The 906605-nt window shown below is 70.2% G+C and carries 818 protein-coding genes, 7 tRNA genes, 20 pseudogenes and 4 riboswitches (2 of these 849 only partly in view); of the genes and pseudogenes, 344 read left to right on the plus strand and 501 right to left on the minus strand.

Annotated elements, in window-relative coordinates; translation table 11 throughout:
- On the minus strand, positions 1–557 hold the 5' portion of the coding sequence (nrtL, locus tag OG542_RS12630; protein WP_328410702.1) for an ArgS-related anticodon-binding protein NrtL. The gene continues 487 nt to the left of window position 1, outside the view; the window shows 557 of its 1044 coding nt (coding positions 1–557); the start codon lies at positions 555–557; its stop codon lies beyond the left edge, outside the window.
- Between the two features lie 102 nt (positions 558–659).
- The gene (locus OG542_RS12635; protein WP_328417883.1) at positions 660–1172 is read right to left on the minus strand and encodes a response regulator; all 513 of its coding nucleotides are present in this window, start codon (positions 1170–1172) and stop codon (positions 660–662) included.
- Positions 1173–1288: 116 nt separating this feature from the next.
- Here OG542_RS12635 and OG542_RS12640 point away from each other — a divergent pair.
- Positions 1289–1360 (plus strand) — tRNA-Arg (locus tag OG542_RS12640).
- A 211-nt stretch (positions 1361–1571) separates the two neighbouring features.
- On the opposite strand, the pseudogene OG542_RS12645 reads toward OG542_RS12640, so the two are convergent.
- From OG542_RS12645 to OG542_RS12660, 4 genes and pseudogenes are all read right to left on the minus strand, one after another.
- Positions 1572–2714 (minus strand): annotated as a pseudogene (locus OG542_RS12645) (tyrosine-type recombinase/integrase); the annotation flags it as partial.
- A complete protein-coding gene (locus tag OG542_RS12650) occupies positions 2647–3312 on the minus strand; it encodes an aldo/keto reductase (RefSeq protein ID WP_328410704.1) in 666 nt (221 codons plus the stop codon). The gene OG542_RS12650 and the pseudogene OG542_RS12645, both read right to left, overlap by 68 nt.
- Positions 3246–4436: a JmjC domain-containing protein gene (locus OG542_RS12655; RefSeq protein WP_328410706.1), complete on the minus strand. Its 1191-nt coding sequence runs from the start codon at positions 4434–4436 to the stop codon at positions 3246–3248. The genes OG542_RS12650 and OG542_RS12655 overlap by 67 nt, the downstream gene beginning before the upstream one ends.
- 8 nt (positions 4437–4444) lie before the next feature.
- Positions 4445–4636 carry a hypothetical protein gene (locus OG542_RS12660; protein ID WP_328410708.1) on the minus strand — a complete coding sequence of 64 codons (192 nt, stop codon included), beginning with the start codon at positions 4634–4636 and terminating at the stop codon, positions 4445–4447.
- A 656-nt stretch (positions 4637–5292) separates the two neighbouring features.
- Between OG542_RS12660 and OG542_RS12665 the strand changes: the two genes are divergently transcribed.
- Genes OG542_RS12665 through OG542_RS12695 form a run of 7 tightly spaced genes read left to right on the plus strand, consistent with a single transcriptional unit; the run spans position 5293 to position 13371 of the window.
- Positions 5293–6582, plus strand: a complete 1290-nt coding sequence (locus OG542_RS12665; RefSeq protein ID WP_328410710.1) for a radical SAM protein — start codon at positions 5293–5295, stop codon at positions 6580–6582.
- A complete protein-coding gene (locus tag OG542_RS12670) occupies positions 6579–7664 on the plus strand; it encodes a hypothetical protein (RefSeq protein WP_328410713.1) in 1086 nt (361 codons plus the stop codon). The genes OG542_RS12665 and OG542_RS12670 overlap by 4 nt, the downstream gene beginning before the upstream one ends.
- A 3-nt stretch (positions 7665–7667) precedes the next feature.
- The gene (locus OG542_RS12675; RefSeq protein ID WP_328410714.1) at positions 7668–9362 is read left to right on the plus strand and encodes a carbamoyltransferase family protein; all 1695 of its coding nucleotides are present in this window, start codon (positions 7668–7670) and stop codon (positions 9360–9362) included.
- On the plus strand, positions 9359–10324 hold the full coding sequence (locus OG542_RS12680; RefSeq protein ID WP_328410715.1) for a phosphotransferase: 966 nt from the start codon (positions 9359–9361) through the stop codon (positions 10322–10324). Before OG542_RS12675 ends, OG542_RS12680 begins: the two co-directional genes overlap by 4 nt.
- Positions 10321–11595 carry a DegT/DnrJ/EryC1/StrS family aminotransferase gene (locus OG542_RS12685; RefSeq protein ID WP_328410717.1) on the plus strand — a complete coding sequence of 425 codons (1275 nt, stop codon included), beginning with the start codon at positions 10321–10323 and terminating at the stop codon, positions 11593–11595. Before OG542_RS12680 ends, OG542_RS12685 begins: the two co-directional genes overlap by 4 nt.
- Positions 11596–11619: 24 nt before the next feature.
- Positions 11620–12084: an NUDIX hydrolase gene (locus OG542_RS12690; RefSeq protein WP_328410719.1), complete on the plus strand. Its 465-nt coding sequence runs from the start codon at positions 11620–11622 to the stop codon at positions 12082–12084.
- A gap of 6 nt (positions 12085–12090) precedes the next feature.
- Positions 12091–13371 carry a nucleotide sugar dehydrogenase gene (locus OG542_RS12695; RefSeq protein WP_328410721.1) on the plus strand — a complete coding sequence of 427 codons (1281 nt, stop codon included), beginning with the start codon at positions 12091–12093 and terminating at the stop codon, positions 13369–13371.
- 158 nt (positions 13372–13529) lie between these two features.
- Here OG542_RS12695 and OG542_RS12700 read toward each other — a convergent pair whose 3' ends face one another.
- Positions 13530–14378, minus strand: coding sequence for a helix-turn-helix domain-containing protein (locus OG542_RS12700; protein WP_328410723.1), 849 nt, complete (start codon positions 14376–14378; stop codon positions 13530–13532).
- 129 nt (positions 14379–14507) lie between these two features.
- Between OG542_RS12700 and OG542_RS12705 the strand changes: the two genes are divergently transcribed.
- Entirely contained in the window at positions 14508–14708 is a 201-nt protein-coding gene (locus tag OG542_RS12705) for a hypothetical protein (RefSeq protein ID WP_328410725.1), read from the plus strand.
- 248 nt (positions 14709–14956) lie between these two features.
- Here OG542_RS12705 and OG542_RS12710 read toward each other — a convergent pair whose 3' ends face one another.
- Together OG542_RS12710 and OG542_RS12715 are read right to left on the minus strand one after the other, a co-directional pair.
- Positions 14957–15433 (minus strand): helix-turn-helix domain-containing protein, encoded by a 477-nt coding sequence (locus OG542_RS12710; protein ID WP_328410727.1) that lies wholly within the window; start codon positions 15431–15433, stop codon positions 14957–14959.
- 558 nt (positions 15434–15991) lie between these two features.
- The gene (locus OG542_RS12715) at positions 15992–17194 is read right to left on the minus strand and encodes a helix-turn-helix domain-containing protein (RefSeq protein WP_328410729.1); all 1203 of its coding nucleotides are present in this window, start codon (positions 17192–17194) and stop codon (positions 15992–15994) included.
- Between the two features lie 227 nt (positions 17195–17421).
- Here OG542_RS12715 and OG542_RS12720 point away from each other — a divergent pair, with 227 nt between their 5' ends.
- Positions 17422–18087, plus strand: a complete 666-nt coding sequence (locus OG542_RS12720; protein WP_328410732.1) for a YdcF family protein — start codon at positions 17422–17424, stop codon at positions 18085–18087.
- Positions 18088–18187: 100 nt separating this feature from the next.
- Here OG542_RS12720 and OG542_RS12725 read toward each other — a convergent pair whose 3' ends face one another.
- The 3 genes from OG542_RS12725 to OG542_RS12735 form a co-directional block, all read right to left on the minus strand.
- Positions 18188–18961 (minus strand): phosphotransferase family protein, encoded by a 774-nt coding sequence (locus tag OG542_RS12725; RefSeq protein ID WP_328410734.1) that lies wholly within the window; start codon positions 18959–18961, stop codon positions 18188–18190.
- Between the two features lie 98 nt (positions 18962–19059).
- Complete coding sequence (locus OG542_RS12730; protein ID WP_328410736.1) at positions 19060–20268, minus strand: XRE family transcriptional regulator; 1209 nt, start codon at positions 20266–20268, stop codon at positions 19060–19062.
- A 377-nt stretch (positions 20269–20645) separates the two neighbouring features.
- On the minus strand, positions 20646–21374 hold the full coding sequence (locus tag OG542_RS12735) for an HAD family hydrolase (RefSeq protein ID WP_328410738.1): 729 nt from the start codon (positions 21372–21374) through the stop codon (positions 20646–20648).
- Positions 21375–21475: 101 nt separating this feature from the next.
- On the opposite strand from OG542_RS12735, the gene OG542_RS12740 reads away from it, so the two are divergent.
- Positions 21476–21757, plus strand: coding sequence for a hypothetical protein (locus OG542_RS12740; protein WP_328410740.1), 282 nt, complete (start codon positions 21476–21478; stop codon positions 21755–21757).
- 759 nt (positions 21758–22516) lie between these two features.
- Positions 22517–23005 (plus strand): hypothetical protein, encoded by a 489-nt coding sequence (locus OG542_RS12745; RefSeq protein WP_328410742.1) that lies wholly within the window; start codon positions 22517–22519, stop codon positions 23003–23005.
- A gap of 1 nt (position 23006) precedes the next feature.
- Here the strand turns inward: OG542_RS12745 and OG542_RS12750 are convergent, their stop codons facing one another.
- On the minus strand, positions 23007–25613 hold the full coding sequence (locus tag OG542_RS12750; RefSeq protein WP_328410744.1) for an N-6 DNA methylase: 2607 nt from the start codon (positions 25611–25613) through the stop codon (positions 23007–23009).
- 495 nt (positions 25614–26108) lie between these two features.
- On the opposite strand from OG542_RS12750, the pseudogene OG542_RS40725 reads away from it, so the two are divergent.
- Positions 26109–26225: pseudogene (locus OG542_RS40725) on the plus strand (winged helix-turn-helix domain-containing protein); the annotation flags it as partial.
- 640 nt (positions 26226–26865) lie between these two features.
- Here the strand turns inward: OG542_RS40725 and OG542_RS12755 are convergent.
- Positions 26866–27234, minus strand: a pseudogene (locus OG542_RS12755) (IS701 family transposase); the annotation flags it as partial.
- A 157-nt stretch (positions 27235–27391) separates the two neighbouring features.
- Here OG542_RS12755 and OG542_RS12760 point away from each other — a divergent pair.
- From OG542_RS12760 to OG542_RS40735, 3 genes and pseudogenes are all read left to right on the plus strand, one after another.
- A complete protein-coding gene (locus tag OG542_RS12760; RefSeq protein ID WP_328410748.1) occupies positions 27392–28309 on the plus strand; it encodes a hypothetical protein in 918 nt (305 codons plus the stop codon).
- A gap of 18 nt (positions 28310–28327) precedes the next feature.
- Positions 28328–28558, plus strand: a pseudogene (locus OG542_RS40730) (DUF317 domain-containing protein); the annotation flags it as partial.
- Entirely contained in the window at positions 28459–28983 is a 525-nt protein-coding gene (locus OG542_RS40735) for an SPDY domain-containing protein (protein WP_408057861.1), read from the plus strand. The pseudogene OG542_RS40730 and the gene OG542_RS40735, both read left to right, overlap by 100 nt.
- A 366-nt stretch (positions 28984–29349) precedes the next feature.
- On the opposite strand, the gene OG542_RS12765 is transcribed toward OG542_RS40735, so the two are convergent.
- From OG542_RS12765 to OG542_RS12790, 6 genes are all read right to left on the minus strand, one after another.
- On the minus strand, positions 29350–29739 hold the full coding sequence (locus OG542_RS12765) for a hypothetical protein (protein WP_328410750.1): 390 nt from the start codon (positions 29737–29739) through the stop codon (positions 29350–29352).
- Between the two features lie 113 nt (positions 29740–29852).
- Positions 29853–31496, minus strand: coding sequence for an ATP-binding protein (locus tag OG542_RS12770; RefSeq protein ID WP_328410752.1), 1644 nt, complete (start codon positions 31494–31496; stop codon positions 29853–29855).
- A 323-nt stretch (positions 31497–31819) separates the two neighbouring features.
- A complete protein-coding gene (locus OG542_RS12775; RefSeq protein WP_328410754.1) occupies positions 31820–32653 on the minus strand; it encodes a phosphoadenosine phosphosulfate reductase family protein in 834 nt (277 codons plus the stop codon).
- Complete coding sequence (locus tag OG542_RS12780) at positions 32650–36249, minus strand: ATP-binding protein (protein ID WP_328410756.1); 3600 nt, start codon at positions 36247–36249, stop codon at positions 32650–32652. Before OG542_RS12780 ends, OG542_RS12775 begins: the two co-directional genes overlap by 4 nt.
- The gene (locus OG542_RS12785; RefSeq protein WP_328410758.1) at positions 36246–37367 is read right to left on the minus strand and encodes a DUF4007 family protein; all 1122 of its coding nucleotides are present in this window, start codon (positions 37365–37367) and stop codon (positions 36246–36248) included. Before OG542_RS12785 ends, OG542_RS12780 begins: the two co-directional genes overlap by 4 nt.
- 45 nt (positions 37368–37412) lie before the next feature.
- Positions 37413–38597, minus strand: coding sequence for a cysteine desulfurase family protein (locus OG542_RS12790; RefSeq protein ID WP_328410760.1), 1185 nt, complete (start codon positions 38595–38597; stop codon positions 37413–37415).
- A gap of 513 nt (positions 38598–39110) precedes the next feature.
- Between OG542_RS12790 and OG542_RS12795 the strand changes: the two genes are divergently transcribed.
- The 5 genes from OG542_RS12795 to OG542_RS12815 all read left to right on the plus strand — a co-directional run bounded on the left by OG542_RS12795 (position 39111) and on the right by OG542_RS12815 (position 45218).
- Positions 39111–40685, plus strand: coding sequence for a DEAD/DEAH box helicase (locus OG542_RS12795; RefSeq protein WP_328410762.1), 1575 nt, complete (start codon positions 39111–39113; stop codon positions 40683–40685).
- Positions 40682–42565, plus strand: coding sequence for an ATP-binding protein (locus OG542_RS12800; protein ID WP_328410764.1), 1884 nt, complete (start codon positions 40682–40684; stop codon positions 42563–42565). Before OG542_RS12795 ends, OG542_RS12800 begins: the two co-directional genes overlap by 4 nt.
- Positions 42562–43458, plus strand: coding sequence for a phospholipase D family protein (locus OG542_RS12805; RefSeq protein WP_328410766.1), 897 nt, complete (start codon positions 42562–42564; stop codon positions 43456–43458). Before OG542_RS12800 ends, OG542_RS12805 begins: the two co-directional genes overlap by 4 nt.
- 85 nt (positions 43459–43543) lie before the next feature.
- The gene (locus OG542_RS12810; RefSeq protein WP_328410768.1) at positions 43544–44191 is read left to right on the plus strand and encodes a hypothetical protein; all 648 of its coding nucleotides are present in this window, start codon (positions 43544–43546) and stop codon (positions 44189–44191) included.
- Between the two features lie 226 nt (positions 44192–44417).
- Complete coding sequence (locus OG542_RS12815) at positions 44418–45218, plus strand: adenine nucleotide alpha hydrolase family protein (RefSeq protein WP_408057862.1); 801 nt, start codon at positions 44418–44420, stop codon at positions 45216–45218.
- A gap of 110 nt (positions 45219–45328) precedes the next feature.
- Here the strand turns inward: OG542_RS12815 and OG542_RS12820 are convergent, their stop codons facing one another.
- Both OG542_RS12820 and OG542_RS12825 read right to left on the minus strand, forming a co-directional pair.
- Positions 45329–46180 (minus strand): hypothetical protein, encoded by an 852-nt coding sequence (locus tag OG542_RS12820; RefSeq protein ID WP_328410772.1) that lies wholly within the window; start codon positions 46178–46180, stop codon positions 45329–45331.
- Between the two features lie 61 nt (positions 46181–46241).
- Positions 46242–47684, minus strand: coding sequence for a DNA phosphorothioation-associated putative methyltransferase (locus OG542_RS12825; protein WP_328410774.1), 1443 nt, complete (start codon positions 47682–47684; stop codon positions 46242–46244).
- Between the two features lie 492 nt (positions 47685–48176).
- On the opposite strand from OG542_RS12825, the pseudogene OG542_RS12830 reads away from it, so the two are divergent.
- Both OG542_RS12830 and OG542_RS12835 read left to right on the plus strand, forming a co-directional pair.
- Positions 48177–48359 (plus strand): annotated as a pseudogene (locus OG542_RS12830) (dihydrofolate reductase family protein); the annotation flags it as partial.
- Positions 48360–49232: 873 nt separating this feature from the next.
- A complete protein-coding gene (locus OG542_RS12835) occupies positions 49233–49913 on the plus strand; it encodes a helix-turn-helix domain-containing protein (protein WP_328410776.1) in 681 nt (226 codons plus the stop codon).
- A gap of 340 nt (positions 49914–50253) precedes the next feature.
- On the opposite strand, the gene OG542_RS12840 is transcribed toward OG542_RS12835, so the two are convergent.
- The gene (locus OG542_RS12840; RefSeq protein ID WP_328410778.1) at positions 50254–55668 is read right to left on the minus strand and encodes a sacsin N-terminal ATP-binding-like domain-containing protein; all 5415 of its coding nucleotides are present in this window, start codon (positions 55666–55668) and stop codon (positions 50254–50256) included.
- A 421-nt stretch (positions 55669–56089) separates the two neighbouring features.
- A complete protein-coding gene (locus tag OG542_RS12845; RefSeq protein WP_328410780.1) occupies positions 56090–56929 on the minus strand; it encodes a BRCT domain-containing protein in 840 nt (279 codons plus the stop codon).
- Between the two features lie 486 nt (positions 56930–57415).
- On the opposite strand from OG542_RS12845, the gene OG542_RS12850 reads away from it, so the two are divergent.
- Together OG542_RS12850 and OG542_RS12855 are read left to right on the plus strand one after the other, a co-directional pair.
- Positions 57416–57697, plus strand: coding sequence for a hypothetical protein (locus tag OG542_RS12850; protein ID WP_328410781.1), 282 nt, complete (start codon positions 57416–57418; stop codon positions 57695–57697).
- A 250-nt stretch (positions 57698–57947) separates the two neighbouring features.
- Positions 57948–59657 carry a recombinase family protein gene (locus OG542_RS12855; protein ID WP_328410783.1) on the plus strand — a complete coding sequence of 570 codons (1710 nt, stop codon included), beginning with the start codon at positions 57948–57950 and terminating at the stop codon, positions 59655–59657.
- 327 nt (positions 59658–59984) lie between these two features.
- Here the strand turns inward: OG542_RS12855 and OG542_RS12860 are convergent, their stop codons facing one another.
- On the minus strand, positions 59985–60824 hold the full coding sequence (locus OG542_RS12860; RefSeq protein ID WP_408057863.1) for a DUF5655 domain-containing protein: 840 nt from the start codon (positions 60822–60824) through the stop codon (positions 59985–59987).
- Positions 60825–61735: 911 nt separating this feature from the next.
- On the opposite strand from OG542_RS12860, the gene OG542_RS12865 reads away from it, so the two are divergent.
- The 4 genes from OG542_RS12865 to OG542_RS12880 all read left to right on the plus strand — a co-directional run bounded on the left by OG542_RS12865 (position 61736) and on the right by OG542_RS12880 (position 67430).
- On the plus strand, positions 61736–64303 hold the full coding sequence (locus OG542_RS12865) for an NACHT domain-containing protein (protein ID WP_328410788.1): 2568 nt from the start codon (positions 61736–61738) through the stop codon (positions 64301–64303).
- A gap of 32 nt (positions 64304–64335) precedes the next feature.
- Entirely contained in the window at positions 64336–64776 is a 441-nt protein-coding gene (locus OG542_RS12870) for a TetR family transcriptional regulator C-terminal domain-containing protein (protein WP_328410790.1), read from the plus strand.
- 119 nt (positions 64777–64895) lie between these two features.
- A complete protein-coding gene (locus tag OG542_RS12875; RefSeq protein ID WP_328410792.1) occupies positions 64896–65396 on the plus strand; it encodes an Asp23/Gls24 family envelope stress response protein in 501 nt (166 codons plus the stop codon).
- A gap of 216 nt (positions 65397–65612) precedes the next feature.
- Positions 65613–67430, plus strand: a complete 1818-nt coding sequence (locus tag OG542_RS12880; protein ID WP_328410794.1) for a rhamnogalacturonan lyase family protein — start codon at positions 65613–65615, stop codon at positions 67428–67430.
- A 6-nt stretch (positions 67431–67436) separates the two neighbouring features.
- On the opposite strand, the gene ku is transcribed toward OG542_RS12880, so the two are convergent.
- Positions 67437–68483 (minus strand): non-homologous end joining protein Ku, encoded by a 1047-nt coding sequence (gene ku, locus OG542_RS12885; protein ID WP_456243531.1) that lies wholly within the window; start codon positions 68481–68483, stop codon positions 67437–67439.
- 63 nt (positions 68484–68546) lie between these two features.
- Between ku and ligD the strand changes: the two genes are divergently transcribed.
- Entirely contained in the window at positions 68547–69428 is an 882-nt protein-coding gene (ligD, locus tag OG542_RS12890; RefSeq protein WP_328410796.1) for a non-homologous end-joining DNA ligase, read from the plus strand.
- Between the two features lie 80 nt (positions 69429–69508).
- Here ligD and OG542_RS12895 read toward each other — a convergent pair whose 3' ends face one another.
- The gene (locus OG542_RS12895) at positions 69509–70312 is read right to left on the minus strand and encodes a nuclease-related domain-containing protein (protein ID WP_328410798.1); all 804 of its coding nucleotides are present in this window, start codon (positions 70310–70312) and stop codon (positions 69509–69511) included.
- 111 nt (positions 70313–70423) lie between these two features.
- Here OG542_RS12895 and OG542_RS12900 point away from each other — a divergent pair, with 111 nt between their 5' ends.
- The 7 genes from OG542_RS12900 to OG542_RS12930 all read left to right on the plus strand — a co-directional run bounded on the left by OG542_RS12900 (position 70424) and on the right by OG542_RS12930 (position 77142).
- A complete protein-coding gene (locus OG542_RS12900) occupies positions 70424–70927 on the plus strand; it encodes a protein-tyrosine phosphatase family protein (protein ID WP_328343384.1) in 504 nt (167 codons plus the stop codon).
- Between the two features lie 162 nt (positions 70928–71089).
- A complete protein-coding gene (locus tag OG542_RS12905) occupies positions 71090–71854 on the plus strand; it encodes a hypothetical protein (protein ID WP_328410800.1) in 765 nt (254 codons plus the stop codon).
- A complete protein-coding gene (locus OG542_RS12910; protein WP_328410802.1) occupies positions 71851–73122 on the plus strand; it encodes an ATP-binding protein in 1272 nt (423 codons plus the stop codon). The genes OG542_RS12905 and OG542_RS12910 overlap by 4 nt, the downstream gene beginning before the upstream one ends.
- 190 nt (positions 73123–73312) lie before the next feature.
- Positions 73313–73702, plus strand: a complete 390-nt coding sequence (locus tag OG542_RS12915; protein ID WP_311127731.1) for an SH3 domain-containing protein — start codon at positions 73313–73315, stop codon at positions 73700–73702.
- 52 nt (positions 73703–73754) lie between these two features.
- Positions 73755–75119, plus strand: a complete 1365-nt coding sequence (locus tag OG542_RS12920) for an FtsW/RodA/SpoVE family cell cycle protein (RefSeq protein ID WP_328410805.1) — start codon at positions 73755–73757, stop codon at positions 75117–75119.
- Positions 75116–76594, plus strand: coding sequence for a penicillin-binding transpeptidase domain-containing protein (locus OG542_RS12925; RefSeq protein ID WP_328410806.1), 1479 nt, complete (start codon positions 75116–75118; stop codon positions 76592–76594). Before OG542_RS12920 ends, OG542_RS12925 begins: the two co-directional genes overlap by 4 nt.
- Before the next feature lie 44 nt (positions 76595–76638).
- Positions 76639–77142, plus strand: coding sequence for a DUF3291 domain-containing protein (locus tag OG542_RS12930; protein WP_328417887.1), 504 nt, complete (start codon positions 76639–76641; stop codon positions 77140–77142).
- A 57-nt stretch (positions 77143–77199) separates the two neighbouring features.
- On the opposite strand, the pseudogene OG542_RS12935 reads toward OG542_RS12930, so the two are convergent.
- A pseudogene (locus OG542_RS12935) lies at positions 77200–77964 on the minus strand (ferritin-like domain-containing protein); the annotation flags it as partial.
- Positions 77965–78086: 122 nt separating this feature from the next.
- On the opposite strand from OG542_RS12935, the gene OG542_RS12940 reads away from it, so the two are divergent.
- From OG542_RS12940 to OG542_RS12960, 5 genes are all read left to right on the plus strand, one after another.
- A complete protein-coding gene (locus OG542_RS12940; RefSeq protein WP_328410808.1) occupies positions 78087–79025 on the plus strand; it encodes an AurF N-oxygenase family protein in 939 nt (312 codons plus the stop codon).
- Between the two features lie 87 nt (positions 79026–79112).
- Positions 79113–80099 (plus strand): hypothetical protein, encoded by a 987-nt coding sequence (locus tag OG542_RS12945; RefSeq protein ID WP_328410810.1) that lies wholly within the window; start codon positions 79113–79115, stop codon positions 80097–80099.
- Between the two features lie 245 nt (positions 80100–80344).
- The gene (locus tag OG542_RS12950) at positions 80345–80998 is read left to right on the plus strand and encodes a TetR/AcrR family transcriptional regulator (protein WP_328410812.1); all 654 of its coding nucleotides are present in this window, start codon (positions 80345–80347) and stop codon (positions 80996–80998) included.
- Between the two features lie 10 nt (positions 80999–81008).
- Positions 81009–81308 carry a hypothetical protein gene (locus OG542_RS12955; protein ID WP_328410814.1) on the plus strand — a complete coding sequence of 100 codons (300 nt, stop codon included), beginning with the start codon at positions 81009–81011 and terminating at the stop codon, positions 81306–81308.
- 108 nt (positions 81309–81416) lie between these two features.
- On the plus strand, positions 81417–82574 hold the full coding sequence (locus OG542_RS12960) for a C40 family peptidase (protein WP_328410816.1): 1158 nt from the start codon (positions 81417–81419) through the stop codon (positions 82572–82574).
- On the opposite strand, the gene OG542_RS12965 is transcribed toward OG542_RS12960, so the two are convergent.
- The 5 genes from OG542_RS12965 to OG542_RS12985 are packed head-to-tail and all read right to left on the minus strand — an operon-like array spanning position 82538 to position 88273.
- Positions 82538–83800: a styrene monooxygenase/indole monooxygenase family protein gene (locus OG542_RS12965; protein ID WP_328410818.1), complete on the minus strand. Its 1263-nt coding sequence runs from the start codon at positions 83798–83800 to the stop codon at positions 82538–82540. The genes OG542_RS12960 and OG542_RS12965 overlap by 37 nt on opposite strands.
- Before the next feature lie 13 nt (positions 83801–83813).
- On the minus strand, positions 83814–84461 hold the full coding sequence (locus OG542_RS12970; RefSeq protein WP_261683653.1) for a GTP-binding protein: 648 nt from the start codon (positions 84459–84461) through the stop codon (positions 83814–83816).
- Positions 84442–84864 carry a DUF742 domain-containing protein gene (locus OG542_RS12975; RefSeq protein ID WP_184590510.1) on the minus strand — a complete coding sequence of 141 codons (423 nt, stop codon included), beginning with the start codon at positions 84862–84864 and terminating at the stop codon, positions 84442–84444. The genes OG542_RS12970 and OG542_RS12975 overlap by 20 nt, the downstream gene beginning before the upstream one ends.
- Positions 84861–85385, minus strand: coding sequence for a roadblock/LC7 domain-containing protein (locus OG542_RS12980; protein ID WP_261683652.1), 525 nt, complete (start codon positions 85383–85385; stop codon positions 84861–84863). Before OG542_RS12980 ends, OG542_RS12975 begins: the two co-directional genes overlap by 4 nt.
- On the minus strand, positions 85382–88273 hold the full coding sequence (locus OG542_RS12985; protein WP_408057750.1) for a sensor histidine kinase: 2892 nt from the start codon (positions 88271–88273) through the stop codon (positions 85382–85384). The genes OG542_RS12980 and OG542_RS12985 overlap by 4 nt, the downstream gene beginning before the upstream one ends.
- Positions 88274–88629: 356 nt before the next feature.
- Between OG542_RS12985 and OG542_RS12990 the strand changes: the two genes are divergently transcribed.
- Positions 88630–89415 carry a protein phosphatase 2C domain-containing protein gene (locus OG542_RS12990; protein WP_311127721.1) on the plus strand — a complete coding sequence of 262 codons (786 nt, stop codon included), beginning with the start codon at positions 88630–88632 and terminating at the stop codon, positions 89413–89415.
- Between the two features lie 26 nt (positions 89416–89441).
- Here OG542_RS12990 and OG542_RS12995 read toward each other — a convergent pair whose 3' ends face one another.
- On the minus strand, positions 89442–89936 hold the full coding sequence (locus tag OG542_RS12995) for a MarR family winged helix-turn-helix transcriptional regulator (protein ID WP_311127720.1): 495 nt from the start codon (positions 89934–89936) through the stop codon (positions 89442–89444).
- 173 nt (positions 89937–90109) lie between these two features.
- Positions 90110–92533, minus strand: coding sequence for an endopeptidase La (gene lon, locus OG542_RS13000; RefSeq protein ID WP_311127719.1), 2424 nt, complete (start codon positions 92531–92533; stop codon positions 90110–90112).
- A gap of 178 nt (positions 92534–92711) precedes the next feature.
- Here lon and OG542_RS13005 point away from each other — a divergent pair, with 178 nt between their 5' ends.
- Positions 92712–93377 (plus strand): GNAT family N-acetyltransferase, encoded by a 666-nt coding sequence (locus OG542_RS13005; RefSeq protein WP_328410827.1) that lies wholly within the window; start codon positions 92712–92714, stop codon positions 93375–93377.
- Here OG542_RS13005 and OG542_RS13010 read toward each other — a convergent pair.
- Positions 93363–94163: a rhomboid-like protein gene (locus OG542_RS13010; RefSeq protein WP_311127717.1), complete on the minus strand. Its 801-nt coding sequence runs from the start codon at positions 94161–94163 to the stop codon at positions 93363–93365. The two genes, OG542_RS13005 and OG542_RS13010, sit on opposite strands and share 15 nt — an antisense overlap.
- Positions 94164–94335: 172 nt before the next feature.
- On the opposite strand from OG542_RS13010, the gene OG542_RS13015 reads away from it, so the two are divergent.
- The 5 genes from OG542_RS13015 to OG542_RS13035 all read left to right on the plus strand — a co-directional run bounded on the left by OG542_RS13015 (position 94336) and on the right by OG542_RS13035 (position 101363).
- On the plus strand, positions 94336–95013 hold the full coding sequence (locus tag OG542_RS13015) for a spermidine synthase family protein (RefSeq protein ID WP_328410830.1): 678 nt from the start codon (positions 94336–94338) through the stop codon (positions 95011–95013).
- 134 nt (positions 95014–95147) lie between these two features.
- Positions 95148–95888, plus strand: coding sequence for a response regulator transcription factor (locus OG542_RS13020; protein ID WP_184590528.1), 741 nt, complete (start codon positions 95148–95150; stop codon positions 95886–95888).
- Positions 95885–96997, plus strand: coding sequence for a sensor histidine kinase (locus tag OG542_RS13025; RefSeq protein ID WP_193481006.1), 1113 nt, complete (start codon positions 95885–95887; stop codon positions 96995–96997). Before OG542_RS13020 ends, OG542_RS13025 begins: the two co-directional genes overlap by 4 nt.
- A 281-nt stretch (positions 96998–97278) precedes the next feature.
- Positions 97279–101097, plus strand: a complete 3819-nt coding sequence (locus OG542_RS13030) for a multifunctional oxoglutarate decarboxylase/oxoglutarate dehydrogenase thiamine pyrophosphate-binding subunit/dihydrolipoyllysine-residue succinyltransferase subunit (protein ID WP_311127714.1) — start codon at positions 97279–97281, stop codon at positions 101095–101097.
- 86 nt (positions 101098–101183) lie between these two features.
- Positions 101184–101363: a DUF6104 family protein gene (locus OG542_RS13035; protein WP_003992906.1), complete on the plus strand. Its 180-nt coding sequence runs from the start codon at positions 101184–101186 to the stop codon at positions 101361–101363.
- Between the two features lie 51 nt (positions 101364–101414).
- Here the strand turns inward: OG542_RS13035 and OG542_RS13040 are convergent, their stop codons facing one another.
- Positions 101415–102242 (minus strand): hypothetical protein, encoded by an 828-nt coding sequence (locus OG542_RS13040; protein WP_328410834.1) that lies wholly within the window; start codon positions 102240–102242, stop codon positions 101415–101417.
- A 147-nt stretch (positions 102243–102389) separates the two neighbouring features.
- On the opposite strand from OG542_RS13040, the gene OG542_RS13045 reads away from it, so the two are divergent.
- Positions 102390–103355 (plus strand): DUF4097 family beta strand repeat-containing protein, encoded by a 966-nt coding sequence (locus OG542_RS13045; RefSeq protein ID WP_328410836.1) that lies wholly within the window; start codon positions 102390–102392, stop codon positions 103353–103355.
- Between the two features lies 1 nt (position 103356).
- Complete coding sequence (locus OG542_RS13050; protein WP_328410838.1) at positions 103357–104436, plus strand: PadR family transcriptional regulator; 1080 nt, start codon at positions 103357–103359, stop codon at positions 104434–104436.
- A gap of 21 nt (positions 104437–104457) precedes the next feature.
- On the opposite strand, the gene OG542_RS13055 is transcribed toward OG542_RS13050, so the two are convergent.
- From OG542_RS13055 to OG542_RS13070, 4 genes are all read right to left on the minus strand, one after another.
- Positions 104458–105021, minus strand: a complete 564-nt coding sequence (locus OG542_RS13055) for a Clp protease N-terminal domain-containing protein (protein WP_311127710.1) — start codon at positions 105019–105021, stop codon at positions 104458–104460.
- Positions 105021–105230, minus strand: a complete 210-nt coding sequence (locus OG542_RS13060; RefSeq protein ID WP_004925761.1) for an HTH domain-containing protein — start codon at positions 105228–105230, stop codon at positions 105021–105023. The genes OG542_RS13055 and OG542_RS13060 overlap by 1 nt, the downstream gene beginning before the upstream one ends.
- A 129-nt stretch (positions 105231–105359) precedes the next feature.
- Positions 105360–106325 (minus strand): zinc-binding dehydrogenase, encoded by a 966-nt coding sequence (locus OG542_RS13065; RefSeq protein WP_328410841.1) that lies wholly within the window; start codon positions 106323–106325, stop codon positions 105360–105362.
- Between the two features lie 561 nt (positions 106326–106886).
- Entirely contained in the window at positions 106887–108119 is a 1233-nt protein-coding gene (locus OG542_RS13070; RefSeq protein ID WP_184590546.1) for an NAD(P)-dependent malic enzyme, read from the minus strand.
- A 651-nt stretch (positions 108120–108770) separates the two neighbouring features.
- Here OG542_RS13070 and OG542_RS13075 point away from each other — a divergent pair.
- The 3 genes from OG542_RS13075 to OG542_RS13085 are packed head-to-tail and all read left to right on the plus strand — an operon-like array spanning position 108771 to position 111456.
- Positions 108771–109724, plus strand: a complete 954-nt coding sequence (locus OG542_RS13075; protein WP_328410843.1) for an ABC transporter substrate-binding protein — start codon at positions 108771–108773, stop codon at positions 109722–109724.
- A gap of 32 nt (positions 109725–109756) precedes the next feature.
- Positions 109757–110698 (plus strand): amino acid ABC transporter permease, encoded by a 942-nt coding sequence (locus tag OG542_RS13080; protein ID WP_328410845.1) that lies wholly within the window; start codon positions 109757–109759, stop codon positions 110696–110698.
- Positions 110695–111456, plus strand: coding sequence for an amino acid ABC transporter ATP-binding protein (locus OG542_RS13085; protein WP_328410847.1), 762 nt, complete (start codon positions 110695–110697; stop codon positions 111454–111456). Before OG542_RS13080 ends, OG542_RS13085 begins: the two co-directional genes overlap by 4 nt.
- Before the next feature lie 74 nt (positions 111457–111530).
- Here the strand turns inward: OG542_RS13085 and OG542_RS13090 are convergent, their stop codons facing one another.
- Both OG542_RS13090 and OG542_RS13095 read right to left on the minus strand, forming a co-directional pair.
- Entirely contained in the window at positions 111531–112022 is a 492-nt protein-coding gene (locus OG542_RS13090; RefSeq protein WP_328410849.1) for a hypothetical protein, read from the minus strand.
- 66 nt (positions 112023–112088) lie between these two features.
- Positions 112089–112859 carry a class I SAM-dependent methyltransferase gene (locus OG542_RS13095; protein WP_328410851.1) on the minus strand — a complete coding sequence of 257 codons (771 nt, stop codon included), beginning with the start codon at positions 112857–112859 and terminating at the stop codon, positions 112089–112091.
- Positions 112860–112948: 89 nt separating this feature from the next.
- Between OG542_RS13095 and OG542_RS13100 the strand changes: the two genes are divergently transcribed.
- Entirely contained in the window at positions 112949–113605 is a 657-nt protein-coding gene (locus OG542_RS13100; RefSeq protein ID WP_308429238.1) for a CGNR zinc finger domain-containing protein, read from the plus strand.
- A 65-nt stretch (positions 113606–113670) separates the two neighbouring features.
- Here OG542_RS13100 and sodX read toward each other — a convergent pair.
- Positions 113671–114156, minus strand: a pseudogene (sodX, locus tag OG542_RS13105) (nickel-type superoxide dismutase maturation protease); the annotation flags it as partial.
- On the opposite strand from sodX, the gene sodN reads away from it, so the two are divergent.
- Positions 114068–114463 carry a superoxide dismutase, Ni gene (gene sodN / locus OG542_RS13110; RefSeq protein ID WP_030928916.1) on the plus strand — a complete coding sequence of 132 codons (396 nt, stop codon included), beginning with the start codon at positions 114068–114070 and terminating at the stop codon, positions 114461–114463. The pseudogene sodX and the gene sodN sit on opposite strands and share 89 nt — an antisense overlap.
- 7 nt (positions 114464–114470) lie before the next feature.
- Here sodN and OG542_RS13115 read toward each other — a convergent pair whose 3' ends face one another.
- Entirely contained in the window at positions 114471–114620 is a 150-nt protein-coding gene (locus OG542_RS13115; protein WP_328410856.1) for a hypothetical protein, read from the minus strand.
- A 733-nt stretch (positions 114621–115353) separates the two neighbouring features.
- On the opposite strand from OG542_RS13115, the gene OG542_RS13120 reads away from it, so the two are divergent.
- Positions 115354–115911, plus strand: a complete 558-nt coding sequence (locus OG542_RS13120) for a hypothetical protein (protein WP_193481016.1) — start codon at positions 115354–115356, stop codon at positions 115909–115911.
- A 31-nt stretch (positions 115912–115942) separates the two neighbouring features.
- On the opposite strand, the gene OG542_RS13125 is transcribed toward OG542_RS13120, so the two are convergent.
- Together OG542_RS13125 and OG542_RS13130 are read right to left on the minus strand one after the other, a co-directional pair.
- Positions 115943–116185, minus strand: a complete 243-nt coding sequence (locus OG542_RS13125; protein ID WP_328410858.1) for a hypothetical protein — start codon at positions 116183–116185, stop codon at positions 115943–115945.
- Between the two features lie 27 nt (positions 116186–116212).
- Positions 116213–117367 (minus strand): inorganic phosphate transporter, encoded by a 1155-nt coding sequence (locus OG542_RS13130; protein ID WP_328410860.1) that lies wholly within the window; start codon positions 117365–117367, stop codon positions 116213–116215.
- A gap of 104 nt (positions 117368–117471) precedes the next feature.
- Between OG542_RS13130 and OG542_RS13135 the strand changes: the two genes are divergently transcribed.
- Positions 117472–118206: a VOC family protein gene (locus tag OG542_RS13135; RefSeq protein WP_328410862.1), complete on the plus strand. Its 735-nt coding sequence runs from the start codon at positions 117472–117474 to the stop codon at positions 118204–118206.
- On the opposite strand, the gene OG542_RS13140 is transcribed toward OG542_RS13135, so the two are convergent.
- From OG542_RS13140 to OG542_RS13160, 5 genes are all read right to left on the minus strand, one after another.
- The gene (locus tag OG542_RS13140) at positions 118203–118433 is read right to left on the minus strand and encodes a hypothetical protein (RefSeq protein WP_311127699.1); all 231 of its coding nucleotides are present in this window, start codon (positions 118431–118433) and stop codon (positions 118203–118205) included. The two genes, OG542_RS13135 and OG542_RS13140, sit on opposite strands and share 4 nt — an antisense overlap.
- 10 nt (positions 118434–118443) lie before the next feature.
- Complete coding sequence (locus OG542_RS13145; RefSeq protein ID WP_328410865.1) at positions 118444–119664, minus strand: RNA polymerase sigma factor; 1221 nt, start codon at positions 119662–119664, stop codon at positions 118444–118446.
- Positions 119665–119695: 31 nt separating this feature from the next.
- Positions 119696–120109: a YciI family protein gene (locus OG542_RS13150; RefSeq protein ID WP_261683645.1), complete on the minus strand. Its 414-nt coding sequence runs from the start codon at positions 120107–120109 to the stop codon at positions 119696–119698.
- Positions 120110–120193: 84 nt separating this feature from the next.
- The gene (locus OG542_RS13155) at positions 120194–120487 is read right to left on the minus strand and encodes an LITAF-like zinc ribbon domain-containing protein (RefSeq protein WP_328410867.1); all 294 of its coding nucleotides are present in this window, start codon (positions 120485–120487) and stop codon (positions 120194–120196) included.
- Between the two features lie 26 nt (positions 120488–120513).
- Positions 120514–121098 (minus strand): dihydrofolate reductase family protein, encoded by a 585-nt coding sequence (locus OG542_RS13160; protein ID WP_328410869.1) that lies wholly within the window; start codon positions 121096–121098, stop codon positions 120514–120516.
- 111 nt (positions 121099–121209) lie between these two features.
- On the opposite strand from OG542_RS13160, the gene OG542_RS13165 reads away from it, so the two are divergent.
- Entirely contained in the window at positions 121210–121866 is a 657-nt protein-coding gene (locus OG542_RS13165; protein WP_328410871.1) for a TetR/AcrR family transcriptional regulator, read from the plus strand.
- Here the strand turns inward: OG542_RS13165 and OG542_RS13170 are convergent.
- The 3 genes from OG542_RS13170 to OG542_RS13180 all read right to left on the minus strand — a co-directional run bounded on the left by OG542_RS13170 (position 121863) and on the right by OG542_RS13180 (position 125577).
- Positions 121863–122477, minus strand: coding sequence for a GNAT family N-acetyltransferase (locus OG542_RS13170; RefSeq protein WP_311127694.1), 615 nt, complete (start codon positions 122475–122477; stop codon positions 121863–121865). The genes OG542_RS13165 and OG542_RS13170 overlap by 4 nt on opposite strands.
- A 391-nt stretch (positions 122478–122868) precedes the next feature.
- On the minus strand, positions 122869–124059 hold the full coding sequence (locus OG542_RS13175; protein ID WP_328410873.1) for a family 2 encapsulin nanocompartment cargo protein polyprenyl transferase: 1191 nt from the start codon (positions 124057–124059) through the stop codon (positions 122869–122871).
- 111 nt (positions 124060–124170) lie between these two features.
- A complete protein-coding gene (locus OG542_RS13180; protein ID WP_311127692.1) occupies positions 124171–125577 on the minus strand; it encodes a family 2B encapsulin nanocompartment shell protein in 1407 nt (468 codons plus the stop codon).
- Positions 125578–125998: 421 nt separating this feature from the next.
- Between OG542_RS13180 and OG542_RS13185 the strand changes: the two genes are divergently transcribed.
- A complete protein-coding gene (locus tag OG542_RS13185) occupies positions 125999–126916 on the plus strand; it encodes a 1-aminocyclopropane-1-carboxylate deaminase/D-cysteine desulfhydrase (protein WP_328410876.1) in 918 nt (305 codons plus the stop codon).
- Between the two features lie 65 nt (positions 126917–126981).
- Here the strand turns inward: OG542_RS13185 and OG542_RS13190 are convergent, their stop codons facing one another.
- Positions 126982–128583, minus strand: a complete 1602-nt coding sequence (locus OG542_RS13190; RefSeq protein ID WP_311127690.1) for a Na+/H+ antiporter — start codon at positions 128581–128583, stop codon at positions 126982–126984.
- 62 nt (positions 128584–128645) lie between these two features.
- Here OG542_RS13190 and OG542_RS13195 point away from each other — a divergent pair, with 62 nt between their 5' ends.
- The 3 genes from OG542_RS13195 (at position 128646) to OG542_RS13205 (ending at position 130734) form a co-directional block, all read left to right on the plus strand.
- Positions 128646–128906 carry a UBP-type zinc finger domain-containing protein gene (locus tag OG542_RS13195; RefSeq protein WP_107455506.1) on the plus strand — a complete coding sequence of 87 codons (261 nt, stop codon included), beginning with the start codon at positions 128646–128648 and terminating at the stop codon, positions 128904–128906.
- A gap of 260 nt (positions 128907–129166) precedes the next feature.
- Positions 129167–129580, plus strand: coding sequence for an ATP-binding protein (locus OG542_RS13200; RefSeq protein ID WP_003992877.1), 414 nt, complete (start codon positions 129167–129169; stop codon positions 129578–129580).
- 17 nt (positions 129581–129597) lie between these two features.
- Entirely contained in the window at positions 129598–130734 is a 1137-nt protein-coding gene (locus OG542_RS13205) for an RNA polymerase sigma factor SigF (RefSeq protein ID WP_328410879.1), read from the plus strand.
- Between the two features lie 3 nt (positions 130735–130737).
- Here OG542_RS13205 and OG542_RS13210 read toward each other — a convergent pair whose 3' ends face one another.
- On the minus strand, positions 130738–131187 hold the full coding sequence (locus OG542_RS13210; protein WP_193481028.1) for a hypothetical protein: 450 nt from the start codon (positions 131185–131187) through the stop codon (positions 130738–130740).
- 116 nt (positions 131188–131303) lie between these two features.
- Here OG542_RS13210 and OG542_RS13215 point away from each other — a divergent pair, with 116 nt between their 5' ends.
- Both OG542_RS13215 and OG542_RS13220 read left to right on the plus strand, forming a co-directional pair.
- The gene (locus OG542_RS13215; protein WP_328410881.1) at positions 131304–132272 is read left to right on the plus strand and encodes a diacylglycerol/lipid kinase family protein; all 969 of its coding nucleotides are present in this window, start codon (positions 131304–131306) and stop codon (positions 132270–132272) included.
- A gap of 322 nt (positions 132273–132594) precedes the next feature.
- Positions 132595–132852 carry a WhiB family transcriptional regulator gene (locus tag OG542_RS13220; protein WP_016639615.1) on the plus strand — a complete coding sequence of 86 codons (258 nt, stop codon included), beginning with the start codon at positions 132595–132597 and terminating at the stop codon, positions 132850–132852.
- Positions 132853–133045: 193 nt separating this feature from the next.
- Here the strand turns inward: OG542_RS13220 and OG542_RS13225 are convergent, their stop codons facing one another.
- Together OG542_RS13225 and OG542_RS13230 are read right to left on the minus strand one after the other, a co-directional pair.
- On the minus strand, positions 133046–134512 hold the full coding sequence (locus OG542_RS13225) for a sensor histidine kinase (RefSeq protein WP_328417889.1): 1467 nt from the start codon (positions 134510–134512) through the stop codon (positions 133046–133048).
- A gap of 378 nt (positions 134513–134890) precedes the next feature.
- Complete coding sequence (locus tag OG542_RS13230; protein ID WP_408057752.1) at positions 134891–135619, minus strand: TetR/AcrR family transcriptional regulator; 729 nt, start codon at positions 135617–135619, stop codon at positions 134891–134893.
- 88 nt (positions 135620–135707) lie between these two features.
- On the opposite strand from OG542_RS13230, the gene OG542_RS13235 reads away from it, so the two are divergent.
- Positions 135708–136460 carry an SDR family oxidoreductase gene (locus OG542_RS13235; protein WP_328410885.1) on the plus strand — a complete coding sequence of 251 codons (753 nt, stop codon included), beginning with the start codon at positions 135708–135710 and terminating at the stop codon, positions 136458–136460.
- A gap of 75 nt (positions 136461–136535) precedes the next feature.
- Here OG542_RS13235 and OG542_RS13240 read toward each other — a convergent pair whose 3' ends face one another.
- Positions 136536–137609, minus strand: coding sequence for an SIS domain-containing protein (locus OG542_RS13240; RefSeq protein ID WP_311127685.1), 1074 nt, complete (start codon positions 137607–137609; stop codon positions 136536–136538).
- Positions 137610–137856: 247 nt separating this feature from the next.
- Between OG542_RS13240 and nagB the strand changes: the two genes are divergently transcribed.
- Positions 137857–138642, plus strand: a complete 786-nt coding sequence (nagB, locus tag OG542_RS13245; protein ID WP_328410887.1) for a glucosamine-6-phosphate deaminase — start codon at positions 137857–137859, stop codon at positions 138640–138642.
- A 14-nt stretch (positions 138643–138656) separates the two neighbouring features.
- Here nagB and OG542_RS13250 read toward each other — a convergent pair whose 3' ends face one another.
- The 6 genes from OG542_RS13250 to OG542_RS13275 all read right to left on the minus strand — a co-directional run bounded on the left by OG542_RS13250 (position 138657) and on the right by OG542_RS13275 (position 144264).
- Complete coding sequence (locus OG542_RS13250; protein WP_328410889.1) at positions 138657–139208, minus strand: hypothetical protein; 552 nt, start codon at positions 139206–139208, stop codon at positions 138657–138659.
- Positions 139205–139453 (minus strand): helix-turn-helix transcriptional regulator, encoded by a 249-nt coding sequence (locus tag OG542_RS13255; protein ID WP_184590604.1) that lies wholly within the window; start codon positions 139451–139453, stop codon positions 139205–139207. The genes OG542_RS13250 and OG542_RS13255 overlap by 4 nt, the downstream gene beginning before the upstream one ends.
- 30 nt (positions 139454–139483) lie before the next feature.
- A complete protein-coding gene (locus OG542_RS13260) occupies positions 139484–141076 on the minus strand; it encodes a glycoside hydrolase family 3 protein (RefSeq protein ID WP_328410891.1) in 1593 nt (530 codons plus the stop codon).
- Between the two features lie 9 nt (positions 141077–141085).
- Complete coding sequence (locus OG542_RS13265; RefSeq protein WP_311127681.1) at positions 141086–141928, minus strand: carbohydrate ABC transporter permease; 843 nt, start codon at positions 141926–141928, stop codon at positions 141086–141088.
- Entirely contained in the window at positions 141925–142911 is a 987-nt protein-coding gene (locus OG542_RS13270) for a carbohydrate ABC transporter permease (protein WP_328410893.1), read from the minus strand. The genes OG542_RS13265 and OG542_RS13270 overlap by 4 nt, the downstream gene beginning before the upstream one ends.
- A gap of 72 nt (positions 142912–142983) precedes the next feature.
- Positions 142984–144264: an extracellular solute-binding protein gene (locus OG542_RS13275; RefSeq protein WP_328410895.1), complete on the minus strand. Its 1281-nt coding sequence runs from the start codon at positions 144262–144264 to the stop codon at positions 142984–142986.
- Positions 144265–144578: 314 nt separating this feature from the next.
- Between OG542_RS13275 and OG542_RS13280 the strand changes: the two genes are divergently transcribed.
- From OG542_RS13280 to mctP, 3 genes are all read left to right on the plus strand, one after another.
- The gene (locus OG542_RS13280) at positions 144579–145343 is read left to right on the plus strand and encodes a GntR family transcriptional regulator (protein WP_193481038.1); all 765 of its coding nucleotides are present in this window, start codon (positions 144579–144581) and stop codon (positions 145341–145343) included.
- A gap of 137 nt (positions 145344–145480) precedes the next feature.
- Entirely contained in the window at positions 145481–145735 is a 255-nt protein-coding gene (locus OG542_RS13285; RefSeq protein WP_261681529.1) for a DUF3311 domain-containing protein, read from the plus strand.
- Complete coding sequence (gene mctP / locus OG542_RS13290) at positions 145732–147360, plus strand: monocarboxylate uptake permease MctP (RefSeq protein WP_193481040.1); 1629 nt, start codon at positions 145732–145734, stop codon at positions 147358–147360. Before OG542_RS13285 ends, mctP begins: the two co-directional genes overlap by 4 nt.
- 64 nt (positions 147361–147424) lie before the next feature.
- Here mctP and OG542_RS13295 read toward each other — a convergent pair whose 3' ends face one another.
- On the minus strand, positions 147425–151042 hold the full coding sequence (locus tag OG542_RS13295; protein WP_328410898.1) for an NACHT domain-containing protein: 3618 nt from the start codon (positions 151040–151042) through the stop codon (positions 147425–147427).
- A 231-nt stretch (positions 151043–151273) separates the two neighbouring features.
- Positions 151274–151413: riboswitch (cobalamin riboswitch) on the plus strand.
- A gap of 123 nt (positions 151414–151536) precedes the next feature.
- Between OG542_RS13295 and OG542_RS13300 the strand changes: the two genes are divergently transcribed.
- Complete coding sequence (locus OG542_RS13300; protein WP_328410900.1) at positions 151537–153894, plus strand: ribonucleoside-diphosphate reductase subunit alpha; 2358 nt, start codon at positions 151537–151539, stop codon at positions 153892–153894.
- The gene (locus tag OG542_RS13305; RefSeq protein ID WP_311127674.1) at positions 153894–154919 is read left to right on the plus strand and encodes a ribonucleotide-diphosphate reductase subunit beta; all 1026 of its coding nucleotides are present in this window, start codon (positions 153894–153896) and stop codon (positions 154917–154919) included. The genes OG542_RS13300 and OG542_RS13305 overlap by 1 nt, the downstream gene beginning before the upstream one ends.
- On the opposite strand, the gene OG542_RS13310 is transcribed toward OG542_RS13305, so the two are convergent.
- A complete protein-coding gene (locus OG542_RS13310) occupies positions 154832–155083 on the minus strand; it encodes a hypothetical protein (protein WP_328410903.1) in 252 nt (83 codons plus the stop codon). The two genes, OG542_RS13305 and OG542_RS13310, sit on opposite strands and share 88 nt — an antisense overlap.
- A 93-nt stretch (positions 155084–155176) precedes the next feature.
- On the opposite strand from OG542_RS13310, the gene OG542_RS13315 reads away from it, so the two are divergent.
- Positions 155177–156139 carry a GlxA family transcriptional regulator gene (locus tag OG542_RS13315; RefSeq protein ID WP_328410905.1) on the plus strand — a complete coding sequence of 321 codons (963 nt, stop codon included), beginning with the start codon at positions 155177–155179 and terminating at the stop codon, positions 156137–156139.
- A gap of 13 nt (positions 156140–156152) precedes the next feature.
- Here the strand turns inward: OG542_RS13315 and OG542_RS13320 are convergent, their stop codons facing one another.
- The 10 genes from OG542_RS13320 to OG542_RS13365 all read right to left on the minus strand — a co-directional run bounded on the left by OG542_RS13320 (position 156153) and on the right by OG542_RS13365 (position 166247).
- Complete coding sequence (locus OG542_RS13320; RefSeq protein ID WP_328410907.1) at positions 156153–157520, minus strand: bifunctional albaflavenone monooxygenase/terpene synthase; 1368 nt, start codon at positions 157518–157520, stop codon at positions 156153–156155.
- A complete protein-coding gene (cyc1, locus tag OG542_RS13325) occupies positions 157517–158602 on the minus strand; it encodes an epi-isozizaene synthase (protein WP_328410909.1) in 1086 nt (361 codons plus the stop codon). Before cyc1 ends, OG542_RS13320 begins: the two co-directional genes overlap by 4 nt.
- A gap of 295 nt (positions 158603–158897) precedes the next feature.
- Positions 158898–159548 carry a peptide deformylase gene (def, locus tag OG542_RS13330; protein WP_193481048.1) on the minus strand — a complete coding sequence of 217 codons (651 nt, stop codon included), beginning with the start codon at positions 159546–159548 and terminating at the stop codon, positions 158898–158900.
- Positions 159549–159712: 164 nt separating this feature from the next.
- Positions 159713–160693, minus strand: a complete 981-nt coding sequence (locus OG542_RS13335; RefSeq protein ID WP_184590633.1) for a tetratricopeptide repeat protein — start codon at positions 160691–160693, stop codon at positions 159713–159715.
- 117 nt (positions 160694–160810) lie between these two features.
- Complete coding sequence (locus OG542_RS13340) at positions 160811–162058, minus strand: HD-GYP domain-containing protein (RefSeq protein ID WP_328410911.1); 1248 nt, start codon at positions 162056–162058, stop codon at positions 160811–160813.
- On the minus strand, positions 162055–163386 hold the full coding sequence (locus OG542_RS13345) for an HD-GYP domain-containing protein (RefSeq protein ID WP_311127668.1): 1332 nt from the start codon (positions 163384–163386) through the stop codon (positions 162055–162057). Before OG542_RS13345 ends, OG542_RS13340 begins: the two co-directional genes overlap by 4 nt.
- Positions 163387–163540: 154 nt before the next feature.
- The gene (gene rsrA / locus OG542_RS13350; protein WP_030851585.1) at positions 163541–163852 is read right to left on the minus strand and encodes a mycothiol system anti-sigma-R factor; all 312 of its coding nucleotides are present in this window, start codon (positions 163850–163852) and stop codon (positions 163541–163543) included.
- Positions 163849–164535: an RNA polymerase sigma factor SigR gene (sigR, locus tag OG542_RS13355; protein ID WP_311127667.1), complete on the minus strand. Its 687-nt coding sequence runs from the start codon at positions 164533–164535 to the stop codon at positions 163849–163851. Before sigR ends, rsrA begins: the two co-directional genes overlap by 4 nt.
- A 256-nt stretch (positions 164536–164791) precedes the next feature.
- A complete protein-coding gene (locus OG542_RS13360; RefSeq protein WP_311127666.1) occupies positions 164792–165430 on the minus strand; it encodes an alpha/beta hydrolase family protein in 639 nt (212 codons plus the stop codon).
- A 1-nt stretch (position 165431) separates the two neighbouring features.
- On the minus strand, positions 165432–166247 hold the full coding sequence (locus OG542_RS13365) for an SOS response-associated peptidase (RefSeq protein WP_193481052.1): 816 nt from the start codon (positions 166245–166247) through the stop codon (positions 165432–165434).
- A gap of 50 nt (positions 166248–166297) precedes the next feature.
- Here OG542_RS13365 and OG542_RS13370 point away from each other — a divergent pair, with 50 nt between their 5' ends.
- The 4 genes from OG542_RS13370 to OG542_RS13385 all read left to right on the plus strand — a co-directional run bounded on the left by OG542_RS13370 (position 166298) and on the right by OG542_RS13385 (position 169948).
- The gene (locus tag OG542_RS13370; RefSeq protein ID WP_328410914.1) at positions 166298–167020 is read left to right on the plus strand and encodes a M50 family metallopeptidase; all 723 of its coding nucleotides are present in this window, start codon (positions 166298–166300) and stop codon (positions 167018–167020) included.
- Positions 167021–167114: 94 nt separating this feature from the next.
- Positions 167115–168431, plus strand: coding sequence for a 3-phosphoshikimate 1-carboxyvinyltransferase (gene aroA, locus OG542_RS13375; RefSeq protein ID WP_311127664.1), 1317 nt, complete (start codon positions 167115–167117; stop codon positions 168429–168431).
- 17 nt (positions 168432–168448) lie between these two features.
- Positions 168449–169459: a ribosome small subunit-dependent GTPase A gene (gene rsgA, locus OG542_RS13380; protein ID WP_311127663.1), complete on the plus strand. Its 1011-nt coding sequence runs from the start codon at positions 168449–168451 to the stop codon at positions 169457–169459.
- A gap of 165 nt (positions 169460–169624) precedes the next feature.
- Positions 169625–169948: a DMT family transporter gene (locus OG542_RS13385; protein WP_311127662.1), complete on the plus strand. Its 324-nt coding sequence runs from the start codon at positions 169625–169627 to the stop codon at positions 169946–169948.
- A 7-nt stretch (positions 169949–169955) separates the two neighbouring features.
- On the opposite strand, the gene OG542_RS13390 is transcribed toward OG542_RS13385, so the two are convergent.
- Entirely contained in the window at positions 169956–170564 is a 609-nt protein-coding gene (locus tag OG542_RS13390; RefSeq protein ID WP_328417891.1) for a TetR/AcrR family transcriptional regulator, read from the minus strand.
- A gap of 272 nt (positions 170565–170836) precedes the next feature.
- Here OG542_RS13390 and hisN point away from each other — a divergent pair, with 272 nt between their 5' ends.
- The 6 genes from hisN to OG542_RS13420 all read left to right on the plus strand — a co-directional run bounded on the left by hisN (position 170837) and on the right by OG542_RS13420 (position 175574).
- Positions 170837–171637: a histidinol-phosphatase gene (gene hisN / locus OG542_RS13395; RefSeq protein ID WP_193481058.1), complete on the plus strand. Its 801-nt coding sequence runs from the start codon at positions 170837–170839 to the stop codon at positions 171635–171637.
- Between the two features lie 131 nt (positions 171638–171768).
- The gene (locus OG542_RS13400; RefSeq protein WP_328410918.1) at positions 171769–172161 is read left to right on the plus strand and encodes a CBS domain-containing protein; all 393 of its coding nucleotides are present in this window, start codon (positions 171769–171771) and stop codon (positions 172159–172161) included.
- A 96-nt stretch (positions 172162–172257) separates the two neighbouring features.
- A complete protein-coding gene (locus OG542_RS13405; RefSeq protein ID WP_184590657.1) occupies positions 172258–172674 on the plus strand; it encodes a Fur family transcriptional regulator in 417 nt (138 codons plus the stop codon).
- Positions 172675–172810: 136 nt separating this feature from the next.
- Entirely contained in the window at positions 172811–173578 is a 768-nt protein-coding gene (locus OG542_RS13410; RefSeq protein WP_328410923.1) for an ABC transporter ATP-binding protein, read from the plus strand.
- A complete protein-coding gene (locus tag OG542_RS13415) occupies positions 173575–174438 on the plus strand; it encodes an ABC transporter permease (RefSeq protein WP_311127644.1) in 864 nt (287 codons plus the stop codon). The genes OG542_RS13410 and OG542_RS13415 overlap by 4 nt, the downstream gene beginning before the upstream one ends.
- Positions 174435–175574 (plus strand): ABC transporter substrate-binding protein, encoded by a 1140-nt coding sequence (locus OG542_RS13420; RefSeq protein ID WP_328410925.1) that lies wholly within the window; start codon positions 174435–174437, stop codon positions 175572–175574. The genes OG542_RS13415 and OG542_RS13420 overlap by 4 nt, the downstream gene beginning before the upstream one ends.
- 64 nt (positions 175575–175638) lie before the next feature.
- Here OG542_RS13420 and OG542_RS13425 read toward each other — a convergent pair.
- From OG542_RS13425 to OG542_RS13440, 4 genes are all read right to left on the minus strand, one after another.
- A tRNA-Met gene (locus OG542_RS13425) sits at positions 175639–175712 on the minus strand.
- Positions 175713–175814: 102 nt separating this feature from the next.
- Entirely contained in the window at positions 175815–177635 is a 1821-nt protein-coding gene (locus OG542_RS13430; RefSeq protein ID WP_328410927.1) for a tetratricopeptide repeat protein, read from the minus strand.
- Between the two features lie 234 nt (positions 177636–177869).
- A tRNA-Met gene (locus OG542_RS13435) sits at positions 177870–177943 on the minus strand.
- A gap of 57 nt (positions 177944–178000) precedes the next feature.
- Positions 178001–180940, minus strand: coding sequence for a UPF0182 family membrane protein (locus OG542_RS13440; RefSeq protein ID WP_261682903.1), 2940 nt, complete (start codon positions 180938–180940; stop codon positions 178001–178003).
- A gap of 164 nt (positions 180941–181104) precedes the next feature.
- Here OG542_RS13440 and OG542_RS13445 point away from each other — a divergent pair, with 164 nt between their 5' ends.
- Positions 181105–181647, plus strand: coding sequence for a PPA1309 family protein (locus OG542_RS13445; protein WP_221298710.1), 543 nt, complete (start codon positions 181105–181107; stop codon positions 181645–181647).
- A 133-nt stretch (positions 181648–181780) separates the two neighbouring features.
- Here the strand turns inward: OG542_RS13445 and OG542_RS13450 are convergent, their stop codons facing one another.
- The 4 genes from OG542_RS13450 to OG542_RS13465 form a co-directional block, all read right to left on the minus strand.
- A complete protein-coding gene (locus OG542_RS13450) occupies positions 181781–182872 on the minus strand; it encodes a YlbL family protein (protein ID WP_328410932.1) in 1092 nt (363 codons plus the stop codon).
- A gap of 101 nt (positions 182873–182973) precedes the next feature.
- Complete coding sequence (locus tag OG542_RS13455; protein WP_184590666.1) at positions 182974–183138, minus strand: hypothetical protein; 165 nt, start codon at positions 183136–183138, stop codon at positions 182974–182976.
- Positions 183139–183252: 114 nt separating this feature from the next.
- Entirely contained in the window at positions 183253–183714 is a 462-nt protein-coding gene (locus OG542_RS13460; RefSeq protein ID WP_311127640.1) for a molybdenum cofactor biosynthesis protein MoaE, read from the minus strand.
- A gap of 107 nt (positions 183715–183821) precedes the next feature.
- On the minus strand, positions 183822–184943 hold the full coding sequence (locus tag OG542_RS13465; protein ID WP_261682899.1) for an SDR family oxidoreductase: 1122 nt from the start codon (positions 184941–184943) through the stop codon (positions 183822–183824).
- Between the two features lie 193 nt (positions 184944–185136).
- On the opposite strand from OG542_RS13465, the gene OG542_RS13470 reads away from it, so the two are divergent.
- Both OG542_RS13470 and OG542_RS13475 read left to right on the plus strand, forming a co-directional pair.
- On the plus strand, positions 185137–186606 hold the full coding sequence (locus tag OG542_RS13470) for a zinc-dependent metalloprotease (RefSeq protein ID WP_328410935.1): 1470 nt from the start codon (positions 185137–185139) through the stop codon (positions 186604–186606).
- Positions 186603–187130, plus strand: a complete 528-nt coding sequence (locus OG542_RS13475) for an NUDIX hydrolase (RefSeq protein ID WP_328410937.1) — start codon at positions 186603–186605, stop codon at positions 187128–187130. The genes OG542_RS13470 and OG542_RS13475 overlap by 4 nt, the downstream gene beginning before the upstream one ends.
- Positions 187131–187321: 191 nt before the next feature.
- On the opposite strand, the gene OG542_RS13480 is transcribed toward OG542_RS13475, so the two are convergent.
- The 4 genes from OG542_RS13480 to OG542_RS13495 all read right to left on the minus strand — a co-directional run bounded on the left by OG542_RS13480 (position 187322) and on the right by OG542_RS13495 (position 191252).
- Positions 187322–188077, minus strand: coding sequence for an AIM24 family protein (locus OG542_RS13480; protein WP_311127638.1), 756 nt, complete (start codon positions 188075–188077; stop codon positions 187322–187324).
- Between the two features lie 16 nt (positions 188078–188093).
- Positions 188094–188774: an AIM24 family protein gene (locus OG542_RS13485; RefSeq protein WP_020275068.1), complete on the minus strand. Its 681-nt coding sequence runs from the start codon at positions 188772–188774 to the stop codon at positions 188094–188096.
- Positions 188775–188785: 11 nt separating this feature from the next.
- Complete coding sequence (locus OG542_RS13490; protein ID WP_328410944.1) at positions 188786–190501, minus strand: TerD family protein; 1716 nt, start codon at positions 190499–190501, stop codon at positions 188786–188788.
- 142 nt (positions 190502–190643) lie between these two features.
- Positions 190644–191252: a M48 metallopeptidase family protein gene (locus tag OG542_RS13495; RefSeq protein ID WP_328410946.1), complete on the minus strand. Its 609-nt coding sequence runs from the start codon at positions 191250–191252 to the stop codon at positions 190644–190646.
- A 270-nt stretch (positions 191253–191522) separates the two neighbouring features.
- Between OG542_RS13495 and OG542_RS13500 the strand changes: the two genes are divergently transcribed.
- Complete coding sequence (locus OG542_RS13500) at positions 191523–192737, plus strand: ThiF family adenylyltransferase (RefSeq protein ID WP_328410948.1); 1215 nt, start codon at positions 191523–191525, stop codon at positions 192735–192737.
- Complete coding sequence (locus OG542_RS13505; protein WP_311127634.1) at positions 192730–194100, plus strand: ABC1 kinase family protein; 1371 nt, start codon at positions 192730–192732, stop codon at positions 194098–194100. Before OG542_RS13500 ends, OG542_RS13505 begins: the two co-directional genes overlap by 8 nt.
- Before the next feature lie 38 nt (positions 194101–194138).
- Here the strand turns inward: OG542_RS13505 and OG542_RS13510 are convergent, their stop codons facing one another.
- The 5 genes from OG542_RS13510 to OG542_RS13530 form a co-directional block, all read right to left on the minus strand.
- Positions 194139–194357: a hypothetical protein gene (locus OG542_RS13510; RefSeq protein ID WP_328410950.1), complete on the minus strand. Its 219-nt coding sequence runs from the start codon at positions 194355–194357 to the stop codon at positions 194139–194141.
- A gap of 134 nt (positions 194358–194491) precedes the next feature.
- Complete coding sequence (locus tag OG542_RS13515) at positions 194492–194815, minus strand: hypothetical protein (protein ID WP_261682577.1); 324 nt, start codon at positions 194813–194815, stop codon at positions 194492–194494.
- On the minus strand, positions 194812–195180 hold the full coding sequence (locus tag OG542_RS13520; RefSeq protein ID WP_190049450.1) for a WhiB family transcriptional regulator: 369 nt from the start codon (positions 195178–195180) through the stop codon (positions 194812–194814). Before OG542_RS13520 ends, OG542_RS13515 begins: the two co-directional genes overlap by 4 nt.
- A 171-nt stretch (positions 195181–195351) precedes the next feature.
- Positions 195352–195678, minus strand: a complete 327-nt coding sequence (locus OG542_RS13525) for a hypothetical protein (RefSeq protein WP_328410953.1) — start codon at positions 195676–195678, stop codon at positions 195352–195354.
- A 164-nt stretch (positions 195679–195842) separates the two neighbouring features.
- Positions 195843–198038, minus strand: a complete 2196-nt coding sequence (locus OG542_RS13530; protein ID WP_328410955.1) for an ATP-dependent DNA helicase UvrD2 — start codon at positions 198036–198038, stop codon at positions 195843–195845.
- Positions 198039–198222: 184 nt separating this feature from the next.
- Here OG542_RS13530 and OG542_RS13535 point away from each other — a divergent pair, with 184 nt between their 5' ends.
- On the plus strand, positions 198223–198465 hold the full coding sequence (locus OG542_RS13535; protein ID WP_031132359.1) for a mycoredoxin: 243 nt from the start codon (positions 198223–198225) through the stop codon (positions 198463–198465).
- A gap of 53 nt (positions 198466–198518) precedes the next feature.
- Here the strand turns inward: OG542_RS13535 and OG542_RS13540 are convergent, their stop codons facing one another.
- The 6 genes from OG542_RS13540 to OG542_RS13565 all read right to left on the minus strand — a co-directional run bounded on the left by OG542_RS13540 (position 198519) and on the right by OG542_RS13565 (position 209423).
- Positions 198519–199154 carry a class I SAM-dependent methyltransferase gene (locus OG542_RS13540; protein ID WP_328410961.1) on the minus strand — a complete coding sequence of 212 codons (636 nt, stop codon included), beginning with the start codon at positions 199152–199154 and terminating at the stop codon, positions 198519–198521.
- On the minus strand, positions 199151–200095 hold the full coding sequence (nudC, locus tag OG542_RS13545) for an NAD(+) diphosphatase (RefSeq protein WP_261682575.1): 945 nt from the start codon (positions 200093–200095) through the stop codon (positions 199151–199153). Before nudC ends, OG542_RS13540 begins: the two co-directional genes overlap by 4 nt.
- A gap of 155 nt (positions 200096–200250) precedes the next feature.
- A complete protein-coding gene (locus tag OG542_RS13550; RefSeq protein ID WP_328410963.1) occupies positions 200251–201654 on the minus strand; it encodes a dipeptidase in 1404 nt (467 codons plus the stop codon).
- 10 nt (positions 201655–201664) lie between these two features.
- On the minus strand, positions 201665–205201 hold the full coding sequence (locus tag OG542_RS13555; RefSeq protein ID WP_328410965.1) for an ATP-dependent DNA helicase: 3537 nt from the start codon (positions 205199–205201) through the stop codon (positions 201665–201667).
- Positions 205202–205293: 92 nt separating this feature from the next.
- Positions 205294–208734 carry an ATP-dependent helicase gene (locus OG542_RS13560; protein WP_328410967.1) on the minus strand — a complete coding sequence of 1147 codons (3441 nt, stop codon included), beginning with the start codon at positions 208732–208734 and terminating at the stop codon, positions 205294–205296.
- 266 nt (positions 208735–209000) lie between these two features.
- Positions 209001–209423 carry an MGMT family protein gene (locus OG542_RS13565; RefSeq protein ID WP_328410969.1) on the minus strand — a complete coding sequence of 141 codons (423 nt, stop codon included), beginning with the start codon at positions 209421–209423 and terminating at the stop codon, positions 209001–209003.
- 186 nt (positions 209424–209609) lie between these two features.
- Between OG542_RS13565 and OG542_RS13570 the strand changes: the two genes are divergently transcribed.
- The 3 genes from OG542_RS13570 (at position 209610) to OG542_RS13580 (ending at position 215658) form a co-directional block, all read left to right on the plus strand.
- Positions 209610–212321 (plus strand): lysylphosphatidylglycerol synthase domain-containing protein, encoded by a 2712-nt coding sequence (locus tag OG542_RS13570; protein ID WP_328410971.1) that lies wholly within the window; start codon positions 209610–209612, stop codon positions 212319–212321.
- Between the two features lie 179 nt (positions 212322–212500).
- Positions 212501–214048, plus strand: coding sequence for an alpha/beta hydrolase (locus OG542_RS13575; protein ID WP_328410973.1), 1548 nt, complete (start codon positions 212501–212503; stop codon positions 214046–214048).
- Between the two features lie 137 nt (positions 214049–214185).
- Positions 214186–215658, plus strand: coding sequence for an alpha/beta hydrolase (locus OG542_RS13580; protein ID WP_328410975.1), 1473 nt, complete (start codon positions 214186–214188; stop codon positions 215656–215658).
- 71 nt (positions 215659–215729) lie between these two features.
- Here OG542_RS13580 and moeZ read toward each other — a convergent pair whose 3' ends face one another.
- From moeZ to OG542_RS13640, 12 genes are all read right to left on the minus strand, one after another.
- On the minus strand, positions 215730–216908 hold the full coding sequence (gene moeZ, locus OG542_RS13585; protein WP_184590710.1) for an adenylyltransferase/sulfurtransferase MoeZ: 1179 nt from the start codon (positions 216906–216908) through the stop codon (positions 215730–215732).
- Between the two features lie 63 nt (positions 216909–216971).
- Positions 216972–217721 (minus strand): spherulation-specific family 4 protein, encoded by a 750-nt coding sequence (locus tag OG542_RS13590; RefSeq protein ID WP_328410977.1) that lies wholly within the window; start codon positions 217719–217721, stop codon positions 216972–216974.
- Positions 217709–218668 carry an NAD-dependent epimerase/dehydratase family protein gene (locus OG542_RS13595; RefSeq protein WP_184590714.1) on the minus strand — a complete coding sequence of 320 codons (960 nt, stop codon included), beginning with the start codon at positions 218666–218668 and terminating at the stop codon, positions 217709–217711. The genes OG542_RS13590 and OG542_RS13595 overlap by 13 nt, the downstream gene beginning before the upstream one ends.
- 265 nt (positions 218669–218933) lie before the next feature.
- Positions 218934–220208 carry a hypothetical protein gene (locus OG542_RS13600; protein WP_328410980.1) on the minus strand — a complete coding sequence of 425 codons (1275 nt, stop codon included), beginning with the start codon at positions 220206–220208 and terminating at the stop codon, positions 218934–218936.
- A complete protein-coding gene (locus tag OG542_RS13605; protein WP_328410982.1) occupies positions 220205–221947 on the minus strand; it encodes a DUF3492 domain-containing protein in 1743 nt (580 codons plus the stop codon). The genes OG542_RS13600 and OG542_RS13605 overlap by 4 nt, the downstream gene beginning before the upstream one ends.
- 189 nt (positions 221948–222136) lie before the next feature.
- Positions 222137–223729, minus strand: coding sequence for an ABC transporter ATP-binding protein (locus OG542_RS13610; protein ID WP_328410984.1), 1593 nt, complete (start codon positions 223727–223729; stop codon positions 222137–222139).
- Positions 223726–224724, minus strand: a complete 999-nt coding sequence (locus tag OG542_RS13615; protein ID WP_328410986.1) for an ABC transporter permease — start codon at positions 224722–224724, stop codon at positions 223726–223728. Before OG542_RS13615 ends, OG542_RS13610 begins: the two co-directional genes overlap by 4 nt.
- Positions 224721–225728 (minus strand): ABC transporter permease, encoded by a 1008-nt coding sequence (locus OG542_RS13620; protein WP_328410988.1) that lies wholly within the window; start codon positions 225726–225728, stop codon positions 224721–224723. The genes OG542_RS13615 and OG542_RS13620 overlap by 4 nt, the downstream gene beginning before the upstream one ends.
- 4 nt (positions 225729–225732) lie before the next feature.
- Complete coding sequence (locus tag OG542_RS13625; RefSeq protein WP_328410990.1) at positions 225733–227451, minus strand: ABC transporter substrate-binding protein; 1719 nt, start codon at positions 227449–227451, stop codon at positions 225733–225735.
- A gap of 188 nt (positions 227452–227639) precedes the next feature.
- Positions 227640–227732 carry an Ms4533A family Cys-rich leader peptide gene (locus OG542_RS13630; protein ID WP_311127615.1) on the minus strand — a complete coding sequence of 31 codons (93 nt, stop codon included), beginning with the start codon at positions 227730–227732 and terminating at the stop codon, positions 227640–227642.
- A gap of 68 nt (positions 227733–227800) precedes the next feature.
- On the minus strand, positions 227801–229273 hold the full coding sequence (locus OG542_RS13635) for a DUF3152 domain-containing protein (protein ID WP_328410993.1): 1473 nt from the start codon (positions 229271–229273) through the stop codon (positions 227801–227803).
- Positions 229274–229281: 8 nt separating this feature from the next.
- Positions 229282–230379: an alpha/beta fold hydrolase gene (locus tag OG542_RS13640; RefSeq protein WP_311127613.1), complete on the minus strand. Its 1098-nt coding sequence runs from the start codon at positions 230377–230379 to the stop codon at positions 229282–229284.
- Between the two features lie 217 nt (positions 230380–230596).
- Here OG542_RS13640 and OG542_RS13645 point away from each other — a divergent pair, with 217 nt between their 5' ends.
- The 4 genes from OG542_RS13645 to OG542_RS13660 all read left to right on the plus strand — a co-directional run bounded on the left by OG542_RS13645 (position 230597) and on the right by OG542_RS13660 (position 232526).
- Positions 230597–230821: a hypothetical protein gene (locus OG542_RS13645; protein WP_311127612.1), complete on the plus strand. Its 225-nt coding sequence runs from the start codon at positions 230597–230599 to the stop codon at positions 230819–230821.
- Positions 230822–231027: 206 nt separating this feature from the next.
- Positions 231028–231669 (plus strand): TetR/AcrR family transcriptional regulator, encoded by a 642-nt coding sequence (locus tag OG542_RS13650; RefSeq protein WP_184590732.1) that lies wholly within the window; start codon positions 231028–231030, stop codon positions 231667–231669.
- A 135-nt stretch (positions 231670–231804) separates the two neighbouring features.
- The gene (locus OG542_RS13655) at positions 231805–232032 is read left to right on the plus strand and encodes a DUF3107 domain-containing protein (protein WP_189723087.1); all 228 of its coding nucleotides are present in this window, start codon (positions 231805–231807) and stop codon (positions 232030–232032) included.
- Between the two features lie 227 nt (positions 232033–232259).
- Positions 232260–232526, plus strand: a complete 267-nt coding sequence (locus OG542_RS13660; RefSeq protein ID WP_193481097.1) for a hypothetical protein — start codon at positions 232260–232262, stop codon at positions 232524–232526.
- 128 nt (positions 232527–232654) lie between these two features.
- On the opposite strand, the gene OG542_RS13665 is transcribed toward OG542_RS13660, so the two are convergent.
- Positions 232655–233410, minus strand: coding sequence for a ferritin-like fold-containing protein (locus tag OG542_RS13665; protein WP_311127611.1), 756 nt, complete (start codon positions 233408–233410; stop codon positions 232655–232657).
- Positions 233411–233891: 481 nt separating this feature from the next.
- On the opposite strand from OG542_RS13665, the gene OG542_RS13670 reads away from it, so the two are divergent.
- The gene (locus OG542_RS13670; RefSeq protein ID WP_328410997.1) at positions 233892–236639 is read left to right on the plus strand and encodes a DEAD/DEAH box helicase; all 2748 of its coding nucleotides are present in this window, start codon (positions 233892–233894) and stop codon (positions 236637–236639) included.
- Positions 236640–236745: 106 nt separating this feature from the next.
- Positions 236746–237624, plus strand: coding sequence for an alpha/beta fold hydrolase (locus OG542_RS13675; RefSeq protein ID WP_311127609.1), 879 nt, complete (start codon positions 236746–236748; stop codon positions 237622–237624).
- A gap of 26 nt (positions 237625–237650) precedes the next feature.
- On the opposite strand, the gene OG542_RS13680 is transcribed toward OG542_RS13675, so the two are convergent.
- Positions 237651–238544: an NYN domain-containing protein gene (locus OG542_RS13680; protein ID WP_184590741.1), complete on the minus strand. Its 894-nt coding sequence runs from the start codon at positions 238542–238544 to the stop codon at positions 237651–237653.
- A gap of 205 nt (positions 238545–238749) precedes the next feature.
- Between OG542_RS13680 and OG542_RS13685 the strand changes: the two genes are divergently transcribed.
- Positions 238750–238926, plus strand: a complete 177-nt coding sequence (locus OG542_RS13685; RefSeq protein ID WP_167337993.1) for a hypothetical protein — start codon at positions 238750–238752, stop codon at positions 238924–238926.
- Positions 238927–239059: 133 nt separating this feature from the next.
- A complete protein-coding gene (locus OG542_RS13690) occupies positions 239060–241123 on the plus strand; it encodes a trypsin-like serine peptidase (RefSeq protein WP_328411000.1) in 2064 nt (687 codons plus the stop codon).
- An 8-nt stretch (positions 241124–241131) separates the two neighbouring features.
- On the opposite strand, the gene OG542_RS13695 is transcribed toward OG542_RS13690, so the two are convergent.
- The 3 genes from OG542_RS13695 to OG542_RS13705 all read right to left on the minus strand — a co-directional run bounded on the left by OG542_RS13695 (position 241132) and on the right by OG542_RS13705 (position 243619).
- A complete protein-coding gene (locus tag OG542_RS13695) occupies positions 241132–241737 on the minus strand; it encodes a MarC family protein (protein ID WP_311127607.1) in 606 nt (201 codons plus the stop codon).
- Between the two features lie 189 nt (positions 241738–241926).
- On the minus strand, positions 241927–242784 hold the full coding sequence (locus OG542_RS13700) for a PHP domain-containing protein (protein WP_328411003.1): 858 nt from the start codon (positions 242782–242784) through the stop codon (positions 241927–241929).
- Positions 242785–242977: 193 nt separating this feature from the next.
- On the minus strand, positions 242978–243619 hold the full coding sequence (locus OG542_RS13705; protein WP_261679997.1) for a DUF6758 family protein: 642 nt from the start codon (positions 243617–243619) through the stop codon (positions 242978–242980).
- A gap of 159 nt (positions 243620–243778) precedes the next feature.
- Between OG542_RS13705 and OG542_RS13710 the strand changes: the two genes are divergently transcribed.
- Positions 243779–245002 carry an MFS transporter gene (locus OG542_RS13710; protein WP_328411006.1) on the plus strand — a complete coding sequence of 408 codons (1224 nt, stop codon included), beginning with the start codon at positions 243779–243781 and terminating at the stop codon, positions 245000–245002.
- Between the two features lie 39 nt (positions 245003–245041).
- On the opposite strand, the gene OG542_RS13715 is transcribed toward OG542_RS13710, so the two are convergent.
- Positions 245042–245626, minus strand: coding sequence for a suppressor of fused domain protein (locus tag OG542_RS13715; RefSeq protein WP_184590753.1), 585 nt, complete (start codon positions 245624–245626; stop codon positions 245042–245044).
- 461 nt (positions 245627–246087) lie between these two features.
- On the opposite strand from OG542_RS13715, the gene OG542_RS13720 reads away from it, so the two are divergent.
- Complete coding sequence (locus OG542_RS13720; RefSeq protein ID WP_311127603.1) at positions 246088–247203, plus strand: magnesium and cobalt transport protein CorA; 1116 nt, start codon at positions 246088–246090, stop codon at positions 247201–247203.
- 23 nt (positions 247204–247226) lie between these two features.
- The gene (locus OG542_RS13725) at positions 247227–247739 is read left to right on the plus strand and encodes a hypothetical protein (RefSeq protein WP_328411009.1); all 513 of its coding nucleotides are present in this window, start codon (positions 247227–247229) and stop codon (positions 247737–247739) included.
- A 23-nt stretch (positions 247740–247762) separates the two neighbouring features.
- Here OG542_RS13725 and OG542_RS13730 read toward each other — a convergent pair whose 3' ends face one another.
- Entirely contained in the window at positions 247763–248518 is a 756-nt protein-coding gene (locus tag OG542_RS13730) for a hypothetical protein (protein WP_328411011.1), read from the minus strand.
- A 225-nt stretch (positions 248519–248743) separates the two neighbouring features.
- Between OG542_RS13730 and OG542_RS13735 the strand changes: the two genes are divergently transcribed.
- The 3 genes from OG542_RS13735 to OG542_RS13745 are packed head-to-tail and all read left to right on the plus strand — an operon-like array spanning position 248744 to position 251792.
- Complete coding sequence (locus OG542_RS13735) at positions 248744–250027, plus strand: magnesium transporter MgtE N-terminal domain-containing protein (RefSeq protein WP_193481108.1); 1284 nt, start codon at positions 248744–248746, stop codon at positions 250025–250027.
- Complete coding sequence (locus OG542_RS13740; RefSeq protein ID WP_311127602.1) at positions 250017–250616, plus strand: DUF1003 domain-containing protein; 600 nt, start codon at positions 250017–250019, stop codon at positions 250614–250616. The genes OG542_RS13735 and OG542_RS13740 overlap by 11 nt, the downstream gene beginning before the upstream one ends.
- Positions 250617–250658: 42 nt before the next feature.
- On the plus strand, positions 250659–251792 hold the full coding sequence (locus OG542_RS13745; RefSeq protein ID WP_328411014.1) for an Mrp/NBP35 family ATP-binding protein: 1134 nt from the start codon (positions 250659–250661) through the stop codon (positions 251790–251792).
- A gap of 125 nt (positions 251793–251917) precedes the next feature.
- On the opposite strand, the gene OG542_RS13750 is transcribed toward OG542_RS13745, so the two are convergent.
- The 5 genes from OG542_RS13750 to sigE all read right to left on the minus strand — a co-directional run bounded on the left by OG542_RS13750 (position 251918) and on the right by sigE (position 257139).
- Positions 251918–252589 carry a hypothetical protein gene (locus OG542_RS13750; RefSeq protein WP_311127600.1) on the minus strand — a complete coding sequence of 224 codons (672 nt, stop codon included), beginning with the start codon at positions 252587–252589 and terminating at the stop codon, positions 251918–251920.
- Between the two features lie 239 nt (positions 252590–252828).
- The gene (locus OG542_RS13755; protein ID WP_184590769.1) at positions 252829–253275 is read right to left on the minus strand and encodes a sec-independent translocase; all 447 of its coding nucleotides are present in this window, start codon (positions 253273–253275) and stop codon (positions 252829–252831) included.
- 208 nt (positions 253276–253483) lie between these two features.
- Entirely contained in the window at positions 253484–255244 is a 1761-nt protein-coding gene (locus OG542_RS13760; RefSeq protein WP_328411018.1) for a S1C family serine protease, read from the minus strand.
- Between the two features lie 129 nt (positions 255245–255373).
- Positions 255374–256297 carry an anti-sigma factor family protein gene (locus OG542_RS13765; protein WP_408057754.1) on the minus strand — a complete coding sequence of 308 codons (924 nt, stop codon included), beginning with the start codon at positions 256295–256297 and terminating at the stop codon, positions 255374–255376.
- A 71-nt stretch (positions 256298–256368) separates the two neighbouring features.
- Positions 256369–257139, minus strand: coding sequence for an RNA polymerase sigma factor SigE (gene sigE, locus OG542_RS13770; RefSeq protein ID WP_229872871.1), 771 nt, complete (start codon positions 257137–257139; stop codon positions 256369–256371).
- A gap of 162 nt (positions 257140–257301) precedes the next feature.
- Between sigE and OG542_RS13775 the strand changes: the two genes are divergently transcribed.
- The gene (locus tag OG542_RS13775) at positions 257302–258000 is read left to right on the plus strand and encodes an O-methyltransferase (RefSeq protein ID WP_308429242.1); all 699 of its coding nucleotides are present in this window, start codon (positions 257302–257304) and stop codon (positions 257998–258000) included.
- A gap of 118 nt (positions 258001–258118) precedes the next feature.
- On the opposite strand, the gene OG542_RS13780 is transcribed toward OG542_RS13775, so the two are convergent.
- Positions 258119–258286, minus strand: coding sequence for a DUF3117 domain-containing protein (locus OG542_RS13780; protein WP_003966491.1), 168 nt, complete (start codon positions 258284–258286; stop codon positions 258119–258121).
- Between OG542_RS13780 and OG542_RS13785 the strand changes: the two genes are divergently transcribed.
- On the plus strand, positions 258276–258494 hold the full coding sequence (locus OG542_RS13785) for a hypothetical protein (RefSeq protein WP_261680008.1): 219 nt from the start codon (positions 258276–258278) through the stop codon (positions 258492–258494). The two genes, OG542_RS13780 and OG542_RS13785, sit on opposite strands and share 11 nt — an antisense overlap.
- A gap of 174 nt (positions 258495–258668) precedes the next feature.
- Positions 258669–259472: a 2-cyclohexenylcarbonyl CoA isomerase gene (gene chcB, locus OG542_RS13790; RefSeq protein ID WP_311127596.1), complete on the plus strand. Its 804-nt coding sequence runs from the start codon at positions 258669–258671 to the stop codon at positions 259470–259472.
- A gap of 14 nt (positions 259473–259486) precedes the next feature.
- Here chcB and OG542_RS13795 read toward each other — a convergent pair whose 3' ends face one another.
- Positions 259487–260071 (minus strand): DNA-3-methyladenine glycosylase I, encoded by a 585-nt coding sequence (locus OG542_RS13795; RefSeq protein ID WP_328411025.1) that lies wholly within the window; start codon positions 260069–260071, stop codon positions 259487–259489.
- Positions 260068–260469, minus strand: a complete 402-nt coding sequence (locus OG542_RS13800) for a DivIVA domain-containing protein (RefSeq protein ID WP_408057755.1) — start codon at positions 260467–260469, stop codon at positions 260068–260070. Before OG542_RS13800 ends, OG542_RS13795 begins: the two co-directional genes overlap by 4 nt.
- A gap of 135 nt (positions 260470–260604) precedes the next feature.
- Here OG542_RS13800 and folP point away from each other — a divergent pair, with 135 nt between their 5' ends.
- Positions 260605–261465: a dihydropteroate synthase gene (gene folP, locus OG542_RS13805; protein ID WP_328411027.1), complete on the plus strand. Its 861-nt coding sequence runs from the start codon at positions 260605–260607 to the stop codon at positions 261463–261465.
- A 103-nt stretch (positions 261466–261568) separates the two neighbouring features.
- On the opposite strand, the gene OG542_RS13810 is transcribed toward folP, so the two are convergent.
- Together OG542_RS13810 and dapE are read right to left on the minus strand one after the other, a co-directional pair.
- Complete coding sequence (locus tag OG542_RS13810; RefSeq protein ID WP_261680012.1) at positions 261569–262327, minus strand: LOG family protein; 759 nt, start codon at positions 262325–262327, stop codon at positions 261569–261571.
- A 120-nt stretch (positions 262328–262447) separates the two neighbouring features.
- Entirely contained in the window at positions 262448–263527 is a 1080-nt protein-coding gene (dapE, locus tag OG542_RS13815) for a succinyl-diaminopimelate desuccinylase (RefSeq protein ID WP_328411029.1), read from the minus strand.
- Between the two features lie 85 nt (positions 263528–263612).
- Here dapE and OG542_RS13820 point away from each other — a divergent pair, with 85 nt between their 5' ends.
- Positions 263613–264596: a heavy metal transporter gene (locus OG542_RS13820; protein WP_456243532.1), complete on the plus strand. Its 984-nt coding sequence runs from the start codon at positions 263613–263615 to the stop codon at positions 264594–264596.
- A gap of 344 nt (positions 264597–264940) precedes the next feature.
- On the plus strand, positions 264941–265387 hold the full coding sequence (locus OG542_RS13825; protein WP_261680014.1) for an ATP-binding protein: 447 nt from the start codon (positions 264941–264943) through the stop codon (positions 265385–265387).
- A gap of 93 nt (positions 265388–265480) precedes the next feature.
- On the opposite strand, the gene OG542_RS13830 is transcribed toward OG542_RS13825, so the two are convergent.
- On the minus strand, positions 265481–266572 hold the full coding sequence (locus OG542_RS13830) for a bifunctional succinyldiaminopimelate transaminase/glutamate-prephenate aminotransferase (protein ID WP_328411032.1): 1092 nt from the start codon (positions 266570–266572) through the stop codon (positions 265481–265483).
- A 126-nt stretch (positions 266573–266698) separates the two neighbouring features.
- Positions 266699–267016: a ferredoxin gene (gene fdxA, locus OG542_RS13835; RefSeq protein ID WP_010047804.1), complete on the minus strand. Its 318-nt coding sequence runs from the start codon at positions 267014–267016 to the stop codon at positions 266699–266701.
- 140 nt (positions 267017–267156) lie between these two features.
- Between fdxA and OG542_RS13840 the strand changes: the two genes are divergently transcribed.
- The gene (locus OG542_RS13840; RefSeq protein WP_328411034.1) at positions 267157–268173 is read left to right on the plus strand and encodes a GNAT family N-acetyltransferase; all 1017 of its coding nucleotides are present in this window, start codon (positions 267157–267159) and stop codon (positions 268171–268173) included.
- A gap of 30 nt (positions 268174–268203) precedes the next feature.
- Positions 268204–269055 (plus strand): transglutaminase-like domain-containing protein, encoded by an 852-nt coding sequence (locus OG542_RS13845; RefSeq protein ID WP_328411036.1) that lies wholly within the window; start codon positions 268204–268206, stop codon positions 269053–269055.
- Positions 269056–269146: 91 nt separating this feature from the next.
- On the opposite strand, the gene OG542_RS13850 is transcribed toward OG542_RS13845, so the two are convergent.
- The 8 genes and pseudogenes from OG542_RS13850 to OG542_RS13885 form a co-directional block, all read right to left on the minus strand.
- A complete protein-coding gene (locus OG542_RS13850; RefSeq protein ID WP_184590795.1) occupies positions 269147–269761 on the minus strand; it encodes a response regulator transcription factor in 615 nt (204 codons plus the stop codon).
- Positions 269758–270927, minus strand: coding sequence for a sensor histidine kinase (locus OG542_RS13855; RefSeq protein ID WP_328411039.1), 1170 nt, complete (start codon positions 270925–270927; stop codon positions 269758–269760). The genes OG542_RS13850 and OG542_RS13855 overlap by 4 nt, the downstream gene beginning before the upstream one ends.
- Positions 270924–271664, minus strand: a complete 741-nt coding sequence (locus OG542_RS13860; protein WP_328411041.1) for an ABC transporter permease — start codon at positions 271662–271664, stop codon at positions 270924–270926. The genes OG542_RS13855 and OG542_RS13860 overlap by 4 nt, the downstream gene beginning before the upstream one ends.
- Positions 271661–272509: pseudogene (locus OG542_RS13865) on the minus strand (ABC transporter ATP-binding protein); the annotation flags it as partial. The gene OG542_RS13860 and the pseudogene OG542_RS13865, both read right to left, overlap by 4 nt.
- Positions 272510–272721: 212 nt before the next feature.
- The gene (locus OG542_RS13870; RefSeq protein ID WP_328411044.1) at positions 272722–275256 is read right to left on the minus strand and encodes a hypothetical protein; all 2535 of its coding nucleotides are present in this window, start codon (positions 275254–275256) and stop codon (positions 272722–272724) included.
- A gap of 155 nt (positions 275257–275411) precedes the next feature.
- Positions 275412–275822: a DUF6113 family protein gene (locus OG542_RS13875; protein ID WP_193481127.1), complete on the minus strand. Its 411-nt coding sequence runs from the start codon at positions 275820–275822 to the stop codon at positions 275412–275414.
- On the minus strand, positions 275819–276679 hold the full coding sequence (mshB, locus tag OG542_RS13880; RefSeq protein WP_328411047.1) for an N-acetyl-1-D-myo-inositol-2-amino-2-deoxy-alpha-D-glucopyranoside deacetylase: 861 nt from the start codon (positions 276677–276679) through the stop codon (positions 275819–275821). Before mshB ends, OG542_RS13875 begins: the two co-directional genes overlap by 4 nt.
- A gap of 61 nt (positions 276680–276740) precedes the next feature.
- Complete coding sequence (locus tag OG542_RS13885) at positions 276741–276935, minus strand: hypothetical protein (RefSeq protein WP_010047829.1); 195 nt, start codon at positions 276933–276935, stop codon at positions 276741–276743.
- A gap of 177 nt (positions 276936–277112) precedes the next feature.
- Between OG542_RS13885 and OG542_RS13890 the strand changes: the two genes are divergently transcribed.
- Complete coding sequence (locus OG542_RS13890) at positions 277113–279239, plus strand: prolyl oligopeptidase family serine peptidase (RefSeq protein ID WP_328411050.1); 2127 nt, start codon at positions 277113–277115, stop codon at positions 279237–279239.
- Positions 279240–279652: 413 nt separating this feature from the next.
- On the opposite strand, the gene OG542_RS13895 is transcribed toward OG542_RS13890, so the two are convergent.
- The 7 genes from OG542_RS13895 to OG542_RS13925 form a co-directional block, all read right to left on the minus strand.
- Positions 279653–280801 carry an ABC transporter ATP-binding protein gene (locus OG542_RS13895; RefSeq protein WP_193481131.1) on the minus strand — a complete coding sequence of 383 codons (1149 nt, stop codon included), beginning with the start codon at positions 280799–280801 and terminating at the stop codon, positions 279653–279655.
- Complete coding sequence (locus OG542_RS13900; protein ID WP_328417898.1) at positions 280794–281834, minus strand: ABC transporter ATP-binding protein; 1041 nt, start codon at positions 281832–281834, stop codon at positions 280794–280796. The genes OG542_RS13895 and OG542_RS13900 overlap by 8 nt, the downstream gene beginning before the upstream one ends.
- A 29-nt stretch (positions 281835–281863) precedes the next feature.
- Positions 281864–282826: an ABC transporter permease gene (locus OG542_RS13905; RefSeq protein WP_328411053.1), complete on the minus strand. Its 963-nt coding sequence runs from the start codon at positions 282824–282826 to the stop codon at positions 281864–281866.
- Entirely contained in the window at positions 282819–283748 is a 930-nt protein-coding gene (locus tag OG542_RS13910; RefSeq protein WP_328411055.1) for an ABC transporter permease, read from the minus strand. Before OG542_RS13910 ends, OG542_RS13905 begins: the two co-directional genes overlap by 8 nt.
- Before the next feature lie 135 nt (positions 283749–283883).
- Positions 283884–285497, minus strand: coding sequence for a peptide ABC transporter substrate-binding protein (locus OG542_RS13915; protein ID WP_328411057.1), 1614 nt, complete (start codon positions 285495–285497; stop codon positions 283884–283886).
- 605 nt (positions 285498–286102) lie between these two features.
- Positions 286103–288010, minus strand: a complete 1908-nt coding sequence (gene typA / locus OG542_RS13920; protein WP_311127579.1) for a translational GTPase TypA — start codon at positions 288008–288010, stop codon at positions 286103–286105.
- 235 nt (positions 288011–288245) lie between these two features.
- The gene (locus tag OG542_RS13925; RefSeq protein WP_328411059.1) at positions 288246–290375 is read right to left on the minus strand and encodes an ABC transporter family substrate-binding protein; all 2130 of its coding nucleotides are present in this window, start codon (positions 290373–290375) and stop codon (positions 288246–288248) included.
- A gap of 289 nt (positions 290376–290664) precedes the next feature.
- On the opposite strand from OG542_RS13925, the gene OG542_RS13930 reads away from it, so the two are divergent.
- The 4 genes from OG542_RS13930 to OG542_RS13945 are packed head-to-tail and all read left to right on the plus strand — an operon-like array spanning position 290665 to position 294573.
- The gene (locus tag OG542_RS13930) at positions 290665–290955 is read left to right on the plus strand and encodes a hypothetical protein (RefSeq protein WP_184590823.1); all 291 of its coding nucleotides are present in this window, start codon (positions 290665–290667) and stop codon (positions 290953–290955) included.
- 54 nt (positions 290956–291009) lie between these two features.
- Complete coding sequence (locus tag OG542_RS13935) at positions 291010–291846, plus strand: hypothetical protein (RefSeq protein WP_311127576.1); 837 nt, start codon at positions 291010–291012, stop codon at positions 291844–291846.
- A 16-nt stretch (positions 291847–291862) separates the two neighbouring features.
- Positions 291863–293800: a fumarate reductase/succinate dehydrogenase flavoprotein subunit gene (locus OG542_RS13940; RefSeq protein ID WP_311127575.1), complete on the plus strand. Its 1938-nt coding sequence runs from the start codon at positions 291863–291865 to the stop codon at positions 293798–293800.
- Complete coding sequence (locus OG542_RS13945; RefSeq protein ID WP_311127574.1) at positions 293797–294573, plus strand: succinate dehydrogenase/fumarate reductase iron-sulfur subunit; 777 nt, start codon at positions 293797–293799, stop codon at positions 294571–294573. The genes OG542_RS13940 and OG542_RS13945 overlap by 4 nt, the downstream gene beginning before the upstream one ends.
- A gap of 71 nt (positions 294574–294644) precedes the next feature.
- Here OG542_RS13945 and OG542_RS13950 read toward each other — a convergent pair whose 3' ends face one another.
- The 9 genes from OG542_RS13950 to OG542_RS13990 form a co-directional block, all read right to left on the minus strand.
- A complete protein-coding gene (locus OG542_RS13950; protein WP_328411061.1) occupies positions 294645–295268 on the minus strand; it encodes a GNAT family N-acetyltransferase in 624 nt (207 codons plus the stop codon).
- 31 nt (positions 295269–295299) lie between these two features.
- On the minus strand, positions 295300–297939 hold the full coding sequence (locus OG542_RS13955; RefSeq protein ID WP_328411063.1) for a SpoIIE family protein phosphatase: 2640 nt from the start codon (positions 297937–297939) through the stop codon (positions 295300–295302).
- Between the two features lie 252 nt (positions 297940–298191).
- A complete protein-coding gene (locus OG542_RS13960) occupies positions 298192–298623 on the minus strand; it encodes an ATP-binding protein (protein ID WP_328411065.1) in 432 nt (143 codons plus the stop codon).
- A gap of 136 nt (positions 298624–298759) precedes the next feature.
- A complete protein-coding gene (locus OG542_RS13965; protein ID WP_328411067.1) occupies positions 298760–299212 on the minus strand; it encodes a (deoxy)nucleoside triphosphate pyrophosphohydrolase in 453 nt (150 codons plus the stop codon).
- A 70-nt stretch (positions 299213–299282) separates the two neighbouring features.
- Positions 299283–299468 (minus strand): SPOR domain-containing protein, encoded by a 186-nt coding sequence (locus OG542_RS13970; protein ID WP_184590840.1) that lies wholly within the window; start codon positions 299466–299468, stop codon positions 299283–299285.
- Positions 299469–299809: 341 nt separating this feature from the next.
- The gene (locus tag OG542_RS13975) at positions 299810–300562 is read right to left on the minus strand and encodes a GntR family transcriptional regulator (protein WP_328411069.1); all 753 of its coding nucleotides are present in this window, start codon (positions 300560–300562) and stop codon (positions 299810–299812) included.
- Between the two features lie 147 nt (positions 300563–300709).
- A complete protein-coding gene (locus tag OG542_RS13980; protein WP_328411071.1) occupies positions 300710–301273 on the minus strand; it encodes a hypothetical protein in 564 nt (187 codons plus the stop codon).
- Positions 301274–301586: 313 nt separating this feature from the next.
- Positions 301587–302804 (minus strand): sensor histidine kinase, encoded by a 1218-nt coding sequence (locus OG542_RS13985; RefSeq protein ID WP_328411073.1) that lies wholly within the window; start codon positions 302802–302804, stop codon positions 301587–301589.
- Between the two features lie 8 nt (positions 302805–302812).
- Positions 302813–303487 carry a response regulator transcription factor gene (locus OG542_RS13990; RefSeq protein ID WP_311127567.1) on the minus strand — a complete coding sequence of 225 codons (675 nt, stop codon included), beginning with the start codon at positions 303485–303487 and terminating at the stop codon, positions 302813–302815.
- Positions 303488–303758: 271 nt separating this feature from the next.
- Between OG542_RS13990 and OG542_RS13995 the strand changes: the two genes are divergently transcribed.
- The 5 genes and pseudogenes from OG542_RS13995 (at position 303759) to arsM (ending at position 308181) form a co-directional block, all read left to right on the plus strand.
- Complete coding sequence (locus OG542_RS13995) at positions 303759–304715, plus strand: DUF4258 domain-containing protein (RefSeq protein ID WP_328411076.1); 957 nt, start codon at positions 303759–303761, stop codon at positions 304713–304715.
- 22 nt (positions 304716–304737) lie between these two features.
- Positions 304738–304962 carry a DUF2283 domain-containing protein gene (locus OG542_RS14000; protein ID WP_311127565.1) on the plus strand — a complete coding sequence of 75 codons (225 nt, stop codon included), beginning with the start codon at positions 304738–304740 and terminating at the stop codon, positions 304960–304962.
- A gap of 139 nt (positions 304963–305101) precedes the next feature.
- A pseudogene (locus OG542_RS14005) lies at positions 305102–305480 on the plus strand (short-chain dehydrogenase/reductase); the annotation flags it as partial.
- A gap of 182 nt (positions 305481–305662) precedes the next feature.
- Complete coding sequence (locus OG542_RS14010; protein ID WP_328411078.1) at positions 305663–307243, plus strand: S8 family peptidase; 1581 nt, start codon at positions 305663–305665, stop codon at positions 307241–307243.
- 188 nt (positions 307244–307431) lie between these two features.
- The gene (arsM, locus tag OG542_RS14015) at positions 307432–308181 is read left to right on the plus strand and encodes an arsenite methyltransferase (RefSeq protein ID WP_328411080.1); all 750 of its coding nucleotides are present in this window, start codon (positions 307432–307434) and stop codon (positions 308179–308181) included.
- 30 nt (positions 308182–308211) lie between these two features.
- Here arsM and OG542_RS14020 read toward each other — a convergent pair whose 3' ends face one another.
- Entirely contained in the window at positions 308212–309111 is a 900-nt protein-coding gene (locus OG542_RS14020; RefSeq protein ID WP_328411082.1) for a helix-turn-helix transcriptional regulator, read from the minus strand.
- Between the two features lie 151 nt (positions 309112–309262).
- Here OG542_RS14020 and OG542_RS14025 point away from each other — a divergent pair, with 151 nt between their 5' ends.
- Together OG542_RS14025 and OG542_RS14030 are read left to right on the plus strand one after the other, a co-directional pair.
- Complete coding sequence (locus OG542_RS14025; RefSeq protein ID WP_328411084.1) at positions 309263–309583, plus strand: carboxymuconolactone decarboxylase family protein; 321 nt, start codon at positions 309263–309265, stop codon at positions 309581–309583.
- 41 nt (positions 309584–309624) lie between these two features.
- Positions 309625–310038 carry a (R)-mandelonitrile lyase gene (locus tag OG542_RS14030; RefSeq protein ID WP_328411086.1) on the plus strand — a complete coding sequence of 138 codons (414 nt, stop codon included), beginning with the start codon at positions 309625–309627 and terminating at the stop codon, positions 310036–310038.
- Between the two features lie 288 nt (positions 310039–310326).
- Here the strand turns inward: OG542_RS14030 and OG542_RS14035 are convergent, their stop codons facing one another.
- The 3 genes from OG542_RS14035 to ychF form a co-directional block, all read right to left on the minus strand.
- Positions 310327–310581 (minus strand): Txe/YoeB family addiction module toxin, encoded by a 255-nt coding sequence (locus OG542_RS14035; RefSeq protein WP_073443650.1) that lies wholly within the window; start codon positions 310579–310581, stop codon positions 310327–310329.
- On the minus strand, positions 310578–310859 hold the full coding sequence (locus tag OG542_RS14040) for a type II toxin-antitoxin system Phd/YefM family antitoxin (RefSeq protein WP_193481158.1): 282 nt from the start codon (positions 310857–310859) through the stop codon (positions 310578–310580). Before OG542_RS14040 ends, OG542_RS14035 begins: the two co-directional genes overlap by 4 nt.
- A gap of 161 nt (positions 310860–311020) precedes the next feature.
- Complete coding sequence (ychF, locus tag OG542_RS14045; protein WP_184590891.1) at positions 311021–312109, minus strand: redox-regulated ATPase YchF; 1089 nt, start codon at positions 312107–312109, stop codon at positions 311021–311023.
- Between the two features lie 170 nt (positions 312110–312279).
- Between ychF and OG542_RS14050 the strand changes: the two genes are divergently transcribed.
- Positions 312280–312885, plus strand: a complete 606-nt coding sequence (locus OG542_RS14050) for a DUF6542 domain-containing protein (protein WP_328411089.1) — start codon at positions 312280–312282, stop codon at positions 312883–312885.
- Between the two features lie 28 nt (positions 312886–312913).
- On the opposite strand, the gene ppgK is transcribed toward OG542_RS14050, so the two are convergent.
- Entirely contained in the window at positions 312914–313660 is a 747-nt protein-coding gene (ppgK, locus tag OG542_RS14055; RefSeq protein ID WP_328411091.1) for a polyphosphate--glucose phosphotransferase, read from the minus strand.
- Positions 313661–313751: 91 nt separating this feature from the next.
- Positions 313752–314783, minus strand: a complete 1032-nt coding sequence (locus tag OG542_RS14060) for a 4-hydroxy-3-methylbut-2-enyl diphosphate reductase (RefSeq protein ID WP_328411093.1) — start codon at positions 314781–314783, stop codon at positions 313752–313754.
- A gap of 99 nt (positions 314784–314882) precedes the next feature.
- Here OG542_RS14060 and xseA point away from each other — a divergent pair, with 99 nt between their 5' ends.
- The 3 genes from xseA (at position 314883) to OG542_RS14075 (ending at position 317061) form a co-directional block, all read left to right on the plus strand.
- Positions 314883–316091 (plus strand): exodeoxyribonuclease VII large subunit, encoded by a 1209-nt coding sequence (gene xseA, locus OG542_RS14065; RefSeq protein WP_328411095.1) that lies wholly within the window; start codon positions 314883–314885, stop codon positions 316089–316091.
- 9 nt (positions 316092–316100) lie between these two features.
- The gene (locus OG542_RS14070; protein ID WP_311127552.1) at positions 316101–316346 is read left to right on the plus strand and encodes an exodeoxyribonuclease VII small subunit; all 246 of its coding nucleotides are present in this window, start codon (positions 316101–316103) and stop codon (positions 316344–316346) included.
- Positions 316347–316470: 124 nt separating this feature from the next.
- Positions 316471–317061, plus strand: coding sequence for a malonic semialdehyde reductase (locus OG542_RS14075; protein ID WP_311127551.1), 591 nt, complete (start codon positions 316471–316473; stop codon positions 317059–317061).
- A gap of 71 nt (positions 317062–317132) precedes the next feature.
- On the opposite strand, the gene OG542_RS14080 is transcribed toward OG542_RS14075, so the two are convergent.
- The gene (locus OG542_RS14080; protein WP_311127550.1) at positions 317133–317657 is read right to left on the minus strand and encodes a DUF4245 domain-containing protein; all 525 of its coding nucleotides are present in this window, start codon (positions 317655–317657) and stop codon (positions 317133–317135) included.
- Positions 317658–317784: 127 nt separating this feature from the next.
- Here OG542_RS14080 and glpX point away from each other — a divergent pair, with 127 nt between their 5' ends.
- On the plus strand, positions 317785–318819 hold the full coding sequence (gene glpX, locus OG542_RS14085; protein ID WP_184590906.1) for a class II fructose-bisphosphatase: 1035 nt from the start codon (positions 317785–317787) through the stop codon (positions 318817–318819).
- 122 nt (positions 318820–318941) lie between these two features.
- Here the strand turns inward: glpX and OG542_RS14090 are convergent, their stop codons facing one another.
- Complete coding sequence (locus OG542_RS14090; protein WP_328411099.1) at positions 318942–319319, minus strand: WhiB family transcriptional regulator; 378 nt, start codon at positions 319317–319319, stop codon at positions 318942–318944.
- A gap of 174 nt (positions 319320–319493) precedes the next feature.
- Complete coding sequence (locus OG542_RS14095; protein ID WP_328411101.1) at positions 319494–320168, minus strand: DUF1707 SHOCT-like domain-containing protein; 675 nt, start codon at positions 320166–320168, stop codon at positions 319494–319496.
- A 177-nt stretch (positions 320169–320345) separates the two neighbouring features.
- Between OG542_RS14095 and OG542_RS14100 the strand changes: the two genes are divergently transcribed.
- The 4 genes from OG542_RS14100 to OG542_RS14115 all read left to right on the plus strand — a co-directional run bounded on the left by OG542_RS14100 (position 320346) and on the right by OG542_RS14115 (position 326918).
- Positions 320346–322016 (plus strand): fumarate hydratase, encoded by a 1671-nt coding sequence (locus OG542_RS14100; RefSeq protein ID WP_311127548.1) that lies wholly within the window; start codon positions 320346–320348, stop codon positions 322014–322016.
- A 279-nt stretch (positions 322017–322295) separates the two neighbouring features.
- Positions 322296–323699, plus strand: coding sequence for a class II fumarate hydratase (locus OG542_RS14105; protein WP_328411103.1), 1404 nt, complete (start codon positions 322296–322298; stop codon positions 323697–323699).
- An 83-nt stretch (positions 323700–323782) separates the two neighbouring features.
- Positions 323783–324475: a cytidylyl-2-hydroxypropylphosphonate hydrolase gene (fomD, locus tag OG542_RS14110; protein ID WP_328411105.1), complete on the plus strand. Its 693-nt coding sequence runs from the start codon at positions 323783–323785 to the stop codon at positions 324473–324475.
- 298 nt (positions 324476–324773) lie between these two features.
- Positions 324774–326918: a SpoIIE family protein phosphatase gene (locus tag OG542_RS14115; protein WP_311127545.1), complete on the plus strand. Its 2145-nt coding sequence runs from the start codon at positions 324774–324776 to the stop codon at positions 326916–326918.
- A 58-nt stretch (positions 326919–326976) separates the two neighbouring features.
- Here the strand turns inward: OG542_RS14115 and OG542_RS14120 are convergent, their stop codons facing one another.
- The gene (locus OG542_RS14120; RefSeq protein WP_328411107.1) at positions 326977–329265 is read right to left on the minus strand and encodes a transglycosylase domain-containing protein; all 2289 of its coding nucleotides are present in this window, start codon (positions 329263–329265) and stop codon (positions 326977–326979) included.
- 261 nt (positions 329266–329526) lie between these two features.
- On the opposite strand from OG542_RS14120, the gene OG542_RS14125 reads away from it, so the two are divergent.
- The 5 genes from OG542_RS14125 (at position 329527) to OG542_RS14145 (ending at position 334412) form a co-directional block, all read left to right on the plus strand.
- On the plus strand, positions 329527–330462 hold the full coding sequence (locus tag OG542_RS14125) for an SPFH domain-containing protein (RefSeq protein WP_328411109.1): 936 nt from the start codon (positions 329527–329529) through the stop codon (positions 330460–330462).
- Entirely contained in the window at positions 330459–330719 is a 261-nt protein-coding gene (locus OG542_RS14130) for a type II toxin-antitoxin system antitoxin (protein WP_311127543.1), read from the plus strand. The genes OG542_RS14125 and OG542_RS14130 overlap by 4 nt, the downstream gene beginning before the upstream one ends.
- A gap of 143 nt (positions 330720–330862) precedes the next feature.
- Positions 330863–331387, plus strand: coding sequence for a PadR family transcriptional regulator (locus OG542_RS14135; RefSeq protein WP_193481175.1), 525 nt, complete (start codon positions 330863–330865; stop codon positions 331385–331387).
- Positions 331384–332073, plus strand: a complete 690-nt coding sequence (locus OG542_RS14140) for an ABC transporter ATP-binding protein (protein ID WP_184590926.1) — start codon at positions 331384–331386, stop codon at positions 332071–332073. The genes OG542_RS14135 and OG542_RS14140 overlap by 4 nt, the downstream gene beginning before the upstream one ends.
- Positions 332070–334412, plus strand: coding sequence for an ABC transporter permease (locus OG542_RS14145; RefSeq protein WP_328411112.1), 2343 nt, complete (start codon positions 332070–332072; stop codon positions 334410–334412). The genes OG542_RS14140 and OG542_RS14145 overlap by 4 nt, the downstream gene beginning before the upstream one ends.
- A 32-nt stretch (positions 334413–334444) precedes the next feature.
- On the opposite strand, the gene OG542_RS14150 is transcribed toward OG542_RS14145, so the two are convergent.
- Complete coding sequence (locus OG542_RS14150) at positions 334445–335395, minus strand: LysR substrate-binding domain-containing protein (protein WP_328411114.1); 951 nt, start codon at positions 335393–335395, stop codon at positions 334445–334447.
- A gap of 133 nt (positions 335396–335528) precedes the next feature.
- On the opposite strand from OG542_RS14150, the gene OG542_RS14155 reads away from it, so the two are divergent.
- Together OG542_RS14155 and OG542_RS14160 are read left to right on the plus strand one after the other, a co-directional pair.
- Positions 335529–336083 (plus strand): peroxiredoxin, encoded by a 555-nt coding sequence (locus tag OG542_RS14155; protein ID WP_184590931.1) that lies wholly within the window; start codon positions 335529–335531, stop codon positions 336081–336083.
- 6 nt (positions 336084–336089) lie between these two features.
- On the plus strand, positions 336090–336623 hold the full coding sequence (locus OG542_RS14160) for an alkyl hydroperoxide reductase (protein ID WP_193481179.1): 534 nt from the start codon (positions 336090–336092) through the stop codon (positions 336621–336623).
- Between the two features lie 89 nt (positions 336624–336712).
- On the opposite strand, the gene OG542_RS14165 is transcribed toward OG542_RS14160, so the two are convergent.
- From OG542_RS14165 to OG542_RS14180, 4 genes are all read right to left on the minus strand, one after another.
- Positions 336713–338023, minus strand: coding sequence for an AI-2E family transporter (locus OG542_RS14165; protein WP_328411116.1), 1311 nt, complete (start codon positions 338021–338023; stop codon positions 336713–336715).
- An 86-nt stretch (positions 338024–338109) separates the two neighbouring features.
- A complete protein-coding gene (locus OG542_RS14170) occupies positions 338110–338802 on the minus strand; it encodes an aggregation-promoting factor C-terminal-like domain-containing protein (RefSeq protein WP_446580407.1) in 693 nt (230 codons plus the stop codon).
- A gap of 419 nt (positions 338803–339221) precedes the next feature.
- Entirely contained in the window at positions 339222–340547 is a 1326-nt protein-coding gene (locus OG542_RS14175; RefSeq protein WP_328411120.1) for a PhoH family protein, read from the minus strand.
- A 389-nt stretch (positions 340548–340936) separates the two neighbouring features.
- The gene (locus OG542_RS14180) at positions 340937–341710 is read right to left on the minus strand and encodes an isoprenyl transferase (protein WP_328411122.1); all 774 of its coding nucleotides are present in this window, start codon (positions 341708–341710) and stop codon (positions 340937–340939) included.
- 757 nt (positions 341711–342467) lie between these two features.
- Here OG542_RS14180 and OG542_RS14185 point away from each other — a divergent pair.
- Complete coding sequence (locus OG542_RS14185; RefSeq protein WP_311127537.1) at positions 342468–343619, plus strand: winged helix DNA-binding domain-containing protein; 1152 nt, start codon at positions 342468–342470, stop codon at positions 343617–343619.
- On the opposite strand, the gene OG542_RS14190 is transcribed toward OG542_RS14185, so the two are convergent.
- From OG542_RS14190 to OG542_RS14210, 5 genes are all read right to left on the minus strand, one after another.
- The gene (locus OG542_RS14190) at positions 343620–344510 is read right to left on the minus strand and encodes a methyltransferase domain-containing protein (RefSeq protein ID WP_328411125.1); all 891 of its coding nucleotides are present in this window, start codon (positions 344508–344510) and stop codon (positions 343620–343622) included.
- 26 nt (positions 344511–344536) lie between these two features.
- Positions 344537–344998 (minus strand): GNAT family N-acetyltransferase, encoded by a 462-nt coding sequence (locus OG542_RS14195; RefSeq protein ID WP_328411127.1) that lies wholly within the window; start codon positions 344996–344998, stop codon positions 344537–344539.
- Between the two features lie 55 nt (positions 344999–345053).
- Complete coding sequence (locus OG542_RS14200; protein ID WP_328411129.1) at positions 345054–345932, minus strand: LLM class flavin-dependent oxidoreductase; 879 nt, start codon at positions 345930–345932, stop codon at positions 345054–345056.
- 159 nt (positions 345933–346091) lie between these two features.
- Entirely contained in the window at positions 346092–347120 is a 1029-nt protein-coding gene (locus OG542_RS14205; RefSeq protein WP_328411131.1) for a hypothetical protein, read from the minus strand.
- On the minus strand, positions 347117–347776 hold the full coding sequence (locus OG542_RS14210; RefSeq protein ID WP_328411133.1) for a hypothetical protein: 660 nt from the start codon (positions 347774–347776) through the stop codon (positions 347117–347119). The genes OG542_RS14205 and OG542_RS14210 overlap by 4 nt, the downstream gene beginning before the upstream one ends.
- Before the next feature lie 367 nt (positions 347777–348143).
- On the opposite strand from OG542_RS14210, the gene OG542_RS14215 reads away from it, so the two are divergent.
- Positions 348144–348512, plus strand: a complete 369-nt coding sequence (locus tag OG542_RS14215; protein ID WP_328411135.1) for a DUF192 domain-containing protein — start codon at positions 348144–348146, stop codon at positions 348510–348512.
- A gap of 42 nt (positions 348513–348554) precedes the next feature.
- On the opposite strand, the gene OG542_RS14220 is transcribed toward OG542_RS14215, so the two are convergent.
- On the minus strand, positions 348555–349394 hold the full coding sequence (locus OG542_RS14220) for a hypothetical protein (RefSeq protein WP_328411137.1): 840 nt from the start codon (positions 349392–349394) through the stop codon (positions 348555–348557).
- Positions 349395–349407: 13 nt separating this feature from the next.
- Positions 349408–351393: a Flp family type IVb pilin gene (locus OG542_RS14225; RefSeq protein ID WP_328411139.1), complete on the minus strand. Its 1986-nt coding sequence runs from the start codon at positions 351391–351393 to the stop codon at positions 349408–349410.
- Between the two features lie 199 nt (positions 351394–351592).
- On the opposite strand from OG542_RS14225, the pseudogene OG542_RS14230 reads away from it, so the two are divergent.
- Positions 351593–351743, plus strand: a pseudogene (locus OG542_RS14230) (IS630 family transposase); the annotation flags it as partial.
- A gap of 102 nt (positions 351744–351845) precedes the next feature.
- Here the strand turns inward: OG542_RS14230 and OG542_RS14235 are convergent.
- On the minus strand, positions 351846–352574 hold the full coding sequence (locus tag OG542_RS14235) for an SDR family oxidoreductase (RefSeq protein WP_328411141.1): 729 nt from the start codon (positions 352572–352574) through the stop codon (positions 351846–351848).
- Positions 352575–352650: 76 nt separating this feature from the next.
- On the opposite strand from OG542_RS14235, the gene OG542_RS14240 reads away from it, so the two are divergent.
- Both OG542_RS14240 and OG542_RS14245 read left to right on the plus strand, forming a co-directional pair.
- The gene (locus OG542_RS14240) at positions 352651–353028 is read left to right on the plus strand and encodes a MerR family transcriptional regulator (RefSeq protein WP_328411143.1); all 378 of its coding nucleotides are present in this window, start codon (positions 352651–352653) and stop codon (positions 353026–353028) included.
- Positions 353029–353432: 404 nt separating this feature from the next.
- Positions 353433–353830: pseudogene (locus OG542_RS14245) on the plus strand (IS5/IS1182 family transposase); the annotation flags it as partial.
- A gap of 730 nt (positions 353831–354560) precedes the next feature.
- Here OG542_RS14245 and OG542_RS14250 read toward each other — a convergent pair.
- The 16 genes from OG542_RS14250 to OG542_RS14325 all read right to left on the minus strand — a co-directional run bounded on the left by OG542_RS14250 (position 354561) and on the right by OG542_RS14325 (position 370164).
- Entirely contained in the window at positions 354561–355298 is a 738-nt protein-coding gene (locus OG542_RS14250; RefSeq protein WP_328411145.1) for a hypothetical protein, read from the minus strand.
- A gap of 46 nt (positions 355299–355344) precedes the next feature.
- A complete protein-coding gene (locus OG542_RS14255; RefSeq protein ID WP_328411147.1) occupies positions 355345–357840 on the minus strand; it encodes a hypothetical protein in 2496 nt (831 codons plus the stop codon).
- A gap of 255 nt (positions 357841–358095) precedes the next feature.
- Positions 358096–358722, minus strand: a complete 627-nt coding sequence (locus OG542_RS14260) for an OmpA family protein (RefSeq protein ID WP_328417900.1) — start codon at positions 358720–358722, stop codon at positions 358096–358098.
- A gap of 40 nt (positions 358723–358762) precedes the next feature.
- The gene (locus tag OG542_RS14265) at positions 358763–359341 is read right to left on the minus strand and encodes a hypothetical protein (RefSeq protein WP_328411149.1); all 579 of its coding nucleotides are present in this window, start codon (positions 359339–359341) and stop codon (positions 358763–358765) included.
- A gap of 35 nt (positions 359342–359376) precedes the next feature.
- On the minus strand, positions 359377–359985 hold the full coding sequence (locus OG542_RS14270; RefSeq protein ID WP_328411151.1) for a pilus assembly protein TadG-related protein: 609 nt from the start codon (positions 359983–359985) through the stop codon (positions 359377–359379).
- On the minus strand, positions 359985–360218 hold the full coding sequence (locus OG542_RS14275) for a hypothetical protein (protein ID WP_086602821.1): 234 nt from the start codon (positions 360216–360218) through the stop codon (positions 359985–359987). Before OG542_RS14275 ends, OG542_RS14270 begins: the two co-directional genes overlap by 1 nt.
- A 190-nt stretch (positions 360219–360408) precedes the next feature.
- Positions 360409–361374 (minus strand): response regulator, encoded by a 966-nt coding sequence (locus OG542_RS14280; protein WP_328411153.1) that lies wholly within the window; start codon positions 361372–361374, stop codon positions 360409–360411.
- Positions 361375–361416: 42 nt separating this feature from the next.
- Positions 361417–362628 (minus strand): sensor histidine kinase, encoded by a 1212-nt coding sequence (locus OG542_RS14285; RefSeq protein WP_311130386.1) that lies wholly within the window; start codon positions 362626–362628, stop codon positions 361417–361419.
- Between the two features lie 663 nt (positions 362629–363291).
- Positions 363292–364179 carry a DUF5936 domain-containing protein gene (locus OG542_RS14290; protein WP_311127512.1) on the minus strand — a complete coding sequence of 296 codons (888 nt, stop codon included), beginning with the start codon at positions 364177–364179 and terminating at the stop codon, positions 363292–363294.
- 31 nt (positions 364180–364210) lie between these two features.
- Positions 364211–365155 carry a type II secretion system F family protein gene (locus OG542_RS14295; protein ID WP_311127511.1) on the minus strand — a complete coding sequence of 315 codons (945 nt, stop codon included), beginning with the start codon at positions 365153–365155 and terminating at the stop codon, positions 364211–364213.
- Positions 365156–365173: 18 nt separating this feature from the next.
- Complete coding sequence (locus tag OG542_RS14300) at positions 365174–366511, minus strand: CpaF family protein (RefSeq protein WP_328411157.1); 1338 nt, start codon at positions 366509–366511, stop codon at positions 365174–365176.
- Between the two features lie 28 nt (positions 366512–366539).
- Positions 366540–366893, minus strand: a complete 354-nt coding sequence (locus tag OG542_RS14305; protein WP_328411158.1) for a TadE/TadG family type IV pilus assembly protein — start codon at positions 366891–366893, stop codon at positions 366540–366542.
- Between the two features lies 1 nt (position 366894).
- Positions 366895–367287 carry a pilus assembly protein gene (locus tag OG542_RS14310; protein ID WP_328411160.1) on the minus strand — a complete coding sequence of 131 codons (393 nt, stop codon included), beginning with the start codon at positions 367285–367287 and terminating at the stop codon, positions 366895–366897.
- Positions 367284–368543: an AAA family ATPase gene (locus OG542_RS14315; RefSeq protein WP_328411162.1), complete on the minus strand. Its 1260-nt coding sequence runs from the start codon at positions 368541–368543 to the stop codon at positions 367284–367286. Before OG542_RS14315 ends, OG542_RS14310 begins: the two co-directional genes overlap by 4 nt.
- 9 nt (positions 368544–368552) lie before the next feature.
- A complete protein-coding gene (gene cpaB / locus OG542_RS14320; RefSeq protein ID WP_193481760.1) occupies positions 368553–369260 on the minus strand; it encodes a Flp pilus assembly protein CpaB in 708 nt (235 codons plus the stop codon).
- Positions 369261–369330: 70 nt separating this feature from the next.
- Positions 369331–370164, minus strand: a complete 834-nt coding sequence (locus OG542_RS14325; protein WP_328417904.1) for a hypothetical protein — start codon at positions 370162–370164, stop codon at positions 369331–369333.
- Between the two features lie 382 nt (positions 370165–370546).
- On the opposite strand from OG542_RS14325, the gene OG542_RS14330 reads away from it, so the two are divergent.
- Genes OG542_RS14330 through OG542_RS14350 form a run of 5 tightly spaced genes read left to right on the plus strand, consistent with a single transcriptional unit; the run spans position 370547 to position 375248 of the window.
- Positions 370547–372106, plus strand: a complete 1560-nt coding sequence (locus OG542_RS14330; RefSeq protein WP_328411164.1) for a hypothetical protein — start codon at positions 370547–370549, stop codon at positions 372104–372106.
- Between the two features lie 20 nt (positions 372107–372126).
- On the plus strand, positions 372127–372684 hold the full coding sequence (locus OG542_RS14335) for a hypothetical protein (RefSeq protein WP_328411166.1): 558 nt from the start codon (positions 372127–372129) through the stop codon (positions 372682–372684).
- 2 nt (positions 372685–372686) lie between these two features.
- Positions 372687–373118, plus strand: coding sequence for a DUF3592 domain-containing protein (locus tag OG542_RS14340; RefSeq protein ID WP_328411168.1), 432 nt, complete (start codon positions 372687–372689; stop codon positions 373116–373118).
- Positions 373118–373528 carry a hypothetical protein gene (locus OG542_RS14345; protein WP_328411170.1) on the plus strand — a complete coding sequence of 137 codons (411 nt, stop codon included), beginning with the start codon at positions 373118–373120 and terminating at the stop codon, positions 373526–373528. The genes OG542_RS14340 and OG542_RS14345 overlap by 1 nt, the downstream gene beginning before the upstream one ends.
- A gap of 31 nt (positions 373529–373559) precedes the next feature.
- Positions 373560–375248 (plus strand): chitinase, encoded by a 1689-nt coding sequence (locus OG542_RS14350; RefSeq protein ID WP_328411172.1) that lies wholly within the window; start codon positions 373560–373562, stop codon positions 375246–375248.
- A gap of 6 nt (positions 375249–375254) precedes the next feature.
- Here the strand turns inward: OG542_RS14350 and OG542_RS14355 are convergent, their stop codons facing one another.
- From OG542_RS14355 to OG542_RS14375, 5 genes are all read right to left on the minus strand, one after another.
- Positions 375255–375731 (minus strand): hypothetical protein, encoded by a 477-nt coding sequence (locus tag OG542_RS14355; RefSeq protein WP_328411174.1) that lies wholly within the window; start codon positions 375729–375731, stop codon positions 375255–375257.
- A 17-nt stretch (positions 375732–375748) separates the two neighbouring features.
- Positions 375749–377065 carry an Nramp family divalent metal transporter gene (locus OG542_RS14360; RefSeq protein WP_328411176.1) on the minus strand — a complete coding sequence of 439 codons (1317 nt, stop codon included), beginning with the start codon at positions 377063–377065 and terminating at the stop codon, positions 375749–375751.
- A 159-nt stretch (positions 377066–377224) separates the two neighbouring features.
- Entirely contained in the window at positions 377225–377707 is a 483-nt protein-coding gene (locus OG542_RS14365) for an ATP-binding protein (RefSeq protein WP_229845399.1), read from the minus strand.
- A 97-nt stretch (positions 377708–377804) separates the two neighbouring features.
- Positions 377805–378716: an MEDS domain-containing protein gene (locus tag OG542_RS14370; RefSeq protein ID WP_328411178.1), complete on the minus strand. Its 912-nt coding sequence runs from the start codon at positions 378714–378716 to the stop codon at positions 377805–377807.
- A gap of 43 nt (positions 378717–378759) precedes the next feature.
- Complete coding sequence (locus OG542_RS14375; RefSeq protein WP_328411180.1) at positions 378760–382518, minus strand: LuxR C-terminal-related transcriptional regulator; 3759 nt, start codon at positions 382516–382518, stop codon at positions 378760–378762.
- 286 nt (positions 382519–382804) lie between these two features.
- On the opposite strand from OG542_RS14375, the gene OG542_RS14380 reads away from it, so the two are divergent.
- Positions 382805–384157: a M14 family metallopeptidase gene (locus OG542_RS14380; protein WP_311127499.1), complete on the plus strand. Its 1353-nt coding sequence runs from the start codon at positions 382805–382807 to the stop codon at positions 384155–384157.
- Between the two features lie 22 nt (positions 384158–384179).
- On the opposite strand, the gene OG542_RS14385 is transcribed toward OG542_RS14380, so the two are convergent.
- The 5 genes from OG542_RS14385 to OG542_RS14405 form a co-directional block, all read right to left on the minus strand.
- Positions 384180–384701, minus strand: a complete 522-nt coding sequence (locus OG542_RS14385) for a hypothetical protein (protein WP_311127498.1) — start codon at positions 384699–384701, stop codon at positions 384180–384182.
- Between the two features lie 65 nt (positions 384702–384766).
- Complete coding sequence (locus OG542_RS14390) at positions 384767–386245, minus strand: GntP family permease (RefSeq protein ID WP_328411182.1); 1479 nt, start codon at positions 386243–386245, stop codon at positions 384767–384769.
- 102 nt (positions 386246–386347) lie between these two features.
- Complete coding sequence (locus tag OG542_RS14395) at positions 386348–386758, minus strand: RidA family protein (protein ID WP_328411184.1); 411 nt, start codon at positions 386756–386758, stop codon at positions 386348–386350.
- Positions 386755–387516, minus strand: coding sequence for an IclR family transcriptional regulator (locus OG542_RS14400; protein WP_328411186.1), 762 nt, complete (start codon positions 387514–387516; stop codon positions 386755–386757). The genes OG542_RS14395 and OG542_RS14400 overlap by 4 nt, the downstream gene beginning before the upstream one ends.
- Positions 387513–388547: a sugar kinase gene (locus tag OG542_RS14405; protein ID WP_328411188.1), complete on the minus strand. Its 1035-nt coding sequence runs from the start codon at positions 388545–388547 to the stop codon at positions 387513–387515. The genes OG542_RS14400 and OG542_RS14405 overlap by 4 nt, the downstream gene beginning before the upstream one ends.
- A 133-nt stretch (positions 388548–388680) precedes the next feature.
- Between OG542_RS14405 and OG542_RS14410 the strand changes: the two genes are divergently transcribed.
- Positions 388681–389958, plus strand: a complete 1278-nt coding sequence (locus OG542_RS14410; protein WP_328411190.1) for an amino acid deaminase — start codon at positions 388681–388683, stop codon at positions 389956–389958.
- A gap of 12 nt (positions 389959–389970) precedes the next feature.
- The gene (locus OG542_RS14415; protein ID WP_328411191.1) at positions 389971–391584 is read left to right on the plus strand and encodes an N-acyl-D-amino-acid deacylase family protein; all 1614 of its coding nucleotides are present in this window, start codon (positions 389971–389973) and stop codon (positions 391582–391584) included.
- Positions 391585–391606: 22 nt separating this feature from the next.
- On the opposite strand, the gene OG542_RS14420 is transcribed toward OG542_RS14415, so the two are convergent.
- Entirely contained in the window at positions 391607–392533 is a 927-nt protein-coding gene (locus OG542_RS14420) for a S1 family peptidase (RefSeq protein ID WP_328411193.1), read from the minus strand.
- Positions 392534–392761: 228 nt separating this feature from the next.
- Here OG542_RS14420 and OG542_RS14425 point away from each other — a divergent pair, with 228 nt between their 5' ends.
- The 3 genes from OG542_RS14425 to OG542_RS14435 all read left to right on the plus strand — a co-directional run bounded on the left by OG542_RS14425 (position 392762) and on the right by OG542_RS14435 (position 395172).
- The gene (locus OG542_RS14425; RefSeq protein ID WP_328411195.1) at positions 392762–392953 is read left to right on the plus strand and encodes a hypothetical protein; all 192 of its coding nucleotides are present in this window, start codon (positions 392762–392764) and stop codon (positions 392951–392953) included.
- A gap of 479 nt (positions 392954–393432) precedes the next feature.
- Complete coding sequence (locus OG542_RS14430) at positions 393433–394644, plus strand: pyridoxal phosphate-dependent aminotransferase (RefSeq protein WP_328411197.1); 1212 nt, start codon at positions 393433–393435, stop codon at positions 394642–394644.
- A gap of 111 nt (positions 394645–394755) precedes the next feature.
- Positions 394756–395172, plus strand: coding sequence for an SCO4983 family protein (locus OG542_RS14435; protein ID WP_328411199.1), 417 nt, complete (start codon positions 394756–394758; stop codon positions 395170–395172).
- Positions 395173–395397: 225 nt separating this feature from the next.
- Here the strand turns inward: OG542_RS14435 and OG542_RS14440 are convergent, their stop codons facing one another.
- Positions 395398–397146, minus strand: a complete 1749-nt coding sequence (locus OG542_RS14440) for an Ig-like domain repeat protein (RefSeq protein WP_328411201.1) — start codon at positions 397144–397146, stop codon at positions 395398–395400.
- A gap of 239 nt (positions 397147–397385) precedes the next feature.
- Entirely contained in the window at positions 397386–399215 is a 1830-nt protein-coding gene (locus OG542_RS14445; protein ID WP_311127487.1) for a phosphoenolpyruvate carboxykinase (GTP), read from the minus strand.
- A gap of 328 nt (positions 399216–399543) precedes the next feature.
- Between OG542_RS14445 and trhA the strand changes: the two genes are divergently transcribed.
- The 3 genes from trhA to OG542_RS14460 all read left to right on the plus strand — a co-directional run bounded on the left by trhA (position 399544) and on the right by OG542_RS14460 (position 401791).
- Positions 399544–400257, plus strand: a complete 714-nt coding sequence (trhA, locus tag OG542_RS14450; RefSeq protein ID WP_311127486.1) for a PAQR family membrane homeostasis protein TrhA — start codon at positions 399544–399546, stop codon at positions 400255–400257.
- A 142-nt stretch (positions 400258–400399) separates the two neighbouring features.
- On the plus strand, positions 400400–401026 hold the full coding sequence (locus tag OG542_RS14455; protein WP_328411204.1) for a TetR/AcrR family transcriptional regulator: 627 nt from the start codon (positions 400400–400402) through the stop codon (positions 401024–401026).
- Positions 401027–401059: 33 nt separating this feature from the next.
- Positions 401060–401791 (plus strand): Mut7-C RNAse domain-containing protein, encoded by a 732-nt coding sequence (locus OG542_RS14460; protein WP_328411206.1) that lies wholly within the window; start codon positions 401060–401062, stop codon positions 401789–401791.
- 75 nt (positions 401792–401866) lie between these two features.
- Here OG542_RS14460 and OG542_RS14465 read toward each other — a convergent pair whose 3' ends face one another.
- The 5 genes from OG542_RS14465 to OG542_RS14485 all read right to left on the minus strand — a co-directional run bounded on the left by OG542_RS14465 (position 401867) and on the right by OG542_RS14485 (position 410601).
- A complete protein-coding gene (locus tag OG542_RS14465; RefSeq protein ID WP_328411208.1) occupies positions 401867–404272 on the minus strand; it encodes a galactose oxidase-like domain-containing protein in 2406 nt (801 codons plus the stop codon).
- A complete protein-coding gene (locus OG542_RS14470; protein WP_328411210.1) occupies positions 404269–405462 on the minus strand; it encodes a glycosyltransferase family 2 protein in 1194 nt (397 codons plus the stop codon). The genes OG542_RS14465 and OG542_RS14470 overlap by 4 nt, the downstream gene beginning before the upstream one ends.
- The gene (locus OG542_RS14475) at positions 405459–407111 is read right to left on the minus strand and encodes an ArnT family glycosyltransferase (protein ID WP_328411212.1); all 1653 of its coding nucleotides are present in this window, start codon (positions 407109–407111) and stop codon (positions 405459–405461) included. The genes OG542_RS14470 and OG542_RS14475 overlap by 4 nt, the downstream gene beginning before the upstream one ends.
- Entirely contained in the window at positions 407108–408418 is a 1311-nt protein-coding gene (locus OG542_RS14480) for a glycosyltransferase (protein ID WP_311127480.1), read from the minus strand. Before OG542_RS14480 ends, OG542_RS14475 begins: the two co-directional genes overlap by 4 nt.
- 146 nt (positions 408419–408564) lie before the next feature.
- On the minus strand, positions 408565–410601 hold the full coding sequence (locus OG542_RS14485) for a thioredoxin domain-containing protein (protein ID WP_328411216.1): 2037 nt from the start codon (positions 410599–410601) through the stop codon (positions 408565–408567).
- 238 nt (positions 410602–410839) lie between these two features.
- Here OG542_RS14485 and OG542_RS14490 point away from each other — a divergent pair, with 238 nt between their 5' ends.
- Positions 410840–414037, plus strand: coding sequence for a tetratricopeptide repeat protein (locus tag OG542_RS14490; RefSeq protein WP_328411218.1), 3198 nt, complete (start codon positions 410840–410842; stop codon positions 414035–414037).
- A 96-nt stretch (positions 414038–414133) separates the two neighbouring features.
- Here the strand turns inward: OG542_RS14490 and OG542_RS14495 are convergent, their stop codons facing one another.
- Positions 414134–414400 (minus strand): hypothetical protein, encoded by a 267-nt coding sequence (locus tag OG542_RS14495; RefSeq protein ID WP_193481732.1) that lies wholly within the window; start codon positions 414398–414400, stop codon positions 414134–414136.
- Complete coding sequence (gene mca, locus OG542_RS14500; protein WP_311127477.1) at positions 414393–415274, minus strand: mycothiol conjugate amidase Mca; 882 nt, start codon at positions 415272–415274, stop codon at positions 414393–414395. Before mca ends, OG542_RS14495 begins: the two co-directional genes overlap by 8 nt.
- Positions 415275–415421: 147 nt before the next feature.
- Here mca and OG542_RS14505 point away from each other — a divergent pair, with 147 nt between their 5' ends.
- Together OG542_RS14505 and greA are read left to right on the plus strand one after the other, a co-directional pair.
- The gene (locus tag OG542_RS14505) at positions 415422–415820 is read left to right on the plus strand and encodes a DUF4307 domain-containing protein (RefSeq protein ID WP_193481730.1); all 399 of its coding nucleotides are present in this window, start codon (positions 415422–415424) and stop codon (positions 415818–415820) included.
- Between the two features lie 179 nt (positions 415821–415999).
- Positions 416000–416497, plus strand: coding sequence for a transcription elongation factor GreA (gene greA / locus OG542_RS14510; RefSeq protein WP_184591048.1), 498 nt, complete (start codon positions 416000–416002; stop codon positions 416495–416497).
- Between the two features lie 62 nt (positions 416498–416559).
- Here greA and OG542_RS14515 read toward each other — a convergent pair whose 3' ends face one another.
- The 3 genes from OG542_RS14515 to ilvA form a co-directional block, all read right to left on the minus strand.
- Positions 416560–417417: an ABC transporter permease gene (locus tag OG542_RS14515; RefSeq protein ID WP_184591050.1), complete on the minus strand. Its 858-nt coding sequence runs from the start codon at positions 417415–417417 to the stop codon at positions 416560–416562.
- Positions 417414–418403: an ATP-binding cassette domain-containing protein gene (locus OG542_RS14520; RefSeq protein ID WP_311127476.1), complete on the minus strand. Its 990-nt coding sequence runs from the start codon at positions 418401–418403 to the stop codon at positions 417414–417416. The genes OG542_RS14515 and OG542_RS14520 overlap by 4 nt, the downstream gene beginning before the upstream one ends.
- A 148-nt stretch (positions 418404–418551) precedes the next feature.
- Positions 418552–419781, minus strand: a complete 1230-nt coding sequence (ilvA, locus tag OG542_RS14525; RefSeq protein WP_184591054.1) for a threonine ammonia-lyase — start codon at positions 419779–419781, stop codon at positions 418552–418554.
- A gap of 163 nt (positions 419782–419944) precedes the next feature.
- Between ilvA and OG542_RS14530 the strand changes: the two genes are divergently transcribed.
- From OG542_RS14530 to OG542_RS14540, 3 genes are all read left to right on the plus strand, one after another.
- Positions 419945–420451, plus strand: a complete 507-nt coding sequence (locus tag OG542_RS14530; RefSeq protein ID WP_311130383.1) for a MarR family winged helix-turn-helix transcriptional regulator — start codon at positions 419945–419947, stop codon at positions 420449–420451.
- Positions 420452–420586: 135 nt separating this feature from the next.
- Positions 420587–421090, plus strand: coding sequence for a sigma factor-like helix-turn-helix DNA-binding protein (locus OG542_RS14535; protein WP_328411223.1), 504 nt, complete (start codon positions 420587–420589; stop codon positions 421088–421090).
- A 25-nt stretch (positions 421091–421115) separates the two neighbouring features.
- On the plus strand, positions 421116–421364 hold the full coding sequence (locus tag OG542_RS14540; protein WP_328411225.1) for a hypothetical protein: 249 nt from the start codon (positions 421116–421118) through the stop codon (positions 421362–421364).
- 22 nt (positions 421365–421386) lie between these two features.
- On the opposite strand, the gene OG542_RS14545 is transcribed toward OG542_RS14540, so the two are convergent.
- Entirely contained in the window at positions 421387–422541 is a 1155-nt protein-coding gene (locus tag OG542_RS14545) for a cystathionine gamma-synthase (protein ID WP_311127474.1), read from the minus strand.
- 163 nt (positions 422542–422704) lie between these two features.
- Here OG542_RS14545 and OG542_RS14550 point away from each other — a divergent pair, with 163 nt between their 5' ends.
- The 5 genes from OG542_RS14550 to OG542_RS14570 all read left to right on the plus strand — a co-directional run bounded on the left by OG542_RS14550 (position 422705) and on the right by OG542_RS14570 (position 427649).
- Entirely contained in the window at positions 422705–423826 is a 1122-nt protein-coding gene (locus OG542_RS14550) for a hypothetical protein (RefSeq protein ID WP_311127473.1), read from the plus strand.
- A gap of 87 nt (positions 423827–423913) precedes the next feature.
- A complete protein-coding gene (gene msrA, locus OG542_RS14555; RefSeq protein WP_328411228.1) occupies positions 423914–424582 on the plus strand; it encodes a peptide-methionine (S)-S-oxide reductase MsrA in 669 nt (222 codons plus the stop codon).
- A gap of 123 nt (positions 424583–424705) precedes the next feature.
- Positions 424706–425812 (plus strand): AI-2E family transporter, encoded by a 1107-nt coding sequence (locus tag OG542_RS14560; protein ID WP_408057866.1) that lies wholly within the window; start codon positions 424706–424708, stop codon positions 425810–425812.
- A gap of 158 nt (positions 425813–425970) precedes the next feature.
- A complete protein-coding gene (locus tag OG542_RS14565; protein WP_311127471.1) occupies positions 425971–426642 on the plus strand; it encodes a DUF4389 domain-containing protein in 672 nt (223 codons plus the stop codon).
- A 77-nt stretch (positions 426643–426719) separates the two neighbouring features.
- Positions 426720–427649 carry a DUF5829 family protein gene (locus OG542_RS14570; RefSeq protein WP_328417911.1) on the plus strand — a complete coding sequence of 310 codons (930 nt, stop codon included), beginning with the start codon at positions 426720–426722 and terminating at the stop codon, positions 427647–427649.
- 13 nt (positions 427650–427662) lie between these two features.
- Here OG542_RS14570 and OG542_RS14575 read toward each other — a convergent pair whose 3' ends face one another.
- The 3 genes from OG542_RS14575 to OG542_RS14585 all read right to left on the minus strand — a co-directional run bounded on the left by OG542_RS14575 (position 427663) and on the right by OG542_RS14585 (position 430083).
- Positions 427663–428433, minus strand: a complete 771-nt coding sequence (locus OG542_RS14575) for an SDR family oxidoreductase (RefSeq protein WP_311127469.1) — start codon at positions 428431–428433, stop codon at positions 427663–427665.
- 136 nt (positions 428434–428569) lie between these two features.
- A complete protein-coding gene (locus OG542_RS14580; protein WP_193481718.1) occupies positions 428570–428953 on the minus strand; it encodes a VOC family protein in 384 nt (127 codons plus the stop codon).
- Positions 428954–429042: 89 nt separating this feature from the next.
- Positions 429043–430083 carry an NAD(P)-dependent alcohol dehydrogenase gene (locus tag OG542_RS14585; protein ID WP_328411233.1) on the minus strand — a complete coding sequence of 347 codons (1041 nt, stop codon included), beginning with the start codon at positions 430081–430083 and terminating at the stop codon, positions 429043–429045.
- A 180-nt stretch (positions 430084–430263) separates the two neighbouring features.
- Between OG542_RS14585 and OG542_RS14590 the strand changes: the two genes are divergently transcribed.
- Positions 430264–431190 carry a helix-turn-helix domain-containing protein gene (locus OG542_RS14590; RefSeq protein ID WP_328411234.1) on the plus strand — a complete coding sequence of 309 codons (927 nt, stop codon included), beginning with the start codon at positions 430264–430266 and terminating at the stop codon, positions 431188–431190.
- Positions 431191–431248: 58 nt separating this feature from the next.
- Here OG542_RS14590 and OG542_RS14595 read toward each other — a convergent pair whose 3' ends face one another.
- From OG542_RS14595 to OG542_RS14605, 3 genes are all read right to left on the minus strand, one after another.
- Positions 431249–434563, minus strand: a complete 3315-nt coding sequence (locus OG542_RS14595; protein WP_328417913.1) for a S8 family peptidase — start codon at positions 434561–434563, stop codon at positions 431249–431251.
- 384 nt (positions 434564–434947) lie between these two features.
- Positions 434948–436213, minus strand: coding sequence for a L,D-transpeptidase (locus tag OG542_RS14600; protein ID WP_193481715.1), 1266 nt, complete (start codon positions 436211–436213; stop codon positions 434948–434950).
- 245 nt (positions 436214–436458) lie between these two features.
- A complete protein-coding gene (locus OG542_RS14605; RefSeq protein ID WP_328411239.1) occupies positions 436459–436875 on the minus strand; it encodes a hypothetical protein in 417 nt (138 codons plus the stop codon).
- Positions 436876–436984: 109 nt separating this feature from the next.
- Here OG542_RS14605 and OG542_RS14610 point away from each other — a divergent pair, with 109 nt between their 5' ends.
- Positions 436985–437299: a hypothetical protein gene (locus OG542_RS14610; RefSeq protein WP_328411241.1), complete on the plus strand. Its 315-nt coding sequence runs from the start codon at positions 436985–436987 to the stop codon at positions 437297–437299.
- 67 nt (positions 437300–437366) lie between these two features.
- Here OG542_RS14610 and hutH read toward each other — a convergent pair whose 3' ends face one another.
- The 3 genes from hutH to OG542_RS14625 form a co-directional block, all read right to left on the minus strand.
- Positions 437367–438905 carry a histidine ammonia-lyase gene (hutH, locus tag OG542_RS14615; RefSeq protein ID WP_328417915.1) on the minus strand — a complete coding sequence of 513 codons (1539 nt, stop codon included), beginning with the start codon at positions 438903–438905 and terminating at the stop codon, positions 437367–437369.
- A 96-nt stretch (positions 438906–439001) separates the two neighbouring features.
- Positions 439002–440156: a GGDEF domain-containing protein gene (locus OG542_RS14620; RefSeq protein WP_328411243.1), complete on the minus strand. Its 1155-nt coding sequence runs from the start codon at positions 440154–440156 to the stop codon at positions 439002–439004.
- A gap of 191 nt (positions 440157–440347) precedes the next feature.
- Complete coding sequence (locus tag OG542_RS14625) at positions 440348–441148, minus strand: enoyl-CoA hydratase/isomerase family protein (protein WP_328411245.1); 801 nt, start codon at positions 441146–441148, stop codon at positions 440348–440350.
- A 226-nt stretch (positions 441149–441374) separates the two neighbouring features.
- On the opposite strand from OG542_RS14625, the gene OG542_RS14630 reads away from it, so the two are divergent.
- Entirely contained in the window at positions 441375–442040 is a 666-nt protein-coding gene (locus tag OG542_RS14630; protein WP_328411247.1) for a hypothetical protein, read from the plus strand.
- A gap of 9 nt (positions 442041–442049) precedes the next feature.
- On the opposite strand, the gene OG542_RS14635 is transcribed toward OG542_RS14630, so the two are convergent.
- Positions 442050–443153, minus strand: coding sequence for an adenylate/guanylate cyclase domain-containing protein (locus tag OG542_RS14635; RefSeq protein WP_193481709.1), 1104 nt, complete (start codon positions 443151–443153; stop codon positions 442050–442052).
- Positions 443154–443402: 249 nt separating this feature from the next.
- Entirely contained in the window at positions 443403–444296 is an 894-nt protein-coding gene (locus OG542_RS14640; RefSeq protein WP_328411249.1) for a biotin--[acetyl-CoA-carboxylase] ligase, read from the minus strand.
- A gap of 301 nt (positions 444297–444597) precedes the next feature.
- Between OG542_RS14640 and OG542_RS14645 the strand changes: the two genes are divergently transcribed.
- The 4 genes from OG542_RS14645 to OG542_RS14660 all read left to right on the plus strand — a co-directional run bounded on the left by OG542_RS14645 (position 444598) and on the right by OG542_RS14660 (position 447330).
- A complete protein-coding gene (locus OG542_RS14645; protein ID WP_328411251.1) occupies positions 444598–446202 on the plus strand; it encodes an acyl-CoA carboxylase subunit beta in 1605 nt (534 codons plus the stop codon).
- Positions 446203–446227: 25 nt separating this feature from the next.
- Positions 446228–446437 carry an acyl-CoA carboxylase epsilon subunit gene (locus tag OG542_RS14650; protein ID WP_311127459.1) on the plus strand — a complete coding sequence of 70 codons (210 nt, stop codon included), beginning with the start codon at positions 446228–446230 and terminating at the stop codon, positions 446435–446437.
- A 111-nt stretch (positions 446438–446548) separates the two neighbouring features.
- Complete coding sequence (gene mmpB / locus OG542_RS14655) at positions 446549–446677, plus strand: morphogenic membrane protein MmpB (RefSeq protein ID WP_142160211.1); 129 nt, start codon at positions 446549–446551, stop codon at positions 446675–446677.
- A 32-nt stretch (positions 446678–446709) separates the two neighbouring features.
- Positions 446710–447330, plus strand: coding sequence for a Maf family protein (locus tag OG542_RS14660; protein WP_311127458.1), 621 nt, complete (start codon positions 446710–446712; stop codon positions 447328–447330).
- Here the strand turns inward: OG542_RS14660 and OG542_RS14665 are convergent.
- Positions 447299–447775 carry a hypothetical protein gene (locus tag OG542_RS14665; RefSeq protein WP_311127457.1) on the minus strand — a complete coding sequence of 159 codons (477 nt, stop codon included), beginning with the start codon at positions 447773–447775 and terminating at the stop codon, positions 447299–447301. The genes OG542_RS14660 and OG542_RS14665 overlap by 32 nt on opposite strands.
- A 344-nt stretch (positions 447776–448119) precedes the next feature.
- On the opposite strand from OG542_RS14665, the gene OG542_RS14670 reads away from it, so the two are divergent.
- Entirely contained in the window at positions 448120–449895 is a 1776-nt protein-coding gene (locus OG542_RS14670; protein ID WP_193481703.1) for an acetyl/propionyl/methylcrotonyl-CoA carboxylase subunit alpha, read from the plus strand.
- A 386-nt stretch (positions 449896–450281) separates the two neighbouring features.
- On the opposite strand, the gene OG542_RS14675 is transcribed toward OG542_RS14670, so the two are convergent.
- Both OG542_RS14675 and OG542_RS14680 read right to left on the minus strand, forming a co-directional pair.
- Positions 450282–451256, minus strand: a complete 975-nt coding sequence (locus OG542_RS14675) for a DeoR/GlpR family DNA-binding transcription regulator (protein ID WP_328411256.1) — start codon at positions 451254–451256, stop codon at positions 450282–450284.
- A 165-nt stretch (positions 451257–451421) separates the two neighbouring features.
- Positions 451422–452870 (minus strand): NAD(P)H-quinone dehydrogenase, encoded by a 1449-nt coding sequence (locus OG542_RS14680; RefSeq protein ID WP_184591102.1) that lies wholly within the window; start codon positions 452868–452870, stop codon positions 451422–451424.
- Positions 452871–452967: 97 nt separating this feature from the next.
- Here OG542_RS14680 and OG542_RS14685 point away from each other — a divergent pair, with 97 nt between their 5' ends.
- The 3 genes from OG542_RS14685 to OG542_RS14695 all read left to right on the plus strand — a co-directional run bounded on the left by OG542_RS14685 (position 452968) and on the right by OG542_RS14695 (position 456343).
- Positions 452968–453405 carry a gamma-glutamylcyclotransferase gene (locus tag OG542_RS14685; protein ID WP_189722895.1) on the plus strand — a complete coding sequence of 146 codons (438 nt, stop codon included), beginning with the start codon at positions 452968–452970 and terminating at the stop codon, positions 453403–453405.
- A 93-nt stretch (positions 453406–453498) separates the two neighbouring features.
- The gene (locus OG542_RS14690; protein ID WP_328411260.1) at positions 453499–454335 is read left to right on the plus strand and encodes a purine-nucleoside phosphorylase; all 837 of its coding nucleotides are present in this window, start codon (positions 453499–453501) and stop codon (positions 454333–454335) included.
- 367 nt (positions 454336–454702) lie between these two features.
- Positions 454703–456343, plus strand: a complete 1641-nt coding sequence (locus tag OG542_RS14695) for a phospho-sugar mutase (protein ID WP_328411262.1) — start codon at positions 454703–454705, stop codon at positions 456341–456343.
- A gap of 72 nt (positions 456344–456415) precedes the next feature.
- On the opposite strand, the gene OG542_RS14700 is transcribed toward OG542_RS14695, so the two are convergent.
- Positions 456416–457120 carry a PH domain-containing protein gene (locus OG542_RS14700; protein ID WP_328411264.1) on the minus strand — a complete coding sequence of 235 codons (705 nt, stop codon included), beginning with the start codon at positions 457118–457120 and terminating at the stop codon, positions 456416–456418.
- A 127-nt stretch (positions 457121–457247) separates the two neighbouring features.
- Here OG542_RS14700 and deoC point away from each other — a divergent pair, with 127 nt between their 5' ends.
- The 3 genes from deoC to OG542_RS14715 are packed head-to-tail and all read left to right on the plus strand — an operon-like array spanning position 457248 to position 460545.
- Positions 457248–458210: a deoxyribose-phosphate aldolase gene (gene deoC / locus OG542_RS14705; RefSeq protein WP_328411266.1), complete on the plus strand. Its 963-nt coding sequence runs from the start codon at positions 457248–457250 to the stop codon at positions 458208–458210.
- Between the two features lie 21 nt (positions 458211–458231).
- A complete protein-coding gene (locus OG542_RS14710) occupies positions 458232–459668 on the plus strand; it encodes an aldehyde dehydrogenase family protein (RefSeq protein WP_328411268.1) in 1437 nt (478 codons plus the stop codon).
- A complete protein-coding gene (locus tag OG542_RS14715) occupies positions 459661–460545 on the plus strand; it encodes an aldehyde dehydrogenase family protein (RefSeq protein WP_328411270.1) in 885 nt (294 codons plus the stop codon). The genes OG542_RS14710 and OG542_RS14715 overlap by 8 nt, the downstream gene beginning before the upstream one ends.
- Positions 460546–460629: 84 nt before the next feature.
- Here the strand turns inward: OG542_RS14715 and OG542_RS14720 are convergent, their stop codons facing one another.
- Positions 460630–461376, minus strand: a complete 747-nt coding sequence (locus tag OG542_RS14720; RefSeq protein ID WP_328411272.1) for a TetR/AcrR family transcriptional regulator — start codon at positions 461374–461376, stop codon at positions 460630–460632.
- Positions 461377–461490: 114 nt separating this feature from the next.
- On the opposite strand from OG542_RS14720, the gene OG542_RS14725 reads away from it, so the two are divergent.
- Positions 461491–462087 (plus strand): NADPH-dependent FMN reductase, encoded by a 597-nt coding sequence (locus OG542_RS14725; RefSeq protein WP_311127448.1) that lies wholly within the window; start codon positions 461491–461493, stop codon positions 462085–462087.
- The gene (locus OG542_RS14730; RefSeq protein ID WP_328411274.1) at positions 462084–463622 is read left to right on the plus strand and encodes an MDR family MFS transporter; all 1539 of its coding nucleotides are present in this window, start codon (positions 462084–462086) and stop codon (positions 463620–463622) included. The genes OG542_RS14725 and OG542_RS14730 overlap by 4 nt, the downstream gene beginning before the upstream one ends.
- A gap of 1 nt (position 463623) precedes the next feature.
- On the opposite strand, the gene OG542_RS14735 is transcribed toward OG542_RS14730, so the two are convergent.
- A complete protein-coding gene (locus OG542_RS14735; protein ID WP_311127446.1) occupies positions 463624–464019 on the minus strand; it encodes a hypothetical protein in 396 nt (131 codons plus the stop codon).
- Between the two features lie 56 nt (positions 464020–464075).
- Here OG542_RS14735 and OG542_RS14740 point away from each other — a divergent pair, with 56 nt between their 5' ends.
- Entirely contained in the window at positions 464076–464780 is a 705-nt protein-coding gene (locus tag OG542_RS14740) for a uridine kinase family protein (RefSeq protein ID WP_408057756.1), read from the plus strand.
- A 214-nt stretch (positions 464781–464994) separates the two neighbouring features.
- Here OG542_RS14740 and OG542_RS14745 read toward each other — a convergent pair whose 3' ends face one another.
- On the minus strand, positions 464995–465750 hold the full coding sequence (locus tag OG542_RS14745) for a SigE family RNA polymerase sigma factor (RefSeq protein WP_193481690.1): 756 nt from the start codon (positions 465748–465750) through the stop codon (positions 464995–464997).
- A gap of 237 nt (positions 465751–465987) precedes the next feature.
- Between OG542_RS14745 and afsQ1 the strand changes: the two genes are divergently transcribed.
- The 5 genes from afsQ1 to OG542_RS14770 all read left to right on the plus strand — a co-directional run bounded on the left by afsQ1 (position 465988) and on the right by OG542_RS14770 (position 469901).
- Entirely contained in the window at positions 465988–466665 is a 678-nt protein-coding gene (gene afsQ1, locus OG542_RS14750) for a two-component system response regulator AfsQ1 (protein WP_150482700.1), read from the plus strand.
- On the plus strand, positions 466662–468266 hold the full coding sequence (locus OG542_RS14755; protein WP_328411282.1) for a HAMP domain-containing sensor histidine kinase: 1605 nt from the start codon (positions 466662–466664) through the stop codon (positions 468264–468266). Before afsQ1 ends, OG542_RS14755 begins: the two co-directional genes overlap by 4 nt.
- Positions 468266–468943, plus strand: a complete 678-nt coding sequence (locus tag OG542_RS14760) for a hypothetical protein (RefSeq protein WP_328411284.1) — start codon at positions 468266–468268, stop codon at positions 468941–468943. The genes OG542_RS14755 and OG542_RS14760 overlap by 1 nt, the downstream gene beginning before the upstream one ends.
- Before the next feature lie 98 nt (positions 468944–469041).
- On the plus strand, positions 469042–469626 hold the full coding sequence (locus OG542_RS14765; protein WP_328411286.1) for a VanZ family protein: 585 nt from the start codon (positions 469042–469044) through the stop codon (positions 469624–469626).
- Positions 469627–469688: 62 nt separating this feature from the next.
- Positions 469689–469901 (plus strand): PspC domain-containing protein, encoded by a 213-nt coding sequence (locus OG542_RS14770; protein ID WP_193481686.1) that lies wholly within the window; start codon positions 469689–469691, stop codon positions 469899–469901.
- Positions 469902–469985: 84 nt separating this feature from the next.
- On the opposite strand, the gene OG542_RS14775 is transcribed toward OG542_RS14770, so the two are convergent.
- Together OG542_RS14775 and OG542_RS14780 are read right to left on the minus strand one after the other, a co-directional pair.
- Positions 469986–470312, minus strand: a complete 327-nt coding sequence (locus OG542_RS14775; RefSeq protein ID WP_328411288.1) for an ATP-binding protein — start codon at positions 470310–470312, stop codon at positions 469986–469988.
- Between the two features lie 142 nt (positions 470313–470454).
- Positions 470455–471612 (minus strand): adenosine deaminase, encoded by a 1158-nt coding sequence (locus OG542_RS14780; RefSeq protein WP_328411290.1) that lies wholly within the window; start codon positions 471610–471612, stop codon positions 470455–470457.
- Positions 471613–471735: 123 nt separating this feature from the next.
- Between OG542_RS14780 and OG542_RS14785 the strand changes: the two genes are divergently transcribed.
- Positions 471736–472497 (plus strand): alpha/beta hydrolase, encoded by a 762-nt coding sequence (locus OG542_RS14785; RefSeq protein WP_311127439.1) that lies wholly within the window; start codon positions 471736–471738, stop codon positions 472495–472497.
- A 96-nt stretch (positions 472498–472593) separates the two neighbouring features.
- Here OG542_RS14785 and OG542_RS14790 read toward each other — a convergent pair whose 3' ends face one another.
- Positions 472594–473556, minus strand: coding sequence for a LysR family transcriptional regulator (locus OG542_RS14790; protein ID WP_328411293.1), 963 nt, complete (start codon positions 473554–473556; stop codon positions 472594–472596).
- Positions 473557–473619: 63 nt separating this feature from the next.
- Here OG542_RS14790 and OG542_RS14795 point away from each other — a divergent pair, with 63 nt between their 5' ends.
- From OG542_RS14795 to OG542_RS14805, 3 genes are all read left to right on the plus strand, one after another.
- Positions 473620–474891, plus strand: coding sequence for an MFS transporter (locus OG542_RS14795; protein WP_311127437.1), 1272 nt, complete (start codon positions 473620–473622; stop codon positions 474889–474891).
- 99 nt (positions 474892–474990) lie between these two features.
- Positions 474991–476130: a DNA polymerase III subunit beta gene (dnaN, locus tag OG542_RS14800; RefSeq protein WP_328411295.1), complete on the plus strand. Its 1140-nt coding sequence runs from the start codon at positions 474991–474993 to the stop codon at positions 476128–476130.
- Positions 476131–476249: 119 nt separating this feature from the next.
- On the plus strand, positions 476250–477266 hold the full coding sequence (locus OG542_RS14805) for a sigma-70 family RNA polymerase sigma factor (RefSeq protein ID WP_328411297.1): 1017 nt from the start codon (positions 476250–476252) through the stop codon (positions 477264–477266).
- Here the strand turns inward: OG542_RS14805 and OG542_RS14810 are convergent.
- Complete coding sequence (locus OG542_RS14810; RefSeq protein ID WP_408057757.1) at positions 477150–477494, minus strand: STAS domain-containing protein; 345 nt, start codon at positions 477492–477494, stop codon at positions 477150–477152. The genes OG542_RS14805 and OG542_RS14810 overlap by 117 nt on opposite strands.
- 178 nt (positions 477495–477672) lie before the next feature.
- Between OG542_RS14810 and OG542_RS14815 the strand changes: the two genes are divergently transcribed.
- A complete protein-coding gene (locus OG542_RS14815) occupies positions 477673–478599 on the plus strand; it encodes an AEC family transporter (protein WP_328411301.1) in 927 nt (308 codons plus the stop codon).
- Between the two features lies 1 nt (position 478600).
- Here OG542_RS14815 and OG542_RS14820 read toward each other — a convergent pair whose 3' ends face one another.
- From OG542_RS14820 to OG542_RS14860, 9 genes are all read right to left on the minus strand, one after another.
- Entirely contained in the window at positions 478601–479194 is a 594-nt protein-coding gene (locus tag OG542_RS14820) for a Uma2 family endonuclease (RefSeq protein WP_311127433.1), read from the minus strand.
- Positions 479195–479290: 96 nt separating this feature from the next.
- The gene (locus tag OG542_RS14825) at positions 479291–480568 is read right to left on the minus strand and encodes a thymidine phosphorylase (RefSeq protein ID WP_328417917.1); all 1278 of its coding nucleotides are present in this window, start codon (positions 480566–480568) and stop codon (positions 479291–479293) included.
- Positions 480569–480652: 84 nt separating this feature from the next.
- Positions 480653–481057: a cytidine deaminase gene (locus OG542_RS14830; protein ID WP_311127432.1), complete on the minus strand. Its 405-nt coding sequence runs from the start codon at positions 481055–481057 to the stop codon at positions 480653–480655.
- Positions 481054–482319, minus strand: coding sequence for an ABC transporter permease (locus tag OG542_RS14835; RefSeq protein ID WP_328411304.1), 1266 nt, complete (start codon positions 482317–482319; stop codon positions 481054–481056). The genes OG542_RS14830 and OG542_RS14835 overlap by 4 nt, the downstream gene beginning before the upstream one ends.
- Positions 482316–483437 carry an ABC transporter permease gene (locus tag OG542_RS14840; protein WP_311127430.1) on the minus strand — a complete coding sequence of 374 codons (1122 nt, stop codon included), beginning with the start codon at positions 483435–483437 and terminating at the stop codon, positions 482316–482318. Before OG542_RS14840 ends, OG542_RS14835 begins: the two co-directional genes overlap by 4 nt.
- The gene (locus OG542_RS14845) at positions 483437–485008 is read right to left on the minus strand and encodes an ABC transporter ATP-binding protein (protein ID WP_328411307.1); all 1572 of its coding nucleotides are present in this window, start codon (positions 485006–485008) and stop codon (positions 483437–483439) included. Before OG542_RS14845 ends, OG542_RS14840 begins: the two co-directional genes overlap by 1 nt.
- A 214-nt stretch (positions 485009–485222) precedes the next feature.
- Positions 485223–486272 (minus strand): BMP family lipoprotein, encoded by a 1050-nt coding sequence (locus OG542_RS14850; RefSeq protein ID WP_193481670.1) that lies wholly within the window; start codon positions 486270–486272, stop codon positions 485223–485225.
- Positions 486273–486624: 352 nt separating this feature from the next.
- Positions 486625–487671, minus strand: a complete 1047-nt coding sequence (locus OG542_RS14855) for a BMP family lipoprotein (protein WP_328411309.1) — start codon at positions 487669–487671, stop codon at positions 486625–486627.
- Between the two features lie 226 nt (positions 487672–487897).
- Positions 487898–489130, minus strand: coding sequence for a M20 family metallopeptidase (locus OG542_RS14860; protein ID WP_311130378.1), 1233 nt, complete (start codon positions 489128–489130; stop codon positions 487898–487900).
- A gap of 299 nt (positions 489131–489429) precedes the next feature.
- Between OG542_RS14860 and OG542_RS14865 the strand changes: the two genes are divergently transcribed.
- Entirely contained in the window at positions 489430–490110 is a 681-nt protein-coding gene (locus OG542_RS14865) for a class I SAM-dependent DNA methyltransferase (protein WP_311127427.1), read from the plus strand.
- 1402 nt (positions 490111–491512) lie between these two features.
- Here the strand turns inward: OG542_RS14865 and OG542_RS14870 are convergent.
- The 4 genes and pseudogenes from OG542_RS14870 to OG542_RS14885 all read right to left on the minus strand — a co-directional run.
- A pseudogene (locus OG542_RS14870) lies at positions 491513–492559 on the minus strand (hypothetical protein); the annotation flags it as partial.
- 57 nt (positions 492560–492616) lie between these two features.
- Positions 492617–493555, minus strand: a complete 939-nt coding sequence (locus OG542_RS14875) for an N-acetylneuraminate synthase family protein (RefSeq protein WP_328411311.1) — start codon at positions 493553–493555, stop codon at positions 492617–492619.
- Positions 493556–493568: 13 nt separating this feature from the next.
- A complete protein-coding gene (locus OG542_RS14880; protein WP_328411313.1) occupies positions 493569–494834 on the minus strand; it encodes an N-acylneuraminate cytidylyltransferase in 1266 nt (421 codons plus the stop codon).
- 35 nt (positions 494835–494869) lie between these two features.
- On the minus strand, positions 494870–496216 hold the full coding sequence (locus OG542_RS14885) for a DUF6716 putative glycosyltransferase (RefSeq protein ID WP_328411315.1): 1347 nt from the start codon (positions 496214–496216) through the stop codon (positions 494870–494872).
- Positions 496217–496414: 198 nt separating this feature from the next.
- On the opposite strand from OG542_RS14885, the gene OG542_RS14890 reads away from it, so the two are divergent.
- From OG542_RS14890 to OG542_RS14905, 4 genes are all read left to right on the plus strand, one after another.
- Positions 496415–497401, plus strand: a complete 987-nt coding sequence (locus OG542_RS14890; RefSeq protein WP_311127423.1) for a glycosyltransferase family 2 protein — start codon at positions 496415–496417, stop codon at positions 497399–497401.
- Positions 497401–498732 carry an alpha-2,8-polysialyltransferase family protein gene (locus OG542_RS14895; RefSeq protein WP_328411317.1) on the plus strand — a complete coding sequence of 444 codons (1332 nt, stop codon included), beginning with the start codon at positions 497401–497403 and terminating at the stop codon, positions 498730–498732. Before OG542_RS14890 ends, OG542_RS14895 begins: the two co-directional genes overlap by 1 nt.
- A gap of 229 nt (positions 498733–498961) precedes the next feature.
- A complete protein-coding gene (locus OG542_RS14900; protein ID WP_408057758.1) occupies positions 498962–500116 on the plus strand; it encodes an acyltransferase family protein in 1155 nt (384 codons plus the stop codon).
- Positions 500117–500179: 63 nt separating this feature from the next.
- Complete coding sequence (locus OG542_RS14905; protein ID WP_328411319.1) at positions 500180–501094, plus strand: class I SAM-dependent methyltransferase; 915 nt, start codon at positions 500180–500182, stop codon at positions 501092–501094.
- Between the two features lie 10 nt (positions 501095–501104).
- Here the strand turns inward: OG542_RS14905 and OG542_RS14910 are convergent.
- Positions 501105–501251 (minus strand): annotated as a pseudogene (locus OG542_RS14910) (TetR/AcrR family transcriptional regulator C-terminal domain-containing protein); the annotation flags it as partial.
- A gap of 3 nt (positions 501252–501254) precedes the next feature.
- Here OG542_RS14910 and OG542_RS14915 point away from each other — a divergent pair.
- A pseudogene (locus OG542_RS14915) lies at positions 501255–501725 on the plus strand (aromatic-ring hydroxylase C-terminal domain-containing protein); the annotation flags it as partial.
- Between the two features lie 4 nt (positions 501726–501729).
- Here the strand turns inward: OG542_RS14915 and leuE are convergent.
- Both leuE and OG542_RS14925 read right to left on the minus strand, forming a co-directional pair.
- The gene (gene leuE, locus OG542_RS14920) at positions 501730–502383 is read right to left on the minus strand and encodes a leucine efflux protein LeuE (protein ID WP_328411321.1); all 654 of its coding nucleotides are present in this window, start codon (positions 502381–502383) and stop codon (positions 501730–501732) included.
- A 45-nt stretch (positions 502384–502428) separates the two neighbouring features.
- Positions 502429–504009 (minus strand): acyl-CoA mutase large subunit family protein, encoded by a 1581-nt coding sequence (locus OG542_RS14925; protein WP_328411323.1) that lies wholly within the window; start codon positions 504007–504009, stop codon positions 502429–502431.
- Positions 504010–504158: 149 nt separating this feature from the next.
- On the opposite strand from OG542_RS14925, the gene OG542_RS14930 reads away from it, so the two are divergent.
- On the plus strand, positions 504159–505007 hold the full coding sequence (locus OG542_RS14930; protein WP_328411325.1) for a L,D-transpeptidase family protein: 849 nt from the start codon (positions 504159–504161) through the stop codon (positions 505005–505007).
- A 157-nt stretch (positions 505008–505164) separates the two neighbouring features.
- Here OG542_RS14930 and OG542_RS14935 read toward each other — a convergent pair whose 3' ends face one another.
- From OG542_RS14935 to OG542_RS14950, 4 genes are all read right to left on the minus strand, one after another.
- Positions 505165–506292, minus strand: a complete 1128-nt coding sequence (locus OG542_RS14935; protein ID WP_328411327.1) for a hypothetical protein — start codon at positions 506290–506292, stop codon at positions 505165–505167.
- Positions 506292–506966 carry an RNA polymerase sigma factor gene (locus OG542_RS14940; RefSeq protein ID WP_261684241.1) on the minus strand — a complete coding sequence of 225 codons (675 nt, stop codon included), beginning with the start codon at positions 506964–506966 and terminating at the stop codon, positions 506292–506294. The genes OG542_RS14935 and OG542_RS14940 overlap by 1 nt, the downstream gene beginning before the upstream one ends.
- Before the next feature lie 347 nt (positions 506967–507313).
- Complete coding sequence (locus tag OG542_RS14945; RefSeq protein WP_328411330.1) at positions 507314–508072, minus strand: hypothetical protein; 759 nt, start codon at positions 508070–508072, stop codon at positions 507314–507316.
- A gap of 150 nt (positions 508073–508222) precedes the next feature.
- On the minus strand, positions 508223–508834 hold the full coding sequence (locus OG542_RS14950) for an RNA polymerase sigma factor (protein WP_311127414.1): 612 nt from the start codon (positions 508832–508834) through the stop codon (positions 508223–508225).
- 231 nt (positions 508835–509065) lie between these two features.
- On the opposite strand from OG542_RS14950, the gene OG542_RS14955 reads away from it, so the two are divergent.
- On the plus strand, positions 509066–510334 hold the full coding sequence (locus OG542_RS14955) for an N-acetylmuramoyl-L-alanine amidase (RefSeq protein ID WP_328411333.1): 1269 nt from the start codon (positions 509066–509068) through the stop codon (positions 510332–510334).
- Between the two features lie 2 nt (positions 510335–510336).
- Here the strand turns inward: OG542_RS14955 and OG542_RS14960 are convergent, their stop codons facing one another.
- The 4 genes from OG542_RS14960 to OG542_RS14975 all read right to left on the minus strand — a co-directional run bounded on the left by OG542_RS14960 (position 510337) and on the right by OG542_RS14975 (position 513879).
- A complete protein-coding gene (locus tag OG542_RS14960) occupies positions 510337–510732 on the minus strand; it encodes a hypothetical protein (protein ID WP_193481651.1) in 396 nt (131 codons plus the stop codon).
- 315 nt (positions 510733–511047) lie between these two features.
- Positions 511048–511602 (minus strand): hypothetical protein, encoded by a 555-nt coding sequence (locus OG542_RS14965; protein WP_193481650.1) that lies wholly within the window; start codon positions 511600–511602, stop codon positions 511048–511050.
- Between the two features lie 108 nt (positions 511603–511710).
- Entirely contained in the window at positions 511711–512217 is a 507-nt protein-coding gene (locus tag OG542_RS14970; protein WP_193481649.1) for a hypothetical protein, read from the minus strand.
- Between the two features lie 96 nt (positions 512218–512313).
- A complete protein-coding gene (locus tag OG542_RS14975) occupies positions 512314–513879 on the minus strand; it encodes a beta-N-acetylhexosaminidase (protein WP_408057867.1) in 1566 nt (521 codons plus the stop codon).
- 308 nt (positions 513880–514187) lie between these two features.
- Here OG542_RS14975 and OG542_RS14980 point away from each other — a divergent pair, with 308 nt between their 5' ends.
- The 9 genes and pseudogenes from OG542_RS14980 (at position 514188) to OG542_RS15020 (ending at position 520610) form a co-directional block, all read left to right on the plus strand.
- Positions 514188–514685: a 2-oxo-4-hydroxy-4-carboxy-5-ureidoimidazoline decarboxylase gene (locus tag OG542_RS14980; protein WP_328411337.1), complete on the plus strand. Its 498-nt coding sequence runs from the start codon at positions 514188–514190 to the stop codon at positions 514683–514685.
- Positions 514686–514877: 192 nt separating this feature from the next.
- Positions 514878–515258: a succinate dehydrogenase, cytochrome b556 subunit gene (sdhC, locus tag OG542_RS14985; RefSeq protein ID WP_184591193.1), complete on the plus strand. Its 381-nt coding sequence runs from the start codon at positions 514878–514880 to the stop codon at positions 515256–515258.
- A gap of 5 nt (positions 515259–515263) precedes the next feature.
- Complete coding sequence (locus OG542_RS14990) at positions 515264–515743, plus strand: succinate dehydrogenase hydrophobic membrane anchor subunit (protein ID WP_328411339.1); 480 nt, start codon at positions 515264–515266, stop codon at positions 515741–515743.
- A gap of 19 nt (positions 515744–515762) precedes the next feature.
- Positions 515763–517517, plus strand: a complete 1755-nt coding sequence (gene sdhA, locus OG542_RS14995; RefSeq protein ID WP_193481647.1) for a succinate dehydrogenase flavoprotein subunit — start codon at positions 515763–515765, stop codon at positions 517515–517517.
- The gene (locus tag OG542_RS15000) at positions 517517–518296 is read left to right on the plus strand and encodes a succinate dehydrogenase iron-sulfur subunit (protein ID WP_193481646.1); all 780 of its coding nucleotides are present in this window, start codon (positions 517517–517519) and stop codon (positions 518294–518296) included. Before sdhA ends, OG542_RS15000 begins: the two co-directional genes overlap by 1 nt.
- Before the next feature lie 97 nt (positions 518297–518393).
- Positions 518394–518817: pseudogene (locus OG542_RS15005) on the plus strand (hypothetical protein); the annotation flags it as partial.
- A 102-nt stretch (positions 518818–518919) separates the two neighbouring features.
- On the plus strand, positions 518920–519327 hold the full coding sequence (locus tag OG542_RS15010) for a hypothetical protein (RefSeq protein ID WP_328411343.1): 408 nt from the start codon (positions 518920–518922) through the stop codon (positions 519325–519327).
- Between the two features lie 12 nt (positions 519328–519339).
- On the plus strand, positions 519340–519834 hold the full coding sequence (locus tag OG542_RS15015; protein ID WP_328411345.1) for a thiol-disulfide oxidoreductase DCC family protein: 495 nt from the start codon (positions 519340–519342) through the stop codon (positions 519832–519834).
- Between the two features lie 32 nt (positions 519835–519866).
- Entirely contained in the window at positions 519867–520610 is a 744-nt protein-coding gene (locus OG542_RS15020; protein WP_328411347.1) for a TetR/AcrR family transcriptional regulator, read from the plus strand.
- A gap of 42 nt (positions 520611–520652) precedes the next feature.
- Here the strand turns inward: OG542_RS15020 and OG542_RS15025 are convergent, their stop codons facing one another.
- From OG542_RS15025 to OG542_RS15035, 3 genes are all read right to left on the minus strand, one after another.
- The gene (locus OG542_RS15025) at positions 520653–522209 is read right to left on the minus strand and encodes an ABC transporter substrate-binding protein (RefSeq protein ID WP_328411349.1); all 1557 of its coding nucleotides are present in this window, start codon (positions 522207–522209) and stop codon (positions 520653–520655) included.
- A gap of 211 nt (positions 522210–522420) precedes the next feature.
- Positions 522421–523992 carry a metallophosphoesterase gene (locus tag OG542_RS15030; protein ID WP_328411351.1) on the minus strand — a complete coding sequence of 524 codons (1572 nt, stop codon included), beginning with the start codon at positions 523990–523992 and terminating at the stop codon, positions 522421–522423.
- Positions 523993–524015: 23 nt separating this feature from the next.
- A complete protein-coding gene (locus OG542_RS15035) occupies positions 524016–524255 on the minus strand; it encodes an SCO4848 family membrane protein (RefSeq protein ID WP_184591218.1) in 240 nt (79 codons plus the stop codon).
- A 91-nt stretch (positions 524256–524346) separates the two neighbouring features.
- Here OG542_RS15035 and OG542_RS15040 point away from each other — a divergent pair, with 91 nt between their 5' ends.
- A complete protein-coding gene (locus tag OG542_RS15040; RefSeq protein WP_328411353.1) occupies positions 524347–525657 on the plus strand; it encodes a D-alanyl-D-alanine carboxypeptidase family protein in 1311 nt (436 codons plus the stop codon).
- A gap of 642 nt (positions 525658–526299) precedes the next feature.
- On the opposite strand, the gene OG542_RS15045 is transcribed toward OG542_RS15040, so the two are convergent.
- Genes OG542_RS15045 through OG542_RS15060 form a run of 4 tightly spaced genes read right to left on the minus strand, consistent with a single transcriptional unit; the run spans position 526300 to position 529127 of the window.
- The gene (locus tag OG542_RS15045) at positions 526300–527229 is read right to left on the minus strand and encodes a YihY/virulence factor BrkB family protein (RefSeq protein WP_311127405.1); all 930 of its coding nucleotides are present in this window, start codon (positions 527227–527229) and stop codon (positions 526300–526302) included.
- Positions 527217–527672 carry a GtrA family protein gene (locus OG542_RS15050; RefSeq protein WP_311127404.1) on the minus strand — a complete coding sequence of 152 codons (456 nt, stop codon included), beginning with the start codon at positions 527670–527672 and terminating at the stop codon, positions 527217–527219. The genes OG542_RS15045 and OG542_RS15050 overlap by 13 nt, the downstream gene beginning before the upstream one ends.
- Complete coding sequence (locus OG542_RS15055) at positions 527669–528613, minus strand: decaprenyl-phosphate phosphoribosyltransferase (protein ID WP_311127403.1); 945 nt, start codon at positions 528611–528613, stop codon at positions 527669–527671. Before OG542_RS15055 ends, OG542_RS15050 begins: the two co-directional genes overlap by 4 nt.
- Positions 528606–529127 (minus strand): phosphatase PAP2 family protein, encoded by a 522-nt coding sequence (locus tag OG542_RS15060; protein ID WP_311127402.1) that lies wholly within the window; start codon positions 529125–529127, stop codon positions 528606–528608. The genes OG542_RS15055 and OG542_RS15060 overlap by 8 nt, the downstream gene beginning before the upstream one ends.
- Before the next feature lie 133 nt (positions 529128–529260).
- On the opposite strand from OG542_RS15060, the gene OG542_RS15065 reads away from it, so the two are divergent.
- The gene (locus OG542_RS15065; protein WP_328411356.1) at positions 529261–530643 is read left to right on the plus strand and encodes an FAD-binding oxidoreductase; all 1383 of its coding nucleotides are present in this window, start codon (positions 529261–529263) and stop codon (positions 530641–530643) included.
- A 45-nt stretch (positions 530644–530688) separates the two neighbouring features.
- A complete protein-coding gene (locus OG542_RS15070; RefSeq protein WP_184591227.1) occupies positions 530689–531444 on the plus strand; it encodes a decaprenylphospho-beta-D-erythro-pentofuranosid-2-ulose 2-reductase in 756 nt (251 codons plus the stop codon).
- Positions 531445–531451: 7 nt separating this feature from the next.
- Here the strand turns inward: OG542_RS15070 and OG542_RS15075 are convergent, their stop codons facing one another.
- The 5 genes from OG542_RS15075 to OG542_RS15095 form a co-directional block, all read right to left on the minus strand.
- On the minus strand, positions 531452–532030 hold the full coding sequence (locus OG542_RS15075; protein ID WP_311127399.1) for a 2'-5' RNA ligase family protein: 579 nt from the start codon (positions 532028–532030) through the stop codon (positions 531452–531454).
- Between the two features lie 141 nt (positions 532031–532171).
- The gene (gene trpS / locus OG542_RS15080) at positions 532172–533185 is read right to left on the minus strand and encodes a tryptophan--tRNA ligase (protein ID WP_328411358.1); all 1014 of its coding nucleotides are present in this window, start codon (positions 533183–533185) and stop codon (positions 532172–532174) included.
- Between the two features lie 125 nt (positions 533186–533310).
- On the minus strand, positions 533311–534759 hold the full coding sequence (locus OG542_RS15085) for a glycine hydroxymethyltransferase (protein WP_328411360.1): 1449 nt from the start codon (positions 534757–534759) through the stop codon (positions 533311–533313).
- A 33-nt stretch (positions 534760–534792) separates the two neighbouring features.
- Positions 534793–534878: riboswitch (ZMP/ZTP riboswitch) on the minus strand.
- Between the two features lie 108 nt (positions 534879–534986).
- Positions 534987–536168, minus strand: a complete 1182-nt coding sequence (locus OG542_RS15090) for a glutathionylspermidine synthase family protein (RefSeq protein ID WP_328411362.1) — start codon at positions 536166–536168, stop codon at positions 534987–534989.
- A gap of 14 nt (positions 536169–536182) precedes the next feature.
- On the minus strand, positions 536183–536545 hold the full coding sequence (locus OG542_RS15095) for a hypothetical protein (RefSeq protein ID WP_311127395.1): 363 nt from the start codon (positions 536543–536545) through the stop codon (positions 536183–536185).
- A 388-nt stretch (positions 536546–536933) separates the two neighbouring features.
- On the opposite strand from OG542_RS15095, the gene OG542_RS15100 reads away from it, so the two are divergent.
- Genes OG542_RS15100 through OG542_RS15125 form a run of 6 tightly spaced genes read left to right on the plus strand, consistent with a single transcriptional unit; the run spans position 536934 to position 545250 of the window.
- Positions 536934–537512, plus strand: coding sequence for an antibiotic biosynthesis monooxygenase (locus tag OG542_RS15100; protein WP_328411364.1), 579 nt, complete (start codon positions 536934–536936; stop codon positions 537510–537512).
- Positions 537513–537542: 30 nt separating this feature from the next.
- Positions 537543–540137, plus strand: a complete 2595-nt coding sequence (gene pabB, locus OG542_RS15105; RefSeq protein ID WP_328411366.1) for an aminodeoxychorismate synthase component I — start codon at positions 537543–537545, stop codon at positions 540135–540137.
- Positions 540134–541657, plus strand: a complete 1524-nt coding sequence (locus OG542_RS15110; RefSeq protein ID WP_328411368.1) for an AMP-binding protein — start codon at positions 540134–540136, stop codon at positions 541655–541657. Before pabB ends, OG542_RS15110 begins: the two co-directional genes overlap by 4 nt.
- 23 nt (positions 541658–541680) lie before the next feature.
- A complete protein-coding gene (locus tag OG542_RS15115) occupies positions 541681–543264 on the plus strand; it encodes a class I adenylate-forming enzyme family protein (protein ID WP_328411370.1) in 1584 nt (527 codons plus the stop codon).
- Positions 543261–544439: an FAD-dependent monooxygenase gene (locus OG542_RS15120; protein WP_328411372.1), complete on the plus strand. Its 1179-nt coding sequence runs from the start codon at positions 543261–543263 to the stop codon at positions 544437–544439. The genes OG542_RS15115 and OG542_RS15120 overlap by 4 nt, the downstream gene beginning before the upstream one ends.
- 13 nt (positions 544440–544452) lie before the next feature.
- Positions 544453–545250 carry an aminotransferase class IV gene (locus OG542_RS15125; protein ID WP_328417923.1) on the plus strand — a complete coding sequence of 266 codons (798 nt, stop codon included), beginning with the start codon at positions 544453–544455 and terminating at the stop codon, positions 545248–545250.
- A gap of 68 nt (positions 545251–545318) precedes the next feature.
- Here the strand turns inward: OG542_RS15125 and OG542_RS15130 are convergent, their stop codons facing one another.
- The gene (locus OG542_RS15130) at positions 545319–545786 is read right to left on the minus strand and encodes a carboxymuconolactone decarboxylase family protein (RefSeq protein WP_328411374.1); all 468 of its coding nucleotides are present in this window, start codon (positions 545784–545786) and stop codon (positions 545319–545321) included.
- A gap of 49 nt (positions 545787–545835) precedes the next feature.
- Positions 545836–547224, minus strand: a complete 1389-nt coding sequence (gene pdxR / locus OG542_RS15135) for a MocR-like pyridoxine biosynthesis transcription factor PdxR (protein WP_311127387.1) — start codon at positions 547222–547224, stop codon at positions 545836–545838.
- A gap of 47 nt (positions 547225–547271) precedes the next feature.
- On the opposite strand from pdxR, the gene OG542_RS15140 reads away from it, so the two are divergent.
- From OG542_RS15140 to OG542_RS15150, 3 genes are read left to right on the plus strand one after another with little or no spacing between them, the layout of a single operon-like run.
- On the plus strand, positions 547272–547790 hold the full coding sequence (locus OG542_RS15140; RefSeq protein ID WP_328411377.1) for a carboxymuconolactone decarboxylase family protein: 519 nt from the start codon (positions 547272–547274) through the stop codon (positions 547788–547790).
- A complete protein-coding gene (locus OG542_RS15145; protein ID WP_328411379.1) occupies positions 547787–548233 on the plus strand; it encodes a carboxymuconolactone decarboxylase family protein in 447 nt (148 codons plus the stop codon). The genes OG542_RS15140 and OG542_RS15145 overlap by 4 nt, the downstream gene beginning before the upstream one ends.
- The gene (locus OG542_RS15150) at positions 548230–548952 is read left to right on the plus strand and encodes an isocitrate lyase/PEP mutase family protein (protein ID WP_328411381.1); all 723 of its coding nucleotides are present in this window, start codon (positions 548230–548232) and stop codon (positions 548950–548952) included. Before OG542_RS15145 ends, OG542_RS15150 begins: the two co-directional genes overlap by 4 nt.
- Before the next feature lie 3 nt (positions 548953–548955).
- On the opposite strand, the gene OG542_RS15155 is transcribed toward OG542_RS15150, so the two are convergent.
- The 9 genes from OG542_RS15155 to OG542_RS15195 form a co-directional block, all read right to left on the minus strand.
- A complete protein-coding gene (locus OG542_RS15155; protein ID WP_311127383.1) occupies positions 548956–549912 on the minus strand; it encodes an ABC transporter substrate-binding protein in 957 nt (318 codons plus the stop codon).
- A 1-nt stretch (position 549913) separates the two neighbouring features.
- Positions 549914–551863, minus strand: coding sequence for an ABC transporter permease (locus tag OG542_RS15160; protein ID WP_328411383.1), 1950 nt, complete (start codon positions 551861–551863; stop codon positions 549914–549916).
- Positions 551863–552933, minus strand: a complete 1071-nt coding sequence (locus OG542_RS15165; protein ID WP_328411385.1) for a quaternary amine ABC transporter ATP-binding protein — start codon at positions 552931–552933, stop codon at positions 551863–551865. The genes OG542_RS15160 and OG542_RS15165 overlap by 1 nt, the downstream gene beginning before the upstream one ends.
- Positions 552934–552971: 38 nt before the next feature.
- Positions 552972–554504 carry a GMC family oxidoreductase gene (locus OG542_RS15170; RefSeq protein ID WP_328411387.1) on the minus strand — a complete coding sequence of 511 codons (1533 nt, stop codon included), beginning with the start codon at positions 554502–554504 and terminating at the stop codon, positions 552972–552974.
- A gap of 67 nt (positions 554505–554571) precedes the next feature.
- Entirely contained in the window at positions 554572–556092 is a 1521-nt protein-coding gene (locus OG542_RS15175) for an aldehyde dehydrogenase family protein (protein WP_328411389.1), read from the minus strand.
- A gap of 298 nt (positions 556093–556390) precedes the next feature.
- A complete protein-coding gene (locus tag OG542_RS15180; RefSeq protein WP_261683108.1) occupies positions 556391–557380 on the minus strand; it encodes a malate dehydrogenase in 990 nt (329 codons plus the stop codon).
- A 916-nt stretch (positions 557381–558296) separates the two neighbouring features.
- Positions 558297–559619, minus strand: a complete 1323-nt coding sequence (locus tag OG542_RS15185; RefSeq protein WP_328411391.1) for an XRE family transcriptional regulator — start codon at positions 559617–559619, stop codon at positions 558297–558299.
- Between the two features lie 385 nt (positions 559620–560004).
- Complete coding sequence (locus OG542_RS15190) at positions 560005–560493, minus strand: DUF3017 domain-containing protein (protein ID WP_328417925.1); 489 nt, start codon at positions 560491–560493, stop codon at positions 560005–560007.
- Positions 560494–560548: 55 nt separating this feature from the next.
- Positions 560549–561403, minus strand: coding sequence for a bifunctional methylenetetrahydrofolate dehydrogenase/methenyltetrahydrofolate cyclohydrolase (locus OG542_RS15195; RefSeq protein WP_193481612.1), 855 nt, complete (start codon positions 561401–561403; stop codon positions 560549–560551).
- Positions 561404–561678: 275 nt separating this feature from the next.
- Between OG542_RS15195 and OG542_RS15200 the strand changes: the two genes are divergently transcribed.
- The 5 genes from OG542_RS15200 (at position 561679) to OG542_RS15220 (ending at position 567187) form a co-directional block, all read left to right on the plus strand.
- The gene (locus OG542_RS15200; protein WP_328411393.1) at positions 561679–562254 is read left to right on the plus strand and encodes a hypothetical protein; all 576 of its coding nucleotides are present in this window, start codon (positions 561679–561681) and stop codon (positions 562252–562254) included.
- Positions 562255–562387: 133 nt separating this feature from the next.
- Entirely contained in the window at positions 562388–563134 is a 747-nt protein-coding gene (locus tag OG542_RS15205; RefSeq protein ID WP_328411395.1) for an FHA domain-containing protein, read from the plus strand.
- A complete protein-coding gene (locus OG542_RS15210) occupies positions 563131–564696 on the plus strand; it encodes a protein kinase domain-containing protein (protein ID WP_328411397.1) in 1566 nt (521 codons plus the stop codon). Before OG542_RS15205 ends, OG542_RS15210 begins: the two co-directional genes overlap by 4 nt.
- Before the next feature lie 266 nt (positions 564697–564962).
- A complete protein-coding gene (locus OG542_RS15215) occupies positions 564963–565703 on the plus strand; it encodes an FHA domain-containing protein (RefSeq protein WP_328411399.1) in 741 nt (246 codons plus the stop codon).
- Positions 565700–567187 carry a serine/threonine-protein kinase gene (locus OG542_RS15220; RefSeq protein WP_328411401.1) on the plus strand — a complete coding sequence of 496 codons (1488 nt, stop codon included), beginning with the start codon at positions 565700–565702 and terminating at the stop codon, positions 567185–567187. The genes OG542_RS15215 and OG542_RS15220 overlap by 4 nt, the downstream gene beginning before the upstream one ends.
- 114 nt (positions 567188–567301) lie before the next feature.
- Here the strand turns inward: OG542_RS15220 and OG542_RS15225 are convergent, their stop codons facing one another.
- Both OG542_RS15225 and OG542_RS15230 read right to left on the minus strand, forming a co-directional pair.
- On the minus strand, positions 567302–567652 hold the full coding sequence (locus OG542_RS15225; protein WP_311127373.1) for a hypothetical protein: 351 nt from the start codon (positions 567650–567652) through the stop codon (positions 567302–567304).
- 35 nt (positions 567653–567687) lie between these two features.
- The gene (locus OG542_RS15230; RefSeq protein WP_328411403.1) at positions 567688–568215 is read right to left on the minus strand and encodes a Tat pathway signal protein; all 528 of its coding nucleotides are present in this window, start codon (positions 568213–568215) and stop codon (positions 567688–567690) included.
- A gap of 171 nt (positions 568216–568386) precedes the next feature.
- Here OG542_RS15230 and OG542_RS15235 point away from each other — a divergent pair, with 171 nt between their 5' ends.
- Positions 568387–568722, plus strand: a complete 336-nt coding sequence (locus tag OG542_RS15235) for a hypothetical protein (protein WP_311127371.1) — start codon at positions 568387–568389, stop codon at positions 568720–568722.
- A 171-nt stretch (positions 568723–568893) separates the two neighbouring features.
- On the opposite strand, the gene purH is transcribed toward OG542_RS15235, so the two are convergent.
- Both purH and purN read right to left on the minus strand, forming a co-directional pair.
- A complete protein-coding gene (gene purH, locus OG542_RS15240) occupies positions 568894–570459 on the minus strand; it encodes a bifunctional phosphoribosylaminoimidazolecarboxamide formyltransferase/IMP cyclohydrolase (protein WP_328411405.1) in 1566 nt (521 codons plus the stop codon).
- The gene (purN, locus tag OG542_RS15245; RefSeq protein ID WP_311127369.1) at positions 570456–571094 is read right to left on the minus strand and encodes a phosphoribosylglycinamide formyltransferase; all 639 of its coding nucleotides are present in this window, start codon (positions 571092–571094) and stop codon (positions 570456–570458) included. The genes purH and purN overlap by 4 nt, the downstream gene beginning before the upstream one ends.
- Before the next feature lie 343 nt (positions 571095–571437).
- On the opposite strand from purN, the gene OG542_RS15250 reads away from it, so the two are divergent.
- The gene (locus tag OG542_RS15250) at positions 571438–572214 is read left to right on the plus strand and encodes a hypothetical protein (protein WP_328411407.1); all 777 of its coding nucleotides are present in this window, start codon (positions 571438–571440) and stop codon (positions 572212–572214) included.
- 16 nt (positions 572215–572230) lie between these two features.
- On the opposite strand, the gene OG542_RS15255 is transcribed toward OG542_RS15250, so the two are convergent.
- A complete protein-coding gene (locus OG542_RS15255; protein ID WP_328411409.1) occupies positions 572231–574231 on the minus strand; it encodes a cell division protein PerM in 2001 nt (666 codons plus the stop codon).
- A 96-nt stretch (positions 574232–574327) separates the two neighbouring features.
- On the opposite strand from OG542_RS15255, the gene OG542_RS15260 reads away from it, so the two are divergent.
- Complete coding sequence (locus OG542_RS15260; protein ID WP_328411411.1) at positions 574328–575569, plus strand: helix-turn-helix domain-containing protein; 1242 nt, start codon at positions 574328–574330, stop codon at positions 575567–575569.
- 74 nt (positions 575570–575643) lie between these two features.
- On the opposite strand, the gene sucD is transcribed toward OG542_RS15260, so the two are convergent.
- From sucD to OG542_RS15290, 6 genes are all read right to left on the minus strand, one after another.
- On the minus strand, positions 575644–576528 hold the full coding sequence (gene sucD / locus OG542_RS15265) for a succinate--CoA ligase subunit alpha (RefSeq protein ID WP_193481601.1): 885 nt from the start codon (positions 576526–576528) through the stop codon (positions 575644–575646).
- A 21-nt stretch (positions 576529–576549) separates the two neighbouring features.
- The gene (sucC, locus tag OG542_RS15270) at positions 576550–577728 is read right to left on the minus strand and encodes an ADP-forming succinate--CoA ligase subunit beta (RefSeq protein ID WP_193481600.1); all 1179 of its coding nucleotides are present in this window, start codon (positions 577726–577728) and stop codon (positions 576550–576552) included.
- A 536-nt stretch (positions 577729–578264) separates the two neighbouring features.
- Complete coding sequence (locus tag OG542_RS15275) at positions 578265–579386, minus strand: hypothetical protein (protein ID WP_328411413.1); 1122 nt, start codon at positions 579384–579386, stop codon at positions 578265–578267.
- A 220-nt stretch (positions 579387–579606) separates the two neighbouring features.
- Positions 579607–580770, minus strand: coding sequence for a VWA domain-containing protein (locus tag OG542_RS15280; protein WP_328411415.1), 1164 nt, complete (start codon positions 580768–580770; stop codon positions 579607–579609).
- Positions 580771–580909: 139 nt separating this feature from the next.
- Positions 580910–583312 carry a DUF5682 family protein gene (locus OG542_RS15285; RefSeq protein ID WP_328411417.1) on the minus strand — a complete coding sequence of 801 codons (2403 nt, stop codon included), beginning with the start codon at positions 583310–583312 and terminating at the stop codon, positions 580910–580912.
- Positions 583313–583363: 51 nt separating this feature from the next.
- Positions 583364–584482 carry an ATP-binding protein gene (locus OG542_RS15290; protein WP_311127362.1) on the minus strand — a complete coding sequence of 373 codons (1119 nt, stop codon included), beginning with the start codon at positions 584480–584482 and terminating at the stop codon, positions 583364–583366.
- Between the two features lie 145 nt (positions 584483–584627).
- Between OG542_RS15290 and OG542_RS15295 the strand changes: the two genes are divergently transcribed.
- Together OG542_RS15295 and OG542_RS15300 are read left to right on the plus strand one after the other, a co-directional pair.
- Entirely contained in the window at positions 584628–585983 is a 1356-nt protein-coding gene (locus OG542_RS15295) for an SWIM zinc finger family protein (RefSeq protein WP_328411420.1), read from the plus strand.
- A 142-nt stretch (positions 585984–586125) separates the two neighbouring features.
- The gene (locus OG542_RS15300; RefSeq protein ID WP_328411422.1) at positions 586126–587811 is read left to right on the plus strand and encodes a DUF5691 domain-containing protein; all 1686 of its coding nucleotides are present in this window, start codon (positions 586126–586128) and stop codon (positions 587809–587811) included.
- Positions 587812–587960: 149 nt separating this feature from the next.
- Here OG542_RS15300 and OG542_RS15305 read toward each other — a convergent pair whose 3' ends face one another.
- On the minus strand, positions 587961–588377 hold the full coding sequence (locus OG542_RS15305) for a cobalamin B12-binding domain-containing protein (RefSeq protein WP_184591296.1): 417 nt from the start codon (positions 588375–588377) through the stop codon (positions 587961–587963).
- Positions 588378–588853: 476 nt separating this feature from the next.
- On the opposite strand from OG542_RS15305, the gene OG542_RS15310 reads away from it, so the two are divergent.
- Positions 588854–589720, plus strand: coding sequence for an alpha/beta fold hydrolase (locus OG542_RS15310; protein ID WP_328411424.1), 867 nt, complete (start codon positions 588854–588856; stop codon positions 589718–589720).
- 97 nt (positions 589721–589817) lie between these two features.
- On the plus strand, positions 589818–591485 hold the full coding sequence (locus tag OG542_RS15315) for a M23 family metallopeptidase (protein ID WP_328411426.1): 1668 nt from the start codon (positions 589818–589820) through the stop codon (positions 591483–591485).
- A 66-nt stretch (positions 591486–591551) separates the two neighbouring features.
- On the opposite strand, the gene pcrA is transcribed toward OG542_RS15315, so the two are convergent.
- A complete protein-coding gene (gene pcrA, locus OG542_RS15320) occupies positions 591552–594032 on the minus strand; it encodes a DNA helicase PcrA (protein ID WP_328411428.1) in 2481 nt (826 codons plus the stop codon).
- A 304-nt stretch (positions 594033–594336) separates the two neighbouring features.
- A riboswitch (cyclic di-AMP (ydaO/yuaA leader) is annotated at positions 594337–594494 on the plus strand.
- Between the two features lie 8 nt (positions 594495–594502).
- Here pcrA and OG542_RS15325 point away from each other — a divergent pair.
- Both OG542_RS15325 and OG542_RS15330 read left to right on the plus strand, forming a co-directional pair.
- Positions 594503–595675: a C40 family peptidase gene (locus OG542_RS15325; RefSeq protein WP_328411430.1), complete on the plus strand. Its 1173-nt coding sequence runs from the start codon at positions 594503–594505 to the stop codon at positions 595673–595675.
- Positions 595676–595751: 76 nt separating this feature from the next.
- The gene (locus tag OG542_RS15330) at positions 595752–596768 is read left to right on the plus strand and encodes an SLAC1 family transporter (RefSeq protein WP_328411432.1); all 1017 of its coding nucleotides are present in this window, start codon (positions 595752–595754) and stop codon (positions 596766–596768) included.
- Here the strand turns inward: OG542_RS15330 and OG542_RS15335 are convergent.
- Positions 596746–597099: a hypothetical protein gene (locus OG542_RS15335; protein WP_107455854.1), complete on the minus strand. Its 354-nt coding sequence runs from the start codon at positions 597097–597099 to the stop codon at positions 596746–596748. The two genes, OG542_RS15330 and OG542_RS15335, sit on opposite strands and share 23 nt — an antisense overlap.
- A 422-nt stretch (positions 597100–597521) precedes the next feature.
- On the opposite strand from OG542_RS15335, the gene OG542_RS15340 reads away from it, so the two are divergent.
- Positions 597522–598589 (plus strand): C40 family peptidase, encoded by a 1068-nt coding sequence (locus OG542_RS15340; protein ID WP_328417927.1) that lies wholly within the window; start codon positions 597522–597524, stop codon positions 598587–598589.
- A gap of 22 nt (positions 598590–598611) precedes the next feature.
- On the opposite strand, the gene OG542_RS15345 is transcribed toward OG542_RS15340, so the two are convergent.
- Positions 598612–599355, minus strand: a complete 744-nt coding sequence (locus tag OG542_RS15345) for a response regulator transcription factor (RefSeq protein ID WP_328342594.1) — start codon at positions 599353–599355, stop codon at positions 598612–598614.
- The gene (locus OG542_RS15350; RefSeq protein ID WP_311127353.1) at positions 599352–600638 is read right to left on the minus strand and encodes an ATP-binding protein; all 1287 of its coding nucleotides are present in this window, start codon (positions 600636–600638) and stop codon (positions 599352–599354) included. The genes OG542_RS15345 and OG542_RS15350 overlap by 4 nt, the downstream gene beginning before the upstream one ends.
- Before the next feature lie 178 nt (positions 600639–600816).
- On the opposite strand from OG542_RS15350, the gene OG542_RS15355 reads away from it, so the two are divergent.
- A complete protein-coding gene (locus OG542_RS15355) occupies positions 600817–602271 on the plus strand; it encodes a PspC domain-containing protein (RefSeq protein ID WP_328411434.1) in 1455 nt (484 codons plus the stop codon).
- On the plus strand, positions 602258–602476 hold the full coding sequence (locus tag OG542_RS15360; RefSeq protein ID WP_184591311.1) for a hypothetical protein: 219 nt from the start codon (positions 602258–602260) through the stop codon (positions 602474–602476). Before OG542_RS15355 ends, OG542_RS15360 begins: the two co-directional genes overlap by 14 nt.
- Positions 602477–602498: 22 nt before the next feature.
- Here OG542_RS15360 and OG542_RS15365 read toward each other — a convergent pair whose 3' ends face one another.
- Both OG542_RS15365 and OG542_RS15370 read right to left on the minus strand, forming a co-directional pair.
- On the minus strand, positions 602499–603026 hold the full coding sequence (locus OG542_RS15365) for a DoxX family protein (RefSeq protein WP_328411437.1): 528 nt from the start codon (positions 603024–603026) through the stop codon (positions 602499–602501).
- Positions 603027–603183: 157 nt separating this feature from the next.
- The gene (locus OG542_RS15370; protein WP_328417929.1) at positions 603184–604476 is read right to left on the minus strand and encodes a hypothetical protein; all 1293 of its coding nucleotides are present in this window, start codon (positions 604474–604476) and stop codon (positions 603184–603186) included.
- Between the two features lie 289 nt (positions 604477–604765).
- Here OG542_RS15370 and OG542_RS15375 point away from each other — a divergent pair, with 289 nt between their 5' ends.
- Positions 604766–605653, plus strand: coding sequence for a DUF4429 domain-containing protein (locus OG542_RS15375; RefSeq protein ID WP_311127349.1), 888 nt, complete (start codon positions 604766–604768; stop codon positions 605651–605653).
- Positions 605654–605665: 12 nt separating this feature from the next.
- Here OG542_RS15375 and OG542_RS15380 read toward each other — a convergent pair whose 3' ends face one another.
- A complete protein-coding gene (locus tag OG542_RS15380; protein WP_193481583.1) occupies positions 605666–606460 on the minus strand; it encodes a class II aldolase/adducin family protein in 795 nt (264 codons plus the stop codon).
- Between the two features lie 189 nt (positions 606461–606649).
- Between OG542_RS15380 and OG542_RS15385 the strand changes: the two genes are divergently transcribed.
- Positions 606650–607123 (plus strand): pyridoxamine 5'-phosphate oxidase family protein, encoded by a 474-nt coding sequence (locus OG542_RS15385; protein WP_311127347.1) that lies wholly within the window; start codon positions 606650–606652, stop codon positions 607121–607123.
- Positions 607124–607133: 10 nt separating this feature from the next.
- On the opposite strand, the gene guaA is transcribed toward OG542_RS15385, so the two are convergent.
- Positions 607134–608714, minus strand: a complete 1581-nt coding sequence (guaA, locus tag OG542_RS15390; RefSeq protein ID WP_311127346.1) for a glutamine-hydrolyzing GMP synthase — start codon at positions 608712–608714, stop codon at positions 607134–607136.
- A 354-nt stretch (positions 608715–609068) separates the two neighbouring features.
- Here guaA and OG542_RS15395 point away from each other — a divergent pair, with 354 nt between their 5' ends.
- Positions 609069–609362, plus strand: a complete 294-nt coding sequence (locus OG542_RS15395; protein ID WP_328342573.1) for a chorismate mutase — start codon at positions 609069–609071, stop codon at positions 609360–609362.
- 518 nt (positions 609363–609880) lie between these two features.
- Here OG542_RS15395 and OG542_RS15400 read toward each other — a convergent pair.
- A complete protein-coding gene (locus tag OG542_RS15400; protein WP_328411445.1) occupies positions 609881–611014 on the minus strand; it encodes a hypothetical protein in 1134 nt (377 codons plus the stop codon).
- Positions 611015–611245: 231 nt separating this feature from the next.
- On the opposite strand from OG542_RS15400, the gene OG542_RS15405 reads away from it, so the two are divergent.
- On the plus strand, positions 611246–612214 hold the full coding sequence (locus OG542_RS15405; protein WP_408057759.1) for an LAETG motif-containing sortase-dependent surface protein: 969 nt from the start codon (positions 611246–611248) through the stop codon (positions 612212–612214).
- Between the two features lie 81 nt (positions 612215–612295).
- On the opposite strand, the gene OG542_RS15410 is transcribed toward OG542_RS15405, so the two are convergent.
- The 8 genes from OG542_RS15410 to OG542_RS15445 all read right to left on the minus strand — a co-directional run bounded on the left by OG542_RS15410 (position 612296) and on the right by OG542_RS15445 (position 627361).
- Positions 612296–614083, minus strand: coding sequence for a GMC family oxidoreductase (locus OG542_RS15410; protein ID WP_328411449.1), 1788 nt, complete (start codon positions 614081–614083; stop codon positions 612296–612298).
- 72 nt (positions 614084–614155) lie between these two features.
- Positions 614156–615784, minus strand: coding sequence for a succinic semialdehyde dehydrogenase (locus OG542_RS15415; protein WP_328411451.1), 1629 nt, complete (start codon positions 615782–615784; stop codon positions 614156–614158).
- Between the two features lie 156 nt (positions 615785–615940).
- Entirely contained in the window at positions 615941–617572 is a 1632-nt protein-coding gene (locus tag OG542_RS15420; RefSeq protein ID WP_328411453.1) for a serine/threonine-protein kinase, read from the minus strand.
- Between the two features lie 99 nt (positions 617573–617671).
- Positions 617672–619333, minus strand: coding sequence for a serine/threonine-protein kinase (locus OG542_RS15425; RefSeq protein WP_328411455.1), 1662 nt, complete (start codon positions 619331–619333; stop codon positions 617672–617674).
- Between the two features lie 81 nt (positions 619334–619414).
- Positions 619415–620629: a serine/threonine-protein kinase gene (locus tag OG542_RS15430; protein ID WP_311127338.1), complete on the minus strand. Its 1215-nt coding sequence runs from the start codon at positions 620627–620629 to the stop codon at positions 619415–619417.
- 105 nt (positions 620630–620734) lie between these two features.
- Complete coding sequence (locus OG542_RS15435; RefSeq protein ID WP_328411457.1) at positions 620735–622486, minus strand: serine/threonine-protein kinase; 1752 nt, start codon at positions 622484–622486, stop codon at positions 620735–620737.
- A 167-nt stretch (positions 622487–622653) separates the two neighbouring features.
- On the minus strand, positions 622654–625164 hold the full coding sequence (locus OG542_RS15440; RefSeq protein WP_328411459.1) for a protein kinase: 2511 nt from the start codon (positions 625162–625164) through the stop codon (positions 622654–622656).
- 154 nt (positions 625165–625318) lie between these two features.
- On the minus strand, positions 625319–627361 hold the full coding sequence (locus OG542_RS15445; protein ID WP_328411461.1) for a serine/threonine-protein kinase: 2043 nt from the start codon (positions 627359–627361) through the stop codon (positions 625319–625321).
- Between the two features lie 172 nt (positions 627362–627533).
- On the opposite strand from OG542_RS15445, the gene OG542_RS15450 reads away from it, so the two are divergent.
- On the plus strand, positions 627534–628577 hold the full coding sequence (locus OG542_RS15450; RefSeq protein ID WP_328411463.1) for a serine hydrolase domain-containing protein: 1044 nt from the start codon (positions 627534–627536) through the stop codon (positions 628575–628577).
- 76 nt (positions 628578–628653) lie between these two features.
- Here the strand turns inward: OG542_RS15450 and OG542_RS15455 are convergent, their stop codons facing one another.
- Positions 628654–630360, minus strand: a complete 1707-nt coding sequence (locus OG542_RS15455) for a glycerol-3-phosphate dehydrogenase/oxidase (protein WP_311127333.1) — start codon at positions 630358–630360, stop codon at positions 628654–628656.
- A gap of 271 nt (positions 630361–630631) precedes the next feature.
- On the opposite strand from OG542_RS15455, the gene OG542_RS15460 reads away from it, so the two are divergent.
- Complete coding sequence (locus tag OG542_RS15460; RefSeq protein WP_328411465.1) at positions 630632–631840, plus strand: nucleotide sugar dehydrogenase; 1209 nt, start codon at positions 630632–630634, stop codon at positions 631838–631840.
- A 15-nt stretch (positions 631841–631855) separates the two neighbouring features.
- Here OG542_RS15460 and OG542_RS15465 read toward each other — a convergent pair whose 3' ends face one another.
- The 4 genes from OG542_RS15465 to OG542_RS15480 form a co-directional block, all read right to left on the minus strand.
- A complete protein-coding gene (locus tag OG542_RS15465) occupies positions 631856–632980 on the minus strand; it encodes a GuaB3 family IMP dehydrogenase-related protein (RefSeq protein WP_328411467.1) in 1125 nt (374 codons plus the stop codon).
- Between the two features lie 105 nt (positions 632981–633085).
- Positions 633086–634588 (minus strand): IMP dehydrogenase, encoded by a 1503-nt coding sequence (gene guaB / locus OG542_RS15470; RefSeq protein ID WP_328342545.1) that lies wholly within the window; start codon positions 634586–634588, stop codon positions 633086–633088.
- 150 nt (positions 634589–634738) lie between these two features.
- Entirely contained in the window at positions 634739–635326 is a 588-nt protein-coding gene (locus OG542_RS15475) for a sigma-70 family RNA polymerase sigma factor (protein ID WP_184591349.1), read from the minus strand.
- Between the two features lie 511 nt (positions 635327–635837).
- A complete protein-coding gene (locus OG542_RS15480; protein WP_003948568.1) occupies positions 635838–636449 on the minus strand; it encodes a response regulator transcription factor in 612 nt (203 codons plus the stop codon).
- A 380-nt stretch (positions 636450–636829) separates the two neighbouring features.
- Between OG542_RS15480 and OG542_RS15485 the strand changes: the two genes are divergently transcribed.
- The gene (locus tag OG542_RS15485) at positions 636830–637159 is read left to right on the plus strand and encodes a WhiB family transcriptional regulator (RefSeq protein ID WP_184591351.1); all 330 of its coding nucleotides are present in this window, start codon (positions 636830–636832) and stop codon (positions 637157–637159) included.
- A gap of 60 nt (positions 637160–637219) precedes the next feature.
- On the opposite strand, the gene OG542_RS15490 is transcribed toward OG542_RS15485, so the two are convergent.
- A complete protein-coding gene (locus OG542_RS15490; protein ID WP_189722728.1) occupies positions 637220–638116 on the minus strand; it encodes a LysR family transcriptional regulator in 897 nt (298 codons plus the stop codon).
- An 81-nt stretch (positions 638117–638197) separates the two neighbouring features.
- Between OG542_RS15490 and OG542_RS15495 the strand changes: the two genes are divergently transcribed.
- The 3 genes from OG542_RS15495 to OG542_RS15505 all read left to right on the plus strand — a co-directional run bounded on the left by OG542_RS15495 (position 638198) and on the right by OG542_RS15505 (position 640541).
- Positions 638198–638866, plus strand: a complete 669-nt coding sequence (locus OG542_RS15495) for an MOSC domain-containing protein (RefSeq protein ID WP_328411472.1) — start codon at positions 638198–638200, stop codon at positions 638864–638866.
- A gap of 94 nt (positions 638867–638960) precedes the next feature.
- The gene (locus tag OG542_RS15500; RefSeq protein WP_328411474.1) at positions 638961–639734 is read left to right on the plus strand and encodes an SDR family NAD(P)-dependent oxidoreductase; all 774 of its coding nucleotides are present in this window, start codon (positions 638961–638963) and stop codon (positions 639732–639734) included.
- Between the two features lie 99 nt (positions 639735–639833).
- Complete coding sequence (locus tag OG542_RS15505) at positions 639834–640541, plus strand: ester cyclase (protein ID WP_328411476.1); 708 nt, start codon at positions 639834–639836, stop codon at positions 640539–640541.
- Positions 640542–640615: 74 nt separating this feature from the next.
- Here OG542_RS15505 and groL read toward each other — a convergent pair whose 3' ends face one another.
- From groL to OG542_RS15525, 4 genes are all read right to left on the minus strand, one after another.
- A complete protein-coding gene (gene groL, locus OG542_RS15510; RefSeq protein WP_261679290.1) occupies positions 640616–642241 on the minus strand; it encodes a chaperonin GroEL in 1626 nt (541 codons plus the stop codon).
- A gap of 121 nt (positions 642242–642362) precedes the next feature.
- Positions 642363–642671 (minus strand): co-chaperone GroES, encoded by a 309-nt coding sequence (gene groES, locus OG542_RS15515; protein ID WP_003974211.1) that lies wholly within the window; start codon positions 642669–642671, stop codon positions 642363–642365.
- A gap of 205 nt (positions 642672–642876) precedes the next feature.
- A complete protein-coding gene (locus tag OG542_RS15520; RefSeq protein WP_328417931.1) occupies positions 642877–643557 on the minus strand; it encodes a polysaccharide deacetylase family protein in 681 nt (226 codons plus the stop codon).
- 32 nt (positions 643558–643589) lie between these two features.
- Positions 643590–644468 (minus strand): polysaccharide deacetylase family protein, encoded by an 879-nt coding sequence (locus OG542_RS15525; protein ID WP_328411478.1) that lies wholly within the window; start codon positions 644466–644468, stop codon positions 643590–643592.
- A gap of 175 nt (positions 644469–644643) precedes the next feature.
- On the opposite strand from OG542_RS15525, the gene OG542_RS15530 reads away from it, so the two are divergent.
- On the plus strand, positions 644644–645807 hold the full coding sequence (locus OG542_RS15530) for a THUMP-like domain-containing protein (RefSeq protein ID WP_328411480.1): 1164 nt from the start codon (positions 644644–644646) through the stop codon (positions 645805–645807).
- Positions 645808–645828: 21 nt separating this feature from the next.
- Here the strand turns inward: OG542_RS15530 and OG542_RS15535 are convergent.
- From OG542_RS15535 to OG542_RS15550, 4 genes and pseudogenes are all read right to left on the minus strand, one after another.
- Positions 645829–647128 (minus strand): annotated as a pseudogene (locus OG542_RS15535) (RNA polymerase sigma factor).
- 373 nt (positions 647129–647501) lie between these two features.
- The gene (locus OG542_RS15540) at positions 647502–648545 is read right to left on the minus strand and encodes an LCP family protein (RefSeq protein WP_328411482.1); all 1044 of its coding nucleotides are present in this window, start codon (positions 648543–648545) and stop codon (positions 647502–647504) included.
- A gap of 94 nt (positions 648546–648639) precedes the next feature.
- On the minus strand, positions 648640–650001 hold the full coding sequence (locus tag OG542_RS15545) for an endo-1,4-beta-xylanase (protein WP_328411484.1): 1362 nt from the start codon (positions 649999–650001) through the stop codon (positions 648640–648642).
- A gap of 82 nt (positions 650002–650083) precedes the next feature.
- The gene (locus OG542_RS15550) at positions 650084–651163 is read right to left on the minus strand and encodes a LacI family DNA-binding transcriptional regulator (protein ID WP_328411486.1); all 1080 of its coding nucleotides are present in this window, start codon (positions 651161–651163) and stop codon (positions 650084–650086) included.
- A 163-nt stretch (positions 651164–651326) separates the two neighbouring features.
- On the opposite strand from OG542_RS15550, the gene OG542_RS15555 reads away from it, so the two are divergent.
- Positions 651327–653639, plus strand: coding sequence for a beta-xylosidase/alpha-l-arabinosidase (locus OG542_RS15555; protein ID WP_328411488.1), 2313 nt, complete (start codon positions 651327–651329; stop codon positions 653637–653639).
- A gap of 9 nt (positions 653640–653648) precedes the next feature.
- Here OG542_RS15555 and OG542_RS15560 read toward each other — a convergent pair whose 3' ends face one another.
- The 4 genes from OG542_RS15560 to tsaB are packed head-to-tail and all read right to left on the minus strand — an operon-like array spanning position 653649 to position 656149.
- Complete coding sequence (locus tag OG542_RS15560) at positions 653649–653906, minus strand: hypothetical protein (RefSeq protein ID WP_328411490.1); 258 nt, start codon at positions 653904–653906, stop codon at positions 653649–653651.
- Entirely contained in the window at positions 653903–655000 is a 1098-nt protein-coding gene (tsaD, locus tag OG542_RS15565; RefSeq protein ID WP_328411492.1) for a tRNA (adenosine(37)-N6)-threonylcarbamoyltransferase complex transferase subunit TsaD, read from the minus strand. The genes OG542_RS15560 and tsaD overlap by 4 nt, the downstream gene beginning before the upstream one ends.
- Complete coding sequence (gene rimI / locus OG542_RS15570; protein ID WP_328417933.1) at positions 654993–655484, minus strand: ribosomal protein S18-alanine N-acetyltransferase; 492 nt, start codon at positions 655482–655484, stop codon at positions 654993–654995. Before rimI ends, tsaD begins: the two co-directional genes overlap by 8 nt.
- 11 nt (positions 655485–655495) lie before the next feature.
- The gene (gene tsaB / locus OG542_RS15575) at positions 655496–656149 is read right to left on the minus strand and encodes a tRNA (adenosine(37)-N6)-threonylcarbamoyltransferase complex dimerization subunit type 1 TsaB (RefSeq protein ID WP_184591381.1); all 654 of its coding nucleotides are present in this window, start codon (positions 656147–656149) and stop codon (positions 655496–655498) included.
- Positions 656150–656366: 217 nt separating this feature from the next.
- Here tsaB and OG542_RS15580 point away from each other — a divergent pair, with 217 nt between their 5' ends.
- The 6 genes from OG542_RS15580 to OG542_RS15605 all read left to right on the plus strand — a co-directional run bounded on the left by OG542_RS15580 (position 656367) and on the right by OG542_RS15605 (position 660831).
- The gene (locus OG542_RS15580) at positions 656367–656921 is read left to right on the plus strand and encodes a hypothetical protein (protein ID WP_328411495.1); all 555 of its coding nucleotides are present in this window, start codon (positions 656367–656369) and stop codon (positions 656919–656921) included.
- Positions 656922–657328: 407 nt separating this feature from the next.
- Positions 657329–657532, plus strand: coding sequence for a cold-shock protein (locus OG542_RS15585; protein ID WP_018102064.1), 204 nt, complete (start codon positions 657329–657331; stop codon positions 657530–657532).
- Between the two features lie 242 nt (positions 657533–657774).
- Positions 657775–659280, plus strand: a complete 1506-nt coding sequence (locus OG542_RS15590; protein ID WP_311127317.1) for a DEAD/DEAH box helicase — start codon at positions 657775–657777, stop codon at positions 659278–659280.
- A 105-nt stretch (positions 659281–659385) separates the two neighbouring features.
- Positions 659386–659595, plus strand: coding sequence for a hypothetical protein (locus OG542_RS15595; protein WP_328417935.1), 210 nt, complete (start codon positions 659386–659388; stop codon positions 659593–659595).
- Positions 659596–659643: 48 nt separating this feature from the next.
- A complete protein-coding gene (locus tag OG542_RS15600) occupies positions 659644–659955 on the plus strand; it encodes an SCO5918 family protein (RefSeq protein WP_311127316.1) in 312 nt (103 codons plus the stop codon).
- A 522-nt stretch (positions 659956–660477) separates the two neighbouring features.
- Complete coding sequence (locus tag OG542_RS15605) at positions 660478–660831, plus strand: MerR family transcriptional regulator (RefSeq protein WP_328411503.1); 354 nt, start codon at positions 660478–660480, stop codon at positions 660829–660831.
- A gap of 193 nt (positions 660832–661024) precedes the next feature.
- On the opposite strand, the gene OG542_RS15610 is transcribed toward OG542_RS15605, so the two are convergent.
- The 5 genes from OG542_RS15610 to OG542_RS15630 all read right to left on the minus strand — a co-directional run bounded on the left by OG542_RS15610 (position 661025) and on the right by OG542_RS15630 (position 665952).
- A complete protein-coding gene (locus tag OG542_RS15610) occupies positions 661025–661192 on the minus strand; it encodes a hypothetical protein (RefSeq protein WP_328342509.1) in 168 nt (55 codons plus the stop codon).
- 143 nt (positions 661193–661335) lie between these two features.
- Entirely contained in the window at positions 661336–661854 is a 519-nt protein-coding gene (tsaE, locus tag OG542_RS15615) for a tRNA (adenosine(37)-N6)-threonylcarbamoyltransferase complex ATPase subunit type 1 TsaE (protein WP_193481547.1), read from the minus strand.
- Complete coding sequence (locus OG542_RS15620) at positions 661823–663082, minus strand: alpha/beta fold hydrolase (protein ID WP_311127314.1); 1260 nt, start codon at positions 663080–663082, stop codon at positions 661823–661825. Before OG542_RS15620 ends, tsaE begins: the two co-directional genes overlap by 32 nt.
- Before the next feature lie 122 nt (positions 663083–663204).
- Positions 663205–664374, minus strand: coding sequence for an alanine racemase (gene alr, locus OG542_RS15625; RefSeq protein ID WP_328411505.1), 1170 nt, complete (start codon positions 664372–664374; stop codon positions 663205–663207).
- A 129-nt stretch (positions 664375–664503) separates the two neighbouring features.
- Positions 664504–665952: an NAD(P)H-hydrate dehydratase gene (locus OG542_RS15630; protein WP_311127312.1), complete on the minus strand. Its 1449-nt coding sequence runs from the start codon at positions 665950–665952 to the stop codon at positions 664504–664506.
- Positions 665953–666195: 243 nt separating this feature from the next.
- On the opposite strand from OG542_RS15630, the gene OG542_RS15635 reads away from it, so the two are divergent.
- A complete protein-coding gene (locus tag OG542_RS15635) occupies positions 666196–667350 on the plus strand; it encodes a hypothetical protein (RefSeq protein WP_311127311.1) in 1155 nt (384 codons plus the stop codon).
- A 24-nt stretch (positions 667351–667374) separates the two neighbouring features.
- On the opposite strand, the gene OG542_RS15640 is transcribed toward OG542_RS15635, so the two are convergent.
- Positions 667375–668379 carry a BtrH N-terminal domain-containing protein gene (locus OG542_RS15640; RefSeq protein WP_328411508.1) on the minus strand — a complete coding sequence of 335 codons (1005 nt, stop codon included), beginning with the start codon at positions 668377–668379 and terminating at the stop codon, positions 667375–667377.
- Positions 668380–668462: 83 nt separating this feature from the next.
- Here OG542_RS15640 and OG542_RS15645 point away from each other — a divergent pair, with 83 nt between their 5' ends.
- Positions 668463–668735 (plus strand): hypothetical protein, encoded by a 273-nt coding sequence (locus OG542_RS15645; RefSeq protein WP_328411510.1) that lies wholly within the window; start codon positions 668463–668465, stop codon positions 668733–668735.
- 14 nt (positions 668736–668749) lie between these two features.
- Here the strand turns inward: OG542_RS15645 and OG542_RS15650 are convergent, their stop codons facing one another.
- Positions 668750–669121 (minus strand): holo-ACP synthase, encoded by a 372-nt coding sequence (locus OG542_RS15650; protein ID WP_328411512.1) that lies wholly within the window; start codon positions 669119–669121, stop codon positions 668750–668752.
- A 50-nt stretch (positions 669122–669171) separates the two neighbouring features.
- On the opposite strand from OG542_RS15650, the gene OG542_RS15655 reads away from it, so the two are divergent.
- Positions 669172–669846: an ankyrin repeat domain-containing protein gene (locus tag OG542_RS15655; protein WP_328411514.1), complete on the plus strand. Its 675-nt coding sequence runs from the start codon at positions 669172–669174 to the stop codon at positions 669844–669846.
- A 193-nt stretch (positions 669847–670039) separates the two neighbouring features.
- Positions 670040–670399 carry a hypothetical protein gene (locus tag OG542_RS15660; protein WP_193481537.1) on the plus strand — a complete coding sequence of 120 codons (360 nt, stop codon included), beginning with the start codon at positions 670040–670042 and terminating at the stop codon, positions 670397–670399.
- Positions 670400–670467: 68 nt separating this feature from the next.
- Here OG542_RS15660 and glmS read toward each other — a convergent pair whose 3' ends face one another.
- From glmS to OG542_RS15675, 3 genes are all read right to left on the minus strand, one after another.
- Positions 670468–672315, minus strand: coding sequence for a glutamine--fructose-6-phosphate transaminase (isomerizing) (glmS, locus tag OG542_RS15665; protein WP_328411516.1), 1848 nt, complete (start codon positions 672313–672315; stop codon positions 670468–670470).
- An 87-nt stretch (positions 672316–672402) separates the two neighbouring features.
- Positions 672403–673212: an ABC transporter permease gene (locus OG542_RS15670; protein ID WP_311127306.1), complete on the minus strand. Its 810-nt coding sequence runs from the start codon at positions 673210–673212 to the stop codon at positions 672403–672405.
- Positions 673209–674237, minus strand: a complete 1029-nt coding sequence (locus OG542_RS15675; RefSeq protein WP_328411518.1) for an ATP-binding cassette domain-containing protein — start codon at positions 674235–674237, stop codon at positions 673209–673211. Before OG542_RS15675 ends, OG542_RS15670 begins: the two co-directional genes overlap by 4 nt.
- Before the next feature lie 189 nt (positions 674238–674426).
- On the opposite strand from OG542_RS15675, the gene coaA reads away from it, so the two are divergent.
- Together coaA and OG542_RS15685 are read left to right on the plus strand one after the other, a co-directional pair.
- A complete protein-coding gene (coaA, locus tag OG542_RS15680) occupies positions 674427–675416 on the plus strand; it encodes a type I pantothenate kinase (RefSeq protein ID WP_261682981.1) in 990 nt (329 codons plus the stop codon).
- Positions 675417–675448: 32 nt separating this feature from the next.
- Entirely contained in the window at positions 675449–676387 is a 939-nt protein-coding gene (locus tag OG542_RS15685) for a DUF389 domain-containing protein (protein WP_328411521.1), read from the plus strand.
- A gap of 96 nt (positions 676388–676483) precedes the next feature.
- Here OG542_RS15685 and glmM read toward each other — a convergent pair whose 3' ends face one another.
- From glmM to OG542_RS15705, 4 genes are all read right to left on the minus strand, one after another.
- Positions 676484–677842 carry a phosphoglucosamine mutase gene (glmM, locus tag OG542_RS15690; protein ID WP_328411523.1) on the minus strand — a complete coding sequence of 453 codons (1359 nt, stop codon included), beginning with the start codon at positions 677840–677842 and terminating at the stop codon, positions 676484–676486.
- Positions 677843–678018: 176 nt separating this feature from the next.
- Positions 678019–678531 carry a 30S ribosomal protein S9 gene (gene rpsI / locus OG542_RS15695; RefSeq protein WP_184591418.1) on the minus strand — a complete coding sequence of 171 codons (513 nt, stop codon included), beginning with the start codon at positions 678529–678531 and terminating at the stop codon, positions 678019–678021.
- Between the two features lie 44 nt (positions 678532–678575).
- Positions 678576–679019, minus strand: a complete 444-nt coding sequence (gene rplM / locus OG542_RS15700; protein WP_003992380.1) for a 50S ribosomal protein L13 — start codon at positions 679017–679019, stop codon at positions 678576–678578.
- A gap of 214 nt (positions 679020–679233) precedes the next feature.
- Positions 679234–679569 carry a hypothetical protein gene (locus OG542_RS15705; protein ID WP_328411525.1) on the minus strand — a complete coding sequence of 112 codons (336 nt, stop codon included), beginning with the start codon at positions 679567–679569 and terminating at the stop codon, positions 679234–679236.
- 74 nt (positions 679570–679643) lie between these two features.
- Here OG542_RS15705 and OG542_RS15710 point away from each other — a divergent pair, with 74 nt between their 5' ends.
- Positions 679644–680516: a hypothetical protein gene (locus OG542_RS15710; RefSeq protein ID WP_328411527.1), complete on the plus strand. Its 873-nt coding sequence runs from the start codon at positions 679644–679646 to the stop codon at positions 680514–680516.
- Between the two features lie 22 nt (positions 680517–680538).
- Here OG542_RS15710 and OG542_RS15715 read toward each other — a convergent pair whose 3' ends face one another.
- From OG542_RS15715 to OG542_RS15735, 5 genes are all read right to left on the minus strand, one after another.
- Positions 680539–681624 carry an NlpC/P60 family protein gene (locus tag OG542_RS15715; RefSeq protein ID WP_328411529.1) on the minus strand — a complete coding sequence of 362 codons (1086 nt, stop codon included), beginning with the start codon at positions 681622–681624 and terminating at the stop codon, positions 680539–680541.
- A 40-nt stretch (positions 681625–681664) separates the two neighbouring features.
- The gene (locus OG542_RS15720; protein ID WP_020276280.1) at positions 681665–682147 is read right to left on the minus strand and encodes a poly-gamma-glutamate biosynthesis protein PgsC/CapC; all 483 of its coding nucleotides are present in this window, start codon (positions 682145–682147) and stop codon (positions 681665–681667) included.
- A gap of 86 nt (positions 682148–682233) precedes the next feature.
- Positions 682234–683721 (minus strand): poly-gamma-glutamate synthase PgsB, encoded by a 1488-nt coding sequence (pgsB, locus tag OG542_RS15725; protein ID WP_328411531.1) that lies wholly within the window; start codon positions 683719–683721, stop codon positions 682234–682236.
- Between the two features lie 7 nt (positions 683722–683728).
- Positions 683729–685975, minus strand: a complete 2247-nt coding sequence (locus OG542_RS15730) for a HAMP domain-containing protein (protein ID WP_328417937.1) — start codon at positions 685973–685975, stop codon at positions 683729–683731.
- Between the two features lie 203 nt (positions 685976–686178).
- Entirely contained in the window at positions 686179–687321 is a 1143-nt protein-coding gene (locus tag OG542_RS15735) for a CapA family protein (protein WP_328411533.1), read from the minus strand.
- Positions 687322–687551: 230 nt separating this feature from the next.
- On the opposite strand from OG542_RS15735, the gene OG542_RS15740 reads away from it, so the two are divergent.
- Positions 687552–688367, plus strand: a complete 816-nt coding sequence (locus OG542_RS15740) for a hypothetical protein (RefSeq protein WP_408057868.1) — start codon at positions 687552–687554, stop codon at positions 688365–688367.
- Positions 688368–688385: 18 nt separating this feature from the next.
- Here OG542_RS15740 and truA read toward each other — a convergent pair whose 3' ends face one another.
- The 37 genes from truA to OG542_RS15925 all read right to left on the minus strand — a co-directional run bounded on the left by truA (position 688386) and on the right by OG542_RS15925 (position 714134).
- The gene (gene truA, locus OG542_RS15745) at positions 688386–689240 is read right to left on the minus strand and encodes a tRNA pseudouridine(38-40) synthase TruA (protein ID WP_311127298.1); all 855 of its coding nucleotides are present in this window, start codon (positions 689238–689240) and stop codon (positions 688386–688388) included.
- Between the two features lie 140 nt (positions 689241–689380).
- Positions 689381–689881: a 50S ribosomal protein L17 gene (rplQ, locus tag OG542_RS15750; RefSeq protein ID WP_193481525.1), complete on the minus strand. Its 501-nt coding sequence runs from the start codon at positions 689879–689881 to the stop codon at positions 689381–689383.
- A gap of 185 nt (positions 689882–690066) precedes the next feature.
- Entirely contained in the window at positions 690067–691089 is a 1023-nt protein-coding gene (locus tag OG542_RS15755) for a DNA-directed RNA polymerase subunit alpha (protein ID WP_003966937.1), read from the minus strand.
- A 149-nt stretch (positions 691090–691238) separates the two neighbouring features.
- The gene (rpsK, locus tag OG542_RS15760) at positions 691239–691643 is read right to left on the minus strand and encodes a 30S ribosomal protein S11 (RefSeq protein ID WP_003956432.1); all 405 of its coding nucleotides are present in this window, start codon (positions 691641–691643) and stop codon (positions 691239–691241) included.
- A 65-nt stretch (positions 691644–691708) separates the two neighbouring features.
- Positions 691709–692089: a 30S ribosomal protein S13 gene (gene rpsM / locus OG542_RS15765; RefSeq protein ID WP_189728755.1), complete on the minus strand. Its 381-nt coding sequence runs from the start codon at positions 692087–692089 to the stop codon at positions 691709–691711.
- Positions 692090–692286: 197 nt separating this feature from the next.
- The gene (rpmJ, locus tag OG542_RS15770; protein ID WP_003948619.1) at positions 692287–692400 is read right to left on the minus strand and encodes a 50S ribosomal protein L36; all 114 of its coding nucleotides are present in this window, start codon (positions 692398–692400) and stop codon (positions 692287–692289) included.
- 59 nt (positions 692401–692459) lie between these two features.
- Positions 692460–692681, minus strand: coding sequence for a translation initiation factor IF-1 (gene infA / locus OG542_RS15775; RefSeq protein WP_003948620.1), 222 nt, complete (start codon positions 692679–692681; stop codon positions 692460–692462).
- 234 nt (positions 692682–692915) lie between these two features.
- Complete coding sequence (map, locus tag OG542_RS15780; RefSeq protein WP_328411539.1) at positions 692916–693752, minus strand: type I methionyl aminopeptidase; 837 nt, start codon at positions 693750–693752, stop codon at positions 692916–692918.
- A gap of 132 nt (positions 693753–693884) precedes the next feature.
- A complete protein-coding gene (locus OG542_RS15785; RefSeq protein WP_193482348.1) occupies positions 693885–694547 on the minus strand; it encodes an adenylate kinase in 663 nt (220 codons plus the stop codon).
- Positions 694547–695860 (minus strand): preprotein translocase subunit SecY, encoded by a 1314-nt coding sequence (gene secY / locus OG542_RS15790; RefSeq protein ID WP_193482349.1) that lies wholly within the window; start codon positions 695858–695860, stop codon positions 694547–694549. The genes OG542_RS15785 and secY overlap by 1 nt, the downstream gene beginning before the upstream one ends.
- Positions 695861–696095: 235 nt before the next feature.
- Positions 696096–696551 carry a 50S ribosomal protein L15 gene (rplO, locus tag OG542_RS15795; RefSeq protein ID WP_193482350.1) on the minus strand — a complete coding sequence of 152 codons (456 nt, stop codon included), beginning with the start codon at positions 696549–696551 and terminating at the stop codon, positions 696096–696098.
- Between the two features lie 2 nt (positions 696552–696553).
- On the minus strand, positions 696554–696736 hold the full coding sequence (gene rpmD, locus OG542_RS15800) for a 50S ribosomal protein L30 (protein WP_003974250.1): 183 nt from the start codon (positions 696734–696736) through the stop codon (positions 696554–696556).
- 2 nt (positions 696737–696738) lie between these two features.
- Positions 696739–697344, minus strand: a complete 606-nt coding sequence (gene rpsE, locus OG542_RS15805; RefSeq protein WP_193482351.1) for a 30S ribosomal protein S5 — start codon at positions 697342–697344, stop codon at positions 696739–696741.
- 41 nt (positions 697345–697385) lie between these two features.
- Positions 697386–697769, minus strand: a complete 384-nt coding sequence (gene rplR / locus OG542_RS15810; RefSeq protein WP_007494754.1) for a 50S ribosomal protein L18 — start codon at positions 697767–697769, stop codon at positions 697386–697388.
- 3 nt (positions 697770–697772) lie between these two features.
- The gene (gene rplF / locus OG542_RS15815; protein WP_184591442.1) at positions 697773–698312 is read right to left on the minus strand and encodes a 50S ribosomal protein L6; all 540 of its coding nucleotides are present in this window, start codon (positions 698310–698312) and stop codon (positions 697773–697775) included.
- Positions 698313–698336: 24 nt separating this feature from the next.
- Positions 698337–698735, minus strand: a complete 399-nt coding sequence (gene rpsH / locus OG542_RS15820) for a 30S ribosomal protein S8 (RefSeq protein ID WP_030839654.1) — start codon at positions 698733–698735, stop codon at positions 698337–698339.
- A gap of 214 nt (positions 698736–698949) precedes the next feature.
- On the minus strand, positions 698950–699135 hold the full coding sequence (locus OG542_RS15825) for a type Z 30S ribosomal protein S14 (RefSeq protein WP_003948630.1): 186 nt from the start codon (positions 699133–699135) through the stop codon (positions 698950–698952).
- 5 nt (positions 699136–699140) lie between these two features.
- The gene (gene rplE / locus OG542_RS15830; protein ID WP_003992366.1) at positions 699141–699698 is read right to left on the minus strand and encodes a 50S ribosomal protein L5; all 558 of its coding nucleotides are present in this window, start codon (positions 699696–699698) and stop codon (positions 699141–699143) included.
- Positions 699698–700021 (minus strand): 50S ribosomal protein L24, encoded by a 324-nt coding sequence (gene rplX / locus OG542_RS15835; protein ID WP_053674523.1) that lies wholly within the window; start codon positions 700019–700021, stop codon positions 699698–699700. Before rplX ends, rplE begins: the two co-directional genes overlap by 1 nt.
- 2 nt (positions 700022–700023) lie before the next feature.
- Entirely contained in the window at positions 700024–700392 is a 369-nt protein-coding gene (gene rplN, locus OG542_RS15840; RefSeq protein ID WP_003992364.1) for a 50S ribosomal protein L14, read from the minus strand.
- A gap of 107 nt (positions 700393–700499) precedes the next feature.
- Entirely contained in the window at positions 700500–700787 is a 288-nt protein-coding gene (rpsQ, locus tag OG542_RS15845; RefSeq protein ID WP_003992363.1) for a 30S ribosomal protein S17, read from the minus strand.
- Positions 700787–701011 carry a 50S ribosomal protein L29 gene (gene rpmC / locus OG542_RS15850; protein ID WP_003974259.1) on the minus strand — a complete coding sequence of 75 codons (225 nt, stop codon included), beginning with the start codon at positions 701009–701011 and terminating at the stop codon, positions 700787–700789. Before rpmC ends, rpsQ begins: the two co-directional genes overlap by 1 nt.
- On the minus strand, positions 701011–701430 hold the full coding sequence (rplP, locus tag OG542_RS15855; RefSeq protein WP_003992362.1) for a 50S ribosomal protein L16: 420 nt from the start codon (positions 701428–701430) through the stop codon (positions 701011–701013). Before rplP ends, rpmC begins: the two co-directional genes overlap by 1 nt.
- A gap of 5 nt (positions 701431–701435) precedes the next feature.
- Positions 701436–702260: a 30S ribosomal protein S3 gene (rpsC, locus tag OG542_RS15860; protein WP_184591448.1), complete on the minus strand. Its 825-nt coding sequence runs from the start codon at positions 702258–702260 to the stop codon at positions 701436–701438.
- Positions 702260–702607 (minus strand): 50S ribosomal protein L22, encoded by a 348-nt coding sequence (gene rplV / locus OG542_RS15865; RefSeq protein ID WP_184591450.1) that lies wholly within the window; start codon positions 702605–702607, stop codon positions 702260–702262. The genes rpsC and rplV overlap by 1 nt, the downstream gene beginning before the upstream one ends.
- 42 nt (positions 702608–702649) lie before the next feature.
- Positions 702650–702931, minus strand: coding sequence for a 30S ribosomal protein S19 (rpsS, locus tag OG542_RS15870; RefSeq protein ID WP_057607913.1), 282 nt, complete (start codon positions 702929–702931; stop codon positions 702650–702652).
- Positions 702932–702943: 12 nt separating this feature from the next.
- On the minus strand, positions 702944–703780 hold the full coding sequence (gene rplB / locus OG542_RS15875) for a 50S ribosomal protein L2 (protein ID WP_184591452.1): 837 nt from the start codon (positions 703778–703780) through the stop codon (positions 702944–702946).
- 38 nt (positions 703781–703818) lie between these two features.
- Entirely contained in the window at positions 703819–704238 is a 420-nt protein-coding gene (gene rplW, locus OG542_RS15880; RefSeq protein ID WP_184591454.1) for a 50S ribosomal protein L23, read from the minus strand.
- A complete protein-coding gene (rplD, locus tag OG542_RS15885; protein WP_189728748.1) occupies positions 704238–704894 on the minus strand; it encodes a 50S ribosomal protein L4 in 657 nt (218 codons plus the stop codon). Before rplD ends, rplW begins: the two co-directional genes overlap by 1 nt.
- 7 nt (positions 704895–704901) lie before the next feature.
- Positions 704902–705546 carry a 50S ribosomal protein L3 gene (gene rplC, locus OG542_RS15890; protein ID WP_184591457.1) on the minus strand — a complete coding sequence of 215 codons (645 nt, stop codon included), beginning with the start codon at positions 705544–705546 and terminating at the stop codon, positions 704902–704904.
- Between the two features lie 17 nt (positions 705547–705563).
- The gene (gene rpsJ, locus OG542_RS15895; protein WP_003948644.1) at positions 705564–705872 is read right to left on the minus strand and encodes a 30S ribosomal protein S10; all 309 of its coding nucleotides are present in this window, start codon (positions 705870–705872) and stop codon (positions 705564–705566) included.
- A 446-nt stretch (positions 705873–706318) separates the two neighbouring features.
- On the minus strand, positions 706319–707335 hold the full coding sequence (locus OG542_RS15900; RefSeq protein ID WP_328411542.1) for an SUKH-3 domain-containing protein: 1017 nt from the start codon (positions 707333–707335) through the stop codon (positions 706319–706321).
- Positions 707326–707817 carry a hypothetical protein gene (locus OG542_RS15905; protein ID WP_328411544.1) on the minus strand — a complete coding sequence of 164 codons (492 nt, stop codon included), beginning with the start codon at positions 707815–707817 and terminating at the stop codon, positions 707326–707328. Before OG542_RS15905 ends, OG542_RS15900 begins: the two co-directional genes overlap by 10 nt.
- An 8-nt stretch (positions 707818–707825) precedes the next feature.
- On the minus strand, positions 707826–712484 hold the full coding sequence (locus tag OG542_RS15910; RefSeq protein WP_328411546.1) for an RHS repeat-associated core domain-containing protein: 4659 nt from the start codon (positions 712482–712484) through the stop codon (positions 707826–707828).
- Between the two features lie 96 nt (positions 712485–712580).
- Complete coding sequence (locus OG542_RS15915) at positions 712581–713078, minus strand: hypothetical protein (protein ID WP_311127294.1); 498 nt, start codon at positions 713076–713078, stop codon at positions 712581–712583.
- Positions 713023–713490: a hypothetical protein gene (locus OG542_RS15920; RefSeq protein ID WP_328411548.1), complete on the minus strand. Its 468-nt coding sequence runs from the start codon at positions 713488–713490 to the stop codon at positions 713023–713025. Before OG542_RS15920 ends, OG542_RS15915 begins: the two co-directional genes overlap by 56 nt.
- A complete protein-coding gene (locus tag OG542_RS15925) occupies positions 713487–714134 on the minus strand; it encodes a hypothetical protein (RefSeq protein ID WP_184591911.1) in 648 nt (215 codons plus the stop codon). The genes OG542_RS15920 and OG542_RS15925 overlap by 4 nt, the downstream gene beginning before the upstream one ends.
- 82 nt (positions 714135–714216) lie before the next feature.
- Here OG542_RS15925 and OG542_RS15930 point away from each other — a divergent pair, with 82 nt between their 5' ends.
- Positions 714217–714930 carry a hypothetical protein gene (locus OG542_RS15930; RefSeq protein WP_328411551.1) on the plus strand — a complete coding sequence of 238 codons (714 nt, stop codon included), beginning with the start codon at positions 714217–714219 and terminating at the stop codon, positions 714928–714930.
- On the opposite strand, the gene OG542_RS15935 is transcribed toward OG542_RS15930, so the two are convergent.
- Positions 714884–715489 carry a hypothetical protein gene (locus tag OG542_RS15935; RefSeq protein WP_328411553.1) on the minus strand — a complete coding sequence of 202 codons (606 nt, stop codon included), beginning with the start codon at positions 715487–715489 and terminating at the stop codon, positions 714884–714886. The two genes, OG542_RS15930 and OG542_RS15935, sit on opposite strands and share 47 nt — an antisense overlap.
- Before the next feature lie 76 nt (positions 715490–715565).
- On the opposite strand from OG542_RS15935, the pseudogene OG542_RS15940 reads away from it, so the two are divergent.
- A pseudogene (locus OG542_RS15940) lies at positions 715566–715924 on the plus strand (S41 family peptidase); the annotation flags it as partial.
- Positions 715925–715931: 7 nt separating this feature from the next.
- Here OG542_RS15940 and OG542_RS15945 read toward each other — a convergent pair.
- Both OG542_RS15945 and OG542_RS15950 read right to left on the minus strand, forming a co-directional pair.
- Entirely contained in the window at positions 715932–716135 is a 204-nt protein-coding gene (locus tag OG542_RS15945; protein WP_328411555.1) for a DUF397 domain-containing protein, read from the minus strand.
- A complete protein-coding gene (locus tag OG542_RS15950) occupies positions 716132–717010 on the minus strand; it encodes a helix-turn-helix domain-containing protein (protein WP_328411557.1) in 879 nt (292 codons plus the stop codon). The genes OG542_RS15945 and OG542_RS15950 overlap by 4 nt, the downstream gene beginning before the upstream one ends.
- A 155-nt stretch (positions 717011–717165) precedes the next feature.
- On the opposite strand from OG542_RS15950, the gene OG542_RS15955 reads away from it, so the two are divergent.
- The 4 genes and pseudogenes from OG542_RS15955 (at position 717166) to OG542_RS15970 (ending at position 719376) form a co-directional block, all read left to right on the plus strand.
- Positions 717166–717621, plus strand: a complete 456-nt coding sequence (locus tag OG542_RS15955; RefSeq protein WP_328411559.1) for an ATP-binding protein — start codon at positions 717166–717168, stop codon at positions 717619–717621.
- 202 nt (positions 717622–717823) lie between these two features.
- A pseudogene (locus OG542_RS15960) lies at positions 717824–718688 on the plus strand (helix-turn-helix domain-containing protein).
- Positions 718685–719122, plus strand: coding sequence for a hypothetical protein (locus OG542_RS15965; protein ID WP_328411561.1), 438 nt, complete (start codon positions 718685–718687; stop codon positions 719120–719122). The pseudogene OG542_RS15960 and the gene OG542_RS15965 overlap by 4 nt, the downstream one beginning before the upstream one ends.
- Positions 719119–719376 carry a hypothetical protein gene (locus OG542_RS15970; RefSeq protein ID WP_328411563.1) on the plus strand — a complete coding sequence of 86 codons (258 nt, stop codon included), beginning with the start codon at positions 719119–719121 and terminating at the stop codon, positions 719374–719376. The genes OG542_RS15965 and OG542_RS15970 overlap by 4 nt, the downstream gene beginning before the upstream one ends.
- A 117-nt stretch (positions 719377–719493) precedes the next feature.
- Here OG542_RS15970 and tuf read toward each other — a convergent pair whose 3' ends face one another.
- The 16 genes from tuf to OG542_RS16050 form a co-directional block, all read right to left on the minus strand.
- Positions 719494–720687, minus strand: coding sequence for an elongation factor Tu (gene tuf / locus OG542_RS15975; RefSeq protein WP_193482362.1), 1194 nt, complete (start codon positions 720685–720687; stop codon positions 719494–719496).
- Between the two features lie 156 nt (positions 720688–720843).
- On the minus strand, positions 720844–722970 hold the full coding sequence (gene fusA, locus OG542_RS15980) for an elongation factor G (RefSeq protein WP_189728729.1): 2127 nt from the start codon (positions 722968–722970) through the stop codon (positions 720844–720846).
- A 39-nt stretch (positions 722971–723009) separates the two neighbouring features.
- The gene (rpsG, locus tag OG542_RS15985; protein ID WP_003992340.1) at positions 723010–723480 is read right to left on the minus strand and encodes a 30S ribosomal protein S7; all 471 of its coding nucleotides are present in this window, start codon (positions 723478–723480) and stop codon (positions 723010–723012) included.
- A gap of 2 nt (positions 723481–723482) precedes the next feature.
- Positions 723483–723854, minus strand: coding sequence for a 30S ribosomal protein S12 (gene rpsL, locus OG542_RS15990; RefSeq protein WP_003948652.1), 372 nt, complete (start codon positions 723852–723854; stop codon positions 723483–723485).
- A gap of 278 nt (positions 723855–724132) precedes the next feature.
- On the minus strand, positions 724133–724654 hold the full coding sequence (locus OG542_RS15995; protein ID WP_328411565.1) for a DUF1707 and DUF4190 domain-containing protein: 522 nt from the start codon (positions 724652–724654) through the stop codon (positions 724133–724135).
- Between the two features lie 519 nt (positions 724655–725173).
- Entirely contained in the window at positions 725174–729073 is a 3900-nt protein-coding gene (locus tag OG542_RS16000) for a DNA-directed RNA polymerase subunit beta' (RefSeq protein ID WP_193482363.1), read from the minus strand.
- 94 nt (positions 729074–729167) lie between these two features.
- A complete protein-coding gene (gene rpoB / locus OG542_RS16005; protein WP_193482364.1) occupies positions 729168–732653 on the minus strand; it encodes a DNA-directed RNA polymerase subunit beta in 3486 nt (1161 codons plus the stop codon).
- Positions 732654–733227: 574 nt separating this feature from the next.
- Positions 733228–733617, minus strand: coding sequence for a 50S ribosomal protein L7/L12 (gene rplL / locus OG542_RS16010; protein WP_184591472.1), 390 nt, complete (start codon positions 733615–733617; stop codon positions 733228–733230).
- Positions 733618–733731: 114 nt separating this feature from the next.
- Positions 733732–734262 (minus strand): 50S ribosomal protein L10, encoded by a 531-nt coding sequence (gene rplJ / locus OG542_RS16015; RefSeq protein WP_184591473.1) that lies wholly within the window; start codon positions 734260–734262, stop codon positions 733732–733734.
- Between the two features lie 321 nt (positions 734263–734583).
- Positions 734584–735414, minus strand: a complete 831-nt coding sequence (locus OG542_RS16020; RefSeq protein ID WP_328411567.1) for a LolA-like protein — start codon at positions 735412–735414, stop codon at positions 734584–734586.
- A 93-nt stretch (positions 735415–735507) separates the two neighbouring features.
- Positions 735508–736374, minus strand: a complete 867-nt coding sequence (locus OG542_RS16025; RefSeq protein WP_328411569.1) for a LolA-like protein — start codon at positions 736372–736374, stop codon at positions 735508–735510.
- A 128-nt stretch (positions 736375–736502) separates the two neighbouring features.
- On the minus strand, positions 736503–737228 hold the full coding sequence (gene rplA, locus OG542_RS16030) for a 50S ribosomal protein L1 (RefSeq protein WP_193482367.1): 726 nt from the start codon (positions 737226–737228) through the stop codon (positions 736503–736505).
- Positions 737229–737304: 76 nt separating this feature from the next.
- Positions 737305–737739 (minus strand): 50S ribosomal protein L11, encoded by a 435-nt coding sequence (gene rplK, locus OG542_RS16035; protein ID WP_031141270.1) that lies wholly within the window; start codon positions 737737–737739, stop codon positions 737305–737307.
- A 162-nt stretch (positions 737740–737901) separates the two neighbouring features.
- A complete protein-coding gene (gene nusG / locus OG542_RS16040; protein WP_184591477.1) occupies positions 737902–738741 on the minus strand; it encodes a transcription termination/antitermination protein NusG in 840 nt (279 codons plus the stop codon).
- A gap of 80 nt (positions 738742–738821) precedes the next feature.
- The gene (secE, locus tag OG542_RS16045; protein ID WP_184591478.1) at positions 738822–739106 is read right to left on the minus strand and encodes a preprotein translocase subunit SecE; all 285 of its coding nucleotides are present in this window, start codon (positions 739104–739106) and stop codon (positions 738822–738824) included.
- Positions 739107–739214: 108 nt separating this feature from the next.
- Positions 739215–739287 (minus strand) — tRNA-Trp (locus OG542_RS16050).
- A gap of 306 nt (positions 739288–739593) precedes the next feature.
- Here OG542_RS16050 and OG542_RS16055 point away from each other — a divergent pair.
- Positions 739594–740820 (plus strand): pyridoxal phosphate-dependent aminotransferase, encoded by a 1227-nt coding sequence (locus OG542_RS16055; protein ID WP_193482369.1) that lies wholly within the window; start codon positions 739594–739596, stop codon positions 740818–740820.
- Between the two features lie 134 nt (positions 740821–740954).
- On the plus strand, positions 740955–741986 hold the full coding sequence (locus OG542_RS16060; protein WP_328411572.1) for an adenosine deaminase: 1032 nt from the start codon (positions 740955–740957) through the stop codon (positions 741984–741986).
- A gap of 13 nt (positions 741987–741999) precedes the next feature.
- Here OG542_RS16060 and OG542_RS16065 read toward each other — a convergent pair whose 3' ends face one another.
- The 9 genes from OG542_RS16065 to OG542_RS16105 all read right to left on the minus strand — a co-directional run bounded on the left by OG542_RS16065 (position 742000) and on the right by OG542_RS16105 (position 747217).
- Positions 742000–743058, minus strand: a complete 1059-nt coding sequence (locus OG542_RS16065; RefSeq protein ID WP_328411574.1) for a UDP-N-acetylmuramate dehydrogenase — start codon at positions 743056–743058, stop codon at positions 742000–742002.
- Positions 743059–743150: 92 nt separating this feature from the next.
- Complete coding sequence (locus OG542_RS16070; RefSeq protein WP_328411576.1) at positions 743151–743531, minus strand: DUF3291 domain-containing protein; 381 nt, start codon at positions 743529–743531, stop codon at positions 743151–743153.
- Positions 743532–743566: 35 nt separating this feature from the next.
- On the minus strand, positions 743567–745003 hold the full coding sequence (locus OG542_RS16075; protein ID WP_328411578.1) for an MFS transporter: 1437 nt from the start codon (positions 745001–745003) through the stop codon (positions 743567–743569).
- A gap of 93 nt (positions 745004–745096) precedes the next feature.
- Positions 745097–745666 (minus strand): TetR/AcrR family transcriptional regulator, encoded by a 570-nt coding sequence (locus OG542_RS16080; RefSeq protein WP_328411580.1) that lies wholly within the window; start codon positions 745664–745666, stop codon positions 745097–745099.
- Between the two features lie 114 nt (positions 745667–745780).
- Positions 745781–746209 (minus strand): MaoC family dehydratase, encoded by a 429-nt coding sequence (locus OG542_RS16085; RefSeq protein ID WP_193482592.1) that lies wholly within the window; start codon positions 746207–746209, stop codon positions 745781–745783.
- A gap of 8 nt (positions 746210–746217) precedes the next feature.
- The gene (locus OG542_RS16090; RefSeq protein WP_311127280.1) at positions 746218–746670 is read right to left on the minus strand and encodes a MaoC family dehydratase N-terminal domain-containing protein; all 453 of its coding nucleotides are present in this window, start codon (positions 746668–746670) and stop codon (positions 746218–746220) included.
- Between the two features lie 100 nt (positions 746671–746770).
- Positions 746771–746935, minus strand: coding sequence for a 50S ribosomal protein L33 (gene rpmG / locus OG542_RS16095; protein ID WP_003948671.1), 165 nt, complete (start codon positions 746933–746935; stop codon positions 746771–746773).
- Positions 746936–747025: 90 nt separating this feature from the next.
- A tRNA-Met gene (locus tag OG542_RS16100) sits at positions 747026–747098 on the minus strand.
- Positions 747099–747144: 46 nt separating this feature from the next.
- Positions 747145–747217, minus strand: a tRNA-Thr gene (locus OG542_RS16105).
- Positions 747218–747456: 239 nt separating this feature from the next.
- On the opposite strand from OG542_RS16105, the gene OG542_RS16110 reads away from it, so the two are divergent.
- A complete protein-coding gene (locus tag OG542_RS16110; protein ID WP_328411582.1) occupies positions 747457–748716 on the plus strand; it encodes an amidohydrolase family protein in 1260 nt (419 codons plus the stop codon).
- 286 nt (positions 748717–749002) lie between these two features.
- Positions 749003–749659, plus strand: a complete 657-nt coding sequence (locus OG542_RS16115) for an NAD(P)H-binding protein (RefSeq protein ID WP_193482377.1) — start codon at positions 749003–749005, stop codon at positions 749657–749659.
- Between the two features lie 68 nt (positions 749660–749727).
- Here the strand turns inward: OG542_RS16115 and OG542_RS16120 are convergent, their stop codons facing one another.
- The 3 genes from OG542_RS16120 to OG542_RS16130 all read right to left on the minus strand — a co-directional run bounded on the left by OG542_RS16120 (position 749728) and on the right by OG542_RS16130 (position 752150).
- Positions 749728–749940 carry a hypothetical protein gene (locus tag OG542_RS16120; protein ID WP_193482378.1) on the minus strand — a complete coding sequence of 71 codons (213 nt, stop codon included), beginning with the start codon at positions 749938–749940 and terminating at the stop codon, positions 749728–749730.
- A gap of 306 nt (positions 749941–750246) precedes the next feature.
- A complete protein-coding gene (gene rox, locus OG542_RS16125) occupies positions 750247–751674 on the minus strand; it encodes a rifampin monooxygenase (protein WP_328411586.1) in 1428 nt (475 codons plus the stop codon).
- A 394-nt stretch (positions 751675–752068) separates the two neighbouring features.
- A tRNA-Tyr gene (locus tag OG542_RS16130) sits at positions 752069–752150 on the minus strand.
- Between the two features lie 221 nt (positions 752151–752371).
- Here OG542_RS16130 and OG542_RS16135 point away from each other — a divergent pair.
- Positions 752372–752860 (plus strand): YajQ family cyclic di-GMP-binding protein, encoded by a 489-nt coding sequence (locus OG542_RS16135; protein WP_184591494.1) that lies wholly within the window; start codon positions 752372–752374, stop codon positions 752858–752860.
- Positions 752861–752965: 105 nt separating this feature from the next.
- Here the strand turns inward: OG542_RS16135 and OG542_RS16140 are convergent, their stop codons facing one another.
- On the minus strand, positions 752966–753232 hold the full coding sequence (locus tag OG542_RS16140; RefSeq protein WP_184591496.1) for a GlsB/YeaQ/YmgE family stress response membrane protein: 267 nt from the start codon (positions 753230–753232) through the stop codon (positions 752966–752968).
- A 193-nt stretch (positions 753233–753425) separates the two neighbouring features.
- On the opposite strand from OG542_RS16140, the pseudogene OG542_RS16145 reads away from it, so the two are divergent.
- Positions 753426–754112 (plus strand): annotated as a pseudogene (locus OG542_RS16145) (APC family permease); the annotation flags it as partial.
- A gap of 320 nt (positions 754113–754432) precedes the next feature.
- Here OG542_RS16145 and OG542_RS16150 read toward each other — a convergent pair.
- From OG542_RS16150 to OG542_RS16205, 12 genes are all read right to left on the minus strand, one after another.
- Complete coding sequence (locus tag OG542_RS16150) at positions 754433–754825, minus strand: YccF domain-containing protein (RefSeq protein ID WP_193482381.1); 393 nt, start codon at positions 754823–754825, stop codon at positions 754433–754435.
- On the minus strand, positions 754822–755685 hold the full coding sequence (htpX, locus tag OG542_RS16155) for a zinc metalloprotease HtpX (RefSeq protein WP_311127277.1): 864 nt from the start codon (positions 755683–755685) through the stop codon (positions 754822–754824). The genes OG542_RS16150 and htpX overlap by 4 nt, the downstream gene beginning before the upstream one ends.
- 238 nt (positions 755686–755923) lie before the next feature.
- Positions 755924–757447, minus strand: coding sequence for an NADH-quinone oxidoreductase subunit N (locus tag OG542_RS16160; protein WP_328411588.1), 1524 nt, complete (start codon positions 757445–757447; stop codon positions 755924–755926).
- The gene (locus OG542_RS16165) at positions 757444–759018 is read right to left on the minus strand and encodes a complex I subunit 4 family protein (protein ID WP_328411590.1); all 1575 of its coding nucleotides are present in this window, start codon (positions 759016–759018) and stop codon (positions 757444–757446) included. Before OG542_RS16165 ends, OG542_RS16160 begins: the two co-directional genes overlap by 4 nt.
- Positions 759019–759024: 6 nt before the next feature.
- Positions 759025–761019: an NADH-quinone oxidoreductase subunit 5 family protein gene (locus OG542_RS16170; RefSeq protein ID WP_328411592.1), complete on the minus strand. Its 1995-nt coding sequence runs from the start codon at positions 761017–761019 to the stop codon at positions 759025–759027.
- Positions 761016–761414: an NADH-quinone oxidoreductase subunit NuoK gene (gene nuoK / locus OG542_RS16175; RefSeq protein WP_261680559.1), complete on the minus strand. Its 399-nt coding sequence runs from the start codon at positions 761412–761414 to the stop codon at positions 761016–761018. Before nuoK (OG542_RS16175) ends, OG542_RS16170 begins: the two co-directional genes overlap by 4 nt.
- The gene (locus tag OG542_RS16180) at positions 761414–762112 is read right to left on the minus strand and encodes an NADH-quinone oxidoreductase subunit J family protein (RefSeq protein WP_328411594.1); all 699 of its coding nucleotides are present in this window, start codon (positions 762110–762112) and stop codon (positions 761414–761416) included. Before OG542_RS16180 ends, nuoK (OG542_RS16175) begins: the two co-directional genes overlap by 1 nt.
- Entirely contained in the window at positions 762109–762771 is a 663-nt protein-coding gene (locus OG542_RS16185) for a NuoI/complex I 23 kDa subunit family protein (RefSeq protein WP_193482388.1), read from the minus strand. Before OG542_RS16185 ends, OG542_RS16180 begins: the two co-directional genes overlap by 4 nt.
- A 2-nt stretch (positions 762772–762773) precedes the next feature.
- Positions 762774–763742, minus strand: a complete 969-nt coding sequence (locus OG542_RS16190) for a complex I subunit 1/NuoH family protein (protein ID WP_193482389.1) — start codon at positions 763740–763742, stop codon at positions 762774–762776.
- Positions 763739–765385 carry an NADH-quinone oxidoreductase subunit C gene (locus OG542_RS16195; protein WP_328411597.1) on the minus strand — a complete coding sequence of 549 codons (1647 nt, stop codon included), beginning with the start codon at positions 765383–765385 and terminating at the stop codon, positions 763739–763741. The genes OG542_RS16190 and OG542_RS16195 overlap by 4 nt, the downstream gene beginning before the upstream one ends.
- On the minus strand, positions 765382–765996 hold the full coding sequence (locus tag OG542_RS16200; RefSeq protein ID WP_311127271.1) for an NADH-quinone oxidoreductase subunit B: 615 nt from the start codon (positions 765994–765996) through the stop codon (positions 765382–765384). Before OG542_RS16200 ends, OG542_RS16195 begins: the two co-directional genes overlap by 4 nt.
- Positions 765987–766394, minus strand: coding sequence for an NADH-quinone oxidoreductase subunit A (locus tag OG542_RS16205; protein WP_311127270.1), 408 nt, complete (start codon positions 766392–766394; stop codon positions 765987–765989). Before OG542_RS16205 ends, OG542_RS16200 begins: the two co-directional genes overlap by 10 nt.
- A 223-nt stretch (positions 766395–766617) precedes the next feature.
- On the opposite strand from OG542_RS16205, the gene OG542_RS16210 reads away from it, so the two are divergent.
- From OG542_RS16210 to OG542_RS16230, 5 genes are all read left to right on the plus strand, one after another.
- Positions 766618–767838, plus strand: a complete 1221-nt coding sequence (locus OG542_RS16210; RefSeq protein WP_311127269.1) for a sensor histidine kinase — start codon at positions 766618–766620, stop codon at positions 767836–767838.
- 149 nt (positions 767839–767987) lie between these two features.
- A complete protein-coding gene (locus tag OG542_RS16215; protein ID WP_328411601.1) occupies positions 767988–769352 on the plus strand; it encodes a sensor histidine kinase in 1365 nt (454 codons plus the stop codon).
- A gap of 309 nt (positions 769353–769661) precedes the next feature.
- Complete coding sequence (locus OG542_RS16220; RefSeq protein WP_311130369.1) at positions 769662–770321, plus strand: response regulator transcription factor; 660 nt, start codon at positions 769662–769664, stop codon at positions 770319–770321.
- Between the two features lie 149 nt (positions 770322–770470).
- Positions 770471–772399 (plus strand): 2-oxoacid:acceptor oxidoreductase subunit alpha, encoded by a 1929-nt coding sequence (locus OG542_RS16225; protein ID WP_311127267.1) that lies wholly within the window; start codon positions 770471–770473, stop codon positions 772397–772399.
- On the plus strand, positions 772392–773471 hold the full coding sequence (locus OG542_RS16230) for a 2-oxoacid:ferredoxin oxidoreductase subunit beta (RefSeq protein WP_328411603.1): 1080 nt from the start codon (positions 772392–772394) through the stop codon (positions 773469–773471). Before OG542_RS16225 ends, OG542_RS16230 begins: the two co-directional genes overlap by 8 nt.
- A gap of 34 nt (positions 773472–773505) precedes the next feature.
- Here the strand turns inward: OG542_RS16230 and OG542_RS16235 are convergent, their stop codons facing one another.
- Positions 773506–773886 carry a winged helix-turn-helix transcriptional regulator gene (locus OG542_RS16235; RefSeq protein ID WP_328411605.1) on the minus strand — a complete coding sequence of 127 codons (381 nt, stop codon included), beginning with the start codon at positions 773884–773886 and terminating at the stop codon, positions 773506–773508.
- A 91-nt stretch (positions 773887–773977) separates the two neighbouring features.
- Between OG542_RS16235 and OG542_RS16240 the strand changes: the two genes are divergently transcribed.
- Together OG542_RS16240 and rarD are read left to right on the plus strand one after the other, a co-directional pair.
- Complete coding sequence (locus OG542_RS16240; RefSeq protein ID WP_328411607.1) at positions 773978–774832, plus strand: SDR family oxidoreductase; 855 nt, start codon at positions 773978–773980, stop codon at positions 774830–774832.
- Between the two features lie 194 nt (positions 774833–775026).
- Positions 775027–775689: pseudogene (gene rarD / locus OG542_RS16245) on the plus strand (EamA family transporter RarD); the annotation flags it as partial.
- Positions 775690–775748: 59 nt separating this feature from the next.
- On the opposite strand, the gene OG542_RS16250 reads toward rarD, so the two are convergent.
- On the minus strand, positions 775749–777212 hold the full coding sequence (locus tag OG542_RS16250; RefSeq protein ID WP_328411609.1) for an MFS transporter: 1464 nt from the start codon (positions 777210–777212) through the stop codon (positions 775749–775751).
- A gap of 91 nt (positions 777213–777303) precedes the next feature.
- Here OG542_RS16250 and OG542_RS16255 point away from each other — a divergent pair, with 91 nt between their 5' ends.
- The 3 genes from OG542_RS16255 (at position 777304) to OG542_RS16265 (ending at position 779348) form a co-directional block, all read left to right on the plus strand.
- Positions 777304–777729, plus strand: a complete 426-nt coding sequence (locus OG542_RS16255) for a winged helix-turn-helix transcriptional regulator (protein WP_189728638.1) — start codon at positions 777304–777306, stop codon at positions 777727–777729.
- A 7-nt stretch (positions 777730–777736) separates the two neighbouring features.
- On the plus strand, positions 777737–778210 hold the full coding sequence (locus OG542_RS16260; protein WP_193482399.1) for a VOC family protein: 474 nt from the start codon (positions 777737–777739) through the stop codon (positions 778208–778210).
- A 190-nt stretch (positions 778211–778400) separates the two neighbouring features.
- Positions 778401–779348: a M28 family metallopeptidase gene (locus OG542_RS16265; RefSeq protein ID WP_328411613.1), complete on the plus strand. Its 948-nt coding sequence runs from the start codon at positions 778401–778403 to the stop codon at positions 779346–779348.
- Between the two features lie 27 nt (positions 779349–779375).
- Here the strand turns inward: OG542_RS16265 and OG542_RS16270 are convergent, their stop codons facing one another.
- Positions 779376–780941, minus strand: a complete 1566-nt coding sequence (locus OG542_RS16270; protein ID WP_328411615.1) for a tetratricopeptide repeat protein — start codon at positions 780939–780941, stop codon at positions 779376–779378.
- A 160-nt stretch (positions 780942–781101) separates the two neighbouring features.
- Here OG542_RS16270 and OG542_RS16275 point away from each other — a divergent pair, with 160 nt between their 5' ends.
- The 3 genes from OG542_RS16275 to OG542_RS16290 all read left to right on the plus strand — a co-directional run bounded on the left by OG542_RS16275 (position 781102) and on the right by OG542_RS16290 (position 784045).
- The gene (locus tag OG542_RS16275) at positions 781102–781605 is read left to right on the plus strand and encodes a DUF6668 family protein (RefSeq protein ID WP_328411617.1); all 504 of its coding nucleotides are present in this window, start codon (positions 781102–781104) and stop codon (positions 781603–781605) included.
- A gap of 536 nt (positions 781606–782141) precedes the next feature.
- On the plus strand, positions 782142–783260 hold the full coding sequence (locus tag OG542_RS16285; protein ID WP_328417940.1) for an amidase: 1119 nt from the start codon (positions 782142–782144) through the stop codon (positions 783258–783260).
- A gap of 203 nt (positions 783261–783463) precedes the next feature.
- Entirely contained in the window at positions 783464–784045 is a 582-nt protein-coding gene (locus OG542_RS16290; RefSeq protein WP_328411619.1) for a flavodoxin family protein, read from the plus strand.
- A 28-nt stretch (positions 784046–784073) separates the two neighbouring features.
- On the opposite strand, the gene OG542_RS16295 is transcribed toward OG542_RS16290, so the two are convergent.
- The 4 genes from OG542_RS16295 to OG542_RS16310 all read right to left on the minus strand — a co-directional run bounded on the left by OG542_RS16295 (position 784074) and on the right by OG542_RS16310 (position 788455).
- Positions 784074–784952, minus strand: a complete 879-nt coding sequence (locus tag OG542_RS16295) for an ABC transporter permease (protein WP_328411621.1) — start codon at positions 784950–784952, stop codon at positions 784074–784076.
- Positions 784939–785925 carry an ABC transporter ATP-binding protein gene (locus OG542_RS16300; protein WP_311127256.1) on the minus strand — a complete coding sequence of 329 codons (987 nt, stop codon included), beginning with the start codon at positions 785923–785925 and terminating at the stop codon, positions 784939–784941. Before OG542_RS16300 ends, OG542_RS16295 begins: the two co-directional genes overlap by 14 nt.
- A 37-nt stretch (positions 785926–785962) precedes the next feature.
- Positions 785963–787213 (minus strand): LolA family protein, encoded by a 1251-nt coding sequence (locus OG542_RS16305; protein ID WP_328411623.1) that lies wholly within the window; start codon positions 787211–787213, stop codon positions 785963–785965.
- Positions 787214–787444: 231 nt separating this feature from the next.
- Positions 787445–788455 carry a polyprenyl synthetase family protein gene (locus OG542_RS16310; RefSeq protein ID WP_311127254.1) on the minus strand — a complete coding sequence of 337 codons (1011 nt, stop codon included), beginning with the start codon at positions 788453–788455 and terminating at the stop codon, positions 787445–787447.
- A 504-nt stretch (positions 788456–788959) separates the two neighbouring features.
- Positions 788960–789134: riboswitch (cyclic di-AMP (ydaO/yuaA leader) on the plus strand.
- A 3-nt stretch (positions 789135–789137) separates the two neighbouring features.
- Here OG542_RS16310 and OG542_RS16315 point away from each other — a divergent pair.
- Positions 789138–789914, plus strand: a complete 777-nt coding sequence (locus OG542_RS16315; protein ID WP_328411625.1) for a transglycosylase SLT domain-containing protein — start codon at positions 789138–789140, stop codon at positions 789912–789914.
- Here OG542_RS16315 and OG542_RS16320 read toward each other — a convergent pair.
- Positions 789878–790735, minus strand: a complete 858-nt coding sequence (locus tag OG542_RS16320) for an HAD family hydrolase (RefSeq protein WP_311127252.1) — start codon at positions 790733–790735, stop codon at positions 789878–789880. The genes OG542_RS16315 and OG542_RS16320 overlap by 37 nt on opposite strands.
- Positions 790736–790960: 225 nt before the next feature.
- Here OG542_RS16320 and OG542_RS16325 point away from each other — a divergent pair, with 225 nt between their 5' ends.
- From OG542_RS16325 to OG542_RS16335, 3 genes are read left to right on the plus strand one after another with little or no spacing between them, the layout of a single operon-like run.
- Entirely contained in the window at positions 790961–791992 is a 1032-nt protein-coding gene (locus tag OG542_RS16325; RefSeq protein WP_328411627.1) for a GNAT family N-acetyltransferase, read from the plus strand.
- 23 nt (positions 791993–792015) lie between these two features.
- The gene (locus tag OG542_RS16330; protein WP_328411629.1) at positions 792016–793344 is read left to right on the plus strand and encodes a glycosyltransferase; all 1329 of its coding nucleotides are present in this window, start codon (positions 792016–792018) and stop codon (positions 793342–793344) included.
- Positions 793341–794183 carry a polysaccharide deacetylase family protein gene (locus tag OG542_RS16335; protein WP_328411631.1) on the plus strand — a complete coding sequence of 281 codons (843 nt, stop codon included), beginning with the start codon at positions 793341–793343 and terminating at the stop codon, positions 794181–794183. The genes OG542_RS16330 and OG542_RS16335 overlap by 4 nt, the downstream gene beginning before the upstream one ends.
- Positions 794184–794200: 17 nt before the next feature.
- Here OG542_RS16335 and OG542_RS16340 read toward each other — a convergent pair whose 3' ends face one another.
- The 5 genes from OG542_RS16340 to OG542_RS16360 form a co-directional block, all read right to left on the minus strand.
- Positions 794201–795319 carry a glycosyl hydrolase gene (locus OG542_RS16340; RefSeq protein WP_328411633.1) on the minus strand — a complete coding sequence of 373 codons (1119 nt, stop codon included), beginning with the start codon at positions 795317–795319 and terminating at the stop codon, positions 794201–794203.
- The gene (locus OG542_RS16345) at positions 795316–795756 is read right to left on the minus strand and encodes a hypothetical protein (RefSeq protein ID WP_328411635.1); all 441 of its coding nucleotides are present in this window, start codon (positions 795754–795756) and stop codon (positions 795316–795318) included. Before OG542_RS16345 ends, OG542_RS16340 begins: the two co-directional genes overlap by 4 nt.
- Entirely contained in the window at positions 795753–797567 is a 1815-nt protein-coding gene (locus tag OG542_RS16350; protein ID WP_328411637.1) for a glycosyltransferase, read from the minus strand. The genes OG542_RS16345 and OG542_RS16350 overlap by 4 nt, the downstream gene beginning before the upstream one ends.
- A 207-nt stretch (positions 797568–797774) precedes the next feature.
- Positions 797775–800108 (minus strand): lipopolysaccharide biosynthesis protein, encoded by a 2334-nt coding sequence (locus tag OG542_RS16355; RefSeq protein WP_328411639.1) that lies wholly within the window; start codon positions 800106–800108, stop codon positions 797775–797777.
- A 4-nt stretch (positions 800109–800112) separates the two neighbouring features.
- Complete coding sequence (locus tag OG542_RS16360; RefSeq protein ID WP_328411641.1) at positions 800113–801360, minus strand: DegT/DnrJ/EryC1/StrS family aminotransferase; 1248 nt, start codon at positions 801358–801360, stop codon at positions 800113–800115.
- A 310-nt stretch (positions 801361–801670) separates the two neighbouring features.
- Between OG542_RS16360 and fahA the strand changes: the two genes are divergently transcribed.
- The 8 genes from fahA to OG542_RS16400 all read left to right on the plus strand — a co-directional run bounded on the left by fahA (position 801671) and on the right by OG542_RS16400 (position 811259).
- Positions 801671–802888, plus strand: coding sequence for a fumarylacetoacetase (gene fahA / locus OG542_RS16365; protein WP_328411643.1), 1218 nt, complete (start codon positions 801671–801673; stop codon positions 802886–802888).
- A 254-nt stretch (positions 802889–803142) separates the two neighbouring features.
- The gene (locus tag OG542_RS16370; RefSeq protein WP_328417942.1) at positions 803143–804081 is read left to right on the plus strand and encodes a M56 family metallopeptidase; all 939 of its coding nucleotides are present in this window, start codon (positions 803143–803145) and stop codon (positions 804079–804081) included.
- Positions 804082–804279: 198 nt separating this feature from the next.
- The gene (locus OG542_RS16375; protein WP_385867165.1) at positions 804280–805080 is read left to right on the plus strand and encodes a GntR family transcriptional regulator; all 801 of its coding nucleotides are present in this window, start codon (positions 804280–804282) and stop codon (positions 805078–805080) included.
- A 33-nt stretch (positions 805081–805113) separates the two neighbouring features.
- Positions 805114–805341 (plus strand): 4Fe-4S dicluster domain-containing protein, encoded by a 228-nt coding sequence (locus OG542_RS16380; protein WP_010986276.1) that lies wholly within the window; start codon positions 805114–805116, stop codon positions 805339–805341.
- A 45-nt stretch (positions 805342–805386) separates the two neighbouring features.
- Entirely contained in the window at positions 805387–806733 is a 1347-nt protein-coding gene (locus tag OG542_RS16385) for an ABC transporter substrate-binding protein (RefSeq protein WP_328417944.1), read from the plus strand.
- Positions 806730–807608: an ABC transporter permease gene (locus tag OG542_RS16390; protein WP_328411646.1), complete on the plus strand. Its 879-nt coding sequence runs from the start codon at positions 806730–806732 to the stop codon at positions 807606–807608. Before OG542_RS16385 ends, OG542_RS16390 begins: the two co-directional genes overlap by 4 nt.
- Positions 807592–808431, plus strand: a complete 840-nt coding sequence (locus OG542_RS16395; protein WP_328411648.1) for an ABC transporter ATP-binding protein — start codon at positions 807592–807594, stop codon at positions 808429–808431. Before OG542_RS16390 ends, OG542_RS16395 begins: the two co-directional genes overlap by 17 nt.
- An 11-nt stretch (positions 808432–808442) precedes the next feature.
- Positions 808443–811259 carry a fumarate reductase/succinate dehydrogenase flavoprotein subunit gene (locus OG542_RS16400; RefSeq protein ID WP_328411650.1) on the plus strand — a complete coding sequence of 939 codons (2817 nt, stop codon included), beginning with the start codon at positions 808443–808445 and terminating at the stop codon, positions 811257–811259.
- A gap of 67 nt (positions 811260–811326) precedes the next feature.
- Here OG542_RS16400 and recQ read toward each other — a convergent pair whose 3' ends face one another.
- From recQ to OG542_RS16475, 15 genes are all read right to left on the minus strand, one after another.
- Entirely contained in the window at positions 811327–813345 is a 2019-nt protein-coding gene (recQ, locus tag OG542_RS16405) for a DNA helicase RecQ (RefSeq protein ID WP_328417946.1), read from the minus strand.
- A 176-nt stretch (positions 813346–813521) separates the two neighbouring features.
- The gene (gene nuoN, locus OG542_RS16410; protein WP_311127237.1) at positions 813522–815171 is read right to left on the minus strand and encodes an NADH-quinone oxidoreductase subunit NuoN; all 1650 of its coding nucleotides are present in this window, start codon (positions 815169–815171) and stop codon (positions 813522–813524) included.
- A complete protein-coding gene (locus OG542_RS16415; RefSeq protein ID WP_328342280.1) occupies positions 815168–816739 on the minus strand; it encodes an NADH-quinone oxidoreductase subunit M in 1572 nt (523 codons plus the stop codon). Before OG542_RS16415 ends, nuoN begins: the two co-directional genes overlap by 4 nt.
- Before the next feature lie 5 nt (positions 816740–816744).
- Complete coding sequence (gene nuoL, locus OG542_RS16420; protein ID WP_328411653.1) at positions 816745–818709, minus strand: NADH-quinone oxidoreductase subunit L; 1965 nt, start codon at positions 818707–818709, stop codon at positions 816745–816747.
- A 15-nt stretch (positions 818710–818724) separates the two neighbouring features.
- Entirely contained in the window at positions 818725–819024 is a 300-nt protein-coding gene (gene nuoK / locus OG542_RS16425; protein ID WP_003992252.1) for an NADH-quinone oxidoreductase subunit NuoK, read from the minus strand.
- Positions 819021–819863 carry an NADH-quinone oxidoreductase subunit J gene (locus OG542_RS16430; RefSeq protein ID WP_193482422.1) on the minus strand — a complete coding sequence of 281 codons (843 nt, stop codon included), beginning with the start codon at positions 819861–819863 and terminating at the stop codon, positions 819021–819023. Before OG542_RS16430 ends, nuoK (OG542_RS16425) begins: the two co-directional genes overlap by 4 nt.
- Positions 819860–820501 (minus strand): NADH-quinone oxidoreductase subunit NuoI, encoded by a 642-nt coding sequence (gene nuoI, locus OG542_RS16435; protein ID WP_193482423.1) that lies wholly within the window; start codon positions 820499–820501, stop codon positions 819860–819862. The genes OG542_RS16430 and nuoI overlap by 4 nt, the downstream gene beginning before the upstream one ends.
- Positions 820494–821870 carry an NADH-quinone oxidoreductase subunit NuoH gene (gene nuoH, locus OG542_RS16440; RefSeq protein WP_261682526.1) on the minus strand — a complete coding sequence of 459 codons (1377 nt, stop codon included), beginning with the start codon at positions 821868–821870 and terminating at the stop codon, positions 820494–820496. The genes nuoI and nuoH overlap by 8 nt, the downstream gene beginning before the upstream one ends.
- A complete protein-coding gene (locus OG542_RS16445) occupies positions 821867–824371 on the minus strand; it encodes an NADH-quinone oxidoreductase subunit G (protein ID WP_328411656.1) in 2505 nt (834 codons plus the stop codon). Before OG542_RS16445 ends, nuoH begins: the two co-directional genes overlap by 4 nt.
- Entirely contained in the window at positions 824368–825714 is a 1347-nt protein-coding gene (gene nuoF / locus OG542_RS16450; protein ID WP_391647691.1) for an NADH-quinone oxidoreductase subunit NuoF, read from the minus strand. The genes OG542_RS16445 and nuoF overlap by 4 nt, the downstream gene beginning before the upstream one ends.
- The gene (gene nuoE, locus OG542_RS16455) at positions 825714–826574 is read right to left on the minus strand and encodes an NADH-quinone oxidoreductase subunit NuoE (protein WP_261679072.1); all 861 of its coding nucleotides are present in this window, start codon (positions 826572–826574) and stop codon (positions 825714–825716) included. The genes nuoF and nuoE overlap by 1 nt, the downstream gene beginning before the upstream one ends.
- Positions 826571–827893 carry an NADH-quinone oxidoreductase subunit D gene (locus tag OG542_RS16460; protein WP_261679071.1) on the minus strand — a complete coding sequence of 441 codons (1323 nt, stop codon included), beginning with the start codon at positions 827891–827893 and terminating at the stop codon, positions 826571–826573. Before OG542_RS16460 ends, nuoE begins: the two co-directional genes overlap by 4 nt.
- The gene (locus OG542_RS16465; protein ID WP_328411660.1) at positions 827890–828633 is read right to left on the minus strand and encodes an NADH-quinone oxidoreductase subunit C; all 744 of its coding nucleotides are present in this window, start codon (positions 828631–828633) and stop codon (positions 827890–827892) included. Before OG542_RS16465 ends, OG542_RS16460 begins: the two co-directional genes overlap by 4 nt.
- Positions 828630–829184 (minus strand): NuoB/complex I 20 kDa subunit family protein, encoded by a 555-nt coding sequence (locus OG542_RS16470; protein ID WP_018528252.1) that lies wholly within the window; start codon positions 829182–829184, stop codon positions 828630–828632. The genes OG542_RS16465 and OG542_RS16470 overlap by 4 nt, the downstream gene beginning before the upstream one ends.
- Positions 829185–829197: 13 nt before the next feature.
- Positions 829198–829557: an NADH-quinone oxidoreductase subunit A gene (locus OG542_RS16475; protein ID WP_003974383.1), complete on the minus strand. Its 360-nt coding sequence runs from the start codon at positions 829555–829557 to the stop codon at positions 829198–829200.
- A 725-nt stretch (positions 829558–830282) separates the two neighbouring features.
- On the opposite strand from OG542_RS16475, the gene OG542_RS16480 reads away from it, so the two are divergent.
- Both OG542_RS16480 and def (OG542_RS16485) read left to right on the plus strand, forming a co-directional pair.
- The gene (locus OG542_RS16480) at positions 830283–831122 is read left to right on the plus strand and encodes a C40 family peptidase (protein WP_261679069.1); all 840 of its coding nucleotides are present in this window, start codon (positions 830283–830285) and stop codon (positions 831120–831122) included.
- 337 nt (positions 831123–831459) lie between these two features.
- The gene (gene def / locus OG542_RS16485; RefSeq protein WP_328411663.1) at positions 831460–832086 is read left to right on the plus strand and encodes a peptide deformylase; all 627 of its coding nucleotides are present in this window, start codon (positions 831460–831462) and stop codon (positions 832084–832086) included.
- 34 nt (positions 832087–832120) lie between these two features.
- Here def (OG542_RS16485) and OG542_RS16490 read toward each other — a convergent pair whose 3' ends face one another.
- Complete coding sequence (locus tag OG542_RS16490) at positions 832121–833416, minus strand: geranylgeranyl reductase family protein (RefSeq protein ID WP_184591585.1); 1296 nt, start codon at positions 833414–833416, stop codon at positions 832121–832123.
- 97 nt (positions 833417–833513) lie between these two features.
- Between OG542_RS16490 and OG542_RS16495 the strand changes: the two genes are divergently transcribed.
- Together OG542_RS16495 and OG542_RS16500 are read left to right on the plus strand one after the other, a co-directional pair.
- Positions 833514–834020 carry a GNAT family N-acetyltransferase gene (locus OG542_RS16495; protein WP_328342261.1) on the plus strand — a complete coding sequence of 169 codons (507 nt, stop codon included), beginning with the start codon at positions 833514–833516 and terminating at the stop codon, positions 834018–834020.
- Between the two features lie 151 nt (positions 834021–834171).
- Entirely contained in the window at positions 834172–834483 is a 312-nt protein-coding gene (locus OG542_RS16500) for a PASTA domain-containing protein (RefSeq protein WP_311127228.1), read from the plus strand.
- Positions 834484–834523: 40 nt separating this feature from the next.
- Here the strand turns inward: OG542_RS16500 and OG542_RS16505 are convergent, their stop codons facing one another.
- The gene (locus tag OG542_RS16505; RefSeq protein ID WP_215119586.1) at positions 834524–835219 is read right to left on the minus strand and encodes a demethylmenaquinone methyltransferase; all 696 of its coding nucleotides are present in this window, start codon (positions 835217–835219) and stop codon (positions 834524–834526) included.
- Between the two features lie 373 nt (positions 835220–835592).
- On the opposite strand from OG542_RS16505, the gene OG542_RS16510 reads away from it, so the two are divergent.
- Complete coding sequence (locus OG542_RS16510) at positions 835593–836627, plus strand: chitinase (RefSeq protein WP_328411669.1); 1035 nt, start codon at positions 835593–835595, stop codon at positions 836625–836627.
- Between the two features lie 286 nt (positions 836628–836913).
- On the opposite strand, the gene OG542_RS16515 is transcribed toward OG542_RS16510, so the two are convergent.
- The 4 genes from OG542_RS16515 to OG542_RS16530 form a co-directional block, all read right to left on the minus strand.
- Positions 836914–837360, minus strand: a complete 447-nt coding sequence (locus OG542_RS16515) for a hypothetical protein (protein WP_193482434.1) — start codon at positions 837358–837360, stop codon at positions 836914–836916.
- A 17-nt stretch (positions 837361–837377) separates the two neighbouring features.
- Positions 837378–838577 carry a cyclic dehypoxanthinyl futalosine synthase gene (gene mqnC / locus OG542_RS16520; protein WP_193482435.1) on the minus strand — a complete coding sequence of 400 codons (1200 nt, stop codon included), beginning with the start codon at positions 838575–838577 and terminating at the stop codon, positions 837378–837380.
- A gap of 105 nt (positions 838578–838682) precedes the next feature.
- Positions 838683–839444 carry an A24 family peptidase gene (locus OG542_RS16525; protein WP_328411673.1) on the minus strand — a complete coding sequence of 254 codons (762 nt, stop codon included), beginning with the start codon at positions 839442–839444 and terminating at the stop codon, positions 838683–838685.
- Complete coding sequence (locus tag OG542_RS16530; RefSeq protein ID WP_328411675.1) at positions 839441–842443, minus strand: BTAD domain-containing putative transcriptional regulator; 3003 nt, start codon at positions 842441–842443, stop codon at positions 839441–839443. The genes OG542_RS16525 and OG542_RS16530 overlap by 4 nt, the downstream gene beginning before the upstream one ends.
- Positions 842444–842760: 317 nt before the next feature.
- Between OG542_RS16530 and OG542_RS16535 the strand changes: the two genes are divergently transcribed.
- The 5 genes from OG542_RS16535 to OG542_RS16555 all read left to right on the plus strand — a co-directional run bounded on the left by OG542_RS16535 (position 842761) and on the right by OG542_RS16555 (position 847091).
- Entirely contained in the window at positions 842761–843417 is a 657-nt protein-coding gene (locus tag OG542_RS16535; protein WP_328411677.1) for a hypothetical protein, read from the plus strand.
- Positions 843417–844487, plus strand: a complete 1071-nt coding sequence (locus tag OG542_RS16540; RefSeq protein ID WP_408057869.1) for a hypothetical protein — start codon at positions 843417–843419, stop codon at positions 844485–844487. The genes OG542_RS16535 and OG542_RS16540 overlap by 1 nt, the downstream gene beginning before the upstream one ends.
- A gap of 146 nt (positions 844488–844633) precedes the next feature.
- Positions 844634–845296, plus strand: coding sequence for a hypothetical protein (locus OG542_RS16545; protein ID WP_328411681.1), 663 nt, complete (start codon positions 844634–844636; stop codon positions 845294–845296).
- Positions 845284–846366, plus strand: coding sequence for a hypothetical protein (locus OG542_RS16550; RefSeq protein WP_328411683.1), 1083 nt, complete (start codon positions 845284–845286; stop codon positions 846364–846366). Before OG542_RS16545 ends, OG542_RS16550 begins: the two co-directional genes overlap by 13 nt.
- A 77-nt stretch (positions 846367–846443) precedes the next feature.
- Positions 846444–847091, plus strand: coding sequence for a hypothetical protein (locus OG542_RS16555; RefSeq protein WP_328411685.1), 648 nt, complete (start codon positions 846444–846446; stop codon positions 847089–847091).
- Positions 847092–847126: 35 nt separating this feature from the next.
- Here the strand turns inward: OG542_RS16555 and OG542_RS16560 are convergent, their stop codons facing one another.
- Positions 847127–847714, minus strand: a complete 588-nt coding sequence (locus tag OG542_RS16560) for a hypothetical protein (RefSeq protein ID WP_328411686.1) — start codon at positions 847712–847714, stop codon at positions 847127–847129.
- Between the two features lie 74 nt (positions 847715–847788).
- Here OG542_RS16560 and OG542_RS16565 point away from each other — a divergent pair, with 74 nt between their 5' ends.
- Together OG542_RS16565 and OG542_RS16570 are read left to right on the plus strand one after the other, a co-directional pair.
- Entirely contained in the window at positions 847789–848112 is a 324-nt protein-coding gene (locus OG542_RS16565; protein WP_328411688.1) for a hypothetical protein, read from the plus strand.
- Positions 848113–848139: 27 nt separating this feature from the next.
- Positions 848140–848493, plus strand: a complete 354-nt coding sequence (locus tag OG542_RS16570) for a hypothetical protein (RefSeq protein WP_328411690.1) — start codon at positions 848140–848142, stop codon at positions 848491–848493.
- Positions 848494–848557: 64 nt separating this feature from the next.
- On the opposite strand, the gene OG542_RS16575 is transcribed toward OG542_RS16570, so the two are convergent.
- The 12 genes from OG542_RS16575 to OG542_RS16630 form a co-directional block, all read right to left on the minus strand.
- The gene (locus OG542_RS16575; protein WP_328411692.1) at positions 848558–848785 is read right to left on the minus strand and encodes a hypothetical protein; all 228 of its coding nucleotides are present in this window, start codon (positions 848783–848785) and stop codon (positions 848558–848560) included.
- Positions 848786–849076: 291 nt separating this feature from the next.
- On the minus strand, positions 849077–850108 hold the full coding sequence (locus tag OG542_RS16580) for a hypothetical protein (protein WP_328411694.1): 1032 nt from the start codon (positions 850106–850108) through the stop codon (positions 849077–849079).
- A 5-nt stretch (positions 850109–850113) separates the two neighbouring features.
- Positions 850114–850773, minus strand: a complete 660-nt coding sequence (locus OG542_RS16585; protein ID WP_328411696.1) for a hypothetical protein — start codon at positions 850771–850773, stop codon at positions 850114–850116.
- A 51-nt stretch (positions 850774–850824) separates the two neighbouring features.
- Positions 850825–851304: a pilus assembly protein TadG-related protein gene (locus tag OG542_RS16590; RefSeq protein WP_408057764.1), complete on the minus strand. Its 480-nt coding sequence runs from the start codon at positions 851302–851304 to the stop codon at positions 850825–850827.
- Positions 851301–851738: a TadE/TadG family type IV pilus assembly protein gene (locus OG542_RS16595; protein ID WP_328411698.1), complete on the minus strand. Its 438-nt coding sequence runs from the start codon at positions 851736–851738 to the stop codon at positions 851301–851303. The genes OG542_RS16590 and OG542_RS16595 overlap by 4 nt, the downstream gene beginning before the upstream one ends.
- Positions 851738–852196 (minus strand): TadE family protein, encoded by a 459-nt coding sequence (locus tag OG542_RS16600; RefSeq protein ID WP_328411699.1) that lies wholly within the window; start codon positions 852194–852196, stop codon positions 851738–851740. The genes OG542_RS16595 and OG542_RS16600 overlap by 1 nt, the downstream gene beginning before the upstream one ends.
- A gap of 60 nt (positions 852197–852256) precedes the next feature.
- Complete coding sequence (locus tag OG542_RS16605; RefSeq protein ID WP_031107180.1) at positions 852257–852508, minus strand: hypothetical protein; 252 nt, start codon at positions 852506–852508, stop codon at positions 852257–852259.
- Between the two features lie 78 nt (positions 852509–852586).
- Positions 852587–853510 carry a type II secretion system F family protein gene (locus OG542_RS16610; RefSeq protein WP_193482453.1) on the minus strand — a complete coding sequence of 308 codons (924 nt, stop codon included), beginning with the start codon at positions 853508–853510 and terminating at the stop codon, positions 852587–852589.
- Positions 853507–854454: a type II secretion system F family protein gene (locus OG542_RS16615; RefSeq protein ID WP_328417948.1), complete on the minus strand. Its 948-nt coding sequence runs from the start codon at positions 854452–854454 to the stop codon at positions 853507–853509. The genes OG542_RS16610 and OG542_RS16615 overlap by 4 nt, the downstream gene beginning before the upstream one ends.
- 44 nt (positions 854455–854498) lie before the next feature.
- Complete coding sequence (locus OG542_RS16620; RefSeq protein WP_328411702.1) at positions 854499–855806, minus strand: CpaF family protein; 1308 nt, start codon at positions 855804–855806, stop codon at positions 854499–854501.
- Positions 855803–856687 (minus strand): hypothetical protein, encoded by an 885-nt coding sequence (locus OG542_RS16625; RefSeq protein WP_184591609.1) that lies wholly within the window; start codon positions 856685–856687, stop codon positions 855803–855805. The genes OG542_RS16620 and OG542_RS16625 overlap by 4 nt, the downstream gene beginning before the upstream one ends.
- A gap of 17 nt (positions 856688–856704) precedes the next feature.
- Positions 856705–857427, minus strand: a complete 723-nt coding sequence (locus OG542_RS16630) for a hypothetical protein (protein WP_328411704.1) — start codon at positions 857425–857427, stop codon at positions 856705–856707.
- A 454-nt stretch (positions 857428–857881) separates the two neighbouring features.
- Between OG542_RS16630 and OG542_RS16635 the strand changes: the two genes are divergently transcribed.
- The 4 genes from OG542_RS16635 (at position 857882) to OG542_RS16650 (ending at position 863284) form a co-directional block, all read left to right on the plus strand.
- Positions 857882–858601 carry a hypothetical protein gene (locus OG542_RS16635; protein WP_328411705.1) on the plus strand — a complete coding sequence of 240 codons (720 nt, stop codon included), beginning with the start codon at positions 857882–857884 and terminating at the stop codon, positions 858599–858601.
- A gap of 127 nt (positions 858602–858728) precedes the next feature.
- A complete protein-coding gene (locus OG542_RS16640; RefSeq protein ID WP_328411706.1) occupies positions 858729–860801 on the plus strand; it encodes a hypothetical protein in 2073 nt (690 codons plus the stop codon).
- A complete protein-coding gene (locus OG542_RS16645; protein ID WP_328411707.1) occupies positions 860791–862056 on the plus strand; it encodes a hypothetical protein in 1266 nt (421 codons plus the stop codon). The genes OG542_RS16640 and OG542_RS16645 overlap by 11 nt, the downstream gene beginning before the upstream one ends.
- Positions 862057–862087: 31 nt before the next feature.
- On the plus strand, positions 862088–863284 hold the full coding sequence (locus OG542_RS16650) for an acyl-CoA dehydrogenase family protein (protein WP_328411708.1): 1197 nt from the start codon (positions 862088–862090) through the stop codon (positions 863282–863284).
- Here the strand turns inward: OG542_RS16650 and OG542_RS16655 are convergent.
- The 3 genes from OG542_RS16655 to OG542_RS16665 form a co-directional block, all read right to left on the minus strand.
- Positions 863281–864549, minus strand: coding sequence for an LCP family protein (locus OG542_RS16655; RefSeq protein ID WP_328411709.1), 1269 nt, complete (start codon positions 864547–864549; stop codon positions 863281–863283). The two genes, OG542_RS16650 and OG542_RS16655, sit on opposite strands and share 4 nt — an antisense overlap.
- Positions 864550–864574: 25 nt before the next feature.
- Positions 864575–866500 (minus strand): glycosyltransferase, encoded by a 1926-nt coding sequence (locus OG542_RS16660; protein WP_328411710.1) that lies wholly within the window; start codon positions 866498–866500, stop codon positions 864575–864577.
- Between the two features lie 450 nt (positions 866501–866950).
- Entirely contained in the window at positions 866951–867511 is a 561-nt protein-coding gene (locus tag OG542_RS16665) for a hypothetical protein (protein ID WP_328411711.1), read from the minus strand.
- A gap of 115 nt (positions 867512–867626) precedes the next feature.
- Here OG542_RS16665 and OG542_RS16670 point away from each other — a divergent pair, with 115 nt between their 5' ends.
- Positions 867627–867845: a hypothetical protein gene (locus OG542_RS16670; protein WP_328411712.1), complete on the plus strand. Its 219-nt coding sequence runs from the start codon at positions 867627–867629 to the stop codon at positions 867843–867845.
- 10 nt (positions 867846–867855) lie between these two features.
- On the opposite strand, the gene OG542_RS16675 is transcribed toward OG542_RS16670, so the two are convergent.
- From OG542_RS16675 to OG542_RS16685, 3 genes are all read right to left on the minus strand, one after another.
- Positions 867856–868350, minus strand: a complete 495-nt coding sequence (locus OG542_RS16675; RefSeq protein ID WP_328411713.1) for a hypothetical protein — start codon at positions 868348–868350, stop codon at positions 867856–867858.
- A gap of 412 nt (positions 868351–868762) precedes the next feature.
- On the minus strand, positions 868763–869806 hold the full coding sequence (locus OG542_RS16680) for a hypothetical protein (protein ID WP_328411715.1): 1044 nt from the start codon (positions 869804–869806) through the stop codon (positions 868763–868765).
- Entirely contained in the window at positions 869791–870450 is a 660-nt protein-coding gene (locus OG542_RS16685) for a hypothetical protein (RefSeq protein WP_328411717.1), read from the minus strand. Before OG542_RS16685 ends, OG542_RS16680 begins: the two co-directional genes overlap by 16 nt.
- An 810-nt stretch (positions 870451–871260) precedes the next feature.
- On the opposite strand from OG542_RS16685, the gene OG542_RS16690 reads away from it, so the two are divergent.
- The 12 genes from OG542_RS16690 to OG542_RS16745 all read left to right on the plus strand — a co-directional run bounded on the left by OG542_RS16690 (position 871261) and on the right by OG542_RS16745 (position 882781).
- Positions 871261–872067, plus strand: coding sequence for a hypothetical protein (locus tag OG542_RS16690; protein ID WP_328411719.1), 807 nt, complete (start codon positions 871261–871263; stop codon positions 872065–872067).
- A 1058-nt stretch (positions 872068–873125) separates the two neighbouring features.
- The gene (locus OG542_RS16695; protein WP_328411721.1) at positions 873126–873797 is read left to right on the plus strand and encodes a hypothetical protein; all 672 of its coding nucleotides are present in this window, start codon (positions 873126–873128) and stop codon (positions 873795–873797) included.
- 38 nt (positions 873798–873835) lie between these two features.
- Positions 873836–874873: a hypothetical protein gene (locus OG542_RS16700; protein ID WP_328411723.1), complete on the plus strand. Its 1038-nt coding sequence runs from the start codon at positions 873836–873838 to the stop codon at positions 874871–874873.
- 893 nt (positions 874874–875766) lie between these two features.
- Positions 875767–876066: a hypothetical protein gene (locus tag OG542_RS16705; RefSeq protein ID WP_311127198.1), complete on the plus strand. Its 300-nt coding sequence runs from the start codon at positions 875767–875769 to the stop codon at positions 876064–876066.
- 1 nt (position 876067) lies between these two features.
- Entirely contained in the window at positions 876068–877273 is a 1206-nt protein-coding gene (locus OG542_RS16710) for a WXG100 family type VII secretion target (protein ID WP_328411726.1), read from the plus strand.
- Positions 877274–877325: 52 nt separating this feature from the next.
- Positions 877326–878240 (plus strand): hypothetical protein, encoded by a 915-nt coding sequence (locus OG542_RS16715; RefSeq protein ID WP_328411728.1) that lies wholly within the window; start codon positions 877326–877328, stop codon positions 878238–878240.
- Between the two features lie 61 nt (positions 878241–878301).
- Positions 878302–879027 (plus strand): hypothetical protein, encoded by a 726-nt coding sequence (locus OG542_RS16720; RefSeq protein ID WP_328411729.1) that lies wholly within the window; start codon positions 878302–878304, stop codon positions 879025–879027.
- Positions 879028–879364: 337 nt separating this feature from the next.
- Positions 879365–879679 carry a hypothetical protein gene (locus OG542_RS16725; protein WP_311127194.1) on the plus strand — a complete coding sequence of 105 codons (315 nt, stop codon included), beginning with the start codon at positions 879365–879367 and terminating at the stop codon, positions 879677–879679.
- A 3-nt stretch (positions 879680–879682) separates the two neighbouring features.
- Positions 879683–880984 (plus strand): putative T7SS-secreted protein, encoded by a 1302-nt coding sequence (locus OG542_RS16730; protein ID WP_328411730.1) that lies wholly within the window; start codon positions 879683–879685, stop codon positions 880982–880984.
- Positions 880985–881103: 119 nt separating this feature from the next.
- Positions 881104–881451, plus strand: a complete 348-nt coding sequence (locus OG542_RS16735) for a hypothetical protein (RefSeq protein WP_311127192.1) — start codon at positions 881104–881106, stop codon at positions 881449–881451.
- Positions 881448–882131: a hypothetical protein gene (locus OG542_RS16740; protein ID WP_311127191.1), complete on the plus strand. Its 684-nt coding sequence runs from the start codon at positions 881448–881450 to the stop codon at positions 882129–882131. The genes OG542_RS16735 and OG542_RS16740 overlap by 4 nt, the downstream gene beginning before the upstream one ends.
- Positions 882128–882781: a hypothetical protein gene (locus OG542_RS16745; protein WP_328411732.1), complete on the plus strand. Its 654-nt coding sequence runs from the start codon at positions 882128–882130 to the stop codon at positions 882779–882781. Before OG542_RS16740 ends, OG542_RS16745 begins: the two co-directional genes overlap by 4 nt.
- A 454-nt stretch (positions 882782–883235) precedes the next feature.
- Here OG542_RS16745 and OG542_RS16750 read toward each other — a convergent pair whose 3' ends face one another.
- Positions 883236–883820 carry a hypothetical protein gene (locus tag OG542_RS16750; protein WP_328411734.1) on the minus strand — a complete coding sequence of 195 codons (585 nt, stop codon included), beginning with the start codon at positions 883818–883820 and terminating at the stop codon, positions 883236–883238.
- Positions 883821–883867: 47 nt separating this feature from the next.
- On the opposite strand from OG542_RS16750, the gene OG542_RS16755 reads away from it, so the two are divergent.
- Complete coding sequence (locus tag OG542_RS16755) at positions 883868–884548, plus strand: hypothetical protein (protein WP_328411736.1); 681 nt, start codon at positions 883868–883870, stop codon at positions 884546–884548.
- Between the two features lie 78 nt (positions 884549–884626).
- Here the strand turns inward: OG542_RS16755 and OG542_RS16760 are convergent, their stop codons facing one another.
- Positions 884627–884929 (minus strand): WXG100 family type VII secretion target, encoded by a 303-nt coding sequence (locus tag OG542_RS16760; protein WP_311127187.1) that lies wholly within the window; start codon positions 884927–884929, stop codon positions 884627–884629.
- A gap of 363 nt (positions 884930–885292) precedes the next feature.
- Here OG542_RS16760 and OG542_RS16765 point away from each other — a divergent pair, with 363 nt between their 5' ends.
- The gene (locus tag OG542_RS16765; RefSeq protein WP_328411739.1) at positions 885293–889954 is read left to right on the plus strand and encodes an FtsK/SpoIIIE domain-containing protein; all 4662 of its coding nucleotides are present in this window, start codon (positions 885293–885295) and stop codon (positions 889952–889954) included.
- A 186-nt stretch (positions 889955–890140) separates the two neighbouring features.
- Here the strand turns inward: OG542_RS16765 and OG542_RS16770 are convergent, their stop codons facing one another.
- The 3 genes from OG542_RS16770 to OG542_RS16780 form a co-directional block, all read right to left on the minus strand.
- Positions 890141–890377 carry a hypothetical protein gene (locus OG542_RS16770; RefSeq protein WP_328411741.1) on the minus strand — a complete coding sequence of 79 codons (237 nt, stop codon included), beginning with the start codon at positions 890375–890377 and terminating at the stop codon, positions 890141–890143.
- Positions 890378–890553: 176 nt separating this feature from the next.
- Positions 890554–892302: a serine/threonine-protein kinase gene (locus tag OG542_RS16775; protein ID WP_328411743.1), complete on the minus strand. Its 1749-nt coding sequence runs from the start codon at positions 892300–892302 to the stop codon at positions 890554–890556.
- 91 nt (positions 892303–892393) lie between these two features.
- On the minus strand, positions 892394–893242 hold the full coding sequence (locus OG542_RS16780; protein ID WP_328342158.1) for a menaquinone biosynthetic enzyme MqnA/MqnD family protein: 849 nt from the start codon (positions 893240–893242) through the stop codon (positions 892394–892396).
- Positions 893243–893562: 320 nt separating this feature from the next.
- On the opposite strand from OG542_RS16780, the gene OG542_RS16785 reads away from it, so the two are divergent.
- The 3 genes from OG542_RS16785 to OG542_RS16795 all read left to right on the plus strand — a co-directional run bounded on the left by OG542_RS16785 (position 893563) and on the right by OG542_RS16795 (position 895128).
- Positions 893563–893766 (plus strand): cold-shock protein, encoded by a 204-nt coding sequence (locus OG542_RS16785; RefSeq protein WP_003992177.1) that lies wholly within the window; start codon positions 893563–893565, stop codon positions 893764–893766.
- Positions 893767–893952: 186 nt separating this feature from the next.
- On the plus strand, positions 893953–894225 hold the full coding sequence (locus OG542_RS16790; RefSeq protein ID WP_328411745.1) for a hypothetical protein: 273 nt from the start codon (positions 893953–893955) through the stop codon (positions 894223–894225).
- A gap of 243 nt (positions 894226–894468) precedes the next feature.
- A complete protein-coding gene (locus OG542_RS16795; RefSeq protein ID WP_328411747.1) occupies positions 894469–895128 on the plus strand; it encodes a class I SAM-dependent methyltransferase in 660 nt (219 codons plus the stop codon).
- Positions 895129–895141: 13 nt separating this feature from the next.
- Here OG542_RS16795 and kstD read toward each other — a convergent pair whose 3' ends face one another.
- The 6 genes from kstD to OG542_RS16825 all read right to left on the minus strand — a co-directional run bounded on the left by kstD (position 895142) and on the right by OG542_RS16825 (position 903683).
- Positions 895142–896914 (minus strand): 3-oxosteroid 1-dehydrogenase, encoded by a 1773-nt coding sequence (kstD, locus tag OG542_RS16800; RefSeq protein WP_328411749.1) that lies wholly within the window; start codon positions 896912–896914, stop codon positions 895142–895144.
- 89 nt (positions 896915–897003) lie between these two features.
- The gene (locus tag OG542_RS16805; protein WP_328411751.1) at positions 897004–898215 is read right to left on the minus strand and encodes an MFS transporter; all 1212 of its coding nucleotides are present in this window, start codon (positions 898213–898215) and stop codon (positions 897004–897006) included.
- 119 nt (positions 898216–898334) lie between these two features.
- Complete coding sequence (locus OG542_RS16810; RefSeq protein ID WP_328411753.1) at positions 898335–898934, minus strand: TetR/AcrR family transcriptional regulator; 600 nt, start codon at positions 898932–898934, stop codon at positions 898335–898337.
- 62 nt (positions 898935–898996) lie between these two features.
- A complete protein-coding gene (locus OG542_RS16815) occupies positions 898997–900088 on the minus strand; it encodes a sugar ABC transporter substrate-binding protein (RefSeq protein ID WP_328411755.1) in 1092 nt (363 codons plus the stop codon).
- Between the two features lie 154 nt (positions 900089–900242).
- Positions 900243–902162, minus strand: coding sequence for an AMP-dependent synthetase/ligase (locus tag OG542_RS16820; protein ID WP_328411757.1), 1920 nt, complete (start codon positions 902160–902162; stop codon positions 900243–900245).
- Between the two features lie 231 nt (positions 902163–902393).
- A complete protein-coding gene (locus OG542_RS16825; protein ID WP_328411759.1) occupies positions 902394–903683 on the minus strand; it encodes an acetyl-CoA C-acetyltransferase in 1290 nt (429 codons plus the stop codon).
- A gap of 106 nt (positions 903684–903789) precedes the next feature.
- On the opposite strand from OG542_RS16825, the gene OG542_RS16830 reads away from it, so the two are divergent.
- Positions 903790–905097: a 3-oxoacyl-ACP reductase gene (locus tag OG542_RS16830; RefSeq protein ID WP_328411761.1), complete on the plus strand. Its 1308-nt coding sequence runs from the start codon at positions 903790–903792 to the stop codon at positions 905095–905097.
- Positions 905097–905951 carry a MaoC family dehydratase gene (locus OG542_RS16835; protein ID WP_328411763.1) on the plus strand — a complete coding sequence of 285 codons (855 nt, stop codon included), beginning with the start codon at positions 905097–905099 and terminating at the stop codon, positions 905949–905951. The genes OG542_RS16830 and OG542_RS16835 overlap by 1 nt, the downstream gene beginning before the upstream one ends.
- Here the strand turns inward: OG542_RS16835 and OG542_RS16840 are convergent.
- Positions 905939–906605, minus strand: the 3' portion of a protein-coding gene (locus OG542_RS16840) for a TetR/AcrR family transcriptional regulator (protein ID WP_184591670.1). Its footprint extends 2 nt past the window's final position; only the last 667 of its 669 coding nucleotides appear in the window; only part of the start codon is in view: it crosses the right edge, with 1 base visible at position 906605; it ends in the stop codon at positions 905939–905941. The genes OG542_RS16835 and OG542_RS16840 overlap by 13 nt on opposite strands.

The following is a 906605-nucleotide window of genomic DNA, read 5'->3' on the forward strand; positions in this document are numbered from 1 at the left end:
CGGACGGTGACGGGACTGTCGAGGCGAAGCCGGGCTCCCCTGGTGGTGACGTCCACGCCGAGGACCGACTGCCACTCCGGGTCGGGCGTGCCCTCGCACTCGATACGGACGGAGGCGCCCTGGCTGCGCAGCAGGCAGGCGAGGGTGTCCGTGACGACGACGGCACGGACCTCCGCCCGGCACCGGAGCCGGACGATGTCCCCGCTGAACCCCTCGGCGTGGCCGTACCGCCGCCCGCGCCGCAGGATCTCGTCGACGAGCGCGACGGACGCTGCGCTTTCCAGGCTGAGGTTGAGGAACCCGGCCCCGGTGACGACGACGTCGGTGATGCGGTGGTCGTCGAGGAGACGCACCCGCAGGACCTCGGCCACCCGCCGGGGCGGCTGCTGTGCCGCACGGGCCAGCTGGAGGGCGACGTTGGTGGCGTAGTCACCGCAGCCCCCGGGTCCCGGCGGCGTGACCACGACCCGCTCCGGAACAGCCACGCTGAGCTCACCCTCGTCGACGGCGCGACGCACGGCGTGCAGCACGGTGTGGGAGAGCTCGACGGGGGTCACGGGCACCAGCGTATGGGAGGAGGGGGGTGGGTATGCGAGCCGGTTTAGGGAGGGTCCGGGATGTGGACGCGGCTTGCCTCAGGAGGCCGAGCGGCTGCCCACCTACGGTACGGCCGGCTGATCGACCGGCTGCGCCTGGGCACCATCGCCCCCGACGTCGGGGCCACCACCGCTTCGCCCTTCCCGACGCCGCGCCCGCTCCATCAACTGCCGCACCATCACGACCAGTTCGGCGGGCTCGAAGGGTTTGGCGAGGAAGGCGTCGACGCCGACGTCAAGCCCGGCCTCGACCTCGTGCTGGGTGCAGGCACTGATGATGGCGAGGGGCAGGTCACGGGTCAGCGGATCGGTCCGCAGCCGAGCGGCGGTCCTGAGCCCGTCCAGCCGGGGCATGACGACGTCGAGGGTCACGACATCGGGCCGCACCCGATGAACGACATCGAGACACTCGGCACCATCGGCCGCGGTCACGACCTCCAGCCCCTCCAGCTCGAGGTTGACCCTGATCAACTGCCGGATGACCTTGTTGTCGTCCACAACAAGCACCCGGCCCGACGCCCCTGGCACAACTCGAGAGTAGGTCGGCCCCGGCCGCCGCGTCCGGGTTTTCCCCACTTCCACCCCGCACGGGCGACCCACACACCCGCCCTCGACAGCGGAAACCCGTTGATGACCACCCTGAGGGAGCTGGTAGTGTTCTACCCGTCGCCGCGAGCAATCGCGACGGACACGCCCCCGTAGCTCAGGGGATAGAGCAACGGCCTCCGGAGCCGTGTGCGCAGGTTCGAATCCTGCCGGGGGCACCGCAGATCAGGTGCCTAAAAGGCCCTCTGATCAGGCAATACGCCAGATCGGAGGGCCTGCTGTTATATGCAGCCATCTGCCACCGAAGGCAGCCCTAGGGCGGGCGCTGCGGGACATACGCGGGATCGGACATCGATAGACGAACCGACCGATCTCGCACATAAGAAGCACCCCGAGGCGGGCACCTCGGGGTGTTCGGTGTGATCATCGTCACGCGTATTCGAGCAGCAGATCTTCGATCCGCTTGTTGGCCACAACATGACGACCGTGGAGGCATTTCGCATAGCGCGCCAAGAGCACCTCCACTGTGTTGCCTGCACGCTCAGCAACTTCCGTGGGGTCGACCCCCGCATTGAGCCACGTCGAGAGCGCCGAGTGGCGTAGATCGTACGGGCGGTCGGCCAACGGACTATTGGCAAGCTCCGGCGGCAGCCCGAACTCCCGTGCCTCTCCCCACACGCGCGAGTAGGTCGAGGAACCAACCAGTCCGCCGCGCTCATTGAAGAAGAGTCTGCCGTCGTCCGCCGTGCCAAACGTGTCGATGCCGTCTCGCCAGATGGCCACGAGGATCGGCGGTAGTGGCGTCGGCCGCACTTCCTCGGGATCACGATTCTTCAGCCCGCGATCGTCGTGCACCTCGCCGGTCTTGGTCCACTTCTTGCCCGCTGTCGGCCGGGTTCGGTGGAGATTCGCCAGCCCCCAGCCCTCCTCAGGGAGGTAGCAGTCCTGGATCGCGACTCCGACGGTTTCCGCCGGACGCATCCCGGCGTAGTACATGCCGGCGAACATGCCCACCAGCCGCCTGCCCCTGGCGCGGTGGTAACCGCCCACGTACGAGACGGAGCCGATCAGGTTGCTGGCCTGCTTCGGGTTGGCCACGACGCGAGGGTCGACAGGGACGATCCTGGACGGCTTCTGCACGGACACCGAATTGACGGGGTTCTCCTCCAACTCACCCAGTTCCGTGGCGTAGTTCAGCGCGTTCACGAGAACCTTGCGCTTGCGCTTGAAGGTCTCACTTGATGCCGCTTCGCCGTCAAGTTTCAGTTTGAGCGCTTCCAGCACTTCCCGCATAACCGCAGGCTTGGCCAGATCAGCCAACGGCGGGGAGCTCCTCGCCATCCAGTCGATCACGACTCTCGCCTCTGGGGGGATTTCGCGATCATCCGGGCCAGGAAGAACAAACGCCCAGTCCCGCAGCGCCCGTTGCATTGCCTCATTCGACGGAGTTCCGGGACGCTTGGGCGCGAGCGCCTTAGTGACCCCAGTCAGGGCCTCATTGATCTCATCTCGATAGTTCGGCGCGGCATGGGGCCACTTCATCTTCAGGTACTTCAAAGCGAAGGCGTACCAAGGTGTCCACGGTCTGCCATATCGAGTCATCCGCATTTCCCGCGAAGGGAGCCATTCCCCACAGCTCGGCGATCTCTGCACGGTCGACGAGCTCGTCCACTGCGTTGAGAATCGCGGCGGAGACCGTGAGGCCGGCGCGGACCATCGCCACATCCGGGCGTGGGATCTCCCAATCGGCTTCGAGGAGACGCCGGGGATCCCAAGTGGAGAACCCCCAGCTCTTGCAGAGTCCCGCGTCGCGCATCTCCAGGAGCACGGCGCACGCGCTGACGAAGCCCTCGACCGAGGACTCGGGGTTGTGCAGGAGCACAGTGTCCGGTGCGCGGCCGAGTTCCCTCGCCGACTGCTCGACCGCAGCGCGAAGCCGCGCCGGGTCGAGATCGTGGCCGTCGGGGAAGTAGCCGACCTTCGTGGAGATGGTGAAGGCAGGGAGCAGGTCGCCAGCGATCGCCGCGAGGGTCCGGTGGGAGGCAAAGTGGTGGTAGTTGAACGCCGTGTCGAGGTCCGTGACACCCAGTTCCAGTGCGCTCTCTAGCAGGTGACGGGTGTGACCAGTCCGGTATAGGCCGAGAGCGAGTCGGCGGTCAGCGGTGCGCACAGCCCCTCCTGAATCAGGTGGTCGGCGAGCGTGGTGAGGTCTTGGTCGTCGTCGGTGAGGCACACCGGGTGCCCGGACAGGAGGCTGCGGAGTCCGGGTTCGGCGCCTCCGTGGAAGGTGAGGCGCTTGCCGCCGCCGACCACTTGGACCGTGTCGCCGCAGGGCGTGATGACCGGTTCGAACTCGGTGACGGCGGCGACGTGTTCGAGCGGACCGAACACGGGGATGTGGGGCATGTGCCGAGCAGGCGGGGTGTTCGCCCTCAGTTCGGCGAGGTATCGCTTGGGGTCGTACTCGTGAGCGAGATCGGTCAGCTTTGCCGCGAGCACATCGCCGGCGGCGGTGCCGTCGCTGCGCTCCAAGTCTGTACGGAAGTCCACGTCCGCGCGTGCGGCGTCGGACAGGAAGTTGGCCCAGGTCACGCCAGTGCGTTTGGTGAGGCCGAAGGTCACGTGGAGGGAGTGGCCGTCGTCGCCGAAGCCAATCCTCGTTGCGGTGTGCCAGAAGCCGCGGGGTATGTGCATGACGTCGCCGGCCCGCATGGTGCCCTTCCAGAGCACTTCCTCCGACGGGGTGAGGTTGCGTTCGGCGTCCCGGTACATGGGCGCGGGTCGGGAGGGGCCTCGGACCTCCCAGGACTTCTCGCCGGAGAGCTGGACGGCGATCACGTCGTGGTCGTCCCAGTGCAGGTTGAAGCCGTCCGTGTCGCCGACGGCCAGGTAGGCGTTGGCGGAGGTGAGCTCGCCGGACCACCAGCCCAGGGCGCGGCAGGCGACTTCCAGCGTCGGGTCGAAGAAGTCGACGTGGTCCAGGACCACGGTTCCGCCGCCGTTGAGGATCCGGCCGAGTGCCGCCATGTCGGCCTGGCTGACGGCCTGCCTGCGCCGGTTGAGATTGGTCGACAGGAACAGTGAGGGGTGTACCTCGTCTCCCTCGGCGTAGCAGCGCAGCTGGGGGTTGGCGAGGTGGCGGTGCCGGATCGTCTCCAGCAACCGGTTCGGCGTCATCAGCCGGGTGATCAGGTCTGGGTCGTCGAGGTGCCCGCGAGCGAACGCGATGCCCACGGGCCCCGGCCCGCCCCAGCCAAGCGCCTTCTCGATACCTGTGACGAGCCGGTGCTCCATGGTTCCTCCTACTCCTTGGGCAGATTCAGGTCGCGGTTGTCGCCGTCATCGCCCGCGCTGTTCTGCGAGCTGGTGATGTCGGACCGCTCCGCCTCGCTGCGGTCGTGCGCCACGGCGAGCTGCTCGACGGCGACCAGCAAGCCGACGCTGGTCCCGCCGCCCTCCTTCTTGGCCTTCGTGCTCTTCGCGGTCGTGGTCACCCGGCACTCCTTTCTTCGGGACCTCTCGGCAAGCGAGTGGCCTGGGGGATCCTGCGGCTGCGGGGTGCAGCCTCTGAGCGGTGGTGCAATCTGGCGCGATGGGCGCCAGAAACCGCCCCCGTGTCCAAGCGCATCGAGTGGTACCTAGGGGCGGTGCCACGTCGGCGGCGCAGTGCGCCTCTGCCGTGCGGCGGCAGCCGGCTGGCGTTGGAACTCCGTTGGAACGACAGCCAGTTGCTTGTGAGTTGCTGGCCTCTCGGTGTAACCCTGCTTCCGGTGGGAGAACTTCGCACATCACGGTGGTGATATCTCTCCCGTGATCTGGGACAAGGGCCGTCTGTCCTGCCGACAGCGCCCCAGGACTCCTTGGCGCGTCGGCATCACGACGCGGAGACACAGGGCCTGGACGGGGCGACAGGGAGCACCGCCACGTTCTGGCCCTCAGATGCTTTGGACATCCCCGAGTTCGGGCGACTGGTGAGAGATCCACGCCGTCCTGGATCACCGACGGGTTGGTGCCGTCTCCGCGAGCCATATTTCCCCGGTGATATGCGCGTTCGTCAGCAGACCGTTAGCTTGTCGTGGCTCACCAGCCCGCTCTGACACCACGGCGACCATCCGTCGGCAAGCAGCCCACAACGGTCAGGGGTTTACGCATGGCAAGTGCTCTGGAGACAAATCCGCTCGCCCCGTACGTTCGCAATGATCTGCCCGGCCGCTTCAACGAGCTCGACGTGCTCCGACGGCACTGGGCACGTTTCGCGGCGGTGTCGCAGGGCGCGGTCGTGCCGCCGTACGAAGTCCTGATCCACCCTTCCAGCGGGTGCAACCTGCGATGCGCTTGGTGCATAGGAGACCATGTCCCCCTTGAGTTATGGGACGAACAGCGCGAGCAGCTAGTCATGCTCGACGCGGCCAAGGACGCTGTTGATCGGCTCCCGGACCATCTGACGACGCCGGCGAACATGCTCAAGCTCATAGGCGACATCGTCGACTACCAGGTGGAGGCGCCCTACCGGCAGAGCGGCGAGGACTGCTCGGGCGTCTTCAAGGTGGAGGCCGTGTCGTTCTCCGGGTTGATCGGCGAACCACTCGTCGCCCGCAAGGCCCTGATACCGGCATTCGGTCTCCTGGCCGAGCGCGGCATCCGCTACGGGATCTTCACCAACGCCGTCCTGATGGACGATGCGTGCATCGAGGCTTTGCTTCCAGCCGGGTATGTGCACATCAGTATCGACGCGGGGACACCCGAGACCTACGCCCAGCTGAAGTACGGCGGCCGTTCGGCCGGCAAGGCCATGTTCCAGCGGGCCCTCGCAAACCTGGCGCGGCTTGTCCAGCGGCGAGCCGAAACCGGATCGGACGTGGAGATCAACACCTCCTTCGTCATGTATCCGGAGAACTTCCACGAGGTCCATACGGCTGCTGAGCTCATCCGTGCGGCAGGCGCGGACAGCTTGCGCTTGAAGCAGGACAACTCCGGGCAGCGCCCTCTAAGTCACGACCAGGCACGTCACGCGGCTCAGTTGATCGGGCGGATCCGCGCGGAGTTGGAGACCGACAGCTTCCGGCTGTTCGAGATTCACCGGGTCGGCCAGACAGGCGAGATGGCCCGGTCGTGTTCGACCTGCTCGATCACCGACCTGATGGCCGCCGTGGGCTCAGATGGTTGCCTGTACCCGTGCAACTACCACCCCCGCCCCGGCGGATTCAGCTACGGCAGCGCGCTGGACCAGTCGTTCGCCGCGGTTTGGGAGAGCGAGCTGCGTCGGCAGCTGCGGAGCCGGCTTCCCGTGATCTGCCCGAAGGTATGTGACCCGTTCAAGAACCGGTCCAACCGACTCCTGGCAGAGGCCAAAAGCGTCGTGGCCGCCAGCGGAATCGATCGGCTGGAGGAACACGTGGCCGACCTTGTTGAGGGCGGCGCCTACGCGGTCGAGGGGTGACCTCCGTGCAGGGCGGTTTGTCGAGCGACGAACTCGACTCCTGGGCGGACTATGGCGCCACCGGGTCGCGACGGGAACACCTCGGTGTCCCGGAAGCCGTGGTTCAGATCAACGCGCCATCGCCGATCGTCGACTACGTCGGGTGGTACACGGAGAGCTACTTCGGAAGTCTTCAGTCACCGGCCCAGGCGCGGCTCTTCGTCCACGATCTGCCTCCGAACCTGTGGTGCTCGATCCACCACGCGCGGATCGCTGCGCCGCTGCGGCGGGTCGTTCTCCCTTCGGCTTCGGAAACGATCTGCCTGGTGGATGACCGACGGCGAGCAGTCCATCTTGTCCCGCCGGTCGGCTCGGATCCGTCCGTGCTGGTGGTACGGATCCTGCGCGCGCTCGTCCTGCGGGAACTGCTGGCCGCACGTTACTCGTTCTTCCACGCGGCTTGCTTCGCGCTGCGGGGAACAGGCGTGGCGTTGATCGGAGTCCGTACGGCCGGGAAGACGACAACTCTTTTACATGCCCTGGACCACCCAGAGGCGGCGCTGGTCGGCAACGACAAGGTCGCCCTGGTTCCTGGCACGGACGACGACCCCGTCGTGGCACTTGGCTTCCCCATACGGGCCGGCATCCGCGCGGGCAGCGTGCTCGCCCTGGCAGAAGGCCCGCTCCGGGCGTACCTGAAGAGCAGATGGTCGCAACGGTTCGGAGACATCGAAGCCAAGAGCGACCAGGAAACCCGTCTCCAAGTCCGGCCGCAAGAACTGGCCGCAGCCGCTGGCAGCATGGCGATGCCCCGCTGCCAACTGGGCCTGGCCATCGAACCACGCCTTGATCCGCGAGTGGCCACACCGCGCCTGCAGAGGCTCAACGATGCGGAGTGCCGCGCGCTTTGGGCACAACACCTGCTGCCCGACCCTGCCGCGGTCTTCCCCGAACAGGCCGTCGTTGCCGACCCGGCGATCCGGGCCACCACGCTGCGGATTCCGCGAGTTCCCGCCTACCGCCTGGTCCAACCGCCCGCCTCGGGCCCACTGACCGTCCGACTGATCGAAGACCTCATGCGACGCACATCGGCAGGAGAGTGAGAGATGCGCATCCTCGGTATCGCCAGTGACATGCACATTTCCTCCGCCGCGCTGATCGAGAACGGCCAGCTCGTGGCCGCAGCGGCCGAAGAGCGTTTCAGCCGGAGCAAGCACACTCGGGCGTTCCCCGCCCGCGCGATCGACTACTGCCTGTCCACTGTTCCCGGTGGTCTGGGCGGTGTCGACCGGGTCGCGGTCAGCGCGAACCCGGCGATCGATCTGAGTGTGCACGACGGCCGCTACGCCGGACGTGCCCGTTGGTACCCAGAGGGCCTCTACTCGATCCCGAACAACCTCGCCACCCGGGTGGATGGGCCATACCAGGGGCATACAGCCCAGGTGCTCCAGACAGCTGGCAAGCCCCTACAGATCGACTACGTCTACCACCACGACGCTCACGCCGCGAACGCCTTCTTCCTCTCCCCCTTCGACTCGGCCGCGATCCTGACAGTCGACGGGCGGGGTGAGGACTGCACAGCCCTGAGCGCGATCGGGGACGGGATCGCCTTCACCACGGTCGACAGCATTCCTTACCCCCACTCGGTTGGGCTGCTGTACGGCGCTGTCACCCAGTACCTGGGTTTCCGGATCGACCGCGACGAGTGGAAGGTCATGGGACTGGCCGCCTACGGGGATCCCGACTCAGCCACCTACAAGGCGCTCCGCGATCTCGTCGACTTCAAGGACGGCACTGTCCGCATCGACCTCAATTACTTCGGCTATTACCTTCGCCCCTCGCCTGGCGCGGTCAGTGACGCGTTCATCGACCGCTTCGGTCCGGCACGGCAGCCCGGTGAAGCGATCACGAGTCGGCATCATGACGTGGCGGCGGCTGTGCAGCATGTGCTCGAGGACGCACTGCGGTACCTGCTCATGAACCTGCACCGGCAGACCGGGATGAGGAGAGCCGTCCTGGGCGGAGGGAGCTTCATGAACTCCGTCTTCAACGGGAAGATCACGTCGTCGACTCCCTTCGACCAGGTCTTCATCTCAAGCTGCCCGGACGACAGCGGTACGTCGATCGGAGCCGCGCTCTACACGCACTGTGTCCTGCTGGGTGCGGAACGTGGTCCAGCGATGACGCACAACTATTTCGGTCCCTCCTTCGACCAGCCATCGATCGACGAGGTTCTGTCGCGCGCCAAGCTGCGGGCGCCGGCCGTGGAAGATCCGGCCGCCGCTGCTGCCCACGCGCTGGCCGAGGGGAAGATCGTCGGCTGGTTCCAAGGCCGTATGGAGTTCGGCCAACGTGCGCTGGGTAACCGATCGATCCTCGCTGATCCTCGGAGCGCGCACATGCGGGACCAGGTGAACGACGCGGTGAAGTTTCGCGAACCGTGGCGGCCTTTCGCGCCGGCCGTGCTCGCTGAGGACTTCGCCGCCTACTTCGGATCGGAACCCCCGGTGCCGTTCATGGAGCGAACGCTGCCTGTACGACAAGAAGCACAGAACCTCATTCCGGCCGCCATCCACGTCGACGGCACCGCACGGCCGCAGACCGTGAGCTCGGACACCAACCCGCTCTTCCATCAGCTGATCAGTGGATTCCGCGATCTCACGGGCGTCGGTGCGGTCCTCAATACCTCGTTCAACCTCGCTGAGGAACCGATCGTGTGCGCGCCTCAAGACGCCATCCGCACCTTCTACTCTTCGGGCCTTGACCTGCTGGTCCTGGGGAACCGAGTGCTCACCAAGTGACCGTGATCATGGATGCGGAGGAGCTGACCGCGTGCTTGCGCCAATACGGGCTGCAGGCACTCCAAGCGGCACAGCCCCTTCCAGGCGGGCACGTTGGAAGCAGCGTCGTGGTTCCGACCAGCCAAGGGCCACTTGCTGTCAAACGGTTCGGCGGACGATTCGATGCCACGCGCACTCGCCTCGCGGCGGAAGCCCATCAGTTCGCGGCGATCGCCGGACTGGCCCCGCCAGTACGGCTGACTCTGAGCGGCCAGCTGACCACAGAGATCAACGATGCCACCTACATGATCACCGAGTACATCGATCCAGCGTGTCCGCCCGAACCCACCGACTTCCCTGTTGTGCTCGCCGCACTCCACGCCCGGCTCGAAGACTTCCGCCCTGGCAGTCTCTGCACGGACTTCCTTGAGCTGTCCGATCCTCCTGCCCTGGGCCTGGAGCGGGTTCTGCGGCAGACGCAGGACCAAGCTTGCCGCGAGGTCATTGAGTGGCGCCTGCGGATCCTTGCGGATAACGAGCTCGGATCACAGGCGGTGGCGGCCACCCAGCGCAGCTGGATCCACGGCGACGCACGTCCGGACAATCTGCTCACCACCGCGCGTACCGCAGGTCGGCATCTGTTCATCGACTTCGACCAGGTCTCACGTTTCCCGCGACCGTACGAAGTCGTTCGGGGCTATGTAGCCTCCGCCGGTCCTGAGCTGCCCGCCCATCTGTTGGAGTCGACATTCCGCTCCTACCTGAGCGCCTATCACGCCGTCATGCCGATCTCCGCGGCGGAACGCGCACTCATGGTCGACCTCTACATCACCGTGCAGGCGGCCGAGACCCGGACCTTCACCACGCCTGAGGGCGAGATCCGTGGCATGCACGCCTTCGCCAGAGCCCGCCACGAGCAGTTGACCTGGATCGTCAAGCATCGCGACCTTCTGCGCGGGGTCGCGGAGGAGGTACGACCATGACCGCTCTCGCGCTCCTCGGCGGACCGCCCCTGCGCACACGCCCCTTCCAGACGTGGCCGCAGTTCGACCAGGCGGAGTTCGACGCGCTGGCCGATGTCCTCAACAGCCGCCGCTGGGGCGGCATCCATAGCGGATCACAAGGAGAATCCTTCGAAACCGAGCTCGCCGCATACCTCCAGGTGCCCCATGCCGCCGTGGTCTCAAGCGGTACCGCCGGTTTGATGATCGCCCTGAGGGCACTGGGTATCCGACCGGGTGACGAGGTCGTCGTCCCCGCCATGACATACGTGGCGACGGCCACAGCGGTCTCCCTGCTCGGCGGCGTACCGGTCTTCGCCGACATCGATCCCGCCACCCACACGATCAGCGGCTCGGCGGTGAAGGCCGCGATCAGCGAGAAGACGAAGGCCGTCATCGCCGTTCACCTGGGCGGACACCCGGCCGACATGGACAGTCTGGGCTCTGTCGCTGGCACGTATGGCCTTCCGATCATCGAGGACTGCGCTCAGTCTCTCGGCTCGGCTTGGAAGGGCTGCCAGACCGGATCCCTGGGCACGATCGGGGTGTTCAGCTTCGCCAGCACCAAGAACATCACCGCCGGTGAAGGCGGGGCAGTCGTCACCCACGACGATGAACTCGCCGGACGCATCGCCTCCCTACGCGATCACGGCCGACCTCCCGGGGACGCCGGCGACCACCCCCAACTCGGCTGGAACTTGCGCCTCAGTGAATTCCAATCCGCCATCCTGCGTGTCCAACTGGCACGTCTGAAGGATCAACTGGCGGCGAAGGCCAAAGGTGCGGCGTACCTCGCTTCGGAACTGTCCAGCGTGCCCGGCTTGAGACCCGTACCCATACCCACTGATCTCGACCCACGGGTGACCGCGCACGGCCGGTTCTCCCTTGCCTTCACCTTCGGCAGCGAGGCATTCAGCGGCGAGGCTACCGGCGGCGTCTCGGTCAGCGTCTTCCGCGCCGCGCTGCGGGCAGAGGGTATACCTGTCTCACTCCGCGACCTCGTCGCCTGCCCTGATGAGCCGATCTACGCCGACGCCACCAGCCGTGACTACTCCAGCTCACGAACAGTCTCCGCAGCGCAGGCTCGGGCGGCCTGCGCCAGGCTGGTACTGCTCGGGCAGGCGGCCGGATCAGGGTTGCTGTTCGAGGAATCGGAGGCACTCGCCGATGTCGTACGCGCAGTGCAAAAGATCCACAAGAATCGTCACCATCTGCGCCGCGAGCAGAGTCAGCTCGGCCAGATCCGCGTCTGAACCCATCAAAGTCAAGGAGCCACGATGCCCCGATCCCCTTTTCAAGTCCTTGTCGTTCCTTTCCGCCGAGTCGGCAACCAGGTCGAATTCGCTGTTCTACGACGCGAGGACATGAACGTCTGGCAGGCCGTGGCCGGCGGAGGCGAGGCCGGCGAGACTCCGCAGCAGGCCGCCGAACGCGAGGCCCGTGAAGAACTCGGGCTCGACCGGCCGGTCCCCCTGTACCCACTGCAGACCAGGGCCAGCATCCCGGCGCGGTTCTTCGCTGATCGCGAGAGCTGGCCTGCTGGCACCTACGTCGTACCGGAACACTCGTTCGCCACCGACCTAACGGAAGTGGAGATCAAGATCTCCCACGAGCACACCGATGTCCAATGGCTGGACTACAAGGCGGCTCTCGAGGCACTGCGGTTCGACAGCAATCGCACCGCTCTCGGCGAACTTCACGAGCGTCTGCTGGCCGACGACCTGCCTCTGCCGGTCGAGTGATCGCCCGTGGTTGACGCAAGCCCCCGACGTCGCCGCACGGTCATACTCGGCCAGGGTTATGTGGGTCTTCCGCTGGCCATCCGGGCAGCACAGGTCGGCCACCGCGTCATCGGGTTCGATACCGACGCCGAGCGCGTGAAACGGCTGAAGGCAGCGGAGCCATTAGGTCCTGATGTGACGGCGGACCAGATCACGGCCGCCCTGACGAACGCTGACTACACGCCGACCACGTGTTCGGGCGACCTGGTTGGGTTCGACGTCGCGGTCATCGCGGTGCCGACCCCGCTGCGTGATGGCGCACCAGATCTCTCCGCAGTCTTGGCCGCCGGCAGGACGCTCGCCCCACACATGCGTCCCGGCTGCGTCATCATCCTCGAATCCACTACCTATCCCGGGACCACCGAGGACATCCTGCAGCCCCTATTGGAATCCGCGTCCGGGCTTGCAGGGGGCATGGACTTCCATCTGGGCTACAGCCCCGAGCGCATCGATCCCGGGAACCGGACATGGACTCTCCAGAACACCCCCAAGATCGTCTCCGGGATAGACGCATCCTCCCTAGCAGCCATAAGTGACTTCTACCGTGGCCTGGTCGACACCGTCGTCGAAGTCGCCGCCGTCCGCGACGCCGAACTGGCGAAGGTCCTGGAAAACACGTTCCGCCAGGTCAACATCGCCCTAGTAAACGAACTTGCCACCCACACCAGGGAACTCGGCACGGACATCTGGGCGGCACTGGACGCCGCCGCCACCAAACCCTTCGGCTTCATGCGCTTCACGCCGGGCCCCGGTGTGGGCGGACACTGCCTGCCGATCGACCCCACGTACCTGTCCTGGCAGGTTCGGCGACAGACGGGCGGCCCCTTGCGCCTCGTCGAAGTGGCCAATGAGATCAACACCTCGATGCCGACTCACGTCGTACAACGCCTTACCGAGGCTCTCAATCGCCGCGGCCTGCCGGTCATGGGCTCCCGCGTCCTGCTCCTCGGCCTCGCCTACAAGGCCAACACCGGCGACACCCGGCACTCGCCAGCCCTCACTATCGCGCGGCTCCTGATCGCCCAGGGAGCGCAGATCCAGGTCGTCGACCCCCACGTCGAGGAACCCTTCGATCTCGATACCCACGCTCACCACGCACATCTCACAGAGACCAACGTGGCCGCAGCGGACGCCGTGGTCCTGCTGACCGATCACGACGCCTTCGACCTCGGGCTCGTCGAGCGGCACGCGGTCTACGCCCTGGACTGTCGGGCCCGCCTGAGCGGTGGGAATATCGAGCGCCTTTGACCCAGAGCGATGACGGCGATGACGACGTCCCTCAGCTGGTGGCGCAGCCCGAATAGGAAGAGGTGGCGAGTGATCCCGATGCCGCCGCACCGTACGAATATCCCCGCAGCGTAACCATCCGCTGTCCACCATCACAGGGGAACTTCACCCGTGAGAGGTCATGTCCGGTGCCGCGTTCGCTGCCCCTTGCGGACAGGTATCTGCTGCGTCGGCGTCGAAGAGACCTCCTCGGAGAAGAGGCTTGCTCCCTCTCGCAGTCCATGGATGAATCCGGCGACCGCTGCTCGCTCGCGGGCAGGCATCGCCTCGACCGAAGAGAGGATCCATGCGACGTCGGGCGAGATGGCCTCCGTGTTGGTCCTCGCCGCCGGCGCGGGCGGAACAGGTCGAGCCACAGGCTCCGGGCATGCGAACGTGACCATCAACTCGGGGGACTTGTTCGACTCGTCCCCGTCCGAAACCTTTGCCCGCAGTTCGATGATGACCGCTGCGAGGCGCCCGTCGATAGGGTCGCGGAGGCCGATCTCGTGTTTGTAGCCAACCTTCCAAGAGTCGCCCAGCAGGCGCATCAGGATCATGCAGATCGCCTCGGCGAGGGCGAATAGCTCCAGTGAGGGCTCGTAGAAGTCCTCGTTCGGGGTCCAGGCGCTACTGGCCTTGCTACGGGCTTGGTGATGGTTGATCTCTGCCTGAGGGCTCGCCTCCAACTCACGCCACCATTGAGGGGCCGGTAGGTCTTCGGCCCAGATATCGATCCCGACCATCCCCTGCATCGCCCACCAGAGCTGAAGCAGAGCATCCTCGTCGAGCTCCAGGGCGGCGGCGTAGCCACGGACCATCGCCTCAGTTTTGGGCGGACGGTTGCCGCTTTCAGCCATCGAGACAGCGGCCACGGAGAGCTTGGGGTCGAAGAAGCTGGCGACATCGGCTTGAGTCTTCGACCAGCGCTTGCGCGCTGCCTGCAACACGCGACCGAAGGCCACCGCCGAACTGGATCCTGCCTTCACTTCACCCACTCCTCGTGGACCGTGTAGTCTGCGTTTCACAACACTAGGAACTCGTGAAACCTATCACGATGCGTCTTGTCGATCCGCGAGTCGGACGCAGTCCCGCCCGCAGGAGAAAGGAAGTTACACATGTACCGCCAGGCCCGAGTCATCGCCGACAATGCCGAGCAGATTTCCCAAGAGCTCCGTCGAACGGTGGCCGCGGTCGAGGGGATCGTCGATGACCTCAAGGGCTTCTACGAGGTCGCGTCTCCACTCGTCAACTGGCTCAGGTCGACGCTGGCCGGCCCTCCTGCCAAAGCCCAGGTGCTGGTCTCGACGGAGGAGTGAAGTTCCCGCGCGCCACGTACTACTCCTGGCTGGCCGGTCGGCCAGCCGTCGCAGAGCGGCGGCGCGCCGAGGACGAACTCGCCGAGGAGATGCGGGAGATTCACGGGAAGTCGCGTGGCGCTACGGCGTCCCGCGCGGGCACCCCACGGTGCGGCGCAAGGGCCATGCAATCAGCCGGAAGCCGGTACCTGACACTTCAGGACGGCATTGTCGTAGAGCTTTCGGTGGGTGGTCTAGCGGGCCGAGCGTCACGCCGGCCATCCCTCATTTCTCCCTGTGAGTGACGGGCCGCACGGTTGGCCTTCCGCTGTCGGTGGTTGCAGCATCGGGCCGGTGAGTTCCGCAGGAGCATTGAGTCCCGCAAGAAGTTCGACAATCTTGTCGATGTTGGTGAGTCTTCGTACTCCCGACTCCAGCATGGACAGGAAGGCTTGACTCAGACCCGTGAGCTCCGCCATATCACTCTGGCGGAGCGAGCTTCCGATTCGCACCAAGTGGCACACTCGGCCGAAGTCACGGGCCCAGAGTGCTTCCCGGACGTCTAATCGCTTCCAAACCTCTGGCTCCACCTGGGGCAGTGGCGAAGGGGCAGCTGGCACGTGTCGCGAACAAGCGCTGCAGTACGGTTCATTGTTGTATCGGCTCAGGGGGCGTCGACACCATCGACATTGGCGTTCATGCCGCTCAGTGGCAAGCGGAAGGCGGTGGCGGGCGTCAGTCGCCATCGGGGGCACCGGTCCCTGGCGGGAAGTCGAGCTCTGCCCACGCCGATGCACCAAGCCCGAAAGAGTCGTTCGTCTTCCACCGGTCGGCCAGTGCCCCTATGAGCCTCAGCCGGGGATCTCTGTCCGGCGCCGGGCTACTTGCCATCGACAGGCGAGATTCGTGGACTGTTTCGAACACCTCGATGCGCAGACCGCTTCGGACTCGCAGATATCGAGTCTCGATCTCCGCGCCCGGCCGCACATCACCGTGACGTACCGCGTCGGTCAAGAGTTCCGAGAGTACGAGGACAGCTGAGTCTTCAATACCTGAGAGACCCCAACCGCTCAACGCCTTACGGAGTTCACGACGCGCAAGGCCGACGCAGCGAGGATGGCGACTCCAGCGGAGCACCACCGGACTGCTGGCCTTGGGACCGACACCATCATCCGGCTGGTAGGTCACAGGCACTCGACGCCTCCCCGTACAAGTGGCTTGGTCGCAACGACCGTAGAAGCCGATGGGGAAGCCGACCCGGAGGAAATTTCCGGGTCCGCGAACGGACCTCTCTACGGGAGGCCCTACCTGATGCCACCGAGCCGCATGGCCAGGTCCTGGGCATCCTGACGACGGGATCGCTTGTGGAGCCGACGGGCCAGGTCCCGAGCGAACTCATGTGCCTTGATTTGCTCGGGAGCGGTTCGGTAGGCGCGCTTGAGATGGTCTATCGCCTCGTCTGTCCGCCCTGCCTCAGCATAGGCACGGGCCACATCCAGTCGGGCTCGTCCCCGTCGCTCGACCGGCAGACCTGCCGCACTGGCTCTCGGGGCAATATCCACGGCCTGTTGAACGTCCTCGAACTCCAGGGCGAGCGCCAGTCGGTGGATCTCCACGTTGCCGGGACCGAAGGAGGTCCACATCTCGTTGGAGTCGCCTCCGAGCAGGTGCGACGCTTCCTGGGCCTTACCCACCATGTGATCTGCCAGCGCCCGGTTCCGCATCCGGGCTGCTGCGACGGCTCCGTTGAGGAACAGGGTTCCGTACAGGGAGAGGGAAGCCGGCGTAGAGCGCCACCAACCGGGTTCGAGGTCGTCTGCCGCGTCAAGGGTGACGTTCACTGCCTCAGCCGGCATGCCAGCGCCGAGTTGTACATGCGCAATGCCTCGGCGCAGAGCGAGCATTGTGGCGGGGTCTCCGGACTCCGCGGCCGCCATGTCGCCTTGGTCCACAGCGGTCCAGGCCAGGTTGGTCTCCCCCAGCTTTCGCAGAAGTACCGCTGCCACGTGGCAGGTCAGTGCGAATAGCCGGAGCGCTTCGGCGTGTTCGGCGCCGGCTGTGCGCTCTTGTGTTGCCAGTCGGGAGTCCGCGAGTAGCCCGGGCAGGCACTCTCCAAGGCGCGCGAACTGACAATTCTGATAGAGCCGCCAAGCTTCGTCGACTGCGAAGGAGAGACGTTCCAGGCGCACGGTTTCACGGCCGTCGTAGAGCGAGCCGGCCAGCCGTCGTGACTGCATGAGCGCGGTACGAATCGCCGGGATGCTGGCCGTGTGACGACCGCGGTCGTCCAAGAGCGTCGGCGTGCCCTGAAGGTCCTCAACATGCACTCGCAGAGCATTCGCCAAATCTGCGAGCATCTTCACGTTATTCACCGGTATGCGTTCGGACTCGACCCGGTACACCCAGTCCTCGGAGCGTCCCAGAAGTTCGCCGAGCTGCCGTTGGCTCAGGCCCCGGCGTTTCCGGTAGAACCGGACTCGCTTGCCGAACGGAAGATGGTCGGTCATGCCCCGCATTGGTGCGCTCCCCTCACCCTGCTCGATCGAGTGTCACACAGCGTGAACGCGCAGGACAGAAGAACTAGCGCCTGAAGACGTCCGTGATCCGGAACGTAGGCTGATGCCTATCGGAGGGGTGCTTGTCGTCGGCTGATCTCCGTGTGATCCCGGGAGACGTGGCTGTACGTTTTCAATGGCGGGGCGCAGTCCTTGGCGAACATGGAGGGCAAGAGCAAGTGATCTCAACGCAGGCATGGGCGGATGCTCGGCGGCTGTGGGACTTCCAGCAGATGGGCCACGAGCTGCGCCCTTGCTCCGTGGCGATCGGACTCGGCAGCCACGACCTGGGGGTGGCCGACACCACCGCAGACCTGTACCACCGTGGCATGGCGCCGCTTATTGTCTTCACCGGAGCGACCAGCCGTACGACGCGCGAGCGGATGCCCCGCGGAGAAGCCGAACACTACCGGGACCGCGCGGTGGAGCTGGGGGTTCCTGCGAGCGCCATCATCGTCGAGCCGAAGGCCAGGAACACAGGCGAGAACATCCGATTCTCCCGCGCTCTGCTCGGAGGGCGGCCAGTTCCCGTCTCGTCGGTCCTGCTGGTCAGCAAGCCGTACGAGGAGCGACGGGCCTACGCAACGGCGAGAAAGCTCTGGCCGGATGTCGAGTGCGTGAGCGCCTCCACACCTATGACGCTCCCCGAGTACGTCGATTCGATCCAGGACGCGCGTCTCGTCATCGACATGCTGGTGGGGGCCCAACAGCGGCTCATGGTGTACCCACGGCAAGGGTTCATGATCGAGCAGGAGATTCCTGACGAGGTAGCGGCGGCTTTCGAACGGTTGCGTAGAGAGGGCTTTACGAGTCGGCTTGTACCGGAAGAGGCGGAACGGGGCTGAGTGCCGGTCTACCCCGCCTGAGACCGCGTCCTGCAGCGACGGGCTTCGTGCATAACGTCGGTGGTACCGCTCAGATACCTCGCAAAATCGGCTATCGTGATCAAGTTGCGCTCCACCGGGCCTGGCCGTCCTCGTTCCGGAGCGTTTCAATGCGGTATCCCAACTGCTTGCCGGCACCTTCATCACCGCGGTCCGCACGCCGAATAAAGGACCCGAGTGTGTGCAGGTCACGGATTCCGCATAGGACGCGAAGGCCGGGCCAATTTCTGATGTCATAGCCGTACCGCAGACTGAATTCGTCCAGTTCTTCAAGGCTGCGACCAAATCGGATGCCCTGGAATGTGTTGGCCAGGTCGATTTCGCGTGGGCCGAATGACACTTCGTCCCAATCGCCGAGCCTGACGTCCGGACCATCCCAGAGCGTGTTACCCGGATACGCGTCCCCGTGGAGGTGGCCGTAGCCGAGCGGGAAATCCAAATCTCGGTAGGACTCCAGTAGTTCTGCGCGCCGCGTGATGAGCCACTCACGTTGAGATGACGTCAGGTAGGTGCTGGAATCCACCGCCACCTCGAGAGACGAGAGTGGCTGATACTCCAGCAGATCGATGGGCGGGGGTGGCAGCTCGTGGAAGGCTCGGAGCAGGCTTCCCAGGTGTCCAGCCGCCGGGTGGCCTGATCCTGGTTGCGGGTAGTGCCGCCAAAACGTGATGACGTACGAGTCCTTGGCTACGGGCTGGGAGGCATCCGCTGGTTCCGTCGCTGGGAAGTCGTTCGTGATGAGCCAGCGCGTGAGTGACACTGCCGCTTCAAGGCGCCGGCGCTGCGAGGCTGGGCTCACTCGCACCACGATGCCTTCACCCGGTAGCAGGAACACCGAGGTAGCGTGGTTGTGAAGCGGGGTGAGGGACCGGCTGTCCAATCCTGAAATCTGGCAGGCAGCGCGGGCGGCGGACTCGGGAGAGACCGTCGGTGTCATGAGGTGAGGGCCTTCGCTCGGGTGTCGATCGCCTGATAGCCACGGGTCGCGTCTGCAAGCTCGCGGGCAATCCGGCTGCGGGTGAGCCGCGGGTCTTCCAGAAGCCTAGCCACTCCCTGCATGGCGTCGCCGATCTGCCGGATCCGCCTGTCCGCGGGGAGTTCCAAGATGGGCTGGAGTTGCTCGCCAGCTCCCTCGATCTCCCCTGCGGCGATGCGCGCAGTGACGATGTCGAGGCGCGCCAGTGCCTCGTCACCGTATGACCGTTGTTCACTCGGGCCGCCCTCGTACAGTTCGATCGCTGCGGCAGCGTGCTGCTCGGCCTCGTGGTGATCACCAAGCAGTGCGTAGGTTCCGCCGATGTAGTACTCCTGCTTGGCCTCCGGGAAGGTCAGCAGCCCACCGAATCGGGTGAGGCCGTCTGAAGCTCTTCGTTGTTCGCGAGCACGCTGGAGTTCTTCGAGCGCGGCCAGTGCTGTGGTGCGGTCACCGATACGCGCGGCAGCCCTGGCTTCGATCGCGGCCGTCCTGATCCGCGTCTCGCCACTGGGCACCAGCCCGGTCGCTTGCTTTGTGTAGTCGAGGGCAGTGCGCTGGTGAGTCGACCATTCGGCGATCAGCGCGGCTGTTCCCTTGACCCAAGCGCGCAGATCGTTGTTGCCAGCGTGCTCTGCGAGTGTCCACGCCGTCTGGAGTTGGGCCACTGCAGAAACCTGGTCACCAAGGTTCTGTGACGCGTGCGCGAGGAGAAGGCAACTGGTGCCGGCGAGGAGGAACAATTCGCGGGTCTGGCGCGGCGGCTGGTGGCCACTCAACAGCGAGAAGATCTGATCTCTCGTGGACAGGAGATCCCTGAAGAGCGGATGTAGCGGAGCATGGACGTAGTCGGTCGCGATTTTCGCGATCCTCGACTCCAGTTCCTCAAGTTCCACATCACTTACGTTGCTCTTGGTAATCTCCTCGGTGAACTGTAGCGATTGTGCGGCAGCCTGCACAGCCAGGTCGTGTACGCCGACCGTACGCGCTGTGCTCACAGGGTCAATCTTGTGAGCCACATGTCCTAGCGGTGAAGGCGGCGTCGATGTGGAATGCGCCTCGTGTTCGCGGAACGGTGGGGGAAGCAGGGCGTGAGGTGTGTCGATGCCATTCAGGAACTTCGCGACCTTGTCCAGGTTCGTTAAGCGCCGGGTCCCCGCTTCCAGCATCGACAGAAATCCTTGGCTCAGCCCAGTCATGTGAGCCATGTCGTCTTGACGTAGGCTCGTCCGCGCACGGATCAGGCGACTTGCCCGGCCGAAGTCCCATACATTAATGGCGGCTTGGACTTCGGCGTCGTCCCAGACAGCGTCTGGCACTCGAGGCCCAATGTGGGCATCGAATCGCCTGTCGCGTGCGCACGCTGCACATCGGTCGTCTTGGTTGTATTGGCTCAGCCGGCATCCGCAGTCCGCGCATACGCGAGCGTGCTTTAGCATCGCACCCCCGTTTCTCGTCTGCGCGCGACAGCGTACGCGGAGGCATTCAAATGCTCCTATCACTCGTGTGATATGGGCAGCTGAGACGTACTACCGACGGTCTGCGGTCACTCGCGGTTGACGGTGACTGCGGTGATCACGCTCAGGAGCTGAGAAACGTCTTCGAGGCTGTCGAGCACCACCTCGGCTCCCGCCGACGCTAGTTGGCTAGAGGTGGTCTTGCCGGACGCGATTCCGATTACCGGCGCGCCGCCTTCAAGGCCAGTGCGGACGTCTTCGAGGGAGTCCCCGACGATGACGGTGTTGGAGCGGGTAAAGGCCGTCCCGTGTTTCGCCTGAGCACGTTTCTGGGCGACGGCGACGAGGGCCGGGCGGTGCGCGTCATCAGACGAATATCCGCCGATCTCTGTGTCAAGGAACCCATTTAGGTGGAACGCTTCGAGCTTCAACAGTGCGTTGGGCCTGAGGTTCCCTGTGACAACAGTCGGTACGAAGTTCGTCTGTGCGTGCACCGCTTTCAGAGCGGGCACGGCACCGGGCATGAGGACTCCTCGCTCACGTAGGTCCTGCGCATGTGCTGCGAGACGCTGTGGCAGGAGCTCCACCATGTGGGGGAGCAACGCGGGGACTTCCGGTTCCGGGACACCGTTGTCCAAAAGTAGGGCCCGGATCGCGAGTGGCATGGTTACGCCGGTGCCCCGGGCCGGCAGGCGGTCCGCGGGGCGCCCGACGACCTCGGCGAAGGTCTCGCGGTAGACCTGGCGGTCGATGTCGCCGACGTACAGCAGAGTGCGGTCGATGTCCCACAGTACGAGGACCTGCTGGGTCTCGCTCAAGTTCGGCCCCCTGCTCCCGTCATGGTGGCGGCTCGTTCCAGTACCTCCTGAGCGTACGGGGTTTGGATCACCGGTTGGAGTCGGCGGAGCATGGTCTGCACATGATCGTTCAGACGAGCAGACTCGAGCTGTTCGGCGAGATCGAGAGCTTCGTGCGCTGCGGCGCATCCAGCTTCGAGGTCGCCCTGGTCGATGTGGGCGGTAGCAGCTCGGGAGAGGAACAGGGCCTTGGTGCGGTGGTCGGTCGGGTTGAGAGCTTGACGCGCCTTCGTGAAGCTGGAGACAGCGTGGCCTGGGTCGCCCAAATCGAGGTAACAGCTGCCGGCCTGTCCCTGAATCTCGCCCTCGTTGATCCAGTACAGCCACTGGGGGTCGCGTTCTGAGGGCCCTTTAGCGCAGAGTTCGGCCGCGCGTCCAAGTGCGGCCAGGGCTGCTTGCCGCTCTCCGAGTTTCGCGTGCCCGCGTGCCTGCCGGGTCAGCAGCATGGCATGCAGCTCGGCCCACCCGTCTGGCGCGAGGCCCTTGCCCGGGTCACGCACGCCGACCGTGAGGCCATCGAGCAACTCCTGAACGGACACTACGACCTGTGACCCACCCCCTGAGCGCCCCGCTCCAGCTGTCCGCGGAGACGCCGATCATCCAGCCCGACCGCATCGTCGCTGAGTACACCGGACCCATCGCCTCGTACGACGCGCCCGTCTGGCCGCTGGACCCGTTGATCGCTAACCCCAGCGCCGCCCGTCGCCGCATCCACTGGGCCTCCTTTCCCCTGATCATGCAGCCCGAGCTACGGTTCCTCACTTATCAAATGATCAATACGGAGCTGCCGGAGACGCTCCTGATCGACCGGCACCCGGCCTGGCGCACCCGTCAGAGCCCAGGAGCCATCTATTCGACCTGCCGCAACTGGGCCGTGTTCTCCCGCTGGCTGACCGCCCGGTCCGCCCCGACGCTGGCGGCCTGCACCCAACAGTGTCCAGTACCACCTCATCGCCCTGATCCGGCTGTGGGCCTTCGACACGTGCAGTCCCGACCCCATAGGCGTCTGCGAGCCGCCCTGGAGCCACGAGGGCATCGACGGCTACCTTCCGGCCGCGACCGGCGGCGGAGAGAACGTCACCGAACCGATCACTCCCGACACTATGGGGCCCCTGCTGATCTGGGCCCTTCGCGCGGTCGAGGACTTCGCCCCCGACATCCTCGCCGCCTGGGCGGAGAACCGCCGCCTGCACACCCAGGTCCATCACACGCGTGCCTCGGCCAGGAGCCGGGCAGCGCTGGACGCCTTTCTGAACGATCTCGCTGCCCGCGGGGCGCCGCTGCCCACGATCCGCCAGCCCGGTCGGCTGGTCGCCGCCGGCACCTACATCGCTGGCCTCACCGGCGCCACTGCGGCCCAGGTCACCAACCGGATCCAGCTGCCAACGTGGTCCCACTACCGGGACCGGAACCCCGGCCCGGTCCCTCTCCCCACGCCGATATGGGGCCGCATCGGCGGCCGGCCCTGGACCGAGACGATCGACTTCACCGAAGCCGCCGGCCTCATGCGCCATCTCGGCACTGCCTGCTCCATCGTCCTGTCCTACCTCACCGGGCAGCGATCCGGGGAGAACAGGGCGGACTCGACATGAATCAGTTTCCGTATTCTCGTAGCACGTTGATCATATGTCGTATCTGTTGGGTGGAGTTGTCAGGCAACGGTTCGGGGTTGAAATGCATGAGACCGTTCCTGATTTCCCGTATCTCATCGAGTCGCTCAATGAAGACCTTTCGATCCAACGACCAGCCGACCCTCTCCCACTCCTTCACATTCTCCAAGACGCGCTGGTAGTCCCCAATCGACAGGTCATCGAATCCTGTGATACTTCGATTACCCTCCGGATCGCACAACTCCTGGACTCTGGAAAATTCAATAGAAGAGGCGAGTACCTGGCGCAACCGCTGATCGAATTCACCGATAAGAAAGAATGGAGTGGCCATGGCCCCATAGGCTGCCGCCACATCGCTCGCAGTTACGATGCCCGCAATTTCATTGCTCCGGTTTCGAATAAGAACGAATTCGGATTCCGCGAGCATTGGGAGGATGTCGATGAGGTCTTGGTTGTATGAGACTTCGCGGGCTTGGACTATGGCTCGGGCAAACGGCGGCGCGTGATTGGCGTGGCGTGCCCGTGCGATTGACTTCCACGTCACGGCCCCGCGGAGTTGGCGTCCCGACAGGACAGGGAGCTGGGAGTAGTCGTTGATCATCATTCGGGTGATGGCTTCATCGAACGTCGCGGACGGGGACACACTGACGACACCGCCAAGAGCAGAGGGCAAGTCGCCTACGGTCAGACCGACCACGGGTGCATCCTTGTCTTCGCCTTGGGCCGGGGACTCGTTGACCGATTGAGTCTGGAGGGGATCTCCTGCGGTTTCAGCGTGCCGTATTACACTATTGCTTTGCGCCGCGACGGACGCGGGAGCCACATCATAGTTAGGCGATGCGCCCAGTCTTTCGTTGGCCAATTCGGCGACACCTGGGTTGGGGGTACCCACGACTGGCGTACCCAGGAATCGATGGCGCAGTTGGTCAAGCGTTGTGCCGTCTTCCAGAGCCCAGGTTTGCCAGCCATCAACGGCACCTTCGCCGACCGCTGCGGCCGCAGCCCGGTTGGGGGATGGAAACTGTTGACCACCAACCAGTTCGAGCCGACCCGCAGCCGTCACTCTCGCGGAGTAGCTTGCCCCTGCACGCTCGAAAGTCAGCTGCGTGCCCTCTGTGATTAGACCAGCATCGAGAAGGTCAGCCATGGTTACGCGCCTTCCTGCCGTGAGGTACCGAGGCCGTTTGGCATATCGGTTCAGGCTCAGGTCGTATCCCTGGGCGACGATGTCCGACTTCGGGATGCAGAAGCTCTGTTCCGTACGCGCGCGGTTGTGCTCAGAGCCACTGCGGTCGAACCAGCGAGAGAGGACGTCCGGGAGGTTGTTCTTGGTGTGCTCCTCCTCCGACAAGGAGCCGACCGCAGGCCGGACGCCCAGGCGGTCCTCCGGGAGGAGCGGGTTGCGCCTGTCGTCGAGGCTGAAGCCGTCCGCCTGCACGTCGTAGAACCAAACGTTGTCCGTGCCTCCGCTATCCGTGCGGGTGAACAACAGGATCGCAGTCGAGACTCCCGCGTACGGCTTGAAGACCCCGCTCGGGAGTTTCACCACGCCGTCCAGTTTGTGGTCCTCAACCAGCGTCCGGCGCAGCTCTTTGTGCGCCTTCGTCGAACCGAAAAGGACGCCGTCCGGAACGATGACCGCTGCGCGGCCACCGAGCTTGAGGAGCCTCAAGAACAAGGCCAGAAAGAGGAGTTCCGTCTTTTTGGTCTTCACCACGGGCATCAGGTCCGCCGCCGTGGACTCGTAGTCCAGACTGCCGGCGAACGGCGGGTTCGCCAAGATCAGGGAGTAGCGTTCCGCCTCGCCCGCCGCCGACTCCGCAAGCGAGTCGCGGTAGCGGATGTCCGGGTTCTCGATGCCGTGCAGCAGCATGTTCATCGAACCGATGCGCAGCATCGTGGAGTCGAAGTCGAAGCCGTGGAACATGCTCGCGTTGAAGTGCGCTTGCTGCTCCACGTCCAGGAGGGCCTTCGCATGCTCGCGCTTCACGTACGACGCCGACTGGACCAGGAAGCCAGCCGTGCCGCATGCCGGGTCGCAGACCTCGTCGTCCGGCTTCGGCTGGGTCATCTCGACCATCAACTGGATGAGGTGGCGCGGTGTGCGGAACTGGCCATTCTGGCCAGACGTGGCGATCTTCGCCAGCAGGTACTCGTAGATGTCGCCCGCGGTGTCACTCGACTTCATCGAGATGGTGTCCAGCAGGTCGACGACCTTGGCCAGCAGGTTGGGGCCCGGGATGGTGAAACGGGCGTCGCGCATGTGGTGGGAGTACGTGGAGCCGTCGCCGCCCATCGCGCGGAGATAGGGGAAGACCCCCTGCTCGACGATGCGGTACATGACCTCGGCATCGCGGGCCTTGAAATTCTGCCAGCGCAGTTCCTGCTGGTCCTCAGCGAAGAGTGGGTCCGGATCCGGCTTGCCCATACGGTTCGCCCGGTTGTCCTTGCGGGTCTGGATCTCGTCCAGCCGCTTGATGAAGAGCAGGTACGTGATCTGCTCTGTCACCTCCAGCGGGTTCGAGATCCCGCCGGACCAAAACGCATCCCAGACGCGTCCCACCTTGCTCTTGAGCTCGCCTGTGATCACGGCGATACGCTATCGGATGGCGCGGGCAGCCGTGGCTGGTCGGCTACATCGGCGGCTGTCCTACACGTCGAGGCCCTGACTGACGTTGCGTTCCGCATAATCCTGGTTGGGGACGCTGGCGGCACCGACGTTATGCGACTCCGAACGTGATCCCTACGCGGCCTACTGACCTTTCCGTTGAGTTGTCGAGGGTGACATCGCTTGATCCCTGCGGTAGTTCGTGGGCATGAGGTATGCGCAGGGTGGTGGTCTTACACCGCGAGGTCAGGCCGCGCGGGAGCAGGTGCGCATGCTCGCTGCCGACGGGTTTGCGCGGGGCGATCGGAGCATGGTCATCGCGAAGGAACTGCGGGTGACGTGCGGTCGGTGGAACGCTGACGCAGGTCTTGGCGTGAGGCCGGGCGAGACGCACTGCGCACCACGGGCCCGGTAAAGCGGCCGAAGGTCGACGACAGTGACTTCGCCGTGCTCGAGCCGCTCCTGCTGGAAGGCGCGATGGCTCAGGGGTGGGCAGATGAGCGATGGACGCTCTCGCGAGTGCGGCTGCTGATCACTGATCAGCTGGGGGTGTCGTTGTCGGTCCGTGGTGTGTGGGAACTGTTACGGCGGCACGGCTGGTCGTGTGGGTCCTCAGCGGACCGGCTCGTGGTGCAGCACGAGGAGGGCGATGTCGTCCCTACCGTCCTTCACCCGGAGAGGTCACCGTCGCACGGAGATCGAGGTCGTCACCGACCCCACGGCTGTACTGCGGGGCGGCTCCGCCTGGCGCGGGCCGGTGCGGGTGCGTACCGTGCCGGCGCCACTGCCTGGTCGCACGGCTGTCTCAGCGAGGGGGGTGGACGGCGTTCCGCTTCGTCCCGCCCGTATCCAGGACCAGGAGGGCTGCTCCGTCTCCGTCGACGACATCGCCGGAGGCCGCAGTGCTGCGACTCGCCCCACCGGCCCTCGTGTTCGACCGTACGGCCGCGCCACTCCCCCGTTCGGGCCTCCCAGCCCCGGCGGCTCGACAACCTGCTCGAACGCGCCCAACGGCAGGGGAAATCCGCGTCGGGGTCGATTCCCAGGAGCGGGCCGGGTGGGAGCGGCGGTGTGACGTACGCGCGGACCCTTGGGGTGCCCGCCGGGCCGGACCCGGTGCTGGATCTCGGGCGGGTGTCGGCCGTCGGTGTTCCTCGCGGTCGTCGCCCAGGAACAGGTCGGCCCGGAGGACGCCGGCCGTACCGGCAGCCCCCGGGCCGGGCAGGTTGCTCGGTCAGCCGACCGTCCCTGCAACGCTCGCCCGACGCAACCGGTAGTACGTGAAGGCTGCGGACACCAGGGTCGCATGGTGGTGCCAGCCCGGGAACGAGCGGCCCTCGAAATCCTGCAGACCGAAGTCACCGCTCAGGGAGTTCACGACCGCGGTGGCCAGGCGAGGCTGACGCATCAGCGGCAGCAGCTGGGGAAGCGGCCGGTCGACCAGGTTCGTCAGCCAGATCCGGGTATCCCGGCCGCCCGCTCGCCGCTGGGCCAGCATCCGCAGCCTCGGCTGCCGCGCGGCCGCGCCGGGCAGCACCACCGGCAGGGACAGGATGTCGAGCCCGTGGTGCTGCTCACCGCTGGTCTTGGTGCTGCTCTGGGTGACAGCAGCCTGCGCGGCGGGCCGAGCAACGTTCACGTCCTGCCCACCCAGCCTCAACCACCTGCAAGACGAAGTTGAGGGCAGGCTGGATCCAGTTATCCCCCTGCCCTGAATATCCCTTGGGCAGTCGGAACCGTGCTCACTAGAGTCGCCGTTCATGGACCCGCGAGATCTCCTGGAATCGTCCCGCCGCTGGATGGGCATGGCGCTGTCCGCGCTGAGCCGTCCCGAGGACGCAGACATAGCCGTGCACCATGCTGCCGTGGCCTGTGAGCACCTATTGAAGTCGTACCTGGCGGGACTTCATCCAGTCCTCCTGGCAGAGGGCAAGGACTTCACCTCCCTGCTTCACGCCGTCGGACATGGAGACAAGGCAAAGGGGAAGGACCTCACCTCATTCAGGAGTGTCGCACTGCCGGAAGCGTATGCCCGGGTCGCTCAGCTAATTCCGACACTGACGGTCGACCACAACGAAGTTCAGGTGGCGGCGAACGCCCGGAATGGCGTGGCTCACTGCGGGATCCACGACCCGAGTAAGGCTAGAGAGATCACGACGATCTGCATCCGGCTCGCCGAAGCCATCCTGCCGCATCTGACGGATGACGCCCACACCTATTGGTACCCGCACGATGCTGTTCGGAAGCGATTTATAGAGGCCCACGCCACGAAGCTGGGCGACGGGCTAACGCGCCGTATTGCGCACTTCCGAGACGCCTATCGGCGGGGCGAACTGCCCGAAGACATTGAAAGTTACCTCGGTATTGGCCCGGCGGCCGAAGCGGTCCGAATGCCTGAAGAGGCAGGAGTGATCCGCGTGATTCCCACCATCAATTTGTTCACGATGCTCCGGGACACCTCTCAGAAAGACCTGAGTCGGATGGGTGCTCAGACCTGTCCTGCGTGCGAGGAATGTGCTGTGATCGGCTGGAGAGTGGGCTCAAGCTACGGCGATGATGAGACTCCCTACGAATACCGCACCGCGCTGTGTTGCCGATGTCTTCTGCCGCTCAGCGTCGAAGAAGTCCTCTTCCTCGGTATGGGGGAAGCCATCGGCCTGCCTCCATACGGAAGCTAGTCAGCGCTACGACCAGAGTTGAGTCGGCACCCCACGACACGAGAACTTGACAGGGAACGCACCTGGGACGCCAACACCACCATCGCCACCCACGGATCACTCACACTGCGCATCCTCCTCGACCACGAAGCAGGCTCCCGCAACTCGCGATGGACGGTCGGCGCCTACAAGAGCCCCGTCAGCGAACGCATGTGGCACATGGCCCTCACGCCCACCGTCCCCGTCCCCCTCCTCCAGCCCCTCCTCGACGCCCTCCGCGCCGGCGACGCGTGGGAAACTGCGCTCGGCAGCCCGATCACCGACAAACACGTCGCCCAGGCCACCCGGCCGCTCACCTCCGCTGGCTGGAAGCCCACCGTGGACGGACGCTGGCTGCGCTGGAGCACCCAACAAGGAGATGTCGGTGTCCAGTTCGACGCCTTCGCCGCCCTCAACCCCACAGCCCCCTCCACACCTGGACCCTCTGGGCCGGCCCCAGCGTCGGCCACCCCACCTGGACCATCCACGCCTCCACCTACATCCCCGCCGGACTCCTCACCGACCTCGCCGAGGAACTCGCGCACGGAATCGGCACCCGCCGCGCCGTCTCCCGTACGACGGTGCTCCTACAGCAGCGCGCCGCCGCGCTCCCGCCGAACCCACCCCAACCCCATCCGGCAGCGCCCCGGCGCTGACCAACACCCGCACAGGCCCACACCCAGGGCATTGAGCGCTCATTGCATGAAACGGATCCGTCCGGTTCACTCAATGCCCCTGCCTCTGAACTGAAGCGCTTCCGCGGCGACGCCGACGAAAGCCACGCTGGCCACCAGGACTTCGTCCTTGCGGACTCCGGCAAGACCGTTCTGCTGGAACTGCAGACTGCCCAGAACGGCCGCCCTCACACCTTCATTCCGACCTCTGGCAAGCGATCCCTCGCCGACTGCCCTGCGAAGGATTCAACAGCATCCCGACACCGCTCCGGCTCATTCAGTTGTGTAGCACCGGGACACAGGAAATGAAGTCCCGTGATCCACAGGTGTCATAAATCAGGAAGCCTCTCACAGCAGCGCGTCGAAGTGCGACTTAAAGTGCCTGATGACTTGACCTGCGGCAGCCTGAACCAGAGGGAGCTGCACGGTGCGGTTTGAACGAACCTTGCTGATCACACGCAAGGAAGGTTTCCCTCTGCCCAAAAGAAGGCGTAGCTCTCGCTGCACAAGGTACTCCACACCTTCACGGTGACTAGTTTCCACCGTAAGAAACTCATCCGCCTGCCCCATATCAGCCCAGAAAATCACTAGATCATCCATCCGACCCCATGCAGAATCATCGAATTCATGCAGTCGCCGCTGGAAGGAAGATTTCTCAAGGGCGCGCCCTAGGTGATCACCCCAGCGGCCAAAGATTCCATTACGCCCCACCGTCATGCCTACATAAGCAGCACCCACCTTCTTTGAATATCCGCAGTATATGTACGCTCGTGCACGACAAAGGCTGGGGCTCCCCACAATCGCGGCACCCCAGGTCTCATCCTCGCTCAGTACCCGCATTCAGTTTCGTCCTACGCAAAACGCTTCTCAAGAGCGTCTGCCGTGGCCTTGTAAACAGCAGCTGAAGCCTGATTTCTGTACGTCACGAACACGTCCTCGATGACGTCATCAGGGAGTTCCTGCTTGTTGCGCACGGTTCCGCTCTCCGCCGAGGCGAGGCTCAAGAAGAGCGCCTGGACGAGGAGCACGACATCAGCGTCTTCGCCGAACCGCTCATCGAACATTCTCATGAAGCGATGGGACCGGTTGATCCGCACCACCGTCCCCAGGGTGGCATCCCGCGAGCGCTCCCACAGGGCATTGTCGTCCAATTGGTCAACGAATGTGACCCTCGAACCCTCTTTGCGTGCCTTCTCTCGCTCTTCATCGCTAAGCGGGTGTCGAGCAGATTCCTTCTCTGTGCGTTTGGCCCGCTCGTTATCAGATGCCGCATCATCCGGATCCGTAGGGAGGAACTCTGGAAAATCCACCTCGATTAGCGCTTCCGCGGCTTTTCTATTGGGGTCCTGGTTTGCCGCCGCACGAAGCAGTTTCGCGGCGTTCTTCCAGGCACTCCTGCTCAAACGCCTCGCTTCATAGATGGCCTCACTGAGAGCGTCCTCCGCTTCCTCGCTAAGGAGTATTTCCGACTTCTTCACATCGATATTGAAGGCGTCGTCGGCCGAGTCGTTGATCAAGATCCTTCCGCGAAATGCGAAAAAATCCTGATCGGTCGGAATGAGGCCGTTGAAGCGTTCGGCTCTGCGGATTAGCCGTTTGTTCCGGTAGACATAGAAGCCGTAGTTCCCCGACCCGATCATGTACCTTTTCCGGATCTCGGCGGAATTATCGAACGCCGGCGGGTGCACCAACTGCGTGGCTTCGATTGTTGCTTCCACTTGATTCTCTGCGTCAAGAATGACGGGGGTCGGGCGCTCAAGCCATCGAACATCACGACCGTCCCACTCGACATCATCGAGATTTCCCGCCACGTTGGCTTCATCCACAAACAGAGGGTCGAAGGGAGCTACCGACTCGCCATCCAGTAGGATCTCAAGATCCCCGCCGTTCGGCTGGAGGAAGTAAAAGTAAGTCACGCCAAGGTTCCGTCCAAGCGCGTCGCGAGTCTTGCGGATACTTGGATGATTACGCTTATGGATTTTCTCAATCGTGACTACTGTGCCATGCGCAGCGCCAGGAAGAAGCTCATTTACTCGACCGAGATCGGTGGAATCCGGTTCCGCCATCAGGCATTCCAGCCTGCCGGTCTCCTCCACATGCGGAAGGTCAAGAGTCACCTTATTCCAGGAGCCCCCCTCGCATGCACTGACCACCTCGATCCGATCACCTTGCGACAGCCCAGCGCTTTTCAGGCCGAGTCCATACTTGCCAAGGCTCCCAGATCCGTATTCCCCGTCTGCCCCCAGAGCCAGAGCTTCGATTAGGCGATCTCGGTCCATTCCATCACCATCATCAGCGATGATGTAGCGAGCCGCGCTATTCCTGCGAGCTTCGGACATGTCGGGTTCACGTTCCAGCTTGATGGCGATGCGCCGAGCGTTCGCTCCCACTGAGTTGTCGACAATGTCGCAGATGGCACTCTCTGGCGTGTAGCCAATGCGTGCGATCGCCCGGAGGATTCGCCCAGGGTTGATCGGTACTTCGGTGAAGCTCACGTGTGGTCCCCCAGCCTGACTCGACGTCATGTCTGTCCCGACACCTCTTCCCGCCGCTGCCTACTTGGCGTGCATAGCAGTGTCTCAGGTGGGTCTGACATCCCGCCGATGATCAGGGCAACACGCCCGGACCGAGGGCCTCAGCCCAGTACGGGTAGTCGGGTCTGTGCAAGGCACTGCCAATGCTGAGCTCCAGCCACCGTCCAGGAGCTGCGCCGCGTTCTCCGTCTGGTGTTCTTTAACGGCAGACGCAAAGGCCCGCCTCTCGAAGGGCGTCCTTCGCGAGGCGGGCCTGCGTAGCTGGGCGAGGGCTTCGGCCCACGTCAGAGGTGGCAGACGGAGCAGCCTGCCTCGTCGTCGTCGGAGTCCAACGCATCCGAAAGCACTTCCAGGAGGGGCCGGTTGGGCTTGATGCGCTTGGCCGCGCGGTCCAGGGCCGCCTGGTGCTTAGCTTCGATCTCGTCCTTGCGCTCTATGAGCTCCGGGAGCGACTCGCCCTGTGACCAGGTGTAGTTGCGGCCCTTCATGGCCGTGTGGCGGAACCGGACCTTGTCCTCGTACTCCACGGCCTTGTCGTACAGGTCGGGGTGGCGTTCCTTGAGGCCGACCCACTCGTGCTTGCGCTGGAAGAAGCAGAAGTAGCAGCCCGAACGCGTGCGCCACTCGTAATAGCCAGGGAGCCCAATGCCAGCCTCGTCGAGGATGCGCATCACGCCGTCCTTGTCGATACCGTCCTCACGGAAGGGGAAGACGGCATCGATGTTCGGCTTGGTGCTGACGTAGCCGAGGCGGTTCTCGTCGGCCCGGATGGCCACGTATGAGATGACCTTGTCGTCGCCGACCCACTCCTCCAGCGGCTTGATCTTCAGATTTTTGGTGCACCAGCGCATCTGCGGGCTGGGCAGGGTGCCCTGGTAGACCTCCATCCAGTGATCAAAGTCCCGGTCGGCGTTGAGTCGCTCGATGGGCTTACCGAGGGCCGCTTCCAGCCGGTTGAGGTACTCGTACGTCTCTGGGAGTTCAGCGCCGGTGTCGCAGAAGAAGTACTCCATGTCCGGCACGCGATCGCGCATGTAGATGGCGAGCGCCGACGAGTCCTTGCCGCCTGAGATACCCAGGACGTGGCGAACCTTCTCCTGGGTGACTGGATCCGTCATGCCCCCTCCTTCGTTTCAGTTGCTGTGACAGCCGGCCCATCGGCAACGCGTTGTGCAAGAGCGGCGAGCAGGATCCGTGCGCCGTCGGGTCCGAGGGCCTGCTCAGCCTGCTGCAGTACGTCGGCCGCGAGCTGGTCGGCCTGGCCGCGGGACTGTTCCGGCACGTAGATCAGCGTCCGTCGTTCCGCTCCTGTCTTGTCCGTCAAGGTCAACAGCCGCGTCTCCAGATTTACTTCCTGCTCGCGGGTCTCGCTGCTGTCCTGGTAGAGGTGGGCGACGCGGTCGAGGGATGCGGACATCTCGCGTGCAAGGCGAGGGAACATGCCTGCGTCTCGGTCATCCCAGTCTCCGAGTGCCTTGTTGGTGAGGCGGACGACGATCGGGTCGAGCCAGTCCTCGTCAGCGAGGCTCTCGCTGAGCACGAAGTCGACGAAGCCCCGCAGCTCCGGGTTCAGTGACACCGTGGCGAAGCCGCTCAGCCGCGCGGCGAGTGTCGGCCGCAGCTCGGGAAGAGTCGTGGGCAGACGGAACTCTTCGGCGAGAACCGCGACCACTTCTTCCCGCAGCGTGCGTTCGATTCCGGTGATCTCGTCTGCCGCTGCGGTCAGCCTGTCGGCGTACTCCGCGGCGGCTGCCGCGTTGGCGCGGGTGCCGGCTTCGATGGGGGCGAGGCCCAGTGCCTTAGGCAGAGCCCGGAAGAGCAGGTCGTCCGGATCCTGGGAATTTGCCAGGGCGTTGCGCACGGCGAGTGCATCCGGAGAGATGCGCTTGGTCTTGCGGCCGTAGCTGTTCAAAACCATGACGCGTTCGAGCAACGCCCTGGCTACGGACAGCAGATCTGGGTTACGCAGTGCCTGTGAGCGTGGTGGTTCGACCTTCAAAGACACCAGGAGCTTCTTGATCACGCTGGCGCGCTGCCCCTGTCCGACCGGCGTGTACTTCACGTCGAAACGGGCGGGGGCGGCGAGGATGCGGTCGACGACGTCCGGCGTCAGCCGAGGCAGGTAGGAGCCCTCTTCGAAGAGCGCGACATCGTGCCGGCGGATCACTAGGGCGGTGACGACCAGCAGCGGCCAGACACCGGCCTTCACCCCGTAGGGCGGGCTCATCAGGACCCGGATGATGTGGTCGAGGCTGGTACGCCGGGTTGCTGCGTCCAGCGCCTCCTGCAGCGCCTCCCAGACGGGCTGAGCGTGCTCGTGGCCCTCGCCTGGAGCGGAGAAGCCGTACGGCAGCAGGCTGTTGGGGGAATTCTCTGCCTGGATTGTGCCGTTGGCCCGGTGCAGGCCGAGGTAGGCCAGCGCGCCGCTGTAGATGGCTCGCTCCGGGCCGTATCTTCCGGCCGTCGCGTCGAAGCCCAGGTACTGCTCGCCGGAGCGGGTGAGCATCGCGTCCAGCACATCGCTGCGGGCACGGGCAGCGTTGCTGGTGAGTGAGTGCCGTCCGAGCATCTCGTTGCGAATGTGCGGGGTGTGCGGGTAGACGCTCTCGCAGGCGAGGGAGACCAGGCCGCTGAGGCTGCGGGCCGGCAGGCTCGAGCTGTCGGGGTCCGCCCCCGGGGCGAGTCCGGCGTTCCACAGGTCCCAGGTGGCGTCCTGGGTCGGCGGGTAAAAGGCCGCCTGGATGACCTCCCGCAGCTCGGCCTCCGCCTGGACGGCGCGGTCGGTGACCTCGCGCCGGGCGACGTGATCGAGTTCCTTGTCTTCGAGTAGCTCTTTCAGGGCGATGAGGTGCGTGGCGGAGTTGAGTACCACGTCGGGGTGGGTGGTTGTTCCGAGGATCACCGGCAGCGCCGAATTGACGGTGGGCAGCTGGTCTCGGGGGCCGAGGTGGAAGACGAGGAGGCCGTCGGCCGGGTCCTTCAGCTCGTCCGGCGCCTGGATTTCGCGGGTCTCTGGGCCGCTGACGGCGGTGAGGAACACCCGCATCATCCCGGTGACCTGGCTGTGGCGGCCGGCGACCACGGCGCTGGGGAGGTGTGCGCCAAGGCGCTGGACGATGGAGGCATCGTCGAGGTGACTGATGATCTCCTTCAGGCGGGCGTCGATGTCGAAGTCTGTGCCCTGCCAGACGCGATACTCACCGCTGAACTCCCGGTGGACGAGGAAGCCGCGGCGGACGAGGTCGGCGAGCTGCTCCTCAAGGCGGGCGAAAGCGCCCGCGTCGGTCAGATCGGTGGGGTCGTGGAGCGCGAGGTGGATCATCTCGCTGGTAGCGCTGAGCGCGCCGTCGGCGTCGATGAGGTTCAGAACGCCGATGGTCTTCAGCAGCGCTTGGTCGGCGTCGGGCAGTCCGTTGGCTTCCTTGATGCGCGCGTCGACTTCGATCCAGCGGCCGGCGTTGGAGGCCGCGAGCAGCGAGGTCCGGCCGGAGTTGAGGAAGTAGTCGTACAGCTGTGGCAGCTGCACTGTGCTGGCGAGTTCGGCATCCGGCTGGGAGTGTGCGGCCAGCGAGTCGCGGACGGTGTTGGGCTCTCCGCTGTTGAGGAAGCCCGACAGGCTGCGGTCGTGCTGGCCGATTTGCGCCGCCAGGATCGGCGCAGCGATCGCCGTCAGTGGGTGCAACGGGTAGAGGCCGGCGAAGTCGTCGCTGGACAACTCGGTAAGGACGTTCAGACCGTGGTTCTTCCACGCGAGGGCTGATGCCTGGGCCGACGCGCGGATAAGGTCCTGGCCCGCTGCGTCGACCGCGGAGTGGTCGAGACGCCGGCGCAGGAGCTGCAGGGAGTCGCCGTGGTGCGGGACGAAGGTGACGTCCTCGAAGCGGCCCTGGATCTTTGCCCATTCGCGGATCTTGAGCTCACTGGACCGTGACGCGTAGTCCATGAACGACAGGTGCTGCAGGGTGACCAGGAAGACGGGCAGGCCGTTGGGCCCGGCGCTGTGCTCGGCGAGCTCCTGCAGGAGGAAAAGATCGTGCTCGGCGCCGGAGAATTCGTTGTGTCCGGCAAGGTGTTCGAGGGTCTTGCCGAACTCGTCGATGATCAACAGGAGCGGCTGCTGATTGTCGGTCAGGGCCTTGATGGCGGCCATGACCTGCTTCGTCTTCGGCCCGGTCGTCGTCGGGTCTTCGCAGGCCGCGAGTGCTGCGGCGATGTTCTTCGGGATGCGCTTGCCCCAGCGGCGCCTTGCCGCGGTCTCCAGCGCACGGGTCACAGTTGCGACCAGCGGTTCACGCCGCGCGGTGGCCACGGCTCCGAGGAACCCGGTTCCCGTCCGCTCAGCCCGAGCCGTGGCGAGACGCTCGGCGAGGGCTGGGCTGGTGTCCGCAAGGATCCGGTGAGCCTCGTCGCGGCGGTCCTCGTCGCGGCCGAGAAGCGCTTCGATCAGGTTAGCCAGCGTGGACTTCCCGGAGCCGTAGGGTCCGGTGAAGGACCACGCGCGGGGACGCCGCAGATCGCTGACCGCGTTGGCGATGCGCTCCAGTACGTCAACTGCCTTCGCGCCGACATACGGTCCGTGCAGTTCGTCCTCGACGTCGCGTTCGAGGTTGGTCGACCGCATCTGGGAGCCGACCAGTTCGATTCCGGACGGGAACTGAGGGGTTGCCTCGTCCTGCGGGGTGCGGGAGGTCCGCATGGGAGCTGCGGTGGTCACGCGTTCTCCTGAGTCGTGAACTGCTGCTGGTGGTCCTGGGGCTTGCGTTCAGCCTTCTCAGCCTTCTCGGCCTTCTCAGCCTCCTCTGCTTCGGCCAACTGCGGGTACTGCGCGCTCCATTCGTCCCGGGTGGGAAAGCCGGGGCGCCGGGTGACGTGGTCGTACTGCTCGTCGAGGATGTCCCAGGCGAGTGCCCTCGGATCGCTGGAGAAGGACATGGTCCGCTGGCCGACGGCGTCCACCCGGTTGAGTTCCGGGCGACCCACGGCGACCTTGTCGAGGGCGGCGACGATCTCAGGCTCCCGGACCCGGAAGGCCCGGCCGGGCGCTCCGGGCTCGTTGGCAAGCCGCGCCAGAGAGATGGAGCCGGAACCCTGGGTGTCGCGGGCGGCGTAGTCGAGGCAGGCATAGACCAGAACGTGAGCCGGGAGAGAGGTGCGCGTGCCAGTGGTGAACTGCCACTCCTGCTTTCCCCGGGTGCCCACGGAGGTCAGCAAGTCCAGCTCACGGAAAGGACAGGCCAAGAGGTCTTCATAGGTGGCGCGGGAACCGCTTTGCTCGACCGGCGTGCGCGCATACATCTTGGTCAGACACTCGACGTCCCGGGTGATCGACGCCTCAACCGGTCCATCACTGAAGGAGAAGTTGACATGCCGCGTCACGACCTGCGTCATATCCGCGACGGTGAAGCGAGAGAACGGAGCAAGGTGAAACGCTGTGTACCAAGCGGGGGCCCAGCATTTGGCGCCCGGCCGCGACGACACGAGCCACCAGTGCAACAGCCACAAGCTGCCAGGTTCCTCAAGGTAGGGATCGGCGCCATCCTTCTCGTCGAGCAGCCACCGCGCTTCCCAAGTCGGGGACGCGTACTGGGCCTTCGTCTTACCCGCCGGGTCGGCGTGCTCGCGGGTCAGCTTGAACGCCTTTGACCAGTACCGCATGGCATGGACCATGTTCTTACCCACGCCGAGCAGGACAGGAGCATCTTCGGCAAGGAAAGCAGCCGGATTGTCCTTGACCTGCATGTACGCCTTATGCAGCCAGCCGAAGCGGGGGGCGAAGGTCTCATGGCGCGCGAAGCTGGAATGTGCGGCTTCCGCGAGCCTGCTGTCTGCCATACGAGGGCCTCTCAATACAAGAAGAGATAAAGGGAACTGCTGAAGTCAGTGAGCAGCGGCGCCGGCTGTCGTTGCCATGGCGGCGCGCACCTGGTGGACCGCATGCACCACCGCCTCGGCAGCTGCGGCGGTCTCGTCTGCGGTTGTGGCGTAGCCGAGGGAGAAGCGCACAGTGCACTCTGCTTCCTCCCGGCTCAGCCCCATAGCGAGCAAGACGTGGCTGGGAGTTGGGGCTCCCGAGGCGCAGGCGCTTCCGTCGGATGCGGCTATGTGCGGCATGGCGGCCATGACTGCGTCAGCCGGGGCACCCGCAAAGGTGATGCTCGCCACACCGGGCAGGCGGGGGGCTTGTTGCCCGTTGATACGGCATCCGTCCACAGCCGTGGTCACCATGTGTTCGAGCTGATCGCGCAGTTGGGTCACGCGGGCGACGTCGTCGGCAAGGTCACGGCTGACGGCCGCAGCGGCAGCTCCGGCACCGGCGATCCCGGGCACGTTGAGGGTGCCGGCCCTCCACCCCTTTTCCTGCCCGCCACCGGTGATCAGCGGCCTGAACGGCAACGGTGTGCCGCGTCGTACGAACAGTGCGCCAACGCCTTGGGGGCCGCCGAACTTGTGGGCCGACAGGGACAGAAGATCGACGTCCACCTCGGAAAGGTCCAGGGGCAGCCGGCCGATCATCTGTGTGGCGTCCGTGTGGACCAGTGCGCCTGCGGCATGCGCCGCCTTGACGACCGGCGTGAGGTCGGTGAGAACCCCGGTTTCATTATTGGCTGCCATCAGGGAGACGAGACCGACGTCGCCCCGGCCGAGCTCTTCCTCCAGGGCCACGGTTTCTACCAGGCCGTCCGCCCGCATCGGCAAGACGGCCAGTGATCCCGGCTCGTTTTGGGCCAGATCCCGGGCTGTCTCCAGCACCGCAGGGTGCTCTGCACCACTCGTCACAATCCGGGCCTCGCGGCGGTGAGCCGCGCGCAGCGCGAGATTGTTCGCTTCGGTTGCCCCCGACGTGAAGATGATCTCCCCGGGCGAGCAGTTCAGCAGGTCAGCAAGGTGCCGCCGAGCGACCTCTACGCGATGGGCGGCATCCCGGCCGGGGTGATGCACACTCGACGCGTTACCGACGGCCTGCAGGGCGTCCACAACGGCCGCCAACGCTTCGGGCCGAATTGGCGCCGTCGCGTTGTAGTCGAGATACGCCGAAACCGGCCCATCAGACTCATCCCTCATGCCCCACCTCGTCTCGCTCAGCACCGCACACAATCTACTCCTGGTGGAACCCGGACGTGCGCACCGGGGGCGGCACCAGGAGTGAGTCGCGATCGTAACGATCGAGATCGATCAGTCCGCGAAACCGACACTCAGCCCGGAGCGCAAACTGTAACTCGAACTAATGTTCCCTATTGCTTGGGCGCCTGCAACCGATATCGGGAAAGGGCATCGGCGCAGAGGCGGCACGGGATCCTCTAAGAGGCCGACCGCACCTCATCAGCGCCCCTGAGCTGCGAATATCAATCGCTGAGATCCGAGTGTCAGTGCGTGGGTTTATGGTGATCGGGCACTGTAACTCTGGGGCGACTCAGAGTTGCGGGCAGCTCTGCATGCACAAACTGAGGCGGGGGCTCCGGAAGTTGACGGTCATTCAGACATTGGGGGAAATCTCCCCTGTTCCGCAGGGGTGGTGAATCGATGACAGCGTGGTCGCCCGGCCTGTCCTTCCAAGCCGTGCTGGACAGCGCTCCCATGCCGTACATCCGCGAGCGGCTCGGCAAGCACATGTGCGCTCTGCTCGACCTCATCGACGGCGGAAGCGCCGGCGATGAGCGGCTCCGGGCAGTCGCTGCCGTGGCGGTGGACGCCGAGAAGCTCGTGCCCAATCAGACGGACCGCGAGGAGCTGCTGCGGCTCCTGCCCGCCGACAAGCAGACAGAGCTTGCCCAACGTCTTGGGGCGGATGGCGCGGGCACCGATGCCCTGGTCTACCTGAACAGTCTGAAGTGGGCGAGTGAGCAGCAGCGGGAGCTGCTGGAGTTCTTCGGCTTCAGCGTCGACAGGGCACGTGCGCTGCCCCCGCTCTTTCGGCAAAACTCCGAACCCGAGTACGGGTTGTTCCCCCACCAGCGGCGCGCAGCCGCACGCGTGAAGGAGTTGCTGTACGACGGGCCGCGGCGGGTTGTCCTTCACCTGCCGACAGGCGTGGGCAAGACCCGTACCGGAATGAACCTGATCGCCGACCATCTGCGGCAGCACGAGCCCACGCTCGTGGTGTGGCTGGCGCGTGGACAGGAACTGCTGGAGCAGGCGGCTGCGGAGTTCGAGCGCGCGTGGTCCAAGCTCGGCGACCGTCCGATTGCGGTCGTCCGGATGTGGGGTGAGGCGCCCACCGATGTGGAGGCGCTGACGGACGGCCTTGTCATCCTGGGGCTGGAGAAGGCCGTATCCGCGGACAAGAGCGATCCGGAGCTTCTCCGCAAACTCGCATCGCGCAGCACCCTCACAGTCTTCGACGAGGCTCATCAGATCATCGCGCCGACCTACCAGCGAGTGGTGGACGCCCTCACCATCCGCCCCGATGCCAGCTTGCTGGGCCTTACGGCCACCCCCGGCCGGACCTGGGCGGACGTCACGCAAGATGAGCGACTGTCGGACTTCTTCGCCCGCCAGAAGGTCATGCTGCAGATCGACGGATACAGCAACCCGGTAAGCGCCCTCATCGAACAGGGCTACCTGGCCAAGCCCATCATGAAGACCGTCGCCTCCGAAGCCGGCCTGCATCTGTCCGCGCGCGATCAACAGCTGCTCGCAAAGTCCTTCGACATCCCGTCGGACATCATCGCGTCGCTGGCCAGCGACGAGCAGTGGAACCTCAAGGTCGTCCAGACCGTGCTGGAGCTACTGGAACGCCAGCACCGCAGGATCCTGGTATTCGCGGCCTCCGTTGACCATTGCCGCCTGATCGCCGCCGTCCTGTCGGCGCTCGGCCTCGATGCCGACTTCGTCACCGGCGAGTCCACGCCCCGGCACCGCAACGATGCCATCAGACGCTTCAAGGGCGCCGGGCGACGCCCCATGATTCTGTGCAACTTCGGGGTCCTGACCACAGGCTTCGATGCCCCGGCGGCCAGTGCAGCCGTCATCGCCCGACCGACCAAGTCGCTGGTCCTGTACAGCCAGATGGTCGGCCGGGTCATCCGCGGCCCCAAGGCCGGCGGAACCGCCACCTGCGAGATCGTCACCGTCGTCGACCCGGAGCTGCCGGGGTTCGGAGACGTGGCCGAGGCATTCACCAACTGGGAAGACGTATGGGAGACCGCGTGACCGGCGAGGGAAGCAAATACCGGATCGTCAGCCCTTCGCTGACCGTCAAGGCCATGCGCGACAGCGGCTACAAGAACACCGCCTACGCGCTCGCCGAGCTGATCGACAACAGCATCGACGCGGAAGCCACACTGGTTCAGGTCTTCGCCTGTGAGAGCCCGGTGCAGGGCGCCACCCAGACCAGGCACCGGGTGGACGCCATAGCTGTCCTCGACAACGGCAAGGGCATGGACGCCGAACTCCTGCGGCGCGCCCTGAAGTACGGCGACGGCCTCGGGGGCGACCGCAACCGCATCGGACGCTTCGGCATGGGGCTGCCCAACTCCAGCATGTCCCAGTGCACCAAGGTCGAGGTCTGGTCCTGGACCAATGGGTCCCCGAACGCCATGTACACCTATCTCGATCTTGAGGAGATCAACGGCGGACTCGATGACGTCCCCAGCCCCGTACACCGCCCTGTACCGGCGTACTGGAGCGACCTCAGCGAGGCACCGCTGGGCACCACCGGCACCCTCGTGGTCTGGTCGGACCTTGACCGGGTCAAATGGCACGGCGCCGGCGCCACCTTGCGGAACACTGCCGAGCTGATCGGCCGTGTGTACCGGCACTACCTCCACGACGGCAGGGTGGAGATCAAGATGTCGCCGGTCCGCGAAGGAAAGGTCCTCGAAGGAGACAACGGGGCGTACTTCGCCGAGCCCAACGATCCCCTGTACCTCATGGACTCAACGGGGACGCCGCCCCCGTTCGGGAACAAGTCCATGTTCGAACCCTTCGACATGGGCAACGAGAAGGAACCCGGGGTCGCCTACTTCCCGATCACGGTCGACGGGACGAAGCACAACGTGAAGGTGCGGGCATCCATCGCCCGGCCCGAGGCCCGCCGTGCCGACGTCGAAGGTCACCCGTGGCCCGACAACGCGAACCCCAACCGCGACGCAGGTTTCCACCCGTGGGGTCAGCATGCTCGACGGAACATCGGGATTTCCCTGGTCCGGCAGGGGCGCGAACTCGACCTCGATTCCAAGTGGGCCATCGGGTACGACCCCGTCGAGCGCTGGTGGGGCATCGAGGTGGAATTCCCCCCGGAGCTCGACGACATCTTCGGCGTCACGAACAACAAGCAGACCGCCACGGTCTTCTCGTCTCTCGCGCACTTCGACTGGACGGCCGAGGCCGAGGGGGACGAGACGCCCAAGGCGTTCAAGGACCGCATCGCCGAATTCGGCGATCCGCGCCTGCCCCTGATCGATCTCGCGCTCTACCTGGAGAAGAACCTCCTGCCCAAAATGCGGCGGAAGCTGAAGCAGCACACGCTGGGCAACCGGGGAGGCAAGAAGCGCCACGACGACGTCGTCACGTCCAAGGCCACGGACGCGGTGAAGCGCCGGCAGGAGGACGGTCACACGGGAACGACCGACCGCCTGGCAGAGGAGGCCACCGAGAACGACAAGCGCCAGGAGCAGTTCGCGGCGCTCACCGAGCGGCACCACCTCGACGAGGACACCGCCCAGTCCATGGTCGACGAGGCACTGGAGAAGGACTGGCGTGTCCGTTGGATCTCCAGCCCGCAGGACTCCACGGCGTTCTTCAACATCGACCTCATGGCCGGCATGCTGCAGGTGATCTTCAACACCGAACACCCGCTGCACAGCGAGCTGATGACCGTCCTTGAAGACGTACCCGAAGACGCGGGCGAGGCCGAACTCCGCCAACGCCTCGCCCGCGCCTCCGACACCTTCAAACTCCTCGTCTTCTCCTGGGCCCGCATGGAGGACGAGATCCCCAACAAGCGGGACCGAGCCAGGATCTCGGACGCCCGGCGCGACTGGGGCCGCTACGCCCGCGACTTCATCGAAGACGGGAGCGATGACGAGTGACGCAGCCGGACCACGTCTGGCAGCAGATAGCCGACCTGTTGAAGGGCGCCACCACGCGAGTGATCCTCGTGGCGCCCTTCATCAAGAAGGCCGTCTTCGAGGAAACCCTCGCCTCGGTGCCGGCCTCGGTGGAGAAGATCGAATGCGTCACGCGCTGGACTCCCGCGGAGGTAGCCGCCGGAGTCTCCGATCCCGAGATCATCGAGGCGGCGGAGCGGGACGAGCGCGTGCAGATCACTCTCTGCCCGTCGCTGCATGCCAAGATCTACGTCGCCGATGACCTATGCCTGGTCGGATCCGCGAACCTGACCGGCAAGGCCACCGGGCGAGTCCCCAACGCCAACGTGGAGCTCTTGTTGGATGTACCCCTCACGCATCCCGAAGTGCAGCGCGTTCTCAGCCTGATCGAGTCCCGCTCGGCAGCGGCCACACCCGTGGTGGCCGCCCTTGTTCGGCAGCAGGCAGAACTTCTGAGGGAGGAGCGCATCACGTCCCCGGCCGAGGGTGGACCCGCCCCACTCTGGTACCCGGAGACGAGGCGCCCGGAGAACGTGTTTGCGCTCTACAGCGGGCGAACGCGATTCACCTCGCCGGTTGAGGCCGGCATCATCCAGGACCTTGCCATGCTCGATGTCCCGGCAGGTTTGGCGGAGCACGACTTCAACTCGGCGGTCGAGGCTCGGCTGCACGCCATCCCAGAACTCCACAAGCTGCTCGTCGGCGAGCGCCTCAGCAACATCGAGCTCCAGAAGGCCATCGTGGAACGGACAGGAGACCCGGAAGACCAGGCGCGGAGGACGACCGAGACCCTCGCAGCCTGGCTGCAGCACTTTGGCCGCTATTACACCGAGGTGGGCTCCTGGGAGCTGCGGCCAGGGCGGGAGCACACCTAAGATCTCCGTGCACGGTGTGGAGCGGCGGAGGTACCCGCCAGCTCATCGCCACCCACGGAGACGAAGGTGATGGGAAGACTCCCTCATGGCACAGGTGCGGGCCCCGTTCCTGCTGGGGCATGCCGAAATCGCCTCGCTCTATCGAGTGGAGCGCCAGACATCGCAGAAATGGCGGACGGAGGGTGCCCTCCCCGCACCTGACCTGGTCGCGTCCGGCAATCCGTACTGGCTGCTAGCGACGGTGTTGCAGCTCGACGGCGTCGGCGACCGCCACGTGGCGCAAGACCGGCTGACGTCCTACAAGGCCAGCGTCCCCCATGGCTACGACGCCCAAGACAAGCAGGACCTGCCCGTCGTCCTCGGCATCCAGGAGGTGGCCCGCGTCCTCGCGCGGGACGCGCAGGCGATCTCCCGATGGCGCAACCGGCGGCAAATCGCCGAGGCCGACCTGATCCTCTCCGGCTCCCCTCTCTGGCTCCTGGAGACGATCCTGGATGATGCGCAGCAGCGGCAGCGCACCATCCTCCCGTCCGAGGTCGAGCTGCTGCGCACAGGTCACCGTGCCGCGCAGAAACCACGTGGCCGCAGGCAAAGAGCGACCATCTCGCAGCCGTCACGCAAGGCCATGCCCGCAGCGCGGACATTCACCAGTGCCGAACAGGCTGCTGCGGCCGAGTTCCTGACAGCGGTCCTGGCGGCGGGACACTCCGTGGTCATCGAGCCGCGGCCCTAGCTCGCTTTCCGTTCCGAACTGGGACGGATTCCCAGAGCGCGGTATCCCCCATGACAGTGTTCGCCGACAGCTGTGAGAGAAACACTTGATTGCCCGATCTTCTATCCATACTGTCTCTCACATGCCGATCTTGTCACGCACCCCCGGAGCCCACCACGACAACCCGACGGATACGGGCCCAGAGGCCGCCCTCGACCTGGCCGCTCACCAGCCAAGTGACCGCCCGATGCGGGTCATCTCCTATGGCGGCGGCGTCCAGTCGACCGCGCTGCTGGTGCTGGCCGTCCAGCGGGAGATCGACTTCTCCACCTTCCTCTTCGCCAACGTCGGTGACGACAGCGAGCACCCGGCGACGCTCGCCTACATCCGCGATATAGCCGTCCCGTACGCCTCTGGCGCAGGACTCGACATCCACGAGCTCAAGCGGCGCCGGCGCGACGGGACAACCGAAACGCTCATGGAACGGCTGAACCGGCCGGGCACCCGCTCGATCCCCATCCCCGTCCGGATGGCGAACGGGGCTCCCGGCCGACGCAACTGCACGGCCGATTTCAAGATCAAGGTCATCGGTCGCTGGCTCCGGGATCACGGAGCCACGCCAGACCATCCGGCCGTCGTGGGAATCGGCATCTCGCTCGACGAGATCCACCGTGCCAACCGTCGACGGAGCGAAGCCTACGAGGAGGTCGAATACCCCCTCCTCGACCTCGGACTGCGCAGGAGCGACTGCGAACGCATCATCGCCACCGCCGGCCTCCCGGTGCCACCGAAGAGCTCCTGCTTCTTCTGCCCCTTTCGCACCGTCGATGCCTGGCGGCACCAGCGCAGGCACGAGCCTGAGTTGTTCGCCGTGTCCATGCGGCTGGAGGAGACGATCAACGAACGCCGGACCGCGCTCGGACGAGACGCCGTGTATCTCACGAGGTACGGCCGTCCGCTCGCACAAGCCATCCCGGAGGACGGCTCCGCGGACGGCACGGTCGACGAGGCCGATGGCATCTGCGACTCCGGCTGGTGCATGACCTGAGGCGCGGGTAACAGGGGCACGAGCGGGGGCGGGAGCCGAGCTTCCGTCCCCCGCTCGCGTTCATACCTGGCCCGGAACGATCCGCCGCCGGAGGATGGCGAGGACCTCGATCAGAACTCCGGTGGCTCTCCGGGAGAGAGGTGCAGAACTGCGAGGAACTCGCTGTAGGGCATCTCGTCGTCCACCCATCGGCTGCCACCGGAGGAATCGGGGATCCACATCCCATCGAGGAGGTACTTGTCGTCGAAGGCTGCGGCACTCCCCTCGTCCACCGCTGCTCCCAACAGCATCTGGATCCCGAGCAAGACCACCGTGGACGCCTCCCTGGCGGCGCAGATCTCGTCGTAGCCAGCGGCGAAAATCTGCATGTTTGCGTCGTTGGTCGGCTCGGGAATACCCGCGAGGCCATGCGCTGTCTGCCGGTGCACGTGGATCGCCTGCGCGACGCCTGACGCGACGACCGCGTCGGTGCCGTCGGCCCTGACCGAGGTGTGTGTGGCGAGGTGTTCGGCGACTTCCCGTGCGTGCACTGGCCAGGCATCGGGTCGTCCAAACAGCTGGTGTTCTGCCCTTTCAATGGCGGCCACGGGTTGCGAGCCATCCGGATGCAGCACCCGGGCGAACCCCTCGAGTGCCGCCCGAAGATAGCCGAGCCGCACAAGGTGCGGCTGCCACGCCTCCATCATCTCCGACCAGACGACATCAAAGTCGCCGCCCGCCGAGCACATGCCCCCGTCGTCGTACGACATGTTGAAGGTCATGGTTCGCAGCCCCTGGGCGAGCCGGAGCCACTTGTATGCGCTGTTCCACGCCCGCCGCTCCGCCGTCCCTCCCCGCACGACCGAAGCATGCTCCACCCAGTCGGTCAGCTCCCGGACATGATCCTCGGGTGAAGCCAGCGCGAGAGTCGGCAGTCTTCGGTATGTGGGCGAGCAGATGCCCGCCGTACGAGTGGTGGTCATAAAGGAGAGCGTCTCACTCGCCGCTGAGAACCACGCCGGGGCCAAGCACAGGACGCGAGGCTCAGTCAGTGTCGGGGCGCCGCACCAGCCGGTGCCCCCGCAATGCCCGTCCACAGCGGACGAGTTCACGTTCCCAGCCCTCTTCCGTACCGATCAGGTGCGGGCTCTCGTAGAGGCCGGCGCGTACTTCAGCGTCGGTGAGACGCCGGTACTTGGGCGCATCGGGATCGTCCTCCGCGAGGAACTCGTGTTTGCGGTGCAGAAGGGGGCGGTTGGTCGAGTCTGCGTACGAGGTGAAGGAGGACTTGAGGGTCGTCAGGTCGACGGCGTACGACGCCGCGAGACGTGGGTGGGGATCCGCGTCGAACTCGGGGTAATCAAGCCAGCTGACACCGCGTCCCTGGTGCCGAAGCTTGACGACGGACCACTCACCCGGGCGGCCGGCAGCGATACTCGCGCACTGTTCGTACAGCCGCAGCACGGTCGGGATCCGGTGGAGCGCCCGGCGGTGAACGTACAGTGCCGTGGCCGTGAACTTGCCGGCGATCGATCCGTTCATGGCTCGGCGGACGTATGTGTCGTCGCGCAGCTTGAACAGCAAGCGGTCCGCTCGCTGGCACGCCTCCGTGTAGGAGGGAAAGAAGGCGCGAATGTCCAGCTGAGTAGGCAACGGCAAGCTGCTAACCGGGCCTCGGCCGTGAAACAGTTCCAAAGCGAGGAATAGCAGAGTGTCGCGAGCGCCCCGTTCTGCGCTCCGCTCCACCTTCACGGGGTCGGCTTCCTGCTCGGCAAGACGTTTCAGTTCGGCGGGGCGCAGGTGGCCGAGGAGGCTGATGATCGGCTGCGGCATCTCCTCCAGCTGAGGCATACGACCGCGCTGTTCGAGATGATCAACGACGGAAGTGATCGCCGACGCGGTGTCCTCAGATGCCAGCCATTCGCCATCGGGAGCAATCTGGCGAGCCAAGTAGCTGAGGCGGGCCTCATCATCCTTGAAGGCGTAGACGATGCCAGGCGCTGCCGACACACAGCGCACCCCCGTCGCCTCCTCGACGTATTCGCGAAGCTCGCCGGCCGCGTAGAGGCGCTGGAAGGTACGACGTTGGGTGAGAATGCCGTCGCCGTACTCCGTACCCTTGATCTGGTTGCGCTCCCACCGCAACCGCGCAGACACTACTAGCACCGACTTGGCGAGGTCCCGGGTACGCAGGAGTGTCTCGCGCCGCTCAGTGGGATTTTCAATGACATTCAGAACATAGGTGAGAAGGACGACTTCAGCTGGTTCGCGTTCCCCCTCCGGAAAATGCACTGGATCCCACCCCGTGGCGTCGAAGCCGAGATGCTGGAGTGAACGCACATCGCCGCCCCGTCCACACCCGTAGTCCAGTACTCCCATGCCCGGTTTCAGCTGTAGATCACTAACGGCTCGTCGGGCCGGGAGCGAGAGGCCGACACGGCCGATGGCGGTGCGATGCCTCCGGCTGCTCCAAAGCTGCTGCGTCATCGACGTCCCCTGTAATCCACGGACAGGCCAGCATGCGACAGCACCGAACTTTACGCTGACACCGCCCGCGATCCGGATCACGTGTCTGCCTGCCGACCCATCGAAGTCAGTTGGGAGCACCGGGATTGCCATTGCCCTCATGGCGGGCCTTGCAGCAGTGCCCGGGGCCACGACCGCGGCCGGGGATTCATTCTCACCAATCGCTGGCTTGGTCACTCCCCACAAGCGCCAGTGGATCTCGGACTGACCGGCCAGCAGCATCTCGGTGACCGGTGCCGGCGAGTGGCTCCGTGGCGAGACCTCCCGCCCTGCTATGGGCCCTGGCAGTCGATCTACGGACTTGTTCCGCCGCTGGCAGCGCCCGGGAGTGTGGGCAGGGCTGCTCACCAAGCTCCAGGCGCGAGCCAACGCGCGCGGTCGCATCGGGTGCATGGTGAACGTCGACTCCACGATCTGCGTGATCCGGACCCACCAGCACGCCGCCGGACGACTCTCGCCGCCGAGGCGGCCACGTTGGGTCTGATCGACGAGTACCGGGCCAGGGTCGACCCGGTGCTGGTCGGCGGTGGCATTCCGTTCTTTCCCCAGCGCGAGCGCCGGGTGGATCTCGAACTCGTCGAGACCCGCACCTTCAGCTCGAGAGTCGTCTACCTCCGCTACCGCGTGGCGCGCTAGACCCATCCGGGCGATCACGCGTCGCGTCACGGTGGCTGAGGCGGAGGGACGTGATGAGTGCAGTGGAGATGAGCCGTGCGGAGGCAATTCGGGCGCCGACCGCGACGCACCACCAGCAGCAGTCTCAGCACAACTGACGACCAGCCACTGGCGCAGGAGACTAGCTGAACCTTGCTCGACCCCGGGGTTGCAGCCGACTCGTTGGCTGGGCCGTGTCCAGGAGTGGTCCACAAGCCTCGGAAGGGCTCGTCGTGGCTTGGTTCTGTGATCGGGGTTTGCTGAGTGCGCGCCAAGTCTTGCTCTCGACAATAGACTTGGCATGTCGCCAAGGTGAGCGCACGCATGGAGCCAGTGATGTGGACCACATTGGCTTCGTGGACAGCCTGACAGGATCCCAACGCCTGGGCCATTTCGACAAGTCGCTCACCTGCTGTTTTTCTTTCCAAGCTGACGAACCCTCCGGGTGGCCAAGACGGATTGTTGCAGTCCAGGTGTTGGACATCTGCGCAACAACGCGGGTGGCGTTGAGGTCGTCAACGCGCTGAACATGGGGCGCACGGCGCCTCGCAGGGACGTGGCGCAAGACGGCCCTCAGGCCAACAGGCAGGGCGGAAAGGAAGAGGTGCAATGGCAGCTGGCAGGACATCTCATCTCGAGTGTGTTGTTCACGGGGCCCGTGAGACACCCGAATCCCCGAGCACACAGGTAGTCGTCATCGTGGTGATTGCCATGACGCTCGCCGCAGTTCTGGTTGTCCTGGGGCACCCAGTGGCGGACGTACTGCAGATGTTCGGCGGAATGGCGGTGATCTCGACCTTGTTCAGGGCGGGCACACCGGACCTGGTCGCCCCTGCCCTCCGGCCGTGATTGCCGATGGGGCGAAAGCTGCGAGAGCTGCCCGAGCAGCCATCTCCGCTTGTAGAACTGGCGCGCTGGCTACGCGAACAGCGGCAACGAACGGGCTTGACCTATGCGCAGCTGGCAGAACGTTTGGAGGTCAACAAGTCCACTCTGAGTAGGGCGGTCAGTGGCACCACGTTGCCGTCGCTCAAGATGGTCGAGGAGATCGCCCGGGCATGCGGCGCCGACGTGAACGCCGGCAGACGACTACATCGAAAAGGACTGTGGGAGCTCAGAATCAGGCAGATGCTCCAGGGTGAGAAGAGGACTCCACGGGACATGGTGGTGACACCTGCTGACCTATGGAACGCGCTCGTATCACAATACGCGCTCTCTGGGCTCACTTACCGAAAGGCAGAAGAGAAGGCCAAGCGCCTGGCTGCTCAAGGTGTGATTGAGCAGCCGATCAGTCGTTCCACCTTCCACAACTTCGTCACTCGACGTGCTTCTCCTACGCGAACGATCATGTTTGCCGTTCTCGCGGTCAGCGATGTTCCCCAGGAGGAGTGGCCGCAGTGGGAGTCGGCCTGGCGTATCGCGCGGATGGAAAACGTTCGGCAGGCAGCCCGGGATGGATCACCGGCCGCGCGCGAGTACTTGGGGCGTGAGCCCGAACGGCTTCTGAAGCCCTATGGGATTCCCTGGAGCGACTGAGGCATTGATGCCGTGTCAACGAGTCAGACTCACTTACAGAGAAAAATGGGTCTGACTCGTGCGCAGCGACGTTATTGGTCCGTTCTCGGCTGAAAAAAGCGCGTTACAGAAGGCTGTGATCATAACTCGCCGACCGAACCGGTGCTCCGCCATACGACCGCCACACAGCCATTGGGCACCGCCCAGCTCCGCGCTGCGGCGCTGGTTCCGTTCCGGCAATGGCCCTGAGAGCCAGCCGAGCCCGCTAGCCGCCGTCGCGGCCACAGCGCCGCTTCGTGCGGTATGACCAGCGCTGGGGCCACTGTGGGCAGGACGGGTGGAGGGGCAAGCTGAGCTGTTCTCACAGGCGGTACGAGAAGCGCAGCGCGCCGCCCTCCTCCCGGTAAAGATCGCGGCCTCGCACGCTGAAGGGATTGGGAAGCATCGCCACCCGGAGCCGGGAGGGTTCCAGGACCGACGTGACCATGAGGATCCGCCAGCGGTCGCTGCCGGTGTTCCGCTGGGCCGCCCGGACCTCGCTTTCGCCGAGTTCGATCTGGCCTCCCTCGCCCTGACTGGCTTTGACTTCGAACAGCAAGGGCTGACGGCCGCTGCCGACACGGAAGTCGTACCCAAGCCCGTCGTCCCCAGGGAGTCCGGGGAAGAACTTCCTGCGGTTCGTCGATACCCAGCTGGTTTCGTTAGTGGCCGAGTAGTTTCGGCAGAGCCACTGATAGGCGAACCATTCTCCGGCGTAGCCGATCGCCTCTCGTTGCGCGGCCGACAGCCTTCGGGGCTCTCCTCTGCCGCCACCACGGCCAGCGGCCGACGCTCCCCGTCGCCCCGGTCCCACGGGAGTCAGCGAGGCGAAGACGTTGCGGTTGCCGAGGAGCTGCGGATCCGCATCGAGCGCTCGCTGGAGCTCGGCGGTGAGTTCGCCGAAGTCACCGGTGTGTACATCGAGCTCTTTCCCGCCGATGGTGACGATCCGCTGGCGGTGCTCGCGCTGTGCCCGTGCCGAGTCGGCAGCCGTACGGCCGTTTTCGAGTTCGGCGGCTGTCACGCCCTGGACGGCAGGGTCCGCGCTGACATGCATGCCAGCGGGCCAGTGCCCGAGCGCCGCAAGCCAGGCGGCGATGTCATCGGGTCCGAGCAGACGGAAGTCCAGCGCGCCGGCCTCGTCGAGGAGTTCAGTCACCGCCTCCGCCGGATCTCCCTGGTCGAGTGCGGCGGGCAGCGGGAGGTGGCAGGCGCGGATCAGGGCAACCAGGTCGGGTACGACCGTCCTGATGGCCGCTCGGTTCCGGGGAAGCAGGGCCGTATAGGCAGGGAGGTCCGCGCCCTCCGCTGGTAGTCGCGAGCCCAGCCGCTCGGCGAGGACCTCCTCCACCCAAGCGCCTACCTGCTGCGGTGTCGCCGTCTCCAGCGTGGTGTTCCACTCCGCGGGGGGTTCGATTCCCTCTAGCGTGCGCAACTGCCGCCAGTCCGGCTGGACCTCACGGGCATCGAATCGCCGGAGTCGAGCCAGTCGGAGACGGTCGAGAAGCGCTCCCCGATGCCGCTGCAGATGATTCTCGATCGCCTCCCGGTGGGAATCCGCGTGACTGATGACAGTGTGCGGAGGAGCCAGCCCGGCCAGGGTGGCATTGAACTCCGCGAACCCGACGCCGAGCACTTCACGCAGTTCGTCGATGTCGCGTGCCCGCCGCGCCTTGGTTAGGAGCATGCTGGCCTCCACCGGCAGTTCCGCCGCGTGTGCCTCAAGCGCCTCCTGGAACTCCCTGGTGTCGCAGGGAGGTGGTTCGACTAGGGCGTCGCCCCGCCGACGTCCCAGGAAGTGAACCAGGAACGGATAACAGCGGTGGACGACGGCGGCGGTTGTGCCTTCGTAACGCTGCACGGTTTCGGCGAACTGGTTCGGGGACAGACCGAGTGCCTGGCCGAGCTCCTCCTCCCCCGGCTCGCGGAGATCGGCGTGCAGGTGCTCCAGCTCGCGGGCCACCAGTCTCAGCCGGACACCGAGGTCGGGGCGGCCGGTCAGGTGGGCGACGGGTTCGGCGATCCGGGCCACCCCGTTCCAGTCTTCGGGCTGGGCCCGCTGCAGGAGCAGAGGGCGGTCGTCGTCGGGCAGCGGCAGGACTCCGCCGAGCCGGCTCGGCAACGCCACCTCTTCTTCGTCTAGCCGGATCTCCAGCGTCCGGTAGGTGCGCGAGCCGATCCGCCGGACGCCCGCGACCAGCTCCGCAAGGGACGTTTCGGTCGGCCGGATCCCTGTCGGACTGTGATCGGCCAAGGCCGCCAGCACCAAAGGCAGCCAGGTCAGGACGGAGACGAGCTGTGTCCCAGTCTCCGACCGGTCCAATGGTTCCTCGTCGACGATGACTTCCAACCGGGCCTCGTCCACATGACGTGCCGACCGTGCTCCCCAGCGCCCGAGCAGATCGACGATCTCCCTGGCCAGGCCCGGCACCACGAGCAGCGGGCGTTCCATCTCCTGGGCGATGCGGGTCTTGACGCTTGCCCGTTCGTCTGTGACATAGAGCGTGCTGTTCCCGTCGCGCAGGTCGGCGAAGGGCACGGCGGTCAGCAGCTCTCCCGACTCCGCGAGCAGGGCGCCTTGGGTGAAGGGCGGACTGCCGGGCGCGGCGGACGTGCGGGCTCGGGTGACCAGGGACCGCCACGCGTACTCGTTCGCGCGTTGCACCGCAGGGCGGTCTTCGGGCCCGACCGCGCGTTCGGCGACGAAGTCGGCCAGGGCCGCGACAAGCCTGTCGCTGTCCCGGGGGTCGTTCCACGTCGGAAGGCCGTACGACCGCAGCTTCGCCACCACCTCCGGAGATTCCAGCAGGGAGCTCACCTGGCGAGCGATCGTCGGCGCGAAAAGGGGCTCCTCCTCCATGCTGGGCGGGCAGTGCCAGGCTTCCCGGGGGCGTACGAAGCGCACCGTGCGGCCGCGGCCACGCACCGGAAGCCAGGGTTGCTCCCGTACGAAGGCGTCCAGCGGGGTGGGTACTTCCTGGGGGTCCTTGTTGCCGGGCCGGTCCCTGAGCCAGGTGCTGGTGAAGCAACTGGCCTGCCAGCGCGGCAGACCGTGCAGCAGGAGGCGGGCGAAGGCGAGCCGGGCGGGCTCGCTCAGCTGGCCGACGATCTCCTGGCCCGGGAGCCGCCAGGCAGGGCTCCCCTTGTACGGCGTGTAGGGGTACTGGGCGGTTTCGCCGTTGCGGTGGATGTGCGGCTGCCATTGCCCCGCGACGGCGACGGGCACCTTCGCCATGCGCACCAGGTGGGCCGGTGTCAGTTGCGAACCCTCCGCCGTGGTGTCGGCGGTAGTCGTGAAGACCGGACGGAAGCCGTCGGTGACGCCGAGCTCGGCAAGAAACGCCCGCCAGTCGGCCTCTGTCTCCCTACGGCGCACGAACGCGTCCGGCATCGCGATGAACTGCCGGGCGAGCGAGCGCAGGGACGCGCTCTCCTCGCGCCCCTCTTGGGCCACACGCGCCAGATCCTCCCCCATGGAGCCGGACCATCCCGGCCCGAACTTGCCGCTGGCCGCCGGGATGAGCGGTCCGTCCGCCGACGGCACGTACAGACCGAGGTCGCGCAGGCGCAGCGCACCGGAGGACTGACGAGAACAGTGCAGATGGAAGACGAAGCGCAGGGCCTGATCGCGCAGCCTTCGGTCCTTGCTCTGCGAGAGTGCGTGCCGTACGTGCTCCAGCAGGCCCGCCACGTCGAACCGGCGTACGAGACGGTGCTGTTCCAGGAAGAGGCGGGCCTGTTGCCGGCGGACCTGCCCTTCGCTTTCGATCCAAGTCAGTCCCGGGTGCAGATAGAACAGCCGCTTGCTCAGGGCTGGGGGTACCGCCAGGTTGCCGTCGGGAGCGGCCGTGGCACCGGAGAGACCGGAGAGGCCCCTGGCTGGCGGGAAGAACGCCTGGCGCCGGGATCGGCGGCGTTCCTTGGCAGAGGCGGAGTCGACCGCTGCCGTGCCGTTCGTACGCTCCAACGTCCCGTCGGCCGTCAGCAGCAGTCTGCGGCCTTGCAGCACCCGGCCGCGGCCTTCGAAGAGGTGGGGCAGATCCGCGTACACGCCGTCCCACACATCGACGGGGTCGTCGGGCCCAGGAAGCGGCAGCGTGGCCGCGATCCGCTCGACGTGGCCGGCGAGTGCGTCCGCTGACGGTTCCAGCGGGCATCGCAGGGCTTCGCAGAGCTTGGCCAGGCGTGCGCGCGGGCCGCGCGGCAGAGCTGTGTCGACCACCGCCAGGCCAGCTTCACATGCCGCCCGGGCGGTGAGCACCGACAGATCCACTTCAGGCCACAGAACGACGGCTCGAGGCGCTGCCCACGCCGGCGAGGATCCGGCAGGGCCGAGCATCGGCACGATCGGTGTGTCAGCGAGCTCTCGCCCCTGAATACGCCGGGAGGCAGCGGCCAGCCGCGCGGCCCACTTCGGCTGCCAGCTCACCAGATCCACCGCCAACCGGGTCGCGTCAGGTGCTGCGCTGTCTCGGAGCGCCGTGGCGGCGGTGAGACAAGTCTCCGCCGCGGCATCGAGAAGCATGGTGTTGAGCGGGTGTTCCCTGTCGTAACCCGTGCGGTCGGTCTTGGTATAGAGCGGCGCGTTGAGATGGCCGGCCAGTGGAGCGGTCACGTCGTCGCCGAGCGGCAGGAAGGTGTACACACGCCCGGATGAGGCTGGCGCGACCGGCAGGGCAATCTCGATGACGGCAGGCTTGGACCACTGGGTCCAGGAGTCGTCCAGCCCCTCGTCGTCGACGGCCTCCGCGACCGTGGCCCTCAGCCTGGCAGCAGGCACCGTGCCGCGTACGAGCACGAATCGGCCGGCCGGTCCGAGATCGACCTGCGTCAGCGACACAGCCGGTGCAGCGCCTGCGGCCGGAACGTCCAGCATCGCGGGCAGGCGCTCCTCGCGGCGCGTCAGTTCGGTCCGCTCGTGCACGTCAACGGCACGCCGTTCCAGCACCAGACACTCAAGGCGCTCCAGGAACAGCATGGGCGGAGCGCCTGAGCTGGCCAGCTCATCGATCCGCCGGCGTACCTCGCCGCATGCCGTCTCGCTACGCAAGGGCAGCCGGATCACGGTGACATGGCCGGCCAGGGCCAGCTTCGCGCAGGTCTCGGGGACCGCGGACACCGGGAACGGGAGCTGGAATGGCGGAAACTCCTCGGTCGCCCGGCGCACCAGCTCGGCGTCGGCCAGCAGCAGGTTCAGGTCGTCGGGCGTGGCGAAGCGGAAGCAGTATCCGTCTAGCACGGCCGCGGTGCCGCCATCGGGCCTGGCGCTGTAGATCTCGGGTGCGGCACTGATCTGCAACACGCTGCGGAACCCGACGCCCTTGTTGCCGATTCCCTCGCCCACCACCTTGTCGCTGCAGGAGAGCTTCGACACAGAATCCACACGGTCCCAGGTGAAGGGGTTGCCGGCGTTGGCGACATAGAGGGTGCCGTGCTCGCCTTCGTCCTCGTCGAGTAGGACGTGCACCCGCCCGTCGCTCCGGTCATCGGCGTGCGCGTCATGAGCGTTCTGCAGCAGTTCCAGGAGGAAGCGCCCTCTGTAGTCGCGAGCGGTGCTCCGGGAGAGGCCGCGCAGCTGCTTGCCCGGCTGCCACCTACGAGTGTGCTGCCACTCGTCCAGTACCTCCCGGGTATAGGTCATCAGTTGTGCGGCGAACTCGCTGCCGTAGCCAACTGAGCCATCGGTCCCCCGCAGCGCCCACGTCTCCCCAAGCTGACCCAAGTCGACAGCAGCCACGTATGCCCCCTCTGCCCCGTCTATGCAGGGACTCTAGCGGGGCACCAGGCGAGACGGACGGCCTTAAGAGAAGCATGAGCGGGTCGACTCTCGACCAGTAGCAGGTGGTCTCGGCTCATGATGGGCGGTGGGTTGGCGAGGGAACCGCTATTGCAGTCCCAGGGGTACGGACCAACACGAAGCACCTGGCACTCCGTCAGAATGCGCGTCGTTTTACAGTGTCGAGATAACGCCCGTTACACCCACACTGCACATAATGCGCACGTACAAAGCTGCAGGTCAGGATCTCTTCGCGGCCGGTTCGAGGATGACAACGCACTCCGCATGATGCGTCGTCGAGAACACGTCGACGGCCCTTCGTGCATCAGTCACCTGCTGACCCCGGCGTTGCCACTCGCCCCAGCGGGAGGATCTTGAGGCTTCAGCACCCTGCAAAACCCGGGGCCCATGTCAGGAGGATCCCGCTGGCCTCAGCGAGTGAGGTCCACCTGGGGTCGGTCGGCTGCTTCTCCAGCACCAGGACGGGACGTATTCGACCATATGTCCTTGCCAGTTGAAGCTGATGGGCGTAGTCGAGAACCTGTCCGATCCCCAGTCGAATCTGCTGATCCTCACTTGCGCCAGTCAAACTCTTTACCTCGGCGATGAAGACGTCATCATCGCGTGACCATCCCGCGTCGAATCGAGGGGCATTGCGAGCGTGCGCGCGGAGTTCGATGTGTTGGCGGGACAGGTACTCGATGAGTGCCGCGATCGTCGACTCGTGTGCCTCAGTGCCCTTGTCGAGGTGGGCAAGGTCGAGGGCCAGCGCACCAGAATCGTGGTGCCCGACTGTGTGTCGCCGAAGTGGGCCGCCCAAGATCCCATCCCCAGCCTGTGGCAAGACGAGGACGTGATCGTATGCACCCCGCGCCCTCTGCAACTCTCGGCAACGCGCGGGGTGGCCACCGATAAGGTCTGCGAAGCCATCCCCATCCACGACGCATACGTGGTATCCCCGGTCGCGTTCCCATGCGGCGCGCACGAGCTTCTTGCTGTACTCGCGGTGAGCGTCGGTCACGGCCTGACTAGCGAGATCGCCGTGCACGAAGACTGTGATCTTGCGGGAAAAGTCCGGTTTCCAGCTCGCACCAAGCTGTTGGGCAATGTCCGCGCAGTCCTTTCGGATTACCCATTCGTCATCTATGAGCACTTTGCCCGTGAAACAGAGCGTTTGCCCGCTGAGCGAGTAGACCCAGCCATCACAGAGTTTCCCGTCCATGAGACCCCCTCCGCGTCCTCACGTGCATCTTGCCGCACTGCCATCCGGCCCCGCTTGGGCGATAGGCAATCATCATGAGGACGGCGCCGCGTCCGGGGTGCGTCCCCCTTGGGGACCAAGTCAACCGTCTTCGTGGCACGGCAATGCCAACTTTCCGAATCGCACTCCACCCTTGTAGCCCCGCTGGCCTCCAGTGCACCCCCGCCGACCGCGGCCGTACCCTCGCTACACGAACACCAGTCCGAGGTAAGGTCGGCCGCCCTCGCCATGGCGCTGAACAGCCTCAGGCCCAACAACTTCCCCTGCCCGATCCAGCAAGAGCCGAGAATACTTTTGAGGTTCCGGGGTTATCTCGGACTGGGGCGCGGAATTGTCTTCAGTGGAGTTCTCACCAGCCGTTTAGACGGCGGCAATGCGCCGCGTGGAATTCCTATTAACTGGTCACCATCAGAATAGGGCTGGGCCCTTGTAGTCACCGGAGCAATCGTGAACCACCTCTCGCGCCCTCTAGCCGGCACGTCGGACGGCAGCCTTGACGACACGGCCGAGACGGAGCCTCCACCGACGGCGACCGTCAGCGTCACCCCGGAAAAGCCCTGCTCAGCCGAGGAGCCGCGGGTGATCGTTGAGTACGTCGCTGTCGACGGCGAGGACGCTCAGGCTCTGGCTCAGCGCCAAGATGCCGCGATCCGCGAGGTGCTGGAGTGGCTCTACGCCCGCCGCAACGCCCCACCGGAAAGCGGACAGGAAGAAGCCGGCCGGACCTGAGCTACCCCGCACGTAACAAATGGTAGAGGGACACCACATGCCCGCCACCCCGCCCGCCCCGCGGTCGTCCTGGGCGCCTCCCGTACCCGGACGCCCTTGGGCCACCGACGGAGTCCCGGACGCACCGGCACTCCCTGTGTCCGTCCCGGTGGCCTGGCTCGGCCGGACCTCCACGGAGGCCGCCCAGGACCCCACGCTCTCGCTGCCCCGGCAACTGCGCAACGCCAGAACCGCGCTGCCGCCCGGCTGGGTGATCGTCGCCCACTTCTACGACGTCGAGTCCGGCCGCAAGGAGCTGCACGAGCGGGGCAGCTCCCTGGCCCACCAGAACTTCAAGATCCCTATCCCCCGCGACGGCAGCGTCGCCGATCTCCTCGAAGAAGCCCAGCGCCCCGACCGCCGCTTCGCTGCCGTCATCTGCGAGTCGATCGAACGCGTCGCCCGCCGCACCTACTTCGGCACCAAGATCGAATACGAGCTGGAGCAAGCCGGAGTCGCCCTGTGCACCGCCGACGAACCGATCATTACCGGCCCCAGGGCCAAGCGCGCCACACCCACCCTCACCCGGCGCGTCAAGCAGGCTGTTTCCGAGTGGTATGTGCTGCAGATGCTGGAGTTGTCCTGGGATGGCTTCGTCGAACACGTCTCCCAGGGGTGGAACGTGGGCAAGCCTCCCTACGGCTACCGGGCGGAGAAAGTGCCCCACCCCGTCCCTGCTCGCCGAGCCGAGGGCCGTACCAAGCACCGGCTCATCCCCGATCCGCTGCGGGCCTCAGCGGTCACCCACATCTTCCAGCTCCGCGGGCTGGACAAGCTCGGCTACGACGCCATCGCCGACCGTCTGAACCTGGACCTCGTCGCGTACCCGCCTCCGGAGCCGACCCGTCCCGATGTGGCCCTGGGGCGGTGGAGCGGATCCGCCGTGCGTGAAATCCTCCGCAATCCCAAGTACACGGGCTACCAGGTCTGGAACCGCCGCGCGATGAAGAAGGGCGGCCGCTACAACGACCCGCGGGACTGGGTGTGGTCTCCCCGGCCCGCCCATGAGCCTCTGGTCACCAAGGAACTGTTCGACGCCGTCTCCACCGTGGGCCGCAAACGCCAGGGATCCCGCAGCGCCCACGGAGCCAACGCGCACCCGGCCACCAAGCGCTCCTACGTCCTGCGGTCGTACGTCTACTGCGACATCTGTGACCGCCGCATGTTCGGCAAGACCCGCCACCAGATCGCCTACTACGCCTGCCAGCCCGACCCCAACGAACATCGCGATCAGCCGTGGTTCCCTGATCACCCCAAGAGCTTGTGGATCCGCGAACAGATCTTGGTCACCTCCATCGCCCGGTTCTTCGCCACGAGGATCTTCAGGCCCGATCGACACAACCACCTCACAGCCGCACTCAGAGCCGCTCAGTCCGCGAGTGGCTCCGGAGACCGCACCGCGAACGAGCGGGCAGCACCGAAGCGCGCCATCAGTGCCATCGGCCAGCGCCAGGCCCGTCTCAACCCCACCCTCGCCGGCGGCTTCGGCGACGGCGAGGCCGACGGTCTCGATCGGGGTCAGGAGAAACAGTTTCGTGAAGCGATCCGCCGGGAGCACTCCACAGTGGGCGCCCAGCGTGAACAACTTGCCGAACAACTGGCTCACCTTCGAGCGCCGAACCAGGGTGTACGCCCCACCGACATCGCGGCTCCGCTGAATGCGCTCCCGCATCTCGATGTGGACCTTTCCTTGGTCCCGGAGGAGATCCAGCGGCGGCTCTACAGCGCCTTCGGGTTGGAGGTCCGCTACTGCCGGCCCCGCGAAGAGTTGACCCTGCGGGTGACGATTCCGGGCTGCCTGGCTGACGGACTGTTGTCCGCCGCCCGCGAGCCGGGGCCATGGAATAAAAAATCGGGCGCCCGCACCATATTTCCGTTCCCGGAGCATGCAGCAGCAGACAAGCACGACCGTTCCGTTTGAGCGTGATGACGCAGACCAGCACATCGCCAGCCCCGCCAGGACCAGTCCCGCTCACAAGATCGGTCCCATCGGGACCGGTGAGGATGCTGGCCAGTGTCCACACACTCACAGAACCTCTCCAGACTCCGGATCGCGATTCGCGCTGAAGCCGGGGTGCTACTGCCGAGGAAGCGGGGGAATGTAGCCGCAGATCCCCGGTTAGCCAAACCGGGGATTCTCCGCACCATTAATGGTCCACCGCCACGTCCTGACCCCCACGTCGAGAGGCACCCCAACGACGACAGCCCACAACTCCACATTCCACCCGACCAGCCGTTGGCGGAGCCGCTACACCCCGGCGTAGCTGAGGCGGAACAGGTCTTTGGCGCGCTCCAGGTCCCGCTCCGTACGAAGCTGCACCTCAAGGTCGCCAGTGCCATGGTGGCCGAGTACCGTCACGTCCCGGGTGAAGCCAGGAACGAGGTCGACCCCCTGCGGATCGGCCTTGAGGTAGACGAGCAGCTTGGTCTGCTGCGGCGGACAGACACATGCGAAGTTCCGCAGCCGCTGGTAGGCACAGTAGGTCTTGCGCTGAACCCGGGTGATGCCGTCCCCGAGGCCGAGCAGGACCTCGTCGACCGCTGCGGCCAGCTCCTTCATTGCGCTGTCTCGCCTTCGGCCGCTCAACACCACGGACACGCGTCGACCGGCCACGCTGGTGGCAGGCGCATGTCCGGTGACGGAGGCCACGGTCTCAAGGCCAATGTGCTCACTGCCGAAAAAACGGTAGCGGACCAGGTCGATGCTGCGGCGGTGCTCGCGCACGGCATGCACGTCATAGCGGGTGAAGTCGCCAGCCACACAGATCAGCCTGGGCGCACTCCACAGCACCTGCGCCGCGACCGCAGCCCCGAGTCGGTCGCGGACCAGGTACCGGAACTCCGCCCGGTGATCCATCAACCAGGACAGGTAGAAAAGTCCCTGGTTGATGACGCCTGCATCAGTGCCGCGCTTGTACTCGACGATCACGGGCGCCCCGTTCTCGTCGATGCCGAGCGAGTCGATCCGGCCGCCATGGATCGGACCGGTGCTGTACTCGCTCGCCAGGAACCGGACCCCGAGCAGCTTCTCCATGTTGCCCTCGACGATGCTCTGCACATCGGCCTCGGCATCAGCAAGACGCGGCATGACCTCTGTTACGCCGCCTTTCGTGTTGTAAAGCTTCAGGTCCAGCACCGCCCCTCCCGCGCAGCCAGTGTGGCCGATACTCAACCGCAGGAGCTGTCGGATCTATTTCCGGGCACTTCGCCGCCCAGGCCCCAAGACCTCCAGGAACCCGCAATCGACACAAGCGGGCCAAAATGGGATATTTCGAGATCGCGGGACATGCGCGGGACCGGGCAGCTAAAACTCAGTCAGATAGTCCGCTGACCTGCAAAAACGTCTGGGAACTGTCCGGCCTCCGGAGCCGTGTGCGCAGGTTCGAATCCTGCCGGGGGCACTCGCCGAAGATCAGCAGAATGCACACGCTGACCAGGGCGGATGCCGAGATAAGAGGGCGGGAGTCAGTCTCACTGACTCCCGCCCTCCCTCGTTGCCTCTCAGCGTTCGCGACACACCCCGACACGCCCCAGGACGCCTTTACCTCGGCTGTCGTGCCCCACGATCGGCAACACCGCCGCTCGTCTGCCGCAGAAAAGCTGCGTGCGTGCGCGCATCTATTGCCTCACAGTCGGGGGCGCATTCGGCGAGCCAAAGACAACGCCTTAACCGACTGAGCCCCCGGCACCTGTCATCGCTGGAATGCCAACACCGCAACGGCGACCAGTGACGACCCAGCCGTGGCGGCTGCACCACGAACTGCTGCAAACAGGGCGGCTCGGTACAGGCGCTTGATGGTGTGGCTCTTATTGCGATTCATGGTCCCTCCCGGATGGCGTTGCACCTTCGCTTCCAGACGATGCGGGCTCCCGGACCGAATCGTGAGGAAGTGCGGGCGAACCGGGCGGCAGCGCTCTTACGCTGCAGTTCGTGGGCTGCCCGGCGGTGCCCGCAGCGGGCAGCGGGAAGGGCCGCCAGGGAGAGAGAAGGGCAGGGACGTGGACCACTCAGACAGCGCTCTCCACACCTACCTGCGCGATCTAGAACGCAGGGCCAAGGCGAACCGGACTCGACAGAACCTTCCGTACTCACGTCGTGAGACCTCGAAGGTGCTCCAAAGCGAGTTTGAGGTTGATCTGGATGGCCGCCGTTTGAGTAACTGGCTGGCCGATGAACCGATGAGCCGCCAAGCGCCCACTCCAGTCAACGAGCCGAAGCTCTGGGCCCTGGTACAACTCTGGTCGCGGTGGGCCGGCGAGTCGATTCCTGCTCGTCGTTCCCTCAGCGAGCTACTTGAGGCGGCTCAACCTGTTCGGAACACCGTCAGGGCTCCGGTCATGCCCATTCCGACCTTCCTCCTCCCACTCCTGACGGAACAGGTGGAACGGGGAGAGGCATGGCCCTACGTCATCCACGATGGCACTGGCGCGCGGCGACCGCTGTCAGCGGTCCATGTTCAGCAGCAGCTGGACGAATCACAAGAAGCCGATGAACCGACGCCAGAAAGAAGGCGAGGGCACATTGAAGATGTCCTCGAAGATCCCGCCAGCTGCCATCTTCTGTTGGAGTCCGGTCCGGGCAGCGGCAAGTCGACCTTACTCGCCAGACTTGCCGGGCACTTGTCCGCTGAACTCCTCAACGCGACGCTCGCGCAGAACGCCTGCGTCCCTGTATGGGCAACTGCTGAGCAACTAGCCACCGGGCCTGGTGGGGTCGACCGTGAGTTGTCTCGGCTCGTCTTCGGCGGGACTGAGTACAGTGAGCGGCGATTCGTTGATGCCGCGGATGGACTGCTCCCGGAGGGCTACTCCTGGCTACTCCTGGTGGACGGATTCGACGAGATTCCCATGGGTGCCCGTAACCGCCTCGCTCACCAACTCACCGCCATTGCGAGGGGCGAAGCCGGCCATGGTGGTCGAGTTAAGATCATCGCATCGTGCCGTCCCCTGCACCCGGTGGAGCGGGACCGCTTCACCGAGAATGGTTTCCTCGTTTTTACGATGGTTCCCTTCGACCGCTCACAACTTGAGACGTTCGCTGAGCGCTGGTTCGGAGCAGATGCCCTGGGACATCGTCAGATTCGTGAGTTCCTCGCGCAGATCGACGCTGCCAAACTGTACGACCTGATGGCAGTCCCGTTGCTGGCAGCCGTAGCCGCCGCTGTGTTCGAAGCATGGCCGGGACAGCGATTGCCCAACAACCAGTACGCCCTCTTCGATCAATATCGGACGTATCTCACGAGCGCGAAGGCGACACAGCGCGAAGGCCTGTTCAGTCAGATGCGCACCCACGCAGGCAGGGCCCCATGGGCTCTGGAAGTCATCCAATTCCTCCAAGAGAACCTCGACGACCTATTGCGGCATGTCGCAACTCAGACGGTGCGAAACCTTTCCGAATCGGCAGGCCACTCTGCCGAATCCGATCAGCGGGCCGCATTCAATCCTTTGACGGCCGCGCTCGAGTGGCTGCGTCTGAAAGTGGGCCCGCGCGCCCAGACAGGAATCCCCGGTTGGGGTGAGTACGTCGCAGCCCTGCTGGCCTCGAGTGGGCTCCTTGTTGTAATCAAGGGGTCGATGCGGTTCCTACATGCGAGCTTTGCTGAATTCCTTGCGGCGGAGGCTCGCGCCATGGAACTCCCCGAGCACTTCGACGGAAACTCCAAGACGTGGCAGACGTTCACCTTCGAGGCTGCACGTATGGCGGGGCGTAAGGGGCGCGACCATCGCACAGTACTCGTTCATTACGCCCATCAGCACCCTCTAGAAACGGAGGCGCTGCTGACCTGGCTGCTGCAGGGCAGCCCAGGGCATCAGCATGTCGCAGGAGTCCTGATGGCGGAAGGCAGCCCCTACACACCAGCTCAGCTGCAGACTTTCTTGTCAGCCCTCCCCCGCCTACCGGCAGCGGGTCGGCGCGTCGCCAGTCAGATATCCGGCTCGCAGGCCCGCGCATACCTCGAAGAACAAGACCCCATGCCATCCCCCGCTGACGCCGAAGCGGACGCTCACTTGCCGCTCACAGGCGAGCCATGGAGCATCGACGAACAGTCCGCCATCAGGCACCTGCTCAGCACGCTCGGTTGCGATGACAAGCCGAATACGAGTGACGACAACTGGCTCTTCTGCTCGCTGGTGTGCAACCTAGAGTTCGTCTCCATCCTGGACCGTGTGGCCCTCATCGAGGCCCTTCACGCCACGGCGCCAGAGTGGACTGAACACGTAATCGAACACCTACTCGACACTATTAACTCGCCTGACGCCAGCCCTGGCAACCGAATTCAGGCAGCGGAGACGCTACTGGACTTTGACAGCGAGCATCTGGATCGCGTGGCTGCAGTACTGCTACAAGTTGCGACCGACAAGTCGAACTCATTCGACGACCGGAGTACGGCAGCCGAAGCCCTGAGCGAACTCGGCGCCCCCTACCGTGATCAGTCGCGCCGACTAATCGTTGCCATGGCCCAGGAACCCACTATTCATGCGTACCAGCGTCACGAACTGCTCGCATATGCGCAACTATTGACCAGTGGGAAACGGAGCTCCGCGACTGGGTATTGCGACAGCTAAAGGCTGTCCCGTAACGGCTGGCCGTAGCTGAGATGATCTTGCGGTGGTGTGATCACGGCGTCGGAGTCGTCTTCGACGGCACCTGGTCCCCCGCCCAGCGCATCGCCGCGGCCTCCACCCCGCAGGCGGCATCCACGTTGCTGTCACACACCCTGGCCGAACTCGCCTTGCTGGACGAGGCGTCGAAGACGCAGGCGCATGTCTGGCTGGCCTTCGTCAGCCGGGCCCCGGCCGGCGAGCGCCTGCCCGCCGTCCTGCGCGACACCTACGGCAAGCTCCATGACCTCATCGTGTGGCTCATCCGCTACGGCCAGGACACCCGGGAGATCCCCGCACACCTCGACGCCGTCCAGGAGGCCCACACTCTTCTCGCCGTGGCCGATGGACTCACCGTCCACGTCCTGGCTGGGCACCACTCCCCCGAGGTGGCGCTGGCCGTCCTCCAGCGCCACGTCGACCATCTGCTGCAGTGAGGGGCCGTGGAGGGCCGTGGGGGTATTTAGATGACTTTCGCCCCATAAGCACCGTTGTTCTACCGTAGAGGGGAACGACGCTGCTCATATCCCCGCACCGAGGCATCGAGGTGACGGTCATGACGGAGACCACACAGCGCAGAAACACCGCTCCCGGCACCAGGACGGGAAAGCAGGAGGGGGCCACGGCACCGCAGGGCGGCAGAGGGAGCAGCACCTCCCCTGGCACCCGTGGAAGCACCGCGATCGCGGACACCGTCGTGGCGAAGATCGCGGGCATGGCCGCCCGCGAGATTCCGGAGGTTCACAACCTCGGTGGAGGGGTGACCAGGGCCTTCGGGGCCGTGCGCCAGCGGGTGCCCGGCGGGGGCAGTGGGGTCACCCAGGGAGTGAAGGTGGAAGTCGGCGAGCGCCAGGCCGCCGTTGATCTCAACCTCGTCGTCGAGTACGGCGCCGCCATCACCGACACCGCGTCGGACGTCAGGACCAACGTCGTCAACGCGGTGGAGCGGATGACCGGCCTGGAGGTCGTGGAGGTCAACATCGCCGTCGACGACGTACATCTGCCGGACGAGGAGGAGGACGAGTCCGAGCGGGAGGAGCAGCGGCGCGTGACCTGAGAGAGCCCGGCTCCTCTCGGTTCTGTTCCTTTTCCGGGGCGCCGCGAGTGTGGTGCCCCGTCGTGAGCTGGGGCCGTGTACCGGCCATGCCCCATGCAAGCGTTTACGGGCGACCAATGCCACCTGTCCGCCAGTATTGACGGGTCCTCAGCTCAGTGCTTCCATCACGGCTGTGAAAGCGCTTAACCGCCCACACCCGAAGGAGGCATAGTTGTCATGCGCATGAGGATATCCGCGATACCCGCGACGGTCCTGGCCGTCTGCGCCACGCTCACCGTCGCCGGTGCGAGCCCCGCCCCGCAGGTGAAGGCCGCACGTGTGATGGAGGACCTCGGTCGCGGGGTCGTGGCGGTGCGGTCCAGCGGCAGCCAGGTCCTCGTCTCCTGGCGGTTGCTGGGGCTCGACCCGGAGGGCATCGGGTTCAACGTGTACCGGTCCACGGCCGGGGGCGCGTACGTCAAGCTCAACTCCGGGGCGCTGACCGGCGGGACGAACTACACCGACACCACGGCCGATCTGACGCGCGCCAACAGCTACCGCGTGACCCCGGTCGTCGGCGGCCAGGAGCAGGCACCCAGCGGGGCCTTCACGCTGACGGCCGGCCACGCCGTGGAGCCCGTGGTGCGTGTGCCGTTACGGTCCGGTGGTGCGGTGAAGTTCGTGTGGGTCGGCGACCTCGACGGCGACGGCGAGTACGACTACGTCGTCGACCGGCAGACCTCCCCGCAGAAGCTGGAGGCGTACAGCGGTGACGGCGACTTCCTGTGGGAGGTCGATCTGGGGCCGAACAGCCGGAACCAGGACAGCATCGAACCGGGGTCGTCCGCGATCGACGTGGGCCACTGGGACGGCGTCACCGTTTACGACTTCGACAGCGACGGCCGCGCGGAGGTCGCCCTGCGGGTCGCGAACGGGGTCAGGTTCGGCGACGGGACGACCTGGACGCACGAGAACGACGCACGTCAGTTCATGGCCGTGCTCGACGGCCGGACCGGGGCGCTCCGCAACTGGTCCGCCGTACCGACGACCTACCTGGCCGACGGCCCGATGGCCGCGCGCCTCGGGGTGGCGTATCTCAACGGCACGACGCCGAGCCTGGTCGCCTACATGAAGAACCGGCGCGACGGCGGGGCCTTCAACGTGATGATGGGCGCCTGGAAGTTCGACGGCGACTCACTGGACCGCCAGTGGACATGGCAGCGCGGCGGCCAGGACGCGCCCGACGGGCACAACACCCGCGCCGTCGACATCGACGGCGACGGGACGGACGAGGTGGCCGAGATCGGCTTCGTCCTCAACGGGAACGGCTCGCTGCGCTACTCCATGGGACCTCAGGGCATCATCCACGGCGACCGCTTCCACCTCGCCGACCTGGACCCGGGCCGTCCGGGCCTGGAGGGCTACGGCGTGCAGCAGGACAACCCGAGCGGGCTGCTGGAGTACTACTACGACGCGGCGAACGGCAACGTGATCTGGCGGCACGGCGGCGGCCCCGGCGACGTGGGACGCGGCATGGCGGGCGATGTCGACCCGCGTTTCGCCGGCATGGAGGTCTGGTCCTTCTCCGGCCTGTACAACGCGTCCACGAACCGGCTCACCGAGCCGGACACCTCGCTGCGCCCCTGGCCGCAGCTGGGGCTGTGGTGGGACGGGGACCTCACCATGGAACTGCTCAACGACGGCAAGATCGAGAAATGGGATCCGGCCCGCCCGGCGCCGAGCGGCAGCCTGCCCCGGCTGGTCAGCACCTGGAACCACGGCGCGGTCAAGGCCGCCCAGGGCGGTCCCACCCTCGTCGGCGACATTTTCGGCGACTGGCGCGAGGAGGCCGTATACACCAACGCGGCCTACGACGAGCTGATCATCTTCACCACGAACCAGCCGACGAGCCACCGGCTGTACACCCTGGCCCACAACCCGGCCTACCGGAACGCCATGACGTTCAAGGGATACATGCAGTCCCACCACGTCGACTACTTCCTCGGGGCCGGCATGAGCAGGCCGCCGCGGCCTGACATCGCGTACGCGCCCTGAGGCGGGTCAGGCCGTGCGCTTGCGTGACGTCGACTTCTTCGCCGTCGTCTTCTTCGCGGTGCTCTTCGCCGCCGTCTTCTTCGTGCCCTGCCCCGACCGCCCTGACTGCCCTGACTGCCCCGACTTCGCCGTGGACTTCTTGGCCGCTGTCGTCTTCTTGGCCGCCGTCTTCTTCGCGGCGGACGTGGACTTCTTGCCGCCGGTCTGCTTGGGGGCCGCGCGGGCCGTCTTGCGTGGCGGGAGCGACTTGACCTCGGCGTGGTCGTCGGCCTCCTCGCCGCGCGACTCGCGGGCCGCCCGGACGCTGTTCTCCAGAGCCGCCATCAGGTCCAGGACCTTGCCGCCCTTGGCCGGTTCCGGGGCCTGGCGCGGGGTCTCGCCGGCGGCCTTCGCGGCGATGACCTCCTCCACGGCCTCGCGGTACTCGTCGTGGAGATCCTCCAGGTCGACCTCGCCCAGGGTGTCCATCAGGGCATCCGCCAGGTCCAGTTCCTGGTCACGGACCGTGACGTTCGTGTCGGGGGCCACGCCCTCGGGGGCACGGACCTCGTCCGGCCACAGCAGACCGTGCATCGCGATGGCCTCGCCGACCACCCGGAGCATGCCCAGGCGTTCCCGGCCGCGCAGGGCGAACTTCGCGATCGCCACCTTGTTGCTGCGCTTCAGCGCCTCCCGCAGCAGCGTGTACGGCTTCGCCGCCGGGGCGCCGCTCGCCTGCAGGTAGTACGCGGCGTCCATCTGAAGCGGATCGATCCGGTCGCCCGGGACGAAGGCGACGATCTCGATCGTCTTGGCCGTGGGGATGGGCAGGCTGGACAGGTCCTCCTCGGTGATCGGGATGACCGTGCCGTCCGCGTCCTCGTAGCCCTTGCCGATCTCCCCCTGAGTGACCTCGCGGTCCTCCAGCTCGCAGAACTTGCGGTAGCGGATACGGCCGCCGTCCTCGGTGTGGATCTGGCGGAAGGAGATCGAGTGGCTCTCGGTGGCGTTCACCAGCTTGATCGGGATGCTGACCAGCCCGAACGAGATGGCGCCGTTCCAGATGGATCTCACGTGCAGCACCCTTCCGGTCACTCTCGGGAGTGTTCGTCCTGGTTCGCGTGGGATTCTTATCGTATGGCGCCTATCACAGTGGTGGAGGGGCGACGGCTCGCGCTCAGCAATCTGGAGAAGGTGCTGTATCCCGCCACCGGCTTCACCAAGGGCGAGGTGCTGCACTACTACGCGACCGTCGCCGAGGTCCTGCTGCCCCATCTGCGCGATCGGGCGGTGTCCTTCCTGCGGTACCCGGACGGGCCGGACGGGCAGGTGTTCTTCGCGAAGAACGTGCCGCCGGGTACGCCCGAGTGGGTCACCACCGCCGAGGTGCCGCGGGTCGAGGGGCCCTCGCGGATGGTCCTGGTGCAGGACCTGCCGAGCCTGATGTGGGCGGCCAACCTCGTCACCGAGTTCCACACCCACCAGTGGCTCGTCGGCACGCCGGACGAGGCCGACCGGATCGTCTTCGACCTCGATCCGGGGGCGCCCGCGAGCGTCGTGCAGTGCTGCGAGGTCGCGCTGTGGCTGCGGGAGCGGCTCGCGGACGACGGCATCGAGGCCTACGCCAAGACCTCCGGCTCGAAGGGCCTGCATCTGCTCGCCGCCGTGCGCGGGGCCTCCTCCGAGCAGGTGTCCGAGTACGCCAAGGAACTGGCCGTCGAGGCGGAGAAGGCCATGCCCCGCCTCGCGCTCCACCGGATGACCCGGAGCCTGCGCCCCGGGAAGGTCTTCGTCGACTGGAGCCAGAACGCCGCGCGCAAGACCACGGCGACCCCCTACACCCTCCGGGCCCGCCCCGAGCCGACCGTCTCGGCCCCGGTGACCTGGGAGGAGATCGAGGAGTGCGGGGCGCCTGACCGGCTGGACTTCGATGCGCGGGACCTCGCACCACGGGTGCAGGACTACGGCGATCTGCTGGCTGCGCTGCTGGATCCGGACCGGGCCGGGTCGCTGCCCTAGTGCCCCGGCAGGCGACGTTCGCCCCGTCGCCTGGCTACGGGCCTGCCTGGACCGCTAGCTACGGGCCTGCCCGGACAGCCTCACACCCTCGCCCACGTGTTCCGGTCCCGGGCCATCGCGTGCAGGGTCTCCACGTCCGCCGGTTTCAGGACGCCGCCCTGGGCGGCCAGGCTCTGGACGTCCGTGTCCGTCAGGACGCGGAGTTCGCGGGGCGGGGCCGGGACGGACACGGTCGTGGGGCCCAGCAGGGCGAGTACCGGGCGGACCTCCGCCGTCAGGGCGTAGGAGGCGCGGTCGGCGTCGGTGCGGACGCGGCGGAGCAGGGGATACGCCTCGCGGCGCCCCAGGGTGACCATGGGGTCGGCGACCGTCACGCGGTGCTTGCGCGCGTACAGGGTGTGCACGGCGTACAGCCCGCCGGGGCCGATCAGCAGATGGTGGATGCGGCTGCCGCCGGGGAGCGGGACGGAGTGCAGGGCGTGCCAGCCCGCGCCGTCCAGACCGTCCAGGGCGTCCCCGACCGTCTGCTCGGCCGTCAGGGCCCTGCGGCGCGGGTCGGGGCGGAGCCGGTGGGCCGGGCCGGGGTCGCGGTCGAGGGCGACGATGAGGGCCTCACCGGGGCGGTTGGGGGCCAGGTCGTCGTCGGGGTGGAGCGCCAGACGGGCGAGTTCGGCGGGGGTCGGCACCGGGGGCGGCCCCACCGTCACCGGGCCGGTGATGAAGGGCCCGAGGGCCCGGAGCACGTCGTCCTCGTGGTCCGCGCCGAGCAGGTTGACCCGGGCCGCCTCACGGTCGTACCAGGCGATGTTCCTGCCGTCCGGGAGGCAGACGTACAGCCGTTGCCGGCCGTGGCGCCGGGCCGGTATGACGCGCAGTCCGTCCATGCACCATCACCCCCGACCATGGGAACAGGCGGGGTGCTGCGGGGGCAAGAACCCGGTTACCTTTGAGAGGAGTTGGGCAGGCCCCCGGGCGGTGATGGTGGGGAGGCTTTGTTGCGTACCCGCAGGAAACCCGATGTGCCGGCTCCGGAGAGCCCGTGGAGCGAGGTGGTCCCCGGATTGTGGATGGGCGGCCACGAGTACGCGGGCACCCCGGGCCGTGTGGAGTTCGCCGTCGTACGGGACGAGTTCGATCTCGTGCAGACGCTGTTGCGGCTGCCCGGGCACGGCCCCGATCCGGGCGTCCGGCATCACGTCTGGCCCATTCCCGACGGGCCGCTCGACGGGACGCAGCTCGCCGGGGTGATCCGATTGGCCGAGGCGGCGTGCGAGGCACTGGACGAAGGCCGCAGGGTCCTCGTTCGCTGTTACCACGGGTACAACCGCTCCGGCCTCGTCGTCGCGCACGCGCTGATCCGCCGGGGCGACTCCGCCGAGACGGCGATCCGGCTGATCCGGGACCGCCGCTCGCCCTGGGCGCTGCACAACGAACTGTTCGTCGAGTACCTGCGGGCCGGGCTGACCACGGCCCGGCTGCTGGAGGAACTCACGGAGTAGCTCGGCACGGAACCAGCACGGCACAGAACCAGCACAGCACCCGGCCGGCGCGGCGGCAAACGGGCTCCCTCGCGCGCAAATAGGACTTCCCCACGAATAAGGTGTACCGGGCCGTCCGGTCGTGCCCGAGCCGCGTAATCACCCCCGAACCGCAGGAGTGCAGTGCCCCTCAGCCGTCCCGGAAGTCCACTCGCAAGCCTTCTCGGAGGCCGCTCCGGTCAAGCCGCCCGCCGCGCCGTCGTCGTCGCCCTCCTGCTGGCGACCGTCGCGGGCTGCGGGGACGCCGGAGGGCTCGAGGGTGCCGGGTCGACACCGACGGCGGTCGGTCCGGCCCGGCTCTGGCCGGAGCAGACACCCGCGTCCAGCCCGGCCTTCGAGATCGGTGAGGTGAACACCGAGGTGGTCAAAGGCGTCAAGGTCCCCGCCGGCGACGACATCCGCGGCGTGGACCCGGTTGGGGTCGTCCGGGCCGAGATCGCCGCGAATCCGGACGACTACGACGGCGGCAAGGCGCCGTACCGCGACACGGCCGGCCGTATGACCGGCTGCGGCAAGGGACCCGGGCACGGAAGGTGCCCGGTCCTCAAGCCGTACTACCGGGACCTGACCGGCGACGGGCGTGACGATCTGACGCTGGGTTTCCGGCTGCTGCCCGGCAAGACGACCGCGGTGCGCGTCTACACCGTGGAGAAGCACCGGCTCGTGCAGGTGATGTCGTGGGAGGACGCGCTGAGCGGCGTGGAACTGGCCGGGCGTTCCCTGGTCATCCGCTCGCCGTCCGAGGTGGCGGGCTACGAGTACCGCCTCCAGTGGACCTGGGACCGGGACCAGCGGGCCATGCTCCTCACCCACGACGAGATGCTGCGCACCGGCCCGCGGAAGCACTCCCGCCATCCGTCCGTCTCCCCCTCGGCGAGCGCCGGATGAGACCCACGCTCCCCCGGTGGTCGGGGACGCTCGCCGCGAAGGCCGCCGCCTTCATCACGGTGATGTGCTGCGCGCTGGCCGCCCTGCTCGGCGTCCTGGTGCATGTGCAGGTGACCGACCAGACCGTCGGCCAGGCCCGCGACCAGGCGTTGCAGCGACTGGAGCAGGCGACGGAGCGGTACGAGGCCGGGGACCCTCTGCGGCGGGGCGCCGCGATGGATCCTCCGGAGCTGCCCCGGCAACTGCGGGACCTCGCGGTGGCCGGCGACCGGGGCACGATGGTGGCCGACCGCGAGGGGCGCCCCACGATGTGGGCGGCGGGGCCGGCCGACGGCGGCCGGGCCCTGGCCGTGGCGGTCGACTACTCGCAGCAGGCGCGCACCATCGCGGGCCTGGACCGGGCGATCCTGTGGTCGTCGGGCCTGGCGATCGGGGCGACGCTGCTGGTCGGCGCGTTCGCGGTGACGCGGGTGACGCGGCGGCTGCACACCACGGCGCGGGTGGCCCGGCGGATCAGCGCGGGCGACCTGGACGCACGCGTGAACGACCCCCGTACGGCCCCGCGAACGGACCCGCCCACCAAGGTTCCGGCGCGGCCGCAGGACGAGGTGGCCGCGGTCGCCGCCGCGCTGGACTCCATGGCGTCGTCGTTGCAGGGCAAGCTGCTGGCCGAGCAGCGGTTCACGGCGGACGTGGCCCATGAGCTGCGTACGCCGCTGACCGGGCTGCACGCGGCGGCCGAACTGCTGCCGCCGGGCCGCCCGACGGAGCTGGTGCGGGACCGGGTCGCGGCACTGCGCACGCTCACCGAGGACCTCCTGGAGATCTCCCGGCTGGACACCGGCCGGGAGCGGCTGGAGCTGGACACGGAGCGGCTGGGGCCGTTGGCCGAGCGGGCGGTGCGGGCCGCCGGGAACGGCACGGAGGTCAGGGTCGTACGGGATGTGTCCGTGGAGACGGACCGGCGGCGGCTGGAGCGGGTGCTCGGGAATCTCGTGGCGAACGCGCACAAGCACGGCCGGGGGCCGGTGGTACTGACCGTGGACGGGCCGGTGGTGACGGTTCGCGATCACGGGGACGGCTTTCCGGAGTACCTGGTGGCGCACGGTCCGCAGCGGTTCCGCACGGAGGGCGGGACCAGGGGGCACGGGCTGGGACTGACCATCGCGCTGGGGCAGGCCGAGGTGCTGGGTGCGCGGCTGGGGTTCGCGAACGCACCGGACGGCGGGGCGGTGGCGACGCTGAGACTGGCGGCAGAGGCGCACTAGAGCTCGGGGCTGCGGATCATCGGCGTCCGCGCGTCACGTGTGGCTGGTCGCGCAGTTCCCCGCGCCCCTTCCGGGCGCGCCCCAGCGGCCTTCCTCCTATGGCCCACTATGACGGGCGGGGCCCGGGGGGCGCTCCTAATGTGGCGATTAGTCAGCTTCGGTCTTCTCGCCCCCACATGGAGGTACCCCCATGTCTCTGCGCTCCCGCCTCTCCATAGCCACCGCCGCCGCATTCCTCGCCGCCGCTGCCGCCGTGACGCCCGCCGTCGCGGACGACGAGTGGGACACGATGGGCGGCACGGGCGGCATGGGCGGCAACGGACACCACCGACCCGACGACGACCGGCGCTTCTACCGGGGCATCGTCACCGCCGACACGCTGGCGCTGCGCAGCGCCCCGAACCGCGGCTCGCGGATCATCCGGTTCGCCCACCGGGGCGACATCGTCAAGATCTTCTGCAAGACCCCCGGTCAGACCGTGCAGGGCAACCCGCTCTGGTACCTCCTCCCGGACGGCACCTGGGCCTGGGGTGCGGCCCGCTTCATCGACAACATCGGCCCCGCGCCACGCTGGTGCTGACACTCGGTCACACAAACACACACAAGACGCACCGTTTGGGTAAGTTCCGGACATGAGCAAGGCCGGAATCACCGTGGCGACGGCGGACCCGCCCGCGCCCGCCGTCCGCCCCCTCCCCCGGCGCCGTGGCATCGAACTCGCCCTCATCGTCCTGGCCGTACTGCTGTCCGTGTACGGCTACTGCGACGTGGGCCTCGCCCAGCACGGCACCCTCCCGCCCGGTGCCGCCGGCTACGGCGCCGGGCTGGGCGTGCTCGCTCTGCTGGCGCATCTGGCGGTGCGGCTGCGGGCCCCCCACGCCGACCCCCTCCTCCTCCCCATCGGCGTGCTGCTCAACGGGCTCGGCCTGGTGCTCATCTACCGGCTCGACCTGGAGACCCCGGGCGACCGGGCGGCACCGGCCCAACTGGTGTGGTCGACGCTGGGCGTGACGCTGTTCATCCTGGTCGTCCTGCTCCTGCGCGATCACCGGGTGCTCCAGCGCTACACCTACGTCTGTGTCGTCGCCGTGCTCGTCCTGCTCACCCTGCCGATCCTGTTCCCGGCGGTGAATGGCGCCCGCATCTGGATCAGGATCGCCGGGTTCTCGATCCAGCCGGGCGAGTTCGCGAAGGTGCTGCTGGCGGTGTTCTTCGCCGCGTACCTGGCCGCGAACCGCAACGCCCTCGCGTACACCGGCCGCCACATCTGGAAGTTCCAGTTCCCCACCGGCCGGGTCCTCGGCCCGATCGTCGCCGTCTGGCTGGTGAGCGTCGGCGTGCTGATCCTGGAGCGGGACCTCGGGACGTCGCTGCTCTTCTTCGGCCTCTTCGTCGTCCTCCTCTACGTCGCCACGGGCCGCACCGGCTGGATCGCCGTGGGACTGCTGCTGGCCGCTCTGGGCGCGGTCGCCGTCGGCCGTCTCGAGCCGCATGTGCACAGCAGGATCGAGACCTGGCTGCATCCCTTCGCGTCGGTCGACGCGGGCGAGGGCCCGAACCAGCTCGCCCAGTCCCTGTTCGCCTTCGCCGAGGGCGGCTTTCTCGGCACGGGCCTGGGTCTCGGCCACTCGGTCCTCATCGGCTTCGCCGTGAAATCGGACTTCATCCTGGCCACGGCGGGCGAGGAACTGGGCCTGGCGGGCCTGTCGGCCATCTTCGTCCTCTACGGCCTGCTGGTGGAGCGCGGCTACCGGGCGGGCCTCGCGCTGCGCGAGCCCTTCGGCCGGCTGCTCGCGGTCGGCCTCTCCTCGCTCGTGGCGCTCCAGGTGTTCGTGATCGCGGGCGGGGTGACCGGTCTGATCCCGCTGACCGGCATGGCGATGCCGTTCCTGGCGCAGGGCGGCTCGTCGGTGGTCACCAACTGGGCGATCGTGGCGCTGCTGGTCCGGGTGAGCGACTCGGCCCGGCGGCAGCACGACGGGCAGGACACCCCATGACGCGGTACATCCGGCACGCCGGCCTCTTCTGCGCCCTGCTGCTGGTGGCCCTGCTGCTGAACGCCGCCCGCGTCCAGGTCGTCCAGGCCCCGGCGTACGACGGCAACCCCGCCAACCGACGCGCGGAGATCGCCCGTTACGAGCAGCCGCGCGGCGACATCCTGGTCGGCGGCCGGCCCGTCACCGGCTCGCAGGACACCCGCGAGCACCTGCGCTACGAGCGGACCTACGCCGACGGCCCGATGTACGCGCCGGTCACCGGCTTCGCCTCCCAGCTGTACGGGACGACGCTCCTGGAGCACACCGAGGACGGCGTCCTTTCCGGCTCGGACCCGATGCTCGCGCCGTTCCCGCTGTGGAGCGACTTCACGCGTGCGCGCAACGCCGGCGGACACGTCGTGACGACGCTCACCCCGGCCGCACAACGGGCGGCACACAAGGGACTCGCCGGGCGCAAGGGCGCGGTGGCGGCCCTTGAGCCCTCGACCGGGCGGATCCTGGCCCTGGTGTCCGCCCCGTCCTACGATCCCCAGCCGCTGTCCGGGAACGGTGCGGCGGCGGCCCGGGCCTGGGCGCGACTGAACGCCGACCGGGACCGGCCGATGCTCAACCGGGCGGTACGGCAGACGTATCCGCCGGGTTCGACCTTCAAGATCGTCACCTTGGCCGCCGCGCTGGACGCCGGCGTGGTCACGGACCTCGACGAGCCGACCGACTCCCCCGACCCCTACCGGCTGCCCAGTACGAGGACGCGCCTGTCGAACGATGCGAAGGGCTGCGCGGACGCCTCCGTGCGCGAGGCATTCGTCCACTCCTGCAACACGGTGTTCGCCCAGCTGGGCGTGGAGGCGGGCGTGCCGGCCATGACGGCCACGGCCCGGGCCTTCGGATTCAACGACACGGCGCTCAGAATCCCCTTCTCGGTGGCGCGGTCCACCTTCGACACCTCGCTCGACAAGGCACAGCTCGCGCTGTCGTCGATCGGCCAGTACAACACCCGCGCCACCCCGCTGCAGATGGCGATGGTGGCGGCGGCCGTGGCGAACGGCGGACAGGTACGGGAGCCCTACCTGGTGGAGCGCACGTTGCGGCCGGGCGGCAGCACCCTCGCGACCGCCGGCTCGCGCGCGATCCGCCAGGCGATGACCCCCGCGACCGCCGCGCGACTGCGCGGGCTGATGCGGGGCGTGGTCAAGGACGGCACCGGACGCAACGCCGCGATCCGCGGTGCCAAGGTCGGCGGCAAAACGGGCACCGCCCAGCACGGCATCGGCAACTCCGGCACGCCGTACGCCTGGTTCGTCTCCTGGGCCCAGGGCGATCGTGACCTTCAGCCGCCGGTGGCGGTCGCGGTCGTCGTGGAGGACGCGGACGCCGATCGCGGGGACATCAGCGGGGGCGGCGACGCGGCGCCGATCGCGCGGGCCGTGATGGAGGCGGTGCTGAACTCCCGGGAACGGCTGCCCGGTTCATGAGACAGGACTATCGCGACGATCCTCTCCCGACCTACCGTTCGGTCATGACTGCCGCCGCCTTCGAACTCGCCCAGGTCAACATCGCCCGCCTCAAGGCCCCGCTGGACTCCCCGCAGTTGAAGGACTTCGTCGACGCACTGGACCCCGTGAACGCGGACGCCGACGCCGCCGAGGGCTTCGTGTGGCGACTGCAGGACGACTCCGGTGACGCGACGAACGTGCCCGTCTTCGGCGACTCCTGGCTGATCATCAACATGTCGGTGTGGCGGGACACCGACGCGCTCACGGCGTACATGTACCAGGGCAGGCACCGGGAGATGCTCGCGCGGCGCCGGGAATGGTTCGAGCGCGTCCAGGAGGCGATGGTCACCCTCTGGTGGGTCCCGGCCGGACACCGCCCGACCGTGGCCGAGGCGGAATCCCGCCTCCTCCACCTGCGCACCCACGGCCCGACCCCGTACGCCTTCACCCTGCGCACGTCGTTCCCGCCCCAGGGAGCGACGCCGCTGCTGGGCGAGGTACCGGAAGGGCTGGGCTGCTCGCTCTAGCGGCGGCGGCCGATCAGCCGGCGAGTGGCCGGCCGGCCTCGATCGCCCCTCCACCTCCACCTCCGCCACCCGCTCCCGCTCCGCCGCCGCGAAGCGCTCCGCGTCGAGTTTCTCGGCGATCTCCTCGTCCTGGGACATCAGCAGGCCGAGATCGGAGTCGCCCAGTTCCAGGACGCCCATGTCGACGTAGGCCTGATGGAGGCGTTTGCCCCACAGGCCGATGTCCTTGACGCAGGGGACGATGCGGCTGAAGAGCAGCTTGCGGAAGAGGGCGAGGAACTCGGACTGCTCGCTGCAGGCCATGACGAACTCCTCGCGTTCCCTCAGCTCGGCGTCCGTGAGCTGGCGGTAGTAGTCACGCAGTGCCATCCGCCCGAAGGCCACGTGCCGGGCCTCGTCCTGCATGACGTACGCGAGGATCTGCTTCGGCAGCGGCTTGTCCGTCGTGTCCCTGATCATGCCGAAGGCGGCCGGCGCCAGGCCCTCGATCAGCACCTGCATGCCCAGGTACGGCATGTCCCAGCGCGAGTCGCGCAGGGTGTCCCCCAGCAGGGACTGGAGGTTGTCGTTGATCGGGTACAGCAGTCCGACCTTCTCGTGCAGAAACCGGCCGTAGATCTCGGCGTGCCGGGCCTCGTCCATCGTCCGGGTCGCCGAATAGAACTTCGCATCCAGATTGATAGAGGGCCAGGAGCCGGTCACGGCCGACGCCGTCCTTCGTCCTGGAAAGACGGCGTCCCAGTTGAAACGGGCCGCGCCGGTCGCCGGAGCCTGCCACACGGACCCTTCCGGTTCCTTGGCGTACAGGTCGAAGGTCGGCATGCTCCGCGGATTCACACGTGGTAGACGCCGGGTCAACAAGTCGCGCACAGGGGATTGACGAGCTTGCTGACACGCAGTCTCATAAGGGGGACAGTGACGTGTGCACAACGAGGTGGGCAGCCATGACGACCCTGACGGAAGCCGACGCGCTCGACGGCCTGCGCGACGCCCTCGGCCTGCTCAAGGACCGGGAGCAGGTGGCCCAGCGGCTGCTCGACTCCTCCGCCAAGCACTCCTTCGACCCGGACAAGGAACTGGACTGGGACGCGCCCTTCGAGGAGGGCAAGTGGTTCTGGCCCCCGGAGCTGGTCTCTCTCTATGACACCCCGCTCTGGAAGCGCATGGGCGAGGAACAGCGGATCCTGCTCTCCCAGCACGAGGCGGCGGCTCTCGCCTCCCTGGGCATCTGGTTCGAGATCATCCTCATGCAGCTGCTGGTCCGCCACATCTACGACAAGGCGGCGACGAGCGCACACGTCCGCTACGCCCTCACGGAGATCGAGGACGAGTGCCGCCACTCCAAGATGTTCGCCCGCCTGATCTCCCACGGCGACACGCCCTGGTACCCGGTCAGCCGCACCCACCAGCACCTGGGCCGCCTGTTCAAGACCATCTCCACCACCCCCGGTTCCTTCACGGCCACGCTGCTGGGCGAGGAGGTCCTCGACTGGATGCAGCGCCTGACGTTCCCCGACGAGCGCGTCCAGTCCCTGGTCCGGGGCGTCACCCGCATCCACGTCGTGGAGGAGGCCCGGCACGTGCGCTACGCCCGCGAGGAACTCCGCCGCCAGATGGTGACGGCCCCGAAGTGGTCCCAGGAGTTCACCCGGGTCACCTCAGGGGAGTTCGCCCGGATCTTCTCGGTTGCGTTCGTGAACCCGGACGTCTACACGAACGTCGGCCTGGACAAGCGGGAGGCTCTCGCGCAGGTGCGGGCCAGCGGGCATCGCCGGGAGGTCATGCAGAACGGCTCGAAGCGGCTGACGGACTTCCTCGACGACATCGGGGTGCTGCGGGGAGTGGGACGCCGGCTGTGGAAGTCCTCGGGTTTGCTGGCGTAGACCCCGCCCAAGTCATGTCCATGCAGGGTGGCTACTGTCCTCTGTGACCCCGTCACTGTCAGTGGCCTCGAAGGAGATCACCCCCGCATGTCCCCCCTCATCCCCCACACCCTGCGGACCGCCGCCGTCGGCGCCACCGCCGCCCTCGCCCTGACCGCGTGCGGCAGTGAGTCCGCCGACACCGGCAAGGCGCCCGCCCCACAGGGCGTGGTCAGCAAGGCGACCGCCAAGAAGGTCGCCGACCGCTACGAAAAGGTCAACAACAAGGCGAACGCGGCCCAGGACGAAAAGCTCCTCGGGACGGTCGAGGCCGGCCAGGTCTACGCGATGGACAAGGCCGTCTACACCCTCTTCGACACCTGGCCGAAGAAGGACCAGAAGGACTACGCCAAGCCTTTCTCCTACCAGGACCGCACGTACGTGATCCCGAAGAAGGGCACGGGTGACTGGTTCGCCGTCCAGGCCAAGTCCAGCGAGAACAACGACGAAAGAGTGCTCCTGGTCTTCGACAAGGTGGACGGAACCTACAAGATGGTGCTGTCCCTGTGGGCCGCCGCGGAAGACATCCCCAAGCCGGCCCTGGACAAGGACGGGCTCGCCAAGGCCGTCGACCCCGGCACCAAGATCGGCGGACTGGCCCCGACCGACATACGCACCGCCTACGCGGACTACCTCGAAACCGGCGGCAAGAAGAAGGGCAAGGCCCTGACCTCCACGCAGCCCATCGAGAACGCCAAGAAGACCTACCAGCGAAGCAGCACCGAGGGCGCGGCCGAGGGCAAGGCCACCGAGAAGTTCTTCGCCAAGGCCCCCGCCGACCCGAGCGTCTACGCCCTGCGCACAGCCGACGGCGGCGTCCTCGCCCTCCTCCCGCTCGCCCACAAGCAGGAATCCCTGCTGAAGGAGTCCTACCGCTCCATCGCGAACCTCGTCCCCAACGACGAGCAGTCCGCCCTGGGCGCCACCAGCGGCCCCCTGATCACCGACACCTTCGAGGGCCAGGGCCTGGCCGAACTGACACCGAAGGCCGCCCGCCTCACCAACGTCGACTTCCAGCACGTGGACGCGCGCTAGCGGGGCAGCCCGCCGCCCGCACCCGCCGATGCACGGAAGGGGACGTGTCGGGGGGTGTCCGCCCGCAGCGGTTGGCGCGTCAACGGACAGCGAGTCGGTATCCGACCCCATCGCGCCGTTCCGAGGACGGACACCCCCCGACACGGCCCCGACCCACCCCCACCGCGCAGGCGCTACGCGCACCCCCCACCGAAGCCCGACAGGCAGCCCCCGCAGGCACCCGGCCCCCGGCTACGCTGCGACTCATGACACCAGCCGCCCCCACCCCCGCCTACCGGCGCCTCAGCGTCGAGGAACGCCGCAGCCAGCTGCTCACCTCCGCGCTGTCGCTCTTCGCGCACCGCGCCCCGGAGGAGGTCTCCCTGGACGACGTGGCGGAGGCGGCCGGGGTGTCGCGGCCCCTGGTCTACCGGTACTTCCCCGGCGGCAAACAGCAGCTCTACGAGGCCGCCCTCCGCTCCGCCGCCGACGAGCTCCGGCACTGCTTCGACGAACCCCGCGAGGGCCCCCTCCTCCCCCGTCTGTCCCGCGCCCTCGACCGCTACCTCGCCTTCGTCGATCAGCACGACGCCGGCTTCAGCGCCCTCCTCCAGGGTGGCAGCGTCGTGGAGACCTCCCGGACCACCGCCATCGTCGACGGCGTACGCCGCGCCGCCGCCGACCACATCGTGAGCCACTTGGAGGTCACCACCCCCGGCCCCCGCCTGCGCATGACCATCCGCATGTGGATCACGGCCGTGGAGGCCTCGTCGCTCATCTGGCTCGACGAGGACAAGCAGCCCCCCGCCGAGGACCTCCGCGACTGGCTCGTCGAGCAGTTCGTGGCCATTCTCTCGGTGACCGCCCGCCGTGACCCGCAGACCGACGCCCTGGTCCTGGCCCTCGCCGAGGATGTCTGACACTGATCCGGTGAAGAGCGAAGACACCCCCTTCGAAGGCGGCCCCATGGACGGCAGGGTCCTGCCCGTCCTGCTCGGCATCACCGGCCACCCGCCCAAGACGTACCGCATCCCCGTCCCGGACCCCACCGGCGGCCCGCCCACCGTGCTCGTCTACCGCCGCGTGCCCCGCGGACCTGGCAGGGTCGGCCTGACCAACCGCTGGAAGTACAAGTACGCCCCCGAGGGCGCTCCGGCCCGGCGGCTCACATGGCCCTGGTCGAAGCCACACGCCACGCCGCCCGGCAAGCGGGACGACGCCGACGGGTGACCCTGTTGCGCCGAACCGCGCATGCCTACCACGCACACCACCCGCACACCCCTCATCCTCACGATGTCCGGTGGCCGAAGGGCCGCCCCCCGCATCGGAGGTGATGGCATGTCAGGAACCCTTCTGCGTCTGGCCTGTACGGCGGCGGTGGCAGCGACAACCGTCCTCGCTTGCACCCCTGCCACAGCAGCCCCGGAACCCGACCCCGGACCACCTCCCGCCTCCCTCGCCTACCTCCTGACCGACCTTCAGGATCTCTACCGCAAGGCCGAACAGGCCACCGAGGCCCACAACGCCACCGAGGAGAAACTGAAGAAACAGCGCGCCGAGACCGACCGCCTGAACCGCGCCCTCGCCCGCGCCCGGCTCTCCCTGCACGACAGCCGGGGTGCGGTCGGCCGGCTGGCCCGGCAGCAGTACCAGAACAGCTCCGACCTCTCTCCCTACCTACGGCTGCTCCTGGCCCGCGATCCCCAGCACGCGATCGACCAGCGCCATGTGATCGGCCGGATCGAACGGGAGCGGGCCGAGACCATCAACCGGCTGACCGGCAGCGAGCGCAAGGCCGACGAACTGGCCCGCAAGGCCCGCAAGGCTCTCGACGAGCAGCTCGCCCTCACCGAGCGGCGGAAGAAGGAACGGGACCAGGTCGTCAAACGGCTGCACGACGTCGAGGAACTGCTCGCCTCCCTCAGCCGCGACCAGCTGGCCGCCCTCGCCGAGTTCGAGAGGAACGGGATCACGAAGGCCCAGAAGAAATTCATGGCGTCCGGCGCACTCAGCAGCGTCCGCAGACCATCAGCGGAGGGCGACCGAGCCCTGCGCTACGTCGTCCGGCAGCTCGGCAAGCCGTACGAGTGGGGCGCGGAGGGCCCGAAGTCGTACGACTGCTCGGGCCTGACCTCGCAGGCCTGGGCACAGGCCGGGGCGCCCATCCCCCGGACCAGCCAGGAGCAGTGGAAACGGCTGAAGCGGATCCCGCTCGCCGAGCTGCGCCCGGGAGACCTGGTCGTGTACTTCCCCGAGGCCACACATGTGGCGCTGTACCTCGGCGACGGCATGGTCGTACAGGCCCCCCGCCCGGGTGCGAAGGTGAAGGTGTCACCGATCGCGGCCAACCCGCTCCTGGGCGCCGTACGCCCGGACCCGTCCGGGAAGCCCCTGCGGCGCTACGCACCGCCGAAACTGCCCCGGGGCGTCACGGACGGGTCTGACGAGGGATACGACGGCTACGCGGCGCCCGCGCCGGACACCTCGGCCAGGTAGGCCTGCGTCTTCTCCGGGTCGTAGAAGAAGTTCTCGAAGTCGGCCGGGTCGTTGAAGCCGTTGGCGAAGCGGTCGGCGACCGGCTGAAGCTCTCCGGCGGCGCCGATCAGATTCAGGATGTGCTCCGGCGGCGGCGCGAGCATCGCGTTGGTCCACTTGGTGACGTGCTGGGCGGTGTCCCAGTAGCGGTCGAAGGCCGACCGCATCCACTCCTCGTCGAACGGCTTGTCGCCGTGCTCGACGATCGAGGACAGGTACGCGGCGGCGCACTTGGACGCCGAGTTGGAGCCCTGCCCGGTGATCGGGTCGTTCGCCACGACGACGTCCGCCACACCCAGCACGAGCCCGCCGCCGGGGAGGCGGCCGATGGGGTTGCGGACGGTGGGGGCGTAGCGGCCGGCCAGCGTGCCGCCCGCGTCGGTCAGCTCGACCTTGGTGGCCCGCGCGTACTCCCAGGGGACGTACCGCTCCATGAGTTCCAGGGTCAGGGAGAGGTGCTCCGCCGGGTCCTTGACGCCGTTGAAGGCGTCGAGCGGGCCGCCGGGTATGCCCTCCCAGAACAGGATGTCGGCACGGCCGGAGGTGGTCAGCGTGGGCATGACGAACAGTTCGCCGACGCCCGGCACGAGGTTGCAGCGGACCCCTTCGGTGTCCGGGTGCTCGGGGCGCGGGCCCAGACCGTGGACGTACGACACGGCCAGCGCGCGCTGCGGCTCGCTGTAGGGGGAACGCTCCGCGTCCCGGCCGAACATCTGGACCAGCTCGCCCTTGCCGGCCGCGACGAGCACCAGGTCGTACGTGCGGGAGAAGTAGTCCAGGTCGCCGACGGCCGCGCCGTGGATGACGAGCTGGCCGCCGCGCTGCGCGAACGTCTCCATCCAGCCGGCCATCTTCACGCGCTGGTCGATCGACTGCGCGTACCCGTCGAGCCTGCCCAGCCAGTCGATCGCACGCGCCGCGGGACCCTCGGCCCAGGAGCCGGGGGCGGCGACCGAGACGCCGAGTCCCTGGATCTTCGGGGCCTGGGACTCCCAGAAGTTCAGCTGGAGATCGCGCTCGTGCTGCAGTGCCGTGTGGAACATGCACTGCGTCGACATGACCCGGCCGGTGCGGATCTCGTCCGCCGTCCGGTTGGACATCAGGGTGACCTCGTACCCCTGCGACTGGAGGCCGAGAGCGATCTGGAGCCCGGACTGACCGGCTCCGACGACGAGTATCTTCCGCATGCGGGGCTGTCCTCTACTCGGGGGTTTCGTCGAGCGCGTGGCCCACCAGGGCCAGGAGGGTCTCGATCACGGAGATCCGGCGACGCGCGTCCATGATCATGACAGGTATGTGTCGCGGGATGGTCAAGGCCTCCCGCACATCCTCCGGCTCGAACAGCTCGCTGTCGTCGAAGTGGTTGACCGCGACCACGTACGGCAGCCCGGAGCTCTCGAAGTAGTCCAGTACCGGGAAGCAGTCCTTCAGCCGGCGTGTGTCGGCCATGACGACCGCGCCGATCGCGCCGCGCACGATGTCGTCCCACATGAACCAGAACCGCTGCTGGCCCGGCGTGCCGAACAGGTAGAGCACCAGGTCGTCGTCGAGCGTGAGGCGCCCGAAGTCCATGGCCACGGTGGTGGTGGTCTTGCCCGGTGTGGCGGTGAGGTCGTCGGTGGCCTCGCTCGCCTCGGTCATCAACGCCTCGGTCTGCAGGGGCGTGATCTCCGAGACGGCGGTGACCAGGGTGGTCTTGCCCACGCCGAAGCCGCCCGCCACCACGATCTTCGTGGCGATGGGGGCGCGGGTGCGGTCCGTCTCCCAGGCGTGCATGCTCGCGTCGGGCTGAACGAACGGGGATGTTGCGGAGACGCCGTGAGCGGCGTCAGAGACGACGGAGTCCACTCAGCACCCTTTCCAGCAGAGCTCGGTCCGGGCGGCCCGTGCCGTGGCCGGTTCCCGTTCCGTACACACGAATCTTTCCCTGGTCCGCGAGGTCGCTGAGGAGCACGCGGACCACGCCGAGCGGCATCTTCAGCAGCGCGGCGATCTCGGCCACCGTACGCATCCGGCGGCACAGTTCGACGATGGCCTGGAGCTCCGGCATCACGCGGGTGGAGAGGGAGCCGTTCGTCAGTTCCCGGCGCTCCTCCGGGGCCTCCAGCGCCGCCGTGCTCGCCACGAACGTCTCCACCAGGAGGACATGGCCGAACCGGGTGCGGCCGCCGGTGAGCGAGTAGGGGCGGACCCGGGCGGGTTTGCGGTCACCGCCGCGGACCGGAAGGTGATGCTTCGGCGTACTGCTCATCGGGCACTCCCCGTCGTCTGGGACCGCTCCAGGGAACTACGGAGCTCGCTGCGGAGTTCGGGCGTCAGGACGTGGCCGGCGCGGCCGACGAACAGGGCCATGTGGTACGCCACCACGCTCATGTCGCACTCCGCGGAGCCGTGGACGCCGAGCAGCGAGCCGTCGCTGATCGACATCACGAACAGGCTGCCCTCGTCCATCGCGACCATCGTGTGCCTGACCCCGCCGAAGTCCATCAGCTTGGCCGCGCCGACGGTGAGGCTGCCGATGCCGGAGACGATGGTGGCCAGGTCTGCGGCGGAGCCTCGGGGGCCGGTCCGCTTGGAACCGCGGGCCTGCAAGGCTTCCCTGGCCTGCCGGTTGCGGTGGTCGTCGGAGGAGAGCAGGAGCAGTCCGTCGGAGGAGACGACCGCGACCGAGAGGATGCCGGGTACCTCCTCGACGAGGTTGGTCAGCAGCCAGTGCAGGTTGCGGGCCTCACTGCTCAGCCCGATCAGTCCGAAGGTACTGGGAGCGGTCAACTGCTTGCCTCCTCGGCTGTGCCCCCCGTGGCTTCTTCGGATTCAGCTGGTCCTGATGTGCCGGTGGCCGGCCGCTTGTGCGAGGCCGTCTGCTCGGCGATCTCCGCCTCCACCTCGCGGTAGCCGGCCTGGGCGCCCTGGCGGAAGCCGCCGAGGCGGCGGCGGAGGGCCGCGGCGTCCACGGAGCCGCTGCGCTGGCGCGGGGCGGTCTCCGGGGCGGTGATCTTCGGGGTGCGCTTGGGCAGGCCCTTGTCGGTGACGCGTTCGTGCTCCGCGTCAGCCTCGGCTTCGCCTTCGGCGTGTTCGTTCCCACCCGCACCCCCCGTGCGGGTTTCGTAGTCGTGTGCAGGTGGCCCCTGCGGGACGGACTCGCCGTCGGCGGCTGCGGATTCGTGCCGCGTCGGCTCCGGTTCCGCCTGCGGCGCGGGCCGGGTCGCTCCCAGCGGTGCCGCGGCCGGTTCCGCCTGCGGCCCCGGGAGCAGCAGCTCCATCGTGGTCTCGGCAGGGGTTTCCGCCGGCGCCGCAGGTACTGCAGGTTCCGCAGGTTCCGCAGGTGCTGCCGGAGCTGCCGGAGCTGCCGGAGCTGCCGGAGCTGCCGGTTCAGGATGCTCCGTGGCCTCGTCCACAGCCCCCGCGATCTCCTCCCGCCGAACCGCCTTCTCCGCCAGCGTCACCAAGGGGTCCCCGCCGTTCGCGCGGCCGTGCAGGACGTTGGAGTTGGCCTCGGCGTCGGCGCCCGGGAAGGAGACGGTGTGGGTCGTGCCGGAGAGCGGTCCGGAGGCCGGGACGGCCGCGTGCGGGGCGGCCGCGAGGAGGGGGCGGGGCAGGACGACGACCGCCGCGACACCGCCCTGCTTCTGCTGGCGCAACTGCACGCGCACCCCGTGACGGTGGGCGAGGCGGGCCACGACGTACAGGCCGAGGCCGAGACCGTCCTCGCCCTCCTGGTCGTAGGGCGCCTCCGGGTCGAAGTCGGCGAGGCGGGAGTTCAGGCGCCCCAGCCGGTCCTCGGCCATGCCGATGCCCTCGTCCTGGACGGAGAGCATGACCTCGCCGTTCTCCAGCAGCCAGCCGGAGACCTCGACGGGCAGGTCGGGCGGGGAGAACGACGTGGCGTTCTCCATGAGTTCGGCCAGCAGATGGGAGAGGTCGTCCGCGGCGAACCCCGCTATGTGCGCGTGCGGCGGCAGCGCGGCGATACGGACCCGCTCATAGCGCTCGATCTCGCTCACCGCGGCACGGACGATGTCCACGAGCGGCACGGGCCCAGCGGCGTGCTGGACGTGCTCGGTACCGGCGAGGACCAGCAGGTTCTCGCTGTGCCGGCGCATGACCGTCGCGAAGTGGTCGAGCTTGAACAGGGTGGCGAGCCGGTCCGGATCCTGCTCGCGCTCCTCCAGGTTCTCGATGACGGCCAGTTGCCGCTCGACCAGTCCGAGGGTGCGCAGCGCGAGATTGACGAACGTGCCGCCGATGGCCGTGCGCACCCGCTCGAGCTGGGCGACGGACTCGGCGAGTTCGCCGCGCAGTTCCTCGCGTGCGTCGGCCATCTTCTGGCGCTGGCCGACGAGGTGCTTGCGGTCGGACTCCAGCGTGGTGATCCGCTCGGTCAGGGCGGCCGCGTGCGTGTGCAGGGCGTTGACGGAGCGGACGACCTGGGCGAACTCGTCGTTGCGGCCGGTGAACTTCACCGGCTCCTCGGCCACCGGGTCCGCGGCCTCGGCGAGGCGCTTCGACCCCAGCCGCAGGACCGCCAAGGGCCGGGTGAGGCTGCGGGCCATGCCCGTGGCGACACCGACGGCGAGCAGCATGAGGGCGCCGAGGACGGCGATGCGGATCTCCAGCGCGGTGACGTCGTCGTCGCGCAGCGCCTCGAGGTCCTTGGTGCTCCGGTTGTAGAGGGCGGACTCCACGCCGCGCATCAGGTCGACCCGGGCCGAGAGGGCCGTGTCCAGCCGCTTCGTGTTGGTGGAGAGCTCACCGCCCGCCAGCGTCGGCTGGTCGGTGAGGGTGGCGAGGTACTTCTCAGCGGAGTTGACCTCGGTGCCGGTGACCGTGGAGTCGAACGAGGTGCGGGCCGCCTTGGGCGCGGTGTCGCGGAAGTCGGCCAGCGCCGCGTCGGAGCGCAGCCGGGCCTGCTGGGCGGCGGCGCTCAGGGCGTCGCGCTGCCGGGCGTCGGCGTCGGAGGAGGTCTCGGTCGGCAGACCGGTGACGGGGTCGGTGACCGTCTCGCCGCGCGGCACGCTGAGGGCGGCGAGCAGCAGCCCGCGGGCCGCGGCGGCCTGCTGGACGGCGGAGTCCAGCTCGGCCCGGGCGTAGGCACCGGAGCCCGCGCGGGGCGGCGTCTGCTGCGCCAGCTGCTCGGCGAGCCGGTGGAGTTGGGTGATGGAGGTGGAGTACGCCTGGTGTGCTTCGAGCGCGCTGCTCTTGCCGGTGAGCGCCGCCCGGCGGACGGCGGCGATGTCGTCAAGGTCCGAGCGAAGCGAGTCGGGCGTGTCGGTGTCGGCCCGCAACTCCTCGACCTGCCGGTCCACGCGGGCGCTGCGCTGCTCGGAGGGCGCCTTGGCCTTGGGGCGGCCGGCCGCTATGTAGGAGGTGACGTCGTCGCGCTCGTCGGCGAGGGAGTGCGCGAGCCCGAGGGCGTCCTGCGTCTGCTCCGCGAGCGTCACCAGTTCCTGGGAGTCGTGGAGTTGCCCGGAGGCGGCCAGGACGGACGGGGTGCCGGCACCGGCTATGGCCGCGGCGACCACGGCTACGGCGACGATGAGCCGGTTGCGTACATGCGTGGGGCGGCCCTTGCCGGTGGGGGGCGTCGGCTCAGCGCCCTGAACGGGGGCCGTCTGCTTGCCTGTACGACGAGGCCGCGTCTTCTGCACCGGTGCTCGCATTCCTGACTCGTGAACCCATGGGCCCGGGTGACGTTCCGTCAACTGGCGCGCACTCCCGGTACGCTTCCCGACCCTCCCAGCGCCGGTGGGCAGCGCACGCGCATCACCTGACCCGCCACCCGAAGGAGTGAACCCCGGACGAGAGTTGAGGGGCAAGTTCCGCTGGCCCTTGCAGCGGCCTTGCGCGGCACGCCGGTTGGACGTCGGCGGCGGGCGGTGGCAATATTCGCCACCACGCCTTCCCGGGACAAAGCATTCCATCCCAAAACAGGCGTCTGACCTGCGCGGCTGCACCGTTCCCGCAATCATTGCCAGCCTTTTGCGACCCTTGTGAAGGGCTCGTGCAGACTGGCTGGATGCGCACTGAACTCGCCTCGGAGCCGGGAGACGCCGACCGCCCCAACGAGGACTTCGCCAGCGTCGGACTACCGGCCTCCGGACAGGGCGGTTCGGTCGTCGTCCTGGACGGCGTCACCCCCCCGAAGGGCGGGACGGGCTGTCTGCATTCCGTCCCCTGGTTCACCGCGCGCCTCGGCGGAGCTTTGACCGAACTGACCGTTTCACTCCCGGATGCTCCTCTGGTCGACGCCTTGTCCCGCGCCATCGCGCGTACCTCCGAGGCACACGCCGCAACCTGTGACCTTTCTCACCCCCGGACGCCGCAGGCCACGGTGGTCGTGGCCCGCTGGACCCCGGCCACGGTCGAGTACCTGGTGCTCTCGGACTCCGCGCTCCTGCTGGAGTCCCCCGACGGCGTGGTGACGCCCGTCCTCGACGACCGCCTCTCCCTCCTCCCCCGCTCGGCCCTGGCCACGGACGCGCTGGTGGACTCCACGGTCCGCAACAAGGAGGGAGGGTTCTTCACCGCGGCCGCCGATCCCTCGGTGGCCCGGCGGGCGGTGACCGGAACGGTGCCCCGCCATGAGGTACGCGCCCTGACCGCCCTGACGGACGGCGCCGGCCGCTGGGTGGAGAGGTTCGAGGAGGGTGACTGGACGGACTGCTTCCACCTCGTGCGCAAGGAGGGCCCCCAGGCACTGGTGGACCGCGTACGGGCGCTGGAACGGGGGGACACCGCCAGGACGTTCCTGGGCCGGAGCAAGACACATGACGACGCCACGGTCGTGTACGTGGAGTTTTAGGCCGTGTCCGGCCTGGGCGCCAGGGGTTACTTCTCCATGCCGCGGTTGAGCTGGTGCAGCAGTCGGGCCAGTTCCGTGACCTCGTGGGTGTCCCAGTCGGCCAGGCGGCCGGCGTAGCGGGCGCGGCGGGCCTCCCGCACCCGGCGGACGCGGTCTTGGCCCACCTGAGTGAGGGCGACGAGCCAGGCGCGGCCGTCGGCGGGGTCGGGCTCACGCGCCACCAGTCCGAGTTCCTCCAGGGCGCGCAGCTGGCGGGACATCGTGGCCTTGCCGACGCCGATGTAGGCGGCGAGCTCGGTGGCCCGCTGGCTGCCGCACTCGTCGAGCCGGACGAGGAGCCCGTACGCGGACGACTCCAGATCGGGGTGGACTTCGCGGGCCATCTCGCCCTGGTTGGCCCGAGCACGCCGCAGCAGCACGGTCAGCTCACGCTCCAGCGCGAGGAAGGCGGGCTGATCCACACCGCTCGCGGCCAGCGCGGATTCGCCTCCCGGCCCGTCGCCGTTCCCGTTGTCCTGCACGTCAGCCCCTGCCTCGGTTGTAGCCCCGTACTGATTTTCCGTCACCTGCCGTCATCCCCGCAGTTCGGCAAGTATTCCGCAGGTCACGGCGCCCTCGTACACAGGGCCACCACACGGTGAAGGCCCGGGCCTCCCTCACGAGAACCCGGGCCCCACCTGTCCGGCCACGTCCGTCACGCCGCGACCGGAACCTCCGGCGCCGCACCCGCGGTGGCGGGGGCGAGCGCCAGCTCCAGGACCTGGCGTACGTCGGTCACGGCGTGGACATCGAGCCTGTCCAGCACCTCGGCCGGGACGTCGTCCAGGTCGGGTTCGTTGCGCTTGGGGATGATCACGGTGGTGACCCCGGCGCGGTGCGCGGCCAGCAGCTTCTGCTTCACGCCGCCGATCGGCAGGACCCGCCCGGTCAGCGAGACCTCACCGGTCATCGCCACGTCCGTGCGGACCAGCCGGCCGGACAGCAGGGACGCGAGGGCCGTGGTCATCGTGATGCCGGCGCTGGGGCCGTCCTTGGGGACCGCGCCCGCCGGGAAGTGGATGTGCACGCCCCGGTCCTTCAGATCACCCACCGGCAGTTCGAGCTCGGCACCGCGGGAGCGCAGGAAGCTCAGCGCGATCTGCGCGGACTCCTTCATCACATCGCCCAGCTGGCCGGTCAGGGTCAGCCCGGCCGCGCCCGTCTCCGGGTCGGCCAGGGACGCCTCCACGTACAGCACGTCACCACCCGCTCCCGTCACGGCGAGCCCGGTCGCCACGCCCGGCACCGAGGTCCTGCGCTCCGCGGGCTCCTGCGCGGACTCGGGAACGTGATGCGGCCTGCCGATCAGTGCGCGCAGATCCTCGTCCGTGACGGTGTACGGCAGCTCCCGCTCGCCCAGTTCGTGCTGGGCCGCGACCTTGCGCAGCAGCCGCGCTACGGACCGCTCCAGGTTCCGGACGCCCGCCTCGCGGGTGTACTCACCGGCGAGCTTGCGCAGCGCGCCCTCGTCGACGGTCACCTCGTCCTCGGCGAGCCCGGCCCGCTCCAGCTGGCGCGGCAGCAGGTGATCGCGGGCGATGACGACCTTCTCGTCCTCGGTGTAGCCGTCCAGGCGGACGATCTCCATCCGGTCGGCCAGGGCCTCCGGGATCGCCTCCAGCACGTTGGCGGTCGCGAGGAAGACGACGTCCGACAGGTCCAGCTCGACCTCCAGGTAGTGGTCCCGGAAGGTGTGGTTCTGCGCCGGGTCGAGGACTTCGAGGAGGGCGGCGGCCGGGTCGCCCCGGAAGTCCGAGCCCACCTTGTCGATCTCGTCGAGCAGCACGACCGGGTTCATCGACCCGGCCTCCTTGATGGCCCGGACGACCCGGCCGGGCAGCGCGCCGACGTACGTACGCCGGTGGCCGCGGATCTCGGCCTCGTCGCGCACACCGCCGAGGGCGACCCGCACGAACTTCCGGCCCATCGCGTGGGCGACGGATTCTCCGAGGCTGGTCTTGCCGACGCCGGGCGGCCCCACGAGCGCGAGCACGGCACCACCGCGCCGCCCGCCGACCACGCCAAGACCTCGGTCGGTACGCCGCTTGCGCACCGCGAGGTACTCGGTGATCCGCTCCTTCACGTCCTCCAGGCCGGCGTGCTCGGCGTCGAGGACGGCCTGGGCGCCCTGGATGTCGTACGCGTCCTCGGTGCGCTCGTTCCACGGCATCTCCAGGACCGTGTCGAGCCAGGTGCGGATCCACGAGCCCTCGGGCGACTGGTCGGAGGACCGCTCCAGCTTGTCGACCTCCTTGAGCGCGGCCTCGCGGACGTTCTCCGGCAGGTCGGCGGCCTCCACGCGGGTGCGGTAGTCGTCGGACTCCTCGCCGTCCTGCTCGCCGTTCAGCTCACGCAGCTCCTTGCGGACGGCTTCCAGCTGACGCCGCAGCAGGAACTCGCGCTGCTGCTTGTCGACGCCTTCCTGGACGTCCTTGGCGATGGACTCGGCCACGTCCTGCTCGGCGAGGTGGTCGCGCAGGTGCTGGGTGGCGAGCTTCAGACGGGCCACCGGGTCGGTGGTCTCCAGCAGCTCGATCTTCTGGTCGGTGGTCAGGAACGGCGAGTAGCCGGAGTTGTCGGCGAGCGCCGAGACGTCGTCGATGGCCTGGACCCGGTCGACGACCTGCCACGCGCCGCGGTTGCGCAGCCATGCGGTGGCGAGGGCCTTGTATTCCTTGACCAGTTCGGTGACCTGGCCTGGCAGCGGCTCCGGCACGGTCTCGTCGAGGCGGGTGCCCTCGACCCACAGGGCGGCACCGGGACCCGTGGTCCCCGCACCGATGCGCACCCGGCCCCGGCCACGGATCAGGGCACCCGGGTCGCCGTCGGCGAGCCTGCCGACCTGCTCGACGGTGCCGAGGACACCGGTGTTCGCGTAGGTCCCGTCGATCCGTGGCACCAGGAGTACCTGGGGCTTTCCGGGCGTTGACCTGGCAGCGGCCTGAGCGGCCTCCACCGCGGCACGGACCTCGGAGTCACTCAGATCCAGCGGGACCACCATCCCGGGCAGCACGACCTCGCCGTCGAGCGGCAGCACGGGCAGGGTGAGCGGTGTGAACGCCTTGGACTCAGCAGCCATGATCTCCCCTTCGGCAATCAAGTTGAGCTATGCCGACTCAATGCTCGGGGGCGGCCGGATGTTCCCCGATCACCGTTCGCTGTGAGCGATCACCTGTGACGCCGATGGTGGGGCGGCGCGTAAGGTCAGTCCGAGTAATAGCCCATAGGCGAGATTGCCTATTACGAGGGGAGGCGGCGTGGAAGCGACCGTGCAGGCGTGGGTGGACGGATGGATCGTGTCGCGGGGTGCGGCTCCGCCCGTGACCGAGCCGTGGGGCTGCACGATCGACGTGGGGGCGATCGGCCATGTCACGCGGCACGTGTTCGGCGCGACCGGCGACGACCTCGACGAGACGGCCGTGCGCAAGGTGGCCGCCGCGGTGACCGGGGCCGGGGTGTGGCTGAAGGCGTTCCGGGACCCGTCCGTGGTCGTCGGCTGGCTGGACGACAGCTGGTGGATCGATCCCGAGCCGGGCTACCTGATGACGGTCCCGCTGGCAGCGGACGACACACCGGACGTTCCCGACGGCTACCGGCTGCGCACCTGGTCCCGCGGCGGAGTGACGCGCGTGCTGGTCGCCGCGCCGGACGGTTCCCTGGCGGCGCGCGGCCAGATCGCCCCGACGGGCGCGACCGCCGTCGCCGACCAGATCGAGACGGCCCCCGAGCATCGCCGCAGAGGGCTCGGCAGTCTCATCATGCGGACGTTGCAGAACGCCGCCCGCCGGCAGGGAGCACGGACCGGTGTCCTGTCCGGCACGCCTGCGGGGAGGGGGCTGTACGAGGCGTTGGGCTGGGAGGTGGTGGCACTGCTGACCAGCGCGAAGCACTGCCCTCCGGCCGGGACCTCAGAGGCCGGATGAGGGAGCTCGCCTCGCCCGCCACCGCCGGAGCACCGGCCAGGTCGCGACGCCGATGGCCAGGGCGATCAGGTGCCCCCAGTTCGTCATCGGGTCGGTGAAGGCGAGGAGGTCCTGGAGCAGCATCCCGCCGAAGACGGCCAGCAGCGGCACGCGCGACCAGAGCGGCAGCAGGCCGGCCAGGGCGCCCGTGCCGGCGGCGACGCCGAAGCTGACGCCGTAGTCGAGGCGGTGCAGCGAACTGTCGGGGAGGTGCCCGGCCAGCACCGCGAGCCCCACCGGGACCTCGGTCGCCAGGGTGGCCAGGACGTGCCCGAGCAGGAAGACACCGGCCGTGCGCAGGCCCCCGATCCGCCGTTCCAGCGCGGTCAGCACCAGCACGAACCCGATCGTGAACGGCGAGGCCACCCCGCCCGCGACCCACAGCGCACTGCCGACCAGCACCGGCCCCGGCATCCGCACCAGGTGCGCCACATCGGTGCTGGAGCCCTGGAGCAGGGCGTGAACCAGCGCGGGGTCCGCGTACGCGTAGATCAGCGAGGTGACACAGAGCACCACCGCGTACCCGAACGTGAACGGCGTACCCGTGGGCGTGGGCAGCAGCCGCCAGGGCCGTAGCGCCCGGAGCCGGGGCACCTTCACCGGGACGGACTCCCGTACGCCCGCACCCACGCTCTCTCGCGGGCCCCGCTGTCTCGGGACCCCTTCCAGCAGCCCCGACACGTCGGAAACGGGCGCGCCCGCCGGCGCCGTCGCGGCCGTCTCGTCTGGCGGCGCGGTGCGTTCCAAAACGGGCACTCCTTCCGTCATGTCCCAGCCTTCGCCCACCTCTACCCCACTGTCTGTGACCGGCGCCACGCGAGAGCCGATTCACAGCAACCTGAAAGCCGCGTACCGCGTCCCCCGCCGGACGCTCCGTAATTCTTGGCGCCGGACACCCCGCACCTGCCAGGATGCTCCGATGCCCACCTCGAACGACCCGCCCGATGTACTGGACCGTCGCGAGGGCCCGCACGGCGAGGTCGTGCTGCGGCGGCACGGCGACCGGCTGGAGATCATCGCGAACGGCTGCTTCCTGATGGACACCTCCGACGGCCGCTCGGAGCGGCGGCTGGTCGACGCGGCCCTGGAGGCCCTGGACGGCCGGGCCCGCCCGGAGGTGCTGATCGGCGGACTCGGCGTCGGCTTCTCCCTCGCCCACGCGGCGGCGGACCCCCGCTGGGGAGGGATCGCGGTCGTGGAACGCGAGCGCGCGATTGTCGAATGGCACCTCGGCGGTGCGCTCTCCGCGTTCTCCGCCGAGGCCCTTGCCGACCCCCGCGCGAAAATCGTCGAAGCCGATCTCGTGACGTACGTCAATGAGACATCCGACACGTTCGACGCCCTGTGTCTCGACATCGACAACGGCCCCGGCTGGACCGTCACGGAGGGCAACGGAAATCTCTACTCGGACGCCGGACTGGCAAGCTGCGCACGGGTGTTGAGACCCGGCGGGGTGCTCGCCGTCTGGTCCGCCCAACCCTCGCCGGAATTCGAAGAAACCTTGCGGAATGCCGGGTTCCAACGGGTGCGTACCGAAGAGATCCCGGTTGCCCGGGGCGTTCCGGACGTCGTACACCTCGGCATCCGCCCTGGATAGCAAAGGTGTGCTGACTCCCCGTACGCTGCTCCTCTGACGCCGATCATTCAAGCGTCAATCGCAACCATGCGCAGGCATAGCCAGTCAGACGGATCACCCCACTGATTCCGGAAAGCACACCCCAGGGGCGGGCGATGGAGCAGACACAGACCTCCCACAACGGTTCGGCGACGGCTACTCCGGGCGCGCAGCGCCGGGTTCTCGTCGTCGAGGACGACGCCACGATCGTGGACGCCATCGCGACCCGCCTGCGTGCCGAGGGATTCCTCGTGCAAACGGCGGGCGACGGTCCGGCAGCGGTCGACACGGCCGAGGCCTGGCAACCCGACCTGCTGATCCTCGACATCATGCTGCCCGGCTTCGACGGTCTGGAGGTCTGCCGGCGCGTGCAGGCCGCCCGGCCGGTGCCGGTGATGATGCTCACCGCGCGCGACGACGAGACCGACATGCTGGTCGGGCTGGGCGTCGGCGCCGACGACTACATGACGAAGCCGTTCTCGATGCGGGAGCTGGCGGCGCGTGTGCACGTGCTGCTGCGCCGCGTGGAGCGTGCCGCGCTGGCCGCCGCGACGCCGCGCAGCGGCATCCTGCGCCTCGGCGAGCTGGAGATCGACCACGCGCAGCGACGCGTGCGGGTGCGGAGTGAGGATGTTCACCTCACGCCGACCGAGTTCGACCTGCTGGTCTGCCTGGCGAACACCCCGCGCGCGGTGCTCTCGCGCGAGCAGCTGCTCGCCGAGGTCTGGGACTGGGCGGACGCCTCCGGCACCCGGACCGTCGACAGCCACATCAAGGCGCTGCGCCGGAAGATCGGCGCCGAGCGGATCCGTACGGTGCACGGCGTGGGCTACGCCCTGGAGACCCCGACGCCATGAGCGGCGGGCCGGCCGCACGGAGAAACCCCGGGGAGCCGGAACCCTGGGGCGGGGTGAGCCCGTTCTCGATCAAGACCAAGCTGGGCGCGCTGGTCGTCATCTCGGTGCTGATCACCACAGGTCTGTCGGTGATCGCGGTGCACACGAAGACGGAGCTGCGCTTCATCACGGTGTTCTCGATGATCGCCACACTTCTCATCACGCAGTTCGTGGCCCATTCGCTCACCGCGCCGCTGGACGAGATGACCGCGGTGGCCCGCTCCATCTCGCAGGGCGACTACACCCGCCGGGTGCGGGACAACCGCCGAGACGAGCTGGGCGACCTGGCGGTGACGATCAACGCCATGGCCGACGAGCTGGAGGCCCAGGACCGCCAGCGCAAGGAGCTGGTGGCGAATGTCTCGCACGAGCTGCGCACACCCATCGCCGGTCTGCGCGCGGTGCTGGAGAACATCGTCGACGGCGTCACACAGGCCGACCCGGAGACGATGCGCACGGCCCTGAAGCAGACCGAGCGGCTCGGTCGGCTGGTGGAGACGCTGCTGGACCTGTCCCGCCTGGACAACGGCGTCGTACCGCTGAAACAGCGGCGCTTCGAGGTGTGGCCGTATCTGTCGGGCGTGCTGAAGGAGGCCAACATGGTCGCCTCCGTGCGCGCGGGCATCGCCACCGGCTCGGGCAGTCACACCCGTACGGACGTCCATCTGCACCTCGACGTCTCCCCGCCGGAGTTGACCGCGCACGCCGACCCGGAGCGCATCCATCAAGTCGTGGCCAACCTCATCGACAACGCGGTCAAGCACAGCCCGCCGCACGGCCGTGTGACGGTCAAGGCGCGGCGCGGCACGCTGCCGGAGTCGCTGGAGCTTGAGGTACTCGACGAGGGCCCCGGCATTCCGAAGTCCGAGTGGCACCGCGTCTTCGAGCGGTTCAACCGCGGCAGCGCCAAGCGGCCCCCGGGGTCGGGCAGCGACGGCGGCACAGGTCTCGGCCTCGCCATCGCCCGCTGGGCGGTGGATCTGCATGGCGGTCGGATCGGAGTGGCCGAATCCGAGCGAGGTTGCCGGATTCTTGTCACTCTTCCGGGACTTCCATCTGTGCCAAGTTGACGTAAAGTTCGAAGCGGAGCCTCAAGATCCACGGGCGTCCGCGCTGACGGACACGTGTGATCAGGCACAGACCCGCGCCGTCGGCGCCCCGGGTGCCGCTCCCCCCTTCCCTCCTTAAGCGGAACCACGCTTGTTTCCCGCCATTTCAAGCCCCGAAACACTCTTTGAAGTGTGACTTGCGTGACGTTGAACGGGCCCGGCCTGACCTTCGCGGTCCGGGAGGCGTAGCCTTGATTCCCGCTGTCCATCATCTTGTGAAGCGGAAGAGGGCGGTTGCCGCCGTGTCGCCACAGTCCCCCAGTAACTCGAGCATCTCGACCGACACCGACCAAGCGGGGAAGAACCCTGCCGCGTCGTTCGGTGCCAACGAGTGGCTCGTCGACGAGATCTATCAGCAGTACCTCCAGGACCCGAATTCCGTAGACCGAGCCTGGTGGGACTTCTTCGCCGACTACAAGCCAGGGGCGGCCGCCGCCCCGGCTCCGGCGGGTACCGCGGCCGCGGGGGCCGCGGGGACCACCACCGCTCAGCCCGCGGCCCAGGCCGCCCCCGCCCCGGCCGCGGCCCCCACCCCGGCGGCCGAGAAGCCCGCCGCCGCGCCGGCTCCCGCCCAGACGAAGCCCGCCGCGCAGGCCCCGGCTCAGGCCGCCGCTCCGGCGAAGGCCGCTCCGGCCCCGGCCAAGCCGGCCGCCGCCGCGAAGCCGAAGGCCGAGCCCGCAGGTGAGGCCCCCTCGGGCCCCGAGCAGGTCGTGCTGCGCGGCCCCGCCGCCGCGGTCGCGAAGAACATGAACGCCTCCCTGGAGGTGCCCACGGCCACGTCCGTGCGCGCGGTCCCGGTGAAGCTGCTCTTCGACAACCGCATCGTCATCAACAACCACCTGAAGCGTGCCCGGGGCGGGAAGATCTCCTTCACGCACTTGATCGGCTACGCGATGGTGCAGGCCATCAAGGCCATGCCGTCGATGAACTACTCCTTCACGGAGAAGGACGGCAAGCCGACCCTGGTCAAGCCGGAGCACGTCAACTTCGGCCTCGCCATCGACCTGGTCAAGCCCAACGGCGACCGCCAGCTCGTGGTCGCGGGCATCAAGAAGGCCGAGACGCTGAACTTCTTCGAGTTCTGGCAGGCCTACGAGGACATCGTCCGCCGCGCCCGCGACGGCAAGCTGGGCATGGACGACTTCACCGGCGTGACGGTCTCCCTGACCAACCCCGGCGGCCTCGGCACGGTCCACTCGGTGCCGCGTCTGATGCCCGGCCAGTCGGTGATCATGGGCGTCGGCTCCATGGACTACCCGGCGGAGTTCCAGGGCACCTCCCAGGACACCCTGAACAAGCTCGGCATCTCGAAGGTCATGACGCTCACGTCGACCTACGACCACCGGGTGATCCAGGGCGCCGCCTCCGGCGAGTTCCTGCGGATCGTCGCCAACCTCCTCCTCGGTGAGAACGGCTTCTACGACGACATCTTCGAGGCGCTGCGCATCCCCTACGAGCCGGTCCGCTGGCTCAAGGACATCGACGCCTCGCACGACGACGACGTCACGAAGCCCGCCCGGGTCTTCGAGCTGATCCACTCCTACCGGGTCCGCGGCCACGTCATGGCCGACACCGACCCGCTGGAGTACCAGCAGCGCAAGCACCCCGACCTGGACATCACCGAGCACGGGCTCACCCTGTGGGACCTGGAGCGCGAGTTCGCCGTCGGCGGCTTCGCGGGCAAGTCCCTCATGAAGCTGCGCGACATCCTCGGCGTGCTGCGCGACTCGTACTGCCGCACCACCGGCGTCGAGTTCATGCACATCCAGGACCCCAAGCAGCGCAAGTGGATCCAGGACCGCATCGAGCGCTCGCACACCAAGCCGGAGCGCGAGGAGCAGCTGCGCATCCTGCGCCGGCTGAACGCCGCCGAGGCCTTCGAGACCTTCCTGCAGACGAAGTACGTCGGCCAGAAGCGCTTCTCCCTGGAGGGCGGCGAGTCCGTCATCCCGCTGCTGGACGCGGTCCTGGACAGCGCGGCGGAGTCCCGCCTCGACGAGGTCGTCGTCGGCATGGCCCACCGCGGCCGGCTGAACGTCCTGGCGAACATCGTCGGCAAGTCGTACGCGCAGATCTTCCGCGAGTTCGAGGGCAACCTCGACCCGAAGTCGATGCACGGCTCCGGCGACGTGAAGTACCACCTGGGCGCCGAGGGCACCTTCACCGGCCTGGACGGCGAGCAGATCAAGGTCTCGCTCACCGCCAACCCCTCGCACCTGGAGGCGGTGGACCCGGTCCTGGAAGGCGTCTCGCGCGCCAAGCAGGACATCATCAACAAGGGCGGCACCGACTTCACGGTCCTGCCGGTGGCGATCCACGGCGACGCGGCCTTCGCGGGCCAGGGCGTGGTGGCCGAGACCCTGAACATGTCGCAGCTGCGCGGCTACCGCACCGGCGGCACGGTCCACATCGTCATCAACAACCAGGTCGGCTTCACGGCCGCCCCGGAGTCCTCGCGCTCGTCGATGTACGCGACGGACGTGGCCCGCATGATCGAGGCCCCGATCTTCCACGTGAACGGCGACGACCCGGAGGCCGTGGTCCGCGTCGCGCGGCTCGCCTTCGAGTTCCGCCAGGCGTTCAACAAGGACGTGGTGATCGACCTCATCTGCTACCGCCGCCGCGGTCACAACGAGTCGGACAACCCGGCCTTCACCCAGCCGCTGATGTACGACCTGATCGACAAGAAGCGCTCGGTGCGCAAGCTGTACACCGAGTCGCTCATCGGTCGCGGCGACATCACCCTGGAAGAGGCCGAGCAGGCGCTGCAGGACTACCAGGGCCAGCTGGAGAAGGTCTTCACGGAGGTCCGCGAGGCCACCTCGCAGCCGGCGTCCGTGGAGCCGTCCGACCCGCAGGCCGAGTTCCCGGTCGCCGTGAACACCGCGGTGACCTCGGAGGTCGTCAAGCGGATCGCCGAGTCCCAGGTCAACATCCCCGACCACATCACCGTCCACCCGCGTCTGCTGCCGCAGCTGCAGCGCCGGGCGTCGATGGTCGAGGACGGCACGATCGACTGGGGCATGGGCGAGACCCTCGCCATCGGCTCCCTCCTGCTGGAGGGCGTCCCGGTCCGCCTGGCGGGCCAGGACTCGCAGCGCGGCACGTTCGGCCAGCGCCACGCGGTCATCATCGACCGCACCACGGGCGACGAGTACACGCCGCTGCAGTACCTCTCCGAGGACCAGGCACGGCTGAACGTCTACAACTCCCTCCTCTCCGAGTACGCGGCGATGGGCTTCGAGTACGGCTACTCGCTGGCCCGCCCGAACGCGCTCGTGATGTGGGAGGCGCAGTTCGGCGACTTCGTCAACGGCGCCCAGACGGTCGTGGACGAGTTCATCTCGTCGGCCGAGCAGAAGTGGGCCCAGACGTCCGGCGTCGTCCTGCTCCTGCCGCACGGCTACGAGGGCCAGGGCCCGGACCACTCCTCGGCCCGCCCGGAGCGCTTCCTGCAGCTCTGCGCCCAGAACAACATGACGGTCGCCACGCCGACGTCGCCGTCGAACTACTTCCACCTCCTGCGGTGGCAGGTGCACAACCCGCACCACAAGCCGCTGGTGGTCTTCACGCCGAAGTCGATGCTGCGCCTGAAGGCGGCGGCCGCGAAGGCGGAGGAGTTCACGACGGGCCAGTTCCAGCCGGTCATCGGCGACGCGTCGGTCGACCCGGCCGCGGTCAAGAAGGTCGTCTTCTGCGCCGGCAAGGTCTACTACGACCTGGACGCCGAGCGTCAGAAGCGCGGCGTCACGGACACGGCGATCATCCGCATCGAGCGCCTGTACCCGCTGCCGGGTGCCGAGCTCCAGGCGGAGATCAAGAAGTACCCGAACGCCGAGAAGTACCTGTGGGCCCAGGAGGAGCCGGCGAACCAGGGTGCCTGGCCGTTCATCGCGCTCAACCTGATCGACCACCTGGACCTGGCGGTCGGCGCCGACGTCCCGCACGGCGAGCGCCTGCGCCGCATCTCGCGCCCGCACGGCTCGTCCCCGGCGGTCGGTTCCGCGAAGCGGCACCAGGCCGAGCAGGAGCAGTTGGTGCGTGAGGTGTTCGAGGCGTAACCGCCCTCGCGCGTCGTAAGCGGCCGGGCCGCATCCCCGCACGGGGGGTGCGGCCCGGCCGTTTGCGCGCACATATCCTTGACGGCATGTACTTCACGGACCGTGGCATCGAGGAACTGGAGAAGCGGCGGGGCGAGGAGGAAGTCACCTTCGAGTGGCTCGCCGAGCAGCTGCGGACGTTCGTCGACCTCAACCCCGACTTCGAGGTGCCGGTGGAGCGCCTGGCGACGTGGCTGGCACGGCTGGACGACGAGGACGACGAGTAGGAACCCGCCGGGTCTGGGCGCTCAGCGGCCCCTGGCCGGCCTTCCAGGGCGTCAGTCGCGTGGATGCGTGACGCCGTACGCCAGAGCCAGCGCGCCGTGGGCGACGAGCAGCCCTCCGGCCGCGACCCAGCCCCCGCTGCGCCGCCGTAGCCCCCAGGCCAGGAGTGGTACGCCCGCCGCCACCTGAGCGAGAGCCAGGACGTGGGCCCTGGGGCCGCCGATCCAGGGCATCCAGGGGCCGAGGCGGCTGTGGTCGGCCGTCTGGCGTTCCGCGACTTCGCCCCGGCCCGGCCATGCGATCGGGAAGCTGTCCGGCCGGCGCGCGGCGGCTTCCCGGAGGCGGTCGGCGGGTTCGCCGGGGGCGAGTTCGGAAGGCAGCCAGACGCCTACGCGCGCGAGGACCGCCAGCAGGCCGCGCAGCCGGGCACGGGCATCGGCCGCGGAGTCGGGTTTCGCCAGCCGGTCGAGGGCCTGGACGTCCAGGACGGGATCGAGGCCCACGCGCGCGGCGAAGGTGCGCATCGCCTCGTCCTCCCCCACCGGGACGCCGCTCCCTAGCCAGACGAAGCCGACCGGGCGGCGGAAGCCGGACACCAGCATGAAACCGGCGTGGTCGGCGTCCCACCACAGGGCGAGCACGGGCCAGGGCGCGCCGACGGCGAGGGCCGTGGCCCAGCCGGTGACCACCCGGTCGACGGGCTCGCCGCCGTCCCGCCAGGGCCCGCCCTCGGGGACGAGCACGCTCCATTCGTCGCCCGCGCGCGTGAGCTGCATGGATTCACGCAGCAGGCGGGCGACGGGGGCGACGGCCCCGGGCACCGCCCGGCACAGCAGCAGCGCCCCCGAAGCGGGACCGGTACGGGCAGCTTCCGTCGGCATGGTCACACGCTAGGACCATTTGCCCGCCTTCGATTACTTATGTCCATTCAGTCATCCCCAGAACGGGTGCCTTGACTTTCCCCGGCCACGATATATCGTGAATCGAGAAGACGCGATATGGCGCGTCGAGTCGGGGAGGTCTGCACCATGTCCGAGTGGTCCGTCGCGGAACCGAAGAAGCTCACCTTCGACGAGCCCGTGAGCGATCTGCACGTGCGACTCGTCAACGGAACGGTGAACGTGGTGGGCACGGACGAAGGTTCCGCCCGCCTGGAGATCTCCGAGATCGAGGGCCCACCGCTGATGGTGACCCAGCAGGACGGCACGCTCACGGTGGCCTACGAGGACCTGCCCTGGAAGGGCTTCCTCAAGTGGCTGGACCGCAAGGGCTGGCGCCGCAGCGCGGTGGTCTCCCTCGCCGTCCCGGTCGGTACCCGGGTGGAGGTGGGGGTGGTCGGCGCGGCCGCCGTGATCTCCGGGATCCAGGGACCGTCGGTGGTGAAGGGCGTCACCGGCGACACGACCCTCGTGGGACTCTCCGGCCCGGTCCGCGCCGACACGGTCTCCGGCAATCTGGAGGCCCAGGACGTGACCGGCGACCTCCGGTTCAACTCCGTTTCCGGTGACCTGACGGTGGTCGAGGGCTCCGGCCCCTCCGTGCGGGCCGAATCGGTCAGCGGCTCCATGATCATCGACCTCGACCCGGATGGCCCCACGGACGTGCGGCTGACCAGCGTCTCGGGCGAGATCGCGATCCGCCTGCCGTACCCGGCTGACGCGGAGGTCGAGGCGAACACAGCGAGCGGCGCCATCTCCAACGCCTTCGACGGTCTGCGGGTACACGGCCAGTGGGGCGCCCACAAGATCACGGGCCGTCTCGGCGCGGGCAACGGCACGCTGCGGGCCACCACCGTCTCCGGCTCGATCGCCCTGCTGCGCCGCCCGGCCGGGGACGAGGACGAGCCGTGGGACACGCATCGCGGCACGGGCAGCTCGCCGACAGACCCGCCGACCGGCCCGCAGGACGACTCGGGAGACAATTCTGTCTCCGGCCGGAGCGAGGGCGTCACCAGCGTCCCGGCCGACGGCACGACCGACAAGAAGGTGCTCTGACATGCCCCCCGTCTTCGCCCACGGCCGCCTCCGCCTCTATCTGCTGAAGCTGCTGGACGAGGCCCCCCGTCACGGCTACGAGGTGATCCGTCTCCTCGAGGAGCGCTTCCAGGGGCTGTACGCGCCGTCGGCGGGCACGGTCTACCCGCGCCTGGCCAAGCTGGAGGCCGAGGGCCTGGTCACCCACACCACCGAGGGCGGCCGCAAGGTGTACTCGATCACGGACGCCGGCCGGGCCGAACTGGCCGACCGCAGCGGCGAGCTGGCCGATCTGGAGCTGGAGATCCGGGAGTCGGTCGCGGAGCTGGCCGCCGAGATCCAGGCCGATGTGCGCGGAGCCGCGGGCGACCTGCGCCGCGAGATGCGCGCGGCGGCGACCGAGGCCCGCCGCGGCAACGGCAACAAGCCCTCCGGCGCACAGGACGCCCCCTTCGGTGACTTCACGGCCTACGACGACAAGGAGGCCTGGCGCATCGCCAAGGAGGAGATGCGGCGCGCCAGGCAGGAGTGGAAGGAACAGGCCCGCCGCGCCAAGGACGAGAGCCGCCGCGCCCGCGAGGACGCCCAGCGCGCCCGCCGCCAGGCGAAGGAGGCCCAGGAGCAGGCCCGGGCCCAGGCGCAGGAGCAGGTGCAGCACATCGCCCGCCGGGTCCAGGAGCAGGTTCAGGACCACTTCACGCGTGGCGACTGGCCGACGGGCCTGCGCGAAGGCCTGAGCGAACTGGCCAAGGAAGTGGGCGAGTTCGGAAAGGGCTACGGCAAGGACTTCGGCTTCGACTGGACGGGCACGGGCCCCGCATCCGCCACCCCCAGGCCGACCACCCCCGAGCCGCCGCCCCCCTCACAGCCCTCCGCGGACTTCCCGGCCGCCTATGAACCGGCCTGGGCCCACGGGGACACCGCTGACTCCACCGGCGACCCCGCCCGCGACCTGGACCGCCTGCTCGACCGCTTCCGGGACGACATCCGCGACGCGGCCCGCGACCACGGCGTCACCTCCGACCAACTGCGCGACGCCCGCCGCCACCTGTCGACGGCGGCAGCCCACATAGGAGCACTGCTGCGCACGCCCAAGAAGTAGGCGGCCAGAGGGGAAGCCCCGTCACCCGGCCTTGGACTCGCCACCTCCGTACAGCACCCGCACCAGGGACTCGTACGTCACTCCGTGGTCGGCGAGGACCTCGGCCGGCACTCCGGGGCGCATGGTCAGGGCCAGCAGGATGTGCTCGTCACCGATGTGCCGGTCCCGCTGGGCGAGAGCGACGCGCAAGGAGTGCTCCAGAACCCCCTTGGCCCCCCGCCCGAACGAGGGCCGCCCGGACCACCACCCCTTGTCCTTCCGGTCACCGGACATGGCGCCGACCCCGTGCACCTCCTCCACCCGGGAGACGATCTCCGCCACGTCGATCCCCAGCCCGGCGAGCGCATCAGTATCGGCCTGTGACAGCCCGGCCCGCCGCCGCGCCTGACGCAGCGCCTGGCGCACGGACTCCCGCCGCTCCCCGAGCCCGAGAGCGGTCAGCGCGAACGACCCACGACTGCCCTCACGGTCGAGCAGCGCCAACAGCAGATGCTCCGGCTCCACACTCTGCCCGTCACCCCCCTGCACATACTCGAACGCGCTCTTCACCACACCCCGGGCGTCGTTCGTGAACCGCTCGAACATCAATGCCTCCCGTACTTCTTGTGCACGGCCTGCCTGCTCACACCGAGTTCGGCGGCGATCTCCTGCCACGACCAGCCCTGATTGCGCGCATTGCGCACCTGTACGGCTTCCAACTGCTCCAGCAGCCTGCGCAGCGCGGCGACGGCCCGCAGGCCGACCCGTGGATCACGGTCACCCGCGCGCTCGGCCAGATCCGTTGCTTCGGTCATACCGTCAACCTACGTTGACACCCGAACCTCCGTCAACCCCAGTTGACATACGAAAACGGCCGGCCCCGTCCCGGACCGACCGCCAACGTCACGCAGGGGGGCACCTCAGGAACACCACCCCCGAACACCTCAGGAATTCGTCAGCACAAGCTTCCCGAACTGCTCACCCGAAGCCAGCCGTTCGAAGCCCTCACGCGCACGGTCCATGGGCAGCACCTCGTCGATCACGGGCCGCACACCGGTGGCCGCACAGAACGCGAGCAGGTCCTCCAGCTCGTCCTTGCTCCCCATCGTGGAACCGACGACCTTGAGCTCGAGGAAGAAGATCCGGGTCAGCTCGGCGTGCGAGGGCCGGTCACCACTCGTCGCACCGGAAATCACCAGCGTGCCTCCGGGCTTCAGCGACTTCACGGAGTGCGACCACGTGGCGGCCCCGACGGTCTCGATCACGGCGTCGACCCGCTGCGGCAGCCGCGCCCCGGACTCCACGGCCTCCACGGCCCCCAGCTCCACGGCCCGCTTCCGCTTGGCCTCGTCCCGGCTGGTCGCGAAGACCCGCAGCCCGGCCGCCTTCCCCAGCACGATTGCGGCCGTGGCGACACCACCGCCGGCACCCTGCACCAGCACGGAGTCGCCGGGCCGGACACCCGCGTTGGTGAACAGCATCCGATACGCGGTCAGCCACGCGGTCGGCAGACAAGCGGCCTCCTCGAAGGAGAGCTCCTTGGGCTTGGGCAGGATGTTCCAGGTCGGCACGGCGACCTGCTCCGCGAACGTGCCCTGATACCGCTCGGTGAGGATGGAACGAGGCTCCTTGGGCCCCACCCCATGCCCGGTCTGCCCGATCACGGAGTGCAGGACGACCTCGTTGCCGTCCTCGTCGACACCGGCGGCGTCACAGCCGAGGATCATCGGCAGCTTGTCCTCTGCGAGGCCGACGCCACGCAGGGACCACAGGTCGTGGTGGTTGAGGGAGGCGGCCTTGACCGTGACGGTACTCCAGCCGGGGCGGGCCTCGGGAGCCGGACGCTCTCCCAACTCCAGGCCGGTCAGCGGCTGGTCGCGGTCGATTCGGGCGGCATAGACAGCGAACATGACCTTGACGATAGGTTCCCCGACCGACCGTTGGAACCACCGACCCGTGTGAGACACACCCTCTTGCCATACGCTCCGCGCCGGTGCGGGTGCCGTGCCGGGTTGGTCGGCAACCCGGCCTTTCAAGGCTCTCGGCGTCGGTGCTGAGGCCGGGTGGGTCCGCAGCCCGGCGTAGCGGGGTGCCTCCCCCACTCTCGGCTTCGCTCGAGCGGGGGGACCCCCACCGCCCACCCGTGCCGCCCCTAGCGGCACGCATGCCCGCAGCTGGGGCGGAACGCGCCCGCACCCGCGTACGGCGAGAAGGGGCCGTGTCGGGGAGTGTCCGCCCGCAGCGGTTGGCGCGTCAACGGACAGCGAGTCGGTATCCGACCCCATCGCGCCGTTCCGAGGACGGACACCCCCCGACACGGCCCCGACCCACCACCGGCGAAAGGGCGCTGCACGCACCCCACCGCCCCCGCGCAGGCCGCCGCAGGCACTCCGCCACCCGAACAGCCGCCCCCACCCCCAGCAACAGAAATGGCCCCGCCCACACCCGGACGGGGCCACATCACGGCAGCGTCACCGCCGAGCCACACCCTCAGCCCGCGCAGCCGCAGCCACAGCCGCCGTCACCGCCGGCGCGACCCGCTCGTCGAACGGCGACGGGATGACGTAGTCGGCCGCGAGATCATCCCCGACCACGGACGCCAGCGCCTCGGCCGCCGCCAGCTTCATCCCCTCGGTGATCCGGGACGCCCGCACCTGCAGCGCCCCCGCGAAGATCCCCGGAAACGCCAGCACGTTGTTGATCTGGTTGGGGAAGTCCGACCGTCCGGTCGCCACGACAGACGCGTACTTGTGCGCGACCTCCGGGTGCACCTCAGGATTCGGGTTCGCCATGGCGAACACAAACGCACCCTCGGCCATCGAGGAGACCGCAGCCTCCGACACCGTCCCACCGGACACCCCGATGAACACATCGGCCCCGTCCAGCGCGGCCTCCAGCGACCCGCTGATCCCCGCCTTGTTCGTGAACCCGGCCAGCTCCTGCTTCACCGCCGTGAGGTCGTCCCGGTCCGCCGACACGACGCCCTTGCGGTCGGCCACCGCGACATCCCCGATCCCGGCCTCGACCAGCATCCGCGCGATGGCGACACCGGCCGCCCCCGCCCCGGAGATGACGGCCCGCAGCTCCCCCAACGACCGCTGGCTCAGCCGCGCGGCGTTCCGCAGGGCCGCCAGCGTCACCACCGCCGTACCATGCTGGTCGTCATGGAAGACCGGAATGTCCAGCCGCTCCTGCAGCTTCCGCTCGATCTCGAAGCACCGGGGCGCCGAGATGTCCTCCAGATTGACCCCGCCGAACGACGGCGCGAGCCGCACCACGGTCTCGACGATCTCGTCGACGTCCGTGCAGTTCAGCGCGATCGGAACCGCGTCCACGCCCCCGAACTGCTTGAACAGAATCGCCTTGCCCTCCATCACCGGGAGGGAGGCCTCGGGCCCGATGTCACCGAGCCCCAGCACGGCCGTACCGTCCGTCACGACGGCGACGACCGACGACTTCCACGTGTAATCGTGGACGAGGTCCGGCTGCTCCGCGATCGCGCTGCACACCTTCGCGACGCCGGGCGTGTACGCCAGGGACAGGTCGTCCTTGTCACGGACCGGCACCGTGGCCTGCACGGCCATCTTGCCGCCGCGATGCAACGCGAATGCCGGGTCGAAGGAGTCGAGGGGCTCCGCACCGCCCTCGTGACCCGTATGGTCCGTCGTGCCTTCGCTGCGAGGATTGACGATCTCCGCTGCCACTTCGTTCTACCCCTTAGATCTTCATTGGTTTGAGGGTGGCCACTCCTGGTGAGGGGTGGGCGGGCACCGCGTACGGCCATGGTCGTGCTGTGTACGAGTTACGTACGGGCACATACGCGACGGGCGCGCCGCACACGCGCCCTGAGCCCCGGATGAGGGGTGTAAAGACCCTTCTTACCGGACGGACAGCGCCGACGACGAGTCCATAACGCGAAGGTCACATGCAGGCGCCCCGACTCTTCGACCAAAATCGGGACAAATCCTGGACAAACCAGCGACAACCGCTCAAGTGTCGGCGAAGCCTACGACCCCGTACCGAAATCCCAGGATTTACCGAAGATCTTCCGGCCGGAAGGAAAGATTCCGACAGAAGGTCCGGCCGTGATGTACCGGAGTGGTGCGGTTCGGGGGTCGCCCGTTATCCGATTTTGACATGGATGGCGCCCAGAATGCCGCAGTCCGAATGGCAAGATGCCGTAATCACACGAGGTCGCGACACTCGAAGGCGTGTGCTCTCGTCGACCACGGATCTGCCGGCACCGTCGGCAGTCCACGGCTCCGCCGAAGCCATCGGTGGCGCCCCGCCTGCCGAAACCCTCGGCGGCGCCCCGCCCCATCGGCAACTCCACCCATCCGCCGGAGGAACCCACCATGACCGCAAGCTCCACCCGTCGTACGACCGCCGCGCACTCCCGGCTAGCAGCGGTCGGTGCGATCGCGGTCGCAGGCGCGCTGATACTCACCGGTTGCGGTGACCAGACCAAGGACAACGGCTCGGAGAGCGACACGGCGGCCTCGGCCCCGCTCGCCGGCAAGCTGCCGCAGTCCATCCGCGACAAGGGCGTCATCAAGGTCGGTTCCGACATCGCGTACGCCCCTGTCGAGTTCAAGGACGGCTCGGGCAAGACGGTCGGTATCGACCCGGACATCGCCGCCGCCATGGGCAAGCAGCTCGGGGTCGACTTCCAGTTCGAGAACGGCACCTTCGACACGCTGATCACGGGTCTGCGCTCCAAGCGGTACGACATCGCCATGTCCGCGATGACCGACACCAAGGACCGCCAGGAGGGCATCGACTCCGACACCGGGAAGAAGGTCGGTGAGGGCGTCGACTTCGTGGACTACTTCACCGCCGGTGTCTCGATCTACACCAAGAAGGGCGACGACCAGGGCATCAAGACCTGGTCCGACCTGTGCGGCAAGAAGATCGTCCTCCAGCGGGGCACGGTCTCCGAGGACCTCGCCAAGGCGGAGTCGAAGAAGTGCCCGGCCGGCAAGAAGATCGCCATCGAGCCCTTCGACAACGACCAGCAGGCCCAGACCCGCCTGCGCGCGGGCGGCGCGGCCGCCGGTTCGTCCGACTTCCCGGTCGCCGCGTACGCCGTGAAGACCTCCGGCGGCGGCAAGGACTTCCAGCTGGTCGGCGAGCAGGTCGAGGCCGCTCCGTACGGCATCGCGGTCGCCAAGAACCAGACGCAGCTCCGTGACGCCCTCCAGGCCGCTCTGACGGCGATCATCAAGAACGGCGAGTACGAGAAGATCATGAAGAAGTGGGGCGTCACGGACGGCATCGTGCAGGAAGCCACCATCAACGGCGGCAAGTGACCGCGCCCTAGCGGCACTGAAAGGCAACACCCGTGACTGTTGACATCGACAAGACGCCGGCCGACACGCCCCCGGCCGGGCCGGAGGCCATCAAGGCCATCCCGGTCCGGCACTACGGGCGGTACGTCTCCGCCGTCGTCGCTCTCGCCCTGCTGGGCGGCATCGTCTACGCGTTCTCCCAGGGCAAGATCAACTGGGGCGCGATCCCGGACTACTTCTTCGACGACCGCATCATCAGAGGCGTCGGACAAACCCTCCTGCTCACCGTGCTGTCCATGGTGATCGGTATCTTGGGCGGCATCACACTGGCCGTGATGCGCTTGTCGAAGAACCCGGTGACCTCGTCGGTCGCCTGGTTCTACATCTGGTTCTTCCGCGGCACTCCGGTCCTGGTTCAGCTGTTCGTCTGGTTCAATCTGGGCCTGGTTTTCGAGTACATCAACCTCGGACCGTTCTACAAGGACGAGTGGTCGGACTTCATGACCCCGTTCCTGACGGCGCTGCTCGGCTTGGGCCTCAACGAAGCCGCTTACATGGCCGAGATCTGCCGTGCCGGTCTCCTCTCGGTTGACGAGGGCCAGACTGAGGCTTCCCACGCTCTCGGTATGAGCCACGGAAGGACTCTGCGACGGATCATCATCCCGCAGGCGATGCGCGTGATCGTGCCGCCGACGGGCAACGAGGTCATCAACATGCTGAAGACCACGTCGTTGGTCTCAGCCGTGCAGTTCTATGAGCTCTTCCGCTACGCCCAAGACATCGGTCAGACCTCCGGTTCACCGGTCGAGATGTACTTCCTGGCTGCAGCCTGGTACTTGCTGATGACGTCGATCCTCAGCGTCGGTCAGTACTACATCGAGCGGTACTACGCGCGTGGTTCGAGCCGGTCGCTCCCACCCACCCCGTTCCAGAAGATCAGGGCGAACGTGCTGTCCCTATCCAACCGCTCGAAGCCGGAAGGAGGCACCGCATGACCGCCATGGTCAGGGCCGAGGGCGTCCACAAGTCCTTCGGCCCCGTAGAGGTCCTCAAGGGCATCGACCTGGAGGTGAAGTCCGGCGAGGTGTTCTGCCTCATCGGCCCCTCCGGCTCGGGCAAGTCCACCTTCCTCAGGTGCATCAACCACCTGGAGAAGATCAACGCCGGCCGTCTGTACGTGGACGGTGAGCTGGTCGGCTACCGCCAGAAGGGCGACAAGCTCTACGAGCTCAAGGACAGCGAGGTCGCGGTCAAGCGCCGGGACATCGGCATGGTCTTCCAGCGCTTCAACCTGTTCCCGCACATGACGGCCGTAGAGAACGTCATGGAGGCACCTGTCCAGGTCAAGGGCGTGAGCAGGAGCCAGGCCCGCACGCGGGCCCAGGAGCTCCTGGACCGGGTGGGCCTGGCCGACAAGGCGGGCAGCTACCCCTCGCAGCTCTCCGGCGGCCAGCAGCAGCGCGTCGCCATCGCGCGGGCCCTCGCCATGGACCCGAAGCTGATGCTGTTCGACGAGCCGACCTCGGCGCTCGACCCGGAGCTGGTCGGTGACGTCTTGGACGTCATGCGCGACCTCGCCGAGTCGGGCATGACGATGATCGTCGTCACCCACGAGATGGGCTTCGCCCGCGAGGTTGGCGACAGTCTGGTCTTCATGGACGGCGGCGTGGTCGTAGAGTCGGGCAACCCGCGCGAGGTGCTGACCAACCCTCAGCAGGAGCGCACCAAGTCATTCCTTTCGAAGGTCCTCTAAGTAGAGAAGGGTGCGCCAGACGAGGTCTGGCGCACCCTTCTCTTAACCGGTTTTCAATTTACAACTGTCGACGCTCACCTGCCGGAAACATATCCGAGGGTTGCAGTGGTGGGCTCTTGATCGGCGCCGTTAGCACCGTTCCTCGCTACGACTGCGAAGTTGATGAAAATGCTCCGCCCCTCCTTGAAGTCGTAGTCGCAGGTGACAGTCTTTCCCGCGCCCTTAGCGTTGTGGCACTCGCCCCGGTCCAGAATCTTGTTCCCGTTGGCGTTGTCCGCCACGTACCAAACGACGACCGAGCGGAGGCCATCAGCGTAGTTGTCGAGCACCTCGATCCGGTCGTCTGAGGAGTAGAAACACGCGTACCCCGCCTTGGCGAACGGCGGGCTGCAGAATTTCGTCACTGCCGCGGAGGCGGGAGTGGTGGTCGCCAAGACAGTCCCAGCAGTGATGGCCGAGACACCAACAGCGGCCAACATGCGACGCGTGCGGTGGGAAATGTTCTTCATGCCCATTTTCGTGCTCCCCGATTCATGCAACAACGGCGAGACGTAATATTTCTGCATACTTGCCAGTGGATCAAGGGAATAAGGCAAGATCTGAGGCAAAATTGAGCTTGTGTCATATTCCAGCTATCTGAGCGCCAATAGCAGCGTGTCCGAGGGCGAGCACCACACCGGCCTGGCCTCCCCGAATCCCTTCTCGCGCAGCACACGCGCGTGCCACGCCCCCGAGGGCATGTCGCCGTCGGCGTGTTCGCCGTAGATCTCGTAGCGCCGGGCCGTGGGCCCCGCGAGGACCGGGTCCTTGGCGGCGAGCTGCCACCATTCGGACCAGTCGAGGATGCCGTCCCGCTTGGCCTGATCCATACGGGCGTGTCGCTGTGCCCGCTCGGCGGCGTTGATCCGGGGCGTCGACTCGTCGATCATGTGATCCGCGTTCATGAAGACACCGCCGTCGCGGACGAGTCCCGCGACCTGGCCGTAGAGGTACGCGAGGGGTTCCCGGTGCAGCCAGTGCAGGGCCGTCGCGGTCAAGACCGCGTCGTACGAGTCGTGCGGCAGCCTCGCCGGCCAGTCGGGGTCCTTGAGGTCGGCGGTGACGAGGTCGACCCGCTCGTCGCCCGCGAAGGTGCCCTCGGCGATGGCGAGGAGCGCCGGGTCGAGGTCGACGCCGGTGCTGGTGGCCTCGGGGAACCGGGCGAGCAGCCGGGCCGTGATGCTGCCCGTGCCACAGGCGAGGTCGAGCACGCGCGGGGCGGTGCCCACCAGGGCCTCCACCATGTCGAGCATGATCCCGAACCGCTCCTCGCGGTCGGGCAGGTACCACTCCTGCTGCCGGTCCCAGCTCTCCTGCCAGGCGCGCCAGTCGGTGGTGGCCGCAGTGGTGTCGGCGTCCGTCATCGAACCCCTCCCTCGTAATACCCTGGAAGCACCATCAGCTGTTACAGCTGCGCGCTCACGACAATAAAGCCCCTCCGTAAGGACTACAAGTGGAATTGGCCTATTACTCGGACTATGCCGTGCGCCTCGTCAACACCGAGGAACCGGCCCGGGGCAAGGACGCCCTGACGTCGGTCGAGGCCGTCCGCGACCTGTTCGGCGGCAACCAGTCGGCGGCGCGCCGCGCCGCCGACGCGGACGTCACCCGCTTCCGCTCGGTCCGGGCCCGGCTGCGCGCGGTCTTCGAGTCGGCCGACAAGGGCGACGAGACCCTGGCCGTCGACCTGCTGAACTCACTGCTGCTGGAGTTCCCGGTGAGCCCGCAGATCTCCGGGCACGACTTCCGCGACGACGACGGCCGCCCCCTGTGGCACATGCACCTGGCGGACCACCCGTCCAACGCCACCGCGGGCTACGCGGCGATCGCGGCGATGGGCCTGGCGTTCCACCTGACCGAGTACGGCGTGGACCGGCTCGGCCTGTGCGAGGCAGCACCCTGCCGCAACGCCTACCTGGACACCTCCACGAACCGCTCCCGGCGCTACTGCTCCGACCGCTGCGCGACCCGCGCCAACGTGGCGGCCTACCGCGCCCGCAAGCGGCGGGAAGCCGCCCTGCCCGACCTGCCCGAGAAGACGGGCCTGGCGGCCGACAGCGCCCAGCCGAGCAGCGCCCACGGCGAACGCCCGGCCCCGCGCGGCCGGTAACGGAAGCGGACCCGCCCCAGCACCAGGTCGTCCGGTACGACGCCGTAGTCGGTGCTGTCACCACCGGCGTACGCGTTGTCCCCGAGCACCCACCAGCCACCCTCGCGCCGCTGGGCGACCCGCTTCACGACGAGCAGGTCCTGCTGGAAGGGATGCCGCAACACGACGACGTCACCGGGCTTGATCCGGGCCCCGTAGTGCACCAGGAGCCGGTCCCCGTGGTACAGCGTGGGCACCATGGACGGCCCGGTCACCTCGGCGACGCCGAACGGCGCGGCCGACCTCCCCCGCTCGGACTCCTGCGACAGCTCCGGCATCACCCGGCACCTCCCCGGTTCTTCCTCCACCAGTCTCAGTCTCACCCCGGACTTTTGCCCTAAGCCCATGGGGGCACCCGCGAAAACCCGTCCCCCACGGAGTAATGTCCCCTGTGAGAAGACGATCACGAGGAAGGAACGCTCAATGCTTTCCCGCCTGTTTGCCCCCAAGGTCAAGGTCAGTGCGCACTGCGACCTGCCCTGCGGTGTGTACGACCCTGCCCAGGCCCGCATCGAGGCGGAGTCGGTCAAGGCTGTCCAGGAGAAGATGGCCGGTAACGACGACCCGCACTTCCAGGCGCGCGCCACCGTCATCAAGGAGCAGCGCGCGGAGCTCGCGAAGCACCACGTGTCCGTGCTCTGGAGCGACTACTTCAAGCCGCCGCACTTCGAGAAGTACCCGGAGCTCCACCAGCTGGTCAACGACGCCCTCAAGGCCCTCTCGGCCGCCAAGGGCTCGACCGACCCGGCGACCGGCCAGAAGGCTCTGGACTACATCGCCCAGATCGACAAGATCTTCTGGGAGACCAAGAAGGCTTGATCTTCGATCATGCCGCTTGACCTGCGATTTCCTTGGTCGCATGGTTTTCCGGTCCGCACCCGGTCCGCAGGCCGCCGAGCACGGCGTCCATGACGGTCCGGGTGCGGTCTTTCTTGTCCGGCCACAAGTGGACGTTGCCGGGCAGCTCTTGCGCCATGTCGACCGGTGTCCGCGCACCTGAACGGGCCGAGCAGGCCCCGGCGAGAAAATCAGCCACCCGAAGTCGACGCGCACACCGGAAACTCACTCACTTTTCACAACAGCCACATAGTGAACCAGCAGATGAGCAGGCAGACCCGTCCGCCTCCGGCCATCACCCACTGTCATGGCACGTTCAAGCCATCCTTCCGTCGCCCCATCTGTCTCTTGACCCTCTACTTCGGCCTGTGCCTATGGTGACCTCCGCGAACGCAGCGTGACCAAGCTGCCAGACAGTGCGTCACCCAGCGCCTTGGGGACGCCGTCGCCATGGGGGGATACATCGTCATGCCTCGGTGCCGGGCTGTGAGCACACGCCCATTCGGCCTTGTCGGCCTGCCCGCCTCCATGCGGCTCCCCTGACTCCCAGCGCGCCTCTCACGGCAGGAGCTTTCCTGTCGCACCGACCTGCCCGATCTGGAGAAGGTCGTCGTCGCGGACACACTCCCCGACTGCCAGGGCGTCATCGGGTGGGGCGGACCCGCGAAGCCGGTCACGGAGTCCCACTTCCAGGTCGATGTCGGTCCGGGTGATCCCAGACTCAGCCGTCTCGCTCGCCGGATCCGTGGCGAGGACGCCGGGCCGGGGTCCGGCGCCGGATCGATCGACCCGTTCCTCCCGCAGCGCGGCGGAAAGGCTGTGGCCCACCTCGCAAGCCAGTGAATCCTCAACGAAGGGAACACCTGATTTCCATGCGGACACTCACACGCGCCATAGCCCCGGTCGCTGCTCTCGTCGCCGTCCTGGCAACCGCTCCACTGGCCTCTGCGGAAGGCCCCGTTCCCACAGGCCACAACACGGTCGTCCCGGGGACCAGCGTCGAGCTCTCCGAAGCCGGCGTACGCGATGCGCAGACCCGTGCCGTCGCAGCCGAGAATCCGGCAGCGGTCCGCGCCACCGCCTCGCTGTGTGGAAGCGGCTACGAACTGGAGAACGCGGAGCGGCTTCCCGACGCACGGCGCTTCGGAACTCTGTTCACCTACACCAAGCACACGACTTCCAAGGACGGGGCGTGCGCGGTCTTCGACAACAACCTCGGCACAGCGAAGAAGATGAAGCTCAAGCTGTGCCCGAACCTGACCGACGCGCCGTGCAAGGTGGATGAGGGGACATTCTCCCAGTACGCGGGGCCGGTGAAGTACGAGACCACGGGCCGCGACTCGGTGGACTGCGCCGAGGTGACGGCCATCATGTGGTCGAGTGGCGTGCCGATCATCGACCGGGTCAAGTCTGTGGCGCCCTGCGACTGATCATGCCAACGCTCAATCCCCTCATCTCAGGTCACCGACCTGGGTGGAGCTGAGGGACGATCAGGTAGATCCCGTACGCCACCACGGCGGCGCAGGCCAGGAAGCAGAGGGCGGCCTGGCCGAAGCCCAGGGCGGAGGCGCCGCCCGGTTGTTGCCGGGCGCCCTCCAGCCGGGCGAGCCCGAGGACGCCGAGGGCGAAGACGACGACCACGGCGACGGTGACGCCGATGCTCACCGCGGTGACCTCACCGAGTGCGGTCCAGTTCAGATGCATGTCCGGCTCCCCTTTCTGCAGGTGTTCTCAGGCGGCCGCGCCGACCTTGGCCGGGGGCTCGGTGCGGATGCCGACCTCGTGCGTGTCGTTGACGTTGTTCGCGTGCACCGGGTTGCGGCGCGAGACGAGCACGATGCCCGCGGCGAGGGCCGCGCCGACCGCGGCGACGACCGCGGTGCCGATGTCACCGCCGTTCTGGACGACGCTCGCGGCCAGGCCGCCGACCAGCGCGGCGGCTGGCAGGGTGACCATCCAGGCGATCGCCATCCGGCCCGCGACGCCCCAGCGGACCTCCGCGAGCCTGCGGCCGAGCCCCGCGCCCAGGATGCTGCCCGAGGCGACCTGGGTGGTGGACAGGGCGAAGCCGAGGTGGGCGGAGGTGAGGATGACGGTGGTGGAGGCGGTCTCGGCGGCGAAGCCCTGCGGCGACTGGATCTCGGTGAGGCCCTTGCCCATCGTGCGGATGATCCGCCAGCCGCCGAGGTACGTGCCCAGGCCGATGGCGAGGCCCGCGGACGCGATGACCCACAGGGGCGGGCCGGCGTCGTGGCCGAGCGCGCCGGCCGAGATCAGGGTGAGGGTGATGACGCCCATGGTCTTCTGCGCGTCGTTCGTGCCGTGTGCGAGGGAGACCAGCGAGGCGGAGGCGATCTGGCCGATCCGGAAGCCCTTCGTGACGGAGTCCTTGCGGGCGCGATCGGTGAGCCGGTAGGCGAGGTAGGTGGCGATCAGCGCGGCGACACCGGCCACGAGCGGCGAGGCCACCGCCGGGACGAGCACCTTCTCGACGACCTTGCCGAAGTTGACGCCTTGGCTGCCCGCCCCGACCCACACGGCCCCGATCAGCCCGCCGAACAGGGCGTGCGAAGAGCTCGACGGCAGTCCGACGAGCCAGGTCAGCAGGTTCCACAGGATCGCCCCGACCAGCCCAGCGAAGATCATCCCCGGGCTGACGAGGGTGTCGTCCACGATGCCGCCCGAGATGGTCTTGGCCACCTCGGTGGACAGAAAGGCACCGGCGACATTGAGGACACCGCTGATCAGGACCGCCGTACGGGGAGCCAGCGCGCCGGTGGCGATGGACGTGGCCATCGCGTTCGCCGTGTCGTGGAATCCGTTGGTGAAGTCGAAGGCGAGCGCCGTGACGATGACGACCGCCACGAGGAACGTGATGTGGTCCATTCCTGAATGCAAACAAGCGCAGACCAATACGCGGGGAACGGCGAGGCAAAGGCTGGTCAAGGTTCACGCAGGTGGCCGTGACGGACCTCTCTACGATCGATCCCATGAGGATCCGCTGGACGTACGCCTTCATCGACCGGCCACGCGAGGCCTTCGATACCGCCTGCGACTTCTGGACTGCCGTCACGGGCACGCGCCTCTCCGAACTACGCGGGCAGCACTCCGAGTTCGTGACCCTGCTCACCGACGGCGCCGACGCGTGTGTGAAAGCCCAGGCGGTGCGGTCGGGGACCGGCGGCGCGCACCTCGACTTCTGTGTGGACGACGTGACGGGGTTCGCGGACTCGGCGTTGCGGCTCGGCGCGAGCGTGGTGGCGGACCTCGGGTCGCTCGTCGTGCTGCGTTCACCCGGCGGGCAGTTGTTCTGCGGGGATCCGTGGCGCGGTCAGGCGTCCCGTCCAGGTGTGGTGCGGGACAGCCGGCTCGACCAGGTGTGCCTGGACGTCCCGCCGTCGTCGTACGACGCCGAAGTCGCCTTCTGGAGCGGCCTGCTGGACGGCTGGGCGTCCCGGCCCGGCGCGCTCCCGGAGTTCCACGTGGTCGAGCCGCCGCCCGGCCTGCCGTTCCGCCTGCTCCTGCAACGCCTCGGCGAGGAGCACCCGGCCTCCGCCCACCTCGACCTCGCCTGCGCGGACGTCGCGGCGACCCGGGCGTGGCACGAGGAACTCGGGGCCGTATGCGTGGCCGGCTTCTCCGGCTGGACGGTGATGCGCGACCCGGCGGGCGGCACGTACTGTCTGACGACCCGGGATCCGGTGACGGGTGGGCTGCGGGGCTAGTCGGCCTCCGCGTACGCGCACAGGACCGCATCGACGCCCTCTGGCGTCGGGCAGGGCGGCAGGCTCGGTGTCTCGTCGGGTTTCGTCTCTTCCCAGACGTACGGTCCCTGAGGCTCCGTCGCGTCCTGCATCCACAGGGTCAGCCCACCCGCGACGACCACGACGAGCGCCCACACCATGACTGCCCAGCGCCACACCCCGCGACGCCCCTCCCCCGTCATGCCCATGCCTCACACGCTAGTCCCTCAAGCGTGCCGCCCGTGCCAGGAGATAGCGCTGCTCGGGCAGGCTGAGGGTCTGGGCGGCCGCCGACTCGTAGGCGGCCCGGGCGGCTTCGGGCTCGCCCGCGCGTTCCAGCAGGTGACCTCGTACGGCGTCCAGGCGGTGGCCTTTCAACGTGCCCGACAGGGCGTCCAGTTCGCTCAGACCGGCGCGCGGGCCGTGGACCATGGCGACGGCGACCGCGCGGTTGAGGCGTTCGACCGGGCCGGGGACCAGGCCGACGAGGACGTCGTACAGGCCCAGGATCTCGGCCCAGTCCGTCGCCTCGGGCGAAGGCGCCTCGTCGTGCACGGCGGCGATCGCGGCCCGCAGGGGGTACGGCCCGGGCCTGCCCCGGGACAGGGCCCGGGTCACCAGCGCGACGCCCTCCTCGATGGCGGCCTTGTCCCAGCGGTCGCGGTCCTGCTCGTCGAGGGGGATCAGCTCCCCGCTCGGTCCGCTGCGCGCATCACGGCGGGCATCGGTGAGCAGCATCAGCGCGAGCAGCCCGGCCGCCTCGCAGTCGTCGGGGAGCAGCCGGTGGACCGTACGGGTCAGCCGTACGGCCTCGCCCGCCAGGTCGGGACGCTGAAGGGCGGTTCCGGAGGTGGCGGTGTAGCCCTCGTTGAAGATCAGGTAGAGGGTCTGCAGAACTGACGGCAGCCGCTGCTCCCAGCGGTCCGGGCGGCCGAAGCGCACACCCCGCACCTTCTGCTTGGCCCGGCTGATGCGCTGCGCCATCGTCGCCTCCGGGACCAGATACGCGCGGGCGATCTCCGCCGTGGTCAGGCCGCCGACGGCACGCAGCGTGAGCGCGATCTGGGCGGGCGGTGTGAGGTCCGGATGGCAGCAGAGGAAGAGCAGCGAGAGGGTGTCGTCCTCGCGGGGAGCCCGCTCCCCCGGCGGCGGGGCGGTGAAGGCGTCGCGGGGCGTGAGCGCCGCCGCCCGCTCCTCGCGCCGGCGCCGGGCCTCCTCACTGCGCAGGGCGTCGGTCAGCCGCCGCGCGGCCACCTTGATCAGCCAGCCGCGCGGATTGCCGGGCACGCCCTCCGCGGGCCACTGTCCGGCCGCCGCGAGCAGCGCCTCCTGTACGGCGTCCTCGGCTGCGTCGAAGTGCCCGTACCGTCTGACCAGCGCGCCGAGGACCTGCGGCGCGTTCCGGCGCAGCAGGTCCTCGACCTCGGGTGTGCTCCTCACCGGCGGGTCCGTCGGCGTCGCGGCCGGCTCGTCAGATGTCCCCGCTGCCGTCCATGATCGGACGGATCACGACCGGGTAGTCGGGGGCACCGGCGGGCTGGGGGCAGCGGGAGATGCGGTCGGCGATCTCCGTGACCCGCTCCAGGCTCTCGCACTCCAGGACCCAGTAGCCGGCCAGCAGCTCCTTGGTCTCGCTGTACGGCCCGTCGGTGATCACGGCCTTGCCGTCGTCACCGAGGGTGACATGCCGGGTCTGGGCCGGCTCTGCCAGGCCCTGCCCGTCGACGAACTCGCCGGTCTCGGAGAGATCGTCGTTGATGGCTCCCATGTAGGCGAACATGGCCTGCAGCTCTTCCTCGTTCCAGGCGGGCGAGTCCGCTGACGCCTTGCCGCGCATGGCCTCGTAGTCCGCCTGCGTGCCCTGCACCATGACCAGGTACTTCATCAGTCCGCTCCTTCGGCTCTCACCACCCTGCCGGGCGGCTCTCACAGGGGACGTCGGAGCCGGGCCGGGATTCTCGACACGAGCTCAGGAGTTTTCCGAGACGGTTTCTCCAGGGGCCGTTTCGGCCGGGGTCGTCGCGGATGGTGCGGTGTCCTCGGCCGACCGGGGGGCCGCGTCGGGCCGGGTTTCCTCGGCAGGCCGCGGGTCTTCGGCGGTGGGGCCGCTGTCAGCGCCCTCCGCGTCGTAGGCCCCGCACTCGGGGTTGCGACAGGGGCCCGCCACCCACAAGGGGACCCACGTGCCCAGCGTCTTGTGGCGCCGGACGACTGTTTCCACTGGCTGTCCGCAGGCCGGACAGACATGTTCGTCTCTGCCCATGTCCCCAGAGTAGGACGGTCGGGGACTCAGCGCTTCCTGCTGTACGAGCGCACCAGCACGCCGTTGCCGAACGCACGCACGGACTCCAGGGTGAACTCCGAGATCGCGAACCCGGCCCCGAACATGGGCATGCCCGAGCCGTACACCAGCGGATAGGTCTTGATGACGAGCTCGTCGATCTCGTCGAGCAGTTCGCCCGCGACCTTCGAGCCGCCGCACAGGTAGATGCCGAACTCGCTGTCCTCGGCCTTCAGTTCGCGGACCTTGCCGACCAGGTCGTCCGCGATGATCTCGACGTTCGGGTCGGGCGACTCCTTCAGCGTGCCGGAGGCGACGTACTCGCGCAGGTGGGCGTAGGGGCTGGTGATGCCCTCTTTCAGGGCGAGGTCGTAGCTGGCGCGGCCCTGGACGATGGTGTCGAACCGCTTGTTCGGCAGGTCGTCGAAGCCGAGGGCCTGGCGGCCAGGGGTCCACAGAGTCTCCGGGTACTCCGCCTTCAGGAAGGCGAGGAACTCCTCGTCGACGAAGGGGAACATCGACGCCGCGTCGCCGCCCGGGTCGCCGATGAAGCCGTCGATGGAACAGGCGATGAAGTACGTGAGCTTTCGCAAGCCGGTCTCTTTTCGTAGGCTGTCGGTGCAACAACTTCAGTTGTAGTACTCCTGCTGTAGTGGTTGCAAGACATTTCCGCGAGCCGTCGAAAGTGAGAGAAGGGACGCCGCATGGTCAGCAATCCCGAGCGCCGGGCCGCGCTCGTCGACGCCGGTGTCGAGGTGCTCGCCCGGGAGGGTGCGCGCGGGCTGACGTTCCGCGCGGTGGACGCGGAGGCCGGTGTGCCCGTAGGTACCGCCTCCAACTACTTCACCGGACGCGCCGACCTGCTGCGCCAGATCGACACCCGGCTGCACGTACGGCTCGCGCCGGATCCAGCGGTGGTCGCCGAGCTGATGACCCGCCCGAAGGACCGCTCACTGGTCACGGCCTTCATGTACGACCTGATGGCCCGCGCGACCCGCGACCGCACGGGCTATCTGGCCCTCATGGAGCTACGACTGGAGGCCACTCGGCGCCCCGAACTGCTTGCCTCCTACACCAAGTCGGTGCGCGGCGACCTGGAGGAGGCGATGGAGTTCCACCGGACGGCCGGGCTGCCCGGCGGCGACGAGTCCGTCGCCGTGCTGTATCTGGCCATGCTCGGGCTGCTCCTGGAGCATCTGACCCTGCCGGGTGTCCTGGAGGGCGTACTGCCCGGGGTGGGCGTGCCGGACGGACTGGTGGAGCGGATCGTGGCGACGGTGCTGCCGGAGGAAGTCCAGGCCCAGGGCCAGGGCCAGGGCCCGGACCAGGCTCAGGGTCAGGGTCAGGAGGGCAGGATCTAGGAGCCCGTGCGCGGCCGCGGCTCGCGCCACATCGGCCACATGGCCGGGCCGTCCGGGAGGTCGAGGACCGGACCGGTGACCTCGAAGCCGAGACGTTCGTACAGCTTGCGGCTGCGGGCGTTGCTGGCCTCCAGATAGGCGGACAGCCCTTCGCGGTCGCAGCGGTCGAGGGCCGACTCGATGAGCGCGGTGCCGAGCCCCTCGCCCTGCCGGCCGGGGGCCACACCGATCATCCAGAGGTACTCGTGAGCCCGCCCCGAGGGGTGGATGGCGGCCGTCAGCCGGCCTATCAGCTCGATGCGCTCGTTGTCCGGGTCGATGGCCTCCCGCACCTGGGCCGGGCCGTCATCGTCCTCGGGGTCACCGTCATGGCCGTCGGCCGGCATGGACAGCCACAGCGCACAGGCCGAGCCGTCCTCGGTGACGTCGATGCGCCCGGCCGCGAGCACGATGTCGGTGAAGGCGGCCATGAGCCCGGGGTGATGTTCTCGGCGGGCCTCCGCACCGGGAAAGACCCAGCCGCTCACGGGATCGTCCTGGAACGCCTCGTCCAGCAGCCGGACGACCGACTCCCGGTCCGCCTCGCCCGCCGTACGGATCGCCACGCCCATGCCCCGCCCCTTCGCTCGCCCCGACGGGCGTTGATCGTAGGGGGGTTGAGGGTCGCCCGGGTCAGGCAGGGCGAGACCTTGGCGGAATCCAGTCGAACATCTGCCCAAACTCGATCGCGCGATGCGTGAAAAGGGGGCGGGCCCCGCACACCGTGGGGCAGTGCGGGACCCGCCGACCGGAGTCCAAGAGCTGTGCGGGGTCAGGAGCCGCACGGCCCCGATGCTCCGGGGTCCTGCCTTCGGTCGCCCGAAGGATCATGCTGTGCTGAGGGCCGTCGACCGCCGTCGGCCGTCAGCCCCTGCCGACGGCGACCGCTGTCGGCCGTCAACCACTGTCGAACGTCACGGCTGTCGAACGTCACGGCTGTCGAACGTCAACCGCTGTCGAACGTCAACTGCTGCGCCGTGTCACGAACTCGGCGAGGGCCAGCAGACCGCCCGCCGCCTCCGGATCCGGCACCACGCGCGCCAGTTGCTGCATCGCCCGCGCCATCCGGTCGGCCGCCTGGCCCTGCGCCCAGTCACGGCCGCCCGCACGCTCCACGGTCAGGGCGATGTGGTCCAGGTCCTCCTTCTCGCAAGGTCGTGCGTACAGGTCGGCGAGTTCGGCGGCCGCCGGCGTGCCGGACGTGAAGGCCGCGACGACCGGCAGGGACTTCTTGCGGGCGGCCAGGTCCGCGCCGACGGGCTTGCCGGTGCGGTGCGGGTCGCCCCATATGCCGATGACGTCGTCGATGAGCTGGAAGGCGAGCCCGGCCTCCCGGCCGAACGCGTCCAGCGCCGCCACGTCCGCGTCCCCGGCGCCCGCGTACAGGCCCCCGATCGCGCAGGCGCTCCCCAGCAGTGCCCCCGTCTTGGCCTCCGCCATGGCGAGCACCTCCTCGAGGGTGACCTCGCCGGGGTCGCACCGCTCCAGGGCCGTGTCCGCGTGCTGGCCCGCGCACAGTTCGACCACGCAGTCCGCGAGCCGGGCCGCGGCGGCCCGGGCCGCCGGGTGCGGATCCGTCGCAAGCAGTCGCAGGGCCAGCGCTTGCAGTGCGTCCCCGCCGAGGATCGCGTCGGCGTCTCCGAACACGGTCCACGCGGTGGGCCGGTGCCGGCGGGTGGTGTCCCGGTCCATCACGTCGTCGTGCAGCAAGGTGAAGTTGTGGACCAGCTCCACCGCCGCGGCCGCCCGGACCGCCCCCAGCCGGGCCTCGGGCCCCCCGAGGGCGGCCGCCGCCGCGAGGACGAGCGCGGGGCGGATCGCCTTGCCCGAGCCGCCCTCGGCCGGGGTGCCGTCCGCCTGCTCCCAGCCGAAGTGGTAGAGCGCGATCCGGCGCATCGGCCCGGGCAGCGAGTCGAGCGCGGCCCGCAGCACCGGGTCGACCTCCGCCCGGGCCCGGTCCAGGAGCATGACCGCCTCGTGCCCCTCGGCCGGCCCGGGCCGGCCGTCCCGCTGTGTCCCGATGGACCCCCGCCTTTCCGGCACCCCGCCCGCACGCCGGGGCTCGGCACCCCGCTGCTCGGCAAGGGCGGATCGCTGCTCACCAGGGGCGGGCAGCGGCGCCTCCGTCCTGAACCCCGTAAGGGACTCACCCATGGGACCGCCTCGGAGTGTGAGCGGACGGTGGCGCTTCCGCTGCCGCTGGGCGCGTACCCCGAGGGTGTACCCGCCCGGGCGGGCGGGGACACGGCCGACGTACCGGGAGCGTCACCGCCAGCGGCCGATCTCGACGTTCTCCAGGACTCCGAGCGCGTCCGGTACCAGGACCGCGGCCGAGTAGTAGGCCGTGACCAGGTACTTGATGATGGCCTGTTCGTTGATGCCCATGAAGCGCACCGACAGGCTCGGCTCGATCTCGTCCGGGATGCCGGAGGCCCGCAGGCCGATGACACCCTGGTCGGCCTCGCCGGTACGCATCGCGATGATCGACGTCGTACGGGCCTCGGTCACCGGGATCTTGTTGCACGGGTAGATCGGCACACCGCGCCAGGTGGGGATGCGGTTGCCGCCGACGTCGATGGTCTCGGGCACCAGCCCGCGCTTGTTGAGCTCACGGCCGAACGCGGCGATCGCACGCGGGTGGGCGAGGAGCAGTTTGGTGCCGCGGCGCCTGCTGAGCAGTTCGTCCATGTCGTCCGGGCCGGGCACACCGTCGTGCGGCTGGATCCGCTGCTCGTACTCGCAGTTGTGCAGGAGCCCGAAGTCGCGGTTGTTGACGAGCTCGTGCTCCTGGCGCTCCTTCAGCGCCTCGACCGTCAGCCGGATCTGCTGCTCGGTCTGGTTCATGGGCTGGTTGTAAAGGTCGGCCACGCGCGTGTGCATACGCAGCACGGTCTGGGCGACGCTCAGCTCGTACTCACGGGGCCTGGCCTCGTAGTCGACGAAGGTGTGCGGAATGTCCGGCTCGCCGGAGTGGCCGGAGGAGAGGTCGATCTCCTTCTCGCCGTACTTGTTGGAGCGCTGCTCGGGGATCGCGCGGCACTGCTGCACGTGTTCGCGCAGCGAGTCCGAGCGCTCCGCGATCTGCTGGAACTCCTGGCGGGGCAGCACGAGCACGGTGCACGCGGTGAGCGCGCGGGCCGTGAACTCCCAGATCGCGTCCTCGTCCAGCAGGGCCTCGTCGCCGAAGTAGGCGCCGTCGGCGAGGACGCCGAGGGACTCGTCGTCCCCGTACGGGCCCGTGCCGATCTTCTCCACCCTGCCGTGCGCCAGCAGGTACACCTCGTCGGACGGGCTGCCGAACGACGCGATCACCTCGCCCGCCCGGATCTCCCGCTGCTCGCAGCGGCGGGCGATCTCGGAGAGCACCTCCTCGTCCTCGTACGACCGCAGCGCCGGCAGTTCGCCCAGCTCCGCGGGGATGATCTCGACGCGGTCGCCGGTCTTCACGAACGTCATCCGACCGTCGCCCACGGCGAACGTCAGCCGCCGGTTCACCCGGTACGTACCACCCTGGATGTCCACCCAGGGCAGCATCCGCAGCAGCCAGCGGGAGCTGATCTCCTGCATCTGCGGCACGGACTTGGTCGTGGTGGCCAGGTTCCGCGCGGCCGCCGTGCCGAGACTCTGCTGCGGCTTGGTCTCCTCCGTGCGGACCTCTTCGCCTACCGACATAAAGAACTGCCCTCCCGGTTATGCCCAACGCCCATATGACTCGGGCATCGATGTCCACGGGCAAGCCTTCCTCACTCGACGTCGCGGTGCTATTACACGAAAGAGCGGGAATGGATCTTCGTATCACTGGGCAGGGGGGGCTCGTTCCGGGCCGGCGACAACCCGTGGGAACCTGTCGGTAACGCCTCTGGGAGGCGGGGGGGCCGAATCCAGCGTGGTGAGCTGGGCTGCGCGAACAGCGACCCGGTGATCGCGCTCTGGTGTCTGCGGGGCGGATGTCTGCGGGGCGGACCGTCACTCATCGAGTTCGCCCGCAACCGACGGCGGGCCACAACTCCCCGCCCCGACACAGACGGTCGGCTGACGGCGGAAGCAGCGGGCCCGAGGGCCAGGCAGCCCCCACCCGAGTGACAATGACGGGGTGACCAGCCCCGACGCCCCCGACGTGCCCGGCCTGGCGGCCCTGCGCCCCCAGCTGCCCTCGCCGGTGCGGGAAGTCGTCGACGGCCGGTTCGAGCGCCGGGGCGTCCGGCTGCTGCTGAAGCGGGACGACCTGATCCACCCGGAGCTGATCGGCAACAAGTGGCGCAAGCTGGCGCCGAATCTCGCGGCGGCGGCCGGCCGTACCGTCGTCACCTTCGGCGGCGCCTACTCCAACCACCTGCGCGCCACGGCCGCGGCCGGCCGGCTGCTCGGCATCCCCACGGTCGGTGTCGTGCGCGGCGACGAGCTGGCCGGTCGCCCCCTCAACCCCTCCCTCGGTCGGTGTGCGGCCGACGGTATGCGGCTGCACTTCGTCGACAGGGCGACGTACCGCCGCAAGTCGGAGCCGCGGGCCCTGGCCGCGATCCTGCGCGCGGCTGACGCCGAGGAGGCGTACGTCGTCCCCGAGGGCGGCAGCAACGCCGAGGCCGTACGCGGCTGCCGGGCACTCGGCGCCGAGCTGCGCGACCGGGCCGATGTCGTTGCCGTGGCCTGCGGCACCGGCGGCACACTCGCGGGACTGGCCGCCGGGCTCGCTCCCGGGCAGCGCGCCCTGGGCGTGCCTGTCCTCAGGGGCGGCTTCCTGACCGCCGAGACGGAGTCCTTGCAGCGGCAGGCCTTCGGCGGCCCGCGTGGCACCTGGAGCCTCGACGACCGCTTCCACTTCGGCGGCTACGCGCGCGTGCCCGACGAGCTCGACGCCTTCGCCACGGACTTCGAACACCGACACGGCCTGCCCGTCGAACGTCTGTATGTGGCCAAGCTGCTGTACGGCCTCGTCTCCCTGGCCGGCGAAGGCGCCTTCCCGCGGGGGACGACGGTGGCGGCCGTCGTCACCGGCCGCCCCTTCCCATGACACCCGGCATCGTCTGCCCGCCAGCGTCTCCTGACACCCGCCAGCGCCTCTGTGCCGTCTCGCCGCTACGCCGCCGCTTCCCGGAAGGCCGCGGCCTCCTCCAGGTCCAGCCTGCGCAGCAGGGTCCGCAACATCTCGTCGTCGATGTACCGGGCATCCCGGAGCCTGACGAACACCTCGCGCTCGGCGCCGATCATCTCCCGCGACAGCCTCCGATAGGTGTCGTCGACGGACTCCCCGGTGACCGGGTTGGCCTGCCCCAGCCGTTCCCAGACGGCGTTGCGGCGGCGCTCCAGGACGATGCGCAGCCGGTCGGCGAGGGGGCCGGGCAGGGTGTTGCGCTCGTCGGTGAGGAGCTCGTCCAGGCGCCGCTCGGCGGCCCGGGAGGCCTGTGCCTGGGCGTTGGCCTCGGCGAGCGTCTCGGCCTGGGCGTCCCGCCCGGGGAACTTCAGCAGGCGGATCAGCGGGGGCAGGGTCAGGCCCTGCACGACCAGGGTGCCGATGACCGTCGTGAAGGTCAGGAAGAGGATGAGGTTGCGGTGCGGGAAGGGCTCTTCGCCGTCGTGCATGGTCAGCGGGATCGAGAAGGCGATGGCCAGCGAGACCACGCCCCGCATCCCGGCCCACGCGATGATGAACGGTCCCTTCCAGGTCGGGTTCTGCTCTCGCTCCCGGATCCGGGCCGACAGCAGCCGGGGCAGGAAGGTCGCCGGGTACACCCAGACGAACCGGGCCGCGACGACCACCAGGAAGACGGCGACCGCGTACCAGGCGGCTTCGACGCCCTCGTACTGTCCGAGGCCCCTCAGGACCACAGGCAGTTGCAGTCCGATCAGCGCGAACACGGCCGACTCCAGGACGAAGGCCACCATCTTCCACACCGCCTCCTCCTGGAGACGCGTGGCGAAGTCGACCTCCCACGCGCGGTGTCCCAGGTAGAGCGCGACGACCACGACCGCGAGGACACCGGAGGCGTGCACCTGCTCGGCGACGGCGTAGGCGACGAACGGGATCAGCAGGGACAGCGTGTTCTGCGGCAGCGCCTCCTTCACGTGCGTGCGCAGCCAGTGGATCGGCGCCATCAGCACCAGCCCGACCACGACACCGCCGACCGCCGCGAGCAGGAACTCGCCGATGCCCCCGGCCCAGGTCGCGCCCTCGCCGACGGCGGCCGCGAGGGCCACCCGGTAGGCGGTGATCGCGGTGGCGTCGTTCAGCAGGGACTCGCCCTGGAGGATCGTGGTGATCCTGGACGGCAGCCCGACCCGGCGTGCCACCGCCGTCGCCGCGACGGCGTCCGGGGGCGCCACCACCGCGCCGAAGACCAGGGCCGCGGTCAGCGGCAGGTCGGGCACGATCAGGTACAGGGCCCAGCCGACGACGAAGGTCGCGAACAGCACGTACCCGACGGACAGCATCGCGACCGGCCTGAGCTGGGCCCGCAGGTCGAGGTAGGAGCTGTCGGTGGCGGCCGTGTGCAGCAGCGGGGGCAGGATGAGCGGCAGGACGATGTGCGGGTCGAGCGTGTAGTCGGGCACCCCGGGGACGTAGCTGACAGCCAGCCCGATCGCCACCAGCAGCAGCGGCGCCGGCACCGGGGTGCGCCGCGCGGCCGCGGCGATCGCGGCACTGCCCGCCACCAGCAACAGCAGTGGCATCACGTCCATCGTTCTCGCCCGCCCTCTTTTTTCCGCGCGGTCTTCCGCTCGACCGTCGTAACCTGGCAATCATGAAACAGTGCACGCACGCCGACGCGCTGCCGCACCCCGAACCCGGCCCGCTCAGCGAGACGTGTCCGGAGTGCTTGGCGGAGGGCATGGATCCGGTACAACTACGGCTGTGCCTCAGCTGCGGTCACGTCGGCTGCTGCGACTCCTCGCCGGGGCGGCACGCGGCGGGGCACCACAAGGAGTCCGGCCATCCCGTGATGCGGACGCACGAGCCCGGGGAGACCTGGCGCTGGTGCTTCGTCGACCATGTCCTGGTGTGACTCGGCAAGACCCCGACGGCGGACGGTTCGACCGTCTGACGTCTGGGTACGTCAACCCGGCGCGCGCTCTTCCCATTTGGGCCCGCCCAACCCCTAGACACGGAGCGTATCCACAGGTTTACTGTGAGTGACGACATGGGGTTGGGGTCCCGGGGACAGGACCGTCGAGAGCGCGATAGCGTCACCGCTGAACCACGTATCGCGTTATCCCGAGGGGCGACCCTCGGCCCTGAAACGCTTGTACCACCATGGAGGTGAGGGTGTCCCAGATCGCAGGCGAGCCCGCGACCCAGGACTTCGTCGAAGTCCGGCTGCCGGCCGCGGGTGCCTACCTGTCGGTGCTGCGTACGGCCACGGCCGGTCTCGCGGCCCGTTTGGACTTCACCCTCGACGAGATCGAGGACCTGCGCATCGCGGTGGACGAGGCCTGCGCGATCCTGCTTCAGCAGGCCGTGCCCGGCTCGGTGCTCAGCTGTGTATTCCGCCTCGTCGACGACTCACTCGAGGTCACTGTCTCGGCACCGACCACGGACGGCCATGCCCCCTCGCGGGACACCTTCGCCTGGACCGTCCTGTCCGCCCTCGCGGGCAAGGTCTCCTCTGCCGTGGACAAGGACAAAACCGTTTCGATCAGCCTCTACAAACAGCGCGGCGCGGGACCCGGGCCGGCGTGAGGAGCGAGGACGGGCCGGTGCGGGACGAAGAGCGCAGCACACGAGAGCTGCCGGCCGAGGGCACGGGCACGAGCGGTCCGAGCGAGGCCCGGCGCATGGCGGACGGCATCGACGGCATCCCCGAGCAGGCCCGCCCGCACCCGGAGGACGACTCCACGGGGGCCGTCCTCCCGGGCGGCGCGCGGCTGGACCAAGGCGGTGCCGTGCGGAGCGCGCCTCCGGGCGGGGGGATCACCGCATCCCCTGTCCCAGGGGGTCCTCCCACTCGCGCGAAGTCGAGAGTGGCGGAGGAGGCGAGGGCTCGGGGAAGGGCGACGGGCGGGACGATGAGCGAGCACGAGCGAGACTCCGAGCATCAGGCGCCGAGCGCGCACCACGCACAGGGTGCGCGCCACGGCTCTCCGGACCGCAGCGGGGCGCGCGAGATGTTCCTCAAACTGCGCACCCTTGGGGACGGCAGTCCGGAGTACGCGGAACTGCGCAACCAGCTGGTCCGCATGCACCTGCCGCTCGTCGAGCATCTCGCGCGCCGCTTCCGCAACCGCGGTGAGCCGCTTGACGACCTCACCCAGGTCGCCACGATCGGTCTGATCAAGTCGGTCGACCGCTTCGACCCGGATCGTGGCGTGGAGTTCTCGACGTACGCGACGCCGACGGTCGTCGGCGAGATCAAGCGGCACTTCCGCGACAAGGGCTGGGCGGTGCGCGTCCCGCGCCGGCTGCAGGAGCTGCGTCTGGCGCTGACCACGGCCACGGCCGAGCTCTCCCAGCTGCACGGCCGCTCCCCCACGGTCCACGAGCTCGCCGAGAAGCTGGCGATCTCGGAGGAGGAGGTCCTGGAGGGCCTGGAGTCCGCCAACGCGTACTCCACGCTGTCCCTGGACGTCCCCGACACCGACGACGAGTCCCCGGCGGTCGCGGACACCCTCGGCGCGGAGGACGAGGCGCTGGAGGGCGTGGAGTACCGGGAGTCCCTCAAGCCGCTGCTGGAGGACCTCCCGCCGCGGGAGAAGCGGATCCTGCTGCTGCGATTCTTCGGCAACATGACCCAGTCGCAGATCGCGCAGGAGGTCGGCATCTCACAGATGCACGTCTCGCGGCTGCTGGCGCGCACGCTCGCGCAGCTGCGGGAGAAGCTCCTCGTCGAGGAGTGACGGCTACTTCTCCACGTTGCCGGGATTGCCGGGCCCGCGGATCCCGAGGGCCCGGGTCGTCTCGGGGTTCACCAGCAGGACGAGCGCCGCGACGGCCACGACCGCGAGGGCGATCCCGGCCGGAATGGCCATGCTGTCGGCCTGCAGCAGGTTGTAGGCCACCGGCAGCGCCATGAGCTGGGTGATGACGGCCGGGCCGCGGCTCCAGCTGCGACGGCCGAGCAGCCCGCGCGCGGCGAGCAGCGGCAGCAGCGCGAGCACGACCAGCGTGATCCCCCCGGTCACGGCCTGCTGCCGGTCGTCCGGCTCGCCCGTGAGGCCGAGAACCAGGATCCAGACGCCGCCGACGACCAGCGCGAGCCCCTCCAGTGCGGCCAGCAGTGCGGCGTACGTCAGACGTCGCGGGCGGGGGCCGGTGGTTTCCTGGGCGGTGGGGGTCTGCTCACTGCTCACCCCTGAAGAGTAGCCCTCGTCGTACGCGCCCCCCGTGGCGAGGTTCACCCCTGGTCTCTTACCCGATCCCTACCTCGGTCTGGGCCCGGTACCCCCCAGTAGGTACGCTGCCAGTCATGCGTGCACTTCTCGTGGTCAATCCGGCGGCAACCACCACCAGTGCGCGCACGCGCGACGTACTGATCCACGCGCTCGCCAGCGAGATGAAGCTGGAGGCGGTCACCACCGAGTACCGCGGCCACGCGCGCGACCTGGGCCGGCAGGCGGCGGACAGCGACGACATCGACCTCGTGGTGGCCCTCGGCGGCGACGGCACGGTCAACGAAGTGGTCAACGGTCTCCTGCACGCCGGCCCCGCCCCGGGGCGCCTCCCCGGCCTCGCCGTGGTCCCGGGCGGCTCCACCAACGTCTTCGCCCGCGCCCTCGGCCTGCCCAATGACGCCGTGGAGGCCACCGGCGCGCTGCTGGACGCCCTGCGCGACGGCAGCGAACGCACCGTCGGCCTGGGCCTGGCCTCGGGTACGCCCGGCACGGAGGACGAGACGGTGCCGGCCCGCTGGTTCACCTTCAACGCGGGGCTCGGCTTCGACGCCGGTGTGGTCGGCCGGGTGGAACAGCACCGCGAGCGCGGCCGGAAATCCACACACGCTCTCTACGTACGCCAGGTCGTGCGCCAGCTCCTCGGTGAAACCAACCGTCGGCACGGCATGATCACACTGGAGCGGGCCGGCGAGGATCCGGTCACCGATCTGGTGCTGTCCATAGTCTCGAACACCTCGCCGTGGACGTATCTGGGGAATCGCCCGATCTACGCGGCACCTAAGGCCTCGTTCGATACCGGCCTCGATCTCTTCGGTCTCAGCCGTCTGTCCACCGCGGCTGTTGCCCGATATGGGACCCAGTTGCTCACTTCGTCCCCCGAGCGCGGACCCCATGGCAAACACGCCACTTCCCTGCACGACTTGACCGAGTTCACCTTGCATTCCAAGGCGCCGCTCCCCCTCCAGATGGACGGTGACCACCTGGGCCTGCGAACGAGCGTGACGTTCACAGGCGTACGCCGTGCACTGCGTGTGATTGTGTGAGCAGAACTGGCTAAAGTCCTTTCACTCGAACGTTTAGGCCAGGATCCACCCCATGGAAGTACGGCTGTGACCTAGTCGACACCGAAGAATCAAAAAAAACTTTCCAGAAGGGGTTGTGTCGACCGCTGAGGTTTGCGAGTCTCTACATGGCGATCGGGACGGCCCGCAACACCGGCCTCCACTGATCACCAGAATCCCTCTCCAAATCACAGGACCCACGCCAGGGAACCTGGCTGTCGGCCCTTCACTTGTTGAGGGATTCGTGAAAGCGTTCACATTCACAAGCAAGCCCTGCATGTAATACCAAGGAGAGGTAGCAGCCATGGACTGGCGTCACAACGCCGTTTGCCGCGAGGAAGACCCCGAGCTCTTCTTCCCCATCGGCAACACCGGTCCTGCGCTGCTGCAGATCGAGGAAGCCAAGGCCGTCTGCCGTCGCTGCCCGGTGATGGAGCAGTGTCTGCAGTGGGCGCTCGAGTCCGGCCAGGACTCCGGCGTCTGGGGTGGTCTCAGCGAGGACGAGCGCCGTGCCATGAAGCGCCGCGCCGCCCGCAACCGGGCTCGTCAGGCCTCCGCCTGACAACCCACCCCTGCTGACAGCCTGAGCTTGGCGGCGCGTACAGCGAGTACGCATCTCCCGCCCCCGAGCCGCAGCGCGCAGTTCCCCCGATGCGCTTAGCAAAGCAGCAACGAGCTTTAAGCCCCGGGCCACTTGGTGGCTCGGGGCTCATCGCTGTTCAGGAGGCTTTCGGCTGAGGGCCGTCGGCCGTTTCCTACTTCTGTGACGGCACCGGGATGTCGAGGATCACGCGGGTACCGCGCTCCGGTGCCGGGACCATGTCGAAGGTGCCGCCCAACTCGCCCTCCACCAGGGTCCGTACGATCTGCAGGCCGAGGTTGCCCGCGGTGTGCGGATCGAAGCCCTCAGGCAAGCCGACTCCGTCGTCCTGGACGGTGACCAGCAGTCGGGCCTCCTTGGTCGTGCCGCCGCGGATCGCCGACACCTCGACCGTGCCGCTGTCGCCCTCGCGGAAGCCGTGCTCCAGGGCGTTCTGCAGAACCTCGGTCAGCACCATCGACAACGGCGTGGCGACCTCGGCGTCGAGGATGCCGAAGCGGCCGGTGCGCCGGCCCGTGACCTTGCCCGGGGAGATTTCCGCGACCATGGCCAGGACACGGTCGGCGATGTCGTCGAACTCGACGCGCTCGTCCAGGTTCTGAGAGAGCGTCTCGTGCACGATCGCAATCGAGCCGACGCGTCGCACCGCTTCTTCGAGGGCCTCACGGCCGCGGTCGGACTCGATGCGCCGGGCCTGGAGACGGAGCAGGGCCGCCACCGTCTGGAGGTTGTTCTTGACCCGGTGGTGGATCTCCCGGATCGTCGCGTCCTTGGTGATCAACTCGCGTTCGCGGCGGCGGAGTTCGGTGACGTCACGGAGCAGGACCAGCGAGCCGATGCGGGTGCCCTTGGGGCTGAGGGGGATCGCGCGGAACTGGATGACCCCGTCGCTGGCCTCGATCTCGAACTCGCGCGGCGCCCAGCCGCTGGCGACCTTGGCGAGCGCCTCGTCCACCGGTCCCCGGGTCGGGGCGAGTTCGGCGGTGGTCCTGCCCAGGTGCTGGCCGACTAGGTCGGAGGCGAGGCCGAGACGGTGGTAGGCGGAGAGGGCGTTCGGTGAGGCGTACTGGACGATGGCATCGGCGTCGAGCCGGATCAGGCCGTCGCCGACGCGGGGCAAGGCGTCCATGTCGAGCTGCTGGTTCGCGAACGGGAAGGAGCCGGCCGCGATCATCTGTGCCAGGTCGGAAGCGCTCTGCAGGTAGGTGAGCTCCAGGCGGCTCGGGGTGCGCACGGTGAGGAGGTTGGTGTTGCGCGCGATGACGCCGAGAACGCGTCCCTCCCGCCGCACGGGGATCGACTCGACCCGGACGGGAACCTCTTCGCGCCACTCGGGGTCACCCTCGCGCACGATGCGGCCCTCGTCGAGGGCGGCGTCCAGCATGGGGCGGCGGCCTCGCGGGACGAGGTGACCCACCATGTCGTCCTGGTACGAGGTCGGGCCGGTGTTGGGCCGCATCTGGGCGACCGAGACGTACCGGGTGCCGTCGCTGGTGGGGACCCACAGGACCAGGTCGGCGAAGGAGAGGTCGGAGAGCAACTGCCACTCCGAGACCAGCAGGTGCAGCCACTCGAGATCGGTGTCGTCGAGGGCGGTGTGCTGGCGTACGAGTTCGTTCATGGAGGGCACGTGTGCGAGCGTACCCGGGGGTTTGTACGGCTCTGAAATGTTCGGATCCCGTACGGGCCCGGAAACACCCGCGGGCCGCGGCGCCTGAGAGGGACCCTCAACCCTCCCGGCACCGCAGCCCGGAGCAGCATCGGCCGTGGGGTGTGCGGTCCCGTTCGGCCGAAGGGTGAGGACCCGGGGCAGTCAGGGCAGAGAGCCTCGGTTCCTCGGTCCGTCCTCCTGTGCGGGGAGAACGGAGGCTTGTACGCGCTTCGCAAGCGCCTTCGTACGCATTGTGGACTAGACCACTAGGGGGTGTCCATGCGTTGGAGGCTGTTCGTTGTTGTTCCGTCTCCCGCGATTCGGACGTACTGACGTCCAGCACGCAGCCTAACCCGTGTGAGTTCCTGTGCGGGGCCAGATGGTCATGGCAATTGCCGCGACCGCCTCCAGTTCCTCCCGGCTCGCCCCGTCCCGCGCCTGTTGTGACATGCCCTGGATCATCGCTCCGACGTGGCGGGCCAGGGCGGCGGCGTCGGTGCCCGAGGGCAGCACGCCGGCGGCGGCATCGGCCCTGATGCGGCTCTCGAACGCGGCGATGTTGGCGTTGCGGCGGTCCCGCAGCGACTGCTCGACCTCGGCGTCCGAGCAGTTCGTGGCTGCGTGGACGACGAGGCAGCCGTGCGGGTGGCCGGGTTCCGTGTACGCCGTGGCGGCCTCGCGCAGCGTGCGCTCGACAGCGGCCCGGGCGGTGGGCTCCTCGGCGAGGGCGCGGTCGGCGAAGGAGCCGTGCTCCGTGCCGTAGACGCGGACGGCCTCCTCGAAGAGGGAGCGCTTGTCACCGAAGGCCGCGTAGAGGCTGGGGGCGCCGATGCCCATGACGCGCGTGAGATCGGAGACGGACGTGGCCTCATAACCGTGCTCCCAGAAGGCCAGGAGGGCCTTCTCCAGTGCGGTCTCGCGATCGAAGGAGCGGGGGCGGCCGCGGCGCCTGGCCTTGGCCCTGCCTTCTGCGGCCGTCCCCGCCCCCGGCACGTCAGCCGTCTCGCTCCTGCGGGCCTTCGCGGTTCCGCGCCTCTCGGCCCTCGCGGTCCCCTCGTCGTTCACCATGGAGTGCATTTTATAGCGGGCACTAGAAAAATGTCGCCGGGCTGCGGTACGGTCCTTTCTGTAGCGACCGCTAGAGAAATGCGAAGGGGGAGCAGCCATGGGCGTGCTCACGGGCAAAACGGCACTCGTCACGGGAGCGAGCAGGGGCATCGGCCGAGGGATCGCCGAGCGACTGGGGCGCGACGGCGCGCGGGTCGCGGTGCACTACGGCAGGAACGAGACGGCGGCGAAGGAGACGGTCGCGGCGATCGAGGCGGCGGGCGGCTCGGCGTTCACAGTGGGCGTGGAACTGGGCGTGCCGGGCGACGCCGAGGCGCTGTGGGAGGAGTTCGACCGACACGCGGACGGGCTCGACATCCTTGTGAACAACGCGGGGATCGGGAACACGCGGCCCATCGGGGAGCTGGAAGAGCGGGAGTACGACAAGGTCTTCGCGGTGAACGTGAAGGCGCCGTTCTTCATACTCCAGCACGGCATGACGCGCCTGCGGGACGGCGGCCGGGTCGTCAACATCTCGTCGGGGCTGGCCCGGACGGCGGCGATGCCGGACAACATGGCGTACGCGATGACGAAGGGCGCGCTGGACGTCTTCTCACGGGACCTGTCCAAGGTGCTGGGCCCTCGGGGCATCACGGTGAACTCGGTGGCGCCGGGGATCATCGACACGGACAACACGGCCCCGCTGCTGCACGGAAGTGCCGACGGCTGGGCGAAGGCCGCGGCGTATTCGGCGCTGGGCGGAGTGGGCGAGCCCGCCGAGGTCGCGGACGTGGTGGCGTTCCTGGCCTCGGACGGAGGCCGGTGGGTGACGGGGAGCTGGGTGGATGTGACGGGGGGTTCGCTCACCTAGAAGAGGGGGCGGGTTCACCCAGCTGTGATCAGCGCCGAGGGCACTCCCCCGGTGTTCAGCGAGTCCCCGTCGCGTTCAGCGCGTCTCCGTCACCTTCGCCAGGGCCCGAGGCGCGTCCGGGTCCTGGCCGCGGGCGATGGTGACCTCGTAGGCGAGGAGTTGAAGGGGGATGATCTCCAGAACGGGCTGGACCTCTTCGGCCACGCCGTCCGTCGGCAGGGCGAAGCCGGCCGACGCCTGCTCGACCTGATGCCTGGGGCCGATGACGACCAGGTCGGCGCCGCGGCCGCGCAGCCGGTCGAGGACGGGCTGGAGCGCTTCGCCGCCCTTGCCGTCGGTGACCACGGCGATGACCGGGGAGACGTTGTCGACCATGGCGAGCGGTCCGTGCAGCAGATCGGCGCCGGAGTAGGAGAGGGCGGGGATGTAGCTGGTCTCCATCAGCTTGAGGGCGGCCTCCTTGGCCGTGGGGTAGCCGTAGCCGCGTGAGGTGATCACCATGCGCTCGGCGAAGCGGTAGCGGGCGGCGAGGGTGCGCACCTCGTCCTGCCGGGCGAGCAGTTGCTCGGCGAGGTCCGGCAGGACCTGCGCGGGCGCGCCGTCGCCGCCGCGCAGGCCCTCGACGAACAGGTAGAGCGCGAGGAGGGAGGCGGTGTAGGTCTTGGTCGCGGGGAGCGCCTTCTCCGGTCCGGCCATGATGTCGATGTGGTACTCGGAGACGTCGGCGAGCGGTGAGCCGGGGTTGTTGGTGACGGCCAGGGTGATCGCGCCGGCCTCGCGGGCGGCACGGGTTGAGGCGACCAGGTCCGGGGAGCCGCCGGACTGGCTGACGGTGACGACGAGGACGTCGGTGAGGTCGGGGCGGGCGCCATAGGCCGTGGTGGTGGACATCGAGGTGAGTCCGCAGGGCAGGCCGAGGCGGATCTCCAGAAGGTACTTGGCGTAGAGGGCGGCGTTGTCTGACGTGCCGCGGGCGGTCAGCAGGACGAAGCGGGGTGCGCGGGCGGCAATCCGCCGTGCCACGTCCCGGACGACGGGGGCGCCGTCGGCCAGGATCCGGCGCAGGACGGCGGGCTGCTCCGCCATCTCCCGGGCCATGGTCCGGCCCGGGAGCTCGCTGAGGGGGTCCGGTGTTGCGGCGGCGGTCATGGCGGAGTCCTTCCGTGGCGCGGGCGACTGCAGCTCCCATTTCACTCCCCCGGGCCGGAGAACGCCCCCGCGCAACCGGCACTGTTCACCTGGTGGAGGCCTGGTCGGCACAGTTGTGCCGCCTGCTCGGGAGCGAGGGCGCACACCCTGGGAGCGACGGCCCCGCTCTGTTAGATTGGTCTAAACCACATGGTCCCTTGTGGGTCCAGTCCCAGTCGAGCACTTCTCTCAGATCGGCAGGCCCAGCGTGGAAGTTGTCATCGTTCCGGACGCCGAGGCGGGTGGCGAGCTCATCGCCGAGGCCATGGCCCAGCTGCTCCGGCGCAAGCCCGAGGCGCTGCTCGGCGTGGCCACGGGCTCGACGCCGCTGCCCGTGTACGAGGCGCTGGCTGCCAAGGTGCGCTCCGGTGCCGTGGACATCGCGGGGGCGCGGATCGCGCAGCTCGACGAGTACGTGGGGCTGCCCGCCGACCATCCGGAGTCGTACCGCTCGGTGCTGCGGCGTGAGGTGCTGGAGCCGCTCGGGATCGGGATGAGCCGGTTCACGGGCCCGGACGGCACCGCCGAGGATGTGCAGGGCGCGTGCGAGGCGTACGACAAGGTGCTGTCGGACGCCGGGGGTGTGGACCTTCAGTTGCTCGGGATCGGGACCGACGGGCACATAGGGTTCAACGAGCCGTGTTCGTCGCTGGCGTCGCGGACCCGGATCAAGACGCTGACCGAGCAGACCCGGATCGACAACGCGCGGTTCTTCGACGGCGACATCGACCAGGTGCCGCATCACGTGATCACGCAGGGCATCGGCACCATCCTGGAGGCCCGGCACCTGGTGCTGCTCGCCACCGGCGAGGGCAAGGCCGACGCGGTCGCGGCGACCGTGGAAGGGCCTGTCGCCGCGGTCTGCCCCGCGTCCGCGCTCCAGCTCCACCCGCACGCGACCGTCGTCGTCGACGAGGCCGCCGCGTCGAAGCTGAAGCTCGCGGACTACTTCCGGCACACGTACGTCAACAAGCCGGAGTGGCAGGGGATCTAGGCGTGCTGTTCGGGTCACGCCGCGGACGCGGGGGCCTCGGTCTCCAGTACATCGTCCTCGGCCGGCTCGTCCTGGGCGCGCAGGCCGGCCACCCACAGCGGCATCACCCAGTGGACGACGAAGACGGCGATGAGCAGGGGCGCGGCATAGGCCTTCGGGGCTGCGCCGTCGGCCAGGCCCGCCGCGAGCAGGGCGATCACGGCTGCGGCCAGGAGCAGGGTCGTCATGCGGTGAGCGCGGGCCAGGACCCTGCTGCGTTCCACCGACTGCCTCTCGTCCAGGACGTGTTCGCGCAGCTCCACCAGGCCCCTGGTGGCGACGTTGATGATGCCGGTCGCGACCATCCAGGGAAGCAGCAGTACCGCCATCACGGCGGCGGGCCACAGCGGCTCGCCCTTGGCGAGGAAGAAGTGGGTCATCAGTCCGCCGAGGGCCACGGTGAGGGTGACGTGCGCGGCGACGGCCAGGCGCCGGCGCGGGGCCGTGGCGTACCACGCCAGGCCGCGGCGGTCGTTCATCAACCGCAGCATGCTCCGGTCGTAGCGGGTCAGGCGTGTCGTCGTCATGGCTGGTTCCTCCCGTAGACCTCGTCCGTGAGCGGCCGGAACGGTTCGAGGGAGAACACGGCCTCGACCGGCAGGCCGAAGAACTTGGAGATCTTCAGCGCCAGGTCGAGGCTCGGGTTGTACTGCCCTCGCTCGATGTAGCCGATGGTCTGGTAGTGGGCTCCCACTGCCTCGGCCAGGCTCTGGCGCGACACCTTTCGTTCGGCGCGCACCATGGCCAACCTGTTGTGCACCTGCTCGCTCATGTATAAGAAGTACTACATTCGGATGCAGCCTTACAACCCGGTGATCCCGGCGAGTCCGGTGATCACCTCGGCAGCGGCCCGGCCGCAGACGCGGGCCGCGCCATGGGTGGCGATGTGCAGGGCGCCGCGCGGGGCGGCCTGGGGGACGCCCATCTCGACCACGATGGTGTCGGGGCGGGCCGCCAGCAGGGTGTCGAGGGCCGAGGCCATCCAGGGGTGGCGGTGTTCGTCGCGGACCACGGCGACGATGCGGCGCGGGCCGGCCGCCTGAAGGGCCGCACGTCCGGCGCTCACCCCGCTCTTGCCGTCCTCGGCGGCCCTGCGGCCCTTGTCCGCCCTGCCGTCCTTGCCGTCCTTGCCGTCCTCGGCGGAGAAGCTGCCGGTCACGGTGCCCGGCAGGAGGTGGATGAGCTCCGCGGCGACGCCCCACGGGGTCTCGTCGCCGACCGCGATGTTGGCGACGGGGGTGAGGGCGGCGACGTAGGGCGGTTCGGTGAGGGGTTTGAAGCTCTCCGGGCGCTCAAGGCCCGGCGCGACGGTCACCGTGAGGGCGCGGCGGGCGGCCCGCAGGCCGATGTCGTCGCCGTGTGCGTCCTCGGGTGAGCGGTCGGCCGTGCCCGCCCAGCGGGCCAGCGCCCGTACCCGCTCTGCGGCGTCGGCGAGGCGTTCCTCCGGCAGTTCGCCCGTGCGTACCGCGGCGACCAGGGCGTCCCGCAGCCGCAGTACGGTCCCGTCGTCGGCCAGGCCGCCGCCCACGCAGATCGCGTCGGCGCCGGCGGCGACGGCGAGGACGCTGCCGCGTTCGATGCCGTAGGTGCCGGCGATGGCCCGCATCTCCATACCGTCGGTGACGATGAGGCCGTCGTAGCCGAGTTCGCCGCGCAGCAGGCCGGTCAGGATGCGCCGGGAGAGTGTGGCGGGGAGGTCGGGGTCCAGGGCGGGGACCAGGATGTGGGCGCTCATCACGGCCCGGGTGCCGGCGGCGACGGCGGCCCGGAACGGGGTCAGTTCGCGGTCCGTCAGCACGTCCGCGGGGACGTCGATGCGTGGCAGGGCGTGGTGGGAGTCGACGGCCGTGTCGCCGTGGCCGGGGAAGTGTTTGGTGCAGGCGGCGACTCCGGCGGACTGGAGGCCCGTCACATAGGCCGCGGTGTGCCGGGCGGCCAGTTCGGTGTCGGCGCCGAAGGAACGGACGCCGATCACCGGGTTGGACGGGTTGGAGTTCACGTCGGCCGACGGGGCCCAGTTGAGGTTCACGCCGCAGGCGGCGAGGCGGCGGCCCAGTTCGTGGGCGACCGCTCGCGTCAGCTCGACGTCGTCGACCGCGCCGAGCGCGTGGTTGCCCGGGAAGGAGGAGCCGGACCGCACCTCCAGGCGGGTCACGTCACCGCCTTCCTCGTCGATCGCGACCAGCACGTCGTCGCGCTCGGCCCGCAGCTGCGCGGTGAGCGCGGCCAGTTGGCCGGGCGAGGCGATGTTGCGGCCGAACAGGCCGACGGAGGCGAGACCCTCACCGAGCCGGCGCAGCAGCCAGTCGGGGGCGGTGGTGCCGGTGAAGCCGGGCTGGAGAACCGTCAGGGCGTCACGCGTGAGCGTGTCGGCACCGCTGGCGAGTGTCGTCATCGGGTGAGGTCATCCCTTCACGGCGCCCGCGGTCAGGCCCGCGGCCATCTTGCGCTGGACGAGGAGGAAGAGGGCGACGATGGGCACGGCCATCATCGTGGCGCCGGCCATCATCGGGGCGTATTCGGTGCCGTGCTTGGTGGTGAAGTTGCCGAGCCAGACGGTCGCGGTCTGGTTCTTCTGGCTGAGCAGCATCAGGGCGTAGAGGTACTCGTTCCAGGCCTGGATGAAGCCGTAGACCGAGGTGGCGACCATGCCGGGGGCCAGGAGCGGGAAGACGACCCGGAGGAAGGCGCCCGTGCGGGAGCAGCCGTCGACCATGGCCGCCTCCTCCAGTTCCTTCGGGATGTTGACGATGAAGCCGCGCAATGTCCACACCGTGAACGGGAGGACGAAGGTCAGGTACGTGATGATGAGGCCGGTCAGCCGGTCGTACTGGCCCAGGTCGTTGAGCAGCAGGAACACCGGGATGATCATGGCGACCAGCGGGACCATCTGGACCGCCAGGATGCCCACGATCACGATCTTCCGGCCGCGGAAGGCGAACCGGGAGATGGCGAGCGCGGCCAGCAGCCCGACGACCATGCCGATGACGACGACCGCCAGCGACACCACCAGGCTGCGGCCCACCGGGCCCCAGAAGTCGGCGATGTCCAGCGCCCGGCCGAAGTTGGCGAAGGTGATGCCGGTGGGCAGCAGGCTCGGGTCCGGGTCGATGGCGTCCTTTGCGGGCTTGAACGCCGTGTTGAGCATCCAGTAGAGCGGGAAGCCGGCGACGAGGAAGACCAGGAGGCCGAGGAGGTTCCAGCCGAGCCGCGACTTGCGGCGGCCGGCTCCGGCGAGCGTGCTCATTCGACCTCTCCGATCTTCAGCATCTGCCGCATGTAGACGGCGACCACGCCGAGCAGCAGCAGGACGGTGATCAGCGCGATGGCCGAGCCCTGCGCGTAGTCGTTGACCACGAACGCCCGGTCGTAGGAGTAGGTGTTGAGGACCTGGAACTCCGGCTCCGGGTGGCCGTTGCGCATGACGAACACCTGCGGGAAGACGCCCATGTCCCAGATGACCGACAGGGTCGTGAGCATCACGATGATCGGCTTGAGGACGGGCAGGGTGACGTAGCGGAAGACGCCCCAGGAGCCGGCGCCGTCCAGGCGGGCCGCCTCCTCCAGTTCCTTCGGGACCTGGGTGAGACCGGCGCTGAGTGTGATCACCACGAACGGCACGGCTCCCCACACCACCAGCAGCATGATCACGGCCAGGCCCTCGGGCCCACTGGCGAACCAGTTGTGGCCGATCATGTCGACGCCGGGCAGCTTGCTGAGCAGCGCGTTGAGGACGCCGTAGTCCGAGTCGAAGAGCCATTTGAAGACCGTGGTCGCCACGATCACCGGCATGCCCCAGCTCGCCACCAGCACGATGTTGATGAGCACCTTCAGCCAGCCGGAGACTCGCTGCAGCAGCAGGGCGAGCGCCATGCCGATCACCATCGTGAAGACGACGGCCCCGGCCGCGAAGAGGACGGTGCGCACGACGACGGCCCAGAACTCGCCGTCGCCCAGCACCTTGGCGAAGTTGTCGAACCCGACCGACTCGGCCGGCTGGAAGCCCCACAGCTGGGACTGCCCGAACTTCTGGAAGGACAGGGTGACCAGCCGGGCCAGCGGATAGCCCATGACCAGGGCGAGGATCAGCAGGCAGGGCGCGAGCAGCAGCCAGGGGGCCGTGGCCCCGCCCGACGGCCGCTTCACCCGTGGCGGTTCATCGGCAGGGGGTGGCGGTGCCTGCCGCGGTGGCGGCACCTTGGCAGGGGTGGTGGTGTCTGCGGCACTCATCGCGCGCTCCTCGGCGGTCCCTCAGGTCTTGACGACGGCGGGGCTCCGCCGACAGGGAGCCCCGCCCGAAGGTCACTTGGTGTTGATGACCTTGTCGATCGCGGCGTCCGCGTCCTTGGCGGCGGCTTCGACCGACTTCTTGCCGGTGCCGATGCTCTGCAGCATGGTCTGCAGGATCTGCGCCTTCTCGACCTGGCCCCAGCCGGGGGCCATCGGGACGAACCAGTTGGACTCGGCCGCGGTGGCGGGGACAGCCGTCGCCGGGTCGTTCTTCAGCGTCGCGAGGTCGATCTTGTTGTTGGGAAGGTTGCCCTTGGCCATCAGGCCCTTCTGCCCGGAGGAGCCGGTGTACGCGTTGATCCACTCGGCGGCCAGGTCCTGCGCGTCGGACTTCACCGGCACCGCCAGGTCGCTGCCGCCCAGGAAGACGGGCATGTTCTTGCCGGACGGGCCGGGCATCACGAAGTTCTCGAGCTTGCCCTTGAGCTTGCCGGTCTTGTCGTTCTTCGGGTCCTCGGCGGTCGCGCCCTCCCAGGCGGCGGCGAAGATCATGGCGGACTTGCCCTGGCCGTAGACGATGTAGCGGTCGGACTCGTCCTTGGTCTTGTCGCCGTGCATGTAGGAGTCGACGACGTTCTTGAACTCCGTCAGGCCCTTGAGGGACTCGGGCGAGGAGAGAGAGGCCTTCCACTGGCCACCCGACTCGGTGGCGATGGCGCCGCCGGCGTCGTAGACGAAGGACATGGCCGCGTACCAGTCGCGGGTGGGCTGGTACCAGGCGTTGAACTTGCCGCCCTGCTTCTTCTGGATCTTGTCCAGGGCGGCGGTCAGCTCCTTGTACGTCTTCGGGGGCGTCTTCACACCGACCGAAGCCGCGATGTCCTTGCGCCAGTTGGCGACACGGCCGCCGGCGTAGTACGGGACGCCGTAGGTCTTGTCCTCGTAGGTCACCGAGGCCTTGAGGCCGTCCAGCCAGGCGTCGGAGTTGTCGAACTTCGCCGGGTCCAGGGGAGCGAAGGCGCCCTTGACCATGTAGCCGAGCATCTCGGTGTTGCCCATCTCGACCACGTCGGGGGCCTTGTCGGTGGCGAGCACGGCGTCGAGCTTGGCGTTCTTGTCGGGCCAGCCGTAGTACTCGTGGTTGATCTTGAGGCCGGGGTGCTTCTTCTGCACCGCGGCGTCGGCGGCCTTCACGAGCTGCGGCCAGTTGTTCTGGGCGTCGACGGTGAGCCAGACCGTCAGCTCCTTGGCGTCCGCGCCGCCCTTGTCCGCACCACCGCCCTCGCCCCCACACGCCGCGATGGAGACCATCATTCCCGCGATACCGATCGCGAATATCAGCTTGCGCTTCACGCCACCCTCCTCAGGGATGCCCACAACCCCCCTGGCTCCTCGCGGTGAACGTGGGGCCGGGCCTGGACCATTGGTGTAGACCAGTAGGGAGGAGCTTGGCTTGGACCAGAAGGCCTGTCAAGAGTCCCGATAAGGCTCTGACCAGCCGTTATGCGACCTACATATGCAGGAACCTTTAAGTAATAAGCCAGCGAAAAGCCGACTGCGCACGCCATACTTCGGGTAGACCACTGGATGTGGTGGACTAGACCAAAAGCGGTGCCGACGGTATACAAGTGGGATCGTGTCGGCGGACCGAGCCGGGAAGGCGGAGCATGAGCACCGACGTCAGCAGTGCTGAGAACGAGAGCGGGGCGCCCGTCCGTACCGCACGCGTGCCCAAGTACTACCGCCTGAAGAAGCACCTGCTCGATATGACGGACACGCAGGCGCCCGGCACGCCGGTACCGCCCGAGCGCACGCTGGCCGCGGAGTTCGACACCTCGCGCACGACGGTGCGCCAGGCGCTGCAGGAGCTGGTCGTCGAGGGCCGTCTGGAGCGCATCCAGGGCAAGGGCACGTTCGTCGCCAAGCCGAAGGTCTCCCAGGCGCTGCAACTGACCTCGTACACAGAGGACATGCGCGCCCAGGGCCTCGAACCCACGTCGCAGCTGCTGGACATCGGCTACATCACCGCCGACGACCGCCTCGCCGGCCTGCTCGACATCGCGCCCGGCGGACGCGTGCTGCGCATCGAGCGGCTGCGCATGGCCAACGGTGAGCCGATGGCCATCGAGACCACGCATCTGTCCGCCAAGCGCTTCCCGGCGCTGCGGCGGTCGCTGGTGAAGTACACGTCCCTGTACACCGCGCTCGCCGAGGTCTACGACGTCCATCTCGCGGAGGCCGAGGAGACCATCGAGACATCGCTGGCCACCCCGCGCGAGGCCGGCCTGCTCGGCACGGACGTCGGCCTGCCGATGCTGATGCTGTCCCGGCACTCGCTGGACCGGGAGGGGCAGCCGGTGGAGTGGGTGCGGTCGGTGTACCGGGGGGATCGGTACAAGTTCGTGGCGCGACTGAAGCGGCCTGTCGAGTAGCGCACGCCGCGGACCGCTGGTGAGCCCGGGTTTCTATTGGGTACCGCATTGCGGACGAGGGGTTCCGCTCTCGCCGCACCCTGACCTAGATTGCCTGCGCATTACACAGGTGATCACTGAGGGGACGGAGCCGCCTGATGTCGCAAGCCCCAGAAGCCAGTAGAGGACCGGTGGTGACGCCGGTGCGCGTCGTCATCGCCCTCTGCCTCACAGCGCCCTTCGTGGCCATGCTGTGGGTCGGCTCCTACGCCAAGACCGACCCGGCCTTCATCGGCATCCCGTTCTTCTACTGGTACCAGATGGCGTGGGTGCTCATCTCCACCGCGCTGACGATGACCGCCTACAAGCTGTGGCAGCGTGACCAGCGCGCCCGTCGGGGAGGTACGCGGTGAAGGACGGCGTGAACGGCGTCGCACTCGCCGTCTTCATCTTCTTCTTCCTGCTCGTCACGGCCATGGGCTTCCTGGCCTCGCGGTGGCGCAAGGCCGAGAACGAGAACAGCCTCGACGAGTGGGGCCTGGGCGGCCGGTCGTTCGGCACCTGGGTCACCTGGTTCCTGCTCGGCGGCGACCTGTACACGGCGTACACCTTCGTGGCCGTACCGGCGGCGATCTACGCGGCGGGCGCGGCCGGCTTCTTCGCGGTGCCGTACACGATCCTGGTCTACCCGCTGATCTTCACCTTCCTCCCCCGCCTGTGGTCGGTCTCCCACAAGCACGGGTACGTGACGACCTCCGACTTCGTGCGCGGCCGCTTCGGCTCGAAGGGCCTGTCGCTGGCCGTGGCCGTCACCGGCATCCTCGCGACCATGCCGTACATCGCGCTCCAGCTCGTCGGCATCCAGGCCGTGCTGGACGTGATGGGCGTCGGCGGCGGCGAGGACACCAACTGGTTCATCAAGGACCTGCCACTGCTGATCGCGTTCGGCGTACTGGCGGCCTACACGTACTCGTCGGGCCTGCGTGCCCCGGCGCTGATCGCCTTCGTCAAGGACACCCTGATCTACATCGTCATCGCGGTGGCGATCATCTACATCCCGATCAAGCTGGGCGGCTTCGACGAGATCTTCGCCAAGGCGGGCGACGCGTACAGCCAGACCAACCCGGCGACGGGCGCGCCGCGTGGTGCGCTGGTGCCGCCGGAGGCGGGGCAGTGGACGTACGCCACGCTGGCGCTCGGCTCGGCGCTCGCGCTGTTCATGTACCCGCACTCGATCACGGCGACGCTGTCCTCGCGCAGCCGTGAGGTGATCCGCCGCAACACCACGATCCTGCCGCTGTACTCGCTGATGCTGGGCCTGCTCGCGCTGCTCGGCTTCATGGCGATCGCGGCCGGGATCAAGGTGCAGAACGGGCAGCTGGCGATCCCGCAGCTGTTCGAGACGATGTTCCCGGACTGGTTCGCGGGCGTGGCCTTCGCCGCGATCGGCATCGGAGCGCTCGTGCCCGCCGCCATCATGTCCATCGCGGCCGCGAACCTCTTCACCCGCAACATCTACAAGGACTTCATCAAGCCCGACGCCACACCGGCGCAGGAGACCAAGGTATCCAAGCTGGTCTCCCTGCTGGTGAAGGTGGGCGCGCTGGCCTTCGTCCTCACCATGGACAAGACCGTCGCCATCAACTTCCAGCTGCTCGGCGGCATCTGGATCCTGCAGACCTTCCCGGCCCTGGTCGGCGGCCTGTTCACTCGCTGGTTCCACCGCTGGGCGCTGCTCGCGGGCTGGGCGGTCGGCATGGTCTACGGCACGGCCGCCGCGTACGGGGTCGCCTCGCCGACCCAGAAGCACTTCGGCGGCTCCTCGAAGGAGATCCCCGGCATCGGCGAGATCGGCTACATCGGCCTCACGGCGTTCGTCCTGAACGTGGTGGTGACGGTGGTCCTCACCTTCGTCCTGAAGGCCCTCAAGGCCCCCGACGGCATCGACGAGACCAAGCCGGAGGACTACACGGCCGACGCGGGCGACCCGGGGGTCCAGGTGGAGCTGCCGCCGGCCACGGCGGGCACCTCGCACTGATCCCGGCGCAGGACGGGCCGTCGGGAGAGCACCCGGCGGCCCGTTGGCGTGTCCGGCCGCCGCCCTAGTCGCGGGTGCGTGCGGCCATCGCATGCCAGAAGCGGTCCAGCTCACGGACGCGCATGCTCACCCAAGGTGGCGTCTTCCGGCGCAACAGCCTGGGGAACCAGCGGCGCAGGCGTCCGGGCAGCAGGGCCTGCTGCTGGCGGCAGAACGGCTCCCGGATCTCTCCCCGGGGCACACAGCCATGGGGAGGGTACGGGCAGAGCTGGAACTTGCAGTCGGGCAGACATGCGGTGCCGGGTGCGGGCGGGGTCGCGGTACCGACCCGCGCGCCGGGTTGCAGCGGCTCGCGGTTCGTGCAGAGGCACGGCGGGAGAGGCATGCCGGACTGCTCCGCGCGGGCCATGCGCTCCTCGACCTCGTCGGGGTTTCCGTCCCGGTCGATGAGGTTCAGCATCACCAGCACGTCGGCGACGAGGCGTTGGGCCCGCCCGTCGAGAGTGCTCCAGCCGACCGAGGGCGGAATCCACAGGTTGTGCTTGCGGTAGGCGCCGGAGTGGTCCGCACGGGAACCGATGTTGTCGGCGACGCCCTTCTCGTCGATCCAGAGGAAACGCTCGGGCTGTCCGGTCTCCAGGGCGAGGGCCACCAGATCGCCCGCCTCGGCGACGAACGGGTGCAGCAGCCGCCGCGGCGAGTCGCCGTTCGCACCGGGCGGGCCGGGCGGTGCGTTCACCGTGCCGGCCATCGCCAGCCAGCGCCGCACGGTCTGCACGGCGGTGGAACCACCGATCGTCAGGAGCGGCTCGCGCGATGCGTGGTGATCGTCGCTCGGCCCTGCCGTGTCGCCGTCCCGGTCATGGTGGCCGAGCCGGTCCGGAAGCCTCCACAGGCACAGCGCCTGAAGCAGGCTGAGCTGCGAGTACCAGCACCGGGTCTGCTGCAGTACGGTCTCCGCCTGCCGGATCAGGTCCACGCTTCTGCCGGTATCCGTGTTCGGATGACGCTGGCGCCGGTTGGCCGCGTACTTGAAACCCTGGGCCAGCGCCGCCTCCAGGGCGAGCGGCATATCGGGGGCGCCGTCCGTGTGGGCCGGGTCGAGGTGCAGCAGCCATTTGGTGAGGCGCTCCCGGGCCTCACCACGGTGGGAGTCGTCGACCGACCCCAGCAACATGGGCAGCATCCAGGCCCGCATCACGAACTCACGCAGCAGTTCGACCCGTTGGTTCTCGTACCGCTGGTTGAGTTCCTCCCGCTCGATCTGCAGCCGATCGATGGCCTCGAAGGACGCGGCAGGCGAGGACGCACGGGCGGATCTGGCCTGCCCCATTCTCGAGGTCCACGCTTCGAATTCCCTCGTGTTCTCGGCTTTCATTTCGAGGATCTTGGCGTTGTACTCCCCTATGGGGTCACTGTTGAGACCGACCCGCTCACGGATCACGGCGAACGCCTCGTTGCCGCCGCTGCCGAACTCCTGGGCGACGGCCAGGCGGATGGAGTACGAGGGCTCAGCGATGCCCAGCTCGAAGATCTTCTCGTACATCGCCGTGGTGTCGATCTTCTTGGAAGCCACCCGCGAAGCCGCGCCCAGTTGCTTGAGCAGCCTCAGTTTCGCATCCTCGAGAGTGCGCTGATCTCCCTGGATGCCCGACCAGTCGGCCGCCACCCTCCCGACGATGTCGCCCAGCCGTCCGGGGTCGGCTTCCACACTCTCGACTTCGAGGGCAGCGGCGTAGAGGTCGAGGGTCTTCGGGTCGTCCGGTCGGTGCTGCGCGGCCTCACAGAGCCGCTCGGAGAGGGCGCGCCCACGCACGGGGCTGCTCAGCGACAGCTCATCCTTCCCCTCCTGGAACCCGGCCCCGACGCCGCCGACTCGGGGCGAACGTCTCCCCACCCTCCCCCGGGACATGAACACGACCGCGACCAGCAACTCACGGCCGGGGCCGGGCGACTGCAGCGCCTGCGCGATCAGCTCGCCGACGTCGGCCTCCTCCATGCGGCTCAGCAGACGGAAGCCGAAGTAGGCCTGCAGGATGCTGTGCGGGAAGCGCGCCTTCGTCTCGGAGCTCTCCAACAGCCCGAGCTTGTCCGCGTTGCCCACCAGACGGGCGAGCACAGCGTGACATTGCGCCATGTTCCCCTTCTGCAGCCGCCTCGCCTCCTCGTCGCCGAGCCTGGCGCGGAGCGCGGCCCAGATCTGTTCCCGGTGCCACTCGGAGAAGGCGTTCCCGTGGCTGCCGTACCCGTCGGTGCCGCGCGCCCTGGTCCACAAGTGGCCTGCCTCGGCCCCGACGTATCGCACTCTGCCGGGCTGGACGTCCGGGCCGAGCAACTCGGCGAAGTCCACTTCCAGCTTGTCCTGAAGCAGTCCCACGCAGGCCAGAGCGGAGACCACCGCAAGGGTGTCCCGGCGCTCCTGCGGGGTCAGCGCGACGTCCTCACACAGTCGGCCCTCGTGCAAGGCACGGCCCCAGGTGTCCAACAGCCACAACCGAAGCGTGCTCCGGTCCCGGCTGCGTGTGTTCAGACGCTTCGGGTCGTCGGTCGGACGGTCCCGTTCCAGGGCGCCGTGCCGGTGCAGTTCACGGGCGATCTGCAGGTAGACGGGCGATTCGGTCACCTCCGCCGTCTCCACGATCCAGTCCACACGGCGCTCGTCCGTCCCCGGTACGGAGGCTTTGACGAATTGCAGCGCCTCCTCCTCGCTCAGCGGTTCCAGCTCCACGATCGCGGCGGGCGTGCTGTCCAGAGGACTGTGCGGCCGGGAGGCGATGACCACCGGTAGCCGCTCCTCATAAGCGCGTTCGATGGCACAGCGGATGATGTTGTCCCGGTTCTGCTGAACACCGCCGTCGAGGAGAGCCTCTTCGAGTCCGTCGGCGATGACGACCAGCTTGTCGTCGGCAAGCAGTTGCTGCCAGACCCGATCGGTCTTGGTGCGGGCCAGAATGCCCTGCGGCGCCACCTCGGCGAAACGCTGCCTGGCCATGCGCTCGAAGTTCAGATCGGTCCCGCCGTCGGCGTCCCGCAGCCGGATCGGCACGGGCACGGCACGCTCCTGGGCCAGTAGTTCGGTGAGCCGCACGAGGACGGCGGTCTTCCCCGTGCCGACACCGCCCACGAGCAGATAGGGCCGACGAGTGCTGCGCTGCCTCAGCCGTTGGGCGATGACCTGCGCGAGCTCCTCGCGACCCACGATCTCGGTGGAGTCCTGCCCGGCCGTGAGCACGAGCTTGTGCGGGTCCTTGCGCGCCTTCACGAGGTATCGCCGTTTGTTCCAGCTGTACCACCAGAACATGAAGAGCGCGGCGGCGACCGAAGCGGTGAGGACCGGACCGATGAAACGGAGCAGGGCGTCGAGCCCCGGCTCCTGCTGCCATCTCTCGACCGTGGTCGTCTGGTCGCTGACCAGCATGTGTACGCCGGCCCCGATCCAGCCGAAGACCACGAGGGCGCCGACCGCCCAGACCATCCGGAGCACGTTGGTGTAGGAGAACCACCTGCGCCACTTCCTGGGCCGGGTGGTGCCGCGGCGGGCCTCAAGACGGATGGTCAGGCTGTGCCAGTGGCCGAGGACGACGCGGCTGGTCCGTCTCGCCGCCCGCCGCAGATCCAGCGTGGCCATCGGCGCGTTGTGCGGCCGCTCCTTGCCCGGTGTGCGACGGACGACCCTCGTCATGGTGAGTACTCCCTCCGAGGGCGAGCTGGTTCCCAGTGCGGAGGACCGCGGACGTCGGCACCTACTTCCATGGAAGCACTCCCGACACGCCCCGCAACCCGGTGGCGAAGCGTGAGGAACGCCGCCGTACCCCCCGGGCCCCTTGGTGAACTCTCCTCACCTACCAGTTGACGCTCCGAAACCCGCGCGACACAACATCTGGGGGTGCCACCGGAACCCGGCACAAGATGTATGCTCGTGCTCGCTGTCGCCGCAGGGGAATCCGGTGCGAATCCGGAACTGTCCCGCAACGGTGTACTTGTGCATGTCTGTTCCCAGAAACGTCATGCACGGGAGTCAGTCCGAGGACCTGCCGACAGCGCACCCGGCCGTCCGGCCGGGGTGCCCTGACGTCCGGGCCTCGTGGAATGGGCCGGTGGACGCGACGCCGCGTGCGCTCGTGTGCTGCCCCCTGCCCTGTGCGAGGCCCCTTGCCGAGCGAGGGAGAGCCCCACGTGACCATCGCGCCAGCCGAACCGGTCTCAGCCGCCGAAGAAGAGCATGACGGTCCCGGTGCCGCGCTGCTGCGGACCCTGACCGAGCTGACCGCCGATCTCCCCGACGCCGACCCCGGCCGGGTCGCCGCCGCCGCGCTGCGCGGCCGGTCCGCGCGGGCGGACGAGACGGAGCTGCGCGAGCTCGCGACGGAGTCGGCCGCCGGCCTCATCTCCGAGGACCCCGCCTACTCCCGGCTGGCCGCGCGCCTGCTGACGATCGGCATCCGCGAGGAGGCCGCCTCCCAGGGCGTCACGTCCTTCACCGAGTCCGTCGCGGTCGGCCACCGAGAGGGCCTGATCGCCGACCGGACCGCCGAGTTCGTGCGCCTGCACGCCACCCGGCTCGACGCGCTGATCGACCGGGCCGCCGACGACCGCTTCGGCTACTTCGGCCTGCGGACCCTGCACAGCCGCTACCTGCTCCGCCACCCGATCACCCGCAAGGTCGTCGAGACGCCCCAGCACTTCATGCTGCGCGTCGCCGCCGGCCTCGCCGAGGACGACACGGCACAGTCCGTCGACGAGGTCGCCGCCCTCTACGGGCTCATGAGCCGCCTCGACTACCTCCCCTCCTCCCCCACCCTCTTCAACTCCGGCACCCGGCACCCCCAGATGTCGTCCTGCTACCTCCTCGATTCCCCCAAGGACGAGCTGGACTCGATCTACGACCGGTACCACCAGGTGGCGCGCCTGTCGAAGCACGCGGGCGGCATCGGGCTGTCGTACTCCCGTATCCGTGCTCGTGGTTCGCTGATCCGCGGCACCAACGGCCACTCCAACGGCATCGTCCCGTTCCTGAAGACCCTCGACGCCTCGGTCGCCGCCGTGAACCAGGGCGGCCGCCGCAAGGGTGCGGCCGCGGTCTATCTGGAGACCTGGCACTCCGACATCGAGGAGTTCCTGGAGCTGCGCGACAACACCGGCGAGGACGCCCGCCGTACGCACAACCTGAACCTCGCGCACTGGGTGCCGGACGAGTTCATGCGGCGGGTGAACGCCGACGCGCAGTGGTCGCTGTTCTCCCCCTCGGACGTGCCCGAGCTGGTCGACCTGTGGGGCGAGGAGTTCGACGCCGCGTACCGGGCGGCCGAGGCGAAGGGCCTGGCGAAGAAGACCCTGCCCGCCCGCGAGCTGTACGGCCGCATGATGCGCGCCCTCGCGCAGACCGGCAACGGCTGGATGACCTTCAAGGACGCCGCCAACCGCACCGCCAACCAGACGGCCGAGCCGGGCCACGTCGTCCACTCCTCCAACCTCTGCACGGAGATCCTGGAGGTCACCAGCGACGGGGAGACGGCGGTCTGCAACCTGGGGTCGGTCAACCTGGGTTCCTTTGTCGATACATCGACCAGCGACCTCGACTGGGAGCGGCTGGACGAGACCGTCCGTACGGCCGTCACGTTCCTCGACCGGGTCGTGGACATCAACTTCTACCCGACGGAGCAGGCGGGCCGCTCCAACGCCCGGTGGCGTCCGGTCGGCCTCGGGGCCATGGGCCTGCAGGACGTCTTCTTCAAGCTGCGCCTGCCCTTCGACTCGCCCGAGGCCAAGGCGCTCTCCACCCGCATCGCCGAGCGCGTCATGCTCGCCGCGTACGAGGCCTCCGCCGACCTCGCCGAGCGCAACGGCCCGCTGCCGGCCTGGGAGAAGACCCGTACGGCCCGGGGCGTGCTGCACCCCGACCACTACGACGTGGAGCTGACCTGGCCCGAGCGCTGGGCGGCCCTGCGCGAGCGCATCGCCGGGACCGGCATGCGCAACTCCCTGCTCCTCGCCATCGCGCCCACGGCCACCATCGCCTCCATCGCGGGCGTGTACGAGTGCATCGAGCCGCAGGTGTCCAACCTGTTCAAGCGCGAGACGCTGTCGGGTGAGTTCCTCCAGGTCAACTCCTACCTGGTGGACGAGCTGAAGCGGCTCGGCGTGTGGGACGCCCGCAGCCGGGAGGCGCTGCGCGAGGCGAACGGCTCGGTGCAGGAGTTCGCCTGGATCCCCGAGGACGTACGGGCGCTCTACCGCACGGCGTGGGAGGTCCCGCAGCGCGGCCTGATCGACATGGCGGCGGCCAGGACTCCGTTCCTGGACCAGTCCCAGTCCCTGAACCTGTTCCTGGAGACGCCGACCATCGGCAAGCTCTCCTCGATGTACGCGTACGCCTGGAAGGCCGGGCTGAAGACGACGTACTACCTGCGCTCGCGCCCGGCGACCCGCATCGCCCGCGCGGCACAGGCCACTGTCCCCGTGCAGGCCACCCCGGATCCCGAAGCGGTCGCCTGCTCCCTGGAAAACCCCGAGTCCTGCGAGGCCTGCCAGTAATGAGCACCCAGAACCTTCTCGACCCCGGCTTCGAGCTCACCCTGCGCCCCATGCGCTACCCGGACTTCTACGAGCGCTACCGGGACGCCATCAAGAACACCTGGACCGTGGAGGAGGTCGACCTCCACTCGGACGTCGCCGACCTCGCCAAGCTGTCCCCGGCGGAGCAGCACCTGATCGGCCGGCTGGTCGCGTTCTTCGCCACCGGCGACTCGATCGTCGCGAACAACCTGGTGCTGACGCTGTACAAGCACATCAACTCCCCCGAGGCGCGGCTGTATCTGAGCCGGCAGCTGTTCGAGGAGGCCGTCCACGTCCAGTTCTACCTGACGCTCCTCGACACCTATCTCCCCGACCCGGAGGACCGCGCCGCCGCCTTCGACGCGGTGGAGAACATCCCCTCCATCCGCGAGAAGGCCGGGTTCTGCTTCAAGTGGATGGCTGCATTTGATGGAACAGAGGGGGTGGACAAGCTCGACCGGCTGGAGACCCAGGCCGACCGCCGCCGTTTCCTGCTGAACCTGATCTGCTTCGCCGCGTGCATCGAGGGCCTGTTCTTCTACGGTGCCTTCGCCTACGTCTACTGGTTCCGCAGCCGGGGCCTGCTGCACGGCCTGGCCACCGGCACCAACTGGGTGTTCCGTGACGAGACGATGCACATGTCCTTCGCCTTCGACGTGGTCGACACCGTCCGCAAGGAGGAGCCGGAGCTGTTCGACGACCAGCTCGAGCAGCAGGTCACGGACATGCTGCGGGAGGCCGTCGAGGCCGAGCTGCAGTTCGCGCGCGACCTGTGCGGTGACGGCCTCCCGGGCATGAACACCGAGTCGATGCGGCAGTACCTGGAGTGCGTCGCCGACCAGCGGCTCACCCGGCTCGGCTTCGCTCCGGTGTACGGCTCCGAGAACCCCTTCTCCTTCATGGAGCTCCAGGGGGTTCAGGAGCTGACAAACTTCTTCGAGCGGCGGCCCTCGGCGTACCAGGTGGCGGTGGAGGGCACCGTCGACCTGGACGAGGACTTCTGAGCCCACTCGCTCTCCCGGGCCTCCTGGGCCTCCTGGGCCTCCCAGATCTGACGGTCGACGCGCCTGTCGCGCACGATGCCGATCACTGACGGGAGGACCAGGAGGACCAGCGTCCCCAGTACGAAGATCATGGCGATGAGTGTCTGTACCTGGTTCGTTTCCATGGACACCACTGTCGCGCCGATGACTCCTTACCGTCAGTGGCAGTACTGCCGTGGACCCTCGAATTACTGCCACGGGCGAGGCACACTGGAGACATGCTCCAGAACGTGGCCGTCGTTCTGCTCGACGGCGTGAACCCCTTCGAACTCGGTGTGGTGTGCGAGGTCTTCGGCACCGACCGCAGTGACGACGGCCTGCCGGTCTACGATTTCGCGGTCGCCTCGGCCGAGGGCCCGTCGCTGCGCATGAACTCGGGCGTCTCGGTACAGGTCGAGCACGGCTTGGAGCGGCTGGAGACGGCCGATCTGATCGCGGTGCCGGCCGGGCACGGCTACGCGTCCCGTGAGTTCCCGCCGGAGCTGCTGGACGCCCTGCGGCGCGGGGTCGCCCGCGACGCCCGGGTGCTCAGCGTCTGCTCCGGCGCCTTCGTGCTGGCCGCTGCCGGGCTGCTGGACGACCGCCGCTGCGCCGTGCACTGGAAGCACGCGCGGGCCCTCGCCCGGCAGTACCCCCGGGCGGTCGTGGAGCCGGACGTGCTCTACGTCGACGAGGACCCGGTGATCACCTCCGCCGGCACGGCCGCGGGGATCGACGCCTGCCTCCACCTGGTGCGCAAGGAGCAGGGCACCGAGGTCGCCAACAAGATCGCCCGGCGGATGGTGGTGCCGCCGCACCGTGACGGGGGCCAGGCCCAGTACATCGAGCGCCCGCTGCCGCACTCCGAGGGCGACACGATCGGCGACGTGCTGGCGTGGATGGAACGCCACCTCGACGAAGAGGTCACCGTCGAGCAGTTGGCCGCCCACGCCCACATGTCCCCGCGCACGTTCGCCCGCCGCTTCCAGCAGGAGACCGGGACGACTCCCTACCGCTGGGTCCTGCGCCAGCGGGTGCTGCTGGCCCAGCGGCTGCTGGAGGCGACGGACGAGACGATGGACGCGATCGCCGGCCGAACGGGGTTCGGCAACGCGGCCACACTGCGCCACCACTTCGTCCGGTCGGTCGGGACCACGCCGAACGCCTACCGGCGCACGTTCAGGGGCCCCGAAGCGGCCTGACGATCACCGCCTGTCACCTCGGCACCGGCCGCAGCAGCAGCTCGTGCGGCCGGAGCGTGATGCCGACGCGCGTGCCGTCGTTCGAACCGGCCACCTGCTCGAAGCGGTACCTGGAGGCCAGCGCCGCCGTGATCAGCGTCAGCTGGGCCATCGAGAAGTGGTCGCTCGGGCACTTGCGGTTGCCGACGCTGAACGGGCTCATGGCGTGCTTCGGGATGTCCTTGACCCGGTCCGGCAGCCAGCGATCGGGGTCGAACTCCAGGTTCCGCTCGTACGACTTCGCGTCGCGCTGGATCGCGTACGGGCTGTATACGATGTCCGCCCCGGCCGGAATCCGGTATCCGCCGAGTTCCGTGTCCCGTACCGCCCGGCGCGTCAGAATCCAGACGGCGGGGCGCAAACGCAGGGCCTCGACGACGACATTGTTGGTGTGCCTGAGTCCCCGGACGTCCCCGAATGCCACCGGCCTCCCACCGGTGACGGCTTCTACTTCGTCACGCACCCGGTCCGCCTGTTCAGGGTGTTCCGCGAGCATATGCAACAGCCACATGATCGTGGAGGCGACGGTTTCGCTGCCGGGGGTGAGGATCGCGACGACCTGATCGTGGATCTCCTGTTCCCCGATGGGGTCGCCATTCTCGTCCTTCGCCTCCAGCAATGCCGTCAGCAAATCGTCCGGCTTTTGACCGGATGCCCGGCGCTCGGCCACGATCTCGTCGACCAGGAGATGCAAATCGGCCAATGCACGGTTGAATTCGCGGTTGGCCGGGAGCGGCAGCTTGTAGAGCGGCCCGAGCGGGACCACCATCCGCCGGTACATCCCGCGGAAGACAGTGGCGAGCGCGACGCACAACCGCTCCGCCCGCTCGTCCATGTAGTCGCCGCGCAGCAGACAGCGGGCCGCGATGCGCACGGCCACCCGGAAGGACTCGGAGGTGCAGTCGACGGTCTCGCCGGGCTTCCAGCGCTCGGTCAGCGCGTGCGCCTCCTCCTCCATGATCGGCCCGTAGGCGGGGATGGCGTCGAGCCGGAAGGCGGGCTGGATGGTGCGCCGCTGGCGCCGGTGCCGCGGCCCGTTCGCCGTGGCCACTCCCTCCTTTCCGAGCAGGCCCTCCAGGGACTCCCAGAGCGGCCCGGCGATGATGAAGTCGTTGCTCAGCGCCAGTGCGCCGGTGAGGTCCGGGGTGGTGACGGCGTACACGGTCTTCGGCCCCAGCTTCAGGCGGACCACGTCTCCGTGGTCGCGCAGCCGGGACATGAACGCCAGCGGGTCGCGCACGAGCTTCCAGCCGTGGCCGAGGCCCGGGACACCGCCGCCCGCCCGGGGCGGCTCACGCAGATCCGGAGCCAGGGCTCCGGGCCGCACAGACTCGACGGTCATTTCTCACCTGCCGCTTCGTTGTTGACGTACGGGGGCGTGGACCGGTCGTCCCAGCTGTCGACCATGTACCGGCCGGACTCGTGGTGGAACCAGTAGACGGAACTGAACCAGTTGCGCATATTGCTCAGACAGGCCCGCACGGCGGCGCTCAGTTCCTTTCCCCGCACGGTGCCGTCGGCGAGGTCGTCGGCGAACCGTAATGCTTCCTGTTCGACGTCGAGAAATTCCGTTATGGAGTTCTCGACACGGCGTCTGACTTCCGTGACCGCCTGTTCCAGTGTCAGCCCCTCATGGGTGATGAGACTGATTCCGAGATTGTGCACCTCGTCGCCCGCTATTTCCTTCGGAAGGGAGCAGAGGTCGTTGTACCAGGCGGCGAACTCCTGGCTCAGCAGCGCCGCCCGCCGATATGCCGGGTGTTTCCGCACGGCGTCGGGTAGTTCGCATCCCGCAGTCGGCTCCAGCAGATCCGTCCATATCCAGTGAGCGAAGGTGAGCCGGCGCAACCGGAGATATTCGTCGACCGTGGGCACGATTCCGTGGGTGCGATTGTGGAACTCCCGGTCGTATGCGTCGACCACCGCGTGGAAGTGCCGGGCGAACCGGAGGTTCCACGTCCTCGGCAGGAAGGCGTACAGCCGCAGCACGCTGTCCGCGAACCCGGCGACCAGTGAGTCCTCGTGGTGCAGGTGCGCCCCGGGGAAGTCGAGGGCCGCGTGCAGCCGGTCCCGCAGCCGCCGCCAGGCGACCGGACGGTCGTGCACGATGTCGCGGTCGTGCCGGTCGTCCCAGACGAAGAACCAGGCGCTGTAGTCCGCGATCGCCTGGAGGACCTCGTCGGAGGCGCCGATGTAGTACCCGGCCATGAGGTCGGTGTAGCAAAGGCCGTCGGCATATTCCTCCACCTTGTCCGCAGGCATGAGCCGCTTTTCGAGCAGCCAGGCCCGGGTCTTCTCCTGGCACTTCGGCCAATACGGGTGGAGTTGCCGGGGAAACGCCGCCTCGATCACCGGGAGAGAGAGCGACGGTGGAACTACGATGGTGGTCGGTGTCGATGTGGTGCCGTGTGACAAAGCATGCACGAACTAACCCCTCTCGGCCGCCTGTTGGCGCGGGCGCCCCTCCCTTCGTGCCGGGCGTGCGCCGTTGCATACCCCGCTCATCCCATTCAGCACTACAACTGACCGCTCTGGGAACGTATTTGCTTCATTCACTACCCCACAGTGCCGGGATCCTCCCGGTGTGTGACGGGGAACGGATCACCAGGAGAGCAGAAGCGATCGAACGTGCGACGGACAGGCGAACGGCACAGCCGAACGGCGCCTGTTCAAGGCGGGAAACCCGAACAGACGCCGTTCGCCTGGTGCGTGTGAAGTCTCAGTCGTTCGCGACCACGGGGTAGCGAGGCTCGTTCTCGGCCATCTGCCGCAGCGCGTCCTTGCGCTCACGCTTGGAGAGCCGGTCGATGTACAGGTAGCCGTACAGGTGGTCGGTCTCGTGCTGCAAACACCGAGCGAAGTATCCGGTGCCGCGCACCTTGATCGGGTTGCCCTTCTCGTCCTGCCCGGTCACCTCGGCGTAGTCGGGCCGGGCGAGCGGGGCGTACGCGGTGGGCACGGACAGGCAGCCCTCGTTGCTGTCGTCCAGCCTGCGCTTCTCGGCGGGCAGTTCGACGAGCCGGGGGTTGCAGACCACTCCGGTGTGCCGGGCACCCTCGTCGTCGGGGCAGTCGTAGATGAAGACCTTCAGGTCGACACCGATCTGGTTGGCGGCCAGGCCCACGCCCTCGGCGGTGCGCTGGCTGGCGAACATGTCCGCGACGAGTTGCTGGAACTCCTCGCCGAACTCGGTGACGTCCTTGCACTCCTTGTGCAGCACCGGGTTCCCGACCACCGTGATCGGCCGCGAGGTCCCCCGCTCCCGCCAGGCCGCCTCGCGCTCCTCGCAGTCCTCCGTGTCGATCACGTACCCCTCGTCATCGACGGGGAGCACGCCCGCGCGCTGCTGATCGGTGTCCTGCTGAGCCATGACGTTACGTACGCCTTCCTGAACCAAACCGGGCTGAGATGCGGATACAGACTACGCCGCTGTTCGGACGCCCTTCTTTGTCTTGGGGGCGCGGGGCTGTATCGATCTGCGGCTCCGCCGCGTGGGCGCGAGCAACCACGACGCAGCCGCACCCGACAACGGCGCTAACAGACCTCTTCCAGATCCCGCCAGTCACGGGAATCAGGGCTGTCGGCAACCCACCCGTCCAGCAGCCCCCTCACCAGCGAAGCCGGCGCAGCCAGCCCGCACTCCCGCTCCGGCACCCAGAGCTGCCCGTCCGTCCGATGCCCCAGCGGCCCGGGATGCCCCGGCTCACTGTGATCATGCGGATCGAGATGTTCCCCGTCACCCTCGTCCGACGGCATCCGGGACTCCGAGCACATCCGGCACAGCAACCGCACCGAAGAAGACCAGTCCTCCGCGGCGAACCCGGCATCCCCGGCAAGCTGCTCCAGCGCGTCACGGTCCGCCTCGGTCGCCGCCTCCAGCAGCACCACCCAGGTCGGCACCGGCGACGGGGCCCACAGCTCGATCTCGTCGAACACCGGATAGGTGTGCCCGGCGGCCGTGGTCCGCTCCCCGTGCGGCACCCCGTCGTGCAGCACGACCTCGCCCCAGCGTCGCCCCGACGACGGCAGCGGGATGGACAGCACCTCGATCCGCGCGGGATCCAGCCGCCGCCCCCACACGACCTCGGCCTCCCCCTCCGGGGACAGCCGTACGGCCGCGCTGCCGAGGTCCATGCCGACGGGCTCGCCGGCGGCGATGGCGGAACCGGGCATCCGCAGCCCGTAGGCCTGCCAGGCGCGCCGGGCCAGCGGCCAGTCCTGCAGGGCGGTCGCGGCGATGCCGACGTTCCACCAGTCGGGCGCACCGGTGTCCCGGTCGAGCAGGGCCACGGCCCTGAGGCCCGCCGCCCGCGCCTGCTCCCAGTCGTGCCGGAACTTGTGCAGCAGGGCGAGGTTGAACCACGACTCGGACAACCAGGGCTCCAGGTCGGCGGCACGTGTCAACAGTGCGCCCGCGTCCTCGTACCGGCCGTCGCCGATCAGTGTGAACGCCCGGTCTGTGGCCTGCCGCCAGGAGGCGGAGGGCCGGTGCCGTCCCTTGCCGAAGATCCTCACGATTCCCGCCTGCCAGTTCCGTTCGGTGGGCTGGCCGTAGCTGTGTTTCGAGCCCCCGGACACCTTCTCCTTCGCATCCAACCACGTACGGCCTCCGAGGCGCTCATTACCCATGGGTTACCCAGCCACGGGCAGAGTCAGACTGCCCCTCGCCAGTACCCGGGCCAGTGATTCCACCACCTCCGGCGCGTACTTCCCGGCGGTGGCGAGCCGGAGTTCCTCCAGCGCCGTCAGCGGCCCGCCGGGCCCGCCTTCCCTGGACTTCTCCTCGTACGCGTTCACGGCCCGGACGATTCGCGCGGCGAGCGGCTGCTCGGCGTAGGGGTCGGCCTGCCGCTCCACGACCACGGCGACCGACTCGTCGACCCCCGTATGCCGTACGACGGCACCGCCGAGCAGCGCGATCCGCCGCTGTTCCGCGGCGGGCAGGTCGGCGGTGGCGCCCGCCGGCACCGGGTCGACGAGGCTCAGCTGGCCGATGTCGTGCATGAGCGCGGCGTACTCCAGCACGGCCAGTTCGGGCTCGGTCAGGCCCAGGTCCCGACCCACCGCCTGGCCGAGCGCGGCGACCCGCCGGGCGTGGCCGCAGGGGGTGTAGCCGGCGACCTCGGTGGCCCGCGCGAGGGAGGCGATGGTCTGGCGGTAGGTGGCCCGGACGGCGGCGTACCGCCGGAACGACATCTGGGCGAGCAGCAGCGGCACGGAGAAGACGGGCAGCGCCCACAGCCCGACGACGGCGACCGCGAGGGCCATCACGGCCCCGGTAGCGATGACGGCGGACCCGATGCCGCACACGGCCCGCAGCTCGTCCCGCAGGACCGGGCCGAAGGGCCAGCCGGTGCGGGAGTGGGCCAGGGCGGCGGCGAGCACCGCGTCGCACAGCGCGGTCAGGGACAGCAGCGCGAGCAGCAGCAGCGCGTAGGCGGGTCCGCCCCAGTCGTCGAACATCCCCCGGTTGTACGGGGGCTGGAAGCACACGGCGACGAATCCGACGGTGAGCATGCGGCGTGCCAGGTGGTCGAGCGTGGGCCCCTGTCCGCGCGCGACGTGCGGCACGCTGCCGAGCAGTGAGGCGGCCAGCACGACGGCGACGACCTGGGCGAGGCCGTGGTGCGTGGCCCGGCCGCCGGCCTCCCCGAGCAGCGCGTACGACAGGGCCGCAGCGGCCCCGAGCGGTGCCGGTTCCCGGACCCGCGCCCCGTTGCGCCGGGTGAGTTCTCCGACGGTGACGAGAACCCCGAAAGCGAGGGCGACGCGGCGTTCCTCGAGTCCGCTGTAGAGGGTGACGGCGAGGGAGCCGGTGGCGAGGAGGGCGGCGCAGGCGTGGACCAGGGTGCGCAGGAGAGGCGCCGCGCACGCGCTCATCGGTGTGCTCCAGGCCGGCTGGAGACGGGTGTGCCGGGCGGGGGCACCCGGGGTGGGTGGGCGTCGTCGGCGGTCACCGCGGGGTGCCAGCCCGTCCGCCGTACGGCTTCCACCAGGGCCGCGACCATCACGGGGTCGAAGTGGCTGCCCGCGCACCGCTCCAGTTCCTCCAGGGCCACCGCGACGGGGCGGGCCCTGCTGTAGCTCCGGGTGGAGGTCATGGCGTCGAAGGCGTCGGCGACCGCCACGACCCGTGCGGACTCCGGGATCTGACGGCCCACCAGGCCGTAGGGATAGCCGCTGCCGTCCAGCCGCTCGTGGTGGTGCAGTACTGCGGCGCGGGCCTCCCCGAGGAAGCCGATGCCGCGCACCATCTCGTGCCCGTACTCGGGGTGCAGCTCGATCACGCGCCGCTCCTCGGGGGTCAGCGGCCCGTTCTTCCTGAGCAGCCGGGTGGGCACGCCCAGCTTGCCGACGTCGTGCAGGATCCCGGCGAAGCGGAGCACCTCGACGCGCTCGTCGTCCATGCCCAGCTCGCGCGCGATCATCATGGAGGCCTGCCCGACGCGCTCGCTGTGCCCCCGCGTGTACCCGTCCTTGATGTCGACGGCCTGTACCAGCGCCCGGATGGTCGCCTGGTGTGCGGCCCGTTCCCGGTGGTACTGCGCGAACGCCCACCACGAGACGCACATCGGCAGCAGCACGAGCAGCGCGGCCACGGGACCGTACGGGCTGCGCCACAGGACGGCCATCATCAGCCCGGCGAGGCCGTGCACCGCGATCGGCGCGAGCGAGCGCGCCACCAGGCCCCGCCAGGCCCGCCGCACCGGCACCCGCTCCGCCGCGGCCAGGATCCCGCCGTCCAGCAGCGCGAGCACCAGGCAGAACGCCAGCACGGCCGCCCCGGCCGGCCCGAGCGCGTAGGGAACGTCGCCCGCGACGACCGCGTCCCGCCCGCCGAGCATCCAGTGCACCCGGGCCGCCGCCCACACGCCGAGGACGAGCTGGGCGGCCCGCCAGATCCGCCGCAGCGCCACGGGCCGCTGCCCGACATGCGAGAGCAGCGCACCGGGCACGGCGACCAGGGCGGCGGCGGGCGCGGGCAGCAGGAAAGCGCCGGCCAGCAGCACGGGGTAGAAGGTCCCGGCCGGGTGGGAGATCCCAACGAACCGGGACCGGGCAGCGCGCTCACAGCCGGCGTACAGCGCGGCGAGCAGCGCGACGGCCCACCAGGGCGTACGGATGCCCGGCAGCGGGAGCAGACAGAACAGGGCGGCGACGGTGACACAGGCGACGTACACACGTGCACGCGTGGATACCGCTTCCATGAGCCCCTCCCCCGGCCATGTCCGTCAGGCCCGGAGCCTAGGACGGCGGTGGGGGGCTCCGCGGGCCGACAACCCGCGGATTAGCACGTTCGAGTGACGCGTTCGAGGATGACTACCCCCCTCGAAGGTGGGGTAGTTGAAAGGCGCAGGAGTGTCAGGACTCCTGCGGCGTGGCAGGCGAGGCGGTGACGTCCTGGTCGGGGACCGCCTGGCCGGAGCGGATCAGGTCGATCCGCCCCATGACCTTGTCCCGCAGGTCGCCCGGCACGTCGTCATGCCCGCAGCAGCGCTTGACGAGCTTCTTCACGGCTTGCTCGAGCCCGTACTTCTCGAGGCAGGGCGAGCACTCCTCGAAGTGGTGCTCGAACTTCACGCAGTCCGAGTCCGGCATCTCACGGTCGAGGAACTCGTAGAGATGATCGAGGATTTCGCTGCAATCCGTCTCGTGCGGCTCTCCGCAGCTCATGACCCCGAGCCTTTCGCTTCGTTCGACTCTCCGGCGCCGGCCGGGACCATCCCGCGGTCACGGGCATAGTCCTCCAGCATGCCGCGCAGCTGACGGCGGCCCCGGTGCAGCCGGGACATCACCGTACCGATGGGTGTCCCCATGATGTCGGCGATCTCCTTGTAGGCAAACCCCTCGACGTCCGCGAGATACACGGCGATACGGAACTCCTCGGGGATCGCCTGGAGCGCTTGCTTCACGTCCGAGTCGGGCAGGTGGTCGAGCGCCTGCGACTCCGCGGAGCGCAAGCCCGTCGACATGTGCGACTCGGCGCGGGCGAGCTGCCAGTCCTCGATCTCCTCGGCCGCGGAGCGCTGAGGTTCGCGCTGCTTCTTGCGGTACGAGTTGATGAAGGTGTTGGTGAGGATCCGGTACAGCCACGCCTTGAGGTTGGTGCCCTCGCGGAACTGGTGGAAGGACGCGTACGCCTTGGCGTACGTCTCCTGCACCAGGTCCTCGGCGTCGGCCGGGTTGCGCGTCATGCGCAGCGCGGCCGAGTACATCTGGTCGAGGAACTCGAGCGCGTCCCGCTCGAAGCGCGCACTGCGCTCCGCGGCCGTCTCCGCGCCCGTGCCGCCCTGGCCCTCGGGCTGCTCCGCCTGGCCGTGTTCGGTCCCTGCGTCGGTCCCTGTGACCGGACCCACCTCCTCGAGTGTTCTCGTGAGACCGAGACCGGTCTCACCCGAATCGGAGGATAGACGACGATCCGGTCCGCCCGCCGCCCGAACAGGGGCGGTCCTGGCCGCGTGCAGCACCGTCCACTCCAGGTCGGCACGGCTGCTGCGGCTCGGGCAGATGGTCGAACCCATGCGGCGGACTTCCTCTCCTACGGCGTCTGTGCTGGTCTCCAGCACGTACGTCCCGCACAACAGTGTTCGCCGCCCCTGCATTCCCGGAGCTTTACCCGAGTGACCCGGTCCACTCCACGACCGCGTCCGTGATGAGCGCCACGGCCTCGTCCTGCGAGATCTCCGCACGCTTGGGGACGGCGAAGCCGTGATCGCCGTACGGCACCTCGACGAGTTCGTACGAGCCCGCGGGGAACTCCTCCGGCTTCCCGAAGGGGTCGTTCCCGCCCTGGACGACCAGGGTGGGCACCCCGGAACCGAGCAGTTCGCCGGCCCGGGACTTCTCCGGCTTGCCGGGCGGGTGGAGGGGGAAGCTGAGGGCGAGGACCGCGTGGGCGCCCAGTTCGGCGGCGGTACGGCAGGCGACCCGGGCCCCGGCGCTGCGGCCGCCGGACACGACCGGCAGTCCGGGCCCGGCCAGCGCGGGCCAGATGCCACGCCAGCCGGCGTCCAGCGTCTTGGGCGCGGGCGCCAGCTTCTTCCCGGCCACCCGCCAAGGCTGCTCCACCCGGGCCACGGTCACGCCGTGGGCGGGGAGGACGGTGGCCAGGGCCTTCAGATCGCGGGCCTCGATACCGCCGCCGGCGCCATGGCTGACGGCGAGTACCAGCCGCGCTTTCTTCGCCTGGTGCCAGGTGATGCGGGCGGGGCCCGCCTCGGTCTCGATGATCTCGGTCGTGTCGGAACTCACGTCAGAAGAGTGTGCCCTCTTCCGGCCCTTCCAGCTCCTTCAACAGCTCCGGCCCGTTGTTGCGGACGTTGCTGACGGCCGTGGTGACGGGGTAGGCGCGCATCAGCCCGGCGGGCGGCGGGGCGAGCAGCTCGCGCAGGTCGTCGGCGTCCGTGCGGGACGGGTCGAGCCAGGCGTCCCAGCGGTCGGGCGTCAGCATCAGCGGCATCCGGGGGTGGATCTCGGCCAGGGCGCGCGGACCGTCCGCCGGGGACACGGCCAGTGGGCTCGTCTCGGCCTCGGTGGTGATGACGGAGCAGGTCACCCACCAGGACTGCGGGTGGTCGTCCGGCAGCGTCCTGTCCCGCCAGAACTCGTACAGCCCGGCCATGGCGAAGACCGACCCGTCCGCCGGTGTCACGAAGTACGGCTGCTTGCGGGGCCGCTTCTTCTTCCCCTCGACCTCCAGCTCGCGCTCCTGCGTGCCGGTGACCCACTCGTAGTAGCCGTCGGCGGGCAGGACGCAGCGCCGGGAGGTGAAGGCGCGACGGTAGGACGGCTTCTCGTGGACGGTCTCCGCGCGGGCGTTGATCATCCGGGCGCCGCCCTCGGGGGTCTTCGACCAGGACGGGACGAGCCCCCACTTCAGCTTGCGCAGCTGCCGAACCGGCCGCGGGTCGTCCACGTCTTTCAGAGGGCGGTCGAGGACGGCGTAGACCTCTTTGGTGGGCGCCACGTTGTAGTCCGGCTCGAGGGTCTCCTCGGGCTCCCACTTCTCGATCTCAAAGATTCCTGCGAGATCCTCTGGCCTGCGACTCGCTGAATACCGTCCGCACATACGTGCCACACTGCCAGATTCCATCCGACCACAGGGAGCCAACGCCTTACATGGACAGCACCGCTACCGCCTCGCTCGCCTCCCTCTGGGACGAGGTCTCCGGCACGCAGCCCGACCCCGACCTGTGGGTGGTGCTCGCGACTCTGGCCGCCGCGCTCGCCGTGGTGATCCCGCACGGCCTGTGGCGCATCTCCCGCAACGCCATCACCATCGCCCACGAGGGCGGTCACGGGCTCGTGGCCCTGCTCACCGGCCGCACTCTCACCGGCATACGGCTGCATTCGGACACCAGCGGCCTGACCGTCAGCCGCGGCAAGCCGCACGGCATCGGCATGATCCTCACGGCCGCCGCCGGCTACACCGCCCCGCCCCTGCTGGGCCTGGGCGGAGCGGCGCTGCTGGGCGCCGGCCGCATCACGCTCCTGCTGTGGCTGGCCACCGCCCTGCTCCTGATCATGCTCGTGATGATCCGCAATGCGTACGGCGCCCTGACCATGATCGTCACCGGCGGCCTGTTCGTCCTGGTGTCCTGGCTGGCCGGCCCTCAGGTGCAGGCGGCGTTCGCGTACGTGGTGGTGTGGTTCCTGTTGCTGGGCGGGGTACGCCCGGCGTTCGAACTCCAGGCGAAGCGGGCCCGGGGCGGGGCGGGCGACTCGGACGCGGACCAGTTGTCGCGGCTGACGCATGTGCCGGCGGGGTTGTGGTTCTTCCTGTTCCACGCGGTGTCGCTGTGCTCGCTGATAGGTGGGGGCCGCTGGTTGCTGGGCTTGTGATCACCAACCCAAGGGCGGGGAACCGCGCGATCAGCCCCAACGGCGCCGCACCCGGAACACGGCCCGCCCTCCTGGCTCCTTATAAAGTGGGGCCATGGCCCCGAACACCGCAGAAACCGCCCTCTGGCCCGCCCCGCACGCGAGCGGAGCCGTCGACGCGACGGTCCACGTGCCCGGGTCCAAGTCGGTCACCAACCGCGCCCTTGTCCTCGCGTCCCTCGCCTCCGAGCCCGGCTGGCTGCGCCGCCCGCTGCGCTCCCGCGACACCCTGCTGATGGCCGGTGCTCTGCGCGCGATGGGCGTCGAGATCGAGGAGGGTGTGGGCCCGGACGGCACCGGCGAGGCCTGGCGTGTGCTTCCCACGGGCCTGCGCGGCCCGGCCACGGTCGACGTCGGCAACGCCGGCACGGTGATGCGCTTCCTGCCACCGGTCGCCACGCTCGCCGACGGTCCCGTCCGGTTCGACGGCGACCCCCGCTCGTACGAGCGTCCCCTGAACGGAGTCATCGACGCGCTGCGTCAGCTCGGCGCCCGGATCGACGACGACGGCCGCGGCGCGCTGCCGATGACCGTGCACGGCAGCGGTGCCCTGGAAGGCGGCCAGGTCGCGATCGACGCGTCCTCCTCGTCGCAGTTCGTGAGCGCGCTGCTGCTGTCCGGCCCGCGCTTCAACCAGGGCGTCGAGGTCCGCCACACCGGCAGCTCGCTGCCCTCCATGCCACACATCCGCATGACCGTCGACATGCTGCGCGCGGTCGGCGCCCAGGTGGACACGCCCGAGTCGGGCGGCGAGCCGAATGTCTGGCGGGTCACGCCGGGCGCCCTGCTCGGCCGGGACCTGGTCATCGAGCCGGATCTGTCCAACGCCCAGCCGTTCCTGGCGGCCGCGCTGGTGACCGGCGGCAAGGTCGTCGTCCCGGCCTGGCCGGCCCGCACCACCCAGCCCGGTGACCGGCTGCGCGAGATCTTCACCGAGATGGGCGGCTCCTGCGAACTGACCGAGTACGGTCTCGCGTTCACCGGCTCCGGCTCGGTCCACGGCATCGATGTGGACCTGAGCGAGGTCGGCGAGCTGACGCCGGGCATCGCGGCGGTCGCGGCCCTCGCCGACTCCCCCTCGACCCTGCGCGGCGTGGCCCATCTGCGGCTGCACGAGACGGACCGGCTGGCCGCGCTGACGAAGGAGATCAACGAGCTCGGCGGCGACGTGACGGAGACCGCCGACGGCCTGCACATCCGCCCGCGCCGGCTGCACGGCGGGATCTTCCACACCTACGACGACCACCGCATGGCCACGGCCGGCGCGATCATCGGCCTCGCGGTCGAGGGAGTACAGATCGAGAACGTGGCGACGACGGCCAAGACCCTGCCCGACTTCCCCGATCTGTGGACCGGGATGCTCGGGGCGTAGGACGCAGGGATCAGGTCATGCGCCGCTACGGCAAGCACACCGACGAGGACGACATCCGCACCCGTCCCGGCCGCCGGAACACCCGGCCCCGGACGAACATCCGGCCCAAGCACGAGGACGCCGCCGAGGGACTCGTCCTCACCGTGGACCGGGGCCGTCTCACCTGCCTCGTAGAGGACCGTGTGGTGATGGCGATGAAGGCCCGCGAGCTGGGCCGCAAGGCAGCCGTGGTCGGCGACCGCGTGGCCCTCGTGGGCGACATGTCAGGCAAGAAGGACACCCTCGCCCGGATCGTCCGCATCGAGGAGCGCACGTCTGTGCTGCGCCGTACGGCGGACGACGACGATCCGTTCGAGCGCGTGATCGTCGCCAACGCCGACCAGCTGGCCATCGTCACCGCCCTGGCCGACCCGGAGCCCCGCCCCCGCCTGATCGACCGCTGCCTGGTCGCGGCCTATGCCGGCGGCCTGGATCCGCTGCTGGTGCTGACCAAGTCGGACCTCGCCCCACCCGACAAGCTGCTGGAGCTGTACGGCCACCTCGACACCCCCTACGTCGTCACCAGCCGCGAGGAACTTCAGAACGGCACCGCCATCGCCCGGGTGCGTGAGCAGCTCGACGGCAAGATCACCGCGTTTGTCGGGCACTCCGGAGTCGGCAAGACGACCCTGGTCAACGCGCTCGTGCCTCAGGAGCGGCGGCGTACGACCGGGCATGTGAACGCGGTGACGGGCCGAGGCCGGCACACCACCACCTCGGCGCTGGCACTGCCGCTGTCGGACAGCGACGGCTGGGTGATCGACACCCCGGGCCTGCGGTCCTTCGGGCTGCACCACGTGGACCCGTCCCGGGTCATCCACGCCTTCCCCGACCTGGAGCCGGGCACCGAGGGCTGCCCGCGCGCGTGCAGCCACGACGAGCCGGACTGCGCGCTGGACGCGTGGGTGGCCGAGGGGCACGCGGACCCGGCGCGGCTGTACTCGCTGCGGCGGCTGCTGGCCACGCGGGAGCGGAAGGAAGGCGACTGACCTCAGCGTTGTTTGTCACGGCGCGCGGACGGTAAGTGCATAATCGCACCAAGCCGGAGGCAAGCCTGACCAAACTCCAACAGAGCTGACGGTTCCGAGGAATCTACTCAAACCGACTGAACCAACCAAGCGGTCACTGAACGTGGGATACGGGAGGAACGGCTCATGGCGTGGCTGCTGGTCATCGTGGCCGGGTTGCTGGAGACCGGCTTCGCCGTGTGTCTGAAGCTGTCGCACGGCTTCACACGGCTCTGGCCGACGATCGCGTTCTGCGTCTTCGCCCTCGGCAGTTTCGGGCTGCTGACCCTGGCACTGAGGAGACTCGACGTGGGTCCCGCGTACGCGGTGTGGACAGGGATCGGGGCGGCGGGGACGGCGATCTACGGCATGGTGTTCCTGGGCGACCTGGTGTCGACGCTGAAGCTGGTGTCGATCAGTCTCGTCATCGTCGGCGTGATCGGGCTGCAGTTGTCGGGCTCGGCGCACTGACCCCCTGTCACCCGGACTGCCGGTGCAGGGCGCTGCGGACCAGGTCGGTGACGTTGCCCTCGCCGGGTGGCGCGGCCACGCAGGACAGGGCGAGCCGGACGGCGAGTTCGCAGGAGCGGGACAGGTCGGCGGTGTCGGACCTGGGTGTGCCGGGTGCGGACAGGACGGTGACGGCTCGGTCGCGGATGAGGGTGACGAGGTCGCCGGGTGAGGGCAGCGGTCCGTCGGCGCGGCGCTGCGCCGGTACGGCGGAGGTGGAGGGCACGGCCGAGAGGGTCGGCGAGGGCAGCCGTTCGCTCCAGCAGCCGGTGAGCATGGCGCGGACCAGGGCGTTCTCGCGGGCCGCCGACGTGGTCCACTCGGCGGTGGCGGTGAGCCGGTCGCGGAGGTCGCTGTGGCCGGCGAGCGCGCGGTCCACGCCGGCGAGGTACCCGTCGGCCTCCCTTCTCACGAGCGCCCGGGCGAGGCCGTCCTTGCTGCCGAACTCGTTGTACAGCGTCTGCCGGGACACTCCGGCCGCCAAGGCCACGTCCACCATCCGCACGGCGGACCACGACCGGCGCGCCAGCGCCGCGTAGGCGGCGTCCAATAGAGATTCCCGCGCTGCAGGCATCAGTGCCTCCCCTTGGGGCCAGCGGCTCTGCGCCCAGGTTTGACGCGCATGGAACCACTGTCAAGGGTTCGCGAGGGCATGCGGGGGCGCCTTTGAGCCGACCTGCGCGGTGCGTTCGCCTCTGCTCGTCGGCGCTCCGTCGCGCCGGGTCGCACACCCATCCGCCCCAGCGGCAATGCCGAGCACCTCGCGGGCGCCGAGCCGCCACAACGCCCCCACACCCGCCCACAAACCCCCTGTAGCCCCACCCCCACCTCGGCAGATAGGTTCGTTACATGCCCGACTACCTCGACGATCTGCGTCTCGCCCACGTCCTCGCCGACGCCGCCGACGCCGCGACGACGGACCGGTTCAAGGCCCTCGACCTCAAGGTCGAGACCAAACCGGACATGACGCCGGTGAGCGAAGCGGACAAGGCCGCGGAAGAACTCATCCGCGGCCAACTCCAGCGCGCCCGCCCGAGAGACGCGATCCTCGGCGAGGAGTACGGCGTCGAGGGCACCGGGCCCCGCCGCTGGGTCATCGACCCGATCGACGGCACGAAGAACTACGTACGCGGCGTCCCCGTCTGGGCCACCCTCATCTCCCTGATGGAGGCCGGAGAGGGCGGTTTCCAGCCCGTCGTCGGCGTCGTCTCGGCCCCCGCCCTCGGGCGCCGCTGGTGGGCCGCGAAGGGCCACGGCGCCTTCACCGGCCGCAGCCTCACCAAGGCCTCCCGTCTGAACGTCTCCCGCGTCAACAAGCTCGCCGACGCCTCCTTCGCGTACTCGTCGCTCAGCGGCTGGGAGGCGCAGGGCCGCCTGGACGGCTTTCTGGACCTCACCCGAGAGGTGTGGCGCACGCGCGCGTACGGCGACTTCTGGCCGTACATGATGGTCGCGGAAGGCGCCGTCGACATGTGCGCCGAGCCGGAGCTGTCGCTGTGGGACATGGCCGCCCCGTCGATCATCGTCACCGAGGCCGGCGGCACCTTCACCGGCCTCGACGCCCGCCCGGGCCCGCACAGTGGCGACGCGGCCGCGTCGAACGGTCTGCTGCACGACGAGCTGCTCGGATATCTCAACCAGCGCTACTGAGCGCGCCCGGCTGTTACCGAGCGCCCCCTTGTTGACCCTCCCTTTACCTGCCACCCTGAGAGTCCCCCATCTTGTGAAATTGTGAAACGCTGAACAAACGGCGGATTCACTCCCAGGAGGTGGCTCCATCCATGCTCGTCCGTGACGCCATGACCACCGTCGTCCTCACCATCGGCCCGACCCACACCCTGCGCCAGGCCGCCGCGCTGATGTCCGCGCGTCGGGTCGGGGCGGCCGTGGTCCACGACCCCGACGCCGGCGGCATCGGCATCCTCACCGAACGCGACATCCTCAACTCCGTGGGCCGGGGCCAGGACCCGGACACGGAACGCGCCCACGCCCACACCACCACCGACGTCGTGTTCGCGACTCCGGCCTGGACCCTGGAGGAGGCGGCCAGGGCCATGGCACACGGCGGTTTCCGCCACCTCATCGTGCTGGACGACGACGAGCCCGCCGGCATCGTCTCGGTCCGCGACATCATCCGCTGCTGGGTACCGGCCCGCGGGCAGGTACCCGCCTGACAGCGCCCGAGCGCATTAGACAAAATCCAACACCAGGCAGATTCTAAACTCACACCTGTTCGGGACCTGGTCCGCTTTGCTGTTAGGCTGGTGGCCATGAGTGACCTTCTGGAACGGCTGCGCGGACGCGGATGGCGGATGACCGCGCAGCGGCGTGTCGTGGCCGAGGTCCTCGACGGCGAACACGTCCATCTGACGGCCGACGAGGTCCACTCCCGGGCCGTCGCCAAGCTGCCCGAGATCTCCCGGGCGACCGTCTACAACACGCTCGGCGAGCTCGTGTCCCTCGGCGAGGTGCTCGAGGTCTCCACCGACCAGCGTGCCAAGCGGTACGACCCGAACGCCCACCAGCCGCACCACCACCTGGTCTGCGCCCAGTGCGGCGCGATCCGGGACGTCCACCCGATCGGCAACCCGCTGGCGGACCTCCCCGACTCGGAGCGCTTCGGCTTCACGGTCTCGGACGTCGAGGTGACGTACCGCGGCGTCTGCCCTAACTGCGCGGCCGCCTAGTCCTCTCTTTCCCGGCAAGCCCCGGCACTCATCGGTGCCGGGGCTCGTGCGTGTCTGCGCACTTCCCGTATCTGACGGGTCGTCATATGGTCAACGGCACCCACCAGTCCGTTCCGCACTCCGCGAGGAGACCGAAGTGGGAGAGCCGTATCCAAAACTCACCGCCCATGACCTGACACGCGCCTTCGGCCGGGGCCCCCGCGCGGTCGACGCCCTCGGCCCCCTCGACCTGGCCGTCGCTCCCGGCGAGTTCGTCTGCCTCGTAGGCCCCTCGGGCTGCGGCAAATCCACCTTGCTGCGCATCGCCGCCGGCCTGCTCCGGCCCAGCACCGGCACGCTGGAGATCCACACCTCGAGCGTTCGCCCGGCGGCCATGATCTTCCAGGACTACGGCATCTACGACTGGAAGACCGTCCAGGCCAACGTCCGCTTCGGCCTCGACGTGCTGCGCGTCCCGCGCCGGGAGGCGAACGCCCGCGCCGCCGAGTGGCTGGCCCGCATGGGCCTCGCCGACTTCGCGCACGCCTATCCGGCGGCCCTCTCGGGCGGTATGCGCCAGCGGGTCGCCATCGCCCGCGCGCTCGCCGTCGAGCCCGAACTGCTGCTGATGGACGAGCCCTTCGCGGCCCTGGACGCCCAGCTCCGCACGATCCTCCAGGACGAGCTGCTGGAGATCACCCAGGCGCTGCGCACGACGACCCTCTTCATCACCCACAGCCTGGAGGAGGCGATCGTCCTCGGCGACCGTGTGTTCGTGATGTCCGCCCGCCCCGGCCGGATCATCGCCGAACACCGCCCGCCCTTCCCGCGCCCGCGCACCGGCGACGTCCGCGCCACCCCCGAGTTCACCACGTTGAAGAGCGAGCTGTGGGACCTGCTGCGGAAGGAGGCGGTGCCCGCATGACCACCGTCGCCCCCGAGACACGAGGCCCGGGCCTGGTCCGCCGCCCGGGCCCGCACGAGTTGCACCCCGTACGCACCCATCGCCGCCGCCGCGCCCTCGAACTGTCCCTCGCGGCGGCCGTGCCCCTCCTCCTGGTGCTGCTCTGGCAACTGGCGGCCGTCCGGGGCTGGATCGACGAGCGCGTCTACCCGGCGCCGTCCACGATCCTCGCCGACGGCTGGGACCGGGCCGCTGCCGGTGACCTGTGGCCGGACGTGTGGGCGACGCTCAAGCGCGTCCTGGCCGGCTACGCCGTCGGCACGGCCGCGGGTTACCTGCTGGGCCTGCTGATGGGTTCGCTGCCGTTGGTACGAGCCGCCCTGGAACCGCTTCTGGACGCCCTGTACGTCGTACCGAAACTGGCCCTGCTGCCCGTCTTCCTGAACATGTTCGGCCTGGGTGAGGGCCCGCAGGTGGCCCTCGTGGCGGCCACGGTCTTCTTCTTCGTCTGGATCTCCACGATGTCCGCGGTCATGGCGGTCCCCGACGGCCACCGCGACGCCGGCCGGGTCTTCGGGGCCTCCCCGTGGCAGATGTTCCGCCATGTCCTGCTCCCGGCCTCCTTGCCCGCCGTCCTGGTCGGCGCGCGGATCGCGGCGGGCGTGGCGGTCCTGGTGATCGTCGCCTCGGAGCAGATCGCCGCGACCGACGGCCTGGGCCATCTGATCTTCGACTCCCGCGCCCTCTTCCAGAACGACGTGATGTTCGTCGGCATAGTCTGCGTCGCCGCCCTGGGCGTGCTCTTCTCCGAACTGGTCCGGTTCGCCGGCCGGTTGCTCACCCCGTGGGCACCGCGCGACCGGGGGCGGGGGCAGGCATGAGGGCACGTACGTACGGCCTCGCCCTGCTCGCGGGCGCACTGCTGGCCTCGGCGGCCTGCTCGTCGCCGTCCTCCGGGCCGTCGCATCCGAAAGCCGACACGGCGACGCGCACGATCCGCCCGGTCCAGGGCTGCGGCGCCGCGTCCTGGACGGACCCCGCCGACCGCGCCCCCGAGCGCGCCCCGGCCCGCTGCCGCCCGGGCTCTCCGGCACCGCAACGGCTCGCCGAGCCCCGGAAGCTGACGATCGCGACGGGCACGCTGAGCGCGGAGTACGTGGCACCGCTGCGGGTCGCCCTCGAGAAGGGCGAGTTCGACAAGGAGGGCCTGGACGTCACGTTGAAGGTGCTGCCGACGCCCGAGGCCCTCCCGCTGCTGGCCAAGGGCGAGGTCGACGGGCTCTGGGCGGCCCCGGAGGCGGCTGTCATGAACGGCATCCGCGGCGGCTTCGTCATCCGCTGGGTCGCGGGGAACTTCTCCCCGGGCCCGAAGTCCAAGAGCGGCCTGTGGGTCCGGCTGAAGGACGGCGAGACGCCGGCCGCCGTCCGGATGGCCGACCGGACACTCGGCACGATGATCGGCAAGGGCTCGGTGATCGCCTACCCCATGGAGCAGGCCCTGGAGGAGCACGGCGGCGGCCTCGACCGGATCCGCTACCAGCAGCTGGGCTCGGCCGACGTGCTCACGGCCCTGCGCAACGGCGGCGTCGACTCCGCGTGGCTGCTGGACCCGGTGTGGCGCCGGGTCGACGGCGAACCGGGCTACGCTTTCCTGGGCGGCCAGCCACCCGGCGAACCCCTGGGCGGCATGCTCTACGGCCCGAGCCTGCTGAACGACGACGTGGACGCGGGGGTGGCCCTGCTGCGGGCGTACATCCGCACGGTGAACACGTACTTCGCGTCCGACTACAAACAGAACGAGAGGTACGTCACATATCTGGCGGATCTCCTGAAGACGGACGCGGCGATCCTCCGCTCCACCCCATCCCTGCGCATGGACTGGGAGATCCGCACCGGCACGACGGCCCGCCTCCAGGCGGCCTACCGGGCGCAGGGCGCAGCGGAAGGCGACTCGCTCCCCGAGTCCCGGACCGTGAACCGCTCCCTTTACGAGGAGGCAGTGGGCCACCTCCGCTGAACACACATCCCCGAACACGCACCGAGGGCCGGAACCCTTTCGGATTCCGGCCCTCGGCCTTCAGTAGCGGGGACAGGATTTGAACCTGCGACCTCTGGGTTATGAGCCCAGCGAGCTACCGAGCTGCTCCACCCCGCGGCGATGAATGCAACGTTACGTGAACGCAGAGGCCGGATGCAAATCGCTTACCGACGAGCCCGGCCGCGGGCACCACAGAGCACCTTGCAGCTCACCCGGGCATTACGCCGAAAGCTCCTGCCGCAACGCGTCCCGCAACCGAGCCGCCCGCTCCGCCACAGAGGCGGGCCCGAGAGACACCGCACGGTCAGCCCACCGCTGCCCCTCCGCCAGCTCCCCCCGACGCGCGTAGACCAGGGCGAGCCGCAACGCCGCCCGCCCGTGCCCCGCGTCGGCCGCCCGCGTCCACCACACCGCCGCCTCGGGCTCGCTCCCCTCCCGGGCCAGCAGCAGCCCCAGATTGAACGCACCGTTGCGGGACCCGGCCTCGGCCGCCTCCCGGTACCACCGGGCCGCCTCGACGACGTCCCCCCGGGCCGCGGCATGCATGCCGACCCGCACCTGCGCCCGCCGGTGCCCCTGCGAGGCCGCCCGCTCGTACCACTCCTCGCACTCGCTGCGCCGGTGCACCGGCTCACCGAGCTCGTGCGCCGGCTCCGGCGGCCGGCGTGAGTCGAGCACGGTCGCCAGCCGGTACGCGGCCTCGGCGCTTCCACCCCCGGCCGCACACCGCAGGTGCCGTTCGGCCTCCTGGTCGTCGCCGTCCCGCAGCCGCGCCATGCCGACCTGCAGCGCGGCCTCCGTGTGCCCGGCGGCGGCGGCCCGCTCGTACCAGCGCAGCGCGGCCTGCTCCTCGCCCCGTCCGGCGTGCAGGATGCCCAGGTTGAAGGCGGCGTCCACGCTCCCGGCCTCCGCGGCCTTGGAGAACCACGGCTCCGCGCCCGTCTCGTCCCCGGCCCGCAGCAGCAGGATCGCCAGCGCGTTCGCGGCCTCCTGGTGCCCGGCATAGGCCGCGCGCCGGTACCACTGCTCGGCGTGCGGGGTGCGTCCCTGCTCGGCGCAGAGCAGCCCGAGGTTGTACGCGCCGTTGACGTCGCCCGCGTCCATCGCGGCCCGGTACCAGCGCTCGGCGGTCTGGGTCTCGCCCCGCGCGGCGTGCAGCGCGCCCAGCGCGTTCGCCGCGTTGCCGTCGCCGTCCTGAGCGGCCCGCAGCCACCACACGGCGGCGTTCTCGGTGTCGCCCGCGTCGCGCAGCAGGAATCCGAGCGCGCAGGCGGCCCGCGCCTCGCCGTCCTTGGCGGACGTCAGGTACCAGCGCCCGGCCTCCTTGAGCTCGCCGCGCTTCTCCAGGATCGTCCCGAGGTGCAGTGCGGCCCGCCGGTGACCGCGCGCGGCGGCCTGCCGGTACCACTGCTCGGCCTCGTCCGGTACGGGTGCGCCGTCGTCGTCGGCCTCCCGCGCCACCTTGCGGTCCAGCGCCCGCGCCAGCCGGTACGCCGCCTCGCGGTGCCCGCGCTCGGCCGCGGCCCGCATCCAGTGCTCGGCTCCGGCGTCGCCGCGGTGCTCCAGCAGGTCGGCGAGGGCGTACGCGCCCAGGGTGTGGCCCTGTTCCGCGGACTGGCGCAGCCAGTACTCGGCGGCGGGTTCGTCGCCGCGCTCGCGGTGGTGCCGGCCGAGGGCGTGCGCGGCCGCCGTGGATCCGGCGACGGCGGCGATCCGCCACCATCCGGCGGCCTCGTCGGCGTATCCCCGCTGGTGGAGAAGGACTCCCAGGTTGTTGGCCGCGGCCCGGTCGCCCGCGGCGGTGGCGGCACGCAGATGGGGTTCGGCACCGTCGAGATCACCACGGCGCAGCAGCATGGCCCCGAGAACACTCATCGCCTCGACGTCACCGGCCTCCGCGGCGAGCCGCTGACGCAGCTCTTCGGCCGCCTCGTCGGCGATTTCCCCGGTCTCGTCCGGGGTGTCGGTGTCCTCCCGGCTGGAAGGCTGCACAAAACGCCCTGTCTCGAACAGAGTTGCCTTGTCCCCCATAACGTCCATCGTCGCACCACCTGCAACCTGGGTACACCTGGTATACCGCAGCCAGTGAGGTCACTACAGCGTTTTGTCGACATGCCCACAGAGAGACAAGTCAAACACAGATTGCCCAACTCCCCCCGGCGGCGCGGCCGCAGCCCGCACCAGCACATGCGTTCACACATCACGAAGGCCCGGATTCCTGTGTGGAATCCGGGCCTTCGGTGTCGCTCCGTCACTCGGACTTCGCGATTTCAGTAGCGGGGACAGGATTTGAACCTGCGACCTCTGGGTTATGAGCCCAGCGAGCTACCGAGCTGCTCCACCCCGCGCCGTTGTGTTCACAACCGTATCACGGCGCGGGTGGAGCATTTGACCAGGCCGGAGCCCTAACTGCTCGGCTTCGGGCTCGGGCTCCCGCTCGGGCTGCCGCTGGGCTTGCTCTCCCCGCCCCCGGCACCGCCGGCCCGGTCCGCCTCGGCCTGCGCCTCCTCGGCGCGCCGCAGGGCGTCCTCCAGGTCCTTCTGCGCCCGGCCGTACGCCTCCCAGTCGTTCTCCTTCAGGGCGTCCTGGCCCTCGGTGAACGCCTTCTGGGCGTCTTCCAGGGCCTGCTTGACCGTCGGGTCCTCGGACGTCGGTGGTGGCGGCGTCGTATCGCCCTCGTCCGGTGGCTCAGGCGTCGCGCCCTCCGCTCCGAAGATCTTGTTGAGGGCCTCCTCGAGCGTGTTCTCGAAGGCGGTCTGGCCTCCGTAGGTGACCAGCACCTTGCGCAGCAGCGGGTACTTCAGTCCACCACCGCGTACGTAGACCGGCTCCACGTACAGCAGTCCTCCGTCGAGGGGCACCGTCAGCAGGTTGCCGTACTCGACCTCGGAGTCGCCGCCTCTCAGAAGCCTGATGGACTCGGCGATGTCCTCTTGCGAGTTGAACTGACTCTGGACCTGACTGGGGCCGTTGACCGTCGTGTTGGTCGGCAGTTTCAGGATTCTGATCTTGCCGTAGTCGCTGGCGCCCGCCTCGGCGTCGACGGCCATGAACGCGCTGAGGTTGTCCCGGCCGTTGGGCGTGAAGGTCGTCGTCAGCGAGAACGCCTGCGCCTTCTGGTCGGGCATCCTCATGCTCAGGTAGTACGGCGGCACCGCGTTACCCGACCGGTTCGTCGGGTCGTCCGGCACCTGCCACACCTCGCTGCCGCTGAGGAACGTCGTCGCGTCCTTCACGTGGTAGCGCGTGAGCAGCTCCCGCTGGACCTTGAACAGGTCCTGGGGATAACGCAGATGATCCATCAGCGGCTTGGAGATCTCGCTCTTGGGCTCCACCGTGTCCGGGAAGGCCTTCATCCAGGTCTTCAGGACCGGGTCCTTGGTGTCCCACTGGAAGAGCTTGACCTCGCCGGTGTACGCGTCGACGGTCGCCTTCACCGAGTTGCGGATGTAGTTGACCTGGTTCTGCTGGGCCACCACCGCACGGTTGTCGTTGGTGGCGGTCAGCGAGTCGGCCGTCGTGTCACCGAGGGTCGTACGCGAGGAGTAGGGGTATCCGTTCGTCGTCGTGTACGCGTCGACGATCCACTGGATACGGCCGTCCACGACCGCCGGGTAGGCGTCGCCATCGATGGTCAGCCAGGGGGCGACCGCCTCGACGCGCTCCTTGGGCGTGCGGTTGTACAGGACCCGCGAACCCTCGCCGATGGCGCCGGAGTAGAGGATCTGCGGTTCGCCGAACGCCACCGCGTAGGCGGCCCGGTTGACCGGGTTGGAGAGGTTGACCCCGCTGTCACCCTTGTAGCTGGTGGTCTTCTCGCCGTTGTCGTCGGAGTAGTCGATCTCCTTCTGGGGACCGCCGACGATCGAGTACGTGGTGGTCTTCTCGCCGTAGTAGACCCGCTGCTCGTACGTGCCGAGGTCGCCCTCGGAGGGCAGGTCGGACTCCGTGAAGTTCGGACGGCCCTGGGCGTCGGCGCTGGTGCCCTCGGCGGCGACCACTCCGTACCCGTGGGTGTAACGGAAGTGGTTGTTGATCCAGTTCTTCTTCGGGATGCCCGCGAGGTTCAGCTCACGCAGGCCGATGACCGTGTCCTGGTCCTTGCCGCCCTTGGGGTAACGGTCCACGTCCAGGTTGTTCGGGAACGCGTAGTAGTTCCTGATCTGCTGGAGCTGCTGGAACGTCGGCGAGACGATGTTCGGGTCCATGATCCGGATGCTCGCCGTGGAGTCGACGTCATCGCGGAGCTTGGTCTTGTCCTCCGTCTTGCTGGTACCCGTGTAGTCGGTGACCTTGGTGCCGTCGATGCCGTAGGCCTTGCGCGTCGCCTCGAGGTTCTTCTCGACGTACGGCGCTTCCTTGGCCTGCTCGTTCGGCTGGACCTGGAACTTCTGCACGATCGCCGGGTAGAGACCGCCGATGAGGATCGCGGAGAGCACCATCAGGCCGAAGCCGATCACGGGCAGCTGCCAGGTGCGCCGCCACAGGGTGGCGAAGAACAGCAGCGCGCAGATGACGGCGATGCAGAAGAGGATCGTCTTGGCCGGCAGGTAGGCGTTGGCGTCGACGTACCTCAGGCCCGTCCAGTTGTCGGTCGCCCTGAAGTCGCTGGACTTGACCGCGAGTCCGTACCGGTCGAGCCAGTACGCGACCGCCTTCAGGGCCACGAAGACGCCGATGAGCACCGACAGGTGCCCGGTGGCCGCCGCCGTGGCGCGCGCGCCGGGGCTGGTGACGCGCAGCCCGCCGTACAGGTAGTGCGTGAGCGCGGCGGCGATCACGGACAGGATCGCCGCCGCGAAGCCGAAGCCGAGCAGGAACCGGTACCAGGGCAGGTCGAAGGCGTAGAACGAGACGTCCAGCTTGAACTGGGGGTCCTTCTCGCCGAACGGCACGCCGTTGACCCACATCAGCCAGGTCCGCCACTGACCGGACGCGGAGGCGCCGGCGATCAGGCCCACCAGGGCGGTGATCCCGAACAGCAGCCACTTCTTGTAGGGCGCGATGCCCATCCGGTAGCGGTCGAGGTTCTGCTGCTCCATCGACATGGCGCTCAGCGGTGGCCGCAGCCGGTGCGCCAGCCAGATGTTGAGGCCGACGGCGGCGGCCATGAGCAGGCCGAAGACGAAGAAGAGGCCGATCTTGGTCCACAGGGTCGTGGTGAAGACCGACGAGTAATTCACCGACCGGTACCAGAGCCAGTCCGTCCAAAAGCCCGCGAACATGGTGAACGCCATGCCGAGGACGGCCAGGACGCCCAGCGTCATGAGCAGGGTGCGGACACGCCGGGACGGGCGGCCCACTCTCATCCGCGGCCCTGTCGGGCCTCCGCCGCGGTCCGGCATCTGGAAAGCCAAGGTGCGCACCTCGAAGTTCGCTGTTGATCCGTCAGGCCCGCGTCTTCACGGGCCGTGCGTGGCCCCCGGTGATCGTGGGCCCCCACCTATGCAACTTACTCACCGTTTACTCGGTTCCCGATTCCGGCCAGGAACGAGGCAGGATTGTGACCATGTCCAACACTCCCATGGCTGCGAACCCTCTCACCCGGGCCGTTCTCGAGATCGACGAGTACGTCTCCGGCCTCGGCTGGGACCAGCCCGCCCGCCTTTTCGCCCTCGTCGACACCGCACGGCTGCGGGCCGAACAACCCTCGCTCGCCGACCGGCTCGGTCTCGGGGACGAGTCGGAGAACTCCGGCCTCACCCCGATCGAGCAGGACGAGGTTCCAACGGGCAAGCCGCTCGACGAGTTCCTCGCCACCATCGCCTGGCCCGACGCGGTGGTCGGCTGCGCCCTCGCCGTGGAGCGTCTGATGCTGCCGCCGTCCGCGGAGGCCCAGGTTCCGCAGGGCTTGAGCCAGGCCGCGCTCACGAAGTGGGTGGCGGACCACCCGGACCGCCAGGAGGTCCGGATGACGGTCGCGGTCCTGCGCGACGGCGCCCGCGAGTCGGCCCTGCGCCTGCGCGAGAAGGACTCCGCCACGGAGGTCCTCACCGGCTCCGACCTGGTCCCGGGACTGGCGGAGGCGCTGGCGGCGACGTTCGCCGAGTAGAGCGGGAGGACCGTGGGGTGAGGGGGGCGATGTGAGGGGGCTTGCCGGTCTCCTGGGGCCCGGGCCCACCGGCCCCGCGGGTCCCCTCAGCCGCGCCTGTCGCCCTGCCCCGGCCCGTCCTCGGCCCCGCGGACTACTTGCCGCACTTCGGCAGATCCGCGGTGTCGCCGCTGCGGAGGTCCTTGAGGGCGCCGAGGGCGTCCTGGATGGTGTCCACCTTGATGAGGGTGAGGCCGTCGGGGGTGTCCTTGGCGGCGGCGGCGCAGTTGTCCGCGGGCGTCAGGAAGTACTGCGCGCCCTTGGCCCGGGCACCCACGGTCTTCATCTCGATGCCGCCGATCGGACCGACCTTGCCGGCGTCGTCGATCGTGCCGGTGCCGGCCACGAACTTGCCCCCCGTCAGATGGCCCGGCGTGAGCTTGTCGTAGATGCCGAGCGCGAACATCAGACCGGCGCTCGGCCCGCCGACGTCGGCCAGCTTGATGTCGACGGTGAACGGGAACGTGTGGTCGGTCCCCGCCGAGATCCCCACGATGGCGCGCTTCTCGCCGTTGTCGTCCGAGCTCGTCGTGGTGATGGTGATGTCCTGCGTCTTCGTCGGCGTCCGCTTCTCCTTCTCCGCGGCGGCCTGCTCCCTGGCCGGCACGATCGTGAAGCGGACGTCCTGGCCCGGCTTGTGCTGGGTGACGAGCTTCGCGACGTCGGCCGGCTCCTTGACCGTCGTACCGTCGACGGCCTTGATCACATCACCGGCGTGCAGCTTGCCCTCGGCCGGGGACCCCTTGACGACCGTCGAGACGATCACCCACGACTTCACCGGAACGTCGAGTTCCTTCAGGGCGGCGACCTTGGCGCTCTCCTGGGACTGGCTGAACTCCTCGGCGTTCTCCTGGGTCGACTGCTCCTCGGTCTTGCCGTCCGGGTAGAGCGTCTCGCGCGGCACGACCTTGTTGTCGTGCGCGAGCCAGCCGTAGACGGCTTCGACCAGGTTCATCCGGTAGTCGGCGCTCGTGACCCGGACCGTGGTCATGTTCAGGTGGCCAGTGGCCGCATACGTCTTGCGCCCCGAGATCTGCAGCACCGGCTCGCCGTCATGATCGCCGAGCGTGTTCACCGTCGGCCCCGGGGACATCTCCGCGTACGGCACGGGGATGAACACTCCCGCGCACAGGAGCGCGATCAGCATCAGGGTGGAGGCGAGCATCGTCGCGGTGCGGCGTGGCATGACTCGACAGTACGGGACGGGCCTGTCAGCGCACCGTCAGGGCCGCCCGTCCGGGGCGGCCCTGTGGGCTATACCGTCTGTGACCTGCTGTTTCTTGGCCTTCAGCTACCCGGCCCGGGCTTCTCCATGGCCTCGCGAAAGCGGGCGTATCCGGTGAGTTCCGGGCCGTCGCCGCGGGCCTTACGAGTCCGGTTGGCCCAACTGCCCCAGAGCCCCGCGCCGATGGCAGCCACAAGCGGAATCAGCAACCAGGCGAGAGCCGCCATGCCGACCTCCAACCCCATTGAGCGTCCGCAACTGACTGATCAGCAGATTAACCATCCGCAGTGACAACGCTCACGCCAGGGGTGCGGTTACGCAACCGGAAGGCGGTCCCGAAATCAGCAGGCACCGACCCATTCCTCGGTGCCGTCGGAGAACTTCTGATGCTTCCAGATGGGCACTTCGTGCTTCAGGTCGTCGATCAGCTTCCGGCAGGCCTCGAAGGCCTCTCCCCGATGCGGACACGAGACGGCGACGACCACGGCGAGGTCTCCGACCCGGAGGTCCCCCACCCGGTGCACGGCCGCCAGCGCCCGCACGGGGAACTCGGCGACGACCTTCTCGGCGATCCGCCGCATCTCGGCCTCGGCGCTCGGATGGCAGGAATACCCGAGTTCCGCGACATCGGCACCCGCGTCGTGGTTCCGGACGGTCCCCACGAAGAGCGCGGTGCCGCCGGCCGCGTCGTCCCCGACGGCCCGGAACACCTCGTCCAGGGAGAGGGCCGTGTCCCGGATCCCGATCAGCTTGACCGGATCCTGTGCTCCCTGCTCACCTGGGTGATCACTCGTGGATGCCATGCCTCTATCGTGCCGCACGCGACTGACAACGCGGAATGGACCTATCGACCGGCACGCGCGCGCACGCGTTGGAGCCTCCTACAGGTGTCCTTCTACAGGGGTGTCTCTCAGATCCGCCGCCGGGCCTTGCGTGCCCGTCGTACCACCGCGGCCGCACCCAGCAGCGCCACCGTCGCGCCCGCGGCGCCCGCGGCCGTCGCGTCCTTGCGGCCCAGTCGCCGCCCCACCACCGTGTGCCGGCCGGAGACCTCCTCCAGGAGCTCGGCCAGCACCTCCTCGTTGGTGTACTGCGGGCGCCACCCGGAGTCGTGCAGGCGGCTCCCGCTCACCACCCAGGGGTACATCGTGTACGCCAGGTCCCCCGCGGGAGACGGCGTGAGCCCGATCCGGTGCAGTCGCGCCGCCGCGCCCAGGGCGACCGCCGACGGCAGCTCCATCCGCCGGATGCCGCTGAGCTCCTCGACCTCCTCCTGCTCAAGCCACCCGTCGCAGCCGACGGCCAGTTCCCCGTCGACCTTCTCCAGGACGGCGTACTCGAGCGCGCTGCACAGGTCCTCGACGTGGCAGAACTGCCACGCGGGCCTCGACCCGGCGACGACGAGCAGTCGAGGAGACTCGAAGTACCTGGTCAGCGCGGTGTCCGTGCCTCCCACCAGCACGGCGGGCCGGACCACGGTGACATTGAGCCCCGGATGCGCCCGCGGGGCCCGCCGCGCCAGCCGCTCGATCTCCAGCAGGTCGCCGACGCCCGTCGCCTCCGCCGTGGCCCTCAGCTCAGCGTCCTCGGACAGCGGCAGCTCGTTCTCCGGCAGCGCCCCGTAGACCATCGCCGAGGTGCACAGCACGACCCTGTGCACTCCGGCCGCCGCGGCCGCCGTCAGGACGGTCTGCGTCCCCCGTACGTTGTAGGCCGTCCGGGCGGCCGCGTCCGTCTCCAGGTCGAGATCCAGCGCCAGGTGCACCACGACGTCGGCGCCGCGGAGCTTGTCCGCGATGGCAGGGTCCCGTACGTCCAGGATGTGCCACTGCGCCGCCGCGCACTCGCCTCGCCGCTCGTCGATGGCGATGACCTGCCTGACCTCGTCGGACGCGGCGAGCTGCTCGGTGAGCAGCGCTCCGATGCCGTACGCGGCGCCGGTGACCGCGACGACGGGGCCGCGCGCCGCGGGACTCGCGGAACTGGTTGACTGGTTTCGCGCTGCGCGAACCTGCGGATCTGGGGAACTCACCGGGCGTCTCCAGCGGTTGTCTTCAGTACGAGCACGAGTGAAGCGTGCGTACCAGGTGGCATCCATCCTGCCGCAGGCCGTCAGTCGGCGAAGCACCGAGGCCCGATCCGCCCCAAGGTGTCTACGCTGGGTGGTGATGTCGGGCAGCCGTGCCGCCGGAAAGAACCGGCGGCCCTACAAGCCGAGGAATCCCGTGAGTGACACCCCATTCGGATTCGGCCTTCCGCCGGAGGAGCCGGACGACGGCGACGAGGGCAAGAAGAAGGACCAGGAGAGCGGTGGTGGTCAGGGACCGGCCAATCCGTTCGGTTTCGGCGGCCTGCCAGGAGCCGGAGGCTTTGGCGGCGGCCCTGGTGGCCCCGGTGCGGACAATCCGTTCGCTGCCATGTTCGGTTCCCTGAACCCCAACGACCTGGGCGCCGCGTTCCAGCAGCTGGGCCAGATGCTCTCCTACGAGGGCGGCCCGGTGAACTGGGACATGGCCAAGCAGATCGCCCGCCAGACGGTCTCCCAGGGCAGCCCTGACGGCGCCAAGGACACGAGTGTCGGCCCCGCCGACCTCAAGGCCGTCGAGGAGGCCGTCCGCCTGGCCGACCTCTGGCTCGACGACGCCACGTCCCTGCCGTCCGGCGCCGCCTCCGCGGTGGCCTGGAGCCGCGCGGAATGGGTCGAGGCGACCCTGCCCGCCTGGAAGGAACTCGTCGACCCGGTCGCCGAGCGCGTGGGCACCGCCATGGGCGACGTCCTGCCGGAGGAGATGCAGGCCATGGCCGGCCCGCTGATCGGCATGATGCGCTCGATGGGCGGCGCCATGTTCGGCACGCAGATCGGGCAGGCCGTCGGCGTGCTCGCGGGCGAGGTCGTCGGCTCGTCCGACATCGGCCTGCCGCTCGGCCCGGCCGGCAAGGCCGCGCTGCTGCCGGTGAACGTCGAGACGTTCGGCAAGGACCTGAGCGTCCCGCAGGAGGAGGTGCGGCTGTATCTCGCCCTGCGCGAGGCCGCCCACCAGCGCCTCTTCGCGCACGTGCCGTGGCTGCGCTCGCATCTGTTCGGCGCGGTCGACGGCTATGCCCGCGGGATCAAGGTCGACACGGCCAAGCTCGAGGACGTGGTCGGCCAGTTCGACCCGCAGAACCCCGAGCAGATGCAGGAGGCCCTTCAGCAGGGCATGTTCCAGCCGGAGGACACGCCCGAGCAGAAGGCCGCGCTGGCGCGTCTGGAGACGGCTCTGGCGCTCGTCGAGGGCTGGGTGGACGCGGTGGTCCATGCCGCCGCGAAACCCCGTCTGTCGTCCGCCGACGCCCTGCGCGAGACGCTGCGCCGCCGCCGCGCCTCGGGCGGCCCGGCCGAGCAGACGTTCGCCACCCTGATCGGTCTGGAGCTGCGTCCGCGCCGCCTGCGCGATGCCTCCCGTCTGTGGGCCTCGCTCACGGACGCGCGCGGTGTCGACGGCCGGGACGGTCTGTGGGCCCACCCGGACATGCTGCCGACGGCGACCGACCTGGACGACCCGGACGGGTTCGTGCACCGCGAGCAGATCGACTTCTCCGAGCTGGACAAGATGCTCGGCGAGGCGGCGGACAAGCCCGACCTCAGGAAGAAGGACAAGGCTGAGGACAAGGCCGAGGAAGAGGACGACGGCAAGGGCGACGACGCCGGGTGAGCCTGTACGACGACGCGGTCCTCGTGCTGAAGGGGTACGAGGACCAGACGGACCTGCGCCAGGCCTACCTGGACCATCTGGCGGAGCACCCGGACGGCCTGTGGAAGCCGTGCCAGGCGGGTCACATCACGGCGAGCGCCCTGGTGATCGACCCCGACGGCGGCCGGGTGCTGCTGACCTTGCACAGGAAGCTGCAGATGTGGCTTCAGATGGGCGGTCACTGCGAACCGGGCGACTCCTCCCTGGCCGCCGCGGCCCTGCGCGAGGCGACGGAGGAGTCCGGCGTCTCGGGGCTCTCGCTGCTGCCCGGCGGCCCGGTCCGCCTGGACCGGCACCCGATCCCGCCGCCGTGCCACTGCCACTTCGACGTCCAGTACGCGGTCGTGGCACCCCCGGACGCCGCGCACGCGGTCAGCGACGAGTCCCTCGACGTGCGCTGGTTCGCGTACGACGAGGTCGCGGACGTGGCCGACGAGTCGGTCGTACGCCTGCTGGAGGCCACGCGCGCGAGGCTCACGGTCTGAGCAGGTGTAAGGGGCGACCGCTGAGGCGGCCGCCCCTTACATTCGGGCCTGACTGCGGGCTGCGCCCCTTCAGGGGCGCGGGGCTGTATCGATGTGCGGCTCCGCCGCGTGGGCGCGACCAGCCACACACGGCCTGCAGCCGGCAACCGGCCCGTAGCACCGGGAGCCCGTCGGCCCAACCCGCGGAGCGATCAGCTCCAGACGTTGCCCTGGTTCTGCCCGCGTGCTCCCTGCTGGCCCATGCCGTACTGCGCGGAGAGGCCCGAGCCGACCTGGGCGTTCTGCGGTGGCAGCAGCTCGCTGGGCTGGACGAGCGCGTAACCGGTGCCCATGAAGCTGAGCTCCCAGCCCTCGCCGGTGTTGCCGCGGCGCCGCCAGACCCCGGAGGAGTGCGTCTGGGCCTGCATCTGCACGCGCAGGCTCGTCGACCAGGCGACGATCGCGTCGGCGTCGCAGTTGACGTACTTGTCGGGGGTCACCTGCATCAGCAGCGGCATGCCCGAGGTCATCAGGGCGATCTTGCCCCGGCCGGTGATGTTGAGCTGGTACTTCCCGGAGCCGGAGATGCCGTACAGGCTGTCGACGGCGATGACCTCGTGGTGCAGGGAGGAGTCCATCGCCAGCACGTAGCTGCTGTCGACGGTGAGGCCGTCCTGCTCCACCTCCATGACATGGACGTGCTGCTTGAGGTTGGCGAGGTAGACCGTGCCCTGCCCGTGGCAGCGCATCAGGTCGAGTCCCTCACCGGTGTGCGCACGCGCGCGTGACTGGTCGTTGCCCTGGTACTCGGCGTCGAACTCGACGAGGCCCTGGTAGGCGACCATGGTGCCCTTGCGGGCCAGGATGTCGTCGTGGCCCTCCAGGGTGACGCGCAGCATCTGCTTGTTCTGCAGGCTCCAGCGGTCCTGGGTCTGCTGCTCGTTGTAGGCGAAAATCGGGCTCTGCATGGCGTGTTGCTCCCCCTCAGCCCCGGACCCGCAGGCGGTCGGTGCTGTCCTCGCTGGGCTGGACGACGACGATGCCCTGACCGGAGAAGGCCATCTGGTAGGCCTCGCCGCTGCCGCGGCCGATCAGTGACTGTGCCCTGAAGCTGCGCTTGCCCTTGACCTTGAGGTTCGGGGACCAGGCGACGAGCGCGTCGGGGTCGACGTACGTCTCGTCCTCGCCGCCTCCGCAGTCGACGACGATCGGCTTGCCCCGGGAGGTCAGCGCGACCCAGCCCTGCCCGGAGATCTTGGTGTTCCACAGGCCCTGCCCGGCGAACTTCGCCAGGCCCTTCACCCGCTCGACGCCCCACGTGAGGTGTGCGTCGAAGGCGAGCAGGTTGGTGGCGTTGACGGAGATGCCGTCGCCGTTGAGGTTGATGACGACGACGTTCGCTCCGTAGTCGGAGAGGTAGAGCAGACCGTCGCCGGAGCACTTCATCAGGGGCGCGCCCTCGCCGGTCATCCAGTCCTTGGCGATCTGGCGCACGGCCGGCGGGTTGGGCTCGTACTGCACGAACCCTTCGTAGGCGACCATCGACCCCACGCGCGCGAGGAGGTCGTTCCCGGTCTGCATGGCGACCTTCAGCATGTGATTGCCGTGGTTCTCCATGCGGGCGGTGACAGGTGCGGGAGCGTGGCCCGCGAGCTGCTGTGTCATGACGGGCTCCCTCAGACCTCGTACGGCTGGACGACGATGAAGTTGCCGGGCGCTGCCCGGAACTGGAGGTTCACGCTCTCCCCGGTGTCACCGGGATAGGCGTTGCGGCGCATCCGCACCTGGCTGGAGACGACCACCTGGGCGGCGGCGGACCAGGCGACCACGGCGTTGCAGTCGGCGAACGTGGTGGGCGTGACGGGCAGCACCACGGGTGTGCCGTGCGTCTTCACTACGATCGTGCCGGTCCCCTGGAACTGCATCGTGAACAGCGCGCCTCCGGGGATGCCGTGTCCCTCGATGCGGCGGACCTCGTAGGTGAGGCTCTCGTCGAAGGCGAGGACGTTCTCGGCGGAGACGCAGACGGCGTCGCCCTGGAGCTCGATGGGGTGCAGCATGGTCGAGTTCTCGGCGAGGAACACCTGGCCCTGGCCCGTACAGCGCATCAGCTGCATCTCCTGGCCGGTCGCGTTGCCCACGATCCGGCCGGCGAAGCCCGCGCCCTTGTAGCTGAAGTCGACCTTGCCCTGGTAGAGCACCATGCTGCCCTGCCGGGCCAGTACAGGATGTCCGCCGATGCCGAGGTCGACGCGGACGAGCTTCTTGTTCTGCTGCGTCCAGCGCTGCCCTGTGGGGGTCTCCTTGAACTGCTGGAGCGCGGCGGACACACCGGCGCCCTGGGGAGCGGGGGCCTGCGGGGCGGCACCCTGCTGCGGGGCACCGTAGGGAGCCTGTCCGAACGGCGGCTGCTGTCCGTAGCCCGGGCGTGGGGTGGGCTGGCCGTAACCGGGGGGCGGGGCCGGAGCCTGGGGTGCTTGGGGCGCCTGGGGCTGGCCGTAGCCGGGAGGCAGCGGGGCTGTCTGGCCTGGGACCTGGCCGTACGGCGGCGGCTGCTGGCCCGGCTGCCCGTAGGGCGCGGGCGCCGGGGCTGGGGGTGGCACCGGGGAGCCGCCGGGCGGGGTGTTCATGGGCGCGACGACGGTCGGGGCGCCATGCACTCCGGGCGCCGGAGGCGGCGCGAAGCCCTGCGCGGCGGGCTCGGGAGCGGGCGGCGGCGCGGGAGCGGGGGCCGGAGGCGCTGCCGGTGCGGGGGCAGGGGCCGGTTCCGGAGTGCCGCCCGGGACGCCGAACGCGGGCGGGGCGAAGCCCGGGGCGGCGCCGGTCTGCGGCTGCTGCGGGGCAGGCGCGGGCGCTTCCTCCTCCTCGGCCACCTCGCCGCCGAAGTTCTTCAGCAGCGCGTCGAGACCGCCGTCGAAGCCCTGCCCGACGGCGGCGAACCGCCAGACGTCCTTGAGGTAGAAGTCGCCCAGCATCACGGCCCGTTCGGTGGAGAACTCCGAGCCGTTGAAGGAGTAGCGGGCCACCTCCTCGCCGCCCGCGACGATGCGGATGTACCCGGGGGCGATCTGCGACATCTGTCCGGAGCCGTCGATCGTCGCCGTGAAGGACAGCTTCTGGATCTGCGGCGGGATCCGGTCGAGCGTCACCCGGAAGGACTCCGTGTCGCCCGCCTGGGCGCCCAGGAGCTGAAGGGATTCCTCGGGGGACTTCGGCTGGTTGAAGAAGACGAAGTAGCGGTCGTCCGAGAGCCGTTCGTCGGCGTCGAGGCCGAAACAGCTGATGTCGAAGCTCAGTCCGGGGCCCGAGATCTGCACGCCTACGTACAGATCCGTGCCCGCGGTGAGGTCACTGATCCTGGCCTTGTGGCCGCGTTGGAATTCCCTGGCCATGCGTAACGACCGTCCCCCATCCAGAACGTGATTGCGTCGCGCCAGGCTAACGGCAAAATCGGACACCGGACGAAGTCGGTACAGACCCGGTACAGAACCCGCGCGGGGCCGTATCGGCTGCTCGTTCGTGCAAAGCGGTCACTCACCCCGTGGGGCGTTCACCCCGCGCACCGGGCACGTGCGGCAACCGCTCGGCGGCGACCACGCCTTCGAGGTAACCCCGGGCCCGCTCCGTCCGCGGATAGGCCTCCAGCAGCTCCCAGAAGCGGGGACCGTGTCCGGGGACGAGCAGATGGGCGAGTTCGTGGACGAGGACGTAGTCGACGACGTACTCGGGCATGCCCTGCAGGCGGTGCGACAGGCGGATGCTGCCCTCGGACGGGGTGCAGGATCCCCAGCGCGTGTTCTGGTTGGTCACCCAACGCACCGAATCGGGCCGGGCCCGCCCGCCGAAGTACTGGTCCGAAAGACGCCGGGCCCGCTCGGCCAGCTCGGTGTCGCCGAGGGTCCGCTTGCTCTCCTGAGCGGCCAGCTTGTCGAGCATGACGGTCACCCAGCGCTGCTCCTCCGCCTCGGACATCCGGGCGGGGATGAGCACAACGGTGCGATCGCCCTCGCGGTACGCGGAGACCGTTCGGCGTCGGCGGGTGCTTCTGCGGACCTCGATCGCGCTCGCCCTCGAGCCGCTCGGCGGCTGGCTCGTCGTGCTGCGCTGTGGCTTTCCGGCGCGGTGCAGTGGGTCGGCGGGCACGCCCCGACGTTACCCGCTGCACACGGGGAAGTCCCGGCTCCGGGACGGTTCGGTGCCGATGCCCCCACCGGCCGCCGGATTTGTACGACGAATGCCCGTGCCTGTGGACAACTTTCGGCAGCCGGCGGCGGGTTTGGGCATGCTGGCTCTTGTCGGCGAAGCGATGGGCGGGTTCGGTCCAGGGCCGGGAGAGGGCCTGACGGCCAGTCTCGGGCTGCTCCCACACTCGACCGGCACACGGGGACGATCTATGGCAAACGGGGGCCTGTCATGCATCCGATGGTGAAACCCGCGCTCAGGCGCGGCTGGCGTGACCTCAACACGGTGCAGTTCGGAATGACACCGGCGCATGCGATGACGCTCGGCCCGATGGACCTGGCGACGGGCAGTTTCCTCGACCTGCTGAACGGCACGCGGGGGCTGGAGCTGCTGCGCGAGGAGGGACGCCGTATGGATCTGCCCGACGGTCATGTCGACGGGCTGGTGCGGCGGCTCTCGGGAGCCGGGCTCCTGGACGACGCGCGGGGCGGCGGACCGGCCGCCGACGCCCTGCGCCGGAAGAAGGAGGTTCTCGACCGGCTGCGCCCCGACCTGGCCTCCCTTTCTTTGACCACCTCCGCCCCCGGCGACGCGATCAGGCAGCTGGCCGCCCGGCGCGCGCAACGCGTTCAGGTGCGGGGTGCGGGCCGGGTCGGCGCCGTGCTGGCCTCGCTGCTGGCCGGGGCCGGCGTCGGCCAGGTCGATGTGCGCGACCTCGGACGAGTGGAACCGTGGGATGTCGCGCCGGGCGGTCTGCCCGCCGATGCCGTCGGCGACCGCCGCGACGAGGCGGCCCGACGTGCCGTACGCCGGGCGGCACCGGACCGGCCGCCGCGCCCCGCGACAGCGCAGGCGACCCCGGAGGAAGGCGACCCCGGTTTCTCGCTGGTGATCGTCGCCCCGCGGGACGATGTGGCCGTGTACGCGCCGGACCCGTCCGCCGCCGAATCGCTGATGTCCGCCGGGACACCCCATCTGTACGCCGGTGTCGTGGAGGGGACCGGCATGGTCGGCCCTCTTGTCCTGCCCGGGGAGACGGGCTGCGCGGGCTGTCTGCACAACAGCCGCACCGACCGGGACCCGACCTGGCCGCGCCTGGTCGCCCAGTGGCGTTCCGGCAGGCAGCGACAGGTGCCGCCCTGCGACCTGGCACTCGCCACGACCGTGGCCGGACTGGCGGCCGCCCACGCGCTCGCTTTCCTCGACGGCCGGGTTCCGTCGAGCGCGGGGGCACGCTGGGAGGTGTCCGTCCCTGGTCTCCACTGGCATGCTCGGCCGATCTGGGCGCATCCGGCGTGCCCGTGCGCTGCGACGGAGAGAGAAAAGGGGGAGCGCCTTTCGGAGGAAGAGCAGTCACACGAGACAATGGCGGTGCAACGGCCGTCGGAGCAGTGCCGTGAGGCAGAGGCGGAGCGGCCGGCTGGGACTTGGAGGGCGCATGTCTGATCTTCCCCGGAAGGCGGTCACCCGGACCGCCAAGCTCGCCGCACTTCCGCTCGGCATCGCCGGGCGGGCCACCTGGGGATTCGGCAAGCGGATCGTCGGCGAGTCCGCGGAGCTGGTCGGCCGCGAGCTCCAACAGCGCACGGCGGAGCAGCTTTTCAAGGTGCTCGGCGAGCTCAAGGGTGGCGCGATGAAGTTCGGCCAGGCCCTGTCCGTCTTCGAGTCGGCACTGCCCGAGGAGGTGGCCGGCCCGTACCGGGCGGCACTGACGAAGCTCCAGGAGGCGGCGCCGCCGATGCCGACGCGCACCGTGCACGCGGTGCTCGAGGAGCGGCTCGGCGAGGGCTGGCAGGAGCTGTTCCTGGAGTTCGAGGACAAGCCCGCCGCGGCGGCCTCGATCGGCCAGGTGCACCGAGGGGTGTGGCACGACGGCCGTGAGGTGGCGGTCAAGGTGCAGTACCCGGGTGCCGGCGAGGCCCTGCTGTCCGATCTGAACCAGCTGAGCCGCTTCTCCCGTCTGCTCGGTCCGCTGATCCCCGGGATGGACATCAAGCCGCTGCTCGCGGAACTGAAGGACCGCGTCTCGGAGGAGCTGGACTACGACCTGGAGGCGCAGGCCCAGCAGGCCCACGCGGAGGAGTTCACGGACGACCCCGACGTCGTCGTACCGCAGGTGGTGCACCAGTCCGACCAGGTCCTGGTCACCGAGTGGATCGACGGCATCCCGATGTCGGAGATCATCGCGGACGGCACCCAGGAGCAGCGTGACCGCGCCGGCCAGCTCCTGGCGCGTTTCCTGTTCTCCGGCCCCGCCCGCACCGGCCTGCTGCACGCCGATCCGCACCCGGGCAACTTCCGGCTTCTGCCCGGCGGCCCGGAGGGCGAGGACGACTGGCGCCTGGGTGTCCTGGACTTCGGCACGGTCGACCGTCTCCCGGGTGGTCTGCCGGCCACCATCGGCGAGTCCCTGCGGATGACCCTCGACGGAGAGGCCGAGGCGGTCTACGAGCTTCTGTGCGCGGAGGGGTTCGTCAAGGAGACCATAGAGCTCGATCCCGACGCGGTTCTGGACTACCTGCTGCCGATCATCGAGCCGGCCCAGGTCGAGGAGTTCACCTTCACCCGCGGCTGGATGCGCAGCCAGGCGGCCCGCGTCGCCGACCCCCGCTCCCCCGCCTACCAGCTGGCCAAGCAGCTCAACCTGCCCCCTTCGTATCTGCTGATCCACCGGGTGACCCTGAGCACGATCGGGGTGCTGTGCCAGCTGGGGGCGGCGGTGCGTCTGCGCGAGGAGTTGGAGGAGTGGCTGCCGGGGTTCGTCCCGGAGGACCCGGCGGACGGCGAGGAGGCGGCGGCGGAGGCATGAGCCCCGGCGGGTACCACGAGTGATCCGCTGCCCGCGCTCTACCACCAGTCGGAGTCCAGCCGCCCCTCGATCGACCTGAGGTTCTCCCGGGAGCAGATCTCGCAGAAGTCCCGGCGAGCGCCCTGCTCCACGGAGCAGGTCCAGGTGAGCTGCGGGGCTTCGGCCGAGGTGCCGCAGCGTGCGCACACGAGGCGTCCGGGGCGTCCGGGCTCCGCGGCGGAACCGCCCTCGTCGTTTCCTCCGGGAGGACTCGTCACGCGCCGACGATATCTCCGTGCCCGGCGGCTTCGCGGACACAACGCACCGCGGGGGCCGGTCCGTTCGCACGGACCGGCCCCCCGGGGTGAGCTCGGCCTCCCGTTCCGGCAGGCCACCGCTCAGGTGGTATCGGTTACTGCATGACCGCCATGGCGAGCGCCCGGCGGGCACGCCGTGAGGCGCGCTCCGCCTTGCGCTGCATCCGGCGGGCGGCCACCAGGCGCGCGGCCCGGCGGTCCCGCTCCGCCTCCTGCAGTCGCTCGTGCATATGTGCACGAGCCATGGCTTCTGGAATGAGTTGCATCTCTCGGGTCCTGTTCTGACGCGAGTCCCTCGCGCCGTGCGGGGTGAGGTCTTGAGTCGCGGAGCCTGCGGGCTCGTGGGTGGACGGCTTCATCGGGGCCTGCTTCTGGGGGTCGTGCGTGAGAGGACGGTCGATCGTTCCTGCGGTGTTCATGCCGTGACCGGGTTCTTGCGCGGGCGGCCACGCGGCCGCTTCCGGGCGACGACGACACCCTGCACGAACAGCTCGCCACCCCAGACGCCCCAGGGCTCACGCCGCTCCTTGGCGCCTGCGAGGCAGGCCTCGACCAGCGGGCAGGTGCGGCAGAGGGACTTGGCGTACTCCACGTCCGCCGGCGACTCGGCGAAGAAGACCTCCGGGTCGTAGGAGCGGCACGGGACGGGTACGCCGAGGTTCTCGATGGCGTCGTCGAGCGCGGTGAGCGCGGTGAGCGGGGTCAAGGCGGAGTCCTCCGTGGGGCCGGGCTTGGGGATCGTGTCGGAAGGCGGTACGGACGGGGCGTGCGCTTCGAGTTGCACGGTTGGTCTTCCTCGTCTGGTCGTTCCGGCCTGTTGGCCGGGGGCGGCTGGTACCGGGTTCTTTTCTTGTCCCGAGGCTCCTTCGATCCGTCGTCCCTGTTCAGGGACAAACAGAAGGGCCGCGGATCCCGGATGGGGTTCCGCGGCCCTGAAGGCGCCGGCCTGATCAGATCAGGCTGGATCACTCCAGGGTTCTGGCCCACGGAAGGCCCACATCTGGTGGTGCTGCGTCGTCTGCTTCCGGAATCCGGCACCGGTCGCCGTAAAGGCATAGGCCCGCGCCTGCGCCTTTACTGCTGCTTCCAGTGCCTTGGTCGGTCGCTCATTGCGCTCACGGACGGGAAGGCCCGCGGGAGCAAGGAAGGAGGACGCCGGACGGACGGCACGAATGCCGGACAGACCGGTGCCCAGGTTCGAAACGCCGAGCATGCACGTGGAGACGGCCGAGCGATCGGTCATTTTCACGGTGCTGATGGAGCTGGTGTTGATGCTGATCACTGGACTCGCCTCCTCTCGGCGTCTCGGGGGACTGGGTGAACCAGTCCGACGGATATGCAAGTACAACACGGAACAAGGGCCTTCGAGAAGGCCGCTGCTCTCGTGCCTAAGAACCTATGGGGATTGCTGGGGCATGCGCAAACTATTTTTTCGACGAGTTGGCGTCAGTCCTGATCTGTGTCCCCTCCGGCGTACTGGCCTGCGCAGATGGCCAGGACATCGGCTCCGTAGCGGGTGAGCTTGCGCATCCCGACACCGGGGATGCGTGCCAGCTCGTGCTCATCGTCGGGCGCGGTCTCGGCGATCGCCACCAGTGTCCGGTCGGTGAAGACGCAGAAGGCGGGCTGACCACTGCTGCGCGCCTGGTCGGCGCGCCACTCGCGGAGCCGCTCGTAGAGGCCCTCGTTCATGTCGGAGGGGCAGTCGTCGCAGCGCATCAGCTTCATCTCGCCCGCGTCGGTCAGCGTGCGGCCGCAGACGCGGCAGCGGGCGGGGGTTCGCTGCACTCGTCTCGGGGCGGAGCCCCTGGTTCCGGGGATTCCGCGCTCGATGCCGCCCGCTGCACCGCCGGTTGTACGGCCCTTGGTGGCCGTCGAACCGGGGCGCAGCCCGTCGAGGAAACGGCTGGGGCGGCGGTTGGGGCGGCCGCCGGGTGAGCGGGAGAGGGACCAGGAGACATGGAGGTGTTCCCGCGCGCGGGTGACGCCGACGTACAGCAGGCGGCGCTCCTCCTCGATCTGTTCGTCGGTCTTTGCGTAGGTGATCGGCATCATGCCCTCGGCGACGCCCACCAGGAAGACGACGTCCCACTCCAGGCCCTTGGCCGAGTGCAGGGAGGCGAGGGTGACTCCCTGCACGGTCGGGGCGTGCTGGGCGTTCGCCCGTTCGTCGAGCTCGGCGACGAGGTCCGCCAGGGTGGCGCCGGGTTTGGCGGCGGCGAAGTCCTGGGCGAGGTTCACCAGGGCGGCCAGGGACTCCCAGCGCTCTCTCACTGCGCCGGAGCCGGCCGGTGGCTGCGGTGTCCAGCCCTCGCCCGACAGCACGGCGCGCACCTGCGAGGGCAGGTCGACAACGTCGTCCAGCAGGGAGTCGTTGCCGCCAAAGCGGGCCGCGCCGCGCAGGGCGATGCCCGCCTTGCGCACCTCCGGGCGGTCGAAGAAGCGCTCGGCGCCGCGCAGCTGGTAGGGCACCCCGGCGTCGGCGAGGGCCTGTTCGTAGGTCTCGGACTGCGCGTTCGTCCGGAACAGGATGGCGATCTCGGCGGCCGGGACCCCCGCGTCGACGAGTTCACGGATGCGGCGGGCCGCGCCCTCCGCCTCGGCGGGCTCGTCGGTGTACTCCGTGTAGGCCGGCTCGGGCCCCGGCGCACGTTGCGAGACGAGCTCCAGGCGGTGGTCGGCCGCGCGGCCACTGGCCTGGGCGAGCAGGCCGTTGGCGAGATGGACGACCTGGGGCGTGGAGCGGTAGTCGCGGACCAGCTTGACGACCGTGGCGCCGGGGTGGCGGGTGCGGAAATCGAGCAGATGGTCTGGAGTCGCTCCCGTGAACGAATAGATCGTCTGGCTGGCGTCTCCGACCACGCACAGGCTGTCCCGTTCGCCGAGCCACAGTTCCAGCAGGCGCTGCTGGAGGGGGCTGACGTCCTGGTACTCGTCGACCACGAAGTGCTGGTACTGGGCGCGGACCTGTTCGGCGATGTCGTGCCGGTCCTGGAGGACGGCCACGGTCAGCAGCAGCACGTCCTCGAAGTCGATGACGGAGCGCTCGCGCTTGACGTCCTCGTAGGCGGCGTAGAGCTGGGCGATCTCCGCGGGGTCGCGAGGGGCCTCGCGGCCCGACTTGGCGACGGCGGGCGCGTAGTCGGCGGGGACGGTCTGGGTGACCTTGGACCACTCGATCTCGGCGGTGACGTCCCGCAGCTCGCCCCGGTCGAGCCGGATGCGGCAGGCGGCGGCCGCGTCGGCGACGAGCTGGATCTTGCGATCGACGAGCCGGGGCATGGAGCCGCCGATCGCTTTCGGCCAGAAGTACTGAAGCTGACGCAGGGCCGCCGAGTGGAAGGTGCGGGCCTGGACGCCTGCGGCGCCGAGTTGCCGCAGCCGGCCGCGCATCTCTCCGGCGGCGCGGTTGGTGAAGGTGACGGCGAGCACGCTGGAGGGGTGGAGGACGCCTGCGCGTACCCCGTAGGCGATGCGGTGGGTGATCGCCCGGGTCTTGCCCGTGCCCGCGCCCGCCAGGACGCACACCGGACCGTGCAGGGCGGTGGCCACCTCGCGCTGCTCGGGGTCGAGCCCGTCGAGCACCGCGTCGGCCGAGTCCGGTACCTGCGGGAACAGGGTGGAGTGCGTTGCTGCTGTCACACAGCCATGCTGCCAGGTCGCGGGAGACGGCCGTGCTGGTTGTCCACAGGCGGGCCCCGATAGTCGTACTAATGCGGCAGGCGTCACGTCCGGCGGGTCCCGGCCCCTGGGAATGGTGGCCCCTTCGCGTACGTTCCACCTCTGCGACCACCCGCCCCCGAGCCACCGAAGGAGCACGAGAGACATGCTGGGCACTGTGACGATGTACAGCACCACGTGGTGCGGCTACTGCCGCCGGCTGAAAAGCCAGATGGACCGCGAGGGCATCGCGTACACCGAGATCAACATCGAGCAGGACCCGGAATCCGCCGCATTCGTGGAGAAGGCGAATGGCGGAAACCAGACGGTGCCCACCGTTCTGTTCCCGGACGGCTCCACACTCACCAACCCGTCGCTGGCTCAGGTGAAGCAGAAGGTCGGCGCGTAGGTCGGCACTTAGGCGCCGCGCGGTTGTGCGGGGAAGGCGGTTCCTGAGGCGGCTCAGGAACCGCCTTCTCGTGGTTTGTCCCACACCACGACGTAGCGCCACAGCAGCGTGCGGCGGACGTCGCATCCGGGCAGCAACCGGTGGGCCCCCTTCCGGATCTCCGCCCAGGACATGTGCGCGTCTTCCATGGGCATGCCGGCCGGGCCCCGCTTGCCGCCGTGCCGACTGGCGTGCAGCCGGCTCGCGGGCAGGCCGCACGCGCTGATGACCCAGTCCAGGACCGTCCGGTTGGCGGCCATGCCGACGATCACCAGACGGCCGCCGGGTGCGGTGAGCCGGGCGAGGCGGGTGACCGCCTCCTCGAACGGCGCGTGGTGGACCACGGCGACCGCGCTGACGAAGTCGTACGCGCCCTCGGGCAGGGAACCGTCGGCGAGGTAGCCCGTCTCCAGATACGTGACGTTGCCCGGCACGTGGTCGTGCCCGCGGGCGAGCTTGATCATCTCCGGCGAGCGGTCCACGCCCGTGACGGATGCCGCCCGGGCCGCGAGCTTGCGGGTGAGCAGGCCGTCGCCGCAGCCGGCGTCCAGAGCCCTGCCGCAGCCGTCCGGTACGGCGGCGAGCACCGCGGGGTGGTGATGGACGTTGTGGTTCCAGTACGGGTCCGTCACCTGGCCGGGCTCCGTCAAGCCACGCTCCTCATAGGGAGCGGCTTGCCGTACCAGAGCTCGATCAGGCGGGCCGCGATCGAGATGCCGTACGGCGGGAGCACCTCGCCGGACTCGAAGGCGGCGCGCAGTTCGTCGCGGGAGAACCAGCGGGCCTCGTGGATCTCATCACCGTCGACCTCGATCTCGGTCGAGGTGGCACGGGCCATGAAGCCCAGCATGAGGCTGGACGGGAAGGGCCAGGGCTGGCTGGCGACGTACTCGACCGGGCCGACGGTGATGCCGACCTCCTCGTGGACCTCGCGGCGCACCGACTGCTCGATGGACTCACCGGGCTCGACGAAGCCGGCGAGCGTCGAGAAGCGGCCCTCGGGCCAGTGGACCTGGCGGCCGAGCAGGATGCGGTCGTCCTCGTCGGTCACGGCCATGATCACGGCGGGGTCCGTGCGGGGATAGTGCTCGGCGCCGCAGGCCTGGCAGCGGCGGATGTGGCCGGCCGCGGCGATGACGGTGCGCTCGCCGCAGCGCGAGCAGAAACGGTGCGTGCGCTGCCAGTTCTCCAGGCCCACCGCGTGCACCATCAGGCTCACGTCACGGGCCGACAGGAGCAGGCCTGCCTCGCGCAGGCCCGCCGGGCGCGCGGACTGGTCCATACGCCCGGGCAGGGAGTCCTTCTGGAGGGCGAAGTAGCTGACGCCGTCCTCGTCGATGCCGAGGAAGTAGCGGTGTGCCTCGGTGAGGGGGGCCTCGAAGGAGGGGGTCATGACGAGTTCGGTGCGCCCGTCCGCCGTCTCGTCGATGAGGACCTGGCCGCCGGAGACCACGAAACAGCGCGTCGAGGGGTGGCTCCACGCCGCCGCCAGCCAGGCCTCGTCGAGCCGGTGGTGCGCGGCGCGGTCGATGCCGCCCGGGGCGGTGAGCGAGATGGGTCGGTCGGCGTTCTGGTCGGTCCAGGTGGTCACTGGTACTTCAAACTCCCCGGTGGAACGGTCGGGTTCGGCGGACTGATCAGCGGGACGTACGGCGGGAGGCGACCGGGTCCGGTGGGCTCGGGCGGTGCGGGGCGGCCCTTCCAGTGTGCCCCTCGCGCGCGGCCGGTCCGGGCGGCGCAGGGCGCTCAGGGTGCATGGCGCCAGTTCTCGGCGAGGTCGCCCCACAGGTACGCGGTGGTCTCGACGCCCTTGAGGAGCAGGTCGAGTTCGACTTTCTCGTTCGGGGCGTGCCAGCCGTCGGACGGGACGGAGATGCCGAGGAACAGCACCGGAGCGCCGAGGACGTCCTGGAGGTCCGCCGCCGGTCCGGAGCCGCCCTCGCGGGTGAAGCGGACCGGCTTTTCGAAGGCCCGGCCCATGGCGCGGGCGACCGACTGGAGGGCCGGGTGGTCCAGCGGGGTCAGGCACGGGCGCGTGGCCCCGCTGAACGTGATCTCGCAGCGGATCCCGGCGGGCACCTGCTGCTCGGCCCAGGCGCGGACGGCCTTCTCCACATGGTCGGGGTCCTGGCCCGCCACCAGCCGGAAGGACAGCTTCACCGTGGCGGACGACGGAACGATCGTCTTGCTGCCGGGGCCCTGGTAGCCGCCGCCGATGCCGTTGACCTCCGCGGTGGGGCGGGCCCAGACGCGCTCCAGGGTGGTGTACCCGGCCTCCCCCTGGGTGGCGTGGGACTTGGCCGCGCGCAGCCACTGCGACTCGTCGAAGGGCAGTTCGGCGAAGATCTCACGTTCGCGGTCGGTGAGCTCGACCACGCCGTCGTAGAAGCCCGGGATCGCCACGCGCGCGTGCTCGTCGTGCAGGGCGGCGACCAGGCGGGCGGCGGCCGTCGCCGGGTTGGGCACCGCGCCGCCGAACGAGCCGGAGTGGATGTCCTGGTCGGGGCCGTGCAGCCGTATCTCGCACTCGGCAAGGCCGCGCATGCCGGTGCACACCGTGGGAGTGTCCTCGGACCACATGCCGGTGTCGGAGACGATCACGGCGTCGGCGGCGAGCCGCTCGGCGTGCTGCTCGACGAGGGTCCTGAAGTGGGGCGAGCCGGACTCCTCCTCGCCCTCGATCAGCAGCTTCAGATGCACGGCCGGGGTGGTGCGGCCGGTGGCGGCGAGGTGGGCGCGGACGCCGAGGGTGTGGAAGAACACCTGGCCCTTGTCGTCGGCCGCCCCGCGCGCGTAGAGACGGTTCTCGCGGACGACGGGCTCGAAGGGGTCGCTGTCCCAGCCGTCCTCCCGGGCGGCGGGCTGCACGTCGTGGTGGCCGTAGACCAGCACCGTGGGGGCCTGCGGGTCGTCGGAGGGCCACTCGGCGAAGACGGCGGGCGCGCCGGGGGTCTGCCAGACCTCGGCCGTCGGGAACCCGGTCTCCTTCAGTTCGGCGGCGAGCCAGTCGGCGCTGCGTCGTACGTCGGGCGCGTGGTCCGGCTGGGCGGACACCGACGGGATGCGCAGCCACTCGGCGAGGTCGTCGAGGAAGGCGTCGCGATGCTGCTGGATGTACGTACGGACGACGCTGTCCGGGGTCTGGCTCATGGTCACGAGCCTATCGGCCCGCACTGACGTCCTCGGAGTGCGGTTCCTCACCGGGCGGCTCCTCGCTCAGCAGCCGCTCCAGCGCCGCGCGGTCCGGCAGGTCGTCGGGGCGGACGACCTCGCCGCTGCGCACGTACAGGAACGCGGCCGTGACGGACTCCGCGGGTACGCCCTGCTGCTCGGCCCAGGCCAGTCGGTAGACGGCGAGCTGGAGGGGGTCCGCGGTGCGTGAGCGGTTGGTCTTCCAGTCGACGATCTCGTACGTCGTGCCCTCGCCGTCGCCCTCCTTGTAGACGGCGTCGATGCGGCCCCGTATGACGCGGCCGGCGAGCGAGAGCTGGAAGGGGGCCTCCACCCGGTAGGGCGTGCGGTGCGCGTACTCGGTCTGCTCGAAGGCGTCCTTGAGGGCCTCCAGGTCCCGGTCGTCGGCGATCTCCGCTTCGCTGCCGGGCAGCTCATCCGGCTCCAGCAGGGGCAGCGTCAGCTCTTCGAAGCGGGCCTCGACCCAGGCGTGGAAGCGGGTGCCGCGGCGGGCGGCGGGCTGGGGCGGGCGGGGCAGGGGGCGGGCCAGCTCCTGGGCGAGGCCGTCCGGGTCGGCGGCCAGGAGCAGCAGCTGGGAGGCCGTGAGGGAGGTGGGCAGGGGGACCTCGGTGACGCTGTCGCGGGCGCGCAGAAGCTCGCCGGTGAGGGCGTCGAGGTCGCGGTCCCAGGAGGCGATGGTGCGGGCTTCCTCCGGGGTGAGGTGCGGTCTGCGGTGCCGGTGTGGGTCCGGGGGTTCCGGCGGCCCAGCCTGGCGGGGGACCGTGGGGCCGTCCGCCGGCATGGCGTCCCCGTCCGCCGCCTCTGCTGCGAAGGGGGCTTCGTGGGAGGGGCCTTCGTGGAAGGGCGCTTCGTGAAAGGGGGCTTCGTGAAAGGGGGCTTCGTCGAAGTCGAACGGGTCCGGCTCGTCATACGGAGGCTCGTCGTCCTCGGGGGGCGGTGGCCAGTCCGGGTCGTCGGACGCGTCCGGGTCGTGCACGGCCGCCGGGTGCCCGTCCTCGTGGGACGCGAGGTCCTCCAGGTGGGCCAGGACGGTCTCGGCGGCGGCGCGGCGGCGGGCCAGGGCCGCCTCGTCCAGGGGCAGGGGCCACACCTGGTCGGCGGTGGCCTGGTGCAGGGCCGGGTTCTCCTCGTCCTCGGCGGGTTCGTCCGCCCAGGCCTCGATCTCGCCGTACCCGGCCGCGCAGTGCTCGTAGAGGGCCTGGAGGAACGCGGAGGGTCCGCGGCGCTTCTTCTGGGTGGGTCCCCACCAGTGGCCGGAGCCCAGGAGCAGGGAGCGGGGGCGGGTGAAGGTGACGTAGCCGAGGCGGAGTTCCTCGGTGTGCTGATGGTCCTTCATGGCCTCGTGGAAGGCCTTGAGGCCCCTGGCGTCCCAGGAGGTGATGTCGGGGAGGGTGTCGGCGTCGCCGCGCAGCTCGTGCGGCAGGACCTTGCCCTGGGAGGTCCACTTCTCGCGGCCCTGGCTGCTGGGGAAGGTGCCGGTGACCAGACCGGGTACGACCACGACGTCCCATTCCAGGCCCTTGGACTTGTGGGCGGTGAGCACCTTGACGGTGTTCTCGCCGCCGGGGAGGGCGTTGTCGAGGCCCTTCTCGTACTGGGCGGCGGTGCGCAGGAAGCCGAGGAAGGCGAGCAGACTGGCCTCGTTGTCGCCGGCGGCGAAGGAGGCGGCGACGTCCAGGAAGTTGGAGAGTGTCTCGCGGCGGCGGGCTGCCAGGGCGTGCGGGGACGCCGACAGCTCCACCTCCAGGCCGGTTACGGCGAGTACACGGTGCAGGACGTCCATCAGGGGGTCGGACAGGGAGCGGCGCAGGTCGCGCAGCTCGGTGGCCAGGCGGGCGAAGCGCACGCGCGCGTCGGGCGAGAAGGGCAGCCCGTCGTCGTCCCCGCGGCCGTCCAGCGGCGTCTCCAGGAAGGTGTCGAGGGCGTCCGCGAGGGAGATCACCTCGGCCGGGTCGACGCCCTCGACGGCCTCGGCGAGGCGGCGGTCCGGGTCGTCGTCGCCCTCCACGCGCGTATGGGTCACGAGAAGCCGGGCGCGCCGCCCCAGCAGGGCGAGGTCACGCGGGCCGATGCGCCAGCGCGGGCCGGTCAGCAGGCGCACCAGGGAGGCGTTGGCGCCGGGGTCCTGGAGGACCTCGCACACGGCGACGAGATCGGCGATCTCGGGCAGGTGCAGCAGCCCGGACAGGCCGACGACCTCGACCGGGATGTCGCGGGCCACCAGCGCGCCCTGGATCTCGGAGAAATCGGTCGCCGTGCGGCACAGGACCGCGATCTCGCCGGGTGCCGTCCCGGTCCTCACGAGGTGCGCGACGGAGTCGGCGGCCCAGTCGATCTCCTCGGCATGGGTGCGCAGCAGAGCGCAGCGCACGATGCCGTCGCGTTCGGCCCCGGGGGCGGGGCGAAGTGCCTCCACGCCCGCGTGCAGGTCGCGCAGGGGCTCCGCGAGGCCGTTGGCGAGGTAGAGGAGGCGGCCGCCGCTGCGGCGGTTCTCGCTGAGCGCCTGGCGGGTCGCGGGGCGGCCGTCAGCGCGGGCGAAGTGCTCGGGGAAGTCGTCGAGGTTGGCGACGGAGGCGCCGCGCCAGCCGTAGATCGCCTGGCAGGGGTCGCCGACGGCGGTGACGGGATGGCCGGTGCCCTCACCGAACAGGCCGGCCAGGAGGACGCGTTGGGCGACCGAGGTGTCCTGGTACTCGTCGAGCAGGACCACCCGGAACTCGTCGCGCAGGACGCGGCCCACTTCGGGGATCCCGGCGAGCCGGGCCGACAGGGCGATCTGGTCGCCGAAGTCGAGCAGGTCCCGCTCACGCTTGGCGGCCCGGTAGCGGGTCACCAGCTCGGCCAGTTCACGACGGGCGGCGGCCGCGTCGGGGACCTTGCGCAGGTCGGCGTTGCTGAGCTTGACGCCTCGCAGGGTCAGCAGCAGTTCGGCGTCGTACGCGCGCAGCGCCTCCGGCCGTACGAGGTGCTCGGCGAGTTCGGCGTCGAGGGCGAGGAGATCGCCGACCAGGTCCGGGAAGGAACGGGTCAGGGCCGGATAGGACCCGGGGGCCTCTCGCAGGACGCGCGCGGCGAGCTGGAAGCGGGTCGCGTCGGCGAGCAACCGGGACGTGGGCTCGAGCCCGATGCGCAGACCGTGGTCGGCCAGCAGACGGCCCGCGAAGGCGTGGTACGTGGAGATCACCGGCTCGCCCGGAGGGTTGTCCGGGTCGATGGCGTCAGGGTCGGTGACGCCGGCCTTGACCAGCGCCTTGCGGACGCGCTCGGCGAGTTCGGCGGCGGCCTTGTTGGTGAAGGTGAGGCCGAGCACCTGCTCGGGGGCGACCTGGCCGGTGCCGACCAGCCACACCACGCGTGCCGCCATCACCGTCGTCTTGCCCGAGCCTGCTCCGGCCACGATCACCTGCGGGGCGGGCGGCGCGGTGATGCAGGCCGTCTGCTCCGGGGTGAACGGGATGCCGAGAAGCTCCTTGAGCTGTTCGGGATCGGTGATACGGGCTGGCACAACGAAGAAGGCTAGTGGCGGCCACTGACAGTGGCGGACGGACCGGCCTCCGGGGAGGAAGAAGCCCAGGTCAGCACATGTGGTGCGATAGATCACTCGACAACATGGCGGCCCTCCTGCCGCGCGCTGCACGAGGCCCGGAACGCGCAGTGCGTGCAGTGCTGCCCGGCGGTCGGCGTGAACCGTTCGTCGAGGACCTTGCCGGCGGCGGTGGCCAGCAGATCGCCGACCCACTCCCCCTCCAGCGGCTCCTGGGCCTGCACTTTGGGCACGGTCTCGCCGCCGTCGCGCTGCGCGGCGCCCTGCCGGAGATGGACGAGTTCGGCACCGCCCGGCTCGGGACGCTCGCCGTCGAAGACGTCGTCGACGGCGCCCTCGCGGACGGCCAGCTGGTAGACGGCGAGCTGCGGGTGGCGTTCCACCTCCTTGCCGGTGGGCGCCTGCTTGCCGGTCTTGAAGTCGACCACGTAGGCGCGGCCGTCGCCGTCCGCCTCGACGCGGTCCATCTGGCCCCGGATGCGCACCTGGTAGTCGCCCGCCGCAAGGGTGACGTCGAAGTCGTGCTCGCTGGCGACCGGGGTGCGCCCGGTGCGGTCCATGACGTGCCACTGAAGGAACCGTTCGAGCGCCACGCGCGCGTTGTCCTTCTCCTGCTCCGACTTCCAGGGCGCGTCGAAGGCGAGGGCGTTCCACACGGAGTCGAGGCGTTCCATGAGGACCGAGAGATCGGCCGGGGTGTGCCCGGAGGCGACCTCGTCGGCGAGGACGTGCACCACGTTGCCGAAGCCCTGCGCGGCGGTCGCGGGCGCGTCGGCCTTCACCTCGCGGCCCAGAAACCACTGCAGGGCGCAGGTGTTGGCCAGCTGGTCGAGGGCGCTGCCGGAGAGAACGACGGGCTGGTCGCGGTTGCGCAGCGGCACCTTGGACTCGGTCGGCTCGAACATGCCCCACCAGCGGTAGGGGTGCGCGGACGGCACCAGGGGGCGGCCGTCCTCGTCGGCGAGGGCGGCGAGCCGGGCCAGGCGGCGGGCGGCGGCTTCCCGGAGGGCGTCGGAGACGCGCGGGTCGACCGTGGTGGCGCGCAGTTCGGCGACGAGTGCCGCGACGGACAGGGGGCGGCGGGGGCGTCCGGTGACGTCCTTGGGTTCGACGCCGAGTTCGGTGAGGAAGCGGGAGGGCTGGTCGCCGTCGTCCGCCGGGGCCTTGACCGCGGTGACGACCAGGCGTTCACGCGCGCGTGTGGCGGCCACGTAGAACAGGCGGCGCTCCTCGGCGAGCAGCGCGCCGGGGGTGAGGGGTTCGGCGAGTCCGTCGCGCCCGATGCGGTCGGCCTCCAGGAGGGAGCCGCGGCGGCGCAGATCGGGCCAGAGCCCCTCCTGGACCCCCGCGACGACCACGAGGCGCCACTGGAGGCCCTTGGAACGGTGTGCGGTCATCAGGCGGACGGCGTCGGGGCGTACGGCACGCCGCGTGAGGGTGTCGGCGGCGATGTCCTCGGCCTCGATCTCCTCCAGGAAGTTCAGCGTGCCCCGGCCTCCGGTGCGCTCCTCGGCGCGGGCCGCCGTCGCGAACAGCGCGCAGACCGCGTCCAGGTCCCGGTCCGCGTTGCGCCCGGCCGCGCCGCCCCGGCGGGCGGCCCGTTCCAGCCGCCCGGGCCACGGCGTGCCGTCCCACAGGTCCCACAGCGCCTCCTCGGCCGTACCGCCGCCCGCCAGGCGTTCGCGGGCCTTGCGGAGCAGCGCACCGAGGCGCTGGGCGCCACGCGCGTACGCGGGGTCGTGCACGGCCAGCCGCTCCGGCTCGGCGAGTGCCTGTGCGAGAAGTACGTCGGAGGGCGGCGGCAGCGGGTTGCCCGCGGCCCGCTCCTCGTCCCGCAGGGCCCGGCCGAGACGGCGCAGGTCGGCGGCGTCCATGCTCGCGAGCGGGGAGGTGAGCAGGGTGAGGGCGGTCTCGGTGCCGAGCCAGGAGATCGCCTCGGGCTGCCCAAGAGCCGCCCTTCTGTCGGCCGCCTCGCGCTTGACGGAAGCCGCCTCAGCGCCTGCCGCCTCGGGCTCCCCGGAAGCCACCGTCCTGTCGGCCGCATCGGCCGCATCGGCCACCTCAGCCACCCCCGCAACCGCCTCATCGCCGGTCCCCGACGCCTCCGCCGCGGCCACCGCCCGAAGCGCCGTCAGCAGCGGCGCCACCGCCGGTTCGTGGCGCAGGGGTACGTCGTCGCCGTCGACGTCCACCGGGACGCCGGCCGCCGTGAGGGCACGGCGGACCGTGGGGACGGTGCGGGAGCCGGCGCGCACCAGCACGGCCATCTCGCTCCACGGGACGCCGTCCTCCAGGTGGGCCCTGCGGAGGATGTCGGCGATGTTGTCCAGTTCCGTCCCCGAGGTCGGGTACGTGTACGCCTCGGCCCGGCCGCCGTCGCTCACGGGCGCGAGTTCGCGGTGGGCGCGCACCTTCTCGGCGGGCAGGCGGGTCAGCGGCATGCGCTGGGTCAGCAGCCGGGTGGCTGCCAGCAGGCCGGCGCCGGACCGGCGCGACGTGCGCAGCACCGCGACGGGGGCCGGGCGGCCGTCCGCGCGCGGGAAGGCGTGCGGGAAGTCGAGGATGCCGTTCACGTCCGCCCCGCGGAACGTGTAGATCGACTGGTCGGGGTCACCGAACGCGACGAGGGTCCGGCCACCGCCCGCCAGGGCGTGCAGAAGTCGTACCTGAGCGGGATCCGTGTCCTGGTACTCGTCGACGTAGACGGCGTCGTACCGGGCGGCGAGCCACGCGGCGACCTCGGACCGGCGGGCGAGGAGCACCGCGCGGTGGACGAGTTCCGCGTAGTCGATCACGCCTTGGAGGTCGAGCACGTCGAGGTACTCGGCCAGGAAGGCGGCCGCCGCGCGCCAGTCGGGGCGTCCCGTGCGGCGGGCGAAGGCGTCCAGGGCGTCGGGGCCGAGGCCCAGTTCACGGCTGCGGGCGAGGACCGCGCGGACCTCGTCGGCGAAACCGCGCGTGGTCAGACAGGCGCGCAGTTCGTCCGGCCAGCGCACGTGCGCGAGGCCGAGCCGCTCCAGATCCATCTGGCCCGCGAGCAGCTCCCGTACGGAGACGTCCTGCTCTGGGCCGGACAGCAGCCGCATCGGCTCCACGAACAGGTCGCTGTCCTGGTGGGCGCGGACCAGGGCGTAGCAGAACGAGTGGAAGGTGGTCGCCCGGGGAGCGCGGGCCGCCCCGGCCCGGGTGGCCATGCGGTCGCGCAGTTCGACGGCCGCCCTGCGGCTGAACGTGAGGACCAGGACGCGCTCGGGGTCCCCGCCCCGGGCGATGCGCTCGGCCACGGACTCGACGAGCGTGGTGGTCTTGCCGGTGCCCGGACCTGCGAGGACGAGCAGCGGTCCGGCCGCGTGGTCAACCACGGAGCGCTGCGAGGCGTCCAGAAGAGGGGGATCCACCCGGGCAGGAGGGGTACGTACCAATCGGTAAGCGCCACGGCTCCCCCGCCGCACCCGGGGGTGCGACAGGCCGCTGGTGGAGGAAGAGGAGCTCACGTGGTTCGCCGGTCCTGGTGGAAGTACTGGTTGGCGGGCCACCGCGCGTGGCGGGCGGTGACCGCGGGGTGACGGGGGCGCGCGCAGCCGACGCTACGCCGACGGGTGAGGCGGAAGCAGGGCTTCCCCTTCTTCCCGCCGGTCACTCGCGGCACTCGTGCCACTCATGCCCCTCGCCTCACGAACGTACGTCATGGCACCGACGTGCCCCGATTCCCCCGTCCGGATCACGGGCCACACAGGAGGCCGTCCGATGGCGGAAGCTGTCAGGTGTGACCCTCCGCGCGTTCGCCGCCGTCCCACCGCGCCCGTCGCATGTCGATCCGCGGCAGGTGGCCCTCGGCGGCCCGGCTCGCCTCCTTCAGGGGCGTGCCCTCCGCGCGGTAGTGGCCGAGCGCCCGCTGCTGGTGCCCCGGGAGCAGGACGCCGTCCGCGCGGACGACCCGCCACCACGGCACGGCTCCCCCGTAGAGAGCCATCACCCGGCCGACCTGCCGCGGACCCCCCTCCTCCAGCCACTCGGCGACGTCCCCGTATGTCATGACACGGCCCGGCGGGATCAGTTCGGCGACGTCGAGGACCCGCTCGGCGTACGCGGGCAGGGCTTCCCCGGGTTCCTCAGGGGCGCCGTCGTACCCCGTGCGGGTGTCCTGCGCGCCGACGTACCGCGGAAGGCTCTCCTCACTCATCCGCCCCATCCTGCCCCACCCCACCGACAACGGGACGCGCGTGCCCACGAGCGTTTCCCTCGCCCGGCGGGACCGCGTCGGGCAGACTGTCCGCCCCCGCATGTGCACCCTGATGCCCCCGCGTATCGGTGCGGCATGCCACCATCGTGCGGGCGGTGACCGGTGATACGAGACCAAGAAGAGACGATGAAGCAGCAGGGTGCGCATTCCGAGGACCCGGGGGGCACCCCTGACGCTTCGTCGCGCCCGGGCGCTCCGGACGACCGCCCGAAGACGGCCGGCGAGGAGCCCGACATCGCGCACATCGACGAGGTGGAGGGCGACGAACCGCTGCTCCCCGCGCGCGTGCACCGCCCGTCCGATCTGATGCGTCTCCTGGTGGGCGTGCTCGCCGTCGCGGTGCTGATCGGGATCGCCGCGTTCGCGCACGGCACCACCTCGGGCCTCGAACAGGACATCAACAAGGGCACCGGGCAGGCACCCGACCTGCTCATCAAGATCGCGGGACTGGCCTCCAGCATCGCGATCCTGCTGGTGCCGGTCGCCTTCGCCATCGAGCGGCTGATCAAACGGGACGGCCTCAGAATCGCCGACGGCGTGCTCGCCGCGGTCCTCGCGCACGGTGTGACACTCGCCACCGACCTGTGGGTCGCCCGGGCCGCCCCCGACTCGATCCAGGAGGCGCTCACCCAGCCCTCCCCCGGGGACATCCACGCGCTGACCGATCCCGTGCACGGCTATCTGGCGCCGGTCATCGCCTATATGACAGCCGTCGGCATGTCACGCAGACCCAGGTGGCGCACGGTGCTGTGGGTCGTGCTGCTGCTCGACGCCTTCTCGATGCTCGTCACCGGGTACACGACCCCGTTCTCGATCATCCTGACCGTGCTGATCGGCTGGACCGTGGCCTACGGCACGCTGTACGCGGTCGGCTCGCCCAATGTCCGGCCCACCGGACAGACCCTGATGGCCGGTCTGCGGACGGTCGGCTTCCGCCCGGTCACCGCGTCACGCGAGGACACCTCGGACAACCCGGACACCGGCGACCGAGGCCGGCGCTACTTCGTCACGCTCGAGGACGGCCCACCGCTGGACGTCACGGTGGTCGACCGGGAGCAGCAGGCCCAGGGCTTCTTCTACCGTGCGTGGCGCAATCTGACCCTGCGCGGCTTCGCCACCCGCAGCAGCCTCCAGTCGCTGCGCCAGGCCCTGGAGCAGGAGGCGCTGCTGGCCTACGCGGCCATCGCGGCCGGTGCCAACGCACCCAAGCTGATCGCCACCTCCGAGCTCGGCCCCGACGCCGTCATGCTCGTCTACGAGCACAGCGGCGCACACACCCTCGACTCGCTGCCGGACGAGGAGATCACCGACAATCTGCTGCGCGACACCTGGCACCAGGTGAAGGCCCTGCAGTCCCGGCGTATCGCGCACCGCAGGCTGGTGGGCGACGCGATCCTGGTGGATCGTTCCGGCACGGTGATCCTCACCGACCTGCGCGTCGGCGAGATCGCGGCCGGCGACCTTTTGCTGCGCATGGACATCTCCCAGTTGCTGGTGACCCTCGGCCTCCGGGTGGGCGCCGAGCGGGCGGTGGCCTCGGCGGTGGGCGTGCTCGGCCCGGACGCGGTGGCGGACTGTCTGCCGATGCTCCAGCCCATCGCCCTCAGCCGCTCCACGCGCGCGACGCTGCGCAAACTGGCCAGGGAGCGGGCACAGCGCGAGCGCGAGGCGGTTCTGGAGGCGTCCCGGCTGGCCAAGCAGGCGCGCCTGGAGGAGTCCTCGTCGGACGAGGCCGTGCCGGCCCCGGAGAAGACCGACAAGAAGGCCGTACGGGCGGAGCAGCGGGCCGAGAAGCGGGCCATCGACGAGGCCGTGGAGGAGGCGCGCGAGGAGGACCTGCTCACGCAGATCCGCCACGAGGTGCTGCTGATCAGGCCGCAGGCACCGGTCGAGCCGGCCCGGCTGGAGCGGGTACGGCCGCGCACGCTGATCAGTTTCATGGCCGGCGCGATCGGCGCGTACTTCCTGCTGACGCAGCTCACGCACATCGAGTTCGGGCCGCTCATCGCGAACGCCGAGTGGGGCTGGGTCGCCGCTGCGGTGCTGTTCTCGATGTGCAGTTACCTCGCGGCGGCGATGGCCCTGCTGGGGTTCGTGCCGGAGCGGGTGCCGTTCGTGCGGACCGTGGCGGCACAGGTGGCCGGATCGTTCGTGAAGATCGTCGCCCCGGCGGCGGTGGGCGGTGTCGCCCTGAACACGCGCTTCCTGCAGCGCGCGGGAGTGCGGCCGGGGCTCGCGGTGGCGAGCGTGGGCGCGTCGCAGTTGTTCGGGCTCGGCTGCCACATCCTGATGCTGCTGGCCTTCGGCTATCTGACCGGAACGGAGAAGACGCCGTCGCTGTCGCCCTCCCGGACGGTCATCGCCGGTCTGCTGACGGTGGCGGTGCTCGTGCTCGTGGTGACCTCGGTGCCGTTCCTGCGGAAGTTCGTCGTCACGCGCGTGCGGTCGCTGTTCGCGGGTGTCGTGCCGCGCATGCTGGACGTGTTGCAGCGGCCGCAGAAGCTGGTCACCGGCATCGGCGGCATGCTGCTGCTGACGGCCTGCTTCGTGATGTGCCTGGACGCGTCGATCCGCGCGTTCGGCGACGAGTCCACCTCGATCAGCCTCGCCAGCGTCGCCGTCGTCTTCCTCGCGGGCAACGCCCTGGGGTCCGCGGCTCCGACACCGGGCGGTGTGGGCGCGGTCGAGGCGACCCTGACGGTCGGTCTGATCGCCGTCGGCCTCCCGAAGGAGGTCGCGGCACCGGCCGTCCTGCTGTTCCGCCTGCTGACGCTGTGGCTGCCCGTGCTGCCGGGCTGGCTGGCCTTCAACCACCTCACCCGCAAGCAAGCCCTCTGACGCCGGCGACCCAGCGGGCAGGCCCTTCGGCGACACGGGCCCGGCAGCCCTGAGAAAAACCCGCCCGGCAGCCCTGGGAGAGCCGGCCCGGCGAACAGCTTTTTGGCAACACCGGCCCCTCTTACCTCGTACGACACGCGTCCCGCGCGTGCGCCCCCGTGCCGCCGCAGGATGGAACCATGCCAACCCTCCTCCGGCTGCGCGCCGCCGCCCTGACCGCCACCGCCGTGCTGCTGACCACCGTGCTGGCGGGCTGCGGCGACGACGACGCCAAGGACGAGGACGTCACGCGGCAGGAACTGAGCTGGAAGGCCTGCCCGGCGCCGGACGAGGCCCAGGGCGGAGGCTCCTCGCCCTCTCCCCTGCCGGACGGCGGCGAGTGGCAGTGCGCCACCATGAAGGCCCCTCTCGACTGGGACGACCCCAAGGGCGACACGATCGGCCTCGAGCTGATCCGGGTCAGGACCACCGGCGACGCGAGCGACCGCATCGGCTCGCTCATCTTCAACTTCGGCGGACCCGGCGGCTCGGGCGTCACCGCGCTGCCCGGCTTCGCGGAGGACTACGAGACCCTGCGCACCCGCTACGACCTGGTCAGTTTCGACCCGCGCGGAGTCGGCCGCAGCGATCCCGTGATCTGTGAGAACGACCAGGAGCTCGACGCGTACTTCCAGCAGGACGCCACGCCCGACGACTCCGCCGAACGCACCGCGCTCCTGGACAGCACCACGGAGTTCAACGACGCCTGCGAGCAGAACTCCGAGAAGGTCCTGCCGCACGTGCGCACCACCGACGCGGCCCGCGACCTGGACCTGATGCGCCAGGTCCTCGGCGACGACAAGCTGCACTACTTCGGCATCTCCTACGGCACCGAACTCGGCGGCGTCTACGCGCACCTGTTCCCCAAGCGGGTCGGTCGTGCCGTGTTCGACGCCGTCGTCGATCCCACGCAGAACTCCGAGCAGGGCTCGCTCGCGCAGGCCAAGGGCTTCCAGCTCGCACTCGACAACTTCGCCGAGGACTGCGTGTCGAAGTCCGAGGAGTGCCCCATCGGCGACAGCGCGCAGGATGTGAAGGACCGCATCGCCACGCTGCTGAAGGACCTCGACCGCAAGCCGATCCCGGGCGTCTTCCCTCGGGAGCTGACCCAGACCGCGGCGACCAACGGCATCGTGCAGGCGCTGTACTCGCAGGACTTCTGGGAGTACCTCACGGACGGCCTCGACCAGGCGTACGACGGCGACGGCAGCATCCTGATGCTGCTGTCCGACTCGAGTAACGGGCGCAGTGAGAACGGCGAGTACGACAACTCTGCCGCTGCCCACACCGCCATCAGCTGCTCCGACTCCAAGCCGCGCTACGACACCGCCTATGTGGAGCGGAAGCTGCCCGAGTTCCGTGCCGCGTCCGCCTTGTTCGGCGACTCCATGGCGTGGGGCATGATCGGCTGCACCGACTGGGCCGTGGCGGGTGCCGCAGACCACCCGGACGTGAGCGCGCCGGGCTCGGCGCCGATCCTGGTCGTCGGCAACACCGGCGACCCGGCCACCCCCTACGAGGGCGCCCGGAAGATGGCGGACGCGCTGGGCAAGGGTGTCGGAGTCGAGCTGACGTACCGGGGACAGGGGCACGGCGCCTACAACAGCAAGAACAAGTGTGTGCAGGGCGCGGTGAACGGCTATCTGCTGGACGGAAAGGTGCCGCAGGCAGGAACCGTCTGCACCTGAGAACAGCCACGTCCCCATTGAAACCGCTGGTCAGAAGGTTATCCACAGCCCGGCACGGCCGGCACGGGATCTGCCTACCATGGCCTGACCGCCATCCGCAGCACGGTGCGGACGGCCTGCGAGGGGGGACTGGGCGCATGTCGCGCTTCGTACGGTGGACCGCGCTGGCGGTCGCCTCGGCACTGCTGACGGCGGGCTGCAGCGGCGGCTCGTCCGACGACGACAAGGGCGGCGGGCTCTCCTGGGGCCGCTGCAAGGCCACCGCCGACGCTCCCGCGCCGGGCAGCGACTGGCAGTGCGCGACGTTGAAGGTGCCGCTGGACTGGTCGAAGCCGGACGGCGAGACGACAGGACTGGCGCTGATCCGCGCCAAGGCCCGTGGCGACGACCGCGCCGGCTCGCTCCTGTTCAACTTCGGCGGCCCCGGCGCCTCGGGCGTGTCCATGATGCCGTCGTACGCCCCGACGGTCTCCCGGCTCCGTGAGCGGTACGACCTGGTCAGCTGGGACCCGCGCGGAGTGGGCGCCAGCGAGGGGGTGCGCTGCCGCGGCGACAAGGAGATCCAGGCCGCCGAGTCGGTGGACGTCACCCCCGACACACCGGCCGAGGAGAAGGCGTACTTCCAGGACGCCGCCGACTTCGGCAAGGGCTGCCGGAAGGACGCCGGGAGGCTCATGGCGCATGTCTCGACCGCCGACTCGGCCCGTGACATGGACCGCATCCGGGAAGCCCTCGGCGACGACAGGATGCACTACTTCGGCATCTCCTACGGCACCGAACTGGGCGGAACCTATGCCCACTTGTTCCCGAAGAAAGTGGGGCGGATGACGCTGGACGCGGTCGTCGACCCCGGCGCCGACACCGTGGGCCATGCGCGTAACCAGGCCAGGGGCTTCCAACGCGCGCTGAACGGCTATCTCGAGTCCACGGGCCAGGATCCTCAGGAGGGCACGCGGAAGATCGCGGACCTGCTGCGACGGATCGACGCCCGGCCCCTGTCTACGGCCACGCCCGGGCGGAAGCTGACGCAGACGCTGGCGGTCACCGGCCTCACCCTGCCGCTGTACAGCAAGGAGAGCTGGCCGACCCTGACCAGCGCCCTCGACGCGGCCGAGCGGGGTGACGGCTCGGAGCTGCTGACCCTCGCCGACGGCTACAACGATCGCGCCCCGTCGGGACACTACGGCACGACGACCCACTCACAGCGGGTCATATCGTGCCTGGACGACAGGCAGCGGCCGACCGCGGCCCGGACGAAGGAGCTGCTGCCTGAGTTCGAGAAGATCTCCCCGGTCTTCGGCGCCTTCCTGGGCTGGGACACGGCCGGCTGGTGCCACGACTGGCCGGTGCCCGGACAGCACGACACCCCGGAAGTGAGCGCCCCCGGCGCGGCGCCGGTCCTGGTGGTCGGCAACACCGGCGACCCGGCCACCCCGTACGAGGGCGCCCGGAGGATGGCCGACGAGCTCGGCAAGGGCGTCGGAGTGATGCTCACCTGGCGGGGCGAGGGGCATGGCGCGTACGGCAGCGGGAGCGACTGCGTGGACTCCACGGTGAACGCGTATCTGCTGGACGGGTCGGTCCCGAAGGACGGCAAGGTCTGCTCATGACGACGGCGGGGGCTTCGCGCACTCGTGGTGCCCGAAGCCCCCGCCGCTCGGGAAGGGAGGCCGGATACGGCTCAGTACACCGGCTTGTCCGGCTCGATCTGGTTGACCCAGCCGATCACGCCGCCGCCGACGTGCACCGCGTCCGAGAAGCCCGCGGACTTCAGGACCGCGAGGACTTCCGCACTGCGGACACCCGTCTTGCAGTGCAGGACGATCTTCTTGTCCTGCGGGAGGCTCTCCAGGGCGGTGCCCATGAGGAACTCGTTCTTCGGGATCAGGCGGGCGCCCGGGATGGAGACGATCTCGTACTCGTTCGGCTCACGGACGTCGATGATGTCGATGCCCTCGCCGTCGTCGATCCACTCCTTGAGCTGCTTGGGAGTGATCGTGGAGTCGGCGGCCGCCGCCTGGGCCTCCTCGGAGACGACGCCGCAGAAGGCCTCGTAGTCGATGAGCTCGGTGACGGTCGGGTTCTCGCCGCAGACCGCGCAGTCCGGGTCCTTGCGGACCTTGACCTGGCGGTACTGCATCTCCAGGGCGTCGTAGATCATCAGCCGGCCGACCAGCGGGTCGCCGATGCCGGCGAGCAGCTTGATGGCCTCGTTGACCTGGATGGAGCCGATGGACGCGCACAGCACGCCCAGGACGCCGCCCTCGGCGCAGGAGGGGACCATGCCGGGGGGCGGGGGCTCCGGGTAGAGGCAGCGGTAGCAGGGACCGTGCTCGGACCAGAAGACGGAGGCCTGGCCGTCGAAGCGGTAGATCGAGCCCCAGACGTACGGCTTGTTGAGCAGCACGCAGGCGTCGTTGACCAGGTAGCGGGTCGCGAAGTTGTCCGTGCCGTCGACGATCAGGTCGTACTGGCTGAAGATGTCCATCACGTTGTCGGCCTCGAGCCGCTCCTCGTGAAGGATCACGTTCACGTACGGGTTGATGCCGAGGACGGAGTCACGGGCGGACTCGGCCTTGGGGCGGCCGATGTCGGCCTGGCTGTGGATGATCTGGCGCTGCAGATTCGACTCGTCGACCTCGTCGAACTCCACGATGCCGAGGGTGCCGACGCCCGCGGCGGCCAGGTACATCAGCGCCGGCGAGCCCAGGCCGCCGGCGCCCACACACAGCACCTTGGCGTTCTTCAGCCGCTTCTGCCCGTCCATCCCGACGTCGGGGATGATCAGGTGGCGGGAGTACCTGCGGACCTCGTCTACGGTGAGCTCGGAAGCCGGCTCGACCAGGGGTGGCAGCGACACGGGGACTCCGTTGGTCGGTCAATCACTACGGTTGTTCTCCCCGTAACAGTGCCATGTGCTTTTTCATTCCGAGACACCCGTTCCGACACGCGAGACGATTTCGTCCCAGTAGCCGGGCATGGCCTCCCAGGGATCGGTGCGGCCGCCGCAGTCCGTGCGGTCGGTGAAGTAGATCGTCGCGGCGCCCTGCCATCGGGCGATGCGCAGTGCCTCCCCCAGGTAGGGGCGGGGCACTCCGTGGACGAAGTGGCAGAAGCGCTCGGGCGAGTGGTCGGTGGTCCACTCGGCCACCTGCGACCAGCGGTAGTCGCTCCACGGGCCGGAGAAGGTGACCAGCTGGTCGGCGAGTTCGACGTACCCCGGGTGCGGGTGGATGCCGTGGCCGAGGACGATGTGGGCCTCGTCACGGATCACGCGGAGTGTGGCGACCGTGCGGCGCACCTCGGGCAGCCCGACGTGGTCCGCCGGGCAGCGCTCCAGGAGGAAGCCGTCGACCTGGTACCAGTCGACGAACCGGTGGGCGTCCGAGATCAGCTCTCCGAAGTTCCGGGTGCCGTACCGGGTGTCGAGGTGGCCGAGGACCCGGATGCCCGCGTTGCGCAGGCGGCCGGCCGCCTCCAGGCAGTGCGGGTCGGGGCGGGCGCCGGGGCCGTCGGCCACGTTGAGGACGACCCAGTGCAGCGGGGTGCCGGGACGGGTGAGTTCGCCCCACTCGGTGGGGGCGAGGAGTGGATGCGCGTAGCCGGGGACGCCGACGCCGGGGCGGAGTTCGGTGCCGGAGGTGCGTGGTCGTGTGCTGGTCAGATGCGGCATGCCGCCTCCATCCAGATGTCGGCGAGGGACTCCTCGAGACCGATCCGCGGCCGCCAGCCGAGCCGGTCGCGTGCGGTGCGCACGTCGGCCTGCTGCCAGCTGCCGCAGCCATCGGGGTACGGGTACGCGACCTGGGGGGCGTGGTCCGGTTCGGGGCGGGGGTGGCCGATGGCCGGGCGCAGGGCGCCGGGCGGGCCGTCGAGTTCGTGGAGGGCGCCGCCGTATCCGGCCACGCGGGCGAGGACCGCGGCGGCGTCGCGCAGGCGCACGGCGCGGCCGGAGCCGATGTTGATGACGCCCTGCGCGGCGGAGAGCGAGGCGGCGTGGACGGCGCGGGCCACGTCGCGGACGTCGACGAAGTCGCGCTGCGCACCCAGGCCGCCGAGTTTCAGCTCGCCGTCGCCGGACTGCATGGCGCGGCGCATGGCCTCGGCGAGACGCCCGAGCGGGGAGCCTGCGGGGGTGCCGGGTCCGGCCGGCGAGAAGACGCGCAGGACGACGGCGTCCAGCCCGGAGCCGAGGACCAGTTCGGTGGCGGCGAGTTTGCTGACGCCGTACGGGCCGCCGGGGCGGGGGACGGCGTCCTCGGCCGTGGAGGAGCCGGGCTGGCTGGGGCCGTACTCCGCGCTGCACCCGATCTGCACCAGACGGGCGCCGCAGCCGCTGCGGCGCAGGGCCTCGCAGACGGTGGCCACGGCGACGGTGTTGTGGCGGGTGAGTTCGCGGGCACCGCCCCTGGTGGCGCCGGCGCAGTTGACGACGACGCCCGGGTGGACCGCGTCGAGGAAGCGGGTGAGGGCGCCGGGGCTGCCGGAGGCGAGGTCGAAGCGGACGTCGGCGTCGTCGCCGCGGCCGAGAGCGGTGAGCTGCACGGCAGGGTCGGCGAGCAGGCGGTCGGCGACGAAGCGCCCGATGTAGCCGTTGGCTCCGATCAGCAGGACTCTCATCGCGCGGCTCCCGGGGCGGCTGGGACTCCTGGGTGGGTGGTCATCGGGGTTCTCCTTGGTGCGGGGTGAACGGGATGGGGCGGGTGCCTCCGGCGGTGGGCCGGTGTCTGTGGCTACGGGGTGACGGCTCTTCGGGGGTTATGGCTCTTGCGGACTGAAGGCTCTTGGGGGTGGCGGTTCTTTCGGGAGTCGCTCGCCGAAGGCTTCGGGGCCGGGATCGCCCGTGGCCTGATGCGGGTTCTGGCGGTCCTGGCTCCCGGGGCGGTCACCGTGAGGGGGCCGGCGGTGCGTGGGCCGAGGCCCTGGTCAGCTTGCGCGTCGCGTGGACGAGGAGGACCAGGGCCGCCGCCCCGCAGGCCAGGGTGGGGACGCTGCCCGCGCCCCAGAGGGTGACGAGGGTCTCCACGGGGGTGCCCAGGAAGTCGAGACCGGGGAGGCGGGCGATGAAGACCGTGGCGAGGGCGGCTGCCTGGACCGTGGCCGTCGCGGTGAGGACCACGGCCGGGGCGTGGACGAACCCGTGGGTGGTGAGGAGACGGGCGATGAAGAGGAGGGCGCCCAGGGCGAGGGCCTCCGCGTAGCCCGCGGGTTCGTCGAGGAATGCCGCGCAGAGGGCGAGCAGGGCCGCCAGGGCGCCCAGGAAGAGGACGACTGTGCCGAGCAGGAGCGGTCGTACGGCGGCGGCGAAGTCCTCGAGGCCGCGGCTCGCCGCGAGCCTGCGGCGACCGCGCGCGGTGAAGAGGTGGGCGATCCAGGCCGCGGGCGCGCAAGCCAGGGCGAGGGCCAGTACAGGGGCGGCGGTGAGGGGCCAGGGGCCGTCGGCCGTGCCGGTGGGCAGACCGTCCGGGCCGCCGGTGACGGCGCTGTGGAGCAGGCCGTTGCCCAGGAGGGAGTAGGCGACGAGCCAGGAGATCCAGAGGGTGCTTCCGCCGGGGGCGGTGTGGTCGGTCCGGCTCAGGGGGCCTCGGCGCAGGGCCGCGCGGAGGGCCAGGCCCACGGCGAGGATGCCTGCTGCCACGGCGAACAGGCGCGACCGGCCGTGGGTGAGGTGCGCGGCGGTCACGGCGGCGGCGCACAGCGCGCCCGGCAACAGCGTCAGTAGGACCCAGTCCGCACGGGCCCGGGGCGCCACGGGTGCCGGGGACGCGGGTGCGTCCCCGTCTCGGGTGACTCGTGCGTACATCTCCTCGGCGAGGGAGAAGACGTCCCTGTGGCGAAAGCGGGCCGCGGTCCGCTCGGTGATGCCGTGCGCTTCCAGGCCCGCCGCGATCTCGAGGGGGTCCACCGCGCGTTCGCAGAGTTCCCGGTGACGGTGCATCAGCGCCTTCACGGGGTCGGCGGCACCGCGGCGCGGGGAGGGCGGCTTGCGGTCGCCGGCCGGCTCCTGTTTCGCGGAGGGCTCGCGGTCGGCGGCCGGTTCCGGGGCCGGTGAGGCCGTGGGTGCCGTGGGCGCGGAGCCGAGTGCCTTCTCCGAGGAGGCATCCGCTGCTCCCGGGCCGGCCGGTGTTCCAGGACGGTCCAGTTCGCCCAAGTCGTTCATCGCGCTCTCTCCGGGGCGGTGACGGGAGTGGTGGCTCGTACGGGACCGCCTCCGGCCCAGCCGGGGCCGCCGCGGGCGGCGAGGCCGGGTGCCGGGGCTGCCCAGCGGACCGGGACACGGGCCTCGGCGGGCACGGCGAAGGGCAGCGGCTCCCCCGACGCGTCGAGGACGCCATGGCGGACGGGGGCGCGGGAGACGATCTCCAGGTAAATGCCGTGAAATGCCTCGATGTTCTGCTCGACCGTGAACAGTTCGAGGGCACGGGCCCGGGCGGCGGCGCCCAGTCGCTCACGGCGCTCCGGGTCGCGCAGCAGCGCGACGCACGCCTCGGCGAGCGCTCGCGGATTGCGCGGCGGTACGACCAGTCCCGTGCCGCCGATGACCTCCACGACCGCGCCGACGTCCGTCGACACCGTCGCGCGCCCGCAGAGCATGGCCTCGACAAGGCTGATCGGGAAGCCCTCGACGACGCTGGACAGGACGGTCACGGCACCCGAGGCGTAGGCGTCGGCGGGGACCGGGAGTTCCGGCCCGCCGACCTCCTCGAACGACACCGGGTTGTGGCCGGCGGCGTGCGGACCCTCGGCCTCGTCGGGGAAGAGCTGGGCGGCCAGCGCCCTGCAGTGGGCGAGATAGGCCGCGCCCTCGGTGCCGGCGGGGGCTCCGACGATGCGCAGGCGCGTCTTGGGCTCCTGTTTGCGGACCTCGGCGAAGGCGTGCAGCAGCGAGACCAGGTCCTTGGCGGGCTCCACGCGGCCGATCCAGACGAGCGCGTCCGGGTCGGCGCACTCCACGGACTCGCCCACCTCCGCGAAGGGCCGGGCGTCCATGCCGGGGTAGACCGTGCGGAGCTTCTCGCGGTCGGCACCGCAGCGCTCCTGCCAGCGGCGGGCGTGCGTGTTGCCGGCGGTGACGACCTCGGCCTGGCCGTAGGCCTCGGCGGCGAGTCTGCCGTGGAAGGCCGCCAGCAGGGACCGTACGGCGGGTGGGGCGTCGGGGGCGGTGAGGTAGTGCGTCCGCAGGCGCACGCCGTACTCGGTCACCAGCAAGGGGACGCCGGTGAAGTGGCGGGCCAGCAGGCCCGGCAGGGCGGCCGGGCCGCCGGACGCGGCGTGGCAGAGGTCGACCGCACCGAGTCCGTCGTCCTCGTACCAGTCGAGGGAGAGGGGGCGCAGCGCACGTTCGAGGTGTGCGGCCACGGCGAGTAGATCCGGGACCCGGGCCTCACGCGCGGCGCGGTGGGCGCCGGGCGCACGACAGGCGCGTTCCAGCGTGCGTACGGCGGCCTCGGAGCGGAGAGCTCCGGCCAGGCCGCCCTCCTCGCGGGCGAGTTCGGCGAGTCCGTACAGAGCGTTGCCGAAACGGTCCGCCTCGGGGGTCGGCGCACCCCCGGCCTGCGAGTTCTCCCCAGTGGTCGACGCGCCCCCGGCGACCGGCACACTCCCGGACGCCCCGCACAGCACGGCGGCCAGTTCACTGAAGTGCTCGGTGAACCGCCGACGTGCGCGGCGGCCCAGGATCGCTCCGTCGTCCCCGGCCATCCACAGCGGTGCGGTGCGCACCCTGCGGACGTTCGGCGACAGCGGGGTCCAGCCCTCGTCCTCCTGGTGTTCACTGCGACTGAGCGCGTAGACGTCGAACTCGTGCTGTGCGAGCCCGCGCACCAGCCGGTCGCACCAGAGCCTGGCGTCACCGCTCACATACGGATAGCCACCCTCCGTAAGCAGTCCGATGCGCACGTGTGCACCCCCGATCTCCCGTATGGGGAGCCGCCGTTGCCCGGCGGCTCGCAGCGGGACGAACGTATGCGGTCAAGGCGGTGGTGCGACGGACGGTTGTCCGTCGCACCACCAAAAGGGGTGAACGGTCGTAACTTTCCTGTGCGGGTCGCGTTCCGTCGCGCTAGGAGATCAAGCGGACACGGATCGTCATGCTGCGGCCAACTCCCGCCGCTCCGCCCGGCGTCGCGCGGCCGCCTCCGGGTCGAGCGCCGGCACGGCGGCGAGCAGCTGCCTGGTGTACGGCTCTTGTGGGGACCCGTACACCTCGGCGACGGGCCCTTCCTCGACGATCGCGCCCTCCCGCATCACCGCGACCCGGTCGCTGACCTGGCGTACTACGGCCAGGTCGTGCGCGACGAAGACCAGCGCGAGCCCGAGTTCGCGTTGCAACTCCCCCAGCAGGTCGACCACATGTGCCTGGGTGGTGACGTCGAGGGCCGAGACCGGCTCGTCGCAGACGATGACGCGCGGGTCGGCCGCGAGCGCCCGCGCGATACCGATGCGCTGGCGCTGGCCGCCGCTGAACTCATGCGGGTAGCGGTCGTGGTGCGCCGCTTCGAGCCCCACGCGCTCCAGCAGTTCCGCCACGCGCTCCCGGATGCGCCCCTCCTCGGACTCGCCCCGCGCCCGGAGCGGATCGGCGATGGACTCGCCCACGGTGCGGCGGGGGTTGAGGGAGGAGACGGGGTCCTGGAAGACCATCTGCACGGCAGGGTTCACCCCGGTGTGCGCACGGCCCTCGAACCTCAGCGATCCGGCCGTCGGCTCCAGCAGCCCGACGAGCATGCGCCCCAGGGTCGTCTTCCCGCTGCCGCTTTCGCCGACGATGCCGAGCGTCTCACCGCGCCGCAGGGTCAGTGACACATCGTCCACGGCTGTGAACGCCCGCTTCCCGCGCCCGAACACGCGCCTCAGGGCGGTCGCTTCCAGCACGGCCTCCTCGGGCGCCGACGCGGCCTTCCGGGGTGCGTCCAGCCGTGGCACCGCGGCCAGCAGTTCCCGGGTGTACGGCTGGACCGGCGCGCCCAGCACACCCGAGACCGGGCCGTGCTCGACCGCCCGCCCGTGCCGCATCACCAGCACCTCGTCGACGCTCTCGGCGGCGACACCCACGTCGTGGGTGACGAGCAGCAGGCCCATGCCGGTCTCCTCGCGCAAGGTGTGCAGCAGGTCGAGGACCTGGGCCTGGACGGTGACATCGAGGGCGGTCGTCGGCTCGTCGGCGATCAGCAGGCTGGGTTCGCACGCGAGCGCCATGGCGATCAGGGCGCGCTGGCGCATACCGCCGCTGAACTCGTGCGGCCGGGAACGGGACCGCCGGGCCGCGTCCGGAATGCCCACCCGGTCGAGGACCTCGACGGCACGCGCGCGTGCCGCCCGTCGGGACACACCCGCGTGCGCGCGGTACACCTCGGCGATCTGGTCACCGATCGCGTAGTACGGGTCGAGGGAGGACAGCGGATCCTGGAACACCATCGCGGCCCGGCCGCCGCGCAGCTGCCGCAGCTCCTCGTCGGAGGCCCGCCGCACGTCGGTGCCGGCCACCTCGACCGAGCCCCCGACCCGCGCTCCCGTGCCACGGTGCAGGCCGAGCAGGGCGGACGCCACGGTCGACTTGCCGGAGCCGGACTCGCCGACCAGGGCCAGGGCGGCGCCCTGTTCCAGGCGGAAGGAGAGTCCGTCGACGGCACGCAGCTCGCCGAAGTCCACGCTCAGGTCGCTCACGTCGACCAGGCTCATGTCAGCACCACCCGTCGGTCGGCCACCGCGTACAGCACGTCGGCGACGGCGTTGGCGAGGACCACGAAGAATCCGGTCACCAGCACCATGCCGACGACCACCGGCAGGTCGACGACCTTCACCGCCCCCACCAGCGCCTGTCCGATGCCGGGCAGCCCGAAGAGCGTCTCGGTGAGGACGGCGCCGCCGAAGAGCACCCCGAGGTTGTTGGCGTTCACGGCGATGAGCGGTGCCACCGCGCCCCGCAGCGCGTGCCGCCCGATGATGGCCCGCTCCCCGATGCCGTACGCCCGGAAGGTCCGTACATGGTCCTCGGCGAGGGTCTCCAGCATCGCGGCCCGGGTCAGCCGGGCGTAGGTGGCCGACTCGATCAGCGCGAGCGACAGCCAGGGCAGCAGCAGGTTCCAGGCCCACTGCTCGGGGTCGTCGGTGAAGGCGACGTACTGCGGGAACGGCAGCAGTTGCAGCTGTCCGCAGACGACGATCATCAGGACCAGACCGATGACGAAGACGGGCGTGGCCGTGCCGGCGAGCGTGAGGCCGGTCAGCAGCCGTTCCGTGAGCCGGCCGCGTCGCCACACCGACAGCACCCCGGTGCCGATGCCGATGACCAGCCACAGCACCATGGCGCCGAGCGCGAGTGAGCCGGTGACCGGCAGCTTCGCGAGGATCAGGTCCGTGACCGGCTGGTCGCTCTGGTACGACAGGCCGAGGCAGGGCGCCGGGCAGTGCTGCACGGACGTACCGGTCGAGAAGTCCTGGCCGGCCACGAGGCCCGACAGGAAATGCCAGTACCGCACGTACAGCGGGTCGTCGAGCCTCAGCTGCTGGGCGACCTGGTGGACCTGTTCCGGTGAGCAGCGCGGGCCGCAGGTGATCTGGGCGACATTGCCGGGCGTGGCGTAGAAGACGACGTAGATGATCACGGAGAGGGCGAAGAGGGTGACCAGGGCGCCGAGCGCGCGGCGCAGCACGAAACCGCCGAAGCCGCTCATGCCGCACCTCCCCTGGCCGCCTTGGCCTCCTGCTTCCGTCCCGTCCCGATGCGCAGCCGGGAGGCCGCGCGCGGGTCGAGGGCGGTGCGCACACCGTCGCCGAGGACGGTCAGGGCCAGGACGGTCACGAACAGCGCGCCCGCGGGCAGCAGCAGGTACTGCGGGGCCGCCTGGTACCAGACGTCGGCCGCGGTGAGCATCTGTCCCCAGGACGGCGTCGGCGGCTTCACGCCCACGCCGAGGAAGGACAGCGCCGCCTCGACGGTGATGTTCGTCGGGATGAGCAGCGCGGAGTACGTGATGACGGGCGCCGCCAGGCCGGGCAGCAGTTCGCGGCGGGCGATCCGGGCGGTGCCCCAGCCGCTGAGCCGTGCCGCGGAGACGTAGTCGAGCTGTTTGAGGGTGAGCGTCTGCGCGCGCACCATCTTGGCCAGCGTGCCCCAGCCGGAGACCAGCCCCACGACGAGGGCGACCAGGACGGGACGCGGGAAGCTCGTGGGCACGATGGCGAGCAGGGCCAGCGCGATGACCATCAGGGGCATGGACACGAAGACGTCGGCGATCCGGGTGACGGCGAGATCCACCCAGCGGTTGCCGAGCCCCGCGATGACGCCCAGTACGACACCGAGCAGCACCTGCACCACCGTGGCCGCGAGCGCCACGCCCAGCGATACGCGCGCGCCGTGCATCAGCCGGGCGAACAGGTCGCGTCCGGTCTGCGGTTCGACGCCGAGCCAGTGGTCACCGCTGATGCCGCCGAGCGGCCCGATGGGCACGCCCCCGCGCGCGGAGTCCACCAGGGAGGGGTGGTAGGTGGTCGGGTCCTGGCCCTCGAGTGCCGTGAGGAGGGGCGCGGCGAGCGCGATCAGGACGAGCAGTGCGACGACGGCCGCCGCGACGAGGGCGGCGCGCTTCGTGCGCAGCCGCCGCCAGAACTGACGGGCCCCCGAGGTCCCCGGAGCGGACACTCCGGGAGCCTCGACGGCGAGAACTGCCTCGCTCACGGCGCTACTTCACCGCGACCTGGGAGATGTCCAGCACACCGGTCCAGTCACTGATCACGATGTTCTTGACGTCCTCGCCGTACAGACGCTTGTAGACGGGGTGGAACAGCGGCACGGTCAGGGCCTTCTCGCCGATCTTCTTGTCCAGTGCGCCCCACCTCTTGGCGGCCTGGTCAAGATCCGTCAACTTGTTGATCGCGTCGATCTCGGCATTGACCGACTTGTCGTTCAGCAGGCCCGTGTTGAAGTTCGCACCGTCCTTGACGATCTGCCGGCCGTCGAAGATCGGGGCGAGGAACGGACCGCCGGAGGGCCAGTCGGCACCCCAGTGGGCGAGGAAGAAGCCCGGCTCGGTCTTCACGTCGTGGATCTTGTCGGAGTAGTCGTTCTCCTCCAGACCCTGCAGTTTGACCGTGATGCCGGCCTTCTTGAGCGCGTCCTGGATCGCGGTCGCGATCTCCGGGCTGGTCTCGAAGTCCTTGGCGTTGGAGTGCGTCAGCGTGATGGTGAGGCCGTTCGGGTGGCCCGCCTCCTTCAGCAGCGCCTTGGCCTTCTGCGGGTCGCCGCTCTGGCCCGCCGGGAACAGGTCGTACGGCGTGTGGCCGAAGGACTTCTGGTCGGGCAGGAAGGTGGTCGCGGGCTCGGCGAGCGCCGAACCGCCGGCGGCGTTGACCACGGACGACCGGTCGATGACGTACGAGATCGCCTGCCGCACCTTGACGTCGTCGAACGGCTTGATGGCCGGGTTGAACGCGATGTAGTTGGTGTAGCCGAAGTGCCCGGTGCCGACGCGGGAGGCAAGGTCCTTGTCGCCGGTGACCTTGGCCAGTTCGGCCGGGCCGAGGTTGGTGTCCGTGGTGACCGTGGCGGCGTCCGCTCCCTGGGACGTGGACAGCCGCTGGTTGATCACGGACGTGTCGAGCCCGGACCGTACGTCGATCGTGTCCGGGTAGGCCTTGCGTTCGGCGTCGGTCGTGGCGGCCCAGTGCGTGTTGCGCTCCAGGGTCAGCCGCTCACCGTCGTTCTCGTTCCTCACGACCTTGTACGGCCCCGACGAGACCGGGTGCTCCTCGTACTTCGTGCCCGTGTCCTTGCTCTTCGGGACGGGCGTGAACTGCGTCTGCGTGGCCAGGTAGGGGAACTCGCCCTCTGGCCTGTTCAGATGGAAGACGATGGTCCGCTCGTCCGGTGTCTCGATCGCGTCGAGGCCCTTCTTGTCCTTGTACGGGCCCTGGTAGCCGGCGGCCCCTACCAGCCAGTCCCGCAGATAGGGGGCGCCGCCCGACAGCTCGGGAGCGAAGGAGCGCTCGATGCCGTACTTGATGTCGGCCGAGGTGATCGGGGTGCCGTCCTCGTACTTGAGGCCCTTCTTCAGGGTGTACGTCCACACCGTCGCGTTCTTGCTGGGGCGCCCCGTGTCGGTGGCGAGGTCGGGTACGACCTCGGTGCCGGCGGCGCCATCCTCGCGGTTGCGGGTGGTGAGCGTACGGAAGACCAGGGACGGGACGTTGCCGCCGCCGGAGGTGTACAGGCGTGCCGGGTCGAAGTCCTGCTGCGGGTCGGCGTTCAGGACCGTGAGGGTGCCGCCCTTGTGGGGCGTGGAGTCGCCGCCGGCGCCCTTGGCATCGTTGTCCTTCGGCCCGCAGGCGGCGGCGCCCGCTGCCAGGACCAGGCTGACGGATGCCGCGGCCACGCGGCGCGCTGTGACGGACGGTTGGCGCATCGGAATGACGACCTCTCGAAGAGTCTCGAATCGCGAGACGAAATGACGAAGAGTGAGACGAAAAGGAACAGACGTCTGCCCGGCGCCGGGTCGTCGAAGAAGCCGTGTGTCGAAATAGCCGCGGCCGAAGCAGCCGTGACCGGCTCACGGAGAGCATGGATTTTCGCGACGCGCGCCTGGGGCGGGCGTCAGCAACAGTGAATGTCGGCCACGCAGAGCGAGGTCACGCCGATGAGCGCCAGCTCGATGGCGGCGCGCACGGAGGCGGGACGGGGCGACATGCGCAGAAATATGGACGACTTTTCTGCGCATGTCAACGCGCGGTGCGGGCCGGCACCTGTGACGCCTGTCAATTCCCGGGGTAGGCCCAGGGGTTGGCACGGCAGCGAATGCCGTCATGGTCGAGGAACTTGGTCTGCTGCTGCATGACCGGGGCGAGATCGCCGTCCTTGTCGCAGGTCACGTGGTTGTAGCCGAGGCGGTGTCCGACCTCGTGGTTGATCAGCATCTGCCGGTAGGCGTGCATCTTGTCGCCGTATGTCGGCGAGCCCTGCGCCCACCGGTAGGCGTTGATCATCACGCGCTCGGTCGCGGCCGAGTCACAGGAGACGTTGTCCACGGTGGTGTCGAGGCCGGACTTGGCACACCAGTCGGCGGTCGTGCCGGGGCTGGCGAGAGTGATCACGAAGTCGGGCTTGCCGGAGTAGATGCGCTCGAAGGTGTTCGCGCCGTTGTGGGCCCAGCTGCGCTGGTCGTTGAGCGTCTTCTGCACGGCCTCGGCGAAGAGTTCGCCGTCCAGCCCGAGTCCCTGCTCCACGTCCACGCGGTAGGTGTGCTTCTGCCCCGCACCGGGTGCCTTCGCGATTCCGGGGACGGCGTCGAACTTCCCCGAGCCCTTCAGCTTGGCGCCGAGCGGATACGTCCTTGCCATCTTCTCGTCGTACGTGAGCGGCTTCGCGTCCGAGTCCGGGGCGGGGGTCTGCCCACCGCCCTGGGGCGCGGAGCCCCGGAGGTCGCGGGCCTGGTCGGTGGCGGACTGCGACTGCACGTCGGCACCACCCTGGTCGTCGGCGACCTGGCCGGCGACGACGACGGCCAGCACGGTCGTGACGGCGGCGGCCGCGATGCCGGTGAAGGTACGGCCCTTGCCGCCCTTGGCCGGCGCGGGCGCGCCGGTGGGCTCCGCGTCGTCGTGGTCGTGGTCGTCGAAGGGGGTGTCGGCCGGGGTGCCCGCGCTCCAGTCCGTGACGGAGGCGTAGGCGTCCGCCGCGTGCGCGGAGGCGGCCGTACGGGGCGCGAAGACGTCGTCCCCTTCGCCGAAGGCCTCGAGGTACTCCTGCCGTGGCCCGGGCACGGACGCCCGCCGCTGCCGCGGTACGGGGGCGGTGCCCCGGCCGCTTTCCCGCAACTCACCCCAGCCGCCACCGGGTTCCCGCTGCTCGGGGTGGCCTCCACGGGCAGGGGGGAAGCCGTGCGCGGGGGTGCCGTCGGGCAGCCGCGGCACGCCGCGTCCCGGGGGGCCGTCCGGACTCCATCCGTCCGGCAGCTGCGGCATCCCGTACGGCGGCGTACCGGAACCCGGCGCGGCCCCGGAACCCGGCGCGGGCCGCGGCCCCGGCGCACGGCGAGGGCCCGCGCCCGGCGGCGGCCAGCCGCCCTGCCCGGCGCCGGGCGGTGCCGGCCGGCCTCCCCGGCTCGGGTCCGGTGCCTGGCTCTGCTCTGGTCTCTGTCCCTGCGCCGACCCGGCCCGGTCGTCCCGTACTGCGGTCGCGTCCGCGGTGTCGCCCTTGGCGACGGCCCCGCGGCGGCTGTGGCGTCCCACGTCGCGCCTCAGCCCCCCATGCTCTCGTCGGTGCTTTCCCTGTCGACGGCGTCGCCCCCGGCGTGCGCCCGGCCCGTGCCCGGACCGTCCGTGCCGGACTCGCTCCCGCCCTTCGCCGCGCCCCGAGCCCGCCGTGCACGCCGCGTACCCAACTCTCCCGAATCCTCGAGGAGTTCACGAAACGCCAGGGCCACCGTCTCCGGGTACTCCATCATGGCCACGTGCCCCGCGTCCGGCAACGTCACCAGCCGCGAGTCGCGAAAGACCCGGGCCGCCTTCTGGGCCATGCGGAAGCCGACCAGTTGGTCACGGCCACCGTAGACGAGGAGGGTCGGCGCGAGAACCCGCTCGGCCTGGCGCCACAGCCCCTGCTGGCCGCCCAGCGTGTACGCGTTGACGATCCCGCGCGCGGACCGCGCCATCGCGTCCCAGAAGTACGGCAGCCGCAGCCGCCGCTCCATCTCCTGCACGGCATTGCGGAAACCTTCCGGCGTCACCCGCCCCGGATCCCCGTAACACAGCGCCATCACGCCGCGGACCCGCTGCTCCGCCGTCCAGGCTCGGGTGAGCCGGGTGAAGAGCAGGGCGACACCGGGCACCGCCAGCAGCCCCGTGGGCACGGCGGAGCGCTGCACGCGGATTTCCGGCAGGGCGGGCGACACGAGCGTGAGCGTACGGACGAGATCGGGCCGTACCGCGGCGACACGGGTGGTGATGGCGCCACCGAGCGAGTTCCCGAACAGGTGCACGGGACCGCGCCCGGAGGCGTCGAGGTAACGGATGACCGCGCGCGCGTGCCCCGTGACGGAGTAGTCACCGTCATCCGGTGGCGGGGAGTCACCGAAGCCCGGCAGGTCGACGGCCTCGCTGTCGACGGCTTCCTCCAGCAGCGCCATCAGCGCCGACCAGTTCAGCGAGGAACCCCCGAGCCCGTGCACGTACAGCGCGGGAGGCAGCCCCTCGCGCGCGGGCGGTCGCGAGCGCACCGCCAGCGTGACGCCGGGCAGCTCGACCGACCTCAGCCGCTCGCCCTCCGCGACCCTGACGCCCCCCACCTTCGGCAGCACATTGGCGGGCGGCACGAACGGCAGCTCGGTCGAAGACATGCGGCAATGTTACGAGACGATCACGCAGTGGCTCATGCGTTCGCCTGTGTTCGCCGTCACAGGAATCGGACAGGAGCAGTTCAGGGGATGCGCACTGCGTCACACCCCGGACGCGGATCGCATAGCGTCCGGATCGGGTGTCTCCTAGGCTCGTACAGAGGGCACCCGCGTGTGGCCCCTGCATTCCCAGGGACGTTCGTAGGAAGGGAGCCCCACCATGGCCGTAGACCCCACCGACCCCGAGACATTCGAGGCCGAGGAAGCACCGGAGGCGCAGGAGTACGACGTCGAGGCCCCCGAGGTCGACGCGGCCGAGCAGCAGGCGGACCTCGCACCGGACCGCGACGACCCGCTGACCGACGCCGACCCGGGCCTCGCCAACGAGGCCGACCTGGCGGAGCAGGCCCGGGTCGTCTCCCTCGACGAGGACGACTACCGGTGACGACCCCCACCGGGGGCGGCGAACAGCGCCAATGAACAGGAAAGAGGCCGCATTTTGCCCGCTCTGTCCCTGTTTGAAACCTTCGCAACCGCTTTCGCAACCGTCCGGTCCGTGAAATTCTGCGCTCTCACCGCGCACACCACGGTTACCGAAAAGTACGATGGCGACGCGGCCAGATCCGCACGTGGACGACTATGGGAGGCGGCGTGACAGCCATCGAGCAGACAGAGGCGGTTCGCCCGCGGGGCACACGCCTGCCACGCCGTGCCCGACGCAACCAGCTCCTGGGAGCCGCCCAGGAGGTCTTCGTGGCCCAGGGCTATCACGCGGCGGCGATGGACGACATCGCCGAGCGCGCGGGCGTCAGCAAGCCGGTGCTCTACCAGCACTTCCCGGGCAAGCTCGACCTCTATCTCGCACTGCTCGACCAGCACTGCGAGTCGCTCATCCAGGCCGTGCGCCACGCGCTCGCCTCGACGACGGACAACAAGCAGCGCGTGCGGGCGACCATGGACGCGTATTTCGCGTACGTCGAGGACGACGGTGGCGCCTTCCGCCTGGTCTTCGAGTCGGACCTGACGAACGAGCCCGCCGTGCGCGAGCGCGTCGACAAGGTCACCAACGAGTGCGCGGAAGCGATCTGCGACGTCATCGCCGAGGACACCGGCCTGTCGCGCGCGGAGTCGATGCTGCTCGCCTCGGGCCTGGGCGGCCTCGCCCAGGTCGTCGCGCGGTCCTGGCTGCACAGCGACCGCAGCGTGCCCCGCGACCAGGCGGTGCAGCTGCTGACCTCGCTGGCGTGGCGCGGCATCGCGGGCTTCCCGCTGCACGGGACCGAGCACCACTGACGGGCGCTTTGTTCCCGCCCGATGTTCGCTCGTGGCGTTCTCGGGCGGGAACTGTACGTCGCCTCGCCGGGCTAATGTGTGCTGCGTACGGCGCGTAAGGTCGCGCACATCACTGACCGTCGGAGGGACATAGCCGTGGAGGTCAAGATCGGCGTGCAGCACGCGCCGCGCGAGATCGTTCTGGAGAGCGGTCAGAGCCCCGAGGAGGTCGAGCGCGTTGTGGCCGAGGCACTGGCCGGGAAGTCGCAGCTGCTGAGCCTCGTGGACGAACACGGCCGCAAGATCCTGGTCCCGGCCGACCGTCTCGCGTACGTCGAGATCGGCGAGCCGGCCCCGCGCAAGGTGGGCTTCGGCGCGCTGTAGGCGCGTGAGTGGAACGGGGCGGGACGGCCATCGGCCGTCCCGCCCCGTTCGCGTTACCCTCCACCGAGCAGCCCCTGAGCAGTCCCCGAGCCGTCCCCCTGCGGCACCTGGGTTCCTCCACGGATGGAGCACAGAGCACCCACAGAATGGGATTGGATTCCGCAGGTCAGGGGTAAGACGGGCTACGACCGATTTGGGCAGGCCGGCCATGTGGGAGGGACCCCGACATGCTCCTGGAAGCGTTGAGCTCCGCGATCCTCGGCCTGGCTCTGGCCTGGGCGGCCACACAACGCCTCTCGCACCGGCTCCCGGCCCGCCCCCTGGTCCTGTCGACCGGTGTCGCCGGAGCCCTCTTCGGGGCATTCGTCATGCACAGCGCGCTGGAGGCCGGGCATCTGCTGCTGGTCCTGCTCGGCGCGGTGATCGTCTCGGTGGCCTCGCTGTCGCTGCTGCTGCGTCCGACGGGGCGCCTGCGCCGATCAGCGACGGCGTAGCCGAGGCTGTCAGGGGCGCGGCGCCGCGCCTGTCGTGCGGCTGCGCCGCGTGGGCGTGGGATTCTCACCGGCGCCCAGCCGACGACGGACCACAGCCGCGGCAAGCCGAAACCACCCCGTGCCGATCGCTACGCGGCCAGGCCCAGCGCAGCCATCCGCTTGGTGTGGGCCTCGGTGATCCGGGAGAACATCTTGCCGACCTCTGCCAGGTCGAAGCCGTCCGCGACGCCGCCCACCAGCATGGTCGACAGCGCGTCCCGGTCGGCGACCACCCGCTGGGACTGCGACAGTGCCTCGCCCATCAACCGCCGTGCCCACAGCGCGAGCCGCCCGCCCACGCGCGGATCGGCGTCGATGGCGGCGCGCACCTTCTCCACGGCGAAGCCGCCGTGGCCGGTGTCGTCGAGCACGGCCAGCACCAGGTCGCGGGAGTCGGAGTCCAGGCGGGCGGCGACCTCCCGGTAGAAGTCGCTGGCGATGGAGTCGCCGACGTACGCCTTGACGAGCCCCTCCAGCCAGTCCGAGGGGGCCGTCTGCTTGTGGAACCCGTCGTAGGCGCCGACGAAGGGCTCCATCGCCCGCGTCGGCTCCTCCCCGATCTCGGCGAGCCGGTCGCGCAGCCTCTCGAAGTGGTGGAACTCGGCCGACGCCATCTTCGCCAGCGCCGCCTTGTCCGCGAGCGTCGGCGCCAGCTTGGCGTCCTCCGCGAGCCGCTCGAACGCCGCCAGCTCTCCGTAGGCGAGCGCGCCGAGCAGGTCCACGACAGCGGCGCGGTACTGCGGGTCGGCGGAGGCCGTCGCCCAGTCCCGGGCGGCGATTCCGGTGTGTTCGGCCGGGGTCGCGGTGGTGTCCGAGGCGTTCTCAGGCTTGTCAGAGCTCGTCATGAAGCGCACAATAACCCGCCCGCCGGGAGGCGTAAGGCCCTGGTCAATCACTGTGACAACGGCTACGTGACCAAATCGGCCATCGCATGTGCGCGATTCCGGGGTATGGTGGTAATGCGCCTGCTGGTACTTCGACGTACCTCGACAGGCCGCACGTATGAGGATGCCCGGTCGGTGGCCCGATCGGCTCCGACCCGACAGACCTCCGCGTCCGTACGGCACTGTGCGTACGGAGCCCGGAGGGACACCCTCAGCGGTACGAGCGCTAGAGCGTCGACAGTGGTCCCGTGCCCAGCGGCACCGCCGCAAGGCCGCCGACGTCCCCGGCACGGTCCGTACACGACCCCCGCGCTCGCCTCGCACCGCCCCACACAGAAGAGGCAGCACCCTGACTACGACGTTCCGAGAGCTCGGAATCCTCCCCGAGACCGCCGAGGCCCTGGAGGCCGTCGGCATCACCACCGCCTTCCCCATCCAGGAGATGACGCTCCCCGTGGCCCTTTCGGGCGCGGACGTCATCGGCCAGGCCAAGACCGGCACCGGCAAGACGCTGGGCTTCGGCCTCCCGCTCCTCGAGCGCGTCACCGTCCCCGCCGATGTCGAGGCCGGACGCGCCAAGCCCGAGGACCTCACCGACACCCCGCAGGCACTCGTCGTCGTCCCCACGCGCGAGCTGTGCCAGCAGGTGACCAACGACCTCCTGACGGCCGGCAAGGCCCGCAACGTGCGCGTGACGGCGATCTACGGCGGCCGGGCCTACGAGCCCCAGGTCGAGGCCCTGAAGAAGGGCGTCGATGTGGTCATCGGCACCCCGGGCCGGCTGCTCGACCTCGCCGGGCAGAAGAAGCTGAACCTGAAGCACGTCAAGTGCCTGGTCCTCGACGAGGCCGACGAGATGCTCGACCTGGGCTTCCTGCCCGACGTCGAGAAGATCATCAACATGCTTCCGGTCCGGCGCCAGACGATGCTGTTCTCGGCCACCATGCCGGGCGCGGTCATCGGCCTGGCCCGCCGCTACATGTCGCAGCCCACGCACATCAGCGCCACGGCGCCGGACGACGCGGGCAAGACGGTCGCGAACACCAAGCAGTACATCTACCGCGCGCACAACATGGACAAGCCGGAGATGGTCGCGCGCATACTGCAGGCCGACGGCCGGGGACTGGTCATGGTCTTCTGCCGTACGAAGCGCACGGCGGCGGACCTCGCCGACCAGCTCAAGCAGCGCGGCTTCGCGTCCGGCGCGGTCCACGGCGACCTCGGCCAGGGCGCCCGCGAGCAGGCCCTGCGGGCCTTCCGCAACGGCAAGGTGGACGTCCTCGTCTGCACCGACGTCGCCGCCCGCGGTATCGACGTCGAGGGCGTGACGCACGTCATCAACTACCAGTCGCCGGAAGACGAGAAGACGTACCTGCACCGCATCGGCCGTACGGGCCGTGCGGGCGCCAAGGGCATCGCGATCACGCTCGTCGACTGGGACGACATCCCGCGCTGGCAGCTCATCAACAAGGCGCTGGACCTCGGTTTCAACGACCCGCCGGAGACGTACTCCACGTCCCCGCACCTCTACGCCGACCTCGGCATCCCCGAGGGCACGAAGGGTGTTCTGCCTCGCTCGGAGCGCAAGCGCGCCGGGCTGGACGCGGAGGAGCTGGAGGACCTGGGCGAGACGGGCGGCCGGGGGCCGCGCGGAGGCGGGGGCCGTAATGGCCGCGGCGGCCGCGACGAGTCCCGGTCGGCCGAGCGCGAGCGCACGCCACGACGCCGCCGCCGTACGCGCGGCGGAGCGGCGCTGGACGGTTCGCCGGAGACCGCCGGCACCACCGCACCGGACACCACAGCCGCCGGCGGCACCGCCGAGGCGGACGCCGTCACGGCTCCGCGCACCCCGCGTCGCCGCCGCCGCACCCGCGGTGGTGCCCAGGCCGAGTCGGCGCCGGTGACGGCCGTCGCGTCCGCCCCGTCCGAGCAGGCGGAGAGCGCCGTGGCGACGGCGGAGGGCACGAGCGCACAGACGCCCGAGGCGGCGAAGCCGCGCCGGCGCCGTACGCGCCGGTCGGAGACGCCGGTGGAGACGCCGGTGGTGGAGACCGAGGCCGCGGTGACGCCGTCGGCCACGGAGTCCGCGGCCGTCGCGGATGACGCTCCGGTGACCGCGCAGTCCGAGGCCTCCGCGACCACGCCGCGTCGCCGCACCCGCAAGAGCACGGCCGCAGCCGCGGCCGAGCAGGCGGTCGACACGGCCGAGGGGACCACCGAGTCCGTTGCGGAGCCGGCGGAGACGAAGCCGCGGCGTACCCGTAAGACGGCCGCGAAGGCCGAGGCTCCCGCCGAGCAGGCCGGGGCCACGGAGACCGAGCCGCGCCGCACGCGCAAGGCCGCGGCAGCGGCCGAAGCCGCCGTGGACACGGCCGAGGCCGCCGAGGCGAAGCCGAGGCGTACGCGCAAGGCGACGGCGGCGGAAGGCACGGTCGAGGTGGCCGAGGCCACGGAGACCAAGCCCCGCCGCACGCGCAAGACCGCGGCAGCGGCCGAGGCCGCGGTCGACACGGCCGAAGCCGCGGAAACCAAGCCGCGCCGCAGCCGCAAGGCCGCGGCAGCGACTGCCGTCGATGTGGCCGAGGCCGTGGAGGCCAAGCCGCGCCGGACGCGGAAGACCGCCGCGGCGGCCGAGGCCGCCGTCGACACCGCGGAGGGCGCGGAGGCCAAGCCGCGCCGCCGCACCCGCAAGGCCGCCGAGGCTGTCGAGACCGTCGCCGCCGGGATCCCGGCCCAGACGACTCAGGAGCCCGAGGCCGTCGAGGCCAAGCCGCGACGTACCCGCAAGGCGGCTCCCAAGGCCGAGGCGAGCGTCGACACGGCCGAGGCGACCGAGGCGAAGCCGCGCCGCACGCGGAAGACCGCCGCAGCGGCTCCGGATGCCGAAGCCGCCGAGGCCAAGCCGCGCCGGACGCGGAAGACCGCCGCGGCGGCCGAGGCCGCCGTCGACACCGCCGAGGGCGCGGAGGCCAAGCCGCGCCGCCGCACCCGCAAGGCCGCCGAGGCTGTCGAGACCGTCGCCGCCGAGATCCCGGCCCAGACGGCCCAGGAGCCCGAGGCCGCCAAGCCGCGCCGCACGCGGAAGACGGCCGCTGCCGCCACGGCCTCCGCCGAGGGCGCGGCCGAGGCGAAGCCCAAGGCCCGCCGCACCCGCAAGGCCACGGCCACCGCGGAGCCCACGGAGGGCTGACACTCCGCCCGACGGCCCGGTCCCACCCAGGTGGGGCCGGGCCGTCGGCGTTCACCTGTGCGCACGCACCCACCGGAGAGCGCACCCCACCCGCTACCCTCACCCCGTGACCAGGCAAGCCACCTTCACCCCGCCCCCGGGCGCCCGCGCATACCCCCTGGGCACGGCCCGCGGTGAGTTCGCCGTCGTCGACTCGTCGCCGACGGCGGGTGCGCAGGTCAGGGGAGTTGTCCTGATGCTGCCCGGATTCACCGGGAGCAAGGAGGACTTCAGCCTGCTCCACGAGCCGCTCGCAGAGCGCGGGTACCGGGTCGTCGCCCTGGACGGACGGGGGCAGCACGAGTCGGACGGGCCGGCGGCCGACGAATCCGCCTACGCGCAACGGGAACTGGCCCGGGACGTGCTCGCGCAGGCCGAGGCGGTGGGCGTTCCCGTGCACCTCGTCGGGCACTCGCTCGGCGGGCAGATCGCGCGTGCGGCCGTGCTGCTCGACCACGCCCCCTTCCTCTCCCTCACCCTGGTCTCGTCCGGCCCGGCGGAGATCTCCGTCTCCCAGCAGCAGCGCGTGAAACTGCTGCGGGACGCGCTCGCCGTCATGTCGATGGAGGAGGTGTGGGGGGCGATCCAGGCCATGGGGCCGCCGGAGGAGGTCGGCGGTCCCGCCCGCGGCATCGGCGACCAGGAGCAGATGCGCCGGCGCTGGCTGGGCCACAAGCCCGCCCAACTGCGCGCGACCGGACACCAGTTGTGCACCGAGCCGGACCGCGTCGCCGAACTCGCCGCCGTACCGCTGCCGTTCCACGTCCTGTCGGGCGCGCACGACGACACCTGGCCGGTGGCGATCCTCGACGACATGGCCCTGCGGCTGAACGCGCACCGCACGGTCATCACGGGGGCCGAGCACTCCCCCAACGCCGACCGGCCCCTGCCGATGGCCCGCGCCCTCGCCGACTTCTGGGACAGCGTCCAGACGGTCTGGAACTGAACTGCGTCCAACTGCGTCCAGACGGTCTAGAACTGCGCCCGCAGATGCTCCCAGAAGCCGTCCCGCAGGGCACGCCGCAGATCGGCCTGCCCGCGCAGCGAGTACTGCAACAGGCCCTCCGCCTCCACGAGCAGGTCCTGGTCGACCGAACCGGGCAGATAGGGGTGCCCGTGCAGCAGCTCCCCCAGCGTGTCCCGGCCGCGTGCCGCCAGCCACTTCGCCGCGATCTGGGCCCCCACGAACCGCACGTCCTCGCGGGTCGGCCGGCCCGTGGTCGCCTCGTAGGCGGCGGCCGTGCGGCGGGAGACGTACGGCTTGAAGAAGTCGAGGTCGAGCGTGCGCTGGCTGTCGACCTCCCACAGCAGGGGCTCCGCCTGATTGCGGCCCTCCGGCGCCTCGATGCCCCACAGGTGGACCCGCGCGCCGTAGCCCTGTGCCGCCTCCACCGCCGACACCAGGTCCTCGTCGCCGCCGAGCAGGGCCGCGTCACTGATGGCACGGTGCCGGGCGAGTGACTCCAGGTCGGAGCGGATGAGCGAGTCGACGCCCTTCTGCTGGTTGTTGGCGTTGAGGTTGCCGAGGCGCACCTTCACGTCTGGCAGTTCCGCGATGGTCTGCTGCTCCGCCGTGTGGATGCGGCGGCGGGCGCCGTCGTACCAGTAGACCCGCAGCAGCCTGCTGTCCGCGAAGATCGTGCGGGCCTTGTCGATGAGGGCGTCGATCAGGCCCTCGGCGTCCAGGTCGAAGGCGCGGCGGTCCTCCGTGCCGGCGACGAGCCGTCCCGCGGCCGCGTAGAGATACCCGGCATCGACGAAGATCGCATGGGTCGAGGGTGTCTTCGCCACCTCGGCGAGCATGCGCTGGAGCAGCTCGTTGGTGCGGTCGATGCGGGCGCTCAGGGCCGCGAGGTCATCGTTCATCGCCTCCATTGTCCCGGCGGTCACGCTGCGAACACAAATGATCCCGGTCGGTCCCGTAACGACACTCTTACGGCTCGGTAATTAGCTGTTCGAAAAATTTCCTTAGCGTAGGGAATGTTTGAACCACGCAGTCCTGTTGACTCATACGGAACACCGGGCACCGAAGCCCCGTGGGCCGCCACACCGAGTAGTTCTCCTCAGGAGGATGACCAGACGAAGGGAGAAGCCCTTGCGCTTCGAAATCATGCACCTCGACGATGTCGACGGCACACCCGTGGACACGACCGTCGTGGACGCCGCCTCCGTCAACCGGATCGTTCAGCAGGCCGCCGCCACCGGACAGCGCCTCTGGATCCGCCCGGCCGGGACCACGGCCTCATAACGCGCGCAGCTCTCCCACACTTCGGAGCCCCCGCCCGGCATCGGCCGTGCGGGGGCTCCGCTGTTGCGGACCGCTGGGGTCGGGGGCGTACTGGCTGAGGGGCACAGCGAGAGCGAACAGGACGGTGGGACACATGTCCGTGACGGGCCGGTCGAACGAGGAGCTGCACGAACAGGCGGCCGAGGCCGCGCGGCGGTACGAGGGCTCCACCACGGAGCGCGAGCGGGTCGAGGGCCGGATGGCGGCCGGCGTGCGGTTCCCGGACACCCCGGACGCGCTCGCCGTCCGCGCCGACCGGATCCTCGAGCGGGGCGGTCTGTCGCCCTCGGCGGTCGTGGCGGACATCCACGGCGAGGCCATGGATCTGCCCGACACCAACGAACGCATCATTGACCTGTCCAACGAGCTCCAGGCCTGGAGCTTCCTGCCGCGCGGCGTCAGGGCAGGGGCCTCGGTCGCCCGGATCACCCTGCGCCGCGACGGCCGTGAGCTTCCGCACGGCACGGGCTTCCTGGTGTCGCCGCGGCTGATGATGACCAACCACCACGTGCTGCCCGACGAGAGCTTCGCCCGCCGGTGCTTCGCCGAGTTCAACGCCCAGGTCACGGTCGACAACGTCCCCGACACCGCTGTCCGCATGGAGCTCGACCCGGGGGCCTTCTTCGCCGCGGACAGACGGCTGGACTTCGCCCTCGTCGCGGTCACCCCCGCCCTGGACGGCCGACCGCCGGGCGAGATCTTCGGCTGGAACCGGCTCAGCGTGCAGCTCGGCAAGCTGGTGCTCGGCGAGAAGGTGAACATCATCGGTCACCCGGACGGGCGCCTCAAGGAAATCGTTCTGCGCGACAACGCGGTGCTGGTACGGCTCGACGACTTCGTCCACTACAGAACCGACACGCGACCCGGCAATTCCGGCTCCCCCGTCTTCAACGACCAGTGGGAGGTCGTGGCGCTCCACCACAGCGGCGTGCCGAGGAAGGACGACCAGGGCCGCGTCCTGCGGAAGGACGGACAGCCCTGGCGCGAGGGCGACGGCGACGACGCGATCGACTGGGTCGCCAACGAGGGCGTCCGCATCAGCTCCATCCTGAAGCACCTGGCCGGTCTGGACCTCGACCCCGGGCGGCGTGTGCTGCTGGCCGAGATGGGCCCCGACTCGGGCCTGGACCAGAGCACGGTCGCCGCGCCCGCGCTCTCCTCGCCGGCGGCACCCGGCGTCACGACCCCGCCGGCCTCCGCCGCTCCGGTCAAGGAGAGCGGGACGGAGGCCCCCAAGCCCCAGGCCGGACGCCCGGCCCGGAGCACCGCCTTCGGCGGCCGCCGGCACCTGGTCTTCCTGCACGGCAGGGACCAGCACGAGAAGCAGCCGGACGAACTCCGCCGGAGCTGGGCGTCCGGCCTGAACCGCGGACTCACCCTCGCGTCCCTGCCCGCGATCGACCCGGAGGACGTCTGGTTCCCGTTCTACGGCACGAGACTGCACAACCTCGTGACAGGCAGGGAGAGCACGGCCGAGGCCATCGGCCTGGACGAGGTGAGCGCCGCCGCTGCCGCCGAGGTCTTCGCGACGGAGTCGCCCACGGGTTCCTACGAGCGACTGCTCTACGAGGCCGCCACCCGGGCCGGCATGCCCCAGGACGGGCCGGCGGCCACGGAGGGATTCGGGGCAGGTCTGGTCGGGGCCCTGCACCGGCCGCTCAGCTGGCTGGCCGCACGGTCCGACCTGGACGAGTGGACCATCGCCACGTTCCTGCGGGACGTCGACCTGTACCTCGGCGACAGTGCCGTGCGGCAGTCCGTGCTGGACAGCGTCATGGAGACCATGCCCGCCACCGGCGAACTGGTGCTGGTCACGCACAGCCTGGGCACGGTCGTCGGCCTGGACCTGCTGACCCGGCTCCCGGACGGCCTCGACCCGGTCCTGCTCGTCACCGCGGGCAGCCCGCTCGGCCTGGACGGCGTCAACGAACGGCTCCTCGCCCACGGCCCCCACCGGCCGCCCCGGGTGCGTGACTGGGTCAACGTCTGGTGCCCCACCGACGGGGTGGCCATCGGCTGCCCCCTGGAGGACGAGCGCTGGGGCAAGCTCACCCAGCTCGCCGTCTCCAACGGCCGCGACCGTGCGCACAAGATCGAGGAGTACCTCGCCCACGCGGGAGCGGCCGGTGCGATCGGCTCGGTGCTCGGCCGGGCCTGACGCCCCGGTCAGCTCCCCTGGACCACCTGTGTGACGCCGTTGATGATCTGCTGCACGGCGATCGCGGAGAGCATCATGCCCGCGAGCCGTGTCACCAGGACCACACCGCCGTCCTTGATGATCCGGATGATCACCAGCGAGTAGCGCATCACCAGCCACAGCACGACATGGATGGCGAGGATCGCCGCCCACACGGAAACCTGCGCGGCGGCACTGTGCGCCTTCTGCACGGCGAGGATGACCGACACGATCGCCCCCGGCCCGGCCAGCAGCGGCATGCCCAGCGGCACGAGGGCGACGTTGACGTCCTTGGTCTGCTTCGGCTCGTCGGTCTTCCCGGTAAGCAGATCGAGCGCGATCAGCAGAAGCAGCAGCCCGCCCGCGATCATCAACGCGGGCACGGAGACATGCAGGTAGTCGAGGATCTGGTGACCTAGCAGCCCGAACACGGTGATCACACCACCGGCGACACAGACGGCCTGAAAGGCCATCCGCTTCTGCACCTTGCCGGGACGGCCGGCGGTGAGCGCGAGGAAGATCGGGGTGACCCCGGGGGGATCCATGATGACGAAGAGGGTCAGGAAGAGGGAGCCGAAGACGGCGAGTTCGAACATGAGTGTGATTGGCCTTGCGAGTGGTGCTGGAGCGCGGGGAGGGGAGCGACGTACCACAACCGCTTCCGCAACCGCTGTGGGCAGGCGTTCCGTTGGGGGTCCCCCAGGCCCTTGAGGCACCGAGGGAGGAACGGGTGGGCACAGCGGACAACGCCGAGTGCCTGAAGACGGACCTACAGGAGAGAAACCTCAGACCCCGCCGGCCCCCGGCACGGGAAACGCCCCGAAGGCCCGCCGAGTGATCTCCCCGTAGACCTCGGGATCCGTCGTGTACTCCCCGAGCACACACGTCTTCCGGCTGCCGTGGTAGTCACTGGACCCGGTCACCAGGAGCCCCAGCTCCTTCGCCAGCCCCCGCAGCCGCGCCCGCGTATCCGCGTCGTGCTCCATGTGATCGACCTCGACGCCGTCCAGCCCGGCCGCGGCCATCTCGGCGATCGCGGCCTCCGGCACCGTACGCCCCCGCTTGCTCGCCGCGGGATGCGCGAACACCGCGACCCCGCCCGCGTCCTTGATCAGCCGGATCGCCTCGAAGGGGTCGGTCTCGTGCTTCTCGACGAAGGCCCTGCCGCCGTCGGCCAGCCAGTTCTGGGTGAAGGCGTCGTTCACCGTCGGCACCACACCCAGCTCGACGAGCGCGCTCGCCACGTGCGGGCGCCCGACGGACCCGTCACCGGCGATCCGCGCCACCTGCTCCCAGGTCACGGGCACGCCCAGCCCCTGGAGCTTGGCGATCATGCCCTGTGCCCGGGGCACCCGGTCGTCCCGGACCAGCTCGCGCTCGGCGAGCAGCGCCGGTTCCTCGGCATCGAAGAGGTAGGCGAGCATGTGCATGCTGATGCCGTCCAGCCGGCAGGAGAGCTCGGCCCCGGTGACCAGCGTCAGCCCCTCGGGCAGCGCGGCGATCGCCTCGGCGTGCCCGCGGGTGGTGTCGTGATCGGTGAGCGCGACGGCGTCCAGCCCGGCCGCGGCAGCCTTCCGCACCAGCTCGGCCGGGGTGTCCGTGCCATCGGAAGCGGTGGAGTGGGTGTGCAGGTCAATACGCACGACACGAACTCCAGACACAGACGGACCGAACAGGGCTGCTCAAGGATAACCGGATTTTCAAGGCCCCCTGTCACACCCGAACCTATGAAGCGCCCCCTACAGCAACGCCGCCTTCAGGGGCGCGGGGAACTGCGCGACCAACCACAGCCCACCCGCAGCCGCCCGCACACCCGAACCCCCCACCCCCTAGGCGCTACGGCTCAAGCAAGCGCGGCGACAACGCCCCGCACGGCACCAGCTCCACCTCCGCCCCCGCGTCCCGCACATCCGCCAGCACCAGCTCGTCGTACATCAGCAACCCCGACTGCTCCGGCCACACGACCGCCCACAGCCACATCCCGAGCGCCTCACCGGCGAACACCGCACGATCGTCCGGCGCACCGGTCACATGCCACAGCGGCGTAGGCCGCCCCGCGGCAAGCACCTTCGTCTGGGCCGGCTTCTCGACGTTCATGTACGGCCCCGGGTCCGGACCGTCCAGGCCCGCGTACCGCGCGCCGAGACCGACACCCAACTCCTCGGCCACCAGGATCAGCTCGCCCATCCCGCCGAGCGGCCCGGGCCCCGTACAGGCCACGGCCGTGGCGCGGCCACCCGTGCGGTCGTCCCCGGCGCAGGCCACGCCCGTGAACAGCCAGCCGACCGGCAGCGGCCAGGGCATCCACACCGGCACCTGAGTCCGGTGCACCACGACGTTGAGGGCGTCGACGCTGGGCGGTATCACGGGCTGCACCGGATGGACGGTGCCGTGCACATCGCACTGCCAGGAGTCGGAGAAGAGGCCGGGAGCCCTGACCCGGCCACCGCACTTCGGGCAACTGGGTTCGCCCCTCATAGGGCCCCACGGTCCTACCCCCGCCCCGCCGCGTCAAGGACGATCACCCAACCGGACGGAACCCATCACCCCCACATTAGATGTAGCTTGCATTAGTTAGCATGACTAACTTAGTATGTGTATATACCAACTACCTCGCCTCGGGAAAGGGAGCAAGCAATGGACCCCTTCGACGCCGGAGCGGGCGGCCTCCTCAAGCAGCCCAAGTCCGTGTGGGCGACCGCCGGAGCGTCGGTCGTCGCTTTCATGGGCATCGGACTCGTCGACCCGATCCTGCCGTCCATCGCCTCGGGCCTGAACGCCTCCGCCAGCCAGGTCTCCCTGCTGTTCACCTCGTACTTCCTCATCACCGCGATCGCGATGCTGGTCACCGGCTTCGTCTCCAGCCGCGTCGGCGGCAAGAAGACCCTGCTGCTCGGCCTCGCCCTGGTCGTGGTCTTCGCGGGGCTGTCGGGCACCTCGGGATCCGTCGGCGAACTGGTCGGATTCCGGGCCGGCTGGGGGCTCGGCAACGCGCTGTTCGTCTCGACAGCCCTCGCCGTCATCGTCGGAGCGGCGGCAGGCGGCAGCGCGGCGGCGATCCTGCTGTACGAGTCGGCCCTCGGTCTCGGCATGGCCTGCGGTCCGCTGCTGGGCGCCCTGCTCGGTGACGCCAGCTGGCGCTACCCGTTCTTCGGTACGGCCTTCCTGATGGCCGTCGGCTTCCTGTGCATCGCGGTGTTCCTGAGGGAGCAGCCGAAGCCGGCCCGCAAGACCTCGCTCCTGGACCCGGTCAAGGCCCTCGGCCACGGCGGCCTCGCCTCCGCGGCGGTCTCGGCGTTCTTCTACAACTACACGTTCTTCACCGTGCTGGCCTTCACCCCGTTCGTGCTGAACATGAGCCCGTACCGGTCGGGTGCGGTGTTCTTCGCCTGGGGTGTGCTACTCGCCGTGTTCTCGGTAATCGTGGCGCCGCGCCTGCAGAAGCGGTTCGGCTCGCTGAAGGTGCTCGGCGGTTCACTGGTGCTGCTCGCGGCCGACGTGCTGGTGCTCGGCTACGGCGACCACGCCACGGCCGTCGTCTGCACGATCCTGTCCGGTGCCTTCATCGGCGTGAACAACACCGTCTACACCGAGCTGGCACTCGGCGTCTCGGACGCGCCCCGGCCGGTGGCGAGCGCGGGCTACAACTTCGTCCGCTGGTTCGCGGCTGCGGCCGCCCCGTTCTTCGCACCGAAGATCGAGGAGTGGACCGATCTCCACATCCCGTTCGTGGTGGCGGCCGTCACGGCCGTGCTGGGCGCCGTCGTCGTGGCCGTACGCCGGAAGGCCCTCACTCATGAAGCCGAGGAGCTGGAGCCGAAGCACGCGACCGAGGACAGCGTCACCGTCTTCGCCAACTGAGCCAACTGATGCTTCTCGGCCATGGGTTGGTGAGGTTCCTCACTCCAGCGGGACGGACTTCCGGGACGGATCCCGGAGGTCCGTCCCCTGGTTCAGCCACCGCTCCTGGAGCGCCTGCGCGCCGTGCACCCGCTTCCAGGCGGCCTCGTTCGGGGTCATCGGCAGCAGCGGCAGGAACCGTACGGGGTCGAGGGGCTCATCGAGCTCCAGGTCCTCGACCAGACCGCCCGGTTCGGCGACGAGGACCGAGGTGAAGGGGGCGCCGGGCCACAGCGGTTCGCCGACGTCGAGGGAGGCGCCGGGGGCCACGATCAGGCCCTCCACCTGCGGAGACGCGGCGAGAACGGCGAGCGGACGGAGCACCTTGTCCGTCTCGGCGAGCCCCGCGCGGACCGACAGGACCAGCTCCGCGCGTGGCCCCTTGACCGGGTCGGCGACCGCCGCCGTGGGCTCCGTCATGGGCTGCGCGGACATGCCGAGCGTGGCGTAGCGGGCGATGTCGCCCTCCTGGAAGCGCAGCACCTCGATGCGGTCCGTACCGAGGAACGTCACTGCCGCGCGCGCGTCCGGTTCGCCCAGCGCCGTACGCAACCGGGCCTCGACCAGAGGAAGAACATCAGCCATGCCGTGAGCATAGAACTCGTCAGTAGCGGGCAAAGGAGCACCTTGACAGTTTCGTCGGCTGCTACTCTTGCCCGGTGGTTCGGGGCAGCACGCAGAAGCGTCGCGATCAAGCCCCGACGCCGATGGAACTCCCTTACGAGGGACCGGCCGGAGGAGGTGGGGCTGCAATGGACCGAAGTCGACCGTGCAGTAGCACCACGCTCTCCCGCCGCTGATGTAGCTGCTCTGTCTCTCTGGCCGGCCGCCACCTCTCGCACTCGCTTCACCGCGGAAGAGCGCTTCGTTTCGTTTTTCCTGATCTGCCTCAGTAGCTGAATCAGTAACGAAGCTCGCCACCGCGACGGTGCGGTGCTCCCCGCTTTGTGGACGTGCCAAACATCCCCAGTCACAACGTCCTCATTCCGGGTAGTTCCACCCGTCGTCGCCGGCGCCTTTGTTGCCCGCCCGCGAAGGAGCCCGCCATGTCGATGATTCGCGACCTGCGCGCCGTGGTCCGTCCGTCCCGCGTCTCGCTGCGCAAGGACAGTGGCACGTACGACGCCACCCGCAGCCCGGCGACGGCCACCGCCGTCGTCGACTGCGCCATCTACCGGGACGGCCGCCGCATCGAGACCGAGACGCCGCTGACCCCGCACGAGGCGGTGCGCCTGGTGCGCCGCGACGGGGGCTTCGTGTGGATCGGCCTGCACGAGCCGACGGAGGCCGAATTCTCCGGCATCGCCAGTGAGTTCGGGCTGCACCCACTGGCCGTGGAGGACGCCGTCCAGGCCCACCAGCGGCCCAAGCTGGAGCGCTACGACGACTCGCTCTTCACGGTCTTCAAGACCATCCACTACGTCGAGCACGACCTGCTCGACGCCAACAGCGAGGTCGTCGAGTCCGGCGAGGTCATGTGCTTCACCGGACGGGACTTCTTCATCACCGTCCGGCACGGCGGGCAGGGTTCCCTGCGGGCTCTGCGGCACCGCCTCCAGGACGACCCGGAGCTGCTGGCCAAGGGCCCCTCGGCCGTGCTGCACGCCATCGCCGACCACGTCGTCGACGGCTACATCGCGGTCGCCGACGCGGTGCAGGACGACATCGACGAGGTGGAGACCGAGGTGTTCTCCCCGGGGCGCAAGGGCTCCCCGCGCGGTTCTGACGCCGGCCGGATCTACCAACTCAAGCGCGAGGTGCTGGAGTTCAAGCGTGCCGTGTCACCGCTGCTGCGGCCCATGCAGCTGCTGAGCGAGCGGCCGATGCGGCTGATCGACCCGGACATCCAGAAGTACTTCCGGGACGTCGCCGACCACCTGGCCCGGGTCCAGGAGCAGGTCATCGGCTTCGACGAGCTGCTCAACTCCATCCTCCAGGCCAACCTCGCGCAGGCGTCCGTGGCGCAGAACGAGGACATGCGGAAGATCACCTCATGGGCCGCGATCATCGCCGTACCGACGATGGTGTGCGGGGTGTACGGCATGAACTTCGACCACATGCCCGAGCTGCACTGGAGGTACGGCTACCCGGTGATCATGGGCATCACCGTGGTCATCTGCCTGGGCATCCACCGCACACTGAAGCGGAACGGGTGGCTGTGAACGGCCTGGATAGGCTGGGGCCCATGACAAGCGAGCTGCTCGGCCAGGCCCTCATCGAGGAGGCCACGAAGAAGTCCGGCCTCGTCTGGGTTCAGGGCCCCGACGGCCCGGCGCGTGCGCTCTGGCACGTGTGGCACGAGGGTGCCGCGTGCCTGATCGGCGACGGGCCCGGCGAGCAGCCGCTGCCGGGTCTCGCCGACGGGGCCGAGGCGCGGGTGACGGTCCGCAGCAAGGACAAGGGAGGCCGGCTGGTCTCCTGGACGGCGCGGGTCACCGAGCTCGCGCCGGGCTCCGAGCCGTGGGACGCGACGGTCGCCGAGCTCAAGGGCAAACGGCTGAACGCGCCCGACGGCGAGGCCATGACCGGCCGCTGGGCCCGTGAGTGCCGGGTGCTGCGCCTGGAACCGACCGGGGCGACGGCGCCCCTGCCCGACGGCTCCCTGTCCGAGCCGCCCCTGCCGTCCCCGGCGATCACCCGCCGGCCGCTTCCGGCGGGCCTGCCCCGCCTGCTGCTGAAGAAGCGCAAACGCACGTAGCGGCCGGACGCGCGGAGCGGTCGCTACGACGTCGGCAGCTGCCGGCCGTAGTCCACCGTCTCGTTCCTCTCCGGCTCCCTGAGGGAGAAGTCCTCTCCCCAGGCGGAGAACGTGAGGGTGCCCGCGCCGCCGGCCCGCTCCAGGCGCAGCGGATACGGCTTGCCCTCGAGAGAGACCTCCAGGGTGCCGCCGGAGCCCTTGTCGCCGGTGATGCGGATGGTGCGGACGCCCGCCTGCTCCTCGTGGCCGTCCGTCGCGAGTGTGCCGTGCAGGGTCAGCAGACCGTCGAGGAGGACACCCTTGTCCGTGAAACCACTGAACTTCTTGTACGCGGGGTCGCCCTGCGGCACCTTCACGAACTTGCCGCCGAGCTTGGAGGCCGCGGCCGCGTCACCGTCGCCCTTCCCGCCCTGGCCGTCGCCGTGACTCCAGAACCCGGCGTCGGCCTTGAGGAAGAGCTGCTCGCCGATGCGCAGCAGCTGGAAGGTCGTCCCCTCGGTGGTGACCGATCCCTCGCCGCCGTCGTCCTTCAGCCGCATGTCGAGCGCGTACGTCTTCTCGCCGCTGACGACGCTTCCGTGCACCCGGACCGCCCCGGCGGACTCGGCGGCCGTGCGGGTCTTGCCCTGGATCTTCCCGGCGGGCAGTCTGCCGACCCCGTTGGTGCCCTCGTTCGGATCCTCCGCGCAGCCGGTGAGTACCGTCCCCGTCACGAGCAGTGCGCACGTCGCGCTCGCGAGTACGGCACTACGGCTTCGGCCGTGGCGAATCGGAGTCACAGGTGGAGCTGCCTCTCTGCGGGGAGACCTGAACGGCGTACCGCAGGGTACCGGGCACGTGCGGGCAGGTCGGAGCCAGTCCGGCCGGACCGCCCGCCGACGCACCGCCGATCGGGACGGGCTAGCCTGAAGCCCACCCGAGCGGGCAATTCGGAACAGACGGATACACAGGCAGGCACAGAGACAGGCCCCAGGAAACACCCCGCACGAAAAGGAGCCGCGGCCATGGCAGCGGGCGCCCCCCGGATCTTCGTATCGCACCTCTCCGGTGTCGCCGTCTTCGACCCCGCAGGTGACCAGGTGGGGCGGGTGCGCGATCTGGTCGTCATGCTGCGGGTGGGGCAGCGGCCGCCGAGGCTGCTCGGCCTCGTCGTCGAACTCGCCACCCGCCGCCGCATCTTCCTGCCCATGACCCGGGTCACCGCCATCCAGTCGGGCCAGATCATCACCACCGGCGTGCTCAACGTCCGGCGCTTCGAGCAGCGGCCCACCGAGCGGCTGGTCTTCGGGGAGCTGCTGGACCGGCGCGTGACACTCACCGAGACCGGCGAGGAGGTCAGCGTGCTCGACCTGTCGGTGCATCAGCTGCCGGCCCGCCGGGAGTGGGAGATCGACCGGGTCTTCGTCCGCAAGGGCCGGAAGGGAAGCGCCTTCCGGCGTGCCAAGGGCGAGGCACTGACCGTCGAGTGGACCGCCGTGACCGGCTTCTCCCTGGAGGAGCAGGGGCAGGGCGCGGAGAGCCTCCTCGCCACGTTCGAGCAGCTGCGCCCGGCCGACCTGGCCAACGTCCTGCACCATCTCTCCCCCAAGCGCCGGGCCGAGGTCGCCGCCGCCCTCGACGACGACCGGCTCGCCGACGTGCTGGAGGAGCTCCCGGAGGACGACCAGATCGAGATCCTCGGCAAGCTCAAGGAGGAACGCGCCGCCGACGTCCTGGAGGCCATGGACCCGGACGACGCGGCCGACCTGCTGGGCGAGCTGCCCACGGACGATCAGGAGCGGCTGCTGCGCCTGATGCAGCCCGGCGACGCGGCCGACATGCGGCGCCTGATGTCGTACGAGGAGCGCACGGCGGGCGGTCTGATGACCACCGAGCCGATCGTGCTGCGCCCGGACGCCTCCGTGGCTGACGCCCTCGCCCGCGTCCGCAACGCCGACCTCTCCCCCGCCCTCGCCGCCCAGGTCTATGTCTGCCGACCACCGGACGAGACGCCGACCGGCAAGTACCTGGGCACGGTCCACTTCCAGCGCCTGCTGCGCGAGCCACCGCCTTCCCTGGTCAGCTCGATCCTGGACAGCGACCTGCAACCGCTCGACCCCGAGGCGGATCTGCCGGCCATCGCCGGGTTCTTCGCCACGTACGACATGGTCGCGGCGCCCGTGGTCGACGAGGCGGGGGCGCTGCTGGGCGCGGTGACCGTGGACGACGTCCTCGACCACATGCTGCCCGAGGACTGGCGGGAGACGGAGTTCCATCTGGACGAGGAGGTGGCGACCGATGGTTCCTGAGCGCGAGCCCCTGCGCGAGCGCACGCCGGCCGGCGCCACGGCCGCGAGCCGGCCGCGAGCGAACCGGCTCGACCAGCCCGGCGTGCCCAGGCACCGGTTCCTGCCCGAATACGACCCCGAGGCCTTCGGGCGGATGTCGGAACGCATCGCGCGCTTCCTCGGCACGGGGCGGTTCCTCGTCTGGATGACGGCCGCCATCGTCCTGTGGGTGGCCTGGAACAGCCTCGCCCCGCGCGACCTGCGCTTCGACGAGTACCCGTTCATCTTCCTGACCCTGATGCTGTCGCTCCAGGCCTCCTACGCCGCCCCGCTGATCCTGCTCGCGCAGAACCGGCAGGACGACCGCGACCGGGTCAACCTGGAGCAGGACCGCAAGCAGAACGAGCGGTCGATCGCGGACACCGAGTACCTGACCCGCGAGATCGCCGCCCTGCGGATCGGCCTGGGCGAGGTCGCCACCCGCGACTGGATCCGCTCGGAGCTGCAGGACACGATCAAGGAGATGGAGGAACGGCATAACGGCCACCGTCACGACCCCGTCGTATTCCCGGCGGAACGGTCACGGGGACGTGACGCAGACGACCGCTGAGACGCTTTCCTACGCACCGGTACAGCGCCGTACCATCGTCCTATGGCTACGGAAGACGCGGTGCGCGAGGCACTGGCGACGGTGAACGACCCCGAGATCCACAAGCCCATCACCGAACTCGGGATGGTCAAGTCGGTGGAGATCGGCGCGGACGGGGCGGTCGCGGTCACCGTGTACCTCACGGTCTCGGGCTGCCCGATGCGGGAGACGATCACGCAGCGCGTGACCGATGCGGTCTCCGGCGTCGAGGGCGTCACCCGCGTCGACGTCACGCTCGACGTGATGAGCGACGAGCAGCGCAAGGAACTGGCGAACGCCCTGCGCGGCGGCCAGACCGAGCGCGAGGTCCCCTTCGCCAAGCCCGGCAGCCTCACCCGCGTCTACGCGGTCGCCTCCGGCAAGGGCGGCGTGGGCAAGTCCTCGGTGACGGTGAACCTGGCGGCGGCCATGGCGGCCGACGGCCTCAAGGTGGGTGTCGTGGACGCCGACATCTACGGCCACTCCGTGCCGCGCATGCTCGGCGCCGACGGCCGTCCCACCCAGGTCGAGAACATGATCATGCCGCCGTCGGCGAACGGCGTGAAGGTCATCTCCATCGGCATGTTCACCCCGGGCAACGCCCCGGTGGTCTGGCGCGGCCCGATGCTCCACCGCGCCCTGCAGCAGTTCCTCGCGGACGTCTACTGGGGCGACCTGGACGTCCTCCTCCTGGACCTGCCGCCCGGCACCGGCGACATCGCCATCTCCGTCGCCCAGCTGGTCCCGAACGCCGAGATCCTGGTCGTCACGACCCCGCAGCAGGCGGCGGCCGAGGTCGCCGAGCGCGCGGGCTCCATCGCCGTGCAGACCCACCAGAAGATCGTCGGCGTGGTCGAGAACATGTCCGGCCTGCCCTGCCCGCACTGCGACGAGATGGTCGACGTCTTCGGCACGGGCGGCGGCCAGGTGGTGGCCGACGGACTGACCCGCACGACCGGCGCCAACGTCCCGGTCCTCGGCAGCATCCCCATCGACGTCCGCCTCCGCGAGGGCGGCGACGACGGCAGGCCGGTCGTCCTGACGGACCCGGACTCCCCGGCGGGCTCGGCACTGCGGGCCATCGCCGGAAAGCTGGGAGGCCGGCAGCGGGGCCTGTCGGGCCTGTCCCTGGGGATCACTCCGAGGAACAAGTTCTAGATCGGGACGCCGATGCCCCCAGGGGCGCGGGGAACTGCGCGACCAGCCACAACGTGCTGGCAGCCGCCACAAGACGTGAAGCCCTACGGCGAAGGGGCGCCGAAACCAACCCGGCGCCCCTGAACTCACGCGTACGCGGCGATGTCCTTCACCACGGCGAAGCCAAGCCCGTACGCACTCATGCCCCTGCCGTAAGCCCCGACATGGACACCCGCCGAAGTCGACCCGGCCAGCACCCACCCGAACTCGGACTCCCGGTAGTGGAACGCCGTCGGCACACCATCAACCGGCAACGACAACGTCGACCAGTCGGCGCCGTCGAGGTCGTCCGCCAGCACCCACGCCGTCTCCGTCTGCTGCTCCAGCCAGTCGTCCCGCAGCGAGTGGTCCATCTGGCCGGGCCACGTGGCGGACAGCAGCCCCACACCCGCGAGCCACGCCGCGGAGGACACCGACGTGGCCTCCAGCAACCCCGTACCGTCCGCACTGCGCCGTGAGGGATGCGCCGCGACGGTGACCACGACCGCGAACTTCTCCTTGGCCTCCTGATCACCCCCGGCGACGAACTCGTTGCGCACCCTGGGTTCGTCTCCGTGCCCGATCGACCCGTGTTCCACGGCCCCGTCGGCCGTCGTACCGACCTGCATCAGCCAGCGCGGCCCCGTGAAGGCCTCGTCGAGGCCGTACCACGGGAAGGGCGCGCGCAGGTAGCCGTCGACGTTACGCCGGGCGGAGGGGACCTGTTGTCCGTCCTCCGCGGCCGGCGCCTGCGCGACTCCTGGACTCGTCGTCTCCATGTGCCCGGACGCCTCCTCGCTCTAGTCGGTCCGGAACGGCCCGCCCCCCTTCGGGCGTACTCTTCCGGTCCGCACAACAACTCGGCAGCATAGCCACACCGCTGCGAGCAGCAGGGAAAGCGCCCGGCGCGTGGGCCGCACGGGGGCCCGGTTCAGGCCGTACACAGCCCGACCGGAGTATGAAACGCGTCACGCGAGCCGGGAGCGTACGCCCCCGGTGTGTCGCTCGGCTGTGCCGCTCAGGTGGCGTCCGCGTCGAAGGGCGGACGGTCGTCCCGGTCGGGCGTCTCGGGCTTCTTCGTCATGTCGATACGGCCACCGGACGAACCGGCGGCGCCGGAGGACGACGAGGACGAGTCGGAGTCACGGCTGTGGACGGCGTCGGTGACCTCGGCCATCTCCTTCTTCAGGTCGAAGCCGTTGCGGATCTCCTTGAGCCCCAGGTCCTCGTTGTCCAGCTGCTTGCGGATGAACGCCTTGGGGTTGAGATCCTCGAACTCGAAGTCCTTGAACTCCGGGCCGAGTTCCTCACGGATGTCGTGCTTGGCGCTCTCCGAGAACTCACGGATCTTCCGGATCGTGCGTGTCACGTCCTGGATGACCTTGGGGAGCTTGTCCGGACCGAAGACGAGCACGGCAAGGACGATGAGCGTCACCAGCTCGAGTGGTCCTATGTCATTGAACACCTGAAGCTCCTTGCGATGTCCTCGGTCCTCGGCCCTCGGTGGTCGGCCCTCGGTGGTCGGTGCGGGTCTTGCCGTGGTCCGGGCCGGATCCACGGTACCCGGCGATCCTGTCCGACCGGTACCGTCCCGAGACCTCCGGGTGCGGGGAGTGGGAGCGCTTTCCGAATTGTTTGCCTTGTTGGTCCCTGAACGTCCCGGACATCACGTCTCAGCTACCGCCGGCGGAGCCGAGGACGAGTGAGACCGTCCGTTCCTTGCCACCGCGCTCCAGCGTCAGCTCCAGCCGGTCGCCGGGACGGTGGGCCCGGGTCTTGACGATCAGCTCCTCGCCGGAGTGGACCCGCTGGCCGTCGACCGTGGTGATGACGTCGCCCGCCTTGATCCCGGCCCTGGCGCCCGGCCCGCCCACGGTCACCGGCGGTCCGCCCTCGCCGCCCTCGGCCGCGACACGGGCGCCGTCACCCGTGTAGTCCATGTCCAGGGTGATGCCGATCACCGGGTGGGTCGCCTTGCCGGTGTTGATCAGCTCCTCGGCGACCCGCTTGCCCTGGTTGATGGGTATGGCGAAGCCGAGGCCTATGGAGCCGGACTGGCCGCCTTCCGGTTCGGAGCCGCTGCCCGCCGAGCGGATGGCGGAGTTGATGCCGATGACCCGGGCCCTGGAGTCGAGCAGGGGCCCGCCGGAGTTGCCGGGGTTGATGGGCGCGTCGGTCTGGAGCGCGTCGACGTACGACACGTCGCTGCCGTCGCCCTTCTCGCCGCCCGCCGTGATGGGCCGCTGCTTGGCGCTGATGATGCCGGAGGTGACGGTGCCGGCCAGGTCGAAGGGCGCGCCGATGGCCACGACCGGGTCGCCGACCTGCGCGTTGTCCGAGTTGCCGAGGGGCAGCGGGGTGAGGCCGCGTACGCCCTTCACCTTCACGACGGCGAGGTCGTAGCCGCTGTCCCGGCCGACGAGCTCGGCCTGGGCGGTCTCCCCGCTGTTGAAGGTCACGGTGATCTCGCCCGCGGATCCGGCGGGCCGCACGACATGGTTGTTGGTGAGGATGTGACCGCGGTCGTCGAGCACGAAGCCGGTGCCGGTGCCCTGTTCGCCGCCTCCGCTCACATGCAGGGTGACCACACTGGGCAGGGCCCGCCCGGCGATCCCGGCCACACTGTCGGCGTCCCGCCCCGCGGACTCCCTCCCGGCCTGTGGCAGCTCGACGGTCCCGACGCCCCCGTTCCGCTCCAGATACGTCCCTACTGCGCCGCCGGCCCCTCCGGACACGAGCGCCAGCAGCACGGCACCGCTCACCAGTGCCTTCCTGCCCCGCTTACGCCGCTGCTCCGTGCTGGGTACACCGGCCCCGTTCTGCTGGAGAGGCCCGGGGGCCGCGGGAGCCGCCCAGGGGTCGTAACGCTGCCAGGGGTCGGGAGCGGGGGCAGGGGCCGCAGGGGCCGGTGCCGGTGCAGGTGCCGCAGGGGCCGGTGCAGGGGCCGCAGGCGCAGGTGCCGCAGGTGCAGGTGCAGGGGCCGGTGACGGTGCCGGGATGCTGGGAGTCGTTGCCGACGCCGCCGACGGGACGGCCGCAGGCGGGACGGGTGCGCCCGGTATGGACGTCCGGCTCGGTATCGCCGTGCCGTGCGTCGGCGTCGCCGCCGGATGCTGGACGGGCGGCGCGGGCGCCCAGGGGCCCGGTTCGCCGTAGGGCGGGGTGCTGTACGGGTCGGGATCGTGCAGCGGCTTGGGCGCACCACCGACTGGCACGGCGGGCTCCACGGCGCTGTCGGCAGGCTCCTCGGGGCGCCTCAACTCGTAGTCACCCGCGTTCTCGTCCTGCGGCACGGCGGGCCGCGCCAGCTCGAAGTCACCGTCGGTGCCGGCGGAGTCCGCCGGAGCCACCCCCTGCTCCTCCGGCTCCCCCGGAGCGTCCTGCGGCCGTGGACGGCTCCACCACTTCGCCTTCGTGGGCTTCCCCTCGTTCATGCTCTCCCCACAGCCGCGGCACGGCTCGATGCGGTGACCGCGGTTCGTCGAATCGGCCCGGCCACACCTCGGCAGCGGGCGACAACCCCCGGATTCAATCAGGTTCGCCGCCCGGTGCGCAGAGGCCGGTCAGCGGGCCGTCCGTGAGGAGGCGGGAGGAGAGGGGGACGAGGTCGTGTCCGGAAGGGGCACGGCGAGCAGCGGCGCCGCCCTCTCGGGGATCGCGGACCACGAGGTCAGGACGGCCGGCACGGCCGCCCCGAAGGGATGTATCAACGGGGACATGGCCACGGCACCGGCCACCATCGGGGCGGTCAGCGCGTGCGCGGCGTGGTGCCGTGCGGCAGGCGGCACGCCGGGCAGCAGTGGTGCCGACACCTCGGTCGGGGCGACCGGGGCCTGGCCGAGCATGCTCTGGCCGTGCACCGGTCCGAGCAGCGGCGCCGCGCCGCGACGCCGCTGGGATTCGGGCGGCGTCGTCGCGCCCGACCCCTGGGTACGCATCGGCGTCACATTGCTTCCCGCGCCGGAGCCGCCACGGGCCTCCGTGTCGCCAGGGGTGCCGGTGGTGACGCCGCCCAGGGCGATCGCGGCCAGGGACACGGCCCCCGCGGCCGCGAACGCGAACCGCAGCCGCGAGGAGGACCTGTCGGTCTCGTGCCGGCCGACGTCGTGGATGGGAAAGCCCCGGCTCCGCGAAGAAAGGCCTCGGCTGTCGGAAGGCAGCACAGGGATGTGCGGCCGGGACGGGGCGTACCCGAACTCGAACCGCTCACCGCGCTTGGCGCCGAAGGCCCCGGACGATCCGAACCGTCCGGACAGTCCGCCGGGTAGCCCTCCGCTCCCCGGGGGCATACCGTCACCGTCCGGGTCGCCCCCCGCGGGTAGTCCCTGCAGGCGGGCCAGGAAACTCTCCGAGGGAGGGGGCGGGGCCGCCTCGGCGAACACGTTCTTCAGCCGGCGCTGGGCGTCCACCTCCGTCTTGCACTTCGGGCAGGTGGCCACATGCGCCAGTACGCGCTCACGCGCGTCATGACCGAGCTCTCCGTCCACCAGGGCGGAAAGTCGGTCTCCCAGGTGCTGCTCTGCGAGGTGTCCCTCGGAAGACTCAGGACGTGATCCGCTCACGCGCTCGCGCCCCCTCCTCCCAATGCGGGAACACGGGGCACGAAGGAGCGGCGCTCGGCACGCGCCTCCGGGGAGCGATGCGCTAGGGCCTTGCGCAGCTGGGAGCGCCCACGGTGGATCCGCGAGCGGACCGTGCCGAGCTTGACGCCGAGGGTCGCTGCGATCTCCTCGTACGACAGTCCTTCGATGTCGCACAGGACGACCGCGGCACGGAACTCGGGGGCCAGGGTGTCGAGGGCCTGCTGGACGTCGGCGTCGAAATGCGCGTCGTTGAAGACCTGCTGCGGCGTGGGCTCCTTGCTGGGCAGCCGCTCGGCCGCGTCCTCGCCGAGTGCGTCGAAGCGGATGCGCTGCTTGCGGCGGACCATGTCCAGGAACAGGTTCGTGGTGATGCGGTGCAGCCAGCCCTCGAAGGTGCCCGGCGTATAGGTCGACAGGGAGCGGAAGACGCGGACGAAGACCTCCTGCGTGAGGTCCTCGGCGTCGTGCTGGTTGCCGGTGAGGCGGTAGGCGAGCCGGTAGACCCGGCCGCTGTGCGTGCTGACGATCTCCTCCCAGGTGGGCGGAGTCCACGCCTGCCCGTCCGCGTCGGTGGAGAAGGTCGCGGTCTGGGCGAAGTCAGCGGCGTGGCTGTGGTCAGCAGTGTCGTTCACGGATGTCGGCCTGCCCGCTGATCCGAGGAAGCGCCGGAACACTCCTCCGCGATCCACAGGCGCAGCCGCACCTCCCCTGTCAGCTCTGGTGGTGTCCAGTGGAGCCCCTACCATAGCCACCTCGCCCGTTAGGACCGGATAAGCGGTTTTACGAGAATTTGATCTGGGCTGATACGCCTCGTACTGCTGCGACGGCACTTGCTCGGCGTCCTCGTCCACTGCCTGTCCCCCGTCCCGGCCCGCGCCACTCGCTCATCCCTTTAAACGACCGGTCCCATCTGCGGGTTCCCGGACCCAACGGATACAGTCACGCCGAGGCATTCACGGGGACAGGAGAGGGTCATTACCGGCAACCGGCAGACGAGCTGGGCGTTCGCCGACGCCTATGTCGCCGAGGACGACGCGCTGCGCTGGGCCCGTGACCGGGCCCGTGACGCGGGGCTGCGCTCGGTGACGCCCGGCACGGGCTCCGCGCTGGGGTTGCTGGCCGCCTCCGTCGACGCGAAGGCCGTCGCGGAGATCGGGACCGGCTGCGGTGTCTCCGGGATCCACCTCCTGCACGGTATGCGGCCCGACGGTGTGCTCACGACCGTGGATCCGGAGCCGGAGCACCAGCAGTTCGCCCGCCAGGCCTTCCGCGCCTCCGGCTTCGCCAGCAACCGGGCCCGCTTCATCCCGGGCCGTGCCCTGGACGTGCTGCCCCGCCTCGCGGACTCCGGATACGACCTCGTCTTCTGCGACGGCGACCGCCTCGAGGTCATGGACTACCTCGCTGAATCGTTGCGGCTGCTGCGCCCCGGTGGGCTCGTCGTCTTCGAGGGCGCCTTCGCGAACGGCCGGACGGTGGACTCCGGACCGCAGCCGACGGAGGTGCTGCGCCTGCGGGAGCTGCTGCGCACGGTACGCGAGAGCCAGGAGCTGGTGCCGTCACTGCTGCCGGTGGGCGACGGACTGCTGTGCGCGGTGAAACGCTAGCCGGATCGCACGTTAGTGGAGCGGAAGCCGGGGCAGGCGAAAGTCATTGATGAGAAAACAACCGCCCCGGCACCACACGTGATGCCGGGGCAGCTGAAAGGGTATGGTCGCTTGCGCCTCAGCCGACGACCTTCTTGAGGGCATCGCCCAGCGCGTCGGCCTCGTCCGGGGTCAGCTCGACGACGAGCCGACCGCCGCCTTCGAGCGGAACGCGCATGACGATGCCCCGCCCCTCCTTGGTCACCTCGAGCGGGCCATCGCCCGTCCGCGGCTTCATGGCCGCCATGCTCGTTCCCCTTCCTGAAACCCAGCTCATCGTCAAAGCCGTCGGCCCCGAGAAGGGCACACGTGCGGCCCTGAGCAGGACACGCGACACCGGCATCGAACACATTGCTTCCAAGCCATTATCCCGCATCTCAGGACCCGATGACCAACATCAGTTGGCATCGCTTGGGCAACGCACGCGAGCAAAACCACTCAATTCGGCGATGTGACTGCGATACTCCGCCACCGCACACACATCCGCCGAACGAAAACGGGTGAGAATTCTTTGACGCAGGTCACACGTCCGGTGCGTTCACCGGTCGGCGATCTCCGTCATGCTGTCCTGCAGACCCGGGACCTACCGGCCGGTAGGTCCCCGAGCGGCGACACGGAGGGGATACGCCATGGCCGACACCGTGCTCTACGAGGTGAGCGACGGGCTCGCGACGATCACGCTGAACCGCCCCGAGGCGATGAACGCGCTGAACGTGGAGGCCAAGGTCGCCCTGCGGGAGGCGGTCCGGTCCGCGGCGGACGACGCCGCCGTGCGGGCGGTGCTGCTGACCGCCGCCGGTGACCGGGCGTTCTGCGTCGGGCAGGACCTCAAGGAGCACATCGGGCTGCTGGTCGAGGACCGGGAGACCGGTTCGAGGCGGACCATGAACACGGTGCGGGAGCACTACAACCCGATCGTGCGGGCGCTGGCCGAGGCGGCGAAGCCGGTCGTCGCCGCCGTGAACGGGGTGGCGGCGGGGGCGGGCTTCGGCTTCGCGCTGGCGGCGGACTACCGGATCGTGGCGGACACGGCCGCGTTCAACACCTCGTTCGCCGGGGTGGCGCTGACCGCCGACTCGGGGATCTCGTGGACGCTGCCGCGGGTGATCGGCCCCGGCCGGGCGGCCGACCTGCTGTTCTTCCCGAGGAGCATCAGCGCGCAGGAGGCGTACGAGCTCGGCATCGCCAACCGCCTGGTGCCCGCCGGCGAGCTCCGCGCGGAGGCCGAGAAGGTGGCACGGGCGCTGGCCGAGGGTCCGACGGTGGCGTACGCGGCACTCAAGGAGGCGGTGGCCTACGGGCTGACGCACTCCTTGGAGGAGACCCTGGAGAAGGAGGACGAGCTGCAGACGCGGGCGGGGTCCTCCGAGGACCACGCGATCGCGGTGCAGGCCTTCGTCAACAAGGAGAAGCCGAAGTACCTGGGCCGCTGACCCGCGCCACGGCGTCAGGCACGACGTGCGACGCAGGCCTGCAGGTGGTCGTCGACCAGTCCGCAGGCCTGCATCAGCGCATACGCCGTCGTCGGGCCGACGAAACGCAGGCCCCGCTTCTTCAGCGCCTTGGACAGGGCCGTCGACTCAGGTGTGACGGCCGGGACGTCGGAGAGCGACTTCGGGACCGGGCGCGTGCCCGGCTCGGGGGCGTGGGACCAGATCAGCTCGTCCAGTTCTCCCGGGGCCCACTCGGTCAGCACGCGCGCGTTGGCGAGCGTCGCGTCGATCTTGGCGCGGTTGCGGATGATGCCGGCGTCGGCCAGCAGGCGCTCGCGGTCCTCGTCGGTGAAGACGGCCACCGAGGCGATCTTGAAGTCGGCGAAGGCGGCACGGAAGCCGGGGCGGCGGCGCAGGATCGTGATCCAGGACAGGCCGGACTGGAAGGCCTCCAGGCTGAGACGTTCGTAGAGCTCGTCGTCACCGTGGACCGCGCGGCCCCACTCCTCGTCGTGGTACGTCACGTACTCCGGGGCGGACAGGGCCCAGGGGCAGCGCAGCGCGCCGTCCGGGCCGGCGAGGGCGGCGCCGTCGCTCACGGCCGGTCCTCCTGTCGCGGGGTGGGCTTGTCCATGGACACGTGGTTCTCCGCGGACGCGTGGTGCTGCGGGGACACGGGGCCGTGGGTGGCGGCCGCCCGGGCGCCTGCCAGGGCCGATTCCAGGTCCGCGATGCGGGAGTCACGCTCGGCGAGCTCGGCGCCCAGGCGGCTGAGGGCGTCGTCCACGTCCCCCATGCGGTAGCCGCGGGCGGCGAGCGGGAAGCGGAGGCCCTCCACATCCGCGCGGTCGACGGGGCGGTCCGGGGGCAGCGGGTCCAGCAGCCGCTCGGGCGCGGCCTCGGGCAGCGGGCCGTTCTCGCCGCCGCCCACCACGGCCAGGGTCACCGCGCCGACCACGAGGACCAGCGCGACGACCAGGAACAAGAACATAACCATCGCGGGGCCCCCACGGTCAGGCGTCTCGGAGTCTTCGGAGACGGATGTTGTCAGGCTCCGATCGTGCCATGCGAGTCTGACAGTTAGGGTCGCAGGCGGCGGAAGACGGGACGTACCAGGGAAAGGTCACAGGGGATGCTCAGGCTGGGCAGGCGGGAATTCGAGCCGCGCGAGCCGGTGATCATGGCGATCGTGAACCGGACCCCGGACTCCTTCTACGACCAGGGCGCGACCTTCCGCGACGAGCCGGCGCTCGCGCGCGTGGAGCACGCGGTGGCCGAGGGAGCCGCGATCATCGACATCGGCGGGGTCAAGGCCGGGCCGGGCGAGGAGGTCACGACCGAGGAGGAGGCCCGGCGAACGGTCGGGTTCGTGGCCGAGGTGCGGCGGCGGTTCCCGGACGTGATCATCAGCGTGGACACCTGGCGGGCCGAGGTCGGGGAGGCCGTGTGCGAGGCCGGGGCCGACCTGCTGAACGACGCGTGGGGTGGGGTCGATCCGGGGCTCGCCGAGGTCGCCGCGCGCTACGGGGTGGGGCTGGTGTGCACGCACGCGGGCCGTGCGGAGCCGCGGACGCGGCCGCACCGGATCGAGTACGACGATGTCGTGGCCGACATCCTGGACGTGACCGTCGGGCTGGCGGAGCGGGCGGTGGCTCTGGGGGTGCCGAGGGAGTCCGTGCTGATCGATCCCGGGCATGACTTCGGGAAGAACACGCGGCACAGTCTGGAGGCGACGCGGCGGCTGGACGAGATGGCCGCCACGGGGTGGCCGGTGCTGGTGTCGCTGTCCAACAAGGACTTCGTGGGAGAGACGCTGGACCGGCCCGTCAAGGAGCGGGTCGTGGGGACGCTGGCGACCACGGCGGTGTCCGCGTGGCTGGGGGCGCAGGTGTACCGGGTGCATGAGGTCGCCGAGACGCGGCAGGTGCTGGAGATGGTGGCGTCCATCGCCGGGCATCGGGAGCCTGCCGTTGCCCGGCGTGGGCTGGCCTGAGGCTTTGACCTGAGGTACCAAGGGGCTCCGCCCCCTGGACCCCTGGCCTTTGCCCACCCGCCGCCCGACTCGGTCGGACAGGAGGCTGAGCTCGAAAAGCCCTCTACCTGCCCGCTTCCTTCGACACCAGGGCCACCGCCTCGTCCACGTCGTCCGTGACGTGGAACAGGAGGAGGTCCTTCTCCGCGGCCTTGCCCTGGGCGATGACCGTCCGGCGGAGCCAGTCGACCAGGCCGCCCCAGTACTCGCTGCCGAAGAGGACGATCGGGAAGCGGGTGACCTTCTGGGTCTGGACGAGGGTGAGGGCCTCGAAGAGTTCGTCGAGGGTGCCGAGGCCGCCGGGCAGGACCACGAAGCCCTGGGCGTACTTGACGAACATCATCTTCCGGACGAAGAAGTAGCGGAAGTTCAGGCCGATGTCGACGTACGGGTTCAGCCCCTGCTCGAAGGGCAGTTCGATGCCCAGGCCGACCGAGATGCCCTGGGCCTCCAGGGCGCCCTTGTTGGCCGCCTCCATCGCGCCCGGGCCGCCGCCCGTGATGACCGCGAACCCCGCCTCCACCAGGCCCCGGCCCAGCCGGACGCCCGCGTCGTACTCGGGAGACTCCGCTGTCGTCCGGGCCGAGCCGAACACGCTGATCGCGGGCGGGAGTTCGGCGAGCGTACCGAAGCCCTCGATGAACTCCGACTGGATGCGGAGCACGCGCCAGGGGTCGGTGTGGACCCAGTCGGAGGGAGCTCGCTCGTCCAGCAGCCGCTGGTCGGTGGTGCTGGCCTGCACCTGGTCCCGCCGCTGGAGGACCGGGCCCAGGCGCTTCTCCTCCGGCGGCTGCTTCTTCCCCTCGGGGTTGCCGGTCGCCATGTGCGCTCCCTCCGTCGTGCCTGTCTTTCCACCTCAGCGTAGATCTACGCGGGTTACGAGCGAGGGACGTGAGCATGTCCGCGATGAAGCGCCGTAAACACGTCGGCGCCCCCAGGGCGGTCACGCCGTCAGCCAGCTCCTCAGGCGCTCCTCGCCCGCGAGGATCTTCGCGGTCTCCACGCGCTCGTCCCGCTTGTGGGCCAAGTGGGGGTTGCCCGGGCCGTAGTTGACCGCGGGGACGCCGAGCGCCGAGAAACGGGAGACGTCCGTCCAGCCGTACTTCGGCATCGGGGTGCCGCCCACCGCCTCGATGAACGCCTTCGCCGCCGGGTGGGACAGGCCCGGCATCGCCGCGCCGCTGTGGTCGACGACCTCGAACTCCGCCACGCCGCAGTCCGCGAAGACCTCCCGGACGTGGGCGATGGCCTCCTCGGGCGTGCGGTCGGGCGCGTACCGGAAATTGACGGTGACGACGCACTCGTCGGGGATCACATTGCCGGCCACTCCCCCGCTGACGCCGACCGCGTTCAGGCCCTCGCGGTACTCCAGGCCGTCGATGACCGGCCAGCGCGGTTCGTAGGAGGCCAGGCGGGCGAGGATCGGGGCGGCCGCGTGGATCGCGTTGGAGCCCATCCAGCCGCGTGCCGAGTGGGCCCGCTCGCCCGTGGTCCTCAGCAGCACCCGCAGGGTGCCCTGGCAGCCGCCCTCGACCTGGCCGTCCGACGGCTCCAGAAGGACCGCGAAGTCGCCCTCCAGCCACTCGGGGTGCGTCTCGGAGACGTGCTTGAGGCCGTTCAGCTCCGCGGCGACCTCCTCGTTGTCGTAGAAGACGAAGGTCAGGTCGCGGTTGGGGGCCGGGACCGTCGCCGCGATGCGCAGCTGCACCGCGACACCGGACTTCATGTCGCAGGTGCCGCAGCCCCACAGGACGCCGTCCTCGTCGAGCCGGGAGGGGACGTTGTCCGCGATCGGGACGGTGTCGATGTGGCCGGCCAGGATCACCCGCTCCGGGCGACCCAGGTTCGTACGGGCCACGACGTTGTTGTCGTACCGGTCGACCGTCAGGTGGGGCAGCGCGCGCAGTGCGGTCTCGATCGCGTCCGCGAGCGGCTTCTCGGTGCCGCTCTCGGAGCGGAAGTCGACGAGCCGGGCGGTGAGCTCCGCGGCGTCCAGCGTGAGGTCAAGCGAGGTGTCGGCCATGCCGTCGACCCTAACGCGCCAGGCCGTGTGCCCACTGTCCACACCCGGCCCATGGGACTCCGTACTCTCCAGTACCTTGTACGGCGTGCCAGAGCCGTCCTCCCCCAAGCGTCGCGGCCGCCTCTTCCGATGCGGATCCGCCTTCATGATCCTGCTCGCGGTCGCCGGGTACCTCGTCGTGCAGTACATCACCGGAGGCACCGGCGAACCGGGCTGCAAGGTCGTCTCGGGCAAGGGCGACGGAGCGTCGTACGCGTTCTCGCCCGAGCAGGCCGTGAACGCGGCGACGATCACCGCCGTGGGCACCGGGCGCGGACTGCCGGAGCGGGCCGTGACCATCGCGCTGGCGACCGCGCTGCAGGAGTCCAGCCTGCGCAACATCAACCACGGCGACCGGGACTCACTCGGCCTGTTCCAGCAGCGGCCCTCGCAGGGCTGGGGCACGCGGGAGGAGATCCTGGACCCGACGTACTCGGCCGGCGAGTTCTACGACCACCTGGTCAAGGTGCCCGGCTACACGCGGCTGCCCCTCACCGTCGCCGCGCAGCGCGTGCAGCGCAGCGGCTTCCCGCAGGCCTACGCCAAGCACGAGCCGGACGCCGCGCTGCTCGCCGCCGCCCTCACCGGCCAGTCCGCGGCCACGCTGACCTGCGAGGGCCGCCCGGCCGCGACCCGGGCGTCGGGCCCTGACGGGGTGCGTACCGCGCTCGTGCGGGACTTCGGGCGCGATGTGCTGGAGCCGGCCGGTGCCGAGGTGGGCGGCTCGTCGGCGGCCGCGCCCACGCCGTCGCCGAGCGGCGGTTCGGGCGAATCCGGCTCGCGGACGGTGACGCTGCCGGTGACCGCCGACACGAGTTCCGCGACCGGGCGGAGCCTGGAGCGGCGCGGCTGGCAGCTGGCGCACTGGGCCGTGGCCAACGCCTCCGAGCTGCACATCGCGCGCGTGACGTACGCCGGGCGTGAGTGGGTCGCCGGGAACACCGCCAGCGAGTGGCGCGCTCCGACGGCGAAGGGCGCCGCGGGGGCGGAACGGGACGCGGACGCCGTCCGTATTGTCACGATGCGCTAGATCGCGCAGGGGTACGGGAACTCACCCCTGGGGGTTACCCGGACGGCTCGGCCGTGACGGTGTGCGCAGGTTTTCGTGCCCTCACCCGGGAATCCGCGAAAACCCTTGGGCGTACAGGGCTGGAAGGATTCGGCGGACTTTCCGGAAGGGGCCTTTTCGCCCGTTTGTCCGCAGCCGATTATGCGACGCATTACCAACTCTTTACGTTGCGACGCCGCAACCTTCCCGGGCTTCGAGCGGTAGTCACTGCGTCCGAGCCGGGGCGGTCCACAGCCAGTCGATCAACTCCCGGAGCCGGTCGGACACTTCACGAACCTCACTGTTCTCTCCGTCGAAGGAGCACCATGTCCCTCCCCCTGACCCGCCGGATCGCCCGTGCCGCGCTCATCGTCGCTGCCGGAGCGGCTGCCGGGGTCGGTGCGGCCGGCTCCGCCAGTGCGGCCCCCGAGCTGCCGGCCAACCCGAACCTCGGCGGCCTGACCGCCCTGGACGGGGCGAACGTCGGCAACACCGTCGACGGCGCGGCGACGGACGTCAGCAAGTCCGCCGGTGACACCGGCAGCAAGACCGTCAAGAAGGCGGTGCCGGCCGCGGGCTCGCTCGGCGGCAAGACGGTCAAGAAGGCCACGCCCGTCGCGCAGAAGGCGGCCGGCGAAGCGGCGGGCTCCGCCGGGCAGCTCGTCGGTGAAGCCGCCGGTTCGGCGCAGGGGGGCCTTCCCACGGACTCTCTGACGAAGGGCGGCGTGCCGTCCGCGAAGACGCTGCCGGCGAAGGGCCTGCCGGTCGGCTGACGCCGGGCACAGACCGCTGAAGGGGTCCAGGGACTGTCCCTGGACCCCTTCGCTGTGTTCCCGTGTCTGCCGGGCGCCGACGGCCCGCGGCGGCTACAGACGCCGTACAGCCGCCGCGATCCGCTCGTCCGTCGCCGTCAGGGCCACGCGGACGAACTCCGCGCCCGCCGAGCCATAGAAGTCACCGGGGGCCACGAGGATGCCTCGTTCCGCGAGGTGGGCGACCGTGTCCCAGCAGGATTCGCCCCTGGTGGCCCAGAGGTAGAGGCTGGCCTCACTGTGCTCGATGCGGAAGCCGTGGGACAGGAGGGCCTCGCGCAGGAGTGCGCGGCGGGACGCGTAGCGCTCACGCTGGACGCGGACGTGGTCGTCGTCGCTCAGGGCCGCCACGACCGCCGCCTGCGTCGGCGCGGACGTCATCATGCCGCCGTGCTTGCGGATCTCCAGGAGGGGGCTCAGGAAGGCCGGGTCGCCTGCCAGGAAGGCCGCGCGGTAGCCCGCGAGGTTCGAGCGCTTGGAGAGGGAGTGGACGGACACGATGCCGTCGTACGAGCCGCCGTTGACGTCCGGGTGCAGCACCGAGACCGGGTCGGCCTCCCAGCCCAGCTCCAGGTAGCACTCGTCGGAGAAGAGCAGGACGCCGTGCTCGCGGGCCCATGCGACGATCCGGGTGAGTTCCGCCTTCGACAGGACCTTGCCCGTGGGGTTCGACGGGGAGTTCAGCCAGAGGAGCTTCAGGCCCTCCGGGTCCAGCTCCGTCGGGTCGTCGTAGACCTCGTACTCGGCACGGGCCAGGCGGGCGCCGACCTCGTACGTCGGGTAGGCCAGGCGCGGGTAGGCCACCCGGTCACCGGGACCGAGGCCCAGCTGGGTCGGGAGCCAGGCGACGAGTTCCTTGGAGCCGACGATCGGGAGAACGTGGCGGTGGGTGACGTCGCGGGCACCGAGGCGGCGCTCCACCCAGCCGGTGATCGCGTCGCGCAGCTCGGGCGTGCCCCAGACCGTCGGGTAGCCCGGCGAGTCCGCCGCGCCGACCAGCGCTTTCTGGATCAGCTCGGGAACCGGGTCGACCGGGGTGCCGACGGACAGATCCACGATGCCGTCCGGGTGGGCGGCGGCCGTGGCCTTGAACGGCGTCAGCTTGTCCCAGGGAAAAGCGGGGAGACGGTCGGAGACTGCGGACACGGTTTCTGGCTCACTTTCCGGTACGTACGAGCCGTCCAGGGCAAACGCCTCGGCCCCGTACGGCGATCAGCGCGTGATCGGGCCGTACGGGACCGAGGCGGCACGGTGTGCGGCCGCTTGCGGTGACTAGGCCTGCGGCGGCAGCGCGGCGATGAAGGGGTGGTCGCGCTCGATCAGCCCCAGCTTGCTGGCACCGCCGGGCGAGCCGAGCTCGTCGAAGAACTCGACGTTCGCCTTGTAGTAGTCCTTCCACTCCTCCGGGGTGTCGTCCTCGTAGAAGATCGCCTCGACCGGGCAGACCGGCTCACAGGCACCACAGTCGACGCATTCGTCCGGGTGGATGTACAAGGACCGGGAGCCCTCGTAGATGCAGTCGACCGGGCACTCCTCGATGCACGCCTTGTCCTTGACGTCGACACAAGGCTGCGCGATGACGTAGGTCACGCTGTCGTTCCTCCTCGATAGGGCGCTGGCGGGCCTCCTCAGGCTCCGCCGCCTGGCGCGCGGGAGCGCGGCGTCGTCGATGCCCACCCCTAGTATCTCCGTTCTTGGGCATGATCCGAACAGGAGGGGTGTACGGACCTGTGGAAATCTCTGCCGCCGGGCGTCTCGAGGTGGCCATCACCGCTGCTGACGTGGGCAAACGGGTCTCCGTACGGAGCTTGATCGAACACGCGGCTCCGGGTGAGAAGTTCACCGACACGGTCGGCGTTCTCACATCATGGGACAAGGGTGTGCTGCTGATCACACGCAAGAGCGGCGAGAGCGTCCACATCGCGGAATCCGCGCTGGTCGCGGGCAAGGTGGTGCCCGCCGCTCCGGCGCGTCGCCGTGGTCCGGCCACCTCGTACGAGGAACTGGCCCGGGTCGCCGCGCGGGCCTGGCGGCCCGTGGAGAGCGAGCGGCTCGGGGACTGGGAGCTGAGGGCCGCGTCCGGGTTCACGCGGCGGGCCAACTCGGTGCTGCCGCTCGGCGAGCCGGGCATGCCGCTCGACGAGGCGCTCGGCGCCGTCCGGCGCTGGTACGGCGACCGCGGGCTGCCCGCCTACGTCCAGACCGCGACCGGCGCCGAGGGCACGCAGGAGCTGCTGTGTGCCGAGCTGGAGAAGCGGGGCTGGGTGCGGGAGGTGACCGCCGAGCTGTGGGTCGGGCCGCTGGCGCCGGTCGCCGACCGGGCGGAGCCGTCCGGGGTCGTGCTGTCCCGGGAGGCGGACGAGGCGTGGCTGGCCCGGTACCAGCGCAGGGGCCTGAGCGAGGTGGCGCTGCGGGTGCTGGGAGGGGGACCTTCGGCGTGGTTCGCGACCGTGCCCGGTGCCACGCGGGGTGCCGCTCCGGACGCCATCGGGCGGTGTGTCGTCGACGGGCGGTGGGCCGGGTTCGCCGCCGTCGAGGTCGATCCGGCGCTGCGGCGGCAGGGGCTGGGCACGGCCGTGATGGCCGCGCTGGCCCGGCGGGCCCTCGACGAGGGAGCGTCGGCCGCCTGGCTCCAGGTCGAGGCCGAGAACGCGGGAGCACGGGAGCTGTACGCCGGGATGGGCTTCGCCCCGCACCATGCCTACCACCACTACCGGGCGCCGGAATCCGGCGGCACCGGCCGGTAACCGATCGTCCTGAGAGGGCACGAGCCACCTATGCGTCCCCCTTATCCCCCGTCCCCGGAGCGCTCCGCCGAGCTGCGGCGGCGGTTCGCCGAAGAGGCCCGGTCCGAGCGGCCCGATCTGTCGACCCTGTGCCTGCTGGTGGGCGCGGAGGCGGACCGGGAGCTGGACGAGGCGGGCCTGGACGCCGCGCAGGTCGAGCTGGACCGGCTGGCCGGGCTGCTGCCGTACCGTCCCGGCGGGCCACGGGCCTGGGCCCTCGCCCTGCGGGAACTGCTCGGTGAGCGGATGGGCTTCGGCGGCAGCCCGGCCGACTACCAGCGGCTGGAGTCCTCGCTGCTGCACGAGGTGCTGGTGCGGCGCAGGGGGTTGCCGATTCTGCTGTCCGTGGTGTGGATGGAGGTGGCCCGGCGGGCCGGGGCGCCGGTGTACGGGGTGGCTCTGCCGGGGCATTTCGTGGTCGGGTTCGGGCCTGACGAGGGGCAGGTGCTCGCGGACCCGTTCGATGGAGGGCGGGTGCTGACGGGGGCGGACGCGGAGGTGCTGGTCGCCGGGGCGACGGGGACGGGGCTCGATCCGGCGATGTTGCGGCCGGCGGATCCGCTGGATGTGGTGCTGCGGATTCTGAACAACGTGCGGGCGTGGGCGGCGGCTCGGCCGGAGCGGTCGGACGTCTCGCTGTGGGCGGTCGAGCTGTCGCTGCTGTTGCCTTCGCATCCGGCGCGGTTGCGGTACGAGCGGGCGCAGTTGCTGGTGCAGCGGGGGGATTACGTGCCGGGGGCCTTGGAGCTGGAGGCGTACGCGGACGTCGTGGCGGCGGTGGACCTGCCGGCGGCTGAGCGGGTTCGGGGGGAGGCTTTTGCCGCTCGGGCGATGCTCAACTGACGCCATCTCGCCGGAGGGGCTTGTGTTGTGTCGCGTGTGCGGGTGCGTTGTGGCTGGTCGCGCAGTTCCCCGCGCCCCCAAGAAGGTCGGCTTACAGCCAGCCCTTTTCGCGTGCCACCCGGACCGCCTCCGCGCGGTTTCTCACCGCGAGCTTCTGGATGGCTGTGCTGAGGTAGTTGCGGACGGTGCCCTGGGAGAGGTGCAGGGTGGCTGCCAGTTCGGCGTTGGTGGAGCCGTCCGCCGCTGCTCTGAGGACCTCTCGCTCTCGATCCGTGAGGGGGTTGGCGCCGTCCGCCAGGGCCGCTGCCGCGAGGGTGGGGTCGATGACGCGTTCGCCGGTGAGGACCTTGCGGATCGCCTCGGCGAGCTGGGCGGCGGGGGCGTCCTTCACCAGGAAGGCGTCGGCGCCGGACTCCATGGCGCTGCGGAGGTAGCCGGGGCGGCCGAAGGTGGTGAGAATGACCAGCTTCACCGCCGGAAGCTCCTCGTGGAGACGGGCCGCGGCCTCTATGCCCGTCGCGCCGGGCATCTCGATGTCCAGGAGGGCCACGTCGACCTCGTGTTCGCGGGCCGCTTCCAGGACCTCGTCGCCGCGGGCCACCTGGGCGACCACCTCGATGTCCGCTTCCAGGCCGAGCAGGGCGGCCAGGGCCTCACGGACCATCGACTGGTCCTCGGCGAGCAGGACCTTGATCGTGCGGCTCATGCCGGGGATCCTACGTCCCCCGGGTCGGCCGTCGGCACGCGGGCGACCAGGCGGAAGCCGTGCTTGAGCGGGCCCGCCTCCAGGGTGCCGCCCGCCTTGGCCAGGCGCTCGGTGAGGCCCGTGAGACCGTTGCCGTGGCCGTCGCCCGGGCCGCCCGAGCCGTTGTCCTCGACGGTGAGTTCGAGCACCGGGCCGTCGAGGGTCTGGCGGCGCAGCAGCTCGACCGTGCAGCGGCCGGCGCCGCTGTGCCGTACGACGTTGGTGACCGCCTCGCGCAGCGCCCAGGCGAGGGCGGACTCGCTCTCCTCGGGGACGCCGGCGAGGCCGGGCGGCTCCGCGGGCAGGTCGGTGGTGACGCCGGCCGCGGTCAGGGCGACCCGGGCACCGGCGAGTTCGCCGCTCAGGCGGGGGCGTCGGTAGCCGGTGACGGCCTCGCGCACGTCCACCAGGGCCTGGCGGCTGACCTGCTCGATGTCGGAGACCTGCTGGGCCGCCTTGTCGGGCCGGTCGGGGAGCATCCGGCCTGCCAGCTCGCTCTTGAGGGTGATCAGGGAGAGGGAGTGGCCGAGCAGGTCGTGCAGGTCCCTGGCCAGGCGCAGGCGCTCCTCGTTGGCGGCGAGCTGGGCGACGGTGGCGCGGGCCTCGCGCAGGGCGATGGCCGTCCGGACGAGTTCGCGTACGCCCGTCATCGCGAAACCGCCGAGCAGGGCCGGGATGAGGAGCCCGCCCAGGTAGGACAGACCGTCGTGCGAAGCGAGCGCCACGGCGGTCAGCAGGGCACACGCGGCCGGGATGGTCCAGCGGGCCATACGCAGGGGCAGGGCCGCCCCGGACGCGATCGAGACATACACGAACAGCACCAGCCACTCGCGGCCCAGGGTGAGGGCGAGGAGCGTGGACTGGGCCGCGAGGACCCCGAGCGAGCCGAGCACCAGGGCGTTGCGCTCGCCGCGGCCGGTGCGGAAGACCAGCACCATGTACCAGGCCACGAACGCGGCAAGGCCGAGCCAGCCGAGGATCCGCACGCCCGTGCTGTGGCCGCCGTGCAGCAGGTCGGAGACGGGTGCGCCGAGGTAGACCAGCCAGATGCCGGTCCACAGCGACTTCACCGTCCGCTGCCGGCGGTTCACGGGGCGCTGCCCGATACCGAACCCGACGCCGCTCACGCCTTCAGGGTGTCCTTCCGGTACAGCCAGGCCGCGCCGCCCGCGAACAGGGCGAACGACACCACGAGGACGACGAGGTCCTGGACGTGCGGGGCGCGGCTCTGCTCGATGGCCTGCCCCAGGGCAGCGTACGCGTGCGTGGGAAGCCACTTCGCGATGGCCTGGAGCCAGGTCGGGAAGGTCGTCGTGGGCATCCACAGGCCGCCGAGCATCGACAGGCCGAAGTAGGTGATCATCGTGATCGGGCGGACCGCGTCGCCGCTGGCGAGGTAGCCGATGGCGACGCCGAGCGCGGCGAAGACGAGGCTGCCGGCCCAGATCGCGCCGGTGAGGGCGAGCCACTGCCAGGCGTCCAGGCGTACGTCCTTCACGGTCGCCGCGACGGCGAAGACGATGACGATGGACGGCAGGCTGACCACGGCGGCGCTCGCGGTCTTGGCGAGGACGAAGCCGCGGCCCGGCAGGGTGGTCAGGCGCAGTTGCCGCACCCAGCCGCTCTCGCGCTCCTTGGCGATGCGCTCGCTGTTGCCCATGAGGACGGCCGTGAGAGCACCGAAGGAGGCCATGGAGACCATCATGTAGGTCGGCAGGGTCAGGCCGGTGCCGGGGAGCTTCGTGGTGCTGTCGGAGTTGCCCGCGATGATCAGGAACAGGACCGACGGGTAGATCACGGAGAAGAACAGGAACTTGCGGTTGCGCAGGGCGCGGGTGAGTTCCAGCTTGATCAGGCTGTTCACTTCGACTTCGCCTCCTCGGCGGCGGTGATCGCGACGAAGGCCTGCTCCAGGCCGAGCCCGGCGACTTCGAGGTTGCGGGGGTAGACGCCGAGGCCGTAGAGGGCGTGGACGGTCGCGTCGGCGTCGGTGGACTGGATGCGGACGGTCCGGCCGGAGACGGCCAGGGAGGTCAGGAAGGGCAGGCCGCGCAGGGCTGCCTCGTCGACGTCGCCCGCCAGGTCGAAGGAGACCCGGCGGGCGCCCGCCTTGGCCTTGATCTCGGCGGCCGTGCCGTCGGCGAGGAGCCGGCCGCGGTGCAGTACCAGGACCCGGTCGGCGACGGCGTCGGCCTCTTCGAGGTAGTGGGTGGCGAAGAGGACCGTCCGGCCCTGGTCGGCCTGTTCGCGCATGGTGGCCCAGAAGGCCTGGCGGGTGGTGACGTCCATGCCGGTGGTGGGCTCGTCCAGGACGATGAGGTCACTGTCGCCCGCGGTGGCGAGGGCGAAGCGGACGCGCTGGGCCTGGCCTCCGGAAAGTTTGTTGACCTTGCGGCCGGCGATCTGCGCGATGCCCGCGCGGGACAGGACCTCGGAGGGCTGGTACGGCTTCGGGTGCAGGTCGCAGGCGAGCCGCACCAGTTCGGCGACCGTGACCTCGTCCATCAGCCCGCCGCTCTGCAGCATGGCGCCCACGCGCCCCGCGACGATGGCCTCCCGGGGGCCGGCGCCGAAGAGGCGGACGGTGCCGCTGTCGGGCTTCTTGAGACCGAGGAGCAGATCGAGGGTGGTGGATTTGCCGGCGCCGTTGGGGCCGAGCAGCGCCACGGTCTCCCCCGGGCGCAGGGTCAGGGTCAGTCCGTCCACGGCCCGGACGGCGCCGTATGCCTTGCTCACCTGGTCGAACGCGACCACCGAGGCTGTCGTTGTCATACGGCCATGGTGGCTTCGGGGGTGTCGGCGGAGGCAGTGTCGGGCGTCCGGAGTGCGGGATGACAGATGTCATGCCGCCCGGGTGACGACGCCGGACGGCCCCTGCCCGGTGGGGGCAGGGGCCGGTCGTCCGTGCGGACCGTCCGAGGTCAGTTCGGCTTGGTCTCGATGACTCCGACGCGCTCCGCCGGTGTCTTGCCGCGCAGGGCCTCGCGCAGCGCGGCGACGACGTCCTGCGGCAGAACGTCGCGCTTGCCGCTCGCGCCCTCGATCTGCACGCCCTCGAAGGTCGTGCCGTACGCCTCCTGGAGCGCCTTGAGGTTGTACGTCTCCACGAGCTTGCCGTCGACGGCCTTGAAGCCGAGGATCTTCGGCAGGGACACGGGGCCGAAGTCGATGCTGTGAGCCGCGTCGGTGCGAACGGTGACGAGGTCGGACATCGCGGGCTGCGCGAACTCCTTCAGCATCCGGTCGACCTCGGCGTTCGACACCGTCGGCTTCCGGCTGGTGGTCGGGAGCGTCACCGCGCCGGCCGCGCCGGTCTCCACCTGGGTGCGGTAGGCCTCCTCGACCGCCGCGGTCGACTTGTCGACGTCGATGCCCTGGCCCGCCTTGCCGTACACGGCGACGGCCTTGCCGCCCTGGAACTTGATGGTGCCGTCGGACGACGAGCCGGAGCCGCCCGCGGCGGTCTCCAGGGACGCGTGCAGCTTCTCCTCGTCGATCGGCATGACCGGCGTGACGACGCGGTGATTGCCGAACAGCGAGCCGATCACGGAGACCGGGTTGTAGTCGCTCTTCGCCGCCGCGTCGGCCGTGGCGTCCATGTCGAACTGGAGGCCCGCGTTGTCCGGGTCGAGGGACACGGTCTTGCCACCCACCGACAGCTTCAGCGGCTTGCCCGCATTGCCGTCGAAGGCCTCGTCGAGCTTCTTGACCGCGCCGTCACGGGTGGTGCCGCCGATGTCGACGCCGAGGACGCTGGTGCCCTTCGGGACGTCGGTGCGGTTCATCAGCAGACCGGCGCCGTAGAGGCCACCGGCGGCGACGACCACGCCGACCGCGAGCAGCACGAGCTTGTTGCGGCCCTTCTTCTTCGGTGCCTTCGAGGAGCTCGCCGGGGGCGGGGAGACCGGCTCGGGCAGCTTCGGTGCCGCGTGCGGCACCGGGCCTTCGCCGGGCGCGCCCGGGCCGAACGGGGAGGCCGCGCCGGACGGTACGACCGGGATGCCGCTGGTGACGGTGTGCCCGGAGACGTTGTCGTGGCGGGGCCCGTAGCCCTGGCCGTCCGGTTCGGGGGCCGGCTTCTGCGGGGTGAGGATGGCGGTGTCGTCGCTCATGCCGCCGCCGGGGCCTGCGGCGCCCGGGCCGGTGGGGGCGGTGCTGCCGGGGGCGCCGCCCAGGGGGCCGGCGCCGCCGGGGTTGCCTGGAGTGGCGGGAGCGCCAGGATTCCCGGGGCGGCCTGGGCCACCCGTGGCGGCGGGGCCGCCGCCGGGTACGCCCGGGCGGCCTGGGCCACCGGGCCCGCCTACGGCTCCGGGACCGGCGGGTGCGCCGGGCCCGCCGGGCCGGCCGGGGTCGTTGAAGGCGCTGGGGGCGCCGGGGCCGCCGGGCCCACCGGAGCGACCGGGCTCGGTGAAGCCACCGGGCCCACCGGCGCCACCGGGCCCACCAGGACCGCCCGGTCGGCCTGCGCCACCCGATCGCCCGGGGCCACCCGGCTCGGCGAAAGCGCCGGGACCGCTCTGCTCGGTGAAGCCGCCCGGTGCGCCGGGCCCACCGGCCGGCGGCGCCATCGGGCCGTCCCCGGTGACCGGACCGCCGGTCGGGCCGGCCGGGCCCTGGGAGCCGGGGCCGCCCTGGCCCACACGGTCGTTCTCCGAGAAGTACGGCAGATCGTCGCGGCGCGGTTCGCCACCACCACCGCCACTGCCCGGGGCGGGACGCGAACCGTTGCCCAGCGGGCCCGCCGCCAGTGCCTCGGTGACGTCGAAGGAGCCGGTGCCGCCGCCGTGCCCGGGGGCGACGGGTCCACCGGTCGCGCCGCCGGGGAGCCCGGCACCGTTCGTACCGCCGGACCGGGAACCACCCGGCGCACCCATGGAGCCGACCACGCCTCCGGGCCGCCCTGCGCCCGGCCGAGCCCCGCCGGACGCACCGGCACCGGGAGCGCCCGCACCAGGGGCGCCCGCGCCGGAACCGCCCGCCGCCGGGTTCGAACCGCCCGGCAGACCGGCCCCGTTGGTGGAGCCGCTGCCCTGACCGCCCGGACCCGTGCCGGACTTGCGGGGCGCGAACCAGTCGCTGGTCGGCTTGTCGTCGGCGGACTGCCCGGGCTCGGCGGGAGGCTCGACCGTGCCGGTGCCCCGGGAGGTGGCGGCACCCGGCGCGGACGCCTCGTTGCCGGTGCCCGCACCGGACCCGGTGTCACCCGAGCCCTCCGAATCCCCGACGGGCTTGCGCACCACCACGGGCGGAATGGGCCGTGACCCGGGGATGTTGATCCGGATCCGGGTCGTCAGCGTGGTCTCGGTCTTGCGTTCCGCCGGCCGCGCGGCCGAACGGCCCGCGTCCGTACCGTCGTCGGAGACCTTCGGGGTCCCGTACGGCGGCGTACCCGACGGGTAGGCGGCTCCACCGCGCCCGTTGGGCCCGGAGGACGGAGTGTCAGTTTCACGACTCAAGGCAGGTTCTCCCGGTTGGCTCCGCCGCCCGACACAACCTCACGCGGGCAGCTCGGCGGCGCGCACCACCATACTGGCCACTTCTGGCCCGTATCCCACGACCGCCGGGAATCCCACACCGGACCCCCACGGCCACGTCCTGGCGAAGTGGTACGTCATTTGGCAAGTCGGACGGGAGCGCCGTCCGGTTGCCGCCCCGGGGCGAGGGTGGCGCACATCACAGCCACACCGATGCCCCCGAGCAGGAAGAGATAGGAGCCGCTCCCCGCGGCGAAGAGGAAGTCGCCCTCGGGGCGGCTGGCCGTGAGCAGGACGACGGCGAGCATCCAGCCGGCGGCGGCCGCGACGCCCCCGATCCGGCCGCGGGTGACGCGTGCCGCGCCCAGGACGGCTCCGGCCTCCCCGGCGAGGGCGAGCAGCAGTCCGCCCGGGAACCACGCGGGCTGCACCAGCGCCCCGGCCACTCCGACCACGGCCCCGAGCAGGAAGAACCCCAGGCAGGCGGTGACCCGTGCGGCGGACGGCGGCCGCATCGGCTGGGCGAGCATCGGACTCCGGTCACTCATGAGGCCTCCTCGACGCCGGCGAACAGGTCCGTCTCCCGCTCACCGGGGCCCTGCTCGCCCCGCACCAGCTCGTAGTACTCGGTCGTGAGGATCGGCTGGGCGAGTTCGTTGGACAGCACGAAATACGGCTCGGCCACGCTGATCTGGGTGGCGTGGGCACGCATCGCGGCGGCCTTGGCGGCGGCGTGGGCGCTGCCGTCGATCGCGGTGGTGATCCGCTCCTCGGCCACGACACCCGGTACGTCGTCGACCGTGGCCGCCTTGGTGAAGGGGAGGCCGGGCAGGTCGTCACGGAGCCGGGCGAAGGACTCCTCCACAACGGGCCGGGGGACCCGGTTCCAGTAGACCTTCGGAACCGGACGGCCGGCCTCGGCGGAGAGTTCGGCCGCGCGCATGGCGACGCGATGGGCCTGGATGTGGTCGGGATGGCCGTAGCCGCCGTTGTCGTCGTAGGTGACGAGGACCTGGGGGCGTACCTCGCGGATCACCTCGACGAGGTGTGCGGCGGCCTCGTCGACGTCGGCCTGCCAGAAGCAGCCGGGGTCGTCGTTGTCGGGCAGGCCCATCATCCCGGAGTCGCTGTAGCGTCCGGCGCCGCCGAGCAGGCGGACGTCCCGGACGCCGAGCCCGTACATGGCGGCGGTGAGCTCGCGGCGACGATGCCGGCCCAGGGCGGCGCCGGTCAGGTGCGCGAGCTCGGGCGGGATGACCTCGCCCCGTTCGCCGAGGGTGCAGGTGACGAGGGTGACGTGGGCACCCTCGGCCGCGTACCTGGCCATGGTGGCGCCGTTGTTGATCGACTCGTCGTCCGGGTGCGCGTGCACCAGCAGCAGACGCCGGTCGGGCAGTTCCGTCATGGAACCCACCCTACGAGGTCCCGCGACCCCGCTCACGAGGCCGTACGCGGGACCCGGCCGGTCAGAACTTGATACTGCCGATCATGCCCGCGATGTTCGTCGTCAGCTCGTTGATCGTGGGAGCGACGGTCGAGGAGGCGAGGTAGAAGCCGAGCAGCATGCACACCACCGCATGCCCGGCTTTGAGTCCCGACTTCTTGATGAGCAAGAAGACGATGATCGCCAGCAGCACCACCGCCGAAATCGAGAGTGCCACGGCGGCTCACCTCCAAAGATCCACAAGGGCGCGGGGGGTCGGACTATGGGGGCATTAAATCCGTACAGCAGCCAGCAGGTTCATACCCACTATGCGACATTGATCATAACTATCCGTCCGTGCGCATCGGTCGGCGCACGGCCGCACAAGGGGGCGCATGGCCAATATGGTCAGGGCATGACGACCGAGCCTGACTCCTTCCCCCGGCGGCACGCCCGCACCCAGCGCTTCACGCTCGGCGCGCCGCGTTCGTTCAGTGTGGCGCCCGACGGTTCACGTGTTGTGTTCCTGCGCTCCAGCTCCGGTACGGACCGGGCGAGTTCGCTGTGGGTCCTCGACGCGGAGGAGGGCGGAGAGCGCGTGGCCGCCGACCCGCGCGCCCTGCTGGGCGGTGCCTCGGAGGACCTGTCACCCGAGGAGCGGGCGCGGCGTGAGCGCAGCCGCGAGGGCGGGGCCGGCATCGTCGGGTACGCCACCGACTCGGCCGTCGAGTTGGCCTCTTTCGCCTTGTCAGGGCGGCTTTTCGCGGCCGAGCTGCGGGCCGGGACGGCGCGTGGACTGCCCACGCCCGGGCCGGTGATCGACCCGCGTCCGTCGCCCGACGGGCGGCACATCGCCTACGTCGCGCAGGGCGCCCTGCGCGTGGTGGGAGCCGAGGGGGACGACGACCGGGCGCTCGCCGAGTCGGAGTCGGAGAATGTCTCATTCGGGCTCGCCGAATTCATCGCGGCCGAGGAGATGGGGCGTTCGCGCGGTTTCTGGTGGGCTCCGGAGTCGGACCGGCTGCTCGTGGCGCGGGTGGACGACACTCCGGTGGAGCGGTGGTGGATCTCCGACCCGGCGCATCCGCGGCGTGAGCCGCAGCGGGTGGCGTATCCGGCGGCGGGCACCGCCAACGCGGAGGTGCGGCTGTTCGTGATCGGTCTGGACGGGTTGCGCACGGAGGTCGCCTGGGACCGGGCGCGATATCCGTATCTGGCGCATGTCCACTGGTCAGCGGCGGGCGCACCGCTACTGCTCGTACAGGCGCGCGACCAGCGCAGCCAGCTGATCCTGGCGGTGGATCCGGAGTCGGGCGCGACGCGGATGGTGCACGCCGACGAAGATCGAACATGGCTTGATCTTTTCCCCGGGGTGCCGTGCTGGAGCCCGTCCGGGCAGCTGGTCCGGATCGCGGACGAGGGCGGTGCGAGGGTGCTGGCGGTCGGGGAACGGCCGCTCACGGGAGCGCAGTTGCACGTCCGGGCCGTGCTGGACGTCTCCGACGACGACGTGCTGGTCTCGGCGTCGGCGGGCGAGGAGGCCGACGAGGCGGAGACGGGCCAGGTGCATGTGTACCGGGTGAACGAGCTGGGCGTGGAGCGAGTGTCGCAGGAGCCGGGCGTGCACTCGGCCGCACGGGCCGGGGGCGTCACGGTTCTGGTCTCGGCGACGTTGAATCGGCCAGGTGTGCGGGTGCAGGTACTGCGCGACGGGAAACCGACGGCGAGTGTCCCCTCTTACGCCGAAGACCCTGGTATGTCCCCCCGCGTGACGCTCACCGAGGGGGGCGCACGCCGCATCCCGTGCGCCGTGCTTATGCCTCGGGACTACGCCGGTGACACCCCCCTGCCGGTGCTCATGGACCCGTATGGCGGGCCGCACGGGCAGCGGGTGGTGGCCGCGCACAACCCGCACCTCACCTCGCAGTGGTTCGCGGACCACGGCTTCGCGGTGATCGTCGCGGACGGCCGCGGCACGCCGGGCCGGTCCCCCGCGTGGGAGAAGGAGATCCACCACGACTTCACGCTGTCGCTCGACGACCAGGTGGAGGCGCTGCAGGACCTCGCGCAGCGGTATCCCCTGGATCTGTCCCGGGTGGCGATCCGCGGCTGGTCCTTCGGCGGCTGGCTGGCGGGCCTCGCGGTGCTGCGCCGCCCCGATGTCTTCCACGCGGGCATCGCGGGGGCGCCGGTGACGGACTGGCACCTCTACGACACGCACTACACGGAGCGGTACCTGGGCGCCCCAGCGGAGCATCCGGAGTCGTACGCGGGGAGCTCCCTGGTCACCGCCGACGGGCTGTCCTCACCCGCCGAGCCGCACCGTCCCCTGATGGTCGTGCACGGCCTCGCCGACGACAACGTGGTCGTCGCCCACGCCCTGCGCCTCTCCTCGGCCCTTCTGGCCGCCGGCCGCCCGCACGAGGTCCTGCCGCTGTCCGGGGTCACGCACATCACCCCGCAGGAACAGGTCGCGGAGAACCTGCTCCTCCTCCAGGTCGACTTCCTGAAGCGCTCCCTGGGCATCAGCGGCCCGTCCTGACCACGACGACGGGCCGGGACGACATCGCGCCCCGGCCCGTCTACGGCACCCGCACGGCCGTACGCTGTTCAGCCTGACGCGTCCGTATATCGGGACCGGGTCGGCGAAGTTGCTTGCATGTTAACGCAGTTCGCGGGGGTTTGTGGGGGCTTGGGCTGCCCCCGGCTCGCCATACGGTCATGCCGGCTCGTCGCAGGGCAGGGGACTTCTCGGCGGCGGGGTATGCCGAGCCCAGTCAGCGGCTACGGGCCGTGCTCTCCCGCTGGGGTGGGTGCGCGACCCTGCGCGGCGGGGTGCCGCTGCGCCCACCCTGCCCCAAGCGGCACGACTGCCCGCGGCCAGGCCGAAAGCACCGGTTCCCGGCGCCCTCGTCAGAAGGCACCGGGAACCGGAAGGGACATCGCGCGCAGCCGTCAGGCCGCGTGGATCACGTCCTTCTCCTCCGCGAAGTGGCAGGCCGACTCGTGGGCCGCCGGGGTGTCCTCGCCCTTGAAGCGCTCGGGGACCGCGAGGAGCGGGATCTCCTGGGCGCACTTGTCCTGTGCCTTCCAGCAGCGGGTGCGGAAGCGGCAGCCCGAGGGCGGGTTGGCCGGGGACGGGACGTCGCCGGTGAGGATGATGCGCTCGCGGCCCTCTCGGGCCTCCGGGTCGGGGACCGGGACGGCAGAGAGCAGCGCCTGGGTGTACGGGTGGGTCGGGTGGTCGTAGATCTCCGTGTCCGAGCCGATCTCGGCCATCTTGCCGAGGTACATCACACCCACCCGGTCCGAGATGTGCCGGACGATCGACAGGTCGTGCGCGATGAAGAGGTAGGAGAGGTTGAACTCGTCCTGAAGCTTCTCCATCAGGTTGATGACCTGCGCCTGGACGGACACGTCCAGCGCGGAGACCGGCTCGTCGCAGATGATGATCTCGGGGTTGAGCGCGAGGCCGCGGGCGATGCCGATGCGCTGGCGCTGACCGCCCGAGAACTGGTGCGGGTAGCGGTTGATGTACTCGGGGTTGAGACCCACGACGTCCAGCAGGTCCTGGACCTTGCGGCGGCGGTCGCCCTTCGGGGCCACCTCGGGGTGGATCTCGAAGGTCTCCCCGATGATGTCGCCCACCGTCATACGGGGGTTGAGCGAGGTGTACGGGTCCTGGAACACCATCTGGATGTTCCGGCGCACCGCCTTCAGCGCACGCCCGGACAGCTTGGTGATGTCCTGGCCCTTGTAGAAGACCTCGCCCGCTGTCGCCTTCTCCAGCATCATGAGCAGCTTGGCGACCGTGGACTTGCCACAGCCGGACTCGCCCACGATGCCGAGCGTCTCGCCCTGGTAGAGGTCGAAGGAGATGCCGTCGACCGCCTTGACCGCCCCGACCTGCTTCTTGAAGAGGACGCCCTGGGTGAGCGGGAAGTGCTTCACCAGGTTGCGCACCTGCAGGATCGGCTCGCCCCGCTCGACCGGCGCCTCGATCGCGGCGACCGCCTCCGACTCGGAGCGGGCGGCGACGACCTCGACCTCGGAGACGTTCGGCGTGGCGTCCTGCGGCTCGTCGGTCTTGCTGAGCTCAGCCATGGATCGTCTCCTTCCAGAAGTGGCAGGCCGACCCGCGGCCGGCCAGCTCGGTGCCGTCCCGCTCGGAGACCGGGTGCAGCGCCGGAATGTCCGTACGGCAGACGTCCTGGGCCTGGGGGCAGCGCGGGTTGAAGGCGCAACCGGTCGGGATGCGCAGCAGGTTGGGCGGCAGACCCTTGATCGCGTACAGGTCCTGGCCCTTCTGGTCCAGGCGCGGGATCGAGTCCAGCAGCCCCTTGGTGTAGGGGTGCGCGGGCCGCTTGTACAGCTCGTGCACCGGGGCGGTCTCCACGATCCGGCCCGCGTACATCACGGCGATCTTGTCCGCGACGTCGGCGACCACGCCGAGGTCATGGGTGATCAGGATGAGGCCCATGTTGTACTCGCGCTGCAGCTCCGCGAGCAGGTCCATCACCTGGGCCTGCACCGTCACGTCGAGGGCCGTGGTCGGCTCGTCGGCGATGATCAGGTCCGGCTCCAGGGCGAGCGCCATCGCGATCATGATGCGCTGTCGCATACCGCCGGAGAACTGGTGCGGGTAGTCGCCGACGCGTTCCTTGGCGGCCGGGATCTTCACGCGGTCCATCAGCTCGATGGCCTTGGCCTTGGCGTCCTTCTTGGACATGCCCTGGTGCACGCGGAACATCTCGCCGAGCTGGTAGCCCACGGAGAGCACCGGGTTCAGCGAGGACAGCGCGTCCTGGAAGATCATCGCGATCTTGCTGCCGCGGATCTTCCGCCTCTCTTCGTTGGACATCTTCAGCATGTCCTGGCCGCGGAAGAGGATCTCCCCCTTGGGGATGCGGCCGGGCGGCATGTCGAGGATGCCCATGATCGCCTGCGCGGTCACGGACTTGCCGGAGCCGGACTCGCCGAGCACGGCGAGTGTCTCGCCCGCGGAGACGGAGTAGTTGACGCCGTTGACGGCCTTGGCGATCCCGTCGCGGGTGTGGAACTCCACGTGCAGGTCGCGGACTTCGAGCAACGGGCGGCCCGTGTCCTGCGAGCCGTCCGGCGCGGGCCTCTCGGCCATTTCATCGATGATGGTCACGTACGCCTCCCTCAGCGCAGCTTGGGGTCGAGGGCGTTGCGTACCGCATCGCCGAACATCAGGAACGAGAGCACCGTGATCGAGACCATCACCGACGGGATGATCAGGGTGTGTGGGGCGATACGGAGCTGCTCGCGTCCTCGCGCCACGTCGCCGCCCCAGGACACGGCCGAGTCACCGAGACCGACGCCCAGGAAGGACAGGGTGGCTTCGGCCGCGATGTAGCCGCCGAGCGCGATGGTCGCCACGACGATGATGGGCGCGAGCGCGTTGGGCAGGATGTGCCGGATCAGGATCCGGGACGTCGACGCACCGAGTGCCCTGGCGGCCACCACGTAGTCCGCCTGCTTGATGGTGATCACGGCGCCGCGCGCGACACGGGCGATCTGGGTCCAGCCGAGGAAGGCGAGGGCCATGATGACGACCCAGACGGTGCGGTCGTCGAAGGAGTTGAGCACCACCAGGGCGCCGAGCAGGAACGGGATGCCGAGGAAGATGTCGGTCATCCGCGAGAGCAGGGTGTCGGTCCAGCCGCCGAAGTAGCCGGCGATCATGCCGATGACCGTGCCGATGAGGGTGACGGCGATGGTGACACCCACACCGACGGTGATCGAGGCGCGGGCACCGTAGACGACGCGCGCGTAGATCGAGCGGCCCTGGACGTCGTAGCCGAGCCAGTCCGGAGCGAAGACGTGACCCCAGTTCGGCTTCCCCAGATAGTGCTTGGCCAGATCGGCGTCGCGCGGCGAGGCGCTGGTGAACAGTCCCGGCCAGATCGACATCACCAGCAGGAACACGATCAGCACGGCCGACACCAGGAACAGCGGGTTGCGCCGCAGGTCGTGCCAGGCGTCGGACCACAGGCTGCGCGCCTTCTCGGGAGCCGGGCCCGAGTCGGTCACGACGACGCCCGCGGTGCTCACGGTGTCACCGGGAAGGGCTTCGACCTTCTTCTCGACGGTCTTGTCAGGCATACCGGATCCTCGGGTCCAGGACCGCGTAGAGCAGGTCGACGATCAAGCTGGCAGCGAGGTAGATGAGCACCATCAGCGAGGCGATTCCCACGACCGTGGCGCCCTCGCGCCGGGTGAGCGCGTCGTAGATCTCGAGGCCGATACCCCGCACATTGAAGATGCCCTCGGTCACGATGGCGCCGGTCATCAGGCTGCCGATCTCGATACCGAGGAAGGTGACCACGGGAATCAGCGAGTTGCGCATCAGGTGGACACCGATGATTCGGCGGCGCGGGAGCCCCTTGGCCACGGCGGTGCGGATGTAGTCGGAGCGCAGGTTCTCCGCGATCGACGTGCGGGTCAACCGGGCGACGTAGGCGAGTGAGAGCGACGCCAGCACGATGGCGGGAAGCACGAGCTGGGAGAAGTCCGTCGAGTCGGTCACGGTGGGCGTGGTGACCTGCCACTTGAACGCGAACTGGTACTGCAGCAGGAAGCCCAGCACGAAGGACGGCATCGAGACGAGGAACAGCGTCAGCGTCAGCAGTCCGCGGTCCCGCAGCGTGTCGGGGCGCAGGCCGGCGACGACACCGAGGCCGATACCCACGAGCGTGACGAAGGTGAAGGCGAAGAGCGTCAGTCTGATCGTCACCGGGAACGCGTCGGCGATGACGTCCGCGATGGGCCGCTGACTGGCGATCTGGGTACCGAAGTCGCCCTGGAGCAGCCCCATCATGTAGTTCGCATACTGCTGAATGAGCGGCTGATCGAGACCGAGGTCCTTCTTGATGCTCGCGACCACCGTCGGGTCGTACGCCTGATCCCCCATCATCGCCCGGACGGGATCGCCGGGCAGGGCGTACATCATGCAGAAGATGAGCAAGGTTGACCCGATGAACACCGGGATCATCTGGAGCAGTCGTCGTGCGACATAGCGCCCCATAGGTGCCTCCGTGAGGGGTTAACGCAGGTGCGGGGGCCGTCTCCTGGTGAGGAGACGGCCCCCATGCACCTCCCACCGCCACCTGAGCGGCGGCGGGTCTACGGCCGAGGGGGGAAGAGGTCCGGAAGGCTCCTCTTACTTGGTGGTGACGGCCCACACTTCGAGGTCACCGTGGAAGTCGACGTTGACGTTGTCGACGTTCTTACCGTGGCCGCCGTTGATGCGGTAGTACCAGAGCGGGATGGCCGGCATGTGCTCGACCAGCTTCTTCTCGACCTCCTGGAAGGCCTTCACCGACTCGTCGAGGGACTTGGCGTTGTCGGCCTTGTTCATCAGGCCGTCGATCTCCTTGTTGGAGAACTTGCCGTTGTTGGCCTCGGCGGTGGTGTGGTAGAGCTCCTTCATGAAGTTGGCGTTGACCGGGTAGTCGGCGACCCAGCCACCGCGGTACATGCCCTTCACCTGGTCGTTGTCACGGGCCTCGAGGTCCGTGGCGAAGTCCGGCTTGGGGTCGCCGACGCAGTCGACGCCGGTGGCCTTGCGGATGGACTCGCAGACCGCGGTCACCCACTCCTTGTGCCCACCGTCGGTGTTGTACTGGACGGTGAACTTGTTGCCCGGAACGCCGCCGCCCTCTTGGATGAGCTTCTTGGCCTTCGCCGGGTTGTACGTGAACACGTCGGTGTCCAGGTTCTGGTTGCCCTTGACGCCCGGCGGCGTGAAGGACTCGGCCGGCGTACGGGTGTTGTTCAGAACCGTCTTGGTGATCGTGTCACGGTCGATCGCCATCGACAGACCCTGCAGGACCTTCGGGTCGATGTCCTTGAAGGTCTTGGAGTAGAACGCCGGGGTCAGCGTCTGGATGGCCGCGTACGGCTGCTCGATGGCGCCGTCGCCCAGGTCCTGCTTGTACTTCGGCAGGTCCGTCGGGCCGACCTGGCGGATCATGTCCAGGTTGCCGGAGACGACGTCCTTGTAGGCGGCCTCGAGCGTCGTGTAGGCCTTGAACTGGACGCCCTTGTTCTTCGCCTTGTTCGGGCCCTGGTACTCATCCCAGGCCTTGACCTGGATGAGCTTCTTGTGGTCCCACTTCTCGAACTTGTAGGGACCGTTGCCGACCGGCTTCTGACCGAAGGCCTTCGGGTCGTCGTAGAAGACCTTGGGCAGCGGGGCCCACGTGGTGTAGCCCAGCTTGTAGTTGAAGTACGGCATGGTGTTCTTCAACTCGATGGTGAAGGTGTGGTCGTCCACGGCCTTCAGGCCGGACATGGTCTCGGCCTTCGGGTCACCCTTCTCCGGGTGGACATCGTCGTAGCCCTTGATGTCCTGGAACCAGAAGGAGTTCTGCTGGTTGTTCTTGATGTTGGCGTACCAGTTCCAAGCGTCGATGTACGACTTGGAGGTGACTTCTTCGCCGTTGTGGAACTTCCAGCCCTTCTTGAGCTTGACCGTCCACGTCTTGGAGTCGTCGGTGGTGACCGACTCGGCGTTCGTGTAGACGATCTCACCCTTGGAGTCGAAGTCCAGCAGCTGGGTGAAGAGGGACTGGATGACGTACGAGCCGTTGCTCTCGTTGGTGTCAGCCGGGATGAGCGGCTTCTGGGGCTCCCCGACGTCGATCGAGACGTATCCGGCCGGTCCGGAACCCTTGTTGTTCCCCTCGCCGTCACTGTCGCCGCCGCAGGCGGTGGCGGCCAGAGCGACGACTATCGCCCCCGCGACCCACTTGGCGCTCTTGGCACCGCGCATGGGTTCCTCCTAAGAAGTCATTGGTTCACCGCAAAGGGAGCACAGGACAGATCACGGCGCCCGCCCGTCGCCGGTGCCGGAAAGTGTCAGGTGCCCCCGCGCTCGTGAGTCGGCGCCGCTGCCGGCGAGTGACCCTTCATCCGAGCTCTACGCGCCTAACTATCTGCCATGCGCCCAGACCGAACCACACTCTCGAGGTCTCGGTTCGATCACAGCTCAGGCCTACATCTTCCAAAATCCGGACAAAGGGTTTGGTGAAAGATCCCTGCGAAACGGACTTGTTACACATCTATCGGTGGCAGGTGTCCGTATTCCGGACGCGGGAATGAGATAAACCGGTTGCGACTCCCGTGGCTGCCGTGCAGGGTGCCTGCGGTGGCTGTCGCCCTCTCAGAAGGCCTCTGCCGCAAGGCCGTTGAACGGCCCCGGATCAGGGCAGGGCGCAGCGCTTCCGCGACAGGGTAGTGGGAGCGGGGCGTTCCGCACGGCTGTCCCCGTTAAATCGAGGGTTTTCCCTCACCCTTCCCTTTGTGTTGCCTCTTCTTTACGACGACGCCGGGCACCCCGCCTCGCGGGGTGCCCGGCGTCGTCGTCAGCGGCAGGCGTCAGCCGTGCTTGGCGCGGCTCGCGGCGCGGGCGCGCTCGCGGGCGTCCAGGTTCACCTTGCGGATGCGCACGGCCTCCGGGGTGACCTCGACGCACTCGTCGTCGCGGCAGAACTCCAGGGACTGCTCCAGCGAAAGCTTGCGCGGCGGGACGATCGCCTCGAACGAGTCGGCCGAGGAGGACCGCATGTTGGTGAGCTTCTTCTCCTTGGTGATGTTGACGTCCATGTCGTCGGCGCGGGAGTTCTCGCCGACGATCATGCCCTCGTACACCTCGGTGCCCGGCTCGGTGAACAGCACGCCGCGCTCCTGGAGGTTGGTCATCGCGAACGCGGTGACCGCACCGGCGCGGTCGGCGACCAGGGAGCCGTTGTTACGGGTCTGGAGCGCGCCGAACCAGGGCTCGAAGCCCTCGTGGATGGAGTGGCCGATGCCCGTGCCGCGGGTCTGGGTCAGGAACTCCGTACGGAAACCGATCAGACCGCGGGAGGGGACGACGAACTCCATGCGGACCCAGCCGGAGCCGTGGTTGGACATGTTGTCCATGCGGCCCTTGCGCACGCCCATGAGCTGCGTGACCGCGCCCATGTGCTCCTCGGGCACGTCGATCGTCATGCGCTCGACGGGCTCGTGCGTCTTGCCGTCGATCTCCTTGGTGACGACCTGCGGCTTGCCGATGGTCAGCTCGAAGCCTTCCCGGCGCATCGTCTCGACCAGGATGGCGAGCGCGAGCTCACCACGGCCCTGGACCTCCCAGGCGTCCGGCCGCTCGGTGTCCAGCACGCGAAGGCTGACGTTACCGATCAGCTCGCGGTCGAGGCGGTCCTTGACCTGGCGGGCGGTGACCTTGCGGTCCTTGACGGCCGCCTTGTTGTCGGCGCCCTTGCCGGTGGCACCACGGCCGACCAGCGGGGAGGTGTTGGTGCCGATGACCATGGAGATCGCGGGCTGGTCGACCGTGATCAGCGGCAGCGCGACCGGGTTCTCCGGGTCGGCCAGGGTCTCGCCGATCATGATGTCCGGGATACCGGCGACCGCGCAGATGTCACCGGGGCCGGCCATCTCGGCCGGCTTGCGGGTGAGCGCCTCGGTCATCATCAGCTCGGTGATGCGGACGTTGCTGACGGACCCGTCGCGCTTCATCCACGCGACCGTCTGGCCCTTGCGCAGCTCGCCCTGCTCGACGCGGAGCAGCGCGATACGGCCGAGGAAGTTGTCGGCGTCCAGGTTGGTGACGTGGGCCTGGAGCGGGGCGGCCTCGTCGTACGTCGGCGCCGGGATGTGCTCCAGGATCGTGGAGAAGAACGGCTCCAGGCTGGTGGAGTCGGCGGGGACCGTGCCGTTGTCCGGCTTGGTCAGCGAGGCGATGCCGTCGCGGCCGCAGGCGTAGACGATCGGGAACTCGATCTGCTCCTCGTCGGCGTCCAGGTCGAGGAAGAGGTCGTAGGTCTCGTTGACGACCTCGTCGATCCGGGAGTCCGGGCGGTCCGTCTTGTTGATGCACAGGATGACGGGCAGCCGCTGCTGCAGCGCCTTGCGCAGCACGAAGCGAGTCTGCGGCAGCGGGCCCTCGGAGGCGTCCACGAGCAGGACGACACCGTCGACCATCGACAGACCGCGCTCGACCTCGCCACCGAAGTCGGCGTGACCGGGGGTGTCGATGATGTTGATGGTGATGACGTCCCCCCCGTCCTTCGGGTGGTACTTCACCGCCGTGTTCTTGGCCAGGATCGTGATGCCCTTCTCACGCTCCAGGTCGTTCGAGTCCATCATGCGGTCGTCCACGCCCTCGAGCTGGTGGGCGGCGAAGGCACCGGCCTGCTTCAGCATGCCGTCGACGATGGTGGTCTTGCCGTGGTCGACGTGGGCGACGATGGCGACGTTGCGGATGTCGTGGCGCGTGGCCATAAGAAGGCGTACTCCCGGAGTATGAGGAATGCCCTGCGCGGACGTCTGCGGTGCGCGGGCCCTGCCGGGCTCAACATGCCACGGCCACATCCCATGGTACGGGTGCGCGGCCGCTGGGCTTAGCCGGGATACATCGGTGCTGGTCAGGATGGTTTGCAGGGTGCTCGGCGGCCGCTTTGGGTCTGCTGGGGGCCGCCGCCCCCAGACCCCCGCTTCGGCCTGGACGGCCTCGTCCTCAAGCGCCGGACGGGCTGGAAGCACCTGACGGGCCGGAGGCCGGCTTCGCGCCCTTCTTCAGGAAGCCCATGTCCTCGTAGACCGGCGTGCCGAGGCCGAAGGCTCCGGCGTTGACCAGGTTCTTGCGGGCGGCGATGAGCTGGGGGCGCTGGAAGAGGGGGATCGAGCCGGCCGCCGCCCAGATGCGGGAGTCCGCCTTGCGGATCAAGGAGCGGGACTCGCCCTCGTCGAGGGTGGCCACGGCCTGGTCGAAGAGCTGGTCGACCTGGTCGGTACCGACGCGGGTGTAGTTCTGCTCGACGTTCAGCGAACCGTCGGCGGCCGGGACGGGCTTGGCGTAGACGGGGCGGGCGTCGGTGGCGGGGAAGGCGGAGGCGGGCCAGGAGTACAGGGCGAGGTCGTACTGGCCGGACGCGATGTGGTCCTTGAAGTAGGACTCGTCGGAGACCTTGGAGATCTCCGTGCCGATGCCGACGCGCTCCAGCATGCGGGAGATGCGGTCGGCCACCGTGCGCAGCGTCTGGGAGCCGGGCCCGGAGGGGAGCACGAAGCGGAGGGTGAGCGGCTTGCCGTTCTTGGCCAGCGGGGCGGCCTCACGGCCCGCCGGGGCGGCGGTGCCCATGGGGGCGTACGCGCCGGGGGCTCCGCCCTGGTGCGGCTGCTTGTACTGCTTGCCGTCCTGGGCGAGGTGGGCCGGGTCCTGCTCGCGGTGCGCCTTGCCGTCCTGCCGGTCCTTGTCGTCCGAGCCGACGATGTATTCGCCGTCGTCGTTCCGGGACCCGTCGTCGGAGGACCTGCCGGCCTTCTCGCCCTCGGCTCCGGCCGCCTTCTCCCCCTTCTTCTTCTGTTCCTTGATCGGGCCGCCCCGCACCCACCCGGCGTCCGCGAGCAGCGCCTGGGCCTCCTTGGTGTCCTGTCCGCCGAGGGCTCCGCTGTTGTCTGCGTAGGCGGCCTGGCCGGACAGGGCGAGGTGGCTGCCGACCGGTACGGCGGGCAGTCCGAGGGGCTTCAGCACGGCCTTGGCCAGTTCCTTGCGGTCCAGGGCGCGGGCGACGGCCCTGCGGACGCGCTCGTCGGCGAGCGGCCCCTCGGCACCGTTCAGGGCGAGCTGGGTGAAGGCCGGCTCCAGGGACTTGCGCACCTCGAAGCCGCGCAGGGCCTGCTGCTGCCGGGCGTGCTTGGCGGCCGCCTCGCGCGGCTTCTTGTCCGCCTCGGCGCCCATCACCGGGCTGCTGGAGCCCCGGGGACGGGCGGCGACGGTGATGCGGCGGGCCTCGGAGGGGGCGATCTCGGCCAGGTCGATGGTGCCGGCCGCCAGCTCGGCGGCCCGCTTGTCGCGCGGAACCTTGCGCAGCACGATCTCGGAGAGCTTGGCCGGCCGGCCCCACCAGCGCGGGTTGCGGGTGAGGGTGATCCGCTCGTCCTTGCGGTTGAGCTTCTTCACCGTGAAGGGGCCCGCGGTGACCTTGAGCTTCTTGCGTGCCCCGTCGTTGAAGGAGTCCGGGGTGCCCATGACGTCCTTCGGGTACAGCGGCGAGAACAGGGAGCGCCAGTCGGCGTAAGGGCGGCTGAAGGTGACCCGGACCTCCAGGGCGTTGTCCCCGCGCTCGATCTTCTGGATGCGGTCGTAGCCGGCGTTGCGCGCGGTCCAGTAGGCGGTGTCCTTGCCGGACAGGGCGCGCCACTGGGCGGCGAAGTCGGCGGCGCCGATCTCCCGGCCATCGCTCCAGACGGCCTGCTGGTCGAGCTTGTACAGGACGACCTGCTTGGGCTCCGTCTCGACGACCTCGGCGGACTCCAGGTAGGCGGGGTTGCGCTCGGGGCGGCCGTCGGCGTTCATCCGGAACATCGACGGCAGGACGGCCTGGGCCACGCGGGTGGTGGTGGCGTCGGCGTCCGACTGGAAGGTGTTCAGGGTGTCGGGCACGGAGTCGACGGCCCAGCGCAGGGTTCCACCGTCGGTGATCCGGTCGCGGGCGGCGGGCTGGATGTCCTGCCCGGCGAGCGGCTTGCCGGCCGGGTCCTCGGAGCCGCATCCGGCGAGCGCGGGCACCGCGAGCACTCCCGCGGTGAGGAGGAAGGCGACCGAACGCGAGACCGCACGCGGGCCGACGCCGTGCTGGGACATCTGTGCTACCTCCGGAAAGCCGCGGGCGTTATGATCACTTTTGGCGGTATTTGGATTTCATCTGATGTATGCGGCCCACTGAAGAGGAAAGGGTTCGGCAACACAGGGCGACACGGCGGTCACGGACGGAGAGTCACCCGTGTGGAGCAATAAACGGCACGGTGCACCCACGCGCCTAGGCCAATCGATGCACATCCCTTCACAGCACAAGGTGTGACGCGCAACACTCGCAGGCGCATGAACGTTGCCGCCTTGGGCCTCGAAGGACCCGCGGAAGTGAGGGCAAGTCATGTCCGTTCACGACGAACTGACGTCAGTCCAGCGCAGCCTCGACGACCTGCTGCGGTCGGTGGGGCGCCTGGAGAAGCAGCTCGGCACCGGCGGCCTGGAGATGCGCCGCGTCCGTGCCGACGCCAACCACCTGCGCGAGAGCGTCGCCCTGCTGCGCGACACCGCCGCCTCGCCGGCCGCGCCGAAACGCCCCGAGCTCGTCACCATCTCGGACGCACCGTACGACTCCGCCCTGTGGAGTGACTCGGACGACGAGGGGCTCGGCGCCCGGGACCGGCGCGCTCCCTGACCGGGGAGGAGTCGTACGACCGGCCCCTCCCCCGAACCCGACCGGAGTCGTCAAGTGACCACTGGTACGGAACCTCCCGCCACCCAACCCCAACCCAGAAGCGGCGGCGTACGGGCGGGTACGCGCGCCGCGATCACCGCCCCGCACCTGCGCACCGACCGCTGGTGGCTGGCCCCGGCAGGCACGGCCGCCGGCCTGCTGGCCTTCATCGTCTACTCGACCTGGCGGGCCTTCGCCGACGCCCACTACTACGCGGCGCCGTACGTCTCGCCCTTCTACTCCCCGTGCCTGGCGGAGCGGTGCGAGCCGATGAAGGCCGGCCCGAACTGGGAGATCTTCGGAAGCTGGTGGGGCATCTCGCCCGCCATCATCATCCTGATCTTCCCGCTCGGCTTCCGGCTGACCTGCTACTACTACCGCAAGGCCTACTACCGGGGCTTCTGGGCGTCCCCGCCGGCCTGCGCGGTGGCCGAGCCGCACAAGAAGTACACCGGTGAGACCCGCTTCCCGCTGGTGCTGCAGAACATCCACCGGTACTTCTTCTACGCCGCGATCGCCGTCGCCGGGATCCTCACGTACGACACCGTGCTCGCCTTCCGCGACGAGAACTACGCGTGGGGCCACATGGGCCTCGGCACCCTCGTGTTCCTCATCAACATCGTGCTGATCTGGGCGTACACGATCTCCTGCCACTCGTGCCGGCACATCGTCGGCGGCAAGCTCAAGCACTTCTCCAGGCATCCCGTGCGCTACCGGATGTGGCAGTGGGCCGGGAAGCTCAACGCCCGGCACATGCAGCTCGCCTGGGCGTCGCTGGTGAGCGTGGCGCTCGCCGACTTCTACGTCTACCTGGTCGCGTCCGGCGCCTTCGACGATCCGCGGTTCTTCTGATGAGGGGTGCGTACTGATGTCCGTGGTCGACCGGCAGGAGTGGGACGTCGTCGTGGTGGGCGCGGGCGGGGCCGGACTGCGCGCCGCCATCGAGGCCCGCGAGCGGGGCGCCCGTACGGCCGTGATCTGCAAGTCGCTGTTCGGCAAGGCGCACACGGTGATGGCCGAGGGCGGCATCGCCGCGGCGATGGCCAACGTCAACACCGGCGACAACTGGCAGGTCCACTTCCGCGACACCATGCGCGGCGGCAAGTTCCTCAACCAGTGGCGGATGGCCGAGCTGCACGCGCAGGAGGCGCCGCAGCGGGTGTGGGAGCTGGAGACCTGGGGCGCGCTGTTCGACCGCACCAGGGACGGCCGGATCTCCCAGCGCAACTTCGGCGGCCACGAGTACCCGCGCCTCGCGCACGTCGGCGACCGCACGGGCCTGGAGCTGATCCGCACGCTCCAGCAGAAGATCGTCGCGCTCCAGCAGGAGGACTACAAGGAGACCGGCGACTACGAGTCCCGGCTGAAGGTCTTCCAGGAGTGCACGGTCACGCGCGTGCTCAAAGAGGACGGCCGGGTCTCCGGGGTCTTCGCCTACGAGCGCGAGTCGGGCCGGTTCTTCGTCCTGGAGGCGCCCGCCGTCGTGATCGCGACGGGCGGCATCGGCAAGTCCTTCAAGGTGACGTCGAACTCGTGGGAGTACACGGGCGACGGCCACGCGCTGGCCCTCCTCGCGGGCGCTCCCCTGCTGAACATGGAGTTCGTGCAGTTCCACCCGACCGGCATGGTCTGGCCGCCCTCGGTGAAGGGCATCCTCGTCACCGAGTCGGTGCGCGGCGACGGCGGTGTGCTGCGCAACTCCGACGGCAAGCGGTTCATGTTCGACTACATCCCCGACGTCTTCAAGGACAAGTACGCCGAGTCGGAGGACGAGGGCGACCGCTGGTACGACGACCCGGACAACAACCGGCGTCCCCCCGAACTGCTCCCCCGCGACGAGGTCGCGCGGGCGATCAACGCCGAGGTGAAGGAGGGACGCGGCTCGCCGCACGGGGGCGTGTTCCTCGATGTGTCGACGCGCATGCCCGCCGAGGTCATCAAGCGGCGGCTGCCGTCGATGTACCACCAGTTCAAGGAGCTGGCCGACGTCGACATCACGGCGGAGGCGATGGAGGTCGGGCCCACCTGTCACTACGTGATGGGCGGGGTCGCGGTCGAGTCAGACACGGCGGCGGCCCGCGGGGTGCCGGGTCTGTTCGCTGCCGGTGAGGTGGCCGGCGGTATGCACGGCTCCAACCGGCTCGGCGGCAACTCGCTGTCCGACCTGCTGGTGTTCGGGCGCCGGGCGGGCTGGCACGCGGCCGAGTACGCGACGGGTCTGGCCGGGGCGCGGCCCGGCGTGGACGACGTCCAGGTCGACTCCGCCGCCGCGGAGGCTCTGCGGCCCTTCTCGGCCGAGGCCGAGATCGAGGAGCCCGCCGGGGGTCCGCCGGAGAATCCGTACACCCTGCACCAGGAACTCCAGCAGACGATGAACGACCTGGTCGGCATCATCCGCCGGGAGCCGGAGATGAAACAGGCCCTGGAGAAACTGGCCGAGCTGCGGGTACGGGCGCGCCGGGCCGGTGTCGAGGGGCACCGGCAGTTCAACCCGGGCTGGCACCTCGCCCTGGACCTCAGGAACATGCTGCTGGTCAGCGAGTGCGTGGCGCGGGCCGCGCTGGAACGCACCGAGTCGCGCGGCGGACACACGCGTGAGGACCATCCGGCGATGGACCGCAAGTGGCGCCGTATCAACCTGCTGTGCGCGCTCAGCGACCCCACGGGCGGGCTGGCGGTGGACCCGGTCCGCGGCCAGATCACCCTCTCCAGCGAGACCACCGAACCCGTCCGTGCGGACCTGCTCGCCCTGTTCGACAAGGAGGAGCTGGTGAAGTACCTGGCCGAAGAGGAGCTGTACGAGTGAGCGGCTACGAAGCCCGCTTCAAGGTGTGGCGGGGCGATGTCGGGGGCGGCGGCCTGGAGGACTTCAAGGTCGAGGTGAACGAGGGCGAGGTCGTCCTCGACATCATCCACCGCCTCCAGGCCACGCAGGCCCCCGATCTCGCCGTGCGCTGGAACTGCAAGGCGGGCAAGTGCGGTTCCTGCTCGGCGGAGATCAACGGCCGGCCGCGGCTGCTGTGCATGACCCGCATGTCGGTCTTCGACCCGGAGGAGACGATCACGGTGACGCCGCTACGGGCGTTCCCGGTCGTCCGCGACCTGGTCACCGACGTCGGCTTCAACTACACCAAGGCCAGGGAGGTCCCGGCCTTCGTACCGCCGGCCGGGGTCGCGCCCGGCGAGTACCGCATGATGCAGGAGGACGTCGACCGCTCGCAGGAGTTCCGCAAGTGCATCGAGTGCTTCCTGTGCCAGGACACCTGCCATGTGGTCCGTGACCACGAGGAGAACAAGCAGGCGTTCGCGGGTCCCCGCTTCCTCATGCGGGTGGCGGAGCTGGACATGCACCCGCTGGACGCGGCGGCGGAAGAGGGTCTGGACCGCAAGACCACCGCCCAGGAGGAACACGGCCTCGGCTACTGCAACATCACCAAGTGCTGCACGGAGGTCTGCCCCGAGGGCATCAAGATCACGGACAACGCGCTGATCCCGCTGAAGGAACGGGCGGTCGACCGCAAGTACGACCCGCTGGTATGGCTCGGATCGAAGATCAGGAGGCGCTCCTCAGCAGGCTGAGCGCCCCCGCAGGTTGTGTTCCGCGATCTCCCGCATCCGGCCCGGGTGCGGGAAGTCCCCCTCGATGAGGGTCAGGCCGTAGACGCCCTTCTGCGGCCGGTGGACCGAGAGGTGGGGTCAACGGCGCGCTCTGCCAGGTGCCGTACGTGCACATGGCCCTCCAGCGGATAGTCGGGCGGCTGCGCCGGGCGGACGCCCGTGAGGGGGTAGTGGCTCTTGTCCGCCACTCGGCAGGAGGCCGTGTTGTCGGCCTGGTGCAGGAGTTCGAGGCGGGTCAGGCCGGCGGGGGCGAAGGTCGTGAAGGCCCAGTCGGTCAGGGCGTGCAGGGCGCGGGGTGCGACGCCCCGGCCGCGTGCGTGCGCCGCTGTCCAGTAGCCGACCTCGGCGGACGCGGCGCCGGGGGCGACGTCCTTGAGGACCACGTGGCCCGCCAGCAGCCCGTCCGCGCCGGAGGGCTGGACCTCCTCGACGGCGAACGCGTAGCGGCGGCCCTGCTCCCAGCCCCGCTGCTGCTCACGCAGCCACTCCGTGGCGCTCGTCTCGTCGTCGACGGCGAAGGACGTCCAGCGGTGCAGGGCGTCGTCCCGGCCCAGCGCGGCCAGCCCTGTGGCGTCCGCGGGGCTCCAGGGGCGCAGGATCAGGGCGGGGGCCGTCGGCGTGGCATCCGCCCGGAGCCGTGCGGTGGGTATCGGCATGGAGTGAGCCTACGGTGGCGGCGGGCCGTTCTCAGAAGAGGCTCAGCAGTGCCTCCGCCGGGTCTGTCAGCTTCGTTTCGCCGCCGGGCAGGGGGAGTTCGAACCAGACCGTCTTGCCCCGGGGCGTGCGCCGGGAGCCCCACGCGGCGCTCAGGAGGCCGACGAGCTGCAGGCCTCGGCCGCCCTCGTCGGTGTCTCGGGCCCGGCGGCGGCGGGGCTGGACCAGGCCGGAGTCCCAGACCTCGCAGACCAGGGTGCGGTCGAGCAGCAGCCGGAGGCGGATCTCGCCCTCGCCGTAGCGCAGGGCGTTGGTGACCAGTTCGCTGACCAGGAGCTCGGTGGTGTCGACCAGGGGTTCCATGTCCCAGCTGAGCAGTTGGGCGCGCGCGTACTCGCGGGCCCGGCCCACACTTCGCGGCTCGCGCGGCAGGGTCCAGTCGCCCACGGAATCGGTCGGCAGACCCTGTACACGTGCCATCAGCAACGCGATGTCGTCCTCGCCGTGGTGGGTGTCGAGGGTGTTGAGGACGTGGTCGCAGACGTCCTCCAGCGGCTGGGCGGGGTCGGACAGGGCGCTGACGAAGGCCTGGAGGCCCTCGTCCAGGGGGTGGTCGCGGCTTTCGACCAGTCCATCCGTGTAGAGCGCGAGCAGAGCGCCCTCGGGCAGTTCGACCTCGACCTCCTCGAAGGGCTCGCCGCCGACGCCGAGCGGCATGCCCGGCGGCACGTCGAGCATCAGGGCCGGCTCGCCCGGTTCGACCAGGACGGGCGGCAGATGGCCCGCGTTGGCGAAGGTGATGCGCCGGGTGACGGAGTCGTAGACGGCGTAGACACAGGTGGCGAGGTACACCTCCGAGAGGTCCGCCTCGCGGGGGCGGCGGGCCGCCCTCGTCGCCTGCTGGACGCCTCCGGGGGCGCCGAGGCCGCGGGCGATCTCGTCCAACTGGGAGAGCACCTCGGCCGGTTCGATGTCCAGTTGCGCCAGGGTCCGGACCGCCGTGCGGAGTTCGCCCATGGCGACGGCGGCGCGCAGGCCTCGGCCCATGACGTCGCCGACGACGAGCGCGGTGCGGTGCCCGGGGAGTTCGATGACGTCGAACCAGTCGCCGCCGACCTCGCTGGGCCGGCCGGTGTTGGCGTTGCCGGGCAGATAGCGGCAGGCGATGTCGAGGCCGGAGGCCTCCGGGTCGCCGGGCGGGAGCAGGGACCGTTGCAGTATCAACGCGCGCTCGTGCTCGCGCCGGTACAGGCGGGCGTTGTCGATGCAGACGGCCGCGCGCGCCGCCAATTCCACAGCCAGGTCGCGGTCCCGGTCGCCGAACGGCTCGCTGCCCTTCGTACGGGCGAACTGCACGAGCCCGACGACGGTGTCGTGGGCGACCATCGGCACGGCCAGCGTGGACTGCACGAGCCCGCCGTCCTCGCCCGGGACGGTCTGGGGGCGGGCCGTGCGCAGGGCGTCCGCGCAGGGCGAGTTGAACGGGTAGTGGTGGACGGCGCCGACCGAGACGGGCACGCCGGTGCCGGCGAAGGGCGCGTCGGAGACGGCACTGGCGAAGGCCACCCGGCGCAGCTCGGCGCTGCCGTCGGCGAGCCCGGGCGGGGTCTCGTCGCCCACCAGCAGGCCCTGGTAGAGGTCGACGGTGGCCAGGTCGCAGAAGCCGGGCACGACGACGTCGAGGAGTTGCCTTGCCGTGGTCTCCAGGTCGAGGGAGTTGCCGATGCGGGCGCCGGCCTCGTTCAGCAGGGCGAGGTTGCGCCGGGCGGCTGCGGCCTCGCGGGCGGCGGCGCGGCGCGAGGTGATGTCCGTTCCGAGCCAGGCGATCCCGATGGGCCGGCCCGAACCGCTGTGCACGCGGTAGAGGTTGACGGACCAGTGGCGGCGCTCGTCGGAGCCCGGCACGAAGCCCGTGACGTGCATGTCCGTGATGGAGTTGCCGCTCTCCAGCACGCGCCGCAGCGTGGCGGCGACCCGCTCGGCCTCGCCGCGCTGGAGGTAGTCGTGGACGCCCTTGCCGCGGTGGTCGTCGGGCTCCCCGCCGAAGACGGACGCGAACCGGTGGTTGGCGCGGCGGACCCGCAGGTCGGCGTCGATCAGCAGGAAACCGAACGGGGATTGACCGAAAATGGCCTGCGAGGCGGCGAGGTCGGTCTCGATGCTGCGCAGCGTGCGGACGTCGACGACGATGCAGACGGCGGCCTTCTCGCCCTCCTCGGTGCGCGTCGGCATGACGTACACCTCGGCGAGCCCCTCATGGCCGCATTCGCCGCCCTCGGCGCCCTTGGGCATCCGGAAGGGCACGACGCCGGTCCACTCGCGGCCGTCGAGGATCTCGGCCATCTTGCGCATGCCCCGCTCGCGATGGCGCGGGTCGATGAAGGCCTCGATCGGGTCCATGCCGACGGCGCGTGCGGCGGAGATGCCGAAAAGGTGCTCGGCGCGCAGGCTCCACTGGTCGACCAGCCCGTCGGGGCCGATCGAGAAGGACGCGACCCTGATGTAGTCGTAGATGGATCCCGGGGGACTGCTCTGCCACATGGCGTCCCCGGGCTGCACCCCGTCGGCCGCGAGCGCACCGCCCACCGCGGAAGCCAGGCCGTCCGCGGCCCTGGCCCTAGCGCCCTCCGACGGGTCCTCGGACTCCGTGGCCTTCGCTGGTATCTCGCTCACGCGAACCGTCCCCTCCAGCTCACCGCGTCCGGCACCGGTCACCGGGGGCGGCTGCCCGCAGTATCCAGCACTACGGTGCCGCACAACACGGTGTTCACGATCACAGCACGGTCCCGATGGTTTTCGGTCCGGACCGTGACAACACTTCCAGTCTTCTAACCAGGGGACACGTCGTCGAATCACGTCCCTCGACAACCGCCACTGGCCTGAACCAATCACTCGACGGTGACAGGGCGTACGTACACCGATTTTTCACCCCGGCACGGCGAGTTCGAACCACACCGTCTTGCCCGCGGCCCCGGGCCGGGTGCCCCAGCGGCGGCAGGAGGAGGCCACCAGTTGCAGTCCGCGGCCGCTCTCGTCCTCGGGACGGGCGGCGCGCTCGCGGGGCGGGTCCGGGAGCGGGTCGGAGACCTCGACCCGCAGGACGCCGTCCAGATCTGACGGGCGGACCAGGCGGACACCGATGGGGCCCGTGGCATGCCGCAGGGCGTTGGTGACCAACTCGCTGACCAGCAACGCCGCGAGGTCGGCCAGGCTGTCGAGGTTCCAGCCGCGGAGTTGGCCGCGGACGACCTGGCGGGCGGTGCGCACGGCGCCCGGTTCGGCGGGAAAGGTCCACTCGGCGCAGTCACCCTCGGCGTCGATCACGCCGATCACTCCCCAGACAGGAGGCCCGCCCATGTCCGATTTCATGGGGTTAATGGGCACATACCCGATATCCGGGGCGGAGTACCGCACAGGGCGGCGCACAGTGGCGATAAAGGCTTATGGGGCGCCCGAACGGCAACCGCCCGACATCGCACGCCCCTGGAAGGCCTCAGGCGCCGGGCACTTCCTCCGCGCCTGGACCGGAAGAGGTGAGGCCCTCCGCGACTCCGAGGTGCGCGAGGGTCTGCCGTACGGCCGGGACGTCCTGGTCGAGCCAGTTCACGTCCCAGATCTCGCCCGGGCCGAGCCAGCGCAGTTCGTCGTGGTCCTCGAGGGGCTCGGGGGCGGCGGAGCCGGGGCGCAGCCGTGCGGTCCACACCTGCAGGACGTAGGGCGACTTCAGGGACCACTCCCCCGGGACGCGGCCGCCGGCCTCGGCGTCCACGCCGAGTTCCTCGCGCAGTTCACGCACGAGCGCCGCGTCGGCCGTCTCCCCCGGCTCGACCTTGCCCCCGGGCAACTCCCAGCGCCCGGCCAGCTCGACGGGCGCGCTGCGCCGGGCCGCCAACAACCGCCCGTCGTCGACCAGCGCGGCACCTACGACGACGATCCGCTCACTCATGCGGGGAGCCTACGGGAGCACGACCGGACGCCGGCTCCGGGCGCAAGGCACCGGGTGGCTCAGTCGCGCGTCACGCGCCCGCCCCGTTCTGCCCCAGCCGCTCGACCCAGTACAGCTGTTTGTGACCGCGGCCGTCGAGGCTGTCCGCGATCTTCTGGGCCTCGGACCGGGTCGCGTACCGGCCCACCCGGTAGCGGTTGCCGTTGTCGTCTTCTCGTATCACGAGCCAGGGAAGAGTGATCGTGCTGTCGTTCATCGCGCCCCTCCACTTCCCACCCGCGGCCTGTGCCGCACCCCACCCGCTAAGGAAACCGCAATGCGCATATGCCCGAGCCTACGCCTAACCTTTACGGAGCGAACACGGGTTTTCACAAAGAGGTACGCAACCAGCCAGAACGCAGGGGGCGCGCGCCGACGAACGCGCCGTCTGAGTACCTCGATGCATCCAGCCGGAGGCATGCCGCGGACACCACTGTCGACCTGCGAAGACGACGACCGGCCAGGGAATACGGACCGCCCCGTTCGACGACGGCCGCCTCGGTGATCGTGTGAGCGGGGCGCGCAGGGAGCGCGCCCCGGGACGGATGTGAGCGTTCGCTACTTGACCGGAAGGTGGTAGGCGACCCGGTACCGATCGGCCGGAATGACCACGTCGGCCGTCTCGACCGGGCGGCCGGAGGCGTAGAACGTGCGCTGGACGACCACGACCACATGACCGGGGACGCCGCCCAGGAGGAGCAGTTCCTCGGCGAGGCCCGGACGGGCGCCGACCTCCTCGGCGACGTTGTCCACGATCACCTCGATCGCGCGCATGCGCTCGACGACGCCCATGCCGCCGAGCGGCCCCTCCTCCGGCAGCATCACGGGCGTACGGCCCGTCACGGCGAGCGGCTCCCAGGAGGTGGAGAGCATCATCGCCTCGCCGCCCTCACGGAAGAGGTACTTCGTGCACATCACCCGGTCGCCCGGCTCGATGTCCAGCCGCTCGGCGACCGCGACGCTCGCCTCGGACTGCTCGCTGCTCGACTCCCAGGTGCCGCGCCCCTCCCCGTCGGCCTGCTCCTGGCGGAACGGCGTCGCCCCGCCGGGCGGGCGGTATCCGGAGCGGGAGACGCGCCGGGGTACGGGCCGCTCGCGCACGTACGTCCCCGAGCCGGAGCGGCCCTCGACCAGCCCCTCCGCCATGAGCACCTTGCGGGCCTCCAGGGCGACGGTGTCCGAGACGCCGTACTCCTGGCGGATTCTGGCCTGGGAGGGGAGCCGGGTGTGCGGTGCCAGCTGACCGTCGACGATCTTCTGGCGGAGATCACCCGCGACGCGCAGGTACGCCGGCTGCTCACCGAATGTCACTGGCCGCTCCCATCAGGTTGTACAGACAGCAACAGCGTGGCAACCCTAGGTTGTGCGGTGCAAGTAAAGGCCAGAGAATCACTCGATGTGATGACATGGTGGCCCTGGGGGCTTTACGCAGGCACTTTCTCCCCGCTATAGCCGCCGTCACACCTCGGCTTCGGAGTTCCCGCTCTCACTGTCGTCGAACGACGGCGGGGTGGTGGCCAGCCCGAGGGCCTTGCGCGCGGTGACGGTCGCCGGGCCGTCGACGTACGCGTACGCCTTCTCGTAGTGCGTGAAGTAGGTGTCCACGTCACCGGCCTCGCTCGCCCTCGACCACTGCTCGCGGGCGTCCTCCATCTCCTCGACCAGGTCGGCGACGGGCTTACGGGCGGCCGACGGCCAGGAGTGGCCCCGCAGGGCCTCGATCTGTTCGCCGAGCACGTCGTGCACCTGTGCGGCCCAGGCCCGGGATCCGGCGAGGTCGTCCTCCGGGGACTCTTCCGGCTCCTCGTACAGCGCCGCGTCGACGACGTTGGCCGTGGACAGGAAGACGACCTGGTCGGTGTCGAGCGTGGTGGGGTCGCCGCGCAGGGACCCGGTCAGCCCGGCCTTGGCGTCGGTGCTGCCGAAGACGCAGATGATCGCGCGGTCGCCATAGCGCCAGCTCTCCCGGGAGGGCATGAGGTAGTACACGTCGACGTCGGCCGGCATCGCCCAGGAGTCCATGGCGTACCGGTCCTGGAGCGCGTAGCACCTCTCGCCGGCGATGTCGGTGACCTGGCCGTCGCCGGGAAGGAACCGCCCGGCAGAGTGACGACCCCGAACACCTCACCGTCGTGCCCGCCTTGGCAGGAGGCCGGCCGTACGGGTCCTGGGGCTGCGGGTTCCCAGGGGGCGGGGGTATCGACACGGATGCGGTGCTCCTGGCTGCGGCGGTGGGCGGGGGTCTGTCGTACGGCTGCGCGCATCGTAGGCGGGCGCGGCGGGTGTGACGGCGGCATCCAGGGCTGAGGGCTTCACCCACCGACGGCGGGTCGGTTCAGGTCGCCGGGGCCGTCTGTGCTGATCCTGTCAGCGGCCCAGGCCTCTCCGGGCCGTCGGACGTCGCCCACCCCATGGGAAACACCGCCCGTACGGTGAAGCCGCCGTCCGGGGTCGGGCCGGCGTGGAATTCGCCGGACAAGAGGTGCGCGCGTTCTCGCAGGCCCACCAGGCCGTGGCCGCCCCCGGGGAGAGCCGGGTGGGGCGTGATCCGGGCGGGGGGCGAGTTGTGCACCTCGATGTGCAGGCCGGCCGCGAAGTGGACGCGTATGCGCGCACGGGCGCCCGGAGCGTGCTTGCGGATGTTGGTCAGGGCCTCCTGGACCGTGCGGTACGCCGCGCGTTCGACCGCTTCGGGCACCGCGGCCGGAGGAGTCGGCACGTCGAGGTCCACCGGGAGGCCGCTGTCGCGGACCAGGTCCGTGATGTCGGCCAGTCCGGCCCGGGGGACGGCCTGCGTGTCCGTGCCTCCCGCCGTGCGCAACACCCCCACCAGATGCCGCAGTTCGGTGAGGGTCTGCGCGGACAGTTCGTGGATCGACCGGGCCGTCGTCCGTACGTCCGCGTCCCCGGGCCGGCCCACCTGCAGCGCGCCGGCCTGCAGACTGATCAGGCTCACCTTGTGAGCGACCACGTCGTGCATCTCCCGGGCCAGCCGGTTGCGTTCGGTGGCCAGCACCCGCTCGGTCAGGACCTGGTTCTCCCAGGCACGCCGGGCCGTCGCCTCCCGCAGGCGCTCCTGCCGTGACCGTACCGAGCGGCCGAGTACGACGACGCCCGCCGCCAGTCCGCAGCAGTCCAGGGCCAGCAGCGCGGTCTCCCGGTCGAGCACGAGAGAGGAGACGCCGGACGCCGGGTGGGGCAGGAACCACGCCACCGCGACCGCTGCCGCGCCCGTCACGGCGGCGAGGAGACGACCGCGCCGGACGGCGACGCAGTACAGCGCGATCAGCGGGGCGAAGGCGATGTGCCCGAGGTACAGCCCCGGCAGCGCGGCGAGCACGGCCACCTCGGGGGCCCGTTGCCGCAGCAGCAGCGCGCCGGCGGCGACGAGTGCCAGCCACGTCCCGTGACCGGCGGTCAGGCCGTTGACCACCAAACCGTCGAGGAGGGCGACCAGCACCGGGAGGGCCCGGGAAGCGACCCGTCGTACGGTGCCGGCACCGACGGCCGGCGGCCCGCCGGGAACACCACTCGAAGGCGCCCCGGACGGCATCGGCCCCCTCACCCCCGCCCCGCCCCGGCCTCGACCAGGTCCGCCCGGTCGGCGACCACGGCCGCCTGCACCCGGTTGAGACCGCCCAGTTTCGCCAGCACCGCGCTCACATGGTCCTTGACCGTGCCGTGCGCCAGGTGCAACCGGCCCGCGATGGCACGGTTGCTGAGCCCCGCTCCCACGAGCGCGAGCACCTCGCGCTCCCGGCCGGTGAGTGCCCGCACCTGGCGTAGGGCCTCCTCGTCACGGCCGGCCAGCAGGTACCCGTCGATCACCTGCCCCACCGCCTCGGGCGCCAGCACCCTGCGACCGGCGGCCAACGCCCTCACCGCTTCGATCAGTTGCTCCGGAGCGGTGTTCTTCATCAGGAACCCGGCCGCTCCCAGCCGCAACACCTCGTCCACGTGCTCACGGGCGTCGAAGGTGGTCAGCATCGCCACCGCCGGGGCCTTCGGCAGGCCGACGACCTGGCGCAGCACGGACGGGCCGTCCAGGACCGGCATCCGGATGTCGAGCAGCAGGACGTCGACCCGCCCGCTCCGCACGGCCTCCACAGCGCTCGCTCCCCCGCAGTCGGCGACCACGGTGATGTCCTCCGCCGAACCGAGGATCACCCGCAGCCCGGCACGCACCAGAGGCTCGTCGTCCACCACCGCGACCCGTATCACTTCCGCTTCCCCCACCCGTCGCTCCGCCGGCCCCCCGGCCGGCGCGCCTACCGCCCCACGGCCCGCGCGCGGCGCGGTCACCGCTCGTTACGACGGTCCTCCCCCACGAGGCGTTGCACCGGCGCCGTGTGCCACCTGACACACGGCGGCCGGCCCGACCCCCGCCGGTCGGCGGGGGTCGGTTCCCGTCCTCGGACGGATGTCCCCGGTGGGTGCCCCGCTGCCACGATCCGTCAGGTCGCCGATCACCACCCGCCCGTCGAACGGGCCTTCAGCAAGGACGCACATGCACCACACCCAGGACCGCCCCGCCCGACGCCGACGCCTCCACGCCCGCATCCTGGTGGCGGGCTGCACCGCCGGAGCGGTGCTGCTGACCGCCGCGGGCGCGCACGCGGAGACCGGTAACGCCGAGTCCCGGTCGTCCCTGGCCGCACAAGCGGCCGAGACGGTCGAGCGCGTCACGGGGACCTCCGACCTCGTTCCCGGCACGCCGCTCGGCGGCGGCGCCACCCGCGCGGAGGTGACCACCGAGACGTCCGCGGCCCGCATCACCGCGCCCGCCACCGCCGACGGAGCCGTGGAGTTCGCCTACGGCGCCGATGTGCTGCGCCTCACTCTGCCCGGCAGCGCCGACTCCCAGGCCGCCTCCGGCGCCAACGGCACCGTCGTCTACCCCGGCGCGGGCGAGGACATCGACCTGGCCGTTCAGCCCAACCGCGACGGTGTGCGCACCCTCGTCACGCTCAAGGACGCGGACGCCCCGACCGAGTACCGCTTCCCGCTCGGCCTGCCCGCGGACGCGGTCACCGAGGTCCTCGAGGACGGCTCCATCCTGGTCAGCCGCGGCGAGGAGTACCTCGGTACGTTCGACGCGCCCTGGGCGAAGGACGCGCGCGGCGAGGCCGTGCCCACCGAGTACCGCGTCGAGGACGGCGCCCTGATCCAGACCGTGCGGCCCGGGCCGGGCACGGCCTTCCCGGTGGTGGCGGACCCGGCGTGGTTCATCCCGATCGCGATCGTCGCCGGGCGGCTGCTGCTCACCCAGGGCGTCAAGAGCATCTCCCGGCACGCCGCCCAGCGCATGGCCCAGCGCGGCATCAGCCAGGAGATGGTCGCGCGTACGGTGAAGACCGGCAAGAAGACCAAGGGCAAGTCGCCCGGCACGTGGAAGTACACCACCGGCAAGATCTGGGTCGTCGTCAACAAGGCCGGGAACGTCGTGTCCGTCGGCCGTAACTGAGCCCGTTCCCGAGAGGCGAAGCATGCACATCGAGTACGACCGCGAGAACGACACCGCCTATGTGTCGCTCGTCGCGCACATCGCCGACGGCGCCGCCGTCCGGCAGATCCCCGTCGCCGGGGTCGGGGCGGACGCCGAGGTGTTCCTCGACGTGGACGCGTCGGGGCGGCTGCTCGGCATCGAGGTCATCGGGGCCGGCGGTGCCCTGCCGGCCGAAGTGCTGGAGCAGGCCCCCTCGGGGGGCTGACGTTCCGGGCTGACGGGCCGGGCTGACCGGCCGGGCTGACCGGCCGGGCTGACCGGCCGGGCTGACCGGCCGCGCTACCAGCCCGGCTGACGGTCCGGGAGGCCGTCGCGGACGGTGAGGGCCGGTGCTACGCCCTCCGACGAAGTTCGCCCTGGAGGGCATGTCCGAGGGACTCGCGGACGAGGTCGCGGACTTCGGCATCAGGGTGCTGATCGTGAGCCGGGCTCCTTCCGCACCAGTCTGTTCGAGACCGGGCGGGCCGGCGCCGGTGCGGACACCGGGGTGTACGGCAAGGTCAGCGAGACCCGTGGGGCCGTCGCCGGCGGTGACGGCACCCAGCCCGGCGACCCGGCCAAGGCCGCCGCCCTCGTCCTGGCCGCCCTGGAGGCCGACCCGGCCCCGCTGCGCCTGCCCTCGGCGACGACGGCGTCAGCGCGGTCCTCGGCCATCCCGGCCAGGTGCGGGACGAGGTCGTGGCGTGGGAGAAGCGCACCCGGAACACCGCGTTCGACGACTGACGGCGCATCACGAGGGCCCTGTACATGCGTGCAGGGCCCTTGTGCATTTCCTGTGGAGGCCTCAATCTTTCGGCTGACGCACAGGAGTCGTCCTCGGGTTGACATGACCATGACTCCAGGGTGGCTTCGACGGGCGTGCACCACACCCCACAGCGCACCACCGATCGAGGAGGACCCCTCAGATGGCAGTGATGCGTACTCCCCACGGATCCACCCGGCGAAGACTGGCCGCGCTCGGCGCGACGGCCACCGCGGCGCTCGTCGCGAGCCTCGTCTCCGCCCTCCCCGCCGGCGCGGCCCCGGTCGCCGCCGAAGGACGCGTCCAGTACGAGGGCGCCGCGAACGCCGTCGCCGACAGCTACATCGTCACCCTGAAGACCGCGAAGGCCGGTTCCGCCGAGGGCCGCGCCCTCGCGCACAAGTACGGCGCCGACATCGAGCGGACGTACACCAAGGCCCTGAACGGCTATGCCGTCGAGGCGTCCGAGTCCGAGGCGAAACGTCTCGCCGCCGACCCGGCCATCGCCTCCGTCGTGCAGAACAGGACCTACGGCATCACCGGGACGCAGCCCAGCCCGCCCTCCTGGGGCCTGGACCGCATCGACCAGAAGAACCTGCCGCTGAACAGCTCCTACACCTACCCGGACTCGGCCGGCCAGGGCGTCACGGCGTACGTCATCGACACCGGCGTCCGCATCACCCACGGCGACTTCGGCGGGCGTGCCTCCTACGGCTACGACGCCGTCGACAACGACAACACGGCCCAGGACGGCCACGGTCACGGTACGCACGTCGCCGGTACCGTCGCCGGAAGCGCCTACGGCGTCGCCAAGCAGGCCAAGGTCGTCGGCGTCCGGGTGCTGAACAACTCCGGCCAGGGCACCACCGCCCAGGTCGTCGCGGGCATCGACTGGGTCGCGCGGAACGCGGTCAGGCCGGCCGTCGCCAACATGTCCCTCGGCGGCCCCGCCGACACGGCCATCGACACCGCCGTACGCAACGCCGTCACCTCCGGCGTCACCTTCGTGGTCGCGGCCGGCAACGAGTCGACCAACGCCTCCACCCGGTCCCCGGCCCGCGTCACCGAGGCCGTCACCGTCGGCGCCACGACGTCGAGCGACGCGAAGGCGAGCTACTCCAACTACGGGACGGTTCTCGACCTGTTCGCCCCCGGCTCGTCCATCACCTCGGCGTGGAACTCCAGCGACTCCGCGACCAACACCATCTCCGGTACGTCGATGGCGAGCCCGCACGTCGCCGGAGCCGCCGCCCTCCACCTGGCCGGCAACCCCACGGCCACCCCCGCGCAGGTCTCCGCCGCGCTGACGGCCGCCGCCACCACCGGCGTCGTCACCAGCCCCGGCAGCGGCTCGCCCAACCGGCTCCTGAACGTCGGCGGCGGTACGACCACCCCGCCCGGCCCGCGCTTCGAGAACACCGCCGACCAGGCCATCGCCGACAACGCCACCGCCGAGTCTCCGGTGACCGTCTCCGGCGTCCCGGGGAACGCGCCCTCGGCCCTGGCCGTCGAGGTCCACATCGTCCACACGTACATCGGCGACCTCCAGGTCCAGCTGATCGCCCCCGACGGCACGGCGTACACGCTCAAGGGGTACGGCACCGGCGGCAGTGCGGACAACATCGACACCACGTACTCCGTGAACGCCTCGGCCGAGGCCGCCAACGGCACGTGGACCCTCCGGGTGAGCGACAACGCCCGCCTGGACACCGGGCGGATCGACGCCTGGGCGCTTCAGTTCTGAACCTGGATTCCCAGACAGGCCCGGCCCGCCGTGAGGACGAGGCTCGTCCTCACGGCGTCACCCCCCGGACGGCGTCGACGCCCCGCCCCGAGCCCTTGCATCGACATGTCTCTATGTTGACGTTTTTCGATTCAAGGCGCAGGGTTGCATCAACGAACGCCAATGCAGCCTGTTCGGAGGCGACCGTCATGAGCGAACACTCCACCGACCTGCGCGAAACGGTCCGCCGCCGGTACGCCGAGGCAGCCGTGCGGGCCACCGCGGGCGGTACCGCCTGCTGCGGCCCCGAGCCGGTCGAGGTCGACGCGACCTTCGGCTCCACCCTCTACGCCGCCGACGAGCGCGAGGCCCTGCCCGCCGCAGCGGTCGCCGCCTCCCTCGGCTGCGGCAACCCCACCGCCGTCGCCGAACTCCGTACCGGCGAGCGCGTGCTCGACCTCGGCTCCGGCGGCGGCATCGACGTCCTGCTCTCCGCCCGCCGCGTCGGCCCCACCGGCAAGGCGTACGGACTGGACATGACCGACGAGATGCTCGAACTCGCCCTGGCCAACGCCGTGAAGGCGGGCGCGACGAACGTCGAGTTCCTCAAGGGCACCATCGAGGCCGTCCCGCTGCCCGCGAACACCATCGACGTGGTCATCTCCAACTGCGTGATCAACCTGTCCACCGACAAGCCGGCCGTGTTCGCCGAGACGTTCCGCGTACTGAAGCCCGGCGGCCGGATCGGCGTCTTCGATGTCATCGCCGACGACGCCCTCGCCCCCGCTCAGCGTGCCGAGCGCGGTGACTACGCCGGCTGCGTCGCCGGCGCGCTGTCCTTCGCCGAGTACCGGCAGGGCCTGGAGGCCGCCGGTTTCACCGACGTGGAGATCACCACGACCCACGCGGTGGCCGACGGCATGCACTCGGCGATCGTCCGCGCGACCAAGCCGCGCTGACAGGCCGGTGCCGCGCGCGGTCCCGCACGCTCAGCCCTGCCGCCGCTCTGGGGCGGCAGCGGGATCACCGGTGGACGGGGCCTCCTCCGTGGCGGCCCACGCGGCGAGCAGCCGGAGGGTGTCGTGGTCGGCGGAGCCGGGTGCGGCGCTGTAGGCGGTGAGGGTCAGGCCGGGCTGGGCGGGCAGTTCCATGGCGTCGAATTCGAGGGTGAGGGCACCGACCTCGGGGTGGCGGAAGGACTTGCGGCCGGTGTGGTGCAGGCGCACGTTGTGCCTGGCCCAGGCGGTGCGGAACTCCTCGCTGCGGGTGACGAGTTCGCCGATCAGGCCGGTCAGCCCGGTGTCGTGAGGGGCGCGTCCGGCCTCGGTCCGCAGCAGGGACACCGTGGTGTTCAAGGACTCCTCCCAGTCGGGAAAGAAGTCGCGGCCTCGGGGGTCGAGGAACTGGAACCGGGCGATGTTGACCGTCCGGGCGGTGCGGTCGGGGAACAGCGGGGAGTACAGGGCCCGGCCGAGGTGGTTGGTCGCGAGGATGTCCAGGCGGCCGTTGCGGATGAAGGCCGGGGAGTCGGTCATCGACCGCAGGACGCGCAGGACACTGTCCGGCAGGGGGCCGCGGGCGCGTCCGGGGCGGCGGGCGGGGCGCTTGGCGGCGGCGCGGGCCAGGTCGAACAGATGGGCGCGTTCGGCGTCGTCGAGCTGGAGAGCGTTCGCGACGGCGTCGAGGACCTCCTCGGAGGCACCGGCGAGGTGACCGCGTTCGAGGCGGACGTAGTAGTCGATGCTGACGCCGGCGAGCAACGCGACCTCTTCGCGACGCAGGCCCGGCACCCGCCGATTGCCGCCGTAGGCGGGCAGCCCCGCCTGCTGCGGCGTGATCTTGGCGCGGCGGGATGCCAGGAACTCGCGGACGTCGCTCTCGGTACTCACGCCTTCCAGGCTAGGCCGGGCGTGCCACGGGTGGGGGGCCCTGTCAGTACCTGTAACGGCAGTCCCTTCTCCACCACACCGGGCTGCGTTTTCCTCGATACCGGAAGCGGTTCTGGCCCGCACAGTCCGTCTCGATCGAGGAGCAATTCTCATGCCGAAGCAGTCCGCACCCCAGGAACTGGCCGGGATCGCGCCGAAGCTCGTCGAGGTCACCGACGAGGTCCTGTTCGGTGACATCTGGGAACGCCCCGGGCTGTCCCCCCGCGACCGCAGCCTGGTGACCGTGAGCGTGCTGGCCGCCCTGTACCGCGCCGAGCAGCTCGGCTACCACCTCGGTGTGGCCCTGGACAACGGTCTGACCACAGAGGAGTTGTCCGAGGCGATCACGCACCTGGCCTTCTACGCCGGCTGGCCCAACGCCATGACCGCGATCACCCGGCTCAAGCAGATCACCGACGAGCGAGACGCCTGACCGGCCTCACGGCACGACGCCCCTACGACAGGAACGAACCCGTGGAACACATCACCGACACCCTCACCCTCAAGGCCCCGGCCGAGCGCTTCACCGGCGACGTCCACCTCAACATGATCGAGACCCCCGCGGAACCGGCCCGCCTGGCCGCCGCCCTGGTGCGCTTCACCCCCGGCGCCCGCACCAACTGGCACTCCCACGCCCTGGGCCAGGTCCTGCACATCACCGACGGCGTCGGCCTGGTCGGCACCCGAGACGGCAACGTCATCCGCGTCAGCGCCGGCGAAACCGTCAAGTGCCCTCCGAACGAAGAACACTGGCACGGCGCCACCGACACCAACCTCCTGGCCCACATCGCCCTGGTCGTCGGTGACGCCACCGGCGACGGCACGACCTGGCTGGAGCCGGTGACGGACGAGCAGTATGTGGCGGCCCTGGCCGCCGTCACCGACTGACGAACCCGAGCCTGAAGTGAGTCCGGGTCATGTCATGCCGTGGCGTGGTCCGGAGACCGCCGGCTCGCCTGCCGCACGCTAGGTCTGGACGAGCTTCCGGGACTTCTGCGTGGCCACCGAGCCGTACCCGGGGTGAAGTCGAGCCCGCTGCCTCGACCAGGCCGCGCCGTGTTCCATGGCGTCCCGTCGGTGACGGGCGTGCGAGGCCGGAAACAGGAATCGATCGCGCTGCGGGAGCGGTTCGACAGGAACCCCGACACGGGGATCGCCCGAGTTCCATCCCGACGTCTAGTAGTGATAGCGCGCCGCGAGGATCACGATCTCCTTGTCCGTGACCAGGTAGACCAGGCGGTGCTCGTCATCGATCCGCCTCGACCACGCACCGGGCAAGTGGTACTTGAGCGGCTCGGGCTTGCCGATCCCAGTGAAAGGGTCCCGCCTGACGTCCTCGATGAGCTTGTTGATCCGAGCGAGCATCTTGCGGTCGTTCTTGAGCCAGGACGTGTAGTCCTCCCAGCCCTGGTCCTCGAAGACAAGCCTCACTCGGCACCCGCGTCCGGGGCCGCCGTATCAGGATCGATCAGCTCACGCTCCGACACGTTGATGTTGCCCAGGGCATTCTCGTACGCCTTGAGCAGCCGCCGAGCGTTCGCAGGCGAGCGCAGCAGGTACGAGCCCTCGCGCAGCGCCGCGTAATCCTCGGCCGAGACGAGCACGGCGTTGCCGTGCTTGGAGACGATCTCGATGGCCTCGTGATCGTCGTTGACCTTCTTGATCAGCGGGAAGAGAGCCTTGCGGGCTTCGCTCGCAGTTATGGACATGGGCTGACCTCTTCCGTCGAGTGGTACCAAATAACGTACCACTCTCACAAGGTCCCAGCACCATCCCAGCTCGGGAAACAGAGAGGGGCCGACTCCCGGAAGAGTCGACCCCACCTGAAATGCATGTTTGCCAGGCCACCAACGTGGCGCTAGCAACCCGCTCACACGTTGAAGCGGAACTCCACGACATCCCCGTCCTGCATCACATACTCCTTGCCCTCCATGCGCGCCTTGCCCTTCGCGCGGGCCTCCGCCACCGAGCCCGTCTCCACCAGGTCGCCGAAGGAGATGACCTCGGCCTTGATGAAGCCCTTCTGGAAGTCGGTGTGGATGACTCCGGCCGCCTCGGGGGCCGTGGCGCCCTTCTTGATGGTCCAGGCGCGGGATTCCTTGGGGCCGGCCGTGAGGTAGGTCTGGAGGCCGAGGGTGTTGAAGCCGACGTGGGCGAGGGTGGCGAGGCCGGGCTCGTCCTGGCCGACGGACTGGAGGAGTTCGAGGGCCTCGTCCTCGTCGAGCTCGGCGAGGTCCGCCTCCAGCTTGGCGTTGAGGAAGATCGCCTCGGCGGGGGCGACCAGGGCCCGCTGCTCGTTCTTGAAGTCCTCGTCGACCAGTTCGTCCTCGTCGACGTTGAAGACGTAGAGGAACGGCTTGGTCGTGAGCAGGTGCAGGTCGTGCAGGAGCTCGTTGCGCTCGCTGCCCTGGACGATCCCGTGCGAGAAGAGGGTGTCGCCCTTCTCCAGGATCTCCTTGGCCTCCTCGACGGCCTTGACCTTCGGGGCGATGTCCTTCTTGATGCGCGACTCCTTCTGGAGGCGCGGGAGGACCTTCTCGACCGTCTGGAGGTCCGCCAGGATCAGCTCGGTGTTGATCGTCTCGATGTCGTCCTTGGGCGAGACCTTGCCGTCCACGTGGACGACGTTCTCGTCCGCGAAGGCGCGGATGACCTGGCAGATCGCGTCGGACTCGCGGATGTTCGCCAGGAACTTGTTGCCCAGGCCCTCACCCTCGGACGCGCCGCGCACGATGCCCGCGATGTCGACGAAGTCGACCGTGGCCGGGAGGACCTTCTCCGACTTGAAGATCTCGGCGAGCTTGCCGAGCCGCGGGTCGGGGACGCCGACGACGCCCACGTTCGGCTCGATGGTGGCGAACGGGTAGTTGGCCGCCAGCACGTCGTTCTTGGTCAGGGCGTTGAACAGGGTCGACTTGCCGACATTCGGCAGACCGACGATTCCGATCGTGAGCGACACGTTGCGACTTCCCGTGAGTGGAGAGGGCCAGGGGGCCAGGGGACCGGCCGATCCACCAGTCTACGGCGTACCCGCAACCGGCCCGGCGACCTGTCGAACGCTTGGCCAAGCCCCGGCTCACGGCGTGTCTGAAGGGCCATTCGGCACATTAAACGACCTACGTTGGTGCAGTGGAGCAATACAGGACGCGACCTGCCCGGTACGGACCGCGACGCGACCGGCCGAGATCGTCCCTGCCGCCCCAGGCGAAACGGGGGGCGGAGAGTGAGGCGGCGGTGCGAGCCGAGCGGGGAGAGCGGGCGCCGGGGGCGCAGCGCCGTCCGGCGGCCGTACGGCGGACCTCGTCCGCGCCGGCGGCACCCCATGCGGGACGGCTGCCGAATCCACGGCTGACCGGGCTGGGCAGCGGACTGTTCTGCGGACTGGTGATGTTCCTGCTCGGCGGGCTGAGCGCCGTGCTGTTCGGGGCGTCGCTGACGGCGTACGGCGTGCTGTTCCTGCCGGTGTGTGTGCTGACCGCGGTCTGGGTGCGCCGGGGGGATCTGATGATCGCGCCCGTCGTCGTGCCGATCGCGTTCGCCGTGGGACTGCTGCCGATGGCCGACGGCGACGGAGGGACCGGCGGCAGGCTGATGGGACTGGTGACGGCGCTCGCCACGCAGGCCGGGTGGCTGTACGGGGGGACGCTCGTCGCCGGGCTCATCGTCATCGTCCGGCGGATCCGGCTGATGCACCGGCGGCGGACGGCGGCAGCCGGGGCCCGTCCGCCGGTGTGACGCCTGCCGGTGTGGTGCCCGCCGGGCCCTAGTGTCCGGCCGCGCGCATCGCCGCCCCCACGATCCCCGCGTTGTTCTGCAGCTGCGCCGGGACGATCTCCGCCTTGATGCCCTCGATGTGGGGCAGGAACTTGTGGGACTTGCGGCTGACTCCGCCGCCGATGATGAACAGCTCCGGCGAGAACAGCATCTCGACGTGGGCGAGGTACTTGCGCACGCGGTGCGACGCCCAGTGCTCCCACGTCATGTCGTGGTCCTCCCGGGCCTTGCTGGAGGCCCGCTTCTCCGCGTCGTGCCCGTCCAGCTCCAGATGGCCCAGCTCGGTGTTGGGGACGAGAACGCCGTCGACGAAGACCGCGCTGCCGATACCCGTGCCGAGAGTGAGCACGATCACCGTGCCGCGTCGGCCGCGGCCGGCGCCGAAGTGCATCTCGGCGACGCCCGCCGCGTCCGCGTCGTTCACCACCGTCACCGGCAGGCCGCCCAGCCGCTCGCCGAGCAGCACGCGCGCGTCGGTGTCGATCCAGCTGTCGTCGACGTTGGCCGCCGTACGGATCATGGCTCCGTCGGTGACCACGCCCGGGAACGTGACCCCGATCAGGCCCGTCCAGCCGAAGTGGTCGACGACCTGCTTGACGCCGTCGGCCACCCCGTCGGGCGTGGCCGGGTGCGGGGTGAGGACCTTGTGGCGCTCCTGCGCCAGGTCGCCTTTTTCCAGGTCCACCGGGGCGCCCTTGATCCCGGAACCGCCGACGTCCACACCGAAGATCTGCATGGCCCTACGTTACGACGTAGGACGGACAGTCACCGGCCGGATGGCGGTCCTCACGCGAGGGCTCCCCGAGCACTCCCCGGCCGCTCCCCGATCACTCCCCGGAATTTTCACCGGTTCCGGTCCCGGCCCCACCGCGCTCGGCGGCCAGCGTCGCGGCCTCCTCGCGCAGGTCGCGGCGCAGCTCCTTCGGCAGGGAGAACGTGATGGACTCCTCGGCCGCCTTGACGATCTCGACGTCCTCGAAGCCGCGCTGGGAGAGGTACTCCAGGACCTGCTCGACCAGGATCTCCGGGACGGAGGCACCGGAGGTGACACCGACCGTGGAGACGCCCTCCAGCCAGGCCTCGTCGATCTCGTCGGCGAAGTCCACGAGGTACGCCTCGCGCGCACCCGCGAGCTTGGCGACCTCCACGAGCCGCACGGAGTTGGAGGAGTTGCGGGAGCCGACCACGATGACCAGCTCCGACTCGGCGCCCATCTGCTTCACGGCCAGCTGGCGGTTCTGCGTGGCGTAGCAGATGTCGTCGCTGGGCGGGGAGATGAGCTGCGGGAACTTCTCCTGCAGCGCGTCGACGGTCTCCATGGTCTCGTCGACGGACAGCGTGGTCTGGGAGAGCCAGACGACCTTGGACGGGTCGCGGACCTCGACCTTCGCGACATCGCCCGGCCCGTCGACCAGCTGGATGTGCTCGGGGGCCTCGCCGGAGGTGCCGATGACCTCCTCGTGGCCCTCGTGGCCGATCAGGAGGATGTCGTAGTCCTCGCTTGCGAACCGGACGGCTTCCTTGTGGACCTTGGTGACCAGGGGGCAGGTGGCGTCGATGGTGGCGAGGCGGCCGCGCTCGGCCTCCTCGTGGACGACAGGGGCAACGCCGTGTGCGGAGAACATGACGATGTTCCCCGGGGGCACTTCCTCCGTCTGCTCGACGAAGATCGCGCCCTTCTTCTCCAGGGTCTGCACGACGTACTTGTTGTGGACGATCTCATGCCGGACGTAGACCGGAGCCCCGTACTGCTCCAGCGCTTTCTCGACGGCGATGACGGCGCGGTCCACACCCGCGCAGTAGCCACGGGGGGCGGCGAGCAGGACACGGCGGCCAGGCGAAGCAGACATGCGTCCCATCGTAAGGCCGCGTTCGGCGGGTCGGAGATCGCGTCGGTGTGGAGTCACCGGGAAGACCGCTGAGCCTCGTTGTCAGCGGCGCCCACTACCCTCGCGGGCATGGCTCTCAACACATCTGCCGAATCCCCGCTCCCCGTCGGTGAGGTGTCGCGGCTGATCGGAGGGTGGATCGACCGGCTCGGGGCGGTGTGGGTCGAGGGGCAGATCACGCAGTTGTCGCGGCGGCCGGGCGCCGGTGTGGTGTTCCTGACGCTGCGCGACCCGTCGCACGACATCTCCGTGGGCGTCACCTGCTACCGCCAGGTCTTCGACGCCGTCGCGGACGTGGTGAGCGAGGGCGCCCGGGTCGTCGTCCTCGCGAAGCCGGAGTGGTACGCCCCGCGTGGGCAGCTGTCGCTGCGGGCCGCCGAGATAAGGCCCGTCGGCGTCGGTGAGCTGCTCGCGCGTCTGGAGCAGCTGAAGAAGACCCTCGCGCGGGAGGGGCTGTTCGCGCCGGAGCGGAAGAAGCCGCTGCCGTTCCTGCCGCAGCTCGTGGGGCTGGTCTGCGGACGGGCCTCGGCCGCCGAGCGTGACGTCCTGGAGAACGCCCGGCACCGCTGGCCCGCCGTCCGCTTCGAGGTACGCAACGTCGCCGTGCAGGGTGTGCACGCCGTGCCGCAGGTCGTGCAGGCCGTGAAGGAGCTCGACGCGATCGAGGACGTCGACGTGATCATCGTCGCGCGGGGCGGCGGCAGTGTGGAGGATCTGCTGCCGTTCTCCGACGAGCAGCTGATCCGGACGGTCTCCCAGTGCCGTACGCCCGTGGTGTCCGCGATCGGCCACGAGCCCGACAACCCGCTTCTCGACCACGTCGCCGACCTGCGCGCCTCCACCCCGACCGACGCCGCCAAGAAGGTCGTACCGGACGTCGGCGAGGAGTACGAGCGCGTGCGGCTGCTGCGGGACCGGGCGCGGCGGTGCGTGGCGGCGCTGGTCGAGCGGGAGGAGCGAGGGCTGGCCCATGCCCTCGCGCGGCCGTCGATCCAGGACCCGCACCGGATGATCGACGAGCGCGCCGACCACGTGGCGGACCTGCTCGACCGGGGCCGGCGCTGTCTGCGGCACCAGCTCGACCGGGCCGACTCGGAGCTGACGCACACGCACGCGCGCGTGGTGGCCCTCTCCCCCGCCGCGACTCTGAAGCGCGGGTACGCCGTGCTGCAGAAGGCGGACGGGCACGCCGTCCGCGATCCCGGCGAGGTGGAGGCCGGCGAGGCGCTGCGCGCCCGGGTCTCCGAGGGTGAGTTCTCCGTACGAGTGGACGCATAGGGTGGGTGGATGACCAGCGAGGTTGATGAGACGCCGGGCACGTCCGAGGCGCTCGGGTACGAGCAGGCGCGGGACGAACTGATCGAGGTCGTCCGGCGCCTGGAGGCGGGCGGTACGACGCTGGAGGAGTCCCTCGCGCTCTGGGAGCGCGGCGAGGAGCTGGCCAAGGTCTGCCGACGCTGGCTGGACGGGGCGCGGGCGCGGCTGGACGCGGCGCTGGCGGAGGAAGCCGCGGAGGACGAGGACACCGAGTAGATCGAGCCGGTCGGTGCGGGGTGACACACGACACCCTCAGGTTAGTTGAACGTTGAACTTCACTCGCGTACGGTCGGAGACGTCAGCCGATCTTCCGGACCGACCGTCGCGAGAAAGTGCATTCATGTCCCTCGTTCTTGACCCCGCCGCCCAGGACCTGCTGTTCCGTGAGGCCCGCACCGCCAACGCCTTCACCGACGAGCCGGTGACCGATGAGCAGGTGCAGGCGATCTACGACCTGGTCAAGTACGGTCCGACGGCCTTCAACCAGACCCCGCTGCGCATCACCCTGGTCCGCTCCCCCGAGGCCCGCGAGCGCCTCGTGCCGCACCTGGCCGAGGGCAACCGCGCCAAGACGGCGAGCGCCCCGCTGGTCGCGATCCTCTCCGCGGACAACGAGTTCCACGAGGAACTGCCGCACCTGTTCCCGGCCGCGCCGCAGATCAAGGACGTCTTCTTCACCGAGCGCCCGGTCCGTGAGAACGCCGCCGGACTGAACGCCGCGCTCCAGGCCGCGTACTTCATCGTCGGCGTCCGCGCCGCCGGTCTCGCCGCCGGCCCGATGACCGGCTTCGACTTCGAGGGCGTGCGCAAGGAGTTCCTGGACGACGACCACTCCCCGCTGATGATCGTCAACATCGGCCGTCCGGGCCCGGACGCCTGGTACCCGCGCTCCCCGCGCCTGGAGTTCGACCAGGTCGTCACCACGGTCTGAGCCCCGCGTAGGCGCGGAGAAGGCCCCCGGCAGTGCCGGGGGCCTTCTCCGCGCCTACGCGAGTACGCGGCTCACTTCGTCTTCAGCGCCTCGGCCATCTTCGTCAGCTGCGCGAACGACGCGGTGCCCGTCACGACCGTCGTCGAGCCCTTGGTGCCCTCGAGGACCAGCGCGTCGTAGCGGCCGCCCTCGTAGCGGGTCCACGTGCGGCCGGCGATCTTCTCGGTCTTCCCGGTCTCCCGCGCGCCCTGGGTCGCCTCGTCGAGGAAGACGGGGCGCCGCTGAGTGGACTGCTCGACCGCCACGTACTCCCCCTCGGGGTCGTGGAAGCCGAGGTGCCAGGTGTCGAAGTCATCGCCCTGGTAGCGGACGGAGGTGGCCTTCCATGAGTCGGTCAGGCCCTCGGGCGCGGCCACGGGGTACGAGGCGGCGCGGCGTGCCGTGAGCAGTTCGACCCGGTAGTCGACCGCCTTGGGCTCGCGCGGACTGTCGTCGTGCGGGATGAAGAGATAAACGAAGCCCGCCACGAGGACGATGACACCCATGGAGAGGATCATGTCCCGCGCCGTCTTCTGCTTGCCGTTCGTGCCTGCCACGCCCCCTATCGTCGCAGGTCTCCGGAGCGCTCATCCGTGGGGGCCCCTGCTCATTTTGCGGTCTCGGCGATAGAGTCGGGCGACAAAGCCCTCATCCGGCCGTCGTCGTACAGAAAGGTGCGCTCCGATGACCGAGCATCATCACTTGCCGTCCGAACTGGATGTGCCCTCCGAGGCCCCCGACCGCAACCTCGCCCTGGAACTGGTCCGGGTGACCGAGGCAGCGGCGATGGCCGCGGGCCGCTGGGTGGGACGCGGCGACAAGAACGGCGCCGACGGCGCCGCGGTGCGCGCCATGCGGACCCTCGTCTCCACCGTCTCGATGAACGGCGTCGTCGTCATCGGCGAGGGCGAGAAGGACGAGGCCCCCATGCTCTTCAACGGGGAGCGCGTCGGGGACGGGACCGGGCCCGAGTGCGACATCGCCGTGGACCCGATCGACGGCACCACGCTGACCGCGAAGGGCATGACGAACGCGATCGCGGTGCTGGCCGCGGCCGAGCGCGGTTCCATGTTCGACCCGTCGGCGGTCTTCTACATGGACAAGCTCGTCACCGGCCCCGAAGCGGCCGACTTCGTCGACATCAACGCGCCGGTGTCGGTGAACATCCGCCGGGTCGCCAAGGCCAAGCGGTCCACGCCCGAGGACGTGACGGTGGTGATCCTGGACCGGCCGCGGCACGAGGGCATCATCAAGGAGATCCGTGAGGCCGGTGCGCGGATCAGGCTGATCTCCGACGGTGACGTGGCCGGCTCGATCCTGGCGCTGCGCGAGGGCACGGGCGTCGACCTGCTGCTCGGCATCGGCGGTACGCCGGAGGGCATCATCTCGGCCTGTGCCGTGAAGTGCCTGGGCGGCACGATCCAGGGCAAGCTGTGGCCCAAGGACGACGAGGAGCGGCAGCGGGCGCTCGACGCGGGACACGATCTGGACCGGGTGCTGACCACGGAGGATCTGGTCACCGGCGAGAACGTGTTCTTCGTGGCGACCGGGATCACGGACGGTGAGCTGCTGCGGGGGGTTCGCTACCGGGCGGAGACCGCCACGACCGACTCGATCGTGATGCGGTCGCGGTCGGGCACGGTCCGCAGGATCGATTCCGAGCACCGGCTGAGCAAGCTGCGGGCGTACAGCGCGATCGACTTCGACAAGGGGAAGTAGCCCCACGCTCCGAAGGCCGACGTTCGCTCCGAACCTCGGCTCTTCCGAACCTCGACTCTCAAGAGATCCGCTGAAAAAGAGGGCGTCCCCGGTGCGGTGGGGGCGCCCTCTTTCCCTGTCGCTCAGCCTGCCGCGGCTATGCGGTCCGACGAACGGGCCGCCTTCTTCAGCTCCAGGTCGCGGCGGCGGCGCCGGGCCAGGACCACGCGGCGTTCCGCGGCGGTGAGGCCGCCCCAGACGCCGTACGGTTCGGGCTGGAGCAGGGCGTGTTCGCGGCATTCGATCATCACCGGACAGCGGGCGCAGACCCGCTTCGCCGCCTCCTCGCGGGAGAGCCGGGCCGCGGTGGGCTCCTTGGAGGGAGCGAAGAACAGGCCTGCTTCGTCCCGCCGGCACACCGCCTCGGTGTGCCACGGGGCGTCTTGATCCCTGTCTCGCGCTGGCACCCGCGGGGCCGGAACGGCAGCTACCTGCAGGGACGAATGCGGCGGTTGCAGCACGGTCTACTCCTGACGACGGCTTCGCGAGCGAGAGACGATGCAGCAAGGCCTACCCGCTGTACGCGCGCCTATGCACTGAGTTCCGAACCGCTGGATTCGCCCCGTTCGCAAGGTCCGTGGGGCCGTGTCACCGGTGCACCGTTTTGCTCCAGACCCGGGGCGGATTCGCGACTGTCAATGATCCAGGTGCTTGCGCAAACTCTTGTCGACCTTGCGCTGCACCCGGTCCAGGATGTCCGCGACGAACCTGCCGCGCCGGGGCCGCGCCTCGACGCTGCCCAGGACGGCCCAGCCGTCCACGTAGACGACGGGGGCCTCCGGGTCGCCCGAGTCGAGGGTGTCCACCTCGAAGCTGCCGAGCACGCCACCGCCCATGCCCCGCAGCGACACGTTCTCCGGGACCCGGATGTCGACACTGCCGAAGACCGCGAACGACTTGATCACGACCTGCTGGTGGTCGAAGAGGGCCTCACTGAGGTCTATCTCGACACTGCCGAAGATCGCGTACGCGTGAATACGGCGGCCCGCGCGCCGGCGGCCCTTGCGGACGGCTCCGCTGAAGATCGCGACCACGTTGTCGTCCGGGTCCATCGGAATGGCGCCGGCGGTCGGGCGGTACGGGGCCGGAGCGGGGGCCTGACGATGGGCGGCGGGCAGGTCCCGTATGAACACCTCCAGCTCGCCGACCGTCTTGGCGCGCAGCACCCCGTCGACACGCTCGGCGTGCTCGTCCGCGGTGATCCGGCCTTCGGCGAGGGCGTCGTGCAGGATGTCGGCGATGCGGTCACGCTCGGCGTCGGAGGCGCGGAGCTCGGAGCCGGCGGGCGCGGTCTGCTTCTGAAGGTCCACGGCAGCAGCGTACCCAAACACGATAGATCGCGACACCCCCCGCTCGCGGCCTTTGCGACCCCCTGACCGTGACGAACTGAGCCTTACCTCACAAGCTCGCCGTCAGAGGCAGGTTCTACGCTGGTGGACGCTCGCCAAAGGAGGCGGGCCGCGTCTGTCGAGTGAGGAATGGGCGAGATGCCTGAGTTCGCGTACACCGATCTGCTCCCCCAGGGCGAGGACACCACCCCGTACCGGCTGGTGACCTCCGAGGGTGTCTCCACGGTCGAGGGGCCGGACGGGCGGACCTTCCTCAAGGTGGAGCCTCAGGCGCTGCGCAAGCTCGCCGAAGAGGCCATCCACGACATCCAGCACTACCTGCGCCCGGCCCACCTCACGCAGCTGCGCCGCATCATCGACGACCCCGAGGCGTCCGGCAACGACAAGTTCGTGGCGCTGGACCTGCTGAAGAACGCGAACATCGCGGCCGCTGGCGTCCTCCCCATGTGCCAGGACACCGGCACGGCGATCGTCATGGGCAAGCGCGGACAGAACGTGCTCACGGAGGGCGGCGACGAGGCGGCGCTGTCACGCGGCATCTACGACGCGTACCAGAACCTGAACCTGCGGTACTCGCAGATGGCCCCGCTGACCATGTGGGACGAGAAGAACACGGGCTCCAACCTCCCGGCGCAGATCGAGCTGTACGCGACCGACGGCGGCGCCTACAAGTTCCTCTTCATGGCCAAGGGCGGCGGTTCGGCCAACAAGTCGTTCCTGTACCAGGAGACGAAGGCCGTTCTGAACGAGGCCTCCATGATGAAGTTCCTGGAGGAGAAGATCCGTTCGCTGGGTACGGCCGCCTGTCCGCCGTACCACCTGGCGATCGTGGTCGGCGGTACGTCCGCCGAGTACGCGCTGAAGACGGCGAAGTACGCCTCCGCGCACTACCTGGACGAGATCCCGGCGGAGGGTTCGGAGCTCGGGCACGGCTTCCGGGACGAGGACCTGGAGCAGAAGGTCTTCGAGCTGACGCAGAAGATCGGGATCGGGGCGCAGTTCGGCGGCAAGTACTTCTGCCACGACGTGCGCGTGGTGCGGCTGCCGCGGCACGGGGCGTCCTGCCCGGTCGCCATCGCGGTGTCCTGCTCCGCCGACCGCCAGGCCGTCGCGAAGATCACGGCCGAGGGCGTCTTCCTGGAGCAGCTCGAGAAGGACCCGGCCCGGTTCCTGCCGGAGACGACGGACGAGCAGCTCGCGTCCGACGGCGACGTGGTCAAGATCGACCTGAACCAGCCGATGGACGAGATCCTGGCCGAGCTCACGAAGTACCCGGTGAAGACGCGGCTGTCGCTCACCGGGCCGCTGGTCGTGGCGCGTGACATCGCGCACGCCAAGATCAAGGAGCGGCTGGACGCGGGCGAGGAGATGCCGCAGTACCTGAAGGACCACCCGGTGTACTACGCGGGTCCGGCGAAGACGCCGGAGGGATACGCGTCCGGCTCCTTCGGCCCGACGACGGCCGGCCGTATGGACTCCTACGTGGAGCAGTTCCAGGCGGCCGGCGGCTCGAAGGTGATGCTGGCGAAGGGCAACCGCAGCAAGCAGGTCACGGACGCCTGCGGCAGCCACGGCGGCTTCTACCTCGGCTCCATCGGCGGCCCGGCCGCCCGCCTCGCCCAGGACTGCATCAAGAAGGTCGAGGTCGTCGAGTACGAGGAGCTCGGCATGGAGGCCGTCTGGAAGATCGAGGTCGAGGACTTCCCGGCGTTCATCGTCGTCGACGACAAGGGCAACGACTTCTTCCAGGACCCGGCTCCGGCGCCGACGTTCACGTCGATCCCTGTGCGGGGCCCTGGGCTGGCGTAGTGCGCACAACACGCTGAGCGAGAGCCAAAGCCGGCGCATTGCAATGCTTTCGGGCAACCGGGCAGGTTCCGTCCTGGCTGGTGCTGAGGGAGTAAGACCCCGCTGGTCGCTGACCGGTCGGGCCTCCTGAGCCAGCAATCCCCCTGCTTCAGCTGGGGGAGGGTGCAAGTCCATTCCGGTACGGGGACCCGGACTCGCCTGAGAACAGGGGTGACGGTTCGCCTCCACGGGGAACAGTGGTCGCGTCGCGGACGCTGTGCCACGTGGAGGTGATCGTCGATGACCGACGAGCAGGACAGGACCGAGTACCGCACCGAGCACGACTCCATGGGCGAGGTCCGGGTCCCCGCCCACGCCAAGTGGCGGGCCCAGACCCAGCGTGCGGTGGAGAACTTCCCCGTCTCCGGGCAGCGCATCGAGCGGGCGCACATCGAGGCGCTGGCCCGGATCAAGGGGGCGGCGGCCAAGGTCAACGCCGAGCTGGGGGTCCTGGACAAGGAGATCGCCGAGGCGATCCAGGGGGCCGCCGCCGAGGTGGCCGAGGGCAAGTGGGACGAGCACTTCCCGGTCGACGTGTTCCAGACCGGGTCCGGGACCTCGTCCAACATGAACACCAACGAGGTCATCGCCACCCTGGCGACCGAGCGGCTGGGCAGGAGCGTGCACCCCAATGACCACGTGAACGCCTCCCAGTCGTCGAACGACGTCTTCCCCTCGTCGATCCACATCGCCGCCACCGCCGCGGTCATCCGCGATCTCGTCCCGGCCCTGGAGCATCTTTCGGCCGCCCTCGGGCGCAAGGCCGAGGAGTTCGCCGACGTCGTGAAGTCGGGGCGCACCCATCTGATGGACGCCACACCCGTGACGCTGGGGCAGGAGTTCGGCGGGTACGCCGCTCAGGTGCGGTACGGCATCGAGCGACTCGAGGCCTCCCTCCCCCGGCTCGCCGAACTGCCCCTCGGCGGCACGGCCGTCGGCACCGGCATCAACACCCCGCCCGGTTTCTCCGCCGCCGTGATCGAGGAGGTCGGCCGGACGACCGGGCTGCCCCTGACCGAGGCCCGGGACCACTTCGAGGCACAGGGCGCCCGGGACGGCATCGTCGAGACCAGCGGGCAGCTGCGGACCATCGCGGTCGGGCTGACGAAGATCGCCAACGACCTGCGGTGGATGTCCTCGGGACCGCGCACCGGCCTCGCCGAGATCGCCCTGCCCGACCTCCAGCCCGGCTCCTCGATCATGCCGGGCAAGGTGAATCCGGTCATTCCGGAGGCCGTGCTGATGGTGGCGGCCCAGGTCGTCGGGAACGACGCCACCGTGGCCACGGCTGGTGCCGCCGGCAACTTCGAGCTCAATGTCATGCTGCCGGTCATCGCGAAGAACGTGCTGGAGTCGATCCGGCTGCTCACCAACGTCTCGCGGCTGCTCGCCGACCGGACCGTCGACGGCGTCACCGCCGACCGCGAGCGGGCGCGGGAGTACGCCGAGTCCTCCCCCTCCGTCGTCACTCCGCTCAACAAGTACATCGGGTACGAGGAGGCCGCGAAGGTGGCCAAGAAGGCGCTGGCGGAGCGGAAGACCATCCGTCAGGTCGTCCTGGACAGCGGGTACGTGGAGCGCGGCGACCTGACCAGGGAGCAGCTCGACGAGGCTCTGGATGTCCTGCGGATGACGCACCCGTGACGATTCGAGGAGCGAGTACGCCCGGCGCGTGAACCGTGACACGCGCCGCAGCGTCGTATGCCTACGGCACCTAATATCTGTTCATGGCAGAGGGTGGAGCGGTGAGACGCGTGGAAACGGGTGGTGCGGCAGGCTTCTGGGCGCCCGGGAGCCGGATCCTGTGGCGGTACCGGGAGAACGGCGGCGCGCATCTGCACATCGCGCGTCCCGTCACCGTCGTACGGGACGACGCGGATCTGCTCGCCGTGTGGCTGGCGCCCGGCACCGAGTGTGTGAAGCCCGTGCTCGCCGACGGCACCCCTGTGCACCTGGAGCCGCTGGAGTCGCGTTACACCAAGCCGCGCACCGTGCAGCGCGACCGGTGGTTCGGTACGGGTGTCCTGAAGCTGGCCCGGCCCGGCGAGCCCTGGTCGGTGTGGCTGTTCTGGGATCCGGGCTGGCGGTTCAAGAACTGGTACGTGAACCTGGAGGAGCCGTTGGCCCGTTGGGAGGGCGGCGTCGACTCCGTAGACCACTTTCTGGACATTTCCGTCCATCCCGACCGCAGTTGGCACTGGCGGGACGAGGACGAGTTCGCCCAGGCCCGGCGGGACGGGTTGATGGACGACCAACAGGCGGAAAAGGTACGAGCTGCGGGGCAGGCCGCGGTGGAGGCGATCCGCGCGTGGGGGCCGCCGTTCTCGGAAGGCTGGCAGCACTGGCGCCCGGATCCGTCCTGGGCGGTACCGTCACTTCCGGAGGACTGGGATCGTACGCCCGCGCATGTGTCCTCATGAGACCCTTGCTGCGCCCCCGGGCAAGAAACGTAGGATCGTCCTCCGCAAGGGCGCGCGGTGGCAATTACCGGAGCACGCGCTGGGCTTGACCGATCGTCACCGAGGGGCGGCAGGACGTGAGCGAGGGGTACGAGGGCAACACCGGCAGGGCCTCCGCAGGCCCCCTGGACCGCAGACGGTCCGCCGGTGGCACAGGAACAACCTCTGACCACGCGGGAATTCCGTTCCTGGGGCACGTATTCCGGGTATCTGAGTTTCGGCGGGACCACCTGCACCTCTGGCGTGCAGCCCCGGACGGATGGATTCGACACGCGTGACGGAGCAGCCGACCTCCTTCGAACGCCCGCAGACGGGCATCGACCCCGCGGATCCCCGCGGGGCGCTCGCGCATACCTCGACACCGGCGCGCGCGCCCGGCTCGGGCGCCTTACCGGTGCAGGGCCGCTCCGGCGGCGACGCCACCGTTCCGGTCACGACGGCGCACACCACGCCGGGCACCTCGGAGCCGGGCACCTCCACGCCGTTCGGCAAGGGCAAGGACACCGTGAGCGACCCCGCCTCCGAGCACTCCCAGCCGGGTGCCGAGCAGACCGCCGAGCGCGAGACCCCGCGGCCGCGCCCCGCCCCCGAGGGAATTCCGGTCCAGCCGGCCGACGAGCAGGACCGGCCGGCCCCGAATCCCGAGGGGCAGGAGCGCCGCAGCGGCCAGAGCCTGCCGCCCGGCCGGCCCACGCCGATGCGGCGGGACGGCGACCGGCTCCGGTTCGTCGGCGCCGCCACCCGGCGGATCGCCCGCGGCATCGATCTCGACGAGATCGTGATGGGGCTGTGCCGGGCCACCGTGCCCACCTTCTCCGACGCGATCCTGGTCTATCTGCGCGACCCGCTGCCCGTCGGCGACGAGCGGCCCACCGGCCCGCTGGTGCTGCGGCTGCGCCGCACCGACCGGATACCGGCGGAGCGCGACACCGAGAACGGCTTCCAGCCGGCCACACAGCCCGAACCCGACGAGCTGGACACGGTCGGCGCCGAGCTGTGCGAGGTGCGGCCCGGCAGCGCGCTCGCCGAGGTCCTGCGGGGCGTGCGCCCGGTTTTCACCGACGCTCCCGCGGCCCGTGCCGCGCTGCCCGAACTGCTCGGTGAAGGCGGCGCATTCGCCGTACCGGACGGACAGCGGGCGATCCTCGCCCCGCTGCGCGGCCGGCGCCGGGTCATCGGCGCCGCCCTGTTCCTGCGCCGCCCCGAGCGCGTCGCCTTCGAACCGGACGACCTGCTGGTGGCCGCCCAGCTGGCCACGCACAGCGCCCTGGGCATCGACAAGGCCGTGCTGTACGGACGCGAGGCGTACATCGCGGACGAGCTCCAGCGCACCATGCTGCCCGAGACGCTGCCCCGCCCCACCGGTGTGCGGCTCGCCTCCCGCTACCTGCCGGCCGCGGAGACCGCACGCGTCGGCGGCGACTGGTACGACGCGATCCCGCTGCCCGGCAGCCGGGTCGCCCTGGTCGTCGGTGACGTCATGGGCCACTCCATGACCTCGGCCGCCATCATGGGCCAGCTGCGCACCACGGCCCAGACCCTCGCGGGCCTCGACCTGCCGCCGCAGGAGGTCCTGCACCACCTCGACGAACAGGCCCAGCGCCTCGGCGTGGACCGCATGGCGACCTGCCTGTACGCCGTCTACGACCCGGTATCGCACCGCATCACCATCGCCAACGCCGGTCACCCGCCGCCCGTCCTGCTCCACCTGGGCGGCCGCGCCGAGGTGCTGCGCGTGCCGGCCGGTGCCCCCATCGGGGTCGGCGGCGTCGACTTCGAGGCGGTGGAGCTGGACGCGCCCGCCGGCGCGACCCTGCTGCTGTACACCGACGGCCTGGTGGAGTCGCGCCTGAGGGACGTGTGGACCGGCATCGAGCAGCTGCGCGAGAAGCTCGCCGCGACCGCGCAGCTCACCGGCCCCGACCATCCGCCGCCCCTCGAGGCGCTCTGCGACGAGGTGCTCGACATGCTCGGCCCGGGCGACCGGGACGACGACATCGCGCTGCTCGCCGCCCGCTTCGACGGGATCGCGCCCAGCGACGTGGCGTACTGGTTCCTGGAGCCGGAGGACGCCGCCCCCGGCCGGGCCCGCCGGCTGGCCCGGCGCGCGCTGCAGCGCTGGGGCCTGGAGGAACTCAGCGACTCCGTCGAGCTGCTGGTCAGCGAGGTCGTCACCAACGCCGTGCGGTACGCGACCCGGCCGGTCACCGTGCGCCTGCTGCGGACGGATGTCCTGCGCTGCGAAGTGGGGGACGACGTCCCGCAGTTGCCGCGCCTGCGGCAGGCCCGCGCCACCGACGAGGGCGGACGCGGGCTGTACCTGGTGAACCGGATGGCCCGGCGCTGGGGCGCGACCCGGCTCAGCACGGGCAAGGTCGTCTGGTTCGAGCTCAACCGCAACTGAACGCGCGGATCACAGCGAAGGGGCGCCCGGCATGATGCCGGGCGCCCTTTCGCGTCTCCTACTCCTCGTCGCCCGGCTTGACCGGGTCGAACGGGTCGCCGTCGGTCGGCGGTGTCGTCTCCGGGGCCGTCGGCGGGGTGAAGGTCGGCGGTGACGTCGACGGAGTCGGCGGCGGCGAGCTGCTCGGCTCCTCCGTCGTCGGCGGCGGGGACGACGACGGCTCCTCGGTGGTCGGCTCCTGGGTGGGCTCCTCGGTCTCCGACTGCGTGGGCGTCGGCGTCCACGTCGGCTGGACGGCAGCGCCCTGCTGGGTGTCCAGGTCGAACTTGGTGACGTCGCCCATGACGCCGAAGGTGTACGCCGCCCAGATCCGCGCCGGGAAGCCACCGCCGTCGACGCGGGGCTTGCCTGCGGCCTTGTACATCGGGACCTGCTTGTACGGGGGCTTGTTGTCCTCTCCGAACAGGCCGACCGAGGTGACCAGGCCGGGCGTGTAGCCGGTGAACCAGGCCGACTTGTTGTTGTCGGACGTTCCCGTCTTGCCCGCGACCTGCTGGCCGTCGCGCTCGGGGTTGTTGCGCACGGAGTCCTGGGCGGTGCCGTCGTCGACCACGCCGGTCAGCACCGAGGTCACCGAGTCGGCGGCCTCGGGGCTGATGACCTGGTCGCCGACCGGGTCGGGCATGGTGACCGTCTGGTTCAGGTGCTCCGCCGACTTCACGAGGGCCGGCGTGACCTTCTTGCCGTGGTTGTCGAGGGTCGCGTAGACCCCGGCCATCTGCAGGGGGCTCGCGCCCATGCTGCCCAGGGTCTGAGCGGGCACGGCCTCCATGTTCTCGGTGTCCATGCCGAGCTTGCCTGCGACGTCCACCACGTCGGACATGCCGACGTCGACGCCCATCTGCGCGAAGACGGAGTTGACGGACTTGTTCATCGCGGTCTGGACGCTGATGGGCCCGTAGTTCCGGTCGTCCTCGTTCTCGGGGGCGAAGCCGACCTTGCTGCCGTCTTCCATGACCTGGCGCTTGCTGGTGCCGTCGTAGACCGTCTTCGCGGTGATCGGCTCGCCGTCCTGCGTCTTCGCCCGCTCCTCCAGGGCCGCGGCCAGGATGACCGGCTTGAAGGTGGAGGCGGGCTGGTAGTCGGTGCGGGTCGCGTTGTTCACGTAGTGCTTGAAGTAGTCCGCGCCGCCGTACATCGCGACCACGGCGCCCGTCTTCGGGTTCACGGACGCGGCACCGGCCTGCACGTCCGCGTCGACCTCGCGCTTGTCGGGGTCGAGTTCGCTGTTCAGCTGCTGCTGGACGGACTTCTCCAGCGCGGCCTGCTTCTTCTTGTCGACGTTCAGCGTGATGGTCCAGCCGCCGGCGTTGACCAGCGCCTCGGCTTCCTTGCGGCTGCTCGCGGTGCCTTCCGCGACGAGTTGCTTCTCCAGGGTCGCGTTGGCCGCGTTGACCAGGTAGCCCTTCTGGCCCTCCATGCCGGGGGCGGGCCTGGGCTCCTTCGGCACCGGGAACTTCATGGCGTCACGCTCGGACTGGCTCAGCCAGCCCTCCTCGACCATGTTCTTCAGGACGTAGTTCCAGCGGGCCTTGACCAGCTTCTTGCCGCCCTCGGAGGCGACCGCCCAGTCGTACTGGCTCGGGGCCTGGAGCAGCGCGGCGAGGTAGGCGCCCTGCGCGACCGTGAGGTCCTCGGCGTCGGTGCGGTAGTAGGCCTGGGCGGCGGCCTGGATGCCGTAGGCGTTGCGGCCGTAGTAACTGGTGTTGATGTAGCCGGCGAGGATGTAGTCCTTGGACTTCTCCCGGTCCAGCTTCAGCGAGATGACCAGTTCCTTCAGCTTGCGCGTGACGGTCTGTTCCTGCGTCAGGTAGTAGTTCTTGACGTACTGCTGGGTGATCGTCGAACCGCCCTGGGCGCCGCGGCCGGAGAGCGTGTTGAACACGCCGCGGGCGGTGCCCTTGAGGTCGACGCCGGCGTCCTTGTAGAACGTCTTGTTCTCGGCCGCGACGAAGGTCCGCCCGACCTCCTTGGGGACCCTGGACAGGTCGACGACCTCACGGTTGACCTTGCCGTCGCGGGCCATGATCGAGCCGTCGCTGTACTTGTAGATGTTGCTCTGCCGCTTGGCGTCGGCGTTCCCCTCGGGAATGTCGATCACCATGTACAGCACGATGAAGGCGCCCATGCCGAGCAGGCACAGGCCGAAGAAGGTGCCGAGGATCTTCTTCCAGGTGAAGAGCCTGCGTATGGCGCCCTTCCCGGCCGCGGCCGACGAACGGTGGCTCTTGGGTGCCGCCCGGCGCCCACCGCGCTGTCGGGCGCGTCTCTCTTCCGCTCGTCCCATGGGTCCGATCCGCTCCGCTTCGTTCAAGTGTGCTCACACGTCACACAGGTTCGCCGCTCAGGTCAGCTCAGAAAGCTAACACCGGGAGATAAGAGATAGGGCTGCCGATCCGGCCCTTTGCGGACGTGACAATCAGCACCCATCCCAACGGAACCGACGTTCGAGACACCCGAAGGGTTGCCAGGACGCGATAAAGTGATATCACTTAGATAGACGGATGCTATGCAGGATGGCTCCGCGGAAAGAACGGGGGATTCACCCATGTCCACACACGACACGCAGGTCACCGCCGACGTACCCGAGATGCCGGCCCCACGCGTACGGGAGTTCACCGCGCACAGCATCGGCGGCGGGCTCGCCCTGCTCCTCGGCCTGCTCGGACTGCTGGCCGGCGCCGGGCTGATCGCGGCCGCCACGGCGGTGAACGGGACCGGCGCGAAGGCCGGCCTGATCATCGGCGGCATCCTGGTCGCCCTCGCGGCGTTCCTGGCCATGTGCGGGCTGAACATGGTGGCGCCCGGCGAGGCCCGTGTCGTCCAGCTCTTCGGCCGCTACCGGGGGACGATCCGGGAGGACGGTCTGCGCTGGGTGAACCCGCTCACCTCGCGCACCAAGATCTCGACGCGGGTCCGCAACCACGAGACCGCCGTCCTGAAGGTCAACGACGCCTACGGCAACCCGATCGAGCTCGCCGCGGTCGTGGTGTGGCGGGTCGAGGACACCGCCCAGGCCACCTTCGAGGTGGACGACTACATCGAGTTCGTCTCCACCCAGACCGAGGCGGCCGTGCGGCACATCGCCATCGAGTACCCCTACGACGCGCACGAGGAGGACGGCCTCTCGCTGCGCGGCAACGCCGAGGAGATCACCGAGAAGCTCGCCGTCGAACTGCACGCGCGCGTGGAGGCGGCCGGCGTGCAGATCATCGAGTCGCGCTTCACGCACCTCGCGTACGCCCCCGAGATCGCCTCGGCGATGCTCCAGCGGCAGCAGGCCGGAGCGGTCGTCGCGGCCCGGCGCCAGATCGTGGACGGAGCGGTGGGCATGGTCGAGGCCGCGATCGCCCGGATCACCGAGCGTGACATCGTGGAGCTGGACTCCGAACGGAAGGCGGCCATGGTCTCCAACCTCATGGTGGTGCTGTGCGGGGACCGCGCCGCGCAGCCGGTCCTCAACACCGGGTCCCTCTACCAGTGACCGTCCCTCCCGAGGGTCCGGGCCCTCAGCGCCGGCCGCAGCAGCAGCGCAAGCAGGTGCTGCTGCGGCTGGACCCGGCGGTGTACGAGGCGCTGGCCCGGTGGGCCGGGGACGAGCTGCGGTCGGCGAACGCCCAGATCGAGTTCCTGTTGCGGAAGGCGCTGGCCGATGCCGGGAGGCTGCCGCGGGAGACCGGACCACTACCCCGGCGTGGGCGGCCACCCGGGGGCTCCGCCACCGGACCCCCGTCGGACTGAACGGCCTCGCCCTCGATCGCCGGTCGGGCGGGGAGTTGCAGAACTGTGACAACCCGGCCCGACCTGCACACTCGTACCATCCGCCACGTTCTACACACCCGGCGTATACATGCGGCGTATACACGGTGCGTAGAGTGCTCGGCATGTCCATCGGTCACACTCTTCTGGGGCTCCTGGAGTCCGGCCCGCGGCACGGTTACGACCTGAAGCGGGCCTTCGACGAGAAGTTCGGTCACGACCGGCCGCTCCACTACGGCCAGGTCTACTCGACGATGTCCCGCCTGCTGAAGAACGGCCTCGTCGAGGTCGACGGCATCGAGGCGGGCGGCGGGCCGGAGCGCAAGCGGTACGCGATCACCGAGGCCGGCATCACCGACGTCGAGCGCTGGCTCGCGACGCCGGAGAAGCCGGAGCCGTACCTCCAGTCGACCCTCTACACCAAGGTCGTCCTCGCGCTGCTCACCCACCGCGACGCAGCCGACATCCTCGACACCCAGCGCTCGGAGCACCTGCGCAGCATGCGGATCCTCACCGACCGCAAGCGCAAGGGCGATCTGGCCGACCAGCTCATCTGCGACCACGCCCTGTTCCACCTGGAGGCCGACCTGCGCTGGCTGGAACTGACCGCGGCTCGTCTGGAGAAGCTCCGTGAGGCGGTGACCCGGTGACCATTCCCGCTGGTTCGCTGCTCGCCGCCCGGGACCTGCGCAAGGTGTACGGCCCGACCACCGCGCTCGACGGCGCCGAGTTCTCCATCCACCCGGGCGAGGTCGTCGCCGTGATGGGCCCCTCCGGCTCGGGCAAGTCGACACTGCTGCACTGCCTCGCCGGGATCGTCATGCCCGACTCGGGCTCGATCACCTACCACGGGCGGGAGGTGACCGGGATGAGCGACGCCGAGCGCAGTGCGCTCCGGCGCTCCGAGTTCGGGTTCGTCTTCCAGTTCGGCCAGCTCGTGCCGGAACTGACCTGCGTGGAGAACGTCGCGCTCCCGCTGCGTCTGAACGGGTCGTCCCGCAAGGAGGCCGAGCGGACCGCGCTGGCGTGGATGGAGCGGCTGGAGGTCGACGAGCTGCGCAAGAAGCGGCCCGGCGAGGTGTCCGGCGGTCAGGGGCAGCGCGTCGCCGTCGCCCGCTCACTGGTGACGAACCCGCGGGTGATCTTCGCCGACGAGCCGACCGGCGCGCTCGACTCGCTCAACGGCGAGCGCGTGATGGAACTGCTCACCGAGGCCGCCCGGTCCACCAACGCGGCCGTGGTGCTCGTGACGCACGAGGCCCGGGTGGCCGCCTACTCCGACCGCGAGATCGTCGTACGGGACGGGAAGTCCCGCGACATGGAGCGCGTCGTATGAGCACACGGCAGTGGGCGCGGGATCTGGGCATGGGAACCCGGTACGCCTTCGCCGGCGGGCGCGAGGGATGGACCCGGGCGCTGCTCACGGCCGTCGGTGTCGGGCTCGGTGTGGCGCTGCTGCTGCTCACCACCGCCATCCCGAACGCGCTGGCGGAGCGGGACCGGCGCGAGGAGGCGCGCAGCGACCACACCTTCAGCCAGCAGAAGATACCGAAGGCGGACAACACCCTGGTCGTCCTGGACGCGGACACCACCTTCCGCGACCTGGACGTCCGCGGGCGTCTGCTGGAGCCGGAGGGTCCGAAGGCCCCGCTGCCGCCGGGGGTTTCGGAGTTCCCCGCGGCGGGCGAGATGGTCGTCTCCCCCGCGCTGAAGGAGCTGCTCGCCTCCGACGAGGGGAAGCTGCTGCGGGAACGGCTGGACTACCGGGTCACGGGCACCGTCGGCGAGCAGGGGCTCGTCGGCTCCCAGGAACTCGCCTACTTCGCGGGCGGCAAGGGGCTCGTGAAGCAGCTGGAGGGTGCCGCCAGTGGGGCCCGGATCGACAGCTTCGGCAACGACGATCTGGGGTCGTCCGACCCCTGGGACCCGGTGCTGATCCTGCTGGTCCTGGTCGTCTTCGTGGTGCTGCTGATGCCGGTCGCCGTGTTCATCGCCGCGGCCGTGCGGTTCGGCGGCGAGCGGCGTGACCGCAGGCTCGCGGCCTTGCGGCTGGTCGGCTCCGACAGCCGGATGACGCGGCGGATCGCCGCCGGCGAGGCCCTGGCCGGATCCGTGCTGGGACTCGTCCTCGGCACCGGGTTCTTCCTGCTCGGGCGACAGCTGGCGGCCACCCTCGAGGTGTTCAGCGTCAGCGTTTTCCCGAGCTATCTGAACCCCTCTCCCCTGCTGGCCGCACTGGTCGCGGTGGCGGTGCCGACGGCCGCCGTGCTGGTGACCCTCTTCGCCCTGCGCGGGGTGGTCATCGAGCCGCTCGGTGTGGTGCGTACGGCCAAGCCGGCGCGCCGCCGGCTGTGGTGGCGGCTGCTGCTGCCGGCGGGCGGGCTCGCGATGCTCTTCCCCATGGTCGGGCAGGGCCGCGACGGCGGAACCTTCAACGAGTACCTCGTCGTCGGTGGAGTCGTACTGCTGCTCGTCGGCGTCACGGCCCTGCTGCCCTGGATCGTGGAGACGGTCGTCGCCCGGCTGGGCTCCGGCGGGATCGCCTGGCAACTGGCGGTGCGCAGGCTCCAGTTGAGCAGTGGTACGGCGGCCCGCATGGTCAACGGCATCGCGGTGGCCGTGGCGGGCGCGATCGCACTGCAGATGCTGTTCGCCGGAGTGGAGGGCAGCTACACCGAGCAGTCGCGGTACGACGTCTCCCGGGCCCAGATGCAGGTGCAAGTGCCGAGGGGTGTCGAAACCGCCTCGGCGGCCGGGGAGTTCCGCGACACCGAGGGGGTACGGAAGGTCACCGCGCTGAACGAGGGCTATCTCGGCGGTCAGCGTGGCGACGACGGGGACTCCTACGTCCAGATCACCGTCGCCGACTGCGCCTCACTGCGCGAGGTGGCCACACTGCCGTCCTGCCGCGACGGTGACGTCTTCGCCGTCAAGGGCGGGGAGTACGACACCGACACGGCCAAGCTGGCCAAGCCCGGCAACACCCTGTGGGCCGACTCCGGGGACACCACCACGTCCGACGATCGCTGGACCGCCTGGACCGTGCCGCAGGACATCCGGCACGCCCAGTCCCGCGAGGACCCCACCGGAGACAGGCGTGGCGGCATCCTCATCACGCCCAGCGCGCTGCCCGAAAACCTCGGGTCGTTCACCTCGGCGCAGCTCTACCTGAGCCTCGACCCCACCGTGCGGGACGCTCAGGACTACGTGCGCAACACGGCCGCGCGTCTCGACCCGGTCGTCCAGCCCATGACCTGGCAGAGCATCGAGAGCAACGAGCGTTACGCCACGATCCGCACCGGCCTGTCCGTCGGCGCCGCGTGTGTGCTGGCGCTGATCGGGGCGAGCCTGCTGGTCTCGCAGCTGGAGCAGTTGCGCGAACGCCGCAAGCTGCTGTCGTCGCTGGTCGCCTTCGGCACCCGGCGCCGCACCCTCAGCCTGTCGGTGCTGTGGCAGACGGCGATCCCGATCGGTCTCGGCCTGCTGCTCGCCGCGACGGTGGGCATGGCCCTGGGCGCGGTCCTGCTGCGGATGACGGACACCTCCGTCCGGGTGGACTGGCCGAGCGTGCTGTCGATGACCGGCATCGGCGCGGGGGTCGTGCTGGTGGTGACCCTGCTGAGCCTGCCGCCGCTGTGGAGGCTGATGCGGCCGGACGGCCTGCGGACCGAGTAGGTCTTCGTACGGGCCGCTGCCCGTACGGATCGTCAGGCCTCCTGGCCGACGACCCGTACGGACAGCGGCCGCAGTGCCTGCCGCAGTGCCGCGGCCAGTTCCTCGTACTCGGCGCCGCGCGCCGCCCCCGCCCGCATCGCCAGGGCGATACGGCGGGTGGGGGCCGGGTCGGCGAAGTACCCGGTGAGGAGCTGGTCGCTGCGGGAGGTCTCGACCGTGAGGGCGGTGCGCGGCAGCAGCGTGACACCGAGCCCGCCGGCGACGAGCTGCACCAGTGTGGACAGCCCGGCGGCGGTCGTGGTGACCGGCACGTCGTCGCGGCCGGCCTCCCGGCAGATGTCGAGGGCCTGGTCGCGCAGGCAGTGCCCCTCGTCCAGCAGCAGCAGGTTCAGCTCGCGCAGCGCCTCGCGCGGAATGCCCTCGCGCCCGCCGAGCCAGTGGTCGAGCGGGGTGACGAGCACGAAGTCCTCGTCGAACAGCGGCAGTTCGGTCACGCCCGGGACGCCGAGCGGCACCGCGAGCAGCAGCAGGTCGAGCCGTCCGCTGGTGAGACCGTCGAGCAGGCTGGTGGTCTGCTCCTCGTGCACCTGGAGGTCGAGGTGCGGATACCGTTCGTGGACGAGCCGCAGGACCGTGGGCAGCAGATAGGGCGCCACCGTCGGAATCACCCCGAGCCGCAGCACCCCGGTGAACGGGGCCCGCACCGCCTCGGCCTCCTCCATCAGTGCGCCCACTTCGCCCAGCACCGCCTTGGCCCGCACGGCGATCCGCTCGCCCTCGGGTGAGAGCAGCACCTTGCGCGTCGTACGCTCCAGGAGCGTCACTCCGAGTGTCTCCTCCAGCGCCGACACGGCACCCGAGAGGGCGGGCTGGCTCATGCCGATCGCCCCGGCGGCGTCCCGGAAGTGCAGATGCTCGGCCACGGCCGCGAAGGCACGCAGCTGGGCGAGGCTGGGCTGCCTGCGCTTATTACCCACAGTCACTAATAACTACCTCCGATCAACCCGACCGAGTGTAGCTATTTCCGTAATCAATCGACGCTGTGCCAACATCAACACCGTCCAACCCATGGGAAACGCCCGCAATCCGGGTGTTTCTTCGCTGCAAGGAGAGTGTGTGCTCACCGTCGGTGACAAGTTCCCCGAGTTCGACCTGACCGCCTGCGTCTCGCTGGAGAAGGGCGCGGAGTTCGAGCAGATCAACCACAAGACCTACGAGGGTCAGTGGAAGGTCATCTTCGCCTGGCCCAAGGACTTCACCTTCGTGTGCCCGACCGAGATCGCCGCCTTCGGCAAGCTGAACGAGGAGTTCGCCGACCGCGACGCGCAGGTCCTCGGCTTCTCCGGTGACTCCGAGTTCGTCCACCACGCCTGGCGCAAGGACCACGACGACCTGCGTGACCTGCCGTTCCCGATGATGGCCGACTCCAAGCACGAGCTCATGCGCGACCTCGGCATCGAGGGCGAGGACGGCTTCGCCAAGCGCGCGGTGTTCATCGTGGACCAGAACAACGAGATCCAGTTCTCGATGGTGACCGCGGGTTCGGTCGGCCGTAACCCGAAGGAGGTCCTGCGGGTCCTCGACGCCCTGCAGACCGACGAGCTGTGCCCCTGCAACTGGAGCAAGGGCGACGAGACGCTCGACCCCGTCGCGCTGCTGTCCGGGGAGTGATCTTAGATGTCCCTCGACAACCTGAAGTCCGCGATACCGGACTACGCCAAGGACCTGAAGCTCAACCTGGGCTCGGTCATCGGCAACTCCGACCTGCCGGCCCAGCAGCTTTGGGGCACGGTGCTGGCGACGGCCATCGCGTCGCGCTCCCCGATCGTGCTGCGCGAGCTGGAGCCGGAGGCGAAGGCGAACCTGTCGCCGGAGGCGTACACGGCGGCGAAGGCCGCGGCCGCGGTGATGGCGATGAACAACGTCTTCTACCGCACGCGTCACCTCCTGTCGGACCACGAGTACGGCACCCTGCGCGCGGGCCTGCGGATGAACGTCATCGGCAACCCGGGCGTCGACAAGGCCGACTTCGAGCTCTGGTCCTTCGCGGTCTCCGCCATCAACGGCTGCGGCATGTGCCTCGACTCGCACGAGCAGGTCCTGCGCAAGGCCGGTGTCGACCGCGATGTCATCCAGGAGTCCTTCAAGATCGCGTCCGTGATCCAGGCGGTCGGCGTGACCCTGGACGCCGAGGCGGTCCTGGCGGAGTAACTCCCGGCCGCAGGCGATGAACTGCAGGGCCCCGTCCCCTGGGCATGGTGGACGGGGCCCTGTTGCATGTCCTCGTTCATGTCCTCGGGCTACTCCGGCGGCGGGTCCGGGGCAGGCTGCTCGGCGCTCACCGCCGTGGCGCCCCGCGGCCGTACCGAATGCCGCAGCGCCGACTCCCGTGAATACGCCCGCAGATACCCGGCCACCGTGTTCGTCACCGCGACCAGCGGCACGGCGACCACCGCACCGCCGATCCCGGCCACCATCCCCCCGCACGCGACGGACAGCACCACCGCCAGCGGATGCACCCGCACCGCCCGCCCCAGGATGAACGGCTGCAGGATGTGGCCCTCGATCTGCTGCACCGCGAGCACCACCGCCAGCGTCATGACGGCCGTGAACACCCCCTGGGTGACCAGCGCCACCACCACGGCCAACGCCCCGGACACCACGGCGCCCACCAGCGGGATGAACGCGAACAGGAAGATGAACACCGCCAGCGGCACGGCCATCGGCACATCGAGGAAGTAGATCCCCAGCCCGATGAAGATCGCGTCGATCAGCGCGACGATCACCGTGCCCCGCACATACGCCGTCAGCGTCCGCCACGCCGCCGGCCCGGCCCCGGCCACTCCCGGCCGCGCCGCCGCCGGAACCAGCTTCAGCGTCCACTCCCAGATCCGCTTGCCGTCGTAGAGCAGGAACAGGGTGGAGAAGGCCGCCAGCAGGATCCCGGTCAGCGCCTCGACGACGACCGTCACGCCCTCCAGGCCCGCCGAGGTGATCTGGTCGGTGTTCGCGCCGACCGCCTCACGCAGGTTCTTGGCGATCTCGTTGATCTGCTTGTCCGTGACGTGGAACGGGCTGTTGAGCAGCCAGTTCCGCAACTCGTCGATGCCGTCCTGGATCTGGCCCGAGAGGTCGTCGATGTTCTCCATGACCTGCCAGGTCACGAACCAGCCGATCAGCCCCATGATGACGAAGCCGAGGATCGCGGTCAGCGCGGTGGCCGGCCCGCGCGGCACTCCGAGCCGCCGCAGCCTCCCCACGGTCGGGTGGAGCAGCGCGGTGATCAGCAACGCGCTCACGAACGCCAGTACCACCAACTGGACGGCGCTGATGACCCGCATCAGCACCCACAGGGTGCCCGCGAGGATGAGCAGCCGCCAGGCGGCCTCCGCCGCGACCCGCACCCCCCACGGCACGGCCAGCGCGGGATCGGGCCGGGCGGGAACGTCGGGCGCGTAGTCCGGGGGCGGCGGCACGTACTCGTCGGCCCCCGTCCGGGACTCGGCTTCGCCGCGCTCCCGTTCGGCCTCTGCGCGGCGCTCGTTCCACTGCTCGCTCATCTCGGTCAGTCCGGCGCCGAGCCGGCCGAGCCACCCTGGCACTCGCGACATGATCCGACCGTACATGGCGCGAGCCCCACACCGTACGACGGTGTGGGGCTCGCGCGAAGGATGACAGCGGCCGAAGGCCGGGTGGCTCAGTACCAGTTGTTGGCCTGCCAGAACGACCAGGCTTCACACGGGCTGCCGTAGCGGTCGTTCATGTAGCCGAGGCCCCACTTGATCTGGGTGGCCGGGTTGGTCCGCCAGTCGGCGCCGGCGGAGGACATCTTGGTGCCGGGCAGTGCCTGGAACATGCCGTAGGCGCCGGAGGAGGGGTTGACCGCCTTGTAGTTCCAGTCGGACTCGTGGTCCACGATGTTGCTGAAGCACTGGAACTGACCGGAGGGCACGATCTGCCGCGCCATCGCCTGGATCTGCGCGATCGAGTAGGAGCTCGCGACCGGGATGTCGGAGATGTCCTTGGAACGGCTGGCGGCCGCCTCCTTGGCCTCCGCGCGCTCCTTGGCCTCCTTCGCCGCCTTCTCGGCGGCCTCCTTCTTCGCGATCGCCGTCTCGGCGGCAGCCTTGCGGGCGGCCTCCTCGGCGTCCTTCTTCGCGCTCACATCGGCGGCGATGGCCTGCACGTCGGCCTGCTGCGTCAGCGAGGCGGTCTGCACCTGGGCCTGCTGGCCCGAGGGGATGTCCGCGAGCAACGTGGTGCCGTTTGCCGTCGCTTCGGCGTCGTTGTTCTGCGCGGTGCTGCCCGAGGCAACGCCGACGACGCTTCCAACAGCGGTGACCGCCGTGGCCGAAGCCACTGCGAATCCCCGGACCGAGATCCGGCTCACACGGTTTCCTTCCAGCATCGCCCGCTTCGGTGACCCTCGCGGACGCAATCGTGCCCTTGACACTGGCCTCCCCAACTAACGGGTCACGGGAGGCGCGGGCCCGGTGGGCAACTCCCTCGGGAGGGAGTGCCGCGTGGTGCGCGGGCGGCATACGACAACGCTATGCAGTTGATGCTGTTGCTTTGTGGTGCCGTACCGCTGGGGGTACAGGTGTGTCGTATGCGGGGCCTGACAGGAGTGAGACTCTGCCGTAACACGGCGGGGCAAGGCAATTCTGTGTGCCGTGTGAAAGCTCACATCCCGTTTGACCCAGGGGATTCACGGAAATCGTCACGCGCGAAGGCGCCGCCCGGCTAGGCTCTTCGCCTTTCCGAACGGCGCCAACTACTGCGTAACCACCACCGCTTGGGGCGGGACGGTCAGATCTGCCCTTCTTCGAGCATTTCGGTCACAAGGGCGGCGATCTGGGACCTCTCGGACCGGGTCAGGGTCATGTGCGCGAAGAGCGGATGCCCCTTCAGCTTCTCGACGACGGCGACGACACCGTCGTACCGGCCGACCCTGAGGTTGTCCCGCTGGGCCACGTCATGGGTGAGAACCACCCGTGAATTGGCCCCGATCCGGGACAGAACGGTAAGAAGCACATTCCTTTCCAGTGACTGTGCCTCGTCCACGATCACGAACGCGTCGTGCAGCGAGCGGCCGCGGATGTGGGTGAGCGGCAGGACCTCCAGCATCCCGCGCGCGGTGACCTCCTCGATGACCTCCCGGCTGGTGACCGCCGACAGCGTGTCGAAGACGGCCTGCGCCCAGGGGCTCATCTTCTCCGCCTCGGAGCCGGGCAGATAGCCGAGCTCCTGCCCGCCCACCGCGTACAGCGGACGGAAGACCATCACCTTCTGGTGCTGACGCCGCTCCAGCACCGCCTCCAGACCGGCGCAGAGCGCCAGCGCCGACTTTCCGGTGCCGGCCCGGCCGCCCATGGAGACGATCCCGACATCTGGATCGAGCAGCAGATCGAGCGCGATGCGCTGCTCGGCGCTGCGGCCCTTGATGCCGAACGCCTCCCGATCCCCGCGTACGACACGGATGTTGCCCTCGGGCGTGACCCGGCCGAGCGCCTTGCCGCGCTCCGACTGGATGGTCAGGCCCGTGTGCACCGGGAGATCGGCGGCCTCGGGGACATAGATGTGCCCCTCCTCGAAGAGGATGTCCACCTGCTCGCCGGGCAGGGTCAGTTCGGACATTCCGGTCCAGCCGGAGGAGTCCGTGATGGCGAGTTCCGCGCGGTACTCCTCGGCGAGGAGTCCCACGGACGACGCCTTGATCCTGAGCGGGAGGTCCTTCGACACGACGGTGACGTCGAACCCCTCGGCCTGCAGATTGCGAGCGACCGCGAGGATGCGGGAGTCGTTGTCCCCCAGGCGGTAGCCGCTGGGCAGCACGCTGGGGTCCGAGTGGTTGAGCTCGACACGGACGGTCCCGCCGAGGTCCCCGGTCGGAATCGGGGAATCCAGACGGCCATGGCGAATCCGGTAGTCGTCGAGCAGACGCAGGGCCTGCCGGGCGAAGTAGCCGAGTTCGGGATGGTGCCTCTTGGCCTCCAGTTCCGTCACCACGACGATGGGAAGCACGACCTCGTGCTCGTCGAAGCGGCTCAGGGCGTTGGGGTCGGCCAGCAGAACGCTGGTGTCGAGGACATAGGTGCGCCGGTCTGGCTTGTGGCGCTTTGCGCTGGTCACCACGGAAGGACGTACCCCCTCGGAAGAGGTCGGGGAGCGACGGAGTGGAGCTGGACCGGTCGTCGGCCGCCCTGCGCGGGCCGAGAACCGGCCCTCCGCCTCTTCGTCCGTGCTGTGACCGCACGATCGGGCTGGTGCAAAGGGCCTCCCGGGCGGACGGCCCCGTGCCGTCCGCTGAGATCCGACACCCGTGGTTCGGGCGTCGACCTGACAGGCTTATGCCCTCGAACGAGCTTCGCCATGCCACGGCATATGACGGCGAGCCGGTGAACTCCGTGTTACGTGCGTCTTCGGAGGGGTACCGGGACGTGTTGCGACGTGCGGTGACCCCGGTGCTTCGGGGTTTTCCGGCGGCAGCACGGCCCTTGGCGAAAGTTCAGCTTTGTACGGGCTCAGCCGCCGAAGCGCCGGTGGCGGGCGGCGTAGTCGCGCATGGCGCGCAGGAAGTCGACCTTGCGGAAGGCCGGCCAGAACACGTCGCAGAAGTAGTACTCGGAGTGCGCGGTCTGCCAGAGCATGAATCCGGACAGCCGCTGCTCGCCGCTGGTGCGGATCACCAGGTCGGGGTCGGGCTGGTCGCTCGTGTACAGGTGACGCCCGATCATGTCGGTGTCGACCGCCTCGGCGAGCTCCTCCATCGAGGTGCCCTTCTCCTGGGCGTCGAGGAGCATCGAGCGCACGGCGTAGGCGATCTCCTGGCGGCCGCCGTAGCCGATGGCGACGTTGACCAGTATCCCACCGACGTGCGCGGTGGTCTCCTCGGCCTCCTTCAGGACCGTCTGCATCCCGGAGGGCAGCAGGTCGGGGGTGCCCACATGATGCACACGCCAGCGGCCGTCGGCGGCCAGGGTGCGCACGACGTCCTCGATGATGCCGAGCAGCGGGCCGAGCTCTTCCTGCGGCCGGTCGAAGTTGTCCGTGGACAGCAGCCAGAGGGTCACGACCTCGACGTCGGTCTCACTGCACCACCCGAGGAACTCCTCGATCTTTCCGGCACCGGCCCGGTGACCGTCCACCGTGCTGGAACCGGCGGCCTTCGCCCAGCGCCGGTTGCCGTCCATGATGACGCCGATGTGCTTGGGCACCTGAGCGTGGTCCAGGTGGCCTTCCACCCGGCGTGCGTACAGCCTGACCAGCAGGCCACGCAGCTTGTCGCGCAGGTTCACGTGATCGTCAGCCCCTCCGTAAGGATCGGACAGGCCGCGATGTGCGGCCCGGTCGTGGCCGCGGGCGGTCCCTGCCCGTGTGGCAGTCCCCGGAGGCGAAGCCTACCCTTGCCGCGTCCGCGGGCCGCCCATGGGTGCGGAACGAAGAATTCCGGCCGGTGTTCCGACCCGCCCCCGCACAGAAAAAATCGGGCCGGTCCGTGGGGGGGGAGACGGACCGGCCCGAGGGGGGGTTTCCACCATAACCCTTCGTAAGTGATGCTGCATGCATCGGCGTGCCACAACTACTCTCCGGAGCCACCCCACGACGGGGCGGTGTCCGCAGAAGCCCTCGCACATGGCTTGTTCTTGACTGGAATACGGCCCATACGCAGCGAAATCAGGCACCCTCGGGCAAGATCCGGGGGATTTGGCGCACCTTGGGGTCCACTCGGCGACTTGTCCCCGGCATCCCTCCGACGGGTGACCCGGCTGCGAACGCCGGATTGACCCCGGCGCGGTCTCGCCGCCACCTCAACGGGGAGGCCCTGGCACCGCGCAGCCCCCTCCACTGCACGGTGCCGCCCGCGCAGCTTTGCTGACGCGAATTACCTTGGTCTGAACTTACGCGAGCAGTGGCAACGAAGGCGAGCCGCGGGCGATAACGATGTGAAAAACATCGACGGGAGTTGCGCAAGTGAAGTGAGTGAAAGGAGTGACCTACGCGGGGCGGGTCAATAGGCCAGCTTCTGTCCTCATTCGCACCTAACGTCACTCCATGACGACGACCGTGAGGATCACATGGGACGCCGCGAGCGCGCGGCGGGCGGAGCGGCAGTTCCTGGCCAGGCCGGCCGGGAGCGGCACGCCGGTCGCCGAGGTGGTCGGCGCGATGGCGGGCGCGCACGCGCAGGTGCTGTCCGCGGCCGAGGTCTCGGTGGGGGTGCGGACGGCCGGGCTGACGCGGGCGGACGTGCGGACGGCACTCTGGGACGACCGGTCCCTGATCAAGACGTACGGTCCGCGCGGCACGGTACATCTGCTCCCGGCGCGTGAACTCCCCCTCTGGTCGGCCGCCTTGACGGCGGTTCCGGCAGGGCCGAGCCCGTTCCCGCCCGACGTACGGCTCACCGAGGAGCAGGCCGGCCAGGTCGTGACGGCGATCGGCGAGGCGCTCGACGGCAGGTGTCTGACCCTCGACGAGCTGACCGAGGAGATCGTCGCCCGTACGGGCCCGTGGGCCGGTGACCGCGTGATGCCCGCGTTCCAGGACCTGTGGCCGCGCTGGCGGCAGGTGATGCACCGGGCGGGCTGGGCGGGCACGCTGTGCTTCGGCCCGAACCGCGGTCGCAAGGCGACATACACGCGCCCGCCGCGCGCGGAGTCCGTGGCCGATGCGCTGGGCACCTTCGTACGCCGCTATCTGCACGCCTACGGACCGGCCACCCCGCAGCACTTCGCGAAGTGGCTGGGGGCACCGCCCGGCTGGGCCACCACCCTGTTCGGAGAGCTGGCCGCCGCGGGCCGTATCGAGGAGGTCGACTTCGAGAGGACACCGGCGTGGGTGGCGGCGGGTGACACCGACTTCCCGGACGGACCCGCACGGGGTGTGCGGCTGCTCCCCTACTTCGACGCGTACGTCATCGCAGGGCAGCCCCGCGAGCGGCTGTTCCCCGGGGAGGCGTACCGGCGCGCCCTCGCGGGCGGCCAGGCGGGCAACTATCCGGTGCTGCTCGTCGACGGTGTGGCGGCGGGAGTGTGGCACCAGCGGCGCCGGGGCCGTCGTACGACCGTCACGGTCGAGCCGCTCGGCCGGCTGACGGCACGGCAGCAACGGGAGCTGGGCGAGCAGGCGGAGCGGGTGGGCGAGGTGCTGGAGGCGACGGCCGAGTTGGTGGTGGGGGAGGTGACGGTGGGGCCGCACGCGTGATCAGGGGTGCCGGGAGGAGGGTGAGTCCGGCTTGCGTGCGTCGAAGAGGTGGCGGGTGCTGTGGGCGACGAAGGGCCCCTCGGCCCGGATCCGCTCGTGCAGCGCGCGGAGCTGCGGCTCGTACGCCTCGACGGTGAAGCCGGGCACCATCCAGACGACCTTGCGCAGGAAGTGCACGACCGCGGCGATGTCGTGGAACTCCATCCGCAGCCGCTCCGCCCGCAGATCGACGACGTCTAGCCCGGCGGCCTCGGCCTCGGCACGCTCCCGGTCGGGACGACGCCCGTCGCGCACGTCGTCCGGCTGGGGCCCGAGGAAGTGCTCGACGAGTTCGAAGACGCTGGCCGGCCCGACGTGCTGGGCGAAATAGGTCCCTCCGGGCTGGAGGACCCGGGCGATCTCGTCCCAGTGCGGGCGGGCGGGATGCCGGCTCACGACCAGGTCGAAGGCAGCGTCGGCGAAGGGCAGCGGGGCGTCCTCGGGGGCGGCGACGACCGCGACTCCGCGTGGCCGGAGCAGGGCGGTCGCCTTGGCGACGTTGGGCGGCCAGCCCTCGGTGGCGACGGCGAGCCGGGGCTGTGTCGGGGCCGTATGGGCATCCGGGGCCGTATGAGTATTCAGGGCTGAGTGAGTACTCAGAGCCGAGGGAGTATTCAGGTCCGAATGAGCAAGGGCGAAGTCCAGGACTTCCCCGCCCCCGGTCTGGATGTCGAGCACGGCAGTCGCCCGCCGCAGCCGTCCGGCCATCGACGTCGCATACCCCCAGGACGGCCGCGCCTCGGTGGCCCGTCCCTCGAACCAGGAGAAGTCCCATCCCTCCGTGGGGACGGAGGCCCCCTCGGCGACGAGGTCCTCGAAGGTGCGATGCGATTGCGGAAGCTCCGGCGCCACTCTCCCTCTCCCTCTCCTTCTCCCGTTCATGAGAGGACGAACACGACATGCTCGTTGTCTCCGTGCTGGACGACGCCGTCACGTCGGAACCCCTGCTTCTCCAGGAGACGAACGGAGCCGGCGTTCCCGCTGAAGGGGTCGGCGTACAGCGGCCGGTTCTGTTCCCGCTCCAGGAAGAGGGCCAGGGCCCGGCTGCCGATGCCGCGTCCCCAGTACGGGCGTCCGAGCCAGTACCCGGTGAAGCGGCGGTCCCCGTCCCACCAGGCGACGAAGTTACCCGCGACCTCACCGTCCACGGTCACGGTCTGTACGAAGACGGTGTCGTCCCCGAGGACCTTGTCCTTCCAGTGCCGCATGAACGCGTCACGCGGCCGGGGCGTGAACCTCGACCGCCGGACGGCTTCCGGATCATGCTCGTACGCCAGGAAGAACTCCAGATCGGCTTCCACAACAGCACGCAGCCGCACGTCCACGTCGTCATCCCTCATGCCCGGAGTGTCGCGGTCGCCACTGACAACGGCCCTGAAGGGAACCGTTCGGCCCTCAGGGAACGAGCGGACGCACTTCCTCCGCGACGAACCGCACGAACCTCTCCGGGTCGGGCTCGTCCCCGGTCGGCTGCAGCACCACGGTGTCGGCCCCGGCCTCGGCCAGCCGCTCGACGGCCTCGGCGACGGCACCGGCGTCCCCGGCGACCCCGAGATCCTCAACGGACTCGAGCCCCTCGTCGGCCAGCTCGGCACGGAGCCGGTCGGCGGCACCGGTGCCTGTCGCGGTCAGCAGATACACGACGACCGGGTGCGGCCCGGCCCCGCGACCGGCAGCCTCCCGCCCTGCGTCAATGAGCTGCCGCGCCTTGCGCACGCCCTCGGCATTGGTGGCGGCGGTGAGGATCGTCCCGTCGGCGGCCTCCCCGGTGAGCCGCAGCGACCGCGGCCCGGTGGCCCCGGCCAGCACGCCGCCTCCCCCACCCTCCGGCGGCCAGTCGAGCGCGACATCGTCCAGCTTCACGTACCGCCCCTCGGTGGTCACCCGCTCCCCGCCCAGCAGGGCCCGAAGCGCGACGAGATGCTCCCGCAACAACGTCACCGGCGACTCGACCCGCGCCCCCACCTGCCCCATCCAGTCCTGCACACCATGCCCCACACTGACGATCACCCGGCCCGGGAACATCCGGTGCAGCGAGGCGACCTCCATGGCCGTGATGGCGACGTTCCGCAAGGGCACGGGCAACAGTCCGACGCCGATCCGTACGTTCTCCGTCCAGGCGAGGGCTGCGGCGGCAGTGGAGATACCGCCTTCTCGGAAGCAGTCTTCCCAGAGCCAGAGTTGGTCCAGGCCTGTGTCATCTGCAATGCGGGCGACGGATCGAGGCCGCTCGGGGGCGAGTTGCGGACGGAACACTGCGCCGAGTTCGGTCATGCTGCTCTTCCTACCCGGGCCGGGAGCGGCAGACAAGGAAGATTTGCCGTGTGACGAGTCAGGAACGGGCAGGGCGGACGCCAGCGCATTCGGTTACAGGTCTGGCGGGGCAATCACCCTCTCGAGTGATCGCCCCGCCAGTACGGTCCAACGCTCGGCTCAGCGGTTGACGGCCTGGATCTCCTGTACGACGACGTCCTGCGTGGCGCCGAAGGTGCCGTCGGGGAGGTCGCCGCCTGCGCCGCCGCTGCCGGTCCAGTCGATCTTCCAGGTGACGGTGGCCTGGAGCGGGTACGTGCCGTTGCCCGAGGAGCGCAGGTACCTCACTCCGCAGGGTGGCGTCTGGTCGGCCTTGCCCTTGGCATAGGGCTCGCCGATGCGGCCGTTGTTGATGTCGCAGACGCCGGAGGCCGGGTAGGTCACCGCGTCCTTGGTGCCCGGTTCGATCCTGAGCGACTGCGGTACGGCGGTCGCGGTCGCCGTGATGCCGATGACCGGTACGGACGCGGTGACGGAGACCGGCTTGAAGTCGGCGGCGTCCAGCCAAGACCAGGTCGGCAGGTTGACCTTGGTCGCGGCGGCGGGTGCCAGGGTGACCTTGGTGCTGGGGACGCGGATCTCCGCGTAGGCGAGGTCGGCGAGGATCTTAGGGGTGACGGCGCTCTCGACGTTGGCGGGCGGTGGGTCGCCCTGGTCCACCCAGAAGGCGGGCTTCTCGCAGGAGTCCCATCCCGGGGGGTAGTCCTCGTCGACGTACGAGTCCCAGAAGTAGCCCTCGCCGGTCTTGTCCTTGTTGAAGTCCTTGTAGGGCTTGCCGTTGACGTAGCGGTCACGCTGCTCGGCGTCCCACTGGTAGCCCGTGGATCCGGCTTCCCAGGTTGGCTCCAGGGTCTTCTGCAACTGCTCCGGGGTGTACTTGGGGGCGTACCAGCAGGGCGGGGGCGTCCAGGAGGTGGATGACGTCAGGGCGCCGGCGGATTTGCCGGTGCCGTTCTTGGAGCGGTCGAAGACGACGCCGCCGGCGGTCACCGAGAGGGTGCCGTCGTCGTCGGCATTGGCCCCCTGGTTGGCGCCCTGTGTGCCGCCCTCCAGGGTGTCATTGGCGCGCGCCACGCCGGGAAGAGCGAGGAGTGACCAGCAGGCCCCGGCAATGACCACCGTGGAGAGCCTCTTCAACGGCCGTCTCATGGCTGGCACTTGGGGCTCCCACTCTGCGAAACCATCTTCTGGATCACCCAGACACCCTTGTCGTTCTTCTTGAGCGACGTGTGGTAAATGACGTAGCTCTTGGCAGTGACCTCGGTCTTCTTGACCTTGTCGGTCTTGAGGTACTTCACATATGCCTTGCCCTGGTCCTCGCAGTAGCTCAAGGACGCCGTACCGTCCTTGTCGACTGCCACTTCGGGGGCGTAGAAGCGGTAGACACCGGTGATGGACGCCTTGTGGTCGACGTAGTTCTGGATGAACTTCTGCGTGGAGGCAGCCGCCTCGCCCTCGTAGTAATGGAGGTACGGCTTGTCGAGCGCGTCCTGGTTGACGATGGCCAAGTCCACAGCCTTGATGGACTGCTCGCTGTCGGCCAGGATCGCGTCCTTCTCCTTGTCTCCGGACTTGGGCCAGTCGAAGGTGTAGGAGAGGTCGGACGGCAGGTCGATCTTCGGCCGTTCGGCGGAGGCCGGGTCGGAAGCGGTGGGGGAGGCGGACGCCTTGTCCCCCGTGTCGGCTCCCGCGATCTTGTCGTTGTCCTTGCTCTTGGAGCTGTCGTCGCTCCCGCACGCGGACAGCGTCAGGGCCGCAGCGGCGGTCAGCGTGAGCGCTGCGAGGAGGGTGGGGCGGCGGTTCACGGTCGGCTCCCGGTACGAGGCGAGGCTTCTCTTGAGCGAACCAAAGCTATACAGCGGGGTGGAGCCGCACCAGGGTGAAGGTTGTCAACTGGCGGGGCGTATGGGGAAGAATCGGCGATTCGTCGACCAGCACGAGCCGTAACGGTTGCATAACGCGCCAATCTGTCGACCCACAGTGGTGCCGTGCGGGGCGTTTCAGTCATGAACCGGCAAAGGGCTTTGGGGAGGCTTTCGCACATCTGGGGAACGTAGGCCGTCCGCGGGTGGCGGGGCATGGGCCCGGGGGCCTATGTAGGGCCTACTCCCCTACGGATACTTTCGGGTTCGGACAGCCGTTGGCAGGTGGCATGGTCGGAGGTGGGCCCGTATGGGGCGGCGTTGGCGGGACGGGCATGGGGAGCTCGTCGTACACCGGGAGGGTGGGGGGCCATCTGTCAGCGTGCCGTTGGAGATCGCCACCTCGTACCGGGCCCGTACCAAAGGGCTGTTGGGGCGGGACTCCATCGACGGGGCGATCCTGCTCTCCCCCGCCAACAGCGTGCACACCTTTCGGATGCGCATGCCGATCGATGTCGCCTATCTCGATCGGCACCTCCGCGTCATCGCCGTGCGCACCATGCGGCCGGGGCGGTTGGGGATGCCGCGGCTGCGTGCACGTCATGTGGTGGAGGCGGAGGCAGGAGTGATGGCTGGGTGGGGAGTTCGGGAGGGGGTACGGGTGGAGATCAAGGCGTAGCGGAGACTCGGCTGTTCCCGAGGTGAGACGCCCATGGAGCACTCACCAAGGCGTCCGGCGAGGAACCCGGTTCCGCCACCAGGTGCCCGCTTTCCCGTCGTCGTCTGATGTGGGCTTGGTGTCGGTGTGCTCCTTGAATGTCCGGTCGAGTTGGGTCACCGCATCCCGTAGGGCTACCGCGTACATTTCACTCATCTCCGGGATGAGTCGCTCCAGTTCCTCCCTGGCCTCCAGGTCGCGGTGAAAGAGGTCCGCTCGGTAACGGCCCGACGGGGCCCAGTCGGACCGGAGTCGGCAGGTCAGTCTTTCCCACACGCGCAGGTAGTGGTGCACATGGCCTTCGAGGCTCGCTGCCGTACCTGTAGGGAGTGTGGCGAGGACCGCGTCGGAGACGGGAGTGGCGATGGGCTGCCTGTCGAGGACCTCCGGGAGGATCTCGACCCTGGCTCGTGGCAGGTCGGGCACCTGCTCCTCCACCGCGTCCACGCGGTATGCCGTGTCCTCGTCGGAGTCGATCGCCTCCAGGCGGCACCTGACGGAGCGTCCGTCGGGTAGGGCGACCCAGTAGGCGCTCGGCAGGTCGAGTGTCGACGGGTGGAGCACCGAACTCTTCACCCTGGCTGCCAGGGCACGTGCGAGTCCTTCCTCCGTGAGGGTGCCGGCGGTGGCGTCTTCCACGGTGATGTCCAGTTCCAGTGCCAGGTCACCGGGAGGGAGGATGCGGAAGGTGCAGAGCACGGGAGCGTCCCAGTGCCGGCTCTCCTGGTCTCCGTCCACGTCGGCCACGTCGACGGCCTTGTCCGGAACCGCCAGCATGTCCGCCAGGGCTTCTCGCAGGCTCTCCGGGGCCAGCTCGGCGACGGTGAAAAGGTTCCCGATCACTCGTACGTTCCGTTCACTTGTACGTCCCGTCATAGACAGCCTTGGCCTTCTCGACCTTCTCGGGATTGTTGACGAATTTCGGGTCCCGCTGGAGTTGCTGCGACTTACCGGCATCGCCCTTGTTCTTCGCGATCTCCTTCAGCGCCGCGTACTCGATGCGGTCCATCTCGACCAGACCGGGGCCGGACTTCGGGAAGACCGTTCCGTTGCCCTCCACCTCGTACGCACGGCCGTTGATCTCGTAGGTGTTCCCGTCCGGTGAGAGCGTGGCGCGGCCGTTCGCGATGCCCTCGATGTCGGAGCGGACCAGGTCCTCGTTGCCTCTCAGGATCACCGTGTTGTGCTCCTTCACCTGTCCGCTTGACGCTCCACCGACAGTGTGGCGCTTGTTCGGGAACTTGAGGACTTTGCCGCGCGCCGGGCCGGGGATGTCGTCCCTGGCCTGCCAGTCGTTGGCCGGCCGATTCTTCTGCTCGGCGCCGTCGGCGGCCTTGTCCGCCTCGTTCGCCTGTTCGCGGGCCTCCTGCGCCTGCTGCTTGGCCTCCTCGTCGCAGCCATCCTCGGCCAGGATGACGTACGGGGCGTCGGCATGGGCAGCGGCCAGGATGGTGGTGCCTGCGCCCGGGGCACCGCCGTACGGGGTTCTGCGAGGTGGGGCCGCGATGGTGCAGCCCGACTCGCGGGCCTTGCGCTCGGCTTCGTCCGCCGCTTCGTCGGCTTCCTTCGCCGCCCTGCGTGCGGCCTCCGGGTCTCCGGCCTTGGCCGCCTTTCTCGCGTCGTCCGCCGCGTCGACCGCCTTCTCGGTGAGCTTGCCCAGGTCGCCGAGCTTCCCGAGTTTGCCCAGCTTGCCGAGCTTTCCGACGAGCTTGGCCTCGCCGTAGCCGGGGATGAAGAGGGAGCCGACGTTCCATACGACCGTGGTGACGGCGCGGGTCTTGTTGCCGTTGTTCCACTGATCGCGGACCTCCTCCCCGATGAACATGTCGTCGAGGATTTTTCCGCCCGAGTTCAGGGTCGCGCCGCCCCAGTCGGTGAGGGCGTCGAGGTAGTCGCCCTTCGCCCATTTGTCGCCGGCGTCCTTGGCGTCCTGCGACCACTGGTCGGCGATGAGGCCGCCGTAGTCCTTGAGGCCGTCCAGGGTGTCGAGCGGGTTGGTGACGGTGTCCCAGATGCCCTTGAGCTCGCCGCCGATGCCGTCCACGAAGAGGCCTTCGCCGACTTGCTTGAGCTGGTCGCCCGTGCAGCCGAAGAAGGCGCCGAATCCGGAAAAGCAGCCGTCGTCGTCCTTGGCCTTGTTGTCCTTGGCCTTGTCGTTGTCGTTCCTGTCCTCGTCCTCGGACTCGCCGTCGCCGGTATCCGTCCTCGTGCCCTCACGGTCCGTCGTGCCGCGCCCGGCCGTGACGCCCGTGTCGTCGCCACCGGACGTCGGGGACGCGCAGGCCGTTCCCGTGACCTTGCAGATCGCCGATTGAAGGCCCCCGTGGATCTGCGTGCCCAGGCCGCTGACGACGAGGGCGGTGATGATCGCGGCCACGACCGCGATGAGTCCCGCGTACTCCACAGCCGTCTGGCCCTCGTCCCGACGCCAGCGGATCATCCTGGCCAGGGAGAAGGGGCGGCGTTCGGCTCGGACCCCGTCGGGGAGGCGGTACCAGTTTCGGGTGTCCTTGCGGGTCAGGAAGTAGAGGACGAAGGCGGGGACGAAGAGCTGGGTGAAGCCGCGCGGTGATTCGTCGGTGATGTTGGTGATCGCACCGGCGATCAGCCAGGCCTGTACGGCGATCAGGCCGCCCCAGATCCTCACCCCGCCCAGCCACGTACGCCGGGCCAGCCACCAGCCGAGAACGCCGGGGGCGGCCCCGTACGCGGTCAGGGCGAGTACGCCGCCGTCGACCGCGTCGTACGAGGCCGCCGTGAGCAGCAGGCCGAGGCCCCCGGCGACCGTGACCGCGAAGAGGGCGTGGACGAGGACGAGTGCCGTTGCGAGCGAGCCGGGCATGCCCTGGCGCCCGCCATGTCCTGACGGCCACGCCCCGCCGGGCTCCGGAGCTGCCCCCATCGAGGCCATGCCTCGCCCCCTCGTACCTTCGGTCTACGACACGGCTCGAGAGTAAGGAGGGGCCTCCGGGGCGGGATGGGCCCGCGGCCCCAAACTTGGGCCCAAAGGGCAGCCCCTAGCCCTCGAACAAAGCATCTAGTCTCTCCTGCGACGGGGGTGGCTCTTCCAACGTCGCCTTCAGTACCCCCGAACACCTCGACCAGCGCATCCGACGCGGCTTACGCCTTATCCAGTACCGCAGTCACCTCATAGACGGCTGCCTCGCCGAGACCGACCTGACCATCGGCCCCCCTGATCAGCGACACGACACCACGAGTTCAACCTCAAGTAGAGGAGTTCGAGAGGCCGATGGAGAAGCAGCCGACCGAAGTCCGTGCGGCCCGAGGGGCCCCTCAGGCCGCCATCAGCGCCGCCAGGGCGCGGTCCATCGCGGCGTTGAACTCTTCCGGCGTCAGCGGCAGACGGGACTTGACGTCCCGACTCCACTGGTCGGCGAGGACCTCGGCGGAGCCCGCCTCAACACCGTCGAGCGCCGCGTCGGCCAGGTCCGACGGAGCGATCTTGTCCACGGGCCAGCCCGCCGCCATGTCGGTGTCGGCCAGGCCGAGGTGTACCGCTGTGACGAGCGTGCCCTGCTCGGCGAGCTCCAGGCGGACGCCGTTGGTCATGGCCCAGGCGGCGGCCTTGGTCAGGTGATAGGCATTGGCGCCCTTGCCCCCGAACCACGACATGGCGGAGAGGACGTTGACGATCGCGCCCCCGCCGTTCCTTTCGAGGCTCGGCGCGAACTCCCGGATCATTCCCAGGTGGCCGAACATGTTGGTCTCCAGCTCGTGCCGCACCGCGTCCAGCGAACCGGTCACCAGGTCGGTCCCCGTACTGATTCCCGCGTTGTTGATGAGTAGCGAGACGTCCGGGGCGGCCTCGGCGGCGGCCCTCACGGATGCGGGATCGGCGATGTCGAGGGGCAGCACCTCGACCCCGGGCAGGTCCACGGTCTCCGGTCGGCGGGCCGTCGCGTAGACCTTGCGGGCGCCCCGTTCGAGCAGGCGCTGGGCGAAGGCGCGGCCCAGGCCGCGGTTGGCTCCGGTGACAAGGGCGACGGAGTTGTTGATATCCATGTCCGGGACGCTAAAACCTGACGCTAGCGTCAGAGGCAAGTGCTGGTCGTCAGGGCCAGGAGTGAGAGGAATCACCATGACTGTCACAGTGGCCGCGGCCGAGCGGTTACTCCGCATCGGCGAGGTGGCACGAGGTGCCGGCGTCTCGGTGCGCGCCGTGCGCTACTACGAGCAGCAAGGGCTGCTCATCGCGGAACGCAGCCCGTCCGGTCAGCGCCTGTACCGGCAGGACGCCATCTCCCTGGTCCGCTTCTTCCAGGAGATGTTCGCCGCCGGCCTCACCAGCCGAAGGATCGCCGAACTCCTGCCGTGCTGGGACGCCGGGCACACCGACGCCGAGCAACGAGCCATGCTGCGAGCCGAGCGCGAGCGCATCCAGGCCAAGATCGACGACCTGCAAGCCACCCTGGACCACCTCGACGAGGTCATCGCGATCACGGACACGCACCCGTAGGCGCGGTCGGCCAGAGTCTCATCAGCGATCTGACCTCGCTGACTTGGTTGGGGCGATGAGGAGTCGTTGAGGGGGAACTGTTGTCGGGCGGCCGACGCGATTTTCGGTGTTCGGGCAGGCCGGAGACCAGCGCGGTGGTCTGGTTCTCCAGGGTCTTTCCGGTCGTAGGCCGTCAGGGTTTGCCGGTCAGCTGACAGGACGGTGTAGTGCGGCCATGCGATGGAAGGCCTTGACCCCGCATGGCCAGATCCAGCGCCCAGGGGGCGAAGCAGTCCTCACGCCACAGCCATTCGAGCATGCCCCGTGCCAGAAACTCGCCGATGCGGGTTGGCCCAGCATTCGGCGAAAGCCTCCGGATCCGTTTCCTCCACGTCGATGCCCAGCCGCCCACAATGGCCGGGGCGGATAGCCCTCAGTTCGTCCCCGTGCTGAAGAAGATCCGGGTTCGTCTGCCGGTCGGGGCCAACCCCGCACCCGGCCGGGCTCAGTTGCCGCGAACAAGGCGTGCTCGTCCCGCGCCAACCACTCCCACCTGTGCAAACGCCGCATCAGAGCGGTCATCCCGGAGAAGAAGAACCATGTGGCCAACCGCAAGAAGAAGGGCAGCCGGGGTGGCCGTCCCGTCACTTTCGACGCCGGTCTTTACCGTGGTCGCCACACTGTCGAGCGACTGATCAACCGGCTGAAGGACTGGCGCGGCATCGCCACTCGCTTCGACAAGACGCCCGAGAGCTACCTCGCCGGCCTCGAACTCCGCGCCTCGATGATCTGGCTCGGAGATCTCCTGGAAGCAGCCGATTGATCACGACACCACACAGGCCCTGGGGCACGCCGGAGCCGTTGTCAACCGAACCAGACGACCAGACGTACGTTGTCGTCCCCGTGCTTGTCGGCAAGGTCCCGCATCGCATTCCAGACCCGGGACCAGGGTGCCTGAGCATCCGCGCTGTGAGAATCACGGGGCGGTACACGGCGCCGTCCAGGTGGACCTCGCCGCCCTACGGCCATTCCACTGGGCTGTACACATCCTCGCCGAAAGCCGCGGCCGCGGCCTCATCCAGGCCGGGCGTGGCTGAGGCCCACACGATGCCGTGTTGGACGAGCTCGCCGTCGTCACCAGGCCGCCACAGGCCCGCCCAGTAATAGCAGGCTCGTCGGCGAGCGGGGCGTCCCAGTCGACCACGGCGACTTCGGCCCAGGTGACATACGTGTGGCTGTGCTGATAGTCCTCGCCTCCGGTATCCCGTACCGGATCCGAAGGGTCGCTCGGAAGCCCGCGGTCGGCAAAGAGCGAACGATCCACACCCTCCGTCCCGCCGAAGTTGAAGAGACACACCCACGCTCGTAGTCCCGCCCCAGTTGCTGGTCCAGAAGGTCGACCGCCATCTCCCGGTGTCCGTCTTGATCTCGTACGTGTTGTTGTCCGGCAGCAGCTTGGCACGCCCCTTCGCAGCGGCCACCGGAAGCCGGAGCCCCACGTGCAGGGAAGCTCTTGTGCAAGTGGGAGCAGGAGAGGCTACTCGTCCTTTCCTTCAGCTTCCGCGCCTACCACCGCTCCGCCTCTCCGTCCCCATATCGAAGAGCTTCCCCTGTGCCGCCTCCGCGTTGTCCCAACTCGCAGGACCGCCCGGCTTCACCGACAGGCGATCCAGAGCTGCCCTGGCCTCAGAACTCCCCGTCGCGCCCAGCAGCTCGATGGCAGAGTCCGCGCCGATGTCCTCGATCACGCAGCGCTCGGCCGTATCCACCGCCCAGTCGGCGAAACGGCCGGGGTCGGAGTCCAGGGCCAGCCAGCGGAACACCGAGTCGGCGATGTCGTCCCGCAGCCGCGGGATCATGGCGAGTATCGCCGCTTCGACGTGATCAACGACATGCCGCTGAAGCGGGTACAGCCTCTCCCGTCCCCGCCACTCGCGCACCAGCTCGTCCACACCGGCCCACGTCACCTGGCTCGTGCGGGGCATCCTCTCCCCCACCGCCTGGTGGAACTCCTCCCACACGTGCCACAACAGGCCCGGAGACGGCGGCTGAGGCACATCCGGCGCCAACTCCGGGTCCGCCAGCAGCTCGGTCACCACCTGCCGAGCCTCCGCCACCCGCTCATCGGTGCGCGGCAGGTCCCCGATCCGATCCCAGTCGCCCTCGTCCCAAGGCTGTGGCAAGGATCGAAGGGCGCGGGGCAGAACGTAGTCACCCTCCGGATCACGCCATCGCGCGACCTGCGGATCCCACATCTCCTCGGCACTCAGGTCCGCGTCCGACTCGCTCATTTCCGCCGTCCTGCCACGTCTCGTGGCTGTCGTCCACTCGTTCGTCTTATTCGATGCCCAGGTACGCCTTTGCGCTGTCCGGGTCCTTCATCTTCGACCAGTCCATCGTGCCGTTCGCCGTCCGCTCGTCGATGGCACGCTGCATCCTGCCGAGCTGGTCGGCGGACAGACCCTGGCCCGCCACCTTCACATCCACACCGTTCTTGGCCATCTCACCGGCCGCCGTTCTGGTGTCCTTCGCCGGCTTGCCGTTTCGGGCGGGCTTGAACTCGCTGAAGACCGACGTCCAGCGGTCGGCCGTCTCGATCTCCACGGTGGCCTTGCGGCCCGGCTCCTTGCTCGCCCACTTCTTGAGCCTCTCGACCTGATTGGCGAAGTCCGCCTTGCGTGTGGCCGAGCCGGCGTTCTTGACCTCCTTGACGTACACGGTGCCGTTCTTGTCCTTGTAGACCACGTCCGCGTCCGGGATCTCGTCGAGATTCACCTTCTCCCCGTTGCCCAAGTCCGCCTCCTTGCGGTTCATCTTGCCGCCGACTCCGGCGTCCACATGGGTTCCGGGGGCCGCGTCGTCGGCAGCGCGGCGTACGGCGTTCACCTCCGCGCGTGCCTCGGCGAGCTTGTTGGCGTCGGAGGCATTGGCGACCTTGCCTTCCAGCGCCGCGGCGGCATCGCCGTTGACGTTTCCGCGGCGTGCGAGGTCGGTGATCTCGTCGAGCGAGTCAGCCGCGTCCTTCGTGCTGATCTCACCGGGTTCCGGGGGATCCTTGGCGCGGTTGACGAGCCCGTCGATCTGGTCGTCAGGCACCGAAGAGCCCCGCTCCCGCAGTGCGGCCTTCGCCGCTTCGGCCCGCGCGTCCAGTGCCTGCTGCTGGGCCTGGCGTGCGTCGTCGGCGTCGTCGCCCGTGCATTCCTTGCCGCCTGCTGCGGCGACGACGATCCGGCCGGCCTGCGGGCCCGCCAGGACGCCTGTGCCGGTGCCAGGGACTCCGCGCGGGCCGCCGCCACCGCCGTAGGGGTAGGGGACGCGCCCGATCGCGATGGTGCAGCTGCCGTTCTTCTCGGCGTTCTTCTTCGCCTCGTCGGCGTGCTTCTGCGCCTCGTCCGCTGCCCTTTTCGCGCCGTCGAAGTCGCCCGCCTTCGCCGCCTTGCGGGCCTTCTCGGCCGCGTCGGCCGCCTTGTCGAGGTATTCACCGACCTCGGCCAGCTTCTTGAACTTGGTGAACTTCGTGATGGTCTTCGGGCTGAAGATGCCGATGACGCCGACAACGGTGTTGCCGATGGAGGCGCCGTAGTTGCCCTTCTCCCAGTTCTCCTTGTCCACGAACGCGTCGACCGCCAGGTCGGACACGAAGTCCTCGGGCGAGTTGACCCAGCCCCATACGGAGGAGACGTAGTTCCCCTTGTCCCACTCCTTGCCCAGCTCGTCGGCCTTGTCGCCCCACCAGTCCGTGGTGTAGCCCTTCAAGCCGTTCCAGCTGTCCTTGATCGAGCCGACCGGGTCGCTGACGACGTCCATGGTGCTGGCCAGGAAACTCTTGGTCGGGGCCACGAAGAAGCCACGGACGTGGTCCATGAACGTTCTGTCGTGGCGTTCCTGGTCATGTACGTCGTCCCAGAGCGACCTCTCCTCGAACGGCCCCGGAGCGAGGGGAACCGTGTCGTTCGCTCCCGCCCCCTCATAGGTGATGATCCGAGTCGACCACGCCGGACCGCCGTCGCTGTTGTTGCCGCCCGTAGCACCGTCGGCGCCCGTGCCTTCCTGGCCGCCGGAACCGGCCTGGGTGCCCGAGTCACCTTCCGCGCCTGTCTCGCCGTTCGCGCCCCCAGCGCCTTCTGTCCCCGCGCCGCCGTCCGCGTTCTGGCGGCCGTCCGGGTCCGCGTCGTTGCCGCCGTCGGTGCCGGCGCCGGTGTCCGAACCGTCTCGCTGCGCACCGTCGTTGTTGTCCCCGGCCGCACCCGTCTCCGTGCCATCGCTTTGCGGAGCGGGGCAGGCCGTGCCCGTCACCGAGCAGACCGCCGACTGGATGCCGTCGGCGATGCGCCCGCCGAGGCCGCCCACCGACAGCGCGACGATGATCGCCGCGACCACCGCGATGAGCCCCGCGTACTCCACCGCGGTCTGGCCCTCGTCCCGCCGCCAGCGGATCATCCTCGCCAGGCTGAACGCCCGGCGCTCCTCCCTGTCCTGGGGAGGGGTCTCGAACCACTCTCGCGACCGGGCCCGACGCAACAGCACGATGACCGCAATCGGCATCGCCGCCTGCGTGAAGCCCCGCAGATCACCGTGTAACAGCGTGCCTAGCGACAGCCACACGATCCAGGCCTGTACGGCGATCAGGGCGCGGCTCGTCCACACCCCGCCCCGCCACAGGCGCCGGGCCAGGTAGACCCCGGCCAAGCTGGGCAGCGAGTCGTACACCAGGATCCCGAAGATCTCCCCGGAGTAGTACGACACCACCGACAGCACGGTGATCACGTACAGCGCCGTCAGCGCGAACTGCACCCACAGGAGTACCTGCGCCCAGCCCAGCTCTCGTGGCAACGGCGAACGCCGGTCCCAGGAGGGAGTGTTCTGCGCACCCCAAATGCCGCTCGGGGGTATTGAGTTACCGGCACCGGACATGTGGGACCTCGGTTCAGCGGGCGGGCATTCAAGGCGGGCGCCCGGCTGACGCTAATGAGAATCGAACAGTGGCACATGGGCCCCCGGACCCACCCTTGGCCCAACTTGAACCGCAGGGCCCGTCCCTGCCTGCGGTGGCGGGAGACGGACCCCGGGTGAGTGGGTGCTGGTGGCTCAGCTCTCCGAGCGGGGGAAGGAGACCTCGACCCGGCGGTTCTTCTTGCGGCCGGATTCCGAGGAGTTGTCCGCGATCGGGTACTGCTCGCCGTAGCCGCGTACCTCGTAGGTGACGTTGGAGTCGGTCAGTTCCTGGTCCAGGACGTTCTGTACGGCGTCGGCGCGTTTCCGGGACAGGACGTCGCCGTGGGCGGAGGAACCAAGGTTGTCCGTGAAGCCGAAGACACGGATCTTCGTCGCGTTCTGCGTCTTGATCTCCTCCGCGATCGCGGAGATACGGGACTTCGCCTCCGCGCCGAGCTTCGCGCTGTCCTTGCCGAAGAGGACCTCGGCCTGGAGGGCGAACTTGACGTCGGCGTTGGTGTCTTCCCGGCGTTCGTCGCCGCTTTGGTCTTCTACGACCTGTTTGATGTCGAGAACCTTGGCGGATGCCAGGGTGGCGCCCTCGGGGAGTTTGAGGTCGGGGTCGTTGGGGTCGACCTTGACGGGGGCGGGGGCGGAGGCCTCAGTACCCGGGGGGACACTGGGGCCTTCGTCGGCGTGGGCGGTCGCGGCGCCGTAGATGCTGGTTGCCACCATGATCGATACGACGGTGAGGGGCAGGGCGAGGCGCGATGCGGCCATTCGCACCGAGGAGTGGGTGCTGGCGTCGGTCACGGTGGCCTCACCCGGAGATCTGGATGGCCGCGCTGGCGAACAGCGGGAGCTGGAAGGTGAGTTCGGTGCTACTCGACGGCGGAGCGGGGAACTGCAAGAACACGTCCATCGTTTCGCCCGACTTGATGGACGTGAACCCCGTGGTCGTCAGCGGGCGTCCATCGGTGTCGCGCAACACGTAGTACCGCTTCTTGCCCTTCGAGTCCACGAGCGTGGCACCACCGAGCGACCTGCCGTTGTTCATGATCTCGGTCTCATTGCCGCTCAGCGCTGCCGGAATCACAGCGACCTCGGAGCCGTCGTTCTTCAGATCGCCGTTCACGGTGACGAACCCACCGGAGTCACGCACGGCAGAGGTGATCTGGAGGAGCAGGCCGTTGGGCCCCTTCAACTCGGCCAAGGGCTTGCTGGACTGCCCCTCCTGAGCACTGGGGTTGGATCCACTGCTCCGGGAAGCGGAAGGCGTCGCGTCCGGTTTGTCGTCGTCACCGCCCCCACCGCAGCCCGCCACGCTCAGAGCCAGTCCGGCCGCAACGGTCAAGGTGACCATCCCCCTGCGGGCCTTCGTAGTGAACCGAATCCTCATGACTCCGCTTCCTTCATTCACTCGTCGTTCGCTTGTCAGTCGGCCAGATGGACATCGAAGAGGTCCTCGGGTTTTGGCAGATCGGTGAGATCGTCCGGGCGCAGGTCCCACTTCACGCCCTGACAGGAGAGCTGCGGCAGTACGTCGTCCCCGGCGTCCTCGGCCGGGGGCTCGAAGTCGCAGCGGCGCTCGATCACGGCAGTGGCTGAGGCACGCGCATACCTGTTCTCCGTGCCAGGGAGGATCGAGTCTCCGACAGGCTCGTCGGCCTGGACATGGACCGTGTAACTCAGGGAGGCGAGTTGCGGTTCACAGCCCCCGGCGTTGTCGTCCACATGCGCGCCGTTCTGCGACGCGAGCTGATATGCGCGCCCGCAGCCGTCGAATTCCACCCCGTCGCCGTTGAAGATGCCCTGCCACTTGGACGGGTCGAGTACGTCCTCCACCCACTTGCCCGCAAGTTTGTCCCGGGTGTCCTGGGCTGCCGCGAGGGCCGCCGCGTCGGCGGCCGTCTGGGCTCCGTTCCGATTCACCGCGGCCTGGCCGACCGCAAAGTAGGCGAACGCGAGAAAGAGCAGGCCCCCCACCACCACGAGGTAGATGGGGAAGACCTGCCCTGCATCGCCGTACCGGCGAGGTCGCATCAAGGAGCGACCTTGGCGATCTGCGCAGTCAGCTTGTCGACGATCGTCTGACCGATGTTCGTCCCGGCGATCAGCACCACGATCGCCACGACCACCGCGATGATGCCCAGGTACTCGACCGCGGTCTGCCCCTTGTCGCCGGCGCGGCGCTGCATGGCTTCGACCGTGGTGTTCTTCCAGCCGTTGACGCGGACCTTGGTCGCAACGGCGGTCTTCAGCATCAGGTCGCTCATGGTGTTCCCCTCCGGGTTCGGCGGTGCCGCTTTCGGCACGAGAAACGTACGGCGGAACACCCCTCGTGCCAGAGGGCCCCAGGGCCCAATCCGGGGCCCAATCAGAGGCCCAGCGCGACTTCCGGGACTTGCCTTCGACGACCTGGGCCCGCAGGCCCATCCACCCATCCCCCCGCACCGTCACCGCAGATCACCCCAGTCCTCGGTGTGAGTCCGGTGCCGTGCCGAGCCACTTGGCGGCGGCCTCGGAGCGGCTGGTGCTGTGGAGCTTGGCGAAGATGCGGTTGATGTGGTTCTTGACGGTCTTCTCGCTGATGAAGCAGGTGGCGGCGATCTGCTGGTTGGTCATGCCGGACGCGATGTGGTCCATGATCTCCACCTCCCTCGTGCTCAGTTGGAACCGCGACCTGTCTGGAGCGGCCGGACGGCCACCCGTCCACCCAGACGAAGACTGTCCCACATACGGTTGCACTTGCGAAAGGTTTTCTGGAGAAGTAGGCGGAATCGGGATGTGCGGGAGGGTGAAATCCCCTGGCACAGAAGGTTGTTGGGGTTGAGCATGCGAGTGTGCGGAGTTGGAAATTCCGTATGCAGTCGCACTCGATGACTGGCCCAGGCCCTCGGGTAGGGGCTGGGGCCCCGGTGCCTGGCTCTGGCGGAGTTGGGCCAGCAGGGCACCCGCCGCGGTCGGTGTGAAGTGGGCCCGGCCCTCCTTGATGTCCCGTACGGCGTCGACCAGCTGGCCGGCCGTGAACTCGCCGTGGACCAGGTAGCCGCCGGCTCCTCGGCGCAGGGCTTCCTGGACGATCTCCGACTCCCTGCTGTACGTCAGCATCACCACCGGGGCGATCTGCACCAGGTACGGGAGTGCCGAGATGCCGTCGACGCCGGGCATGCGGACGTCGAGGAGGACCACGTCGGGGCGGTGCTGATGGGCGACCTCGTAGGCCTCACGGCCGTCGGCTGCCTCCGCTACGACCGTGATGTCCTCGCGGCCGGAGAGCAGGGCGGTGAGGCCGGCGCGGACCACGGGGTTGTCGTCCGCCACGACAACACGCAGCACGGCGGCTTGTCGGGCCGGCGGGAAGTCGCCGAACGGGTTCGTCGGCGGTTGGAGTGGCTGCTGAGAGTCGGGGTGGGGAGTCGGGTCCGGCATCGGTGCGGCCTCCTCTCGTGGCGTGGGGACGGTTAGGCGTACTCAGGCGTTGTTCGGTCGCTGTGCGTTCGATGCCGTCAGAGCCGCCAGTGGAAGTTCGAGGCGGACCTCCGTGCCTCTGGGGTGGCTGCCGCGGCCTATGCGTATTCGGGCGCCCACCGAAGCGGCCCTCTCCACCATGCCGACCAGTCCGAAGTGTCCCGCCCGGCGGAGCTGTTCGAGGGTCGTTCCCGGCGGGAGGCCTCGGCCGTCGTCGTACACGCTGATGCGGAGGAGATCGCCGTGGACACCCGCGTGGACGTCGACACGAGTGGGCCGTGCGTGGCGGTGGGCGTTTTCCATGGCCTCCGTAGCGATGGTGAGGAGCTGGCGGGCCACGGCGGGTGGGACTGGGGGGACGGCCTCCTCGCCGGTTGGGCGGTAGACAGCGGGGAGGCCGGTGCGGCTGCGGAAGTCCCGGGTGCGGGCCGCGAGTTCCACGAGCACGTCTGTGGCGTGGTCGGGGTCGGAGTCGCGGCGAAGGTCGGCGAGGAGTTCCCGGGACTCGGCGGCAGCGCGGCGGGCGGAGCGGGCGACGAGTTCGGCCTGTTGTTTCACCAGGGCCGCATCCATACGGTCGGCACCGGCTGAGCTCGCCAGGCCGTCGGCGGCGAGGGCCACGCCGTGCAAGGTCTTGGCGACCGAGTCGTGCATCTCACGGGCCAGGCGGGCGCGTTCGGCGCTGACGGCTTCGGTGACGGCCAGTCGCGCCTGCACCGTCGTCAGGGCATGTGTGGCCGTGCCGAAACGGAGCATGAGGTTGCGCAGGCTCGAGCCCACGGCTCCGGCGATGACGCACAGCCCTGGGAGGAGAGACGCCTCGGCGATACCGGCGTGCAGGTTCGCCGCGGTCGCATAGACCAGCAGGAGAATCAGCGACTGGAGTGAGGCGAAGACGGCTGCACCGCGCCAGCCGTAGACGAGGCCGGCGAGGAGGGGCGTGCAGACGCTGACGTAAGCGAGGGTGGTGTCCGGACCCGCGGAGATGAGGAGCAGGGAGCCGAAGAGGGTGTCCACGGCCAGGAGGGAGGGATGGCGCAGGAGGAGGGGGCCGAATCGTTCCCAGTCTCGGAAGAGAGCGTAGGAGCCCATGAAGGTGACGACCACTGCGGCGGCCACCAGGCGGGTGGCCAGGCCTGGGCCGGCGTTGAGCAGTGCGGCGGGAGCGGCCAGGGCGATCATGGCCAGGCGGAAGCCGAAGACCTGGCGGCACATCGCCTGGAGGGCGTTGACCTGGATGGGGATGGCGGGGGTGTCATCAGCGGCGGGTGCGGGGTGGGACACCCGGCCATCGGCCGGATCCGGGTTCCTGCTCGCACCGCTACGGTCTTCGTGGCCGGGAATGCTTGGCCCCTGGGGCGGTTGAGCGCTTTCGCCGCCCCCAGTGCCGTTTGCGCGTGTCGCCGCCCCGCCCTTCGCGGCTGCCCTCAGCCCGCCCTCCGCGTCCGCCGCCGGCCGACCCCTCGCATCCGCCGTCGGCCTGTCGTGCCTGTCCGCCGTCGCCCGGTCATCGGTTCGCGTCGCCGGCCGGTCGTTCGCCGGTACCTCTGTCAGGCGCTGTGCGGGCGACGCCGTGGCGTCCGTCCCGGCCACCGCCCCCTCCCGCCGAAGTCCCCGCCTGATCCGTACCGTCCGCCCGGAGCCGGCAGCCCCGCCCGCGTCGGGCCCGGCGGCGTCCGTGGGGGCCGGGGCGTCTGCCGGGAGCCACCCCGGTGGGAGGGCCGGTGTCGCGTACGTCACCGGGATGTCCGGGGCCCCTGTCCTCACGTGATCCGGCAGGACCGTGCCCGCCGGAGGTGTCGTGATCTCCGGCGGCTTCGGACGGCGGCGCAGCAGCCCGGTCCGCTCCCTCGTCGTCGACACGCTGTCGCCCCCGTCCTACTCGCCCATGATGGTGCTGAAGTCCGTACCGGAACCGAGTAGCATCCCCGCGCCGAGAAGGATCATCGTGGCCGGGACCATGAACGTCGTGATCATCAACGTGGCCTTGGGAACCGCGCGTGCGGCCTTGCGGCGAGCGCTCTGCGCATCCGTGCGACGCATGTCCTGGGCGAGCGCGACGAGGGTGTCCACGATCGGGGCGCCCAGCTCCTCACCCTGCTGCAGCGCCGTCACGAACATGGCCACCTGCTCCGAGTCATTCCGTCGCCGCAGCTCGGCGAAGGCTTCACGGCGGCTCATGCCGAGGTCCATCTGGCGCAGTGTGATGCGGAGTTCGTCGGCCCATGGGCCTTCGTACTTGGACGCGACGCGGTCCAACGCCTGGCGGAAGCCGAGTCCCGCGCTGACCACAACGGCGAGGACGTCGAGGAAGTCCGGCAGTGTCCGCTCAATGGCGTCCTTGCGGATGCGGATCGCCGACCAGATGCCGACCTCTGCCCAGAAGGCCGCGAAGGCGAACATGATCAGGGCACTGAAGAGGCTTCCCTCAGTGAGCGCGATGAGACCGCCCAGTCCGCCGATCACCCCGTACACCGCGCGCCGGGCCGCGTAGCGGTCGATGGTGAGACCGCCGGGGTTGCCCGCGAGGTCGATCTTGCGGCGGTACTTGGCGACCCGCTTGGGGCCCATCAGACGCAGCACGGCAGGCGCGTACCGCATGCCGAGCCGATCGACGAGCGAGCCCACGGCGCTGGTGCGGGACGAGCCGACCTCCAGGGCCAGCGCCAGGTCGCCGGGAAGTCTGGCCTCCGCACGGTAGATGCGGATGCCGGCGAAGATGCCCCACACGCTGAGGCCCATGACCAGTGCCAGCAGAAGTCCCATCGCGGCGCTCCTTCTCCAGTGACTCGGTGGCTCAGACGTCGATACGGGACAAGCGGCGGATGAGGAAGAACCCGATGGCGTAGAGGCCGAACGCGATGATCACGCAGGCCTGACCGATCGGCGACCCGGTCATGCGGTCCAGCGCTCCATCCTCGATGGCGTTCAACAGGAACAAGGCGCCCACGCCCAGCACCGGAACCGCGTACGAGGTCATGTTCACCTGCGACAACTGTGTCCGCACCTCCCGTCGCGTCTCCTTCCGCTCCTCCAGCGTCTCCGTGAGATTCCGCAGCGCGCTCACCACCTGACCGCCCGCCCGGTTCGACAGCACCAGCGTCGTGACCAGGACGACGAGCTCGCGGGACGGCAGGCGGTCCGTCAGCTCCCCCAGCGCGTCGTCCATCGACGCGCCGACCGCCAGCTGGGCCGCCACCTTGCCCAGTTCCTCGCCCGCGGGCGCCTCCAGCTCCTCCGCCGCCATCCCGATCGCCGTACGCAGTGCCAGGCCGGCCTGGGTGGCGTTGGCCAAGACCCTCGCCAGCTCAGGGAGCTGGTTGATGAACTTCTCGATGCGTTTCTGGCGTTGCCAGTTGAGGAACTGCACCGCCACCCAGATGCCCAACAGGCCCGCGAGCGGGCCGAAGAAGGGAGCCAGGGCCACCTGGCCGATCAGCCACAGGCCGACGACCGTGGCGAGCATGTAGACGAAGAACTCGCCCGGGGTGATGTCCAGACCCGTTGCCGCCAGGCGGAGTTCGAGCTTCCTGCCCAGCTTGGTGCGGCGCAGGCGGCGGTCGAGGTTGCGAAAGCGGCGGTGACGGCCGGCGACCGGTATCTGGCCGGTGGCCGACAGACGATCGACGAGTGCCTGCCGCTGTGCCTTGCCCATGGTGTAGGAGTGCACCCCCACGACCGCGAGGACGCAGGTCAGCAGGGTGATGCCGGTGGTGAGCGTGATGAGGGATTGCAGATCCATGGGGGCGGCTCTCTTCTCCTACCTGGCTTCTCGGGTGGCCAGCTCGTCCGCTGACTCGGCGACGCCGAAGGCCTGGGGGACGGGCTGGCTCGCCATGTAGAGGCGGTCGGTGATGCGGCGCGGGAGCGGGAAGTATGCGAACGCGCCGTAGATGCGGCCGTCCGCCGCCATCGGCTGGGCGTCGAAACGGGCGGCCGTGACCAGTCGGTACGGCTCGCTGCCGTGGCTTTCGAGCAGCGCGATCTCGGTGATGCGGCGAGCCCCGTCGGCGAAGCGGGTGAGCTGCACGATCACGTCCACCGCGCTGTTGATCTGGTCGTGCAGCGCCACGAAGGGGATCTCCACCTCCGACATGGAGGCCAGGGTCTGCAGGCGCATCAACGCGTCCTCCGCGCTGTTGGCGTGGACGGTGGCCAGCGAGCCGTCGTGGCCCGTCGACATCGCCTGGAGCATGTCCAGCGACTCGCCGCCGCGGACCTCACCGACGACGATGCGGTCGGGGCGCATACGGAGGGAGTTGCGGACCAGGTCGCGGATCGTGATCTGGCCCTTGCCCTCCACGTTCGCCGGGCGGGACTCCAGACGGATCACGTGCGCCTGCTGGAGCTGGAGCTCCGCCGAGTCCTCGATCGTGATGATGCGCTCGCCCTCCGGGATCAGGCCCGACAACGCGTTGAGCAGCGTCGTCTTACCGGTGCCCGTCGCGCCCGAGACGATGACGTTGAACTTCGCCTGCACCAGGCCCGCGAGCAGGTACAGCATGTGCTCGTCGAGCGAGCCGAGGCCGATCAGCTCCTGGAGTGTGAAGGAGCGCGGGAAGCGGCGGATCGTGAGGGTGGCGCCCGTCAGGGAAAGGGGCGGGATGATGACGTTGACGCGCTCACCCGAGGGGAGACGGGCGTCGACCATCGGGTTCGACTCGTCCACGCGCCGGTTGACGGTCGAGACGATCCGCTCGATCGTCTGCATGAGCTGGTCGTTCGAGGCGAAGCGCAGGGGCAGTTGCTCGACCCGGCCACCGCGCTCCACGAAGATCGCGTCCGGGCCGTTCACCATGATCTCGGTGATGGAGGCGTCCTCCAGGAGCGGCTCCAGGATGCCCAGGCCGAGCGCCTCGTCGACCACCCTGCGGATCAGCTGCGCGCGCTCCACGGTCGACAGGACCGGGCCCTCGCGGCTGATGATGTGCCCGAGTACCCGCTCCAGCCGCGCCCTGCGCTCGGCGGCGGCCAGCGAACTCATCTCCGCGAGGTCGATCTCCTCCAGGAGCTTGGCCCGGTAGGAGGAGACCATGTGGCCGTCCTCGCCCCGGTTTCCGTTCTCCTCGGGGGTGTTGATGCGTGCCCGCAGGCTCATGGGTCCGGTGCTCCTGGTTCGCCGATGGTCAGTGGTCGAGCGGCATCGTGGCGGTCTTGCGCGCCGGGTCGAAGTTCCAGCCCGGCACGAGAGACGGGATCTCCACGGTGGCCGTGATGGTGACCTCGTCCGCGCCGTAGGAGGGGGTGCAACCGGTGACACGGAGCCGACTGCTCACCGCTGCCCGACAGTCCGCTTCGTACGGCCCGTCCAGGGACGCACTGCGCGCTCCCGCCCGCGCCGCCGTCCCCGCCTGCTGTGCCGTGTAGGCGATCAGGCCGAGCTGCACGGCCGCCATGGCGACGAGCAGCAGGATCGGGAGGAACCCGAGGTACTCGAGGGCAACCTGGCCGCGATCGCGCACTTTCCGGTCGTACGACATCTCACTTCGCCTCCTCGACCGCACCCGCGTGGCCCTTGACCGTGAGCGGGAAGGCGATCGTGCCCGGGAAGAGGACGGGGACCTGGAGCTTGACGTCGGAGGTGATGAAGCCGGAGCCGGAGCCCCCGCAGGTCACCGCGGCGCCGGCCCGCCACGCGTCCGACAGCTTGTCCAGACCCGCCCGTTGGCACTTGCCCTCACGGTCGTACTCCGCCGCCGTCCCCGCCCGCACCGCCTCGTCCGCGGCATTCCCCGCGAGCGTGAACGTGTATCCCACGAGCACGAGCTGCCACAGCACCACCAGCGTCACGATGATCGTCGGTGTCATGCCCAGGAACTCGATGGTGACCTGTCCCCGGTCCCGATCCCGCGCCAAGGGCGCCCGCATCCTCATCCCCCTCCGTCCTTCCTCCGCCGAAAGCTCACCGACCCCCGGTCGCCGCCCCGAAACCCCCAGCCCGCCTTCTGGGCGCCGTCGGGGACCTTGACCAGGCCCAGTTCTCCCGCGAGGCCCCACAGGGCCTGTTTCACCGCGCTCTTGTTCTCCAGTTCGTGGATGCGCCCCGCGTCCACCACGCTCTGCAGTTCCTTGAAGTTGGCGGGGACGACGGTGGCGGCGACCGCCGTGCCGGTGATCTTCTGGATCAGGGGCGGCTGGATCTCCGTGGCGCGGCTGTGCCGGTTGACGACGACGGTCGTCTCCTCGGCCTTGCGGATCTGCAGCCGGTCCCACATCCGTACCGCCCGTTTGGCGCCCCGTACGGCGACCACGTCCGGCGTGGTGATCAGCAGGGCCCGGTCCGCCATCTCCACGGCCGCCGCTCCGGCTCCGCCGAGCTGGGCGCCGCAGTCGATGACGACGATCTCGTAGCGGGAGCGCAGGGCGCTGACGATCTGGCGGGCGGCGCGGTCGGTGACGTCCTCGCCGCGTTCCCCCTCCGCCGGGGCGAGCAGCAGGGCCAGGCCGGTGTCGTGGCGGAAGACCGCGTCGGCCAGGACGCGGGGGGAGATGTCCGTGATGGCGGCCAGGTCGACGACGGAGCGGCGGAACTGGACGTCCAGGTAGGAGGCGATGTCGCCGGTCTGGAGGTCCATGTCGACCAGGGCCGTGCTGCGGCCGGAGGCCTGGGCGGCCAGGGCCAGCTGGATGGCGGTCAGAGTGGCTCCGGTGCCGCCCTTGGCGCCGCTGACGGTGACGACGGTGCCTCCGACGCCGGTGAAGACGTCGCCGCCGGCGCCCAGGTGCCGCCGTACGCCGACGGACCACTGGGCGACCGCCTGGACGCGGCTTGCCAGTTCCTCGTAGCTCAGGGGCAGGGCGACGAGGCCGCGGGCGCCGTAGTCCATGGCGGCCTGGAAGAGGCCGGGGCTCGCGTCCGAGGTGACGAGGATGACGCCGACGGCCGGGAAGCGCAGGGCCACTTCGCGGATCAGCTCCAGCGCGGGGACCGGGCCGATCCGCTCGTGCACGACCACGACCTCGGGCAGTTCGTCGACGGACTCGGCGGCGAGCCGCGCGAGGGTGTCGATGAGCTGGGTGGAGTCGCCCACCGGGGCCACCGGCTCGGCGTCCGGGAGCTGGCTGAGCAGCGTCGTGATGGACCGGACGGCGTCCGCTTCACCGACTGCCGGGAGGATCCTCGTGGGCATGCGGGCCTCTCACTTGTCCTTCGCGAGTTCGTACGTCCGGTCCTGCTCCGGGACCGTGGTGTCGCTGCCGGGCGCGACGAGGGCGAGCCGGACCCGCTGGGCGAACGACTCGGCGTAGGTGATGCGCTGGGCGTCGAGGGCGGACAGCGCGAAGGTGATCGGGACGGCGTCGGTGGGCTGCTGGGTGCGGTTGTTCTCGTCCGGCTTCAGCGCGGTCAGGTCGCCCACGTCGATGACCTTGGCGTTCGTCACGATGATCTTCGACTGGTCGGGGTCGCCCTCGCGCTTGCCCTCGAACGTGGCGTAGACGTTGACCGAGGAGCCGGGCGTGATCTTGCCGGCCACGCCGGTCGCCGCGTCGATCATGATGGCGACCTCCTGCTGGCCCGGCTGGAGGGCGGGCTGGCGGACGATCATGTCGGACTGGAGCAGGGAGCCCGAACGCAGCGTCGTCACGGCGATCTTGCCCTGGATCTCCCGCAGATCGGTGACGGCGTTGCTGGACAGCCACCGTTCGGGCATCTTGATCTTCTCGAACTGGCCCGTGGTGAGAGTGGTGTAGGGCGGCACGTCCGATTTCAGCCGGTAGGCGGTGACCTCGGGGCCGACCTTGGACTTCACGTCGCCTATGACGGAGAGCACGCCGGTGAAGGCGCCCAGGGCGCAGACGACCGACAGGAGCAGGAGAATCACGCCGCGGCGCTGACGGGAATTCATGAACCGTACAACCTCGTTGGGGATATCGGTCGGGCGGGATCGGAGCAGTGCTGACGAGCGGTGTCAGGGCTCACCCGACGGCCGTTCGGTTCTCGAGCTGTTTGAGGGGCGGGCTGTCGTGGACGGGTGGTGTGGCCGAGCAGAACACGCAGCGGTCGCCGATGACGTCGATGCCGCACCAGTGGCAGCTGCTGCGCCGTACGGAGGTGACCAGCTGGTAGAGGACCGACAGGTCGGGCAGGTAGCTGCAGAACTCGATCAGCTTGCCGGTGCCCCACCAGCCGGGCGACTCGGCCGGGAGCGGGGTCTCGCGCAGCCCCTGCACCTTCCAGGAGGGGGCGAGGGTGGCGGTGACCCAGTCGGACTGGAGCTGTCCCTTGGCGACCAGCATCCAGGTGCCGAACTCGGGGCCGGGCAGGGCGGCTTCGGGGGTGATTCTGACGAGCTGTGGCTCGGGGTGGGCGAGGACGCCGAACTGGCTGCCCGGGACCCAGGACTTGGCGTGCGATTTCAGGCCGACGGGGACTCGGTCGAGCCGGGTGACGGAGTTGAGCAGCGCCCCGGCGTGGATGTAGTGGACGAGCAGCCGGCCTGCCGAGGCGAGCACGCCGGGGCTGATGTCGCAGGACGCCAGCTGTCTTAACTGGCGTGCCAGAACCGCCAGTCCGAGCGGGGGCAGGTCCGGGTGGAAGAGGGCGATGCGGTCGCTCTCCATGAGGGAGCGCAGCGTGTGCAGCCGGCGCCGTACGGCGGTGGGTGCGGCCTGGGAGCAGACCACGATCACGTGTCCGTGGTGCTCGACCAGGGCCTGCATCTCGGCGAGTGCCTGTTCCAGGGGGCGCCGGTCGATGTCCCGCAGCACGACGGCGGGCAGGGTGCGTTCGTCCTGTGGCGGCAGCGCCATGTCGGCGCTTGTCACGGCAATGGCAGTTGGCACGCGCAGCTCCCCGTTTCCCCATGCCCGTCGGCGCGCCGGTGTGACTCCGGCACACGTCGGTGACTTCACTGCGTGACTACCTCAGCACTGTATCCACGGCTCTGTGACCGGAGAACAGCGTTTGTGTAGCTGGGGAGCAACTGTCGTTGCACAAGATGCGTCAAAACGGGGCAGGTTGAGCATCTTGCCGGTCGTGGGCGAGGACTCGGGGGGGGCCGGGTGGTGGGCCCAGAGGGCCCAGCGTTGACTGTGGGTCTCCGTTTGGGCCCTGAGGCCCACGCCCGGCGCGGGGGCGCGTCCCTACGCTCGCCGTCCACGGATAGGTGGTTCGGGCAAGGAGGGGTGCCGTATGGCTGGCGGGGGCGGCATACGGACGTACAGGGACAGACCGGTCTTCGACGACCGCGGCGCGACCGGCACCGAGTATCTCGGGATGGTCGTCGTCAGTGCCGCGATCGTGCTCGCGGTCTCGGCCACCGGCGTCGGGCAGTTGATCTACGACAGGATCGCCGCGCAGATCTGCAGGGTCGCCGGCGACGGCGGCTGCGGGGCGGGTGGGACCGGGCCGGGCAAGCCGCTCACCGACGCCGACTTCGAGCCGGCGCTGTGCCAGGTCTCCTCCGTCACCGACAAGGCGGGCTCCAAGGCGAAGATCTTCTTCTGGGAGATCGGCAAGGAGTACGGCTTCCAGGAGCAGCATCTGAAGGCGAAGACGGACGTCAACGGGGACGGCACGGTCGACGACAAGGACCAGCTGGTCTATCTGACCTTCACCGACGCCGCGTCCGTGGCGGCGAAGAAGGACTTCAAACCCGGCATGAAGGTGGGCCGGTTCGGCGCCGACAAGGTGGAGCTGGGACTCGGCATCAAGGTGACCAACGGCGACACCTGGGTCTTCCAGAGCCCGGAGGAGGCCCAGCGGTTCCGGGACGACGTGGAGAAACTCCAGATGTACGAGATGCGGCGCACCATGCCCGGCGGTGCGGAGGCGAGCCTCGGCGACAGCATCGCCTACCTCTTCGGGACCGGGCCGCTGAAGGACGAGGAGGACACCCAGAACCGCGTCAAGGAGAACCTCGGCGACAACCGGAAGATCACTTACGGCAAGGTGGGCCTGGAGGCCTCGGCGTCGGCGGGCCTGAAGATCTCGGCGGGCGACGAGAAGAAGCTGAGCGCCGCGCTCGGCGGCACCTTCAAGTACTCCCCCGAGGTGACCTGGACCGACAACGCCTACAAGAACACCAAGTCGTACACGTACTCCTCGTCCATCGAGTACGGCTCCAAGGTGGGCTACGAGGCGGGCCCGCTCGGCGGCGAGTACGCGGCGAACACGACGCAGACCGGCACCATCACGGTCACCTACGACAAGGAGACCGGCAAGCTGGTGCGGATCGACATGACCCGGACCGTCGAGGAGGGCGGCCAGAAGGACGGGGCCAAGGCCAGCGGCGACAACGGCAAGAAGGACGGCGACAAGCGGGGCGGGAACGCCGGCGTGAAGGGCACCGACTCGGGGACCGGCATCGAGATCGTCACCAACACCGTCACCTTCGACCCCGGCCCGGCCGGCGACCAGGACCGGGCGGTCGGCGAGCGCTGGCTGGACAGCAACAACGAGCAGGTCGCCACGCCCTTCACATACATGTTCGACGACCACGCGCCGACCGCCCGGCCGGGCGCCGACGACCCCTTCGGGCAGCTGATGTTCGACCAGGGCAAGTCGAGCCGGATGACGTACACGGGCGAGGTGAACGCGGCCGAGTACGGCTTCGAGTTGAATCTCGGGCTCAGTCTGGGCATGACGATCAGCACGGAGAAGAAGTCGGAGACGCTGACCGATGCCGAGTTCCTGGGGGCGCCCCGCGGGGACGGTCGCTCCTATCTTCCCTACAGCTACTGTGCGAACTGACGAGATGGGAGCCCGATCCGATGAAGACCCGCCCTGCCTGCCTGGCCGCCGCCCTGCTGACCGCCGTGGCCCTGACCGGCTGCGGGAGCTCCGGCTCCGGCGGGGCCTCCGTGCCCGACGGCTGGGGGACGCTGAAGACGAAGGGCGTCGACGTCTCGTATCCGAAGGGGTACGAGGCGCAGAGCGCCGCCGAGCGGGGCAAGCACAACGCGGCCGCCGCGGTGCACACGCGGGACGGGAAGAAGGTCTCGGTCATCACCGTGCAGCTCGGCTTCACCGAGGCGAACTCCGCGGAGCAGGCCGCGATCGCCGCCGAGGCGGGCATCCAGCTGGGCGCGGACGTCGAGGGCCAGAAGGACGTGGAGCTGGCCGGCACGGACGAGGCCAGGCGGATCGACTTCACCTTCAAGGCGACCGGCGAGGACGGCGGCCCGCCCAAGGGCACCCCGGTCCAGGGCGTGATCCTGGCCGGACTGGACTCGTCGGAGCGGAGCTTCGCGGTCCGTATCGACGCCCAGGAGGGGTCCCTGCCGGACGGGGACCTGGACCGGATCATCGACTCGGTCGAGGTGCACTGACCGTGGAGGCGCCGGGCGCCGGATACGTCGTACTCGCGCTGCTGGTGGCGCTGTTCGGGGCGCTGGCGTGGAAGTACGCGCGGCGGCTGGTGACGGTGACGCGGGTGCTGCGCGCCGGGGTCCGGGCGGAGGGGGAGTGCGTCCGGGTGGAGACGGAGCCGTACAGCCGCTCCGATGCCAGGCGGCACTTCTTCGCCTTCCGTACAGCCGACGGCACACGGGTCGAGTTCGAGGACCTGGCGGGCTGGTCGACGACGGAGGGCACCTCGGTCACCGTCACCTATGACCCCCGTGACCCGCGGGGCACGGCGACGGTGGCGGGCCGGGGCAGCTGGTCCCCGGTGCTCCAGTCGCTGGCCCTGGTCGCGGGCTGTGGCATGGCCGCGCTGGGCTTCGCGACCCTTCTGTACGTCGAGATCTTCGGGAGCGGTTGATGGATCTCGGGGAGCGGTTGACGGTCCTCGTCCGCTGCTGGGCCGTCGGCATCGTCGTCCTCGTCGTCAGCGAGTACGTCCAGATGACGCTGGTGTACGGCAACCTGGTCGGCCCGCGGGGTGTCGGCTCGTTCGGTGCGGCGCTGGCGCTGGTGCACCTGCCGAACCTGGTGTGTGTCGTGCTCGCCACCTGGGCGGCGGCGCGGGTGCATCCGGAGCCGTGGCGGGAGATGCCGGTACGGCATCTGGCGGCGGCGTGCGCGGCTCCGGCGGCGGCGCAGGTGCTGCTGCTGGCGCTGCGGCCGGATGTGCTGGATCCGGCGGGCACGGCGTTCTGGATGTCCACCGGGGTGCTGCTGGCGGGCTGCGCGGTGGGAGTGCTGCTGGACCGTTTGGTCTGGACCTCTTGACAGCCTCTCTGGTCTGGACCATTTTCTTGTCATGTCCAGACACAGACGATCCATGCGGCTGTGGTCGGGTGCCGTCACGGCTGCCCTGGCCCTCACTGTCACGACCGTCGGCCAGGCGTCCGCCGCCGACGTCAACAACGCCAGGAACGCCGGCTTCGAGTCGGGCCTGAGCGACTGGACCTGTTCCGCGGGCAGCGGTACGACCGTCCCCTCCCCGGTGCACGCCGGCACGGCCGCGCTGAAGGGGACCCCGGCCGGGCAGGACAACGCCCGGTGCGCCCAGACGGTGCGGGTGAAGCCCGGCTCGACTTACACCCTGGGCGCCTGGGTCCGGGGCGGATACGCCTACCTCGGCGTCACGGGCACGGGCACGACCGACGTGTCCACCTGGACCCCGGACTCCTCCTCCTGGAAGCAGCTTTCGACGACCTTCAGAACGGGCTCGTCGACGACCTCGGTGACGGTGTACACGCACGGCTGGTACGGGCAGGCCGCGTACTACGCGGACGAGGTGTCGGTGTTCGGGCCCGACGGGGGCGGCGGCACCGGCCCCGGCCCCACGGTCCCGGCCACGCCGGGCGGTCTGAACGTCTCCGGTACGTCCTCCTCGTCGGTGTCACTGGCGTGGAACGCGGTCTCGGGGGCGACGGGTTACACGGTCTACCGCGACGGAACAAAGGTGACGGCGGTCTCCGGCACCTCGGCGACCGTGACCGGGCTCGCGGCCTCGACGTCGTACTCCTTCCAGGTCGCGGCGACCAACGCGGCGGGCGAGTCGGCGAAGTCGGCGGCGGTGACGGGCCGGACGAACGCACCGACCGGGCCCGGCCCCGCCCTGCCCAAGCACGCGGTGACCGGCTACTGGCAGAACTTCGACAACGGCGCCGCGGTCCAGAAGCTCGCCGACGTCCAGTCGCAGTACGACATCGTCGCCGTCGCCTTCGCGGACGCGACCTCGACGCCGGGCGCGGTGACCTTCAACCTGGACTCGGCCGGGCTGGGCGGCTACACCGTCGACCAGTTCAAGGCCGACATCAGGGCCAAGCAGGCGGCCGGGAAGAAGGTCATCATCTCGGTCGGCGGTGAGCGGGGCACGGTGGCGGTGAACGACGCGGCCTCGGCGGCGAACTTCGCGAACTCGGTGCACTCCCTGATGCAGACGTACGGCTTCGACGGGGTCGACATCGACCTGGAGAACGGGCTCAACGCGACCTACATGACCCAAGCCCTGCGGTCGCTCTCGGCGAAGGCGGGCTCGTCGCTGATCATCACGATGGCACCGCAGACCATCGACATGCAGTCGACGTCCAACTCCTACTTCCAGACCGCGCTGAACATCAAGGACATCCTCACCGTCGTCAACATGCAGTACTACAACAGCGGTTCGATGCTGGGCTGCGACGGCAAGGTCTACAGCCAGGGCTCGGTGGACTTCCTGACCGCCCTGGCCTGCATCCAGCTGGAAGGCGGCCTGGCCCCGTCCCAGGTGGGGCTGGGCCTGCCGGCCTCGACCCGGGGCGCGGGGAGCGGGTATGTGTCGCCGTCCGTCGTGAACAACGCCCTGGACTGCCTGACCAAGGGCACGGGGTGCGGGTCCTTCAAGCCCTCGCGGACGTATCCCGGCCTGCGGGGCGCGATGACCTGGTCGACCAACTGGGACGCGACGGCGGGCAACGCGTGGTCCAACGCGGTGGGTCCGCATGTGCACGGGCTGCCGTAGGCACCCCTAGCCCATCGGACGGTAGTGGCCGAGAACCCAGGCCAGCTGCGGGAACCACTCCTGAAGCCGGGTCCTGGGTTTGGCCTCCACCACGCATTCGTAGAACCGGCCGTCCATGTGGACCACGGAGACCATCAGGGCCTTGCCGTCGGGGCTCGCCCGGTAGTGGACGCCTCGGATCTCGGGCCAGCGGAACTCGATCGTCCGGCCGGACGACTCGAAGGCGACGCCGGTCGCGTCGACGACGACCGCGTTGCGTTTGTCGACGGCGAGGAAATCCGGTCCGGCCGGTGCCGGCTGCTGGGCCGGGGTCTGAGCGTAAGAGGGTGGTGCGGGCGTGTACGGGGGTGGTGCGGGCGTGTACGGGGGTGGTGCGGGCGTGTACGGGGAGGGCGGGGGCGCGTAGGAGGGCTGCGCGGGCGCGTACTGCGGCGGGGGCGGGCCGAAGCCGGGGCCGGGAGGTGGAGGTGGCTGCTCGGTCATCCGTCGATTCTCCCCGCCTAGAAGAACTCCCCCCACGGCTGGTCCCAGATCTGCTTCACGCACAGGACCAGGAAGAGCAGGCCCGCGATCGCGAGCATCACGTTGCTGACCGGGCCGTTGCGCCACTCCCGGGGGGTGCGGGAGGAGTTGAGGAGCCAGATCAGGGTGCCGGCCAGGAAGGGCATGAAGGCCGCGCCCAGGACGCCGTAGATGATGATCAGACGGAAGGGCTGTCCCTCGAAGAGCAGGATCATGGGCGGGAAGGTCAGCCACAGCAGGTAGGCGCGGAAGGGCCAGGAGCGTTCGCGTGCGCCCGAGGCGACCTCCTCGCCCTTGGCCTGGCCCTTGCCCGACAGGCGGGCCACGAAGTCGGCGAACATCAGGCTGACGCCGTGCCAGACGCCGATGAGCGAGGTGAACGACGTGGCGAAGAAGCCGATCAGGAAGAACTTCGCCGTCGCCGCGCCGTACTCCGCCTCCAGGATGTCGCCCAGCTGGATCAGGCCCTTGTCGCCGCTCGCGATCGCGACGTTCGCCGAGTGGAGCATCTCCGCGCCGACGAAGAGCATGGCGATCACGAAGATGCCCGTGGTGGCGTAGGCGACGCGGTTGTCCAGGCGCATGACCTTCATCCAGCCGCTGTCGGTCCAGCCCTTGGCGTTGACCCAGTAGCCGTACGCCGCGAGCGTGATCGTGCCGCCGACGCCGCCGATCAGGCCCAGGGTGTTGAGGATCGAGTCCTTCTCGTCGGGCAGCACCGGGAGGAGACCGGCGAAGGCGTCGGGGAGGTTCGGGGTGACGCGGATCGCCAGGTACACCGTCACCACGAACATGACGCCCACCAGGACCGTCATGACCTTCTCGAACACCGCGTACTTGTTGAACCAGACGAAGACCAGACCGACCAGACCGCAGGCGATGCCCCACCACTTCAGGTCCATCACGTCCGGGAACAGCGCCTGCAGCGGCAGCGCGCTCGACGACATCGCCGCCGCGCCGTAGACGAAGCCCCAGACCACGACGTACACGGCGAAGAACCACGTGGTCCAGCGGCCGAGGCTCGCCCAGCCGTCGAACAGGGTGCGCCCCGTGGACAGATGCCAGCGGCCCGCCGCCTCGGCGAGCGAGATCTTCACGAGGCAGCCGATGATCGCGGCCCACAGGAGGGTGTAGCCGAAGTTGCTGCCCGCGACGAGCGTGGCGACCAGGTCCCCGGCGCCGACACCGGTCGCCGCGACGACGATGCCCGGCCCGATGTACTTCCAGCTCGCCTTACGGGGCTGAGGGGGGTGCTGGGCTTCGTTCTCCGTGGGGTTTCCCGTGATGTCCGCCATGCAGATCAAGAAACCGCAATGAGGCCGGGCCGACAAGAGGGCGTGAGCACACCGCCCCTCAGGGGCGCGGGGAACTGCGCGACAAGCCACAACGAACCCGCAGACCGGGAACAGGCCAAGGCGGCTGTGACAAACCGCCATGGCCCACCCAGCGGAGCGTCACGGCTGTCGCCGACCACAGCCGTCCGATCCGCAGGTACCGAGCTCGAACCACACGGTCTTGCCCGGCCCGTCCCGGTGGCAGCCCCAGCGCTGGGCGAGCGCGTCCACCAGGAACATCCCACGGCCGCTCTCCCCGGTGTCCGCCTCCAGCACCCGCGGCACCCGGCGTTCCGCGTCGGCGACCTCGCAGCGCAGTACGCCGTGCGCGGCGAAGAGGGTCAGCCGGAAGCGGCTCTCGGCGTGCACCAGGGCGTTGGTGGCCAGTTCGCCGACGAGCAGTTCGGCCACGTCCGCCACCTCACCGCGCTCCGCGAGCCCCCAGCCTTCCAACTGCCTGCGGACCTCCGCGCGTGCCTCGCGGACGGCGGAGAGCCGGGGCGCGTACTCGACGCTCAGGTAGCCGGCTCCCAGCGGTGGCTGGGGGAACGGGCCGTACCGTGCCTCGGGGTCCGGGAGGTGGCGCCCGGAGAGTTGCAGCATGGGTCCAGGGTGATCCCCGGGGGCGGTCCGGCGCAGGGGGAGGACTACCCGATCCCCTACCTGCTTGTGCAGGTGGGGGCGCCGTGCGGTGGCGGCGTCACCCGTACTGGAGGCGGACCGTGGCTCCCTGGGTGTCGTCGCGGATGTCGACGTACGCGCACACCTGGCGCGCGTACCACAGGCCCGGTCCGGGTTCCGGGCCGGTGGCCGGTGGTGGGACGAAGCCGGCGAGCGGGTCGTCGATACGGCGGGCCGAGCGCAGTTCGCAGACACAGGCGGGGGCCTCGCCCCACAGCAGGGCGGTGCCGTCGAGGGGGGCCAGGGCCGCCGCGGTCTCCGCGACGGCCGTGGCGAACAGCTCGGCGTCCGCGGCGGGCAGTCCCCGGGTCTGCGCCCAGGACTGGACGGCCCCGGCGTGCGGCTGTGCGAGGCGCCGCGCGCCGACCGGGGGCAGCGGCAGCGGTACGGCGTCGAGTTCGGCCGCGAGCCGTACCGGGTCCTGGTACACGTCCGTGTCGGGGTGGGTGCGGCGTGCCGCGGCGACGACGGCGGGCCCGGCGGTGCGGGTGTCGTACGCGCACAGGGCGGTGGTGGCCATGGGGGCGAAGAGGGGGTTGGCGAGGGCCTCGTAGCGAATCCACTCGGTGGTCTCGCGGGTCGAACGGCCGGCGCGGCCGCTCCACACCGGCTCCATGAGGAGGTGGATCCGGCCGTCCGGGCCGGCATGAGCGGCGAGGTAGGCGGCGGCCCGGGCGACGGCGTTGGCGGCGGAGCCGGTGTACCAGTCGGTGTGCGGGATGCAGGTGACGTTCTTGGCGTCGCCGCCGAGGGTGTCCCGCAGCAGGTCCAGGTTGCGGGGGCCGGCGATGGCCACGGGCGGTGGTTCGCCGGGGGCGGCGAGGCCTTCGCCGAGGAAGGGCAGGGCGGCGGCCACGAACTCCTCGTCGGAGTCGAAGACGGCCATGCGGTGATCGAACGGGGCGGGTACGGAGGGCTGTTGGACGGTCATGCGTTGCCCTCGGGAGATGGGTGGGTTTGCCGGTGCGGGAGGGTCAGCGCTGCGCCGTCACCCAGGCGGCGATCTGGCTGCGGTTGCTGAAGCCGAGCTTGCTGAGGATGCGTTCCACATGGCCTTCGGCGGTGCGGCGGGCGATCACCAGGCGGTCGGCGATCTGCTGGTTGGCGAGCCCCTCGGCGACGAGCCGGGCGACCTCGGTCTCGCGGCGGGTCAGGCGGACCGTGGTGTCGTCGTGCGGGGCGGGGGAGTCCCCGGGGCGCGGGCGGGCCGGCTCTTGGAGCGCCTGGCCGACGAGTTCCGCGAGGCCGAGGCCGCCGCCGCGTCGGTGGGCCCGCTCGAACGCGTCCCGTCCCAGGGCCCGGCAGGCCCGCTCCTCGCTGTCCCGGCGTACGGAGTTGAGGGTGTGCGCGCCCCAGCGGCCGGTGTCGATGTCGGCCCAGACCCGGTCGGCGCCGCCCATCAGCAGGGCCGCGTGCCGGTGGGCGCCGCGTTCGCCGGCGATCGACGCGAGCAGGTCGAGGGTCAGGGCCATGCCGATGATGTCGTGGACGGCGTGTTTGAGCCGCAGGGCCTCGCGGGCGTGCCGCTCGGCCCGGGGCCAGTCGCGGCGCACGGTGTGCGCGAGGGCGAGGATGCGCAGCACGTACGACCGTACCCACTGCTCGCCGTGCCGCTCGCACAGCCGCAGGGCCTGCTCGCAGATCTCGACGGCCCGGTCGGCCTCGCCCAGGAAGCCCAGCGCGCAGGCGAGTTCGACCTGGTCGAGGCCTACGAGGCTCAGGTGCTGACCGGGTACGGGGCCGCGGGCGACGGTGGTTTCGAAGTGCGTCAGCGCGCCGGGCAGGTCGTCGCCGAACAGCCGGATGACGCCGATGACGTACTCGGCGTGGGCGGCCTCGGCGGGGTCGCCCAGGGCACGGGCGAGGGCGAGGGCCTCCGTGGCCTGGCGGTGGCCCCGGGGGAAGTCCTGGGTGGTGGCGGCCAGCAGCCCGGCGACCCAGAGGCCGCGGGCCCGTTCCCGGGTCGGTTCGGGGCTGGCGGCCAGGGCCCGTTCGAGCCAGTACAGGCCCTCGCGGGGGGCTCCGCAGGCGTGCCAGTAGAACCAGAGGGTGCCGGCGAGTCTGAGTCCGGCGCGTTCCTCGCCCGGGGTCAACAGGCTGAAGTCGAGGGCGGCGCGCAGGTTGTCCCGGTCGGCACGCAGCCGGGCGACGGTCTCCGGCTGCCCGGGCCCGAACCAGCCGCGCTCACAGTCCTCGACCCGCCGCAGCATCCGGTCCCGCTGTCGCCTCCGCGCGGCCTTCTCCTCCCCGGCCGTCCGTCGCAACCGCTCGAGCCCGTACTGCCGCAGCGTGTCGAGCATCCGGTACCGCACCCCGCCGGGCCCCGGCTCCCGGCACAACACGGACTTGTCCACGAGCCCGGCGACGGCGTCGAGGACGTCGTCGGCACGGAGTCCGACCGGGCCGGGCCCGGCATGCCAGTCGCCAACGGCGTGCACGGCCTCCCCGACCGGGTGCGCGGCGACACCACCGGGGCCGGACACGGCCGGGCACGCGGCGACACCACCGGGGCTGGGCACGGGCAGGGACGGCGTCACACCGCCCGGACATGGCACGGGCGAGGACAACGTCAGACCACCGGGGCCCAACACGGGCGGAGGCAGCGGCACACGGCCAGGGCCGGACACGGCCGGGGACGCGGCAACACCGCCGGAGCCGGACACGACCGGGGACGCGGCAACACCACCGGAGCCGGACACGACCGGGGACGCGGCAACACCACCGGAGCCGGACACGACCGGGGACGCGGCAACACCACCGGAGCCGGGCACAGCCAGGGACGCAGCAACACCACCGGGGCTGGGCACAGCCAGGGACGCAGCAACACCACCGGGGCTGGGCACGGCCAGGGACGGCGTCACACCGCCCGGACATGGCACGGGCCAGGGCAACGTCAGACCACCGGGGCCCAACACGGGCGGAGGCAGCGGCACACGGCCAGGGCCGGACACAGCCGGGGACTCGGCCACACCACCGGGGCTGCGCACAGCCCGGGGCACGGCGACACCACCGGAGCCGGACACAGCCAGGGACGGCATCGAACCGCCCGGACACAACACGACCGGGGGCAGTGGCACACCGCCAGAGCCGGGGAAGGGCGGAGGCAGCGGCACACGGCCAGGGCCGGACACGGCCGGGGACGCAGCGACACCACCGGGGCCAGACACAGCCGGGGACGCAGCGACGCCACCGGGGCCAGACACAGCCGGGGACGCAGCGACACCACCGGGGCTGGGCACGGCCAGGGGCGCGGCGACACCACCGGAGCCGGACACAGCCAGGGACGGCATCGAACCGCCCGGACACAGCACGACCGGGGGCAGTGGCACACCGCCAGAGCCGGGCACGGGCGAGGGCGGCGTCGCACCGCCAGGGCCGAGTGCGAGTGACGGCAGTGTCGCGCCGCCAAGGCCGGGCACGCCCGGAGACGGCAGCACACCCACAGGGCCCGGCACGCCCCCAGACAGCGACACACCCACAGGGCCCGGCACGCCCCCAGACAGCGACACACCCACAGGGCCCGGCACGGGTGAGGGCGGCATCCCGCTGTCAGGGCCGTCACCGGAGCGGGGAGCAGCCAGGGGGTAGGGGCGTAGTACGGGCCTCGGGGCGATTCCGTCGGCCGGGCCGAGGGTGGGCGGCGTCGGGTTGCCAGGGCCGTCGTCGTGCGGGGGCGGTTTGGGCCCCGTGAGGGCATGCGCGGGGTGAAGGCGCTCTCCGGCCGCCGCTCCCCGGCTCCCGGCATCGTCGGCGAAGCCCGTCGCGCCCTCCGGCAGGAGAACCCCGGCCGGTGCCCGGCCCGTTCCCCAGCCGGCGTCCCCCTCCCCCGTGTCGTCCGCGCACACCGCCTCCGCCGTCTCCAGGTCGAAAGTGGCCGCCAGGACCGACAGCCGGGCCCACACCACCTGCTCGGGTCCGGTGCACAGGTCGTGGCTCCAGGCGACCGCCGCCCGCAGGGTCTGGTGGCGGGGCAGGGCCGCGGGGCTGCCGGTGGTGAGGAAGCGGTAGCGGTCGTCGAGGCGGTCCAGGAGCTGGTCGACGTCGAGGACGCGCATACGGACGGCGGCGAGTTCGATGGCCAGGGGCAGGCCGTCCAGGCGGCGGCAGAGGCGGGCCACGGACGCGAGGTTGCCCGGCGTGAGCCGGAAGCCGGGGACGACCGCGGCGGCACGGTCGGCGAAGAGGGTGAGGGCCGGATACCCCTCGGCGGCGGACAGGTCACCGTCCGGGTCGGGCACCGGCAGCGGCCGTACCTCCAGCAGGTGCTCCTCGGTGAGGCCGAGCCGGTGCCGGCTGGTGGCGAGGATCCGGACACCCTCGGTGCCGCGCAGCAGGGCCGCGGCCAACTGGGCGCACGCGCCCGCCAGATGCTCGCAGTTGTCGACGACGAGAAGCAGCCGCCGGTCCCGTACCTGCTCGACGAGGGCGTCCAGCGGCGGCTGGGCAGAGTGGTCGTGCAGCCCCAGCGCGTCGGCGGCTGCGAGCGGGACGAGCGCCGGATCGTGCAGCCCGGAGAGGTGCACGAAGCGCACGCCGTCGGGGAACGCGCGCCGCACGCGGGCCGCGATGCGCGCGGCGAGCCGGGTCTTGCCGACGCCGCCCGGCCCGGTCAGCGTCACCAGCCGTGCGCGGGCCAGCAGTTCGCGGCCCTCGGTCAGTTCGCCACGCCGGTCGACGAAGCTGGTCGTCTCGGCCGGTAGCTGGTGGTCCCGTCGTGGCGCTGATCCGCCCATGATCAGCCAGTCCTCTGGGGGTGTGGTCCGAGGATCCGGACAGTCCGGCTCCCCTTGCGCGGATCCTCACTCTCTCCCCTGGCGTACATATATGCACGCGCGAGTCACACCAGTGGGTGTACTTCGCCCAGGACACCTCGACGGCCACGCCGCACGCGTACACTGCGCGACCGCTTTCAGTCTTGACCTGCTCATGCCATTGGCAGAACGATGTGCGCCACCCGCACTACGCACGTCGCACGTCGCACGTCGCACGGAACAACCCCACCTCCCACAAGGAGATTTCATGCGACTTCGCATACGAGGCTCCGGGGCCGGCACCGGCAGACGCACCGCCGCCCTCGCCGCCCTTCTCGCCCTCGCCCTCGCGGCGCCCCTGTCCGCGACGGCGCCGGACGCCACCGCCGACAGCGCGCCCAAGGCGGCCCCTTCGGCCGACGACGTCAGGCAGTACGAGGTCCATCTGCACGCGACGGCCAAGGACCGCACGGCACTTCAGCGCACGGGCGTGACCGTGGACGAGGCCCACGGGCACGGTGTCGTCGTCTCCGGCCGCGCGGACCAGATCAAGAAGCTGCGCGCACTGGGCTACGAGGTCACCGCACTCGGCGCGGTTCCCGACCGGTCCGCCGGCGAGGACGACGTCCGGGTCTTCGACTTCCCGTCCGCCGACTCGCGCTACCACAACTACGCGGAGATGACGGCCGAGATCAACTCGATCGTCTCGGCCAACCCGTCGATCGCGAGCCGGCGCGTGATCGGCAAGTCGCACCAGGGCCGGGACATCGTCGCCCTCAAGATCAGCGACAACGTCGGCAGCGACGAAGCCGAGCCGGAGGTGCTGTTCACGCACCACCAGCACGCCCGCGAGCACCTGACCGTCGAGATGGCGCTCTACCTGCTGCGCGAGCTGACCTCCGACTACGGTTCCGACTCACGCGTCACCAGCGTGGTGAACAACCGCGAGATCTGGATCGTCCCGGACATCAACCCGGACGGCGGCGAATACGACATCGCCACCGGGTCGTACCGCTCGTGGCGCAAGAACCGCCAGCCCAACTCGGGTTCGTCGTACGTCGGCACGGACCTGAACCGCAACTGGAACTACCGCTGGGGCTGCTGCGGCGGCTCCTCCGGCTCGGCGTCCTCCGACACCTACCGGGGCACGGCGGCGGAGTCGGCGCCCGAGGTGAAGGTCGTCGCCGACTTCGTGCGCAGCCGGGTCGTCGGCGGGAAGCAGCAGATCAAGGCCGGTGTCGACTTCCACACGTACAGCGAGCTGGTGCTGTGGCCGTTCGGCTACACGTACTCGGACACCACGACCGGGATGACCGCGGACGACCACGCGGCGTTCAAGGCGGTCGGCCAGAAGATGGCCGCGAGCAACGGCTACACGGCGGAGCAGTCCAGCGACCTGTACATCACGGACGGGTCGATCGACGACTACCTCTGGGGCACACACAAGATCTTCGGGTACACGTTCGAGATGTATCCGAGGTCCGGTGGAGGCGGGTTCTACCCGCCCGACGAGGTCATCGAGCGGGAGACTTCGCGTAACCGCGATGCGGTGCTGCAACTGCTGGAGAACGCGGACTGCATGTACCGGTCGATCGGCAAGGAAAGCCAGTACTGCAGCTGAGGTGCGCGGTTCCCCGCGCCCCTTACTCGGCGTCTTCCTCGAAGTAGGCGTCCAGAACCGCGTCCAACTGGCTGTCCCACTCCGTGAAACGGCTCCTGGCCGGTGCTTCGATCTCGATCGGGTACCAGCGCCGGTCAGGGGTGTGGACGGTGACGGTGTAGCGCTTGCCGAAGCGGGCGGTCTCCGTCTCGACCGCGCCGATCTCGTCCCAGCGGAACTCGCATTCCTGGTCGTCCAGGGAGAGGCGTACGCCTCTGTGGTCGGCGACCAGTTTCGCGCGGCGGTCGGACGCCTCGAAGACGGGACCGCCTTCCGGTGCGGGGTCCTCCTCGGCGGCATCCTCCTCCGGCTCCGGGGCGGCCTCTTCGGCCCCCTCGGCTTCCTCGGTCTCCTCGGCGTCTTCGGCTTCCGCGACCTCGGGCTCCTTCTCCGGCTCCTCGTCCTTCGTCCGTCCGGACGCGGGTGACGTGAGCCCGGGGATGAAGGCCGGGTCGAATCCGGCGCCTTCCAGGGGCTGGCTGCTCGAACCTATGCGCTGCTCCACAGCGGAGCAGTATGGTCGACAAACCTGTGCCGCACACAACCAGCCCCAGCATCGTTATCAGACGCCTACACGAACAGGCTCAATACGGCCGCCACAGCGAACCCCGCCACCGACAGCACACTCTCCAGCACCGTCCACGTCTTGAGCGTGTCCCGCTCGCTGATGCCGAAGTACTTGGCGACCATCCAGAAGCCGCCGTCGTTGACGTGCGAGGCGAAGATGGAGCCGGCCGAGATGGCCATGATGACCAGGGCGACGAACGCCTGGGAGTGGTCGCCCTCGGAGAGGAGCGGGGCCACGATGCCCGCCGTCGCGACGATGGCCACCGTCGCTGAGCCCTGGGCGACGCGCAGGACCACGGAGATCAGGTAGGCGAGGATCAGCACCGGCAGGCCCACGTCGTTGAACGTGTCGGAGAGCGCCTGGGCGACGCCGCTGGCCTTGAGGACGGCGCCGAAGATGCCGCCCGCGCCGACGACCAGCAGGATGTTGCCGACCGGCTTGAGGGACGCCGTGGACACCGTCTCCAGGGACTTGCGGGACCAGCCGCGCCGGATGCCGAGCAGGTAGTACGCGAGGAACAGGGCGAGCGTGAGCGCCACGAAGGGGTGGCCGAAGAACTCGATCACCGAGCGGAGCGTGGAGTGGTCGAGGGCGATCGAGGAGAAGGTGGCGGCCAGGATGAGGACCAGCGGGGTGCCGATGATGCCGAGGACCGTGCCGAGGGAGACCGGCTGCTCGCGCGGCTCCGTGCCGGTCGCCCGCTGCTCGTCGAGGACCGCCTGCTTGGCCTCCTCCGCCGCCTCGACCATGTCCTGCGGAACGGCGACGAAGATGCGGCGGCCGATCCACGCCGAGTACGCCCACGCGGCCAGCACGGCGGGCAGACCGCAGACGATGCCCATGAGGATGACCCAGCCGAGGTCGACGTGCAGCAGACCGGCGGCGGCCACCGGGCCGGGGTGCGGGGGCAGGAAGGCGTGGGTGACGGAGAGGCCCGCGAGCAGGGGCAGACAGTAGAGCAGGATCGACTTGCCCGAGCGCTTGGCGGCGGCGTAGACGATCGGTGCCAGGACGAAGATGCCGACGTCGAAGAAGACCGGGATACCGAAGATCAGGCCGGTCAGGCCCATGGCGAGCGGGGCGCGCTGCTCGCCGAACAGGCCGAGGAGACGACTCGCCAGCACTTCGGCGCCGCCGCTGACTTCGAGGATCGCGCCGAGCATGGTTCCCAGGCCGATGATGATCGCGACATGGCCGAGGATGCCGCCCATGCCGGACTCGATCGTGGAGACGGCGTCCGACTTCTGGACCGTGCCGAAGAGTTCCGTGACCGACAGACCGGCCGCGAGGCCGACGGCTATGGAGACCGCGAGCAGGGCGACGAACGGCTGGAGTCTCATCTTGATGATGAGGAAGAGGAGGAGCGCTATGCCGAGCGCGGCGGTGAGCAGGAGTCCGGCGGTGCCGTCGACGAGGAGGAGCAGGCCTCCGGTGTGGGGTGGGGTCTCGGCGGGCGCGGACGCGGCGAGCGGATGGGACATTTGGGGGTCCTCTACTTAAATGCATGCAGTTTCGGGGTAGGGGGGAGCGCGGCGCGGCGCACCGGTGGCGCCGCGCCTGAAAGAGCGAGGTGGTGTGGAGGGTCAGCCGAGCACGGCCAGCGCGTCGATCTCGATCAGGAGACCCGCGGGCAGGCCGACGTAGACCGTGGTGCGCGCGGCGGGCGGCTGGGTCAGGCCCTGCTCCTCGAAGTACGCGTTGTAGATCGCGTTCATCTCGGCGAAGTGGTCGACGTCGGTGAGGTAGACGCGGATCATCATCACGTCGTCCCAGCCGGAGCCGCCCTCCTCGAGGATGGCCTTGACGTTGGCCAGAGTTTGCAGGGTCTGCTCGCGCAGGGTCGGCCCGGCGGGCGTGGGCGCCTTGCCCTCCTCGGCGGGCAGGAAGCCGACCTGGCCGGCGACCTGGAGGATGTTGCCCTTCCTCACACCGTGCGAGAACTTCGCCGGCGGGGTGGTGTGGGTCTTCGGGGTGAGTGCGGTCTTGTCCGTCATACGGTGCCCTTCACTGGTGTCCTGCCGGAGTACTCGCCGCTGATGGCGTCCGCCGTACGGCGCACCAGCGGCAGGAGGGTGAGGAGTTCCTCGGCGGTGACGACGACGTTCGGCGCGGAGACCGACATCGCGGCGACGACCCGGCCGTCGGCGCCGCGGATGGGCGCCGCGACACAGTTGATGGACTCCTCGTGGCCGCCGAGGTCGGTGGCCCAGCCCTGTTCGCGCACCTTGTCCAGCTCGCGCAGGAACGCGCCGGCGTTGGGTGTCGAACGGGACGTGTACGTGGGGTAGTCGAGCTTCTCCGCCACGGCCCGCCGCTCGTGCTCGGGCAGGTCGGCCAGCAGCAGCTTCGCGACCGCGGCGACGGTGATGGCGACGGGCTTGCCGATCCGGGAGTACATCCGCACGGGGTAGCGGCTCTCGACCTTGTCGATGTAGAGGACCTCGTTCTCCTCGTACACGGCCAGGTGCACGGTGTGGCCACAGCTCTCGTTGAGGCGGACCAGGTGGGGATGGGCGATCTCGCGGACGTCGAGGTTCTCCATCGCCTCCTGGGCGAGCGCGAAGAGGCGGGCGCCGAGGCGGTAGCGCTGGTCGGACTGGCGGTAGACGAGGCCGTGCTCGTGCAGGGTGCGCAGGAGCCGCAGGGCGGTGGACTTGTGCACGCCGAGGCGGTCGGCGACCTGCCCCAGGTCGGCGGGGCCCTCGGCGAGCAGCGGCAGGATGCTCAGTGCGCGGTCGACGGTCTGGCTCATGGCGTACGTACCTCCTCGTCGGCCCGCTGTGCCTCCTCGGTCCAGCCCGGGCCGAGTCGCAGTCTCCCCCATGCCGCGTCGTCCAGGGCGGCGAGCCGGTCGGCGTGCTCCCGGGAAGGGGGTGTGGCGTGGTCGCCGGGGACGGTGAGCGCGGCGGCGGCCATCAGATGCCCGTGCCGCAGCCGGTCCCGGACGGGCAGGGCGCGCAGGGTGGCGGAGAGGAACCCGGCGGCGAAGGCGTCGCCGGCGCCGACCTCGGCGACGACGTCGACCCGCGGGGCGGGCACGAAGGTGACGTCCTGCTTCTCGAAGACGGTCGCCCCGGCGGCGCCCTGTTTGACGACGAGCACGTCGGGTTCGGGGAGGGCGGCGCGGACGGCCTCGGCGCTGTGCAGTCCCCAGGCCTCGTCCTGCCCCACGAAGACGAGGTCGGCGCCCCGTGCGAGGTCCCGCAGCACCTTCGGGGCGTCGGTGTCGCCCCACAGCCCGGGCCGGTGGTTGACGTCGAAGGAGACCAGGGGGCGGCCTGGCCGGCGGGCGGTCAGCTCGCGCATCAGGTCCAGGCAGCTCGCGGAGAGCGCGGGCGTGATCCCGGACAGGTGCAGCACGCGCCCCGCGCGCACCGCCGCCGGATCGGGGTCCGTCACGCTCATCGCGGACGCCGCGGAACCCGCCCGGTAGTACGCCACCTCGTGCGCGTCGGTGGCCCGGTCCCCGGCGGTGCGGAAGTAGATGCCGGTGGGGCGGTCTGGGTCGCGCCGGACGTGTGCCACGTCGACCCCGTACCCGCCGATCGCCTCGACCAGGTGATCACCGAACGGGTCGTCCCCCACCCGGCTCACCCACCGCGCGGAATGCCCGGCGGCGGCCAGCACGCACGCCACGTTCGACTCCGCCCCGCCGATGCCCCGGTCGAAGGAGGGCACGTCGGCGAGCCGCCCCGGCCGGGAGGGCAGGAACGTGACCATGGACTCGCCGAGCGCGACGACGTCCACGACGTCGGGGGCGTTGCAGGGTCCGGTGGGGGTCACGATGCTCGTAGCTCCTCGTCGGGTCGGTCGGTGGCCGTTTCATTGACCGGGGGTGGCCGAGATGTTAGACAGCGTTACGCGACATACGCAATGAAGATTGCAGAGAATGCAACACCGCTGATCAGGAGGCTCCATGACAGCCGACACCGCCGCCGAGTCCCTCGCCCGGCTCGCCGCCGAGCGCGTCGACCACCGCTTCAAGGGCCTCCCGCCGGACGCCGACGGCCTGACCGTGGGTGAGCTGGCCGCCCAGCGCCGCGACCTCTTCACCGGCGGCTTCGCCACGCCCGTGCTCGCGCTGTCCGCCGAGCGTCTGGAGCACAACCTGAAGCTCATGGAGACGTACGCGGCCCGGCACGGTCTGGCCTTCGCGCCGCACGGCAAGACCTCCATGGCCCCGCAGCTGTTCCAGCGGCAGGTCGAGCACGGGGCGTGGGGCATCACGCTGGCGGTCCCCCACCAGGTGCGGGTGGCGCGCGCGTTCGGGACCCGGCGGGTGTTCCTCGCGAACGAGCTGGTCGACCCGGCGGCCCTGCGCTGGGTCTCTGCCCAACTCGACGCCGACCCGGACTTCCGCTTCGTCTGCTACGTCGACTCCGTGCGCGGGGTGGAACTGATGGACGCCGCGCTGAGCGGGGCAGGGCGCCCCGTGGAGGTCGTCGTCGAGTTCGCCGCCGGGGAGGGCGCCCGGACCGGGGTCCGTACGGAGGCGGAGTGCGCGGCGGTCGCGGACGCGGTCGCGGGCACCCGGACCCTGCGGCTCGTCGGTGTCGCGGGCTACGAGGGCGAGGTGCCGAAGGCCGACCCGGAGCGGGTGACGGCGTGGCTGCGGCGGCTGGTCGCGCTCGCCGCCGGCTTCGACAAGGCCGGGCGCTTCGAGGACGTGGACGAGATCGTCGTCAGCGCGGGCGGCAGCGCCTGGTTCGACGCGGTCGCCGAGGTCTTCGCGGAGATCCCCGAACTCTCCCGTCCCGTGCTGAAGTTGCTGCGCTCGGGCGCCTACGTCTCGCACGACGACGGCCACTACCGCAAGCTGACCCCGTTCAACCGGGTCCCCGAGGAGGGCGCCCTGGAGCCGGCGTTCCGCCTGTGGACGCAGGTGGTGTCGCGGCCCTCGGCCGAGCAGGCCTTCGTCAACGCGGGCAAGCGGGACGCCGCCTACGACCTCGATCTGCCCTTCGCCCAGGTGGTCCGCCGGGACGGCGCCGAGCGCCCGGCCACCGGGGTGTCGGTGACCGGCCTGTCCGACCAGCACGCCTGGCTGAGCACCACGCCGGAGGCGGATCTGGAGGTCGGGGACTGGGTCGGTCTCGGTCTGTCCCATCCGTGCACGTCGTTCGACAAGTGGCAGCTGATCCCGGTCGTGGCGGCGGACGGCACGGTCGTCGACTACGTCCGTACGTTCTTCTAGGAGGCCCGCGCGATGGAAGAGCTCGTCATCCGGGACGCCGACGTCGTGGACGGCTCCGGCGAACCCTCGTACCGGGCCGATGTCGTGGTCGACGGCGGCCGGATCGTGTCGATCGTCAAGGAGGCGGCGGCGGCCGGCTGCCAGCGGCCGAAGGCACGCCGGGAGCTGGACGCGGAGGGGCTGGTCCTCTCCCCCGGCTTCGTCGACATGCACGCCCACAGCGACCTGGCCCTGCTGCGCGACCCCGACCACATCGCCAAGGCCGCGCAGGGCGTCACCCTGGAGGTCATCGGCCAGGACGGACTGTCGTACGCGCCGGTCGACGACCGCACACTCGGCGAGGTGCGCCGGGCGATCGCGGGGTGGAACGGCTCCGGTGACGACATCGACTTCGACTGGCGTTCCGTCGGCGAGTACCTGGACCGGCTGGACCGTGGGATCGCGGTCAACGCGGCCTATCTGATCCCCCAGGGCACGGTCCGCGCGCTCGCCGTCGGCTGGGAGGACCGCGAGGCGACCCCCGAAGAGCTGGACCGGATGCGGCAGTTGGTCGCCGAGGGCATGGAGCAGGGCGCCGTCGGCATGTCGTCCGGGCTGACGTACACGCCCGGCATGTACGCGCAGGACGCCGAACTGACCGAACTGTGCCGGGTGGTGGCGTCGTACGGCGGCTACTACTGCCCGCACCACCGCTCCTACGGCGCGGGCGCCCTGGAGGCGTACCGGGAGATGGTCGCCCTGACCCGGGAGGCGGACTGCTCCCTGCATCTCGCCCACGCCACCATGAACTTCGGCGTGAACAAGGGCCGGGCGCCGGAGCTGCTGTCCCTCCTGGACGAGGCGCTGGCGGCCGGGGCCGACATCAGCCTCGACACCTACCCCTACACGCCCGGCTGTACGACGCTGGCGGCCATGCTGCCGAGCTGGGCGAACGAGGGCGGCCCCGAGGCGGCCCTCGAGCGGCTGGCGGACGAGGAGACGGCCGAGCGGATCCGCCACGACCTGGAGGTCACCGGCTCGGACGGCTGCCACGGCGTGCCCATCGAGTGGGACACCATCGAGATCTCGGGGGTGGGCGATCCGGCCCTGGCCGATTTCGTCGGCCACACGGTCCAGGCGTCGGCGGACCGGCGGGGCGAGGCTCCCTGGGTGACCGCGCGCGGGCTGCTGCTGGCCGACCGGCTGGCCCCGACGATCCTCCAGCACGTCGGCCACGAGGAGAACGTCCGGGCGATCATGCGCCACCGTGTGCACACCGGCGGCTCGGACGGCATCCTCCAGGGCGCCAAGCCGCACCCGCGCGCCTACGGCACGTTCCCGCACTACCTCGGGCACTACGTGCGGGAGTTGGGGGTGCTGTCGCTGGAGGAGTGCGTCGCGCACCTCACCGCACGTCCGGCGGCCCGGCTGCGACTGCCGGACCGGGGCCTGGTGCGCGAGGGGTACGTCGCGGACCTGGCCCTCTTCGATCCGGCGACGGTAGCGGCGGGGTCCTCGTTCGCCGAACCCCGCACGCTCCCGACGGGTATCCCGTACGTCCTGGTCGACGGCCGCTTCGTGATCGAGGACGGCCGGCGTACGGACGTCCTGGCGGGCCGGGCGGTCCGCAGGACTCCTCCCACGTGACCGCCCGTCCTCAGGCTCCGCCCTACGGCTTGGGCAGGGTGCAGCCGCTCGCGCTCAGGTCGAGCTTGTTGTCGACGCCGAAGCAGGCCGGGATCTGGTAGGTCTGCTGGGCGTAGTTGATGCCCTTGCGGACGGTCACGTCGCCGCTGGCGTCGACCTCACAGGGGTTGTTCACCGTGCAGCGCTCGCCGTCCACGTTGCCGGTGTTGTTGATCGCGACGACCTTGCCGGTGGCCTCGTCGACGACGGGCGAGCCGGAGGTGCCGCCGATGGTGTTGCAGGCGGAGGTGTAGCGGACCGAGTCCTTGAAGGTCCAGTCGCCTTCCTTCAGGTTGTGGGCGAACCCGTCGATGTCGCAGCTGTAGATCCGCTTCCAGTAGCCCGAGGGGATGCTGATGGCGGTGCCGGCGACCGGGTGCGTGTCGTTCAGCGTCAGTGCGTTGATGCCGTACGAGCTCTTGATCTGCGCGTACGTGGTGGTGAGCTGGTAGAACGCGACGTCCGTGTCGGTCATCGTGCCGTACGCGAGCTTGGCGGCGCGCAGGGTGGCCACGCGCGAGCCGGAGGCGTTGAGCAGACCGAAGGTACGGCTGGAGGTCTGGTCGACGCGGACCTCGCCGGGCGCGGGCATGCCGCCGTCCAGGCAGTGGCCGTTGGTCATCACCAGCGCCGGGTCGTTGTCCTCGGAGTCCGGCATGCGGACGACGGAACCGGAGCAGTTGCTGAGCGCGACGGTGCCGGCGAAGCTGACGGCCTTGGACGACGAGCCGCGGAGCCCGGACAGCGTCTGCTCCACGGACGTGATCACGCCTGAGGCGGCGGACGTGACCGAGCCCGCGTCCGCGACCTTGCCGAAGCCCTGGGGGGCGGCCTCGGCAGCGGTCGCGGGAGCCGCGCCGGCCCCGGCTATCGCCAGGGCGAAGAACGCGGCGGCGAGAGGTTTTCTCATGGGGGGTCCCCTCTTGCGACGGAGGCGGCCGGAAATCTTCCGGCCGCCCGCATTGTTGTCATGCGCATTGTGATCGTCGCGAGGCGGACGGGCAAGGAGTTGTTCTCTCCCCGGGACCGGCCCGTCGGGCCTGACCCTACTCAACGGCTTTGGGGGACGGATTACTTGGGGCCCTTCGTGCCGCCGGGACCGCGTCCGGGTTTTCCCTCGGCTCGGCCCGGAGCCGACGTGGCGGCGGTGGGAGCGAAGGCCGTCGGGCTGCCGGCCGAGGAACTGGCGGCGCCCGTCCCGGACTCGGACGGGGTGCGGCTCGCCGCGGTGGACGGGCTCGCGGACGCGGCGCCGGACGGCTCGTCACCATCCGCCGGGCCGCCGACGAGCGGGGCGGCGGGAGTGGCTGCCATCTCGCGCCCCGCCTGAGGGCGCGTCCGAGAGGGAGAGATTGGCGATCAGCGCGGCCACCGACACGGCGCCCACGGCTCCGGAGGCGACCGCCACGCGGCGGGCACGCCACGCCCCCGGCCGGCGCCGGGAGTGGCGGCCCGCACCGGACCGGCCGTGCGCAGGCCCCGACGGCAGCTCACGTGTGTCACCCGTGCCGCCGGCGGCGCCCCGCGCGTCCTCGGGCTCGTACGCGTCCTGCCAGCCGTGCGCCGCCGCCGGATCGGCGTACGCGTCCTACGCCGGGGTCGGGTCTGCGGCAGATACACGTTCGGCGGCCCATGGGGCTCGCCGCCCGTCGCTCCGTCGGCGTATTCGGATGGCCTGGACATGGCGGCGCATTGTAGGCATCGAAAGCGCTGGTGGGACAGCGTGCGGCGATACCCGTCCAAACCGGCGCGTCTCACGTGGCGGAAAACACGATCCGCGGGGCATTACCGGGCCGTAAGCTCCCTGACATGCAGGTGATCCAGTCGACCAAGCTCGCCAACGTCTGTTACGAGATCCGGGGCCCGGTGCTCGAGGAGGCGATGCGGCTGGAAGCCGCCGGTCACCGCATCCTCAAGCTCAACACCGGCAACCCGGCCGCGTTCGGCTTCGAGTGTCCGCCCGAGATCCTGGAGGACGTCCTCCGGAACGTGTCCACGGCACACGGATACGGAGACGCCAAGGGACTGCTGGCCGCGCGGCGCGCGGTCGTCATGCACAACCAGACCCTCGGCATCGAGACGGACGTCGAGCACGTCTTCATCGGCAACGGCGTCTCCGAGCTGATCGTGATGGCGATGCAGGGGCTGCTCGACGACGGCGACGAGGTCCTCGTGCCGGCGCCCGACTACCCCCTGTGGACCGCCGCCGTCTCCCTGTCCGGCGGCACCGCCGTCCACTACCGGTGCGACGAGCAGGCCGACTGGATGCCGGACCTGGCCGACGTCGAGCGCAAGGTCACCGACCGCACCAAGGCGATCGTCATCATCAACCCCAACAATCCGACCGGGGCCGTCTACGACGAGGCGATGATCAAGGGGCTCACCGACATCGCCCGCCGCCACAATCTGCTGGTCTGCTCGGACGAGATCTACGACAAGATCCTCTACGACGAGGCCACGCACACCCCGACCGCCACCGTCGCCCCCGACCTGCTCACCCTCACCTTCAACGGCATGTCGAAGGCGTACCGGGTCGCCGGCTACCGGGTCGGCTGGATGTCGATCTCCGGGCCGCGCGCCCACGCCGACTCCTACATCGAGGGCCTGACGATCCTCGCGAACATGCGACTGTGCGCGAACATGCCGGGACAGCACGGCGTGGTCGCGGCGCTCAGCGGACGCCAGACGATCAACGACCTGGTGCTGCCGGGCGGCCGGCTGCGCGAGCAGCGGGACGTGGCGTACGAGCTGCTGACCCAGATCCCCGGCGTGAGCTGCGTGAAGCCGAAGGGGGCCCTGTACCTCTTCCCGCGTCTCGACCCCAAGGTCTTCAAGATCAAGGACGACCGGCGCATGGTCCTGGACCTGCTCCGGCGCGAGAAGATCATGGTCGTCCAGGGCACCGGCTTCAACTGGCCGGAGCCGGACCACTTCCGTGTGGTGACCCTGCCGTCGGTCGGCGACCTGCGGAACGCGGTGAGCCGGATCGGGCACTTCCTGGACGGCTACAGCCAGCCCTGACCAAAGACCCCGCTCACACTGTGTGTGCAGTCGGTCCGAATTTGTGAACAACTCAACTTTAGACGAAATCTAAGCTAGGATGGCTTCCTGAAGCACTCAGGAGGCCGTCCCATGTACGAACCGATCCGCGCCAAGTCGGTCCACACCACGATGGCCGGCACCACCGCCGATTTCCCCCACCGATCGCGTGAGGAAGAGCTGGACATCCAGCTCGCGGGCCATCTCGCCGCACTGCTCGCCGTCACGGACGAACTCCGCGCGGCAGCACCGTCGGCCGGCCTGGACGCCTCGGCGGAGCGGCTCACGGAGCAGGTCGCCCGGCTGAGGGGTGGACGTACGCCGACCCGCGCGTCCAGGGGCCGGCGTGAGCGGAGCACCGTGGCGCTCCACCGGAGGGCGCATGCCCTGGCGGGGCGTGCGCTGGTCGTCGCCGCGTCCCGTGCCGATACGGCTGCCGCCATCCTTGCCGCCGAGTGCATGGACGCCCACACGCAGGCTCTGGATCCGCACACACTCGCGTCCCACTGAGCCCGGTTCACGGGCTCCCTTCGACGGCCCCGGTCCGCGCGCACCCGCAGCGACGCGCGGGCCGGGAGCCACAGCACTGCGTTGGCTTGAGCCGATTATCGCCGTTGGGGTATCGCCCGTGGGCGGGTGCGGGTTGAGTGTGGCCAGTCGCGCCCACGCGGCGGAGCCGCACATCGATACAGCCCCGCGCCCCTTGGGAGCGCCCCCCCAACGGCATCGCAAGAGTCAGCGTCTGACGTAGACCTCCGCTGACGCTGTCGAGCCCTCGTGCAGGGCGTCGCCCGGCCAGGTGACCGTGTAGGTCACGTCGCGGTGGATGCGGGGGATGTCGTTGATGGTGAACGTGCCGTCCGCGGCGACGGTGACCGAGGACAGGGTGCCGGTGCCGAGGCGGTCCTCGCGGACGACCTTGAGCACCGCACGGTCCGCCAGTGCCTTGCCCTGGGCGGTGAACGTGCCGGTGATCTCGATGCCGTCGGACAGGTTCGCCTCGTCGGGGGCGGTCAGGGCGATCGCGGTGGGGGCCTTGCCGACCGTCACGGTGTGGGTGATGTCCGTAGCCGGACGGTGGGTCAGATCGCCGAGGTAGGACACGGTGTACGTGGCCTCGCCGAGACGGTCGGGCTCGTCGAGGACGGTGAAGGTGCCGTCCGCCTTGACGGTGGCGGTGCCCAGATCGTGGGTGCCGCTCGCGTCGGTGCGGGTCGCCTTGACCTTCAGCGGCTCGGCGGGCGCCGGCCCGTCGTGCTCCAGCCGGCCGCGCACGGCCAGCGGCTCCCCCGCCACGGCCTGGCCGGGGCTGTGGGTGAGGCCTCCGGTGAAGCGGGCGTCGTACTGGACGGCGGGCGGCTTGATGATGTGCAGCCAGTACTGGCCGCCGGCCGCGTTGGTGGTGACCGCGAACAGCCGGGATCCGTCCGCCGACCACTCCATGCCGCGCGGCACGACCCGGTCGCCGTCGAGGCTGCCCTCGAAGACGAACTCCAGCGGGGTGGTGGAGTCGCCCGGGTCGGCGGGCTGCACCAGCAGGTCGGGTACGGCACCGGTGGCGGAGGCTCCGCGGGCGATGTACTTGCCGTCACCGCTGAAGGCGACCGCGCTGGCGGTGGCCCCGTCGGGCAGGGCCCGGTAGCCGGTCGCCGCGTCCGACAGGTCGCCGGTGTTCAGCAGCCGGGTGCCCGCCGTGGCGTCGGCCAGGGCGACCTGGCCGCCGTCGGCGGAGAACGCCAGGTCCTTGAGGTTCAGGGCACCGTTGCCCTGGCCGTCGGCGAAGCGCCGTGCGGCGCCCCGGACGAGGGCGCCGTCGCTGGTGTCGTACACGGCGAGGAAGGGGTCGGCCGCCTTCGCGTTGAGCGGCTGGCCCATGAGCATGCGGTCCCCGGGGCCGGCCTCCAGCTGCAGATCGCCGTTGTCGTTCCAGCCGGTGCGGGCGTGTACGCCGTTCACGATCTGGTCGAGATGGGTCTCGGCGGTGGCGCACTGGGAGGTCGAGGTCGTGTTCGGCGTCGTGAAGTAGAGCTGGCCGGCGGACTGGGCGATCTCCCGGCCGCAGGTGTCGGTGCTGACGGAGGCGACGGTGGTGCGCTGGTAGGTGGTGGTGTCGATGGCCTCGATGCGCTCGCGCAGACCCGCGTACAGCGTGTTGCCGTCGGCGCTGACCGCGAGGCCGGAGACATGGGCCTGGCTGGTGGTGAGCGTCGTGAGGCGCTCACCCTCGAAGGTGTAGACGGCGATGGTGCCGGAGTTGAGGTAGTAGCCGACGTTGCTGTCCGCCACGAAGACGCGCTGGTGGACGTTGTCGACGGCCAGCGCCGAGTACGACGAGATCGGCAGCTTGGCCACCGCGTCGGAGGCCACCGCGTCGGAGGCCGCCGCGTGCGCCGCGGGTGCGGCGGCGACGGTCAGGCCGGTCCCCGCGAGTAACGCGGCGGACAGCGTGGCCGCGAGCCGTCTGGAACGGTGTGCAGTATTCAACTGTGCCCCCCACAGGCTGTTTGGGAGCCCCACCGGGACCGGCGAGGCGCCTGTAGAGCATGAAACAGGCGTGAAGATTCCGTGAGCAAGGGGGCGCGACGGGAACGACGAAGGCAGGGGCCCGCACGCCGTTGTGCGAACCCCTGCCTGAAAATGGTGCTGTCACCGCGGCCGGCCGTGACGATGTTGCTGGTCAGGGCGCTCTCGGTAGACCGGCCGCGGAGTCTTGGGTGCGGGTGTCAGCCCAGGCGCTGCACCAGCGCGCGGTACTGGTCCCACAGTTCCTTCGGCGTGTGGTCGCCGAAGGTGTTGAGGTGCTCGGGGACCAGGGCGGCCTCCTCGCGCCAGACCTCCTTGTCGACGGTGAGCAGGAAGTCCAGATCGGCGTCGGACAGCTCGAGGCCGTCCGTGTCGAGGGCGCCCTTCGCCGGCAGGATGCCGATCGGCGACTCGACGCCCTCGGCCGTGCCGTCCAGGCGCTCCACGATCCACTTCAGGACGCGGGCGTTCTCGCCGAAGCCGGGCCACACGAACTTGCCCTGGTCGTCCTTGCGGAACCAGTTGACGTAGTAGATCTTCGGCAGTTTGGACTGGTCCTTGTCCTTGGCCACATCGATCCAGTGGGCCATGTAGTCGCCCATGTTGTAGCCGCAGAACGGCAGCATCGCGAACGGGTCGCGGCGCAGCTCGCCGACCTTGCCCTCGGCGGCGGCGGTCTTCTCGGAGGCCACGTTGGCGCCGAGGAAGACGCCGTGGTTCCAGTCGAAGGACTCCGTCACCAGCGGTACGGCGGTGGCGCGGCGGCCGCCGAAGAGGATCGCCGAGATCGGCACGCCCTTGGGGTCCTCCCACTCCGGCGCGATGATCGGGCACTGTGAGGCCGGGACGGTGAAGCGGGCGTTGGGGTGGGCGGCCGGGACGCCGGACTCCGGGGTCCAGTCGTTGCCCTTCCAGTCCGTCAGGTGGGCCGGAGTCTCCTCCGTCATGCCCTCCCACCAGATGTCGTTGTCGTCGGTGAGGGCGACGTTGGTGAAGACGGAGTTGCCCCACAGCGTCTTCATGGCGTTGGCGTTGGTGTGCTCGCCGGTGCCGGGGGCGACACCGAAGAAGCCGGCCTCGGGGTTGATGGCGTACAGCCGGCCGTCCTCGCCGAAGCGCATCCAGGCGATGTCGTCGCCGATGGTCTCGACCGTCCAGCCGGGGACGGTCGGCTCCAGCATGGCGAGGTTGGTCTTGCCGCAGGCGCTCGGGAAGGCCGCGGCGACGTACTTGGCCTCGCCGCGCGGCGGGGTGAGCTTGAGGACCAGCATGTGCTCGGCAAGCCAGCCCTCGTCACGCGCCATCACGGAGGCGATGCGCAGGGCGTAGCACTTCTTGCCGAGCAGGGCGTTGCCGCCGTAGCCGGAGCCGAAGGACCAGATCTCGCGGTCCTCGGGGAAGTGCGAGATGTACTTGGTCTGGTTGCAGGGCCAGGGGACGTCCTCCTGGCCGGGCTCCAGCGGGGCGCCCAGGGTGTGCACGGCCTTGACGAAGAAGCCGTCGGAGCCGAGCTCGTCCAGGACCGCCTGGCCCATGCGCGTCATCGTGCGCATGGCGACGGCGACGTACGCCGAGTCGGTGATCTCGACGCCGAGCGCGGACAGCGGCGAGCCCAGCGGGCCCATGCAGAAGGGCACGACGTACATCGTCCGGCCGCGCATCGAGCCGCGGAACAGGCCGCCCTGGCCCCCGGAGCCCTGGAAGATCTCCCGCATCTCGGCGGGGGCCTTCCAGTGGTTGGTCGGGCCGGCGTCCTCCTCCTTCTCGGAGCAGATGAACGTCCGGTCCTCCACTCGGGCGACGTCGGTGGGGTCGGAGGCCGCGTAGTAGGAGTGGGGGCGCTTGATCGGGTCGAGTTTCCGGAAGGTGCCCTTCTGGACGAGCTCCTCGCACAGGCGCTCGTACTCGGCCTCGGATCCGTCACACCAGACCACGTTGTCCGGCTGGGTCAGCTCGGCGATCTCGTTCACCCACGAGATCAGCCCCTGATGAGTGGTGGGGACGGTGGGAGCCGCGATGTCGCGCGCCACGATTGCTCCTAAATGAGGGATTTTTGTTGATGTGGAGGCCCCGTGGGGGCTGCGACCCGGATGCTTCATGGTGAAACTTGGCGCTCATCCGGTGCCGACCGCACTCATTTGATCATCCGACGTCCGCGCCCATCTGTCCAGAGGAGCGCACAGGTGAGCAACGTGAGGATCGCCACGGTTTCTCGCACCGTCTTTGCGTTCACGTTGGGTTCATCTGACCATCCGTTTGCGTAACCATCATTCGGCGAGGGTGAGAGGATGGCCACTCTTCATCGGCCAATCGACCGGACTGATGGGTCACTTACGGTTCCGTAGCTACCATTCGGCCATGACTGCGTTCGTCCCCGACGCGCCCTCGGATACGCCGGCCGACGGCCGTGGCCCGGTGGCGCTCTCCTTGCCGCACCCGGTGAAGCCCAAGCTGCGCGGCTGGCTGCACCTCGGCATGTTTCCGGCCGTTCTCGTCGCGGGCCTGGTGCTGACCGCCCTCGCCGACTCGTCCAGAGGACGCATCGCCTGCGGGATCTACGTGCTGACGGCCTGCCTGCTGTTCGGCGTGAGCGCGCTGTACCACCGGGGCGACTGGAGTCCGCGCATGGACGGCATTCTGCGCCGTCTGGATCACGCCAACATCTTCCTGATCATCGCGGGTACGTACACGCCGCTGACCATGCTGCTCCTGCCGGGCGCGAAGGGCCAGTGGCTGCTGTGGGGCGTCTGGGCCGCGGCAGCGGCCGGGATCGTCTTCCGCGTCTTCTGGGTCGGCGCCCCCCGCTGGCTCTACACGCCGTGCTACATCGCGATGGGCTGGGCGGCCGTCTTCTATCTGCCCGACTTCATGCGGACCGGCGGTATCGCCGTCCTCGTCCTGGTCATCGTCGGCGGCCTGCTCTACAGCGCGGGCGGCGTGGTCTACGGGATCAAGAAGCCCAACCCGTCGCCGCGCTGGTTCGGCTTCCACGAGGTGTTCCACTCCTTCACCCTGGCGGCCTTCATCGCGCACTACGTGGGTATCTCGCTGGTGGCGTACCAGCACGGGTAGGACCGCACGCCCCTTTCGGCCACGGCTCTCCAGCCGTGGCCGTTTTTTCGTTGCACCCGGAGGAAAAATTGACAGTGGGTTATTTTTGAGGGCTACTGTCAAATAACTGCTACTGCCATTTTCTATCCCCGGAGGCATCCAGATGCCGGCCCCACGCACCACTCCCGCCGACCAGCCCCCGCTGGGACTCCGGGAGCGGAAGAAGGTCAAGACCCGCCGGGCGATCCGCGCCGCGACCTACGCGCTGATCGAGGAGCAGGGCTACGACGCCACGACGATCGAGCAGATCGCCGACCGGGCCGAGGTGTCGCCGTCGACCGTCTTCCGCTACTTCCCGACCAAGGAGGACATCGTCATCACCGACGAGTGGGACCCGGTGATGCTGGAAGAGCTGCGAGCCCGGCCACAGGGCGAGTCCTGGGCCGACACCCTGCGGCACGTGATGCGCAAGGCACTCGACCTGAGCCTCGCCGAGGGACCCGAGGTCACCCGGCTGCGGACGCGGCTCGGGGTCGAGGTGCCCACGGTCCGGGCCCGCATGAACGAGAGCACGGCGGCCACCGGCCTGCTGCTCCGCGAGGCCCTCGCCGAGCGCTCCGGGCTCGACCCCGACAGCCTGGAACTACGGGTCTTCGCCATGTCCGTGATGGGCGGGCTGATGGAGGCCGCCCACTACTGGGCCGAGACCGGCCACCGGGACGACATCCGGGACCTCGTCGACCGCGCCCTGGACGTCCTGGAACACGGCCTGCCGACCGGAAAACCCTGAGGCGGCGGCCCGCCTCCGTGGCATCCTGACCGGGTGAACGGTCCCGAGATCGACGTCGAGTTCGCCCCCGAGCTGCACCTGTTCGTCTCCCAGGCCCGGCGGGCAGGCACCGTACGGGCCGCCACCGACGGCGTCTCCAGCCTCGGCCACGTCATCGAGTCGCTGGGCGTGCCGCTGACCGAGGTGGGCGCCCTGGTCGTGGACGGCCGTGAAGTGCCCGTGTCACACGTCCCGGCGGCCGGCGAGTCCGTGACCGTACGGACCGTGGCACGCCCCCAGAAGGTCCCGGGCGCTCCCCTGCGCTTCCTCCTCGACGTGCACCTCGGCACGCTGGCCCGCCGGCTGCGGCTGCTCGGCGTGGACACGGCCTATGAGTCGACCGACATCGGCGACCCGGCGCTGGCCGCTCGTTCGGCGGCGGAACAGCGGGTCATGCTGAGCCGGGACCGGGGGCTGCTGCGCAGGCGTGAGCTGTGGGCGGGGGCGTTCGTGTACAGCACGAGTCCCGAGGAGCAGCTCCGGGACGTCCTGGACCGGTTCCGTCCCGAGCTGCTTCCCTGGACGCGCTGCACCGCCTGCAACGGGGTTCTCCGCAAGGCGACCAAGGAGGAGGTCGCGGATCAGCTCAAGCACGGCACGCACGCGACGTACGACGTGTTCGCGCAGTGCACCGCGTGCGGCAGGGCGTATTGGAGGGGTGCGCATCACGAGCAGTTGGAGGCCATTGTGGAGCGTGCGGTCGCGCTTTGCTCGGAGCACCGTTGATGGCTGGGCGCCGTGGGGAACTGCGGGCCCGCCGTGGCTGGTCGCGCAGTTCCCCGCGCCCCTGATGGGGCGCGTCTAGCGCCTGGTCAGATCCTTCTTGCCGCAGGCGATGCCGTCCCTGTTCCGGTCCAGGCCCAGCGGGTCGTCCTTCCCGTTGACCTTCAGGCGGCCGTAGTCGTTCGCCTTCAGCCACTCGCACCGAGCGGCCGCCGACTTCTTCACCTCCGCCGGGAAGCCGGTCGGGACGCAGACATTGGCCGACCCGTAGTGCCGGTCGCAGCCGGAGATCGTCGGGCTGACCTTCTGCGACACCCGTTTCTTGCCGGGCTTGACCACCTTGTCCTCGGGCGCGTCCGCGAAGTCGTGGACATGCGCTGACGCGTCCGTCGCCTTGAGCGCCTGCGGGCCCTGGAGGTGCACCCACTTCGCCACCGACGGCACCCCGTTGGCGTCGACCGCGAAGAGCATGTACCAGCCGGGCGGGGCCAGGTTGGGGTTGCTCGTGACGTTCAGGTCGACGTTGTCGCCGTCCACGGACAGCGGCAGGTCCACGAACCGCTGGTTCGGGTCGGAGGAGTGCGTGACGGCGGCCGGGCGGATCAGCTCGGCCTTGGCGATGGGCCGGTCGACGGTGATCCGCTGGGTGTCGCCGTAGTTCCACTCGGTGTCGATCACCGAGGTGATCGCCGGTCGCGGGCCCTTGAACAGGTAGGGCGGGCTGTAGACCGACACGTCGTGGTTCCAGGAGCCGTTGCCCGGGTTGTCGCCGGTGGTCATCACCCGGCCGTCCGGCAGCAGGAACGCCGACGAGTGGTAGCCGCGCGCCTCGGGGTCCACGGCCACCGGGTCGAAGGTCTCCGACTCGGGGTCGAAGACCGACGTCTCGTAGACCGGGTTGGCGCGGTTGTGCAGCGCCCCGCCCGTCTCCAGCACCTTGCCGTCGGGAAGGAGCACGGCGGAGACGTACATCTTGCCCTGGTCCCCGGTCTGCGGGACGGGCCCGTTGCCGAGGTCGACCGTGCCCTGCGGGATCGGCGGCCCGGCCACGTAGGACGGGTTGGGCTGCTTGAGGTCGATGATGTCGGTCAGGCGGTTCGCCTCCGGGTTGGAGTCGATGTTGCCGCCGCCGAGGGTGAGGACCTTCTGGTCCTGCGCCGGGGGCAGCAGCACGCTGGCCGACTGGTCGCGCTCGTCCTTCTTCTGGAGGCCCGGCACCTGGGTGATCGTGTTGGCGTCGTAGTCGTAGAGCGCCGAGCCCGTGCCCGGGATGTTGTTGCCGAAGACATGGCTGCCCGAGTAGAAGAGGCGGCCGTCCTGCATGAGGATCATCGACGGGTACAGGCCCCAGTAGGACCAGGTCTGGTTGACCTTCCAGGTCGGCTGCCACTTCTGCTCGGCCTGGGAGAACAGTTCGGCGGTGACCGAGCCGGTGGAGTCCTCGCGCAGTCCGCCGAAGGAGATGACGTCACCGTTGCCGAGGATCGTGGCCGACGGGTACCAGTGGCCGTCGTTCATGTCGTTGGTCCTGGAGTAGGTCTCGGTCTCCGGGTCGAAGATGTACGAGTCCTTGTAGCCCTGGTAGCCGACGCGGCCGTCCGCCGACGGGTAGCCCTTGTTGCCGCTCATCACCAGTACGCGCCCGTCCTGGAGCTGCACGTGCCCGGCGCAGAACATGTCCTTCGGCGTGGGGACGACCTTGTAGGAGCCGTCCGCCGGGTCGTAGACCGCAGAGGTGAAGGTGCCGGCCTCGAACATCGACTCGTCGTTGCCGGAGCCCGCGATGAGCAGCACCTTGCCGCCCCGCAGGACGACGGAGTGCATGGAGCGGACCGGGTTCCGCGTGGGCAGCACGTCCCACTTGCCGTCGGCGCACTGCTCGGCGGTGCCGGTGCACTCCGGCGGCAGGACCGGGTCGGGAACCTGGTCCATCGTGTAGTCGTCGGTGGTGGCGGAGCCGGTGCCGTAGACGGAGACGCCCCAGGAGATGCGGTCCGTGCCGGCCGGGACCTGGGGGGTGCGGACCGTGGCCTCGGTCCAGTCCCCGGCCAGGTCCAGCGTCTTGAGGTCGGTCCAGTACTGCCAGCCGGCCGTCGCGTCGTGCCGGAAGAGGGTGAGGGACGCGTCCGGGGTGGTCGTCTTGTACCAGAGGCCCAGGTCGTACTGCTTGCCCGGCGTCACCACCGGTGCGCACTCGGCGGACTCGGTGATCAGGGCCTTGCGATCGCCGTCGGCACGGCGGGTCAGCTCGACCTTCATGGCCTTGCCGCCGGAGTGCGCGTCGTTCGTGGTGGTGAAGGTGAAGTCGTTGTCGCCCCAGCCGGACTTCTCCCAGCAGTAGGGCATGTCGCCGGTGCCGGCGGTCTCGAAGCCGGGGTTCTTGATGAGGTTGGCTGCGGAGGCGGCCTGGGGTGCGGTCAGCAGGAGGCCGGCCGTGAGCGCGCCCACGCCGGCGAGTGCGGTTCTTCTCCGGTACTTGTTCACACGGCTCTCCTTGCGGTGCGGCCGTCGCGCACGGGCTTGTCACCGGCCCGGCGCGGCAGGTAGACCAGCGCTTCGGTCCCCGCGAAGCGCAGGACGAACGTCGTCACCAGCGCGAGCGCGGTGGCGGACAGCACGCCCAGGTGGAACTGGTGCACGAACAGGGCGATCAACGGGATGCGCAGCACCAGATCGGCGTTGGCGAGCAGCGCGAACCGCCCGGCCCGGTCCCACCAGCGGCGGTGCCGGCGCCGCTCGCGGAACAGCAGATGCTCGATGAGCAGGAAGTTCCAGGCGACGCCCAGCTGGTTGGCGAGGATCTCCGCCGGTACGTAGTGCATGCCGAACGCGGTCAGCCCCCACAGGCCGACCAGGTTCGGCAGGAAGCCGGTGAGACCGATCAGGCCGAAGCCGACCATGCGCGCGGCCGGCGTGGCGGTGCGCAGCCCGGCCAGATGGCGCAGGAAACGGAAGCCCTCCTGGGCCGTCGACTTGGACTCGCCTGCGAACCGGTCCTGGAAGACGAAGGGCACCTCGGTGACCGTGCGGGGGCGGCTGCGGACGGCGAGTTCGAGGAGGATCTTGTAGCCGAGCGGCTGGAGGACCTCCGCCGTGACGGCGCTGCGGCGGATCGCGAAGAAGCCGCTCATCGGGTCGCTGATGCCGCGCAGCCGGCGCGGGAACAGCGCCTTGGTCAGCCAGGTCGCCCCGCGCGAGACGAGCACGCGGTAGCTGCCCGCGAGACCGGCCCGGCTGCCGCCCTTGATGTACCGGGAGGCGACGACGAGCCCGGCGTTCGCCCGCTCGCCGGTGGCGACCAGGTCGGGCACGAGCGACGGCGGGTGCTGGCAGTCGCCGTCCATGACGACGATCCAGTCCGAGGTCGCCGCCTTCATGCCCTCGACGACCGCGCCGCCGAGCCCGCCCACCGGCTCGTCCCGGTGCAGGACCGTCACCGGGAAGGGGCAGTCCTGCGCCGCCTTCTGGATGACTTCGGGCGTGTCGTCGGTGGAGTCGTCCACGAAGACGACCTCGCAGGGCAGCCGGGCCGGGACGGCCTCGGTGATCTGCTGCAGCAGTTGCCGCACGTTCGCCGACTCGTTGAACGTCGGTACGACGATGGTGACGGCGCCCGGTTCGGGGATCTCGGCGGTCTCGACGACCTCTCCGGGGACGGTGGACTCCTGGCTCATCGCGCGCCTCCGGCGGACGTCTGGATCTGGCGGATCTCGATGCGGTCCTCGCCGGTGCCGAAGGTGGCGACCGGGTCCGAGTGCTCCATGGCGGCCTTGACGTTGGGCAGGTCGGCCGCGTCACGCCGTACCGTCGGCGAGGCGACGACGTAGTCCAGGTCCTTCCAGCCGCGCGGCATCGTCTTCGTCACCGCCGGGTCGAGGTCGGCCTTGTAGAACCAGATGACGCCGAGCCCCGGCCGGTAGCCCTGGTGCGCCAGGTCCAGCCAGAGGGCGTCGTCCACCAGCACCCGGGTGCGCTCCGGGTCCTCGACCTCCGTGGCCAGCCACTTCGAGGCCGCCTGGTAGCCGGCGTTGGCGTCGGTGGTGACGGCGATGCGGGCCCCGTCGTACCAGCGCGGTACGACGTAGGCGGCTGCGGCGAGGGCCAGGACCGCGGCCAGCGCGTACCGGCCCAGGCTGACGTACCGTTTCTCCGCCTCGGAGCGCCGACGGCTCAGCACGGCGTGGGCGACGGAAGCGGTTCCGCCCGCGAGGACGAGCGCGAGGAACGGCAGGGCCTGGATGACGTACATCGCGGGCAGGTAGCCGTTCGGGCGCAGGGCCAGCGCGGCGAAGACGGCGACGGCCAGGGCCGGTCCGGCCAGGGCCCGGGCGGTGACGGACCAGCGCCAGGTGACGAGGAGCAGCAGGGCGCCCGCGAGCCCGCCCAGGGGCAGGATCTTGTCGTAGTACAGCCACGACTGGAGCACGCCCCAGGAGCCGGATCCCTGGTCGAGGATGAAGCCGGAACCGGGTCTGGTCATCTGGTACTTGACGCCGTCCCAGAGGGAGACGTGCCCGGCGCCCGGCAGCAACTCGCCCTTCAGCAGGGCGAACAGGGGGTACGCGAAGCCGATCAGCACGCAGGCCGTGACGGCTCCGGTGAGGGCGAACTTGCGGGTGTCCTTGTGGCTGTGCCGCCACATGGTGAGGAACAGGGCGGGCAGGACGACGAGCATCGTCTCTTTGGTGAGGACGGCCGTGGCGGCCGCGATGCCCGCTCCGAAGTGGTGCCAGAGATGACGGCTCGGGGACGCGGCCAGGGTGAAGGCCAGCAGCGTCCACATCACCGCGATGTTGTCGAGGAAGATCTCCCGCTGGAGGACCACGGACAGCGGGGAGAGCCCGAAGAACACCATGCCGAGTCCGGCCGCCCAGCGGGGCAGCGCCAGGCGACGGCCCAGCACGAAGACGAGGACCGCGCTGATGCCGCTGATCAGCAGCATCGCGGCGCGCATGGTGCCCACCGTCATCGACTCGGGGCTGATCAGCGCGGGGATCCAGGTCAGCAGGGCGATCTGGATCCAGCCGAGCGGCGGATGGTCGTACCAGTAGGTGTAGTGGGCGAGGCCGTTGCCCTGCTGGACCGACCAGGCCTGGGCGAGGTACGTGCCCTCGTCGTCGCTGAGGGCCGGGTAGTCGGCGATGTTCCAGCCCTGCACGATGAGGATCGCGACCAGGAGCACACCGCACAGGATCAGGTCGGGCCGGGAGGAGCGGAGCCGGCTCGGCGGCTCGGGTGTGCGACGGGTCGAACCGGCGCCCGGCACAGGCTGCCGCTGCGCGGGCACCTTCGGGGTGGTCGCCGCGGGAAGGGTGGAGGTCACGCGGGAACGTCCTCTCGGGTCACGGGAACGTCCTGCCGGTCCACCGGCGTGTCCTGCCGGTTCACTGCCGTCTCGTCGAGATGGGCGCCGACATGGGTCGTCAGCTCCCAGTCGTTGCGGCCGCGCTGCTCACGCCACACGGCGCGCACGGCCGCCCCGGCGAGCAGGACCTGGTAGAAGGGGCCGCCCAGGACCAGCTTCAGGTAGTGCCCGAAGCGGACACGCAGCCCGTACTGCCTGCCGAAGTCGTGCAGTCCGACGACCTCGAAGACGAAGGTGACCAGGGCGGTGACGGCCGGCAGGAAGGTGATGAAGGCGATGCCGACGGGCACGTCCAGGAACAGCGCGATCGCCACGTTCAGCGGGATGATCAGGCCGGTGAAGGCCTGCATGAACGGCGTCATCAGGGTGTAGCGGGCGAGCAGCCGCTGCCCGAGGGTGGGCAGTTGCTTCCAGTCCTTCTTCCGGTACACCTGAAGGAACCCCTGGTTCCAGCGGGTGCGCTGCTTCAGCAGGGACATCAGCGAGCCCGGGGTCTCCTCCCGGGTCACCATGTCGGAGTCGTAGGCGACGACGACCTTCTTGCCGACGCTGGAGAGCCTGACGCCCAGGTCGCAGTCCTCGGCGAGGCAGTTCGGATCCCAGCCGCCGGCCTCCCTGAGAACGTCCGTGCGAACGAAGACGGTGTTGCCGCCGAGCGGAATGAAACCTTTCTGCGCGTGCAAGTGGAGCCGCGAGCGGAACCAGAAGAAGTACTCCAGGCAGTTGCGCAGGCTGTACCAGCTGGAGTGGAAGTTGATCAGCTGCACGCCGCCCTGGACGACGTCCGCGCCGGTGGTGCGGAAGGCGTGGTCGACGTGCGCGAGGAGCTCGGGGTGGACCTGGTCCTCCGCGTCGAAGACCCCGACGACGTCGCCGCGGCAGTGCGGCAGGGCCGTGTTCATGGCCTTCGGCTTGTTCTTCTTCTCGTGCGTGTCGACGACGACGCGGACTCGTGGGTCACGTGCCGCGGCCTTCTCGGCCACCTCGGTGGTCTCCGGGTCGTCGTGCCCGACGATCACGATGATCTCGAAGTCGGTGTGGCTCGACTCCAGCAGCCGCTGGATCGTGTGGTCCAGCACCGCCTGTTCGTGCCGGGCGGGCAGCAGCAGCGAGAAGGACACGTGCTCGTCCCCGTCCGGACTGCTGAACCGCGTGGAGGCGAGCACTTCCGGCGTACGCCAGGCGTGCATCTGCCACCACAGGGTGAAGGCCGCCATCCAGAACAGGGCCAGTGAAACGGCAGCGATGAAGACAGACGTCAGCAAACAGATCCCCCCAGATCCCAGAACCCCCAGTGGTGACGGTGGGCCTGTGTGGCCCCATCCGTCACAGCACTGTGCAGAGGTTAAGGGGGAACTGTGAAACCTGGAGGCTGTTCAGATAAAGAGCACGTTTCCGTTGATATGTGACTTCAGCCACTCAAGACCGCACGCAGGCGGTCAGGTTCGGTCGTCGGGGCGTCACACGTGAAGTTACGGCAGACGTACGCGGCCGGTTCACCGCCGACCAGCGGACGGTCCACGAGCAGCGGGAACTCGTCACTCTCCGGAGCGCCGACGGCGACGACCGCGCCCGGCGCGGTGCCCAGAAGTGCCGTGCGGTGCAAGGTCTTCGTACCCTCGTGATCGAGGGACGGCCCCACGACCGCGACCTCGCGCGGCCCGTCCAGCGCGGCCTCCGCCGCGGCGAGCCCCCAGCCGATGAAGCGGGGCACCCGCGGCCCGAGCGCCTTGACGACACCCAACGCCCGCTCGGCGGCGGTGCGATGGGGCTCCGATCCGGTGTGCGCGGCATAGCCGAGCAGGGCGTTCGCAGCCGCGGTCCAGCCGGACGGGGCGGCGTTGTCGGTCGGGTCCTGCGGGCGGCGGATGAGCTGCTCGGCGTCGGCGGCCGTGTCGTACAGGGAGCCCGACTCCGGGTCGGTGAAGCGGACCAGGACGTGGTCGAGGAGGAACCCGGCGAACTCCAGCCAGACGCCCTCACCCGTGACGGACGCGAGCGCGAGGAAGCCCTCCGCCACGTCGGCGTAGTCCTCCAGTACGCCCGCGTTGGCGCCGGCGTGGCCGTCCTTGCTGGTGCGGGTGAGCCGGGCCTGCTCGTCGAGGTGCAGTCGGACGAGGAGGTCGGCGGCGGCGACGGCGGCCTCGACGAGATCGGGCCGGTCGAAGTAGGCGCCGGTCTCGGCCAGCGCGGCGATCGCCAGCCCGTTCCAGGCGGCCACGACCTTGTCGTCCCGGCCGGGCGCGGGACGCTCGGACCTCGCCGCGAGCAGCCGCTCCCGGACGGAGGCGATCTTCCCGGCGTCGACCAGCCCTTCCTGCTGCTGAGGCAGCTGGAGGACGGAGGCACCCTCTTCGAAGGTGCCCTCCTCGGTCACACCGAAGTACTGCGCGGCGAGCTCGGCGTCCTGCTCGCCGAGGACCTCACGCAGCTGCTCGGGCGTCCACGCGTAGTACACGCCCTCGACGTGCTTGCCGGTCCCGTCGTCGCTGTCGGCGTCGAGCGCGGAAGCGAACCCGCCCTCGTTCGTCCGCAGTTCGCGCACCATGAAGTCGGCGGTCTCCAGCGCGACCCGGCGCGCGAGCTCCGAGCCGGTGGCACGCCAGAGGTGGGCGTACACCCGGCACAGCAGGGCGTTGTCGTACAGCATCTTCTCGAAGTGCGGCACGACCCATTCACGGTCGACGGAGTAGCGGGCGAAGCCGCCGCCGAGCTGGTCGTAGATGCCGCCCCGGGCCATGCGCTCGCAGGTGTCGGACGCCATCTGCAGGGCACCTTCGGCGCCGGTCCGCGCGTGATGCCGCAGCAGGAACTCCAGCACCATGGACGGCGGGAACTTCGGCGCCCCGCCGAATCCGCCGCGCTGCGGGTCGTACTCCCGGGTGAGCCCGAGCAGCGCCTGCGCGAGCTCCTCCTCACCGGGAGTCTGCGCATCCCCGTAGGAGATCTCCCGGGCCGCCAGATCCCGGACGATCTTCCCGGCGACCTCGGTCACCTCGTCCCGCCGCTCGTCCCACGCCTGGTGCACGCCCTGGAGCACCTGCCGGAAGGAGGGCATGCCCTGGCGGGGGGCGGGCGGGAAGTAGGTACCGAAGTAGAAGGGCTCGGCGTCCGGAGTGAGAAAGACGGTCATGGGCCAGCCGCCCTGCCCGGTCGCCGCCTGCACGGCCTCCATGTAGACGGCGTCCACGTCGGGGCGCTCTTCGCGGTCGACCTTGACGCTCACGTAGTGCGCGTTGACGTACTCGGCGGTCTGCTGGTCCTCGAAGGACTCGTGAGCCATGACGTGACACCAGTGACAACTGCTGTAGCCGACGCTGAGCAGCACGGGCACGTTCCGCTTGCGGGCCTCCTCGAAGGCCTCCGCCGACCAGGGCCACCAGTCGACGGGGTTGTCGGCGTGCTGAAGGAGATAGGGGGACGTCTCGTGCGCCAGTCGGTTCGGCATGGTGTCCATCCTGCCGCAGTACCCCGCCGGTCACGCGTCAGGCGCCGCCCGGGCGACGCTCCCGCCGCACGCCCGCCGGGCACGCGGCGCGCCGCCGGCCCCGTGTCTTCACACAATCATGCGAGGCACGCCCTCTCGCAACGATGCGCCGTCCGCAGCACACTTGACCAAGGAAACGATCGAGAACACGACCGAGGCGACAGAAGAGAACGTTGTTGCCGCCGGAGGGGGACGTGACATGCGGGACAGTCATCGGGCGGAGGCCGAGGGGCTGTTGGCGCGGGCCGTGGAGGAGGAGGTGCGGCGGACCGGCGGGCGCAGCGACGGGAAAGTGCTGCTCGCGCGGGCGCGCGGGGGGCTCGACGGGATGGCGCGGAGCGCGGCCGAGGAGTACGAGGCCTACACGCGTGCCCTGGACGAGGCGGCGGCCGGACAGCTCACCTTCGGACAGCGGTACGCCCGTGAGGGCGCGGGGACGCCGCTGCTGGTGGCCGGGGTCGCGGCGGTCGCGGCCGTCGTCGCCGACATGGCCCTCGGCACGGACACCGGGACCGCGCTGGGCGCGGGCGTGACCGTCGGGGTCGTGGGCGCCGCGGCGACGGTCGTGAAGGTGGTCGGCTCGCATCTGCCGGCCGCGAGCCGACGCGCCGGGGCCGTGAGCCAGCCGGGCGGTCCTGAACAGCTGCGGCTGCAGTGGCTGACGGCACTGGAGGTGCGGGGCATCCGGCCGTTCCTTGACCAGCAGCGGGTGCTCGCCGCCTCCACCGGGCCGAAGCAGACGGGGCCGCGGCTGCGGGGCACGGACAAGAGCGCGGCGGCGCGCGGGCGTAATGTGCTGGAGCAGTCCTTCGCGCAGCTTCCGGATCCGGCGGAGCCGTTCGCGGGGCGGCGGCCGGAGCTGGCGCAGATCCGGCAGTGGGTGCAGGCGGCCCGCGCGAGCACGGAGACCCGGCCGACGGTGGTCGTCCTGCACGGCGCGCCCGGCAGTGGCCGTACGACGCTCGCGGTGCGGGCCACGCACGATCTGCGGGACTACTTCCGCGGCGCCTGCGTAGTCGATCTGCGTGCCGAGGGCCCGGGCGGGTCCCCGCTGTCCACCCGCGACGCCCTGCTGCACCTGCTCAACCGGCTCGGGGCGCCCCGTGAGCAACTGCTGTTCCGTGAGCGCTCCTCCCCCGACCAGCAGGTCAAGCGGCTGAGCGAGCTGTACCACCAGCATCTGACCGGTCTGCCGGTCACGATCGTCCTGGACGACGCCTCGGACGCCGAGCAGGTCCGCGCCCTGGTGCCGGAGCGGTCCGACAGTCTGGTGCTGGTGACCGCGCGGGGCCCGCTGGAGCCGGCCGAGCTGCCCGCTCGGGTGCATCAGCTGGCGGTGGAGCCGCTGGACGCGGCGGGTGCGGAGGAACTGCTGGGCGCGGCGGCGCAGGACCGTTCCGGACCGTACGACGCGGAGTCCGCCGACCGGGTCCGGGAGCTGTGCGGCGGGCTGCCGCTCGCGCTGCGCATCGTGGGGTCGTGCCTCGGCCCGCGCTCCCCGCGCGCGCTGGCCACGGACCTCGGCGCGTACGGCCCGGTCGAGCCGGTCGAGCGCGCCCTGTGGCTGCGCTACACCGACCAGTCGGACACCGTACGGCGGCTGCTGCGCCGGCTGGCCCTGGCCGGCCGGGCCTCGCTCGGGGCCGCCGCGGCCGCCGCGCTGCTGGCCACCGACGAGGCGGAGGCGAAGCGCCATCTGCAGGCCCTGACCCGCGCGGGCCTGATCGACCACGTCCGGGGCGACCGCTACCGGCTGCACGACCTGGTCCGCGCCTTCGCCCAGGCCCGGCTCCTCGACGAGGAGGAGCCCGCCGAGCGTACGGCCGCGCAGGAGCGGCTGATCGTGAACTACGCCGAGCTGGCCGACTCGGTGCTGCGCATGGTCGACGGCAACATGTCGACCCGCACGAACCGCTTCAGCCCGTACGGCTTCACCTCCCTCGACGAGGCGCTGCGCTGGCTGGACGACGAGTCGAGCTTCATCACGGCGGCGCTGCGGCACGCCGAGGGCGTGGACCAGGCGGCGGTGCTGAACCTCCTGGGCGCCCTGTGCGACTACTGCCTGCTGCGCGGCGACCTCTACAGGCTGGGCGAGATCAGCGAGCTGGCGCAGGCGGTGGACGAGGGGCTGCTGGTCCGCTCGGTGCAGTGGCGCACCGGCATCGCGGCGCGGCAGCTCGGCGAACTCGACAAGGCCCGCACCACTCTCGCCTCGGTCGTCGACCTCTACCGGGAGGCCCACCACGACGCGGGTGCCGCCCGTGCCCTGTGCTCCCTCGGCATCACCCTGCACCACCAGGGCAATCTGACGGAGGCGTCGGCGAAGCTCCGCGAGGCCCTGGCCCTGCAGTCCTCCCCCGAGCTGGCGACGGACCGGGCGTGGACGATGCACGCCCTGGCGGCGGTGGAGCGGGACCGCGCCCGGGTGGCGGAGGCCTTGGAGCTGCTGGAAGAGTCCCTGGTCCTGCACCGCGCCGGCGAGTCCGTGCACGGCCAGGCGTGGGCCCACTTCCAGCTCGGCCAGCTGGGTCTGCGCATGGGCGACGTCCCGCGCGCCGAGTCGGAGCTGCGCGCGGCCCTCGAGCTGTACGGCCGTACCCGCGACGCCCGCGGCGAGGCCTGGGCCCTGACCCAGCTGGCCCGGGCCCTGCTGGTCGCCGGCGACGCGTCCCCGGCCGTGGAGGAACTGCGCGGCGCGGCCGCCCGGCACCGCGACAACGAGGACGCGCGGGGCGAGGCCTGGACCCTCTACTACCTGGGCCAGGCCCTGGAGGAGACGGGCAACCTGGACCAGGCGGTCCGCGAACTCGAACGCTCCCGCACGATGTTCTCCCGTATGCGCGACGTCTACGGCCTGGCCTGCGCCCGCCACCACTCGGCTCGGGTGACCCGCGACCAGCGCGCGGCCCAGACGGGTTCCTTGAGGAACTCGGGCTTCGCCCGCCAGCTCCTCGTCGACGCCCGCGCCGACTTCCAGCGCATCGGCCTCGCCCACGGCGAGGCGTGGACCTGCCTGGAACTGGCGGTCGTGGACGCGGGCAACGCCCGCACCCAGCAGGCGCTCGCCCTGTGCGAGGAGGCGACCGGCCTCTTCACGTCGTACGGCGACCGCCGGGGCGAGGACTGGGCCCGCTTCCTGCGCTGCACCCTCCTGCCGTACGCGGCCCCGGGCGGCGCGGAGGTCGGCACGGCCGTGGCCCAGGAGGAACTGGCCCAGCTGTCCCGCGCGGGCCATCCGCTGCGGGACGAGAAGCTCGACGAGTACGCCGACGCCTGGGCGCTGATGCTGGAACGGGGAGTGAGCCTGGAGGCCGGGTGGCAGGCCTGGGGGCTCGGGATGACACCCAGCCGGCATGCGCGGGAGGTGATGGGGGTGACCGTGGAGTCGAAGGCTTAGGAGACACCGCGGAGATCCATCAGAAGCCCCCGGGGCACACGGGGCACCCGTCGGCGGCGGACGGCCACCGACGGGTCTCGCCCCCGGGAAGGGGCGTCAGCCTTGCTTCTTGCCCTGGCCAGAGGCCTCCGCGTCCGCGGGCTCCGCCTCCGCCTGCTCGGCCTCGGGGTCCGGGACCTGGGTGAAGTCGACCCGGTTCATGTGCCGGCTCATGGACTTCATCAGGGCCCACACCGCCAGGGCCATCGCCGCGAAGACGATGAAGCCGAGGACGCCGGGGGTGACCTTGTCCTCGTCGACCTCCTTGGCGAAGGAGACGAGGTGCGTCATTGCCAGGCTTGCGCTTGCGCTCATGTCAGGCATTGTCGCGGACGCCCGCGAAGAGGTCGTCCTCGGGGAGGGAGGTATCGGCGAGGGACTTCGCCAGCTCGTACTCCTCCGTCGGCCAGACCTCCTTCTGGATGTCCATCGGCACCCGGAACCAGCCCCCGTCCGGGTCGATCTGCGTGGCGTGCGCGATCAGCGCCTTGTCGCGGATCTCGAAGAAGTCGGCGCACGGGACGTGCGTGGTGAGCGTGCGCTGCTTCATGCCGAATTCTTCCCAGCGCTTGAGCCAGTCCCCGTAGGGCGACTCCATGCCCCGGTCCAGCAGCGCCTGGTGCAGCGCCTCGGTGCGGGGGCGGTTGAAGCCCTGGTTGTAGTACATCTTCAGCGGCTGGTACGCCGGGCCGTACTCGTCCTCCGGGTACTTCTCGGTGTCCGCCGCCCCCTCGAACGCGACCATCGAGATCTTGTGGGTCATGATGTGGTCGGGGTGCGGATAGCCGCCGTTCTCGTCGTAGGTGGTGATCACCTGGGGGCGGAAGGCGCGGATCTTGCGCACCAGCTCACCGGCCGCGTGGTCGACGTCCTCCAGGGCGAAGCAGCCCTCCGGCAGCGGCGGCAGCGGGTCGCCCTCGGGCAGCCCCGAGTCGACGAAGCCGAGCCACTCCTGCTTGACCCCGAGGATCTCCCGGGCCTCGTCCATCTCCTTCTTGCGTACCTCGTGGATGTGCTCCTCGATGTACTTGTCGCCCTGAAGCTTGGGATTGAGGATGGAGCCGCGTTCCCCGCCCGTGCAGGTCACGACCAGCACGTCCACCCCCTCGGACACGTACTTCGCCATGGTCGCCGCGCCCTTGCTCGACTCGTCGTCGGGGTGCGCGTGAACGGCCATCAGTCGCAACTGGTCAGTCAAGACTCAATCCTCAGTAAGTCGGCGCCCTCGGTGCGTCGGCGCAATCAGCGGCTTCTATAGTGACCGAACCGGGGGGCGAATAATTCCGGGACCGGGCCACGGGGCCTCTTCCGGGCCCTTCGCCCCGGCCCTGTCTGGAGGACGATCATGAGTACGGCGAGCACGCGACTGCCCGAGGGCCGTTACGGCCGTACCTCGGACGCGCGCGCCGACCGCAAGCTCAAGATCATCGGGGCCGTCCTCGCGGTGGCGCTGCTGGGCCTGGTCGGCTGGTTCGGCTACCACTACGTCGTCCAGAACGAGATCAGCGCCGAAGTGATCACCTTCGAGCCCGGCAAGGAATCCGTGAAGGTGCATCTGGAGGTCCGCAAGGACGCCGGTGCCACCGGCTACTGCACCGTGCGCTCACAGGCCGAGGACGGTTCCGTGGTGGGCCGGGCCGAAGTGCGCTTCGACGGGGACGCCACCGTCATCGACAAGGTCTTCACGCTGCGCACGACCTCGCCCGGGACGACGGCCGAGCTGCAGGGCTGCCAGGCCGACTGAGGCCGCACGGACGTCACCTGCAATACGTAGTGCCTGACCTGCGTTGACGTGAATCTGGTGGCTTATGTCCTCCCCCTTCTGCTCCTGAATTGTTAGGCTCGTGGTTTCGCCCATCCGTGAAGGAACATTCTTCTGGGTAGGGCGATGCTTTGTATTCCCAGTACCTACGAGGAGCACCTGTGACCCAGACCAGCGAGAACGTCACCTGGCTGACCCAGGAGGCGTACAACAAGCTCAAGGCTGAGCTTGCGCACCTTACTGGTCCCGCGCGGGCGGAGATCTCCGCGAAGATCGCCGCCGCGCGCGAGGAGGGCGACCTGCGTGAGAACGGCGGGTACCACGCGGCCAAGGAGGAACAGGGCAAGCAGGAACTCCGTGTGCGCCAGCTCACTCAGCTCCTCGAGAGCGCGAAGGTCGGCGAGGCGCCCGCGGCGGACGGTGCGGTGGCGCCCGGCATGGTCGTCACGATCGCGTTCGACGGCGACGAGGACGACACGCTGACGTTCCTGCTCGCCTCACGCGAGTACGCGAGCTCCGACATCGAGACCTACTCGCCGCAGTCCCCGCTGGGCAGCGGCGTGATCGGCCACAAGGTCGGCGAGGACGCCGAGTACGAGCTGCCGAACGGCAAGAAGGCCTCGGTGAAGATCATCAAGGCCGATCCGTACGACGGCTGAACCAGCCGAGCCTTGACCTGCCCCCGGCGTCGCTGCGGCGCCGGGGGCATTGTCATGCCGTGTCACGCCGTCGCGGAGCGGTACTTGCGCACCGCCAGCGTCCGGAAGACGACCAGGATCAGGACCGAGTAGATCAGCGAGGCCCAGACGGGGTGCTGCATGGGCCAGGCGTCCGACGGCGACTGGCCCGGGTTGGCGAACAGCACCCGGCAGGCCTGGACCGTGGCGCTGAAGGGGTTCCACTCGGCGATGTGGCGCAGCCATGGGGTCATGTGGCTGGTGTCCACGAACGCGTTCGAGATGAACGTGACCGGGAAGAGCCAGATGAGCCCGCTGGACGTGGCCGCCTCGGGGGTTCTGACGGACATGCCGATCAGGGCGCCGATCCAGGTGAACGCGTAACCGAGCAGGAGAAGCAGGCCGAAGGCGCCGAGCACCTTGCCGGCGTTCGTGCTGCCGTCCGACCCGACGCGCCAGCCCACCAGGAGGGCGACCACCGCGAGCACCACCAGGGTCAGGGCCGTCTGCACCGAGTCGGCGAGGGTGCGCCCGGTGAGCACCGCACCCCGTGCCATGGGCAGGGAGCGGAAGCGGTCGATGAGGCCCTTGTGCATGTCGTCGGCGATGCCCGCGCCGGAGCTGGCCGTGGCGAACGTGACGGTCTGCGCGAAGATGCCGGCCATCAGGAAGTTCTTGTAGTCGACGGCGCTGGTACTGCTGCCGATCTGCATGGAACCGCCGAAGACATAAGTGAACAGCACCACGAACATGATGGGCTGAATCAGCCCATAGATGATCATCTCGGGAATACGGGACATTCTGATCAGATTGCGTTTCGCAACGACCATCGAGTCCCGGATCGACTGGCTGACCGGGTTCGCGGCCGGCGCGACCCGCACGGTGTCGGTGACGGCGCTCACTTGGCGGCCTCCTTGTCGATCTCTTCGTCGCTCGCCTCGTCCTTGACCTCGGCCACGTGCCCCGTCAGGGACAGGAAGACGTCGTCGAGGGTCGGCCGGCGCAGGCCGATGTCGTCGATCTCGATGCCGCGGGTGTCCAGTTCGCGGATGACCTCGGCGAGGAGCTTGGCGCCTCCGGTGACGGGCGCGGTCAGCTTGCGCATGTGCTCCTCGACCGTGGTCTCGCCCTTGCCGAAGCCGGCGAGGACCTCGGCGGCGGCCTGGATGTGCTCGCGCTCGTGCACCACGACCTCGACGCGCTCGCCGCCGGTGCGGGCCTTGAGCTGGTCGGAGGTGCCCTGGGCGATGACCCGGCCCTGGTCGACCACCGCGATGTCGTGCGCCAGGTGGTCGGCCTCTTCCAGGTACTGGGTGGTCAGCAGCAGCGTCGTACCACCGGAGACCAGTTGCTTGATGACCTCCCACAACTGCTGGCGGTTGCGGGGGTCGAGGCCGGTCGTCGGCTCGTCCATGAACATCACGGGCGGCGAGACGACCAGGGCCGCCGCGAGGTCGAGCCGGCGGCGCATACCTCCGGAGTAAGTCTTGGTGGGCCGGTCGGCGGCGTCCGTGAGGTGGAACTGCTCCAGCAGCTCGCCCGCGCGCTCCTTCGCCGCCTTCGCCCTCATCTGGTAGAGCTGGCCGACCATCTGGAGGTTCTCACGGCCGGTCAGGTATTCGTCGACGGCCGCGAACTGGCCGGACAGGCCGATCGAGCGGCGGACGGCGTCGGGCTGCTTGAGCACGTCGATGCCCGCGACGACCGCCCTTCCGCTGTCGGGTCGCAGCAGGGTGGTCAGGCAGCGGACGGTGGTCGTCTTGCCCGCGCCGTTCGGCCCGAGCAGGCCGAGGACCGTGCCCTCGGGCACGTCGAGGTCGACGCCGTCCAAGGCCTTGACGTCACCGAAGGTCTTGACGAGACCTTCGGCATAGATGGCGCCTGGCATATGAGTCTCCACGTCTTCGGGGATCACCGGACAGGTAGCTGATGCTTCGCACGAACACACCATAACGCGATGTATCGCGTCTCACAACAGGTTTTTTCGGTGTCGCCTTCCGTGAGAAAAAGGGATCTTGGACGGCCCCGGCGCCGGCTCAGTTCATGACCGTGTAGCCCGCCTCGCGGAGCGCTTGGCCGACCTCGGCGCAGTGCGCCGGGCCCTTCGTCTCCAGGTGCAGCTCGACCTCCGCCTCCGTGAGCCCGAGCCGTGGGTTGGTTCGTACATGGCTCACATCGAGGACGTTAGCGTCCACCACTGACAACACGCCCAGAAGTGTGGCGAGAGCGCCGGGACGGTCCGTCAGCCGCAGCCGGACTGCCAGGTGGCGGCCCTGCGCGGCCATGCCGTGCCGCAGCACCCGCTCCATCAGCACCGGGTCGACGTTGCCGCCCGACAGCACCGCGACGACCGGCCCCTCGAACGCGCCGGGCTCGCTCAGCAGCGCCGCGACCGGGCTCGCCCCGGCCGGCTCCACGACCAGCTTGGCCCGCTCCAGGCACAGCAGCAGCGCGGCGGACAGCTCGTCCTCGCTGACCGTGCGCACCTCGTCGACCAGCTCGCCGACGATCCCGAACGGCACGTCGCCTGGCCGCCCGACCTTGATGCCGTCGGCCATCGTCGCCGGGTTCTCGACCGTCACGGGCCGCTTGGCCGCCAAAGAGGGCGGGTAGGCCGCCGCGCCCTCCGCCTGGACACCCACGATCCTGAGATCCGGCCGCAGGGCCTTCACCGCCACCGCGATCCCGGCGGCGAGACCGCCCCCGCCGATACCGACGACGATCGTGCGCGCCTCGGGGCACTGCTCGAGGATCTCCAGGCCCACCGTGCCCTGGCCCGCGATGATGTCGGGGTGGTCGAAGGGGTGGATGAACACCGCGCCCGTCTCGGCCGCGTACTCCTGCGCGGCGGCCAGCGTCTCGTCGACCACCTGGCCGTGCAGCCGCACCTCGGCCCCGTAGTCCCGGGTGGCGCTGACCTTGGGCAGCGGGGCGCCCTTCGGCATGAACACCGTGGAGCGCACACCGAGCAGGGAAGACGCCAGGGCGACGCCCTGCGCGTGGTTTCCGGCGCTCGCGGCGACGACACCGGCGGCGCGTTCCTCGGGCAGCAGACCGGCGATCCGAACGTACGCGCCGCGCAGCTTGAACGAACCGGTCCGCTGGAGGTTCTCGCACTTGAGATGCACCGGCGCGCCGACCATCTGGGACAGGTGCCTGCTGCCTTCCATCGCGGTCACCCGCGCCACACCCGAGAGCATCTTCTGTGCTCCGCGCACATCGTCGAGGGTGACGGGTCGCAAGGAGTCAGCCGTGCTGTAGCTCATGACACCAGCATCGCAGTTCACAGCCGGGAACGACGGTTGTGACCAACCTCCGAGACCCGCTTTGCGAAGCGCCGGTACGACCCGCCCCCCGGCCGCGTACCCTGTCCCCCAATCAGCCAGCCCTCCACGAAGTGAGCCCCCGGCCATGCCCACAACACCTGAAATGTCGATGGACATGACGACCGTCGGTGACACCGGTCTTCTCGACACGCTGCAGCACGAGGTGGCACTGTTCGCCCGCCGTGCCGAACAGACCCGGCTCGGCGGAGTCGGACAGGTGCGCAACTCCATGGACCGCGCCGCGTACCTGCTGCTCAACCGTCTCGACAAGGAAGGCCCGATGGGCGTCAAGGCGCTCGCCGCGAGCATGGGGATCGACTCCTCGACGGTCACCCGGCAGGTGGCTCCGCTGGTCGACACCGGCCTGGTCAAGCGCACCTCACACCCCGAGGACGGACGCGCGGTGGTGCTCCAGCTGTCACCGCGCGGGCAGGCCCGGCTGGAGGAAGTGCGCTCGTCCAGGCGGCAGTTGATGGCCGAACTGACCGAGGACTGGGAGCCGGACGAGCGCGAGGCGTTCTGCTCGCTCCTGACGCGCTTCAACAGCGCGCTGTCCGCCCGGATGGCGGTGCCGGGGGTACCGGAGCCGGAGGCGCAGTCGCCGTCCTGAGCGCCGGCCGTGCGCGGCTCTTGACCTCGGGGCCGAACCTGGCCTGATATGAGACCGGGTCCTGTCGTGCGCGGCCGTCGCGTCCGTACGCGGCCGGGCCCGCATCCTCAGGGTCGCCGGCGGGCGGGAGGCGCGATGCGACAACGGCATGCGTCCCGGGCGCCCCGTCGGGACCGGGAGTTCGAGGCGTTCGTCGCGGGCGCGGCGGGGCGGCTGCTGCACGCCGCCACCCTGCTCACCGCGGAGGCCCCGGACGACAATCCCCGCGCCCGGCGTCTGCTGACCCTGTCCTTGGCGCACACGTACGCGTGCTGGGACCGGCTGCGCGGCGAGGACCCGTACGACCGCACCCGCCAGTACCTCGCCACCCGCTTCGCGCGCGGCACCTGGCACCACTGCGGCGGCCTCGGCCGCGCCCGCCCGCACCCGGCCGGCCCGCTGGCGCCGCTCACCCCGCAGGAACGCCTGATCCTGGTCCTCAGGCTGTACGAAGGCGTCGCCGAGGAGCAGACGGCCGCCCTGCTCGGCCTGTCCGTAGAGCGCGTACGGGCCATCTGCCACCGGGCGACGTCGACTCTGCTGCACCGGCCGCGGGAACAGGCACCGGCGGTGACGCCCGCGAAGGCGGTTCCGTCATGAGCCCTTCCGGCGACCGGAGACCGTCATGAGCGGGAACCACCGCGAGGCCACCGTACGGCGGTTCATGGAGCAGGCGCCGCGGCCCGTGCCGCCCGAGATCCACACGGAGGCGGTGCGCCGGGGCCGCCGCATGCTGCGGCGCAGAACGCTGGCCCGCCAGCTGCTGTGGCTGCTGCTGCTCGCGGCGGCCGTGGCGTTCACGGTGTGGGCGCTGACGGCCCGCCCCTGGGTGGAGCCGCCGTCGCACACGACTCCACCCCTCACCGGCTGGTGACCCCTGAAGGGCCAGGGCCGTTTTAGCCGAGCGCCTGCTGAAGGTCTTCCAGCAGGTCGTCGGCGTTCTCGATGCCGACGGACAGACGCACCAGGTCGGCCGGGACCTCGAGGGCCGAGCCGGCCGCGGAGGCGTGCGTCATGCGGCCGGGGTGCTCGATGAGCGACTCGACGCCGCCCAGGGACTCGCCCAGTGTGAACACCTTGGCGCGGTTGCAGACCTCGACGGCCGCCTCCTCGCCGCCCTCGACACGGAACGAGACCATGCCGCCGAACGACTTCATCTGCTTGGCGGCGACCTCGTGGCCGGGGTGCTCCGGCAGGCCCGGGTACAGCACGCTCGTCACGCGCGCGTGCCGGGTGAGCATATCGGCGACCTTGACGGCGTTCTCGCTGTGCCGGTCCATGCGGACCGAGAGCGTCTTGGTGCCGCGCAGCACCAGCCAGGCGTCGAAGGGCCCGGCGACCGCGCCCATCGCGTTCTGGTGGAAGGTCAGTTCCTCACCCAGGTCGGCGTCGCTGGTGATCAGCGCGCCGCCGACGACGTCCGAGTGGCCGCCCATGTACTTGGTCAGCGAGTGCACGACGACGTCCGCGCCCAGCGCCAGCGGCTGCTGGAGGTAGGGCGTGGCGAAGGTGTTGTCGACGACGAGGCGGGCGCCCGCGTCCCGGGCGATCTGAGCGACGGCGGCGATGTCGGTGATGCCGAGCAGCGGGTTGGAGGGGGTCTCCACCCACACCACCTTGGTCTTCGGGGTGAGGGCGGCCCGCACGGCCGCCGGGTCGCTGGTGTCGGCGACCGACCACTCCACGCCCCAGCGGGCGACGACCTTGGCGAACAGCCGGAACGTGCCGCCGTAGGCGTCGTTGGGGATGACCACGTGGTCGCCGGGGCTGAGCAGCGTACGCAGCAGGCAGTCCTCGGCCGCCAGCCCGGACGCGAACGCGAGACCGCGGCGGCCGCCCTCCAGGGCGGCGAGGTTCTCCTCCAGCGCGGTCCTGGTGGGGTTGGCGCTGCGGCTGTACTCGTAGCCGCCGCGCAGACCGCCGACGCCGTCCTGCTTGTAGGTCGAGACCTGGTAGATCGGCGGGACGACCGCGCCCGTCAGGGGGTCGGCCGTGTTGCCCGCGTGGATCGCGAGCGTCTCGAAGTGCTGACTGATGTGCCTGTCGCTCATGAGGACCGAGGGTAGTGCGCCGAGGCGAAGAGTGCCGGAGTACGAGGCGACGCGGGCCCGGCGCCGGGTTTTCCACAGAGCCACGGGGACTGCTCCGTCGGGTTTTCCACAGGTTCGGGGAGCAGGTTGGCCAATTGTCGGCGCGGTCTGGTTCGCTTGTCGCATGGAGATTCTCTGGGTCCTGATCGCGCTGGTCATGCTGGGCTTCGTGCTGCTCCCCTTCCTGCGGCGCAGGCGCGGGGGTGCGATCGGACTGGTCTCGCCCGACCACCCGGACGCCGCGGACCCGGCGAACTACGGCTTCGTCCGCGAGGAGGAGCTCGACATCCGCATGCCCGGCCCCGACCAGGACCTGCTGGACGTCCTGGACGTGGTGCAGCGCTCGCAGGACTACCGCGCGGCGCAGCAGCTCCTCGCGGGCACGGAGACGGAGGGCGAGCGGCGCTGGCAGCGGGTGCAGGCCTTCGCGGGTGCCGCCTCGCTGGAGCTCGCGCAGCGGCCCGGCGGGGTCGGCGAGGCGCCGGGCGGGCAGTGGCTGCGGGTGTGGCGGGCCGAGGCGCCCAAGGACGCGGGCGGCGCGGCGGTGCACGCCGAGTTCCTGGTGCAGCAGGCGTGGCGGACGGCGACGCCGGGGACGGACGAGTTCCGGATCATCATGGAGGAGGCCAGGTCGGCGTGCGGCGACGCGGCGCTGCTCTCCCCCGGCGATCCGATCCCGTACATCGTCGAGCTGTCGGTGGCCCGCGGGCTCGGCTACTCGCAGAAGGACTTCGAGCAGGTCTGGCTGAAGATCCTGGACCGCGACCCGGCGCACATGGGAGCGCATCTGGCCGCGCTGCACTACTGGTGCGAGAAGTGGCACGGCTCGCGTGAGCTGGCCTACTCGTTCGCCGAGGCCGCGGCGGCCCGCGCGCCCCAGGGCTCGCTGCTCGCGGCGATGCCCCTCTTCGCGGTGTTCGAGCACCTCCCCGAGGTGACCCTGGTCAGCGGCTTCTGGCAGACCGAGGTCGTCACGAAGGCGATGCACGGCGCGCTGCACGCGGTGCACTCGGCCCGTCCCGACGACCCGATGCTGGCGCACGCGCGGCACCTGCTGGTCTTCTTCCTGGTCCGCGGCGAGCGCTGGGCGGAGGCCATGAGCCAGCTGATACACATCGACGGCCACGTCGGCGCCCTGCCCTGGACCCTGTCCGAGGACCCGGCGGCGGAGTTCGCGGTGTACCGGGCGCTGGCGGTGGCGGGCTACGAGGCGAACGGCGGCAGCCCGGCGAGCCTGCCGCACTGAGCACGGGCTGCGGCCGGAATTCCCCCCGGCCGCCGCACGTTGTAAGGAGCGTCGCCCCGGCGCGGCGTCGCCCCGATTGGAGACCGCATGTTCCTGCACAGCCGTACGCCCCAGCTGCCCTCCCCCGAGCAGGCGCTGCCCGGCCGCCCCGTCCCGGCGTTCACGGTCCCCGACCGCCACACCGTCCTCGGCAACCCCCTGCTCGGCCCCTATCCGGAGGGCCTGGAGGTCGCCGACTTCGGCCTGGGCTGCTTCTGGGGCGCCGAGCGCAAGTTCTGGCAGCTTCCGGCGGGAGTGTGGACGACCCTGGCCGGCTACCAGGGCGGCCACACCGAGAACCCCACGTACGAGGAGGTCTGCTCGGGCCTGACCGGCCACACGGAGGTCGTGCGCGTGGTCTTCGACCCGAAGCTGATCTCGTACGAGCGCCTCCTGAAGACGTTCTGGGAGTCCCACGACCCCACGCAGGGCTTCCGCCAGGGCAACGACGTGGGCACGCAGTACCGCTCGGCGGTCTACACCCACACCCCCGAGCAGGCGGCCACCGCCCAGTCCTCCCGCGACGCCTACCAGGAGGTCCTCACGTCCTCCGGCCACGGCGAGATCACCACGGAGATCGCCCCGGCGCAGGGCCGCACCTTCTACCCGGCGGAGGGCTACCACCAGCAGTACCTGGACAAGAACCCCGCCGGATACTGCGGCATCGGCGGCACGGGGGTGTCCTGCCCGATCGGCGTGGCCAAGGCCGAGGGCTGAACCCCGGCCTCGCGGAGCGAGCGAGGGTTTGAACGCCGGTAGCGCTCGAACACCGGTACCCCTGAACACGCGGGAGCTGCCTGGCAATAGGGTGCCCCCGTGACTGCCCCCTTGAATTCGACCCTGAGTTCGGCGAAAGCCCGTCACGCGCTGCGGCTGTCCGCGCGAGTGTCCGCGGAATTGCTGCTGGTCTTCGTGATGCTGGCCGTGTCTCTGTGGCTGCTGGGCCGGATGTGGTCGGTGGTGTGGCCGCTCGTCGTCGGACTGCTGCTGACCACGCTGACCTGGCCCGCGGCCCGCTTTCTGCGTCGTCGCGGGTGGCCGCCCGCGCTCGCCGCCTCGCTTGTGACCGTGGTGTTCCTGCTGGTCGCCGCGGGCGTCGTGGCGCTGATCGCCGTACCGGTGGCGTCCCAGTCGGGCGAACTGACCGACGGCGTGGTCGAGGGCATCCAGAAGCTGCGCGAGTGGGCCGCCGGGCCACCGTTGAACATCGGTGACGCCCAGATCAACAAGGCCTTCGACACGGCGGTCGCCCGCGCCCAGGAGGGCGTCGGCAGCATGGTCGGCACGGTCGTCACCGGCGTCAGCACCGTGGTGAGCGGAGTGGTCACCGCCGTCCTCGCGCTGTTCCTGATGTTCTTCTTCCTCAAGGACGGGCCGAAGTTCCTCCCGTGGCTGTCCCGGCAGCTCCCGGGCCGGTTCGCCACCGATGTCCCGGTCGTGTTCGCGCGCGGCTGGGCCACCCTGGGGTCCTTCGTACGGTCCCAGGCGGCCGTCGGCCTGCTCGACGCGGTCCTGATCGGCCTGGGCCTGTGGATCCTGGGCGTGCCGCTGGTGCTCCCGCTGGCGGTGCTGACCTTCGTCTCCGCGTTCGTGCCGATCATCGGCGCCCTGTTCGCCGGTTTCGTCGCGGTCCTCATCGCGCTGGTCTCCAACGGCCCGACGGACGCTCTGGTGGTGCTGGCCATCATCGTGGTGGTGCAGCAGCTCGAGGGGAACGTCTTCCAGCCCATGATCCAGAGTCGTGGGCTCGGCCTCCACGCGGCCGTGGTGCTGCTGGCCGTGACGCTGGGCGGCAATCTGGCCGGCATCGTGGGCAGTCTGCTCGCCGTCCCCGTCGCCGCGCTGATCGCGGTGGTGTGGAACTACGTGCGCGAGCAGCTCAGCGAGCCGCCGCGGGAACCGGACGGCACCGACGAGCCGGACACCACCGCCCCCGTGCCGTCGTAACGGTCCGAACCGCCCCCTCCTCCTCCCGTACCGGCGTAACGACCCGGAACCGCCGCCCCCCCTTGCCGGCGTGGCGGTTCCGGACGCGCGAACGGCCCCGCCCAGGTCGCGGTGCTCCTCCTCGCTTGCGAGTCTGCAGGCGAAAGGAGTTCCGCCACATGCTTCCTGTCACCGCGTCGCCCGTGCGTATCGAGGCGTCTGTCGACGCCCGGCTGTCCCGATGGCTGTGGTTGGTGAAGTGGCTGCTCGCCATCCCGCACTACATCGTGCTGTTCTTCCTGTGGATCGCGTTCGCGGTCGTGACGGTCATCGCTTTCTTCGCCATCCTGTTCACCGCCCGGTATCCCCGGTCCCTCTTCGACTTCAGCGTCGGCGTGCTGCGCTGGAACTGGCGGGTCAGCTACTACGCCCACACCGCGCTCGGCACCGACCGGTACCCGCCGTTCACCCTCGCCGACGTGCCCGACTATCCGGCGCACTTCGACGTCGTCTATCCCGAGCGCCTGTCGCGCGGTCTGGTCCTGGTGAAGTGGTGGCTGCTGGCGATCCCGCAGTACATCGTGGTCGCGATGTTCGTCGGAGGTGGCTGGGGCGGGGGCAGTTGGCGGGGCGCCGGGCTGATGCCCTTCCTCTCCCTGGTCGCGGTGGTCATCCTGCTGTTCACCGCCCGCTACCCACGGCACCTCTTCGACTTCCTGCTCGGCCTCGCCCGCTGGTGCGCGCGGGTGACCGCCTACGCGGCCCTGATGACCGACCAGTACCCGCCGTTCCGGCTCGACATGGGCGGGCAGGACTCCCCTGGCCGAGGGCCCCTGACAAAGGGCCCCTGACAAAGGCCCGAATCCGCGGCGGAACCGATTCCTCCCGCTCTACGCTCCTGCCCATGACGGTCAGACGAGCATTACAGATGATCATGGTCGTCGCCCTGGCCCTCGCGGGGGCGGTCCAGGGTGGGGTGAGTTCCGCGCAGGCCGAGGACGGCGGGACCGCGGGGGGACGTCAGCTGCTGTTCTACAACCACGCCTATGGCGTGCTCGACCGGGAGACCGCCGACGCCATCGAGCACTCCGCCTATCTGCGGGACTTCGCCGACTTCCAGGTCCGCACCACGACCGGTTCCGGCGGACAGACCTGGACCGGCCGCTATCTCATGGGCCGCGAGACCTACTTCGAGCTGTTCGGTGTCGGCGACCTGCCCGGCAAGGACGGCACCCTCGGCTCCACCGGCATGGGCGTCTCGACCGAGCGGAGAGGCGACCTGACGACGGTGCTCGCGCGGCTGCGCGCGCAGGGGATCAGCGACCCCGTCGAGTTCCAGCAGACGCGCGACTTCGGCGACGGCGTCCCCGTGCCGTGGTTCGACGCCGTCTTCACCACCGACCAGTACGACCTCTTCGGCGCCTGGGGCATGGAGTACCGGCAGGAGTACTTCGCCGACCCGCGCGGCAACACCGAGCCCGCCGCGCACCCCGATGACGTGGGCCGGGAGCGCTATCTGTCCGACGCCTACCGCGACCACCTGATGCGCGACGTGACCGGCATCCGGCTCGCGGTGACCGCACGCGACCTCGCCAACACGGTGCCGCTGCTGAAGGCCGGCGGGTTCGCCGTACGCTCCCTGCCGGGCGGGGGCGTCGTCGCGAAGGGCGGCGGCACCACGCTCCGGTTCGACGCCGTGCCCCTCGACCAGGTGGGGCTGCGGCAGGTCGAGATGTCGCTGAACGGACCGGTGTCGTACCGGCACGAGGAGCGGATCGGTCACTCGACCCTCGCCGTCGGCCCGGGGCCCCGTGCCGTGTGGACCTTCGGCGACCAGGAGGAGCGGGCATCCCGGTAAGGATCGGCGACTTCTAAGCCCCCTGGCCCAGCCTCTCCGCGAGGAACTCCTCCCAGGTCCGCTTCCCCTCCTCCGCCCCCCGCAGGGTGAGGTTCGCCCCCGCCCGGTATGCCCGCCCCGCCTTCCCGGGGATGCGCACCGGCAGCATCGGACGGCGCCGCCCCCGGAGGCGGAGGTAGGGGCGGGCCAGGTCGGCGAGGCCGTGGACGTGCGGCCCGGTCAGGTCCGGGACGAGGCCGGACGGGGCGCCGAGGGTCAGCTCCGCGAGGCGGGCGGCGACTTCGCGGGAGTCGACCGGCTGGAGCCGGAGGCCGCCGGGGACCGGGAACACCGGCAGCTTCGCCATCTTCTCGACCATGGTCAGCGCGAGGTCGTGGAACTGGGCCGCGCGCAGGGTCGTCCACGGGATGCCCGATTCGGCGACGGCCCGCTCCGACTCCAGCTTCGTGCGCATCCAGGCCAGCGGGACCCGGTCCGCGCCGATGACCGAGATGTAGACCAGGTGCCGTACTCCGGCCCGGGCCGCGGCGCGGACCAGATTGCGGGTCGCCTCGTCGTCGCCCTTGGGGCCGCCCGCCAGGTGCAGCACGGTCTGCGCGCCGTCGAGGGCGGCCTCGACGCCCTCGCCCTTGAGCAGATCGCCGGTGACATAGTCGACGCCGTCCGCGGCGGGGCGGGCGTTCCTGCTGAGGATCCGCACGTCGTGGCCGGCCGCGCGCAGCAGCGGGACGACATGGCCGCCCAGGGTGCCCGTTCCGCCGGTGACCAGGATGGATGACGTCATGACTACTCCCCGATTGTCGACTTCGCGGTTCGCCTTCGCTGGTATGACGGAGGGCGGCGGGGAGATGTGACAGCCAGAGGAGATGTGACAGGAAAGGAGGTCCGGGAGGGCCCTGAGGCCCGGGAGGTCCCGGAGATCAGCCGCCGCTGCCGTACGGCCTCGTGATGATCTCCAGTCGGTGGCCGTCGGGGTCGTCGAAGTACGCGCCACGACCGCCGTCGTTGTGGTTGATCTCGCCGGGCCGGCTGTGGAACGGGTCCGCCCAGTACGTCAGGCCGGCCTCCCGGATACGGCCGAAGATCACGTCGAACTCGTCCTCCGAGACGAGGAAGGCGTAGTGCTGCGGCGTGATGGCGCCGGGGCTGTCCATGTAGTCGAGCGTCACGCCGTTGGGGATCTCGACCGGGAGGAACGGGCCGTAGGGCGGGCTGACTTCGAGTCCCAGGAGGTCGGCGAGGAACCGGGCCGAGGCGCGCTTGTCGTGCGCGACGACGATGGTGTGGTTCAGCTGCACGGTCATGGCTGGCCTCCCCTCCCGAACCACGATACTCCGGCACGGACTGAGGCAACCTCACCACCAGTCCATGCCGGAGCAGCCGGATCGGGGCGTCAGATCGTCGCCGTGTCGATCACGAACCGGTACCGCACATCGCTGCCCAGCACTCGCTCGTACGCCTCGTTGATCTGGTCACCGCGGATCAGCTCGATCTCGGCACCGAGGCCGTGCTCGGCGCAGAAGTCCAGCATCTCCTGGGTCTCCGGGATGCCGCCGATCATGGAACCGGCGAGCGACTTGCCGCCGCCGATCACCGAGAAGAGGTTGAGGGAGATCGGCTCCTCGGGGGCGCCGACGTTCGCCAGCGTGCCCTCGGGCTTCAGCAGCGCCAGGTAGGCGTTGAAGTCCAGCGGGGCCGACACCGTGGACACGATCAGGTCGAACGTGCCGCTCAGCTCCTCGAAGGTCTTCGGGTCGCTGGTGGCGTAGTAGTGGTCGGCGCCCAGCCGGAAGCCGTCCTCCTGCTTGCGCAGGGACTGCGACAGCACGGTGACCTCGGCGCCGAGGGCGTTCGCGATCTTCACGCCCATGTGGCCGAGGCCGCCCAGGCCGACGATCGCGACCTTCTTGCCGGGGCCGGCGCCGAAGCGCTTGAGCGGGGAGTAGAGGGTGATGCCGGCGCACAGCAGCGGCGCGGCGACGTCGAGGGAGAGGCCGTCGGGGATGCGGACGACGAAGTTCTCGTCGACGACGACCTTCTGCGAATAGCCGCCGTAGGTGGGCTCGCCGTCCCTGCCGACGGCGTTGTACGTCTGGATGTTGCCCTCGACGCAGTACTGCTCGCGCCCGGCCTTGCAGTTCTCGCACTCACGGCAGGAGTCGACCATGCAGCCGACGCCCACGCGGTCGCCGACGGCGAACTTCGTCACGCCCGGGCCGACCTCCGAGACGACACCGGCTATCTCGTGGCCGGGGACCATCGGGAAGATCGCCTCGCCCCAGCCCTCGCGGGCCTGGTGGATGTCGGAGTGGCAGATGCCGGCGAACTCGATGTCGATCAGGACGTCGAACTCGCGGACCTCGCGGCGGTCGATGGTGGTGCGCTCCAGCGGAGCCTTGGGGGCGGGTGCGGCGTACGCAGCGACAGTGGTCATGCCGGGGTTCTCCTAGCGGGGGTTCCGTGCCCGGCTGCCTTCTGGATCTTCTGACCGGGCACGATCACCAGCGTGCCGGAATCGCGAGCGTCTACCCAGACCACGGTTTTGCGTACGCACACCGTGCGTACCACTGGCGGGGTCAGGCTCGCGTGCGTACGACCATGAATACTGGAGGGCATGGACGAACAGCCCGAACCCGTACAGGAGCCCGCATCGCAGTCCGGCGGGGGCCTGGACCGGCGTGCCGAGCTCAGTGAGTTCCTGCGCACCCGGCGTGCCCGCCTGAAGCCGGAGGACGTGGGGCTGCCCGACTTCGGGCGGCGGCGGGTGCCGGGGCTGCGCCGCGAGGAGCTGGCGCAGCTGGCCGGCGTGTCCGTGGCGTACTACACACGGCTGGAGCAGGGCAACGGGCGCAACGTCTCGGCGGAGGTGCTGGACGCGATCGCGCGCGCCCTGCGGCTGAGCGACGCCGAGCACGCCCACCTGATGCACTTGGCGAAGCCGAAGCAGCACAAGAAGAAGCCGGTGGCGCGCACCCAGCAGGTACGGCCGGCGTTGCGGCATCTGCTGGACTCGATCGACGGCGTCCCGGCGTACATCGTCGGGCGCCGCTCGGACATCCTGGCCTGGAACCGGATGGCCGCGGCCCTCTTCGGCGACTGGGCGGAGCTGCCGGCGCCGGAGCGGAACTGGGCGCGGCTGGTGTTCCTCAGGCCCGAGTACCGCGAGCTGTTCGTCGAGTGGGACCAGAAGGCGTCCGACATCGTCGGCTATCTGCGCATGGACGCGGGCTGCCGTCCGGACGACCCGCGGCTGTCCGCCCTGGTGGGCGAGCTCTCCGTGAAGAGCGAGGAGTTCCGCCGGCTGTGGGCCGCGCACGACGTCAAGGAGAAGAGCTACGGCGTCAAGCGGCTGCGGCACCCGCTGGTCGGCGACCTGACCCTGTCCTTCGAGACGTTCCGCATGATCGACGACGCCGAGCAGTCCCTGATCACCTTCCACGCGGAACCGGGCACCCCGTCGGCGGAGGCCCTGCGCCTGCTGGCGAGCTGGGGCGCGGACGCGACCCGGGCGGGGGCCGGGAGCACGGCCCCACCGGCCTGACACACGCGAACGGCCCGCCGGAGCCGAGGCTTCCGACGGGCCGCCCGCTAACGGGTACTCACTTGCCGTAGTACGCGTTGTAGATCGAGATCGTCGACTTGTTGCCCTTCTTGTCGGCGATCTTGGCGTGGAAGGAGATGGCCTTCCCCTTCTCCGGGTTCTTGACGCTGACCTTGCCGTCCTTGACCGTGAGCTTCTTCCAGGTCTTGCCGTAGTCGTACGACACGTACACGGAAAGCGACTTCAGGTTGCTGCCCTTGGCCGCGCCCTCGACGGTGACCGGGATGCTGACCGTCTTGCCGGCCGGGACCTTGCTGTCCAGGCCAGTGGCCGCGTTGAAGCGGGCCGTGGAGGCGGGCAGCTGCTTGATGCCGGTGGTCTTCTTCGAGCGGAACGTCCAGCTGGCGTCGATGCGGGTGGAGGCCGCCGCGACCTTGACGCTGCGCTTGACCGACGTCGTCAGCTTGTACTCGGCGTCGCCGGCCGGGACCTTGAACGCCTCACCGCCGAACAGCGGGTCGTCGTTGCTGCCGACCTTGGTGCCGTTGCGGTAGAGGGTCGTGTTCACCGAGGTGAACAGCGAGGAGCCCGGGTTGCCCTTGCCGTCGGCGAACAGCGGCAGGGAACCGTGGATCTGGTTGCCCTCACGGAACAGACCGAAGTCGGCGTTGAGGCGCGGCCCGAAGACGGCGGTGTTGAACGTCTTCGAGTAGCTCTTGCCGCCGACGAACTTCTGGCCGCCCAGCGAGTAGCCGGCCTCGAAGACCGGGAAGCCTTCGGCGTCGACACCGCCGTTCTGCGCGAAGTCGAAGTCCCACTTCACACCGCCCTGGGTGGACAGGTGCAGCGTCCGCGTGCCCGGCAGGGCCTGCTCGACGCCGATCGAGGAGGCGCTGCCGCTCCACGGCATCCAGCCCACGGCGCTGATCGAGCCCTTCTTGCCGCTCGCCGCGGCACCGAGGCCCGCCTTCACCGTGGCAAGCTCGCTCGCCTTGTAGTGCTTGGTGTAGCCGGTGGCGAGCTGCTTGACCGGACCGCCGCCCGTGACGCTGTACTGCTCCTTGGCGCCCTTGGTCCAGTGGCCGTCCCACTGCTGGGTCACCGAACCGTCGGTGATCTGCGGGCCGACGTGCGCGGTGCGGATATCGGCGTACGAGTCGAGGAGCCAGCCGAAGCCGTAGCTGGAGTCCCCCGCCTCCACCGTGTAGTCGGCCGAGGCGAACTCCGGCTTGGCGGCGGCGTCCGGCACGGTGATGTTCACCGGCTTGGCCTTGCGGGCGTCCAGCGTGATCGTCGTGCCCTTGGTGACGTTCAGCTTGGGCTGGGCCAGCCAGTCGGCGCCCTCGAACTTCTCCGGGTCGTCGCCCACGTAGAGGTTCGTGTTGAGGACGTAGCCGCCCTTGGGCACACGGGTGGTGACGGTGCCGTCCTCGTCGTACGGCATGTAGAACTTGCCACTGCCCGTGCCGGAGACGCCGGCCAGGTCGGCGCTGTAGTTCTTGGCGGGCTTGCCGTCACGGTCGAGGAACTTCAGCGTGACGTCGTACGACTCGACCTCGCGCTGCACGGCGGCGGCCGTGCGGACGGTCTGGCCGCCGCCGGTCGCGGTCACGTACGCCGAGTACGCGCCGTCGACCGTGCCGCCCAGCTTGGTGTTCACGGTGAACGGGACGGAGGCCTTGCCGCCGGCCGGTACGGTCACCGAGGTGGCGCCGAGCTTGAAGAAGCCGGCCGGGGCGGCCGCGCCCTTGGGGTTGGTGGCGGTCGACACCAGCTTCAGCGTGACGTCCTTCGTACTGAGGTTGCGGTACGTCAGCTCCTTGGTGACCGGCTTGTCGTCGGTGTGCGGCCACTGCTGGACGCCGAAGCTCACCGAGCCCGGCTCGGCCATCACGGACTGCTTGATGGCCTGGTCGACCTGGATGCGGCCCGAACCCTGCTGGAAGGGGGTGTACTTGCCGCCCTTGGTGGAGCCGGTGAGGGCGCCCTTCAGCTCGGCGTGCTTCCACTCCGGGTGCTGCTGCTTGAGGATCGCCGCCGCGCCCGCGACATGCGGGGTCGCCATCGACGTACCGGAGATCGACATGTAGCCGGCCGGGTTCTCGCCGACCTCCTGGGCTATCTGGTTGCCCGGGGCGGAGGCCGCGGTGATGTCCACGCCGGGCGCGGTCACGTCGGGCTTGAGGGCGCCGTCCATGCCGGGGCCGCGGCTGGAGAAGTCAGCCAGCTTGTCCTTGTCGTCGACCGCGCCGACGGTCAGGGCCGCCGCGGCGCTGCCCGGGGAGCCGATGGTCTGCTCGCCGAAGTCGCCCTCGTTGCCGGCGGCGATGGCGAACAGGATGCCCTTCTCCTCGGACAGCTTGTTCACCGCCGCTTCCAGCGGGTCGATCGCGGGCGTGTCGCCGCCGCCCAGGCTCATGTTGACGACGTCGGCGCCCTCGGCGGCGGCCCACTCGATGCCGGCGAGGACCTCGGAGTCGCTGCCGAATCCGCCGTCGTCGAGCACCTTGCCGTTGAGGATCTTCGCGCCGGGCGCGACGCCCTTGTACTTGCCGCCGGACTTCGCGCCGGTGCCCGCCGCGATCGAGGCGACGTGCGTGCCGTGGCCGACCTTGTCGGTGGTGTCGGGCGAGGTGGTGAAGTTCTTGGCGCCGATCACCTGGCCCTTGAGGTCGGCGTGGGTGGCGTCGACACCGGTGTCCAGGACGGCGATCTTCACGCCCTTGCCGTCGTAGCCGGCCGACCACGCCTTGGGGGTGCCGATCTGCGCGACGGACTTGTCGAGGCTGGCCTTGCGGACGCCGTCGAGCCAGACGTGCGCGATACCGGAAGCGGTCTTGTCGCCGTTGGTGACCGCGTCCCACAGGTCGGGCGTGTCCTCCTTGGGCGTCTGCACCGCGTCCGCGTTCACGGACTTCAGCGAGTGGCTCAGGGTGCCGGCGTCGCGGACGTCGGCCTTGGTGGCCGCGGCGCTGCCCTGGTAGCCGACGATGACCTTCAGGCCCTTCTTCTGGGCCTTGCGGGTCGTGGACTTGTTGAGCTCGGTGACGTCGAAGAGCCGCTGGTCGAGCTTGCCGGTGGCGACCAGGCGGGCCGCGTCGGCCGGGATCACGAGGGTGTGGCCGTCGAGCTTGCGGACCTGGACGGGAATGTCCTCGCGTCCCTTGGCCCGCTCCAGGCCGACGACGCGGCCCTTGGCGTCCAGGACGACCCGGTCGCCGGTGATCAGTGTGATGCGGTGCTTGGCGCTGAGCGAGGTGGGCTTGGAGGCTGCGGCCGTCTGCTCGCCGTTCGCCGACGCCGGGCTGGTCATACCCGCCGCCAGGGCCACGGCTGCCGCTGTGGCGACCGTGGCCGCGCACGCCTTTTTCACTTGTCTGCGCAAGATTCCCCCTTGCAGAAGAACCAGGTGAATTCCCCGTTCACCCGGCCGGGGGTGGTCTCGTACGCATGGACGTACACCCCCCGGAATACGCAGTATGCCCAGGGGTGATCAGGTGCTCAATAGTTGAGAAGAAGGTAGGAAGTCCGTCGGCTGACTGTTACACGGCCGCCGGAACTCCGTTACAGAGCCGCGGAGTTCGCGTAGGGGGCGCAGCTCGTGGTGTGCGCGGGGTGGTCCAGGCGGATATCTCGCCCATGCTCGCGGCCCGTCTCGAGAGAGCGACCGGCAGGAACACGAGAGCCGCCGCCCGCCCCCTGTTCCGGGGGGTGAGCGGCGGCTCGCGTGCGACTGCGGAGCGCGGCTACCGGACCGTCAGGCCTCGGAACCGGCCTTCCAGTCGGCCCAGCTCATGTTCCAGCCGTTGAGGCCGTTGTCCGGCGCGACCGTCTTGTCGCCGGTGTTCTGGACGACGACCACGTCACCGAGGATCGAATTGTTGTAGAACCACGCGCCCGGCGTCTTCGGGTCGTCGGCGCCCTTCGCGTCCTGAAGGCCGACGCAGCCGTGGCTGGTGTTCACGCCGCCGAAGATGGACTTCGCGCCCCAGTAGTTGCCGTGGATGAAGGTGCCGGAGCTGGAGAGGCGGATGGCGTGCGGCACGTCCTTGATGTCGTACTCGCCCTTGCCGTCGTCGTCCGTGAAGCCCACGGTCGCGCCGTTCATGCGCGTTTCCTTGAACTTCTCGGACATCACCATGACGCCCTCGTAGGTCTTGTTCTCGGGCGAGCCGGCGGAGATCGGGATGGTCCGCACGGTCTTGCCGTCCTGCGTGATCTTCATCTGCTTGGTCTTCGCGTCGACGTACGAGACCTGGTTGCGGCCGATCTTGAAGGTGACCGTCTTCTGCTGGACCCCGTAGACACCCTCGGCGCCCTCGACACCGTCGAGCGCGAGCTTCAGCGTGACGGTGGAGCCTTCCTTCCAGTACTCCTCGGGGCGGCAGTCCATGCGGTTGGCGTTGAACCAGTGGCAGGCGACTTCCTGGCCACCGGTCGTGCTGACCTTGATGCCCTTCTGGACGGCGGCCTTGTTGGTGATCGCCTTGTCGAAGTTGATCGAGACCGGCATGCCGACGCCGACGGTGGTGCCGTCGTCCGGGGTGAAGTTGCCGATGAAGCTGTTGGCCGGGGAGACCGTGGTGAACGAGGCGTTCTCGTGGGCGACCCGGCCGTCGGCGTCCTTCGCCTCGGCGGCGAGCTTGTAGTTCGTGGAGCGCTCCAGCTGGGTGCTCGGCTTCCAGCTCTTCTTGTCGGCGGATATCTCGCCACTGACCTCCGTGCCGTCGGACGTCGTCATCGTGACGTCCGTGAGCGTCCCCTTGCGCACGGTGACGGCGGCGGAGTTGTTGATGGAGGCGTTGTCGGAGCCGTCCTCGGGCGTGATCTTGATCTGGGCCGCGGAGGTCTTCTTGGCCGCGGCCTCGTCGACCTTCGACTGGGAGCTGTCGCCCCCGTCACTCCCGGAGGCGTTGTCGTCGCCGCCGGTACAGGCCGAGAGCGCCAGCACTCCACCGAGCAGTGCGGACGCGACCGCCAGGCCCTTGCGCCGCTTACTGACCGTTATCACACGCTTCTCCATCGTTGCCGATTTCCCCAAGACCCCGAGTGTCCCCGTCCAAGACCAAGTGCCCCCGTGAGGATTCGTGAGTCCTCGTCGAGACCTTTCAACGCTACGACCGGTTCGTCCGGTTCCCCATGTGACACGGGTGTGGGGATCACCACGTCCGCGATGCGGATGGTGCTGGTGCGGTCGGTGCGTCGCTTGAGACCACGAAACCCCGGGCGGCGGTTGCCCCCCCGGGGTCATGTTTTCCCCGAGCCGCCTCAGCCGGCCGCGTCCGCCCGGCTTCCGCCGGCCCCGCCGGCCCCGCCGGCCCCGCCGGCCCCGCCTTCACCGTCCCCACCGTCGTTCAGGTCGTACTCGCCGTCATCATCATCCTCGTCGTAGTCCCACTCCGGCGAATCGGGGTCGTACTCGATCCGTTCGCTGCTCCAGGAGGCCTGCTGGAGTTCGACCCCCGGGACCTGGCTGACCAGGTCGAACGGGTCCACGAGGTACGCGAGGGCCTCCGCGGTGTCTTCCGTCACAGCGCCCTCGGCGTGTACCCGCTCCGACGCCGGCAACTCGGCGTCGTCCGCGATCCGGCGCAGCGCGGACTTGGTGACCGCGTCCGCGTCGTCGACCTCCAGAACGAGTTCCACCCGAACCCGTACAAAACGTGATGTCTCAGGAGTGCTCATGGCGGGAGCGTACGTCCAGGACCTCCCGTGACTTTCCCGTGACCCGCGCCTTTTACTAACATCACCCCACACGGCCAATTCGCCAGTGCCACAAGGGGATCGATATTCCGTGTCATCCGCTCGCCGTCCGTTGCTGACCACCACCGCCGCAGCGACCCTGCTGGGCGCCCTGTGGTTCGTCCCGTCCGCCAACGCGACGTCGGACTCCCCGGTGAGAGACGCGGTCGCGGCAAGCCCGTCGCCGCAGGTCACAGAGCAGGCGCGGATCGCTGCCACGACCGCGGGCGACTCCGTCACCGACACCCGCCTCGCCGATACGGGCAGCTTCGACAGCACGCCCTACGTGGTCGGCGGGACGCTGTTCCTCACGCTGGGCGCGGGCTTCGTCGCCTACTCGGTCCGCCGGGAACGGCTCGGACTCTGAGCGCACTTGGCGCTGGGGCGACCGCCCCGGGGCCCCACCGCGCGGCGGGGCCCCGGCCGCACTCGTCCTACTGGAGCGGCCCGGTGACCGTCTCCACCGCGGCGAGCAGCCGCCCGTCGCGCACGAACGCGTCCGCGGCGGCCAGGTCGGGCGCCAGGAACCGGTCCGGTCCGGGACCCTGAACTCCCGCTTCCCGTACGGCGGCGATGACCGCCCGCGTCGCGGGCGCCGACGTCAGCCCCTCGCGCAGTTCGACGGCGCGCGTGGCGGCGTACAGCTCGACGGCCAGGACACGGGTGAGGTTGTCGACGGCCGTGCGCAGCTTGCGCGCCGCCGACCAGCCCATCGAGACGTGGTCCTCCTGCATCGCGGAGGACGGGATCGACTCGGCGGACGCCGGTACGGCGAGCCGCTTCAGCTCGCTCACCAGCGCGGCCTGGGTGTACTGAGCGATCATCAGGCCCGAGTCCACACCGGGGTCGTCGGCGAGGAACGGCGGCAGGCCGTGGCTGCGGTTCTTGTCGAGCAGCCGGTCGGTGCGCCGCTCGGCGATGGAGCCGAGGTCGGCGGCGGCGATGGCGAGGAAGTCCAGGACGTAGGCCACGGGCGCCCCGTGGAAGTTGCCGTTGGACTCCACACGCCCGTCGGGCAGCACCACCGGGTTGTCCACCGCGGAGGCCAGCTCGCGGTCGGCGACCAGCCGGGCGTGGGCCATGGTGTCCCGCCCGGCCCCGGCGACCTGCGGGGCGCAGCGCACCGAGTAGGCGTCCTGGACGCGCGGCGCGTCGTCCTGGTGATGGCCCGTCAGGCCCGAACCCTTCAGCACGGCCAGCATGTTGGCGGCACTGGCCGCCTGCCCCGGGTGCGGCCGGATGGCGTGCAGCTCGGGGGCGAGGACCCGGTCGGTGCCGAGCAGGGCCTCCAGCGACAGGGCGGCCGTGATGTCGGCGGACCGGTAGAGCGTGTCCAGGTCGGCCAGGGCCATCACCAGCATGCCGAGCATGCCGTCGGTGCCGTTGAGGAGGGCGAGGCCTTCCTTCTCGCGCAGTTCGACCGGCTGGATGCCGTGCGCGGCGAGAAGTTCGGCGGCCGGGCGTACGGCACCGTCGGGGCCCTCGGCGTCGCCCTCCCCCATGAGCGCGAGCGCGCAGTGGGACAGCGGGGCGAGGTCGCCGGAGCAGCCGAGGGAGCCGTACTCGTGCACGACCGGGGTGATACCGGCGTTGAGGAGGTCCGCCATCGTCTGCGCGACCTCGGGCCGTACACCGGTGTGCCCGGAACAGACGGTCTTCAGCCGCAGGAACATCAGGGCGCGGACGACCTCCCGCTCCACCCTCGGCCCCATCCCGGCGGCGTGCGAGCGGACGATGTTGCGCTGGAGCTGTGCGCGCAGCTCGGGGCTGATGTGCCGGGTCGCCAGGGCCCCGAAGCCGGTGCTCACGCCGTACACGGGGTCCGGCTTGGCCGCCAGCGCCTCGACGATCTCGCGGGCCGCGCCGAGGGCGGCCACCGCCTCCTCGGAGAGCTCGACGCGGGCGCCGGCACGCGCCACCGCGAGCACCTCGGACGCGGTCACGCCCGATGTCCCCACCACCACAGTGTGCATATCCATATTCAGGAGCGTACGCAGTGAATTCGATGATGTCACCACTGGGGGCGGGGTTCACCCCTTACCGATACGTCACATCCCCCAGCCGCTCCCCTACGGCGCGTGCCGCCCGCGGAACCGCCGGCGCTCTCCGTCGGCCCCCTCGGACGGCTCGTCCGCCAGCCGCATGACGGGATCATCGGGCCCGGCTCGGCCGGCGACCACCGGCCGGGCGGCCCGCTCGGCCTTGGCCCGGTACTGGGCCGCGTCCGCGAGCCGGAACAGCCGCCGCGCGGACCGTACGGGCCCGATCGGATCCTCGGTGGAGGCGACCCCGCAGGCCACGCCGTCCCCGAGCTCCAACTCGGACGCCCGGCGGCACAGTTCGCCGGCCGCCTTCACGACCTGGTCGGCGGGCGGCCCGACCGCGAGCAGACAGAACTCGTCCCCGCCGAGCCGCGCCGCCAGGGCCCCCGGCAGCATGGCCCCGCACAGCGACAGCACCGAGCCGAAACGCTCCAGGAGCCGGTCGCCGACGGCGTGCCCATGGGTGTCGTTGACCCGCTTGAGCCCGTTCAGATCGCAGACGACGAGGCTGACGACCGCGCCGTCCCTGCGGTGCCGCTCGATCGCCTGCTCCAGGCGTACGTCCACGGCACGACGGTTGGCGAGCCCGGTCAGCGCGTCGGTGAACGCGAGGCGCCGGGCCTCCTCCAGCCGCTCGGTCTGGGCGATGCCGGCGGCCACGACGGAGGCCAGGACGGTGGCGAAGTCGGCGTCGTCCCGTTCGAAGACGGCCTCACCGGCGGGCCGGGCCACGTACAGCTCACCCCAGGCCCGCCCGTGCAGCACGATCGGCGCGACCACGCAGCAGCCGCGGCCCCGGCGGCGCAGGGCGGCGACGCGCTGGTGGCAGTACCCGGGACGCCGCCCCGCGGCGGGCCCCTCGGCGGTCTCCACCCACGCGTCGGGCTCCCCGCCCCCCGACGCCCACTGCTCGTGCAGGAACTCGGTGATCTCCGCGAACTGGTGCACCGGATAGGACTCGTCCTCCGGGAACTCCTCTTCCCCGTCGGCCAGCGCACCGACGTTCACGAGGACTTTCAGCCGCCCGAGCTCCCGTTCCCACACCGACAGCGCGGCAAAGCTCCCGCCCAGCGCCCTGCACGCCCCGGCAGCCGCCGCACGCCACGCCTCACGCGACCCGTGTGCGGCCGCCATCCCCTGAGCCAACGCGACGACGGCCACCAGCCGTCTGTCCTCACCCATCACTCCAGGCTAGGGACTTTTCAGCCAATCCGTTCTATTGACGACGCGAACGGGGACGACCGCGCTGCGGGCGCGTCCCGCCTCAGCTGCGGGCATGCGTGCCGCTAGGGGCGGCACGGGTGGGCGCAGCGGCACCTCGTTTCGCCGAGTTGCGCACCCACCCGCCCCCAGCAGCAAACCCTGTGCACAGATCACTCCCCGGGCCACTCCGGCTTCCGCTTCTCATTGAACGCGGCAACCCCCTCCGCCCGGTCCCCGGAGAACGCCACCGCCCGCCACGCCGCGTCCTCCACCTCGAGCCCGGCCCGCAGATCAAGCCCCTGCCCCAAACGCAACGCCCGCTTCGCCGCCCGCAACCCCACCGGCGAATTCCCCGCGATCCGCGAGGCCAGCTCCAAGGCCGCCTCCCGGTCCCGCCCCTCCTCCACCACCTGATCCACCAACCCCAACTCGCCCGCCTCGACGGCCTCCACCCGCCGCGCCGAGAAGATCAGCTCAGCCGCCCGCGCCACCCCCACCCGGCGCGGCAGCAACTGCGTGCCCCCGCCCCCGGGAATCACCCCCACCGACACCTCCGGCAGCCCCACCACCGCCGTACGGTCCGCCACGATCACGTCACACGCGAGCGCCAGCTCGAACCCGCCCCCCAGCGCGAACCCGTGCACCGCCGCCACCGTCGGCACCGGCACCTCCAGCACCCCGGTGTACGCCCCACGCGCCACCGGCCGCTGCCGCACCAGATCCGCGTCGCTGAACGAGTTCCGCTCCTTCAGATCGGCCCCCACACAGAACGCCCGCTCATGCGTCGAGGTCAGCACGACCACCCGTACGTCCCGGTCCTCCCCCAGCGCCGTACACGCCCCGGCGATGGACCGCGCCATCTCGGTCGACACGGCGTTCATGGCCTTGGGCCGGTCGAGGACGAGCTCCGCGACACGCCCCTGCTCATGCCGCCGCACCAGCACGAACTCCCCGTACCGTTCCTCGTTCATGACACCCTCCGGTTAACGCGGGTTAACAACCTCACCGCCCCGATCATCGCAGCCGCACTCCACGCACGAAAGAGCGGACGCGACCGGTTCCCGCACCATCACACCATCACCCGCCCACCCGTTCGAGTGACATCACCTCAATTGCGGCCCGACCACCCATGGGAGCGCATAGCGTGCGTCCGCCAACGGCGCACAGGGGGCGCGTGCGCATCGGGGAGGAACCGTGATGAGGACGAACATGCCGGCGAAGCCACAGCGGGACACCGGGGCCGCCACGGCACCTCGCCGCAGGGAACCGGCCCCACCCCACGAGCCGCCCCCGACGGAAACCGGCCTTTCCGCCCCCCGCGTCCGAGGCCGCCACCGCAAGCCCCGCTCCCGCAAGGTTTTGCTCGCCGGCGGCCTGGCCCTCGCCGCCGGCGCCCTGAGCCTCGTACGCCTGGCCTCCGGCCCGAGCCCCGACGGCGTCGGCACCGTCGAGGCCGAACCCCGCCCCGACCCGGTCACCACCGGCACGGACACGGCCACCGGCACCACCGCGACCTTCCCGGCCGCCCCCGAGACCAGTCCTTCGTCACCCACGGTCCTGGGCGGCCCGACGCCGACCCCGGTCACCAGGGGCGCCCGGCCGGCCCCGCCCGCCACGACCGGCACCCGAGGGGCCACCACGACCGCCGCTCACCGGCCCACGGCCATCCCCGGCACGCCGAACACCCCGGCACCGGCCGCCCAGGGCAACGTCCCTCGCCCGACCCCGGCCACGCCCGCTCCACCGAGCCGGACCACGCCAGTCCCGGCGCCCAGGCCCGAGCAACCGAAGAAACCGGACGACCCCGGCCTGTGCCTGCCGGTCATCGGCGTGTGCGTGGACACCCCGGGCCGCCGCGGCTGACCGCCCCTGTCAGCCCAGGTCCCGCCGTGTGAGCAGCCACGGCTCCACTACGCCCAGCCCACGCACGGGCCGCTGCCACATCGGCTGCAACGCGAACCGGTACGCCGGAGGCTCCTCGCCCTCCTTCTCCGCCGCCGCGGCCTCCTCGGCCGCCTCCGCTTCGGAGGACGGGGCGTCCTGCGTGCGGATCAGCTCCTCGGCGAAGGCGGTGTCGACGAGGACGGCGTCCTTCGGAGCTATCGAGGTGAGCCGGGAGGCCAAATTCACGGTGGTACCGAAGACATCGCCCATACGGGTGGTCACGGTGCCGAACGCCATGCCGACGCGCAGCTCCGGCATCGTCTCGTCGTGCGCCATGGTCTCGATCAGCCGCAGGGCGATCTCGGCGGCGACGCCCGCGTCGTCGGCGGCGTACAGCACCTCGTCGCCGAGGGTCTTGATCAGCCGTCCGCCGTTCGCGGCCACCAGGTCGGCGGCCGTGGTCTCGAAGGCCTCGACCAGCTCGCCGAGCTCCTCCTCCTCCATCCGGCGGGTGAGGCGGGTGAACCCGACCAGGTCCGCGAAGCCGACGGCGAGGCGCCGGTCGACCATCTCCTCGTCGTCGGCGGCCTGCACGACCCGTCCGGCCGAGGCGGCGAGCTGACGCCGCCAGACATAGACCAGGAACTCCTCCAGCTCGGGCAGGAGCAGCTCGACGATCGGGTACGTCACCTCGGTGCGCGTCATGCCCGGCTCGGGCGGCTCGGTCAGCCCTTCCAGGAAGGAGTCGATCTGCCACTCGGCGAGCCGGGCGGTGGTCTGCCCGGTGGACCGGGCCACCTGTACGGCCATCGCCTCGCTCAGCAGCCCCGCCTCGACGAGACCGGCGAGACGCCGCAGGGCGAGTACGTCCGCCTCGGTGAGGGCCTTGGCCTGCCCGATGTCCGCGAAGCCCATCGCCCGCCAGAAGCGGGAGGCCAGTTCCATGGAGACACCGGCGCTGCGGGCCGCCTGAAACGGGGTGTACCGGCGCTCGGCCCCCAGAATGAGCCCTTCGAGGCGCAGGGCGAGCGGGTCCTCGCCGGGGTCGGCGCCCTGCGCGTCCGTACCGGAATCCGGGTCTTCGACGGTCACGCGTGCTGCCCTTCCGATCTGTCACGGTCATGTATCGACCGGCCTCAACTCTACGGCAGGTGTGCGCCAGCTCACTCCGTCAGGGCCAGCCAGGTGGTGAGGTACCCGGCGTTTGCCTCGCACTCGGCGTTGCCCCACCGTCCACAGGGGGCTCCGACGTAGCTGCGGGCAATCGTGCCGCTAAGGGCGGCACGGGTGGGCGCAGCGGCACCCCGCTACGCCGGGCTGCGCACCCACCCCCCTGCAGCCTCAGGCGGGCCTCAGGTGCACGATGTCCCCCGCCCCCACCGGCTCCTGCACCCCGTCCTCCGTAGCCAGCACCAACCGCCCGTCCCCATCCACGGCCACGGCCTCCCCCACCACGCCCCGATCCCCCGGCAACTCCGCCCGCACGGTCCGCCCGAGCGTCGCGCACCCCGCCGCGTACGCCTCCTGCAACCCGCTCACCCCCGGGTCACCCCCGGCGGCACGCCACTTCCCGTACCACTCCTCCAAAGAACGAAGCACCCCCCGCAACAGCGGATCCCTATCCGTGCTCACCGCCCCGGCCAGCTCCAGCGACCCCGCCGTCGGCACCGGCAGCTCGTCCTCCTTCAGCGAGACATTGACGCCGACCCCGATCACGACCCCGTCGTCGCCGGCCCGCTCGGCGAGGATCCCCCCGGCCTTGCGTTCCTCGCCCCGCACCGTGACCAGCACGTCGTTCGGCCACTTCAGGGCCGTGTCGACACCCGCCGCCCGCGACAGCCCCGCCGCCACCGCCACGCCCGTGAGCAACGGCAGCCACCCCCACCGCGCCACCGGCACCTCGCTCGGCGTCAGCAGCACGGAGAAGAAGAGGCCGGAACGGGCCGGTGCCGTCCACTGCCGGTCGAGGCGGCCGCGCGCGGCGGTCTGCTCCTCGGCGACGAGCACCGCGCCCTCGACGGCCCCGCCCTCGGCCGCCCGGGCCACGAGGTCGGAGTTGGTGGAGCCGGTGCGCTGCACCACGTCCACCTCCGACCACAGCCCTCCCTCCCGCACCAGCCCCCGGCGCAGGGCGGTGACATTGAGGGGCGGGCGGTCGAGGTCGGACCATCGGCTCGACCTCGGCTCACGGGGCCCGTTGGGCGGGTTTCCATCTGCACCTGGCGGCTTGTTCATGCAAGCCACCCTAGGTTTGACACCCTCCATCCCGCAGAGGGAGTGGATTCCAGCCCGGAAGGGCTGAGGTTCACGGGCGCTCGGCCACTCCGTGGCGACGCCCCTCCGGCGTGTCCCGCCGCGACACCTTGATCGTATGCGCCACATCGGCCACCGCGCCGCCGATTCCGTAGATCTCATCGGCGTTCCTGGGAAGGCAGGGGCGGTGTGGTAAACGCCGCACTGCCGACCCGAGGGCACCGCACTACTCTACGGATGAGTAACCGTCCCCCCTTTTGAGCAGGCAGGGAGCCCCATCCCGATGTCCGAGCCGGAAGAGCTGCAGCAGCCTGACAATCACACGACCGCGGGCAAGCTCGCGGATCTCCAGCGCCGCATCGAGGAAGCGACGCACGCCGGCTCCGCACGCGCCGTCGAGAAGCAGCACGCCAAGGGCAAGCTGACGGCCCGTGAGCGGATCGAACTCCTCCTGGACGAAGCCTCCTTCGTCGAGCTGGACGAGTTCGCCCGGCACCGGTCCACCAACTTCGGCCTGGACCAGAACCGCCCGTACGGCGACGGCGTCGTCACCGGGTACGGCACCGTCGACGGCCGTCCCGTCGCCGTCTTCTCGCAGGACTTCACGGTCTTCGGCGGGGCCCTCGGCGAGGTCTACGGCCAGAAGATCGTCAAGGTCATGGACTTCGCGCTGAAGACCGGCTGCCCGGTCATCGGCATCAACGACTCCGGCGGGGCCAGGATTCAGGAGGGCGTCGCCTCGCTCGGCGCCTACGGCGAGATCTTCCGCCGCAACACCCATGCCTCCGGCGTGATCCCGCAGATCAGCCTGGTCGTCGGCCCGTGCGCGGGCGGGGCCGTCTACTCCCCGGCCATCACCGACTTCACGGTCATGGTCGACCAGACCTCGCACATGTTCATCACCGGGCCCGACGTCATCAAGACCGTCACCGGCGAGGACGTCGGCTTCGAGGAGCTGGGCGGAGCCAGGACCCACAACTCGACCTCGGGCGTGGCCCACCACATGGCCGGGGACGAGAAGGACGCCATCGAGTACGTCAAGCAGCTGCTGTCGTACCTGCCGTCCAACAACCTCTCCGAGCCGCCGGTCTTCGCGGAGGAGGCCGACCTCGACATCACCGACGAGGACCGCGAGCTGGACGTCATCGTCCCGGACAGCGCGAACCAGCCGTACGACATGCACGCGGTGATCGAGCACGTCCTGGACGACGCCGAGTTCTTCGAGACGCAGCCGCTGTACGCGCCGAACATCGTCACCGGTTTCGGCCGGGTCGAGGGCCACCCCGTCGGCATCGTCGCCAACCAGCCGATGCAGTTCGCCGGCTGCCTCGACATCACCGCCTCCGAGAAGGCGGCCCGCTTCGTGCGGACCTGCGACGCCTTCAACGTCCCGGTCATCACCTTCGTGGACGTCCCCGGCTTCCTGCCCGGCGTCGACCAGGAGCACGACGGCATCATCCGCCGCGGCGCCAAGCTGATCTACGCCTACGCCGAGGCCACCGTCCCGCTCATCACGGTCATCACGCGCAAGGCCTTCGGCGGCGCCTACGACGTCATGGGCTCCAAGCACCTGGGCGCCGACCTCAACCTCGCCTGGCCCACCGCCCAGATCGCCGTCATGGGCGCCCAGGGCGCGGTCAACATCCTGCACCGCCGCACGATCGCCGAGGCGGAGGCGAACGGTGAGGATCTCGAGGCGGTCCGGGCCCGGCTGATCCAGGAGTACGAGGACGCGCTGCTCAACCCCTACGTCGCGGCCGAGCGCGGCTACGTCGACGCGGTGATCATGCCGTCCGACACCCGCTGCCACGTCGTACGGGGTCTGCGTCAACTGCGTACGAAGCGGGAATCCCTGCCTCCGAAGAAGCACGGCAACATCCCCCTCTAGCCCTCAGCGAGCCCAGGAGGCCCACATGACGATCAAGGTCGTACGGGGCAACCCGACCCCGGAGGAGCTGGCCGCCGCACTGGCGGTGGTCAGGGCCCGCGCCGCGGCGGCGACAGACACACCGCCCGGCGCACCCGCCCCCCGCGACTCCTGGTCCGACCCGTCCCGCATCGCATCCCACCGCCTGCCCCAGCCGGGGCCGGCGGCCTGGGGCCGCACCTACTGGCCGGGGTGAGATCCGCTTCTTCAGGGGCGCGGGGAAACCGCGCACTGCGCGGCAACGCGGGGCGCCGATTTGAGTATCCCTACTCAGGCGCCCCGCCCTGCCAAGCCGCACGCTGGTGCCATGCTGTGGTCCGACCCCGAGAACGAACCGCCCGAAGAACTGCGTGACATGCAGGACATGCTGCGGCGACTGAGCGTTCTCCTGGCCCTGGCCATGGTGCTTGCGATGATCGTGATCGGAGTGAGGTGAGTCGGCCTCGCTCAGGTGACTAACCTGATGGCATGACCGCTCAGCGCCGCAGGCGACTCGTCCTCGCCTCCCAGTCCCCCGCCCGGCTCGGACTGCTCCGCCAGGCCGGACTCACCCCCGAGGTGATCGTGAGCGGCGTCGACGAGGACGCCATCACCGCCCCCACCCCCGCCGAGCTGGCGCTCGCCCTCGCCGAGGCGAAGGCCTCCGTCGTGGCGGCCCGGCCGGAGACCAAGGGCGCGCTCGTGATCGGCTGCGACTCGGTGCTCGACCTGGACGGCCAGGCCCTCGGCAAGCCCGCCGACGCCGAGGAGGCCACCGCACGCTGGAAGTCGATGCGCGGCCGCGCCGGCACCCTCCAGACCGGCCACTGCGTCTACGACACCCTCACCGGCCGCTACGTCTCCGCCACCGCGTCCACCGTCGTCCACTTCGGCGACCCCACCGACGAGGAGATCGCCGCCTACGTCACCTCCGGCGAACCGCTCTACGTCGCCGGGGCGTTCACCCTGGACGGCCGCTCGGCCCCGTTCATCAACGGCATCGACGGCGACCACGGCAACGTGATCGGCATCAGCCTGCCCCTGGTCCGGCGGCTCCTCGCCGACCTGGGCGTGGGCATCACGGAGTTGTGGGCGCCGGCGGAGCAGTGACCGGGGACCCGTCGCCGCCGGTCCCGGCCCGGGGCGCGGCGTCGGCGGGCTCGGCCGGGCGGTCGTACGTCATCAGCAGCAGGACGATCAGGCCGAGCACCAGCATCATGAACAGGAACGCGGGCCAGCCGACGAGCCCCCAGGTGAAGGCGCCGAGCAGCCCGTGCACGACCGCCGCGCTGATCAGCAGCACGCGCCCGAAGCCCGCCGGGGGGCGGTCCCGCAGCGCCACGAGCAGGGCGACCAGGCCGCACAGCGCGAAGTAGAGGCCGAAGGCGATCCCGCCGATCTTCGACGACACCGACATCATGTGCGGATCGAGCCCGGCCAGGGACATGTCCTGCCGGTCGACGACGACCCCGAGGAACCAGTTCAGCGCGGCGATGCCGAACGCCTCGACGAACAGCACCAACGCCACGACCCACGCCACCGGCCTGCGCACCACCGGGCCCACCCTCTTACCCCTAGTACGTTCGAGACATCGCGAACGCTACTGACAGGTAAACCCTGGGACAAGGGTTCCGCGGCGGGCAAAGAATCATTGGGCCATTCGTAGGGACTCCACAAAGAAACGGAGTGGCCCGCAGCACGTGATGACAGAGACCTTGGCCACAGAGGACGGCTAGGGTTTCCCGAAGGAGTGCTGCGTACCGCGGTGCGACAAGGGATTTCGCGGGTCGAGCGAGCCTCGCATCACGCTCCGTGTGGGCAAGCTCACCACTGGGGACGGGTCGAAGTGCCGTGTCGGCAGTCCCTAAACTCGGCTTGTTTCAAGGAGGGAGCCTCATCGTGCGCAAGGTGCTCATCGCCAACCGTGGCGAAATCGCTGTCCGCGTGGCCCGGGCCTGCCGGGATGCCGGCATCGCGAGCGTGGCCGTCTACGCCGACCCGGATCGGGACGCTCTGCATGTCCGCGCCGCGGATGAGGCGTTCGCCCTGGGCGGTGACACCCCGGGCACCAGCTATCTCGACATCGAGAAGGTGCTGAAGGCCGCTCGGGAGTCGGGCGCGGACGCCATCCATCCCGGCTACGGCTTTCTCTCCGAGAACGCGGACTTCGCCCAGGCGGTCCTGGACGCGGACCTGATCTGGATCGGCCCGCCCCCGCAGGCCATCCGCGACCTCGGCGACAAGGTCGCCGCCCGGCACATCGCGCAGCGCGCGGGCGCTCCGCTGGTCGCGGGCACGCCCGACCCGGTCTCCGGTGCCGACGAGGTCGTCGCCTTCGCCGAGCAGCACGGTCTGCCGATCGCCATCAAGGCGGCCTTCGGCGGCGGCGGTCGCGGCCTGAAGGTCGCGCGCACGCTCGAAGAGGTGCCCGAGCTGTACGACTCGGCGGTGCGCGAGGCGGTCGCCGCCTTCGGGCGTGGCGAGTGCTTCGTCGAGCGCTACCTGGACAAGCCGCGGCACGTGGAGACCCAGTGCCTGGCCGACCAGCACGGCAACGTCGTCGTGGTCTCCACCCGTGACTGCTCCCTCCAGCGCCGGCACCAGAAGCTGGTCGAGGAGGCCCCCGCCCCCTTCCTGTCCGACGCGCAGGTGGAGGAGCTGTACTCGGCCTCCAAGGCGATCCTGAAGGAGGCCGGCTACGTCGGCGCGGGCACGGTCGAGTTCCTCGTCGGCCTCGACGGCACGATCTCCTTCCTCGAGGTCAACACCCGCCTCCAGGTGGAGCACCCGGTCACCGAGGAGGTCGCCGGCATCGACCTCGTGCGCGAGATGTTCCGCATCGCCGACGGCGAGGAGCTCGGCTACGACGACCCGGCGCTGCGCGGCCACTCCTTCGAGTTCCGCATCAACGGCGAGGACCCGGGCCGCAACTTCCTCCCGGCCCCCGGCACGGTCACGACGTTCGCCCCGCCGTCCGGCCCGGGTGTCCGCCTGGACGCGGGCGTGGAGTCCGGCTCGGTCATCGGCCCGGCGTGGGACTCCCTGCTGGCGAAGCTGATCGTCACCGGCCGCACCCGCGCGGAGGCTCTGCAGCGGGCCGCCCGCGCGCTGGAGGAGTTCCAGGTCGAGGGCATGGCGACGGCGATCCCGTTCCACCGTGCGGTGGTGAAGGACCCGGCGTTCGCCCCCGAGCTCACCGGCTCGTCCGACCCGTTCACGGTCCACACCCGCTGGATCGAGACGGAGTTCGTCAACGAGATCAAGCCCTTCGCCGCGCCGGCCGACGCCACGGAGGCGGAGGAGGAGCTGGACCGCGAGACGGTCGTCGTCGAGGTCGGCGGCAAGCGCCTGGAGGTCTCCCTCCCGGCCTCGCTGGGCATGTCCCTGGCCCGTACGGGCCTGGCGGCGGGCGCCAAGCCCAAGCGCCGCGCGGCGAAGAAGTCGGGCCCCGTCGCCTCCGGCGACACCCTCGCCTCCCCCATGCAGGGCACCATCGTCAAGGTGGCCGTCGAGGAGGGCCAGGAGGTCAAGGAGGGCGACCTGGTCGTCGTCCTCGAGGCGATGAAGATGGAGCAGCCCCTGAACGCCCACAGGTCGGGCACGATCAAGGGCCTGAGCGCGGAAATCGGCGCGTCGGTCACGTCCGGCGCGGCCATCTGCGAAATCAAGGACTGAGGCAACACACCCGAGCGGGTGGGCGCGCGTAGCGCCTACCCGCCGGGTGGTGGGTCGGGGCCGCGCCGGGGGGTGTCCGTCCTCGGAACGGCGCGATGGGGTCGGACACCGACTAACAGTCCGTTGACGCGCCAACCGCTGCGGGCGGACACCCCCGACACGGCCCCTTCTCGCCGTACGCGGGTGCGGGCGCGTCCCGGCTGCCGCCGCTGCGGGCATGCGTGCCGCTAGGGGCGGCACGGGTGGGCGGTGGGGGTCCCCCCGCTCGAGCGAAGCCGAGAGTGGGGGAGGCACCCCGCAACGCCGGGCTGCGCACCCACCCCGCCCCAGCCCTCACCCCGGTGCCTGACACCCCACAGCTACTGGACCGACCCACCCGGCAGCCACTACCGCCGCCGCAGATCCGCCACCCGAGCCCGCTCCGCCCCAGCCCCCTGCTCCCCCAGCATCGCGGCGGACCGCAACCCACCCCCCGCGCCAGGAACCTGACGCCGAGGCCCGGGCAACGGCACGTCCCGACGCTGCTGGCGTGCCGGGACGGGTTCACCCCCCGGCCCGGCCGCCCCCGCCGAACCCCCTTGCCCCCCGGCCACGGCGATCTGCACGCCCTGGTCGGCAAGCGCCTGAAGCTCGGTGGCCGCACGGTCGTCATGGGCGGGCGGCTCGTCCGTCACGAGGCGAGTGATGAGATCCGTCGGCACGGTCTGGAACATCGTGTCGGTGCCGAGCTTGGTGTGGTCGGCGAGGACCACGACCTCCGCGGCCGCTTGCACCAGCGCCCGGTCGACGGACGCCGACAGCATGTTGGACGTGGACAGCCCCCGCTCGGCGGTCAGGCCGCTCCCGGACAGGAAGGCCCGCGACACCCGCAGCCCGTGCAGGGACTGCTCGGCACCACTGCCGACCAGGGCGTAGTTCGAACCGCGGAGCGTACCGCCAGTCATCACGACCTCGACCCGGTTGGCGTGGGCCAACGCCTGCGCCACCAGCAGTGAGTTGGTGACGACGGTCAGTCCGGGCACCCGGGCGAGTCGGCGCGCCAGCTCCTGGGTCGTCGTACCCGCCCCGACCACGATCGCCTCGCCCTCCTCCACGAGGTTCGCGGCGAGGTCGGCGATGGCGGTCTTCTCGGCGGTCGCGAGATGGGATTTCTGCGGAAAGCCGGACTCCCGCGTGAAACCGCCCGGCAGTACCGCACCGCCGTGCCGGCGGTCGAGGAGTCCTTCTGCCTCCAGCGCGCGCACGTCCCGCCGTACGGTCACTTCGGAGGTCTGGACGACGCGGGCGAGCTCACGGAGCGACACGGCCCCGTTCGCTCGCACCATTTCGAGGATCAATTGGCGACGTTCTGCAGCGAACACGAAACTGACAGTAACGCCAGCGACCGTCTGCTTTCAGCAGTTTGCGCTGAATAGCAGAAGATGTTCGTACGGAGCAGCGGGAAGTGGTATAGGGCCTAGTCCCGCCGCCTATGCCACACACATGGTCGAATACTCCCCGTGAACAGCGAGGAGCCGGTTTCGGACTCAGCCCTCGCCGGTCTCCTTGCGCGTGTGCAACTGCCGTGCCACCTCGGCGATCGAGCCCGACAGCGAGGGGTAGACGGTGAAGGCGTTCGCGATCTGCTCGACGGTCAGATTGTTGTCGACCGCGAGCGAGATCGGGTGGATCAGTTCCGAGGCCCGCGGCGCCACGACGACGCCACCGACCACGATCCCGGTGCCCGGACGGCAGAAGATCTTGACGAAGCCGTCGCGGATGCCCTGCATCTTGGCGCGCGGGTTGCGCAGCAGCGGCAGCTTCACGACCCGGGCGTCGATCTTCCCGCCGTCGACGTCGGCCTGGGTGTAGCCGACGGTGGCGATCTCCGGGTCGGTGAAGACGTTCGACGACACGGTCTTCAGGTTCAGCGGGGCCACGGCGTCGCCGAGGAAGTGATACATCGCGATCCGCCCCTGCATGGCGGCCACGGAGGCGAGGGCGAACACACCCGTCACGTCACCGGCCGCGTACACGCCCGGAGCGGTCGTACGCGACACCTTGTCGGTCCAGATGTGACCGGACTCGCGCAGCCTGACCCCGGCGTCCTCCAGCCCCATGCCCGCGCTGTTGGGCACGGCACCGACGGCCATGAGGCAGTGCGACCCGGTGATGACCCGCCCGTCGGAGAGGGTCACCTCGACCCGGTCCCCGACCCGCTTGGCGGACTGCGCCCGGGTGCGCCCCATGACGTTCATGCCGCGCCGCCGGAAGACGTCCTCCAGCACGGCGGCCGCGTCCGGGTCCTCGCCGGGCAGCACGCGGTCCCGCGACGACACGAGCGTCACCCTCGACCCCAGCGCCTGGTAGGCGCCGGCGAACTCGGCGCCGGTCACACCCGACCCGACCACGATCAGCTCCTCGGGGAGCTCGTCGAGGTCGTACACCTGGGTCCAGTTCAGGATCCGCTCACCGTCCGGCAGAGCGTCGGGCAGCTCACGCGGATGCCCACCGGTGGCGATGAGCACGGCATCCGCCGTCAGGGTCTCCTCGCTCCCGTCAGCGGCGCGCACCACGACCTTGCGCGACCCGTCGAGCGCCTGCATGCCCTCCAGCCGCCCGCGCCCGCGCATGACACGCGCCCCGGCACGCGTCACGGAGGCGGCGATGTCGTGCGACTGGGCGAGCGCGAGCCGCTTCACACGCCGGTTGACCTTCCCCAGGTCGACCCCCACGACCCGCGCCGACTGCTCCATGGGCGGGGTGTCGTCGGCGACGATGATCCCCAGCTCCTCGTACGACGAGTCGAAGGTGGTCATCACCTCGGCCGTCGCGATCAGAGTCTTCGACGGTACGCAGTCGGTGAGCACCGACGCCCCGCCCAGACCGTCGCAATCGACGACGGTCACCTCCGCGCCGAGTTGAGCGGCCACCAGCGCCGCTTCGTATCCGCCGGGTCCGCCACCGATGATCACGATCCGAGTCACGTACTCCATTGTCCCGCACCCATCAACGTGACACCGCCCCGGGGCCCGCGCCCGATGCGGCTCCGTTACGCGAGTGACGCGAGTCCGCCTGCCGTACCCTTCCCCCATGTCGCTCTACGCCGCGTACGCCGGCAACCTCGACGCGCGGCTGATGTCCCGCCGCGCCCCGCACTCGCCGCTGCGCGCCACCGGCTGGCTGAACGGGTGGCGGCTGACCTTCGGCGGCGAGCACATGGGGTGGGAGGGCGCCCTGCCGACGATCGTCGAGGACCCCACCTCCCAGGTCTTCGTCTCCCTGTACGACATCGCCCCCATGGACGAGGACTCGATGGACCGCTGGGAGGGCGTGGGCCTCGAGATCTACCGGCGCACACGCGTACGGGTGCACACCCTGGAGGGCGACGAGCCGGCCTGGTCCTACGCCCTCAACGCCTACGAGGGCGGCCTCCCCTCCGCCCGCTACCTGGGCGAGATCGCCGACGCGGCAGAATCGGCGGGCGCTCCGCACGACTACGTGATGGAACTCCGCAAGCGCCCCTGCTGAGCCGTTTTTCGTTGGAAACGACAAGACAACGATCGTCACCCCGTGAGCTCCGCCATCTACGCGCGTAGGCAATCACCGGCTACCCTCGTCGGCGTGAACGCATCTCTTCTTCCGGACGACATCCAGGGCGCCGCCCCGATCGACCCAAGGGCCTCCGCCGACGCCGCCGCGGCCCGCCTGCGCGAACTCACCGGCGCCGAGACCCACGACGTCGCCCTCGTGATGGGCTCCGGCTGGGCCCCGGCCGTGGACGCCCTGGGCGTCCCCGCCGCCGAGTTCCAGGTCACCGAGCTGCCCGGCTTCCCGCCCCCGGCGGTCGAGGGCCACGGAGGCAAGATCCGCTCGTACAAGATCGGCGACAAGCGCGCCCTGGTCTTCCTCGGCCGCACGCACTACTACGAGGGCCGCGGCGTGGCCGCCGTCTCCCACGGCGTGCGCACCGCCGTCTCGGCCGGCTGCAAGACGATCGTCCTCACCAACGGTTGCGGCGGCCTGCGCGAGGGCATGCGCCCCGGCCAGCCGGTCCTGATCAGCGACCACATCAACCTCACGGCCACCTCCCCCATCATCGGCGCCAACTTCGTCGACCTCACCGACCTCTACTCCCCGCGCCTGCGCGCCCTGTGCAAGGAGGTCGACCCCACCCTGGAGGAGGGCGTCTACGCCCAGTTCCCCGGCCCGCACTACGAGACCCCGGCCGAGATCCGCATGGCCCGTGTCATCGGCGCGGACCTGGTGGGCATGTCGACGGTCCTCGAGGCGATCGCCGCGCGCGAAGCGGGTGCGGAAATTCTCGGTATCTCCCTGGTGACCAACCTCGCGGCGGGTATGACCGGAGAGCCGCTGAACCACGAAGAAGTACTGCAGGCGGGCCGGGACTCGGCGACGAGGATGGGTTCCCTGCTGGCTCAGGTACTGGGTCGGCTCTAAGCCCCACGTTCGCGAGGCACCCGGCGTTGGTGCTGGGGCCGGGGTGGGTCCGCAGCCCGGCGGAGCGGGGTGCCTCCCCCACTCTCGGCTGCGCTCGAGCGGGGGGACCCCCACCGCCCACCCGTGCCGCCCCTAGCGGCACGCATGCCCGCAGCTGGGGCGGAACGCACCCGCACCCGCGTACGGCGAGAAGGGGACGTGTCGGGGGGTGTCCGCCCGCAGCGGTTGGCGCGTCAACGGACAGCGAGTCGGTACGCAACCCCATCGCGCCGTTCCGAGGACGGACACCCCCCCGACGCGGCCCCGACCCACCCCCACCGCGCAGGCGCTACACGCACCCCCGACAACCGAGAGGCTGATCCCGACCGTGCACGACGAACTCATCGCACAGGCCCAGGCGTGGCTCACCGAGGACCCCGACCCGGACACCCGCACCGAGCTCGCCCGCCTCATCGACGCCCAGGACCACACCGAACTCGCCGCCCGCTTCACCGGCACCCTCCAGTTCGGCACCGCCGGCCTCCGAGGCGAACTCGGCGCCGGCCCCATGCGCATGAACCGCTCGGTCGTCATCCGCGCCGCCGCGGGCCTCGCCGCGTACCTCAGGAAGCAGGGCCACGACGACGGCCTCGTCGTCGTCGGCTACGACGCCCGCCACAAGTCGCACGACTTCGCCCTGGACACCGCCGCCGTCATGACCGGCGCCGGCCTCCGCGCCGCCGTCCTCCCCCGCCCCCTCCCCACCCCCGTCCTCGCCTTCGCCATACGGCACCTCGGCGCGGTCGCCGGCCTAGAGGTCACCGCCAGCCACAACCCACCCCGCGACAACGGCTACAAGGTCTACCTCGGCGACGGCTCCCAGATCGTCCCGCCCGCAGACGCCGACATCGCCGCGGAGATCGCCGCCGTCCCGTCCCTCACCACCGTCCCCCGCCCCACCCACGGCTGGGACACCCTCGACGACAGCGTCCTCGACGCCTACCTCACCCGCACCGACGCCGTACTGGCCAAGGATTCCCCCCGCACGGCCCGAACGGTGTACACGGCCATGCACGGCGTAGGCAAGGACGTCCTCCTGGCGGCCTTCGCCCGCGCAGGCTTCCCGGCCCCGGCCCTCGTCACGGAACAGGCCGACCCCCACCCGGACTTCCCGACCGTCGCGTTCCCCAACCCGGAGGAACCCGGCGCGATGGACCTGGCGTTCGCCACCGCCCGCGAAACCGCCCCCGACCTGATCATCGCCAACGACCCGGACGCGGACCGCTGCGCCGTCGCGGTACAGGACGACAACAGCGACAGCGACTGGCGCATGCTCCGAGGCGACGAGGTCGGCGCTCTCCTCGCCGCCCACCTGGTCCACCGCGGAGCGACCGGCACGTTCGCGGAGTCGATCGTCTCGTCCTCCCTCCTCGGCCGCATCGCCGAGAAGGCGGGCCTCCCCCACGTCGAGACCCTCACCGGCTTCAAGTGGATCGCCCGCGCCGAGGGCCTGCGCTACGGCTACGAGGAGGCCCTCGGCTACTGCGTGGACCCCGACGGCGTACGCGACAAGGACGGCATCACGGCCGCCCTCCTGATCACGGAACTGGCGTCGCGGCTCAAGTCGGAAGGCCGCACTCTCCTCGACCTCCTCGACGACCTGGCCGTGGAACACGGCCTGCACGCCACGGATCAGCTGTCGGTCCGCGTCGAGGACCTCTCCCTCATCGCCGCCGCGATGCACCGCCTGCGCGAACAGCCCCCGACCCAACTCGCCGGCCTGCCCATCACCCGCACCGACGATCTCACCCAGGGCACGGAAGGCCTCCCGCCCACCGACGGCCTGCGCTACACGCTCGACGGCGCCCGGGTGATCGTCCGCCCGAGCGGCACGGAGCCGAAGCTGAAGTGCTACCTGGAGGTCGTGATCCCGGTCGCGTCACACACCGACCTCCCCACGGCCCGCGCGAAGGCGACGGCACTACTGGAGTCGATCAAGCGCGACCTGTCGACGGCGGCAGGCATCTGAGAACACAACAAGGGGTGCCCCGCCCAGGGCACCCCAGCGCCCTACACCGCCCCACAGCCGTCAGCCAGCGCGCTACCCCACAGCCAGCAGAATCGCGACGAGCACCACCCCGGCAACCGCCGGCCCCACCACCTCGTAGGCCCACCGCACGGTCACCTCACCCTGCGCCGTCTCCACCTGGTGCCGCGCCTCGTGCAGCCCCCGCAGCTCGTCCATGATCCGGTCGGTCTCCGCACGCGCGGGCCCCTCCGGCTCCGGACCGCCGCCACCGAGGCCGTGCCCCAGCCCCGCACGCATCCCGAGAGCGCTGCCACGCCCCTCGTCCCGCCCCATGGACCGCCGTACCTGCGCGGTCGCCCGCATCTCACGCCGCGCGGCCTTCTTGCGGGCGCGCAGCGACACGGGGACGGCCCACAGCTGGTACTTGGCGCCGGACTCGGTGAGGACCTCGTTCGAGTAGGCGGACTTCAGCGAGGCGACCTGCCCCCAGGGCAGCACGATGACGCGGAAGGGGTTGCGGATCCGCAGCCGGTCGTCGCCCGCGTACACGGCAGGCCGCAGGGTGAAGGCCACGACGAGCGGCACGATGAGCAGCATCAGCGCGAGCGCCAGCCACTGCGTGCGCCCCTCCCCCGAGACGAGCGCGTCGATGCCGAGCCACCCGGCGATGGCGAGCAGCAGCACACCACCGGCGATGGCCGGGACCGACCGGTAGACCCGGTCCTTGGACTCGGGCTCCGGCTGCGGCGCGGGTGACTGGGACTCGGGGCTCGTCATGTCTCGATTCTGCCGGACGCCGACGCCCCCGCCCCCGGCACCCCACCCCCGGGGCCGTTCCACCCCACCCGAGAGAACCCGGGGGCTGTACAGCCGCTACGCGCGTAGATATGCTCGTCTGGTGACCATGCCCAGTTCTGCACTCACCGCAGCTCACCCCCTCAAGGACGTCACCGCGTCCGACAGCGCGCTGCGCCGCTTCCTCCACGGGCTTCCCGGCGTCGACGCGGTCGGACTCGAGGGACGTGCGGCCTCTCTCGGTACGCGTTCGATCAAGACGACAGCGAAGGCGTACGCCATCGACCTCGCCATCTCGATGGTCGACCTGACGACGCTGGAAGGCGCGGACACCCCGGGCAAGGTCCGGGCGCTCGGCGCCAAGGCGGTCAGGCCCGACCCGACGGACCGTACGGCGCCCGCCACGGCCGCGGTCTGCGTCTATCCCGACATGGTGGCCGTGGCCAAGGAGGCCGTCGCCGGTTCCGGCGTGAAGGTCGCCTCCGTCGCCACGTCGTTCCCGGCGGGCCGCGCCCCGCTCACGGTCAAGCTGGCCGACGTCCGCGAGGCCGTCGCCGCGGGCGCCGACGAGATCGACATGGTCATCGACCGAGGGGCGTTCCTCTCGGGCCGGTACTTGAAGGTGTACGACGAGATCACCGCCGTGCGGGAGGCCTGCGGGACCTCCGCGCGCCTGAAGGTCATCTTCGAGACGGGCGAGCTGTCGACGTACGACAACATCCGCCGCGCGAGCTGGCTCGGGATGCTGGCGGGCGCTGACTTCATCAAGACCTCCACCGGAAAGGTCGCAGTGAACGCGACCCCGGCGAACACGCTGCTCATGCTGGAGGCGGTCCGTGACTTCCGTGCGCAGACCGGCATCCAGGTCGGCGTGAAGCCGGCCGGCGGCATCCGCACCTCGAAGGACGCCATCAAGTTCCTCGTCCTGGTCAACGAGACGGCGGGCCAGGACTGGCTGGACAACCACTGGTTCCGCTTCGGCGCCTCCTCGCTGCTGAACGACCTGCTGATGCAGCGCCAGAAGCTGGCCACCGGCCGCTACTCCGGCCCCGACTACGTGACGGTGGACTGAGACCCCATGAACATGGAAAACGTGTCACCCGCATTCGAATACGCCCCGGCTCCCGAGTCCCGCGCGGTCGTCGACATCGCACCCTCGTACGGCCTGTTCATCGACGGTGAGTTCACCGAGGCGGCCGACGGCAAGGTCTTCAAGACGGTCAGCCCCTCCTCCGAGGAGGTCCTCTCCGAGATCGCCCAGGCGGGCGAGGCGGACGTGGACCGCGCCGTACAGGCCGCCCGCAAGGCCTTCGAGAAGTGGTCGGCGCTCCCGGGCGCGGAGCGCGCGAAGTACCTCTTCCGCATCGCCCGCATCATCCAGGAGCGCTCCCGCGAGCTGGCCGTCCTCGAGACCCTGGACAACGGCAAGCCGATCAAGGAGACCCGCGACGCCGACCTGCCCCTGGTCGCCGCGCACTTCTTCTACTACGCGGGCTGGGCCGACAAGCTCGACCACGCCGGCTACGGAGCGAACCCGAGGCCGCTCGGGGTGGCGGGCCAGGTCATCCCCTGGAACTTCCCGCTCCTGATGCTGGCATGGAAGATCGCCCCGGCCCTGGCCACCGGCAACACGGTCGTCCTGAAGCCGGCGGAGACCACGCCCCTCTCGGCTCTGTTCTTCGCGGACATCTGCCGCCAGGCGGGCCTGCCCAAGGGCGTCGTCAACATCCTCCCCGGCTACGGCGACACGGGCGCCGCGCTGGTGGGCCACCCGGACGTGAACAAGGTCGCCTTCACCGGCTCCACGGCCGTCGGCAAGCAGATCGCGCGCACGGTCGCCGGCTCCCGCAAGAAGCTCACGCTCGAGCTGGGCGGCAAGGGCGCCAACATCGTCTTCGACGACGCCCCGATCGACCAGGCCGTCGAGGGCATCGTGAACGGCATCTTCTTCAATCAGGGCCAGGTCTGCTGCGCCGGCAGCCGTCTCCTGGTCCAGGAATCGATCCAGGACGAGCTCCTCGAATCCCTCAAGCGCCGCCTGTCGACGCTCCGCCTCGGCGATCCGCTGGACAAGAACACGGACATCGGCGCGATCAACTCCGAGGAGCAGCTCACGCGCATCACCTCCCTCGTCGAGCAGGGCGAGGCGGAGGGCGCCGAGCGCTGGTCACCGGCCTGCGAACTTCCGGAGAGCGGCTACTGGTTCGCCCCGACGCTCTTCACGAACGTCACCCAGGCGCACCGGATCGCCCGCGACGAGATCTTCGGCCCGGTGCTGTCGGTCCTGACCTTCCGCACCCCGGACGAGGCGGTCGCCAAGGCCAACAACACGCAGTACGGCCTCTCCGCCGGCATCTGGACGGAGAAGGGCTCGCGCATCCTGGCGGTCGCGAACAAGCTCCGCGCGGGTGTCGTCTGGTCCAACACGTTCAACAAGTTCGACCCGACCTCGCCGTTCGGCGGGTACAAGGAGTCGGGCTTCGGCCGCGAGGGCGGCCGCCACGGCCTGGAGGCGTACCTCGATGTCTGATCGGCTCACCGTCCTGAAGACCTACAAGCTGTACGTCGGCGGGAAGTTCCCGCGTTCCGAGAGCGGCCGGGTGTACGAGGTGACGGACTCAAAGGGCAAGTGGCTGGCGAACGCACCCCTGTCCTCCCGCAAGGACGCCCGGGACGCGGTGGTCGCGGCCCGCAAGGCGTTCGGCGCCTGGTCCGGGGCGACGGCGTACAACCGCGGCCAGGTCCTCTACCGCGTCGCCGAGATGCTGGAGGGCCGCCGCGACCAGTTCACGCGTGAGGTGGCCGACGCGGAGGGCCTGTCGAAGTCCAAGGCGGCGGCGGTCGTGGACGCGACGATCGACCGCTGGGTCTGGTACGCGGGCTGGACCGACAAGATCGCCCAGGTGGTCGGCGGCGGCAATCCGGTCGCGGGCCCGTTCTTCAACCTGTCCTCCCCCGAGCCGACCGGCGTGGTCGCGGTGCTGGCCCCGCAGGAGTCGTCCTTCCTGGGCCTGGTGTCGGTGCTCGCCCCGGTGATCGCGACCGGCAACACGGCGATCGTGGTGGCGAGCGAGAAGTCCCCGCTGCCCGCCCTGTCCCTGGCCGAGGTGCTGGCCACCTCGGACGTCCCCGGCGGCGTGGTCAACGTCCTCTCGGGACGCACGGCGGAGATCGCGACCCCGCTCGCGGCCCACCAGGACGTCAACGCGATCGACCTCACGGGCGCCGACGAGGTCCTCGCGAAGGAACTGGAGATCGCGGCGGCCGACAACCTCAAGCGCGTCCTCCGTCCACAGCCTGTGGATTACGCGGAGACGCCGGGCACCGACCGCATGACGGCGTTCCTGGAGACGAAAACGGTCTGGCACCCCACGGGGTCACTGGGCGCGTCGGGTTCCTCGTACTAGACGCACCCCCGCCACCCCCTCGATACGGAAGCCCCGGCCCTCCTCCGTCCAGGAGGGCCGGGGCTTCTCCGTGTACGGGCCCGCTCAGATCCCGAGCCGCTGCGCGATGCCGTCGAGCACGCAGTCGAGGCCGAACGCGAACTCCCAGGCCCGGTCGTCCTTGCGGGCAGCGCTGAGGGCGTACTGGTCGTAGGTGGGATAGCGGCCCGTGCTCATCAGGTAGACCATCTGCGGGGCGAGGGCCCGGCGGGTCTCGTCGCCGCTGGTCCAGCCATGGCGTTCCTGGTACTCCCGTACGGCGATCTCGGCCTGGGCCGCACCGTGGACGTAGGAGGTGATGGTCCGGAAGGCGGCCATCACCGAGTCGGCGTCCAGGCCGCAGACGGCGAGCGCGGCCAGCTGCCGCTCCGCCACGGCCATCCGCGACGGCGTCAGCATGATCACCGGCGTGGGCATGACCGCCATCCACGGGTGGGCGAGCATCAACTCCCGTGTCTGAAGGGCGTAGGAGCGCAGTACCTCCCGCCAGTCGGTCGCCCCGTCCGGCACGGTCAGCTCCCGGGACACCCGGTCGATCATGAGCGCCCAGAGGTCGTCCTTGCCGCTGACGTGCCGGTAGGCGGCCATGGGCGCGACGCCGAGTTTCGTGGCGAGGCGGCGCATGGTGACGGCCGCGCCTCCCTCCTCGTCGGCGATCTCGACCGCGGCTGCGGCGATCCGCTCCAGGGTCAGTGAGGTGCGAGGGGCCGGGGCGGGCCGCTCCATGCGCTCCCAGAGGGAGGGCGCCTCCGCCCCGTTCTCCTCGCCCTCCTTCTTCCTCGCGACCGCCATGGCCCGCTCCTCCCGGTCGAATGTCGCGTACAGCGTATCTCCAGTAGACGGCGTACACATCCCTGTGTACGTTGTACGCATCGGAGATACGTCGTACACATCAAGGGGAGACCCATGCCCGCCACCGCCGAACCGCTCCGCGTCGCCGTCCTCGTCGGCTCGACCCGTGAGGGGCGTTTCGCGCCCGTCGTGACGAGGTGGCTGACCGGCCACCTCGACCAGCGCGACGACCTGCGCGCCGATGTCGTCGACCTGACGGAGACGCCGCTGCCGACGGTGCTCCCCGCCTTCGGCCAGCAGCCGCCGCCCGGCACCGAGGAGCAGTTGGCCCTCGTGTCACCACGACTCGCGGCGGCAGACGCCTTCGTCCTCGTCACGCCCGAGTACAACCACAGCTTCCCGGCATCCCTGAAGAACGCGATCGACTGGCACGGCGAGGAGTGGCACGGCAAGCCGGTCGGCTTCGTCTCGTACGGCGGCCTGTCCGGCGGTCTGCGCGCGGTGGAGCAGCTGCGGGTCGTCATGGCCGAGGTGAACGCCACGACCATCCGCAACACCGTCAGCTTCCACAACGCCTGGAGCCGCTTCGACGAGGACGGCACCTGCACGGAACCCGCCGCCGACACGGCCGCGAAGGCCCTGCTCGACCAGCTCGCCTGGTGGGGCCACGCCCTGCGGGACGCCAAGTCCGTCCGCGGCTACGTCGCATGACGACCGAGTCCCGCGCCGGGGAGACCATGGACTCACCCCCGGGCACGACGCATCACGTCCGGCCGGACGCCCCGCCCTCCCGGCTCGTCGTCCTCGGCCTGCTGCTCGGCATCGTGCTCGCCACGCTCGACGGAACCGTCGTCGGCACCGCACTGCCCACCATCGTCGGCGACCTGGGCGGCCTCGGCCACCTGTCCTGGGTGATCACGGCCTATCTGCTCACCGCCGCCGTCTCCACCCCGATCTGGGGGAAACTCGGCGATCTGTACGGCCACAAGGGCAGTTACCTCACCTCCATCACCGTGTTCCTCATCGGCTCGGTACTGTGCGGGCTCGCCCAGGACATGGGGCAGTTGATCGCCTTCCGGGCCCTTCAGGGCATCGGCGCGGGCGGCCTCTTCGTGGGCGCGCTCGCGCTCATCGGCACCCTGCTCACCCCGGCGGAGGCCGGGCGGGCCCAGTCGATGATCGGGGTACTGCTGCCCGCCGCGATGATCGGCGGACCGCTGGTCGGCGGCCTCCTCACCGACCAGCTCGACTGGCGCTGGGTGTTCTACGTCAACGTCCCGGTCGGCGCGGTCGCGCTCGCCCTGATCGGTTTCGGGGTGCGGCTGCGGGCCGCCCGGGTCAAGGCCCGGATCGACCTGGCCGGAGCCGGGCTGCTGACCGGCGCGATCCTCGCCCTGACGCTGCTCGCCGGCTGGGCCGGGACGACGTACGCCTGGTCCTCACCGCAGATCCTCGGGCTCGCCCTGGTCTCCGCGGTCGCGCTGGCCGCCTTCGTACGGGTCGAGCGGCGCGCCCCGGAACCGGTGATCCCGCCCCGGCTGTTCCGCGACCGCAACTTCTCGGTGGCGCAGGTGCTCAGCTTCGTCACGGGCGCGGCCATGCTGGCGGCGGCGAGCTATCTGCCCCAGTACCTGCAGTTCGTGCGGGACATGTCGTCCACCGAGAGCGGACTGCTGCTGCTCCCGCTGATGCTGGGCATGATGGGGGCCCAGCTCGTCATCGGCCGGCGGGTCGGCGACGGCGGGCGCTACCGCGGCTACCCCATCGCGGGCGGTGCGCTGGCCGCGGCGGGGGCGCTGGCCCTGCTGACGCTCGGCACGGCCACGACGGCACCTGTGGCCTCCGGCCTGACGCTGGTGCTGGGCGTGGGCATCGGCTGTCTGATGCAGCCGACGATGCTCATCACGATGAACAGCGCGGAACCACGTGACATGGGCGCGGCCACCGGCACCCAGACGTTGCTGCGCACCATCGGCGGCTCGCTCGGCGTCGCGGTCCTCGGCTCCGTCTACACCGGCCGGCTCACGGCCGCGGTCACGGACCGGCTCGGTGCCGAGGGCGCCCGGCTGACCGGCGGTGAGCTGACCCCCGAGGCGCTGCGGGACCTGCCGGAGCCGGTCCGGCACGTCTTCCGGGCGGGCGTGGTGGACGGGTTGCACGGTGTCGCGCTCGGCACGGCCGTCCTGTGCGCCGTGGCGTTCGCGGTGTCCTGGCTGGTCCGGGAGGTCCCGCTGCGGGGCCGCTGAGTTATCGCGAGAGCGGCTGGGTCGCCTGCTCCACCACCGGGATCCCGCCGACCGACGGCGCCTGAGCCACCGGCCCCGTCACCTCCCGGGACGTCATCGGCCTGAAGTCGGCGACCTCGGTGCCGACGCTGTTGTCGAGCGGGTCGACTCCCGTGCCGGCGAGGGGGTTGGGCTTGAGGCCCGTGACCGCGCCGGTGGTGTGGGCGAGGGTGTCGCTCGCGGCCTGGAGGCCGGCCTGGGAGTCGGTCTGCCCCAGGGAGGTGTGGACCACGTCCAGGACCGAGCCGGTGCCCGCCGCGGCCGTCGCCGCACCCGCCCCCAGCGCCACTCCGGCGGTCGCGAGGACGGCCAGGGCACGCTGGACGGTCGGCTTCTTGGGTGAGTCGTGTCGGGCCATCACTGCCACCTCTTGACGCTCTGGGTAAGGGGAACGACACGAAGGGTAGTTGAGATGTGACGCGCGCATCAAAGGCGACCCGCGGGGTCGTACGGCCCCCGATGGATGCCTCAGACTGGTGTCCCGTGAGCTCTCCTCTGCCCATACCGACGCGAGTCGTGCTGCTCTGCGGCCCTTCCGGCTCCGGCAAGTCCCTCCTCGCGGCCCGCTCCGGCCTTCCGGTGCTGCGGCTCGACGACTTCTACAAGGAGGGCGACGACCCGACTCTGCCCTTGGTGGAGGGGAGTTCGGACATCGACTGGGACCATCCGGACTCCTGGGACGCGGACACGGCCGTCACCGCGATCACCGAGCTGTGCCGCACGGGCCGCACGGCCGTCCCCGTCTACGACATCTCGCTCAGCGCCCGCACCGGCGAAAAGACGGTCGAGATCGGACGGACCCCGCTGTTCCTCGCGGAGGGCATCTTCGCCGCGGAGATCGTCACGCGCTGCCGGGAACTCGGCGTCCTGGCCGACGCGCTGTGCCTGAGCCGCGGCCCGGTGAAGACGTTCCGCCGCCGCTTCCTGCGGGATCTGAAGGAGGGCCGCAAGTCGGTACCGTTCCTGCTGCGCCGCGGCTGGCGCCTGATGCGGCAGGAGCGCTCGATCGTCGCCCGCCAGACCGCGCTGGGTGCGTACGCCTGTGACCGCGACGAGGCGATGGGCCGGCTGGCGGCCGCCGCGGCGGGCCGCTGCGCGAGTCTCCGTACGGCGGCCTGAGCGGCGGCAACGCGGACAGACGACGCACGGCACAAGAACGAAAAAGCGGGACTGGACGGACCCCCCGGCCCTCCAGTCCCGCTCTTGTTCTCCCCCTTGTGTCCCCCGTGGTCCTCCCCCTCGTTTCCCCGTGTCCCCACTCTCCCGAGGAGACGCCCCCCAGCGTCTCCGCAGTCCCCCGTGGGGCCCCCTTGTGGTGCTCCCCCCCGAACCTTCAGGCCACGAGCTCGCCGAAGGCGTCTTCCTCGTCACGGCCGAAGCTGAGGACCTCGTCCTCGCGCAGCCGGCGGAGCGACCGCCAGATGCTGGACTTCACCGTGCCGACACTGATGTCGAGGATCTCCGCGATCTCCGGGTCCGTGCGGCCCTCGTAGTAACGAAGGACCAGCATGGTGCGCTGGAGTTCGGGGAGGCGGGCGAGCGCCTGCCACAGGACGGCGCGCAGCTCGGTGCCGCGCATCGCGTCCGTGTCACCGGCGGTCTCCGGCAGCTCCTCGGTCGGGTATTCGTTCAGCTTGCGGCGGCGCCACGCGCTGATGTGCAGATTGGTCATGGTGCGGCGGAGGTATCCGCCGACCGCTGCCTTGTCGCTGATCCGGTCCCACGCCCGGTAGGTCGAGAACAACGCGCTCTGCAGCAGGTCCTCGGCCTCGAAGCGGTCGCCGGTGAGGTGGTAGGCGGTGGCGTACAGGGAGGCGCGGCGCTCCTGGACGTAGGCGGTGAACTCCGCCTCCGACAGCGAACGACGCTCCCCCGAGCCCTCCCTGTACGCGGCTCCCCCGTGAGCCGCCCCCGTCCCCTTGCTGTCCCCCGTGTGTGCGTCGACCACCGTCATGTAACCGGTGTGCTGACGCCCGGTGCCGCGAGCGCACCCCCGCCCGCTCACGGCACCGGACTTCTCGGAACCCCGGTGCACGTCGTGCAGACGCGTGATCACTGCGCTGGTGCTGATGCCGTGCAGCGTGTTCATCTCGCGCCCCCCGTCGTGGACTTCCGGTGTGCGGCCCGCCGGTCGGGCGGGCTTCCTTGCCTGTGCCGAAAAGCTTGCCTCGGCACTTTCATCGCCGTGTCCGCCGACTGTCACAGGCCTGTCACAGGGGCTGGCCACAGGACGACCACGGTTCGTACACAGGTGTCGGCGGTAGCCGCGGGCATGATCTCGGCCCACAGGTCGAACCCCGACCCCCTCATGGGCCAGAATGAGCCCGTGCCTTCCCTGTTGCTGATCGAGGACGACGACGCCATCCGGACGGCCCTGGAGCTCTCACTGACGCGCCAGGGTCACCGCGTGGCGACCGCTGCCAGTGGTGAGGACGGTCTGAAGCTGCTGCGCGAGCAGCGGCCGGATCTGATCGTGCTGGATGTGATGCTGCCCGGTATCGACGGGTTCGAGGTGTGCCGGCGCATCCGGCGCACGGACCAGTTGCCGATCATCCTGCTGACCGCGCGCAACGACGACATCGACGTGGTGGTCGGGCTGGAGTCCGGCGCCGACGACTACGTCGTCAAACCGGTGCAGGGGCGTGTGCTCGACGCCCGGATCCGGGCCGTGCTGCGGCGCGGCGAGCGGGAGTCCAATGACGCGGCGTCGTTCGGCAGTCTCGTCATCGACCGCTCGGCGATGACCGTGACCAAGAACGGCGAGGACCTCCAGCTCACGCCGACCGAGCTGCGGCTGCTGCTGGAGCTGAGCCGGCGGCCGGGTCAGGCGCTGTCCCGGCAGCAGCTGCTGCGGCTGGTGTGGGAGCACGACTACCTGGGTGACTCGCGGCTCGTGGACGCCTGTGTCCAGCGGCTGCGCGCCAAGGTCGAGGACGTGCCGTCGTCCCCGACGCTGATCCGTACCGTGCGGGGTGTCGGCTACCGGCTGGATCCGCCTCAGTGACTCAGCCGCACCAGGGGGGGAACCGCGGCTGGACCGCGGCGCGCAAGGGAGTTCTGTCGCGGCTGCGCTTCACCAGCCTGCGACTGAGGCTGGTCGTCGTCTTCGGCCTGGTGGCCCTGACGGCCGCCGTGTCCGCGTCCGGGATCGCGTACTGGCTCAACCGCGAGGCCGTCCTCACCCGCACCCAGGACGCCGTGCTGCGCGACTTCGAGCAGGAGATGCAGAACCGGGCGGGCGCGCTGCCCGAGCGGCCGACGCAGGACGAGCTGCAGCACACCGCGGGCCAGATGGCAGGCAGCGACCAGCGCTTCAGCGTGCTGCTGGTCGCCCGTGACGCCGACGGCAGGACCGTCTTCGGCAGCTCCGGCGGGCTGAGCGGCTTCTCGCTGCGGGACGTGCCGGCCACGCTGCGCACGGCGGTGAACAAGACGCAGAAGGTCGACGGGGCCAACAAGCACCCGTACCACCTGTACTGGCAGCGGGTCATAGACCACGACACCCCGTATCTCGTGGCCGGGACGCGGGTGATCGGCGGCGGTCCGACCGGTTACATGCTCAAGTCGCTGGAGCCGGAGGCGAAGGACCTGAACTCGCTCGCCTGGTCGCTGGGGATCGCCACGGGCCTCGCGCTGATCGGCTCGGCGCTGCTCGCGCAGGCCGCGGCGACGACGGTGCTGAAGCCGGTGCAGCGGCTCGGGGCGGCCGCGCGGCGGCTCGGCGAGGGCAAGCTGGACACCCGGCTCAGGGTGTCCGGGACCGACGAACTCGCCGATCTGTCCCGGACGTTCAACAACGCGGCCGAGGCGCTGGAGAAGCGGGTCGCCGACATGGCCTCGCGGGACGACGCGTCCCGGCGGTTCGTCGCCGACATGAGCCATGAGCTGCGTACACCGCTCACCGCCATCACCGCCGTGACGGAGGTGCTGGAGGAGGAGCTGGAGGCGGAGACCGGGAGCATGGACCCGATGATCGAGCCCGCCGTACGGCTGGTGGTCAGCGAGACGCGGCGGCTGAACGACCTGGTCGAGAACCTGATGGAGGTCACCCGCTTCGACGCGGGCACCGCCCGGCTCGTCCTGGACGACGTCGACATCGCCGACCAGATCACCGCGTGCATCGACGCCCGGGCCTGGCTGGACGCGGTCGAGCTGGACGCCGAGCGCGGCATCCACGCCCGGCTGGATCCGCGCCGCCTCGACGTCATCCTGGCCAACCTCATCGGCAACGCGCTCAAGCACGGCGGCTCCCCGGTGCGGGTGTCGGTCCGTGCGGAGGACGACTCGCTCGTCATCGAGGTGCGGGACCACGGGCCCGGCATCCCCGAGGACGTGCTGCCGCACGTCTTCGACCGGTTCTACAAGGCCAGCGCCTCCCGGCCGCGCTCCGAGGGGAGCGGCCTTGGCCTGTCCATCGCCCTGGAGAACGCGCACATCCACGGCGGCGAGATCACCGCGGCCAACTCGGCCGACTCGGGCGCGGTGTTCACCCTGCGGCTCCCGCGCGGCACCTCGGCCTCGGCGGAACAGCCCGACGAGGGCGAGCAGACGCCCGGACCCGATGCCGGCCGATGCGAGGCCGAGGACTCGAAGGGGGACGCCTGATGACCGTACGACGTCCATCGGACGGGACTTCCGTGCCTGCCGCGGCTTCCGTGACGGCCGGGCGGAGGCGGCTCGTGGCCCTGGCCCGGCTGGCCGGGCTGCCCGTGCTCGCCGTCCTGCTGGCCGGCTGCGGGATCCGGGCCACGGAGGTGCCGACCAACTTCGGGCCCGCGCCCTCGCGGGTGCGGTGTTCGCTCGCCGAGCCGGACGTGTCGGCACAGGCCGCGCGGGGACTTCCGGTGCAGGTGTTTCTGCTGTGCGGGTCCTCGCTGGTGACCGTCGACCGGACCGTACGGGTCCCGGACGGCGCGGCCGACTCCGAGCGGCGCATGCTGGTGGCGCAGGGCCTGCTGGACGAGCTCGCCGAGACCCCCTCGTCCGCCGAGAAGGAGGCCGACTACAGCACGGACGTACGCGGCGGCATCACCGTGGGCGGGCCCGGGAAGGGCGACCCGGAGGACACGCTGCGGCTGAGCACGGCACCCGACAGCCTCACTTCGTATGCCCTGGCCCAGATCGTCTGCACCTTCTCCGACTCCGCCGCCGCCGAGGGCGACGGCTCCGTGGTCCTGGGCGGCCCCGGCCCCGAGTCCCCGCGCCGCTACGAGTGCACCGACGAGGTGCGGGCCCGCCCGGGCAGCACGGAACCGCCGTCCAAGGACGTGGCCGGCGAGTGAGACGGCGGGCGGATTCCGCCGGGCTGTGGCGCACGCCTCACAGGTGTCCCGGGGGGCATCCCGGAACCGATCCTGCCGGAGGCCGCGTCTAGGGGGGCGTGCAGCGTCAAGGCCCCATCGGCGGCAGCGCCGAGTTCCGCATCCGTGTGACAGGAGGTGTCCTCCTCGTCGCACACCTCGCGTTCGTCGCCTGGTTCACGTTGCGGCCCTTGCAGGTGCCCTGGGTGATGCCCGCCAATCTGCGGCCGTTCGACGGCATCCGGGCCGATCTCGCCCTGGGCTGGCCGGAGGCGGCCCGCCGGATCGGCGAGGCGATGGCGCTGCTCGCCCCGCTGGGCGTGCTGCTGCCGATGGTGAGCGGCAGGCTGGTGGTCTCGCCGCTGGCGTCCCTGCTGCGCACCGTCGCGGCCGGTGCGCTGCTGTCCCTGGGCATCGAGCTGTTGCAGACCGGTGTGCCCGGTCAGGTCGTGGATGTCGACTCGCTGTTCCTGAACACCGCGGGCGTGGCCCTCGCGCACCTCGCGCTCGTCCCCGCGGGCCGCTCCTGGCTGCGCCGCCGCACCATCGCGCCCCTGACCCGCACGCCCCTCCTCCCGGAGGAGCCGGCTCAGGGTCGGACCCCGACGATTCCCAGGGTCGGGATCGCCCCGTGGAGCGACGCTTTACCCCCTTCGTCTCCGTAGCGTGGAGTGCAGATGGGGTACTCGGACCGAGGCCTCACACACCGACGCTGAAGGAGTCGCACATGTCCCGCCTCGCCCGCCCCACCAACGGCCGCATGATCGGCGGAGTGTGCGCCGCGCTGGCGCGGCGCTTCGGCACCTCCACGACGACGATGCGGGTGATCTTCCTGGTCTCCTGCCTGCTGCCCGGCCCGCAGTTCCTGCTGTACATCGCGCTGTGGATCGTCCTGCCCTCGGAGGACAAGGTACGGAACAAGGCACAGACGGCCTGGTGACCACCCACCGCGGAAACGCCGATGGGGCGCACCCCTGAACACAGGTGCGCCCCATCGGCGTGTGTGTCCGCACGGGCGGGAGGGTCAGGCGAGGGGAACGCCGTTCACCGGGAGCCCGCCGAGCAGGCCGGCGCCCGGGCCGGTCGGGCCCTGGGCCAGCAGCTGACCGGCGACGGGCTGGGCGGTGGCGAGACCGGTACCGGCCAGGCTCTGCCCCTGACCCACCGCCTCGCCCGAGCCCGCCGGCAGCGTCTGGGAGAGCTGCTCCGCCGGGAGCGCCTGGGTGACGCTCTCCAGCGTCTGGGCGGCGTCCGGGACGGCCGGGGCGGCGTTGGCGGCGCCCGCACCGGTGGCGGCGAAGGCGGCACCGAGAGCGGCGACACCGAGGGACTTGGCAGCAGACTGCTTCATGAAAACGCGTCCTCGCAATGGGATGACGGGGTGTGTGAGCGGTGCGGCGACCGTAATCACGCGGCACCACCCGCCGCAAACATCGAAATGCGGACGGCTTGTGAACACCGTCCGCATTCCCTGTGTGCCGATTCCCGCGAGGTCAGCTCTCCGAATCCACAGAGCCGCTGGTGGAGGCGGTCTGCCGGAACAGCCATTCGGATTTCAGCTCGGCGTATCCGGGCTTGATCACGTCATTGATCATGGCCAGTCGTTCATCGAAAGGAATGAACGCTGATTTCATCGCATTGACTGAGAACCACTGCATGTCATCGAGCGTATAACCGAACACCTCGACAAGGTGCTCGAATTCCCGGGTCATGCTGGTGTAGGACATGAGGCGATTGTCCGTATTGACGGTGGCGCGGAAATGCAGCCGGCGCAGCAGCCCGATGGGGTGTTCGGCGTACGAGGCCGCCGCCCCGGTCTGGAGGTTGGAGCTCGGGCACAGCTCCAGCGGGATGCGCTTGTCCCGGACGTACGAGGCGAGCCGGCCGAGTTCGACCCGGCCGTCCTCGTGGACCTGGATGTCGTCGATGATCCGTACGCCGTGCCCCAGCCGGTCGGCGCCGCACCACTGGAGGGCCTGCCAGATGGACGGCAGCCCGAAGGCCTCGCCGGCATGGATGGTGAAGTGGTTGTTCTCGCGCTTCAGGTACTCGAAGGCGTCCAGGTGCCGGGTGGGCGGGTAGCCGGCCTCGGCGCCCGCGATGTCGAATCCGACGACGCCCAGCTCCCGGTAGCGGTTGGCGAGTTCGGCGATCTCCAGGGCGCGGGCCGCGTGCCGCATGGCGGTGAGCAGGGCGCCGACGCGGATGCGGTGGCCGTTCTCCCTGGCGCGCCGCTCCCCTTCCCGGAAGCCTTCGTTGACGGCCTCGACCACCTCTTCGAGGCTCAGCCCGCCCTCCAGGTGCTGCTCGGGGGCGTAGCGCACCTCGGCATAGACGACGCCGTCCTCGGCGAGGTCCTCGGCGCACTCGGCGGCGACCCGGACCAGGGCGTCGCGGGTCTGCATGACGCCGACGGTGTGGGAGAAGGTCTCCAAGTACCGCTCCAGGGAACCGGAGTCGGCGGCCTCGCGGAACCAGACGCCGAGCTTCTCCGGGTCGGTCTCGGGGAGCTGGGAATAGCCCGTCGCGTGGGCGAGTTCGACGATCGTGGCGGGGCGCAGGCCGCCGTCGAGGTGGTCGTGCAGCAGAACCTTGGGCGCCCGGTGGATCTGTTCCGGTGTCGGGGTGTTCGCGATGGTCTGGCTCGTCATTTCCGCACTCTAACTCCTACGCGCGTAGATGGCGCCTCTTCGGCCCCTTTACGTTTTCGTCGATACGTAACGGTGACCCCGAGGACGGGTCGAATACACCCGCGCTTCTGACACTGTTCTGTCATGGCACACCAAGCGACGCCGGTTCGCAGGGCCCGGCTGGGCAGGACACTCGGTCCGGACCCGACGGCGGTGAGCGGCGTGGTGCTGCTGCTGCCCAACGGGGACGAGATCTCCGGCCGCAGACCGTCGCCCATGCTGGCGACCGCCTCCGTACGCGCCCTGGGGCGCCGCCTGGCCCGCGCGGGCCGGGACGAGGGTCTGGCCGCGCACGTGGTGCACTACCGCTACCGCGGCTGGAACGGCGGCGAGGCCAATCTCGCGGCCGATGCCGCCTGGGCGGCCGACGAGGTCGTACGGCGTTACGGGGACGTGCCCGTCTGCCTCGCGGGGACCGGCATGGGCGGCCGGGCCGGGCTGCGTGCGGGTGGGCACGAGGCCGTCAACTCCGTGCTGGCGCTGGCCCCCTGGCTGCCGGAGGAGGATGTGGCGGCGCCACCCGAACCGGTGAAACAGCTGGTGGGGCGGCAGGTGCTGATCGTGCACGGCACGAACGACGAGCGGACGGATCCCGAGTTGTCGTTCCGGCTGGCGGCACGGGTGAAGAAGGCGAATCGGGATGTGTGCCGGTTCGAAGTACATGCGGATGGGCACGGGTTGCATCAGTACCGGGATGAAGTGCTGGCGCTGGCCGAGGACTTCGTGATGGGGGCGGTGTACGGGCGGGCGGTGTCGCGGCCTGTCCGGGACGCGTTCGCCGCGCCGCCGCCGTTGGGGTTGCGGATGCCGTTGGCCGCGGGGTTTGGTTCTTCGTTGCGGCGGTAGCGCCGTGGGGGTACCTCTTGGCCGGCCTGTGCGGGTTGTTTGTGGCTTGTCGCGCCTACGCGGCGGAGCCGCATATCGAACACAGCCCCGCGCCCCTCAGGTGGGGAGCAAGTTGCCTCTTCTTGAGAGCAGGAACCTTTTGAAGGCTGCTACCGGGGGTGTGTCCGGGTGGCCCTCAAGCCAGGCAACGCCGATTTCGCGGACCGCTCGGGGGGCCGTGACCGTCAGTTCTACGACGCCGGGGCGGGGGACGGCCGGCGGGGGCAGGAGGGCGACCCCCAGGCCCGCTGCCACCAGGCCTCGCAGGGTTTCCGCCTCCTCTCCCTCGAAGGCGATGCGGGGCCTGAAGCCCGCCTCCTGGCACAGGTCGTCGGTGATGCGGCGCATGCCGTAGCCGGGTTCGAGGGTGACGAAGGTTTCGTCGGCCGCTTCCGCGAGGCGGATGCGTCGGCGGGTGGCGAGGGAGTGGTCGGCGGGGACGACGAGGCGGAGTTTCTGTTCGTCGAGGCGGCGGGCCACCAGGCCGGGGGCGTCGGGGACGGGGGACGTCAGGCACAGGTCGAGTTCACCGGCGCGGAGGCGTTCGAGCATGGCCTCGCCGTAGTTCTGGACCAGGCTGAAGCGGACGCGGGGGTGGTCCGCGCGGAAGGCCTGGAGGAGGCCGGGGACGGTCTCGGCGCCCATGGTGTGCAGGAAGCCGAAGGCGACCTTGCCGGTGAAGGGGTCGGCGTCGGCCCGCACCTCCTCGGCGGCGCGCTCGACCTCGGCCAGGGCGCGTTCGACGGAGGTGAGGAAGGTACGGCCGGCCGGAGTGAGGGAGACCGTACGGCCGTGGCGGGCGAAGAGGTCGACGCCCAGGTCCTCCTCCAGGCGGGCCATGGACCGGGAGAGGGTCGACTGCGGGACGTTCATCTCCTGGGCGGCGCGGGTGACGTGCTCGGTGCGCGCGACGCCGGCGAAGTAGGCGAGGCGGGGGGCGAGCACCTTCGACATCTCCGCCATGTCTTCTGTGTCACTGGATGGTGACAGGCGAGCCGTTGAACTGGGTTGATGCACCATGGGAACGATTATCGCCGTTCCATGCATTGGACGGATCAGTGGGTGCGTACGTAATTTCGAAGCATGTCTCCCGCCAGTACCGGGGCGTCCACCACCGTGGGCGCCGATGTCTCTGTCCCTGCTTCCGACTCCCGTATGTCGCCGGGCGGGCCCGGCTACCGCCGGATGAGCCTCGCGCTCTTCCTCGCGGGTGTCGCGACCTTCGCGCTGCTGTACTCCACCCAGGCACTGCTCCCGCTGATCTCCGGCGAGTTCGGCGTGGCGGCGAGCGACGCGAGCTGGACGGTGGCCGCCGCGACGGGTGGGCTGGCGCTGTTCGTGCTGCCGATGAGCGCCCTGTCCGAGCGTTACGGACGGCGTGCGGTCATGACGGGGTCGCTGGCCGTGGCCGTCACGATCGGTCTGCTGGTGCCCTTCGCCCCGTCTCTGGGTGTCCTGGTCGTGCTGCGGGCGCTGCAGGGCGCGGCCCTGGCCGGGCTGCCCGCTTCGGCGACCGCGTACCTCGCCGAGGAGGTCAGCCCCAAGGCGCTGATCACCGCGATCGGGCTGTTCGTCGCGGGCAACAGCGTCGGCGGGATGAGCGGCCGGGTCATCACCGGCTGGGTCGCGCAGGAGTGGGGCTGGCGGGTCGCCGTCGGTGTCATCGGCGTGATCGCCGTGGCCTGCGCGGTGGCCTTCCGGGCGCTGATCCCCGCCCCGAAGCACTTCAAGCCGGGCTCCCTGCGCCCGCGTGTCCTGGCCCGCACGGTCCGCGACCACCTGTCCAACCCGCTGCTGTGCCGGCTGTACGCGATCGGCGCGCTGTTCATGACGGTCTTCGGCGGCGTGTACACGGTCATCGGCTACCGCCTGACCGAGGCCCCGTTCTCGCTGCCCCAGGGCATCATCGGCTCGATCTTCCTGGTGTACCTGGTCGGTACGGTGTCGGCGTCGACTGCGGGCCGGCTGGTGGGCCGGATGGGCCGCCGGGGCGCGCTGTACGCGGCGGGCGGCACGACGACGGCGGGCCTGCTGCTGTCCCTGGCCGGCTCCCTGCCGCTGATCCTGCTGGGCCTGGTCCTGATCACCGGCGGTTTCTTCGCGGGCCACGCGGTGGCCTCCTCCGCGGTCAGCAAGACGGCCACGACCGGCCGCGCGCAGGCCTCGGCGCTGTACCAGTCCGCCTACTACATCGGCTCCAGCGCGGGCAGCACGGTCGGCGCGATCGCCTTCCACGCGGGCGGCTGGGCCGGGACGGTCGGGGTCGGACTGCTGGCGGTGCTCGGCGTCGTGACGATCACGGTGTTCGGGACGCGGGCGGCACGGCTGCAGCGGCGGCTGACCACGGCCGCCTGAGTCGTACGCCGGATCATTCCCCCTGGTCGGGGCCGGTTGTCAGTGGGCGCGGATAACGTCCGCGTCTGCTGACCACCGGACCGAGCAGGGGGATTTTTCATGGAGTTCCGCATCGACCGTACGGCGTTCGCCGAGGCCGTGAGCCGGTCGGTACGCGCGCTGCCCGCGCGGACGCCGGTGCCGGTGCTGGGCGGACTGCTGCTGGCGGCGGGCGCGGGACGGCTGGCCGTGACGGGGTTCGACTTCGAGGCGGCGGTACGGGTGGAGGCCGAGGCGGAGATCGCGGTGCCCGGGCGGGTGCTCGTCCTGGGGCGGCGGCTGCTGGACGTGTGCCGGGTGCTGCCGGACGGGCCGGTGAGCTGTGCGCTGGAGACGTCGCGGTTCACGGTGGAGGCGGACGGTACGCGCTTCGGTCTTTCGACATTGCCGCTCGCCGAGTACCCGGCCCTGCCGGCGGCGCCGACGCCGTACGGCACGGTGGACGCCGCCGCGTTCGCGACCGCTGTCGCGCAGGTCGCGGTCGCCGCCGGACGCGACGACACGCTGCCGCTGCTGACGGGCGTCCAACTGCACCTCGACGGTGGGGAGATGACACTCTCCGCCTCGGATCGCTACCGGTATGCGGTGCGGCGGCTGGAGTGGAAGCCGGGGGCGGCGGCCGAAGGGGTGGTGGAGGCTCTGCTGCCGTCGCGGCGGCTGCTGGATGTCGCGCGGTCACTGGGGCGCTGCGGGGACGTGGTGATCGGGTGGGATCCGGCCGGTGGCGGCGGGCTGATCGGCTTCGAGGGCGGGCCGTCGCGGACGGCGCTGCGGCTCCTGGACGGGCGGCTCCCGGCGTACAAGTCGCTGTTCGACATGACGGGGGCGGCGGTCGCCGAGGTGGAGTGCGAGGAGCTCGCGGAGGCCGTGCGGCGGGTCGCGGTGGTGGCGGAGGCGAACAGTCCGGTGCGGCTGGACTTCTCGGCCGAGGGGTCAGTGATGCTGCGCGCCGGCTTCGGGGACGACGTGGCGGCTCAGCGGGTACCGGCCGCGCTGAGCGGCGCCGACGAGATTCCGGTGGCCTTCAACCCGGCCTATCTGCTGGACGCGCTGACGTCGTTCGAGAGCCCGCGGGTACGGCTGGAGCTGCTGGGGGCGGGGCAGCGGGCGCTGCTGCACGGGGTGCCGGACCCCGGAGCGGGCACGGCGGGGGCCGGGACGCATCGGCATCTGCTGATGTCGGTGAAGCAGCTCGTCTGAAGCGGCCGCTCCCGCCTGCGGGTTTGTGCGCTCCGGGGGCCGTTGTCAGTGGGCTGCGGTAGCTTCCGGAGTACTGGCGCAATGGCGCGTGACAGACATTCCACAGGGGTGGGTGGACGATGACGAACGGCACGGCGACACCGACGGACCTGGACACCAGGCTGGAGGCACACCGGACCGAGCTGACCGGGTACTGCTACCGGATGCTCGGCTCCTCCTTCGAGGCCGAGGACGCGGTGCAGGACACGATGGTCCGCGCCTGGCGCAGCTACGAGAAGTTCGAGGGCCGCTCCAGCCTCCGCTCCTGGCTCTACCGCATCGCGACGAACGTGTGCCTGGACATGCTGACCGCGGGCAACAAGCGCGCCAGGCCCATGGACCTCACGGAGTCCACCCCGCTCGCCCAGGCGGCGCTCTCCCCCCGACCGGACAACACCTGGCTGGAGCCCATGCCGGACGCCCGCGTGCTGCCCACGCCCGAAGACCCGGCGGAGGCCGCGGTCGCCAAGGAATCCGTGCGGCTCGCCTTCATGGCCGCCCTGCAGCAGCTTCCGGCCAAGCAGCGGGCCGTGCTGATCCTGCGCGAGGTCCTGGCCTGGAAGGCCAGCGAGGTCGCCGAGCTGCTGGACACCTCGGTGGCGTCGGTCAACAGCGCCCTCCAGCGGGCCCGCGCCACCCTGGCAGAGCGGCAGGAGCCGGGCGCCGACGCGGTCGTCTCCGACCCGCTGGACGAGGACCAGCAGAGGCTGCTGGACCGCTATGTCGCGGCCTTCGAGGGCTACGACATGACGGCGCTGACGGCCCTGCTGCACGAGGACGCGGTCATGACGATGCCGCCGTTCGACCTGTGGCTGACCGGCGTCAAGGACATCACCGGGTTCATGACCACGCTCGGCGCGCCCTGCGCGGGTTCCCGGCTCGTGCCGGTCCAGGTCAACGGGCTCCCGGGGTTCGCCCAGTACAAGCCCGACCCGGAGGACGGCGGCTTCACGCCGTGGGCGGTCCAGGTGCTGGAGCTCTCAGAAGGCCGGATCACCGGGTTCCACTGCTTCCTCGACACCAAGCGCTGGTTCCCGCTCTTCGACCTGCCCCTCCACCTCGAAGCGGAGACCGACCAGGTCGAGCAGGGCGCGTAGGGCCGGATCGGGGTCGCGGAGCCGCATCCGGCCTCCGGCCCGGCGGGCGGCGAGCTGGAGCCGCGCCAGCAGGTCGACGGTGGCGAGCCCCGGTGGCCCCAGGCCTCCGACATCGCACACCAGGACCCGGGCACCACTGGTGTGCAGCAGTGCCCGCACGTCGTCGCTCAGCCCTCGCACCTCGTCCCGGGTGACGGGGCCGAGCAGCACGAGCACGGGGGGTGTCATGGCGTCCACGATCGGTAGACCGCGCGGGCGGCTGTAACTCATCGCGACTGTCCGTCCTGTCGGCGCCGTAAGGATCACATTGACCCGGGTACGGCCTTCCCCGGAGGGTTGGCTGTATGCCCCATGCACCTGCCCCTCCCGCGCTGCCTGATGTCCACTTCGCCGGTGAGGGGGCGTCGTGCAGGGAGTGCTGAGCGGGTTCGCGGTCATCGCCGTGGTCATCGGGGTCGGCTACCTGATCGGCCGCCGGGGCTACCTGGGTGACGGGGGCCGCGAGGTCCTGACCAAGCTGGCCTTCCACGTGGCGTCCCCGGCGCTGCTCTTCACGACGCTCGCGCAGGCCGACCTGTCGGTGATCTTCTCCGACCGGCTGCTGGTCACGGCGATGAGCACGGCAGCGGCGGCGGGGGTCTTCGTGGCGGTGGGCGCCGTGCGCGGGTGGGGTGTGGGCCGGACGACGATCGGCGCCCTGTGCTCCAGCTACGTCAACTCGGGCAACCTCGGCATCCCGATCGCCGTGTACGTCCTAGGCGACGCGTCGCTGGTCGCGCCGGTGCTGCTGTTCCAACTGGTCGCTGTCACACCGGTGGCGCTGACGGTCCTGGATCTGGCGACCGTCGGAGACAAGGACAAGCGCCCCCTGTGGCAGAGCCTGCTCACCCCGCTGCGCAACCCGATAGCGCTGGGCTCCCTGGCCGGGGTGGCGGCGTCGGCGACCGGCCTCCACGTCCCGGGCCCGCTGATGGACCCCCTGACCCTGATCGGCAACATGTCGGTCCCGGCGGTCCTCCTGGCCTTCGGCATCTCCCTGCGCGGCAGCACACTCCCCCTGCGCGGCGCGGAACGGGCCCCGGTCCTCCTCGCGGTGGCCCTGAAGGCGGTCGCCCAGCCCCTGATCGCCTGGGCCCTGGCAGCGGGCGTCTTCGGCCTCCACGGAGCGTCCCTGCTCGACGTGGTGGTGACATCCGCCCTGCCGGCGGCGCAGAACCTGTTCACGTACGCGAGCAGCTACCGGGTGGGCGAGGTACTGACGAGGGAGGCGATTCTGCTGTCGACGGTGCTGGCGGTGCCGGTGCTTGTGGTGGTGGCGGCGTTGCTGGGGTGACTCAGTTCTCGGGGAACTCGCCGGTGTCGAGTTCGAGGCCGAAGGGTTCCGGCAGCGTGATGTGTTCTCCGAACTTGCCTGCGTCCAGGACTCGGTAGACGTCCGCTTGCGGTTCGCCGTAGAGCGTGATGGTCGGACCGCCGGGGGCCCAGCCGTCGATGAGCAGGTACAGCGGAACACCGGCTTGGGCGTAGCCTGCGGCTTTCTTGATCCGGTCGTGCGCCGCGTTCGACTTGGACGTGATCTCGACGATGAGTTCAGCGGCGGCCGCTGGGATGAAGTTGCCGCCCTCGCCACGCAGCACCTGCCTGGGGGCGACTGCTAGATCCGGGATGTAGAGCCCGTCACGGGACGGGACCGCCGTGCCCAGGGTCTGGTAGATGCCCCAGTGCCTGGGGATGACCTCGTACAAGGCCCGCTGAACCAGGTCAGCGATGTCATTGTGGGGATTGGACGGCGGTGGTGCCACGGTGACGATCCCCTCGATGATCTCCACCTTGCAGCCCTCGGGCGCGTCCGTCTCTTGCCAGATCCGAACGAGGTCGTCCCACTCGTGGCCGCTGGCCGTCGAGTGGTCGACGGTGAGTGCGCTCATGGCGGTTCTCCAATCAGTGCGTCACCGATCCCAGCATGCCGAACGGGACTGGTGCGGGTCCACCAGTCCCGTTCACTCAAACGAGAAAGCCCCAGGTCAGGCGATGCGCTCCAGCACCACCGGCAACGCCGTGAAGTCCGTCCCCGGCGCGGCGATGTCGTACGAACCCTCCACCGCCTGGAGTGCGTACTCGAAGCGCTCGGGGGTGTCCGTGTGGAGGGTCAGCAAGGGCTGGCCCTCCCTCACCGTGTCGCCCGGCTTGGCGTGGAGTTCGATGCCGGCGCCTGCCTGGACCGGGTCCTCCTTGCGGGCGCGGCCCGCGCCCAGGCGCCAGGCGGCGATGCCGATGTCGTAGGCGTCGAGGCGGGTCAGCGTGCCCGAGGCGGCCGCCTTGATCACGTGCTGCTCGCGTGCCACCGGCAGCTCCGCGTCCGGGTCGCCGCCCTGGGCCGTGATCATGCGGCGCCAGACGTCCATCGCGGAGCCGTCGGCCAGGGCCTTGGCCGGGTCGGCGTCCTTCACGCCCGCCGCGTCCAGCATCTCGCGGGCCAGGGCCAGGGTCAGTTCCACGACGTCCGCCGGGCCGCCGCCCGCCAGGACCTCCACCGACTCGCGGACCTCCAGGGCGTTGCCGGCCGTCAGGCCGAGCGGGGTCGACATGTCCGTGAGCAGGGCGACCGTACGAACACCGTGGTCCGTGCCCAGGCCGACCATCGTGGACGCCAGTTCGCGGGCGTCGGCCAGGGTCTTCATGAAGGCGCCGGTGCCGACCTTGACGTCCAGCACGAGCGAGCCCGTGCCCTCGGCGATCTTCTTCGACATGATGGAGGAGGCGATCAGGGGGATTGCCTCTACCGTGCCCGTGACGTCGCGGAGTGCGTAGAGCTTCTTGTCCGCGGGGGCCAGGCCGTCGCCCGCCGCGCAGATCACCGCGCCGGTGGTGTCCAGGACGTTCAGCATCTGCTCGTTGGAGAGCAGGGCCCGCCAGCCGGGGATGGACTCCAGCTTGTCCAGCGTGCCGCCGGTGTGGCCGAGGCCGCGGCCCGAGAGCTGGGGTACGGCGGCCCCGCAGGCGGCGACCAGGGGGGCCAGCGGCAGCGTGATCTTGTCGCCCACACCGCCCGTGGAGTGCTTGTCGGCCGTCGGACGGGACAGGGACGAGAAGTCCATGCGCTCGCCGGAGGCGATCATCGCGGCGGTCCAGCGGGCGATCTCACGGCGGTTCATGCCGTTGAGCAGGATGGCCATCGCGAGGGCCGACATCTGCTCGTCGGCCACCTCCCCGCGGGTGTACGCGTCGATGACCCAGTCGATCTGTGCGTCGCTGAGCTCACCGCGGTCCCGCTTGGTGCGGATGACGGAGATGGCGTCCATGGCCATGGCTTGGGCTTCCTTCCGAGGATTTCCAGAAGCCGTACGGCCCCTCCTGAGCGACTCGGAGGGGCCGTACGGAAATGACTAGTTGCTGAGGTGGCCGGGGCCGAAGGCCTGGGGCAGCATCTGTGACAGCGGCACGATCCCCGCCGGGGTCTCCAGCAGGAGGTCCTCGCCGCCGAACTCCTGGAGCAGCTGACGGCAGCGGCCGCACGGGACGAGCGAGGCGCCGTCGCGGTCGACGCAGGTGAAGTGCGTCAGGCGGCCGCCGCCGGTGTTGTGCAGCTCGGACACCAGGCCGCACTCGGCGCACAGGGAGAGCCCGTACGAGGCGTTCTCGACGTTGCAGCCGGAGATGATCCGGCCGTCGTCGACCAGGGCGGCCACGCCCACCGGGTAGCCGGAGTACGGGGCGTACGCCCGGGACATCGCGTCCCGGGCCACCGCGCGCAGCTTCTCCCAGTCGACGGCCGGGCCGGCGCCGGTCACTTGCCCTGCCCCTTCCGGTACGGCATGCCGTTCGCCCTTGGCATCCGCAGGCGCTGCGCGGACAGGGCGAGCACCACCAGGGTGATGACGTACGGCGTGGCCGAGACGACCTGGTTCGGGACCTCGTCGGTGGTCGCGTACCAGGCGAAGACGAGGCCGCCGACGATCAGGGTGATCACGGCGTGAATGTACTTCTTGCGGACCACCAGCCAGATGGCGCCGATGAGCAGCAGGAGCGCGCCGAGCAGCAGCAGGGCGTGGACGTTGGCCGAGCCACCGCGCAGGTTGAGGCTGTCGGTGTAGCCGAACAGGCCCGCGCCGATGGCGAGGCCACCGGGCATCCAGTTGCCGAAGATCATCGCGGCGAGACCGATGTAGCCGCGGCCGCTGACCTGGCCCTCCAGGTAGAAGGGGTTGGCCACGATGGACAGGAAGACACCGCCGAGGCCGGCCAGACCGCCGGAGATGACCACGGCGATGTACTTGTACTTGTAGACGTTGACGCCGAGGGACTCGGCGGCGACCGGGTTCTCGCCGCAGGAGCGCAGCCGCAGGCCGAACGCGGTGCGCCACAGGATCCACCAGGTGGCCGGGATCAGCGCGATGGCGATCAGGGTCAGCCAGGAGACGTTGGTGACCAGGCCGCCGAGCAGGCCGGCGATGTCGGAGATCAGGAACCAGCCGTGGGCGTTGAGGTCCCGCAGGGCGTCGGACAGTCCCGGCACCGTGAAGTTGCCGAGGGAGTCCACGGCCGGGGACTGCTTGGCCGAGCCGCCCGTGTGGCCCTCGAAGGCGAGGGGCGCGAGGTAGCGGGTGGCGCCGAGGGCGAGGATGTTGATGGCCACACCGGAGACGATGTGGTTGACGTTGAAGGTGACGGTGACCAATGCGTGCAGCAGGCCGCCGATCGCGCCGCCCGCGATGCCCACCAGGACGCCGGTCCACGGGCCCCACTGGAATCCGGCCCAGGCGCCGAACCAGGTGCCGAGGATCATCATGCCCTCGAGGCCGATGTTGACGACGCCCGCGCGCTCGGCCCACAGGCCGCCGAGTCCGGCGAGGCCGATCGGCACGGCGAGTTGGAGCGCGGTGGACATCTGGCTGACGTTGGTGATGCCGTCGGCGCCGGTGATGATGCGGACGATCGAGGTCAGCGCCAGGCCGCCGGCGATGATCAGCAGCAGGACGGGCCACGACAGCCGGCGGCCGGTGGGCGCCGCGGGCTGCAGCGTGGGCTGGTTGAGGTCGGTCGCGGTCGTCATCGGCCGGCCACCTCCTTCGTGGTGTTGTGGGTGCCGAGGACGTGACCCGCGGCCAGTTCGGCGCCGACGCGGCGCTGCTGGCGGCGCAGGCCCCATTCGCGGACGGCCTCGTAGGAGACGACGACCGAGAGCACGATCAGGCCCTGCATGATGACCGCGATCTCCTTGTCGTAGCCGTGGAAGTCCAGTTCGGGCGAGGCCTTGTCGAGCCAGGCCCACAGCAGGGCGGCGAAGGCGATGCCGACGGGGCTGTTGCGGCCGAGCAGGGCGATGCCGATGCCGAGGAAGCCGATGCCGGTGGGGAAGTTCAGGCTGTAGGTGTGGGTGTCGCCGAGCAGGATCGGCAGTCCGGCCAGGCCCGCGAGGCCGCCGGAGAGCAGCATGGCGGTCAGCACCATGCGCTTGGGGTCGACGCCGCTGGCCGCGGCGGCGGTCGTCGAGGCGCCGGAGGCGCGCAGGTCGAAGCCGAACCGGGTGCGGTTGAGGACGACCCAGTAGCCGATGCCGAGCAGGGCGGCGAGGAGGACCAGGCCGTAGATCTCGCCGGCCGCGCCCATGCCGATGCCGGGGATCCAGCCGGACTCGTGCATCTCGCCGGTGGTGTTGTTGTTGCCGATCTTCACGCCGAAGACGTCCGGCAGCCACAGGTAGGCGATCACGGAGGTGGCGATCGCGTTGAGCATGATCGTGGCGACGACCTCGCTGACGCCGCGGGTGACCTTGAGGACACCGGCGATGCCGGCCCAGAAGGCTCCGGTGAGGACGGCGGTCAGGAGCAGCAGCGGGACCTGGATCGGGGCCGGCAGGCTCGCGTGGGCGCCGACGATGGCGGCCATCATGGCGGCGAGCTGGTACTGGCCGTCGACGCCGATGTTGAACAGGTTCATCCGGAAGCCGATGGCCACCGCGAGCGCCGCGATGTAGTACATCGACGCCTGGTTGATGATCAGCACCTGGATGTCGGAGAAGCCGAGCTGCTCAAACATCAGGGCGAACGGCTCGAACGGGTTCTTGCCCGACGCGACCAGCACGATCGCGATCAGGACGAAGGCCACGGCGAGGGCGATGACCGGCCCGGCCACCGCGAGGAGCACGCGCTCCTTGTCGAACTTCTTCATCAGCGGGCCTCGTCTTCCGGAGACTCGGGGGCGTCGGCCTTCGAGATCTCGGGGGTCTCTTCGTGCTCGAGGTGTCCGGTCGCGGCACCGGTCATGGCCGAGCCGAGCTCCTCGGGGGTGATGCCGGCCGGGTCGGCGTCCGCGACCAGCCTGCCGTTGTAGATCACGCGCAGTGTGTCGGACAGGCCGATCAGCTCGTCCAGGTCGGCGGAGATCAGCAGGACGGCCAGGCCCTCGCGGCGGGCCTCGCGGATGTGGTCCCAGATGGCGGCCTGGGCGCCGACGTCCACGCCCCGGGTGGGGTGGGCGGCGATGAGGAAGCGGGGTTTGTGGCTCATCTCGCGGCCCACGATGAGCTTTTGCTGGTTGCCGCCGGAGAGGGAGGCGGCGGTGACGTCGATGCCGGGGGTGCGGACGTCGTAGTCCGTCACGATCCGGCGGGTGTCCTCCTGGGCGGCCTTCGGGTCCAGCCAGACGCCCTTGGCGAGGGGCTTCTCGGTGACATGGCCGAGGATGCGGTTCTCCCAGAGGGGTGCCTCCAGGAGGAGGCCGTGGCGGTGGCGGTCCTCGGGGATGTAGCCGATGCCCTGCTCGCGGCGCCTGCGGGTGGGCCAGGCGGTCATCTCCTCGTCGGCGAGGGTGATCGTGCCGGAGTCGGCGTGCTTGAGGCCGATGAGCGCGTCGACGAGTTCGGTCTGACCGTTGCCCTCGACGCCGGCGATGCCGAGGATCTCGCCCTCGTGGATGGTGAAGCTGATGTCGTCGATGAGGGCCTTGCCGCCGGGGGCCGCGAGGCGGAGCTTGTCGACGGTGATGACCGGGCGGTCGGTGACCGTGGACTCGGCCGTCTCGGGCGTGGGCAGTTCGCTGCCGACCATCATCTCGGCGAGCTGGCGCGGGGTGGTCTCGGCGGGGACGGCCGTACCTACGGTGGTGCCGCGGCGGATGACGGTGATCTCGTCGGCGACGGAGAGCACTTCGCCGAGCTTGTGCGAGATGAAGATGACCGACAGACCCTCGGACTTCAGTTCGCGCAGGTTGTCGAAGAGGGCGTCGACCTCCTGCGGAACGAGGACGGCCGTGGGCTCGTCGAGGATCAGTGTGGTGGCGCCGCGGTAGAGGACCTTGAGGATCTCCACGCGCTGGCGGGCGGCGACGCCGAGTTCCTCGACCAGGAGGTCGGGCTTGACGCCGAGGCCGTAGCGCTCGGAGAGTTCCTTGATCTTGCGGCGGGCCTTGGCGCCGATGCCGTAGAGCTTCTCGCTGCCGAGCACCACGTTCTCGAGGACCGTGAGGTTGTCGGCGAGCATGAAGTGCTGATGGACCATGCCGATGCCGCGGACGATGGCGTCGGCCGGCGACGAGAAGCTGACCTGTTCGCCGTCGACGGCGATGGTGCCCTCGTCCGGCTTCTGCATGCCGTAGAGGATCTTCATCAGCGTCGACTTGCCGGCGCCGTTCTCGCCGACGAGGGCGTGGACGGTGCCCTTGCGGACGCTGAGGTGGATGTCGTGGTTGGCCACGACGCCGGGGAAACGCTTGGTGATCCCGGCGAGTTCGACGGCGGTCACCGATTCGTTGACCGCCGCTCCGGCCGGAGGGCTGCTGGACGCGTTGATAACGCACTCTCCTGGGGACGGGGGTCGTCTACGCGCGTAGCGCCCCTACGGCAAACAAAGGGGCAGGCGCCCCGCGACAACGGGGCACGAGGAGCAGCCTCCTCCCCGCACCCCGCCCCGCGGACGCAACCCCCGGGGGTCACTGCCTGCTCGAGGCAGTAAGTCGTCAGCTGCTCTTGACCTTGATCTCGCCGCTGATGATCTTCTCCTTGGCCGTCTTGATGGCTTCCTGAAGCTCGGCGTCGTCCGCGAACTTCGGGTTGGAGTCCGACAGGCTCACCTCGCCGGTCTTCAGATCGCCACGAACGATACCGGTCTCGGGCTTGCCGTCCTCGACCGACTTCGCAAGGTTGTACACGGCCTTGGCGACGTCCTTCATCGCCGAGGTCAGGATGAAGTCCTTGTACTTGGCGAGGGCGGCCTGCTCGTACTGGTCGGAGTCGACACCGATCGCCCACACCTTCTTGGCCGCGGCGGCCTCGATCACGCCCTGACCGGACAGACCGGCGGCCGCGTAGACCACGTCGGCCTTCTTCTCGATCTGGCCCTCGGCGGCCGTCTTGCCCTTGTCGGGGCTGGCGAAGCCGCCCTCCTCGGCCGTCTGCGTCAGGTACTGGGAGAGCACCTTGACCTTCGGGTCGGTGTCCTTGACGCCCTGCGCGAAGCCCGCCTGGAACTTGTGGATCAGCGGGATGTCCACACCGCCGACGAAGCCGACGACCTTCGACTTGGTGCTCCTGGCGGCGGCGACACCGGCCAGGTAGGAGGCCTGCTCCTCGTTGAAGACCAGGTCGGCGACGTTCTTGGTGTTGATCGTGGCGTCGTCGACGATGCCGAAGGTGGTGTCCGGGAACTTCTCCGCGGCGCCCTTGACGGCCGAGGCGTACGCGTAGCCGACGCCGATGACCGGGTTGTGGCCCTGCTTGGCCAGCGAGACCAGACGCTGTTCCTTGTCGGCGTCGGTCTCGCCCTCGGTGGGCTCCACGTCGGCCGTCTCGTAGCCGAAGTCCTTCTGCGCCTTCTCCAGACCCGCGTACGCGGCGTCGTTGAAGGACTGGTCGCCCTTGCCGCCGACGTCGTACGCGATGGCGAGGCCCTTGTTCCCCTTCGAGTCCGACGACCCGGCAGAGGTCGAGGTGCTGCCGCAGGCGGAGAGTGCGAGGGCCAGGGAAGCGGTCGCTGCGCCTGCGACCGTGATCCGGGAAATCCGGCGCATGTGTGGGTGCTCCTGTCGTACTGGCGGGCCCGGTGCGGCGAGGGTGCTGCCGGGCGGCGTGGGGACGTGCTCTCACTACCCCGGGGTCGCCCAGCGCCGGGACGGTTCAGCTTCGGCGCTGGCTTCGCCGCAGATTAACGCGCGTAGACCTGCCTGAAAACCCCTTCTGTCCACCTTGTTATGCGCCCGTGGCCAAGCCCTCATCGCGCCTTGGCCACGGACGTCGCCGACCGCGAACGGAGGGTGGCGCTGGGTGATCCGGCCAAGCCGTTACCCCGGGCCGGAACACAGCGAGGAGCGGTCGGGCACTGTGGGTGCCCGCCCGCTCCTCCCTGTGTTGCGGCCGGTCCGGCTACTCGGTCTTGACCTTGATGGAGCCGTCGATGATGCCCTTCTTGGCCTTGTCCACGGCGTCCTTGAGCCCCGCGACCTGGCCGAACTCCGGGTTCGCCTCGGAGACTCCGACGCCGTTGACCTTCAGGTCGAAGGTCTGGGTGCCGGTCAGCGGCTTGCCGCCGTCGACGGACTTGGCCAGCGCGTAGACGGCGCCGCCGACGTCCTTGAGGGCGGAGGTGAGGATGTACTGCTTGTACGCGGCGAGGGGGGCCTGCTTGTACTGGTCGGAGTCGACACCGATCGCCCAGACCTTCGCCTTGGCGGCGGCCTCGATCACGCCCTGGCCGGAGAGACCGGCCGCCTGGTAGACGACGTCGGCCTTCTTCTCGATCTGGCCCTCGGCGGCGGCCTTGCCCTTGTCGGGGCTGGCGAAGCCGCCCTCCTCGGCCGTCTGCGTCAGGTACTGCGAAAGGACCTTCACCTTCGGGTTGGTGTCCTGAACGCCCTGCTTGTAGCCGGCCTCGAACTTGTGGATCAGCGGGATGTCCACACCGCCGACGAAACCGACGGTGTTCGACTTGGTGACCTTGGCGGCGGCGACACCGGCGAGGTACGAGGCCTGCTCCTCGGCGAAGACGAGGGAGGCGACGTTCTTGCCCTCGACCACGGAGTCGACGATGCCGAAGGTGGTGTCCGGGTACTTGGCGGCCACGGCCTTCATCGCCGGGCCGTAGGCGTACCCGACGCCGATGACCGGGTTGTAGCCCTGCTTGGCCAGCGAGACCAGCCGCTGCTCCTTGTCGGCGTCGGTCTCGCCCTCGGTGGGCTCGATGTCGGCCGTCTTGTAGCCGTACTCGGTCTTGGCCTTCGTCAGACCGGCGTAGGCGGCGTCGTTGAAGGACTGGTCGCCCTTGCCGCCGACGTCGTAGGCGATGGCGAGACCCTTGTCGTCCTTCGAGTCGCTGCCACCGCTCTCAGTGCTGGTGCTGCCGCAGGCCGTGGCGACGAGCCCGAGCGACGCGACCCCCACCGCGACGCGGGTCAGTTTGGAAATCCGACGCATGTTGAAGTTCCCCATTCTCCAAAGCCCCGCAGCGGGTGCTCGGTTCGGCGCACAGTAACGCGCGTAGACCCTCCTGGGAACTGGTCGCTGCGAGGCCGTTATCCTTTTGCCGGTGGCCGGTTATGCCCTTGTCACCTTCTCGGTCGTGAAAAGGACGAGCGTGCGCGGCCGCGCACGTCGGCCCGGCCGACGATGTCGGCCGAGCCGGTCCCAGGTCGGACACGACCTAGCGGAGGCCGTTGACCAGGGCCGCTGCCGTGAAGAGTTCCACTCCCACCGTGATCGCGGACTCGTCGACGTCGAAGTCGCCCTGGTGGAGGTCGCGCACGTGGCGCTCGCCCGGGACGCGTACGCCCAGCCGGGCCATGGCGCCGGGGACGTGTTCCAGGTACCAGGAGAAGTCCTCGCCGCCGAGGCTCTGCTCGGTGCCCAGTACGGACTCGACCCCGCGACGGGCGATCATGGCATCGCGCAGCAGCTCGGTCACGCCGGGCTCGTTGACGACGGGCGGCACGCCGCGCACGTAGTTGATCTCCGACTTGGCGCGGTGCAGATTGGCGATCTCGTCGATCGCCGCGACCACGACGTCGGGGGCCTGCCGCCACGCCTCGATGTCCAGGCACCGCACCGTGCCGGAGAGTTCGGCGTGCTGCGGGATCACGTTCGGCGCGTGCCCCGACTCGACACGGCCCCAGGTGATGGCGAGCCCGCTGCGGCTGTCGAAGCGCCGGCCGACCAGGGCGGGTACGTCGGTGACGACGCGGGCCGCCGCGGTGACCAGGTCGGTCGTGAGGTGGGGGCGTGCGGTGTGCCCGCCCGGGCCTTCGAGGGCGATCTCCAGCCGGTCGCAGGCGGAGGTGATGGGACCCTCGCGGAGTCCGATCTGTCCCGCGTCCACCCGGGGGTCGCAGTGCACGGCGATGATCGCGCCGACCCCCTCCAGCGCCCCGCACTTGATGACGTCGGCGGCGCCGCCGGGCAGCACTTCCTCGGCGGGCTGGAAGATCAGCCGGACGGGGCGGGGCAGCCGGCCCTGCTTGTGCAGTTCGGCGAGGACCAGGCCGGCGCCGAGGACGACGGTGGTGTGCACGTCGTGGCCGCAGGCGTGGGCGCGGTCGGGCACGGTCGAGCGGTACGGGCAATCGGCCTTGGTGTCCGGGATGGGGAGGCCGTCGATGTCGGCCCGCAGGGCGAGCATGCTGGGGCCTCCGTCCCACTGCTCGCCCTCGACGCCGATGTCACAGACGAGCCCGGTTCCGACGGTGAGTACGCGCGGCTTGAGGCCGGCCTGCTCGAGCCGCTCCTTGATCGCGGCCGTCGTGCGGAACTCCTGGTTGCCCAGCTCCGGGTGCATGTGCATGTCGCGCCGGAACGCGATGAGCTCTGCGCGCAGGGCGTCGGGCAGTGCGCCGGGAAGTACGGCTTCGCCGGGAAGATCGACCTCGGACTCCAGTGACATCAATTGCTTCACCCTCTGAAGGGTAGGGCGCCAGGGCGGTCGGCTGACCCTCGATCAACAAAACTTCAGCCCGTTAGGGGAAGAAAATATGACCGCCGGACGTATAGCTATCAAGTGAGATGGGTAAACTCGCCCGCCTTTTGGGCCGAGCCGGTCACCGCACCCCGCGGAGTGTGACATCGGCCACACCTCCGTCGCGACTCCGGTACCCATCCATCCTCTTCCACGGATACCACGCCCCGCACGGGGAACACTGTCCTGTTCATCTGCCGGACGTACGCCCCGATAGTGTGCGCCCCGTGCGCGCCGACAGCCCCGAGTTCCTCACAGCCACCCAGACCTCGTACGACGCCATCGCGGAGGCCTATGCCGCCGGGTTCCCCGACAGTCTGGCCGGAAGACCGCTGGAGCGGGCGCTGCTCACGGCCTTCGTGGATCTGGTCCGGGCACCTGGGGCGCCTGTGCAGCCCCCGGTCGCCGACATCGGCAGCGGTCCCGGCCATGTGTCGGCGCGGCTGCACGGGCTCGGGCTGCCGGTGTTCGGGGTCGACGTCTCGCCCCGCATGGTGGCCCTGGCCCGCCGGGCGCACCCGGGGCTGCGGTTCCACGTCGGTTCGATGACGGCCCTCGACCTGCCGGACGAGACGCTCGGCGGCATCGTCGCCCTCTACTCGATCATCCATGTGCCGGACGACCATCTGCCCTCGGTCTTCGCCGAGTTCCACCGCGTGCTGCTGCCGGGCGCGCCGGTCCTGCTCGGCTTCCAGTCCGGCGACGAGGACGGCCATCTGCGTCTCACCGAGCGCTTCGGCAGCCCGATCTCGCTCGACTACTACTGGCGCACCCCGGACACCGTCGCGACCGGCCTCACCAAGGCCGGCCTGCACCTTCACGCCCGTGTACTGCGCGAGCCGCAGGGCGAGGAGAAACACCCCCGCGCGTTCCTGTTGGCCCACAAGCCGGGCCCTGCCGGGGCGTGAGCCGGCCACGATCGCGGGCCCGGGCATGAGGGCACGTGGCTGCGCCTCGGCGGGCGCAGGCACGTGGCTGCGCCTCGGAGGGCGCCGTCGGTCTGCCTCGGTTCAGGGCGTGGGACCGCTACCGGTCGGGTGTGAGGCCGCGGCCCGGGGGGCGCGAGTCCGCGCCTCGGAGGCCTGTCGTTCCGCCTCGGTCGGGCAACGTGGCCCGGCCCGTCGATGCGCCCCGGCCCGGGTGTGGATCCGTGCCGGTCACGCACATGCATCAGCCGCGGTCGGCACGTGAGTGCGGACCGGTCGGGCGCTTGGGTCGGCCTGGGCCAGCGCGTGGATCCGCCCCCGGGTCGACGCGCGGGGCCAGCCCGGTCGGGCGCGCGTAAGCCCGCCCGGTCGGCAACTGGGACCGCCGGTCGGCGCATCGGCGCACCCCGGTCGGAGCGATCCGTCCCGGTCTGCAGGTGGACCGCCCCGGTCGACGCCTGAGTCCGCTCCGTCGGGCGCCAGGGGCTGCCTCGGTGTGCGTGTGGGTCCGCCCCGATCGACGCCGGACTCCGCGCCAGTCAGATAGGCGAAAGCCCGCACGGTCGCCACGTGGGACCGACGGTCGGCGCATCGGTCCGCCCCAGGTCGGACATCGGGCACGTGCATCAGCCACGGTCGGCCCGTGTGTACGCCCCGGTCGGGCGGGCGTGTGAAGCGGCTTCGGTGGACGCCGGTCGGCGTGTCGGTCCGCCCCGGGCCGGGGCGTGGGGCCGCCCCGGTCGATGCGCAAGCCCGCCGTGGGGCCCGAGGCCGTGGCCGCCCGGCCTGCCTCATCCGGCAGGTCTGGTGGTCTGGGCGGCGGCCGGGGACACGAGGGCGGCTGAGCCGCCGGGAGCGGGTCCCGGTTTCCGAGGGGCCCCGCGGGGCGTCAGCCGGCGGCGACCGCGCCCGCGGCGTCCGCCGGGCCCGCCCTGCCGGCAGAGCCCACCGTCCCCGCCGGGCCGGACACGCTCGCCCTGCCCGCCGAAGCCGGGATGCTGCCCGGCCCAGCCGGACCAGTCATGCTCGCCGAACCCCCAGGACCCGGGATGCCGCCCGGCCCAGCCGAGCCAGACACGCTCGCCGAACCCGCCGGGCCCGGGATGCTCCCCGGCCCAGCCGGACCAGACACGCTCCCCGAACCCGCCGGGCCCGGGATGCTCCCCGGCCCAGCCGGGCCGGTCATGGTCGCTGAGCCCGCCGGACCCGTGACACTCCCCGGCCCAGCCGGACCAGACACGCTCCCCGAACCCGCCGGGCCCGGGATGCTCCCCGGCCCAGCCGGGCCGGTCATGGTCGCTGAGCCCGCCGGGCCCGGGATGCTCCCCGGGCTTGCCGGGCCGGTCGGGCTCTCCGAAGGCCCCGGGCCCCCGGAACCTCCCGTGGACAGCCGGTGCACGTCCCGCGCCGCTCCCGTCACGCCCGACAGGAAGCCCTGGGCTCGGGGGGACGCGTTCTCGGTCAGCCAGGCGGGGTCGATGTCGCATACCGCTACGCGGACCCCGGTGCCGGAGAGGGCCAGGGGGAGGGTGTGGACGACCGTGGACGGGAAGCTGAGGATCGTGCGGCCGATGGGGCCGCGGCGGGCGATCAGTTCGAGGGGGAGTTCGGGGCGGACGATCTCCAGGCCCGTCTCGAGCGCGAGGCGGCGGAGCTTCGTCGGGCTCTCGCGGCGGTGGGCGAAGTAGCGGGTGGCGCCGTGGGCGGCGGCCAGGGCGCGGACGGCCTCCAGGTAGCGATCGTCGTCGACGACGCCCGTCTCCACCAGGGACGTGCCCACCATGTCGGCGCCCTTGGTGATGCGGGGCGGGCCGAACCGGGCCCGGGTCCACGCGAAGTCGTTGGCGCTGATCGTGACGCCCTCCGGGGTCTCCTCCATCGGCATGGAGGAGAAGATCTCCACCTGGCGCCTGCCCCCGGGGGTGAGGCGGCGGCGGGCCGAGGAGGACACCGGCGCGAAGATCAGGTCACGGGGGCCGGGGCGGCCGCCCTTGCGGTGCCAGCGCACCAGCCTTTCGCCCCGGGCCAGCTGGCCGACGAACTCCATCGTCGCCGTGCCGTCGTCGACGACGACCAGGTCACGGGCACGAGTGATGGTCAGGAGGAGCTGAACGTAGCGGGAGAAAGGGTCCCCCAGCACGACCCGGCGCGCCCTGCGGAGCAGGCCCGTGAGGCCGCCGATCGTCTGGAAGGGCGCCAGCGGGCCGCCGCGCGCCTCCTCCCAGCGGACCTCGTGCCCCTCGTCACGGGCCAGGTCGGACATCCGCCGCAGCTGGCCGCGCGTCATCGGGTCGACGGGCGACAGCACCACGAGGGTGAGCCCCACGCCGGGCGCATGCGCGTGCGCCCACTCCAGCACGTTCAGCAGCTGTACCGGACTCTCGACGAACGCGAGAGTGTGGGGGCCGGTGTTCCCGGCGCGGGGGCTCATCGACGTACGACCGTCCCGTCGTAAGGGTCGTAAGGGGGGTTGTGGGGGGTGGTGCGGTCAGACGCCTACCGGCTCGCCCGCCGCGTCGGCGATCTCCGCCTCGGCGACCACACCGCTGACGCGGCGCAGCTTCTTCATCGGGCCGAGCTCGGACTCGTAGACCTTCTTCACGCCGTCACCGAGGGAGGCCTCGATGGTGCGGATGTCGCGGACGAGGCGCGTGAGGCCCTGCGGCTCCACGGAGGCGGCCTGGTCCGAGCCCCACATGGCGCGGTCGAGGGTGATGTGACGCTCGACGAACGTGGCGCCCAGGGCTACCGCTGCGAGGGTGGTCTGCAGGCCGGTCTCGTGGCCGGAGTAGCCGATCGGGACGTTCGGGTACTCCTGCTGGAGGGTGTTGATGACGCGCAGATTGAGCTCCTCGGCCTTGGCCGGGTAGGTCGACGTGGCGTGGCACATCAGGATGTTGTCGGAGCCGAGGACCTCGACCGCGTGGCGGATCTGCTTCGGGGTGGACATGCCCGTGGAGAGGATGACCGTACGGCCGGTGGCGCGCAGGGCGCGCAGCAGCTCGTCGTCGGTCAGGGACGCGGAGGCGACCTTGTGGGCGGGGACGTCGAACTTCTCCAGGAAGGCGACGGCCTCGGTGTCCCACGGGGAGGCGAACCAGTCGATGCCGCGCTTCTTGCAGTAGGCGTCGATCTGGCCGTACTCGTCCTCGCCGAACTCGACGCGGTGGCGGTAGTCGATGTAGGTCATCCGGCCCCAGGGGGTGTCGCGCTCGATGTCCCACTGGTCGCGCGGCGTGCAGATCTCCGGCGTGCGCTTCTGGAACTTGACCGCGTCGCAGCCGGCCTCGGCGGCGGCGTCGATCAGCTTGAACGCGTTCTCGATGTCGCCGTTGTGGTTGATGCCGATCTCGCCGGTGACGTAGACGGGACGGCCGGGGCCGGCCTCGCGGGTACCGAACTTGCGGATGCGGGAGTTGGTGCTCATGGCGCAGATTTCCTTACTTGGTGAGGGAGTCGAGAGAGGGGCCGAGGATCCAGCTGGCGATCTCTCGGATCGCGCCGTCGCCACCGGGGACGGTGGTGACCGCGCGTGCGGCGCCGCGCACGACGTCGTGGGCGCTCGCGACCGCCACGGGCCAGCCCGCGAGGGCGAAGCACGGGAGGTCATTGACGTCGTTGCCGACGTAGAGCACGCGCTCCGGCGCGATGCCCTGCTCCTCGCACCACTGCTTCAGCGCGAGGTCCTTGCGGTCGACGCCGTGCAGCACCGGGAGCTTGAGCTTCCGGGCCCGGGCGGCGACCACAGGGTTCTGTTCCGTGGACAGGATCAGCATCTTCAGGCCGCTCCTGCGGAGGGCCGCGATGCCGAGTCCGTCCCCGCGGTGCACGGAGACGAACTCCCGTCCGTCGGAGTCGACGAGCACCCGGTCGTCGGTCTGGGTGCCGTCGAAGTCGAGGACGACCGCGTCGATGTCGTCGGCGGTCGGGAGCGCGCCGGGCCGGTCCGCGTCGAAGAGCGGAGCCAGGGCCCGGGCGCGGGCGAGGTCGTGCGGGTCGTCGATCTCCAGCACGCGCGCGGGGTCGGTGCGCACCAGTTCGGTGCGGCCGAAGAAGCGGTGCTGGTGCTTGCGGAAGCCGGCCGCTTCCATGCCGTAGGCGGCGCCGGTCTCCAGCAGGTCCTGGGGGCGGTCCTGGCGGCGGGGGCGGAAGGACTTGTCGTGGTTCACGCCGTAGCCGCCGCCGACGGCCGCGTCGGCCTCCGCGACGGTGCCTGCCGCCACCTCATCGTCGGCGTCGCGCCAGACGAAGCCGTGGAAGGGCGCCACGGTCACCGCGGTGTCGGCGCCGTCCTCGACGATCGCGCCCGCCACCCCGTCGATGTCCTCGCGGACGATGAACGGGCTGGTGCACTGCACCAGCAGCACCACGTCCACGACCGCGCCGTGCAGGGCCTCGTGCGCGTCCACGGCGTGCAGGACGGCGGCCTCGGAGGTGGCCGTGTCGCCGGCGATGGCGGCGGGCCGCAGCACGACCTCGGCGCCCGCCTCGCGGGCGGCGGCCGCGATGGCCTGGTCGTCGGTGGAGACCACGACGTCCGTCACGAGGCGGGCGGCGCGGCACTCGCGCACCGCACGCGCCACCAGCGGGACGCCGCCGACGGGGAGGAGGTTCTTCGCGGGCACACCCTTGGAGCCGCCGCGCGCGGGGATCACCGCGAGCACACGGCGCACCGAGGCGCCTCGGCCCGCTTCCGGTTGGGACATGGGGACTACTCCTTGGGCAGGGGACTCGGGGCGGCTCACAGCTCGCCCATCCGCCGGATGACGGGCGCCACGCGCTGCACGCCGTGCCGGTAGGCGCCGCGCGCGGCCCGGCGCACGACCTGCCGGACCGGTCCGGGTTCCTTGTCGGCGGCGGGCGCGCCGGGCAGCGGGGTGCCGTCCGGGCCGAGGTGGTGGCGGGCGAGGATCCCGGGCAGATAGCCGGGCGCGGTGACGGGTGTGTAGTACGGGGCCAGCGGGGGCATGCCGCCGGGCCGGTCGAGCAGCTTGGCGATGCGTTCGCGCGCCGCGTCGAACGCGGACTCGTACGATCCGTCGGCGACCACGCCCTGCCGGGCGACCCACTCCTCGTCGGGCGTGGGCCGGTGCCCGGCGTCCAGCTGGTCCCAGGAGGCGAGGCAGCCGGAGCCCACGAAGTGGTGGTTGCCGAGCGACTCACGGATACCGAGGTCGGTCAGGACGACGGTCGGGACCCGTCGGTGCAGCGACTCGAGGGCGGCCGTGGAGCTGACCGTCACCAGCAGGTCGGTGCGGTCGAGGACCTCGCCCATGTTCCCGTAGACCAGGCGGAAGTTCTCCGGAGGATCGAGGCGCTGCACCAGTTTCTGGTACGGCAACTCCTCGATGTGGGTGGTGTGTTCGCCCGGCTTGGAGCGCAGCTTCAGCAGCACCTCGCGCTCGGGGTGCTTACGGGCGTGCCGCACCAGCCGGTCCAGCAGGTATGTACGGTCCTTGCGGCTGTCCGGGACGGAGGGCTGGGCGGCGAAGACGACCGTGTACGGGTCGTGCTCGCCGGTGTAGGGGGCACCGCCGAGGAACGGCAGGGCCACCTCGGTCACCGACGAGGCGTCGGCGCCCACTCCGTCGTAGACGGCGCGGAAGCGGTCCGCGTCCTGACGGGAGTTGGCGAGGACGAGGTCCGCGCCGTGCCGCAGCAGCAGGCCGTCGGCGAGCTTCTCGTAGACGACACCGACGTAGCCGGTGACGACGACGGGCCGCGCGGTGCGGTCCTGCCAGACGCGCGCCAGGCCGTGCAGCATCGCCTGCACACCGCCGCCGACGAGGGCCAGGACCAGGAGGTCGTACGACCCCTCTTCCATGGCGCGCAGGAACTCGACGGCGGTGACCTCCCGCAGCGAGTCGGCACGCACGCCCACTTCTTCCAGCTGGCGCGGTGTGGGCGTCGCCCGGCCGCGCAGCAGGAAGCCGTCGAGGGCGGGGCGGACTTGCGCGCCCTCGCGCGGTCCGGCTTCCATGGACGGGCCCGGGGCGATGCGGTCCGCGGTCAGCGCACCCCATTTCCATCGGGTGTCTGAGTCCGCGAGGACGGCGATTCGCGGGCGCTTCGGTGTACTTGCTGGCACGTCGATGACGCTAGGAAGCGAATCCGAGGTATGGCGGAACCGCGACTCAACGAAAAGTTAACAACACCCCACCGAGAGCCGAACTGGCCCGCTGGAAGGCCTGAAGTACACGGGGTGCACCGTTCTGACACATTGAGTTCACCCGGTGTACGTTCACCGGAAAGTTGCGCTGCCGGGCGGGCTCCTAACGTTTTGCAGGTGCCTAAGCTTTCCGTGATCGTGCCGTTCTACAACGTGCAGCAATATGCCCCGGACACCCTCAGAAGCCTCCGGCTGAACGCCGACCGTGATTTCGAGTTCATCCTGGTCGACGACCATTCGAAGGACGAAACCCCGGCCATTCTCGAACGAGCGGCCGAGGACCTCTCGGATGTCGCCCAGGTGCGTTACATCCGCCACGAGGAGAACGGCGGTCTCGCCACCGCCCGGAACACCGGCCTGGACGCGGCCCAGGGCGAGTACCTGACGTTCCTGGACGGCGACGACTGGCTGGCCCCCGGCTACTTCACCGAACTGGTGTCCGCCATGGACGAGTTGGGATGCGACTTCGTGCGCACCGACCATGTCCAGGCCACCGCGCGCGCCCGTTCCGTGAGCCGGGTGCCGGTCGGCCGCCGCTGGGAGGTGTTCAGCCCGCGGGACGCCATCCTCCCCGCCCACCGCTCGACGTCGGTGGACTACGCCTACGCCTGGGCCGGCGCCTACCACCGCCGCCTCCTCGACAAGGGCGTGCTCCACTTCACCCACGGGCTGCGCACGGCCGAGGACCGGCCGTGGATCTGGAAGCTGCACCGTGAGGCGGAGTCGTTCGCCGTGGTGAGCCTGCTGGGCGTGTTCTACCGGCGCGGAGTGGCCTCGTCGCTGACCCAGATCGGCGATGTCCGCCAGCTCGACTTCATCCGGGCCTTCGACCAGGTGATCGAGGAGACCGCGTCGGACCGGGAGGCCGGCCGGCTGCTGCCCAAGGCGGTGCGGACCTACTGCGCGATCATCGCCCACCACCTCTCCAACGAAGACAGATTCGAACCGGCCGTGGCCAGGCAGCTGCGGTCGATGAGCGCGGCGGCCATCAAGCGCATGCCGCAGGACGCACTCGGTGACGCACTGGAGGCGATGGACATGGACCGCTCGTCCAGGCTGCGGCGGCTGCGGCGCAGGGTCACCACCACGGAGGCGGCCGCCTGATGCCCGGGACCACTCAGATCTTCTGCGCCTCGACGCTGTACGGCGTCGCCACCCTGGCCGCCGCGATCGACTCGGACCTCTTCGACGAGCCCGACCGTCGTGTGCTGCTGGTGTTCAACAACTCCGCGACCCCGGAGACCACCCCGGCCCTCGACGAGATGCCGGGCTTCGCGCCGCTGCGCGAGCACTTCGACGACGTGCTGTCCTGGAACGAGGCGATCCGCCCCTTCCACCCCGGGGCCTGGACGCCGCGCTCCGACGACATCCCCCTGTTCGAGCGCTATCTGCGGATGCTGTGGGGCCTCGGCGACGACCGTGTGAGCCTGGTGCTGGAGTCCATCCAGGTCGCGCCCGCCCTCACCGTGGCCCAGCTGTTCACCGACGCCCCCATCGACGTCTACGCCGACGGGCTGATGAGCTACGGCCCCACGCGCAACAAGCTCGACCCGCTGGTCGGCACGCGCGTGCGGCGGCTGCTGCACCTCGATCTGGTGCCGGGGCTCACGCCGATGCTGCTGACCGAGTTCGAGGTGCCGGCGCACCTGGTGCCGTCGCCCGCGTTCCTGAAGGTGCTGGGCGAGGTCACCGAGACCGTGGCCGAGCTGCCCGCCCTGCCGGGCGACGCGGCGCTGCTGCTCGGCCAGTACCTGTCGGCGCTGAACATCCTCTCCCCCGAGGAGGAAGAGGACCTGCATGTGCGGATGATGCGGGGCGCGGTCGCCCGCGGACACCGCACGGTCGTCTTCAAGCCGCACCCGACCGCGCCGGCCCGTTACAGCCGCGCGCTGGAGACCGAGGCCGAGAAGCTCGGCGTGGACCTCACCGTGCTGGACACACCCGTCCTCGCCGAGGTGCTGTTCGACCGGGCCCGGCCCGCGCTGGTCGTCGGCTGCTTCTCGACCGCGCTGTTCACTGCCCGGGCGTTCTACGACCTGCCGGTCGCGCGCATCGGCACCGAGCTGCTGCTGGAGCGGCTGACGCCGTACCAGAACAGCAACCGGATCCCCACCACCCTGGCGGACGCGCTGCTGCCCGACCTGGACGGCGGGCAGGACGGCGACGTTCTGCCGGCCGAGCGGCTGTCCGGTCTGGTCACCGCCGTCGGGTTCACCATGCAGCCGCAGATCTACCCGGACCTGCGCCCGCAGGCGGAGCAGTTCCTCAGCCGGCATCTCGGCCCGCGCACCCGGCGCTATTTCAAGAAGCGCCGGCTCACCTCGCTCGGCCTGCCCGGCGGCATTCCGCAGCGGCTGGCATTCCTGCCGCGCAATTCCACGGCACGCCGGGTAGTCCGGCGGGCAAGGGCGCTGCGCAAGGCGGTACGCCGCTGAAAACGTATGCCGAGAACCGCAAGGGCGTCGGTCCGCCGCAGAGGCGGACCGGCGCCTCCGCGTTTTCGCTGCCGGTGTCCGACATCCAGATGAATCCATGGGAACCGGAAGGCGAAGCCTGTTTCCGTCGAACGTTTTAGCGTCAATTTCCGTCCTAGGGTGACAGGCGGCGCCCTGCCCGCCCACAGGCGGCTCAGGTGAAGGACATACGAGCTACAGAGGTTCCAGCGTGACCGAGACGGTCGTCAGCACCCGTAAGCCGCAGCCCGAGGTCACCGTGCTGGTCGAACCATCGGGAGCCACGACCGCCCCGCGGCGCAAGAGGGGCTCCGGCGGCCGGCTGCGCGCCCTGGACGGCCTGCGGCTGGTGGCCGCGCTGATGGTGGCGGCGTACCACTACGGCGGTCGCGACGGTGAGGTCGGCGAGGCCTGGGGCAGCTCGCCCAAGGTCCAGTTCCCCACCCTGCACGAGTTCTTCGCCTACGGCTGCCTCGGCGTCCAGGTCTTCTTCGTGATCAGCGGATTCGTGATCTGCATGAGCGGCTGGGGCCGCCCCCTGAAGTCGTTCTTCGCCTCCCGCGCCTCCCGGCTGCTGCCCGCCTACTGGGTGGCGGTCGCGATCGTGACGGCGGTGTTCGCGCTGCCGGTGGTGGCCTACCAGGCCGTGTCACCGAGCGACGCCCTCGTCAACCTGACCATGCTTCAGATGCCGCTCGGCGTGGACCGGGTGCTCGGGGTGTGCTGGACGCTGTGGGCGGAGGTCCGTTTCTACGCGCTGTTCGCGCTGTGCGTGGTGCTCCCGGGGGCCAGCCGCCGCCGGGTGATCATGTTCTGCGCGGGCTGGATGCTGGCGGCGGTGATCGCGGACAACACGAACATGCCGCTGCTCGACATCGTCCTGATGCCCGAGTACGCCCCGTACTTCATCGGCGGTGTCGGCCTCTACCTCGTCCACCTCGACCGGCGGGACGCCTACGCCTGGGGCATCGTCGCCGTGAGCTGGCTGATCGGGCAGCACTACGCGGTGCAGAGCCTGTGGCACGCCGCCAACGCGGACGGCTTCTCCTACCGCTCCTCGACCGGCATCGTCCTCGTCGTGACCTTCGGCTTCCTGGCGGTCGCGGCGATAGCCCTGGGCTGGCTGCGCTGGGCCAACTGGGGCTGGCTGACGGTGGCGGGGGCGCTGACGTATCCGTTCTATCTCGTCCACGAACACCTCGGCTGGGTGGTGATCCACGCCCTGCACCGCGGCCTGGGCCTGCCCTCCGGGGCGACATTCGCCCTGACCGCGGCCTCAATGCTGCTGCTGGCGTGGTTCCTGAACCAGTATGTGGAGAAGCCCCTGACGCCACGGCTGCGGGCAGTACTGGCGAAGAACCACTGAGCTGTTCACGGGACGTTCAACCGACCGTCGGTTTGGGCAACGCTCAGAGAGAAGGCTCGTCTCATGACCAACGCACAAGCGACCGACAAGCACCCCGGCGAACTCACCGACGTACCGGGCTGGTTCCCACCGCTGGACCAGATGCTGTTCACCTGGTTCCTGGAGCGGCAGCAGAAGCAGGGCATAAAGGGTGACCTGCTGGAACTCGGCGTCTACATGGGCAAGAGCGCGATCCTGCTCGGCCATCACCTCCAGGACGGCGAGAAGTTCACGGTCTGCGACCTGTTCGAGGGCGACGCCCCGGACGGGGCCAACCAGGCGGAGTCGGCGAAGTCGTACGCCTCGCTGACCCAGCAGATCTTCGAGCGGAACTACCTCTCCTTCCACGACGACCTGCCGACGGTGATCGCGGCCCCCAGCTCCGTGGTGTCCGAGAAGGTGGCCCCGGCCAGCTGCCGCTTCGTCCACGTCGACGCCTCGCACCTGTACGAGCACGTGCACGGCGACATCGGCGCGGCCCACGACATCCTGGTGCCCGAGGGCATCGTGGTCCTCGACGACTTCCGCTCCGAGCACACCCCGGGTGTCTCGGTCGCCGCCTGGGAGGCCGTCCTCAACCGCGGTCTGCGCCCGATCTGCCTCAGCACGCAGAAGCTGTACGGCACCTGGGGCGATCCCGAGCCGCTCCAGGAGGAACTGCTCGAGATGCTCCGGCAGCACTCGGACGTCGGGCTGAGCGTGCAGTCGGCGGCCGGGCACCGGCTGGTCCGCGCCCGGTCCAGGGGCATGAAGCCGCCGCCGTTCCCGGCCTCCCGGCACTATGTGGCGCCCGCTCCGGCGCAGGCCCCGGCCGCCACCGAGTCCCGCGCGGCGCGCCCGGCCCGTCCCGCCCCCTCCCGCGCGCGCAGGCTCGCCAAGGACCTGCTGCCGCCCCTGGTCACCCGGGCCGTACGGCGGGCACGCGCGAAGCGCTCCTGATGCCGGGGTGTCATGAGACCCCGTAGCGCGCCCCGATCCCCTCGATCACGAGGGCGAGTCCCTCCTCGAAGTGCTGTTCGTAGTCCTCGAAGATCTCCGCGCCCGCCTGGGCCGACAAGGGAAAGTCGGCCATCAGGCGGGCGCGTTCGTTCATGTCGGGAAACTGGGCGCGGTACTGCGCGACGGCACGGAGGCGGCCCTGCTCGACTCCTACGAGGAGGAGCGGCGTCCCGTCGACGCCGGCATGCTCGGGCTGTCCACCAGCGTCCACCGCGGCGAGACCCGGCGGGGCGAGGCCACCCGTCAGCTGGGCCTCGGCTACCGCGCGTCGTCACTCACGCGGGAGACACGCACCGGCCCCGGACCGGTACGGGCCGGCGACCGCGCACCCGACGGGACGGTGGACGGGACCCGCCTCTTCGACGCGTTCCGCGGACCGCACTGGACGCTGCTGGCACTGGGCGGGGCGCGGCCTCCCGCCCTCGGCGAGCGGGTGCGGGCCGTCCACGGCCCGGCGCACGGGGCCTACGGGGCCGGGCTGTTCCTCGTACGGCCCGACGGATACGTCGGCTGGGCGGGAGACTCGCCGACCGGACTCGCGGAGTATCTCGCCCGGTTCGGCCGTGCCTGAGCCGCTACGCGCTCGACGCCAGGGACAGCTTCACCGCGAAGCCCAGGAACAGGGCTCCCGCCGCCGACGTGGCACCCGCGGCGAGACGCTTGCGGCGGCGGAAGGCGGCGGCCAGCCGGGTGCCGCCGAATATCAGCGCGCTGAGGTAGAGGACGCTGGCCAGCGTGGCGAAGGCGCCGAGGACGACGAAGGAGACGGCCGGGTAGGCGTATCCCGGGTCGACGAACTGCACGAAGAAGGCGACGAAGAACAGGATCGCCTTGGGGTTGAGGAGGCTGATGACCAGCGCCCTGCGGAAGGGCCGCTCATCGGGCGAGGCCCCGGACGCACCTCCGTCCGCAACCCGTTCACGGCGGGTCCGCCACAGCCCCCAGGCGGCGCGCAGCATCCCGACCGCCAGCCAGGCCAGATACCCGGCGCCAGCGTACTTCACGATCCCGAACAGCACGGCGTTCGCCTGGAGCAGCGAGGCGACCCCGGCCGCCGACAGCGTCATCAGCACCGCGTCCCCGCACCACACCCCGGCCGCGGCCCGATACGCGGTGCGCGCACCGCGTCGCGCGGCGACGGAGATCACGTACAGCGAGTTGGGACCGGGCAGCAGGACGATCAGGACGAGGCCCACAAGGTAGGTGGGCAGATCGATGACACCGAGCATGCAAAGGAGTGTCGCACGCGGGTCCGACACTCGACCTGCCGCCGGTCAGAAGGCGTCCGAGGGGACATACGCGCCCCAGATCTCCCGCAGCGCGTCGCAGACCTCGCCCACGGTCGCCCGTGCCTTCAGTGCCTCCTTCATCGGGTACAGGACGTTGTCCGAACCCTCCGCGGCCTTCTTCAGGGCCGCCAGAGCGGAGTCCACCGCCTGCTGGTCGCGCTCCGCGCGCAGCGCGGCCAGGCGTTCGGCCTGCCGGGCCTCGATGGGGGGGTCGACGCGCAGGGGCTCGTACGGCTCCTCCTCGTCGATCCGGAAGCGGTTGACGCCTACGACGACCCGCTCGCCGGAGTCGGTCTCCCGGGCGATCCGGTAGGCACTGCGCTCGATCTCGTTCTTCTGGAAGCCGTGCTCGATGGCGCCGACCGCGCCGCCCAGCTCCTCGACCTTGGCCATCAGCTCGACGGCCGCGGCCTCCACGTCGTCCGTCATCCTCTCGATGACGTAGGAGCCCGCGAAGGGGTCGACGGTCGCCGTCATGTCCGTCTCGTAGGCGAGGACCTGCTGGGTGCGCAGCGCCAGCCGCGCGCTCTTGTCGGTCGGGAGGGCGATGGCCTCGTCGAAGGAGTTGGTGTGGAGGGACTGGGTGCCGCCGAGGACCGCTCCCAGGCCCTGCACGGCGACCCGGACCAGGTTCACCTCGGGCTGCTGGGCGGTCAGCTGCACCCCGGCCGTCTGCGTGTGGAAGCGCAGCATCAGCGACTTGGGGTTCCTGGCGCCGAACTCCTCCTTCATCACCCGCGCCCAGATCCGGCGCGCGGCACGGAACTTGGCGACCTCCTCCAGGAACGTCGTACGGGCGACGAAGAAGAACGACAGGCGGGGCGCGAAGTCGTCGACGTCCATGCCGGCCGCGACCGCCGTACGGACGTACTCGACGCCGTCGGCCAGGGTGAACGCGATCTCCTGCGCGGGCGAGGCGCCCGCCTCGGCCATGTGGTAGCCGGAGATGGAGATCGTGTTCCACCTCGGGATCTCGGCCCGGCAGTACTTGAAGATGTCGGCGGTCAGGCGCAGCGACGGCTTCGGCGGGAAGATGTACGTCCCGCGGGCGATGTACTCCTTCAGCACATCGTTCTGGATCGTGCCGGTCAGCTGGTCCGCGCTGACGCCCTGCTCCTCGGCGACCAGCTGGTAGAGCAGGAGCAGCAGGGCCGCGGGGGCGTTGATCGTCATCGACGTCGAGACCTGGTCCAGCGGGATGCCGCCGAACAGCACCCGCATGTCGTCGATGGAGTCGATGGCGACGCCGACCTTGCCGACCTCGCCGTGCGCGATCGGGGCGTCGGAGTCGTGGCCCATCTGGGTGGGCAGGTCGAAGGCGACCGACAGGCCCGTCGTGCCGTGGGCGATCAGCTGCCGGTAGCGGGCGTTGGACTCCGTCGCCGTGCCGAAGCCCGCGTACTGGCGCATCGTCCAGGGACGGCCCGTGTACATCGACGGGTACACGCCCCGCGTGAAGGGATACGCCCCCGGGTCCCCCAGCTTCTCCGCCGGATCCCAGCCCTGGAGAGTCTCCGGTCCGTAGACCGGCTCGATGGGCAGCCCGGATTCCGACTCACGCGCCATGGTGTGATGCCTCCCGCCGAGCAGTGGGTGGTCGGGACCTCGCTCCCCACCATGCCCCCTGGTTCGCGACGGGTCACGCCGGGGGAACATCTCAGGTGACATCCGGGCACACCGGTGAGACAACGGGGGGCCGCGTGCGTACCAGGGGCATGGGGAGAGCGATCGCGGCGGCACTCGTCGCGCTGGCCGCGGTGACCGGCTGCACGGTGCAGCCCTCCGACGGCGACGGAAAGCGCCGCTCGCCGGTGCACATCGAATTACCCGGCGGCACCCCGTCCCCGGCGCGCACCCAGACCGGCGGCAGCCCGAGCGCCGCCCCCGCCCCGCCCGACGACGGCAAGCCCAGCGCGGCACCACCAGCCCCGGCCCGCGTGCTGTGGTCCCGCGGTGCCACCGGCCGGGACGTCCGCGAGCTCCAGGCCCGGCTGCGGCAGGTCGCCTGGCTCTTCGAGGGACCGACCGGGACGTACGGCGAGCAGACGGAGCGGGCGGTCAGCGGCTTCCAGGGCAAGCGCGGACTGCCGCGCACCGGGCGGACCGACACCGTCACCTGGCAGCGGCTGCTCGGAATGACCCGCGAGCCGGGCCGATGGGACCTGTACCTGATGGGCGGCCAGCCGGCCGACCCGCCGGACCCGCGCTGCACGACGGGCCGGGTGCTGTGCATCGACAAGACCAGCAGGACACTGCGCTGGATGATCGACGGGCGGACCGTGTCGACGATGGCCGTCCGCTTCGGCTCGCAGGGCACTCCGACCCGGGAGGGTGTCTTCTCCATCTACTGGAAGTCCCGCGACCATGTGTCGACGCTCTACGACTCACCCATGCCCTACGCCATGTTCTTCAGCGGCGGCCAGGCGGTGCACTACTCGGCGGACTTCGCCGCCCGGGGCTACGCGGGGGCCTCGCACGGCTGCGTCAACGTACGGGACGAGGCGGCGATCGCGGAGCTGTACGCGCAGGTCCGCAACGGCGACAAGGTCGTCGTGTCCTGGTGAGGACGCGGGAGGGAAGTTGGGGCGCGGGCGGGACCGGGGGAACGTGTCCCGCCCGCGCTCAGGTGCACGAGCCGTAGGTACGGGGGGAACCCCGGCTCTGTGCGACGGCCGATGACCAGTCGGCTCACTCATTACTGCGCCCGGGCGGCCGAAAACGTCACACCCTCGGCCAGGAGATTTTCACGGAGTACGAAACCGCAGGTCGCAGAGGTGCGAGAGACTGCCGGGCGCGGCCGCGGTCCGCGTCGTCATCGTCGGCGTTCCGCTTCCCGGAACGCAGCTCGGCCTGCTCCCCGGCGCGCTTCTCGGCCTGGCGGTCGGCCTTCCGCTCGGCCTTGTCCCGCTTGCGGTCCCCGTCCCGGTCCTTGTCCCGGTCCCCGTCCCTCTCCTTGTCCCGGTTTCCGTCCCGGTCGTTGTCCTTGTGCCTGCCCTTGCCGCTGTCCTCGTCGTCGCGGTCCGTGGAGCGGGAGCCGGTCGTGGACAGGACGCCCTTGCAGTACTTCCACACCCGGGTGCCGCCCGCCGCGTCCCGCAGGGCGCGCCTGCGGTCGGCGTTCAGCCGCTTGCCGTCGCGGAGGTCGCGGCAGGCGGAGGTGATCTTCCTGCGGCTGTCACCCGGGCGGTCACCCCGCTCGCCGGAGCCGGGCTTCGGGGCCGCGTCGTCGCGTGCCTCACCCCGTCCGGAGCCACCGGAACCGCCCGCCGCGGGGCCGCTCGGGGCGTCGTCCGGGATGGACCCGCCCTGCACGGGATCGCTCGGTGAGGGCGACTCCAGCGGGCGTCCGGGAGGAGAGACGGCGGCGGACACCGAGGAGCCGGGGTCGGGCTCGTCGCCACCGAACGGTGTCAGGACTCCGGTTCCGGCCGCGACCGCGATCCCGCCGACCATGCCGACGGCCAGCACGGCGGCCAGGGCGAGACGTGCGGGACGGGCCCAGCGAGGCCGCCGGACAGTGCCGGAGCCGCTGCCGCGCGAGGTTCCGATCCGGACCAGTCCGGCGTCCACGACCTCGGCAGCGGCCTTTCCGCCCGTGGTCTGCGGGGCCGGGAGGGACGCGGCGGCATCGGCGCGTTCCGCGCGCGCCTTGCGGAAGGCGGCCATCGCCGCGGCCTCACCGGGGAGTTCCTCGCTGGTCAGCGGGGGTGACGCGGACAGCGCCCCGAGCGTCCTGGCGAGTCGTTCGGCCTGGCCGGCGTCGGCGCCGTCGACAGCTTCGAGTGGCTCTCCGCTCAGCAAACGTTCCGCCGTTTCGCGGTCCAGCCACCTGTACTGCTCGTCGGCCATCACACATCCTTCTGCGTCCGCGGGACGCTTCGCGTCACACCGGCGGACGTCACCGCACCGCCTCGCGGTTCTCGCTGGGGCGGCAGAGCGTCGAGCACCCCGGCCGATTCCGGATCGGCCTCCGGGTCCTCGCCGAGCAGCTCGGCGAGCCGCTTCAGACCCCGGTGCGCCGCCGTCCGGACGGCGCCCGGGCGCTTGCCGAGCGTCTGCGCGGCGGACTTCGCGTCGAGCCCCACGACCACCCGCAGCACGACCGCCTCGGCCTGGTCCTGCGGCAGCCGGGAGATCAGGGAGAACGTGCCGTCGGTGGCGAGCGCCTCCATGGCCTCACCGGCGGTGTCGGACTCGGCGGCCCGGCCCGTCAGTTCGGTCTCGTCACCGCCGATCGCGGGCCGGCGCCCGCGCATGCGTATGTGGTCCAGCGCGCGATTGCGGGCGATACGGGCGGCCCAGCCGCGGAAACGGTCCGCGTCGCCGGTGAACCGCTCCAGGTCACGGGCTATCTGCAACCAGGCCTCGGACGTCACGTCCTCGGCGTCGGGGTCGCCGACCAGCGTCCGTACGTACCCGAGCAGCCGCGGGTGCACGGCGCGGTACACAGTCCGGAACGCGTTCTCGTCTCCGTCCTGTGCCGCACACACCGCGGCGGTCAGCTCCGCGTCGTCCCCCAGCACCGCACCCCTTATGCGCCCGAACCGGCGCCGCTTTCGCGGACCGGGTTCTCGCCGTCGTGGTTCCTCGATTGATGGTTGCGGTGCCAAGACCGCAGGTGGTTGCGGTGGTCTTGCCGCCTCCGCGTTGGCGCGAAAGGCACGTTACGACCTGAAACCACTCCCCGTCCATGTCCGCCCAGGATGCAACTAAGCCGTGACACGCCGGGGTGTGACAGAAAACGCAGACATGGCGCTGTAGGAAGTACGGGCCGCCGCGCGGCCCGTGCCGCGCGACGGCCGGGGCCTCTCCTGTGGGGGGTGGCGGCCTCGGCCGTTGCCATGGCGGGCCGCCGAGTCCGCTCCATCCCTTACCTGTGACGGCTGTTGGGCTGGGCGGGCTTGCCGTCGCTCCGGCCCATGTCCGCGCCGTTGTTCCCGGCGGGAGGGGCGTTGTTGTTCCCGGCGGGAGGGGCGTTGTTCTCGGCGGGACCCTTGTTCGCGGAGCCTCCGTTGCCGCCCGGCTTCGCCTCGGACAGTTTTCCGGCACAGTACGCCGTGACGTTCCTCTCACCGCCCGCGGCCTCCACGAGACGCTGCCAGGCCGTCGCGTCCAAGGCCCTGCCCCGCCCCTCCACCTGCTGGTAGGCACGGCAGCGTGCCTCGGTGTCCTGGGCGGGGGCCGGGCGGTCCGGATGAGCAGGGGCTGAGCCGGTGCCGGGCCTGTCGCCGGAGGGGGTTCCCGCCGGATCGCGCGGGGCGCTGCTCGAGGCGGGCGGGCGGTCACGGCCGTCGCGGGCGCCGTCCGCCGCTGACCCCGCCGCGCCGATCGCCGCCACGGCGACACCGCCCAGCGTGAGAGAGGCGAGGAGCACGGAGAGCGTCGTCCTCAGGGGCCGCCCCAGGTACCGCCGCTCCTGGGACCGCCAGTCGTCCCGGCGGCGGGTGCGCGTCCGGTGGGCCCCGGCGTCCCGGGCGTCCCGGAACGCGGCCACGGCCCGCTGCTCGGCCTCGGCGTCGACACCGTCCCGGACGAGGGAGGCGACGATCAGCGCCTCTACTTCGGCGTCGAGGAGGGCATGACGGGAAGCCCGGCCGGGAAGCCCGCCGTCGCTCTGCCGTTCACCCATGTCCGTTTCCGTCCCTGCTCGATCCACTCGCACACTCGCCCACACGGCCCCTCGGGCCTCACCAGTACGTCCCGCTCGGCCGGCCTGTTCAGGACGTCGCGTCCGCGCGGTCCCGTCGGCCCTGCCGACGAAGCTGAACTTCGTTCACGTCTACTCCCCCAGCGTCCGGGGAGCCTCATCCGTCACACTCTCCCCGCCCAGCTGCCGGGCGAGGCGCTTCAGCCCCCGGTACGCGGCCGTGCGCACCGCACCCGGCCGCTTGCCCAGGACGCGCGCGGCGGCCGGGCCGTCGAGGCCGACCACGACGCGCAGCAGCACGGCCTCGGCCTGGTCGCGGGGCAGCCCGCGGACCAGCTCCAGGGCGTGCTCGGTGGACAGGGCCTCCAGCGCCTGGTCGTACGTGCTGTGCGGCCCGGGCAGGTCCAGGACGTCCTGTTCCAGCACGGCCGGCCGGGGCCGTGCCCGCTGCCGGCGCAGGTGGTCCAGCGCCCGGTGGCGGGCGATGGTCGCCGTCCAGCCGCGGAAACCGGCCCCGTCGCCCTGGAACCGCCCCAGGTCTCGGGCGATCTCCAGCCAGGCGTCGGACGCCACGTCCTCCGCGTCCTCCCCGACCAGGCCGCGCAGATAGCCGAGCAGACCGGGCTGCACGAGCCGGTAGGCGACCGCGAAGGCCGCCTCGTCTCCCTGCTGGGCCCGCCCGACGGCCGCGCCCAGTTCCCCGTCGTACGCCCGTATGCGCCGGGGTGCCGCTCCCTGACCCACGTACCGTCCCCGTCCGTACCCAGTGCGCGCCCTCCCGTACCACGCCCCCACGGTGATCAGCGCCGCTGCGGACGGAAGTGTCACAGCGCGTCAGGCTCCCGGAGGCCGACGACCGTTCGGGTCAACCCGACCCGCCGTCCTCGGGAGCGCCGGCCTGCGGAGGTTTGGGCCAAGTGACGTACCGGGGAGCTCTGCACCCGATGCAACCGCCCCACGAAAGGCGAGCGCCGCATGCCGTCCCCCCTCCTGCGCACCGCCGTCGCCACCGCTCTGGCCCTCGGTGCCCTCGGTCTGACCCAGCCCGCCCGGGCCTCGTCCTCGGACGGCGTGTACACCGTCCGGGTGCCGGACGGTGATCCGCACAAGCGGTCCCTCGCCCCGCGCACCACCGAGCCGTTCAGCCTGGTCGGTGTCACCTGGGCGGACCCGGACGCCGCCCTGGACGGCACCGCGTATGTGCGCACCCGCTCCCGCGAGAGCGGCGAGTGGAGCGCGTGGCGGGCGCTGGACACCGATGTGCGCACGCCCGAGAGCGGACCCGACCACGACCACTCCGGGGTGCGCGGCGGCACCCAGCCGCTGTGGACCGGGCCCTCGGACGGCGTCCAGGTGCGCGTCTCGGGCGGGCGGCTGCCCCAGGGGCTGCGCGTCGAACTGGTCGACCCCGACGGCGGGTCGGACGCCGTGCACACCTCGGTCGTCGAACCGGGCGTCCCCGAACCGGGCGGCGCCGTCGAACCGGCCCCCGGAGCGCCCCTGGCCGGCCGCCCCACCGTGACTTCGCGCTCCGCCTGGGGCGCCGACGAGTCCCTGGTGAAGGATCCGCCCACCTACACCACCGGCACCCAGGCGATGTTCGTCCACCACACGGCGGGCACCAACGACTACACCTGCGCCCAGTCGGCGTCGGTCGTGCGCGGTGTGTTCCTCTACCACGTGCAGAGCAACGGCTGGAACGACATCGGCTACCACTTCCTCGTCGACAAGTGCGGGACCGTATTCGAGGGCCGTGCGGGCGGCATCGACAAGCCCGTCCTCGGCGCGCACACCTACGGTTTCAACACCGCCACCAGCAGCGTGTCGGTGCTCGGCGACTACTCCACGGCGACCACCAACGCCGCGGTGCGCGCGTCGGTCGCCAAGGTGGCGGCCTGGAAGCTCGGCCTGTACGGCCTCGACCCGGCCGGGACCGTGGTGCTCACCTCCGGCGCCGACAACGGCAAGTACCAGGCGGGCCAGAAGGTCACGCTCCACCGCATCTCCGGGCACCGCGACGGCTCCCCGACGGAATGCCCCGGACAGAACCTCTACGACGACCTGCCCGAGATCCGCTCCCTCGCCGCGCAGGCCGGCACGCTCGTCGCGCCGCAACCGAAACCGCAACCGGAACCGGGGCAGGGGCAGGGAACGGAACCGGCACCCGAGCCGGCGACGGAGTGGGTACCGGAGTCGGAGCCGGAACTCGCCGAGCTGGGGATCGAGGGCGTGCTCGCCCGCTGACGCTACTGCCGGGGCGCCGTGCCCACCGCGTCCCGGCACAGCAGCCGCAGCGATCCGTGACCGCCGTAGCAGCGGCGGGCCTCGTCGATCGGGTCCCAGAGGCGCCCGTCGGGGGTGCGGATCCAGTGGTCGCCGCCGGTGGCCCACCATTCGGCCCCGGTCTGACGTGCCATCACCTCACCGGCATAGGCCCCGAACCCGCGCAGCACCTCCTCCACGGCTGCGTACGGCGCGCCTTCCCGCCGTATCCCCTCGATCATGCGGTCGATGCTCCACAGACTCTGTGCCGAGTAGTCGAGGCGCAGTCGTGCTCCCTCGCGCATGGTCGCCACTGTGTCCGCCGCCCACCGCAGCGGCTTGGCAGCCGCCGATGGCCTGGTCTCCTGCTGAGTCGTCACACCCCTTCAAAGCGCTGCGGCGCCGCGTTTCGTCACGCGAAATCGGCCACTTCCCGGAAGTGGTGCAGGACCGCCCCACCTCGGCCTTACGACAGTCACAGGACTCTTTCAGGAACGGGGTTTAGGGGGCTTCTGAGGGATCTCCGTGGAAGAAGGAGCGGCGTTCGGTGCGTGCTCTCGGCGTGCCGGGCGGAAGGCCTCGTAGCGGAGCTACTAGGCCTTTTGTCCGGTGCAGCGAGAGTGCGTGCCGGGCGTCGCGACGCCGCGGAGATCCCTCAGAAGCCCCCTAGGCCGGTCGGGGTGCCCCCGCGGCCCTCAGCTCCGTTGCCGGGTCCGGCGGGAGACCACCGCGCGCAGCACCCGCCGTCCCTCGATGGACACCTCCAGCGCCCGCCGCAGTCCCGCCGCCCCGTGTCCGGACAGGACCTCCAGGACGGTGACCTGACGGCGCAGTTCGGCGGCGACGAGCGGCGACATGCCCTCCGTGCGGCCCTGGCGACGGGTGTCGACCGAGGAGGCGTCGTCCGGGGCGGTGTCGAGGAGGCGGTGGATCTGGAGGGATGCGACGGAGCAGGCGTCGGCCCACACCCGCACCTCGGCGGCGGACCGCTCCGCGGGAGCGGCCTCGAGCATCCGGTGGGCGAGCGCGACCGCCTCGTCCCCGTCGCCCGCGGCGTCCAGCTTCCCGCGCGCCTGCTCCAGCCCGTCACCCCAGTCGCCGGCACCGGCGTCGTCGGTGAGGCTCGCCCACAGCGGCCGCAGGATCTCGTCGTCGCCGCCCAGCAGGGGCACGCACCGATCCAAACAAGCCAGCCCGCTCGCGGCCAGCCCGCGTTCGTCGGCCTGTGCGATCAACTCCACCAGGCTCATCCACGCCTCCCTCCGCGGGCCTTCTCCGGGGCCCTACCAGGCCACTACCAGCCCTCACCCCTCACGGAACCCGCACTTCCCCTTACTGCGTGCGACGGCCCCGGAGTGTCACAGGGGCACCACGCCCAGTCGGTCGAGAAAGCGGAAGAAGAGGTTTTCGGCCAGAGGATCGGGGTCTGCAGTCAGTACGTCCACCAGCGCGTCGGCGTTCACTTCGTGTCCGGCCTCGGCGGCCCAGCGCACCGCGCGCTCGGCGGCGTCGGGGGGTTCGAGGAAGTAGTCCTCCAGTGTGAGGCCCTCCCGGTCCGCGCCTAAGTAGCCGGCCATCGCGGTCCGCGCGAGGCAGGTCGTCCACGCCCCGCTCTCCGGCGCCGCGGCCTCCAGCACTACGCACTCGCTGTTCATGACGTACCCGAACAGCGAAGGTGCCCCGGTCTCCCGGGCGAGGTCGTTCATGTTCCCGATGTCGCCCTCGCCGCTCGGGTACTCCCACAGCTGCCATCCGCCCGGTGCCGAGGTGTGCGGCGTCATACCGCCCTCGGCCCCCGGCAGCGCGGCCAGCTCCGCAAGCGGCTGCTCCGCTCTGCCCACGACGAAGTACCCCCAGTAACCCATGCTCCGGTTCCCCCCGGCATATTCGATCCGACTCGCGTCAGAAGACCACCACAGTCGTACGGGAGTTCGCAGCCGTATGGGCCAATTCGTGCGGGGTCAGCCGAGCCTGTCCGCCAGCGCCCGGAACTCCGCCCAGGACAGCTCTGGCCTGTCCGGGTCCCACAGCTTCTGGACGGTCGCCCGCAGCGGCATCCGGATCCCGGCCGCCACCTGGTCCTGCGTCTGCGAGTCGGCCAGGTCGCACCAGACGGCGAAGGACCCGCCGAGGATCTGCCCGTTGTAGCGCTCCGGCACGGCCGTGGTGCCGCGCAGCACCCGCGGTGTCCACTGCTCGTAGATCCGCTGCCCCGTCGGATAGACGAAGGTCTGCGGCTCGCCGAGCACGTAGTACAGGAACTCGTCGTTGTAGTTGATCACCTTCCGGCCCGCCTCCAGGTACTCCAGGGGCTCCCGGGCGCCGATCTCCTTGCCGGTCCAGTAGGCGACCTGGATGTCCTTGTCCGCCTGGACGGACCCGCCGCGGAAGAAGCCGTCGTTCCACGCGCGCGGGGTGCGCTCGTGCTCGCGGACGGTGGCGGCGCGGTCGTTGAGCCAGCCGGTGGTGAGGTCGGCGACCGTGGCACCGGAGCCGTACTTCTCCCGAGCGGCGGCGGCCAGCTGCGGGAACGACGCCTCCGGGTCGGAGCGGACCAGCGCCTGGTACTCGTCGGCCCCGAGGTGCCAGGGCCGGCCGGGGAAGAGGTCCGCGTACTCGTTCAGCAGATCGTCGACGATCTCGGCGCTCTCGGCCTTGGAGATGTCGATGGCCCCCTGCACCGGCGACCCCTGCCCGGTGCGCAGCTGCAGGTCGGGGTGGGCGTCGAGGACCGCGCCCAGGTGCCCCGGCGAGTCGATCTCGGGCACGACGGTGATGTGGCGGCTCTCCGCGAGGTCGATGATCTTCCGCACCTGCGCCTTGGTCAGATGCTGCTGGGACACGATCTCCGGATGCGAGGCGGACTCGATCCGGAACCCCTGGTCGTCGGAGAAGTGCAGGCCGAGCTGGTTGAACTTCAGATCGCCCAGCTCCCGGATCCGGTCCTCGATCCAGCCGGCCGTGAAGTTCTTGCGCGCGATGTCCAGCATGAACCCGCGCTGCGGCTTGGCCGGCTCGTCCCGCACCACGCCCTCGGGCGCCGTCCCGCCGTCGTGCGTCTCCTGCTTGAGCGTGCGGGTGCCGTAGAAGACGCCCGCGTCGGCGGGCCCGGTGATCTCCGCGCGCCCGTCGCGCACGGTCATGACGTACGACTCAGGGTTCGCCTTCTTGTCGCCGCCGAGCGCCAGCCGCAGGTCCCCGGCGCGCCGGTCGTCCTTCTGGCCCGCGTACGTCAGCCCCAGCTCGCCGGCGACCAGCCGCCCCTCGTCGGCCAGCGCCGCGTCGTCCACGACCACGCGGTTGCCGCTCTCGGGCTGCCAACCCGGGCCGCGCGCCGGCTCGTGGTCGCGCACGGCGGGAATCGTCTGCGGGGCCTTGGACAGGGCGTACGAGCGGCTCGGACTCGGGCTGCTCTCCGGCGAGGTGCCCCGCGGGGCGGCCGCGGAGGGTCTGGCCTCCGTCCCCGTGGACCCTCCGTCGCCGTCCGAGGCCGCCCAGAGCCCCAGACTCACCCCGGCCACGACCATGACCAGTGCGACGGCCATGGCCACGACCAGCACTGGCCGCTGTTTCACCTGCTTCGCCGTATCCCGGCGCCTGTGCTGACTCACACGGCCAACCTAAAACCCATCGGCTCGCGGCGCGCGTCCACCACCCGTTCCGAAACTCTCTCCCCCGGGTGAAATTCGGGCATCCGTCGGACACGTCTCGGTCGCACTCGATAGCGTGACGTCACATCTCTCACACCTTGCCCTGCCGACACACGTGACGCCCACGAGGACCCACGCTGCCTGCGCACCGTCTCCCAGACCTCCCCGGCCGAGCCGCCATACCGGTGGAGCATGTCAACGCAGCCTCCGCGCGGGAGCTGGAGCAGACCCTCCTCACGTGCTTGCGCAGCCACCGCTGGTCCGGGCGTGTCGCGGAACACCGCCCCTATCCGGACCTGGCCTCCCTGCTCGCCGCCGCCGACGAGGCGGCGTACGACCTGGCGTGGGGCGACCTCACGGAAGCCCTGGCGGCCGAGCCCCTGCCCGCGCTCCCGCCGGACACCTACGCCGCGGCCCACACGGCCCTCAGCGCGGCCCACGCCGCCTACGAGGCCCGATTCGGCCATGTGTTCGTCATCTGCCTGGACGGCCTGACGCCGGACGAGGCCCTCGACCGCATCCTGGAGGCCATCCGGTCACGGTTGACCAACGATCCGGAGGAAGAGCGCACGGTGGTGGCCGAAGAGCTACGGCGCCTTGCGAGGGAGCGCTTGGTCGACGTCGTCCTCAGGGGCGCAGGGAACCGCGCGACAAACCACAACGTCGCCGCACCCGGCACATAACGCAAAAACCCACCCCAGAAGCCACAGAGGCTAGCCCGTACGCATGCCAGTTTGATCACACAGCCGGACCCCGGCTCAGCCCAGCGGCAGCACATCGCTACGATGCTGGGGGCCGGTGGACCGTACCCGGCCGGGCCCGACCGACACACCAAGCCGGCGCGGCCCCAATCCCCGCTCCCGGAGGAAACTTCCGTGCCGGCTGGAACGCTGTACCGCGGCCGGGAAGGAATGTGGTCCTGGGTGGCTCATCGAGTCACCGGCGTCCTCATCTTCTTCTTCCTGTTCGTTCACGTGCTGGACACCGCACTCGTCCGTGTGTCGCCCGAGGCCTACGACACCGTCGTGGCCACGTACAAGACGCCGATCGTCGCGCTGCTGGAGTACGGCCTCGTCGCCGCCATCCTCTTCCACGCGCTCAACGGTCTGCGCGTCATCGCCGTCGACTTCTGGACCAAGGGCGCCCGCTACCAGAAGCAGATGCTCTGGACCGTCGTCGCCCTGTGGGCCGTGCTGATGCTCGGGGCGATCTACCCCGTCCTCGGCCACGCCGCTCGTGAACTCTTCGGGAGCTGACGCCAATGTCCACGACTGACAAGACCGCCGGCGTCGGCCCCGTCGAGGGCGGCGCCGTCTACACCGTCGACAACCCGGCCCCCTTCATCGAGGCCCCGCGCAAGCGCACCAAGAAGACCCCGAAGACCACCCGGGGCAACTTCGAGATGGCCGCCTGGCTTTTCATGCGCCTGTCCGGCGTGGTGCTGGTCGTGCTGGTCCTCGGCCACCTGCTGATCCAGCTCGTGCTGGACGGCGGTGTGTCGAAGATCGGCTTCGCCTTCGTGGCGGGCCGCTGGGCGAGCCCCTTCTGGCAGGTCTGGGACCTGCTGATGCTGTGGCTCGCGATGCTGCACGGTGCCAACGGCCTGCGCACGGTCATCAACGACTACGCGGAGCGCGCGAACACCCGGCTGTGGCTCAAGGGCCTGCTCTACACCGCCACGGTGTTCACCATCCTGCTGGGCACGCTGGTGATCTTCACCTTCGACCCGAACATCCGCTAGGCACGGGGCTGCGAGAATCATGAAGATCCACAAGTACGACACCGTCATCGTCGGCGCCGGTGGCGCGGGCATGCGCGCCGCCATCGAGTCGACGAAGCGCAGCCGCACCGCGGTCCTGACCAAGCTGTACCCCACCCGCTCCCACACGGGCGCCGCGCAGGGCGGCATGGCCGCCGCGCTGGCCAACGTGGAGGAGGACAACTGGGAGTGGCACACCTTCGACACGGTCAAGGGCGGTGACTACCTGGTCGACCAGGACGCCGCCGAGATCCTGGCGAAGGAGGCCATCGACTCCGTCCTCGACCTGGAGAAGATGGGCCTGCCGTTCAACCGCACCCCGAACGGCACCATCGACCAGCGCCGCTTCGGCGGTCACAGCCGTAACCACGGCGAGGCCCCGGTCCGCCGCTCCTGCTACGCGGCCGACCGCACCGGCCACATGATCCTCCAGACGCTGTACCAGAACTGCGTCAAGGAGGGCGTGGAGTTCTACAACGAGTTCTACGTCCTGGACCAGCTGATCACCGAGGTCGACGGCGTCAAGAAGTCGGCCGGTGTGGTGGCGTACGAGCTCGCCACGGGTGAGATCCACGTCTTCCAGGCGAAGTCCGTGGTCTACGCGTCCGGCGGCTGCGGCAAGTTCTTCAAGGTGACGTCCAACGCGCACACGCTGACGGGCGACGGCCAGGCGGCGGTCTACCGCCGCGGTCTGCCGCTGGAGGACATGGAGTTCTTCCAGTTCCACCCGACCGGCATCTGGCGCATGGGCATCCTGCTGACGGAGGGCGCCCGTGGTGAGGGCGGCATCCTCCGCAACAAGGACGGCGAGCGCTTCATGGAGAAGTACGCGCCGGTCATGAAGGACCTCGCGTCCCGTGACGTCGTGTCCCGCTCCATCTACACGGAGATCCGCGAGGGCCGTGGCTGCGGCCCCGAGGGCGACCACGTCTACCTCGACCTCACGCACCTCCCGCCGGAGCAGCTGGACGCCAAGCTCCCGGACATCACGGAGTTCGCGCGCACCTACCTCGGCATCGAGCCCTACACGGACCCGATCCCGATCCAGCCCACGGCCCACTACGTGATGGGCGGCATCCCGACGAACGTCGAGGGTGAGGTCCTGGCGGACAACACCACCGTCGTCCCGGGCCTGTACGCGGCCGGCGAGGTCGCCTGCGTGTCCGTGCACGGCGCGAACCGCCTCGGCACCAACTCCCTGCTGGACATCAACGTGTTCGGCAAGCGCGCGGGCATCGCCGCCGCGGAGTACGCGCAGACGGCGGACTTCGTCGAGCTGCCGGAGAACCCGGCGGAACTCGTGGTCGAGCAGGTGGAGCGACTGCGCGACTCCACCGGCACCGAGCGTGTGACGGCGATCCGTCGCGAACTGCAGGACACCATGGACGCCAACGTCATGGTGTTCCGCACCGAGCAGACGATCAAGACGGCGGTCGAGAAGATCGCGGAGCTGCGCGAGCGGTTCAAGAACGTGTCGATCCAGGACAAGGGCAAGCGGTTCAACACGGACCTGCTGGAGGCCATCGAGCTGGGCAACCTGCTGGACCTCGCCGAGGTCATGGCGGTCTCCGCGCTCGCCCGCAAGGAGTCCCGCGGCGGTCACTACCGCGAGGACTACCCGAACCGCGACGACGTCAACTTCATGCGGCACACCATGGCGTACCGCGAGGTCGGTGACGACGGCTCCGAAACCGTCCGTCTCGACTACAAGCCGGTCGTCCAGACCCGCTACCAGCCGATGGAGCGTAAGTACTGATGGCTACCCCTGTTGTGGACAAGGCGGACGCGGCCGGCCAGCCCGAGCCCGGCTTCGCCGACTCCCCCTACATCACCGTCACCTTCCGGGTCCGCCGCTTCAACCCGGAGGTCTCGGCCGAGGCGACCTGGGAAGACTTCCAGCTGGAGATCGACCCCAAGGAGCGCGTCCTCGACGCCCTCCACAAGATCAAGTGGGACGTCGACGGCACGCTGACGTTCCGCCGCTCCTGCGCGCACGGCATCTGCGGCTCCGACGCCATGCGGATCAACGGCAAGAACCGCCTCGCGTGCAAGACGCTGATCAAGGACATCAACCCCGAGAAGCCGATCACGGTCGAGCCCATAAAGGGCCTGACGGTCCTGAAGGACCTCGTGGTCGACATGGAGCCGTTCTTCCAGGCGTACCGGGACGTCATGCCCTTCCTCATCACGAAGGACACGAACGAGCCGACGCGTGAGCGCCTTCAGTCGGCCGAGGACCGCGAGCGCTTCGACGACACCACGAAGTGCATCCTCTGCGCGGCCTGCACCTCGTCGTGCCCGGTCTTCTGGAACGACGGCCAGTACTTCGGCCCGGCGGCCATCGTCAACGCGCACCGCTTCATCTTCGACTCGCGCGACGAGGCCGGCGAGCAGCGCCTGGAGGTCCTCAACGACCGCGACGGCGTCTGGCGCTGCCGCACGACCTTCAACTGCACGGACGCGTGCCCGCGCGGCATCGAGGTCACGAAGGCGATCGCGGAGGTGAAGCGGGCGCTTATCACGCGCCGCTTCTGAGATCGCGTTCCGCAGTCCTTCGAGGGCCCCGTTTCCGCTGGAAACGGGGCCCTCGGGCATATGACGAGGTCTACGCCTCTGGCCAGTAGGTCGCCCGCACTGGACCCTCGCGGAGGCGTCCGGGGCGGGTTCGCCGACGTTGGTCCGGCCGCTCGGCGGGCAGTACGCGCCCACCGAGAAGGGCAACTTCCACGGCGTCGGCTCCGACCTCGGGCCGACCGGCGACTGGACGTCCTGGAAGACCACGGCCCCGGCGGCAGCCGGCACGTGGCAGTGCGTCGAGTTCCGTCTGGACGCCACCGACAACCGCGTCACGGTGTACTTCGACGGCATGCCCCAGCCCGACCTGACGGTTTCCACGGACCAGCACGGCGGTACGCCGGGCCCGTTCTCTTCCCGGCGTTCGACCGGCTGAGTTGGGGTGGCAGCTCTATCAGGCCGACCCGAGCCCGTCCTCCTACGACGTCCGGCTGTACGACATCGCGCTGAGCACGCGGCGGACGGGCGGCTGCAGGGCCTGACCCGGCCGGCATCCTTTGAGGCGACCGCATGTTGAACACGTTCAAAAAAGGGTCTACAGTCTTCTCGACAGCGTTTTGAACGTGTTCAAGAAGGGTGGGGCAATGGACCGCACGGTCATCGCCTACGTCATCTACCTGCTGGTCAGCGTCGCGTTGACCATCTGGGTGGCCCGCACGCTCAGCCGGAACGGGAAGGTCTTCCTCTCCGATGTGCTGCACGGCAACGAGAAGCTCGCCGACGCCGTCAACCACCTTCTGGTGGTCGGCTTCTACCTCGTCAACCTCGGGTTCGTCGCGCTGTATCTGAGCGGCGACGAGACCATCACCGACACGCGCGGCGTCTTCGAGGCCCTGTCGACCAAGCTCGGCGTGGTGCTGCTGGTGCTCGGCGTGATGCACCTGGCCAACGTCTATGTGCTGAACCGGATCCGGCGGCGGGGTGTGATGGAGCGGGAGCAGGTGCCGCCCGTGCCGCCGCAGGGCTGGGCGGCCCCGTCGGCCCGGGCCTGAGCGGAGGCCGGAGTGAACGCCACCGCACCGGTCCGCCGGCTCACCGTCCTGTACGACGCCGAGTGCTCCCTGTGCGCGTTCGTGCGCGACTGGCTCCTGCGGCAGCCCCAGCTGGTGCCGCTGGAGCTGGTCCCGGCCGCCTCCGAGGAGGCCCGGCGGCGCTTTCCCGGACTCGACCACGGCGCCACCCTCGACGAGATCACCGTCGTCGGCGACGCCGGGCAGGTCTACCGGGGACCCGCCGCCTGGATCGTCACCCTGTGGGCGCTGCGCGAGCACCGGCCGCTCGCCCACCGGCTGAGCACCCCGTCCGGCGCCCGGCTGGCCAAGGGCGCGGTGCTCGCCGCCGCCAAGTGGCGCGGGGCGCAGTGGAACCAGGGGCCGCAGGGCGGGGCGCGGTGGGGCGGCCCGGTGTACCGGCGCGCGGACGGGTGGGCGTACGACCCGGACGCCGGCTGGACCTACAGCGCGCCCGGCTGTGCCGACGGCACCTGCGCCCCTCGGTAGCCGCACCCGTGCTGACGTTAGGCTCTCTTCCCGTGTCCGCGAAGAACGACGGCCCCGACGACGGCGCCGCCCCCACCAAGTCCGAGCAGACCCGCGCCCTGATCCTGGAGACGGCCATGCGGCTGTTCCAGGAGCGTGGCTACGACAAGACGACGATGCGGGCCATCGCCAAGGAGGCCGGGGTCTCCGTCGGCAACGCGTACTACTACTTCGCGGGCAAGGAGCACCTGATCCAGGGCTTCTACGACCGGATCGCCGCCGAGCACCAGGTGGCGGTCCGGGAGATCCTGGACCGGGAGAGGGACCTGGAGGCCCGCCTCGCGGGGGTGCTGCGGGCCTGGCTCGACATCGCCGCGCCGTACCACGAGTTCGCGGTGCAGTTCTTCAAGAACGCCGCCGACCCGGACAGCCCGCTCAGCCCCTTCTCCCCCGAGTCGGAGCACGCGCGCCAGGAGGCCATCAGCGTCCACCGCGAGGTGCTCGCCGGGGCCACGAAGACGAAGGTGCCCGAGGAACTGCGGGAGATCCTGCCGGAGTTGCTGTGGCTGTCCCAGATGGGGCTCGTCCTGTACTGGATCTTCGACCGTACGGAGGGGCGGGAGCGCAGCTACCGGCTCGCGGAGCGCGGTGCCCGGCTCACCGCGCGGGGCGTCGCCCTGGCCCGCTTCCGGGTGCTGCGGCCCCTGGTACGGGAGGTGCACGAGCTGTTCAGGGACTTCCTGCCGGGCATGACACGGGCGATCCCGGACCCGGCGGCGCGCCGCACCGAGCCTTAGAGCTTCACCGGGCCTTAGAGCTTCACCGAGCCTCAGGGCTTCTCAGAGCCGTGTGAGGCTCCAGAGGCGGAAGACCCCGGTGCCGTCCGAGAGGTACTGGCCGCCGCCGATGTCCTCGGTGGTGACGACGTACTCCTTCGCCTGCCACAGCGGGAGCACCGGCACGTCCCGCGCGACGGTCTGCTGCACCTCGCGGAAGTCCCGGTCGGCTTCGCCGCGGTCGGCGTAGCGCTGGCTGTCCTTGATGAGCCGGTCCACGGTCTTGCTGCTGTAGCCGGTGTTCATGGCGCTCCCGGTGCCGACGAGCGCGGCGCCGAAGGTGTCCGGGTCGGGGAAGTCGGCGACCCAGCCGACGGCGTACACGTCGAGCTTGCCGTTCGCCCACCGCTTCTGGAAGTCGGTCCACTCGTAACCCTGGAGAGTGACCTTGAACAGTCCGCCCGCCTCCAGCTCCCGTTTGATCTCGGCGCCCTCCTGCGCACCGGCGCCACGGCCCTCGGCGTAGCCGTAGGTGATGCGGACCGGCAGGGTGACACCGGCTTTGGTGAGCAACTGCCGTGCCTTCCTCGCGTCCTGGTCGGGGTAGTCGTCGAAGAACGAGGCGGTGTGGCCGGTGATTCCCGCCGGGATCAGGGAGTACAGGGGGTCCACGGTGCCGTCGTAGACGGTGGCGGCCAGTCGCTCGCGGTCGATCAGCCAGGCCATGGCCTGGCGGACCTCGGGCTTGTGCAGGGGCTTGCCCGCGCGGGTGTTGAAGTACAGGTTGCGGGTCTCGGAGCCGTCCGCCTCGAAGACGCGCTGGGCCGGGTCGCTCGGGTTCAGGCCGGCGAGGACCCGGGGCGGCAGCTGGCGGGTCGCGACCTCGACCCGCCTGTCCTTCCAGGCGGTGTCGAGGGCGCCGGGGCTGTCGTAGTAGCGCAGCTCGACGGAGCGGTCCGCGCCGCCCTTGACGGCGCCCTGGTAGCCGGCGTTGGGCGTGAGGACCGCCTTGGCGTTCTTCGTGTAGGAGGTGAGGGTGTACGGGCCGGTGCCGTCGACACCGTTGTCGGTGCGCAGCTCGGCGGCCGGGTACGCGGTGTGGTCGACGACGGAGCCGGCGCCGGTGGCCACCTTGAACGGGAAGGTCGCGTCGGGCGAGGACAGGTGGAAGGTGACGGTCAGCCGGTCGGCACTCACGGACCTGAGGGTGTCGAGCAGGGGCGCCGGGCCGACGGACGACTTGATCCTCAGGATCCGGTCGAAGGAGTACTTCACGTCCTCGGCGGTCATCGTCCGGCCGCTCGGGAAGGTGAGGCCGGGGCGCAGGTCGCAGCGGTACGTCGTCAGGTCGCCGCCGGCGAACGCGCAGCTCTTCGCCGCGTCCGGTACGGGTGTGGTGCCGCCCGGCGTGAAGGTGAGCAGCGACTGGAAGACGTTGCTGAACAGCGCCCAGGAGCCGGCGTCGTAGGCACCTGCCGGGTCGAGCGAGGTGACGGCGTCCGTCGTGCCCACCGTGATGGTCCTGCCGTCGCTCCTCGACGGCAGGAACTGCCAGGCGCCCACGCCCACGGCGGCCAGGACGAGCAGCCCCGCGAGTATCCGCATGCGAACCGATCGCATCGGCCCTGCCCTCCCCAGGCCCTTTGGGCCCTTGTGCCGGTGCCACACCCCTTCGGGGCGGCCTCACCCAATCACAGGTTTTTGACCTCGGGGAAGAGAGATCTGCCGAGTTGGGAAAGAACTTACCGATGGGCGAATCGGTCCGGTTTCACAGCTTTCTCACAGGGTGATGCACAGGGGGACGCGCAGGGCGAGCGCAGGGGATGCTCAGTCAGGCCTGCTTCGACGCCAGCTCGATCAGCGTGATGTCCGACGGTGCGCCGACCCGGGTGGGCGGGCCCCAGGCGCCCGCGCCGCGCGAGACGTAGAGCTGGGTGTCGCCGTAGCGCTCCAGGCCCGCGAGGGTCGGGTTGGCGGCGGAGGCGATGAGGTTGCCGGGCCAGAGCTGGCCGCCGTGGGTGTGACCGGAGAGCTGGAGGTCCACGCCGTGCTCGACGGCGTCGTGGATCTGGACGGGCTGGTGGGCGAGCAGCACACAGGCGCGTGCGGTGTCCCGGTCGCCGAGTGCCCGGGCGAAGTCGGGGCCCTGGCCCTCCTCCTCGCCCGCGATGTCGTTGACTCCGGCCAGGTCGAAGTACGGGAGCTCCCTGCGGGCGTTCTCCAGGGGGTTGAGGCCCAGGCGCCGGACTTCCTCGACCCACTGTTCGGCGCCGGAGAAGTACTCGTGGTTGCCGGTGACGAAGTAGGACCCGTGACGGGCCTTCAGCTGGGCCAGTGGGGCCGCCGCGGGGCCGAGGTCCTTGACGCTGCCGTCGACCAGGTCGCCGACGACCGCGATCAGGTCGGGCTGGGTCGCGTTGATCGTGTCGACGACCGTCTGCGCGAAGCCGCGGCCCAGGACCGGGCCGAGGTGGATGTCGCTGACCACCGCGATCCGGAAGCCGTGCGCCGCGCGCGGAAGCTTGGCCAGCGGCACGGTGACCCGCTTCACCTTCGGCCCCCGCAGCACGCCGTACGTGCCGTATCCCACGGTCCCGACAGCGGCGGCCGCGGCGGCACCGGCGACGACCCGGGAGACGAAGAGGCGGCGGGAGGGGCCGGTGGGGGCAGGGGGTGTGGTGTCGGCGGTGGGGATGGGGTCAGTGGAGGTGAGCGGCTGCGGAGTGGCTTCTGGGGCGTCGGGGGTGGGGTCCGTCCGGGGGTGGGGCTGAGTGGCGGAGGCGGTCGCTCCGCCACGGAGGCCGGCCTGCGCGGCGGCAGCCGCCGCCACACCGGGCGCCGCGGCGCCGACGCCCGTCTGCGGATCGGCCGCCGTCCCGGTATCAGCCACTCCACCCGGCGCCCCGGCGCCGACGCCGGCCTGCGGGCCGGGCGCCGTCGCGGAAGCAGAGGCGGTCGCTTCGCCGGGTGCGACAGGGGTGCGAGAGCCCTCGTCGGTGTCCAGGACCGCCGTGGTGTGTACCTGGTCCGCGGTCGACGCCGTCGGCCCCGTCCCGGTCTCGGTCTCGGCCCTCGTTCTGTCCCGGCGTTCCAGGAACCGCCGCAGCAGGGGGCGTACGACCTCGCCCGCCACCACCGCGAGCAGCAGGTATATCGACAGGGCGAGCCACAGGAAGCCCGGCCAGGCCAGGGTCTGCTGGAGCCAGAAGGGGGCGCCGGAGCGTTCGGCGACCAGGGCCGCGATCGCCAGGGTCCAGCCTCCGGCGATCAGGACCGCGCCTGCGCGGCGGGTGAGGCCCGGGCCGCGGGTCGTGTCGCGGAACAGGCGGCGCCACACGTACCAGTTGGCCGTCACGATGACGGCCAGGACCAGCAGTGCGATGAGTACGAAGGCGATGGCCACGGTGTCGTGTCTCCTGATTGCCGTTATGACGTCCGGCGCAGTGCGCGCAGACCACGCAACCCGATGGCCCCGACGACCGTCCCCAATACGAAGGACACGACGGCGAGCAACAGGTGCACCCAGAAGTAGGCCGTGGGATGACCGTCGTCGAAGGCGAGCCCGCTGCCGTCCTTGACAAGGTTTTTGACGAAAGTGATCCAGATGACCCAGCTCCACACCCCGAAAGCGAGCAGGAACCAGGAGACGGGGCGGCTGAGCTTCATGAGTCCAGTATCGCCAGAGCGTGTCCTGTTCCGTTCCCGGGGTGGGGGTGGAGGCGGGACTTCCCTGCGTACGGCATGTACGTTTCCGACCGTGCCCGCACCGAAGAAGACCGCCAGGCGATCCCTGCTGGTCACCGCCGCCGTCCTGTCGTCCCTCGCCCTGGCCGCACCCGCGGTCGCCGCCCCGAGCCCCTCGGGCAGTCCGTCGGCGAGCCCCTCGGCCACTCCCCCGGCGTCGATGTCGACCCTGGGCGGCGCCCGGCTCGGGCGGCCGGGGACGCAGGTGAACCTGGCGAGCGGTGTGCCGGTGCTGCCGAAGGACGTGAGCGCCCGCTCCTGGATCGTCTCCGACGCCGAGACCGGTGACGTGCTCGCCGCGCACAACGCGCACTGGCGGCTGGCCCCGGCGAGCACGCTGAAGATGCTGTTCGCGGACACGCTGCTGCCGAAGTTCCCGAGCACGGCCGAGCACAAGGTCGTGCCCTCCGACCTGGCGGGTATCGGCGCGGGATCCAGCATGGTCGGGATAAAGGAAGAGGAGACATACACCGTCCACGACCTGTGGCTCGGCGTCTTCCTGCAGTCCGGCAACGACGCGGTGCATGTCCTGTCCGCGATGAACAAGGGCGTCGAGAACACCGTCAAGGAGATGAACGAGCACGCCGAGGAACTCCAGGCCCTCGACACGCACGTCGTCAGCCCGGACGGCTACGACGCCGAGGGACAGGTCTCGTCGGCCTACGATCTGACGTTGATCGCCCGCTCGGGGCTCCAGAAGAAGGACTTCCGGGAGTACAGCTCGACGGTCAGCGCGAAGTTCCCCGGCGAGACGAAGAAGGACAAGAAGGGGAAGTCCGTCCGCAAGCCCTTCGAGATCCGGAACACCAACCGGCTGCTGAGCGGCGACTTGGACGTGCCCGTCTACGAGGGCATCGCGGGCGTGAAGAACGGCAACACCACCAACGCGGGCGCCACCTTCACCGGCGTCGCCGAGCGGAACGGCAAGGTGCTGCTGGTCACGGTGATGAACCCGGAGAAGGACGGGCACAACGAGGTCTACAAGGAGACCGCCCGGCTGTTCGACTGGGGCTTCAAGGCGGCCGGGAAGGTGCAGCCGGTGGGCGAGCTGGTGCCGCCGAAGAGCGCCGCGCAGGGCAGTGACCGGCCCGGCGCGAACCCCTCCGGCGAGGCCGGCGGCTCCGGCGACGGCGGCAAGACCGGAACCGGTTCGAAGCCGGTGGCCAGCGCCTCGGCCGCGGACGGCTCCAGCGGCATCGGAACCGCGCTCGGTATCACCGGCGGGGTGCTGGTGCTGCTCGCGGGCGGCGCCTTCCTGATCAACCGCCGCTGGCCCCTGCCGGACCTGGTACGCCGCCGGACCCGTCCGGGCGACGACGACTGACACCCAGCAGCCGGCACCACCTCAGGCATCACCGGGAAGGTGCTGATGCCGCTCGCGGGCGGCACCCTCCAGGCCAACCGACACCCGGCTCTCCGCCGAGGCCGGGTGGGTCCGCAGCCCGGCGTAGCGGGGTGCCTCCCCCACTCTCGGCTTCGCTCGAGCGGGGGGACCCCCACCGCCCACCCGTGCCGCCCTGGGGGCACCGCCCAGGCCCTTAAGGCACTGGGGGGAGGCACGCATGCCCGCAGCTAGGGCGGCTCGCGACTGCCCGCAGCTGGGGTGGATGGCGCAAGCCACGACGCACCCGCAGCCGCCGGTTCACGGAAGGGGACGTGTCGGGGGGTGTCCGCCCACAGCGGTTGGCGCGTCAACGGACAGTCAGTCGGCGTCCGACCCCATCGCGCCGTTCCGAGGACGGACACCCCCCGGCGCGGCCCCGACCCACCACCACCGCGCAGGCGCGACGCGCACGCCCCCCACCGCTCAGCTCTCCGTCGACCCCGCGACGACAGCTGACGCCCCAGCCGGCACCCCGCTCGGTCGCTGCTCAGGGGGCGCCTTTCCGGTCAACCGCCGCCCGCCACCGCCGCATCCGGTGCGCCGCCTGAACCGCCCGGGGGGGCGAGGGTCGGCGGTTTCCGGTCAACCGCCGCCCGCCACCGCCGCATCCGGTGCGCCGCCTGAACCGCCCGGGGGGCGAGGGTCGGCGTCCGGGAGTTCCTCCTCCTTGCTGTGCGTCGCCGTCCAGGCCGCGCAGAACAGCACCAGCTTCGAGGTGAAGTTGATCCACAGCAGCAGGGCCACGGGCACACCGAACGCGCCGTACATGCTCTTCGCGGCCACGCCCTGGAGATAGCCGCTGAGCAGCAACTTCAGCAGTTCGAAGCCGACCGCTCCGGTCAGCGCGGCCACGACCAGGCGGTGGCGCGTCGGCTCCACTCCGGGCAGCAGCGTCAGGACGTAGAGAAGGAGCAGGAAGTCGGCGAGGACGGCGACCAGGAACGCGGCGATCCGCAGCAGGACCCCGCCCCAGCCGCCCTCGTCGATGCCCAGCTGCCGGATGATCCAGCCGACCATCGCGGAGGCGACAGCGGAGGCGGCGAGGGTGACGAGGATCGCGCCGCCGAGGCCGACCAGGACGCCCGCGTCCTTGGCCTTGCGCAGGACCGGGTTCTCCTCCTCTTCGGGCAGCTCCCACACCGCGCGCAGGCACTCGCGCATGGAGCCGGCCCAGCTGATGCCGGTGAAGAACAGCAGCGCGCCCGCGATGAGGCCGATGGTGCCGGCGTTGTCCACCAGCCCTGAGATGTTCAGCTGGTCGGAGATGCCGGGCACCTGCTCGGCGATCTTGTCCTGCAGCTTGTCCTGCTGGTCCGCGCTGAGGGTGGCGGCGGCGATCGCGGCGGCCACGGTCAGCAGCGGGAACAGCGCGACGAAGCTGGTGAAGGTCATCGCGGCGGCCAGCCGCGTCCATGCCACGCGGTCCAGCCGCTCGTACGACCGCCACGCGTGCGTGATCATCAGCCGTGCCACCCACGGCCCGACGACCGGAAGCTTTTTCAGCCAGTCCATGATCCGCTTCTGCCCTCCGCCCGGAACACCCATGTACGGGTACCCCAGAACCGCAGAATCGTGGCCAGGGCCATGCCGACGACCGCACCGGAGACCGTGTCCGCCCGCTGCGAGGTGAGCCCGAGGCCGTAGTGACTGACGGCGAGGCACAGCAACTGGACCGCCGCACCGGCGAGATTCACCGCGCAGAAGACGGCGTACGGCCGCCAGCCCCGGCCCCGCGTGGTCCGGTAGGTGCCGAGGGCGTTGCCCGCGTAGGCCACCGAGCAGGCGGCCACGAAGGACAGTGCCTTGGCGGTGAGCGGGTCGAGTCCGGCGGGGCCGCGCAGGCAGGTGAACAGGGTCAGGTCGACGGCGTAGGCGAGGAGACCGACGGCGGCGAAGCCGGCCAGTTCCCGGCGCAACGGCGGCGCCGGTCGGTTCTGCCACGCGCGCGTGGTCACCAGTTGGCCACCGCCAGGCCGTACATCGCCATCCACACCAGGCCGATGAGGGCGAGCGCCCGGTCGCGCAGGACGACGTCCTCGGGTTCGCCGGCCGTGCCGCGGTCGGCGAAGACGGCGTACCTCAGGACGGCGAGGATGAAGGCGACCATGGACAGCTGCCGCCAGGGCAGCACGCTGGTGTGCGGGACGCCGCCCTCCTCCATGGCCCACAGGCAGTAGCCGAGGACGGCGACCCCGGCCGCGAGCTGCCAGACGAAGCGGAGGTAGTCGGTGGTGTACTCGGTGAGCAACGCGCGCGTGGCGCCCGCGTTTCCAGCCATCTGCACGGCTTCGGAGTAGCGCTTGGCCGACACCATGAACAGCGCGCCGAAGCCGGTGGTGATCAGGAACCAGCGCGACAGCGGGATGCCGAGGGCGAGTCCGCCGATCATCGCCCGCATCAGGAAGCCGGTCGTGACGACGGCGAGGTCGACGACGAGGACGTGCTTGAGGCTGATGCAGTAGGCCAGTTGCATGCCGAGGTAGGCGGCCAGCAGGGCGGCGACGGCCGGGGAGCACAGCCGGGCCGCGGCGGCGGGCGCGAGGACGGCGAGGACGCCGCCGACGGCGTAGGCGACGGGCACCGGGACCTGCCCGGCGGCGACCGGGCGGTGCCGCTTGGTGGGGTGGGCACGGTCGGCTCCGGCGTCGCGGGCGTCGTTGACGAGGTAGACGGCGGCGGCGCAGGCGGTGAAGAGGACGAAGACGAGGGCGAGTTGCACCAGGGCGTGCCGGGAGAAGAGCTCGCCCGCGGCCGCGGGGGCGGCGGCCACGAGGATGTTCTTGATCCACTGCCGGGGGCGCGCCGTCCTGAGGAGACCGGCCAGAAGACTGCCCTTACGGGGTGGCGCGGGCCGCTCCCCGCCGGCGCGCTGCCGCAGGACGGCCGTCTCAGTCATGGCGGGTGCCTCCCTTCACCCAGCGGGCGCCGAGCCGGGCCGTGAGCGCGCCGAGGGCGGCGCCGGCCGCGACGTCCGAGGGGTAGTGGACGCCGGCCACCAGCCGCGAGACGCACACGGCGGCGGCGAGGGGCGGGACCGCTCGTGCTCCCAGGGCACCGAAGGCGACAGCGGCGGCCGCGGCGGAGGTGGCGTGCGAGCTGGGGAAGGAGTGCCGGCCGACGGTGCGCACCAGGGGCTCGACATGCGCGGGGCGCGGTCGGCGCACGACCCGTTTCACGCCCATGCTGACGAGATGCGCCCCGGCGGTCAGCGCCGTGCCGCGCAGCCAGGCGCCGCGCCGCCCGCCGTCCAGGGCGGCTCCGGCCAGCCCCGCCGCCAGCCACAGTGCCGCGTGCTCCCCCGCCCAGGACAGGGCACGCGCGGCGCCTGCCACGCGCGGGTCGGTGCCGCACGCCCTGAGCGCCGAAACGATCCGGTGGTCCATGTCGTGCAGGTCGTCGTGGTCGTCCATGTGGACTCACTGTTCACGCCCATGTGGCCTGAACTCCGGCAATATTGAGCGACATCCCATTAATCACCCATTTCGGGGAGAGATGCCATGTTCACTAACTAATCGCCCACGAGAGGGCGATACGGTCACGAGCATGTCTGCCGACACCGAATCCGCCCCGGACGTCATGGGCCTGGATCACACCACCGTCACCGGCTGGGGCCGCACCGCTCCCACCGCAGGCTGGCTGATCCGCCCGAGAACGTACGAGGAGGCCGCGGCGGCCGTCCGGGAGTGCGGGGCCCGCGGCGGAATCCCCCGGGGCCTGGGACGGGCGTACGGGGACGCGGCGCAGAACGCGGGCGGGGCCGTGCTCGACATGACGGGCCTGGACCGCGTCCACGCGATCGACGCCGCCGGCGGGACCGTGCTGTGCGACGCGGGAGTCTCCCTGCACCGGCTGATGCAGGTCCTGCTGCCGCTCGGCTGGTTCGTGCCGGTCACCCCCGGCACCCGCTACGTCACCGTCGGCGGGGCGATCGGCGCCGACATCCACGGCAAGAACCATCATGTCTCGGGCTCGTTCTCGCGGCATGTCCTGTCCTTCGAACTGCTCACCGCCGACGGCGAGATCCGCACGGTGATCCCCGGCACGCCTCTGTTCGACGCCACCACGGGCGGCATGGGGCTGACCGGCGTGATCCTCACCGCGACGATCCGGCTCCAGCCGGTCGAGACCTCGCTGATGTCGGTCGACACCGAACGGGCGGCGGACCTCGACGACCTGATGGCCCGGCTGGCGGCCACCGACCACCGCTACCGCTACTCGGTCGCCTGGATCGACCTGCTGGCCCGCGGTTCCGCCACCGGCCGGGCGGTCCTCACCCGCGGCGACCACGCGCCCCTGGACGCCCTGCCCGCCCGCACGCGTTCGGACCCGCTCGCCTTCCGCACCCCCCGGCTCCCGGCCGCCCCCGCCGTCCTCCCCGAGGGCCTGCTCGGCCGGACGACGGTGGGCCTCTTCAACGAGCTCTGGTACCACAAGGCCCCCCGCGCGCGGGTCGGCCAACTCCAGCGGATCTCCGCCTTCTTCCACCCCCTGGACGGGGTGCCCCACTGGAACCGGGTCTACGGCCGCGGCGGCTTCGTGCAGTACCAGTTCGTCGTCGGCCACGGCCGGGAGGACGCCCTGCGCCGCATTGTCCGCCGCATCTCGGAGCGCCGCTGCCCGTCGTTCCTCGCCGTCCTCAAGCGCTTCGGGGAGTCCGACCCGGGCTGGCTGTCGTTCCCCGTGCCGGGCTGGACGCTGGCGCTGGACATCCCGGCGGGGCTGCCCGGCCTCGGGGCGTTCCTCGACGAACTCGACGAGGAGGTCGCGGCCGCGGGCGGGCGCGTCTACCTCGCCAAGGACGCCCGGCTGCGTCCGGAGCTGTTGGCGGCCATGTACCCGCGCCTGGACGACTTCCGCGCACTGCGCGCCGAACTGGACCCGCACGGGGTGTTCGTGTCCGACCTGGCCCGCCGCCTCGGCCTCTAGGCACCGGCGACCCGCCCGTCACGCAGGCAACCTCTAGGAGCTGTCATGAAGGACGCCTTCGGTCTCCCCCAGTCCCTGCTCGTCCTCGGCGGCACGTCGGAGATCGCGCTGGCGACCGCCCGCCGGCTGGTCGCCCGCCGCACCCGCACGGTCTGGCTGGCGGGCCGCCCCTCGGCCGCCCTGGAGGAGGCCGCCGGGCGGCTGCGCGGGCTCGGGGCCGACGTGCACACCATCGCGTTCGACGCGCTCGATCCCACCTCCCACGAGGCCGTGCTCGGCAAAGTCTTCGCCGAGGGCGACATCGACATGGTGCTGCTCGCCTTCGGTCTGCTCGGCGACCAGGCCCGTGACGAGCGGGATCCGGAGGCGGCGGTGCGGGTCGCGCAGACCAACTACACCGGCGCGGTCTCGGCGAGCCTGGTGTGCGCCCGCGCGCTCCAGGCCCAGGGGCACGGCTCCCTGGTCGTCATGTCCTCCGTCGCGGGCGAGCGGGCCCGCCGCGCGAACTTCATCTACGGCTCCAGCAAGGCCGGCCTCGACGCCTTCGCGCAGGGCCTGGGCGACGCGCTGCACGGCACGGGCGTGCACGTCATGGTCGTACGCCCCGGCTTCGTCCGTACGCGGATGACCGCCGGCCTGCCCGAGGCGCCCCTCGCGACCACCCCCGAGGCGGTCGCGACGGCCGTGGAGCTGGGTCTGCGCCGCCGCTCGGAGACGGTGTGGGTACCGGGTGCCCTGCGCGTGGTGATGGCAGCACTGCGCCACCTGCCACGCGGGGTGTTCCGGCGGCTGCCGATCTGATGCCGCCTCAGCGCGAGGGGATCGAGCCGCATTCCGCGGGGCCGGCCTGGGGCGGTACGACCGCGCCGCCGAAGGGGAACTCCCGGAGCTTGCGCCAGACGCCGTCGGCACCCTGTTCGTAGAGGGCGAAGCCGGTGCAGGGCCACTCGGCCTCGTAGCCGGCGAGTTCCTCGAAGGCGCGGTCCATCGCCGCCTCGTCGATGCCGTGCGCCACCGTGACGTGCGGGTGGTACGGGAACTGCAGTTCGCGCGGGACCGGCCCGGCGGGGTCGCGGACCTGCTGCTGGAGCCCGGTGCAGGCCTCCGCTCCCGAGACGACCTGAACGAACACGACCGGCGACACGGGCCGGAACGTGCCCGTGCCGGACAGCCGCATGGGGAACGGGCGGCCGGCCGCGGCGACCTCGGTCAGATGCGCCTCGACCGCCGGCACGGCGCTCTCGTCGATCTCCGTCGGCGGCAGCAGGGTGACGTGTGTGGGGATGCCGTGAGCCGAGGCGTCGCCGAAGCCCGCGCGCAGCTGCTGGAGCTCGCTGCCGTGAGGCTCCGGGACCGCGATCGAGACACCGATCGTTACGGTCCCCACGTCGTCTCCTGTCGTTCAGTTGGCGGGTCGCTGATACGACCACCCGGATATCGACTGTACGGCCACCGCCGGGTTACGGGCAGGCGCAACCGGAGTGATGTACAGCGCTGTCCGGTGGTACGGCTGTGCGCGGGGGCGGGTTCAGTGCTTGGCGGGCAGGAAACCGACCTTGTCGTACGTCTGGGAAAGGGTCTCCGCGGCGACCGCGCGTGCCTTCTCGGCGCCCTTGGCGAGGATCGAGTCGAGCGTCTCGGGGTCGTCCAGGTACTGCTGGGTGCGCTCCCGGAACGGCGTCACGAAATCGACCATGACCTCCGCGAGGTCCGTCTTGAGCGCGCCGTAGCCCTTGCCCTCGTACTTCGCCTCCAGCTCGGCGATGCCCTCTCCGGTGAGGGTCGAGTAGATGCCGAGGAGGTTGCTGATGCCGGGCTTCTGAGCCGCGTCGTAGCGGATGACGGTGTCGGTGTCCGTGACCGCGCTCTTGACCTTCTTCGCGGTGGCCTTCGGCTCGTCGAGGAGGTTGATGAGGCCCTTCGGCGTGGACGCCGACTTGCTCATCTTGATCGTCGGGTCCTGAAGGTCGTAGATCTTCGCCGTCTCCTTCAGGATGTACGGCTTCGGCACGGTGAAGGTCGGGCCGAAACGGCCGTTGAAGCGCTCGGCGAGGTCGCGGGTGAGCTCGATGTGCTGGCGCTGGTCCTCGCCGACCGGGACCTCGTGGGCCTGGTAGAGCAGGATGTCCGCGACCTGGAGGATCGGGTACGTGAACAGGCCGACGGACGCGCGCTCGGCGCCCTGCTTGGCGGACTTGTCCTTGAACTGGGTCATCCGGCCCGCCTCGCCGAAGCCGGTGAGGCAGTTCATGATCCAGGCGAGCTGGGCGTGCTCGGGGACGTGGCTCTGGACGAAGAGCGTGCAGCGGTCCGGGTCGAGACCGGCCGCGAGGAGCTGGGCCGCGGCCAGGCGCGTGTTCGCCCGCAGGTCCTTCGGGTCCTGCGGGATGGTGATCGCGTGCAGGTCGACGACCATGTAGAACGCGTCGTGGGTCTCCTGGAGGGCCACCCACTGGCGGACGGCGCCGAGGTAGTTGCCGAGGTGGAACGAGCCGGCGGTGGGCTGGATACCGGAGAGCACGCGGGGACGGTCAGAGGCCATGTTTCTTATTGTCTCAGAGGGCCGTGGGTGGTTTCGGCGGTGGGGAACCGCGGACCCGCTGTGGCCGGTCGCGCCCCGCGGCGGAGCCGCAAAACGATGCGGCCCCGCGCCCCTTACGGGAGGCTTCAGCCGAGGTCGATCTCCGGGTACAGGGGGAAGCCCGCTACCAGGTCCGTCGCCCTGTGGGAGATCTCGTCGGCGATCTTCGCGTCCAGGACGTGCTGGGCCTTGGAGGGGGCGCCCGACTTGGTCGTGCCCGCTTCCGTCGTGGTGAGGACGCGGTCGATGAGGCCGGCGACCTCGTCCATCTCCGCCGTGCCCAGGCCGCGGGTGGTCAGGGCCGGGGTGCCGATGCGGATGCCGGAGGTGTACCAGGCGCCGTTCGGGTCGGCGGGGATCGCGTTGCGGTTGGTGACGATGCCCGACTCGAGCAGGGCGGCCTCGGCCTGGCGGCCGGTGAGGCCGTACGAGGAGGCGACGTCGATCAGGTTGAGGTGGTTGTCCGTGCCGCCCGTCACCAGCGTCGCACCGCGGCGCATCAGGCCCTCGGCGAGGGCGCGGGAGTTGTCGACGATGCGCTGGGCGTAGTCGCGGAAGGACTCCTGGCGGGCCTCCGCGAGGGCGACCGCCTTGGCGGCCATCACGTGCGGGAGCGGGCCGCCGAGGACCATCGGGCAGCCGCGGTCGACCTGGTCCTTCAGGGAGTCGTCGCACAGCACCATGCCGCCGCGGGGGCCGCGCAGCGACTTGTGGGTGGTCGTCGTCACGATCTGGGCGTGCGGGACCGGGTCGAAGTCACCGGTCAGGACCTTGCCCGCGACCAGGCCGGCGAAGTGCGCCATGTCGACCATCAGCGTGGCGCCGACCTCGTCGGCGATCTCGCGCATGATCCGGAAGTTCACCAGGCGGGGGTAGGCCGAGTAGCCCGCGACGATGATCAGCGGCTTGAACTCGCGGGCGGAGGCGCGCAGGGCCTCGTAGTCCAGCAGGCCCGTGGCCGAGTCCGTGCCGTAGGAGCGCTGGTCGAACATCTTGCCGGAGATGTTCGGGCGGAAGCCGTGGGTGAGGTGGCCGCCGGCGTCCAGGGACATGCCCAGCATGCGCTGGTTGCCGAAGGCCTGGCGCAGCTCGGCCCAGTCGGCGTCCGTGAGGTCGTTGATCTGGCGGACGCCGGTCTTCTCCAGGAAGGGCACCTCCACGCGGGCGCCGAGGACGGCCCAGAAGGCGACGAGGTTGGCGTCGATGCCGGAGTGCGGCTGGACGTAGGCGTGGCGGGCGCCGAAGAGCTCCTTGGCGTGATCGGCGGCCAGGGACTCCACGGTGTCGACGTTGCGGCAGCCGGCGTAGAAGCGGCGGCCGATGGTGCCCTCGGCGTACTTGTCGCTGAACCAGTTGCCCATCGTCAGGAGGGTGGCCGGGGAGGCGTAGTTCTCCGAGGCGATCAGCTTGAGCATCTCGCGCTGGTCGGCGACCTCCTGGCCGATGGCGTCCGCTACGCGGGGTTCCACGGCGCGGATGACGTCCAGCGCGGCGCGGTAGGCGGTGGAAGCGGTGGAGAGGGGCTCGGCTGGCATGTGTGGACCTCCGGACGTTGCGTTCAGCGTTCACGGTACGGCCCAGGCGCACGGCTCTTGTCGTTCGGACCGCTCCCCGATGGTTTGTCCATCCCAGCGCGCCAGTCACGGCCCGGCGATCAGCCTACCGGCTGCGTCGGGGAAGCGTCTGCCGGGTTGCTCGTCGTTGCCGGGAGCGGGTTGCCTGTGGTTGATCGCGCAGTTCCCCGCGCCCCCAAGAAGGCCAGCTAAAGGATCACGTGGGGCAGGAAGCGGGCGTATTCGTCTGTGATCAGGCCCGATGACTCACGGATGCCCAGGCCCGCCGACTCGTTTTCCACCACCCAGGCGCCCAGGACCACGCGGTTGCCGTCGAAGTCGGGAAGCGGTGCCAGCTGCTGGTAGCAGCAGGGTTCGTCGCGGACGGCGGGGTCGGAGCCCGGGTCGTGGATCGTGACGCCCGCGCCCTCTCGGCCCAGGAGGGGCTTGGCCACCCAGCCCGTGGTGGACAGGTCGCGAGGGCCGTCCAGGTGGGCCGGGAGGAGGTTCGGGTGGTCGGGGTACAGCTCCCAGAGGATCGCGAGCAGGGCCTTGTTGCTGAGGAGCATCTTCCAGGCCGGTTCGATCCATAGCGTGGAGCCCGTGCCGCCGCCGTTGTCGAGGGTGTCCAGGACGTGGCCCGCGAAGCGGTCGGTGGTGAGCCACTCCCAGGGGTAGAGCTTGAAGGCGCTGCGGATGAAGCGCAGGCGCTGGTCGACGAAGCGGCCGGAGAGGCGGTCCCAGCCGATCTCCTCCATGGAGATCCAGTCGGTTTCCAGGCCCGCCTGCTCGGCCGTCTCCTTGAGGTAGGCGACCGTCATCAGGTCCTCGCCGAGTTCATCGGCGGAGGAGTACGCGAAGTACAGGGGACTGCCCGGCGGGAGGAGGGCGGCCTGCTTCTTCCAGGCGTCGATCAGGCGCTCGTGGAGGGAGTTCCACTGGTCGGCGCCGGGGAAGCGCTCCTCCATCCAGAACCACTGGGGTGACGCGGCCTCGACCAGTGAGGTGGGGGTGTCGGCGTTGTACTCCAGGAGCTTGGCCGGCCCGGTTCCGTCGTAGCGGAGGTCGAAGCGGCCGTAGAGGGAGGGGAGTTCGGTGCGGCGGTGCCAGGACTCGGCGACCGCCTGGGCGACGCGGGGGTCGGTGATCCCCAGGTCCGCGAAACGGTCCTCGGCGACGATGTGGCGGGCCGCCTCCAGGCACATCCGGTGGAGTTCCTCGACGACCTCCTCCAGGGCCTCGATCTCCGGAAGGGTGAAGACGTAGTACGCGCTCTCGTCCCAGTAGGGGCGCAGGGAGTCGTCGGGGTAGCGGGTGAGGGGGTAGATCAGGCCCTGTTCCTCGACGGTCTGCTGCCAGCCGGGGCGGGGCTCCATGGTGCGGCGTTCCATCAGCGCGGGCCCGTTCAGCCGCCGCCGCTGCCGGAGCCCGAGCAGCCGAAGCCGCCCCGGTCGACCGCCTCGCTGCGGCTGAAGGTGCCGTCCTCGGCGTAGCCGCCGCTGACGTCGGCGTCGTAGTACCAGTCGGCGTTCGTGCCCGTGGTCTTGCCGGTCTTCTTGCGGCCCTTGCCGTAGGAGGAGCCGGACGAGGAGCCGGACTTGCAGTTCTTGTCGGCGACGATCTTGTAGCCGTTGATGTAGTCGTAGCTGTCCCGGTCCACACAGCGGCGGTCCGGGTCGGAGCCGCAGGCGGACAGGGCCGCCGCCAGGACCCCCATGCCGCCCAGCACCACCGTGCTCGAACGCAGTCGTCGCCGTGTTTCGGCCATGTTCGTGTCTCCCCGTGTTCCCCGTCGCGGTTCCCCGTCGCGGTTCCCCGTCGTGTACCTGCCGAGCGGTCAGCCTAGAGACCGGTGGGAGCGGGCGTGCATGCCCCCCTGCCCGCACCCCACTCCCCTACTGTCGTTTTGTGCTCTTTGGAATGGTGCGTGCCCTTGGTGCGGCGGGCGGGGTGCCGCTGCTCCGGGGGACGGTCGCGGTTCGGGGAGGCGCCGGTGGAGTCCGAGGGCGGGGCGGCCGAGGAGGGCGCGGTCGTGCCGAAGTGACCAGGGCTTTTCCATAGGGGATCCACTTGCCGGAAAGCTTCACGTTCCGGACGGTCGGAAAATTGTTTGTTGAATCTTGAACGCGAGGGAACCGCTTTCCGTACGGTACGGCGTGACCAGTAATCCCGTCACGGTCACCGTGGCCTATCGCGTGATGCCGGGCCGTGCGGCCGACTTCCACTCCTGGGGGTGGGCCATGCTGGGCGCGACCGCGCGGCAGCCGGGGTTTCTGGGGGGTGGGGTACTTGCCGAGGGAGGGGCGGAGTGGCATGTCGTCTATCGCTTCGCCAGCGAGGGATCGGCCCTGGCCTGGGAGCAATCGCTCTCCCGGACACAGTGGGACGCCCGGCTGGAGGGGATCGCCCGGGAGGCGGAGCGCCGGAGAGTGCCGGGCGCCCGGGCCTGGTTCGACGCGCAGACGCTGACGCCCGCGCCGCCGGCACCGCCGAAGAAATGGAAACTGTGGTTCGTGAATATGAGCGCGGTTTTCCCGCCGGTGCTCCTGTTCAATCTGACAGTGCTTCCCTATCTCGGTGATCTCAATGCACTGATACGCACGCTGTTGTTATGTCTGTGTGTGACCGCCCTTGTCACCTGGATTCTCATGCCGCGCCTCCAGCGTTTCTTCAGGAAATGGCTGTACCCGTCGCTCCAGGCGCTTCGTGGGCGGCACAAACGCCGGGCCGCGTAGGTCCGCGAACGAACAGAGGGAGGTGGGCGGGTGAAGACCCTGCTCATCGACAATTACGACTCGTACACGTACAACCTGTTCCAGCTGATCGCCGAGGTCAACGGCGAGGAGCCGGTGGTGGTCCGTAACGACGCGTCCGTCGACGGGGTTCCGGATCTCCGAGACTTCGACAACCTGGTGGTCTCCCCGGGCCCCGGGCACCCGGGCAACGCCCGTGACTTCGGCATCGGGGCCAGGCTGCTCGCGACCTCCCCGGTTCCCGTGCTCGGTGTGTGTCTCGGCCATCAGGGCATCGCGCTCGGGGAGCGGGGTCTGGTGGGGCCGGCTCCGGAGCCGCGGCACGGGTACCTCTCCACGATCCGCCATGACGAACGGGATCTGTTCCAGGGCCTGCCGCAGCATTTCACCGCCGTCCGCTATCACTCGCTGGCCGTGCGCGAGCCGTTGCCTCCGGCGCTCGAGGCCACGGCCTGGGCTGAGGACGGCGTCCTGATGGGGCTGCGGCACCGCAGCCGGCCGCTGTGGGGCGTGCAGTTCCACCCGGAGTCCGTGCTCACGGAGTACGGCCACCGCATGCTCGTGAACTTCCGCAACCTGACCGCCGAGCGGGCCGGCAAGCTGCGCACGAAGAACACGGCGGTGCCGTCGCCCGAGACACCGACCCGGCGCCGGGCAGCGGTACCGGAGTGCGACGCGGGGGTCCGGCGACCGGCTGGGGCTCGCGGGGCTACGGCGAGGGCTCGGGCGGCTGTTGTCGCGGGGGCCGGGGCGGGTTCCTCGCCGGTGGCTGTCGCCGGGACCGGGGCGAGCAGTCGGGCGGCGGCTGCTTTCGGAGCCCAGCTGAGCAGTCGGACGGCGGCAGCTTCCGAGGCCGGGGCCGTTTCCGGGGACGGGGCGAGCAGTCGGACGGCGGCTGTCGCCAGGGCCGGTGCCGGTGATCAGCCCGGGGCCGGGGCGAGCCCGCAGCGGGGCGGGGTTCCTCGGCCTGCGGCCGTCTTCCCCGTCTCGGCGGTGGCCCGGGGGGCGGTGGGCCCGGCTGACGGGGCTGTAGCGGCCGAAGAAGCCGTTCCGGTCGGCAGCGCCACGCCGCCCACCGCCGCCATTCCCCGCCCCCGGCGCCCCGGCCGGGTCGGTTACCGCCTGCACACCCGCCGGGTCACCGGTGCCGTCGACACCGAGGCGGCCTTCACCCGGATGTTCGCCGGGTCTCCCCGGTCGTTCTGGCTGGACAGTTCACTGGTCGAGCCCGGGCGGTCGCGGTTCTCGTTTCTGGGGGACGACAGCGGGCCGCTCGCCGAGTTCGTGCGGTACGACGTCACCACCGGGCGCTGTGAGATCGAGCGGGCCGGGCGGCCGGTGCGCAAGGTCGCGGCGAGTGTCTTCGACTATCTGAAGCGGCAGTTGACGAATCGGCGGGTGGACGCGACCGGGTTGCCGTTCGACTTCACCGGGGGGTACGTCGGCTATCTCGGCTACGAGGTGAAGGCCGACTGCGGGTCACCCAACCGGCACCGCTCCCCGGCCCCGGACGCCGCCTGGCTGTTCGCCGACCGGGTGATCGCGGTGGACCACCAGGAGGGCTTCACCTACGCCGTATGCCTGGCGGAGGACACCCCGCAGGCGGCGCGGGAGGCCGCCGACTGGCTGGAGAGCGCGCTGGCGGACCTCAGCTGCGTGGCGACGGAGCGGGCGCCTGCGCCCGTGTCGTCGGCCCCGGCCGATCCCGGCGCCGCCGAGCCCTGGCTCGTACGCGACCGGGCGACGTATCTCGCGGACATCGAGGCGTGCCGGCAGGAGTTGCGGGCCGGCACCAGCTACGAGGTCTGCCTCACGAACGCCGCCCGGTTACCCGCTCCGCCCGACGCGTTCGAGTTCTACCGCACGCTGCGCCGCGACAACCCGGCCCCGTACGCGGCGTTCCTGAGATTCGGGGAGCTGGAGGTGGCCGGTTCCTCGCCCGAGCGATTCCTGCGGATCGGGCGGGACGGTACCGCCGAGGCCAGGCCCATCAAGGGGACCGCGCCCCGGGGCGACGGACCGGAGGAGGACGCCCGGCTGCGGGACGCGCTCGCGTCGGACGACAAGACGCGGGCCGAGAATCTGATGATCGTCGATCTGCTCCGCAACGACCTGGGGCAGGTCTGCCGGACGGGGACGGTGCGGGTCTCCAAGCTGATGGCCACGGAGACGTACGCCACGGTGCATCAGCTCGTCTCGACCGTGGTGGGACGGCTGCGGCCGGGCACGGACGCGGTGGACTGTGTCCGGGCCTGCTTCCCCGGCGGATCGATGACCGGCGCGCCGAAGCTGCGCACGCTGGAGATCATCGACTCGCTGGAGACCGAGGCCCGGGGCGTGTACTCCGGCGCCCTCGGCTACCTCGGGTGCGGCGGCGGCGCGGATCTCAGCATCGTCATCCGCACCGCCGTGATCGCCGACGGCCAGATGCAGCTGGGCGCGGGCGGTGCGATCGTGCTCGGCTCCGATCCTGAGGCGGAGTACGAGGAGATGCTGCTGAAGACCGCGGCGCCGATGCGGGCCCTGCACCAGCACACGGCCGACCGGATACGGCGTCAGGCCCCGCCGGGGGACCGAGCCGGGGCGGCCGGGGAGGCCAGGCGATGACCAGTCTTCAGGTCGAGCTGAACCCGGCCGAGGCCGAGGCGCCCGGGAACATGGCGGCCCAGCTCGCGGAGCTCACCGAACGGCGCGGGTGGGGCGGGCGGACCGCCTTTCACCAGGGGCACCGGGCCTGGACCCACGGGGAGGTGCACGACCTCGCGGCCCGTGCGGCCACCGTGCTCGCCGAGCACGGGGTGCGCCCCGGGGACCGTGTGCTGCTGGCGCTGCCCGACTCGCTCGCCTGGGTGACGGCCTTCCTCGCCACCGCCCGTCTCGGCGCCGTCGCGGTCCTGGCCAACCCCGAACTCCCCGCGTCCGACCATGCGTTCCTGGCCGAGGACACCGGGGCCCTGCTGTGCGTGACGGGGCCGGGCCTGGAGGAGCGGTTCGCCCGCCGGTCCCGCCTCGGCGCGGATCAGCTGATGGCACTCGCCCCCGCCGCCGAGCCCGCGCCCGCCCACCAGGTCGACGCGCACGCCCCGCTGTACGTCCAGTACACCTCCGGCACCACGGGCCGCCCCAAGGGCGTCGTGCACACCCACGGCGATCCACGGACGTACCACGACCTGGTCGGCCGGCGGGTGCTGCGGATCACCGCGGACGACGTCACCCTGTCGGTGTCGAAGCTGTACTTCGCCTACGGCTTCGGCAACGCCTTCGTCTTCCCGCTGTTCTCCGGCTCGTCCGCGGTGCTGGTGGACCGGCGCCCCACTCCGGCCACCATCGACGAGCTGGTCGCCCGGCACCGGGTGACGCTGCTCTACTCCGTGCCGTCCGCGTACGCCGCGCTGGTCGCCGAGCGGGGCCATGGGCACGAGGGCTGCTTCGCCTCGGTGCGGGCAGCGGTGTCGGCCGGCGAGGGGCTGCCGGACGGGCTCGCACGGCAGGTGACCGCGCTGCTGGGGGCGCCGGTGCTGGAGCAGATCGGCTCCACCGAGGCCGGTCACGCGTTCTGCGCCAACGGCTTCGCCCACGACCACCCGGGCACCGTCGGCCGTCCCGTCCCCGGCTTCGAGGTGGAGCTGCGGGACCGTGACGGGCACCCCGTGCCGGACGGCGAGGAGGGCGAGATGTGGGTGCGCGGGCCGACGGTCACGCCCGGCTATCTGAACCGGCCCGAGGAGAGCGCGCGGACCCTGGTCGACGGCTGGCTGGCCACCCGGGACCGGGCGTGCCGCGAACCGGACGGCTCCTACCGGCATCTGGGCCGCGCCGACGACATGGAGATGGTCGGCGGCATCACCGTCTCCCCGCTGGAGGTGGAGGCCGTGCTGCGCGGCCATCCGGCGGTGCGGGAGGTGGCCGTCGCGTCGGTCGCGGACGGGCGGGGCGCGAGCCGGCTGCGGGCCTTCGTGGTTCCGGTCGCGTCCGTGCGTGACGGTCTGTCGGACGAGCTGATCGGCCTGGCCCGGGAGAGCCTCGCCGCCTTCAAGGTCCCCCGCAGCGTCAGCTTCGTCTCGTCGCTGCCGCGCACCCCGACCGGGAAGCTCCGCCGCCATCTGGTGCGCCGGGGTGCCTGGTGAACACCACGGAAAGGAACGGCCGCATGCGACAGTCCCAGGCCCAGCCCTTGTCCTTGCCCTTGCTCGCCGATCGCGGCTTCTATCTGGGACCGGTCTTCCGGCGTGCCGCCGACCGGCACGGGGCCGTCTTCGTCACCCTGGACCGGCCGCTGGACGTCAACCCCTCCCTCGGGGTCGATCTGAGCTACACCGTGCTGGCCGAGGTGGTCGAGGAACTGTCGGGCCGACTGTGGGAGGCCGGGGTGCGGCCCTCGGAGCAGGTCGTCGTGCACAAGGCCGACAACGTCGACATCATGCTGCTGACCTGCGCCGTCTCCAGGATCGGCGCCGTGCCCGTGCTGTTGTCGCCGACGCTGGCCCCTCAGGTGGCCGGGCAGCTCCTCGCACGGCTGCGCCGCCCCTGGCTGATCACCGACAGCGCCACCCTGGCCGGTCTGAAGGACCTCGCCCTGTCCGGGCTCGTACGGCGGACGCTCTGCGTGGACGACGCTCCGGGGGCGGAGCCGCTGGCGAAGTACGCCGGCGCCGAGCCGCCCCCGCCGGTCCGGCTCCACCCCCGCGAACCCTCCCTGATCACCCACAGTTCGGGCACCACCGGCGTCCCGAAGCTGGCCGTGCACTGCGCGCAGACCATGTGGAACCGGCTCGTGCCGCAGCAGGCGATGGGCTGGCCCACCCGCGGCGAGCCGGCGGCGCTGCACATGTCCTTCGTGCACTCGCGCTTCTACCATCTGCTCGGCGTCCTGCTGCACTTCGGCAGCCCGCTCGTGCTGATCACCGACCCGGACCCGGCCGCGGTGGGCCCGCTGCTGTCCCGGCACCGGCCCGGCATCGTGGAGACGCATCCCAACACGTTCGTGCTGTGGGAGGAACTGGCCGACGCGCCCGGCGCCCCGCTGTCCCGGGTCCGGTCGTACGGCTCCACGTTCGACGCGATCCATCCGCGCACCGTACGGCGGCTGCTGGACGCGTCACGGCGCCGGACGCCCTGGCTGATCCAGCTGTACGGGCAGAGCGAGACGGGCCCGGTGGCGTTCCAGTGGCTGACCCGGCGCAGTGCCGCCCGCGCGGACGGCCGCCGGGTCGGGATCGGGATACCCGGCTTCACCCGGGTCCGTGTCACCGACGCCGAGGGCAGGCGGGTCCCGCCCGGCACACCCGGCCGGATCGAGGCCCGCACCCGGGGCCGGATCCTCACCTACCTGGGCATGCCGGAGCGCTACGACCGTCAGCTCACCGACGGCTGGTGGGAGATGGGCGACATGGGCTACCGGAGCCGCATGGGCGCGCTGTACCTGATCGACCGTGAGGTGGACCAGATCGACGCCGTGCACAGCAACCTGGAGGTCGAGGACGCGCTGATGTCCCGGCTGGAGGAACTGCGCGAGGTCGTCATCGTGCCGGGTGCGGACCGCGAGCCGGTGCCGGTGGTGTGCGTGCGCGGCGAGCGGCCCCTGGACCCGGAGCGCTGGCGGAACGCCACGGCGGGGCTGCCGGCGATGGCCGAGCCGCGGCAGTGGCGGTTCGAGGATCTGCCGATGACCGCCACGTGGAAGGTGAAGCGCGTGGAGATCGCCCGGATGCTCACCGAAGGCGCCCGGGCATGACCCCGGTCGTGGTCGTGGGAGCCGGACCCGTCGGCCTGTCGGCGGCTCTGGCTCTGCGCGGGCACGGACTCCCGGTCGTGCTGCTGGAGGCCGACCCGCAGGACCGGGAACGGCCCGGCAGCCGGGCCCTGTTCGTGCACCGCGAGACCCTGGGCCTGCTGGACGCGATGCTGCCCGGACTCGCCGCCGAGATCACCTCGTACGGGCGGACCTGGCACACCAGGCGCACCCTCTACCGGGGACGTGAGGTCTACGCCCGCACGTTCCCGCCGCCGTCCGGTCCGCCGCCCTTCACCAGCCTGCGCCAGACGGACACCGAACGGTTCCTGCGCGCGGCCTGCGAGAGGGCCGGGGTGGAGTTCGTGTGGGGCGCGCGCGTGGCGGGCGTGAGCACCTCGGAGACGGGGGTCCGGCTGACGGGTGAGGACGGGCGGGTTTGGACGGGCGCGTACGCCGTGGCCGCCGACGGCGCCCGCTCCGCGGGCCGGCGCGAGCTGGGCATCGCCCTGGAGGGCACGCACGGTGAGGGCTTCCACGTCGTGGTGGACGTCGCCGACGTGCCGGGTGCGGAACTGCCGCTGGAGCGGGTCTTCCACTACGAGCATCCCGGGGTCGGCGGGCGCAGTGTGATGCGGGTGCCGTTCACCGGGGGCTTCCAGGTCGACCTGCAGTGCCGGGACGACGACGCGCAGGAGGAGTACGGCACCGGGGAGGCCGTACGGCGCTGGCTGCCCGCGATCGTCGGGGACGGCTACGGCGACAGGATCCTGTGGGTGTCGACGTACCGCTTCCTGCGCAAGGTGGCGGCCTCGTTCACCGATCCGCACGGGCGCGTGCTGCTGGCCGGGGAGGCGGCGCATCTCTTCCCGCCGTTCGGAGCGCGCGGCATGAACAGCGGGATCGCGGACGCGGCGGCCGCCGCCGAGGCGATCGCCGCGGGGACCGGCGAGGCGGTCGCGCACTTCGCCGAGGTGCGGCGGGCGGCGGGCCTGTTCAACAGCGCCGCCGCCGGTACGGCCCTGGACCATCTGCGGCCGCACCGTCGTATCGTCCGGGTCAGGCAGCGGGCGGCGGCGGCCCTGGCACCGGTGCTGCCGTGGTGCGGATCATGGCTGGAGCACGCGCCGTACGGCCCCCGGAACGGGGCACCGGCCGTCGCGGGCCGCAAGTACTGAGGAGGAGCGGGTGGTGACACGACCGGCGGTGGCGGAAGGCCTGTGGACATGGACGCCCGGCCGTGGCCTGGCCCCCGCCCCGGACCAGGAGGCCGGGGGACGGCTGCTCGTCGCGGACTCGTGGCTGCTGCGCGAGGGCCGGGTGCGGGCCTACGCCCGGCACCGGGAGCGGTTCTCGCGGTCCTGCGTCGAGTGCGGCGGGCCCGAGCCGCGCCGGCTCGTCGCGTTCTGGCAGGACGTCACCGCCGCGCTGCCGCGCACGGGTGAGTGGTTCCCGCGCGTGGAACTCGCGGCGGGCTCCCTGGAGTTGCGGCTGCTGGTGCGGCCCGCCCCGCCGCTCGGCACCGAGATCCGGCTGTGGGCGGCGGGCCATCCCGACCCGCGGACCGTGCCCCGCCGCAAGGGCCCGGACCTGGAGACCCTGGCCCGCGTGCGCCGCCGGGCCGCCGCCGAGGGCGCTCAGGAGGCGGTACTGATCGCGCCCTCGGGCACGGTGCTGGAGTCGGCCACCGCGAGCGTGCTGTGGTGGGAGGACGACACCCTGTGCCTGCCCCCGCCCCGGCTGCCCGTCCTGCCGGGTGTGACGGCCGGGCTCGTCCAGGAGCGGGCGCTGCGGTCCGGGATCCGGATCGCGCACCGCGAGCGGACCGTGGCCGAGCTGGACGGCCGTGAGGTGTGGCTGGTGAACGCGCTGCACGGGATCCGGCCCGTGACGGGCTGGACGGGACGCCCGATGCGGGTGCCTCCGGCGGAGCGGGCCGGGGAATGGCGGACCTGGCTGGACGGCCTCATGGAGCCGCTGCCGAGCTGAATTCGCGAGAAGCATGACGACGCCGGGCCGAAGGAATTCGACCCGGCAGTGCTTTCCGCTGTTCCTTTTCAGTTTTTCGGCACCATACGCGTGGCTATCGCGATGCGGTTGTAGGCATTGATGACGGTGGCCGCCCAGATCAACGCGGCGATCTGGTTCTCGTCGAAGACCTCGGCTGCCTCGGCGTACACCTCGTCCGGGACGCGACCGTCGTGGACCAGGGTCACGGCCTCGGTCAGCGCCAGTGCGGCGCGCTCGCGCTCGGTGAAAAAAGGTGTCTCCCGCCAGGCGTTCAGGGTGTACAGGCGCTGCTCGGTCTCGCCCTGGGCGCGGGCGTCCCTGGTGTGCATGTCGAGGCAGAACGCGCAGCCGTTGATCTGCGAGGCGCGGATCCTGACCAGTTCGAGCAGTTCCGGTTCGACCTTGGCGTCCCGCGCCGCGGAAACGGCGGCGGAGTGCAGGGAACCCATTGCGGCGGAGACGTCCGGGGTGATTTTCTTCAGGGCAACGCGAGATAGGGAAGGGCTTTCGCTCATGGGGTGACCATATCCTTCGAACCGCATTCCTGACGGGGAATTCGCGCGATTATCCGGGCAGTACCGCGCACAGTGCGTCCAGCGCCCCCGACCAGGCGTGGTCCGGTGGTGTCCCGTAGCCGACCACCAGGGCGTCGACCGGCTCGGCGAGCGCGGCGGGGTGCTGGTAGCGGGCGAGTCCGTGGACGGCGAGGTCCTGCCAGTGGGCGGCCTGGACCACGGACTGCTCGGTGCCGGGCGGCAGCCGCAGCAGGACGTGCAGACCGGCCGCGATGCCGGTGACCCGGGCCCCGGGAGCACGGGCCGTGACGGCGGCGACCAGGGCGTCCCGCCGGCGGCGGTAGCGCAGGCGGGTCGCGCGCACATGGCGGTCGTAGGCCCCGGAGGCGAGGAACTCGGCCAGGGTCAGCTGGTCCAGCACCCCGCAGGTGTCGACGCCGCCCTTCGCCGCCGTGACCTCCTCGGCGAGGCCCGGCGGCAGCACCATCCAGGCCAGCCGCAGCCCGGGGGCGAGGGACTTGCTGGCGGTGCCCAGGTAGATCACGCGGTCGGGGTCCAGGCCCTGGAGCGCGCCCACGGGCTGACGGTCGTAGCGGAACTCGCCGTCGTAGTCGTCCTCCAGCACGAGCCCGCCGGTGCGGCGCGCCCAGTCCACGACGGCCGCACGGCGGTCTCGGTGCAGGGGCACGCCCATGGGGAACTGGTGGGCGGGGGTGAGGAGGACCGCGTCGGCGCCGGACAACTCGCCCGGGTCCGTGCCCAGTCGGTCGAAGGGCAGCGGGGTGGTGTGCAGGCCGGACGCGGCGAGGAGCCTCCAGTGCACGTCGAGCCCGTACGACTCGACCGCGGCGGCCCGCGCCCCGCGTGCCAGCAGGGCCGTGCCGAGCAGCTTCAGACCGTCCGCGAACCCGGCGCACACCACGATGCGTTCGGGGTCGGCGCGTACGCCCCGGGCGCGGGAGAGGTAGCCGGCGAGCGCGGCCCGCAGCTCCGGGCTGCCACGGGGGTCGCCGTAGTCCAGTGCGTCGTGCGGGGCGGCGGTGAGGGCGCGGCGGGCGGCCTTGAGCCACTCCGCGCGCGGGAAGGACGCGAGGTCGGGGCTGCCGGGGCGCAGGTCGTAGGCGGGGCGGGCACGGGCGCGCGGGTGGGGTGCCGTACCGGCCGGCGGGACGACCGTCCTCGCGGCGACCCGGGTCCCGGAGCCCTGCCGGGCGGTGAGCCAGCCCTCGGCGACCAGGTCGGCGTAGGCGTCGGCGACCGTGTTGCGGGCGATGCCCAGGTCCGCGGCGAGCGCGCGGGAGGAGGGCAGCCGGGTGCCGGGGGCCAGCCGGCCGGAGCGCACCGCCTCGCGCAGGGCGTCGGTCAGCCCCCGGCGCAGACCCGGGCCGGTCGGCTCCAGATGCAGGTCGATGCCCAGAGTGGCCCACTGTTCCGCCATGGAAATGGACCATACCCCTGGGCTGCTTCCTTCCTAGGGTCGAGGGCATGACGACGCATACCCCTGACACGACGATCACGACGACCGCGGAGTACGCCCCCGAGCAGCCCGCCCGCCTCGACTGGGCCAAGCACGCGCCCGAGGTCTACAAGGCGATGGTCCGGCTGGAGATCGCCGCCCGGCAGGGCCTCGACCACAAGCTGTACGAGCTGGTGAAGATCCGCGCCTCCCAGATCAACCACTGCGCCTTCTGCATCGACATGCACACCAAGGACACCCTCGCGGCGGGCGAGAGCGTCGAGCGGATCCTCCAGCTCAGCGCCTGGGACGAGTCGCGGCACTTCTACACCGCGAAGGAGCTCGCGGCCCTGGAGCTGACGGAGGCCGTGACGGTCCTGACGGACGGTTTCGTGCCGGACGAGGTGTACGAGAACGCCGCGAAACACTTCGAGGAGGCCGAGCTGGCGCAGCTCATCGCCGCGATCACGGCGATCAACGCCTGGAACCGGTTCGGGGTGACCTGCCGGATGGCGCCGGGTCACTACCAGCCGGGCCAGTACAAATGACAACCCGGACCCGGCTGCTCGACTCGGCGGTCGGCGGGGCCATGTCCGCGCTCAGCAAGGTCGCCAAGCAGGGCCTCGGCGACCCGGCCCTGGCCGAACTCGTCGTGATCCGCGCCTCGCAGGTCAACCACTGCGCGTTCTGCCTCGACATGCATCTCGCGATCGCCCGCGAGCACGGGGTGAGCGAGAAGCAGCTCGGTCTGCTGGCCGCGTGGCAGGAGGCCGAGGAGGTCTTCGACGAGCGGGAGCGGGCCGCGCTCGCGCTGACCGAGGCCGTGACCCTTCTGACGGCCGGTTTCGTGCCCGACGAGGTGTACGAGAACGCCGCGAAACACTTCGACGACGCCCGGCTGGCCCATCTGATCGGGCTGATCGTCGCCATCAACAACTGGAACCGGGTGATGGTCGGCCGCCGGATTCCGCCAGGGGGATACACGCCATGAGCACAGTGGACACGTTCCGCGCCCTGCACCACCACCGGGCGCCCGAAGATCCCCTGGTCCTGCCCGGACCCTGGGACGCGGCCAGTGCCCGGGTGTTCGCCGAGGCCGGGTTCCCTGCGCTCGCCACGCCCAGCGCCGGAGTCGCCGCGTCTCTCGGGTACGAGGACGGGCAGGTCCCGGCCGACGAGATGTTCGCAGCGGTCGCCCGGATCGTCCGGGCCGTCGACGTGCCGGTGTCGGCGGACGTCGAGGGCGGGTACGGACTCGCCCCGAAGGAGCTGGTGGAGCGGCTGCTGGAGACAGGGGCGGTGGGCTGCAATCTGGAGGATTCCGAGGACGGGGTGCTCAAGGACCCACGCGCGCACGCCGACCGGCTGGCCGAGGTGCGGGCCGCGGCCGGAGGCCGGCTCTTCGTCAACGCGCGTGTGGACACCTTCTCCTGCGGGGTCACCGATCCCGAACGGGCCATCGAGCGGGCCGCTTTGTACGTCGCCGCGGGCGCCGACTGCGTCTACCCGATCGGGGCCCCGCCGGAGGTGCTGCCGCTGCTGCGGGCCAGGATCCAGGGGCCCATCAATGTGGGCGCCCTGACGGACGAGGGCCCCTCGCCCGCCGAACTCGGCGCGCGAGGGGCCACCCGGATCACCTTCGGGCCGGGACTCCAGCGACGGGCCACCCGGGCCCTGCGGGAGATCACCGCCGGCCTGCGGAGGCGGTGAGGCTCAGGACAGCCACTTCTTCCACGTGGACTTGTGGCTGTCCACCCACTTCTTCGCCGCCTCCTCCGGCGTCATCTTCTTGTCGGCGATCAGCAGGGAGACCTCGTTCTGGTCCTCGGTCGTCCACTTGAACTTCTTCAGGAACGCCGCCGCCTTGCCGCCGTTCTTGGCGAAGTCCGCGTTGAGGTACTTCTGCAGCGGCGTGTGCGGGTAGGCGCAGGCGACCTTCTCCAGGTCGGCGTCGCAGCCCTCCTTGTACGCCGGCAGCTTGACCTCGGTCATCGGGACCTTCTTGAACAGCCACTGCGGGGTGTACCAGTAGGTGAGGAAGGGCTTCTTCTCCTTGGCGAACTGCCTCATCTGGGTGATCTGCGCGGCCTCGGAGCCGGCGAACACCACCTGGTAGTCCAGCTTCAGGTTCTTCACCAGCGCCTTGTCGTTGGTGACATAGGACGGCGAACCGTCCATCAGCTGGCCCTTGCTGCCGCTCTCCGGGGTGCGGAACTGGTCGGCGTACTTGTTGAGGTTCTTCCAGTTCGTGATGTCCGGGTGCTTCTTGGCGAAGTACGTCGGGACGAACCAGCCGATGTGCCCGGTGACACCGAGTCCGCCGCCCGGCGCGATCGTCTTCTTGTCCTTGACGTACCGCTGCTCCTGCTCGGGGTGGCCCCAGTCCTCCAGGAGCGCGTCGACGCGGCCCTGGCTGAGGGCGTCCCAGGCGGGCACCTCGTCGACCTGGACGGTGTCGACGCGGTAGCCCAGCTCGTTCTCGAGCAGGTACTGGGCGACGGCCACGTTGGCCTGCGCGCCCACCCAGGACTGCACGGACAGGGTCACGGACTTGGCGCCCTGCGCGTTGGCGAAGGGCGAGGCCTGCTTGGTCATGTCGGCGGCGCCGCAGCCGGTGAGCAGCGCCAGGGAGCTCACGGCGGCGATCACCGCGGTCGTACGGACTCGCATGTCACGCTCCCTTCTTCGCGCGGCGTTCGGTGGGCTGGGTCACCCGGTCGAGCATCAGGCCGAGGCAGACGATCGCCGCGCCGGCCACCAGACCGGTCGCCAGGTCGCCCTGGGCGAGGCCGAAGACCACGTCGTAGCCGAGCGCGCCACCGCCGACCAGGCCGCCGATGACGACGACGGCGAGGACCAGCACGAGGCCCTGGTTGACGGCGAGCAGCAGCGCCGGGCGGGCCAGCGGGAGCTGGACCTGCCGCAGCTGCTGCCAGCTGGTCGCGCCGAGCGAGCCGGACGCCTCCAGCGCGGCCGGGTCGACCTGGCGCAGGCCCTGGGTGGTGATCCGGACGACGGCCGGCAGCGCGTACACGATCGCGGCCGCGACGGCCGGGGCGCGGCCGACGCCGAACAGGGCGACGACCGGGATCAGGTACACGAACTGCGGCATCGTCTGGAACACGTCCAGGACGGGGCGCAGCAGCCGCTCCAGACGGTCGCTGCGGGCCGCCGCGATGCCGGTGGCGAAGCCGACGACGAGAGTGACGGCGACGGCCGCGAGGACCTGCGACAGGGTGTCGAGGGAGGGCTTCCAGACGCCGAGCGCGCCGATCGCGGCCATGGCGAGTACGGCGGTGAGGGCGGTGCGCCAGGTGCCGATCACCCAGGCCAGGGCGGCGACGATCAGCAGGACCGACCACCAGGGCAGCCCCTGCAGGCCGTCGCGCATTGGGTCGAGGACCCAGGTGGTGAAGTGGCCGGCCCAGTCGGCGGTGCCGCCGACCACGGGGACGCCGGAGTACAGGTGCGCGGTCATCCAGTCGACCGCGCGGTTCACGGGCTCGGCGATGCCGACGACCCAGGCCTCGGGCCAGTCGAGCCGGCCCGCCAGACGCCCGGCGACCGCCACGGCGACGAAGGCGGCCAGGGCGTACAGCCAGCCGAGCCCGCGCCGGGCCTCCGGTTCGGCGCCGAGCCGCTCCCCCGCCGCGCCCGTGACACGGTCCAGGACGACGGCCAGCAGCACGATCGGGATACCGGCGGCGAGCGCGGCACCGACGTCGACCGAGGCCAGCGCCTGGTAGACGCGGTCACCGAGACCGCCAGCGCCGATGACGGCCGCGATGACGGCCATCGACAGCGCCATCATGATCGTCTGGTTGAGGCCGAGCAGGAGTTCCTTGCGGGCCAGCGGGATACGGGCCGTCAGCAGCCGCTGGCGTGCGGTGGAGCCGAGCGACTCGACCGCCTCCAGCACCTCCTTGTCGGCACCGCGCAGACCGAGCGAGGTCAGCCGGGCCATGGGCGGGGCGGCGTAGATGACGGTGGCCAGGACGGCCGCCGGGACGCCGATGCCGAAGACCAGCACGACCGGCAGCAGATAGGCGAAGGCCGGGAGCACCTGCATGGTGTCCAGGACCGGGCGCAGGAGGCGGTCCATCCGGTCGGACAGCCCGGCGGCGAGCCCGAGCACCATGCCCACCACGACCGACGCGAGGACCGCGACGACCATGAGGGCGAGCGTCTGCATGGTCGGCACCCACATGCCGAGCAGGCCGCAGGCCAGGAACGCGACGCCCGTGCCGAGCGCGAGCCGGATGCCCGCGACGCGCCAGGCGACCAGGGCGCCCAGGGCCGTGACGCCCGCCCAGCCGACGGCCAGGAGGCCGAGGTAGACGGCTCGTACGGCGATGACGACGACGTTGCTGACGTGGCCGAAGAAGTACAGGAACAGCGGGTGGCTGTCGCGGTTGTCGATGATCCAGTCGCTGGCCTTGGCGAGCGGCTCGGAGAAGTCGACGGTCAGGGCGCTCGGCCAGCTGCCGCTCGCCCAGCGGGCGCTGGCCAGGGGGACGAGGATCGCGGCGGCCAGGGCGAGCAGCAGCAGCTTGCGGACGGCAGGGGTCCTGAGGATGCCGGGCAGGCCCAGTCGCGGCGGGGACGAGGTGATCGTCGCCATCAGACCGCCTCCTTGGGCTGCTCCGTCCCGGGCGGAGCGGGCTGCTCCGTACCGGCGACGACGCCCAGCAGCGTGTCGGAGTCGACCATGCCCACGCACCGGCCCTCGTCCACGACCCGAGCCGGAACGCCGGCGCGGGCGACCGCCTCGATCGCCTCGGAGACCGTCGCGTCGGGCCGGACGGCCGGTCCGCTGCCGTCCAGGTCCGCCGAGGGGTTGCGCATGGCCGTGCGGACGGTCATGACCTGCTCGCGCGGGACGTCCCGGACGAACTCGCGGACGTAGTCGTCGGCGGGCGAGCCCACGATCTCCTCGGGCGTGCCGAGCTGCACGACCTGGCCGTCGCGCATCAGGGCGATGCGGTCGCCCAGCTTGAGGGCCTCCTGGAGGTCATGGGTGATGAAGACCATCGTCCGGCCCTCCTCGTGGTGGAGCCGGATCACCTCCTCCTGCATCTCGCGCCGGATGAGGGGGTCGAGCGCGCTGAACGGCTCGTCGAAGAGGAGGACTTCGGGGTCGACGGCGAGCGCGCGGGCGAGGCCGACACGCTGGCGCTGGCCGCCGGAGAGCTGGCTGGGGCGGCGGTGCTCCATGCCTTCCAGACCGACCTTGGCGACGACCTCGGCGGCCCGCTCACGCCGTTCGGCCTTGCCCATGCCCTGGATCTCCAGGCCGTAGGCGACGTTGTCGAGGACCGTGCGGTGCGGCAGCAGGCCGAAGTGCTGGAAGACCATGGCGGCACGGTGGCGGCGCAGTTCGCGCAGCCGTGAGCGGTCCATGGCGCGGACGTCCTCGCCGTCGATGGCGATGGTGCCCGCCGTCGGCTCGATGAGCCGGGTCAGACAGCGCACCAGCGTGGACTTGCCGGAGCCGGACAGGCCCATGACGACGAAGACCTCGCCCTTGCGCACATCGAAGCTGACGTCGCGGACGGCGGCCGTGCAGCCGGTGCGGGAACGCAGCTCGGCGGGGTCGAGGGCGGTGAGCTCGGGGTCGGCGGGAACGCGCTCGGCCTTGGGGCCGAACACCTTCCACAGGCCCTCCACCGAGAAGACGGGGGTCGTGTCCATGGTCTGCTCCGTGGGGGGTTCGAGGGTCGGGATCTCGGTCACCGGTCACCACCGCCGATCAGCTCGGCGGCCTTCTCCCCGACCATGAGCACGCCGATCATCGGGTTCACGGTGGTCATGGTGGGGAAGACGGAGGCGTCGGCGATGCGTATGCCTTCCAGACCGCGGATGCGCAGCTCGGGGTCGACGACGGCGAGCCGGTCGTCGGCGTCGCCCATCTTGCAGGTGCCCGCGGGGTGGTAGACGGTGTGCGCGACCTTGCGGGCGTACTCGCTGAGCTCCGCGTCGTCGGTCACGTCCGGGCCGGGCGCCACCTCGCGCTTGAGCCAGCCGGCCAGGGGCTCGGTCCTGGCGATCTCGCGGGCGATCTTGATGCCGTCGACGAGGGTCCGGCCGTCGTAGTCGTCCTCGTCGGTGAAGTAGCGGAAGTCCAGGGCCGGCTTGACCTCGGGGTCGGCGCTGGTCAGGTACAGCCGGCCGCGGCTCTTCGGCTTGGGGATGTTCGGGGTCATCGAGACGCCGAACTCGGGCCGCTGGTAGCCCAGTCGCTCCGGGTTGTCCGTGAACGGGATCTGGTAGAAGTGGAACATCAGGTCGGGGTGCGGCTGTTCGGGGTCGCGACGCACGAACAGACCCGCGTCGGAGTCCATCGCGGAGTTCTCCGGGATGGGACCGTTCGTCTCCCACACGATCACCGACTCGGGGTGGTCGAGCAGGTTCTCGCCGATGCCCGGCAGGTCGTGCGACACGGGTATGCCGAGCTTCTCCAGGTCCGCCTTCGGGCCGATGCCGGAGTGCATCAGCAGCCGGGGCGAGTCGACCGCGCCGGCACAGAGCAGGACCTCGTTGCGCGCCTTGACGAGGATCTCCTCGCCGTCCTTGGTGCGGACGTGCACGCCCTCGGCGCGATTGCCGTCCAGCTCCAGCTTGTACGCCCAGGTCTCCAGCAGGATCGTGAGGTTGGGCCGCTCGTCCATCACCGGGTGCAGGTACGCCACCGACGCCGAGGAACGCTTGTTGTTCTCGGGGTGGTAGGCGAGGTCGAAGAAGCCGACGCCCTCGGTGAACGGCTTCTTGTTGAAGCCCTCCACACGCGGCACGTTCAGCGCGGCCTGGGCCGCGTCGACGAAGTCGCGGGCGATGGCGTTCCGGTCCTTCTCGTCGACCGGGACGACGTTGTTGAGCAGGCGCGCGAAGTACGCCTCCATCTGCACCGCGCCCCAGCCCTTGGCGCCGGCGGCCTCCCACTCGTCCCAGTCGGCCGGCAGCGGCTTGAAGGCGATCAGGGTGTTGTGCGAGGAGCAGCCGCCCAGGACCCGGGCCCGACTGTGCCGGATATGCGAGTTTCCGCGTGGCTGCTCGGTGGTCGGGTAGTCGTAGTCGAGCTCGCCGCCCAGCAGGCCCATCCAGCGGCGCAGGGTCAGCACGTCGTCGCGGCCGACGTCGCTGGGGCCGCCCTCGATGACGGCGACGGTGACGTCGGGATTCTCGGTCAGGCGGGAGGCAATGACGGAACCTGCGGTTCCGCCGCCTATCACGACATAGTCGTACTCATGACTGGGGTGGGACATGGCGTACTTGCTCCAGAGGGGATGAACCAGCGGGGACGAAGGGGTCGGGTCCGAAGGGTGAGGGAGGTCAGCCCGCGAACCAGCGCACCGGCTTCGGAGCGAGGTTCTGGTAGACGTGCTTGGTCTCTCGGTACTCGGCGAGTCCGGCCGGGCCGAGCTCCCGGCCCACTCCGCTCTTGCCGAAACCGCCCCACTCCGCCTGCGGCAGGTAGGGGTGGAAGTCGTTGATCCAGATCGTGCCGTGCCGCAGCCGGCCGGCCACGCGCCGGGCCCGGCCCGCGTCGGAGGTCCAGACACCGCCGGCGAGGCCGTACTCGGTGTCGTTGGCGAGGGTCACGGCCTCGTCCTCGGTGCGGAAGGTCTCGACGGTGAGGACCGGCCCGAAGACCTCCTCGCGGATGACGCGCATCTCGCGGTGGCAGTGGTCGAGGACGGTCGGCTCGTAGAAGTAGCCGTTCTCGGGGCGCTGCGGGGACGGCTCGGGGCGCTTGCCGCCGGAGCGCAGCACCGCGCCCTCCTTGAGGGCGGACTCGACGTACATCTCGACCTTGGCGCGCTGCTGCTCGGAGACCAGCGGGCCGCACTCGACACCGTCCTCGGTGCCGCGTCCGAGGCGGATCTTCTCGGCGCGGCGGGCCAGTTCGGCGACGAAGCGGTCCCGGATCGACTCCTCGATGATGAGGCGGGCGCCGGCCGAGCAGACCTGGCCGCTGTGGATGAAGCCGGCGTTGAGGGCCTGGTCGACGGCGGTGTCGAAGCCCTCGTCGGTGGCGCAGGCGTCGGCGAAGACGACGTTGGGGTTCTTGCCGCCGAGCTCGAGGGCGACCTTCTTGACGCCGGGCGCGGCGGCCTGCGCGACCTTGGTGCCGCTGACCAGACCGCCGGTGAAGGAGACCAGGTCGACGTCGGGGTGCTCGGAGAGCCGCGCACCGACCGAGTGGCCGGGCCCGGTGACGATGTTGGCGACGCCGGCGGGCAGCCCGGCCTCGACCAGCAGCTCGATGACCGCGATGGTCGTCATCGGGGTGATCTCGCTCGGCTTGATGACGAAGGTGTTGCCCGCCGCGAGCGCCGGGGCTATCTTCCAGCTGGCCTGAAGCAGCGGGTAGTTCCAGGGCGTGATCATCGCGCAGACGCCGATGGGCTCGTGCACGACGACGCTGTGGATGTCGGGCGAGCCCGCGTCCACGACCCGGCCGGGGGCCTCGCCGGCGACCAGGTCGGCGAAGTAGCGGAAGGCGTCGGCCACACAGTCGATGTCGACGCGGCCCTCCTCGACGGTCTTGCCCGCGTCCTGGGCCTCCAGCCGCCCGAGCTTCTCGCGGTCGCGCACCAGCAGGTCGGCGACGCGCCTCAGCAGCGCGGCACGCTCGGCGACGGGCGTGCCGGGCCACTCGCCCTCGTCGAAGGCGCGCCGGGCGGCGGCGATCGCCAGGTCGGTGTCCTTCTCGTCACCTTCCGCGACCACGGCGAACGGCAGCGCGTCCGCGGGGTCGAGGATCTCCCGGGTGCCGCCGGAGACGGCCGCACGCCACTCCCCTCCCGCGTGGATGGTGCTGCGCGCCTGAAGTACGTTGCTTTCCGCCATGACCGCTTTCGCCTTCCGTTCCTGATCAGCGCCCTTGTGTCACACACGTGTCACTAAGAGACCGAGTGCGCCTGCCCTCGCCCCCCGGATGCATGCACGATCCGTGGCCGAAAGTGCGCTGTGTCACTGAAGATGCGGGCAAACAGGGGCGAAACACTCGCTGATCAGGTGCGAGGGACGTCAGGTCGTCCGAGGCCGGAAGCCCTCCGGTGGGTCTTCGCCGAAGACTGCGACCCGGGACAGCCGACAGGCCCCGCACCAGCCGAAACCGGTGGGGGCCTGCGCGGAGTGGCTCCGGTCAGATGAGGCCGAGGCCGCGGACCGCCTCGCGCTCCTCCTCGAGCTCCTTGACGGAGGCGTCGATCCGGGCACGGGAGAACTCGTTGATGTCCAGGCCCTGGACGATGTCGTACTTGCCGTCCTTGGTGGTGACCGGGAAGGAGGAGATGAGGCCCTCCGGGACGCCGTACGAGCCGTCGGACGGGATACCCATGGAGACCCAGTCGCCGTCGGCGGTGCCGTTGACCCACGAGTGGACGTGGTCGATGGCGGCGTTCGCGGCGGAGGCGGCCGACGAGGCGCCACGGGCCTCGATGATGGCCGCGCCGCGCTTGGCGACGGTCGGGATGAAGTCCTCGGCCAGCCACTTCTCGTCGTTCACGACCTCGGCGGCGTTCTTGCCGGCGACCGTGGCGTGGAAGATGTCCGGGTACTGGGTGGCGGAGTGGTTGCCCCAGATGGTGAGCCGCTTGATGTCGGCGACGGTCGAGCCGGTCTTCTTCGCGAGCTGCGTCAGCGCGCGGTTGTGGTCGAGGCGGGTCATGGCCGTGAACCGCTCGGCCGGTACGTCCGGCGCGGCGGCCTGGGCGATCAGGGCGTTGGTGTTGGCCGGGTTGCCGACGACCAGGACCTTGATGTCGTCCGCGGCGTGGGCGTTGATGGCCTGGCCCTGCGGCTTGAAGATGCCGCCGTTGGCCTCGAGGAGGTCACCGCGCTCCATGCCCTTGGTGCGGGGGCGGGCGCCGACGAGCAGCGCGACGTTGGCGCCGTCGAAGGCGACGTTCGGGTCGTCCGAGATCTCGATGCCCTGCAGGAGCGGGAACGCGCAGTCGTCCAGCTCCATGGCGGTGCCCTCGGCAGCCTTGAGCGCCGGGGTGATCTCGAGGAGGCGCAGCTTGACCGGCACGTCCGGGCCGAGCAGCTGACCGGAGGCGATGCGGAAGAGCAGGGCGTAACCGATCTGGCCGGCCGCGCCGGTGACGGTGACGTTCACGGGAGTGCGGGTCATGGCGTTCTCCGTATGACAGCTGGCGGTGGGGCGGTCCCTGCCCCGGACGTCTGATCGATCTCTTGGCGTCAAGAGATCCACCAGCGGTCAGGCTATCGCGCATCCGGTATCTCGCACGGCCGGGTCGGTGTGGCCCACCCCACAACCCGCCCGGCGCCCATGCAAACGGCGGCCGCCCGTCCGGGAGAGGGGGACTGAGGCGGCCGCCGGGGGGAACCGACCGTGCCGGACTCCCGTGGGGGTACGGTTCGCGTGCCCCCGATTCCCCCGGCCATTCCTCCGTCTCCGAAATTCGTTCGGAGCGGTCCGCGACCGGGCCATCCGGCACCGGGGCCGACCCACGCCGACGCCGCGACAGGGACCGAGCCGGCCCACCGGACGCCGGCCGCGAGGCGCCCCGTGACATGCCGACGGGCCGCCCCGCCACCAGTCCGCCTACTACACCGGCTCCAGCGCGGGCAGCACGGGCAGTGGCCTCCTTCGCGGGCAGCAAATCGGCCACGACCGGCAGCACACAGGCCTCGGCGCTGACGAGGCACCCCGCCGGGCCCCCGGACAGCTGACCGGAAGCCACGTCGGCCACCAAGAGCCAGGCTCCCGCCGTACACCCAGCGCGCCCCGCCAAGTCCCGTCAGACGGCCGGAGGACAGACGGCGGACGCCCACGAGCCGCGCCCCGCCGAACCCCACGGCACCCCACCGGACCCCGGGGCAGCCGACCGGAAGCCAGGCCGGCCACCAAGAGCCAGGCTCCCGCCGTACACCCAGCGCGCCCCGCCAAGTCCCGTCAGACGGCCGGAGGACAGACGGCGGACGCCCACGAGCCGCGCCCCGCCGAACCCCACGGCACCCCGCCGGGCCCCGGCCGGCCCTCAGGACGGCGACGCCGCTCTCCTGCTCCGCGCAGCCCTGCCGGGCTACTCCGTGCAGCCCTCCTGGCCCGATGCCAAGGTCGCGCAGGCCTTGGCGTCGGTGGCGTTCTTCACCGCCACCATCGGGGTGTACGCGATCGCGTCGCCGGCGACGGTGATGCTTCCGGTCTGCTTCGCCTTGCCCGCGCTGATCTGGACCTCGTCGCCCTGTGCCGCCTGGGTGACACGGCCCCAGGCCGCCTTGCAGGTCTCGCTGTAGCGGACCTCCACGACGGTGTTGCCGACGGTCGCGGTCTGCGCCGTGGTGACCAGGTCACCACTGCATCCCATGCTCTCCGCGTCCTTGCCGGTGCAGCTGTCGCCGCTGCACTTCACACCGGGCGGCAGGTCCGGGTTCGTGGTGGCGCGCGGCGTGGGCGACTTGGCACCGCCCTTGGCCTCGTCGTCGCCACCGCCACCGGTGAGATAGAACGCGCCGGCGATCACCACGAGTACGCCCACGACACCCGCGAGAAACGTCACGGTCCGCCGCTTGCTCCCGGCGGAGCTCCTCGCCCGGCTCGGGGCGGCGTCCCGCGGCGACCGGTCGTACGAGCCCGCGCCCGCACCCGGCGTCCGCGCAGGCCCGTGGGGCGCGCCGGCGGGAGTGCCGCCATCCGCACCGTGCCGGGACCCGATGCCGCTGCCGATGCCGGCGCCGGCGCCGGTGGAGCGCCCGCCCGACGGCGACGGGCCCTGGTACCCGGCTATGCCCCACGAGTTGACCCCGGCAGCACCGCCCCGGCCGCCGTCCTCCCGCACACCAGCGCTGGTGGAGGAGTCCTGGACCTCGGGCGCCGTCGGCTGCGGCGGCACCGTCGGGGCCACTCCGGCCGGCCCCGCGATACCCGGCGTGACCGTGGCACTGCCGCTCCTGCGGGCGGGCTTGTCGTCACCCCCGGACGCCGACTTGCCGGAAGCCGACTTGCCCGAAGCGGTCTTGCCGCCGGAGGCCGTCGTACCGCCGCTCTTGGAGCCGGCCGAAGGGTCGCCGAAGTCCTGTCCTCCGAACTCCCCGAGCGCGGCGCGCGCCTGGGAGATCCGGATGGCCTCCATCGTCATGTCGTGCCGCATCTCCGAGCGGCTCCAGGCGCGCTCGGCGAGCTCCCACATGGTGGTCAGGTGCAACGGGTTGGTCCCGGTGACCTCGGCCAGAGCCACGATCGCGCCCTTGGGCGCGAGCAGCCGGCCGTTCAGATAGCGCTCCCACGACGTCTTGCTGTAGCCCGTGCGGTCCGCCACCGACGCGATACTCAGACCACTGCGGTCCACGAGTCTGCGCAGCTGGCTGGTGAACTCCCTGATCTGTGGATCGAGCTCATCCGGCAAGGCCCTCCAACGAGGCATTGCTTCCCCCCTCTTCCCCCCGGTCGTGCTGATATTTCCCGCGCTGTTCGCCCCGCGCGTTGGCGGCCTGGGCCGAGTCCCCGTTCTGGTTACCCACAGGGATGCGCACACTCAGGATCTCAGTTCCCTGACTGGGGGCGCACAGAAGCATGGCGACCGCGCGCGATACACCCTGGACCGTCCCGATTGTCCACGCCAAACCCGTTGTCGCACCACTTCGTGCGGAATCCGCCAGAGGAAGTACCGGAACTGTCACTTCCGTGCCACAGCGCACTGACAGCCGTTGAACAGGCCGTTCGCCGTGCAGGAGGGTGGTCCGTGGCGGCGGCCCGTCCTTCCTCGGGGGAGAGGACGGACCGCCGTCCGGTCATCCGCTGGTGACCGTGAAGTGCAGCGTGTCCTTCAGGAACGGGATCTGCAGCCACGGCTCCGGCTGTGCCATCAGCGCCAGCAGGACGATCACCAGGCCCAGCCCGCCGTACGTGACGATGTCCGTGAAGCGGGAGCGGACGGCGAGCATGCCGACGTCCGGCAGCAGCCAGCGCATCACGCCACTGCCCAGCAGGGCGACGCCGATCAGCAGCGTCCCGAGCCGGAACTGGTCGAAGGCGGTCACCAGCAGCCCGAGCCCCACAAGCCCCAGCACGGCGAGCACGGGCCACTGCCGCACCGGCGCGGGCGCGTCCCCGGACACGGCCCGGCCACCGCCCTCGGGCCGCGCGGTGTCCTTGGTGAACAGCGGAAACCGCCGGGTGACCCGCCGCGGCCGCCCCTCGGCGTCGGGCGCGCTGACCGGATCCCGGACGGTGAGGCCGTCCTCGACGCCCCGACCGGCCTCGGCGGCGTCCGCACTCAGACCGGCCCGGGCGCTCTCCACGCTCCCGCCGCCCGCCGCGCTCCGCGCGCTCCGCTCAGCCGACACTGCGCTCCGCCGCCTCGACCACGTTGACGAGCAGCTGGGCGCGGGTCATCGGGCCGACTCCGCCGGGGTTCGGGGAGATCCAGCCGGCGACCTCGGCCACGTCGGGGTGGACGTCGCCCACGATCTTGCCCTCGGCGCTGCGGGAGACGCCGACGTCGAGGACGGCCGCGCCCGGCTTGACGTCCTCGGCGCGGACCAGGTGGGCGGAACCGGCGGCGGCGACGATGATGTCCGCGCGCTTGAGGTGCGCCGACAGATCACGCGTGCCGGTGTGGCACTGGGTCACCGTCGCGTTCTCGCTGCGCCGCGTCAGCAGCAGCGGCATCGGCCGGCCGATGGTCACGCCCCGGCCGACCACCACGACCTCCGCGCCCTTGATCTCCACGCCGTAGCGGCGCAGGAGGGTCAGCACGCCGTTCGGGGTGCAGGGCAGCGGGGCGGGCTCGTTCAGGACGAGGCGGCCGAGGTTCATGGGGTGGAGCCCGTCCGCGTCCTTGTCCGGGTCCATCAGCTCGAGGATGCGGTTCTCGTCGATGCCCTTGGGGAGCGGCAGTTGCACGATGTACCCGGTGCAGGCCGGGTCCTCGTTCAGTTCGCGGACGGCGGCCTCGATCTCCTCCTGCGTGGCCGTCGCGGGCAGCTCCCGCTGGAGGGAGGCGATACCGACCTGCGCGCAGTCGCGGTGCTTGCCCGCGACGTACTTCTGGCTGCCGGGGTCGTCCCCGACCAGGATCGTGCCGAGGCCGGGCGTGACGCCCTTCTCCTTCAGCGCCGCCACGCGGGCGGTCAGATCGGACTTGATCGCGGCTGCGGTGGCCTTGCCATCGAGAATCTGGGCGGTCATGACCCCATCCTCGCGGATGACCCGCCCACGGTTCCAATCCGGCCACAATCCGGGCACCGAGGGCCCCTCCTCCCGTATCCGCCCATGATCAGCGATGTTGCACTTGCACAACACATCGGGAATGCGGCTGGACAAGCCCGTCACCGGTGCAGAACGATGACATGACAAGTGCCGCGGGCAGTTCAACGGGGGGACGGTCGCAATCTGAAGTGGTTCTCCTCCGTGCGGATGCCCCGCGTCGTCCCCGCACTCGGACCAACGGAGGAACATCAGCCATGAGCTACGGCGACCCGAACAACCCCTACGGCGCTCCCCAGGGACAGCCGCAGCAGCCTGGCTACGGCACCCCGCAGCAGGGCCAGGCGCCCGGTTACGGCTACCCGCAGGCCCCTCCGGTGTCCCCCTACGGCGCCGGCCCCGCCGCGCCGACCACGATGGCGGGCTCGGTGAACGCGGCCAAGGTGATGATGTGGGTGATCGTCGGCCTGCAGGCCCTCGGCGTGGTGTTCTTCGCCTTCGCCGCCGTGGCCCTCAACGCCGCCAAGGACGACGAGTCCCTCCAGGACAACGTCGCCTTCCAGGACCTGGTCGGCCAGTCGACCGGCGTGATCTGGGGCTACGTGGTGTTCGGCCTGGCCTGGCTGGTGTTCGCGGCCGTCCTGGCGACCAAGTTCAAGAACGGCGGCAACGGCGCCCGCGTCACCATCATGGTCTTCGCCATCATCACGGCCGTCCTCGGCATCTACCCGTTCGTCATCGTGGGCCTGGTGCACACCGTCCTGGCCATCCTGGTCGCGGTGTTCGTCGGCAACGCCAACGGCAAGGCCTGGTTCAACCGCCCCCGTTACTGAACCGCCCGCGGCGAGCGGACCAGTTCACGCCAATCACATCCAAGGGCCGTGTCTCACCCGTACGAGGGGGGCACGGCCCTGGTGCGTCGCCCTAGTCTGACGGTGGTAGCTGTTCAGGCACGGGGAGAGCACCTTGTACAGCATCATCGTGGTACCTCCGCCGACCACGGAGGACGAGCGAAACCGCACCCAACGCAGACTCGCGCCCGGCGAACGCCTCACCTTCGGCCGGTCCGCGCACGACAACGACCTGCCCATCCCCCACGACGGGGTCTCCCGCCGGGCCGGTGAGATCACCGCGCAGGGCGCCTTCTGGATCCTGAGCAACCTCAGCCGCGAACAGACCTATGTGGTGGAGAACCCGGAGGGCGCGGGCGAACACGTCAAGGTGGCGCCGGGGAGGCTGGACGCGCCGATCCCCTTCGAGTTCTCGCGGATCGTGCTGCCCGCCGCCGGCGACCTGCTGGCGCTGGAGGTATGGGCACCGCGCCACGACTATCTGAGCGGCACGGACGGCCTGGACGGCGCCACGACCGCGCCGGCCTTCTCGGTCGACCGCACCAAGCGCTACTTCACTGTCCTGGCGGCCCTGTGCGAACCGCGCCTGCGCGGCACCCCGCACGCGCCACTGCCCACCGTCGACCAGGTCGCCGAGCGCCTGCGCCCCACCTGGCCGGCCGCCTCCCGCACGGCCGTGCAGTGGAACATCGACTATCTCGCCGTGAAGCTGCGCCTCAAACCGGGCCCGGAGAGCGCGGACACCGGCCCGCGGCTCAACGGCAAGAAGGAGTCCCTGGTCTCCCTGGCGCTCCGCTTCGACCTGGTCCGGGAGGACGACCTGGTCGTCCTGGCCGCCCCGTCGGGCCGGGTGACCCGGTGACCGAGACCTACGCGGTGCCCGTGCCGAAGGGCTACCGGGTCGGCGCCTGGGAGGTGCGCGAGCCGATCGCGACCGGCGCCTTCGGCAGTGTGTACGCCGCCCGGCGCGTCGGTGAGAGCACGCGGCTGCCCCGGACCGCCGCCCTGAAGTTCCTGCCCACCGGCACGGCCACGCCCCGCCGGCTCACCCACCTGCGCGAGCTGATCGAGCGGGAGGTCGAGCTGTACCGGCGGCTCAAGCACCCGCGGCTGGTGCGGATGCACGAGACGCTGACCGTCGACGACCCGGGCCGCCCGGAGCTGGACGGCGCCACCGTCCTCGTCCTGGAGCGGGCCAAGGGCTCCCTGTCCGCCCTGCTCTCGGCGACGCCCCGGCCCGAGGCGGGTCCCGCGCTGCTCGCGCAGATCTGCGAGGGCCTGGCCCAGCTGCACGACGCCGGCTGGGTGCACGGCGACCTGAAGCCGGCCAACGTGCTGCTGATGGAGGACGGTTCGGTCCGGCTGGCCGACTTCAACATGGCGGCCGAGATGGAAGGCACCCACGCCTACACCCCTGCCTTCTCGACCCCCGACTACACGCCGCCCGAGCTCCTGTGGACCGAGATCGGCGAACGAGGCCGCCGGATCCGCCCGTCCGCCGACGTATGGGCCTTCGGCGTCCTCGCCCACCTGGTCCTCACCGACTCCTTCCCGCTGCCCGGCGCCACACCGACGGCCCGCCGCGACGCGGCAGCGGCCTACGCCCGCGGCACCGACGAGCTGCGCCTGTCGCCCGGACTGGCCGACGACTGGCGGCAGATCGTGTCCGCCTGCCTGACCCGCACCCACGAGGACCGCATCGCCGGCGAGGCACTGCTGCGCCGCGTAGAGACGACCTCGGGCAGCGGCCACCGCTCCTTCCGCCTCCCCCGCCTGCGCCCGGCCCGCCGCCGCACCCGCCGTACGACGCTGCTGGCGGCAGGCCTGACCGTCGCCGCCCTCGGCTACGGCATCGCCACCTGGGCCGACCCCGGCGGGGACGACGGCAACGCGCCCGCCGGGACGCGCAAGGTGACAGCCGCCCGTTACGGCGCCTCCGAACTCCGCACCGACAAGGGCGTCCCCGTCGCCTACCGGCGGCTCATCGTCGACTCGGCCCACGACTGCGTCCAGCGGGAGATCACCCCGGCGCTCATCGCCGCGATGCTGAAGGTGGAGAGCGACTTCGACCCCGATCTCTCCGATCCGGACGCCGGCGAGGAGGGCGAGTACGGCATCGCCCGCTGGACCCCGAGCATCCTGCGCTGGTGGATCCGCTCCGACGGCGTCCCCGCGAAGGAGACCCCCGAGCCACCGCTCACCCCTTCCGAGTCCATCCCGGCCATGGCCCGCTACCTCTGCTTCATCGAACCGCGCCTCGAACAAACCGGGTTGTCCGGCGACCGGCGGGTGCTGGTGGCGGCCGCCTACCGGACGTCGGCCAAGACCGTGAACAACGCGGGCGGCGTTCCCCCGAAGTACCGCGACTACGCCGACCGCATCGCCCACTACCTCAAGGAGTACGCCCCGCCCGCGAGGAAGTGACCCTGAGAGTTCCGAGGTACCTCCGTCGTCCCGGTCCCGGCACGGTGGAAGCCGTGCACCCACGGGGTGACACGACCAGCGGTCTCCGGCCCGCTCGGGGGAGGGCCGGAGGCCGCTGCACCGATAGCGCTTTCTCTCACGAACCCTTCACAGACACGCCGTATCAGGCGCAGGGCTTCCTACTCGTTCGAAAACGTCCCCTAACCTGCCCCTCATCGGGCTGAGGGCTGCGCCCCTCGGCGTCGTAGGAGGAGGGGGACGACTCCATGTACAGCGTCATCGTCGTACCACCGACGTGCGCCAGCGCGGACGGGCAGGTCAGGATCGCCGCGGGCGAACGGCTGACGTTCGGCAGGGCCGGCACGGACGGCGGACTCGTGATCGCCCACGAAGGGGTACCCCGGGTCGCCGGGGAGATCACGGCACACCGCTCCTTCTGGCTGCTGAGCAACCTCAGCGAGGACCAGACCTACGTGGTGGAGAACCCGGAGGGCGCGGGAGAACACCTCAAGATCGCGCCGGGCCGTACGGAAGCCCCCGTACCGTTCGAGTTCTCGCGGGTGGTCCTGCCCGCCGCGGGAGACCTGCTCAGCTTCGACGTCTGGGCACCACGCCACGCCTTCCGCAGCGCCGACCGCCGGGGCCTCCCCGGCGCCGCCACGGCACCGGCGTTCGCTCTGGACCGCACCAGCCGGTATTTCGCGGTACTGGCCGCCCTGTGCGAGCCCCGGCTGCGCGGGGAACCGCACGCGTCGCTGCCGGCGGTGGAGCAGTTGGTGGAGCGATTACGTCCGGTCTGGCCGGCGGTCAGCCGCTCGTCCGTCTACTGGAACATCGACTACCTGGCCCTCAAACTCCGCCTGCGCCCCGGCCCCGACACCGCCGAGCCCGGCCTGCGCGTCAACGGCAAGAAGGACTCACTGGTCTCGCTGGCTCTCCGCTTCGACCTGGTCCGCGAAGACGACCTGGGCGTGCTGACCGCGGCACCGCGCGAGGTGGCCGGATGACCGGACAGCAGTCGCACACGGTCCCCGTACCGCAGGGCTACCGCGTGGGGCAGTGGGAGATACGGGAGCCTCTGGCGTCGGGTGCCTTCGCGACCGTGTACGCGGGCAGCGCGACCGGCGAGGCGGATCCGGCCCTGCCCCGCCGGGCCGCCCTGAAGTTCCTGCCGACGGGCACCCGCACCCCGCGCCAACTGCGCCATCTGCGCGAACTGGCCAAGCGGGAAGTGGAGTTGCTGGAGCGGCTCCGCGCACCGCGCCTGATCCGGATGTACGAGACACTGACCGTGGACGACCCGGACCACCCCGAACTCGACGGCGCCACCGTCCTCGTCCTGGAACGCGCCGAAGGCTCCCTGGACGCCCTGCTGGAAGACGACCCGACGCCCGAGTCGGGCCCCGCGCTGCTGTCTCAGGTCTGCGAGGGCCTGCACCAACTGCATCACGCGGGCTGGGTGCACGGCGACCTGAAGCCCGCCAACGTCCTGCTGATGAAAGACGGTTCGGTACGACTGGCCGACTTCAACCTGGCTGCCGAACTCGAAGGCACACACGCGTACGCGCCCGTCTTCGCCACCCCCGACTACACCCCACCGGAACTGTTCTGGGCCGAGATCGATGAGCGGGGCACGCGGATCCGTCCTTCCGCCGACGTCTGGTCCTTCGGCGTCCTCGCACACGTGGTCCTCACGGGCTCCTACCCCTTGCCGGGCAGCAGCACGGAGGCCCGCACCGACGCGGCGATGCGGTACGCGCGAGGCGCGGAGGAACTGCGGCTGTCCCCCGATCTGCCCGACGCGTGGCGGGAGATAGTGCGGGACTGTCTGGCCCCCAAGCACCGGGAACGCGTCACGCACGACACGGCCACGCTCCTGCGCCGCGTGGAGGAGGCGGCGGGCGTCGCCCGCTCGGCCCGTCTGCCGCGCCTGCGCCCCCGCTTCTGGCAGCGGCACCCCGTACTGACATCGGCCCTGGCCACAGTGCTGCTGGCAACGACCGGGACGCTGGGGGCGGGGTACCTGTACGTGAACCAGGACGACGGAGTGCCGGTGTACGCGGCCCTGCCCACGGAGTCGGCGTCAAGAGGGCCCGACGGCCAGCTGGTCTACGGCTACCACCGGTGCCCCGAGGACAGCGTCTGCTTCTTCAGCGAGTACAACGGCAACGGCGACCTGTGCAGCTGGCGCGGCGACGACGCCGACTGGCACTCGGGCGACGAGACCTGCAGATGGGCGGCCAGTGCTCCGGTCCGCTCGATCTTCAACAACGTCGCGGACGAGCGGAAGAACCACGACGTGACCTACTTCCGCGGGGCGGACTTCGAGCCCGCCGGTGCCGACCGCCGCCGTATGGCCCAACGCAGCGGCTGCTCAACCGTGAACTCCATGGGCAACGTGGCGGGCGAGGCCGCACCGCGGTCGCACCGGCTGGTGGACAGCTGCTCGACCAAGTCGACGCTGTGGACGATCCTTTCGCTGTTCGGCTGAAGCCCCCCCGGTCCGCTGACGCATGACACAGCCGGAAGCCCCGCAGGGCCCCCGCGCTGGTGTTCCCACCCGCGCGGGGGCCCTGTTCGTGGCGTCCCTGTGGGGACGGCCGGCCTACCTCACCTCTGTGGTGTAGACCGTGCAGTCGGCGCAGCCCTTGTGTTGCGCCTTGCGGAACTTGCCGCTCGGGCTGGTGAGGGTCTTGCTGGTCGCGCCATGCTTCCAGTCGCCCCAGCTGTCTCCGAGGACGCGGAGCCAGGCGTGGCCCGCGCACGATCCGTCGTTGCCCTTCGCGGTGGTCGCCTTGGTCTTGCTGACCGTACCGGCGTAGGACGTGTTGCAGTTCCTCTGCCAATAGATGAAGTTGCCGTCGTCGGTGATGATCGTGTCCGCGGATGCCGTGGTCGTGGTGAGCATCAAGGCCGCGGCGGTGGCGCCGAGCACTGTCGCGATGCGCCTTCCCATGAGGTTCCTCCCGTTGGTGTGCGGTGCGTCGTGGGTCAGATGCAGGTGCGTCGCTCGTACGAGGCGGCCTTCCAGCCGCCGTCCAGGTAGAACCCGTGCCGCCCGTGCTCATTGCGCCGCACAGTGAAGTCGTGCACGAGGCCGTCGTACTTGAGCTCCAGCCGCTTGCCGCTCGCGGTGCTGCCGGAGACGAACTTCAGCCGGCCGGCGGCCTTGGTGAAGGTGCCTCGGTCGGCCTTCTGGCTCGTGGGTATCCCCCAGCGGGACTGGAGCTTCCCGGTTTGCCATGCGGTCTTGCTGCCGAAGGCGCCGTCGACCTCGGAGTTCGTGAGCAGGCCCTCCGCCCACAGGACCTTCTGCCACAGACAGGCGGCATTGGACCGCGGGTAGTAGTTGGCGTGCACCGTCTCGTCGGACCAGTCGTCGCGGTACCCGCCGGCACCGCTGACATAGCCGTCGGAGACGGCTGCAGAGGCGGGCAGCGCGCCCACGGCCAGGGTGGCCCCGAGGGCGGTGCCCAGAACGGCGATGGCCAGGCGAGGTCTGGCAGTACGGATGGTCATGTGGTCCCTTCCCCGTTGATGTTCCGGAAGCCACTGTGGCGGCGGACGGTGTGGGCCGGAACCTAGAAGGTTGCAGGTACGCCGGCTCGCGGTGACTCCGCAGAATGTCCGTGCGCTTGGGACCACCAGGCGCACGACCACTGGAGCAGCATCCGGGGGAGAGGGATCGCCATGGGAATTCGAGTCAGGCTGGGCGCCGTTGTCGCTGCCGTCGGAACAGTCATGCTCGCCGCCGCGCCCGCGTCGGCCGGCGAGGACACCATCGAGCGCACCTGCGACGGCCGCGTGACCCGTTACGACGCCTACAGCAGCCGCACGCTGGCCTACACCCAGAAGACGGGCACCTCCTGCGACGGGCACGCCTGGGTCCGGGTCAAGACGAGCGGCGGGTGGACGAACTGGGTCCACAACGAGAAGAAGGCCACCATCAAGAATTCCACGGGAAACTACAAGGCATCCGAGCACAAGGGCTGCGCCGACTGCAAGGTCTACATCCTCTATCCCTGACCTCGTGAACCACCTGGGGCGCCCCGCGATCCTCGCCGTAGTTCATTCTGTTCACGGAGCTGCAGCCGGCGGCCTCGCCGTGGACGGCGAGGTGGGACCCAGCACCCGGGCGGCGCCGCGTGGTTCGACGTAGGTGTCGAGCCGGTGCGGCACCGCCCGGGTGAGGTGTCCTCAGTGGAAGAAGTGCCGCGTCCCCGTGAAGTACATCGTGATGCCGGCCTTCTGCGCGGCCTCCACGACCAGTTCGTCGCGGACCGATCCGCCGGGCTGGACGATGGCCTTGACGCCCGCGGCGCCCAGGACGTCGATGTTGTCGGGGAACGGGAAGAACGCGTCCGACGCGACGTACGAGCCCCGGGCCCGCTCCTCCCCGGCCCGCTCCACCGCAAGCTTGCAGGAGTCGACACGGTTGACCTGCCCCATGCCGACGCCCACCGAGGCGCCGTCCTTGGCGAGCAGGATCGCGTTGGACTTCACCGCGCGGCAGGCCTTCCAGGCGAAGGCGAGCTGCTGGAGCTCGTCGGCGTCCAGCGCCTCGCCGGTCGCCAGCGTCCAGTTGGCCGGGTCGTCACCCTCGGCCTGGAGCCGGTCCGTCACCTGGAGCAGGGCGCCGCCGTCGATCGGCTTGACCTCGACGGGAGCTGAGGGGCCGTCGGGGCAGCGCAGCACGCGGATGTTCTTCTTCTTGGTGAGGGCCTCCAAGGCCCCCTCCTCGTAGCCGGGCGCGACGATGACCTCGGTGAAGATCTCGGCGACCTGCTCGGCCATCTCCTTGCTGACCGGGCGGTTGACCGCGATCACGCCGCCGAACGCCGACAGCGGGTCGCAGGCGTGCGCCTTGCGGTGCGCCTCGGCGACGTCCCCGGCGACCGCGATCCCGCAGGGGTTGGCGTGCTTGATGATCGCGACGCACGGCTCGGCGTGGTCGTACGCGGCACGGCGGGCGGCGTCCGTGTCCGTGTAGTTGTTGTACGACATCTCCTTGCCGTGCAGCTGCTCGGCCTGGGCGAGGCCGCCGCCCTCCGGGGAGACGTACAGCGCGGCCGGCTGGTGCGGGTTCTCGCCGTAGCGCAGGGTGTGCTCGCGCTCCCAGGTGGCGCCGAGGAAGTCGGGGAAACGCGACTCGTCGACGGGCGCGTAGGAGGAGGCGAACCAGGAGGCGACGGCGACGTCGTAGGCGGCCGTGTGCTGGAAGGCCTCGGCGGCGAGCCGCTTGCGGGTGTCGAGGTCGAAGCCGCCGCTCTGCACGGCGGACAGGACGTCGGCGTAGCGGGCCGGGCTGGTGACGACCGCGACGGAGGGGTGGTTCTTGGCGGCGGCGCGGACCATCGACGGCCCGCCGATGTCGATCTGCTCGACGCACTCGTCGGGCGAGGCACCCGAGGCGACGGTCTCGCGGAACGGGTAGAGGTTGACGACGACCAGGTCGAACGGCTCGACGCCCAACTCGGCGAGCTGCCGCTGGTGGTCCTCGAGGCGCAGGTCGGCGAGGATGCCAGCGTGGACCCTGGGGTGCAGGGTCTTGACGCGGCCGTCCAGGCACTCGGGGAAGCCCGTGAGTTCCTCGACCTTGGTGACGGGGACGCCGGCAGCGGCGATCTTCGCGGCGGTGGAGCCGGTGGAGACGAGTTCGACCCCGGCCTCGTGGAGCCCGCGCGCGAGGTCCTCGAGCCCGGTCTTGTCGTAGACGCTGACGAGCGCCCGGCGAAGGGGCCGCTTGTTGCTCTCGGCGGTCACTGGATAACTACCTTTCGTCCCTCAATGCGATGGCCGTTGCGGGCGAGCCGCCCCACGACCTCGACGAGCAGCCTTCGCTCGACGTCCTTGATGCGCTCGTGCAGAGCGCTCTCGTCGTCCTCGTCCCGGATCTCGACCACGCCCTGGGCGATGATCGGGCCGGTGTCGACGCCGTCGTCGACGAAGTGGACGGTGCAGCCGGTGACCTTGGCGCCGTACGCGAGCGCGTCCCGCACGCCGTGGGCTCCCGGGAAACTGGGCAGCAGGGCGGGATGCGTGTTGACGAACCGCCCGCCGAACCGCGCGAGGAACTCCTTGCCGACGATCTTCATGAAGCCGGCGGAGATGACGAGGTCGGGCTCGAAGGCCGCGACGGCCTCGGCGAGGGCGGTGTCCCACTCCTCGCGGCTCCCGTGGTCCTTGACCTTGCGGACGAAGGTCGGCAGCCCGGCACGCTCGGCGCGCGCCAGCCCCTCGATGCCCTCGCGGTCGGCGCCGACGGCCACGACCTCGGCTCCGTACGCCTGCGCACCGGTGGCGGCGATCTCGTCGAGGAGCGCCTGCAGGTTGGTGCCGGATCCGGAGACCAGCACGACGAGGCGCTTGGCGCGCGGGGCCACGGGCTTGGCGGCCACGGTGGGGGCCTTTCTCGGGGAAGCGTCTGTCCAGGCGGCCGGACTGTGGCGTTTGTACATTCATACGAATGCTTCGGGCTCCCGGATACGGGGAAGCCTACGAACCGGCCGACCGTCAGCAACGATACCGGCACACCGGACGGCCCCCACGGGACGGGGGCGTGGCCGGAAGGTAGCGTCTGGGCGGAGCCGGTTCGGGAACGCCGTCCGGGCGTGGTGCGTTCAGGAGGGTGACGGAGCCGGTCCCGACGCCGCACCGACTTCTGTTCGTCCAGTCCTGATCCCCCAGTCCCACTCACCGCCTACTCACCGTCCTACTCACCAACGGGAAGACGCTCACTTGATGCCGGACCGCAGCCTGCGACTCCTCACGTTCCCCCCGCCGTCGGCACAGGGAGGGGAGCGCGGCGCCGTGCTGCTGCGGGAGCGCCCCAGCTCACCGCCCGACGCGCCGTCGGACGGCTCCGGCGGGGACGGGCGAGGGCGCGGCTCCCAGGAGGACAACCCCTTCGCCCCGCCGCCCGAGGGCACCCCGGACCGGCCCTGGCAGCCGCGCCGCCCGTCGGGCGACGACTCCCAGGAGGGCGGCGAGGGCGGCGACCGCGCGCCGTGGGGCAGTCAGTGGAGCGACCGGCAGCCCGGCCGCTCCCCCGACGGCTTCGGCGACCGCCCCCGCGGCGGCCCCGAGGGCCAGGGCCCCCAGGGCGGCCCGAACCCGCGCTGGGACCCGACGGACCCCTCCCAGCGCCGTGCGCGCTACGCCCTGCTGTCGGGCATGTGGGCCTTCTTCTTCGCCCTGTTCAGCTGGCCGTACGTGGCGCTGCTGCTCGGCGCGCTCGCCCTCTACTGGGGCATCAGCGCGCTGCGCGCCAAGCCCCGCAGGTCCGACCCGGACTCCCCGGCCGCCGAGCAGCCGGGCCGCCCCCAGACGACCGCCGCGGTCAGCGGCCTGGTCACGGCGTCCCTGGCGATCGCCCTGGTCGCCGCGTCCTTCACGGCGCAGCTGGTCTACCGCGACTACTACACGTGCACCAACGACGCCCTCACCAACCAGGCCGAGCAGTCCTGTACGAAGCTGCTGCCGGAGGAGCTGCGGGGGCTGCTGGGGACGAACGGCTGAGGCGGTCCCGCCCCCGTCAGGTGCTGTCGGAGCCTCGAGCGGGGTCGGCCGGCAGGAAGTCGTAGGGCTCGTAACCGGCGTCGTCGTCCTGGTCTCGCAGGCCGTACGGGGCGTCGTACTCGAAGGGTGCGTAGGGGGCGTAGGGCAGGTCCGTTGCGGGGTCCGGGGTGCGCGGTGCCGTAGTCCCGTCCGGCGACGAGGCGTGGCGTCCGGCGATTCCCGCACCCTTGACGTCCTTGGCGTCCCGGGCGGCTCCGGCACCCTTGGCGTTCCTGGCATCCCGGGCGGCTCCGGCATCCCGGACGGCTTCGGCACCCTTGGCGTTCCTGGCGCCCCGGGCGGCTCCGGTATCCCCGGCCCCCTTGGCGCTCTTGGTGCCCCAGCCAGCTCCGGCATCCCCGGCAACCTTGGCGCCCCAGGCAGCTCCGGCATCCTCGGCTTCCCCGGCGGTTCCTGTGCCCCCGGCGCCCGAGGCGCGTCCGGCCCGCCCGGTTCCTCCGGCGGCTCCGGTGACTCCGGCGGCTCCGGTGCGCGTGAACGAACCGCCCCGGCGTCGCATCCTCCCGGCCTTGCGGGCGCTCTCGGCCGTCTCCTCACGCTGCCTGCCGATCACCGGCTCCTCCGCGCGGGGTGACCGGCACCGCCAGATCCCCACCCCCACCGCCGTGGGGACCGCCACCAGCATCAGCCACGCCAGGGTCGCGGCGCCCACCTGCCACCACACCGGCCCGAAGCGGGCCAGCACGGCGCCCCCGAGCGGCCCGCCCGCGAGCGCGGCGAGCCCCGCGAGCACGGCCGCGCACAGCAGCGCCGCCAGAGCGGCGGCACAGGCGCCGCGCCACGGCGACCAGCCGACGCCCCGCCCGCCGCCCGTCTTCGTCCCGCCGCCCTCTCCGGGGGCCGCACCCTTCACCACGGTCCGGCCCACCACCACCCCGGCGACCACCGGCACGGCCCCGGCCGCCCAGTGCACCAACGCCCCCTGCCCCGCCTCCGGCACCGCCGCCAGCAGCGGAAACGTCGGCAGGAACGGCGGCGGCGCGGAGGACAACGGGCCGACGACGTGGCCGGCGCCGAGGACGAAGCCGGGACCCAGGGCATACGAGGCACCCCACACCGCCGCGTTCGGCACCAGGGCCGCGCACAGCAGCAGGACCGCGAACCGCCCCGACCACCCCTCGGTCAGCCGGAGCAACGACGCCTGTGCCTCCGTGCCGTGCACCACCAGCGACACCGCCACCACCAGCGCGCCGCCCCCGAGAAGCACCGCCACTCCGGCCGCCACGGCCCGGGCGGCGACACCCGGGCGCCCGTCCGGGCCGTGGAGCAGCAGCCGCAGGCCCACCGGCAGGACCCGCAGCAGCCGCCGCAGCGGACCGCCCGGACGGCCGTACGCCGACCACACACCCACTCCCGCCACCACGGCGGCGACCAGCGGCACGTACACCCCCGTCCACAGCCACGACGGGCGCAGCACACCGCCGGCGGCGAACAGCGCGGCGGGCAGGGCGACGGCCAGGTAGCCGAGGACGACGCCCGTCCACGCCGTACGGGCGGCGACCAGCGGCGGTCCCGCGCCCTTGAATCCCTCGATGCCCGCGACATCCTCGATGTCCTCGAAGCCGTCGGCGTCGTCCTTCCCCTCCCCCGCCCCGCCGTCCGTGGCGTCGCGTGCCGCCCGGAGCAGCAGCCACACGGGCAACGCGAGCAGGAGCAGCGGCGAGATGCCCACCGGGGCGGGGACGCCGGAGAGCGTGTCGACGCGGACCAGCTCGGCTCCGTGGGCCAGCAGCCACAGCGCCGCCGTGACGTGCAGCACGCCGCCCGGCCCGCTGTCGGGGTACGGGGAGGTGATCCACAGCATCATCACCAGCACGGCGAACCACGCGAGCCCCAGGCCCGCCGCCACCGCACCACTCACAAGGGCGTCGCCCAGTCCGGGCGAACGGTCCCGCACCCGGGTGAGCAGGAGCGCCAACAGACGTCGGCGAGCGGTCATCTTGATCACGACCGCCATGCTCCCAACGACACGCGCTTTCCCGTCGTAACAGGCGAACCATCGTTGTGTCGCTCAATATACGTTTATGTACTTTTCCGTACGGAGGGGCGCCCTGTGACGCAGAGCCCTGCCCTCCCGCTGCCTCCGCCGAAGGAACGCCGACGCCTGCGCGAGGCCGCCTCGCTGACGCGGGCTCAGCTGGCTTCCCGGGTGGGCGTCACCAGCGAGACGGTGCGCGGATGGGAGACCGGCCGCGCCACGCCGCGCGGCCGGAAGGGGGAGAAGTACGCGAGGCTGCTGAACTCACTGGATACGGAGCGGGAGGTGACGGAGCCTCACGTGAGCGTCACCACGAGCGACCGAGGCAGGGCCTCCGCCCCGGGCAGGAGTGCCAGGAGCCGCCCGCCGGCCAGGGACCGGGACCGCACCCGTCTCGCCGACCGGGGCCACACCCCCGTCCCCGACCGCGGCCGCACCACCGCCCGCGTCACCCTCGCCGACCGCAGCCGGGCCCCCGGCCGTGCGAAGACCCCGTACCGGCCGGACGAGGCGACCTCCGCTCCGGCCCCTGAACAGGCCTTCGACGCGCTGTACGCCTTCTGTGCCCCCGCGCTGGTCCGGCAGACCTACCTGCTGTCCGGGCGCCGCGAGCTGGCCCGGGAGTCCGTCGAGCGGGCCTTTCAGATCGCCTGGCAGCGCTGGCCCGAGGTGGCCCGCGACCGGGACCCGGCGGGCTGGGTGCGCGCGGTGGCGTACGAGTGCGCGCTCTCCCCTTGGCACCGGCTCCGTCCCCGCTACCGGCACCCCGAGCCGCCGCCGCCCGACGCGTTCGACCGCGCGCTGATGGACACCCTGCTGAGGCTCCCGCCCTCGTACCGCCGCACGCTGCTGCTGTACGACGGCGTCGGTCTGGGCCTGCCGGAGACGGCGGCGGAGACGGAGGCGAGCACCCGCGCGGCCGTGAACCGGCTGATGCACGCGCGTGAGGCGGTCGCCGAGCGGCTGCCGGAGCTGGCGGACCCGGAGGTCCTGCACTGGCGGCTGGTCGAACTCGCCTCCACCGAGCGGCTGCGGGCCGCCAAGCCACTGGTGGTGCGGCAGGCCGGGGAGCGCCGGGCCCGCCTCTGGACCCGGGCCGCCATCGCCTTCACGGCCCTGCTGATCGGAACCACGGTGCTCACCGTGCGCACGGCCCCGACGCGCTACGAGCCGCCCGTACCGCCGGGCGCGTCCGTCCAGGGCGTGCCGCCACCGGTCGCGCCCGGACCGCTGTCGGAGTCGGAGCGGGACCTGCGGACCAAGCTGCGCAAGGAACAGCAACGGGGGCCGGACCGGCTGATGCCGCAGCCGCGGTGAGCAGCTTTGGTGAAACGGCGGTGGGCCCGCCCCCGTACAGGGAGCGGGCCCACTGCTGAGCCGTGAGGCGCTGCTCAGCCGGCGAGGATGGCGCGGGCCAGCTTCGCCGTCTCGGTCGGGGTCTTGCCGACCTTGACGCCGGCGGCCTCGAGGGCCTCCTTCTTCGCGGCGGCCGTGCCGGAGGAGCCGGAGACGATGGCGCCGGCGTGGCCCATGGTCTTGCCCTCGGGCGCGGTGAAGCCCGCGACGTAGCCGACGACCGGCTTCTTCACGTTCTCCTTGATGAAGGCCGCGGCCCGCTCCTCGGCGTCGCCGCCGATCTCACCGATCATCACGATCAGGTCGGTGTCGGGGTCGGCCTCGAACGCGGCGAGCGCGTCGATGTGGGTCGTGCCGATGACCGGGTCGCCACCGATGCCGACGGCCGAGGAGAAGCCGATGTCACGCAGCTCGTACATCATCTGGTACGTCAGCGTGCCGGACTTCGAGACCAGACCGATGCGGCCCGGCTTGGTGATGTCGCCCGGGATGATGCCGGCGTTCGACTGGCCCGGCGTGATGAGGCCGGGGCAGTTCGGGCCGATGATGCGGGTCTTGTTGCCCTGGGACACGGCGTAGGCGTAGAACGCGGCCGAGTCGTGGACGGCGATGCCCTCGGTGATGACGACCGCGAGCGGGATCTCGGCGTCGATGGCCTCGACGACGGCGGCCTTGGCGAAGGCCGGCGGGACGAAGAGGACGGATACGTTGGCGCCCGTCTTCTCGATCGCCTCGGCGACCGTGCCGAAGACCGGGATGTCGTTGCCGTCGATGTCGACGGACGTGCCCGCCTTGCGCGGGTTCACGCCACCGACGATGTTCGTGCCGTCGGCCAGCATGAGCTTGGTGTGCTTCATGCCCGTGGCACCGGTCATGCCCTGGACGATGACCTTGCTGTCCTTGTTGAGGAAGATAGCCATGGCTGTTTAGTCCCTCGTCCCTTACTTCGCAGCCGCGAGCTCGGCGGCCTTGTCGGCCGCTCCGTCCATGGTGTCCACACGCTGCACCAGCGGGTGGTTGGCGTCGGAGAGGATCTTGCGCCCGAGCTCCGCGTTGTTGCCGTCCAGTCGGACGACCAGGGGCTTGGTGACGTCCTCGCCCTTGTCCTTGAGCAGCTGCAGCGCCTGGACGATGCCGTTGGCGACCTCGTCACAGGCGGTGATGCCACCGAAGACGTTGACGAAGACGGACTTGACGTCCGGGTCGCCGAGGATGATCTCCAGGCCGTTCGCCATGACGGCGGCGGAGGCGCCACCACCGATGTCGAGGAAGTTGGCGGGCTTGACGCCACCGTGCGCCTCACCGGCGTACGCGACGACGTCCAGGGTGCTCATGACGAGACCCGCGCCGTTGCCGATGATGCCGACCTCGCCGTCGAGCTTGACGTAGTTGAGGTTCTTCTCCTTGGCGGCGGCCTCGAGCGGGTTGGCCGCGTCCTTGTCCTGGAGGGCCTCGTGCTCCGGCTGACGGAACTCGGCGTTCTCGTCCAGGGAGACCTTGCCGTCCAGGGCGATGACGTCACCGGAGGCGACCTTGGCCAGCGGGTTGACCTCGACCAGGAGGGCGTCCTCCTCGACGAAGGTCTTCCACAGGGTGACGAGGATGTTCGCGACCTGGTCGGCGACCTCGGCCGGGAAGTTCGCGGCCTCGACGATCTCGCGGGCCTTCTCGGGGGTCACACCCTCGTTGGCGTCGATCGGCGTCTTGGCGACGGCCTCGGGGCGGGTCTCCGCCACCTCCTCGATCTCCATACCGCCCTCGACGGACGCGATGGAGAGGAAGGTGCGGTTGGCACGGTCCAGGAGGAAGGAGACGTAGTACTCCTCCAGGATCTCCGGAGCCGTCTCGGCGATCATCACCTTGTGGACCGTGTGGCCCTTGATGTCCATGCCGAGGATGTTGGTCGCGTGCTCGACCGCCTCGTCGGTGGTCGCCGCCAGCTTCACGCCGCCGGCCTTGCCACGGCCGCCGACCTTCACCTGGGCCTTGACGACGGACTTGCCACCGAGGCGCTCGGTGGCTGCGCGGGCCGCCTCAGGCGTGTCGATGACTTCACCGGCCAGCACCGGTACATCGTGCTTGGCGAAGAGGTCCCTCGCCTGGTACTCGAACAGGTCCACGCGCTTCCGTCCCTATCAGTGATCTCGCGGTTCGTTGTCTGCGTGGGCGTGCCGCGAGGGCAACGTGACGTCCGCCGTCTGTCAGTCACAAGGGAGGCGCACACGGTGTCCGAGCGCGCGGCATGTCCGTCTCGCAGGTTATCGCTGCTTGCATGAGGCCCCTAAATCGAGGGTCACACCTGAGCGGTGATACCTGTCACATGATGCCGCGCTCTCTGGCACAGCGTGCCTGGAGTGAGGGGCCTCACCGGGCTGGGGTAAGCCCGGTGAGGCCCGCCGAACACCTCCGAAGGAGCACAAAGGCCCAGTTCAGGGCCCTGCTCTCCGGGGTGCGGGTCGGTTGGTCCCCACCCCAATGGGGGCCGGCCGACCTCATCCACGAGGTTTCGGCCTCGGACCGTCGACGGCTTTCGACCGTCCGGGCGTGAGGGCTCGCGGAGTCTTGGGGCAAGGGGTGCCGTGCGGTGGGAGGCGACAGAAACGGGCTTCCCTCGCGCGACAGGTCCCTACGACGCTGCAGCGGTGGCCTGCGGCTGCTAGCCGGGGAGGACGGGAATGTCCCGGTGGCTGTCCCGGGTACCGGCCACGCAGATGCGGGCGGCGACACCGCGCACGAGGCTCAGCGGAGCCCGGCTGCTCAGCGTGACGGCATGCTCGTCGCCGTGACGCGGAGTGCCGTTGTCGGCCATGGAACGGCTGCAGAGCGTGCCGGCCGGACGGCCTCCGGGCACGTGCCCGACCGGGACGGCGCCTCCGACGCTTGCGGACGGCCCGGCATGGGCTGCGCGTCTGATGTGGTGCGCGCGGCCGTGGTCTGCGTGACCGTGGGCAGCGCGATCGGCTTGTGTGGCCCGGTACTGGTCGCCATGCACGCCGTGCACGCCATGCGCCAGGGGGTCCGCTTCCCCGGTCCGGCCAGGGGAGGCAGGTGTGTCGGGCGGCGACACCGTCCCACCCGGCTGCGGATCGACCGTGACGGGCGCGGGCAGGGGGTGACTCGGGAACGCCGGGTAGCCGGGGACCCCGGGCAGATCCGGCGTTCCCGGGACCGTGACGTCACCATCAGGAGGAGCGGGCGAGCCCGGCAGCCCGGGCAGGTCCGGCATCGCCGGCGCGTCAGCCAGGATCGGCAGGTCGGGCAGGGCAGGCACGGACGGTGCCTTCGGCGGTACGGGGAGCGTCGGCACCTTCGGTGGTACGGGCAGGGCCGGCACATCCGGCAGCGCGGGGGCCTTCGGCGGCGGCGGCAGGCTCGCCTGCACCTTCACCAGCTCCCTACCGACCGACTCCCTCGTGCCATCGGCCACTCGTACGGCCCGCTCGCCCACGCCCCGGACGAGCTGAGCGCTGTCGGAGGGACGCTTCCGAACTGCCAGAGCGTGCGCATCTGACTGACCCCGGGCCGCCGAAGCGTCCACGTCGGGTCGGACCAGCAGTCTCTGCCCGCTGACCGACCGCCCGGCCGTGCTGTCCGCCGACGCCCGCACACCTTCCACTCCGTACGCCCGCACACCATCCGCCGCGTACGCCCGCTCGCCACACAGGAGCCCGATGACGAGCACCCCGCCCACCAGCAGCGCCACTTGGAGCGCACGCCGCCCGGCCGCCGTGCGCAGCATGCGCACGGCGGCACCGGACAGGGCTGCTGACGAGGTCAAGAGGGGGAGCTTCCTCCCGTGCGACGGAACAAGTGCGGAACGCATCACGCGTTACGGGCAACGAGTCGGCACAACGCGGTACTGCCCGGCGCGGCGCGCCCTGCCGAGCAGGCGCCGATCCTCGCACGGGAGTGCGGAGGTCGCGCAAGCCCCTCTCGGCTGATGGCCCGTCATATCCGTTTTACCGACCCGAATCGGACGACGATGCGTCGACAAATCGTCACACCGCATCCGGTATCGGCAGCGGCCGCTTCTCGATCGCCGCCGCCATCACCTCCGGGAACAGATCGGGCGTACAGGCGAACGCCGGTGCCCCCAGCGCGGCGAGCGCGGCCGCGTGCTCCCGGTCGTAAGCCGGTGCCCCCTCGTCCGAGAGCGCTAGCAGCGTCACGAACTGCACTCCCGACGCCTTCATCGCCGAGACCCGCTTGAGCATCTCGTTCCGGATGCCCCCTTCGTAGAGGTCGCTGATCAGCACGACCACCGTCTCGGCGGGCCGGGTGATCTGCGACTGGCAGTACGCGAGCGCCCGGTTGATGTCCGTACCTCCCCCGAGTTGCGTGCCGAAGAGCACGTCGACCGGGTCGTCGAGCTGATCGGTGAGGTCGACGACCGCCGTGTCGAAGACGACGAGTCGCGTGGAGATCGTCCGCATCGAGGCGAGCACCGCTCCGAACACCGACGCGTACACAACCGATGCCGCCATGGATCCCGACTGATCGATACAGAGGATGACCTCCTTCTTCGTGGACTGGGACGCCCGCCCGAACCCGATGAGCCGCTCCGGCACGATCGTTCGGTACTCGGGCAGGTAGTGCTTGAGGTTGGCCGCGATGGTGCGGTTCCAGTCGATGTCGTGGTGGCGGGGCCGGTTGATGCGGGCACTGCGGTCGAGGGCGCCCGTGAGGGTGGCCCGGGTGCGGGTGGCGAGCCGCTTCTCCAGGTCCTCGACGACCTTGCGCACGACAGCCCGTGCCGTCTCCTTCGTCGTCTCCGGCATGGCCTTGTTGAGCGACAGCAGCGTGCCGACGAGATGCACGTCGGCCTCCACCGCCTCCAGCATCTCCGGCTCCAGCAGCAGCGTGGCGAGACCGAGCCGGTCGATGGCGTCGCGCTGCATGACCTGCACGACGGAGGACGGGAAGTACGCCCGGATGTCGCCGAGCCAGCGCGCCACGGACGGCGCCGACGCTCCGAGCCCCGCCGAACGGTCCCGGCCCCCCTGCGGCTTCTCTCCCTTGCCGTAGAGCGCGGTGAGCGCTCCGTCCATCGCCGCGTCCTGCCCCGACAGCGCGCACCCGGTGCCGTCCGCCGTGTCACCGCCGAGCACCAGCCGCCACCGCCGCAACCGCTCCTGCGCCGGGTCCGTCACCTCGGCCGTCATCCGCGTCCTCCCCCGCGAGGCCGTTCCCACAGCGGGATCACCGGCACGGTCGTCGTCGGCCGGCCTTCCGCCCGGGGGCCGTCGCTGCTGGTGCCCGCCGCCTCGGTCCTCGGAGCCGGCTCGCTCAGTGCATCGGTCGTCATCCCGTCACCCCCGCCAGGTCGTTACCGGTTTCCTCTTCCACGTCGTCCAGCCCGAGCAGCAGCCGCACGACCGGCAGCACGGCATCCGCGCGCACCGTGTCCAGCTCGACCGCGAAGCCGGGTATGCCGGAGCCGGCCGCTGCCGAACCGCCCCCGGCCCCCGGCCCGCGCCGGACGAGCTCGCCCAGGGTCCGGCGCACCCCGGGCTCGTACGCCGAGAACGTCCGCCGCAGCAGGGGCAGTACGTCCGTGAACGCCTCCCCCGGCACCCCGGTCAGCCACGCGTCGACCAGCCCGAGCAGCCGCTCGTCGTGCACCAGGAGCATCCCGCCACCGGAGCCTCCTCCGACGAAGCCCTCGATCCACGCGGCCGCGTCCGCGGGCGGGGTGCCCGGTGACAGGACGAGCCCCATGAGCAGCGCCGCCTCGTCCTGCGCCAGCTCCCCGTCGTCGAGCAGGAGCCGCACGGCCCGCCCCCGGATCACCCCGGGCACGGTGTCCCGCCCGCTCAGCACGCGCAGCACCGACTGCCAACGGCCTCTCAAGTGGCCGTGTCCCGCCGCGGGTGCGTCGCCCAGGAGCCCCACGGCCCCGTGCACCGCGTCCACATGACGCCGCATCTCCTCGGCGGCGTCCGCGTCGAGCGCGGCGCAGGCCGGGGGCAGGCCGACGAAGACCCGCTCGGCCAGACCCGCGGCGACCTCACCCAGGGCCCCGGTGTCCGTGCCGCGCACATCGCCATAGCGCAGGGAGCGGACCAGGGCCGGCAGCGCCTGGGCGAGATGGCCGACGTCGGTGTCGAGGGCCGCCCGGTCGGCGAGGATCCGCATCACCGTGGGCAGGGCGTCGGGCAGTTCGGCCAGCAGGCAGCGCTCGGCGAGCGCGGTGACATCGGCGAGGCCCTGCGAGGCGACCCCGTCCGCCTCGGCCTTCGCTGTCGCGGCGGACAGTACGGTCGTCCCCCACACGCCGGCCTCGGCGACCCGCACCGACAGTTCGGGCTCCCAGCGCAGCCGCCAGGTCTCCCGGAACGTGCCCGTGCTGCCCCGCGAGGCGGCCGGTTCGCCCCACGCGACTCCGAGCAACCGCAGCCGGTGCAGCAGCCTGCTGCGGCCTGCGTCGGTCTCCTTGCGCAGGTCGAGCTCCAACTCCCGCTCCAGCGCCTCCGGTTTCAGCCGCAGCCGGCGCTGGAGCCGGGCGAGGTCCCGCTGCAACGGAACCGCCGGCGCCGTCGGCGGCACCTCCCCCAGTACGTCCCCCACGACCAGCCGGTCGTGCACCAGCGCCAGCGGTACGTCCGAGCCCTCGCACATCACCGCCCGCACCGCGTCGGTCGTCTCACTCAGCCCCGGCAGCGGACGGCCGCGCATCGCGGCGAGCGTCTCGGCCAGCCGCACCGCCTCGATGACATGCGCGGAGGAGACGATCCGGTCCTCGGCGCGCAGCAGCCCGGCCACCTTGGTCAGCCACCGCTCGACCGGCCGGTCCGGGGCGCTGAAGAGATGCCCGTACCAGCCCGGCGACTCGATGCCGGCCCCGTAGCCGCTGATCCGGGACAGCCTGCGGTGGGTCCACGGCACCCAGGTCATATCCGTCTTGACCTTGGGCAGCCCCTTCAGCAGCGCCTTGTCGGCGGCGACGGTCGTCTTCTGCCGCAGGGCGGGGACGTGCCAGGCCCCGCAGACGACGGCCACGCCGTCCTCGAACTCCCGCTGCGCGGCCCGCGTCTGGAGCCGCATATGGGCCTCCCGCACCAGGTCCCGGTCGTGTCCCCCGCTGCCGTAGGTCTCGCGCAGCGCTCCCATGGCCTCCTCGAGGACGGTGAACGGCGCGAGCGCGTCCCCCTTCCCCACGCCGCGGTGCTCCACGACGTCCTCCCACCACCGCTCCGGATCGTCGTAGCCGGCGGCCTCGGCGAGCACGCCGAGCGGATCGATCCGCAGGTCGGCGGAGCCGGGGCCCGAGTCGCCGTCGTCTTCGCCTTCGCGGTCGTCATCGCCGTCACCGTCGCTGTGGGCACCCGCCGCGTCCTCCTGCCTCCCCCAGACCAGCGTGTGCGTGGCCGGCAGGTCGATGAAGCGGGCCGGGACGTCGTGTGCCAGGGCCCAGCGGATGGCGACCCACTCCGGGGAGAACTCGGCCAGCGGCCAGAACGACGAGCGGCCGGGTTCGTCCACGGCATGGGCGAGCAGGGCGACCGGAGGCCGCATCTCCTCGTCGGCGGCGAGCGGGATCAGGGCATCGGCCTCGGGCGGACCCTCGATCAGCACGACCCGCGGCCGGGCCTCCTCGAGCGCCGCCCGTACCGCCCGGGCCGACCCCGGCCCGTGATGCCGCACCCCGAGCAGCAGCGGCCCGGCCCCGGCGCCCCGGCCCTCAGCCCTCTCCAAGCCTGTCACGCCAACCCCCTCCCCTCCATACGCACCTCTGACGGCCCCGCCCCGTACCGCTCACACGCTCACCTCACGGCAGGCCCGGTAGAAGTCCTTCCAGTCGTCGCGCTCGCGGACGACCGTCTCCAGGTACTCCTGCCAGATGACGCGGTCGGCCGCCGGGTCGCGGACCACCGCGCCGAGAATGCCCGCGGCGACGTCGCTCGGCCGCAGCACGCCGTCGCCGAAGTGGGCCGCCAGGGCGAGTCCGTTGGTGACGACGGAGATCGCCTCGGCCGTGGACAGCGTGCCGCTGGGCGACTTCAGCTTCGTCCGGCCGTCGGCCGTGACCCCGTCGCGCAGCTCCCGGAAAACCGTGACGACCCGGCGGATCTCGTCGAGGCCGTCGGGCGCGGCCGGCAGGTCGAGGGAGCGGCCGATCTGGTCGACGCGGCGCGAGACGATGTCGACCTCGGCGTCGGGGCTCTCCGGCAACGGCAGCACCACCGTGTTGAAGCGGCGGCGCAGTGCGCTGGACAGGTCGTTGACCCCGCGGTCGCGGTCGTTGGCCGTGGCGATCAGATTGAAGCCGCGGACCGCCTGCACCTCCTGGCCCAGTTCCGGTATCGGCAGCGTCTTCTCCGACAGGATCGTGATGAGCGTGTCCTGCACGTCGGCCGGGATACGCGTCAGCTCCTCGACGCGGGCGGTCATGCCGTCGGCCATCGCCCGCATGACCGGGCTGGGCACGAGGGCGTCGCGGCTCGGGCCGTGGGCCAGCAACCGCGCGTAGTTCCAGCCGTACCGGATGGCCTCCTCCGGTGTGCCGGCGGTGCCCTGCACCAGCAGCGTGGAGTCACCGCTGACCGCCGCGGCCAGGTGCTCGGACACCCAGGTCTTCGCCGTGCCGGGCACGCCGAGCAGGAGCAGGGCGCGGTCGGTGGCGAGCGTGGTGACCGCGACCTCGACGATGCGGCGCGGGCCCACGTACTTCGGTGAGATCACCGTGCCGTCCGGCAGCGTGCCGCCGAGCAGGTAGGTCGCGACGGCCCACGGCGACAGCTTCCAGCGGGCCGGGCGGGGGCGGTCGTCCTGCGCGGCGAGTGCGGCGAGTTCGCCGGCGAAAGCGTCCTCGGCGTGCGGCCGCAGCGCCTCGGCACCGTCGGTCTGCGATGTCGGTTCAACGGACACAGGCATGGCTGAGTCCCCCTCCAGCTCGGCCGGTTCGGATCTGGCAACCACGTTGCACCACACCACTGACAATGCGTTCTGACCTGCGCAAACACTGTGCCTGAGCCGCTCGCGGACCCGATTGTCAGTGGTGGGATCTACCTTCGATGGCATGACTCAGCAGGGGGTGCGCTGGACGGCGGGCCAGGTGCTGGCACTGGCGCCTGACACCGCGTCACGCAAAGCGGGAAGCAAACTCGGCGCGCCGGGGCCGTGGTCCGAGGCGGGGAGCTCCGACGAGGGGACGGTGTGGGGGCTGTGCAAGGGCAGCGGAAGCAAGCCGTATCAGACGGTCGTCGACATCGCGGACGCCTCCGGGCCCGCGTACAAGTGCAGTTGTCCGAGCCGCAAGTTCCCGTGCAAGCACGCTCTCGGGCTGTTGCTGCTCTGGGCGGGCGGCGACGGAGCGGTGCCATTGAGGCAGGCACCGGAATGGGCCGGGCGGTGGCTGGCGGGGCGGCGCGAGCGCGCGGAGGAGAAGAGTGCGGGAGAGAACCCGGCTTCGCCGTCCGGGTCCGCTGATCCGGAGGCCGCGCGGCGCCGGGCGGAGCGGAGGGCCGAGCGGGTCACGGCAGGCGCGGTGGAGCTGGAGCAGCGCCTGGCGGACCTGTTGCGCGGCGGCCTGGCGACAGCGGAGCAGTCCGGCTACGGCCTCTGGGAGGAGACGGCGGCCCGTATGGTCGACGCCCAGGCTCAGGGCCTGGCCGCGCGGGTCCGTGAGCTGGGAGCGATCCCGTCCACCGGTCCGGGCTGGCCGGTGCGACTGCTGGAGGAGTGCGCGCTGCTGCATCTCCTCGGCCAGGGCTGGCTGCGCCGCGAGCGGCTGCCGGACGGCCTCGCCGCCACCGTCCGTTCGCGGATCGGCCTGCCGGCCTCCGCGGAGGGCCCGCCGGTGCGGGACCGCTGGCTGGTGCTCGCCCAGTACGACACGACAGACCCACGCCTGACGACCCGCCGGATCTGGCTGCACGGCACCGCCTCGCACCGGACCGCGCTGCTCCTCTCCTACGGCGCCGCCGGCCGCGCCCCGGAGCTGGCGCTGCCAGTAGGCCTGAGCCTCGATGCCGAGATGTCCGCCTACCCGGGTGCCGGGCAGTCGCGGGTGGCCCTGGGCGAACAGTTCGCGCCGCCCGCGCCCACGGACATACGTCCGCCGGGGGTGACGACGTCGCAGGCGGCGGCCCGGTACGGCGACGCCCTGCGCGACGATCCGTGGCTGGAGTCCGTCCCGGTGACGCTGGACCGGGTCGTCCCCACCCCGGACGGCGGCTCCTGGCAGTTGGCGGACGCCGACGAGGACGCGGCGCTGCCGCTCGCCCCCGGCGCGCGTTCCCGGCCCGGCCTGTGGCGGCTCGTCGCCCTGTCCGGCGGTGCCCCGGTCAGGGTCTTCGGCGAATGCGGCCACCAGGGCTTCACTCCGCTGACGGCCTGGCCCGAGGGCCCGGGCGACGGGGTGGCGCTGTGCTGAACCGACGGCGGCGGACCGGCCTTTCCGACCCGACCCACCCTTCCCATGAAGCAACTGAACCAACGCATCTTTCAGTCATCACGGGACAACCGGTAAGGGTGAGACTTCAACCACTCCCGGGCGCCCCGCGGAAAGGAAGCTCATGACCAGGACCTCCGCTTCTGTGGACGCGCCCGTCACGGGCGCCTGGGAGGGGCTCGTCACCACGGCGCTGCTGGGCACGGACCGGCGTACCCCGCCGGGCGCCGGGCCGGGCCCTGAGGCACCGGTGGCCCTGCTGGACGCGGCGGCGGCGGAGACCGTGCGACGCCGGGCCGGTCTGCGTCCGGCGCGGGCGGCGGAGCGCCCGCAAGCGGCCCCGGAGGACCCTCGTCCCCCGCTGCCGCCCGCGGCGGCCCGCAGACTCGCGCTGCTGCTGGCCGACCGCCCCGGCCCGTCCGGCGGCGGCCGCCGGGGCGCCGCGCCCGACCTGATGGAACTGCTGCCCCAGTGGCTCGCGGCGGCCAACACCCGCGGTTTCGCACCGCCTCCGCACGCGCTTCCCGCACTGCTGGACGCGGCCCGGGGGCGTACCGACCTGCGTCCGGCGGTGCTGGAGTTCGCGGGGCCGCGGGCCCTGTGGCTGGCGCGGCTGAACCAGGACTGGCGGTTCGCCCTGCGTTCGGCACCAGGCGGTGGAGCGGCCCTGCCGCACGTCGATGACGAGGACCGGATTCAGCGGCTGTGGCAGGAGGGCCTGTTCGCCGAACGGGTCGCTCTCCTCTCAGCCCTGCGCTCCCGCGAACCGGCCGCCGCACGCGAACTGCTCGCGGCGACCTGGGCGACGGAACGGGCCGAGGACCGGCTGATGTTCCTCGACTCCCTGCGTGCGGGCCTGGGCCCGGACGACGAGCCGTTCCTGGAACAGGCCCTGGCCGACCGCAGCCGCAACGTCCGGGCGACGGCGGCGGAGCTGCTCTCGGCGCTGCCCGGTTCGGCGCTCGCCGCGCGGATGGCGGTCAGGGCGGAGGCATGTGTGGCCATCGACCACACGCAAACCCCACAGGCGGCACAGACTCCCCAGACCACTCAGATCGCGCCGACCACACCAACCGCACCGACCGCACCGACGATCGCCGTCGAAGCACCCCACGAGTGCGACCCGGGCATGGAGCGCGACGGCGTCGTGGCGAAGGCCCCGGCGGGACGGGGAGAACGGTCCTGGTGGTTCGGCCAGTTGGTGGAGGCGGCACCGCTCGGGACCTGGTCACGGCGGCTGGGCGGGCGGACACCCCGGGAGATCGTGGCGATGCCGGTGGCGGACGACTGGCAGAGCGAACTGCACGCGGCGTGGTGCCGCGCGGCGGTGCGCCAGCGGGACGCCGAGTGGTCGCGTGCGCTGCTCGGCGAGCCCTCGGCGCCGGAGGCGGGCGGCCCGGGCGCGGTGTCCCTGGCCGAACGCGCCAAGCTGCTCGGCACGCTGGGCGCCGCCGAACGGGCCGAGTGGGTGGCCGGCTTCATCGCGGCGCACGGCCTGTCCGAGGCCTTTCAGCTGCTCGGGGTGTGCGTGGTGCCGTGGTCCGGGCCGCTCGGCCGGGCAGTGGTGGACGCGCTCAACATCGCTCGGGACGCAGGGAGTTATCCATGGAGTTTCAGCGGGGTCATGGGCCTGGCCGAGCGCTGCCTCGACCCGTCCGAGGCCGGCCGCCTCGACGCTCTGCTGGCCGTACCGGACGAACCGGAGGACGCGTCACCCGGAGCTGGAGGCTATTGGGCGGAGGCCTTCCATCGCCTGGTCACGACCCTGCGGCTGCGCGCGGCGATGGCCGAGGAACTGGGCACGGCGTAGACCCGCCAGCGCCCGAGGGCTGCGCAAGGAACCGGCCCCGGCCGACAACAGGCCCACCAGCCCCGACTCCGGGCCCGGTTCCGGCTCCGGCTCCGGCTCCGGCTCCGGCTCCGACCAGCCGAAGCCGTCCCGGCCCCACCGCCGGAGGCCTACGCCCCGGCCGGCTGGCGTACGTTCGTCCGGACCCACTCCACGATCGACGTCGTCGTCGCGCCGGGCGTGAAGATCTCCGCGACGCCCTTCTCCTTCAGCAGGGGGATGTCCGCCTCGGGGATGATCCCGCCGCCGAAGACCAGGATGTCCGCGGCGTCCCGCTCCTTGAGCAGCTCGATCACCGCCGCGAAGAGCGTGTTGTGCGCGCCGGAGAGGATCGACAGCCCGATCGCGTCGGCGTCCTCCTGGATCGCCGTGTCGACGACCTGCTCGGGAGTCTGGTGGAGCCCCGTGTAGATGACCTCCATACCGGCGTCACGCAGGGCCCGCGCGATCACCTTGGCCCCGCGATCGTGGCCGTCGAGCCCCGGCTTGGCCACCACTACGCGGATCGGACCGGCTGCCACACCCATCACTGCCTCCATGAAGCGAATACATCCATCCGTACCGACAAGTACCGCACACATCAGGCACGCCGTACACGCCGCACCGCACGGACACCCCGCCCCGCATCGTCCGGGCAAGTGAACGAACGTTATCTCCAGGATCCCGCAACCGGCAGTTTCGTGCTGCGGACCGAGGGGGAAATCACACGATGGGACAAGCGCAAGGGGAGCCGCGACGAAGTCGCCGTACCGCCGCTCCACCCACCACGCACAGCGGCGGTACGGCACTTCGGTGAAGACACGCAAGGCAAGAACCGCACGTACGGCACATACCGCACACAGGGGACCACTGGCGCCACAAACGCCACACGCCACACTCAGGCCCCGCGGCACACGCGGCTCAGGTCGCTCACGTGCTCATTGTCGGCCGTCTTCGCAGCAGCTTTCCACGAGGGCACACGGGGGGCGGAGCCGTCCTTCCACGTGCCGACAGGAGGTCGGCCATGAAGGTCACCAGGGCTGCTCTGCCCTTTCTTCCGTTCTGCCAGCGCCTGCTGCCGAGCCGACTGACAGGACTCTCCCTGGCACTTCTGAAGGCCACCGCCCTGGAGATCGCGATCCTGGCCGGGCATCTCCTCCTCTACCCCTCCGGCATCACCCAGGAGCGACGAGCACCCGCCCCGGCACTGCCCACGACGGACGGCGCCGCCCAACTGCCCACGGAGGCCAAACCCCCGGTCCTCCTGCTGCATGGCTTCATCGACAACCGCTCGGTCTTCGTCCTGCTGCGCCGCAGCCTCGCCCAGCACGGCAGGCAGCAGATCGAGTCCCTCAACTACTCGCCGCTGACCTGCGACATACGCGCCGCGGCCGAGCTGCTCGGCCGGCACATAGAGGAGATCTGCGATCGCACCGGGGCCCGGCAGGTCGATGTCGTCGGGCACAGCCTCGGCGGCCTGATAGCGCGTTACTACGTTCAGCGGCTCGGCGGCGACGCCCGCGTCCGGACGCTCGTCACCCTCGGCACGCCGCACTCCGGCACCCGAGTCGCGCCCCTGGCGGACGCGCACCCCATCGTGCGCCAGATGCGCCCCGGCTCACCGGTGCTCGAGGAGCTCACTCGGCCCGCCCCTGACTGCCGTACGCACTTCGTCAGCTACTGGAGCGACCTGGACCATGTGATGGACCCGCTGGAGTCGGCCCGCATCGACCATCCCGATCTGACGGTGCAGAACGTGCGGGTGACCGGCATCGGCCATCTCGCCCTGCCCGTGCACCCCGCCGTCGCCAACGGAATACGGCAGGTCCTCGACACGGCCCACCCGGGTGAACCGTCCGTCGATCACACCGGCGGCCTCACGGTGGCCTGACACCGGACCCGACCGATGCGCGTATCGCATCGAAACGTCGAACAAACTTCGAACACAAAGCCAAACCCGCGCCCGCCGTCCGCCAAAACACGGCCGAATGCCCGTTTCATGCGCGCGCGAAACCTGCCGAAGATTGTCGTGCCCGCGTACCGCCGGGTACAGTCGCCGCACTGCTCTGGCAGCCCCTGTTGTCGAGGCGAAAGAGAAGTTGGTGAACGACCGTCACCCGTCGGGGACCATGCCCCCGGCTCCGGCTTCCGAGGCCGCCTCGGCGCACTACGCGTCGTACGGCACCCAGGAAGCCCAGTACGGCGACTTCACCACGTACGGCGACTACGCCGCCACCGGATTCGACGCCACCGGTGCCCACACCACCGGTACGGACGGCGCCGGTTTCGATGCCACCGGGCACACCACCGCGAGCTTCGCCAGCGACCCCCTCTTCGGCAACCTCCCGGGCAGCGGCCCCGACACGGGCACGTACGACACAGGTCACTGGCCCACGGGCACGCACGAGAACCCGCACTACGACGCGTACGCGGCCCAGCACCACGCCGCCTACGACACCGGTGTCTACGACACGACCTCCTGGCCGGCCCAGCAGCAACCGCTGTCGGTCATCCCGCCGCAGGCCACGTCCCCCGACGCCACCGGCCAGTGGGACACCGGCGCCTGGCTCCAGCCCGACCAGTCCGGCAATCCGGCCGACCAGACCCAGCAGTGGGAATGGGGCACGCAGGCCTTCGACACCGGCACCTACGACGCCACGCAGTGGAACTCCGACGGCTCCGCCGCGCCGTCCCCCGACGGGTACGAGCAGCACGCGGACGCCTTCCACCAGCACGAGACGGCGACGTTCGAGCAGATCGGCTACGACGAAGCCACCGGGGCCGCCTACGACGACCCCGCCGCGGACGGCGGTGAGCCGGCCACCACCGGCGAACTGCCCACCGTCACCCCGCTCCTGGACGGCCAGGAAGAGGTCGGCCCGCGCACCGCAGCACGAGCGGCCTCGCGCGCCGGGTCCCGCTCCCGCCGCCGTACGCCCCCCAAGCGCTCGGCGCTGATGACCATCGCGGTGCCCTCGGCGTGTGTGATGGGCGTCGCGGGGATCGCCGCCGCGTCCGTCGGCAGCCTCACCGAGGACAGCGCCGCGGAGGCGCAGACCACCGCGGCGGACGCGCAGCCGGTGCAGCCGGCCGCCGCCAACAACAAGCTGGACACGCAGCTGCAGAGCCTCTCCGCCGGCGCCGACGACTTCGCCGACCGGGCCAGCCGTACGCAGGAACGTATCGACCTCAAGGCTCAGCAGGCGGCCGAGCGGAAGCGAGCGGCGGAAGAGGCGGCCCGCAAGGAGCGGCTGCGCCCGAAGTTCGCCCTGCCGGTCGCCCGCCACGGACTCAGCGCCCAGTACGGCCAGTCCGGCATCAACTGGATGTCCCTGCACACCGGCATCGACTTCCCCGTCTCGTACGGCACGACCGTGATGGCCGCGACCGACGGCACCGTCCGCACCCAGTGGAACAGCGCGTACGGCAACATGATGGTCGTGACCGCGAAGGACGGCACGGAGACGTGGTACTGCCACCTCTCCACCTATACGGTCCCCTCCGGTACGACCGTGAAGGCCGGCGATCCGATCGCGCGCTCGGGCAACTCCGGCAACTCGACCGGCCCTCATCTGCACTTCGAGGTGCATCCGGCCGGCGGCTCGCCGATCGACCCGCTCCCGTGGCTGCGCAGCCACGGCGTCGACCCGACGTAACGCCCCGGCAGCCTCCACCTGACCGGCCGGCGGAGGCTCACCTCACAGGACTACCGCCGCACAGGGCTACAGCTTCTCCACCGGCGCGTACCGCAGCAGCAGCCGCTTCGGGTTGGTGTCCCCGAAGTCGATCGTCGCCTCGGCGTTCCCGCCCGTGCCCTTCACCGCCACGACGGTCCCGAGCCCGAACTGGTCGTGCGTGACCCGGTCCCCGACTGCAAGCGACACCACCGGCTTCTCGGAGGTACGGCGCGTGGCGAAACCGGACGCGCCCGACGCCGACGAACGCGAACGGGACGACGACAGCGAGGCCGCCACCGCGGAGACCGGCCCGGAGGACGCGGGCGCGGTCGCACCGGTCCGCTTCCACTCCAAGTGGGTCGGCGGGATCTCCTCCAGGAACCGGGACGGCGGGTTGTAGGACGGCTGACCCCAGGCGCTGCGCAGGGTGGACCGCGTCAGATACAGCCGTTCCCGCGCACGCGTGATGCCCACGTACGCCAGGCGCCGCTCCTCCTCCAGTTCCTTGGTCTGGCCGAGGGCGCGCATGTGCGGGAAGACGCCGTCCTCCATGCCGGTCAGGAAGACGACCGGGAACTCCAGGCCCTTGGCGGTGTGCAGGGTCATCAGGGTGATGACGCCGTCGCCGTCCTCCTCGTCGGGGATCTGGTCGGAGTCGGCGACCAGCGCGACCTGCTCGAGGAAGTCGGCCAGGGTGCGTTGCTCCTCCTCGCCACGCTCCTGCTCGAACTCCATGGCGACGGCGGCGAGTTCCTGGAGGTTCTCGATCCGGGTCTCGTCCTGCGGGTCGGTGGAGGCCTGCAGTTCGGCGAGGTATCCGGTGCGCTCCAGGATCGCCTCCAGCACGGTGGCGGGGCCGGCGCCGGACTCGACGACCGTACGGAGGTCCTCCATCAGCGTGTTGAACCGCTTGACGGCGTTGGTGGAGCGCGCGGCCATGCCGTACGCCTCGTCGACGCGCTTCAGCGCCTGCGGGAAGCTGATCTTCTCCCGCTGGGAGAGGGCGTCGATCATCGCCTCGGCCCGGTCGCCGATGCCCCGCTTGGGCACGTTGAGGATCCGGCGCAATGGCACCGAGTCCTCCGGGTTGGCCAGCACGCGCAGGTAGGCCAGGACGTCCCGGACCTCCTTGCGCTCGTAGAAGCGGACGCCGCCGACGACCTTGTAGGGCAGGCCGACGCGGATGAAGATCTCTTCGAAGACACGGGACTGGGCGTTGGTGCGGTAGAAGACGGCGACGTCGCCCGCCTTCGCCTCGCCCGCGTCGGTGAGACGGTCTATCTCGTCGGCGACGAACTGCGCCTCGTCGTGCTCGGTGTCGGCGACATAGCCGGTGATCTGCGCGCCCGTGCCCGCGTTGGTCCACAGGTTCTTGGGGCGGCGGGACTCGTTGCGCTCGATGACCGCGTTGGCCGCGCTCAGGATCGTCTGCGTGGAGCGGTAGTTCTGCTCCAGCAGGATCGTCGTCGCGTCCGGGTAGTCCTCCTCGAACTGGAGGATGTTGCGGATCGTCGCGCCGCGGAAGGCGTAGATCGACTGGTCGGCGTCACCCACCACGCAGAGCTCGGCGGGCGGCAGGTCGTCCGCGCTGGGCGGTACGTCGACGGGGTGCTCGGAGGTGCCCACGAGCTCCCGGACGAGGGCGTACTGGGCGTGGTTGGTGTCCTGGTACTCGTCCACGAGGACGTGGCGGAAGCGGCGGTGGTAGTGCTCGGCGACGTCCGGGAAGGCGCGCAGCAGGTTGACCGTCGTCATGATCAGGTCGTCGAAGTCGAGGGCGTTCGCCTCGCGCAGCCGCGACTGGTACATCACGTAGGCCTGGGCGAGGGTCTTCTCGAAGCCGTCGGCGGCCTGGGCGGCGAAGTCCTCCTCGTCGATCAGCTCGTTCTTCAGGTTGCTGATCTTGGCGCTGAAGGACTTCGGCGGGAAGCGCTTGGGGTCGAGGTCCAGGTCGCGGCAGACCAGGGCCATCAGGCGCTTGGAGTCGGCGGCGTCGTAGATCGAGAAGCTCGACGTGAAGCCGAGCTTCTTGCTCTCCCGGCGCAGGATGCGCACACAGGCGCTGTGGAACGTCATCACCCACATGGCGTTCGCGCGGGGGCCGACGAGCTGCTCGACGCGCTCCTTCATCTCGCCGGCGGCCTTGTTGGTGAAGGTGATGGCGAGGATCTGGCCCGGGTGGACGTCCCGCTCTGCGAGCAGGTGGGCGATGCGGTGGGTGAGCACGCGGGTCTTGCCGGAACCGGCACCGGCCACGATGAGCAGCGGGGAGCCGGAGTGCACGACGGCGGCGCGCTGGTTGTCGTTCAGCCCCTCCAGGAGCGCGGCGGCGTCCACCGGCGGGCGCGCGGCGCCGCCCCGGTAGTAGGCGTCACGGTCCGGCGGCGCGTCGAACTTCCCGCCGAACAGATCGTCCGGAACCGGCTCCGGTACGTGATCGTCCTCGGGCGGTGGCGGGGGCTCGTCCGCGGGGCCCCGCTGGGCCTGGAGGTCCGCCAGGAAGCTGTCGTCAAAGAGGCTGCTCATCGCTCTCCGAGTCTAGGGCGCCCCACTGACAGCCCGCCGCCGCCCTGAGAACATCGCCGAAAGGACCCCCCTGTCACCCTCCAGGTCCGCGCGATCACAGGTCGCTACAGCCTTCACAATTGCGTGCGAATGATGACCAACCCCCCTCGATTGATCACTCTCGGCGACACTCATGAGCAAGGTCACGGAAATGTATCGGGCATATCACCCATCAACCTTCACAAGGGCCACACGAGTTGGCTAACGTGCGAGGAGGCCACACGAACCCCACCGGCGAACGTCGCCGGGCCGCGTGGCCTCCGCCGAGTCCGGCGTGCCGCAGCGGCAGCCAGAGCCGGGGACCCACCGAGACCCCGGGGTGAATCGGCCCGACTCCCTTTCCGGAGAGGGCCGTAGGGCAACCCTTCCGAAGTACCCGCCCGAACCCGACAGCTAACCCGGTAGGCGGAGCATGGAAGGAGTCGCCTCCCTTGGCGTCGCACCGCAAGTCGCGTCCTACGGGTTCGCGCGTGGCAGGCATACGGACCCCCGCCTTCGCAACGGCGGCCCTCACCTCCGTGGCCCTGCTGTCCCAGTCGGCCAACGCCGCCCCCGAGGCCGACGACAAGCCCAGCCTGGAGGAAGTCGAGAAAAAGGTCGACGACCTCTACCGCCAGGCGGGGTCCGCGACCGAGAAGTACAACGGAGCCAAGGAGAAGACCGCCAAGCAGCGCAAGCGCGTGGACACCCTCCTCGACGACGTCGCCCAGCGCACCGAGAAGCTCAACGAGGCGCGGGAGGAGCTGGGCACCTTCGCCGCCGCCCAGTACCGCACCGGCGCCTCCGCTCCGGACACCGCCACGTTCCTGCTCGCGGACACCCCGCAGGACTACTTCGACCAGACCCAGCTGATGGACCGGATGACCGGCCGTCAGAAGGTGGCGGTCGACGACTACATCACTCAGCAGTCCGAGACGATGGAGAAGCGTCAGGAGGCCGCCGAGAGCCTCGAGACGCTCACCGAGTCACAGGGCGACCTGAAGACGGCCAAGGCGACCGTGCAGAGGAAGCTCGCCGACGCGCGCGAGCTGCTGTCGAAGCTGACCGCCGAGGAGAAGGCGCGGCTCGCGGCGATCGAGAAGGAGAAGCAGCAGGAGGCCGCCCGCAAGGCCGCCGAGCTGGCCCGGCAGCAGGCCGAGCAGCAGAAGGAGCAGGAGCAGGAAGCCGCCCAGCAGCAGGGCAGCGGCTCCTCCTCGGCGGGTTCGGGTTCGTCCTCGTCGTCCACCGTGCCCGACTCCTCGTACGCCACCAAGGCCGACAAGGCGCTCGCCTTCGCCCGCGCGCAGATCGGCAAGCCGTACGTCTGGGGCGCCACCGGCCCCGGCTCCTACGACTGCTCCGGCATCACCCAGGCCGCCTGGAAGGCCGCCGGGGTGACCCTGCCGCGCACGACGTACGACCAGGTCAACGTCGGCACCACGGTCCCCCTGGCCGACGCCCAGCCCGGTGACCTGGTCTTCTTCTACGACGATGTCACCCACGTCGGCATCTACATCGGCAACGGCATGATGATCCACGCTCCGAAGCCCGGCACGTACGTGCGCGAGGAGTCGATCTACTACGACGGCGAGTCGTCGATCCACAGCGTGGTGCGGCCGGCCTGACGGGTCTCGCAGGTTTTTGGGACCCCGCGCGCGTGCCCTGCCCGTAACGCGCGCGGGGCCTCCTAGCATCGGCCCCATGCCCGGCCCCTCCCCCTCTGTCGCCTGGTGGGCGCAGCGTGCTCCGGCGGCCAGTGCCGCTGTGCTGACGACCGGCACCCTGTCGGTCGGTCTGGATCTGGCGGGGTACGAGGTCCTCTCACGCATCACCCTCGGCCTGGCCTGCGCGGCCTGGCTGGTGTTCGCCGCGGACTTCACCCTGCGGCTGCTGCGGGCCGGGACCAGGTGGCGGGCGTATGCGCGCAGGCCGGGCGTCCTGGAGAGCGTCACCACGGCCGCCCTCACCACCGTGGCGGCGACGGCCGTCCTGGGGGCCGCCTTCTCGGCGGCCGGCGCCCAGGCTCTGGCCGTGACTCTGCTGGTGCTCGCCGTACTGCTCTGGCCGGTGCCGCTCGTCCTCGTCCCGCAGGGCGGGGAGCGGCGCAGGCCCGGGACGGTGTTCGCGCGCTGCATGGCCACGCAGGGGCTCGCCGTGCTCGGCGCCACGCTGGCCGCGGCCGAGCCGGCGGCCTGGCTCGCGCACGCGGCTCTGGTGCTGTTCTGGCTGGGGCTGGTGCTGTACGTCCTCGCCCTGGTCCGTTTCGATGTGCGGCAGGTGGCCGAGGGGACCGGCGATCACTGGCTCGCGGGCGGGGCGCTCGCCCTCTCGGCGCTCGCCGGGGCGCGGCTGCTCAGCGCCGACAGCGCACGTCTGTACCTGTGGAACGTGGACGACCGGGACGTCCTGCGCACCGTGACCGTCGTGCTGCTCGTGCTCGCGCTGGTCTGCTACGCCGTCCTGTTCGCCGCCGAGTTCGTACGGCCCCGGCCGCGCCGTGACGTCCGCCGCTGGGCGACCGTGTTCACCTGGGCCAAGACGGGGACGGCGGCACTGGCCGTCGCCGTCGCCCTCGATGTCTCCTGGCTCGACGGCTTCGGGGAGGCGCTGTTGTGGATCGCGGTGGCGGCGTGGCTCGTGGCCACCGCCTGGACGGCCGCCTCGGCCCGCTCCGGTGTGCGGCCCGGCCGCCGGGTCAGGTCCAGAGCACGGCGATGAAGACGTTCGCCGTGGTCAGCAGCCCGACCAGGCCGAACAGGCCCTTGTCCACCTTCTCGTCGTCCCGTTTCACGTAGACCAGGCCGAGGATCACGATCAGCAGGGCCAGCTTCACGCCGATCTTGATGTTGTTCACGGACTGGTCGTCGGCCTGGTTGAGGCCGACCAGGATCACACCGGTGACCAGCATCGTCAGCGCGCCGTGCAGCATCGCCGGGGTGTAGCGGGCGGTGCCCTCGCCCATCGCCTTCATCTGGGTGAGGAAGCCGCCCAGGAGCGAGGCGATGCCGATGATGTGGAGGCCGACGAAGAGGTGGATGAGAACGTCCATGAGGCCGGAGCCTAATCAGGGGGTCCGATCCGCCCGACACCGGCCCACCGATGCATATATGCGCCCCATAGCACCCGATCACCGTCACTCGCCCGTGATTCGACGCATCGGTCATCACGCTGAGTTAAGGCGACGATGCCAAGGCGGGATCGCGGTCGCATACGGTCACCGTCGGTCCTCTCGGGACAGTTCCGCGCACCGGCCACGGGCCCGCCATGGCGAGGTTTAGCGTCCTCCACCAGGTGACCGGCTCCCCACCGCCGCCCGGGCCAGGGGCGGCAGTCGGGCACCACCGCCAGAAGGTCCGGCGGCGGCCCGCTTCCCCTGTGCGGGCCGTCGCCGGATGCGCAGGCCGCCCGCCCGCTCCCCACGGCGGCCGTCGCACGCACCGGGCGGTCGCAGGAAAGGACGTGGCTCCCAAGGTGGCAGCGCACCGCAAGCCCCGACAGCGCACCGCGAGCGGCAACACGGCCCGTACGGCCGCCACGATCGCGCTCGCCGGCGCGGCGACCGCGACGGGCTTCGACGGAACCGGACACGCCGAACCGCAGCTCACCCCCGGCCAGGTCAAGGCCAAGGTGGACAAGCTGTACCAGGAGGCGGAGGTCGCCACCGAGAAGTACAACGGCGCGAAGGAGAAGGCCGACGCCGCCGGAGAGCGGCTCAAGAAGCTCCAGGACCAGGCGGCCCGCAAGGAGGAACGGCTCAACTCGGCCCGCGACGCCCTGGGCTCGGTCGCCGCCGCGCAGTACCGGGACGGCGGCATCGACCCCGCCCTCCAGCTCGCCCTGTCCGACGACCCCGACCGGTACCTCGAGAACGCCGAGTTCGTGGAGCGGGCCGGCAACCGGCAGAAGTCCGCCGTCGCGGGCGTACGCAAGCAGCTCCGGGAGATCGAGCAGCTGCGCGGGGCCGCCCATATCGAGCTGGCGTCCCTGAAGTCGCGGCAGACGGAGCTGAAGCGGCACAAGAAGACGATCACCGGCAAGCTGGGCTCCGCACGGCAGCTGCTGTCCCGGCTCACCGCGCAGGAACGTGCCCGCATCGCCGAAGCACCGGGCGCGAACCGCGCCTCACGCTCCTTGACGGACCTCCGGGACACCCTGGCGGCCCCCGGATCCGCCGGCTCGCAGGCACCCAACGCCCGCGCGGCCGCCGCCGTCTCCTACGCCTACCAGAAGCTCGGCAGCCCCTACGTCTGGGGCGCGACGGGTCCGAACGCCTTCGACTGCTCGGGCCTCGTCCAGGCCGCGTACCGCTCCGCGGGCGTCTCGCTTCCCCGCACGACGTACTCCCAGATCGCCGCAGGCCGCCGTGTCTCCCGCTCCGAACTCCTCCCCGGTGACCTGGTCTTCTTCTACGCCGGCATCAGTCACGTCGGCATCTACGTGGGCAACGGACAGATGATCCACGCCCCGAACTCATCGGCCCCGGTACGGGTCGCTCCGCTCGACGAGATGCCGTACGCGGGGGCGACGCGGGTGGTCTGACCTGACCGGCCCGGGCCGCGGGTCACACCAGCCGTCGAGCCGTGGCCCACCGCGTCAGCTCGTGCCGGTTGGAGAGCTGGAGCTTGCGGAGGACCGCCGAGACATGCGACTCGACCGTCTTCACGGAGATGAACAGCTGCTTGGCTATCTCCTTGTACGCGTAGCCCCGGGCGATGAGCCGCAGCACCTCGCGCTCGCGCTGGGTCAGCCGGTCCAGGTCCTCGTCGACCGGAGGCGCGTCCGTGGAGGCGAAGGCGTCGAGGACGAACCCGGCCAGGCGCGGGGAGAAGACCGCGTCGCCCTCCTGGACGCGGAAGACGGAGTCGACGAGGTCCGTGCCGGTGATCGTCTTGGTGACGTAACCGCGGGCACCGCCGCGGATCACGCCGATCACGTCCTCCGCCGCGTCCGACACGGACAGCGCGAGGAAACGGACCGGCTGCTCGGCGTCGGCCATCAACGGGGCACAGCGGCGCAGCACTTCCACCCCGCCGCCGCCCGGGAGGTGCACGTCGAGGAGGACCACCTCGGGCCGGGTCGCGGTGATGACCGTGACCGCCTGGTCGACGTCCGCGGCCTCGCCGACGACCTCGACACCGGTCTGCTCGGTCTGCCCGATCTCGGCCTGGACCCCTGTACGGAACATGCGGTGGTCGTCGACGAGGACCACGCGCACACGGCGCCCGCCGGGGCCGCCGCCCGACTCCGCGGGCCCGGCCGCCTCCGCCGGTCCCGCCGTACCGTTCGACTCGGTCGGGTCGCTCATGACGTCTTCTCCGCCCTCTCCATCTCCAGCTCGACCTCCGTGCCGCCGTCCGGCACCGCGCGCAGCCGCGCCGTGCCGCCGTGGCGCTCCATGCGGCCGATGATCGATTCTCTGACACCCATGCGGTCGGCGGGTATCGAGTCGAGGTCGAAGCCGGGGCCGCGATCCCGGACGGACACGAAGACCGTCTTCCCCTCGACCTCGGCGTAGACCTGTACGGCTCCGCCCTCGCCACCGTACTTGGCGGCGTTCACCATTGCTTCCCGCGCGGCCTGCATCTGTGCGCCGATCCCCTCGTCGAGCGGGCAGTCCCCCACCACCACGACCTCTATGGGCACGCCGTGCTTGTCCTCCACCTCGGCCGCGTTGCGCCGCACGGCGTCGGCGAGCGTGGTGGGTTCGTCGGCCTCGTCCTTGCCGGTGCCCTCAGGCTTGTAGAGCCAGGTGCGCAGGTCGCGCTCCTGGGCGCGGGCCAGGCGGCGCACCTCGTTCGCGTTCTCCGCGTTGCGCTGGATCAGGGTGAGGGTGTGCAGCACCGAGTCGTGCACATGGGCGGCGACCTCCGCGCGCTCCTGGGCACGGATGCGCATCAGGCGCTCCTCGGAGAGGTCCTGCGTCATGCGTACCAGATACGGCCCGGCGAGGAGCGTTATCCCGACGAGCACCGCGAGGGCCGCCTGCAGGACGGAGCCGAGGTGGGCGGCGGAGCCCTGCATGACGAAGATGCCGGAGACGCCGGCCGTCACCAGCAGCACCCCGCCCCCCGCGCGCAGCAGCGTGACCGTGCGCCGGCGGCGGCCGACCTCGACCCAGCGGGCCCGGCGGGCGTTGTCCGCCTGCCGCCAGACCAGGGCGACGCCCGCGCCGACGAGCACCGCCGGCCAGAGGTAGGCCCGGGCCCCGCCGCTGAGGTTCACATTGCCCACGAACACCAGGGCCACGGCGACCATGAGCAGCAGGGCCACTATCTGGCCCTTGTCGGGTTTGCGGGCGACGAGTCTGCGGCGGCCGTCGGGCGCGGTCTCCGAGGCGGCCGGCGGCTTCTGCGCGTCGACTCCGCCGACGCCGAGCGGGACGAAGAACCAGAACGCGGCGTACAGCAGCGCACCGAGGCCGTCGGCCATGAACAGGCCGACGAACACGAGCCGCACCCAGACGACGGGCAGCCCGAGGTGCCCGGCGAGGCCTCGCGCCACGCCACCGAGCCAGCGTCCGTCACTGCTGCGGTAGAGCTTGCGCGGCGGCCGCGGTTCGGCGAGTGGCGCTGCTGCGGCTTCCGACATGCCATTGATGGTCACACGGCCGCAAGGCCGGAGCATCAGGGTCGACCCCGGAGACTCCCCTGATCTCCGGAGGCCGGCCCGTCGAACGCTTCCCGCGCCGTTCCTCAGGGCCGATATCAGGGTCCGGCCAGGGTCATTCCGACTGCCGCCGCGGCGCCGCGCCCGTCACCATGGACCCATGACCGATCACGAGCACGCCGCGACGGGTCCGGGACCCGGCTCCGGCCCGCGCCCCGCACCGGGCGCCGGGCCGCGGGATGCCGCGCCCGCCGGCTCCCCCGCGCAGGGGCGTGCGGACGCGGGAGAACAAGGAGGAGCCCACGACGCGGCCACCCCGGCCGGGGACGCCGCCCCTCCCGGCCCTCCCCGCGCGTTCCGCCGCGACCGCCGCCACAAGACCCTGGCCGGGGTCTGCGCCGGGCTCGGGCGGCAGTGCGACATGGACCCGGTGATCTTCCGGATCACGCTCGCGGTGCTCTCCGTCACCGGCGGCATCGGTCTGCTCTTCTACGGCTTCGTCTGGCTCCTCGTCCCGTACGACGACGAGGACGAGAACGAGGTGCACAAGCTGCTGACCGGCCGCGTCGACGGCCAGGCCCTGACGGCCGTGCTGTTCGCGCTGGTCGGCTGCGGGGTGTTCCTGACCCTGCTGAACAACGGCGGAGTGCTGACCTTCGCCTTCGTCCTGTCCATACTCCTGGCCGGCTCCGGCTACTGGTCGCGCCAGCGCGGCGCCCCCAGCCCCGACCCGCTGGCCGCCCAGGCCGCCGCCGACGCCCCGCCCGAACCCCAGGCGCCGCCGGTCCTTGCCACCTCCCCCTCCTGGTGGCGCGACCCCATCGTCAAGGACGGCACCCACATCGGCGGCACGGGCTACCTGTGGGGCCCCCGCGAGGCCCGCGACCCGGACGTCGCGGCAGCCGTCAACATCGGGCTCGGCACCCGGGCCGGCGGCCGCGAGGACATACCCGTCCCGCGCAGCCGGCCGCCCGAGACGCGCGGACCCCGCTGGATCGGCGGCTGGGTCTTCCTGCTGGCCCTGCTCGCCGGTGTCCTGGGCACCCACCTGACCTGGGACGAGCAGCCGCTGGGCACCAGCCTGCAGACGGGTCTGTCCTGCGCGCTCGCCGTCCTGGGCCTGGGCATAGCCGTCAGCGCCTTCCTGGGACGGACCGGGGCGGGCTCGATCCTCCTGGCGATCATCACGGCCGGAGTGCTCGCCGGCTCGGCGGCACTGCCCAAGGACATCGGCACCCAGTGGGCCCGCACGACCTGGCGGCCCGCCACGGTGGCGGACGTACGGCAGCAGTACGAACTGGGCACCGGCGTCGGCACCCTTGACCTGACCGGGCTGGACGTGGCCGGGAGACAGACCGTGACGACCCGCGCCGATGTGGGCATCGGCCGGGTGAAGGTGCTCGTGCCCCAGGACGTGACCGTGCGGCTGAGCGTCGACGTGGGGCTCGGCGACCTCCAGCTGCCGGGCGACGACACGAAGGACGTGGACGTGAAACCGGGCCAGCAGAAGCGGATGACCCTCTCCCCCGCCAAGGGCGTCGAGAAGTCCGGCACCATCGACCTGGACCTCCAGGTCGGCATGGGACAGGCGGAGGTGACCCGTGCTGCGTCATGAACCCCGGCCCGGAAAGCTGGTCGCCGGTGTCGTCCTCGTCCTGACGGGCGTCCTCTACGCCGGTGACGCGGGCGGCGCCTGGGAGATCCCGTGGTTCGTGGCGATCCCCCTCGTCACGGGCGGACTGTGCCTGGCCGGCGCGGTGGCGTTCCTGACGGGCCGCCTGCGCCGACGCCGCACGGCGGGCCGCACCGCCACCGACTAGCCACCGGTACCCCGGGCTCCGGCTAGCGGTACTCCCGCCTATGCCGTCGTCGCGACCTCAGGGCGGCGTCCACGGACAGCAGGGGCGCGCCCGCCAGGACGAGCGGGATCCACGCCATGAGATAGGCGAGGTCGTTGCCGTAGTAGTACGGATCGGAGGCCCAGCTCACGGTCAGCCACAGGCTGAGGGAGATCAGCGCGCCGCCGAGTGCGGCCAGACGGGCGAGCACACCGAGCAGGGTGCCGATGCCGACGGCCAGTTCTCCGAAGGCGATGGCGTAGCCGAAACCGACCGGGCTCTTCAGGGAGAGGTCGACCAGGGCGGGAATGGCGGAGGAGTCGCGGACGGCGCGCATCATGTCGCCGATCGACCCGGAACCGGCGTCCTTCATGAAGGCGCTGTCGGTGATTTTGTCCAGGCCGGCGTAGATGAAGGTGACACCGAGGAAGATGCGCAGGGGAAGGAGGGCGTAGCGGCCGGCGGTATCCCTCCAGCCTCCGTCGCCACGGAAGTGGGGGGTGGACGTGTCCGATCGCATACTGTGAGTCATCGCTGCTAGCCGCCTCTCGCCGCCGGTGCCGAGACCCCCTCAACGACGATACGTACGACGAACAGACCGCGCTCAATCCTGGCGTGACGGCTTTTTTCCGACCTGCCCCTTGTGTGTCCCCTGATTTCACCCCACCGCCGGAGCCGGCGGGCAACCGTCACTCCGTCACATCAACCGCGTACCGATTCGTCTCCACCCCCGCCGCCGTGACCACCTGCACGTCCACCCGCCCCGGTTCCACATCCGCCGGCACCGGCACCGTTAGCAGCGTGTCCGCCGGGTTGCTGAAGCCGCCGGGTACCGGTACCAGCGGAACGTGGACGTGCACGGCACCCACTCGGACGACCATCCGGGCCAGCCGGTCGGCCCTCTGCGCGCCCGGCGGCACGAACCCGGCGCCCCGGATCTCGATGTCGTCGCCGGTGCGGATCGGCCCGTCGAGGTCGCCGGCCTCCCGGGCCCGGACCACGGAGAGGATGACCGGCCGGCCGCCCTCCGCGTATTTGCCGGCCAGATAGGTCGCCGCCGACACCAGGACCACCACCGCCAGCCCCCACGGCAGGTCCGGCAGCTGGTCCGGGCGCCTGGCCAGCCGCACCGCCGCGAAGACCAGGGCGACACCGCTGATGACCACGTACTGGATGTCGGCGAAGGTGCCCCGGCCCGCGTCGTCGGTCAGCAGGTCGGCGGCGCGCGGCCGGTCGGCGCGCACCTTCTGCAGCCGCTGCCCCAGCACCCGCAGTCCGACCACCCGCCGCACGAGCACGGCGATCCCGCACACCACGGCGAGCACGGTCACGACCCCGGCGCCGCGGGCGAGTTCCAGCCCGGAGATCAGCGCGTCCCGCTCCCGGTGCCGGGAGGCGGCCGCCAGCCGCCCCGCCAGGACGAGCACCGAGTAGGCCACGAACAGCACCCACGCCGCGGCGACCGTGCGGGAGGTGGACAGACGGTTGTCGTCGCCGATCACCGGCGCCAGCGCACCGCCCTTCGACCGGTGGAACCACGACGCCGCGGTCACGGCACCGGCCACCACCAGCGCCGCGGCCAGCCCGGCCGTACGTGCCGCCGTCCAGCCCGCGCCGACCGCGGTGAGGCACTGTCCGAGCAGCAACAGCACGACGGCCGCCCACACCACACCCGCCGTACGGCGCCACAGGCCCGTCAGCCAGGCCCGGCCCTCGGCCCGGCCGCGCTCGGCGACGCGTTCCGCGGACTGCGCCAGTTCCTCCGAGACCCACTGCCGGGAAGCCGAGGCGGAGTGGGCCACCGCGGCCGGCAGCCCCTGCCCGGCCGCGAACTCGTCGCGCCTGCGCAGGAACGCGGCGACGGCCCGCCGGTGCCCCTCACGCGCCCCGTGCGGACAGTCCCCGCAGGCGCACCCGCCTTCATGAACACTGCCGTGAGCACTGCCATAGGCACCGCCGTGGCCGCCCGCGTACCCGCTCACGGGCCCACCGGCGTACCGGCCCGCATACGCCCCCACGTCCGCATAGGCTCCCGCGTCCCCGTACCCACCCGGGTCCGCGCCGCCCTGTCCCTCGCGCACCGCCACGCCCGACGCCCGCCTTCCCGCGACCCAACCACCGTCGGCCTTCCGGACCCCGGAAACACCGCTGTAGAACTCCCCTGCGACGACAGCGAATTGTGCCCTACACCAGCCGGTTCGCGTCCGCTCGGTCTGGTCAACACGGGTGAACTTCGGCGTGCCGTGTTGACCTGACTGGGAGAATTCCCCTATGGCCGAGATCATCCAGCGTGACGGGACCTGGGCCTTCGACGGCGACACGGTCCGGATCACGCCCGGTCTGCACCGCTCCGTGCCCCTGTTCCGGCAGACGTACGGAGAGATCGCCGTGCCGCTCGAGGCGGTCTCGAGCGTCGTCCTCGAACCGGAACGCAGGCGCGGACGGCTGCGGTTGCGGCTGCGGGAGGGCGCCGACCCGCTGCTCCAGGCGACCGGCGGGCGGCTCCCGGACGCGGCCGATCCGTACCGGCTGACGGTGGACGCCGACCGGACGGGTGTCGCCGAGTACGTCGCGGAGGAGATCCGCCGCGCGCTGCTCCTGGACCGGATTCCGAAGGAGCCGGCGAAGACCTATCTGCTGCCGGGCCCGCCGGTCCCGGTCTCGGTCCGTTCGTCCGACGGGACGGTCTCCTTCGACGGCACTCGGGTACGGATCGACTGGGCCGAGACCTCCGAGCGGGTCAAACGCGCCACCGGCCCGCGGATCATCACCATGGGCGACCTGGTCCAGGTCGAGTGGCTGCCGAACTCCGGCCACGAGGACGGCCTCCTGCGCTTCGTGACCCGCGAGACGGTGTTCTCGAAACTGCCGCCGGAGAAGGACCCGTACGCCCTGGACCTGTGGGGCAGCGCCCGTCGCGACCTGCTCACGGCGCTCGTCGCCACGGCGGTCACGGCCCGGCTGCCGCACCCGTCCACCAACGCCGGGCACGAGACGTCCGCCCACCACCCGCTCCCGGCACCGGCGGTACCGCCCGCCTCCGAGCACCACGACGTACTGCTGCGCCGCCTGCGCGAATTGGGCCAGTTGCACCGGGACGGGGTGCTCACGGACGAGGAGTTCGCGATGACGAAAGCAGTGGTACTGCGCGGCTTCTGAGGCAGCGATCGACTAGCTCAGCAGATCCGGCTCGCTCCGGCTGACGTCCTGCCACATCGGCTGGTAGTTGATCCACGCCACCAGGTCGCCGCCCAGCTGCTCCCGCGTCGCCACCGCCATCCGGTGGTCGATCCGGACCGGCCGCCCGGCCGCCTGCGCGGTCAGCTGCACCTGGCAGGACCGCTCCATCGACACGAACCACCAGGCCGCCGCGTCCACCGAGTCGCCGACGGTCAGCAGGCCGTGGTTGCGCAGCACGAGTGCCTTGCGGGAGCCGAGCGCGGCCGCTATGCGCCGCCCCTCCTCGGCATCGACGGAGACGCCGGTGTAGGTGTCGTAGAGGGTGTGGTCCTCGTAGAAGGCGCAGCTCTCCTGGGTGATCGGCTCCAGCAGCTCACCGAGGGCCGCGAGCGCCCGGCCGTGCACCGAGTGGCAGTGGGCGACGGCGACCACGTCGGGGCGGGCGGCGTGCACCTGGGCGTGCACCGTGAACGCGGCCTGGTTGACGTGGTAGCGGCCCTCGACGACCTGGCCGTCCTGGTTGGCGAGCACCAGGTCGCTCACCGTGACGTGCCGGAAGGGCAGCCCGAACGGATTGACCCAGAAGCAGTCGGTGTACTCCGGGTCGCGGGCGGTGATGTGACCGGACACGCCGTCCTCGAAGCCGAGCCGCCCGAAGATCCGCAGGGCGCCCGCGAGCCGTTCCTTGCGGTGCCGGCGTTCGTCCTCGACCGACTCGTGCATGGGCGGCATCGCGAACCGCAGCCGGTCGGTGGGCAGCGGCAGGGGCGGGGTGGGCCCGTGCATAGGTCCTCCAGCGCTGGTTCTTCGTACGGGGCGGAAGCTACCGCCGGTCGGGCCGGGATGAACAGAACCGTTTCGTAAAGATGAGCCGAGCGCCCCTTGAGCACCCTGTGCACACCCTTGTGCCTCCGGTCTCCCCTACCCCACGAATAGCCGACAGAAGATGTCGGATTTCGGCGCCACACTCTCCGTATGACAGCGAACTGGGCGGCTTTCGCCACCGCCGAACCGGACCTGGCCGACACCGTCGAGAAGCGCTTCGGCGCCTACACCCACCACGTCCTCGCCACCCTCCGCAAGGACGGTTCGCCCCGCACCAGCGGCCTGGAGGTGCGGTTCCTGAACGGCGAGCTGTGGCTCGGCATGATGCCGGGCTCGCTCAAGGCGCTCGACCTGCGCCGCGACCCGCGCTTCGCGCTCCAGGCGAACTCCGGGGAGGGCACGGGCATGGGCGGCGGCGACGTGCGGATCAGCGGCCGGGCGATCGAGGTCGAGGACGCGGAGACCAAGGCCGGATACGTCGAAGAGGTGGAACCGCCGGAGCCGTTCCACCTCTTCCGCACCGAGCTGACGGAGGTCGTGAGGACCTACGTCGAGGACGACAAGTACCTCGTCGTCCAGGTCTGGACGCCCGGCGAGCCTCTGCGCACGATCAAGCGCACGTAGGCCTGGGGGGTCACTCCCACTCGATCGTCCCCGGCGGCTTCGAGGTCACGTCGAGGACGACCCGGTTGACGTCCTTGACCTCGTTCGTGATGCGCGTGGAGATCCGGGCGAGGACGTCGTACGGCAGACGCGACCAGTCGGCCGTCATGGCGTCCTCGGACGAGACGGGGCGCAGGACGATCGGGTGGCCGTACGTACGGCCGTCGCCCTGGACGCCGACGCTGCGGACGTCCGCGAGCAGGACCACCGGGCACTGCCAGATGTCCCGGTCGAGGCCGGCCGCCGTCAGCTCCTCGCGGGCGATGGCGTCGGCCTCGCGCAGCAGGTCCAGGCGCTCCTTGCTGACCGAGCCGACGATGCGGATGCCGAGGCCCGGTCCGGGGAACGGCTGGCGCTGGACGATCTCGTCCGGCAGGCCGAGCTCCTGGCCGACCATCCGGACCTCGTCCTTGAACAGCTGGCGCAGCGGCTCGATCAGCTTGAACTCGAGGTCCTCGGGCAGACCGCCCACGTTGTGGTGGGACTTGATGTTGGCCGTGCCGGTGCCGCCGCCGGACTCGACCACGTCCGGGTAGAGGGTGCCCTGGACGAGGAACTCCACCGCCGGGCCCTGGTCGGCGATGATCTCGGCCTGGGCCTGCTCGAAGACCCGGATGAACTCACGGCCGATGATCTTCCGCTTCTCCTCGGGGTCGGAGACCCCGGCGAGCGCCTTGAGGAACCGCTCCTCAGCGTCCACGACCTTCAGCTGTACGCCGGTCGCGGCCACGAAGTCCTTCTCGACCTGCTCGGTCTCGCCCTTGCGCATCAGGCCGTGGTCGACGTACACGCAGGTCAGCTGGGAGCCGATGGCCTTCTGGACGAGGGCGGCGGCGACGGCGGAGTCCACACCGCCGGACAGCCCGCAGATGGCGCGCCGGTCACCGACCTGCTCGCGGATCGCGGCGACCTGCTCCTCGATCACGTTGCCGGTCGTCCAGTTCGGCGTGAGGCCCGCGCCCCGGTACAGGAAGTGCTCCAGCACCTGCTGTCCGTGCGTGGAGTGCATCACCTCGGGGTGGTACTGGACGCCGTAGAGCTTCTTCTCGTCGTTCTCGAAGGCGGCGACCGGGACGACGTCCGTGGAGGCCGTGACGGAGAAGCCCTCGGGGGCGGCGGAGCAGGCGTCGCCGTGCGACATCCAGACGGCCTGCTCGGCGGGGGTGCCCTCGAAGAGGGTGGAGGACGACTTGGAGACGTGCAGGCCGGTGCGGCCGTACTCGCGGGCTCCGGTGTTGTCGACGGTGCCGCCGAGGGACCGTGCCATCAGCTGGAAGCCGTAGCACATGCCGAAGACGGGGACGCCGGCCTCGAAGATCGCGCGGTCGAGGCTCGGGGCGCCCTCCTCGTAGACCGACGAGGGGCCGCCGGAGAGGATGATCGCCGCGGGGTTCTTGGCGAGGATCTCCTGGACCGGCATGGTGCTCGGCACGATCTCGCTGTAGACCCGCGCCTCGCGGACACGACGGGCGATGAGCTGGGCGTACTGCGCGCCGAAGTCGACGACCAGAACGGTGTCGGGGGCGTTCGCAGCGGGAGTCGCTGATGACACGGGGTGCCTTCCGGCGGTGGGGCGGGGGTCTTGTGCCACCCGATTCTACCGAGGTGCTCGTGGGGAGTGTCCCGCCCACGGACGGTCCGGGCTCCGGCCCTCTTCCCCCACCCCTGTCTCACCATGCGAACCCGCTTGGACGCCGCGCCGCCCCGGGGCATACTGGGCGCCATGCTCACGCACCAGACCTTCCGCTTTACCTATGGCAACCGGCCCGCCGGCTGCCATGGTCGTGCTGCTTGAGCAACTGACAAGCGACTTCCCAGGCGCCCCGGGCCGACAAGGCCCGGGGCGTCTGTCGTTCTCCGGGCCCTGCCGCCTCGGGGCACCCCTTGACGACGAGGAGCCCCTCTCATGACCGTTCCCACGACCGCCACCGACGTGACCGGCGCCCGTACCCCCGAGGCCGCCGAGGTGATCACCGGCGCGCGTGAGCGGATCGACGCGCTCGACGACCGGATCATCGGCCTGATCCAGGAACGGGTGGCCGTATCGGCCGTCATCCAGGAGGCGCGGATCACCTCCGGAGGCCGGCGCGTGAACCTCTCCCGTGAGATGGAGGTGCTCGGCCACTACAGGGACGCGCTGGGCAAGCCGGGTACGGCCCTGGCGATGACCCTGCTGGAGCTGTGCCGGGGCAGGATCTGAATCCGCGTTCCCGGGACAGACGTACGCACCCCTCTCACCCGTACGGCGCGTGACCGGCCCCGGGCCGCCTCGTTGGTCTCGATGTCCGTGCCAGCCAGGGGCGGGCCCGAAAGAACCACGCGTGGCTCACTGGAGCGATGAGACGTACGGATCGTGCCGTGCGTCGTGGGACCTCGCTCCAGGGATAGGTGACCGGACGGCAGGGGACAGCAGCCCGGTCACGCAAGAGAACGGACGGCTCCGGGGACGCCCGGGGCCGCCCGGCGGACAGTGCGAAGACGCGCAAGGCTGGGTCAGACGGTTGCGGGCGCCGCGTTTCATCCAGCACGATGCGCATACAGCCCAAGTCCCCCCCCCCGTTGACACCCGCATTGCCCGACTGCCAAAGGTCGAGACCAGCGGCGCACCCCCCGGCGCCGCTTCCAGGCACCGGCGCTGCCCTGACGTCGGTGCTGACGAGAAGAAGGGCCCCGCGGCTCCACCCCGCGGGGCCCTTCGCTCATGCCTTTCCCGCCGGCTCAGGTGCGGGTCACCGTCCCGCAGTCGTGGCCGTCGTCGAGGCTCCTGCTGCGGTCGTACGGGTCCGTCGTCGGGCCGGTGGGGCCGGTGCTCTTGTCCCCGCTCGACGGGAACTCCGGGTGCAGGTAGCCGTCGTGGACGTCGCAGGTGGAGTTGCCGATCTCCTCGTCGTACTTCCGGACGGTCAGCCGGCCCGGGGTGACCCGGTAGCGGGCGGGGTCGGCGAGTTCGACGTCGAGGACCCTGCGCACGATCGTGCGGGTGACCTCGGTCGATCCGTCGGCGCGCGTGACGGGGTAGACGAAGGTGTAGTCGGCGCGCACCGCGACCCCCGCGTGCGAACCCTTCTCGAACGTCATACGCCCGCGCGTCTTGATCACATCGCCGACCGGCCGTATCTCGCCGGGGTCGAAGCGGCTGAACATCGTCACCGGGTCCTGCTCGGCGCTCGGGGAGCGCAGGGCGGTGTTCAGGTCGTCGAGGAGCTTCGGCTGCTTGGGGTCGAGCACGGAGAGCGCGGCCTCGGGACGCTCGCCGCGCACCGTCTCCGGATCGAGGTTGGCGGCGACCAGCAGCTTCTTCGTCAGCTTCAGCGCCTGTTCCACGCGGTCCTTGGAGACCGGGCCGACGGCCTTCGCCTCGGGCAGGACGATGCCGGCCTCGCCGTCGGCCCAGCGCAGCGCCGGGGAGCCGGCGAACGGCTCGTCCAGGGTGGGGGTTTCGGGGTCCGACGCCGCGGGCGGGGCGGTGGGTGCCGCCGTCTCGACGGGCAGCCGTGAGGCCGCGGCCCGCGGCCCGTCCGTGCCGAAGAGGTCGCCGGGCAGCAAGGACGGCTTCAGGGCCACCACGGCCACGGCCACGGCGACCGGCACACCGAGGACGGCCCACAGCTTGCGACGCCGGCCGGCCCGGCCGTTCCTCTCCTGCCACGTGGGGCCGGTGCGCCATCCCGGGGGCAACTCGCCCCGTTCCTCCTGCCGGCGCAACCGCTCGGTCACCATGCGGGCCCGCGCGGACGGCTCCTTCGGGGCGGAGCCGCGGATGTCCCGTTCGGTGTCGCGGGTGAACTGCTCCCAGACGTCGTCGGGGATCTCGGAGGCCGACGGCTGATCGTCGGACGGCTTTTCAGACACGAGGGACAGTTCTAGGCGTTCGGTAAGCGCCTTCACAAGAAGGTCTTGTATGTGACTCAGCCCACATAAAAATTCTGTGAATGCCAGCACAACCATTCACAGGCTTCACGGATCAAACCTGCCGAACCACGGGCCACTCCCGCGCCCCACACGCGGAGGCCTCCCCAACGTTCGTACCGCACCCCGCGGTACGCCGGACTTTCCGAGGTCTTCATGAAGCTTCGCCGCGCCATGGCAGCAGCGGCCGCCACAGCGGTCATAGCCCCGGTCGCACTGCTCGCGGCACCGGCCGCGTACGCCACCGACGAAACGTCGCCCGCGCCGAGCACCTCCGTGAGCGAGTCCGCTCCCGAGACGTCGCCCGCGCCGAGCACGTCCGCGAGCGAGTCCGCTCCCGAGACGTCCACCTCGCCGAGCCCGTCCGCGAGCGAGTCCGCTCCCGAGACGTCCACCTCACCGAGCCCGTCCACCAGCGAGTCCTCCCCGGCGCCCACCGCGTCCGAGCCCGAGGAGTCGGAGTCCCCGGACCCCGAGCCGTCGGTGTGCGAGGACACCAAGGTCGACGTCAGCATCTCCGGCCTGCCCGGCAAGATCGCGGCCGGCAGCGGCTGGCACAAGTTCTCGCTGAACGTGCTCAACAACTCCGACTCCACGCTGAACGACCTCGACTTCTTCGCCGGGGCCTCCCCCGACAAGAACGGCGAGGAGCTGTTCACCAGCAAGCAGGTCCAGCTCCAGGCGTGGGACCCCCAGGACAAGATCTGGGTCGACCTCAACGAGGGCGGCTTCGCGGTCGGCTACATCGGCTACACGGACGAGCTGAAGCCCGACTACCAGGTCGCCATCCCGCTGCGCCTCAACGTCAAGCCGTCGGCCCCGGTCGGCGCCGGCTTCTCGCTCGGCGCGACGATCTACGGCGACAACGACGCCGAGTGCACCGGCTTCGGCCAGATCTCCTACAAGTTCCAGATCGTCTCCGCCGGTACGGACACCGACGGCACCAAGCCGCAGGAAGGCGGCAAGGCGCCCGTCACCGACAAGAAGCCGGCCGGCACCACGCCGGAGGTCACCGGCAGCCTCGCCGAGACCGGCTCCAGCTCCGCCCTGCCGATGATCAGCCTCGTCGGCGGTGCCGCGGTCGTCGCCGGTGCCGGTGCGATCTTCGTGGTGCGTCGGCGCAAGGCCGGTGTCGAGGCGTAAGCCGTAGCGCCCGCAAGGCGCGACGCAAGCAGAAGAGGGACCTGCGCTCGGAGGGGGGTGCAGGTCCCTTTTCTGCTGTCGTCAGTTCTTCGGCGGCACCGACGGCATGCCCAGGAACGGCAGCCGCAGCGCCCCGAACGCGTCCGCCGGGACCGCCGGGGACCTGGGCTCGACCGGCTGGAGACGTTCGTAGGCCGCGCCCTGCCGCGGCCGGAGGTCGGGCTCGCCCTTGTTGGGCCAGTACGACATCGCCCGCTCGGCCTGGGCGGTGATGGTGAGGGACGGGTTGACGCCCAGGTTGGCGGAGACCGCGGCGCCGTCGACCACCGAGATACCGGAGTGGCCGTAGAGGCGGTGGTACGGGTCGATCACGCCGGTCTCGCGGGAGGCGCCGATGGGGCAGCCGCCCAGGAAGTGGGCGGTGAGGGGGGTGCCCATCAGTTCGCCGACGTTCGAGCCCGCGAAGCCGTTGATCTCGGCGGCCAGCGCCGAGGCGCTCTCCGTGGCGGCCTTGATCTGCTTGGGGTTGGGAGCGCCGTGGCCCTGGCGGGCGGTGAGCAGGCCGCGGCCGGCGCCCGACGGTTTCAGGTACGTCGTCAGGGAGTTGTCCAGCGACTGCATCACCAGGCCGATGATGGTCCGCTCCGACCAGCGGCGGTTGGACAGGGAGCGCAGCACCAGCATGGGGTGTTTCGCCGCGTGGGCGAGGAAGCCCAGGACCCGCGAGGTGCCCGAGGCGCCGCGGGCGTAGGGGACCTGGAGGATGGAGAGGCCGCCCATCGAGTTGGAGCCCTTGCCGTAGCGGACCGGCTCGATGTGGGTGTTCTCGTCCGGGTGGATCGAGGACGTGATGGCCACGCCCCGGGTGAAGTCGGCCTTCCGCGCGCCGTGGGCCTTGCGGTAGCGCCGGTCGTCGGTCTGGGCGCCGACCAGGGCCTCGGAGTTGGTGCGGGTCAGCTCACCCAGCTTGTCGGAGATGTACGGCAGTTGGCCGCCCGCCTTCATGCGGTGCAGCAGGGTCTGGGTGCCGTAGGTACCCGCGGCGAGGACGACCTTGCGGGCCGTGTAGGTCCGGCCCTTCGCCTTGCGGCGGTCGTCGGTGGGGAGCGTGGCGACGGCGTACCCGCCGCGCGAGTCGTCGGTGACCGAGACGACCGTCGTCAGGGGGTGCACGACCGCGCCGGCCTTCTCGGCCAGGTGCAGATAGTTCTCGTTGAGGGTGTTCTTCGCGCCGTGGCGGCAGCCGGTCATGCACTCGCCGCACTCCGCGCAGGCCCGGCGGGCCGGACCCGCGCCGCCGAAGTACGGGTCGGGCACCTCCTGGCCCGGCTTCGCCTTCGCCGTGCCGTCGGCGTCCTCGCCGTCGCCGAAGAAGACGCCGACCGGGGCGAGATGGAAGGAGTCGCCGCAGCCCATACGCTCCGCGGCGGCCTTCAGGTGCACGTCGGACGGGGTCATGGTCGGGTTGAGCCGCACGCCCAGCATGCGCCGGGCCTGGTCGTAGAAGGGCTTCAGCTCGTTCTGCCAGTCCGTGATGTCCCGCCACTGCGGGTCCTCGAAGAACGGCTTCGGCGGGACGTAGAGGGTGTTGGCGTAGTTGAGGGAGCCGCCGCCGACGCCCGCGCCCGCCAGGACCATGACGTTGCCCAGCAGGTGGATGCGCTGAATTCCGTACATGCCGAGCTTGGGGGCCCAGAGGTAGTTCTTGAGGTCCCAGGAGTTCTTCGGGAGGGACTCGCGGGTGAAGCGGCGGCCGGCTTCCAGGACGCCGACTTTGTAGCCCTTTTCTGTGAGGCGCAGGGCGGTTACGGAGCCGCCGAAGCCGGAGCCTACGACGATGACGTCGTAGTCATGAACGTCCTGAGGCACGTGTTCTCCTCGTTGAGTTTCGCGTGCGGGCCGTCAGTGGTTGATCGCGCAGTTCCCCGCGCCCCTAAAACATCACCGGAACCGGAACGCCTTCATCAGCCGGAGGCTCCTGCTCATGAACTGGGCGTACTTCTCGTCGTCCATGCCCAGGGAGGGGGCCATCGGGAGAACCCTCTGGTGGGCGACCGTCTGGGCCTCGGTGTACTTGAGGATGCCCTCGGAGCCGTGGCGGCGGCCGAGGCCGGAGTCCTTCATGCCGCCCATGGGGGACTGGACGCTTCCGTACGCGGGGGCGTAGCCCTCGTTGATGTTGACCGTGCCGGTGCGCAGACGGGCGGCGACCTCCTGGCCGCGCCGGCCGTTCTTCGTCCAGACCGAGGAGTTCAGGCCGTACGCCGTGGCGTTGGCGCGCTCGATGACCTCGTCCTCGTCCTTGAAGCGGTAGACCGAGACGACCGGGCCGAAGGTCTCCTCGGTGCAGACGGACATCTCCGTTTCGACCCCGTCGAGGATCGTGGGCTCGAAGAAGTACGGGCCGATGTCCGGGCGGGCCGTCCCGCCGGCGAGGACCTTGGCGCCCTTGGCAACCGCCTCGTCCACGTGCCGCGTGACGGTCTCGAGCTGGCGTTCGCCGACCAGGGAGCCCATGTCGGCGCCGTACGCCAGCGACCTGCCGAGGCGCATCGTCCTCGTACGGGCGGCGAAGCGCTCCAGGAAGGCGTCAGCGACGGACTCGTGGACGTACAGCCGCTCGATGGAGATGCAGAGCTGGCCGGCTGAGGAGAAGCAGGCGCGGACGGCACCGGCCGCCGCCTTCTCGATGTCGGCGTCCTCCAGCACCAGCATGGCGTTCTTGCCGCCGAGTTCGAGGGAGACGCCGACCAGCCGGGCGGCGGCGCCCCGGGCGACCTCGCGGCCGGTGCGGGTGGAGCCGGTGAAGGAGACGTAGTCGGCGTGCCGGACGACCTCCGGGCCGACGACCGGGCCGTCGCCGAGGACGACCTGGAAGACATCGGCGGGCAGACCGGCCTCGATGAGCAGGTCACGGGCCCACAGGGCGGTGAGGCAGGTCTCCGTGTCCGGCTTCATGACGACCGCGTTGCCCGCGACGAAGGCCGGGATCGCGTCGCCGACCGACAGCTCCAGCGGGTAGTTCCACGGGGCGATCTGGCCGATCACACCGCGCGGGTGGCGCAGCTCGGTGACCTTGGTGAGGGTCGGCATGGCACCGGCGTGCCGCTTGGGCCGGAGGTAGGAGGGGGCCTTGCGGCCGTAGTGCCGGGCGGCGACCGCGACGGCCTGGACCTCCTCGTGGGCGTGCAGGCGGGCCTTGCCGGTCTCCAGCTGGATCAGGTCGAGCACCTCGGCCTGACGCTCCAGCACCAGGTCGTGGAAGCGGAGCAGGACGGCGGCGCGCTGCCGTACGGGCGTCTGCGCCCACACGGCCTGGGCGGTGCGGGCCAGTTCGTAGGCCTTCGCCACGTCCTCGGGCGTCGACTCGGGGAGGTCGGCCAGCTTCTCGCCGGTGAACGGCGTGTGGTTGGCGGTGCGACCGGAACCGACCACGCCCTTGGTGAGCTGGGCGATCAGCTCGGGGGTGACCACGTCGGCGGCGGTGCGGGCGCCCTGAGGGGCGGGGGCGAGGGGGTTCGTGCCGGTCTGTGCCGTGCCGGTCTTCTCCGGGGCGTGCGCGTCCGTCATGAGGCGCAGGGTATGCCCCGGCGGAGGCTTTGGGTACCCGTCGGTAATACGGCTTCACCGAGTGCACACACGGCGCCAGTGGCTGCTGGCAACAAACGCCCTGATCAGGGCGTTGTGCGGTGACACTCGGTGTAATTCAGCCTTTTACGATCCCGTCTACGACCCCGTGCCGACCTCGAGCCGGTCCCGGGCGCCCTGGAACACCGAGGTGCCTTCCTCCTCCTCCGGTGTGCCTCTGGGCATGTCGACGCGCAGTTCGTACATGCGGTCGTCGCCGGTGCGGATCAGCACGCGCGTGACCCGCCTGGGGCCCTCGTCCCCGTGGTAGGTGGTGTCGGCGAGGGCGGCCTCGTGGCCCTGGACGCCGGTGCGGGTGTACCGGGTGTCCCCCCGGACGACGGGTGCGTTCCGGGCCTGGTCCATCGGGGAGCCCGGGGCCCGGTCCCAGAAGAGGAGGCGGACCTGGACCGTGCCGCCCCGTTCGTCGCCGTAGAGCACGGTGCGGGGCTGGTCGGTCGCGCTGCCGGTCCGGTCGAGTTCGCGGTAGTGGCGCGGGAGATGGAGGACGGCCCTCAGATCCGGATCGTGGTGCGGGGCCCAGGTGTCCGTCGCCTCGGCGGCCTGTTCGGCGCTCTCCGCGCTGCCGGCGCCGTGGACGTGGGTGGCGGCGCCTGTGCCGCCGGCGAGCAGTGCGCTGAGGAGGGCGAGGGGGGCGGGGCGGAGGAGACTCTGGCGCTTGAGGGGCGCGGGGTCCTGCCGCTGAGCCGGGTCCTGCCGCTGTGCGGGGCCGGCCTCCGGCGGTTCGGCGCTCTCCTCGGGCGGCGGCGGGCCGGCGTCCTGCGTGAACTCCCGTATGTGCTCGGCCTCTTGAGGCTCCCCGGCCGCCGTCGGCCCCGCCACCGCTTCCAGTTCCTTCGCGACCTCTTCGGCGTCCGGCCGCTGGTCAGGGTCGTGCGCCAGCAGCCGGACGATCAGCGGCCCGAGCGGCCCGGCCTGCTCCGGTTCGGGCGGCTCGGCGGCGCGGATCGCGGCGCGTGTGGCCTCCGGCGTGGTGCGGCTGAACGGGGACGAGCCCGCCACGGCGGCGTACAGCAGGACGCCCAGGGACCACAGGTCGGAGGCGGGCCCGGCGATACGGCCGGACATCCGCTCGGGGGCGACGAACTCCGGCGAGCCGCCGAACTCCCCGCCGCCCGTGAGGGACTCCTCGCCCTGGACATGGGCCATGCCGAGGTCGGTGAGGACGACGCGCCGGCCTGGGCCGAGCAGCACATTGGCGGGCTTCACGTCCCGGTGCACGATGCCGACGGAGTGCGCGGCGCGCAGGGCACCGAGGACGGCGAGGCCGATCCGGGCCGCTTCGCGCGCGTCGACGGGACCGCGTCGGAGCGTCTCTTGCAGGGACTCGCCCTGGACCGACTCCATGACGATCCAGGGGAGTCCGTCCAGCGCCTCGGCCGCGTCGAGCTCGTCGGGGCCCGAAGGGCGCAGGCCCTCGTCCGGCCGCTCCGCCTCGACGACCACGTCGTGGATGGTGACGGCGGCGGGATGGTCGACGCGGGCGGCGGCCCGGGCCTCACGGCGGAGCCGGTGGGCCGCCCGCCGGTGGCTCTCGTCCTCCGGGCCGCCCGGCAGCCGGGGCTGTCTGACGGCGACTTCACGCTGTACGAGCTCGTCCCGGGCCCGCCAGACGGTGCCCGTCCCGCCGGAGCCGATGCGCTCGATCAGCCGGTAGCGCCCACCGATCAGCCGGCCCCGAGCGCCCGTCCCGCCCCCGTCGTTGCTCATGCCCCATCAGTACCGTGCGGGGCGGGCCGTTGTCGACGCGGGTGATTTCCAGGGGTGTTGGAGGCGCGGGTGGTTACCGGGGACGTTGGAGGCGCGGGTTCAGGTCCCGTCGATGTCCAGGTTCGCGATCGCCGTGCTCGCCACCTCACGTCCGCGCTCGGTGAAGTCGCCCTTGCCCGGGTAGCTGACGGTGAGCCTGTACATGTCGCCGCCGGCAGTCCTGTAGTAGAACATCCGGAGTTCGCGGGGGCGGGGGTTCTCGCTGTCGTCGGTGTCGTAGGAGACGGTGTTCTCGGCGGCCTTCCTGTCTCTGTAGGTGGTCACCCTGGGGTTGGTCTTCGGGTCCTCCGGCATGTCCAGGTCGTAGCTGCCGCTGTCCTTGAACCGGCTGTCGTCGTCGTACATCTCGGCGGCCGCGGAGCCCGCTATGTTGCTGCCGGTGTCCTCCGCCTTCTTGTCGAGGGTCAGGCCGATCCAGATGCTGCCGCTCCAGTCGGTGTACGTGACCCAGTGCCCCTGGTCCCTCTCCCGGTCGGGCACGGTCCGCCGGTACTCGTCGGGGACGGCCAGCGACGCGGCGAGGCTCTTCTCCTGCTTGGTCTGCCAGCCGTCGGGCAACGGCCCGGCGAACGGGTCCGCGATGACCAGGTACGCCGTCACCGCCGCCGCCACGACCGCCGCGCCGAGTCCGGTCCACGCCCCGCGGCCGAGCCGGATGCCCCGGCCGGCGGCGCCCTGGCCCGTGACCCGCACGACCTGTGTGGGCTGAGCGGCGGGCGGGTTCGCGGCCGCCTCCAGCCGGGCGCGCACCTGTGCGGCGTTCGGGCGGCGGGCCGGGTCCTTGTGCAGCAGGCCCGTGATGACCTCGGCGAGCGGGCCCGGGGCGGAGGCGGGCGGCGCCGGCGTGGCGTTGAGGACGGACTGGAGCGTGGCGGGGGTGTTGCTGCGGCGGAACGGCGAGACGCCCTCCGTCGCCGCGTACAGCACCACGCCCAGGGACCACAGGTCGCTGGCCGGGCCCGGGCGCTGGCCCAGCACCCGCTCCGGCGCGATGTACTCGGGCGAGCCGACGAAGCCGCCGGTGTCGGTCAGGTTGGTCTCGCCCTCGATCTGGGCGATGCCGAAGTCCGTGAGGACGACCCGGTCGTACCGGCCGAGCAGCACGTTGTCCGGTTTCACATCGCGGTGCAGGATGCCCGCCGCGTGCGCGGCCTCCAGCGCGCCGAGCACTTCCAGGCCGATCCGGGCCGCCTCGCGCGCGGACAGGGTGCCCTCCTGGAGCGCGTCGCCCAGCGACCGGCCCCGCACCAGCTCCATCACGATCCACGGCTGGTCGTCCACGACCGCCACGTCGTGGACGTCGACCACCGCCGGGTGGTCGAGCCGGGCCGCGGCACGCGCCTCACGACGCATGCGCTCGAAGGCATTGGCGCGTTCGCGTTCGGGAAGGTGATCCGGTACGCGGGGCTCCTTGACGGCGACCTCCCGGTCCACCGTCTCGTCCTTGGCCCGCCACACCGTGCCCATGCCGCCGTGTCCGAGCTTGGCGATCAGCCGGTAACGCCCGGCGATGAGGCGCCCGGTACCGGGGTCCTCGGCCGTTTCCGTCGCCGCCGGCGCCGCGGCCGCCGACCGGGTCGGCACGACCTGGGTGGGCGTCGCGTACGGGTTGCCCGGTATCGGCGCCGCCGGATTGGGCGGTTGCAGAACGAAACTTGTTGGCTCATCGGCCCCGGCTCGAGATCCCCCGTCGCTGCTCATGAGGTCATCCATATCGCGCCAAGCGCCTACGTATCCACAGCGGACGCGAACCGGTCACAGACCCGTGACCATGGCTGGGGCTTATCTCCCCTTTGTGCCGGTAGGGGAGCTGACCGGGGTGGTCGTGGGTGCGGGGGCGCTCGGGGAGGAGGGCCGGGCCGTGGGCGTCTCGGGAGCCGAACTCGTCGGCTTGGGGCCTCCTCCCGGCTCGCCGCCCTCGTCCATGAGCAGCGCCGCCGCGGACACCCCCGCCCCCGCCATCGCGGCTACCAGCAGCGCGGCCACGAGCACCCTCCGGGTGGGCTGCCGCATCAGCTGTTCGGCGAGCCGGCCCGGTGCGGGCATGCCCGCCGGCGGCGTGAACGGCTGCCGGCCTGCGGTGTCCTGAGGTGTTCCGCGCGGCCGGCGGCGCGGTGCGTCCCGGACCGTCGGCACGTACCCGGGCGGCGGCGCCTCCGGCGTCCGGCCCGTGTCGCGGAAGGCCCGCAGCATCCGCTCCGCCCGGTCCGCGTCCAGCCGCCGGTCCGGATCGCGTTCGAGCAGGCCCTGTACGACGGGCAGGAGCGGCCCGGCCTGCGCGGGTGGCCGGATCTCGGCGGCGACGACCGCGTGCAGGATGCCGCCCAGCGAGTCGCGGCGGAACGGCGACTCGCCGCTGAGGGCCGCGCACAGCAGCGCGCCCAGCGACCACAGGTCGGACTCGGGCCCGGTCCTGGCTCCGGACATCCGCTCGGGCGCGGTGTACTCGGGCGAGCCGACGAAGGAGTTGTTCTCGGTGAGGGTGGGGGTCCCGGCGACCTGGGCGATGCCGAAGTCGGTCAGCAGGACGCGGTCGGTGCCGGCCTCCAGCAGCACGTTGTCCGGCTTGAGGTCGCGGTGCAGCACACCGGCGGCGTGCGCGGCGCTCAGCGCGCCGAGCAGGGCGATGCCGATGCGGGCCGCTTCGGAGGCGTCGACCGGGCCATGGTGGGCGAGCCGGTCGGCGAGCGAGCCGCCCTCGATCAGCTCCATGACGATGTACGGGCGTTCGTCGTCCTCGACGACGTCATGGACCACGATGATGTGCGGATGGCTCAGCTGGGCGACCGCCCGGGCCTCGCGCAGGGTACGGTCCCGCTGCCGGCGCGCCTCCGCCGCGGAGAGCGTCTGGTCGTAGGGGAGTTCCTTGACGGCCACGCCCCGGCCGAGCAGCTGGTCGGTCGCCCGCCACACCACTCCCATGCCACCGCGCCCGAGTCTCTCCTCGAACCGGTAGCGGCCCGCGATGACACGCGTGTTGTGCCCCTCGGTCCCCATGCGGCAATCATGCCCCACCGGACGGATCGGCTCCGGGGCCGCGGCCGCGGGTGGCCGAAACAGACGGCCCGCGTCAGAGGGGCTCCGCGTGGGGAGGCCCCAGCGTCAGGAGGTCTTCTCCTGCCAGCCCTGGAGCAGCGAGGTGAACTGCTTGCGCGCCCTCGCCCAGTCCTGCGCGGGCGACGACATGTAGAGCGCGTACTCGGTGCCGTCGCGGGCGACGTACGTCTCCTCGATGGCGCGGCGCGGGCCGGGGAACGGGGTGTCCTTCGCCCGCGCGGTCCAGGTGTACTCCCACAGGGCGCCGCCCCGGTCACGGTAGACGTTGCGCTCCAGCGTGATCCGCTTGTAGTCGGCCAGATCCTGGATCTGCTGCTCCAGGTCGAGCTGGTGCGCGTACGGGTCGGCGAAGTCCGGGGAGGTGTCGATGGCGATGCGCACGAAGTGCCGGCCGCCGTCGGGCGTGTAGTCGATCTGCTTGAGCTCGCCCTGCGGGCCGAAGGGCTTGCGCTTCCAGCCCTTGGGCAGGGAGAGGCTGAAACCCGCGGGATCGTCGTGGCGGACCCAGCTGTCGGGAACCGATCCCCCGGGCTGCCGCGTGCTCGTGGGACTCGCCGAGCCGGCGGCGCCGCCCGGCGTCTGCCGGCCCTCGTTCCACTGCTGGAGCACCACGGCGGTGGTCCCGCCGATGATGGCCGCCAGCGCGACGACGAGGGCGAGCGTGCGCAGCCGGCGGCGCCGGCCCGAACCGGTCTGCTGCGGCCCCGACCGCTGCGGACCCATCGCCGTCGGACCGACCGTGGTGGGACCGGTCGGCGGATGGCCGGCGACGGGGGTCCCGGACGTCGGCGTCCCGGGGGCCGGGGCACCGGTGGCGGGGGTGCCGGACAGCGGCGGAAGCGGGGTCCGGGTGTGCGACCCGGATCCGGAGCCGGACGGGCCCGCGCCCATGCCCGTGCCCGCCGTGCCCATGCCGCTGTGGACGTCCCGGTACGGCGTTCCCCCGTACTGCGTCGGGACGTACGCCTGTGCCCCGTTCGGCCGCCGCCCCTCCGCCGCCTCGGCGAGCATCTGCTCGGCCTCGGACGCGTCGGGCCGGGTGGCCGGATCCTTGCGCAGCAGGGCGTTGATGACGGGCGCGAGCGGACCGGCGTGCTGCAGCTGGGCGGCCCCTTCCTCGACCACCGCCTGCATGGTGGTCAGCGGGGTGGTGCGGCGGAACGGCGACCGGCCCTCCACCGCCGTGTAGAGCGTCGCGGCGAGCGCCCACAGGTCGGAGGACGGACCCGGGTCGTGGCCGCGCACCCGCTCGGGCGCCAGGTAGTCGACGGAGCCGACGACCTCTCCGGTCCGTGTGATGGTCGTGTCGCCCTCGATCTGGGCGATGCCGAAGTCGGTGAGCAGGACGCGTCCGTCGCGGCCGAGGAGGACGTTGCCCGGCTTGACGTCGCGGTGCAGGACACCGGCGGTGTGCGCGGCGCGCAGGGCCCGCAGCACCCAGAGGCCGACGCGTGCCGCCTCGCGCGGCTCGACGCGTCCCTCCTCCTTGACCGCGTCGGCCAGCGAGCGGCCCTCGACCAGCTCCATCACGATCCACGGACGGCCGTCGTGCTCCAGCACGTCGTGCACCGTGACGACCGCCGAGTGGTTGATCCGGGCGGCGGCCCGCGCCTCCGCCCGGGTGCGCGCGAGGAGGATGGCCTGCTCGCTCTCGGAGACGTAGAGGGCTGCCGTCAACTCCTTGATGGCGACGGACCGGTGCAGCACCTCGTCATGGGCGCGCCACACCCGGCCCATGCCGCCGCTGCCGATGGAGTCGGCGAGCCGGTAGCGGCCCGCGACGAGCTGGCCCTGCATCTGATTCACGTTGCCCCGCAATGGTCTTGACAGGGTCAGCGTAAGGACCCGCCCTTCCTCAGGGAACAAGCGGGGTACCACGGTGACCGCACTGTGACGGTTGTCGCCTGTCGGGACGCGAGGCAACCAGAGGTTGAACTACCCCGTACAGGCGGCGCGCCGGGCGCTCAGCCCGTCACCTTGTAGGTCGCCGCCGCCTGCTCGTACAACCGCGTCACCTCGTCCCGCTCGGCCTCCGGCCCGCGCACCTGGACCACGTGGTACCGCCCGTCGACCAGCATCGCGAGGTTGCGCACATACAGCTCGCCCCCGTCGCCGCCGGTCCAGGTGAACTGCCCCTCGGCCATGGTCCGCCCGCCCACCTCGATCGTCTTCAGCCCGGTGGAGGTGGCCCAGCTGGAGTCGCGGTACGGCTGCAACTCACGCTCCCTCTCCCGCTGATAGGCCATCGGATCGCTGCCGAACTCCGTGGCGCTGTCCCGGCCCGGTACGACGATGAGCTCGAAGTCGCCCTTCGCGTAGACGACCTGGCCGCTGCCGTTCCGCGGGGTGCGGTCCCAGCCCTTGGCGACGGCGACCTGGAACCCTGCCGAGTCCTTGCGCAGGGTGAAGCCGTCGCCGACATCGGGGCCGGCGGTCTGTGTCTCCGCGGAACCCGCCGACGTCGACGGGCTCTTCTCCGGCTCGGGCGACGTCTGGTCGGGCCGGGGCTCGCTGCTGGCGTCCGGCTCGGGCACCTGGCTGACCTCACCGGCGGAACCGGTGCGGTCCGTGCCGTCCGTGCCTTCTGCGCCGTCGGTCTTCGACTTGGGCATGAAGAGCATGGCGTAGGCGATCGCGGCGGCCATCAGGAGCAGAACCAGCAGGAGCAGGGTGCGGCCGAGGCGGCTCGGCGACCGGGACTCGCGCTTGGCCCGCTTGTGCCGCCCGTGGTGGGCGGGCAGCCCGGCCTTGCGCCTGCGCACGAGCTCGCCCCGGCGGCGTACGACGGGCAGCCGGCTCGCGTCGGCGGGCGGCGCCGCGACGACGTGCACCCCGGCCTCCGGCTCGGGCGCCGAGCGTACGAGCGAGCGCAGCCAGCCGCGCAGTTCCTCGAAGTCGAGGCGCTCGGTGGGGTCCTGACGCAGCAGCGACTCCACGACCGGCCGCAGTGGCCCGCACTCCTCGGCGTACGCGGGCGGTTCGGCGCACACCATCTGCACCAGCTCGGCCGTCGACTCCTCCGGGTAGGGCGCATGCCCCTGTACGGCCCTGAAGAGCAGCGCGCCGAGTGCCCACAGGTCGGTCGCGGAACCGATCGGGGCGGCCAACTGCCAGTTCTCGTGCACGGGTCCGGCCTGCTCGGGCGCCCAGCGCTCGGTCACCGGACCCACCACGGCCATCCGCGCCTGCCGCGCCCGCTCGGCGGCCAGGGCCGTGGCCGGGCCGCGCCGGGGTGCGGGGGTGTCGGCGACCAGTTCGTCCCACCGGGCGGGCGAGCCCTGGGCGGAGGGGTCCGAGGCCGACGGGAGAGCTGCCTGCTCCTGCCCTTGTGGCAGGGGCACGCTGCCGGTTCCGCCCCGGGGCGTGGCACCGTGCCAGGCGGTCGTCCGGGGGGCGCCGCCCACGCCGTAGGGGTCGGCTGTCCGGCCCGGCGGGGCCGCACCGGGTGCCGTGCCCTGACCGGGGATGTACGGCGACTGCGCAGAGCCGTGGCTGTGGGACGCGGGGCCGGTGTCCGGGGCGGACCGGGCACCGGGCAGTGCGGCCCGCCCGCCCTCCTGTGCCTCCTGGACACGAGCGGCGGCCCGGGCACCCGCCCGGTAGGCCGCGATCGCCCCGGCTCGCGCGACCCGTGGGTCACCGCTGTCGTCCATACCCCTGCGGGCCGGCACGGCCGGGCCCCTGCCCGCCGTGTCACCCCCGGCCGCGGGCAGTCCCCTGGCCTCCCGCGCCTCTATGGCGGCTCGCCGCGCGGCTTCGGGATCGGCCGCGCCACCGAGGCCGGCCGGGGCGCCGCCGCCCGGACCTCCGACGGGACCAGCGCCGCCCTCGTGGCCCGGCCCCTGCCCAAGCTCTTCGGAGGCCGGAACCGGGTCGTACCCGCACAGCGCTTCCTCCGCCGCGCCCACCGCGAGACCGGTCAGCATCACCCGGCCGTCGTCGCAGACGAGCACCGTCCGCGCGGTGACGTTCCGGTGCACCCAGCCGTGGGCGTGCAGCACCCGCAGCGCCATGAGGACGTCGGAAGCGACCTCGGCGGCCCGGTACGGCGTCAGCGGCTTTTCGGCGAGCAGCGCCGCCAGCGGACGCGCGGCCACCAGCTCGCTGACGATCCACAGCGAACCGCCCTCGGCGAACACGTCGAAGACCTGGTCGAGCCGCGGATGGTCGGGAATGGCCGCGGCGGCCTGCGCGGCGTCGACCGCGCGCCGTACCACCGGGTCCGCGGGCCGCCGGGGGCCCGGACGCGCGCCGGGCCGCCGCGCACCGCCGTCACGCGCGGTGAAGCCGTCGGGCAGTCCCTCCGCGTCGAGGACCTCAGCCTCGACCACCTCCGGCAACGGCACCTGCCTGACCAGGACTTCCTGCCCGCTGTAGGTGTCGAAGGCCCGGGTCTCGGTGAGTTCGTACTCGTCGGACGGCGGCAGCGGGAGGCGGTAGCGGTCGGCGAGTACCCGGCCCGCGTAGTCGTCCACGTTGCCTCCCCCGTCAGCCCGATCGGTCACATCCGCTCGCCCCACGGTCCGTTCCGGCTGCGCACGGACCGCAAATATTTACGATACGTGCCGCAGGCAACCCGCAATGGGGGGATGCCCAGATCTGCCTCCCCAAACCCGGGGACGCTCATGCTCAGGACTTGGGTTCGAAGGTCTTGGTCAGCGTCGCCCACGTGTCCTTGCGCGACTTACCGTCCCAGTCGGCCGCCTTCGCCGTGTACATCAGCGCGTAGCCCTGGGAGTCGTCGACGACGAACCCGCGGTCGATGGTCCGGTACTTCGTCCCGCTCTCCCGGTAGGTGAACTCCCAGTCGGCCGTGTTCCAGCCGCGGTAGTCCACCTTCTTTATGCGAATCCTCTTGTACTCCGCGCGCTGCATGTAGCTTTCCTGGCTCTTCCAGTCCGCCACCGGGTCGCCCTTGGGCGTGGACGTCCAGGCGATGAGCAGCTTCTGCCCGGAGGGCCCGGTGAACCGGTCGCCGGCGGAGCCCGTGGACTGGAACTTCCACCCCTTCGGCAGGCCGATCGAGTACCCCTGGTTCCCCTGGTGAGTCGACGCCGCCGCGGTGCCCTTTCCGGCGGCCCCGCCCTTTCCGTCGCCGGCCGATCCGCTCGCCGCGCCGCTCGGCTCGGTGTTCGAGGCGGGCCCCGACGGCGCGGGCTGCGTCGCGGTGTTGTCGGGTCGCGTGCCGCCCTTCTCGTCGCCCTTGGTGTCGGCGGTGCCCGACGCGGTGGCGACGGTCTTGCCGCCGCTCTCGCCCGAGGCCCCGTTCGAGCCCTTGCCGTCCCCGCTGAACGCGATGGTGAGCACGGTGGCGATCACGGCGAGCACCACGACGACCCCGATGATCAACAGTGTCCGTCGCGGCACCACGTCGGTGAGCGGCGCCCGGGGCACGGGCCGGGGCGGCAGGTCCGGCGGCGGCACCACGGGCCACCCCGAACTCCGTCCCCCGGACGTCGTCTTCGCGTCCTTCGCGCCCCGCTCACCGGACTGTGCAGCCGCCCCCGAGGCCGGCTTCGAATCCGACTGCGACGCGGACGCACTGGCGCCCCCGGCGGCCGCCTCGTCCTTCGGCCCGGAAGCGGCCTCGGCGTCCTCGGTCTTGGTACGGGTCGCGGCCGACGCCCCGGCCGGTCCGGCCGCGGCCTTGCGCACGGAGCGCAACGCCCCGCGCAGCCGCTCCCCGGCCTCCTCGCCCCGCTTGCTCCCGGCACCCGCCGAACTTCCCTTGCCCGAACGCTTGTCCGGCTGTGCCGGCAGCGGCACGACCTTCGTCGCGTCCATCGGCTCCGGCTCGGCCGTCTCCGGCGCGTGGATGACCGAGTTCAGCATCTTCCGGGCGCCCGCGTCGTCGAGCCGCTTGGCGGGGTCCTTGGTGAGCAGCCCGTGGATGACGTCCTTCAGCGGGCCCGCGTTCTTCGGCTCCTCCAGCGGCTCGGTCATCACCGCGGTGAGGGTCGCTATGGCCGACCCCTTGTCGTACGGCGGCGCCCCCTCCACCGACGCGTACAGCAGCCCGCCGAGCGACCACAGGTCGGCGGCCGGGCCCGGCTTGTGCCCGCGCGCCCGCTCCGGGGAGATGTAGGAGGGCGCGCCGACGAGCATGCCGGTCGAGGTGATGGACGGGTCGCCCTCGACCTGGGCGATACCGAAGTCGGTGAGCACGACCCGGCCATCCTCGGAGATCAGCACGTTCGACGGCTTCACGTCGCGGTGCAGGATGCCCTCGCGGTGCGCGGACCGCAGCACGTCGAGGACGGCGAGTCCGACCTCCGCGGCCCGCTTCGGCTCGAGGAGGCCGTCCTCCCGGATGACCTCGGCGAGCGACTTGCCCTCGACGAGCTCCATCACGATCCAGGGCCGGTCGTCCTCCTGGACCACGTCGAAGACGGTCACGGCGCTGTTGTTGCGGATCCGCGCGATCGCCTTGGCCTCGCGCAGCGTCCGCGTGATCAGCCGCCGCTTCTCCTCCTGGTCGATGTTCGTCGGGAACCGCAGCTCCTTGACGGCGACCGTCCGCCCCAGCGTCTCGTCCTGGGCACGCCACACGGTGCCCATGCCCCCGCGGCCGAGCACCTCGCCCAGCCGGTAGCGCCCCGCCAGGAGACGCTCCCTGTTGTCCTGACGAGTGTCCTGACGAGATGTGCCCGCCGCCCGCTCCGCCTCCGACATGCGTCCCCTCATACAACCCGCCCTGACAGAGCCTCCATTGTCTCTCACCCGACAAGTGCCCCGTGCCCAGGGGGCCCCTGGGCACGGGGGACCGGGCCCGGCCACCCGGAACCCGGGTGTGCCGCGCCCCGCTCCGCCTTGCATGATGGGCCCTGACGTGGGAGGAGCCCGCATGCCGCCGTTTCGGACCTTGCTGGCCCTGCCGGTGTCCGTCGCCCTCCTCGGCCTGCCGCCGGCCGACTCCTCGGCCCTTTCGGCCCCGCCCACGGACGCGGTGCTGCCGCTGCTCGTGACCCGGGGCAAAGCTCCCGCCGCGGCCCTGCTGGCCCGGGAGGGACGCACCACCCGCTATGCCCATGCCGGTCCGGGAATCACCCGGTCGGACCATTTCCGCGCCGGCAGCATCACGAAGACGTTCATCGCGACGGTCGTGCTGCAACTGGCCGCCGAGCACCGGCTGTCGCTGTCCGACACGGTGGAGCGGCACCTGCCCGGCCTGGTGCGGGGAGCGGGCAACGACGGCCGCGCGCTGACCCTGCGCTCCCTGCTCACCCACACCAGCGGTCTGTACGACTTCACCGCGGCCACCGGCGGAACGGCACCCGTCACGCCCCGTCAGGCCGTACGCATCGCACTCACCCACCCTCCGGCCGCGCGCGGCCGCTTCTCCTACTCGAACACCAACTACGTGCTGCTCGGCCTGGTCATCCAGCAGATCACCGGCGACTCGTACGCCACGGAGGCCGAGCGCCGCATCATCACTCCCCTGCGTCTGACGGGTACCTCCTTCCCCGGCTCCCGCTCCTCGCTGCCCTCTCCGCACGGCCGCGCCTACGCCGCCGACGGAACCGATGTCACCGATCTCGACCCGCGGGTGGCCGGCGCCGCGGGCGAGCTGGTGACCACGCTCGCCGATCTGGACCGCTTCTACGCGGCCCTGCTCGACGGCAGGCTGCTGCCCCCGCGCCGGCTGCGCGAGATGCTCGACACCCGTGCCGCACACGGCGCGTACGGCATGGGTCTGTTCCCCGAGAAACTTCCGTGCGGCACCACGTTGTGGGGGCACAACGGGCACATATCCGGCAGCTATGTGCGCACCGCGGCCACCGTCGACGGCCGGCGTGTCCTCACCGTCCGCGTGAACACGAACGCGATCGCCGATCCCGACCTCGAACCCGCGGTGCTCGCGGCCGAGTTCTGCCCCCGCACCTCGTAGAACGACCAGACCCCGAACGGATATCCCGTTCGCGACACTCGTTCGAGTGAAGGTGTGTACGGGGGGCTCGATGTCCTTACCGGGGCACGATGTCCGGCGCCCCCAACCGCGCCGCGTCCGCCGTGAGGTCATCGGGCTGCCGCTGCGACTCCCGCTCGGCCTCCACCCGCTTCTGGTAGTGCTCGACCTCGCGCTCGATCTGGTCCTTGTCCCAGCCGAGCACGGGCGCCATCAGCCCGGCGGCGTCGCGTGCGCTGCGGCTGCCCCGGTCGAAGGTCTCGATCGAGATGCGCGTCCGCCGGGTCAGCACGTCGTCCAGATGCCGCGCCCCCTCGTGCGAGGCCCCGTACACGATCTCGGCGCGCAGATAGTCGTCGGCCGCCGACAGGGGCTCACCCAGCGACGGATCCTCGGCGATCAGCTCCAGGAGCTCCTCGGTCATCGTCCCGTACCGGTTCAGCAGGTGCTCCACCCGCACCACATGGAGTCCGGTGCGGGCGGCGATCCGCGCCCGCGCGTTCCACAGCGCCCGGTAGCCCTCGGCGCCCACCAGCGGCACGTCCTCGGTGACGCACTCGGCGACGCGCATGTCGAGTCCGTGCACCGCCGCGTCCACGGCGTCCTTGGCCATGACCCGGTACGTCGTGTACTTGCCGCCCGCCACGACGACGAGCCCGGGCACCGGGTGCGCCACGGTGTGCTCGCGCGACAGCTTGCTGGTGGCGTCCGACTCGCCCGCGAGCAGGGGCCGCAGCCCCGCGTACACGCCCTGGACGTCGTCCCTCGTGAGCGGCACCGAGAGCACCGAGTTCACGTGTTCCAGCAGGTAGTCGATGTCCGCGCTGGACGCGGCCGGGTGGGCCTTGTCGAGGTCCCAGTCGGTGTCCGTGGTCCCGACGATCCAGTGCCGGCCCCAGGGGATGACGAACAGCACGGACTTCTCCGTGCGCAGGATCAGCCCGGTCGTGGAGTGGATCCGGTCGCGCGGCACGACCAGGTGGATGCCCTTGGACGCCCGGACGTGGAACTGGCCGCGCTCGCCGACCATCGCCTGGGTGTCGTCCGTCCACACGCCGGTCGCGTTGACGACCTGCTTGGCGCGGATCTCGTACTCCCCGCCACCCTCGACGTCCTGCACCCTCGCGCCGACGACCCGCTCGCCCTCGCGCAGGAAGCCCGTCACCCGCGCGCGATTGGCGGCCTTGGCGCCGTACGCCACCGCCGTGCGCACCAGGTTGGTCACGTAGCGGGCGTCGTCCATCTGGGCGTCGTAGTACTGGAGCGCCCCGACCAGCGCGTCCTTCTTCAGGCAGGGCGCCACACGCAGGGCGTGTGAGCGGGTCAGGTGGCGGTGCACCGGCAGGCCCCGGCCATGGCCGCGTGCCATGGACATGGCGTCGTACATCGCGACGCCCGACCCGGCGTACAGGCGCTCCCAGCCCTTGTGCTGCAGCGGGTACAGGAACGGCACGGGCTTCACCAGATGCGGGGCGAGCCGCTCCAGCAGCAGACCGCGCTCCTTCAGTGCCTCCCGGACGAGGGCGAAGTCGAGCATCTCCAGATAGCGCAGGCCGCCGTGGATCAGTTTGCTGGACCGGCTGGAGGTGCCCGAGGCCCAGTCGCGCGCCTCGACCAGGCCTGTGGCAAGGCCCCGGGTCACGGCGTCGAGGGCGGTGCCCGCACCGACCACGCCCGCACCCACGACCAGCACGTCCAGCTCTCGCTCGGCCATGGATGCCAGTGACTCGTCGCGCTGCGCCGGCCCGAGTGTCGCTGTCCTCACGCTGCCTCCCGCTCATCGGTCGCGCCGGCCGCACCCGTCGGGTGAGGCCCCGTCCGTATCCCCCATGCCCAAATTCTGACCGGGTTGCCCGACTTCAGCCACCACGGGCCCTCAGCCTGTGGACAACCCGCACGGAACACTCACGGAAACTCGGCCAGGCAATCCCACATAACGGTCATATTTACTCCTAGTCTGACATTGCGCTCGCCCGTCCTGTCCACAGGGCTTGCGCACCTGTCCCACTTCGGCTACTGGGAAGGACGGCCACGCCGTGCCCGCAGATCTCGCCGTCATCGGACTCGGCCCTTACGGCCTGCCCCTGGCTCAGGCCGCCGTCGCCGCCGGCGTCGCCACCATCGGCTACCGGACCGGCCCCGAGGCCGGTTCCCTCAGCCCCGCCGAACTGCGCCGGATGCTCTCGGGGGGCTTCCGGCCGACCACGAACGCCGCCGAACTCGGCAGGGTGCGCACCGCGGTCATCTGCGCACCGACCCCGCCGGGCACGGACGGCCGGCTCGACCTGAGCCAGGTGGAGACCGCCGCCCGCACCCTGGCCGCCCACCTGCGCCCGCACACCACGGTGATCCTGGAGTCCCCTGTGTACCCCGGGGCGACAGAGGAATTCCTGCGCCCGCTCCTCGAAGAGGGCTCCGGGCTGCGGGCGGGCCGCGACTTCCACCTCGCCCACTCCCCCAGCCGCGTCGACCCCGGCAACCGCGACTTCACCCCCGCCGGCACCCCGAAGGTCATCGGCGGCCTCACCCCGGCCTGCACCGAGTCGGCCGCCGCCTTCTACGGACGGCTCACGGACAAGGTGGTACGCGCGCGTGGACTGCGCGAAGCGGAAACCGTGCAGTTGCTGGAGACCAACTACCGGCACGTCAACATCGCCCTCGTCAACGAGATGGCCGCGCTCTGCCATGACCTGGGCGTCGACCTGTGGGACGTGATCCGCTGCGCGGAGACCAAGCCGTTCGGCTTCCAGGCCTTCCGCCCCGGCCCGGGCGTCGGCGGCCACACCCTCCCGCAGGACCTGACCGCCCACGGCGGCCGCAGCCTGCGCATGGTGGAACTGGCCCAGCAGGTCAACAGCCGGATGCCCCGCTACGTCGTCCAGCGCGGCGCCCAGCTCCTCAACGAGCACGGCAAGTCGGCGCGCGGCGCACGCGTGCTGCTCCTGGGCGTCACCTACAAGCCCGACCTCGCCGACCTGCAGGGCACCCCCGCCCAGGAGATCGCCCTGCGTCTGATGGATCTGGGCGCGTCGGTCAGCTACCACGACCCGTACGTCCCCGCCTGGAGCGTGCTCGACCGCCCCGTCCCCCGGGCGGACTCCCTCTACGAAGCGGCCGCCGACGCGGATCTGACCATCCTGCTCCAGCAGCACCGCACGTACGACCTCCAGGGTCTGTCGGTGAAGGCGCAGCTGCTCCTGGACACACGAGGGGCGGCACCCGCGGGTGCCGCCCACCGTCTGTGACGTCGTGCCCGAGGCCTACCGCCGGTGCTGCGAGTCCGCCACCGTCACCTCGACGCGCTGGAACTCCTTCAGCTCGCTGTAGCCGGTGGTGGCCATGGCGCGGCGCAGGGCGCCGAAGAGGTTCATCGAGCCGTCAGGGGTGTGGGACGGGCCGGTGAGGATCTCCTCGATGGTCCCGACCGTGCCGAGGTCGACCTTCTTGCCGCGCGGCAGCTCCTCGTTCACGGCCTCCATGCCCCAGTGGTGGCCCTTGCCCGGACCGTCGGTCGCGCGCGCGAGCGGGGAGCCCATCATGACCGCGTCGGCACCGCAGGCGATCGCCTTGGCCAGGTCGCCGGACCAGCCGACACCGCCGTCCGCGATCACGTGCACGTACCGGCCGCCGGACTCGTCCATGTAGTCACGGCGCGCGGCGGCGACGTCGGCGACCGCCGTCGCCATGGGGACCTGGATGCCGAGCACGTTGCGCGTGGTGTGCGCGGCGCCGCCGCCGAAGCCGACCAGCACACCGGCCGCGCCGGTGCGCATCAGGTGCAGGGCCGCGGTGTACGTGGCGCAGCCGCCGACGATCACCGGGACGTCCAGCTCGTAGATGAACTGCTTCAGGTTCAGCGGCTCGGACGCCCCGGAGACGTGCTCGGCCGAGACCGTCGTACCGCGGATGACGAAGATGTCCACGCCCGCGTCGACGACGGCCTTGGAGAACTGGGCCGTGCGCTGCGGGGAGAGCGCGGCGGCCGTGACCACGCCCGAGTCGCGCACCTCCTTGATGCGGGCGCCGATCAGCTCCTCCTTGATCGGCGCGGCGTAGATCTCCTGGAGCCGCCGGGTCGCCGCCTCGGCGGGCAGCTCGGCGATCTCGTCGAGCAGCGGCTGCGGGTCCTCGTGGCGCGTCCACAGGCCCTCGAGGTTCAGCACGCCGAGGCCGCCGAGCTCGCCGATGCGGATGGCGGTGGCCGGGGAGACGACCGAGTCCATGGGGGCGGCCAGGAACGGCAGCTCGAAGCGGTAGGCGTCGATCTGCCAGGCGATCGAGACCTCCTTCGGGTCCCGCGTACGGCGGCTGGGGACGACGGCGATGTCGTCGAAGGCGTACGCCCGGCGGCCGCGCTTGCCGCGCCCGATCTCGATCTCAGTCACGTCTGTGGCCTTTCCCTGATGCGTTGCAGCGTCTTCCAGTATCGCCGACGGGCATGACGAGGGCGGCCCCGGATGCTTCCAGGGCCGCCCCATCAGGCCTGATGCCTACTGACGGCTGTAGTTCGGCGCCTCGACCGTCATCTGGATGTCGTGCGGGTGGCTCTCCTTGAGCCCCGCCGAGGTGATGCGGACGAAGCGGCCCTTGGACTCCATCTCCTCGATGGTGGCCGCACCCACGTAGCCCATGGTCTGGCGCAGACCGCCGACGAGCTGGTGCAGCACGTTGGCCAGAGGGCCGCGGTAGGGCACCTGGCCCTCGACGCCCTCGGGCACGAGCTTGTCGTCGGAGGCCACCTCGGCCTGGAAGTAGCGGTCCTTCGAGAACGACTTCCCCTGGCCGCGGGACTGCATGGCGCCGAGCGAGCCCATGCCGCGGTACGACTTGAACTGCTTGCCGTTGATGAAGAGCAGCTCGCCGGGCGACTCCTCGCAGCCCGCGAGCAGGCTGCCCAGCATGACCGTGTCGGCACCGGCGGCGAGCGCCTTGCCGATGTCGCCGGAGTACTGCAGACCGCCGTCGCCGATCAGCGGGATGCCCGCGGGGCGAGCGGCGAGGGAGGCCTCGTAGATTGCGGTGACCTGCGGGACGCCGATGCCGGCGACCACACGCGTGGTGCAGATCGAGCCGGGGCCCACACCCACCTTGATGCCGTCGACACCGGCGTCGATCAGGGCCTGCGCACCGTCACGCGTGGCGACGTTGCCGCCGATCACGTCGACGGACACGCTCGACTTGATCTTCGACATCCAGCTGAGGGCGTTGCTGTTGTGGCCGTGCGAGGTGTCGACGACCAGGAAGTCCACCCCGGCCTCGGCGAGCGCCTGGGCGCGCTCCAGGGCCTCGGGGCTGGCGCCCACCGCGGCACCGACCAGCAGCCGGCCCTCGGCGTCCTTGGCGGCGTTCGGGTACTTCTCGGCCTTGACGAAGTCCTTGACCGTGATCAGGCCCTTGAGGATGCCCCGGTCGTCGACGAGCGGCAGCTTCTCGATCTTGTGGCGGCGCAGCAGCTCCATGGCGTCGACACCGGAGATGCCGACCTTGCCGGTGACCAGGGGCATCGGTGTCATGACGTCACGCACCTGACGGCTGCGGTCGGTCTCGAAGGCCATGTCGCGGTTGGTGACGATGCCGAGCAGCTTGCCGGCCGGGTCGGTGACGGGGACGCCGCTGATGCGGAACTTGGCGCACAGGGCGTCCGCCTCTGCGAGCGTCGCGTCCGGGTGCACCGTGATGGGGTCGGTGACCATGCCGGACTCGGACCGCTTGACCAGGTCGACCTGGTTGACCTGGTCCTCGACCGACAGGTTGCGGTGCAGCACGCCGACGCCGCCGAGGCGGGCCATCGCGATCGCCAGGCGGGACTCGGTCACCTTGTCCATCGCCGCCGAGAGCAGCGGGATGTTGACCCGGACGTTGCGGGAGATGCGGGACGAGGTGTCGACCGCGCCCGGCAGCACCTCGGATGCGCCCGGCAGCAGCAGCACGTCGTCGTAGGTCAGCCCGAGTGTCGCGAATTTTCCGGGCACTCCGTCGACGTTTGCAGTCATGACACCTTCCCCAAATGGCCTTGATCGGTGCGGATGTCCATGCTAACGGGAAGCGCGGCTGTCTCATTCCACGGTTCCGGTCGGCTCCGGGCTTCGTATGTTCGTACGGAAGGCGCGCACCACCTGTTCAGCCAAGGGCCGCTGAAGGGGCTACTGCTCGGCGAGCGCCCGCAGCCGGCTCAGCGCCCGGTGCTGCGCCACCCGGACCGCGCCGGGTGACATTCCCAACATCTGGCCCGTCTCCTCGGCCGTGAGCCCGACCGCGATACGCAGCAGCAACAGCTCCCGCTGGTTCTCGGGCAGGTTGGCCAGGAGCTTCTTGGCCCATTCCGCGTCACTGCTCAGCAGTGCGCGCTCCTCCGGTCCCAGGGAGTCGTCGGGGCGCTCGGGCATCTCGTCGGAGGGGATGGCCGTCGAGCCGGGGTGGCGCATCGCCGCACGCTGCAGGTCGGCGACCTTGTGGGCGGCGATGGCGAAGACGAACGCCTCGAAGGGGCGCCCGGTGTCCCGGTAGCGGGGCAGCGCGAGGAGCACCGCCACGCACACCTCCTGGGCGAGGTCCTCCACGAAGTGCCGGGCGTCGCCCGGGAGGCGGGACAGACGGGTGCGGCAGTAGCGCAGCGCCAAGGGGTGGACATGGGCGAGCAGATCGTGCGTGGCCTGCTCGTCCCCGTCGACGGCGCGGTGGACGAGCGCGCCGATCGCCCCTTGGGCATTGACCGCCTCGTCGTCGCGCATCGGTCCATGGTGCCTTGCGGCCGTCGGGTCCGCGGCACCGCGCCCGTTGTTGTGCACCGAAGCGTTATGAGCAGGTGCGCCGGCACTCATCCCCTGCGCCCTCCCCTTCCGCTCGACCGACTCGTCCCCGAGGAACTCCACACCCTCAAGGATGCGGCATCCGCGGCGAAACAAGCAGCGGGCACCCGGCGGACCCCTGGTCCGACCCCGCCCACCTGGCACTTCGTGCCCCCACTGCGACCACCGCCACATGCGCGGCAGCGCTCAGGACCTGCCGTTCGGATCGTCCGGGGGAGGGGCGGCCTCGCAGGCACCCTGCCGAGCTCTCGACTCCGTCCGGGGAAGCGGTGCCCCGCACCGGCGTTGTCGTCGGCCGCATGCTGTCGCACGCGTGCGTACGGCTCGCGCGGGGGCATCCGCATGCCCCCGCTCACCGGCCCGCGCCGGACGCCTCGCGCCGGAGCCGACACGATGCCGTCAGTTCCCTGCGAGCCGATCCAAACGACAGGCCCTAGCGCACCAGGCCCCACCGGAAGCCGAGCGCCACGGCGTGGGCCCGGTCCGAGGCGCCGAGCTTCTTGAACAGGCGCCGGGCGTGCGTCTTGACGGTGTCCTCGGAGAGGAACAGCTCGCGGCCGATCTCCGCGTTCGAGCGGCCGTGGCTCATGCCTTCGAGGACCTGGATCTCACGCGCCGTGAGCGTGGGCGCGGCGCCCATTTCGGCCGAGCGCAGCCGGCGCGGGGCGAGCCGCCAGGTCGGGTCGGCCAGGGCCTGCGTCACCGTCGCGCGCAGCTCGGCGCGGGAGGCGTCCTTGTGCAGATAACCGCGGGCACCGGCGGCGACCGCGAGCGCCACGCCGTCCAGATCCTCGGCGACGGTGAGCATGATGATGCGCGCACCGGGGTCGGCGGACAGCAGCCGCCGGACCGTCTCGACGCCGCCCAGACCGGGCATGCGCACGTCCATCAGAATCAGGTCCGAGCGGTCGGCCCCCCAGCGGCGGAGGACTTCCTCGCCGTTGGCCGCCGTCGTGACGCGCTCTACGCCGGGCACGGTCGCGACCGCGCGACGGAGCGCCTCTCGGGCAAGCGGGGAGTCGTCGCAGACGAGGACGGAAGTCATGACCGCCCTCCGCAGCTGATGCACGTCACCTTGAGCCTCCAGGCTGGTACGAAATCGTCACCTGTGCGGTCGACCGACTCGGACGCCCGTCCGAGCGCTTGTTCCTTCAACCGCCTCGCACTCTCAACGACGGTCACTCGAAAGAGTTACGGGGTCGGCTGTCATCTTCGGCACTCTACGTGAGGGGTCGGACACGGCGCAGACATGCGCAGCAGACCCACCAACTTTCATCACAACCTATGCCCCATTCAGACCCATTTCTTCCGCTTTGCCAGTGTCTGGAGCTAGATTCGCAATGAGTCATATTTTCATCTCCTTAGATCGTAGTTGTACGGTCGTAGACACCGGATCCGCCCAAAACGGCAACAAGGGGTCACGTAATGGCAGATTTCTCCCGCCTTCCCGGACCGAACGCGGACCTGTGGGACTGGCAGCTGCTGGCCGCCTGTCGCGGGGTGGACAGCTCGCTCTTCTTCCATCCGGAGGGCGAGCGCGGTGCGGCTCGGAGTGCTCGCGAGAACTCGGCCAAAGAGGTCTGCATGAGGTGCCCGGTACGCGCCGAGTGCGCCGCTCACGCGCTGGCGGTGCGTGAGCCGTACGGCGTGTGGGGCGGGCTGACCGAGGACGAGCGCGAAGAGCTCATGGGGCGGGCGCGCAACCGGCTGGTGTCGGCGTCGGCACCGGGCGGGCACACCGCCTCGCACCATTGAAATAACGTTTCTGCGAACGGCACGCGCACGCGTGCCCTTGGCTGTCGCCAGTGGTTGTCGCTAGCGGACGGCCGCCCGCGCCAGCTGGTCGAGCGTCGCCGACACCGCCGGGACCTGTGCGAGGTCGGGCAGGGTGAGCGCGACGATCTCCCGCCGCACCGCCGGTTCCAGCGTCACGGTGCGTACACCCCGGGGCCGTACCGACTCGACTGCCAGCTGGGGCAGAACGGCCACGCCCAGTCCGGCGCCGACCAGCCCGACCACTGCCGGATAGTCGTCGGTGGCGAAGTCGATGCGAGGCGTGAAGCCGGCCGCCGCGCACACCTCGACCAACTGGCCGCGACAACGCGGGCAGCCCGCGATCCACGGCTCCTGCGCGAGCTCGCCGATGGCGACGGACCGCGCGCCCGCGAGCCGGTGCCGCTCCGGCACGAGAGCGACGAGCCGGTCCGACAGCAGCGGCCGTACGACGAGGTCGTCCCACTCCTCGGCGCCCGCCGCGCCCTCGTAGCGGAAGGCGAGCGCCACGTCGCAGTCGCCCTCGCGCAGCAGGCCGACCGATGCGGGCGGCTCGGCCTCCTCCAGGGAGACGCGGGTACCGGGGTGTGCCGCGCGCAGCGCGGCGAGGGCCGTCGGTACGAGCGTGGAGCTGCCGCTGGGGAAAGAGACGAGCCGGACCCGGCCCGCGCGCAGCCCGGCGATGGCGGCGACCTCCTCCTCCGCGGCCGTGAGCCCGGCGAGGATCCCGGCGGCGTGCCGCACCAGCGCCTCACCGGCCTGGGTCAGGCGCATCTCGCGCCCGGTGCGAATGAGAAGGGGGGTGCCGACGGAGGTTTCCAGGGCCTTCATCTGCTGGCTGACGGCGGGCTGGGTGCAGCCCAGTTCACGTCCCGCGGCGGAGAAGGAACCGGTGGCGGCGACGGCGCGCAGTACGCGGAGATGACGAGCTTCGATCACCCTTCGAGAATAAGCGACCCTTTGATGCCGATGCGAATAATGCGTCGACGCTTTGGGGCCCGATCCCTTACCGTGCGGTGCATGAAGCTTCTGTCTGTGAATCTGGGCCGTGCCAAGGCTGTGCCGTACACGGACAACCCGGAGGGCGTGACCGGGATCGACAAGCGGCCGGCGGACGGGTCCGTGCGGGTGTCGGCGCCCGGCCCCAAGGGCATCGGCGGGAGCGGGCTGGCCGGGGACGCGGTGTGCAAGCTGGAGCACCACGGCGGCGACGACCAGGCGGTGTACGCGATGGCGCGCGAGGACCTGGACGAGTGGGAGCGTGAGCTGGGCCGGACGCTGGCCGACGGGGCGTTCGGCGAGAACCTCACGACCCAGGGTCTCGACGTGTCCGGCGCGCGGATCGGCGAGCGCTGGCGCATCGGGCCCGATGTGGTGCTGGAGATCACCTCCGGGCGGATCCCGTGCCGCACGTTCCAGGGCCACCTGGAGGAGAAGAGCTGGGTGAAGCGGTTCACGCAGCGGGGCGCGCCGGGGGCCTATCTGCGGGTGATCGAGCCCGGGGCGATTCGCGCGGGCGACGCCGTCGAGATCCTGCACCGGCCGGACCACGACGTCACCGTGGCCCTGCAGTTCCGGGCGGTGACCACCGAGCGGACGCTGTTGCCGCGGCTGCTGGCGGCGGGCGAGGCGCTGCATCCGGAGGTGCTGCGCTGGGCACGGGAGTACGTGGAGAAGAACGGGGCCTGACAGGGCCTCACCGCGACTGTCTCCACCGACCCTTCACCAGCGAAGGTCCTGTTCGGAAGCGGACGCACCCAGTCCGGGTCACTAACCTTCTGCCATGACAACGGCTCTGATTACGGGATCGACGGCAGGCATCGGGGCCGCGTTCGCGCGGCGACTGGCGGCCGACGGGCACAACCTGGTGCTGGTGGCGCGCGACACCAAGCGGCTCAGGGAACAGGCGACCGAGCTGCACGACGGGCACGGCATCGAGGCGGAGGTGCTGACGGCCGACCTGGCGGAGGACAAGGGCATCGAGGCGGTGGCCGGCCGGCTGGGCGACCGCAGGAACCCCGTCGACCTCCTGGTCAACAACGCCGGATTCGGCAACAAGGGCCGCTATCTCGACGTCTCCATGGCCGATGAGCTGCGGATGCTCAAGGTGCACTGCGAGGCGGTGCTGCGGCTGACGTCGGCGGCGACCGAGGGCATGCGGGAGCGCGGCCGGGGCGGCGTCGTCAATGTCGCGTCGGTCGCCGCGTTCGTCCCGCGGGGCACCTACGGCGCGTCCAAGGCCTGGGTCGTGCAGTTCACGCAGGGCGCGGCGCGCGACCTGGCCGGCAGCGGGGTACGGCTGATGGCGCTCTGCCCCGGTTTCGTGCGCACGGAGTTCCACGACCGGGCCGGCATGGGCACGGACAACATCCCGGGCTGGATGTGGCTCGACGCGGACAAGCTGGTGGCGGCGGCACTGCACGACCTGGCCCGGGGCAAGACGCTGTCGATCCCGGACCCGCGCTACAAGGCGCTGATGGGGGCGGCGAAGCTGGTGCCCAGGGGGATGCTCGGCGCGGTTTCGTCCAGGACGGGGCGGAAGTACGGGCCGCAGTAGGGGGGAACGGCCGGTCCGGCCGGGAGGCACCCGGGCGCCCAGCTTGGGATGATGGAGCTGTTCAGCTCAGCCGGACCCAGGGGGGCCGGAGGCGAGGCCATGACCTTCGTACAGCTCATCGAATGCAGGACCAGTCGGCTCGACGAGATGAACCGGCTGATGGACAGGTGGGTCGAGCAGACCAAGGGGAAGCGGACCGCGTCGCACAGTGTGGTGGCGAAGGACCGGGCCGACGCCTCGCACGTCGTCGAGATCGTGGAGTTTCCGTCGTACGAGGAGGCGATGCGGAACTCCGGGCTTCCGGAGACCGGACGGATCTTCCAGGAGATGGTGGTGCTCTGCGACGAGACGCCGACGTTCACGGATCTGGACGTGGTGCGGGACGAGCAGCTGTACGCGGCCACCGCGCGCAGGTTCTTCGAGCAGGCGCCCGGGCAGGGTGCGGCGCCCCCGTTCAACGACGTGTTCATCGAGGACTACCACGACCACGATCCCGCCAATGTGCAGGACGTCATCGGGCTGGACGCGGTGCGGCGCGAGGTGGAGGTGTGGCGGGGCGGGTTCGACTTCTCGTTCACCATCGAGGACCAGATGGCCCAGGGTGACCGGGTGTGCACCCGGTGGACCTTCCACGGCAGGCACAAGGGCGACTTCCTCGGGATTCCGCCGACCGGGAAGGACGTCACCATGACCGGGACGACCGTCCACCGGTGCACGCCGGACGGGAAGATCGCCGAGGGCTGGTGGGAGTACGACCGGCTGGGGCTGATGCAGCGGCTCGGGGCGCTCGATCCGCTGGACCTGTGACCGGCGCGGGGCCTACGGGAGAAGCCCCCGTTCCGCCTGGGCGGAACGGGGGCTTCTGCTACGAGGTCGGTGCCTCAGTGGGAGTGGCCGTGGCCGTGGCCCGCGGCGGCCGGCTCCTCCTCTTCCTTCTTCTCGACGACCAGGGTCTCGGTCGTGAGGAGGAGGGAGGCGATGGAGGCGGCGTTCTCCAGGGCGGAGCGGGTGACCTTGACCGGGTCGATGACGCCGGCCTTGACCAGGTCGCCGTACTCGCCGGTGGCGGCGTTGAAGCCCTGGCCCTTCTCCAGCTCGGCGACCTTGGAGGTGATGACGTAGCCCTCCAGGCCGGCGTTCTCGGCGATCCAGCGCAGCGGCTCGACGGCGGCCTTGCGGACGACCGCGACACCGGTGGCCTCGTCGCCGGTCTTGCCGAGGTTGCCCTCGAGGACCTTCACGGCGTGGACGAGCGCGGAGCCGCCACCGGAGACGATGCCCTCCTCGACCGCGGCGCGGGTCGCGGAGATGGCGTCCTCCAGACGGTGCTTGCGCTCCTTGAGCTCGACCTCGGTGGCGGCACCCACGCGGATGACGCACACGCCGCCGGCCAGCTTCGCGAGGCGCTCCTGGAGCTTCTCGCGGTCCCAGTCGGAGTCGGTGGACTCGATCTCGGCCTTGATCTGGGCGACGCGGCCCTGCACGTCGTCCTTGTTGCCGGCGCCGTCGACGACCGTGGTGTCGTCCTTGGTGACGGTGATGCGGCGGGCGGAGCCGAGGACGTCCAGACCGACCTGGTCGAGCTTGAGGCCGACCTCCTCGGAGACGACCGTGGCGCCGGTGAGGACCGCGAGGTCCTGCAGCATCGCCTTGCGGCGGTCGCCGAAGCCGGGGGCCTTCACCGCGACGGCGTTGAAGGTGCCGCGGATCTTGTTCACGACGAGGGTGGACAGCGCCTCGCCGTCGACGTCCTCGGCGATGATCAGCAGCGGCTTGGAGGCGTTGGCCTGGATGACCTTCTCCAGCAGCGGCAGCAGGTCCGCGATGGCGGAGATCTTGCCCTGCGTGATGAGGATGTACGGGTCGTCCAGGACGGCTTCCATGCGCTCCTGGTCCGTCACGAAGTACGGCGACAGGTAGCCCTTGTCGAAGGCCATGCCCTCGGTGAAGTCCAGCTCCAGACCGAAGGTGTTGGACTCCTCGACGGTGATGACACCGTCCTTGCCGACCTTGTCCATCGCCTCGGCGATGAGCTCGCCGACCTGCTGGTCCTGGGCGGACAGACCGGCGACGGCGGCGATGTCGGACTTCTCGTCGATCGGGCGGGCGGTCGCGAGGAGCTCCTCGGACACGGCCTTGACCGCGGCGTCGATGCCCTTCTTCAGGGCGGCCGGGGAGGCACCGGCGGCGACGTTCTTCAGGCCCTCGCGCACGAGCGCCTGGGCGAGCACGGTCGCGGTGGTCGTACCGTCACCCGCGATGTCGTTGGTCTTGGTCGCCACCTCCTTGACCAGCTGGGCACCGAGGTTCTCGTACGGGTCCTCGACCTCGACCTCGCGGGCGATGGTCACACCGTCGTTGGTGATGGTGGGGGCGCCGAACTTCTTGTCGATGACGACGTTGCGGCCCTTGGGGCCGATCGTCACCTTGACCGTGTCGGCAAGCTTGTTGACGCCGCGCTCGAGGGCGCGACGGGCGTCCTCGTCGAACTTCAGGATCTTCGCCATGGGAGCGGTTCAGCCCTCTCGGAAAACGTGGGTGAAACGAACCGCGCCCCCGACGCCCGGCTTCATAAGATCGCGGGGGCCAGGGGCGCAGTTCACTGCAATGCTGGTAATGCCGGGTGAATTACTTCTCGACGATCGCGAGCACGTCGCGGGCCGAGAGGACGAGGTACTCCTCGCCGTTGTACTTCACCTCGGTGCCGCCGTACTTGCTGTAGAGCACGACATCGCCGACGGAGACGTCGAGCGGAAGACGGTTACCGTCCTCGAAGCGGCCCGGGCCCACGGCCAGGACGACGCCCTCCTGGGGCTTCTCCTTGGCGGTGTCCGGGATGACCAGGCCAGAGGCGGTGGTCTGCTCGGCGTCGAGCGGCTGGACCACAATGCGGTCCTCGAGCGGCTTGATGGCAACCTTGGAGCTGGTGGTCGTCACGATCCGACCTCCCCCTTCGGAGATCTCACGGGGTTAACTGTCTGAGGTGGCGACCAGGTCGATCCGTCGTCGCGGGTGCCGGACCTGCCCGTCGCTGTGTTGGCACTCTCCAGTGGGGAGTGCCAGACCTGAGACTATGACCGTGATTAGCACTCGGTCAAGCGGAGTGCCAATTGCGGGCGGCGCGTCGGCCGGGGAGTTCGTGTCAGAGGTAGTCCTCCAGCCGCCCCACCCGCAGCCCCTGCCCCTCGATCTCCCTCAGCAGCCGCACGGTCCGCGCAGTCGGCGACATGGACTCCGTCCGGGCCGACGGCACGGAGATGATGTCGCCGGGACGAAGGCCCGGCTCGCCGTGGGGGTACGTCAGTTCGCCGTCGGCGGACAGGGACGCCCGCCAGAGGACGACCGCCCTGATGCCGCAGTCGGCGGCGGCGCGCAGGGTCGTCGTGTCGTACGTGCCGTAGGGCGGGCGGAAGAGGTGGGGGCGGATGCCGAAGCGGGAGCGGAGTTTGTGCTGCTGGCCGCAGATCTCGGCGCGCTGGCCGGCGTAGGGCAGGCCGCGCAGGGCCGGGTGGTCGAGGGTGTGGTTCTGGAGGGACGCGCCGACCGCGCGCAGCCGGGCCAGGTGGCCGTATCCGGGGCCCGCGACGCTGTCCGTGAGGAACAGGCTGACCGGGAGCCGCCGTTCGCTGACGAGGCCGGCGAAGCCGGGGTCGCGTTCGGCGCCGTCGTCGTAGGTCAGGAAGACGACCGGGTCGCGGGTGCGGACCCGGTCCACGACGGGCGGGAGCCTGCGGGTCGCCTCGTACACCGGGTCCTGGGCGCGGCCGTCGGCGGGCCCCGCCCGCTCCCCCGCCGTCCCGGCGCACCCGGCCAGCAGGAGCATGCCCGCACACAGCGCGGCGGCCGGCAGCCGCCTCACAGGTAGTCCTCCAGCCGCCCCACCGCGTATCCCTCGGCCGTGACCTTGTTCAGGAAGCGGCGGATCATGTCGGGCATCGCGCCCTTCCACTGCTCGCGGCCCCGGAAGTGGGTGAGGACGATGTCGCCCGGGCGCAGCCTCCGGTCCGGCTCGCGGTACTCCCAGTGGTCGGCGAAGACCTCCGCGTTCCAGAGGGGGGCGTACTCGATGCCGCAGGCCTTGGCGGCGCGCAGCGTCGCCCTGTCGTAGCTGCCGAAGGGCGGGCGGAAGAGGGTGGGGCGGGTGCCGTAGCGCCTTTCGATGAAGCGCTGCATGCCGCAGATCTCGCGCCGCTGCGCGCGGTACGGCAGACCCGGCATGTAGCGGTGCCAGAGGGTGTGGTTGTTCAGGACCGCGCCCCTGGCCTGCATCTGCCGGAAGTAGCGGTCGTCGTCCTTCACCAGGTAGCCGCTGAGGAAGGCGGTGTACGGGACGTCCAGGTCGCTCATCATCCGCAGGAACGCCGGGTCCTTCTCGGCGCCGTCGTCGATGGTGAGGAAGACGACCTTGTCCCGGGTGGGGACCGTGGTGAAGACGGGCGGAAGATCCAGCTCCCGGTGGCCGTCCACCTCGAAGCCCTTGCGGGTCCTGATCCTGGGCTTCTTCCCGGGGGCCGGCGGGGCCACCAGCGGGACCCTTCGCAGCCCCCAGCGGTGCGCCGCGGCGATGCGGGCGGCGTGCGCGGCGCGCAGCTTGGTGGCGTAGGAGTCGAGCGCGCGGGCCGGGGGCGCCTCGAGGGGCTGCTGACCGCCGGCCGGCACGACCTGGCCGGCGTCCGCCTGCGCGCAGCCCGACGCGATGGCAGCGAGGGCGAGCACGACGAGGCCGATGCGCACGCCGCCAATTGCCCGCCTTTTGTCATTTTGTACGACTGCTCGCATGATGCCGGATCCTCGCAGCCCACCCCTGTGAACCCGCCCCGACACCGCGGCCGACGGCCCACCGTCCTCCGACTGGCCCACATCCGCCCCGGCCCGCCGCCCCCGCCGCTCCGTGGCCGACAATGATGCGGTGAACGACCTCGCCCCTCTCCTCACCCCCGAAGGCCGCGCCCTCCTCGACGAGGTGCGGGACACCGACCCGGCGCGGGAGCTGGCCGTGGCGACGCGGCTGCGCCGGGAGCATCCCGCCGAGCTGGTGTCGGCGGCGCTGGGCCAGGCGCGGCTGCGGCAGCGGGCGGCGGTGAAGTTCGGGGCCGAGGACGCGGGGCGGATGTTCTTCACGCCGAACGGGGTGGAGCAGTCGACCCGGGCGAGTGTGGCGGCGTATCGCGCCCACCGGATGAAGGAGCTGGGGATCACCTCCGTGGCCGACCTGTGCTGCGGCATCGGCGGGGACGCGATCGCGCTGGCCCGCGCCGGGATCCGGGTGCTGGCCGTGGACCGGGACCCGCTGACGGCCGCGGCGGCGCGGGCGAACGCCGACGCGCTGGGTCTTGCCGGCCTGATCGAGGTGCGGGAGGCCGATGTCACGGAGGTGGACACAACCGGTCACGACGCCGTCTTCGTCGACCCGGCCCGGCGCGGCGGCCGGGGCCGGATCTTCGACCCCGAGGCCTACTCACCGCCCCTGTCCTGGGCGGTGTCGGCCGCCCGCCGGGCCCCTGTTGCCGCAGCGCTGAAGATCGCCCCCGGTGTCCCGCACGAGGCGGTGCCCGAGGACGCCGAGGCCGAGTGGATCTCCGACGGCGGGGATGTGAAGGAGGCGGTGCTGTGGTTCGGCACCGAGCCGGGGGCGGTACGGGCCACCCTGCTGCCGGGCCCCCGCACCCTGCTCTCGCGCGGTCTGCCCGACCCGGAGGTCCGCCCGCCCGGCCGCTACCTGTACGAGCCCGACGGCGCCGTCATCCGGGCCCATCTGGTCTCCGAGGTGGCCGACCGGGTCGACGGCGGCCTGCTCGACGCGACCATCGCGTACGTCACGGCCGACACGCTGATCCCGACCCCGTACGCCACCGCCTACGAGATCACCGACCATCTGCCCTTCAACGTCAAGAAGTTGAAGGCCCTGCTGCGGGAACGTCAGGTCGGCACCCTCACCGTCAAGAAACGGGGCTCGGCGGTCGAGCCGGAGGAACTCCGCAAGAAGGTCAAGCCGCAGGGCCCGCACGCGGCCACGGTGTTCCTGACCCGGGTGGCGGGGGCACCGGCGATGCTCATCGGGCACCCCGCGTAGCCGGCAGCGGCCGGCAGTCCGTCAGGTCTGCTCCGCCGCGCGCCGCAGCAGCAACTCCCGTTCCCGTTCGTTCCGCGTCAGCGACGCCGCCCGTTCGAACTCGGCCCGGGCCTCCGTCGTGCGGCCCAGGCGGGAGAGGAGGTCGGCCCGGACGCTGGGGAGCAGGTGGTAGTCGCGCAGTGCGGGGTCGTCGGTCAGGGCGTCGACGAGGGGCAGGGCCTGGGACGGGCCCTCGGCCATGGAGACGGCCACCGCGCGGTTCAGTTCCACGACCGGGGAGGGGAGCGGGCGGCCAGGAGGCCGTACAGCACGGCGATGCGCGGCCAGTCGGTCTCCTCGTAGGTGTAGGCGTGCGCGTGACAGGCGGCGATGGCGCCTTGCAGGAGGTACGGGCCCGGGGCGCCGGAGGAGGCGGCCTCGGCCCGGCCCGCGGCGACGCCGCGGGCGATGAGCATGCGGTTCCAGCGGGCGCGGTTCTGGTCCTTGAGGAGGACGGGTGCGCCGGAGGGACCGGTCCGGGCCGCCGTGCGGGACGCCTGGAACTCCAGGAGCGCGGTCAGGCCGTGGACCTCGGGTTCCTTCGGCATGAGGGACGAGAGCACCCGGGCCAGCCGCAGGGCGTCCTCGCACAGGGACGGGCGGAGCCAGTCGTCGCCGGCCGTGGCGGCGTAGCCCTCGTTGAAGATGAGGTAGATGACGTCGAGGACGGAGCCGAGACGGGCCTCGCGGTCGGGGCCGTAGGGCACCTCGAAGGCGATGTTCTTCGTGGCCAGGGTGCGCTTCGCGCGGACGACGCTCCCCCACTACTCAATGTGTGGGGGGACCCAGCGACGGTCGGTTCCGGGACCAGGAAGGCGCGGGCGATCTCGGCGGTGGTGAGGCCGCCGAGGAGGCGCAGGGTGAGGGCGGTGCGGGCCTCGGTGGACAGGACAGGGTGGCAGGCCGTGAAGACCAGGCGGAGCAGGTCGTCGTCGATGTCGTCAGGGTCATGGAGAACCGCGGGCTCCTCCGGGGGAGATACGGTCGACAGGTCCCGGCCGATCTCCGCCAGCTTGCGGGCGTAGTTCTCCCGGCGGCGGACCAGGTCGACGGCGCGGTTGCGGGCGGTGGTCATGAGCCAGGCGCCCGGGTTGTCGGGCACGCCGTCCCGCGGCCACTGCTCCAGCGCGGCGACCAGGGCGTCCTGCGCGAGTTCCTCGGCGATGCCGACGTCCCGGACGACTCGGGTGACCCCGGCGATGATGCGGGGCGACTCGATGCGGAAGACCGTCTCGATGGCCTTGCCGGTGCCGCTGGCGTCCGGGGTGGGCTGCGCTGTCACAGCCCACCATCAGACACCCTCGGCGGCACCCGGCCAAGCGGATCCGGTCAGTCCTCGTTGGACCCTCCCCCAGCTGAAGCAGGGGGATTCCTGGCTCAGGAAGCCCCACCAGTCAGCGACCAGCGAGGTCTTACTCCCTCAGCACCAGCCGGGACGGAACCTGCCCGGTTGCCCGAAAGCATTGGAGTGCGCCGACTTGCTTCTCGATCAGCGCATCGTGCGCGCTTGGTTCTCGCTACGCACGGTATGCGGCTTAGCCGATTGTGTAGTCGGCCTGTCCCGGGATCGACAAGGTGGCCACGTTTCTTCGAGATTTTTCCGGACTCTCCTCCGGTGCTTAAGTGGTTCTCTTCCGGGCCGCGCGTACCGCAGGTCAGCGCAGCGACTCCCACAGCTTCTCCGCCTCCGGCTCCTCGGCCACCACCCGGTTGGGGTCCGACGGCGCCCGCACCACCGGCATGGTCACCGTCCGCACCTCGCTCGCCGACAGGCCCCGCAGACTCTGTCCGAGCCGGGTCAGATCGGTCAGGGAGTCCAGGCCGGTGTCGGTGGTGAGGCCGGCGGTCACCGCGTCCGCGACCCGGTACAGCTTCGCCGGGTCGGTGAGCAGGTTCTCTGCGGCGATCTGTTCCAGCAGTGCCTTCACCAGCGTGTGCTGGAGGCCGATGCGGCCGAGGTCGCTGCCGTCGCCGATGCCGTGCCGGGTGCGGGCCAGGGCGAGGGCCCGGGTGCCGTCCATCTGGTGGGTGCCCGCCTTCAGGTGCAGATGGCTGGCGTCGTCGGCGATGTCCTCCTCGGTGGTGACGGTGACGCCGCCGAGCGCGTCCACGAGCTTCGCGAAGCCGGAGAAGTCGATCTCGATGTAGTGGTCCATGCGGACGCCGGTGAGCGACTCGGCCGTCTTCACGGCGCAGATGGGACCGCCCACCGCGTACGCGCTGTTGAACATGGAGTTGTGGGCCACCGCCGTCGAACCGCCGGACGGGCGCGGGCAGGACGGGCGGGTGACCAGGGTGTCGCGCGGGATGCTCACCACCGTCGCGCTGGTCCGCCCGGCGTCGAGGTGGACGACCATCGCCGTGTCGGAGCGGGCCCCGGCGCTGTCGCCGCCGCCGAGCCTCTGGTTCTCCTCGCCGCTGCGCGAGTCCGAGCCCAGGACCAGGATGTTGAGCGCCTCGCTGGGCAGGGCGGACGCCGAGGGCGAGGGCGTGGCCACCGGCCGCGGCGGGCGGTTGTCGCCCAGCGCGTTGTCGATGTCGACGCTCTTGATGTTGCTGTCGAGATGCCAGTAGGCCCAGCCCGCCGCCGCGGCGGCCAGCATCAGCAGGGCTGTCAGGGTGAGGCCGGCGGTCCGCAGCGCGATCGACCGCCGGCCCGCGCCTCTGCTCTCGTCCCCGTTCGCCTCGTGTCCCGTCACGGCAGGAACATAAGTCCGAATTATTACGGGCAGGGACCTCGACGCGCCTTTTCTTCGGAAATTCTCAGACTTCGCGGGCCGGACGAACCCGTTCTCACCCCAGTGCCACCACAGGCACCGGATTGCTCCCGCTCCACGAGCCGTTGAACCCGAACGTCACCGAACCGCCCTCTGGCACCGACCCGTTGTACGAGGCGTTCACGCAGCTGACCGCCGCGCCCGACTGCGTGCAACTCGCGTTCCAGGCCTGCGTGATCCGCTGCCCGGCGCCGAAGGTCCAGCTCGCCTTCCAGGACGACAGCGCGGCCCCCGAGCAGGCGATCCGCACCTGGCCCGTGTAGCCCGTGCTCCACTGGCTGGTGACGCTGTACGTCGCCGTGCACGCGCCCGTCGGGGGCGGGGTCGTCGTGCCGCCGAGCGCCTCCGCGATCGCGTGGTATGCCGGTTTCGGGCTGTAGTTCTCGTCGTACGGCGTCGCCGCGCCCTGGCCGGGGAAGGTGTCCGGGATCCAGGAGTCGGAGTCGGTGAAGCCCCAGGCCGTGGCGCCGACGCAACGCGCGACCGCCACGCAGGCGTTCATGACCGCCTTGTAGTCGGCGGCCTGCTGGGTCAGCTTCGTCTCGGTCGCCGGCAGCTGCATCCGGATGTCCAGCTCCGTGATCGCCACGTCGACGCCCAGATCGGCGAAGCGCTGGATGTTCTGCCGCAGCGTCGAGGGCACCTGGCCGACGATGAGATGGGCCTGCAGCCCGACCCCGTCGATCGGAACCCCGCGCTCCTTCAACGACTTGACCAGGTTGTACAGGGCGGTGCTCTTCGCGTTGACGCCCTCCACGTTGTAGTCGTTGATGTACAGCTTGGTGCCCGGGTCGGCGGCCCGGGCCCAGGTCAGGGCCTGGGCGATGTAGTCCTGGCCGAGGGTGTCGTGGAAGAGGGTCGGGCGGTAGGTGCCGTCCTCGTTGAACGGCTCGTTCACCACGTCCCAGGCGGCGAGTCTTCCCTTGTAGCGGCCGACCTCGGTGGCGATGTGGTCCTGGACGATCGCGCTGAGCTGGTCCCGGGTCCAGCTGCCGTTCGTCAGCCAGCCCGGGTTCTGCTGGTGCCAGAGCAGGGTGTGGCCGCGCACCTGCTGGCCGTGGGCCTCGGCGGAATCGACGATCCGGTCGGCCTCGGCCCAGTCGTGGTTGCCCCGGCTCGGCTCGACGGAGCCCCACTTCATGGCGTTGCCGGGGGTGAGCGAGTTGAACTCGCGTCCGGCGATCTCGCCGTAGGTGCCGGTGAGCTTGGAGCCGGTGACCGCCGTGCCGATGACCTTGCCCTTGGCGTCGGCGAGGTCGCGCAGCGGGGTGTCGGCGGCCTGCGCCGCGGGAGCCGCGACCAGCAGGGAACCGGCCGTCACGACGCCGGCCAGCAGGGATGCGAAAAAGCCCGATCTCAGCGGTCTCAGCGCTCTCATTGCGCGTGCCTCCGAAAGTTTCGGTGGTGCAACCGATTGACTTCGGAGGAGTGTGGAGACGCCCGCCCCACCCGTCAATACGTCAACTTCCGGCCACGGGCGCCCCCGTACTGCTGCGCACCACCAGGCTCGTCGCCAGCTCGACCCGGGTCGCCGCCGGGGTGCCCTCCTCACGGCCGAGGTCGAGGACCAGCTTGGCCGCCGCCTCGGCCATCTCCGTCAGCGGCTGCCGTACGGTCGTCAGCGGCGGCCCGACCAGGGGCGCCACCGGCAGGTCGTCGAACCCGACCACGCTCAGGTCCTCGGGGATGCGCAGCCCGAGCTCACGCGCGGCCTCGTACAGCCCGAGCGCCTGCAGGTCGTTCCCGGCGAAGACGGCGGTCGGCCGGTCCGGGCGGCGCAGCAGTTCCAGGCCCCGCCGGTAGCCGGCCTCGTGATGGAAGTCGCCGTCCACGATCAGGGTGGGGTCCACCGGCAGCCCGGCCGTCTCCAGCGCGGCCCGGTAGCCGTCGATCCGGGCGCGGCTGCACATCATCTGCGAGGGCCCGGTGATCGCGCCGATCCTGCGGTGCCCCAGCTCGACCAGGTGCCGGGTGGCCGCGAGACCGCCCTGCCAGTTGGTCGCGCCGATCGACGGCACGTCGGCGCCCGGGTCACCGGCCGGGTCCATCACCACGAACGGGATGGAGCGGCTGGTCAGCAGCGCCCGCTGCGACGCGTCGAGCCCGGACAGCACGAGGACGACGCCGTGCGGGCGGCGCGCGGCGACCTGGTCGGCCCAGGTCCGCCCGGGGGTGAGCCGCCCCGCGCTCTCCGACAGCACCACGCTCAGCCCGGCGTCCCGGGCCACGTTCTCCACGCCCCGGATGACCTCCATCGCCCAGGCACTCTCCAGCTCGTGGAAGACCAGGTCGATCAGGGGCGAGCGGGTCGCCTCGGCGCGGCGGCGCCGGTAGCCGTGGGCCCGCAGCAGGTCCTCGACGCGGGCCCGGGTAGAGGGGGCGACATCGGCCCGGCCGTTCAGGACCTTCGAAACAGTCGGCGCCGACACACCGGCCTCGCGGGCGATCTCGGCGAGCGTCGCCGTCTGCGCGGTGCGCCCCTGCGTCCGGTTTTGCGTCCGGGTTTGCGGCCGGCTTTCAGCGGGCTCCGGGGAAGTCATGGCGGCGATCGTAACCCTGCGGGCCCCCTTGACGAAGTCCTCGCGGCACCATAGGTTCCCGGAACATTCGGAGTGCACAGCGAAACATTCGTAGATACGTTCGTGAGAAACGCTCGTCAGCACCGTTCGTGAGAGGGCCGTCCGTCCACCCGACAGGAGCTTCATGACCACCGCGCCCTGGCGTGACCACGCCCTGCCCGCCGCCGCCCGCGTCGACGACCTGCTCTCCCGGATGACCCTGGAGGAGAAGACCGCCCAGCTGTACGGCGTGTGGGTGGGCGCCTCGACGGACGGCGACGGAGTCGCTCCGCACCAGCACGACATGAGCGTGGACCATGACTGGGACGAGCTGATCACGCGCGGCCTGGGCCAGCTCACCCGCTCCTTCGGCACCGCCCCCGTAGACCCGGCGCTCGGCGCGCAGGCACTGGCCCGCGCCCAGCGCCGTATCACCGAGGCCGGCCGCTTCGGCATCCCGGCGATCGCGCACGAGGAGTGCCTGGCCGGCTTCACCGCCTGGCAGGCCACGGCCTATCCGGTCCCGCTGGCCTGGGGCGCGACCTGGGATCCCCCGGTGGTCGAGGAGATGGCCCGCCGGATCGGCGACGACCTGCGCTCGGCCGGGGTCCACCAGGGCCTCGCGCCCGTGCTGGACGTCGTACGCGATCCGCGCTGGGGCCGGGTGGAGGAGACGATCGGCGAGGATCCGTACCTGGTCGGAACGGTCGGCTCCGCCTATGTGAAGGGTCTGGAGTCGGCCGGGGTCGTCGCCACGCTCAAGCACTTCGCCGGGTACGCCTCCTCGGCGGGCGCCCGCAATCTGGCACCGGTACGGGCCGGCGTCCGCGAGTTCGCGGACGTCACGCTCCCGCCCTTCGAGATGGCGCTGCGCGAGGGCGGGGCGCGCTCGGTGATGGCCGCGTACACCGAGCGGGACGGCGTCCCGGCCTCGGCGGACCCCGAGCTGCTGACCGGGCTCCTGCGCGAGGAGTGGGGCTTCACCGGCACGGTCGTCGCCGACTACTTCGGCATCGGCTTCCTCCAGACCCTGCACCGCGTCGCCGGCACCCCGGCCGAGGCGGCCCACGCGGCCCTCACCGCCGGCATCGACGTCGAACTGCCGACCCTCAAGTGCTACGGCGATCCGCTGCCGGCCGCCGTCCGGTCGGGCCAGGTCCCCGAGGACCTCGTGGACCGCGCGGCCCGCCGCGTCCTGCTCCAGAAGTGCGAACTGGGCCTGCTGGACGAGGACTGGACCCCCGAGCCGGCCGCCGCGGTGAACCTGGATTCGACGGGCAACCGCATCCTGGCCCGCCGCCTGGCCGAGGAGTCGGTGGTCCTGCTCGACAACCCCGACGGCCTGCTCCCGCTGGCCCCCGACACCCGGATCGCGGTGGTCGGCCCCCGGGCCGCCGACGCCCTGGCCATGCTGGGCTGTTACTCCTTCCCGTCCCACGTCCTCACCCACCACCCCGACGTGCCGGCCGGCATCGAGATCCCGACCGCCCTCGACGCCCTGCGCACCGAAATCCCCGACGCCAAGGTGACGTTCGCGCAGGGCTGCGACGTGACGGACCCGGACACCGCGGGCTTCGAGGAGGCCGTCGCCCGCACCGCCGAGGCGGACGTGTGCGTGGCGGTCCTCGGCGACCGGGCGGGCCTGTTCGGCCGGGGCACCTCGGGCGAGGGCTGCGACGCGACGGACCTCGGCCTGCCGGGCGCCCAGGGCGAGTTGCTGGACTCGCTGATCGCCACCGGCGTGCCCGTGGTCCTGGTCCTGCTGACCGGCCGGCCGTACGCCCTCGGCCGCTGGCACGGACGTCTGGGAGCCGTCGTCCAGGCCTTCTTCCCGGGGGAGGAGGGCGGCCCGGCGGTCGCGGGCGTGCTGTCGGGCCGCGTGAACCCGTCGGGCCGTCTCCCGGTGAGCGTCCCGCAGGTCCCCGGCGGCCAGCCCTGGACGTATCTCCAGCCGCCCCTGGGTCTCGCGGGCGAGGTCAGCAACCTCGACCCGACCCCGCTGTACGCCTTCGGCCACGGCCGCTCGTACACGACGTTCGCCTGGGAGGACGGCACGGGCGGCGAGGAGCCGGCCGAGACCGGCACGGACGGCTCGTACGACGTGTCGGTGACCGTCCGCAACACGGGCGAGCGCGAGGGCGCGGAAGTGGTGCAGCTGTATCTGCACGACCCGGTGGCGTCCGTGACCCGCCCCGACATGCGGCTGATCGGCTATCAGCGGGTGGCGGCGGCCCCGGGCGAGGCGGCCCGGGTGACGTTCCGCTTCCACGCGGACCTCTCGTCCTTCACCGACCGCGCGGGCCGGCGGGTGGTCGAGCCGGGCGCCCTGGAACTGAGGCTGGCGGCATCGAGCGCGGACGTACGGCACACCGCGCGCCTCACCCTGACGGGCCCGGTCCGGGTGCTCGGCACCGACCGGCGGCTGCGCTGCGAGACGGAGGTCAGCGGCGTGGAGTGACCGGCCCGCTCAGTCCACGCCCACCGACTCGAACCGCCACCGGTGCACCGCCCGGGTCACCAGCTCCCCGTCCGGCTCCGGCAGTTCCGGCAGCTCGGCGTCGTACGGGGCGTCCCACCAGGTGAGGACGAGGACCCGGTCCTGGGGAGCGCGCAGAGTCTCCCGGCGCAGCGGCTCACGGGGCAGCTTCTGGGCGCGTGCCCAGGCCAGCAGCTCCTCGCCCCGCCCGGGCACGGCCCGCGCTTCCCACATCAGAGCGACCGTCACGGGTAGAGGTTCTCCTTGCTGACCTCGTGCACATGGTCGTGGCCGTGCTGGTCGCCCGGCACATGAGGCTCCGTCACCGGCAGCGAGGAGTCGGCCGGCAGGTCCCAGCTCGACGCGGCCCGGTTCCGGGCCACCATCTCGGCACCGAGCGCGGCGACCATCGCCCCGTTGTCCGTGCACAGCTTGGGCCGCGGCACCCGCAGCCGGATCCCGGCCGCCTCGCAGCGCTCCTGGGCCAGGGCGCGCAGCCGGGAGTTGGCGGCGACACCACCGCCGATCATCAGGTGGCCGACGCCCTCGTCCTTGCAGGCCCGGACGGCCTTGCGGGTCAGCACGTCCACGACCGCCTCCTGGAAGGAGGCCGAGACGTCCCGCACCGGGACCTCCTCCCCCACCGCCCGCTTGGCCTCGATCCAGCGGGCCACGGCCGTCTTCAGCCCCGAGAAGGAGAAGTCGTAGGCCGGATCGCGCGGGCCGGTCAGGCCGCGCGGGAACGCGATGGCGTTCGGGTCGCCCTCCCGCGCGTACCGGTCGATGACCGGCCCGCCCGGGAAGCCCAGGTTCAGCACGCGCGCGATCTTGTCGAAGGCCTCGCCTGCCGCGTCGTCGATGGTCGCGCCCATCGGGCGGACGTCGGAGGTGATGTCCGAGGACAGCAGCAGCGAGGAGTGGCCGCCGGAGACCAGCAGCGCCATGGTCGGCTCGGGCAGCGGGCCGTGCTCCAGCTGGTCCACGCAGATGTGCGAGGCGAGGTGGTTGACGCCGTACAGGGGCTTGCCGTACGCGTACGCGTACGCCTTCGCCGCCGAGACTCCGACCAGCAGGGCACCGGCGAGGCCGGGACCGGCCGTGACGGAGATGCCGTCGAGGTCGCGGGCGCTGACGCCCGCCTCCTTCAGCGCGCGGTCGATGGTGGGGACCATCGCCTCCAGGTGGGCGCGGCTCGCGACCTCCGGGACGACGCCGCCGAAGCGGGCGTGCTCGTCGACACTGGAGGCGATGGCGTCGGCCAGCAGGGTGGTGCCGCGGACGATGCCGACGCCGGTCTCGTCGCAGGAGGTCTCGATGCCGAGGACGAGCGGTTCGTCAGCCATTGATCTCGGTTCCTTGTACGGAAGTTGAAGGGTCGGTGAGTCGCATCACCAGGGCGTCCACGTTCCCGGGCTGGTAGTAGCCGCGCCGGAACCCGATGGGCTCGAAGCCGAAGCGCTCGTAGAGCTTCTGCGCGCGGACGTTGTCGACGCGGCACTCGAGCATCACCTCGGCGCACTCGAAGGCGGTCGCCGCGCGCAGCAGCTCGGCCAGCAGCAGCCCGCCGAGGCCGGTGCCCCACAGGTCACGGGCGACGGCGATGGTCTGGACGTCGGCCTGCTCACCGGTGGCGACGAGACCGGCGTACCCGGTGATCCGGGTGCCCGACTCGGCGACCACGTACCGCCGGGTCGCCTCCGGCCCGCGCGAGTGGGCCAGTTCGGACCAGAACATGCCACGCGACCAGGCGTCCTCGGGAAACAGGTCCCGCTCCAGTTGCAGCACCGGGTCGATGTCCCACCAGCGCATCTCGCGCAGCGCACACATCACGGGTTCGGTCACTTGGGGGTGACCACCTTGTAGTTCTTGGGGACCTGGGCATCCGGGCGGCGCAGATACAGCGGCCGGGGCGCGGGGAACTCCTCGCCGGCCGCCAGCTTCTCGGCGGCCAGCCGGGCGAGGGCGGCGGCGGACACGTGCTCGGGCTCGTGCGCCTTGGGGAAGGTGTCGGGGTAGAGCAGGGCGCCCGCGCCGACCGCGGGCAGGCCCTTGACCTGCGCGGCGATGTCGGCGGGCCGGTCGACGGCCGGGTCGGTGAGGCGGGTGCGGGAGTCGGCGTAGCGCGCCCAGTACACCTCCTTGCGGCGGGCGTCGGTCGCCACGACGAACGGGCCCTCGAGGTCGGCGGCGAAGGCGAGGCCGTCCAGCGTGCACACTCCGTGCACGGGGATGCCGAGCGCCAGCCCGAAGGTCTCGGCGGTCATCAGGCCGACGCGCAGCCCGGTGTACGGGCCCGGACCGATGCCGGCGACGATCCCGGTGACGGCGTCCAGCTTCAGACCGGCCTCGGCGAGCACCCGGTCGATCGCCGGCAGCAGCAGTTCCCCGTGCCGTCGCGCGTCCACCTGGCTCGACGAGGCGATGACGTCGCGGCCGTCGTGCAGCGCGACGGTGACGGCGGGTGTGGCGGTATCCAGAGCGAGCAAGAGCACGCAAACAGCCTACGGCTCTGCGGGGCCGGTGTCGGACGCCTTGCCCTCCGCCCGTCGAGCGGTCCCCGCGGCGGCACGGAGGGTGCCTGGCGTCGCGCGGTACGCAGGACGTTCGACACGGGCCCCGGCCCGGCGGAGCCGCACCTGTCGGGCCGTCACCTGCTGCTACCGTCACCTACCGTCACGGCAGGGACGTACGACGCGGAGGTGGCCGCCGGTGGCTGTCAGCAGCTCGGGAATCGTGGCCGGGCTCACCGCCGCGGCCCTCGCGACGGTCGGCTACCTGGCCTACCAGGCGTCGGCGACCGCCCCGGCCGGTACGGGCAGGCCGCAGGCGGGCGCCTCACCGAAGGCCGGCGCCTCGAAAGCGCCCCGGACCAAGAAGGACCCTTCCGCGCTGCCCGGCGGCTCCGGCCAGGGCGCCAGGGTCGTGTACTCCCTGAGCGGCGACCGGGTGTGGCTGGTCGGCACGGACGAGGTGGTCACGCGCACCTTCGAGGTCGACCCGAGCGCGGTGGATCCGGCCCCGGGCAGCTACTCGGTGACATCCCGCTCGAACGCGATCACCGGCTCCGACGGCATCCCCGTCGAGCACGTCGTGCGCTTCACCAGCGTGGACGGCGTGGTCATCGGCTTCAGCGCGGCCGTGCCCGGCTCGACCGCCACCCCCGACCCGAAGGTCCGCACGGGCGGCATCCGCGAGTCACGCGTGAACGGCGACGCGATGTGGACGTTCGCGACGATCGGCCGCAAAGTCGTCGTGGTCCGCTAGTGCGGTGACCGCGCAGGACACGACATAGCGATGTGACCTTCGTCGCGACAGCGAGGTCTCGGCGCGCTCGCCGTGACCCCGTCCGGCCATGACGAGCGGAGCGGTGCATGAGTCATCGACGGAGGTCATGGCGCTGTGGCCGGAAGTGACCGGCAGGAACACTGCACCCGTACGGAACCAATATCTGTATCCGTGAGGTGAGAAATAGCTGCGGTCCGCTTCGAGTATTCCTCGACCGCAGAGCGGATGGGAATTAGCGACCGCACAGGGACCATCACACCGTGCTAATGTCGATCTCAGTTGCAGGTGTGGTTGCCAGAAGGTTCATTTTCCGACGGTTAATCAGCACGGCGACGCGGAATCCGCACAGGGCGAATTCCGAACATCGTCTCCGAAGGAGAAATGACATGGCTACTGGCACCGTGAAGTGGTTCAACGCGGAAAAGGGCTTCGGCTTCATCGAGCAGGACGGCGGCGGCGCCGACGTCTTCGCCCACTACTCGAACATCGCCGCCCAGGGCTTCCGCGAGCTCCAGGAAGGCCAGAAGGTGTCGTTCGACATCGCGCAGGGCCAGAAGGGCCCGACGGCCGAGAACATCGTTACCGCCTGACACCGGCGACAACGCATACTTCGCAGCTGGGGCCCGCACCTTGGGGTGCGGGCCCCAGCTCGCCGCATTTCAGGGCGCGTGACGGTAAGACCCCATCGCATCAGCGAACGATGACGCGTTCACCGTCGATCCGACTCACCGCCCATCATCTCAGGCTCGTTCTCGCGATTCTCTGCGCCGTTCATTTTGCTGCGGAAATTCCTTGCTACGTGCCTACGTGCCCACATCGAGGAAGGTTCCGCTTGAACCGCGCACGCACCGACCGCACGACCCGTTCGACCCGCACTTACGACCGCTCCCGGGGTGCTGCCGCCCAGCGCTCGGGGGCGCCGCGGCGTTCCAACGGCTACGAGCGTCGACCGGCCGCACGCCAGGGCGAGTTCGCGCTGCCGAAGACGATCACGCCCGCGCTGCCCGCCGTCGAGTCGTTCGCCGACCTCGCCCTGCCGGCGCCGTTGCTGGCCGCGCTCGGCCACGAGGGAGTGACCGTACCGTTCCCCATCCAGGGGGCAACCCTGCCGAACTCCCTCGCCGGACGTGACGTGCTCGGCCGCGGCCGTACCGGGTCGGGCAAGACCCTCGCCTTCGGCCTCGCGGCACTGGCCCGTACAGCGGGCCGGCGCGCGGTGTCACGGCAGCCGCTCGCCCTGGTCCTCGTCCCCACCCGCGAGCTGGCCCAGCAGGTGACCGACGCGCTCACCCCGTACGCCCGTTCCGTGCGGCTGCGGCTGGCGACCGTGGTCGGCGGGATGTCCATCGGCAGGCAGGTGGGTGCGCTGCGGACCGGGGCGGAGATCGTCGTCGCGACGCCCGGGCGGCTCAAGGACCTCATCGACCGGGGTGACTGCCGGCTGGACGATGTCGACATCACCGTCCTCGACGAGGCCGACCAGATGGCCGACATGGGCTTCATGCCCCAGGTCACCGCCCTGCTCGACCAGGTGCGCCCCGGAGGGCAGCGGATGCTCTTCTCGGCCACCCTGGACCGCAACGTCGACCTGCTGGTCCGCCGCTACCTGACGGACCCGGTGGTCCACTCCGTCGACCCGTCCGCGGGCGCTGTCACCACGATGGAGCACCATGTGCTCCACGTACACGAAGCGGACAAGTTCCGGACGACCACCGAGATCGCGGCGCGAGACGGCCGGGTGATCATGTTCCTGGACACCAAGCACGCCGTGGACCGGCTGACCGAGCATCTGCTGAACAGCGGCGTCCGCGCCGCGGCGCTGCACGGTGGCAAGTCCCAGCCCCAGCGCACCCGGACCCTGGCCCAGTTCAAGACCGGGCATGTGACGGTGCTGGTGGCGACCAACGTCGCGGCGCGTGGCATCCACGTCGACAACCTCGACCTGGTCGTCAACGTGGATCCGCCGAGCGACCACAAGGACTACCTGCACCGCGGCGGCCGTACCGCCCGCGCCGGCGAGTCCGGCAGCGTCGTCACCCTCGTGACCCCCGGCCAGCGCCGCGGCATGAGCCGGCTGATGGTTTCGGCCGGCGTCGCTCCGCAGATCACCTCCGTACGGTCCGGTGAGGCTGAGCTGACTCGCATCACAGGCGCCCAGGCCCCTTCCGGTGTGCCCGTCGTCATCAAGCCGGCGGCCGTGCCCCGTCCCCGCCGCGCCGCGTCTTCCGCGGCTCCCTCGCCCCGAGGCCGCCGCGACCGCGCCGACCAGGGACGCTCCACCGGACAAGCGGGGCGGCGGCGCAGGGCACAGCGGCCCGCCTTCGACCCGGCGGCCTAGATCGCGTCGATCAAGAGCTCACCCATCTCCGAGGAGGCAGCTTTGACACCGGTTCAGGCACGGCGGCACGAGGCGGATCGCTCCCCCACGGCCCTGGCCGACGACATGGCCGCGTCCGGCCCCCGGGTCCGGGACGACATGACGGTGGAGGTCGCGCTGTCCGTCATGGCCGGCGCCCGGGTCGACTACCTCCTCCTGTGCGACGGGGACGACCAGTGCACGGGCTCGGTCACCCGGGCCGAACTCGCCGTTCACCGCGGCAGCGCCACGTACACGGACCGGATCCGTCTACGGGACGTCGTCCTCGCCCTCTGATCCGCCTCGGGCCGATCAGCCCGTTCTCCTTCTCCCCGTGGGGGCATCATGCGCTGTGTCATCGCCCGGTACCCGTTCGACCTGACCAAGAGCGGAGTGCTGGCCTCGATGAAGGGCGTCACGCCCGAGCTCGTCACGGCTGAGTCCGTGGCCATCGGCCGCCGCCGCTACCCCGTCAAGCAGGTCGGTGAGGTCATCACCCGGCAGGACCGCCGCGACTTCACCAGCGGCGAGGTCGTCCGGGCCATGACCCGTCTCGGCTTCACCTGCCACGACCACATCAAGACCGTGGCCGCGCAGGTCCCCACTCCGCTCCAGACGGCGTCGGCACTGCTCGGCGCCCCGTCCCTGGACGGATGAGGAAGGGCGGGTAACCGCCACCAAGATCCCGATGAGGGCCCTGCCGACGCGCGTCGGCAGGGCCCTCATCGCTGTCTCGCCACCCGTCGGCCGCAGGCTATCTGCGCCCCCAGAGAGCTGAAATCTACTCTTGCCAGAGTAGACATTGAGCTTTGGCTCAGTTAGCATTTTTCTCGTAGACGAGGTCAAGCGAACCCGGCAGACACGAACTGCCGGGTGCAGTACTCGAGTAGTTCCGCAGTACCAGTTCGCCCAGTGGTTGGTTCAGAGGAAGGACGGAGGAGCAGACGCCATCAGGATCGCCCGGCCCGAGGAGCACTCGGCCCGGGTACCGCAAGACCCCGGATTGGAAGGTGGTCCCCGGTCACGCACCGCGATCCCCGCACCCCCCTGTTTCAGGGCCGGTAGCGGAAAACAGAAGGTCGGCACAGCATGAGGGCCGACAGATGGTGTTGAATTTCCTTCGGGGCCCTGGTGCCGTACGGCACCAGGGCCCCTCGACGCGTTGCACATCGAGGTGACATGACAGCAGATACCCCACTCAGTAATCGTCTGGACGACGACGACTACCCCGCGTACACGATGGGACGGGCCGCCGAGATGCTCGGCGCCACCCCGGCCTTCCTCCGAGCCCTCGGTGAGGCCCGGCTGATCACCCCGTTGCGCTCGGAGGGCGGACACCGCCGGTACTCCCGCTACCAACTGCGGATCGCGGCGCGCGCCCGCGAGCTCGTCGACCGAGGCACCCCGATCGACGCCGCTTGCCGCATCGTCATCCTCGAGGACCAGCTCGAGGAAGCTCAGCGCATCAACGCCGAGTACCGCCGCCGTGCCGAACACGAAGTATCCGACAGTTCCGCTGCCGATTCCGGCTGAGCGCCCCGCCTGGGACAGCAGGTCGCGCGCCGCGTGTCAGCGTCCCGCGAGCCCCTGGCGACATCCGCGCCCTCCACGCGCACCGCGTGGCCGCGGCCGCCAGAGCGACCGCTCCCTTGCAGACCGTCGTAGACCGTCGGTTCAGCCCATGGCCTGGCCGTGGCGAGGGGCCGACCAGCACAGGCCTGGCCCCCTATGCCGCTTCCCGGCGTTCCGGGGCCCGCTCCGAGAAGTCCGGGTCGGGAGCGCGCGGGGGCGTGGAGATCAGGGCCGCCGCCTCGCCGGCCGCCAGCAGGTCACGCATGGACACCCCGGCGACCGCGAACGACTGCGGCTGCCCCTTGCTCTCTGTAGCCGACATGGACGCCTCCCGAAGGGCCGGGGCAACGAAGTTAGGTAGACCTAACTACGGACTGGATACCATGTGACCACGCACAAGACGCCGAACGCAACATCTTGCCGACGTCTTGTCGGAACGTTCATCAAAAGACCGCACACCGCGACTTACGCGGCGAGCACGCTCAGGTCGGCCGACGCCCAGCGTTCGCCCACACCGGTGATCGTCATCTGCCGGACCTCGTCGGTCGTGTCGCCCACCGCGCGGTGGATGACGACCTGGAGCCGGTCCTCGGTCAGCTCCTCCACCTTGCCCTCGCCCCACTCCACGACCATCACGGACTCGGGCAGCGAGACATCGAGGTCGAGGTCCTCCATCTCGTCGAGACCGCCGGAGAGCCGGTAGGCGTCGACGTGGACCAGCGGCGGCCCCTCGCCCAGCGAGGGATGCACCCGGGCGATCACGAAGGTCGGCGAGGTGACGGCCCCGCGTACACCGAGGCCCTCCCCCAGCCCCCGGGTCAGGGTCGTCTTGCCCGCCCCGAGCTCTCCGCTGAGCATCACCAGGTCACCCGCGCGCAGCAGTTTCGCGAGCCGGCGGCCCAGCTCCCGCATCTGCTCGGGGGACGTGACGACGATCTGGACGGAACCGGGCTCAGCCGGGCTGTGCGGTGCTGGTGCTTCCATAGCCCTTCACGGTAGCCCCTGCGGGCACGGCACCCGTGCGGGTGAGCAGGTCGGCGAGGCGGTCGGTGACCACTTCCGGGTGTTCCAGCATCACCAGGTGCCCCGCGTCCGGCACCAGCACCAGCTCGGCGTCCGGCAGCAGATCGGCGATGGCCTCGCTGTGCTCACTGGGCGTGACCAGATCCTGCACCCCGGCCAGGACGAGGACCGGCATGTCGGCGAAGCACCCGAGCGCCTCGGTCTTGTCGTGGTCGTTGAACGCCGGGTAGTACTCGGCGACCACGTCGATCGGCGTGCCCTCGATCATCCGCTCGGCGAACCGGGCGACGGCCGGATCGACGTCCCGGGAGGCGAAGGAGTACCGCTTGATGATCCCGGCGAACAGGTCCGCGGTGGCCCGGCGCCCCTTCTCCACCAGGTCGGCCCGCTGCCCCAGCGCCTTCAGCACGCCGGGCAGCACCCGCCGCACCGCGTTGACCCCGGCGACCGGAAGCCCGTAGTTGACCTCGCCGAGCCGCCCCGACGACGTCCCCACGAAGGCGACCCCGACGACCCGCTCGCTGATCAGCTCGGGGTACTGGTCGGCCAGCGCCATCACCGTCATGCCGCCCATCGAGTGACCGACCAGCACGATCGGGCCCTCGGGGGCGGCCGCGTCGATGACGGCCTTGAGGTCGCGGCCCAACTGCTCGATGGTGACCGGCTCGTCGCCCCGCCCCTGCGCCACGCCCCGCGCGGACCGGCCGTGGCTGCGCTGGTCCCAGTGCACGGTCCGTACGACGCCGCGCAGTGCGGCCCGCTGGAAGTGCCAGGAGTCCTGGCTGAGGCAGTAGCCGTGGCTGAAGACGACGGTGACGGGAGCGGGTGCCTTGCGGCCGAAGAGCCGCCGGCGGCGCGGGCCGATGGCGGCGGGCGCGGCCTCCGGGTCGATGTCGTCGACCTCGTAGTACAGCTCCGTACCGTCGTCGCCGAACGCCTTGCCGGGCATGCCGCGCAGCGAGCCGTAGGGTCCCGCCGAGTCCAGGGCGAGCCGGGCCTTCTGGCGCATGCCCCGGCCGACCGTCATCCGCTCCAGGGCGACACCGGCGGCCGCGCCCGCGGCCACCACGCCTATCGCGACGCCGGCGATGCCGGTCGCCCGGCGCCAGCCTCCCGCCGCCCCCGCGGCGGAGGCCGCGACGGCCGCGGAGGCGGCGTTCGCGACGGCCTCCGCACTGCTCTCGCTCACGTACCGCTCCTCTTCACCGGGGTGCTGATCAGGTTCGTTGTCATGGACGGTCGGGTGGTGCCATTGGTGCTGGTGTTGCCAGGGTGCCTGTTGTTCCTCGCGTGATGGGCTCCCTGTGCGAGTTACCCGTCCTGTTCCTCATTCACATAGACGCGAGGAACACGCGTTCCGATCCGTGTCACGATCTCGTAGGCGATGGTTCCGGCCGCCTGGGCCCAGTCCTCGGCGGTGGGCTCACCGCGGTCCCCGGGCCCGAAGAGCACCGCCTCGGCGCCCGCCGCGGGCTCGTCGCCGCCCAGATCCACCACGAACTGGTCCATGGCGACCCGTCCCGCGATCGTGCGCCACTTGCCCTCGACCAGGACCGGCCCGGCCGAGGAGGCGTGCCGCGGGATACCGTCCGCGTAGCCCAGCGGGACGAGGCCGAGAGTGGTCTCCCCGGGGGTCACGTACCGGTGGCCGTAGCTGACCCCGTGGCCGCCCGGTACGTGCTTGACCAGGGCGAGCGAGGCGGACAGCGTCATCACCGGCCGCAGTCCGAAGTCGGCCGGGGTGCCGAGCTCGGGGCTGGGCGAGATGCCGTACGTGGCGATGCCGGTGCGGACCAGGTCGAAGTGGCTCTCGGGGAGGGTGAGCGTGGCCGGCGAGTTGGCGATGTGCCGGACCTCGGGCCGGGCGCCCCGCTCCTCGGCGTACGCGACCATCTCCCGGAAGAGGCCGAGCTGGGCGGCGATGGAGGGGTGGCCGGGCTCGTCGGCACAGGCGAGGTGCGACCACAGCCCCGTGACGCGCAGGAGGCCCTCGGCCTCGGCGCGCAGGGCCGCGCGGACGAGTCCGGCCCAGTCGTCGCCGGGCTGGCAGCCGTTGCGCCCGAGCCCGGTGTCGGCCTTGAGCTGCACGCGAGCGGGCCGGTCGGCTCCCCTGGCCGCCTCGCCGACCTCCTCCAGGGCCCACATCGCGCTGACGGACACGTCGAGGTCGGCCTCGATGGCCTCGCGCCAGGGCCCGCCGGGCGTCCACAGCCAGCACATGATGCGGCCCGGCAGACCGGCGGCCCGCAGGGCGAGGGCCTCCTCGGGCGTGGCGGTGCCCAGCCAGTCCGCCCCCGCGGCGACGGCGGCGCGGGCACACGGCACAGCCCCGTGGCCGTACGCCTCGGACTTCACCACGGCCATCAGGGCCGCGCCCGGCGCGTGGGCGCGCAGGGCCCGCACATTGGCCCGCAGGGCGGCCAGATCGATCTCGGCGCGGGCCCGCAGGGGCGCGGTCCGCGGGGCTGTTCTCTCGCTCATCGCGCCCAGTGTCTCAGAGCGGCCCGGCACTCCCGGGGCAGCGGCCCCGCGATGTCAGCCCGTCCGGCGCTCGAGGACGAGGCCGTCCGGGCCGAAGCGGGGGCAACTCCCCCACCCGCGCCCACTCCCTCAGCCGAGGACATTCCGCCACGCCACCGGAACGGCATCGGCCACATCATGCGCCCCCACCGGCGCCCCGTCCGCCGCCAGCCTCCCGGCGAGCCCATGCACATACGCCCCCGCGCTCCCCGCGTCCACCGCGGTCAGCCCCGCCGCCAGCAACGACCCCGCCAGCCCGGACAGCACGTCCCCGCTCCCCGCCGTGGCCAGCCAGGACGTCCCCGTCGGATTCACCCGCACCGCCCCGCCCCCCGAGTCGGCGACCAGCGTCGTGGACCCCTTCAGCAGCACGGTCGCACCGTACCGCCCCGCCAGTTCCCGCACCGCCGCCAACCGGGCCCCTTCGACCTCCCCCCGCTCCACGCCGAGCAGCGCCGCGGCCTCCCCGGCATGCGGCGTCATGAGCGTCGGCGCCCTCCGCCCCCGTACGACCTCCGCGTCGGCCAGCCGCAATCCGTCCGCGTCGATCAGCACCGGCACATCCGCCGCGAGCACCTCCCCCACTGTCGCCGCGTCGTCCCCGGCCCCCGGCCCGACGACCCACGCCTGCACCCGCCCGGCATGCTTCGGCCCCGTGTCCGACACCAGCGTCTCGGGAAACCGTGCGATGACGGCGTCCCCGGCCGGCCCGACGTACCGCACAGCCCCGGCCCCGCCCCGCAACGCCCCCGAGACGGCGAGTACGGCGGCGCCCGGGTAGCGCGCGGATCCGGCGGCGATCCCGACGACACCCCGCCGGTACTTGTCGCTCTCGGCCCGCGGCACCGGCAGCAGCCGCGCCACGTCCGCGTGCTGCAACGCCTCCAGCTCCGGCTCGACCGGCAGCTCGAGGCCGATGTCGACCAGCCGCACCGACCCGGCGTACTCCCGTGCCGGATCGATCAGCAGGCCCGGCTTGTGCGTCCCGAACGTCACCGTCAGATCGGCCCGGACCGCGACGCCGCGCACCTGCCCGGTGTCCACGTCGACCCCGCTCGGCAGATCGACGGCGACCACGGCGCCCCGCGACCGCCCGGCGGCGGCGGCCAGGGGCACGGCGTCCGGCCGCAGCCCGCCCTTCCCGCCGATCCCGACGATGCCGTCGAGGACGAGATCCGCCCCCTCGATCAACTCCTCGACGCCACCGCCGGCCACGGCGCCACCGGCTTCCACGACCCGTCCCCGGGCCCGCCGCAACGCCGCGAGCCCCGCCGCATGCGCACGCTCCGGCGCGAGCAGCACGGCGGTGACTCCGGCCCCGCGCCGGGCCAGCCGGGCCCCGGCGTACAGCGCGTCACCGCCGTTGTCACCGCTCCCGACCAGCAGCACGACCCGGCTGCCGTACACCCGCCCGAGCAGGTCGGCGCAGGCGGCGGCGAGTCCGGCGGCGGCGCGTTGCATCAGCGCCCCCTCCGGCAGCCGCGCCATCAGCTCCCGTTCGGCGGTCCTGACCGTCTCCACGCTGTACGCACTCCGCATGCGGTCGAGTTTCCCGTACGACCGCCCGGCCATTCCCGCACAACTCGCGCAACCGCGAACCGTCGCGCATCTCACGAACGCGAACCGTCGCGCATCTCGCGCACCCCGGCCCCATGCCGAATCCCGTCCAACTCGGCGCCGTGCCGCATCCATTGACGCTTTGCCCGCCCTTTGCCAGACTCACCGGCCGCAAGCGCAGAAAGCGCTTGCACACCCCCCACGTCCGACGAAATCGAGGCCCTCATGGGACGCAGAGCCGCATTCCTCGCCGCCGCCGGTGCCACCGCCCTCCTCACCGCCGCCGGCACCCTGACCGCTCCCGCCACCGCCGCCCCCTCGCGAGCGCTGGCCTGCGGAGACGGCTCCTACCAGGCCGAGGCCGTGCAGAACGGCGGCAACTGGACCGCCCGGCGCGGCAGCAGCACCGTCTACACCGGCACCGACATGCGCGCCGCCGTCCAGGCCGCCGTGAACAGCCTCACGTCGGGCCGGACTTCGAAGGAACGGGTCGTGGTCCGCGGCTCGGGTTCGATAGCGGCCGGCTCGCGCATCTCGCTCCCGAGCTACACCGTCCTCGACGTCTGCGGCACCATCAACGTCACCGGCAGCGGCTCGGGCGACCAGGCGCCGGTCTACTCCCGTGGCACGCGCGACATCGAGGTGCAGAACCTCAAGCTCACCGGCACCCCGCTCTACGGCATCTTCCTGCGCAACGTCCAGAACGTGGTGCTCGGCCAGATCGACATGCGCCTCTCCCGCGGCCTGGGCGTCCGCATCGACAACCGCGGCGACACCAGCCAGTGGACGCGCAACGTCCGCATCGACAACGTCTATGTCTCCGGCGCGTCCAGCCACGCCGTCGAGACCTACGGCGTCGACGGCATCACCATCGGCACGGTCACCGCCCGCAACGTGGGCGAGTCCGGCCTGCTGCTCAACCAGACCATCAACGCCAACGTCACCAAGGTCGACGCGGAGAACGCCGGTACCGGCACCGGCTACGCCGCCTTCCGCATGGCCAACCGCAACGGCCGGGTCGGCAGCGGCTACCCCACCAACATCCGCGTCGGCGAGGTCATCGCCCGGGGCGGCGGACGCGGCGTGTTCTGCGTCTCGGAGAGCGGCGGGGCGACGATCAACAAGGTGACGCTCTCCAACACCGGCAACAACTCGGTGCTGATCGAGAACTGCTACAACGTCAATCTGGCGGCCCAGAGCGGCACGATCACCGGCGGCGGCGAACTGCGCCTGGCCGCCCGCTCGGAGTTCCCGAACAACAAGGACATCACCGTCCAGAACCTGACGGTCACCAACTCGGCCCTCAGGGAAAGCCCGTGCGGCGAGAACACGACGTTCCGCAACATCACACGGGTCAACAGCAGCCAGTCGATCTGCTGACGCCCGCCCGCGGAGCCCTCGCCCTCACCCGGCGGGGGCTTCACCGCGCAGGCGGCTCAGCGCCAGCATGGCGTCGCGCTCGATGCGCGCGATGTCGGACAGGACGGTGCCCGCCCGCACGAGGCACTGCTCATCACCCGACTCCCCGGCTTTCGCGATCAGTGCCGCGACCTCCGTCCACAGGACGGCCGCCTCGGAGTACAGCCTGTGCCCGGTTCGGAGATGCCCGCCGTCGAGCCACTCGGCGCATTCGGCGAGGAAGTCGCGGTAGAGGTTGCGGAACAGGGCACCACCGGTGCCGGCCCTCTCCATCAGGCGGGCAGCCTGCGGCAGGTCCCGCTGGGGGGTGTCGGTGCGCCGGAGCCAGCCGGGTACGAGCTTCCCGGCCTTCTCGACACCCCGGTGACCGAGGTTGGCGATGGGTGGATGGAGAAAGGCGTCCGCGCAGGCGGTGATGGCGGGAACGATCCGGTCCCGCGGGGCGGGCGGCTGCCCCGGAGCGGTGAGGGTGAAGGACCGGTGCCGGGCGGTCATCGGCCCGCGTGCGGCCCTGGCCAGGGCAAGGCCGGCCAGGCTGGAGGACACGGCGCCGCCCTGCTGAACGGTGTCCACCAGGTAGGCGTCCCGCTCGTCATAGCCGTACATCGCGACGACATGGCCGCCGAAGTGCACCTTCGAGGTGAAGTAGTCCAGGTGGTAGCTGTCGAGCTGCAGCCCGACGGGGCGGCCGGCGTCGATGGCCGCCGCCACGTTCTCCCATCCCTTGCGGGCGGATCCGGTCTCCTGCACCACGAGCCCCAGCCCGAGTCTGCCGGCCAGGTTCCTGGTGAGCTCGAAGGGCTTGACCCGCCCCCCGAGGAACGGAAAGTCCATGTTCTTGCTGTCCCAGTAGACGAAGGACAGGCCGGAGCCGAGGCCGAAGAGCATGGGCTCGGACAGATCGATGCCCTGGTGCCGCAGCAGCACTCCCAATGCCGTCGTCTCGCAGTGCTGCGCACCGCGGGTGTCGATGCCTTCCACCATGGCCATGCCGAGCCTCCTGGGACGTCAGCTACGATCAACGTACGATTTGAACTCGTTCAAAAAGTCGTTCTCCGACGGGAGGCCAGACCATGGCCGGAACCACCGCGTCCACGGCAACCGACACACCCGCCACCGCCCTTGGTCCCACGGCACTCGTCCTCGGCGCCTTCTCCGCCGTGGGCACGTGGGCATTCCTGATCCCCTGGACGGTGATAGCCGGTGCGCTGGCCATGACGTTCGGCGCGATGGGCATCCACTACGCCCGCAGGGGCACGGGCCGGCTGTGGGCGGCGGCGACGGGCGCGGCGCTGGGCACGACGGGCTTCATCGGCACCGTCACCCTCCTGTGGGCGATGTCCTGACCCACCGGCTCATGTCACCCCTCCGCGATGACGACCGCCGAGGCCACCCCGGCGTCATGACTCAGGGACAGGTGCCAGGACCGCACCCCGAGCTCGGCGGCCCGCGCGGCCACGGTCCCGGTCACACGCAGCCGGGGCTGCCCGCTGTCCTCGACGCACACCTCGGCGTCGGTCCAGAGCAGCCCGGCCGGGGCACCGAGCGCCTTGGCCAGGGCCTCCTTGGCGGCGAAGCGGGCGGCCAGGGAGGCCACACCCCGGCGTTCCCCACTGGGCAGCGACAACTCCCGCTCCACGAACAGCCGCTCGGCCAGCGCGGGCGTACGCTCCAAGGACGCCGCGAACCGCTCGATCTCGGCGACGTCGATCCCGACCCCGATGATGCTCATGCACAGCACCCTACGGTGACCCCACGGGGCTTTTCCTCGCGGTGACTAGCATGATCAGCATGGAATGGGACGGCATCACTGACCGTGACCGCTACGGGGACTGGTACCTGAAGGCTCGGGACCGGTTCTCGGACCTGGCCCGGGATGCGGGCTGGGACGGCATGTTCGGGGAGCTGGAGAAGAATCCCGGGTACGTCAATCTCGCCCGGCCCGGGAACCGCAGCGGATTCGCCCCGCTGCACCAGGCCGCCTGGCACGGCGCCGGCGTGGCCGTCGTCTCCCGGCTGATCGCGCACGGCGCCTGGCGCACGCAGCGCACCCGGGACGGACGGCTCCCCGTGGACATCGCGCGGGAGCGGGGCCACACGCATCTGCTCGAGCTCCTGGAGCCGGTCGCGGTGCGACAGCTCCCTTCCCCTTCCGATGCGCTGGAGCACCACTTCCACGCGATGCTGCGGGAGCGGACCGGCAGTTGCTTCGACGAGATCGAGCACCTGCTGCCGCCGCTGTCTCCGCTGACGGAGAGTCTGAGCGGGCAGATCTTCTTCCGTGTGGTCGGCATGATGGGCGGCTTCCACTACCGCCTCGACTCGGACACCGTGCACGTGCACGGCAGCTCGCGGATGGACGGCGACCACGGGGACTTCTACCAGGTGACCCCCGAGGGCTGGACCAAGCTTCCGTACAACCCCAAACCGCCGTGGCCCTGGACCTTCCCGTACTGACGCCCCTCACGCAGCGGCCAGTTCACACCAGATGTACAGAGGTTCCCGGCAGCAACCTTCACCCCCTTCAGGGAAGCCCTCCGCACCGAACCCCCAGCGGACACCCCCCAAGCCTGAACTCCCCCTCCCCCTTGTACAGTTCGCGATGACCGCGATGAGCAAACGGCATCGCGACAAACGGGAGGACACAGCTTTGAAGTTGAAGTCTCTGGGCACCGCACTGACCACTGCGGCCCTCATAGGCACGGCCCTCACGGGCGCCGTCGCCACCGCCGGCACCGCCGCCGCGGCGACGAAGCCGGACTGCAGCAGCGCGCTGGTCAACGTGAAGCCCAAGGCAACCGTCAACCTCCGCAGCTCTCCCAAGACGAGCGCCACGGCTCTCGGCACCTGGGGCAAGGGCCAGAAGGGCGGAGTCTGCTTCGGCGACCGCAAGCCCACCAAGGGTGGCAGCTACACGGCCTGCGGCAAGACGAGCAACAAGTGGTACTTCGGCGGCCCCAACAGCACCAGCAAGGAAGGCTGGGTCCCGGCGACCTGCCTGCCCATCTGAGGCTGAGCACTGACGGCCTGACCGGCTGACCAAGGGGCGAACGGCCGCGTGCCGTTCGCCCCTTGTCCTCACTCCACCGTCACCGACTTGGCCAGGTTCCGAGGCTGATCCACCTCGTTGCCGCGGGCCGTCGCCAGCTCACACGCGAACACCTGGAGCGGCACCGTCGCGACGAGCGGCTGCAGCAAAGTCGGCGTGACGGGAATCCGGATCAGGTGATCGGCGTACGGCACCACCGCATCGTCCCCCTCCTCCGCGATCACGATCGTCCGCGCGCCCCGCGCCCGGATCTCCTGGATGTTGGACACGATCTTGTCGTACAGCACGGACCGCCCTCGTGGCGACGGCACCACGACGACCACCGGCAGGTCCTCCTCGATCAGGGCGATCGGGCCGTGCTTCAACTCCCCCGCCGCGAACCCCTCGGCGTGCATGTACGCCAGTTCCTTGAGCTTCAGCGCGCCCTCGAGCGCCACGGGGTAGCCGACATGCCGCCCCAGGAACAGCACCGTGTTCTTGGCGGCGAGCGAGCGGGCGAGCTCGCGGACCGGCTCCATCGTCCCCAGCACCTGCTCCACCGCACCGGCGATCGAGGACAGGTCACGGATCACGGCCCGGATCTCGTCGCCCCACTTGGTGCCCCGCACCTGCCCCAGGTACAGGGCGACGAGGTAGCACGCCACGAGCTGCGTGAGGAACGCCTTCGTCGAGGCCACGGCGACCTCCGGACCGGCGTGCGTGTACAGCACCGCGTCGGACTCGCGCGGGATCGTCGAGCCGTTGGTGTTGCAGATCGCCAGGACCTTGGCGCCCTGCTCACGGGCGTGGCGCAGCGCCATGAGCGTGTCCATGGTCTCGCCGGACTGGGAGATGGCGATGACCAGGGTCTGCGCGTCCAGGATCGGATCCCGGTACCGGAACTCACTGGCCAGCTCCACCTCGCACGGAATGCGTGTCCAGTGCTCGATGGCGTACTTGGCGATCATCCCGGCGTGGAAGGCCGTACCGCACGCGACGATGACGACCTTGTCGATCTCCCGCAGCACCCGCTGGGGGATCCGCACCTCGTCCAGGGTCAGCGATCCGGAGCCGTCGATCCGGCCCAGCAGCGTATCGGCGACCGCCTTGGGCTGCTCGGCGATCTCCTTGAGCATGAAGTAGTCATAGCCCCCCTTCTCCGCGGCCGACGCGTCCCAGTCGACGTGGTACGACCGGACGTCAGCGGACCGTCCGTCGAAGCCGGTCACCGTCACCCCGTCCCGGCGCAGCTCCACCACCTGGTCCTGTCCCAGCTCGATCGCCGACCGCGTATGGGCGATGAACGCGGCGACGTCCGAGGCGAGAAAGGCCTCGCCCTCTCCCACGCCCACCACCAGCGGCGAGTTCCGCCGGGCGCCCACCACCACGTCCGGCTCGTCGGCATGCACCGCGACCAGCGTGAACGCGCCCTCCAGCCGTCGGCACACCAGCCGCATCGCCTCGGCGAGATCCGCGCACGACGAGAACTCCTCGGCGAGCAGATGGGCGACGACCTCGGTGTCCGTCTCGGAGCCCAGCGCGTGGCCCCGCTCCTCCAGCTCGGCCCGCAGCAGGGCGAAGTTCTCGATGATGCCGTTGTGCACGACAGCGACCCGGCCCGCGTTGTCGAGGTGCGGGTGGGCGTTGGAGTCCGTCGGCCCGCCGTGCGTGGCCCACCGGGTGTGCCCGATGCCCGTCGTGCCGGTCGGCAGCGGCCTGCCGTCCAGTTCCTTCTCCAGATTGAGCAGCTTCCCGGCCTTCTTGGCCGCCGCCAGCCCACCATCGGCCAGCACGGCGACACCTGCCGAGTCGTAACCCCGGTACTCCAGCCGCTTCAGGCCAGCCATCACAACGTCGAGCGCGGACTGCGGCCCCACGTATCCCACGATTCCACACATGGGCGGCAGCTTAGGGTCGATCTCCGTGCCGAACGGGCTGTTGCGTGCCCGAAATCGGAAATTCCCACCGAGGTACGAAGCCCCGTCTCACACCTTCGCCCGATAAGCCCGCATGGCCAGCGGATAGAACACCACCGCGATCCCCGCAGCCCACACCAACGACCACAGCACCGGCTCCGCCACCGCCCCGCCCAGCAGCAGCCCCCGGAACGCGTCGGACAGATGCGTGACCGGATTGACGTCACTCCACGCCTGCAGCCAGCCGGGCATGGTGTCCACGACGACGAACGCGCTGCTGGTGAAGGTGATCGGGAAGATGAGCGTGAAGGCAAACGCCTGCACCTTCTCCGCATCGCCCGCCAGCATCCCGATCAGCACCGCGCTCCAGGACACGGCCGCGGCGAACACCACCACCAGCAGCGTGCCGAGCAGGAACCCGCCGAATCCGCCGGTGATGCGGAAGCCGAGCGCCAGGCCGAGGCCGATCATCAGCAGCAGCGCCCACAGGTGCTTGGCGAGGTCCGCGGTGATCCGCCCGATGAGCGGTGCGGAACGCGCGATCGGCAGACTGCGCAGCCGGTCGAAGACGCCCTTGGTGAGGTCGGTGTTGAGCGCCATCGCCGTGTACATCGTCATGAACAGAGTGTTCTGCACGATGATCCCGGGCAGCGCGTACTTCAGATACGCGTCGGGCGATCCGGCCATCTGCCCGCCCAGCACATAGGTGAAGAGGAACACGAACATGATCGGCGTGATGCTGTAGTCGACCAGTTCGAGCGGGTTGTGCTTCACGGCGACCAGACTCCGCCAGGCCATCGTGAAGGTCTGCCGCATCCCGGCGAGCGGCGGCACCCGGCCCGACGCGGTGACCGGCGCGGTCAGCGTGGTCGCGGTCATGACCGGCTCACCGCCTTCTCCAGCCCGTCGTCGTCACGGGCCGTCTCGCTGTCGTCATGGACGGCGGCCCCACCGTTCCCCTCGGGCTCGCCCGGCTCGGCGCGGTGTCCGGTCAGGGCGAGGAATACCTCGTCGAGCGAGGAGCGGCGCAGGGCCAGCTCCCCCACCGCGATCCCCTCCCGGTCCAGCGCGCGCACCACGGCCGGCATCAGCTCGGGGTCCTTCACCGGGGCGGTGACCATCTCGCCCTCGATCCGGGCCTCCGGCCCGGCGGCCCTGGCCACCAGCGCGTGTGCCCGCGCGAGGTCCTTCCCGACGATCGGCCGCAGTTCCAGCACCTGCCCGCCAACCTGCGCCTTCAGCCGGTCCGGTGTGCCCTCGGCGATCACCCGGCCCTTGTCGATCACCACGATGTCGTCGGCGAGCACATCGGCCTCGTTCAGATACTGCGTGGTCAGCAGAGCGGTGGCCCCGTCCGCGACCAGGCCGCGCAGCAGATCCCACAGCTCACCGCGGCTGTGTGGATCAAGACCCGTGGTCGGTTCGTCCAGGAAGAGAATGCTGGGCCGCCCCACCAGACTGGCCGCGAGGTCCAGGCGCCGGCGCATGCCTCCCGAGAAGGTCTTCGCGGCCCGCCCGGCCGCGTGCGTCAGCTGGAACCGCTCCAGCAGCTCACCCGCCCGCGCCTTCGCCTCCCGCCGGGGCAGACCCAGCAGCCGGCCGATGAGCAGCAGGTTCTCCGTGCCGGTCAGGTTCTCGTCCACCGCCGCGTACTGCCCGGTCAGCCCGACGACGGAGCGTACGACCCCGGCCTCCCGGACCACGTCGTGGCCGGCCACCCGGGCTCTGCCTCCGTCGGGGCGCAGCAGTGTCGCGAAGATCCGCACCGCGGTCGTCTTCCCGGCACCGTTGGGCCCCAGCAGCCCGAGCACCGTGCCCTTGCGGGCCGCCAGGTCGACGCCGGCCAGCGCCTCGGTCTCCTTGAACCGTTTGACCAGGCCTTCCGCCTCTATCGCATACGTCATGGGTACCCCCAGGCATTCATGGACCCCGGACGGGGCCCACTCCTCCCACAACTGTGACGTACGCCACTGACATTCCGCTCGTCTCAGAATTTCTCGGGATCAAGGGGGCGAATGTCTCACGTGAGGGATGAACACCTCGCGTGACGGATCCCACCTCACGGTCCGTTCGTACGCCCGTAACAATGGACTGTGATCTCTCCGGTCTCCTCGATACCCCGGAGCGCCCACCGGCAGCGGCCGGAGGCGACTCCCTACGTCGACCTCACCCGAGCCGAGTGGAGCGCGCTGCGTGACAAGACGCCGCTGCCACTGACGGCCGAGGAGGTCGAGAAGCTGCGCGGTCTCGGCGATGTCATCGACCTCGACGAGGTGCGGGACATCTACCTCCCGCTGTCCAGACTCCTCAACCTCTACGTCGGCGCCACGGACGGCCTCAGAGGCGCCCTGAACACGTTCCTGGGCGAACAGGGCTCCCAGTCCGGCACCCCGTTCGTCATAGGAGTCGCCGGTTCGGTCGCGGTCGGCAAGTCCACGGTCGCCCGCCTCCTCCAGGCCCTGCTCTCACGCTGGCCGGAACACCCGCGCGTCGAGCTGGTCACCACCGACGGCTTCCTGCTGCCCACCAAGGAGCTCCAGGACCGCGGCCTGATGTCACGCAAGGGCTTCCCCGAGTCCTACGACCGCCGTGCGCTGACCCGCTTCGTCGCCGACATCAAGGCCGGCAAGGACGAGGTCACAGCCCCGGTCTACTCCCACCTCATCTACGACATCGTCCCGGACCAGAAGCTCACGGTCCGCCGCCCCGACATCCTGATCGTCGAGGGTCTGAACGTCCTCCAGCCCGCCCTGCCCGGCAAGGACGGCCGCACCCGGGTCGGCCTCGCCGACTACTTCGACTTCAGCGTGTACGTCGACGCCCGCGTCGAGGACGTCGAGCGCTGGTACCTCAACCGCTTCCGCAAGCTGCGCGCGACCGCCTTCCAGAACCCGTCCTCGTACTTCCGCAAGTACACCCAGGTCTCGGAGGAGGAGGCCCTCGACTACGCGCGGACGATGTGGCGCACGATCAACCGGCCCAACCTGGTCGAGAACATCGCCCCCACCCGCGGCCGGGCCACCCTCGTCGTGCGCAAGGGCCCCGACCACAAGGTGCAGCGGCTCAGCCTGCGCAAGCTGTGACGCCCGGGGAAAAGGCCGGTTAGATGGTCGCCATGCTCCACCTGCGCTTGATCACACCGTCCGCGAAGACCGGCGAAGTGGTGCTGCTGATCGAGAAGACGGTCGGCACCACCCATCTCGTCGTGCTGCCGGACGCGGCCCGCAACCCTTCCGGGGACGTCGTCATGTGCGACGTGGCACGCGAGGCGGGCGACGAACTGCTGAAGGGCCTGCGGGAACTGGGCATCGACACCAGCGGCTCCATCGCCGTCGAGACCATCGACCTGTCGCTGTCCGAGCGGGCCGAGAAAGCCGAGGCAGACGCGCCGGGCGAGGGCGCGGACGCGGTCCTGTGGGAGCACCTGAGCGACGCGACACACGAGGAGTCGACGCTCTCCGTCACCTACCTGGCCTTCATCACGCTGGCCACGATGATCGCGGCCTGCGGTGTGGTCCTGGACAACGCGATCCTGATCGTGGGCGCCATGGCGGTGGGCCCGGAGTTCGGCCCCCTCACCGGCGTCTGCACCGCGATCGTCCGGCGCAGATCGCGCCCGGCCCTGCGCTCGCTGATCGCGCTGCTGGTGGGCTTCGCGGTGGCGATGGCGGTGACGGTGGTCTTCAGCCTCTTCATGGACGCGGTCGACCTGTTCAGCGAGGCCCAGCTGGAGGCCGACCGCCCCAACACCGGCTTCATCTACGCCCCCGACTGGTTCTCCTTCGTGGTGGCGGTCCTGGCCGGCATCGCCGGCACGCTCTCCCTGACCTCCGCGAAGTCCGGCGCCCTGGTCGGTGTGGCCATCTCGGTCACCACGGTCCCGGCCGCGGCGAACGCCGCGGTGGCCCTCATCTACGGCGACACCAACCAGACCCTGCGCTCCACCGAACAACTCCTGCTGAACCTCGCGGGCATCCTGCTGGCAGGAACCCTCACCCTGACGCTGCAGAAATGGCTCTGGGCAAGGCAACGCAAGCAATCAAATGCGCGGTGAGGACACCGCCCTCAGGGGCGCGGGGAACTGCGCGACAAGCCACAGCGAACGGGTCAGCCCGCAAGCAACCGCAGCCCCCACCCCCAACCCGGCTCACTAACCGAGCGCGGACTTCACCGCATCAGCCAACCGCCCCGCGACAGACCGAGCCTGCTCGATATCAGCCGCCTCCACCATCACCCGAACCAACGGCTCGGTCCCGGAGGGCCGAAGCAGCACCCGCCCGGTAGCCCCGAGCTCCCGCTCCGCATCGGCAACGGCCGCCGACAACTCCGCGGACGTCCCCACCCGAGTCCTGTCGACATCCGGCACATTGATCAGCACCTGCGGCAACCGCTCCATGACAGAGGCCAGCTCCCGCAACGAACGCCCGCTCCCGGCCACCCGGGCCCCCAGCAGCAGCCCCGTCAGCGTCCCGTCCCCGGTCGTCGCATGGTCGAGGATGATCACATGCCCGGACTGCTCGCCCCCGAGGGCGAATCCGTGCTCCTTCATCTCCTCCAGCACATACCGGTCACCGACGGCGGTCTGCACCAGCCGGATGCCCTCACGCTCCATGGCCAGCTTGAACCCGAGGTTGGACATCACCGTGGCGACCACCGTCTCGGCCCGCAGAGTGGAGCGCTCCCGCATCGCCAGCGCGAGCACGGCCAGGATCTGGTCGCCGTCCACCTCCGCGCCGGTGTGGTCCACGGCGAGGCACCGGTCGGCATCGCCGTCGTGCGCGATGCCCAGGTCCGCCCCGTGCTCGACGACGGCGGCCTTGATCTTGTCCAGGTGCGTGGAGCCGCACCCGTCGTTGATGTTGAGCCCGTCCGGCTCGGCCCCGATCGTGACGACCTCGGCACCGGCCCGCTGGAACGCCTCGGGCGAGACCCGGGCGGCGGCGCCGTGCGCCTCGTCGAGGACGACCTTCAGCCCGTCGAGCCGGTTCGGCAGGGCACCCAGCAGATGCTCGACATACCGGTCGAAGCCCTCCCCGTACTCCCGGACGCGGCCCACACCGGCCCCGGTCGGCCGCTCCCACGGGGCGCCGGTGCGGTGCTCCTCGTAGACGGACTCGATCCGGTCCTCCAGCTCGTCGGCGAGCTTGTGCCCGCCGCGGGCGAAGAACTTGATGCCGTTGTCGGGCATGGCGTTGTGGCTCGCGGAGAGCATCACACCGAGGTCGGCGCCGAGCTCTCCGGTCAAAAACGCAACCGCAGGCGTCGGCAGCACGCCGACCCGCAGGACGTCCACACCGGCGCTGGCCAGGCCCGCGACCACGGCGGCTTCCAGGAACTCCCCGGACGCGCGCGGGTCACGCCCGACGACCGCGGTCGGGCGGTGCCCCTCGAAGGTGCCCGCCTCGGCCAGTACGTGCGCCGCGGCCACGGAGAGGCCCAGGGCCATCTCCGCCGTCAGATCCGCGTTGGCGACACCGCGCACGCCGTCGGTACCGAAGAGTCGTCCCACTGTGGTGTCCTCCGAATTTGCTGTGAGAGTGCGGCTCACATCCCCAGGCGCATCCCCGAGTACATCCCTAGTACATCCCTGAGACTGTCCGGGGGCGGTATGGGTTGTGTAAACGAACCGCCCCGGCGGCACCATTCGTGCCGCCGGGGCGATCGTTGCAAAGACAGCGGACGCGATTAGCGCTTGCTGTACTGCGGGGCCTTGCGGGCCTTCTTCAGACCGGCCTTCTTGCGCTCGACCGCACGGTCGTCGCGCTTGAGGAAGCCGGCCTTCTTCAGCGGGCCGCGGTTGTTGTCGACGTCCGCCTCGTTCAGCGCACGGGCGACACCGAGACGGAGCGCACCGGCCTGGCCGGAGACACCGCCGCCGGAGATGCGGGCGACGACGTCGTAGCGGTCGTCCAGCTCGAGCACCTTGAAGGGCTCGTTGACTTCCTGCTGGTGCACCTTGTTCGGGAAGTAGTCCTCGAGGGTGCGACCGTTGATCTTCCACTTGCCGGTGCCCGGGACGATCCGGACACGGGCGATGGCGTTCTTGCGACGGCCCAGGCCGGCGGCCGGCTGGGGCTCACCGAAACGCGAGGCGAGGGACTCGGAGGTGTACTCACCCTCCACCGGAACCTCGGACTCGGTGGTGTAGCTGTCGATGTCAACTTCTTCGAGCGGCTGCTCGGCAGTGGTCTCGGCCACGATGCTCCTCAGATTCTGTTCAGTCTTAGGGGGTGTGGCCGGACTTACTGCGCGACCTGGGTGATCTCGTACGGCTGCGGCTGCTGCGCGCCGTGCGGGTGCTGGTCACCCTTGTAGACCTTCAGCTTCGAGAGCATCTGACGGCCCAGGGAGTTCTTGGGGAGCATGCCCTTGACGGCCTTCTCGACGGCCTTCTCGGGGTTCTTGTCCAGCAGCTCGTCGTAACGGACGGAACGCAGACCACCCGGGTAACCGGAGTGGCGGTACGCCATCTTCTGGGTCCGCTTGTTGCCGGACAGGTGCACCTTGTCCGCGTTGATGATGATGACGAAGTCACCAGCGTCGACGTGGGGGGCGTAGATCGGCTTGTGCTTGCCCCGGAGGAGGGTCGCTGCGGTGGTGGCGAGACGACCCAGGACAACGTCCTGGGCGTCGATGACGTGCCACTGGCGCGTCACATCGCCGGGCTTGGGGCTGTACGTACGCACGGTTCGTAGCCTTCGCTTCGAGTGAATGGTCCTGAACAGGTCACCGAAACGATCACGACAGCCTTGACCGCACTGCGGTGACGCAAACCGCGTGCTGGTCGCTGGTCATCGGCCCGGCGGACCGGTGTAAGGGCCCGTCCCGTGAGAATGAGCAAGCCAATACACAACGAACAAGCAGAGTACCGGGGCTCACCACAAGGGTCAAAACGCGGGCTCACCGTCGACGATCGAACACGCAGACGCACAGGCCGGCACACAGCGTGACGGCCCTCCTCAGCGTCCGGCGCCGGACCGGCCGCACATACGGAAACACCGGAGACAGCAGCACATCGACGGCCACCGCGGCGCCCCACCGCAGCACGGACCCGCCACCGCGCGGGCGACGGCACGCCCTCAGCACCGCCAGCCCGGCCGGCAGCCCGACCGTCGGCCACGACAGCAGGCACACCAGCAGCGCCACGGCCACCAGTACCCGTGCGGACCCCGCCCACAGGCTCCCGCTCACGAGTCGCCCCAACCGCCCGGAGATGTCGCCTTTGCCCGTCCGCATGGGAGGAACGCTAGGGGCTACGAGCCCGATCCAGGCGGACCAGCACACCCCATGTCCCGTCTAAGATGCGCCACATGAGCTATGGGCAGGGGGGACCCCAGTCCCAGTGGGATCCCTGGAAACCGCAGTCGCAGCAGCCCTGGAACAGCGGGGGCGGCGGCCAGTCTCCGGACTGGGCCGCGCTCGCCGAGGCGTCCGAGTCGCGTAACAAGCGACGTCGGCTGCTGCTGGTCGGCGGCGGCGCGGTCGCCACCGTCGCCATCGGCGCCGCCGTCGCCGTGGCCGTGGTCTCGGCCAACGGCGACAACCAGGGGAACAACCCGGCCTCCCTGCCCTCGGCGGACATCCCGAGCGGGTCGCCCTCCGGACCGTCGTTCGCCCCGACCAGCGCACCGCCCCCGCTGGACCCGAAGGACTTCGTCGCCAGCGCGAAGAAGGACAAGGCTCCGCTCGGCCCGGACACCCTCTTCCCCGGCACCCAGCTGACCATGGGCGAGACGGTCTACAAGAAGGGCCCCACGGCCGACACGAAGAGTTGTGCCACGGCGGCGGGCGGCACGCTCCCCAAGGTCCTCGAGGCGAACGACTGCACACGCCTGATACGAGTCACCTACTCCAAGGACGGCATCGCCGTGACGGTCGGTGTGGCGGTCTTCGACACCGAGGCCCAGGCGGTCAAGGCCAAGGGCCAGGCCAACAAGAGGAGCTTCGTCAAGTCGCTCTCCGGCGGCGGCGTGAAGGGCTTCTGCGAGGCCGGGTTCTGCCGCACGACCAGCAATTCCTACGGCCGCTACGCCTACTTCACCAACGCCGGCTTCACCAACGGCAAGGATGTGACGCCCGAGGACACCGCGGTCTTCAAGACCGGCAACGACCTGGCCCAGTTCACGTTCAACCAGATCCGCCGCCGCGGCGAGGCCCAGGCGTCGGCAGCGGCCAACGAGTGACGGGCCGCCGCCGCGCGCCCGGTCACAGCCTCTTGGCGCTGCGCAGCGTCTTGGCGTAGTAGCCGTTGCCGTCCAGCCGGGACACTCCGCCGACATCGCCGATGGTCGGCCCGTTGACCTCCTCGCGGCTGGAGACGAAGAGCAGGTGGCCCTCGGTGTCGTAGCCGAGCACCATGCCGACGTGGTCCAGGCGCTGCTTCGTCCGGGTGTCGAGCTTGAAGAAGACGAGGTCCCCGGGCTGGAGCTGGTCGATGCCGGTGGGCCGGTCCTTGGGCGAGACACCGGTGAGCGGCAGGACATCGGCACCCTGCTCGGAGCGGGCCATGCCGTTGGCGGTGCGCGGCAGGCCGTCGCCCGAGTCGTCCGAGGACATGAGCGGGTAGCGGGCGCGGTAGCCGAACACCATCCGCATGTATCCCGAGCAGTCCGTCGACCGGGCGCGCGCGGCTTCCGGCTGCCCGATCACGCCGTCCCGGAAGGGGTACGGGACGCCGAGGTAGTCGTAGAAGTCGGACTGCTCCAGGCGCAGGTCGCCGCCCTCCGCCCCGTTCGCGTTGAGGGGCCCGAAGTTGGCGTCACCGGCGTAGACGGTGCCCTGCTCGTCCTTCTTCTGTTTGGCGCCCGCGACGTACTGGAAGGCGATGGCCAGGAGGTCGTCCTCCTTGCTGGACTCGTACTCCGCGTACCAGTCCTTGAACCACTTCTCCTTGTCCGCGCCCTTCTTCCAGGACTCGGGCATGAGGCGGACCCAGTCCGTCGAGGAGACCTTGGAGCTCGTCGACGAGGGCTCGGCGAAGGTGCGGGCCGGTCCGGTCAGGGTCGCGGTGCGCGCCCCGTCGGTGAACACCGCCTTGACCTGGCCGTCGGCTCCGCGCAGCACGGAGCGGGCGGGGTTCTCCAGCCGGGACCAGCTCTCCCCGCCCTTGTCGCGGGTCTTCGCCGCGCCGCCTGCCCGGTCCGATCCGTCCAGCACGCCGACGTTCGTGATCTCCGGGACGCCCTTGTCCTCCTGCTTGCGCAGCTCCACGGTGAGGTAGCCGGACGTCGCGACGAGCGCCAGCACCACGAGGCCGGAGAGGACCGGCCGCGATTTCTTCTTCCCTGCCATGTGTTCTCTCCTGGGTTCTCGGTCGCCGGGACGCCGGTTCTCAGACGGTGGGCATGATGCCGAGCAGCAGCCCGGCGGCGACGACGATGTAGGCCATGAGCGAGACGGTGCCGGTCGCCAGCAGCGTCGCCCCCTTGGGCTGGCGGACCATCTGGTACGCGATCAGGCCGGGCACGATGAAGCCGAGGGTCTGGTTGCCGTACAGCAGCGGGAACTCGATCGAGAGCACGATCATCACGGTGGCCTGGAGCAGCACGCCCAGCAGGACCACGGCGGCGAACAGCCGCTTGCCGTAGAGGATCACCAGCCGCTGCATGACCTTGGTGCCCGCGTAGGTGAGGGCGGTGACGCCGACCACCATGGCCGCCCGCTGGAGGTCCTCGATGAGGGTCAGGGCGAGCCAGCCCGGCGTGATCATGCCGCCGGGCGACAGGTTGGTGGTCAGGTAGCACAGCAACGAGAAGAACAGGCCGATGGCGATGCCGAGGGCGGCCATCTCGGGGGTCAGGGCGGCGGTGGTCAACGGGGTCTCCGGGCACGGGTACGGGTGCGGGTTCGGTACGGGGCGATCGGCGGTCCTGCGCGAGGCGCTCACCCCGCCCGTGGACGTCAGGAACGGGGCGGCTGTCCCCCGTCGTCGGTCGGGACGTACCCGTAGGGCTCGTCGGCGTACTGCCATGCCTGCTGGGCCTCAGCGGCGTACGGCCCCTGCTGGTAGTGGGCTTGGCCGGGGTACCCGGCGTCGGCGTACGGCCCCGACGGCTGGACGGGGATGCGGACCACCGGGATCTCCTGGGTCTGGGAGGCCTGGTAGCGCTCCTCGTAGGCCATGGGGTACGAGGCGTACGGGTCCAGGCGCGCGGGCTGGGCCGGTGCGGCCGTGGCCGAGGGCCGGGCGGCGTCGTCGGGGGCGGACTCGTCCGCCGGGAGTTCGGCCAGGTACTCCAGCAGTTCCTCGCCCTGGCCGTGGATGTTGCCGATGGCGACCAGGGAGGAGTCGGCGGCCAGGCGCTCCAGCAGGGCGGGCATGAACTCCTCGGCAGACCGCCGTTCGCCCCCGAGGTCGACCGCGCGGTCGCGCCACTCGGCGGGGATGGCGTCGATCGCGCTCTTGGCGGGGTGCCCGATGACGAAGACGTGGTCCGGCTGGAGGTCGGGGATGATCTCGCCCATCTGGCCGTTGCGCTCCACGCGGTCGGGCCGGCAGTTGATCACGACGTTCAGCGGCCGGTGGATGGCTCCGAGGTCGAGCAGCTGGTTGATGTTCATCAGCGTCGACTCGGGGTCGTTGGCCGCGAAGACGTTGGCGAAGGCGAGCCGCTTGCCCTCGGGCGCCGCGTAGCGCTCGACGGACAGCACACCGGGGTCCGGCGGGGCGTCGTACATGCCCTGCAGGGCGACCTGCCGTTCCACGCCGAGCAGGTCGGCCACGACGAGGGCGATCGCGACGTTCTCCTTGAAGGTGAACCAGCTGAAGCCGCGCAGCTCCTCGTCGGTGACGGTCTCCGGGTCGGCGTAGACCAGCTTGCAGTTACGGGCGTCGGCCTCCTCCTGGAGGATGTGGAAGCGTTCTTTCTCTGCGGTGACGCAGATGCCGTCCTCCGGCATGGAGCGGCACAGCGACCGCGCCACGTCGTCGAGGGTGGGGCCCATCTCGGCGAGGTGGTCCTCGCGGACGTTGCACAGCACGCCGATCGTGGAGCGGATCAGCTTGCTCTGGTTCACCTCCTGGAGGGCCGGCATGACGGCCATGCACTCGATGACGAGGGCGTCGGGCCGGTAGGTGGCGGCCCGGCGCACGATGCCGATCTGCTCCACCACGTTGGCGATGCCGAACTTGCGGTAGACCGGCTCCTCGGTGGCGTCCGGGTGGATGAAGCGGGCCGCGGTACCCGTGGTCTTCGCCACGGTGACCAGGTCGCCGCCGCGCAGCGCCCCGGCACACAGCCGGGTGATGGAGGACTTGCCGCGGATGCCGTTCACGAGCACGCGCGACGGGATGCTGTGCAGGCTGGCGTAGTGCCGGCGCTGTTCCACGATGCCCGCCACCAGCAGCAGCACACTGCCGGTGAGCAGGACGAAGTACAGATAGAGCACGGCTGGGTCACCTTCCCCGAACGCCGGCCTGCGGCTCCGCGAGCCGGCGTGCCTGGGTCTGTTTACGGGCCTGGAGTTGCTGGCGCAGCAGTTCGAGGCTGCGTACGACGGCGCCGACCTCGTCCTGGTAGCGGGGATACAGCACGGACTTGAGGTCGCCGTCGGCCAGCTTCTCCGCGCCGGCCGCCAGGGCCCGCATCGGCCGGGCCACGACGAGGTGCACCCAGCCGAGGCAGACGACGATCAGGGCCAGGCCGAGCAGTCCGGCCAGGACGCTGCGGTCCTCGCGCTGGTACGGGGTGATCTGGAAGTCCTTGGCGTTCTGCCAGCTGACCACGGTCCAGCCGATGTCGGCCGCCACGCCGCCGCCGGAGAACGGGGCGGCCGCGGCGACCGTGGTCCCGCGTCCCTCGCGGATCAGCAGGCCGTTCTCGACGGGCCCGGCGCCGACGTGGACGCTGCCGGCCCGGACGAGGTCGGTGAGCGCGTCGCGCGGCAGGTCCTCGAAGGCCAGGAAGCCGTCGCTGGCGGCGATGGTCTCCGCCTTGGAGTCCGCCACGCGGACCTCGCCGAGCCCGGGCCGCTTCAGCAGCGAGTTGAGGAACTCGACCCGGACCTCGCCGACCAGGGTCATGCCCTTGTCGCCCGGCAGGGGCGCGGCGGCCTGGACGACCGGCTTCTTCCCGCCCTTGCCGGCGACCCGGACCAGCGGCAGGTCGTCCCCGTCGGCGAAGTCGGCGCGTGGCTCCTTGCCCGCGCGGGCGACGACCTCGCCGTCCTCGTCGAGGAGGTACAGCGCCTGGTAGCGGGTGTGCTCGCGCAGGGTCTCCTCGAGCAGTACGCGGCCGGCGTCGGCGTCGTCCGGGTCGATCAGCCGGGACGTGGAGACCAGGTCCGCCTGCGCCTCGTTGAGCGCCCGGCGCACCCGGTCGGCGACCAGGTCGGTACGGTCACGCTGGTCCGCGACCATGCTGGCGGGGATGCTGACGGAGTCGTCGGTGCGGTTCAGCAGGAGGCCCACGGGCAGGCACCACAGCAACAGCAGTACGGCGGTCAGCGCGAGCGGCCCGCGCACCCCGAACCGCCCCTTGACGCGCTGGCGCCCACCGGGATCACCGGCCGGGCCTCCCAGCTGCGCGCGCAGCCTCTCCAGTGCGGAGCCGATGCGCGCGGCCTCACCCCAGCGGGGCACGTCCACCGGGCGGGTCAGGTCGCCCCGGGCCAGCCGGCGGGACTCCAGGAACAGCCGCAGCAACGGCCGCTGCACGGTCGCCCACAGCACGGCCGCCGCGAGCAGTCCGAGCACCACCAGGGCTCCGGCCGCCAGCAGCCCGTACAGCTCCCGGTCCGGCCCGGCGGCCTGCTGCCGGATGACGGGCAGCAGGGCGACGACGGTGAGCCCGAGGCCCGCGCCGACGCTCTTCTTCTCCTCCGGGTCGGAGGACGAGAGGGAGGCGTAACCGGCCGTGGTGACACGGCCCTTGTAGCTCCCGCCGACCAGGGTCCCGCTGACACCGGGGTAGCCGCGGGAGCCCGGTTCCCTGGCGCTGACCGGGTCCTGCTCGGTCTCCCGTGCCGCCTGGGCGGACAGCCCGCTCATCTGCTTCTGGAGGAAGGCCAGCTCCTTGCGCTCCTGGTCGGTGTTGAGCGCCTCGGACTGTTCGAAGCCGGCCGTGGCGAGGATCTCCCCGCCGGTGGCGACGACCGCCATGGAGCGGAACTGGCCCAGGTTGATGGCGGGCACGGACAGGCTGTTGGAGGCGATCAGCAGCTGCTGCGGCCGGTCCTCCGAGCCGAGCACCGCCATGGTCATCAGGCGTACGTCACCGGTCTCCAGTCGCACCATGCGGGGCTTGAGAGCCGTGTCCCCGGTGAGGGCGTCCTTGTCCAGCCACCCGAGGGGAATCGTTTCCCCCCTGGCGGCCAGCACCTTGCCGCTCTCCAGGTCCAGGACCGTGGTGCCGGTCCACTTCTGGTAGGTCTTCCCCAGGTCGGACAGGACGCGCTCGGGCTTCACCGGTGACCCCGCGTTCAGCGCGGCGGCGGTGCGGTTCAGGTCGGTGACCCGCTCGTCGATCGAGGCACGCAGGGCGATGGCGCCGTCCTCCGCGAAGTGCTGCTGCGAGGAGAGCACCGCCTCCGGTACGGCCTGCTCGCCGGCGGGGCCGAGCACCTGGGCGGTGAGGCCCGCGAGAGCGAGCACCAGCACGCACAGCAGCGCGATCGGGGGACGAACGCCGCCCAGCAGCGGCATGTCCGCGCGTCTCCGGCTGCGCCGCCGTCCTCCCTTCACGGGGCGCGCGGCGCGGGTGGGTGTCACCGGTGGTCTCCTCCGGCCTCTCTGGGTGAAGGACGGCCGCACAGAACACCGCTCCCGGGGAGAGGCAACGGACCGCCGTTTACAAGACTGTTGGGGAGGGCCGAGGTTGTGTCGCTCGCCCCTTGTGCGCTGTGGCGCTAGTCACGCCCCAGCGTGAGCTCCTTCAGGCCGTCGCCGCCCGGCGCCCCGCGGTTGTACAGGAAGCCACGCGTGCGGTCGGCCGCCAGCCGGTAACGGGCCAGCCGCTCCTCGGAGAGTTCGCCCGGCGCGTCGAGCGCCCGCCGCACGTCCACCACCCGGTGGTCCTCGACCGCGTCGGTGGGCGGCTTCTCACCGGTCTCCACCTCGGGCGGGATGTCCACCAGCGTCGTGGCGTAGCGGGCAGAGACGTCCCAGCCGTCGGTCGTCTCACGGAACTCGAACCAGCCGATCGCGCCCTCCTCGGTGAGCCCGTTGGGCGAGGAGTGACGGGCGACCTGGTTGCCCAGGCTGTAGGCGACCCAGGTGCCGTTCACCTTCTGGATCGGCTGCACCGCATGGGAGTGGTGCCCGATCACCAGGTCGATCCCGGTCTCAGCGGTGAGCCGCTCCGCCAACCGCAGCTGGGGGACGCTCGGTTCGTTGTAGTGCTCGGCCCCCCAGTGGAGCGAGAGGATGACCACCTCGGCGCCCTTCTCGCGGGCCCGGGCCTCGGCGTCCTGGATCGCGCCCGCGTCGAGCTCGTTGAACGCCCATTTCTCCTTCTCCGGCGTCGGGTGGCGGAACGACATCCAGGAGAACGAGAGGTGGGCGACCTTGACGCCGTTGACGTCACGGATGTTGATCTTCTCTGCTTCCGCGGGTGTGCGAGCGGAGCCGGTGTGCCCGAGGCCGGCCTTGTCCATCGCGTTCAAGGTGCGTCGCACGGCCCCGAGGCCATGGTCGTACGTGTGGTTGGAGGCCGTCGAGCAGGTGTCGTAACCCACGTCCTTGAGGGACGTCAGAATCTGCGGCGGCACGAGGAACTCCGGGTACCCCTCGAAGGGACCCCGCGGCTTTCCGACGGGCGTCTCCATGTGACAGATGGCCAGATCGGCCTTGCTGATGACCGGCTTCACCCCGGCGAGCAGCGGCTCGAAGTCCAGCCCGGCCTCTCCCCCACCGGTCTTCTTGGCGTCCTTGGCGGCCTGGTCGACCAGCTCGGGGTGGATCAGCACGTCACCCGCGGCGGCGACGGTGAACGAACGGCCGCCCGGCTTCACCTGCGGTGCGGAGGCCGCGGAGGTGCACGCGGTCGTCACGGCAACGGTGGCCAGGAAAGCGCTTGCCGCACGAACGATCCGGAGAGGATTACGAAGTGTCACCGCATCATATTCACATGACGCACACAAGCACCACGGAAGTTACCGTCACAAGACAGTCACATTTGACTCGTATTATGGTCCAAATCGGACTAGTCCTCGCCTTGTTCGGCTGTCAGTCGCCAACAGAACGGTCAACGGACGATTCCACTCCGCATGCCCGGCAGTTGGTGGACCTCCGTAGCAGGATCCTCACGTACACGGCCGAACTGGAACCCGGCACCGCGTACGCCCCACCGGACGACACCCAGCGCGAGCGCGTCGCCGAAAGCGTCGGCCACCTCCTGGACGGCGACGCCACACAGGCCGAACAACTGCTCGCCCCGCTCGGCCTCAAGCTCACCCGCCTCACCGACACCGAGTCCGGCCGCAGATACGACGAGATCGCCGCCGCCCGCCCGGGCCGGGCCGAACGCTGGGGGCGCCTCTACCTGACCGCCGACTCCGACGTCCGCTGGCACGCTCAGGTGCCGCACCCGGTATCCGACCGGGACACCGAGCGCCTGGGCATACGGCTCCTGGAGGACAACCCCGGCGGCTCGCTGGTCCTGGCGGGCGCACACCGGGAGGCGGGCCGGGGCGACGCCGCCGACGTCGCACACCGGGCGGACAGCGTCTTCCACGCCATCGTCGTGGAGCTCCAGAAACGCGACGTCCCGGGCGTGCAACTGCACGGCTTCGCCAGGGACTCGGACCGCCCCTACGAAGCCGTCCTCTCCACCGGAGCCGCGCGGAGCACCCTCACCGAGGCCGCCGCCCTGGCCGACGGCATGGAGGCCGACGGTCTGCGGGTATGCCGGGGCTGGTCGGCCCGCTGCCCCCTGGAAGGCACCACGAACGTCCAGGGCAAGACCGCGGAGCGCCACCACGCCACGTTCCTCCACGTGGAGCTCTCCCCCAAGGCACGCGGCGACGGCAACGACGCCGACGCAGCCGCCACGGCTCTCTCGGGGCTGGTCACGACCTGGAACTCCGCCCGCCGGTGAGCGGCCCCTCGAAGCCGGTCAGCAGCATCCCGCCGACGGCAACGAACGCTTGTTCCGTGCTTCCTTGCTGCGCGCGGCCAGCAGTTCATCGGCCGGGTAGCCGACCTCCTCCAGCGTCAGTCCGTGCGGCCGCACGACGTGCACGGCCGAGTCCCGGACGCCGGCCGCCAGCACCTTCCCCGGCCAGTCCGGCGGCCGGTGCCCGTCGCCCACGAACAGCAGCGCCCCGATGAGCGAACGCACCATGTTGTGGCAGAAGGCGTCGGCCCGCACGGTCGCGGTGATGATCCCGTCGTCGCCCTTCACGAGACTCAGCTCCTGGAGCGTACGGATCGTCGTCGCGCCCTCACGCTTCTTGCAGTAGGCGGCGAAGTCGTGCTCCCCGAGCAGCCGGCGCGCGGCCTCGTTCATGGCGTCGACGTCCAGCGGCCAGTCGTGCCACAGCACATGGCTACGCAGCAGCGGGTCGACCCCGCCGGGATTGTCGGTGACCCGGTACGCGTACCGCCTCCAGACCGCCGAGAAGCGCGCGTTGAAGCCACTGGGCGCCTCCCTGAGGGCCCAGACCCGCACGTCCCGGGGCAGCCGCCCGGCGAGCCGCTTCAGCAGCTTCTGATGGTGCTCGGCCCAGACCTCCCGCGGCAGATCGACATGCGCGACCTGCCCCCGGGCATGCACCCCGGCATCGGTACGCCCCGCCACGGTCAGCTCGTACGTCTCCCGCGACCGCGTCACGGTCCGCAGCGCGTCCTCGATCTCCCCCTGCACGGTCCGCCGCCCCCCGGCCTGCTTGGCCCACCCGGAGAACTCACTCCCGTCGTACGACAGATCAAGCCGAACACGAACGAACCCGGCAGCTGCTTCATCACTCACGCACAGATCCTCTCAGCAACAAAAAGCGGGCCCGCCCCTCGAAGAGGACGGACCCGCCAACGCCCTGAAGGGGCGCGGGGAACTGCGCGACAAGCCACGACACCGCCGCAGCCGCAAACGCACAGCCCCCGGCAGAACGCTTACGCGTCCTTCGACTCCTCGGCGGGAGCCTCGGCGGCCTCGTCGGACTTGGCCTCAACGGCCTCGTCCTTCTTGAGGGCGTCTTCCTTGACCGCACGCTGCGTCGCGGCCTCGGCCTCGCCCGTCGCCTCCTGCGCCACCGTCAGCGCCTCGACCAGCTCGATGACAGCCATGGGCGCGTTGTCGCCACGACGGTTACCGATCTTGGTGATGCGGGTGTAGCCACCCGGACGGTTCTCGTACCGCGGGCCGATCTCGGTGAAGAGCGTGTGGACGATGCTCTTGTCCGTGATGACCTGGAGCACCTGACGGCGGTTGTGAAGGTCGCCCTTCTTCGCCTTGGTGACCAGACGCTCGGCGTAGGGCCGCAGCTTGCGGGCCTTCGCCTCGGTGGTGGTGATGCGACCGTGCTCGAACAGCGCCTTCGCGAGGTTCGCGAGGAGGAGCTTCTCGTGCGCGGCGCTGCCGCCCATACGGGCACCCTTGGTGGGCTTCGGCATGGTGTTTCTCCTAGGTGTCTGCCCCGGCCGTATCAGGTACCGGAGTCAGTATCTGAGCAGACGGTTGTCTGTCAGAGATCCGGACGACAGCCCCGAAGGGGCATGTCGTCCGGAAGGGGCGCGGGGAACTGTGCGATCAAGCACAGCGCACCCGCACCCGAGTACGGACCGGAAGGCCCGAGCCCTCAGTACTGCTCGGTCTCCACGAAGCCGGCGTCCGCGTCGTCGTCCGCACCGAAGGCGTCCGCGGCGGCGGTCGGGTCGAATCCGGGCGGGCTGTCCTTCAGGGCCAGGCCCATGCCGGCCAGCTTCGCCTTGACCTCGTCGATCGACTTCGCACCGAAGTTGCGGATGTCGAGCAGGTCCGCCTCGGAACGCGCGACGAGTTCACCCACGGAGTGGATGCCCTCGCGCTTGAGGCAGTTGTACGACCGAACGGTGAGCTCGAGCTCCTCGATCGGCAGCGCCAGATCGGCGGCCAGGGCGGCGTCCGTCGGGGACGGGCCCATGTCGATGCCCTCGGCGTCGATGTTGAGCTCACGGGCCAGACCGAACAGCTCGACCAGGGTCTTGCCGGCCGACGCCATCGCGTCACGCGGACGCATGGCCTGCTTGGTCTCGACGTCGACGATCAGCTTGTCGAAGTCGGTCCGCTGCTCGACACGCGTGGCCTCGACCTTGTACGTGACCTTGAGCACCGGCGAGTAGATCGAGTCGACCGGGATCCGGCCGATCTCCTGGCCGACCTGCTTGTTCTGCACGGCGGAGACATAGCCACGGCCACGCTCGACCGTCAGCTCCATCTCCAGCTTGCCCTTGCCGTTCAGGGTCGCCAGAACCAGGTCGGGGTTGTGCACCTCGACACCGGCCGGAGGCGCGATGTCGGCGGCGGTGACCAGACCCGGGCCCTGCTTGCGCAGGTACATCACGACCGGCTCGTCGTGCTCCGAGGAGACGACCAGCTGCTTGATGTTGAGGATCAGGTCGGTGACGTCCTCCTTGACGCCCGGCACGGTGGTGAACTCGTGCAGGACACCATCGATACGGATGGACGTGACCGCCGCACCCGGGATCGAGGACAGCAGGGTCCGGCGGAGGGAGTTGCCGAGGGTGTAACCGAAGCCCGGCTCCAGCGGCTCGATCACGAACCGGGAGCGGAACTCGTCGACGACCTCTTCGGTCAACGAGGGACGCTGAGCGATCAGCATATTGCGATCCTTCTGTCAGGGGCGCCCGCTATTTGACGCCCTGAGTCACCAGGCAGAGCCTGATGGTGCTACGGACAAGGGTACGGGCGATACGACCCAAAAGAGTCGTACCGCCCGAAAACCTCAGACCAAGTGGCCTGCGTCCAAGATCAGACGCGACGGCGCTTGGGCGGACGGCAGCCGTTGTGCGGGGTCGGCGTGACGTCCTGGATGGAGCCGACCTCGAGGCCGGTCGCCTGCAGGGAGCGGATCGCGGTCTCACGACCGGAGCCCGGGCCCTTGACGAAGACGTCGACCTTGCGCATGCCGTGTTCCTGGGCGCGGCGGGCAGCCGACTCGGCGGCCATCTGCGCGGCGAACGGCGTGGACTTGCGCGAGCCCTTGAAGCCGACGTGGCCGGCGGAGGCCCAGGAGATCACGTTGCCCGACGGGTCCGTGATCGAGACGATCGTGTTGTTGAACGTGCTCTTGATGTGCGCGTGGCCGTGAGCGACGTTCTTCTTTTCCTTGCGGCGCACCTTCTTGGCAGCGCCCTGACGTCCCTTGGGGGGCATCTCTTAACTCCTACGGGAGGTGGTCGGTCCTACAGCGAAGACCGTGGACAGGCGTCCGCTGCGGACTACTTCTTGCCCGGCTTCTTCTTGCCGGCGATGGCGCGACGCGGGCCCTTGCGGGTGCGGGCGTTGGTGCTGGTGCGCTGACCGCGGACGGGCAGGCCGCGGCGGTGACGCAGACCCTGGTAGCAGCCGATCTCGACCTTGCGGCGGATGTCGGCCTGGATCTCACGACGGAGGTCACCCTCGGTCCTGATGTTGTTGTCCACGAACTCGCGGATCGCGACGAGCTGCTCCTCGGAGAGGTCGCGGACGCGGGTGTTCGGGTCGACGCCGGTGGCGGCCAGCGTCTGCTGCGCGAGGGTCCGGCCGATACCGAACACGTAGGTGAGGGCGACCTCCACGCGCTTTTCGCGCGGGATGTCGACACCGGAAACGCGTGCCATTCAATGGCTCCAGTTACTTGTCGGAGGTCTTCCACAGAACCGACTCCCAGCCGCCGTATGAGGTACGAACTGGGTCCCCGGCCTCCGAACCAGGGGTGTCAGGCGAACATCGTCCGCCCGGGTCCTGCGTATGAACATATTCAGCTCGCGTCGCGCGAATCCCTGCGATGGATGCAGAGGGTGCGATCCGCTGTCGATCAGCCCTGGCGCTGCTTGTGGCGCGGGTTGTCGCAGATGATCATGACCCGGCCGTGACGGCGGATCACCCTGCACTTGTCGCAGATCTTCTTGACGCTCGGCTTGACCTTCATTAGGTGAGGTTCTCCGGGTCAGTGCCACCACCTCGCCGAAGCGAGATGCGGGGCAAGATCTACTTGTAGCGGTAGACGATCCGGCCACGCGTCAGGTCGTACGGAGACAGCTCCACCACGACCCGGTCGTCAGGGAGGATGCGGATGTAGTGCATGCGCATCTTGCCGCTGATGTGTGCCAGGACCTGGTGGCCGTTCTGGAGCTCGACCTTGAACATGGCGTTCGGAAGAGACTCGACGACAGTGCCCTCGATCTCGATGGCACCTTGCTTCTTGGCCACGCTTCGCCCTTCGAATCGACTACCTTGATCGACTCCGAGCGAGCGCATGCAGGCATGCGAGTGCACCAGAGCCGACGAGTCAGTCTACGTCAGGGCCCCCGGAAAGACGAATCGGGGAAGCCTGCCCCAACGGAGAGGTCTTTAAGCGCCCCTGCAGGGGCGCGGGGAACCGCGCGAAGAACCCCCACGACCGCGCAGCCGCAGACGGTCCGGACTGCCCTCCCCGGAAGGCGCTCAGCCCAGCGGATCCGGAGCAGCGACAATGCCGAGCTCCGCCAGCTTCGCCTTCCCCGCGTCGGGAGACGTCAGCACCAGCGGCCCTTCCTCGGTCAGGGCGACCGAGTGCTCCCAGTGCGAGGACCAGGTGCCGTCGGTGGTGATGACCGTCCAGTCGTCCTGGAGGACCTCGGTCTTCGGCGTGCCCAGGGAGACCATCGGCTCGATGGCGAGGCAGAAGCCCGGCACCAGCTTCGGGCCCTTGCCGCGTCGCCGGTCGACGTAGTTCAGCAGGTGCGGGTCCATGTGCATCTCGGTGCCGATGCCGTGGCCGCCGTAGTCCTCGATGATCCCGTACTTGCCGCCGCCGGGCTTGGGCTGGCGGCGGATGTACGTCTCGATGGCCCGGGAGACGTCGACCAGGCGGTTGCCCTGCTTCATGGCCGCGATGCCGGCCCACATCGACTCCTCCGTCACCCGGGAGAGCTCGACCAGCTCCGGGGCGTGGCCGGAGCCCACGAAGGCCGTGTACGCGGCGTCGCCGTGCCAGCCGTCGATGATCGCGCCGCAGTCGATGGAGATGACGTCCCCGTCCTTGAGGACGACGTCGTCGGACGGGATGCCGTGGACGACGACCTCGTTCACGGACGTGCAGATCGTCGCCGGGAAGCCGCCGTAGCCGAGGAAGTTCGGCTTGGCGTTGTGCTCGGCGAGCACCTTGCGGGCGACCTGGTCCAGATCCTTCGTCGTGGCCCCGGGCACGGCGGCTTCACGGGTCGCCGCGTGGATGGCGGCGACGACCAGGCCCGCCTCGCGCATCTTGGCGATCTGCTCGGAGGTCTTGATCTGCACCATGGGGACTACGGCCTTTCTGGACCGGAGAGAGAATGAACGTCTTCAACGATAAGGGGCCGCGCGAGCGACCCCGCCCCACGCAGCAGCCGCGGCTCCCCTAGGGGAACCGCGGCCGTAGCTGCGCACGAACGACTACTTGCCGTCCTCGCCACGCTTCAGCGCCTCCATGGCGCGCGTCGTGACGTCCTCCACCTTGCCGAGCGCGGAGATCGTGACCACCAGGCCCTGCGCCTTGTAGTAGTCGATGATCGGCTCGGTCTGCGTGTGGTAGACCTCCAGCCGCGTGCGGACGGTCTCCTCGGAGTCGTCGTCCCGCTGGTACAGCTCGCCGCCGCAGACGTCACAGACGCCCTCCTTGGCCGGCTGCTTGTACGTCACGTGGAAGACATGCGCCGACTCGTTGCGGCAGATGCGGCGGCCGGCGATCCGCTTGACCACCTCGTCCTCCGGGACCTCCAGGTCCAGCACCGCGTCGAGCTGCATGCTCTCGGTCTCGAGCAGCTCGTCGAGCGCCTCGGCCTGCGAGACATTGCGGGGGAAGCCGTCCAGCAGGAAACCGTTCTCGGCGTCCGGCTGCTCCATGCGGTCCTTCGCCATGGCGATGGTGACCTCGTCGGGCACCAGGTTGCCCGCGTCCATGTAGGACTTCGCCAGTTTGCCGAGTTCCGTCTGCTGGCTGATGTTGGCCCGGAACAGGTCGCCCGTGGAGATGTGCGGGATCGACAGGTTCTTGGCCAGGAACGCGGCCTGCGTTCCCTTACCGGCGCCCGGCGGCCCGACGAGGACGATACGCATCAGCGGAGGAACCCTTCGTAATTGCGCTGCTGGAGCTGGCTCTCGATCTGCTTCACGGTCTCGAGGCCCACACCCACGATGATCAGGATGCTGGTCCCACCGAACGGGAAGTTCTGGTTTGCCCCGAAACCAGCCAACGCCATCGTCGGCACGAGAGCGATCAGACCCAGGTACAGCGAACCCGGCCAGGTGATCCGGTTGAGCACGTACGACAGGTACTCAGCGGTCGGTCGGCCAGCCCGGATGCCCGGGATGAAGCCACCATACTTCTTCATGTTGTCCGCGACTTCCTCGGGGTTGAACGAGATGGCCACGTAGAAGAAGGCGAAGAAAATGATCAGGAAGAAGTAGAGGACGATGTGCATCGGGGCGTCCGGCAGCGCAAGATTCTTTTCGATCCAGGTCTTCCAGCCGGAGCTTCCACCGGCGAACTGCGCGACCAGCGCCGGGATGTACAGCAGAGACGAGGCGAAGATCACAGGGATGATGCCGGCCTGGTTGACCTTCAGCGGAATGTACGTCGACGTACCGCCGTAGGACCGGCGGCCGATCATGCGCTTCGCGTACTGGACCGGGATACGGCGCTGAGCCTGCTCGACGAAGACCACCAGGCCGATCACGACGAGACCGACCACGATGACGGTGCCGAACTCGATCCAGCCGCCGGCCAGGGAGCCCTGCGTCTTGATGGCCCACAGCGCGGACGGGAAGGTGGCGGCGATCGAGATGAACATCAGGATCGACATGCCGTTGCCGATGCCGCGGTCGGTGATCAGCTCACCGAGCCACATCACGGCCGCCGTACCGGCGGTCATCGTGATGACCATGGTGATGGTGACGAAGATCGACTGGTCCGGGACGATCTGGCTGGCCACCGGGCAGCCCTGGAACAGGGCGCCGCTGCGGGCGGTGGCGACGAGGCCGGTGCCCTGAAGGATGGCGAGGGCGATCGTCAGGTAACGGGTGTACTGCGTGATCTTCGCCGTACCGGCCTGGCCCTCCTTCTTCAGGGCTTCCAGGCGGGGGATCACCACGGTCAGCAGCTGGAGGATGATGCTCGCCGTGATGTACGGCATGATGCCCAGCGCGAAGATGGTGATCTGCAGCAGCGCGCCGCCACTGAACATGTTGACCAGACCGAAGAGACCCTGGTTGGCCTCGGCGCTATCAATACACGTCTGGACGTTCTTGTAATCGACACCTGGAATCGGGACGTGTGTACCGACCCGGTAGACCACGATGATGCCGAGCGTGAAGAGCAGCTTCTTGCGCAGGTCGGGCGTCTTGAACGCCCGGGCGAACGCGGTGAGCACGGTGCCTCCTGCGACCCCCGCGCAACTGCGTCAAGGGTGACGGTCTTGAGGTTCGACGAATAGGTAACGGTCAACTGCCGCTCAGAGTGCCCGAAGTGAAGCACCCTGTGAAAAGAGGGCAGTGCAGGCCACCTTACCGGCGTGACTGCCGCCCTAGGAACGACCAACCGGGGATACCCCATATGTGGGGTATCCCCGGTCGGGATCGCTCAGGTCATCAAGACGCCTGTGGTGTTCAGACGAGCTCGGTGACGGTACCGCCGGCGGCGGTGATCTTCTCCTTGGCGGAGCCGGAGACGGCGTCGACCGTCACCTGCAGCGCCACGGAGAGCTCGCCCTGGCCGAGGACCTTGACGAGGCTGTTCTTGCGGACGGCACCCTTGGCGACCAGGTCGGCAACGGTGACCTCCCCACCCTCGGGGTAGAGGGCGGCGAGCTTGTCCAGGTTCACGACCTGGAACTCCGTCTTGAACGGGTTCTTGAAGCCCTTCAGCTTCGGAAGACGCATGTGGAGGGGCATCTGGCCACCCTCGAAGCGCTCCGGAACCTGGTAGCGGGCCTTCGTACCCTTGGTACCACGACCGGCCGTCTTACCCTTCGACGCCTCACCACGACCGACACGGGTCTTGGCGGTCTTGGCGCCCGGGGCGGGACGGAGGTTGTGGATCTTGAGCGGGTTGTTCTCCGCCATGATCAGTCGACCTCCTCGACCGTCACGAGGTGGCGGACGGTGTGCACCATGCCGCGGAACTCGGGGCGGTCCTCCTTGACGACCTGCGTGTTGATCCCCTTGAGACCAAGGGAGCGCAGGGTGTCACGGTGGTTCTGCTTGCTGCCGATGTAGGACTTGACCTGCGTAATCTTGAGCTGCGCCATGATTACGCACCCGCCCCGGCACGTGCACGGAGAAGAGCCGCGGGGGCGATGTCCTCGAGCGGCAGACCACGGCGGGCCGCGACCTCCTCGGGACGCTGCAGGCCCTTGAGGGCCGCCACGGTCGCGTGCACGATGTTGATCGCGTTGTCGGAGCCGAGCGACTTCGACAGGATGTCGTGGATACCGGCGCACTCGAGCACGGCGCGCACCGGACCACCGGCGATAACACCGGTACCGGGCGACGCGGGCTTGAGCAGCACGACGCCGGCAGCCTTCTCACCCTGGATGGGGTGGGGGATGGTGCCCTGGATACGGGGGACCTTGAAGAAGTGCTTCTTGGCCTCCTCAACACCCTTGGCGATGGCGGCCGGCACCTCCTTGGCCTTGCCGTAACCGACACCCACGGTGCCGTCACCGTCGCCCACCACGACCAGCGCGGTGAAGCTGAAGCGACGACCACCCTTCACAACCTTGGCGACGCGGTTGATCGCGACTACGCGCTCAACGTACGCGGTCTTCTCGGCGGCAGCAGCGCCGCCGTCACGGCCCTTCCGGTCCCGCCGCTCGCCGCCACCGGCACCGCCACCGCGGCGCTGGGGTCCAGCCATTGGAATTACCTCTCTCTGTTTCCGCTAGCTACGGAACCGACTCAGAACTTGAGTCCGGCCTCGCGGGCGGCGTCCGCCAGGGCGGCGATGCGCCCCGCGTACTGGTTACCACCACGGTCGAACACGACGGCCTCGACACCGGCAGCCTTGGCACGCTCGGCGACCAGGGCGCCGACCTGCTTGGCCTGCGCGGACTTGTCGCCCTCGCCACCGCGGATCGAGGTGTCCAGGGTGGACGCCGACGCAAGGGTGTGACCCTTGATGTCGTCGATCACCTGGGCCACGATGTGGCGGTTCGAGCGGGTAACGACCAGACGCGGACGCTCCGCCGTTCCGTTGATGTGCTTACGGATCCGGATGTGGCGGCGCTTGATCGCGGCGCGCTTGTAGGCGTCGCCCTTAAGGATCTTCTGTCCGTATGCCATGGCTTACTTACCCGCCTTTCCGACCTTGCGGCGGATGACTTCGCCCTCGTACTTGACGCCCTTGGCCTTGTACGGGTCGGGCCTGCGCAGCTTGCGGATGTTGGCCGCAACCTCGCCGACCTTCTGCTTGTCGATGCCCTCGACCGAGAAACGGGTCGGGGACTCCACCTTGAAGGTGATGCCCTCGGGGGCCTCGACCAGGATCGGGTGGCTGTAGCCGAGGGAGAACTCCAGGTTGGAGCCCTTCGCCACGACGCGGTAGCCGACACCGCTGATTTCGAGCTTCTTGACGTATCCCTGGGTCACACCGGTGATCATGTTCGCCACCAGCGTGCGGGACAGGCCGTGCAGGGCCTTGCTCTGCCGCTCGTCGTTGGGCCGGAGCACCTGAAGGGTGCCGTCCTCGGCCTTGGCGATGTCGATCGGCGCGATGACGGTGTGGGTCAGTTCGCCCTTGGGGCCCTTGACCTCGACCGTACGGCCGTCGATGGTGACGTCCACGCCGGCGGGAACCGGGATGGGGAGCTTGCCGATACGCGACATTGCTGTCTCTCCTCCGTTCCCGAACTACCAGACGTAGGCGAGGACTTCCCCACCCACGCCCTTCTTCTGCGCCTGCTTGTCGGTCAGGAGACCGTGGGACGTGGAGATGATGGCCACGCCCAGGCCGCCCAGAACCTTCGGCAGGTTGGTGGACTTCGCGTACACCCGGAGACCGGGCTTGGAGATCCGCTTGATGCCCGCGATGGAGCGCTCACGGTTGGGGCCGAACTTCAGCTCCAGGACGAGGTTCTTGCCGACCTCGGCGTCCTCGACCTTCCAGCCCGTGATGAAGCCCTCCTGCTGGAGGATCTCCGCGATGTGCGACTTGATCTTCGACGCCGGCATCGTCACGGAGTCGTGGTATGCCGAGTTCGCGTTCCGCAGACGCGTCAGCATGTCTGCGATCGGATCAGTCATGGTCATGAATTGGCCTTCGGCCTCTCTCGCCGGGGTTTCCTGGTGCGCCATCCCTCTCCCCGATCCGAGACGGGACGGGTGCGGCGCGGTGGACCTACGGCGTAGTAAGTCGTACGGGCGACCGTCAGGCGCCCAACCCTCCAAGCCTAAGCCATGAAGGGGAGGGCGCCTGACACGCCCATTGCTTACCGAGAGCCCTGCTAATCCCTTATAAGGGGGATTACCAGGAGCTCTTGGTCACGCCCGGCAGCTCGCCACGGTGAGCCATCTCACGAAGGCACACGCGGCACAGGCCGAACTTGCGGTACACGGAGTGCGGGCGGCCACAGCGCTGGCAGCGGGTGTAGCCACGCACACCGAACTTGGGCTTGCGAGCAGCCTTAGCGATCAGAGCCTTCTTCGCCATCTCGCTCACGCCTCCTTGAAGGGGAAGCCGAGGTGACGAAGGAGCGCACGGCCCTCAGCGTCGTTGGTCGCCGTGGTCACCACGGTGATGTCCATACCCCGGGTGCGGTCGATCTTGTCCTGGTCGATCTCGTGGAACATGACCTGCTCCGTGAGACCGAAGGTGTAGTTGCCACGGCCGTCGAACTGCTTGGGGGACAGGCCGCGGAAGTCGCGGATGCGCGGCAGCGCGAGCGACAGGGTGCGGTCCAGGAACTCCCACATGCGGTCGCCACGAAGCGTGACGTGGGCACCGATCGGCTGGCCCTCACGCAGCTTGAACTGCGCGATGGACTTGCGGGCCTTGGTGACGGCCGGCTTCTGACCGGTGATCGTGGTGAGGTCCTTGATGGCACCCTCGATCAGCTTGGAGTCGCGGGCGGCGTCGCCCACACCCATGTTGACCACGATCTTGACGAGACCGGGGATCTGCATGACGTTCTCGTACTTGAACTCGTCACGCAGCTTGCCCGTGATCTCCTCACGGTACTTCTGCTTCAGACGCGGGCTGGTGGTGGTCGTCATCAGATGTCCTCACCCGTCCGCTTGGCAACGCGGATCTTGTTGCCTTCGTCGTCGAAGCGGTAACCGACGCGGGTCACGACCTTGTTGCCGTCCTTCTCCACGACCAGCTGGACGTTGGAGACGTGGATCGGCGCCTCGGTGGTGACGATGCCGCCGGCCTGCGAACCGCGAGCCGTCGGACCTGCCTTGGTGTGCTTCTTGACCCGGTTGACACCCTCGACCAGGACACGCTCGTCGCGCGGGTAAGCGGCAATGACCTTGCCCTGCTTGCCCTTGTCCTTACCGGTGATGACCTGGACCAGGTCGCCCTTCTTGATCTTCATGCTCACAGCACCTCCGGCGCGAGGGAGATGATCTTCATGAACTTCTTCTCGCGCAGCTCACGGCCGACCGGGCCGAAGATACGGGTGCCACGAGGGTCGCCGTCGTTCTTCAGAATGACAGCGGCGTTCTCGTCGAAGCGGATGTACGAGCCGTCCGGACGGCGGCGCTCCTTGACGGTGCGAACGATGACCGCCTTGATGACGTCACCCTTCTTCACGTTGCCGCCGGGGATCGCGTCCTTGACGGTGGCGACGATGACGTCACCGATACCCGCGTAGCGGCGACCGGAGCCACCGAGCACACGGATGCAGAGGATCTCCTTAGCACCCGTGTTGTCGGCGACACGCAGCCGCGACTCCTGCTGGATCACGTCTATCTCCTGGTTGTCTGCCGGTTCCCGGCAGGGGCTCTCCTCTTGCGAGGTCGGCCCCTGCCGAGCCTGGCGGAACGATGCCTAGGGGGTCCCCCTAGGCGGGATTACTTGGCCTTCTCGAGGATCTCGACGACGCGCCAGCGCTTCGTCGCGGACAGCGGCCGGGTCTCCATGAGGAGGACACGGTCGCCGACACCCGCGGCGTTCTGCTCGTCGTGCGCCTTGAGCTTGTTGGTACGGCGGATGACCTTGCCGTACAGCGCGTGCTTGACGCGGTCCTCGACGGCGACGACGACGGTCTTGTCCATCTTGTCGCTGACGACGAGACCCTCACGGGTCTTGCGGAAGCCGCGGGCCTCTGCAGTCTGCTCAGTCACGTTGCTCTCACTCATCAGGCGCTCTCCACCGTCTCGATGCCCAGCTCGCGCTCACGCATCAGGGTGTAGATCCGCGCGATGTCCTTACGGACGGCCTTCAGCCGGCCGTGGTTCTCGAGCTGGCCCGTCGCCGCCTGGAAGCGGAGGTTGAACAGCTCTTCCTTGGCCTCGCGGAGCTTCGCGAGAAGCTCCTCGTTGCCCAGTTCGCGCAGCTCGGACGCCTTGGTACCGGCCGACATCACGCTTCACCTGCCTCGCGCTTGACGATCTTGCACTTCATCGGCAGCTTGTGGGCCGCACGGGTCAGGGCCTCGCGCGCGATCTTCTCGTTGGGGTACGACAGCTCGAACATCACGCGTCCGGGCTTCACGTTGGCGATCCACCACTCCGGAGAACCCTTACCGGAACCCATGCGGGTCTCGGCGGGCTTCTTCGTGAGCGGGCGGTCCGGGTAGATGTTGATCCAGACCTTGCCGCCACGCTTGATGTGACGCGTCATGGCGATACGAGCTGCCTCGATCTGCCGGTTCGTCACGTACGCCGGGGTCAGGGCCTGAATGCCGTACTCGCCGAACGCAACCTGCGTGCCACCCTTGGACATGCCGTTGCGCTTGGGGTGGTGCTGCTTGCGGTGCTTGACCCTACGGGGGATCAGCATTTCGGTCAGGCCTCCGTTCCGGTGCTCTCAGCCGGAGCGGCGGACGCGGGAGCCTCGGCCTTGGGGGCCTCGGCGCCGGCAGCCTGCTGCGGCTTGCGACCGCGCCGCTCGCCACCACGGCCACCACGGGCCGGGCGGTCGGCACCGCCGCGGGCCGGGCGGTTACCCGCACGGGCAGCAGCGTTCTCGGCGCGGACCTCGGCGATGTTCTTGACATCGCCCTTGTAGATCCAGACCTTCACACCGATGCGGCCGAAGGTCGTCTTGGCCTCGAAGAAGCCGTAGTCCACGTTCGCGCGGAGCGTGTGCAGGGGCACACGGCCCTCGCGGTAGAACTCCGAGCGGGACATCTCGGCGCCACCGAGGCGGCCACCGCACTGGATCTTGATGCCCTTGGCGCCGGCCTTCATCGTGCCCTGCATGCTCTTGCGCATGGCGCGACGGAAGGAGACGCGGGAGGAGAGCTGCTCGGCGACGGCCTGGGCAACCAGCTGAGCGTCCGTCTCGGGGCTCTTGACCTCGAGGATGTTCAGCTGGACCTGCTTGCCCGTGAGCTTCTCGAGGTCACCGCGGATGCGGTCGGCCTCGGCGCCACGGCGGCCGATGACGATGCCCGGACGCGCGGTGTGGATGTCCACACGCACACGGTCACGGGTGCGCTCGATCTCCACCTTCGAGATGCCGGCGCGCTCCATGCCGGACGTCATCATCCGACGGATGGCGACGTCTTCCTTGACGTAGTCCTTGTACAGCTTGTCGGCGTACCAACGCGACTTGAAGTCGGTCGTGACACCGAGCCGGAACCCGTGCGGGTTTACCTTCTGGCCCATTACCGGGTTCCTTCCTTGCTGCTGACGACCACGGTGATGTGGCTGGTCCGCTTGCGGATCCGGTAGGCACGGCCCTGGGCACGCGGACGGAACCGCTTCAGGGTCGGGCCCTCGTCGACGTAGGCCTCGGAGATGAAGAGGCTGTCGACATCGGTGTGGTCGTAGTTGTGCGCGGCGTTGGCAATGGCGCTGTCCAGCACCTTGCCGACCGGCACGCTCGCGGCCTGCGGGGCGAAACGCAGGACCGCCTGAGCCTCCGTGGCGTTCAGGCCACGGATGAGGTCCACCACTCGGCGGGCCTTCATGGGCGTGACGCGGATGTACCGCGCCTGGGCCCTGGCGTCCATGGTTGTCCTTCCAGTGTCTGTCATGGTCATTCCACCCCGCGCTTAGCGGCGCTTCGACTTCCGGTCGTCCTTGACGTGACCCCGGAAGGTGCGCGTCGGCGAGAACTCGCCGAGCTTGTGGCCGACCATCGACTCGGTGACAAACACCGGAATGTGGGTCTTGCCGTTGTGCACCGCGAGCGTGTGGCCGAGCATGGCCGGCACGATCATGGAGCGACGGGACCAGGTCTTGATGACGTTCTTGCTGCCGGCTTCGTTCTGAGCGTCCACCTTCTTGATCAGGTGGTCGTCGACGAAGGGCCCCTTCTTCAAGCTACGAGGCATCTCAACCCGTCCTTAGCGCTTCTTGTTCGTCTTGCGGCGGCGGACGATGTACTTGTTCGACGCCTTCTTGGGCGAACGAGTACGGCCTTCCTTCTGTCCCCAGGGGGACACCGGGTGACGACCACCCGAGGTACGGCCTTCGCCACCACCGTGCGGGTGGTCCACCGGGTTCATGACCACACCACGCACGGTCGGGCGAACGCCCAGCCAGCGCTTACGGCCCGCCTTACCCCAGTTGATGTTGCTCTGCTCGGCGTTGCCCACCTCGCCGACCGTGGCGCGGCAGCGCTGGTCGACCAGGCGGATCTCACCGGACGGCATGCGGAGGTGGGCCATCGAGCCCTCCTTCGCGAGCAGCTGCACCGAGGCGCCGGCGGAGCGGGCGAACTTCGCACCGCCGCCCGGACGCAGCTCGATGGCGTGCAGCGTGGTACCGACCGGGATGTTGCGCAGGGCAAGGTTGTTGCCCGGCTTGATGTCGGCCCCGGGACCGTTCTCGACACGGTCACCCTGCTGCAGGTTGCGCGGGGCGAGGATGTAGCGCTTCTCGCCGTCGGCGTAGTGCAGCAGCGCGATGCGCGCGGTGCGGTTGGGGTCGTACTCGATGTGCGCGACCTTCGCCGGCACGCCGTCCTTGTCGTGACGACGGAAGTCGATCACGCGGTAGGCGCGCTTGTGGCCACCGCCCTGGTGGCGGACGGTCACACGACCGGAGTTGTTACGGCCACCCTTGCTGTGCAGGGGGCGGACCAACGACTTCTCCGGCGTGGACCGCGTGACCTCGACGAAGTCGGCGACGCTGGAGCCACGACGGCCCGGCGTAGTCGGCTTGTACTTGCGGATTCCCATTTCTCAGTCCTCGTCCGATATCGGACGATCCGACCCGCTTACGCGGTCGGACCGCCGAAGATGTCGATACGGTCGCCCTCGGCAAGGGTCACGATCGCGCGCTTGGAGCCGGCACGCTGACCGAAACCGGTCTTGGTGCGCTTGCGCTTGCCCTGGCGGTTGATCGTGTTGACCCCGGTGACCTTGACCGAGAAGACCGCCTGGACGGCCTGCTTGATCTGGGTCTTGTTGGCGCTCGGGTCCACGACGAACGTGTACTTGCCCTCGTCGAGGAGCGCGTAGCTCTTCTCCGAGACAACCGGCTTGAGCAGCACGTCACGGGGGTCCGTGAAGGACTTGCTCAGCGGGGTCTCGACGGTGTTCTTGCCCTCGGTGGCGTGGCGACGCGCCTTCTTGACGCGCGCCTCCTTGGCCTTCTTGGCGGCCTTCGAGGCAATGGCGGGGTGACGGATAGCCATCAGGCCTCGCTCCCTTCGGTGTCATTGGCCTTCGGGCCGGACACGAAGGACTCGAAGGCGGCCTGGGTGAAGACCACGTCGTCCGAGACGAGAACGTCGTACGTGTTCAGCTGGCCCGGCTCCAGGATGTGGACCTGGGGCAGGTTACGGGCGGACAGCCACGCGGCCTCATCGGCGCGGTCGACGACCAGGAGCAGGTTCTTGCGCTCCGAGATCTTGCCGAACAGCGACTTGGCGGCCTTCGTCGACGGGTTCTCACCCTCGATGACGCCGGAGACGACGTGGATGCGGTTGTGGCGGGCCCGGTCGGTGAGGGCGTGACGCAGAGCGGCAGCCTTCATCTTCTTCGGGGTCCGCTGCGAGTAGTCGCGCGGCACGGGACCGTGCACGACGCCACCACCGGCGAACTGCGGCGCGCGGGTCGAACCCTGACGGGCGCGACCGGTGCCCTTCTGGCGGTACGGCTTCTTGCCGCCACCACGGACTTCACCGCGACGCTTGGTCTTGTGCGTGCCCTGGCGGGCAGCGGCGTTCTGCGCGACGACGACCTGGTGGATCAGCGGGATGCTGATCTTCTCCACGCCGAAGATCTCCGCGGGGAGCTCGACGCTACCGGTCTTCTCGCCTGCAGGCGAAAGGATGTCAACAGTGCTCATCGGTACCTCAGGCCCCCTTGGCCGCGGTGCGGACCAGGACGAGGCCGCCGTTCGGACCGGGAACCGCGCCCTTGATGAGCAGCAGACCCTTCTCCGCGTCAACGGCGTGGACGGTCAGGTTCTGGGTGGTGACACGCTCGTTGCCCATGCGACCCGCCATGCGGAGGCCCTTGAACACGCGGCCCGGGGTGGCGCAGCCACCGATGGAACCGGGGGAGCGGTGCTTGCGCTGGGTGCCGTGTCCGGCGCCGAGGCCCTTGAAGTTGTGACGCTTCATGACGCCGGCGAAGCCCTTGCCCTTGCTCTTGCCGGTCACGTCGACCTTGAGGCCGGCCTCGAACACCTCGGCGGTGATCTCCTGGCCGAGGGTGTACTCGCTGGCGTCAGCGGTACGGATCTCGACGAGGTGGCGGCGGGGAGTGACGTCGGCCTTGGCGAAGTGGCCCTTGAGGGGCTTGTTCACCTTGCGCGGGTCGATCTCGCCGAACGCGATCTGGACGGACTCGTAGCCGTCGGCGTCGTTCGTGCGGACCTGGGTGACGACGTTGGGGCCGGCCTTGACGACGGTGACCGGAACAACACGGTTGTTCGCGTCCCACACCTGCGTCATGCCGAGCTTCTCGCCCAGGATGCCCTTGATCTGCTTAGCCATTCTCAGATCACCGGCCTTCAGAGCTTGATCTCGATGTCGACACCGGCCGGGAGGTCGAGTCGCATCAGAGAGTCAACGGTCTTGGGGGTCGGGTCGAGAATGTCGATCAGGCGCTTGTGCGTGCGCATCTCGAAGTGCTCGCGCGAGTCCTTGTACTTGTGCGGCGACTTGATGACGCAGTACACGTTCTTCTCAGTGGGCAGCGGCACCGGGCCCGCGACCGACGCACCAGTGCGAGTCACCGTCTCGACGATCTTCTTCGCCGAGGAGTCGATGACCTCGTGGTCGTAGGCCTTGAGCCGGATGCGGATCTTCTGTCCCGCCATGGCTACTCAGTAGTCCTGTCTCTCTAACGCTCTGGAACCCGGTGGATCCCTGTTGCTGCCTTTGCTCCTCCGACCCACGCGGTCGGGCGTGTCGCAGTCTCGCTGACACAGATGCCCCTTGTTCGAACATCCCTGCGGGATCGCGCACGGCCCTGCCGGAACCGCGAGCCGGGGGCGAAAGGCCCACCGGGTGCCTGGTCGGCGCTGCACTGACACTTCCCGAAAGATTCCCGTACGTCCGCCCCAGCGCTGCCGTGTGGCAGTTAGGGCGACGAGTACTGTGGGACTCGCTTCCGGTCCTCCCGGCGGGAGGCGCGCAGCATCAACACTCGACCGAGCAACTCGGACAGTCTGCCATATGGGGCAGGGGCGACGCCAATCGAGCCGAGGAGAATACCCCGGGGGTGATGTAGGTCAAACCGGGGGCGCGCCTCTACCGCCGATGATCAATAGGAAGCCGTCGGCTGGATCCTGCTGGTGAGCCTCTGCAACGCCTCGTCGGGTGTGGGAGCCAGCAGCCAGACGCTGTCCATGCCGGCGTAGACCGCGCCGTCCTCAGCCATCGCCAGGTGCTGGTTCCCGCGGTCGCGCATACCGATGGGATACAGCTCGACGCCCGCCTGCTCGGCGAGGTCGTCGATGATCTCCCCGTCCCAGATCGCCAGCAGGGGGTCCAGCGAGAACTGCATCCACGGCATCGAGTCCCGAGGCTCGCGGTAGGGCACTCCGACGGCGCCGAACTCCGCCAGAAATCGCCGTGCCGCGTCGTGCATCTCGAACTCGCCGGTCTGGAGAAGGATGCTCTCCCAGGTCTCCGTGGGAATCGCCCGGCCCGGGAACCAGCCGCCCGCCCGCAGCACCCGGTCCGTCTCCGGGGGCCAGCGCGGCCCGGCGTCCGTACCGGTCTCGACCGTGTCGAGCCGCGTCCAGAAGGCGTGCCCGGCCGCCGGCGCGCCGGGCGTCCAGAGGTCGGACCGGGCTGCCTGCGCCGCCACCAGGCGGTCCAGCGCCCGGTCGGTGGACGTGGCCAGTGGTTGCACGCGGTCCCTTATGAGGTGGAGCGCTCCGTTCTCGGTGATGCCCAGGAAGCCGGCGCCCTCGTCAGCGGTACCCACGGGGTAGAGGGACTCCCCCGCTTCCCGGCTCGCCCTCGCGAAACGCTCGTCCTGCCATGCGGCCCCGAGGGGCTCGAACCGGATGGCCGACGAGGTGGTGATCGAATCGGCGGGCCAGCCGTAGGTCACCAGACCGCCGAACTCGGACAGGAACCGACGCGCGGCCTCGTGGGCCACGAAGGACCCACGCTCGCGCAGGATCGACTCCCAGGTGCCCGTCGGCACGGAACGGCCGGGGCGCCAGCCTGCTCGGCGCAGCACCTCTTCGGTCTGCGGGGACCAGTCCCGTGTGTGTCCGCCGCTCGCTGCGGATCTGCCGTAAGACGCCAACGGGTGTGTCAGAGCCACTCCCCCTCGTCGTCCTGCTCGCCTGAGCCGTACCCACGCACCACGACCACCAGTTGAACGGGCGCCTCGGTGTCGTCATGCTTGACGCCGGCCAGGAGGACCTTGTCCGAGATTCGCCACGCGGTGTGGTCGATGTAGTCCGCCCCATTCGTCAAGTCCTCGCTGGCGGTCTCGAGTCGCGCCCCGAGCGCTCCCGATTCCAACTGGGCTACGACACGAGGGAGCTCGGCGGAAGCGGCGTCGTACAGGTCGTCGATGTAGGTGTCCGGGTCCGGTCGTTCGTCCTCGACCTCCCGGGTCCAGAGCGTGAACTCCACCTCCACCGGACCGTCGCCCTGAATCCACGCGTGCGCGTCGTCGCGACGCCACGTCGTCGCCCACGCCTTCGCCGGGTTCCTTCGCTCACCTTCCCAGCCCGAGGCGTCGAGAACTGCGGCCGCCGCCGGGCCGGTAAGTTCGCCAAGTTCGGACAGCTGCCCCAATTCCGCACTTACGTCAACCATTTACTCATTCCACTCATACCATTGCCGGGCACATGAAACACCGACAGCGTACCGTTCGCCATTGCTTCCGGAAAATGAGTGCCGAGCACTTCTCGGAAATGGGCCGCGCCCGCCTCATTCGAGATGGCATAGCGCACACCCTTTCCACCGAGCTCCTCATTCATTTGCAGAAGTTTGGCGGCCTGGTCGGTGATTTTCTTCTCGTTGTAGATAGAGCTCTCGGGATTGTAGGTGGACTTGGCCCACTCGCTCTCTCGTCCTCCGGTGAACTTGGCTTCCATGATCCAGCCATTCGTGGGGCCACCGTCCATGTGCACCTCCCGGCCGTTGGAAAGCTTCCAGATCTGTTCGTAGTCCACGCCGGACACGACGCGCTGGTAACGGAACGAGGGACGCTGCAGCATCTTTTCGGTGAGCCAGGCGAGCCCCTTGAACGTGGGGCAGGACTGGAGCCCCAAGGGGTCGGACCAGACCAGAGGGTTGACCACGTACGCGTAGTGGTCGGGGCCGGCTGTGAGCCCCAGCGGGTCGGGCGAGATGTATCGGGCCGAGTGCGGATCGTAGTAGCGGAAGCAGTTGTAGTGGAGTTCGCTCTCGGCATCAAAATATTGGCCGGGGAATCGAAGACGGCAGTCTTCTTCCGGTGTCTGCACACTCCTTTGCACGCCCCACAACTGCGACCTGTTCTTCCAGGTCGTCTCACCATCCGGCGAGAGCATTTCCTGCGGGCTTCCCGCGAGATCGCTCACTATGAGCCGGAATCTCCGGTCAACCTCCTCCTGCGGCGCATCGCGAAGCCACTCACAACGACTCTGGGCTATCGCGCGGTGGCTGTCGGGCGAGTACTCCCACGTGATGGTGGTGCGGTTCCCGGATTCGGAGTCGCGTATCTCCTCCGCCAGCCGGGTGCCGTCCCAGACGAAGAACACGGCCTCGGCGACTTCCCCGGACGAGTCCAAGCGCTCCTTGGATATTCGACGCCCGAGGGGGTCGTAGGTGTAGCGCCAGCTCGTTCCGTCCGGGGTGACGAGGCCGGTCAACCGGTCGTCGGCGTTCCAGGTGTAGGTCCAGCTCTTCCGGAGGCCCGAAAGTGTCCTCCGCGTCCGCCGTACCACCCGGCCCTGGGGGTCGTACACGTAGCTGGTGCGGCCGGCCCTCGTCAGACGGTTTCCGGAGTATTCGTATCGCCGAGAGGACTCGTCCTCGGAACCTTCCCCCTGCTCTCGGTGGGAGGAGACCAGCCTTCCGCCGGAGTCGTACGCGTAGCTCTCGGTCCACGACTCCGCACGGACACCGGTGGCCCGGCCCTTGGCGTCCAGCTCGTAGAGCTTCCTGCCCTCTTCGCCGTCGATCGTCTCGACGGGTCCGGCAGCGCTGTGTACGTACCGGCGGTCTACGGATGGCGTCCCCGGGACGGCATGGTCCAAGGGGTCGACCGGGTGGACCGTCTGCCTGCGCATCCGGTGCATCGGGTCCCACGCCTGCCGCACCGACAGTGCCTCGTCCAGTCGGACCTCCGTCTCCCTGCCCGCGGCGTCGTGCGCGAAGCGCACAGAGTGGTCGAAAGCCGCCAACTCCTGGGGCAGCCCGTCCGGGGCGTAGGACCAGTTACTCAGCGCTCCGGACGGAGTGAGGCGCGTCGTGCGGCGACCGGCAAGGTCGTAACGGAAGGTGCTGGTCCGCCCGTTGACGGTTTCCTCCGTGACACGGCCGTACTCGTCATGCTTGTAGGCGAGGCGGGCGCCGGGCGACAGCGCTTCCTTCAGCAGCCCGGCATCGTCGTAGCGGAATACGGTGGTCGAGTCACCGATCCGCTTCTCGACGACGTTGCCGATGACGTCACGCACGTATTCGACCGTCTCTCCGGCACCGTTGACCTGCCGGACCAGACGGCCCACCTCGTCGTGGGCATAGATGAGCGAGCGCCCGTCGAAGTCCTGTTCGGTGACGAGCTGACCCGCCGCGTCATAGGCGTAGCTCCAGGTCAGTCCGTAGGTGTTGGTGACCGCGGTGAGCCGCAGCTCGGTGTCGTGTTCGAAGCGGAGAGTCGCCCCCAAGGGATCGGTTCTGCTCACCAGGAGGTCGAAGTGGGTGTACGCCGACCTGGTGGTCGCCCCGGCGGCGTCGGTGTGTACGAGGAGATTTCCCTCCGCGTCCCAGGTCCAGGACTCCACACTCCCGTCGGCCGCGACCCGCTCCCTCCTCCTTCCCTCCGGGGTCCAGGAGATGCGGGTGACGCCGGCCAGCGGGTCCGTCACGGTGTCGATGCGGCCGAACGCGTTCCGGGAGTACTCGACGATCGCACCGGTGGCGCTCGTGACGCGCACCGGAAGCCCAGCAGCGTCCGTGACCATGGACATGGTCGAGCCCAAGGGATCGGTGATTGCGGTGACGGCGCCGCCGGGTCCGTAGCTGAAACGAGTCTCGGCGCCCTGCGGCTCCACCACGGACGTACGGTTCCCGCGCTCGTCGTAGGTGTAGGTGCGCACGGCTCCGTCACCGCCGACAGTCACGACGGGGAGGTGCCACTGGTTGTACTCGGCGGTGGCCCGGCGACCGTCGGGACCGGTGATCGAAGTGACGTTCCCGGCGTCGTCGTAGGTGTACGCCGTCTCGCGCCCCACCGGGTCGATCTGCTTGAGCAGCCGACCGTGGCGGTCCCATTCGAGCGACTCCTGCCGCTGCAGGGGGTCGATCACCCTGACGAGTTGCAGGAACTCGTTGTACTCGTACCGAAGGACGTGCCCGAGCGAGTTCGTGTACGTCGTGCGGCCATGCGCGGGGTCGTACGCGATGACGCAGTTCAGGAAACCGTCGGCGCCCTGACCCGCCACGCAACGGTCCTCGCTGTCGTACGTGAACCGGTACCAGCTGCCGTTGCGGTCGGTCCAGGAGACGATGCGTGCGTGGTCGTCGTACTCGAGCCGGAAGGGCAGTCCGGAGGAGTTGTAGATCTCGGAAAGGTTCCGGTCGGGTGAGTACGCGTAGCGCAGCAGCGTCGTGGCACCGACATCAGCAGCGTTGTCCCGAAGCCGCAGACACGTCACCAGGCCGTCCGTCGTCTCGACCACGATGTGGTACCCGCCCGAATGCCGGACGGCGGTCGGGGCACCGTCGGCACTCCGGTCGACATCGATCCTGTTGTCGTTGCGGTCCGTGATCGCGCAGAGCGCCAAGGTGTACGGCATGTCCGGCAGCGGTTCGCCGACCGCCGCGAAGTGACGTGTGACGCCGAGGGCCGGGTCATGGATGCGCAAGGTGCCGTGCTGCGGTCCGTCCCACTCGAGGGGCCACCGCGGGCCTTCCAGCGGCATGGTCGGCTTACCGGGATGAGGCACGGGGTACGCGAGGATCATGCCGTCCTCGGCGGCGAACAGCACTCCCTGGCCGTCGAGTTCGACCCGTTCGTCCAGCGTGGACGCCCAGGATCTGCCGAACAACCGCCCTTCTCGGTAGGTGGAGATGTGGGTGCGCTTCAGCACCAGCGACAGGATTCCGGGAAGTTCGACGTCCGTGTCGTACATCAGCATTTCACCAGTGACCATGTCGATGGGGTCACCGCCGGGGCATCGTCCCGCCAGCGCCTTGGCCCGTTTGACGAGGTCGCCCGCCCCGCCTCTGAGGGACCTGCCCAGCCCCTTGACGCCTTGGGCCATGCCCTTGAGACCGACCTTCCCGAAGGCCTTCATCCCTTTCGCGAGCCCGCCGAGCGTGGTCAGGCCCTTCATACCCGGGATGCAGTCCAGTGCCGCCAACCCCACGTCCCAGAGCGATGCTTGGCCCTTGGAGTACTTATAGAGCGTGTCGGCGAGGACGACGGCGGCTGCGATCAGCACGATCGCGCCCAGGATCGGCCCGCCGATGATCATCGCCACGATCCCCACGACCGCGACCACGACCTTGCAGACCGCCACGATGGTGTCCCAGTTGTCGGTGAACCAGTCGCCGACCTCCTCCCACCACGACCGGTTCTGAATACCGGCATCCGAGGCCTCGTCGATCTTCGACTTCGCCTCGCGGGCGGCCTCATCGCGCATCTTGCGCGCGTCCTCGGCCATCTTCTTCGCCGCGGCAAGAGCATCCTGCGCATCAGAGACATCCGACTGAGCCTTGGACTGAGCCGACTTCGCGTGCTGCACATCCCGGGTCGCGGCACGGACCTTCGCCTCGTCCGGCTTGTCGGCGTCGGACTTGCTGCTGGTGGGGTCGTCCTTGTACTTGTCCGCCTCCTTACCGGCCCGCGTCACCCACGAGTCGGCCGAGGTCAGCTTCGACTGAGCAGAGGAGAGGCTGTCGCGCGCCTCACGGCCCTTGCGCAGCGCCTTGTCCGCCAGCGACTGCGCCCGCTCCAGCTTCGGCCAGAAGTCGGAGAGCGCGTCGCCGCACATCTCGTAGGACTTCTTCAGCTTCTTGAGGTTCTTCGGAACGTCCCCGAAGTCCTCCTTGAAGACGTCCGCCGACTTGCCAGCCCACTCAAGAAGCGTGCCCTCCCCCGCCATGCCCTTGACCAGACGCAGCCCCTCGGAGACATCGTCGGCGAAGTCATGCAACTGCTTCGCAAGCGTGCGCACCCGCTGCGGATCACCGGGCGTCGGGTCCTTGTCCAAGTCCAGGACATGCCAGTCCGCCGGCCTGTGCCCCGCCATACCGCAACCCCCGTCACGCGCACATCTACGTCAACAACCGTATGCACACGTGAACATACAAGGCACAGCCGTTCGACGGAAAGGTGAGCATCCACATCACGAACGGCGCCCGCGCACGGCCCGCCAGGCATCCCCGACGGCGTCCACGGACCGCAGCGACCAGCTCTCCAGCTTGTTCCGCACAGTCGCATACACCCATCGCCTCTTGAGCCACAGCGGCAGCAGCCGGAACGGCACGTAGTCGAAGGTGTCGTCGATGGCGTTCACGGCGATGCTCTTGCGGCCGGGGCGTTCCGCCCGCAGTGCGGCGTACAGCTCTGGCGTCAACTCACCGTTGAGACGAGCCGCGTGACCCGCAGCCGTAAACGCGAACCCCCGCTGACCGGTGTCCGGCAACCGCATCGCCTTGACGATCCGAGGTGACACCTCAGCCAGCGAACAGTGGAACGTCAACCCGATCACCGCCGTACCGAGACGTTCCTCTCCACGCTCGAACGCGGCGTCCCACTCCTCGGGGTCATCGAGCCCGAGCAGGCCCTCACCGCTCGCCCAGTCCCACTCCGGACGCCCTGTGGAGAAACTCCCTGACTTCATCGACTGTCGCCTGCCACTCGGAGATCTCGTTCCCGTCTTCGTCAACCGTGGATCGCGGTCCCACGCAGCGCCAGGGCTCGTCGGGGACGAAGGCCTGGTCGAGCTCTTCGAGGAAGATGATCGAGCTCTGGACGTAGATGATGTCGGCGAACTTGTAGAGGGGCCAGCAGAAGACGAAGTTGCTGGTCGCCGGGTTCGTGATGGAGGAAATGAGGCACGAGGTGGCACCATCGCCGCGTTCGAGGCGCCTCAGGGCCCGGATCCAACTGGCCTGATAGTTCTCCACATCCCAATAAGTCAGGTCCATCGGGAAGCTCTCTCCGAAGTCCCGCACCGTGATACGGCCAACGGCACCACCGCCGACCTCGGCATCTGCCGGCGACGGTGCGGAGACCACCCGGATGTCGATCAACCCGTGAACCGGAACGTCGAAGTAATCGCGTCGAAGATGTCGAAGAACGAGTCCGCAAGGTCGAGCACCTGGCTGCTCCCCGCCACCAGAGCCACCTTGCCCTCCTGCCCCGGCACGGGGATGTACGTCTGCATCAGCACGGCCCGAATCGTGCGGTTGAGCGCGTCGCCGGGTACGGCGATGTCCTCGATGCCCTGCGTGCGTGCCGCCGGGCCGACCCCCGGGATGTCGACGGTCGTCACCTTCCGCCAGGAGTCGCCTTCCCGCTTGGCCTCCTTGACCGCGAGCTGGCTCGCGATGACAGAGGGGTCGTTCGACAGTGGCTCGCCCCGCTCGTTGCGGCCGCCGACCAGGGAGACGGTCACCGAGCCGGTTATCGGCGTATCGCCGCCGAAGTTCTCCGCCATGCAGCCGCAGTACAGGGCGCCCGACTTCCAGGCGTCCGCGGCGGCCTTCTGGAGGAAGTCGACGTACGTGCCGCGGTACTGCTCCAACTCCGGGCGCTGCTGCACACGTTCGCTCACCATCCGGCGGATCGAGTCGTCCCGCGACTCCGGCCGTACGTCGAACTCCCACCACGTCTCCGGCACCTTGATCCGGAAACCGCCCCGCTCGACGGTCAGTGTCTCCATGTAGCGGGCCATGACGCCGGCCTCCCCGTTCGCTCGGTCATGAGTCCGACCATCGTCCCATCGCACGAGGGTGGGGTGCGGCAAGATCAGCGGCGTGAGAGAGACGAGACATCGGATAGCCATGGACTTGGCCGCTGCGGAGATCGAGAAGCGCAGATCGCAGTGGCTCGCGGACGGGGTCCAGGTGTCCCCCGTGCCCTGGGCGGACGACCGCGAACAGCTGGCGGTGCACTTCACCGCTGCAGGCTGGGCCGTCCAGTTGTTCGTGGAGGTGCACCGCAGCGGGCAGGCGGGCCTGCACTTCACTTCGCCGGGCGAGGCCGTGCAGGAGTCTCGGCGGGTCGCGTCCGTGGAGGCGGTCGGTGCCCTTCTCGACGAGGCGGTTGCCCGGGCCTGGCGGGTCAGCCTGCAGCCGGCGAAGCTCATCGCCCGTACCTGCACGACCGGCTGGCTGGACTGGATCCACGGCGAGCTGTGGCTGCTCCCCGACCATCTGGTGCGCATCCGCGGCGGCGTGCCGGCCACCATGGTGGTCGGGCTCGTCGGGCCCGAACTGGCAGCCCCCGACAGTTTCCAGACCCTCGTCTACGACCCCGACACCATTCGCTCCGCCCACCGCACCAACAAGGTGCTCCCGCTCACCGAGATCACACACGCCCGGATCCACGGCGGCCTGACCACCTCCGGTATGGCGCTGTCGATGACCGACGGGACACATCACAAGCTGCTGTGGATGTCCATGGAGCCCGCGCGCGGCCTGCTCAGGGACCGGCTTCTGCCGCTCCTGGGCCCTCGGCTGGCTCACTGAGCACCTTGAGCTCCTCCACCGTCCAGAAGGGCGAGTCCTTCGGCGGTGCCGGGCGTACGGGGAGCGCGGTGAAGTCGATGTCCCCGTCCACGACCGGGTCCCCGACCGGACTCCGGCCCCGGCCGTCCTGGCCGTAGTACAGACCGTAGGCCCAGTACTCGGGCAGCTCGTGCCCCATGAGCTGGAGGTCCAGGGCGACCCACTCCCGCGTCCCGTACGTCGCGTTGACCCTGGCGACCGCCTCCGCCCGGGGGACGCCGACGCGCTCCACCAGCACGTCCACCATCTCGCGGAAGTACGCCAGCATCTCCTCGTCGAGCGCCAGCACGAACTCCGTCCCCGTGGTGCCGGCCGTGGGGCACGCCCCGTACTCGACGAGCCACCGCAGGCGCCTGACCTCCGCCACGAGTCGCGGCACCGTCTCCCTGGCTCTGGCGGCCAGTACGGAGTCCGGGGTCGAGCCCGAGCACAGCTCCTCGATCGCGTCCAGGTCGGGGTGGTCACTGATCGTGTCCGCGCCGGGATCGAGGTGGCCATCGCGCGCCGGTTCTGAAGTCATGCTCCAGTGTCACGACCTGGCCGAGGTGAACAAGTCGGGGGCAGCCCCCACCCCCGTCCACCAGCCCGCCGGATAACCCGCTTCTGCTCCCCCGGCCACCGTAGTGACACACGACCACACAACGGGGGGCCGTGGCGCATGGACGGCTACGGCACCGTCCTCGCCCTCGACGGCGACACCCAACCGCCCCGGCGGCACCATCCGCATCGGCCAGCCCACGCAGGCGTCTTCTCCGACGTCATGGAACGCAACCTGCCCAACGGCATGACCGCGATCCTCCCGAACTAGGAGTTCCTCAACCGCTCCGGCCAGACCTACGACGGCACGGGCATCCCGCCCCACTTGACCGAACCGGTCTTCACGAAGGAGGAGTTCGCCAAGAGGCGAGACTCGGCGTTCGACCGCGCGGTGAGCGTCCTTCGGAACAAGGGCTGAACGACGGCTAGAGGGAAGCCACGAACCCGACCCAGGCCTCCGGCGCGAGCGCGAGCCGGGGGCCCTGGGTGGCGTGCTTGGAGTCGCGGACGTGGATGGTGTGGGGGACTATCGCGATCTCGATGCAGGAGTTGCCGTCAGTGCCACTGCTGTAGCTGCTCTTGAACCAAGCCAGTTCGGAGACGTCCCCGGCAGAAGCGTTGCGGATCATGTTTCTCCCAGCACATGCTCGATGAAGGCCAGCGACTCCCGCGGTGAGAGAGCCTGCGCCCGGATGGTGCCATACCGCAGCTCAAGAATGCGGAGCTGTTTGGGATCGGTGGTCGGCCGCCCGCTGAACGCACCGTCGGAACGCCCCACCGCCGTACCGTCCGGGAACTTCAGCAGCTCGATCTTGCCGTCCACCCCCGGATGGGCGTCGGAGTTCGTCGGCATGACCTGAAGTGCGACGTTACGCAACCGCCCCACCTCCAGCAGATGCTCAAGCTGCCGTCGCCACACCATTGTGCCCCCGACCCGTCGGTGCAGCACCGCCTCCTCCAGGACGTAGTGCACCGACGGGGCCGGATCGCGTTGGAAGACCGACTGCCGGGCCATCCGGGCGGCCACCATCCGTTCCACATCGTCCGGCGAGTACGGCGGCTGCGCTGCCTCGAACAAGGCACGGGCATGATCCGGTGTCTGCAACAGCCCATGGACGCTGTTGCACTCATACACCCCGATCTCAACCGCCTGCCCCTCCAACTTGGCAAGCTCCCGCACCTTCCTCGGGTAACGGACCTTCTTCACGTCCTCCCACGTCGCCGCGAGAAGCCCACCCGCCCCCAACACCTCATCAGCCCTGACCAGATAGTCCTGCCGAGGAATCCGCTTCCCACCCTCGATCTTGTAGACCATGTCCTCGCCGTACCCCACCGCCGTCCCGAACTCGCCGGCCCGCATCCCCACCGCCTCCCGCCGCAGCTTCAGCTGCCGCCCGACGGTCGCGATGACGGCGACGCCCCACTCATCGTCGGGATCCACCTCCCAACCCGGCTCGTCCGCCTCGCCCTTGAGCCGCCCCGAGTCCGCCTCGACCACCGTCATCCCGCACCCTTCCGCCGTCGTACGACCGTGCCCGGCGCCCTACCCGTACGCCCGGCCCCGACAGCCCGGACAGCACCGGACAAGCTCCGGACAGTTACCGTACGCACCCGCTGAGTCACTGTTCACAGTAGGCACGGACCGCCACGCTGAGTGACGTGAAGCAGAAATCCCGCGAACTCACCACCCCCCTCCGCAACTTCAGCCTCCAGCTGTCGCCGACCCCACGCGGCGCCCGCCTGGCCCGCCTCCTGGCCACCGAACAACTGCGCTCCTGGGGGCTCCCGTTGGACCCGGCACGGCAGGTCATCGCGGAGCTGTCGACCAACGCGGCGACGCACGGCCGCGTCCCCGGCCGCGACTTCCGCCTGTTCCTCTACGCCGTCGCCGACACCCTCCGCATCGAGGTGACCGACACCCGCGACGACCGCCTACCGACCCTGTCCGATTCCGGCAGAGGCCTGCTCCTCGTCGAGGCACTCACCGACCGCTGGGGCGTCACCCCGGGACTACCGCCCCGCAAGACCGTCTGGGCCGAACTGGACCTCGCACCGGAACCCAAGAACCTGCACTCCGGTGGCGCGGGCGGCCTCCCAGAAGGACCACATAGGTGAAAGAACCCCACCAAGCCCCACCCCTCCTCCCGCCCGCCGGGCAGCCTCACTCGCGAGAGTGAACATCCCCAACTCAGCTGGATTCGGCAGCCATTGCCTGCCCTACGCTCAGCGCAACACAACCGCAGACATGCGACGGCCCTCGCCGGGACGGCAATCCCAGTGCGAGGGCCTGACCACCAAGGAAGTCGGAGCCTTCCTGATGGATACGCAGAACCCTAACGTGCCCTCGCACGCCCACACCCGGGTTGCCGCAAAGAAGCACCCGAACCGGCGGCACCCCCACTCCGGCCTGGTTCACGACAACACCCGCCACACCACCCGCTTCACGGTGATCGGCAACCACCTCGCCCAGCACCCGGAGCTGTCGCTGCTCGCGATCGGGCTCGGCACACACATCCAGTCCCTCCCCGCCGGCGCCCGCACCGACATCAAGTCCCTGGCGGCCCGCTTCCCCGAGGGCACGACCCGCATCGCCGCCGCCCTGAACGAGTTGGAGACCCACGGCTACCTGCGTCGCGAGCGCACACGCACCCCCGACGGCCGCATCATCACCCGCACGACCTCCTGCAACCAGCCAGGTCACAGCGGTACGGAGGCTCCCCGCCCAGCCCCGAAGAAGCGGACGAGGCCGCCCGGCAGCAAGTCCCTCCCCGCCGTACCGCGACCGGCCTGCCCCGCCCCCCGCCCTCCTCCAGCAGGCCACGGACCTCCTCACCGGCCTCCGCCGCGAGGACACCCGTCTCCTGCTCTCCGCGTGCGACACCGCCCACCTCGCGCACGGCGTCGCCGCCTGGCTCGAACGCGACGTCACGCCCTCCGCCGTACGCCACGCCCTGACCACGGACCTCCCACCAGAAGCCCTCCGCCGCCCGGCCGCCCTCCTGGCCCACCGCCTCACCGCCCAACTGCCACCCCCGCCGCCCTTCCGCGCTCCCGCACCCCCACCCACGGCCCCTCACCGACTCCAGACCTGCGAAGGCTGCGACCGAGCCTTCCGCGCACCGGCCCCGGGCCACTGCCGCGACTGCCGATCCGACCGAGCCGAGTTCCTGGAAGCCGCATGAACAGAGCAAGTGCCGCACACATCGCCGCGCTCCCCCGCCACCCGGCCGGGATAGCCTGGCCGGGGCACTCCCCGGAGGTGGACACGATGAGCACGCAGGCCGACCACGGACATGAGCTGGCCCCCCGCCCCCAGCAGACTCCTGACGCCCTGCGCGCGGCTCTCGCCACAGTCGATCCGGCCCGGCTGGAAGAGATGCAGGCCACCAAGGACGACGCCTTCGCCAAGGCGGTCGAATGGCAGTCCCTCAGCCCGGTGCAGAGCTGGGTGCTGACCTGGGCCCGGGACATCGAGATCGCCCGGCGCCCCGACCTGTCCACCCGCTACGCCCACGCGAAGACCAACCTGGAACACGAGGACCCGGCCATCGCCGAGGAGGCGCTGCGTGAACTGAGCGCCGTTCTGGACGAAGCCATGAAGGCAGTCCGCGAGTGAGCTGGAAATGGGAGTACGCCTTCGGTGCCGAGGAAGCGGCCCGAACCGCTCCCCACGGCTTCCTCGCCGCAGTGGAAAGCAAGGCGGAAGAGCTGGTCAGAGCAGCCGAGGCCTTACACACCCACGGACGCGCCCATGACGGCATCGATCCGAAGGGAGGCGACATCATCGTCCCCGGCGGCATGTTCACTTATCAGGTCGTCGTCCGCAGCGAGCGGATCTACGTCGTCCAGATCACGTATCTGGGCTTCTGACGCATCCCCCACATACAAAACCTGCAAGAGCCAACAGCAAAAGGGCCCGCACGACCGAAGTCGTACGGGCCCCTTCGAGCCACTCAGGTCAGTAGACCCTCAAGCCAGTCCGAGGACTCACTTGTTGATCTTGGTGACCTGGCCGGCGCCCACGGTCCGGCCACCCTCACGGATGGCGAACTTCAGGCCCTCCTCCATGGCGACGGGCTGGATGAGCTCCACCTTCATCTCGGTGTTGTCACCCGGCATGACCATCTCGGTGCCCTCGGGGAGGGTCACCACGCCGGTCACGTCCGTCGTACGGAAGTAGAACTGCGGGCGGTAGTTGTTGAAGAACGGCGTGTGGCGGCCACCCTCGTCCTTGGACAGGATGTAGGCCTGCGCCTCGAACTCGGTGTGCGGGGTGACCGAGCCCGGCTTGATGATGACCTGGCCGCGCTCGACGTCCTCGCGCTTGATGCCGCGGAGCAGCAGACCGACGTTCTCACCGGCCTGGCCCTCGTCGAGCAGCTTGCGGAACATCTCGATGCCGGTGACCGTGGTGGTGGTCTTCTCGGTCTTGATGCCGATGATGTCGACGGTCTCGTTGACCTTGAGGACACCACGCTCGATACGGCCGGTGACGACCGTACCGCGACCGGTGATCGTGAAGACGTCCTCGATCGGCATCAGGAACGGCTTGTCGACGTCGCGCTCCGGCTCCGGAATCGCGGTGTCGACGGCGCTCATGAGCTCCAGGACCGAGTTGCCCCACTCCTTGTCGCCCTCGAGGGCCTTCAGAGCGGAGACCTTGACGACCGGAACGTCGTCGCCCGGGAACTCGTACTCGGAGAGGAGCTCACGAACCTCGAGCTCGACGAGCTCCAGGATCTCCTCGTCGTCCACCATGTCGGCCTTGTTCAGGGCGACGACGATGTACGGAACGCCGACCTGGCGGGCCAGGAGCACGTGCTCCTTGGTCTGCGGCATCGGGCCGTCGGTCGCGGCGACCACGAGGATGGCGCCGTCCATCTGCGCCGCACCCGTGATCATGTTCTTGATGTAGTCCGCGTGACCGGGGCAGTCGACGTGGGCGTAGTGACGCGTCTCGGTCTGGTACTCGACGTGCGCGATCGAGATCGTGATACCGCGCTGGCGCTCCTCGGGAGCCTTGTCGATCTGGTCGAAGGCCGAGGCCTCGTTCAGCTCGGGGTACGCGTCATGCAGCACCTTGGTAATGGCGGCCGTGAGGGTCGTCTTACCGTGGTCGATGTGACCGATGGTGCCGATGTTGACGTGCGGCTTAGTCCGCTCGAACTTCGCCTTCGCCACTGGGGTCCTCCTGTGGAGTGGTTCTGGTACGCCTTACTCATCGGCGCCAGGTGATCTTTGCTGGAAAGCCCGGGCCCCGGGGCACTCTCACCATGATTGTGGCGGAATGCCCCTCAAGGCTCCGGAGTCAAGCCTACGGCGTGTAGACGCGGTGCGTTACTCGCCCTTGGCCTTCGCGATGATCTCCTCGGCGACGTTCCGGGGAACCTCGGCGTAGGAGTCGAACTGCATCGAGTAGCTTGCGCGACCCGACGTCTTGCTGCGGAGGTCTCCGACGTAGCCGAACATCTCCGAGAGGGGCACCAGGCCCTTCACGAGGCGGGCACCGGCCCGCTCCTCCATGGCCTGGATCTGGCCACGGCGGGAGTTGATGTCGCCGATGACCTCACCCATGTAGTCCTCGGGCGTGGTGACCTCGACGGCCATCATCGGCTCGAGCAGCACGGGGCTGGCCTTGCGCGCGGCCTCCTTGAAGGCCTGCGAACCGGCGATCTTGAACGCGAGCTCGGAGGAGTCGACCTCGTGGTAGCCACCGTCGATGAGCGTGACGCGGACGCCCGTCATCTCGTAGCCGGCGAGGATGCCGAACTGCATGGCCTCCTGCGCACCGGCGTCCACCGAAGGGATGTACTCCTTCGGGATGCGGCCACCGGTCACCTTGTTCACGAACTCGTACGCGGCGTCGCCGCCCTCGATCGGCTCGATCGCGATCTGCACCTTGGCGAACTGGCCGGTACCACCAGTCTGCTTCTTGTGCGTGTAGTCGACCCGCTCGACCGCCTTGCGGATGGTCTCACGGTACGCGACCTGCGGCTTGCCGACGTTGGCCTCGACCTTGAACTCGCGCTTCATGCGGTCGACCAGCACCTCGAGGTGAAGCTCGCCCATACCACCGATGATGGTCTGGCCGGTCTCCTCGTTGGTGTGAACCTGGAAGGACGGGTCCTCCTCGGCCAGGCGCTGGATCGCGACGCCCAGCTTCTCCTGGTCACCCTTCGACTTGGGCTCGATGGCGACCTGGATGACCGGCGCCGGGAAGTCCATGGACTCCAGGATGACCGGGTTCTTGTCGTCGCTCAGCGTCTCACCGGTGGTGGTCTGCTTCAGGCCCATGACGGCGACGATGTCGCCGGCGCCCACCGACTCGATCTCCTCACGCTTGTTCGCGTGCATGCGGTAGATCTTGCCGATGCGCTCCTTCTTGCCCTTCACGGAGTTCAGCACAGCAGTGCCGGACACCAGACGGCCGGAGTACACGCGGACGAAGGTGAGCTTGCCGAGGTGCGGGTCGCTCATGATCTTGAACGCCAGCGCGGCGAGGGGCTCGTCCTCCGACGGCTTGCGCGCGATGACCTGCTCCGGGTCCTTGACGTCGTGGCCCTCGATGGCCTCGACGTCGAGCGGGGTGGGCAGGTAGCGCACGACCGCGTCGAGCAGGGGCTGAACGCCCTTGTTCTTGAACGCGGTGCCGCAGAACACGGGGGTGACGGTGGTGCCGTCGCTCTTGCCGGACGCGATGGTGATACGACGGATCGCGGCGTAGAGCTGCTCCACGGTGGGCTCGGTGCCCTCCAGGTACAGCTCCATCAGCTCTTCGTCGTTCTCGGCGACGGCCTCGAGCAGCTTGCCGCGGTACTCCTCGGCAGCCTCGGCGTGGGTGTCCGGGATGTCGACGGTGTCGTACATCTCGCCCTTGGTCGCCTCGGCCGACCAGACCAGGGCCTTCATCGTCACGAGGTCGATGACGCCCTTGAAGTCCGCCTCGGCACCGATCGGCAGCTGCATGACCAGCGGCTGCGCGCCCAGGCGGTCGGTGATCATGTCGACGCAGCGGTGGAACTCGGCACCGGTACGGTCGAGCTTGTTGACGAAGCAGATACGCGGAACGCCGTAGCGGTCCGCCTGACGCCACACCGTCTCGGACTGCGGCTCGACACCGGCGACACCGTCGAACACCGTCACGGCACCGTCGAGCACGCGCAGGGAGCGCTCCACCTCGACGGTGAAGTCGACGTGACCCGGGGTGTCGATGATGTTGATGGTGTAGTCGTTGTCCTCGAGCGGCCAGTGACAGGTGGTCGCAGCAGACGTGATCGTGATGCCACGCTCCTGCTCCTGCTCCATCCAGTCCATGGTGGCAGCGCCGTCGTGGACCTCACCGATCTTGTAAGACACACCGGTGTAGAACAGGATCCGCTCGGTGGTGGTCGTCTTGCCCGCGTCGATGTGGGCCATGATCCCGATGTTGCGGACCTTGGCCAGGTCAAGTGAAGTGGTAGCCATAAGGCTTTCGTCTTCTCTCGGTCTCGATGTGGGTAGCGACTACCAGCGGTAGTGCGCGAAGGCCTTGTTGGACTCGGCCATCTTGTGGGTGTCCTCACGCTTCTTCACAGCGGCACCAAGGCCGTTGGAGGCGTCGAGAAGCTCGTTGAGCAGACGCTCGGTCATGGTCTTCTCGCGACGGGCGCGGGAGTAACCGACCAGCCAGCGCAGCGCGAGCGTGTTGGCACGACCGGGCTTGACCTCGATCGGAACCTGGTACGTCGCACCACCGACACGGCGGGACTTGACCTCGAGGGTCGGCTTGATGTTTTCCAGCGCGCGCTTCAGCGTGATGATCGGGTCGTTGCCCGTCTTCTCACGCAGACCCTCCATGGCGCCGTAGACGATGCGCTCGGCGGTGGAGCGCTTGCCGTTCAGCAGCACCTTGTTGATGAGGGAGGTCACCAGAGGAGAACCGTAGACCGGGTCGATGATGACCGGGCGCTTCGGGGCGGGGCCCTTACGAGGCATTCTTACTTCTCCTTCTTGGCGCCGTAGCGGCTGCGGGCCTGCTTGCGGTTCTTGACACCCTGGGTGTCGAGCGAGCCGCGGATGATCTTGTAGCGAACACCCGGCAGGTCCTTCACACGGCCGCCGCGCACGAGCACGATGGAGTGCTCCTGCAGGTTGTGTCCCTCACCCGGAATGTAAGCGGTGACCTCGATCCCGCTGGTCAGACGCACACGCGCGACCTTACGCAGGGCCGAGTTCGGCTTCTTCGGGGTGGTCGTGAACACACGCGTGCAGACGCCGCGACGCTGGGGCGAACCCTCGAGTGCGGGCGTCTTGTTCTTCTCGACCTTGTCCTGCCGGCCCTTCCGGACCAGCTGCTGGATCGTAGGCACTACTTCTCCGGTTTCTGTGTGCCGAATGGTGAAGCTAACCTGGAACGTCGCCGACCCACGCGGTCGGGTGTGTCGAATCCGGCGGACTCCCGCCGCGAGGCAGAAAGAAGCACAGATTGCGGTGGCCGGTAACAGCTCGCGATGCGGTTGATGGCACGCACGAGAGCCAGGGCACACCCCAGGCACAAGGTCTGAGCGTACCTATCGCATTCGCTGCGGTCAAAACAAATGGGCTCCGCCCGCATCGCTATGCAGGACATGTCAAGACCCCCGGCCGTTCAGCCGGCCGCGATGGACACCACCGTGAGCAACACCAGGACGAGTGCCCAGCCCGCCGTGGACAACCATCCGAGCACGAGTCCGGTCAGCGCGAGCCCGTCCCCCAGCTCGCCCCGGCTGCGGATCTCGGCCCGTGCCATGTGCCCCAGTACGACGGCCGGGATCCCGGTCAGTCCCATCGTCGGCACACACAGCAGGCCGCACACGCCCGCCGCGACCGCCTTCCCGTTCGTCGCGGGCCGCGGCACCGGCAGGAAGGTCCGCGCCGCGGGCAGGGCACCGGCCGAGTGCGGCACGGGCCCCTGCGGCAGGTCCGCGACGAGCAGCGCCAGCTCCCCCACTGTCCGGGCCCCGTACGCCCGCGCCACCCGCTTCTCGAACTCGTCCCGCTCCATCCGGCCCTCGCCGTACCCGGCTCTGAGTACGTCCACGGCCCGCTCCCGGTCGGCGTGCGAGGCGAGCATCGACGGGGCGCCGGCGCCCTGCCAGGGCTGCCAGGACGGATAGGGCGGCTGCGACACGGAGTACCTCCCCGGGAGCCTGAGTCCTTCCATGATGCGCCGAAGGGACGATTCCGGCATCGGTGCATCCGGGCGAGGCGCCGTTCGTCAGCCACGCGGCCGAATCACGCCCGTTTCCTCCATGGTCGTTTCCACGCCCTGGCGTGTGAGAAAGGGCGCGTACGAGGCCTTCCTGCCGCCCGACCGTCCCACGTCCGTGCGGCGGTACGTCGCCGCGTAAGAGGTGGACACGGATCCGTACGCCCCTCCATCTCAAGGTGGAGGCCGCGAAGCCAGAGCACCCCGCCAAGGCCCTGATCGCCCTCATGTCGGCGCTACCGGGGCAGCCAATGGACGCCCGGCAGCCCGCTCGCCTACTCGGCGCCGCTGCTGTCCGTCTGATACGCGCTGCCGGCCCGGCTCGCCTGGCGTCTGCTGCTCCGGCCGACCACACGGCTGGACCGGCTCCGACAGAAACGGCGCTGAGACGCCGAAGGGCGGCCACCCCAAGGTGACCGCCCTCCGGTTCAAGCGACTCGCTTACTGGTTGTACGGACCGTAGTCGTAGTCCTCCAGCGGAACGGCCTGGCCGGAGCCCGTGCCGAACGGCGAGTAGTCGATGTCGTCGTAGCCGACGGCCGAGTACATCGCGGCCTTGGCCTCCTCGGTCGGCTCGACCCGGATGTTGCGGTAGCGGGACAGACCCGTACCGGCCGGGATGAGCTTACCGATGATGACGTTCTCCTTGAGGCCGATGAGGCTGTCGGACTTGGCGTTGATCGCCGCATCCGTCAGGACTCGGGTCGTCTCCTGGAAGGAGGCGGCCGACAGCCAGGATTCCGTCGCCAGCGAGGCCTTGGTGATACCCATCAGCTGCGGACGACCGGAGGCCGGGTGACCGCCCTCCTGGACCACACGACGGTTCTCGGTCTCGAACTTCGAACGCTCGACCAGCTCGCCGGGCAGCAGCTCGGCGTCGCCGGACTCGATGATCGTCACACGGCGGAGCATCTGCCGGATGATGATCTCGATGTGCTTGTCGTGGATCGACACGCCCTGCGAGTTGTAGACCTTCTGGACCTCGCCGACCAGGTGGACCTGGACGGCACGCTGGCCCAGGATGCGCAGCACGTCGTGCGGGTTGGTGGCACCCACGGTGAGCTTCTGGCCCACCTCGACGTGCTCGCCCTCGCTGACCAGGAGCCGGGCACGCTTCGAGATCGGAAACGCCGTCTCGTCGCTGCCGTCGTCCGGGGTGACGACGAGCTTCTTCGTCTTCTCGGTCTCCTCGATCCGCACGCGGCCGGAGGCCTCGGAGATCGGGGCGACACCCTTCGGGGTACGGGCCTCGAAGAGCTCGACGACACGCGGCAGACCCTGGGTGATGTCGTCACCGGCCACACCACCGGTGTGGAAGGTACGCATCGTCAGCTGGGTGCCGGGCTCACCGATGGACTGGGCGGCGATGATGCCGACCGCCTCACCGATGTCGACCAGCTTGCCGGTGGCCAGCGAACGGCCGTAGCACATGGCGCAGGTGCCGACGTGCGACTCGCAGGTCAGGATCGAGCGGGTCTTGACCTCCTCGACACCGTGGTGCACGAGCTGGTCGATGAGCACGTCGCCCAGGTCCACGTTGGCCGGCGCGATCACCTTGCCGTCGATGACGACGTCCTGGGCGAGCATGCGGGCGTAGACGCTGGTCTCGACGTCCTCGGCCTTGCGCAGGACACCGGCCTCGTCCTTCGAGGCGATCCGCAGCTTCAGACCGCGCTCGGTGCCGCAGTCCTCCTCGCGGATGATGACGTCCTGGGAGACGTCGACCAGACGACGGGTGAGGTAACCCGAGTCGGCGGTACGCAGAGCGGTGTCCGCCAGACCCTTACGGGCACCGTGCGTGGAGATGAAGTACTCCAGCACGGACAGACCCTCACGGAACGACGCCTTAATCGGACGCGGGATCGTCTCGTTCTTCGCGTTCGACACCAGACCACGCATACCGGCGATCTGACGCATCTGCATCATGTTGCCTCGTGCACCCGAGTTCACCATCATGAAGATCGGGTTGGTCTTCGGGAAGTTGTCGTTCATCGCCTCGGCGACCTCGTTGGTCGCCTTGGTCCAGATCGCGATGAGCTCCTGCGTGCGCTCGTCCTTGGTGATCAGACCGCGCTCGTACTGCTTCTGGACCTTCTCGTCCTGCGCCTCGTAACCCTTGACGATCTCCTTCTTCGCCTCGGGAACGACGACGTCGGAGATGGCCACGGTGACACCGGAACGGGTCGCCCAGAAGAAGCCGGACGCCTTCAGGTTGTCGAGCGTCGCCGCCACGATGACCTTGGGGTAGCGCTCGGCGAGGTCGTTGACGATCTCGGAGAGCTGCTTCTTGCCGACCTCGTAGTCGACGAACGGGTAGTCCTCGGGCAGCAGCTCGTTGAAGAGCGCACGGCCCAGGGTGGTGTTCAGCCGGAAGCTGTCACCCTGCTGCCACTCGGGCTCGCCCTCCTCACGCGCCGGCGGCATCCAGCCACGCGGCGGGATGGTGCCGACCGGGAAGCGAACGTCGATCTTCGACTGGAGCGACAGCTCGCCCGCGTCGAAGGCCATGATCGCCTCGGCGACCGAGGCGAAGGAACGGCCCTCGCCCTTGAGGTCGCGCATCTCGCCGTCGGTGGTGAGGAAGAACAGACCGAGAACCATGTCCTGGGTCGGCATCGTCACCGGACGGCCGTCGGCGGGCTTGAGGATGTTGTTCGAGGACAGCATCAGGATGCGGGCCTCGGCCTGCGCCTCCGCGGAGAGCGGAAGGTGCACGGCCATCTGGTCACCGTCGAAGTCCGCGTTGAACGCGGTGCAGACGAGCGGGTGGATCTGAATGGCCTTGCCCTCGACCAGCTGCGGCTCGAAGGCCTGGATGCCGAGGCGGTGCAGCGTGGGCGCACGGTTCAGCAGAACCGGGTGCTCCGCGATGACCTCTTCCAGCACGTCGTACACGACCGTGCGGCCGCGCTCCACCATGCGCTTGGCGCTCTTGATGTTCTGCGCGTGGTTCAGGTCGACCAGGCGCTTCATCACGAACGGCTTGAAGAGCTCCAGCGCCATCGCCTTCGGCAGACCGCACTGGTGCAGCTTCAGCTGCGGACCGACGACGATCACGGAACGCGCGGAGTAGTCCACACGCTTACCGAGCAGGTTCTGACGGAAGCGACCCTGCTTGCCCTTCAGCATGTCGCTGAGGGACTTCAGCGGGCGGTTACCGGGACCGGTGACCGGACGGCCACGACGGCCGTTGTCGAACAGCGCGTCGACGGCCTCCTGGAGCATGCGCTTCTCGTTGTTCACGATGATCTCGGGCGCACCGAGGTCGAGAAGGCGCTTCAGACGGTTGTTCCGGTTGATCACACGGCGGTACAGGTCGTTCAGGTCGGAGGTCGCGAAGCGGCCACCGTCCAGCTGCACCATCGGACGCAGGTCCGGCGGGATGACCGGGACGCAGTCGAGGACCATGCCCTTGGGGCTGTTGGAGGTCTGCAGGAAAGCAGACACGACCTTCAGCCGCTTCAGCGCACGGGTCTTCTTCTGACCCTTGCCGGTGCGGATGATCTCGCGGAGGCGCTCGGCCTCCTCGTCGAGGTCGAAGGACTCCAGGCGCTTCTGCAGCGCCGCGGCACCCATCGAACCGTCGAAGTACGTGCCGAAGCGGTCACGCAGCTCGCGGTAGAGCAGCTCGTCGCCCTCGAGGTCCTGGACCTTGAGGTTCTTGAAGCGGTTCCACACCTCGTCGAGCCGGTCGATCTCGCGCTGCGCACGGTCACGCAGCTGCTTCATCTCGCGCTCGGCACCCTCGCGCACCTTGCGGCGCACGTCGGCCTTGGCGCCCTCGGCCTCCAGCTCGGCCAGGTCGGTCTCGAGCTTCTTGGCGCGGGCCTCCAGGTCGGCGTCGCGGCGCTGCTCGATCTGCTGACGCTCGACGGAGACGTGGGCCTCCAGCGAGGGCAGGTCGCGCGTACGGCGCTCCTCGTCGACGTACGTGATCATGTACGCCGCGAAGTAGATGACCTTCTCCAGGTCCTTCGGGGCCAGGTCGAGCAGGTAGCCCAGACGCGACGGGACGCCCTTGAAGTACCAGATGTGCGTGACCGGGGCGGCCAGCTCGATGTGGCCCATCCGCTCACGACGCACCTTGGCGCGGGTGACCTCGACGCCACAGCGCTCACAGATGATGCCCTTGAAGCGGACACGCTTGTACTTGCCGCAGTAGCACTCCCAGTCCCGGGTCGGACCGAAGATCTTCTCGCAGAAGAGTCCGTCCTTTTCGGGCTTGAGCGTGCGGTAGTTGATCGTCTCGGGCTTCTTGACCTCGCCGTGGCTCCACTGACGGATGTCGTCAGCGGTAGCCAGACCGATCCGGAGCTCGTCGAAGAAGTTGACGTCGAGCACTATGCGTCAATCCCTCTCAGGGTTGTAAGTCATGGGGTCTGATACGGGGGTCCTGGGGCCGGAGGCCTTCATGGCGAAGGCCTCCGAACTCCCGTCAGACCTCTTCGACGCTGCTCGGCTCGCGCCGGGACAGGTCGATGCCAAGCTCCTCCGCAGCGCGGAAGACGTCCTCGTCGGTGTCGCGCATCTCGATGGACATGCCGTCCGAGGACAGCACCTCCACGTTGAGGCACAGGGACTGCATCTCCTTGATGAGCACCTTGAAGGACTCGGGGATGCCGGGCTCGGGAATGTTCTCGCCCTTGACGATGGCCTCGTAGACCTTCACGCGGCCGGTGACGTCGTCGGACTTGATGGTCAGCAGCTCCTGGAGGGCGTACGCGGCGCCGTAAGCCTCCAGCGCCCACACCTCCATCTCACCGAAGCGCTGGCCACCGAACTGGGCCTTACCACCCAGCGGCTGCTGGGTGATCATCGAGTACGGACCGGTCGAGCGGGCGTGCAGCTTGTCGTCGACCAGGTGGTGCAGCTTCAGGATGTACATGTAGCCGACCGAGATCGGCTCCGGGAACGGCTCGCCGGAGCGGCCGTCGAACAGCGGCGCCTTACCGGTCGGGAGCACCATGCGCTCGCCGTCGCGGTTCGGGATCGTGTGGTTCAGCAGACCCGCCAGCTCGTCCTCACGCGCACCGTCGAAGACGGGGGTGGCGACGTTGGTGCCGGGCTCGACCTTGTCGGCCTCGATGGCCTGGAGGCGCTGCGCCCAGTCGTCCGCGAGACCGGAGACGTCCCAGCCGCGGCTGGCGAGCCAGCCGAGGTGGATCTCCAGGACCTGTCCCGGGTTCATTCGGGACGGCACACCGAGCGGGTTGAGGATGATGTCGACCGGGGTGCCGTCCTCCAGGAACGGCATGTCCTCGATCGGCAGGATCTTCGAGATGACGCCCTTGTTGCCGTGACGGCCGGCGAGCTTGTCACCGTCGGTGATCTTGCGCTTCTGCGCGACGTAGACGCGCACCAGCTGGTTCACACCGGGGGGAAGCTCGTCGCCCTCCTCGCGGTCGAAGACACGGACGCCGATGACCTTGCCGATCTCGCCGTGCGGCACCTTCAGCGAGGTGTCACGGACCTCACGGGCCTTCTCACCGAAGATCGCGCGGAGCAGGCGCTCCTCCGGCGTCAGCTCGGTCTCACCCTTGGGCGTGACCTTGCCGACCAGGATGTCACCGGCGACGACCTCGGCACCGATACGGATGATGCCGCGCTCGTCGAGGTCGGCGAGGACCTCCTCGGAGACGTTCGGGATGTCCCGGGTGATCTCCTCGGGGCCGAGCTTGGTGTCACGGGCGTCGACCTCGTGCTCCTCGATGTGGATCGAGGAGAGGACGTCGTCCTGCACGAGGCGCTGCGACAGGATGATCGCGTCCTCGTAGTTGTGACCCTCCCACGGCATGAACGCCACGAGCAGGTTCTTGCCCAGCGCCATCTCGCCGTTCTGGGTGGCCGGACCGTCGGCGAGGATCTGGCCCTCGATGATCCGGTCGCCCTCGTTGACGATGACCTTCTGGTTGACCGAGGTGCCCTGGTTGGAGCGGGCGAACTTGGCCAGGCGGTACGTGATGTACGTGCCGTCGTCGTTGGCGGTGGTGATGTAGTCCGCGGAGACCTCCTGGACCACACCCGGCTTCTCGGCCTTGACCACGTCGCCGGCGTCGGCCGCGGAGCGGTACTCCATGCCGGTGCCGACGAGCGGGGCCTCGGACTTAATCAGCGGCACGGCCTGACGCATCATGTTCGCGCCCATGAGGGCACGGTTGGCGTCGTCGTGCTCGAGGAAGGGGATCATGGCGGTCGCGACCGACACCATCTGGCGCGGCGAGACGTCCATGTAGTCCACGTCTTCGCCGGTGACGTAGTCGACCTCGCCGCCCTTACGGCGGACCAGCACGCGGGCCTCGGCGAAGCGGAGGTCGTCCGTCAGCGGCGCGTTGGCCTGCGCGATGACGAAGCGGTCCTCCTCGTCGGCGGTCAGGTAGTCGACCTCGTCGGTGACCTGGCCCTCGAACACCTTGCGGTAGGGGGTCTCGACGAAACCGAACGCGTTGACCCGGCCGTAGGAGGCGAGCGAGCCGATCAGACCGATGTTCGGGCCTTCGGGCGTCTCGATCGGGCACATGCGGCCGTAGTGCGAGGGGTGCACGTCACGGACCTCGAAGCCGGCCCGCTCACGGGACAGACCACCCGGGCCAAGAGCCGACAGACGGCGCTTGTGGGTGAGGCCCGACAGCGGGTTGTTCTGGTCCATGAACTGCGACAGCTGGCTGGTGCCGAAGAACTCCTTGATGGAGGCGACGACCGGCCGGATGTTGATCAGGGTCTGCGGCGTGATCGCCTCGACGTCCTGGGTCGTCATCCGCTCGCGGACGACACGCTCCATACGCGCCAGACCCGTACGGACCTGGTTCTGGATGAGCTCGCCGACGCTGCGCAGGCGGCGGTTGCCGAAGTGGTCGATGTCGTCGGTCTCGACGACGATCGAGGTACCGCTGTCGCCGACCGTCTCGGTCTCGCCCGCGTGCAGCTTCACCAGGTACTTGATCGTCGAGATGACGTCCTCGACGGTCAGGATGCCGGCGTCGAGCGGAGCGTCCGCGCCCAGCTTCTTGTTGACCTTGTAGCGGCCGACCTTGGCGAGGTCGTAGCGCTTCGGGTTGAAGTAGAGGTTCTCGAGCAGCGTCTGCGCGGCCTCACGGGTCGGGGGCTCGCCCGGACGCAGCTTGCGGTAGATGTCGAGCAGCGCGTCGTCCTGACCCTGGGTGTGGTCCTTCTCCAGGGTGGCGCGCATGGACTCGTACTCGCCGAACTCCTCGAGGATCTGCTCGGTCGTCCAACCGAGAGCCTTGAGCAGGACGGTGACGGACTGCTTGCGCTTGCGGTCGATGCGGACACCGACCATGTCGCGCTTGTCGATCTCCATCTCCAGCCAGGCACCCCGGGACGGGATGATCTTGGCGGAGAAGATGTCCTTGTCGGACGTCTTGTCGATGGAGGAGTCGAAGTAGACACCCGGCGAACGGACCAGCTGCGACACCACGACACGCTCGGTGCCGTTGATGACGAAGGTGCCCTTGTTCGTCATGAGCGGGAAATCGCCCATGAAGACGGTCTGGGACTTGATCTCGCCGGTCTCGTTGTTCGTGAACTCGGCGGTGACGAAGAGCGGGGCCGCGTACGTGAAGTCGCGCTCCTTGCACTCGTCGATCGAGTTCTTCGGCGGCTCGAAGCGGTGGTCACGGAAGGTCAGAGACATCGACCCGCTGAAGTCCTCGATCGGGGAGATCTCCTCGAAGATCTCCTCCAGACCGGACTTGGTGGGGACGTCCTGACCGTTGTCCAGAGCCTCCTCGACCCGACTCTGCCAAGCGGTGTTGCCGAGCAGCCAGTCGAAGCTCTCGGTCTGCAGCGCGAGCAGGTTCGGAACCTCGAGAGGCTCCTTGATCTTTGCAAAGGAAATGCGCAGCGGGGCGGTGCTGGCGCCGTTGTTCGTATTCGCGGTCGAGGCGTTGCGCGAGGCGGCCAAGAGGGGGTCCTTCCGAGGGCTCGGACTCACTACGCGCGTACCGGCCCCTCTCCCGTACACAGAGACAAGCGGAGTCATTCCGGCTTGGAGGCCAGGTCAGACAGGTCTTGTCGTCGATGCTCGAGTGAGGGCAGACCCCTGGTGACGGGCAGGGGACAGCTAACAGGCAGCGCAAAGGGTCAGTGTAGCCACTCGGCACACTGATGTCCAGTCCGGGTTTTCACACCCGCGTTTACCCTCGTTGTTCCACTCCTGCGACACGGCGCTGCCCTCAACGCACGTTGATACTGCCCTCTTCGTCGTCGATCCATGCCTCGGATACGGATCCTTGTGACGACGCGTCCTGAGAATTGCGCGCTGCGTGCGGTTCGTCAAGGCCCCCCTGCCCGAACCCGGGGCCACCCGGAGACACGACGAAGATCACCATAACCCCCGTCACTGAGGGTTCAAGGCAACCGTGGCCGGACCCCCGGAACGCCGAAGAGCGACCACCCGGATGGATGATCGCTCTTCCGCGCTTACGCGTTACACGCCCAGCGGGACGTGTCGTGGATCCTGCCGGATCCGAGAGGTCTTACTTGACCTCGACCGAGGCGCCGGCGCCCTTGAGGGACTCGGCGGCCTTCTCGGCGGCCTCCTTGGTGACCTTCTCGAGCACGGGCTTCGGGGCGCCGTCCACGAGGTCCTTGGCCTCCTTCAGGCCCAGCGAGGTCAGCTCACGCACGACCTTGATGACCTGGATCTTCTTGTCGCCGGCGCCGGTGAGGACGACGTCGAACTCGTCCTGCTCCTCGGCGGCCTCGGCGGCGGCGCCACCAGCGGCACCACCGGCGACGACGACCGGCGCGGCAGCGGCGGCGGTGACGTCGAACTTCTCCTCGAACGCCTTCACGAACTCGGAGAGCTCGATGAGGGTCATCTCTTCGAACTGCGCGAGCAGGTCGTCCTGGCTGAGCTTCGCCATGATGGCGGTCCTTCCACTAAATCGGCAGGTGCCGGATGTACATGTGAGGCGGGCGTACGTCTGGCCCGCGACGGCCTCCGCGTTCAGGCAGCGGGGGCCGGGATGCGAGCCGAGTTACTCGGCACCGCCCTGCTCGTCCTGCTTGGCACGGAGCGCGTCCACGGTGCGGACGAGCTTCGACGGCAGCGCCTGGAAGACAGAGGCAGCCTGGGACTGCTTGCCCTTCATGGCACCGGCCAGCTTGGAGAGCAGAACCTCGCGGGACTCGAGGTCCGCAAGCTTCTTGATCTCGTCGGCGGACAGCGCCTTGCCGTCAAGGACACCGCCCTTGATGACGAGGTTGGGGTTGTCCTTGGCGAAGTCGCGGAGACCCTTCGCCGCCTCGACCGGGTCACCGGTCACGAAGGCGACGGCCGACGAACCCGTGAAGAGGTCGTCGATCGTGTTGATCCCGGCCTCATTGGCCGCAATCTTGGTCAGCGTGTTCTTCGCCACACGGTAGTTAGCGTTCTCACCGAGTGAACGACGCAGCTGCTGCAGCTGCGCCACGGTGAGACCGGTGTACGCGGTAACGACGGCACCGTTGGAGTTGCGGAACTTGTCCCGCATCTCCTCGACGGCATCGACCTTGTCAGGCCTCGCCATGAGCCTCGGCCTCCTTCCGGGTGATTCGGACCGCGCGGACCCGAAGGAGGACTGGGGAAAACGAAACGCCCCGGCGCAAGCGCACGGGGCGTAGCTCGACCGGCTGTCCGCACGCACACGGCGGCGAATTCCAGGAGCTCTTCCAGTGTCACCTGCGCGGGTCGTCCGCCGTTCAGCGGATCCTTCGGCCACCACGTCCTCTTCCGAGCACGCGGTAACGACCAGCGGTCTTTGGCTTCTACAGGAGGGTACGGGAACGGATCGCCGTCAAGCAAATCCGCCCGTACGGCTCCCGTCGTACGACCGGCGGTGCGGGGCGGATCAGCCCTGCTCCAGCTCCTTGAACATGCCGGCGAGGTCCGCGACCTCCTTGGCGGGCGGCGCCTTGACGTCCACCGGCTTGTTGTAGTCGAGGAAGGTGATGGTCATGTCGAGCGGGCCCTTTTCGGCGTCGCCCTTCATCCGGAACTGCTTGGTGTGGTCGTCGCCGTCGATCCACATGTCCATCGTGAGCTTGTCGACGCCGAGCTTCTCGTACTGCTTGATGCTCTTCTCGCGCTGCTTGCGGGCGTCCGCCTTCGCGTCCTTGAGGGAGGCCCGCAGGTCGGCGAGGGTGACCGTGCCCGAGTAGTGGGTCGTCTCGACGCCGTCGACCTTCTGGGAGCCGACCTTCTTCACGTCCTTGGCGCCCGTGAGGAAGGCGGACTCGGCCGCCGGGTTCTGCTCGGCCTGGCTCGTGCTGCTGCCCATCTGGTCCAGTTCCTTGCCGGCCTCGGACCCGGACAGGTCGAACTTCATCCAGCGCTTGCCGTCCATCTCCTTGGCCATCTCGGCTCCCCCACCGAGGTACATGGCCTTGTCGACGAGGCGGATCTCCATGGCCTCGGCGGCTCCCTTGTCGGGCGCCGTCACCTTCATGCTCATGGCGATCGTGGGCTTCAGGCGCATCGAGGCCTCACCCTTGACCCGGCCCTCGCCCGGGGACGTGCCGCTCAGGCGGTAGCGGAGGGACGTGATGTCCTCCGTGTTCTTCGCCGCCGCGGCGACGGCGGCCGCGGGCGTCATCTCCGGCGACTGCTCGGATCCGCAGCCGACCGCGCCGACGGCGAGAAGCAGTGCGCCCAGCCCGGCGGCGGGTATGGATGTCCTCATCGATTCCCCCCAAGGAATACATGATTGCTTCACAGCAAGGCGGTGAGCCTATCCCAGAGGGGCACAAGTGATCTATCCGAATTCACGGCGACCTCAGGGCGTACCGGCCGTACCGGCCTTCTTCCGCATCAGGTCCTCGAAGTCCCCGGTGTCGGACAGCGGGGGCCGCTCGGTCTGGACCCGCACGCCGTAGTCGCGGTAGTGCGCGGTCTGGGTCATCCGGCCCGTGGTCATCCGGGCCTTCTCCACCTTCTTGACCAGAAGATCCCGCTCGTCGATCCAGATGTCGACGGTCTCGGTGGTGACGCCGGCGTCGGTCAGCTGCTTCTTCAGGCCGTCGTCGGTGACGTCCGCCGCGGCCACGGTGCCGGAGTAGTGCGTGGCGGCCCGGCCGCGCACGGTCTCCTCGCCGACCTTTCTGACGTCCCCGGAGGCCAGCAGAAGTTTCACGGACTGGTTGGGGGTGGTGGTGCGCATCTGGTCGCCGAGGTGGGCCCCGGAGCCGCCGGCGAGGGCCTCGAGATCGTCGTACGCGTACCGGATCCAGTGTCTGCCGTCGGCCTGCTCGGCGAACCTGTCGCCCATGCGCGCGTAGTAGGCGTCGGGCAGGTAGCGGGCCTCCATCGAGGTGGTGCCGAGCCGGCGCATGGTGTCGGCGATCGTGCCGCCGGTGTAGGTGATGGTGAGGGTGCCGGTGATGCCGTCGTTCCAGCCGAGGGTGCCGTCGGCGGTCATGGACATCAGCGAGCCCATGGTCGTCGTGGACTCGACGCGGGCTGACTCGGCCCGCGCGGTGGCCCGTTCGGCGGAGCGCAGGGCCGCAAGGGAGGTGCCGCGCGCGGCACGGTCGTCTTCGCCAGGGCGGTCGGAGGAGTCCGGGAAGCTACAGGCGGCCACCCCCGTCAGCGCGGTCGCCACCGCGAGCACCAGGCCCACGCGGCGCACGATCGTGCCCTGCATACGTCCCCCCGTTCGTATCCCGTTCCCGCACGTTAACCCAGGCCACCGGCATACGTACCGGAAAAGGGAACGGGCCCCGCACCTGTGAGAGGTGCGGGGCCCGTGACCGGTTGGGCGAGCCGTCAGGCTCAGACCGCGGCCGGGTCCTCCTCGACGAGGAGGTTGCGGGTGCGGTTGGAGTCGATCGGAATGCCGGGGCCCATCGTGGTGCTGATGGCGGCCTTCTTGATGTAGCGACCCTTGGCGGCGGACGGCTTCAGACGGAGGATCTCCTCCAGCGCCGCGCCGTAGTTCTCCACCAGCTTGGTGTCGTCGAACGACGTCTTGCCGATGATGAAGTGCAGGTTCGAGTGCTTGTCGACGCGGAACTCGATCTTGCCGCCCTTGATGTCGTTGACAGCCTTGGTGACATCGGGGGTGACGGTGCCGGTCTTCGGGTTCGGCATCAGACCACGCGGGCCGAGCACACGGCCGAGGCGGCCGACCTTGCCCATGAGGTCCGGGGTGGCGACGACGGCGTCGAAGTCCAGACGGCCCTTCGACACCTCGTCGATCAGCTCGTCGGCGCCGACGATGTCGGCGCCCGCGGCACGAGCGGCCTCGGCACGGTCACCGGTCGCGAAGACCAGGACCCGGGCGGTCTTACCGGTGCCGTGCGGGAGGTTCACGGTGCCACGGACCATCTGGTCGGCCTTGCGCGGGTCGACACCCAGACGGAAGGCGACCTCGACGGTGCCGTCGAACTTGGTCGTGGAGGTCTCCTTGGCGAGACGGACGGCCTCGAGCGGGGCGTAGAGCTTCTCCCGGTCGATCTTGGCGTCCGCAGCGCGAAGGGACTTGCTGCGCTTGCTCACTACTGCTCCTGTGGATTCTTAGGAGTCGTGGTCCGGGCCGAGCCGGCCCTGCCACTTCTGCTGATGGAGTTGGGGCTCAGTCCTCGACCGTGACGCCCATGGAACGGGCGGTGCCGGCGATGATCTTCGCGGCGGCGTCCAGGTCGTTGGCGTTGAGGTCGGGCATCTTGGTCGTGGCGATCTCACGGACCTGGTCACGCGTGATCTTCGCGACCTTGGTCTTGTGCGGCTCGCCCGAGCCCTTCTCGATGCCCGCGGCCTTCAGGATCATCTTGGCGGCCGGCGGGGTCTTGGTGATGAAGGTGAAGGAACGGTCCTCGTAGACCGTGATCTCCACCGGGATGACCCAGCCACGCTGCGACTCGGTCGCGGCGTTGTACGCCTTGCAGAACTCCATGATGTTGACGCCGTGCTGGCCCAGCGCGGGGCCGACCGGCGGGGCCGGGTTGGCGGCACCGGCCTGGATCTGGAGCTTGATGAGCCCCGTGACCTTCTTCTTCTTGGGAGGCATTGCTCTCTCCGGGTCCTAGTGAGAGTTTTCCAGCCCCCGATCCGGATCATCCGGATGGAGGCATACCGCACAACGATAACGGGTATCCATGTGCGGCCAAAAACCGAGCAGGTCAGGCAGGCTCCAGGAGCCCGTCTGACCTGTTCGGAAGCTGGGTGACTGCTAGTTCTTCTGGATCTGGTCGAAGGAGAGCTCGACCGGCGTCTCGCGGCCGAAGATCTCGACGAGGCCCTTGACCTTCTTCGAGTCCGGGTTGATCTCGTTGATGGTCGCCTGCAGCGTGGCGAACGGGCCGTCGGTGACGGTGACCGAGTCGCCGACCTCGAAGTCCAGCACCTGGACCTCGACCTTGCGCTGCGGAGCCGGCTTGCCCTCGGCCTCGGCGGCCTCGCGGGCGGCCTTCTCCTCGGCCTCCGGGGCGAGCATCTTGACGATCTCGTCCAGCGTCAGCGGGTACGGGTCGTAGGCGTTGCCCACGAAGCCGGTGACGCCGGGGGTGTTGCGGACGACGCCCCAGGACTCGTTCGTCAGGTCCATGCGGACGAGGACGTAGCCCGGGAGCTTGTTCTGCTTGATCGTCTTGCGCTCGCCGTTCTTGATCTGGGCGACCTCTTCCTGCGGCACCTCGGCCTGGAAGATGAAGTCCTCGACGTTCAGCGAGACGGCGCGCTGCTCCAGGTTGGTCTTCACGCGGTTCTCGTAGCCGGCGTAGGTGTGGATGACGTACCACTCGCCGGGCAGGACCCGCAGTTCCTCGCGGAGCTTCTCGATCGGGTCGCGGTCGTCCTCGGGCTCTTCCTCGGACTCTTCCGCGACCGGCTCTTCCGCGGCCTCTTCGCCGGCCTCGGTCTCCGCCTCAGCGGCGTCGTCCGCGACGGCGTCGGCAGCCTCGACCTCGGCGGAGGCCTCGGTGTCCTCGCTGTCCGCGCCCTCGACGGTGTCGAGCTCGTCCTCGACGGACTCGACAGGCTCGATGGCGTCGTTCACGTTCGGGTCAGACACGGTGGCTGCTTCTTCCTGGATACATAGGGGTGGAACATGCGAAAGGAGCGCCGGGTACCTCGGCGCTCTTCGCGGGCTGCTCAGCCGAACACGTACTTGGCGGCGTTGCTGAGTCCATAGTCAATCACGGTGACCAGGCCGATCATGATGACGACAAAGATGATCACCACGGTCGTGTACGTCGTGAGCTGGTTGCGCGTCGGCCAGACGACCTTGCGCAGCTCAGCGACGATCTGGCGGTAGAAGAGGGCCAGGCGCTTCAGCGGGCCCTTCTTGCCGCGCTTGCCGCCCTTGCGGGCGTTCTTGGACTCCGGCGCCTCATCCTGGGCATCAGGCATGTCGATGGAGCCCACGGCGTCCGTCACTCGTCCTCACCTGATTCCGGGTCGTGGCCGTGCCGCGCCCGGTCTGAGCCGCACGGCGGTGCATTGCTGTACGTACATGCGCACACATCCTGGCGAAGGTGTGTGTAGCAGGGCCGGAGGGACTTGAACCCCCAACCGCTGGTTTTGGAGACCAGTGCTCTACCAATTGAGCTACGACCCTTTGTGTGTCCCCCAACGTACCGCATCCATCCGGATGCTTGGTGTGCACCGAACGGGCGCGGCCTGCTGAAGGCCAACGAGGTGAGAGTGTACGTGGTCCGCGGCCGGTCGTCGAACAGAAAGGGCCCGCGGGAGGCCTTGTTGGCGCAAGATCGCCCCCGGAACGAGGAGCGGGCGGCGGGCCTCAGGCTGAAGATCGCCCAGGCCGGGCGGTCGATCCGTACTGTTGTTCAGGGGTTTGCCCGACGTTGTTCAGTCTGTGAAACCCCCGTGCCGCGAGCGTTTCCGGTCTGAAACGATGGGGCCCATGAGCCCTGCAACCCCTCCCACCGAGCGCCGGGTCTCCGCCCGAGTCGGCGCGATCTCCGAGTCCGCCACCCTCGCCGTGGACGCCAAGGCCAAGGCCCTCAAGGCCGCCGGGCGGCCGGTGATCGGCTTCGGCGCCGGTGAGCCCGACTTCCCGACCCCGGACTACATCGTCGAGGCCGCGATCGAGGCCTGCAAGAACCCGAAGTTCCACCGCTACACGCCGGCCGGCGGTCTGCCCGAGCTGAAGGCCGCGATCGCCGCGAAGACGCTGCGCGACTCGGGCTACGAGGTCGACGCGTCGCAGATCCTCGTCACCAACGGTGGCAAGCAGGCCATCTACGAGGCCTTCGCCGCGATCCTCGACCCGGGCGACGAGGTCATCGTGCCCGCGCCGTACTGGACGACGTACCCGGAGTCGATCCGGCTGGCCGGGGGTGTCCCGGTGGAGGTCGTCGCCGACGAGACGACCGGCTACCGGGTGTCCGTGGAGCAGCTGGAGGCGGCCCGTACGGAGAAGACCAAGGTGGTCCTCTTCGTGTCGCCCTCCAACCCGACGGGCGCGGTGTACACCGAGACCGAGACCGAGGCGATCGGCCGCTGGGCCGCCGAGCACGGCCTGTGGGTGCTGACCGACGAGATCTACGAGCACCTGGTCTACGGCGACGCGTCCGCCGTGTCGCTGCCGGCCGTGGTGCCCGAGCTGCGTGACAAGTGCGTCGTGGTCAACGGTGTCGCGAAGACGTACGCGATGACCGGCTGGCGGGTCGGGTGGATCATCGGCCCGAAGGACGTGGTCAAGGCCGCGACGAACCTGCAGTCCCACGCCACGTCGAACGTGTCCAACGTGGCGCAGGTGGCGGCGCTGGCCGCCGTCTCGGGTGACCTGGACGCCGTCGCGACGATGCGCGAGGCGTTCGACCGGCGCCGCAGGACCATCGTGCGGATGCTGAACGAGATCGACGGCGTCGTGTGCCCGGAGCCGGAGGGTGCCTTCTACGCGTACCCGTCGGTGAAGGCGCTGGTCGGCAAGGAGATCCGGGGGCGTCGCCCCAAGGACACGGTCGAGCTGGCCGCGCTGATCCTGGAGGAGTCCGAGGTCGCGGTGGTGCCGGGCGAGGCGTTCGGCACGCCCGGGTATCTGCGGCTGTCGTACGCGCTGGGTGACGAGGATCTCGTCGAGGGCGTGAGCCGGATCCAGAAGCTGCTGGCGGAGGCCAGGGACTGACCACTCACGTGAGTAGTCGCGGCGGGCCGTTCCCCTTGCGGGGAGCGGCCCGCTTCGTCGTGTGCGCGTGCGAGCAAGACCACGTTCGGGGAAAACGCTGTCGGGACGGCTGAGGCATACGGCAGGATCCTGGGATGGAGCGTGTACGTGATGTCTCTGAACTGCCGAAAGCCCATCTGCACCTGCACTTCACCGGGTCGATGCGGCCCTCGACCGTGCTGGAACTGGCCGACAAGCACGGGGTGCGACTGCCCGACGCGCTGACCGAGGCGCTGGTCAGCGGGGAGCCGCCGAGACTGCGGGCGACGGACGAGCGCGGCTGGTTCCGCTTTCAGCGGCTGTACGACGCGGCCCGATCGTGCCTGCGGGAGCCGGAGGACATCCAGCGGCTGGTGCGGGAGGCAGCGGAGGAGGATCTGCGGGACGGCTCGGGGTGGCTGGAGATCCAGGTCGACCCGACGTCGTACGCGCCGCGGCTGGGGGGTCTGATCCCGGCGCTGGAGGTCATCCTCGACGCGGTGGAGACGACGTCGCGTGACACGGGGCTCGGTATGCGGGTCCTGGTCGCGGCGAACCGGATGAAGCACCCGCTGGACGCCCGGACACTGGCGCGGCTGGCGGTGCGGTACGCGGATCAGGGCGTGGTCGGCTTCGGGCTCTCCAACGACGAGCGCCGGGGGATGGCACGGGACTTCGACCGGGCGTTCGCGATCGCGCGGGAGGCCGGGCTGCTGTCGGCACCGCACGGGGGCGAGCTGACGGGCCCGTCGTCGGTACGGGACTGTCTGGACGACCTGGGCGCGAACCGGCTTGGGCACGGGGTCCGTGCCGCGGAGGATCCGCGGCTGCTGAAGCGTCTGGCCGACCGGGGTGTGACGTGCGAGGTGTGCCCGGCGTCGAACGTGGCGCTCGGTGTCTACGAGAAGCCGGAGGACGTACCCCTGCGGACTCTGTTCGAGGCGGGTGTTCCGATGGCTCTGGGCGCGGACGATCCACTGCTGTTCGGGTCCCGGCTGGCGGCGCAGTACGAGATCGCGCGGCAGCATCACGGGTTCACGGATGCGGAGCTGGCGGAGGTGGCCCGTCAGTCGGTCCGGGGGTCGGCGGCACCGGATGATGTGAAGGAGAAGCTGCTGGCGGGGGTGGACGGCTGGTTGCTGTCGTAGCCGCCCGTCTCTCCTACTGGAGGCTGACCCCGACCGTCACCGGCTCGTTGACCAGCGTGATGCCGAAGGCCTCGTGGACGCCGGCCACGACCTCGCGGGCCAGGGTGAGCAGGTCCTCCGTGGTCGCACTCCCCCGGTTGGTGAGGGCCAGGGTGTGCTTCGTGGAGATGCGGGCGGGGCCGTCGCCGTAGCCCTTGGTGAAGCCCGCCTTGTCGATCAGCCAGGCGGCGGAGGTCTTGCTGTAACCCTCTCCCGCCGGGTAGGCGGGGGGCTCGGCGTCGTCGCCCAGGCGCTGCTTCACGCGCGCGCGGAACGTCGCGAAGTCGGTGTCCGTGAGGATCGGGTTGGTGAAGAAGGAGCCGGCGGACCAGGTGTCGTGGTCCTCCGCGTCCAGGACCATGCCCTTGCCGGCGCGCAGCTTGAGCACCGTGTCACGCGCCGATGCGAGCGGGACGCGGTCGCCGGCTTCGACGCCGAGGGCGCGGGCCGTCTCGGCGTACCTGAGGGGGGCGGAGAGGCCGCCGGCGTCCTCCAGGGAGAAGCGCACGCGCAGCACCACGAATCGCTCCGGGTCGGACTTGAAGCGGCTGTGGCGGTAGGAGAAGGCGCAGTCCTCGTTGGCCAACGTGATCGTCTCGCCGGTCCGGCGGTCGTACGCGACGACCTCGGTGATCGTGGAGGAGACCTCCTGGCCGTACGCCCCGACGTTCTGGATGGGGGTCGCGCCCGCCGAGCCGGGGATGCCGGCCAGGCACTCGATGCCGGCCAGGCCCGCCTCTACCGTGCGGGCGACGGCGTCGGTCCACACCTCGCCGGCGGCCAGCTCCAGGCTCGTGCCGTCGAGGGAGAAGCCCTTGGTGGCGATGACGAGGGCGGTGCCCTCGAAGCCCTTGTCGCCGATGACCAGGTTCGAGCCGCCGCCGATGAGCAGCAGGGGGGTGCCCGCCTCGTCGGCTTCGCGGACGGCGGCGATCACCTCGTCGTCCGACGTCGCGGTGATCAGCCGGGTCGCGGGACCGCCCAGCCGGAAGGTGGTCAGCGGGGCCAGGGGGGCGTCGTGGAGTTCCTGCACGGGCTCAAGAGTACGAGACGGTACTGACAGGCTCGGGCACGCGTGCGTGCGGCCCCCTTCGCGAGGAAGTGGGCCGCACGCGCGCGTGGCTGTCAGTGCAGGCGTCGGAACGCCTCGGACCAGGAGATAGGGAGGTCGTCGCTCCTCGCCTGCCATGTGGTGAACGTCGCGTCCCTCATCTGCGGGGCGAGGCCCCGGGCGGCCGGCCTGTGGGCGCCCGAGCGGACGAAGTCGTCGAGCGCGGCCTTCGACTCCCAGGCGGACAGCGTCCAGAAGGTCCGCGTGAGGGGCTTCGCCTTCAGGGTGGCCCCGTAGGCGCCCGGGCTCCGGCGTACCTGCCGCCAGACGGCGGGCGTACCGGCGAGGAACCTGAGCGCTCCCCACAGGGTGCGGGTCTCGAACCGGGAGGCGAAGACGTGCACCTCGGTGTCGTGGGGCGGGGTGTTCGGGACGGTCCAGGGAAGGGTGGGCATGGCCGTTCCTCCTTCGGGTCGTCAGACCTTTGGTCTCAGTGGGAAGCGGTCTCCAGGACGGGCGCCGGTTCGGCCGGGGCCGCCTGCCGCTCGGTGCGTCGGCGGGTCGGGATGAGCAGGGCCGCGATGCCCGCGAGGCCGACCACCGCCGAGCCCGTCACCAGGGCGGGCCGCATGCCGTCGACGAAGGCCTGGCCGGATTCGTATCCGCCCTGGGCCGCGAAGATCGACGCCATGACGGCGATGCCGAGCGCTCCGCCCACCTCGCGCAGGGCGTTGTTCGCGCCGGAGGCGATGCCCTGCTCCTGGGGCCGGACGCTGGACATCACGAGGTGCGAGGCCGGGGCGAAGAAGAGGGCCATGCCCACGCCGCTGATGATCAGGGCGGGCAGCTGGGCGGCGTAGGAGGCGGTGGCCGTCGCCACGACCGCCATGTAGCCGAGGCCCAGGGCCTGGAGGAAGAGGCCCGTGGCGACGACCGGGCGGCCGCCTATGCGGTCGGCGAGGATGCCGGCGATCGGGGCGACCAGCATCGGCATGCCGGTCCAGGGCAGCATCCTGAGGCCCGCCTCGGTGGGCGAGTAGCCGAGGACGCCCTGCATGTACTGGCTGAGCAGGAAGATCGAGCCGAACATACCGAGGAACATCAGCAGGCTCGCGGCGTTGATGCCGGTGAAGGCGCGGGACCGGAAGAGCCTCATCGGCAGCATGGGGTTCTTGTTGTGGATGCCGTGGTGTACGAAGCCGGCGAGCAGCGCGGTGCCCGCGAACAGGCCGGTCAGGACCACAGGACCGGTCCAGCCGTCGACGGGTCCGCGCACCAGGCCGTAGACGATGCCGAAGAGGCCGCCGCTGGCGAGCAGGGTGCCGGGGATGTCGAGCGGGGCTCCGGTGCCGCGGGACTCGGCGAGGCGGAGCCGGGCGAGCGGCAGCAGGGCCAGACCGAGCGGGACGTTCAGCCAGAAGATCCACTGCCAGGAGATGTGTTCGGTGAGGGTGCCGCCGACCAGCGGCCCGGAGGCGACGGCCAGTCCGTTGACGGCGCCCCAGATGCCGTACGCCATGCCCCGTTTGGCCACGGGCACGGCGGCGGTCAGCAGGGTGAGCGTCAGCGGCATCATGACCGCCGCGCCGGCGCCCTGGACCGCGCGGGCGGCGATGAGGGAGTCGATGCCGGGCGCCATGGCCGCTGCGGCGGAGGCGCCGGTGAAGACGGCGAGCCCGGCGATGAAGAGCCGGCGGCGGCCGAAGCGGTCGCCGAGGGCCGCGCCGAACATCAGCAGGACGGCGAAGGTGAGTGTGTAGGCGCTCACCGTCCATTCCAGGTCGTGCAGGCCTCCGCCGAGGTCCTCGCGAATGGAGGGCAGGGCGGTGGTGACGACGAGGTTGTCGAGGGCCGCCATGAATCCGGCGACGCTGGTGATGACGAGGGCCCAGGCGGCTCCCCCGCGACGTGCGGTCTGCTGTGACATCGCTCCCCCAGTGAGTTGATTCGCTGTCGGTGATTAGCTATTGATCACTAACTTTCACGGTCATGAAAGAAGGCACAGCCACGCTCCTCCTTGTCAGTGCTCCAGCCGGCCCTTGATCCGCGCCGACGGGTACAGCCCCTCCCAGACGCGATGCTCGGGAGGGAAGCCCATGGCCGCCAGGCAGTTGACGAGCATCCCGTAGGCCATGAAGGTCGTCGTCTCGTCGACGTCGGCACCCAGCGGCACGTGGACGGTGTCCCACAGCCGCATCCAGCCGGCGCGCACCGACTCGCCGAACTCGTGGTCACCCTCTTCCTCGGCGGCCTTCACAGCGACGTACATCTGCATCTGCATCATGAGCCGCTCGGGCCGCTCCGCGATGACCTTGGTGTACGCGTTCCCCATGGAGTGCAGGGCCTCTTCGCCCTCAAGCCCTTCGGAGGCCTCCGCGAATGTGCGGATCGTGTCCTCCACGCACCGCTGCGCCGCCGCCAGGAAGATCGCCTTCTTGCCGGGGAAGAGCCGGAAGAGATACGGCTGCGAGACGCCGACCCGGCGGGCGATCGCCTCGGTCGACGTGCCGTGGTAGCCGCCGCGGGCGAACTCGATCGTCGCCGCACGGATGACGCTCTCGCGCCTCTCTTCCGCACTCATCCTGACCATGGAAGTAAGTTAGTACGCAATCACTAACTAAGTCAAGGGCACATCGCCGACTCCGTACGCGCAAGGGGCGCCCCGCAATAGAGAGCGCCCCTTACCCGTACTCGTCTCGCCTGCTCAGGCCAGCCGCACGACCGCCCGCGACATGCCCAGCACCTTCTGTCCCGCGCTGGTCGCCGTCAGGTCCACGCGGACGGTGTTGTCGTCGAGCTTGGCCGCGACCTTGCCGGCGACCTCGATCACGGCCCCCTCGTCGTCGTTCGGGACGACGACCGGCTTGGTGAAGCGGACGCCGTACTCGACGACCGCGCCCGGGTCGCCGGCCCAGTCGGTGACCACGCGGATCGCCTCGGCCATGGTGAACATGCCGTGCGCGATGACGTCCGGCAGGCCGACCTCCTTGGCGAACTTCTCGTTCCAGTGGATCGGGTTGAAGTCGCCGGAGGCGCCCGCGTACTGGACGAGGTTCGCGCGGGTCACGGGGAAGGTCTGCGCGGGCAGTTCGGTGCCGACCTCGACGTCGGAGTAGGAGATCTTCGCCGTCATGGGATCGCTCACGCCTCCTCGGCCGCGCGGGCCACGAGCTTGGTCCAGGCGGTCACGACGTGCTCGCCGGCCTCGTCGTGGACCTCGCCTCGGATGTCCAGGATGTCGTTGCCCGCGAGGGACTTGATCGCCTCGATGGTCGAGGTGACCGTGAGCCGGTCGCCGGCGCGGACCGGGCGGCGGTAGGCGAACTTCTGGTCGCCGTGCACCACCCTGCTGTAGTCCAGGCCGAGCTGGGGATCCTGGACGACCTGGCCGGCGGCCTTGAAGGTGATCGAGAAGACGAAGGTCGGCGGCGCGATCACGTCGGGGTGACCGAGTGCCTTGGCGGCCTCCGCGTCCGTGTACGCCGGGTTGGCGTCCCCGACCGCCTCGGCGAACTCACGGATCTTCTCCCGGCCCACCTCGTAGGGCGCGGTGGGCGGGTACGTCCGCCCCACGAAGGACTGGTCGAGCGCCATGGCTCGGTACCTCCTGGTTGCTCTACTGACCGGTACGGGTCATTCAACGACGCGAGGCCGCCCCCGATCACTCGGGAGCGGCCTCGTGTACGAGCCTGTTTTATCGCGTTTCGCGGTGCGCGGTGTGCGCGTTGCAACGCGGGCAGTGCTTCTTCATCTCAAGACGGTCCGGGTTGTTACGCCGGTTCTTCTTGGTGATGTAGTTCCGCTCCTTGCACTCCACGCAGGCCAGCGTGATCTTCGGGCGGACGTCGGTGGCAGCCACGTGAGTGCTCCTTGACGAACGGATAGGATTGGTTTAACGCATAAAAGAGTAGCCGATCGAAGGACCGACCCCGCAATCGGCTACTGTCAGTAGCGGTGACCGGACTTGAACCGGTGACACAGCGATTATGAGCCGCTTGCTCTACCGACTGAGCTACACCGCTGTGATGCGATCGGGCCCCGCCTCGCGGCGGGAACCTCACACACCAGAGCCCCAAAACGGAATCGAACCGTTGACCTTCTCCTTACCATGGAGACGCTCTGCCGACTGAGCTATTGGGGCGAGCGATGAAGACATTACACGCTCGGCAGCCGTTCACCCAAATCCGTTTCGGGGTACCCGCCGCGGGCGCTCGGACCGTCCTGCCGGCAGCCTCGTAAGCGCCTTCCCTTCCGCACAGCGGGCCACACCGGTACGACTATTGCGCTCCTCCCCGCCATGGGCGGGAGGCCGTCCTAGGCTCGACTCACTCTGCGTGATCATGCGTCCTCCCGTGCGCAAGCCCGAGCCCCTGGAGCGCGATGCCCGACAGCCAGCCGCAGCCGCCACCGCCCCCGTCGTCCTCGCCGGGTCCGGCCGACCCGTCGTCGCTGCTGCTGTGCGGGGCGCGGCTCACCGACGGCCGGACCGTGGACGTACGGCTGGGCGGCGGGCGCATCGAGGCGGTCGGGACGGCCGGCAGCCTGGCGGCGGGCGGCACGCGCGCGTGCGGGACACGGGTGGATCTCGGCGGCTATCTGCTCCTGCCGGCCCCGGCCGATCCGCACGCCCACGCCGACACGGCCCTGTCGGCCGACGCCGAGGGGCCGGTCCCGTACGAGCCGCGCGACGTGCAGCGCCGGGCGACCGAGGCCGCGCTGCTCCAGCTCGGGCACGGGGCGACGGCGGTGCGGGCCCACGTGCGCGTGGGTGACGTCCAGGGACTGGGCGCGCTCGAGGCGGTGTTGCAGGCGCGGCGGGCCCTGCGGGGGCTGGCCGAGCTGACGACGGTGGCGATGCCCCGGGTGCTGACCGGCGTGGCCGGGGCGGACGGGCTGGCGGTGCTGCGGGACGCGGTGAAGATGGGCGCCTCGGTGGTGGGTGGCCGGCCCGACCTCGACCCGGATCCGACGGGCTACGTGGAGGCGGTCCTGGAGGTGGCCTCCGAGCACGGCTGCCCCGTCGACCTGCACACGGACGCCGGGGATCCGGCGCGGCTGGCCCGGCTCGCGGCGATGGCGGGCGGGCTGCGTCCCGGCGTGACCTTGAGCCCGTGCGGCGACCTCGGACGGCTGCCCACCGAGGTGGCCTCGCGGACCGCCGACCAGCTCGCGGCGGCCGGAGTGGCGGTGGTGTGCCTGCCGCAGGGCGGCTGCGGTGGTGTGGACCGGCGGGGAGCGGCTCCGGTACGGCTGCTGCGTGCGGCCGGGGTGCGGGTGGCCGCCGGGAGCGGGGCCCTGCGGGACGTGTCGAACCCCGTGGGGCGCGGTGACCCGCTGGAGGCGGCGTTCCTGCTGGCCTCGCGCCATGGGCTGGCGCCCGAGGAGGCGTACGACACGGTGAGCGGGGCGGCGCGGGCGGTGCTGGGGCTGCCCGAGGTGCGCGTGGAGGCGGGCTTCCCGGCCGAACTGCTCGCGGTGCGCGGGGACCGGCTGGCGGGGGCGCTCTCGCTGGCGTACAGCCGGGTGGTGGTGCACCGGGGGCGTGTGGTGGCACGGACCAGCGCGGTCCGGGAGTACTGCGATTCGGCGGCTTCGGTGGAACTGGGGCTGCCGCGGCAGGAGCGGGGGGCGGTGTCGTAGGGCCGGGGCCCTGTAATGGGGCGGGGGGAGGTGTCGCAGGGCCGGGGCCTGCCGTGGGGCGGGGGGAAGTGTCGCAGGGCCGGGTCCCTGCCGTGGGGCGGGGGGAAGTGTCGTAGATCCGGGTCCCTGCCGTGGGGCGGGGGGAAGTGTCGTAGAGCCGGGGCCCTGCCGTGGGGCGGGGGGGGAAGTGTCGCAGGGCCGAAGCCCCTGTCGTGGGGCGGGGGTCGGTGGGGGCGTGGCCGAAGTCGTGCGGCGGATGGGGGCGTCCGGGCGTACGGTCGAAGGCATGCGCATTGTCATCGCTGGTGGTCATGGTCAGATCGCGTTGCGGCTGGAGCGGTTGCTCGCCGCGCGCGGGGACGAGGTAGCGGGGATCATCCGCAAGGCCGAACAGGCCGACGATCTACGGGAGGCCGGTGCCGAACCGGTCGTGCTCGACCTGGAGTCGGCGTCCGTGGACGAGGTCGCGGACCGGCTGCGGGGTGCCGACGCGGCGGTCTTCGCGGCGGGCGCGGGCCCGGGCAGCGGGGCGGCCCGCAAGGACACGGTGGACAAGGCCGCGGCGGTCCTCTTCGCGGACGCGGCGGTGAAGGCGGGCGTACGGCGCCTCGTGGTCGTGTCGTCCATGGGCGCCGATCCGCAGCACGAGGGCGACGAGATCTTCGACGTGTACCAGCGCGCCAAGGGCGAGGCGGACGCGTACGTGCGCGGCCTCAACGCCCTGGACTGGACGATCCTGCGGCCCGGTCAGCTCACCGACGACGCCGGCACCGGGCTCGTCCGCCTGGAGGCGCGCACGGGCCGCGGGCCGATTCCGCGTGACGACGTGGCCGCCGTACTGGCGGAGTTGGTGGACACCGCCGCGACGGCCGGGCTCACCCTGGAGCTGATCAGCGGACCGGCGCCGGTGTCCGTGGCGGTGAAGTCGGTGGCGGGGAACTGAGGGGCCAGGCCCGGCGGTTCGCGGCCGGGCCTCCTCCGCCGGTCGGCGGGGGAACTCCTGGAGTACGCCTAGAACAGGGGCAGTTGGCCGGGGAAGTCCGGCACCGCGTAGCCGTCCAGGGTCGGCTGCTCCGCGCCGGGCCGGGCCTGTCGGCGGGAGCCCGGGCACGAGGTGAGTTCGCCGTGTTCCCGGGCGCCGGGCGGGTCGTGCCGCGCGTACCGCCCGGCGACGACGGCGATCTCGCGGCGGCACTCGGGGCAGATTCTGCGGCGGGAGGACATGGGGCCAGTGTGCCCGCGTGTGCGGCGGGAGGACATGGGGCCAGTGTGCCCGCGTGTGCGGCGTGAGTATGCCTGTCCTCTGCTCCGCGCCTGCTCCCTTCGTCTACTGGGTTCCCGTCTACTCGTCTACGGGGCCGCCACATGCCGGTTGATTAAGTCAATCAATAGGATACGTACGACCGGGTGCGCGCCGCCCGTGTCAGGTCGCTCAGGACTTGCCCGCTCGCCCGACTGCCACGCCGAACCAGTCGGGCATCCGGGCATCCGGGCATCCGGGCGAGCAGTTCATGTGAGACCAGGACGCGCTCAGCCCGTCGCCGCGCCGAACCACCTCGGCAGTCGGCCGAGCAGCTCCCGCTGGTCCTCGCCGGCCCAGGCCACATGGCCGTCCGGTCGCAGCAGGACCGCGGGCGCGTCCAGTTCCTCGCTGACGTCGACGACGTGGTCGACCCGGTCCGCCCAGCCCGCCACCGACAGCCGGCCGGTCTGGTCGAGCAGCAGCCCGCGGCCGCCGCGCATCAGCTCGTAGAGGCGACCCCGCTTCAGCGTCACGTCCCGCAGCCGCCGGCCGAGGAGTTCGTGGCCCTCGCCGAAGTCGTAGCGGACCGCGATCGCGGTGATCTTCTCGATCAGGTACCGGTTCACCTCCTCGAAGTCCATCAGTTCCTCGATCAGCCGGCGCACGGCCCGGGGCCCCGGTTCGGAGAGCAACAGCTCCATCTGCGCACGGGTGTTGTCCAGCACGTTCGCGGCCACCGGGTGCCGTTCGGTCTGGTAGCTGTCCAGCAGTCCCTCCGGTGCCCAGCCGCGCACCTCGGCTGCCAGCTTCCAGCCGAGGTTGAACGCGTCCTGGATCCCGAGGTTGAGCCCCTGCCCGCCCGTCGGCGGGTGGATGTGCGCCGCGTCGCCGGCCAGCAGCACGCGGCCGACGCGGTAGCGCTCGGCCAGCCGCGTGGCGTCGCCGAACCGGGACAGCCAACGCGGCGAATGCACGCCGAAGTCCGTGCCGGCGAAGTGCCGCAGCCGCTCCTTGAACTCCTCCAGGGTCGGCGGAACCGTGCGGTCCGCGGTCACCCCCTCGGCCGGCACGATGACGCGGTACGTCCCGCCTTCGAGGGGCATGGCGCCGAACCGCCACTGAGTCTTGCGGACTTCGGCCACCGCGGCCGCCAGTTCCGGCGGCGGCATGGCCACCTCCATCTCGCCCAGCAGCGTCTCGTGCCGGGCGCGCTCTCCGGGGAAGCCCACGCCGAGCAGCCTGCGCACGGTACTGCGGCCGCCGTCGCAGCCGACGAGGTAGCGCGAGCGCAGCAGTGTGCCGTCGGCCAGTTCGGCGGTCACACCGTCGTCCTCCTGGCCCAGCCCTACCAGCTCGCTGCCGCGCCGGATCTCGGCGCCGATCTCGACGGCGTGCTCGGTCAGCAGGCGCTCGGTGAAGCTCTGCGGGATGCCGAGCACGTACGAATGCGCGGTGTCCAGCCGGTCGGGCCACGACGTGCTGATGCCGGCGAAGAATCCGCCGGTCTCGTACTTCCGGCCGAGCGGGAGGAACCGCTCCAGCAGACCACGCTGGTCCATCAGCTCGATGCTGCGCACATGGATACCGAGTGCCCGGGACTGCCCGGTCGGCTTCGCCAGTCTCTCCAGCACGACCACGTGCACGCCGTGCAGCCGCAGCTCGGCGGCCAGCATCATGCCGGTCGGTCCACCGCCGACAATGATCACATCAATCACGGCAAACCCCATTTTTCGCCTGTTTCTGGCTCCAGGCCGAAGATTCTGCGACACGACCGGGGGCTTGCCGCAAGGGCCCCCGCGCGCTATAAGTTGAGAGTGGCAAGGAGTGCGTGACTCCTTGCCTTTCGTTTTGTCTCCGTGGAGTGGATCAGCGAGAGGGCAGGCGGCTTGGCCGCGCTCCGTGGACCCTTCAGGGCGTCGCAGGCACCCTAAGGCCACACAGATCGCCGCCCGAACTCCCGCAGCCGCCGCAGGCGTTCGCCGCCTTTGTGCCGTAGCCGCCGAGTGAGAGACGCATCACCCTGCTCCGAGGAGCCCGCCTCCGCGGCCACCGCATACGAAAAACCCCCTCCCTCTGCGTCTCCGCAGAGGAAGGGGGTTCTCCCCAGTGTGGCGGCGCCAGGATTCGAACCTGGGAAGGCTGAGCCGGCAGATTTACAGTCTGCTCCCTTTGGCCGCTCGGGCACACCGCCGGGGGTAGCTGCCCGGCGAGCCGCTTTTCGGCGGCGCTCCGTGGCAACGACGTAAACAATACCTGATGTGGCGGGGTGCTTCGCCACCCGATTGATCGGCGCCCGGAGGGCGGGGGGTGGCTAGGCTTGTCCGGATGCGGCCCGGGACCCGAACGGGACCGGCGGCCGCCCACGTACGCCTGTACGCACGATACGCACCCCGATACAAGGAGCCACAGGACATGGCCGACTCCAGTTTCGACATCGTCTCGAAGGTCGAGCGGCAGGAGGTCGACAACGCACTCAACCAGGCCGCCAAGGAGATCTCGCAGCGCTACGACTTCAAGGGCGTGGGCGCCTCGATCTCGTGGTCCGGTGAGCAGATCCTCATGGAGGCGAACTCCGAGGACCGGGTGAAGGCGATCCTCGACGTCTTCCAGTCCAAGCTGATCAAGCGCGGCATCTCGCTGAAGGCTCTGGACGCGGGCGAGCCCCAGCTCTCCGGCAAGGAGTACAAGATCTTCGCTTCGATCAAGGAGGGCATCTCCCAGGACAACGCGAAGAAGGTGGCGAAGACCATCCGCGACGAGGGCCCGAAGGGCGTGAAGGCGCAGGTGCAGGGCGAGGAGCTGCGGGTCAGCTCCAAGAACCGTGACGATCTGCAGGCCGTCATCGCCCTGCTGAAGGGCAAGGACTACGACTTCGCCCTGCAGTTCGTGAACTACCGGTAGGTCCGGTCGGGTCCTCCGGGCTCCCGGTCTGCACTGGTACGAGGAAGGGTGGTCACCTGCCGGTGTCCACCCTTCTCGCCTGCCAGCTGCGGTCGGTGAGCGCGGTCAGTTGCGTGAGTTGCCGAACAGGAGGCGGTAGGCGATCAGGAGGACGAGCGATCCGCCGATCGCCGCGGCCCAGGTCGTGCCGTCGTAGAAGTCCTTGGTGACCGGGTGGTCCATCCAGCGGGCCGAAATCCAGCCGCCGATGAACGCGCCCGCGATGCCGATCAGGGTCGTGCCGATGAGGCCGCCCGGGTCGCGCCCCGGCAGCAGGAACTTCGCGATGGCTCCGGCCAACAGTCCCAGGATGATCCAGCTGATAATGGTCATGCCGTGAACCTGCCCTTTCACGCTGTGCCCGCACTGTCCCGGCCATGTGATCTTGCTCCCGGCAGGCCGTGCTGGTGCGTCGTACGTCGGGCGTACCGCGTGCGTCGTCCTTGCCGCGCGCTTTCACGCCGTCTTGGTGGGGAGGACGCCCTGGCGACGCCCGCCGGTTGCACTGATCAATAGGGTGCGACGCATGTCAGCCTCCGGTTCCGGACTGCGCCGTACCCTCGGCGTGGGGGACGCCGTCGTCATCGGACTCGGCTCGATGTTCGGAGCCGGGATCTTCGCCGCCCTCGCGCCCGCTGCGCACGCGGCCGGGTCCGGGCCGCTCCTCGGGCTCGCCGTCGCCGCCGTGGTCGCCTACTGCAACGCCATGTCGTCGGCTCGCCTCGCCGCCCTGTATCCCGCCTCGGGCGGCACGTACGTCTACGGGCGTGAGCGGCTCGGGGAGTTCTGGGGGTGTCTCGCGGGCTGGTCGTTCGTGGTCGGGAAGACGGCCTCCTGTGCGGCGCGCTCACCGTGGGCACGTACGTCTGGCCGGGGCAGGCGCATGCGGTGGCGGTCGCGGCCGTGGTGGCGCTGACCGCGGTGAACTACGGCGGAGTACAGAAGTCCGCCTGGTTGCCGCGGGTGATCGTGGCGGTGGTCCTGGCTGTCCTCGCTTCCGTGGTGGTCGGGTGTCTGGTGTCCGGTGAGGCCGATGCCGGGCGGCTGGACATCGAGGCCTCGGGCGGTGCGGGCGGCGTGCTTGAGGCGGCCGGCCTGCTGTTCTTTCGCGTTCGCCGGGTACGCCCGTATCGCGACCCTCGGTGAGGAGGTACGCGACCCGGCGCGCACCATTCCGCGCGGGATTCCGCTGGCGTTGGGCATCACGCTGGTGGGGGCAGACGCTTCGCGGCTGTTGCCGGTCAGGTTCTCTTGGCCCCTGCCCGTCCGGCTCTGGCGACTGCCGCCGGCCAGGCTCTGGTGACTGCCACACGTCGGGCCTTGTGGCTGCGCCGGTCAGGGGCCTCTCACCGTGTCTGCGGGCTCGGGATGCGAAGCCCGGTCCCTTGAGCGGGGCTTGTGGGTCCTGGCCGTTACTCGGGTCGGCAACTGCTCGATCGCGGTCATGGGTTCATCATGCAGGCCGCCGCTGACAGCCGGGCGGGCCTGTGGATAACGCCCGGCCTGTGAAAATCGGGTCGGGTTGCCCCGCCGTCAGCGGGCCGCGAACGGCTCGTTCGACCGGACGATGTCGCGGCCCAGCGGGAGCAGCGAGACCGGGATGAGCTTGAAGTTGGCGATACCGAGCGGGATGCCGATGATCGTGACGCACAGGGCGATGCCGGTGGCGATGTGGCCGAGGGTCAGCCACCAGCCCGCGAGCACCAGCCACAGCACGTTGCCCACACAGGACGGCGCGCCCGCTTCACGGCGCTCGACCGTCGTGTACCCGAAGGGCCACAGGGCATAGACGCCGATGCGGAAGGCCGCGATGCCGAACGGGATCCCGATGATGGTGATGCAGAGGAGCAGGCCCGCGAGCATGTAGGCGAGGAACAGCCAGAATCCGCTCAGGACGAGCCATATGACGTTCAGGATGGTCTTCACTGGTTCCCACCTGCCATCTTCTCGAGGCGTGCGATGCGTTCCGCCATCGGCGGATGCGTGGAGAACATCTTCGAGAGGCCCTGGCCGGGGCGAAACGGGTTCGCGATCATCATGTGACTGGCGGTCTCGATACGCGGCTCGGGGGGCAGCGGGAGCTGCTTCGTGCCGAGTTCGAGCTTGCGCAGGGCGCTGGCCAGGGCGAGTGGGTCGCCGGTGAGCTGGGCGCCGGAGGCGTCCGCCTGGTACTCCCGGGAGCGGCTGATGGCCAGTTGGATGAGCGAGGCGGCGAGCGGGCCCAGGATCATGATCAGCAGCATGCCGAGCAGGCCGGGGCCGTCATCGTCGTCCGAGCGCCCGATCGGGATCAGCCAGGCGAAGTTGACCAGGAACATGATCACGGAGGCAAGGGCACCGGCGACCGACGAGATGAGGATGTCGCGGTTGTAGACATGGCTGAGCTCGTGGCCGATGACGCCGCGCAGCTCGCGTTCGTCGAGGAGGCGCAGGATTCCTTCGGTGCAGCACACAGCGGCGTTGCGCGGGTTGCGGCCCGTGGCGAAGGCGTTGGGCGCCTCCGTCGGGGAGATGTACAGGCGCGGCATGGGCTGGCGGGCCTGGGTGGAGAGTTCGCGGACCATGCGGTAGAGCCCCGGGGCCTCGAACTCGCTCACCGGACGGGCCCGCATCGCGCGCAGTGCCAGCTTGTCGCTGTTCCAGTAGGCGTACGCGTTGGTGGCCAGCGCTACCCCGACGGCGATGACGAGCCCCATGCGGCCGAAAAAGCTGCCGATGACGATGATGACGGCGGACAGTCCCCCGAGGAGGACTGCGGTCCTGAGCCCGTTGTGCCGGCGGTGCACGGTACGCCCTCCAAGTGGTGCGGCAGGGGGACCCTTGCTAGGTGATCTGCGGTGCCACTGGTGCCGTGGTGTCACGTCCAGTGGACCCTCCCGTACTGGTCAACGCCAGGCGGGGAGCACTAGTTCCCTTGTGCGTGCGGCGGCGGGTATGGGCCGTCCGGGTGAACGGCGCCGGGAAGCGGCACGCGCGCGTGGGGAGGCGGGTGCCCCACACGCGCGTGGCGAAAGCGGCTGTCGTTCAGAAGAGGGCGGTGTCGGTGAAGCGCAGGACGAGCTGGGGTGCCCCGGACAGGACGATGCCGAGGACACCGGTCAGGGCGATCGCGGCGGTGAGAGGGGCAGGTACGCGATGCTTCTCGGGCTCGCCCTCAGGGGCGCGGAAGAGCAGGGTCGTCCACTGGAGGTAGTAGAACAGCGCGATGACGACGTTCACGGCCATGATCACGGCCAGCCAGCCGAGGCCTGCGTCGACGGCCGCAGCGAAGACGGTGACCTTGGCGAAGAGGCCGATGATGCCCGGCGGCAGTCCGGCGAGGCAGAGCAGGAAGAACGCCAGGAGCAGGGCGGACAGGGGGCTCGACGCGTACAGGCCGCGGTAGTCGGCGACGCGGTTGAAGGACTTCGTACGGCCGACGAGCGCGGCCACGGCGAAGGCCCCGAGGTTCACGGCGCCGTACATCAGGGCGTAGGCCACGGTGGAGCCGACCGACTTCTCGGCGTCCCCGGAGTACGCGGCGGCGGCGATCGGTACGAGCAGATAGCCGGCCTGGCCGACGGACGACCAGGCGAGCAGGCGGACCGCGCTGTACGCGCGCGTGGCCTGTTGGCGCAGGGCTCCGACGTTGCCCACGGTCATGGTGAGCGCGGCCAGGACCGCCAGGGCCGGGCCCCAGAGGTCGGCGTACGACGGTAGGGCCACGACCGTCACGAGGATCAGGCCGCTGAAGCCGACCGCCTTGCCGATGACCGACAGGTAGGCGGCGATGGGCAGGGGCGCCCCCACGTAGGTGTCGGGCACCCAGAAGTGGAAGGGCACGGCGGCCGTCTTGAAGGCGAAGCCGACGAGGGTGAGGACGACGCCGGTCTGGGCGAGCGTGTGGAGCTGTCCGTCGACGTTCTGGATGCGGTCGGCGACCTGGGTGAGGTAGAGGGTGCCCGTGGAGGCGTACACGAAGCTGATGCCCATGAGGCTGACCGCGGTGGCGGTGACCGAGGACAGGAAGAACTTCAGGGCCGCTTCGGAGGACTTCCGGTCGCCGTACTTCAGGCCGACCAGCGCGAAGGCGGGCAGGGAGGCGACCTCCAGGGCGACGATCAGGGTCGCGAGGTCGCGGGAGGCGGGCAGGAGGGCGGCGCCGGCCGCGGAGGACAGCAGCAGGAACCAGTACTCCCCTTCGGGCAGCTCCTTGCGGCCGTCCTTCAGGGCGGTGACCGACAGAAGGGCGGTGAGGAGGGCCCCGCCGAGGACCAGGAACTGGATGACCAGGGTGAAGCGGTCGGCCGTGTAGCTGCAGACGGTGGCGTCGCCGGTCAGGCAGAAGGTGCTGCGGTCGCCGTCCAGGAGGGGCAGCAGCATCAGTGTGGCGACGGCCAGGCCCGCCACCGACGTCCAGCCGAGCAGCGTCTTGCGGTGCTCGGCGACGAACAGGTCGGCGACCAGGACGACGAGTCCGACCACCGCCGCGATGGTGGGCGGCGCGATCGCGAGCCAGTCGACGGACTGGACCAGCGACGCGGCCAGGGGCTGGGCCGGGGAGCTCATCGGGTGCCTCCTGCGAGGAGCTGCTGTACGGCCGGGTCGCTCAGGCCGAGGAGAGCCTTGGGCCACAGGCCCGCGACGACGGTGAGGGCGACGAGCGGGGTCCAGGCCGCGAGCTCGTACGAGCGGACGTCGGTCAGCTTCGGGGCGTCGTGCGGCAGGGCGCCCATGCAGACGCGGCGGACCACGATCAGCAGGTACGCGGCCGTCAGCAGGGTGCCGAACGCGCCGATCGCCATGAAGGTGAGGAAGGCGGGTCGGCTGAGGCCCGCGGCGGGCTGGAACGCGCCGAACAGTGCCAGCATCTCGCCCCAGAAGCCGGCCAGGCCCGGCAGGCCGAGCGAGGCGACCGCGGCGAAGGCGAGCAGGCCGCCGAGGCGCGGGGCCTTGCCGTAGAGCGCGGCTCCGGTCTCCTCGGCGAGGGTGTCGAGATCGGTGGTGCCGGTCCGGTCCTTCAGCGCGCCGACCAGGAAGAAGAGCAGGCCGGTGATGAGGCCGTGGGCGATGTTGGCGAAGAGGGCGCCGTTCACACCGGTCGGGGTCATGGTGGCGATGCCGAGCAGGACGAAGCCCATGTGACCGACGGAGGAGTAGGCGATGAGGCGCTTGAGGTCGCCCTTCGCGCCCTGCTTGGCGAGGGCCAGGCAGGCCAGGGATCCGTAGATGATGCCGACGACGGCGAGCGCCGCGAGGTAGGGCGCGAAGGTGCGGAAGCCGTCGGGCGCGATGGGCAGCAGGATCCGGACGAACCCGTACGTACCCATCTTCAGCAGGACACCGGCCAGCAGGACCGAGCCGACGGTCGGCGCGGCGGTGTGGGCGTCGGGCAGCCAGCTGTGAAGCGGCCACATCGGCGTCTTGACCGCGAGGCCGATCCCGATCGACAGAACGGCGATGACCTGCACGGATGTGCTCAGCGACCGGCCGTTGTCAGTGGCGAGTGCCATCATGTCGAACGTGCCCGCCTTGAGCCCGATCAGGAGCAGGCCGAGCAGCATGACCACGGAGCCGAGCAGCGTGTAGAGGATGAACCGCCAGGCGGCCTGGCTCCGGCCCTCGCCGCCCCAGCGGGCGATGAGGAAGTACATCGGGATGAGGACCATCTCGAAGGCGAGGAAGAACAGCAGCAGGTCGAGGACGGCGAAGGTCGCGAGCGTGCCGGACTCGAGGACGAGCAGCAGCGCGACGAAGGCCTTCGGGGTCGGCCCCGCGGGCATTTTGAAGTACGAGTAGAGCGCGCAGAGGAAGGTCAGCAGCGCGGTCAGGACCAGAAGGGGGAGGGAGATGCCGTCGATGCCGAGGTGGATGCGTACGTCGAGTGCGGGGATCCAGCTGATGTCCGTGCTGGCCTGCATCTTCGACGGCTGGTCGTGGTCGAAGCCGAGCGCGAGGACGATCGCCGCGATGAGGACCGCGCCGGTGACGGTGACGCCGTGCCGGAGAACCGCCTGCTCGGGTGACTTCCCCTTCAGCCCGGGCGGGGCCGGCAGCAGAGCCGCGGCGGCGCCGAGGAGCGGGCCGACGACGATGAACGCCAGAAGGACCTGCATCACGGACTCGTTGATATCGATCACGCCTGCTCACGCTCCCGTGGCGACGAGGACGGCGGCGACCGCGAGGACGACGGTGCCGGCGAGCAGCGCGCTCACATAGGTCTGGACGTTGCCGGTCTGGGCGCGTCGTACGGCGGCGCCGAGCCAGCGGGGCAGCGCACCCGCACCGCGTACGTAGGTCTCGACGACCTCGCGGTCGAGGAACCGGACGAGGCTCGCTCCGGCCTGGACCCGGCGGACGAAGAGCGCCGTGTACACGGCGTCCAGGTGGAAGCCTGCGGCCGCGTGCCGGTGCAGGGGGCCGAGCAGGAGCCGTCCCGGGTCGGCGGGGTCGGGCGCGTAGGCGATGTCCCCGTAGGCCGGCTCGTGGGTGGCGATGGCTTCCGCCTCGACCTGGGCGGCGTCGCCCTCGGGGTGGGCCGCGACCGCGCCCAGCGGGACTCGTGCCGTGAGCGCGGTGGTGTGCCGCCAGGCGCCGTAGGTGATGATGCCGCCGACCAGGGCCACGCCGGTGCCGAGCACGGAGGTGGTGAGGGTCGGGCCGAGGTCGCGGCCGTCGAACCAGTCGGGCAGCAGGCGGAAGGCGAATCCGCCGAGGGCCAGGGAGGGGGCGGCCAGTACCCACAGCACGACGGTCATCGTCAGCGGCTCCTTGCCGTGGTCGGGGGCTTCGGTGCCCCGGCCCCGGAAGGCCAGCAGCCACAGGCGCATCGCGTAGGCGGCGGTGAGCACGGCCGTGAGCAGGCCGGCGACGAGGACGATCCAGCCCGCGGCGGCGGGGGCGTGCTCGGTGTGTCCGGTGACGACGTGCTCGGCGACGCCGAGGACGGCCTCCTTGGAGAAGAAGCCGCTGAAGGGCGGGATCGCGGCGAGCGCGAGCAGCGCCACGGTCATCGTCCAGTAGGCGTCGGGGACGCGGTCGCGCAGGTTCCGCATGCGGGACATGGCGGCGAGCGAGTTGGTGCCGGCGGCGTGGATGATCACGCCGGCCGCGAGGAACAGCAGCGCCTTGAAGGCGCCGTGGGACAGGAGGTGGAAGACGGCGGCTCCGCGGTCGCCGACGGCGAGGGCGCCGGTCATGTAGCCGAGCTGGCCGATCGTCGAGTAGGCGAGGACGCGCTTGATGTCGTCCTGGGCGAGCGCGGCGAGCGCCGAGCCGGCCATGGTGACGGCTGCCATGACGGCGAGGACGACCATCGCGGCCTGGGAGGCCTCGAAGACCGGGAGGAGACGGGCGATGAAGTAGACACCGGCGGCGACCATCGTCGCGGCGTGGATCAGCGCGGAGACGGGGGTGGGGCCCGCCATCGCGTCGGGGAGCCAGGTGTGCAGCGGGAACTGCGCCGACTTGCCCGCCACGCCCGCGAGGAGCAGCAGGGCGATCAGCGTCGGGTGGTCGAGCGCACCGCTCGCGACGGCGCCGAGGACCTTCGTGATGCGGAAGGAGTCGGCGTCGGTGGCGAGGGCGAACAGGCCGATGAGGAAGGGGACGTCGCCGAGCTTGGTGACCAGGAAGGCCTTGAGGGAGGCGGCGCGGGCTTCCGGGGTCTCCCAGTAGTGGCCGACCAGGAAGTAGGAGCAGATGCCCATGACTTCCCAGCCGACCAGCAGCACGATCAGGTCGCCGGAGTAGACGACCAGGAACATCGCGGAGGTGAACAGGGAGACGAGAGCGGCGTACGAGGAGTAGCGCGGGTCGTCGCGCAGATAGCCCGTCGAGTAGATCTGCACACAGGAGGCGAGGAGGCCGACCACGACGGCGACGAGGGCGGCGAAGCCGTCGATGTGCAGGGCGAGTTCGATCGGGACCGAGCCGGTCGGGGTGAGTTCCGTGGCCGCGTTGACGGCCGTGTCACCGCCCTGGCGTACGGCGACCAGCGCGGCGAGCACCAGGGAGGCGAGCGTCGGCAGGACGGCGAGCGGGCGGACGAAACCGGGTGCGGTGCGGCCCAGGAGCAGGCCGGCGACGGCGCCGAGGAACGGAAGGAGGGGGACGAGGACGGCGAGGGTGGTCGTGGTCACGCGGTGGCCTCAGCCTTCTGGGCCTCGTCGGACCGCTCGGCCGTGAGGGCGTCGTGGTCGGGGCCGTCGGAGTCGTGCCGTTCGGCGGTGTCGCGGAGCCTGTCGATGTCCGCGGTGCCGCGGTTGCGGTGGACGGCGAGGACGATCGCCAGGCCGATGCCGATCTCGGCGGCGGCGATGGCGATGGTGAACAGGGTCAGGGCCTGGCCGGAGTGCAGGGTCTCCTCGGCGGTCTTGCTGAGCCAGACGTCGAAGGCGACCAGGTTGAGGTTGACGGCGTTGAGCATCAGCTCGACCGACATCAGGACCAGGATCGCGTTGCGACGGGCGAGGACGCCGTACAGGCCCGTGCAGAAGAGAAGGGCGGAGAGAACGGCGGGATAGGCGAGGTGCATCAGCGGGTGCCTTCCTTCTCGTCCTTCTTGCTCCGGCCGGCCGGGGTGCCATCGGCTGGGGTGCCATCGGCTGGGGCGCTCTCGGGCGCGGTCGCCGCGTCGGCCTTCGCCTTGCGGGACAGGACGATCGCGCCGACCAGGGCGGCGAGGAGGAGGACGGAGAGGGCCTCGAAGGGGAGGACCCAGTTCTGGAAGAGGCTGGCGCCGGTGGCCTCGGTGGAACCGGCGGCGGGGCCGTCCAGGTCGATCCAGGTCGTGCGGAAGGCGTCGACGACGACCCAGACCAGGGCGGCGGCCGCGGCGAGGGCCACGGTGAGGGCGGCCCAGCGGTTGCCGGAGTCGGCGTCCGGGGAGTGGCCGATCGGGGCCCTGGTGAGCATCAGTCCGAACAGGAGGAGGACGACGACGGAACCGACGTAGATGAGGACCTGCACCCAGGCGATGAACTCGGCGGTGAGCAGGAGGTACTCGACGGCCAGGCCGCCGAGGGTCACCACCAGCCACAGGGCGGCGTGCACCAGCTGCCGGGTGGTCACGGTGACGATCGCGGCGCCGAAGGTGACCAGGCCGACGAGGAGGAAGGCGATCTCGACGCCGGTCGGGGAGAGGAAGCCGTGGCTTTCGGCGGCCGAGGTGGTGGCGTGCGCTGCCGAGGCGGTGGCTTGTGCCGCTGTCGTGGCGGCTGCGGCCAGGGTCATTCCTGTCCCTCCTGCCCGTCCGCGGGCCGCTGCCTCGGCTGGTCGGTCTGCTGCCGGGAGTCGCCTGCCGGACGGGTGGGGGCTTCCGCCGCGCGGGCCTGCTGGTCGGCGGCGGACTCGGTGGGCGCGGGCTGCTGCTGGGCCGCGAGTTTCTCGGCGGTCTTTCGGGCGGTGACGACTTCCTTCGGCTCCTCCGCGGCGGGGTCGAGGGCCGGCGGGGCCGGGACGGTCCACATCCACTCGCGGAGCTTGTCGCGCTCGTGGGTGAGGTCGTGGATGTCGGTCTCGGCGTACTCGAACTCCGGGGACCAGAACAGGGCGTCGAAGGGACAGACCTCGATGCAGATACCGCAGTACATGCACAGGGAGAAGTCGATGGCGAAGCGGTCGAGGACGTTGCGGCTGCGTTCGCGGCCGCCGGGGGTCGCCGCCGGGACCGTCTCCTTGTGGGAGTCGATGTAGATGCACCAGTCCGGGCACTCGCGGGCGCACAGCATGCAGACCGTGCAGTTCTCCTCGAACAGGCCGATCACACCGCGGGTTCGGGGCGGGAGGTCGGGCTGGGCGTCCGGGTACTGCGCGGTGACGGACTTCTTCGTCATCGTGCGGAGGGTGACGGCCAGGCCCTTGGCGAGGCCGGAGCCGGGGATGGGGGCCATGGTTAGTTGATCACCACCTTGACGATGCCGGTGAGGGCGATCTGGGCGAGGGACAGGGGGACGAGGAGGGTCCAGGCGAGTTTCTGGAGCTGGTCCTCGCGCAGGCGCGGGTAGGTGACACGCAGCCAGATCACGAGGAAGGCGAGGACGGCGGTCTTCAGCAGGGTCCAGACCCAGCCGAGGCCGTCGGCGCCCCAGGGGCCGTGCCAGCCGCCGAGGAAGAGGACGGTGGTGAGACCGCACAGGACGACGATTCCGGCGTACTCGGCGAGGAGGAAGAGGGCGAAGCGGAGGCCGGTGTACTCGGTGTACGCGCCGAAGATGATCTCCGAGTCCGCGACGGGCATGTCGAAGGGCGGGCGCTGGAGTTCGGCGAGGCCCGCAACGAAGAAGACGATCGCGCCGACGATCTGCCAGGGCAGCCACCACCACTCGAAGGCGTCGAGGATGCCGGGGAGCGAGACGGTGCCGGCCGCCATCGCCACCGAGGCGGCGGTCAGGAGCATCGGCAGTTCGTAGGCGAGGAGCTGGGCGGCGGTGCGGAGGCCGCCAAGGAGGGAGAACTTGTTCGCGGACGCCCAGCCGGCCATGAGCGAGCCGAGGACGCCGACGCCCATGACGGCCAGGACGAAGAAGACGCCGGCATCGATGACCTGGCCGACGGCTCCCTCGCCCGGGCCGATGGGGATGGCGAGCAGGACGAGGAGGTACGGCAGCAGGGCGACGGCGGGGGCCAGTTGGAAGATACGGCGGTCCGCGCCCGCGGGGACGATGTCCTCCTTCTGCGCGAACTTCACGCCGTCGGCGATCAGCTGGGCCCAGCCGTGGAAGCCGCCGGCGTACATGGGGCCGAGGCGGCCCTGCATGTGGGCCATGACCTTGTGTTCGGTCTGGCCGATGATCAGAGGGAAGGTGAGGAAGACGACGAAGACGATCAGAAGTCGCAGGGTGACGTCGAGCGCGTCGTTCACCGCGTACCTCCTGTGGGGTCTTCGGGGTTGTCCGTGGGCTCTGGAGTCTCTGTGGGCTCTGTGGTCTCTGTGGGCTCGGGGGTCTCCGAGTCGCCCGAGGGCTCGAGGGTCGGCGACTGCGCGGTCTCGGGCGACGGTTCGGGTTCCGGTTCGTCGAAGGCCGGGCGGGCGTGGTGCCAGGGGGCGTCCGAGCTGCGCGGAGTGCGGGCGGACCGGCCCGGCCGACTGTCGCCTCGGTCGGAAGCGGCGCGCTGACTCGAGCTGCCCTCCGATGCGCTGCGCGCGCGGCGCGGTCCCGTCGGCGGGGTCGGAGATGCGGCCTCGGCGGCGGGAGACTCCGGCTGCCCGGTGGTCGGCGTCTCGGTGCCGGGCGCCGCTGCTTCCGAACCGGTCGTCGGGGAGTCGGATCCCGGCGGCGGGGACTCCGGGCCGGTCGCCGGGGATTCCGAGCCGCTGGGCGTCTGGCTCGCCGAGCCGTCCGCTGCGGTACGGGTACGGCGCGGGGCGGCCGGGGACGAGGGGGACGTGTCGCCGGGCGTGGTCTGGCTGGCCGAGCCTTCCGCGGCCGAACGCGCACGGCGCGGGGCCGCCGGGGGCGGAGTAGCCGCCTCGCCGGCAGCAGCCTGGCTCGCCGAGTCCTCAGCGGCCTGGCTCGCCGAACCCTCCCCCGCCGTGCGGTTGCGGCGCGGCTCCGTCGGAGCCGAAGCAGGCGACTCCCCGGACGGAGACTGACTCGCCGAACCCTCAGCAGCCTGGCTCGCCGAACCCTCCCCCGCCGAACGCGCACGGCGCGGCGCAGCCGGAGCCGGAGCCGGAGTAGCCGCGCCACCGGCAGCAGCCTGGCTCGCCGAGCCCTCAGCAGCCTGGCTCGCCGAACCCTCCCCCGCCGAACGCGCACGGCGCGGCGCAGCCGGGGCCGGGGCCGGAGTAGCCGCGTCACCGGCAGCAGCCTGGCTCGCCGAGCCCTCCCCCGCTGTGCGTGCCCGCCGGACGGGACGTTCGCCGGCAGCGCGGGCCGGGCGGTCGCCTGCTGCTCGGGCCGGGCCGCGGGTCGGGCGGGCCGGGGCCGGGGGGAGCTGGCCCTTCAGGGGGCCCCATTCGTTCGGGTCGGGGACGCCGGGTGGGAGCATCTGGCGGCGTTTGGGGCCGCCGTGTTCCGACTCGCCGGGTTCCTTCGCGCCGGGCCAGGCCTTGGCGACGCGTGCGGCCAGGACGAAGTCCTTGCGCAGGGGGTGGCCTTCGAAGCTGTCGGGCAGGAGCAGGTGGTCGAGTGCCGGGTGGCCTTCGAAGGCGATGCCGAACATCTCGTGCGTCTCGCGTTCGTGCCAGGCGGCGCCCGCGTAGACACCGACCGCGGAGGGCAGAGCGGGGGTCTCGTGCGGGATCGTCGTACGCAGGAGGAGGCGGCGGAGGGGAGACAGGGCCGCGATGTGGGCCGTGACGCGGAAGCCCGTGCCCGGTTCGTCGACCGCGCTCAGCCAGTCGAAGTAGGTGCAGCCGAGCCGGTCGCGGGCGGTCTCCAGGGCGGAGATCCAGGTCGCCGGCGGGACGTCGACCGTCAGGACCTCGTAGGACTCCTCGGCCGTGGCGTCCGTACCGAAGAGTTCACCGACGTCGGCGGGCAGCCAGCCGACCGCGGTCATCGCCCCTCCCCCGAGCCCTCGGACGGTGGCCGCACCAAGCCGCTCTGCAGTGCCGCCGCGGAGGGGCGTCCCGTGCCGTACCGCTCCCCCAGCGACTCGCGTGCGATCTTCTCCTGGAGCTTGAGAATGCCCTGGAGGAGCGCCTCGGGACGGGGCGGGCAGCCGGGGACGTAGACGTCGACGGGGATGATCTGGTCGACGCCCTTGGTGACGGAGTACGAGTCCCAGTACGGGCCGCCGCAGTTGCTGCACGCGCCGAAGGAGATGACGTACTTGGGCTCCGGCATCTGCTCGTAGAGGCGTTTCACCGCCGGCGCCATCTTGTCCGTGACCGTGCCGGAGACCACCATCAGGTCGGCCTGGCGCGGGCCCGGCGCGAACGGGATGACGCCGAGCCGGATGAAGTCGTGGCGGGCCATCGACGCGGCGATGAACTCGATCGCGCAGCAGGCGAGGCCGAAGTTGAAGACCCAGAGCGAGTAGCGGCGGCCCCAGTTGAGGATCACCTTCATCGGCTCGGGTGCGAGGCGCGCGAGGGCGCCGAGCCGCTTCGGTTCCGGAAGCAGCACGGGTTCAGGGCCGGCGGGGGTCACGTCGGGGGTCACGTCCATGCCAGGACGCCCTTCTTGTATGCGTAGAGCAGGCCCACGGCCAGGAAGCCGAGGAAGATGAACATCTCCACCAGGGTCGCCGCGCCGTAGCCGGGGGCGGCGAAGACGGTCGCCCAGGGGAACAGGAAGATCGAGTCGACGGCGAAGATCACGTAGAGGAAGGCGTAGACGTAGTAGCGGACCTGGGTGTGGGCCCAGCCCTCGCCGACGGGGTCGACGCCGCATTCGTACGTCAGGAGCTTCTCGGGCGTGGGGACCACGGGCCGCAGCAGGCGGCCGGCCCCGAAGGCGACGGCGACGAACAGCGCGCCGACCACGGCGAGCAGTCCGACGACCGAATAGGACTGGAAGTAGTCCGCCGCGACGACGGTCGTGGTGACGACGGTCGGTTCCGGCACGTCCGTCCCTCGCTCCCTTGAAACTCGGACCTGGTCCCGCGACGATCACCCGGCTCACCCGGACGCCGCTGTTCGACGATCTGTACGCACGGGAGTCTAGGCCCTGATAAAGGCAGGGTAAGCAGCCCGTCACGCCCTGGCACAGGGGGGTGGGGTTTTCCTCAGTCGATCCTGGCGGTCCACCTCATGGCGCGGCTGCCCGCGGCCGGGCACGCTAACGCATATGACCGAACGTTTCCCGTCCACCGGCGCGAAGGCGGCCGCGACGACGGCCGGGCAGGACGACCGCCCGCCGCCGCCCCGGTTCGCCTACGACCGGCACACCTGGAAGGAGATCGCGCACCTCCTGGCGAACCTTCCTCTCTCCCTGCTCGGATTCACCTACGTCATGACAGTGATGTCCACCAGCTTCGGGCTGACCGTCACGGTGATCGGGTTCCCGCTGCTCGCGGCCGGACTCATGGGCGCGCGACAGCTGGGCAAGCTGGAGCGGGCGAGGGCCAGGGCGCTGCTCGGGGTGCGGGTGGACGAGCCGAGCCGGCTGCCGCTGCGCGGCTCGGGCGGCTTCCTCGCCCAGGTGTGGATGTCGCTGAAGGACCCGGTGGGCTGGCGTGCGGTGCTGTACGAGTTCATCCGGCTGCCGTGGGGTGTCCTCACCTTTACCATCACGCTGACCTCGCTGTTCGTGCTGTGGCCGGTGCTGCCGTTCATCGCGCGAGGGCTGGCCAACGCCGACCGGGCCATGGTGCGCGGGCTGCTGTCGCCCTCGGACGAGCTGGAGCGGCGCATCGCCGAGCTGGAGTCGGACCGGGGGGTCGTGGTCGACACGGCCGCGGCCGATCTGCGGCGCATCGAGCGGGATCTGCACGACGGGGCACAGGCCCGGCTGGTGGCCCTGGCCATGGGGCTCGGCCTGGCCAAGGAGAAGGTGCTGGAGGATCCCGACGCGGCGGCGGCGATGGTCGAGGAGGCGCACGGCGAGGTGAAGCTGGCGCTCCAGGAGCTGCGGGATCTGGCCCGCGGGATCCATCCGGCGGTGCTGACCGACCGCGGCCTGGACGCGGCCCTGTCCTCGGTCGCCTCGCGCTGCACGGTCCCCGTGAAGGTGACGGTCGACCTGCCCGCGCGGCCGGCCGCTGCCATCGAGGGCATCGCCTACTTCACCGTCTCGGAGCTGCTGCAGAACGTCAGCAAGCACAGCCGGGCGAAGTCGGCGTCGGTGGATGTGTGGCGGACGGCCGACCGGCTGCTCATACAGGTGTGGGACGACGGCCGCGGGGGCGCGAGTCTCGACAGCGGTACGGGGATGAAGGGCCTGGCCGATCGGCTGGGCGCCGTGGACGGCCTGTTCGTCCTGGAGTCGCCCGAGGGCGGCCCGACGACGGTCACGGCGGAACTGCCGTGGCGCAACCGCACGGACGCCTCGGCCACGGGCACCCGCTAGGTCCTGCCGGGACAAGCCCGGGCCGGAGGTAGGGAAAACCCCCCGTCCGAGACGCCGACGGACTCCATGGTCCGCCGACCTGCGGCGGAGCAGGGTGGAGGTATCGAGAGCACAGCCGCAGGACCAGGACGAGGAGAAGGACGACGCCGATGGCCACGGAGTACGGACAGGGATACGGGCTCGACGGCGGGCCCGGGTTCCCCGGCAGCACCGAACGACGGCGGCACCGGCTGCCCGTCGCGCTGCGGGCGCCGGTCGAGGGCCGCACCTGGCGCGAGCTCGGCCATGTGCTGCTCAGCCTGCCGATCAGCATCCTGCTGTTCACCTACGCGGTCACGATGGTGTCGCTGGGGGCGGGGCTGCTGGTGACGTTCCTCGGCGTGCCGGTGCTGGCGGCGGCGCTCGCCGGGTGCCGCGGCTTCGGGGCGGTGGAGCGGTTCCGGGCGCGGGCGCTGCTGGACCTGGAGGTGGCCGAGCCGGAGCCGCTGCGGATGAGGAAGCCGGGCGCCATGGCGTGGATGGGCGCCGTCCTCAAGAGCGGCGCCTCGTGGCGGGCCCTGCTGTACGCGCTGCTGCAGCTGCCCTGGGCGGTGTTCTCGTTCGCCGTCGCCGTGAACGTGTGGGTGCTGGGCTGGGGGCTGCTGACGTACCCGCTGTGGTTCTGGGTGTTCCCGATGTACGCCGGCCAGGACGGGATCCAGTTGTACGGCGACGAGACGCACCGGATCTACCTCGACAACCCCTTCGAGATCACGATGACCGCGCTGGTGGGTCTGCTGTTCACGATCGCCATGCCGTGGATCCTGCGGGCGCTGACGATGGTGGACCGGCTGCTGGTGCACGGGCTGCTCGGGCCGTCGCGGCTGGCCTCGCGGGTGGTGGAGCTGGAGTCGGACCGGGGGGTCGTGGTCGACACGGCCGCGGCCGATCTGCGGCGCATCGAGCGGGATCTGCACGACGGGGCACAGGCCCGGCTGGTGGCATTGGCCATGGATCTGGGGCTGGCGAAGGAGAAGCTCCAGGAGGATCCGGAGGCGGCCTTGCGGATGGTGGACGAGGCGCACGGTGAGGTGAAGACGGCTCTGCGGGAGCTGCGGGACCTGGCCCGGGGGATCCACCCCGCGGTGCTGACGGACCGGGGGCTGGACGCGGCGCTGTCGGCGGTGGCCTCGCGGTGCACGGTGCCGGTGCGGGTGGAGGTCGATCTGGCGGAGCGGCCGGCGCCGGCGATCGAGGGGATCGCGTACTTCACGGTGTCGGAGCTGCTGCAGAACGTCAGCAAGCACGCGCGGGCGACCTGGGCGGGCGTGGAGGTGTGGCGGACGGAGAACCGGCTGATGCTGCAGGTCGTGGACAACGGCGTGGGAGGGGCCGACACCTCCCAGGGGTCCGGGCTCGCCGGGCTGGCGGAGCGGCTCGACGCGGTGGACGGGATCCTGGTGGTTGACTCGCCGGCGGGCGGGCCGACCCAGGTGACCGCGGAGTTGCCGTGGCGGGGCGCGTACGTGCGGTGACCTCTGGTCGGGGGCGGGTGGGGGTGTCCTGGTCCGTCCCTGGTCCCGCCAGGGGGCTCCGCCCCTTGAACCTCCGGCCTGGGCCCACCCACAGCCCGAATCACTCGGACATGAAGCAAGCCCCTCGCCGAATCGCCTGGACGGCAGCAGGCCGTGTCCCCCGATCAGTGCGGACAAGAAGCCCGTCCCACCCCCATCCACCCCCCGATCCTGAAATGCTGGACCCGTCGCACGGGTGGCGCGGAGCCGTTGTGGGCTGCGGACGGGCGGCATCGGGCTGTGGGGGGCCGGAACATCGTGGAGGACAGGGTGCGGGTGGTCATCGCCGAGGATTCAGTGCTGCTCAGGGAGGGCCTGACCCGGTTGCTGACCGACCGCGGGCACGACGTCGTCGCCGGGGTGGGTGACGGCGAGGCACTGATCAAGACCATCACCGAGCTGGACGCGCAGGGCGAGCTGCCGGATGTCGTGGTGGCCGATGTGCGGATGCCGCCGACGCACACCGACGAGGGGGTGCGGGCGGCGGTGCAGTTGCGCAAGGCGCACCCGGAGCTCGGTGTGCTGGTGCTGTCGCAGTACGTGGAGGAGCGCTACGCCACGGAGCTGCTCGCGGGGTCCAGCCGGGGCGTCGGCTATCTGCTGAAGGACCGGGTGGCCGAGGTCCGTGAGTTCGTGGACGCGGTGGTGCGGGTCGCCGACGGCGGTACGGCCCTCGACCCGGAGGTGGTCGCGCAGCTGCTGGGCCGCAGCCGTAAGCAGGACGTGCTCGCGGGGCTCACGCCGCGGGAGCGGGAGGTGCTGGGGCTGATGGCCGAGGGGCGGACGAACTCGGCGATCGCCCGGCAGCTGGTGGTCAGCGACGGTGCGGTCGAGAAGCACGTCAGCAACATCTTCCTGAAGCTGGGGCTGTCGCAGAGCGACGGGGACCACCGCAGGGTCCTGGCCGTGCTGACGTACCTCAACTCCTGACATGGGCGGCAGGGGTGCGTGATCACCCCAAAGTCGCGTCCAAGATGCGAATGACACAAAGAAGGCGACCCTTACGGTCGTAGGGTTGATCCTGGGAGGCCTGCGGGAAGGCCTGTCCGGGACAGCCGCCTCGAGGGAGGTCCAGTTCAGTGACCAGCCAGGTCAGTAGCCCAGCGGAGCAGGCCGACGGACCAGTCGTAGGAGAGCAGCGCAAAGCGGAAGGCGCCAAGGGCGTCCGCCGTCTCGACCGGGTGATCATCAGGTTCGCGGGGGACTCGGGTGACGGTATGCAGCTCACCGGTGACCGCTTCACCTCGGAGACCGCGTCGTTCGGCAACGACCTGTCGACGCTGCCGAACTTCCCGGCCGAGATCCGGGCGCCCGCCGGAACCCTGCCGGGTGTGTCGTCCTTCCAGTTGCACTTCGCCGACCACGACATCCTCACGCCCGGTGACGCGCCGAACGTGCTGGTGGCGATGAACCCGGCCGCGTTGAAGGCGAACATCGGCGACCTGCCGCGCGGCGCCGAGGTGATCGTCAACACGGACGAGTTCACCAAGCGGGCGATGCAGAAGGTCGGCTACGAGACCAGTCCGCTGGAGGACGGGTCGCTGGACGGCTACCACCTGCACCCGGTGCCGCTGACCACGCTCACCGTGGAGGCTCTGAAGGAGTTCGACCTCAGCCGCAAGGAGGCCGAGCGCAGCAAGAACATGTTCGCGCTTGGCCTGCTGAGCTGGATGTACCACCGGCCCACCGAGGGCACGGAGAAGTTCCTCAAGTCCAAGTTCGCCAAGAAGCCCGACATCGCGGCGGCCAACATCGCCGCGTTCCGGGCGGGCTGGAACTTCGGCGAGACCACCGAGGACTTCGCCGTCTCCTACGAGGTCGCCCCGGCGGCCACGGCGTTCCCGCCGGGTGTCTACCGCAACATCTCCGGCAACCTCGCCCTGTCGTACGGCCTGGTCGCCGCGAGCCGGCAGGCGGATCTGCCGCTGTATCTGGGGTCGTACCCGATCACTCCGGCGTCGGACATCCTGCACGAGCTGTCCAAACACAAGAACTTCGGCGTGCGGACCTTCCAGGCCGAGGACGAGATCGCCGGTATCGGGGCCGCGCTGGGCGCGGCCTTCGGTGGTTCGCTGGCCGTGACCACGACAAGTGGTCCCGGTGTGGCGCTGAAGTCGGAGACCATCGGCCTCGCGGTCTCCCTGGAGCTGCCGCTGCTGGTGATCGACATCCAGCGCGGCGGGCCGTCGACCGGTCTGCCCACCAAGACCGAGCAGGCGGATCTGCTCCAGGCGATGTACGGACGCAACGGCGAGGCCCCGGTCCCGGTGGTCGCGCCCCGTACGCCGGCGGACTGCTTCGACGCCGCGCTGGAGGCGGCGCGGATCGCGCTGACGTACCGCACACCGGTCTTCCTCCTCTCCGACGGTTATCTGGCCAACGGCTCCGAGCCCTGGCGGATCCCGGACCTGGACGAGCTGCCCGACCTGCGGGTGCAGTTCGCGCAGGGCCCGAACCACACCCTGGAGGACGGCTCCGAGGTGTTCTGGCCCTACAAGCGCGACCCGCAGACGCTGGCCCGGCCGTGGGCGATCCCGGGCACGCCCGGTCTGGAGCACCGGATCGGCGGCATCGAGAAGGAGGACGGCACGGGCAACATCTCCTACTCGCCGGCCAACCACGACTTCATGGTCCGCACCCGGCAGGCCAAGATCGACGGCATCGACGTCCCGGACCTCGAGGTGGACGACCCGCACGAGGCCAAGACCCTCGTCCTGGGCTGGGGTTCCACGTACGGGCCGATCACGGCGGCCGTGCGACGGCTGCGCAGAGCCGGGGAGTCCATCGCGCAGGCGCATCTGCGCCATCTCAACCCCTTCCCGAAGAACCTCGGCGCGGTCCTCGGGCGTTACGACAAGGTGGTGGTCCCCGAGATGAACCTCGGGCAGCTCGCCACCCTCATCCGGGCGAAGTACCTGGTCGACGCCCAGTCGTACAACCAGGTCAACGGCATGCCGTTCAAGGCGGAGCAGCTCGCCGCGGCTCTGAAGGAGGCCATCGATGGCTGAGACGTCCACGCACGGCACGGGCACCGTCGAAGCGCTTTCCCTCGTCCCCAAGGCCGAGGGCAGGCAGTCGATGAAGGACTTCAAGTCCGATCAGGAAGTGCGCTGGTGCCCCGGCTGCGGCGACTACGCCATCCTCGCCGCGGTGCAGGGCTTCATGCCCGAGCTGGGACTGGCGAAGGAGAACATCGTCTTCGTCTCGGGCATCGGCTGCTCCTCCCGGTTCCCGTACTACATGAACACGTACGGGATGCACTCCATCCACGGCCGCGCCCCCGCCATCGCCACGGGGCTGGCCAGCTCCCGCCGCGATCTGTCGGTGTGGGTCGTCACCGGTGACGGCGACGCGCTGTCGATCGGCGGCAACCACCTGATCCACGCGCTGCGCCGCAACGTCAACCTCAAGATCCTGCTGTTCAACAACCGGATCTACGGTCTGACCAAGGGACAGTACTCGCCGACCTCCGAGGTCGGGAAGATCACCAAGTCGACGCCGATGGGCTCGCTGGACGCGCCCTTCAACCCGGTGTCGCTGGCGATCGGCGCTGAGGCGTCGTTCGTGGCGCGGACGGTCGACTCCGACCGCAAGCACCTGACGGAGGTGCTGCGCCAGGCCGCCGCCCACCAGGGCACGGCCCTGATCGAGATCTACCAGAACTGCAACATCTTCAACGACAACGCCTTCGAGGTCCTCAAGGACAGGCAGCAGGCCGAGGAGGCCGTGATCCGGCTGGAGCACGGCAAGCCGATCCGCTTCGGCGGCGACTTGGCCAAGGGTGTCGTACGCGACCGGCTGACCGGTGACCTGAAGGTGGTCGCGGTGACGCCGGACAACGAGGACCAGGTGCTCGTCCACGACGCGCACTCCCCGTCCCCGACCACGGCGTTCGCCCTGTCCCGCCTGGCCGATCCGGACACCCTGCACCACACCCCGATCGGCGTCTTCCGTGCCGTGGACCGGCCCGTCTACGACACGCAGATGACCGACCAGCTCGACCAGGCGATCGAGCAGCACGGCAAGGGCGACCTGGGCGCGCTGCTGGCGGGCGGGGACACCTGGACGGTCGTCGGCTGAGCCGTTTCGGCAACACCGAGGAGGCCCGGGAGCGCTAGGAAGCGGCCCGGGTCTCGTCGTATGCCAGGCGGGCCTTCTCCACGTCGTCCATGCGCTGCTGGGTCCACTGTGCGAGGGCCTTGACCTGCTCGGCGGCCTCGCGGCCCAGCTCGGTGAGGGAGTAGTCGACGCGGGGCGGGATCACCGGTTTGGCGTCGCGGTCGACCAGCCCGTCGCGCTCCAGGGTCTGGAGCGTCTGCGTGAGCATCTTCTCGCTGACGCCCCGGCCGCCGACCTGGCTGATCGCCCGGCGCAGCTCGCTGAACCGGTACGGGCGGTCCAGCAGCTCGATCAGGACGAGCACGCCCCAGCGGCTGGTGACGTGTTCCAGGACGAGCCGGTGCGGGCACAGGGCCTCGGCATCACTTACTGACATGCCAGTACCTTACTTCAAAGTGGGTACTTTCCAACAGTTAGCGCCTCTCCTAAGGTTAGTGCCACCGCACCCCACAAGGAGAGTCATCACCATGAGCATCGTCGTCACCGGAGCCACCGGACAGCTCGGCCGTCACGTCGTGGAGCAGCTGCTGGAGAAGGTCCCCGCCGAGCAGATCACCGCGGTCGTCCGCAACGCCGAGAAGGCCGCCGACTTCGCGGACCGCGGGGTGAGGATCGCACTGGCCGACTACAACACCCCCGCGTCCTTCGACGGCCTCTTCTCCGCCGGTGACAAGGTCCTGCTGGTCTCGGGCAACGAGTTCGACAAGGGCCGTGTGCAGCAGCACAAGGTCGTCATCGAAGCCGCCAAGGCGGCCGGGGTCGCCCTGCTCGCCTACACCAGCGCCCCGGGCAGCCTGACCGCCGCACTCGCCGACGACCACCGCGGCACCGAGGAGATCCTGCTGGACTCCGGCGTGCCCTACGCGCTGCTGCGCAACGGCTGGTACCACGAGAACTACACCGAGAACCTGGCCCCGGTGCTGGAGCACAACGCGGTCGTCGCCGCCGCCGGCGAGGGCAGGGTCTCCTCCGCCTCCCGGGCCGACTACGCCGCTGCCGCCGTCGCCGTGCTGACCGGCGAGGGGCACGAGAACCAGACGTACGAGCTGGGCGGCGACACTCCGTGGAGCTTCGCCGAGTACGCGGCCGAGCTGAGCCGGCAGACCGGCAAGGAGATCACCTACAACGCGGTCACGCCCGACGCGCTCACCGGCATCCTGACCGGCGCCGGCCTGCCCGAGCCGTTCGCACAGATCCTGGCCGGGGTCGACGCCTCCATCGAGAAGGGCGAGCTGGTCGTCTCCACCGGCGACCTGTCCCGTCTGACCGGCCGTCCGACCACGCCGTTCGCCGAGGCCATCGCCGCCGCGCTCAAGGGCTGAACTCCCCCGGCGGGCCCTTGAGCGCACCCACCCCCGGCTGTCATGACCGTATACCGATACGGACATGACAGCCGGGGGCGCTCGGCGTTACCTTCGTGGTCGTGTAACACCACGTGCGAAGGAGGGGGCCCGTGACCGGCAAGCCGAGGGGCGAGGGGCGCATAGGACTGCTGAACGGCTTCGCGGCCTACGGGATGTGGGGGCTCGTCCCCCTGTTCTGGCCCCTGCTGAAGCCGGCGGGAGCGGTGGAGATCCTGGCCCACCGGATGGTGTGGTCGCTGGTCTTCGTGGGCGCCGCCCTGCTCGTACTGCGCCGCTGGGCGTGGGCCGGGGAACTGCTGCGGCAGCCGCGCAAGCTGGCCCTGATCACGGTCGCCGCGGCGGTCATCACGGTCAACTGGGGCCTGTACATCTGGTCCGTGAACTCCGGGCACGTCGTCGAGGCCTCGCTCGGCTACTTCATCAACCCGCTGGTCACCATCGCGATCGGGGTGCTGCTGCTCAAGGAGCGGCTGCGGCCGGTGCAGTGGGCGGCGGTCGGGACCGGCTGCGTGGCGGTCGTCGTACTGACCATCGGCTACGGCCGGCCCCCGTGGATCTCGCTCTGTCTCGCCTTCTCCTTCGCCACGTACGGGCTGGTGAAGAAGAAGGTGGGCCTCGGCGGCATCGAATCACTGGCCGCCGAGACCGCGATCCAGTTCCTGCCCGCGCTCGGCTTCCTGGTGTGGCTGACCGCGCAGGGCGATTCCACCTTCGCCGCCGAGGGCGCGGGGCATGCGGCCCTGCTCGCCTCGGCCGGCATCGTCACCGCGCTGCCCCTGGTCTGCTTCGGCGCGGCCGCCATCCGCGTGCCCCTGTCCACCATCGGCCTGCTCCAGTACTCGACGCCGGTCCTCCAGTTCCTGCTCGGCATCCTCTACTTCCACGAGGAGATGCCGCCGGAGCGCTGGGCCGGGTTCGCGCTGGTGTGGCTGGCGTTGACGCTGCTCACCTGGGACGCGCTGCGCACCGCCCGCCGCGCCGCCCGCGCGCTCACCGACGAGATCAGCGTTCCCAGCACCACCAGGACGACCGGCACGACCAGCGCCGCCCGGAACGCCGAGAGCGTGGCCTCGGGGCCGGACCCGGTGGACGCCAGGCCGTAGACCGCGGTCACCGCCGAGATGCCGATCGCGGAGCCGAACTGCGTGGCGGTGGTCAGCAGCCCGCCGGCCAGCCCCTGTTCGGACTCGGCTACCCCGTCCGTGGCCGCGATGGTCAGCGGCCCGTAGGCCAGGGCGAAGGCGAGGCCCGCCAGGAACAGCGTCGGGAACATCGCGGCGTAGGACCAGTCCATGCCGACCGGCAGGAACAGCGCGTACGCGGCCGCGGCCAGGACGAAACCGCCGACGATCACGCGGGGGTTGCCCCAGCGGGCGACCAGTCGCGGCGTGAGCGTCGGGGCGAGGACGGCGTCGATGCCCATGACGATCAGGGCCAGCGCCGTCTGGAGGGACGACCAGCCGCGCAGTTCCTGCAGGTAGAGGGTGACGATGAACTGGAATCCGAAGAAGGCGCCGAGGAAGAGCAGCGCCCCGAGGTCGGCGCGCACGACCGGGCCCTGACGCAGGATGCCCAGGCGGACGAGCGGGTCCGGGCAGCGGCGTTCGGCCGCGACGAAGGCACCGGCCAGGAGCAGCGCCGCGAGACCCGAGGCCGCGGTGAGCGGCCAGTCGCGCAGGCCTTGTTCCAGGCGTACGACGGTGTAGGCGGCCAGCAGCATCGCGCCGGCGGCGGTGATCGCGCCGGGCAGGTCGAAGGTGCCCCGGCGGGCCGGCGGGACATCGCTCCGGGGGATCAGCCGTACGGCGGCGGCGAGCAGGGCCGCGGCCAGCAGCACCGGCGCGAAGAACACCCAGCGCCAGCCGAACTCGGTGAGCAGACCGCCGATCACCAGGCCGAGGGAGAAGCCGGCCGCGCCCGTCCCGGCGAAGATCAGCAGGGCCTTGTTGCGCTGCGGGCCCTCCGCGTACGACGTCGTGATCAGGGAGAGCGCGGCGGGAGTCATGAACGCGGCGGCGACACCGGTCACGAACCGGGCGACGACCAGCATCCACCCCTCGGTCGCGAAGCCGCCGAGCCCCGAGAAGCCGAGGAAGACGGTCAGCCAGAGCAGGAACATCCGGCGCCTGCCGAGCAGGTCGGCGGCCCGGCCGCCCAGGAGGGTGAAGCCGGCGTATCCGAGCACGTAGGCGCTCATCACCCACGCCGCGGTGTCGGTGCCCAGCCCCAGGTCGGAACGGATGGCCGGGATCGCCACCGCCATCATCGCGACGTCGATGCCTTCGAGGAAGATCGTTCCGCATAGAACGAGCAGCAGCGCCCAGGCACGGGTGCCCATCGGTCCACACTCCTCCGCCAGTAGTCGGTTACGCAACTGAGGGTCGGTTCCCTCTTGTAACCACGACCACCCTGCGGCAGCATCGAGAGACATGGAAGAAGGCACTTCGAAGTCACCGAGTAACTGCGAGAGCACCGTGGACTACGGCGACGCCGATCCCTTCCAGTGGGACACCCGGGAGGACTGCCAGGTCCGGCAGATCCTCGACCGGATCGCCGACAAGTGGTCGCTGCTGGTCATCGCGCTGCTGGAGAACCGGCGGCTGCGCTTCACGGAGCTGCGCCGGGAGATCGACGGGGTCAGCCAGCGGATGCTGACGGTGACCCTGCGGTCGCTGGAGCGGGACGGGCTGGTGAAGCGGACCGTGCACCCGGTGGTGCCGCCGCGGGTCGAGTACGAACTGACCTCCCTCGGCAGGACGCTGCACACCACGATCCAGTCCCTGGTGACCTGGACGGAGGAACACCAGGACGAGATCGCCGCGGCCCGGACCGCGTACGACACCCGCGCCGTATAACTGGTACATGACACAGACACCGGCACGTCCCGCCCCCGTGCACTGGAAGGTCGTCATCGACGCGAACGACCCGCACGCGCAGGCCGACTTCTGGGCCGCCGCGCTCCACTACGAGGTCGAGGACAACAGCGTCCTCATCGGGAAGCTGCTCGGCGCCGGGGTCGTGCCGGAGGAACTCGTCGTCGAGTTCCACGGCCGTCACGCCTTCCGGGACCTGGTCGCCGTACGGCACCCCGAGGACCCGTTCGAGGAGGAGAGCGGGACCGGGCTCGGGCGGCGGCTGCTGTTCCAGCGGGTGCCGGAGACCAAGACGGTCAAGAACCGGCTCCACCTCGATCTGCACCCGGGCGAGGGGCGGCGCGAGGAAGAGGTCGAGCGGCTGGAAGGGCTCGGGGCGAGGGTGCTGCGGCGCGTGGCGGAGCAGGGCGGCGAGTGGGCCCTGATGGCGGACCCGGAGGGGAACGAGTTCTGCGTGCAGTGACACCGGGCCCGGTGACCCCCGGAGGCCGGACAGGGCACCCGGGGCTCCCGAGGCCCTGCCCTCCCAACGCCCTGGCCGGATACATCTCTTGACGGAGAGTCAGTAACAGCTCCACCATCCAGGCACCCCATTCAGCGTGGGCGGCCTGCGGACACCCCACGGGCTGCCCGTAGGAACTCGGAGTCCCCACATGAAGCTCTCCGTTTCCGCGCGTGCCGTGGCAGCAGGCGGCATAGCGACTGTCATGCTCCTGACCAGCGGCGCCGTGGCCGATGCCGCGTCCGCTCCCCCGAGACCGGCGGCGGCGCCCGACCTGCCCCTCGCGGGCGTCAAGGCCCACCTGACCCAGTTGCAGTCCATAGCCACCGCCAACGGCGGCAACCGCGCGCACGGCCGGGCCGGCTACAAGGCCTCGATCGACTACCTGAAGGCCAAGCTGGACGCCGCCGGATTCACCACCACGCTCCAGCAGTTCACCGCCTCAGGACGCACCGGCTACAACCTGATCGCCGACTGGCCCGGCGGTGACACGAGCCAGGTCGTGATGGCCGGCTCGCACCTCGACAGTGTCTCCTCCGGGCCCGGCATCAACGACAACGGGTCCGGCTCGGCCGCCGTCCTGGAGACCGCCCTCGCCGTGTCCCGGGCGCAGTACAAGCCCACCAAGCATCTGCGGTTCGCCTGGTGGGGCGCGGAGGAACTCGGCCTGGTCGGCTCCCGCTACTACGTCAACCGGCTGGCCACCGGGGACCGTTCCAGGATCAGCGCCTATCTCAACTTCGACATGATCGGCTCCCCGAACCCCGGCTACTTCGTCTACGACGACGACCCGGCGATCGAGAAGACCTTCAAGGAGTACTTCACCGGCCTCGGCGTCCCGACCGAGATCGAGACCGAGGGCGACGGCCGCTCCGACCACGCGCCGTTCAAGAGCGCGGGCGTGCCGGTGGGCGGCCTGTTCACCGGGGCCAGCCGCGCGAAGACGGCGGCGCAGGCGGCCAAGTGGGGCGGTACGGCCGGGCGGGCCTTCGACCGCTGCTACCACTCCTCCTGCGACACCACCGCCAACATCAACGACACCGCCCTCGACCGCAACAGCGACGCGGTCGCCTACGCGGTGTGGGAGCTGTCGGAGTAGTCCGGGTCACCCCTACTGGTTTCCGGGTCACCCCTCCTGGTTGCGGGCGCGTTCCGTGAGGCGGCCCATGCGGGCCCGGGCCGACTCCAGTTGCTCGATCTCATCGGCGGCCGGGCCGTCCTCGGCGGCGAGCTCGGTCCACAGTCCGATCAGGTCGCGCCCCAGCTCCAGCCCCAGCGCCGGGTCGCGCACCGCCCGCCAGGCGGTGGCCGCGCTCTGCACGTCGCCGTAGGCGGCCTCCGCGTCGCCCGTACGGCGGCGGGCACCGGCCAGGTCGAGCGACAGCCGGAAGGCGCGGAGCGGGTCGCCCGCCAAGTAGGCGATGTACGCGCTGAGTTCACCCAGCCGGAGCACCTCGGGGTGCTCCGGCCCCAGCGTCGCCGACGCCTGTGCGACGGTCTGCTCCGCCAGCCCGGCCGCCGCGTCGATCCTGCCCTCCTTCACGGCCTCGTTGATCCGCGTGATCGGCTCCGCGACGAGGGCGGGCGCTCCGGAGTCGCCCGGGGCGCCGGGGGCTTCGTCCCCGAACATGGCCTCCGCGACGGCGTCGAAGCCGCGGGCGGGGGTGGGCTTGGCGTCGAGGTCGGTGAGCAGCTCCGCTTCGAGCACCGGGTCGGGCTTCCGGCTGCGCCGGGGCTCGGCGGGGGGACCGGCTTCGGGGACGGGGAGCGGCCTCACATCCATGGGCGGAGGCGGCCCGAACTCACCGGTCGGGGGCGCGACGGTGCCGGGCGGTGCGGCAGGGCCCGGTGGCGTGTCTTCGGGTGTGGGCTGTGGCGGATCCGGTACGGCGCGCAGGGGGAACGTCGGGGCCGCGCCGAGATCGCCGGACCCCGGTACGGGGCGCAGGACGTGTGTGGCGCTGTCGCTCCGCGGGGGCTCCTGCTCCGCCGCGGGTGGCATCGGTCCGGGCTCCGGAAGGGGCGGCTCGGCAGCCGCGCCCGCCTCGGGCCACTCCGTCGCCGGGCCCGGCGTGGGGAGCTCCGTCGCCGGACCGACCACGGGCGGCTCGGGAGCCGCGCCGGCCGGGGGCCACTCCGTCGCCGCACCGGCCATGGGCGGGTCCGTCGCCGGGCCGGCCGCGGGCGGCACCGCAGCCGCGCCTGCCGGGGGCCACTCCGTGGCTGCGCCGGCCATCGGCGGTTCCGTCGCCGCGCCGGCCATCGGCGGTTTCGTGGCTGCTCCTGCCGTGGGCGGTTCCGGCGGGCGTCCTGCGACGGCGTCCTCCGGCGGTGTCGTACGGACCGGCTCGGCCGTGAAGTGGCTGGAGCCGTCCGGGTCGACCTGGAGGGGGACGACGTAGCCGATGCGCTCGTCGTGGATCGTGGCGAGGACGGCATGGCCGGTGGCGAGGGCGATGTGGTGGAGGCGGTTCAGGACGGCCTTGTGGATCTCCTCACCGGGGGCCGCGAAGACCGGGACGCCGCCGACGGACGCGCCGTCGGACACGCCCGCCGCTCCGGCCCCCGATCCGGCACCCGGCCCGGCACCGTGTCCTGCCCCGGGGACATGGACGTCGATCGGCGCCGCCGGGGTCGCCGCGTGTGCGGCCTGCTTCTGTTCCCGCTTCTTCTCGCGGCTGAGTCGCGACATCGTCCCCTCACTCGGCGTCGTACACCTACTGTCGAGTGTGTCCGCTCGCTCCCGTTTCTCACGTCACCGCGGTGTCACAGGCTCGTCCCAAGGACTGTAGGCCCCGGCGCGCGTTGTTCCGGTTGGCATGAAGATCGGGAGTACGAGGGAGGAGAGGTGCATGCAGACAGGCATGCGACAAGGTCCGGAGATCTGGATCCGCGGCCCGGTGACCACCCCGGAGCCGGGACCGCCGGAGCCGGCCCACGCCCATGCCGCGGCCCGGCGTTTCTCCTGGGTCGGCACGCACGGCGGCGCGGGCGTCTCCACGCTCGCCGCGGTCTACGGCGGTCATGACAGCGGCCGCGCCTGGCCCGGGCCGGGCGACCCGCCGTCGGTGCTGCTGGTCGCCCGGACCCACGCGGCCGGGCTGGACACGGTCTCCGGTGCGGTGGAGATCTTCCGGCGCGGTCAGGCTCCGCCGGGGCTCGACCTCGGCGGCGTCGTCCTCGTGGCGGACGCCCCGGGCCGGCTGCCGCGCCCGCTCGCCCAGCGGGTCAAGTCCCTGGAGACGGTCATCGACGTGTACCGCGTGCCGTGGGTACCGTCCTGGCGGCTCGGCGAACTGGGCCACCCGCCGCGCGAGACGGCGCCCCTGGCCAGGCTGACGGGAGCGGCACGCTGACGGCCGTGCCCCTGTCGGCCGGGGAGATCGCGGCGGGCGTACGGGCCCGGGAGCTGCGTGCGGTGGACGTGGTCGCGGCGGCGCTGGAGCGGATCGATCGGGCCGATCCGGAGCTGTGCGCGTTCGTCGAGGTGTGGCACGAGGAGGCGTTGCGACGGGCGAGCGAGGTGGACGCGCTGCTCGACCGGGGCTCCTGGAAAGTCCCCCGCACGAGTGGAGCTGACGACTCCGAGCACCTCCGGCGCACGAGCGAAGCCCCCGACGGGTCGGAGGATGCCCCCCGCGGGAGCGCAGCCGCCAGGCCCGGGGGCGTCCCCCGCACGAGTGATGCCGAGATACCCGGGGATGCCCCTCGCACGAGTGGCGCAGACAGGCCCGGGGGTGTCCCTCACGCGAGCGCAGCCGCCAGGTCCGGGGGCGCCACTCGCACAAATGATGCCGACAGACTCGGGGACGTCCCCATCCCGAGTCGCGCCGACAGAGCCGGGGATGTCCCCCGCACGAATGGCGCCGACAGGCCGGGGGGTGTCCCCCGCATGGGCGCAGCCGACAAGCCCAGGGGCGCCCGTCGCACAAGTGGCGCCGACCGGCCCGGGGACGTCCCCATCCCGAGTCGCGTCGACAGCCCCGGGGATGTCCCCCGCACGAGTGGCGCCGACAGCCCCAGGGGCGCCCGTCCCACGAGCGGTGCCGGCAGCTTCATGGCGGGCGGGGCGTTGCCGCTCGCCGGTGTGCCGATCGCCGTGAAGGGGCGGCATGGGCTGCGGGCGGCGGGGCCGCTGCTCGCGGCCGGAGGGGTCGTCGTGGGTGCGACCTCCGTGCCCGGGCCGGGGACGCCCTGGCAGACCTGGGGGCTCGGCACGCATGGCCGGACCGTCAACCCGTGGCGGGCCGACCGTACGCCGGGCGGCTCCTCGGCCGGTTCGGCGGTGGCGGTCGCGGCCGGGCTGGTGCCGCTGGCGACGGGCAGCGACGGGGCCGGGTCGGTGCGGATCCCGGCGGCGTGGTGCGGGGTCGTCGGCCTGAAGACCACGGCCGGACGGCTGCCCTCCGCCGACCGTACGGGGCTTGCCGTCCCCGGCGTGCTCGCCCGCTCGGCGTCGGACGCGGCGTGCTGGTGGCAGGTGGTGACGGGCGAGCCGGAGCCCGTCCTCCCGCCCCTGCCCGTCACCGCCGTCTGGTCCCCCGACCTCGGTTTCGCCGGGCCCGATCCGGAGCCCGTCGCACTCGCCCGGGCCGCGGTGGAACGGCTCGTGGCGGGGGGTGTCGTACGGCTCGTACGGCCGCGGGTGCCGCTGCGGCTCACGGACCCCGGGCCCGCGTGGCTCGCCCTGCGCGCACCCGGTGCCGACCTGGCCGGGGCCCACCGCGTCCGGGCGGAGAACGACCGCAGGCTGGCCGGGCTGTTCGCGGATGCCGAGCTGCTGCTGACACCCACGGCACCCACCGCGCCGCACGGCCACGAAGGGCCGGGGGACCGCTACTCCACCTCGCTCACCTGGGCGTTCAACCTCAGCGGGCATCCGGCACTGAGCCTCCCGGCGGGCTTCGGCGAGGACGGCTGCCCGGCCGGGCTGCAACTGGTGGCGTCGCACGGGCGGGAGGCGCTGCTGCTGGCCGTGGCGCGGGAGGCGGAGGCGCGCATCGGGGGCTGACGGGCAACGGAGGGGCGGGGGCGCGCATCGGCGCATCGGGGACTGACGGGCAACGGGGCGGGGGCGCGTATCGGGGGCTGACGGGCAGCGGAGGGGCGGAGGCGCGCATCGGGGGCGGAGGCGGCACCCCTGGCGGATTTGAATGCGCACGCATATGATGCAAGCGCGTGTAATCGCCGTACGCCTTTCTTCTGGGGGACACCATGACCCGCCGCTTCCTTTTCGTCCTGGGCAGCGCCCGCGCCGAGGGCAACTCCGAGCTGCTGGCCCGCCGGGCCGCCGAGCAACTGCCCCCGGACGTCGAACAGCAGTGGATCGACCTCACCGAGCACCCGATACCCGACTTCGAGGATCTGCGGCACGACAGCGACCATGTCCGCCCGACCGAGGGCAACCTCGCCCTCCTGCTCGACGCCACGCTCGCGGCGACGGACATCGTGATCGTCTCGCCCCTGTACTGGTACTCGCTCTCCGCACAGACCAAGCGCTACCTGGACTACTGGTCGGGCTGGCTGCGCACGCCCGGCCTCGACTTCAAGGCGACCCTGGCCGGACGCAGCCTGTGGGGCGTCACCGCCCTCGCGCACCGAGAGGAGGTGGTCGCCGATCCGCTGATCGGGACGCTCCACAACTCGGCCGCGTACATGGGGATGCGCTTCGGCGGGGTGCTGCTCGGCAACGGCAGCAAGCCCGGTGACGTGCTGAACGACAACGAGGCGCTGACCCGGGCGAAGACGTTCTTCACCCAGGAGGCACCGCCCGCCCGGTTCCTGTACGAGAAGTGAGCCCCCGGCCCCTCAGGGAGAGAGGCCGCTAGGCCGTGATGTCCTTCGTCGTGAAGCGGGCCCAGGCCGCCGAGCCGAACACCGCCGCGTACAGGGCCTGGAGGCCGAGGTTCTTCGCCAGCTCGTCCCAGTAGACCGGCTCGCGCATGAGGTCGGCGAAGGAGAGCCAGTAGTGCGAGAAGAAGTACGGCTGGAGGGCGTGCAGTTGCGGGATCTGGTCGAGGATCTGGACCGTGATCAGCAGGCCGACGGTGGTAGCCATCGCCGCGATGCCGCTGCCCGTCAGGGTCGAGACGAACAGGCCCAGCGCCGCGACGCCGATCAGTGACGCGGCGACGGCCAGGGCGATCAGCAGGGCTCTGCCCAGGCCCTCGGCGAAGCTGATCCGGGTACCGGAGATGGTCGTCAGGTCGCCCAGCGGGAACAGCAGCGCGCCGACCGTCAGCGCCGAGACGGCGACCACCAGGGTGGCCACCAGGCAGAAGATGACGACGGTCGCGTACTTGGTGAGCAGCAGGCGGCTGCGGCCGGCCGGGGCGACGAGCAGATAGCGGAGGGTGCCGGCGTTCGACTCGCCGGCGATCGCGTCGCCCGCGACGACCCCGATCGCCATCGGCAGGAAGAACGGGAGGGTGGCGGCCAGGGCGGTGAAGACGAGGAACAGGCCGTTGTTGGTGATCTGCGAGATGAAGGCCGGTCCTCCGCCGCCCCCGCCGCCCGCCGATGATCCGTCGCCCGTCTCTATCTTGACGGCGATACCGACCAGCACGGGCACGCCCGCCAGCACGGCCAGCAGCGCGAGGGTGCGCCAGCGCCGGAAGGTCGTGGTGAGCTCGCTGCGCAGCAGCCCGAAGGTCCAGAGCGGGCTCACCGGGCGCACGGCCCTCGCCGTTTCAGCCCGCGACATCGAAACCCTCCCCCGTCAGCGCCACGAACGCGTCCTCCAGCGAGGCCCGTTCGACCGTGAAGCCCCGCACCCGCACCCCGGCCGTCACCAGCGCGGCGTTCACGTCGGCTAGGTCGCGCTCCGGCGGTTCGCCGGTCACCCGGTCGTCGGTGACGACGACGTCGCCGACGCCCTGCTCCTTCAGGACCCGGGCCGCCTCCGCCGAGTCCGGCGTGGTCACCACCAGCCGGCCGCGTGCGCCGGCGGACAGCTCCTCGACCGGGCCCTGGGTGAGCAGACGGCCCTGGGCCATCACGGCCGCGTGCGTGCAGACCTGCTCGATCTCGTCGAGCAGGTGGGAGGAGAGGAAGACGGTCGTGCCGTCCGAGGCCAGCTCCCGTATCAGGGTGCGGATTTCGCGCATGCCCTGCGGGTCGAGGCCGTTGGTCGGCTCGTCGAGCACCAGCAGCCGGCGCGGCTGGAGCAGCGCGGCCGCGAGGCCCAGGCGCTGCTTCATGCCCAGTGAGTACGCCTTGGCCTTCTTGCCCCCCGCGGCCGTCAGGCCCACCCGGTCCAGGGCTGCGGCGACCCGGGCCCTTCGGGTGCGCGGATCGGCGGCCGGGTCGGCCGAGTCGTACCGGATGAGGTTGTCCCGGCCGGAGAGGAAGCCGTAGAGGGCCGGCCCCTCGATGAGGGCGCCGACGTGCGGCAGCACGGCGCGGGTGGCCCGGGGCATGGGCTGCCCGAGGACCCGCGCCGTGCCGGAGGTGGCCTCGATGAGGCCCATCAGCATGCGGATGGTGGTGGTCTTGCCGGAGCCGTTGGGGCCGAGGAAGCCGAAGACGCTGCCCGCCGGGACGGTCAGGTCGAGACCGTCGACGGCGAGCTGTCCGCCTCGGTAGCGCTTGGTGAGCGCGCGGGTGGCGATGACCGGTTCCCCGGCCGCGGCATCCGCGCCGCTCGGCTCCGGCTCCGTGGCGGACGGTTCGCCCATCGGCTTCCTCGTTCTCTCGATGCCCCGTCGGCGGGACTTACTTGCCGGCGTCGGCCGCCTTCACGAGCGCGTCCTTGGTGACCAGGCCGACGTAGACCTTGCCGTCGTCCGTGATCAGGGCGTTGACCAGACGGGTCGAGAAGACCGTGCCCGAGCCGAACTTGCCGGTGACCTTGTCGCCGAGCGAGTTCACGAAGCCGCCGAGGTCGCCGCCGGTCTCGCCGGAGGGCACGCCCTCGCCGCCGGTGTCGAAGGTGGCTATGGAGTTCCAGCCCTCGCCGATGGTCTTCATGCCGTCGAGGCCCTTGCCGAGCTCCTTCTCGGACTTCGGGGCGTGCCGACGGGCCTCACCCTTGTCGAAGCCCTTGCCGAAGCCCTTCTCGGAGGCCTTCCCGGATTCCTTCTCCTCCGTGACCTTCGCCCCCTTCGGCGGGGTGAAGTCGAAGGTCGACGCGGCCGGCTTGGCGAAGCTGACCTGGGTGAAGCCCGCGTCGACGACGGCGGAGCCGCCGCTCGCCGGGGTGAGCGTGAACTTCAGCGGCGTGCCCGTCTTCGCGTCCACGGCCACGGTGATCGCACCGACCGTCGAGCCGGACTGCTTCGGCTTGATGAGCAGCTTGTAGGCGTCCCGGCCGGCGACCTGGGCGGTGCCGTCCACGGTCACGGAGGTCGTGTCGTCGGCGGCCTTGAGGGCCTCCTCGGCGAAGTCCTTCGGCGTAGCCGGCGGCTGCTGGTCCTTGCCGCTCCCGGAAGCCTTGCCGCTCTCGGAGGCCGTGCCGTGGTGGACCTCGTTCGACTTGCTGTCGTAGGCCCAGACGTCCTTGCCGTTGTGGACGATGCTGTACTCGGCGGCGTTCTCCAGCAGCGACAGCTTCTGCTTGTCCGGGCCGTCGGCCGCGACGCGCAGGGTGTGCGTGCCGGAGGCCAGTTCGGTGAGCTTGGCGGTCGGGTCGGCGGAGGAGCCGCCCCCGTCCGGGCTCGCGGCACCGGACATCAGGCTGCTCTCCAGCCCGCCCAGGTCCGGCAGCCCGAGGTCCGTGCTGATCTTCACGGTGCCGGACAGCTGCTGGACGTCCGACTTCGCTATCTTCTCGATGAGCTGCTGTGCGGTGATCTTCGGGAGGTCGGGGTCACCGGAGTCGGCAAGTGCGGGGACCAGCCCGATCGTCGCGGCCGCCACCCCCATCACCGTGACCGGGACGACGTACCGCGCGGCTTTGCGCCGCCCGGAGCGCTGCTCGTCGACCTCCCCGCCGGTCGTGCTGTCGTCGGATGCGTACGGTGCCATGTGTGCCCTACCTCCGTGGTCGGCGGCGGCTGTCCGTGTTCGTCCACGCACTCGTCCCTGAGCCGCCATTCTCACCCGAACAGGTGAGGAGTGGTGTTTCCGTGGTGTCCATCTGACCAAATCGGCCAGGGAAATACGTCAGACCCCGGACTCAACTCCACGTACTGCTGGGGTATGACACGGAGGGGCGGCTTCTCCCCCGACCCGTAGGGGTCGTGCGGGAAAGACCGGCTAGCCGGCCCGGTGCACCACCGCGTCGCACAGTTCCACGAGTGCCGTCTTCGCGGCGCACTCGGGCAGGGGGGCCAGGGCCGAGCGGGCGTCCTGGGCGTAGCGGACGGTGTCCTTCCGGGCCTGCTCCAGCGCCGGGTGAGCCCGCAGCTGGCGCAGGGCCTCGGCGTGCCGTTCGTCGTCGGTGAGGTCGGAGTCCAGCAGCTCGCACAAGGCGATGTCGTCCGCGAGCCCGAGCCGGGCCGCCCGCTCGCGCAGCCGCAGCACCGGCATCGTGGGGATGCCCTCGCGCAGATCGGTGCCCGGCGTCTTGCCGGACTCGTGCGAGTCGGAGGCGATGTCCAGGACGTCGTCCGCGAGCTGGAAGGCGACGCCGAGCCGCTCGCCGTACTGGGTCAGCACGTCCACGGTCGTCTCGTCGGCGCCGGACATCATGGCGCCGAACCGGCACGACACCGCCACCAGCGAACCGGTCTTGCCGCCCAGCACGTCCAGGTAGTGCTCGACGGGGTCGCGGCCGTCCTGCGGTCCGGCCGTCTCCAGGATCTGCCCGGTCACCAGCCGTTCGAACGCCTCGGCCTGCACCCGCACCGCCTCCGGACCGAGGTCGGCCAGGGTGTGCGAGGCACGGGCGAAGAGGAAGTCGCCGGTGAGGACCGCGACGGAGTTGCCCCAGCGGGTGTTCGCACTCGCCACTCCGCGGCGCACCGTCGCCTCGTCCATCACGTCGTCGTGGTACAGCGTGGCGAGGTGGGTCAGCTCCACGACGACGGCCGACGGCACGATCCCGGGCGCGTACGGGTCACCGAACTGGGCGGAGAGCATCACGAGCAGCGGACGGAACCGCTTGCCGCCGGCCCGCACCAGGTGCTGGGCGGCCTCCGTGATGAAGGGCACCTCGCTCTTGGTGGCCTCGAACAAGCCTTCCTCGACAGCCGCCAACCCGGCCTGGACATCGGCTTCCAGAGCCTGGTCCCGCACGCTCAGCCCGAACGGCCCGACGTCGGTCACGAGGGGTCTCCTGTCTGCTGTGTCTGCCGGTGATTACGCGGATTGTCGATAGGTCGCTGCCATCACTCGAGTCAGCGTATCCGGTCACGTTTCGATCACCGCCAGCGCCCATGGTTACAGGCCGGGTGGTATCTGATCACGACCGTTATGTTTTTGATCAGGCCATAAGAACAGACATTTATCGACTTACCAGTCGATAGTGAGATATTCACGATTTGCCATGACGATTGAGCAAATTCCCTTTGACGGCAATTGCCCCACAGGCTCGTGATCAGTGAGTTGAATCACGTTAACCCCTGTGCCGCCCCACCCCGACATCAACCCGTACCCCCTTCAGCCGAACGCCAGTTGAGCCTTGACAGTCGCAAAGGATCAAGCGGACCAATCACCCCTGACCAAGGTCAACCGCGCGATATGTGACTCCGGTGCTTGTTCCCGACATGTGCTCTCGCATACGTTCCCGGCCTGTCCGGCGGACGCCGAATCCTGCCGCCGCCCGGACCCCCACACGAACCGACCACTCACGCAGGGCAGGAGCGGGGGACCCAGGTAAGTCGCCGGTCCGCACAGCGGCACGGCTCGGGGTTAAGCCGCGCACGGCAGTACACCGCCGTACGCGGCCGGGCACCTCCCGGCCCGAACCCGACAGCTCACCTCGCAGGCGCCGGAGAGGAACATCGCCATGGCCGGACGAGGCAAGCACCGTCGCCCCAGAACCAACCCGCTCACCCGAGGTGTCGCCATCGCAGGCACCGGCGGAGCGGCACTCACCCTCCCGCTCCTCGGAGCCACCTACGCGAGCGCCGCCGAGGCGCCGCAGAGCGCACCCGCCGTCGCACAGTCCGTGCCCCAGGCGGCCCAGCCCAAGTCGCTCACGTACACCGTGGCCAAGGGCGACACGCTCTACCGCATCGCGGACAAGTACGACGTCTCGGGCGGCTGGAAGAAGCTCTACAAGGACAACCGCTCCGCCGTCGGAGACGACCCGAAGCTGATCCACCCGGGCCTGAAGCTGAAGGTGTCGACGACCAAGGCGGCCGCCGCGAAGAAGGCGACCAAGTCGTCCGCCCCCGCCAAGCCGGCCGCGAAGCCCGCCGGTGGCGCCGCCAAGGCCACCCAGGCCTCCGCGAAGACCTACGCGAACAACCTCGACGGGTGGATCCGCGAGGCGCTGGACGTCATGGCGCAGAAGGGGATCCCGGGTTCGTACGACGGCATCTACCGCAACGTCATGCGCGAGTCGTCGGGCAACCCCCAGGCCATCAACAACTGGGACTCGAACGCCGCCAAGGGCACCCCGTCCAAGGGTCTGCTCCAGACCATCGACCCGACCTTCCAGGCCTACCACGTGGACGGCACGTCGTGGGACCCGTACGACCCGGTCGCCAACATCACCGCTGCCTGCAACTACGCGGCCGACCGCTACGGCTCGATCGACAACGTCAACGGCCCGTACTGAGCCGTCTGAGCCGTCCCGCCCAGCAGTCGTTCGAGGACGACGGCGATGCCGTCGTCCTCGTTCGACAGGGTGACCTCGTCGGCCACGGCCTTGAGTTCGGGATGGGCGTTCGCCATCGCGACGCCGTGGGCCGCCCAGTCGAACATCGGAATGTCGTTGGGCATGTCACCGAAGGCGATGGTGTCCGCCGGCCGCAGCCCCAGATGCTCGGCGGCCAGCGCCAGGCCCGTCGCCTTGGTGACGCCGCACGGCTGGAGCTCGACCGTGCCGGGCCCCGACATCGTCACCGTCGCCAGTGAGCCGACCACCGAACGGGCCGTCGCCGCCAACTCGTCGTCCGTCAGACAGGGATGGCGCAGCAGCACCTTGCTGATCGGCGCGCCCCACAGCTCGTCGCGCCGGTCGACCCGTACGGCCGGCAGGGTCGGGTGCGGCATGAGATAGCCCGGCTCGATGAGCGTGAGCCCGTCGACCCCGTCCTGGTCGACCGCGGCGTACACCTGCCCCACCTCGGCCTCGATCTTGCCGAGCGCGGTCTCCGCCAGTTCCCGGTCCAGGGTGATGGACCACAGCAGCCGGTCCGCGCCGGCGTCGTACACCTGCGCGCCCTGCCCGCACACCGCGAGCCCCGTGCAGCGGAGGTCGTCGAGGAGCGGTCGCACACGCGGCGCCGGCCGGCCCGTCACCACGAGGTGCTGTGCACCGGTGTCCGCCACCCGCGCGAGCGCGGCGAGCGACCGGTCGGAGAGGGTGTCGTCGCCGCGCAGCAGCGTTCCGTCCAGGTCGGTGGCGATGAGTGAATATGCGATGGGTGCGGCCATGATCAGAGAATACGGACAGCGCGCCCCTTCGTTTCATCCCCCGGCGCACGCCGATTGCCCGGTTGAAGGCCTCTGTACCAGTTGGCAACAACATGGTCCGCTACCTACCGTCGGGGCCGTCTCGGGCGGTACCTTCCATGTGTCCAGGGGGGACTTGATCGGGGGGTCGGGTTGAGCAGTGGGCGCATTCGCGTGGCTGGGCCCGGGGAGCTCGGCGAAGGGGAAATGGAGCGCTGGCGCGCACTGCGCGCTGCCTCCGAGGCACCGCGCAACCCATTCATGGAACCGGAGTTCACCGAAGCCGTCGGCCTGGTGAGGCCGCAGGCACGGGTCGCTGTGGTGTACGAGGGGCCGGAGCCGGTCGGCTTCCTGCCCCATGAACGGGGGCCGTTGGGACAGGGCCGGGCGATCGGGCTCGGCGTCTCGGACGCGCAGGGGGCGATCCTGCGGCCGGGCCTGGACCTGGACACGGGCCGGCTCCTCAAGGCCTGCTCGGTGTCGAGCTTCGCCTTCGACAACCTGGAGGCCGAGCAGCGGCTGTTCGTCCGGTACGCGGCCGAGGAGCACGCCACCTATACCGTCGACGTGGAGAAGGGCTACGAGACGTACGAGTCGGTGCTGCGCGCCCAGTCGCCGAAGTTCCTGAAGACCACCCTGGCCAAGGAGCGCAAGCTGGGACGGCAGGTCGGCGAGCCGCGGTTCGTGTTCGACGAACGCGACCCGGCCGCGCTGCGCACCCTCATGGAGTGGAAGTCGGCGCAGTACCGCAGGACGGGCCGGCGGGACCGCTTCGCACGGGAGTGGATCACCCGGCTCGTGGGACGGCTGGCCCGGACCCGGGCACCGGAGTGCGGCGGCACGCTGTCCGTGCTGTACGCCGGGGAGCGGCCCGTCGCCGCGCACTTCGGACTGCGCTCGGCATCCGTCCTGGCCTGCTGGTTCCCGGCCTACGACCCGGAGTTCGCGAAGTTCTCGCCGGGTCTGGTGCTGCACCTGCGCATGGCCGAGGCGGCGGCCGCCGAGGGCATCGGCATGCTCGACCTGGGGCGGGGCGCGGCGGAGTACAAGGACGCGCTGAAGACGGGTGAACTGCCCGTGTACGAGGGTGCGGTGACGCGGCCGGGGGCGGGCGCGGCACTGCACTGGCTGAGCCGCGAGCCGGCGCGCCGCGCGCACGGTTTCGTCCGCGCCAGGCCGCGGCTCGCGGCGCTGGCCACGCGGACCCTGAAGGGCGCGGCTCGGCTGCGCCGTACCTGACACGAGTGGGGGGTGAGGGGCGCATGGCTCGTTCGTCGCGTGCGCGGGAGGAGATACGGCGGTTCCTGGACATCGGGGCGGTCCAGGTCGCCGAGTTGGACCTCGACGGTGACGAGGCGGTGCTCAGACCCGGTCCGGGGAGCCCGCCGGTGACGCACGGCGAGGTGTTCGTGCTGGTCCGCAGGGGCGGCCGGCCCGTGGGCACGCTGCTCGGGCGGGTGCCTGAGGGGGCGGACGCGCGGGTCGTGCTGGCGGAGCGGGCGCGGGCGGAGTGCGCGCCCGCTCCTCTTCCTTCCGCGCGCGCGGACGCCGGTGCGCCCGAGGATGCGGGGCCTGCCGGGGAGCCCCCGTACACCAGTGTCGTCGTCGCGACCCGGGAGCGGGCCGGGCAACTGGCCCGTGCGCTGGACTCGCTGCTGGCGCAGGACCATCCGCAGTTCGAGATCGTCGTTGTCGACAACGCGCCCGTGACGGACGAGACGCGGGAGCTGGTGGAGCGGAAGTACGCCGAGCGCGTGCGGTACGTGTGCGAGCGGGTGCCCGGCCTCGCGATCGCGCACAACACGGGCCTCGCGGCGGTCCGGGGCGAGGTGGTCGCCTTCACCGACGACGACGTGGTCGCCGACCCGCGCTGGCTGACCGAACTGACAGCGCCCTTCGCCGCCGACGCCGGCCTCGGCTGCGGCACCGGGCTGATCCTGCCCGCACGGCTGACGACCCCGGCCCAGGTGCTGTTGGAGAGCCACGGCGGCTTCGCGAAAGGCTTCACTCCAAGGACGTACGACCCGGCGCGTCCGCCGGGCGACGAACCGCTGTTCCCGTTCACCGCGGGGCGGTTCGGCTCCGGCGCCAACATGGCGTTCCGTACGGCGGTGCTGCGCTCCGTCGGCGGTTTCGACCCGGCCACCGGTGCCGGTACGGCCGCCCGGGGCGGCGACGACCTCTACGGCTTCGTCCGTGTCCTGGCCCAGGGCCACCGGCTGCGCTACACGCCGTCCGCACTGGTGTGGCACCACCACCGGGAGACCTGGCAGGACCTGGAGATTCAGGCGTACGGCTACGGCGCCGGGCTCACCGCCTATCTGACGGCGGTGCTGGTGAACCGCCCGGCGCTGCTGCCGGCGTTCCTCGCGCGGCTGCCCCGCGGCCTCGCCCACGCCCGGACGCTGACGGCCGTGCGCGAGACGGAGGGGGGCGGGGCGCCGGGTGACCACGACGTGCGAACGCATCCCTGGCCACGGCGGCTGTCGCGGTTGCAGCGCAGGGGGATGCTGTACGGGCCGGTCGGCTATGTGCGGGCGCGGCGGGCGCTGCGCGCGACGGCTGGCGCGACTGTCCGGGGGGCGAGATGAGGACGTCGGCACGTACGCGTGGTGAGGGGCCGATATCGCCCTCGGGCACCCCGGCCATCCCCGTCTTCCTGTACCACGCCGTGGTGGACGACCCGCCCGGCTGGATCGCCGAGTTCACGGTCACGCCACGGCAGTTCGCGGACCACCTCGACGCCATCGCCGACAGCGGCCGTACGCCCGTCACGATCAGCGCGATCGCCGACCATCTGGCCGGGCGGGCGCCGCTGCCGCCCCGGCCCGTGCTGCTCACCTTCGACGACGGCTTCGCCGATCTGCCCGGCCCGACCGCCGAGACGCTGGCCGGGCGCGGGCTGCCGGCCACCGCCTATCTCACCACCGGCGCCATCGCCCCGGGCGGCCGCAGTCTGCTGCCGCCCGCCCCGATGATGACCCTGGACCGGGCGGCGGAGCTGGAACGTTCCGGCATGGAGATCGGCAGCCACACCGTCACCCACGCACAGCTCGACACCCTGTCCGGCAAGGACCTGGCGTACGAACTGCGCATGTCGAAGGCCGTGCTGGAGGACGCCCTCGGTCACGAGGTCCGCCACCTCGCCTATCCGCACGGCTACAACAGCCCCCGGGTGCGGGCCATGTCGGCCCGGGCCGGCTACGAGACGGCGACCGCCGTACGGCACGCGCTCAGCTCCGACCACGACGAGCGGTACCGCATCGCCCGGCTCATCGTCCGGCGTACCCACACCGTCGCCGACGTCCAGGGCTGGCTGGCGGGGGCGGGAGCACGGGTGGCGCCGTACCGCGACGGGCCGAAGACGATCGCCTGGCGGTGGTACCGGCGGGCCCGTGCGGTGGTGCACGGGCCCGAGTTCGCGGGCTGACCTGGCTGGCCGGTGGGCTACTTGAGCGGCTGGTTCAGGTACGGGTCGGCGGCCGCCTTGCGCAGGCTGTCCCAGGCGGCGTCGTTCGCCAGCGCCAGGTTGCAGTGCGGTCCGGGGTCGCGGTAGTTCCACTGGAGGGCCGCCTTGACGCCTTCCAGGCCCTTCAGCACCCCGGGCACCTGGGCGTACCACTCGGCCTGCCGCTGCGGGCGGGCCGAGTCCTCGGCGGTGCCGAACTCGGAGAGCATCAGTGGCTTGTCGTCGGAGAGGTTCTCGCGGATCCAGTCGTGGGCGGCGTTCTGGGTCTGCGCGAAGGTCATCCAGCCCGTGTTGTGGCAGCGGTAGTAGTTGTACTGGTTGTAGCCGATCCAGTCGACGTACTGGTCGCCGGGATACATCCGCTTCATCTCGTCGGCGTGGTCGAGGTAGCCGGTGGTGATCCACGTCCACACCACGTTGTCGACGCCCAGCTCGCGGAACCGGTCGTGGATGTGCCGGTACGCCTTCACGTACTCGGCGGGGGTGCCGTTGTCGGGGGTGCGGGTGTCCATCTCGAGGTCGAAGGAGAGGAAGACCTTCTTGCCGTAGTCCTTGACGCGCTCGGCCTGGACGTCGATGACCTTGTCGTCCAGCTCACCGGACGCGATCTGCTTCCAGGTCGGCTGCTGCTTCTTCGTGCCGCCCCACCACTTGCTCTCCCAGGACAGCAGCAGCAGGTGGTCCTCGCCGACGCGCTGTTCCTCCGGGGTGAGCAGCTGGCCCTCGCGGCGGGTGCCCTGGGGCAGCGACATGTCGTGGTACGTGTACACGATGTCCAGCTCGCGGCCCACGCGTTCCTCGTAGGCGCGCACCTTCTCGGGCAGGTCGCCGCGCTCGTGCGGCACGAACGCGCCGAACCATGCGCCGCAGGGCGGTTCCAGGAGTGCCGTGGGACGGCAGTCCGCCCTGGAACCGGTGCCTTGGGAGTCCGGTCCTGAGGCGTCCCGGAGGGCGAGTGCGCCGACCAGGACCGCGCTGACGACCGTGGCGGACGTGATCAGCAGCCGGCGCCGGCTCGACGCGTACGGGCCGGCGGCCGGCTGCTCCTCGGGTGGCTTCCTGCGGCGAAAGGGACGGTGAAGACGGTTGAACCTCACTGAGCGGAACCCTTCGGTGTACTCGGCGTCGTCCTCGGCTGCGGGGAGGCGCGCAGCGGCGGACAGAACGCGGCGAGCGTGGTCAGCAGGGTCAGCGTCAGCAGCACCCGCTGCGCGCTGAAGGTGTGCGTGGCGATCAGGACGGTCGCGACGAGCATCACGGCACCGATGCTCATGAACAGCACCAGCGTCAACCGCTCCAGCAGATCGGAGTGGCGTGCGAAGTCGGGGTCCCGGCGCTCGACGGGCCCTTCGGCGGGCCGCGCCCCCAGCGCGGGGGCGCAGACTCTGACCATGGCCGCGCCCGGGCCCGCGGCCAGGAAGAGGACGACCGCGGCGCCCCGCAGCGGCGATCCGCCGGGCAGGGCGAGCGCGGCGAGCGCGAGCCAGCCGCCGAACGGCGGCAGCATGCGGACCACGAGTTCCTGCGGTGTCATCGCTCCGCTCCCTCTGCCTGCTTCAGTACGTAGAGCCATCCGGCGCTGTTCTCCGCCACGAGCCGGAACCGCGGTGAGGCGGCGACGGACTTCCGGATGCGGTCCAGCTGCTCCTCGGTGAGCTGGCCGTTCATCTCGGAGTTGGCCAACTGCCCCTGGGTGAGCAGGAAGTAGGCCCGGGCCGGCCGCTCCACCCCGGCCATGTCACTGGCGAGGGTGGCGGCCGGCTTCTGGACGATCCGGTCGACGTGACTGCGGGCGTCGTCGAGGAACCAGTAGTGGTCGACGCTCCAGTAGGAGGCGTACGCGAGCGGGTAGTTGCGGTTGGCGGCCACGACGAGCGAGCCGTCGGCCGCCTGGTCGAAGAGCTGCCGTACCAGGGCCACTTCCTGCGGCGGGAAGTAGTTGATCCGGTCCTTGCCCGAGTAGGCCGGGACGAACGCCAGGGTTCCGCCGAGCAGTGCGGCCAGCGGTACCCAGACGCCGAGCCACCGTCGCCCGCCCTTGGCGGGGGCGGCCTGCCTGCTGCCGGCTTCCCGCGCGGCGGCGTCGGCGGCCAGCGTGCGGACCTTGGGCAGCAGCGCCGCGGCGGCGAAGAACGCGGCGCCGGGCAGCATGAAGAGCAGCACCCTGAAGATCATCTCGCTGCCGTAGCTGCTGGCCGCGAACATCGGCAGCGGGGCCGCCGCGACCAGCAGCAGCGGCCGGGCCCGGTGCCGCAGCACCCGCTGGCGCAGCACGCCGACGGCCGCGAACAGCAGGACGGAGCCGGACAGCAGCCGGGCCGCCCAGGAGGCCGCGATGGCTCCGGTACCGGTCGGGGTGGCGCCGTACCCCGTCTCGACGTTGGCGCCGACGTCGCCGATGGAGCGGATCATGTCCGGCATCGCGGCGGACAGGAAGGGCAGCGCCGCCGTGAGACACCAGGCCAGGAAGATCACGACGGTCGTGACCACCGGGACCCAGTCGCGGTAGCGGCGGCTGAGGCACAGGGCGAGCAGGCAGACGACCAGCATGCCCGGGGTGAGCTGGTGGGAGATGACGATCGCCACGAGCATGACGGTGATCACCACCGTCCACACGGCCTGCCGGGGCTGCCCGCGCCGCACGGCGGACCGGCCGAAGCGGCGCAGGACGACGGCCAGGACGCCGACATGCAGCGCGTAGGCCACGGACTGGGGCGAGAAGTAGTCCTGCCCGACCCAGTTGGCGACGTAGAAGAGCCAGACCGCCGTCCAGATCAGCCGCCGGTCCTCGGTGAAGGTGCGGTAGATCAGCAGCAGCGGGAGCAACAGCATCAGGCTGCCGGCCAGTGGCCACCAGGCCATGAACATCGCCGCCGAGTCCACGCCCAGCAGCCGCACCAGGGCGGCCTGGGCGGCGAAGAAGCCCGGCCACTGGTCGTACACCGCCATGTCGCCGACCTGGTCGGCCGTTTGCAGACCGCCCGCCGTCAGCAGATGGTCGATGACCGCCTCGTGCTTCCACGCCCAGGCGTACAGCGGCGTCGGATAGACCACGGCCTGGGTGGCCCGCTCCATGACCAGCAGACCGAGGACGTACGCCGCCGCCCAGCCGCCCCGCCGGCGCGGATCGCGGACGGTGAACCAGAAACCGGTGGTGAGCACCGCGAGGCCGGCCCAGAACGTGGGGTGCAGCGCGGTGACCAGCCCGTAGTCGTCGAGCCGCGAGACGTCGGTGTGCCGCACGGCGTACACCCAGAGGGCGAGCGCGACGAGCAGCGGAACGCCGGGCCAGGCGAGGGCGCGGCGCCCGGGCCAGACGGGAGGCAGATCGGACAGGTCCGTCACGGGCTCATGGGCGCGGCTCGACGACTCCGAGGAAGAAGGGCTGGAGGACTGGCTGGAGGTCTCGGGGTGGGCAGCCGACGAGTCCGCTTCATCCCGGGCAGGTGTGGGTTCTGGCGTGGATCTCTCCCGTGGAGTTGCTGGCGGACGCACGGTGGTTCCCCCCTGGCGATTCGACTCTGTTCGAATCTGTTCGGCGCTGGATCGTGATCAGTCGCTGGGCCGGCCGCCCGGTGGTCCGTCGGCCGTTCGGTTGGATATGGAGCGGGAGAGCGTCCACGCCGACGCCGCGCGGCGGAGCAGCAGGAGCAGGACGAGGACGACGAGCAGGGGCGGCGCGACGGGTGCGAGCGCCTCGCGCCACACCCAGCCGCCGACCGCGACGAGATACAGAACCCCCCAGCGCCCCGGCCACGTCAGCCGCCCGCCCGCGCTCGCGAGCAGCAGCCACAGCGGCACGAGGCACAGCAGCTGGCAGACCGGCGGCGCCCAGCGCAGCAGCGGCTCGGGCCCGTCGAGCCCCAGCGTGTCTGCGAGGAAGCCGGCCGTCTTCTCATACAACGCCCCGTCCACCGGCCGCGGTTCCCTCCCGAGGGCGACCGGTGCGGTGTACAGGGCGAGCAGGGCCGCGTACAGCGCCGTGCCGGGCAGCCACGGGTCGCGCCGGGTGCACAGCGTGAGGGCGGCGACGAACACCACGAGCAGCAGGCCCCCCGCGGTGAGCGACGGCAGCGGCAGCCCCTCCAGGAGCTGACGCCCGCTCAGCGCCGCTTCGGAGGTGTCACCGAGCCAGGGCAGATCGCGCAGCGGTGCCAGGAAGAAGACCGTGGCGACACCGAGCAGGCTCCAGAGGGCGCCTCTCAGCCGCCGCTCCTGTGGCTCCTGGTCCGTGAGCGGCTCTCCGGGCTCGTGCGGTGGTGCCCCGGAATCGTGCGGTTGTGGTGCTCCTGGCTCGTGCGGTGATGCTCCTGCCTCGTGCGTTGATGCCCGGGGCGGCCCCTCCGACCGCACGATCAGCGCGAGCGTGTCCGCCTGCAACGCCTCGCGTTCGTACCCCGGCCGGCCGATGAACAGCGTGACCGTGTCCTCGTCACCGTCCTTGGGCTGGTACGCGGCCCGGCGCGCCCAGGTCGTGCCGTACCCGGCGGTGGCGTTGAGCTTGGCCCAGCGGGTGCCGTAGGAGGGGTCGGCGGGCGGGCGGACGGCGGGCGGGCGGACGGCGGGCGCGGTGTCGTCGTGGCGCAGTGCCGCCCGGAGCCCGACCGTGGAGACGACGGCGATCAGCGTCATGCTCAGCAGCACCGCCCAGCCGGCGCCCGCGATCCCCGCCGGGGTGAACAGCACGGCCGCGCTGCCCAGCACCAGGGCGCACATGGCGCCTTGGAGCGCGGCCAGCACACCCGTACGCCCCTGGACGCGCAGCACGCCGATGTACAGCTCCACCACGACCCGCGGCAGCGCGCCGAGGGCGAGCAGCCGCAGCACGGTCGAGCCGTGCTCGGCGTAGTCCGGGCTGAAGGGCGTGAGGATGTAAGGGGCGAAGAGGACCAGCACCAGCACGACCGGGACCAGCAGCAGCGTCATGCGCCGCAGTGCTCCCCGGACGCCGTCGGCGAGCTGGCGCGGGTCGTGCGAGGCGTGCGCGGTGAGGGACGAGGCCATGTTGATGGCCATGAACTCCATCGTGCCGCCGACGGTGTACGCCACGTAGAAGTAGCCGTTCTCCGCGGCGCTGAAGCGGACCGCGACCATCACCGGCAACAGGTTGATCATGGCCAGGCTGAACAGCGCGCCCAGCGAGTCGCCGGCCAGGAAGCGGCCCATGTCGCGGAGTTTCGGAGGCTCCTTCTCGCGCTCGTGTACCGCCTGGCCCGGAATGAGCTTGCGGAAGATCAGCCAGCCCAGCGGCAGGGTGGAGAAGGCGATCGCCACCGCCCAGGACACGAAGATGCCGAGGACGGGCAGCGTGCCGGCGAAGACGGCCAGCAGGGCCAGCTTCCCGACCGAGAACACCGCGTTCCCGGCCGGCACCCACTCCGCCTTGCGCAGTCCGGTGAGCACGCCGTCCTGGAGGGTGAGCAGCGCCCAGGCCACGCACGCCGCGACGAACACCGCCCCCGCCATGGGGGTGCCGAGGGGGGCGTACGACGCTCCCCAGGCGTCGAGCGTGAGCAGGAAGACGGCGGCGGCCAGCGCCACGACCAGCGAACTGGCCGCGTACGTGCCCCCCACCAGGCGCCCGGTCTCCCGTCCCGCGCGCGGGACGAAGCGCACGACGGCCCCGATCATCGTCGTCGCCGTGATGCTGGCGAGCAGCCGCATCGCGGCGATCGCGGCGGAGCCCTGGCCGACGGCCTCCTCGGAGTAGTAGCGGGCGGCGACCAGCCAGAATCCCAGGCCCAGCACGGCGGACACGCCGGTGCTGAGCATGAGGAAGTAGGCGTTCTTGAACAGCGAGTCGTGTGTGTGCTCGCTGTCGGCAGGCCGCGGCCCGCCCCCGTCGGCGCGCGTGGGGGCGGGCTCGTGCACCTGGATCTCAGCCACGGGACTAACCCAGCCCTCCCGATGTCGGCCTGCTCCTGGACAGTTCCCCCGGCGCTTCGACCGGTTGCGCCCCGGACCGCTCCAGCACCTCGACGACCGTCCGCGCCCGCAGCGGGTCCACGGGCAGCGCGTGCCGCGCGAACCAGCGGGCCGCGTCGGGGGCCGGTGAGGGGTCGGTGAACTCCGCACCGGCGTAGTCGTCCAGGGGCGGGTCGTAGAGGTAGCCGACGACGATGCCCCGTTGCGCCAGTGCCGCGATCGCCGCGTCGCGGTCCGCCACGAACAGCGGGACGCGGAACAACGGCTGTGTGCCGTACGCGTCGCGCGGCTTGGCCCAGGGCGTGGACAGCAGCAGCTCCGTGCCCGCCCGGCAGGCGTCGAGCACGTCGTCGAGCCGGTCGAGCTTGCGGCCGATGCGCCGTAGCCGCAGCAGGCCGGACTCCTGGCGATAGTCGTGCATGTCGACCCGTACCCAGGGGTGGTACGCCTCCAGCCCGGGCGCCCGGCGCTCGGCCTGGGCGAGTTCGTCCGGGCGCAGCGGCATCCGGATCTCCTCGCGGTCCGCGAGACCCAGCAGCCGGATCGTGGCCCAGGCGGCGCGCCGCAGCCGCAGCCCGCGCACCGTCGCCTCGGCGAACGGACGGATCGCGTAAGCCAGTTCGGAGCTCATCCGGCGCGGGACGAGCAGCCCCGCGCAGGTCTTCTCCACCGCGTCCCGCAGCCCCGGATCGGCGAGCGAGAGCATGCCTCCGGCCTTGGCGCCCACATGCTTGGACAGGCTGAACGCGGAGGCCTCCCCCCACGCCCCGACCGGCCGGTCCCCCACCCTGCTGCCGATGGCGTGCGCCGCGTCCTCGAACAGCGGGATGCCGAGCGCGTCGCACTTCTGCCTGAGGCGCGGCGCCGGGTCCGGGTTCCCGTACAGGTTCGTCGTGAGCACGGCCGACACCGAGCGCCACGTCTCCGCGGGCACGGCATCGAGGTCGATGGACGCGTCGAGCGGGTTCAACGGCGCCTGCACCGGACGCAGTCCGGCCGCGAGCACGACGAAGAAGATGACGTCGTCGTTGACCGGCGACATCAACACCCGTCCGCCGGGCGGGCACCAGTGGCGCAGCGCCACGTACAGCCCGAAACGGCACGACGGTACATACACACATTCCCGGCCGAGCCGGACGCGCATGGTCTCTTCCAGCCGCTTCGGCTGTAGACCACGCCGCACCGAGCCCGGACCGGCCTCCCCTATGGCCATCCGCCCCCCTGGTGTGCCATGGGAACGCCCCCTCCCCGAGGCCTTCCGGCACCCGCCCAGAGTCGCCCCGTTCGCACCGCTCCGTCAAGATTGCGTCGCGTCCTGTGGATAACTTCCGGCACGTACGAAAGGTGCGTCACGTCCGCCGCGCCAGAGGCACGCCGCCCGGCCACCCCCGCACCCACCTGCCCCGTTCGCCCGCGTCCGCCTCCTCGGACTCTGCCCACGACCGGCGTGCCACCCGTAACGTGTGGCACGACCACGAACACGTGGCGACGACATGGCGCACCCGAAAGCGAGGCAGCACCAGATGCCCCCCTTCGATGTCCCCGAGGGCGACCCCTTCGGCCCGCACAATCTGCCGTACGGCGTGTTCTCCCTCCCCGGCTCGTCCCACTGGTCCGTGGGTGTCCGGCTCGGCGACCATGTGCTGGACGCGGGTGCCGCTGCCCACGCGCTCGGCTCCCCGTACGCCGCCCTGCTCGCCCGGCCGACCCTCAACCCGCTGCTGGCGGCGGGCCGCACGGCCTGGTCGGACGTGCGCCGGGCGCTGACCGCCTGGGTGACCGTGCCGTCCCATCGCGAGATCGTCGAACCGCTGTTCCATCCCCTGTCCTCGGTGACCCTGCACCTGCCCTTCGAGGTCGCGGACTACGTCGACTTCTACGCCTCCGAGAACCACGCCCGGAACGTCGGCCAGATCTTCCGTCCCGACGCCGCCGACTCCCTGACCCCCAACTGGAAGCATCTGCCGATCGGCTACCACGGCCGCTCCGGCACGGTCGTCGTCTCCGGCACGGACGTCGTACGCCCCTCCGGCCAGCGCAAGGCGCCCACCGACGCCGCTCCCCTGTTCGGCCCGTCCGTCCGCCTGGACATCGAGGCGGAGGTCGGCTTCGTGGTCGGCGCGCCGTCCCGGATGGGCGAGCCGGTGTCCCTCGACGGCTTCCGCGAGCACGTCTTCGGCCTCTGCCTCCTCAACGACTGGTCCGCACGCGACATCCAGGCCTGGGAGTACGTCCCCCTCGGCCCGTTCCTCGGCAAGTCCTTCGCCACGTCGGTGTCGGCGTGGATCACCCCGCTGGACGCCCTGGAGGAGGCCCGGGTGGCGCCGCCGGCCCGGACGCACGAGCTGCTGCCGTACCTGGACGACGGCGACGAGGAGCCCGGCGGCTACGACCTGCGGATCACCGTCGCCGTCAACGGCCACGTCGTCTCCGAGCCGCCCTTCTCCACCATGTACTGGACGGCCGCCCAGCAACTGGCCCATATGACGGTGAACGGCGCCTCCCTGCGCACCGGCGACCTGTACGGCTCGGGCACGGTCAGCGGCCCGGCGGACCGGGAGCGCGGCTCCCTGCTGGAGCTGACCTGGAACGGCCGCGACGCCCTCGAACTCCCCGACGGCAAGCGGACGTTCCTGGAGGACGGTGACGTGGTGACCCTCTCGGCCTGGGCCCCGGGGCCGGACGGCGTGCGGGTGGGGCTCGGCGAGGTGACGGGCCGGGTGGCACCGGGAGCGCAGTGAGCCCTCCCGGGCGACGCCCCGGGCGACCCGGATCTGGCCGACAGTCGCCCCTCCCGGCTCTTCCGATGGCGTTCGCCCCCTGACTCACACCGCCCGGCCCGTCATACTGGGCGTCGGGCGGTGTGTCCGCCCGCGCGCGGTACACGGCCCGTTCGGCGAGCACGTCGGCCGTGACACCCGTGCGCACAGCAGCCGCTCTCCCCCGCACCACCCGTAGCCGCCCCTCTTCCGACCAGGAACCGGAGCCCGTGGCAATGACCGTCTGCCTGCTCCTGCTGAGCGTTGTCGCCGTGACGGCCGCCGTGCCCGTGCCCCGGGCGCTGACCCGGTCCGCGTGGCCCGAGCGGGAACCGGTGGTCGCGCTGTGGGTGTGGCAGTGCCTGGTCGCCACCGTCCTGCTGTGCTGCGTGACGGCTCTCGCCCTGGGCGCCGCCGCCGTGTTCGGCACGGTCCGCGCCCAGCTCTTCGCCCCGGCGCCGCCGGCCGTGACCGCGGCGTACGACCTCTCCACCGCCCCGCCATGGGCCGCCACCCTTACTCTGCTGCTGGCCTGCGGCGCCGCCTGGACGACCGCGATGCTCGCGCGCGAACTCGTCGAGGCACGCCGGCGCCGCGCCCGGGCCCGCGCCCAAGTGCGCGAACGCGCCCCCGATCTGCCGGCCGGCCTGCCCGCCGCCCGCGGTCCCCTGCTGGTCCTCGAGGACGAGTACCCCGACGCCTGGTGGATGCCCGGCAGTCCGTCCCAGCTGATCGTCACCACGGGCGCCCTGCACCGTCTCACCGGCCACCAACTCGACGCCGTCCTCACCCACGAGCGCGGCCACGCCCGCGCCCGCCACGACTGGCTGCTGCATCTGTCCACGGCCCTGGCCACCGGTTTCCCCCGCATCCCGCTGTTCGCCCACTTCTGCGACCAGACCCACCGCCTGGTCGAACTGGCCGCCGACGACACCGCCTCCCGCCGCTGCGGCCACCTGACCACCGCACTGGCCCTGATCGAGCTCAACCAGCACCGCGGCGTCCTGTCCTGCGCCTCCAGCCACCGCCTGCTGGGCGAACGGGTCGACCGGCTCCTGGAACCGCCGCCCCGGCTGGGCCGCAGGCACCGGGCCCTGACCACCACCACGGCCGCGCTGGTACCGCTGCTGCCCCTGCTGATCGCGTTCGCCCCGGGCCTGACGGCGCTGTCGTAGCCGTACCGGCCGGGGCCAAGGGGGCGGATCCGGCCGTGGAACGGCGGCGGCCGTGGTGGCAGATCTCGCCACGGACCGGTCGTAGCCGTGGTGGCGGATCTCCCCGCAGGCCCGCCGAAACCGCAGCTCAACCGTCGAACCGGTCACATTCCCGGTGGCGCAACACTCCCGCAACACTACTTTTCCTATCGGATAGGTATGGTCCGAGCCATGCCCATCGACCGCAGCCGAGACCACGCCGGACCGGGAGCCGCGACCACCGTCGCCGCCCACCGCGCGCGGCGACGGCTGCGCGCCGACCGGGCCAGGCAACTGGCGGACCTGCTCCGCCAGCAGTTGCTCACCGGCGCCTTCCCCGGCGGCACCCTCCCCCACGAGTCGACCCTCGCCACCGACTACGGCGCCGGCCGCAACACGGTCCGTGAGGCACTCGACCTGCTGCGGGCCGAGGGCCTCGTGGAACGCCGGCCCGGCGTCGGCACCGTGGTCGTGGCCCACAAGTACCCCCACGGTCTCGACCGCCTGATGGGCCTCGCGGAAACCCTCCGCGAACACGGCCGGGTCACCAACGAGGTCCGCACCATGGGCCCCGCCCCGGCACCCGCGCCGGTCGCCGAGCGCCTCCACCTCGCGCCCGGCACCGACGTCCTCTACATCGAACGCCTGCGCCGTCTGAACGGCCTTCCCCTGTCCCTCGACCTCACCTACGTCCCTCTCGACATCGGCACCGAACTGCTCGGCGCCGACCTGGAGAACACCGACGTCTTCCGCCTCCTGGAAGCCGTCACCGGCCAGCCCCTCGGCCACGCCGATATCACCCTGGAAGCGGTCAGCGCGGACACCCACTCGGCCGCCGTGCTCGAGGCCCCGCGCGGCACCGCCGTCCTCATGCTGGAACGCCTCACCCACCTCGCGGACGGCCGCCCGGTCGACCTGGAGTTCATCCGCTTCCGCGGCGACCGCATCACCATGAGCGGCCTGCTGCACCGGTACCGGTAACCACCCCTCTCGCGCAGATCCCTGGAGACAGCCATGCCCTTGGCGCCCCAGCGGGCCGACGTGCCCGTGACCATCGACGAGTCGAAGTGCATCGACGGCTGCACGCTCTGCGTGGACATGTGCCCGCTGGACTCCCTCGCCATCGACGAGAGCAACGGCAAGGCGTACATGCATGTCGACGAGTGCTGGTACTGCGGCCCGTGCGCGGCCCGATGCCCCACCGGAGCCGTCACGGTCAACATGCCCTATCTGCTCCGGTGAGAGGCCCGAACCGCCATGTCCCGAACCATCACGTCCCGCACCACACTGAAACGCACCGCAGTCGCGGTATCCGCCGTCGTCCTCCTGCTCCCGCTCAGCGCCTGCGGCGGTGACGCCGAGGCCGGCAGCGGCTCCACGGTCACCGTCACCGTCGGCTACCAGTCCAGGACGATCAACACCGTCACGGCGGGCACCCTGCTCCGCTCCCTCGGCTACTTCGAGAAGCAGCTGAACGCCCGCCACGACGGCATCACCTACAAGGTCGACTGGCAGGACTACGCCACCGGCGCGCCGATCACCGCCCAGATGACCGCCGGGAAGATCGACATCGGCTCGATGGGCGACTTCCCGCTGCTCATCAACGCGGCCCGCGGCAAGCAGCTGAACAGCCCCACCCGCCTGGTCTCGGTCACCGGCTACAACCTCCGCGGCGGCCTCAACACCATCGTCACCGCGCCCGGTTCCAAGCTCGCCTCCCTGAAGGACCTGAAGGGCAAGAAGGTCTCCACGAGCGTCGGCTCGGCCGCCGACGGCACCCTCGTCCGGGCCCTGCAGCGCGCCGGCATCGACCCGAACAGCGGCATCGAGAAGCTCAACCAGCAGCCCTCCGTCGGCGCCTCGGCCCTCACCGCGGGCAGCGCGGACGCGCTGTCCCAGTTCGTCGCCTGGCCGGGCCTGCTCGCCTACCAGGGCAAGGCGAAGGCCCTGTACGACGGGGCCCGGCTGAATCTGCCCACGTTCCACGGCGTCACCGCCCGCGAGGACTTCGCCAAGGAGCGGCCCGCCGTGCTGGACGCCTTCCTGAAGGCGCAGGCGGAGGCGACGGACTATCTGAACGACCGCCCGGTGGACGCCTCCGAGAAGGTCGCGAAGGCGACCGGCCTGCCCGCCGAGGTCGTCTACCTCTACAACGGCGCTCACGGCATCGCCACCTTCGACCCGGCGATCAAGCCCCAGCTCGTCTCCGCCTTGAAGAAGGACGTCTCGATCCTCAAGTCGGCGAAGCTCACCGGCGATGTGGACGTCGACGCCTTCGTCGACGAGCAGTACGTGCGGAAGGCCCTCGGCCCGACGGCGTACGCCAAGCACCTCGCCACGAAGCCCGCGCCGGCCGTAAGCGAGGCCTGGCCCAAGGGCGCCTCGAAGACCACCACCTTCACCTCCCCCTCCCTGCTGCTGCGTTATGTGGCCGGGCGCCGCGACGCCGTCCGCGCCGCCTACGTCCCCGACACCACCACCGGCACCCTGTGGTTCGCCGACAAGGCCGTGTGGGTGGCCGACGGCGACAAGCTGCTGCCCTTCGTCGCACCCGAGACCGCGCAGGCGTACGTCGCCGGGCACGGCGGGGCGCGGGTCGTCTCCTACGCCGACGCTCTGGAGCAGGCGTCGTGACGCGTTATGTGCTCCGCGCGGCCTCGCTGGCGGTCGCCCTCGGCCTGTGGCAGGCGCTGACCAGCCTGAACGTCGACCTGTGGCTGCGCTTCTCGCAGTTCCCGACGGTCACCGACGTGGCCCGGGCCTTCGCCGCCCGGCTGTCCGGGCCGGACTACTGGACGGACCTGACCGACAGCCTCACCCGGATCCTCACCGGCTTCCTGCTGGCCGCCGTCCTGGGCGTCGCCACCGGCGTGCTCGTGGCGCGCTCGCGGCTCGCCGAGGACCTGCTCGGCCCGGTGCTCGAAGTGATCCGCCCGATCCCGGCCATCGCGCTCGTCCCCGTGGCGATCCTGCTCTTCCCCTCCAACGAACAGGGCATCGTCTTCATCACCTGCACCGCCGCCTTCTTCCCGGTCCTGGTCTCCACCCGGCACGCGGTGCGCGCCCTGACGCCCATGTGGGAGGAGGCGGTGCGCACCATGGGCGGCGGCCGGTGGCGGATCCTCGGCTCCGTCGTCCTGCCGGGCGCGCTGCCCGGCGTGTTCGGCGGCCTGTCCGTCGGCATCGGCGTGTCCTGGATCTGCGTGATCTCCGCCGAGATGATCTCCGGCCAGTACGGGGTCGGCTACCGCACCTGGCAGGACTACACCGTCGTCGACTACCCGGGCGTGTTCGTCGGCATGGTCACCATCGGCGTGCTCGGCTGGCTCACCTCCACCGCCGTGGAACTGCTGGGCCGCCGCCTCACCCGCTGGCTGCCCCGCACCGCCTACGTCCCCGGCGCCCGGCCGCCCCGGCCCGCCCGGTCCGTGAAGCCCGTGCCGGCCGCCCCCGCCACCGCACCCGGCGGACCCGTATCCGAGGAGGCACGCGATGAGCACCTCGTCTGAGACCGTCGGCACCTCGCCCGAGACCGGCGTGAGCGCATCGAAGGAGTCCGCCCCGAGCGCCTCGTCCGAGGCCGTCGCGGGCCCGCCGGTGCGCGGCACACGGCTCACCCTGGCCGGCACCTCCCTCGGCCGCCCCGGCGCACCCGCCCTGGACGACGTCGACCTGGACATCGCCCCCGGCGAGATCCTCACCGTCGTCGGCCCGTCCGGCTGCGGCAAGTCGACGCTCCTGCGCACCCTGGCCGGCCTGCTGTCGCCGCTCGCCGGTGAGATCACCCAGGACGGACACCCGCTGACCGGCCCCGCGGCCGACCGCGCCCTGGTCTTCCAGGAGGACGCCCTGCTCCCCTGGCGCACCCTGCGCGCCAACGTCGAACTGCCCCTCGCCATCCGCGGTGTGCCCCGCTCCGAGCGCCGGGAACAGGCCCAGGCCTGGCTGGAGCGGGTCGGACTCGGCACACAGGCACGGCAGTTGCCGCACCGGGTCTCCGGCGGGCAGCGCCAGCGCGTCCAGCTGGCCCGCGCCCTGGCCGCCCGCCCGCGGGCCGTCCTGATGGACGAGCCGTTCGGCGCGCTCGACGCCCAGACCCGGGCGGGCATGCAGGACCTGCTGGTGGAGGTGCTGCACGGCACGGGCGCGACCGTCGTCTTCGTCACCCACGACGTGGACGAGGCCCTCTTCCTCGGCGACCGTGTCGCACTGCTCGGCGCGGGCGGCCTCGTCACAGTACGGGACGTGCCCCGCCCGCGTGACCGGGGCGCGCACGACCACCCGGCGCGCGTGGCCCTGCGGCGCGACGTTCTCACCTCGCTCGGTACGTGAAAGGCACCCCGGTGACCACCTCCGTGAACCCCCCTGCGGACACCTCCCTGGCCGTCCCGTCCCTCGCCGACGCCGAGGAACTGACCTGCGACGTCCTCGTCATCGGCGGCGGCACCGCTGGCACCATGGCGGCACTGACCGCAGCGGAGCACGGCGCGAACGTGCTGCTGCTGGAGAAGGCCCACGTCCGCCACTCCGGCGCACTCGCCATGGGCATGGACGGCGTCAACAACGCGGTCATCCCGGGCCGCGCCGAACCCGACGACTACGTCGCGGAGATCACCCGCGCCAACGACGGCATCGTCGACCAGTCCACCGTCCGCCAGACCGCCACCCGCGGCTTCGGCATGGTGCAGCGGCTGGAGTCGTACGGTGTGAAGTTCGAGAAGGACGAGCACGGCGACTACGCGGTCCGCCAGGTCCACCGCTCCGGCTCCTACGTGCTGCCCATGCCGGAGGGCAAGGACGTCAAGAAGGTCCTGTACCGGCAGCTGCGGCGCCGCGAGATGCGGGAGAGGATCCGCATCGAGAACCGGGTGATGCCGGTGCGTGTCCTCACGGTCGAGGGGCGCGCCGTCGGCGCGGCGGGCTTCAACACCCGCACGGGGCAGTTCGTCCAGGTCCGTGCGGGCGCGGTGATCCTCGCCACCGGCGCCTGCGGCCGCCTCGGCCTGCCCGCCTCCGGCTACCTCTACGGCACCTACGAGAACCCCACCAACGCGGGCGACGGCTACGCCATGGCCTACCACGCGGGCGCCGAACTCACCGGCATCGAGTGTTTCCAGATCAACCCGCTGATCAAGGACTACAACGGCCCGGCCTGCGCCTATGTCGCCAACCCCTTCGGCGGCTACCAGGTCAACCGGCACGGCGAGCGCTTCGTCGACTCCGACTACTGGTCGGGCCAGATGATGGCCGAGTTCGCGGCGGAGGTCGCGTCCGACCGGGGCCCGGTCTATCTGAAGCTGAGCCACCTCCCCGAGGAGTCGGTCTCGGCCCTGGAGACGATCCTCCACTCGACCGAACGCCCGACCCGCGGCACCTTCCACTCCGGCCGCGGCCACGACTACCGCACCCACGACATCGAGATGCACATCTCCGAGATCGGCCTGTGCGGCGGCCACTCCGCCTCCGGCGTCCGGGTCGACGATCACGCCCGTACGACCGTGCCCCGGCTGTACGCGGCCGGCGACCTGGCCTGCGTGCCGCACAACTACATGATCGGCGCGTTCGTCTACGGCGACCTCGCGGGTGCGGACGCCTCCCAGTACCAGGCCTACGCGGGCGACTTGCCGGAGCGGCAGCTCCAGGAGGCGCACGAGCTGATCTACCGCCCGCTGCGCAACCCCGACGGCCCGCCGCAGCCCCAGGTCGAGTACAAGCTGCGCCGCTTCGTGAACGACTACGTGGCCCCGCCGAAGTCCGGCGCCCGGCTGTCGCTGGCCCTGGAATCGTTCGAGCGGATGCACGCCGACATCGCCGAGATGGGCGCCCACACCGCGCACGAACTGATGCGCTGCGCGGAGGTCACCTTCATCCGCGACTGCGCGGAGATGGCCGCCCGGTCCTCCCTGGCCCGCACGGAGTCCCGCTGGGGCCTCTACCACGACCGACTCGACCACCCCCAGCGCGACGACGCGTCCTGGTTCCACCACCTCGATCTGCACAAGTCCCCCTCTGGTGCGATGGAGTTCACGGCCCGTCCCGTGGCTCCCTATCTCGTTCCGGTCGAGGGCTTCACCCCCGTCGGCGGCCCGTCCCGTCTGATCGGCGAGGTCCACGCCGAGGACGTGGCGATGGCCGGGCCCCGGGATGTGGCTCCGGTGGCTGCCCAGGTGGGGGCGGCCGAAGCTGAGCAGCCGCAGACCGCGCCGTCCTCGTCCCCCGCTCCCGCCCCCGAGCGGTCCTCCGCCCGCCTCCTCGAACTCGTCGCCCTGGCCGATGAGGAACCCGAACTCGACGCACTCCAGCCCTACCTGGCCGACCCCGCGTCCGCCGTCCGGCGCGAGGCGGTCGCCGTGCTCACCGAGACGCTGCCGCCCGGAACAGGCCGCGCCCTCGCCTCCGCCCTGCGCGACACCGCCGCCGAGGTACGGGCGGCCGCGGCCGCGTCACTGCGGGAGCTCGTCGAGACGCTCCCGCCCGAGCCCGACCTGCGCGACGGCCTCGCCGCCGCCCTGGCCGAGCCCGACCCGGTGGTCCGCGCCGCCGCGCTGGACGTCCTGCGTGCCCTGCGCCTCGGGGACGCCGTCCTGTTCGCGGGCCCCGCGGCCGACGCCGACATCGCCGTCCGTATCGAGGCCGTACGCGCGCTGGTGTCGGTCGACGCCGCCGAGGAACTGGCCCGCGCGGCGGTCGCCGACCCGTCCCGCGAGGTCCGGGTAGCGATCGCCAAAGGGCTGGCCACGGTGGGTGCCGAGCGACTGTCCGGTGACCTTCCGGCCGACTCCGATTCCGCCGCCGCCTCGATCGAAACGGCCCTCACGGGCCTCCTCGACGACCCGGACGCCCTGGTGCGTGCGGCGGCCTACGGGGCACTGGGCACCACCGGCTGCCCGGCGTCCCTCACCACGCGTGCCGTGGCCGCCCTGTCCGAGTCGGCCTGGCAGGTGCGGGGCGGTGCCGCCACGGCCCTGTCCGTCGCCGACCCGGAGGTGGCGGTCCCCGCCCTCGCCAAGGCCCTCGCGGATGCCAACGCCGATGTCCGCAAGGCCGCCGTCCTGGCACTGACGCGGCACCGCACCGCCGAGGAGGCCCGCGCGGCCCTCGCCACGGCGACGACGGACTCCGACGCGGATGTCAGGGCGTACGCGGCACGGGCGATGTGACCGCCGTCGGCTGACGCTCGGCTCTGCCTGTGCCCTGCTGGTGCCCTGCCCCTGCCGGAGCCCGGCCTTATATCCAGTCGGGCTCCGGCTCCTCGGCCATCTCCGGCCAGTCGTCCGGTCCACCCGGGTCCTGACCGGGGCCGGGGGCGTGTCCCGGGGCCTGGCCGGACACCGCAGCCGGAGCCGAGCCGGGCGGGCCGCCCAGAGAGGTGAGGACCTCCAGCACGCCCTCCCCGTATGTCGCGAGCTTCTTCTCGCCCACTCCGCCGATCCCACCGAGCTCGGCCACCGATGCCGGCCAGACCGTGGCGATCTCCCGCAGCGTGGCGTCATGGAAGATGACGTAGGCCGGTACGCCCTGTTCGCGTGCCTGCTCGGCCCGCCAGGCCCGCAGTGCCTCGAAGGCCGGCATCAGCTCCTCGGGCAGCTCGGCGGCAGCCGCCCTGCCCTTGCGCTCGCCCCGTCCGGAGCCCGAGGACGCCGAGGACCCCGACCGGGACGTCACCGGCTTCTTCGGCTCCTTGCGCAGCGGCACCTCCTGCTCCCGCCGCAGCACCGTCCCACTGCCCTCGGTCAGCACCAGCGTGCCGTACTCGCCCTCCACGGCGAGCAGTCCCTGGGCCAGCAGCTGCCGGATGACACCCCGCCATTCGGCCTCGGCCAGCTCCTCGCCGATGCCGAACACCGACAGCTGGTCGTGGTCGAACTGGATCACCTTGCCGGTCCGCTTCCCCAGCAGGATGTCGACGATCTGCACCGCGCCGAACTTCTGGCCGCGCTCGCGCTGCAGCCGTACCACCGTCGACAGCACCTTCTGTGCCGCGACCGTGCCGTCCCAGGTCTCCGGCGGGGTGAGGCAGGTGTCGCAGTTGCCGCAGCCGGCCGGGTCCGGGTCCTGGCCGAAGTAGGCGAGCAGCTGGCCCCGGCGGCACTGGACGGTCTCGCACAGCGCCAGCATCGAGTCCAGATGGGCCTGGGCCCGCCGCCGGAAGGCCTCGTCGCCCTCGCCGGACTGGATCAGCTTGCGCTGCTGAATGACGTCGTTGAGCCCGTACGCCATCCAGGCCGTCGACGGCAGTCCGTCACGGCCGGCCCGGCCGGTCTCCTGGTAGTAGCCCTCGACCGACTTGGGCAGATCGAGGTGGGCGACGAAGCGGACGTCCGGCTTGTCGATGCCCATGCCGAAGGCGATGGTCGCCACCACGACCAGGCCGTCCTCCCGCAGGAAGCGGGACTGGTGGGCCGCGCGCGTGCCCGCGTCCAGGCCCGCGTGGTAGGGCACCGCCTCGACGCCGTTGCGGCTCAGGAACTCGGCGGTCTTGTCGACGGAGTTGCGCGACAGGCAGTAGACGATTCCCGCGTCGCCCGCGTGCTCCTCGCGCAGGAAGCTCAGCAGCTGTTTCTTCGGGTCCGCCTTCGGCACGACCCGGTACTGGATGTTGGGCCGGTCGAAGCTCGCCACGAAGTGGCGGGCCGCCGGCATGTTCAGCCGCTCGGTGATCTCCTGGTGCGTGGCGTGCGTGGCCGTCGCGGTGAGCGCGATCCGCGGCACGTCCGGCCAGCGCTCGCCGAGCAGCGACAGCGTCAGGTAGTCGGGCCGGAAGTCGTGGCCCCACTGGGAGACGCAGTGCGCCTCGTCGATCGCGAACACGGAGATCTTGCCGCGCGAGAGCAGATCGAGCGTGTTCTCCAGCCGCAGCCGCTCCGGCGCCAGGTACAGCAGGTCCAGCTCGCCGGCGAGGAACTCGGCCTCCACCAGCCGCCGCTCGTCGAAGTCCTGCGTGGAGTTCATGAACCCGGCCCGCACGCCCAGCGCCCGCAGCGCGTCCACCTGGTCCTGCATCAGGGCGATGAGCGGGGAGACGACGACCCCCGTGCCGGGCCTGACCAGGGCCGGGACCTGGTAGCACAGGGACTTGCCGGCGCCGGTCGGCATGAGCACGACGGAGTCACCGCCCGCGACCACGTGCTCGATGACCGCTTCCTGCTCACCCCGGAATGCCTCGTACCCGAAGACCCGGTGCAGCGTGGCCAGCGCCTCGCTCTGCGTCACTGACATCTCAGCGATACCGCCCGTCCCGCCCATCGTCCTGTCCCCCGTACGTCGTCCCTCGACCACTGCCCCCACGATAGGGGTCGCCACCGACAGCCCCGAAGTTATCCACAGGCTGGGCGACCACCCCCTTCAAGGCCGCCTTCAAGGCCGACGGCCCGGCACCCCGAGAAGGGACGCCGGGCCGCCGCCCACCGGCAAGCGCACGGTCAGCGCACGAACACCCCCGCCTGACCCGCCAGGTCCAGGAAGTACTGCGGCGCCACACCGAGCACCAGCGTGACCGCCACGCCCACCCCGATCGCCGTCATCGTCAGCGGCGACGGCACGGCCACCGTCGGGCCCTCCGGCCGCGGCTCGCTGAAGAACATCAGCACGATGACCCGGATGTAGAAGAACGCCGCGATCGCCGACGAGATCACGCCGACCACGACCAGCGGGGCGGCCCCGCCCTCCGCCGCCGCCTTGAACACGGCGAACTTCCCGGCGAAGCCGGACGTCAGCGGGATGCCCGCGAAGGCCAGCAGGAACACCGCGAACACGGCAGCGACCAGCGGCGAGCGCCGGCCGAGCCCCGCCCACTTGGACAGGTGCGTCGCCTCGCCGCCCGCGTCCCTCACGAGCGTGACCACCGCGAAGGCGCCGATCGTCACGAACGAGTACGCCGCCAGGTAGAACAGCACCGACGACACACCGTCCGGCGTGGTCGCGATGACACCCGCGAGGATGAACCCGGCGTGCGCGATCGAGGAGTACGCCAGCAGCCTCTTGATGTCGGTCTGCGTGATCGCGACGATCGCACCGCCCAGCATGGTGATGATCGCCACGGCCCACATGACCGGGCGCCAGTCCCAGCGCAGGCCCGGCAGGACGACGTACAGCACGCGCAGCAGCGCGCCGAACGCCGCGACCTTCGTCGCCGCCGCCATGAAACCGGTCACCGGCGTCGGCGCGCCCTGGTACACGTCCGGCGTCCACATGTGGAACGGCACCGCGCCGACCTTGAACAGCAGACCCATGACCAGCAGCGCGGCACCGACCAGCAGCAGCGCGTCGTTGCCCATGGTGCCGGCGAGCGCCGGGTTGACGTCCTGCACCGTGCCGTCGACGACCTGCGCGATCGTCGCGTACGACATCGAGCCCGCGTAGCCGTACAGCAGCGCGATGCCGAACAGGGTGAACGCGGAGGCGAAGGCGCCGAGCAGGAAGTACTTGACCGCCGCCTCCTGCGACATCATCCGCTTGCGGCGGGCCAGCGCGCACAGCAGGTACAGCGGGAGCGAGAAGACCTCCAGCGCCACGAACAGCGTCAGCAGGTCGTTGGCCGCCGGGAAGATCAGCATGCCGGCGACGGCGAACAGCAGCAGCGGGAACACCTCGGTGGTGGTGAACCCGGCCTTGACCGCGGCCTTCTCGCTCTCGCTGCCCGGCACGGACGCGGCCTGTGCGGCGAAGGAGTCCACGCGGTTGCCGTGCACCACCGGGTCGAGGCGCCGCTCGGCGAAGGTGAACAGGCCGACCAGGGCCGCCAGCAGGATCGTGCCCTGAAGGAAGAGGGCCGGTCCGTCCACCGCGATGGCGCCCATCGCCGCGATGTGCGCCTTGGTCGTGCCGTACCCGTCGGCCGCGAGGGCCACGACCGCCGCGAAGGCGGCCGCGATCGCGACGACGGACACGAACATCTGGACGTAGTAACGGGACTTGCGCGGTACGAACGCCTCGACCAGGATCCCGACGATCGCCGCACCGACGATGATCAGGGTGGGGGCGAGCTGCCCGTATTCGATCTTCGGCGCGTCGATCTTCGAGATCGGTTCGGCCGCCGTTGTCCACAGGCTGTGGACGGCTGTTGCGCTCACTTGGCCGCCTCCACCTCGGGCTTGGGGTCCTTCTGCTGTACGTCGGACATGGTCTGTTTGACCGCCGGGTCGATGACCTGCGTGAGGGGCTTCGGGTAGACGCCCAGGAAGATCAGCAGCACGACCAGCGGGGCGACGACCACGAGTTCACGCACCCTGAGGTCCGGCATCTTCGCGATCTCGGGTTTCACCGGGCCGGTCATCGTCCGCTGGTAGAGGACGAGGGTGTAGAGCGCGGCCAGGACGATGCCGAAGGTGGCGATGATGCCGACCACCGGGTACCGCGTGAACGTGCCGACCAGGACCAGGAACTCACTGACGAACGGTGCCAGGCCGGGCAGCGACAGGGTTGCCAGGCCGCCGATCAGGAAGGTGCCGGCGAGCACCGGCGCGACCTTCTGCACTCCGCCGTAGTCGGCGATGAGCCGCGAGCCGCGCCGGGAGATCAGGAAGCCCGCCACCAGCATCAGCGCGGCGGTCGAGATGCCGTGGTTGACCATGTAGAGCGTCGCCCCGGACTGGCCCTGGCTCGTCATCGCGAAGATGCCCATGATGATGAAGCCGAAGTGGGAGATCGACGCGTAGGCCACCAGCCGCTTGATGTCGCGCTGGCCGACCGCGAGCAGCGCCCCGTAGATGATGCTGATCAGGGCGAGGACGAGGATCGCGGGCGTCGCCCACTTGCTCGCCTCCGGGAAGAGCTGCAGGCAGAAGCGGAGCATCGCGAAGGTGCCGACCTTGTCGACGACGGCCGTGATGAGCACGGCGACCGGGGCGGTGGACTCCTGCATCGCGTTGGGCAGCCAGGTGTGCAGCGGCCACAGCGGGGCCTTCACCGCGAAGGCGAAGAAGAAGCCCAGGAACAGCCACCGTTCGGTGTTGGTCGCCATGTCGAGCGAGCCGTTGGCCCGGGCCTCGGCGATCTCCGTGAGCGAGAAGTTCCCGGCGACCACGTACAGGCCGATCACCGCGGCCAGCATGATCAGGCCGCCGGCCAGGTTGTAGAGCAGGAACTTGACCGCCGCGTACGACCGTTGCGTCGCCGCCGCCTTCTCGCCGTGCTCGTGGGCACGGTCCCCGAAGCCGCCGATGAGGAAGTACATCGGGATCAGCATGGCTTCGAAGAAGATGTAGAAGAGGAAGACGTCGGTGGCCTCGAAGGAGATGATCACCATCGCCTCGACGGCCAGGATCAGGGCGAAGAAGCCCTGCGTCGGCCGCCACCGGGTGCTCCCGGTCTCCAGCGGGTCGGCATCGTGCCAGCCCGCGAGGATGATGAACGGGATCAGCAGCGCCGTGAGCGCGATCAGGGCCACCGCGATGCCGTCCACGCCCAGTTCGTAGCGGACACCGAAGTCCGCGATCCAGGAGTGGGACTCGGTGAGCTGGTAGCGGTCGCCGTCCGGGTCGAAGCGCGCCAGGACGACGATCGCCAGGACGAGCGTGGCGAGCGAGAAGAGCAGCGCCAGCCATTTGGCGACGGTGCGTTGCGCGGCCGGTACGGCGGCCGTGGCGATCGCCCCGACGGCCGGGAGCGCCGCTGTCGCTGTCAGCAGAGGAAAGGACATCGGTATCAGACCGCCCTCATCAGCAGGGTCACGGCGACCAGGACCGCCGCACCGCCGAACATCGAGACCGCGTAGGAGCGGGCGAAGCCGTTCTGCAGCTTTCGCATCCGCCCGGAGAGGCCGCCGACCGAGGCCGCCGTGCCGTTGACGACGCCGTCGACCAGGGTGTGGTCGACGTAGACCAGGGACCGCGTGAGGTGTTCGCCGCCGCGGACCAGGACGACGTGGTTGAAGTCGTCCTGGAGCAGGTCGCGCCGGGCGGCCCGGGTGAGCAGCGATCCGCGCGGGGCGACGGCCGGGACCGGGCGGCGGCCGTACTGCCCCCAGGCCACGGCGACACCGACGACCATCACGGCGACCGTGGACAGCGTGACCGTGAGGGCGCTGATCGGCGGGTTGCCGTGGCTGTGCCCGGTGACGGGCTCCAGCCAGTGCACGAAGCGGTCGCCGATGCTGAAGAACGCGCCGCCGAACACCGACCCGACGGCCAGGACGATCATCGGGATCGTCATGACCTTGGGCGACTCGTGCGGATGCGGCGGGGTGTACTCGCCGCGGGTCTCGGCGGCGGGCTCCGCGCTCGGCTCGGCCGGGGACGGCGTCGGGGCGTTGCGCCAGCGCTCCTCGCCGAAGAACGTCATCAGCATCACGCGCGTCATGTAGTACGCCGTGATGGCCGCGCCCAGCAGGGCGCAGGCGCCGAGGATCCAGCCCTCGGTGCCGCCCTTGGCGAACGCCGACTCGATGATCATGTCCTTGGAGAAGAAGCCGGACAGACCCGGGAAGCCGATGATGGCCAGGTAGCCGAGGCCGAAGGTGACGAAGGTGATCGGCATGTACTTGCGCAGTCCGCCGTAGCGGCGCATGTCGACCTCGTCGTTCATGCCGTGCATGACCGAACCGGCGCCGAGGAACAGCCCCGCCTTGAAGAAGCCGTGCGTCACCAGGTGCATGATCGCGAAGACGTAGCCGATGGGGCCGAGGCCCGCGGCGAGCACCATGTAGCCGATCTGCGACATGGTCGAGCCGGCCAGTGCCTTCTTGATGTCGTCCTTCGCGCAACCGACGATCGCACCGAAGAGGAGCGTGACGGCACCGACGACGGTGACGACCAGCTGGGCGTCCGGGGCGCCGTTGAAGACGGCTCCGGAGCGGACGATCAGGTACACGCCCGCCGTCACCATCGTCGCGGCGTGGATGAGGGCCGAGACCGGGGTCGGGCCCTCCATCGCGTCCCCGAGCCAGGACTGCAGCGGCACCTGGGCGGACTTGCCGCAGGCCGCGAGCAGCAGCATCAGGGCGATGGCGGTCAGCTTGTCCTCACCGGCGGCACCCGCGAGCCCGGCCTCCTCGTGGCTGCCGAGCACCGGCCCGAAGGCGAAGGTGCCGAACCAGAGGAACATCAGCATGATCGCGATGGACAGGCCCATGTCGCCGACGCGGTTGACCAGGAAGGCCTTCTTCGCTGCCGTGGCGGCGCTGGGCTTGTGCTGCCAGAAGCCGATCAGCAGGTAGGAGGCGAGACCGACGCCCTCCCAGCCGACGTACAGCAGCAGGTAGTTGTCGGCGAGGACGAGCAGCAGCATCGCCGCGAGGAACAGGTTCAGATAGCCGAAGAAGCGGCGGCGCCGCTCGTCGTGCTCCATGTACCCGACGGAGTAGAGGTGGATCAGCGAGCCGACGCCCGAGATCAGCAGGACGAACGTCATCGACAGCTGGTCGAGCTGGAAGGCGACGTCCGCCTGGAAGCCCTCGACCGGGATCCAGCTGAACAGGAACTGGCCAATCTCGCGGTGGTCCGCGTCCTTGCCCAGCATGTCGGTGAACAGGACCAGGCCGAGCACGAAGGAGGAGGCGGCGAGGGCCGTGCCGATCCAGTGGCCGACGGCGTCCAGCCGGCGGCCGCCGCACAGCAGGACCACCGCTCCGAGCAGGGGCGCCGCCACCAGCAGCGCAATCAGGTTCTCCACGATTCTTCCGACCCCTTACAGCTTCATCAGGCTGGCGTCGTCGACCGAGGCCGAGTGACGGGCACGGAACAGGGACACGATGATCGCGAGCCCGACCACGACCTCGGCGGCGGCGACGACCATCGTGAAGAACGCGATGATCTGGCCGTCGAGGTTGCCGTGCATGCGGGAGAAGGCGACGAACGCGAGGTTGCAGGCGTTGAGCATGAGCTCGATGCACATGAACACGACGATCGCGTTGCGCCTGATCAGCACGCCGGTGGCGCCGATCGTGAACAGCAGGGCCGCGAGATAGAGGTAGTTGACGGGGTTCACTTCGACGCCTCCTCGGACCGCTTGGGCTTCGCAGGACCGATCACCCTGCGCTCCAGGCGCTCCTCGGACCGCTGTTCCAGGGCCTTGAGGTCGTTGAGCGCCTCCTGCGACACGTCGCGGATCTGGCCGCGCTCGCGCAGCGTCTTGCTGACGGTGAGGTCGGACGGGGTGCCGTCGGGGAGCAGGCCCGCGATGTCGACCGCGTTGTGCCGGGCGTACACACCGGGGGCCGGCAGCGGCGGCAGTTGCCTGCCATCGCGGACCCGCTCCTCGGAGAGTTCGCGCTGCGTCTTGGCGCGCTCGGTGCGCTCGCGGTGGGTGAGCACCATGGCGCCGACGGCGGCCGTGATGAGCAGGGCGCCGGTGATCTCGAACGCGAAGACGTACTTGGTGAAGATGAGGGCGGCGATGCCCTCCACGTTGCCCCCGGCGTTCGCCTGGCCGATGCCGTTGAACTCCGTGAGGGAGGCGTTGCCGATGCCTCCGATCAGCAGGATGCCGAAGCCGAGACCGCACACCAGAGCCAGCCAGCGCTGGCCCTTGATGGTCTCCTTCAGGGAGTCCGCCGCGGTCACGCCGACGAGCATCACCACGAACAGGAACAGCATCATGATCGCGCCGGTGTAGACGATGATCTGGACGACGCCCAGGAAGTAGGCGCCGTTGGCGAGGTAGAACACCGCCAGGATGATCATGGTCCCGGCGAGGCAGAGCGCGCTGTGCACGGCCCTCTTCATGAGGATGGTGCCCAGGGCGCCGATCACCGCGATCGTGCCGAGGATCCAGAACTGGACGGCCTCTGCGGTGGAGGTGGAGTAGGCGGCGAGCTGGGCGGTCATCGGCCGATCACCTTCTTTGACGCCGGCTCGGTCCCGCCGAAGGTGGAGTCGGCCTCCTGCACGACCTCGCCCTCGGAGTGAGCGACCTGCTGCTCCGTGCCGGGCGCGGCCTCGGTGACCAGGCCCCGGTAGTAGTCCTGTTCGTCCGTCCCCGGGTAGATGGCGTGGGGCGAGTCGACCATGCCGTCCTCGAGACCGGCGAGCAACTGCTCCTTGGTGTAGATGAGGTTGGCCCGGCTGGAGTCGGCCAGCTCGAACTCGTTCGTCATCGTGAGCGCGCGGGTGGGGCACGCCTCGATGCACAGGCCGCACAGGATGCAGCGGGCGTAGTTGATCTGGTAGACGCGGCCGTACCGCTCGCCCGGCGAGTAGCGCTCCTCGTCGGTGTTGTCCGCGCCCTCCACATAGATCGCGTCCGCGGGGCAGGCCCACGCGCACAGTTCGCAGCCGACGCACTTCTCCAGGCCGTCCGGATGGCGGTTGAGCTGGTGCCGTCCGTGGAAGCGCGGAGCCGTGGTCTTCTGCTGCTCCGGGTACTGCTCGGTCAGCCGCTTCTTGAACATGGCCTTGAAGGTCACGCCGAAGCCGGCCACGGGGTTCTGGAAACCGGGCTTGGTGTCCTTCGGTTCCTCAGTCATCGGACGCCTCCTTTCCATCCGTAGATCCGCCCAGAGATTTGTCACTCTGAGTATCGGGCCCACCACTGACAATCAGCTCCCGCTCACGGCGCGAGGGGCGTCGCGGAGCCGGCGGAAGCTCCTGTCCGGGCAGCGGCGGTACGGGGTATCCGCCCGCCATGGGGTCGAAGGCCGCCGGGGCCTCGGCCGGCGGCCCGGCCTGCTTCGACTTCTCGCGGAACATGTCGACCACGAAGGAGAGCAGCAGCAGGGCCAGCACGCCGCCGCCGACGTAGAGCACGATGTCGGCGAAGTCGTAGTTCTCGTTCCGCAGTGCCCGGACGGTGGCGACGAGCATCAGCCACACCAGCGAGACCGGGATGAGGACCTTCCAGCCGAGCTTCATCAGCTGGTCGTAGCGGACGCGCGGGAGCGTGCCGCGGATCCAGATGAACATGAACAGCAGCAGCTGGACCTTGACGGTGAACCAGAGCATCGGCCACCAGCCGTGGTTCGCGCCCTCCCAGAAGGTGCTGATCGGCCACGGGGCCCGCCAGCCGCCGAGGAACAGCGTGGTGGCGACGGCCGAGACGGTCACCATGTTGACGTACTCGGCGAGCATGAACATCGCGAACTTGATCGACGAGTACTCGGTGTTGAAGCCGCCGACCAGGTCGCCCTCGGACTCCGGCATGTCGAAGGGGGCGCGGTTGGTCTCGCCGACCATCGTGACGATGTAGAGGATGAAGGAGAGCGGCAGCAGCAGGATGTACCAGCGGTCGGCCTGCTGCTCGACGATCGTCGACGTCGACATCGACCCCGAGTAGAGGAACACGGAGGCGAAGGCGGCGCCCATCGCGATCTCGTAGGAGATCATCTGCGCGCAGGAGCGCAGGCCGCCCAGCAGCGGGTACGTCGAGCCGGAGCTCCAGCCCGCGAGGACGATGCCATAGATGCCGACCGAGGCGACCGCGAGGATGTAGAGCATCGCGATCGGCAGGTCGGTGAGCTGCATCGTGGTGCGCTGGCCGAAGATCGAGATCTCGTTGCCGGCCGGGCCGAAGGGGATCACCGCGATCGCCATGAAGGCCGGGATGGCCGCGATGATCGGCGCGAGGACGTACACCGCCTTGTCCGCGCGCTTGACGACGACGTCCTCCTTGAGCATCAGTTTGATGCCGTCGGCGAGCGACTGGAGCATGCCCCAGGGGCCGTGCCGGTTGGGGCCGACGCGCAGCTGCATCCAGGCGACGACCTTGCGCTCCATGACGATGGAGACCAGCACGGTCACCATCAGGAAGGCGAAGCAGAACACCGCCTTGATGACGACCAGCCACCACGGGTCCTGGCCGAACATCGAGAGGTCTTCAGCGGCGAGGTACGGGCTCATGCCTCCACCTCCTTGGGGGCCTCGCCGGCGAGCGTCGCCGGGCCGATGCGGACGAGGGAGCCGGGCCGCGCGCCGGTGTCGGAGGCGACGCCGCCGCCGATGGAGTTCAGCGGCAGCCACACCACCCGGTCGGGCATCTCACTGATCTGGAGCGGGAGTTCCACGGCTCCCTGAGGGCCGGTCACGGCGAGGAGGTCGCCTTCCTCGACGCCCGCCTCGGCGGCCGTCGCGGCCGACAGGCGCGCGCGTGCGGCGTGCCGGGTTCCGGCGAGCGCCTCGTCGCCCTGCTGGAGGAGGCCCTGGTCGAGCAGCAGCCGGTGCCCGGCGAGTACGGCCTCGCCGACGGCCGGGCGGGGCAGCGCGGCCGCGGTCTCCAGGGGTTCGCCGGCCCGCGGGCCGTCCCAGGCGCCGAGCCGGTCGATCTCCGCGCGCACGGTGCGCAGATCGGGCAGTCCGAGGTGGACGTCCATGGCGTCGGCGAGCATCTGCAGCACGCGCGCGTCGGTGGGCGCGAGGGGGCGGGTCATCTGGTCGGGCTTGAGCGCGGCCTCGAAGAAGCGGACCCGGCCTTCCCAGTTGAGGAAGGTGCCGGCCTTCTCGGCGACCGCGCCGACGGGCAGGACGACATCGGCCTCGCGGCTGATCTCGCTGGGCCGCAGTTCGAGGGAGACCAGGAAGCCGACCTCGTCGAGTGCGGCACGCGCGCGTGCCGGGTCGGGCAGGTCGGCGATCTCCACGCCCGCCACCAGCAGGGCCTGCAGCTCGCCGGTCGCGGCGGCCTCGACGATCTGGCCGGTGTCGCGGCCGTAGCGGTGCGGGAGACCGGCCACACCCCAGACGTCGGCGACCTCGTCACGCGCGCGTGGGTCGGTGGCCGGGCGTCCGCCCGGCAGCAGCGACGGCAGCGCGCCCGCCTCGATCGCGCCGCGTTCCCCGGCCCGGCGCGGGATCCACACCAGCCGGGCGCCGGTCGCGGAGGCGGTGCGTGCGGCGGCGGTGAGTCCGCCCGCCACCGCGGCAAGCCGCTCGCCGACGACGATCACAGCGCCCTCGGCGCGCAGCGCCTCGGCGGCCGTGGCGCCGTCGTCCTCCAGGCCGACGCCACTCCCGAGCGCGTCCAGCCACTCGGTCTCGGTGCCGGGAGCCGCCGGCAGCAGCGTGCCACCGGCCTTCTCCAGACCGCGCGTGGCGTGCGTGGCCAGCGAGAAGACCCGCTGTCCGTGCTTGCGCCAGGCCTTGCGCAGCCGCAGGAAGACGCCAGGCGCCTCCTCCTCCGCCTCGAACCCGACCAGCAGGACGGCGGGCGCCTTCTCCAGTGCGGTGTAGGTGACGCCCGTACCGTCGAGGTCCCGGCCGCGCCCGGCGACCTGGGCGGCGAGGAAGTCGGCCTCCTCACCGCTGTGCACGCGCGCGCGGAAGTCGATGTCGTTGGTGTCGAGCGCCACGCGCGCGAACTTGCTGTACGCGTAGGCGTCCTCGATGGTGAGCCGGCCGCCGGTCAGGACACCGGTGCGGCCCCGGGAGGCCAGCAGCCCCTGGGCCGCGATCTGCAGCGCCTCGGGCCAGGAGGCCGGTTCCAGCTCGCCCTCGGCGTTGCGCACGAGCGGCGTCTCGAGCCGGTCACGCTGCTGCGCGTACCGGAACCCGAACCGCCCTTTGTCGCAGATCCACTCCTCGTTGACCTCGGGGTCGTCGGCCGCGAGCCGCCGCATGACCTTGCCGCGCCGGTGGTCGGTGCGCGTGGCGCAGCCGCCGGAGCAGTGCTCGCACACCGACGGGGAGGAGACCAGGTCGAAGGGGCGGGAGCGGAATCGGTACGCCGCCGAGGTCAGCGCGCCGACCGGGCAGATCTGGATGGTGTTGCCGGAGAAGTACGACTCGAACGGGTCGCCCTCGCCGGTTCCGACCTGCTGGAGCGCGCCCCGCTCGACCAGCTCGATCATCGGGTCGCCCGCGACCTGGTTGGAGAACCGGGTGCAGCGGGCGCACAGCACGCACCGCTCACGGTCGAGCAGCACCTGCGTGGAGATCGGCACGGGCTTCTCGTACGTGCGCTTGCGGCCCTCGAAGCGGGAGTCGGCGTCGCCGTGCGACATGGCCTGGTTCTGCAGCGGGCACTCGCCGCCCTTGTCGCAGACCGGGCAGTCCAGCGGGTGGTTGATGAGCAGGAGCTCCATCACACCCTTCTGCGCCTTCTCCGCGACCGGCGAGGTGAGATGGGTCTTCACCACCATCCCGTCGGTGCAGGTGATGGTGCAGGACGCCATGGGCTTGCGCTGGCCCTCGACCTCGACGATGCACTGGCGGCAGGCGCCGGCCGGATCGAGGAGCGGGTGGTCGCAGAACCGGGGGATCTCGATGCCGAGCTGTTCGGCGGCCCGGATGACCAGAGTGCCCTTGGGCACGCTGAGCTCGACGCCGTCGATCGTCAGCGACACGAGGTCCTCCGGCGGGACCGCCGCCTCTCCCCCGCCTGAGGGAGCGTTGGTGGTCACGGTCATGCGTTCACCTCCGTGCGGTCGGCCCAAGCCGTCGACTTGGCGGGGTCGAAGGGACAGCCCCGGCCCGTGATGTGCTGCTCGTACTCCTCGCGGAAGTACTTGAGCGAGGAGAAGATCGGCGAGGCGGCGCCGTCGCCGAGGGCGCAGAAGGACTTGCCGTTGATGTTGTCGGCGATGTCGTTCAGCTTGTCGAGGTCGGACATCCGTCCCTTGCCGGCCTCGATGTCGCGCAGCAGCTGCACGAGCCAGTACGTGCCTTCGCGGCAGGGCGTGCACTTGCCGCAGGACTCGTGGGCGTAGAACTCGGTCCAGCGCGTGACGGCACGGACCACGCAGGTCGTCTCGTCGAAGCACTGGAGAGCTTTGGTGCCGAGCATGGAACCCGCGGCGCCCACTCCTTCGTAATCAAGAGGGACGTCGAGGTGCTCGTCGGTGAACATCGGGGTCGAGGAGCCGCCCGGCGTCCAGAACTTGAGGCGGTGCCCGGGGCGCATACCGCCGCTCATGTCGAGGAGCTGGCGGAGGGTGATCCCGAGCGGCGCCTCGTACTGGCCGGGGCTGGCGACGTGGCCGCTGAGGGAGTAGAGCGTGAAGCCGGGCGACTTCTCACTCCCCATCGACCGGAACCAGTCCTTGCCCCGGGTCATGATCGCGGGAACCGACGCGATCGACTCGACGTTGTTCACCACAGTCGGGCACGCGTAGAGGCCCGCGACAGCGGGGAAGGGGGGACGAAGCCGCGGTTGGCCCCGGCGGCCTTCGAGCGAGTCCAGCAGTGCGGTCTCCTCACCGCAGATGTACGCGCCCGCGCCCGCGTGCACGGTGATGTCGAGGTCGAGTCCGCTGCCCTGGATGTTCTCGCCCAGGAAACCCGCCTCGTACGCCTCGCGCACGGCCGAGTGCAACCGCCGCAGAACCGGGACCACTTCACCACGCAGATAGATGAAGGCATGCGAAGACCTGATGGCGTAACACGCGATGATCATGCCCTCGATGAGGCTGTGCGGGTTCGCGAAGAGGAGCGGGATGTCCTTGCAGGTCCCGGGCTCCGACTCGTCGGCGTTGACAACCAGATAGTGCGGCTTTCCGTCCCCCTGGGGAATGAACTGCCACTTCATTCCCGTGGGGAATCCCGCGCCGCCGCGCCCGCGCAGACCGGACTCCTTGACGTACGCGATCAGGTCGTCCGGCGACATCGCGAGCGCCTTGCGAAGCCCTTCGTACCCCTCGTGCCTTCGGTACACGTCCAGCGTCCAGGACTTGTCCTCGTCCCAGAAAGCCGACAGCACCGGTGCGAGCAGCTTCTCGGGGCTCATGTCTTTCAGCTCGGGTGCCAAGGTCATCACTCCCCCTCCTCGGCGGCGGGCCCGGCCGGGTGGGCCGGGTCGGAGGCCGACGTGTCCTGCGGCGCGTCGTGCGAGCTCAAGTGCTCCGTCGGTGACGGGTCGTGGGGTGCCTCGGTCCGGGCCGCCTCACCGCGGGGATGCACCACGCGCGCGGGTGCGGCCTCCCCCTTGGCGAGCTTCAGGCCGACCAGGGAAGCGTGTCCCGCGCTTCCTCCGGACTCGACGGCCCCGTCCCGCTCGTCGGGGAAACCGGCCAGGACCCGGGCGGTCTCCTTGAACGTGCACAGGGGAGCGCCGCGGGTGGGCGTGACCGGCCGTCCCGCGCGCAGGTCGTCGACGAGGCGCTTGGCGCTGCCCGGGGTCTGGTTGTCGAAGAACTCCCAGTTGACCATCACGACCGGCGCGAAGTCGCAGGCCGCGTTGCACTCGATGTGCTCCAGGGTGACCTTGCCGTCGTCGGTGGTCTCGCCGTTGCCGACGCCGAGGTGCTCCTGGAGCTCCTCGAAGATCGCGTCCCCGCCCATCACGGCACACAGGGTGTTGGTGCACACCCCCACCTGGTAGTCACCGCTCGGCCGGCGCCGGTACATGGTGTAGAAGGTGGCGACCGCGGTGACCTCGGCCGTGGTCAGGCCGAGCATGTCCGCGCAGAACCGCATTCCCGTGCGCGTGACGTGTCCCTCCTCCGACTGCACGAGGTGCAGCAGCGGCAGGAGGGCGGACCGGGAGTCCGGGTAGCGGGCGATGACCTCGCGCGCGTCCGTCTCCAGACGGGCCCGGACGTCGTCCGGGTAGGCGGGCGCGGGCAGTTCGGGCATGCCCAGGCTGACGCCCCGCTCGGAAGATGAGGTGGTCACCGGTCGACGCCTCCCATCACGGGGTCGATGGACGCGACGGCGACGATGACGTCGGCGACCTGGCCGCCTTCGCACATCGCCGCCATGGCCTGCAGGTTGGTGAAGGACGGGTCGCGGAAGTGGACGCGGTAGGGGCGGGTGCCGCCGTCGGACACGACGTGCACCCCGAGTTCGCCCTTGGGCGACTCGACCGCCGCGTACGCCTGACCCGGCGGGACGCGGAAGCCCTCGGTGACCAGCTTGAAGTGGTGGATCAGGGCCTCCATGGAGGTGCCCATGATCTTCTTGATGTGGTCGAGGGAGTTGCCGAGGCCGTCGGGCCCGAGGGCGAGCTGGGCGGGCCAGGCGATCTTCTTGTCGGCGACCATGACCGGTCCGGGCTGGAGCCGGTCCAGGCACTGCTCGACGATCCTGAGCGACTGGCGCATCTCCTCGAGCCGGATGAGGAAGCGGCCGTAGGAGTCGCAGGTGTCGGCGGTCGGGACGTCGAAGTCGTACGTCTCGTAGCCGCAGTACGGCTGGGTCTTGCGCAGGTCGTGCGGCAGGCCGGTGGAGCGCAGGATCGGGCCCGTCGCGCCGAGGGCCATGCAGCCGGCCAGGTCCAGGTAGCCGACGTCCTGCATGCGGGCCTTGAAGATGGGGTTCCCGGTGGCGAGCTTGTCGTACTCCGGGAGGTTCTTCTTCATCTTCTTCACGAACTCGCGGATCTGGTCCACGGCGCCGGGCGGCAGGTCCTGGGCGAGTCCGCCGGGGCGGATGTACGCGTGGTTCATCCGCAGGCCGGTGATCAGCTCGTAGATATCGAGAATGAGTTCACGATCACGAAAGCCGTAGATCATGACCGTGGTGGCGCCGAGCTCCATGCCGCCGGTGGCGATGCACACCAGGTGCGAGGACAGCCGGTTCAGCTCCATCAGGAGCACACGGATGATCGAGGCCCGGTCCGGGATCTGGTCCTCGATGCCGAGGAGCTTCTCGACGCCGAGGCAGTACGCCGTCTCGTTGAAGAACGGCGTCAGGTAGTCCATGCGCGTCACGAACGTCGTGCCCTGTGTCCACGTCCGGTACTCGAGGTTCTTCTCGATGCCGGTGTGCAGGTAGCCGATGCCGCAGCGGGCCTCGGTGACGGTCTCGCCGTCGATCTCCAGGATCAGCCGGAGCACGCCGTGGGTGGACGGATGCTGTGGGCCCATGTTGACGACGATGCGCTCGTCGTCGGCGCGGGCCGCGGACTGGACGACCTCGTCCCAGTCGCCGCCGGTGACCGTGTAGACGGTGCCCTCTGTGGTCTCCCGAGGGGAGGCGTGCGAAGTGCTCATGAGTACGACCTCCGCTGGTCCGGAGCCGGGATCTGGGCGCCCTTGTACTCGACGGGGATGCCGCCGAGGGGGTAGTCCTTGCGCTGCGGGAAGCCCTGCCAGTCGTCCGGCATCATGATCCGCGTCAGGGCCGGGTGGCCGTCGAAGACGATGCCGAAGAAGTCGTACGTCTCGCGCTCGTGCCAGTCGTTCGTCGGGTAGACCTCGAACAGCGACGGGATGTGCGGGTCGCTGTCGGGGGCGCTGACCTCCAGGCGGATCAGCCGGTTGTGGGTGATCGAGCGCAGGTGGTAGACGGCGTGCAGCTCGCGGCCCTTGTCGTGCAGGTAGTGGACGCCGCTGACGCCGGTGCACAGCTCGAAGCGCAGGGCCGGGTCGTCGCGCAGGGTGCGGGCGACGCGGACCAGGTGCTCGCGCTCGATGTGGAAGGTCAGCTCGTCGCGGTCGACGACCGTCTTCTCGATGGCGTTCTCGGGGACCAGGCCCTGTTCCTCCAGGGCTCCCTCGAGCTCGTCGGCGACCTCGTCGAACCATCCGCCGTAGGGGCGGGTTGCCGGTCCCGGGAGCCGGACCGAGCGGACCAGGCCGCCGTAGCCGGAGGTGTCGCCGCCGTTATTGGCGCCGAACATGCCGCGCTGGACGCGGATCTCCTCGCCGCCCTCGCCGCGCCGGCCGGGGAGGTTGGAGGCCGACAGGTCCTTCTCGGGGTTGGCGCCGCCCTTGCCGTTCGCGTCGCTCATCGCAGCAGCCCCTTCATCTCGATCGTGGGCAGGGCCTTGAGCGCCGCCTCCTCCGCCTCGCGGGCCGCCTCCTCGGCGTTCACGCCGAGCTTGGAGCTCTGGATCTTCTGGTGGAGCTTGAGGATGGCGTCCATCAGCATCTCCGGCCGTGGCGGGCAGCCGGGGAGATAGATGTCGACCGGCACGATGTGGTCGACGCCCTGGACGATGGCGTAGTTGTTGAACATGCCGCCCGAGGAGGCGCAGACCCCCATGGAGATCACCCACTTGGGGTTCGGCATCTGGTCGTAGACCTGCCGGAGCACCGGCGCCATCTTCTGGCTGACCCGGCCGGCGACGATCATCAGGTCCGCCTGGCGCGGCGAGCCCCGGAAGACCTCCATGCCGAAGCGCGCCAGGTCGTAGCGGCCGGCGCCGGTGGTCATCATCTCGATGGCGCAGCAGGCGAGGCCGAACGTGGCGGGGAAGACGGACGACTTGCGCACCCAGCCCGCGGCCTGCTCGACGGTGGTCAGCAGGAAGCCGCTCGGCAGTTTTTCTTCGAGTCCCATGACTAAAGGCCCCTCAGTCCCATTCCAGGCCGCCGCGCCGCCATACGTACGCGTACGCGACGAAGACGGTGAGCACGAAGAGCAGCATCTCCACGAGCCCGAAGATCCCCAGGGCGTCGAAGGTGACGGCCCAGGGGTAGAGGAAGACGATCTCGATATCGAAAATGATGAAGAGCATCGCCGTCAGGTAGTACTTGATCGGGAAGCGCCCGCCGCCGGCCGGCGTGGGGGTCGGCTCGATACCGCACTCGTAGGCCTCGAGCTTGGCCCGGTTGTACCGCTTGGGCCCGATCAACGTGGCCATGACCACGGAGAAGATCGCAAAGCCTGCCCCGAGGGCTCCCAGTACGAGGATGGGCGCATAGGCGTTCACCGCTCCTCGCTCCTCTCAGTCGGCACTGACTGCTGGCGGTTTGCATCGGGCTCACTTCCGCCCCGCCTGTCCCTCGAACCCCGCCTGTCCCGGCGAAGATCGGGAACATGTGAAGCAGGTCACAAGCCCAACCGCGTGCATCTTATGCCCGACGCTCTGTGATCTGCGACACGGGGTATTGCACAAGCTTTGTGATCTCCACCACCTGACGAAGGATCATGAAGTCGGATGAGCGGTGATCTTCACACGCGAAGCGTCCGGGCGATCACCAGACGTGACATTTTGCCTAGTCAGCGCAGGCCAGAGGGTCCGTCTCAATATCAAGAGGGTTCCCTTGCATGCAAATTGGCGATGGAGTCGATCTCTTGGTAGAGGCCGCGTTCACACATCAGAGGGCGTGTGGAGCGGAGTGTGGACGCGTGCACGCGTTCACGATCTTCGCGAGGCCGTGACCGGGTCGTGATCTACGGCGCGCGACGCGACCACCGGGGCGAGCGTTCCGTGACCTCCGTCACACCAATGAGAGGGTCATGAGAACGGGGCTTGGCCAATCAACCCAACCGGTGGTAGGTGCGGGGCAATTCGGGCGTATTGATCAAAGACCGTGATCACAGCCCGGTCACGATGCGCCCGCAATGTCCGTTACGGCGTCAATAAAGGGGCTCGCGAGGGGGTTTTGAGGGCCCGATTGAACAACTGTGGCGCAGCACACGTTTCTTGAAGATATGAAGGAGCCCCTGGTACCGGTTGTTCCCATGTCCCACACCGCTCACATACGCAGCCACCGGAAACCCCGCCGCAGTGCGACCTCGACGATCGCCATGCGTGCCGGAGTCACCGGTGGCATTCTCAGCATGGCAGCGGCGGGTGCGTCGGCCTCGGCGAACGCCGCCGAGCCGGTGACGCAGACCATCGAACTGCCCACCCTGACGGCCGATATGGCCACTCAGGTCGCCCAGTCCGCGGACGCCACCCAGCAGGCGGCCGCGAACTACGAGCTGCGCGCCGAGCGTGACGCCGCCGCCGCCAAGGCCGCCACGGAGGCCAAGAAGGACCTCGCCGAGGCGAAGAAGAAGGCTGAGGCCAAGAAGAAGGCCGCCGAGGCCGCCCGCAAGGCCGCCGCCGAGCGAGCCACGCGCAGCGCCGAGCGAGCCACCCTCTCCGCCTCCGCCTCCGCGTCGACCTCGACCTCGACGACCGCGCCTGCCAGCGGCAGCGTCGCGACCGTCGTCGCCTTCCTCAAGGCACAGGTGGGTGACGCCTACGTCATGGGCGCCACCGGTCCCAGCGCCTGGGACTGCTCCTCCCTCGTGCAGGCCGCGTACAAGCAGGTTGGTGTGGACCTGCCGCGCGTCTCGCAGGACCAGTCGATGGCCGGCACGGACGTGCCGCTGTCCGACGTCCAGGTCGGCGACATCCTCTACTGGGGTGGCAAGGGCTCCGCGTACCACGTGGGTGTCTACATCGGAGACGGCCAGTACCTGGACGCGGCCAACCCGTCCAAGGGCGTCGTCATCCAGGACCTGTCGGGTTACCCGGCGTCGGGCGCCGTCCGCGTCCTCTGACTTCTTCGATCTCACATACGGGCTGAGGGCCGCCGCCGATCTGGCAGCGGCCCTCCCGGTCCGTTCACCCCTCACAAGCCGCCCAGGCGGCTCTCTCCCGGCCTGTCCGAGGCCGGACGTGTCAGGCAACAGCCCCAGCCGGTAGCGCGGCTCGTACACGCGCTGCAGAGGCTCCCTGTCTCGTCTCTCCGTCGCGCGTTTGTGGCCGGAGTCCGTCTGGGACGGCCGTGCGTGCTCTGTTGTCATGAGTCCCGGCGGGAAGGGCGCGGCTTTTCAATGCCGCGTAACCCGGTTCCCGCCCACAGGAACCTCACCGACACAGAGGGAGAGACAGCAGATGCCAAGCGTCTTCGTACAGGGACGGCCCGTCGACTCGTATCCCCGGCTCGCGCCCGAGGCCCGGCACGGGAAGGTCCGGCGGATCACCGAGGTCGGTGAGGAGGTCCTGCACAAGCCGTGCCGGGACGTCACCGAGTTCGGTCCGGACCTCGCCGCGCTGATCGACGACATGTTCCTGACGATGTACACCGCGGACGGTGCCGGACTCGCGGCGAACCAGGTCGGGGTCGACCTGCGGCTGTTCGTGTACGACTGCCCGGACGACGAGGGGGTGCGGCACGTCGGGCACATCGTCAACCCGGTGCTTCATTCGCTGGACGCCGCTCACCGGAGGCTGCTCGACGAGGGCGAGGGGTGCCTGTCGGTGCCGGGGGCCACGATGGACGTACCGCGTCCGGACCGGGCGGTGGTGCGCGGGTACGACCGGGACGGCGAACCGCTCGTCATCGAGGGCACGGGCTACTTCGCCCGCTGTCTGGAGCACGAGACCGACCATGTGAACGGACAGGTGTACCTGGACCGGTTGTCCCGGCGGGAGCGCAAGGACGCGCTGCGGCAGATGGCGGACCGGCGCGAGGCGGTGTTCGCGCGCCGGGCCGCCAACGTCGCGGCCCTGAGCGGCTGACCGGGCCTTCGGTGCCGAAGGCCCGCGTGCCTGGTCAGGCCTTGGGCGCCACCTTGCTCAGCCCGTTGATGATGCGGTCCATCGCGTCGCCGCCGGTCGGGTCCGTGAGGTTCGCGAGGAGCTTCAGCGTGAACTTCATCAGCATCGGGTGCGTGAGACCGCGCTGCGTGGCGATCTGCATGACCTTCGGGTTGCCGATGAGCTTCACGAAGGCGCGGCCGAGCGTGTAGTACCCGCCGTAGGTGTCCTTGAGCACGCGCGGGTAGTGCTGGAGCGCCAGCTCGCGCCGGGCCGGGGTGGAGCGGGCGTGGGCCTGGACGATGACGTCGGCGGCGATCTGGCCGGACTCCATGGCGTAGGCGATGCCCTCGCCGTTGAAGGGGTTCACCAGGCCGCCGGCGTCACCGACGAGCAGCAGGCCCTTGGTGTAGTGCGGCTGGCGGTTGAAGGCCATCGGGAGCGCCGCCCCGCGGATCGGGCCGGTCATGTGGTCGGGGGTGTAGCCCCAGTCCTCCGGCATGGACGCGCACCAGGCCTTCAGGACCTCGCGCCAGTCCAGCTCCTTGAAGGAGTCGGAGGTGTTGAGCACGCCCAGGCCGACGTTCGAGGTGCCGTCGCCCATGCCGAAGATCCAGCCGTAGCCGGGCAGGAGCCGGTCCTCCCCCGGGCCCCGGCGGTCCCAGAGCTCCAGCCAGGACTCCAGGTAGTCGTCCTCGTGGCGGGGACTTTCGAAATACGTCCGTACGGCCACGCCCATCGGGCGGTCCTCGCGGCGGTGCAGGCCCATCGCCAGGGAAAGGCGCGTGGAGTTGCCGTCGGCTGCCACGACCAGCGGCGCGTGGAAGGTGACTTCGCGCTTCTCCTCGCCGAGCTTGGCGTGCACGCCGGTGATCCGGCCGGTGCGGTCGTCGATGACCGGGGCGCCGACGTTGCAGCGCTCGAACAGCCGGGCGCCCGCCTTCTGGGCCTGCCGGGCGAGCTGATCATCGAAGTCGTCGCGCTTGCGGACGAGGCCGTAGTCGGGGAAGGAGGCGAGATCCGGCCAGTCGAGCTGGAGGCGCACTCCGCCGCCGATGATCCGCAGGCCCTTGTTGCGCAGCCAGCCGGCCTCCTCCGAGATGTCGATGCCCATCGCCACGAGCTGTTTGACGGCGCGCGGGGTCAGGCCGTCGCCGCAGACCTTCTCGCGCGGGAACGCGGTCTTCTCCAGCAGGAGGACGTCGAGTCCCGCCTTGGCGAGGTGATAGGCGGTCGTGGAGCCGGCCGGCCCCGCGCCCACGACGATCACATCGGCGGTGTTCTCGGAGAGAGGCTCGGTCACGACGGTCACGGCGGGATCTCCCCAAGCTTCGGAATCTGTGTGCCGGCCGGCACAGGACAGGGGCAGTCTATGCAGCGGTATCGATCACCTGCTGAAGGGATCCTCCGTGAACCGAGCCCTCCCCGCTGTGCGGCTTCGTGTGCCCACCCACGAGGACGCGTTCGTCTGGCACCGGATCTTCGACGACCCGGACGTCATGGAGTTCCACGGCGGAAAGGCCGCCGAACTGTCGGTCTACGAGGAACTCACCGCCCGCCAGCGCCGGCACGACGCCGAGCGCGGCTACTGCCTGTGGACCATGCTCGACGAGTCCGGGCAGGTCGTCGGCTTCACGGGCGCCCAGCCCTGGGAGCGGGACTGGGGGCCGAAGGGGGAGATCGAGATCGGCTGGCGCCTGGGCCGGGAGCACTGGGGCAGGGGGTACGTCACCGCGGCCGCGCGGCAGACGCTGGAGCGGATGCGGGCGGCCGGCGTACCGGGCGTGGTGGCGATGGTCGACGCCCGCAACAGCCGGTCCATCGCGGTCACACGGCGGCTGGGAATGCGCCTCGCCGAGACGTTCACGACGTCGGCCTCGGAGCGCGCGGGGCACTGCTACCGACTCGACCTCTGAGACGACGGAGCTCCAGGGATCCTGGGCATCACACTGCGTAATCGACTGTCACAGAAAGACATCTGTCGCTTCCGGCCGGTACGGGACCGGAGTTACCCTTCCTGTACCGCTGGGGGTGACATCTGTGCAGATATCCCGCAAAGCACCCGAAGTGCGCGTACCGCGTCTGGTCGGTCTGATGGCTGTGGACGCGCGCGAGACGGCCCGGGCGCGGGGCCTGTCCCTCAACGCGCCGGACCGGCCCGACTTCCATCTCGCCGTCGTCGACTACGTCGTACGCCAGTACCCGCAGCCCGAGGCCGAGGTGCCGCGGGACTCGATGGTCTACGTGTGGTTCGACTTCGGCCCCGGCGAGGGCGGCGGAGGCGTGCACGAGCCGCGCATCCCGAGACCGCCCAGGGGCGGCCTGCGACGGGAGCTGGACGAGCCGGGCGACCCGTACATGGTCCTCAGCTCGCCGTAGAAGCCGGCTGCCCAGGAGAAGTCAGCCGCGCCCGGGGGGCTCAGCTCTCCTTGAAGCCCCGGTGCAGGGCCACGATCCCGCCGCTCAGGTTGCGCCAGGCCACTCGCGACCAGCCTGCCTTGCCCAGCCGCTCCGCCAGGGCGGGCTGGTCGGGCCAGGCGCGGATGGACTCGGCGAGGTAGACGTAGGCGTCGGGGCTGGAGGACACGGCCCGGGCGACCGGCGGCAGGGCGCGCATCAGGTACTCGGTGTAGACGGTGCGGAACGGCGCCCACGTCGGGTGCGAGAACTCGCAGATCACGATCCGCCCGCCCGGCCGGGTCACGCGCTGCATCTCCCGCAGCGCCGCGTCCGTGTCCTGCACGTTGCGCAGCCCGAAGGAGATGGTGACGGCGTCGAAGGTGTCGTCCTTGAAGGGGAGCCGCGTCGCGTCGCCGGCGGTGTAGGGCAGCCAGGGCCGGCGCTGCTTGCCGACCTGGAGCATGCCCTGGGAGAAGTCGCACGGGACGACGTAGGCACCGGTCTGTGCGAAGGGCAGCGAGGAGGTGCCCGTGCCCGCCGCCAGGTCGAGGACCTTCTGCGCGGGGCGCGCGTCGACCGCCTTGGCGACCTCCTTGCGCCATCGCCGGTCCTGGCCGAGGGACAGCACGTCGTTGGTCAGGTCGTACCGTTCCGCCACGTCGTCGAACATCGAGGCGACTTCGTGCGGCTGCTTGTCCAGGGATGCGCGGGTCACGGGCCCATTCTTGCAGCACCCCTCGAGGGGCCTCCGAGGGTCCTCACGGCAGGAGCCTGGGCTTCCTCCACGCCGCCACATGGGCCCTTCGGCGGACTCGTTGCCCCGTTTGCGGCGGCGACCGCGGGTGCCGCGGCTTTCGATGGCAGGCTCGGAATGCATTCCCCGGACATAAGGCGGCCTTTATGTGCCATAAACTTGGGTTCTGATGTGAGAGACCCATGAGAAACGACGCAAGCTGTCCTCTCTCTGAGAGTTATCGGGAACGCCTGCGGAACTCGATCTGAGCGCCCATCACCGTGAGACGTTTGCTGCCGGGAAACGTACTAGGGGTTTGGACCTTTATGACCTCACGAGAACGGGAGCGTGCGCTATGAGGAGTCACCGGAAGCGGGCGGCGGTCGGACTGGGCTGTCTGCTCGCCCTGGCCACCGCGGCCTGCTCCGAGCAGGGCGAGGCGGCCCGCCCGGCACCCCCGGCGTCGGCGGCAGCGCCCAGCACGTCGTCCCCTGCCGAGTCCGGCACCTCGAACGCGACCTCGTATGCCCCCTACGTCAGTGCCACGGACGCCTCCGGCACCGACTCCGCGGGCTCTCCCACGACGTACAACCTGGCCTTCGTGCTGGCCGGGGGCAGCGGCTGCACCCCGCGCTGGGACGGCTCGGACGCCCTCGGCGATGCCGCGGTGAAGTCCCGTATCGCGGGGCTCAAGAAGGACGGCGGTCAGGTCCGGGTCTCCTTCGGTGGCGCCTCCGGCAAGGAACTCGCGGCGGCCTGCGACAGCGTGCCGGAGCTGGCGGCGGCGTACGGCAAGGCCCTCGACGCGGCCGGTGCCACCCGGGCCGACTTCGACATCGAGGGCGACGAGTTGGCCGACTCCGCCTCCATCGCCCTGCGTTCGAAGGCGATCGCCCAGTTGCAGCAGGAGCGCGGCGACCTGGAGGTCTCCTTCACGCTGCCGGTGATGCCCTCGGGCCTGGGCAAGGACAGCCTGGCGCTCCTCGCCTCCGCCAACGACAACGGCGTCCAGGTCGCCACGGTCAATCTGATGACTATGAACTACGGCTCGTCGTTCGACGGCGACATGGGCGGTTACGCCCTCGCGGCCGCCAAGGCCTCGCACACCCAGTTGAAGAAGGTCTTCGGCACGTCGGACGCGGCCGCCTGGCGGGGCATGGCGCTCACCTCGATGATCGGTGTCAACGACGTCGACGGCGAGACCTTCACGCTCGCCGACGCCGCCGAGGTCCGCGCCTTCGCCGAGGACAAGGGCATCGGGTGGGTGTCGATGTGGTCGGCGGCCCGGGACCGGCAGTGCGCGGACGGGGCGAAGACCGATCAGCCGGCGACCGACTGCAGTGGGGTGAAGCAGAGTTCGGGGGCGTTCGCGGAGGAGTTGGCGGGCTGACGCGGTGGCTGCGCGGGCTGACGCGGTGGCTGCGCGGGCTGACGCGGTGGCTGCGCGGGCTGACGCGGTGGCTGCGCGGGCTGACGCGGTGGCTGCGCGGGCTGACGCGGTGGCTGCGCGGGCTGACGCGGTGGCTGCGCGGGCTGACGCGGTGGCTGCGCGGGCTGACGCGGTGGCTGCGCGGGCTGACGCGGTGGCTGCGCGGGCTGACGCGGTGGCTGCGCGGGCTGACGCGGTGGCTGCGCGGGCTGACGCGGCACCAGGCGCCGCGCCATGGGCCGTCGGCTCAGCGGCGCCGGTGCACCAGCCGTCCCGCACACACCGTCGCGACGCACTCCCCCGCCTCGTCGAAGACGGCGAGGTCGGCCCGGCCGGTCGGGACCAGGGCGGTGCGGCGCGTACGCGGCAGGACGACGACGTCGTTGCGCTCGGCGGCCGCCCGGAGTTCCGCCGAGTCGACGTACTCCTCCAGGACCGCCACGGCGCCGAGCTTCAGCACCGCGTGGACGCGTTCGCGCGGGCTCGGGGCGTCCGGGAGCGGGCCCTCGTGGACGCGGGCGGGGCCCAGGGTCCCGGGCCAGCTGCGCACCCGGGCCTTCGGGAACGCCCCGCGCACGTCGCCGAGTTTCCCGACGGCACCGATCCGGTCCCGTCCGACGACCACGGCGCCGTTCTTGACGGGATCGGAGTCCCAGGTGACACGGACCGCGTCCGCCGTGTGGATCGTCTCCAACTCTTCCCCGCCGCCGACTAGTTGGGGGCGAGCAGCTTGAGCTCGGGGTGAGCCGTGCCGCCCTCGATGGCCGTGGACGAGAAGTGCGAGACCACACGGTCGTCGGCGGGGTCGTTCGCCGGGTCGTCGTGCACGACGAGGTGCTCGTACGTGGTCGCCCGCTGGGCCGGCACCCGCCCGGCCTTGCGGATCAGGTCGATGATCTCCAGCCGGTTGGAGCGGTGCTTGGCTCCGGCCGACGACACCACGTTCTCCTCCAGCATGATCGAGCCGAGGTCGTCGGCGCCGTAGTGCAGGGAGAGCTGGCCGACCTCCTTGCCCGTCGTCAGCCAGGAGCCCTGGATGTGGGCGATGTTGTCCATGAACAGCCGCGCGATCGCGATCATCCGCAGATACTCGAAGAGCGTGGCCTGCGTACGGCCCTTCAGGTGGTTGTTCTCGGGCTGGTAGGTGTACGGGATGAAGGCGCGGAAACCGCCCGTGCGGTCCTGTACGTCCCGGATCATCCGCAGGTGCTCGATGCGCTCGGCGTTGGTCTCGCCGGTGCCCATCAGCATGGTGGACGTCGACTCCACGCCCAGTCCGTGCGCGATCTCCATGATCTCCAGCCAGCGCTCGCCGGACTCCTTCAGCGGGGCGATGGCCTTGCGGGGCCGCTCGGGCAGCAGCTCGGCACCGGCACCGGCGAAGGAGTCGAGCCCGGCGGCGTGGATGCGCTGGATCGCCTCCTCGACGCTCACCTTGGAGATCCGGGCCATGTGCTCGACCTCGGACGCCCCCAGGCTGTGGATCACCAGCTGCGGGAAGGCCTGCTTGATGGCGGAGAAGTGCTTCTCGTAGTACTCGACGCCGTAGTCCGGGTGGTGTCCGCCCTGGAACATGATCTGGGTGCCGCCCAGCTCGACCGTCTCGGCGCACCGGCGCAGGATGTCGTCCAGGTCACGCGTCCAGCCCTTGGCGGTGTCCTTGGGGGCGGCGTAGAAGGCGCAGAACTTGCACGCCGTGACGCACACGTTCGTGTAGTTGATGTTGCGCTCGATGATGTACGTCGCGATGTGCTCGGTGCCCGCGTACCGGCGGCGGCGTACGGCGTCGGCGGCGGCGCCCAGCGCGTGCAGCGGGGCGTCCCGGTACAGCACGAGCGCCTCGTCCGGGGTGATCCGCCCACCGGCGGCTGCACGGTCGAGGATGGGCTGAAGGTCGGCCTTCTCGGTCACCGGGCGTCCCTTTCGTAAGGGTTGTGGACGGACCAGCCCAGCGTACGCCAGGGGTTGCGGGGACCGGACGTCAGGCCGTCGCCAGGGGTTGCGGGAGACCGGACGTCAGGCCGTGTACGCGCCCACGAGCAGTCCCAGCAAGGCACCCGTGATCAGGAACGGCCCGAACGCGATCGCCGTCTTGCGCGAGGCCCGCCGGGCGACGACGAGGGCGCCGCCGTACAGCGCGCCCAGCAGGAACCCGGCGAAGGTGCCGAGCATCACGGTCGGCCACCCGTACCAGCCGAGGACGGTCCCCGTGCCCAGGGCGAGCTTGACGTCGCCGAAGCCCATGCCGGCGGGGTTGATGAGGAACAGCACGAAGTAGCCGCCGCCCAGCGCGAGCGAGCCGAGCAGGGCGGTCGTCCACTCCCCCGTGTGCTCGGGCACGAGCGCGGTGAGGCCGAGCAGGGCGAGCGCGGCCCCGGCGAACGGGAGCGTGAGCGGGTCGGGCAGCCGCCGCACCCGGAAGTCGACGGCCGTCAGCAGGACCCCGACGGGGGCGAGCAGCAGCCAGACGCCGAGCTCGGGGCGGGTGCCGGTGGCGGCGGCGAGGGCGGCGCAGACGAGGGCGGTGGCGATCACCAGGGGTGTCGTACGCGGCCCGTATCCGGCCGCTTCAGCCCCCTCGGCCCCCTCCGCCGCCGCCTTCGCGCACTCCGGGCACGTGGCGCGTCCCAGCCAGCCCTTGAGGGCATGCCCGCCGGGGCACTCTTCCCGCCACGGCTCTCCCGCGGGGGCCGAAAAACGATAGGCCGCGCGCGGCAGGAACGACCCCGCCGCCGCGCCCCAGAGCGCGGCGGCGATGATCAGCAGCCCGGTGTTCATCCCACCGCGGCGATCGCGTCGCGCCACGTCGGCAGCAGCTCGTCGAGCAGTGCCTCGGTGCGCGGCGGCAGGCCCCGAGCCCCGCTGCGGCCGATGAGATCGGTGGCGAGGGCGGTGAGCTGGGACGTGTCACCCGTGGCGTGGGTGGCGCGCAGCAGCTCGTGCCACAGGCGCTCGTCGGCCGGGGCGGTGCGCAGCGCCGCGTTGAGGGCCTCGATGGCCTTCTCCGCGCGGTTCTTCTCCATGTGGAACTCGCACAGCGCGAGCCCGGTGTCCGCGACCAGCAGCGGCAGCTGGGCGTCGACGATCTCGTGGGTGAGCCACCGGTATCGGCCCTCGGGCCGGTCGGCGAGCAGCGGCCCGCGCACCAGCACGAGCGCGTCGGTGAGCAGCCGCCCGCGCACGGCCCGGCTGTCGACGCCCTTGCCCTGCGTGGCCTCGTGGTAGAGGGAGCGCAGCACGTCCAGGTCGGAGACGACGGACTTGGCGAGCGTGAGCCGCCCGGTCGCGTCCCTGCCGAGGCGGGGCGTGCCGTCCGGGTCGGCGCCGAGCCACACGCGCAGCCGGTCCAGGAGCGCGTCCCGTACATCGTCGGTGACGCCGCGCGGCCACAGCGCGGAGGCCAGCACCCGCGGGTGCACGCCCTCGCGGTGCAGGAGCAGCAGGGCGAGCGCCTCGTGCAGCAGCGCGCTGCGCTCCCCGTCCGGGTTGTCCAGGCCGATGATTTCGTACGGCCCTACGAGCCTGGCGTAGACGGCCGGCCGCCCGTGCTCGCTGATGTCGACGAGGAACGGCGGGGTGGTCACGGGCCCGTTCGACTCACGCTCGGGGTCGGCGTCGGTGAACAGCTCGACCACGGCACGCTGTTGGGCGGCAGGCAGCAGCTGGGCGTCGAGCTCGAGCCCGAGGAGGGGCGCGAGCAGCTTGCCCTGGCCGGTGATCTCCATCTCCCAGGCGGCGCCCGGCAGATCGCCGGTCTCGGTGCCGACGAGGTAGCCGATGCCGAGCCGTCCGGCGTCGGCGGCGAGTTCGGCGAGCTTGACGGCGTCCTCGGCGGACGGCTGGGCGGCGAGGAGGACGAGGTGCGGGGCCCAGCGGGTGTGCTGGGCGGGCCCGGTGCGGCCGGTGAGCACGGAGTCGTGCCCGGCCGCGCCCAGCGCGCCCCGCCGCTGCCGTGTCTCGGCCTCCATGGTCTCGACGAGCGCCTCGATGTCCTCGAGGTGCCGGATCCGGTTCGGGGCGAGCGGCGTCAGGTCCTCCCCGAAGCCGACGAGCGTGATGGTCATGCGGTCGGACCATCCGTTGGTCGCCAACTCGGCGGCGACGGACGCGAAGACGGCGGCCCGGTCGGCCTCCCGGCCGCTCAGCGAGACGATGCCGGGCACCGCCTCCAGGTTGAGCAGCAGCCGTGAGTCGTCCATGGTGCCGAGGCTGACGAGCCCCGGGTACGGAGCGGCCGTGTCGGTGTCCTCGTAGCGCTCGGCGTCGGTCCTGGCCAGCATCCAGAAGGTCTGGTCCTGCCCCTGCTGCCAGGGGGCGGGCGGCTTCCCGGCGGGCTGGGCGAGCTGGAGGTGCAGGTCGCCGTTGCTCAGCCAGGCCGCGTACACGACCGGCAGCGCCCGCGACTCCTGGGCGAGGGAGGCGGCGAGCCCCCTCAGACTCCGGTCGAGCAGTCGTACGCCCTCGGGGTCGGCGCCGACGAGCAGCGCGTCCTGGACGTCCTGGGCGTCCCCGCTCGGAGTGGGCGGCTCCATACCGCGCCGTCCGCCGACGGCCCCGAACGCCGACTGCCACAGCGCCTGCCGGCGCCGCCGCCCCAGGGCGCCGAGGAGACCGGCGGCGAGAAGGGGGGCGGTGAGAAGGGCCTCGGGGAGGCCGAAGGAGCTGTCCGACTCGGCGCCGACGCTGGTCGCCTGCTCGTGACCGGCGTCGCCGGCGGGCCGCTGCTCGGGCAGGGACACCTGGGAGGCACCGCCACCGGCACCGCCCGCGTGCTCGTGGCCGCCGCCCTGAGCCCCGGCGCCCCCTCCGCCCTGGGCGTGATCGCCGCTCTGGGCGTAGTCGCTGATCTGCTGCTGCACATCGGGCGACACGTTGGGAGCCTCGTCGGGCATCTCGACGAGGTCGCCGCCGCGGGCGTCGCCCGGCATCTCCATGATCCAGCCGGGCCGGATGAGACTGGCCTCGGAGAGCTTGGACCCGTCCGGCTGAACGCGGTCCTTGTTGAGGTCGAAGATCTCCTTGTAGCGACGCCCGTCACCGAGGTGCCGGTCCGCTATCTCCCACAGCGAGTCGTGGTGACGCCCCTCGGGCGGCTGGATCCGGTAGTACTTCGTGTCGCCCTGCTTGGCGGTGCTGCCGCCGGCCTCGGCGTGCGAGGCGGCGTGCGAGGCCTGCCCGGCGAGGGCGGCCGCGGTGTCGGCGGCCTGCTCCTGCTGCTGGGCGAAGAGACCGCCCGGGGTCTGCTGGGCCGCGGCCACGGTGGGCTTCTGGTTGGCGTCGTAGCTCTGCCCGAGCTGCGAAAGACCGGGCGCGAAGCTGGCGGCCGTGGCGCCGACGAGCAGCAGCGCGGCGACGAGCTGCCGCGCGAGCAACTGACTGGGCCCGGCGCCCGGTACGCGCCCCGGCACGCCGACACCGGACAGCGCGGCCTTCATCTCGACGAGCACGCAGGCGGTGAACTGCGCCCAGGCCAGCCACACCACGACGGTGAGGATGTTCAGGAACGTCTGAACGGTGATCTCTTGCTGCAGCCAGTCGAGGCTCGGCACCCCGTTCGGCAACGGCCACCCGATCTGCGTGGCCAGCGCGCCCGGCACGCCGACGAGCAGAACGGCCAGGGCGACGAAGGCGAAGAACGCCTTGACGAAGTCCCCGAACGACCGCCGCCGGATCCTCACCGGCTGCGGCGTGCGATTCCTCGGGGCCGTCGTTGGGGCCGTCGTTCCCGTCGTACTTCCCGTCGAGCTTGACGAGCTTGAGGTGCGGCGTCGCGGCATGGCGGGTGTCCTGGGGTCGTGTGTGGAGTGCGGTGAGGCCGAGCTGTGACGTGAGGGGTGTGCTGAGCCTACAGAGATCTTATGGACTCTTATTGAGGTCGTCGAAGGACGGAGGGAAGGAACCTCGTTGACGTCCGATTTGCCCCTGTGCTGCTTGCGCTCGCGCGGCCGACCGGGCCGCCCGGATCACCCTCTTCGCAACTGCCACGCACACCCCTCACGCACTCCACACAATCCACCATGGCCACCCATGGGGGCACGCACAGCCCCTGATAGCTTCGTTCCCTGTCGCACACGCCAACCTCGGGGGAGAATCCGTGGCCCGCCGCGCTCTGACCACCACAGCTGCCGTGTTCGCCACGACGGCAGCACTTCTGCTCACCGCATGCGGCGGGGGCGGCGATGACACGTCGTCGGACGACATCAAGGGGGCGGACGGGGCAGCGAAGAGCCCGTCGGCCTCGGCGTCCGGCGCCGCCGACGCCGACCGCCCGGACGTCAGCGTGCCGAAGGACTTGAAGCTGGTCTTCGACTTCGACCAGCCGTCCGACGCGAAGCAGGCGGCAGCGCTTGCCGACGCCGAGAACTACATCCGTGCGCTGAAGCACGGCATTGCCCAGCAGGATGCGAACGACCCGGCGTACCGGTTCTATTCGGGCGCACAGGCCTCGCAGTACGCCAAGTCTCAGATCGAGTCCTGGGTCAAGGGCGGATGGACCGTCACAGGGACGGACAAGTACTACGACGAGGACGTCACCACCCTGAGCGACGGCAAGCGCGTACTCGTCTCGTTCTGCAGGAACCAGGCCAAGTTCTACGGCAGGGAGATCAAGTCCAAGAAGGTCCTCTACACCGAGGAAAGCTTGGACAGTTACCAGTCGTGGAAGCTGCTCATGATCCCGCCGTCCGGCTCCTCACCGGTCTGGAAGACCGGAAACGTCGAGGTCTTCGGCAAGGCGAAGCAGTGCCGATGATGACACCTGCACGGCGGGCAATGGGCTGGAGTGCCGTCCTGGGCGCAGCTGCGGTGCTGTGGACCGGCGGCATCGCACATGCCGACGGACCTGCGGAAGACACCACGGCCTCGACTCCCCCTCCTTCGGGAAACGCGAACGACCAGGAAGTCTCCGCTTCCGTCGCGTCGTCCCGGATCAAGGTCAGTCAGGTGAGCGGCCCCACCGGCGGCAACAGCGGCACCATCTCGTCGACGGACGTGAACTGGGAGCCCCCGCCCTGCTGGTACGAGCCCGTCTACACGCCGGAGCAGCTCAAGAAGTTCTCGGAGACGGGCGTCGCTCTCGGACAGGTAAGCCCCCACACGTCCTGGGGCGGCCAGAAACTATGGACGGACCACTACCGGGACGGCAAGGACGCCTACAACTACGAGGACGAGTCACTCGTCACCCGCAAGGGCTACGAGAACTACAACCTCGGCAAGGACGGTTACTTCTGGCGCGGCGTGGCCCGCGACGAGGACTCGTACGACTGTGAACGCGTCATGTTCTGGCAGGACGCCGGCGAAATCCCCGACGTGCCGAACGCCCCCACAGCCGAGACACTCGCCGACTACGCCTACGACAAGGTCAAGGTCCCGGACACGAAGGTCGACCTGAAGCCGGAGGCGAAGTCCACGGTAAATCTGCCCACTTGGGTGTGGCTGGACAAGGGCACCTTCCAGGACGTCAAGGTCCGCGCCGAACTCCCGAACACGGGCCTGTGGGCCGAGACGACCGCCAAGCCGGTCGCCCTCCACCTGGAGCCGGGCACGGACGACGCCGAAACCTTCCCCGCCTCCGGCGACTGCCAGATCAACGACGACGGCAGCATCGGCACCCCGTTCACCAAGGGCAACGCCGACAAGACTCCCCCCTGCGGCGTCCGCTACCTCCGCGCCACGAACGGCACGCCCTACCAACTCTCCGCCAGCGTCACCTGGCAGATCAGCTGGGAGGGCTCGGGCGGCGCGAACGGCGATCTCCCGGACGGCACGTTCGAAACGACCCAGGACATGAACGTCCAGGAGATCCAGTCGATCAACCGCTGACTACCGGACCCCACATCGTTCGCAACTGCCACGCCACACTCCTCACCTTCCCCACACAATCCACCCCTGTCTCTCAAGGGCCGATTCCCCTCCCCTGGTAGCTTCGTTCCCTGTCGCGTACACCGAAACTACGGGGGAGATCAACTGTGGCCCGCCGCGCACTGCCCACCACTGCCGCCGCGTTCGCCACGGCGGCGGCGCTGCTTCTGACCGCCTGTGGCGGGGGCGACGAGTCGTCATCGGACGACATCAAGGGGGCGGACAGCGGATCGAGCAGCCCATCGGCCTCCGCCTCGGCGTCGGCCGATGTCGACCGGCCTGACGTGAGCGTGCCGGACGACCTGGACCTGGTCTTCGACTTCGAGAAGCCGTCGGACCAGGACAGCGCGGCAGCCCTTGACGACGCCGCGAACTACATCCGCGCGCTGAACCACGGCATCACGAAGCAGGATCCGGAAGACCCTGCCTTCCAGTTCTATGCGTCGGGCCAGGCCGCCCAGTACGCGCACTCGCAGATCAAGGAGTACGCGGACGGCGGCTGGACGCTCACAGGCAAGGACCGGTACTACCAGGCCGAGATCAACCCCGTCGACGAGTCGGAGAAGGTCAAGACGGTCAACGTCTCCTTCTGTGAGGACCAGTCCAAGGTCTACGGCAAGGAAGTCAAGTCGGAGAAGGTCCACCGCACGAAGGAAAGCCTCGCCAGCTACCAGAAGTTCACCATCCTCATGGCGTCCGTGCAGGGCAAGCCGGTGTGGCGCGCCCAGCAGGTCACCGTCGAGGGGAAGGCGGAGGAATGCCGAGGCTGACCGCGTCCAGGCGGACGAAGCTGATCGTGGCCCTGGCTGCGGGATCCCTCGTCTGGACCGCCGGCCCGGCTCACGCCGACAAGCCGGTCCCCGGTCAGGCGACACCCCCTCCGCAGGGCGGCTCCGACGGAAAGGGAGGCCTGTCAGCCTCGGTCTCCAATATCAAGCTCTCGTATCCGAGCGGCGGGGGCGGCGACGGCAAAGAGGGCAACCTCGGCACGGTCGACCCCAACTGGAAGCCTCCTGCCTGCTGGTACGAGCCCGCGTTCTCTCCGGGGCAGCTGAAGAAGTTCGTGGACACGGACAGTGGCGGTGATGTGGGTATCCACGAGTCCTGGTGGGGCAAGGGGCTCTGGACCGACCACTACCGCGACGGCAAGCCTGCGGAGAACTTCGACCTGCGCGCGTCGAAGAACAGCACAGCCGAGGGGTACAAGGACTACAACCTCGGCAAGGACGGTTACTTCTGGCGCGGGGTGGCACCGGACCCCAATGCCTCCGACTCCTGGGACTGCGGCCGCATCATGTTCTGGGTCGACGCCGGCGAGATGCCGGACGACCCGAACGCGCCCACCCCGAAGACGCTCGCCGAGTACGCCTACAACAAGGTCAAGGTCCCCGAGACGAAGGTCGACCTGAAGCCGGAGGCGAAGTCCACGGTCAACCTTCCCACTTGGGTGTGGCTGGACAAGGGCACCTTCCAGGACGTCAAGGTCCGCGCCGAACTCCCGAACACGGGTTTGTGGGCGGAGACGACCGCCAAGCCGGTCGCCCTCCACCTGGAGCCGGGCACGGACGACGCCGAAACCTTCCCCGCCTCCGGCGACTGCCAGATCAACGACGACGGCAGCATCGGCACCCCGTACACCGAGGGCGACGCCAAGAAGACCCCGCCGTGCGGCATCCGCTACCTCCGCGCCACCAACGGCACACCGTACGAACTCTCCGCCAGCGTCACCTGGCAGATCACCTGGCAGGGCTCCGACGGCTCCGACGGCGACCTCCCCGACGGCACCTTCGAGACCACCCAGGACATGAACGTCCAGGAGATCCAGTCGGTCAACCGCTGACTACCGGAGCCGATCCCCACCCCTGCTTAGCTTCGTTCTCTGTTGCGTACACCGAAAAACTACGGGGGAGACCAACTGTGGCCCGCCGCGCACTGACCACCACTGCCGCAGCATTCGCCACGACGGCGGCGCTGCTTCTGACCGCCTGTGGCGGGGGCGACGAGTCGTCATCGGACGACACCGAGAGGGCGGACAGCCAGCCGAGCAGCCCGTCGGCCTCGGCCTCGTCCGCGGCACCCGGCGTCAACCGCCCGGTGATCAAGCTCCCCAGCAGCTTCCAGCTGACCTTCGAGAACTGGACGAGCAGCGACCCCGTCGAACAGGCGGTGCTCAACGACGGCAAGGAACAGCTCCGGGCGGGGTACGAGGCGATCATCGAGAACGATCCCGACAGCAAGGACCGTGCTTTCTACGACACGAAGAACGGCTTCCTGCAGAGCCGGCAGTGGATCAGGACCTACACGGACAAGAACCTCACCGTCATCGGCAAGTTGCCCGTGTTCGACCCCAAGGTCACCCTCGCCAAGGACAAGGCAGCGGCGTCCCTCTCCTACTGCACCGACGAGAGCAAGGCCTCCACGAGGAACCGCAAGACCGGCGAGGTGAAGGGGAACCCGGCGGGCACGGACCCCGAGGTCCTCTACGTGATCTCCATGGGCAAGAACGCCCAGGGTGTGTGGCAGGCGGTGTCCGCCCACTCGGAGAGGGGTGGTTGCGCACAGTGAGTCCCTCACACGTCTCCCGACCCCTCACGGTCTACTCACTCACCGTCGCTCTCCTCGCACCCGTGCCTGCCGTCGCCCTCCACCTGAGCATCGGCACCCCGTACACCAGGGGCAACGCCGACAAGACCCCGTCCTGGCGCGAGGCCTGCCGCGATCGCCAGAGCCTCGGTGATTCTGCCCGCTCCCTGCCGGACTTCCGTCTCAGCCGCGACGGCAGCTGTGACCAGAGCCTGCAGGAAGTACGTCAGTTGCAGGTCGGCGGCCATGTGGCACATGCGGCGAACGACATCCGGTCGCTCGAGCTCGTCGAGCCGGGACGGAATCCCCTCGATCGCACCCGACCACAGCAGCAAGGAAGGTGCCGTCACCTCATGCTCGCGCAAACAGCCCAGTTCGTCGGCGATAGCCATCGTGGATGAAGAGAAACCGCCGACGCCTCGGACGAGCTCGAGCAGCCGATCGACCTCACCACGCCGACGGTGCACCAACTCGCCGACAGAGGCCGTGCCAACGCTCCACGTACCGGTCGCCGACACGGCCCCGATCTCCACGACCGCGCCGAGCGGTCCGAAGATCTCGCGTGCCAACACGGCTTCCGGAACGGGAACAGTCTGACGCGCCATCGAACAACAGGTGAAAGAGCCTTACGGGTTGCACCGTCACGGTCTCGGTCCTCGGCGCGAGGAACAAACAGGGCGTGGTCCTGTCCACGGACCCGCGTGCCATTGCCGAGAGTCTGCGCACCATCACGCCCCACCGTGAAGGTGACGCCTGGCGCAGAGTCACGACCGTCGAGATTCCGGAAGTGGGCCCGGCCGCGCGCACGTACGGTGTCGAGGACGTGCCCGTCGCCGAAGGGGACAGCCGTACGCTGCGTATGGTGCTGACCCAGACGTACGTACCCGTCCCGGGAACCACCGACCAGGTCGTACTCATCTCCGGGGCCGGCCCCGTGCTGGACCTGGCCGAAGCTTTCCATGACATCTTCGACGCTGTGACGAGCACGTTCCGTATCATCTGAGTCGTCTGACCTGCTGGGGGAATCCACATGGGCAAGGGCAAGAGCGACCTCGCGCTCCCGTTGACCGAGCTGGAGGGCTTTGGGCGCCGGCTTCGTTCCATCAAGACCCGTCTGAATCACACCAAGAAGCTCTTCGAGTCCTACAAGGACGACATCGGCGACGGCAGTGTCAATGACGCGCTCGGGGATTTCGAGTCCAACTGGGAAGACGGGCGCGAGGACATCACGCAGCAGCTCGACGCGCTGGCGAGTATGTCCGATGCCGTTGTTCGCGAGTTCAAGAAGCTTGATGACGAGCTCGCCAAGAAGGCGAACGAGGCCATGAAGACCGAGGACAAGCGGGGCGGTAAGGGCGGTAAAGGGGATGGCCGGGGGAAGTAACCCGCTTCCGAGAGACATGAAAAGGCCCCGGATCCGGAGATCCGGGGCCTTTCGTGCGCCTGCGTCAGGAAGCGACCGCGGCGTTGAGGTGCAGGTCCGCCGCGAGGCCCTGGGGCGAGACGGCGAGGCCCACGCCGCCACCGACACCGGCGTTGACGCCGACGGCCGAGGTCTCGACGTAGAGACCGGCTGCGGCACCGGCACCCGCGGCGGCGCCCGCCTGGCCGCCGGCGATGGTGTCCAGCTCGGCGTCGGACATCTGGGCGGTCTCGATCTGCGGGGAGAAGGCCATGGAGGGGTGGTTCCCTTCGTTCAATAATTCGAAGTGCTCGAGCGTGACCGATCAAAGCACGTCGGGAGAAGGCCCGGCCAGTCGGTGGTTATGGGGGTGCGGTGGATTTCGGGGGCCGAATTCATGAGTGTGACCATTCGGTCACCGGGCACCCCGTCCTCTTCACATCTTCCGCCACCTTGCGATACGGGAATGTATTGCGCGGCGGGGGAAATGAGCCGAGCGCGGTTCCCGCCCGGGATGCCTACGACCCCACGGTGAACGGTGTGCAGATCCGCAGAAGGTTCCGGATCAGCGGTTCACCGACTGGATCTCCTGCACCGTCACGTCCTGTGTCGTACCGAATGTGCCGTCGGGGAGGTCTCCGCCTCCGCCGTTCGTGCTCGTCCAGTTGATCTTCCAGGTGACCGTGGCGCTCAGCGGGTAGGACTCGTTCTCGCCCGTGGAGCGCAGGTAGCTCACGCCGCAGGGCGGCGTCCTACCGGCCTTGCCCTTCGCATACGGTTCGCCGATGCTGCCGTCCTCGTTGATCGCGCATTCGCCGGAGGCGGGGTAGGTCTCGGCGTCGGCCGTGCCCGGTTCGATGTGCAGGGAGACGGGTTCGGCGGTGGTGGTTGCCGACAGGCCCGTGCCGGGGAGGCTCGCCGTCACCGAGAGCTTCTTGAACTTGGCCTTGTCGAGCCAGATCCAGGTGGGCAGGTTGACGGTCGACTTGCCCGTCGGGGCCATCTTGATCTCGGTGTCGGGGACGGGGAGTTCGTCGTAGGCGTATTCGGCGAGGACCTGGGGGGAGACGGCCAGGGGCTCCTTCGGGGGGTCGCCCTCGTCGACCCAGAAGGGCGGCTTGTCGCAGGACAGGGCTTCGGGCTCGTCCTTGCGGTTGGGGTTCACCGCGGCCGCCCAGAACATTCCCTCGCCCTGCTTGTCCAGGTTGTAGTTCTTGTACGGGTGCCCGTTCTTGTAGCGCTCGTCCAGGGAGTCTCCGATGAAGTCTCCGATCCCGTAGAAGAACGAGATGTCGAAGTTCCGCCACGTCTTCACCGTGGACTGGATCTCCTTGGGCGAGAACGCGGGCTCGTACCAGCAGGCCGGGGGTGTCCAGTTGCTGTCGGTGGAGGACAGGGAGCCGGACTTCGTGGAACCCGGAGCGCCGTCGACCGTCGTCTGCACCTTGGTCCGGACGGTGATGTTCTGGCCTTTCCTGCCGCCCTGCGCATCACCCAGACTGGCGCCCTGGTCGGTCTTGCTTCCGGCGTGCGCCATCGTCGGTAGGAGGGCCAGCGGCAGGGCAAGCGCGGTGGCGACCCCCACTCGCGTACGCATGCACGTCACGGTCGGCACTTCTCCGCTCCTCGCTCGGACGTCACCTTCACGGTCTGCCAGACGCCCGTCGCGTTCTTCTTCATGCGCGCGTTGTAGGACACGTAGTCGTCCGCGGATCCCGGCGCCTGCTTGACCTTCTTGGTCTTGCGGTCCTTGCTGTTGGACTTCGTCTCGTCACCGCAGTACGTCATCGTGGCGGACGCCTTGCCGTCCAGGGTGACTTCGCGGTCGTAGTAGCGCGTCTCGCCGGCCCACGACGTTCCGGCGTCGTAGAAGGACTGGACGTATGTCGCGGCGGCGAGCAGGGCGTCGTCCTTGCTGTAGAACTTGAGCGCCGGGTGCTTGGCGGCGTCCACGGTGATGGCCTCGTCGATCGAGTTGATCATCCGCTCGTTGTCCGCGAGCACGGCGTCCTTGGCCGGGTCACCGGTCGTGCCGCCCTCGAAGACGTTCTTCACATCCGCCGGCAGCTTGATCTCCGGCCGGTCGATGTCGTCGGCCGGGGCCGATGCCGACGGGTTCGCCGACCCCGCACCGGTGTCCGCGCCCGCGATCTTGTCGTCGTCCTTCTTGTCCGCCGTGTCCGAGCCTCCGCAGCCCGTCAGCAGCAGCGCCACCGCCGCGGTCAGGGCGGTCGCGGCCGCCGTGCTCGTGCGTGTGCGCATGGGGGTGTACCTCCAGTGGGGGGATCGGTGCTCAGCAAGGCCGAGAGGGCCTCACTGGACCTCGTTCTGTGCCACCGCCTGCCCGTGGACGACCACGTCGCCGCCGTAGAACATCCCCGTGAAGACCGGGGAGTAGGTGAGCTGCACGTCGACCTCCACCTGCTCGGCGGTCGCCGCCACGCAGTGGGTCGCCGCGATGTCCGCGCCCGTCATGTCCATCTCGCGGGCGAAGGCCTTCACACGGGCGTTGCAGTTCCCGAAGTTGATCGGGGCGGGGCCGCCCACGTCGTCGTAGAGGGCCTCGCGGTCGATGTCCTGGGCGGCGAAACGGGCCGCCTGTTCCGCGATGTCGGCCGCCCGTTCCCGCTTGGAGATGGACAGGCCGCCGTCGATCACGAACGCGGAGAGGGAGAGGAAGACCAGCGTGAAGATGATGACCGCGCCGGCGCCCGAGCCGCGGTCGTCCAGATGTGCGCGACGGGCGGCCCACCAGGAACGCCAAAGCGGCGGATACGGGCGGTTGTGGCTCACGCCGACCTCCGGAACGGGTCCAGCGGAGAGCTGAAGCTCGCCGTCAGCGTCGTCGGGACGTCGAGGCCGAGCGTGGCGAGGCCTCGCACCTCGCAGCTCACCTCGACCGTGAAGATGGTGTCGGGCTCGAAGCCCTCGCTCGTCTGGACGACCGACACGGGGCCCGCGCAGACGTCCGTCAGGTTCGCCTCCGCGGCCTTCTTCGCCTCGGCCATGGCGGTGGCGTGGTTCTTCTGGATCGAGCCCGCGCGGGCCGCGTCCCGAGCCGCTCCGTCGAGCGCTCCGCGGCCGTCCACGAGCTGGCCGAAGGCCACCAGGACGAGGATGAACAGGATCATCACCGGGGCGAGGATCACGACCTCGATCGTGGAGAGGCCCCGGTCATCCGTGGACCGGCCGTCCTTCGAAGGGACAGCGGGAGGAGAGAGGGTCATCAGTTCTCCTCCTGAACGAACCGTTCCACCGGGCCCGCCGACTGCGCGTGCACCGTCAGATCCAGGCCCGGGAACACCGTCGGCACCCGCGCCGCGATCTCCACGCCCACCGTGTTCTGGTCCGGCTGGAGCATCGTCACGTCCGGCCCCAGCACCAGTTGCGGGCCCAGTTGGCGGATGTACGCGTCCACCACGTTCTGCGCCTCGCCCCGCCAGGCACCCGGGTGTTCGTCGGCCGTGGCACGCGCCTTGCGGGCTCCCGCCTGGGCCGCCGCCTGGGCCACGTGGTCCGCGAAGAAGTACAGGGCGAACTGCACCGTCGCGAAGATCATGAAGAACAGCACCGGAGTGAGCAGCACGAACTCGATCGCGGTCATGCCTGAGTCACCGCGGGCGGCCGCCCTCTTCCGTGCGGCCTCCACCCTGCGGCGTACCCGTCTGCTCACGTCCGCCAGCATCCCCGTGACCCCGTCGTCCCCACGTCTGTCCTTGCGACTGTCTCTGCGACGATCAGGCGGTCAGCAGGTCTTGCCCGCGTCCGCGCCCTTGATGCAGTCGCCGACCTTGTTGGCGCCCTCGCTCAGCGCGGCGTTGATGATGGCGGCCACGACACCGACGATCGCCACGACGACCGCGGAGATGATGACCCACTCGACCGCGGAGGCACCGCGGTCCAGCTCGCCGGAGCGGGCACGCTCGGTGCGGGCCTGGAGGAAGGTGACGAGGAAGTCCACGGCCGGGATGCCGGTGTGGAAGGTACGTCCGTTCATGACGTCTTGTCCTTTCGAAATCGGTTCACGGAAGTTCTGGAGTTGTGAAGGTCGCTCACTGCAAGGCTCATGCGCGGCTCACTGCACCTGGAACACCCGCATCGCCGCCGGAAAGATCAGGAACACCAGGAACCCGGCGCACAGCAGCAGCTGCGCGACGAGCATCGACTGGGACTTCTCGCCCGCGCTGCCCTCGATCTCGGCGAGTTCGCGGTGCCGCATGGTCTCGGCGCGGGAGGCGAGGGACTCGCGGACCTTCGCTCCGTCGTCCGCGACCAGGGCCAGGGAGGCGGAGAGGTCCTTGAGCTCCTCGACGCCGATCTCCTCGCCGAGCTGGCCGAGCGCCTGCCACTGGCTGAGGCCGGTGATGCGGGCGTCGGACAGGGCGTTGCGGATGCGCTGGTTGGCCCAGCCGTCCGACACCTCCGCCGCCGCCATCAGGGCCTCCGGCAGACCGCGTCCGCCGGCGAGGCTCATCGACACCAGGTCGAGGTACGCGCCGATCACGCGCCGCAGGTCGCGCCGCTTCTCGGCCGCGTCCCGCCGTACCTCGAGGTCGGGCAGGAAGAAGAAGACCACCGCGAACAGCAGCGCCAGCCACACCGGGATGATCGGGCTCTTGCCGACGCCCAGGGTCCAGACGATGGCGAACAGGAACGGGCCGAAGAACAGGCCCGCCACACCCAGCAGCACCTTCGTCGCCAGGAACTTCTCCCAGCTGCGCTCGAGCACCGCCAGGTCCGCGCGCAGCGAGCGCTGCTCCCAGCCCTGCTGCAGGTAGAACTCGGAGACCCGCAGGCCGACTTCGGCCCGCAGCGCACCGAGGCGCCCCTTCTCCCGTTCGCGGCGCGCCGATTCGTACGCCGAGCCGCGCGCCCGCATCGCGTCGATCCGCGCGACCTGCGAGATCGCGCTCCGCTTGCCGGGCATGAGGGCGCGGACGAGGGCGTAGATGCCCAGGCCGAGGACGGCGCCGACGACGAGCGGCATCGTGAGGTTCATCGGCGTGCCCCCTCTTCCTGCGGCAGCTGCTGGGACTGCTGCGACTGCGTCCTGGGACGGACGAACTGGACGGCTGCCTCGTCCCGCACCAGGAAGCGCTCGGGCGTCTCGATGGTGGACAGCTTGCGCAGCCACCAGAAGCCGAGCGCGAACAGGCCGCAGACGCAGGCCAGGACGAGCTGGCCGGCGGGCGTGCCGTACGGCTCCACGAATTCACGGTTGAAGATCGACAGGCCGAGGACGAAGGAGATCGAGACCGCTACGACGATCTGCACCGACCGCCGCGTGGACGATCGCTGTGCCATCACGCGCTGCCGCATGTCGACCTCTTCGCGGGCCGACTTGGCGAGGGCGCCGAGCACTTGACGCAGACCGGGGCCGCGCAGCCGGGCGTTGAGGATCAGGGCCGCGACGATGATGTCGGCGGAGGCGTCGTCGATCTCGTCGGCGAGCTGCTGGAGCGCCTCGGGCAGCGGGGTGCGGGAGCGCAGGCGGTCGACGAGGGCGTCGAGGTGGGGTCGCAGGACCGGGGCCGCGGCGCGGGCGGAGGCGGGGATGGCCTGCTCGAGGCCCACCGCGCCGGCGATGGTGTCGCGCAGTGACTCCGTCCAGGAGGCCAGGGCCTCCACGCGGCGCATGGCGGCCCGTTCCTCGCCGGCGCCGCCGAACAGGCGGTCCCAGAAGAAGACGAGGACGCCGGCCGCGATGCCCGCGACCGCCCAGCGGGTGAGGAGGAGGACGACGAGGCCGACGATGGCGGCGAGCGAGCCGCGCCGGCCGGCGAAGCGGATCAGCTCGCTCGCCCGCTCGGCGGCCTTCTGCTTCTCGTGGTCGGGCTTGACGGGCAGGCCGCGTACGGCGACGAGGAAGAGCGCGATGCCGCCGCCGACGGCGATGCCACTGCCTATCGAGTACAGGACGGTGGTGGAGAACAGGCCGCCCATGGAGCCGAGCGAGCCGAGTGCCGCGAGAGTCGTGTTCACGCCCGTCACCCCCAGGTCCCGGTCGGCCGGTAGCCGTGTGCCATCAGTTCCTCCACGCAGGCTATGGGGGCGTGCGGTACGACGCGGCCGTCGGGAGCCTCCGCGAACACCTCGCTGGACAGGACGCGTCCGTCGACGCCGTTGACCTCGCGGACGGAGGTGACCATGCGCTGGAGACGGCCGCCGTTGCCGTAGTTGTTGCGCCGCTGGATGAAGACGACGAAGTTCACCGCGCCCGCGATCAGCATCTGGCTGGCCTCGATGGGCAGCCGCTCGGAGGCCTGCAACGCGTAGGTGGAAATACGGTTGAAGACCTCGTGGGAGCTGTTGGCGTGGATCGTGGACAGCGAGCCGTCGTTGCCCTGCGACATCGCGTTGAGCATCGTGACGATCTCGTCGCCGAGGACCTCACCGACGATGACCCGGGAGGGGTTCATACGCAGGGACCGTCGCACCAGCTCCGCCATCGAGATCATGCCCTGGCCCTCGGAGTTGGGCAGGCGTTCCTCGAAGGCGACGACGTTGGGGTGCAGGTCGGCGAAGGTGTCGAGGCCGAGCTCCAGGGCCCGCTCGACGGTGATGAGGCGCTCGTGCGGGGGGATCTCGTTGGCGAGGGCCCGGAGGAGCGTCGTCTTGCCGGCGTTGGTGGCGCCCGCGATCATGATGTTCTTGCGGGCGCGGACCGCGCAGGCCATGAAGTGGGCGACCTCGGGCGTCACCGTGCCGTTGCCGACGAGGTCGGAGATGAACACCTTGCCCATGCGCGCGCGGCGGATGGACAGGGCGGGGCGCCGGGTGACGTCCATGACGGCCGACAGACGCGAGCCGTCGGGGAGCCGGAGGTCGAGCTGGGGGTTGGCCGAGTCGAAGGGGCGGGAGGACAGACCCGAGTACGCGCCCAGCACCTGGATGAGCTCGATGAGCTCCTCGTCGGTCTCGGCGACGGGGTCGGCCTTCACCTCACGGCCGTCGGCGTACCCGACGAACACCTGGTCGAAGCCGTTGATGTCGATGTTCTCGACCTCGGGGTTGTCCAGCAGCGGCTGGAGCCGGCCGACGCCGAACAGGGCGGCGTGCACGGCGGACGCGTACTGTTCCTCGGTCTCGGCGTCCAGCGGCGTACGGCCCGCGTTGATCTCGGCGCGGGCGTACTCCTCCAGGATCTGGGCTATGACGGCACGCGCGTACTGCCGCTCGTCCTCCGTGGACATCGGAGTGACGTTGTTGACCTGGTCCTGTCGGCGCTGCTCGGCGATACGGTCGCCGGCGTCCTGGCGGAACCGCTTGACCAACTGGTGGTCGACAGCGGTCATGCGCCGGCCCCCGCGTGGCCCTGCATCTGGCCCGGGTGGTTGTGCTGGGACTGGTGGGCCTGGTTCGCCTGGGCCGAGGCGGCCCAGGCGGCGCCGTACTGCTGGTAGATGTCGGCCGCGACCTTGCGGGCGGAGCGGATCAGCAGTGACTTGTCGAGGCGGCCGCGCCTGCGGCCGGCCAGCTGGTCGGCGCCGGCCGGGTCGTCGGCGATGGTGCCGACCACACGGGCGCCGGTCTGGGCGTGCACGAGCATGTCGTTGACCTGTGAGGCGAGCTTGCCCGCCGTGCCCGTGTCGGCGATCAGGACGACGCCGATCATCGGGGTGCCGAGGCTCGCGGCGCCGCGCGATCCGCCGTGCAGCTTGCCGGCGAGGGCTGCGGCGCGGTCACGGACCCGGGCGATGGCCTCCGGCTCGGTGCGCGAGATGAGCAGCACGAGCGCGGCGTGCGGGAACAGTTCGACGGCAGGGGTGTCCCCGCTGACGCGTCCGCAGTCGGCGATGACGTCGGCGGCGGCGTGCGGGGAGTCGGCGAGGGAGGCGAAGGCGTGCCCGAGGGTGGGCCAGAGCCCCGCGAGGCCGGCCGCCTGCTCGGCGATGCCGAGCCCGACGAGCACCTCGAGGCCGCCGCTCAACGGCTGGACGTGGTCCCAGAGCTGGTCCGGCACGAGTCCGCGGCGCGCGGTGGCGGCGATGGACAGCATGCCGGTGTTGGGGTTGAGCGGTCCGCCGTGTGCGGCGGCACTGCGGTAGACGAGGTCACCGCCCGCCGGGTCCGCCTCGGCGAGCAGGACACGCCGCGGCCAGACCGCCGAGAGAGCGACGGCCGCGGTGGTGACGCCGGGGGAACCCTTGTCGGCGGCGAGAGCGATGAGCGCCATGGGGTGGGTGCCGCCTTCTAGTTGCCGGGGACGTGCACGATGGCGACCTGGTTCGCGGCCGCCGCGGAGGCGAGCGCGGCCGCGTCGGCCTCGTCGACGAGGACGGTGAGCGAGAGGTTGCCGGTGCTCACGGTCGCGTCATCGTCCTCGGCGACGTTGTTCACCCGCGCGTCGTCGACGATGGCGCCGCCGGAGGACGAGGTGCCGCCCGAGCCGGTGCTTTCGTCGGTGCTGTTCGAGGGGGCGCCGCTGGTGCTGACGCGGTAGGCGGCGACGATGTCACCGGCCTTGATGTCGGACGGGTACTGGCCCTCCTTGAGGGCGAGGCCGACGGAGGCCTTGCCCGCGGGGAGGCTGGCCTTCTCACTGAACATCTGGCCCATCACGACCGTGTTGGGGTAGATCGTGGTCTTGGCCTTGAGGCGCTTGAGGGAGTTCAGCTGCTCCCACGTGACGTAGTTGATGCTGTCGTCGGCGGCGACCATCACCGAGGTGACGTTGTCGCCGACGGACTCGCCGGCCTGGATCTCCTTCGTCACCTTGACGACCTCGACCCGGTTACCGACCTGCAGCACGAGCATCGTCACGCCCAGCGCACCCACCAGGATGAGCAGCACCGCGAGCGCGGCCAGTGCCGGTTTGCGCTCGCGAGGTGGGGCGGGAAGCCGGTCGCCGACCGACGGCTGAGCCGGAGAGGCGGAACGACCTGCGCCCGCCCCCGTACGCTCTTGGATCTTCACGCAACCGCTCCCCGTACACCCAAGATGATGTCTGTCAATTTGCCTTCAAAATTGGACACTTCACCCGCGCCTGCCCCGCACGGAAACTGCGGAACGGGCCGGACGCACCCGCCCGACCTGGGCGAATAGCCAGCACTGGGGGTGAGTGTCAAGCCATCGCACCGTATCAGCCGCACATAAGCCCCTCAAGGCGCGTCCTACGTCCTGAACCTCACGGCGCGCACCGTTATCCATCTGCAACTTCCGGCCTGGACAAACCCGTTGATGGCGGCACACCGACACGCCGTTCCCTGCACGGTTCCCTGTGCGGCAGCGAATCCGTCCCGGACCGACGGACTCTCGGCCACCGGCTCTTTCGTCACGCCTCGGCCATGAGGCCCACACGATTCACTCACGTGAGCCGGGATTTCGCCGTGCCATGATCTTCGGTCTGCCCCCCAACGAGGAGTCCCCCATGAAGCGGGCCGCGCTCGCCGCCTCCACCCTGTCCCTGCTCTCCCTCGCCACGCTCACCGCGTGCGGCGGGGACGCCGACTCGGACGCAGCGACCGGTGAGCCGAGGCCCACCGCGTCCCGCGCGAAGCAGGTGACCCCGGCCGAGCGGCTGGCGAAGCTCATGATCACGAAGGCGGACGTGCCGGGGCTCGATGTGAAGCCCAAGTCCGCGGAGGACGACGAGTACGCCTTCGCCCAGTCCCCGGACGACGTCACGGTGGACAAGCCGGCCTGCGCCCCGCTGGCCTACGCGATGAACCAGCTGCCCCTCGGCGAGGCGCAGGGCGATCTGACCCACTCCGTCCCGCAGAACAGCCAGTTCACGTACATCACGCTCACGACGTACGCGCCCGGCAAGGCCGAGTCCGCCTTCGCCGGACTGGCCAAGGGCGTCGACTCGTGCGGCGGTGGCTTCACGGCGAAGGCGAAGGGCACGGCCCCGTACGACTCCGTCACTTCCGAGAAGCCGGTGGCCGAGGGCGGTGACGAGTCACTGGCCTTCCGCTCCACGACGACCATCAAGGGCATCACCCACACCATGCACGCCCAGGCCGTCCGCAGCGGCGACGTCATCGCCGTCTACTTCTCCGTCGACGGCATGGCCATGGTCCAGGAGAGGCCGGGCGACGCGAAGCTCCCGGCGACGGTGGTGAAGGCCCAGAACGCGAAGCTGGGCTGAAGCAGGCGGTTCCGCTACCGGTACGCCGCCGGGGCCCGCCGAGCCGCAACCCGGCGACCTGTAGCACTCGCGAAGCCCCGAGTAGAGTGCCGCCCGGACAGCGATCGGAACGCGGGGGAGCACACCGGTGAGAGCAGTCGCGACAAACAGGGCATACGCAGTACGTATACCGGCGTGGAGCAGCGACCGGCTCCGTGTCCTCCGGCTGCTGCTCGCCCTCTGCGCCGTAACGGCTTTCTTCGCAACCGCCACCCCGGCCCGAGCGGCGGAGGCCACGCCCGTCACCCAGGCCGCCTACCTCGCCGACCGCCTGCGCGAGAACCCGGTCCACGTCACCGACCAGCTCCCCCGCGAGATCCCCCGCTCCACCGCCCCCGACTTCGCCAGGCTCGCGAAGAAGACCGGCGTCCCGACCTACGTCCTGGTCCTGCCCACGCAGAGCGGCACGGACGGCAGGCAGTTGCTCGGCGCGGTGCACGACCGGCTCAACCGGGACGGGTTGTACGTCCTGGTCGACGACAGCGCGGTCGCGGAGGCCACGGCCTACGGCGTGCGCGTGCCGGCCGACGCCGCCTCGACCGTGGCCATGTATGAACTGCCCTACGACGCGGGCCCGTTGCGCAGCTTCGAGCGTTTCGTCGACGTCGTCGCCCAAGGTGACGAGAAGGCCAGGGCACGGGCCGAGGCGGCGCGTGAGACGTACCGGGACGACGAGCCCGCCGAGATGTACATCGGCCCGTCCGACCGACGCAACCAGTCGTTCGTCACAGGCATCCTGCTTACCGGCGTGCCTCTGCTGATCCTCCTGGTGGCCGGGTACGCGGGCCGCCGCCGCCGTCGCTCCGGGGCCGGCCGGCGCGTCCCCCGCTGGGTCGTCCCCGGCGCGGCCGTCGCCACCGCCGCTGCCCTCGCCCTCACCGCGCCCGTCGTCTTCGACCAGACCAGGTCGAGCGCGGCGGAGCCGCCCACCCCCGCCGACCTGTCCGCCCGGGTCGACCGCGTCGCGGCGGGCCTGAAGAAGGACCCCGTCTACGCGGACCCGGAGAGCCCGAGGGTCCTCGACTCTCGCCAACTGGACCGGCTGCACGACCGGATCCGGGACTTCCGGCGTTCCGACGGCGGCGGCCCGGTGTACGTCGCCCTCGTGCCGCAGACACCCGCGAGCGAGTCGGCCGGCGACTCGTGGCTGTTCGCCGCCGCCGTGCACGCCGAGTCGCGCCGGGACGGGCTGTACGTCGTGGCCGACCCGGACGACGGCACGATCGACGTCTACAACTACGGCCTGCGCATCGCCTCCGACAGCCTGTCCTTCGACCTGCCGGACGCCGTCACGCTCGGCGATAGCAAGGCGGACGAGGCCGACGACCACCTCCTCGGCGAGCGCCTCGACACGCTCATGACCTTCCTCGACAAGGCCCCGCGCACGGACCGTCCGGGATTCGAATCCACGCCAGCCGCCGCCCCGAAGGCCGACGAGGAGTACGCCCTTCCGCCCCTGTTCGCCACCGACTTCTGGCCGGGCCTGTTCGTGGGCGCCTTCGCGGCACTTCTACTGTCCGGTGTCGTGGCGGGCGTGATGTGGAGCGTCGGCCGTCTGCGGCGCCGCGATCCCGCGCCCGAGCCCACTGACGTCCTTCCCTTCACCGCCCCGACCGAGCCGTCGGCCTCCTACCTCCGACGCACCGCGTACACCGAACTGACCACACTCATCAGTGAGTTCACGGACCCGGACGACCGCACCCGCGCCTGGGACCACCTCGACGCGGCGATGCTCCTGGTCGACGGCGACCCCGACCGCGCCCGGGCAGCGGGCACGGCTCCCGCGACCCTGGTCGCCGTCATCGTGCTCGCGCGGGCGGGCCGTGCCGCACTCGCCGAGGACGCAGACGACGCAGACGACCTGCGCCACGACCTGTGCTGCGGCGTCAACCCCCTGCACGGGCCCGCCGTCAGCCGTCACCACGTCCGGGTCACCACGGAGGGGGTCGCCAGACGGCTGCTCCCGGTCTGCGAGCCCTGCCGCGACACGGCCATCGCCGAACCGGGCGGCATCCCGGGCAGGTTGCTGAGGCTGCCCGACCCCTCCCTCGGCAACAGCCGCGTGCCCTACTACGACGCGACCGACGGCCCGCTGACCGCCGTACCCCATGGAATCGCCCGGCTGATCGACAAGGTGAGGGAGACCGCAGGTGTCCACTGACGTCAGGCGCGTGACCACCGTCCTCACGGCGCTGCTGCTGGCGGCGCTGACCACCACAGCGAGCCCCGGTGCCGCATGGGCGGCGGACAGCGCCGGGCCGAGCGCCGGGCAGCGCATCGCCAACGCGTTGCGCACGTCTCCCGTCTACGTCGACGAGGCCTACGCCGATGCCGTACCGCCGTCCCGGCAGCGGCAGTTGGAGCGGCAGATCCGGGGCACGGGCCTGCCGATCAAGATCGTGCTCAGGCCCCTCACCAAGGGCGACGCCTTCGACGGCGACTCCGATGTCCTGGCGGGGACGGTTCGTGACCGGCTCCCGGATCAGCGCGAGCTCGTCCTCATCACGACGGACGGTGACTTCGCGGACTCCCTGGACGGCTACGAGTGGCCCGCCGACACCCACCAGACCCGGGACGCCGTGGCCGCCGCCGGCTTCCTGGACGAGACGCGGGACGCGGGACTCGCCGACCTGACCGGCAAGGCCGTGGAGCTGGTCGCGGAGGGCAGGGGCACAGAGCGGTACGAGGAGGCGATCAAGGACCTGGACGGCTCGGCGGCGCCCTCCGCGACGCCGGACGATTCGGCGGCGACCTCGGCCGCGTCGCACTCGGGCGGCTCCGCATGGTGGCTGCTCATCGGCGTACCCGTCCTGGCCCTGGCGGCCGCCCTCGCGGCCCGGGGCGGGATCCGTTCCCGCAAGACGGCCCCGGCCGTGCCGCAGCTGGTGTTCGCGACGGCCCGCGCGGCCGACGAGGCGGAGCTGCGGCGCCGGGCGGAGGCGGAGGTCCTGGCGCTCGGCGAGGCCACCCAGACCGCCGACCTCTCCACGACGCCGGGTCTCCAGCACGCCCTCGACGCGTACGCCGCCGCCGGCACGGTCCTCGACGGGGCCCGGGGCCTGCCGGACCTGGCGGGCGTCCTGGCCCTGGTCCAGGAGGGCCGTGACGCCCTGACCGGCACGGACGGGGCCCTCCCCCGCTGCTTCTTCCACCCCCTGCACGGCCGCGCCGCCCTCCGCACCGGCTGGCGTCCGCTCGGCCGCCGGGACCGGCTGGACGTGGCGGTGTGCCAGGAGTGCGCGGACGCCCTGCGGGGCCGCCGCGCCCCCGAGGTGCTCACCGACACGGACGAGGACGGCCGTACCGTCCCCTACTTCGAGCTCCCGGCCGAGCGGAGCGTGTGGGCCGCGACGGGGTACGGCTCGCTGACGGCGCCGCTGGCCGGGATCAACTCCCGGAGGACCAGGGCCCGTTGACACCGGGCCCGGGGGAGGCCACGGTGCAGCCATGACTTCGGGCACGCGAGACACCGTTCTGCCTGTACCTCCCACCGACACCGGCCTGGTCGAGCGCGTCCGCGAGCTCGGGCCCCTCATCCGCGGGCACGCCCTGCGGACCGAGCGGGAGCGGCGGGTGACGCGGGAGGTCGTGGAGGCCCTGACCGGGACCGGGATCCAGCGGATGAACGTGCCCCGGCGGTACGGCGGCTACCAGAGCAGCCTGCGGACCCAGGTCGACGCGCTGGCGGAGCTGTCCGCCGCGTGCGGTTCGGCCGGTTTCATGACGCTGATCCAGGCCGGTTGCGCGTACGTCGCCGCGCTCTTCCCGGACGAGGCGCAGGACGAGATCTTCACCGGCCCCGACGTGCGCGTCGGCGGCAGCCTGGTCCCGAGCGCGACAGCGGTCCCGACGGGCGACGGCGGCTATGTCGTCAACGGGACCTCGCCCTTCGCCACCGGCTGCCGGGACGCGGACTGGCATCTGCTGACCGCCCGGGTCGAGGGGCGGCCCGAGTCGGTGTGGACCGCCGTGCCCGTGGCCGAGCTGGAGATCCTGGACGACTGGCGGGTGTCGGGTCTCGCGGGCAGCGGGAGCAACAGTGTCGTGGCGCGCGATGTCGTCGTACCCGCTCACCGCGTGCTGCCGGTCGCCCCGCTGCTCGGCGGTGAGTTCCCGTCGAAGGCCAACGCCGACGACCCGTTCTACCGAGTGCCGGTGCTGCTGATGTTCTGCGCCTGGGCGACCCCGAACGCCCTCGGCCTCGCCCGCTCGGCACTCGCTGAGTTCCGCGAGCGGATCCACCGGCGGGGCATCACGTACACCTTCTACGAGCGGCAGAACGAGGCGCCCGTCACGCATCTGCAGACGGCCGAGGCGGCGTTGAAGCTCTCCTGCGCCGAGCATCTGACCGACGAGATCGTCACGCTGCTGCAGACGCGGGCGGCGAGCGGGGAGCCGTACACGACCGAGGAACGGGCCGGGGTCCGGGCGCGCAGCGGCTATGTGGCGCGGCTCTGCCTGGAGGCCGCCGACCTGCTGGGCTCGGCCTCGGGTGCCTCCTCCCTCCACGAGGAGGTGCCGATCCAGCGGGCCGTGCGCGATCTGCGGGCGCTGAACCTGCACGCGTTCGTCCATCCGGCGACGAACCTGGAGCTGTACGGCAGGGTGCTGGCGGGGCTCGAGCCGGGGACGCCGTTCATCTAGCCGCCCGCTTGCGTACCGGGCGGGCGGTCCTCCCGTATCGCCGCGAACAGGGCTCTGGCCCGTCGGTCGTCCCACTTCACCGCGCTGCCCTTGGAGGTCCGCAGGTCGGGATCGGCCACGGGGACGTTGAGCTGTCTGCCGCCGCCGGCCGTGGCCTTCTTCAGGGCCTCGAACAGTTTCATGAGGTCGGGCAGTTCCGTGCCCTGGTCCACGATGAGCGTGTCGAGGCCGGCGCTCAGGGTCGGGAAGGACTTGGACGGGTCGGCGAGGGTGGACGGGGTGGCCGCCTTGTCGGCCAGGGCGGCGAGGAACTTCTGCTGGTTGCGGGTACGCCCCAGGTCGCCCTGGGCCTCCTGCTTGCGCTGCCGTACGAAGGCCAGCGCCTCGGAGCCGTCGAGGGTCTGGCAGCCCGCGGGCAGGTCGGCTCCGGAGTCCTTGTCCCGTACGGCCTTGTCCAGGCACATGTCCACACCGCCGACCGCGTCCACCACCCCTACGAAGCCGGCGAAGCCGATCTCCGCGTAGTGGTCGATGTGCACGCCGGTGTTGCGTTCCACGGTCTGCACGAGCAGATCAGGGCCGCCCAGCGAGAACGCGGCGTTCAGTTTGTCCGGCGTGGCCCGGTAGCTCCTGCCGGTGCCGGGATCGACGTAGGGCGGGAGGGTCACCCAGGAGTCGCGCGGCAGGCTGAGCATCGTGGTGCCGTTCGCCCCGGTGTGCAGCAGGATCACCGAGTCGGTACGGCGGCCGCCGGTCGAGCCGGTGTTGAGGTCCTTCTTGTCCTTCTCCGACAGGCCGTCGCGGCTGTCGGAGCCCACGACCAGGTAGTTGGTGCCCTCGCCGGGCGGCACCCGGCCGCTGAGGGTGCCGAGGTCGACCTGCTGGTTGAGCCGGGTGTCGGCCCAGACGTACGTACCGGCGCCGGCGAGCACCAGGACGGTCGACAGCACGGCCGCCGTACGCACGAACCGGCGGCCGCTTCCGGCCCGGCGCCGCGGGGACCTGCTGCCGCGGCTTCCGCTGCCGGAGTTTCTGCCGCCGGGGTTTCTGCCACCCGGGTTTCTGCTGCCCGGGTTTCCGCCGTCCTCTCTTCTGCCAGGTTCCTGGACGCCGATGTCGTAGCGGCCGGGCGCGGCCGACGAGGACATGCCGGGCAGCGGGGCGGTACGGGTCGACGGCGGGGGCACCATCGGGGACGAGGGCGGGACCCTTCTCGGGTCCCGCCCCGCCCGGTGGTCTCCCGGATGGTCGGTCCAGTCGCTCATCGGCCCCTCGAAGGTGCTGTGGGTGTCAGGGCATCGGCACGCTCTTATACGGAACGGGCCCACCGATCTGTTCAGCGGCCGTGCCCGAGCGCTGCATCCGCTGCCACCTGAGCCGACTGCCGACCAGCAGCGCGACCAGCGACTGGATGACGACGAGATACATCAACTGCCGGTAGACGACGATCTGGAACGGCATCGACCACAGGGCACGCACCGGCTCGCCGTCGAGTCTGAGCGCGTAGCCGGAGCAGACGATCTGCACACCGAAGAAGGCGAACCACACCGCGGCCGACTCCACCGGGTCGCGGAACAGCACGCCGTACAGGGCGTAGACGTCGATGACGGGCGCGAGCAGTGGCAAGGCGACCTGGAAGAGCGCGAGGTAGGTCAGCCCGCGCCGCCCGAACCGCCCGGCGGGCCCCCTGCCGAAGACCGCCCCGCGATGCTTCCACATCGCCTGGAGCGTGCCGTAGCACCACCGGTACCGCTGACGCCACAACTGCCGCACGCTGGTGGGCACTTCGGTCCAGGCGACGGCGGACTCCTCGTACAGCACCCGCCAGCCCGCCCGCCACAGGGCCATCGTCAGGTCGGTGTCCTCGGCGAGGGTGTCCTCGCTGACCCCGCCGACGCCGATCACCGCGTCCCGGCGGAACGCCCCGATGGCACCCGGGACGGTCGGCATGCACTCCAGCACCTCGAACATGCGCCGGTCGAGGTTGAAGCCGAAGACGTACTCGAGGTGCTGCCACCTGCCCAGCAGGGTGCGCCGGTTGCCGACCTTGGTGTTGCCGCTGACGGCGCCCACGGCCGGATGCGCCAGCGGCTGGACGATCCGCTCGATGGCGTCGGGTTCGAAGACGGTGTCGGCGTCGACCATCACGACGATGTCGTACCGGGCGTGCGCGAGCCCGGTGTTGAGGGCGGCGGCCTTGCCGGAGTTGGGCTGCCGCACCACCTCCACCCTCGCGTCACCCATGTTCTCGGCGATATCGGCGGTCCGGTCGCTCGACCCGTCGTCGATCACGACGATCTGCAGCTCCCGGTGGCTGGAGTCGAGCAGCGACCGCAGGGTCGACCCGATCCCGGCCTCCTCGTTGTACGCCGGGACGAGCACGGTCACCGGCCCGGACGCGTCGCGCATCCAGGGCGCCCCGGTTCGGAACCGCTCCAGCCTGCGCACATGCGCCCGCGCGAACAGGGCGAGCAGCAACAGCCGCAGTATGCCGAGCCCACCGGCGACACCGAGGATCCAGATCATGGCGGTGGAGAAGACCTGCCCGATCCGCGTGGTCCAGATCAGCGCCTCCCCCAACCACCGCTCGACGAAGGAGGCGGACTTGTACGGAACGAGCCCGAGCCCGTCGGACACGGTGGTGAACCGGTCGACCGTCCGGTTCTTCAGCAGCCTGCGCGCCTCCGCATAGGCACTCTCCGTCTGGCTCAACTGCCGGACGATCCCCTGCGCCGGCTTCCGCGCGCCCTTGTCGGCGGCGACGAGCACGTACCCGTACCCGGTGGCCCGCCGCGCCGCGTCCCACTCCCGCCCGCACAGCGTGTCGGGGGTCGTCGTCCGCGGCATCCGCAACAGGTTGGTCCGCTGCCCGGTGCTCCCGGCCAACGCACTCTGGGTCAACTCGAGTTCGGCCTCGAAACGGGGCGCGGACGACTCCCCCAGCACGGCCCCGGTGTACGTGTTGGACCCGATCTCATGCCCCTCGGCCCGGATCCGCCGGACGAGCTCGGGATGCCGGGCGGCCTGGGCCCCGTGCACGAAGAAGGTGGCACGCGCCCGGTTGGCCTTCAGCAGCTCCAGCAGCCGCGGCGTCCACACGGGGTCCGGCCCACCGTCGAAGGTGAGCGCCACGGTCCGGGCGGGCATGGCCCCGGTCCGTATCCCGTCCCGGTTGATCCCGATCACGGGCCCGCCCCGCGCCACGGCATCGGGCACGGGCGAGGCACAGGGCGTCCGCGTCTTCGCGGCATCGACCTCGTGCTGGGTCCAGCCCTCGAAGATCAGGAAGGCGAAGACGACGGGGAGGGTGAGGGCGAGGAGGAGCCAGTGGGCTCGGGGGTCGCGGGATTGTTTGTGACGGGCGCGGGCCTTGGATTTGGCTTTGGCCTTGGCGGGGGTCAGGGTGCGTCACCGCCCCCGGGCTCTGACCACGCATAGGCTCCCGCGGGCCGTCTTCTCCACGCGCTTGAGTAGAACTCACCGGGTGAAGCGGACGTCTTGGTGCTGCGGGAGTTACGCATGGGGCGCGAGTGTAGTTTCGCAACTTCGGCCGCATGGCCATAACAACGAGTTTCACAGGCTGCACAGAGCTCACGGGAGAGGCACCGGATGACCGCGGCTACGGGCGGAACGGCGAGCAAGGCACCGACTCCGCGAGCCGGAACCTCACGCATCGCACGCATCGCCGCCGGCACGACGGCTGGAGTCGCCTCTGTGGCCCTGACGTTGCTGCTGACGACGGCTCCGGAACGACTCGGCCTCTCCCCGACCCCGGCACTCTTCGAGAAGGTCCAGGCCGAAGATCGCGGCTCCGAAGCCTTCGTCTTCGCGTGGGCCCTGGTCGCCCTGCCCGTCGCCGGCTTGCTCCAGACCCCGCTGGCACTGGCACGGCGCGCCCGCGTCGGCGTGGGCTGGGCACTGATCGCCGGCTACTGGCTGTACGTCGTGCTCATGGCGGCAGTGGCGTGGCTGGTGCAGGGCTTCTTCCCTGCCGCGGACGCTCCGGGCAAGAACGGCGGTCTGTTCGGCGCGGCGATCCTGATGGCGGTCTGCACGCCGTTGTTCGTGGTGGGCTCGGGCGGTGTGTTCCGTGAGGTACGAAGCGACGACGAGGGCTCCCTCGCCGCGCAGATCCGAGACCAGCTCACAGCGGTCACCGTGCTGTGCGCCTCCTTCATCGGCGTGGTCACGGGCCTGGTGTTCGGCCGCTCCTTCGACTTCCCCCACGACGGCTTCCCGGCCATGCCTGCCGGGCGGCGCACTCTGGGGCCTCCTGGCGGGCGCGGCCCTCGGCACCCTCCTCGGCGCGCTCCTCCCCCGCTCCACCGACAGCCGCCGCACGATGACCGACAGCGCGAGGTCGTTCGCCCGCACGTCAGCGAGCCTGCTGGCCTGCTGCCTGTGCGTATCCCAACTGGGCTGGCTCCTGCCGGCCTGGGCGGTCGCCCTGGTCGGCCTTCCGGCACCGTTCGTCCTGTTGGTACTGGCGGGTCGTGGGGAGCGGCTGGGGCGGTGGGTGGAGTGGAGGCGGATCGAAGTACGGAAGGAAGCTCTGTACTGAGCACGTACGCTCACGCCGAGGCGTACTCCCTGTCCCACCGGCTCTGCCGCACACCGCCCCAGGTGCCCATCACGACTGCGAGACCGAAGACGGTCGCGAGGAAACCGGCGTTCGAGCTGCGCTCCATGTCGGTGGTCGGGCTGGCGACGCCTGCGGGGTCGTACCGCACACGCAGCTTGTCACCCGCCTCCACCCAGTCCCTGCACCCTTGGCCCTCCGAGAGCGAGCGAGAGAGCTCGCGCCCGCCGACCATCCGTAGGTCACAGTGGTTGGTGCTGGCGTTGTCCTTGCGCACGACCACGGTGTCGGCCCACTCGCCCCGCTCCGCCAAGGCAACCTGATCACCGGCCGCGTTGCCGAATACGCCCAGTGCGATCCCCGCGATGACGGGAACGACGAGCTGCCAGGCCAGTTTCCGCTGCTTGAGCGGAATCCTGCGCATCATCAGCACCGGCACGAGAACGGACGCCAGCGGTAGCACGAGCCAGGCAAGAAGCAGGGCCACCCCACGAGCCGGACTCCACAGCGGCACGACAGGGCTGAGCCATGCGAGGCCCAGCGACCCGCCGGCGCACAGGAGACTGAACACCGACCACCGCACCAAGTCGGTTCGCCACCAGACTCCTTGATCACTTCGCCCAACCCGAAGAACACCCTCAGGCACGTTCTTCACCACGCGCGCCGTCCACGGCCCGGCCCTCCCCTACGATCACGTCTGCTCAAACCAAACTCCAGGCCACCGTCACCTGGGAAATCACCTGGACCGGCACGGGCAACCCCAACCCGACGCAGCTCGGAGGCCCGGCGAAGCCGGAAGCCGTAACGCGGCTGCCTTTTCGCACCAGGGTGCTGTACCGAGCATCCATCCCAAACAGTCTGCTCGGTGTAGTACCTCCTACGGTCCAGTGCCTGTGCACCTAGCGGTTCACGGCTTGGGCCTCCTTGACCGTCACGTCCTGCTCGAATGTCGACAGCCCGTCCGGGAGCCCAGGCTCTCGCGGCGGACCGTCCGGGTCGGCGGAGTCGGTCCAGGTCACCTTCCAGGTGATGGACGCCTTGAAGGGGTAGGTGCCGCTGCCGGACGCGCGGAGGTACGTGACGTTGCAGCCGGCGCCCTCGCTGTCGGCGGTGTAGCCGTCCTTACCCTTGACCAGGTCGTAAATGCAGCTCTGCGGATCGGCGTCGGCGGTACCGGCGTCGACCTTGAGCGCAACAGGGGTGGCGACGGTGGTCGCGGCCAGCTGAACACCCTTGTAGTCGAGGCTCGCGGTCGTCCACACGCGGTCGAGATCGCCCTTGAACGCCACCCGCGTACCGAGGTTCACGAGCAGCCGGTCCGCACGCGGCTGCAACTCCACCGGCGGGGCGGGCAACTTGGTTGAGTTAAAGGCCAGGTCGGAGAGAATCTCGGGAGTCACCTTGTTGGGGTCCGGCTGCGGGTCAGCAGGAGGGACCCAGATCTCCCAGTTCTCCGGTGTTACGGGGCAGGCCTCGTCGTAGGTGAGATCCCGGAACTGCACCTGCCACCACAGGCCCTTGTCACCCTTGTGATAGTTCTCTTTGTCCCGCTTCCTGGCGTAACTCGCAGCAGGCTCTCCCGCCCCTCCGTACGCGGACTTGATGAACTTCTCGTACTCCTCCGGCGTGTACATCGGTTCGTACCAGCACACCGGGGGTTTCCAGTTGGCGTCCGAGGAGGTGGCGGTTGCCGTGGAGCCGCTGGAGGCGGGGGTGCTCTGGTTGATGCGGATGTGGGCGCCGATGGAGCCGCTGCCGGATTCAGCGCCGGAGTCAGTGTCGGACTGACCGGAACCCGTGTTGGGTTGAGTGGTCGACTGGTCACCACCTGTGGTTTCGTCCGCATACGCCGGGGATCCCGTGCCCAGCGCCACAACGAGACCGACTGCGGCTGCCGTGTAGGCAGCCGGATGTGACCTGCACGCGCCTACCGCTGCACGCATGAAGGGTCCCCCTTCTCCCAACTCTGCTGCGTCACCTGCCAGTCGCCCGCGGAGCCCCGCGCGGCCTGGACCGAGTACAAGACGAAGCTCTTGTCGCTCGGCTTGGTGCGTTGCACCTTGTCCGTCTTGATCTCCTTGTTGTACGCCTTGCTCTGGTCCTCGCAGTAGCGAACCGCCGCCTTGCCGTCTGCGACGTCAGTGACCTCGAAGTCGAAGTAGCGGTAGTCGCCCGTCACGGTCAGCCCGTCCTTCCTGAAGGACTCGACCCTGCCAGCCCAGTAGGAAAGGGCGTTGGCAGCGAAATAGCGACTCATGTTGGCCGTTTGGCTCTCGCTCTTGGCGAAGGCCTCGACGCGGGCCTGGGCCGCGTACGCCGTGTCCCGCAGGATGACGTCCTTGGTCGGGTCACCTGACGACTGGCGATCCACCGCCACCTTGATGTCCGAGGGAAAGCCAAAGCTCGGCGCGTTCTTCTCAGCGGGCGCAGAGGGCGACGGAGTCGAGGGACTGGCCTTTCCCGACTCCGCTCCGGCGATCTTGTCGTTCCCTGATCCGTCGTCGGAGTCGCTGCTGCAACCGGTCATGGACAGCGAGAGAACAGCAAAGAGGGAGGCAACGGCCGCCCTTCGTCGCGTGGTCAGCATGAGGCTCGTCCTCAGAGATAGGTCGTCAGAGTGCCAACGGATGATCCCATGAGCGGCAGACGCCACTCCAACCGGCACAAGGGGCTGATGCGTCTGCGCGCCGTTCTTCGCCCCCCTCTTCACGGTCGCGACCACCGGCGCTCGGTGAAGGTTCCCCAGGCTTAACCGGTGCGGAAGGCGTACGACACGTTGATGTACCGGGGGTGCCGCCAGGCGGTTTTCACCACGGCTGCAGCACCGAGGGCACCGCCGGACTCGCTCAGCGTTCCGCGACGAAGTAGCCCATGCCCCGGGTGGTGACGGTCGACGCCGACGGCACGGTCACCGAGGACCGCGGCAAGGTCGAGATCGTGCCAGAAGGGAGCCAACACGGAGCAGAAGGGCGGCAGCGCAACTGCGGGCTGCCGTCCAGGCAGCCGGATGTGCCCTGTACACGCCTATCGCTGCACGCATGCTGAATCCCCCGGCGGTGGAAGGCAGAACGGCGCCCAGGACGTCACCGTCACCCGGCCCAGGACGTCACCGTCACCCGTCCGCTTCCTGCTCGCCCGTCGACAGGATTTCAGTCAGAGATGCCTACCGACGGGACGCCCCGTACTGAGCAGTCCGCCCGTCTCGACCCACCACACTCCGGCGCTGATCATCGTATCGTTACGCCGCATGTGGCCAGGAAAGCAGCCACCCGAGGGCGGGCAGAAACCGCAGCAGCCGGCCGGGCAGCCATCGAATCCGTACCTGCAGCCCGGGTACCACCAGCCGAACCCATTCCAGCAGCCGCAGGCGCCGAACGCGCCCCCGCATCAGGCCGGTATGCCGGCGCCTCCGCCGCCGAGTGGCGGCCGGAGCCGCAGCACGATCGTCGCCGTCATCGCGGCGACTGCCGTCGTAGCAGCCGCGACCACAACCGGCTTCTTCCTACTCGGCAGCGGCGAGGACAACCGGGCAGGCACCGACCCCACCAAGACGGCTTCTCCACAGGCGAGTCCGAACAATCCTCAGGACACGGACACCGAGACCGCCACAGTCAAGGGCTGGAAGGTTGTGGTGAACCCGAGCCAGGGAATCGCATTTGACGTTCCGCCGCAGTGGGCGCTCCAGTCCACGGACTGGGTCACGTACGTCTCCGAGAACGATGACCCGGACGACACACCACTGATCGGGATGCGCGCCCCCGCGTACTTGAAGGAACAGTGGTGTACCTCGGACGAGGACAAGGACGGCACCGCGGAGGACACACCGCTGGCCGTCGCAGGTTCCAGGGGCAACAACGGCGCCCGGAGTACCGAGGAGATCGCCGGCGCCGACCCCAAAGCCTGGGTGTACGGGCAATTCACCCAGCCCGACAAGACCAAGGTGAGGCCGGGCACCGTGGAGCCGTTCACCACGGACACCGGCATCAAGGGGAGCCTGGGAACCGCCTGGTCCGTGGGCGTGAAGAAATCACAGAAGTGCTCGACGGACGGCAAGGCGTGGACATTCGCCTTCAAGAACACCCCAGGGGACCTGGCCTCCTGGTCGTTCTTCGGCGCCAAGGGCGTATCCGACGAGGTACCGGAATCAATGGTGCGGAGGATTGCCGCAACAGTACGGCTCTACAAGGACCCGTCGGATTCCTGACAGCAAGCGGGCCCCAGGAACGGAAATGACGGACATGAGCAGCGATCATGCCCCGAACGCCACACAAATCTCACCGCTCCAGGCCACCCATCTCCCCCATTTACCCGATATCTCAGACGGTTGACCGAATCGCACATCCGACTGCGCGATCAGGTGAACACGCTCAGCACCCTGATCCAAGAGGCTCGCTCACTCGCACGTGCCAACGCGTCCCTACGGTTCGCGAGCCGTGACAACGCTCGCGTCCGGGGTAGGGCCCCGCGATGGCAGTGGAAGCGGTCGACGCCGAATCCGGCGGGGCCACCGCCGTCGCGGTGGCCGCCGCCCCAGCCATCACCACCCTCGGCCGGCAGCGGCAAGGCTCCGCCAGGTAGTGCCCGAGACGCTCGGCGAAAACAGCGCGTATGCGTTCGGCGACCTCTTTCACCCGGCAGCAACCGAATCGCGACATCGTCCACGCCGATGCACCGAGGGAGTTACTCCTGATCGCCACCTTGGACTCGATGGCTTCCGCGTGGTACGCGACGAAAGTGCGCCTTCGCGGGAGGCGTGACTACGAGACCGCGCTAACGGAGCTCGGTAACGGCGCGGCGGACAGTCAGGCACGTGCCAGTCGGATCGTGTTCGTGTTGCCCTCGCAGAACGGTTCGGGCGGCCACAAGCCCATCCACGGCGTACGAGTCCCGGCGGCCACCCGATGGCGGCCCGCCCCGCCCTCCGAATGTGCGTTGACCGACGACCGAAGCGGGGTCGAGATCCTGGCCGACGAACACACCGACCCGGCCCCTGTCATGTCGGCGTTTCCTCCGTGCGCTTGCCTGAGGTGCAAGACACCGCACTAGCGAATCGAGGCACCTGAGCACCGTGGCCCCGGACATCGCACACAGCGGCATCCGGGGTCACCCCTGTTTGAGCACGATCAGGACACAACCAGCACCCTTGAGTCCCGTACACCCCGGATTGCCCCTGTTCTCGCGGAAGTTCGCTCTGGTGAAACCGGGAACCTCACCGATACCGTCGGTGCCCTTAACTGAACTTCTGTCTCACGGGGAGTCACTGTGAAGCGCCGCCCATTGCCCGTTGCTGCCGCACTGGTGGCGACGGCAGCACTGCTGTTGACGGCCTGCGGTAGCGGGGACGAAAAGTCCAGCGACAACGACAAGATCGCTGGCGCCGACCAGGGAACGAAGACGCCGAAGGAGTCGGCGTCACCCTCGGGAGCGCCGGCAGGGGACAAGCCGGACGGCGTGGACGTGTCGCTGCCTGAGGACATGGACCTGGTCTTCGACTGGGACAAGCCGAAGGACAAGAACGAAGCGGCTGCGATGCAAGACGCGGCGAACTTCGTCCGGGCCATCTACCGAGGTGTCGACAAGCGTTCGACCAAGGACGCCGCCTTGGTCGCCTACTCGACAGGCGATGGATTGAGTTACGGCAAAACGCAGATCGGCGCCAGGCTAGAAGGCGGCTGGACGGCAACCGGCACACGGCGCCATTACCAGGCGACCACCCGGTCCGCGCCGAACGGCAACTCGGTGGAGGTTGCCTTCTGCGTGGACTCGAGCAAGTTCTACTCCAAAGAGATCAAGACCGGAAAAGTCCTAAAGGGCACCTCCAACATCACGGACTTCGATTACTTCAAGATCATCATGGTCAAGCTCCCCACCGGAGACGGTCTGTGGCAGGCGTCCAAGGTGTTCGTCGAGGCGAAGGCGGCAAAGTGCCAGTGAACAGGTCACGGCATACAGCAACCGGTGCGGCTGCCCTGATGCTGGCCTTGAGCGTCCTCGCCCTCGCGGAACCGGCCTACGCCGGAGAAGAGCCGGCCAACACCCAGGGTGCCAACACAGAACAGTCGGGCGGCGGCGACAAGCAAGGCATCTACGCCGCCGCCCGCATCAATTACTCCGGAGCCGTCACCAAGGACGGCAGCACCGGAAACGTGACCTCCTCGGACGTCAACTGGACACCGCCCCCCTGCTGGTACGCCCCCTACCTCGGCGCCAAGGACTTCAAGAAGGAGATGTCCAAGCACCTCGAGGGCCAGCTGAACACACCCGGAATGGGCGGGACCGCAGGTGCGGCGCTCACTGAGGCGAAGCGGCACTACGAGGACGGCTACGGCTGGACCGACACCCCCGGCTACAAGGACTACAACGTCGAGAACGACGGCAAGGGAATGTTCTGGGCCGGCGTCGAGAACCCCAACGAGCCGGACTACCTCAAGCGGACCTCGTGCTCCGAGCTCCCCTTCTGGGTCGAGAACGGCGATGCCCCGCCGCCCCGGTACGAAGAGGCCATCACCCCGGAGATCCTCGCCGCTCTCGCCTACCAGCACATGGAGCTCCCCGACACCGAGGTCACCCTCGCTCCCGAGACCAACACCAAGGTGAACCTGCCGACCTGGGCCTGGCTCGACAAGGCCGTCTTCGACGAGGTCCAGGCCACGGCGGCTCTCAACGTCCCCGGCTTCAACATCCAGGCCACCACGACCGCCAAACCGGCATCCCTCAAGCTGGAGCCTGGCACCGAGGACGCCGAGACCTACCCGGCCTCCGGCGAATGCACCATCAACGCCGACGACTCCATCGGCGAGCCCTACGCCAAGGGCAAGGCCAATGAGACACCGCCGTGCGGAATCAAGTACCTCCGCTCCTCCGGCAACAGCACATACAAGCTCCAGGCCACCATCACGTGGGAGATCACCTGGACCGGCACAGGCGGCGCCGGCGACGACCTCCCGAACGGCACCTTCGGCAACGACCAGGACATCACCGTCCAGGAGATCCAAGCCGTCAACAGGTGACGACCCGAGATTCGTCGCTCCGCTCGGCCAGGAGCACCCTGACCGGGCGGACCAGGTCGGTATCGGTCTTGATCTCCTTGGAGTAAGCCTTCCGTTGGTTTTCGCAGTAACTGACCGCCGCTGCCTTGTCGTTGACGATGTCCGTGACCTCGAAGTCTTAGTAGGTAGGCGCCAGTGCTCGTCAGCCCCTGCTGCTTCGCGGCCGCGATCTGCTCGCTCCAATAAGCAAGAGTTAGCCCCGCAAGGCAAAGATCGAGGTTGGTGGCGTGATCATCGCCTTTGACGAAGCCCTCAAGGCGGGCCTGGGCCGAGTACGCCACATCCCGCAGCATCGCACCCTTCGTCGGGTCCCCCGCCAGTTCCCTCTCCACGCCCACTTCCGTGGTCAGCATGACCTTGCCCGCAGAGGTAGTTGGTCGGCATGGCAACGGATGACCCCATGCGGGGCAGCCGCCGGAACGAGCGCCCATCAGCTGACGCAATGGTGTGACCTTTGTGGAAATTCCTTCACGGCGGCGACTATCTGCCTCGATGAACGTTCACCTGGCCCGCTCCTGAAAAGCACATGCCGATATCCGCCGACCCCGAACACCTCCATCTAGGCGCAGAAATCACCCGATTCTATGGAGAAGTTCGCACTGGCGAACCGAGAAACCTAGCAGATACCGTCGGAGTACCTGGCTGACCATTCATGCTTCTCGGGGGAGTCACTTGAAGCGCCACCTGCCACTCTGCACGCCAGCCTGTCTGTCGCGCGTCGTCCGTGATCACCCCCTTCGACAGGGACCGCGATCTCGCCGCCCGAGCGGTCACAGCCGCCAACCGCTGATCCGGCACAGGCCGGGGTCCGGCACTCCGCAGCCGGCGCCCACCGACAGGGACTGAATCTCAAGATGAGCGATCTGCGCCTCGAAGACACCATTTTCGAGCATCTGAAGAAGACCTTCTCCTCCATCAGCGACCGCATGGAGGATGCCCGCCGCGACCTCCGAGGCGCAGACTCCTCGGCTGTCGGCGAGAGCCAACTCATCGAGGACGTCCAGGACTTCGCCGATGACTGGGGCTACGGCATCAAGCAGCTCGGCAAGCACACCCACGGCGCCGTGAAGATGATCAACAAGATCGGCGAGACGTTCGACGGCCTTGACCTGGAGCTGGCTCAGTCACTCAAGGCCAAGAAGAAGGGCAAGTAGCGTGGCTGGTCAGCGCACCATCCCTCCCAACATCGGCTGGGACCCCACTCCCGGAAGCGTGGAGGACACCCGGGAACTCGCCAAACGGCTGGGCAAGTTGGCGGGCGAACTGGGCACGGCAGTACGAGAGCTGGAGCGAATAGAGTGCGGCGCCTGGAAGGGCAAGACCGCTGTCGCCTTCACCGAGTACATAGGCGAGGACGTCACCCCGCTCATCCGCAAGAGCCACGAGTCCTTCGACAAGGCATCCCGCGCGCTCCACCGCTGGGCCAACGACCTCCAGGACTTCCAGGACGAGACGGACCGGCTGGAGAAGAAGGCCGGGGAGAAACTCGACGCCAAGGCCGAGGCCAAGGAAGGCACCGAGGAGTACGGCAAGGCCTCCGGCGATGTCACCGGCCTCATCCAGAAGGTCCATGAGCTCGAGGACCGCTACAAGCAGGCCGCTGCGAAGATCAGCAAGGAGCTGGACAAGGCCGCCGACATCGCCCCCGACGAGCCGGGCTTCTGGGAAAAGCTGGGCAACGGTATCTCCGACGCCTGGGACGCCACCGGCGACTGGCTCAAGGAGCACGCAGACCTGATCAAGGCGATCGGTGATGTGCTGAGCGACATCACAGCGGTCCTCGGACTGCTGGCCATCGTCACTCTCCCGTTCCCGCCCCTCGCGGCCATCTTCGGCACTGCCGCGCTCATCGGCGCGGGCCTGACGCTGGCAACCCATGGGGTGGCCAAGGCAGCTGGGGCTGACGTGAGTTGGGCTCAACTCGGGCTTGACGCAGTAGGGCTGCTGCCCGGCATCGGAATGTTCGGTAAGGGAGTCAAGGTGGTCGGCGCGGGCAAGGCCGCGTTGACGGCGGAGAGGCTCGGCAAGGGCTTCAGTGCAACCAAGCTCGGCAGTTCGCGAGTTCTGATGTCCTTCGGCAAGGAGTCCGCAGACATTGTTGGAGGATTCGGCAAGGCCGGCCTGGTGAAGATCGGCGGTATGTCCGACGATGTCTTCGAGGTCGCACATGGCAGCAGCGGCCTGATGTCTCGCATGGGAGGCCTTTCCTACGCGGGCTACCATCAAGGTCAGCTGATCGGCTCCAAGGGAGCCAACCTGATTCCGGGGGTGAACATCAACCCGTTCGGCGCAGGCGGCATAGCCCTCGACGCCGGCCTCAAGATTGCCCCTAAGGTATACGGCCATATAGCGGGCGACTGACCCAAGATGTCGTCATGGCACCCCAGGGGACCGGGAAAGGAACTGTAAGGACATGAGCGTTTGGTGGCCCGGATCGGGAGAGAACCTCATTGCCCGCGCTCCGCTGACTTTCGCCACGGGTGCGGCCACACGGGTCAAGGGAATGCGCTGGTTCCGTGACACCGAGCGCAAGGACATCCAGGACGAACTCGACGGTTGGCCCGAAGGCCCTGCGTACACCGCTCGTTCCACCGCCAGTACTGCCGGCCGGAACACCGTGAAGGGCGCCGCCATGGCTGTGGGGGTCGCCGTCATGGGGCTCCTGTCGTCTCAAGCGGGAAGCGTCGGCCCAGGCCGTTCAGACAAGGGCTCGGAAACCTCACATGACCGGGCTGACGAGGTGGAAGACTTCCCCGTCATGTGGGCCGCCCCAGGCGCCCTCGCCCGCACCTTGCCCTGGCAGTTGGACCCCGCTCGCTCCCCACAGAACCAGTACCGCACGCACGCGGTCATCACCGACCGGCGTCTCGTGATCGTGGGCTTCCCCTACGTCAAGGGGGACGAAAAACGCATCGCCGATGAGTTCCTCTGGGAAGCCCCTCGATCTCACATCAAGAGGGTTGAACTGCGAGACTTCAAGATCGGCAACGATGCGAAGATGGCGTTCACTGATGACTCGTGGGTCAGAGTGAGCAGCATCAACCGGGAGAGGCTCACTCGGTACCTGATCGAACCTCCCGAATTCATCCCCTTGACATCCCTCACACAGGCACAGCGGACCACAGCCCACGATTTCGCCGCGGCCCAGGCATCAGATGCCCGACCGCCTCTGATTAGGCGGAACCCGTGCGGCTGCTTCCGTATCGAGGTTCTGGCTCCGAGCACCGTTCACGCTTCCTTCGGTCACTCAGGGCTGAACACGGTGATGGACGCGAATGGCACCGAACTTCGCCTGACGGAATACCACCAGGAAGACTTCCTGACCTGACCCTGGCTCTGCACTCAACCAGAACGGCGCTCTACCCCACATGATCCCCGCAGCTGACTCCATGAATGCCCAGCACGTCAGTACTGCTGACGGGAACGTTCCACCCCTCTGGTTCCTCGCCCCCGAGGGCTTCTTCGCCCTGCCCATCGCCGCCACCCCGGAGGAACGCAGCGAGCGAGCCCTCTCCTTCGTGCGGGAGCTGTACTCCCGCGGCGACGAGAGCATTTGGGATCCTGCTGCCCCCTACTACGCGGCCATAGCCGAACTCATGGGGGCTACCGGCGTCTCCTACGCGGCGATGGGATTGTTCTCCACAGAGGAGACCGACGTTCCAGACGGCCAAGTGATCAGGCACGAGCCCGCCGAGGGTATCGCCCAATGCTCACTCACCGTCGCCATCGCACCCACGGACCAGGCCGGCACTGATACCGATGTCGTCGCCCAGGGCATCCTCGCAACTCTCTCCAGCGACCCGTACAACAACGCCATTTGGCTCGACCTGCCGTGCGGACCTGCGGTGTCCTGCATCACCCTGCGCGAATACGATCTCAGCCCTGAAGTGTCCGCCAGCGGCGAGGACACAAAGCTCCTCACAGGCCAAATCCAGGTTCATGTGCCCTTCCCTACAGGGCCATGCACAGCGATCTTCACGCTCTACACGGCCTCGATGGCCCACTGGTCTGAGATCTACCGCCTGATGTCGGCCATCCTGGAGACGGTTTCCTTCGTCGACCCCGCGGAGGCACTGGATGAGGAGCCCACGAAAGACCTGCCCAGAAAGGCATGATCTCCGGGTTCGTCCACTGCTGTGGTTGCGAAGCCGGAACACGGCCAAACGCCCGGACGCAGCAGCCAGGCGACCCGGAGGGTCGACCGTTTGGGCACGATCGGGACAGGGAGTAGAGGGTGCAGATGCCTCGGTGGCGGGCATGGTCCAGCGACTGCGAATACGCATCAGCTACCATCACGCTTGCCGCATAACCATACGAAAGAGTGTCCACCTTCACGAGGGAAGGCCCAGGGGCTCCTGCCCCTGAGGAGCGGGGAGGCGTTTGCGGTGACTGTGTCGGTGGGTTGAGCCCACGGGAGCATGTAGAACCACGTAAGTGCAAACGGAGAGGCCCATGGGGGAGCACGACCGCCTGGTAGTCGATTACAAACTTCTAGAGTCTTCGAAGACAAACCTGAGGGACATCAATAAGGCTCTGCACGGCATCGACAAGCACCGTGCCGACATCCATGACATCTGGGGCCATGACAGCATCGCCGGCAAGATGGATCAGTTCGTCACCAACTGGGACAATTATCGGCGCGAACTCCTCGACAACGTCAAGGACTTGAGTAAGCAAGTAGAGACAGCGCTCACGAGCTTCGAGAAGCTGGACCTCGATCTCAAGAACGCGAGCGAGAAGAAGCGCGGCCAAAGCGGGGGGAAGTGACCGATGGGTACGGGTAAGGGTAGGCGTCGACCGGTCGACTGGCATCCACTGGCGGAGAAGGACCCGATCCCCGGCGATCCTGAGGACATCCGCGACGAGGTCCGCCGGATGAAGGACCTCGCCTCGACCCTCCGCGACCAGGCTGGCATCCTGCGTAAGGCCGCCGACGGTGACGCGCTGCAGGGCAAGTACGCCGACAAGATTCGCGAGAAGTCCGGCGACCTCGAAAAGCGCTTCCGTGAGACAGCGGGCCGCTACGAACGTGTGGTCGGGGACCTCGGCAAATGGGCCAACGAACTGGAGGGCTTCCAGGAACGGGCCGACGGCGTCCTCCGAGCCGCGAAGAAGGCAGACGAGGAACACGCTGCCGAGGTGAAGAAGAAGGAAGCCGAGGCGAAGAAGGACGGAAAGGATGGCGACAAGAAGCCATCGGAGGAGTCCGACCCCACCAGCCATCTTGCGCCGTATCACAAGCAACTCAATCAGGTCATCTCCGACCGCGACTCCCGCGCTCAGCATTACGCCGAGAACATCGACAAAGACATCTCGGACATAATCAAGGACAGCAAGTGGGAGGATTTCAAAGACTGGGTCCACGAGCATGCGGATACGATCAAAACCGTGGTCGAAATCCTGAGTTGGGCAGCGACCATTATCGGGGTTATCGCCCTTCTCTTCACGCCAGTCGGATGGGTGGCGACCCTCATCGCGGTGACCACCCTCAGTCTTACGGCGCTCGTCGGCGTCGGGCACACGATGCTGGCCCTCTCCGGTGACGGGAACTGGGCGGACGTCGCCATGGACGTCTTCGCGCTCGCGACGCTGGGATTTGGCAGCGTCGCAATAAAGGGCGTGAAGGCCGCAGCGACTTCGCTTAAGGCCGCCAGTAGAGCGGGACGGTTCCAGCGGTACGCGAATCTGCGCAAGCTGCTCGACAAGAACATCATGCGATACGGCACCGACTCGGCCCGCGGCGCGAAAGCAGTACGCGCGAAGGATGCGCTACGCCAGATCGGGGCGAAGGAAACACGGCCCGGGGCGAGCCGACTGGACCGCCTGCTGAGCGGCGAGAAGGAGGTCGCCAGCGCGAGCAAGTTCGCCAAGAGTATGCGCGCTGAATTCGGTGGAAATGCCAGCGTACGGGAGGCAGCCGACGCAACAGACAAGGCCGTACGGAATTTCCGCTTGAACTACGGGGCAGCCACCTTCGTAGACCTCGGAGACAAGGCCGGGGAAAAACTTGGCGGGGATGCGTACGGAGACGTCAAGGACGTTCTGACACGTGAAGTCGGGAGTCGCTGGTGAGAAATGCTGCGTAAGGTTCGGTCGACAGTAATCAGGCACAGCAAAATTCGAAGCCAAGTTATCTGGAGTGGGAGATAGTGGCAACAGTCCCTGCGAAAAGCCCAGAAGAGTCTCGGGCCATGAAATTCCTTGCCGCATTCACTTTGGCGCCGATCCTCTGTTTCGCCTTCCAGGACCTCGGAAGCGAGTATGGGGGGATGGACTGGCTCACCAAAGGCTACGCAGCTTGGCCGATGATGATTGCACCTGTCCTTATGCTCCTCCTGTTCATCATGAACCGAGAGCTGATTCGGGACCCGCGGAGGGGTGCCAACTTCTCCCAGGTGATCAAGATCGTTTCCTGCCTGTTCCTGATCCCGAACGTATTTGCGGCCATCGGTTACAGCTGGCTTGCCGTGATTTCGGTGCTCGCCTCCCTGACGATCCTGGTTTCCGACCGACAGCTCAAGAAGCAGGCCCGCGCGTGAGCACGTCCGATCTAGAGCAACAGCCACCCCTTGTCGAGACGACCGCTCCCCGCGGCTACGAGCTCGTCCTGCCACCCGGCTGGGTCCGCATCCCCCTGCGCGAGGGCACGAAGGAAGCACTCGAGAAGGTCCTCTTCTCACACATGGGGCGAGTCCCGGAGGGCATTCCCCGGGACGACGCGATGCGCTTCCGGCTGGACATGCGTCGCCAGTTGGAGAAGCAGGCCCGTGCGGCCAGGAGAAACGGCGGCCTCGACCTCTACCTTCCGGCGCTCCCGCGCGGGGGGATCTTCCTCATGGCGTCTTTTATCGTTGCCGAGATGCCGATCGGCCAGGGCCATGCGGTTCCTCCACAGGCAGTGATCGATCAACTGGCCAACGAGGACGTCCGCGGCGGAACGGCGACAAAGGTTGACGTGGCTGGGGCACCCGCACTCCGCCGCGCCTACCGCTCCACTCCTGACGAGGAGAAGCTGAGTTCCGCCCCTGACCCCGTGCAACAAACCGCCCTGCCGACGCGGCGGGTCGAGTATGTGGTTCCCGTGGCAGGCGATCCCGATCGCTGGATCAGCATCAACTTCTCCACACCGGGTGACGGCGATATCGACAGTGAGTTCACCGGCGTGCTGGTCGAGTTGTTCGACGCGGTGGTCGGCACGTTCAGATGGAGTTATGAGTGAGCTGGCTCAACGTCAAGCACGCCATGGATCTCTCCCCTTGGATCCGCATCCCCCTCATGTGGCCGGAACCGGGCCTGGAGGACGTCGAGGAGGCACAAACGCCTGAGACGTGGGCACGCTACTTCGCGGAAGGCCTCTGGGGGGATTTCGCTTCGGAGGAGCCGAAACCGGGCGAAGTCGACCTGCTGACCAACATCCTGTTGATGTACGCCATCAGGGCCCCCGCAGCCTTTCCGGACTTCGAGGTCTTTCTCCATCTCCCGCACCCTCGGGAGGTCCCGCTTCCTGCGTATGTCGACCTGGTGGAGATCAAGGAGGGTGAAGACCGGGAAACGGCGCTGCGTGAGCTGACCCACGCTGATGCGAGCTACGCCGTCGAGCCCCCCATCGTCGAGGACTTCGACTCCCCGCACCTTGGAGCTGGCTTGCGAGTGCTGCGCTACTACCAGGACGAGGACAGCAACGAGGTGCACGTCGGCCTCCGTTACGCCTGGCGCTATGAGAAGGGCACGGAGGCCGCGGACGTCCTGATCATCCTGGCCGATCCCGACGCCGGTCGTATCCTCCGGGCTCTCGACGACGTCGACGAGTTCGCCCGCACCATCCGGATCAGCCCGGATGAGGAAGTGGATACCTGGAAGTCCTCATGATCCTGGCCGTTGATGCGTGGTGAAGGGCGAGAATGGCCCGTACGCAGGGTCCTGCGACGGTGAGCACGTCGGTGATCCGCCGCACGGTAAATGGGCCAGGGCGAGCGGGGCCTGACGCCTCCTCCAAAGGCGGTCGGGTTCTCACCGGGACGTCCGCTCCCTCCGCGCTGGCGGTGGCTCTCAGGTGCCCTGCTGGCCTCCGAGACGTACGGTCTGCTCTCGCCCACCACTCTCCGAAGTACAGGGCGCAGTCCCCAGAGGCAGTGGTGTGGGGTGGCTTCCGCCATCCGTCGATGTACTGCTTCGCTCGGGCGAGGCGATCGAATTCCGGTTGCCCCGAGCCAGGGCCCATCACTGACGCGCTGGCTGCCGCGGGCATCCTTAGCGAACGCCTAGCACCATCCTCGAGGAGCGCTGGGGCGATGCATCGGGTGGGTGCCTGCAGAACGACTCCTCAAGGCCTGCGCGCCGCCCGGCTCTTCCCCTTGCCCTTCTTCCGAAGCTTCCGCAGCCGTTCCCGCTCCCGCACCGCCCTCGCCTCGTCCCTCACGCCGCCCCAGCGGTAGAGGAGCCACCCCACCGCGCCGGCGCTGACGACGTATGCCAGGAATGCGCTGCCCGTTCCGGGCAGGTAGGAACAACTCGTGTCATACGAGCGGCAGTTCTTGCCGGGGAGCGCGCCCAGGAGGTAAAAGAACGGGCCGAATGCCGCCGCGCAGCACGCTGCCGTGCCGACGGCTCGCAGTGCACGGGTCAGCCGTGTACCAGCCGGCGATGCGGCCGAGCACCTCAGTGCACCGAACCCCCCCAGGACAGAGATCAGCCCGAGGGCGCCCCCGATTGTCCAGGAGCCACCTGGCAGGTTCACCAGTGTGGGTGCGGTCTCGCGCGCGAAGCGCTTCCAGAGGCCCATGACCAGAAGGAGCACAGCCAGGGCCGCGACCAGGAGGAGAATCATCCCGGCAAGGCCAAAGCCGTCCCGCGCCCGGAATCGTTCCCCGGTGCCCCTTTCTGCTGCTTTTCCAGCCTGTTTGCCCACTTGTCCATCCTTCTATATACAACCCTCGTCATCAGGAGAGTCCTAACGTGACACCTAGGAGCAAGCAGCGCCTGGCAATGAACCGCCTCGGCACCCAAGCCGAAGCCGGCGCCTGGTGCTTCATCGACAAGATCCCGAAGCCCCCCGCAGACGTACTGCAGGCCGCGGGCAACCCCCGGATCCGCCCTGCCGCAATGCCCCCGCTGGGCATGATCGGCATGGTGCTCGGTGCGCCGTTCGAGCTCCTCCTCATGCTGTTGACTCTTCTGGCCGAAGCGGAAGAAGCCGTCAAGCGGGTCCTCGATACGAAGGAAGAAAAGGAGCAGCGGCGGGCCAAGAGGGAGGAGGACAGGCGCAGGGACGCCACCATCACCCAACAAGGCCTCGACAAGGTCTTCGACGGGGACTGGCACGGTGACGCCGGGCAGTTCCTGCTGCGTTGGTACGGCCACTCCACCCACCACCAGCGCATGCTGTTCGCGACCCAGGAGGGAATCGTCCTGGCGGCTCCGCCGAAGCGCGTCAGCGTGGGGCGGGAGAAGCGTCTGCAGGTCGTCGCCCGCATTCCCGCCTCGGAAGCAACCCTCGTCGACCCCTTCTCCGGCGAGTTCGAGACGAGGTTGCTGCTCATACGTTTCGGTGACGGATCCTGGCTGCGCGTCGATACGGAAGAGCTCCGCAGCGACCTGCACATGCACCTGCTCCGGCAGCCCCTCCCCGGCAGCTGACGGGCCTCGGCCGACCGGACGAGCCTGCCCGGTGCGGGCGGCATCCGCTGCCGCCCGCACCGGGCAACCACCCAGGCCCTACTTGCTCCGAGCCTGCTTCGCCAGCTCGTCATCAATCTGCTCGAACTTGTCCGCGGCCATGGTCAGGTAGTCACCCATGCCGTCCAGACCGTCGAGCGTGTCCTTCATGCCGCGCACGAACTCGTCGAAGTTCTCGTCGAACGCCTTCGACGAGCTCTTCGTGACGTAGCCGCCCTGCACGAGGTTGTTGATGTACTTCTTGAGGCCCTCGAGCTTCTCCTGGAGCCTTTCCTTCTCCTTCACGACATGCTTGGCAGCATCCCGCATGTCCTGATAAGTGACATCAAGGTCCTTGGCCATGAAGCCGCTCCCTCTCACAACGCCGCAGGGCCAACCCCCGTGGCTCCCTGTTTGCGGACTCATCGACCCACAGGTCGAGTTACTGATCGCACGTGGCAACCGGTGTGATCGTCCGCTCTTGCGGTTGCAGCTTACGGGTGTGGCCTGTGGTGCCACATCCCCGGCTTGTGAACGAGGCGTCATGAAGTCGTGTACGACGTTGCCATCGGGAACGTCTCGGCGCCTCCCCATTGCCTCACCGTCGTACCGAACGGATATCGTCCCTTACGACTGTGGCCCGCGTGACTGAAGCGAACAGACAGCGGACGCAGCGACAGAGACCACAGCGGCCACACCGGCCCAGTGGCACGGGGAGGACTAGTCGTGCGCCTGACTCTGACCGTCGTCGACCCGTACGGCGGTGGCACCGCCGACGTCGTGCTCGATGCCGATCCTGAGTCCACCGTGGGGGACATCGCCCAGGAGCTGGCCAAGCAGGTCGGGCTCAGCGGGGCGCAGGTCATCCCGCTCGGGCAGCACCGGCACGCGCCGGTCAACAACGCGCCCCTCGTGTACGTGGACGGATACGCCGTCGATCCGAACGCCACCGTCGTCGGCTCGCCCCTGCGCGAGGGCGCCGTCGTGAGCCTTCAGGATCCGTCCGGGTGTCTGCCGGGTGAGCCCACCGGCCTCGTGGAGCTGCGCGTCGTCGGCGGGCCCGCCGCCGGGTTCGTGCACCGGCTCGGCGTCGGGCGCTACGACATCGGCAGCGGGGCCGCCTCGTACGTCCGTGTCGACGATCCCGAGGTCGACGCCCGGGCGCTCACCCTCTCCGTCGCCACCGACGGCACCTGCCAGGTCGCCGTGCACATGGACAAGGACCACGTCACCCTCGACGGGAAGTCCTTCGGCGAGAACGACGAAGCAGAGCAGGGCAAGAAGGACCAGGAAAAGAAGAGCGGCAAGAAGAAGGACAAGAAGGACCAGGAGAAGAAGGAAGAGAAGAAGGGCGGCCCCGCCGAGTGGCCCCTCGGTGGTCAGATCGCGCTCGGGAACACCCTCCTCGAACTCACCCGGTACACGCCTCCGAACGCCGCCCTCAAGTGGTCGGACGACGGCGTCGGCCTCGACTACAACCGTCCTCCGCGGCTGCGCCCGCCCGAGCGGCAGACCAACTTCCGGCTGCCGTCGCCGCCCCGCGACTACGAGGCCCGGCCGCTGCCCTGGCTGATGGCGCTGACGCCGCTCGTCGGTGCCGTCGTGTCGGTGATGATCTTCCAGCGCTGGTACTACCTGATCATGGCCGGCCTGGCTCCGATCCTGCTCTTCGCGAACTACTACAACGACAAGAAGCACGGGCGTAAGTCCCACGCCAAGCAGGTCGAGGAGTACGAGGAGCAGAAGGAGCGGATCGAGAAGGACGCGCAGGACGCGCTCGTCGCCGAGCGGACCGACCGGCGGCATGCCATTCCCGATCCCGCCACTGTCCTCGCCCTGGGGACCGGGCCGCGGACCCGGCTCTGGGAGCGGCGGCGTACCGACCGTGATCATCTCCTCGTCCGCTTCGGGACCGGGCAGCTGCCCTCCGAGGTCGTGCTCGACGACCCCGAGCAGGACGACCACCGCCGGCAGGTGACCTGGAAGATCGAGGACGCCCCGGTCGCGCTGAACCTGCGTGGCCTCGGTGTCATCGGCATGGCCGGGCCCGGGGACTCCGCCCGTGCTCTCGGGCGGTGGGCCGTCGCGCAGACCGCGGCCCTGCACAGCCCGATGGACGTGCAGTTCTACGTGCTGAGCGAGAACGCCGCGCAGGAGTCGTGGGACTGGGTGCGCTGGCTGCCGCACTCCCGGCCGTCCGGCGGGCAGGACGTCAACGCGCTCATCGGGACCGACGCCGAGACCGTGGGTGCCCGCATCGGCGAGCTGACGCAGATCCTCGACGCGCGCAAGAAGGCCGCCGAGGAGAACAAGTCGCAGGCCGCGTCGTCCTTCGGTGATCCCGACATCGTCGTGGTGTGGGACGGGTCGCGGAGGCTCAGGTCTCTCCCCGGCGTGGTGCGGCTGCTGCGCGAAGGGCCCGCCGTGTCCATGTTCGCCATCTGCCTGGACGCCGAGGAGCGGTTCCTGCCCGGTGAGTGCCAGGCGTACGTCGTCGCCGAGCCGAAGGCCCAGGAGTACGAGCCCGCCCAGCAGATCCAGCAGCAGCAGCAGACGCAGCAGGCCGCCGGTGGTTTCCCCTCCTTCCAGGCCTGGCACAACACCGCACAGCAGCCCGAACAGGCGAGCCGTACCGAGCGGTTGAGGTTGCGCGTCGAGGAGGCCGGAGCTGAGCGGCTGAAGGACGTGCGGCCCGACTTCGTCTCCGCCGCCTGGTGTCTGCGGCTGGCCCGGTCGCTGTCGCCGCTGCGGGACATCAGCGGTGAGACCGAGGACTCGGCGCTTCCGGGTTCGAGCCGGCTGCTGGACGTGCTGCAGCTGGAGCCGCCGACGAGCGACGCGATCGTGGCGCGGTGGCGGATGGGCGGGCAGTCGACGCTGGCCGTCATCGGTGAGTCGTACGACGGGCCGTTCGGGCTCGACATCCGCAAGGACGGTCCGCACGGTCTCATCGCCGGTACGACCGGTTCCGGTAAGTCGGAGCTGCTGCAGACCATCGTGGCGGCGCTGGCCGTGGCGAACACGCCCGAGAACATGACCTTCGTGCTGGTCGACTACAAGGGTGGCGCGGCCTTCAAGGACTGTGTGCATCTGCCGCACACCGTCGGCATGGTGACCGACCTCGACGCCCACCTGGTGGAGCGTGCCCTGGAGTCGCTGGGTGCCGAGCTGCACCGGCGCGAGCACATTCTGGCCGCCGCCGACGCCAAGGACATCGAGGACTACCAGGATCTCGTGCGCCGGGATCCGTCGCACCAGCCGGTGCCGCGGCTGCTCATCGTCATCGACGAGTTCGCGTCCATGGTGCGTGACCTGCCCGACTTCGTGACGGGTCTGGTCAACATCGCCCAGCGTGGCCGGTCCCTCGGCATTCACCTGCTGCTGGCCACGCAGCGCCCGTCGGGTGTCGTGTCTCCCGAGATCCGCGCCAACACCAACCTCCGTATCGCGCTGCGCGTGACGGACGGCGGTGAGTCGTCCGACGTCATCGACTCGCCGGAGGCCGGGCACATCTCCAAGAACACCCCGGGCCGCGCCTACGCCCGGCTCGGCCACGCCTCGCTGGTGCCCTTCCAGTCGGGCCGTGTGGGTGGCCGCCGGCCCGGTGCGGCCGACCCGGCCGTGCTCATGCCCTGGGTGGGTCCGCTGACCTGGGAGGACCTTGGCCGGACCGCACTGGTCAAGCCCAAGGCGGAGGCCCGTGAGGAAGAGGAGATCACCGACCTGAAGGTCCTCGTCGACACGATCCGCGACGCCAACAGCTCGCTCGGCATCCCGCCGCAGCACAGCCCGTGGCTGCCCGCGCTCGACGAGACGCTGCTGCTGGACGACGTCGAACTCCCCGCGTTCGCGGGCGGCCCCGGCAAGCTGCCGCCTGCCCCGTACGGCATCGAGGACCTGCCCTCCAGCCAGTCGCGCCGCCCGGTCGCCGTGGACTTCTCCTCCTTCGGCCACCTGATGATCGGCGGTGCCCCGCGCAGCGGCCGTTCCCAGGTGCTGCGCACCCTCGCGGGCTCGATCGCCCGTACGCACTCGGTCGCCGACGTGCACCTCTACGGCATCGACTGCGGCAACGGCGCGCTCAACGCCCTGACGCGGCTGCCGCACTGCGGCGCGGTCGTCGGCCGTAACCAGACCGAGAGGGTCGTACGGCTCGTCAACCGGCTCAAGGGCGAGATGGGCCGCCGCCAGGATCTGCTGGCGGACAAGGGCTTCGCGGACATCGGCGAGCAGCGGGCCTCGGTCGCCGACGACGAGCGGCTGCCGCACATCGTCGTGCTGCTGGACCGCTGGGAGGGCTGGGTGCCCACGCTCGGCGAGGTCGACCACGGCTCGCTCACGGACGAGCTGCAGACGATGATGCGCGAGGGCGCGAGCGTCGGCATCCACCTGGTCCTCACCGGTGACCGGACCCTGCTCGTCGGCCGTATCGCGACGCTCACCGAGGACAAGTACGGCCTGCGGCTGGCCGACCGCAGCGACTTCTCCTCGCTCGGCATCCCGGCCCGCAAGGTGCCCGAGGAGATCCCGCCGGGCCGTGCCTTCCGCAACGAGTTCGGTACGGAGACGCAGTTCGCGCTGCTCGCCGAGGACACGACCGGTCAGGGACAGGCGGCCGCGCTGGCGGCGATCGGTGAGGCGGCCGCGGCCCGCGACGCCGACGTGCCGCGCTCGCGCCGCCCGTTCCGCGTGGACAGCCTGCCGAGCCGCATCTCCTTCCCGGAGGCCTGGGAGATGCGCGACCCGGACGCGTCCCGCTCGCGGCTGTGGGGCCTGGTCGGTATCGGCGGCGACGAGATCGTCGGCTTCGGCCCGGACCTCGCGGCGGGCGTGCCGGCGTTCGTCGTCGCGGGTCCGGCCAAGTCGGGCCGCTCGACGGTGCTGTGGAACTTCGCGCAGTCGTTCCTGGCCCAGGGCACGCGTCTGGTGATCGCGGCGCCGCGCCAGTCGCCCCTGCGTCAGCTCGACGGCGCCGACGGCGTGCTGAAGGTCTTCACCGGTGACGACATCGACGAGGACGAGTTCGAGGAGCTCATCGACCAGGCGTCGCTGGAGGAGCCGATCGCGGTTCTCATCGACGACGGCGAGATCCTGGAGGACTGCGACGCCGAGAGCCAGATGAAGAAGCTGGTCTCCCGCGGCGCCGAACGCGGCCTCGCCATGGTCATCGCCGGTGACGAGGAGGACGTGTGCAGCGGCTTCTCCGGCTGGCAGGTCGACGCGAAGAAGGCCCGCCGCGGCATCCTGCTCTCCCCGCAGGAGTCCTCCAGCGGCGACCTCATCGGCGTACGCCTGAACCGCGGCATGGTCGGCGGCCAGGTCGCCCCGGGCAAGGGCATGCTGCACCTCGGGGACGGGGAGCTGCGGACCGTCGTCATCCCGGGGTGAGGCGTTGAGCGGGGGTTCGGCGAAGCCGAAGCGGAGGAAGGCGGCGGGGTCGGCGCTGCGGTACGAGCACCGGCTCGGCCGGCCGAACGCCGAGCGACCGAAGAAGCGGGACTGGGGTTGTCTCTGGGCGTGAGTGGGGCTCCCCGCCGCCTTCGCCCTCATGACGCCGCTGTACTTCTTCGACCTTTACTGGGGCCGCGACCTCTGGAGCGACTTCCTCTGGAGCGACTTCGCACCGGCGTGGCCCGGCGGGGCGTACGCCTTCGCCGCGAGTGTCGGTGCCGTGATGCCGTTGGTCTTCCTCGTCTGGGTGTGGCCGCTGACCCGGATGAACTGGAAGAGGAGCAAGCCGCGTTCGCTGGGCTGGGCGGCCGCCTCGCTGCCCGGGCTGGCGGCGGGATACGTGGGTGCGGGGGTGATCACGGCGACCATCCGCCCCAAGCGGCGCCGGGACTGGGACGGCGCCTGCTACAGGGAAGGCGGGCCCTGCTGGGTGCATGTGCACTATCCGTGGTTGTGGGCTGCCGGCCTCGTCGCCACCCTCACGGTGGTGGTTCTCCTGATCACCCTGTTCGTGAAGTACGGAGGCCGGTCGTGCCCTACCGCACCTTCGACATCCGAGCCTGAGGCCGCCCCGACTCCTCGCTCTCCGACTGATACTGGAGATCGTCGCCCACCGGGCTGAGACGGACGGTCGTGGCGGCCGGGTTACAGCCGCTGTGGTTGCTCTTCGCGCCCACGGACGTCGCGACGAGTTCCTTCTTCGTCACCTGCTTCAGGGTCAGTACGTCGACACAGACGCCGCCGATCTGGTCGGTCTGGCGGAGTCGGCCCAGCTCCTGGCCGACGGCGGCCCGTTCGACCGTGATCCGGAACGCGCCGAGGGGCAGCCTGCCGTCGAGGGCGGTGCCCTGGCCCTCCCAGGTGCCGAGGTAGGCGGCGGGCACCGAACCAGGGGCGGAGCTCGCGGTCGCCGCCGGTGGCGAGTCGGTGCCGCTGCCCGAGTCATCCGTGTCGTCCTGGGCGTTCCGGCCCGGCAGCAGGTCGAACACGAACACCGACCCGATCGTCACGGCCGCCATCGCCCCGGCGACCGCCAGGGCGACCGAGCAGCTCAGCCTCCGCACCCGCCCACCGCCCTCCGGCGTGGACGTCGCCGCCACGGAGACCGTGACCTTGCCGGGGCGGCGCCCGGTGGTCGGCGGGGCCGTGTCCTGCGGTCCGGCGTCCCGGGGTGCGGGTACGGCGACGAAGGGCGGCGCGGCGGCGGGCGCGGGCATGACCGGCGGCGGCCCGAACACCCCGGGCTCGGCAGCCCCGGCAGCCCCGGCAGCCCCAACCGCCCCAACCGCCCCAATCGCTTCAGCCGACGCCCCGGTCTCTCCCACCCCCGCCCCCACAGAAGGACTACTGAACCCGACCGGCCCCGAAGGCCCTCCAGCTCCCGGCCCCGTCGCCTCCAGGTTCAGCAGCTGCACGGCGCTCCGGCTCACCTGCTCCACCAGGGCCCCGGGCAGCCACCCACCCGTCACCAGCCGAGCCGCTCCCTCGGGAGCCAGCCGTCGGGCCACCTCCGCCGGGGCGGGTCGTGCGCCCGGGTCCTTCGTCAGGCAGGCGGCCGTCAGGGACCGCAGCTCCCCGTCAAGCAAGCCGAGTTCCGGCTCCTCGTGGACGACCTTGTAGAGCAGGGCGGCCGAGGAGTCGCCGGGGAAGGGCGGTTCGCCGGTCGCCGCGTACGCCAGGACCGCGCCCAGCGAGAAGACGTCGGCGGCACCTGTGACGCCCTTGCCCAGGATCTGCTCGGGCGACATGTAGCCGGGCGAGCCGATCGAGACGCCCGTGGACGTCAGGGACGCCGTACCGTCCGTGGCCCGGGCGATCCCGAAGTCGATCAGCAGGGGGCCGTCGAGTGTGAGCAGGACGTTCGACGGTTTCACGTCCCGGTGCACCAGGCCCAGCTCGTGCACCGTCGCCAGCGCCTCGGCGAGTCCCGCTCCCAGGACTCGTACGGTGTGGGCCGGCAAGGGTCCGAAGTCCGCCACCGCGGCGGACAGCGACGGGCCCGCCGCGTACGCCGTGGCCACCCACGGCACCCGCGCCTCCGGGTCCGCGTCCAGGACCGACGCCGTCCACGCACCGCCCACCCGGCGCGCGGCCTGGACCTCGCGGCGGAACCGCGCCCGGAACTCCTCGTCCAGCGCGAAATGCGGGTGCACGATCTTCACGGCGACCGTGCGGCCTCCGGCGCTGCGGCCCAGGTAGACCCGGCCCATCCCGCCGGAGCCCAGCCTGCCGAGCAGCCGGTAGGGCCCCACGACGGTGGGTTCGTCGACTTCGAGCGGCCGCATGGCGTCACCCCTCCCCCGTAGGCGTCCGGAAGCCCGGGTGGGCCCCCGTCCGCCTGCACTCCCAGCAGAGTAGTGCCGGAGGAGCGCCCGCTCACGGCTGGAGCAGGTCCACCTTCACGTCCGCCGGGAACCCGGTCGTCGGGCCGACGCGCCGGGCGAACTCGGCGACCGCCGCCAGCTGCGGGCCGCCGAAGCGGAAGTCGAGCGTCGTGAAGTACTGGGCGAGGGTCTCCTCGTCGAAGTCCTCCCACCGGGCCGCCTGCTCGGCGACCTTGCCGACCTCCTCCAGGGAGAGGTTGCGGGATTCGAGGAAGGCCTCGTGCACCTTGCGCGTGAGGACCGGCTCGCGCTCCAGGTAGTCGCGGCGCGCCGCCCAGACCGCGAAGACGAACGGCAGGCCCGTCCACTCCTTCCACAGCGCGCCCAGGTCGTGCACGTCCAGACCGAAGCGCGGCCCGTCGAGCATGTTCGCGCGCAGCGCCGCGTCACCGATGAGGACGGCAGCGTCGGCCTCCTGCATCATCAGGCTGAGGTCCGGCGGGCACGTGTAGTAGTCCGGCTGTACGCCGTAGCGCTCGGCGAGGAGCAGCTGGGCGAGGCGGACGGAGGTGCGGGAGGTCGACCCGAGGGCGACGCGGGCGCCGTCCAGCCGGTCCAGCGGGACCTGCGAGACGATCACGCACGACATCACCGGGCCGTCGCAGCCGACGGCGATGTCGGGGAAGGCGACCAGTTGGTCCGCGTGCTTGAGGAACTCGACCAGGGTGATCGGTGCGATGTCGAGTTCGCCCTGCACCAGCTTCTCGCTGAGCTTCTCCGGGGTGTCCTTCGTCAGCTCGAAGTCGAGGAGCGTGCCCGTTCTCGCGAGCCCCCAGTACAGGGGCAGGCAGTTCAGGAACTGGATGTGGCCGACGCGCGGCCGGGTGCGAGGATTGTCCACATCGTGAGGCTAGCCCTCTCGGCCCAGTGGCCGGCGTCCGGCCCCGCCGTGGGTCTGTGAGCGGCGACGGAGGCGTTCTCCGCCAGTCGGCGGAGGGACGTTCAAACATTCGGGTGACGTGATCTTGACCCCTATTGCATTCCGGGGCCTGCGTGCTAGGCTCATCGCAAGTTGCAGTTTGGTTTCCCTTGCAGTACAGAGCCTGCGGAGCATGTGACCGCGGGCTCTCGTCATTCTCAGACGTATGCAGTTGTGCAGAATTCATCTTCACACTTGCTGGTTCTGGAGCAGGGCAACCCTTTTGGGCCCAAGGAGGGCTTATGGCTACCGGAACCGTGAAGTGGTTCAACGCCGAAAAGGGCTTTGGTTTCATCGCCCAGGAGGGCGGCGGCCCCGACGTCTTCGTCCACTACTCCGCGATCAACGCGAGCGGCTTCCGCTCCCTCGAGGAGAACCAGCAGGTGTCTTTCGACGTCACGCAGGGCCCGAAGGGTCCGCAGGCTGAGAACGTCACGCCGGTCTGATCAGTAGTACCCAAGGAGCCCCGCGCCGTCAGGCGTCGGGGCTCCTGCCTTTCCCGGCCCCTTCCGGTTCTCCCGTTCCCGGAGAGGCCGGTGAATTTCCGGCGAATTCTGCGGGTCGCTCCGCTGGGGCGGGACAGAACCGGGGGCCCGACCCGCTAGGGAGGCGGCCCGGGAGAAGATGTCCGGATGCAGGGACATGAAGAGAACGGCGAGCAGGAAAGCGGAACTCCCGCGCCCAACCATCGGGCGACCGGCCTGTCACTGGGGCTCTCGCTCGGCACGGCGCTCGGGCTGGCTCTCGGCATGACCGTCTTCGACAACATCGGGCTGGGACTGGCCCTGGGCCTGGGACTGGGCACGGCGATCGGAGCCGCTGCGGGGGCAGGAGCCACGAGGGCGGCCGGGGGGCACGGGGACGGCCGGCCGGGCGAAGGCCAGGGAGACGAGCCGACCAGCTAGGCGTCCGGGCCCAGGGGAGAGCGGGCAGGCAAGCCGGCCGCACACGCCGCCCCGAGCAGACACGCACCGGCCAGAGGGTCGAGCACGCAGGCCGGCGGTGGTGGGACGGGCCGTCCGGGACCAGCGGGCAGGCGAGAGCCGCACCGCCCCGCGCAGATTGGCTGCCGACACACGCCAAGGCCGAACGGACCGACAGGCAAACCGCGGGCGGGCCGACGGGGCCGCGCAGTAGGGTCTCGGGGCATGACCGACGCCGACTTCGTGACCCAGACCCGCACTTTCTACGACACCGTGGCCGAGGACTACGCCGTCCACTTCCATGGTCTGCACGGGACCACGCCCCTGGACCGGGGGCTGCTGGCCGGTTTCGCGGAGCTCGTGGGTGAGGGGGGCGAGGTCGCCGACCTGGGGTGCGGGCCCGGGCGGGTGACGGCGTTCCTGGCGGCCCGGGGGCTGTCGATTTTCGGTCTCGACCTGTCGTCGTCGATGCTCGCGATCGCCCGCCGCGAGAACCCCGGCATGCGGTTCGAGCAGGGCTCGATCCTGGAGCTGGACCTGCCCGACAAATCGCTCGACGGGGTCGTGTCCTGGTACTCGACCATCCACACCCCCCTGGACCACCTGCCGGGCGTCTTCGCCGGGTTCCACCGCGTCCTGCGGCCCGGCGGGCATCTGCTGCTCGGCTTCCAGGTCGGCGACGAGCCCCGCCGCCACGAGGAGGCCTTCGGGCACCGGGTGGCACTGGACTTCCTGCGGCGCCGGCCGGAGCAGATGACCACCCTGCTGGAAGCCGCCGGATTCACGCTGCGCTCCCGGACCGTACGGGAGGCCGACGAGGAGCTCGGCGAGCCGGCCGCCCAGGCATGCCTCGTGGCCCGCAAGCCCCCGCGGCCCACCTCTTAGAGCACCCCGCGACTTAGAGCACCCCCGCGACATCCCTCGCCGCGATGTACCCGAACGTCATCGCCGGGCCGATGGTCGAGCCCGCGCCCGCGTAGCTGTGGCCCATGACCGCGGCGCTCGCGTTGCCGGCGGCGTACAGGCCCGGGATGACCGAGCCGTCCTCCCGCAGGACGCGGGCCCGGGCGTCCGTCAGCAGGCCGCCCTTGGTACCGAGGTCGCCCGGGACGATGCGGAAGGCGTGGTACGGGGGCAGCCACAGGGGGGCCAGGCAGGAGTTCGGGAGGACGGACGGGTCCGTGTAGTAGTGGTCGTAGGCGCTGTCGCCGCGGTGGAAGTCGGGGTCCTCTCCCCGCCGTGCCTGGGAGTTGAAGCGGTCGACGGTCGTGCGCAGGGCCGCCGCCGGGACGCCGATCGAGGCCGCGAGCGCGTCCAGGGACCAGGCCTTGTGGGCGGCGCCCGAGTCGTACCAGGCGTCGGGGAGGGGCAGGGCCGGCAGGACGTCCTTGAAGAGGTACCGGTTGCGGTAGTTCTGGTCGGTGATCAGCCAGGACGGGATGGCCTCGCGTTCGTCGTACATGGTGTGGACGACGTCGCTGTAGGGGGCGGCCTCGTTGACGAAGCGCCGGCCGGCCCCGTTGACCAGGAGGCCGCCGGGGAGGGTGCGTTCGGCGAGGCAGAAGTACGGCTGGCCCGGGACCGGGACGGCCGGGCCCCACCAGGCGTCGTCCATCAGGTCGAGGGCCGCCCCGAGCCGCTCCCCCGCCAGGATGCCGTCGCCGGTGTTCTCCTTGGCGCCGACCGTCCAGTCCGTGCCGATGGGCTGACGCTGGAAGCGTTCGCGCATCGCCGCGTTGTGCTCGAATCCGCCGGAGCCGACGATCACGCCCCGGCGGGCGCGGACCAGGCCGGGGCTGCCGTTCCGGGTGACCACCGCTCCCCTGACGGTGCCGCCCTCGACGTACAGGTCGGTGAGCGGCGTCTCGAGCCACACCGGCACCCCGGCCGACCGCAGTCCCGCACGCAGCCCGGCCGCCAGCGACTGGCCCATGGTCAGCGGCTTCTCGCCGCGCAGCGCCGCCGCCGTGCCCCGTGCCAGGCACTGGGCCGCCACGGCCGCTCCCTTGGCGTTCACCGCGGCCAGCGTGACCCACTTGTAGTCGGCGCTGAAGACGACCATGCCGGCGGGCACGTCCATGTACGGCGGGTTCAGCCGGGCCAGCTCCGGGCCCAGGATCCGGCCGTCGAGCTGGTCGGGCTCGATGGAGCGGCCGTTCGGCAGGCCGCCGGGCAGCTCCGGGTAGTAGTCGCTGTAGCCCTCCATCCAGCGGAAGCGCAGAGGGCTGTGGGCCATGACGTAGGAGATCGTGGCCGGGCCGTGGGTGAGGAAGGCGCGCTGCCGGTCGGCGGGGACGTCCGGGCCGACGACGGCGGCGAGGTAGGCGGTGGCCTTCGCGGGGGTGTCCGGGACGCCGGCCGCCAGGAGCACCGGGTTGTTCGGGATCCAGATCCCGGCGCCGGAGCGGGCGGCCGAGCCGCCGAAGGTCGGGGCCTTCTCCAGGACGACGCAGCTCAGTCCCTGCCCGGCGGCGGTCAGCGCGGCGGTCATCCCGGCCGCGCCGGAGCCGATGACGACGACGTCGTACGTGCCGAGCGGGGGTAAGTCGGCGGCTTGGGCGCCCTGTTGCACTCCGGCGGCGACCGCGAGCCCGGCACCGGCGGCTCCGGCCAGCACTCGTCTTCGGGACGGGGTTCCGGGAGCCCCTGGGGAGTTCGTGTTCGTGGTCATGGTCACTCCAGCCCGAAGAGGAACGCGAAGGAATGGGGAATGTCGCGCGCGGGCCTTGCGAAGTCAAGTGCCATGCCGACAGGGCGAGTTCAGTTCCGGCCCCGGGAGGCGGACCCTGCGTGGGCCGGACCTCGGGCGGGGCGAGTCGGCTCGGTGGGCGCTCCTGACCGCCGGAGGATGATCTCGGGCAGCAGCGTCGTCAACCCGAGGACGGCCATACCAGCACCGAGCCAGAGGGCGGCGCGCAGGCCCCAGGCGTCGATCGCGACGGCGCCGAGCGAGGAGCCGAGGATGACACCGAGGGTGATGAAGGAGGTGTGGACGGTGTTGACCAGCGGGCCGGCGTTTCCGGTCCGCTGGACGCGGGTGACCATCGCCGGATTCATGGTGACGCCGACCAGCCCGATGCCCAGCATGCAGACGACGGCGGGTGCGGGCATGCCGGCGAGGAGCGCGAACCCGGTGAGGAACAGTGCGTTGAGCAGGAGGCCGACGGCGAGGACGGCCACGGTACGGCGGTCGGCGAGGCGGCCGACGACTGTGTTGCCGACGACGGTGGCGGCGCCGTAGGCGATCAGCAGGGCGGGGACGGTGCCGGTGGAGAAGCCGGTGACCTCGGTGAGGATCGGGTTGAAGTAGCTGAAGGCGGAGAACGTCGCGCCGATGATCAGCGTGCTGGTGGAGAGCACCAGCCAGAGCTTCGGGTTCCGGAAGACGCCGAGTTCCTCGCGGAGTGAGCCGCCGCTTCCCGAGCGCTCCAGCGGGGGTATCCCGGCGAGCGTCACGGCCGCGGCGACGAGTGCCAGCGCCGAGATCGCCCAGAACGCCGCACGCCAGCCGAACCGCTCACCGACCAGGGTGGACAGCGGCAGGCCGAGCAGCGTGCCGAGCATCAGCCCGTTCATGACGACCGCGATCGCCCGGCCGCGCACCTCCGGGCGGGTGAGCTGGACGCACAGCGAGACGGCGACACCGAAGAAGGCCTGGGAGGCCACGCCGGTGATGATGCGGGCGGTTGTCATCACCGCGTAGCCGGGTGCGGTCGCGGCCAGGACGTTGCCCGCCAGGAAGACGGCGAACAGCGTCATCAGCGCCGTACGGGGCGCGAGCTTGGCCACCGCCATGGTCAGGAAGGGGCCGCCGGCCGCCATGGCCACGGCGAAGGCGGTGATCAGGTACCCGATCTGCGGGACGGTGACGTGCAGGCCCTCCGCCATCTGGGGCATCAGCCCGGCGACCACGAACTCGCTGGTCACCATGGCGAAGATGCCGAGCGCCAGGACGTATACGGCACGGGGCACGGGGGCTCCTTTGTTTCTCGGGCGGGGATCGGCAGGCTGCGGAATGGGTTATGTATCGAACAGTTCAAAACTGGGGCATGAGAGAGCCCGGGCACCCGCCGGGCAGGAGGGCTCAGAACTCAGGGCACCATCGCATCCATGGCGGTCTCGGTGATCGCCTCCAGGTCGGCCCGGGCGGCGCCGCCCTGGCTGGAGACGCGCAGCCCGGCGACCGTCGCGTTGAGGAATCGGGCCAGCGCATCCGGGGCACGCGAGGCGGTGATGCTGCCGTCGCGCCGGCCGGCCTCCATCACGACCCGGTACGCGGCGAGGCGCCGTGCGGTGTCACGCTCCAGCGCCGCGGCCGCCCCGGGGTCGCGAGCGCCCAGCTCCACGACGGTGTTGACCCCCAGGCAGCCCAGGGCTCGACCGGAGCCGATCCGGCACTCCGCCTCGCTCTCGACGACCTGAGTGAGCAGCGCACGCACCCGATCGGCGGCCGGCCGCTCCACGTCGTCCAGGACTGCCGTCTGAGCCAGCGTCATCGTGTCCAGGTATCGGGCGAGGGCCCGCTCGAAGAGGTCGTGCTTGCTCTGGAAAGTGTTGTAGATGCTGCTGCGCCCCAGGCCGGTGGCGTCGCACAGATCCTGAGTGGAGGTGGCCTCGTAGCCCCTCTCCCAGAAAACACGCATCGCCGCGTCCAGGGCCCGCTCCTCGTCGAACTTCCTCGGCCGGGCCATGGACAGGACGCTAACACGGTTTTGAACCGCAGGTTCCAATATTCTGCCGGTCCGGCACCGCGCTACTCGAGGCCGATGGCCTGGCAGTCCGCCTTGTACTTCGAGGTGCAGATGTCCTTCACGGTGTAGACACCGTCGGTGATCACCGTCTCCTTGATGTTGTCCTTGGTGAGGGCGACCACCGGCACCAGCATCGCCGGGATGCTCTTCGCCGTCGGGCTGTCGACCGTCTCCCGGGTCAGCGCGGCGAACTCGATCGCCCGGCCCTGGACCTTGGCCACCGCGATCTTCGCGGCGTTCGTCGCCTCCAGCAGGAAGGACTTGTAGACGGTCATGTACTGCTCCCCCGACACGACCCGCTGCACCGCGTCCAGGTTGGCGTCCTGCCCGGTCACCGGCGGCATCTTGGTGACGCCCGCCTCCTGCAGCGCCTCGATGACGGCGCCCGCCATGCCGTCGTTGGCCGAGTAGACGGCGGCGATGTTGTTCAGTCCGACGGCCTGGATCGCCTTCTCCATGTTCGCCTTGGCGATGGAGGGCTTCCACTCCTTGGTGTCGTACTGCTCGACGATGTCCACCTGGCCCTGGAGCTCGCTCAGCGCGCCGCCCTTGAACCGTGCCGTGTTCGGGTCGCCGGGGTCGCCGTTCATCATGACGACCTTGCTCTTCTCGGACTTCTCGCCGAGTTCGCCCATGATGGCGCGGCCCTGCACCTGCCCGACGAGTTCGTTGTCGTGGGAGACGTAGGCGTCGATCGGGCCCTCGGCGAGCCGGTCGTAGGCGATGACCGGGATGCCGGCGTCCTTGGCCTTCCGTACGTCCGAGGCGATCTTCTTGGAATTCAGCGCGTCCACGAGGATGACGTCGACCTTGTCGGCGATCATCTTCTGGAACTGCTCACTCTGTCTGGACACGCTCGCCTCGGCGTTGGCGTAGCGGACCTTGCCCTTGTTCTCCGTGAGGGACGCGACCTCGTCCCTGATCAGGGGGTAGTCGAACTTCTCGAAGCGAGCCGTGTCCCGGTCGGGCAGCAGCAGGCCCACCGTGATGTCGTTGCCCTTCTGCACGGCGGTGTCGTCACTCCCGTCGTCGCCGCACGCGGTGAGGGACAGGGCCGATACGGAGACCGCCAGGGCTATGGCGACAGTGCGCACAGCGGTCCGACGGGTGTTACGCGCTTTCACTGGTGGTGCCTTCCGATGGGGGGAGCATCGCGACGGGATTGCTCGAAAGCCAAAGGGGAGACGGTGTGCGGCGTCAAGAAATTCGTGTGAAGACATCGCAAAGGCCGCCTCACGCCCGGCCGTCTCAGTGTGCGTACAGCCCCTCGACTTCTTCCGTGAACGCGCGCAGTACCGCGTGGCGGCGGAGCTTCATCGAGGGGGTCAGATGGCCCGCCTCCTCGGTGAAGTCCTCGGGGAGGATGGCGAAGGCGCGGATGGACTCCGGGCGGGAGACCATCTTGTTGGCCTCGTCGACGGCGCGTTGGAGGACGGCGCGCAGATCCTCGTCGTCGACGAGGAGTTTGGCCGGTACGGGGTGTTTGCCGTTCATCTGGCGCCAGTGGGTGATGCCGTCCGGGTCGAGGGTGATCAGGGCCGAGACGAAGGGGCGGCCGTCGCCCAGGACGAGGCACTGGGAGATCAGCGGGTGGGAGCGCAGCCAGTTCTCCAGGGGGGCCGGGGCGACGCTCTTGCCGCCCGCGGTGATCAGCAGTTCCTTCTTGCGGCCGGTGATCGTCAGGTAGCCCTCGTCGTCCAGTTCGCCGATGTCGCCGGTGGCGAGCCAGCCGTCGGGGGCGGCGGGGACGACGCCGCCGGCCTGGGGGTCCCAGTAGCCGCGCAGCACGTGGTCGCCGGCGAGGAGGATCTCGCCGTCGGCGGCGATGCGGACGCGGGTGCCGGGCAGCGGCCAGCCGACCGTGCCCAGGCGTGGTTTGAGGGGTGGCGTGACGGTGGCGGCGCCGGTGGTCTCCGTCAGGCCGTAGCCCTCGAAGATCTCGATGCCGGCTCCGGCGTAGAACGCGGCGAGGCGGTGGCCCAGGGGTGAGCCGCCGCAGATCGCGTAGCGGACCCGGCCGCCCATGGCGTTGCGGATACGGCGGTAGACCAGGGGGTCGTAGAAGGCCCGGGCGGTCCTGAGGGCGCGGGAGGGGCCGGTGCCGGTGCCCGTCTGCCGGGCTTCGACCGCCTCGCCGTAGCGCTGCGCCACCGACACCGCGCGGTCGAACGACGTCACCCGGCCGCCCGCCTCGGCCTTGGCGCGGGCCGAGTTGAAGACCTTCTCCAGCATGTACGGGATGGCCAGCAGACAGGTCGGCCTGAAGCTCGCCAGGTCCGGCAGCAGGTGGTCCGCCTTGATGCTCGGCGCGTGGCCCAGCCGCACCCGGGCGCGGATGCACGCGATCGCGACCATGCGGCCGAAGACGTGGGACATCGGCAGGAACAGCAGGACGGAGGCCTCTTCGCTGGTCTTCGTCTTGAAGACGGGATAGAGGAGTTCGATGGCGTTGTCGACCTCGGCGAAGAAGTTGCCGTGGGTGAGGGCGCAGCCCTTGGGGCGGCCGGTGGTGCCGGAGGTGTAGACGAGGGTGGCGAGCGTGTCGGGGCCGAGCATGCCGCGCCGCACCTCCACCTCCTGGTCGGACAGGTGCGCCCCGGCTTCCGCGAGCCGGTCCACATGGCCCTTCTCGACGATCCACATGTGCTGGAGGTCGGGGAGGCGTTCGCGCTCCGGGCCGAGGGCGGCGGCCTGTCCGGCGGTCTCGGTGACCAGGGCGACCGCGCCCGAGTCCTGGAGGATCCAGCGGGTCTGGAAGACGGAGGACGTGGGATAGACGGGGACGGTGACCAGACCGGCCGACCAGGCCGCGAAGTCCAGGACCGTCCACTCGTAGATCGTGCGGGCCATCACGGCGACCCGGTCGCCCGGCATCAGGCCCTCGGCGATCAGTCCCTTCGCCACGGCCAGCACCTGGGCGGCGAACTCGGCGGCCGTGACGTCGCTCCAGCGCCCCTCGGCGTCCTTGCGGCTGAGCGCCACGGCCCCCGGCTCCGCGCTCGCGTTGTCGAACGGCAGGTCGGCGAGCGACCCGTGCGTCCACGGCGGCGCCAGCGGCGGTACGGCGGCCTCCCGCACCACGCCGTCCAGCCGCCGTGTCTCGGGTTCGACCAGGACCGGTCCTCCGTACACGTCGCCGTAGGCGGAGGAGGGATACGCAGTGGACACGGGCGGCTCCTGGGGCGTGCAGCTGGAAACTGCTTGCTGCATGACGTACGTGCCTCGCACGCCGAGGCGCTCAACCGGCTGAACCCCCAGAAAGGGGTTACTGCCGGTAGGAACGGGATCGTACGGCCCTCACGTGGCGGGTTTGTGCGGGTTCGGGGATGGTCCGGAGCCGGGCCTGTGCATTCTCGGGGATTACGTGAGGGACCTTCAGTTTTGGTGCGTCCTTTACCTTCACGCCCGCTCCAGGATCGCCGTCACCCCCTGCCCGCCCGCCGCGCACACCGAGATCAGCCCGCGCGCGGGCGCGTCCCGTTCGGCGAGGAGCTTGGCCAGCGTGGCCACGATCCGGGCGCCGGTGGCGGCGAAGGGGTGCCCGGTCGCGAGGGACGAGCCCGCGACGTTCAGCCGGCCCCGGTCGACCGTGCCTAGCCCTCGCTTCTCCCAGGCGGCGAGCGTGGCCAGCACCTGGGAGGCGAACGCCTCGTGGATCTCGATCAGTTCGAAATCGGCCAGATCCAGCCCGGCCCGCTCCAGCATGCGCGGGACCGCGTACGCCGGTGCCATGAGCAGGCCGCCCTCGCCGCCCGCCACATCGCCGTCCACGAAGTCCACGGCCGCCGTCTCGTACGCGGTCAGGTACGCCAGCGGTGTCAGGCCGCGCTCCCGGGCCCACTCCTCGCTCGCCAGCAGGACGGTGGCGGCCCCGTCCGTCAGCGGGGTCGAGTTCCCGGCCGTCATGGTCGGGTCGGGGTGGCCGAGGCCGAACACCGGCTTCAGGGAGGCCAGTTTCTCCACGGTCGAGCCGGGGCGCAGGTTCTGGTCGCGGGCCAGGCCGCGGAAGGGGATCACCAGGTCCTGGAAGAAGCCGCGTTCGTACGCCGCCGCCAGCCGTTGGTGGCTTGCCGCGGCCAGTTCGTCCTGGGCCGCGCGGCCGATGTTCCAGGCCCGGGCGGTGACGGCGGCGTGTTCGCCCATGGACAGGCCGGTGCGCGGCTCGGCGTTGCGCGGGATGTCGGGGACGAGGTGGGACGGGCGCACCTTCGCCAGGGCCTTCAGGCGGGCGCCCGCCGACTTCGCGCGTCGGGTCTCCAGCAGGACGCGGCGCAGGGTGTCGTTGACACCGAGGGGCGCGTCGCTGGCCGTGTCGGCGCCGCCCGCGACCGCCGACTCCGTCTGGCCGAGGGCGATCTTGTTGGCGGCGGCGATGACGGCCTGGAGTCCGGTGCCGCAGGCCTGCTGGATGTCGTAGGCCGGGGTGCGCGGGTGCAGCGTCGAGCCGAGGACCGTCTCGCGGGCGAGGTTGAAGTCGCGGCTGTGCTTGAGGACCGCGCCGGCGACGAACTCGCCCACCGCGCCGGGCTCCTGGAGTCCGTACCGCTCGACGAGGCCGTCGAGGGCGGCGGTGAGCATCTGCTGGTTGGAGGCGGTGGCGTACGGGCCGTCGGCGCGGGCGAACGGGATGCGTGCTCCGCCGATGATCGCCACGCGCCGTACCGACGGCGCCATCCGCTGGGGGCTCATCTCGACCTGCTCCTCGCCTGTGACGTAGCATTACCTCCGGTAACCTTACTCCAGAGTAAGGAAGAGTGAGCGTGCTGTGAGCCGTCATCGGGAGCTGGGAGTTGGAATGGCCGACCGCTATCTGCGCTTCACCGGTACGGCGCCCGGCCGTTTCCTCACCCGCCGGCTCGGCCTGCCCCGGCCCGCGGCGCTGACCCGCTGGTCCCCTGAGCGCCCGGCCCTGGACGGCGGCCTGCGTCATCTCACCGCCGGCCGGTCCGGCCTCGACCTCGCACCGGTCCTCGCCCGTACGGGAATCGGACCGGCCGGCTCCGACCGGGCCGCCGCCGTCGTCCTGGACGCGAGCGGGGTGCGGGACGTCGAGGGGCTGGCCGAGGTGCACGCGGCTCTGCATCCCGTCGTACGGTCACTCACCACGAGCGGGCGCGTGCTCGTGCTCGGCGCGCCGCTCGACCCGGCCGACCATCACCAGGCCGCGGCCCAGCAGGCCCTGGAGGGCTTCACGCGCTCCCTCGGCAAGGAGATCGGGCGGGGCAGGACCGTGAACCTGGTCCGGCTCACGGACGCGTCCGCCGCGGAGTCCACGCTCCGTTTCCTGCTGTCGCCCAAGTCGGCGTACGTCAGCGGGCAGGTGATCGAGGTGGGCACGCCCCAGGAGCCGGAGGGGGCACCGGACGCGGACCGCCCCCTGACCGGCCGGACGGCCCTGGTCACCGGTGCCGCGCGCGGTATCGGTGAGGCGGTCGCCGAGGCGCTCGCCCGGGACGGGGCCCGGGTCGTCGTCCTCGATGTGCCGGGGGCCGAACAGGACGCCCGGCGCGTCGCCGACCGGCTCGGCGGCAGTGCCCTGCTCCTCGACATCACGGCCGCCGACGCGGGCGCGCGGATCGCCGAGGCGCTGCCGGACGGACTGGACCTGCTGGTCCACAACGCGGGCATCACCCGCGACCGGCGGCTGGTGAACATGCCGGCCGAGCGCTGGATCCCGGTGCTGGAGGTGAACCTGGCGAGCGTGCTGCGCACGACGGACGCGCTGCTGAAGGCCGGGGCGCTGAGGCGGGGCGGCCGGATCGTGGCGACGGCCTCGATCGCGGGCCTCGCCGGCAACGCGGGGCAGACCAACTACGGGGCGAGCAAGGCGGGCATCGTCGGCCTGGTCCGCTCCCTCGCGCCGCGCGCGCTCGCGGAGCACGGCGTGACGGTCAACGCGGTCGCGCCGGGCTTCATCGAGACGAAGATGACGGCCGCCGTCCCGCTGTTCATCCGCGAGGCGGGCCGCCGGATGAACTCGCTCGCCCAGGGCGGCCTTCCGGTCGATGTCGCCGAGACCATCGCCTGGCTCGCGCACCCGGGCTCGGGCGCGGTCAACGGCCAGGTCGTGCGCGTCTGCGGCCAGAGCCTGCTGGGGGCGTGATGGCCGACGCCGCTCTCGTCCTCACCGGGTCCCCCTCCCTCGCGCCGCTCCTGGCCCGCGGTGCGCTGCTGTCCCCCTTCAAACGGCCCGCACCCGACGCGGAGTTCCCCCGCACCCGGCTGGTCCTGCCCGGCCTGCGCGTCGACCTCGCGCGGCTGGCGGCGTACGAGCGGGTCTGCGGATTCCCGACCGGGGAGGACGCGTTGCCGCTGACGTACCCGCATGTGCTCGGATTCCCCCTGGCCATGCGGCTGATGAGCGGCCGGGACTTCCCGCTGCCGCTGCTGGGCCTGGTCCACACGTCGATCACGGTCACCCGGCACCGGGGCATGCCGGCCACCGGCGCCTACGAACTCGCGGTGCGGGTCGAGGGGCTGGCACCGCACCGGCGCGGCACGGAGGCGACGGTCGTCACGGAGCTGCGGGAAGGCGGGGACGTCGTCTGGGAGTCGAGCAGCACCTACCTCGCCCGGCACCGCACGCCACAGCCCGCCGGGGCTCCCGGGGCTCCCGGGGAGGACGTACGCAAGCCGCTGCCCGCCGTCGCCGAGTGGCGGCTCGCCGAGGACGTCGGGCGTCGCTACGCCGCCGCCTCCGGGGACCGCAACCCGATCCACCTCCACCCGCTCACCGCCCGCCTGTTCGGCTTCCCCCGGGCCATCGCCCACGGCATGTGGACACTCGCCCGCTGCCTCGCCGCACACGGCACACCGGACTCCTGCCGCGTAGTCGCGGCCTTCAAGGCACCGGTCCTGCTGCCCGGGACGGTGACGTACGCGGCGGAGGACGGACGCTTCGAACTGCGGGACGGGGACGAGCGGGTTCACGTGGCGGGGGATGTCTACCCGGCCTGAGCGCCCGTCTGCTCCTCCTCCGGAGGTGCCCAGGGCTGCCCCGCGATGAGGTCGCCCAGGCCTGCCCAGGCGAAGTTCATCATCGTGGCGGCGGCCTGGCGGGCCGTGATGCCCGGGGTGGCGTTGGCCCAGGCGGCGAGGGACTCGGCGGCGCCGACCAGGGCCTCGGCGAGGCCGGCGACCTCGCGCTCCGGCAGGTCGGGGTCGTGGTGCGCCTCACGCGCGCCGGTGAGGATCAGCTGTGTCACGAACGCGACGATCTCCTCGCGCATCGCGGCGACCTCGGCGGCGAACGGCTCGCCGTGCGTCCGGGCCTGGAGGTGCAGGACCGCCCAGGCGTCCGGGTTGCGCGCGGTGTGGGCGAAGAACGCCCCGAGCCCTTCCCAGAGTTGCCGGTCGGAGGGCAGATCGGGCCGGACCCCGGCCCGCACCGCCTCCACGAGTGCCTTGGCCTCGCGGCGGATGCAGGCGGTGAAGAGGTCTTCCTTGGAGTTCAGGTACAGATAGACCAACGGCTTGGACACGCCCGCCAGTTCGGCTATCTCGTCCATCGACGCGGCCATGTAGCCCCGCTGGCCGAAGATCCGCACGGCGGCGTCCAGCATCTGCTGTTCGCGGACCGCACGCGGCATCCGCTTGGTCTTCACGGCACCC

Origin of the sequence: Streptomyces violaceus (assembly GCF_036014075.1) — a bacterium.
In the GTDB taxonomy this organism is placed as follows: Bacteria; Actinomycetota; Actinomycetes; order Streptomycetales; family Streptomycetaceae; genus Streptomyces; species Streptomyces violaceus.

What these genes read in the sequence shown, in the direction of transcription:
- OG542_RS12985 (WP_408057750.1), bottom strand. Translation starts at nt 88,273, where the DNA reads ATGCGAGCACCGGTGCAGAAGACGCGGCCTCGTCGTACAGGCAAGCAG.
- OG542_RS16210 (WP_311127269.1), top strand. Translation starts at nt 766,618, where the DNA reads ATGACCGAACGTTTCCCGTCCACCGGCGCGAAGGCGGCCGCGACGACG.
- OG542_RS16635 (WP_328411705.1), top strand. Translation starts at nt 857,882, where the DNA reads ATGAAGCGGGCCGCGCTCGCCGCCTCCACCCTGTCCCTGCTCTCCCTC.
- OG542_RS15130 (WP_328411374.1), bottom strand. Translation starts at nt 545,786, where the DNA reads ATGAGCGAAAGCCCTTCCCTATCTCGCGTTGCCCTGAAGAAAATCACC.
- OG542_RS15160 (WP_328411383.1), bottom strand. Translation starts at nt 551,863, where the DNA reads ATGGCGACGATCACCTCGTCCCCGCCGCGACTGGGCCTGCCCGGCATC.
- OG542_RS14745 (WP_193481690.1), bottom strand. Translation starts at nt 465,750, where the DNA reads ATGAACACGCTGCACGGCATCAGCACCAGCGCAGTGATCACGCGTCTG.
- OG542_RS13760 (WP_328411018.1), bottom strand. Translation starts at nt 255,244, where the DNA reads ATGAACGAGGGGAAGCCCACGAAGGCGAAGTGGTGGAGCCGTCCACGG.
- OG542_RS15420 (WP_328411453.1), bottom strand. Translation starts at nt 617,572, where the DNA reads ATGAGCAACGACGGGGGCGGGACGGGCGCTCGGGGCCGGCTGATCGGT.
- OG542_RS15070 (WP_184591227.1), top strand. Translation starts at nt 530,689, where the DNA reads ATGAAGGACGCCTTCGGTCTCCCCCAGTCCCTGCTCGTCCTCGGCGGC.
- groL (WP_261679290.1), bottom strand. Translation starts at nt 642,241, where the DNA reads ATGGCGAAGATCCTGAAGTTCGACGAGGACGCCCGTCGCGCCCTCGAG.
- OG542_RS13440 (WP_261682903.1), bottom strand. Translation starts at nt 180,940, where the DNA reads ATGCCGGACCGCGGCGGAGGCCCGACAGGGCCGCGGATGAGAGTGGGC.
- OG542_RS13845 (WP_328411036.1), top strand. Translation starts at nt 268,204, where the DNA reads ATGCGTCCCCCTTATCCCCCGTCCCCGGAGCGCTCCGCCGAGCTGCGG.
- OG542_RS13055 (WP_311127710.1), bottom strand. Translation starts at nt 105,021, where the DNA reads ATGTTCGAGCGGTTCACGAACGACGCCCGGGGTGTGGTGAAGAGCGCG.
- OG542_RS13985 (WP_328411073.1), bottom strand. Translation starts at nt 302,804, where the DNA reads ATGCCGTCCGGGGCGCCTTCGAGTGGTGTTCCCGGCGGGCCGCCGGCC.
- OG542_RS13260 (WP_328410891.1), bottom strand. Translation starts at nt 141,076, where the DNA reads ATGACGACACTCGCCAGCGGTGCCGACACGCTCACGCGTGACGCCCTG.
- OG542_RS16725 (WP_311127194.1), top strand. Translation starts at nt 879,365, where the DNA reads ATGGGGGAGCACGACCGCCTGGTAGTCGATTACAAACTTCTAGAGTCT.
- OG542_RS15150 (WP_328411381.1), top strand. Translation starts at nt 548,230, where the DNA reads ATGAGCACAGTGGACACGTTCCGCGCCCTGCACCACCACCGGGCGCCC.
- rplW (WP_184591454.1), bottom strand. Translation starts at nt 704,238, where the DNA reads ATGGCTATCCGTCACCCCGCCATTGCCTCGAAGGCCGCCAAGAAGGCC.
- OG542_RS14270 (WP_328411151.1), bottom strand. Translation starts at nt 359,985, where the DNA reads ATGCGACCTCGCCGGTACGGCGATGCAGGGCAGGTCTTCCCCATCTAC.
- OG542_RS12675 (WP_328410714.1), top strand. Translation starts at nt 7,668, where the DNA reads ATGCGCATCCTCGGTATCGCCAGTGACATGCACATTTCCTCCGCCGCG.
- OG542_RS13750 (WP_311127600.1), bottom strand. Translation starts at nt 252,589, where the DNA reads ATGGAGACGACGAGTCCAGGAGTCGCGCAGGCGCCGGCCGCGGAGGAC.
- OG542_RS16290 (WP_328411619.1), top strand. Translation starts at nt 783,464, where the DNA reads ATGACCCGCCGCTTCCTTTTCGTCCTGGGCAGCGCCCGCGCCGAGGGC.
- OG542_RS14185 (WP_311127537.1), top strand. Translation starts at nt 342,468, where the DNA reads ATGACGACGACCGTGAGGATCACATGGGACGCCGCGAGCGCGCGGCGG.
- OG542_RS15520 (WP_328417931.1), bottom strand. Translation starts at nt 643,557, where the DNA reads ATGCTCCTGCTGGCCGGGTGCGCCGGGACGGCGGGGGAGCGGGCGGGG.
- OG542_RS16560 (WP_328411686.1), bottom strand. Translation starts at nt 847,714, where the DNA reads ATGGCGCGTCAGACTGTTCCCGTTCCGGAAGCCGTGTTGGCACGCGAG.
- OG542_RS14040 (WP_193481158.1), bottom strand. Translation starts at nt 310,859, where the DNA reads ATGTCCATAACTGCGAGCGAAGCCCGCAAGGCTCTCTTCCCGCTGATC.
- OG542_RS15090 (WP_328411362.1), bottom strand. Translation starts at nt 536,168, where the DNA reads ATGGAACGCCGCACCATGGAGCCCCGCCCCGGCTGGCAGCAGACCGTC.
- sodN (WP_030928916.1), top strand. Translation starts at nt 114,068, where the DNA reads ATGCTTTCCCGCCTGTTTGCCCCCAAGGTCAAGGTCAGTGCGCACTGC.
- OG542_RS15235 (WP_311127371.1), top strand. Translation starts at nt 568,387, where the DNA reads ATGGGAATTCGAGTCAGGCTGGGCGCCGTTGTCGCTGCCGTCGGAACA.
- OG542_RS16180 (WP_328411594.1), bottom strand. Translation starts at nt 762,112, where the DNA reads ATGACCCTGGCCGCAGCCGCCACGACAGCGGCACAAGCCACCGCCTCG.
- OG542_RS13125 (WP_328410858.1), bottom strand. Translation starts at nt 116,185, where the DNA reads ATGCATCTGAACTGGACCGCACTCGGTGAGGTCACCGCGGTGAGCATC.
- OG542_RS15305 (WP_184591296.1), bottom strand. Translation starts at nt 588,377, where the DNA reads ATGGGTGTGGCAGCCGGTCCGATCCGCGTAGTGGTGGCCAAGCCGGGG.
- OG542_RS14680 (WP_184591102.1), bottom strand. Translation starts at nt 452,870, where the DNA reads ATGGAGTACGTGACTCGGATCGTGATCATCGGTGGCGGACCCGGCGGA.
- OG542_RS13305 (WP_311127674.1), top strand. Translation starts at nt 153,894, where the DNA reads ATGAGCACCCAGAACCTTCTCGACCCCGGCTTCGAGCTCACCCTGCGC.
- OG542_RS14780 (WP_328411290.1), bottom strand. Translation starts at nt 471,612, where the DNA reads ATGACGAGCCAGACCATCGCGAACACCCCGACACCGGAACAGATCCAC.
- OG542_RS13600 (WP_328410980.1), bottom strand. Translation starts at nt 220,208, where the DNA reads ATGAACGACTTGGGCGAACTGGACCGTCCTGGAACACCGGCCGGCCCG.
- OG542_RS14060 (WP_328411093.1), bottom strand. Translation starts at nt 314,783, where the DNA reads ATGGGACGCATGTCTGCTTCGCCTGGCCGCCGTGTCCTGCTCGCCGCC.
- OG542_RS14855 (WP_328411309.1), bottom strand. Translation starts at nt 487,671, where the DNA reads ATGCGTCGGATTTCCAAACTGACCCGCGTCGCGGTGGGGGTCGCGTCG.
- OG542_RS13060 (WP_004925761.1), bottom strand. Translation starts at nt 105,230, where the DNA reads ATGACCGAAGCAACGGATCTGGCCGAGCGCGCGGGTGACCGTGATCCA.
- OG542_RS14135 (WP_193481175.1), top strand. Translation starts at nt 330,863, where the DNA reads ATGTCCATCGGTCACACTCTTCTGGGGCTCCTGGAGTCCGGCCCGCGG.
- OG542_RS13925 (WP_328411059.1), bottom strand. Translation starts at nt 290,375, where the DNA reads ATGTCCCAGCACGGCGTCGGCCCGCGTGCGGTCTCGCGTTCGGTCGCC.
- OG542_RS13485 (WP_020275068.1), bottom strand. Translation starts at nt 188,774, where the DNA reads ATGACACAGCAGCTCGCGGGCCACGCTCCCGCACCTGTCACCGCCCGC.
- OG542_RS15450 (WP_328411463.1), top strand. Translation starts at nt 627,534, where the DNA reads ATGCCGCCGTTTCGGACCTTGCTGGCCCTGCCGGTGTCCGTCGCCCTC.
- OG542_RS14165 (WP_328411116.1), bottom strand. Translation starts at nt 338,023, where the DNA reads ATGTCGCGAGTGCCAGGGTGGCTCGGCCGGCTCGGCGCCGGACTGACC.
- OG542_RS13930 (WP_184590823.1), top strand. Translation starts at nt 290,665, where the DNA reads ATGTCCGTTCACGACGAACTGACGTCAGTCCAGCGCAGCCTCGACGAC.
- OG542_RS15600 (WP_311127316.1), top strand. Translation starts at nt 659,644, where the DNA reads ATGCGCTGTGTCATCGCCCGGTACCCGTTCGACCTGACCAAGAGCGGA.
- OG542_RS13195 (WP_107455506.1), top strand. Translation starts at nt 128,646, where the DNA reads ATGAAACAGTGCACGCACGCCGACGCGCTGCCGCACCCCGAACCCGGC.
- OG542_RS14305 (WP_328411158.1), bottom strand. Translation starts at nt 366,893, where the DNA reads ATGTCGTACGACCGGAAAGTGCGCGATCGCGGCCAGGTTGCCCTCGAG.
- OG542_RS12860 (WP_408057863.1), bottom strand. Translation starts at nt 60,824, where the DNA reads ATGCCGCGTCTTGCTGATGCCGAGGCCGATGTGCAGAGCATCGTCGAG.
- OG542_RS12815 (WP_408057862.1), top strand. Translation starts at nt 44,418, where the DNA reads ATGCGGGTCATCTCCTATGGCGGCGGCGTCCAGTCGACCGCGCTGCTG.
- OG542_RS12810 (WP_328410768.1), top strand. Translation starts at nt 43,544, where the DNA reads ATGGCACAGGTGCGGGCCCCGTTCCTGCTGGGGCATGCCGAAATCGCC.
- sigE (WP_229872871.1), bottom strand. Translation starts at nt 257,139, where the DNA reads ATGGTAGGGGCTCCACTGGACACCACCAGAGCTGACAGGGGAGGTGCG.
- alr (WP_328411505.1), bottom strand. Translation starts at nt 664,374, where the DNA reads ATGAGCGAGAGAACAGCCCCGCGGACCGCGCCCCTGCGGGCCCGCGCC.
- OG542_RS13685 (WP_167337993.1), top strand. Translation starts at nt 238,750, where the DNA reads ATGACCAGACGAAGGGAGAAGCCCTTGCGCTTCGAAATCATGCACCTC.
- OG542_RS13460 (WP_311127640.1), bottom strand. Translation starts at nt 183,714, where the DNA reads ATGGCATCCACGAGTGATCACCCAGGTGAGCAGGGAGCACAGGATCCG.
- rplL (WP_184591472.1), bottom strand. Translation starts at nt 733,617, where the DNA reads ATGGCGAAGCTCAGCCAGGACGACCTGCTCGCGCAGTTCGAAGAGATG.
- OG542_RS14725 (WP_311127448.1), top strand. Translation starts at nt 461,491, where the DNA reads ATGCCCGCCACCGCCGAACCGCTCCGCGTCGCCGTCCTCGTCGGCTCG.
- OG542_RS14625 (WP_328411245.1), bottom strand. Translation starts at nt 441,148, where the DNA reads ATGAACGAGGAACGGTACGGGGAGTTCGTGCTGGTGCGGCGGCATGAG.
- OG542_RS16090 (WP_311127280.1), bottom strand. Translation starts at nt 746,670, where the DNA reads ATGGCGCTCGACCAGTCCTTCGTGGGGCGGACGTACCCGCCCACCGCG.
- OG542_RS14000 (WP_311127565.1), top strand. Translation starts at nt 304,738, where the DNA reads ATGCACATCGAGTACGACCGCGAGAACGACACCGCCTATGTGTCGCTC.
- rplP (WP_003992362.1), bottom strand. Translation starts at nt 701,430, where the DNA reads ATGCTGATCCCCCGTAGGGTCAAGCACCGCAAGCAGCACCACCCCAAG.
- OG542_RS16620 (WP_328411702.1), bottom strand. Translation starts at nt 855,806, where the DNA reads ATGACCGCTGTCGACCACCAGTTGGTCAAGCGGTTCCGCCAGGACGCC.
- OG542_RS14550 (WP_311127473.1), top strand. Translation starts at nt 422,705, where the DNA reads ATGGAGATTCTCTGGGTCCTGATCGCGCTGGTCATGCTGGGCTTCGTG.
- OG542_RS16680 (WP_328411715.1), bottom strand. Translation starts at nt 869,806, where the DNA reads ATGCGTGCAGCGGTAGGCGCGTGCAGGTCACATCCGGCTGCCTACACG.
- OG542_RS14240 (WP_328411143.1), top strand. Translation starts at nt 352,651, where the DNA reads ATGACTGTCACAGTGGCCGCGGCCGAGCGGTTACTCCGCATCGGCGAG.
- OG542_RS13250 (WP_328410889.1), bottom strand. Translation starts at nt 139,208, where the DNA reads ATGACGACGACACGCCTGACCCGCTACGACCGGAGCATGCTGCGGTTG.
- OG542_RS16305 (WP_328411623.1), bottom strand. Translation starts at nt 787,213, where the DNA reads ATGGCACCGTACGCATCCGACGACAGCACGACCGGCGGGGAGGTCGAC.
- ligD (WP_328410796.1), top strand. Translation starts at nt 68,547, where the DNA reads ATGGCGCCTATCACAGTGGTGGAGGGGCGACGGCTCGCGCTCAGCAAT.
- OG542_RS16235 (WP_328411605.1), bottom strand. Translation starts at nt 773,886, where the DNA reads ATGTCAGTAAGTGATGCCGAGGCCCTGTGCCCGCACCGGCTCGTCCTG.
- OG542_RS15025 (WP_328411349.1), bottom strand. Translation starts at nt 522,209, where the DNA reads ATGCGATCGGTTCGCATGCGGATACTCGCGGGGCTGCTCGTCCTGGCC.
- OG542_RS14835 (WP_328411304.1), bottom strand. Translation starts at nt 482,319, where the DNA reads ATGACGACCGCGACCGACCTCAACCAGCCCACGCTGCAGCCCGCGGCG.
- mshB (WP_328411047.1), bottom strand. Translation starts at nt 276,679, where the DNA reads ATGACGGAACTGCCCGACCGGCGTCTGCTGCTGGTGCACGCGCACCCG.
- OG542_RS12730 (WP_328410736.1), bottom strand. Translation starts at nt 20,268, where the DNA reads ATGCTGGAAGCGGGGACCCGGCGCTTAACGAACCTGGACAAGGTCGCG.
- OG542_RS12950 (WP_328410812.1), top strand. Translation starts at nt 80,345, where the DNA reads ATGACACCAGCCGCCCCCACCCCCGCCTACCGGCGCCTCAGCGTCGAG.
- rpsH (WP_030839654.1), bottom strand. Translation starts at nt 698,735, where the DNA reads ATGACCATGACTGATCCGATCGCAGACATGCTGACGCGTCTGCGGAAC.
- tsaD (WP_328411492.1), bottom strand. Translation starts at nt 655,000, where the DNA reads ATGGCTGACGAACCGCTCGTCCTCGGCATCGAGACCTCCTGCGACGAG.
- hisN (WP_193481058.1), top strand. Translation starts at nt 170,837, where the DNA reads ATGCCCGACTACCTCGACGATCTGCGTCTCGCCCACGTCCTCGCCGAC.
- rplO (WP_193482350.1), bottom strand. Translation starts at nt 696,551, where the DNA reads ATGGCGGAGAACAACCCGCTCAAGATCCACAACCTCCGTCCCGCCCCG.
- OG542_RS14435 (WP_328411199.1), top strand. Translation starts at nt 394,756, where the DNA reads ATGTACGAACCGATCCGCGCCAAGTCGGTCCACACCACGATGGCCGGC.
- OG542_RS13725 (WP_328411009.1), top strand. Translation starts at nt 247,227, where the DNA reads ATGACAAGCGAGCTGCTCGGCCAGGCCCTCATCGAGGAGGCCACGAAG.
- OG542_RS12870 (WP_328410790.1), top strand. Translation starts at nt 64,336, where the DNA reads ATGATCTTGCGGTGGTGTGATCACGGCGTCGGAGTCGTCTTCGACGGC.
- OG542_RS13570 (WP_328410971.1), top strand. Translation starts at nt 209,610, where the DNA reads ATGAAGCAGCAGGGTGCGCATTCCGAGGACCCGGGGGGCACCCCTGAC.
- rpsQ (WP_003992363.1), bottom strand. Translation starts at nt 700,787, where the DNA reads ATGAGTGAGAGCAACGTGACTGAGCAGACTGCAGAGGCCCGCGGCTTC.
- OG542_RS13640 (WP_311127613.1), bottom strand. Translation starts at nt 230,379, where the DNA reads ATGTCTTCGACCGAGCTGCCGTTCGTGCCGCCCGCCAATGTGCTGCCG.
- OG542_RS15085 (WP_328411360.1), bottom strand. Translation starts at nt 534,759, where the DNA reads ATGCCAGCCGAGCCCCTCTCCACCGCTTCCACCGCCTACCGCGCCGCG.
- OG542_RS13715 (WP_184590753.1), bottom strand. Translation starts at nt 245,626, where the DNA reads ATGGCTGATGTTCTTCCTCTGGTCGAGGCCCGGTTGCGTACGGCGCTG.
- OG542_RS15730 (WP_328417937.1), bottom strand. Translation starts at nt 685,975, where the DNA reads ATGCCGCTGCTGGGCGGCGTTCGTCCCCCGATCGCGCTGCTGTGCGTG.
- OG542_RS13215 (WP_328410881.1), top strand. Translation starts at nt 131,304, where the DNA reads ATGCGTGCACTTCTCGTGGTCAATCCGGCGGCAACCACCACCAGTGCG.
- nuoK (WP_261680559.1), bottom strand. Translation starts at nt 761,414, where the DNA reads ATGCACCTCGCCTATCCCGCCGTTCTCTCCGCCCTTCTCTTCTGCACG.
- OG542_RS14805 (WP_328411297.1), top strand. Translation starts at nt 476,250, where the DNA reads ATGACGAACGGCACGGCGACACCGACGGACCTGGACACCAGGCTGGAG.
- rplX (WP_053674523.1), bottom strand. Translation starts at nt 700,021, where the DNA reads ATGAAGATCAAGAAGGGCGACCTGGTCCAGGTCATCACCGGTAAGGAC.
- OG542_RS12880 (WP_328410794.1), top strand. Translation starts at nt 65,613, where the DNA reads ATGCGCATGAGGATATCCGCGATACCCGCGACGGTCCTGGCCGTCTGC.
- OG542_RS16470 (WP_018528252.1), bottom strand. Translation starts at nt 829,184, where the DNA reads ATGGGACTCGAAGAAAAACTGCCGAGCGGCTTCCTGCTGACCACCGTC.
- OG542_RS15670 (WP_311127306.1), bottom strand. Translation starts at nt 673,212, where the DNA reads ATGACCGCGACCACGCTGACCGCGCCGGTCACCGCGTCGGGCCGGGTG.
- rplD (WP_189728748.1), bottom strand. Translation starts at nt 704,894, where the DNA reads ATGAGCACTGTTGACATCCTTTCGCCTGCAGGCGAGAAGACCGGTAGC.
- OG542_RS15705 (WP_328411525.1), bottom strand. Translation starts at nt 679,569, where the DNA reads ATGCGGACGGGCAAAGGCGACATCTCCGGGCGGTTGGGGCGACTCGTG.
- OG542_RS15915 (WP_311127294.1), bottom strand. Translation starts at nt 713,078, where the DNA reads ATGAAGTCAGGGAGTTTCTCCACAGGGCGTCCGGAGTGGGACTGGGCG.
- OG542_RS15110 (WP_328411368.1), top strand. Translation starts at nt 540,134, where the DNA reads ATGACCAGTCTTCAGGTCGAGCTGAACCCGGCCGAGGCCGAGGCGCCC.
- OG542_RS15910 (WP_328411546.1), bottom strand. Translation starts at nt 712,484, where the DNA reads ATGGCGGGGCACAGGCCGGCGGACTGGCATGTCCTGGACTTGGACAAG.
- OG542_RS14990 (WP_328411339.1), top strand. Translation starts at nt 515,264, where the DNA reads ATGTCCACGACTGACAAGACCGCCGGCGTCGGCCCCGTCGAGGGCGGC.
- OG542_RS14315 (WP_328411162.1), bottom strand. Translation starts at nt 368,543, where the DNA reads ATGCCCACGAGGATCCTCCCGGCAGTCGGTGAAGCGGACGCCGTCCGG.
- OG542_RS13345 (WP_311127668.1), bottom strand. Translation starts at nt 163,386, where the DNA reads ATGGAAGCGGTATCCACGCGTGCACGTGTGTACGTCGCCTGTGTCACC.
- OG542_RS16795 (WP_328411747.1), top strand. Translation starts at nt 894,469, where the DNA reads ATGACCGACGCCGACTTCGTGACCCAGACCCGCACTTTCTACGACACC.
- OG542_RS15710 (WP_328411527.1), top strand. Translation starts at nt 679,644, where the DNA reads ATGAGCTATGGGCAGGGGGGACCCCAGTCCCAGTGGGATCCCTGGAAA.
- OG542_RS12910 (WP_328410802.1), top strand. Translation starts at nt 71,851, where the DNA reads ATGAGACCCACGCTCCCCCGGTGGTCGGGGACGCTCGCCGCGAAGGCC.
- OG542_RS16790 (WP_328411745.1), top strand. Translation starts at nt 893,953, where the DNA reads ATGCAGGGACATGAAGAGAACGGCGAGCAGGAAAGCGGAACTCCCGCG.
- OG542_RS13455 (WP_184590666.1), bottom strand. Translation starts at nt 183,138, where the DNA reads ATGGCGGCTCTCGCCTGGTTGCTGATTCCGCTTGTGGCTGCCATCGGC.
- folP (WP_328411027.1), top strand. Translation starts at nt 260,605, where the DNA reads ATGCTCAGGCTGGGCAGGCGGGAATTCGAGCCGCGCGAGCCGGTGATC.
- mmpB (WP_142160211.1), top strand. Translation starts at nt 446,549, where the DNA reads ATGCTGTGGTCCGACCCCGAGAACGAACCGCCCGAAGAACTGCGTGAC.
- OG542_RS14875 (WP_328411311.1), bottom strand. Translation starts at nt 493,555, where the DNA reads ATGAGCACCAACTCCCGCATCCGCAAGTTCGGTACCCGCGAGGCCGGC.
- OG542_RS16265 (WP_328411613.1), top strand. Translation starts at nt 778,401, where the DNA reads ATGAAGCTCTCCGTTTCCGCGCGTGCCGTGGCAGCAGGCGGCATAGCG.
- pdxR (WP_311127387.1), bottom strand. Translation starts at nt 547,224, where the DNA reads ATGGCGGAACAGTGGGCCACTCTGGGCATCGACCTGCATCTGGAGCCG.
- OG542_RS16785 (WP_003992177.1), top strand. Translation starts at nt 893,563, where the DNA reads ATGGCTACCGGAACCGTGAAGTGGTTCAACGCCGAAAAGGGCTTTGGT.
- sucD (WP_193481601.1), bottom strand. Translation starts at nt 576,528, where the DNA reads ATGGCTATCTTCCTCAACAAGGACAGCAAGGTCATCGTCCAGGGCATG.
- OG542_RS15555 (WP_328411488.1), top strand. Translation starts at nt 651,327, where the DNA reads ATGACCACCGCGCCCTGGCGTGACCACGCCCTGCCCGCCGCCGCCCGC.
- OG542_RS16775 (WP_328411743.1), bottom strand. Translation starts at nt 892,302, where the DNA reads ATGCGGCCGCTCGAAGTCGACGAACCCACCGTCGTGGGGCCCTACCGG.
- OG542_RS16060 (WP_328411572.1), top strand. Translation starts at nt 740,955, where the DNA reads ATGGAGCGTGTACGTGATGTCTCTGAACTGCCGAAAGCCCATCTGCAC.
- fomD (WP_328411105.1), top strand. Translation starts at nt 323,783, where the DNA reads ATGGCAGAGGGTGGAGCGGTGAGACGCGTGGAAACGGGTGGTGCGGCA.
- OG542_RS15405 (WP_408057759.1), top strand. Translation starts at nt 611,246, where the DNA reads ATGGCAGCAGCGGCCGCCACAGCGGTCATAGCCCCGGTCGCACTGCTC.
- OG542_RS13690 (WP_328411000.1), top strand. Translation starts at nt 239,060, where the DNA reads ATGTCCGTGACGGGCCGGTCGAACGAGGAGCTGCACGAACAGGCGGCC.
- OG542_RS12715 (WP_328410729.1), bottom strand. Translation starts at nt 17,194, where the DNA reads ATGACCGACCATCTTCCGTTCGGCAAGCGAGTCCGGTTCTACCGGAAA.
- OG542_RS13780 (WP_003966491.1), bottom strand. Translation starts at nt 258,286, where the DNA reads ATGGCGGCCATGAAGCCGCGGACGGGCGATGGCCCGCTCGAGGTGACC.
- OG542_RS14495 (WP_193481732.1), bottom strand. Translation starts at nt 414,400, where the DNA reads ATGCCTGACATGAGCGCAAGCGCAAGCCTGGCAATGACGCACCTCGTC.
- guaB (WP_328342545.1), bottom strand. Translation starts at nt 634,588, where the DNA reads ATGACTGCAAACGTCGACGGAGTGCCCGGAAAATTCGCGACACTCGGG.
- OG542_RS14375 (WP_328411180.1), bottom strand. Translation starts at nt 382,518, where the DNA reads ATGGGCGGATCAGCGCCACGACGGGACCACCAGCTACCGGCCGAGACG.
- OG542_RS14115 (WP_311127545.1), top strand. Translation starts at nt 324,774, where the DNA reads ATGGATTCGACACGCGTGACGGAGCAGCCGACCTCCTTCGAACGCCCG.
- OG542_RS13970 (WP_184590840.1), bottom strand. Translation starts at nt 299,468, where the DNA reads ATGAACGACAGCACGATCACTCTTCCCTGGCTCGTGATACGAGAAGAC.
- OG542_RS13015 (WP_328410830.1), top strand. Translation starts at nt 94,336, where the DNA reads ATGCCCACCTCGAACGACCCGCCCGATGTACTGGACCGTCGCGAGGGC.
- OG542_RS13695 (WP_311127607.1), bottom strand. Translation starts at nt 241,737, where the DNA reads ATGTTCGAACTCGCCGTCTTCGGCTCCCTCTTCCTGACCCTCTTCGTC.
- OG542_RS14490 (WP_328411218.1), top strand. Translation starts at nt 410,840, where the DNA reads ATGCGGGACAGTCATCGGGCGGAGGCCGAGGGGCTGTTGGCGCGGGCC.
- OG542_RS15255 (WP_328411409.1), bottom strand. Translation starts at nt 574,231, where the DNA reads ATGGCGGTCGTGATCAAGATGACCGCTCGCCGACGTCTGTTGGCGCTC.
- OG542_RS16230 (WP_328411603.1), top strand. Translation starts at nt 772,392, where the DNA reads ATGGCTGAGACGTCCACGCACGGCACGGGCACCGTCGAAGCGCTTTCC.
- OG542_RS12975 (WP_184590510.1), bottom strand. Translation starts at nt 84,864, where the DNA reads ATGAGCAGTACGCCGAAGCATCACCTTCCGGTCCGCGGCGGTGACCGC.
- OG542_RS14160 (WP_193481179.1), top strand. Translation starts at nt 336,090, where the DNA reads ATGTCCCTCGACAACCTGAAGTCCGCGATACCGGACTACGCCAAGGAC.
- OG542_RS16255 (WP_189728638.1), top strand. Translation starts at nt 777,304, where the DNA reads ATGGAAGAAGGCACTTCGAAGTCACCGAGTAACTGCGAGAGCACCGTG.
- OG542_RS13705 (WP_261679997.1), bottom strand. Translation starts at nt 243,619, where the DNA reads ATGAGGGGCGAACCCAGTTGCCCGAAGTGCGGTGGCCGGGTCAGGGCT.
- OG542_RS14105 (WP_328411103.1), top strand. Translation starts at nt 322,296, where the DNA reads ATGACCGACGAGCAGGACAGGACCGAGTACCGCACCGAGCACGACTCC.
- OG542_RS15300 (WP_328411422.1), top strand. Translation starts at nt 586,126, where the DNA reads ATGACCAGGACCTCCGCTTCTGTGGACGCGCCCGTCACGGGCGCCTGG.
- OG542_RS13155 (WP_328410867.1), bottom strand. Translation starts at nt 120,487, where the DNA reads ATGGGCAGAGACGAACATGTCTGTCCGGCCTGCGGACAGCCAGTGGAA.
- OG542_RS14575 (WP_311127469.1), bottom strand. Translation starts at nt 428,433, where the DNA reads ATGACGTCATCCATCCTGGTCACCGGCGGAACGGGCACCCTGGGCGGC.
- OG542_RS16650 (WP_328411708.1), top strand. Translation starts at nt 862,088, where the DNA reads ATGACTTCGGGCACGCGAGACACCGTTCTGCCTGTACCTCCCACCGAC.
- rpsM (WP_189728755.1), bottom strand. Translation starts at nt 692,089, where the DNA reads ATGGCACGCGTTTCCGGTGTCGACATCCCGCGCGAAAAGCGCGTGGAG.
- dnaN (WP_328411295.1), top strand. Translation starts at nt 474,991, where the DNA reads ATGGAGTTCCGCATCGACCGTACGGCGTTCGCCGAGGCCGTGAGCCGG.
- ilvA (WP_184591054.1), bottom strand. Translation starts at nt 419,781, where the DNA reads ATGAGCTACAGCACGGCTGACTCCTTGCGACCCGTCACCCTCGACGAT.
- OG542_RS13085 (WP_328410847.1), top strand. Translation starts at nt 110,695, where the DNA reads ATGACCGCCATGGTCAGGGCCGAGGGCGTCCACAAGTCCTTCGGCCCC.
- OG542_RS13800 (WP_408057755.1), bottom strand. Translation starts at nt 260,469, where the DNA reads ATGGTTATGTTCTTGTTCCTGGTCGTCGCGCTGGTCCTCGTGGTCGGC.
- OG542_RS15685 (WP_328411521.1), top strand. Translation starts at nt 675,449, where the DNA reads ATGCTCCACCTGCGCTTGATCACACCGTCCGCGAAGACCGGCGAAGTG.
- OG542_RS13130 (WP_328410860.1), bottom strand. Translation starts at nt 117,367, where the DNA reads ATGGACCACATCACGTTCCTCGTGGCGGTCGTCATCGTCACGGCGCTC.
- OG542_RS13315 (WP_328410905.1), top strand. Translation starts at nt 155,177, where the DNA reads ATGCTCCAGAACGTGGCCGTCGTTCTGCTCGACGGCGTGAACCCCTTC.
- rpsK (WP_003956432.1), bottom strand. Translation starts at nt 691,643, where the DNA reads ATGCCCCCCAAGGGACGTCAGGGCGCTGCCAAGAAGGTGCGCCGCAAG.
- OG542_RS15145 (WP_328411379.1), top strand. Translation starts at nt 547,787, where the DNA reads ATGACAACCCGGACCCGGCTGCTCGACTCGGCGGTCGGCGGGGCCATG.
- xseA (WP_328411095.1), top strand. Translation starts at nt 314,883, where the DNA reads ATGGCTCTCAACACATCTGCCGAATCCCCGCTCCCCGTCGGTGAGGTG.
- rpmC (WP_003974259.1), bottom strand. Translation starts at nt 701,011, where the DNA reads ATGTCGGCCGGTACCAAGGCGTCCGAGCTGCGCGAACTGGGCAACGAG.
- OG542_RS15215 (WP_328411399.1), top strand. Translation starts at nt 564,963, where the DNA reads ATGTACAGCGTCATCGTCGTACCACCGACGTGCGCCAGCGCGGACGGG.
- OG542_RS12760 (WP_328410748.1), top strand. Translation starts at nt 27,392, where the DNA reads ATGGACCCGCGAGATCTCCTGGAATCGTCCCGCCGCTGGATGGGCATG.
- OG542_RS14225 (WP_328411139.1), bottom strand. Translation starts at nt 351,393, where the DNA reads ATGCCCGGCTCGCTCGCAACGGCACTCGTCCTCGTCCACGCCCTCTTC.
- nuoH (WP_261682526.1), bottom strand. Translation starts at nt 821,870, where the DNA reads ATGAGCCCGTACCTCGCCGCTGAAGACCTCTCGATGTTCGGCCAGGAC.
- OG542_RS15480 (WP_003948568.1), bottom strand. Translation starts at nt 636,449, where the DNA reads ATGACTTCCGTCCTCGTCTGCGACGACTCCCCGCTTGCCCGAGAGGCG.
- OG542_RS14430 (WP_328411197.1), top strand. Translation starts at nt 393,433, where the DNA reads ATGCAGGTGATCCAGTCGACCAAGCTCGCCAACGTCTGTTACGAGATC.
- OG542_RS12795 (WP_328410762.1), top strand. Translation starts at nt 39,111, where the DNA reads ATGCCGTACATCCGCGAGCGGCTCGGCAAGCACATGTGCGCTCTGCTC.
- OG542_RS16605 (WP_031107180.1), bottom strand. Translation starts at nt 852,508, where the DNA reads ATGAACGGACGTACCTTCCACACCGGCATCCCGGCCGTGGACTTCCTC.
- OG542_RS13825 (WP_261680014.1), top strand. Translation starts at nt 264,941, where the DNA reads ATGTCCCTCCCCCTGACCCGCCGGATCGCCCGTGCCGCGCTCATCGTC.
- OG542_RS16320 (WP_311127252.1), bottom strand. Translation starts at nt 790,735, where the DNA reads ATGGCCGCACCCATCGCATATTCACTCATCGCCACCGACCTGGACGGA.
- OG542_RS12775 (WP_328410754.1), bottom strand. Translation starts at nt 32,653, where the DNA reads ATGACGGATCCAGTCACCCAGGAGAAGGTTCGCCACGTCCTGGGTATC.
- OG542_RS12740 (WP_328410740.1), top strand. Translation starts at nt 21,476, where the DNA reads ATGATCGTTCAGACGAGCAGACTCGAGCTGTTCGGCGAGATCGAGAGC.
- OG542_RS14605 (WP_328411239.1), bottom strand. Translation starts at nt 436,875, where the DNA reads ATGAGCACTCCTGAGACATCACGTTTTGTACGGGTTCGGGTGGAACTC.
- OG542_RS14775 (WP_328411288.1), bottom strand. Translation starts at nt 470,312, where the DNA reads ATGAAGCAGTCTGCTGCCAAGTCCCTCGGTGTCGCCGCTCTCGGTGCC.
- OG542_RS15430 (WP_311127338.1), bottom strand. Translation starts at nt 620,629, where the DNA reads ATGGGGACCGAGGGGCACAACACGCGTGTCATCGCGGGCCGCTACCGG.
- OG542_RS13150 (WP_261683645.1), bottom strand. Translation starts at nt 120,109, where the DNA reads ATGAAGTACCTGGTCATGGTGCAGGGCACGCAGGCGGACTACGAGGCC.
- OG542_RS13900 (WP_328417898.1), bottom strand. Translation starts at nt 281,834, where the DNA reads ATGGCCGAGAGGCCCGCGCCGGACGGCTCGCAGGACACGGGCCGCCCG.
- OG542_RS14280 (WP_328411153.1), bottom strand. Translation starts at nt 361,374, where the DNA reads ATGCCGGACCCGACTCCCCACCCCGACTCTCAGCAGCCACTCCAACCG.
- OG542_RS14850 (WP_193481670.1), bottom strand. Translation starts at nt 486,272, where the DNA reads ATGCGCCGGATTTCCCGGATCACGGTCGCAGGCGCAGCGACCGCTTCC.
- OG542_RS16600 (WP_328411699.1), bottom strand. Translation starts at nt 852,196, where the DNA reads ATGCTGGCGGACGTGAGCAGACGGGTACGCCGCAGGGTGGAGGCCGCA.
- OG542_RS14410 (WP_328411190.1), top strand. Translation starts at nt 388,681, where the DNA reads ATGACAGCCGACACCGCCGCCGAGTCCCTCGCCCGGCTCGCCGCCGAG.
- OG542_RS15755 (WP_003966937.1), bottom strand. Translation starts at nt 691,089, where the DNA reads ATGCTGATCGCTCAGCGTCCCTCGTTGACCGAAGAGGTCGTCGACGAG.
- OG542_RS12915 (WP_311127731.1), top strand. Translation starts at nt 73,313, where the DNA reads ATGTCTCTGCGCTCCCGCCTCTCCATAGCCACCGCCGCCGCATTCCTC.
- OG542_RS16610 (WP_193482453.1), bottom strand. Translation starts at nt 853,510, where the DNA reads ATGAACCTCACGATGCCGCTCGTCGTCGGCGCCGTCCTCGGCCTGGGC.
- dapE (WP_328411029.1), bottom strand. Translation starts at nt 263,527, where the DNA reads ATGGCCGACACCTCGCTTGACCTCACGCTGGACGCCGCGGAGCTCACC.
- OG542_RS14365 (WP_229845399.1), bottom strand. Translation starts at nt 377,707, where the DNA reads ATGCTGCAACTCTCCGGGCGCCACCTCCCGGACCCCGAGGCACGGTAC.
- OG542_RS12745 (WP_328410742.1), top strand. Translation starts at nt 22,517, where the DNA reads ATGGGGCCCCTGCTGATCTGGGCCCTTCGCGCGGTCGAGGACTTCGCC.
- OG542_RS15385 (WP_311127347.1), top strand. Translation starts at nt 606,650, where the DNA reads ATGACAGCGAACTGGGCGGCTTTCGCCACCGCCGAACCGGACCTGGCC.
- recQ (WP_328417946.1), bottom strand. Translation starts at nt 813,345, where the DNA reads ATGGGCGGGACGGGCGGTATCGCTGAGATGTCAGTGACGCAGAGCGAG.
- OG542_RS14825 (WP_328417917.1), bottom strand. Translation starts at nt 480,568, where the DNA reads ATGGACGCCATCTCCGTCATCCGCACCAAGCGGGACCGCGGTGAGCTC.
- def (WP_328411663.1), top strand. Translation starts at nt 831,460, where the DNA reads ATGCCAAGCGTCTTCGTACAGGGACGGCCCGTCGACTCGTATCCCCGG.
- OG542_RS13370 (WP_328410914.1), top strand. Translation starts at nt 166,298, where the DNA reads ATGGACAGCACCGCTACCGCCTCGCTCGCCTCCCTCTGGGACGAGGTC.
- OG542_RS13595 (WP_184590714.1), bottom strand. Translation starts at nt 218,668, where the DNA reads ATGAGAGTCCTGCTGATCGGAGCCAACGGCTACATCGGGCGCTTCGTC.
- OG542_RS14200 (WP_328411129.1), bottom strand. Translation starts at nt 345,932, where the DNA reads ATGACCGAACTCGGCGCAGTGTTCCGTCCGCAACTCGCCCCCGAGCGG.
- OG542_RS16550 (WP_328411683.1), top strand. Translation starts at nt 845,284, where the DNA reads ATGCCGAGGCTGACCGCGTCCAGGCGGACGAAGCTGATCGTGGCCCTG.
- OG542_RS14620 (WP_328411243.1), bottom strand. Translation starts at nt 440,156, where the DNA reads ATGGGTGAGGACAGACGGCTGGTGGCCGTCGTCGCGTTGGCTCAGGGG.
- OG542_RS14325 (WP_328417904.1), bottom strand. Translation starts at nt 370,164, where the DNA reads ATGGCGCTGCCGCCACAGGACGAACGCACCCTGCCCGCCGTCGTGCTG.
- OG542_RS15180 (WP_261683108.1), bottom strand. Translation starts at nt 557,380, where the DNA reads ATGACCCGCACTCCCGTGAACGTCACCGTCACCGGCGCGGCCGGCCAG.
- OG542_RS13810 (WP_261680012.1), bottom strand. Translation starts at nt 262,327, where the DNA reads ATGGCGACCGGCAACCCCGAGGGGAAGAAGCAGCCGCCGGAGGAGAAG.
- OG542_RS14455 (WP_328411204.1), top strand. Translation starts at nt 400,400, where the DNA reads ATGCCGGCCCCACGCACCACTCCCGCCGACCAGCCCCCGCTGGGACTC.
- OG542_RS14535 (WP_328411223.1), top strand. Translation starts at nt 420,587, where the DNA reads ATGCGACAACGGCATGCGTCCCGGGCGCCCCGTCGGGACCGGGAGTTC.
- OG542_RS14785 (WP_311127439.1), top strand. Translation starts at nt 471,736, where the DNA reads ATGGCACACCAAGCGACGCCGGTTCGCAGGGCCCGGCTGGGCAGGACA.
- OG542_RS16595 (WP_328411698.1), bottom strand. Translation starts at nt 851,738, where the DNA reads ATGACCCTCTCTCCTCCCGCTGTCCCTTCGAAGGACGGCCGGTCCACG.
- rplF (WP_184591442.1), bottom strand. Translation starts at nt 698,312, where the DNA reads ATGTCGCGTATCGGCAAGCTCCCCATCCCGGTTCCCGCCGGCGTGGAC.
- rpsC (WP_184591448.1), bottom strand. Translation starts at nt 702,260, where the DNA reads ATGGGCCAGAAGGTAAACCCGCACGGGTTCCGGCTCGGTGTCACGACC.
- OG542_RS16510 (WP_328411669.1), top strand. Translation starts at nt 835,593, where the DNA reads ATGAGGAGTCACCGGAAGCGGGCGGCGGTCGGACTGGGCTGTCTGCTC.
- OG542_RS13295 (WP_328410898.1), bottom strand. Translation starts at nt 151,042, where the DNA reads ATGACGAGGGTCGTCCGTCGCACACCGGGCAAGGAGCGGCCGCACAAC.
- OG542_RS16825 (WP_328411759.1), bottom strand. Translation starts at nt 903,683, where the DNA reads ATGAGCCCCCAGCGGATGGCGCCGTCGGTACGGCGCGTGGCGATCATC.
- OG542_RS16300 (WP_311127256.1), bottom strand. Translation starts at nt 785,925, where the DNA reads ATGGGCGAACCGTCCGCCACGGAGCCGGAGCCGAGCGGCGCGGATGCC.
- OG542_RS16735 (WP_311127192.1), top strand. Translation starts at nt 881,104, where the DNA reads ATGAAATTCCTTGCCGCATTCACTTTGGCGCCGATCCTCTGTTTCGCC.
- sdhA (WP_193481647.1), top strand. Translation starts at nt 515,763, where the DNA reads ATGAAGATCCACAAGTACGACACCGTCATCGTCGGCGCCGGTGGCGCG.
- OG542_RS13445 (WP_221298710.1), top strand. Translation starts at nt 181,105, where the DNA reads ATGTCCAACACTCCCATGGCTGCGAACCCTCTCACCCGGGCCGTTCTC.
- OG542_RS15355 (WP_328411434.1), top strand. Translation starts at nt 600,817, where the DNA reads ATGACCGATCACGAGCACGCCGCGACGGGTCCGGGACCCGGCTCCGGC.
- hutH (WP_328417915.1), bottom strand. Translation starts at nt 438,905, where the DNA reads ATGCACACTGTGGTGGTGGGGACATCGGGCGTGACCGCGTCCGAGGTG.
- OG542_RS16270 (WP_328411615.1), bottom strand. Translation starts at nt 780,941, where the DNA reads ATGTCGCGACTCAGCCGCGAGAAGAAGCGGGAACAGAAGCAGGCCGCA.
- OG542_RS12665 (WP_328410710.1), top strand. Translation starts at nt 5,293, where the DNA reads ATGGCAAGTGCTCTGGAGACAAATCCGCTCGCCCCGTACGTTCGCAAT.
- OG542_RS13115 (WP_328410856.1), bottom strand. Translation starts at nt 114,620, where the DNA reads ATGGCGCAAGAGCTGCCCGGCAACGTCCACTTGTGGCCGGACAAGAAA.
- OG542_RS15345 (WP_328342594.1), bottom strand. Translation starts at nt 599,355, where the DNA reads ATGAGCGACCCGACCGAGTCGAACGGTACGGCGGGACCGGCGGAGGCG.
- rsgA (WP_311127663.1), top strand. Translation starts at nt 168,449, where the DNA reads ATGCGCCGCTACGGCAAGCACACCGACGAGGACGACATCCGCACCCGT.
- OG542_RS15630 (WP_311127312.1), bottom strand. Translation starts at nt 665,952, where the DNA reads ATGCGGAGTGCGTACAGCGTGGAGACGGTCAGGACCGCCGAACGGGAG.
- OG542_RS14905 (WP_328411319.1), top strand. Translation starts at nt 500,180, where the DNA reads ATGACCAACGCACAAGCGACCGACAAGCACCCCGGCGAACTCACCGAC.
- OG542_RS14415 (WP_328411191.1), top strand. Translation starts at nt 389,971, where the DNA reads ATGGAAGAGCTCGTCATCCGGGACGCCGACGTCGTGGACGGCTCCGGC.
- OG542_RS14250 (WP_328411145.1), bottom strand. Translation starts at nt 355,298, where the DNA reads ATGAGCGAGTCGGACGCGGACCTGAGTGCCGAGGAGATGTGGGATCCG.
- OG542_RS13175 (WP_328410873.1), bottom strand. Translation starts at nt 124,059, where the DNA reads ATGGGTGAGTCCCTTACGGGGTTCAGGACGGAGGCGCCGCTGCCCGCC.
- OG542_RS13120 (WP_193481016.1), top strand. Translation starts at nt 115,354, where the DNA reads ATGCGGACACTCACACGCGCCATAGCCCCGGTCGCTGCTCTCGTCGCC.
- rplC (WP_184591457.1), bottom strand. Translation starts at nt 705,546, where the DNA reads ATGGCTAAGCAGATCAAGGGCATCCTGGGCGAGAAGCTCGGCATGACG.
- OG542_RS16625 (WP_184591609.1), bottom strand. Translation starts at nt 856,687, where the DNA reads ATGGCGCTCATCGCTCTCGCCGCCGACAAGGGTTCCCCCGGCGTCACC.
- OG542_RS12990 (WP_311127721.1), top strand. Translation starts at nt 88,630, where the DNA reads ATGCGCACTGAACTCGCCTCGGAGCCGGGAGACGCCGACCGCCCCAAC.
- OG542_RS16070 (WP_328411576.1), bottom strand. Translation starts at nt 743,531, where the DNA reads ATGCCCACCCTTCCCTGGACCGTCCCGAACACCCCGCCCCACGACACC.
- deoC (WP_328411266.1), top strand. Translation starts at nt 457,248, where the DNA reads ATGCCCAGTTCTGCACTCACCGCAGCTCACCCCCTCAAGGACGTCACC.
- OG542_RS13385 (WP_311127662.1), top strand. Translation starts at nt 169,625, where the DNA reads ATGGCGTGGCTGCTGGTCATCGTGGCCGGGTTGCTGGAGACCGGCTTC.
- OG542_RS14955 (WP_328411333.1), top strand. Translation starts at nt 509,066, where the DNA reads ATGCCGTCCCCCCTCCTGCGCACCGCCGTCGCCACCGCTCTGGCCCTC.
- OG542_RS14215 (WP_328411135.1), top strand. Translation starts at nt 348,144, where the DNA reads ATGGGGCGGCGTTGGCGGGACGGGCATGGGGAGCTCGTCGTACACCGG.
- OG542_RS13075 (WP_328410843.1), top strand. Translation starts at nt 108,771, where the DNA reads ATGACCGCAAGCTCCACCCGTCGTACGACCGCCGCGCACTCCCGGCTA.
- OG542_RS14310 (WP_328411160.1), bottom strand. Translation starts at nt 367,287, where the DNA reads ATGAGGATGCGGGCGCCCTTGGCGCGGGATCGGGACCGGGGACAGGTC.
- map (WP_328411539.1), bottom strand. Translation starts at nt 693,752, where the DNA reads ATGGTGCAGATCAAGACCTCCGAGCAGATCGCCAAGATGCGCGAGGCG.
- OG542_RS14645 (WP_328411251.1), top strand. Translation starts at nt 444,598, where the DNA reads ATGTCCGAGCCGGAAGAGCTGCAGCAGCCTGACAATCACACGACCGCG.
- OG542_RS13320 (WP_328410907.1), bottom strand. Translation starts at nt 157,520, where the DNA reads ATGACCGTCGAGTCTGTGCGGCCCGGAGCCCTGGCTCCGGATCTGCGT.
- OG542_RS15475 (WP_184591349.1), bottom strand. Translation starts at nt 635,326, where the DNA reads ATGCGCGACGACGAGGCGGTCAATGCCCAAGGGGCGATCGGCGCGCTC.
- OG542_RS14070 (WP_311127552.1), top strand. Translation starts at nt 316,101, where the DNA reads ATGACCAGCGAGGTTGATGAGACGCCGGGCACGTCCGAGGCGCTCGGG.
- OG542_RS13400 (WP_328410918.1), top strand. Translation starts at nt 171,769, where the DNA reads ATGCTCGTCCGTGACGCCATGACCACCGTCGTCCTCACCATCGGCCCG.
- OG542_RS15195 (WP_193481612.1), bottom strand. Translation starts at nt 561,403, where the DNA reads ATGACCGCCCAGATTCTCGATGGCAAGGCCACCGCAGCCGCGATCAAG.
- rplB (WP_184591452.1), bottom strand. Translation starts at nt 703,780, where the DNA reads ATGGGAATCCGCAAGTACAAGCCGACTACGCCGGGCCGTCGTGGCTCC.
- OG542_RS13095 (WP_328410851.1), bottom strand. Translation starts at nt 112,859, where the DNA reads ATGACGGACGCCGACACCACTGCGGCCACCACCGACTGGCGCGCCTGG.
- OG542_RS16335 (WP_328411631.1), top strand. Translation starts at nt 793,341, where the DNA reads ATGAGGACGTCGGCACGTACGCGTGGTGAGGGGCCGATATCGCCCTCG.
- OG542_RS13500 (WP_328410948.1), top strand. Translation starts at nt 191,523, where the DNA reads ATGCATCCGATGGTGAAACCCGCGCTCAGGCGCGGCTGGCGTGACCTC.
- OG542_RS16810 (WP_328411753.1), bottom strand. Translation starts at nt 898,934, where the DNA reads ATGGCCCGGCCGAGGAAGTTCGACGAGGAGCGGGCCCTGGACGCGGCG.
- OG542_RS14730 (WP_328411274.1), top strand. Translation starts at nt 462,084, where the DNA reads ATGACGACCGAGTCCCGCGCCGGGGAGACCATGGACTCACCCCCGGGC.
- OG542_RS13140 (WP_311127699.1), bottom strand. Translation starts at nt 118,433, where the DNA reads ATGGGCATGACGGGGGAGGGGCGTCGCGGGGTGTGGCGCTGGGCAGTC.
- OG542_RS16720 (WP_328411729.1), top strand. Translation starts at nt 878,302, where the DNA reads ATGAATGCCCAGCACGTCAGTACTGCTGACGGGAACGTTCCACCCCTC.
- OG542_RS16580 (WP_328411694.1), bottom strand. Translation starts at nt 850,108, where the DNA reads ATGCGTACGCGAGTGGGGGTCGCCACCGCGCTTGCCCTGCCGCTGGCC.
- OG542_RS13490 (WP_328410944.1), bottom strand. Translation starts at nt 190,501, where the DNA reads ATGGCCAGGGAATTCCAACGCGGCCACAAGGCCAGGATCAGTGACCTC.
- OG542_RS16575 (WP_328411692.1), bottom strand. Translation starts at nt 848,785, where the DNA reads ATGGCCTTCTCCCCGCAGATCGAGACCGCCCAGATGTCCGACGCCGAG.
- OG542_RS13045 (WP_328410836.1), top strand. Translation starts at nt 102,390, where the DNA reads ATGTCCGAGTGGTCCGTCGCGGAACCGAAGAAGCTCACCTTCGACGAG.
- OG542_RS12895 (WP_328410798.1), bottom strand. Translation starts at nt 70,312, where the DNA reads ATGGACGGACTGCGCGTCATACCGGCCCGGCGCCACGGCCGGCAACGG.
- OG542_RS16690 (WP_328411719.1), top strand. Translation starts at nt 871,261, where the DNA reads ATGCCGGCGCCTCCGCCGCCGAGTGGCGGCCGGAGCCGCAGCACGATC.
- OG542_RS14285 (WP_311130386.1), bottom strand. Translation starts at nt 362,628, where the DNA reads ATGTGCCGCCAGGTCTTCGGCTTCCGCCTGGCCATGATCGCCCTGGCC.
- OG542_RS13535 (WP_031132359.1), top strand. Translation starts at nt 198,223, where the DNA reads ATGCTGGGCACTGTGACGATGTACAGCACCACGTGGTGCGGCTACTGC.
- OG542_RS14260 (WP_328417900.1), bottom strand. Translation starts at nt 358,722, where the DNA reads ATGGCCGCATCGCGCCTCGCCCTGCCCCTCACCGTCGTATCGATCATG.
- OG542_RS13950 (WP_328411061.1), bottom strand. Translation starts at nt 295,268, where the DNA reads ATGCCGATACCCACCGCACGGCTCCGGGCGGATGCCACGCCGACGGCC.
- OG542_RS14720 (WP_328411272.1), bottom strand. Translation starts at nt 461,376, where the DNA reads ATGGCGGTCGCGAGGAAGAAGGAGGGCGAGGAGAACGGGGCGGAGGCG.
- OG542_RS15925 (WP_184591911.1), bottom strand. Translation starts at nt 714,134, where the DNA reads ATGGCCCGCTACATGGAGACACTGACCGTCGAGCGGGGCGGTTTCCGG.
- OG542_RS14715 (WP_328411270.1), top strand. Translation starts at nt 459,661, where the DNA reads ATGTCTGATCGGCTCACCGTCCTGAAGACCTACAAGCTGTACGTCGGC.
- OG542_RS14895 (WP_328411317.1), top strand. Translation starts at nt 497,401, where the DNA reads ATGCCCGGGACCACTCAGATCTTCTGCGCCTCGACGCTGTACGGCGTC.
- OG542_RS15295 (WP_328411420.1), top strand. Translation starts at nt 584,628, where the DNA reads ATGACTCAGCAGGGGGTGCGCTGGACGGCGGGCCAGGTGCTGGCACTG.
- OG542_RS16075 (WP_328411578.1), bottom strand. Translation starts at nt 745,003, where the DNA reads ATGTCACAGCAGACCGCACGTCGCGGGGGAGCCGCCTGGGCCCTCGTC.
- OG542_RS16285 (WP_328417940.1), top strand. Translation starts at nt 782,142, where the DNA reads ATGGGCGCAGCCGACAAGCCCAGGGGCGCCCGTCGCACAAGTGGCGCC.
- OG542_RS14300 (WP_328411157.1), bottom strand. Translation starts at nt 366,511, where the DNA reads ATGAGCCTGCGGGCACGCATCAACACCCCCGAGGAGAACGGAAACCGG.
- OG542_RS13090 (WP_328410849.1), bottom strand. Translation starts at nt 112,022, where the DNA reads ATGCAGAAATATTACGTCTCGCCGTTGTTGCATGAATCGGGGAGCACG.
- OG542_RS16315 (WP_328411625.1), top strand. Translation starts at nt 789,138, where the DNA reads ATGGCCGGACGAGGCAAGCACCGTCGCCCCAGAACCAACCCGCTCACC.
- OG542_RS14520 (WP_311127476.1), bottom strand. Translation starts at nt 418,403, where the DNA reads ATGCCAGGCGCCATCTATGCCGAAGGTCTCGTCAAGACCTTCGGTGAC.
- OG542_RS15065 (WP_328411356.1), top strand. Translation starts at nt 529,261, where the DNA reads ATGTCTGCCGACACCGAATCCGCCCCGGACGTCATGGGCCTGGATCAC.
- OG542_RS15095 (WP_311127395.1), bottom strand. Translation starts at nt 536,545, where the DNA reads ATGGCCGAAACACGGCGACGACTGCGTTCGAGCACGGTGGTGCTGGGC.
- OG542_RS16415 (WP_328342280.1), bottom strand. Translation starts at nt 816,739, where the DNA reads ATGTCCTTTCCTCTGCTGACAGCGACAGCGGCGCTCCCGGCCGTCGGG.
- cpaB (WP_193481760.1), bottom strand. Translation starts at nt 369,260, where the DNA reads ATGAATTCCCGTCAGCGCCGCGGCGTGATTCTCCTGCTCCTGTCGGTC.
- OG542_RS16480 (WP_261679069.1), top strand. Translation starts at nt 830,283, where the DNA reads ATGAAGGAGCCCCTGGTACCGGTTGTTCCCATGTCCCACACCGCTCAC.
- arsM (WP_328411080.1), top strand. Translation starts at nt 307,432, where the DNA reads ATGAGCGAACACTCCACCGACCTGCGCGAAACGGTCCGCCGCCGGTAC.
- OG542_RS16160 (WP_328411588.1), bottom strand. Translation starts at nt 757,447, where the DNA reads ATGAGCTCCCCGGCCCAGCCCCTGGCCGCGTCGCTGGTCCAGTCCGTC.
- OG542_RS13785 (WP_261680008.1), top strand. Translation starts at nt 258,276, where the DNA reads ATGGCCGCCATGCTCGTTCCCCTTCCTGAAACCCAGCTCATCGTCAAA.
- OG542_RS14395 (WP_328411184.1), bottom strand. Translation starts at nt 386,758, where the DNA reads ATGACGGACAAGACCGCACTCACCCCGAAGACCCACACCACCCCGCCG.
- OG542_RS14880 (WP_328411313.1), bottom strand. Translation starts at nt 494,834, where the DNA reads ATGTCCCAACCGGAAGCGGGCCGAGGCGCCTCGGTGCGCCGTGTGCTC.
- OG542_RS13720 (WP_311127603.1), top strand. Translation starts at nt 246,088, where the DNA reads ATGTCGATGATTCGCGACCTGCGCGCCGTGGTCCGTCCGTCCCGCGTC.
- OG542_RS16760 (WP_311127187.1), bottom strand. Translation starts at nt 884,929, where the DNA reads ATGGCCAAGGACCTTGATGTCACTTATCAGGACATGCGGGATGCTGCC.
- OG542_RS13660 (WP_193481097.1), top strand. Translation starts at nt 232,260, where the DNA reads ATGCTCCTGGAAGCGTTGAGCTCCGCGATCCTCGGCCTGGCTCTGGCC.
- OG542_RS40735 (WP_408057861.1), top strand. Translation starts at nt 28,459, where the DNA reads ATGGACGGTCGGCGCCTACAAGAGCCCCGTCAGCGAACGCATGTGGCA.
- OG542_RS13740 (WP_311127602.1), top strand. Translation starts at nt 250,017, where the DNA reads ATGGTTCCTGAGCGCGAGCCCCTGCGCGAGCGCACGCCGGCCGGCGCC.
- OG542_RS15045 (WP_311127405.1), bottom strand. Translation starts at nt 527,229, where the DNA reads ATGGACTGGCTGAAAAAGCTTCCGGTCGTCGGGCCGTGGGTGGCACGG.
- OG542_RS12825 (WP_328410774.1), bottom strand. Translation starts at nt 47,684, where the DNA reads ATGACGCAGCAGCTTTGGAGCAGCCGGAGGCATCGCACCGCCATCGGC.
- OG542_RS15595 (WP_328417935.1), top strand. Translation starts at nt 659,386, where the DNA reads ATGGCCGCGTCCGGCCCCCGGGTCCGGGACGACATGACGGTGGAGGTC.
- OG542_RS13230 (WP_408057752.1), bottom strand. Translation starts at nt 135,619, where the DNA reads ATGCACTCCATGGTGAACGACGAGGGGACCGCGAGGGCCGAGAGGCGC.
- OG542_RS14335 (WP_328411166.1), top strand. Translation starts at nt 372,127, where the DNA reads ATGAAGACCCGCCCTGCCTGCCTGGCCGCCGCCCTGCTGACCGCCGTG.
- OG542_RS12930 (WP_328417887.1), top strand. Translation starts at nt 76,639, where the DNA reads ATGACTGCCGCCGCCTTCGAACTCGCCCAGGTCAACATCGCCCGCCTC.
- OG542_RS16135 (WP_184591494.1), top strand. Translation starts at nt 752,372, where the DNA reads ATGGCCGACTCCAGTTTCGACATCGTCTCGAAGGTCGAGCGGCAGGAG.
- OG542_RS15175 (WP_328411389.1), bottom strand. Translation starts at nt 556,092, where the DNA reads ATGGCGGAAAGCAACGTACTTCAGGCGCGCAGCACCATCCACGCGGGA.
- OG542_RS16730 (WP_328411730.1), top strand. Translation starts at nt 879,683, where the DNA reads ATGGGTACGGGTAAGGGTAGGCGTCGACCGGTCGACTGGCATCCACTG.
- glpX (WP_184590906.1), top strand. Translation starts at nt 317,785, where the DNA reads ATGACCGAGCATCATCACTTGCCGTCCGAACTGGATGTGCCCTCCGAG.
- OG542_RS14590 (WP_328411234.1), top strand. Translation starts at nt 430,264, where the DNA reads ATGGACGAACAGCCCGAACCCGTACAGGAGCCCGCATCGCAGTCCGGC.
- OG542_RS14840 (WP_311127430.1), bottom strand. Translation starts at nt 483,437, where the DNA reads ATGAAGAAGTTCGACAAGGAGCGCGTGCTCCTCGCGGTGGCCGGGCCG.
- OG542_RS15945 (WP_328411555.1), bottom strand. Translation starts at nt 716,135, where the DNA reads ATGATCCGCAACGCTTCTGCCGGGGACGTCTCCGAACTGGCTTGGTTC.
- OG542_RS15230 (WP_328411403.1), bottom strand. Translation starts at nt 568,215, where the DNA reads ATGACCATCCGTACTGCCAGACCTCGCCTGGCCATCGCCGTTCTGGGC.
- OG542_RS14355 (WP_328411174.1), bottom strand. Translation starts at nt 375,731, where the DNA reads ATGACCGAGCAGCCACCTCCACCTCCCGGCCCCGGCTTCGGCCCGCCC.
- OG542_RS13170 (WP_311127694.1), bottom strand. Translation starts at nt 122,477, where the DNA reads ATGGGCGTGGCGATCCGTACGGCGGGCGAGGCGGACCGGGAGTCGGTC.
- OG542_RS14345 (WP_328411170.1), top strand. Translation starts at nt 373,118, where the DNA reads ATGGATCTCGGGGAGCGGTTGACGGTCCTCGTCCGCTGCTGGGCCGTC.
- OG542_RS15310 (WP_328411424.1), top strand. Translation starts at nt 588,854, where the DNA reads ATGAAGGTCACCAGGGCTGCTCTGCCCTTTCTTCCGTTCTGCCAGCGC.
- OG542_RS13405 (WP_184590657.1), top strand. Translation starts at nt 172,258, where the DNA reads ATGAGTGACCTTCTGGAACGGCTGCGCGGACGCGGATGGCGGATGACC.
- OG542_RS12690 (WP_328410719.1), top strand. Translation starts at nt 11,620, where the DNA reads ATGCCCCGATCCCCTTTTCAAGTCCTTGTCGTTCCTTTCCGCCGAGTC.
- OG542_RS14470 (WP_328411210.1), bottom strand. Translation starts at nt 405,462, where the DNA reads ATGAGCCAGGAGTCCACCGTCCCCGGAGAGGTCGTCGAGACCGCCGAG.
- OG542_RS14330 (WP_328411164.1), top strand. Translation starts at nt 370,547, where the DNA reads ATGGCTGGCGGGGGCGGCATACGGACGTACAGGGACAGACCGGTCTTC.
- OG542_RS16540 (WP_408057869.1), top strand. Translation starts at nt 843,417, where the DNA reads ATGACACCTGCACGGCGGGCAATGGGCTGGAGTGCCGTCCTGGGCGCA.
- OG542_RS13225 (WP_328417889.1), bottom strand. Translation starts at nt 134,512, where the DNA reads ATGAACGAACTCGTACGCCAGCACACCGCCCTCGACGACACCGATCTC.
- OG542_RS13980 (WP_328411071.1), bottom strand. Translation starts at nt 301,273, where the DNA reads ATGGACTCCTGGGCGATGCCGGCCGACGTCGACGTGTACTACCTCATG.
- OG542_RS14810 (WP_408057757.1), bottom strand. Translation starts at nt 477,494, where the DNA reads ATGACACCCCCCGTGCTCGTGCTGCTCGGCCCCGTCACCCGGGACGAG.
- OG542_RS13310 (WP_328410903.1), bottom strand. Translation starts at nt 155,083, where the DNA reads ATGGAAACGAACCAGGTACAGACACTCATCGCCATGATCTTCGTACTG.
- rplR (WP_007494754.1), bottom strand. Translation starts at nt 697,769, where the DNA reads ATGGCATACGGACAGAAGATCCTTAAGGGCGACGCCTACAAGCGCGCC.
- nuoI (WP_193482423.1), bottom strand. Translation starts at nt 820,501, where the DNA reads ATGACTGAGGAACCGAAGGACACCAAGCCCGGTTTCCAGAACCCCGTG.
- OG542_RS14945 (WP_328411330.1), bottom strand. Translation starts at nt 508,072, where the DNA reads ATGGGTGAACGGCAGAGCGACGGCGGGCTTCCCGGCCGGGCTTCCCGT.
- OG542_RS15485 (WP_184591351.1), top strand. Translation starts at nt 636,830, where the DNA reads ATGGCAGATTTCTCCCGCCTTCCCGGACCGAACGCGGACCTGTGGGAC.
- OG542_RS13995 (WP_328411076.1), top strand. Translation starts at nt 303,759, where the DNA reads ATGCACCACACCCAGGACCGCCCCGCCCGACGCCGACGCCTCCACGCC.
- OG542_RS12655 (WP_328410706.1), bottom strand. Translation starts at nt 4,436, where the DNA reads ATGGAGCACCGGCTCGTCACAGGTATCGAGAAGGCGCTTGGCTGGGGC.
- OG542_RS13050 (WP_328410838.1), top strand. Translation starts at nt 103,357, where the DNA reads ATGCCCCCCGTCTTCGCCCACGGCCGCCTCCGCCTCTATCTGCTGAAG.
- rplK (WP_031141270.1), bottom strand. Translation starts at nt 737,739, where the DNA reads ATGCCTCCCAAGAAGAAGAAGGTCACGGGGCTCATCAAGCTCCAGATC.
- glmS (WP_328411516.1), bottom strand. Translation starts at nt 672,315, where the DNA reads ATGTGTGGAATCGTGGGATACGTGGGGCCGCAGTCCGCGCTCGACGTT.
- OG542_RS15825 (WP_003948630.1), bottom strand. Translation starts at nt 699,135, where the DNA reads ATGGCGAAGAAGGCTCTGATCGCTAAGGCTGCTCGCAAGCCCAAGTTC.
- OG542_RS13040 (WP_328410834.1), bottom strand. Translation starts at nt 102,242, where the DNA reads ATGCCGACGGAAGCTGCCCGTACCGGTCCCGCTTCGGGGGCGCTGCTG.
- OG542_RS14420 (WP_328411193.1), bottom strand. Translation starts at nt 392,533, where the DNA reads ATGAGAAAACCTCTCGCCGCCGCGTTCTTCGCCCTGGCGATAGCCGGG.
- OG542_RS14660 (WP_311127458.1), top strand. Translation starts at nt 446,710, where the DNA reads ATGACCGCTCAGCGCCGCAGGCGACTCGTCCTCGCCTCCCAGTCCCCC.
- OG542_RS13915 (WP_328411057.1), bottom strand. Translation starts at nt 285,497, where the DNA reads ATGCGCGGTGCCAAGAGCGCCAAGTGGGTCGCGGGGGCGATAGTCGTC.
- OG542_RS14685 (WP_189722895.1), top strand. Translation starts at nt 452,968, where the DNA reads ATGTCGCTCTACGCCGCGTACGCCGGCAACCTCGACGCGCGGCTGATG.
- OG542_RS13745 (WP_328411014.1), top strand. Translation starts at nt 250,659, where the DNA reads ATGGCTACGGAAGACGCGGTGCGCGAGGCACTGGCGACGGTGAACGAC.
- fahA (WP_328411643.1), top strand. Translation starts at nt 801,671, where the DNA reads ATGCCCCCCTTCGATGTCCCCGAGGGCGACCCCTTCGGCCCGCACAAT.
- OG542_RS15415 (WP_328411451.1), bottom strand. Translation starts at nt 615,784, where the DNA reads ATGACGGACGCGCACGCCCCGGAGAAGACCGGCACGGCACAGACCGGC.
- OG542_RS12925 (WP_328410806.1), top strand. Translation starts at nt 75,116, where the DNA reads ATGACGCGGTACATCCGGCACGCCGGCCTCTTCTGCGCCCTGCTGCTG.
- OG542_RS16700 (WP_328411723.1), top strand. Translation starts at nt 873,836, where the DNA reads ATGCTGGCCTTGAGCGTCCTCGCCCTCGCGGAACCGGCCTACGCCGGA.
- OG542_RS16325 (WP_328411627.1), top strand. Translation starts at nt 790,961, where the DNA reads ATGGAGCGCTGGCGCGCACTGCGCGCTGCCTCCGAGGCACCGCGCAAC.
- OG542_RS14290 (WP_311127512.1), bottom strand. Translation starts at nt 364,179, where the DNA reads ATGGGACTTCTGCTGGCACTGGTCATGGGCCTCAGCGTGTGGGGCATC.
- OG542_RS12940 (WP_328410808.1), top strand. Translation starts at nt 78,087, where the DNA reads ATGACGACCCTGACGGAAGCCGACGCGCTCGACGGCCTGCGCGACGCC.
- OG542_RS15350 (WP_311127353.1), bottom strand. Translation starts at nt 600,638, where the DNA reads ATGTCGGAAGCCGCAGCAGCGCCACTCGCCGAACCGCGGCCGCCGCGC.
- OG542_RS12845 (WP_328410780.1), bottom strand. Translation starts at nt 56,929, where the DNA reads ATGGACGGGAAACTCTGTGATGGCTGGGTCTACTCGCTCAGCGGGCAA.
- OG542_RS13735 (WP_193481108.1), top strand. Translation starts at nt 248,744, where the DNA reads ATGGCAGCGGGCGCCCCCCGGATCTTCGTATCGCACCTCTCCGGTGTC.
- OG542_RS16830 (WP_328411761.1), top strand. Translation starts at nt 903,790, where the DNA reads ATGGCCGACCGCTATCTGCGCTTCACCGGTACGGCGCCCGGCCGTTTC.
- OG542_RS15120 (WP_328411372.1), top strand. Translation starts at nt 543,261, where the DNA reads ATGACCCCGGTCGTGGTCGTGGGAGCCGGACCCGTCGGCCTGTCGGCG.
- OG542_RS13575 (WP_328410973.1), top strand. Translation starts at nt 212,501, where the DNA reads ATGCCAACCCTCCTCCGGCTGCGCGCCGCCGCCCTGACCGCCACCGCC.
- OG542_RS13630 (WP_311127615.1), bottom strand. Translation starts at nt 227,732, where the DNA reads ATGTCGCCCCGTCCCGCCTCCGTGCGCGCCGCCATCGAGCTGGCGCTC.
- OG542_RS14925 (WP_328411323.1), bottom strand. Translation starts at nt 504,009, where the DNA reads ATGGCGCGTGAGTCGGAATCCGGGCTGCCCATCGAGCCGGTCTACGGA.
- OG542_RS14700 (WP_328411264.1), bottom strand. Translation starts at nt 457,120, where the DNA reads ATGACGAGCCCCGAGTCCCAGTCACCCGCGCCGCAGCCGGAGCCCGAG.
- OG542_RS14585 (WP_328411233.1), bottom strand. Translation starts at nt 430,083, where the DNA reads ATGACCACTGTCGCTGCGTACGCCGCACCCGCCCCCAAGGCTCCGCTG.
- OG542_RS16330 (WP_328411629.1), top strand. Translation starts at nt 792,016, where the DNA reads ATGGCTCGTTCGTCGCGTGCGCGGGAGGAGATACGGCGGTTCCTGGAC.
- OG542_RS12920 (WP_328410805.1), top strand. Translation starts at nt 73,755, where the DNA reads ATGAGCAAGGCCGGAATCACCGTGGCGACGGCGGACCCGCCCGCGCCC.
- OG542_RS15545 (WP_328411484.1), bottom strand. Translation starts at nt 650,001, where the DNA reads ATGAGAGCGCTGAGACCGCTGAGATCGGGCTTTTTCGCATCCCTGCTG.
- OG542_RS12835 (WP_328410776.1), top strand. Translation starts at nt 49,233, where the DNA reads ATGGGGCGAAAGCTGCGAGAGCTGCCCGAGCAGCCATCTCCGCTTGTA.
- OG542_RS16380 (WP_010986276.1), top strand. Translation starts at nt 805,114, where the DNA reads ATGCCCTTGGCGCCCCAGCGGGCCGACGTGCCCGTGACCATCGACGAG.
- OG542_RS16430 (WP_193482422.1), bottom strand. Translation starts at nt 819,863, where the DNA reads ATGACCGCCCAGCTCGCCGCCTACTCCACCTCCACCGCAGAGGCCGTC.
- OG542_RS14975 (WP_408057867.1), bottom strand. Translation starts at nt 513,879, where the DNA reads ATGGTCGTGGCCGGGGTGAGTCTGGGGCTCTGGGCGGCCTCGGACGGC.
- OG542_RS15170 (WP_328411387.1), bottom strand. Translation starts at nt 554,504, where the DNA reads ATGTCCCACCCCAGTCATGAGTACGACTATGTCGTGATAGGCGGCGGA.
- leuE (WP_328411321.1), bottom strand. Translation starts at nt 502,383, where the DNA reads ATGCTCGGTGTCATCGATCTGCCCACCTACCTTGTGGGCCTCGTCCTG.
- OG542_RS15165 (WP_328411385.1), bottom strand. Translation starts at nt 552,933, where the DNA reads ATGGACACGACCCCCGTCTTCTCGGTGGAGGGCCTGTGGAAGGTGTTC.
- OG542_RS16085 (WP_193482592.1), bottom strand. Translation starts at nt 746,209, where the DNA reads ATGACGGCGAAGATCTCCTACTCCGACGTCGAGGTCGGCACCGAACTG.
- OG542_RS13625 (WP_328410990.1), bottom strand. Translation starts at nt 227,451, where the DNA reads ATGCGCCAACCGTCCGTCACAGCGCGCCGCGTGGCCGCGGCATCCGTC.
- OG542_RS14570 (WP_328417911.1), top strand. Translation starts at nt 426,720, where the DNA reads ATGATCATGGTCGTCGCCCTGGCCCTCGCGGGGGCGGTCCAGGGTGGG.
- trhA (WP_311127486.1), top strand. Translation starts at nt 399,544, where the DNA reads ATGACTGCGTTCGTCCCCGACGCGCCCTCGGATACGCCGGCCGACGGC.
- OG542_RS16460 (WP_261679071.1), bottom strand. Translation starts at nt 827,893, where the DNA reads ATGAGCACTTCGCACGCCTCCCCTCGGGAGACCACAGAGGGCACCGTC.
- OG542_RS13165 (WP_328410871.1), top strand. Translation starts at nt 121,210, where the DNA reads ATGGTCAGCAATCCCGAGCGCCGGGCCGCGCTCGTCGACGCCGGTGTC.
- OG542_RS14790 (WP_328411293.1), bottom strand. Translation starts at nt 473,556, where the DNA reads ATGGTGCATCAACCCAGTTCAACGGCTCGCCTGTCACCATCCAGTGAC.
- OG542_RS15645 (WP_328411510.1), top strand. Translation starts at nt 668,463, where the DNA reads ATGGCCGGAACCACCGCGTCCACGGCAACCGACACACCCGCCACCGCC.
- OG542_RS13895 (WP_193481131.1), bottom strand. Translation starts at nt 280,801, where the DNA reads ATGGCTGAGCTCAGCAAGACCGACGAGCCGCAGGACGCCACGCCGAAC.
- OG542_RS13280 (WP_193481038.1), top strand. Translation starts at nt 144,579, where the DNA reads ATGAGCACCGACGTCAGCAGTGCTGAGAACGAGAGCGGGGCGCCCGTC.
- OG542_RS13580 (WP_328410975.1), top strand. Translation starts at nt 214,186, where the DNA reads ATGTCGCGCTTCGTACGGTGGACCGCGCTGGCGGTCGCCTCGGCACTG.
- OG542_RS13670 (WP_328410997.1), top strand. Translation starts at nt 233,892, where the DNA reads ATGACGCTCCCCGTGGCCCTTTCGGGCGCGGACGTCATCGGCCAGGCC.
- rpsE (WP_193482351.1), bottom strand. Translation starts at nt 697,344, where the DNA reads ATGGCTGGACCCCAGCGCCGCGGTGGCGGTGCCGGTGGCGGCGAGCGG.
- OG542_RS16240 (WP_328411607.1), top strand. Translation starts at nt 773,978, where the DNA reads ATGAGCATCGTCGTCACCGGAGCCACCGGACAGCTCGGCCGTCACGTC.
- OG542_RS14580 (WP_193481718.1), bottom strand. Translation starts at nt 428,953, where the DNA reads ATGACCGTGCAGCTGAACCACACCATCGTCGTCGCGCACGACAAGCGC.
- OG542_RS16110 (WP_328411582.1), top strand. Translation starts at nt 747,457, where the DNA reads ATGCCCGACAGCCAGCCGCAGCCGCCACCGCCCCCGTCGTCCTCGCCG.
- OG542_RS14400 (WP_328411186.1), bottom strand. Translation starts at nt 387,516, where the DNA reads ATGAGCCAGACCGTCGACCGCGCACTGAGCATCCTGCCGCTGCTCGCC.
- OG542_RS15060 (WP_311127402.1), bottom strand. Translation starts at nt 529,127, where the DNA reads ATGGACGACCACGACGACCTGCACGACATGGACCACCGGATCGTTTCG.
- OG542_RS16055 (WP_193482369.1), top strand. Translation starts at nt 739,594, where the DNA reads ATGAGCCCTGCAACCCCTCCCACCGAGCGCCGGGTCTCCGCCCGAGTC.
- OG542_RS13035 (WP_003992906.1), top strand. Translation starts at nt 101,184, where the DNA reads ATGTACTTCACGGACCGTGGCATCGAGGAACTGGAGAAGCGGCGGGGC.
- OG542_RS13680 (WP_184590741.1), bottom strand. Translation starts at nt 238,544, where the DNA reads ATGAACGATGACCTCGCGGCCCTGAGCGCCCGCATCGACCGCACCAAC.
- OG542_RS13850 (WP_184590795.1), bottom strand. Translation starts at nt 269,761, where the DNA reads ATGAGCCGCACGATCAAGGTCCTGCTCGCCGAGGACCAGTCGATGGTC.
- OG542_RS13365 (WP_193481052.1), bottom strand. Translation starts at nt 166,247, where the DNA reads ATGTGCGGACGGTATTCAGCGAGTCGCAGGCCAGAGGATCTCGCAGGA.
- chcB (WP_311127596.1), top strand. Translation starts at nt 258,669, where the DNA reads ATGGCCGACACCGTGCTCTACGAGGTGAGCGACGGGCTCGCGACGATC.
- OG542_RS14540 (WP_328411225.1), top strand. Translation starts at nt 421,116, where the DNA reads ATGAGCGGGAACCACCGCGAGGCCACCGTACGGCGGTTCATGGAGCAG.
- OG542_RS14360 (WP_328411176.1), bottom strand. Translation starts at nt 377,065, where the DNA reads ATGGCGGACATCACGGGAAACCCCACGGAGAACGAAGCCCAGCACCCC.
- OG542_RS15225 (WP_311127373.1), bottom strand. Translation starts at nt 567,652, where the DNA reads ATGGGAAGGCGCATCGCGACAGTGCTCGGCGCCACCGCCGCGGCCTTG.
- pcrA (WP_328411428.1), bottom strand. Translation starts at nt 594,032, where the DNA reads ATGAGCAGCCTCTTTGACGACAGCTTCCTGGCGGACCTCCAGGCCCAG.
- OG542_RS15330 (WP_328411432.1), top strand. Translation starts at nt 595,752, where the DNA reads ATGCCCGGCCCCTCCCCCTCTGTCGCCTGGTGGGCGCAGCGTGCTCCG.
- OG542_RS16835 (WP_328411763.1), top strand. Translation starts at nt 905,097, where the DNA reads ATGGCCGACGCCGCTCTCGTCCTCACCGGGTCCCCCTCCCTCGCGCCG.
- OG542_RS14965 (WP_193481650.1), bottom strand. Translation starts at nt 511,602, where the DNA reads ATGAGCCTGGTGGAGTTGATCGCACAGGCCGACGAACGCGGGCTGGCC.
- OG542_RS16525 (WP_328411673.1), bottom strand. Translation starts at nt 839,444, where the DNA reads ATGAACACCGGGCTGCTGATCATCGCCGCCGCGCTCTGGGGCGCGGCG.
- OG542_RS13020 (WP_184590528.1), top strand. Translation starts at nt 95,148, where the DNA reads ATGGAGCAGACACAGACCTCCCACAACGGTTCGGCGACGGCTACTCCG.
- OG542_RS15550 (WP_328411486.1), bottom strand. Translation starts at nt 651,163, where the DNA reads ATGACTTCCCCGGAGCCCGCTGAAAGCCGGCCGCAAACCCGGACGCAA.
- OG542_RS16670 (WP_328411712.1), top strand. Translation starts at nt 867,627, where the DNA reads ATGACCGACAGCGCGAGGTCGTTCGCCCGCACGTCAGCGAGCCTGCTG.
- OG542_RS13135 (WP_328410862.1), top strand. Translation starts at nt 117,472, where the DNA reads ATGAGGATCCGCTGGACGTACGCCTTCATCGACCGGCCACGCGAGGCC.
- OG542_RS15365 (WP_328411437.1), bottom strand. Translation starts at nt 603,026, where the DNA reads ATGACTCACAGTATGCGATCGGACACGTCCACCCCCCACTTCCGTGGC.
- OG542_RS13270 (WP_328410893.1), bottom strand. Translation starts at nt 142,911, where the DNA reads ATGAGTGCCGCAGACACCACCACCCCTGCCAAGGTGCCGCCACCGCGG.
- OG542_RS13515 (WP_261682577.1), bottom strand. Translation starts at nt 194,815, where the DNA reads ATGAACACCGCAGGAACGATCGACCGTCCTCTCACGCACGACCCCCAG.
- OG542_RS14235 (WP_328411141.1), bottom strand. Translation starts at nt 352,574, where the DNA reads ATGGATATCAACAACTCCGTCGCCCTTGTCACCGGAGCCAACCGCGGC.
- OG542_RS13285 (WP_261681529.1), top strand. Translation starts at nt 145,481, where the DNA reads ATGTCGCAAGCCCCAGAAGCCAGTAGAGGACCGGTGGTGACGCCGGTG.
- OG542_RS13665 (WP_311127611.1), bottom strand. Translation starts at nt 233,410, where the DNA reads ATGACGAGCTCTGACAAGCCTGAGAACGCCTCGGACACCACCGCGACC.
- OG542_RS13550 (WP_328410963.1), bottom strand. Translation starts at nt 201,654, where the DNA reads ATGAGCCAGACCCCGGACAGCGTCGTCCGTACGTACATCCAGCAGCAT.
- OG542_RS13340 (WP_328410911.1), bottom strand. Translation starts at nt 162,058, where the DNA reads ATGAGCGCGTGCGCGGCGCCTCTCCTGCGCACCCTGGTCCACGCCTGC.
- OG542_RS13940 (WP_311127575.1), top strand. Translation starts at nt 291,863, where the DNA reads ATGTCCGTGGTCGACCGGCAGGAGTGGGACGTCGTCGTGGTGGGCGCG.
- OG542_RS13450 (WP_328410932.1), bottom strand. Translation starts at nt 182,872, where the DNA reads ATGCCACGCCGCACCGCGACGATGCTCGCCTCCACCCTGATGCTGATC.
- OG542_RS12790 (WP_328410760.1), bottom strand. Translation starts at nt 38,597, where the DNA reads ATGAGGGATGAGTCTGATGGGCCGGTTTCGGCGTATCTCGACTACAAC.
- OG542_RS15375 (WP_311127349.1), top strand. Translation starts at nt 604,766, where the DNA reads ATGGCCGAGATCATCCAGCGTGACGGGACCTGGGCCTTCGACGGCGAC.
- OG542_RS15495 (WP_328411472.1), top strand. Translation starts at nt 638,198, where the DNA reads ATGAAGCTTCTGTCTGTGAATCTGGGCCGTGCCAAGGCTGTGCCGTAC.
- OG542_RS14275 (WP_086602821.1), bottom strand. Translation starts at nt 360,218, where the DNA reads ATGAGCGACCTGATGCTGAAGACCGCCGTTGCGACCAAGGTCCGCGTC.
- OG542_RS13965 (WP_328411067.1), bottom strand. Translation starts at nt 299,212, where the DNA reads ATGAGTGAGCGGATCGTCGTCGTAGGTGCCGCGCTGGTCGACGACGGG.
- OG542_RS14795 (WP_311127437.1), top strand. Translation starts at nt 473,620, where the DNA reads ATGTCTCCCGCCAGTACCGGGGCGTCCACCACCGTGGGCGCCGATGTC.
- lon (WP_311127719.1), bottom strand. Translation starts at nt 92,533, where the DNA reads ATGGCTGCTGAGTCCAAGGCGTTCACACCGCTCACCCTGCCCGTGCTG.
- rplV (WP_184591450.1), bottom strand. Translation starts at nt 702,607, where the DNA reads ATGGACGCCAGGGCCCAGGCGCGGTACATCCGCGTCACGCCCATGAAG.
- OG542_RS14075 (WP_311127551.1), top strand. Translation starts at nt 316,471, where the DNA reads ATGTCCCTCGTTCTTGACCCCGCCGCCCAGGACCTGCTGTTCCGTGAG.
- OG542_RS14205 (WP_328411131.1), bottom strand. Translation starts at nt 347,120, where the DNA reads ATGAGACGGCCGTTGAAGAGGCTCTCCACGGTGGTCATTGCCGGGGCC.
- kstD (WP_328411749.1), bottom strand. Translation starts at nt 896,914, where the DNA reads ATGACCACGAACACGAACTCCCCAGGGGCTCCCGGAACCCCGTCCCGA.
- OG542_RS12820 (WP_328410772.1), bottom strand. Translation starts at nt 46,180, where the DNA reads ATGACCACCACTCGTACGGCGGGCATCTGCTCGCCCACATACCGAAGA.
- OG542_RS15290 (WP_311127362.1), bottom strand. Translation starts at nt 584,482, where the DNA reads ATGCCTGTGTCCGTTGAACCGACATCGCAGACCGACGGTGCCGAGGCG.
- OG542_RS14010 (WP_328411078.1), top strand. Translation starts at nt 305,663, where the DNA reads ATGGCAGTGATGCGTACTCCCCACGGATCCACCCGGCGAAGACTGGCC.
- OG542_RS15280 (WP_328411415.1), bottom strand. Translation starts at nt 580,770, where the DNA reads ATGACGGCCGAGGTGACGGACCCGGCGCAGGAGCGGTTGCGGCGGTGG.
- OG542_RS15035 (WP_184591218.1), bottom strand. Translation starts at nt 524,255, where the DNA reads ATGAAGCTCAGCCGCCCCGTCTCCTGGTTCCTGCTCGCTTTCGGGGTG.
- OG542_RS13710 (WP_328411006.1), top strand. Translation starts at nt 243,779, where the DNA reads ATGGACCCCTTCGACGCCGGAGCGGGCGGCCTCCTCAAGCAGCCCAAG.
- OG542_RS16120 (WP_193482378.1), bottom strand. Translation starts at nt 749,940, where the DNA reads ATGTCCTCCCGCCGCAGAATCTGCCCCGAGTGCCGCCGCGAGATCGCC.
- OG542_RS14350 (WP_328411172.1), top strand. Translation starts at nt 373,560, where the DNA reads ATGTCCAGACACAGACGATCCATGCGGCTGTGGTCGGGTGCCGTCACG.
- OG542_RS16140 (WP_184591496.1), bottom strand. Translation starts at nt 753,232, where the DNA reads ATGACCATTATCAGCTGGATCATCCTGGGACTGTTGGCCGGAGCCATC.
- OG542_RS16185 (WP_193482388.1), bottom strand. Translation starts at nt 762,771, where the DNA reads ATGGCCCCCATCCCCGGCTCCGGCCTCGCCAAGGGCCTGGCCGTCACC.
- rpsJ (WP_003948644.1), bottom strand. Translation starts at nt 705,872, where the DNA reads ATGGCGGGACAGAAGATCCGCATCCGGCTCAAGGCCTACGACCACGAG.
- OG542_RS13505 (WP_311127634.1), top strand. Translation starts at nt 192,730, where the DNA reads ATGTCTGATCTTCCCCGGAAGGCGGTCACCCGGACCGCCAAGCTCGCC.
- OG542_RS15505 (WP_328411476.1), top strand. Translation starts at nt 639,834, where the DNA reads ATGACCTTCGTACAGCTCATCGAATGCAGGACCAGTCGGCTCGACGAG.
- trpS (WP_328411358.1), bottom strand. Translation starts at nt 533,185, where the DNA reads ATGGCCTCTGACCGTCCCCGCGTGCTCTCCGGTATCCAGCCCACCGCC.
- OG542_RS13615 (WP_328410986.1), bottom strand. Translation starts at nt 224,724, where the DNA reads ATGAGCGGCTTCGGCGGTTTCGTGCTGCGCCGCGCGCTCGGCGCCCTG.
- nuoF (WP_391647691.1), bottom strand. Translation starts at nt 825,714, where the DNA reads ATGACCTTGGCACCCGAGCTGAAAGACATGAGCCCCGAGAAGCTGCTC.
- OG542_RS13960 (WP_328411065.1), bottom strand. Translation starts at nt 298,623, where the DNA reads ATGGGCGGGCCTCCTGTCTGGGGAGTGATCGGCGTGATCGACGCCGAG.
- OG542_RS14530 (WP_311130383.1), top strand. Translation starts at nt 419,945, where the DNA reads ATGTCGATGGACATGACGACCGTCGGTGACACCGGTCTTCTCGACACG.
- rplE (WP_003992366.1), bottom strand. Translation starts at nt 699,698, where the DNA reads ATGACGACCACCACCAGCCCGCGTCTGAAGCAGAAGTACCGTGAGGAG.
- OG542_RS13190 (WP_311127690.1), bottom strand. Translation starts at nt 128,583, where the DNA reads ATGGACGTGATGCCACTGCTGTTGCTGGTGGCGGGCAGTGCCGCGATC.
- OG542_RS15250 (WP_328411407.1), top strand. Translation starts at nt 571,438, where the DNA reads ATGCCGGACCGCAGCCTGCGACTCCTCACGTTCCCCCCGCCGTCGGCA.
- OG542_RS13645 (WP_311127612.1), top strand. Translation starts at nt 230,597, where the DNA reads ATGGCCGTAGACCCCACCGACCCCGAGACATTCGAGGCCGAGGAAGCA.
- OG542_RS14390 (WP_328411182.1), bottom strand. Translation starts at nt 386,245, where the DNA reads ATGTCCCATCCGCTCGCCGCGTCCGCGCCCGCCGAGACCCCACCCCAC.
- OG542_RS15950 (WP_328411557.1), bottom strand. Translation starts at nt 717,010, where the DNA reads ATGACGGTGGTCGAGGCGGACTCGGGGCGGCTCAAGGGCGAGGCGGAC.
- OG542_RS16530 (WP_328411675.1), bottom strand. Translation starts at nt 842,443, where the DNA reads ATGCCGCGACGCCGCACCTCAAGCTCGTCAAGCTCGACGGGAAGTACG.
- OG542_RS13255 (WP_184590604.1), bottom strand. Translation starts at nt 139,453, where the DNA reads ATGAGCGAGCAGGTGCACAACAGGTTGGCCATGGTGCGCGCCGAACGA.
- OG542_RS15500 (WP_328411474.1), top strand. Translation starts at nt 638,961, where the DNA reads ATGACAACGGCTCTGATTACGGGATCGACGGCAGGCATCGGGGCCGCG.
- OG542_RS13240 (WP_311127685.1), bottom strand. Translation starts at nt 137,609, where the DNA reads ATGACCGCCGCCGCAACACCGGACCCCCTCAGCGAGCTCCCGGGCCGG.
- rpmD (WP_003974250.1), bottom strand. Translation starts at nt 696,736, where the DNA reads ATGGCGCAGCTCAAGATTACGCAGGTCAAGTCCTACATCGGCAGCAAG.
- ppgK (WP_328411091.1), bottom strand. Translation starts at nt 313,660, where the DNA reads ATGCAGATCTTCGGTGTGGACGTCGGCGGTTCCGGGATCAAGGGCGCC.
- rplJ (WP_184591473.1), bottom strand. Translation starts at nt 734,262, where the DNA reads ATGGCGAGGCCTGACAAGGTCGATGCCGTCGAGGAGATGCGGGACAAG.
- rplQ (WP_193481525.1), bottom strand. Translation starts at nt 689,881, where the DNA reads ATGCCGAAGCCCACCAAGGGTGCCCGTATGGGCGGCAGCGCCGCGCAC.
- OG542_RS14545 (WP_311127474.1), bottom strand. Translation starts at nt 422,541, where the DNA reads ATGAGCGACAGGCACATCAGTCAGCACTTCGAGACGCTCGCGATCCAC.
- OG542_RS15155 (WP_311127383.1), bottom strand. Translation starts at nt 549,912, where the DNA reads ATGCGAGTCCGTACGACCGCGGTGATCGCCGCCGTGAGCTCCCTGGCG.
- OG542_RS15445 (WP_328411461.1), bottom strand. Translation starts at nt 627,361, where the DNA reads ATGTCGGAGGCGGAGCGGGCGGCGGGCACATCTCGTCAGGACACTCGT.
- def (WP_193481048.1), bottom strand. Translation starts at nt 159,548, where the DNA reads ATGGCTCAGCAGGACACCGATCAGCAGCGCGCGGGCGTGCTCCCCGTC.
- OG542_RS13065 (WP_328410841.1), bottom strand. Translation starts at nt 106,325, where the DNA reads ATGTTCGCTGTCTATGCCGCCCGAATCGACCGCGACCAGCCGCTGACC.
- OG542_RS15785 (WP_193482348.1), bottom strand. Translation starts at nt 694,547, where the DNA reads ATGCGTATCGTCCTCGTCGGGCCGCCGGGCGCCGGTAAGGGAACGCAG.
- OG542_RS15395 (WP_328342573.1), top strand. Translation starts at nt 609,069, where the DNA reads ATGACCGTTCCCACGACCGCCACCGACGTGACCGGCGCCCGTACCCCC.
- msrA (WP_328411228.1), top strand. Translation starts at nt 423,914, where the DNA reads ATGTTCCTGCACAGCCGTACGCCCCAGCTGCCCTCCCCCGAGCAGGCG.
- OG542_RS14100 (WP_311127548.1), top strand. Translation starts at nt 320,346, where the DNA reads ATGCCTGAGTTCGCGTACACCGATCTGCTCCCCCAGGGCGAGGACACC.
- OG542_RS15635 (WP_311127311.1), top strand. Translation starts at nt 666,196, where the DNA reads ATGGGACGCAGAGCCGCATTCCTCGCCGCCGCCGGTGCCACCGCCCTC.
- OG542_RS16705 (WP_311127198.1), top strand. Translation starts at nt 875,767, where the DNA reads ATGAGCGATCTGCGCCTCGAAGACACCATTTTCGAGCATCTGAAGAAG.
- OG542_RS15585 (WP_018102064.1), top strand. Translation starts at nt 657,329, where the DNA reads ATGGCTACTGGCACCGTGAAGTGGTTCAACGCGGAAAAGGGCTTCGGC.
- OG542_RS14195 (WP_328411127.1), bottom strand. Translation starts at nt 344,998, where the DNA reads ATGAGGGATGACGACGTGGACGTGCGGCTGCGTGCTGTTGTGGAAGCC.
- OG542_RS14370 (WP_328411178.1), bottom strand. Translation starts at nt 378,716, where the DNA reads ATGACCGTCCAACAGCCCTCCGTACCCGCCCCGTTCGATCACCGCATG.
- OG542_RS14485 (WP_328411216.1), bottom strand. Translation starts at nt 410,601, where the DNA reads ATGCCGAACCGACTGGCGCACGAGACGTCCCCCTATCTCCTTCAGCAC.
- OG542_RS16375 (WP_385867165.1), top strand. Translation starts at nt 804,280, where the DNA reads ATGGTCCGAGCCATGCCCATCGACCGCAGCCGAGACCACGCCGGACCG.
- OG542_RS16200 (WP_311127271.1), bottom strand. Translation starts at nt 765,996, where the DNA reads ATGGACGTGACCCCCGACGTGACCCCCGCCGGCCCTGAACCCGTGCTG.
- OG542_RS12965 (WP_328410818.1), bottom strand. Translation starts at nt 83,800, where the DNA reads ATGCGGAAGATACTCGTCGTCGGAGCCGGTCAGTCCGGGCTCCAGATC.
- OG542_RS12785 (WP_328410758.1), bottom strand. Translation starts at nt 37,367, where the DNA reads ATGGCAGACAGCAGGCTCGCGGAAGCCGCACATTCCAGCTTCGCGCGC.
- OG542_RS16655 (WP_328411709.1), bottom strand. Translation starts at nt 864,549, where the DNA reads ATGAGCGACTGGACCGACCATCCGGGAGACCACCGGGCGGGGCGGGAC.
- rpmJ (WP_003948619.1), bottom strand. Translation starts at nt 692,400, where the DNA reads ATGAAGGTCAAGCCGAGCGTCAAGAAGATCTGCGACAAGTGCAGGGTG.
- OG542_RS15935 (WP_328411553.1), bottom strand. Translation starts at nt 715,489, where the DNA reads ATGACTTCAGAACCGGCGCGCGATGGCCACCTCGATCCCGGCGCGGAC.
- OG542_RS13430 (WP_328410927.1), bottom strand. Translation starts at nt 177,635, where the DNA reads ATGGACGTTATGGGGGACAAGGCAACTCTGTTCGAGACAGGGCGTTTT.
- OG542_RS14125 (WP_328411109.1), top strand. Translation starts at nt 329,527, where the DNA reads ATGTCCACACACGACACGCAGGTCACCGCCGACGTACCCGAGATGCCG.
- OG542_RS15435 (WP_328411457.1), bottom strand. Translation starts at nt 622,486, where the DNA reads ATGCAGGGCCAGCTCGTCGCGGGCCGCTACCGGCTCGCCGACTCCATC.
- OG542_RS16715 (WP_328411728.1), top strand. Translation starts at nt 877,326, where the DNA reads ATGAGCGTTTGGTGGCCCGGATCGGGAGAGAACCTCATTGCCCGCGCT.
- OG542_RS15655 (WP_328411514.1), top strand. Translation starts at nt 669,172, where the DNA reads ATGATCAGCATGGAATGGGACGGCATCACTGACCGTGACCGCTACGGG.
- OG542_RS12705 (WP_328410725.1), top strand. Translation starts at nt 14,508, where the DNA reads ATGTACCGCCAGGCCCGAGTCATCGCCGACAATGCCGAGCAGATTTCC.
- OG542_RS16025 (WP_328411569.1), bottom strand. Translation starts at nt 736,374, where the DNA reads ATGCAGGGCACGATCGTGCGCCGCGTGGGCCTGGTGCTCGCGGTGGCG.
- OG542_RS12710 (WP_328410727.1), bottom strand. Translation starts at nt 15,433, where the DNA reads ATGGCGACTGACGCCCGCCACCGCCTTCCGCTTGCCACTGAGCGGCAT.
- OG542_RS14600 (WP_193481715.1), bottom strand. Translation starts at nt 436,213, where the DNA reads ATGGAGAAGCGTGTGATAACGGTCAGTAAGCGGCGCAAGGGCCTGGCG.
- OG542_RS14505 (WP_193481730.1), top strand. Translation starts at nt 415,422, where the DNA reads ATGAGTACGGCGAGCACGCGACTGCCCGAGGGCCGTTACGGCCGTACC.
- OG542_RS15605 (WP_328411503.1), top strand. Translation starts at nt 660,478, where the DNA reads ATGACAGCAGATACCCCACTCAGTAATCGTCTGGACGACGACGACTAC.
- OG542_RS15200 (WP_328411393.1), top strand. Translation starts at nt 561,679, where the DNA reads ATGAGCTACGGCGACCCGAACAACCCCTACGGCGCTCCCCAGGGACAG.
- OG542_RS15650 (WP_328411512.1), bottom strand. Translation starts at nt 669,121, where the DNA reads ATGAGCATCATCGGGGTCGGGATCGACGTCGCCGAGATCGAGCGGTTC.
- OG542_RS14265 (WP_328411149.1), bottom strand. Translation starts at nt 359,341, where the DNA reads ATGAGGATTCGGTTCACTACGAAGGCCCGCAGGGGGATGGTCACCTTG.
- OG542_RS14565 (WP_311127471.1), top strand. Translation starts at nt 425,971, where the DNA reads ATGCTTCCTGTCACCGCGTCGCCCGTGCGTATCGAGGCGTCTGTCGAC.
- OG542_RS15335 (WP_107455854.1), bottom strand. Translation starts at nt 597,099, where the DNA reads ATGGACGTTCTCATCCACCTCTTCGTCGGCCTCCACATCATCGGCATC.
- OG542_RS16360 (WP_328411641.1), bottom strand. Translation starts at nt 801,360, where the DNA reads ATGGCCATAGGGGAGGCCGGTCCGGGCTCGGTGCGGCGTGGTCTACAG.
- OG542_RS15140 (WP_328411377.1), top strand. Translation starts at nt 547,272, where the DNA reads ATGACGACGCATACCCCTGACACGACGATCACGACGACCGCGGAGTAC.
- OG542_RS14025 (WP_328411084.1), top strand. Translation starts at nt 309,263, where the DNA reads ATGCCGAAGCAGTCCGCACCCCAGGAACTGGCCGGGATCGCGCCGAAG.
- OG542_RS16615 (WP_328417948.1), bottom strand. Translation starts at nt 854,454, where the DNA reads ATGGGCGGCCTGTTCTCCACCACCGTCCTGTACTCGATAGGCAGTGGC.
- OG542_RS15315 (WP_328411426.1), top strand. Translation starts at nt 589,818, where the DNA reads ATGCCCGTTTCATGCGCGCGCGAAACCTGCCGAAGATTGTCGTGCCCG.
- OG542_RS13910 (WP_328411055.1), bottom strand. Translation starts at nt 283,748, where the DNA reads ATGGGGCGCTATGTCGCACGACGACTGCTCCAGATGATCCCGGTGTTC.
- OG542_RS15425 (WP_328411455.1), bottom strand. Translation starts at nt 619,333, where the DNA reads ATGAGCAGCGACGGGGGATCTCGAGCCGGGGCCGATGAGCCAACAAGT.
- OG542_RS16685 (WP_328411717.1), bottom strand. Translation starts at nt 870,450, where the DNA reads ATGCTGACCACGCGACGAAGGGCGGCCGTTGCCTCCCTCTTTGCTGTT.
- OG542_RS14145 (WP_328411112.1), top strand. Translation starts at nt 332,070, where the DNA reads ATGAGCACACGGCAGTGGGCGCGGGATCTGGGCATGGGAACCCGGTAC.
- OG542_RS14970 (WP_193481649.1), bottom strand. Translation starts at nt 512,217, where the DNA reads ATGGGTTACTGGGGGTACTTCGTCGTGGGCAGAGCGGAGCAGCCGCTT.
- OG542_RS14820 (WP_311127433.1), bottom strand. Translation starts at nt 479,194, where the DNA reads ATGAGCGCACTCACCGTCGACCACTCGACGGCCAGCGGCCACGAGTGG.
- OG542_RS15675 (WP_328411518.1), bottom strand. Translation starts at nt 674,237, where the DNA reads ATGACGTATGCGATAGAGGCGGAAGGCCTGGTCAAACGGTTCAAGGAG.
- OG542_RS14380 (WP_311127499.1), top strand. Translation starts at nt 382,805, where the DNA reads ATGCGACTTCGCATACGAGGCTCCGGGGCCGGCACCGGCAGACGCACC.
- OG542_RS14770 (WP_193481686.1), top strand. Translation starts at nt 469,689, where the DNA reads ATGTCCCGCCTCGCCCGCCCCACCAACGGCCGCATGATCGGCGGAGTG.
- OG542_RS16195 (WP_328411597.1), bottom strand. Translation starts at nt 765,385, where the DNA reads ATGACCGCGGTCGGCTGGCTGCCCGCCGACGTCGGTGAACTCTTCGGT.
- OG542_RS15715 (WP_328411529.1), bottom strand. Translation starts at nt 681,624, where the DNA reads ATGGCAGGGAAGAAGAAATCGCGGCCGGTCCTCTCCGGCCTCGTGGTG.
- OG542_RS14295 (WP_311127511.1), bottom strand. Translation starts at nt 365,155, where the DNA reads ATGGATCTGCAATCCCTCATCACGCTCACCACCGGCATCACCCTGCTG.
- OG542_RS14735 (WP_311127446.1), bottom strand. Translation starts at nt 464,019, where the DNA reads ATGGCCCGACACGACTCACCCAAGAAGCCGACCGTCCAGCGTGCCCTG.
- OG542_RS14650 (WP_311127459.1), top strand. Translation starts at nt 446,228, where the DNA reads ATGACGATCAAGGTCGTACGGGGCAACCCGACCCCGGAGGAGCTGGCC.
- typA (WP_311127579.1), bottom strand. Translation starts at nt 288,010, where the DNA reads ATGGCCACGCGCCACGACATCCGCAACGTCGCCATCGTCGCCCACGTC.
- OG542_RS13610 (WP_328410984.1), bottom strand. Translation starts at nt 223,729, where the DNA reads ATGAGCCTGGTCGACGTGAGCGACCTGAGCGTGGACTTCGGCGAGCTG.
- OG542_RS16445 (WP_328411656.1), bottom strand. Translation starts at nt 824,371, where the DNA reads ATGACCGTGACCACCAACGCTCCCTCAGGCGGGGGAGAGGCGGCGGTC.
- OG542_RS16570 (WP_328411690.1), top strand. Translation starts at nt 848,140, where the DNA reads ATGGGCAAGGGCAAGAGCGACCTCGCGCTCCCGTTGACCGAGCTGGAG.
- OG542_RS12685 (WP_328410717.1), top strand. Translation starts at nt 10,321, where the DNA reads ATGACCGCTCTCGCGCTCCTCGGCGGACCGCCCCTGCGCACACGCCCC.
- OG542_RS14935 (WP_328411327.1), bottom strand. Translation starts at nt 506,292, where the DNA reads ATGGCCGACGAGCAGTACAGGTGGCTGGACCGCGAAACGGCGGAACGT.
- OG542_RS16275 (WP_328411617.1), top strand. Translation starts at nt 781,102, where the DNA reads ATGCAGACAGGCATGCGACAAGGTCCGGAGATCTGGATCCGCGGCCCG.
- rsrA (WP_030851585.1), bottom strand. Translation starts at nt 163,852, where the DNA reads ATGAGCTGCGGAGAGCCGCACGAGACGGATTGCAGCGAAATCCTCGAT.
- OG542_RS13905 (WP_328411053.1), bottom strand. Translation starts at nt 282,826, where the DNA reads ATGCCTGACAAGACCGTCGAGAAGAAGGTCGAAGCCCTTCCCGGTGAC.
- OG542_RS13415 (WP_311127644.1), top strand. Translation starts at nt 173,575, where the DNA reads ATGACCACCGTCGCCCCCGAGACACGAGGCCCGGGCCTGGTCCGCCGC.
- OG542_RS13180 (WP_311127692.1), bottom strand. Translation starts at nt 125,577, where the DNA reads ATGTCGGTAGGCGAAGAGGTCCGCACGGAGGAGACCAAGCCGCAGCAG.
- OG542_RS16585 (WP_328411696.1), bottom strand. Translation starts at nt 850,773, where the DNA reads ATGCGCACACGCACGAGCACGGCGGCCGCGACCGCCCTGACCGCGGCG.
- OG542_RS12945 (WP_328410810.1), top strand. Translation starts at nt 79,113, where the DNA reads ATGTCCCCCCTCATCCCCCACACCCTGCGGACCGCCGCCGTCGGCGCC.
- OG542_RS16395 (WP_328411648.1), top strand. Translation starts at nt 807,592, where the DNA reads ATGAGCACCTCGTCTGAGACCGTCGGCACCTCGCCCGAGACCGGCGTG.
- OG542_RS16080 (WP_328411580.1), bottom strand. Translation starts at nt 745,666, where the DNA reads ATGGTCAGGATGAGTGCGGAAGAGAGGCGCGAGAGCGTCATCCGTGCG.
- OG542_RS16345 (WP_328411635.1), bottom strand. Translation starts at nt 795,756, where the DNA reads ATGACACCGCAGGAACTCGTGGTCCGCATGCTGCCGCCGTTCGGCGGC.
- aroA (WP_311127664.1), top strand. Translation starts at nt 167,115, where the DNA reads ATGGCCCCGAACACCGCAGAAACCGCCCTCTGGCCCGCCCCGCACGCG.
- OG542_RS15000 (WP_193481646.1), top strand. Translation starts at nt 517,517, where the DNA reads ATGGCTACCCCTGTTGTGGACAAGGCGGACGCGGCCGGCCAGCCCGAG.
- OG542_RS13025 (WP_193481006.1), top strand. Translation starts at nt 95,885, where the DNA reads ATGAGCGGCGGGCCGGCCGCACGGAGAAACCCCGGGGAGCCGGAACCC.
- OG542_RS16215 (WP_328411601.1), top strand. Translation starts at nt 767,988, where the DNA reads ATGGCCACGGAGTACGGACAGGGATACGGGCTCGACGGCGGGCCCGGG.
- OG542_RS15115 (WP_328411370.1), top strand. Translation starts at nt 541,681, where the DNA reads ATGCGACAGTCCCAGGCCCAGCCCTTGTCCTTGCCCTTGCTCGCCGAT.
- OG542_RS15055 (WP_311127403.1), bottom strand. Translation starts at nt 528,613, where the DNA reads ATGACTGAGACGGCCGTCCTGCGGCAGCGCGCCGGCGGGGAGCGGCCC.
- fusA (WP_189728729.1), bottom strand. Translation starts at nt 722,970, where the DNA reads ATGGCTACCACTTCACTTGACCTGGCCAAGGTCCGCAACATCGGGATC.
- OG542_RS13590 (WP_328410977.1), bottom strand. Translation starts at nt 217,721, where the DNA reads ATGCCGCATCTGACCAGCACACGACCACGCACCTCCGGCACCGAACTC.
- OG542_RS15220 (WP_328411401.1), top strand. Translation starts at nt 565,700, where the DNA reads ATGACCGGACAGCAGTCGCACACGGTCCCCGTACCGCAGGGCTACCGC.
- OG542_RS13265 (WP_311127681.1), bottom strand. Translation starts at nt 141,928, where the DNA reads ATGAGCACGCTCGCCGGAGCCGGCCGCCGCAAGTCGCGGCTCGGCTGG.
- tsaE (WP_193481547.1), bottom strand. Translation starts at nt 661,854, where the DNA reads ATGGAAGCACCAGCACCGCACAGCCCGGCTGAGCCCGGTTCCGTCCAG.
- OG542_RS15610 (WP_328342509.1), bottom strand. Translation starts at nt 661,192, where the DNA reads ATGTCGGCTACAGAGAGCAAGGGGCAGCCGCAGTCGTTCGCGGTCGCC.
- OG542_RS14630 (WP_328411247.1), top strand. Translation starts at nt 441,375, where the DNA reads ATGAGGACGAACATGCCGGCGAAGCCACAGCGGGACACCGGGGCCGCC.
- OG542_RS15640 (WP_328411508.1), bottom strand. Translation starts at nt 668,379, where the DNA reads ATGGCCATGGTGGAAGGCATCGACACCCGCGGTGCGCAGCACTGCGAG.
- rimI (WP_328417933.1), bottom strand. Translation starts at nt 655,484, where the DNA reads ATGTGTGCGCTGCGCGAGATGCGCTGGTGGGACATCGACCCGGTGCTG.
- OG542_RS16260 (WP_193482399.1), top strand. Translation starts at nt 777,737, where the DNA reads ATGACACAGACACCGGCACGTCCCGCCCCCGTGCACTGGAAGGTCGTC.
- OG542_RS12875 (WP_328410792.1), top strand. Translation starts at nt 64,896, where the DNA reads ATGACGGAGACCACACAGCGCAGAAACACCGCTCCCGGCACCAGGACG.
- OG542_RS16250 (WP_328411609.1), bottom strand. Translation starts at nt 777,212, where the DNA reads ATGGGCACCCGTGCCTGGGCGCTGCTGCTCGTTCTATGCGGAACGATC.
- OG542_RS14120 (WP_328411107.1), bottom strand. Translation starts at nt 329,265, where the DNA reads ATGGGACGAGCGGAAGAGAGACGCGCCCGACAGCGCGGTGGGCGCCGG.
- OG542_RS13220 (WP_016639615.1), top strand. Translation starts at nt 132,595, where the DNA reads ATGGACTGGCGTCACAACGCCGTTTGCCGCGAGGAAGACCCCGAGCTC.
- OG542_RS12960 (WP_328410816.1), top strand. Translation starts at nt 81,417, where the DNA reads ATGTCAGGAACCCTTCTGCGTCTGGCCTGTACGGCGGCGGTGGCAGCG.
- OG542_RS15010 (WP_328411343.1), top strand. Translation starts at nt 518,920, where the DNA reads ATGGACCGCACGGTCATCGCCTACGTCATCTACCTGCTGGTCAGCGTC.
- OG542_RS16115 (WP_193482377.1), top strand. Translation starts at nt 749,003, where the DNA reads ATGCGCATTGTCATCGCTGGTGGTCATGGTCAGATCGCGTTGCGGCTG.
- OG542_RS16465 (WP_328411660.1), bottom strand. Translation starts at nt 828,633, where the DNA reads ATGAGCGACGCGAACGGCAAGGGCGGCGCCAACCCCGAGAAGGACCTG.
- OG542_RS13480 (WP_311127638.1), bottom strand. Translation starts at nt 188,077, where the DNA reads ATGCAGAGCCCGATTTTCGCCTACAACGAGCAGCAGACCCAGGACCGC.
- OG542_RS15380 (WP_193481583.1), bottom strand. Translation starts at nt 606,460, where the DNA reads ATGCACGGGCCCACCCCGCCCCTGCCGCTGCCCACCGACCGGCTGCGG.
- OG542_RS14860 (WP_311130378.1), bottom strand. Translation starts at nt 489,130, where the DNA reads ATGTCACTGGAGTCCGAGGTCGATCTTCCCGGCGAAGCCGTACTTCCC.
- OG542_RS16370 (WP_328417942.1), top strand. Translation starts at nt 803,143, where the DNA reads ATGACCGTCTGCCTGCTCCTGCTGAGCGTTGTCGCCGTGACGGCCGCC.
- rpsG (WP_003992340.1), bottom strand. Translation starts at nt 723,480, where the DNA reads ATGCCTCGTAAGGGCCCCGCCCCGAAGCGCCCGGTCATCATCGACCCG.
- OG542_RS14930 (WP_328411325.1), top strand. Translation starts at nt 504,159, where the DNA reads ATGGGGAGAGCGATCGCGGCGGCACTCGTCGCGCTGGCCGCGGTGACC.
- OG542_RS14760 (WP_328411284.1), top strand. Translation starts at nt 468,266, where the DNA reads ATGACCGTACGACGTCCATCGGACGGGACTTCCGTGCCTGCCGCGGCT.
- OG542_RS13875 (WP_193481127.1), bottom strand. Translation starts at nt 275,822, where the DNA reads ATGAGTGACCGGAGTCCGATGCTCGCCCAGCCGATGCGGCCGCCGTCC.
- OG542_RS14640 (WP_328411249.1), bottom strand. Translation starts at nt 444,296, where the DNA reads ATGAACAAGCCGCCAGGTGCAGATGGAAACCCGCCCAACGGGCCCCGT.
- rpsS (WP_057607913.1), bottom strand. Translation starts at nt 702,931, where the DNA reads ATGCCTCGTAGCTTGAAGAAGGGGCCCTTCGTCGACGACCACCTGATC.
- OG542_RS16020 (WP_328411567.1), bottom strand. Translation starts at nt 735,414, where the DNA reads ATGAGGACATCCATACCCGCCGCCGGGCTGGGCGCACTGCTTCTCGCC.
- OG542_RS15965 (WP_328411561.1), top strand. Translation starts at nt 718,685, where the DNA reads ATGAACAGAGCAAGTGCCGCACACATCGCCGCGCTCCCCCGCCACCCG.
- OG542_RS13565 (WP_328410969.1), bottom strand. Translation starts at nt 209,423, where the DNA reads ATGAGTGAGGAGAGCCTTCCGCGGTACGTCGGCGCGCAGGACACCCGC.
- OG542_RS13420 (WP_328410925.1), top strand. Translation starts at nt 174,435, where the DNA reads ATGAGGGCACGTACGTACGGCCTCGCCCTGCTCGCGGGCGCACTGCTG.
- OG542_RS13890 (WP_328411050.1), top strand. Translation starts at nt 277,113, where the DNA reads ATGACGACCGAGCCTGACTCCTTCCCCCGGCGGCACGCCCGCACCCAG.
- OG542_RS13235 (WP_328410885.1), top strand. Translation starts at nt 135,708, where the DNA reads ATGGGCGTGCTCACGGGCAAAACGGCACTCGTCACGGGAGCGAGCAGG.
- OG542_RS16295 (WP_328411621.1), bottom strand. Translation starts at nt 784,952, where the DNA reads ATGTCGCGGGCTGAAACGGCGAGGGCCGTGCGCCCGGTGAGCCCGCTC.